Genomic DNA, 775540 nt, shown 5'->3' with positions numbered 1-775540 from the left:
CGCCGGCGTGTCGAACACATAGTGCAGTGCAATGGTCAGTTCGACCGTGCCGAGATTCGATGACAGGTGGCCGCCGTCTGCGATACGCTGTTGAGCACGAAGGCACGCAGCTCATCGGCCAATGGCTGCAACTGCCGGCGTTCTAGGCGCGCAGAGCGGCGGGGTCATCGATGGTTTTTCAGCAAGTCGTACATCGTCGTTCCATTCCAGACAATTCTGCGGCGCATACGCCGACGCTCCTGGCCAATGTGTGTCGCGCTGTATGTCGCCGGCCACCAGGCGGGCCGCCGCTGCGATCGCGGGCGCCACGCCACGCCGCCGCCGGCGCGTCAGCTCAATTCACACGCTCCACTACCAGGTCAGCGATTTGCGCAAGCCGTAGCCCACGCTCGCCCAGCGGCGCAAGCGCCGCACGCGCGTCGCGACGCAGCTGCGCCGCGAGTTCCCGCGACGCCTGCAGCCCGATGATCGATACGTAGGTCGGTTGTCGTTGGCCGCATCCTTACCGGCTGTCTTGCCAAGCGTGGCCGAGTCGGCGGTCACATCCAGGATGTCGTCGACCACCTGGAACGCCAGACCCACCGCCTTCGCATACGCATCGAGCCGGCCTCGATGTCGGCCGACAGTCCGTCACCGCACAGCGCTCCCATCTTGACCGCCGCGCGCAGCAGCGCGCCGGTCTTCATCCGATGCATCGTCTCCAACTGCGTCCGCGACAACCGCATGCCCACGCTCGCCAGATCGATCGCCTGCCCGCCCGCCATGCCGAGCGAGCCGCTCGCGCAAGCGAGTTCGCGCATCAACGCGGCCTGCCGGTGCGCGTCGAGCGCGTCCGAGGCGAGCGCGATGAACGCTTGTGATTGCAGCGCATCACCGACGAGCAACCCTGTTGCCTCATCGTACTGCACGTGCACCGTCGGCTTGCCGCGACGCATATCATCGTCGTCCATCGACGGCAAATCGTCGTGAACCAGCGAGTACACGTGAATCAACTCGAGCGCGCAGGCCGCCGCGTCAAGCCGCTGAGCAGGCGCGCCCAGCGCCTGGCCCGCTGCGTGGCACAACATCGGCGCACACGCTTGCCGCCGTCCAGCACCGCATAGCGCATCGCCTGATGCAGCCGCATCGGCTCGACGTCCGCCGGCGGCAGCACCGCCGAGAGCGCCGCTTCGGTTCGCACTAGTACGTTGTGTACCCATTCGTCAAATGCCGTGGCGCTCATGCACACTCTCCGTCGTCAATCGCTGGATCGAGGGGCTTGAGCGTCTCGCCATCGAGTACGCGAACCTGTTGCTCGACTTTCTCGAGCTGCTGTTGGCAATACGCAACAAGGGCTGCACCGCGACGATATGCCGCAAGCGACGCTTCGAGACTCAACGCGCCCCCTTCCATTCGCTCGACCAGGGACTCGAGTTCGCCGAGCGCTGTTTCGTAATTGTCCGGCAACGGGACATCTGCCCCGTCAGGGGCTTGGGAAGCGGTGTTGGGCATCATGCACATGTGTTCTGGCAAGTCACCTATTTTACGGCAAACGCCGGCCGGCCGGCAGCGAATGCGGCCTCAGCGTGCTGCGCGCCGAATACGCCGGGCCGGCAAATATACTCCGATGACGCGGGTTCGCGTCATAAATACGATCCGGATCAAAGATTTAGATACCCCGTTTGCTCGGAGCGGGTATAATCTTGAGTTTCCCTAAATCGATTTTTCGATGGTTGGGTTGTTCACTGCTTTCACGTCTGCACGGGAGTGGGAATGTCCAATCTGAGCAATGCTCTGCAGCTCAAGTCTATTCACGGCCAGCTGCCTGTTTCAGCCTATTTCGACGAGGCGCTCCTCGCACGCGAGCTCGACGTCCTGTTCAAACGCGGTCCACGCTACATCGGCCATGAACTGATGGTGCCAGAAGCGGGGGACTATTTTGCGCTGCCCGCAGAGAATGAGGGCCGTCTACTGGTGCGTAATCCGCACGGTCGTATCGAACTGCTGTCAAACGTATGCCGGCACCGGCAGGCCATCATGCTCAACGGTCGCGGGCATGTCGAGAACATTGTCTGCCCGCTGCACCGCTGGACATACGATCTGGGCGGCGAGCTGCTCGGCGCGCCGCACTTTTCAGACAATCCGTGCCTGAACCTGGGCGCCACGCCACTGCAGTCCTGGCACGGCATGCTGTTCGAGCGCAACGGCCGGGACGTCGCAAGCGATCTCGCGCGCCTGGGCCCGGCGAGCCACTTCGACTTTTCCGGGTACCTGTACGACCACACCGAAGTCCACGAGTGCAACTACAACTGGAAGACGTTTATCGAGGTCTATCTCGAGGACTATCACGTCGTCCCGTTCCACCCTGGACTCGGTAATTTCGTTTCGTGCGATGATCTGCGATGGGAGTTCGGCGACTGGTACAGCGTGCAGACAGTCGGCGTACACAGCGCCCTCGCGAATCCGGGTTCGCCGACATACCGCAAGTGGCACGACCAGTTGCTAAAGTTCCGCAACGGCGCGCCACCGGATTTCGGTGCGATCTGGATGGTGTACTACCCGAACGTCATGATCGAATGGTACCCGCACGTACTCATCGTGTCGTATCTGATCCCGCGCGGCGTGCAGCGCACGACGAACATCGTCGAGTTCTACTATCCGGAGGAAGTGGCGCTGTTCGAGCGCGAGATGGTTGAAGCCGAGCGCGCGGCCTATCTGGAGACCGCCGTCGAGGACGACGAGATCGCCGAGCGAATGGATGCCGGACGTCGCGCGCTGCTCGCACGCGGCGAATCCCAAGTGGGCCCGTACCAAAGCCCGATGGAAGACGGCATGCAGCATTTCCACGAGTTCCTGCGCCGCGAGCTCGGCACGATTTGACACACGCTTGCGACTAGTCGAGCCGGACTAAGATCCGGCTTTTTTGTTTAGACTAGGGTTAGCTCGCCCAAGGTCGATGTCATGACCGCCTCGCCAGGAGATTCGCCATGCCGCAGCATCGCTACACCACGCTGATTTCCACCGAGAATTTGGCCACCCGGCTCGCCAAGCCCAGCGTAACCACACTCATTTTCGACTGCCGCTTCGATTTGGCCGACACGTCGGCCGGCGCGGCCGCGTATGATGCTGCGCACATCCCGGGGGCACAGTACCTGGATATCGACCGCGACCTGTCCGGACTAAAGACTGGCACCAACGGGCGCCATCCGCTGCCTGAACGTGAGACGCTCGCACGCCGGCTCGCGCAGCGGGGCTTGAGCCGCGGCGTACAGGTAGTCGCCTACGACGCGCAAGGCGGCATGTTCGCCGCACGGCTGTGGTGGCTGCTGCGCTGGCTGGGCCACGAGGAGGTGGCGTTGCTCGATGGCGGGCTGCAGGCGTGGCAAGCCGCCGGGCAGCCGTTGGACAACGCGATACCGGCCATCACCCCCGGCACGTTCACACCATCGCAGCCGCTGTCGATCAGCATCGACGTCCATGGCGTGCAGCAACAGATGAACGCGGCCGCGTGCCGGATGCTCGACGCTCGGGCGCCGGACCGCTATCGCGGCGAGAACGAGACGATCGATCCGGTCGCCGGCCACATTCCGGGCGCTCGCCATCGCTTTTTCAAAGACAACCTCGCCGCAGACGGCCGCTTCAAGCCCGCCCACACGTTGCGCGACGAATTGTGCTCGTTGCTCGACGATACTGCGCCGGAGCACACGATTCTGTACTGCGGCTCCGGCGTCACCGCGTGCCACAATGTGCTTGCGATGGAAATCGCCGGATTGCACGGCGCGGTCCTGTACGCCGGGTCCTGGAGCGAATGGGTCGCGGACCCGGCCAGGCCTGTTGCCACCGGCGCGCAGCCCTGATTGGCCACGGGCTCAGTGCAGCTTGACCCGCGGCCGCGTGGTGCGCCGCAGCCCATGCGCCAGCATGTCGAGTAGCATCCGGCCATAGCCATGTAATGCGGCAATATGCATCCGGTACAGCGATTGATACATGAATCGCGCAAAGAGCCCCTCGACGAATAGGCTCTTGCCGATCAGGCCACCCATCAAATTACCGACTGCGTTGTGGCCCAGCGAGACGAGGGAGCCGAAGTCGCGATACGTATAGGTGGGCAAAGCGCGCCCGTCCAGACGCGCACGCAGCGCTTTGAGCAGGAAACTCGCTTGCTGGTGCGCCGCCTGGGCACGGGGTGGCACCGTCCGCTTGGCCTCGGGCCACGGGCATGCCGCGCAATCGCCAAGCGCAAAAATGTCGTCGTCGCTCTCGGTTTGCAACGTCGAACGCACGACCAGCTGGCCGAGTTTGTTGATGGCCAGCCCATCAAGCAACGCGAGCACCGGCGGCGCCTTGATGCCGGCCGCCCACACGGTCAAATCGGCGCGCAACACCTTTGCGCTGCCCGTGACGACCTCGCCGACACGCACTTCCGATACCGCTTCACCGGTCATCACCGAGACGTTGAGCCGTTGCAACAGCGCCGCCGTTGCGGCTGAAACGCGTTCCGGCAACGCCGGCAGGATCCGCGGGCCGGCCTCGATCAACACGATGCCGATGTCGGTGACGGGATCGAGTTTGTGCAAACCATACGCGGCCAGCACATGCGCCGTGTTGCGCAGTTCGGCCGACAGCTCGACGCCGGTGGCGCCCCCGCCGACGATCGCGATCTGGATCCGCGGGCTGACCGCCCCACCCTGCGCAACACTGACCGCCACGTCAGCGCTGGACAGCGGCCGCTGCGCGCGCATGCACGCGGCGATCAGACGGCGTCGGAAGCGTTCTGCCTGCGCGACCGTATCGAGCGCGATCGCGTGCTGCGCGGCGCCGGTTACGCCAAAGAAATGCGTGGTACTGCCAATTGCGATCACCAGCGTGTCGTAGGCGAGCGTGCGCTCAGGCAGCAGCTCGATGTCATCCTCGTCGCGCACCGCGCTCACGCGAATCGTCTTTGCGGTGCGATGCAACCCAAGCAACTCGCCTTGCTGGAATTCGAAGCCGTGCCAGCGCGCCTGCGCCGCATACTCAATCTGGTGCGTAAACGGATCCATGCTGCCGGCCGCCACCTCGTGCAACAATGGCTTCCAAATGTGGGTCGGATAGCGGTCCACGAGTACCACGCTGACGCGCTGCGACGTGCGCCGCGACCCGAACCGGTTGCCGAGCCGCGTAGCCAGTTCCAATCCGCCGGCGCCGCCGCCGACCACAATGATCCGATGCATGCCGATACCTCCGTCGTTAACCGTCATTCGCATGGCGCCAACAACGCCGGACCACCGGGCGTCAATGCGCTTCCTCCCAGTTGGCACCCGCACCCAATTCAGCGACCAGCGGCACGTTGAGTTGAGCGACCGAACACATCAGCTCGGGCACCTTGGCGCGGATGACCTCCAATTCATCGTCGGGCACTTCCAGCACCAATTCGTCATGGACCTGCATGATCAATCGCGACTTCACGCGCGCGCGCTCGATCCAATCCTGCACAGCGATCATCGACAGCTTGATCAGATCGGCCGCGGTCCCTTGCATCGGCGCGTTAATCGCGGCGCGCTCGGCGGCCTGACGGCGCGGGCCATTGCCGCCGTTGATCTCCGGCAGCCACAGCCGGCGACCAAACACGGTCTGGACGAAACCGCGCGACTTCGCCTCCATCCGCGTCTCGTCCATATACCGCGCGACCCCCGGATAGCGAGCAAAATAGCGGTCGATATAGAGTTTGGCCGCATCGCGCGCAATGCCCAGATTCGATGCAAGGCCAAACGCGCTCATGCCATAGATCAAGCCGAAATTGATCACTTTCGCGATGCGCCGCTGCTCGCTCGTGACCTCCTGCCGCGTCACGCCGAAGATTTCCGACGCAGTCGCGCGGTGCACGTCCTCGCCGTGCTCGAAGGCCGCCATCAGCGACGCGTCGCCCGAGATGTGCGCCATGATGCGCAACTCGATCTGCGAGTAATCGGCCGAGACGATGCTACTGCCCGGCGGCGCGATGAACGCTTCACGGATACGCCGCCCTTCCGGCGTGCGAACCGGAATGTTCTGCAGATTCGGATCATTGGACGCAAGCCGCCCGGTCACGGCTACCGCCTGTGCATAGTTGGTATGCACGCGGCCAGTGTCCGGATTGATCATCTTCGGCAGCTTGTCCGTATAGGTCGACTTGAGCTTGGTCAACGCGCGGTAGTCGAGCAACACCTTCGGCAGCGGATAGTCCTCGGCGAGCTTCTGCAATACGTCCTCGTCGGTGGACGGCGCGCCTGACGGGGTCTTCTTGACCACCGGCAACTGCAACCGCTGGAAGAAGATCTCGCCGATCTGCTTCGGCGAATTCAAATTGAACTCGCCGCCAGCTAGGGCATACGCCTCGGCCTGCAACTCCAGCATCCGGATGCCAAGCTCGTTGCTCTGCGTAACGAGCCGGTCTTTATCGATCAGCACGCCGTTGCGCTCGATAATCTGCAGCACGCGCGCCGTCGGCAGCTCAATCGATCGATAAACGTAGTCTAGCTCTTTCTCGACCTGAATCTGCGGATATAGCACCTGGTGCAACCGCAACGTGATGTCGGCATCCTCGGCGGAATATTCGGTGGCCACGTCCACCGAGACCTCGTCGAAGCCGATTTGCGCCGCACCTTTGCCGGCGACGTCCTCGTACTTAATCGTCTTTACGCCGAGATGCCGCGTCGCGAGATTGTCCATGTCGTGCGGACGGTGCGATTCGAGCACATACGATTCGAGCAGCGTGTCATGCTCAATGCCGGCCAGCGTGATGCCATGATTCGCCAAGACCTGTGCATCATACTTCAGATGCTGGCCAACCTTCTTATGTGCGGCGCTCTCCAGCCACGGCTTGAGCCGCGCGAGCACCTCGTCGCGCGGCAGTTGCACCGGGTGATCCGGCCCGCGGTGCGCGAGCGGAATATATGCGGCGCGCCCGGGATCGGTCGCAAACGATATGCCGACAATACGCGCGCGCATCGGGTCCAGCGATGTGGTCTCGGTGTCAAACGACGTGAGGGGCGCCGCCTCGATCACCGTCAGCCACCGCTCGAACTGCTCCCATGCATTGACGGTTTCGTACTGTCGCTCGATGTCGGTCGCCGGCGCCGGCTCGACCACGCCCGGGCCGAGCGCGACCCCGCCGTCGGCCGTGGCCGTGAACGTGTCGGGCCCGGCCTCGCTATCGAGCTCGCGCAACCACGTCTTGAAGCCGTGCCGCAAATAAATGTCGCGCAATTCGTCCTTAGCTTCTGCCCGTGCCTGCAGCGACTCGGCTATGGACTGCACTTGCGGGGACAAGTCGCATTCGGTATGCACGGTAACGAGCCGGCGCGCGGTGGGCAGGAACGCGAGCACACGACGCAGGTTGTCGCCAACCGCGCCCTTGATATCGTTCGCGTGCTCGATGATACCGTCCAGCGTCTGATACTGTGCGAGCCATTTGAGCGCGGTCTTCGGTCCGCACTTATCCACGCCCGGCACGTTGTCGACGGTATCGCCGATCAACGTCAGATAGTCGACGATACGCTCGGGGGGCACGCCGAACTTCGCGATCACGCCGTCGCGGTCGAGCCGCTCATTGGTCATCGTGTTGATCAACGTGACGCGCTCGTTCACCAGTTGCGCGAGGTCCTTATCGCCCGTAGACACCACCACGTTCATGCCAGCCTGCGCAGCGCGCACCGCCAGCGTGCCGATCACGTCGTCGGCCTCCACGCGCTCGATCATCAGCAGCGGCCAGCCGAGCGCGCGCACCGCGACGTGGATTGGCTCGATCTGACGGGACAAGTCCTCGGGCATCGGCGGGCGGTGCGCCTTATAGTCCGGATACCAGTCGTCGCGAAACGTCTTGCCCTTCGCATCGAACACGCACGCGCTATACTCTGCGGGAATGTCGCGACGCAATCGCCTCATCATGTTGATGAGACCGTACAGCGCACCCGTCGGACCACCGTCCGGCCCGCGCAAGTCCGGCATCGCATGGTAGGCCCGGTATAAATAGCTCGAACCATCGACCAATAGCAGGGTCTTGCCTTCGAGGTTCTGATTTTCAAGCATTATGACCAAGAGAAAAGTGATTCCGAGTCTGCGTTCACTCGCAGATCAAGAGCGCGCGACAGCCAAGAAGGCCCGCGCATCGTGGCAGATGTTCACGATTATGGCAGAGTTTATCGAGGCGACCGAGTACCTGTCGGAAATCCGCCCGGCCATCAGCATTTACGGTTCTGCCCGGCTTAAGCCGAACTCGCCATACTACAAGCTCGCCATGCAGATTGCCCGCAAGCTGTCCGATGCCGGCTTTGCAGTGATCTCCGGCGGCGGCCCCGGCATCATGGAAGCCGCCAACAAAGGCGCGCACGCGGGCAAGGCGCCTTCGGTCGGCCTGAACATCGAGTTGCCGCATGAGCAAAGCGGCAACCAGTATCAGGACATCTCGCTGCGCTTCAGACATTTCTTCACCCGCAAGGTCACGTTCGTAAAAAATTCTGACGCGGTGATCGTGATGCCCGGCGGATTTGGCACGCTCGACGAGCTCGCGGAAGTGCTGACGCTGATCCAGACGAAAAAATCGCGCCATGTGCCGATTATCCTGGTTGGCTCCACGTTCTGGAAAGGTCTGTTGGACTGGTTCCGCGACGCGCTTGAACCGATGGGGCTGATCGGCCCACACGACATCGATTTGATGCAGGTGATCGACGAGCCGGACAAGGTGCTCGAGGCCGTGCTCGCATTCTACGAGGAGCGGGCGCCGGCCGAGGGTGCACAGCCTCCGGCCAAGAGCGATGAAGACCGAATGTTCTACCTGTAGGCGCTACTGGAACGCGACTTCGGCAAAGCTGCGCAGCTTGAAGCTGCACTTCTTTTTGGTATCAGTGGGTTACAACGTCTGTTGTGATTCCGTCTTTGGCGTCACAAATCGCATGGCTGGTCGTGAGGCAGCTTCACAGATCGCTTCGTCGACGAAATCGTTTTTTGTTTGATTTTACAAAGGGGCGGACAAACTGGGACGAAATAAGCTTGACCTAATGGCCGAAACCAGTCAGTTCCCGAGCCATGTAATGGGCCCCTGCGCAGGCTTCCATTGCTACGATACAGGCGTGAAAGTTACTGAAGAATTTGATCAGTTGCTGACGCGACACCTTCTTGCGAAGCAAGCCAGGCCAGATTTATTCTACCCGTGGAGGTGAAATGAACGCTTGCCGAGATCAATTCCAATGATCGCCACGTCTTGCATGACATAGGCCTCCAGTTGATGAATCTGTTTAGCGTAACCCCACTGGGCATAACTCTCTGGCAGGTGGGGAAAGCTGCCTGCGGAACTGCGCAAATCGGTCGCATAGGATCAAGGCATGGAACTCGCATAGCACAAGCAATTCGCAGTTGCGATCGACGCGCAGGTCTACTTCTGTGATCCACAAAGCCCGTGGCAGCGAGGCACGAATGAGAATACCAACGGGTTGCCTCGACAGTACTTTTCCAAAGGCACCAGCCTGGCCGGCTACTCGCGAGGCGATCTGAACAATATCGCTTTGCAATTGAATCAGCGACTCAGAAAGACATTGGGTTCATGAGGCCAGCAAATAAATTAAACGCCAGCATCGTTGCTGCATTCCCCGGTTGAACCCGCCAGTGCGAAGCTGGCAATGTCAAAATCCCTAACTTTAAGCGACCTTACACAATCTATTGCAATAATAATCCATGATTTTGCATTATTGTTTCACCCATAAGCCATTTAATTAAAATTGTAGTTTGACTGGGAATAAGCTATATTTTTTGCGGGACCACTCGTTTTATGGGACCGTTCAAATTGTGAATTAGTAAACTTCTTTGCAGGGGTGAGGTTAACCATGCGCAAAACAATCAAACTTATTTTGGTGCTTTTGTTCTCGCTTGTGGCATCGTCAGCTTGGTCCGATGTCGGGGACGTTGATACTGAAGGATACTCTATGGTTATCCCAAATCAAACTAGCACAATACGGGTCCAAGATGTTCAAGTGACAAACGTCGTGGAAGAAGGCACTAAATGTCCTGAGAACGGTCGCCAAGCTAGGAACGCCAATGGAACACCACTTTTTTGTCAATCCGGTGTGTGACGGCTGGCCGTTTCACTTCCGCAACATCAAATTCCACAATATCAAACTGTCTCCGACTATGCGTGTGGAGTCGACAATTTGATCATCTCGTGTCCAGCCGGCTGGCAAGTTATAAGTGGCGGCGGAAACGTATGGGCACCCCAATGCGGTGCACAACCAACCGGTGGAACAAGTGACGGTAGAGGTTTTTGGATGTCTGTCGGACTTGACGTTTCGCAACCGACTAGCGACATGACGGGATGGTGGATCGGTGGCATGCATGACAAGTCGCTAGGTGATAATCTACAAGGGTTTGCAATTTGCATGAAGCAGTAATTAATAGGCCTGCCAAATCTGGCGTGTGGTAACCTTATTTACCGAATGTCCGCCAGATATCGACAGCGGGTCTCTCTCGTGTACTTTGGCGACAGCTTCATGTATTGGTACGCCAAACGTTGAGCCATTATTGCTTTTGTCGTCTGGTGTGTGAATGCCAGTAGGCGTCCAACTTTCCAAGTGCAGTTCATGCATTTCTCAGTTGGACGCTTTGCTTCTATTCGGACGAAGGGATCCCACGTGAGCCACCGCACATCCATGCTGGGGCAATGGCAATGATGCGAAATTATGGTTGTATCCTGATGTGCGAATTGCTTACAGCGACGGCTTTAACCGTTAGTAGCAGTTGGCGAAGCCGCCAATTCCCCGCCTCATCAGGCTTTGCTACTGAAATGCCACCTCAGCAAAGCTGCGCAGCTTGCGGCTGTGCAGCCGGTCCAGTCCGTTGGTGCGCAGCAGCTCCATCGTCTTCACGCCAATCTGCAGGTGCTGGTCCACCTGCGCACGGTAGAACCGATCCGCCATGCCCGGCAACTTCAGTTCACCGTGTAGCGGCTTATCGGATACACACAGCAACGTGCCGTACGGCACACGGAAGCGAAAACCGTTCGCCGCGATCGTCGCGCTCTCCATGTCGAGCGCGATCGCCCGGCTCTGCGACAGCCGCAGCACCGGTTCGCGATGATCGCGCAGTTCCCAGTTGCGATTGTCGGTGGTGGCGACCGTGCCGGTGCGCATTACGTGCTTAAGCTCGGCACCATCGAGCCGCGTGACCTGCGCGACGGCCCGCTCCAGCGCCACCTGCACTTCGGCCAACGCGGGCACCGGCACCCACAGCGGCAAGTCGTCGTCGAGCACGTGGTCCTCGCGCACATAGCCGTGCGCGAGCACGTAGTCCCCGAGCCGCTGCGTATTGCGCAAACCGGCGCAGTGCCCGAGCATGATCCACGCGTGCGGGCGCAGCACCGCAACGTGATCGGTGATCGTCTTCGCATTGGACGGCCCCACGCCGATATTGATCATCGTGATGCCGCTGCCGTCGGCGCGCTTCAAGTGGTACGCGGGCATCTGCGGCATGCGTGCCACCGGTAGCCCCTGTTCCGGCTGCTCGCCCAGGTTCGCGTTGTACGTGATCACATCGCCGGGCTCAACGAACGCGACGTATTCGCTGCGATACGCGCGCTCGCGCGCATCGTCGGCGCGTGCCATCAGCGAACGGCCAAGCTTGACGAACTGGTCGATGTAGAACTGGTAGTTCGTGTATAGCACGTAGTTCTGGAAGTGCGTCGGCGACGTCGCCGTATAGTGCCGCAGCCGGTGCAGCGAAAAGTCCACTCGCGCCGCGGTGAACAGGGCCAGCGGATGCGGCTCACCAGGCGGCGTCTCGTACGTGCCGTTGACAATGCGGTCGTCCAGCAGCGACAAATCCGGCATGTCGAAGAGGTCGCGCATCTGCCGTAAGCGGTCCACGTCCAGCTCGCCCTCCAAGTGGATGCCTTCCGCAAACGCAAAGTGAATCGGAATGGGCTGCCGCGACACCCCGATCTCGATCGACGCCTTATGGTTCTTCACGAGCAGTCCCAGTTGTTCGCGATAGTAGTCGGCGAACAAGTCCGGCCGGGTCACCGTGGTTTCATAGACGCCGGGGCCCGCGACGAAGCCATACGAGTGGCGTGAATCGATATGCATATTGATGTCCGTGCGAATCCGCACGAACGGATAGCAGGCGCGGATATGCGCCTCGATACGTTCACCGCGCCGATACCGTTCGAATGCATCGCGCAGCGATGCACTGCTGGCATCATAAATGGTGGACAGCCGCTCGACGGCCGCGGCGGGATCGTCGAAGGCTTCGGTGCAAAACGTGGCAGACGCGTTAATCACATTCATTATTCGATTTCCTCGGAGCAGGCGCGACGGCCTGGGTGCGGGAGCGCACAGGGCCGTGCCGATCGGCGCCAATCCACATTATCACGGAACACGGCTGCGATGCGGGGCGCGAAAAAAACGCGGCAACGGCGTCACGCTGGCGCCTATGACGCACGCTGGTTTGATAAAATCGCTTTACCGTCTCGGAGAATTGTCATGAAGCCGTTCCACACTGCGCTTGGCGCAATCCCTCGCGGCGCGACCCGGTTCGCGACCATGCTGGTGGCGGCCACCCTGGCGCTGGCCACCACGATGGTCGTTGCGGCCAGCGCGCCACAACCGGACGCCGCGGCAACGCCGGACACCGCCGCGTCGCAGGATGTGAACGAGGCCGTCGGCTTGCCGAATCTGAAGGCAATCAACCGGCCGGCCGGCGTCGCGCATTCGACAGTAGAATTCAACGCGCCCCGCACACCGAGCTTTTACGAAAAGAGTCCGAACGGCACATCGATCACCGAATATCGCGATCGTGGCAAACCGGTCGACATCCAGGTCCATTCGAACTTCGGCACGCGCTACCAGATGAGCGCCTCGCCGGACGTTTCACCGCAAGTGCACGAGAGCGGCAAGCCGTCCACGCGACTGCCGTCCTTGCAACTCAAGTACTGACCGCCTCGGTGGTCGGCATGCTATGCCGGCCGCACGCGCCCCCCTGCCGCGCCCCGCTGGCGGCAGCCTTTGAACCTGTCCAACGACGTCTGCATGGCCGTTTTCACCGCCGTTCCCGAAGCCCGGCTCGCCGCCTGGGTTCAGCACTACGAGATAGGCGAGATCATCGATTTCCGCGACATTGCGTCGGGAATCGAAAACAGCAATTTTTTCTTGACGACAACCACTGGCGAGTACGTGCTGACGATCTTCGAGAAGCTTGCCGCACACGAGTTGCCGTTCTACCTAGAATTGATGCGGCATCTAGCGGCGCATCACGTGCCGGTGCCCGACCCGATGCGCCGCGACGACGGCGCGTTGTTCGGCATACTGATGGACAAGCCCGCCGCGATCGTGACGCGGCTGGACGGCTCGCCGCGGCTAGCGCCGCAGATTACGCACTGCACCGAAGTCGGACACATGCTGGCGCGGATGCACGTTGCCGGACGAGATTTCCCGATGCACCAGCCGAATTTGCGCGGCCTGCCCTGGTGGCGAGACAATGTCCCAGCGGTGTTGCCCTACGTGACCGATGCGCAGCACCAGCTGCTGGTCAGCGAATTAGCGTATCAGCAGGCGTTCTTCGCGTCGCCCGACTATGCAGCGCTGCCCGGCGGGCCATGCCACTGCGATCTATTCCGCGACAACGTGCTGTTCGCGCTGCGCGACGGGCGCGATACGCTCGGCGGCCTCTTCGACTTCTATTTCGCTGGCTGCGACAAGTGGTTGTTCGATGTCGCCGTGACCGTCAACGACTGGTGTGTCGACCTGGACACCGGTCACCTGGACCAGGCGCGAACCCAGGCGTTGCTGCGCGCGTACCACACCGTGCGACCGTTTACCCCTGCCGAGACGCAACATTGGCGCGATATGCTGCGTGCCGGTGCGTTGCGCTTCTGGTTGTCCCGACTCTATGACTTTTACTTGCCACGCGACGCTCACCTGCTCAAGCCGCACGACCCCGCTCATTTCGAGCGTGTGTTGCGCGAGCGCATCGGCGCCGACGCGTTGCCGTGGCTTTGACTCCTCTGCTATGCGACTGATCGAGGCACCCGCGAAATCCGGCTATATCTGGTTCCGCCAAGGCATCTGGCTGTTCCGCAAGAACCCGCTGAGCTTCCTGGCAATTTTCTTTACCTATTTGTTCTCGATGATGCTCGTCGCGCATGTGCCGGTGGTCGGCTCCGCGCTGTGGCTGATACTCGTGCCGGGTTTGTCCGTCGGGTTCATGAGTGCATGCCGCGACGTGATCGCCGGCAAGCACGTGTTGCCGCTCGCGCTGTTTACCGGCTTTCGCGCGCATGGCGGCGGCGTCGCGCGGCAGCTGTTGCAACTCGGGCTGATCTACCTTGTACTAGTCACCGCGGGCCTGTTCTTGACGTCGCTGATCGACGGCGGCTCGCTGCTGAAAACCGTCGTCAGCGAAGCGAAGCCGAATGACGACGTCGCCTCCAGTCGCCTGTTCCTTTCCAGTATCGCGCTCGGCTTCGTCATCTACGTGCCGACGATGATGCTGTTCTGGTTCGCGCCACTGCTGACCGCCTGGCATCGCGTGCCGCCAGTCAAGGCGATGTTCTTCAGCTTCGTGGCCTGCTGGCGCAACCGCGGCGCGTTCCTCGTCTATCTAGCCACGTGGTTCGCAATTGTGATGGGCGTGTCGCTGGTGCTCGGTTTCGTGCTGAGCGTGTTCGGCCTAACGAGCGGCGCGTTGACTGCGCTGTTGCCGGTCAGCGTGATCCTGTGGACGATGATTTACTGCTCGTTCTACGCGACCTATCGCGGCTGCTTCAGCGCCGAGCAGCACGCCGGGCCGCCGCCTACCGCATAAGCCGTCGCGGCATTCGCAGCAGCGCCCATCGCAGTGCTGTCGCGCGACCGTGCAACGGCACCGTTCGACCACCGCTGGGATTCATGATACTCACCGCTTGCGATCCGTCGTACTCACCACCGGGCCCGTCGTACCCATCGCTGCCGGTTCGTCACACTGACTGCAGTTTCGCAACCGCGAGCGCAAGCCATTTGGTGCCGTGCCGCTTAAATGCGACCTGTGCCTTCGCGTCCGTGCCGCCCCCCTCCAGCGCGGTGATCATGCCCTCGCCGAATTTCGCGTGGAAGACGGATTGGCCGATCCGGAAGCCGCTTTGCGCGGCGCGCTGCTGGTCCGCGAACGCCGGCGCCGGCGCCCCGTCGTCAAAGCGCGCATTGCCATACGGCGCGTCGTCGCGCCGGACGCTGCGGCCGAACCAATCGCGGCCCCATCCAGCATTGTCGCCGAAACCGGCACGCTGACCCCAGCGTGAACCGGGCTCCAGCTTGGGCGTGAGCCACTTCAACACCTCGGCCGGCAATTCGTCAAAGAAACGCGAGCGCACATTGTAGCGCGTCTGGCCGTGCAACATCCGGCTTTGAGCGAACGACAGATAGAGCCGCTCCTTGGCACGCGTGATTGCAACGTACATCAGGCGCCGCTCTTCCTCGAGCCCATCTTGTTCCGTCACGCTGTTCTCATGCGGGAACAGGCCTTCCTCGAGTCCGGTGATGAACACAGCGGCAAATTCGAGCCCCTTGGCGGCATGCACCGTCATCAATTGCACCGCGTGCTCGCCGGCCTGCGCCTGATTGTCGCCCGCCTCGAGCGACGCATGCGACAGGAAGCCGGCAAGCGGCGTCATCTGCTCGGGATTCTGCGCCGGTGCGTCGATGCGCGACGCCTCCAGTACAGCCTGCTCGCCATCCTCGTCCGGCCCCCGCAGCGCGGCAGCGCGGCCCGCGCCCGACGCGAGCGGGATCGAGCGCGCCGGCGTATCGAGGCCATAGCCCTCCTCGGACACGAACGCGCTGGCCGCGTTGACTAATTCCTGTAAGTTCTCGATGCGCTCCTGACCTTCACGCTCGTTGGCATAGAATTGCTCCAGCCCGCTGAGCCGAATCACCGCCTCGACCGTCTCCGGCAAGCTCATCGCACGGGTCTCGCCACGCATCCGCTCAATCAACGCGAGAAACCCGCCAAGCGCCTGGCCGGCCTTGCCGGTCACGTAGGGAATTGCCTGTGCCATCGAGCAGTTGTACAGCCGCGCGGCATCAGCCAGTTGCTCAAGCGAACGTGCGCCAATGCCACGGGTCGGAAAATTGACCACCCGCGCAAACGCGGTGTCATCGCTCGGATTGTCGATCAGCCGCAGGTACGCGAGCGCATGTTTGACTTCTTGACGCTCGAAAAAGCGCAGTCCACCGTAGACCCGGTACGCAATCCCGGCATTAACCAGCGTGTGCTCGACCACGCGCGACTGCGCGTTGCTGCGATAAAGCACCGCGATCTCATCGCGCGACAGGCCCGTGTCGATCAGGGCGCGGATTTCCTCGACGATCCAGCCGGCCTCCTGCGAATCGGTCGTCGCTTCATAGACCCGCACCGGCTCACCGTGGCCAGCATCGGTACGCAGGTTCTTGCCGAGCCGTTTCGAATTGTGTGCGATCAGCGCATTGGCGGCATCGAGAATATTGCCGTGCGAACGATAGTTTTGCTCGAGCTTGATCAGGTGCCGGACGTTGAACTCGCGCTCGAAATCAAGCATGTTGCCCACGTTGGCGCCGCGGAACGCGTAAATCGACTGATCGTCGTCGCCGACCGCGAATATCGCATTATGCCCGCCAGCCAGCAGCTTCAGCCACGCATACTGCAGCTTGTTGGTGTCCTGAAATTCGTCGACCAGGATATGCCGGAAACGGGCCTGGTAATGTGCCCGTAGCGTCGGATTGCGTTGCAGTAGCTCATGGCAGCGCAGCAGCAATTCCGCAAAATCGACGACCCCCTCGCGCTGGCATTGTTGCTCGTAGGCGGCATACAGCTCGACGCATTTGCGATTGAAATTGTCGCTCGCATCAACCTGCTCAGGCCGCAAACCTTGCTCCTTCGCATTATTGATGAAGTACTGCAGACTCTTTGCCGGATATTTCTCATCGTCGACGTTCAGGCCCTTCATCAGCCGCTTGATGGCCGACAACTGATCTGCCGTGTCCAAGATCTGGAATGCCTGCGGCAACCCGGCATCGCGGTAATGGGCGCGCAGCATCCGGTTGCACAATCCGTGGAACGTGCCGATCCACATGCCGCGCGTATTGATCGGCAGCATTGCGTCCAGGCGGATCAGCATCTCGCGCGCCGCCTTGTTCGTGAAGGTGACGGCCAGGATACCGGCAGGGCTCGCCTCGCCGCGCGAGATCAACCATGCAATGCGGGTAATGAGCACGCGCGTCTTGCCGCTGCCCGCGCCGGCAAGAATCAGGGCCGGCTCGTTCGGCAGCGTCACCGCTGCATATTGTTCGGGATTCAGTTTGGCAAGCAAATCAGACATGAGCGGCCTTGGTCACAACAAGCTTGTCATTATACGGCCGCAGTCGGCCCGGGCACGCGGAGGATGCGCACGGCATGCAGCCCCACAGCGACAGGTGCCGCAGCATGCGACGGCGCAACCGGTGCTGGCGCATCACCGGCTCCCTTATAATTGACTATGATGATTTATTCCACCGCATTTTCACCGTCTTTCCGGCAGATTTCGACAATGAGCGACAGCGATACCACGCTTGCAAAAAGTTTTGAGCCTTCGACGATCGAGGCGTATTGGGGCCCAGAATGGGAAAAGCGTGGCTACGCGAAGGCAACCTTAGACCCACAGCGGCCCGACTTCGCGATTCAGCTGCCACCGCCGAACGTGACTGGCACGCTGCACATGGGCCACGCGTTCAACCAGACCATCATGGATGGATTGGCGCGTTACCACCGGATGCGCGGCGAGAACACGTTGTGGGTGCCCGGCACGGACCATGCGGGCATCGCCACGCAAATCGTCGTGGAGCGCCAACTCGACGCGCAAAAGCAATCACGACACGAACTGGGGCGGGAGCGCTTCGTCGAGCGCGTCTGGCAATGGAAACAAGAATCGGGCTCCACGATCACGCGGCAAATCCGGCGGCTCGGCGCGTCCACCGACTGGTCGCGCGAGTATTTCACGATGGATGAGCGCATGTCCCGCGTCGTCACCGACGTGTTCGTGCGCCTCTACCAGCAAGGGCTGATCTACCGCGGCAAACGGCTCGTGAACTGGGATCCGAAGCTGAGGACCGCGGTATCGGACCTGGAGGTGGTCAGCGAGGAGGAGGACGGCAAGCTATGGCACATCCGCTATCCGCTCACTGACGGCTCAGGCTACCTGAGCGTGGCGACCACACGGCCCGAGACGATGCTCGGCGACGTCGCAGTCATGGTCCATCCGCAGGACGAGCGTTACGCAGCGCTGATCGGCAAGAGCGTCACACTGCCGCTGGTGGGACGCGAGATCCCAGTGATCGCCGACGACTATGTGGAACGCGAGTTTGGCACCGGCGTGGTCAAGGTCACGCCAGCGCACGATTTCAACGACTACCAGGTCGGGCAACGCCACGGATTGCCGCAGATCGTTGTGCTCACGCTCGATGCGAAGATTAACGACAACGCACCGGCCGCCTACCGCGGGCTGGACCGTTTCGACGCGCGCGAGCGCATCGTCGCGGACCTGGACGCGCTCGGCTTGCTCGAGTCGGTCAAACCGCACCGGTTGGTCGTGCCGCGTGGTGATCGCACGCAATCCATCATCGAGCCAATGCTCACCGATCAGTGGTTTGTCGCGATGAGCCGGCCGGCGCCCGAAGGTACGTTGCATCCGGGCAAGTCGATCGCGCAAACCTCGCTGGACGTGGTGCGCCACGGCCAGATCAAGTTCGTGCCGGAGAACTGGACCACTACGTACTACCAGTGGCTAGAGAATATCCAGGACTGGTGCATCTCGCGCCAACTCTGGTGGGGCCACCAGATTCCCGCTTGGTATGCGGACGATGGCCAAGTGTTCGTCGCGCATAGCGAGGCCAACGCCCTGGCACAGGCCCGCGCCCAGGGCTATAACGGCGCGCTCAAGCGCGACGAGGACGTGCTCGACACGTGGTTCTCGTCCGCGCTCGTGCCATTCTCGTCGCTTGGATGGCCGCAATCGACGCCGGAACTCGAGCACTTCCTGCCGTCATCGGTGCTGGTGACGGGCTTCGACATCATCTTCTTCTGGGTCGCCCGAATGGTGATGATGACCACCCATTTCACCGGCAAAGTGCCGTTCCACACCGTGTATGTGCACGGCCTGGTGCGCGACGCCGAAGGCCAGAAGATGTCCAAGAGCCGCGGCAACACGCTCGATCCGATCGACATCGTCGACGGCATTGACCTGGAAACACTCGTCGCTAAGCGCGTAACCGGGTTGATGAATCCGAAACGGGCGGCATCGATCGAGCAAAAGACGCGCAAGGCATTCCCGAATGGGATTCCCGCCTACGGCACCGACGCGCTGCGCTTCACGATGGCGTCGATGGCCACGCTCGGGCGCAACGTAAACTTTGATTTGGCGCGCTGCGAGGGCTATCGCAACTTCTGCAACAAATTATGGAACGCCACGCGCTTCGTGCTGATGAATTGCGAAGGGCATGATTGCGGTATCGTGCCATGCCAAGGTGATTGCGGGCCGCACGGCACGCTCGACTTTTCGCCCGCCGACCGGTGGCTCGTGTCGCTGTTGCAACGGGTCGAGGCCGACGTCGAGAAGGGCTTTGCTGACTATCGCTTCGACAACATTGCAAACACGATCTACAAGTTCGTCTGGGATGAGTATTGCGACTGGTACGTCGAATTGGCCAAGGTTCAGTTGCAAACCGGCACGCCGGCGCAGCAGCGCAGCACGCGGCGCACGCTGCTCAGCGTGCTCGAGACCATTCTGCGACTCGCGCACCCGCTGATGCCGTTCATTACCGAGGCGTTGTGGCAGAAAGTCGCGCCGCTGGCGGGTCGGTATCCGGCCGGAACCGCAGCCGGCGACGCCTCCGTGATGATGCAGCCCTATCCACGCAGCACGCCGTCGAAGATCGACGAGCGGGCAGAACAGTGGGTTGCCGAACTGAAGGCAGTAGTCGATGCATGTCGTAATTTGCGCGGCGAGATGAATCTGTCGCCCGCCGCCCGCGTGCCGCTGGTGGTGGCCGGCGATGTCACGCGCCTGCGCGAATTCGCGCCCTATGCCCAAGCGCTTGCGCGGTTGTCGGAAGTCCAGGTGCTCGCAGACGAAGCCGCGCTCGACCAACAGGCGCACGGCGCGCCTGTTGCCCTTGTCGGCTCGAACAAGCTGGTACTGAAGGTCGAGATTGACGTTGCCGCTGAACGTGAGCGGCTGACCCGCGAAATCAACCGCATCGGCGGTGAACTGGCCAAATGCAATGCGAAGCTGCAAAACGAGCGTTTTGTGGCCCGCGCACCGGCCGCCGTCGTCGACCAGGAGCGCAAAAGATTGGCAGATTTTGAGTCGATGTTGGCAAAATTGACCACCCAACTCGGGCGGCTTTCGGCATAAAGTGCAGGGTTATCGGCTATAGCGAGGCAATCATTCTTGTCGCGCTATCCATTTCCCCATATCGGGCTAACATAGTACAACCGGAAACGAACAGGGTAATCGAAGATGCTCAAAGTTACTAAGGCAGTGTTTCCCGTGGCAGGTCTTGGCACACGGTTCCTCCCGGCCACTAAGGCGAGCCCGAAAGAAATGCTCCCAGTGGTCGACAAGCCGCTGATTCAGTATGCGGTTGAGGAGGCGGTTGCCGCGGGGATCACCGAAATGATTTTCGTGACGGGCCGCAGCAAGCGCGCGATCGAGGATCACTTCGACAAGTCGTATGAGATCGAATCAGAACTCGAGGCTCGCGGCAAGGACAAATTGCTCGAGTTGGTGCGCGGGATCAAGCCCAGCCACGTTGACTGCTTCTACGTTCGCCAGCCCGAGGCGCTCGGACTCGGGCATGCGGTGCTATGCGCGGAAAAGCTCGTCGGCGACAACCCGTTTGCGGTCATCCTCGCCGACGATCTGCTGTACGGTCGCCCGCCCGTGATGAAGCAAATGATCGAGGTATTCGATCACTACCACAGCTCGGTGATTGGCATCGAGGAAGTGCCGCACGAGGAAACGAAGTCGTACGGCATCGTCGACGGCAAGGAATGGGAAGACAACATCGTCAAGATGTCGGGCATCGTCGAGAAGCCGGCCCCGGAGGTCGCGCCATCCAATTTTGGCGTGGTTGGCCGCTATGTGCTCAAGCCGCGCATCTTCAGTCACTTGCGTGCACTGAAGCCAGGCGCGGGCGGTGAATTGCAATTGACCGATGCGATCCAGTCGCTGCTCGGCGACGAGCAGGTGCTCGCGTACAAGTACCACGGCACGCGCTTTGACTGCGGCAGCAAGCTCGGCTACCTGAAGGCAACCGTCGAATTCGCGCTGCAGCACCCGGAGGTTCGCGACGAGTTCGCCGAATACCTACGCACCCGCTCGCCGGTACTCGAAGGCTAACGCCGCGGCACGGCGCCGCAGCTTGCGGCGCATTTGCTCAACGCCGACGCATCAGAAATACGAATGTCTTGTCGGCGCCGGTGCTGGTTTCGACCAGTTCGTTGCCGGTCTGCTTCGCAAACGCGGCGAAATCCCGCTGCGAGCCGGGATCCGTCGCCAGCACTTTCAGGATCTGGCCGCTCTGCATGTCGGCCAATGCTTTCTTCGCGCGCAAAATCGGCAATGGGCAATTCAGCCCCCGCGCGTCGACTTCCTTGTGGACTTCCATCGAATCCCTACCGTTGGCTCAAACGCGATGCGGGTCCGCACCGCCTATGAATTGTAGCGGGAAACGGCGCTGGCAGCCTACATCGCCGGCATGCTGACTAGGCTACAGCGCTATCACGCCATGCCGCCGTTGCGACTCGCGCGGCGCTACACCGACAGCCATTGCCGAGCAATCGCCGGCGTCGCCTCGAACTCGCTGCGCTCACCGGCGAAGACGATCTCGCCAAAACCCGACGGACCGCGTCCCATCACGTAGACGCGTCGCGCCAGCTCCAACGCCATTGCGGCACGCTGCTCAATCAGCACAATCGCAGTGCCGCGCGCAGCCAGCGTCGCCAGTGCAACGCCAAGCTCATCGACAACACGCGGCGCGAGACCCTCGGTCGGCTCGTCGATGATCAACACGCGGGGCTGCGCAGCCCACGCGCGGGCAATGGCCAACATCTGCTGTTCCCCACCGGAGAGCACGCCCGCCTTCACGTCGGCACGGACACGCAAGCGAGGAAACAACGCGTACAGCGACTCGATCACCGCCGGACTCCGTGCGCGTCGCGGCAGGCCGAGCAGCAAATTCTGCGCGACGCTCAATGTCGGGAACACATCGCGGGTCTCGGCGACATAGCCGACGCCGGCGCGGGCGATGTCCACGGTGCGCAGCGTGCCGATCTGCATGCCATCGAGTTCGATTGAGCCACACCGCTCAACCAGACCGACGATGGCCTTGGCCAGCGTCGAACGGCCCACGCCATTGCGGCCGAATACGGCGATGATCTCTCCGCCGTCCACGTGCATTGATACGTGCTGAATGACTCGCACGCCCTGGTATCCGGCCTCCAGGTGGCGTACGTCGAGCCTCATGGCGCACGCGCAGGGCCCAGGTAGGCCTCGCGCACGCTCGGATTGGCGCGGATCTGCGCCGGCGTACCGGTGGTAATGACCACGCCATCGACCAGCACCGAAATCCGATCTGCAAGATCGAACACTATGTCCATGTCGTGCTCGATTAGCAGGACCGTGCGTCCGTCTGCCATCCGGCGGATCAAGGCAAGCGCCTCGATGGCCTCTGCCCGGCTCATGCCGGCAGTCGGCTCGTCCAGCAACAGCAGTCGTGCACCACTGGCCGTGGCCATGGCCAACTCAAGCGCGCGTTGTCGGGCATAGCTCAGTTGCGCGGCACGGGCGCTAGCCTCATCGCCCATGCCCACCACCTGTAGCCAGTCGAGTGCGCGCTTACGCAGACCGCGCCATGCAGCAGGCTGTAGCCAGCGACAAAGCGGCCCGCCGCGCGGGCAAAGCATCGCACAGCACATATTATCCAGTACCGACAATTGCGCGAACAAGCTGGGGGTCTGCAAGCCCCGCGCGACGCCGAGGCGGGCGATCCGATGCGCCGCCAACCGCCGGATCGCCCTATCGTCGAGGCGCACGGTGCCCCGATCGACCTGCGTGACGCCGCTGAGCACGTTGAATACCGTTGACTTGCCTGCGCCATTCGGACCGATCAACGCATGGATCTCGCCGGCCTGCACGTGCAGTCGCACGCCGCGCAACACAGGTGTCGCGCGATAACTGACATGGACGTCGTCCAGCGTCACATCGAGCGCCGGGCTGCTCGGCACTTCCGGCCGTATCGCCGGCACGGGATCCACTGGTTTCACTTGTTTCGCCGTACTGGCTGCTTGCCCCTGCGCACTGACGGCAGCGCCTGCGACGATGACTGGTGCGGTGACTTCGGATACGGCTGGCCCCGTGGCTGCCGCAGAAGCATGGGTTGAAGCCATCGCTGCCAAAGAAGCATGAGCCGAAGCCATGGCTGCCGCAGCAGCAGAGGTCGAACGCAAGCCCGCCGCAACCCGGCGCGACGAACGCGGCGCCGTGGCACGCAGCGCGAACGACGACACCGCCATCAATACCACACCGGCCACCGCTATGCCCCACCCATTGACGGCCTGCCAGCCCGGACTGATATCCGCGCCGGTATCGCCGAATCGCCATGCATAAACCGACTGAATCACAGCGATACCGCCGGCCAGCATGCCAAGCACTGCCAGAACACGTGCCATGCGTCGCCCGCTGAACCCCGGTAGCGCGCATCGCGCACGCCGGCTGTCTGCCAGTGATGGCGACACCCGGCGATGCAACCATGCACCGACCAGCCCGCCGGGCGCGAGTACCACAACGAACAGGAAAAAGAAGCCAACGTACATCGGCCACGCGCGGGTGATCGACGCCAAGCCGTTCGCGATCGACACATAAATCACGGCACCCAGTACAGGACCAGCAAACGTGCCGGTGCCGCCGATCACCACGGCGATCAACACAGTCGCGCATGTTGCAACGCTCGCATTGTCCGCAGTGGCGATCTCAAAGGTCACCACTGACAGCGCGCCGGCGACGCCGGCAAAAAACGCGGCGATGACCGTCATCGCCCATCTCACGCGCGATGGATCTACGCCGACGAATGCCGCCCGTCGCGGATTGTCGCGCACCGCATTGGCTACCCGCACGAGCGGCGTGCGCAATAACCAGGCAATCAGCATGCACGAGGCCAGTGCGACCGCGACCACCAGGCCGTAGGCCGAACGCGTCGAACCGAAATCGATACCGAGCCAGCCCGGGACGGCTCCGCGGTCGATCATCACGCCACCCACGCCGCCAAACCATTCCGGCACCGTGCTCGCGGCAGTTGCGACCAGTTCGCCGAGCCCTAGCGTCACCATCGCGAAGGTCACGCCGCCCCGGCGTGCACTGAGCCACCCGGCCGGGACTGCAACAAGCGCCGCACCTGCGCCGCCGACAACCGGCAGCCACGGCGCGGACAATGCCCACGCGTTGGTCGCACGCGCCGACGCTAACGCGCCGATGCCGTAGTACATCGCGTGGCCAAACGACAGCAGGCCGGTTTGACCGAGCAACAAATCGTACGACAGCGCGAATACAATCAGCACGGCCGCCTGAGACGCGAGCGCCAGCGCCGCGCCGCTCGGTTCGCCGTGCGCCAGCGGCAGCAGCGGCAGCACGGTGAGCACGGTCGCCAATATCAGCCCACCCCACGGCGGTCGCCGCATATTGCGGTCAAGCCATACGCCACGCGGGGTCTCGCGATGCGCCATCATGTGTCCGGCTCCGCATGACCACGCACTAGCCCGCCCGGACGCAATGCCAACACGATGATCAGCAATACAAAGGGCGTCACTGGCGCGAGTTGTGCTAACGTGATACGGCTCCATGCGCCGGCGTCGCCTACCATCGGCAACACCCAATGGAGCAGTGCGCCGAGCCGTATGTCGAGTCCGACAAGCAGCGTCTGCACGATGCCGAACAATAACGACGCGACGAATGTACCAGCCAACGAACCCATTCCACCAGCCACGACGATCACGAACACGATCGAACCCAGCGTTTCGGCCATCGACGTATCCGTAACGAATGCCACGCCGCCGAGCACGCCGGCCACCGCGGCAAGCGCCGCGCCGCCCGCGAACACCTGAGTTTGCACACGAGCGACGTCATGGCCCAGCGCCTGCACGGCGTGCGGATGCGTGCGCGCGGCCGCGATCACCAGGCCGATGCGGGAATACCGCAGCAGCAGCGCACAGAGGCCGAGCACGCCAGCGGAGATCGCCATCATGAAGGCGCGAAGACGAGAGAATGCCACTGCATGCCAATTCACCAGTGCGCCATCGAGCCACTGCGGCACGACGGCAGGCAACGGCGAGCGGCCCCATCCCAATTGCACAAACTCGGCGATCAGATACGCCAGGCCAAAGGTCGCCAGCAACTGGGCAAGTGGCCCGTGACGGTGCACGCGGCGCAGCACGCCAAGCTCGAAAGCGGCAGCCAGGCCGGCCACCGCGGCCGGCGCGAGGATCAACGCGGCGGCAAAGCCACCGTAGCGCGCGACCGTGTAGCCGATGTAGGCACCGAGCATGTAGAAACTCGCATGCGCAAAGTTCATCACGCCCATCAAGCTGAACACAAGTGTCAACCCGGCACACAACAGGAACAACAGCAACCCATAGCTCAGGCCATTGAGCAATACGACAACGAACGATTGCATCGCTAAATCCGCGGGCATTCGACGTATCGCGTCCGCCGCCCCGCTATCGAACCAGTGGGTCGAGCACCGCGCGCAACGGGTCGGTCAATCAGTTCGGCGCGGCAGCGCGGACAATACCGGTAGTCGCTGCCCAGCGCACCTGCGGGTGTCGATCCCATCATCGTTTTAAATGCGCGAAAGAGCCGCCTATTGTATCGGCTTTGAGGCGCCGCCTGGCCGCGCCGTGCATTGTCTGCCGCACGCCGACGACGCAACGGGCCAACAACGCAACGGACCAACGATGCAACGGGCCGGTGGGCGCGTGGCCGGTTAGCGCTCGCGCGCCCCTGCCGCACGGGCCACCGCCACCAACAGGGCCGCGCCGAGCAACAGCGCCGCCAGCGCGAGCCCGAGTGCGGGCGAGAACGATCCTGTGCGCGCAGCGATCGGCGCGGCCACCAGCGGCCCAGCGATCTGCCCGAGACCATAGGCGGCGGTCGCATAGCCCATCAGTCCAGCGGCCCTTTCGCCGTGCAGGCGGCGCGCCTCGCGCATCGCAAACAGCGTGATCGCCGTGAACGGCAGCCCGACCAGCAAACTACCGAGCGCGAAACCCGCGAGCGTCGGTAATGCGATACCAAGCCCGATGCCCACGGCCTGCATCACGTAGCAGATCGCCAGCGACAGCCGATTGTCCCAGTGTGCCGGCAGCCGTGCGCCCAGCAGCGCGCCCGGAATAATCGCCGCCCCGAACACCGGCCAAAACAGATCAGGCCATGGCGAGCCGGCGGGCAGCGCCTGTCGCGCGATGACCGGCAGGAACGTCGCGGTCATGATGTAGCCGAATCCAGCCAAGCTATAGAGCCCGCACAACCAGTACGCGTCGGCACGCGCGATGCGCATGGACGGTGACGGTGGCACGAGTTGAGACGCCGCGGATCCGTGGGACGTGGCCCCCATCCGGCCGTCGCCCGTTGGGCGTTCGGCCGCGAATCGCCGCCACACGAGCGCGGACAGCGCCGCCGACAGCAGGGCAAAGCTCAGCCAGCCGGTCGCCGCGCCGTCGTGCGTCACGGCACGGGTTGCCAGCCCGGTGATCAGAATCCCGACACCCGGCCCGGTATAGATCACCCCGCTCCAGCGCACGGCACCGGTACGGGCCAGCTGCCGCAAGCCCCATTGCGATGCAAACACGACCGTCCATGCGCTGATCACGCCCGCCATCGCGCGCAGCGCCGCCCACGCCCAGAACGCATCGGTCAGGCCCATCGCTGCAGTCAGCACGACCGTAGCGACGAGCCCGCCGCGTATCATCCGCGCGGGGTCCGCACGCAGCGCCGCACACGTCACCGCGCCCACGAAATAGCCAGCGTAGTTGAACGACGCGAGCCAGCCGCCGCCGGCGATGTCGAGCAGCCCGTCATGCAGCATCACCGGCAGCAGCGGCGTGAACGCGAACCGTCCGACGCCAAGCGCCACCGCGAGGGCCATCGCGCAGGCCAATGCCGTCCATGCCGGCGCGGTGTCCGCTGGGGCCTGCGCCAACGGCCGCACCCGATGCCCGCCCACGCACGAGTCCGGCGCTTGGGACGGCAGCGGGCTCGGCATGGCTGCCCTGGCACACGGAGCGTGCGTGGATTCGGCAGACGGTGAAGTCTGGTCGGGATGGGACAAGGACACGGCAACACCTCCGTAGGAAAACCAATGAGACGATTCGAGCGTAGCAGTATCGCACTATCTCAAAAAATGAATTATCCAGATATTTCACATCTTCATAAAACAACAATGGATCTTGCTGCGTTGTCGATCTTTCGCACCGTCGTTCGTGAAAAGGCATCACACGCGCCGCAGCGAAGCTGCATCGGGTGCAGTCAAACGTGACGACGCGGCTCAAGCAGCTCGAAGAGGCACTCGGCGTGCAGCTGTTCGTTCGAGAAGGTCGCAAGCTGGTGCTGACGTCGACGGGCCATACGTTGCTCGACTATGCCGAGCGCCTGCTTGCGCTGGCCGACAAAGCACGCGATGCGCTCGCCGACGAGCGTCCCCACGGCAGGCTGCGGCTAGGAGCAATGGAGAGCACTGCCGCAACGCGCTTGCCGCCCCCACTGCGTCCGCGGGCCGCGCTGCGTGAGCGCCACCGCACCGCCGCCGCGACACGGCGGTTATTTCCGCAGCATGCTTACAGCTGCGCCTGGACCCATTCCCTGACGCCGGAGAGCGCCGCCGACAGCTTCGACGGATCGGTGCCGCCCGCCTGCGCCATGTCCGCACGGCCGCCGCCCTTGCCGCCGACCTGCTGCGCAACAAAGTTGACCAACTCGCCGGCTTTGATCTTCTGGCTCGCGTCGGTCGTCACGCCGGCGATCAAGCTAATCTTGCCGCCGTCAACGCTCGCCAGCACGATCGCGGCATGCTTGAGCTTGTCCCTCAGCTTGTCGACCGTTTCGCGCAGCGTCTTCACATCGGCGCCTTCGAGCTGGGCCGCCAGCACGCGCATGCCCGCCACGTCGACCGCCTGGCTCGCCAGTTCGTCGCCTTGGCTCGACGCGACCTTCGATTTGAGTTGTGCGAGCTCCTTTTCCTGCGCCTTGAGCTGGTCCTGCACCTGCGCGATGCGCGGCGTCAGTTCCGCCGGCTGGACTTTCAATGCCGCAGCAGCCCCCGCGAGCGTCGACTCCAGGTCCTGCACATAGCGCAGCGCATTGTCACCGGTGATCGCCTCGACACGACGGATGCCGGCCGCCACCCCTGCTTCGAACACGATCTTGAACAAACCGATGTCGCCAGTGCGCTGCACATGCGTGCCGCCGCACAACTCTCGCGAGAACCCCAGGTCGAGCACGCGAACCTCGTCGCCATACTTTTCGCCGAACAGCGCCATCGCGCCCGACTTGACCGCATCGTCGAACGGCAGCACCCGCGCAATGCCCGGCGTATTGGCCAACACCTCGGCGTTGACTAACGCCTCGATGCGACGAATCTCGTCGTCGCTGAGCGGCGCATTGTGCGAGAAATCGAAACGGGTCTTATCTGGATCGACCAGCGAGCCCTTTTGCTGCACATGCGGACCCAGCACCTCGCGCAGCGCCTTGTGCATTAGGTGCGTCGCCGAGTGATTGCGTGCGGTGCGGGCGCGCCGCTCGGCATCGATACGGGCGCTGACGACATCGCCGACCTTCAGCTCGCCCTGCTCGAGGGTACCGTGGTGGCCGACCACGTTGGCCTGGACCTTCAACGTGTCGGACACGGCAAAGCGCACCGTCGCATTGCTGATCGTCCCCTGGTCGCCAACCTGGCCGCCCGACTCCGCATAGAAAGGCGTTTGGTCAAGCACGACCACACCCTGCTGGCCCGCCCGCAGCGACGGCACCGCCGTGCCATCGGCATACACCGCGACGACCTTGGCATCGTCGAACACGTGCTTGTCGTAGCCGTGGAATGTCGTCTTACCGCCCGTGTAGTCGAGCGCCTGGGCCATCCGGAACTTGCCCGCCGCACGCGCCTGCTCGCGCTGGCGCGCCATCGCTTCGTCGAACGCCACCTCATCGACGCCGATGCCCCGCTCACGGCACACATCCGCTGTCAGGTCCAGCGGGAAGCCGTACGTATCGTGCAGTTTGAATGCAAGTTCACCGTCGAGCACTTTCGCACCGCGCGCCGCAAGCTCGGACAACGCGGCGTCCAGAATCGACATCCCGTGCTCGATCGTCTCAAAAAAACGTTCCTCTTCCTGGCGCAGTACGTCGGTCACGCGCTGCTGCGCCGCCTTCAGTTCCGGATAAGCGGTCCCCATCTCACCGACCAGATCCTCGACTAGTCGATGAAAGAACGGGCGCTTGCGACCCAGCTTGTAGCCGTGGCGGATCGCGCGACGTACGATGCGGCGCAGCACGTAGCCGCGCCCCTCATTGCCCGGGATCACACCGTCAACGATCATGAAGCCGCACGCGCGGATATGGTCGGCGATCACCTTCAGCGAGTTGTGCGCGAGATCCGACACGCCGGTTTCGCGAGCCGCCGCGGCAATCAGCCGTTGGAACAGATCGATCTCGTAGTTGCTGTGCACGTGCTGCAATACCGCGGCGAGCCGCTCCAGGCCCATGCCGGTATCGACACACTGCTTAGGCAACGGCGTCAGGTTGCCTTGCGCATCGCGGTTAAATTGCATGAACACAAGGTTCCAGATCTCGATGAAGCGGTCGCCCTCCTCGTCGGCCGATCCGGGCGGCCCGCCCCACACCTGCGGGCCGTGATCATAGAAGATCTCCGAGCACGGGCCACAGGGACCGGTCTCGGCCATTTGCCAGAAATTGTCCGACGCATAGCGCGCACCCTTGTTGTCACCGATGCGGATGATCCGCTCGAGCGGCACGCCAATTTCGTTGGCCCAGATGTCGTACGCCTCGTCGTCCTCGTGGTAGACGGTCACGGTCAGCTTCTCTGGCGGCAACTGGTAAACACGCGTGAGCAGCTCCCACGCATAGTGAATCGCGTCGCGCTTGAAGTAGTCGCCGAACGAGAAGTTGCCCAGCATCTCGAAGAACGTATGGTGCCGAGCGGTATAGCCGACGTTCTCCAGGTCATTGTGCTTGCCGCCGGCCCGCACGCTGCGCTGCGCGGTCGTGGCCCGCGAGTACGGTCGCGTCTCGGTGCCCAAAAACACGTCCTTAAACTGCACCATGCCGGAATTGGTAAATAGCAGCGTTGGATCGTTGGCAGGCACCAGGCTCGACGAGCGAACAATCGTATGGTCCTTCGATTCAAAGAACTTCAGGAACTTCTCGCGGATTTCAGCGGCTTTCATAGCGTGCTTCGAGTAGTCTGTCGCTGGCGCGCCAGCGCATCGGGTGTGAATCCGGACACGGACGCGCCCGTTTAAACAATTGATTATACGGGATGGGCGTACCGGCCCACCCCCGTATCATCGCTGCAACCGTTGCACTTGCAAGGAGACATGCTCGGTTTATGGGAGCCCTGACTTACCTGCGCGTATTGGCCCCAACGCGCGTGCTCGCCGATCCCGGGTCCGCACAAACGGTGGCGGACTTCAGCGCGGATGTGATCCAGAAGTTCGTGTTCGGCGGCAACAACTCATGATGAAAGCGCATCGCGGCAATGGTCTCATTGGCCGGCGTCTTAAAGCCGTACAGGTCGATAATGACCTAAAACACGGACGTGAAGACGCACGAGCCGCCTGGCGTGCCGATCACCAGCGCGAGCTTGCCGTCCCGCATGAGGAGTAAGGACTACGTTTTTATCACCCCGGATCACGCATCAATGGCCCGCGCCAACCAGGCCACCGGCGGCCGCACCCACTACCGTGCCCAGCGGCCCACCGGTTAGCACATAACCCAGCGCGCCCCCGGCCGCCGCACCAATCGCCGCGTGTTTTTCCGAACGCGACAACGATCCGCATGCGGACAATGCCGGAACTAGCGATACCAGGACCACCACCTTTGCAAGCGTCGACGCCTTCGCGTTCATTTCTTCTCCTTATGACCGGATCCTCGCGCATGCGCGAGCGCAAGGATCGTAAGAGAGCGGGGCGCGGAGTGGCAATCGCTTTTACGCGTTGTTACAGGTGCTATGGTCGCGGCAGCCCCCAGCGTGATCGCGCTGCATGGCCCGCGCCGCGCCGTCACGTCGGGTAAAATGCAATGTCATGAACATCGTCCGGCCCGGGCACGGGCCGGCCCACCCTGCCCGCTCATGAATATCGAACGCAAAGACGCAAGATCGGGCGCCCAGCCCGGCCAACACCCTGTCACCCCTGCTGGCGCGCCGCCAGGCGGCAACGGTCCGGGCGCGCCAACGAACGCATCGGCCGAACCGGCTGCCGCGTCGAACTTCATCCGCAACATCATCGACGACGACAACCGGTCCGGGAAGTGGGGCCAACGGGTCGAGACGCGCTTCCCGCCGGAGCCGAACGGCTACCTGCACATCGGTCACGCCAAGAGCATCTGCGTGAATTTCGGCATCGCGCGCGACTACGGCGGCGTTTGCCACCTACGCTTTGACGATACGAACCCGGAAAAGGAAGATGTCGAGTATGTGAACTCGATCATCGACGCGGTCCGGTGGCTCGGCTTCGATTGGCAGAAGGACGGTCGCGAGCACCTGTACTTCGCCAGCGACTACTATGACAAGCTGTACGCGTTCGCCGAGCTGCTGATCCAGCGCGGCAAGGCCTATGTGGACAGCCAGAGCGCGGAGCAAATGCGCGCCACGCGCGGCACACTGATCGAGCCGGGCACGCCGTCACCGTATCGCGACCGCACGCCGGAGGAAAACCTGGCGCTATTTCGCCGGATGAAGGCGGGCGAATTCGCCGAAGGCGCGCATGTGTTGCGCGCCAAGATCGACATGGCGTCGCCGAACATCAACATGCGCGACCCGGTCATCTACCGAATCCGCTTCGCCCATCACTATCGCACCGGCGACGCATGGTGCGTGTATCCGATGTACGACTACACGCACTGCATCTGCGATGCGCTGGAGAATATCACGCATTCGCTGTGCACGCTCGAGTTCGAGGATCATCGGCCGCTATACGACTGGTTTCTCGCGGAGCTGGCCGATGCCGGCGTCTTCACGCGTCCGCTGCCACAGCAAATCGAGTTTTCGCGGCTCAACCTGACGTACGTAGTCACGAGCAAACGCAAGCTGCTGCAGCTGGTTGAGGGCAAGCACGTGGACGGCTGGGACGATCCGCGCATGCCGACAATCGTCGGGTTGCGCCGTCGGGGCTTCACGCCGGAGAGCATCCGGCTGATGTGCGAACGCACCGGGCTGACCAAAGTTAACTCGTGGATCGATTTCGGACTACTCGAGGCGGCGCTGCGCGAGGATCTGGACGAGAAGGCGCCTCGCGCGATCGCCGTACTCGATCCGCTCAAGCTTATCGTGGACAACTATCCGCAGGATAGTGAAGAACTATGCAGCGCACCGGTGCATCCCCATCACCCGGAGCGCGGCACGCGGACCTTTCCGTTCTCGCGGGAGCTGTGGATCGAGCGCGAGGACTTCAACGAAAACCCACCAAAGGGCTATTTCCGGCTGTTCCCGGGCAATCGCGTGCGGTTGCGCTATGGTTTCGTCGTCGAATGCACGGGCGTGGACAAGGATGATCACGGCAACATCGTCGCGGTGCATTGCCACTATTTCGCGGACAGCAAGTCAGGGACCGAAGGTTCAAACCATTACAAGGTCAAGGGCAACATTCATTGGGTCAGCGCCGCGCATGCGTACCACGCCGAGGTGCGCCTGTACGACCGGCTGTTCAAGGAGCCGCAGCCAGATGCCGGCGGTCGCGACTTCCTCGAGGCGCTGAACCCGGATGCTAAGCGCGTGGTGACTGCCTACCTGGAGCCAGGCGCACAACAGTTCCTGCCCGAGGACCGGACTCAGTTCGAGCGGCACGGCTACTTTGTCGCCGACCGTGTCGATTCGGTGCCCGGCCAGCCGGTGTTCAACCGGATCGTTAGCCTGCGCGACAGCTGGGGCAAATCCGCGTAACGGGTTGCATGCGGTGGGCGGCGTCGTTGCACAAGCCGCGCCGGGTTGGCGCCGCCATGCTCAAGCTCGGCGTACGCGCGCCAGCCGATCGCTCAACCCGCGGCCGAACACGTTCACCAGCAAGCCGCCCATCACCAGCACCGCACCGAGCCATTGCGGCAGGGTGAGCGCCTCGCCGAGCCACAGCGCCGCGGCGCTCAGCCCGACGATCGGCACCAACAGCGAAAACGGCGCGACCTGCGCGGCCGGATAGCGCGTCAACAAGCCACCCCACAAGCTGTAGCCGAGCAACGTGGCGACGAATGCCAGGTAGGCTACCGCGAACACCGACACAGCCGAGATCTGGCCAAGCGACGACCAGATCTGCGCCGGCCCCTCGAACCAAAAGGACAGTGCGAGGAAGGGCAATGGCGGGATCAGGCTGGACCAGACCACCAGTCCCAACAAGTCGACCCTGCCGATGCTGCGCATCACGACATTGCCCAGCGCCCACATCGATGCCGCGAGCAGCGTGAGTACAAAGCCGGCAACCGTCATGGCATGACCACCCTGTATGCCGATGATTGCTAACCCAATCGCCGCAATCGCCAGCGCGAGCAGGTTGTGCGCTCGCCAATGCTCACCGAGCAGCAGCGCAGCGAACACCAGTGTGAAGAACGCCTGCGATTGCAGCACCAGCGACGCCAGTCCGGCAGGCATCCCAACGTACATGGCCATGAACAGCAACGCTAACTGGCCAAATGCGATGGTCGCGCCATAAGCCAGAAAAAGCGGCCACGGCACGGTTGGCCGCCTGACGAAGAACACGGCGGGAAAAGCCGCCAGCAGGAAACGCAGCGCACCGAGCAGCATCGGCGGCACGCCGTGCAGCCCGACCTTGATGACGACAAAATTGACACCCCATACCGCGATCACAACGAACGCGAGCAGCAGGTCCTTTGGCGACATCGGGCACTCCTTGGCGGATGATTGTGGGGTGTGTTGTGGTGTGTGTGCCGCGCGGCGGCCTTGCCTGAGCCACGCGAATAGCTATCAGGATAACCCGCCTATCGCGCTTATGGAGCAGGTGAGAGGATCGGCAGCACGCCGCGCCGATCAAAAAAGCCTCGCCCGCCGATGCGGGAGAGGCTGTGTGAAACACGATGATGCCGCGCTCGCGGCGCGCGACGCATCGAACGCGACCGCCCCCGCGGCCGCACCCGGATCGGTTACTTCGAACCGGTACCGCTGCTGTCGGCGTTGCGCGCCGCCTTTTGTTGCTCGGCGCTCTTCCCCTTCGCACCGTGATGGTGGCGTGCATGGTGCTTTTTAGCCTTCGCGCCGCTGGCGGCCGCCGGCGCGGACGCGGTTGCGGCAGGCGCGGACGCCGCCGCGGGCGTCGATGCCGCGCCTTGCGCGAATGCCGCGGAAGCGGCAAACAGACTAGCGGTCAATGCAATCAGCAGCTTGCTCATGTCGGACTCCTTTTCCAAACGCGCGAAACAGTCGCGCTTGGCTACAAAAACGCGATGACCAATGACACCGTTGACGGCAAAAAGTAAGCAGTTGTAACGCCCCGTACAGCGCCACGTACACGGCGACGACCACATGGGACCGGCGTGCTTTCTCGCCGGCAGCGGCCTCGATGTGCGCCCTCACCCACACAGCGGACTGGCCACCGTGACCTATTTGCTCAACGGCGCACTGCTACATCGCGACTCGCTCGGCTCGATTCAGCGCATCGAGCCGGGCGATGTCAACTGAATGATCGCCGGCCGCAGTATCGTGCACTCGGAACGCACACCGCAGGGCTAACGAGCGGGCGGCGCTCATGTGATGCTCGCCGGTGGCACGCCACTTGACGGCGAGCGCTTTATCCACTGGAATTTCGTTTCCAGCTCACGCGAGAAGACCAAGCGCGCGCGACAGGCGTGGCGGCAGCAGACGATGGACAAGGTGCCCGGCGAGGCCGACTGGTTCCGCTGCCGGACCGTTGAATTACGTGGGCTCGACCTCATCTGTCAGTCGGATAGCCCATTTCTTTTTTGCGAGGAACATGATGGACACGACGCTTGAGACTTTCGAGCAGGACGTGATCGCCGCATCGAGAAACGTGCCGGTATTGGTTGACTTCTGGGCGCCCTGGTGCGGCCCGTGCAAGGTCCTCGGCCCGCTGTTGGAGAAAATCGAGCGCGAGTACGGTGGACGCTTCAAGCTCGCGAAAGTCAACTCGGACGAAAATCCGCAGCTGTCACAGCATCTTGGCATTCGCAGCATTCCGCACGTCATCGCGTTCGTCGACGGCCGGCCAGTGGACCAGTTCGTCGGCGTGCTGCCGGAAGGGCAATTGCGCCGCTTCATTGACCAGTTGGTGCCCGACGCCGCTGAAACCGAGCGCCGCGCCGCGCACGCACTGCATGCCCAGGGCCGCACCGACGAAGCGCTGGGCCGGTTGCGCACGGCACTGGCACTCGACCCAGGATTTGACGAGGCGCGCCTAGATCTGATCGAGTGGCTGCTCGACGACGATCGTTTCGATGACGCGCGGGCTGAGGCCGAATTTCTGTCGCCACGGACCACGCAGGGCATCGACGCGCGCTACAACGCGCTGAAGACCCGGCTGGACGCAGCCGCGGTGGCCACCGAGTTGCCCGATACGAGCGCGCTGGAAGCGCGCATCGCGAACGATCCGGGGGATCTGGAGGCACGCTTTGACCTTGCTAGCCAATGGATCACCGCACGTCACTATGCTGGCGCGCTCGAGCAGTTGCTGGAGATCGTCAAGCGCGACCGCTCGTTCCGTGACGACATCGGCCGCAAGACGATGCTGTCAGTATTCGATCTCGCATCAGGGCAGCCGCACCTGGTCTCGGAGTGGCGCCGCAAGCTGAGCAGCGCGCTATTCTGAGCCGCCGCGCGCCGCATCCGGCTGGCGCAAGGCCAGCGCGCGCAGCACGTAAGCTGCCGCGGCAAAGCCGAAGCCGCCGGTCACGCATACACTCGAGCCGAAGCCCGCGCAGTTGAGCCCGATCGGCGCCGTGCCGGCGTCCGGTGCGGTAGCGCGCGCGGCCTCTTCGCCGTCCAGGTCGCAAGCGGCCGCCTGCGGATAGATCAACGGCTCATCGGAGTAGACTGCCGGAACGTTGAACTTGGCCTTCGGCCCGCGTGGAAATCCGTGGTGTTGACGCAACTGTGCCCGTACCTTGGATAGCAGCGGATCCTGAATGGTACGGGCCAAATCGTCGATGCGAATACGCGTCGGATCGAGTTGCCCACCCGCGCCGCCCACCGTCACCAGCGGCACCCGGTGCCGGACGCACCATGCGATCAGCGCCGTCTTGGTGCGTACGCTATCGATGGCATCGACGATGAAGTCGTACCCGACGCCCAGCCGCACGTCCAGGTTGTCGGCTTCGACAAAATCCTCGACCTGCGTGACTACGCACTGCGGGTGAATTGCCGCAATCCGCTCAGCCATTGCGCCGACCTTCGGTTTGCCATAGTTGCCGTTCAACGCATGGATCTGGCGATTCGTGTTGCTTTCCGCGACGTGGTCTAGGTCGATCAGCGTCAAGCGCCCGATTGCACTGCGCGCTAGCGCTTCGGCCACCCACGAGCCGACCCCACCGATGCCCACGACTGCGACATGACAGCGCTCGAATGCCTGCAGCGCGGCTGCGCCGTACAATCGTGCTATGCCGCCGAAACGACGCGGATGGTCAGCTGTTTCGAATTCCCCAGTTTCCGAGGCCGAATTGGCTGGCGCCGCGCGCGCAGCGCACGACTCGGATGACGCGTTGTGAATAGCATGCGGAATGGACATGGTCTGACGCTGGAGAGGCAAGAGAAGCTCCGCCGCGCGTAATGCGCGATGCGGCGGCCAAACCGCTATTGTGCCTTGCCTAAGGCTGCCGCGTCGCCCCGTCGAGCGGCTATCGTCGTCTTCCGATATACTCGACCCATAGTAAGCGACCGCATAAAAAGATGAGCTCCCTCGCTGATCTACGCAAGCACTACGCGCTTGGCACATTATCGAAGGCCGATGTCGACGCCGATCCGATCAAGCAGTTCGAACGCTGGTTCGAACAGGCGCTCAATGCCCAGCTCCCCGAACCGAATACGATGACACTGGCCACCGTCGACGAGCGTGGCCGGCCGGACGCCCGCATCGTGCTGATCAAGGGGGTCGATGCGCAAGGTTTCACATTCTTTACCAACTACCAAAGCCGCAAGGGTCGCGAACTGGCGCACAACCCATACGCCACGCTGCTCTTCTATTGGATTGAGCTAGAACGCCAGATCCGCATCGAGGGCAAGGTGAGCAAGACCACCGACGCCGAAAGCGACGCCTATTTCGCATCCCGTCCGGTCGGCTCACGCATCGGTGCATGGGCGTCGGAGCAAAGCGCGGTGCTGCACGATCGCGCGGAACTGCAAGCGCGTGAAGCACACTTCGCGGCACAATTCGGCGACAACCCGCCGCGGCCGCCGCACTGGGGCGGCTACCGGCTAGTGCCAGACGCGATCGAGTTCTGGCAGGGGCGGCCATCGCGGCTGCACGATCGAATCCAGTACCTGCGCAATCCGGACAACACGTGGAAGATCGTGCGCCTGTCGCCGTGACCCTGTCCGCCGATGCCGGCGCCTTGTGAAGCCAGGCTTCACGCGGGGTCGCGTCGCGGACCGGGAGGTTTGCATCACAGACGAACAATAGTTGCTTTGCTTGCGTTTCAACGAACAGGAGAATTCTTATGTTCTGGGAAAAAAAGCTTGCGCAATGGGTTTCGCAGGTGCGCGAAAAAACCAATCTGCCCGCACGTTTGGTCCTATGGAACGGACAGCAACATGATTTCGGCACGTTTGCGGCACCGCAGGTCACGCTGAAGGTTAACACGGCGGCGGCGCTGCCGCTGCTGCTGGACCCGAGCCTGGACCACCTCGGCGAAGCGTATATCAAGGGCAAGATTGACATCGAGGGTAAGCTATCCGATGTGATCCGCATCGGCTACTCGCTGGCTCGCAGCACGGTCACCCATGCCAGCAAGCTGGCGCGCGTGCGGCGCTATTTCACGCACACGAAAGCCTCGGATAAAAAGGCGATCCAGTACCACTACGATGTGTCCAACGAGTTCTACAAGCTGTGGCTGGACAAGAACATGGTCTATTCGTGCGCCTATTTCGAAAATGGCGACGAGGATTTGGATACCGCGCAACTGAAGAAAATCGACCACATTCTGACCAAGATTCAACTGCAACCTGGGCAGCGGCTGCTTGATATCGGCTGCGGCTGGGGCGCGCTCGTGCTGCGCGCAGCGCAGAAGTTCGGCGCCCAGTGCGTTGGCGTCACGCTGTCCGAAAATCAATTCGCGCTGGCCACGCAACGCGTCAAGGACGCGGGACTGCAAGGCAAGATCGAGATTCGGCTGCAGGACTACCGCGACGTGTCGGGGCAATTCGATCGCGTCACCAGCGTCGGCATGTTCGAACACGTCGGTCGCAAAAACCTGCCGCTGTACTTCAGCAAGATCCGCGAGTTGCTCACGGACGATGGCATCGCCATGAACCATGGCATCACGTCGAGCGACTTCGCCAGCGGCGAAACCGCGCTGGGCGGCGGCGAGTTCATCGATAAGTATGTTTTCCCCGACGGCGAACTGCCCCATATCAGCCTGGCGCTGGAAGCGATGCAGCGCGGCGGGTTGGAGGCCATCGACGTCGAGAGCTTGCGTCGCCACTACGCGCGCACGCTCGAGTTGTGGACCGAGAATTTTGAGCAATGCGCGGCCGAAGCGAAAACGCTCGTTGATGACGAGAAATTCCGCATCTGGCGTGTGTACCTAGCTGGATGCGCGTACGCGTTCGACAACGATGATGTGTCGATCTATCAAGTGGTATGCCGCAAAGCCGGACGGCCCGCGTACACGCTGCCCTGGTCGCGCCGCTACATGTACGCTAATCCACTGTGACCGAGCAAGCGCCACCGGACGACGGCCAATTTCATTTGTTCGGCACGCCCCCGCCGGCTGCCGCGGCGGCCGCTACCGGCAAGCCCGCGGCCGCCGCGTCGGCGCACCGTCGCTCGCGCGGGGAGATCCTGCCGGCGCGCATCGACGAGCGTTGTCAGCGACTGGGCGCCGCGTTGCCGCCCAACGTGCGCCTCGGCACATCGTCGTGGTCGTACCCGGGATGGAACGGCATCGTCTATGACGACGAATATAGCGACAGCCGTCTGTCGCGCCATGGGTTAGCCGCCTACAGTGCGCATCCGCTGCTGCGCAGTGTTAGCATCGACCGGACCTTCTATGCGCCACTGACCGTCAGCGACTATGCACGTTACGCGTCGCAGGTGCCCGATGCTTTCCGCTTCACGGTGAAGGCAACGTCGAGCATTACCGATGCGACGGTGCGTGGCGAGCGCGGCATGCCGGGCGAAGCCAATCCATGCTTCCTCGATACCGAGCTGGCGCAGCGCGAGTTCATCGAGCCGTGCCTGCAAGGGCTCGGCCACAAGGCGGGCGCACTGGTGTTCCAGTTTCCGCCGTTGCCCGACAGATGGATCGCCGATCCAGCCGCGTTCGTCCAGCGCTTGCAGCCGTTTCTGGAGGCACTACCCGCGCTGCCCGACGGAGTCGTGTACGCAGTGGAGATCCGCGACGCAATCCTGCTGACGCCCCGGCTGATGAAGGCCCTGCGGGCCGCGCGCGTGCGCTACTGCATCGGCATCCACGCCCGGATGCCATCCGTGCAACGCCAGGCTGCCGCGCTGGCGCTGCTCGACGGCGACACACCTGGCCCGTTGGTCGTGCGCTGGAATCTTCACGCGGGGTTGAAGCACCAGCAGGCAGAAGCGCGGTACGCGCCTTTCGACACGATGCTCGATGAGGACCACGACACGCGCGAGGCGCTCGCCGCGCTGGCAGCGCGCCACGCACGCGCAGGTCAGTCCGTGCTGATCACAGCCAGCAACAACGCCGAAGGATGTGCTCCGCTCTCATGCATCGCGCTGGCCGACGCAATCGTTGCCCATCTAGCTCCTCCTGCATAGTCTCGCCGCTGTGCGTGGTGTCGCGCAGCGGGCTTGGCCAGGGGCCCTGTCTCAGCGTGCCGGCGCGAGCACGGGACTGCGCTATGCACGGCGCGACTTGAGCCGATGCGCAAAAAGCTGCCGGAACTTGCCCACCTTCGGCGCGATCACGAACGAGCAGTAGCCCTGTGCCGGGTGGTTCGCGAAGTAGTTCTGGTGATAGGCTTCGGCCGGCCAATAGTTCCCCGCCAGCGGCTCGATCCGCGTGACGATGGGCGCATCATAGAGTCGGCGCTCCGCCAGCTCATTGCGCATCGCCATCGCAATGCGTGCCTGTTCATCCGAATGCGTAAAGATCACCGACCGGTACTGGGTGCCAACGTCGTTACCTTGCCGATTCAGTTGCGTCGGATCGTGCGTAGCAAAGAAAATTCCCAGGATTTCGCGATAATCGATCACCGCCGGATCGAACGTCAGATTGACGACCTCCGCATGCCCAGTCTCGCCGCTGCACACCGCTTCGTACGATGGAGCATCGACATGGCCGCCCGCATAACCTGACTCCACGGCCGTGACGCCTTCGACATCCAGGAACACCGCTTCGAGGCACCAGAAACATCCTCCACCCAGCGTCGCCACTTCGCTCATCATTGCCCCTATTAGTCAGTCAGTCCCCGCCGAGTCAGGGATCCCCATCGAGTCGCCTCCCGTCATCGTGCGACATGCCCACCGGGCCTTGCTGCCCGCCCGTCCCATCGGCGTGAGATACCGCCGGGACGCCCCCGGCTGCTCGATCAGCCGGCCCGCGCCCGATCCGCTACAATCACCGCTTCATCTCACTCAATGCTTTACTGTTCACGTATGCGCCCCCGGCGCGCCGCTCGCACTCAACCATGAAGTCCGCCGCCCCTCCCAACTTCGATACTGCCGCGTTCCGGCTCGCACTGGGCGAATTCGCCACCGGCGTGACTATCATCACGACGCGCGCCGAATCGGGACAATTAATCGGCATCACCGCCAGTTCGTTCAATTCCGTTTCGCTGACGCCCCCCCTCGTGCTGTGGAGTCTGGCGAAACGGGCAAGCTCGATGACCGTATTCGAAGTCAATACACATTATGTTGTCAATGTGCTTGCCGCGTCGCAGCTCGCACTGTGCCGCCGCTTCGCGACGCTGAAAGGCGATCGATTTGCCGGCGTGGCGCATGCGGCTGGCGACACCGGCATGCCAATACTGGATGGCGCCCTCGCGTGGTTCGAGTGCCACAATCGCAGCCGCTACGACGAGGGGGATCACGTGATCTTCGTCGGCGAGGTCGAGCGCTGCGGCGTCACGGGTGATTCGCGCGAACCGCTGGTGTTCCATCGCGGCGGCTTTCATACTGTCGATCCGCTCGGCTGAGCCCAGTTCGGTTAAACCCGGCGCAACCGAATCCGCTCGGCCGAATTCCGCGCAGGCTTCAACGCGCGCGAAGCAGCAGTTCGACCGGAACGCCAGCGCCGTCTTTCAACGTCTGCAGCACGATGTTCGAACGAACATCCATGACGCCCGGCGCCTTGTACAACCGACTGAGGATAAAATCCGAAAAGTGCTTCAGGTTATGTGATAGCACACGCAACACGTAGTGGCTTTCCCCGGTCACGACGAATGCGCCGACCACTTCAGGCCAATCGCGCAATGCGGCGGCGAACTTCTCGTGCCAATTCGGCTGGTCATTGCGCATCGATACCTGGACGAAGGCCTCCAGCTCGAAGCCCAGCTTCTCGCGGGACAACGACGCACGATAACACTCGATCACGCCCTGCTCCTCGAGCAACCGCATCCGCCTAAGACAAGCAGACGGCGACAGTGCAATCCGCTCCGCCAGTTCGAGATTACTGATGCGGCCCTCCTCCTGCAGCAGTATCAGGATCTGGCAATCGATCGCATCGAGTGACATCGACTGCATAAAATTCTCCCCGTCTCCTTCATTAAAGAATTTTATGCGATTTCGGTTCGGCACCGCACACCGAATCGCAAGCACTTTCGATACCCGTCCATTTATCTTTTCGAGCATATAACGGGCCCGCCGCCTTGGCTAATCGCTCCCGCTCGACACACTGCCATGACCCGTGCGCATCGAGCATCCGAACGGTTACGAGGTCATGCAGACGCTGATCGAGCGCGGTGTGATTGGCGGCAACGGAATCTCGGACGCGTTCAGCGTGGCCCGACACCTGGTGAATCTGGAAGTCGTCAATACGTACGAGGGCACGCACGACGTCCCTGCACTGATCCTCGGACGTGCGCAAACAGGCATCCAGGCGTTTTTCTGATCCCACGCGTCAAGATAGTGCGCGTCAATCTAGATAGACGACCCGGTAGTGCCGGCCGATTTTTTTCCACTCAGCCGCTTCCTGGACCAGGCTGTACTCAATCAGCGGGTTGTCGTCAACCCAGCTGCGCGGCAAGCGCACCTCAAAGCCACCATCATGCTCGCATACAGCCAACCTCGGGATCGCCACGTCAACCCGGCGACGGCATAGCAGCACGGCCAACCGTAGGCAGAACAACAGGCACCAGTCCAGATCCCGCGCCTGCGCGAGCTTACCCAGCTTGCCAGCGTGGCCGAGCACGAGCGCCGCCAGCCGCGCTTGGTCAGTGCGCGAGAATCCGGGCATGTCGGCATAGCTCGCGATGTACGCCGAATGCTTATGGTAGGCACTGTGCGAGATTGACAGGCCGATTTCATGCAGCATCGCGGCCCAGCCGAGCAGTAGCGCCCCTTCCGTACGCCGCTGCGGATCGGTTTCCTTCAGTTGACCGTAAAAACCGGTTGCCAGCGCGGCGATGCGCTCGGCTTGCGCGCGATCGACGCCATAACGCCGCGAGAAGCCTTCCACCGTCACTGCACGCTTGTCCTGGTGCTGTGAGCGGCCCAGCAGGTCGTACAGCACACCGAGCCGCAATGCGCCATCGGTCGTGTCCACGTAGTCAATGCCCAGCTCCTCGAACACCGCCAGCATAATCGATAGGCCACCGGCCAACACCGGCACACGGTCGGCCTTGAGGGCGACCAGCTTGAGCCGGTTCACGTTTTCCGCCTTGATCAGCGCGCGCTTCAGGCGCTCCAGTCCACCACGCGTGATGCCGTGCGTCACGCCAGCGTCGTTGAATTGATTGGCCTCGACCAGTTCCGCGATCGCCCGCGCCGTGCCGGACGAGCCGACCGCCTGATCCCAGCCCGCCCGCTTGTACAGACTGGAGATGATTTGGATCTCGCGCTTGGCGGCCAGTCCCGCCTGGTGCATCGCGTAGTCGTCGACGTTGCCGCTCGGGAAGAACTGCCGGCTGTGCGTCACGCAACCGATGTACAGGCTCTCCATCATCAGCGGTTCGTATTCCTCGCCGATGATGAATTCGGTCGAACCGCCACCGATATCAAACACCAGCCGCCTGCCGTGGCTCACCGGCATCGAATGCGCGGCACCCGCATAAATTAGGCGTGCTTCCTCGCGCCCGGCGATGACCTCAATCGGAAAGCCCAGTGCACGCTCGGCCTCGCTAAGGAACTCGCTGGCATTCTTCGCGGCTCGCAGCGTGTTGGTGGCCACCGCCCGCACGTGGTCCGGATGAAAATCGCGCAGCCGCTCGCCGAAGCGCTTGAGCGCGTCCCAGCCGCGTAACTGCGCTGGCCGGTCGAGGAACTTGTCACGCGTGAGACCGGCAGCGAGCCGCACGGGCTCACGCAACGCGTCCACGGGGTAAATCTGCGTGCCGACGGCAGTGTCCTCTACGCGTGCGACGATAAGCCGGAAGCTGTTGGAGCCTAGGTCGACGGCAGCGAGCAGGTGCGGGGTCTTGTGCATAGGTCAATGGCGGGCCGGATTGCCGACCGTACCAAAATAACGGATAGAATGGGTGACAGTGCCGTTCTGGTCACAGCGCGTCATAACCTTATCATCATACTGTGATAGCTTCCGCAAGTGCCTGAGCCCCAGGTGCCGACGCTTGAACGCAGGTTGCGAAGTCCCGTTGGTGCCGGCGCTTGAATACGGCTGGTAAAGCCCCGTTGGTGCCAGCATTCAAACGCGGCTGGTGAAGCGCCGTTGGCGTCAGCATCTAAACGCGGTTGGTGAAGCGCTGTTGGCGCCAGCATACGTCAGGCCGCCCCACTGCGCCCTTGTATCACCCGCGACGGCGGGAAACTGACTGAGAACGTGCTGCCCTTGCCCTCCTCGCTGGCAATATGCAAGTAGGCATCGTGGCGTTGCAGCACGTGCTTGACAATCGCCAGCCCGAGCCCGGTGCCGCCGGTGTCACGCGAGCGGCTGCGATCGACGCGATAGAAGCGCTCGGTCAGCCGCGGGATATGTTCGGCCGGAATGCCCAGCCCGGTGTCGGCGACACTAAACACGGCGCCGTCACGCTCGGCGCGCCACGTCACCTGGATTGCCCCACCGGCCGGGGTATAGCGGATCGCATTGCTGACCAGGTTGTCGAGCGCACTAAGGATTTCGCTTTCCGTTCCCACCACGTTGAGTTCGTCGTCGGCTTCGAAGCTGAAGTGGTGCCGCCCGCCCGACAATCCCAACGCTTCGTTACGCAGATGCTGCAGCATCGCGCGCATGTTAATTGGCTGCTCGGCCGGCAGCTTGGCGTCGCCCTCCAGATTGGCGAGCACCAACAGGTCGTTGACGATCGTCTGCATCCTTGCCGCCTGCTGCGCCATGATATCCAGGTATCGGCCGCGATCCAATTCCGAAATCGGCAACTCGCGCATCGTCTCGAGAAATCCGGACAGCACGGTCAACGGCGTTTTCAGCTCATGTGACACATTGGCGACGAAGTCGCGCCGCATCGCATCGGTGCGCTCCAACTCGGTAATATCCTGGGTGAGAATCAGCTTGCGGTTGTCACCATACGGGAAAACCTGCACCGACAGGATATGTTGCCGACTTGTACCCATGCCCCGCATCGTCAACGCCTTGTCGTACTGATGGCTGTTTAGGTAGCGCACGAAATCGGGCTGGCGCACCAGGTGGGTAACGTGCTGGCGCAAATCGCGTTTCACATCAAGCCCGAAGTGCTGCTCGCCGATCGCATTGCACCATTCAATCTGGTTGTGATCGTCGAGCATCATCACGCCGTTGGGTGAGGCCTGGATGCCCTGGATGAACCGCGTATGCTGCTGCTCCACCTGCCGCACCTGTGCGTGCCACCGCTTGGCAAGCCGATGCAAGCGGTAATAGATCTCGCCCCACAACCCCGGCGCACTCGGCACTTCCCCATAGACCGGCGCATCGAGCAGCCGCCACAGGCGGTGCGTGTGGTAAGTGTTGAAAAGCGACTGCGCGAGCAGCGCGAGCAACGCGAACGACAGCGCCGCATCCACATTGACCGCAAAGGCGATTGCCGTGGCGACACAGCCCAGCAAGACCAGCGACACGAGCGAGCGCGCCCAAATAATATTCATGTCGGAGCGAAGAATGCCGCGAAACAAGCGACGAAGATGCGGGTGCCGACGGCGCCAGCGTCAGACTGTCTTAGCCAGCCGGTAGCCGCTGCCGCGCACTGTCTCAATCATAGCATCGCAGCTGGCAGGCTTGAGCGCGGCACGCAACCGCTTGATATGCACGTCCACCGTGCGCTCTTCAACGAACACGTGGTCGCCCCATACCTGGTCGAGCAGTTGCGTGCGGCTGTGCACGCGTTCCGGATGCGTCATAAAGAAATGCAGCAGGCGAAACTCGGTCGGCCCAAGGTCGAGCTGGGTTTCCTCGCCGTTGCCGTTCGCCACGACGCGATGCGTCGCCGGGTCCAGTCGCAAGCCGTTGATCGACACGATATCCTCGGTGAGCTGCGGCGCGCGGCGTCGTAGCACCGCCTTGATACGTGCCATCAACTCCTTGGGAGAAAACGGCTTGGTCACGTAGTCATCGGCGCCGATCTCCAACCCGAGCACCTTGTCCTGCTCCTCGCCCCGCGCAGTCAGCATGATGATCGGGATGTGCTTGGTGCGCTCGTTGCTGCGCAACTCACGTGCGAATGCGACGCCCGACTTGCCAGGCAGCATCCAGTCGAGCAACACCAGGTCCGGCAGGACATCACTGATCAAATTCAGCGCCTGCTCGGCGTTGTACGCGCGAATCGGACAGTGTCCCGCGTGCTGCAGGTTCACCGAAATCAACTCGGCAATCGCGGGCTCATCCTCGATCACGAGAATGCTGCTAGGCATCGGCACCTCTTTCGCCTTTCTAGGATCGTACAGTTAAACGAAGCAGCGCAGTCCTACAACAGCGCTTCACGCTCGAGCTGGTCGCGTGGCACGTGCCGCACGTCCGTGCCCTTGACAATGTAGATGATGAACTCGGCGATGTTCTTCGCATGGTCACCGATACGCTCGACCGCCTTCGCGACGAACAGCAGATCCAGCCCAGCCGAAATCGTGCGTGCATCTTCCATCATGTATGTCACGAGCTTGCGCACGAACGCCCGGAATTCGTCGTCGATCGCCTTGTCGTCGCGCACGATCTGCGCGGCAGCGACCGTGTCCAGCCGGGCAAACGCGTCCAGCGCGCGACGCAGGATTGACGTCGCCATGTCGCCAGCCAGCCGGATTTCCGCGATGTTCACTGTACGCGCATTGCCATCCTCCATGATTCGCTTCACGCGTTTGGCGATCTTCTCTGCTTCGTCGCCGGCGCGTTCCAGGTTCGTGATCGTCTTCGAGATGGCCATCAGCAGCCGCAAGTCGCGCGCCGCGGGCTGGCGCCGCGCGATGATATGATTGCACGCCTCGTCGATCTCGACTTCCATCGAGTTGAGCCGCGCCTCGTCGGCGATCACTTGGTCGGCTACCTCGGCGTCAAAATGGTTCAACGCCTGCATCGCCTTGATGATCTGCGACTCCACCAGCCCCCCCATCTCGAGGACTCTGGACGAAACCTGGTTCAGGTCCGCGTCGAACTGGCTGGACAAATGCTTGTCGGACATGATGCTCTCCCGTCTTGGTAATCTGCTCGATTAACCGAAGCGACCCGTAATGTAGTCTTCTGTTTCCTTGCGCACCGGCTTGATAAAAATTTTCTCGGTGCCCCCAAACTCGATCAGCTCGCCCAGGTACATATAGGCAGTGTAGTCCGAACAGCGCGCCGCCTGCTGCATGTTGTGCGTGACGATGACCACCGTATAGTCGCCCTTCAGTTCAGCAATCAACTCCTCGATGCGGCCGGTCGAGATCGGATCGAGCGCCGAGCACGGCTCGTCCAACAGCAGCACTTCGGGACGGATCGCAATGCCACGCGCGATGCACAGCCGCTGCTGCTGGCCGCCGGACAACCCATAGCCGCTTTGCTGCAGTTTGTCCTTCACTTCGGTCCACAGCGCGGCCTTGGTCAGGGCCCATTCAACACGGTCATCCATTTCCGAGCGCGACAAAGTCTCGAACATCCGCACGCCAAACGCGATGTTGTCGTAGATCGACATCGGAAACGGCGTCGGTTTCTGGAACACCATGCCGACCCGCGCACGCAGCAACGAGATGTCGCGGGTGGTCGCGAGCAGGTTCTCGCCGTCCATCAAGATCTCGCCCTCGGCGCGTTGCTCTGGATACAGCGCAAACATCTTGTTGAACGTGCGCAGCAGCGTGGATTTGCCACAACCGGATGGGCCGATGAAGGCAGTGACCTGTTTCTCGGGAATGCTCAGATTGATGTTCTTCAACGCATGATATTTACCATAGAAAAAGTTCAGGTTCTTCACCTCGATCTTCGGCTGTACCAGCACGCGGGCGCCGCTTTTGGCCGGATCGAGCGGAATCGGCGTGTTGGCACCGGTACGAGAAGGGTCGAGGTGGCGCTCAGCCATGTTCATGGGTAGTCTTCCGTCGCTTACTTCGAAAACAACGCGCGGGCCAAAATGTTCAGGCCCAGCACACCGAGCGTCATCAGGAACACGCCTGCCCACGCGAGCGATTGCCACTGCGGGAACGGACTCATCGCGAACTTGAAGATCGTATAGGGCAGGTTCGCGATCGGCTGATTCAGGTTCAGGCTGAAAAACTGATTCGATAGCGCGGTGAACAGCAGGGGGGCGGTTTCGCCAGCAATACGCGCGAGCGCCAGCAGCACGCCCGTCGTGATGCCCGCCACCGACGCCTTCAACGTGATCGATATCACCATTTTCCACTTCGGCGTGCCGAGGGCGAATGCCGCCTCGCGCAGCGCATTGGGTACCAGCTTCAGCATATTCTCCGTGGTACGGATCACGATCGGGATCTGCAACAACGCAAGCGCCACCACACCGGCCCAGCCACTGAAGTGCCCCATGTGAGCGACCACCAGCGCGTAGACGAACAGGCCAACGACAATAGACGGCGCGGACAACAGGATGTCGTTGATGAAACGCGTCGTGCCGGCTAGCAGGTTGGATTGACCGTACTCGGCCAGATAGACGCCGGCCAGAATGCCGATCGGCGTGCCGAACAGCGTGGCCAACGCCACCAGTACAAGGCTGCCGACGATCGCGTTGGCCAGCCCGCCGCCGTCCGTATTCGGTGGCGGCGTCGATTCGGTGAACAGCGTCAGCGACAGTCCATCGACGCCCAGGCGCAGCGTCGTGAACAAGATCCACACTAACCACACCAGGCCAAAGGCCATGGCCAGCAACGACAGGGTCAACGCGATTGCGTTGGTACGACGGCGACGCGCCTGCAACCGGATACGCGTCGCATCCTGGGCGTTCGTGCTACCCGGCGACACGAGATCCGACGCACGAGAATGTACGAGTCGGCTCATCGTGCGCCCTCCTCTTTTTCCAGACGCAACAGCATCAACTTGGACAAAGCAAGCACGATGAAGGTAATCAAAAACAGGATCAGCCCCAGCTCCATCAATGCTGCCGTATGCAGCCCGGGCTGGGCCTCAGCGAATTCATTGGCCAACGCCGACGTGATGCTGTTGCCCGGAGCGAACAACGAAGCACCGGACAGCAGATTGGTGTTGCCGATCACGAACGTGACCGCCATGGTCTCGCCGAGCGCACGGCCTAAGCCGAGCATGATGCCGCCGATTACACCGGTCTTCGTAAACGGCAGCACGATTTTCCACATGACTTCCCAGGTCGTACAGCCAATGCCGTACGCGGACTCCTTTAGCAGGACCGGGGTCGCTTCGAACACGTCGCGCATGACCGCAGAGATATACGGGATGGTCATGATCGCGAGGATAACGCCGGCGGCCAGGATGCCGATGCCCACCGGCGGGCCGGCCACCAGCGCGCCGACCAGCGGCATTGAACCGAGCACGGTTTGCAGCGGCTTCTGGAACCCGCTCGCAAAGATCGGCGCGAACACCAACAGACCCCACATGCCGTAGACAATGGACGGGATCGCGGCCAGCAGCTCGATCGCGATGCCCAACGGGCGCCGCAGCCAGGCAGGTGAGAGTTCGGTCAGGAACAGCGCAATGCCGAAGCTGACCGGTACCGCGATGATCAGGGCGATCAGCGATGTGGCGATCGTGCCGTAGATCGGCACCAGCGCACCGAATTGATCGGAGGGTGGATCCCAATCAGCGCGCCACAGGAACGAAAAGCCAAACTTTTGGAGGGTCGGCAGGGACGAGATGATTAGCGAAACGATGATCCCGCCAAGCATCAGCAAGGTCACGATCGCGGCAAGCCGCGCCAGCTCACCGAAGACGATATCACCTGTGCGGCCCGGCACTTTCCTTGCACGGTTGCCGCCCGAGCCGGATGCAGTCTGAACGTCGGCCATGATGCCTCTTAACAGACCACGCGGCGCAACGCGCGCGTAGCCGGTTGTCGTCAAAGCACCACGCGCCAGCGCGGCACGAAGCGGTTGCGCCCGCCGCGCCGACACGGGATGTCGGTTACCCGGCGAGCGCCTTGCCCGCGCCGTCCTTCACCTTCGACTTCCACTGCATGCGAATTTCACTGATAACCGATTCCGGCAGCGAGATGTAGTCCAGTTCGTTCGCAGCCTGCGTGCCGTTTTTGAATGCCCAATCGAAGAACTTGAGCGTCTCCTTGCCTTGCTCGGGCTTGTCCTGCGCGGCGTGCAGCAGCACGAACGTCGCGCCGACCACCGGCCAGGCTTGCTTGCCCGGCTGGTTCGTCAGGATCTGGTAGAAGGATTTCTTCCAGTTGGCGCCGGCGGCCGCGGCTTTGAACGTTTCGGTCTTCGGCTCGACGACCGTGCCAGCCGGGTTCTTCAGCGCAGTGTAGGTCATATGGTTTTGCTTCGCATAGGCCCATTCGACGTAGCCGATCGAGCCAGGCAGGCGCTGCACGAACGCGGCCACACCGTCATTGCCTTTGCCGCCGGTGCCCACCGGCCAATTCACCGTCGTGCCTTCGCCGACCTTCGACCTCCACTCGGCATTCACCTTCGACAGGTAGTTCGTCCAAATGAAGCTCGTGCCCGACCCGTCGGCGCGACGCACCACGGCGACATCAGTATCCGGCAGCTTCACCTTCGGATTGAGCGCGGCGATCGCCGGGTCATCCCACTTCTTGATCTTGCCCAGGTAGAGATCGCCCAGCACTTCGCCGGACAGCACCAATTCGCCGGCCCTGATACCCGGCACGTTGATCACCGGCACCACGCCGCCGACCACGGTCGGGAATTGGAACAGGCCATCCTTGGCGAGCACATCGTCCTTCAGCGGTGCGTCCGAGCCGGCGAAGTCGACCGTCTTCGCGATGATCTGCTTGATGCCGCCGGACGATCCGATACCCTGGTAGTTGACCTTGCCGCCGCCCGACTTTCGATAGGCATCGGCCCACTTCGTATAAATCGGCGCCGCGAACGTGCTGCCCGCGCCGGTGATATCGGCAGCCTGCACGGACCAGGCAAAGAGGGCGCCGACAACGCCGGCGATCGCGGTGTGCATCGATTTCATGAGACCTCCAAGGGTGAGCGCACTTGAGACATCGCGAAGCTTAGGCGGCGTATGTGACAGTCATGTGACATTCGGTGAATCAACTGTGACTGTCACATTATTTTTTTACCGCGCCGGCGCCCAGCTCACCCCGCGGTCGCCGCGCGCGCGACTTCGGCAATGGCTTGCGCGTGGCCGCTTGCCTCATCCGCCCGCTGCGCTTCGACCATCACGCGCAGCACCGGTTCGGTGCCGGACGCGCGGATCAGCACTCGGCCGCACGGGCCCAATGCGCGCTCGGCCTGCGCGACAGCTTCGCGAATCGCGGTACTGCCTTTCCAATCGGCACCCGGCGTCATCCGCACGTTGACCAGCGTCTGTGGAAACAATGTCAGCCCGCCAAGCAGTTGAGCCAGCGTTTGGCCGCTACGTTTGATCGCGGCGAGCACGAGCAGCGCCGATACGATGCCGTCGCCGGTCGTATGGCGGTCCAGCGACAGGATGTGGCCGGAGCCTTCGGCACCGAGTTGCCAACCCCGTTCGCGCAGTTGCTCCAAGATATAGCGATCGCCTACCGCGGCACGCACGAATTCGACGCCAAGCTGCTGTAGCGCGACCTCCACCGCTAGGTTCGTCATTAGCGTGCCGACCGCGCCCGGTACCGATCCGTGTGTGACAATGCGGTCCTTCACGAGCACGTACAGTAGCTCATCGCCGTTATACAGGCGGCCGGACGCGTCGACGACCTGCAACCGGTCCGCGTCGCCGTCCAGCGCGATGCCCAGATCGGCATGATTGGCGCGCACGGCCGCCACCAGCGTGTTAGGTGCAGTCGCACCCACCCCGTCATTGATATTGAAGCCGTTCGGGGCAACACCGATCGACACGACCTCGGCTCCCAGCTCGTGGAACACGTGCGGCGCGACCTGATATGCCGCGCCGTTCGCACAATCGACGACGAGCTTCAGTCCACGCAGGTCGAATGCGGCCGGAAACGTGCCCTTGCAAAATTCGATATACCGTCCTGCTGCGTCATCCAGACGCCGCGCTTTGCCGAGCCGCTCGGACGGCGCACACGCCATCGGTTGCTCGAGCTGGTCCTCGATCGCATGCTCGACCTCGTCGGGCAGCTTGTTGCCGTGGCCCGAAAAGAACTTGATACCGTTGTCGTAATAAGGGTTGTGCGACGCGCTGATCACGACGCCGGCGGCCAGGCGCAGCGCGCGCGTCAGATACGCGATGCCTGGCGTGGGCATCGGACCGGCCAGCATCACGTCGATGCCGGCCGCCGAAAATCCCGCTTCCAACGCCGCCTCGAACATATAGCCCGAAACCCGCGTGTCCTTGCCGATTAATACGGTCGGCCGCCCGCTGCCCGGGGTGTCCGCGCTGGCTAACACCTTGCCTGCCGCATAGCCGAGCCGCAGCACGAAATCCGGCGTGATCGGCGGCTCGCCCACCTTGCCGCGGATACCATCCGTGCCGAAATAACGACGACTCATGTTGAACTCCTCTTTTTCGTACTGTGCGACGCGTCCACCGGTGTGCGCCGCGCACGCCGCAACGTGCGTCGCCTCGGTTGCTGTTTATCGTTCTAGCCGTGCACAGACTGGGCATCGCACCACGGTCGTGCCCGCATCGCCTGCCAAACCTTCAATGCATCGACCGTCGGCGCGACATCGTGCACGCGCACAATCGCCGCGCCTCGATCGACCACCGCCAGCATGCCGGCCAGGCTGCCGGCCATCCGCTGCTGCGGCATGCTGCGACCCGTGGCCACGCCGATCATCGACTTACGCGACAGCCCCACAAGAGTTGGCACGCCGGCGGGCACGGCGTGCGGCAGCTCACGCAGCAGCGTGAAATTGTGCTCGGCCGTCTTGCCAAAACCGAAGCCCGGATCGACACAGAGCCGGTCCGCGGCGATCCCGGCGCGCTCCAGTGACCGGATCCGCTCGTCGAGAAAGTCGCGAACCTCCGCGACGACATCGCGGTACTGCGGCTCGCGTTGCATCGTACCGGGCTCGCCTTGCATATGCATTACACACAGCCCGCAACGCGTGTCGCGCACCGCATCGAGCGCGCCGGGCTGACGCAGGCCCCAGATATCGTTGATCAAGTCCGCGCCGGCGTCGAGCGCGGCGCGCATCACTTCGGGCTTGTACGTATCGACCGAGATCGGCACGCCCGTATCGCGCAACGCGTCGATCAAAGGCAGCACCCGCGTCAGTTCCTCGTCCAGCGAGACCGGCGGTGCGCCAGGCCGCGTCGATTCGCCGCCGATGTCGATCAGGTCCGCCCCCTCGTCGATCATCTGCTGGGCGCGCGCACGCGCGGCATCATAGCCAACGAAATGTCCGCCATCGGAGAACGAATCTGGCGTCACGTTCAAAATGCCCATCACTAGGGGCCGCGCTAGCGTAAGCCTGAAGCGGCCACATTGCAACGTCGTGCCGGCGGCCGGGCCGGTTGTGCTAGGAGTACTCGACATCGAATAGGCATACCCGAGAGAAAATAAATGACAAAGGGCTGGTGCACCAGCACCAGCCCTTGGCGGGGAAACGGTTGCGGTTTTACGCGGGGGCGGTCGCGCCCGGCGCGGGCTTCACCTCGGCGCCGCCTCCTGTGCCGCCGCTCGGCGCGTCGCCGGACGGCGGGGGCAGGTTCTTTGGCGGACGCGGATCATTGCCAGACATAATGTCATTGATCTGGTCGGCGTCGATCGTCTCCCATTCGAGCAGCGCCTTGACCATCGCCTCGACCTTTTCGCGGTTATCCTCCAGCAGCGTGCGCGCCAGCGCATATTGCTCGTCGAGGATGCGGCGAATCTCCGCGTCGACCTTCTGTTGCGTCGCCTCGGACACCGAGCGCGACGACATCCGGCCGAACATGCCGTCCTGCTCAGTATCGATATAGACCATCGTCCCAAGCACGTCGGACATGCCGTAGCGCGTCACCATGTCGCGGGCCATTTTGGTCGCCCGTTCAAAGTCATTGGACGCGCCGGTCGACATTGAATTCAAGAAGACTTCCTCGGCAGCGCGGCCGCCAAACAGGATCGCGATCTCCTCGAGCATCTTGTCGCGGTACAGGTTGACGCGATCATGCTCGGGCAACTGCCACGTGACGCCCAACGCCCAGCCGCGCGGCATAATCGTCACCTTGTGAACGGGATCGGCGTGCGGCAGCAGCTTCGCGACGACCGCATGGCCCGACTCGTGATACGCGGTATTGCGACGCTCCTCTTCGCGCATCACGGCTGACTTGCGCTCCGGGCCCATGAAGATCTTGTCCTTGGCATCCTCGAAATCCTGCATCTCGACAATGCGCTTGCCGCGACGCGCGGCGAACAGCGCCGCCTCGTTCACCAGATTCGCGAGGTCTGCGCCGGAAAAGCCCGGCGTGCCGCGCGCCACCACTGACGCATCGACATCGTTTGAAATCGGCACTTTGCGCAGATGGACCTTTAGGATCTGCTCGCGTCCGCGGATGTCCGGCAAACCAACGTAGACCTGACGGTCGAAACGTCCGGGACGCAGCAGTGCTTTGTCGAGCACGTCGGAGCGATTGGTCGCGGCAATGACGATCACGCCCGAATTGGCCTCGAAACCGTCCATCTCGACCAGCATCTGGTTCAGCGTCTGTTCGCGCTCGTCGTTGCCGCCGCCCATGCCGGCGCCGCGATGGCGGCCGACCGCGTCGATTTCGTCGATGAACACGATACAGGGTGCGTGCTTCTTCGCCTGTTCGAACATGTCGCGCACGCGTGCTGCGCCCACGCCGACGAACATTTCAACAAAGTCCGAACCCGAAATACTGAAGAACGGCACCTTCGCTTCACCGGCGATCGCACGCGCAAGCAACGTCTTGCCGGTCCCCGGCGGTCCGACGAGCAGCACACCGCGCGGAATACGGCCGCCGAGCTTCTGAAATTTCTGCGGATCGCGCAGGAAATCGACTAGCTCGGTCACTTCCTCCTTCGCCTCATCGCAGCCCGCAACGTCGGTAAAATTCACCGCATTGTTGTTTTCATCGATGAGCCGCGCACGCGACTTGCCGAACGAAAACGCCCCGCCTTTGCCGCCGCCTTGCATCTGTCGCATCATGTAAAACCAGAAGCCGATGATCAAGATCGTCGGGCCGAGGTAGTACAACGCGGACACCAGCGCGTTCGGTTCATCATCGGCCTTGCCGCTGACCTGTACGCCATACTTCATCAGGTCACCGACCATCCAGATGTCGCCGGGCGACACAATCTGATATTTCTGGCCGTCCGCAGGAGTAACGGTGAGGTTGCGGCCCTGGACGATGACGTTCTTGACCTTGCCATTCTTCGCGTCGTCCATGAACTGCGAATACGTGACGCCTTCCTGGACGCGGGGCTTGTCGAACTGCTTGAACACCGTAAACAGCACCAGTGCGATGACAAGCCACACTGCCGCCTTGGAAAACATGTTGTTGTTCAACGCACCACTCCTTCACTCATATAGGGCGGCATCCGACTTCCCGCCAGAAAGCCAACCACCTTTGGGCATTCTAATCCAGTCCGCTTCCCCCTGCCAGAGCGATTGATTCTCGGGCGGATAGCGAAAAACTTGAAAAAACCCACGCGTTTTGCGCGTTTCGGCGCGCAATGCCGAAACAGTACGCTACCGAACCAATGTTCCTGCATTCACGCCCGCGGATGCTTCAGCACCCGACCGAGAATAAACGTTTCCGATGATTTGTCGCGCGAGGCCTTCGGCTTGCGCGCCGCCACGGTCTTGAACTGGTGTTTGAACCGCTCGACGATCTGACTGTAGCCGCTGCCATGAAAACACTTAACCAACAGCGCTCCCTGTGGTGTCAAGTGATCCTGCGCAAATTCGAGCGCCAAATCGCACACGTGCTCGATCCGCGCCGCATCCGCCACCGCGACACCTGACAGGTTGGGGGCCATGTCGGAAATGACAAGGTCTACCGCGCGGCCATCGACGGCCGCCTCCAACTGCGCCAGTATCGCATCATCGCGGAAATCGCCCTGGATGAACGTCACGTCGGCGATCGGCTCCATCGGCAGCATATCCAGCGCAATGATCATGCCGTCAATGCCGCCGCCGGCACGGTGGGGACTGGCTGCCAGCTTGTTGCGCGCGTATTGACTCCAGCTTCCCGGTGCGGCGCCCAGGTCGACGATCACCTGTCCGGGCCGGATCAGCTTGTCCTGTTCGTCGATTTCCTTGAGCTTGTACGCCGCGCGTGCTCGATATCCGTCGCGCTGCGCGAGTTTGACGTACGGATCATTGAGGTGGTCATGTAACCACGATTGATTGAAACGGTTTTTTGCCATAAAAGAGTTTAAATGTGGCCCGAGCGACACGGTGACGGCTCTTTTGGCGGATAATAAGCGTCTTTTGCGGCCGCGTTGGCTGCTGCCCTGCTTGCCGGATTACCCCCATGCCTGCCCTTACCCTTTCCTCCGCCGAGCGCAGCGCGCTGCGCTCGCAAGCCCATCCGCTGAAGCCAGTCGTCTTGATCGGCGCAGATGGATTGACCGACGCGGTGCTCAACGAGATCGACGTGCACCTGAACGCGCATGAGTTGATTAAGATCCGCGTGTTTGGCGACGAGCGCGACGAGCGCGCGGCGCTTTACGACACGATCTGTGACCGTCTGTCGGCGGCGCCTATTCAGCATATCGGCAAGTTGCTGGTCATCTGGAGGCCACGACGCGACGACACTGCTGCCAGCGCCCCGCGCGGCACAGCCTCGCGCGCGCCCCGCACGGCACAGGCTCGCCGCGCCGTGCCGCAGCGCAACGCCGATGTGCCGAGCGCCGGCACTGCCCGCTGCGCCGCGCGCCGCGACACGTCGACGGCCGGTGCCGCGCCACGTGTCGTCAAAGTTGTAAAACCGTCCAGCACGATACGGCGCCCAAAGCCACAATTGGTCAAGGTGCTCGGCAATGAACGCGTCACCGCTGGCGGCAATGTCAAAAAGGCGAAAAAGCGACAGACAAGTCCGAAGCGCCAGCACCAGTCTAACAAATAGGCACCACCGACCTGCTACCGAATCCCGCGCGTCCACGCGCGATGCTTGACGGCATGCGATTGCACACAGCCTACACGGCGAGCGCACCGGGATAGCGGCGGGGCGATCGCTTAGAACATCGACCGCGTGGCGACCGGCAAGCGCCACACTAGCACGAGGCCAAGCAGGCTTTGCACCAGGTAGATGGCGCTGGATGCGACGTGCAAAGCACCAAAGCGCGCCGCATAGGCGGAATCTCCGACATCCGTCCCGGCTTGCTGCGCCGCGACGCGCAATTCGTTCATGAACGGCTGCAGCGCGAAATAGCCGACCAGCACGCATACCAGCATCGCGATGATCACCCAGCGCGCGACCCGGTACGCCCGGTCGCCGCGTTTAACAAACGCGTGCGCGCACCCGAGCAGCACGATACCAGCCACCACGCCGATCACCGCCTGCGTGTGGAACAGCGAGGCGGCGACCATGCCCGCACTCGTGCGATCGAGCGACGCGAACAGGGTCGGCGCAGCCAGGTAGCCGGTGCTGACGAGACTGCCGACCCACAGCATCGCGAGCAGGCGGAACAGGCGCTGTGCAATCATCGTTCGAATGGCGCAATCATTAGGAGCATGACATTTTACTCGTAACGTACCGTGATGATCTCGTACTCGCGCACGCCGCTGGGCGCTTGCACCGCCGCCACATCGCCCTCGAACTTGCCAATCAACGCGCGAGCAATTGGCGAACTGACTGAGATCAGCCCATGTTCGAGATCCGCCTCGTCGTCTCCGACGATTTGGTAGGTGACCTTGTCACCCGAATCGAGATCCTCGAGATCGACGGTGGCGCCGAATACGATGCGCCCGTCCGCATCGACCGCCTTCGGATCGATGATCTGCGCGGCCGACAATTTCGATTCGAGTTCAGCGATGCGGCCCTCGATAAACGCCTGCTTCTCCTTCGCGGCATCGTACTCGGCGTTTTCCGATAAATCACCTTGTGCACGCGCCTCGGCGATCGCGTGGATCACCGACGGACGCTCGACCGACTTCAGTCGTTGCAATTCGTCACGCAGTTGGTCAGCACCGCGCTTCGTCAGTGGAATAGTGCTCATAACAGGCTCAGGGTTAAAAAAATTACCGCGGTTGATCGCATCCCATTTCGGGATACCGCTCAACCGCGGCTCATAGGGCTACTTTGGGTACCACCGACGGGTACAAACGCATCTTACCTCATCTGCGCAAGCACGCCGCCGGATCGACAATCAGTTTAGGCGAGCATGAAGCCCTTGTAAATCATAGACCTCAAGGTTTTTCAAATAGCGCAGGCCTTCGACTGCAGCGCGCGCACCGGACATCGTCGTGTAGTACGTCACCTTGTTCGCCTGCGCGCTCATGCGAATCGAGCGCGAATCAGCGATCGCGGTCCGGGTTTCATCGACAGTCGTGAATACGAGCGCGATTTCGCCGTTCTTGATCATGTCGACGATATGCGGCCGACCGTCCTTGACCTTATTGACGACTTTGACCGGCACACCTGCAGCCGCAATCGCCATGGCCGTTCCCTTCGTCGCGACTAACGGATAGCCTAGCTCATGCAGCATGCGCGCTAACTCGACGGCCTTGGGCTTATCCGCGTCCATCACGGTCAGCAGCACGGTGCCCGAAGCGGGCAGCCGCGAGCCGGCAGCTAGTTGCGACTTGAACAGCGCCTCGCCGAACGTGCGTCCAACGCCCATCACTTCACCGGTCGAACGCATCTCTGGTCCCAGCACCGGATCGACAGCCGGGAACTTGATGAACGGGAACACCGCCTCCTTCACGCTGAAGTAAGGCGGCTCAACCTCCTGTGTCACCCGCTGCGCGACCAGCGTCTGTCCGACCATCGCGCGCGCGGCGATCTTGGCCAGTTGCAGCCCAGTCGCCTTCGATACGTACGGCACCGTGCGTGACGCGCGCGGATTGACTTCCAGCACGTAGATCACATCGCCGAGCGTACCGTTGGCCTGCGGCACCTGCTGGATGGCGAACTGTACGTTCATCAGCCCGATCACGTTCAGCGCCCGCGCCATCGCCGCGGTCTGCCGCTTGAGTTCGGTCACGGTCGCAGCCGACAGCGAATAAGGTGGCAGCGAGCAGGCAGAATCTCCAGAGTGCACGCCCGCCTGCTCAATATGCTCCATGACACCGCCAATGAAGACCGCACTGCCGTCACAAATGCAATCAACATCACATTCGATCGCGTCATTCAGGAACCGATCCAGCAACACCGGCGAATCGTTCGATACCTTGACCGCTTCGCGCATATAGCGTTCCAGGTCACGCGGCGCATGCACGATCTCCATCGCGCGGCCGCCCAGCACGTAGGAGGGACGCACGACAAGCGGATAGCCGATCTCGCCGGCTAGCTGCAGTGCTTCGTCCTCGGTGCGAGCGGTCCGATTCGGCGGCTGACGCAGGCCGAGCGATTGCAACAGCTTCTGGAAGCGCTCGCGGTCCTCGGCCGCATCGATCATGTCCGGCGATGTACCCACGATCGGCACACCATTGGCCTCCAGATCCAGCGCAAGCTTCAACGGCGTCTGGCCGCCGTATTGCACGATCACGCCGAGCGGCTTTTCCTTGTCGACGATCTCGAGCACATCCTCCAGCGTCAGCGGCTCGAAATAAAGCCGATCCGACGTGTCATAGTCGGTCGATACCGTTTCCGGATTGCAGTTGACCATGATCGTTTCGTAGCCGTCCTCGCGCATCGCCAGCGCGGCATGCACGCAGCAATAGTCGAATTCGATGCCCTGGCCAATCCGGTTCGGGCCGCCGCCCAACACCATAATCTTTTTGTTCGTCGTCGGCTGCGCCTCGCACTCCTGCTCGTACGTCGAGTACATGTAAGCGGTTTTCGTCGCAAACTCCGCCGCGCAAGTGTCCACGCGTTTGTATACCGGCCGCACATTCAACTCGATGCGACGCGCGCGTACCTCAGCCGGGCTTGCGCCCGTCAGCTTGGCCAGACGCCGGTCCGAGAAGCCGCTCTGCTTCAAGTACAACAGCTCGTCGCGCGACAGGCTGACCAGCGAGCGTGCGGCGAGCGCTTTTTCCTTCAGCACGATCTGCTCGATCTGGGCGAGGAACCACGGATCAATCCCGGTTTCGTCGAAGATCTCGTCGCGCGACAACCCCACGCGGAATGCATCGCCAACATACCAGATCCGGTCCGGACCCGGCGTGCCGATCTGCTCGACAATCTCGTCGCGGTCCGTGGACTTTTCGTCCAGTCCGTCCACGCCGACCTCCAGCCCCCGCAGCGCCTTCTGAAACGATTCCTGGAACGTGCGTCCGATCGCCATCACCTCGCCGACGGACTTCATCTGGGTGGTCAAGTGCGGATCGGCCTCGCGAAATTTCTCGAACGCAAAGCGCGGTACCTTCGTGACCACGTAGTCAATCGTCGGCTCGAACGAGGCCGGCGTCTGGCCACCGGTGATCTCGTTCTTCAATTCATCCAACGTATAGCCGACCGCGAGCTTGGCTGCAACCTTCGCGATCGGGAATCCCGTTGCCTTCGACGCGAGCGCAGACGAGCGCGACACGCGCGGATTCATCTCGATCACGATCATGCGACCATCGCGCGGATTGATCGCAAATTGCACGTTCGAGCCGCCCGTATCCACGCCGATCTCGCGCAGCACTGCAAGCGACGCGTCGCGCATCAATTGGTATTCCTTGTCGGTCAGCGTCTGCGCGGGCGCGACAGTGATCGAGTCGCCGGTATGGATACCCATCGGATCGAGATTCTCGATCGAGCAGACAATGATGCAGTTGTCGTGCCGGTCACGCACAACCTCCATCTCGAATTCCTTCCAACCCAGCAGCGATTCCTCGATCAGCAACTCGCGCGTGGGCGACAAATCTAGGCCGCGCTTACAGATCTCCTCGAACTCGACACGGTTGTATGCAATACCGCCCCCCGAGCCGCCGAGCGTGAACGATGGCCGGATCACCACTGGGTAGCCCGCGCCACCGGTCGCCTGGGCAATCTCGGCCTGGACCTTCAGCGCCTCTTCCCACGAGTGCGCAATTCCCGACTTGGCCGAGCCCAACCCGATCCGGTCCATCGCCTCCTTGAACTTCTGCCGATCCTCGGCCTTGTCGATCGCCGCGGGCGACGCGCCGATCAACTCGACGCCGTATTTGTCCAGCACGCCGTGCCGATGCAGGTCCAGCGCGCAGTTCAGCGCGGTCTGGCCTCCCATCGTCGGCAGGATCGCGTCGGGACGCTCCTTCGCGATGATCGTCTCGACGACTTCCCAGGTGATCGGTTCGATGTACGTGACGTCGGCCGTATCCGGGTCGGTCATGATCGTCGCCGGATTGCTGTTGACCAAGATCACCTTATAGCCTTCCTCGCGCAGTGCCTTGCACGCCTGCGCGCCGGAATAGTCGAACTCGCACGCCTGGCCGATGATGATCGGCCCCGCGCCGATGATAAGAATACTGTTGATGTCTGTCCGCTTGGGCATAACGCTACTCGCTGGTGTGCGCGTGTATCGCGCTGATATTCGTGTCTTCGGTATTGCGGTGCGGCGCATGTCGCACACGCGCCTGCATGCCGACTGACGCGCAGCGGGGGCAATGAGCCGCCCGCCGCGCGGTGCTATGCGGCGCTCGTGGCGCAGTTGCGGCCGGCCTTGCTCGCGTTGATCAAGCCAACGAACCGGTCAAACAGGTAGCCGATGTCGTGCGGCCCCGGCGACGCTTCCGGGTGCCCCTGGAAGCAGAACGCGGGCTTGTCCTGCAGCGCAAAGCCCTGCAGCGTGCCATCGAACAGCGAGACGTGCGTGACCTTCGCGTTGGCCGGCAGCGTTGACGCGTCAACCGCGAAACCGTGGTTTTGCGAGGTGATCACGACCTTGCCGTTGTCCAGATCCTTGACCGGGTGATTGGCGCCATGGTGGCCGGTCTTCATCTTCAACGTCTTCGCGCCGACAGCCAGCGCCATGATCTGGTGGCCCAGGCAAATGCCGAACGTCGGCACGCCGCGCTCGATCAATTCGCGCGTCGCGGCGACCGCGTAATCGCATGCTTGCGGATCACCGGGCCCATTGGACAGGAACACGCCATCCGGATTCAGCGCAAGCGCGTCAGCGACGCTCGATTGGGCGGGCAACACGGTGACATGGCACCCGCGCTCGGCAAGCATGCGCAGAATATTGCGTTTAATGCCGTAGTCGAACGCGACCACCCGGTACTGCGGCGTTGGTTGCGCCCGGTAGCCTTCGCCTAGGCGCCATTCGGTCTCGGTCCACTCGTAGCGCGCGTGCGTCGACACGACTTTTGCCAGATCCATGCCGGCCAGGCCCGGGAACGAGCGCGCCAGCTCGAGCGCCTGTTGTTCGTCGGTCCCGACGAGAATGCAGCCGTTCTGCGCGCCCCGCTCGCGCAGAATGCGGGTCAAGCAGCGCGTATCCAAGCCGGCGATCGCGACCACGCCTTCGCCGGCCAGATAGTCAGACAACGTGCGCTGAGCGCGGAAATTCGACGCCAGCACCGGCAGATCGCGAATCACCAGGCCAGCGGCATGGACGCGGCCCGACTCGACGTCTTCGTCGTTCACACCGACATTGCCGATGTGCGGATACGTCAGCGTGACGATCTGGCGCGCGTAGCTGGGGTCGGTGAGAATTTCCTGGTAGCCGGTGATCGCAGTATTGAACACCACTTCACCAATCGTGTGGCCGGTGGCGCCGATCGAGTAGCCGCGCAAAACGGTGCCATCGGCAAGCGCGAGCAGAGCGGGAGAAAAAGACGGCAACACGGGGGGCTCCTTCCGGGGACACCCTGCTGCCGACCTGTCGTCCTTGTCCGGGGGGCGCATTGTCCGCCTCGGGGCCCATTCGGCTCACAGACGACGTGCACAATCGGCCCCGCTGCGGGCGACAGCTCCGATAGAATCGGGCGCGCGGCGGACGAGCGGTTTGGGAAAGGTAGGCGCTAGGGTGCGGGTTGATTAACTTAAACTTTCAAATTATAGCTTGAAACCGATCTTGCCTCAAAATCCATCGGCTCAACGACCCACTGTCGGCCACGCTTTAGTTTTAGTCCATTTTCAATCGGATCTCGGCGCGGCGCGTTCTCGGCAGACCCGGTCGTTTCCTGTCGCAAGCCCACTTCCCGCCCGCGCATCGCAGCGCCAGCATGAAGTATCCGATTGCGGCAAGCCCTTGCACCACGACCAACACGAACCAGACCCATTGATGTGCGTGGGCCGGATAATGGCCGCCTCACGCCGGCCAATGATCCAGCGCCGCGCCGATCGCCACTTGCAGTACAAAGATCTCCCAAAATCACCAACGTGAAACTCGTGTTCACGCGGCCGATCAGGCGCGCCGGAAAGTGCTCGGCAAGTACGGCATAGGTGAGAATGCCGGAGCTGCCCAATGCGCCGTAGGCGGCCCACACCGCCATCGGCGGCAACGGCACGCGGGCGGCGATGAGCCCCTGCACCAGTACGAACAACACCATCGTGACGCCGGAGAACCGAGATACCGACACGCCCCAGCGCTCGAACGTGCGGGCCAGCGCGCCAAAGCCGATGTTGCCCACAATGAAGGTGGTACCGAACACCGATACGCTCGATGCGGCACGGGCCGCCTATTTTGCCTTGCGTTTGCGCGCGTCGCCCGCGGTCTTCGCGCGGCTCGCAACCGCGGCCTTGGTCTGACCGACGGACGCCGGCGCCGCCTTGCCGGCCCCGGTAGAAGTGGCAGCGCCCGCCGACTTCGCCGCACCCTTGCCCGCCTTCGCCTTGCCTACCTTGCTGCGAACCGGCTCGGCAACGCGCACGATGCGCGCACGCGCCGAAATCTTCTCCACGCGGCCCGCGCGCGGCGCCGACATCTCTTTAGCGATTGCCCGTCGGACCGGTACGTGCAATATCAGCCGCTGGCCCGCCATCACCGTGTTGCGCCGCGTATGGTTCCATGCCTTAATCTGCGCGACAGTCACGCCATAGCGTCGGGCCACCGCCGCGATCGACTGCCCGCGCCGCACGCGGATCAACATCTTGCGCGTATCGGGCACCTCCGGCTCCATCGCGAGTACCGCATTTTCCGCGACGTCGGCGCTGATATCCTCGTCATCGCCATCGTCCTTGGGCACCAGCAGCGTCGAGCCAGGCTTGAGCCGCATGCCGGCGGGAATCTTATTGACCGCCATCAGCATGCCCGAGTCGACGCCGATTTTCTTGGCCAGCACCGCCGGGGTCGCACGCTCGGTCACCTTGTACGTCTTCCACGTCGACAGGTTGCCGTCGTAGGCTTTCAAGTTGCGCTCAAACACATTCGCGTTCTCAAACGGAAGCAGAATCTGCGGTTGTGATGCGCCGAGAATCACCGGTTGCTTGAAGCCGGGGTTCAGCGAGCGAAACTCTTCTAGCGAAAGGCCTGCAAGCTTGGACGCTACCTTGACGTCAATGTCACGCGCGGTCGTCACCGTGACGAAGTACGGGTGATTCGGAATATCCGGCAACGTCAGCCCATATTGCCGCGGGTTCATCACAATGTTTTTCACCGCCTGCAGCTTGGGCACATAGTTGCGCGTCTCGGACGGCATCGGCAGGCTCTGATAATCGGTCGGCAGCCCGCGTGCCAGGTTGCGCGCAATCGCGCGTTTTACGCTGCCCTCGCCCCAATTGTAAGCAGCCAGCGCCAGATACCAGTCGCCGAACATGCCGTGCAACTTCGTCAGATAATCGAGCGCCGCACTAGTCGAGGCGACGACGTCACGCCGTTCGTCCTGAAACATGTTCTGTTTCAGTTTAAAGGTACGGCCCGTGCCGGGTACGAACTGCCACATGCCGGCGGCCTTCGCGACCGATAGCGCATGCGGGTTAAACGCCGACTCGACGAACGGCAACAGTGCCAGCTCCGTTGGCATACGCCGCTGTTCAAGCTCTTCGACGATGTGATACAGGTACTTCTTCGAGCGTTCAGTCATGCGCTCGACGTAGTCGGGGCGCTGCGCGTACCAATTCGTCTGCATGTTGACCAGATTGCTTTGCAGATCCGGGATCTGGACGCCGGCGCGAATCCGGCTCCACAAGTCATCGGAGCCTTGCAGTTCTTGCACGCTGCCATGATCAACGTCGATGGTGTGCTTAGACGAGGACAGCGCGGCATGCTTCTGAATGGGATTGCCTTCGATGAGCTGCAGGTTCTGCGAAGTGGAAAGCGCGGAGGAAGCCGGTTGAGAGGGTTGCGCCGTATGCTTGCCGCTGCTCGCGCAGGCGGCGAGCAACAGTGTCAACAGCGCGCTGAGTATCAATCGCATTAAACGTCTCGGATTCCAAAGGGGCGCCGGAAAATTGGGTCCGATAGTACGCAGAACGCGTGCGTCGCGTCAACCTAAAAACTGTAAAAAAGCCTGCAAAATCCGTGCGTTGAGACCTGTTCTTCAGGTCCCGTGCGAAATCCGCCATCGATGTGAGGGTCTCGACATGCGGCGTCGTTATGATAAGTGATGACGTCCGGATCCACCGACGCGGGTAGCGTCAGCGAAAGACGTTCTTCCATTCACGCAACGCAGTAAAAGTGTCGAGCCGCCCGCTCGTGTGCACCTGCCGCTTGTCGGCTAGTTGCTGTCGGATCGACGGCAGATGGGCGCGCAGGAACGGATTGACACGCTTCTCATGACCTATCGTAGTCGGCAAAGTCGCCACCCCATCGGCGCGTAACCCCTGAGCCCGGTCCCGCCAGGCGAGCAAGTCGACGTTGTCCGGCTCCACCGCCAGCGCGAATGCGATATTGGACAATGTGTATTCGTGCGCGCAATGCACTTCGGTGGCATCGGGCAGCGCCGCCAGCGCGTCCAGCGATGCCAGCATCTGCTGTGGGGTGCCCTCGAACAGACGCCCGCAGCCGCTGGCAAATAGCGTGTCGCCGCACAGCAGGTGCGGCACCGGATCCGAGCCGGCCGCCGCGAAATAAGCGATATGCCCGCGTGTATGGCCGGGCACGTCGATCACGGACAATACCAATCCGAGCGGCTCGATCCGGACTTCATCCCCGCCCGCAAGCGGGTTCGTGACTGCCTGGATGGCTTCGCTGCGCGGACCGTACACCGGGACCGGGCCGTGTGCGCCACACGTCTGGATCAACGTGACCACTCCGCCGACATGGTCGGCATGGTGGTGGGTGAGTAAAATAGCGGTCAGCCGCAAGCCTTGTCGCTGCAGGAAGTCGGCGACCGGCGCGGCATCGCCAGGATCGACCACTGCAGCGTCACATCCGTTCGAGATGACCCAGATATAGTTGTCCTCAAATGCCGGAACCGGGATGTATTGCAACCCGCCACCGGCGTCACGGGCTGATCTGGCTTCCAACGGTACGTTCATCGCGCAGAACCCATAGATACAATGTCGAACCGACCGATTATAGACTGGCCAACCTGGACCGAATCACCACCGGGACGATACGTGCTCGCGTGGGAGCAAAGCCAACTCGATCGCCTGGTGTCCGACATGTTCGGCTATTACGCGCTGCAGTTGGGCTTACCGCAGCTTGATGCGTTGCGCGAGAACCGCATGCCATGCCGCGGCCTGGTGCTGGACGCAGCCAGCGGCGCGAGCGCGCCCTATCGATTGCCGGACCAGAACAGCCATGGCGCCGCCGATACCGGCCAACGCCACGCACCGCCGCAACGCGAAACGCTTTGGTGCGATTTCCTGGACCTGCCGTTCGAGTCGCAGAGCGTGGACTTGCTGATCCTACCGCACACACTCGAGTTCACGCGCGATCCGCATCGGCTACTGCGCGAAGCCGAACGCGTCCTTGTGCCAGAGGGACGGCTCGTGATTGTCGGCTTCAACTCGCTGAGCCTGTGGGGCATGCGACAGTCGATCAGCCGCCGCGGCGGCCGTGCGTTCGTGCCGGCGGCACATGACCTGATCGCCTTTACGAGAATGAAGGACTGGATCAAGTTGCTCGGCTTCGAACTGGACCGTGGCCGCTTCGGCTGCTACCGTCCGCCAGTGAACACCGAGACATGGCTCGCGCGGTATGCATTCATGGAAGCCGCCGGTGATCGCTGGTGGCCGATTTTTGGCGCGACATACATGATCACCGCGATCAAGCGGGTGCATGGTATGCGGCTGATCGGTCCGGCCAAAGTCAAAAAACAGGCACTCGCGCCGGCGCTGAACCCGGTTGCAGCACCGAACGCTCCCTAACGACGCCAGCGTACGCTGGCGTTTGCGTGTCACCCCTATCGACGAACTCATGGAATCCAACACCCTCATCGAAATTTATACGGATGGCGCCTGCAAAGGCAACCCGGGTCCGGGCGGCTGGGGCGCACTGCTGCGCTTCGGCGCGCAAGAAAAAGAGCTGTTTGGCGGCGAGCGCTCAACGACCAACAACCGAATGGAACTGATGGCCGTGATCGCCGCCCTCGAGGCGCTAAAGCGGCCCTGCAAGGCGGTCGTCCATACCGATTCGCAGTACGTGCAAAAAGGCATCAGCGAATGGATTCACGGCTGGAAGAAAAAGAATTGGGTGACTGCCGCGAAAACGCCGGTCAAGAACGCCGATCTATGGCAACGTCTCGATGCGCTGAGCGTGCTGCACGAGATCGAATGGCGCTGGGTCCGCGGCCACGCCGGCCATCCGGAAAACGAACGAGCCGACGCACTGGCCAACCAGGGCGTGGCATCGCTCGAACAAGCATGAGCCGTGTACGCACGCGCTGCATGTTGAACTTTTTTGAACACACCATCCCACCATGCGTCTTCTTGTTCTCGACACCGAAACCACTGGCCTGAACGCCAAAGGCGGAGACCGGATCATTGAAATCGGCTGCGTCGAAATCGTCAACCGGCAACTGACCGGCAACAACCTACACTTTTACGTCAATCCGGAGCGCGACAGCGACCCCGGCGCATTGGCCGTGCATGGATTGACTACCGAGTTTCTGCGCGACAAGCCGAAGTTCGCGGAAATTGCCGATGCGCTGCGCGATTTCGTCAAGGATGCCGGCATCATCATTCATAACGCACCGTTCGACATCGGCTTTCTCAACGCGGAATTTGCGATGCTGGGGCTGCCGCCATTTTGCGATCATTGCGGCGAAGTGATCGACACGCTGGTGCAGGCCAAGGCGATGTTCCCAGGCAAGCGTAACTCACTGGACGCGCTGTGCGAGCGCTTCGGCATCAGCAATGCGCACCGCACGCTGCATGGCGCGCTACTTGATGCGGAATTGCTGGCCGACGTCTACCTAGCGATGACGCGCGGCCAAGAAAGTCTGGTCATCGACATGCTGGCCGACACGCCGGGCCCAGGGTCGGTAGCCACGGCGCGCGTGTCGCTCGCCCAGTTTGAGCTGCCCGTTATCAGTGCTAGCGATGACGAGCTTGCCGCCCATGCGGATGTACTCAACGAACTCGACAAAGCACGCAAAGGGCCGTGCGTATGGCGGGAGCCGCCGCAGCGGGTGAACGAAACCGCCCCCGCGGCTGCCGCGTGATACGGCGGCGTGCCACGCGCGTCGGTACGGTGTCCACGGAGGCGCACGTGATCCACGCGCGAGCAGGTCGGCGCCACTGCGGAACCAGTCGAGCGCCGGATAGTGATAACGCAGCCCGGACCTGTGAAAAGCACTTTACGGATCTCGCAAGTCCTGTCATAATCGCTGACTCATTTGGGTGGTTAGCTCAGCGGTAGAGCACTGCCTTCACACGGCAGGGGTCACTGGTTCGATCCCAGTACTACCCACCAGAATCGGAAGGGCCGGCAAACGCCGGCCCTTCTTACTTTCTGGCGATCGAACACCCTCCTCGTTCGATTTCTGTCCTTCCCTGAATCGGGTTGTTTGCCACAAATTTGCCACTGTTCACTTGGCGACGCATTTGCATGGCAACAATTCGGCAATGAGGAAAATACTGGGAAGCGCAAACTCGGCGACGCAGGTGGCTGTCGCTGTCTCGCAGTTTCAATACCAAGACCGCCGTTGAAGCTTGGGCGCGACGTGCCGAGTCCAGTCACCTATGGCTGGTACGGCCGAGGCGCCGGTACCCATCTGTAGCTCAGTCGCGAGCAAACGCAAGAATGCTACGTTCGTCGCTGTCAGATACAACTGAGATGAAATCCTCGCGTTCCAAATCCTGCTTTACATCGGCGAAAGCATCTGCATGCGGCCCAAATTCCTCTGCCGGACGCCGGACAGCAAACATAACGTCGCCAATGAGCTTGTCGTCGCGACGCAGCTTCTTGACCTTGCCCAACCAGTCCCAGCCATGGTCGTACAGCCGTGAGGGGTCGTCATGCGCGAGAAACAGCGGCTTGATCGCACGTAGCGCCTGGCCGCGCTCGTTTATCCGCGCGAACGGCAACCTCGCACGGTAGGCGTCATCACCGATCAACACCTGCTGTTTGTACAGCGTAGCCAGTTCTGCGGATTTCAGAATGCGCTGCACGCCCTTTTCGACTTCCCGTTCCTGATAGGCCCGGGTCACGAACACACGGCCCACATAGTGATCAAAAAGCTCAAGCAGCTTCTCGGCCGGATCCTCCGCCAAGACCGCCCGTTCCGCGTCGGCATACATGATCGCCTGCCTCGGCTTCACCAGTTCGGTGAACGCGAATTTCGCATAGTCCGGACCCGCGCCGGACGATACGTTGCAGAATGCATGTTCGATAGACGCGCCGATACGCATCAGCTCTTGTTGGTAGGTCTTCCTCGCACGGCGGAAGATGTTCGGGTCAAGTTCGTCAAAGAACGCAGTCACCCGCCGCACGCTATCGAGCATGCGGAAACCAAAAAACCTCGCCGTGGGGCTCATCAGCAGGAGTCCCACGTTCGCGAACTCACCCGTCTCCAGATACGGCATGAAGCGGACAATGGCGTAACGGCACGCGTGTTTCATTATGGTTTCCAGAAATCCTCGTGGCAATACCTAAGCAGCAGGCCATATGCCTCGTCGGGCGTGAACCCGAGCGGCACGTCGTCACCGACGATAGACCACGAAGCTGGCATTTTATCGCACGCGCACTCGAACTGTTCGAGCGCGTTTAGCATCCTCATCTCGTAAACCTGCCGGGTCACGAAGTCCTCATAGACTCTGTGCCATACCGGCGAGAACGGGTGAAGCTCGAGAAAGGCTGAGCGGTCAAAATAGGGATCGAATGCCTGGTTTTGGTCAATCACCAGCATCCGACTTGCTCCCGGGTCCCAGAGCAAGTTTGGATTGCCGCCTTTCTCGGTCAGCGTCCGGTCTTGGTTCCGAATCCACCAGTCGAACACGATGACGTCCAATTGCAGTTCGGGATCGACATGGCCAAGCAGCGTCCATGACATCTCTAGTGCGTTTGGCACCGCGCAGGACGCAAAAGCATAGCCTGCGCCAAGTTCGGCGAAATGTGAAGGGCCGATTTTGATTAGTTCGTCGGCCACCTGCGCAATCCGAAACGGTGCAACGGGTAACCCGAACGCCTCGGCCATCGCACTCCCAAGCCACTCGGCGACCAGACTCCGGCGCCCAGCATGAAGCCCCTTTACAAAATATAGCTGCTTATCGTCGCCCCGGCAGATGAATGGTTGGGTAATACCCTGCGTGGCACGACCCAGCACTTCGACGATCTGCACGACTTCGCGATTGAACATGGATCCCCCGCATATGGCCCGCCACGATCCGACACTGCGTAGCGCGAAGGGCGTAGGCCTGAAATGGTAACAGAGCCGTTACCGTCGCTGCCCGGAGCTTGAACCGCTAGACATGGACTGACTGATGGCGGTTAGCGGCTCACCCAGGCGCACATCGGCGTGCTTTGGGGTATCAAAGATTAAGCGGAACGGCCTGATTGGGGATAGCCTCACAACCACAATAGTCAACACACCGCTGACAAGACGAAGGCGCGGTGCGGGCGGTAGTTGTGAGGTGGGGCCGCCTTCAATTACTGTATCCTATTTTATGCCCTTAAAAATTTTGCTCCAAATTTTTGGGCAATTGCGGCAGACCTAACATTAATCGCCTCCGTTTGAATTGATTTTATATTATATTTTTTTGAAAGCTTTTTTATGGATTTGACCGTCAAATAAGTTCCCACCCCTTTAATATTAAGTTCCTTCTCATTATCATCACCCTCCGAAACGCTTTCCACGAAACAATTAGCATTATGCAGCTGCGCTCTTGGATGGGCCAAAGCATAATTAAATATAACTTCCGTTTTATTATTCTCTGTAAACGTTTTTAATTCCGCCATGCCGTATATATCCCTTTTGCCAGGCACCTTCATTTCGTCCGCTTTACTTAAAATGGCAAAAAAATGAGTGTTTGCTGACGTATTGGAATGACAACTTAAATCGTATTCAGATAGATCCTCGTCTGGCATTATACCTTCCGCAGATTTTTATCCCACCCGTGTGCCGTCAAAAATCGGATTTTTCGCATGATAGCTGCAGTGCACTATCAATAGAATCAACTAGTTAGATCATGAGGGTCTAGTCAAAGTCGCGCCCGCATGGCCATCGGCTGAGGCTATCCACGGAAAGAAGCTGTGCGCCAAGGCGAGGCCAGTAAGGGGTTCTGAGCCGTCTGGAATACCCTAACGCAATGGGTTCGCCGCCCATTGCGGCGCCATTCGTCGCGCAGCAGCGCACTCACCCAGGCTATCCGTTTGGGCTTGATGACTTGAGTCTACTTGACGCGGACCACGTCGACACAAGCTGGCAGCTATCGGCCGCACAGTTGACCAACATGTACCTGCTAGCGCTAGCTCGTACGCACAAAGGGAAATTGGCAAGCTTCGATCAAGGGCACGTCGTCTACACGAGGCCGCACGGTGTGCAGCACACGTTAGCTGGTCAGCTAACGCGTGCACTTGAGGGCGAATCCGACTGGATAGGATAACAATATTTTCGGATAACGAAAATCATTACGCCAATACCGAATATCAAGCGTTGCTTGCGCGTCATCGCATCGACTGCAGCATGAGTCTCAAAAGCAACTATTCGTCACACCGATGTTGGTTTGCCTCGACGAAACGATCCAACAAGGCATTACACGTGGCAAAGAGAAATTAAAATCAATCAATGGCTTGCGAGCTTGCTACCTTTCAGACGAAAAGCGCACTGACAGTATGATTAGCAGTTCAACCCAATTCATTGACAGACAGAGGTCACCCAGCGCTGAGCGACGCAAGCGCCTTCTCCAAAGCCCTGCTAGCGGTACGATCCGCATCGTTTTTGAGCACTGCGTGCATCACCAGTTGCCGGTTGTGGCCAGCCGCGGCGGGCGAGTTCCACAGCAAATCGGCACAAGGCTGTGCCGCGCGAACCCATCGCCGCCATGCGCGGATCGGCACATGCTCGTGGACGATGCGCACCGACAATTCGCGACCGTCGTACTGGCCAACCTTCCGGCTTTCGGCCCAAACGACGACGGTACGCGTAGCGACGTCGAGCGACACCGCATAGCGGCCGATCGCAAAGCGCCGCGCAGCAAAATTAGACCGCCACAGTGGCCGAGGCCGGCAAATCCACGCCACCACGATATATAGCCCCGGCGATACGGCGATCCATCCGTTACTGTCGGCCATCGCGCGCAGCGCCGCCTTTGGCCCCGCAGCGCAGATAAACAGTCCGATCGACCATGCGGCAAATAAAAAACAAATGAGCGAGAAGCAGCGCAATGCCTGCCGCAGCCATTGTGGCAACGGATGGAATGGCCGCTCAGCCCGCGCCTGCGCGCCGGGCAGCGTGATCAGCAGGAACAGCAGGATGACGTTCAGGCATGCCCACGGTGACGACGCAATGTCGGTCAACACGGGCACGAAGCCCATTTGCGACATCGAGTGCAACCAGCGTGCAAGCAACGCGAGTCCGATCGCGCGCAGCGCGAAGATCGTCGCGGCGCCCGGCACAGTATGGTGGCTCGGCTGCATCACCTTCGGCAAGTTACTCTCCTGTTTGTCGCACAGCCGCCCTGCAGGCCGTCGCAATTGCACCAGCGGCACATTATAAGGACTCTTACGGTGCAACGCGGCAATCGCCACGCAAACAAAAACGCCCACGGCATCGACAGCCGTAGGCATTGGAGGGAGGCAGCGGGCTCGCCTAACCGGCCCGATGTGGCTTGCTTAGCCGGCGGCGACTTCGCGCAGCACCGTGCGACGGCTGAGGCGCAGCAGTGCCTCGTACGCATCGACGTAGCGTTGCGCCATCACCTTCGATGTAAAACAGGCCTCGAATGCCGCCCGCACGCCGGCGCGCGACAGTGTGTGCAGCCGGTTCACCGCGGCGACTGCGCTTAACTCGTCTTCGACGACAAAGCCCGACACGCCATTCTCGATCACTTCCGGCACCGACCCGCGCTTGAATGCGATCACGGGCGTGCCGCAAGCCATTGCCTCGATCATCACCAGGCCGAACGGCTCCGGCCAGTCGATCGGAAACAGCAACGCATGCGCGCCCGACAGGAACTGCGCCTTCTCGGCTTCCGAGATCTCGCCGATGTACTCGACGTGCGGCAGCGACATCAGCGGCTTGATCTGTTCGTCGTAATATGCGCGATCGGCCTTATCGAGCTTCGCGGCGATCTTGATCCTCATGCCGCACTGTTGGGCGATCCGAATCGCGGTATCCACGCGCTTTTCCGGCGAAATACGACCCAGGAAGGCCAGATAGCTCGGCTCGATGTCGGTGCGCGGCGTCAGCAGATCGATGGGCAAACCATGATGCACGGTCGAGAGCCAATTGGCCTGCGGTAACGGGTTGCGCTGGTTGTCGGAGATCGACACGACCGGCACGTCGTCGAACACGTTGAAGATCGGCTGCAGCTCGGGCAAGTCGAGCCGGCCGTGCAATGTCGTCAAATGTGGCACCGGCTGGCGCGAAAACAGCGGAAACGGGTAGTAGTCGATATGGAAATGCAGTACATCAAACTCTTCCGACCGTCGGCGCACCTGCTCGAGCAGCAACATGTGCGGCGCCATCGTATCGCGGATCGACGGATCCAGTCGCAACGCCTTCGGCCATACCGCATCGAGCCTGGCCGACGTCTGCGAATCTCCGCTGGCAAACAGCGTCACATCATGTCCAAGTTCGACCAGCGCTTCGGTGAGGTAGGACACGACGCGCTCGGTCCCACCGTACAGCTTTGGGGGAACGGCCTCGTGCAGCGGCGCGATTTGAGCGATTCGCATGTCGGTAAACTCCTAAAAAAGTCAGGCGAAGTGACTGCTTCGGTTTAATACGGCTCAGAAATCCCCGGTTTGCCACCGGGGCCGCCCCGCCTGCGCCATCGGCGCAAGCGCGTGCCGATCTTGCTGCAACGGTGCGGTACGGTTGTACAGTCTCTCGATTTGACCCGTCTGCCGCGCTCAATGCCATCGCCTTCCGACGGTGTGCAAGCCATAAACGCTCAAAACGTCAAACCGTTGACTGTTCGGCAAAACTGTCTAGGGGCTGAACCGGACTCGATTATCGACGCCGCATAGCACAAATCCAGGCCTGCCTTTCAAAGTCTTTACCTTGTTACAGTATTGATACACTTTGCTAAGCCTTGTTCTAAAAGGCTGTTTTAGATTGTGTGCAGGGCTGGCAACACGGGCCGGAGGGTCGGGCTGCGCGACTTAACGCAACGCAACACAACGCGCTGTCACTGATCGCAGGCTGACGTGTCATTGTATCTTAAAATACACTCACCTACGGACATGGGATGTCGTTTGCTTGCCACGCCCGATCGGCTGCCGTCTGGGCCCATCGCCATACGTGCCCTGGCCTGCCGATTCGCACATCGCCCGACTGAACCGTTCCCGGCGCGTTTACAATCCCGTCTTTGGCAGTCCGTCTGCCAAGGTCACCACTGTTCGAGGCCACCGCACTCGCCATGGCAAACACCGATTCGACGCTTTACCCCGACCAGATCGAGCGCCTAACCACGGCCGAACGCAATGCGCGCAATACGCGGCTGGCGAGCTACGCCCATCGGCCACTGGCGTTCCTGTTTCGCTACATCCGGCATCATCCGGTCGCACATGCCACCGTACTGGCAAGCGTACTCGCAGCAGTCGGCTGCGCGCTTGCGTCGCAGTATGCGATCAAGCATTTGATCGATGTGCTCAGCCACGGCCGCCATCACCCGCTCGAGCTATGGGGCGCGTTCGGGCTGCTGGTCGGCTTGATTGCCGCCGACAACCTACTATGGCGGGTCGGCGGCTGGATCGCCGCGCATACGTTCGTAGTCGTCACAGGCGACTTGCGCAAGGACCTGTTCCGCTATCTGAGCGGCCATTCGCCGACCTATTTCGCCGAGAAACAGCCGGGGATGCTAGCCAGCCGCATCACTGCCACGTCTAATGCCGTCTACACGGCCGAGAACATGATGGCGTGGAATGTGCTGCCGCCTTGTATCGCCGTATGCGGTGCGATCGTGATGATCTTCGCGGTCAACCCTCTGATGGCCAGCACACTGCTGGTAGCCTCCGCCATTCTGGCGATCGTATTGTTCAAGCTGGCTCAACGCGGCAGCGCGCGTCACCAGGCCTTCGCGACGCGCGCCGCGTCAGTGGACGGCGAACTGGTCGACGTGATCGGCAATATGGCGCTGGTGCGCGCTTTCGGCATGACGCTGCGCGAGCAGCGGCGCTTCGGCATGACCGTGCGCGCCGAGATGACCGCACGCCAGCAAAGCCTACTGTACCTGGAGAAGCTACGGCTGTTGCACGCGGTAATCACGGCACTGCTCTCGGCCGGGCTGCTCGGTTGGACACTGTGGCTATGGACGCGCGGGCAGGCAACCCCCGGCGACATCGTGCTGGTAAGCTCGCTGGGCTTCACGATCCTGCACGGCACGCGGGACCTCGCGGTCGCGCTGGTGGATGTCACGCAACACGTGGCGAGGCTGTCCGAAGCCGTACAGACGCTGCTCGAGCCGCATGACATGCCCGACCGCAACGACGCCATCGAGCTAAGCACGAACGGGGGGCGCGTCGATTTCGAGCAGGTCACGTTCGCGTATCCGCGACGCCGCCCGATTCTCGATCGTTTCGAATTGCATATCGAACCGGGTCAGCGAGTCGGGCTGGTGGGCAAGTCTGGCGCCGGCAAGTCCACCGTACTGGCGCTACTGCAGCGCTTCTACGAGCCGCAGGGCGGCGTGATCCGGATCGACGGACAGGACATCTCACGCATCACACAGGACAGCTTGCGCAGTGCCATTGCGCTGGTGCCGCAGGATATTTCGCTGTTCCATCGAACCGTGTATGAGAATATCGCCTATGGCCGGCCCGATGCGTCTCGCGAGGAAGTGCTCGCCGCAGCGCGCGAAGCCCGCTGCACGGACTTCATCGAGGCGATGCCGGAGGGGTTCGAGACAATCGTCGGCGACCGTGGCGTCAAGCTCTCTGGTGGACAGCGTCAACGCATCGCGATCGCGCGCGCCATTCTGAAGGACGCCCCGATTCTGCTGCTGGACGAAGCGACGTCCGCACTGGACAGCGCCTCTGAGGAAGCGATCCAGCAGGCGCTGGACCGGCTGATGCGGGGCCGCACCGTGGTGGCGATCGCGCACCGGCTCTCGACACTGCAGAACTTTGACCGCATCATCGTGATGAGCGCGGGCAAGGTCATCGACGATGGCACGCCGGACGAGCTGAAGAACCGACCCGGCCCGTATCGAGACCTATTGATCAAGCAATCGGGGCGCGCAGCGGTCCATGACCACGAATTGCGACTCGTCGAGCACGCTTAACGAAGCTGGCGCGTCCTTGGCAACGAGACTGGCGCATCTCTGGCAGGGCCCGGCCCGCGCAGTCAACCCACCGCTGCGTGTGGGCGTCGCTGGTGTACGCCGCCGCGTGTGCGTCGCTGCCCCCCTCTTTGACGGCGCGCTCGCTATCAGCCTCCGCCCGGCGCCGGCAAGCGCAGGTCGCCGAGGAAGTGATCACGCCACACAGACACGTTATTCTCACGCAACTGCGTCATCATATCCGCGTGACGCTGCCGCCGTTCAGCCAGCGGCATGCTCAGCGCGCGATCCAATGCCTCAGCCATGCCCGCGAGATCGGCAGGATTGACGATCAACGCACCGTGCAGTTCCTGCGCGGCGCCGGCAAAGCGTGACAGCACCAAAACGCCTGGATCATCCGGATCCTGCGCGGACACATACTCCTTAGCCACCAGATTCATGCCGTCGCGCAGCGGCGTAACGTAGCCGACATCGGATATCCGGAACAACGCGGCCAGTACCTGTCGCTCGTACTGCCGGTGAATGTAGCGGATCGGCGCCCAATCCAATTCGGCGAAACGTCCGTTGATCCGGCCCGCTTCCGCCTCGAGCTGCAACCGGATGTCCTGGTACGCATTCATGTCAGCGCGGGTCGGTGGCGCGATCTGCACGAATGACACCTGGTTGCGGCGCGCAGGCGTCGTCTCGAGCAGCTTCTCGAACGCACGGAACCGCTCCACCAGCCCTTTCGAATAGTCCAGCCGGTCCACGGCCATGATCAGTTGCCGCTCGTGCAGCGTTGCCTTCAGTTTGCGCACGTAGCTGGCGCTCTCGCCGGCCGCGGCCAATCGCGCGATCTCGTCCGGGTAAACACCGATCGGATAGGCGCCGGCGCGCACCGTGCGATCATACGCCCGCACGCTGCATACCCTGGCGTCGATGCGGCGTTCGACCTGCCCATGTGCCTCATGCTCGATGTAGTCAACGAATGCGCGCAGATCCCCGTCAGTTTGAAAACCAATCAGATCGAAGCAACACAACGCCCGCATCAGTTTCTCATGCGGCGGGACGGTCAACAGCAACTGCGCGGGCGGGAACGGAATATGAAGGAAGAAGCCGATACGGTTCGCCACGTGCCGCGCACGCAGTGCCTCAGCAAACGGAATCAGATGATAGTCATGGACCCAGATCACATCATCGGGCCGGATCAGCGGCACCAACTGATCCGCCAGCCATCGGTTGACCCGACAGTAGCCGTCAAACTCCTGCCACTCAAAATGGGCAAGGTCGCAGCGATAGTGGAACGTCGGCCACAGCACCGCGTTCGAAAAGCCGCGGTAGTATTGCTCGTAGTCGCGCCGGGACAGCGCGATCGTCGCGAAGGTCACCGGGCCACGCTCGTCGAGCTTGATCGGCCCGATCGGGCCGGACTGCGTGTCACCGCTCCAGCCGAACCACATGCCGCCGGTCTCTTTTAGCGCGTCATAGACGCCGATCGCCAATCCGCCGGCGGCGGGTCCCCCCTCGGAAATCGGCGCAACCCGATTCGACACGATGATCAACCGGCTCATGCGGCACCGTACAGGTCGTCGCCGTGCATCCGGCAGTTCATGCGCGCGGCGGCCGCGCGCCAATCAACGTTGCGAGCCAATCGCGGAACGCGGCGACAGAAGGGAGTCTGGTGCTGGCCCGCGTATTGCCGTCACCAATCTTGATCGATACGCCGCCGCGCGCATTGACCACGTCGAAGCCCTTTTCATCCGTCAGGTCATCACCGGCAAAAACCGGCACGCGACCCACGAACGGTGGCTCGTCGAGGAATGCCGCGATCGCCCGCCCCTTGTCGACATGCTTCGGCTTGATTTCATACACCATCTTGCCGGGCTGCAGCACATACGCGTCGCTGTATTCAACGCACAACCGTTCGGTCTCGCGTCGTGCCACCCGCTCTCGATCCGGCGCATTCCGATAGTGCAGCGCCAGCGCCGCGCCCTTGATCTCGAGCAGCATGCCGGGATTGTCACTGACTACGCGCTCGAGCTCCCGTCCGATGTGCGCGAGTCGTGGATCGTTGAACCCCACACGCAGCACGTCGCCATTCGCATCGCGCCGCTCCGCGCCATGCAACCCCGCGATGGGCAGGTTTGCCAGTGCGTCCGACGCGAGCAGCGTGTCAATGCTGTCGATGCCGCGCCCGGACACCACCGCGAGCGCGCCATGCGACGCTTGCCGCAGCCCATCCAGCAACTGGATCAGCACCGGCTCAACGACCACACGATCCGGCGCCCCGGCCAATTCAACCAGCGTGCCGTCGAAATCGAAGAAAAATGCTGCATCGAGCGGGTTGACGCGAGACAGTGCAGCCAATGAATCGGATAAGCGTTGCATCGAACGGATAGTTTGGATTAAAGAGACGGCGGCACAGGACGATGAACCCTCGACGCGCATCATGTATGTTGCTGCATCGTCCGACCCTATTGTCGTGGCATCTTACCGCAACGGCAACACGCGGCATATTGCCCCACCGCTGTGCATGAGTCGCCGTGCGCAACGAAATGCGCTACAGTATCTTATTCGGTGGATGCGTCGATACGCTCCGCGCCAAGCCTTACCCCTGTTCCATTTTCCGATGTCCATCCCGTTGCCTCGATCGCGTATGCGAATTCCGCGCGCGCCCCGCCGTCAATCGGTGCTGCGCCACGCCGTGCTCGCCGCGTGCGTCGGCTTATCGGTTACATTGTCGGCGTGCATGCGGGATGACGGCCAGTGGAAACTGACCAACGTCTCTGGCCACCTGCCGGATCTCGGCTTTTCGCTGCAGGCGGACAATGGGCAGACCGTGTCCGGCGCGTCGTTCGCCGGCAAGACTACGCTAGTCTTTTTCGGCTACACGCATTGTCCGGATGTATGCCCAGAGACCATGGCCCGGCTAATGCAGGTTCTCGAGCAACTGGGCAACGATGCCCGCGACGTGCGCATTCTATTCATTTCGGTCGATCCTCACCGAGACACGCCGCAGACATTGCATACCTATGTGCAGGCGTTCGATCCGCAGCACGTGGTCGGACTGAGCGGCTCCGAAAAACAGATTGCTAATCTAGCGCGACGCTATCGCGTCGCGTATCAGACCGAGAAACCCGACGGCAACGGAAATTACGAGGTCACACACAGCTCGGCGATCTATGTGTTCGATCGTACCGGCCGCGCGCGTCTGCTCGCTACCGCATCCGACTCCGCAGACATGATCGCCGATGACTTGAAGCGTCTGATTGAGCAAACGCCCTGACGCAGCCCCATCGTTGAGCTGTGTTCGCGCGACGCAGCGACGCAAGATGAAGCAGCACGCGCTTGACCCATTCCAACGCCTCACAGCGCGTGACCAACGCCACCACGCCATGCGGCTGGGCTTGCAGCCGCTCGGCCAACTCGCCGATGGTTGCCTACTCGCGACCCGGGAAACCCTCGACATGCAGCAGCAGGTATTGCAGTGGCGTAATGCCTTCACTTTGCGCAGCGTTTTCCGAGAAACGCTGGAACCGCCGCACCTGGTCACGGAACTCGGACAACGCTTCAAAATCCTGTTTGGTCAGGACAGCGCTTGTAGCGGCGTTCTTGTTGATGCGAAGGCAGTCATCGGTCAGGGGCGGCGCATCCAGACGTGCGCAATGCCATCGTCATCATGCTCGTCGGAGATCGGCTTAAACCCGAACCCAACATAGAAGCGCTGCAGGTGTGCCTGTGCATGCAGTCGCACAGCCGTGTTGGGCCAGCGCGAGCCGATCTGGTCAAGCGCATGGGCCATTAACGCACGGCCCAACCCATTGCCGCGATGGCGCGGCGACGTCAGCACGCGGCCGATGACACAATCGGCGCAATCATCGTGCTGCGCGGCGGACAGCACCCGGAGGTAACCCGCGAGTGGATGACTCGACCTCGCTGCGCACGTCTAACATGTCGTAGACGTCAGCCGCGCTCAACTCGACGAAGTGCCGGAAACTCCATTTGATCATTTCATCCGTCCGTCCCAGCGTGCATGAGTCGTACATGTCCCCAAACCGATCTCAATGGAGGACTCTATGCGAACGCACTTATTGACGAACTCGAGGACGGCAACCTTAAACAGGCTCGCGCGGCTGTGGCACAAACAAAAAACCCCCTTGAAAACTAGGGGGGTTGTCTGGAGGCGCGAGCCGGAGTCGAACCGGCCTAAACGGCTTTGCAGGCCGCTGCATAACCGCTTTGCTATCGCGCCATGGCACCTGGAGCGGGAGACGAGTCTCGAACTCGCGACCTCAACCTTGGCAAGGTTGCGCTCTACCAACTGAGCTACTCCCGCAAGCATCAACTACTGTGCGTCGTGGAGCGGGAGACGAGTCTCGAACTCGCGACCTCAACCTTGGCAAGGTTGCGCTCTACCAACTGAGCTACTCCCGCACGATGCTGTCGCCGTTCACGCGTTGGCGTGTTCAGCAGAGTTCGAGATTATGCTGAAAGTGGCGCGCAGTGTCAAGGATAGAGGCCGATAAAATATCCGTGCCATCAGCACGGATGCCCGCTCCACCCTATCATGTGGCCCGATCGCGGATCTGCGGCCAGGCCAGCTTCATGTAATAGAGCATCGACCAGATCGTCAGCACGGCCGCCAAATAGATCAGCCACTCGCCCACAACGCGCGTGTTGATCGCGAACTGCCCCGGCACGCCAATCGGCGCGTAATACAGCAGCATCGGAATCGCGATCATCTGGCACGCGGTCTTGAACTTGCCCAGCGAATTGACAGCGACGCTTTTGGATGCGCCGATCTGCGCCATCCATTCACGTAGCGCAGAAATCGTGATCTCACGGCCCACGATCACCAGCGCAATGGCCGAATCGAGCCGCATCAAGTGCACCAGCACCAGCAATGCGGCGGTCACCATCAGTTTGTCCGCGACCGGGTCGAGAAAGGCGCCGAATGCCGAGGTCTGGTTTAGCTTGCGCGCAAGAAATCCGTCGAACCAGTCGGTCAACGCCGCCAGGATGAAGATGGCCGCAGCCGCTTCGTTCTTGTCCTGCGCGACCAACATCGTGTCCGGCAGATAGTACACGCCAACGATTAACGGGATCAGCACGATCCGTAGCCACGTCAGGAAAATCGGTAAATTGAAAGGCATCGAAGCGAACTGGTGATGAAAGGTTGCGCACAATTGCCATTGTGCCGCGTGATCCGGCGCGTCACAAGCAAGCAGCTCGCGCGCGCCGGCCACCATGCTCAGTGCAATTGACGGTAGATCTGCTCGGCCAGCGTGCGCGACACGCCTTCGACACTGGCCAATTCATCGATGCTGGCAGACATCACGCCACGCAGCCCGCCAAAGCGCGCGAGCAATCGCTGCCGTCGCTTCGCCCCCACCCCCTCGAGTTCCTCCAGACGCGAGCTGTGACGCGCCTTGGCGCGCTTGGCCCGCATCCCGGTGATGGCAAAGCGGTGCGCCTCGTCGCGAATTTGCGCGACCAGCATCAGCGCGGCGCTCTCCTTGCCCAACTCGAGCGGCGCCCGCCCGTCCGCGAAGACCAGGGTCTCAAGACCGACCTTGCGACCCTCACCTTTCGCGACCCCGACCAGCATGCTGGCGTCCAGTCCCAGTTCCGTGAAAACCTGACGGGCGATCTCCACTTGTCCCTTGCCGCCGTCGATCAGCACGATATGCGGCAGCACGCCAGCACCCGCGACCGCGCCCGCCTGCGCCGTGGGTTGCGCGTCACGGGCGGGCGCGGCGCCGCCAGTCGTTTGCACGTCGGCCGGCGAAGCCGATGATGCGCCGGCCAACTGCGATACGATCTTCTCATAGCGCCGCGTGAGCACCTGCCGCATGGCGGCGTAGTCATCGCCCGGCGTGATCCCCGTGATGTTGTAGCGCCGGTACTCGGCGGATTGCATCTTATGATGGTGATAGACGACACAGGAGGCCTGGGTGGCCTCGCCCATCGTGTGCGAGATGTCGAAACACTCGATACGCAACGGTGACAAGTCCTCCAGGTCAATCGACAGCACCTGAGCAAGCGCGTGCGTGCGGGCCTGCTGGGAACCCTGCTCGGACAGCAGTCGGGCGAGCGCGAGTCGTGCATTCTGCTCGGCCATCGATAACCATGCCCGCTTCTGGCCTTGCGGCTGGCGGATCAGCGTGACCTTGTGCCCGCACTGCTGCGCCAGCACGTCGACCAACTCACGCGTGGCCGGCGCATGACTGACGATAATCACTGGCGGCACCGGGTGGCCGATATAGTGCTGTGCGATGAACGCATCCAGCACCGCTGCCTCGATGTCATCCCGCGCCGCCTTCTGGGTGTCACGGTCCACTGACAGGACATCGGCAGCTGCCTCAGCGCGGGGTGTCGGGATGGCGACCGTCGTCACTTCCGACCCATTGCCGGCTTCCGGCAGTTCGTCCGGCGTGGCCAACGCGGTCTCGACGTGGGACGGGAAGTAAGCCTTGTCGCCGAGATGGCGGCCGCCACGCACCATGGCTAGGTTCACGCATACGCGCCCTCCTTGTGCGACCACCGCCAGGATGTCGGCATCGCCGCTGCCACGCTCGGTGCCAACCTCGATCGCCTGCTGTTGCAGCACCTTGGACAGCGAACTCATCTGGTTGCGTACCGCGGCCGCCTGTTCGAATTTCAACTCGGCCGCGTAACCATGCATCTTGTCCTCCAGTTCCTTCATTACCTCGCGCTGACGCCCCTGCAGAAAGCGCGCCGCGTTGGTCACATCACGCGCATAGTCTTCGTCACTGATTGCGCCAACGCAAGGCGCAGTGCACCGGCCGATCTGATGCAACAGGCAGGGACGGGTACGGTTGTTAAAGACCGAGTCCTCGCAGGTCCGCAATTGGAATACGCGCTGCAGGATCTGGATGCTTTCGCGCACCGCCCAGCCACTTGGAAACGGGCCAAAATACTGGTTATGCTTGTCGACGGCGCCGCGATAGGACGTGATGCGCGGGAAGCGATGCCCAGTGAGCTTCAGGTACGGATACGACTTATCGTCGCGAAACAGGATGTTGTAGCGTGGCGTCAACGCCTTGATCAGGTTGTTCTCCAGCAGCAATGCCTCTGTTTCGGAGCGCGTCACCGTGGTTTCGATGCGCGCGATGCGCTGGACCATTAACGCGATGCGCGGCGAGACCAGCGTCTTCGTGAAATAGCTCGATACACGCTTTTTCAAGTCGCGCGCCTTGCCCACGTACAGCACGGCGCCTTGTACATCGTAATAGCGATACACGCCGGGCAGGTGCGGCAGCTGCGCAATGACACGCTTAGGGTCAAAATCCGCGTCGGGCTCAGTAACGGTCGGAGGAGCAGACGGTTCAGTCATGTAGCCAATACCGGATCAGTCCCGTGCAGCGCACGGGATCTGTGCTTTAAAATAACCAGTTTAGATCATTCGCCAAGCGGCCTGCGCGTCGCGCGCGTCCCATGTCCTCCTGCCCCGCCCTGCTTGCCGGCGCGCGTGCGCCGCTCACATGCGACATTTTCTGCACGGTAATCGACAATTTCGGCGACGCCGGCGTCTGCTGGCGGCTGGCCCGGCAGTTGGCGAATGAATACGGCTGGCAAGTGCGTCTGTTCATCGATGAGTTGACCACGCTCGCGCGTCTGGCGCCTGGGTTGGATATCGAGTGTGAGCGGCAAGTGCTGGCCGGTGTCGCCATCGAACATTGGCATGAATCCCAGTTCGCTGGGCCTGGCGCGGCGGCACTGAACATCGCCGATGTCGTCATCGAGGCATTCGCCTGCGATCTGCCAGCGTCATACGTTGCTGCGATGGCGCAACGCTCATCGCGGGTAGCCTGGATCAACCTTGAATACCTGTCGTCGGAAGACTGGGTGGCGGACTTTCACTTGCGCGCGTCGCCTCATCCCCGCCATGCACTGACCAAGACGTTCTTCTTCCCCGGCCTCGACGCCCACACTGGTGGCGTGCTTCGCGAGCAAGACCTGGACTCGCAGCGCCGCGCGTTCGTCGAATCGGCGGCCGAACGGGCGGGCTGGTGGGCGGCGCTCGGGCTGCCGCAGCCCGATCCGGCCGCCACGGTCGTATCGCTGTTCTCCTACGAGAATCCCGCTCTCGACGCGCTGCTCGAGCAATGGCGTGATGCGCCGGATCCGTTGGTGCTATTGGTTCCACAGGGGCGGGTCTCCAGCTCTGTAGCGCGGTTTTTCGGTCATCGCGCAGGACCGCGCGCATTCGCGGCGGGCACCAGCGCGAGCGCAGGTGCGCTGAGCGCGTATGCGTTGCCGTTCACCGACCAGCGCGGCTACGACCGACTGTTGTGGAGCGCCGATATCAACTTCGTGCGTGGCGAGGATTCGTTCGTGCGCGCACAATGGACACGCAAGCCGTTCGTCTGGCACATCTATCCACAGGCGGATGATGCGCATCTGCCGAAGCTGGACGCGGCCCTAGCGCATATCGGCTCGGCACTGGAGCCGCGCGCGCGCGACGCATTGACGCGCTTCTGGCACGCATGGAACGGCAATCCAATGCATGGCCTGCCCGATTGGCAGGATTTCATCCAGCACCGGGAAGCGTTCGCGGCACGCGCACACGCATGGGCGGACGAGCTGGCCGCGGTCGGTGATCTAGCCGGGCATCTGGCCGCATTTGCCCAAAATACGTTAAAATAATGGGTTTTCAAGAGCTTAGGCTTGCCTGCCGGACTGCCCAATGTGGGGGCGTGCCGTCAGCCATTCGCCATACCCATTTATCGGACAGGACAGTGTTATGAAGACCGCTCAAGAACTGCGTACGGGCAACGTCATAATGATCGGCAACGATCCCATGGTTGTACAGAAAACCGAGTACAACAAGTCGGGCCGCAACGCCGCGGTCGTCAAGCTGAAGCTGAAGAACCTATTGACCGGCGCGGGCAACGAGTCGGTGTATAAGGCCGATGACAAGTTCGACGTGGTCGTGCTCGACCGCAAAGAGGTCACCTATTCGTACTTCGCTGATCCGATGTATGTTTTCATGGATGCGGACTACAACCAGTACGAGGTCGAAAGCGAGATGATGGGCGATGCGTTGCACTATCTCGAGGACGGCATGGCGTGCGAAGTGGTGTTCTACAACGACAAGGCGATCTCAGTCGAGTTGCCGACCACGCTAGTGCGCGAAATCGTCTATACGGAACCTGCGGTCAAGGGCGATACGTCGTCCGGTAAGGTACTCAAGAATGCCAAGCTGGCTACCGGCTTCGAATTGCAAGTGCCGCTATTCTGCAACATCGGCGACAAGATCGAGATTGACACGCGTACACACGAGTACCGTAGCCGCGCGTAACAGCGCCTCGAACGTTCTCAATGCCACAACGCAAGCGCTCCGACTGGAGCGCTTTTTTGTTTACGGGGGAGTTACGGGAGCCAACGCGACGCGTCACTGCTGCACGGCGGTGGAAAAATTTACGCGCCAAACGGGAAAAATTTGCCGCATTGGGAACATGCGCAGCTCACCCTGTTACGGCAACGCGTTGATTGGTAAAGTACGACGAATTGGCACGAAGCATGCTCACCCCGAACCGCCAACGCAGCGCTCAAAAATTCGCCGCAGATAATCCCTCGTCGCGCTATGCCACACGCCCTGATCGTTGAAGATGACCCTAACAGCCTGTCAGGGTTGTCGGCCATCCTGAGTACCGATGGTTTTTCCGTCGACACTGCAGCCACGCTCGCAGAAGCGCGCGCCGCGTTGCAGCGGTTCATTCCCGATGTGGTACTGGTCGACTTGAACCTACCCGACGGCAGCGGGCTGGACGTGCTGCATTCTCTGCCGTCACAGCCGGACGGCGTGACGCCGGTCATCGTGATGACCGGTAATGCGACGGTGGAAAGCGCGATTGAAGGGCTGCGCCACGGCATTTGGGACTATCTACTCAAGCCGGTCAATATCCCGCGATTGCGCAGCCTGCTGGCACGCATTCCGCGCCCATACGAGCTTACCGAGGAAGTCCAGAACCTGCGTGCGGCATTGCGGCGCGTCGGCCGCTTTGGTTCAATGATCGGTCGCGGTGCGGCAATGCAACAGGTCTATGACACGATCGAGCGTATCGCGCCGACGGAGGCAGCAGTGCTGATTGTTGGCGAGCCGGGAACCGGCAAGGAGATCGCTGCGCGAACGCTGCACGAGATGAGCCGTCGCAAGAAAGGCCCGCTGGTGAAGCTGGACGGCGCGGCGGCCAGTCACGCAGGCGCTGAGCCGTGGGAAAGCATGCTATTTGGTCACCAGCGCGGCGCATTTGATGGAGCGGAAACGAGCGGAGCCGGCGTGCTGGAGCGGGCAGCCGGCGGCACGCTGTTTATCGACCGTGTCGATCTACTGCCGGCCGCGCAGCAGGAGGCACTCGCACGAGCGCTGGGGGCACGCACGTTTCGCCGGATGGGCGGCACCACCGATCTGAGCGCCGACTTCCGGGTGGTGGCGGCCACCGTCGAATCGCCGCAGCAGGCGCTGGCCCGCGGCACGCTGCGCACCGACCTGCTGCAACGGTTGAACGTGGCACCACTGACATTGCCGCCGCTGCGCGAGCGCGGCGAGGACATCGAACTGCTGGCCACTTATTTCGTCGACGTGCTGAATCAACGCCACGATTCGGTCAAGCGGCTCAGCCCGCTGTGCGTGCGCGAGCTGATCGAATACGAATGGCCAGGCAATGTGCGCGAATTGCGCGACGTGATCGAGCGCTCACATCAGGCATCCGAGGACATGATCGAAAGCTTGTCGCCGGACAACGAAGGCGGCCGCACTAGCCGTTCGCGGTCGAACCACCAGGTGCAGATCGCGGTCGGCACGCCGCTTGCCGATGTCGAGGAGATGCTGATCCGTGCCACGCTCGATGCGGTGGGTGGCACCCGGCATCGTGCAGCGACACTGCTTGGCATCAGTCCCAAGACACTGTACAACAAGCTTCAGCGAATGAAGGTGACCTAAACCGGTCCGCCCCGTTCACCGTAGGCTGTCGATCAGCTTGCTCGCTTGGCAATAGTCGGGCTGGCACATCAGCTCGCTCCACTTCGGCGCGTCACCGCGCGGTGCGAGCCGCTTGATGCGACGCCGAGACGCGGTATCGATGTCGCGCGCGCGCAGGCGCTGCAGCACATCGTCGGCGTCCTCGGGACGATTGCACACGAGCACCATGTCGCATCCAGCATCGAGCGCCGCATGCGCGGCCTCGGCGGTGGTCCCGGCCTGACGCGCCGCCTGCATCGACAAATCGTCGCTGAAGATCACGCCATTGAAACCAAGCCTACCGCGCAGGATCTGCTGCAACCATACGGACGAGAAACCGGCCGGCCGAGCATCGACGGCCGGATAGACGACGTGGGCCGGCATCACCGCGGCCAGCGACAGCCCGAGCCATTGATACGGCTGCACATCGCAGGCGAGAATCTCGTCGAGCGCTCGGGTGTCAACAGGCGCCTCGACATGCGAATCCGCCTCCACGTAGCCGTGCCCCGGAAAATGCTTACCGCAGGCTGCCATCCCAGCCAGCGCCAAGCCATGCGCGACGCTTTTAGCCAACAGCGCGACGACGCGCGGATCCGGGTGGAACGCACGATCGCCGATCGCCTTCGAACGCCCGTAGTCTAGGTCGAGCACCGGCGCAAAGCTCAAGTCGACACCGCTCGCGTGCAACTCCGATGCCATCACATAGCCGATCGCCGTGGCCACTCGGATTGCCGCGAGCGCATCGTCGTTCCATAACGCGCCCAGGGCACGCATCGGCGGCAGCGACGTGAACCTATCACCCCGGAAACGCTGCACGCGCCCGCCCTCCTGGTCCACCGCAATGATCACATCGTCGCGCACATCGCGGATTGCGCCAGTCAGCTCGAGCAGTTGCGCGCGGCTCGCATAATTGCGGGCGAACAAAATCACGCCGCCGGTCAGCGGATCGGCGATCCGACGGGCATCGTCACGACTCAACGAAGTGCCGGCGACGTCGAGCATCACCGGACCATATTTGCGCTTGCGGTTGTTCAACTCGGGTTCTTGAGGTCAGTCGCGTGCCGGTCCATCAACCCGGCACCGGAGCCATCCATTGACGCATCGACTTCGGCGATGACGAACGACACCGCATAATCGCGTTCGTCGCTGACGGATACGCGTGCGCTGAGTCCGCGCTCGGCCATCCACCGGGCCAGCTCACCGGTCGCGACGATCACCGGCTTGCCGCTTTTCTCGTTGAGCGTCTGTACCGCGCGCCACGTCATCGGCCAATGCATGCCGAGCCCGATCGCTTTAGAGAGCGCCTCCTTCGCGCTAAAGCGCGTGGCCAAGAACGCCACGCCGCGCCCTTCCGAGCGTGCCGCGCGCACGCGATAGACCGCGAGTTCCTGCGGACCGAGGATTTTTTCGGCAAAGCGGCCGCCGGTACGCTCCATCACGGCGGCGATGCGGCTAACTTGCACGATGTCCGTGCCGATCCCATAGACGGCGCGGTGCACCATCGGCGCGGCCCCGGCGCTCATGCACGCGCGCCGACGCGCGACGCGACGATGATTGCCTTCATCTCCCGCACGGCATTGTCCCATCCCGCAAAAATGGCATGCGCGACGATGGCATGGCCGATGTTCAGCTCGGCAATACCATCGAGCGCGGCAATGCGCTGTACGTTGGTATAGTGCAGGCCGTGACCGGCATTGACTTTCAGGCCCAGCGACCGTCCCAGGTCGACACCCGCGGCAATCCGCTCGAATTCCTGTGACTGCCGGGCGTCGTCATCCGCGTCGGCGTAGCGTCCGGTATGTAGCTCAATCACCGGCGCGCCGCTTTCGTGAGCCGCCCGGATCTGCTCCGGCTCGGCGTCGATGAACAGCGATACGCGCGCGCCCGCATCGGCCAGTTGCCGACTCGCCGCCTTGACCGCGTCGAAGTGCGTGACCACGTCCAATCCGCCTTCGGTGGTCAGCTCGGCGCGCTTTTCCGGTACCAGGCAAACGTCGTGTGGGCGCACGTCACAGGCGATGTCGAGCATTTCCTGCGTCAACGCGCACTCCAGGTTCATTCGGGTCTTAAGCAACGGCCGCAACGCGCGCACGTCGGCGTCGACGATATGGCGGCGGTCCTCACGCAGATGCAGCGTGATCGCGTCGGCGCCGGCAGCCTCAGCTTGCAGCGCCGCGCGCAGTGGGTCAGGATACGCCGTACCACGCACGTTGCGTAACGTGGCAACATGGTCGATGTTGACCCCCAGCTCGATGACAGGCGTTGGCGACGAGAAGATGTTCATAGGTTTTGCAAGTCGATCAAGATCTGGCGCGTCGCAAGCGGCGCGCCACCAAGATAAGTATTCAGCAAAAAACGCATCAGGGTCTTGCTCTGCGCGACGGTCTGCGCACGCGAATAGTCGTCGCGCTCCATGTCGAGCAGCGTTTGCCCGGCAATGACCGGCCCGTGCAACGCACCCGCCTGAGCCCCGTCAAGCATTTCGACGTCGCATACGCCCCGCTCGGGGTCGAACACATACGAGCGTCCGGCCACAACATTCTGCCTCGTTACGGTCCGATCAAGCGACATGGCATAGCCGGTCTCACGCAGTAAGACGCGCTCAAACGAGCGCAATACCTGCACTGCCGGTTCGTCATGCGCGAGCCGCGTCAACGTCAACAAGTAATGGTCGAACAACGCGGTATGCGGATCCTCCCGTGCACAGAACCTGACGAGCAATTCATTGACGTAAAAGCCACACAGCAGTGCATCGCCAGCGAGCGGACGCATTCCGCCGACCCATTCAGCCTTAGTCAGCGTCCGCATTTCGGACTTACCGGTCCATGACAGCGCGAGCGGCTGAAACGTCTGCAGCACGCCGCGCAGCGCCGAATGCGGCCGCTTTGCCCCCTTCGCGACGAGCGCGAGACGGCCGTGCGTGCGCGTGAACACGTCGATGATCAGGCTCGTCTCACGATACGGGTAGGCGTGCAACACGAAGCCCGGCTGCTCATCGATACGGGGGCTCGAGCGCGGCGCGGCGGCGCGGCGGCGGGTCGATGCAGCGTAATCTGGCGCGGACTGCGCTACATTGCCCGACGCATCCGACGCGCCCGGCGGCACGCCGTCGGGCACCCTTTCCGGTGCTGCGCCGGCGTCGGGTTGCCTGGCATGATCTGGATGACCCAGCCAGACGTCATTCGTACCCATAGGCGCGCAATCCCGCCTCGTTGTCCGCCCAGCCGCTCTTGACCTTCACGAACGTCTCCAAATAAACCGGACCATCGAAGAGCTTTTCCATGTCGATGCGCGCCTCGGTGCTAATCTGCTTCAGCTTCGCGCCCTTCTGCCCAATGATCATCGCCTTGTGGTTGTCACGATCGACGAGAATCGTTGCGAAGACCCGCCGCAGGCGGCCTTCCTGCTCGAACTTGTCGATCAGTACCGTACTCGTGTAGGGCAACTCGTCTCCAGTCCAGCGGAATACTTTCTCCCGCAGGATCTCGGCCGCCAAGAATCGCTCGCTGCGGTCGGTCAGCTCGTCCTCGCCATAGATCGGCTCACCGAGCGGCAACGACGGCCGCAAGATCTTCAACAACCGCGTGATGTCGTCCGGCTGCTTCGCGCTCATCGGTACGACGTCACGGAACGCGCGCAGCGCCGCTGTGCTTTTCAAAAATGGCAGCAATGCGCTCTTGTCCGAAAGCTTGTCGACCTTATTGGCGATCAGCACCGTCGGCACCGACGGCGGGATCAACTCCAGCACCCGTTGATCGTCCGGCCCGTAACGGCCTGCCTCAACCACGAACAGCACGACGTCCACCGAGGTCAACGTCGAGGTGACCGCGCGGTTCAGCGAACGGTTCAGCGCCGAGCCGTGCCGGGTTTGGAAGCCGGGCGTGTCGACAAAGATGAATTGTGCATCGCCCAACGTCCGGATACCGGTGATCCGGTGCCGCGTGGTTTGCGCCTTGCGTGACGTGATGCTAACCTTTTGCCCAACGAAAGCGTTCATCAGCGTCGACTTGCCGACATTGGGGCGCCCAACGATCGCGATCATGCCGCAACGGAAACCGGTTTGTTCAAGAGTCGAATTCATGGCAAGCGGACCTGCAGGAAATACCGCTGACGTGGGCGCGTAGCGCCCGACCTCGGCTGTCGGGTTCAAAGAGTAAAGCGCGGCAGGTCATGCTGCGACAGGCCGCCTTGGCACGGTCGCGGTCACGCGCCGGCATCGGCCTTGCGCGGCGTCGAATGAGGCGCCGTATCGCGGGGCTCATCGAGCGCCTTTCCGGACCCGGCCGGCACATCAGCAACCACGGTGGCGGTGGCAATCGCTGCCGCCGCCTTGGCCAATGGCGCATCGGACGCTGCAGCCCCCTTGTCGGCCTGACGTGGCGCCCGCTCGACCGAATGATCAGCATGCGCGGCACGCATCATCGCGACGGCGCTCGGCACACCATTTGACGACGGCGCGCTGCTCACGCGCTCATGGTGATTGCCTCCCCGCTCCATCGGCTGCATCGCCCGCTCGGCGGGATGCGCGGCGCGCTCGGCGCGGCCCAGCTGCTCGGCCTTGCGGTCCAACTTGAGGCGTAAATCGAGCGCGCCCTGCACTCCGGTGCCATGCGACGGTGCGCCCTCAGATTCGCGCTTGGCGGCGCGTGCCGCGCTCTTCGATCGCTTCGGCTTGCCGAGCAACTGCGGCGCCACCGCCATCACTTCTTCAAGCGCCTTTTTTGCGGCAGCCTGCTCGGCCGCGCGCCGACTGGCACCGGTGCCAAACACCTTGACCTCGAGCTTCGGCACCGTGCACTCGACCTCGAACTGCTGATTGTGGGCGGCGCCCGTGGTCGCAATCACCGCGTAGCTCGGCAATGCGATCTTGTGGCCCTGCAAATACTCCTGCAACAGCGTCTTGGCATCCTTGCCCAGCGTGCGCGGATCGATATGATCCAAAATGGGGACATAGAGTCGTTTGATCACCGTTTGCGCCGCGTCGAATCCCCCATCCAGGAAGATCGCACCGAGCACTGCCTCAAACGTGTCAGCCAAGATCGACGGCCGTCGGAAGCCGCCGCTGCGCAATTCCCCCTCGCCGAGCCGCAACGCCTCTGCAATATTCAGCGCCTGGGCAATTTCGTATAGCGACTGTTGCTTGACCAAGTTTGCCCGCACGCGGGATAGGTCGCCTTCATCGAGTTTGCCAAAACGTTGGAACAAAAGGGCCGCCACCACGCAGTTGAGGACCGAATCGCCAAGGAATTCGAGCCGCTCGTTATGCGTGGCACTGTGGCTGCGGTGAGTCATCGCCTGCCGCAACAATTCCGCATTGCGAAATTCGTAGTGCAGCCGGCTTTCCAGCGGTGACAAAGACATGGATAGAAGTATAACGCGTGCCGCAGCCTGAGCCGAGCAACGCTCAGGCGTCATTCGAACGAGCCGATCCGCTTCAGGTTCGAGAAATTCAGCCAGATGAAGAACGCACGGCCGACCAGGTTGCGGTCAGACACAAAGCCCCAGTAGCGGCTGTCGGCACTATTGTCCCGGTTGTCGCCCATCACGAAATAGTGGCCCGGCGGCACCTTGCAAATCACACCGCGGTCGTTGTAGTGGCAATTGTCGCGATAGGGATAATCGTCTGCGCCAATCACGAACGGCGGCACGGCCGGATCATTGAGCAACGCATGGCGCTTGCCCCCGAGCGTCTCGCTGTACTGCTTGACGTATTTGGCTGGCTGCCCCATCGACAGCCGGTCCTCATCCAGATAATCCGACAGCGGCGTTTTAAGCACCACCTCGCCATTGATCATCAGGCGCTTGTCCTGGTACGCGACCACGTCGCCCGGCACGCCGACAACGCGCTTGATGTAATCGACCGACTCGTCCTTCGGATAGCGAAATACAATGACGTCGCCGCGCTGTGGGTCTCGATTCGAGATGATCTTCTTATCGATGATCGGCAAGCGGATCCCGTAATCGTACTTGTTGACCAGGATGAAGTCGCCGACAAGCAGCGTGGGCACCATCGAGCCGGACGGAATCTTGAACGGCTCGACGATGAATGAACGCAGCACGAAGACTAGCAGGATCACCGGAAAGAAGCTCGCCGAATACTCGAGCCACCACGGCTGGCGCAGCCGTTCTTCGCGCAGCCTTGCCCGTGTGCGGGCGGCATTTTCGTCGCGAAAGCGCTCATCCATGCGCTGTTGCTGCTGATCGAACGCGTGCGCGGCGGCATCCGCGGCCCGCCGGCGCTGAGGAAGAAAAACCAGCTTGTCCGCTACCCATGCAATGCCGGTCAACACGACCAGGATAAAGAGGATCAGCGCAAAATTCATGGAGATTCCGTTTTTCGGTTATTTGTCTTCGACTTTGAGAATAGCGAGAAATGCCTCTTGAGGAATCTCGACGCTGCCGACCTGCTTCATCCGCTTCTTGCCTTCTTTTTGCTTTTCGAGCAGTTTCTTCTTGCGCGTGATGTCGCCACCATAGCATTTAGCCAGCACGTTCTTGCGCAGCGCCTTAATGTTCTCGCGCGCAATGATGTGCGCGCCGACGGCCGCCTGGATCGCAACATCGTACATCTGCCGGGGGATGATTTCGCGCATCTTCGCGGCTACCTCGCGACCGCGATACTGCGACTGCGATCGATGCACAATCACCGACAGTGCATCGACTTTGTCGCCGTTGATCAGCATATCGACCTTGACCACATCCGATGCCCGATATTCCTTGAACTCATAGTCCATCGACGCGTAGCCGCGCGATACGGACTTGAGCCGATCGAAGAAGTCCAGCACGATCTCAGCCATCGGTATCTCATAGGTAAGTTGCACCTGGCGACCGTGGTAGGTCATGTTGACCTGATTGCCGCGCTTGCTCGTGCATAGCGTGATCACCGCGCCGACATAGTCCTGTGGCATATACAGGTTCACCGTCACGATCGGCTCACGGATCTCGGCGATCTTGGATGGCTCAGGCATCTTCGCCGGGTTCTCGACCATCACCATCGAGCCGTCCTGCATCAGCACCTGGTACACGACGGTCGGCGCCGTCGTGATCAAATCCATGTTGAATTCGCGCTCGAGCCGCTCCTGCACGATTTCCATGTGCAGCAAGCCTAGGAAGCCACAGCGAAAGCCGAAGCCCAGCGCCTGCGAGACCTCGGGTTCGTATTGCAGCGACGCATCGTTGAGCTTGAGTTTCTCAAGCGACTCGAGCAACGCATCGTACTGGTTGGCCTCGACCGGATACAGCCCGGCGAACACCTGCGGCTTGACTTCCTTGAAGCCCGGCAACGGTTCAGCCGCCGGCTTTGCCAAATGGGTGATCGTGTCGCCAACCTTCGCGGCCGTCAATTCCTTGATGCCCGCGATCACGAACCCGACTTCGCCCGCGCACAAGACGTCACGGTTTTGCGACTTCGGTGTGAACACGCCCACGTGCTCGACCGGATGCTGCGCACCGGTCGCCATCATCCTGATCTTGTCTTTCGGGCGCAACGCGCCATTGATGATGCGCACCAGCATCACGACGCCGACGTAATTGTCGAACCACGAGTCGATGACCAGCGCCTGCAGCGGCGCCTGCGCGTCGCCGCGAGGCGGCGGCACCTTGGCGATCAGCGCCTCGAGCACGTCCTGCACGCCCAGACCCGTCTTCGCGCTGCACTGCACTGCGTCCGTGGCGTCAATGCCGATCACATCTTCGATTTCGGCCATCGCGTTGTCCGGGTTCGCCGCGGGCAAATCGATCTTGTTGAGCACCGGCACGACCTCGACACCCAACTCGATCGCGGTATAGCAGTTTGCGACGGTCTGCGCTTCGACCCCCTGGCTCGCATCGACGACCAGCAGTGCACCCTCGCAGGCGGATAACGAACGGCTCACCTCATAGGAAAAGTCGACGTGGCCCGGTGTGTCGATCAGGTTCAAGTTATAAACACGACCATCCCGCGCCCGGTACGTCAACGCGGCGGTCTGCGCCTTGATCGTGATGCCGCGCTCGCGCTCCAAATCCATCGAGTCGAGCACTTGCGCTTCCATTTCGCGGTCCGACAGGCCACCGCACAGCTGGATAATGCGGTCAGCAAGCGTCGATTTACCGTGATCGATGTGCGCGATGATCGAAAAATTACGAATATGATCCATTCAATGTCGATCAAGCGAAAAAGGCGCGCTCGGACAAAAGCGGAGCACGCCTTGCGATAAAGTCAAGAATCCGCGCATTTTAGCGGAAAACGCATCCGATCAGGCTGGACCCGCGGGCCATCGCCCCGCATCGAAGCTCGCCAGCGCCCGCGCGACGCGCACAGGGTCGAGCCGGTGACGGCACAACTCGACGCCGTCTAACAGCAGCACGGGTACTGCCTCGTCATACTGCGCTTGTAGCACCGGATCCGCGTCGATGTCGACCACCTCGACGGCGATGCCGCTCGTGCTGGGCCACATCGCATCGAGCTGCGCCCGCATGTCGTCGCACAGATGACACCATGCGCGGCCGTACAGCGTCAGGCGGGGCAGGCGGTGCAAGCCGTGCGCCATCATCGAGCGTCAGCCCGCATTACTTCTGCGCCGGCGTGGGCCGCGGCCTGACCGGGACGAACTGCGTGTTATCACCGCGGCGCACCAGCAACGCCGCGGCCTTTTGCGGATCGAGTTGCTGCACGAGCGACTCGAATTGTTTCGTATTCGAGACGTCAGTATCGCCGATTCGCAAGATGATGTCGCCCCGCTGCAACCCTGCGCGGGCCGCTGGACCGTGCACGCCCTCGACCTGCACGCCGCCTTTCAGATTCATCGATTTAAGCTGCTCCGGCGACAGGTCGCTAACCGCCAGCCCAAGCTGGTTCGATGCACGCTCGCGCGGCGGCGCGCGGCGGCTAGTTTGCGCCTTCGCCGTCTTGTCCGGCTGCATCTCGGCCACGACGACCGACAAATCCTTCGTTTGGCCCTTGCGCCAGATCGTCAGCGTCGCCTGGGTACCGGGCTTGGTTTCGCCCACCATCCGCGGCAGGTCTGTCGCCGTGTCCACATTGCGTCCATTGAACTTCAGGATGATGTCCCCCGGCTGCACGCCGGCCTTGTCGGCCGGGCCGTCCGCCTCGACGCTGGACACCAGCGCGCCTTGCGCCTTAGGCAGACCCAGCGAGTCCGACACGTCCTTGGTCACTTCGCCGATCGCCACCGCGATCCGGCCCCGCACAACCCGCCCGTTGACCTTGAGTTGGTCTGCGACGCGCATTGCCTCGTCGATCGGGATGGCAAACGAGATCCCCATAAAACCGCCGGTACGGCTATAGATTTGCGAGTTAATGCCAATGACCTCGCCCTGCATGTTGATTAACGGCCCGCCCGAATTGCCGGGATTGACTGCGACGTCGGTTTGGATGAACGGCAAATAGTCGCCGGTATCACGCCCCTTCGCGCTGACGATGCCGGCCGTGACCGTGTTGTCCAGCCCGAAGGGGGAGCCGATCGCCACGACCCATTCCCCGACCCGGACCTTGTTCGAATCGCCGATCGTCACCGTCGGCAAGCTCGCCGCATTGATTTTCACGAGCGCCACGTCGGTGCGCTCGTCCACGCCGATCAACTTTGCCTTGAATTCGCGTTTGTCGGTCAGCGTCACATAAATCGTGTCCGCGTCATCCACCACATGCGCATTAGTCATCACATAGCCGTCGGCCGACAGGATAAAGCCAGAGCCCACGCCGCTGCTCTGCTCCGAGTCCGACGGATCTGAATCGCCGCCCCCGCCCCCTCCGCGCGGCGGGTTCGGCTTGCCTGGCTGCTGTGGCAACGGAATACCGAAGAAGCGCCGGAAGAACTCGGACATGTCGCCGTCATCCAGCCCGGGGGGCAAGCCCGTCGCGCCCTGTTGCTGCGCATGCGTCGCCGTGCGGATATTGACGACCGCTGGGCCGACCTTGTCGACCAGGTCCGTGAAATCGGGCAGGCTGGCGGCGGCTGGCGCCGCGGCTGCGCACGGGGACACCAACGGGATACAGATGGCCATGGCGGCCGCGAGCAGGAATCTGCGCACCGGATGGATACTCATATTGTCGATAAAAAGAAAGAGACCGCGCGAACTATCGAGGAGCCTTATATTCTATGGCAGAAGTGAACTGTTGCAGCGTCGTCATCGGTACTTCGCCCAACGCGGTGATCCAATAATCACCATGACGCTTGACCAGGATGTGCGTGGCTCCGCTCGCACCCGAGCCTTCCTTGCGGGAATTGCGCTCGAATGGCTCAACGAAAATCGAGATCGCACAAAGCCCATCAGAAAACACCGCCTGATCCACGGCAATGGGCGACGACGACGGATCGCGCGCAGCCATCGGCCGGCGCAGTTCCCGTACCTTGCGAAACCCGGGAATCTGATTCGGCAGTTGCCAGCCCGCTGCTTCCATGTTGACCGGCTCCACCGGGGGACGCACGCAACCGGATGCGTTGCGCACGGCCTGGGCAATCGCGTTGCGGTCCGCCGTCACGCCGAGCCGGACCTGTGAAAAGGCAACCTGCTCGAGCACCTGCCCGTCGCTGTCCAGCGTCTGCTCGCGCAACAGCAGGCCGGTCTTCTGGTCGGCCCATAACTTGTACGTGTAGCGCAGCGCGTCCTTCGGACGCAATTCGATCACGGTCGCGTCAAGTCCGGCGACACGGTCGGCCCCCAGCAGCTGCGGATCGTAGACACTCAATACGCGGTCGCTGCTCGCAGACAATAGCGCGGGGAACGAATCCTTGCTCTGCCGATGCTCGAACACGCACAGCTTGCGCTCGGGCACGAACGTGTAGACCTCGTCGTTGTGCCGCAGCATCCGGCGCGGCTTGCCGTCCAAGCTTTCCAGCCTTTCATATTCGCCGTCACCATGATCCGCGAAATGCACGATGCTGGATGACTGCACCGCCGAACCGCGCTGGTAGACGAAAATCCCTTCGTAGCTCTGCTGCTGTGCTGCCTGGTGGATCCGATTCAGCCAAGTGGCCGCCTGGCGCCGTGGGACGAGCGAGTCGTCGGTGCGCGACTGAACGTGGACGGCCGCGCAGACCAGCGAAATGAATACGGCTGCGACGAACATCGTTCCCCGCAGCCGCCCCCGTGCGTCGATTGTTTTTGACCGCTGAAGCTGCATCAGTTTATTGGCCCTCGGAAACCGCGGCGGCACGGATCAAAGGTGTGGCGGATTGGACCATCGGCTGCTGCGCGAACTGCTGGTGCGCGGCCAGATATTGATCTAGATTCGCATCGCGAACAATGCTCGCATCCTGGATGCCCTGCGGCACGCTGCCATCCACCGGCGTGGACGCCAATGCGACGCGCTGCATTGCATCCGAACCCGGCTCGCTGACCAAAGCAACTTGTGCCGTTGTGCCTGCACTGCCAAGGCCCTGCAGTTGCGGCACGACCACCCAACTCAGCGTCGCGGCGGCAGCGGCCACCGCGAACACTGGCAACACGCGGCGCCGTAACGCCAGCGTGTGCCGCATGTTGGTCCGCCATGCCGACGGCGCCAACACGTGCGGCTCATTGGCCAGTCGCGCAGAAAACCGGGCAACGAACGCTGCGCTCTTCGCGGCATCCTCGGCTAACTCGTCGGAGCGTAGTGCATCACCAATCAGATGATAGTTGATCCACAGGGCCCGCCCGTCGGCATCCAGCGTCGACAGGAACTCGGCCAGCCTATGTGACACGCGCGCGCGCGCCGCGCGCCCCCCGCTTTCCAGCGACTCACCATCCAGCGCGGCGGAAATACGCTCGGCAACCGAAATGTGGCTCGCCGACTCGTTCATTTGCAATGGAACGGACCCCATGATGCTCCCCATCTGACTGACAACCCCGTAGACTCCCCCGCTCGACCCTTACCGCTACCACCGCTTTCCTTCGGGAGTATCCAGCAACGGGCGCAACTTTGTCGCAATAGCTTCGCGAGCCCGAAAAATCCGCGACCGAACGGTGCCGATTGGGCAACCCATCATCTCGGCGATTTCCTCGTAACTCAGTCCTTCGATCTCGCGCAGCGTGATCGCCGTGCGCAACTCCTCGGGCAACAGCGCCATCGCGGCGTTGACTGTCTGTGCGATCTGCTTGCTCATCAACACTGATTCAGGCGTGTTGATATCTCTTAGTTGGTCGGCATCGGAGAAAGTTTCAGCCTCCTCCGCGTCCGCTTCCGTGGATGTCGGCGCACGCCGACCCTGCGTCGCAAGGTAATTCTTTGCGGTGTTAACGGCGATCCGGTACAACCACGTATAGAACGCGGACTCGCCGCGAAATTGCGGCAACGCGCGATATGCCTTAATGAACGCGTCCTGCGCGACGTCCTCAACTTCTGCGGGATCGCGCACGAGGCGCGAAATCAGCCTGATGATCTTGCGGTGGTATTTGGCGACCAGGAGTTCGAACGCGGCTTTGTCGCCTTTCTGGACGCGCTCGACCAGCGCCTGGTCGATTTCTTTTTCGCTCACCTGAAAAATCCGTTGTCTATATAGATTGCGACGCGAAAGGACGCCTATTGTAGCGCCCCCGCGGGCAGGCAAGCGTTACAACGGTTACAAGGGGCCGCGCGGGCGCACTGCGGGGCAACGACTCATCCCGGCCGCCGGCGCTGACGTGCCAGCGCGATCGCCAACTCGCGGAAATGGGACGGCTCGATTGCATCCGCCGCGATCAGCACCGAACCCGGTCCTGCACTGTGCCACGTCGCCCGCTCGTCGTCAGGCGCCAGGCGCAGCACCAGCAGGCCAGCAGCAGGACGCGCATGCCCAAGGATCCGGTGATATCGCACCGGCGCGCCCTGACGGTGCCACGTGACCGCACCGTCCGGCCCGACTTTGATCGCAACGGGCCGCTTGCGTTCCTGCCACTGCGAAAAAACGGCCAATACGAGCGCCACCGCGAGCGCTGCCGCTGCGGCGGCGATGAGACCGATGCGCGGCACCAGCGCCAGCATCACCGCCAGCGCGCACGCGCACGCGGCGGCCACGCCCAACGCCGCGAGCATCCGCGAGTGCCGCAAAACCATCGCGTCGTCGCACGCCGTCGATGCGATACCGGAGTGCGGCGGCGGCGCGGACCGGGACTCTGCGAAGATGGTGCGATCCGTCATCAGACGCGCTTGAACACCAGCGTACCGTTCGTGCCGCCGAAGCCGAACGAGTTCTTCAGCGCGACGTCGATCTTCATTTCCCGCGCGGTATTCGCGCAGTAATCCAGGTCGCACGCCGGATCCTGATTGAAAATGTTGATCGTCGGCGGCGATACTTGGTGATGGAGCGCCAACACGGTGAACACCGACTCCAGACCGCCTGCGCCGCCAAGCAGGTGGCCAGTCATCGACTTCGTCGAGTTCACGACCATGTGCTTCACGTGGTCGCCGAACGTGCGCTTGATGCCGATAGTCTCCGCCAGGTCGCCCAACGGCGTCGACGTGCCATGGGCATTCAGGTAGTGGACTTCATCCAAGTTCACGCGCGCGTTCTTCAACGCCGCCAGCATGCAACGGCGCGCGCCATCACCGTCCTCGAGTGGCGCCGTGATGTGGTGCGCGTCAGCGCTCATGCCATAGCCGGCGACCTCGGCATAGATCTTCGCGCCGCGCGCCTTCGCGTGCTCGTATTCTTCGAGCACCATGACGCCAGCACCTTCGCCCAGCACGAAGCCGTCACGATCTTTGTCCCACGGACGGCTGGCAGTGGCCGGATCATCGTTACGCTGCGACAGCGCGCGCGCGGCGGCAAAGCCGCCGATGCCCAGCGGCGACACGGTCGCTTCTGCGCCGCCGGCCAGCATCATGTCGGCATCCCCATATTCGATCAACCGTGCCGCCTCGCCAATGCAGTGCAAGCCGGTCGTGCATGCAGTCACGATCGCCAGGTTCGGCCCCTTGAGACCGTAGCGCATCGACAGGTGACCGGAAATCATGTTAATGATCGAGGCCGGAACGAAGAAAGGAGAAATCCGCCGTGGCCCGCGGTTGAGCATCTCGGTTTGCGTGACTTCGATCATCGGCAAGCCGCCAATGCCCGAGCCGACAACCACACCGATACGCTCCAAGTCCTCGCTTGCCGTGTCGATGCCCGCGTCCGTCATGGCCTGCACGCCGGCCGCAAAGCCGTAGTGGATAAACGTATCCATGTGGCGGGCCTCTTTGGCCGCCATGTAGTCCTCGACCTTGAAGCCCTTAACTTCACCGGCAAAACGCGTCGAAAAATTCGATGCGTCAAACTTCGTGATGTTCGCGATCCCCGATTTGCCAGCAACCAGGTTCGCCCAACCGTCGACAACGTTATTGCCAACGGGCGAAATCAGCCCAAGGCCGGTAACTACCACACGACGACGGCTCACGATATTCCCTTTTTCATACATAATAGAAAATCAAAAGCCACAGCGGCCGCACGGGAATCCGTGAGCCCTGTGGCCGCGACCTGCGACAAAAAACCCAGACGCTCAGGCCTTGACGTTAGCCCGAGCGTAGTCGATTGCCTGCTGAACCGTCGTGATCTTCTCGGCTTCCTCATCCGGAATCTCCATGCCGAACTCGTCTTCCAGCGCCATCACGAGCTCGACAGTGTCCAGCGAATCAGCACCCAAATCGTTGACGAACGAAGCCTCGTTCTTGATTTCCGCGTCAGCCACGCCGAGCTGTTCTGCGACGATCTTCTTGACGCGCTGTTCGATGTTGTCCATGCATCCCTCCAGGGAAAATGAGTTCAAAAATGCAAGTGCGCGCATTTTATCAGGTTTGTCCCGCAAAAAATGACGCGCGACCAGTTTCGCCGCAACCCTTGCGAGCACCGCAGCAAGTGCAGCCAGCACCCGTCAGGACATGTACATGCCGCCATTGACGTGCAACGTCGTGCCCGTAATGTATCCCGCCTGCGCCGAAGCGAGGAATGCAACCGCGTGGGCGACGTCTTCCGGCGCACCCAGCCGGCCTAATGGAATCTGCGCGTCGAGCGCCGCGCGCTGCGCCTCGGGCAACACGCGGGTCATATCCGTGTCGATGAAACCCGGCGCCACGCAGTTGACGGTGATGTTACGGCTGCCAATCTCGCGCGCCAGCGCCCGCGTCATGCCGGCCACCCCCGCCTTGGCCGCTGCGTAATTGACCTGCCCCGGATTACCGGTTGAGCCGACGACGGACGTAATGCTGATGATGCGCCCGCCGCGCGCCTTCATCATCGGCCGCAGTACGGCGCGCGACAGGCGAAATACAGCCTTTAGGTTGGTGTCAATCACCGCGTCCCACTCATCGTCCTTCATCCGCATTGCAAGCTGGTCCTGCGTGATGCCGGCGTTGTTCACTAGGATATTCAATGCCCCGAACTCCTTGACCACCGAATTGACCAGCGCATCGGCCGCGAGGCCGTCGTTGACGTCCAGTACCGCGCCGCGACCGACAATGCCCTCGGCGCGCAACGTGTCACTGATCGCCGCCGCTCCATTGTCGGACGTGGCGGTGCCAATTACCGTCGCACCGGCACGCCCGAGCACGAGCGCAATCGCACGGCCGATGCCGCGCGATGCGCCGGTGACCAGCGCAATCTGTTTGTCGAGCGATTTTTCCATCCCGTCTTGGCTCCGAATCGAATGATGAATCCCGGTGACAGCCCGGCATTCAACCTTGCAACAGTTTCAATGTATCGTCGAGCGACGCCGAATCGACGATTGCGCCGCCCACCAGGTTGGCATCAATGCGCCGCGTCAACCCGGCCAACACCTTGCCAGGGCCGCACTCAATCACATGCGTGATCTGCTGCGCGGCGATCGCGCGCACGCATTCGACCCAGCGTACCGGCCCGGCGGCCTGGCGTACCAGCGCATCCTTAATGCCGGCTGGATCCGACACCATCGCCACATCGATATTGTTGACCACCGGAATCTGCGGCGCACGCACGTCGACATCGGCCAGATACTCGCGCAGGCGCTCAGATGCCGGTTTGAGTAGCGACGAATGAAACGGCGCTGACACGGGCAGCAACACCGCACGCTTTGCGCCCTTGGCCTTGGCGATCTCGCACGCCTTGTCCACGGCAGCCTTGTGGCCAGCGATCACGACCTGCGCCGGCGCATTGAAGTTGACCGCCTCGACGATGCCGGCCGCCCCCGCTTCCGAGCATGCGGCGCGCACCGCGTCATCATCCAGCCCCAGGACCGCCGCCATCCCCCCGGCCCCGACCGGCACCGCCTGTTGCATCGCCTGCGCGCGAAAGCGCACCAGCGGCAACGCGTCACGAAATGTGATCGCGCCCGCGGCGACCAGTGCCGTGTATTCGCCGAGGCTGTGGCCGGCAACGACCGCCGGTGCCGCGCCGCCGGCTTGTTGCCACACGCGGTAAATCGCGTAGGCGGCGGTGAGCATCACAGGCTGCGTATGGGTGGTCAGGTTCAGTTCGTCGACCGGCCCCTGTGCGATCAGGCGGCCGATATCCTGGCTCAGCGCATCGGACGCTTCTTCGAGCGTCGCCTTTACAACAGGATGATCACCAAATGCATTGAGCATGCCGATCGATTGCGAGCCTTGCCCGGGGAAAACGAACGCGAACTTCATATCGTCCTCGAATAGAAAAAAGCAGCGAAACGGCATGCGCTCGGACAGCGCACCAAGCACCTGCGCATGCTGTACACGCGTCTACATACGGATGACTGCCGCACCCCAGGTAAATCCACCGCCAACGCCTTCGATCAGTACCCGATCACCGGGCTTGATGCGTCCGTCCCGCACTGCCACGTCCAGCGCGAGCGGAATCGATGCGGCCGACGTGTTGCCATGCTCGCCGACCGTCACAATCATGCGCTCCGATGGCAATCCGAGCTTGCGACACGTGCCTTGCATGATTCGGATATTGGCCTGATGTGGAATCAGCCAATCGACCTGGTCCGCAGACATATCGGCCTTAGCCAGCGCTTCGAGCGCCACCTTCTCGAGCACGTTTACCGCGAGTTTGAATACCGCGGGCCCGTCCATATGCAGAAACGCACTACCTTGGATAACACCGCCGTTGATGTTGCCTGGCGTGCATAAGATGCGCGCGTGGCTGCCGTCCGCGTGCAGTGCACTCGCCAGCAGCCCTGGCTGGTCCGAGGCGCCGAGCACGACGGCACCAGCGCCGTCGCCGAACAGCACGCAGGTGGTTCGGTCCTTGAAATCGAGCAGCCGTGAAAACGTTTCGGCGCCGATCACCAGCGCGTTGCGATGCGCGCCGCTGCGGATCAACCCGTCGGCCACCGCCAGCGCATAAGCGAACCCGGAGCACACTGCTTGCACGTCGAATGCCGCGCCACCGTTGCGGATGCCGAGCTTGTCCTGCAGCAGGCAGGCCGTACTCGGGAACACGAAGTCCGGAGTCGACGTGGCAACAATGATCAGCTCGATCGCCTGCAAATCGATGCCCGCCGCTGCGATCGCGCGCTGTGCGGCCACCAATGCAAGGTCGCTAGTGGCTTGCTCGGGCGACGCGAAATAACGGGCACGGATGCCCGTGCGCGTCACGATCCACTCATCGCTCGTCTCGACCCCCTGCTGCGCGAGCCGCTCGGCCAGCGCCTGGTTGGTGACGCGCGTCGGTGGTAAGTAGCTGCCGGTACCGAGCACGCGCGAGTAAATAGTGGAATGAACCATCATGCCTTCGGGGATAGCGCAGCCAACGGCTCAGGCGCGGATGATCCCGCGGGGCCGCCGGTGGTCGTATTGGAAAGTGCTTGTGCGCCGGACACGTCAGGTTCGCCAAAACCAGCGCCGGCCGCGCGAGCGAGCGGGTCGGCATTTTCCTCCAGCGCCCGCGTCAGACGCTCGAGAACGCCATTCTTGACGGCATCATACCCGCGTTTGATAGCCCATTCAAACGCGTACGCATCTGCCGAACCGTGACTCTTGATCACCAGATTGCGCAGGCCGAGCAGCGCGGCGCCGTTGTATTGACGCGAATCGACCCGCTTTTTGAAACGCGACAGCACCGGTAGCGCGAGCAGCGCCATGAGCTTCGTGGCCCACGAACGACTAAACTCTTCGCGAATCATGTCGGCAAGCATCCGCGCGAGTCCTTCGGACGTCTTCAACGCGACGTTGCCGACAAAGCCATCGCAAACGATCACGTCGACCGTGCCCTTGTAAATGTCGTTGCCCTCGACATTGCCGCGGAAATTGAGCGTGCTCGCGCGCAGCAGTTCGCCGGCGCGCTTGATGATATCGTTGCCCTTGATCACCTCTTCACCGATGTTCAGCAACCCGATCGACGGGCGGTCCTTACCCTCGATCGCAGACACCAGCGCGTGCCCCATCTCGGCGAATTGCAGCAAGTGCTGCGGCTCGCAGTCGACATTCGCGCCCAGGTCGAGCATTGTCGTGTAGCCATGCTGGTTCGGCAGGGCGAACGCGATCGCCGGCCGTTCGATGCCGGCCAGCGTCTTGAGCACGTAGCGCGACACCGCCATCAACGCGCCGGTGTTGCCGGCCGAGATGCAGGCTTGCGCATGACCCTCCTTCACCAGGTTCAACGCGACGCGCATCGACGAGTCCCTCTTCTTGCGCAATGCGACCTCGACGGAATCGTCCATCGCGACGACCTCGCTCGCATCGACGATCGACAGCGTCGGCATGTCGAGTGCCTTGCATCGCTTGAGCTGCGCGCGGATCGCGTCGTTCAAGCCCACCAGTACGAGTTGCGCATCTGGATGCGCACGCGCGAAACTGACCGCAGCGGGAACCGTCACGGTTGGACCGTGGTCGCCTCCCATGCAGTCGATTGTGATCTTTATAGTCATGGGATGCGGCGAATTTCAGGCACAAAAAAGCGGCAGATCAATGCCGCTTTCTTGACGAACCGATGGCAATTCAATCGCGAACGAAAGGTGAGGCAGGCGACCATTGCCGCCAGGCACTTAGTCGTTTTTGGTCTTGACGACCTTCTTACCGCGGTAGTAACCGTTCGGGCTAATATGGTGACGCAAATGGACTTCGCCGGTGCTCGGCTCGACGGCCAGCGGTGCGGCGCCCAGGAAATCGTGCGAGCGGTGCATGCCGCGCTTCGACGGCGACTTCTTGTTTTGCTGAACTGCCATGGTAACTCCAGAAAAATTTCGTCAATTTTAACACAGGTCCCCACCCCGCCTGCCACCCGCCAAACAGCGGATGACAGGCCGGCGCGACCGGCCTGGCCTCTGGGCCGCGCCCGCCCACTCAATGCGTCGGTCCGGACTTCGGCCCGCCACCCTTGAGCGCCTTGAGCGCGGCAAATGGATGCTCGCATTGCGTTTCGTCACCAGCCGGCGATTCGCCGGCCTCAGCATCGGGATCGCGCGCATGCTCGCCCGCCGCGCCGGTCACCAGGCTCTCGTGTATCTGGTTGCAGATCTTATGCTTCGGTACCAGCGGCAACGACAACAACAATTCTTCCTCGATCAACTCGACAAAATCGAACTGACGCGAACCTACGATCACATCAAATGACGTGTCGTCGAGCGCACGCTCATCCGCCTCATCGTCGCTCTCGACGATCCGGTATTCGGCATCGATGTCCAGTGGCACGCGAAACGGTTCCATGCAACGCTGGCACTGCAGCCAGATTGCGCCATGCACGGCCACCCGCAGGCACGGCTCATCGAGCACGGTGCCATCGGGCTGCAGTTCGCGCACCGATCCACCCTGCGCGTGCCAGCGCAACGCCGAATCATAATCGCCGAGCGTCACCGCGTCGGCGGGCACTTCGGCTGCCAGCCGGGCCAACTCGCCAACGTCGAACTGTCCCATCGCTTGCCGACCTGTTCGCGCAAACTCGAACAGGTCCAGCGCATGCAGGTTGAGCGCCGCCTCACGGCCGGTCGACGCGTCTTGCTTGTCCGTTGACTCCGCCACCTGGACCTCCTCCCGCGTCATCCCTCATCCCGCTAACAGGCGCAGCCGGTATCGCCGGCCGCCGCGCCGCGACAGACATTTATGGACCGCACCGATGAAAAGCCCGGTATCATACCGCTTTTGTCTTTACGCGTCAAACACTTAAGCCGGCACCTGGCGCGCGCTCGTGCAACGCGCCGCGCGCCAGGTGCCGGCCGTGGTTAAATCGCGCATTCCGGACCGCTTCCGCCCATGCAGCCCCTATCCGCTCCAATCGCCGCGCGCCGGCTGATTCTTGCTTCCAGCTCCCCGTACCGGCGCGCACTGCTCCAGCGGTTGCGCGTGACTTTCGACGTCGACGTGCCAGACATCGATGAAACGCCATTGCCGCATGAAGCGCCGGCCGGCACCGCCCTGCGACTGGCCGAGGCCAAGGCCCGCGCCGTGGCCGCGCGCAGCGGCGATGCGCTGGTGATCGGCTCGGATCAGGTCGCCACGCTCGCCGGCCGGCAAATCGGCAAACCCGGGGACCACGCGCGCGCACTCGAGCAGCTACGCACGATGCGCGGGCGCGACGTCGAGTTTCACACCGCGCTGTGCCTCTATGACCCGCGCAACGACACCGCACGCTGCACCGACGTCGTCACACGGGTACGCTTTCGCAATTTGCCCGATACGGAACTAGACGCTTACTTGCAGATGGAACGACCCTACGACGTCGCCGGCAGCGCCAAGTCGGAAGGGCTGGGGATCACCTTGCTGGAGGCGGTCGACAGCGACGACCCCACGGCCTTGATCGGCCTGCCGCTGATCGCGCTGACCGACATGCTGCGCCAGGCCGGTGTGACGCTGCTGGGCACCGCCGACGCCGCCTCCGAAGCACCGGAGCAGGCGCGATGACTGGCGTGCTGTACCTGGTGCCCAATGCGTTGGGCGACACCGCAGCGCTGGCAGGTGTGCTGCCCGAACCCGTGCGCGCGCTCGCGGCACGACTGACCTATTATGTCGGCGAAAACGCGAAAAGCACGCGGGCATTCCTGAAAAAAACGGGTGGCACTATTCCGATCCAGGACATCGAGATTCGCGAATTGAACGTCAATACGCCGGCGAACGCAATCGATGCGCTGCTCGCACCGATCATCGCAGGCTGCGACGGCGGGCTGCTGTCCGAAGCCGGGTGTCCGGCTGTAGCCGATCCAGGTGCGCTGCTGGTGCGCCGGGCGCACGAGCGCGGCATCCGGGTCGTGCCACTGGTCGGACCCAGTTCGATCCTGCTGGCGCTGATGGGCTCCGGCTTGAACGGCCAGAGCTTTGCCTTTCACGGCTACCTGCCGGTGGATGCCGCGCAACGCACGAAGAAGCTGCGCGAGCTAGAGCAGCAGTCGCGCCGGGCCCGGCAGACACAGATTTTTATCGAAACCCCTTATCGCAACCGTGTGATGCTCGATGTGCTGGCAAGCGCGTGCGCGCCGGACACACTCGTGTGTGTGGCCGTCGACCTGACGCTACCGGATGAGCAAATCGTCACCCGGCCAGTGTCAGTGTGGCGTAAAGAGCCGATCGAACTGCATAAACGACCGGCCATTTTTCTGATGTTGGCGAACTGACAGCGACTTGGCGCGCGGGGACAACCGAACCCCGCATGCCCCTCCCAAGTCAACGCGTAGCAAGACTGTGCCCGGTCCACGGCCCAACGTCCAAGTTGACAGCCAGACTCAACGTAGGTTTGGCGCGGCGCCGAGCGCCAGCACACGAAGTGCCGCGCCGCCAACCGCCGCGCCGAACTTGCGGGCCACGCGATCGGTGATGCTCTCCTTGACCGTATAGTCGACAATATCCGGTGCCTTGATGACCTCGCGAGCGACATAGTCGATACTGCCGAACCCATCGGCCAACCCGAGTTCGACGCTCTTATCGCCGGTCCAGAATAGCCCAGAAAACACGTCCGGCGTTTCCTTCAGCCGCTTACCCCGACCTTGTCGCACCGCAGTAATAAACTGCGCATGGATATCATCGAGCATGCGCTGCGCATGCTGCTTCATTTTGTCGCTCTCGGGCGAGAACGGATCGTAGAACCCCTTGTTCTCACCGGACGTGTGCATCCGGCGCTCGATACCGAGCTTGTTCATCAGCCCGGTGACGCCGAACCCGTCCATCCGCACGCCGATCGAGCCGACGATACTGGCCTTGTCCACGTAAATCTTGTCGGCCGCCGCCGCCACATAGTAGCCACCCGATGCGCACATGTCCTCGACCACCACATATAGCGGCTTGGACGGATACTTGTTGCGCAAACGGCGGATCTCGGCGTTGATGATGCCGGCCTGCACCGGGCTGCCGCCTGGGCTGTTGATCCGCAGAATCACCCCGGCGGTATGCGAGTCGTCGAAGGCATTTTGCAACGCGGTATCGATGTTCTCCGCGCTCGCATTCGAGTTCGCCGCAATCTCACCGTCCAGTGAAACCAGTGCCGTATGACGTGCGGCCGAAACCGAACGTTCACCCGACAGGCTGAACACGCTCCAAGTGAGCGCGCTCAACACGGCGAGGAACGCGCCGCGAAAAAAAATCCGCCAGCGGCGCGCCGCCCGCTGCTCGCGGATGGCCGCCAGCGCGACGCGCTCAAGCGCATCGCGCTGCCAATCGTCGGGCGTACGGCCGACGGCGTCGGCCCGTCCCTGCTGGGCGGGCGTAGAGGTTCGCGGGTTGTCGTCAGTCGAATAGTCGGTCATGCGCAATCAAGTCCTGCTTCAAGGGAAAGAGGTCGGATTTCATCGTCGGGCAACCAGAAGACGGCTGGCCCATCGGCCATGTCGCGCTCCTGAACCTGAAGCGGGCGCAGCCGACCACCACGACAGGGGCCGCCGACACAGTGCCCAGTGCCGGGCGCATAGGTTGCGCCGTGCGTGGCGCATATCAAGTATAAGCGCGATCTTTCAAAGAACTCGCCCTCGGCCCAGTCCAGCTCCATCGGCACATGCGCGCACCGGTTTAGATAGCCGTGGACCACGCCGTTATAACGGACAAAGAAAACGGTTGCCAGCACACCACCTGCCAGCGCGGCGCATCGGATGCCGCGGCCGCGTTCGGCGAGTTCGTGCGAAGCGCAAATACGAACAGGTTGCATGAAGTTAGCGCAATTTCTGGGAAAACCCCGGCTTGACGCGACGACGGGCATCCACTCGTGCCTCGGTCATCACCTATTCGCGCGCGCCGGTCATCCGTGCTCGCGCAGCCAATCGGCCAACGACGTGACATCGGCGGCGCAAAAGCGCGGCTCCAGCTTGACCAGTTGTTCGGCTGGATGGGCGCCATAGGATACCGCCACGGCGGCGGCCCCGGCGTTGGCCGCCATCTGCAGGTCGTGCGTCGTGTCGCCAATCATCAAGGTACGCGTAGCACCTTGCCCCAATTCCCGTGTCAATTCATGCAGCATTGCCGGATGGGGCTTTGAAAACGTCTCGTCCGCGCAGCGGGTCGCATCGAACATCGTCATCAACCGGACCGAGTCCAGCGCGCGGTTCAGCCCGACTCGCGATTTGCCGGTCGCCACCGCGAGCAGATAGCCCGCACCGCGCAATTCGTCCAACATCTCGCGCACGCCGGCGAACAACTCGATATGCGGGTCACCGCTCAGATAATGGAACCGGTAGCGCTGCGCAAGACGCGGATAGTCGATCGGATCGAGCATGGGCGCAGCGATCTGCAACGCGTCGCGCAACCCCAGCCCAATGACATAGCTCGCCGACAACGCGTCAGGCACTGGCAAGCCGAGGTCGCGACACGCCCGCTGGATGCTACGCGTGATGTGCGCGGTTGAGTCCATCAGCGTGCCGTCCCAGTCGAACACGATCAAGTCAAACTGTTTGCGTGTCATCCGCGCTCAACGTATCCGTCAATTGTTGCAAAAAATTACCGCATTCGGCTGGCAGCGGCGCCTCGAACGCTAGCGGCATGCCGCTAGTCGGGTGCTTAATGCTCAGCCGCCACGCATGCAGGAACATCCGGCGCAATCCGGGCCGGGCGCCGGGACGAGCAAGATCCTTGTTCAGCGGAAAATCCCCATACTTGTCGTCACCGACGATCGGCAAGCCCAGATGTGCGAGATGGACCCGAATCTGATGGGTCCGGCCGGTCTTCAGTTCCGCCTCCAACAATAAATAGTCGCCCAGACGCCGGCGCAGGTTAAAGATCGTATGCGAGGCCAGTCCGTCGGGCTGCACGCGAACCCGCCGCTCGCCGTCGGCGGTTAAGTACTTGTGCAGCGGCGCCTTCACTGCGCGACGCACGCCCCAGTGTGCGGGCCACGCGCCCCGCGCGCACACTAGGTAGCGCTTATCCAGCCGGCCCTCGCGGATCTGCTCGTGCAGACTGACGAGCGCAGCGCGCTTCTTGGCCAGCAACAGTACACCGGACGTTTCCCGGTCGAGCCGGTGAACCAATTCCAGCATGCGGGCAGCAGGACGCGCGGCACGCATTTGCTCGATCACGCCAAAACTCACCCCACTGCCGCCGTGCACCGCGATGCCGGCCGGCTTGTCCAGCGCAATCAGGCAGTCGTCCTCATACAACACCGGGAACGCCGCAGCCGGCGCGCTCACCGGGGAGCCAGCCGGCTGTGCCACCCGTATCGGCGGCACGCGCACGGTATCGCCATGCTCGAGCCGGTACGAAGCGTCAACCCGGCCTTTGTTGACCCGCACTTCACCGCTTCGCAAAATCCGATAAATATGGCTTTTTGGCACCCCTTTGCATACGCGCAGAAGGAAATTGTCGATGCGCTGGCCGGCCGACGCGTCGTCTACGTTCAGCCACGAAACACGGTCGGCAGCTGCACCATTTTGCGATATTTTGCTTAACTCATTCATTCTGCATATAATTTGTCAGACAGCCCGTGCGCCGGTGGCGACCCGCCCGGCAAGCGACGGGCTGTTCCGGTGCAAGCGCCCTGTGCGTTATTCTACCTTGCACCCCAGGTCGGCTGCTCGCCTGGAAGGCGAGAGCAGCAAGTTGCACGCATGTCGTTGCACGACGCAGGGATATCGCCCACAGGCAGATTCGGCATCGTCGACGGCAAGCCGGTAACGGAAATTTTGGTCATAAAGAATTTTTTGCGCCCAGCTCACGGCACGCCACGTCGGCCGACGTGGCACGCACGAGCTGGACGAAACGAATTGCGAATAACACGCGCGCAGCAGTCGGATCGAGACAGCGCGCGCGAACGAGCGGGACACCCGGGCCACGGTGCCAATGGTCCGCGCACCCGCGCAGGATCCGGTTCGCGCGCGTATTGCGTAACGGCGGCCCGCCGGCAGCAGTGCATCGTACGGTTTGATGCCGCGCGTCACGCGCTTGATGGCGCAATGCGCGGCTGCACCGCCGTGTTTTGCCGTGGTTTTGACCTATTCGCAGGTGCCCGCGGCACGCCGCGCCTTGGCTGGCGTGCGTTCCGGTCAAGGCAATTCTCCCCAGCCAGAGTTTCCCGCTCCAGCGTGCTTTTTTTGACAAAAAGAGGCGGCGCGCCGCTGCCCGTTCCGGTTCCATTCTGGACCGTGGCGGGACGCGCAGCCGCACTGGAGCCGTTCAATGAAACGCATGTTGTTCAACGCGACGCAGCAGGAAGAGTTGCGCGTGGCGATCGTCGATGGGCAGAAGCTGATCGACATCGATATCGAAACCGCCGGGCGCGAACAGCGTAAAGGCAATATCTACAAAGGAGTCGTCACGCGGATCGAGCCGTCGCTCGAGGCGTGCTTCGTCAACTACGGCGAAGATCGCCATGGTTTTCTGCCATTCAAGGAGGTCGCCCGACAGTATTTCAAGGATGGCGTCGACATGCGCTCTGCGCGCATCCAGGACGCGCTGCACGAAGGTCAGGAACTGATCGTCCAGGTCGAAAAGGAGGAGCGCGGCAACAAGGGTGCTGCACTGACCACGTTCATTTCGTTGGCCGGCCGCTACCTGGTGCTGATGCCCAACAATCCGCGCGGCGGCGGCGTGTCGCGACGCATCGAGGGCGACGACCGGCAAGAATTGCGCGAAACGATGGCGCAGCTCAAATTGCCGGACGGCATGAGCATGATCGCGCGCACCGCGGGCATCGGTCGCTCTGCCGAAGAGCTACAGTGGGACTTGAACTACCTGTTGCAATTGTGGCGTGCGATCGAAGCAGCGGCGAACGGCACGCGCGGGCCACTGCTGATCTATCTTGAATCGAGTTTAGTGATCCGCGCGATCCGGGATTACTTCCAACCCGACATCGGCGAGATCCTGATCGATACACCGGATATCCACGATCAGGCTCGCGCGTTCATGGAAGTGGTGATGCCGGACAATCTCGGCAAGGTCAAGCGCTACCATGATGACGTGCCGTTGTTTTCCCGGTTCCAGATCGAGCACCAAATCGAGACCGCCTATTCCCGCACCGTGCCGCTGCCCTCCGGCGGCGCCGTCGTAATCGACCACACGGAAGCGTTGGTGGCCATCGACGTGAACTCGGCTCGGGCGACTAAGGGCGCCGACATCGAGGAAACAGCGCTGCGCACGAACCTGGAAGCGGCCGATGAAGTGGCGCGCCAGTTGCGGCTGCGCGACTTGGGCGGGCTGATTGTGATCGACTTCATCGACATGGAGTCGGCCAAGAGCCAGCGTGAAGTCGAGCAACGGCTCAAGGACGCGCTCAAGCACGACCGTGCCCGGGTCCAGATGGGCAAGATCTCGCGCTTCGGCCTGATGGAGCTATCGCGTCAGCGGCTGCGTCCGGCGCTGTCCGAGGGCAGCCATGTGACCTGTCCGCGCTGCAATGGCACCGGCCACATCCGCGACACCGAATCGTCCGCGCTGCAAGTGCTGCGAATCATCCAAGAAGAAGCGATGAAGGAGAACACTGCGGCAATCCATTGCCAGGTGCCAGTCGAAGTGACCGCCTTCTTGTTGAACGAAAAACGCCAGGAAATCAATAAGATCGAATCGCGCTTCAAGGTCAACGTGGTGCTGATTCCCAATAAGCACCTTGAAACGCCGCACTACAAGCTCGAGCGACTGCGTCATGACGACGTGCGACTCGACGAGCCGCGCGCGTCGTGGCGCATGGCCGAAGAAGCGGCGCGCGAACTGGAATCGGAAACCGGCTACAGCAAGCGCGACGGCAACGCAAAGCCGAAGCAGGAAGCCGCCGTCAAGGGCATTACGCCAGACATGCCGGCGCCCATCGCCACGCCACGCTCGGTGTCAACAGTCCAGCCGCGCACACCAGTCGCACCGGCAGCCGTGGCAAGTAGCGGATTCATCGGATGGCTCAAGCGCATCTTCAGTGGCGAGCCTTCCGCCCCGCCGGCCCAGGCCACTGGCGAAGCCACGCCGGCACGGCCGACCAGGGAACGTGCCGGCGGCGAGGCTCGTCAAGGCTCAGAACGCAACCGGCCCCATCGGCGCGGCCAGCAATCCGGTGGCCGTGACGCGGCACCACGCGACGTCACTGCGCAATCGGGTCGTGGGCCACGTCGCGATGAACGCGATACGCGGGACGAACGCGCTGCACGCGACGAGCGGAGCGTGCGCGATACGCGAGCCCCCCGCCAGGAACGGCAAGCCGATGCCCGCGTGGAGGCAGAGCAACCAGCGCGCACCGAACGGCCGCCACGTTTCGAGCGTACCGAGCGCGGCGAGCGCCGTGACCGCAACGAGGCGGCGCGCGGTGAACGCGCCGAACGAAGCGAACGGGCGGACCGGAGTGAGCGTGGCGGTGAACGGGCGGATCGGGGCGAACGCGGTGAACGCCACGAGCGCGTCGAGCGGCCTGACCGGGCCGACCGTGGCGAGCGCAAGCAGCTCGAGCAGCCGCCGTTCGAGTCACTACGCGACGAGCAGGTGGTCGAACAGGGCCGGGAGGTGGCGCCGAGTGCCGGCGCGGCACCGGAAACCGATCTCCGTGAGGGCGAGGAGCGGCGCCGCCGTCGGCGCGGACGCCGCGGCGGTCGCCGCGAACGCGACGAGGACGGCATCAACCTGACTCATGCCGCAGACGTGGCCGAAGGAGAAGGCGAAGCGGATGCCACTGCACCGAACGCCGCGGCTAGCGCCCCCACCGCGATGACAGATGATGCAGTGTCGGCTCGCGAGCACGTGCCAGTGCCAAGATCAGAAGCGGCGGTCGAACACGCCGCGGCCCGATCCCCTGCGTCGCGGGAAGCCAACGAAGCTGGCGGACACCGGGCAACGGTGCAGGTGCCTGTAGCCACGCCTGTGCAACCAGCTGCAGTCGCGGCGCAGCCGCAGCCGCGGGTTGTCGAGCCGGCGCATGATTCAGGTGCAGGCTCCAGCATCAGCGGCGAGGTTACTCGGCAGCAAACGCCTCTTCCTCAGCCGTCGGTGACGTCAACGGTGGTGACCACCGCCACGACAGCGGATCCGCTCGAATCAGCGCCGGCGCAACGCGACGAGCCGGTTTCGGTACGAGGTGATGAGCCGGCACCGGTAAGCCCGCAGAAGGCAGACGAGCCGGTATCGGCGATGCCGGCGCACGCCTACGCGTCGGCTGCGTTAGTTCAGGTCCCGGCCACGCAATCGGACGATACGGTAACCGGCCGCGCCGAAGCGGGCCATAGGCAAGCCGTCGTCAGCAACACGCCGGCGGGCGCGCACGAAGCGCCGTCCCAACCGCGCAATGCCGACGAATCGGCCCCGGTCGCCACCCGCGCCCCAATGGCTCCATCGGCAGGCGCGTTATCAATCGACACGCTGGCGCCAATCCTAGAGTCCGCTGGACTGGTGTGGGTCAACACCGATGCCAACAAGCTGCGCGCGGCGCAGCAAGCCGCGCAAGCTGCCCAGGAACCGTTGCGCATCGGCCGTGAACGCAAGCCGTTGCCCCCGCCGTCCACGGAACCGATGCAGCAGGTCGAGACCCGACACGAGGTGTAACCGGACGGGCACGTCGCACCCGTCGTGCGCCGCTTTGCGGCTCATAATCGATGGCCCTCGCCTCGGCGAGGGCTTTTTATTGGCCTTTCCCGGTTATCCGGCGAGCTCGCTACTCGCCGTGCCGCCGATCATCGCAACCGCGATATAGGACAACATTGCACCGCAGCAACGCCGTACTCGGCGCATTCGGATAAAATCTTTAGCTGAACTGGCCTGTGCGGCAACCATGAATCGACGTGTCATCCCGCTGAACGAACTGAGCGCCGTCCCGGCGTTCTCGAGCGCCCCTGGAGCGCCGCGCGGGTATGTCGTCGACCGGCTCGCCCGCCCGCTGCGCGACTTGCGTATCTCAGTCACCGACCGCTGCAATTTTCGCTGCACGTACTGCATGCCGCGAACCGTTTTTGGCCACGACTACCCCTTTCTGCCACACAACGCGCTGCTGACCTTTGAGGAAATTGAGCGCGTGGCACGGCTGTTCGTCGCACAGGGAATCGAGAAGATCCGCCTAACCGGCGGCGAACCGTTGTTGCGCAAGCACCTTGAACACCTGGTCGAACGCCTTGCTGCGTTGCGCACGTCCGATGCACGGGGACTCGATCTGACGCTGACGACGAACGGCGCACTGCTCGCCCGCAAAGCGCGTGCGCTGAAAGACGCCGGACTCACGCGCGTGACAGTCAGCCTCGACGCACTGGACGATACCTTGTTTAAACGCATGAACGATGCCGATTTCCCGGTCTCGAGTGTGCTGGACGGGATCGAGGCCGCGCACGCGGCAGGCCTTGGCCCAGTGAAGATCAACATGGTCGTCAAGCGCGGCACCAACGACAGCGAAATCGTGCCGATGGCCCGACATTTTCGCGGATCCGGCGCCGTATTGCGCTTCATTGAATACATGGACGTGGGCTGCTCCAATGGATGGAATATGGCCGAAGTGCTGCCGTCCGCCGACGTCATCGATCGAATCAACGCGCATTGGCCGCTTGTGCCCCTGGACGCGCATTATCCGGGCGAGACCGCGCAACGCTGGCGATACGCGGACGGCGCCGGAGAGATCGGCGTGATTTCCAGTGTCACGCGTGCATTCTGCTCCAGTTGCACGCGCATACGGCTGTCCACTGAAGGCAAGGCGTATTTATGCCTGTTCGCCAGCGCGGGCCACGATCTACGCGCGCTGTTGCGCGGCGGTGTCACCGATGAGCAGATCTCCGATGCGATCGCGCGACTGTGGCAAGCTCGCGAGGACCGCTATTCTCAGCTGCGGGGGCAAGCCGCTGGCGGCCCGCGCGTCGAAATGTCATACATCGGCGGCTAGACCGATGCACAGCACGATCCGCACGTGATTTCGCGCGCCAGCACCATCGGGCTGATTCTCGCCGGCGGCCGCGGCGCACGGATGGGTGGACGAGACAAGGGGCTACAACTGCTGCATGGGCGCCCGCTCGTCGAGCATGTCGCACAGCGCTTGCGGCCACAGGTGTCGCGTCTGCTAATCAGCGCCAATCGCCATGTTGATCAGTATGCTCGATTTGCCGATCAGGTGCTAACGGACACCACGCCCGATTTCCCCGGCCCGTTGGCCGGCATTCTCGAAGGGCTATATGCGCTCGACAGCCAAGCGCTGATGCACGGCGCGCTACTGGTCGCGCCATGCGATTCTCCGTTCGTGCCGTTGAACCTGGCTCAGCGCCTTGCCCAGGCGCTGGAAGTCACGCACGCACCGATTGCCTATGCCTGCACCGCATCGCCCGATGCCACTGCGCCAGGCACGCCCGCCACGCCTTTATCGTCGGCCGACACGCCGGCAGCCGGGCGTGCTCATTTCGTATTCGCGCTACTGCGCACCGGGCTGGCAGGCGATCTGGCGACGCAGTTGGCCCAAGGCGAGCGCCGGGTGCGCACGTGGTACGCACGCCACATGGCGGTACAAGTGCCGTTCGCCGACGAGCACGCGTTTTACAATGTCAACTCGCTGCAAGAATTATACAAACTCGAGCGGCCGGACACCGGGCGATGAGCGTGCCCGGCATCCTTTGCCCGGTTGCGCCCGCCCCATTTTCGCCGTCCCCGTGCCATGACCTCGCTGCAAACCATCGCAAGCTGTATCGCCGACTATGATCCAAACGCACTGCCGGTGAATGCCGCCCGGGCCATTGTGGCCCAGTGGGCAACGCCGGTGGCCACCATTGAGCGACTCGCACTGCGTGACGCACTGGACCGCGTGCTGGCTGACGACGTGGTGTCGCCGCTAGACGTGCCAGCACACGACAACTCCGCCATGGACGGCTATGCGTTCGACGGCGCCGCCCTCGAGCGCGGCGGCACGATCCGGTTGCGCGTGGCGGGCACGGCGCTGGCCGGACGCGCATACGATGCGCGGGTACGCAGCGGCGATTGCATCCGCGTGATGACCGGTGCGATATTGCCGGCCGGCTGCGATACCGTAGTCCCGCAGGAGCAGGTCGCAATCAACGGCGACGGCTCAATCCAATTCTCGGCCGCCGCGCTGGCCCGCGGCGCCCACTGCCGACGCGCCGGCGAAGACCTGCGCAGCGGACATGCGGCCCTATTGGCCGGACGTGTGCTGCGCGCGTCCGATCTGGGCCTGCTCGCCTCCGTCGGGCTCGGCGAAGTACCGGTCCGGCGCCGCCTGCGTGCCGCCTTCTTTTCGACCGGCGACGAATTGCGTTCGCTGGGACAACCGCTTGCGCCGGGATGCGTATACGACAGCAATCGCTATACGCTGTACGGGATGCTGCGCCGCCTGAACGTGGAGGCGATCGATCTCGGCGTGGTACCCGATGACCGGCACGCGCTGGAAGCCGCGCTGCGCAACGCGGCGGCGTCAGCGGACGTCGTACTCAGTTCCGGCGGCGTGTCGGTCGGCGATGCGGACTACACGCGTGAACTGATGGGTCGGCTGGGCGACGTCGCATTCTGGAGTATCGCGATGCGACCGGGACGCCCGTTCGCGTTTGGCCGCATCTGGTCGGGCAAACGTGTGGGCGAAGGCCACGATGCGCTCTACTTCGGCTTGCCGGGCAACCCGGTTGCCACGATGGTCGCTTTCTATCAGATCGTGCGCGATGCACTGATCTCGATGACCGGTGCGCTGCCCCGGCCCGTGCCGCTGATCACGGCGAGCGCGCTGGACCCGATCAGCAAACGCCCCGGACGGACCGAATATCAACGAGGCATTGCGCGCCGGCGCGACGACGGGCGCTGGGAAGTTGCGCTGACCGGCGTGCAGGGCTCCGGTATCCTACGCTCGATGAGCGATGCCAATTGTTTCGTTATTTTGAATCATCAACGAGGGCCGGTGGCCGTGGGCGACACGGTCGATATCATGCCTTTTGACGGACTGATCTAAGCTTTTGGCGGACTGATCTGGTCTTTTGGCGGGCTGCTCTCACCTTTTGACGGATGGACTCACGCATACTCGCCGTTTTTATACAACTTCAGCACGCGCCCCGCGCGACCCTTTTCGCGAATGACCGCCGACGCTTCGATATGAAAAAACAAATCTCGTACATTGCCCCGGGGCAAACTGCCAAGGCGCTGATCTTCGTGTACCTGACCTTCAGCGTGCCGATCGTCCTGCTCGGTATGCTAGTGGCATTCGTGCGCTACGGCGCTGTTGAGCTATCAACGTTGTTCAGCGCGTTGATACTCAACGCCGTGCTTGGCTTCGTCCTGCTATGGATCGCATGTCACGCATACAACTGGGTAGCATCGCGCTGCGGCGGCATCGAGATCGTGCTCTCCGATGCACCGGAGGAGGCATGACGTCACCATTGGCCACGCTCACCATCGAGCGACAATGCGCCCGTTTCGAGTGGCGCGTCGTGCGCGTGACCGGAGAAGCCCTGCACCGTCTCACGGGTCTGCAAGCGCCGCCTGACGATTCGTCGATCTGACGGGTCCGCTTCCACTACGCTCGCTACCACGGCCGCACCGGCCTATTCGCTGCCCTCGTCTGGCGTCACTTGCACTTGCCCTTCATCGCCCAGCAGCTCGGCAGCCTGCTCGCCAGGTAGCGCCTCGACGTCGCGCAACTTCCTGTGCATCTGTCGTGTCCGGGTCTCAGCCAGTTCGATAGACCGAGCAACGGTCGCAAGCTGGTTCTTCGTTTTCGCCAGGACGTCACCGAACTTGCCGAACTCCGTTTTCACCGCGCCGAGCACCTGCCAGACTTCGCTCGAGCGCTTTTCGATCGCCAGCGTACGGAAACCCATTTGCAAGCTGTTCAGCAACGCGGTCAGCGTGGTGGGTCCGGCAATCGTGACTCGATAGTCGCGCTGCAATGCGTCGGTCAGCCCAGGCCGGCGCAGAATTTCCGCATAGAGCCCCTCGGTCGGCAGAAACAGAAGGGCAAAGTCCGTCGTATGCGGCGGCGACACATACTTGTCTGCAATCGCCTTGGCCTCCAGCCTGATACGCGTTTCCAGCGCGCGGGCCGCCTCCTCGACGCCAACAGGGTCAGCCCGATCCTGTCCGTCGATTAACCGCTCGTAGTCTTCACGAGGGAATTTCGCATCAATCGGCAGCCATACCGGCTGCGCATTACGTTGCTCACTTTCGCCCCGGCCCGGTAGCCGGATCGCGAATTCGACGCGCTCGCTGCTGCGCGGCACCGTCGCCACGTTCTTCGCATATTGATCGGGCGTGAGCATCTGTTCGAGCAGCGCCTCGAGCTGAACCTCGCCCCAGGTACCGCGCGTCTTGACATTGGTCAACACCTTCTTCAGGTCCCCGACGCCCGCAGCAAGCGTCTGCATCTCGCCCAAGCCACGATGAACCTGCTCGAGCCGGTCTGACACTAGCTTGAACGATTCGCCTAAGCGCTGCTCCAGCGTGGCATGAAGCTTTTCATCGACAATACGCCGCATCTCATCGAGCTTGGCCGCATTGTTCGCCTCGATATCCTTGAGTTTTTGCTCGAGCGTCGCCCGCACTTCGGCAAGACGCCGCTCGTTGCTCTCCGACAGCACGGCCAATTGCTGGTTTAGCGTATCGCCGAATCGCTTCAATGCAGCAGCCTGCTCCTCGCGCGCATGTTGCGCCTGCTGTTGGCCGGACAAACGAAACGCATCGAGCTGCTGCGCATTGCTCTGCGTAAGTTTGGCCAATTGCTGCGCGAAGCCATCAATTTGGTTGTTTTGCACCGTAGCGATACTCGTGAGTTGCGCCGCAAGCGCCTGTTGTAATTGCGTGACGCCGGCGCCGGCATCGGCGCGCGACACGCGGGCGCTGTCGATCAGCTCCGCGCGCAACTCGCGCTCTAGCCTTTCCTGAGAGCGCGCGTGCGTGTCGCCCAATTCGCACACCCGCTGCGCGAGCGCTTGCAGCGATGCGTCGGTCACGTTGCCGGCATCGCGTTGCCGCATCGTGGCCGCGACAACAAGCAGCGCGGCGGCCAATACGGCCACTGCGACTGCTAGGATGATCGTCAGCATGCGCGCATTACCCCCAGCACGTCAGGGTTGCTCGGTGTCGGCGGGTGACCCGCTTGCAAACCGCAGTCAAGCGCTGCACTCAGACTGTCAGCCGCATAGGGCACGACCAGTACCCCGTGATCCACCTGAGCAAGCAGCTCGTCCTGGGTCCATAAGCCGCATTCAACTGGGCTTCGAGTTGCGGCGCGACACGCGCTCAATGCGCCATCCTTATCCGCCACGCGCGCGGTCAGTTCGTCGCGCGTGAGCAGAGGGTCGTCGCAATTCACATCGACATCGAAATATTGCTCAAGCGTTTCGCGTACATCCGGGAAGTTCATCCGCGCCACCCAAGCCTTTTGCTTCATCACCGTTCCAGTCCAAGTTTGCGCCCAGCGCTCAATGCCAAAAAAAGAGCCATGTCGTCATTACGAATACCGGTAGCAGTACGCAGGCCGACCATCCAATGAAGCCAAAAAAACTCGGCATGCGCACGCCACGCGACTCGGCAATGGCCTTGACCATGAAGTTCGGCGCGTTGCCAATGTACGTATTCGCTCCCATGAATACCGCGCCGGCAGAAATCGCCGCGAGTGTTGACGCACCGGACGTCATCAACGTCTGCGCATCGCCACCCGCGATGTTGAAGAACACTAGGTAAGTCGGCGCATTGTCCAGGAACGATGACAACAACCCTGTCACCCAGAAGTACAGGGGTACGGTGGCTTGCCCGTCCTGCAGCGTCCACTGCACCGCGTCGGCGAACGCACCCCGCTGTCCGGCATGCAGCATCGCGATTACCGGTGCAATCGTCACGAAGATGCCGGCGAAGAGCTTGGCGACCTCATCGATTGGCGCCCAGCTAAAACCATTGCCCTCGCGCGCAGAGGATGGCGTCACGCGCAGCGACACGAACAGCACGACCAGCAGTCCGGCGTCACGGAGCATGTTTTGCAACTGGACTGGCACGCCGAAAACGTCGAATTGCACGCGAGGTTGCCAGACGCCGCTTATCAGTACCAGGACGATGATGCACGCCAACAGTGCGAAATTCGCTTTGCCGTCGATCGCAACGCCGCGCAAGTCCAGTGTCAGAGCCACCCGCGCCGGCCCGGGGTTGCCGTCACGCTTGAAATAATAGCTATCCAGCACATAGAACACCGACAGCACCGTGGCGGTGACGAACAGGGCCGGCAACGCCAAATGCACGGTCGTCCAGAAAAAATCGACACCGTTCAGGAAGCCAAGAAACAATGGTGGATCGCCGAGCGGTGACAGCGCACCGCCCGCATTTGCGACCAGGAAAATAAAGAACACCACCACATGCGCAGCATGCCGGCGGTTGTCATTAGCCCGCAGCAACGGCCGGATCAGCAGCATTGCCGCGCCCGTCGTTCCCATGATGCTTGCTAGCAGCGTGCCAAGCGCGATCAGGCCGGTATTGAGAGCGGGCGATCCATGTAAATTGCCGCGCACGCAGATGCCGCCGGCCACCGTATACAGCGCGGCCAGCAACACGATGAACGGCACATACTCGGCAATTACGGCATGGGCGAGCGACGCGAGCGCTGCGCCGGCACCGAACGACGCGGCGAACGGCACCAGGAATGCCAGCGCACAAACCGCTGCGACTTTGCCGAAATGGCGGTGCCAAAACGTCGGAGCCAGCAGCGGCAACAACGCGATCGACAGCAGCATGCCCGCAAATGGCAGTGCCCAATGCAGGCCCAGTTGCGAGCCATCGACGTCGGCCGCGTACGCGGCAAGCGGGACACAGGCGAGTACTACACCCGCCGGCAGAACAGCAAAAAACCTCGTCATGTGTCGTATCAGAAAAACAGGAATTATGCGTCACGCACAACGACTGCATGAACGCAATAAGGATCATGCGCACCTAGCACAATGGTTTGTTTGATGTCACCGCACGCATCAACGCAAACGCGTCCTCAAAGCCGCCGACGACGCGCGACGCTGGTCGCCATCTTGTGCGATTGCACGGCGAACAGCTCAACGAGATCGCCCCGCAGATTGGAACGCGGGCCGGCCAGGCGCCACACCCGATAGTCGGTAAGCACTTCGTGCTCGGCCGCCGCAGGCTGCGCCGGCCGGCGCTGCGCCGCGCGGATGCGCGCGATGATATTGCGGCGAGCCGCCGAAGTGTCCATGTAGCGATTCTTTGTTAGCGCGTCGGCGACGCCTTCGCGCAGATTATACCGGCGGGTTATACCGACGGGCGCGGCGCAGCCATTGGCCGGATGGCCATCAGCGATTTTGATGGCCGTGGTGGCACCCAGCCTGCAGCGAGACGCCACCTGCGCCATGCAGTGCGATGCGACCACGGGGCGCCGCGTGCGCGCCGCCCCACACGTGCCGGCCTCACCTGGTTCAGTAGCCCGCCTCCAACGGCACGTCGATCTCGAACACCTGCCGCAAGTACGCGATGTACGCGGGATCGTCGCACATGTTCTTGCCCGGCGAGTCGGACAATTTCGCAACGGGCTGGCCATTGCAGCGGACCATTTTCATCACGATCTGCAGCGGCGCATAGCCCAGGTCGTTGGTCAGGTTGGTGCCCACGCCAAATGCCAGTTTGCAGCGGCCGCGAAAACGCTCGTACAGCTGCAGCACCTTCGGAATATCAAGTGCATCGGAAAAGACTAGGATTTTAGTGCGAGGATCGCAGCGATTGAACTCGTAGTGTTTCAATAGCTGCTCGCCCCATTCGAACGGGTCCCCCGAATCGTGCCGTGCGCCGTCGAAAAGCTTGCAGAAATACATATCGAAGTCGCGCAGGAACGCCTTCATGCCGTAGACGTCGGACAACGCAATGCCGAGATCGCCGCGGTATTCCTTGGCCCACATCTCAAAACCGAAGATCTGCGAATCGCGCAGCCGCGGCCCCAGCGCCTGACACGCCTGCAGGTACTCGTGCGCCATCGTGCCCAGTGGCGTCAATCCGTGCTTCATCGCGTAGTAAACATTGCTGGTGCCGGCAAACTGCTCGCCGAGCCCCGCCATCAGCGTCAGGATGACCTCCTCGTGCCACTGCTTCGAAAAACGTCGCCGCGTACCGTAGTCGGCAATCTTGCAATCGGCGTAGTCGGGTCTGGCGCCGAGCATCGCCATCTTGCCAGTCAGCCGCTCGCGTCCCTCGTGGTACGCCGGCGAGCGCTGCGTATTACGGAAATAGACCTCGTTGACGATCGCCAGCACCGGGATCTCGAACAGGATCGTATGCAGCCACGGCCCGCGCACGACGATCTCGATCTCGCCGTTGGCCTTCGGCGACGGCCAGACGCGAATGTACTTCTCGTTGAGCTGGAATAGCGCGAGGAAGTCGACGAAGTCGCTCTTGATAAAGCGCAACTGGCGCAAGTAGTCGAGCTCGTCGTCGATGAAACGCAACTGGCACAAGCGGCCGATCTGCTCCCGGATCTCGTCCACGTATGGCACCAGGTCGATGCCGCGCATGCGGCAACGGAACCGGTACTCGACGCTGGCGGCAGGAAAATGATGCAGCACGACCTGCATCATCGTGAATTTGTAGAGATCGGTATCGAGTAACGAAGTGATGATCATGGTCGCACAGCCAGGCACAGGCTGGAAGCTCGGACAGGCCGCGGCCGTTTGGCGCGGCACCTGACGCTGACGTTAGCGCAAGCGATGCCACGGCATGTACGCAGCACCGTTGCCACATATAAAGACATCACCAAAGTGTATAACAGCATCAGACGGGAGAGCGACGACGCGGCGACGCGGTGCGCTACAATAGTTATTTTGCAAAATGGTGGCGTCCGTGGCTACATCGTGTGTCCACATCGCTATACACAGAGTGCAGGAGCTTCAATGACTCACGTTGTGACCGAAAGCTGCATCAAGTGTCGCTATACTGACTGTGTCGACGTATGCCCGGTGGACTGCTTTCGCGAAGGTCCGAACTTCCTCGCGATCGACCCGGATGAGTGCATCGATTGCGCGGTTTGCGTGGCGGAATGCCCGGTCAATGCGATCTATGCGGAAGAAGACGTCCCCGGTGATCAGCAACAATTTATCCAACTGAACGCGGAACTGGCGAAGGACTGGCCCAGCATCACGAGGACCAAACCTGCTCTGCCGGACGCGGAGGAATGGAAAGACGTGAAGGACAAGCTGAAGCTGCTCGAGCGATGAGCGCGCCGGGTGCGTCGATGATCGATGGCATCACGTTTTGACGCGCCGCCTGTTGACAAGGCGATAAGACACCGATAGAATTTCATTTCTCTGCTGTTCCCCGATAGCTCAGTCGGTAGAGCGCCGGACTGTTAATCCGTAGGTCCCTGGTTCGAGCCCAGGTCGGGGAGCCAAGAAAATCAAGGGGTTGCGTTTTTACGCAACCCCTTTTTGTTTTCAGTTAGCCTTTAATATGAGACAGTGACTAATATTCCTCATAGGAAAATCTCGCCCAATCCTCCTCCTTCAATCTTGCTTAGCAATTTCACCCAACCCATCTGCTGCTAATTTCCGACGGATTCGAACTGGCGCTAATCGAACGCTGATTCGCGAGCGGCTACTGGCCCATGTAGATCGGTGCTTGACTTGATGCCCTAATTGCCAACGCGTTATCCGCCGAAAATCTAGCGATCTTGGCTTCTGGCTGTGTTCCTCTGTTCGCTTTCGGGTACCTTACGGCGCATCATCATTTTGCACGCGTGTTCCTAATTTCTTGCTGAGTTTGCCAATGTCTTGCTGAGTTTGCCAATGGACTGTGATTTGCATGCAGCGTTGAACAATCACCAGCCGGCCTATATCTGCGCTCAGGCAGTCTGCCCGCAACCGACGGCGTTAACGCTTTCACCCGGCGTCGCGTTGGCGAACCCGCTGGCCAAGCGCCCCACCACTTACCAAGATCTGCCGCACGAAGTGATTGCACGGATCGGCCACTACGTGCCCGTGCAAGACGTGATGTCATTCTCCGCCGTCGATCGGCGCACGTATCATGCGATGAGGATGAGGCGCCTCGTCTATAGCTATTGGCAACGAGCAAACCAGGCCGTAAGTCTTGAGTCAATCAAGCAACTGCTGGACGAGATGGGCGACACGCTTGCCGATCCAGCGCAGCACGCCGAACCCCTAGACGCACTGCGCCGGCGTTTGCGTGCGTTGCCTAAAGCCGGGCGTGTCGACGTATTTAAGCGTTTGTACGCGGCCGCGCAGCGTATCCCGCAGGACGGTGTACAGATACAAAAGGCGATGTTGCTCACGCATTACGATTACGATGAGCACGAATGGATGGAACTATTTGACTTTGCGCACTCGCTGGCCGAGCAGCGTGGGCCCAGGCAAGATAACGTGTGGCTGGAACTGACGCTTGGATTGTGGTCTTTCTCTATCGATACCCCTGAAACGCCTCAGTTTGCTCAGCGATATCACGCGCTCCTGGCACGGCTACCATCATTGCACGTCGCAGAACAAGCGCAGATGATTCCACTATTATCTCGTTTTTTAAAACATTTTAATAAGGCGAACCCGCGCATCCCTGAACTATATTCGACCTTATGTGAACGGGCCCGGCGACTACCGATTTTGTATCAAGGCGCGTCCGTCGGTGTGTTGGCGGATAGTGTTTGGCTATTGCCGAAAGTGGAGCAACCTGTACGATACGCGCAGATGCGCAATTGGGCGCTATCGCTGCCCAATGAGTCGTTGGGAATCGCCCTGCGATATTTGCTTGAAGGACTTTACAAGTTGTCATCTGAGCAACAGGCACAGGAGTTTGCATTGCTTGAACGCCGTTTGGCGCACGTGCCAGCGGGGCAGCGCACGCATGCGGCAATCGGGCTGCTCAAATGCGTCAGTATTATAGACGACACGCAAGCAAAACGAGTCTGGCGGCAAGGATTGAATCTACTGAATGGGGGGAGCGAAGCCGCCTTATGGGATGTACTTAGCGAGCTTCGGGACGATGGCGTGCTATTTGATTTAGAGGATCACCAATGGGAAATAGCGATGGACGAGATTACGCACTTTATGGAAGCCAACCTGTTCTCCGAGCCAGCCCGGGCGCGAATCCAAAATAGTGCTCCCTGGCTCAGAAGTATGTACGATTAGTCACAGTTTTTAGCTCAGCAGTGGATTGTAGGTCGTGACGTCAATGCGTCCGACGTCAGTATTCGGTAGACGCTTGGTTTCGCCGCCCATCCAGTTCGCTCTGAGGCGCGGCGCGCCGATCATCTCATTGGCCGCACTTTAGATTGCAAGCATCGCCGGACGGATCGCCGCGATCGGCCCGCCGCCGCCGCTCGTCCGGCGGACCATGTTGAAACTTCGGATCGGGCGCAGAAGTGGCAAACTGCATTTGCGGGTGCTCGTTGAAGCGAAACGAGTCGCTCAGGATACCGCCCGGCACACCAGGCTTGTTCTGCGCCCACGCTATGGCCGGCAGGCTTAACGCGAGGGTCGCGACGCCCGCACAGACGAGCAGGGCGACACTCGAGTGCGCGCGGCGCGCCACCGTGAGGGGGCTGACGCGGCCCACACCAGTACGGGGGCGGGACGTTGACGGAACAAAGCGACAATCGGCTGAACACACGCATGGTGGCAAAAGAAAAATGGCGGTTTCAATCAGCGCCGCACGCATGGCATGATGCCACATACTTATTGCGGCCCGCATGTGCAGCGAACTGAAGCGATAGCGTAACGGAAGAATGGCGTCGCTGCTCCATTAGCCCAAACGCCGGCTCCGATTTCACGTTACGCAGGGTTACTCGCGTCATCGGCACCGGTCGTTGCGATATTGCGGGTAAATTGAAAAAGGTACCGGTGCACCGCCCCGGGCCGCCGACTTGTTTTGGGTGACCATGACGCCGTCCTGCCTTTCGATGCCGTGCCTTGCTTTCTCCCCTACCCGACTGCCTGACGCCGCATGGACGGCGCGCGCGGCGCCCAAGCCAGCCAACGTCGTCGCCGCTGCACGAGTCCGCGCGCCGACCGCCATGCGGGCGGACATTACGATGGCTTCGTCAAACATCAAACGAACAACAACGGGGGTCGCGCTGACCACCGCTGCACTGCTGTGCTGGTGTACGATGGCCGGCGCCGAGGAGATCGGCAGCGTCAATACGAATTTCCGGATTACCGGGTCGGACCAGGTCGTGATCGAAGCCTATGATGATCCGGCTGTCAACGGTGTCACTTGTTACGTGTCGCGCGCACGTACCGGCGGGATCAAGGGCGCGCTAGGCGTTGCCGAAGATCCGACCGAAGCATCAATCGCCTGCCGGCAGGTGGCCTCCCTGCAATTCAAGACGCCGCTGCCGCTGCAAACTGACATCTTCTCGGAACGAATATCGTTGATCTTCAAGACATTGCATGTCGTGCGCATGGTCGACCGCAAACGCAATGCGCTGGTCTATTTGACCTATAGTGATCGCGTCGTATCGGGCAGTGCGAAGAACAGCGTGACGGCTGTACCGGTGCAGGGTCAGGCCATCCCGCTCAGGTAACCCGCGCTCGGTGCCTATCCCCCTGCGGTCGGCATCGAACACGCCGGACTAGCCGCTGTGCTGCGCGCGCAAACCGACGATCAGCGCGGCAAACGCCGGCCACGCGCGAGCAGGATGAATTCGGCCAATGCGAACGACGGATCAAAATGCACCGCCAGCCCATCGAAGCTCGTGCGGCAATCGCCGAGCCGATGCCAGGCCACTCTAGGTAGGTCGGCGCAGCAGGCTGCGGGTCGGCGCGCGCCGGCGACGGCGGCGCCACCCGCAACACCGATTAGTTTTGCACGCCCTTGTCGGCCGCTGCCGCGCCGCCCGTTTGCTCATTGAGCGTTTGGGCCGCGTCCCGCTTGGCCGCCTTACGTTGTTCCTTGGCCGCCTTCAACTGGCTGTGGTACTCCTGCTTGAGCGCCTTTTTGTTGGCACGGTACTCCGCGTTGGCCGCCGCGTCCGTATCGCGCTTCTGCACGAGCGGATCGACGGGACCCGGCGCGACGATACGCTGGCTGGTGCCCGTGCCACCGCTGCCCGCCGTGGAATCCGTGCCGCCGTACGCGCCCACGCCAACGGCTGCGCCAGCGGTTTCGCTGCCGCCTTGAGCCGGCGTTTGTGCAAAAGCGGCAACCGTGGCAGCCGCCAGCGCGGCGCCCAACACGATACGACGGATTTGACGAATTGCAGTCATTAGATGCCTCCCTATGAAGTCGATCAATGAAACGGCGCAAAGCCGCATGGGCAACCACTCCCACGCACCTGTCGGCCTGCCCGTGCGCGACAGCCTAGCACAGCATGCACGCGTCGGGCCCTTGAACTGACCCGCGCGGGAGCGAGAGGTTCGCCACGGTTTTGATTGTTACCTACCGTTTTGCTTACCAGCGTTTGCTTACAACCGGTGATCGACCCCGTCATTTCGTATTGCGGACACACCCAACTGGGGCTCTTCTCAGTAAACTGTGCTGTTAAGATGAACCATTACCTTTCGATCCGTTTTTAATGACAAATCTCAGTACTGCTCAGGTACACCATCACGGCAAGTCTACGCTCGCTCATCATGCGACTGAGACAGCACGCCTGGCAGCGCCGCTCGCCATCGCGCAACTGTCACAAATGGCGATGGGCGTCACCGACACAATACTGCTCGGCTCGCTGGGTTCCGACGCGCTGGCGGCCGGCGGACTCGGCGCCATGCTATTTTTCACCATCATGACCCTGCTGCAAGGCGTGCTCCAGTCGGTCAGCGTGACGGTCGCACAAGCGCGCGGCGCCCAGGCAGCGCATCGCGTGCCGTCGATTTACTGGACGGGTCTTGCGCTATCGCTGGTGCTGGCGGTGCCGGCGTTCGTGCTGCTGAGCTTTGCGACACCTCTGCTGGTGGCGGCAGGTCAGCCGTCGGCGTTGGCCGAACAAGTGGGCCAATACGCGCGCATGTTGCGCTGGGCGGCGCTGGGCAGCCTGATCGGCATCGGCATGATGCGCGCGTTCCTGCCGGCGATCGGCGCAGCGCGACGGCTGTTGTGGGTATCGATAGGGGGCGTCATGTTGAACGGCTTCCTAAACTACGGGTTAATCCATGGCGCGTGGGGCTTGCCGCGTATGGGGTTTCTCGGCTCCGCGGCGGCCACGACGATCACGATCTGGCTGACCGCGCTCGTGCTGCTCGCGCTGTTGCACCTACCCGAACGATTCCGGCATTTCGTCGCCGGCTCGCGTCGCCCGCGCTGGTCCGTGATGTCCGAGTTGCTCGCAGTCGGCTGGCCGGTCGCCGTAACGTACGGTGCCGAGACGATGCTATTCCTCGCGACGAGCCTGGCGGTGGGCACACTCGGTGCAGCCGCCCTCGCGGCGCACCAGATTGCGCTGAATGTCGCATCGGTCACTTTCATGGTGCCGCTCGCCATTGCGCAGGCCGCCAATGTCCGGGTCGGGTACTGGGCAGGCGCACGCCATCTCGTTGAGGCACGTCGCGCCGGGGTCGTCGCGCTGGCGCTGGGAGGTAGCTTTATGGCAGCGTGCGGCACCGTGATGACGTGGATGCCGCATGGCATCATCGCGCTTTATCTAAACCCGCACGAACCGTCCAATGCGGCGACCATCTCGCTGGCTGCGTCGCTGCTGACGGTGGCGGCCGTGTTTCAGGTCGTGGACGGACTGCAAACCGTCGGAGCCGGCTGCCTGCGTGGACTGCGCGACACGCGCGTGCCGATGCTGCTGGCCGCCACCGGCTACTGGGGTATCGGCTATCCGACCGGCTATTGGCTCGCCTTTTATGCGGGCCTGGGCGCGAAGGGATTATGGTGGGGTCTGGCCGCGGGTCTGGCCACGGTTGCATGCCTGATGGTCGCCCGGTTTTACTGGAAAAGCCGGGCGCTCGGACGTGACACCGCGGCATAAAGGCGTGGCAGATCGCAACGGCGGCGCCCGCACGAGCGCGCACACCGACCAGCAGGCCAGATCGGAGCAAACGTGAGCGCAAGCGAGTGCCAAACCACGGGCCTTCCGGCTCGCACCTGGTTCCCCCGGAGGCGCCAACCGGCCGCGGCGACACGCATGGCCGTGGTCGGCGCAGCGGCACGGCGGCGGGCGATGCTGTCGGCCATGCTGTTGCTCGCGATGTCATCGATCCTGTGTGCCGGCTGCACGATGCCTTTGCCGCAGGCTGGCACGCATGCGGCGCCAGTAACCCGTGCGCTGTCTGGCGACACCGTCACGCCACTGTCGCGCGCCGTGCAGGCGGCCTCGTTGGCCCATGGCGGCCTGGACGGATTCCGCTTGCTCGCCGACGGCACCGACGCACTGCAGATGCGCGTCGCCCTCGCGCACGCGGCCACGCGCACATTGGATCGCACGTAATGTGCTCACCGGCTTGCTTTTCTTCTTGCCGCTACGTGATCAACTGTGAACGGCCACCGCGGCAACCTTGTCCTATCACCATGGACCTCGTGTCCGCACTTCTGGAGCATAAAATGACAGAAAACGTCAGGATGGAACGCGACACGTTTGGCGCCATCGCCGTGCCTGCGGACCGGCTGTGGGGAGCGCAAACTCAACGATCGCTGCAACATTTCAAGATTTCCACAGAGAAGCAGCCATCGGAGTTGATTCACGCACTGGCGATCGTCAAGCGCGCCGCAGCGGAAGTCAACCAAGCGCTTGGCGTGCTGCCCGCCGATAAGGCACGCGCGATCATTGCCGCGGCAGACGAGATCCTCGCCGGCGAGCACGCGGCGCAATTCCCGCTGACGGTCTGGCAAACGGGCTCGGGTACGCAAACCAACATGAACCTGAACGAGGTAATCGCCAACCGCGCGAGCGAGTATCTGGGCGGTGAACACGGCGAGGCGCGCCTGGTGCATCCGAACGACGACGTAAATCGCGGCCAGTCGTCCAACGACGTGTTCCCGACCGCAATGCATATCGCCGCCGCACAAGGCATCGCAACGCGGCTCAAACCAGCGCTAATCAAGCTGCGCGACACGCTCGCGCACAAGTGCGCCGCTTTCGCCGACATCGTGAAGATTGGCCGCACGCACCTGCAGGATGCCACGCCGCTGACGCTGGGCCAGGAATTTTCAGGCTACGTCGCCCAGCTCGATCAGGGGATGCGCCATCTGGACGCGACGCTGCCCCATCTGTACGAACTCGCGCTTGGCGGCACCGCAGTCGGCACCGGATTGAACGCCCATCCGCAATTCGCGCAAAAGGTCGCCGCGGCAATCGGCCGGCTCACCGGACTGCCGTTCACCACCGCGCCGAACAAGTTCGAGGTGATGGCCGCCGCCGACGCGCTGGTGGCCGCGCACGGCGCGCTGAAAACGATCGCCGCAAGTCTGATGAAGATCGCCAATGACATCCGCTGGCTCGCGTCGGGACCCCGCTGCGGGTTGGGTGAGCTCACGATCCCCGAAAACGAGCCGGGCAGCTCGATCATGCCGGGCAAGGTCAATCCAACACAGGCAGAGGCGCTAACGATGCTGTGCTGCCAAGTCTTCGGCAACGACGTCGCCGTTAATTTCGGCGGCGCGAGCGGCAATTTCGAACTCAACGTTTTCCGGCCAATGATCGCGCACAATGTGCTGCAATCGATCCGGCTGCTGACGGACGGCATGCTGAGCTTCAACGATCACTGCGCAATCGGCATCGAGCCCAATCGGGCACGAATCGACGCGCTGCTCAACGAGTCGCTGATGCTGGTCACCGCGCTAAACCCCCACATCGGCTATGACAAGGCAGCACAAATTGCCAAGAAGGCACACCACGAAGGCACCACGCTGAAGGCCGCCGCGCTGGCGCTCGGCTATCTGACCGCTGAGCAGTTTGACGAGTGGGTCCGACCGCGGGACATGGTCGGCGCGCGTGGCTAGCCGGCCGCACCGCCGGTGCTCACGCGGTAGCCCTAAGCTTGCGTGCCGCCATCGGTCAATTCCTCGGGCTTAAGCTCGACAATCGCATCGAGCGCCTGCCTGACGTCCATGGCGGTCACGTAGAATAGTGCATTCGCCGTTTCCAGTCACTTTTCCCTGGCCGGGTCCACAACCCGGCGCCAGACCATGGATGCACCGTACCTGTCTATTCTCAAGGATCTGCTCGAACGCGGCACGCTCAAGAGCGACCGCACCGGCACGGGCACGCGCTCACTGTTCGGCGTGTCATACCGGCATGACTTATCCACTGGCTTCCCGCTGCTGACCACCAAGAAACTGCACGTGCGCTCGATCCTGCACGAGTTGCTATGGTTCCTGCGCGGGGACACGAACATTCGCTACCTGCATGAGAACGGTGTGACGATCTGGGACGAATGGGCCACGTCCGACGGCGAACTCGGCCCCGTGTACGGCGCGCAGTGGCGGTCCTGGCCCAATCCCGATGGCACCCGAACCGACCAGGTGCAGGCGCTGCTCGACTCGCTGCGCACGAAGCCGGACAGCCGCCGGCACATCCTCAACGCATGGAATGTGTCGTTCCTACCCGACGAGTCGAAGTCCCCGGTGCAAAACGCGCTCGCGGGCCGCATGGCGCTGCCGCCGTGCCACATCCTGTACCAGTTCTACATTGCCGACGGCAAGCTGAGCTGCATGTTGACCCAGCGCTCCGGCGACTGGTTTCTCGGCATTCCATACAATTGCGCATCGGTGGCGTTTCTGACCCATATGATCGCGCAGCAACTCGGCTTGCAGCCCGGCGAAATCGTCCACTCGATCGGCGACGCCCACTTATACCTGAACCACGTCGAACAGGCCCAGCTGCAGCTCACCCGCACGCCGCGGCCGCTGCCTCGGCTGATCATCAAGCGACAGCCGGACACCCTGTTCGCCTACCGCTTCGAAGACTTCGAGATCGCCGGCTACGATCCACACCCCCATATTGCCGCCCCGATCGCTGTGTAGACAGACAGCGCCGGGACCTGAGCGGCCCCGGCCCGGGCCGGCCGGCGGCGTCAACCGCGATTGCCGTGCTCATACCCGCCGCCACTCGCCGCATGCGGATTCGCGCGGCGTGGTGGCACGGGCTGCGGCCGCTTGAGTCGAAGGATCAACTGAACCGAGCAGTCGGCTACAATCGGGCATGCGCGGCCCGCCCTCGCGCACCCTGCTTGTTTAACTGACGGTGGATCGATGACGACGCTTTGCCTGATCGTCGCGCGCGCACGCAACGGCGTGATCGGACGCGACAACGCGCTGCCCTGGCAGCTGCCCGAGGATCTTGCGCACTTCAAGCGCACCACGATGGGTGCACCGCTGATCATGGGACGCAAGACCCACGAGTCGATTGGACGCGCGCTGCCAGGCCGCCGGAACATCGTCGTGACGCGCGATGCGGCGCGACGCTTCGATGGCTGCGACACCGTCACGAGCCTGGACGCGGCGCTTGCGCTGTGCGAAACGCTGCATGCGCCAATTGCGTACCTGATCGGCGGCGCTCAGTTGTATCGCGAAGGGATCGGGCGCGCCAGGCGACTGATTGTCACCGAGATCGATCACGCGTTCGAAGGCGACGCGACGTTTTCCGCGCCGTCACCGCAGCACTGGCGGGAGGTGTCGCGCGAAACGCATCGCGCGAGCCCACCGAACGACTTCAACTACGCGTTCGTCGAATACGAAAGAATCCGCTGACCCGCCGCGCGACTCACTGGCCGGCAATCGTCATCTGCTCGATTAGCACCGAGCCGGTTTCCTTCGTGCCACGCACGATCTTATCGGCGCCGATCGCGACGATTTGCGCAAACATCTGTTGCAGCGTGCTGGCGACCGTGATCTCTTCGACCGGATACTGAATCTCGCCATTCTCGACCCAGAATCCGGACGCGCCACGCGAGTAGTCGCCCGTGACATAGTTCACCCCCTGCCCCATCAACTCGGTCAACAGCAGACCGGTGCCGAGCTTGCGCAACATCGCGCGGAAATCGTCGTCGTCGCGCGTGAGCGTGCTGGTCAATGACAGATTGTGCGAACCGCCGGCATTACCGGTGGTCTTCATGCCCAGCTTGCGCGCCGAATACGTCGACAGGAAGTATCCCTGTACGATGCCGTCGCGCACGACGTCACGCCGCGTGGTGCGCACGCCCTCTTCGTCAAACGGTGCACTGCCCAGCGCGCGGGGCACATGCGGATCCTCACACACCTGCACGTGCGGCGCGAATACGGGCTTGCCGAGCGAATCGGTCAGGAAGCTCGTCTTGCGATACAACGCCCCGCCGCTGGTCGCCTGCACGAACGCACCGAGCAGGCCAACGGCGAGCGGCGCTTCGAACAATACCGGGCATTTGCGGGTATCGAGCCGGCGTGCGCCGATACGCGCTAGCGCACGCTCGGCAGCATAGCGGCCCACGGCCTCGGGCGTGGACATTTCCGCTGCGCAGCGGCGCGTCGTGTACCAGTCGTCACGCTGCATCTGCTGGCCACTGCCGGCAATCGGCGCGCAGGCGATATAGTGCCGAGAGTACGGATAGCCGCCGAGAAAGCCGTGCGAGGTGGCCAGTACGAACTGCGAATGCTGCGCGGATACGCTCGCGCCTTCGCTATTGCGGATCCGCGGGTCGGTGTCGAAGGCCGCCTGTTCGGCGCGGCGCGCAATCTCGACCGCGTCGTCGGCATGCAGCTCCCACGGGTGGAACAAATCCAAATCCAGCGGATGCCTCTCGAGCAGCTCCGCTTCGGCGAGCCCGGCGCAGTTGTCCTCCGCGGTGAACCGCGCGATGTTGTACGCGGCTGATACCGTATCGCGCAGCGCCGCCGGCGAAAAATCGGACGTGCTCGCATTGCCGCGCTTGCTGCCGATGAATACGGTCACCCCCATCGTCTTGTCGCAGTTGTGCTCGATTGTCTCGACCTCGCCTCGCCGTACCGACACCGATAAGCCGTCGCCCTCCGAGATCTCAGTCGCGGCATCGGTTGCGCCGAGCGCCTTTGCGTGTCGCAGGATATCCGCCGCGATGTCCTTCAGTTGCGCCTGGGTGTGCGGAAACACGCGCTGGTGTGCTGCCATGTCAGTTCGATCCTCGGTTTTCATGATGCGATCATAACAAGCCGTTTGCCCAACCGCGAGGACGGCACGCGACACGCGCTAAAATACGCGCATGACGCGCAAGACACGAACCACGGCGGCGACCCAGCCGCAACCGCTCGCCGACCATCAGGGCGGCCGCGATGACACACGGCCGAGCAAATCGCAACTCAAACGGGAAATGACGGCGCTGCAGGCGCTGGGCGCCGAGATAGTTGAGCTGCCCAAGGATGCGTTCAAGCGCATGCCGTTACCCGAGGACCTAGCTGACGCGGTACGCGAAACACGCCGCATCACGGACCATGAGGGTAAGCGACGGCAATTGCAATATGTGGGGCGGCTGATGCGCGGGCTGCCGGACACCGACGTGGCAGCGCTGCGCACCGCGCTGGACACCTACAACGGCACGAACAAAGCCGAGACGGCGCGATTGCACTGGATCGAGCGCACCCGCGCGCAATTGCTCGCGAGCGACGAGGCACTCACCGAGTTTCTGCGCGCCCATCCGGGCGCCGACGTCCAGCAAGGCCGCACGCTGATCCGCAATGCGCGGCGCGAGGCGGTCCAAAGCAAGCCGCCGCGCTATTTCAGAGAACTGTTCCAGTGGATCAAAGAGGTAGCCGGTGATTCGGATCCACGCGCAGAACACGCCGGGGTCCCCGCTTCTTCCGACGACGAGCAAGATGATGACGACACCGCATGACCGTGCCGACAAACTAATCGTCGGCCTGGTTTCGATCAGCGACCGCGCCAGTGCCGGGGTCTACGAGGACCAGGGCATCCCCGCGCTACAGGCATGGCTGAGCGACACGCTCACGATTCCGTGGCAGGCACACGCGCGGCTGATCGCCGACGATGCAACCACCATCTCACGCACGCTGATCGAACTCGTGGATGAGGCCCACTGCAACCTCGTGCTCACCACCGGCGGCACCGGCCCCGCCCGGCGCGACGTCACGCCGGAGGCGACGCTGGCGGTGGGCACCCGGACGATGCCCGGTTTTGGCGAGCAAATGCGCCAGATCAGCCTGCATTTCGTGCCGACGGCGATTCTGTCGCGCCAAGTGGCGGTCATTCGCGAAACGGCCGATCACGCGGCGCTGATCGTGAACCTGCCCGGCCAGCCAAAGTCGATCCGTGAGACGCTCGAGGGAGTGCGTGACGCGCAAGGGAACGTGATCGTCAATGGCATCTTCGCCGCCGTGCCGTACTGCATCGACTTGATCGGCGGCCCGTATATCGAAACCGACCCGGCGCATGTGGCCACATTCCGGCCCAAGAGCGCGATCCGGCAAAAGCCGCCGGCCGCAACCTGAGCGCGGGCCGCGCGGTACCGACCGGCTCGGCCCGCGCAGCCGACTCAACCGACTTCAACCTGCGAAGCCGGCGCGTCAGCCCACCTGCGGCATCGCGGCGGCGTCGGACGCGCGCAGGAAATGCTCACGATAGTACTTCAACTCGTCGATCGACTCATGAATGTCGGCCAGCGCGGTATGCAATGCGCGCTTCTGGAATCCCTTGTAGACTGTTGGCTGCCAGCGGCGGCACAACTCCTTCAGCGTGCTCACGTCGAGATTACGATAGTGAAAGAATGCCTCCAATTCTGGCATCCAGCGCGCCATGAAACGACGGTCCTGGCAAATCGAGTTGCCACACATCGGCGACTTGCCAGCCGGCACGTATTGCGACAGAAACGCGAGCAATTGCGCGGCCGCGTCGGCTTCGGTGACCGACGATGCGCGAACCCGTTCGATCAGGCCCGAGCGGCCATGCGTACTCTTGTTCCATTGGTCCATCGCATCCAGCGTCGAATTTGACTGATGGATCGCTAGTACCGGACCTTCGACGACCACCGCCAAGTTCGAATCGGTGACCACCACCGCGACTTCGAGGATCCGGTCGGTGTTCGGCAGCAAGCCGGTCATCTCCATATCCAGCCAGATCAGGTTGAATTCGCTCTTGGCCAACATGGGCTGGCCGCCGGGTTGCTGCAGGTCGGGACTCATTCAAACGCCTTAAAATGAATTTCTCGCTATTTTGCCCGAAGCGACGCAGCGGCGACACCCGCAGCGAACGTGCGAGAATAGGCGCATTACAGCGTTCCCACGGATAACGGATGTTTACAATCCTCTTTGTCGTCGCGCTCGTCGCGATGATTGCCACCCGGCTGTGGCTCGCGAGCCGACAGATCCGGCACGTCGCCAACCATCGTCATGCGGTCCCCGACGGGTTCCGCGACACGATCTCGCTGCAGGCCCACCAGCGCGCAGCCGACTACACGGTGTCGCTGACACGGCTCGCCATGCTGGAACTCGGCGTGAGTGGCGCATTGCTGGTCGCGTTGACGTTATTGGGCGGCCTGCAATGGTTGGATACCCTGCTCAGTGGATGGCTGGGTCGCGGATATGCGGGTCAGATTGCACTGGTGGCCACGGTCGCCGCCATCATGGGACTCGTCGATTTGCCGTTCGATTATGCGCGGCACTTTGTCATCGAAGCACGGTTCGGCTTCAACAGGATGTCGCGCAAGCTTTTTTTTGCCGACCTGGTGAAGGGAACATTGCTCGGCGCGCTGTTTGGCCTGCCGCTGTTGTTCGTCGTGCTGTGGCTGATGCAGCAGGCCGGCGCGATGTGGTGGATTTGGGCGTGGCTCGTCTGGGTCGCGTTCAGCGTCGGCGTGCTGGTCCTGTATCCGAGCGTGATCGCGCCACTGTTCAACAAGTTCGAGCCGCTGACCGACGTATCGCTGCGTGAGCGCATCGAATCGTTGATGCACCGTTGCGGCTTCGCCGCCAAAGGGCTGTTTGTGATGGACGGCAGCCGGCGCTCCGCGCATGGCAATGCCTACTTTACCGGCTTTGGCGCAGCCAAGCGGATTGTGTTCTTCGACACGCTGCTCAGCCGACTCGATGGCAGCGAGATCGAGGCGGTGCTAGCGCACGAACTCGGTCATTTCAAGCACCGGCACGTGCTTAAGCGCATGATCATCACCTTTGCATTGTCATTCGCGCTGCTCGCGTTGCTCGGCTGGCTCGCCCAACGTCCGTGGTTCTACACGGGCCTGGGCGTTACGCCGTCGATGACCGGCTCAAACAACGCGCTTGCATTGATCCTATTTTTTCTCGTGATGCCGGTCTTCCTGTTTTTTGTGACGCCGCTCACCAGCCTATCGTCGCGCAAGCATGAGTTTGAGGCCGACGCCTTCGCTGCGACGCAGGCACGCGCACAGGATTTGATCAGCGCGCTGGTCAAGCTCTATCAGGACAATGCATCGACGCTGACGCCCGACCCGGTCTACTGCGCGTTCTATTATTCCCATCCGCCCGCGGCGCAGCGCATTGAGCGGCTGCTGGCACGCGCACGCACATGAGCGGCCGCTCAGTACGCGGCGCACCGCGTCGCACGGGCCCGGCAGCAACACAACGCGGCGGCGATCACGACCGAATAGCGGGCCCCAGCAAGGGCCGGGTCATCGCCGCACATGGCCGGCATTATGTGGTTCAGCCTGACAGGGGCGGTTCGCTACTGCAGTGCTTTCCACGCGGTAAAAAGAGCGAAGTCGCCGTTGGCGACCGCGTCAGCTTCGAGGCGACATCCGCGGACCAGGGGGTCATCGTCGCGACCGATGCGCGACGCAATCTGCTGTTTCGCTCGGACCAGTTCAAATCAAAGCGCTTTGCGGCCAACCTCGATCAGTTACTGATCGTACTGGCCACCGAACCGCATTTCAGCGAGGATTTGCTCGGCCGCGCACTGGTGGCCGCCGAAGCCCATCAACTCGAGCCGGTGGTGGTACTAAACAAAGCCGACTTGCTTGCCGCGCTGCCGCTTGCCCGCAAACGCGTCGCATTCTACGCGGCACTCGGCTACCGGGTCGTCGAGGTGTCCGCGACCGGTGCCGCCGATGCCACGCACGCCACACTCGCACCGCTACTCGCGCATCGCGCTACCCTGCTGCTCGGCCAGTCCGGTATGGGCAAGTCAACGCTGGTGAATCTGCTGGTGCCGCACGCAAACGCCACGACGCGCGACATTTCATCGGCGCTGAACAGCGGCCGCCATACCACTACGTTCACTCGCTGGTATACGTTACCGAACGGCGGGGCATTGATCGACTCGCCAGGTTTCCAGGAGTTCGGACTGTATCATTTGACCGAGGGACAACTCGAACGCGCCTTTCCCGAATTCCGCCCGCTGCTCGGCGGTTGTCGTTTTTACAATTGCCATCATGTGCACGAACCGGGCTGTGCGATACTGGACGCGGTGGCACAAGGCCACATCGCGCCGACGCGCCATGCGTTGTATGCGCAACTGCTGCACGAAGCAAGCCAGGTGGTGCGATAGCGCGCACTGCCCACGCTGTGGCGAAAAGCTCGAAGCGCAATTCACGCTGTGCTGGCCGTGCGGCACCCCTCGCGATCCACGCGACGGTTGGTTGATGCAGCCGGTGCGTCACGAGCCGCTCGCCTAGCCGACCCACACCGCCACAGTCAGCATCAGCAATAGCAGCATCCACAGGATGACGGCGCGCCAGACGAGGCCCACCGCCGATTGCAATGTCCGCGGCGTGCAATCCTCGCCCACCGGTACCGGGCCGACATCGGTGGAGAACAGCGCGTCGACGCTGGACGGCTCGGCCAGCGGACCCGCCAGCCGCGCCCCCAGTGCGCCACCGCCGGCGGACAGCAACACATCCTCGTTCGGATCCGGCCACTGCTGCGTGGTATTGCGCCAAGCGTAAATCGCGTCCTCAAAGTTGCCTACGATCGCGAAACCCATGGCGGTCAGCCGAGCCGGTAGCCAGTCGATGACAAAAAACGCCTGCCGCGCAAAGGCGGCAAAGGCTGGCGTGCGGTCCGATACCGTATCGTTCCAGGTCCGCGCCAAATGCTCAGCCACCCGATAGAGGATGGCGCCGGCAGGTCCGATCGGCACGACAAACCAGAAGAACACGCCAAAAACATGCCGGTGCGACGCGATCACCGCGCGAATCAGCGTATGGCGCACGATCTCGCTGACTGGCATGTCGACCGTGTCCAGGCCGGTCCACTGCGCGAGGACTTCACGCGCGCGCGGCACGTCATCGTTGTTCAGTGCGAGATGGATATCGGTGAAATAATGGCTGAACTGCCGGAAGCCAAGTGTCAAATAGACGATCACCACATTCCAAAGGAACGCCAGTACGAAACTGATCCGATACAACAGGTAGTAGATCAGCGCGACCGCCAGCGTCCATGGAACAACGACGGAAAGCCACGCAAGCAGCCCGTGCTTGCGCTTGCCGGCATCGAACGCTTGCGCCGCACTGGTCGCGTGATAGTGAAGCAGCATCGACACGGGATTGTGCGGCGACAGCGCCCGCAACTGTTCAATAATCAGAGCCAGCAATACGGAAAAAAAGGTCATGCGCAGCGCCGTAATACGGTTTGGTACAAGAGTACCGATGAAGATGGCGTAAAGATAGCACAGTGCCTCGGCTCAACGGTCATTGATCTGGAACTTGTTACGTAGACGCGATAGACAGCAGTTGGACAACGCTGGTCACGGCAAGACACAGCCGTGCGCACACGGCGGGACGCCGGCTGCTATGCGGCCAGAAACCGATACAGGTTGCGCAGCATGCCTGCAGTGGCGCCCCAGATGAAATAGTCACCGCGGCCGTCCAGTCGTGGATACGGCATCGCAAAAAAACGGCGCTCCGCATTTTCCGAACGAAAAACGCGTATTTGATGATGGGACGGATCCATCAGGAAGGCGAGCGGCACCTCGAAAATCTCTGCCACTTCATAGCCGTCGGCCACCGTCGAAAAGGGCGGATGGACCAAGCCGACGACCGGTGTGACGCGAAATCCCGTGCCGGTCAGGTACTCGGGCAACGTCCCCAACACCTCGACGCGATCCCCCGGCAGGCCAACTTCTTCCCGTGCCTCACGCAAGGCCGTCGCGGTCGCGTCTGCGTCATCGGGCTCGCGTCGCCCGCCCGGAAAACTGACTTGCCCGGCATGGTCGGTCAGCATGTCTCCGCGCTGCGTCAACAATACCGTGACAGCGTCGCGAATCACCAACGGCACCAGCACCGCGGCCTGCCGCGGGTCGCCGTGCGCCCACCGCACCTCATGCGGCTCCGCAGTCCAGCGCAGTTCCTGCTGGAACCGCTCGCGCAGGCCGCGCGGCGTCAACCGGCCCGGGGCAACCGGCGCCAAGGGCGTATCGCTCGACTCAACGGGCAGCAGCTCAGGATTGAAGATCGGCCGGCTCATGGTGCAATAGGATCACCAACGAAAAAAGCACCCCGGCGGGGGTGCTTTTTCCAGTGCTGTGCTTAATTGTGGGACGCTGGGCGTTCCTTATACGACAGCTTTTCTTTGATCCGAGCGGACTTGCCCGAACGCTCGCGCAGGTAGTACAGCTTCGCACGGCGTACGTCGCCACGGCGCTTCACGACAATGCCGGCGATCAGTGGCGAGTACGTTTGAAACGTCCGCTCGACGCCTTCACCCGACGAAATCTTGCGGACGATGAACGACGAGTTCAGGCCACGATTGCGCTTCGCGATCACCACGCCTTCATACGCTTGTACACGCTTGCGATTGCCTTCGACCACGTTCACGTTGACTACGACCGTGTCACCCGGTGCAAAGGCCGGGATGGTCTTGCCCGCGAGCACGCGCTCGATTTCTTCCTGCTCGAGTTTTGCAATCAGATTCATGACTGACTCCTGTAACCATCTTGCCGGCGTTTTCTTACCCCGATCACGATCAAGGTCCCGGTAGAGGATGGGTTGACTTCCGGCAGCCGGCTTCGGCCACCGCCTTGCCCTCGCACACCAGCCATCAATGTTCCGATGTCACGAGAGTTGCGAGCCATGCCTCATCGGCACGGCTCAACATCTTGTTACGCCGGGCGCGCTCGATCAGGTCGGGGCGCTTGGCCAGCGTATTGCGCAGCGCCTCGCGACGCCGCCACTGTTCAATCTGCGCATGATGCCCGCCGAGCAGCACGTCCGGCACCCGCACACCCTCATATTCCTCCGGGCGCGTGTAATGCGGGCAGTCAAGCAGCCCATCGACGAAGCTGTCCTGCACAGCCGACTGCGCATCGTTCAATACGCCAGGCAACTGCCGAATCACCGCGTCCATCAGGGCCATCGCAGGCAACTCACCGCCCGACAGCACGAAATCGCCGAGACTCACTTCATCGTCCACCTCGCGATCGATCAGCCGCTGGTCGATCGCCTCGTATCGGCCGCACAACACGATCAACCCGGGCAACGCCGCATACTCGATCACCTTGGCGTGGTCTAGCGGTCGGCCTTGCGGCGACATCAGCACGACGCGCGCGCGATGCGGCGGTGACCCAGCCCCACCCGCGCATTGTGCCCCTCGGGCAGCGGCGATCGCATCGGCGAGCGGCCGGGCCAGCATCACCATGCCTGGACCACCGCCGTACGGACGATCATCGATCGTCCGGTAGTTGTCCGTCGTGAAGTCGCGGGGATTCCACGTGCGCAACGTATAACGCTGTTGCTTAGCGGCCCGGCTGGTAATCCCCCAGTCGGTCAAAGCGCGAAACATTTCCGGGAACAGCGTGATGACATCAAATTGCATCGCGCGCTCCATCAATAATCGGCTCCCCAGTCGACCACGATGCGGCGGTCCGACGGATCGACCGTTTTCACGTAAGCGTCGACAAACGGAATCAGCCGCTCCGCCTTCGTGGCGCGCCCGTCCTGCCCGACCTCGTCGTACTCCACGCGCAGGATGGAGTGCGCGCCGTTATCCATCAGGTCCACGACCTGGCCCAGCGCGTCACCGGACTCGTTGACGACCGCCAAGCCGATCAAATCAACCCAGTAGTACTCGTCACGCCCGAGCGCCGGAAAATCCGCGCGGCGCACGTGCACCGTAGCACCGCGCAGCGCGAGGGCCTGATCGCGATCCGCGCACCCGGCAAGTTGCACAACTACGGTAGCGCTATGCGCCTTGCTCGACACAACCTGTGCCGCACGACACACGCCACCCTTGACGAGCCACCACGATCTTGCACGCAGCAGCGCACCGCCACTCGAACCGACGCCGGCATGCGGCGTGATCTTCAACCACCCCTTGACGCCGTAGGCATCGACGACCGCACCGACTTCAATCGCGTCGTCCGGCAACGACGCCACGCTCTCAATGCCGGACTCGGACGAACCCGCACGGCCGCCACCCTTCACCGGACGACGCACAAAATGGCCGAATGACACAGGCCGGGGCAACGACACACGGGTTGACATCTGCTCACATTCCAGCGTTTGACCGTTCGCGCACCACACTCCGACAGATGCCGCGATACCGCACTGGGCAAATGCCGACGGCCTGCATTCAGCGGGTTACGCGGACGGTTGTGCAGCTTGCGCCTGCTTGACCAGGCGGGCCACGGTCGGCGACAGCTGCGCGCCGACGCCTCGCCAGTACGTCAGGCGGTCTTGCGCGATGCGCAGCGATTCGCCCTTTGTCGCGACCGGATTATAGAAACCGACGCGCTCAATGAAACGGCCATCGCGGCGATTGCGCGAATCGGTTGCAATGATATTGTAGAACGGGCGCTTCTTCGAGCCGCCACGAGCCAAGCGGATGATGACCATGCTGTGTCCTTACCTAAATAGCCTGGGTATTGACCAGCAACACCCGGGTTTTCGATCTGCCGAAACGCGCGATTATAACCTGAAAATAGCGCTCTAACAAATACTTACCGTGTCGGTGATGGTGCTGGTGGCCGGCGTACTTGCGTACCATCCCGCCACGGCGCGGCCCGTAGACGCGATCCGGATACCGCCGGTCAGCCGTTGCCTGACACGATGGCGTGCGGTATCTCGGCGGTGTCGCGGATCGTGCGCCTGGACAGCACCAAGGTCGGCTACTGCGTCGCGCGGGTAACCTCGACGATGCCAGCGCCATCTATCGCGTCACCTACGCGAGGCGCTAACGGCGCGACGTACAATATCGACTCTGTCATCGTATTCCTGTCCGCCATGTCCCTCTCTTCCCGCATGCGGTCCGACGGCCGCGTGCCGCCGGCCCCGCCACCCCAGTTCAAGTCCAAGACCCGCGCCGCCCTTGCCGCGTTCCTGCTCGGTTCGCTTGGCGCACATCGGTTCTACCTGTATGGTCCGCGCGACGCGCTGGCGTACTTGCATATTGCCGCGACGGCGCTCGGCGTCGTCGGCGTGCAATGGCTCGTCGCGACGCAGCGAACATCGGTCGCCGGGTGGGGGCTATCGGTGCCCGGTGCTGTCTCGCTCCTGACCGCGTTCCTCGCCGCGATCGTCTATGGCCTGCAGCCGGACGATAAGTGGGACGCCCGCTTCAACCCACACGGCAACCGCCGGAACCGTTCCGGCTGGGGTGTCGTGTTCGTTGTGATCCTGTCGCTGTTCATCGGCGCGATGTTGCTGATGGGCGCGCTGGCGTTAGCGTTCCAGACCTACTTCGAAGCCACGGTCCAGCCGCTGAGCCGTGTCGGCCTCGGCGCGCTAGCTTGATCGCGTGCTCGCTTGATCGCGGCGCCGCTCATGACGGCGCCGCGCATCAGTCAAACAGGCTCATCTGGGCATCGCCGCGAGAATCGGCCGCGGATCTAGCGACGTGACGGCGGGCGGTGCGCGCCGCGGGCGGCGCGAACGCGGACATGTCCAACGTCCCGTGCCGACGCCTGGTGAACCCCAACTTGCGCGCCGCCCGTTCAAAACGCTGCTTGAGCAGCTCGGCCCACGCTCCCTGGCCCTTCATTCGTGTGCCGAACGACGCGTCATAATCGTTGCCGCCGCGCATCTCGCGGATCCGGTTCATCACACGCTCGGCTCGGCCAGGGAAATGCGCATCAAGCCATTGCTTAAACAGCGGCGCGACTTCCCAAGGCAGTCTCAATACGATATAGGACGCGCTGCTCGCACCCGCCTGTGAGCAAGCGTCGAGCACCCGCTCCAGATCCGGTTCGGTGATGAACGGAATAACCGGCGCAATGCTGACCCCTACCGGAATACCTGCATCGGCCAGCGTCCGGATCGTGCGCAGCCGGCGCGACGGCGTCGCGGCCCGCGGTTCGAGGGTGCGCGCAACGTCGGCATCCAACGTGGTGACCGTTATCGCGACCAACGCCTGCCCACGGTGCGCCATCGGTGCGAGCAGATCGATGTCCCGTTCGATCAGCGAGGACTTCGTGATCGCTGCCACCGCATGCCGATGCCTGTCCAAGACATCGAGCACGCGCCGGGTGATCCGCAGATCCCGTTCGACCGGCTGATAGGCGTCGGTGTTGACCCCCAGCGCGATCGGCTCGGGCACATAGGACGGCTTGGCCAGTTCGGCGTGCAACAACTCGGGCGCATTGACTTTCGCATAGATACGGCTCTCGAAATCTAGGCCAGGCGACAACCCGAGGTAGCTGTGCGTGGGCCGCGCGAAGCAATAAATGCAGCCGTGCTCGCAGCCTCGGTACGGATTCAGCGATACGCTGAATGGAATATCGGGCGATGCATTGCGCGTCAGAATGCGCTTTGCCCGCTCGTTGAACACGCGTGTCTTCAGTGGTGCGATGACATCGCCGTCGCAATCGGCGGCCACGTGCAGCCAGCCGTCGTCCACCGGTTGCCTCTCGTCCACCTCGTAGCGGCCCGCAATGTTCGTGATGGCACCGCGGCCTTTATGTGGCCGCAGTGGCACCACTGGCAACGCATCATCAGCAGGCGATTTCATTAGTTCGCGCGACTCAATACTGTATAAAAATACAGTATCACTCACCCGCCGCAATCGTCAACGTCTCCTTGATTTCCTCCATCACGACATAGCTTTTGGACTGCACCGCCCCGGGCAATTGGAGCAGGATGTCCCCCAATAACTTCCGATAGTCGGACATCTCGCCAATGCGCGCCTTGATCAAATAGTCGAACTCGCCGGAGATCAGGTGGCACTCCAATACCTGCGCAATGCGCTCGACCTCACGCCGGAACTGGCCGAACATGTTGCCGCTTTTGTGATCCAGCGTGATCTCGACGAAGACGAGCAGACCGGCGCCAAGCTTGGCCGGATTCACCCGAGCATAGTAGCCGGTGATCACACCGTCGCGCTCCATACGCCTGACGCGCTCGATACACGGCGTAATCGACAAACCGATACGCTCAGCAAGGTCCTTCATCGCCATGCGCCCGTCGGCCTGCAACAGGTTCAATATCTTGCGGTCGAGCTTATCGAGCGCTCGCACGGGTTGCCTCTGCGTTCTCATGATTAGTTACTAAAAAAACATAAAAATAAAATAACAACAACTGGATAACTCGCAATAGGATAGGCGCATTTACTATCCATTTGCCGACTTGCAGTACTGAGTCGGGATTCAAGCGAATCGGAGCATCGCATGCGTGTCATCGTCCTGGGCAGCGGCGTGGTCGGCGTAGCAAGCGCCTATTACCTAGCGCGGGCAGGTCATGAAGTCACCGTGGTCGACCGCGAGTCGGGCCCCGCGCTGGAGACCAGCTTCGCCAACGCCGGCCAAATCTCGCCGGGCTATGCCGCGCCGTGGGCAGCGCCGGGGGTGCCGCTGAAGGCGCTCAAATGGATGTTCCAGCAGCACGCGCCACTGGCCATTCGACTCGATGGCAGCGCATTCCAGCTCAAATGGATGTGGCACATGCTGCAGAACTGTACCGCCAGCCGGTACGCAACCAACAAGAGCCGGATGGTGCGGCTAGCCGAGTACAGCCGCGACTGCCTACAAACGCTGCGCGCACAGACCGGCATCGCGTATGAGGGGCGCCAAGGCGGCACACTGCAGGTGTTCCGCACGCAGGCGCAGTTGGACGGCGCCGCGAAGGACATCGCGGTACTCGAAGAGGCAGGCATTCCGTATGAACTGTTGTCGAGCGCCGAGTTGGGCAAAGCCGAACCGGCGCTGCAGCGCGTCGCTCCCAAGTTAACCGGCGGATTGCGGCTGCCCAACGACGAAACCGGTGATTGTCAGCTTTTCACGATGCGACTGGCACAATTGGCCATGTCGCTGGGCGTGCAATTCCGGTTCAACACGCCAATTGACTCGCTCGCCATCGCCGGCGGCCGGATCGCCGGCGTGCAATGCGGCTCCGAATGGCTGCGCGCCGACGCCTACGTGGTCGCGCTGGGCGCATATTCGACCCGCCTGCTGGCCGGCATCGTCAAGGTCCCGGTTTATCCGCTCAAAGGCTATTCGATCACTGCACCGATTGTCGACGCTGCCCGTGCGCCGGTATCGACCGTGCTGGACGAGACGTACAAGATTGCTATCACCCGGTTCGACGACCGGATCCGCGTCGGCGGCATGGCCGAAATCGTCGGTTTCGATACGTCGCTGCGCGATGCGCGCCGCCGCACGCTCGAAATGTGCGTCAACGACCTGTTCCCGGGCGGCGGCGACACGGTGCAGGCAAGCTTTTGGACCGGCTTGCGGCCGATGACCCCCGACGGCACACCGATTGTCGGCCGCACGCCGATGCCCAATTTGTTTCTCAATACCGGTCACGGCACGCTTGGCTGGACCATGTCGTGCGGATCGGGGCAACTGCTCGCCGATCTGATGTCCGGCAAACGACCCGCGATCCAGGCCGACGACCTATCCATGCATCGCTATCTCACCGACGGGGCCGGCTCGCGCCGCCCCGCTTACGCCAGCGCGTGAGCGCGCAGGTCCGCAGCCGCCGATCGATCATGAGCATCCTGTCATTGACGGGCGGAACATAACGCATCGCTGCCCGCCCGGTTAAAGTGTAGTGTCGTCATATGGCAGCGCAGAAACGACAAAGGGCGCACGATGCGCCCTTCTGCCACGCTCTGTCGCGCGTGCATCACGCGACGTGCCAGCCGCTCATAGCGCGTTAACCAGTTCTGGCACCAACGTGAACAGATCGCCTACCAGGCCATAGTCGGCAACGCTGAAAATCGGTGCCTCCGGATCTTTGTTGATCGCCACGATGACCTTGCTGTCCTTCATGCCGGCCAAGTGCTGGATCGCACCGGAAATCCCTACCGCGATGTACAGTTGCGGCGCAACAATCTTGCCGGTCTGCCCCACCTGGTAGTCGTTCGGTACGTACCCCGCGTCAACTGCCGCGCGCGAAGCGCCCAGCGCGGCGCCGAGCTTGTCGGCCAGCGGCTCAAGCACTTGCGTATAGTGTTCGCCGCTGCCCAGCCCCCGTCCGCCTGACACGATGATCTGCGCGCTGGTCAATTCCGGGCGCTCCAGCTTGGTCAACTCGCGGCTCACGAAGCTCACGCCGGGCGCTGCCGGCGCCGCGTCGATCGCCTGCACCGGCGCGCTGCCGCCGTCGGCGGCGACCGGATCGAACGCCGTGCCTCGTACCGTGATGACCTTGATCGGATCCGCCGATTGCACCGTTGCAATGGCATTGCCAGCATAGATCGGTCGCTCGAAAGTGTCCACGCTCACCACGGCCGTGATGTCGCTCAGTTGCGCAACGTCCAACTTAGCGGCAAGACGAGGCGCCACGTTCTTGCCGTATGCGGTCGCCGGCAGCACGATGTGTGTGTATTCGCGCGCGATCGGCAGCACCGTTGCCTCGACGTTCTCCGCCAATCCTTCGCCGAGCTGCGGCGCATCAGCCAGCAGCACCTTCGCGACCCCGGCCACGTTGGCCGCCGCGTCGGCCGCGCCGCGCGCGTTGTGCCCCGCCACTAGCACGTGGATTTCGCCGCCCAGTTTCTGCGCGGCCGCTACTGTGTTCAGCGTCGCTGCCTTGAGCGCCGCGTTGTCGTGTTCTGCAATGACCAGTATCGTCATGTCTGCCTCTTTGCGCGTTGTGCGTTACAGTACTTTTGCTTCGCTCTTGAGCTTGTCGACCAGCGTGGCGACATCCGGCACCTTCACGCCTGCGCTGCGCTTGGGCGGCTCGGCCACCTTCAGCGTTTTAAGCCGCGGCGCCACGTTCACGCCCAAGGTCTGCGGCGTCACGGTCTCCAGCGGCTTTTTCTTCGCCTTCATGATATTGGGTAACGTCACATAACGCGGCTCGTTCAGCCGTAGGTCAGTGGTCACCACCGCCGGCAGCGTCAATGACAGCGTCTCGGCGCCGCCGTCCACTTCACGCGCCACCGTGGCGCGGCCACCTTCGACCGTCACCTGTGAGGCAAACGTGGCCTGCGGCCAGCCAGCCAGCGCGGCCAGCATTTGCCCGGTCTGATTCGAGTCGTCATCGATCGCCTGCTTACCCAGGATCACGAGTTGCGGCTGTTCCCGCGCGACCAGCGCGTTGAGCAACTTAGCAACCGCCAGCGGCTGCAACTCCTCTTGGGCTTCGATCAGGATCGCTCGGTCCGCGCCGATCGCCAGCGCGGTGCGCAGCGTCTCTTGGCACGCCGGCACCCCTGCCGATACGGCAATCACTTCCGTGGCCACGCCCGCTTCCTTTAACCGCACTGCCTCTTCCACCGCGATCTCGTCGAACGGGTTCATCGACATCTTTACATTCGCCACGTCCACGCCCGTGCCGTCCGATTTCACGCGGACCTTCACGTTGTAGTCGACCACTCTCTTGACCGGCACAAGAACTTTCATTCCACGCTCCAAAGTTACGAATACGGCAACTCATCAACGGCCATTATAACGACGAACGGTCGTTCTATTTTAATGACAAAAAAGACCGGCGAGAAACCGTCAACCTGACTCAACCCTCTAGTCCAGACGCCCGATCATGTCAGCCACGACAGGCCCAATACGGATTCATCGTGGCACCTGCGGCAACCGCAGCCCCGACCCAACCATAGCCCCGGCAGCCACAGCGACAGCCTCGACTCAGCCACGGCCGTAGTCGCCGTTGCCATAAGCGTGGGCCGACGACGGGCGTTCCCCCATGGTCACCACCCGGCCGCTACGGCACCGCCGTATCGGCTATCAATGTACTGCTTGACTTCCGGCGAATGGTACGCAGCGACCAGCTTCGCGACCCATGGCTTGTCGCGATCAGCCTGGCGCACCGCAAGGATATTCACGTACGGACCATTCGTGTCTTCGATCGCGATCGCATCCCGCCTGGGCTGCAGGCCTGCCTCCATCACGAAATTCATATTGATCGCGCCCGCATCGACATCAGCTAGCGAGCGCGGGATCTGCGCCGCGTCCAATTCGACAAGCTTGATCTTTTTCGGGTTCTCGACGATGTCCAGCGGCGTGGCTTTCAGCCCCGCGTCCGCGCGCAGCTTCAACATGCCGAGCTTTTGCAACAACAGCAGCGCGCGCCCGCCATTGGTCGGGTCATTCGGCACCGTGATCCTCGCGCCACTGGGCAGGTCCTTTAGCGACTTGACCTTTTTCGAGTAGATGCCCATCGGAAACATCACGGTATCGGCGACCTTGACAATCTTGTAGCGGCGATCCTTGACCTGCGCGTCGAGATAGGGCTGATGCTGGTAGCTGTTCGCGTCGAGATCACCGGCAGCGAGTGCGGCATTCGGCTGCACGTAGTCGGAAAATTCAACGATCTGGAGGTTCAGCCCGTTCCTGGCTGCAACCTTCTTCACAACCTCGAGGATCTGCGCGTGCGGGCCGCCGGTCACGCCCACCTTGATCCGGTCTTGCGCACGCGCGGCACCCATGAAGAACGCTGCGATCCCCAGTGCCGCAACTAGCTTGATCATGAAACGGCGTTGCATCGATTTTCCTTTTTTCTGAGTCAGTATGGGACTTCTCACCCGGTGGCAGCACTTGCCGGCCAAGCCACGGCGCATCTGCGCCGTGCCGCTATTTGTGGCTAAGCCGGCGCACCAGGTAATCGCCGAAGGACTGCACCAACTGCACGAAGACGATCAGCACGAGCACCACAGCGAGCATGACTTCGGGCAGGAAGCGCTGATAGCCATAGCGGATACCCAGGTCGCCCAAGCCTCCGCCGCCGATCGCCCCCGCCATCGCCGAATAGCCAACCAGCGATACGAACGTCAACGTCAAGCCCGCAACGATACCGGGCCAGGCCTCAGGCAACAAGACCTTGAACACGACCTGCGACGTGGTCGCCCCCATCGCCTGCGCGGCTTCTATCAGGCCACGATCTACCTCGCGCAGCGCGGTCTCGACCAGACGCGCAACAAACGGCGCGGCGGCGATCGTCAGCGGCACAACGGCGGCGGCGGTGCCAATCGACGAGCCGACCACCAAGCGGGTGAACGGAATAACCGCCACCAGCAGGATAATGAAGGGCGTGGAGCGCACCGCGTTGATCAGCATGCCGAGCACACGATTGAGGATTACGTTCTGCAGCACGCCGCCACGCTCGCTCAAGTGCAGCAGCACGCCCAGCGGCAGGCCGATCACGCCGCCGATCGCCCCGGAAATGCCGACCATGATCAGCGTCTCCCAGAACGACTGCACGAACATGTCGAACATCTCAGTCCACATAGTTCAACTCCTCCACGATGACGCCTTGCTCGCGCAGAAAAGCCATTGCCTTTCCGACATTGCCGGGTTCGCCGCTGGCAAGCACGGCAAGCGAGCCGAATGCCTGACCTTGGATCTCGTCGATCTGGCCATGCAGAATGCTGAAATCGAGCGCATATCGCCGAATCGTCTCAGATAATACCGGCTGTTCGACGCCTTGGCCCGAGAACGCGAGCCGTAGCAAATGGTCGCGCCCCGCCTCCAGCCGCTGCTGGACCCTGGCCTTGAGCGCAGGCGGCAATTCCTGCGCGATCACGTCGCCGATCAGCGCGCGCGTGACCTCGTGGTGCGGTTTCAGAAAGACGTCGATCACGTTGCCCTGCTCGACCAAGCGCCCCGCGTCGAGTACCGCGACGCGATCGGCCACTTGCTTGACCACATCCATTTGGTGCGTGATCAACACGACCGTCAACCCCAATTCTCGATTGATCTGGCGCAGCAGTTCCAGTATCGAGCGCGTGGTTTCCGGGTCCAGCGCCGACGTCGCCTCGTCCGACAGCAATACCTTTGGCCGGCTCGCCAACGCCCGCGCAATACCGACACGTTGCTTCTGTCCACCGCTGATCTGCGCCGGATACCGGTCCCGCTGCGCGGACAATCCGACCAGCTCTAGCAACGGCAACACGACCTTGTCGATCTCCATGCGCCGCTTCCCCGCCAACTCTAGCGGCAACGCGACGTTGTCGTAGACCGTGCGCGAGGACAGTAGGTTGAAATGCTGGAAGATCATGCCGATTTCACGCCGCGCCGCGCGCAGTCCATCGGCAGACAACGCGGTCAAGTCGCGACCCTCGACAATCACGCGGCCCTCGCTGGGTCGCGTCAACAGGTTGATGGTACGCACCAGCGTACTCTTGCCCGCGCCACTGCGTCCGATGATGCCGAACACTTGGCGCGGCGGCACCGTGAGCGTAACGTTGTGCAGCGCTTCCACCCACCCGCGGGGTCCGGGGAAGCGCTGCGAGATGTTGTGCAGTTCGATCATGGAAAATGAAAAAACGGCGGACGACCGTCTCGTTGCCACAGTCCGCCGCCGCAGTGACCCGTTTTTTCGACCGGCCATTTTATCAAACTGCCACATAGCTGGAAATAATTGTTTCTAGCCAATTTATAACTTACAGAAATTAGATTCGCGCACCGATAGCCGTCACGCTACGACCGGGAGTGCGGGCATTAACGCGGCACTGCTCGTGCGCGGCGACGCGATCGTCACTGTCAATCGTGCCCGACCCGCGGATGACAGGCGCTACAGATGGGCCAGCGCTTTCAGGTGCGCGACGGCACTGCGGCCGAGCGCCGATAGGCTGTAGCCGCCCTCCAAGCAGCTGACAATGCGCCCGTTCGCGTAACGCACAGCGACATCACGTACTTGCCGCGTGATCCATGCGTAGTCATCCTCGACCAACCCCATGTTGCCGAGTTCGTCCTCGCGGTGCGCGTCGAAGCCGGCCGATACGAATATCATCTGCGGTCGGAACGCACCAAGCCGTGGCAGCCAGATCAAGTCGATTGCCTCGCGCACCGCCATGCCCCGGGTGCGGGCCGGCATGGGCAGGTTCACCATGTTCGGCGCCTGATTGTTAAAGCCACTGAACGGGTAGAAAGGATGCTGAAAGAAGCTGCACATCAACACCCGCTCGTCGCCAGCGAATGCCGCTTCGGTTCCGTTGCCATGATGGACGTCAAAGTCGATGATCGCCACGCGCGCCAGCCCATGCACGTCCAACGCATGACGCGCCGCGATCGCGACATTGTTGAAGAAGCAAAAACCCATTGCCCGAGCCGGTTCGGCATGGTGGCCGGGCGGGCGCACGCTGCAAAAAGCATTGTCGTAGCGGCCCGCAATGACCGCATCCGTGGCCGCCACCGACGCGCCGGCGGCGCGCAGCGCCGCCCGCCAGCTATGAGGATTCATCTGCGTATCGGCATCGATTTCCGCGTAGCCCTGCTCAGGTGCGGTGTCACGCACGAAATCGATGTGCGCGCGCGTATGGACCCGCGCAAGCGACGCTGCGTCCGCCAATGGAGCCAACTCGTGATGGATCAGCGGATCGATGCCATTGGCAATCAGCTGATCCTCGATCGCGGACAAGCGTGCCGGGCATTCCGGATGCCCCTGCCCCATTTCGTGCAGCCGGCACTCCGGGTGGGTGAAGAAACCTGTTGCCATCGCAATATGGTCGGTTGGGTAACAAACGCGCCCGTGACGCGCCACCTCTTTATGGGTCCCGGCCACCGCATGCGGCGACCCTTTGATTAAATTACCACACTACCCTCGGTTATACTGCGTTGACCCTATCCACCCGGCGTGCCGCCCTTTGCGCATCGGCGCATTGTCTGGGCAACACCAACGCACTGCCGTATTCGTTCGCCGCTTTACTTGTCACGCCTTGCCATGACCGTCTTGTTCGACCTACTGTCGTGCCACCGTTGTCCCCGGTTTCAATCGAGACCTAACCGCGTAATGACCCGCGGGACGCAGGCGGTGCTGTTCATGCTCGCCACCGCGCATGGCGCGGCGCTCGCCGCGCCGATCAGCACGGCGCCGAGCGGCTCCCGCCCGATGATCGTCGCCCAGGCGCAACCGGAGACGCCGGTGCCGCCAGGCCAGACGTTCGAGGAGGAAATCGTGCCGCAGCGCTATGCGGCCAATCCGAATGTCGATGCGTTCATCAACGACATGGTCGCCCGGTACGATTTCGATTCGAAGGCGCTGCACGCGCTGTTCAACCAAGCCGTGTATTCGAAAACCGCGGTCAAGCTGGTACTTCCCGCTCCAACGCCAACACTCAAGAATTGGCAGGCATACCAGGCACGCTTCATTGAACCGGTGCGCATCAACGCGGGTGTGGAGTTCTGGCAACAGAATAAGGCGGTGCTGCAACAAGCTAGCGAACAATTCGGCGTGCCGCCGGAAGTGATCGTCGGCATCATTGGCGTCGAAACATTGTATGGCCGGTACATGGGCAACTTCCGCGTGCTCGACGCGCTGACCACCCTCGCGTTCGATTATCCAGACACGTCCAATCGCACGCAACGCATGGCGCTGTTCCGTAAGAACCTAGAGGACTTCCTGGTCTGGACCCGCAGTGCCGGCATCGAGCCGACCACGGTGCTGGGCTCCTACACGGGCGCAATCGGCATCCCGCAGTTTCTGCCGAGCAGCATCATCGAATACGCGCTCGATTACGAGGGCAATCACCGTATCGACTTGCGCAACAGCCCGGCCGATGCAATCGGCAGCGTCGCCAACTATCTGAAGCAGCACGGCTGGGAAAGCGGCCGGCCGGTCGTATGGCACATTCGCGCGGATGCCGGCAGCATTGGCATTGCGCAGGCCGCCGCGCACGGGCAGGCCGAACCTCGCTGGGCGCTGCAACAACTGTTGCGCGCCGGCATGCTACTCGATGAACGCGGCGTCGATACGGCAAGCGAAGCCGGAACACCTGTGACCGTGGTCGAACTGCCCACCCCCGGACAACCCCCGCAGTACATGCTCGGGTTAAGAAATTTCTACGTGTTGACCCGTTACAATCGCAGCTTCTTTTATGCACTGGCGGTGTATCAACTGGGCGAACGGGTCAAGGCGCAGATGCAAGCCCTTTCCGCGACACCGCCTCGGCCGGCAGCACCCGCCGCGCCGTCCGCGCTGCAGTAGCGGTTACGCGGAGAACACGCCTGTCGACAGGTACCGGTCGCCACGGTCGCAAACGATGAACACGATAGTAGCGTTCTGCGTTTGCCGCGCGATGCGCAACGCAACCTCGCAGGCCCCACCGGACGAAATGCCGCAGAAAATGCCTTCGACGGCGGCCAACCGGCGCGCCATCGCCTCCGATGCCGGCTGGCTCACGTGCTCGATGCGGTCCACGCGCGCGCGGTCGAAGATCTTCGGTAGATACGCGTCCGGCCACTTGCGAATGCCCGGGATACGGGAACCCTCGTCCGGTTGTGCGCCGATGATTTCGATGCGCGTGTTCTGCTCCTTTAGGTATTGCGACACGCCCATGATCGTGCCGGTGGTGCCCATAGACGAAACGAAATGCGTGACACGCCCATCAGTATCACGCCAGATCTCTGGTCCGGTACCCTCGTAGTGTGCAGCCGGGTTATCCGGGTTGGCGAATTGGTCGAGTATCACGCCCTTGCCGTCGCGCTGCATTTGCTCGGCCAGGTCGCGTGCATACTCCATGCCGCCTTTGACCGGCGTCAGCACGATCTGCGCGCCATACGCGGCCATGCTCTGCTGGCGCTCGACCGACAGATCCTCTGGCATCAACAGCACCATCTTGTAGCCTCGGATCGCTGCCGCCATCGCCAGCGCAATGCCCGTATTGCCGCTGGTCGCCTCGATCAGCGTATCTCCTGGTTTGATGCGACCGCGTTGCTCAGCCTTGCTGATCATTGACAGCGCGGGACGGTCCTTCACTGATCCGGCCGGATTGTTTCCCTCGAGCTTAGCCAGAATCACATTGCCCCGGCTGTGGATGTCATCTTCAGGCAGCCTGACCAGTTGAACTAGCGGCGTGTTGCCAATTGTGTCTTGAATTGTTTTATAAGCCATGGCTGCCCTTGCCCGGGAAAGGTCGCAACTTTTTATTGTAAAGCGGAACCGCGCACGCGCGCTCGCGCACCGTTGCCGCAATGCGGGTTACCGCACGCTCGCGGCTGCGGGCGCGCAGTGCTGTTCCGGCGACGCGGCATCGAAAACCAGGCCCTGTGCCTGCCACTTCGCCACCGACTTCGCACCCACGCGCTTGACGCGTCGCACGAGATCGTTCGCGCTACTGAACGGGCCCTGCGCGTCCCGAGCTTCGATGATTGCCTGCGCAGTGGATGGACCGATCCCGCGGATCGTCTGCAGCATCGCGTCATCCGCAGCGTTGATCTGCACGCGTGGCGACGCCGCGGCCAAGCCCGCGGTCAGCCACAGCACCACCGCCATGCGCGGCGCGTTCAGCGTATTGAGCAGCGTACCCATCGAATCTCCCAACGAACTCGCACCGGCGGCCATCGCCGACACAGGATGCTAGTCTACGAAGGACGAGGGTGCTGCCGCAGTCAGCCGTTCAGCCAACGCACGTAGCGCGCCACGCCTTCCTGCACGGTCAAGAACGGAGCCTCATAGCCGGCGGCGCGCAGCTTGGTGAGATCGGCCTGTGTGAAGCACTGGTACTTGCCGCGCAGCGCGTCCGGAAATGCGATGTACTCGAGCGTGCCGTTCATGACCAGTTCAGAAAGCGGCAACGCCGGCTTGCCATCGAGTTCGCGTAACGTGTTCACGACAGTCATCGCGATATCGTTGAACGGTTGCGCACGGCCCGTACCAAGATTGAAAATGCCCGACTTGTCCGGGTGATCGAAGAAAAACAGGTTCACTTTGACCACATCTTCGACGGACACGAAATCCCGCGTCTGCTCGCCAGCCGCATAACCGTTGTATTCGCCAAATAGCTTGACGTGGCGTTGCGCACGGAACTCGTTGAAGTTGTGGAATGCCACCGACGCCATACGCCCCTTATGCGTCTCGCGAGGACCATAGACATTAAAATAGCGAAAGCCCACGATCTGGCTTGCTGCATCGGGCAGCATGCGCCGCACGACCTGGTCGAACAGAAACTTCGAGTAGCCGTAGACGTTCAACGGACTTTCCGAACCCCGCTCCTCAACAAACGTCGTCGAGCCACCGTAGATCGCCGCGGACGACGCGTACAGGAACTGGGCACGCTGCGCGACGCAGGCTTCCAGCACCGCGCGGCTGTACGTGAAATTGTTGTCCATCATGTAGCGCCCGTCCGTTTCCATCGTGTCGGAGCAGGCACCTTCGTGAAATACTGCACGCACCTTGCCGAAGTCATGACGGCGCAAGCGCTCGACAAACTCGCGCTTGTCGATGTAGTCGTCGATCTCGCAATCGACGAGGTTGCGGAACTTGTCCGAGCGTGTCAGGTTGTCGACAGCGATGATCCGGCGTTCGCCGCGCTCGTTCAATCCCTTGACGATGTTACTGCCAATGAAGCCGGCCGCGCCGGTAACGATGATGGTCATAAATTGCGCATCCGTGGAATAAGTTCAGGCACGTGCCGCACATCAGGCCAATGCCGGCGGGTCGGGGAACAGTTCGTCGTAGCTCACGGTCGCGGTACCGAGCTTGCCGACCACGACGCCGGCGGCGCGATTCGCCTGACGAACCGCCTCGGCAAGCGGCACGCCGGCGCCGAGCATGGTCGCCAGCGTCGCGATGACCGTATCGCCTGCGCCCGACACATCATACACTTCGCGTGCAAGCGCCGACTCGTGCAACACGCCGGCATCGGTGAACAGCGTCATGCCTTCCTCCGAACGGGTCAGCAGCAATGCGCAGAACTGCAGCGAGGCGCGCAATGCCTCCACGCGCGCATGCAGGTCCGCCTCGGACTTCCAGTGGCCGACGACCTCAATCAACTCCGCCCGGTTCGGCGTAATCAGCGTCGCACCGCGGTAGCGCTCCCAGTCATCCCCCTTCGGGTCAACCAGCACGGGCTTGCCGGCTGCCTGCGCGGCCTCGATCATCCGCCTCACGTGCGTCAGGCCACCTTTCGCGTAGTCGGACAACAACACAACATCATGGCCGGGCAGCAGCGTCTCGAACTTCGCCAGTCCGGCCAGCAATACCTCGTGCGCCGGCGTCTTTTCGAAATCGATCCGCAGCAATTGTTGCTGGCGCGACAAGATGCGCAGCTTGATCGTCGTCGGCAATGCAGGATCGCGCTCCAGGTGCGCGTTCACGCTGCTCTGGCCGAGCAGCTCGACGATACGCTCGCCCGGCTCATCATGTCCCACCACGCACAGCAGTCCCGCCTGGGCGCCCAACGCCGATACGTTGCGCGCGACGTTGGCGGCGCCGCCCAGACGATCCTCGGTACGCTGCACGTGGACAACGGGCACCGGCGCCTCCGGCGAGATCCGCGTGACATCGCCGAACCAATAGCGATCCAGCATCACGTCGCCGACGACCAGCACGCGCGAAGTGGCAAGCTGTGGCCGCCGCACGGTCGGCACCTGTTGCGACGCGCTCGCCGCGTCGGCGGTGGCCGCTTCGCTCGCGGCATACAGCGCCAAGCGCGAAATCGGCTTGTCAGACACGCTGCACCTCACTGAGCATCGCATTGGCCGGCGCCGTACCGCGGCCAATCGCGTAGTATTCGATGCCAAACTCGGCCATCGCATTGGGCTCGTACAAGTTGCGTCCGTCGAACACCAGCGGCGCCTTCAGCGCACGCTTGAGCGCGTTGAAATCCGGACTCTTGAACGCCTTCCACTCGGTCATGATTGCCAGTGCGTCCGCGCCGTGCACCGCCTCGGCCTGCGTGGGAACGAACGACAGCCGCGCCTGCGCTTGCGGCTCATCGCGCAGGTCCAACGCCAACACCCGCCGCGCCTCCTGCATCGCCACCGGGTCGTACGCGCGCACCGTCGCCCCGCGCCTGAGCAGTGCCATGATCAACGTGCGGCTCGGCGCCTCGCGCATGTCATCCGTATTCGGCTTGAACGCCAGCCCCCACACCGCCACCGTGCGCCCGCTCAAGTCCTGTCCCAGCCGCGCCGTGATCTTGTCCACCAGCACGCTCTTTTGCGCGTCGTTCACCGCCTCCACCGCCTCCAGGATCCGTAGCGTGCGCCCATACTCGTGCGCCGTACGCATCAGCGCCTGCACGTCCTTCGGAAAGCAAGAGCCGCCGTAGCCCGCCCCCGCGTACAAAAAGCTGTAGCCGATGCGTGGGTCCGAGCCGATCCCCCGGCGCACCGCCTCGATGTCCGCCCCCACCCGGTCCGCCAAGTTCGCCAACTCGTTCATGAACGAGATCCGCGTGGCCAGCATCGCGTTGGCCGCATACTTGGTGAACTCCGCTGAGCGAACGTCCATGTACATCGTGCGCTCGTGGTTCCGGTTGAACGGCTTGTACAGCCGCTTCATCTGCTCGCGCGCGTACTTGCCGGCCTCGTCGTCGTCGCTGCCGATCACGATCCGGTCAGGACGCATGAAATCGTCCACCGCCGCGCCTTCCTTCAAAAACTCCGGATTCGACACCACCGAGAAACCGTGCCCCGCCCCGCGCCGTGCCAACTCCTCGGCCACGGCCGCGCCCACTCGCTCGGCCGTGCCCACTGGCACCGTCGACTTGTCCACGATCACCTTGAAGCCCTGCATGTGCCGGCCAATATTGCGCGCCGCCGCCAGCACGTACTGTAGGTCCGCCGAGCCATCCTCGTCCGGCGGCGTGCCCACCGCGATGAACTGCACATCCCCGTGCGCCACGCTCGCTTCCACCTGCGTGGAGAACTGCAACCGCCCCGCCGCGCGGTTGCGATCGATCAGCTCCTTGAGCCCCGGCTCGTGGATCGGCACGCCCCCGCCATTCAAAGTCTCAATCTTGCGCGGATCCACGTCCAGGCAGAACACGTCGTTACCCAACTCCGCCAGGCATGCGCCAGTGACCAGGCCAACATAGCCTGTGCCGATAATGGTGATTTTCATGCTTATTTAAATCCGATGAGGTTCACGGTCCTTTTCCAGGACCGCGCGCAGCACGCCGATCACAATCGGCGTGTCGTGCACCGTCAGCTCGCCGCCGCGATCGGCTCGACCCGCCGCGGCGCGTAGGTTTCCCAGCCGCTGCAGCCGGGGCACTGCCAGTAGAATAACCGCGCCCGAAAACCGCAGTTCTGGCACGTATATCGCGGCAGATTTTTCGTGCGCTGCCGGATCAACGTGCGCATCAGTTCCAGTTCGCCCTTGCGAGGCTCTTCGGCCACCGCAATCTGCGCTTCGAGCAGCCGCGTCATGCCCGCCAGGTTGGGTGACTTCTGCATCTGCGTACGCGCCAGCGCATGCGCGGCATCCGCGCCACGCAACTCGGCGATGTGCTTGTAGGCGGCGTCAAGCAGATCGTTCGACGGATACGCCTCGACATAGTGCGTCAACAGCGCGGCGCCCTGCGCCGACCAGCCGGTCGCCGCATACGCTTGCATCAGCTTGTTGGCAATCAGCGGCAAGTAGGCGGGATTCTGCTGCTCGACCTGTCGCCAATACTCGAGCGCCCGCGTCGGTTCGTGACACGCCATCTCAACATCGCCGCTCAGGATCGTTGCTCGCACATTCTGTGGGTTGCACCGCAGCGCCTGTTGTAGTGCGTTGCGTGCATCGTCTATCCGCTTGTACTGCAACGCTTCCTGCGCAAGCTCGCAGTGGAATTGCGAAATCTCCTTGCCCAGCGGCGGCGCGCCCATCGCCTCGATTCGTTGCGCCGCCTCGATCGCCTTGTGCCAGTCCTTCTCGATTTCGAAGATGGTCAACAGCGCCCGCAACGCACCGAGTGCGTAGCCGCCACTGTGCAACCGCTGGAAGGTCTCTTCCGCCCGATCGAGCAGTCCAGCTTTTAAAAAGTCCTGGCCAAGCTCGTACAATGCATGGTCGCGCTCGTTGGCCGGCAAGTCCTCACGCGACAGCAGGTTCTGATGAACCCGGATCGCGCGTTCCGTCTCGCCGCGCCGACGAAACAAACTGCCCAAGGCAAAGTGAAGCTCGGTTGTCTCCGGATCTAGCTTCACCACTTCGATGAACGCGTCGATGGCTTGATCCGGTTGCTCATTGAGCAGGAAATTCAAACCCCGGAAGTAAGAGCGCGGCAAGTTCGCGCTCTCGGACAGCAGGTGTTTCAGGTCATAGCGGGCCGCGACCCAGCCCAGCCCGAAGGCCACCGGGATGATGAGCAACCACCAGAAATCAAGATCCATGAATGTGATTCGTTGAGCATACGCGTGCCGGACGCGTCAGATGATCGGCGGCATCGGCGGTTCGTCCGTCGTCACTGGTGTCTGCCGGGCCGTCTTCAGCTCGCGCTTGAGTCGGCCGTTTTCGAGCCGCAACCGGAAGACCGCCGGCAGCACCGACACCAGCCCGGCAAGCAGGCCGACCACGAAAAATGCGAGCCCGATCACGATCAATGGCGCATTCCACGTATAGCCGGCTAGGAAGTTCAGTGTCACGCCTTGCGTGTTGGCAAGCGCCAGCACCAGCAGCAACACGAATACGATGACACGGATCAGCCAGACAATGAGCTTCATGGGCAATCTCGATGACGGCGACCGGACAGCGGATCGCCAGCGAATTGGACAAACGACCCGCACCCGCGCATCGGGTAGCCGGGCCGTGGCAGGGAACCGAACCGTGGCCGGGGGCCGGAGAAAGTGCCCGTATTGTAATGGAAGCGCTCGCACTCACCTACTGGCACGCCCAACGGCGTGCGTGTTTGGCCACAACCGGTCACCGGAGCCGCCGGCACCGTGCGATGCCAGTCAAAGAAAAAGCGCCAAATGGCGCTTTTTCGATGGTTGCCGAAACAGCAGGCCTCCCGATATTGTCGTCATGCGTCGTCCGACGCCTCGGCACTGTCGGCCTTCATCGGTTGGCCGGCCTTGCCGTCAACCCGCTCGCGCAACTCCTTGCCCGGCTTGAAGTGCGGCACCCATTTCTCCGGGACCTGGACTCGCTCGCCAGACTTGGGGTTGCGTCCGATCCGGGCCGGACGACGATTCAGTGCAAAGCTGCCAAAGCCGCGTATCTCGATGCGATGACCATTGGCAAGCGCGTCGGACATCGCATCGAGCATCGCCTTGACTGCAAAATCCGCATCCTTTAGGACAAGTTGCGGAAATCGCAGCGCCAGTTGAGCGACCAACTCGGATTTGGTCATGCTGCCTTACTGGTTCTGTTGACCGTCCAGCTTTGCCTTGAGCAACGCACCGAGGTTAGTCGTGCCGCTGGCGGCCGCGCTGCTGTCGGCTTGCAGGCCGCGCATCGCTTGCTGCTGCTCCGCGGAATCCTTCGCCTTGATCGACAGCTGGATACCGCGCGATTTGCGGTCAATGTTGATGACCATCGCGTTGACCTTGTCACCTTCCTTCAGCACATTGCGCGCGTCCTCGACACGGTCCTGCGCGATTTCCGACGCCCGCAGATAGCCTTCGACCTCGGCGCTCAACTGGATCACGGCGCCCTTCGGATCGACAGCCTTGACCGTACCATCGACGGTTGAGCCCTTGTCGTTCATCGCCACGAAGTTGTTGAACGGGTCGCCTTCCAACTGCTTGATACCCAGCGAGATGCGCTCCTTCTCGACATCGATGCCGAGCACCATGGCCTCAACCTCGTCGCCCTTCTTGTACTTGCGAACCGCTTCTTCACCGGATTCGCTCCACGACAGGTCCGACAAGTGCACCAGGCCATCAATCCCGCCCGGCAGGCCGATGAACACGCCGAAATCGGTAATCGACTTGATTGCGCCGGTGATTTTGTCGCCCTTCTTGAAGTTGCGGCTGAAGTCATCCCACGGGTTCGGCTTGCATTGCTTCATGCCGAGGCTGATACGGCGGCGGTCCTCGTCGATCTCGAGCACCATGACTTCCACTTCGTCACCGAGCTGCACCACCTTGCTCGGCGCGACGTTCTTGTTGGTCCAGTCCATCTCGGACACGTGCACGAGGCCTTCGATGCCCGACTCGACCTCGACAAACGCGCCGTAGTCGGTGATGTTCGTGACCTTGCCGAACAGCCGCGTGCCCGATGGGTAGCGACGCGAAATGCCTTCCCACGGATCGTCGCCGAGCTGCTTGATGCCAAGCGACACACGGTTCTTTTCCTGATCGAACTTCAGGATCTTCGCGGTCACTTCCTGGCCCACAGACAGCACTTCACTTGGGTGACGCACGCGACGCCACGCGATGTCGGTGATGTGCAGCAAGCCGTCGATGCCGCCGAGGTCAACGAACGCACCGTAGTCGGTGATGTTCTTCACAACGCCATTGACGATCGCGCCTTCCTTCAGCGTCTCGAGCAGCTTCGCGCGCTCTTCGCCTTGCGTGGCTTCGATCACCGCGCGGCGCGACAGCACGACGTTGTTGCGCTTGCGGTCCAGTTTGATCACGCGGAACTCGAGCGTCTTGCCCTCGTACGGCGTCGTGTCCTTGACCGGACGGGTGTCAACCAGCGAGCCGGGCAGGAACGCACGGATGCCGTTGACCATCACGGTCATGCCGCCCTTGACCTTGCCGGTGATCGTGCCGGTCACAAGCTCGTTGTTGTCCAGCGCCTTTTCAAGCGCAAGCCACGAAGCAAGACGCTTGGCCTTATCGCGCGACAGGATCGTATCGCCATAGCCGTTCTCGAGGGCGTCGATCGCGACCGATACGAAATCGCCCGCCTGCACCTCAACCTCGCCCTGATCATTCAGGAACTCTTCGATCGGAATGTAGGCTTCAGACTTCAGACCCGCGTTGACGACCACGAAATTGTGGTCAACGCGCACGACTTCGGCAGAGATCACTTCGCCTGCGCGCATGTCCTGGCGGGTCAGCGACTCTTCGAACAGAGCCGCAAAAGATTCAGTATTCGGGTTAGAGGTTTGCAGGTCGGACATAAAAATGAAATGGTGCATGGCGGGACTCGGCTTCATGATCGCCGGCGACCGCATGCGGGGTTAAGGGTTGAAAACACATCCCACGTCACTGTGGAATACCTACGGTACTGCTATTCATCACAACTGCATCGGACACTACGAAGCCTCACCACCGATGCATTACTGCCCGGTCCGTCACGGTATAGCCGCAACGCTCACGCCTGCGGGCCTTGCCGGCCATGACCCGCCTTCGCCGCACCGGTAGCTGGGTCGATTTGCTGGTACCAGGCCACGACCCGATCAACCGCTTCACCGATCGACAACGTGGACGTGTCGAGCAGGCGCGCGTCCGCCGCTGGCTTCAGCGGCGCGCTGGCGCGATTTGCATCGCGCGCATCACGCTCGCGCAAATCCCGCAGAAGGTCATCTATATTAGCAGAAAACCCTTTTTGTATCAATTGCTTATAACGCCTCTGCGCGCGGGCCTCCGCACTTGCCGTCAAAAACACCTTTAATACCGCGTCGGTAAAAATCACCGTGCCCATGTCGCGACCGTCCGCGACCAGGCCGGGCGGCTTGCGGAACGCGCGCTGCCGGGCCACCAGCGCGCCGCGCACCGGCGCGTGTACCGCGATCGCCGAAGCCAACTTGCCGACGGCCTCATGCCGAATCTCGGTCGAGACGTCCACACCATCCAATTGCGCACAGCCTTCGCGAAAGGTGATATGGAGGTCATCGATGAGCGCCACCAGCGCGGCGACGTCGTCCTTGCCCACTCCATAGCGCTGCGCCGCCAGCGCCGCCAGCCGATACAGCGCGCCGCTGTCCAGCAAATGAAAGCCCAGGTGCGCCGCCACCAGTTGCGCGACCGTGCCCTTGCCGGATGCCGTCGGCCCGTCAATCGTGATGACTGGCACGGGTTCATAAAATGGACGATTGGACTTCATTACTCTATTGGAGACTAAAACACTTCAAACGGCCGACCCTACGCACGCGGACCGGCCGACCGCCGGCACGGGGTCAAGCGCGCGCAATCGCGGCAAATCTGTCGAAATAATCAGGAAATGTCTTACCGACGCAACTGGGATCGTGAATCCTCACCGGAACATTGCCCAGGCTGGCCAGCGAAAAGCACATTGCCATCCGATGGTCATCATACGTGTCGATCGCGGCATTGGGCGTCAGCGTGGCGGGCGGCGCCACACGCAGGTAGTCCGCGCCTTCCTCGACGTGCGCCCCGAGTTTGCGCAGTTCGGTGGCCATGGCGGCGATCCGGTCCGTTTCCTTAACCCGCCAGCTGCCGATGTTGCGCAGCGTGGTCATACCGCTAGCGAACAATGCGGCAACTGCGATCGTCATCGCGGCATCTGGAATCAGATTGAAATCCATGTCCAACGGCTGCAGCTTGCCATCATCTGATTCGACCCCGCACACTTCGATCCAGTCGTCGCCGATCATCACGTTCGCCCCCATACGGACCAACGCGTCGGCAAACTGCACGTCGCCTTGGATGCTGGCCCGCCCGACGCCTTCGACACGCACCGGCCCATGGGCGAGCGCGCCGGCCGCGAGGAAATAGGACGCCGACGACGCGTCGCCTTCAACGACGATCCGCCCCGGCGAGCGGTAGCGCACGCGGCCGGCGGCCGGCACGATGAAGCGCCGCCAGCCATCGCGCTGCACATGCACGCCGAAGCGCTCCATCAAGCGGATCGTGATCTCAATATAGGGTTTGGAGATGAGTTCGCCGTCTACTTCGACTACCGCCTCGCCGCCGGCCGTCTCCACCAGCGGCAGCGTGATCAGCAGCGCAGTCAGGAACTGGCTCGATACGTCGCCCCGCACGCGAATCGGCGCATTCGCGCGAATCGACGCTGGATGCACGAGCAACGGCGGATAGCCCGGATTGCCTTCATAGTCGATTCGCGCCCCGAGCTGCCGCAGGCCATCGACCAGGTCACCGATTGGGCGCTCGTGCATTCTCGGTACGCCATGCAGTCGGTACTCGCCGCCCATGACTGCCAACGCCGCAGTGAGCGGCCGCACGGCGGTTCCCGCGTTGCCGAGAAACAACGCTGCCCGTTTGACTGGAAACACGCGCCCGGCGCCTGTCACGGTGCAACGCCGCTGCACGGCGTCATGCTGCAACACGACGCCCAGTTGTTCGAGCGCGGCCAGCATAACGCGGGTATCGTCCGAATCGAGCAAGTTGTCGATCGTCGTGACGCCCTCAGCCAATGCCGCCAGCAGCAGCACACGATTCGAGATACTCTTGGAGCCAGGCAGGCGCACCGTGCCAGTCGCGCGCGTGTAGGGTCCGAGATCGAGGTATTCCATGATAGAAGTTCCTTTCAGCACCGCTTGAGCTCGGACGCCGCGTCACGCTCGTGGCCCCATTGCGCCCGCGCGCTGCGCGAACGCGCAAACAGCGCTTCGAGCGTCGCACCATCGCCCGCAGCGATCGCCGCGCGTACTGTCCCGAGCACAGCCGAGTAAGCGTCGATCCCGTCTAGCAGCGCATCACGGTTGGCCACGCAGATGTCGCGCCACATTTCCGGATTCGACGCCGCGATCCGCGTGAAGTCGCGAAAGCCCCCGCCGGCGAACGAGAGCTTCAACGCTGCGTCCGGCGCGCGCAGAATCGTCTCGACGAGCGAGAACGACAGCACATGCGGCAAGTGGCTGACGGCGGCGAAAACCGCATCGTGCTGCTGCGCAGTCATCTCATGCAGCGAGGCGCCGCTCGCCTCCCACAGGGCAGCTACCCGATCCACTAACACGCGCGGGTTCTCCGCGAGCGGGCACAACACCACCTTGCGTCCCACATACAGGTCGGCGAGCGCCGCCTCGACCCCGCTGGATTCGCGTCCGGCGATCGGATGCCCAGGCACGAACTGCGCGAGCCGCGCGCCTAGCGCGGCGCGGGCGGCGGCAATGACGTCTTGCTTCGTGCTGCCCGCGTCGGTGACGATCGTGGATCGCTCCAAGTGCGGCGCGATGGCACCGAGCAGCGCACGGGTTTGTGCGACGGGCGCCGCCAGCACGACCCAATCCGCGCCGCGCAACGCGCCGGCCAGCGCGGCGTCATCGTCGATCATGATCGCCTCATCGATGACGCGCCGCTCAAGTGCCGTGCGCAACGAGCCGGCGCCACGGCCGACACCGACGATCGTGCCGGTGCGGCCGTGACGCTCGCGCAGCGCCAACGCCAATGAGCCGCCGATCAGCCCGACGCCGACGACGACAAGTTTATTAAACGAGAACACGGCCACGATACGATAATGTAATAAAGTGTACGGTATGCACCTGCTGGATCAGGACGGTGCCAACGCCTTTTGCAGTGCGGCGAGGAACACTTCATTGGAAGCAAGCGCACGCACGTGGGACCGACCGTATTGCATGGCTGACATGATGTTTCAGGCTCCAGACAAATAACGACGAGGTTGGCCAACAGTTGTGGCAAGCGATGGCGATCACACGTCAGCCGCCAGCGAATGGCCCGCCGGCGCGGGCCCTACCGGGCCCGCGGATAGGAACCGAGTATCTTTACATAGGCTGCGGCATGCTCCAGCTCCACGAGCGCGGCCGCGACCGCCGCGTCGTGCCGATGGCCTTCAAGATCGATATAGAAAAAATACTCCCACGCACTGCTGCGCGCCGGGCGCGACTCGAAACGGCTCATCGATACACCATACTGTGCCAGCGGCTCGAGCATTCGGAACACGGCACCCGGCTCATTCTTCACCGACAAGATCACCGATGTCTTATCGCAGCCCGTCGCACCCGGCGGATCGCCGCCGAGGATCAGGAAACGCGTGCGATTGCACGGATCGTCCTGGATCAACGCGAACGCAGTCTGCAAGCCGTACTGCTTCCCGGCGCGTTCGCTGGCAATCGCCGCGACGGTGGGTTCCACCGCCGCCACCCGGGCAGCCTCGGCATTGCTTGACACCGCCTGGCGCTCGAGCAGCGGCGCGTTGGCAAAAAGCCAGTTCTGGCACTGCGCGAGTGCTTGCGCATGCGCGCATACCCGAGTGACCCCTTGCAACGTGCCGCTTTGCGTAAGCAGATGATGCTGAATCGGCAGCGATAGCTCACCGCTGATCTGCAGCGACGTCTCCAGCAACAAGTCCAGCGTGCGCGACACCGCACCTTCGGTCGAATTCTCGACGGGCACGACACCAAAATCGGCTGCGCCCGCCTCGACCGAGCGGAACACCTCGTCGATCGACACGCACGGCAAGCCGGTCATCGATTGGCCGAAATAGCCGAGCATCGCCTGCTCGCTATAGGTGCCCTCCGGGCCCAGGTACGCAGCCCGCTGCGCTTTCTCAAGTTGGCGGCTCGCCGCCATGATCTCGCGCCAAATCAACGCGATATGCTCGCCACCCAGCGGCCCGGCAGATAACGCCTGCAGACGCGAGATCACCTGCTGCTCGCGCTCCGGCTGGAACACTGGCGCGTTATACGCCTTCTTGACCTCGCCGACCTCGAGGGCCACCTGTGCACGCTGGTTCAGCAGCGTGATCAATTGCCAATCGATCTCGTCGATGTGCTCGCGCAATGGCTTGAGCTTCAAATCCAATTCTTCGTCCATCGCAACATCGGCCCGTGAAAAAAACCGGTCCTGGGTCCACGCGACCTCAGGCGCGGCGTTGCTCGAATTCCTTCATGTATTCGACGAGCGCCTTTACGCCGTCCAACGGCACCGCGTTGTAGATCGATGCCCTCATGCCGCCAACGGACCTGTGGCCCTTCAGTTGCAATAGCCCTCGCGCGTTCGCGCCGGCCAGGAAATCGTCGTTGCGCGATTCGTCAGCAAGAAAGAACGGCACGTTCATTCTCGAGCGCGACCCGCGTTCGACCTGGTTTGAGTAAAAATCGCTGCCGTCGATGAAGTCATACAGCAGCGTGGCCTTCTCGATATTGCGCGCCTCGATCGCGGCAAGACCACCCTGGCGCTTTAGCCATTGAAACACCAGCCCGGCGACATAGATCGCATACGTAGGGGGTGTGTTGTACATCGAGTTGTTCGCGGCAATCGTCTTCCACTCGAACGCCGATGGGCAAATCGCGAGCGAGCGATCCAGCAGATCCTCGCGCACGATTACAATCGTCAAGCCGGCAATGCCAATGTTTTTCTGCGCGCCGGCAAACAACGCACCGCACTTGGCCACGTCCATCGGGCGCGACAGAATGTGTGACGACGCATCGACCACCAGCGGCACATTGCCCAGGTCGGGAAACTCGAACATTTCGACGCCGTCAATCGTTTCGTTCGAGCACACGTGCACGTACGCAGGATCATCGCAGAGCCGCCATTCCGACACTGCCGGCATCCGCGTGAAACCCACATCGGTTTTGCCCGAGGCGGCAATATGCGCGTTGCAATACTTCTTTGCCTCGTGATAGGACTTCTGCGTCCAGGCGCCGGTCAACACGAAATCCGCACTCGAGCGCGAGCCTAGCAGGTTCATCGGCACAATCGCGTTCGCGCCGAGCCCGCCGCCTTGTAGAAATAGGATCTGGTGGCTGGCCGGCACTGCCAGCAGTTCACGCAGGTCGAGCAATGCCCGCTCGTGGATCGACGAGAATTCACGGCCGCGGTGGCTCATTTCCATCACGCCCATGCCGCAACCGTGCCAATCGAGCATCTCGTCGGCAGCCTGTTGCAATACCTCTTCAGGCAGCGCCGCGGGGCCCGCCGAAAAATTGAACGCTCGCATCTGGGACTCTAGCTGAAACGAACGCAAACAACGCGCCTGCGTCGAAAAAAAGCAATGGCCGCTTGCAGTATCGCAAACGACCATTATGACATCGCCATCGCAGCACCGCCAAGTGACTGACGGCGCCCAGCCCGCCGCTCACGCGCCGCCGCGTCCCGCATGGCGGCGCGCATCCGCGGCCAACGTTACTTCGCCTTGACCGCGGCCACTTCCTTGTCGGCCTGGTCGCGCGTTGCCTTGATCGATGCCGGCATGTACTTTTGCATCAGGCCGCTGACCACGTCGCGGCCTACCTGATCCTGCACCTCGATGAACTTGCGGCCAGTCGGGCTCTTGTAGAACGCCGTCAGGTCTTTGATTTCCGATGCCGAATAGTACTTCGCATACGCTTCATACTGCGCCTGCATCGCATCCTGGCGGAATGGTTCGCTGTTGAATACCGTGCCGGCGGATTCCACGAGCTTGGGCACAGCATTTTTTTGCAGCGTCGGCACGGCGGCCTGCTTCTGCTTGTCGTTGAGCGCCTTGTTCTCGGTCAGCGCATCAGACAGGATCGCCGGCACCAGTTGCTTGGCTTGCATTTGTGCGCTGGTGGCAATGGCGCCGACCAGCTTCGGCGCGTCGATCGCATCGAGCAGGTCCTTGATGGCGGCCTGTTTGGCCGAATCGATCGGCGCTGCACTGGGGGTCGAAGCCGCGCCGCCCTGCGCAGGCAGCGCCTGTGCCATCGCCAACGTCGGCACGAAAAGGGCCAGCAACATCCACTGCTTGAATTGTTTTTGCATCACGACTCCCATGAAAAAGTTGTTCTGTCGACCCAGCGCTCGCTCCGCAGCCCCACCCGGCTGACATGCATTCAGCCGGCCGTCATTCGTCAGCGCCACCCGTCTCCGCGTCGGACTCGGCGTCAGCTTCCGCGTCGGTCTCAGCGATCTGCTGCAAGCCCGACAGCTTGGTGCCCTCGTCAAGGCTAATTAGTGTAACACCTTGCGTTGCGCGGCCCATCTCACGGATCTCAGAAACGCGCGTACGGATCAGCACACCAGCGGTCGTAATCAGCATAATCTCGCTATCCGGTTCAACCAGCGTCGCGGCGACCACCCGGCCATTGCGCTCCGAGGTCTGGATCGCGATCATACCCTTCGTGCCCCGCCCATGCCGCGTGTATTCGGCAATCGGCGTGCGCTTGCCGTAGCCGTTCTCGGTTGCGGTCAGCACCGATTGCGACTCGCCGCCGGCCACTAGCAACGCGATCACCTGCTGGCCGTCCTCGAGCTGCATGCCACGCACGCCGCGTGCCTCCCGCCCCATCGGCCGCACGTCGTTCTCGTCAAAGCGCACCGCCTTGCCGGCGTCGGAGAACAGCATCACGTCATGCTGTCCGTCGGTGATCTGCGCGCCGATCAGGAAATCACCATCATCGAGCCCCACCGCGATGATGCCCTTCCTCAGCGGCCGCGAGAACGCCTCCAGCGGCGTCTTCTTCACGGTGCCAAGCGACGTGGCGAGGAATACGAACTTGTCAGCCGAAAATTCCTTGACCGGCAGCACTACGTTGATTTTCTCGCCTTCCTGCAGCGGGAACATATTCACGATCGGCCGGCCGCGCGAGTTACGCGAGCCCTGCGGCACCTCGTAGACCTTAAGCCAATACACGCGCCCGCGATTCGAGAAGCACAGGATGTGATCATGTGTGTTCGCGATGAACAACGTCTCGATCCAATCGTCGTCCTTCATCACGATCGCCTGCTTGCCACGGCCACCGCGCTTTTGCGCACGATACTCGGACAGCGGCTGCGACTTGATGTAGCCGGCATGCGACATCGTGACGACCATGTCCTGCGGCGTGATCAGGTCCTCGGTACCAAGCTCGGTGGCGTTCAATTCGATCTGCGAGCGCCTCGGGTCACCGAATTCCGCCTTGATCGCGACCAGCTCGTCTGCAATGATCGTGCGGATCCGCTCCGGCTTGGCCAGGATATCCAGCAGATCGGCGATCTGCGCCATCACCTCGCGATACTCGGCGGTGATCTTGTCTTGCTCCAGGCCGGTCAAGCGCTGCAAGCGCATCTGCAGGATTTCCTGCGCCTGCGTGTCCGACAGCTTATACAGCCCATCGGATTGCATGCCGAAGATGGGCGCCAGCCCATCGGGGCGGAACGCATCGCGCCCGCCCGGGGTTTCGCCTTGCGCGCGCAATAGCATGTCGCGCACTAGCGCCGAGTCCCACGCGCGCGTCATCAACTCCTGCTTTGCGATCGGCGGCGTCGGCGCCGCCTTGATGATCGCAATGAACTCGTCGATGTTCGCCAGCGCCACCGCCAGGCCTTCCAGCACGTGGCCGCGCTCACGCGCGCGGCGTAACTCATAGAGAGTGCGGCGCGTGACGACTTCGCGTCGATGCGACAGGAAGCACTCCAGCAGCTCGCGCAGGTTCAGCAGCTTCGGCTGGCCGTCGACCAACGCGACCATGTTCATGCCAAACGTATCCTGCAGCTGCGTATTCTTGTACAGATTGTTGAGCACAACCTCCGGCACTTCGCCGCGCTTAAGCTCGATCACCACGCGCATGCCGCTCTTGTCGGACTCGTCACGGATATCGGAGATACCCTCAATCTTCTTCTCGTTGACCAACTCGGCGATGCGCTCAAGCAGCGAGCGCTTGTTCACCTGGTATGGCAACTCATCGACGATGATCGCCATGCGCTGGCCGCGGTCGATCTCCTCGAAATGGGTCTTGGCGCGCATGACAACGCGGCCACGGCCGGTACGATAGCCGTCGCGCACACCTTGCACGCCGTAGATGATCCCCGCCGTCGGGAAATCGGGCGCTGGGACGAGCTCGATTAGCTCGTCGATCGACGCTTGTGGATGATTTAACAGATGCTGGCACGCGTCGACGACTTCGTTCAAGTTATGCGGCGGGATGTTCGTCGCCATGCCGACCGCGATACCGGACGAGCCGTTGATCAACAGGTTCGGGATCCGCGCCGGCAGCACCTGCGGCTGGGTCTCGCTGCCGTCGTAGTTCGGCTCAAAGTCCACGGTCTCCTTGTCGATATCAGCCAGCAGCTCATGGCCAATCTTCGCGAGCCGGATCTCGGTGTAGCGCATCGCCGCGGCGTTGTCGCCGTCGACCGAGCCGAAGTTGCCCTGCCCGTCCACCAGCATGTAGCGCAGCGAGAAATCCTGCGCCATGCGCACGATCGTCTCGTAAACCGCGCTGTCGCCGTGCGGGTGGTATTTACCGATCACGTCCCCGACGATACGCGCGGACTTCTTGTACGCGCGATTCCAGTCGTTGTTTAGCTCATGCATCGCATAGAGCACGCGCCGATGCACCGGCTTAAGTCCATCACGCGCATCGGGCAGCGCGCGGCCCACGATCACGCTCATCGCGTAGTCGAGGTAGGAACGGCGCATTTCCTCTTCGAGAGAAATGGGCAGGGTCTCTTTGGCGAATTGATCCATTTATTGGTGTCTTTGACAAACTCTGGCGGTGCCGGCCCCGGGTCGCGAGCGTGGCGTGGGCGCATGTACCGGCGTGGCGGTAGCGGACAACGCGTATCACACGATTCTAGCATGCGAGCCCCGGCGGCCTCGGCGCGCAGTGCCGCGCGCGAGCGGGCACGCAGCTTCACCGACGCGCTAATCCCGAATCTGAAGCGCCGTGCAGCGCCAAGGGGCGCATCGGCCGTGACGGCTCGCGCGTGAATGTCGCGGGTCGCCGCCCAATTCATCTCCCTTCTCGACGGCGTCACGAACGCCTATCTACAATGCCGCACAGCCAAGCCAGACAGTGTTCTTCGGCGACTGTTGCGAGCAAACCACAATTGCCGGATCAAGGCCTAGCGAGGAGGATAAATTTATCGTTGGATAGGACCGGTATGGCAAAATGTGGCGCAGAAGTCAGTCACTGTTCGAAGTGTATACATCGGTTTTTCGCATTGCCATAATGTTATACTTCGCGCAATGTCTGACTTGTCTTCGTCAACAGGCTCGCAGTAAAACTGCGGTAATCTCAATTTCGAGAGGAGAAATATGAATAAACTTTCAAAGCTCGCGTTCATTGCAGCTACCGCGGTCATGGCTGCATCCGCATCGGCACAGTCGGTGCCAGCTTCGCGACAAGCTGCCAACGACAACTGGGCAAACGGCACCGGCGAATACGTGTGGATGAACGGCACGAGCGAGCTTTGCTGGCGCGATGCTTTCTGGACCCCGGCCACCGCGAACGCAAAGTGCGACGGCGCGCTGGTAGTTCAGGCTCCGACGCCGCCGGCACCCCCGCCGGTCGTACCAGCACCCATCATCACGAGCCAGAAGGTCACTTATCAGGCGGACACGCTGTTCGACTTCGACAAGGCGGTGCTGAAGCCAGCCGGCGAAGAAAAGCTCGATGATTTGGCATCGAAAATCCAGGGTTTGAATCTCGAAGTGGTCGTCGCCACGGGTTACACCGACAAGATCGGCTCGGACAAGTACAACGAGCGTCTGTCGCTGCGCCGCGCGCAAGCGGTGAAGACCTATCTAGTCAGCAAGGGCATCCCGGACAACCGCATCTACACGGAAGGCAAGGGCAAGCGTAACCCGGTCGTGACGGACTGCAACCAGAAGAACCGCAAGGCGTTGATCGCGTGCCTGGCACCGAACCGCCGCGTGGAAGTGGAAGTCGTCGGTACGACGAGCCAAACCATCGATCCGTCGAGCCAGCCCGCCGGTACGATGAACCAGCCCATCGATACGTCGAACCAGCCTGTCGGTACGCCGAGCCAGCCGCAGCAATAAATCGGCTCGCTTGCAACCGAGGTTTCTCGCCCTGCATCGGCAGGGCTTTTTTTTGCCCTTATCCGAGTGTCACCCACGACACCGCACGTTCCGCTCGGCGCCAATTGCGACATCATCGCGCAGGCACCGCTTTGCCGGCGTGTCAGTGGCCCGATATACTAGTCATTATTAGCCCGCGTGAACAGTTCGCGGCGCCGCGCCGCCTTGCTGCCGCCCCCGCCTTGCCCGTCATGACCAACGCCGATCCACACGAACTGCAGAAATTCAGCGATCTCGCTCATCGATGGTGGGATCCCAAAGCCGAATTCAAGCCGCTTCACGACATAAACCCGCTGCGACTGTCTTGGATCGACTCGCACGCCCATTTGCTCGACAAACGGGTGCTCGACGTCGGCTGCGGCGGCGGCATCCTGTCGGAGTCAATTGCGCAACTGGGCGCCGCGTCGGTCAAGGGAATCGATTTGTCCGAGAACGCACTGGGCGTCGCCGACCTGCACAGCCTGGAGAGTGGCGTGACAAACGTCGAGTATGAAGAAATCTCCGCGGAGGCACTCGCCGACCGCGAGCCGGCGACCTATGACGTGGTCACTTGCATGGAGATGCTGGAGCACGTCCCGCAGCCGGCGAGCATCGTGCGCGCCTGCGCGCAGTTGGTGAAGCCGGGCGGCTGGGTGTTCTTCTCGACGCTGAACCGAACCCTGAAGGCCTATTTATTCGCGGTAATCGGCGCCGAATACGTGATGCAAATGCTGCCGCGGGGCACGCACGACTACACGCGCTTCATCAAGCCATCGGAGCTTGCAAAGTTCGTTCGTGACGCTGGATTGCTCGCGCATGAGTTCAAGGGCGTAGCCTATCACCCGATCGGCCAGCGCTTCGCGTTGACCGACGATACCCGCATCAATTACATGCTTGCGTGCCAGCGCGCCGCGTGAACTGCAACAACATGACAGACACCCTCTCGCCGGCCGCCTCGGTACCCGCCGTGCTCGCGACCTGCCGCGCAATCTTGTTCGACTTGGACGGCACGATCGCCGATACCGCGCCGGATCTGGCGGCAGCGGTCAACAAGATGCGCCGCGTGCGCGGCTTGTCGGCGGTGCCGCTGCAGAGGCTGCGTCCGCTGGCCTCGGCCGGTGCACGCGGGCTGCTCGGCGGCGCATTCGGCATCGGGCCACAAGACCCCGATTTCAGCGCGATGCGAGAAGAGTTTCTCGCCAACTACGAGGCTGATCTTTGCATCGACACGACGCTGTTCGACGGCATTCGTCCATTGCTTGACGGACTGTCCGCGCGCGGCATTCAGTGGGGCATTGTCACGAACAAGGTCGAACGGCTGGCATTGCCGCTGGTCGCCCGACTGGGCCTGGGCGCCGCCGCCGGATGTGTGATCGGTGGCGATACCACACCGTACCCGAAACCCCACCCTGCGCCGCTGTTGTTGGCCGCACAGCGGCTCGGCATCGCACCGACCAGCATGGTCTACGTCGGCGATGACCTGCGCGATATCGAAGCCGGCAAGGCGGCCGGCATGCTGACCGTCGCAGCGGCCTATGGCTATTGCGGCAACGACGTGGCTCCGTCCGATTGGGCAGCCGACCACGTGGTCGAAACGACAACGGAACTCCAGCGCCTGCTCGAGGTCATCTCGAAGTAACACGGACGCGGTAGGTTGGACGTGTCCGTCACTTGAAACCCTCCCCATCGACCGCATCTGACGTTCTGTGAGACAATAGTTGTCTACTTTTCGGGGCCGACCTGGTTTCGACGTGGGTAGCGAAGCAATTCAGGGCATACCGAGGACCCGTCACCTCGTAAATCAATGGGACTTAAGTAACTGCGAACGACGAAACGTACGCACTGGCCGCTTAACACCGGCCTGCCTCGCACTAGCTCGCTGACGGGCTAGGGTCGCAAGACCGCGCGAGGTCATTCACGTCAGCTAATCCCCGATGAAGTCACGGCGCCGGGGCCGAAAATTGAGTGACTCGCCGTAGCGAAGCGTGTTCGTCCGCGTCGGTGCGGTTAAAGCAAACGACTGGACTAAGTATGTAGAACTGGTTGTAGAGTGCTTACGGACGCGGGTTCGATTCCCGCCGGCTCCACCAATATGCGCGTACGCCAGCAGTGCCTGCTGGCGTAGAACATCGGCAGCAGAATCACCGTACGAACGATATTTCACGACGCCGACACGTTGTCACGCCGTCGATGACGCTTGTTTAGCGAGACGCTGGAGAACCATCGCTTCAGCAAAGACGGACGCTGGCGTTCGGGCAACGGCGGCACTGGGATTGCCTCAGGAAGCGCAGGGCTACGTCCTGGCACATTCGACGTCGATTGACTGCGCCCGATAGCGCGATGGCGCATGACTGGTGTCGTACTGCTGTTCACCGGTACGTCCTGATGCGAGCCTCGCATGGGTTTTGTCGTCCGATCGGCGCGATTGGGATACGTGGCACAGAAATACTCAAGCACGGCCTCCCGGCTAACACCAAGCGGCTCGACTCGATGCAAATACCGATCCGCTGCTTCTTCTGCAGACTGCGGCTCTTTTGCATAACTTCCATCCGAAGATCGAATACTGACTGTTGGCGGAATCGACTCCTCTGCAGTCTTGCGGGGTCCTGCGTTCACATACTGCGTATTCCATTGAGCATACGTATTTCTAATGTCCTTGACTACATTAGAAGTACGTAGGTTTCCATTGGCGAATTGCTCTTCTATAAATTGCGTCGGTGACTGCCTAGGTTTAACGGGATATTGATTCACCCTGAACTGCGCGAGCAATCCTGTCCCATGCCGTGTGCTAGGAGCGGTAAGCCGGTGGCGATACAGGCTTGCTAACGGCACATCATCGTCTGCTTCCGATACCGACGAATCGCTGATACTGCTCGATGGTTGGTTGTACTTGAGGTCCCCGGTGGAATATAGGTTCCGTGGGTTCGACTGAATCGTCATATTGCGTTAGACCTTACCTTGTGGCGAAAACTCACACTACCCCAGATCGCCGACAATCGAGGCGCATACGCGATTACACATTAGCACCGGCGAAACAAGCAAACATCCTGCGTTTCTTCAATGACCTGCAACCTTCCTAATTCAATATCGAATTCTCAATGCTGGATGAACCACCACGCGACTGCCGCGGCGGCGGGCATCCTATCCAGTTGGGCAATCATGTGTCGAAAGGAACCACTGCGTAACTCGTCGGCGATCATCGCCAAGAGTAGCGTATAAATTGTATCCTCGTAGCAAATAAAATAGCGTTCCTTATCAAATAGGTGATCGCACCCACGCTGCCCTGATATCGAATATCTACCGGCATCTCCGCATCGGCCAGCGTTTGCGCCAATGCTGCGATCGCGTGCCCTTGCGATGCAGGGATCCGCATACTGCATCGCGCCGGCGTAATGAGCCTCCTAATCTTGTCCATTCCTTCGGTGCGCAGCGACTGCGGACTGAGCCGCTCCGCCCGTATGCACTCGGCCCAAAGCAGCTTTTTACCCAGTGGCGACAGCACCGGACCATGACCTGGACCTTGACCAGCAACGGGCCGCTGAGCCGCTGTTGCTGGCTGCACAGCGGCTCGGCATCGCACCGACCAGCATGGTCTACGTCGGCGACGACCTGCGCAATATCGACGCCGGCAAGGCGGCCGGCATGCTGACCGTCGCAGCGGCCTATGGCTATTGCGGCAACAACATGGCCCCGTCCGATTGGGCAGCCGACCACGTGGTCGAAACGACAACGGAACTCCAGCGCCTGCTCGAGGTCATGTCAAAGTAACACGGACGCGGTAGGTTGGGCGTGCCCGTCCCTTGAAAGCCGCCCCATCGACCGCATCTGACGTTCTGTGAGACAATAGTTGTCTACTTTTCGGGGCCGACCTGGTTTCGACGTGGGTAGCGAAGCAATTCAGGGCATACCGAGGACCCGTCACCTCGTAAATCAATGGGACTTAAGTAACTGCGAACGACGAAACGTACGCACTGGCCGCTTAACACCGGCCTGCCTCGCACTAGCTCGCTGACGGGCTAGGGTCGTAAGACCGCGCGAGGTCATTCACGTCAGCTAATCCTCGGTGAAGTCACGGCGCCGGGGCCGAAAATTCAGTGACTCGCCGTAGCGAAGCGTGTTCGTCCGCGTCGGTGCGGTTAAAGCAAACGACTGGACTAAGTATGTAGAACTGGTTGTAGAGTGCTTGCGGACGCGGGTTCGATTCCCGCCGGCTCCACCAATATTCAAAACCCCAACCACGCTCGGTTGGGTTTTTCTTATGTGCTTCCGCCACGCCTCTCTCCTTCCTCTACGTCAAAAAGCTGCCAGAGCCCGCAGGCAACACGTCTCACGCTCATTTAAATCAATGGGTTGGGTGTTGTTCAACCAATCGGTTGTTTTCTGGCATGGGTATCCAATCGGTTTTCAGAGTCACCCACCTCGTGCCGGTCATTCACAGATGCGGTCGATGGATCAGCTTGAGTAACTTGACGCATCAAGGAATTATCCTTACCATCAATGGATGCAGGGGAGAAGAGCCATGTCCACCATTCATGAAGTCGCCACCATCACCTCGAAAGGCCAGATCACGCTACCCAAACCGATCCGCCAAGCGCTCGGTGTGGACTACGGTGGCAAGGTGGCGTTCGACCTGCACGGCTCGCAGGTTATCGTGACCCGGGCCGAGGATTCTGCCCATGAAGATCCGGCCATCGGGAGCTTTTTGGCATTGTTGGAAACAGACATTCGAAACGGGCGACACCTGACCACCTTGCCCAACGATCTCGTGCAAGCCATGCTGGCGACACTACCCCAGTTTGTCGACCTGGCCGCAGACATTGAAGGCGATGTGGCGCTGTGATCCAGCGTCACGGGTGGAATGTGCTCTTTCACGAATGTTTAATTGAGCAGCTAGTAAAACTGCATGCTGCGACTCAACGTGCGCAACAGCAAGATCCGCAGGGTTTCGAGTCCAACGCCAACGTCCGGCTGTTCGCTGCACTGTCGAAGTTGATATTCGAGGCCGTGCCGAGTGATCCGAACCGCGAGGAATACCGCCAAGGCAATACCATGGGCGCTGAGTTTCGGCACTGGCGGCGCGCAAAAATCGGACGACGATTTCGGTTGTTTTTTCGGTTCGACTCGAAAACCCGGATCATCATTTTTGCGTGGGTGAATGATGAAAACACCTTGCGCTCTTCCGGCAGCAAAAGTGATCCGTATGCCGTCTTCCAACGGATGCTGGAGCGCGGGCACCCACCGGACGATTGGGCTGCGCTGGTGTCGGCGAGCCAGTCCGATTGGAAGTAGGCCGGGCGGCCGCGGCGAGGGTAAGCCAGCCGTCGCGGCGACGTATTGCCGCACGGCCGAGCCCTCGATCGCGTGGCCGTTTTAAGCCGGGTTAGGTAGCTGCTGAATCAGCGCTTCGACTTGCGTGCCTTGACATGGTCCGGCAGCGTGGGAATCGGCGGGACAGACGACTCATCGGCGGGGCGCGAGGTGACGGCGGTATCCGACATCGACTTACGGCGCTTCACACTAAGTTTTCTCGTCAATGTCGAAAAACCGTTGCGAAAATTGTCCACCGACGCGCTGCGCGTACGAAGCTTAGACTGCTGCTTCGCTGACGAAGCGGGCGTTGTATCCGCCGCCGCGGCAGCAACACCTGGCACGGTTTGGTTGTTTAGCTTCATCGATTGGGCCGAGCTAGAGCGTCGTCGCCCTATGCTTTGAAGCGAGCTGGCCAAGCTGCTGAAGGTTCCTCGACGGCGTTTACCCGGCTGCTTAGGTGCCTCGGGTTGGACGTCATGCTTCGCATACTTATCCCAGCCGCTAATGGCCTCATCGACAAGTTTGATCATCAAATCGGCTTGCGCATCGATTCCCTTGGCAAGATGATCAATGAATCGTTTGATATCCGTCTTTAGCTGCGCGTCCTCTCCTGCGAGATGATCAGCAAGCCGCGCCGTAGCCGTCTTTGACTTTGCCTCCCCAACGCCCAGATGATTAACAAACGGCTCCACAGCCGTTTTTTGCTTCAAGTTCTCAGCTTTTTGAGACCAAGTCTTTTCCTCTTCAGTAGATAGTAGCTCAACGAACCGGCTCCTCAGCTTCGGTGAACTCGTACTTTCGAAGGATTGCCTGCTCGATTCAGCAGGCGAACGCGTCACCTCGCTCGACTCTTCGTTTCCGCGATGCCGGGAACGCAGGCCTGCCAGCTTACCCGGCCGCCCAGTACTTGGCGCCCTGCTCCGACTCTTCGGTGATAGCGAATCCGTATCTTTAATGTTTAACAAACGATCCAAGCCGATGTCCATCGGCAAGTCTGTCACGGAAATCTGCTGCGGTGAGTACACTTTCGTCATAGCGCTTGACATCCTTCTATCGTGCTGAACCCGCACACTACATCAATGCACGACTCAAGCTATTCAGGTACGCGATCACATATTGCCGTGCGCGAAGGCCCCGCTCACCGCCGTCCTGACGCTCCGTCAATGATCAGGAAACCGAATAGAATACCGCGGCCCCACCCCTTCCTGAAGCAGGACGCAATCGCCGCAGCACGCGGCATCGTACCCGTGCAGCCGAGCCACCGCGCCCTTAAACACGTCGCCCCGCAACTCATCGATAATCGTTGATAACGGCGCCATATCAAGCGCGGCTTGCTCGCACGCGAAGTAGTAATCCTCATCGACGATCGGAACGAAGTCCAGTCCGAAATACGCAGCCGCCGGCTGGACGCCGAACCCAACATCGGCCTTGCCGCTCGCCACGAACGCCGCGATCGCCGAATGCGTCAGTTCGGTTGACGCGTAGCCGTTAATGCGCGTCGGATCGATACCGATATCGCGTAGCATCAGGTCGAGCAGCATTCGTGTGCCGGAGCCCGGCTGGCGATTAACAAAGCGCAAGCCTTCGCGAGACAGGTCGGCGAGGCCGCCGATGTGCTCTGGGTTGCCCTTCGGTACGAACAACCCCTGCTTGCGGCGAGCCAGGTGAATCAGCACATGACGCTTATCGTCCAGCCATGGCCGGTAGACGGCCGCACATACTGCACGGAACGGTCCAATCGGCAAGTGGAAACCGGCCAGGTCGCATTCGCCGCGCGACAACGACGCGACGGCATCCGCGCTGTCCCGATATCGGATCTCCACCGAGGTGCCGCCTTCGGCGAGCGCTTGAACTAGCGCCGCGACGGCATACCCGTGTGACGCGTGAATCCGCACGTCGTGCCGCGCTGAGGCCAGCAATCGCTGGATTTCATCGGTAACTTCGACACCGAGCGACTGCGCGAGCGGCCCCAGCCGTTCAATACGCACGCGTTCGGCCCACAGCAGTTTTTCGCCGAGCGGCGACAGCAGCGAACCTTGGCCTCGAACCTTGACCAGCAACGGACCGCCAAGGCGCTGTTCGGCCGTGCGCAGCATACCCCATGCGTGCCGATACGAGAGACCGAGCGCTTGCGCCGCGCTCGCAATACTGCCTAACTCAACCAGTCGCGTCAGCAGCAGGATCACGTCCGACAAGCGTACGCTCGTGTGATCATCCGCTATGATCCGCAATTCGGACACCGCTTCGATCCTGGGCGTCTTCATATGCAATTCCCTTTCCTATTGAAATCGGCACCGGCAACGTCTAACGTTCAGGAAATATTCATTCCACGAACGATATATGAATCTATAAATCATATATCATCCCCACCGGAGGCCCCTTGGCAGAACCCGCTACCGGCCGCGCAATGGGCGCCGCATTGGCGCCAGAGGCGGCAGCCCGGCTTGTTATGCACCACACCAGTGCGGCAGCGCGCGCCGTACCGGGACATTCGCTTTTAAGCGTCTTACACGCCATCCAAGACGACGTCGGTTACATCCCCGACGGTGTCATCGCCCCGCTGGCCCAGGCAATGAACTTGTCGCGCGCCGAAGTTCACGGCGTGATCACGTACTACCACCACTTCCGCACGTCGCCGCCGGCCGCCGTGACCGTCCAGTTGTGCCGCGCCGAATCCTGTCGCGCGATGGGCAGCGAAGCACTGGCGCGGCATGCCGAGGCCCACACGAGTCGCCGCTTCGATGCGTGTCGCCACGACGACGCCCATCGCGCGGCGCCCACAACGGCCAGCGCCGCGCCGCGGGCTGATGACCCAGCGGTCGAGCTACAATCCGTCTATTGTTTGGGTTTGTGCGGCACCTCCCCGGCGATGACGGTTAATGGCAAGCCATACGCTCGTGTCACGCCGGCGAAGCTCGATACAGTGCTCGCCGCGGCGATCGACGACGCGCGATCGGGAGCGCACCGATGACAATTCGCCTCTACGTCCCGTCCGATACGACTGCGATCGCGTTTGGAGCCGATGAACTCGCACAGGCCATCGCGGGACAAGCCGCACGGCGTGGGCTCGACATTGAACTGATACGAAACGGCTCGCGAGGGTTGTCTTGGTTAGAGCCACTTGTGGAGGTCGGCACGGCCGCCGGCCGCATTGGCTACGCCAACGTTGCGCTGGAGGATATCGACGCGTTGTTCGACTCGGGTTGGCATGCCGATGACGACGCTACGCAGGCGCAGGCAGCGGCCCATCCGAAATGCGTCGGCCTCGTCGAGGCCCTCCCCTACTTGAGCAAGCAGCAACGTTTGACCTTTTCCCGGATCGGCATCGTCGATCCGCTGTCGATCGACGACTATGTGGCGCACGGTGGCCTGCAAGGCCTGCGCCGCGCGTTGCAGATGGCGCCAGCCGCCGCCTGCCAACTCCTGATCGACGCCGGACTGCGCGGACGCGGCGGCGCCGCGTTTCCGGCAGGCATCAAGTGGCGCACGGTACTGCAAGCCCAGGCAGACCAAAAATATGTGGTCTGCAACGCGGATGAAGGCGATAGCGGCACGTTCTCGGACCGCCTGTCGATGGAATGCGATCCATTCGGCCTGATCGAAGGCATGATCATCGCCGGCGTGTCGACCGGCGCGACGCAAGGCTACCTCTACGTACGCAGCGAGTACCCGCTGGCGATTGCGCGATTGAACGCGGCGATCGCCCGCGCACGCGCCGCCGGCTGGCTCGGCCCGGACGTGCTGGGCTCCGGTCGAGCCTTCGATCTATTCGTCGCGAAAGGCGCCGGCGCGTACGTCTGCGGCGAGGAGACGGCGCTGCTCGAATCGCTCGAAGGCAGGCGCGGCATCGTGCGCGCAAAGCCACCGCTGCCTGCGTTAGTCGGATACTGGGGCAAGCCGACAGTGATCAACAACGTAATCACGTTGGCGTCTGTGCCGATCATTTTCGCGCGCGGCGATGCGTTCTATCGGGACTTCGGCATGGGACGCTCGCGTGGCACGCTGCCGTTCCAACTCGCCGGCAATGTACGGCGCGGCGGGTTGGTCGAACTCGCGTTCGGCGTCACGCTGCGCGAACTGGTGTTCGAATTCGGAGGCGGCACAGCGAGCGGACGCCCCGCGCGCGCGATCCAGGTCGGCGGGCCGCTCGGCACCTATCTGCCGCCAAGCCAGTGGGACGTGCCGCTGGACTACGAAGCCTATGCGGCGATCGGCGCCGTCGTGGGCCATGGCGGCATCGTGGTCCACGATGACACCGCCAACCTGGCCGAGCTGGCGCGTTACGCGATGCACTTCTGTGCACTCGAATCATGCGGTAAGTGCACGCCATGCCGGATCGGCTCCACGCGCGGCGCGGAGGTCATCGACAAGCTTCGTGCACCGGAGCAGGATGCGCGCGTGCGCGCACGCCACGTGACGTTGCTGCGCGAGCTGTGCGACACGATGCTGCACGGCTCGCTGTGCGCGATGGGCGGGATGACCCCCTACCCGGTGCTGTCCGCGCTAGACCATTTCCCCGAAGACTTCGGCCTTGCGGCCGCCGGCGGTGACACGCCATACGAGCCTGAACGCAGCGCCGCAGTATGACGACACACGCGCGCCGCCTTCGCGCGACGCGCAGGAGCAAGACAATGAACGACATGAACCAAGATGGCCTTCGTGGTGAGTGCGGGTCCGGAGCGTGCGCTTGCCGCGCGAATAACGTGCCGCTGGACGACGTCGATTTCGGTACGCCGGCGCGCCACGGTCCAAGTGTGTCGCTGCAGATCGACGGCGTGCAGGTGGACGTGCCGGCAGGCACATCGGTCATGCGCGCGGCGGTCCACGCCGGCATTCGCGTGCCGAAACTGTGCGCGACCGATTCTCTAGAGGCATTCGGCTCATGCCGGCTGTGCCTAGTCGAGATTGAGGGCCGCCGGGGTTATCCGGCCTCTTGTACGACGCCGGTCGAACCGGGCATGAAAGTGCGCACACAAAGCGACAAGCTGCAGGCGCTGCGTCGCAACGTCATGGAGTTGTATATCTCCGATCACCCTTTGGACTGCCTGACGTGCCCGTCCAACGGGCGGTGCGAGTTGCAGGACATGGCGGGCGTCGTGGGGCTGCGCGAGGTTCGCTACGGCTACGATGGCGCCAATCACCTGCGCGACGCGAAGGACGAATCGAACCCGTACTTCACTTATGACGCCAGCAAGTGCATCGTATGCAACCGATGCGTGCGCGCGTGCGAGGAAACGCAAGGCACCTTTGCGCTGACTATCGCCGGACGCGGCTTTGAGTCGCGCGTCGCGGCAAGCGAAGGCGTCTCATTCATGGCATCGGAGTGCGTCTCGTGTGGGGCGTGCGTGGCCGCCTGCCCGACCGCGACGTTGCATGAGAAGTCGATTGCCGAACTGGGCCAACCGGAGCATGCCGTCGTCACAACCTGTGCCTATTGCGGTGTCGGCTGTTCGCTGAAGGCCGAGATGAAGGGCAACCAAGTGGTGCGGATGGTGCCACACAAGGACGGCCGCGCCAACGAGGGCCATGCTTGCGTGAAGGGACGCTTTGCATGGGGCTATGCGACGCACCGTGACCGCATCACGCGTCCGATGATCCGCGCGTCGATCGACGCGCCATGGCGCGAAGTGAGCTGGGACGAGGCGCTGGACTACGCGGCCAGTTCGTTCCGGCGCATCCAGGACAAGTATGGACGCGACGCGATCGGCGGCATCACATCGTCACGATGCACGAACGAAGAGACGTACCTAGTGCAAAAACTCGTGCGGGCAGCATTTGGCAACAACAACGTTGACACCTGCGCCCGCGTGTGTCACTCGCCGACCGGCTACGGCCTGAAGACCACGCTTGGCGAATCGGCCGGCACACAAACCTTCGCATCGGTCGCGCATAGCGATGTGATTATGGTGATTGGCGCCAACCCAACCGACGGCCATCCGGTATTCGGCTCACGGCTCAAGCGGCGCCTGCGCGAAGGCGCGAAGCTGATCGTGATCGATCCGCGCCGCATCGATCTGGTTCAGGGGCCCCATGTCAACGCGCAGTATCACCTGCCCGTGCGTCCCGGCACAAACGTCGCGATCATCAATGCGTTCGCGCACGTGATCGTCACCGAGGGCCTGCTCGACACGGCCTTCATCGCCCAGCGGTGCGAGCCGCTCGCATTCGAGCAATGGCGGGATTTCGCGGCCCAGCCGCAGAACGCGCCGGAAGCCACCGAGTCGATCACCGGCGTGCCGGCAGCGCAAGTGCGCGAAGCCGCTCGTCTGTATGCTACCGGTGGCAATGCGGCGATTTATTACGGGTTGGGCGTCACCGAGCATTCGCAGGGCTCCACGATGGTAATGGGCATCGCGAATTTGGCGATGGCCACCGGCAACCTCGGCCGTGAAGGCGTCGGCGTCAACCCGCTGCGCGGGCAGAACAACGTGCAGGGCTCCTGCGACATGGGCTCGTTCCCGCATGAGCTGCCGGGCTACCGGCATATCGGTGACGCCGCGACGCGCAGCTTGTTCGAGGACGCTTGGAACGTCACACTGCAACCCGAGCCGGGTCTGCGCATTCCGAACATGTTCGACGCCGCACTGAGCGGCACATTCAAGGGTCTGTATTGCCAGGGCGAGGACATCGCGCAGTCGGACCCGAATACGCAGCATGTCGCCGCAGCGCTGTCGTCAATGGAGTGCATCGTCGTGCAGGATATTTTCCTGAACGAGACGGCCAAGTACGCGCACGTTTTCCTGCCGGGCACATCGTTCCTGGAAAAGGACGGCACGTTCACGAATGCGGAGCGCCGGATTTCCCGCGTGCGGCAGGTGATGCCCCCGCTGCCTGGCATGGCCGACTGGCAGGTGACGATCAAGCTGGCCAGCAAGCTCGGCTACGCGATGGATTATTCCCATCCGAGCCAGATCATGGACGAAATCGCGCGGCTTACGCCCACCTTCCACGGCGTATCATACGCGCGGTTGGACGAACTGGGCAGCATCCAGTGGCCCTGCAATGAAGCGGCGCCGGACGGCACCCCGACCATGCACGTGGACACATTCGTGCGCGGCAAGGGACGCTTCGTGATCACGCAGTTCATCCCGACGCGCGAGAAGGTCACCCGCCGGTTCCCGCTGTTGCTGACCACGGGCCGGATCCTATCGCAGTACAACGTCGGCGCGCAGACCCGCCGCACGGACAATTCGCGCTGGCATGAAGAGGACCGGCTGGAGATCCACCCGGTGGACGCAGAGGACCGTGGAATTAAAAGCGGCGACTGGGTCGGCATCGCGTCGCGCGCGGGACAAACGGTCCTGCGCGCGCAGGTCACCACGCGGATGCAGCCCGGCGTCGTCTACACGACGTTTCACTTTCCGGAATCCGGCGCCAACGTGGTGACCACCGACTCGTCCGACTGGGCAACTAATTGCCCGGAGTACAAGGTAACTGCGGTGCAGGTCACGCCGGTCGCCGGGCAGTTGTCGGACTGGCAGCAGCGCTATGCCCGCTTCAGCGACCGGCAACTGACGCTGCTAAACGAACGCAACTTGCTGGACGCCTCGAGCGTCGCAACGGCCAAGTAGGACGAGGAATCGACAATGGCAATGCCGCTGCACACCCTGGTCGACATGGTCAACCGCATTGGAGAGTTCTTCGAATCGATGCCCGATCGACACGCTGCACTCGAAGGTATCGCCGATCACCTAAAGCGCTTCTGGGAACCGCGCATGCGACGCACGCTGCTCGACGCGCTCGATCGCGGCGTAGATCCGGCGTTGGACGACTTGATGCCGATCACGCGCGAGGCCCTTATTCGCTATCGTGGCAGATTAATGCCGGCCGCCGCGCCGGCATAACCCGCGCCCCTCGCAGCCGCAGGAGGCGCTTGCACGACACGCCTGAGCAGCGTGCGGTTGTGGTTGCCCGTGCCATGACGCGGGCCATAGGCACGCCGAGCAGCGCGCGCAGGCCGCCACGTGTGCGTCCTGTGTGACACACGCCTATGCACCACACCATGGCGACTGACGACGCATCCGCTAGAATCCAGCATTTAGTCTACCGGGCAGCGCCCGAATGGAAACCGCGATGCTTTCATCGATGGCCGCAGTCGCGTTAGGCGGCGCGCTCGGCTCGCTGCTACGCTGGGTACTCAGCACGCGCTACAACAACGTGCTTCCCGCGTTGCCGCTCGGCACGCTCGCCTCGAATCTGATTGCTGGCTATGTGATAGGCGTATCCATTGCGTACTTAGGCAAACATGCGGATCTCGCACCGCAGTGGCGGCTATTCGTCATCACCGGCTTGATGGGCGGCTTGTCGACGTTTTCGACCTTCTCCGCCGAAATCACCGCGCATCTGCAAGCCGGACGCATCGGCTGGGCCGTCAGCGAGGCCGCGATCCATCTGGCTGGCTCGGTACTCATGACGCTGGCCGGGCTAGCCAGCGTCGCGTGGCTTCGCCGCTAGCCGCTAGCGGGTCGATGCCACCGTCGTTTCACGCGCACGCTGCGCTTGCGGCAGCGCGCCAAACCAATCCTCGCCATAGCGCAGCAGCGCGGGAGCGTCGCTCAGCAGCCGTCCGCGGGCCGCAACGTAGCCGTCCGGACGAACTAGGTAGAAGCACGGGCGCGTGCGTCCGTAGCTAAAGGCCAACGACGAGGCGCTCTCGCCCGATGCATCGCACGGCTGTTGCGTATCGCTCACCCGCCATGTACGTACGCGCGCACGAAGCAGTGCCTCGATCTTGGCGGCAAAGCTGCCCAGGGCGCCGGCCTCCTCGCCGGCACGCGGCTCGTCATCGTTGGCCGACGTCATCACCAGCAAAGTAAAGTTCACCGGATCGTATAAGTCGAACAGTCGGGCCACATACGGTACCTGACCGAGCGGGCCATCCATCACGTGCACCAATGCGTCCGGCGCCCGCTCGCCAGCGCGCACGCCCCCGTCGAGCGGGCACTCCAACGTCAGCGGACTGCGCCGGTACTGAATCGCAAGCTCGCTCACGGCGCGGCGCGCCGCATCACGAACCGGTCCGAGCGACGCGATCAGCGGGATCAGCTGGTCACGCACGAGCCGCAGCACGCCATGATCGGCCTCAACCAGGTGCGTAACAAAGCGGGTCTGCCGCAGCACGCCACGCTCAATCGGATTGCGTTCGAGATGGTACGTATCGAGCAAGTGATCCGGAGCGCCACCGTTGAGTACCTGCGCCAGTTTCCAACCTAGGTTCAGCGCCTCATGGATCCCGGTGTTCATCCCCTGCGCACCTGCCGGACTATGCACGTGCACGGCGTCTCCGGCCAGGAATACGTTGCCGGTGCGCAGCCGCTCCACCATCCGGCTGTGAATATGGTAATACGAGGACCACGCCAGTTGCGACAGCCGCACCGGCACATGGATGCGGCGCTCGACCCACTGCTGGCATTCGTCGAGCGAAGGACCAGCATTGTCGTCGTCCGTCTCGCGCTCCCGATCTTCGACGTCACCGATCTGTGTCAGGCGGCCCCCAACGAGGCGGCCTTCGGGCTGTGCGCCCGCCCCGACAGTCGGCGAAGATGTAGCATGGAGCAGCCCGATGCGCACCGCGGCCTGATGCGCCGCGCCGACCGGCGGCCGGTCCGCAATCAGCCGGTAGCGATCACCGCCCAGCGGAAAGATTCCTGCCAATCCTTCGGCGCTGGCAAATAACTGGAATTCGTCGACCGGCAATGCCCAATCCACACGCAGATCCGCCAGCAGAAAGGACTGCGCCAGCGTTTCGCCAGCGAACGCGCCGCCCAGTAAGTGGCGCACCGTGCTGTGTGCGCCGTCGGCGCCAACCAGATACCGTACCCGCTGCGTTTGCACGCGCCCATCGGGCAGCCGCAGTGTCGCGTCAACCCCCGCTGCGTCCTGTTGCAGCCCGATCAGCTCGACGCCGCGCTCGATGTCCACGCCGAATTTGCGCAGATGTTCAGCGAGAATGCTCTCCGTCTGCGACTGGTCGACGAACAGTAGGTAAGGATAGCGGGTCTGCAGCGGGTCGAAATCGAGCCGCAACAGCGTTTGCCCGTTCGAGTACAGATGGGCGGCACGACCCCGATGCCCAATCTCGATGAACGGCTCCACCACGCGATGCAACTCGAGCAATTCAAGCGTACGCGCTTGGATCCCGATCGCGCGGGACGTGGTTGCGGGACACGGCGCGCGGTCGATGACGCGCAGCGCAATACCCGCGCGCGCCAGGCTCATTGCGGCGGCCAACCCCGTCGGGCCGGCGCCCACGATCAGCACCTGCGGTGGCTGTAGCGAAGAATGGGCCATGCTGCGCTCCGTCACTGTTGTTCGGTTCAGTTTAGGCTATTCGGTGGCGCTTCCCATGCCGCAACACGGCAGCAAGAAACGCGCCTAATTGAACACGTCTGACAGATGGTGGCCGGCGTCCGCCAGCAGCGCTATCGAATTGGCTAGCCAGCCATCAGCGCCTGCAACGCGACAATCGCCATGCTCAGCGCGACGGCGATCGCGAACGCCCGACCGTGGCCGGCGCCGGCCGGCCACAGCATAATATACATTGGCCGTGGCGCCAACATGCCGTATCTGCAAGCGCCGCCCGCGTATCGGCAAAAGTGGCAAGGCCGTCTCGTACGTTACGCAGAGCCGAATCGGCATCGCCTGGTCGGTGCTGCAACGTGACTGGGCCCGTGCCGATCTCAACGCGTTCGGACGGCGCACGCACGTGCCTAAGCCAGCTTGTACCGGTTGCGCGCCGCCTCGCTGCGGTACAGGACCAGCGTCGCAACCAGGCCGCACAGTGCAGCGGCCGACATCCACAGACCCGGCGCCGCCTTGTTGCCGGTCTCATGGATCAGGTAAGTCGAGATCGCCGGCGTGAAGCCGCCGATAGTCGTGGCCAGGCTATACGCGAGCGAAAACCCGGCGGTACGGACGTCAGCGGGCATCACTTCGGTCAAGCCGGCCACCATTGCGCCGTTATAGCATGCGTAGATGAACGAGAGCCACAGCTGCACCGCCAGCAACCGCTCGAACGATGGATGCGCGACCAGCCATTGCATCGCCGGATACACGCTCACCAGTGCGACCAGCGTGAACGCGACCAGGACTGCGCGGCGCCCGATCCGGTCCGACAGCGCGCCACTGACCGGCAGCCAGAATAAGTTCGACAGGCCGATGCAAATCGTCACCAAGAGCGTATCCACAGCGGACAGCTTGAGCACCTCCTTACCGAAGGTGGGTGTGTACGCGGTGATCAGATAAAAAGACACCGTGGTCATGATGACCAGGCCCATGCCTGCGATCACCGTGCGCCAGTTTGCGACCATCGATGCGAAGATCTCGCCCATCGTCGGGCGATGCTTGCGCGCCAGAAACTCGTCCGTCTCCGTCAGCGATCGCCGGATCAGAAACAGAAACGGAACGATCAGGCAACCAACCAGGAAGGGGATCCGCCATCCCCACTCCCCCATTTGGTCGGCTGGCAACACGCGGTTCAGGATCACGCCGAGCAACGCGGCGAAGACCACCGCCACCTGCTGGCTGCCCGACTGCCACGCGCAGTAGAAACCCCTGCGCCCCTTGGTCGCGATCTCCGCCAGATAGACCGATACGCCACCGAGCTCGACCCCGGCGGAGAAGCCTTGCAGCAGCCTGCCGGCCAGCACCAGCGCCGGTGCGGCAAGCCCGATCGTCGCATAGCCGGGCACGAGCGCCACTGCCGCGGTCCCGACCGCCATCAGCGACAAAGTCAAGAAGAGGCCCTTGCGGCGCCCATGATGGTCGATGTACGCCCCTAACACGATCGCCCCGAGCGGGCGCATTAGGAAGCCGGCGCCGAACACCGACAACGACAGCATCAGCGATGCGAACGCACTGCCGGCCGGAAAGTACGTCTTCGCGATCGCCGACGCATAGTAGCCGTAGACCATGAAGTCGTACATCTCCAGGAAATTGCCGCTGGTCACGCGGAACACGGTACGCGCTTTCGATTCTGACACGGTTGTCGCAGTCATCTGGCCTCCTGAGGGAAAAACGTCGACAGTTAGAAGCGGGTCTCGCGCGCCGCGCGCAGGAATGTATCGAGCAGCGGCGTGCAGCCGAGCAGCTCGGCGCCGCCCGCCCGGTGGAATTCGGGATGCCACTGGACGCCGACGACGAACGGCGAGCGGCGATAGCGCACAGCCTCCACCAGGCCATCGTCAGCCGAAATCGCCTCGACGTTCAGGTCACGCCCGACGGTCCTCACCGCCTGGTGGTGAATCGAGTTGGGATCCTTGGGCGGCGCGCCCGAGGGCACGCCGCCCACCGTTTCGGCCTCGGGTCGCAGCTTGCCGGATAAGGCATCGGCGGACGCGGGTTCAACTAAGCGGGGAGTCGAGGGTTCGCTCATGGTGAATCGTCAGACGTGCAAATCCACACATTCCAGCCAGGGTTCGCGCATTATCCGCCGTTCACTGCGCACGGGCAAACCACGACCTTCATTCGCATACAATGCGTGCACGGCGCGACGTTTTCCATGACGCCGCCACGACCCCACATATTGCTTGCCGGATGGGCTTCGATCATGACAGTTTCCCACACCGCTGATTTCACGCCGCTACCGCCGTTGTCGGCACTTGCCGCCGCACTGCAGGCCGGCACGAGCACTAGCCGCGAGTTGGTCGAGACTGCACTCGAGCGGATCGCCGCGCCGCACGGGCAAGGCCGCTCGGTGTTCATTGAGGTGCACGCACAGGCGGCTCGCCAATGCGCGGATGCGCTGGACAAGCTGCGCGCCGCCGGCACAGTGCTGTCGCCGCTGATGGGCGTGCCGGTCTCGATTAAGGACCTGTTCGACGTCGCCGGCCAAGTCACCCGCGCGGGCTCGGTCGTGTTGTCCGACGCGCCGCCCGCCCGCACCGATGCGAGCACGGTCGCACGGCTGCAGCAAGCCGGCGCGGTCATCATCGGACGCACTAACATGACCGAGTTCGCCTTCTCCGGCCTGGGATTGAACCCCCACTACGGCACGCCGGCCTCGCCATGGCAGCGCACCGCCGGCAACGCCGAACGCCGCATTGCCGGCGGCTCTTCGTCGGGGGCGGCCGCCTGCGTTGCCGACGGAATGGCTGCGGTGGCGCTCGGCACGGACACCGGCGGCTCGGTCCGCATTCCAGCCGCGTTGTGCGGATTGACCGGTTTCAAGCCAACCGCGCGGCGCATTCCGACTGATGGCGTGCTGCCCCTGTCTTCGTCGCTCGACTCAGTCGGCCCCATCGGCTCGTCGGTCGCCTGCTGCGCCGTCACCGACCGGATCCTGGCCGGCCTGCCGCCTGTCGTGTCGCCGGCGCGGCCAATCGAAGGCGTGCGGCTCGGCGCGCTGCCCCACCTAATGCTCGACGACATGGACCTGAGCGTGGCGCGCGCCTATGACGACGCCCTTCAGCACCTTTCGGCAGCCGGCGCGCGGGTCAGCGAGCTGCGTTTCGCGCCGCTCGAGCGCCTCGCGCACGTCAACCGGCTGAGCCTGCCGTCAATCGAGTCGTTCGCATGGCACCGCAAGCTGATCGAAAACCGTGCCAGCGACTACGATCCGCGCGTGCTGGCACGTATCCGCAAGGGCGAGCGCGCTAGCGCGGCCGACTATATCGAGTTGCTGCGCGAGCGAGCCGACATCATCGCGCAGGCCGAGCCGCTATGGCACAGCTTTGATGCCATTGTCTGTCCGACCGTGCCCATCGTGCCACCGCGCATCGCGGAACTGCAAGCGGATGACGCTGTCTATGCGCGCGTCAACGCAACGATACTGCGCAACCCGAGCATGATCAATTACCTCGACGGCTGCGCGCTGTCGTTGCCGTGCTCGCGTCACGGCGAAGCGCCAGTCGGCTTGACGCTGGCCTCGGGCACTGGTCGCGACGCTGCGCTGCTCATGCTGGGCCGCGCGGTCGAAGCCGTGCTCGCACCGCTGCGATGACCGCATGCTGGCTTGTCCGACGCGTCCCGACGCGTCCTCACTGAGTAAAACACTATGAATGATTCGTTGAGAATGCGCCGTGAGCGACGCCTGCTGGTCCTGCTGGGACTGGTCTGCATCGCCCTGATCAGCGGCGCGTTGTATCTACAGTATTTCAAGCATGAAGCTCCGTGCCCATTGTGCATCATCCAGCGTTACTGCTTCTTGCTGATCGCTGTATTCGCGTTCATCGGCGCGACGCTGCGGAGATGGCGCGGCATCGCGGTATTGGAGACACTGATCGTCGTTGCGGCGGCCGGCGGGATGGCCGCCGCGATCCAGCATATCGAGGTCCAAGCCAATCCGTCGTTCAATTGTGGCTTCGACGCACTCGAGCCGATCGTCGATGCACTGCCACTCGCCAAACTGTGGCCTGGCGCATTCAAGGTCGCGGGACTGTGCGAGATACCGTACCCGCCGATCCTCGGACTGAGTCTGCCGCAATGGGGACTGATCGCGTTCGGCCTCATGTTCGTGCTCGTATCGCGCAGCCTGTGGCGTACACGCAAACTACGCGCCTAGCACCAAGCATGAGGCGCGACGCGTGAGGCCTGATGCTGCGCGATGCCCCCCTGCCATCACCCGTCATCGCCCCATACGCCGCCCCGGAAGCCCTTTCATCGGCTGCTTTGCCCGTGCCTGCGCGCGACGGACGACATGACCCCACACGGAGCGATCCACGAGGCACCACCGATGGCCTAACCTTGCGTCTGATCGAGAATGACGCACAACTGAGCGCTGGATCAAGCTGCTCGCCGAGTACAATCTGGAGCGCGGCAACTACACGTATTTCGGCATGATCGGATCGAGGACGAAGCGCATGCCATTCGAGTATCGACTGGCGGCGCTCGGCATCGACCTTACCCTATTGGCTCGGATGATGTACCCAATCGGCACCGAGGGCCTTGCAAGCCAGGCACCCGCCTCCATTGCGATCGCCGTAGCGGCACAACTGTTGCATGTGGTAGAACAACGCCATCCCCACACGATGTCACCGTCGCCATGAACCCGATCCTCGCTGACAAGATCGCGCACGCGCCGAAAGCGGAGCTGCATATCCATATCGAGGGCTCGCTGGAGCCAGAATTGATTTTCGAATTGGCCCGCCGCAACGGCATTGCGCTGCCGTACCCGACAGTCCAGGCGCTGCGCGACGCGTACGCGTTCACCGACCTGCAGTCGTTTCTGGATATTTACTACGCCGGCGCAAGCGTACTGCTGCACGAACAAGACTTCTACGACATGACCACGGCGTACGTCGAACGCGCAATGGCCGATCACGTCGTCCATGCGGAAATCTTCTTCGACCCACAGACTCATATCGAACGTGGCGTGTCAATCGAGACCATGGTAGCCGGCATGGAGCGGGCGCTGGCAAAGGCCGAGGCGCGAGGATTTTCCAGCAAGCTGATCCCGTGCTTTCTGCGCCATCTGCCGGAAGAACATGCGTTGCAGACGTTTGATGCCGCGCTGCCGATGTTCGAGCGGTATGGGCACAGGCTGATCGGTGTCGGCCTGGATTCGTCCGAGTACGGTCATCCCCCGTCCAAGTTCGCACGTGTGTTCGCCCTCGCGAAGGAGCGAGGCCTGAAGTTGGTCGCCCACGCGGGTGAAGAGGGGCCGCCGGCATACGTCGTCGAGGCGCTCGACGTACTGGACGTGCATCGCGTCGACCACGGCGTGCGCAGCATCGAGGACGCGGCATTGGTCGCGCGGCTGGCGGACGCGCGCGTTGCACTGACCGTCTGCCCGCTGTCGAACCTAAAGCTGTGCGTCGTCAACGACATGACCGAGCATACGCTGAAGCGGCTGCTCGATGCCGACGTGATGGTGACGATCAATTCTGACGATCCCGCTTATTTCGGGGGCTACATCAACCAGAATTACCTGGCGATCGCCGATGCGCTGAAGCTGACCGACGACGAGTTGTACAAGATCATCCGCAATGGATTCGAGGCATCGTTCGTCACCGATGCGCAACGCGCCGCCTATCTGTCATTACTGGACGCGTACTGGCATGCGCCGCAAGCCATGCCATAACGCACTGAAGCGAACTTAGGAGAAACAAGCCATGGAAAATCAACGCGGCGCGGCAGCCAACGCTTCGCTGCCGGAGCGGTTCTTTAGCGTGCGCGAGAGCGGTTCGAGCGTGCGCACCGAGGTGCTGGCCGGCATCACGACGTTTTTGACGTCAATGTACATCATCGTAGTCAATCCCGCCATCCTGTCACAGGCGGGTATCCCGTTTCCGGCAGCGCTCAGCGCCACCGTGCTGGTCAGCTTCGCCGGCAGTTGCGCGATGGGCTTGTACGCGCGCAACCCGGTGCTGGTCGCGCCCGGCATGGGAATGAATGCGCTATTTGCGTTCGTCATGGTGCACGCAGGCAACATGCCGTGGCAAACGGCGCTGGGCTGCGTGTTCTGGTCGGGCGTGATCTTCGCGGTGCTGGCCGCCTTCAACGTGCGTCGGCTAGTGGTCGACGCAATCCCGGCCAATCTGCGGCACGCGCTGTCGTGTGGCATCGGTCTGTTCATCTCGCTGATCGGGCTGGTCAATGCAAAATTCGTGGTCTCCGATCCGGTGACCATCGTGCGTGCCGCGTCGCTGAACCCGGTCATCGTCACGTTCCTCGCCGGCCTGGCAATCACCACGGTGCTGGTAGCGCGTCGCATCACCGGTGCGCTGATGATCGGCATTGTCGTCACGACGATCCTGGCGATCCCGATCGGACGCCTGTGGGGCGACGGCAGCGCGTACTGGCCGGTGGCGATGGCCACGCCCACGCTGGTGAACTGGAACGGCCTGGTCGCGGCGCCGGACTTCTCCGCGCTGTTTCAACTTGACCTGGTCGGTGCGCTGAAGGTCGCATACTGGCCGTTTATCTTCGTGATGCTGTTCACTTCGTTTTTCGATGCGTTGTCCACCTTCATGGCCGTGTCCAACGCCGGCAACCTGCTAGATGCCGATGGCAACCCGCGCAACATCCGACAATCGATGATCGTTGACGCGTTCTCGGCATTGGTGTCCGCGCCACTGGGCACGTCGCCGGCCAACGCCTACATCGAGTCGGCTGCGGGCATTTCTGCAGGCGGACGCACCGGGCTAGTCGCGGTGGTCGCCGCGGTGTGCTTCCTGCCGTTTCTGTTCCTCTCCCCGCTGCTATCGCTGGTGCCGGCAATTGCCACCGCCCCGGCGCTCGTGCTGGTCGGCGTGTTCATGATGGAGCCGATTACGCGGATCGAATGGCACCGCTTCGATGAGGCGATACCCGCGTTCATCGCGATGATCCTGATCCCGCTCACGTACTCCATTACCGCTGGCATCGCGTATGGCTTTCTGGCCTTTGTCGTACTGAAGCTGTTCGTCGGCCGGGCCCGCGAGGTCAAGCCAGCCATGTGGACGGCCGCGGCGCTGTCGGGGCTGCTGCTGGCCCAACTCTGAGCGCGGCCCGAGCCCGCGATCCGGCTATAATCGCGTCCCATTGGGGAGTAGCCGCCCTGCACGCGATGCGCAGAGGCATCCGTCAACATACTTGGCCCGCGCGACGTGGGCGGCCATGGCGGGTGCAGCCTCAGGCCTGGCAAGACCGGTGATCCACGAACTGCCGGAACAGGCCGGGCAGCGCGTGAATCGTCGTTCGCGCATCCACGGCCTGCGGATAACCTCATTGATGACCGAAGCTTTCCTCATTTCTGCCGGCGGCGTCGCACTCGCCGAGATCGGCGACAAGACACAACTGCTGTCCCTCGTGCTCGCCGCCCGCTATCGCAAGCCCTGGCCGATCGTATTCGGCGTGCTGGCCGCCACGCTGGCGAACCATGCCGGCGCCGGCGCGCTCGGCCAATGGCTGTCGTCGCTGCTCACTCCCGGCGCGATGCGCTGGGCGCTCGCGCTGTCGTTCATCGCAATGGGCGCGTGGGTGCTGGTGCCAGATAGATTGCGCATCGAAGACGCGCGGCCCGCGCGGACCCGGCTGGGCATCTTCGGCACGACGGTGCTGACGTTTTTTATCGCGGAAATGGGCGACAAGACGCAGATTGCGACAATCGCATTGGCCGCGCGATTCCACGATCTGCCCAGCGTGGTCATCGGCACCACGCTGGGCATGATGCTTGCCAACGTACCAGCGATTTTTCTGGGCGAGCGTTTTGCCCATCGGTTACCCACCACCGCGGTGCGGGCGATGGCCGCGGTCATGTTCATCGTGCTCGGCGTGCTGGCCCTGTGCGGCGTCGGCCTCGGCAGTCAATGACCCCGTTGAGCCGCACGCGCTCCACGCTTGGCGCTCAGCGCCCCGCGCTCGGTGACGCATCCGGGGCTGGCTGCTCGTCGCGCCTCGGCGAAGCCGTCGGAACATCGTCGCGCATCGGCGACGCGGCCGGAGCAGCCTTCTCGTTGAACGACGGCGGCGCGCCGCCCGCCGCCTGTCCGTGCAATTCGGCGGGCAGGCGCACCTGCCGAGTCGTGCCGTTCTGCAATGGGAAGTCTGCCAGCGCGCTGCGTATCAGGTAGGGCATAGCGAGCGGCAACGACTGGCGCGCGGTCGGCGTCGTCGCAGTGACCTTGTATCGCTCCTTGCCGCTCGAGCGCTCCGTCATGCGGATCGTCAGGCTCTGCACGAACACGGGTAATGCCGTATCGACGTAGGCCGGCATCATGCCGAACGGCCACCACGGGCCCGGTCGTCCCCATCCCGGCCACCATGGATCGGTATAGACCGGTTGCTGCACGACAATGCTGCCGGCATGCGTGCCATAGGCCAGTTCGACGTCATAGTGGGCGCTGGTCGGCGCCACCTGTCGAAAATGGTAGTGCGACAACTCGTCAGCGAGCTGCGCCTCATAGGTGCACTGCTCGATGCTGTTCTGCTGCTGCGCATCGCGCTTGAATGCAAAAGTGCGGTCGCGGTCCGAGGCGCTGGTGCTCCACGCATTGAACGCGATCACGTCCGAAGTCACATAGCTGGCGCACCCCGACAGCACCAGCATCGCAAGCGAGCCGGCCGCCCATTGGCGCCCACGTGTCACGTGCTGCAACAATCGTCTGAACATCATGGTTTTCCTTGGATTTGGCCTTCGTACCGGCCGCCCGGCGAAACGCCCGCGACGCAAGACCATTATCTATTTTGTACAATCGTCGGATCATCATAGCCACGGCCTCGCCGCGGTCACTTGAAACGTTAGACACCGGATCGCGCCATTCTTTCCCGACGCGGCGCGTGACGCCGTGCGACGGCGTGGCCCGGGTCCATTGCCATTGAACCACCTTTCGACGGATACGCCATGTCCAAGCCTGCTGAAGCCACCGTCATCCGCCGTGCAGATTACACGCCGCCCGCGTTTTTGATCGACACCGTGGAACTCGAATTCGATCTCGTGCCAGAACGCACGCTGGTGCGCAGCACACTACGCGTGCGGCGCAATCCGCAGGCCGGCGACGCTGCCGCCGACCTCGAATTGGCCGGGGAAGCATTGGAGCTGCTGTCATTGACCGTCGATGCCCGCGCGCACGATGCAGTCACAGTGCACGATGGCGGTCTCGTCGTGTCGAACGTGCCGGAGGCGTTCGAACTGGTGATCGAAAACGCGTGCCGCCCCGCCGACAACACGACGTTGTCGGGCCTTTATGTCTCCAACGGCAATTTTTTCACCCAATGCGAAGCCGAGGGCTTTCGTCGCATCACGTACTTCCTGGACCGGCCCGACGTGATGGCGACCTACCGCGTCACACTACGTGCTGACCAAGCCGCTTATCCGGTACTGTTGTCCAACGGCAATCTGGTGGACAGCGGCACGCTGCCGCACGGCCGGCATTATGCGAAGTGGGAGGACCCGTTCCGCAAGCCGAGTTACTTGTTCGCGCTGGTCGCCGGCAAGCTCGTTGCCCGCGAACAAACAATGAAGACGCGCTCGGGCAAAGAAAAGCTGCTGCAAGTATGGGTCGAGCCACATGACCTGGACAAGACCGGTCATGCGCTCGATTCGCTGGTGCGCGCGATTCGCTGGGACGAGCAGCGCTTCGGGCTCGAACTGGATCTGGACCGCTTCATGATTGTCGCCGTCGGCGATTTCAACATGGGCGCAATGGAGAACAAGGGACTCAACATCTTCAATACGAAGTACGTGCTTGCGAACGCGCAGAGCGCGACCGACATTGACTTCGCAAACATCGAATCGGTTGTCGGGCATGAGTACTTCCATAATTGGACCGGCAATCGCGTGACCTGCCGTGACTGGTTCCAGCTCAGCCTCAAGGAAGGGCTCACGGTGTTCCGCGACCAGGAGTTCTCCGCCGACATGGCGGGCGGCACCACCGATCCGGCTGCCGCCGCAGTCAAGCGCATTGATGACGTACGTATGCTGCGGCAGATGCAGTTTGCCGAGGATGCCGGTCCGATGGCGCATCCAGTGCGACCGGAAAGCTATGTTGAGATCAATAACTTCTACACGGTCACCGTCTACGAGAAAGGGGCGGAAGTCGTGCGGATGTACCAGACGCTGTTCGGGCGCGACGGCTTGCGCCGAGGCATGGACCTGTATTTCGAACGGCATGATGGCCAGGCAGTGACCTGTGATGATTTTCGCGCTGCGATGGCTGACGCGAACCACCGGGATTTGGCCCAGTTCGAGCGCTGGTACAGCCAGGCCGGCACGCCCCGTGTGGCGGTGCGCACCGCGTATGATCCGGTGGCCCGCACCTTTATCTTGACGCTGATGCAGCACTATGGGGAATCGTCGCCACATGTGGCGCAAACGCAAAAGGGACCGCTGCTGATCCCCTTCGCGCTCGGCCTGGTCGACACGCAAGGGCGCGACATGCCGCTACGCCTGCAAGGTGAACCGGCCGAGGCCGGTGCGGCGACCACGCGTGTGCTCGAGCTCACCGGCACACAGCAGTCCTTCACGTTTGTCGACGTCGCCGAGAAGCCACTGCCGTCGCTGTTGCGTAATTTCTCCGCGCCGGTGATCGTCGAATACGACTATACCTACGACGAACTCGCGTTCCTGCTCGCGCATGATAGCGATCCGTTCAACCGTTGGGAGGCTGGGCAGCGCCTGGCCACGCGCGCCTTGCTGTCGCTGGCCACACAGGTGCAGCAGCACATGCCGCTCGAGCTACCGGCGGCATTCATTGCCGCCTTCAGTGCCGTGCTGCGCGACGCCTCGTTGTCGCCGGCATTGCGCGAACAAGCACTGACTCTGCCGTCCGAGACCTATTTGGCCGAGCAAATGGACGAAGCCGATCCGGCCGCCGTCCACCAGGCGCGGCAATTCGTGCGCCGCAGGCTGGCAGCCGCGCTACGCGAGGATTGGCTCGCTGCGTACGACGCATACCGCACGCCAGGCGAGTACGACCCGAACCCGACCGATGCCGGCAAGCGTGCGCTGAAGAACCTGGCGCTACACTACCTTGCAGAACTGGACGATCCGACGGACGCGTTGCGGCTCGCTCGCGCGCAGTTCGACGAGGCCAACAATATGACCGATCGCGCTGCCGCGCTCGCTACGCTGATCACGTTGCACGCGAACGCGCCCGCCCAAGCGCAAGCTGCAGCGCAAGCCGCGCTCGACGCGTTCTACCGCCGCCACGAGGACGACGCGCTAGTGATCGACAAGTGGTTCGCGCTCCAGGCTCAGCAACGCAGCGGCACAGGCCGACGCACGCTCGATACGGTGCGTGAGCTGATGCGGCACCCGGCCTTCAACCTGAAGAATCCGAACCGGGCGCGTGCGCTGATCTTCAACTTCTGCGCGGCCAACCCGGAACAATTCCATTTGCCGGATGGCTCCGGCTACGCGTTCTGGGCCGAGCAGGTCATCGCGCTCGACGCCATCAATCCGCAGGTTGCCGCCCGCTTGACCCGCTCATTGGAACGCTGGCGTAAGTTCGTGCCGGCGCTGCGCGAACCGATGCGCGCGGCGCTGGAAAAGGTCGCCACTCATGCAAGTTCGAAGGACGTGCGCGAGATCGTCGGCAAGGCGCTGGCATAGCCTTTGCTTAACGCGTCGGCGGGCAGTGTCGCCAACGCCAACGCCAACGCCAACGCCAACGCCAACGCCAACGCCAACGCCAACGCCAACGCCAACGCCAACGCCAACGCCAACGCCAACGCCAACGCTCACGCCGATACGGTGCAGTGATGGTCAGCGCGGCAGACGGACGGGCTGTCGTGCAACGCCGCCCGCGCCGTGCGAGCCGCCGCGACGAGGTTGGACAACACCGTCTGCACGCAGTGCCAATCGGCCGCTGTCGACCCGCAATCCGCGCTCACCCACAAGCGCGGCGCCGGGATACGCGTGAGCGCGGCGTCGATCGCCGCGAGCATCTGCGCGTTGTGCGGCGCGCACGCCACATGAACGCCATCGATGCCGGTTCCGATTGCGCACGGAGACGGCAAGGCCGCCAATGCGTCGAGCCGAGCCCTCACGGCACGCCCGGTGCCGGACAGGATCACATCGGCATCCAGCGCGGCGATCGCTGGCAGCATGTCATCGAGCGCGGCATCGCCCAGATGGACGTGAATCTGCGTGTCGTTCGCCGCGCCGCCGGTAGCCACTTGGAACGCACGCACCACCCAGTCCAGATAGGCGTCGCACTCGGCCTGCCGGAGCGGCAAGCCCTCGCCCAGCACCGGCTCGTCGATCTGGATGATGCCGATTCCTGCGGCCTGGAGCGCGGCGACCTCGGCCCGCAACACGAGCGCGACCTGCAGCGCGGTCATGGCGCGCGACTGGTCGTCACGCACGAACGCGCGTTGCAGCATCGTCGCCGGGCCGGTCAGCATACCCTTGACGGGCTTGTCGGTCAGCGACTGGGCATACGCCACCCACCCCACGGTCAACGGCTCGGGCGCATAGACATCGCCGTAGATCAATGCAGGCTTGACGCAACGGCAGCCGTCCACTTGCACCCAGCCGCTGTCGGTGACGGCCATGCCCCACAGCTGTTCAGCGAAATACTCGACCGGCTCGTCGCGCTCGGCTTCGCCGTGTACGAGCACGTCCAGACCCAGCGCGTGTTGGCGCTCAACCGCATGACGGATTTCGGCGCGCATCGCTTCCAGATAATCGAAATGGGTCAACTCGCATTGTCGGTAGGCGGCACATGCGGCGCGGATCGCGTCGGTCCGCGGCAATGGGCCGAGCACCGTGGTCGGCAACACGGGAAGATTGAAGCGCGCGCGCTGGGCAGACTCCCGCACCGCATAAGGGGCAGCGCGCCGCATGTGTGCGGGCTCCAGCCGCGCGACATCGCGCTGCACCAGCGCATGATGGACCCGTGCCGACGTGCGGCGCGTGTGCAGCGCCGCCGCACAAGCATCGAGCGCGTGCGCGATGTGCGGCGCGGTGCGCCCGGCCGTGACCGCGTCCCGCAGCAGCGCGATCTCGGTGGTCTTTTGCACTGCGAACGCCATCCAGCTGCGCAACGCATCGTCCAAGCGGGTCTGCTGCGCAAGGTCCAACGGCACGTGCAGCAACGAGCAGCTGGACGCGACCCAGACATTGTCGCCCAACCGCGCATGCACCTGCTCGAGTAGGTGCAGTGATGCGGCCAGGTCGTTGCGCCACACGTTGTCCCCGTCCACGATGCCGCACGATAGTATCTTGTCGCGCGGCCATTGCTCGGTGAAGGCGGACAACTGCTGCGGCGCGCGTACCAAATCCAGATGCACGCCATCCACCGCCGACGCCTTCAGCCACGATGCATGGCCGCTGACATCGCCAAAGTACGTCGCGAGCAGGATGCGCGGCGCGCCGCCGCTAAGCTGTTGATAGGTGTGTTGCGCGGCATCGCACCACGGTTGCGGCAAGTCCAACGTCAAAACAGGCTCGTCGAGCTGAACCCATTCCACGCCGGCCACCCGTAGCGCGGCAAGCAACTTCTGGTAGGCCGGCAACAGCCGGGGCAGCAGGTCGAGTCGATCCAGTTCCGCGCCGTGCACGTTAGCCAGCCATAGCAGCGTCAATGGGCCGACCAGCACAACCTTAGCGCGATGGCCCCTGTGCTGTGCGTCGCGCAGTTCGTCCAGCAACCAGTCCACACCGCCGTCAAAGCGCGTGGCTGCGTCGAACTCAGGCACCAGGTAGTGATAGCGCGTATCGAACCATTGGCGCGATTTTAGCGGCGGCTGTTGCCCATGGCCGCGTGCCAGCGCCAAGTACTGGGCCAGTGTCAGGTTGCGCGCCTCGAAGCCGAATCGGGCGGGCAGCCCGCCCAGATGCACCAGCGTCGTCAGCACATGGTCGTACCAAGCAAAATCGCCGACTGTCACAAAATCCAGCCCCGCGTCTTGCTGGATGCGCCAATGTTCACGTCGCAGCGCCCGTCCTGTCTCGAGCAGCGCCGCCTGCGCATGCTCGCCCGCTCCAGCCTGCCAGTACCGCTGCAGCGCGAGCTGTAGTTCGCGCTGCGCGCCGATGCGGGGAAAACCCAGGACATGTGCGGCAATCATCGCGGCCTCCGATTCCAATGTTGCGCAGTATCCATTGCACTGATGTATGATTCAAACGAAATATTTTTTCGATTATCTTTAATTTTTTTCAAGCACGATGATCCGCTCGCCGCTGGAGTTGCGCCACTTGCAAACGCTGATCGCGCTGCGCGAAGCGGGCAACCTATCGCGCGCCGCGCAGTGGCTGTGCCTGACGCAATCCGCGCTGTCGCATCAATTGCGGGCGATCGAGGACCATTTCGGCCTGGCGCTATTCGTGCGCAAGTCTTCGCCGCTGGTCTTCACGCCGGCCGGCAAACGGCTGCTGGTGCTGGCCGACCACGTCGTGCCCGCGGTCGAGGAAGCTGAGCGCGACGTCGCGCGCCTCGCGCAGGGCAGCGGCGGCACGCTACGCATTGCAGTGGAATGCCACACCTGTTTCGATTGGCTGATGCCCGCCATGGACGCCTTCCGGCAGCGCTGGCCCGACGTGGAGTTGGATATCGTGTCCGGCTTCCACGCCGACCCGATTGGACTGCTACATTCGGACCGGGCGGACCTGGCGATCGTCGCCGAGGCCGATCCTGACGAGAACGTCGAGCATCGGGCGCTGTTTCGCTTCCAGATTGTCACGTTGCTCGCGCACGACCACCCGCTCGCCGGCCGTGACGCATTGACGGCCGACGACTTTCGCCACGAGACGCTGATCACCTACCCGGTGCCCGACGACATGCTCGACATCGTGCGCCAAGTGCTCCGGCCCGCTGGCATCGAGCCCAAGCGCCGCACCTCGGAATTGACCGTGGCGATTTTGCAGCTGGTCGCCAGCCGCCGCGGGATTGCCGCGTTGCCGCTATGGGCTGTAGCGACCTATCTCGAAAAGCGCTACGTCGCGGCGCGCACCGTGCTGTGTGGGCCGCCGCGAAAGAGCGCGCCACTGTCCGGCGAGCTTTACGCGGCGATGCTGCCCGCGTTCGCCCGACGGCCGTACGCCGCCGACTTCGTGTCGACGATGCGTGAGACCAGTTTGCTGAATTTGTCTCAAATCGAATTGTTATAGCGCAGGCTCGCCAACGCACCGACGCGCTACACCGCCCATGTAGAATGGCGGCCATGCAAATCGCGGCGCGGTGCTGGCGACGGTGCCCGAAGACAGCGATCGCGCCTCTCGAACAGCGTTTTTCGGAGCTCATCATGGAAGCGACTCGGCCCCTCTCACGCCGCACGACTCTCACCCAGTACCTAATCGAACAACAGCGCGAACACAACAACATCCCGGCGGATCTGCGGCTGCTGATCGAGGTCGTGTCGCGCGCCTGCAAACTCATCAGCTATCACGTCAGCAAAGGTGCGCTGGGTGAGGCACTGGGCAGCGCCGGCAGCGAGAACGTCCAGGGCGAGGTACAGAAAAAGCTCGACATCCTGTCCAACGAAATCTTGCTCGAGGCCAACGAGTGGGGCGGCAACCTCGCCGCGATGGCATCGGAGGAAATGGAGAGCATTCATCCGATCCCCACGTTCTTCCCCAAAGGGGAATACCTGCTGCTATTCGATCCGCTCGATGGCTCGTCCAATATCGACGTGAACGTGTCGATCGGCACGATCTTCTCGGTTCTGCGCTGTCCAGATGGCGCCCACCCGACCGAGCAATCCTTCCTGCAAAAGGGCTCTCATCAGGTGGCAGCCGGCTTTGCAGTGTACGGCCCGCAAACAATGCTCGTGCTGACCACGGGCCACGGCGTCAACGGCTTCACGCTCGATCGCGAACTCGGCTCATGGGTACTCACGCATCGCGACCTGCGCATCCCGGTCGACACGCGCGAATATGCAATCAATGCGTCAAACCAGCGCCATTGGTACGCACCGGTGCAACGTTATGTCAGCGAGCTGACGCAGGGCGCAGACGGTCCCCGCAAGACGGACTTCAATATGCGCTGGATCGCCTCGATGGTGGCGGACGTGAACCGCATCCTGCATCGCGGCGGCATCTTCATGTATCCGGCCGATAAGCGCACGCCGAACAAGCCCGGCAAGCTGCGCCTCATGTACGAGGCGAATCCGATGGCGTTCATCGTCGAGCAGGCAGGCGGCGCCGCGACCAACGGCGAAAAGCGCATCCTGGACATTCAACCCAAGAGCCTGCACGAGCGCGTCGCCGTGTTTCTCGGCTCCAAGAATGAAGTTGACCGCGTAACGCGGTACCACCTCGAGGGCTGAATATGGAATGCGAGTGCCCTGACACCAGATGGTGCTCAGAGCGCTGACGCCGGGGTGGCGACACAGGCAGCGTTAACGTTGCGCTGACACATGCTGACCCAGAGGTGTCGCGGACACAGGGGTTGCCAACCCGCGCCGTCCACTCTTATAATCTCGCTTCTGTTGCCGGTGTAGCTCAGTTGGTAGAGCAGCGCATTCGTAATGCGAAGGTCGGAAGTTCGAGTCTTCTCTCCGGCACCATGGATTCAGCCCGCAAAGCCTATGTTTTGCGGGCTTTTTGTTGTGCTCTTCGCGTGGCCGCGCACCGCCCTCGGCGGACAGGACGCGTCGCCGCCTACTCATCCTAACGCCGTGCGCATGCGACACCTCGTCTGCATGCCGCACACCGCCAGCATGACCGTCCGTTGTCGGCTGCCGTTGTGATGCGCTCACTCGTCTCGCAGCACCCACGGCGTCAATGTCTGACGCCGATGTTCGGCCGAAGGCCTCGGTACGGTAGCGTCCAGTCAACCGCCCGCAAATAGCCCACAATGGATTATTCGCTGGACGAAACATGGCGCGTTGTCACACTGTTTCCTTGTTTGATGCAATGTACGCGGATATTTTCCCAACGCATTGTTTCCGATTGGACTATTGTGCTGATATAGCAACAGAAGGGAGAGAAAAACGCGTCGTGGCCACGTGACACTAGCACACGATCGGACCCGAGGCGGATAATCGATTCGCAACAAGGAGAGTCACCATGGAAACCAAACCCACCAAGATTCCGTCGCCAGACAAGGTCGCTAGCCCAGACCCGGAACCGGTGGGCGTCGAGTTTCTCGCAGACCTGCCCGAGCACGTCCGCGCATTCTTTGACGAACAACGCAAGTCCGGCACCACGCAGTGAGGGCGCGATACGCGCGTCGTTTCTTGTCGTGTCGGCGCGATTCAGCTGCCCGCGCGTAAGCCCTACCTGCGTCCAATGGGGTCGGATTGCCCGGTCCGGCCAGTCCGCGTGGCCAGGGCACTGGCCGACTGGAAAATGACGACGGTCTATGACGCATCGCGCTTCGCAGCGCTGCGCACCGCGGTGCCCCATCTATGCGCTAATGACGGCGTCGGCGCGGTAGGGTAGGCAGTATCTGACGGCGCCAGCTGGCCGTGGCGGCTGGCGGCCGGCGCCACGGCCGCGAGCCGCTCCACGACCAGCCCACCCCGTGCCAACCGCTGCGCAAGGATCTGGGCAATGGCTGCATTGAAGGCCGGTTCCACGACGCCCAGTAGGCCGGGCTGAGCCGTCACGGCCTGTGCGGGCTGGACAATATCACACGCGTCGCGGCACGCCGCGCTGGACTGCCGATGTGCATGGAGCAACGCGCGCGCGCAATCCAAGTCGGCGGCGGACCCGAGATATTGCCACGCGTCCAACAGATGGACTCCCTGCGCCCCACAATCGTGGCCTGACCGCTCGATCAGTGCGACAGGTCCGCCGTAGGGCCACGGCATGGCGCCGCGCGGTGGCTGCACCGTTGCCGCCACACGACGACCGAGTCTCGGGCGCAGCACAGCACTCCAATGCGCATCCGCCAACAACAGCCCGACCTCGCCCACCACCGGATAGACGCGCACCTCATGCACGCGCGCGGCCAGTTGCGCGTCGCGGCTCGAGCGGCGCTCGCCAAACAACTGCGTGCGCACGCGTTGCCGCAGCTTGGCGCTCTTGCCTACATACAACGGCACACCATCGCTGTCGAACAGCGCATAGACGCCCGAACCGGCCGGCAACACATCGGTCATCGCGTCGGCCCCGCCCCCGCGAATCAAGCGGCTCAACGCTGCGTCGATGACGGAGCGTGGATGCAGGGCATGGACGCGCTGCCAAAACTGCCACACCAGATCGGCATCGGCCAACGCCCGATGCCGACCACACACGGTCAAGTCCAGCCGCTGCGCGAGTGCGTCGAGCCCGTGCCGGCTTTCGCGCGGAAACAGTGCGCGGGATAGCCGCACTGTGCACAGTACGTCGGGATCGAAGCGGATGCCGATCCGATCGAACGCTTTCTTCAGGAAACCGTGATCGAAGCGCGCGTTGTGCGCGACAAACAACTTGCCATCGAGTCGGCGCGCGAGTTCAGCGGCAAGCGCATCAAATGTCGGTGCGCCGCGGACCATCGCGTCCGTGATACCGGTCAACTGCTGCACAAATAGCGGAATTGGCTGCAGCGGATCGACCAGCGTGCTCCAGTGACGAACGCCATCACGGTCAACTTCGATCACGCCCACCTCCGTGATGCGGTCGACTCCAGGGCGCCCGCCCGTCGTCTCCAGATCCACAAACGCGAGTGGTCGTGCATCGGCATCGTGGATCAGGCTGGCGAGGTCGGTCATGGCAACGCAACAATGGCATAAAAAGCGCAAACGCGCACATTGTCGCCCAAAATGACCGGCTCCGCGCGCGTCGTTGCGCGGCGCACGGCGGGGAAAAAGAAAAGCCCCGACGCGCGGGGCTTTGAGCTGCCGCCGACATTGGTCAGGGCATCAGATCCCGGATCGGGCGCCGCGTCACAACGGCCGGATATTCGCCGCTTGCTTGCCCTTCGGGCCAGTCTTCACTTCGAACGATACGCGCTGGCTTTCCTTCAGCGACTTAAACCCATCCGAGCGGATTTCGGAGAAGTGTGCGAACAGATCCTCGCCACCCGAATCCGCAGTGATAAAGCCGTAGCCTTTAGCATCGTTAAACCATTTGACGATACCCGTTTCCATAAATCGTGCTTCCCCTCAAGTGTTGACGTAACAAACTTCAGTTCATCTGCAGAAAATCATGAAACAAAGGTTCCCGCGTTATGCGGCAACCTTGCATCCTGAAAATCCAGCGGTATTGTTATAAATAGAAACAGGACTGTACGTCAAGCAGAAAATATGTTGTCTAGCGACTGTCAAGGTTTTATCAATCCCCCGGAAAGCCTACCCAGTGGGCCGCAGCAGCCCGATCGGCAAAGCGTTCAACCCTGTCATTCAGCTTCCCTTATCTGAATTAAACAAGTCGTTTTTACTTGAATCGCGATATTCAATTATGAAGTGACAGAAATTTTTACCGCTCACCTGCAACAAATTGTAAGTGTTTATGCTGATTCTATTCCGAAGCGGTTCGTGCGACTATTTACGGGAACGATTCGATGTAGCAAGAGGCAATATGATGCTGACGCCACTTAAGCACCTTTTCGGCTGGCTACGGCATGATTCCCGCCATGCTGCAGATCGGACCAGCCCTGTGCCAATCACCGCGCCCGACCCTGCGGGCTTGACCCACTTCGATATGGTTTGGCACAGCGATCACTGGCAAAACCTGTTGTCGGCACCGCTAATGGATGCACGTCATTACGTGATCGAGGATTGGATGCCAACGACTGGACATTGCACCGCTCAGCAGGTGCCTAGCGCCGTCTCGCCTCACTGCCCACTGGAATAAGTCGACGGCATCGATGCTGGCTCCGACATCGATGTCGGCTCGATGGCTTGCACGCCACCCGCGGCGTCCCAGCCACCAGTGCAATGGTGCGTCAGTGCGATGGGCGACGGCGCAAAAAAAGCGCGATCAAGACGACCGCGCTGATAAGGTTTGGAGATCTTTTCCCGAAGAAAAAGCTGCTAGGGGAAAGCAGTGATTGCAGTATAGCCAAATCGGCGCATCCCATCGTTAATCAATTCGACAATCCTTTATTGTGGCTGACGAAACAATGGACGCGACACATTGATTGCCCACTGGTTCCATTCATTTAGCTGTCGTACAAACACAACGGCGAGCGCTCGTCCACCATTGTCGAAATCGAATTGAATCGCTGCTCGGCCTTGCTACACAAGGCTTTGCGGGGCGCCACCCATCATTGCGCAGTCGTCAATATATTGTTGCAGAATTCGGAATGTTCGCATCGCGACCTCGTCTTTACACTCTGCCTTTCCAGGAAACAGGTGCGTCATCTGGCTAATCGTTTCAATGCCGCACCACTTGAAATACATGCTGCCAACTCACCGGCGGCCTCGTTTCCTCAAAGCTTGGGTAAGATTTCCCATACGTATTTGGAGTTCACACAGATGAAAAAGACTCTCATGGTTGCAGCCCTGTCGGGCATGTTCACGACGGCTGCCCACGCGCAGAGCAGCGTGACGCTGTATGGCTTGATCGACGCCGGTATCACGTACACGAACAGCCAAGACGGTCGCTCGAACTGGCAGGAAACCAGCGGCTCGGTGAACGGCAGCCGTTGGGGCCTGCGTGGCGCTGAAGACCTCGGTGGTGGTTTGAAGGCGATCTTCACGCTGGAAAATGGTTTCAGCATCGGCAATGGCGGGGCAAGCCAAGGAGGCCGCCTGTTCGGCCGCCAAGCCTTTGTCGGTCTCGCGTCGGACCAGTACGGCGCCGTCACGCTCGGCCGCCAATATGATTCCGTCGTTGACTACCTCGGCCCGCTGGCACTGACTGGCACGCAATACGGCGGCACACAGTTCGCGCACCCGTTCGACAACGACAACCTGGACAACTCGTTCCGCGTCAACAACTCGGTGAAGTATCAAAGCCCGAACTTCGACGGCTTCAAGTTTGGCGCGTTGTACGGCTTCTCGAACCAGGCGGGCAACTTTGCGAACAACCGCGCGTACAGCGTCGGCGCATCGTATAACTACGGTCCGTTGAACGTGGCAGCAGCTTATCTGCAGTTGAACAACAACACGCCGCTGGTCGGTGCGACGGAGGTGTCGAACCTGTCCGGCGCCTTCTCGGATGACGCCACGTTCCTCGCTGGCCGTCAGCGTACCTGGGGCGCAGGTCTGAGCTACGCGTTCGGTCCGGCAACGGCAGGTTTCGTGTTTACGCAAACGAAGCTGAACAATGCTCTCAATACCACAAACACAAACATCGACGTTTCGAACATTGGCCTGCCGGCCAGCAGCGACCTGCGCTTCAACAACTATGAAGTCAACGGCCGCTACAACCTGACGCCGGCATTGAGCGTTGCGGGTGCGTACACGTACACCGACGGCAAGCTAGGCGGCGAATCGCCGAAGTGGCATCAATTCAGCCTGCAAACCGCGTACGCGCTGTCCAAGCGGACCGACGTGTACCTGCAGGGTGAGTACCAAAAGGTTGTTGAAAGCAAGACCGGCTTCACCGCGAACATTAACGGCCTGGCTCCGTCGTCGTTCGACAAGCAAGTCGCTGTGACCGCTGGCCTGCGTCACCGCTTCTAAGCTTAAGCGGACAGGACGCTAGTCGTCCTGTGCACCAGTCTAAAAGGCGCCTTCGGGCGCCTTTTTTACGGTCTATCACTCTGCCGCGAGCGCTGTCATGACAGCAGCCCGCGAGCGCTCGTGACAGTAGCCCGCGTACAGCGACACCCGCACGCACTCAGTGCGTAGCAGCCGGATAGTGCACGTCGAGAACATCGATTTGCTCAATCCCGCCTGGCGTGTGTAGTGGCACGGTGTCCCCGATCCGCGCTTTCAACAGCGCCCGCGCAATCGGCGAGATCCAACTAACTCGCCCCCGATCCAGATCCACCTCATCGACGCCGACAATGGTGATCCGGTTCTCGGTGCCATCGGATGTTGCATAGTGGACTGTTGCACCAAAGAATACCTGGTCAGTGTTTTCCTGCCGGCTGCTGTCAACGACCTCGGCTAAGTCAAGCCGCTTGGTCAGGAAACGAATGCGCCGGTCGATCTGGCGCAAACGCCGCTTGCCATAAATATAATCGCCGTTTTCAGACCGGTCGCCGTTCGACGCGGCCCACGATACCATGCGCACGACCTCGGGCCGCTCGACGTCGATCAATTGCAGCAACTCGTCCTTCAGGCGGCGGTAACCCTCAGGCGTCATATAGTTTTTTGCGCCAGTCGGCATTTCCGGTTGCGGCAGGTCGTCGTCTTGCGCCGAATCATCGCTTTCCTTCACAAATGCCTTGTTCATTGTGCGACTCGACTGAAACTATAAAATGTCCTTTTGACTATTATACGAACGCGCAAACGCTTCATGGCCGGCATCCGGCGTCTGCTCATCACCGGCATGCAAAAAAAATCGCGCCAGGGGCTTCACATCTTCAAAGAAGTTGCTATAATTTCACTTCTTCGCGCGGCTGTAGCTCAGTTGGATAGAGTACTTGGCTACGAACCAAGGGGTCGTGGGTTCGAATCCTGCCAGCCGCGCCACTTTTTTAAAAAGGCCTTCCAATCGGAAGGCCTTTTTGCTTTGTGTCACACGGACGGATATCGCACCGCACGAGAAGCCGTCCAGCAGCAACCCTTAGCACTGGCAGTATGCCGCGAACAACCAGGGTGTACGAACTCCCGTTACGCGTCAATAGTCACCGCGGTCACGCTCGATGCGCATTCCACCATCGTGCCGATGGTGGCCGTCGTCGGACGCCCGCTCACGGCCAATCCGGATCACATCGGGATTGGTCCGAGTACGCCGGATCACATTCGCCAAATGGACCCGGTCACTGACCTGAATTAGGAAGCGCAGCGCCATCGATTCTTGGGCCAGATCCTCATCCATCGCCACGTGCACGATATTCGCATCGGCGGCCGTGATATCGGCGGCCACGCGTGCAAAAACACCACGCGTGTTCTTCACTAGCACCTTGACCGCCACATCGAACAAACGTCCCGGCTGCGGCGCCCACGCGACATCGATCCAGCGACCGGGATCGCGCCGATGAATACGCTGCGCGACACGGCAATCGGTCGTATGGATCGACATGCCGAGGCCCATTCCAATGTAGCCCATGATGTCATCGCCGGGAATCGGCCGACAGCAAGGCGACAGTTGCACCGCCATCCCTTCTGTCCCGGTGATCCATACCGGCGGTCCGCCGCTGGCATGAGCCGGCGCATCGGGGCGCGGGTGCTCGTCGGAGTCCCCGTCACGGCCGCTAAGCAACAATTCGATCCGCTTGGCGAGCACCGCTGCGATGCGACGTCCCAACCCGATATCGGCGAATACTTCCTGCTGCGACTTATTGCCAGTCGAGTGCGCGATCTTGTCCCAGATCTCCGGCGTGACTTCAGCAAGTGACAGCCCATACGCCTTGAGCACCTGTTCCACAAGCCGCTCACCGAGTTGCACCGACTCGTTCAAGCGCATCGTCTTCAGATAATGGCGAATCGCCGAACGCGCCTTGCCGGTCCGGACAAACCCCAGCCAAGCAGGGTTCGGCTTCGAGTACGGCGCCGTGATGACCTCGACGATATCGCCACTCTTAAGCTCGGTGCGCAACGGCAACAACTCGTTGTTGATCTTGACGGCAACGCACTGGTTACCCAGATCGCTATGTACTGAATACGCGAAGTCCAGCGCAGTCGCGCCACGCGGCAGCGCCATGATCTTCGATTTGGGCGTGAACACGTAGACCGCGTCTGGAAACAGGTCGATCTTCACGTGCTCGAGGAACTCGCTGGAATCGCCTGCCTCGCTCTGGATGTCGAGCAACGACTTGAGCCACTGGTGCGCCCGCTTTTGCACGTCATTCAGATCCGCGCTGCCGTTCTTGTACATCCAATGTGCCGCAACGCCCGCCTCGGCAATCTCATGCATCTTCAGCGTGCGGATTTGGAACTCGATGGGCGTGCCAAATGGGCCGACCAGCGTGGTATGCAGTGACTGGTATCCGTTGACCTTCGGAATCGCAATGTAGTCCTTGAACTTGCCCGGCACCGGCTTGTACAACGAATGCAATACACCGACCGTCATATAGCATTCTATCGGCGTGTCGACGACCACACGAAAACCGTACACGTCGAGCACCTGCGAAAACGACAACTGCTTGTCGCGCATCTTTCGATAAATGCTGTAAATCGTTTTTTCACGCCCGGTCACGTCAGCATCGATCTTCGCATCGGCCAGCGAACGCTGCACCGCCTCGAGGATCTTGCCAACTACCTCTCGCCGGTTGCCGCGCGCCGCCTTGACGGCCTTCTCAAGGGTCGCATACCGGCGCGGATTGAAATTCGCGAAACTTAGCTCCTGTAGCTCACGATACGTGTTGTTGAGGCCGAGCCGATGCGCAATCGGTGCATAAATATCGATCGTCTCGCGCGCCACCCGCCGACGTTTTTCAGGCGGCACCGCACCGAGCGTGCGCATATTGTGCCGCCGGTCAGCAAGCTTGATCAGGATGACGCGCACGTCCCGCGCCATCGCAAGCAACATCTTACGGAAATTCTCCGCCTGCGCCTCCTCGCGGTTGCGGAATTCCATCTTGTCCAATTTGGACAGCCCGTCGACCAGCTCAGCCACCTTCGGCCCGAAACGCTCAGCCAGTTCCGTCTTTGTGACGCCCTGGTCCTCCATCACGTCGTGCAGCAGCGCGGCCATGATCGACTGCGAGTCCAGCTTCCAGCCGGCGCAGATCTCGGCCACTGCCACTGGGTGCGTGATGTACGGCTCGCCGCTTTGCCGGTATTGGCCTAGGTGGGCCTCGTCGCTGAAGTGAAACGCGGCCTTGATCTCCTTGATCTCGGCCGGCGTCATGTATGAGCCCAACTCTTCGGTCAGCTTCGCGATCGATACGACTTCGTGCTTGCGTGGCTGCTCGGGCGTGGCGGTCGGACCGAACAAGTGCCGAAACGATTGTTCGAGCACTGCATCGATGTACGCGCGTGCAGGCGACGTTTTGCTCGCCATGCCAGCGCCGCCCGCAGCGTCCGCGCCAGTCGGCGACGTGGACGGGCGTTTCGTCCCGGCCTGAGGGCGCCGTGCCGCGGCCTCGTCATCCGCGCGCGCGGCGCACGACAACGTGGAGGCGTGCGATGGATTGGAACTCATTTGCGCCTCCAGGTGTGTTGCGTTGTGTCGTCACATGGCGGGCGTGCCGGTCAGACCGGCACTTTCTTCAACATCTCGATGCCGACCTTTCCTTCGGCAATCTCGCGCAACGCGAGTACCGTCGGCTTATCCTTGCTTTCGATCTTCGGTGTGTGGCCCTGCGCGAGTTGGCGCGCACGATACGTCGCCGCAAGCGCAAGCTCGAAGCGGTTCGGGATATTTTCCAGGCAGTCTTCGACGGTAATGCGAGCCATATTGGAATTCCTTGTTGCTATAAATCTATTTTAACTCACCGCACGATCCATCCGCCTGTGATGAGTGGATGCCCAACTCGACGAATAGCTTCTCGTGACGTGCGCGCTGCGATGCGAAACGCAGCCGTGTCGCGGCGACCACAGTCTGCATTTCGGTTAACGTACGATCGAAATGCTCGTTGATCAATACATATTCGAATTCGGGCGCATGCGAGATCTCGCTGCCAGCGGCCAGCAGCCGGCGCACGATCACGTTCGGCTCGTCCTGTCCACGCTTGCGCAGACGCTCCTCGAGCGCATCAAGCGACGGTGGCAGAATAAAGACGCCGACCGCGTTTCGGAACTGCTTGCGCACCTGCTGCGCGCCCTGCCAATCGATTTCCAGCAGCACGTCCACGCCACGCTTCATCTGCTCCTCGATCCACACGCGTGATGTGCCATAGTAGTTGCCATGGACTTCGGCACTCTCGAGGAATTCACCCCGGGCATGGCGCTCTAGGAAGTCAGACGCCGGGATGAAATGATATTGAACGCCGTTCGTCTCGTTCGGCCTCGGTGGCCGGGTGGTGTACGACACCGACAGCCGGATCGACGGGTCGCGCGCCAATAGCGCGTTGACCAGCGTCGACTTGCCCGCGCCGGACGGCGCGACCACCATGAACAGGTTACCGGGATATTCTGCGGTATAGGGATTGAGATTGTTCGTCATCGTGTCGGACTACTCCAAATTCTGAACTTGCTCACGCATCTGCTCAATCAGCAGCTTCAGCGTCATCGACGCGTCAGCCAGTTCTTTCGCCGCGGCCTTGGACCCCAGCGTGTTCGCTTCCCGGTTCAGTTCCTGCATCATGAAATCGAGCCGCTTGCCAACCCGGCCGCCCTTTTCAATCACGTGGCGAGTCTCGGCCAAATGCGTACTCAGCCGCAACAGCTCCTCGGCGATGTCGATTCGGATGCCGTACATTGTCACCTCTTGACGGATCCGTTCAGCGATTTCCTCGCGCGAGACAAGTTGTGGCGAGCCGTCCGACGCCGCCACGCCGAGCGCTGCTTGCAGCCGCTCAACAATCTTTTGCTGATGACGCGCGATCAGCTCGGGCACCAACGGCGTAATACGGGTGACGATCGCCTCCATCTCGGTCACATTGGCCAACAGCATCGCGGCCAATTGCGCCCCTTCGCGGCCGCGCACGTTGACTAGCTCGTCCACGGCCTGCTTACCGCAGGCCAGCACTGCGTCGCGCAGCAATGCGGCCGACAGGCCGCTATCGGCGATCACGCCGGGCCAACGCAAGATTTCACCGGTGCGCAGGCCGCCCGCGCCGGGAAACACATCGAGCACGGAGCGCTCCAGTGCCGCCAGTTGCAGCAGCGCGTCGCGATTGAGCGACCCGGTCAGCGCCACCTGCTCGCTGCGTTGCACGTTGATACGGATATCGACCTTGCCGCGCGAGAGACGATTCATCAGCATTTCACGCAACGTCGGCTCACAGGTGCGCACCTCTTCAGGCATACGGAAATTGAGGTCAAGAAACCGCGAATTCACGGTGCGCAACTCGACCGATACGCTGGCAGTATGGGTACTGCCGCCGACCTCGGATACACCGTCGGCGACCAGTTCCCGCGTCACGCTCGCATAGCCCGTCATGCTGTAGATCATTGTGCGTCTCGCGAAAAGTTCTGGTAAATAACAATTATCGCACTGAACGCCTACCAGCCCCCGGCAACAGCGGCCGGCATGAGGGAAACGCCTCCGGCTCACCGAGGACAATCGCGTTTAGCGCTAAGATGCGGGTTTCGGGTCGGCGCAGCTGACCTCCAACCGCATCCACTTTCTGACTGTTCCACTATGAAAGTCCCAACTCCGCGGCCCAGCGGCCGCGCCGCCGACGCACTGCGAGACGTGTGCATCACGCGCCACTATACGAAGCATGCCGAAGGTTCCGTGTTGATCGAATGCGGCGACACAAAAGTGATCTGCACCGCCAGCGTGCTGGAGAAAGTGCCCGAATTCCTGCGCGATCGCGGGCGCGGCTGGCTCACCGCCGAGTACGGCATGCTGCCGCGCGCGACGCACACGCGCAGCGATCGCGAGGCGGCGCGTGGCAAGCAGACCGGCCGCACGCAGGAAATCCAGCGGCTCATCGGTCGTGCGCTGCGCGCGGTGTTTGACTTGGAGAAACTGGGCCCGCGCACGCTGCATATCGATTGCGACGTGATTCAGGCCGACGGCGGTACACGTTGTGCGAGCATCACTGGCGCATTCATCGCCGCACACGATGCGGTGGATACGCTGCTGGCGCACGGCAAGCTCACCGCGACGCCGATCCTCGACCACGTCGCGGCGGTATCAGTCGGCATCCACGGCGCGACGCCGGTGCTCGATCTGGACTACGCAGAAGACTCGCGTTGCGACACCGACATGAATGTGGTGATGACCGGGGCCGGCCGCTTCGTTGAGGTGCAGGGCACGGCCGAAGGCGAACCGTTCAGCCGCGGCGAGATGAACGCACTGCTCGATCTCGCCGAGTCCGGCATCATGCGACTCATCGAGCTGCAAAAAAAGGCGCTGCAGCCATGAACAGCCATCTCGGATCTGCGCAGTCGCGCATCGTGCTGGCGTCGAACAATCCTGGCAAGCTGCGCGAATTTTCTGCGCTAAACGCGTTTGGCATTGATCTCGTGCCGCAGCACGCATTGTGCGTGGGCGAAGCACCCGAGCCCCATCCGACGTTCATCGAGAACGCACTGGAAAAAGCGCGCCACGCGGCACGCGTCACCGGCTTGCCCGCGCTTGCCGATGATTCGGGGCTATGCGTGCATGCGCTGGGCGGCGCCCCAGGCGTCTATTCAGCCCGCTATGCGCAATTAGCCGGTGGCGAGAAATCCGATGCGGCCAACAACACGCGCCTGCTCGACATGTTGCGCACGCACGCCGACCGGCGCGCCTACTATTATTGCGTGCTAGTGCTGGTGCGCCATGTCGACGATCCCGAGCCGTTGATCGCCGACGGTCGCTGGCACGGCGAAATCCTCACCGAGGCCCGTGGCGGGCACGGTTTCGGCTACGATCCGCTGTTCTATATCCCTGCGCTACAGGCAAGCGCCGCCCAGTTGCAGCCGGAAGTGAAGAACGCCCATAGCCATCGCGCGCTGGCGTTGGCAGAGTTGATCCGTCGATTGAAGAACGCATGGTGAATCATCCCATCGCGGGACGCGCACCCGCCCGTCCCTCACCGCTCGCGCACACCGACGCTCCAGGATCGGGCGGCGCGGTGTCCGCGTTCATTGCACCGGGACGCATCCGGCTCACCGCACTGCCGCCGCTGTCCCTGTATGTGCATTTTCCATGGTGCGTGCGCAAGTGCCCGTATTGCGACTTCAATTCGCACGCGTTCACACGCGGTCCAAACGACGCGCAGTTTCCTGAAACCGAGTATCTGGACGCGCTACGCGCCGACCTAGAAGCGGCGTTGCCGTTGATCTGGGGACGGCCGGTCCATACCGTGTTCATCGGCGGCGGGACGCCGAGCTTGCTATCGGCCCAGGCGATTGACCGGCTGTTGTCAGACCTACGCGCGTTGCTGCCACTGGACGCAGATGTGGAAATCACGCTCGAGGCGAATCCCGGCACGTTCGAAGCCGTCAAGTTCGCGAGCTTTCGCAGCAGCGGCGTCAACCGGCTCTCGATCGGCATCCAGAGCTTCAACGACGCTCACCTGCAGGCACTGGGCCGCATTCACGACGCAGCGCAGGCTCGCCGCGCGGTAGAGATCGCGCGCTCGAGTTTCGACAACTTCAATCTGGACTTGATGTTTGCGCTGCCGGGCCAGACACTGGCGCAATGCCAGGCGGACGTGGAGACTGCGCTGTCATTCGCGCCGCCCCATTTGTCGCTGTACCATCTCACGCTGGAGCCGAACACCTATTTCCACAAGTATCCCCCTACGCTGCCCGACGATGACACGTCGGCCGACATGCAGGAGTGGATCCATGCACGCACGCGTGAAGCCGACTACCACCGCTACGAAGTGTCAGCGTACGCTAAAGCGCACCGGCAAAGCCGGCACAACCTGAACTACTGGCAATTCGGCGACTACTTAGGCATCGGCGCAGGCGCGCATTCGAAACTGTCTTTTCCGGAACGGATCGTGCGACAGATGCGCTACAAACACCCCGCCACCTATCTGGCGCAGACTGCCGCGGGCGCACCGATCCAGGAACAGCACGAAGTCAGTACGCGTGACCTACCGTTCGAATTCATGCTCAATGCGCTGCGGCTCACCGAAGGCTTCCCGGTGCATCGGTTCATCGAGCGGACCGGGCTGACGATGACATCGGTCGAGCCCGCCCTCGCGCAAGCCGAACGCCGTGGCTTGATCCGTCGTGACCATACGAGTATCGCGCCGACGTCGCTCGGCCAGCGTTTCTTGAACGACCTGCAGGCATTGTTCCTGAAGGACGACGCGTGAACCGGCGCGCATGCCCGCCTTAGCTGCATGAAACGGCGTGCGCACGGCCTCGTGGCAGCCGGCCGGGAGGTGCGTGCGCATCCGCCTGCCGGCCGATGTTCAGCACGCGCAGCAAATCGGCTACAATATCGCGTTCCAGGAAGCGTGGCCGAGTGGTTTAAGGCACTGGTCTTGAAAACCAGCGACGGGCAACCGTCCGTGAGTTCGAATCTCACCGCTTCCGCCAACCTCATTCTCAATCCTTTGATCTAAAAGGATTTCAAAAAGTTGAATGCTTGTAACTCTGCCCGTGCAAGCAAAATGGCCATCTCGGCCAAAGTTAGCCTAAGACGCGACGTTCGACCCCATGATTCGGCCGTGCGATAGGCAAAAAACTGGCCTGGCGAGCCGGTTAAAAACGGTCGAACCGTCGCTCAACATGGCGAATGTTTGTCATTCATGATGCGGCGATGATTTTGGCGCTTAGGCGATGCGCCGAACTTCCGAGAATGTTGTTATGTCTGGCGAGTGCCGATCATGTTCGACGTACTGGCATTCTTGTTATGATCGCGGTGCTGCTACGCAACTCGGTTGGGTTCAGAGTGGTGTATGTCTTCTTTGCGGCCGTTCATTACTCGCCTTCGGCCTCGGTTACGACAAAATGCAAGTAGCAGGCGATACAGCGCCACCGATGCTGATTGTCAGCCGACCGGCACTTCCCCTTCGCCCGGCGCCTTGCCGGGCCGATCATGCGGCGCCTGCTTGCGGCCGCTGTCGTGGCGCTCTGGCATCCTGCTCTTTTCGTGGTCGCTATGGTGCGCAGGCGTGGGATGTTTCGTCGGTGCATCGTTTTCCATCATGGCTTCTCCCGATTTTGGAACGGCGTGCACCGTCCACTATGTAGCGCTCTGTTAGCAAGCGCCGCGCCCACCGACAGGAATGCGCGCCACTGCGCACGCGCGCACATTCCCGCGTACAGATGACAGGGGCGCAGACCGCTACGCCCAAGGTAATTCCAACCCAAGGTACCCCTCACGCTCACCTTGCACTATACGGCCTGCCGCTCGACAGCCGCTCCTTCTTGCTCCCAACCTAGCCTCAATGGTGTCGGCATACAAGATGAAAGACGCCCGGCACATCGATCAAGCCAATGCAAGTTTGGTCGAGATAACCGATTTGCTGCGGGCCGTACACCGGGCGGCATCGTCAACGTCTATTCGGAGCGCGGCACGGCGAGACTGCCACACGGGGCCACCGCGCGCCGCTTCCGCGCCCGGACCAGTCGCGCCGTAGCGATCACCGCGCCGATCGCCAGCGCGTCGCCGCACAGCCCCGCGACGAACGGCATCCGCTGCGGACCGCTGGCCCGCAGCGCCGTATCGATGACGATCGATATGAACGCACCGGCCACAAAGCACGGCATCCCTTGCTGTCCCACGTTGACGACGTCCCGCATCCGGATGGCCAGTACGCGGAGCCAGCCGCGCTGGACCGCGACGGCCACGGGCCACGCCAACGCGGCAAAGCTGACGATTCGCAGCGGCGCAAGGTTCTGTTTCATGACGCCTGGCATCGGCTGGGTCTGCAGCACCAGCTTAGAGAACGCAAAGCCGAGCGCAGTGCCAATGGCGATCCACGTCAATTCGCGAACTGTATGCGATGCATAAAACGCTGGAGGCACGGGATGCAGCCGTGCCAGCATCCCGCAAACAAACATAAATTGCCACGCGAACGGATTAAATCCCCAGCCGCCCGCTCTGGCGCTGGGCAGCAGCGGCCCCAGCACTGGCCCTAACAACCATACCACGAGGCTACTCAATAACGTGACGACGGGTGCACGGCGTGCGTAGGGTACCGAAACGCCGGCGCCGAGCGCAAAGAACGCATACATGGGCAGCACGGCAGACAAGTATGGCTGGTGCCGAAACAATGCGATGTCACGGATCATTGACCATGGCTGCGCCACGAACAACGGCCATTCGCTCTCGGCGAGCATCGGCGTGCGCAAGCGCAGCGCGGCGATCATCGCTCCCGAGGCAAGCATCAACGCCGCGGTCAGCCAATAGGCGCGATAGATTTACATGCTGCGCGACAGGAAGCGCATAGTCGCGGCCCGCCCGCCGCGGTTCGCTTCGATCGCCGCATAGGCAGCCGCTGACGCATAGCCGCCCAGGAATACGAACACTTCCGCGGCATCACAAAATGCGTAGTTATGTAGCATGAACTTGGCCAGCGAGCTGCCGGAGATGTGATCGAGCACGATCACAATCAGGACCACGCCTCGAAGGAAATCGACTTCGATTGAGCGTCGTATAGGCGTCGTCATTCACCGCTCCCGCATTACCGTCACCAACCGCAGTGCTCCCTTGCCCAGTTCAGGTCGTGGAGTCGGATCGGCCCGAAAAGATTCCGGGAAAGTTTAGATCGCGCAGGAACGCTGCGTTTCATGACGCAATCGTGCGGATTGGCCATCGATACGGCAAGGTTCTTCACCGGTTTCGGCAGGATCGCACACACTGAAGCGGCGTCACCCAACAGGACTTCAGTCGCTAGTCACGCGCCGCACACACGGCCGGCGGCGGTCACGATTGCGGAATTTCGATTTTGACTTCAAGCACCTCGAGATCGTCCTGCCGCTCGAGCTGAACCTTGATGTCGTCGTTTGAGATCGCCACGTACTTCGAAATCACCGCGACCAGCTCACGCTGCAGCGCCGGCAAATAGTTGGCCGGCGCTCGTCCGGCCGCACGCTCATGCGCGATGATCAGCTGCAAACGCTCTTTTGCAACCGACGCGGACTTGCGTTTCTCGCCCAGCAGAAAAGAAAGAATTGACATTTCCCCCCCTTACTTGCTACCGAACAGACGTTGCAACAAGCCCGGTTTTTGATAATCAATGTACCGCAGCGGCTTTTGCTCCCCAAGAAAACGCGCGATCACGTCCTTGTACGACTCAGCCACGTCGGTCCCGTCCAAATGCACCGCCGGCACGCCCTGGTTCGATGCATGCAGCACCGACTCGGATTCCGGAATCACGCCGATCAACGGGATCCGCAGAATCTCCTGGATGTCGTCCAGCGACAGCATCTCGCCTTCGCTGACACGCTTTGGGTTATAGCGCGTGATCAGCAGGTGTTCCTTGACCGGTTCCTTACCCTCAATCGCGCGTCGCGTCTTGGACGCCAGGATCCCGAGGATGCGATCCGAATCTCGAACCGACGATACCTCGGGATTCGTGACAATCAGCGCCTCATCCGCAAAGTGCATCGCCATCAACGCACCGGACTCGATACCGGCTGGCGAGTCGCAGACGATGTACTCGAAGTCCATTTCAATCAAGTCGTTGATGACTTTCTCGACGCCCTCCAGTGTCAATGCATCCTTGTCGCGCGTTTGCGATGCGGGCAGGACGTACAACTGCTCGCACTTCTTATCTTTGATCAACGCCTGGTGCAGATTCGCTTCACCCTGGATCACGTTGATCAGGTCGTACACGACACGACGCTCACAGCCCATGATGAGATCGAGATTACGCAGGCCGACGTCGAAGTCGATGACGGCCGTCTTGTGCCCGCGCAACGCGAGTCCGGCCGCAAAGCTTGCGCTTGTCGTCGTCTTGCCGACCCCGCCCTTGCCCGAAGTCACCACAATGATTTTTGCCATACCATTACCTTGTATTCGTCAATGTGCTCCGCCACTGTCGGTGCGGATGTCTTCCTGTCTTCCAATACGAATTGCCGCTACGTCAACCGCAGCGGCTCGATGATCAACTTCTCGTCCGCCAACCAGATCTGTACCGACTTGCCAAGCACATCGGACCCGAGTGGCGTCTCGGTGGTCCGGTAGATACCGGCGATCGAGATCAGTTCCGGCTCCAGGCACGTGCAAAAGATCCGCGCGCCGTGGTTGCCATGCACGCCCGCCAGTGCGCGTCCTCGCAGCGGCGCATAGATGTGGATGTTGCCTTCGGCAATGACTTCCGCCCCATAGCTGACCAAGCCCAGCACAACGAGGTCGCCCTTTGCATAGACTTGCTGCCCCGAACGCAGCGGCTTGTCGATCACCAGTGTCGCACCGCCGCCGCCCCGCTCGGTGTCGGCTGCGGCATCGCTCTGTGGCTTGGCCGTCATGTCACACGATGTGGCCTGCGGCACCGTCGATGCGGCCTGTGGCGGCGATTCGGCCGCGGGCTCGTCGCTGCGTGCCACACGCCGCTCACGTGACTCGACGAACGGCAGTGCATCAAGTTGTGCCCACGGCCGCTGAGCGTCGTTCGCGACAATGCCGGCCGGATGCATCCGGAATGCCTTCAGCATTTCGGCCACTTCTGCGACCGGCACGCGTTGGTTCGCCGGCAGGCGCCGCAGGTCGATCGCCACCACATCGTTGGCGAAAAACTCCGGTGTCGCGTCGAAGCGTCGACTCAGTTCAGCGCGCATCTCGGCCAAATCAGTTGTCTTCACAATGAACAGAAGCGTATCCAGCGTACCGCTGCGCAGTTCGAAAAAGGGCGATTTCTTGGCCGACATAAGAGATTGCAAAAAATTTACCGTATTTTACAGGCCTGCGGGGTGACACCGCGAAAGATTGGCTGTGTTTGCCCTAAATAATGGCGTGGCGGCTCATAGCTTCGCTTGCCGTCATGGAATGGGGCTTGCTACAGAAATGGTGATCATTTAATCGAAGCGATCCAATGGACTCGACAGACAAAAACCCGCCCCAGCCCGAGCAACGACGCCAGGCAGCCGAAAGCCTGTTGAAAAAGCCAGAGACTGAAACGGCGCGCGCGCAAGTGAGCGACATCGAGCGCGCGTCGAGCGGAAAAGAAGCCGGGTTGGGCAATATGCAATCTACGTCGTCGCCCGGTGCAACGTCATACGCGCCCCGCGCAGGCATCGACGGCCCCGCGGACCCCGTGCAGGCGGCTCATCCACGCGGCACCGACCTGCTCAACAACGATGCCACTGATAACACGGTGGACACCGACGGCAAGAGCGCAGAGGCAAAGAAGACCGGCCAAAACATTCAGGCCATTGTGTCGCAGGCCACGCTGGACAACGCTGTCCCCACGCCGGCCCGTGGACTTGGCGGCTTTGACAGCCGCGTCGGTGGCGAATTGCCGCTCATTGCGCTGCGTGATAGCTACGAGCTTGTAGACCATGGCGTTGTAACACCAGTCGAATTGCCACACCCGGCGCTCGAATCGACGTTGACCGACCGGGAGTCGCTTGCCGTCGCGGCCGCAGCGCGCGGCGAATCGTACGCCGCTCATCGGCTTCGGCCCGAGCGCTTGATTGAAATACGCCTGCGTGGCGGCGCAAAGCACTGACGGCAGTTCAAGCCGGGCAGGAACGGTGCTTGCGACACCATACAACATACCGGCCTGCGATTAGGCCGGGCAATCAAACAGGAGAAATCTATGAACAAGGACCAAATCAAAGGCGCAACCCAACAGGTCAAAGGGAAAGCCAACGAGGTCGCCGGGAAGGTGACCGGAAACAAGGCTCATGAACTGAAAGGCGATGTTCAGCAGGCTGTCGGCAAGACACAGCGGACGTGGGGTGATGCGAAGGAACAGGTAAAGAAAGGTTCGTGAGTTGCACATGCCGCGCTGGTGGGCATTGGCCGTCCCTGACTAAGGGGCGTGTGTTCCGAGCGCGGTGTGTTCTGACATCGTGATGCGTGCTCGACACAACAACACAAGAAAGCCGCCGGCGGGGGCGGCTCTATTCGGCTGAAAACCTTGTCTGTGGCGGAAAGGGAGGGATTCGAACCCTCGATACGGGAGAACCGTATACCGGATTTCGAGTCCGGCGCATTCGACCACTCTGCCACCTTTCCTGGGATTTTGACTTCGCTGATCGGGTCGCTGCTCAGCGAAGTCAGATATTATAGACAATCCGTCGAGCAATTCCAAGCGGATTTTCACGCGTCAAGCTTCACCCTATCTGCTCACGCGCCGGGCTCCAGCCGCGCGATGCCGCCCATGTATGGGCGCAACGCCACCGGAATCGTGACCGACCCGTCGGCGTTCTGGCCGTTCTCCAGGATCGCCACCAGTGTGCGGCCGACCGCCAGCCCGGAACCGTTCAACGTATGAACCAGTTCGGGCTTGCCTTGTGCGTGGCGGAACCGCGCCTGCATGCGGCGCGCCTGGAACGCCTCGGTGTTCGAGCACGACGAAATCTCGCGATAAGCATGCTGCGCCGGCAGCCACACCTCGAGATCGTACGTCTTTGCCGCCGAGAACCCCATGTCGCCGGTACACAGCGTGATCACGCGGTACGGCAACTCCAGCCGCTGCAGGATCGTTTCGGCATGTCCCACCATTTCCTCCAGCGCCTGGTATGAGCTGTCCGGCAACGTGATCTGCACCATCTCGACCTTGTCGAACTGATGCTGCCGGATCATGCCGCGCGTATCGCGCCCGTACGCGCCAGCCTCGGACCGAAAGCACGGCGAATGCGCGGTCAGCCGGATCGGCAATCGATCCGCGTCGACGATGCTGTCGCGCACCGTGTTGGTCAGCGAGATCTCCGACGTCGAGATCAAGTATTGCGTGACCTTATTGTCGCCCTCCCCTTTCTCGACGCGGAACATGTCGTCGGCGAACTTGGGCAACTGGCCGGTGCCGTATAAGATCTCCGGGTTCACGATGTAGGGGGTATAGCACTCGGTATAGCCATGCATCTGTGTGTGCGTATCGAGCATGAACTGCGCGAGCGCACGATGTAGGCGCGCCGCCTGACCGCACAGCAACGTGAAACGCGCGCCAGCCAGCTTTGCGCCTGCCTCGAAATCAACCCCCAGCGGCACACCGAGGTCCACGTGATCCTTTACCGTAAAATCAAACGTGCGCGGCGTGCCCCAGCGCCGCACCTCGACGTTGCCCGCCTCGTCTGCGCCGACCGGCACGGACTCGTGCGGCAGATTCGGGATGCCAAGCATCAGCTCGGATAATTTCGCCTGGACTTCGTCCAGCTGCAGCGCTGACGCCTTCATCTCGTCGCCGATGCCTGCGACTTGCGCCATCACTGCGGAGGTATCCTCGCCGCGCCCCTTCATCGCGCCGATCTGCTTGGACAGGCTGTTACGGCGCGACTGCAAGTCCTCGGTGTGCGTTTGGAGCCGACGGCGTTCGGATTCGAGCGCCTGAAACGCAGCGACGTCCAATGTGTAGCCGCGATCGGCCAACCGTTGGGCAACCGCGTCGATGTCCTTGCGGAGCAGCGTGATGTCGAGCATGGGGAGCTTTGCAATACGTTGGATGAACTGCAGATTTTACCTTACCGACAGCGCGGATCGCGGCAGCCTAGAGACCAAGTGGCAGTGTGTCCCCATGCCTTGGTGCCTTGGTGCCTTGGTGTCGTAATGCCGTAGTGCCGTAGTGCCGCAGCGTGTAGCGCCTGCAGCCAGGCACACGCTCAACCTTCCCCGTGCTTATGCTCGCGGCGCCACGCCTGGTCCAGCCCACGCAGGCGCTCTAGCTTTTCGCCGATCTTCTGCTCCAGTCCGCGCGGCACAGGCGTATACCAGCCGGGCTCGCGCATGCCGTCCGGCAAGTATGTCTCACCCGCCGCATAAGCGTCGGGCTCGTCATGCGCGTAGCGGTATGCATGGCCATAACCGAGCTCCTTCATCAGCTTGGTCGGCGCGTTGCGCAGATGCACCGGCACCGCCCGCGACCTGTCCTGCGAGACGAACCGCCGAGCCGCGTTATATGCGTTGTAGCCGGCATTCGACTTCGGCGCGACGGCCAAATACAGCACCGCCTGCGCGAGGGCAAGCTCCCCTTCGGGGGTACCCAGCCGCTCGTACGTTTCCGACGCATCCAGCGCAATGCGCGCGGCGCGGGGATCGGCCAGCCCGATATCTTCCCAGGCCATGCGCACGATGCGACGCGCAAGGTAACGCGGATCGGCACCTGCGTCGAGCATCCGGCACAGCCAATACAATGCACCGTCGGGGTGGCTGCCCCGCACCGATTTGTGCAATGCACTGATTTGGTCGTAGAACGCATCGCCGCCTTTGTCAAAGCGGCGCAGATTGTCGGCCAACGCCGAGCCAAGCAGTGTATCGTCGATCGATGTGGTCTTCGCACGGTGCGCGGCGCGTGCAACGATTTCGACGTTATTGAGCAACTTGCGTCCGTCGCCATCGGCAGAGCCAATCAGCGCGTCGCGTGCGCTGTCCGTGATGGTCAACCCGCCGCCCAATTCGGCGAACGCGCGCTCGAGCAATGCACGCTGCTCATCATCGTCCAGGCTCTTGAGGACATAGACCGCCGCACGGGACAACAAGGCGCTGTTGACCTCAAACGATGGATTTTCGGTCGTGGCGCCGACGAATACGAACAAGCCGGACTCTACATGCGGCAGGAAGGCATCCTGCTGGCTCTTGTTGAAGCGATGGACTTCGTCGACAAACACCAATGTCTGCCGCCCGCGCGCGCGATGGGCCTGTGCCAGATCGACCGCCTCGCGGATATCCTTGACGCCGGAGAGCACGGCGGACAGCGCAATGAATTCGGCGTGAAATGCGGCGGCCATCAAGCGCGCCAACGTCGTCTTACCCACGCCAGGCGGCCCCCACAGAATCATCGAATGCGGCTCGCCGGACTCAAACGCCACTCGCAACGGCTTGTTTTCGCCAAGCAAGTGGCGCTGGCCAATCACTTCGTCGATTGTCTTCGGGCGCAGCCGTTCCGCCAGCGGAATGGCGGTGCGGGTATCTTCGAACATGGACTTAGCGTATCACTTCACAACATCGTGCATGCATTATGACAGCCGCCGATGCGCCCGTGCGAACACGCCCGCCACAAGCTGCCTCATGGCGGACGCAGCAATCGCCGCGCTCATGCGCATCGGCACACGACATTCGACCCGTTGATCAATGACACGATGTCAGCGTGTCGCGCGACACCGCGGATCTGCCAGGCGCCGGTCAGCCATTGATCACATCGGCACCCTTTGGCACCGCAAACTTGAATGTATCGGCGGGCAGCGCCGGATTCTTGTGGATGCTCGAGAACGTGAGCAGCGTCACATTGCCGAATACGTCATGCAGTTCCATCGCCTCGAGGTTGCCGTCGCGAAAACCGATGCCGACACGCTCGAACTGCGTATCCTTCGATTTCGGGATCAACTCGAGCCAGTCGATGCCTTGTTTGACGCCCGCATCGCGCAGCGTAAAGTTCTTTTCCAGGTCGTTGCTGCCAAACAGGATGGCGGCCGGGCTGGCGCCCAGCGCGCCACTGAGCGCCCGCACGGTCACCTGATTTAGATCCTTGTCCCAGACGTACAGCTTGTCGCCGTCAGACTGCAGCAACTGTTCATACGGTTTCTGGTACGCCCACACGAACCTGCCCGGCCGCGCAAACCGGAATGTGCCGCTCGACGTGGCCATCGACGTGCGTGCCGCCTGGCCCTGTGCCTGTGACGCACTACCGCCGGCCGCCTTGACCTGGTGCTGGACGAACTCGCCATCGGCAGAACGCACCTGTGCCACGAACGCCTTCAATTGCGCCGTGCCGCTCGCCTGCGCGGACGGTACGGCGGCCAAGGCAATCAATGCGCCTGTCGCCACGACCCGCGTAGCGCGAAAAAGCGATCCCATCATCAAAGCGTTTCCTGTGTTGATTTCATGCGCTCAGTCATCGCCGCCGCGCGCCGGCACCCGTATTTCGCGATTGCCGTTGGATGCCATCGCCGAGACCAGCCCCGACTGCTCCATCTGTTCAAGCAGCCGTGCAGCGCGGTTGTAACCGATACGCAAGTGACGCTGCACCAGCGAGATCGACGCGCGGCGCTGCTTAAGCACGACTTCGACAGCCTGGTCGTACAACGGATCGGACTCGCCATCCGCATTGCCGGTTCCCGCGCCGCCTGCTTCGTCGCCTTCGCCAGCCAGGCCCCCTTCCAGAATGCCGTCGATGTAGTTCGGCTCACCTTGCTCCTTGAGCTTCTCGACGACACGATGAACCTCATCGTCGGACACGAACGCGCCATGGACGCGGACCGGCAGGCCGGTGCCCGGCGGCAGGTACAACATGTCGCCTTGGCCGAGCAGCGACTCGGCGCCCATCTGGTCGAGGATCGTGCGGGAATCGATCTTGGACGATACTTGAAACGCAATGCGCGTGGGCACATTCGCCTTGATCAACCCAGTGATCACATCGACCGATGGCCGCTGCGTCGCGAGCACGAGATGGATACCGGCCGCCCGCGCCTTCTGTGCGATACGCGCGATCAGCTCCTCCACCTTCTTGCCGACGACCATCATCAAGTCGGCCAACTCGTCGATGATCACCACGATGAACGGCAGCTTCTCGAGCGGCTCCGGTGCATCGGGCGTCAGGCTGAACGGATTCGGAATCTTCTCGTCGCGCTTGGCTGCGTCGTCGATCTTACTGTTGTAGCCGGCCAGATTGCGCACACCAAGCTTGCTCATCAACTTGTAGCGCCGTTCCATTTCACCGACTGCCCAGTTCAGCGCGTGACCAGCCTGCCGCATGTCGGTGACGACCGGACACAGCAGGTGCGGGATACCCTCATAGACCGACAACTCAAGCATCTTCGGGTCGATCATGATGAGGCGGACCTGCTCCGCGCTGGCTTTGTACAGCAGCGACAGGATCATCGCGTTGATGCCGACCGATTTACCCGAGCCAGTCGTGCCGGCCACCAGCAGGTGCGGCATCTTGGCCAGGTCCGCACATATCGGATTGCCACCGATGTCCTTGCCCAGTCCCATCGTAAGCAGTGACGGTGCATTCGCATAGACCTCGGAGCCCAGAATTTCCGTCAGCCGCACGGTCTGGCGGCGCTGATTGGGCAATTCCAGGCCCATGTAGTTCTTGCCGGGAATTGTCTCGACCACGCGGATCGACACGAGCGACAGCGAGCGCGCGAGGTCCTTCGCGAGGTTAACCACTTGGCTGCCTTTGACCCCGGTCGCCGGCTCGATTTCGTAGCGGGTGACCACCGGGCCGGGATAGGCGGCCACCACGCTGACCTCGACGCCGAAGTCCTTCAGCTTCTTTTCGATCAGTCGTGACGTAAACTCGAGCGTGTCGGCCGATACGGTTTCCCGCGTGGCCGGCGGCGCGTCGAGCAGTGTAAGCGGCGGCAACGTGCTGTCGCCCGGCAGGTCCTGGAACAGCGGCACCTGCTTTTCCTTTTCGATGCGCTCGGACTTGGTCGGCGTCACCACGGCCGGCACGATCGTCACCGGCTCGTGCTCCTCGAGCCGCACCCGACTGCGCTCGACCTTGCCCTCGCGCTTGACCGCTGCTTGCTGGCCAGCCTTGCGGTCGCGCTTCTCGTCGCGCCGCAACTGCGCGATCATCACCGCGTTGATGATCGCATCGCCGACGCGCTCGGCCACCGACAGCCACGAAAAGCGGAAAAACAACGACAGGCCGATCGCCAGCGCGAGCAGCAACGCCAGCGTGCCGCCGGTGAATCCGAGCGCGTGCTGCACGCCGTGGGCCACCGCGTCGCCGACGATGCCGCCGGGCGCCCGGGGCAACTGAGCCTTGAGCGACCACATCCGCAATGCCTCCAGGCCGTCGCTGGCCACGAGCACGAGCGCGAACGACAGCATCTCGGCCAACCAGCCGCCTTCGCGCGGCGCAGTCGGCTCGTCCAGTGCGTCGTGACGCGTGATGCGCCGGTAATTGTCGGCGATACGCCGCCCCAGCAGCACGATCCACCAATAGGCGGACAAACCGAACAGTAGCAACAGGATGTCGGATGTCCACGCACCGACACGGCCACCCCAGTTCGCGATCTGGTCGACCTGCACAGCATGCGTCCAGCTCGGGTCACGCCGGCTGTAGCTGACCAGCGCCATTAGCAGGAACAGGCCGAGCGCGACCTGCAGCAGCCAGCGGATCTCGCTTAGCAAACGCGACAGACGATGCGGTAAAGCTTGTGCCCCGGGAGAATACGTGGATTTCGCCATTGAATCGACAAGAGAGCGGCATGCGACCGCCGGAGTTCGAGCGCCTTCATTGTAAACGGTCGGACCGGCGCGCCACGCAACAAGTTGTAAGACCGGTGTTGCAAGCGCGCACCAGCGTGCCGAGTGAGGTGCCCAAACGCCGCCGAACGTCGGGGCATCGCACCGATGTTCGGCGGCAGCGTAGCACGCCGTTGGGTGGTGAAGCATCACGCCGATGGATGGCGGGGCATCGAGCCGAATGGGCGGCGGCGCTATCACGTCGATGGTCGCGGGGCATCGAGCCGAATGGGCGGCGGCGCTATCACGTCGATGGGTCGCGGGGCATCACGCCGATGGGCGTCGGCCTACCACACCGATGCAAAAGCGCAATCAGGCCAATGCCGGCCAGCCCCTTTATAATGGTGAACTTGACATCACCTACGCATTGCCGCGCGGTGCGGCTGTGCGCACCGCCGTCCTACAAGGATCGACCGCCATGTCCGAACGCAAGCACGCGAAAGTCCTGATTCTCGGCTCCGGCCCGGCCGGCTACAGCGCCGCCGTCTACGCGGCGCGCGCCAATCTGTCGCCGATGCTGATCACCGGCCTCGCACAAGGCGGGCAGCTGATGACGACCACCGACGTCGAGAACTGGCCCGGCGACCCGAACGGCGTACAGGGTCCAGAATTGATGCAGCGGCTGCTCGACCACGCGCAGCGCTTCAACACCGAAATCGTGTTCGATCACATCCATACCGCGAAGCTCAACGAGCGGCCGCTGCGGCTGATCGGCGACTCCGGCGAGTACACGTGCGATGCACTAATCATCGCAACTGGCGCGTCGGCCCAATACCTGGGCCTGCCGTCGGAGCAACAGTTCATGGGCAAGGGCGTGTCCGCATGCGCGACCTGCGATGGTTTCTTCTACCGAAATCAGGACGTCGCGGTGATCGGCGGCGGCAACACCGCCGTCGAGGAAGCGCTGTACCTGTCAGGCATCGCGAAGAAAGTCACGGTAATCCACCGTCGCGACAAGTTCCGCGCCGAGCCGATCCTAATCGATCGACTGCTCGCGAAGGAGCAGGAAGGCATTGTCCAGATCAAGTGGAACCACGTGCTCGATGAAGTCCTCGGCGACGATTCGGGCGTGACCGGCCTGCGCATTAAGCATACGAAGACTGGCGAGACCACCGACCTGTCGGTGCACGGCCTGTTCGTGGCGATCGGCCACAAGCCGAATACCGACATCTTTGAAGGCCAATTGGAAATGCGCAACGGCTACATCGTCACGAACGCCGGCCTGAACGGCAATGCGACCGCCACGTCGATCGCCGGCGTGTTCGCCGCGGGCGACGTGCAGGACCACATCTATCGGCAGGCGATCACCAGCGCGGGCACCGGATGCATGGCCGCGCTGGACGCACAGCGTTATCTGGAAAGCATCCATGAGACGGCCGCGCCACACGTGATGAGCCACGAAGTGGACCGCTGAGCGTCGCGCGATACCATCGCAGCGATAGCATCGAGTCGAGGGCGACCATGCCGAAGGACAAAGCCCATCCGAATGACCGCGTGCGGGCGCGGCCAACACCTGCTGCCCCGTCCACCATCGTAGGAGCCGCGCCTGACGCGGCGATATCCGCGCCGATCCCTGCCAGCCCTGTCGCCGGCATGCGCCTATCCAGTCTGGCGTCGCTCGGCGCGCTGCGCGACAGGCTCAAAAGCGACGCCACAGCCCGCGAGCAGGCGCATCGCCACGCCGAGCGCGAGCAGCGCGCCGCGCAAGCGGCCGCCACCGAATTTCGCCGCGAGATTGGCGACATCACGCCGCTCAAGCCCTCCGGCCGCGCGCCGCTGCCCCGCGTGCAGCCACCCCCCGTGCCGCTGCAAACGCAGCGCGACGAGCAGGCCGTGCTCGATGAGGCACTGTCCGACGAATTCGATCCGGAAACGCTGCTCGACGTCGATGAATCGCTGTCTTATTGCCGGCCGGGTGTGGCAGCCGACGTCGTGCGCAAGCTGCGCAGCGGCGCGTGGGTCGTGCAGGCGCAAATCGACCTGCACGGACTGCGCCGCGATGAGGCACGCGAAGCCCTGGCGGATTTCCTACGCGCGTCGCTCAAGCGGGGGCTGCGCTGCGTGCGCGTGATCCACGGCAAGGGCTTGGGCTCGATCGGCAAGGAACCGGTGCTCAAGGGCAAAGTACGCAGTTGGCTAGCACAAAAGGCCGAAGTGATTGCCTTCTGCCAGACCCGGGCGCACGACGGCGGAGCCGGTGCCGTACTTGTGCTGCTGCAGCCGGAGCCGCGTGACTGAGGCAGGCTGCGTCGCATGCACATCGCCGCCTTCGCCGGTGTTGGCCTTGCTGCCGATGCGGCTCATCGCGATTGCCAGCGTCGCATGCAGCGCGAGCGATGTGAATCAGACGGCTGCCTCGTTCTCTTCTCCGGTGCGTATCCGAATCACCCGTTCGATGTCAGCAACGAAGATTTTTCCATCGCCGATCTTGCCGGTACGCGCGGCGCCGATGATCGCGTCGAGCGTCTGGTCGACCTGATCGTTAGCGACCACGACGTCGATCTTGATCTTCGGCAGGAAGTCGACCACGTACTCTGCACCGCGATAGAGTTCGGTATGCCCCTTTTGCCGGCCAAAGCCCTTGACCTCGGTCACGGTCAATCCGGTCAGGCCCACCTCCGCGAGCGCCTCGCGCACCTCGTCGAGCTTGAAGGGCTTGATGATTGCAGTGATACGCTTCATGGTGTGCCTCGCCTGTTCGATTGAAATGGAATGAAGCTATTCTAACCAGCGCGCGGAGCGCGAGCGCGTGCGCGACCCCACCGGCCAGGGCACCGCGCCGCACACCGTTGCGGTGCAGCGCCGTTGCCGCGCATGCTCAAGAGGCCTCGCTAAAATGTGATGTGATCGGATAGCGCCAATCCCGGCCGAATGCGCGGTGCGTAACACGGATCCCGATCGGCGCCTGACGCCGCTTGTATTCGTTGATCTTAATCAGCCGCGCAACTCGCTGGACATCGTCGCGAGCATAGCCGGCCGCGACGATCTCAGCCAACGACCGGTCTTCCTCCATGTACATCCGCATGATCGCATCCAGCACTTCGTACGGCGGCAAGCTGTCCCGGTCGGTCTGGTTCTCGCGCAGCTCGGCCGACGGCGCCCGGGTTAGGATCCGTTCCGGGATGATGTCGCGCATGGCAAACGTGGGCGCCGCGTTCCGATAGCGGCACAGCCGATACACCCATGTCTTCGCGATATCCTTGATGACCGCAAAGCCCCCCGCCATGTCCCCGTACAATGTGCAATAGCCCACGGCCATCTCACTCTTGTTGCCGGTGGTCAGGACGATCGAGCCGAATTTGTTCGACAGCGCCATGAGCAGCGTACCGCGAATGCGGGCCTGAATGTTTTCTTCGGTGGCATCTTCGGACAAGCCGGCAAACTCCGCGGCCAGCGATGCGCGGAACGCGTCGAACATCGGACCAATCGCAATTTCATCGTAGCGCACGCCGACACGCCGCGCCATCTCCGCTGCATCGGACGTGGACATCTGCGCGGTATAGCGGGACGGCATCATGACCGCACGCACGCGCTCGGCACCCAATGCGTCGCACGCAACAGCCAGTACCAGCGCGGAATCCACGCCGCCGGACAACCCAATGATCGCGCCCGGAAATCCATTCTTGTTCACGTAATCGCGCACGCCGAGCATCAGCGCGGCATAGACCTGCGCCTCGACGCATTCGCGCGGCGCGATCTCGCCACGCTGCGCCTGTGCGCCGTCGAACTCGACAATTGCCGTCTGCTCGACAAATTGCGGCAGGCGTGCCACTAGCTCGCCCTGCGCGTCGAGCACGAACGAGCCCCCGTCGAACACAAGCTCGTCCTGTGCACCGACCAGGTTCAAGTAGACGGCCGACATGCCGGTCTCGCGAATGCGCTCGCGCAGGATATCGACGCGCACATCCTCTTTGTTCATGTGATACGGCGAGCCATTCGGTACGAGCAGCACCTGGGCGCCCGCCGCCTTCGCCAACAACGCGGCCGATGGATGCCACACGTCCTCGCAGATGACGACGCCGAATTTCACGCCCCCCAGCTCGAACACGAACGGTTGCGGATTCGATGCGAAATACCGCTTTTCGTCGAACACCTCGGTATTGGGTAGTTCTTGCTTGAGGTATGTCCCCGCAATCTGGCCATCGACCAACAGCGACGCCGCGTTGAACGTGTCCACCGGCGATACGCCGCGCTCGATCGGCCTGTTTGGATTAACATCGCCTGTCAGCGCGCTGCGAAACGGATGGCCGACCAACACGCGTAGTCCGGCAAAGCGCGCGAGCTGAGCGGCCAACTCGCTGAGCGCCGCATGGCTTGCCGTGTAAAACGCCGGCCGCAGCAGCAGGTCTTCGGGTGGATAGCCGGACAACGCCAGTTCTGGTGTGATCATCAGCGACGCGCCGGCATCGTGGGCGGTTTGTGCGGCGGCGACGATTTTCGCAATATTGCCGGCAAAGTCGCCGACGGTCACATTGATCTGGGCAAGAGCGATTTTCATGGAAGAACGATGAACGAGTTGGCTTCACAGCGCATGAATGATTATCGCACGCGGATTTTGAACTCCCCGGCCGAGGTCGACGCTTCGCAATGGAACACGCTACTCGCGCAGCAAGCGCGGCCCACGCCGTTCTTGCGGCACGAATTCCTCAACGCGTTGCAGGCCACGCGGTGCGCGATTGTGGAAACCGGCTGGTCCGCGCAGTTCATCACACTGTGGCGGGATGCCCACGACGCAAACGGACGCGCGCGCGAAGTGCTCGCGGCGGCGGCACCGCTCTATATGAAGCAACACAGCTACGGCGAGTACGTGTTCGACTGGGCGTGGGCCGATGCATACCAGCGTCATGGATTACGCTACTACCCGAAGCTGCTATGCGCAGTACCCTTTACGCCGGTGCAGGGCACGCGGCTAATGGCGGAGGGTGACGAATCACGCCGCCGCTTGGCCGCCACGCTTGTCTCTGTGGCTAAACACGCCAACGTGTCATCGTTGCACGTACTTTATCCGGAGCCCGGAGACGCCGAACTACTCGTAGAAGCGGGGATGCTGCTGCGCGAAGGCATGCAGTTCCATTGGCTGAACCGCGGGTATCGTCATTTCGAGGACTTTTTATCCACGCTCGAACACAAGAAACGCAAGAACATCCGCGCCGAACGACGCAAAGTGCGTAACGCCGGTGTCACGCTACGCCGAGTGCCAGGCGAAGCCATCACCGCAAAGGAATGGGCGTTTTTCTCGCGCTGCTACCGTCAGACTTATCGCGAACATCATTCGAGCCCCTACCTGAACCTGGATTTTTTCCGAATGATCGGCGCAACCATGCCGGAAAACCTGTTGCTCGTGATCGCCGAGCGCGCCGGTGCGCCGATTGCCAGTTCGCTGCTTGTCTACGAACGCAACGCATTACCATTGCGGGGACAAGGCAAAGGTGTGTTGTATGGACGTTACTGGGGGGCGCTTGAACATGTCCCGTGTCTGCACTTCGAGACCGCGTACTATCAGCCGCTAGAGTTTTGCATCGAGGCGGGCGTCGCCGCATTCGAGGGCGGCGCGCAAGGGGAGCACAAAATGGCTCGCGGCTTCCTGCCCACTCTAACCCACTCGACGCATTGGCTCGCCCACCCGGCTTTCGCGGATGCGGTCGCACGCTTTCTCGACAGCGAGGCCGGCGGCATCCACCGTTATATGGACGAGTTGCGCGAACACGATCCTTTTCGGTGCAGTGCTCAAGCGGCATGCTGACATGGCCTGGCACCTATACTTGATTGAATGCGCGAACGGCAGCATTTACACCGGCATTGCCGTTAATGTACAGGCCCGCTACGCCAAGCATGTCGACGGCACTGGCGCACGTTACACGCGTGCGCACAAACCAGTGCGACTACTAGCCACGTTCATAATGGCCGACCGCTCAACGGCGTGTCGGACCGAATACCGGGTGAAGCGATTACCTGCACACGAGAAACGCGCGCTTGCGCAAGGGCTGCGCGCGCTGCCCGACACGTCATCTGACTCACGCGCCTGCCCTCAAAGAAAGAGGACGCACCATACAGCGCAAAATCGACAATAAGATCACCGAGCATCTCTCCAAGGCGAGCCTGGATGCGGCGAAACTGGTGGCCCAAGGCGCAGCCCTCCTCGAGCCAGCGGATAAGGACAATCCGTCTTTGCAGATGCCAGGAGCGTATCGGCAACGCTGAGCGTGCCGTCGATCCTCCTCACTGATCAACCTATTTTTAACGCAGACATCCGCGCCGGGTTCGCCGTTTCGAGTTGAATGGGGCCCGGTGCGTTGGCCGGACAAATTAAGCGCCCTGCGCTACATCCGACGGCGATTGTTTGCGCAAATAAGACAGTGAATTCACAATATTGATCTTTATCCGCATCGGTCTGTGGCGTAACGTCTGTGCTGGAGAATGCACGGAACAATTGCCATGACTGCCTTTGCAAAACGCGCGGATCCTTGGCGGCAAACCGTCCGCTGTCTCGGCACACGGGTGCGCAAAACTGCCGCAGATTGCCATGTTGCTGCCCCTTTTCCGTCAAAGACGGCTCGCCGTGCTCGTTTGACTCAGCGCAGTAAAGAGACCACTGTGGTATCACTAGACCGGCAACACGCCGACATGGCCGCGGGCAAACCGACCATTCGCATTCTTGACCGGCCTAGCAGCGTGACCGCGATTGTGTACTGGTCCGATGCGGCAACCTGTCATTATGGTTATCAGGGTTGGCGGCTGGCGGGAGCGGAAAAGGACGGCCAATGCGCGCTGAGCGGCCAGCCGGTACGGCGCGGTGATCTCGTGTACCGACCGGCGCAACGCGAGCCGAGCCCCCGCAACGTCGACGCAATGATCCTGGCTAGCGCGATGCCGGAAACGGTCGAAGCCGAGGCTGCCTAGGCAGATCAGATCGGTCCCGCCGGACGGCGCGGTCGCAGCAGCCCTACGCGAACGCGCTACGCCCGCCCAAAATCCGCCGAGTCGGTCCGACCGCGGCGGGTTGTCGTCGCCAGGCGAGCCGGCCAGCGCACGCCGGTACGGCGCGTCGTTTATGGCTTATTGAAGTTCGCGACGCCGTCGGTAATCTCCTTGTGCGCAGCCTCGATACCTTCCCAGCCTTCGACCTTGACCCACTTGCCCTTCTCGAGCGCCTTGTACTGCTCAAAGAAATGCTTGATCTGGTCTTTCAGATAAGCCGGCACGTCGTCGGCCGATTTCAGGTGCGCAGTCATCGGGCAGATCTTGTCAGCCGGCACCGCAATCAGCTTCGCATCCTGGCCGGATTCGTCCGTCATGTTCAGCATGCCCAACGCGCGGCAGCGCACGACTGAACCCGCCAGCAGTGGGAATGGCGTGATCACCAACACATCGACCGGATCGCCATCGCCGGCAAGCGTTTGCGGGACGAACCCGTAGTTGGCCGGATAGCGCATGCCGGTGCCGATGAAACGATCTACGACGAGCAGGCCCAGCTCCTTGTCCGCCTCGTACTTGACCGGGTCGCTTTGCGCCGGAATTTCAATGATGACGTTGAAATCGTGCGGCAGGTCCTTGCCTGGCGGGACGTGATCGAAGCTCATGTCGAATTTCCTGGTAACGATAGAACAAACGGTGGAAGCGAAAACCCGATTATATCAACCGACCTGCTGCGATCGCGTAAGGAGCTCACGCTAGCGGGCGCGGCGGCACAGGACAGCCGTCGCCGGCGCCACGCATACTGCCATCGCCAACCAAGCATACTGCCATCGCTAGCGAGTCAACATGGCGGGTGTGCCAGCAACTGAATGCGGCTGCCGTCAACAGGCGAATACGGACGTCACTGGCAACCCGTGCATACGATCCGCCAACGGCCGAATACGACCGTCGTCGCGGCGCCAGCTAGACGACATTCATCGCCATGGCACTGGCGCGGTAGTGCTCAGCGGCCTGCTGCGCGTTGCCCAACTGCTCATGCAGGCGTGCGAGCGTCCGGTGCGCTCGGATTTTCAGCGGTTCGTTGTCCGCGGCGAGCTTGAGCGCCTGCTCGAGGAATGCTTGTGCCTTGCCCCACAGCTTTTGCTGCAGGCACAAACGTCCCAGCGTAAAGGACAGGTCGGGATCCTCTTGGCGCTCCTTCTGCCAGGCTTCTGCACGCTGGATCAACGGCAACGGATCGTCGTCCGCGCAGTCGGCGTAGCGGCGCAGCAGCCTAGGATCCCAGTGATGCGCGAGCGCCTCCTCGACGATCCTGCGCGCATCGGCCGGGCGGTTCAGCTCGATCAGCAATTCTGCGGCCAAATCCGCGATGCGGGGCGACTGGCGCTCGGCGGCACTCAGCGATTGCCATAGTTGCAGCAGCGCATCGGGGTTGTGACGCTGATCGCGCAGCAGATGCTCAGCGGCGAGTTGCTTCAGGTGCACCGACACCGCCGGGTGGATCGCCTCGCGCTTTTCCAGGGTTTTCACCAGTTTGAGCACTTCCGCCCAGTTCTTTAACTGCTGCTGCGCACGCAACGCGATTTGCAACGCATGGATGCGCCGTCCACCTTGTGCACGCATCTCGGTCAATGCCGCCAACGCCCCGTCGGCATCACGCGCATCCGCGCGCAATTCGGCGCTGGCCATCAACCTCGCCTCTTGCCAATCGTTGCCACTCACCTGCGCCAGCCATTCATCGCGACGTGCAAATTCGCGCATGCGATGTGCGGCGGCTGCACCGATCAGGCCAGCCGGCGCCTTGTTTGCGTCAAATGCACTGGCCTCGCGTGCGGCTTTCTCCGCACGAGAAAAACGACCCGCGTACAAGCTGCCGATCGCCTCACGCAGCGCCTGGTGCGCATTGGCAAGCCGCACGCGTGCCCGGTACGCCGCGACCCGTTCGGGCATTCTCAGCACCGCGCGGATCGAGCGCACGACGATATAGAACACGACGAACGACACGACCAGCGCCGCCACGAACAGGTTCAGTGAGATATCGATCCGATAGGGCGCCCAGACGATCAGCACCTGCCCCGCGCCGTGCGTGCCGACGATCGCCAGCAGCACGGCGGTCGCAAACAGCACCATCAGCCACAAGATTGCTCGAATTGCCATCGTTCAGCCTCGGCTCTTGTTCTGATGGATTGCATTCAGGCTCGCATCCAGGTTCGGCAGCGCGATGTGCGCCGCACCTTTTCGTACCTGATCGAGCGACTCACGCGCGTTGCGCGTGGCCTGGGCCGACGGATCAAAGTACCGCGCGAGCGCCTGCTGCGCGGCCTGCAAGTCCGCATTTGTCAGCTTCTCGTCGCGCGAGAGCAGCGCGATGCGCGCAGACAGCAGCCGCAGCTTTACATTCTCACGCAACAGATAGCCCTGGTCTGGTGCGACCAGCATCGCGTCCGCGTTGTCGATGCGGCGCACCTGCACGAGACCGGTCAGTTGTGCCATCACCCCGGCCGAGAATGTATGCCACCATGCCTTCCAGCGCGGCTCGCCATGGGCGGCGGCCTCCTTCGCCACGTCCGCCGGCGTGCCAGCACGCGGCTTGAGCGGCGCAGCCGGCGCCTCGCCGGCCAACGGCAGGGTATCAACCTGCGCGATCACGTCGTCAAGCTTGATGGCGAGTCCCGCCAGGTCGGCGCTGGGCGCAGCCTTCAGCTTATCGATGTCCTGCGCGATCGCCTTGCGCACCGCGATGACTTGCGCACCTGTCAATGCCGCGAGCCGCGTGTCCGCGCTTTGCAACGCGAACAACGCCAAGCCGACATTGCCAGTTAATTGCAGTTGCTGGCTGGCAGACGAGATTGTCTGCTCGACTTCGGCCAGGGTCCAATCGTCGCGGTCCTTTGCCAAATCCTGCAACGACGCCTGCAGGGTCTGATGCTGCGTCTGCACGTCACCGACCTGGCCGGCGAGTTGGGCCAGCTGCGAATCGAGTTGGCGTACCGCGCTCGCGGCCTCGTTGGCCTTGAGCAGGGTGTCGCGACTTTGCACGTCGCTCGCCTGCTGGCGCACGGCAAGTTGTTGCTGCAGCCGCTCGATCTTGCGTTCGAGCACGTAGCCGCCCGCGCCCGCGCCTGCCAGCACCCCCACCGCGACGATCCAGGCGAGCACCGTGCTGGCTGAGCGGCGGCGACGCTTCGATTCGTACGGAGGGGAAGATGCAGCCGGTGGGACGTTGGCCGCGGCAGGACGCGCCGGTTGCGCCGCGTGTGGGGCCACACCCGGCGCTGGCTGGGAATCTTTAGAATCTGTCATGCGTGATTGAGCCGATTGCGATTGAGTCTTCGAGAAGGACGCTGCTTGAGTGATCGGTGAAAACACCGCTCGCAGTGCGCTGACGATCGCCTGATCGCCCGCGCCGGACACGGTAATCGTATCAAAACCCGATTTGCGCGCCGTTTCGCCGATGCGCGGATGCGGTGTGACAATCGGTGCGCGCTTGAGCGCGACAATCTCGTCGCGATTCAGATGCTCGCGCGCTAACTCTTCCAAGTTGCGCACGCCTTCCGAACTGGTCAATACCCAGGCGTGCGGCTGGTCAGCGAGCAGCGCGTGCACGCGCTGCCACGCGTCAAAGCTCGGCTCGGGCAGCCGTCGCTGGTACGCACCGAGCGTCTGGACGATCGCGCCATGCGCACGCAGCGTATCAGCGAGCAACTCACGGCCGCCGTCGCCGCGCACCAGCAACACATGCCGCCCTTGCAGCGCAGCGAGCCCGTGCGGCGCAAAGGCCGTGGCGAGCGCGCCGATCAACGCCTCGGAATCGTAGCGCGGCGCATCCCCGCTCGCATACGAGTCGGACGAGACCTGCACCGCCGGGGTATCGCCGAGCCGCGGCGGCTCGCCAGTATGGGAAGCGCCCGCGCCGCCGTCCTTGCCGCCATCGTGCACCGGCGCCTGCAGCGCGACGCGCACCGCATCGCCGGGCGCGATGATCCGATGCGTGTGTGGCTGCACGCCATGGCGCGCCAACGCCCGCACCGTGCCCGGACCCACGCCAGCGACCGGTACCGTGGTCGGCCACGAGAAAGCGGGCGGCGGCACGGCGGCGGCCGACGGATGCGCCGACGACGTATCCATTGACGACACATCCGTTGACGACGTATCAGTCGACAATGCATCCGCGGGCGGTACGTCCACCGGGGATGCGCTTTCTGGCGATGCCTTCGGCCGAGCCGCAGCGAGCGCCGCGAATGCGCGATCCACCGCATTCGGCGACACAAATACCGCCAGCGCATAACGCTCGAGGTCGAGCAACCCGTCGACCAGCGGCGCATTGTCCGTCGCGTCGGCAATATCGATCAGCGGAAACTCGAAGCCTTCGAATCCAGCCGCGGCAAGCGCGGTCAGCAGCTCAGCGCTCTGTCCCGCTGGGCGCGTGATCACCACGGTCGGACGTGCCTCGACAGGAGCGCCGGCCTCGCCCGCGGCCGCCGACTGCGACGTAGAAGGAAACGACGCCTGCGTCACGATTGGCCTCCTCCCATCACGCGGTTCCGCCGCGCGACGCGTCAAGCAGTTGCTGCACGATCTGCATCGCGCCCTGCGCTTGCAACTGCTGTACCACGTGCAGGCCGAGTGCCAGCGCACCGGCCGTATCCGTCGGCGCCGCGCTGCCATGCGCGGCCAGCACACGGCTGCCGTCGGGCGTGGCGACCGACGCCCGCAGTTGCAGCACGTCGCCCTGCCACTGCGCATACGCGGCGAGCGGCACCTCGCAGCTGCCGCCGAGCGCGCGCGATACGGCCCGCTCGGCCTCCACGGCCAGCGCCGTGCGCATGTCGCGCAATGGCGCGAGCCACTGGTGCAGATCGGCGCGTGAGGCACGGATTTCGATGCCGAGCGCCCCCTGCCCGGGCGCCGGCAGGCTATCAGCGGGGTCCAGCAGCGTGCGGATCCGCGCTGCGAGGCCAAGCCGCTTGAGCCCGGCGGCCGCGAGGATGATCGCCGCGTAGTCGCCGCGGTCGAGCTTGGCCAGCCGGGTGTCCAGATTGCCGCGCAGCGGCTTGATCACCAGATGCGGATAGCGGCTGCGCAACATCGCCTCGCGGCGCAGGCTCGATGTCCCTACCACAGCGCCTGCCGGCAATTGCGCCAACGAGGTAAATTGCGACGACACGAACGCATCACGCGGGTCTTCCCGTGTGAGGACAACCGGCAGCGCAAAGCCATCGGGCAGCGTCATCGGTACGTCCTTGAGCGAGTGAACCGCCAGGTCCGCGCGGCCATCCGCCAGTGCATTCTCCAATTCCTTGACGAACAATCCCTTGCCGCCCACCTTAGACAGCGCGCGATCCAAAATTTGATCGCCACGGGTGGTCATACCGAGGATCTTCACGTCGCAAGACGGATATAATTTGTGCAGCGCACGGCCCACATGCTCGGCTTGCCACAGCGCAAGCCGGCTCTCACGCGAGGCGATCACCAGCGTCGCGGGCGGTATCGCGCATTGCATCTCGAGACTCAAGTCGACCTCGTACCCAATCGGGATGTGATAACGAATCAAATGGTAGCACGCACCCTTCGGCATCCCGATACTACGCGCGGATGCCGGAACCCTTCAATCGCCAGTTTGGGGAATTGCTTGTGACTACTTCTGGATCGGCCACTGCCGCGCGCCGCAACGCCCAGACCGCCTCTGCCACCCCCACGCCACCCCCCACGCCACCCCCGCACGGCCGACCCCGACTGCGGTGACGCCGCCGGCGCACGCCGCGGCATCGCCCACGCGCAGTCGCACCCGCGAGGACAAGGACGGGCCGCTGTTCGAGGACATCCGCTTCCTTGGCCGGTTGCTTGGCGACGTGGTCCGCGAGCAAGAGGGAGACGCCGTATTCAACGTAGTCGAGACGATCCGACAATTAGCGGTGAAATTCCGCCGCGAGGACGACATCGACGCAGCCAAGAAGCTAGACAAGATGCTCAAGGGTCTCACACCGGAGCAAACGGTCAGCGTGGTGCGCGCATTCAGCTACTTCTCCCATCTAGCAAACATCGCCGAAGATCGCCACCATAACCGCCGCCGGCGCATCCATGCGCTGGCCGGCTCCGCCCCACAGGCAGGCACCGTCGCATACGCCCTTGCGCGGCTGGCCACAAGCGGCGGTGAATCGCTGTCCGCGCTGAAGACATTCTTCGACACCGGGCTGATCATGCTGGTGCTCACCGCGCATCCCACCGAGGTGCAGCGCAAAAGCATCCTAGACGCGCAGCACGACATCGCACGCTTGCTGGCCGAGCGTGACCAGCCGCTCACCGCGCGTGAGCGCGCGGCCAACGAAGCGCTGCTGCGCGCCCGTGTCACGTCGCTGTGGCAGACCCGCATGCTGCGTGGCTCGCGGCTTACGGTCGCCGACGAGATCGAAAACGCGCTGTCATATTATCGAGCGACCTTCCTGGACGAGATCCCGGCATTGTATGCAGACATCGAACAGGCACTGGCCGAGCACGGCCTGCCCATCCGACTGCCTCCGTTCTTTCAGATGGGCAGTTGGATCGGCGGCGACCGCGACGGCAATCCGAACGTAACGGCGGCCACGCTCGAGCGGGCGATCACGCGCCAGGCGGCGGTGATCTTCCAACACTATTTGGAGCAGGTGCACCGGCTCGGCGCGGAGCTGTCCGTCTCCGAGTTGCTGGCGGGCTCCAGCGACGCGCTGAAGCAACTGGCGGATACCTCACCCGATACTTCGCCGCACCGCGTGGACGAGCCGTATCGGCGCGCGCTGATCGGCATCTATGCGCGGCTGGCCGCCACCGCACGCGCGCTACTCGGCGACGCAGCCGTCTCGATCCGCGGCGAACACCGCGACGCGGTGCCCTACGCGTCGCCCGATGCATTTCGCGCCGATCTGCAGGTGTTGATCGACTCACTGCAGGCGCGCCATGGCGCGTCGCTCGCCGCCCCCCGGCTAGCACCGCTCGCGCGCGCGGTCGAAGTCTTCGGCTTTCATCTTGCGAGCATCGACCTGCGGCAAAGTTCGGATGTCCACGAAGCCGTGCTGACCGAGCTGTTTGCCCGTGCCGGCGTGGTCGACGACTATGCCGCGTTGTCCGAAGACGACAAGCTGGCGCTGCTGCTGGCTGAACTGGCGCAGCCGCGCGCTTTGCGCCTGCCGTACGTAGCGTACTCGCCACTGGTGCACAGCGAGCTTGCCGTGCTGGAAGCCACGCGTGCGATACGGCAGCGCTTTGGCGAGCGGGCCGTGCGCAACTACATCATCTCCCATACCGAGACCGTATCGGACCTGGTTGAAGTGATGCTGCTGCAAAAGGAAACCGGCCTGATGCACGGCAGCCTGCCCGCCGCGGCCCCACAGGGGGGCAACGGCCAGCACGCAACCCATGCTGGGCAGAATGCGCCGCGCGTCAGTTTGATGGTGATTCCCCTGTTCGAAACCATCGCCGACCTGCGTCACGCGCCGCGCATCATGGAAGCGCTGCTGGCGCTGCCAGGCATAGAGTCGATCGTACGCCACCAGGGCGGCGAACAGGAAGTGATGCTCGGCTACTCGGACAGCAACAAGGACGGTGGCTTCCTCACGTCGAACTGGGAACTGTATCGGGCCGAACTGGCGCTGGTCGCGCTGTTCCGTGAGCACGGCGTGAGGCTACGACTGTTTCACGGCCGAGGCGGCACGGTCGGGCGCGGTGGCGGCCCGACCTATCAGGCGATCCTGTCGCAGCCACCGGGCACGGTGGATGGGCAGATCCGGTTGACCGAGCAGGGCGAGGTGATCGCCAGCAAGTTCGGCAATCCGGAAATTGGCCGCCGCAATCTCGAAACCGTGATTGCCGCGACGCTGGAGGCGACGTTGCAGCCACATGCCCAGTCGCCCCGTGCGCTGCCGCAGTTCGAGGCGCTGATGCAGACGCTATCGGACGCGGCGATGTCGGCCTACCGCGCGCTCGTGTACGAAACCCCGGGTTTCACCGACTATTTCTTCGAATCCACGCCAATTGCCGAGATCGCGGAACTCAATATCGGCAGCCGCCCCGCGTCGCGCAAGCTGCACGATCCCAAGCATCGCCGCATCGAGGACCTGCGCGCGATTCCATGGGGCTTCTCGTGGGGTCAATGCCGTCTGCTGCTCACCGGCTGGTACGGCTTTGGCAGCGCAATCAGCACGTACCTGGATGCCGCGCCGGATGCAGTGGACCGGGAAAAGCGCGTGGCGCTGCTGCGCAAAATGGTCAAGACGTGGCCGTTCTTCTCAAACCTGCTCTCCAACATGGACATGGTGCTCGCCAAGTCGGATCTGGCAGTCGCGTCACGCTATGCACAACTGGTGTCGGACAAGAAGCTTCGCAAACAGGTATTCGGTCAGATCGTTGCCGAATGGCATCGCACCGCGGACGCACTCGCACAGATCACCGGCCATTCATCGCGGCTGGCGGACAATCCGCTGCTCGCCCGCTCGATCAAGAACCGCTTCCCGTACCTCGATCCGCTGAACCACTTGCAGGTCGAACTGCTACGCCGGCACCGCGCGGGCACCACGAACGCACGGTTGCGCCGCGGCATTCACTTGACGATCAACGGAATCGCCGCAGGGTTGCGCAACACGGGCTGACGCCGGCAGGCCGGCGCTACGGCGTGAGTCTGTACAATACGCATCTGCGTTATACTAGTACAAGATCGCTTGCTATCCTAGTACCGATGACCTTTCGGATCATGACGACCGCTTTGCCTGCTGCATTAGATGCCGCGCGTCGCGGCACTCGCGAATCCGCTCCGCGCGCCGACGCGTCAGCCGCGCGCTCGCTCGGCGATTTCATCCGCTCACATCGTGAACGGCTCACGCCGGCCGACGTCGGGCTGCCGCGCGGGACGCGGCGCCGCACGCCGGGCTTGCGACGCGAGGAAGTGGCGCAATTGTGCGACGTCAGCGCCACGTGGTACACGTGGATCGAGCAGGGCCGTCCCGTGTCGGCGTCCGCCGACGCGCTGGCGCGGATTGCCGTCGCGTTGCGGCTCTCGCGCGCGGAACGGGCCTATCTGTTCGAGCTTGCCGCGCAGCGCGATCCCGCCGAGCCGGACGCGAGCACGGCCGACGTGCCCGCGGCGCTGCTGGCGAGCGTCGGGCTGATCGCCGCCCCCGCCTACGTGCTGGATCCGCAGTGGAACGCGCTCGCCTGGAACGCGGCAGCGGCGGAATTGTTCATCGGCTGGCTCGACGCGGCCAAGCCGGCCGCGACCGCCGGCGTACTGGTTCCCCAAGACGCGCAAGGCAACGGCACCAACCTGCTGCGTTATACCTTCACATCGCCGGCTGCGCGCACACTGATCGTCGACTGGGAGAGGCGCGCACGCCGGCTCGTCGCCGAATTCCGCGCCGACTCGATCCGACACCTGAACGACGCACCCACGCGCGCGCTACTCGACGCGCTGATTGCGCAATGCGATCCGTTCGCGCGCTTCTGGGCATCGCAGGACGTGTTTGAGCGCGAGGGCGGCCGGCGCGAGTTCAACCATCCGGCGCGCGGGCGCATCGCCTACGATCAGATCACCTTCGTGCCGGCCCAGCGCGACGACATGAAACTCGTGGTGCTGATCGCGCAACACAAGCCGCGCTGCGAAGCCACTGCCGCGGCCGCTGCGCACGACGCCGGTGCCACACTGCCGCGATGCTAGAATGTTTGTCTTTGCCGCACGGCCGTGCGGCAAGCGGCACCCTCCACTATTGCGGCATCCTGTCATGACTTCCCAATTACACAAAAAGGGCGAAGCTTGGTCGGCGCGTTTTTCCGAGCCGATGTCCGAGCTTGTCAAGCGCTATACGTCGTCCGTGTTCTTCGATAAGCGGCTCGCGCTCGTCGACATCGAAGGCTCGCTCGCGCACGCGGCAATGCTCGGCGCGCAACGGATTATCAGCGACGACGACGTCGCGGCAATCCGCAAAGGCATGGAGCAGATCCGCGGCGAGATCGAGCGCGGCGAATTCGAATGGCAATTGGACCTCGAAGACGTCCACCTGAATATTGAGGCCCGGCTGACCGCGCTGATCGGCGACGCGGGCAAGCGGCTGCACACCGGGCGCTCGCGCAACGACCAGGTCGCCACCGACATCCGGCTCTGGCTGCGCGGCGAAATCGACCGGATCAGCGCGCTGCTTAAGGGTTTGCGAAGCGCGCTGCTCGACCTCGCGGAACGGTATGCCGACACGATCCTGCCGGGCTTCACGCACCTGCAAGTCGCGCAACCGGTGACCTTCGGCCACCATCTGCTCGCGTATGTGGAGATGTTTGCGCGCGACACCGAGCGGATGCTCGACTGCCGCAAACGGGTCAACCGGCTACCGTTGGGGGCTGCGGCGCTTGCGGGGACCAGCTATCCGATTGACCGTGAGCAAGTCGCCAGGACGCTCGGTTTCGACGGCGTCTGCGCGAATTCACTCGATGCGGTGTCGGACCGGGACTTCGCGATCGAATTCACGGCGGCCGCGGCGCTGGTCATGACGCACGTGTCGCGGCTGTCCGAGGAGCTGGTGCTGTGGATGAGCCCACAGGTCGGCTTCATCGACCTGGCCGACCGTTTTTGCACCGGCTCGTCGATCATGCCGCAGAAAAAAAACCCCGACGTGCCTGAGCTTGCGCGCGGCAAGACCGGCCGCGTGAACGGGCACCTGATCGCGCTACTCACGCTCATGAAGGGACAGCCGCTCGCGTACAACAAGGACAATCAGGAAGACAAGGAGCCGCTGTTCGATACCGTTGACACGGTGGCCGACACGCTGCGCATCTTCACCGAAATGGTCGCCGGCATCACAGTCAAGCCGGATACGATGCGCGCCGCGGCGCTGCAGGGCTTTTCGACTGCGACCGACCTGGCCGATTACCTCGTCAAGCGTGGCTTGCCGTTTCGCGACGCGCACGAAGCAGTGGCGCATGCGGTACGAGTCTGCGTGGACCGACGCTGTGACCTGGCGGACTTGACGCTTGACCAATTGCGCGCCGAGCTGCCGAAAGTCTCGTCGCTGCTGGGCGACGACGTATTCGACTGTCTGACACTGGAAGGCTCGGTCGCCAGCCGCGATCACGTGGGCGGCACGGCGCCGCAGCAAGTGCGCGCCGCGATCGCGACAGCACGCGCCGCGCTGTCTCGGTAGCGGCGGCGCGCGGCTATTGGCCGACTATCGCACCATCGAACACTGCCCGCCTGTCGCACCGTCAATCACCTACCTTGCCCGCCTATCGCGCCGCCGGACATCTGCTCTGCCATGCCATCGGTGCCACCGGGCACCTACCGTGCCATCGGTGCCGGCCGATGGCCGGCGCGCCGCTCACGGCCGCACGCAATCCACAAAGTATTCGACGTTGCCGCCGACCACGTCGGTGACCAGCCCGTGAATATCGGTATGAAAGCCGGGGAACCGTGCATTGAAGTCACGCGCGAACCTCAGATAGCACACGATGGTCTCGTTGAACCGCTCGCCCGGGATCAGCAGCGGAATACCCGGGGGATACGGCGTGAGCAGAATGCTGGTGACGCGGCCCTCGAGGTCGTCGATCGGCACGCGGTCGATCTCGCGGTGCGCAATCTTCGAAAACGCGTCGGTCGGACGCATTGCCGGTTCCATGTTGGACAGGTACATCTCAGTCGTCAGCCGCGCGATATCATTGTCACGGTACACGCTGTGAATCTGCTCGCACAGGTCGCGCAGCCCGACGCGCTCGTACATGGGATACTGCGCGACGAATTCCGGCAGCACGCGCCATAGCGGCTGGTTTCGATCGTAGTCGTCCTTGAACTGCTGCAACTCGGTGACCATCGAGTTCCAGCGGCCCTTGGTGATGCCGATCGTGAACATGATGAAGAACGAGTACAGTCCGGTCTTCTCGACAATAATGCCGTGCTCGGCCAGGTAACGGGTGACAATCGCCGCCGGAATGCCCGCCTCGCCAAACTCGCCGTCCACGTCCAGCCCGGGCGTGATGATCGTCGCCTTGATCGGGTCCAGCATGTTGAAGCCTTCGGCCAGGTTGCCGAAACCATGCCAGCGGTCGTTCGGCCGCAGCATCCAGTCCTCGCGCGAACCAATACCCTCGGTCACCAGCTGATCGGGTCCCCACACCTTGAAGAACCAATCGTTGCCATATTCGGCATCGACCTTGCGCATCGCACGACGGAAATCAAGCGCCTCGGCAATCGACTCCTCGACGAGCGCGGTGCCGCCGGGCGGCTCCATCATCGCCGCAGCCACATCGCACGACGCAATGATCGCGTATTGCGGGCTGGTCGACGTATGCATCAGGTACGCCTCGTTGAAGCGATGCCGGTCAAAGCGCGGTAGCTGCGAATCCTGTACCAGGATCTGCGATGCCTGCGAGATGCCGGCCAGCAGCTTGTGCGTCGAATGGGTCGCGAACACCAGCGCGTCGGTCCGGCGGGCGTTCTGCCCAATTGCATGCATGTCCTGGTAGAACGGGTGGAACTCGGCGTGCGGCAGCCAGGCCTCGTCAAAATGCAGCGTGTCGATCGTGTCGCCAAGCAGGTCTTTGATCATCTCGACGTTGTAGACGACACCATCGTAGGTACTTTGCGTGATCGTCAGAATCCGCGGCTTGAGCTTCGGGTTTTTCGCGAGCGCCTCGCGCGCGAACGGATTCGCGTCGATCTTGCGGCGAATGTTCTCCGGTTGGAACTCATCGCGCGGGATCGGCCCAATGATGCCGAAATGGTTGCGGGTGGGCGTCAGGAAGACCGGGATTGCGCCGGTCATCGTGATTGCGTGCAGGATCGACTTGTGGCAGTTGCGGTCCACCACGACGATGTCGCCCGGCGCGACGGTGGCGTGCCAGACGATCTTGTTCGACGTGGACGTGCCGTTAGTCACAAAGAACAGGTGATCGGCGCTGAAAATGCGCGCCGCATTGCGCTCGGACGCGGCCACCGGCCCGGTATGGTCCAGCAGTTGCCCAAGTTCGTCCACCGCGTTGCACACGTCCGCGCGCAGCATGTTCTCGCCGAAGAACTGGTGAAACATCTGGCCAAGCGGACTCTTCAAAAACGCGACACCTCCGGAGTGACCCGGGCAATGCCACGAATACGAACCTTCGTCCGCGTATTTGACCAGTTCCTTGAAGAACGGGGGCGCCAGCGAATCCAGGTACACCTTCGCCTCGCGGATGATATGCCGCGCAACGAACTCAGGCGTATCCTCGAACATATGAATGAAGCCGTGCAATTCGCGCAGGATGTCGTTCGGAATATGACGCGACGTGCGCGTCTCGCCGTACAGGAAGATCGGGATATCGGCGTTGCGACGCCGCACCTCGGCGACGAACGAGCGCAGCGCTAGGATCGCGTGGGCGAGATCGGGCACCTGATCGTGCGTCGCGGCAACCTCATCGACCAGCGCGATCTCGTCGTCGTCGATCGACAGGATGAAGCAAGACGCGCGGCTGGACTGCTGCGCGAACGAGGTCAGATCACCGTAGCTCGTCAGGCCGAGCACCTCGACCCCCTCGCGCTCGATCGCCTCGGCAAGCGCGCGGATACCCGAGCCGGAGATGTTCTCCGAGCGAAAATCCTCGTCGATGATGACGACAGGGTAGCGAAACTTCATCGGTGATTCTCCAAAAACAAACCGCTGCACTCTACCGTTCGGGTATGCAGCGGCCGTGATATGCCGGATTGAGCCGCGCTGCGTGGCGCGGCGGCGCGCGACAACTCAGGTCTTGGGCAGCGTGACGCCATGCTGGCCCTGGTACTTGCCGCCACGGTCCGCATAGGATGTCTCGCAGACTTCGTCGCTCTCGAAGAACAGTACCTGCGCCACGCCCTCGTTCGCGTAGATCTTCGCCGGCAGTGGCGTCGTGTTCGAGAACTCCAGTGTCACGTGCCCTTCCCATTCGGGCTCGAACGGCGTGACGTTGACGATGATCCCGCAGCGCGCATACGTGGACTTGCCCAGGCACACGGTCAGCACGTTGCGCGGAATGCGAAAGTACTCGACGGTGCGTGCCAGCGCAAACGAGTTCGGCGGGATGATGCACACGTCGCCCTTGAAGTCGACAAAGGACTTCTCGTCGAAGTTCTTCGGATCGACGATCGTCGAGTTGATGTTAGTGAAGATCTTGAATTCGTCCGCACAGCGGATGTCATAGCCGTAGCTCGACGTGCCGTAGCTGACAATCTTATGACCATCCGGCGCAACGCGCACCTGATCCGGCGCGAATGGCTCGATCATGCTGTACTGCTCGACCATGCGCCGGATCCATTTATCGGATTTGATCGTCATACGTGCAATCGAAAGGCGGCAGGGCCGCGGGTTGAAAACGAGCGAACGGAGCGGGGCGCCGCCGCCTCATCGTAGTGGGGCCATTTCATCGCAGCGTGGCCATTACCTGCGAATGATGCCGCAGCCCAGCGCGGGACCAGCGTCGCGCGGCGGAAACGCATAATAGTCCTGCGCGTCGCGATGCACGATCAGCGCGCGGCCGACCACCGAGCGCACGCCGTCGAGCGATACGTACGGCGACACGATGAACCCGGCCGCCACACCGTTCGCGTCCGCGTGCAGGTTCACCAGGTCGCCTTCGAGCCTAATCCCTTGCTTCAGGCGCTCGGCCCCAGGGCTGAACACCCCGCCTGCAGCACCCGGCGAATGGCAGTCGCCGCGCTCATGGATCTGCAGCGCATGATCACTGTCCGGCGGCAGCCCACTGAGGTTATAGGTCACCTGCACACCATCGGCATGCTCGATCAACGTGACCGTGCCGCGTGCGGCATGGCCAGCCGCCGGCACGATCTGAACGTCGGCACGCTTGTCGTGCCTGCCGAAGATCGACGCACAACCGACCAGCATCACGCTAGTCGCAAGCAGCGTAATCATCGTGCCGACAAGACGCCATCCCAATCGCGGTTCCATTAAGCCTCAGGGTACTGAACAAGCCGCAATGATACCGCGTCTGGCCCATCTAGCGGGGCGGCCGCCATAGAGGATGTCACAGAGCCATGTCAGGTGTTCTGCACGACGATGGTCGGGAACTTCGAACTCATGTCGCGCGACAGCTTCGCAATCCGGAGCGCGACCTGGCGGGCCATGTCGCGATACAGGCCGGCGATGCGTCCATGCGGGTCGGCGACCACCGTCGGACGTCCCGCATCGGCCTGCTCGCGGATGCCGATATCCAGCGGCAGACTGCCCAGGAACGGCACGCTATACTGTGCGCAAAGGCGCTCGCCACCGCCAGCGCCGAAGATCGGCTCGGCGTGGCCACAGTGGGAGCAGATATGGATGCTCATGTTCTCGACGACGCCTAGGATCGGCACGCCGACCTTCTCGAACATTTTCAGACCCTTTCGCGCGTCCAACAGCGCAATGTCCTGCGGCGTCGTGACGATCACCGCACCGGTCACTGGCACCCGCTGCGCGAGCGTGAGTTGGATATCGCCGGTGCCGGGTGGCATGTCGACAATCAGATAGTCCAGGTCGCGCCAATTCGTCTGCCGCAGCAACTGCTCGAGCGCGGACGTGACCATCGGCCCACGCCACACCATCGGATTGTCCTGCTCGACCAGGAAGCCGATCGAGTTAGCCTGTACACCATGGCCTTCGAGCGGAATCATCGTCTTGCCATCCTCGGACGCCGGACGGCCGTTGATGCCAAGCATCGTCGGCTGCGATGGGCCGTAGATGTCCGCGTCCAGCACGCCAACCGACGCGCCTTCGGCAGCCAGCGCAAGCGCGAGATTTGCGGCCGTGGTGCTCTTGCCAACCCCGCCCTTACCAGAGGCGACCGCGACAATATTGCGTACGTTCGGCAACAATTGCACGCCGCGTTGTACCGCGTGCGCCACGATCTGGTGAGATACCGTCACGTGCAGATGCGCCACGCCCTGCACGGCGCGCAGCGCTTGTTCGACACGCGCTTGGATCAGTGCATACTGACTCTTGGCCGGATAGCCCAGCACGACCTCGAGTGATACCGTGTCGCCGTCAATCGCGACGTTGCGCACCCCTTTGCCCGCCGTTATCGGCTCTGCGGTGTTCGGGTCGATCACGCCGTGCAGCACGGCGTCGATCTGGGCCCTGTCGATTGTCATCGTTGCTCCGTTACTTGAAGTGTTCCATCCGATCACCCAACGCCTGCCGCGTGCATCGAACCTTGCGTGCGGGGTCGCGTCGAACCTCATACCAGAAGTTGCAAAAAATTGTTGCGTGGCGTTGCCAAACGGCGCTTCCCGCGGCACGCTCTGCGATCGGCAGCTGTTTCGACATTGTAGTGGCATGAAGCCTGCGATGCTGCGGGCGCGCTCGTCGGAAGATCACGCTTAAATGCCGCACGCAAGCATCGCTCCCGACGGTGTGCCATGCACATCGTTCTACTATCGGCCCAATCAACCTAACCCATGAGGTGTCATATGAACGCGAAACTCACCTTCCGCCTTCCGCTGCAAGTGTCGGTCCTCGCAGTCGCAGGCGCGCTGCTGGCCGGCTGCCAGACGCCGCAAGGCAGCAACGCGGCGGTTGGCACCGGCGTCGGCGCGGCCACCGGCGCCGGACTCGGGGCAATCTTCGGCGGCAGCAACGGGGCGGCGATCGGCGCTGCGGCCGGCGCCGCGGTCGGAGGCATCACCGGGTACAACTGGCAGGCGATCAAGCACAAACTGTCGGGTGTCACCGCGGGCACCGGCACCCAAGTGTCCGAGCAACCGGATGGCTCGCTGAAGCTCAATATCCCAAGCTCGGTCTCGTTCGACACGAATAGCTACGCAATCAAACCTTCGTTCACACTGGTGCTCGACCAGGTGGCGCAGACGCTGACCCAGCATCCCGAGTTGGTGGCACACGTGGTCGGACACACCGACAGCACCGGCCAGCCGCGGTACAATCAAACGCTGTCGCAAGAACGTGCGCAAAGCGTCGCGCAATACCTGGCGCAGCATGGCGTCGCCGCGCAACGGCTGGCCGCCGAAGGCCGCGGACAGACGCAACCGATTGCGGACAATAGCACGGAGGCTGGCCGCGCACAGAACCGGCGCGTGGAGATCTACCTGCGGGCCACCTCACAACCGCGCGGATGATGCGCCCTAATTTTCTGCCACCGTGATGATTGCCGCCGCGACACGCGGCGGCAGACGGATCGTTGTTAAATCTCGAAATTTTTTCGAACTTCGTAGCTGATTCGATGTCTGTTTATATGGTACGTGACGGCGATACCGTTGCGTCACCATTCTCCTCTTGTCGTTGTTGCTCCGGGGCTCGAAGCCCCGGTTTTTTTAGCATTGCACGATGACCGCCTGCGCCCGCCAGTCTGCGGCAAAGCGCGGACAATGTGGGCCCGCGCGTGCTTCGCGCGTCCACTGTCGCGACCGTGTCATCGCAGTCGCGCCTGCTAAAATCGGCGCTCCATCCCGTTTTCGTCGAATCAAACGCTCTATCCGCCATGTCAGCTCCCGTCTCCGCCGGCGCGCCGCGCCGCATGCTCGTCACCTCCGCGCTGCCGTACGCAAACGGCCCGATCCACATTGGCCATCTCGTTGAGTATATCCAGACCGACATCTGGGTGCGCGCGATGCGAATGCACGGTCACGAGGTGTACTATGTCGGCGCGGACGATACCCATGGCACGCCGATCATGCTGCGCGCGCAGTCCGAGGGCATCACGCCGCGGCAGTTGATCGAGCGCGTCTGGCAAGAGCATAAGCGCGATTTCGACCATTTCGGCATCTCGTTCGACAATTATTACTCGACGGACTCGGACGAGAACCGGGCGTTGTCCGAGCGCATTTTCACCGCACTCCACGATGCCGGATTGATCGCGGCGCGCGATATCGAACAAGCGTATGACCCGGTCAAGGAGCTGTTCCTGCCAGACCGCTTCATCAAAGGTGAATGCCCGAAATGCGGCGCGAAGGACCAGTATGGCGACAGTTGCGAGGTGTGTGGATCGACGTACCAGCCAACTGAACTGGTCAAACCGTATTCAGTGTTGTCCGGCGCGACGCCGGTGAAAAAAACATCGACGCACTATTTTTTCAAGCTGTCCGATCCGCGCTGCGAGACCTTCCTGCGCGGCTGGGTCAGCCAGCTCGCGCAGCAGGAAGCCACCAACAAGATGCGCGAGTGGCTCGGCGAGGACGACGACGCGAAGCTCGCCGACTGGGACATCTCGCGCGATGCGCCGTACTTTGGCTTCGAAATCCCGGGCGCGCCCGGCAAGTACTTCTACGTGTGGCTCGATGCACCGGTCGGCTACTATGCAAGCTTCAAGAACCTATGCGAGCGTCGCGGCTTGGATTTCGACGAATGGGTCCGTCCGGATTCGACCACCGAGCAATACCACTTCATTGGCAAGGACATCCTGTATTTCCACACGCTGTTCTGGCCTGCGATGCTGCAATTTTCCGGCTACCGCACGCCGACCAACGTGTTCGCGCATGGCTTCCTGACCGTGGACGGCACGAAAATGTCTAAGTCGCGCGGCACCTTCATCAACGCGAACAGCTACATCACGACCGGTTTGGATCCGCAATGGCTGCGGTACTACCTCGCCGCGAAACTTAACAGCACGATGGAGGACATCGATCTGAACCTCGATGACTTCCAGGCGCGCGTCAACAGCGACCTGATCGGCAAATACGTGAACATCGCGAGCCGCGCCGCCGGTTTCCTGGTCAAGCGGTTCGATGCACGCGTGCAGGACAGCGCGATGAACCATCCGCTGCTGGTCCGGCTGCGCGCCGCGATTCCGACGATCGCGGCGCACTACGAAGGCCGCGAATACAGCCGCGCACTGCGCCAGACCATGGAGTTGGCGGATGCCGTCAACGCGTACGTGGATGCCGCCAAGCCTTGGGAACAGGCCAAGGATCCCGCCAATGCGGTGGCGTTGCACGAGACGTGCAGCGTCAGCCTTGAGGCGTTTCGGTTGCTCACGCTGGCGCTCAAGCCGGTATTGCCGAAGCTCGCCGAATCGGTCGAAACATTCCTGTCGATCGAGCCGCTCACATGGGCCGACGTCACAGTGCCGCTGTCGTCAGCGCGGCCGATCCGGCCGTACCAGCACCTCATGCAGCGCGTGGACCCCAAGCAGATCGACGCGCTGCTTGCCGCCAACCGCCAGTCATTGCAGCCGAACGTGACCACGGCCGCCACCGCGGCGGGCACGGCCAAGTCGTTGGGCGCCAACAACACGTCGGCAAACGGCGAGCGCTTCATCACGATCGACGATTTTGCCAAGATCGACCTGCGCATTGCGCGCATCGTCGATTGCAAGGCGGTGGAAGGGTCCGACAAACTGCTGCAACTGACCCTGGACGTGGGCGAAGCGAGCACGCGCAATGTGTTCTCTGGAATCAAGGCAGCCTACCGCCCCGAGGAACTGATCGGCAAGCTGACCGTGATGGTCGCAAACCTCGCGCCACGCAAGATGAAGTTCGGCGTGTCCGAAGGCATGGTATTGGCCGCGTCGGCGGCGGATGAGAAAAAGGAACCCGGCATCTACGTGCTCGAGCCGCACAGCGGTGCAAAACCTGGCATGCGGGTCAAATAGCGCACTAGCGCGCACTGCGCGCCGCTACTTTTTCCAAAAGCCGTCGAAGCGACGGGTGAACTGCAGGTCCACGCCGTTATAGGTGCCGGCGTAGGACATGATGGCCCAGAACCGCGACAGGTTCACCGTCACCTTGAACGCGTTGTTCGTCGTCTCAATGCCTTGCTCGTAGCCGAGCACGAGCCGCTCGGTGATGGCCTTCGAGAGCGTCACCACTTGCGGATCTGTTAGGCCGACCTCACTTTGGCCGACCGAGACTTCGTCCAGTCCAAAGGTTTGCGCGATCCGCTTGCCGGTCGCGCTGCCCAGCAGCGCGATCGCCGCATTCATCGTGCTCTGCTGCCCAAGGTTCGCGCCGGTATCGGTGCCATGCCCAAGTAGCAGCCATGACAGCTTCTCGTTGTCGTTCACGTTGGGCTCCGACACCAGCTTGACCTTGGACGACTGCACGGTGCCGGTCACCTGTACACCGGCTTCGATCTCCTGGTTGCGCCGCATCGCGAGGATGTTGATGCCCGGGTCGTTGACCGGCCCATTAAACGTGAAATAGCCGTTCTCGATACCCAGCTTGCGGCCAAACGCGGTATAGGTGGACCCTTCCACGACCCGCACGTTGCCCACGGCACGCAACAGCTGGTTCGGTGCGCTGACGAGGTTGATCACACCACGCAGCCCCAAATCGGCGCCAGCGCCGCGAAAGCGAAAATTCTGACCCAAGTCGACGTCAATGTTGGCGCGTGGCGCGAACGGGCCCGCCGGCTTGCCGGCGTCGGCACGCGCCGCAGCGTGCTCGTCCTCGACCGTGCCGTCCGGTCGCACGATCACGACGTCGTCGGACAAACTTGGCGCCGATTGCTCCGGCAAATCGAACAGTGCCTTGTTGACGAAAAACCGGCCATTGATCGCCATCCCGCCCTGCGCGCCGGCATTGGCCACCGTCGCATCACCGGACAACGACAGCTGGCGATACGGCGACGCGAACAGCTCGAGCTGATCGGCCACGATATGCGCGCTCAAATCAGGGTTCTGCTGGTCGAGCATCACGTTACCGGTGGCGCGCAGCGTACCTTGAGCGCCATGGAACTGAACCTGTCGGAATTCGACCTGGTTCTCGGTCAGCACCACGCGCACGATACCGTCCTTGAGCGTGATGCCTTGATCAACAACGGTCGCCGACAAGCCATCGCCGGTCAGCGTACCGGAGACCTTCGGGTGCGATACCTGACCCGCGATCGCCAGCTTCAGTAACATCTGCCCATCGAGCCGGTAGCTTGGTCCGAGCAGCCCGCCGGTGGTACGCAGCGACGGCAGGTCAAACACAACCGTGCCGTCCAGCGGTGCGTCGCCGGCCACCACCGGCACACCGTCCTGCACGGCAACCGGCATGCGCAGCGTCGCGTCCAGCGTGCCAAGTCGCTCGGCCACCGCTTGGATCGTCGCATTCAGGCGGCGGCCCGCTGCAAAGTCGATGCGTGCCATTGCGTCGCTGATGCCCAGCGACGCAATGCCGCGTCCCGCATCAATCGTGACGTCCCCTGAGCGCCGCTTGATCTGCACATAGCCCGCGGCGCGCGGCCCGAACGACACGTCCCACTGCGCATCGAATACCAAATCGGTCCTGAACGATGCCTGCTGGTGCGTGAGTTGCTCGCGAAGCTGCAGCAGGCGCGCCACGTCGACATGCGTCAGCGAGCCGCTCGATTGCAAACGCCCGCCCGCATATTGAAACGACTTCAAGTCCAGCAACGCGCGCTCCACGCTCAAGCGCGTGGCGCCGATCACCCAATGCCCGGCGCTGGCGCTCACGGTCGCCGGCGCGGCCAGCTTGACCTCGGGCAGGCCGCGGTTTTCCAGTTGACTGATCGTGCCATCCCAGCCGATACCGCCCCGCGCGTCGGTTAGCTCGCCGCTTGCCGCCACGTTGAAATCGACCGGCTGTCCACCGACGCTGCCGTTCCCGCTGGCAATCAACGTGTGGTGCGCGCGCACCCCATCCAGCCGTAGCGACAGCGCATTGAACCGCACCTGCGGCGTGGTTACCGCTCGCGCGTCAAGGGTCGCGATCATCGCGCCCTGCGCCCCGTCGCGCAACTCGATACGGCCCGCGGCATGGCCGATCCGGTTGCCGCCCATGACCACGCCGTCTGCCTGATAGCTGGCGACCACATTCGGATGCGCGAGCGAGCCGGTCACATCGCCCTTGGCGTGCGCCGCGCCCGCCATGCCAAAACCAAGCCGCTCTAGCGCCGGGGCATCGACATGGAACAGCAACCGGTCGCCGGCTGCGCCGAAGCTGCCGCGTAATTGGATGTCGTTGCCGGCTACGCTCACGTGCACGTCACTGGACATGATCCGCGTGCCGGCCAGCGCCAGCGTCCCGCCGCCATTCAGCGGCAAGCCGTTGTAGACGCTATCGAGCACCGCAAAGTCGGCCTGGACGGTCAGCGTCGGCGTCAATGCGCCTTTTGCGTTGAGCGTGCCGGTCACGCGCGCATCGAACCGCTGGGCGGCGCGCTTGCCGGCACCCTTGGCGGCGGCCTTGCCCATACCGCTGCCGGCAGCCTTGGGCGCTATGCGGCTGCCGTTGTACGGAACCGGTCCACCCGTGCGGCCTGTCTGCAGGCTGTCACGCGCCAGCAACGCGAACGGATCGAGCGCCGCCAACGTGGCCCTCAATTCGTAGCTGGAGTGCTCATCTCGACGCAGCACACCGGCAAGCTCCGCGTGCCCGTCGCCCGCCGTGAGTCTCACGCGCTCTAGCGCAAGCTGCCTGGGATTGATCGCGACGGCCCCCTGCACACGCAGCTTGGCGTCGGCGTCCGCCAGATCAACCTGCATCTGCTGGCGAGCGGCATCGAGCTCGACGCCGATGGGTCCGGCAAGCCGGGTCGTGCGCAACGTGGCGCTCAACACGCTCAGATCCAGGTCGGACGTGCACAGCTCAACACGGCCACGACCATGCTCCAGCGCGCCCGCTCCGCTCACCGTCGCGCCGCCGAGCAGACGGACCTTCAGCGCGGAGAGGATTTGCCGGCTCGCGTCCACGCGCACGTTGGTACGCGCGTCGATCAGCGGCAGGCGTTGCTGTGCGAGTAGCCCGGGCACCGCATTGACGACGGATACTTCACCGGCGACGACCAGCGGCATGTCGGGGGCAGCGGTGCCGCGCGCCTGAGCACGCGGCGCGGGCTCGACCGGCCGCAAGCGGGCGCGTATCGATAGGTCCGCATGCGGGGCGCCCGGATTGAAGGCTCGGGGATCGAGACGGTCGACGTCGAGCGTGACGACCTTCAACGGCACGTCGGCAAATGGGGTAGCCTCCACGTGCGCGACCCCATTCAACTGCAAGCCGTTCGACTGCATACCGCTCGCCTGCATGTCGGCAACGAGCGCCTGCAGCGAACCGGACACCTGCACACCAAGCCGCATCTCATGCCCGCCGAACTGGCCTGACAGCCCTGTCTCGCCACGCACGGCGAACGGCCGTACGCCGTCTAGCGCCACGTCCGCATGGAGCGGGCCATACGGAGTTTGCAGCCTGTCGAGCACAAGATGATGACGCCGCCCGTCGCTGCTGCCGTGCGCGTGCAATGCCGATAGCTCGATCGTCGATCCCGGCTCGTGGAGGCGGATCGCGGCCACGTCCAGTGAATGGATCTGCACCTGCAGCGGCACGGTCAACCGCTGCGGCAGCGTCGCACGCGTGGCGGGTTGACCAGCCGGGGCGAGCCGAGCCTCGACCGTGCCAATTCTTAGCGATTGGATGGACAATCGCCACGGTAGGTGCGTCACCCTCCACTGTCCGTCGATACGATCGAGCCGGATATCCGTGCCCCCGCGCTGCCACCTGACGTCACGTGCTCGCAGCCCGTGCGCAAGCGTACCCCCGTCGAGTGTCCCGGAGAACGCACCCGCCGTGGCCCGACTCGCGATCTGCCACAGCGCGCGCGTGCCCGGTTCGGTATGCACAGCCACCAGCAACGCGACCACCGCCAGCACGAGACTGAACCCCAGGCCGCTGGCCCAGCGCAGCACGCGCCGGCCGCGGCCACGCCGCCCTGGTGCGCGATCGCCGTGCTGCCCGGCAGCGCCACTGGTGCGCGGCTCGCCGCCGGGGCGGGAGGGTTCACGGTCGGCAGGCTGGTGGTCGTCGTCGCTCATGCGTCAAGAATCGGGTAGTGCCGCAAGGTGAATCAGAACGCGATGCCCAGCGTCAAATAGGGGCGCCAGCTATGGTTGCGCAGGCCATATGCGAGGTCAACATTGATTGGCCCGACGGGGCTGCGCCAGCGTGCGCCGACGCCCACACCCTGGTAAAAAAACTTTTCGGTCCAGTTGTCGGTCGCCGTGCCGATATCCCAGAAGGCCGCCGCGCCCCAGTCGTGGTTGAACCAGTGCTGGTATTCGGCGCCGCCGCTGAGCAGATATTTGGTCGGCAGCACCGAGCCGCCCACATTGTTGCCAATGCTGTCGTAGCCATAGCCGCGTATCGTCTCCGTGCCGCCGGCGCGAAACAGCAACGATGCCGGTATGCCGCGCGAGCCGCCGGTCGTGAATACGCCACCGGCTTGCAGCCGCAGCAGCACGATGTCGCGTCGACCAATCGGCACGTACTGCCGTGCGTTCGCGTAGGCCCGCCCGAACGTCTGATCCGTCATCACGCCCTTGATCGCCAAACCGGCCTCTAGGCGCAGCAGGTTGCCCGCTCGCGGAAACACCGGATCGTCGACGTTACGCCGGGTCCACAACCACGCCGGCACGAGCGCGCGGCTCACGGTGGGCCCGGCGCTGTTCTGGTCCAGACGATCCAGGTAGAACAGCACCTGGTAGTTGTAGTCGATATTTTGCGACGTGCGCGTGCGCTGCGCGCCGACCCGCGCGCTATGGATATCGGTGCCCGACACGTCGGTGCGCGTGTACGAGCCGAGCAGCGTGTTGGTCCACGCGCGCGGTCCCGGCGGCATCGACAGCTGCACCTGGCCGTACTGCTGCGTCTGGTCCAACCGGCCCGAGAAGCTGAAGGGCCAGGCAGCGCCGAACATGTCCAGGTACGAGTATGCCCCCTGGATGTGTCCGCCGGTATCGGACGAATAGCCAATGCCAGTACGCACCGCGTTGTACTGGTATTCACTGACCTTAACGTGCACGGGCGTGTTCTGCGGTTGGCGGACGTCGTCATCGACTGAAATGCCAACGCTGGCATAGTACGGCGTGTTCTGCACCTGCCGCTGCAGTTCGGCGATGCGCTCGGCGCTGTAGATTTCGCCCGGACCCAGCGGGTTGACGTTCGTGATAATCGATTGCGGATAGCGCCGCGTGCCGGACACATCCAGCGGCCCAATGGTGAACGTCGGCCCGCTCTCATATGTGATGCTCAAGCGTGCCTCATGGGTACGAGGATTGATCCGCGCTTGCGAATGCGCAATTGTCGCGCCCAGGTAGCGGTGCGATTGCAGCATCTTAAGCGAGGCCTTCTTGGCCTCGTCCCACGCCGTCTGCGTAAACGGCTCACCGCTTGTCAGCCCGAATGCGCTGCGTACCGCCTTTTCCTTTTCGGGCGCCTCGGTCAGCATCGGCCCAGTGAACGACAACTCGACCGCCGACACGTGCGTGCGCGGGCCCGGCTCCACATGCACGGTCACCGCGCGACGCTTATCGGCGCGCACGTCGGTGCGCACCACCGGCTCGAAATACCCTTCAGTGGACAGTAGGTCGCGCACTTGCTGCGGTACCGCCGTCACGAGAAACTCAAATTGCTCGTCCAAGATGTCATTTCGCTTAGCGAAACGCGACACATCCAGGTGAGCCCGCAGCAGCTTACGCAGTGCATAGGACGGCGCGTCAATATCCACGTCGTACTTGGCCAGGGCGGCGCCAGGCGTCATCAGTGGCATGACCATTATGGCGCATTGCAGCGCCCAGCGCACCGCGTGCACTCGCGTGTATATTGCTCGCGCGCGCCAGGCAACGCCGCAAGGCAGCCCAGGAGAACTACGTGACAAATCGAACTCCGTCGATGAACATGGCGGTCAACGTCGCAGCGTCGGTGGCGCGAAGTGGCAAACCTATATTGGAACATATCACACGCGCCAGGCACTCAGGCATGAATGACGCAATGCGCTGGCGCGGGCGGGCCGGGTTGCGCCATTGGAGAGGCGGCCCGCCCCCTTTGTTCCGAGTCCGGAAGCTTGCGGTAAAATCTGGAATCGGATTTTTTGGTTTGCGGAGTATTGTCATGTATCAATCAGACATCAGCCAATTCCTGGCCCAGCTCAAGCAGCAACATCCGGAACTCGAGGAACAGCAACGCAACGGCCGCGCACTGCTGTGGGACAAAGCGCCGATCGATCTGGACGAGCGCACGCGCCATCAACAGGCACGCGTGCCGCAGACACCCTACGTGTACTACCAGAATTTCTGACGTGAGCGCCGTTCCGGCACCGGACGACCCGGGCCAGCAGGCATCCGAGGTCGCGCTGTACACGCCGGCCACCGACTCGACGCCGGGCACGCTCGACGGCGTCGCGTTCGCTCGCCTATACGGTGAGCCGCTGTTCAAGGTGCCGCAAGACCTGTACATCCCGCCGGACGCGCTCGAAGTCTTTCTGGAAGCATTTGAGGGTCCGCTCGATCTGCTGCTCTACTTGATCCGCAAACAGAATTTCAACGTGCTCGACATTCCGATGGCGGACGTCACCGCGCAATACTTGGGCTACGTCGACCAGATCCGCGCGACGAACCTGGAGTTGGCGGCCGAATACTTGCTAATGGCGGCCATGCTGATCGAAATCAAGTCACGCATGTTGCTGCCGGTGAAACAGGCCGACACCGGCGAGGATGTCGAGGACCCGCGTGCCGAATTAGTACGCCGACTGCTCGAGTACGAGCAAATGAAGCTTGCCGCGCAACAGTTGGACCGCCTGCCGCAGCACGGGCGTGACTTCCTGCGCGCGCAGGTATATATCGAGCAAAACCTGGCGCCACGCTGGCCGGACGTCAACGCGGACGACCTGCGCGGCGCATGGGCCGACGTGCTCAAGCGCGCCAAGCTCGTGCAGCATCACAAGATCACCCGCGAGGAACTGTCGGTGCGCGAGCACATGAGCCAGATCCTGCGCAAGCTACAGCACGCGCGTTTCATGGAATTCACCGAATTGTTCGATGTATCGCGTGGCGTGCCCGTGGTGGTCGTCAACTTCATTGCGATGCTGGAGCTCTCCCGCGAATCGTTGCTCGAGATCACGCAGGCCGAGCCGTTCGCACCGATCTACGTCCGGCTGGCGTACTCACCGACCTAAGGATCCGCTCAGCGATCCTTTTCCGCTTACATGAAAGTCATTAGCTCGATCAACGAATTGCGCGACCAGCTGCGCGGGCAGAACCGCGTCGCGTTCGTGCCTACGATGGGCAACTTGCACGAAGGACACCTATCGTTGATGCGCCTAGCGCGCCAGCACGGCGACCCAGTGGTCGCCAGCATCTTCGTGAACCGGCTGCAATTCGGGCCGAGCGAGGATTTCGACAAGTATCCGCGCACGCTCGAGACCGACATCAACAAACTGCAGCGGGAAAACGTCTACGTGCTGTTCGCGCCGACCGAGCAGGACATGTACCCGCGTGCGCAGGAATATCGCGTGCACCCGCCGCACGATCTGGGCGACATTCTCGAGGGCGAGTTCCGGCCAGGGTTCTTTCACGGCGTCTGCACGGTCGTGATGAAACTGATGTCGTGCGTGCAGCCGCGTGTCGCGGTGTTCGGCAAGAAAGACTACCAGCAGTTGATGATCGTGCGACAGATGTGTGAGCAATTCGCGCTGCCCATTGAAGTGGTCGCCGCCGAGACGGTGCGCGACACGGACGGGCTCGCGCTGTCGTCACGCAATGTGTATCTGACGCCATCGGAGCGTGCCGAGGCGCCAACCCTGTATCGTACACTGCAGCAGGTGCGCGAGAGCGTGCTCGCGGGTCACCGCGATTTCGCCAAGATTGAGCTAGCCGCGTTCGAGACGTTAATCGAGCGCGGCTGGAAACCCGACTATATTGCGATTCGCAAGCGCGCCAATCTGCGCTCGCCGCAACCGCACGAAGGGCATGAACCACTGGTCGTACTCGCCGCCGCGCAGCTTGGCGCGACCCGGCTCATTGATAACCTGGAGATTTGACCGCCCACGCCGACTCGCTGGCCCCTTTGCTCGCGCGCCGTGCCCTAACCGCAACGCACGACGCGGTGCACACCGCAGTACCGGAGACCCCATTACTGGAGCCCCCCATGCAACGTACGATGCTCAAATCGAAGATTCACCGCGCCACCGTCACGCACTGTGAATTGCACTATGAAGGTTCCTGCGCCATCGACGAAAATCTGCTCGAGGCCGCCAACATCGCGGAAAACGAGCAGATCGACATCTGGAACATCAATAACGGCGAGCGCTTGACCACCTACGCGATCCGCGGCGAACGGGGCAGCGGCATGATCTCGCTGAACGGGTCCGCCGCGCGCCGCGCGCAGGTGGGCGACCTCATTATCATCGCCGCGTTCGCGCTGGTCGACGACGCCGACGTGCGTCATGGCTTCAAGCCGAACCTGGTGTTCTGCGACGAACGCAATACGATCAAGGGCGCCCGGGACCACGTACCGACGCAGAACTGGGACGCGCGCTGAGCGATGCGGCCGGGCGTCCCGCGCCCTCCCTGCAGCTCATTGCTCGGCCCACGCGACGACCGACTGCCACTGCTCCAGGTCCTTGTCGACCCGACTTGACGCCACATCCCATAGCGTCAGGCCATGCGCGGCCAGTTGCACATAGTTTTGCGTATCGCGCAGGTAGCCAAGCACTGGCAGGCCGAGCCCGTCGACGAATCGATGCAACTGCTCCGCCGAACGGGTGCGAGCGTCCACGCGCATGCCGACCACACCGATCTGGATGCCGCCCTTGCGCCCGCCCTTCTCCTGCGCTAGCCGCTGCAGGAAGTGCTGCGTGGCGAGAATGTCGAACATCGACGGTTGCAGCGGCACCAGCACCTTGTCGGCGACGGACAGTGCCAGGTTCAGGCGTGGGCCGTGCAAGCCGGCCGGCGTATCGACGATCGCATGCTCGAATCCCTTTGGCGGCCGGGCACTGCGCTCCCCGCTCATGTCCCACGGCTCGATCCTAGGCAGCGTGTCGGGCCGCAGGTCCAGCCATGATCGCGATGACTGCTGCTTGTCCAGGTCGGCGAGCGCCACCCACTCGCCGCGCCATGCAAAATAGCCCGCTAGATTCGTCGACAGCGTGCTCTTACCCACACCGCCTTTGGGATTAGCGACAACGATGACCGTCATGAATTCCCCCAGGATCAATGGCTTGACATAGCCTTAGGCTTATCCAATTACTCAGCCGAATCCAGGTATTATCAAAGAACTTGACCCATTCGGCACTTCTTTCCGGATCTTTAATGAGTTCATTGCGCCCGGACGTTTCTATCGAATCGCTGGCGGCGCGCCAGCAAGGCCGGCTCCCCGAGTTGCTCGGCGTGCGTGTGCGCGAGTTGCAGCAGGGCCGCTTGGTCGCCGAGTTGACAGTGCGCGCGGAACTGCTCGCGCCAAACGGGTATTGGCATGCTGCCACGGTCGTCGGGCTGGCGGACACCGCATGCGGCTATGCGTGCGTTGCGCACCTGCCGGAATTCCAATCACGGTGAAGGCATGACCGCCCACCAGTCTCCTGTCGTGCGGCCCCAGCGCCGCACACGGCGCGCAAGCGGCGTGTTGGTCAGTCTGCTGCTCGCGCTGTCGGGCGCCGGCACACCCGTATCTTGCGCGGCCGCACCAGTGCAAGTGCTGGACGACAGCGGTGCGCGCGTGACATTGAATGCGCCGGCACGGCGCGTCGTGAGCCTAGCGCCCAGCATCACGGAACTGATTTACGCAGCCGGCGGCGGCAGCCGGCTGGTCGGCACAGTCAGCTTCAGCGATTACCCGAGCGCCGCTCGCGACGTGCCGGTCATCGGCAGCAACACGACACTGGACCTCGAACGGATTGCGGCCACGCACCCGGATTTGATTGTCGTCTGGTGGCACGGCAATCCACAGCGCCAGGTCGAACGGTTGAAGTCACTACACGTACCGCTGTTCTACAGTGAACCGCATCGGCTAGCCGACATCAGCTCGACGCTGATCCGCTTGGGTACGCTGCTTGGCACCGAACCGCAGGCGCGCGAGGCCGCCCGGGCATTCGATGCGCGTATTGCCGCGCTGCAACAATGCTACGCGAGCCGGCCACCCGTTTCAGTTTTTTTCCAGGTATGGGATGACCCGCTAATGACACTGAACGGTACGCATATCATCAGCGACGTGCTCTCCGTCTGCGGCGGACGTAATCTGTTCGGCTCGCTAAGCGAACGGGTGCCGACGGTGTCAACCGAAGCGGTCATCGCAGTCGATCCTGACGCGATCATTGCCACGCGGCCGGAACCTGCACGGGTGCACCGGGTCGCGCAGTCCACGGATCCAAGCGGCGACGACTCGGCGCTGCGCCGATGGCAGCGCTGGCCGGGCATGCGCGCGGTCGCGCGCGACAACCTGTTCACCGTCGACGCGGACTTGATCAGCCGTCCCGGCCCGCGGTTGGCCGACGCCACAGCGTTATTGTGCCAGGCGTTAGAACAAGCCCGCCAGCGCGCCCCGGCACGAAACCCTGACGGCTTACTTCGTCCCTAACGGTGCCAGCAGCCCAACGTCCAACGCGAAGCGAGACGGGCACCCGACGGTGCAACGCCGCGCTCCGTCACGCGGATCACCGGCGAGCGGCTCGATTGCCGCGGGCGCATCACCAGAGATCATCGCCATCTCGCCCACTTAAAACAGGTGCATCGCCCCGCGCCGGCGCCAGCGCGGGTATCAGCGCCTCGTTCGCGCCGTCGCGCAACAGCACCAGCGGATAGCCAAACGCGTGACTGGCAAGGACTGGTGTCAGCACGTCACGCACGGGCCCAGCCCACGCGCGCCCACGCCCGTCGATTAACAACGCGTGCGTTGCAAACCGCCTTGCCAGCGTAAGATCGTGGCACGAGAACACCACTGTGCGGGGCGCTGCACCGACCCATTTCGCCAGCAATGTCACCGCATCGATCTGGTGGTGCAAATCCAGGTGCGCCAACGGCTCGTCCAGCAACAGCAGCGGCACGTCCTGGCAGAGGGCAGCGGCAAGGGCCACACGTTGCCGCTCGCCGCCGGACAGCGACAGCACGTCGCGCGCGGCAAACCCGGCTAGGCCGACCGCCGCCAGCGCCTCATATGCCGCGGCGCGATCCACGTCGCGCTCCCAGCCCCAACCCGACAGGTGGGGATAGCGTGCCAGCAGGACGGTATCGAGGGCCGTTGCGCTGAACGCATCGTGAAGCTGCTGGGTCATCCATGCCCGATGCCGCGCGAGCCGATGGACCGGCCACCGGGTGAGTGGCACGCCATCGAATACGACGCTGCCGCGCGTGGGTGCACGCAATCCGGCAAGGGTCATCAATAAGGTCGACTTGCCAGCGCCGTTCGGTCCGGCGAGGCACCACAGCTCGCCGGGCTCAAAGCGCTGCGACAGCGCATCAAGCAGCGTGCGGCCGCCCACCTGCAGCGTCAGTGCCTGTACGCTCAGCGGCGCCGGCCCCGGCCCACCCGCCCGATTCATCGCCTGCACCCCAACAGCATCCAGAGGAACAGCGGCACGCCGACCAACGCGGTCACCACGCCCACCGGCAATTGCGTCGGCGCGAAGGCACTGCGCGCGACCAGGTCCGCGCCCATCACGGCCGCGCCGCCGCCGAGCATCGACGCGGGCACCAGCATACGCTGGTCGTTGCCCCACGTCAGCCGCACCAAGTGCGGCACCACCAGACCGACAAAGCCGAGCGTGCCGGCCGTAGTGACAGCCGCCGCAGCAGCCAACGACGCCATCACATAAACGCGCGCGCGCAACGCGACGACCGGCACGCCCAGCGCCTGCGCAAACTGATCGCCGCGGGCCAGCGCATTGAGTTGGCGCGTGGCCGGCACGCACAAGGCGACCAGCATCACCAGCACGGCCAGCGCGAACCACGGCATGCCGGCGCCGTTCAAATCGCCTTGCAGCCAGAACACGATGCCGCGCAACGTGCGTTCGGGGCTAAACGTCATCATTAACGCGGTGGCCGCACTGAAGCCCGCGGCCACGACAACGCCGGTCAGCAGCAGCCGCGGCGATGCGTCGCGCGGCTCACCCAGCCACAATGTGCGGCGTGCAAGGCCGAACACGATGCCCATCGACACCAGCGAGCCGGCGAACGCGGCCACCTGCGTGCCCCACCATGGCACGCCCAGCAACATCGCAGCCACCGCGAATGCCGCCGCGCCGCCCGATACGCCGAGCACGTACGGATCGGCGAGCGGATTGCGCAACAGCACTTGCAGCAACGCGCCGGCCAGCGACAACAGCGCGCCGCAGGCAAAGCCCGCGAGCGAGCGCGGCAGCCGCAGCGCGCGCACGATATCCGCGTCAAAGCCGGGGCTGCCGGCCAACGCGGCGAGCACGCGCGCTGGCGCGATCCGCACGCTGCCCGTAGCAAGCGAGATCACCAGCAGCAAGCCGGCGGCGACGGCCAGTGCGAGCCAGATCGCCGCCGCACGGCGCGGCGACATCGGGCGGGCGCTGCCGCTAGACCCTGCGCCCATGATTCGCGCGCCCCGCGCTATTGCTGCTGCCAACCCAGCGTGAGATACGCGCCACGCTTTGGCGTGTTGTACGTATAGAGCGTCTCATAATCCTTATCGAATAGGTTCTCGACGCGCGCCGCGACATACCAAGACTTGGTGATATTGTATCGGGCACTCAGATTGACCACGCCATATCCGCCCATCGGCTGGCCGTTGTCGTGGCGCGCGCCAGTCAACAGCCATTGCCCGCCGATCCGCCAACCGTCGAAGCTGTGGTTCGCCGACACGGTGGCAAAGCGACGCGGCCGCCGCGTCAAATCCCGGTCCGAAACCTCGTCGACAGGATTTTGGAACGTGAAGCTGGCGCGCACGTCGGTACGGCCCACCTGGCCCGACCATGAGGCCTCGATACCCTGGACTTTTGCCCGGCCCACGTTCTGCGCAACATACCGCCCATGGTCCGCAAGCGCATACTGGATTAAATTCCGATAGCGGGTCTGGAACGCGGTGACGCGCGCCACGCCAAGCACCGGCGACGCATATTGCAACGCCGTTTCGAGCGAATGCGCCTGCTCCGGTTTCAAGCTCGGATCGCCGGAAAAGGGAAAATACAAGTCGTTGAAGGTCGGTGCGCGAAATGCATCGGAATAGTTGACGATGGCCTTCCAGTGATCGGTGAATCGGTAACCATAGCCAACGAAGTAGCTGTTGGCGCCGCCGAAATCCGAATACTGATCGCGCCGCAGGTTGAGTTGCATCTCGTTGCGGCCCAGCTCGCCGTTATAGCCGACGTAGCCGGAATTCACGCGCCGCGCGGGCGTGGTGAAGTCCGACGCGTCCAGGTCCTGATTGATGTGCTGGTAGCCGAACACCAGCTTGTGGCCAGCAGCGATAGCATAGTCGTTCTGCCAGTCCAATTGGCCGTTCGTCGTGTCGTAGCGGCTGGTCTGCTGCCCGTTGACGAAGATCTGCGAGCGGTCAGTGCCCTGCGCGACGCTCAGATGCGTGCTCCAACGCTCGGTCAGGCCGCCGTTCACGAATACGGACACTTGCCCGACGCGATCGCGCTCTTTGTTCAAGTCGGTTGGCATGCCGAACGGATTGTCGAAGCTGGTCTTCGAGAATGATTGAAAGTAGCGGATACCCGCGTCCCAGCCTGGACTGAAGCGGTGCTTCAGCGACGCGCTCACGCTCTCGTTGAACGTGCCGTTCGCATTCGGATTCACCGGGGCCCGGTTCGGATCAATCGAAGAAAAACCATCGGTCTTCATGCGCGACGCATCGACGCTAAACGTTGTCGCGCCGGCCACATCGAGCGCCCCGTTCACGCCCGCATGCTGGCGCTGCGTGCGATAGCTGCCATACTCGCCATCCAGCGTAAAGCGCGGCGGATAATTACCGCCGTCACGCGTAAATACCTGCACGACGCCGCCAATCGCACTCGATCCGTACAGCGCCGACACGTTGCCGTTGACGACCTCGACGCGCTCGACCTGATCCAATGGAATCTGAGCGATTTGCGTCGCGCCCAGCGCCGCGGAGTCCACGCGCACGCCGTCAATCATCACCAATGTCTGCGCGATCGGCGCGCCGCGCATGAACAGCCCCGCCGTCTGGCCCGCGCCGCCGTTGCGGGTGATCTGCACACCCGGCGCGAATTGCAGCAGCCCGGCTAGATCCGTCGCGCTGCTGTCCTCAATGGCACGCCGGTCGAACAGCGTCGTTTGCGGCAGCGCGTCCGGCAACGCCTGCGCGTTGCGCGCGGCGCTCACCACAATCGGCACCAGCGCGCCGCGCCGCACCGGGTCATCGCCAGTGCAAGACCGGGCTTCGGTTGCCGAGGCACTGGTGCTCACAGCAGTGCCGGCATTCGCCACAGTGTGGGTATATGCCACAGGGTTGGCGTTTGCCGTAGTGTCGATGTGTGCTGTAATGCCGGTGTATGCCGCAGTGTCGGTGTGTGCCGTAGTGCTGGTGTGTGCCGTAGTGTCGGCATCCTTCGCTGAATCAACGTTGGCCGCCATGCCAAAGCGTGTGACAGGGCCGACGAGGTCACTGTCTGCGCGCGAGCCTGTCCCGCAGTCATCGTCGAGGGTCTGGACAAGCTGCGCCGTGGCGACGTGCGGCAAGCTGGCGAACGCGAGCAGCGCTGCCGCTGCAATAGGCGTACGCATAATGTTTTCCTTGTTGTGCGACTGCGCGACGCCCGTCCCCCGCGGGCCATGCGCTACGATAAAGCGCGGCGTAGCAATCCACGGCCACACCATGCGCTTCGCGCTCTCGGCCGGTATCCGGGCTAGCGACGCATCGGCCCGGCCTTCCCACGCTCTACGCGCAGTGGCACGCACCGCCGTACGCTGACGCATGCGGCGGTGGGCGGTTCGATGTGCAAAAAGCGGGTCGCTTACCGTTGCGGGGACAGCACAGGTTGGCCGGTTCGTGGCGAACTTCGCTCCCTGTTTCCCGTTTAACCCCGCGCATGAACCGTGCGCATGGGCACCGAAAGTGCCGCAAGTGTAGGTAGCGCCATGCGAGGCGTCAATGGCCGGAACACGCCGCTGTTACGTCTGGATACGAGCTTAGGCGTCGAATGCCACCAGAACCGCGCTAAAATGCCGTTTCTGCAGAGGACGCAACGATGCTTACCGAACTTGAAAATTTGTCCCAGAACATCGGTCGGCTGATCGAGATCAGCGACCGGAACCGTCAAGCGCGGCTAGCCGTCGAACAGCAACTCGAGGCCGCGCGTGCGCAACGCGACGCGCTGCGGGCACAACTCGAACAGGCGCAGCGCGAACGCGACGCGCTGCACATCGAACGCGACGCGTTGTCCGCAAAGATTGACGATGCCCAGGTCCGCTTGAACGCGATCCTGGAAAAACTACCGCACACGCGATTGCCGGATTCCCCGCTCGACGTGCAGCCATCACAAGCCAGTGACGTACCGTCACCGTCGCCCGCATCTGGGGACGAGCGCCAAGGAGAAACCGCATGACGATGAAACAGATCGAAGTGTCGATCCTCGGCCAATCGTATCGGCTCGCCACCTCGCCCGAAAACGAGTCCGCGCTGCACGAAGCGGCCGAGCGCGTGGACCGAGAAATGAACAAGGTCCGCGCCGCGAGCAGCGTGCGCGGCCATGACCGGATCGCGGTGATGGCCGCCCTGTCGATCGCCTCCGAACTGCTGCAATTGCAAAAGAGCGTGCGACACGGTGAGGCATTCCCCGCGGAGGAAATCCAGCGTACAATGCGTCAAATGAATGAACAGCTTGCGGCAGTTATCCGCCAGCATGATCTGACGCAAGCATAGGTTGCGCCACATTGCGTTGTTTAGGCAGCCTGCGGTTCACGAGCGATACGGCTTATACGTTTTTTGGCTTCCCTGCCTGGTTCGCCAAGGTCATAGATTCCTTGAACCAATGCCATGTGCACGGTTGCGGAAATTTGTAGCATGGGCGTGCGCGTCACTCTGTCTGACGTACCCGAAGTGCTGCTAACTGCGACCAATTCTGAACCTCAGGTTCAGGATGCCGGCCTAGCGGCCAAGGCGGGGACTTTATTCGGCGGCATCGAACTTCGGTTCGATGCCGTTTTTTATTCGAGCGTCCCACGGCGATGCGCTACTGGCTGATGAAGTCCGAACCCGACGAAGCGAGCATCGACGATCTGGCCGCGTCCCCTACCCGCACGTTGCCGTGGACCGGCGTGCGCAATTACCAAGCGCGTAATTTCATGCGCGACAGCATGCAGCCCGGCGACGGTGTGCTGTTCTATCACAGCAGTTGTACCGAACCCGGCATCACGGGCCTGGCCGAAGTCGCCTCCGGCCCCTATGCGGACCCGACACAATTCGATGCCGCTAGTCCTTACTACGATCCCAAGTCGCGTTGCGATGCACCACGTTGGCTTCTGGTCGACGTGCGCTTTGTCAAGAAGCTACGACTGATTCCGTTGGGCGAGCTGCGCGCGCACACCGCGCTGGCGGACATGCGGGTGCTGGCGCGCGGCAACCGTCTGTCGATCACGCCGGTTACGCCCGATCAATGGTGCTATATCACCGATACGCTGGCTGAGGCCGAATAGCGAGATCGCGAGGCGCCACGCCCGCTCAAAGCCGGCGCGGTGCAACCTGGCCTTCGTTTCACGGAACTTCGCATCGCGCACGCTCCACTAATAGGGCACGGTCCGCCGCGCGTGCTGCGCTGGAGCCGACAATCTCGTTGGGAGTCCAAGAATGATGAATCAGTCCCTACCCTCGCGGCACGTCGCGCGTCGAATGCGCGGCATCGCGGCCGCATGCGCGCTTGCGAGTGTTCCGCTGACGCTGGGCCTGGCGCCCGGCGCCGCACTTGCGCAGGCCGCGCCAGTGGCACCGCCGTCCGGCGTGCTATCGCTGAGCGCTGAGCGAAGCATCGACGTGCAAGAGGACGTCGTGCGCATCACGCTGTTCTATGAGCAGGAGAGCCAGGATGCCGCCACCCTGACCCGGGCGCTGAACAAACGTGCCGACGAGGCGCTGCGGCAGGCGCGGAGCGACGACAAAGTGACCGTGCAAACCGGCGCCTTCACGATCTATCCATCGACTAGCCGCGACGGCAAAATCGCCGCCTGGCGCGGTCGAACCGAGATCGTGCTCGAGTCGCGCGACTTCGGTGCCGCGTCGCGGCTCGCGGGCCAGTTGAGCAACACGATGCAAGTGGACAATGTGGCGTTCTCGTTATCACCGCAGGCGCGCCGCGACGCGGAAACCAAGCTGACCTCGGGTGCCATTGCGGCGTTCCGCGACCAGGCGCAAGCCGCCGCGCAGGCTTTCGGCTATGGCGGCTATACGATTCGGGAAGTGCGCATTAACCAGGGAGCCGGCGCTAGCCCGCGGCCGTTCATGTTGATGGCCACGCCCACAAGGACCGATGCGAAGGCCGCAGCGCCGCTGCCGATCGAGGCGGGCAAAAGCACGGTGACGGTCGAAGTATCCGGTTCGATCCAGATGACGCGCTGATGCTCACGTATCATCGCCGGCCGGCCGCTGCCCGCCCTCGCCGCGCACGCGTGTCGCGGGCGCCGGCACATGAGTATGGGCTGTGCGGGCACATGAGCGTGGGCTGTGCGCAGCGTGCGTCAGCCGGCCGAGTCCGCCGAGCGGGCACCGGGCAGACGCGCATTGTGCCTGTAGGACCAGACGAGCACCAGTGCGCCGACCACGATCATCGGCAGGGAAAGCCACTGCCCCATCGACAGATTGAACGCGAGCAATCCGAGAAAGTCGTCCGGCTCGCGCGCAAACTCGACCGTGAAGCGCGCCATGCCATAGCCGAGCAGGAAGACCGCCGAGGCGGCGCCGACCGGACGCGGCTTGCGTGCGAAGCACCAGAGCACGACGAACAGCACACCGCCCTCCAGCGCGATCTCATAAAGCTGTGACGGATGACGCGGCAGCATAGAGTAGCGCTGGAACACGTCCAGCAAGTGCCATTGCGCGGCTTGCAGCGGATGCGACGCGAGCCACCCCAGATCTTCATTGACTGCGCCGGGGAATCCCATCGCCCACGGAGCATCTGGCGCCGTGACGCGCCCCCACAGCTCGCCGTTGATGAAATTGCCGAACCGGCCGGCTGCCAACCCCGTCGGCACCATCGGCGCGACGAAATCGGTGACCTGCAGCCACGTGCGGTTGCGTTGGTACGCGAACACGAGCATCACGAGCGTCACGCCGAGGAAGCCGCCGTGGAACGACATCCCGCCTTCCCAGACCTTGAAGATGTCAACCGGATGGGCCAGGTAGAAGTCGGCCTTGTAAAACAGCACGTAGCCGAGGCGGCCGCCGAGGATCGTGCCTAGCACACCATAGAACAGCATGTCGTCGATGTCGCGCAACGTCCAGCCTTGCGCCGCGACATGCGGCAGGCGCAGCCGCAACCGGCCGACAACGATCGCCGCGATGAACGCGACCAGGTACATCAACCCGTACCAGCGCACCGCGAGTGGACCGAGGTGGAGCGCAACGGGGTCGAAATTCGGATGAATCAGCACGATAGGAATCTGAGGTCAGTAGGATGTCAGGGGGTCAATAGCGCATGCGCGCACACGACGTCGATGAAGCCCGCCAGTACTGGGCTGACATCGCCCGTGCGCCATACTAGGCCCGTTTCGACGACCGGCAGCGCACCGCGCAGCGCTCGGTAGACGACGCCCGTACGCCGCAAGTTGCGAAGCGATTGCGGCACCAACGCGACGCCCATGCCGGCCGACACAAGACTGACGATCGTCTGCATCTGGATCGCTTCCTGGCCGATCCGCGGCACGATGCCCGCAGCCTTGTAGCAGCCCATTATGATGTCATAAAACGCGGGCGCCAAACGCCGCGGGAAGATCACCAGCGGCACGTCGGCGAACTGCGCCAGCTCGATTTCCGCCTGGTTGTACGCCGTGTCCAGCGCCTGGGCCAGTTCGCACGACAGGGCGACGATCAATGGCTCACGCGCGATCGGCAGATATGACAGCGCGGCCGCATGACGGGGCGGAATCGGCGGGATTACGATGCCCGCGTCGATGCGTCCGGCCACCAGTTCGTCAATCTGCACGTCACTGGTCGCCTCAAGCAACTGGAGCCTGACGCGCGGAAAACGTTCACCGAATTGCCGCAACAGACCGGGCAGCAGCCCATAGTCGGCGCTCGACACGAACGCCAACGCAAGCACCCCAGTCTCGCCCTGCGCCAGACTGCGCGCGAGCGGCGCCAACGCATCGGCGGCGGCCAGCACCCGCCGCACTTCGGGCAGCAGCGCGGCGCCCACCGGTGTCAGCTCGACCGAGCGTTTGGTGCGCTCGAACAAACGCACGCCGAGCGCGTCCTCCAGCAAACGAATCGCCTGCGACAGCGGCGGCTGCGTCATCGCGAGACGGGCCGCCGCCCGGCTGAAGTGCTGTTCCTCGGCCAGCGTGACAAAGTAGCGCAATTGGCGCAAATCGAAGGACATAGGTGAAGGCGGAGTGGAAACTGATACATTTTATGACTTTATTAGCTTCAAATAATATATTGGACATTTGATTCGCGCCACTGCATGCTGTTACACAAAGCCATAGGAGTTTCCCCACCATGCCATACAACCGTCGTTCGAAGAACATCACTCAAGGCATCGCCCGTGCGCCGAACCGCTCGATGTATTACGCGCTCGGCTATAAGAAGGAAGATTTTGACAAGCCGATGATCGGCATCGCCAACGGTCACTCAACGATCACGCCATGCAACGCGGGGTTGCAACGGCTCGCCGACGCGGCAGTCGGCGCGATCAAGGACGCCGGCGCCAATGCACAAACGTTCGGCACGCCGACCATCTCGGACGGCATGTCGATGGGCACGGAAGGCATGAAGTACTCGCTGGTGTCGCGCGAAGTGATCTCCGATTGCATCGAGACTTGCGTGCAGGGGCAGTGGATGGATGGCGTGGCGGTCATCGGCGGCTGCGACAAGAACATGCCGGGTGGCATGATGGCATTGGCCCGGATGAACGTGCCGGGCATCTATATCTACGGCGGCACGATCCGTCCGGGTCACTGGAAGGGCAAGGATTTGACGATTGTGTCGTCGTTCGAAGCGGTCGGCGAGTTCACCGCGGGACGCATGACGCAGGAGGACTTTGATGAGGTCGAGCGCAACGCGTGTCCGAGCACCGGTTCGTGCGGCGGCATGTACACTGCGAACACGATGAGCTCGTCATTCGAGGCGCTGGGCATGTCGCTGCTGTACTCGTCGACGATGGCCAATCCGGACGACGAGAAGGTCGCATCCGCCGCCGAATCGGCGCGCGTGCTCGTCGAAGCGGTGAAAAATGACTTGAAGCCGCGCGACATCATCACGCGCCAATCGATCGAAAACGCCGTATCGCTGATCATGGCAACCGGTGGCTCGACGAATGCGGTGCTGCACTATTTGGCCATCGCGCACGCCGCCGAGGTCGAATGGACGATCGATGACTTCGAGCGCATCCGCAAGCGTGTGCCGGTGATCTGCAATCTGAAGCCGTCCGGCCAATATGTGGCCACCGACCTGCATCGCGCCGGCGGCGTTCCGCAAGTGCTGAAGATCCTGCTGGACGCCGGCCTGCTACATGGGGACTGCGTGACGATCACCGGCCAAACGATCGCCGAGGCACTGAAAGACGTGCCGAGCCAGCCCCGCGCGGACCAGCAGGTGATCTTCCCGATCGATAAGGCGCTGTACAGCGAGGGGCATCTGGCGATCCTGAAAGGTAATTTGGCCGAGTCTGGCGCGGTCGCGAAAATCACCGGCCTGAAAAACCCTGTCATCACGGGGCCAGCCCGTGTGTTCGATGACGAGCAGAGTGCGCTCGAGGCAATTCTGGCGGACCGGATCAAGGCCGGTGACGTGATGGTGCTGCGCTATCTCGGCCCCAAGGGTGGACCCGGCATGCCGGAAATGCTCGCGCCGACCTCCGCCATCATCGGCAAAGGGCTGGGCGAATCCGTCGGGCTGATCACCGATGGACGCTTCTCCGGCGGCACCTGGGGCATGGTGGTCGGCCATGTCGCGCCGGAAGCCTTCGCCGGTGGCACGATTGCGCTGGTGCAGGAAGGCGACTCGATTACGATCGACGCACACAAGCTGCTGCTGCAATTAAACGTTGACGAGGTCGAACTGGCGCGCCGCCGCGCCGCATGGACCCAGCCCAAGCCGCGCTATACCCGCGGCGTGCTTGCCAAGTATGCCGAACTCGCGCGCCCGGCCGACCAAGGCGCCGTCACCGGCTGAGCCGCAAAGCGCAGGTTCCGGCGGTCCCGCGCCGGGACCCGTATAATCGCGTCACGCATCGAATGCTGGCGCCGTCATTTCGGGAGACCGCTGCGCACTATGCCCACCAGCCGGACGCCTCGGTACGGCTGCAGCGCAAGATCATCGATGGCGGCGCAGGCACGTGGGGCAATGTGCCGATGCCGGCCAATACCCAGATCACCGATGCGCAGGCGGCCGCACTCGCCGCGTGGATCCTCCGGCTGCGGTAGCCCGCGGCATCGGTTCAGTGCTGGTCGGCGCGCTGCTCGATCTCAGCATCCAGCGCATCGTGCACCCACTGCTCCAATTCTGTTTCGAGCGTCAGCACGACTTCGCGCGTGACCTGGCTCACGAGCCAACCCGCATGCTCGGCGAACGCCTCGCGGCAGCGCGCCTCGATCGCATCGCGTCCCTCGCCGGTCAGGTACACGCCCAGACGAGCACGCAGCCGTTCGACGATACGGTCCACGTCGGGCGCAGTCCATCCGCCGTCCTGCGGCACCGGCACGAAATCGGCATCGATACGGGACGCAGGGGTACACGCCGGTTCCGTCGTGCACCGCTCGACGAGCCATTGCGCGCGGCTGCGGGCCATCTCGGGCGCGCCACTGACCAGCACGTTGGTCAGCACCGGGATGGATTCGTCGATCGGGTCAGTCATGGTCCACTCCGTGGTCAATACGGATTGCGGCGCCGAACCGGCATCCGTCACTCGCCTTGCTTATACATGTTCAACGTGTAGCCGCGGTCCCGATAGAAACGGTACCGCTCGCGCCCGGCCGCGAGCCCGTGCTCGTCATTGCCGATAACCTCGAGCAACCGCTCGAAACGCGCGAATTGCGGCGGCACCGCGCTGCCCAGGTTGAGCAGGATCGCGTAGTGTGGCGCCTGATCCAGGTCGGTGGTCAGCACCACCGGCGTCTCGTCAGCCAGCGCCGAGCCGGCCATGCAATGCGGGATGAAGTCCAACGGCGAAAACGTCCACAGCCGCTCGTCGAAGGCGCGCAGCACGGCGGGCTCGCCCAGCACGACGAGCGGCTGCGCGGCCTGGTAGGCCTTGCGCGCCAGCCGACACGCATAGCCCAGTGGATCCGCGACGTGGGTGTGAAAGTCCACACGGGTCATCGGCAGCCCGAGCCTCGCTGGTTTATTGATGCGACACGGTACGCTTCGGCGGGCATCACTTCGCGCGATCGATCAAAAATTGCGTGAGCAGCGGCACGGGGCGTCCGGTTGCGCCCTTTGCGCTGCCGCTCTTCCACGCGGTGCCGGCGATATCCAGGTGCGCCCACGGGTAAGCTTGCGCAAAACGTGCGAGAAAGCACGCGGCCGTCACGCTGCCGGCTGGCCGCCCACCAATGTTAGCCATGTCCGCGAAATTCGACTTCAGCTGCTCCTGGTATTCGTCGTCCAGCGGCAACCGCCACGCGGGATCCGACGCGCGGCGGCCGGCCGCGAGCAGCGCGTCGGCCAACGCGTCGTCCTTCGAGAACAAGCCGCTATTGTGGTGCCCCAGCGCGATCACACAGGCGCCAGTCAGCGTCGCGATGTCGATCACGGCGGCCGGTTTAAAGCGCTCCGCATACGTGAGCGCATCGCACAGGACCAGCCGCCCCTCGGCGTCGGTGTTCAGAATCTCGATCGTCTGGCCGGACAGGCTGGTCACGATGTCGCCCGGCTTGTTCGCATTGCCGCTCGGCATGTTCTCGCAAGTCGGGATCAGGCCAACGACGTTCAGCTTCAAGCCCATCTCGGCAATCGCGCGGAACGTGCCGAGCACCGAGCCGGCACCGCACATGTCGTACTTCATCTCGTCCATGCCTTCACCCGGCTTGATCGAGATGCCCCCCGAGTCGAATGTGATGCCCTTGCCGACCAGCACCACCGGCGCCTGCTTCGCCCCAGCGCCCTGGTGCTGCAGCACGATGAATTGCGGCGGCTGCGCCGAGCCCTTGGCGACCGACAGAAACGAGCCCATCTTCAACGCCTCGATCCGCTTCGGGCCCAGCACCTCGACCTTGAGCTTCCAGTCCTTCGCCAGTTGTTTCGCGACACCGGCCAGGTACGTCGGCGTGCAAATATTGCCCGGCAGGTTGCCCAGCTCGCGGGTCAGATCCATGCCATTGGCGATCGCCACGCCCTCCTTTAACGCAACGCGCACCGCCTTCTCGTGTGCGGGGTCCACGACCACGATCACCTTCTTCACTGCGCCGCCATTGGCCGCGTCGGCCGCCGGCTTAGACTTGGTCTGCGTATATTGGTAGGTCAGCTCGCGCAGCGTCAACGCGCTCATACGCGCGCTCCAGCTGGCATCGCGGTCGTTGACCGCCACCTGCGCGAGCGCCCATGTCACGCTGGCTGCGCGCGTGGCCAATACCGCGCGCCACGCCGCGCGCGCCGCCTCGGTGAACGTCTTCGGGCCCAGCGCGTCCTGCTTGCCCAAACCCACCAGCAACACGCGCGACGCGCCAATGCCAGCCACTTCGCGCAGCATTAGCGTCGAGCCGGCCTTGCCGCCTAAGTCGCCGCTCTTGACCAGGCGGCTGACCAGCCCCTTGGTCGCGGCATCAAGCTTTTGTGCGGCACCGGACAGCGTCTGCGCATCGAATACGCCGACCACGATGCAATCCGACTTTGCGTTGAGCAAGGCGCTGTCCGCGGCTTTGTTCCAATCACAGGCTTTTGTGCTAAAGTCCATCGCGCTCGTCCTTGGCTAGAATCCTGGGCTGTTAGTCAAACCAAGCCGCAATTATCCGCTATTTTTGCTACCGCGGCGTTGCTGGCGCCGGATGTCCGTCTTCGACGGACCGGTCCACGTGCGTCACGCGCATGGAAACGCCCATCGTGGATAAGCTGTCAATCCCGGCTCGCCACCGTGGTCCAAGCCAGCAGCCGGGACACGAACATGATGTGACCAGATGATCCTTGAACGCTCCTTGCAGCGCGAACTCGCCTATACGGCCGGCGCGGTTTTCCTCGTGCTGCTCACCCTCGTGCTGACGACGATGATGATCCGCATCGTTGGCTTTGCCGCCTCGGGCGAGATCGATCCTCGCGACGTCGTCGTGCTGATCGGCTTGACGATGATCAGCTATGTGGCGGTGATGCTGATTGCAACGCTGTTCGTGTCGATCCTGTTCGTGCTCACGCGCTGGTACCGTGACTCCGAGATGGTGGTCTGGTTTTCGTCCGGCGTGAGCCTGACCCGGCTGATCAAACCGATCGCGACGTTTGCAGCGCCGATCGTCGTACTAATCGCCTTTTTTGCATTCGTTGGCTGGCCGTGGGCGAATGAGCAAAGCAAGCTGATCCGTGAGCGCTTCCAGCAGCGCGACGAGGTGTCGCTGCTCGCGCCCGGCCAGTTTCGCGAGTCCGCCTCGAACCATCGGGTGTTCTTCATCGAGAAAATGAGCCCCGATCAAAAACGCGTCGAAAACGTATTCGTGACGAGCACGGAAAACGGCAAGGTCAACGTCGTCGTATCCAAGACCGGCCATACGGAGATCCACCCGAATGGCGACCGCTTCGTCGTGTTGGAGAACGGACGCCGCTACGATGGCGAACCGGGCAAGCCCGATTTTCGCATCATGGAATTCGCGCGCTACGGGGTCAAGATCCAGAGCCAACAACTGGTGAACCGGCCAACGACCACCAGCCTGCCGACGGCCACGCTGCTGCGCGAGCCGAACACGACCAATCTGGCCGAGTTCGCGTGGCGGGCCGGCCTGCCGTTGACTGCGCTCAACCTGATGCTGCTGGCGATTCCGCTCGCGTACCAGAACCCGCGGCGCGGCCGCACGATTAATCTGGTGCTCGCAGTGCTCATCTACCTGACGTATTCGAACCTAATGAACCTGGTTCAAGCCTGGGTCGAGCAAGGCAAAATCGCGTTCATGCCCGGGCTGCTGGGACTGCACGTGATTGTCTCGACGATCGTCGCCTTCGTGTTCTGGTTGCGCGTGCGCAACCGTCCACTGCTGCGGCGCCCGGCGCTGCGCGCGGCGTCCGGAGGCTGACCGATGCGCCTCTACGAAAGGTACTTCGCCAAGCAGGTCTACCTGACCTTTGCGTTCATCCTGTTCGCGTTCTCGGGGTTGTTTTTCTTCTTTGACCTGATCAGCGAACTGAACTCCGTCGGGCACGGCAACTATAAGTTCAGCTATGCGGTGCTGCGCGTGATGCTGCAGACGCCGTCGCGGTTCTACGAGATCATTCCGGTCGCTGCGCTAATCAGCGCGATCTATGTGTTCGCGCAGATGGCGGCCAGCTCCGAGTTCACGATTTTTCGCGTCTCGGGGCTATCCACGCACCGCGCGCTCGGCTCCCTGCTGAAAATCGGCGTGCCGATCGTCGTGCTGACCTTCGTGATCGGCGAAGTCGTCGGCCCCTACACCGACCAGTTGTCCGAGCGCGTGCGCCTGGAGGCGCTCGGCTCCTCGGTATCGAGCAATTTCCAATCGGGCGTGTGGGTCAAGGATACGGTGCCGGGCAATGGCACCACCGCGCAGGTCACGCGCTTCGTGAACGTAGGAGAGCTAAAGCCGGACGCGACCATTTCGAACGTGCGGATCTACGAATTCGATTCACAGTTCCGTCTTGCGGACGTGCGCACAGCCGACAGCGGCCGCTACGTACGACCGGGCCAGTGGCTACTCAAGGGCGTGACGGAAACGCAGTTGCACGATGTGGCGCCGGCCGCCGCGACAGCCAAGGACGTGCTCAACCCCGTGTACAAGTCCGCACAAGTTTCGATGCCAGAGTACCCGATGCGCTCCGAGCTAACACCGCAGATCCTGTCGGTGTTGCTGGTTGCGCCGGACCGGATGTCGATGACGAACCTGTTTTCGTACGTGCAGCATTTGCGCGAGAATCACCAGGATCCGCAACGCTATATGATTGCGCTGTGGCGCAAGCTGCTCTATCCGTTCGCAGTATTCGTGATGCTGGTGCTGTCGCTGCCGTTTGCCTACCTGCATACGCGCGCGGGCGTCGTCGGCGTCAAGGTGTTCGGCGGCATCATGCTCGGCATGAGCTTCCAGCTGTTCAACACGCTATTCTCGCACATCGGCACGCTCAACACCTGGCCCGCGCCGTTGACAGCCGCAACACCTGGCCTGATCTATCTTGCGTTGGGATTGCTCGCGCTGCGCTGGGTCGACCGCCACTGACGCCCACGCCGGTGTCATCTCGATAGCCCCACCGTGCCAGTGCGGTGCGTGATCGACCAGGAGTATCGCCATGTCAGCATCAAGCAGCGGATTGATTCTGTTAGGCCACGGCGCGCGTGATTCGCGCTGGGCCGAGCCGTTCGAGCGGGTCGCGTCGCTCGTGCGAGTGCGCCGCCGTGCGCAGCAAGACGAGGGCCCGGTGTCGCTCGCGTTCCTGGAATGGATGGCACCGCCGCTGCAGGCCGCGATTGCAGCACAGGTCGCCGACGGATGTAACCGGATCGTCGTCGTGCCGATGTTTATGGGCCAGGGCGGCCACGTGCAACGCGACTTACCGGCGTTGCTCAGTCAAGCTCGCGCCACCCATCCGCACGTGCACATCGATTGCGCGTCATCCGTCGGCGAGGACGAAGCGGTGTTGCACGCGCTCGCGGGATACTGCGAGCGCGCCCTGCGCGAATCCCGCTGATCTCGTGCAGCCCCCCGCGCGCATGGCTACGCGGCGGTGCGCGCACGACTCATGCAGCAAACTGCAGCGCCGGCAGTGTGACCGGCCATGCCTGCGATGCGGTATCAATGGTTTCGCCTGTACCAAAAGTCTCGCGCGGCGCAAACGCGTCGCCGATCATCAGCAGACTCGGCTGGGATGGGTCGAGCCAAGGCTGTGCGCGACCGTGCGCCATCTCGTCGAGCGTCAATGTCAGCGTACGCTCACGTTCGGTGCTCGCCGCCTCGACGATCGCCACCGGCGTGCGCGGCGAACGGCCGGCATCAATCAGTTGTCGCGCAATCGTCACTGCACTGTCGCGCCCCATGTAGTAGACCAGCGAATCTGCATTGACGCGCTCGCGGACCTCGTCGGACCCGGACGCCCGGCTGTGCGTCGCGAATGCGACGCTGCGCGCGACACCGCGCAGCGTCAATGGGCGGCGCAGCGTCGCCGCGCTGGCCAGTGCAGCGGTGATACCGGGCACAATCTCGTAGTCGATGCCAGCCGCCTCCAGCGCACGGATTTCTTCATCGGCGCGGCCAAACAACATCGGGTCACCCCCCTTGAGCCGCACGACCAGCGCGTGTTCGCGCGCTGCATCGATGATCTGTTTGTTGATGAAATGCTGTGCGCTTGAGCGCTGGCCGCACCGCTTGCCGACCGCCATCTTACGGGCCTGCGGCGCGTGCTCGAGCATACCGGGCTCGACCAGCGCATCATGCAGCACCACATCGGCAATGCCCAGAATGCGGGCGCCGCGCACCGTAATGAGATCCGACGCACCGGGTCCCGCACCGATCAAGTACACCTTGCCCATCATCGTTCCTGTCCGTTCGCGCGATCAATGGCTCACAATGTGATATATCACGCCGAATGGGCACGGATCATGCCAGCGGCGACCGTATGGTGGGTCACGTCGTCGATTAGCACGAACGCCCCGGTACCTGGATGGGTATCATATGTGTCCACAACCACCGGCTTTTGCAGCGTCAATGACACCGTGCCGATATCGTTCATTGCCAATGCGTTCCGCCCGGTGGCATGCGACAATGTATGCACATCGAGCACCCGCTCGATCGCGCTAACGCGCGCAAACACAGTCGCGCTCATCTGCTTGAGCAGGTACTTGCGCTGCGGTGTCAATGGCGCGTCGTCGAACCAGCACAGGTCCGCCTGCAGCTTGCGGGCCGGCGTCGGAACATCGTCCGCGGCAACCAGCGTATCGCCGCGCGATACGTCGATATCCTCGGCCAGACGCACCGTCACGCATTGGCCGGCAAACGCGCGATCGACCGAGGCGGTGCCACCTGGCACCGGCGCGATGATCTCCGCCACGCTCGCCCGGCGCGGGTTCGGCAGCACGGTCACGGTCTGCCCGACCTCAATCTCGCCGGATTCGACGCGCCCCATGTAACCGCGGAAATCATCCGCCTGCGCGCCGTCCTGCCGCGCGACCCACTGCACCGGCAGACGCAACGCCGCGTTCACCTGCGGGTCTACCGGCAGCGACTCCAGCATATCCAGTAGCGGCTCGCCGGCATACCACGGCATGCGCTCGCTCGCGGCGACAATGTTGTCGCCCTTGAGCGCCGAGACCGGCACAAAGCGCACGTTGGCCAGACCCAGCTGCGCGGCCAGCTCGGCGTAAGCATCGCGAATCTGGTTGAAACGTTCCTCGCTGAACTCGATCAGATCCATCTTGTTGATCGCGACGATCACATGCGACAAGCTCAGCAACTTGACGATTGCGCTATGGCGCTTGGTCTGCGGCAGCAGCTGCGTGCGTGCCGCATCGTCCACGCTGACCCGCGTTGCGTCCACCAGGATGATCGCCGCGTGCGCGGTCGACGCGCCAGTCACCATGTTGCGCGTGTATTGTTCATGCCCCGGCGTGTCCGCAATGATGAACTTGCGCTTGGCAGTGGCGAAGTACCGGTATGCCACATCGATCGTGATACCCTGCTCGCGCTCGGCCTCCAGCCCATCGGTCAACAGCGACAGGTCAATGTCCTCGCCGACGGCGCGCTTGTTCTTCGCGCGCGACAGCGCCGACAACTGATCGGACAACACGGCCTTGCTGTCATACAGCAAGCGCCCGATCAACGTGCTCTTGCCGTCATCGACACTGCCGGCGGTAATGAAACGCAGTACGCCGAGGTCTTCAGTCTGGTTCAGGCTCATGGTGTTTTACGTCAATTCGTATCGGGACAGGGAACCGGTGCGGGCGCTCAGAAATACCCTTGCTTCTTGCGCTGCTCCATCGCCGCCTCGCAGGTTTGGTCATCCATTCGGGTCGCGCCGCGTTCGGTGATCTGCGTCACCGCGGTCTCGGCAATGATCTTCTCGACCGTGTCCGCGTCGCTGGCGACTGGGCAGGTGCAACTGATGTCGCCGACGGTGCGAAATCGCACCAGCAAGGACTCGCTAGTCTCTGCGTCGCGCTTGGGCGTGAGCGGCGTGACCGGCACCAGCAGGCCGTTGCGGCGCACGATCTCGCGCTCGTGCGCATAGTAAATCGACGGCAACTCGAGGTTTTCGCGCGCGATGTACTGCCAGACGTCAAGTTCGGTCCAGTTCGAGATCGGGAACACACGCAGGTGCTCGCCTGGATGCAGGCGCGTGTTGAACAAGCTCCACAGCTCCGGCCGTTGCGCTTTCGGGTCCCATTGGCCGAACTCGTCCCGAAACGAGAAAATCCGCTCCTTTGCCCGAGCCTTCTCCTCGTCGCGGCGCGCGCCGCCGATCATCGCGTCGTAGCGGTGTGCGTCGATCGTCTCCAGCAACGTCACCGCCTGCGCGGCGTTGCGCGAATCGGTTTCGCGCCGCAGCCGTACCGTGCCGCGCCGGATCGAGTTCTCGACGTGACCCACCACCAGGTGCGCGCCGATCTGCGCAGCGCGGCGGTCCCGGAATGCAATGACCTCCGGGTAGTTGTGCCCCGTGTCGATGTGCACCAGCGGAAAAGGCAGCTGCGTGCGGCGCCCCGGGCCGAGGCCGAAGGCCTTGAGTGCGAGATGCAGCACGACGACTGAGTCCTTGCCACCTGAGAACAACAGCGCCGGCCTTGCGCATTCGGCCACCAACTCTCGCAGGATATGGATCGATTCCGCCTCGAGCCAATCCAGGTGGTCCATGCGCGTGGCCATGTTGCGGCGGGGAGTGATGTCCGTCGGTTCGAGCAACGTGCTCATAGTCGTCCTTAATGCTTCGATTCGGTTCAAGATTGGGCTGGCGCGCCCGGATGCAGCCCGCACTCCTTCGAGTCGCGGCTTTCCCACCACCAGCGTCCGGCGCGGCTATCCTCGCCAACGCGGATCGCACGCGTGCACGGCTCGCAGCCGATGCTTGGGTAACCGCGCGCATGCAATGGATTGACCGGCACGTCATACGCCTTCAGGTATGCCCAGACATCGGCCTCGGTCCAGTCGGCAAGCGGGTTGTACTTCGCGATGCCGCGCGCCCCATCTTGCTCTCGTTCAGGAAGTTGAGCACGGGTGACCGATTGCTCGCGCCGCTGTCCGGTCATCCACGCTTGCGCGCCAGCCAGCGCGCGATTTAATGGTTCGACCTTGCGAATCTCGCAACACCGCTTGCGCAGCTCAATGCTGTCGTAAAACGCATTCAGCCCATGCTCGCTGACATACGCGTCGACTGCATCCTGCTGCGGATGCCATTGTTCGATGACGTAACCATAGCGCTGCCGGACCTGCTCAATCATGCCGACCGTCTCGGCATGCAGCCGTCCGGTATTCAGCGAGAAGATAATAATCGACCGTTTGCGCGACAGAATCGCGTGGGTCAGTAGCATGTCCTCGGCGGCCAGGCTGCTGGCGAACTTCACACACGTATGGCTCGCCGCAATGGTGGCGAGCAGCGCATCGAGCTTCTCGATGCGCTGCTTGCGTTGCGGCGTGAGCGGCTCGGCGTGTACGAGCGGATCGCGCGGCGCCGCACGCCCGAACGTGACGACGGTTTCGCTCATGACTGGCCCGCCGCGCCCGCGTGGCTGGCCACCGCGGCTTGCACACGGCGCCGGAACAACGGACGCGGCTCGTCGAACGCACCCTGATAGCGCACGCTGAACTCGTCGAACGCCTTCAACGCGTCATGGATGTCCTTGTCCGCGCGCACCGCAAACGCATCGAAGCCGCAGCGTGATAGGTACAGCAGTTGATCGCGCAACACATCACCGATCGCCCGCAGCTGCCCCTTCCAGCCATAGCGCTCGCGCAACAGCCGCCCAATGCTGTAGCCCCGCCCGTCGCGGAACACCGGAAAGTCCACAGCAACCAGCGCAATGTGCTCCAGGTCGTCGGCCAATTCGGCCGGCTCGCTGTCCGGCGCGAGCCACACGCCGCGCTGCGACTTGTCGCGCGCGGCGAGCAACGCACCGCGCTCGGCTTGCCAGTACGACAGCGGCACGATGACGCGGCCCGCCGGCAATGACCGGACGGGCGGCAGCGAACCGTCCTGCGCGGCACGCACGACGCTCCAGTCGTCGTCCACGACCTGGCGTTGTCGGATGATTTTTTCAATGGCTTGGGTCATCTTCCACCTCACGCGTGCGCCGGTTGGCGCGCCGCGTACACCCGTTCCTTGAACGGCGCAATGCCGATCCGCTTATATGTATCGATGAAACGTTCGTCATCGACGCGATGCTCGACGAACGTATCGATCACCTTAGTGATGACCTCCGGCACCTCATCGGCCGCGAAAGACGGCCCGATCACCCGGCCCAATGCCGACGCGTTGCCTTGCTCGCCGCCAAGCGAGACCTGGTACCACTCGGCGCCATCCTTGTCCACGCCCAGAATGCCGATATTGCCGACGTGGTGGTGGCCGCACGAGTTCATGCAGCCGGAGATATTCAACGACAGCTCGCCGAGGTCATACACGTAATCCAGGTCGTCAAAGCGCTGCTGGATTGCCTGTGCAATCGGGATCGACTTCGCGTTGGCCAGCGAACAAAAATCGCCGCCCGGGCAGGCGATGATGTCGGTGAGCAACCCGATGTTCGGCGTGCCGCAGCCGATCTCGCGGGCCTTTCCCCACAGCGTATACAAATCGCCCTTCTTCACGTTCGCCAGGATCAGGTTCTGTTCATGCGACACGCGGAGTTGACCGAAACTGTACGCATCGGCCCAATCGGCAAGCGCTTCCATCTGCGTATCGGTCACATCGCCCGGCGGCTGATATTTCCACATGGCGCCGGGTTTCAATGACAACGTCACCGCGGCATAGCCCGGTACGCGATGAGGGTGCGCATTGCGCTCGACCCAGCGCGCGAATGCTCGGTTCTCCAGCAAGTGCTTTTCGAACAACGCGTCGGTATCGGACAGCTTTTCATACGGGGGCGGCACGAAATGCTGCGCGACGCGCTGCACCTCGTCGCAGGTCAGTGTCGAGGGGCCGTCCTTCAAGTGTTGCCACTCCTGCTCCACCTGCTGCGAGAACTTGTCTTTGCCGAGCGCCTTGACCAGGATCTTGATCCGCGCCTTGAACAAATTGTCGCGACGGCCGAACCGGTTATACACCCGCAGCACGGCCTCACAGTACGTCAGCATGTGCTGCCACGGCAAATCCTCCTTGATGATCGTGCCCAGAATGGGCGTGCGGCCCATGCCGCCACCCACCAGCACGCTGCACACCACCTCGCCCTCGGCGTCGCGCTTTAGATAAATGCCCAGGTCATGCAACTGCACAGCGGCACGATCCTGCGTCGCGCCGGCAACAGCGATCTTGAACTTGCGCGGCAGCCACGCAAATTCGGGATGGAATGTGGACCATTGGCGTAGCAACTCAGCCCATGGACGTGGATCGACAATCTCGTCCGGCGCGACACCGGCGAATTGGTCAGCGGTAATGTTACGGATGCAGTTGCCCGAGGTCTGGATCGCGTGCATCTGCACCGACGCGAGCTTGCGCAGGATCTCTGGCGTTTCCTCCAGTTTGATCCAGTTGAACTGCATGTTCGAGCGCGTCGAGAAATGGCCGTAGCCGCGATCGTGCTCGCGTGCAATGCGCGCCAGCATTCGCAACTGGTCGCTGCGCAGATTGCCGTACGGAATCGCAATACGATGCATATAGGCGTGCCGCTGCATGTACAACCCGTTTTGCAGTCGCAGCGGGCGGAACTCCTCCTCGGTCAGTTCTCCGGACAAACGCCGGCGGACCTGATCGGCATATTGCCGGACGCGCTCGTCGACGATCGTCTGGTCGTACGGGTCGTATTGATACATGTAGGGCCCCAGTCTTTCGTGTGTGTTGCGCGCCGACAGTGCACTGCGCCGGCCCACTCTTCCCGGGTAACATACGCGCCGCCGCCCCGTTCAGATAATCCGCCATTTGCAAAGCACAAAAACAGATATCGATATTGGAAAAGCTGGGGAAATCGTAATAGACTCGCTTTATACGTCAAACGACTAAAAAATTCTGTCTATATGCGGAGGGGTTATATATGAACCTGCATCAGTTCCGGTTCGTGCGCGAGGCCGTCCGTCAGAATTTCAACCTAACCGAGGCGGCTAAAGCCCTGTACACCTCGCAGCCTGGCGTATCGAAGGCGATCATCGAGTTGGAGGACGAACTTGGCGTCGAGATCTTCACCCGGCACGGCAAGCGCGTGCGCTCGTTGACCGAACCTGGCAGGATCATCCTGTCCTCAGTGGAAAAAATCCTGCAAGAAGTCGAAAGCCTAAAAAGAGTCGGAAAAGACTACGCAGCGCAGGACCAAGGCAATTTGGTGATCGCCGCGACCCACACGCAAGCGCGGTATTCATTGCCACAGGCGGTGGCCGAGTTCAAAAAACGGTTTCCAAAGGTGCATCTGTCCATTCTGCAAGGCAACCCGACCCAGGTTGCCGACATGGTCCTGCACGACCAGGCCGACCTGGCCATCGCGACCGAGGCCGTCTCGACGTATAAGGACCTAGTCTCGCTGCCGGCATTCCAGTGGCATCACTTGGCGGTCACGCCACCCGAACATGCGTTGCTTGACAAAAAGCAACAGATCACGCTGGACGATCTCGCGCAATTTCCGTTGATCACCTATGACAACGCGTTCGCGGGGCGCTCGAAGATCGACCAGGCGTTCGCTTTGCACGGACTCACACCGGACATCATCCTCGAGGCGATCGACGCAGATGTCATTAAGACCTATGTCGAACTAGGCCTGGGCGTGGGGATCATGGCCGACGTCGCATTCAACGCAGAGCGCGACCGGCAGCTACGCGCGATTCCCGTTGGTCGCCTGTTCGGCACCAACACCACACGGGTTGCATTAAAACAAGGCACCTACCTGCGCGGCTATGTCTATACATTTATCGAATTGCTCTCGCCGGCGCTGAACCGCAAGTGGGTCGAACAGGCGATGCGGGGCAACGCCAATGCGTATGAAGGGTGAGGTGAGCGAACATCTGCGTTGACATGCTTGCCGAGCGTGCCAAATTGCGACATAATCACGGTTTGCGTCGCGCGGTGACCTCGGTCCTACGCGGATTAGCATCACTCATAGATAGTGAGTGTGAAGTAGTGTTGCAAACTGCTTCACCGTTTTGCCCGGGTGGTGAAATTGGTAGACGCAGGGGACTCAGACCAAATTTGAGCCCTTCAGGGGAAACCCCGGAGGTGAAGCCCGTCAAACTCGGTGAAGGCCCTGGACGCAAGTCCGAGCTAATGCCGAGCCAAGCCTTGGCGCCGAGAGGTGCCTTGGAAGGTGTAGAGAGCAGACGGCGGGCACCTAAGGCCAAAAGGCTAAGGTGAAGGCGTGCTCCAGACCACGAACGTTCTCTCTCGAGAGGGCGGCGGCGAAAGCCGAAGTGGGAAGAAAATCCCCCGCCGCAAGGCGTGCCGGTTCGATTCCGGCCCCGGGCACCAACAGATATTTCGGCTAAGCCGCAGTATTCGGACAAACCCCGTGAGATCAAGGTCTCACGGGGTTTTTCTTTCGTCGGTATTCCAGCTCGACACATGGACTGCCTGCGGCAACCCTTTCCGCGTCACGCTCAACGGCCGATCGACCTCCTCAGGTAGTTTTCCGATGGCAGTGGGCATAAAGCGGCGAGCACCCTGACCATCAGCTCCGCCGGCTCCAGTGCGCGCGCGCATCGAGCACAGCATGGCAATGGCTTGGCCTCATACGCGATTATTTGCTGCACCGCGACAGGTTCGAGGACCGCCTGATGCCGCTGCGTCGGTTTTGCCGCGGCGGCGTGAAGCACCAGGCAGGCTGACGCGGACAATGGGCTCGGCGCTGCTAAGCTGTCGCGCCTTGCGGCGTTTTCGGCCAGACCTTAACCGTCACGATTCGCGGACCGACTCGTTCGTTGACGGTGATTAGGCATGAGCCGAAGTCCACGCTCTGCCCCTGCTGCGGTAATTCGCCCAGTTTGTCCAGGATCATGCCGCCGACCGACTCGGCCGACTGCTCACCAAAATCCACGCCCAGCAGGTGCTCGAGCGAAACGATCGACAGGCTGCCGCGACCGATCACGCTGCCATCCGGCTGCCGTTGCCATTCAACGTCAGTTGCGCGCGTATCGTCCCGGATTTGGCCCACCAGCGCTGCAAGCAGGTCCGGCAACGTGACGAAGCCGACCGGCTTCAGCCCGGGACGCCCGATCACCGCAAAGTGAGGCGCACCCGAGCGAAAGCGCCGCAGCAGTTCGAGCGCGGGCATCTCAGGCAACACCTCGAGCACGGGGCGCGCGAGTTCGCGCAGGTCGCGCGATGTATGCCCTTCGAGACGACGAAACAGCAAGTCTTTCACATCGACCATGCCAAGCACCTTGTCGCCGCTTTCGTCGAAGAGCGGATACCGACTGTAGCGGCTCTTTGCCGCCAACGCCAGATTCGCGTCGAATGACAGACTCACGTTGAAGCTCACCGCGTCGCGCAGCGGACGCATCAGGTCGGATGCGGTCAGTTCGCCGAACTCCAGCGAGTGCGACAACGTACTAAGCTCGTCGCTCGAGAACTGCCGATGGGACCGACTCGCACGCACGATCAGCTTCAGCTCGTCACGACCATACGGGGCTTCAGCCTGCCCGGCGTCCGACAGGCCAAACCACGCGAGCATCCGGTTCGAGCTAACATTGAGCAGTGCAATGGCCGGATACATGATCCAGTAGAACAGGTATAGCGGCACGGCGGTCAGCAGGCCGGCGCGCTCCGGCATCCGGATGGCGAGCGATTTCGGCGCAAGCTCGCCCGCTACGATATGCAGGAACGAAATGATCAGGAACGCCAGCGCCAGCGCGATTGCGTCGGCAAGCGGCGGCACGATTTGCAGCATGCCGAACAGCGGGGCTAACAAATGGGCAAACGCCGGCTCTCCCAACCAGCCCAGGCCGAGCGATGCAAGCGTGATGCCGAGTTGGCAGGCTGACAGGTAAGCGTCCAGATGGGCATGCACGCGCGACAATACGCGGCCCCGCCAGCCATATTGCCGGGAAATGGCCGCTACCCGCGTGCCGCGCAGCTTGACCAGCGAGAATTCCGCGGCAACGAAGAAACCATTGAGAAAGACCAGCAGCAGGGCAGCAACAAACGCGAGAAATGTCTGCATCAGAAAAATCGAACCAGCTCACCGACGCGCGGGAACAAAGGGCCATTGTATGTCAGCAAGGTGACGATGTCGGATCGGCCTGACGCACAAGTGTTGCGCACTCGCTCACACGGGGCCCGCCATCGGCAAGCCGCGACGCGCCGGTGCGCGGGCACGCGATAACGGGCGCAGTCTACATCGACCGCAGCGGACGATGGCATTGTTAGAATCCCGACGCATGAACCTCGAAAGCATTCTTTTTTCCCAAGGCTTCGGATCGCGGCGCGAGTGCAGAGCGCTCGTCATCCGAGGCGCAATCACGATTAACGAGCAACGCTGCGATGATCCGAATGCCGTCTTCGAGACGGCGGGGCTGGTGTTCCACGTGCACGGCGTACGCTGGGAGTATCGGCACAAGGCCTATCTGGTCTTGCACAAACCCCCCGGGTATGAGTGCTCACACGCGCCGCAGCACTATCCGAGCGTTTATAGCCTACTTCCCCCTGCGCTGATCACGCGCGGCGTGCAATGCGTGGGCCGCCTCGATGCGGATACGACGGGCCTGTTGTTACTCTCCGACGATGGGGCCTTTATCCATCGGCTGGGCTCGCCCAAGCGCAAGATACCGAAGACGTACGTCGCCACCACGCGCCATCCAGTGCAGGACACTCAGCTTAATGCGCTGCGTCAGGGAGTGCAGCTGCACGGCGAGCCGGCGGTGAGCGAGGCACGCTCGGCACGGCGGCGCGATGAACGCACGATCGAATTGGTGCTCACCGAGGGAAAGTACCACCAGGTCAAGCGGATGATTGCCGCCGCGGGCAACCGTGTCGAGCAACTCCATCGCGAGGCCATCGGGGGGTTCGTCCTGCCCGCGTCGCTCGCGCAGGGGCAGTGGCAGTGGCTCGAAACCAAAGAACTGGGCATGTTGACGGGATAAAGCGAACGGCATAACCGATCTTCGGCACCCTGGCAAGCTGCGGACCTTCCTGTACGCGTCAGCTCGGGCGTGCCGCTGCTGCACTGCAACATGCTTTCCGCAGTCATGTGTCTATACTGATAAATAAGGACGCCATCGGGCGTATGCTGTGGAGGACGGCACCATGATCACCGGCGACACCTTCGAGATCACCTATATGATGATTGCGTTCGCACTGCTTGGCGCAATACTGATTGGGGCCCTGCTGACCGCGCTTCATCTCAAGCGTAAGTACCATCCCAACTTGATCGGCGCGATCCTTGGCGCACTGCTGTGTTTCGCGATCATCGAGGCCATGCCGATGCTCGCGTTGTGAACAGCGCTCAACGGTGCACACTCGACAATTGGCGCGCATGCTCGCGCAAAAAGTCTTCGACACTCGGGTAGCGCAACTTGACCGAGAGTTCATCGCGCAAACGTTGGTTGGCCAGGCGGCGGGATTCGCGCATAAACGATAACAATGCCGCGTCGAGCGTGGCCTCGGCCTGTTGCCGGGTGATGCGCGGCACCGGGCGCAATCCGCATGCGTGAGCGATACGGTCGAAATACTCGCCCATTTTCCAATGCGTAGCGTCGACCGCATGAACGACGCGCTGCGGACGGCCGCGGAATAACGCCCGAACCGTGATAGCGGCGAGGTCGTCCGCATGGACGTGACCGGTATAAACGTCGTCCACATCGCACAAAGCCGGCGTACCGCGTCGCAGCCGCTCCACGGGCAACCGCTCGATGGCATAGATCCCGGGCACCCTGAGAACCGACACCTTGACAGATCCTCGTGAGCCAGCGCGACGCAATTGGCGCTCGGCCGATACACGGCGCACCGCGCGCGCGTTGACCGGCCGCACGGGCCACGTCTCATCGATGAGCGCACCATTGCAATCGCCGTAGACCCCTGTGGTGCTCAGATAGACAATGCGTACTGGCGGCGGCTGGCGCAGCGGGCCCGGCGGCCAACGTCGGTGCCGCACAGCGCGCGGTGACCGCTCGGGTACAATGGCGTTCTCGGTCATGAGGCGCCCGACAATCGCATGCGTGCTGCCTACGGCGCGACGCGTGACGATGCGCTGCGTACCCATGGCGACGCGCGGTGCACGGGCAGCGTGCCGCAGACCCCGCCGCGCACCCAACGCAGCCAAGAGCGCAGCGGTGCGGCAATCTGTCGCACCATAGGCTTGCGGCGGCGCCAAATGTAGCATTTCTCGCGCCACGCGTGCGGCGCGCGCCAGCGAACGCCGGTCGTCGAGATCGCCAAGCAGCGGCACGAGCCCGGCCGAGCGCAGCGATGCGAAACGTGCCGGCTGGGTCGTCAGGGCGAACACGCGAAAGCGTTCGCGCAGCCATGCCGCGCAGCGCAATCCGACATCGCCACAGCCGACCACCAGGATGCGGGGGCGGCCAAAAGCACGGCGGCGCGGCAGCCCGGCCCGCCACCCAGGCGCACCACCGCCGCTGCGCCCAGGCGACGCGGCGGTGGAAACCGTGGCCACTGCATGCGGCGCCGTGGCACACCATTGGAAAGATCGGCTGGAAAAGGTCATTGGGTGCATTGTAGCGGGCCGGCCGATCCAACGTTTTTGTTATTACTCGATTGAACTATGGTATTCAACGTAACGATCCGACAGAGCGGCAAGCAATTCCAAGTCGAAGCCGACGAACCGGTTCTAACCGCGGCGCTGCGTCAGGGCATCGGCTTGCCGTACGGCTGCAAGAACGGCGCATGCGGCTCATGCAAGGGCCAACTCGTGAACGGCAGTATCGAGCAGCGTTCGCATTCGTCATCGGCGCTGTCGAACGACGAAAAAACCCGCGGCATGGCGCTATTTTGCTGCGCCACCGCGCAATCGGACCTAGAAATCGATATCCGTGAGATCGCCGGCGTGGGCGACATGCAGGTCAAGAAGCTGCCGTGCCGCGTCAATGCACTGGAGCGCGTGGCGCACGACGTGATCGTGCTTAAGCTGCAACTGCCGGCCAATGAACGGCTGCAATATCTGGCGGGCCAGTACATCGAGTTCATCCTGAAGGACGGCACGCGCCGCAGCTATTCCATGGCGAGCGCACCACACCATGAAGGCCCGCTCGAGCTGCATATCAGGCACATGCCGGGCGGCGTGTTCACCGACCACGTGTTCGGTGCGATGAAGGAACGCGATATCCTTCGCTTCGAGGGCCCGCTCGGCACGTTCTTCCTGCGCGAGGACGCCGACAAACCGATCGTGCTGCTCGCATCGGGAACAGGCTTTGCGCCCATCAAGGCGATCATCGAGCATGCGATCTTCAAGGGCATCACACGGCCCATGACGCTGTACTGGGGCGGCCGCCGGCGCAACGATCTGTACCTGGCAAGCCTGGCCGAGCAATGGGCGCGCGAAGTGCCCGGCTTCAAGTTCGTGCCGGTGCTCTCCGAACCCGATCCGGCCGACGGCTGGCAGGGCCGCACGGGTTTCGTTCATCGTGCCGTCGTCGAGGATCTGCCAGACTTGTCCGGGTACCAGGTATATGCTTGCGGCGCCCCAGTGATGGTCGAGGCCGCGCAGCGCGATTTCACCGCGCATCACGGCTTGCCGGCCGACGAGTTCTATGCGGACTCGTTCACCAGCGCAGCAGATCTGGCAAACGCGGTCTGACCAGGTCGCATGGCGGTGGGCCCGCATCAAGCTTCGTGTCGAGCAAGTGCAATGCAATTTCCGGTTTACAATCGGCGCTTGCGTCGCGTATTCTTCGCGGATGATTCGCGCTCAAGCCCATCTCCGACGTCGCCGCTCGCTGCTTCCATAGGGAAGCCGCTGGCTCGTTACGGACTGTCGCGCTGAATTACCGCGCACCGGATTACCAAGCCACGGACTTCCGTGGCTTTTGTTTTTTCCGGATCCTTTGCCCCGTTGATCGTTGCGTGCGATCGCATTCCCGTTGAGCGGAGAGACTTGCCATGAATTTTCAGGATTATCCAATTCAGTCGCTGATGTACATCACCGACCGTCCCGACATCGTTTTCACGCACGGCAACGGATCGTGGCTACACGACAACAACGGCAAGCGCTATTTGGACTTCATCCAGGGCTGGGCGGTCAATGCGCTCGGGCACTGCAACGACGCGATGATCGACGCGCTGAACCGGCAGGCGCGACGGTTGATCAACCCGAGCCCAGCGTTCTACAACGAGCCGATGGCGCGGCTGGCGAAGCTGCTGACCGACAACAGTTGCTTTGACAAAGTGTTCTTCGCCAACAGCGGCGCCGAAGCTAATGAAGGGGCGATCAAGCTCGCACGCAAATGGGGCCGCAAGTTCAAGGGCGGCGCATACGAGATCATCACGTTCAACCATGGCTTTCACGGCCGCACGCTGGCAACGATGTCGGCAAGCGGCAAGCCCGGCTGGGACACGCTGTACGCGCCGCAGGTACCCGGCTTTCCGAAGGCCGAGTTCAACGATATCGGCTCTGTCGAGAAGCTGATCACCGACAAGACTGTTGCGGTGATGCTCGAGCCGATACAGGGCGAAGCCGGCGTGGTTCCCGCGTCGCGCGAGTTCATGCAGCAATTGCGGGCCCTCACGCGCGAACGCGGCGTGCTGCTGATCGTCGACGAGGTGCAAAGCGGCTGCGGCCGCGCTGGCACGCTGTTCGCTTATCAGCTCAGCGGCATTGAGCCGGACATCATGACGCTGGGTAAGGGTATCGGCGGCGGCGTGCCGCTGGCCGCGTTGCTCGCCCGAGATGAGATTGCGTGCTTCGAAGCCGGCGACCAGGGCGGCACCTATAACGGCAACCCGTTGATGACCGCGGTCGGCGAAGCGGTGATATCGCAGCTGGTCGCGCCGGGCTTTCTCGAGCGCGTGCGCGAGAACGCCCGCTACCTGAGCGATCGGTTGCTTGCGCTGTCTGACGCGCGCGGGCTGGCCGGCGAGCGCGGCGAAGGCATGCTGCGCGCGTTGCTGCTCGGCCGGGACGTCGGGCCACAAATCGTCCAAAAAGCACGCGAACTGGCGCCGGAAGGACTGCTGCTCAATGCCGCCCGCCCTAACCTGCTGCGCTTCATGCCGGCATTGAACGTGACGCGCGCCGAGATCGACCAAATGTTCACGATACTCGACAACGTGCTGGACCAGGTGCTGTGAGTCCGAGGGGCGACGCCGGCATGCGGGCCGGCGCCGGCCCGAAGCGCCGGGCGGGCATGAACGCCCGGCCGGCGCGCGGCTGGCTCACTCGCCGAGGTAGGCGACGCGCACCTTCGGATCATCCAGCATCTGTTTGGCGTCGCCGGACATCGTGATCGCGCCGGAGTCCATCACGTAGCCGCGGTTGGCTGCTTGCAGCGCAAGGCGGGCGTTCTGCTCGACCAGCAACACCGTCATGCCTTCCGAGGAAATCGCCCGCACCACCTCGAAGATCTTCTCCACCATGATCGGCGACAGGCCCATCGACGGCTCGTCGAGCAACAGCAGCTTGGGCCGCGACAACAGCGCACGCGCCATCGCCAGCATCTGCTGCTCGCCACCCGAAAGTGTGCCCGCCCACTGCGTGGCGCGCTCCTTCAGGCGCGGGAAAAAACCGAACATGCGCTCCACATCGGCCTTGATGCCATCCGAGTCGGTACGCAGATACGCGCCCATCTGCATGTTTTCCAGGATCGACATACGCGCGAAGATGCCTCGGCCCTCCGGCACCATCGCCAAACCCCGCTTGAGCAATTCGTGCGTGGGCACGCCCTTGATCGACTGCCCCCGGTAGAGGATATCGCCACCAGCCCATTCCTTAATCCCGGTGATCGCCTTCATCGTCGTGGTCTTGCCCGCGCCGTTGGCACCGATCAGCGCGACCAGCTCACCCTGCTCGACCTTCAGGTCCACTCCCTTGACCGCCTGGATACCCCCATAGGCCACCTGCAGTCCCTTGATCTCCAGCATTGCCCCATTCATTGCGTTCACGTCGCTCGTCGCCATCTCAATGCACTCCTGCGCCTAGATAGGCTTCGATCACTTTCGAATCCTTGCGCACGTCCTGCGGCAGGCCATGCGCGATGACCTTGCCGTAATCCAGCACTGTCATGCGGTTGCACAAGTGCATCACCAGCTTCACGTCGTGCTCGATCAACAGGATGGTCTTGCCATCGTCGCGGATCTTCTCCAGCAGTCCCGTGAGTTCGACTTTCTCGGTCGCGTTCATCCCCGCGGCTGGCTCGTCCAGGGCGAGCAGCTTCGGGTCGGTCGCCAGCGCCCGTGCGATCTCCAGCCGCCGCTGGTGACCGTATGACAAATTGCGGGCCGTGTAGTCGGCATACTGCAGCACGCCCACATAGTCCAACAATTCCAGCGCGCGCTCCTTGATCTCGCGCTCTTCCTGCCGCTCGGCCGGCGTTTGCAATATTGCGCCGATCAAGCCGTGGCGCGTACGCACGTAACGCCCGACCATTACGTTCTCCAGCGCCGTCATCCCGCCGAATAGCCGGATGTTCTGGAACGTGCGCGCGATGCCGGCCTTGGCCACCTGGTAGACCGCGGTTGGCGTGTACGGACTGCCGTCCAGCACGAACTCGCCCGAATCTGGCGTGTACAACCCGGTAATCACATTGAAAAACGTGGTCTTGCCCGCTCCGTTCGGGCCGATCAGCCCATAGATCTCGCCCGAGCGCACCTCCAGCCCGACATCGGACAGTGCCTGTAGGCCGCCAAAGCGCTTGTTGACGCCCTTCACGGATAGCCGAAGCGTTTGTTCACTCATTGCTGTTGACTCCGTGTCTACAGGTGCGTTACGCACGCAAGGCCTTTTTGCCGTTGCGCCGCGCGGTCTTGATGAGCTTGTCCTCATGCTTAGCCGCCGGCCACAATCCTTCCGGCCGATACAGCATGATCACCACCATCGCCAGACCGTACAGCAACTGCCGGATCACTTCCGTGTCAAGGATTTGATGACCAAAGATTGCGTTCTGCAACGGTCCCATTGTCGAGCGCAGGAATTCCGGGAATACCGCAAGCAGCACCGCCCCGAGGATCACGCCGGGAATATGCCCCATGCCGCCGAGCACCACGCACGCGAGCACCACCACCGATTCCCAGAAGGTGAACGACTCCGGCGACACGAATCCCTGGAATGCACCGAACATCGCGCCGGACAGCCCACCGAATGAGGCGCCCATGGCGAACGCCAGCAACTTCACGTTGCGTGTGTTAATGCCCATCGCCTTCGCGGCGATCTCGTCTTCCCGGATCGCAGCCCAGGCGCGGCCGATACGCGAGTGCTGCAGTCGCGTGCAGACAAAGATCACAAACAGCGAACAGAGCACGAACAAGTAGTAATACAGGTAGACCGACGGGAATTCGACGTCGAGCAGTTCGTGGGTCTGCGCGAGATTGAAGCCGCCGATCTGCACCGGATCGATCCCCGTGATGCCCTTCGGACCGTTGGTCACGTTTACCGGGCGATCCATGTTGTTCATGAAGATCCGCACGATTTCACCAAAGCCCAGCGTGACGATCGCCAAGTAGTCGCCCCGCAGACGCAACGTCGGTGCGCCGAGCAACACGCCGCACACGGCGGCCAAGGCCATCGCCACCGGCACGATCAGCAGAATCGATACGTGCAGCCCGCCGGGCGCCAGATGCGCGATCCACTCGAATTGGCTGGTGAGATGGGGTGAGGACAGCAGTGCGGCCGTATAGGCACCCACGGCATAGAATGCGATGTAGCCTAAGTCCAGCAGTCCGCAGAATCCCACCACCACGTTCAGCCCCAACGCCAGCATCACGTACAGCATCGCGAAGTCCAGCACACGCACCCAATAAGGCCCGCCCACGGCGCCAATGAGCAGTGGCGCGCAGACAACCAGCGCTGTCACCAGCAGCATGACCCCATGGTTCTTAGCCGTCTTCGTGACCAGAATCCGTGTCGGGGACGGCTCGATAGGTTGAATGGAAGTCATATTAAGTGCTCCTCAAGACGTGTCAGGCACGATCGGCAACGCGCTCGCCCAACAAGCCGGACGGACGCAAGACCAGCACGAGGATCAGCACCACGAACGCAAACACGTCTTGGTAGTTACTGCCGATCACTCCGCCGGTGAAATCACCGATGTAGCCAGCGCCCAGTTGCTCAATCAGCCCCAGCAGCACGCCCCCCACCATGGCGCCGCCCAGATTACCAATGCCCCCCAGCACCGCTGCCGTGAATGCCTTTAAGCCCGGGATGAAGCCCATGTAGAAGTGCACGTTGCCGTACTCGGAGGCGATCATCGCGCCAGCCAGGGCAGCCAGCGCCGAACCAATCATGAACGTCGCCGAGATCACGAAGTTCGGGTTCACGCCCATCAAGCTGGCCACATTCGGGTTCTCCGCGACCGCGCGCATTGCTCGTCCGAGCTTGGTCTTGTGCACCAGCAGCAGCAGAGCGACCATCACGACAAATGCCGTGACGATGATCACCACTTCTGTGGGTGAGATCACGGCGCCGGGCGACGTATCGGTGGCCTTGATGACATTGATCGGATCGGTGGAAATCAACTGCGGAAACGACAACGGATTGCGTCCCCAAATGACCATCGCTAACGTCTGCAACAGAATGGAAGCGCCGATGGCGGTGATCAGGGGAGCCAGCCGCGGCGCACGACGCAGCGGCCGGTACGCCACCTTCTCGATCGTGAAACCGAGGCACGCACAGACGGCCGCGGCGATCACCAGTGCAAGGACCAGCGTGAGCACGTTGCCTAGTCCGGGGAAGTGCGCTTGCAGCACGCTGACCGCCGAAAGCGCGACCATCGCGCCCACCATCAATACGTCGCCATGCGCGAAGTTGATGATGCCCAGAATCCCGTACACCATCGTATAGCCCAGCGCGATCATCGCGTAGACGCTGCCCAGCACCAGACCATTCAAGATCTGTTGGATAAAAATATCCATCGAATGCTCCTTGGACCGTACGCCACGGACCGCAACCTGGCCGTAGGTGACGGCGTGACGATGCGAAGCGCGCGGTGCTCCTGGTACCCCAATGAACCGGTAAAGGTCTGCCGCCGACGACATTGGCGTATTCGTCATGAAAATACGTCAATTGGCGTGGCGGATACGAAAACGGCACCGAGGATTAGCCCGGTGCCGCAGCGTTATACGCCGTTGTCAACAAGTTCGATATGGCGCATTACCTCGCTGTAGTCAGTGAGCCGCACACGACCTGGCGCCGAGGTCTGCCTGTGGGCAACGGCCCAAAAACCGTTGCGCACGCATAACCCGCGACGGGCGGGCTCGATGCCGATGGCTCGATGAGCCACTTGGATAGTGTTTAAGTGACAGACCAATTTCGTCAATGGACAACTCATTTTCTGCCCCGTGCGAATCGCGGCCCCACTTTCCGAATATGACGCTGCGGCCAAATCCGCCAGTCTTCGTTTCATCCTGCTGCGTGCGATCGGTGTACGCCGCAAGCGCGTCCCGGATACAGTGCCAACCAATCGGTCCCCCATGAAGAGGTCTTCCGCGCCTTACAGCAAGACGACTTTCGTCCCTGAACAGGTCACGAAACGCGCGCATTGTAACTCCGTTTTTGCAGTGGCCAATATTCAAAACCACGCCTGATTTGGCGAAGTGCATGCGCCGGCCGCGTCGGCGAAAGACGAAGGCTGCCATTAATACTGACATCGCATATACCTAGCCAGTATCCATTCATGGATTGAGGTAAGCCGTGTCAAAAAACCCTGTTTCACGATGAAACTGGAACCCGAGCTGCGCGGCGCTTTCATGGCCGAGGCCAAAGCAACGCACCACCCGGCGTCCCAAGTGGTGCGCGATCTAATGCGCGATTTCGTCCAGCGCCAACGCGAAGCGCGGGAGTACGATGCATTTTTAGGCGTCGCCCGCGATCTCATGGTGAACACAGCACCCATGCGGCGGCGAAGCCCCGTTGACTGCATAAGAGGCCGCACGCAAAACTTTGCGCGCGTCGACGCCGCCTCAGGCGCAAGACGGCGCCGCGATGGCTCAGACTTGTAGCGCCAGCCCTTTGGGCAACGGGAAGGAAACATTTTCCTGGACGCCATCCAGCGTCCGGACTTGGCAAGCACCCAATTGACGCAACCGCTCAACGACTGCCTGTGCCAGTGCCTCGGGTGCCGAGGCGCCCGCCGTCACGCCGACGCGTTGTTTGCCGTCCAGCCAGGCAGGATCGATTTGCTCCGGCGCATCGACCATGTAGGCCGGCACGCCCCGCTTTTCCGCCACTTCGCGCAGGCGGTTCGAGTTGGAACTGTTCGGGCTGCCGACGACGATCACGACGTCGCACTGCGGCGCCATGAATTTCACCGCATCCTGCCGGTTCTGCGTCGCGTAGCAGATGTCTTGCTTTTTCGGCTCGCGAATGGCGGGAAAGCGCGCCTTCAGCGCGCCGATCACCTCCATTGCATCGTCAATCGACAGCGTGGTCTGCGTCACGTACGCAAGCCGGTGGGGATCGGCGACCTCTAGCGCAGCGACATCCGCCGCGGTCTCGACTAAGTGCATGCCTGCATTGGCCTGCCCCATCGTACCTTCAACCTCCGGGTGACCGCGATGGCCAACCATCACGATCTCGCAACCTTCAGCACGCAGCTTGGCCACCTCCATGTGCACCTTGGTGACCAGCGGACAGGTGGCGTCAAAGACCCGCAATCCTCTGTCAAGCGCGCGGGCCCGCACTGCCTTTGGCACCCCGTGCGCGCTAAATATCAGCGTCGCACCGTGCGGGACGTCGTCGAGCGATTCAACGAATACCGCGCCCTTGCGACGCAGGTCGTCCACGACATAGGCGTTATGCACGATCTCGTGACGCACATAGATCGGCGAACCGAACAGCGTCAACGCACGCTCGACGATCTCGATCGCCCGGTCGACTCCCGCGCAGAACCCACGCGGCTGTGCCAGTAATATTTCGCTCGGGTATTCGGTGGTTGCGGTCATGGCGCTTCCTACAGGATGCCGATGATCTGGACCTCAAAGGTCAGATGCTGGCCGGCCAGCGGGTGGTTGAAGTCGAACAGCGCGTACGTCTCGCCGACCTCCTTGAGCACGCCGGCATAGCGCGCCCCGCTGGGCGCGTTGAATTCGACCAAATCACCCGGAGAGAAATCCTCGTCGATCATCGAATTTTCACGCAGCGTGGCTAGCGAGACCTTCTGCACCAGTTCTGGATTACGCAAGCCGAATGCCTGCTCCGGCGTCAGCCGGATGGTCGAGTGGTGTCCGACCTTCATGCCGAGCAGAATGTCCTCCAGAGGTCCCGCGAGCTGTCCCGCGCCGAGCAACAGCGTCGCGGGCTTGTCGTCGAACGTGTTGACGATGTCCGCGCCCCCCTCCAGCGAAAGCCGGTAGTGCAGCGTGACATGGGAACCGGGCTTCACCTCGGAAATATCAATGATGCTCATGCGCAAGTTTTGAATACCGCGCGTCGCGGGCTGCGACCACGCAAGCTGTCATTGTAAGCCACCGCAGCGACACCAACATGGAGGTTAATCAATGCAATCCGGAACCGACGACTCGACGGCGCGCCGACATGTGCCGATCCCGATCCGCCAATGGCCGGAAAACGAGCGGCCACGGGAGCGATTGTTCGTTGCCGGCGCGAGTGCCCTGACCGATGCGGAGTTGGTCGCGCTGTACCTGGGCAGCGGCATTCGCGGACGCGATGCGGTCGGACTGGGTCAGCAATTGCTAGCGCGCTTCGGCTCATTGCGCGGGTTGTTCAGCGCGTCCCATGACGAGCTGATTCAAGTCACCGGCGTCGGACCGGCAAAGATTGCGCGGTTGCAGGCGGCCACGGAGATCGCACGACGCGCACTGGGCGAGCAGTCGCGCGAGCAGGCGACGCTGGATCGCCCCGAGATCGTCGAAGACTATCTGCGACTGATGATTGGCACCCGGCCCTATGAGGTGTTTGTTTGCTTGTTCCTCGACACCCGACTGCGTATGATCCATGCGGAAGAACTCTCTCGCGGCTCGTTGTCGCATGCTGCGGTCTATCCGCGCGAAGTCGTCAGACGCGCGCTGCAGACCAACGCCGCCGCGTTGATCATCGCGCATAACCATCCATCCGGCGCGGCGCAGCCCAGTGCGGCGGACCTGTCGATGACACGCACGCTCAAGGATGCGTTGTGCTTAATGGACGTCAAGCTGCTCGATCATTTCATCGTGACATCGGACACTATTTTGTCACTCGCGCGCCACGGACTGCTATAGCCGGGCGCGCGCGGCAGTCAGTGCGGATGACACAAACAGGTTGATTTTTCTTGTCTTTTTCTGCTAGGATTGCGGTTTGCCCGTACCACCCCTTTCGTATCACCCGAATTTAAGCGTATTAGGAGTGCTCTGATGGCACGCAAATGTCAAGTTACTGGGAAAGCGCCGATGGTCGGCAATAACGTTTCCCACGCGAACAACAAGACCAAGCGTCGCTTCCTCCCGAACTTGCAAAGCCGCCGGTTCTGGGTGGAAAGCGAAAATCGCTGGGTGCGACTGCGCGTTTCGAACGCGGGCCTGCGCCTGATCGACAAGAATGGCATCGATCCCGTGCTCGCAGACCTGCGTGCGCGCGGTGAAGCTTAAGGAGCTGCGACATGGCCAAAGGCGCTCGCGACAAGATCAAGCTGGAATCGACGGCCGGAACCGGTCACTTCTACACCACGACGAAGAACAAGCGCACGATGCCCGAAAAGATGGCGATCATGAAGTTCGACCCGGTCGCGCGCAAGCACGTCGAATACAAGGAAACGAAGATCAAATAATGGATCTATGGGGCCTCCGATTGGTCCGCCGATCGGAAGTTCAATGTCTCTCGAGACTGTAGAGCCTGACGAAGAGCAAAAGACCCCGAACTCCGGGGTCTTTTGCTTTTTGCACGTCGTGTCGCATCGGGGTATGCTCCTTCGTTTCGGCGTATGGGTCCGGACCCGTCACGTAGGGTATGAGGAGATTATCCCAATGAATTTCGACGTCGTCATCGTCGGTAGTGGACTGGCCGGGCTAAGTGTGGCGCTGAACCTGGCGCCCACTTGTCGGGTCGCCGTCATCGCAAAGCGAGCCCTGTCCGACGGTGCTAGCGACTGGGCGCAAGGTGGCATCGCAGCCGTGCTGGACTCGGCAGACAGCATCGACAGCCATGTCCGCGATACGCTAGTCGCCGGCGCAGGCCTATGCGACGAACCCGCGACGCGCTTCATCGTCGAGAACGCACGCGCGGCGATCGAATGGTTGATCGGCGAAGGCGTGCCGTTCACCCAGGACGATAACGCCGAATTGGGGTTTCACCTGACGCGCGAAGGCGGACACAGCCATCGGCGCATCATTCACGCGGCTGATGCCACCGGCCATGCGGTGCTGTCGACACTCATCGAACAAGCCCGTCAACGCCCGAACATTGCCCTGCTTGAGCATCACTGCGCGATTGACCTGGTCACGTCCGACCGGCTCGGGTTGCCGGGCCGGCATTGCTTCGGGCTGTACGTGCTCGACATTGACAGCGGCAAGACACTGACGATCGAGACACCGCACACCGTGCTAGCCACCGGCGGCGCCGGCAAAGTCTATTTATACACGACGAACCCAGATACCGCGACCGGCGACGGCATTGCGATGGCCTGGCGGGCTGGTGCACGGGTGGCGAACATGGAGTTCATCCAATTCCATCCGACCTGCCTGTACCATCCGTATGCCGGCTCATTTCTCATTTCCGAGGCGGTGCGCGGCGAAGGCGGATTGCTGAAGTTGCCGGACGGCACCCGCTTCATGCCGCAGTATGATGAGCGCGCGGAATTGGCACCACGCGACATCGTCGCCCGTGCAATTGACTTCGAAATCAAGAAGCGCGGTATCGATTGCGTCTATCTCGATATCAGTCACCAACCGGCTGCATTCCTGCGTGAGCACTTTCCGACAATCCTCGCCCGATGCCAGCAGTTCGGCATCGATATCACGCGTGCCCCGATCCCCGTCGTGCCGGCTGCCCACTACACGTGCGGCGGCGTCGTGACCGACCTGGCCGGCCGAACCGATCTCACCGGACTCTACGCAGTCGGCGAAACCGCCTATACGGGCTTGCATGGCGCCAACCGGCTTGCAAGCAATTCGCTGCTGGAGTGCCTGGTGATCGGCAGGGCCGCGGCGCGAGCCATCGAAAACGTGGGGTTTCATGCCGCGCACCCTCTCACATTGCCGCAGTGGGACGAGAGCCGCGTGTCCGATGCTGACGAAGAGGTCGTCGTGGCTCACAACTGGGACGAGGTGCGGCGGCTGATGTGGAACTATGTCGGCATCGTGCGAACCGACAAGCGGCTGGCACGGGCGAAGCACCGACTGGCGCTGCTGCGCGATGAGATCCACGAGTACTATGCGAATTTTCGTATCAGCCGTGACCTGCTCGAGTTGCGCAACCTGGTCGATGTTGCATTGCTGATCGTCGACAGCGCCCGCTCCCGGCTCGAAAGCCGCGGTTTGCATTTCAGCCGCGACTGGGAGCAGGCATTGCCTAAAGCGCTGCCAACGGTGCTGAGCCCGAAGCGATTCCGCCACCGCTCAATCTGATCGCCCGCGGCTACGTCCGCCGCAGTCCGGCGCCGAGTGCTACGCGCGATCGAGGATTCGCATCGAATAGTCGCTCGCGCGCACATCCTTGGTCAGTGCGCCAATCGATATTCGATCCACGCCGGTCGCCGCGATATCGCGCACCGTGTCCAAGCCGACGCCCCCAGAGACCTCAAGCAGAGCCCGATGATCGTTCAGTGCAACCGCATCACGCATCATGTCCAGCGTGAAGTTGTCCAGCAACACCGATTGAGCACGATGTGCCAGCGCCACCTGCAGCTGTTCGAGCGTCTCAACCTCGATCTGCACCGGCACACTCGCCTGCAACGCATGCGCGGCCTGCAACGCGGCGGCGACACCGCCCGCGGCTGCAATATGATTTTCCTTAATGAGGATGCCGTCATACAGCGCCAGCCGCTGGTTGTCGCCGCCGCCGACCCGAACGGCATATTTTTGCGCCAGCCGCAGGCCAGGCAGCGTCTTGCGCGTATCGAGAATCCGCGCCCGGGTGCCGGCTATCGCCTCGACATATCGACGCGTGGCCGTCGCGACGCCGGACAGCAACTGCAGAAAATTCAAGCCACTGCGCTCGGCCGTCAGCAGCGCGCGCGCGGGGCCTCGCAACGAGCACACTGGCGTATCGGCGTGCATCCATTCGCCTTCACGATAATGCCATGACAGTTCGATGCGGGCATCGACACTGCGCATCACTTCGACAAACCAAAGTACACCGCATAGCACGGCGGGCTCACGCACGATGATCCGGGCGTCGAACACGTCATTGGCGGGCACGAGCAAGCCCGTCCAGTCGCACGCGCCAACATCCTCGGCCAGCGCGTCTTGCACGTTTCGGCGCAGCGCGACCGTGAACGCGTCGCCATAGTGCTGACGGATTGGCTCATAGCCGTCCCACTGCGGCGCCGCCACCGTGCGGATCTCGCGGCTTGTCCCGGTAACGCCCATCACGCCGCCCCCACGTGTCGAAACAACGCATCATCGCTCGCCAGGTCGCCGCTCGCCCGTACATTGCGCTTTTTTTGCGCCGCGAAGTCCAGCATGCGGTCAATCGGCATCCGAGCACGCTGAGCGATGACCGGATCGACAAATATCTCGTTTGCACCGGACTGCAGCACGGCGGCGAGATTGGTCAGGCCGTTCATCGCCATCCATGGACAATGCGCACAGCTTTTACACGTTGCGCTGTTGCCCGCGGTCGGCGCGGCGATGAACGTCTTACCCGGCGCCGCCGCCTGCATTTTGTACAGGATGCCCAAGTCGGTGGCCACGATAAAGCGAGTCGCGTCAAGCGCCTTCGCCGCGTCGATCAGTTGCGTGGTTGAACCGACCACGTCGGCCTGCGCAACGACTGATTCTGGCGACTCCGGATGCACGAGTACCTTGGCGTCCGGATGCTCGGCGCGCAACAAGTCAAGCTCGATCCCCTTGAATTCGTCGTGCACGAGACACGAGCCTTGCCACATCAGCATATCGGCGCCAGTCTTGCGCTGGATGTAGCTGCCCAGATGGCGGTCCGGCGCCCATAAGATCTTCTCGCCGCGCGCATGCAGCGCGGCGACGATATCCAGCCCAATTGATGAAGTCACCATCCAGTGCGCACGGGCCTTGACCGCCGCGCTCGTGTTCGCGTACACGACGACGGTTCGGTCGGGATGAGCGTCGCAGAACGCGGCAAACTGGTCGGCAGGACAACCCAGATCGAGCGAGCACGTCGCATCCAGGTCCGGCATCAACACGCGCTTTTCGGGGCTCAGAATCTTCGCGGTCTCGCCCATGAAACGCACACCGGCCACGACCAGTGTACGGGCGTCGTGATCGCGGCCGAACCGGGCCATTTCCAGCGAATCGGCGACACACCCTCCGGTCTCCTCCGCGAGCGACTGCAGCTCCGGGTCGACATAATAATGGGCGACCAGCACGGCCTGCTGCTGCGCCAGCAACTCGCGGATACGCACACGTAACTCGGCGCGCTCGGCCACCGATAGGCTGTGCGGCACGCGCGCCCATGCTTGCCCGACGCTGCAAGCTCCGTCGGGCATCACCGGCTTGTCGAACTCGACCGTCCTAATCGAACGCTGGTTCATTGTCATCCTCCCGCTGCTCAGTACTCAGTATGACCGCCCGCGCCACCACCCGCGAATCCCAATTGACGCACGCTGGTGGCCGCATCGTGCGCCGAAACAAAAAACCCCGCCTATGCGGGGTTTTTGCGGCAAGACGGACTCCAAGTGTAACGGAATTTACCGATGCCCGCCTTTACGCGTAGCGGCGCAGGCGCAGTGCGAACTCCTGCAATGCCTTGATGCCGCTTTGCTCCGCGCGATGGCACCAGTCCTGCAAGTGCGACAGCAACTGCTCGCGTGACGCGTTCGAGCGCTCCCATATCTGCGCCAACTCCGCCCGCAACTGGTAATACGTGCGCAGGCGCTGGCTGCTGGCGAAGATCTGCATCAGTTGCCTTTTTTGCGGCTCGTCCAGACCGGCCTCATCCTTGTGGATCCACTCGCGCGCGCCCTTGATCAGCGCGTACTTCTCACGCGCGCCCAATTCCTTCAAGTGCGCCAACTCCTGCCGGTACGCCCGCTTGACCGTTTTCGCGTAGCGCGCCATCACCTCATAACGATTGGCTAGCACCGCGTGCAATGTGTCCAGGTCGGGCACCGCCTTGCGCGCCGCCAGCTTCGGCGTCGGCGCAATTTTTTTCACCTTCGCGAGCCGGCATGCTGACATGAGTCGGATGTACATCCAGCCGATGTCGAACTCGTACCACTTGTTCGACAGCTTTGCCGACGTCGCATAAGTATGGTGATTGTTGTGCAGCTCCTCGCCCCCAATCAAAATGCCCCATGGGAACAGGTTCGTGCTTGCATCCGCACAGTTGAAATTGCGGTAGCCCCAGAAATGACCGAGGCCGTTGACCACGCCAGCGGCCCAGAACGGAATCCACACCATCTGGATAGCCCACACCGAAATGCCGACGATGCCGAACAGCGCCAGGTCGATCAACGCCATGATCGTCACGCCAAGCACCGCATGCTTCGCGTAGACATGCCGCTCGAGCCAATCGTCCGGCGTGCCGTGCCCGTACTTCTTCAGCGTTTGCTCGTTCTTCGCCTCGGCGCGGTACAGTTCGGCGCCTTCGAGCAGCACTTTCCATATCCCACGCGTCTGCGGACTGTGAGGATCCTCATCCGTCTCGCATTTCGCATGATGCTTGCGATGGATCGCCGCCCACTGACCCGTGACCATGCCCGTGGTCAGCCATAGCCAGAAGCGAAAGAAATGACTGGCGATCGGATGCAAGTCCAGCGCGCGATGCGCCTGGTGCCGATGCAGATAGACGGTGACACCAATGATCGTGATGTGCGTCATCACGAGCGTGTACAGCACGATTTGCCACCAAGACCAGTTCAACAGGCCATGGGCAACGAAATCAAGCGCGAAATTCAGCAAATTAATACCCGGAAAACAAAATCGGAAAAAAAGCCCGATTGAAGTATCGGACGTGACCTGCCGCGGCGGCCGCGAAAGGGCTGAGTCAAGATTCTACCCGATCAGCCGCAAATGCCTGTCACAAAAATGATTCCCTGTTGCGCGGCACACAGTCGCAGCCTCTGACGCGCGACATACTCTAGTGCATGGCATAGGAAAAGGGAGAGGAATGCAGCTAATTTTCTCTTTTGACTGCGGCGACCGGCATCGGTTCAATAGCAGCGGACAACGGTTCGATGGCCGCGGCATTGAGGATCCGCACCTCGCGCTGCGCGAGTGGAACGCAGATACCGTGCGCATTGAACCCGGCCCAGATATTGTAGTTGACGGCCGAGCGCACCGACGCGGTACCGAGCGCCGCGTCGGCAATCCAGAAACCTAGCTCCAGGTCGATCCCGTTGGCACCGAATCCGGCAAAATAAGGGCGAGGCGCCGGATCCTGTAACACGCGTTCTACGCCCTGCGTAGCTTGGACGAGCACGCGCATCGCGAGGTCCACGTCCGTACTATACGCCACTTGGACCGACACCTTGGTCCAGCCGCGCGTGAGAAACGACGACTGGTTCTGCACAATGTCGGTGATTAACTTTTCGTTCGGCACCAGCGTCTCGACGCCATCCAGCCCGCGCACCACCGTGTAGCGGGTGCGGATCTGCGTGACCCGGCCTTGCAGACCACCCACGCAAATCGTATCCCCGAGCCGCAGCGAGCGGTCCAGCAGAATGATAAACCCCGACACGTAGTTGCTGGCAATCTTCTGCAATCCGAAGCCCAGCCCGACGCCGAGTGCGCCGCCGAATACGCCAAGCACGGTGATATCGATGCCAACGATCGACAGGCTCACGAGCACCGCGGCCAGGATCAACGCCGCACGACCGATGCGCGACAGCACGACCTGCAGGTTCGCATCGAGTGAGTTGGCCCGCAGCAGCCGCTCGTCCAGCGCGCGGCCCGCCCATAGCGCGCCGATCAATGCGATCATGACCCACAGCAGGCCGTTGCACAGCGACAATAGGCTCACGTGCGCGGTGGCCACGTGAAATTGCACGCTGGCCATCCAGTGCAGCACGTCGTCCTGAATGCCCATCACGGTCAGCACCATGCCGGCCCATACCAGCACGGTGACGATTTTCTCAACCAGGTACGCGAGCCCGTGCAAGTGCCCGTCCCGGGAAAACACCCGGCGCATCAGGTACAACGCCACATAGATCAGCGCAATACCGAACAGCGGTACCCGCGCGAGTTCCAATAGCGGCGTTTTCATCGCCTGGCCCAGCACAAGCCCCGTGCCGCCCACAATCAACCAGCCGAGGAACGGAAACAACGCCTTATTCAGTCCATCCGCGCCGAAGCGCACCGCCGCGTTGCGGGCGCGTCGATATGCATCCAGCCGCTTGCGGGCATAACCGGCAAGCCCCCATGCCAGCGCTAGCGCGCCGATCAGCGCAACGACTTGCCAGAGCATCGCCGGCTGGCCAAGGTCGCGCACCAAGTCGCCGAACCGGTGGGTCAGTATCCGATCCTGCATGTCACGCCACCCGTTGCATCACTGCCGCAAAGAAGCCGTCGGTGCTGTGCCGGTGCGGCCACAGCGTCAGGTCATCGCCGGTATCGAGCGCGATCTTTTGATCGGCCAGCACCCGGCTCGCCGGCACGCGTTCGAACATCGGGTGAGCCGCGATGAATGACTCGACAATGCCCTCGTTCTCGTCACCCAGCAAGCTGCACGTCGCGTAGACGAGCCGTCCGCCCGGCTTGAGCAGTCGCGCGGCGGCGGCGAGGATCGATGCCTGTTTCACCGTCAACTCAACGACCGATTGCGGCGTTTGACGCCACTTGAGATCCGGATTGCGGCGCAGCGTACCTAGGCCACTACAGGGCGCATCGACCAGCACGCGATCGATCTTGCCGGCCAACCGCTTGATCTTCACATCATGCTCGCTATCGATGACGACTGGGTGCACGTTCGACAAGCCGCTACGCGCGAGCCTGGGCTTGAGTTTGCCTAACCGCTTGTCGGACACATCGAACGCGTACAGCCGTCCGGATGAGCGCATCATCGCACCCAACGCGAGCGTCTTGCCGCCCGCTCCGGCGCAAAAATCGACAATCATCTCGCCGCGGCGCGGCGCGACCAGCTGGCACAACAGCTGGCTGCCCTCGTCCTGTACCTCGAACCAGCCTTGCTGGAAAGCGGCCAACGTATGGATCGCAGGCTTGCCGGCCACCCGGATACCCAGCGGCGCATACGGCGTCGGCTCCGCCTGCACGCCAGCCTCCGCCAGCGCGGCGAGCACCGTATCGCGATTGGCGCGGATCGGGTTGGCGCGCAGATCCAGCGGCGCCGGATAGTTCAGCGCCGCGGCGAGCCGCACCAGCTCCTGCGCCACCGCATCCGGCCCGGCATCGGTGGTGGCCAGACGGACGCCCAGCGCGGCCTCGATCCATGGCGGCAGGTTCGTGCGCACGCGCGCCGGCAAGCTCGCCGGATCGATCTTCGACACATGGTCGAGCCACGCGAATTCCTGTTGCGACACATGCGGGCGCAACGCGTTCAGGCCAGCGGTCTGCATCAAGCCAAGCAGCGCCAGCCGACGTGCTGGCGTGCCGCTGCCGCTCTCGGCCAAATGTCCATATTCCATCTTGCGGCGCAGCACCGCAAATACCGCCTCGGCAATCACCCCACGCTCGGCGTGGCCAAGCTTCGGATGCGCACGAAAGAATCGGCTCGTGGCCGCGTCGGCCGGACCGGTAAACTTCAGTACGTCGGCGAGCAACGTCTCGGTCTGGCCGATCAAAAATCCATGTAGCTTCATACCGCGTCCCCGCCAAACAGCAGCCGTGGCTCGGCAGCCGCCAACTCCACCCGGCCGTCACGCACGCGCAGCCGGTCCTCGACAAACCAGCGCACCGCGCGCGGATAAAGCTCGTGTTCCAAGCGCAGCACCCGTGCAGCAAGCGCAGCGGCATCGTCGCCGGCGAGCACCGGCACCACGCCCTGCGCAATGATCGGGCCATGGTCCAGTGCGGCGGTCACGAAATGGACCGTGGCACCGTGCACCGCGACGCCCGCGTCCAATGCGCGCTGATGCGTATACAGACCCGTGAAGCTCGGTAGCAACGATGGATGCACATTCATCATGCGAGCCGCATAGCGCTCGACAAACGCCGGCGTTAGCACGCGCATGAAGCCGGCCAGCACGACGAGGTCCGGCTCATGCGCGTCCAGCACCTGCGCCAGCGCCGCATCGAATGCATCGCGCCCGTCGAACTGTGTGTGGTCGACGACCGCCGTGGCGATGCCGTGCGCAGCCGCGAACGCCAAGCCTGCGGCGTCGGGGCGATTGGACACCACTGCGGCAACGCGCGCCGGCCAGCGTTGCGCGGCGCACGCGCGTACGATCGCCTCCATGTTGGAGCCGCGTCCGGAAATCAGGATGACGAGTTTTTTCATCCATGGATTTTATCATCGGCGCCCTTGCTGCCTGCGTCGATCCGCCGGTTCCCGCCGAAACCGGGTGCGAGCGTTTATAATCGTGGGCTTTGCGGCAACGTGCCGGCGCAATGCGTCGGCGCGGCGATCGAACGCCGCAGCCCGACCGGCCAATCATCGTGAGAGTCTTCAGGGGTCTTCCAAATGCCGAGAGCCGCGCGCCCTGCGCGTTGACGATCGGCAACTTCGACGGCGTGCATCGCGGCCACCAGGCGTTGCTGGCGCGGGTTCGCGCCGCCGCCAACGCGCGCGCGCTGCCGGTCTGCGTGATGACGTTCGAACCGCACCCCCGCGAGTTCTTCGACCCGGCCGGCGCACCGCCGCGCATCGCGATGCTGCGCGATAAGCTCGAGGCATTGCAGCGCAACGGCGTGGACCGGGTCGTGGTCGAGCATTTCAATCACACGTTCGCCAGCCAGTCGCCGGCCGCGTTCGTCGAGCACATCCTCGTCAACGGATTGCACGCGCGCTGGGTGATGATCGGCGACGACTTCCGGTACGGGGCAAAGCGCGCCGGTGACTTTCTGTCGCTGAAGGCAGCCGGCGCACAGTATGGCTTCGAGGTCGAGCAGATGCCCACTGTGGCGGACCCATCCGGCGCGCGCATCTCCAGCTCGGCCGTGCGCGCCTCGCTCGTTGCGGGCGACCTCGCGGCGGCTCGCACCGCGCTCGGCCGGGCGATTGTCATCAGCGGCCACGTCGTGCATGGCATGAAACTGGGACGCGACCTGGGCTTTCCGACGCTGAATCTGCCGATCTCGCACAAGCGCCCCGCGCTGGCCGGCATCTTTATTGTGCAGGTGCACGGCATTGAGGCGGGCCCGTTACCTGGCGTAGCCAGCCTGGGCTGGCGCCCGACCGTGGACGATTCCGGCCGCGTCCTATTGGAAGTGCATCTGCTGGACTGGCATGGCGACGCGTACAGCAAGCTGGTGCGGGTCGAATTTCTTGAGAAATTGCGCGACGAACAGAAGTTTGTGGACCTGGAGGCGCTCGGCCGAGCGATCGCGTGCGATGTTGCCGCCGCCCGTGAATACTTCGCCGCGCAAGGCGACCGGGCACCAGCCGACCCCGACCGGACGTCGGCGTCGGTCCACCCCGACTGGGCGGCGGTGCCGACCCATCCCGCCAAGCAGCCCGAGCAACGAGGCGGCCCCAGCCCGGGCGGCGATTTTGCGACGTCCGCCACCGACCGAATTAGATAGCGCTGGGTCGCTGCGTACCGGCAAGGTGCGCAGTGACGCGTGTTGGGGCTGACGACATGTGCCCCACGCCCGCGCGACATGCCGTGCTTCGCCGATGCGGCCTGCATGCGCAGTCAGCGGCCGCCGAACTTCTCTACCATCCCAATCATGAGTGACAAGAAAGCCGATTCCAAGCAGCCTTCCAAGTACCCCGTCAACTTGCTTGACACACCGTTTCCAATGCGCGGCGACCTTCCCAAGCGCGAACCGCAATGGGTCCAGCAATGGCAACAGAACAAGGTGTACGAAGCGATTCGAGAAGCCAGCCGGGGGCGGCCGAAGTTCGTACTGCACGACGGCCCGCCCTATGCGAACGGGGATATTCATATCGGACACGCCGTCAACAAGGTCCTGAAAGACATCATCGTCAAGGCACGCAATATGGCCGGCTTTGACGCGGACTATGTACCCGGATGGGATTGTCACGGCATGCCGATCGAAATCCAGATCGAAAAGCGCTTCGGCAAGTCGCTGCCGGTCGAGCAGGTGCAACGTAACGCACGCGAGTATGCGGCCGAGCAGATTGAGCGCCAGAAGGCCGATTTCCGCCGGCTTGGGTTGATCGGCAATTGGGACAACCCGTATCGCACGATGGACTTCGCGAACGAGGCGAATGAAATCCGTGCGCTCGCGCGCATCCTCGAGAAGGGCTATGTGTTCCGCGGCCTGAAGCCAGTGAACTGGTGCTTTGACTGCGGTTCGGCACTGGCCGAGGCAGAAGTCGAATATAAGGACCGTGTCGATCCCGCCGTAGACGTCGCGTTTCCCTTTGCCGAGCCTGACCGGATTGCCGAGGCGTTCGGGATGCCATCGTTGCCCGGTGCCGACGGCGCGATCGTGATCTGGACCACCACGCCGTGGACCATTCCCGCGAACCAGGCGCTGAACGTCAATCCAGAGCTGTCGTACAGCCTCGTGGACACGCGGCGCGGATTGCTGATCCTGGCTTCCGAGCGCGTCGAGCCGTGCCTAACCACATACGGTCTAGACGGCACGGTGATCGCGTCGGCGCCGGGTGCCGCGCTGGGCGGGATCCGCTTCCACCATCCGCTCGCCAACCTGCACCCGGGCTACAAGCGTACTGCGCCGGTCTATTTCGGCGACTACGTGACCCTCGACTCGGGCACCGGCGTCGTACATTCGTCGCCGGCCTACGGCATTGAGGACTTCCAGTCGTGCAAGGCGCATGGCATCGGCGATGACGACATCCTGAGCCCAGTCATGGGCGACGGCCGTTATATCGAATCGTTGCCGCTGTTCGGCGGCCTGTCGATCTGGGAGGCGAACCCGAAGATCGTCGACGCGTTGCGCGATGCTGGCTCGTTGCTACACACGAACCATTACGCGCACAGCTATATGCATTGCTGGCGGCACAAAACGCCAATCATCTACCGCGCGACGTCGCAATGGTTTGCCGGCATGGACCTGACACCCGTCGGTGGCGGCAAGACGCTGCGCGAAACCGCGCTCGACGGCATCGAAGCCACTGCGTTCTATCCAGCGTGGGGCAAGCAGCGACTGCACAACATGATCGCGCATCGACCCGACTGGACATTGTCGCGCCAGCGCCAGTGGGGCGTGCCGATGGCCTTCTTCGTGCACAAGGAGACGGGCCAGTTGCATCCTCGCACGCTGGAATTGCTCGAACACGTTGCGCAACGCGTCGAACAACATGGCATCGAAGCATGGCAATCGCTCGATGCGCGCGAGTTGCTCGGCGACGACGCCGACCTGTATGAAAAGAACCGCGACACGCTGGACGTCTGGTTTGACTCCGGTACGACGCACTGGCATGTGCTGCGCGGCTCGCACGCCCAGCAGCTGCAGTGGCCCGCCGACCTGTACCTCGAAGGCTCGGATCAGCACCGCGGATGGTTCCATTCGTCGCTGCTCACCGGCTCGATGCTCGATGGCCGGCCACCCTACAAGGCGCTGTTGACGCACGGCTTCACGGTCGACGGACAAGGCCGGAAGATGTCGAAATCAGTCGGCAACGTGATCGCGCCGCAGGAAGTCTCGAACAAGCTCGGCGCCGAGATCATTCGCCTGTGGGTGGCCTCGACCGACTACTCTGGCGAACTGTCGATCTCCGATGAGATCCTGAAGCGCGTGGTCGAAAGCTACCGCCGAATCCGCAACACGCTGCGCTTTCTGCTGGCGAATCTGTCGGACTTCGACCCGAGCCGGAACACGGTGCTGCCCGAACAGTGGCTCGAGATCGACCGCTACGCACTCGCACGCGCCGCAGCGCTGCAAAAGGAGGCGCTCGATCACTACGACGCGTACGAATTCCACCCAGTCGTGGCCAAGCTGCAGACCTTCTGCTCAGAAGATCTCGGTGGCTTCTATCTCGATGTGCTCAAGGACCGGTTGTACACGTCGGCAGTCGACTCGCACGCGCGGCGCAGCGCACAGTCGACGCTGTACCACATCACGCAAGGGTTGCTGCGGCTGATCGCGCCCTTCCTGTCGTTTACCGCGGAGGAAGCGTGGAAGATCTTCCAGCCGGGGCGCACGACGATCTTCACTGAAACGTACTACGTCTATCCGCTGCTGCCCGACGGCACGGCGTTGTTAGATAAATGGGCGCTCGTGCGCCAATTGCGCGGCGATGTCACCAAGGCGCTCGAAGCGGCGCGCGAAGCCGGCCGGATCGGCTCGTCGCTGCAGGCCGAAGTCGAGATCCGCGCGCATGGCGCACGCTACGATACCCTTGCGAGCCTGGGTGACGACTTGAAATTCGTGCTGATCACCTCTGCGGCTCGGCTGATCAAGGTTGACAATGAGGCCGACGAGGCAATCGACGTGATCGCGTCCCGGTACCCGAAGTGCGAGCGCTGCTGGCATTATCGCGAGGAAGTGGGCACGAACACCGAGCATCCGACGCTGTGCGGGCGTTGCACGGCGAACCTATTCGGGGATGGCGAACACCGGAGCATGGCATAAATGGCGAAGACCTCATCTCACAACGCCGCCCGTTCGGCAACGCTGATGCCGTGGCTAGGCATGTCGTTGATCGTGATCCTGCTCGACCAATTGTCCAAAATCGCGGTGTCGCGCCTGTTCGTGTACGGTGACCCGCATCCGGTTGCGTCATTCTTCAATCTGCTGCTGATCTACAACCGTGGTGCCGCGTTCAGTTTTCTGGCGACTGCCGGTGGCTGGCAGCGCTGGGCGTTCACCGCATTGGGCATCGTCGCCGCGCTAGTGATCACCTGGTTACTCAAGCGCCACAGCGGGCAGAAACTGTTTTGCACCGCTCTGGCATTCATTCTCGGCGGCGCGCTGGGCAACGTCATTGACCGGCTGGTGCACGGCCATGTGATCGACTTCCTTGATTTTCACATTGGCGGCTGGCATTGGCCGGCGTTCAACATTGCCGACAGCGGCATCACGATCGGTGCGATGCTGCTAGTGCTCGACGAGCTTAGGCGCGTGCGCGCGGTGCGCTGAAAACCTAGATCGGGGGACAATCCCGGCACTGGACACACGCAATAGCGGAAGGAACGATATGGATCTTGCGGGCAAACATCTGGTGCTTGGACTGACAGGCGGCATCGCATGCTACAAGTCGGCCGAGCTTACGCGCATGCTGACCCAAGCCGGTGCCACCGTCCAAGTGGCGATGACGGAAGCGGCCACGCAATTTATCACGCCGGTTACGATGCAGGCACTGTCCGGCCATCCAGTCTACACCAGCCAGTGGGACACACGGATCGATAACAACATGCCACACATCGACCTGTCGCGCCGCGCGGACGCGATCGTGATCGCTCCCGCGTCGACTGACTTCATCGCCAAGCTAGCCAATGGGCTGTGCGACGATTTGTTGTCCACGCTGGTCGTGGCGCGTGATTGCCCGTTGCTGGTCGTGCCGGCGATGAACCGCCAGATGTGGCAAAACCCGGCGACACAACGCAACGTCGCCCAGTTGCGCGCAGATGGCATCACGGTGCTCGGTCCGGACGCCGGCCCGCAGGCGTGCGGCGAGATCGGCGACGGCCGCATGCTCGAACCCGCGGCGGTGTACGAGGCCATCGTCGCGTTCTTTCAGCCGAAGAAGCTGGCGGGACAGCGCGTACTGATCACGGCGGGTCCCACTTTTGAGCCGATCGATCCGGTCCGCGGCATCACCAATCGTTCGAGCGGCAAGATGGGATTCGCGCTCGCGCGCGCCGCGGCGCAGGCCGGTGCGCGCGTGCACCTGATCGCCGGCCCGGTCGCGCTCGCCACGCCATGGGGCGTGAGCCGGGAGGACGTACAAACCGCGCAGCAAATGTACGATGCGGTCATGGCGACCATCGCCGACACCGACATTTTCATCGCCGTTGCCGCGGTCGCCGACTGGCGTACCACTCAGGTGTCCGATCACAAGCTGAAGAAGGCCGCCGGTCAGCCGGCGCCACCGCTGGACTTCGTCGAGAACCCGGATATCCTTGCCAGTGTCGCCGCTTTGCCCTCGCCGCCTTACTGCGTCGGCTTCGCGGCGGAAAGCGGCGAGCTGGGCGTAAACGGTGAAGCGAAGCGGCGGCGCAAGAACGTCCCGCTGCTGATTGGCAACCTGGGGCCGAAGACATTCGGCAAGGATGACAACGAAGTCGTACTATTCGACACAACTGGCTCGACACCGTTGCCGCGCGCGGACAAACAATCACTCGCGCGCACGTTGGTCGACGAGATTGCGCAGCGCGTGCCGGGCAGTCTTTTCGCGTAAATCACGTCCGCGCACACGGCGCCCCTCGGCTCGCCACACGTACGGCACGCTATCCGGTCCTCCTATGACTCGACTGTCAGTACTCGATCAAACGCCGGTGATCGACGGCCATTCGGTCGCCGACGCCATTGCCGCCACTGTCGAACTCGCGCAGCTTGCCGACCAACTGGGCTATACCCGCTTCTGGTGCGCGGAGCATCACGGCTTGCGCTCGGTGGCGAATCCCGCACCGGAAGTGATGCTCGCGCGCCTGGGCAGCGTTACGCAACGCATCCGAATCGGCTCGGGCGGCATCATGCTGCCCTACTATAGTGCGTTCAAGGTCGCTGAGCAGTTCATGATGCTCGAGGCGTTGTTCCCGGGGCGTGTCGATCTCGCTGTGGGCCGCGCGCCCGGCGGCGATATGCGCACCGCGCAGGCCGTCGCGTCCGGCTCGTATAATCGTGGCGAGCTTTTCCCGCAGCAAGTGACCGAACTGTCGGGACTGTTTCGCGGGCAACTCGCCGAGGACTCGCTCGCACAAGACGTGCTGCTACAACCCCATGTCGCAACGCGGCCGCAGTTGTGGGTACTCGGATCGAGCGACTTCGGCGGTGCGCTGGCCGCGCAACTCGGCATCCGGTTCGCGTTCGCGCACTTCATCAACGCGTTCTTCGGCCATACGGTTGCGCAAGCATACCGGACGCAATTCAAACCCGGGTTTGAAATTCACCCCTATTTGGCCGCCGCGGTTTTTGTGATTTGCGCGGATACCGAGCAACAGGCCAGCGCGCTGGAAAAGGCCGTTGATCTGCGCCGCTTACAAATGGCGTATGGCTTGAACGAACCGATCCCGACCGTTGAGCAAGCGTCCGAGCAGACATATGGCGAGCGCGAACAGCTTATCATTGAGCGCGAACGGCCGCGCAGCATCATCGGCACACCAGAGTCGGTGGTACCGCGTATGCTGGAGATTCAGCAACAGTTCAACGCCGACGAGTTGATTGTCCTGACCGTTGCGGCTAGCTACAAGGCGCGCCTGCGTTCATATGAATTGCTTGCGCAGGCATTCAATCTAGCCGCGTAAACGCCCAAGACGGCATAATCGAGCCTTTTACGGGCTTGTCGTGCCATCGCGTCGTACCGCCCCGGCACCGCGACGGCATGTCATAGAGCATGCCGCGATGCCAGCACGCCCCGCTATTCCCACTACCGACTGATTGATGAACATCGACCTGAAGATTCTCGACCCGCGCATGCAGGACGCCCTGCCCGCCTATGCCACTGCCGGCAGCGCCGGTCTGGACCTGCGCGCCTGCCTGGACGAACCGCTGGTTCTGCAACCTGGCGCGACCGCGCTGGTGCCGACCGGCCTGGCCATCCATATCGGTACGCCAGGTTATGCGGCATTGATCTTGCCGCGCTCCGGATTGGGCCACAAGCACGGCATCGTGCTCGGCAACCTGGTAGGATTGATCGATTCCGATTACCAGGGCCAGTTGATGATCTCCACATGGAACCGCGGCGGGAGCGCGTTCACGCTGAACCCGATGGAGCGGCTCGCGCAACTCGTGGTCGTACCGGTGGCGCATGTGCAATTCAACGTGGTTAACGATTTCTCGCACAGCGAACGCGGTGCCGGCGGCTTCGGCAGCACCGGCCGGCACTGAGCGACAAAAAAGCGCGGGGCGTCGCCCGCGCCTTGTTATGACGCGATCGCCGCGGTCACTCGACTTCGGCCGTTTCCGGGTTTGTCGGATTGCGCGGCGCCGCGTTCTCATCGAACGTGAGTTGCACGTTGCCGTTGTCGTCGACGTTGACTGTCACGCGCCCACCGTTCATCAGCTTGCCGAACAACAGTTCGTCCGCCAACGCGCGGCGGATTGTATCCTGGATCAGCCGCTGCATCGGCCGCGCGCCCATCAACGGGTCAAAACCGTGCTTGGCTAAATGCTTGCGCAACGCATCGGTAAACAACGCATCGACCTTCTTCTCGTGCAACTGATCCTCCAATTGCATTAGGAACTTGTCGACCACGCGCATGATGATTTCTTCATCGAGCGAGCGGAAGCTGATAATCGCGTCGAGCCGGTTGCGGAACTCCGGCGTGAACATCCGCTTGATGTCCGCCATCTCGTCGCCGGTCTCGCGACGCGTCGTGAATCCGATCGTCGCCTTATTCATCGCCTCGGCGCCCGCGTTCGTTGTCATGATGATGATAACGTTACGGAAATCCGACTTGCGGCCGTTGTTGTCCGTCAACGTGCCATGGTCCATCACTTGCAGCAGCACGTTAAAGATGTCCGGGTGTGCTTTTTCGATCTCGTCGAGCAGCAGCACACAATGCGGCTTCTTCGTGACCGCCTCCGTCAGCAGTCCGCCCTGGTCGAAGCCGACATAGCCGGGCGGCGCACCGATCAGCCGGCTCACCGCGTGGCGCTCCATATATTCGGACATATCGAAGCGCACTAACTCGATGCCCAGCGTAAAGGCCAGTTGACGCGCCACCTCTGTCTTGCCGACGCCGGTCGGCCCGGAGAACAGGAATGCACCGATCGGTTTGTCCGTCTTGCCGAGCCCGGCCCGCGCCATCTTGATGGCCGCGGCCAACGCATCGATGGCCGGATCCTGACCAAACACCACGCTCTTCAAATCACGGTCTAGCGTCTGCAGCTTGCTGCGGTCGTCCTGCGATACACTTTGCGCCGGCACCCGCGCGATCTTGGAAATAATGTCCTCGATCTCCGTCTTGCCGATCGTCTTCTTTTGCTTGGACTTGGGCAGGATCCGCTGCGCCGCCCCCGCCTCATCAATCACGTCAATCGCCTTGTCCGGCAAATGTCGGTCGGTGATGAACCGTGCGGACAACTCGGCCGCCGCCGACAGCGCGCCGGACGAGTACTTGACGCCGTGGTGCTCCTCGAAGCGGGACTTCAGGCCCCGCAGAATCGCCACCGTCTGCTCGACTGTCGGCTCGGTCACGTCGATTTTCTGGAAACGCCGCGACAACGCCGCATCCTTTTCGAAGATGCCCCGGAATTCGGTGAAGGTCGTGGCCCCGATGCACTTGAGTTGGCCAGAGGACAGCGCCGGCTTGAGCAGGTTCGACGCATCGAGCGTGCCGCCCGAGGCGGCGCCCGCGCCGATCAGCGTATGGATCTCATCGATGAACAGGATCGCGTGCGGACGGTCCTTCAACTCTTTGAGCACCGTCTTGAGTCGCTGCTCAAAGTCGCCCCGGTACTTCGTGCCCGCCAGCAGCGCCCCCATGTCGAGGGAATACACTTGCCCATCCGCCAAGATATCGGGCACCTCGCCGCGCACGATCCGCCATGCCAGCCCTTCAACGATGGCCGTCTTGCCCACGCCGGCCTCGCCCACCATCAAAGGATTGTTCTTACGGCGCCGGCACAGCACCTGCACCATCCGTTCGACCTCGGGTTCCCGCCCGATCAATGGGTCAATCTTGCCGTCGCGCGCCTGCTGATTCAGGTTTTGCGTGAATTGCGCCAGTGGCGTTTCCCGCTGCGCGCTGGCCTCGTCACCGTCGACCGGCGACTCACCAGCCTTCGCCCCATCCGGCCCCGCGGTCTTCGCGATGCCGTGCGAAATGAAGTTGACCACGTCCAACCGGGTCACACCCTGCTGCTGCAGGTAGTACACCGCGTGCGAGTCCTTCTCGCCAAAGATCGCAACCAGCACGTTCGCGCCAGTCACCTCCTTCTTGCCGCTGGAGGTCGACTGCACATGCATGATCGCGCGCTGGATCACACGTTGGAAGCCCAACGTTGGCTGCGTGTCGACGTCGTCGGCCCCCGGCACGATCGGCGTGTTATCGTGAATAAAGTTGCGCAGGTTCTGGCGCAGATCCTCGATGTTCGCGGCGCACGCGCGAAGCACCTCCGCCGCCGTCGGGTTGTCCAACAGCGCGAGCAACAAGTGTTCGACGGTGATGAACTCATGCCTCGCCTGGCGCGCTTCCATGAACGCCATATGAAGGCTGACTTCCAGTTCCTGGGCAATCATGTTTCCTCCATCACACACTGCAGCGGGTGTCCCGCTTGCCGCGCGTGCGTTACAACCAGCTCAACCTTGGTCGACGCGATGTCCCGCGTATAGACCCCGCAAACTCCGCGCCCCTCGAGATGCACTTTCAACATAATCTGCGTCGCAGTATCGCGATCCTTGTTGAAGTATTGCTGTATTACCATCACGACAAATTCCATTGGCGTGAAATCGTCGTTCAGCAAAACCACGCGATACATCGACGGCGGCTTCGCCTTTTGCTCCTGCCGCTCCAGTACTGTACTGTCCTGCTTGTCCGGGATAATGGCCATATACCCATTCTAAACAACTCGGCCACGCAAGCAATCCCGCCAAAAACCCCAACGGGCACCCGATACGGCGCGGCACACATCCTTTCGTCACCAGAGCGCAACAGCCTCTCCGGCACCCTGCCAACAGTAATCGCCCGCCCTGCAGCGAGGCACACAACGTTGCGCTGACCTTGCTTACGCAAACATCGTTCCTTGGTTATCTCGGTGCATTATGCGACTTTTCAAGCCCCCGTGCTGCATGGGCATCGGACAGAGCATGTTGATATGACGTCAAGATGACTATCGCGCGTTGTGCAGCCCTGCATTGGGGGCTCATAGAATGGGTTTTCGAGCGTTTCAAAATTTTCTTGACACTAATTTTTAGACCACCAACAATCAAGCTGGCACTTTTTTCGGTCGTGCACGAAGAAAAATGCCGGGTGAGCTGGTGAGAGGGATCCGGCCGCATGGCATGGCGCTTTTCGAACGGGCTCGTGTAGCAAGGGCAAGAGTGACAGGGGAAGTAGAATGGCGACTGGTACGGTCAAATGGTTTAATGACGCCAAAGGTTACGGATTCATCACGCCGGACGAAGGCGGTGAGGATCTGTTCGCGCATTTTTCGGCTATCCAGATGAACGGCTTCAAGACCCTCAAGGAAGGTCAGAAAGTCAGCTTCGAAGTCGTGCAGGGACCGAAAGGCAAACAAGCTTCGAATATCCAGGCGGCAGCCTGATCGTTCGAATCGCTTGCTCGTGAAGCAGAAAAAACCCGGTTGCGAGCCGGGTTTTTTTCTCTTTTAGCGCTGTTACAGTTTAACGCCGAGACGCAACCACACCGTGCGGCCGGACTCCATCACCGGTGAATTGGCCGGGTAACCAAAGCCCGCGTTGCCCGCCAGGTTCAGATGTTCGGTGTACGCGTTGTCGAACAGGTTGTCCACGCCCAGCGTCAGCGTGGCCGCCTTGCCGAACGCGTACTGCGCATGCAATGACGCGACGCCGAAGCCGGCGCTCGGCCCGAAATCCTTGCCCACCACGTTTCCTTCATTGGGCACGTACCGGCGCTGCGCCGCCACTACGCGCCACAGCGCCCCGACCGACCACGTCCCGTGCTGGTAGTGTGCGCCAACGCGCGCCTCCAGCGGTGGAATCTGCGGCAACGGCCCACCCGTGGCGTTGTTGCGCCCCCACGTGTACGCGAGCGCGGTCTCGAACCGCCACGCCGGCGTGACGCGCCATGCGGCCCCCAATTCGCCGCCGAGGATCCGTGCACCCACCTGCGTCGCGCGATTGGCCGGCCCCATCGGGCCGGACACGTAGTCAAATAGGATGAAATCCCGCACGCTGCCAGCATACGCCGAAACCCAGGCGTCAAGGCGCTCGTCGCTGTACTGCGTGCCAATATCCAATTGTGTGGTCTTTTCGGGACGCAACGACGAAAACGCGTTAACTGAACCCTCCGGACCGAGTTTCGGCGAGAACAGCTCCCAGTAATCCGGGAAACGCTCGGCATGCCCAATTCCGATGTACCACATCGCGGGCAACATGGCGAGATCGTGCTCGTAACGCACGAAGCCGCTGGGCAAAGTGTGCTCGCGTTGCACGTTGGCCGTCGGATTCGGCGCTTGCATCGCGCCGGAGCCGACGTTGACGCGCCGGTCGCGTGCCGCAGCGCGGTCTACCCGCAGCCCCGTCACCATCCGCTCGGACTGCGTCGCGTACCAGGTCAGTTCGCCAAATCCGCCCATGCTCCACAAGGTTGCGGACGGCTTCCATGAACCGTTGCCGTTGACGGTGGCCCGCTGCAACGATCGATTGTCGAGCGCATGGTGTTGCCCATCCACCCCGGCCACTAACTTGAACCGGTCTGTAAATCGCAGCGTCGCGGCGCTGCGAGCACCGAACGTGCGCCGCCGCACCTCGGATGCCATCGGCATGGACCTGCCGCCACCTGCCGGCGAGCGCAGCGTGAAGTTATCCATCACATGGTCGAAATCATTGTAGTAGACCTGTGCCTCGACGCGGTCCAGAACCTCGCCCAAATGCGAGCGCTCGGCACGCAAACCATAGCTTTCACGACGAAACCGTGCACCATCCATGCCGCGGCCGGCGTAGCGTGCATAGCCGTCGCCGGTACCGGCACTCGCTTCGATGCGGGTATGCTCGTTCGGTGTCCAGCCCAGTGACGTATCGACGTTCCATTTGTCCCACTGCGATGGCACCGTCTTGCCGTTGCCGTCGCGATAGTCTTGTTGATGCGCGTGATTCGCCATCACGCGCGCATAGCCTTCGCGCACGCCCGCGCTTAAATCGACATTCTGGTCGTTGCGGCCGAATGAACCGCCAACCAGGCTCCCATCGAAGCGCATGCCCGGCGCGTCGAAGCGGCGGGTCGTGCGCTCGAACAGCACCGTGCCGGCCGATGCGCCCGGCCCGTAGAGTACCGATTGCGGCCCCTTGACGACGGTCACCTTATCGTAGCTCTCCGGCGCGATATACGAGGTTGGAGCGTCCATGCGGCCCGGACAGGCACCCAGCATCGGCGCGCCATTGCTCAACAGGCTCAGCCGCGATCCGGACATGCCGCGAAACACCGTGTCTGCATTGGTGCCGCCGCTGCGGATCGCCGAAAAGCCCGGCACCGTCTTTAGATAGTCGGCGCCGTCGCTCGCAGGCAGCGGCTGGCGCGGCTGCTTCGGATCGGTCACCACGACCAGCGGATTCTTCGGCGCATTGGCGATGACCTCGATCGGCACGAGCCCCGACGCGGCGCCCGCCGGGGGCGCGTCAGGCGGCGACGCATCAGCTTGCGCGTGAGCGCTCACTGTTCCCAACAGGCCCGCCACTGCGGCAAACACCGAAGGCGCCCAACGCCGACAGCGGTTGCTTTTCAATACAAGATACGCGTTGAACAGGCGACGCGACGCCGCCTGATCCAGGAAGGTGAATTTCATGCATACAACCCATGGCATGCCGTCCAGGTCGGCTGTGGATGGCCGACCCGGCAGGCGTCGGTTACGAAACGAGCAAATGAACAGCCGTCAAACCGCCCCCGGAGGAGCCCGCGGGTAGGAAACAAGATGCCGCAACGCGGGCCGGGGTACGCCATCAATCACCGGCAGCGCGGCCGCACGCTGGCACTGCAGCATGAGCGTCGCGACCTGTGGTGCGCCGATTGCCGGACTGTGGGCGAGCAAGCTGCAATAGCCGCATGCATCCAGGTGCCCACCCACGTACGCCGCTCCGTGGGCCGGGGCCCGCGCCCATCGTGGCCGCACTGCATAGTACCGTGTCGATGCCGCCCCTAGCGTGGCTGAGCCACTGCGAGGCGAGCGGCATCGCGACGATCAGCCAGATCGCCGTCAGGCCGAGCCAGGCGGTCAGTTTTCGGGTGCGACGATCGGACATCGGACAACAGCGACACAAGCGTCGCAGACGCGACGGTGAAGAACGGACCGGTCGGCATTATCCGTCGCCCACGCCATTCTTTCAATTAAGTTTCAGCCACCGCCATGGATCAGTGGCGAATTGCCACAGCCCGCCATGCCTTCGGTGCCACGCCGTGAAAGGCTGGCGAATGACCGGCGCCACACCGTGAAAGGTCGACGCGAATGGCTGGCGCTATACCGTGACGGGCCGACGCGAATGGTTGGCGCTGCGCCGTGAAAGGCCGATGAATGGTCGGCGCAGCGCCGACGTAAAAACCCCCTGTGGCACATCACCTGCGCCACAGGGGTCCTGTCTTCCGGCGCGATACGCCGGCCCGTGCGAAGTGCCGTTACATATTTTCGATCAATACCTGACCGAAGCCGGAGCACGATACCTGCGTCGCACCCTCCATCAGGCGCGCGAAGTCATACGTAACGCGCTTTTGCAAGATCGACTTCTCCATCGCGGAAATGATCACGTCAGCCGCGTCGGTCCAGCCCAGGTGGCGCAGCATCATCTCGGCCGACAGGATTTCCGAACCCGGGTTCACGTAGTCCTTGCCAGCGTATTTCGGCGCGGTCCCGTGGGTCGCCTCGAACATCGCCACCGAATCCGACAGGTTGGCGCCCGGCGCGATGCCGATGCCGCCGACCTGCGCCGCTAACGCGTCCGAAATGTAGTCGCCGTTCAAATTCAACGTCGCGATCACGTCGTATTCGGCCGGACGCAGCAAGATTTGCTGCAGGAACGCGTCGGCGATCACATCCTTGATCACGATCTCGGCACCGCTCTTCGGATGCTTGATCTTCATCCACGGGCCACCGTCGATCAGCTCCGCGCCGAACTCCTTCTGGGCGAGCGCATAGCCGAAGTCGCGGAACGCGCCTTCGGTGAACTTCATGATGTTGCCCTTGTGCACCAGCGTGACCGACTTGCGGTTATTGTCGATCGCGTACTGGATGGCCTTGCGCACCAGCCGCTCCGTGCCTTCGCGCGACACCGGCTTGATGCCGATCCCTGATGTTTCCGGGAAACGGATCTTCTTGACACCCATTTCCTCACGCAGGAACTGGATCACCTTCTTGGCCTGCTCAGACTGGGCGGCCCATTCGATGCCCGCATAGATATCTTCCGAATTCTCGCGGAAGATCACCATGTTGGTCTTCTCGGGCTCGCGCACCGGCGAAGGTACGCCCTTGAAATACTGCACCGGACGCAGGCACACGTACAGGTCCAACTCCTGGCGCAGCGCCACGTTCAGCGAGCGGATGCCGCCGCCAACCGGCGTGGTCAGCGGCCCCTTGATCGAGACGACGTACTCCTTCAGGATCTGCAGCGTTTCTTCCGGAAGCCACACATCCGGCCCGTAGACTTTGGTCGCCTTTTCTCCAGCGAAGATCTCCATCCATGCGATCTTCTTCTTGCCGCCATAGGCCTTCTCGACCGCCGCGTCGACCACCTTGATCATCACCGGCGTAATGTCGAAGCCGATGCCATCGCCTTCGATGTACGGAATGATCGGCTGATCCGGGACGTTGAGCGAAAAGTCCGGGTTAACGGTGATCTTCTCACCGGCCGGAACCTTGATGTGCTGATACGGCATGTTCGACTCCAATGGTATGGACAGGCTGAAAGTATGCTGCGCGGCGACGCGCCAACATGCGCTATTCCTGCGTCGACTGCTAAGGCAACTCGCGGCGGCTCACCCGAGACTCGCGGGTCGCGGGTCGCGGGTCGCGGGTCGCGGGTCGCTCGTAGCGAAGCACTATTCTAGCGCGCCGGCAAGACATCACGGCGTCGCAGCAATAGCCTTACTCTTATATAAGACACAAGACTAGTATTTCGTATTATGCGCTAATATTCCGCCATTTGCCATAGGAAACGGGTCCTGGCGCCCGCGCATCGCCCATGCGACTGATTGCATTGAACAAACCATATGGCACGATTTGCCAGTTCTCCGCCCACGAGACGCGCGCATCGCTGGCCACATGGGTCGACGTGCCCGATGTCTATCCGGCAGGCCGGCTCGATGCGGACAGCGAGGGCCTGCTATTGCTGACCGACGACGGCGCGCTGCAGGCGCGCATCGCCGAGCCACGTCACAAGCTGATCAAGCGCTACTGGGCACAACTGGACGGCGCTGCACCCGCTTCGGCACTGGCCGCCCTGGAGCGCGGCGTAGACCTTGGGGACTACGTGAGCCGGCCCTGTCGCGCCCGTTTCATCGAGCCGCCCGCCGGCCTGTGGCAGCGCGATCCGCCGGTACGCTATCGCGCCGCGATTCCGACCACGTGGATCGAGTTGGCCCTTAGCGAGGGCCGTAATCGCCAAGTGCGACGAATGACCGCAGCGGTAGGCTTTCCGACGTTGCGCCTGATTCGCGTCGGTATCGGCGCGCTAGATGTGTTCGCGCTCGGCCTGGCGCCCGGCCAATGGCGCGCGCTGCCGCCGTCGGCGCCGTGGCACGGCACGCGCTGACGCGCACATTGTGCCACCTGCCCCTGGCGCTGCCCTCGCACCGAACTCTGCCCTGTGCCGCTTGCCGGCATCGGTTTTCATCAATTCGCAAAAAGCGCGTCAACCGGACTAACCGGCACCGCGTTATTGCTCCGGATGCCGCACAACGCATGCGCCGGCATCGGCCGACGTCGCCACCCCGCCGAACGCAGGGTGACACGAACGCAGCGGGCCCGAGCGAATTGTCGAACGGACCTGTCAACCGAAAGGTGGATCCCGCGTTGATTGACATGACTCATCAAAGCGGGTCATTGGTTAATTAACTAAGTTTGAGGAAACAACATGAACAAACTGATCGCTGCCCTCATCGCTGGCCTGTTCGCCACCGCTGCTTTCGCGCAATCGTCGGCTCCGGAAGTCGCCTCGGCCCCGGCTGCTGCTTCGAAGACCGAAGCGCACAAGAAGGCTCACAAGTCGCACAAGAAGGCAGTGAAGAAGGCTGCTGCTTCGGAAGCAGCTTCGAACTAAGGTTTTCGTCTCCCCAAACGACAAGAACGACGCTGCACTGCCGTTGCGACGGCATTCAAAGGCAGGTTGCCGCAAGGCGATCTGCCTTTTTGTTGACCTGTACTGCCCAGCGATTCGCGTAACATGCGCGTATTCACATTATGAGGAGTCTGCCGTGGTTGTTCCGGTGCGATCCGCGCTGCCTGTGTCCCGCCTGTTCCGCGTGCCCGCCCGGCGAGCGCGCCGCGCCTCACCGCAGCTTTGCATCGGTACCTCAAGGCCAGCGCCGCTGGCCCGTGTCGTCGCCACCCTGGTGGTCGGCGTCACGCTCGCGCTGGCTGCGTGCGGCGCGCTGGCGCAGCCGCTGCCGGGCGCACTGAAGCGCCCCGAACCATTGCCGCGTGCCTCGTTGACGATCGGCATGTACGTGGTTGACGCAGCTATTGCCGCGAACCCGGCCGATCGCGAGCAAGGACTGATGTTCCGCCAGTCGCTGGCGCCGAACGAAGGCATGTTGTTCGTCTTCGACGAAAACGCAGTCCATTGTTTCTGGATGAAAAATACGCCGTTGCCGCTGTCGATCGCCTTCATCCGCGCCGATGGCACGATCACGGATCTGGACGAGATGCAGGCGCAAACCCAAGATAACCACTGTCCGACCCACAATGGTGTCTACGCGCTCGAGATGAGCAAGGGGTGGTTCGCCTCAAAGGGCATCAAGCCGGGCATGCGCGTGCTCGGCTTGCCGCCCGCGCCCTGATCGCGTCCCACGACCGCGACGCCCGACCCGCTGCCCGCCCAACCCGCCCATCAGGCAACGCGTTTGCTCATCGGATCAAGCAAAACAGCCCGCGCAGCGCTATCCTATATCTCTTAGCGTGCGCGCTATTGAGCGCCCGCTCAGGCCGTTTTTCCCGGTTTGTCGGGCGGACGCGGTGTCCGATGCCTGCCGGACCGGCCATCCCATCGCGAAGGAGATTCAAGTGGCCCGCAAAACTCCCATCGAGCGCTACCGGAACATAGGCATCAGCGCTCATATTGACGCCGGCAAGACGACGACCACCGAGCGCATTCTCTTCTACACCGGCGTGAGCCACAAGATGGGTGAAGTGCACGAGGGCGCCGCGACGATGGACTGGATGGAGCAAGAGCAGGAACGCGGCATCACCATCACGTCAGCGGCGACCACGGCGTTCTGGAAAGGCATGGCGGGCAACTACCCGGAACACCGGATCAATATTATCGACACCCCCGGGCACGTGGACTTCACGATCGAGGTCGAACGCTCGATGCGCGTGCTCGATGGCGCATGCATGGTGTACGACTCGGTCGGCGGTGTTCAGCCGCAATCGGAAACGGTGTGGCGCCAGGCCAATAAGTACAAAGTACCGCGCATCGCGTTCGTCAATAAAATGGACCGTGTCGGCGCGGACTTTTTCCGCGTGCAGCGGCAGATCAGCGAACGGCTGCGCGGCGTCGCGGTGCCGATCCAGATTCCGATCGGCGCGGAAGACCATTTCCAGGGCGTCATCGATCTGGTCAAAATGAAGGCGATTATTTGGGACGAGGACAGTCTTGGTGTGAAATTCGAGTACCGGGACATCCCGGCCGATCTGGCCAAGCTCGCGCAAGAATGGCACGACAAGATGGTCGAGGCAGCAGCGGAAGCCAGCGAGGCGCTGCTCGAAAAATACCTCAACGACCATCATTCGCTGACCGAACAAGAGATTAAGGATGCACTGCGTAAGCGCACGATCGCCAATGAGATCGTGCCGATGCTATGCGGCAGTGCGTTCAAGAATAAGGGCGTGCAGGCAATGCTCGACGCGGTCATCGATTACCTACCCTCACCGGTCGACGTGCCGGCGATCCTCGGCCACACGCCGGACGACGAACAGGCCGAGCGGCATCCGGCCGACAACGAGCCGTTCTCCGCGCTGGCGTTTAAAATTATGACGGACCCGTTCGTCGGCCAGCTGATCTTCTTCCGCGTGTACTCAGGGGTCGTCAACTCGGGCGACACCGTGCTCAATTCGACCAAAAACAAGCGGGAGCGGATCGGCCGTATCCTACAAATGCACGCGAACGAGCGAACCGAGATCAAGGAGGTGCGCGCCGGCGACATCGCCGCCGCAGTCGGCCTGAAAGAGGCGACCACCGGCGATACGCTGTGCGACCCGAACAACGTAATCATCTTGGAGCGGATGATCTTCCCGGAGCCGGTGATCTCGCAGGCCGTCGAGCCGAAGACAAAGGCTGACCAGGAAAAGATGGGTATCGCATTGAACCGCCTCGCGCAAGAGGATCCGTCGTTCCGTGTCAAGACCGACGAGGAGTCAGGCCAGACGATCATCTCTGGCATGGGCGAGTTGCACCTGGAAATCCTGGTCGATCGGATGAGGCGCGAATTCAACGTCGAGGCGACGGTTGGCAAGCCCCAGGTGGCCTATCGCGAGACGGTACGCAACGCGGTGCAGGACGTCGAGGGTAAGTTCGTCAAGCAGTCCGGCGGCCGCGGCCAATACGGGCACGCGGTGATCACACTGGAGCCGCAGCCGCACGGCAAGGGCTATGAATTCGTCGATGCGATCAAGGGCGGCGTGATTCCGCGCGAGTTCATCCCGGCAGTGGACCGGGGCATTCGTGAAGCCATGCAGGCCGGCGTGCTGGCGGGCTATCCAGTCGTGGACATCAAAGTGACGCTGACGTTCGGCTCATACCACGACGTAGACTCGAACGAAAACGCGTTCCGAATGGCCGGCTCGATCGCGTTCAAGGAAGGCATGCGGCGCGCGCGGCCCGTGCTGCTCGAGCCGATGGTGGCGGTCGAGGTCGAAACGCCAGAGGATTTCATGGGCAACGTAATGGGCGATTTGTCCAGCCGCCGCGGTATCGTCCAGGGCATGGAGGACCTCGCGGGGGGAGGCGGCAAGGTGGTGCGCGCCGAAGTGCCGCTGGCCGAAATGTTCGGCTATTCGACCACGTTGCGCTCGCTAACACAGGGGCGCGCGACCTATACGATGGAGTTCAAGCACTACGCGGAAAGTCCGCAGAATGTCGCCGACGCTGTCATCAACGCGAAGTCGGCACGCTGAGCCCCACCCTCCATGACGCATGCCCCTTCCCGCGCCGCGGCGCTGTCGGGCATGCTGCGCGCCGCGGCGTGCGGCCCGCTGCGACACCATGCGATCGATGAATGGCAGTGTAGGACGTTCGGGCGGCGAGAGAACGTGCGTTTTCACGACGGCGTACTGCTGCTGATCACGCAGGTCGGCCACCCCACCGATCAGCGATCACTCGAGCTGACCGACGATGCGCGGGTGTGGCGCTTTATCGGGTAGGCAGCGCGAGCGCCGGACTAAAGCCGTCTAGAATAGCGGCTTGTGTTGCGAAACCGTCCGATTGCCCATGTCCGGATCCTCGTCTCGGCCCATCCGCCACACCGTTACACCGGAGCGCAAGCTAACCATCATGCTGTGGCTGGTCGCGACGGGATTCTTCATGCAGGCGCTGGACACGACGATCGTCAATACCGCGCTGCCGGCCATGGCGCACAGCCTCGGCGAATCGGCATTGCGAATGCAGTCCGTGGTGATTGCGTACTCGCTGACGATGGCGTTGATGATTCCGATTTCTGGCTTCTTGGCCGACCGATTCGGCACGCGACGCGTGTTCTTTAGCGCCATCCTCGTTTTTACCCTCGGCTCACTAATGTGCGCGAACGCGTCGGCCCTGTGGCAACTCGTCGCCTCGCGTGTGGTGCAGGGGATAGGCGGTGCGATGCTGCTGCCCGTCGGACGGCTTGCCGTGCTGCGCAGCTTTCCACGCGAGCGCTACCTGCCAGCCCTGAGCTTTGTGGCGATTCCCGGACTGGTCGGGCCATTGATCGGGCCAACGCTAGGCGGCTGGCTGACCGACGTCGCGTCATGGCATTGGATATTCTTGATCAACGTGCCGGTCGGCCTGGCGGGCTGCATCGCGACGGCGCTGTTCATGCTCGGTGAACCGCTGGACAAAGTCGGGCGCTTCGACGTGAAGGGCTACTTGTTGCTCGCCGTGGCCATGCTGGCATTGACGCTGGCATTGGACGGGCTGGCCGAGTTGCGGCTGACGCACGCGCTCGTGCTGATATTGCTGGTGCTGGCCTTCGCGTGCCTGTCGGCGTACGGACTGCACGCGACGCGTAGCCCGCACCCACTGTTCTCGCTCGAGTTGTTCCGTATTCACACGTTCAGCGTCGGCCTGCTGGGTAATCTATTTGCGCGCATCGGCAGCGGCGCGATGCCCTATCTGTTGCCGCTGCTGCTGCAGGTGAGCCTCGGCTACGCGCCGTTTCATGCGGGTCTAATGATGCTGCCAGTGGCCGCGGCCGGCATGGTGTCCAAGCGCATTGTCACGGCGTTGATCATGCGCCACGGCTACCGCCACGTGCTACTGACTAACACCGTCCTGCTCGGGGCAACCATGGCCAGCTTTGCACTGATGTCGCCGGATCAACCGCTGTGGGTCCGGCTCGTACAACTGGCGATCTTCGGCGGCGTGAATTCGATGCAATTTACCGCGATGAATACGTTGACGCTGAAAGACCTTGGACGTGAAGGGGCAAGCAGCGGCAACAGCTTGTTTTCCCTTGTGCAAATGCTGTCGATGAGCCTGGGGGTCACCATCGCCGGCGCGCTGCTCGCCACATTCACGGCGCTGTTCGGACACATCGCGCCATCGCAGACGCTGCCGGCATTTCATGCGACATTCGTCTGCATCGGCGTGATCACCGCGTTATCCGCGTGGATCTTCGGACAGTTAGCGCCGGACGTGCGCAGCACGGGAAGGCACGATAGCGATGCCAGGACCCTCTGAGCAGCACACTGCAGATTGGCGGGGTGACCGCATCGATTGCGGTACAGGTGGCGGGCCACCTAATGGTGCTGTGTGCGGGCATCGACTGGAATGGCGCGTCGCTCGCGTAGGAGCGACGCGTTGCGGGTACGCGCACGGCGATGCCGCGCGCGAGCTTCACACGCCGAAGTTCTTGGCGGCGAAATCCCAGTTCACGACGTTCCAGAACGCCTCGACAAACTTCGGACGTGCGTTGCGATAGTCGATGTAATACGCATGCTCCCAGACGTCCAACGTCAGTAGCGGCGTGGCGTCGGTCGTCAACGGCGTAGCGGCGTTGCTGGTCGAGACGATGTCCAGCGAGCCATCGGCCTTCTTCACGAGCCAGGCCCAGCCCGAGCCGAACGTGCCGACCGCCACCTTTGTGAAAGCTTCCTTGAATGCGTCGTACGAGCCCCACTTCGCGTTAATCGCGTCACCGAGCTTGCCGGTCGGCGCGCCGCCGCCCTGCGGCGACAGACTGTTCCAGAAAAATGTGTGGTTCCACACTTGTGCTGCGTTGTTAAAGATGCCGCCCGACGATTTCTTGACGATCTCTTCCAGCGACAGGTTCTCGAACGCCGTACCCGGGATCAGGTTGTTCAGGTTCGTCACATAGGCCTGGTGGTGTTTGCCGTAGTGGAATTCCAGCGTCTCTTCCGAGATGTGCGGAGCCAGCGCATTCTTCGCGAACGGCAGGGGGGGGAGTGTATATTGTGCCATCGTGCAAACTTCCTTTATAACGGATTGGGGACCAGGGAGAGTCATGCTGCCGAGCATTCGATTCTAGGTGAGTTGGAATAACCTCGCAAATCGTCGGCCCTTTATGCGCAGCATTGCTTTGCTTGTTCCTATAAATGAGTCAGAACTGCTCGGCAGTGCGCGATCCTGCGCGACAGCCAGCGCCGATATCACCAACGCCGCCCTAGAATTCCTCATCCAGGCGAGGCTGTACTTGCGCAATGCCGAGATCCGCGCTGCCGTGCGCGAGGTGCACCGTTACGCGGCGACCGGGTTTGAGCGCGTCCGGCGCGCGCACCGCCGCGCCGCTGTGTGGGTCGATCAGCGCCGCATAACCGCGCTCAAGCGTGCGCCGCGGACTGAGCAACTCGGTGCGAGCGGCCAGCTCGGATACCTGCGCGCGTCGACGCTCGTGCTGCCTGCGCAGTGCATCGCCCAGGCGCTGCCCGAGCCGCTGCACACGTTCGGCCGCCCGCTCCATGTCGGGTCGGCTGCGCCGCCAGCGCAACTGAACCATCGTCAGCTGCGCGCGCGCATCCCGCACCGGACGCGCGCCGGCCGAGCACAACCGCAGCGACAGTTGCCGCAGGTGCTGGCGCTGCCTGGCGATCCGCTCGGATGGACTCACAAGCCGGCGCGCGAGCCAGTCCAACTGCTGCGCGCGCCGCTCCATCATCCGGCCGAAGCCACGCGCCAGCGCCGCGTGGCGCTGGTCCAACTCGCGCAATAACACGGCGCGCTGTTCACTGACCAGTTCCGCTGCCGCCGTCGGCGTCGGCGCGCGGACATCAGCGGCGAAGTCGGCAATCGTGAAATCGGTTTCGTGCCCGACGCCGGACACGATCGGCAACACACTAGAGGCGATTGCCCGCGCGAGCGATTCGTCGTTGAACGCCCACAAGTCCTCGATCGAACCACCGCCGCGGCACACGATCAGCACATCGACTTCGGCACGGCGGTTGGCCGTGCCGATCATCGCCGCGACGCGCGCGGCCGCCTCAGCGCCCTGCACCGGCGCCGGGTAGACGATGACCGGCACATGCGGGGCGCGCCGTGCAAGCGTGGTCAACACGTCGCGCAGCGCCGCAGCCTGCAGCGACGTGACGATACCGATGGTGCGCGGGTGCGACGGCAACGCGCGCTTGCGCTCAGCGGCGAACAGACCCTCGGCCTCAAGCTGCGCTTTCAGCTTCAGAAACGCTTCGTACAGTCGGCCTTGCCCGGTGCGTCGGACCGCCTCCACGTTCAGTTGCAACTCGCCGCGCGGCTCGTACATCGTCACCGTGGCGCGAACCTCGATCCGGTCGCCCTCGCGCGGCGTGAACTGTGCATATTGGGCACGGCCACGGAACATCACGCAACGAATCTGCGCACAATCGTCCTTGATCGAGAAATACCAATGGCCGCTGGCTGCCCGCGTAAAGTTCGAGACTTCGCCGGCGATCCAGGCGAGCGCAAACGCACGCTCGAGCAGGGTGCCGATCGCGCGATTCAAGGCGGACACGGAAATCACCGCGTCGCCGCCGACAAAGGGGGCCGAGGGAGAAAATTCTGCTGTCATCGGGCGGTATTGGGGAACGGGAGGCTCCGCTACGGCCCGGCGGGGCCGCAGCTGTCCACACAGTCGATTCTACCGGTCTTTGCGCCGCACCGGCCGGCCGTCTCCGTGCGGCAGCGTCAAACCTTTGCCACGCAAGACTTTGCACACTGCCCCAGTTGGCAGCAAATCACTGAAAAACTTTTCGCCCCATGGGCTTACCGGCGATAACCTCGAGATTCCCACAAAGTTATCCACAATAATTGGGGATAGTATGCCGGCATCGAACCCATTATGGACAAATGATCAGCGTCCCCGTGCGGGCATCGGTCCGGTCTGGCCTTTCAGCCGGCTTGCCGCGCACGCCTGTGCCACGTTAGAGTTGTGGCCTGCCGTGCCGTTGTCCGACGCCCTACCCTATTTGCGTACCACCGCGCCATGCTTATGCCACTGTCCCGTGCCATCATCGCCCGTTTCGAGCCTATGTTCTCGCGTGAATGGCAGCGCCGTGGCGTGCTCGCGTACACGCTATGGCCCTTGTCTCAGTTGTTTGCCGCCGTCTGCGCGCTGCGCCGGCTCGCGTATGCGCGCGGCTGGTGCAAGACGTGGCGCATCAGCGTACCGGTCGTGGTGGTGGGCAACGTGACGGTCGGCGGCACCGGCAAGACGCCAACCGTCATTGCGCTGATCGAGGCGTTGCGCGATGCAGGCTTCACGCCTGGCGTGGTGTCGCGCGGCTATGGCGCGCGCATCGTGCGGCCCACCGCAGTCAGCCCCGCGGCGTCGCCTGCGCTGGCGGGCGATGAGCCGCTGCTGATCGCCCGCCGCACCGGGGTGCCCGTGTGGGTCTGCCCGGACCGAGTCGCGGCCGCCAGCGCGCTGGTGCAAGCCCATTGGGAAGTGGATGTCATCGTCAGCGACGACGGCCTGCAACACTATCGGCTCGCGCGCGACGTCGAGCTGGTGGTTTTCGATCACCGGCTAGGGGGCAACGGGTTCCTGCTGCCCGCCGGGCCGCTGCGCGAACCGCTGAGTCGCGTCCGCGACGCAACGTTGATCAACAACCCTGACGGGCGCAGTCTGCCGCCGTGGCCGTCGACTTTCGCGCTGACGCTGCAGCCCGCCGACGCCTGGCACCTGGATAATCCACACCTGCGCCGGCCGCTAGCGCAGTTCGCCGGCGAGCGCGTGCTGGCCGCTGCCGGCATCGGCGCACCGGAGCGTTTCTTCGCGACACTGCGTGCGAGCGGCCTTGTGCCCACGACACGCGCGCTGCCCGACCACTATCCTTTCGATGAGAACCCGTTCGTGACCGATACAGCCGATGCGATCCTGATCACCGAAAAGGATGCGGTAAAATGCACGGCTTGGCGTGACTCACGTCTATGGGCGGTGCCCGTCGACGCCACGCTCGACCCTCGCCTGATTGCGCTCGTTGTGGAGAAACTTCGTGGACGCTCGCCTGCTTGAAATCCTCGTCTGCCCGCTGTGCAAGGGGCCTCTGCACCATGATCGCAACGCGCAGGAGCTCATTTGCCATGCCGACAAGCTCGCGTATCCGATCCGCGACGGCATTCCAGTGATGTTGGTCGATGAGGCACGCCAGACGGTCGAAGGCACGCCGGTCGAGCCCGCCAGCAACTGATCCGATGCACGCCGCCGTTCCATTCATCGTCGTCGTTCCGGCCCGCCTCGCGTCCACCCGTCTGCCGGGCAAGCCGCTCGCCGACCTAGCCGGCAAACCCATGGTGGTACGCGTGGCCGAGCAGGCCCGCGCGTCAGGCGCGAGCCGCGTGTTGATCGCCGCCGACGCCGAAGTCGTGCTCAATGCGTGCCGAGCGCATGGCATCGAGGCACTGCTGACCCGCACCGACCATTCGACCGGCACCGACCGGCTGGCCGAAGTGGTCCACACATGCCGTCTGCCGGACGACGCGCTGGTGGTCAATGTGCAAGGCGATGAACCACTGATCGAGCCGCGGCTAGTCGCCGGCGTCGCCGCACACCTGGCCGCCAATCCTGATTGTGCGATTGCCACCGCTGCCCATCCGATCGCCGAGCCGGCAGAGGTCTTCAATCCGAACATTGTGAAGGTGGTCCTCGATGCCCGCGGTATCGCATTGTATTTTTCCCGCGCGCCGATCCCATGGTCACGCGATGCGTACCAGCCGCAATGGAGCCCGGAGGACGGCGCGGCGCCCGTGGTCGACATCGCGCGGCTGCCGGCGCCAAGTACTGCGGTGCATCGTCACATCGGCCTATACGCATACCGGGCTGGCTTCCTGCGCCGCTACCCCGAGCTTTCGCAGGCGCCGGTCGAAATCGCCGAGGCACTCGAGCAACTGCGGGCGGTGTGGCATGGGGAAAGGATCACGGTGTTGCTGACGCCACACGTGCCGTCGCCCGGTGTCGACACGCCGGCGGACCTAGAGCGAGTTCGCGCGATTCTCGCCCAACGAGGCTGAGGATCGCGCGCCGCGTGGCATAATCGGACGCTTATGCTACGCCCCCAATAGCGACAGGCGGCATGTACGGCGCCCATTGGCGACGAGTTGTCCGCCGCGCTACGCACCGTGCGTCAGGCTACAGTCAGATTCGCGTGCGACGCTGATGGCCTGCCCGCTCACAGCATTCACAAGCAATCTCGGAGATAATCATCATGCGTTTGATCCTGTTAGGCGCCCCTGGCGCGGGCAAGGGCACCCAGGCAAACTTCATCAAGGACAAGTTTGCAATCCCGCAAATTTCGACCGGTGACATGCTGCGCGCGGCCGTGAAGGCTGGCACGCCGCTCGGCGTGGAGGCCAAGCGCTACATGGACGCGGGCGAGCTCGTTCCGGATACGCTGATCATCGGACTCGTCAAGGAACGGCTTCAGCAGGCCGATTGCAAGAACGGCTACCTGTTTGACGGCTTTCCGCGTACGATCCCGCAGGCCGACGCGATGAAGCAGGCTGGCGTGGCGATCGACTACGTGCTGGAGATTGACGTACCGTTTGACGAGATCATCGAGCGCATGAGCGGGCGCCGCACGCACCCGACATCGGGACGCACATATCACATCAAGTTCAATCCGCCGAAGGTCGACATGGTCGACGACGTGACCGGCGAGCCCCTGATTCAGCGCGACGACGACAAGGAAGAAACAGTCCGCAAGCGCCTGGACGTCTACGTCGCGCAAACGTGCCCGTTGATCGACTACTACATGCAATGGGCGCAGCGCGGTGACGAGAATGGACTGCAGGCCCCCCGATACCGGAAAATCTCCGGGCTCGGCACCGTTGACGAGATCCGCCAACGCGTGTTCGACGCACTGCAGTAACCGGCACAGAACGGCGCGATCCAAGACACAAAGATCCAGAACATAACGATCTAGGATCGCCACGATCGTGGCGCCGCCCATGCGGCACGGCTCACGAGGCTGCACGCGTATCGACAGCAGGAGACCATCGACATGCAGATCCGCGACAACGTTTTTGTCATCACGGGTGGCGCCTCGGGCTTGGGCGCGGGCACAGCCCGGATGCTGGCCGAGCACGGCGGCAAGCCGGTCATCGCCGACCTGAACAAGGCGGCGGGCGAGGCGCTCGCCGACCAACTCGATGGCCGCTTCGTCAAGTGCGACGTGTCGCGCGAGGACGACGCACGCACCGTGATCGAGACCGCCATGCGGCTTGGAACGTTGCGCGGCCTGGTCAATTGCGCGGGCATCGCGCCGGCGGCCAAGACCGTTGGCAAAGACGGCCCGCATCCGCTCGATCTGTTCGCCAAGACGATTGGCGTGAACCTGATCGGCACGTTTAACATGATCCGGCTCGCGGCGGCCGCGATGTCGGTCAACCCGCCCAATGAGCATGGCGAGCGCGGGGTCATCGTGAACACCGCATCGGTCGCCGCTTTCGATGGACAGATCGGCCAGGCCGCCTATGCGGCATCCAAGGGCGGCGTCGTCGGGATGACGCTGCCGGTTGCTCGCGACCTGTCGCGCAGCGCAATCCGTGTCATGACGATCGCCCCCGGCATCTTCGAGACGCCGATGTTGTTAGGCATGTCCGAAGAACTCCAGCATGCGCTCGGCGCGATGGTGCCATTCCCGCCCCGGCTCGGTAAGCCATCCGAATATGCGATGCTGGTCAAGCAGATTCTGGACAATCCCATGCTCAACAGTGAAGTGATCCGGCTTGACGGCGCGATCCGGATGCAACCGAAATAACCGGTGCAGCCGGAGTAACCTGGGCAACCGCAGTCGCCTGCGCGCGCCCGCGACCGAGGCCGGACCGGTTGCTACCGTGTCGGAACGTCAATCGCCGCGACGCGTACGCTGGCGCAACTCCTGCAATTGCGACTCGATGACAGTCGCATCGGCCGCGTCGGGCTCTTGCTCCAGATAGCGCTCCAAATCCTCCAGGGCAGGTCGCAGATAGTCCAGCCGCGCATACGCGAAGCCGCGATCGCGGACTTCCTCGATGCTCTCCGGCAGCAGGATGACGAGTCGTTGTTGGACGGCCAGCAGCCGTTGCCAGCGTTCGGTCTGCAGGTAGATCGTTTTCAGGTTACGCAACATCCGCGCGACGATCTCCCGCTCGGTGGCCGGTTGCAGCAGCGCGTGCAGCGTGCCGGCGATCGATTGCCCGCCTTTGTCCAAATACGGCTCGAGCATCTCGACCATGCGCGACTCGGTCAGCGACTCACCGGTCGTCGGATCCAGCATCACTTCGCCTTCTGCAATAGTCGCCCGCAACAGGAAGTGACCCGGAAACGACACGCCCTTGACGGGTAATCCGAGCTGCCCGGCCATCTCCAAGTAGATCACGGCGAGCGAAATCGGAATGCCGCGTCGCTTCTTGAGCACCATGTTCAGATGGCTATTGTCCGGATCATAGTAGTCGTTTAAGTTCGCGCAAAACCCCAACTCCCGGAAGAAGAAGCGGTTCAACCCCGACAACTTCTGCGTCACGTCGGCGCCCTGCGGCAAACGTCGACGCAGCCGCACCACCAACGCGTCGATATCCGTGAGGGTACCCTGCACGTCCAGGTCCGGATAGGCATCCTGTGCTAACGACAAGACGGCTTCGGTCAGCGGCAGGCTCTCGTCCTGCGCAACCAATGCGGTGAAAAAATCGAGTATTCGGGAAGTCGTCATTAGCTCGTTATTTCACGCGGCGGCGGAAATATGCATATTTGAAGCCCATCAGAAACAATATGGCAAAATATAGCGCGGCAAGGATGACCAGCGTCGCGCCCAATGCTGCAATGCGCATACCCGGATGGTGCCCCAGTGCCACCCAATCGAACGACTGGTTAAACCAGCGCATCACGCCGGCGAGCACAAGGCACGCGCCGACCAACTGCACGAAAAACAGCCCCCATCCGGCCGATGGCACATAGATCGAGCGCCGACGCAAGCCGGTGAACAGCAGCAGCGCATTTACGCATGCACCGATGCCGATGCTCAGCGACAAGCCCGCATGTGCAAGATGGGGCACGAACACGACATTGCACACTTGCGTGACGACTAGTACCGCCAACGCGATCTTCACCGGTGTCTTGATGTCCTGTTTAGCATAAAAACCGGGCGCGAGGATCTTGATCAGGATCAACCCGAGCAACCCCACCCCATAGGCAGCCAGGGCACGCGACACCATCACGACGTCGTGGCCCGAGAACCGTCCATAATTGAACAACGTGGCTGTTAAGGGTTCAGCGTAGACGAACAGCGCGACAGCACTGGGGGCAGCCAGCAGGAAAGTGAGCCGCAAGCCCCAGTCGAGTAGCGCCGAGTATTCCGCCGCATCGGCATCCGCGTGCGCCTTAGATAAACTGGGCAACAGAATCGTGCCGAGCGCGACACCCAGCAACGCGGTCGGGAACTCCATTAGCCGATCCGCGTACGATAACCACGATACGCTGCCGGGCGCCAGGTGCGAAGCGATATTGGTATTGACGATCAGTGATAGCTGGGCGACCGATACCGCGAAGCTGGCAGGCATCATTTTCCACAGGACCCGCTTGACCCCGGGATGGGCCAGCGCGCGAACCGGATTAAGTCCGATCCGGGGCATCATCTGGACGCGTTTCAGCCCTGGCAGTTGCACGAGCAGCTGCAGCACGCCGCCGGCCAACACCGCGAAAGCGAGCGCGTAGATCGGGGTGTCCAAGCGCGGCGCAACGACCAACGCCGCGACGATGAAGCTAACATTGAGCAGGACAGGCGCAAATGCCGGCAGCGAAAAATTCCGATAAGTATTCAAGACGCCGGACGCCAGCGAAGTCAGCGAGATCAGTGCGATGTACGGAAACATGATCCGCGTCATCGTCACCGCGAGTCCGAACGCTTGAGCGTCGTGACGCAACCCCGATGCGACCACCCACACGACGAACCCGGAGCCAGCGATGCCCAGCACCGACAAGCCGACCAGCACCCAGGCCAGCACGGTGGCGGTCGCGTCGACCAGCGTACGCGTCGCCTCGTGCCCCTTCTGGCTCTTAAACTCGGCCAGGATCGGCACGAACGCCTGCGAAAACGCACCCTCGGCGGACAGTCGCCGCAACAGATTCGGGATACGGAACGCGACATTGAACGCGTCGGTGTACGAGCTGGCGCCAAAAGCGCGGGCAATCAGCGTTTCACGCGCCAATCCGGTGATCCGGGAAAGCAAGGTGAAGCCACTGACGGTGACGAGGGCGCGGAGTAGATTCATGCGGCGGCATTATACGGACCCTATGCGACGAACACGACCACGGCACGCTGCGGTAGCCGCGCTTACCGATGACAGCGCGGCGTGGCACTCGTCTCCGGGATCCATGGCAGCGGTCCCGTGTCAGCAGCCCGTGTCAGCAGCCCGTGTCAGCAGTCCGTGGCAGCAGTCCGTGGCAGCAGTCCCAAGCGGCAGTCCCAAGCGGCAGTCCCGGGGCGATGGTAAATGGACCGCCCGCGCCCGTCGCCACTGCAGCTAACCAGACACTTCTACCTAGTTCGATCCGGAAGGGGGACGCCAATTGCGCATCCCGTTGTTTTATTGTTATAATCCGCCGTTTCGATAGTCCGCCGGGCAACCGTTCCCCGCGGCTCATACTCCAATACCGCTGGAAACAGGATAAGGAACCGTCATGGCTAACTCCGCACAAGCTCGCAAGCGTGCCCGTCAGGCCGCGAAAGCCAATTCACACAATTCTGCGCTGCGCTCCAAAATGCGTACCGCGATCAAGGCCGTGCGCAAGGCGATCGAATCCGGCGACAAGGCAAAGGCTGCCGAGGTGCTGAAGCAATCGTCGAAGACGCTGGACATCATCGCCGACAAGAAGATCATCCATAAGAACAAGGCCGCTCGCCACAAGAGCCGCCTGGCCGCTGCCATCAAGGGTCTGGCGCAGGCTGCAGCGTAAAACCCCACGCGCCGGTTGATCGCCCGCGGCGCGGCCCGCCAAGCGGGCGCGTCGTGTGAAGACCCGGTTTCGTCAAAACACACCGAGTCGGCCCAGCGCAACACTGGTGGCGCAGCGATGGAGTAGAGTAGTCGAAGCAAAAGCCCGCAATCGCGGGCTTTTTGCGCTGAGATAGCAACTCAAACCGCAGGGCGCTACGCGGCCACGCCAATTCGGCGGCAGGCGCCGCCCGCAACCGTCGCTCGCCGTCGCCGTTTAGCCGACCTCACGTTTGGGCGCGGCGCGTTGCACTGGATGTTCGATCGGCAGCTCGCAGGCTTCGGTCACCACTAGATCATTGTCCCGGGCGAAATTCATCACGAAATCAAAAGCCATCGGCTCAATGTCGCGCAGCCGCGAATCGACGATCACTGTCTTGATGTCACCGAGCATCACAGGCCGCACGTATAGCGAATACTTCAGCTTCGCGTTCGGCCCCGTCGCCCCTGGACCAAACGACGACATCACACCACACAGCCGCTCCGACCAATCACTCGGCCGAAACTTCTTTCCGTTCTTGGTAATGCCTTGAATGAAGTATTCGGTTGAGGATGAGTCGCCCATGTGGAACACCTGAAAGACAGCCCCGCCAGCACCGGCTCGACGGCACCCGCGAATAGGGCAAATGAGGCTCCGCGACGCACGGACGTGTTTTCCCACGCCGTACTGCCGCGCGACACCACGGCGGCAGGCTCGTCGCGAAAGTCATTCATTATAGCGCACGCGGTCCCTTGCCGCAGCGCACTACCCTGCCCGGGATACCGAATCCGCGCTTCCCCATCGTTCTCGCTACCGTCGCGCTGAGCCTGCCTGCGCGCTGAATAGTCGTCGAGCCGAACCGGGAGCGCGCAACGCACAAGCTGGCGCGCGCCGCCTTTGTTATCCACCGGTGACCCGGCCGTTCGCCCGCAAATGAGAACCGTCCGGCGCAGTGCAAAGTAGAGCGATGCCCGGTCCGGCGCGGCAGCGGGCGTAGGCCGGCTCGTCAAAGGCACCGAAATCCTTTATGCTGGATGGAGTGATCCACATGGCAAGCAGCGGCGCCCGGCGTACTGACCGGCTTAGTCCGCCATATTTGTTTTTATGACCTCCACCAAAACGATTCGCCACTACCTGCAGTTCCGGGATTTTTCTGCCGACGATTACGATTACGTGCTGGAGCGCGCCCGGATTCTGAAACAGAAGTTCAAGAATTACGAAACCTATCACCCGTTGCACGATCGCACGCTGGCCATGATCTTCGAGAAAAACTCGACGCGCACGCGGCTCTCGTTTGAAGCCGGGATCTTCCAACTGGGCGGCCACGCGGTCTTCATGAGCACGCGCGACACACAACTGGGTCGCGGCGAACCGATCGAGGATGCGGCGCAAGTCATATCGCGAATGGTCGACATCATTATGATTCGCACGTTCGGTCAGGACATCCTGCGGCGCTTTGCACAGAATTCGCGCGTTCCGGTCATCAATGGGCTGACCAACGAGTATCACCCGTGCCAAGTGCTGGCAGACGTGTTCACGTTCCATGAGCACCGGGAACCGATCCGTGGCAAAACCGTCGCGTGGGTAGGCGACGCGAATAACATGGCCTATACATGGATCGAGGCCGCGCACATCCTCGGTTTCAAGCTTCGCGTGTCGACACCACCGGGATACAGGCTCAATCACGCCTTGATCGACCCGGCACACCTGGCATCGGTTGAGGAAACCGACGATCCGCGCGCCGCCTGCGAAGGCGCCCACCTGGTCACGACCGATGTGTGGACCAGCATGGGCTTCGAACAAGAAAACGACGCGCGCAAGACCGCGTTCGCGGATTGGTGCGTCGATGCGGAACTGATGGCGCTCGCGCAGCCTGACGCGCTGTTCATGCATTGCCTGCCCGCACATCGCGGCGAGGAAGTGAGCGCCGACGTCATCGACGGTCGGCAGAGCGTCGTGTGGGACGAGGCCGAGAACCGGCTACACGTGCAAAAGGCGCTGATGGAGTTCTTGATGCTCGGCCGCCTGAATCATTAAGTCCTATCGTCGGCCGTGCACCGCGACGGCGGAACGAACCGTCGAGCCGGCCGTTGCAGGACGCCGCACAAATCCAGCACAACACGCCGCTCGCCCATATCGCGGCGCATGGCTGACGCGAGTCGGGATCGGCGCGACACGCCGTGCCTAGCACCCGATGCGCAACAGCCGCCCCGCAGTTCCGGCGGACAGCCGCAGGCTCGCCAGTACCAACGCTGGGGGATGCGCGGATTCAGACGACGAGCGGCTCCATGTCGAGTTCCACGCCGAAGCGCTGGCTGACATCGGCGCGGATCGCCTGCGCCAACGCCAATACCTGTTCGCCGGTCGCGCCACCGCGATTGACCAGTACCAGGGCTTGGCGTTCGTGCACGGCGGCCGCGCCGATTGAGCGCCCTTTCCACCCGCAGCGATCGATCATCCAACCGGCGGCCAGCTTGACGCGGCCATCGTGCTGCATGTAGTACACGATATCCGGCTCCTTCGCGCGCAGCGCCGCAAACTGCTCGGCGTCGACAATCGGATTCTTGAAAAAACTGCCTGCGTTACCCAGGATCGCCGGGTCAGGCAGCTTTTCATGCCGGATCGCGGTAACCGCGTCGAAGATCTGTCGCGCCGTCGGCTTGCCAATCCCGCTCGCGGCGAGCCGGCTTGCCACGTCCGCGTACGAAGCACGGGCACGCCATCGCTTCGGCAAGCGAAACGCAACGGACAGGATGATCAGCCGGTCACGCGCAGCATGCTTGAATACGCTGTCGCGATAGCCGAACGCGCAGGCTTGTGCATCGAGGTCCACGATACGCCCGTCAACCATGTCGAGCGCGCGCAATCGTTCAAAGCGCTCGGCAAGCTCGAGGCCATATGCACCGATATTCTGCACCGGCGCGGCGCCGACCGTACCGGGAATCAGCGCAAGATTCTCCAATCCGGCCATGCCTTGTTGCAGCGTCCAGTCAACGAAGTCGTGCCAGCGCTCGCCGGCAGCGGCCTCGACAATGTAAGCATCGTCGGTCTGCGCGACGACGCGCTTGCCGCGCAAGTCGATCACGAGCGCCAAACCATCGAAGTCGCGCGTGAACACAACGTTGCTGCCCGCGCCCAGCACCAGGCGCGGCATGCCGGCGATCCGCTGATTGGCATGCAGCGCAGCGAGGGCGGCTTCCGAGCGGATCGCACCGCCCAGTCGCGCGCGCACGTTAAAGCCAAACGTATTGTGATCTCGCAGTGAATAGTCCGCCTGCAGCGCATTGGGCGCCAGGTCAGCGTCAGTCAATCGGGACATCGCAAAGGCCATCATGGGTCAACGCCGCCGACGCGCATACGATCCGCTTTGGCGCGGCAGGCATGGCGCGCGATTGGCAAAACGCAGGCCATCGGTAAAATGACAAAATGTGTCGCATTATAGCGGCTCGTCACGATTGTCCCGGCATCGCGCACTGGGCGTCGCGCAGCCGTGCTGGCAATTCTTTCGGGAGAAAATGCAATGCCGTCGTTCGATGTAGTCGTGGAAGCCAACATGGTTGAGGTCAAGAACGCGGTCGAACAGTCGAACAAGGAAATCTCGACGCGCTTCGACTTCAAGGGATCGGATGCGCGCGTCGAGCAAAAGGAGCGTGAGCTGACGCTGTTCGCCGACGATGATTTCAAGCTGGGCCAGGTTAAGGACGTGTTGCTGCAGAAAATGGCTAAGCGCCAGGTCGACGTACGCTTTCTCGACTACGGCAAAATCGAGAAAATCGGCGGCGACAAAGTCAAGCAACTCGTCACCGTTAAAAAAGGCGTGGCGGGCGATCTCGCGAAAAAGATCGTCAAGCTAGTCAAAGACAGCAAGATCAAAGTGCAAGCTAGCATACAGGGCGACGCAGTGCGCGTGAGCGGCGCCAAGCGCGACGATCTGCAATCCGTCATTGCGATGCTGCGCAAAGAGGTGAGCGACGCCCCGCTCGACTTCAATAATTTTCGCGACTGAGCGGCGCTTTGCCTAGCAGCCTCGGCCGTCACCGCCGTGCATCGGATGCGCCTTTTTTGTCGCCAATCCGGCTCTCCTGTCCGGCCAGGAGCTTGCTGATATTCGCGCGGTGCCGCCACACCAACAACACGTTCATCGCGATAATGGCACCGGCGATCGGGTTGCCACCGAACATGAAAAGGTCGAACAACGGCGCGAACAGCGCCGAGATCAGTGCGGCCAACGATGAATAGCGGAAAAAGAAAGCAATGATCAGCCACGTGGCGGCAGTCGCGATGCCGAGTACCGGGTCGATTCCGAGCAGCACGCCAGCCGCGGTGGCCACGCCCTTACCACCCTTGAAACGGAAGAACACTGGATACAAGTGGCCGAGAAATACGGCGATCGATGCCAACGCCACCGAGAATGCGTCGAGCCCGTATGCGGCGCCGACATGCTTGACGAGCCACACGGCAAGCCATCCTTTGAAAGCGTCGCCAAGCAGCGTCAGAACCGCCGCCGCCTTGTTGCCGCTGCGCAGCACATTGGTCGCGCCAGGGTTCTTCGAGCCATAGGTGCGCGGGTCGGATAGTCCCATTGCGGCGCTGACGATCACCGCGAACGATATCGAGCCGATCAGGTACGCCGCGACGGCGACAAGCAGGTTAGCCATGGAGGAGGATGTGCAACTCGTTCAAAGCGCGTCATTCTACCTAACCCCGGTCGTGCCCAGGCGCGCGCGAAAACTTGCTGCGCCGACGCATAACGCATAACGCATGGCGCATGGCGCATGGCGCACGAAGCACGAAGCACGAAGCACGAAGCATGGCACATGACGCAAGACAGCGCGCTGCATGCCGCAATCCCACGCGTTCAGTCAGGGCTCGCGCAGTCTACTGGCGTGGCGGCCAGCAGTGTCGTGAGTACCGCCGGAGCAAGGCTCACAAGGTAACCGCGACGCCCGCCGTTCAGGTAAATCCGTTCGAGCAACAGGATCGTGCGTTCCACGTACACTGGCAGCGGCTTGCGCGTGCCGAATGGTGACGTGCCGCCGACCAAGTAGCCCGAATGCCGGTTCGCGACGTCGGGCCTGCACGGCTCGATACGCTTGGCACCGATTTGACGCGCCAGGTTCTTGGTCGACACCGTGCGATCGCCGTGCATCAGCACGATCAGCGGTTTCGCGTGCTCATCCTCCATCACCAGCGTCTTGATCACACAATGCTCGGGTACACCGAGCTGCCGCGCGGATTCGGCGGTGCCGCCGTGCTCCACGTACTCGTAGAGATGCTCGCCGAACTCGACATGGTGATGTCGCAGTAGTTGGGTGGCCGGCGTTTGTGAAACGTGTTTGTTCTTCGCCATAAAGATCCGTCTTGACATCCTCCCCCGCTTAAATTCTGGGGATTCCTACGGCGCTCGCCTCGGCATTGAGCCGCAGTGAGTCGCTTCGGTGGGTTCCTATTGCTGGTGGCATGACTGCAACGCTCACTTCACAGGCAAGGCGGGCATGTCCCGCCCTTAAAATGTTAATCGCGCCAGCCATTTTCGGCCACGAGTGCAATTGAGATTGTGCGCATCATCGACGCACGGCAGGACTACCCAAAGGGGAAACGAAAATGAGGACGCTGTGCGCGCTCATCCTCGTGAGCGCGGTTTTAATTAGCCTGTCCTGAACAATTCGCTTTGCTCTGCGGCGAATTCATGCTGCTGACACCATGTGAGCCTCACGATTGAGCAGAGCAAGCCCGATCAGGGCGCAAAAAAGCCGCAGCTTGCGCAGGATCATGCGCAGGTTGTGGCCGGCGCCGCACAGCACCGCATGAATCGCATCGCCCAGCGTACCCTTGAGCCAATTTCGATCGAGCTTGCCGTCTGACTTCATGTGTCCGATGGCCGGCTCGATTGCACTGCGACGCCGAATCATTGCTCGCAGGCCGCGCGTAATGCCGCGTCGCAAGCCGGGATAATAGAGCTTCACGCCATCGACCGCGACGCCCTTGTAGCCGCGGTCCACGACAGCCATTTGCGGCTGAACGTCGCTCAGGATCGCCGCCTGTTCCAACGCTTCGGCCAGCGTGTGTCCATCGTAGGGATTGCCGGGCATCGAACGAGCTCCGATTACCAGACCCTCCTTGTGCGTCGTCGTGATCGACACCTTCACGCCGAATTCGTACGGCTTGCGTGGTTTGCCTTTCGCCAAGCACTCGACTTCCGGCGCATGCAGCGCATACAGCTTGTTTTTGTCCTTGTGCTTTTGCGTGAGAATTCGCTTCGTGCGGCCAATCAGCGCTTCCAACGCCGCGCGACTTTGCTCAGCGACGCCGTCCAGCTGCCTCTGGACATCACGCATCACGCGTCCTACTCGAGAACGCAAAGTGCGCAGCGCTTTGTTCATCCGCTTGTACTGCTTTGCATGCGCATAGCGGCCTACCTGGCTTGCCAGACGCGGCGCCTCGCGATTGTAATTTTGCCGCAGCTTCAGCCTGTGCCGGGCGGCCGCTTTTACCAGATGTTCCCGGCAACGTTCGAGCAGACGCGAGTCGGTAGGATGCGCAATCGCCTTTTCCATCACCGTTGTATCGACAATCAAGCGCTTCAGGCTCGAAGTCTTGATGACGTTCGCGCGTTTGGCCGCTTCGATCGTCTCGGCCAACAGTTCTTCAACGCCGGCTTCGCCTAGCCGCTTGCGCCAGCGCGTCAGGCTCGACGGATCAATCGGCGGCTTCGTCTGCAAGTACGTCTGGCCGGTGAACACCTGCCAATATGGGTTCTCCAGCCATTGCCAGACCAAGTCCTCATCCGACAAGTCGAACGCATGCTGCAAGTACAGCAGCCCCGCGATCAAACGCGGCGACGTTGCCGGCCGGCCGCGCTGCGACACGAAGCTCGCGCTCATCGCCGTGCTCAATCGGTCCCAATCAATCAGATCGGCCAGACGAACCAATGGATGCTTTAAGTTGATCTGCTCGCGCAGCGGCTGGCGGAACAAATCTCCCTCTGGCGCCGGCGTCTTCGGACCCATTCAACCCTCGTCGAAATTTGCAGGAAATTCACGCCAATATGCCTGCCTCTTGCAATTCCCACAATACCTTTTCAGCTTCCCAGCCTTGCTGCATAAGCCTGGACGGATTGTTCAGGTCCGACCAAGTATCCTCCTACCGTACCTAATCCCAGTTGAGGCGGCAGGTTCGTTGTCTGCGGCGCCGCACTGAAGATCGTACTGTCGTTGCGCTGATACCCAGACGCCGTGCCGAACAACGGCACCGCATTGCCCCACTGGTCTTTTCCGATCGTCTCGCCAGGATGGGTCGCCGCATAAGCATTCAAATAATTCGATGCATCCTGGTCCCAACCGCCCTGGATCGCCGCTGTCGTGTCCACCTGACGCAACAATTGGGCCGCGAGCCTATCGGTAGCTTCCTCTACCGCCATTCCAGCATGCGCCGCCGCGTACGCAGGTGCGATGTCTTATTCAATGCGCTTTTTTCGTCTTTGCGCGGATTCGCCTCCTGATGCAACTGCCGGTTGATGCGACTGCCGGTTGATGCGACTGTTATCCGAAACCGCCCTTGACCTAAGATGTGTACGAGGTAAGCTTAGTTAAGCCTCGTATCTATTTTGTCCTGTCCTTCTCAGTATCCCCCCCTTTTCTTTATAGCTCTCCCGAGCTTTATGATAAGAGCTGTCGAGCGGCTTAATATTGAGCATGGCCGCTCGACTAGAATACCCTGCTATCGCGGCAAAAAACAGACCTAATGTAAAAAGTAGTGCTGAGTGCCAGTACTCCAAACTTATGTATCCAAGCCCTACACCGATTGCGTAAAATCCAATGCGGACGCTCCTAGTTAGGTTGCCGTTGTCAATAATCTTAAATCTTTTCATTTTTTCAGAATTTCTGAATTTTTTTGCTTGATTACCCAGTCCGATCCTTTTATGTAATTTCCTAGCTCGTTGATCACTGGCCCCCAAAGCGGATACTTCTCTGTTGCAGTGAAAGTTCCAAGATCGATAAAACTATCAACCCCAAACGCAACCGGATTCGGCCTGAACACTTGCTCCACGGCACTAGCGCCCAAATCAACCATTGCCGCACTGAGTGTAAGTGTCGTAGCAGCAGGAGCATACGGCGAAGGTATGGCCGCAATCGCACCCGTTGTCGCACCAAACCGGCCAGCTGCTGCCGATAAAGCAGCAGCAGTATCCGCAATCTGCTCCTTCGGTAAATCCGGCGGATAATAAAGCATTCCCGCTGGCGCTAGTCCCGCTGCACACTCTGCCGTCGCACAGGGCTTCGCCGGGGGCTTGAGCGCATACCTTCGCGGTCCTAGCTCTGGTTGCATGGGCGCCGCGGTGTAGCTGATCGTGCTTGGCACATCGCTGCTGCTCATCGCATCCACGATATACCGCTGCAGCTCAGCATTATTCCTTACCGTCGCCTGAGTTAGGATTGGCTTACCGTCCGCAGTCTCACCTGCATATACCCACTTGGCCTCTGCATCCGTCGGACGCTGTTCACCGATCAAGGTGTCGGGACTTCCGGCATAAGTTTGGCCACCTTCTGTCATCGACATCTGCCGCATCTGGTCTTCGATCTGCTGCTGGCTGTATTTGTCACCACTCTTTTCTGCAAGCTGTTGGGCCAACGCTTTTTCCTGCGGATGCAACTGCCTGTTGAACCGATCGACGTTGTACGCCGCCTGCGCACCCTGCGTTCCCCCAACCACGCCCCCCGCCACGCTCGACATCACATTCGCCACAATGTTGCCCAGCGTCTTGTCCAAGTCCGCATTGCCGGTCGGCTTCTGATCCGCAATCTGCCGGCTCACCGCATCAAGCTTATTCGCCAGCAACGCCGATACCAACGACCCCGCGCCGCTTTGCGCCGCCCCCAACAGCCCTCCGCCAATGCCTCCCACTAGCGAGCCACCCGCGCTCTGCAGGCCAACACGGTAGCGCCCGCTCTCGTCCCATTGCTCCGCTTCAGCTAGATACTGCTGCTTCTGTTGCGGATCGTCGCTCTCGCTAGCCGCCTGGAGCAAGGCGTCGCGCTTGGCATCCGCCACGTCCCCGATCCGCCGCGCAACCGCCTCGCCGGCGTCACGCATCGCGCTCATCAGCTCACCCTGATTCTGCAAGCTCTGCTGGATGTCCGGCGTCTTGTCCACCCGACCGTTCAGATTCGTCGCACCGCGGTTCAGCCCCGCGATAGCCTGCTTTTGTTGATCAGGGTTCGTGATCTCGATCTCAGCAGCGCTGATCGCGCTCTGCGTTCTTGCCCGCCGACTTGCGAAACGCAAGAGCGTAAACAGCACGCTCACCCAGGCCCGACGCATCGTTTCCCGTGGATGCAGATCACCAATGACCTGCTTGCTCACGCCGGATTCCTATCCGGTCAGCATGTCCTCTTAGCGTCAGTTATCGGTACCCACGCATTACCACCACATCAGACATCACTACATGATCACCGGCGTGCCCATTATCCCCTGACACCGCAGCAGGCAAACGCCACAGACGATGAACTCAGCATATGCTGGTTGTTCACCATTTCAGACTATCGGCCTGATGACTTCTTTTCACTGAACCACGTCACTGTTCCTGCGAACAAACTGAACAGAACAACAAACACTGCCATTCGGCCAGCCCGATTCCACGTTGGCAATTGATACGGAATGTCGTACAGCAGCCATAGCACCGCAGGGCCAGCGGCAAGTTCGATGATAGTGATGCCGATTCCCATTGCAATCAGCCAGAGCAGCACGTAGCACATCCAACGGAACCATTCAAAGGCAGTCTTCGATTTCATTCCTTGCCGCCCCTATCAATCCTGTTCTGTACAGCCGAGCCAGTCGTCTCTTGCGCCGCGCCACCCAATGCACTGCCAACCCAGGACGGAATCGTACTCGGCGGTACATACTTCGACATCCCCATCCCAACATCCACCCACTCCTGCCGATACCAAGGATTCAGCACGTCATTGAGCTTGCCCTCAATTTTGGCTCCAATCGGATACCCAATCACCGTCCCCACCGCCGCGCCCCCCATCGCCGCATTCGGGTTCTGACCTTGCAGTGCTGAGCCGGTCAACGCACCGCCGACTCCCGTCATGAACACCGGAGCAAATTTCATCCCCGTCGATACCGCGCTCGTCACTCCCGACAACGCAAAGCTCGTCCAGTCAAACGGCTGATCACCCATGAGTTGGACACCTCCATTAGCTCCCAGCCCCAAAAGCGCACCCGCGCCCATCATGCCCGCCGGAGCCAACGAACCACCCGCGGCCAAACCTAGACCCATCATCCCCGTGCCCGCCACCGTTGCACCAACCGGATCCTTATTGATGTTCGACGTCACTAGCTCGTTATACGTCTGTCCCCGCCCAAGCTGGCTCTGCCCTGCGTCATATGCCCCTTGGTTCGGCTTGATGTACTGGCTGTTGTAATCATGATCCGCATACTGCAGATCCTTCTTATCACCGTAGCAATTCAGATTTTGGCAACCTACAATACTGCGAATCTCGTAATCATGCTTGCTGCCTGTCGCTTCCGCCGCCTGCTGATCCGAATTGCGCAGTATTTCCGCTACGATCCGGCCTTCCGCTTCCTGCTCACTAATCTTGAGCTGCTGCGCCACCAGCTTCGCATGCCGCTTCGCTAAATCGTATTCGCCCTGATGCAACTGCCGATTAAACCGATCGACGTTATACGCCGCCTGCGCACCCTGCGTTCCCCCAATCACGCCCCCCGCCACGCTCGACATCACATTCGCCACCAAGTTGCCCAGCGTCTTGTCCAAGTCCGCATTACCGGTCGGCTTCTGATCCGCAATCTGCCGGCTCACCGCATCAAGCTTATTCGCCAGCAACGCCGATACCAACGACCCCGCGCCGCTTTGCGCCGCCCCCAACAGCCCTCCGCCAATGCCTCCCACCAGCGAGCCACCCGCGCTCTGCAGACCAACACGGTAGCGCCCGCTCTCACCCCATTGCTCCGCTTCAGCCAAATACTGCTGCTTCTGTTGCGGATCGTCGCTCTCGCTAGCCGCCTGGAGCAAGGCGTCGCGCTTGGCATCCGCCACGTCCCCGATCCGACGCGCAACCGCCTCGCCGGCATCACGCATCGCGCTCATCAGCTCGCCCTGATTCTGCAAACTCTGCTGGACGTCCGGCGTCTTGTCCACCCGACCGTTCAGATTCGTCGCATCGCGGTTCAGCCCCGCGATAGCCTGCTTTTGTTGATCAGGGTTCGTGATCTCGATCTCAGCAGCGCTGATCGCGCTTTGCGTACGGGCACGGCTACTGCCGCTTTCACTCAGATACAGCGGCGACGCCCCCCCGGCATTCTTGCCCGAGCTCGATCCGGTCGGCTGATACACATTGCCGCCGTCGCCTGTCGTCGCGCCACCACTGATGCCCAAGGTGCTTGCCTGGTAATCCGAGTGGTTCTCAATCGCCGAGTAGCTCAGCGTGCCAGTCTTCAGACGATTCTGCGCTTTCACCGCCTCACTCGCAATAAACGCCCCCTTCAGATCGGTGTTGCCCTTCACGGCAATGTCAAAACCGCCTTCGCCAGCCTCGATCCCCGCCTGCTCGGTAACGCTCGCGTAATTGCCACGCGCGTTGCCGTTCTGCACGTTGAAACTGGCACTGCCCCCGCCCTGGCTCACGTTCAGCCCGACGCCCGCGCTATGCTGGCGCGCCGCACTTACGCTGGTGTCCTGGACGCTCGCCACATTCAGGTCGCCCTGCACGTCGGCGACCACCCGATTGCCCTTCACGTTCGCGCCCACAACGTTCGTATCGCCACCGCTCTTAATCGTCACGCTCTCGCGTGCGCGAACGTGCGTGTTGTTCTGCATCGCCCCGTCCGAGTTGCCGTCGCCGTTGGCACGCGCGGCCGACGCCGACACGCCAAGCCCCTTCGTGCCAATCGATACGCCGACGCTGCCGCTTGTCGAGCCATGGTCGTGACGCACACGCTCAGTGTCGGTGCTGTTGAGCAGATCGACCCGATCGGTGGCCGCAAGGTGGACGTTTTGCGCATCAATCTGCGAGCCGCGAATGATTACGTTCCCTTGGCCTGGGTCCTTCTCGCCCGTCGCCTGGAATTTTGTGAGCCCGCCTGCCTGCACGCGATTGCCGCGCGCCTGCGTACTGTCCTCGCTGAACACTGAGCGGCTGCCGGACGAGCCGATGCTCACCGTCAGCTTCGCTTCGGGCATCTCGCCCTTGGCCAGCGTGCCTAATTCGCCCGGCACTGACTGGTACGCATCGTACAGGCCACTGGCCCCGGCTAGCCCGCGCAGCGCCCGTACCCGATCGTCTTGACTGTGGGCACCCGCGCTGGCCTGCTGTACCACATTATTCACCGCTGCGATGCCCGGCGTTTGGATCCCGAGCGTCACGCCGCTTTGCCGCATCGCCTGTTGTCCGCTATGGTGCTGTTCATCAGTCGCAGTCTGCAGCGTCACCGTCTTCGCCGTGCCCACCACGTCCTTCGCGGCGATGAGGTCGCTGCCTTTCACGTGCAACTCGTTGCCCGCCTCGATCGTCACGCTGTCCTTGACCGAACCGACCACGCTGCCGTGATGCGTGAGCGACGAGGATTGCGCCTGGTCCGATTGCGCGCGCGAGCCAATCGTCACGGCCAGTCCGTCTCCGGCTAGCAGGCCCGATTGACGGTGGCGGTAGTCATTCGATTCCTGCGCCGTGCTTTGCGCGGTACCGATATTCACGTTGTTTGCCGCCGCCAATGCCGTGCCATGCGTGCTCACCACGGCACTGCCCCGCACGTTCAGGTCATGACCCGCTGATACGCTCACCGTCTCACCTGACACCAGTGAGCCGTGCGCGTTGCTGCCCGCATAACTGCGCGCAGTATCCGTTGATGAACTTGACAAAAATTTGTCCGCTTCGGAATGGCTGGCTGCATCGCCGCGGGTACGCGTACGCGTCTGGGCGATCGTTACGTCGCCCGACGCAGCTAGGTTCACCGCGCCATTACCCTGTCCTTTCGTGCCGGCCACAATATTTGAACCCAGCACTTCAAGCCGTTTGCCGGACGCAGCTTGACCCGCCACCACCGTGGCACTACCGCCTGTTGACAGCTGGCTAGCTACGTTCGTCTCCACCATATGATTGTCATACGCCCAATCACGACCATGCGCACCGGTCAAATTCACAGCGGCGCGATTTGTCGCGCCCCGGATGGTGACATGACCAGCGCCGACAAGCGCCATATCCGCGTCCGATGTCAGCGTGCTACCCGTCACACCAATATCGCCACCGCTCGCTACGCCCAGGCTGCCGCCCGTGTGCAGCGCACTGCCCACCTGTGTCGTATTCTGATATGCGCTGGTATTGCGCGCATCGCTGTGCGTCTGAATGGTCGAGCCCGTCTCCACTGTACCGATGTTCACCGCGTGGCCTGCCATCACGCCAAGGTTGCCCCCCGTTGTCACCCGCGCGCCTTTCACCGTCAGGTCATGACCGGCCTGCATCAGCATCTCACCGCTCGCGTTCAGCGTACCGAGCGCGCCGATCGACGTATGCGTCGACGTGCCGGTCGTGAAATGCTGGGCCTCAGTACGAGTGAGCGACTGATTGATGATGTCGCGGCCGGCCATCAAGGCGAGGTTGTCGGCATGGATGGCTCCCCCCAAATTCTGGATGTCGTTGCTCGCAGCCAGTGCCGCATCGCCCTTTGCAGCGATCGTCCCGCCTTGATTCACGATGTCTGTGCCCTTGATCTGAACGGTATTGCCCGAGATCAGTGCGCCGCTCGGCGTCACATCGACGTGGTTCGATTTCGCGAGGTAGACTTGTGGCGCAAGTACCGTCTGCTGGCTACCATCCGCTAGCGTGATCGTTTGATTCACCAACCAGACGATGTCCGTCGTCAGTGCCTCCATCTGGGCGTCCGTTAGCGCTATGCCGGGTTTTAGGCTGAACTGTTTGCCAAACACCGCGCCATGAGTCATCAGCTGCTTGTATTCGTCCTCGTTGCTGGTAAAGCCCTCCAGATAGCGTTTGCCCGTCAGCTGAGTCACCTGTGCCATGACCAGCTGCGACTCGTAATAGCCGTCACCGATCCGTTTTTGAACGGTTTGCGGGTTCAAATCGAGCTGGCCAAGCATGTAATCACTCGAGACGAACTGGGTATAGCTTGTGAAACGCGGATCAGTGACCACCAGATACGGATGATTGGGTGCCGATTGGATGGTAAACAAACCACTCGTGGGCAACTTCAGTTGAGGCCGGCTAGTGCGCACGCCCGCGACCGTCTTAATTACACCGGGCGTACCTGAGCGCTGTTTTGCGCCCCTCGGGGCGCCCACGCCTTGGCCCTTAAGATCGATATCCGGCAGGCCCAGTGCAGCTGCGTCCGCGCCCACCGGTACGGGCGTCGCCTGCACACTGATATTGCGAGTCTCGCCTGCATCAATGGTGACAGCCTGGTTGCTCGTGACCGTGCCGCCGGCGATGCCAGTCGTGAAGGTGATGGAGGGATTCGTCCACGTAACCCACTGTGCCGGGGTGCCGGGATAGGGATCTTTCACGTGGTTATACCCGGATTGGTTGGTGAATGAATACGTTTTGGTCAACTGGGTTGACGTATTCTTAATCACCGCGGCGCCATGACCATTCGGCACCTTTTGGCCATTGACGTTCAAGTCGCCACCCGCGGCGATCGTGCCATTGTCGTTGTTCACCAGCTCACCGATCGTCAAGTTCATCGCCGCGCCTGAGGTCAACAGCGCGGGCGCACCGCTGTTGGGCGACAATTCGGTCTCGGTCACCGTTTGGTGAGCGATCCGCTGGGTCTCGACCGGCCAATGGCCTTCACGGCGCCTCTCTGTTTCTTTCATAAACTGCGTGTTCGGGTCGGTATAGCCCGGGTAAGTTTCGATTCGCACACAGTCTGTTGTGCAATTACCGTAATGGTTCGAGTAGGCCGTATTGCTAAAACTTCTCAAATAGGTATTTTTTGAAAACTTTTCATCCCACGCGGTACCGCCCTGCTGATCCGGATTCGATTGTCCGTGTTTTACATCATACGCATAGAGTGTCACTTGACCGGCCGGGAGCGTAACACGCCAATCTTGCTGATACTGGGTTTGATACAGGCCACTATTCTTCCACTCGAACACCGATGCATTCCACGGCAGGTTCACAACAAGCTGAGTCACCCAATAGCCGTCCGGCGTCAGGATCGGTGTCGATGAGATGATATCGGCTGGATTGACATAGTACGCGTGGTGCATGTGCACATTCGCATCTTGGAACGCGGGTGAACTACCCGGCGGAGAGGGCCTCCACCACGGCAACTGGCGCATGGTGTGCGTCGAACTTGACGAACGGGTCTCTGTCTGTACATTTTGACGGATATTGTTGAGCTGACGGGCCGCGATGTTCATCAGACCATGCGCTTCCATCGTCGACGACAAATTGTTCACCGTGTCAATTAGATTAATCAGTCTGCCGCTTGCATCCTTCTGGTCATCTTTCGCGATGTTTAAGTCGCCGAGACTAACAAGCGTTGCGCCGTTCCGGTTCGTGACAGTGTTGGCTCCATAGAGGTTGACCTGCTGCGTGCCCGCCATGACCGCCCGCGCACCATCGTTGACGATCGTGTTCGCCGTGTGCGTGAGTGTGCCGCCGATGATCGAACCCGTGTTCGTCAGATGCTGGCTGGTCGTCGTAACCGCATGGCCGTCAATTTTCCCTTCGTTGATTAGCTCGCCGCTGCCGGCCTCAAGCGTAGTTATCCCCGTGCCAGTCACCCCTTGTATGCCCGACCTGATCTCGCCTCGATTGATTAAACCGTTCGAGCGGGTGGTCAGATTACCGACTGCCGACAGCTTGCCAGTGTTCGTCAGCTGACCCGTCGTTGAGAAGGTCAGGTTGCGGTTTGCAGTGATCTGGTTGTTCGCACCGTGCGTGTAGTCGTCTTGCAGTGAAATGGCCGCATCGCGACCGCCGATGAGCTGACCATCGCCGATGAGCGAGACCGCGCTGAGCTTCAGGTCCCGTGCGCTCGCGATGGTGCCGGCATGCTGAGTCAGCACGCCGGTCTGAATCGTAATGTCGCCACTTGAGCCTTTCGGATTCGCGATCTGGCCGCTCGTGTTGTCAAGGCTCGCGACAGTCAGCTTGACCTTCGTCGCGCTGATCTGGCCGTCCACATTCGATAAGACGGCGTGCGGCTGCTCGACGGTCAGCATACCATCCGCCGTGAGTTGGCCCGCATTGGTAAGCTGGTCCGTATTCTTAAAAGTCAGGTCCCGATCGGCGACAATTTGGCCATTCGCGCCGTTTTGCACGGCGGCGCTGTCGATCGTCACGTTCCCTTTGCCGCGAATAACACCCCTATGGGTCTGGCCGTTCGTATTGGCATTATGGAGCGACGCGGCCTTAATCAACGTGTGAACCGTACCGGTGTCGGCGATTTGGCCATTCGTATTGTCGAGCTCTTGGGCGGATACGGCGAGCGTGCCGGTGGAACTCCGGTTGACGAGCTTGCCCTCTTGATTGAAAAGCGTGTCGGCGGACGATACTTCGAGCCCATTCCCGCCTTGCACGACACCTTGATTGTTTTTAAACGTCGACGCAGAGGTAAGTGTGACGGAGCCGGTCTTCGTACGGATGACACCGCCGGTATTGTCAATCGATTGACCGTCCACATTGAGCACACTGGCCGAGTCAATCAAACCACTAAGGTTTGTCAGCGTGCTGGCGCCAGTCACTTTCAGTGTGCCGCTGCCGCCGTGATAAAGCGTGCCGCTATTGTTCGTCAAGCTGCCTGCTTCAGACTTGAGCGTTAGATTTTCGCCGTTGCTTCGAATCGTGCCCAATGTATTATCGAACTTGTGGGTTATGCGAACCACTGTGTCGCCTTTGCCCGTTTGTGCAATCACCCCTTTCTCATTCGTGAGCGAATCGGCCGTCACATCCAACCGTTTCGCGCTCAGCGTACCGTCATTGTTATTGATGGACTGGCCGCTGACCTTCAGCATTCCTTTCGCCGTGACGCGACCTCTGTTGGTGAGCGTGCCGGCCTGCACTTTGACGTTGCCATTGCCGCCAATCACGCCGCCTTGATCACCCATCACCGTATGACCCGCCGCGTTCGTCAGTGGGCCCACCGTCGTCACCGACAGCTCATCATCGCTTTTCGATGTGACGCGCCCAGCCGTATTATCCAGTGAGCCGGCCTTCACGAGGACGCGCCCGGCTGCTCGCGCGAGCCCGCGCAGATTGTCCATCTTCCCCGCTACGTCGATATCCAATGTCGATTCTGAAAAAATCTGCCCGTCCTGATTCAACAATGCCGCGGCGCGGATCGTCTGCGTGTCGCCTGACGACAGCTTGCCTTGGTTATGGTTCACTACGCCATCGTCCGCGATGATGCGCGCAGTGCCTTGTGACACCACTTCCGCGCCGGTCAAGTCGATATCGCCAGACTTCGCGTAGAGTTCCAAATGACCGTCGGTAAGTGTGTTGCTGTGCTTCAGGTCAACGGCGGCACCTTCAAGCGTCATGTTGCCGCCCGCCAATTGATGGCCTGTGGCGACCAGTGAACCGGTGGCCTTGACCTCGAGCTCGCCTGCGCTGTCGATCACGCCGTCGGCATCGGCTCCGGCGCCCAACCCACCGCTTGAGTTCACCCTGTGCGCTTCGACCTTCAAGTTGCGTTGGGCTGCGAGCGTACCGACATTACTCAGCAAACTCGCGCTTGAAACCGACACGTCTTGTTTGCCGTAAAGCTTGCCATCATTTTGAATGTCAGCCTGCGCGCGCACGCTTAATAGACCGCTTGCATTGGTTTGACTCGTTGGCGTGAGCGTGAGCTTGCCGTTTGCGCACAGCGTCAAATCACCGGCCTGCGCGCTAATCGTACCCGCGCTGTGCACTCCCACACCGTGTTCGGTGCCAACCATCACAATCCGATCGGCGTACATACCGCCGAGTTGGCCAACGTCAATCGATACGCTTGGCGCCGGCCCGTCGCCTTGAATGGTCGTGGCCGCTAGCGTAGCGTAAGGCACTTGGTTCGCGCCGCTCACCACGTTCAAGTTTTTGGCGCGAATTTCGGTGTTCACCTGCACCGCGCGTGCGATCAGGTCCACTTGATCGATGTTCAACGCATTAAACTTTGCACCATGCACAGTCACCAGCCCACGCGACACATTGAAGCCGGCTAGCGAGCCGTCTGCGCCATAGTACGGTTGTCCGGTCGTCAGCGTCGCCCGGCTCGTGTTGATAAAGCCCCCGCCGTTCACGATAATGCCCGACGGATTAGCGACCACCACCTCAGCGCGCGGACCGGCCACCTCTACAGGGCCACGCAGCTGGCTTGCTTCTAGACTATGAACCTCGTTGACGATGAGGCGCGCCGACTGATTCGGGCCGAAGTGCGGATTGCCGTTGATATAGCCTGCTCGACCCGTTTTAACAATCGCCGAAGCATTGTTTAGGATCGCGCCGGGCGCTTGGACGTCGAACTGATGGTAGTGATTGACCGACACGCCTGCCCCGGACGGCCGGGCAATATCGACCTGCGGCAAACCATTTTGCGTTTGGATGACTCGCGTCTCGCCCCCAGGAGCCGGCACGATTTGCGCAAGACCCCACGCTGGCCACGCGCTCAGCCAGAGCGCCACGAAGCGGGCGCGGCCCACACGCCACACCGGCTCAACACCCACTAGAATCCAACGCGTTGCCATAGAGATTCGCCTCGTTGGGCAATTGAACTACCTTAGTATAAGATTCGCCATTGGCCAACCGCCTGTGCCGTGCCCCGGACACCGCCCCCATTCAATCGGAAAAAATACTGCGCGGGACGGACCCGCCCACCCCAGTGGGCCGCCCCGCCATGCCAATATCAGGGCCCCGCTGGCCGCGCCAGCCCTATTTGTCAAGGAGCGCCTGCTTTGCCAACCTCGACAGCACGGCTACCCCTTCGCTACGCTGGCCCGCTTGTGGGATGCACGGCCCTACTGCTCGGTGGCATAGGCACCAGCCCCGGGGCGCTGGCGCAAAACCCACCTGAACCGACGCGGCAAACCACCTATCCGGAACAGCGGCTTGAGCAACAGCGCCAGGCACAAGAGCGCGAACAGGCCATCAACACGCCTGCTGTACGCTCCAGCGCACCGCCCGCCGCGGCCTACCCGGTGTTGCCCATCGAGCAGCCGTGCTTTCGCCTTGACCGCCTCGCGCTTAAGGTGCCTGAGCTTCTACCGGCATCCGTGCGCGCGCAAGGCGCCTCGGCGCTGCCCCAGGACCGCTTCGCATTTGCACGTCAATGGCTGGCACACTACGCGGGTCAATGCGTCGGCAAGCAGGGTTTGGACCGGATTGTCAGTGGGCTAACACAGGAGATTTTAAGCCGCGGCTACATCACAACACGGGTTATGCTGGCCGAGCAGGATCTGTCGCACGGCGAGTTGACCGTCACGCTAGTGCCAGGCGTGATTCATGCCGTGCGTTTCTCGGAGCCGACGATACGCGGCACATGGAAGTCCGCGTTTCCAGCTAGAGCCGGCGACGCGCTGAATCTGCGCGATCTTGAACAAGGCCTGGAGCAGCTCAAGCGCGTACCGAGTCAGGACGTCGACATGCGGATTGAACCCGCCCAGACGCCAGGCCAGAGTGACGTGGTGATCCAGCTGAGGCGCGCCAAGCCGTGGACGATCGTCGCAGCAGTGGACAACTCGGGGGCACGGGCGACCGGCAAGCTGCAAGGCCACGTGAGCGTCGGCGTCGATAACCCACTGGGCTTGAACGACATACTGAACGTGGGCGCCAACCATGATCTCAGTTTCGGCGACAAGCGGCTCGGCTCGCACGGCTGGAACGCTGCCTATTCGATCCCGTATGGGTACTGGACCGCATCGCTGTCCGCCAGTACCAACACCTACTACCAACAGATTGTCGGCGCGAACCACACCTTTGTCGCGAGCGGCAACAGCCAGTTCGTCGACGCGCGCGTGCATCGCACACTGGCGCGCAGCCAGGCCGGTGTGTTCGGGGTGCAGCTACGCGGCATTAAGCGCTTTGGCGCGAGCTTTATCGAAGACACCGAAATCAAACCACAACGACGTAATAATACGTTTATCGAGTTGGGCTTGACCCATCGGCATTATGTCGGCGGCGCACAGTTTGACGGCCTGCTCGCGTACCGGCATGGTTTGGGTTGGCTCGGTGCAACGCCGGCGTTGCCACGCGGCTATCCGACGTATCGACTGCGCATGGCATCGCTCGATGCGAATCTGTCCGTGCCGTTCACGCTCGCGAACCAGCCGTTGCGCTACGTCAGTGCCGCACACGGGCAGTTCACCAACGACCGGCTGTTTTATCTGGATAGCTTGACCATCGGCAGCCGCTACACGGTGCGTGGTTTCGATGGCGAGACAATGCTCGCCGGCGAGCGCGGCTTTTACTGGCGCAATGAACTGCAAGCGCCCATCGCGCACACCGGGCAGCACGCTTATGCGGCGCTCGATTATGGCCAAGTCTTCGGTCCACTGACACGAGGCCAAGACGGCACGCGGCTCGTTGGCACGGCCCTTGGGCTGCGTGGCACGGTGCCTACGCGCTTGGCCACTTACACGTACGAGTTGTTCGCTGGCACGCCCCTGTATCGTCCAACGGCGTTATCGACGGCCCGCGTCACAGTCGGCTTTCGACTGAGCGCGCAGCTGTGAGCAGGCACACGTCATTGCTCTCTATCCATTTTCCCGCCTTTTCGAGGAAGTCCTATGCGCATCCGAACGAGTCATGTCGTGTTGTTTTTAGCTTTAGCGCTGTCCTTAACCTCTCATACCGCATTTGCAGCGGATCTAGCTGCGCATACTGTTGTTAGGCTGTTTATAGACGCATGCATACCCAACATGGGAAAACCAGAGGATGTGCGAAAGTGGGCAGAAAAAATGCATTTGCGTGAAATCACCGATCCTATCCCGTTGTATGTTTTCGTCGGAGAGGGAAAGAAAGGAAAGGCCGGGGCCGTGCCAACTCGCTACGGAAATTTCGCGCTCGCTATACGCGGACAGACGCAAGCATGCGCTGTCTATGCGCAAGCAGCTAAGGCGGACGAAGTTGAGTCCATGTTCAGAAAGATAGTCGAAGGCAGCAAACGACCCGGGATGAATTTTGACGTGTTAGAAGATAAAACCTTGGAGGAGCCAACTGGAAACACACGTGTACTTGTGTATGAATTGTCTGCAATCGGCGCTTCGACCGGCTTTGTATTTATCATGCTGACTACCGAACATCCGGATGGCGCATTTCAAGCCTCTCTCCGGGTGGCCGCAGCCAACGTCGCTTCTTCATCAAATTAACGGGCACACGTTGGTTGAATCGTTGGAACAAGCGGCGATCCTGAGCGATGTGCAACCGCAGATCGCTGTTGTCGATCACGGCTACAAGGGCGTAGTGATCGACGGCGTAAAGGTTCATCATCCGGGCTTGCGACGCGGTATCACGCGAGATTTACGCGCAATGATCCGACATCGCAGCGCGATCGAGCCGTCCATCGTACACATAAAGTCAGACGGCAAGCTCGATCGCAACTGGTTCAAGGGTACGCTGGGCGATGCGATTCATGCGGTGCTGTGCGGCGCCGGCTACAACCTGCGGATGATCCTGCGCAAGCTGTGGCTTTTTTTGCGCCCTGATGCTCGTCGCTTTGCTCAGCTTCAAAACCACCGCACCGTCAGCGGCCTGAGTTCATCGGAGGCCAAAACGAATTGTTTAGGGCGGACTACGTAATGAGTGTGACGGTCTCAAGCATGATCGGTATGCGAGCCGATTGATGTTGCCAGTATGCACCGAACCAGCGCTGCCTTAACAAAATTGCGACTCATTGTCACTAACGAGTCCAGTAAATGCGACAGATCAGCCAGCCGCTGCTAACCTCCTCTCCTCGACTTGCGATGCAACCCTTATCTGCCCACTACAGGGCAGCCTTCGCTTTTTCCGCACTCCCATCGCCGTCTAACATCGGCGGTGAAACAACGAACTGCCCGACTTTCGTGTCGCACGAGACGCATAACGTATAAACGCGTTGAAACCCCCAGTATATTCGTATATACTTGTTTATACAATGATAGAAGGAGTGACATCATGGCAAAAACCGCGACGCTCACGATCCAACAGTGGGGGAACAGCCTAGCTGTGCGCATTCCCGCTGCGGTTGCACGCTCAGCGCATTTCCAGGTTGGCCAGAAGGTGGAGGTGACGACGGATGAAGTTGGTGTAACAGTGAAGCCGGTGGGTCCGCGTAAGCTTACGCTCGCGGAGAAACTGGCGCGGTTTGATCCAATAAAGCACGGCGGTGAAGCGATGGCAACAAGCCGCGTTGGTGCGGAGGTGTTTTAATGACAGGTGCTTTGTGGGTGCCTGACCGACGTGACATTATCTGGATTGACTGCAATCCGCAGGTCGGTCGTGAAATGAAGAATTTGCATCCGATGCTGGTCTTGTCACCGAAACCGTTCAACGAGCGAACCGGCATTGTCATCGGGCTTCCGATGACAACTGCCGACTTCAATGACACCAATCCGTTTGCTATCAAGTTTCAGGGGCCGAAAAACGTCACGAGCTACGTGCTTGGACACCAGCCCAAGTCATTTGACTGGCGAACACGGGGAGCAAAGGCACATCCGTGGAAGCGCGTGCCGGATGATGTGTTCGCAGCCGCATGCGAACAATTAAACCAAATTATTGCGATTGGCGATTAAGAAAACGGAAAAAGACAGTCATGGATTATGCTAGGCGTGCGAGCACTGGTCGGGCTTAAAAGTTGACTGTTTAGCAGCGCACACAGAAACGCAGCCGGCGCACGGCATTTGAACCACGCGCTCGCATACACGAGCAGCGCAAAGCTTACCGCCCACCAAGCCAATCAGTCCCACACACTCACCCGCGCGGATGATGTATCGCATGCAGCGCCTTGAGGCGCTCACGTGCAACATGAGTGTAAATCTGGGTCGTCGAAATATCGCTGTGGCCAAGCAGCATCTGCACCACGCGCAGGTCCGCGCCATGATTGAGCAGATGCGTCGCAAACGCATGCCGCAACGTATGCGGCGACAGCGGCACGTGAATGTCAGCGCGCAACGCATATCGCTTGATGAGGTTCCAAAATTGCTGACGCGTCATCGCGCCGCCGCGCGCTGTCACGAACAGCGCGTCGGCGCCGCGCCCCCCAAGGAGCACCGCGCGCGCCTCGCGCAGGTAGCGCTCCAGCCAGCCTCGCGCCTCGTCGCCAAACGGCACCAAGCGCTCTTTTGCACCCTTGCCCATCACGCGCACCACACCCTCGTTCAACCCCACCTCGACCGTCTTGAGCATAACTAACTCTGAGACACGCAACCCGCTCGCGTACATCAACTCAAGCATCGCACGGTCGCGCAATCCAAGTGGCGTGTCCAGATCCGGCGCACCTAGCAATGCTTCGACCTGCGCTTCATTGAGGGTGGACGGAAAACGGGGCGGCTGCCGGGCCGAACGGATGCGCAGCGTCGGATCAGCCGCGACGCGATGCTCGCGTAACGCCCATGCGAAGTAGCGCCGAAACACCGACAAGCGCCGGTTCGCGGAACTGGCCTTGCCATCGCTGCGCACCGCCAGGTAGCCATTCAGGTCCGACTCGCGCGTCGCATCGAGTGTGCGCTCGTGCGTCGCCGCGAGCCAGTCGCAATACAGCGATAAGTCGCGCCGATACGCATCCAGCGTATTGCGGGATAACCCATGCTCGAGCCATAGCGCGTCGCAGAACGCATCGATCGCCTGCGCGCTCGTGTTGCGATACGCGCTCAACTGTTCGACTTGCACGTCGCTCATGCGTACAACTCACCCTGCTGAGGCACCCGGATGCCTTCATGGCGCAGCAGCCAACACTTGACGTCACGAAAAAACCCCTTGCCCGCATGATGCGCAAAGCCACCGAGGTCGTTTGCTGCCACGACGCGATGACATGGAACGACCAGTGGCGCGGGGTTGGACCCGCATGCCTGTCCGACGGCACGCGGCACCGCGCCGATCGACGCCGCCAGTTGCCCATAGGTCCAAACGGTGCCGGGTGCAATGCGACAGATACCGTCCCATACCCGGCGCTGGAACGTGGTGCCGGCGAGCGACAGCGGCAAGTCAAACACCGTGTCGGCCCGTTCGAAATAGGCCATGATCTGCGCTGCCGCCCGCCGGGCCAGCGCATTGTCCGGTATGCACAGCGGAGTCGTGCCGGGCAGGTAAACAATTTCATGAACGAACCGGTCGTCGCTGCGGATACCGACCCGTCCGAATGGTGCATCGATCACGGCATTGAACATGCCAATTCTCCTGGGGACGCGCGCGGCGGTACGCGGCACGGACGGTCGATTTTACGTCCGAATCGTGTCTACGGCATCACGACGCGGCATCCGCGACGGCCAGCAGATGGGCAATGGCTACCCGTAGCCCAGCGCCCAGCGCACATGCTCGCGCACCAGCGCAGACGGGTCGTCTTCACGCTTGCGCAACGCTGCCAGCACAGCATCACGCCCTGCCGCGCCGCCACCGGCGCGCAGCGCGTTGCCGAGTCCAACCGCGAGATTACGCAGCCAGCGTTCGTAGCCGATCCGGCGGATCGCGCTGCCCGCCAGGCGCGTGTCGAAATCCTGCTCGCTCCAGCCGAACAATTCGATCAGTTGCGCGCCATCCAGCCCATTGCGTACATCGAAGTCCGCGCACCCGCTCGGCTGCGCAAACTTGTTCCATGGACACACAAGCTGGCAATCATCGCATCCATACACGCGGTTGCCAATCGCCTCGCGCAGCTCGACCGGAATGCTGCCGCGCAACTCGATCGTCAGGTACGAGATGCACTTGCGCGCATCGAGCCTATACGGCGCCACGATGGCGCCCGTCGGGCACGCGTCGATACAGCGCGTGCAGGCGCCGCAATGCGCGCCCGCGTGTTGCGGCGCGCGCGACGGCTGGCTTTGCGCATCGGTGGGCAACGGCACGTCAACGAAGATCTCGCCGAGAAAAAATAACGAACCGGCGTCGCGATCGAGCAGCAACGTGTGCTTGCCGCGCCATCCGAGTCCGGCCTTTTGCGCAAGTTCGACCTCCAACACCGGCGCCGAGTCGGTGAACACCCGGTAGCCAAGCGGGCCGATGGCGGTTTCGATCCGCTCGGCTAATCGCTGCAGGCGCTGGCGCATCACTTTATGGTAATCGCGACCGCGCGCATAAATCGAGACCACCGCAGCGCTCGGATCGGCCAGCCGCGCATGCTCGCGCGCGCGCCATGACGCCGGCGTCCCGGCGGGCAGATACGGCATCCGTGCGCTGATGACCCGTTGCGTCCCGGGCACAAGTTCGGCCGGCCGCGCACGCTTCATGCCGTGTTTGGCCATATAATCCATCTCGCCGTGATAACCTGCGTCGATCCACGCGGCGAGCGCCGCTTCAGCATGGGACAAATCGGTATCGCAAATACCGATTGCGCTGAAGCCCAGTTCGCGCGCCCATTCGCGCACACGCCGCGCCAGCGACGCAAGTTCGGCGTCGGTGAGCGTCGTGCGGCGAATTTCAGTATCCGGCGATTGTTTCATCATTTCTATTGTACGCAATGCCAGATGCACAAGCCTCGCCTCGTCCGTTGACAGAACGCGTGTTCGTGCTGCCGGACGAGCACGCGGCTAACGCGTTTGGCGCAACGTTGGCCGCGGCGATCACGGCGGCGATGCGTGCCGCGCCCGCGCATGGCATGCAAGTGCACTTGGTTGGCGACCTCGGCGCCGGCAAAACAACGCTAGTGCGCGCGATACTGCGCGCGCTCGGGCACACGCAACGCGTGCGCAGCCCAACCTATACGCTTGTCGAACCCTACACGATCGAGAATGTCGACGGCGCGCCGCTGTCGATCTATCACTTCGACTTGTACCGCTTTGCGGATCCGGCGGAATGGGAGGATGCTGGTTTTCGCGAGTACTTCGGCACTGGGGCGCTGTGCCTGGTCGAGTGGCCGCAGCGCGCCGGCGACGTGCTTGGCATACCCGACCTGCAGATCGACCTCGAAGTCCAAGGCGAAGGCCGCAAGCTGACTGTGCGTGCCTATAGCGAAACCGGAAAAGAGTGCGTTGCCCGATGCTGATCAAACCGTTCCGTTCGATTGAATCCGCGGCCACCGCATCGCATTGCTGGCGACGCCGGCAGATCCTGCGCGCGGGCGCCTCGACGCTGTTGCTGGGCCTGGCCGCACCGCGCATCGCGCACGCGGCCGCGGTGCTGGGCGTGCGCGTGTGGCCGGCGCGTGACTATACGCGCGTGACGATCGAGTCGGACCAACCGCTGCAGAACTCGCAAAAACTGCTACAGGAACCGGACCGACTCGTCGTCGATCTCGATGGACTGGAACTGGACCAAACGCTCAAGGACCTGGTCGCAAAAATCACGCCCAACGACCCACAGATCCAATCGGTACGCGTGGGCCAGTTCCAGCCGCACGTGGTCCGAATGGTGTTCGACCTGAAGGGGTCAGTCAAGCCGCAGGTGTTCGCGCTCACCCCGGTCGGCTCGTACAAGTACCGGCTCGTGTTCGACCTGTATCCGGCAGTGCCGCCCGATCCGCTGATGGAGTTGCTCGCGCAGACGCAACGCAAGGAAGAAGCGCTCGAGCAACGCTCGGTCCCGGGCGCGACGCTGTCGGGCCCGGCGCTCGCGATGCCGTCGCCGTCCGACGGCGCCCCGGGGCGCGACGCGCTGGCCGGCATCGCACCGCCGACCAGCGGACGCGGCCATGCGAGCGACAACAGCGATGCGTTCTTCCAGCGCTTTGCGCAGGCTGATGCGGTGCCGCCACAGAGCGCCCCATCGGCCAAGCCTGCCCGACCGCCGTCGGCACCGCCGCAGCCCAACCACAATGCCGATAGGGGCGCGTTGGCGGCGCGCCGCGACAACGACGGCTACGGCTTCAAAGTGCCGCCGGGCAAGGCCGGCACGGTTCGCCTGCTGACCGTAGCCATCGACCCCGGACACGGCGGTGAGGACCCGGGCGCGATCGGCGGCGCCGGCACCTATGAGAAGCACGTCGCGCTGGACATCGGCAAGCGGCTGCGCGCGAAAATCGACGCGCAGCCGAACATGCGGGCGATGATGACGCGCGACGCGGACTTTTTCGTGCCACTCGCGGTGCGTGTACAAAAGGCGCGGCGTGTCGGCGCTGACCTGTTCGTGTCGATTCACGCGGACGCGTTCACTTCGCCGCAGGCGCGCGGCTCGTCGGTGTTCGCGCTATCCGAGCGCGGCGCAACCAGTGCCGCGGCGCGCTGGATAGCGCAAAAGGAGAACGCTTCCGATCAGATAGGCGGCGTGGATTTCAAGAGTCGGGATGTGACATTGACGCGGGCGCTGTTCGATATGTCAACGACCGCGCAGATCCGCGACTCGCTGAAGTACGGCAATTACGTACTCAAGGAAATCGGTGGCATCAACAAACTGCATAAGGCCAGCGTCGAGCAAGCGGGCTTTGCGGTGCTCAAAGCGCCGGACATTCCATCGATCCTCGTAGAAACCGCGTTCCTCAGCAATCCGGACGAGGAGCAGCGGCTGAACTCCGAAGCGTACCGCGATCAGATGGCTACTGCGATCCTGAAGGGCATCAAGCGCTACTTCGCCGCGAATCCGCCGCTCTCGAAGAACCGGATGGCGTAATGCGTCAGCGCGCCTACAGCTAGCCGGCTCGGCGCCGGCGCAACATCTTCCAGCCCGCGCCCAGCGCCACCGGCACGATCGCCGTGGCCACGCCGACCAGTACGATCGTATTCAGATGATCACGGATGAACGGAATATTGCCGAACAAGTAGCCGCATACCGTGAGCAACACGACCCACAGCAGCGCGCCTAGCACGTTGTATAGCTGGAAACGCCCCGGGCTCATGCCGGATACGCCGGCCACGAACGGTGCAAACGTGCGCACCACCGGTACAAAGCGCGCGAGCACGATCGTCTTGCCGCCGTGGCGTTCATAGAATTGATGCGTCTTCAGCAGCGCGGCGCGATCCAAGAAGCGCTCGCCGAACTTCCAGTGCGCATCGAAGACTTTTGGCCCGATATAGCCACCGATCAGATAGTTGACCGTGTTTCCGCCAACCGCGGCCACCAGCAACAGCACGTTCAGCAGTAGCAGGTCCATTGATCCGGAAGCGCTGAACGCACCGCCGATGAACAGCAGCGAATCGCCCGGCAGGAACGGCAACACGACCAAACCGGTTTCGCAGAACACGATCAGGAACAGCACGACGTACACCCAAGCGCCGTACTGCTGGATGAAGTCGCCCAAAAATTTGTCAATATGCAGGACAAGGCTGAGAAATTGCAGGAAGGTATCCAAAAGGCGTCCTTGAAACCACGAAAATTGGCGTGGATGATACCGGAATACTCGGTCTGCTCCGATGAAACCGTCCGGTCGCCAGCGCACCCAACCCCGTCACGACGGGGCAGCGGTGTCTCGCTATAATAGATGAATGTCACAGTCTATTGAGCCGGGCATGTCCGACGCGGCACGCCCATCCGTTGACGGCGAATCGCCACCGGCGACGCCATCCTCCCCTGCCACCGATTCGTCACCCGCCACTGATCCGGCCCCCGCTGCCGATCCGCCCTCCGTCGCTGATCCGGCTCCCACCGATGGACCTACCGTGCAGCGGCATGGCAGGCCGACGCGCGCCATCCAGCCATTGCCGGATCAATTGATCAGCCAAATTGCGGCGGGCGAGGTCGTCGAGCGGCCGGCATCGGTCGTCAAAGAGTTGATCGAGAATGCGCTGGACGCCGGCGCGACAGCGCTGCGCATCACGCTGGACGAAGGCGGCGTCAAACGCATCATGATCGCAGACGACGGCTGCGGCATCGCAGCCAACGAATTACCGCTGGCGTTGATGCGCCACGCCACCAGCAAGGTTCGCTCGCTGGCGGAGCTTGAGAGCGTCTGCACATTGGGCTTCCGTGGCGAGGCGCTCGCGTCGATTGCATCGGTCGCGCAGACCAGCATCACGAGCCGCACCGCCGACGCGCCGCACGCCACCCGCATCGATGCGCAGACCGGCGCGCTATCGCCGGCCGCCGGCGGCGTAGGCACGACAATTGAGGTGCGCGATCTGTACTTCAGCACCCCTGCGCGCCGCAAGTTCCTCAAGAGCGAGCAGACCGAACTTGGGCACTGCCTGGAGGTGATCCGGCGCGCCGCGCTATCGCGCCCGGATGTCGTATTCTCGGTGCTGCACAACGGCCGCGCCGTCGAACACTGGAACGCGGCCAGCGCCGCCGCGCGCACCGCAAAAATCCTAGGCGAGGCATTCGCGACGTCGCATCTACCGCTCGAGGAAGCGGCCGGCCCGATCGCGATCTATGGTTTCTCCGGCCTGCCGACCGCGAGCCGCAACCGCGCCGACCAGCAATATTTCTTCGTCAACGGCCGCTTCGTGCGCGACAAGCTGCTCGCGCATGCGGTGCGTGCCGCCTACGAGGACGTGCTGCACGGTGACCGCTATCCGGCCTACGTACTGTTCCTCGACCTGCCACCCGAAGGCGTTGATGTCAACGTTCACCCGTCCAAGATCGAGGTACGCTTTCGTGACTCGCGCTCGATCCATCAGTTTGTCTTCCATGCGGTGCAGCGCGCGCTGGCTCGGCACGCCGGCGCCTCGCCCGACACGACCACGGGTGGCCACGCGGCGCGCCTGACACCTGCCGTGCCGGACACGGCGGGCCCGGGGGCCGGAGGCGGCGGTGTGGGCGCGGGCTCGCAGGCCGAATCCAATGCCGTATCAGCAGCGTTGTCCGGCGTGGCGTCGCCACAGGGCGGGGGGCAGTCCGCCGGGCTTCGCCGTGGCGGGCCTGCCGCGACACCGGGATCCCCGAGCTGGATATCGCATACGCGGATGCGCCAGGGCGTGCTACCGGTCGCCCAACCGCTGGCCGTCTACGATGCGTTGTTCGGCCGGCGCGATGGGGCCGCAGCCTCTTTGTTGCCCGTACACGGTGACGCCTCTTCCGCGCCTTCGCCGGCACCCGGCTCGGTAGCGGACCAACCATCGTCGCCGACGGACACCGAAAGCATACGACCCAGCCCGTCCGCCACCGACGAGGCTGATTCTGCCTCTGCCACCAACGAGGCCCCTCCCCCCTCTCCCGCTAACGGGCCTGCGGCGGCGCCGGCACAGCCGCTTGACGAGCATCCACTGGGATTCGCGCTCGGCCAGTTGCACGGCATCTACGTGCTGGCGCAGAACACGCGCGGACTGGTGCTAGTCGACATGCACGCCGCGCATGAGCGCATCCTGTACGAGCAATTCAAGCACGCGCTCGCTCAGCGGCGCATCGCTGTACAACCGCTGCTGATCCCGGTGACAATGCAAGCCGATGCGGTCGAGATCGGCGTGGCCTGCGAGGAACGCGAGACGCTTGATGCATTGGGCTTTGACATCGCTTCGCTGTCTCCAACCACGCTGGCTATCCGGGCCGTGCCCGCGCTGCTCAAGGATGCCGACCTAGTCTCGCTGGCGCGCGCGGTGCTTGCGGACCTGCACGCGTACGGCGGCTCGCAGGTGCTGACCGAGCACCAGCATGAGCTGCTCGGCACGCTGGCGTGCCACCATGCGGTGCGCGCGAACCGGCGCCTGAGCATTGACGAGATGAATGCGCTGTTGCGGCAAATGGAAGCCACCGAGCGCGCCGATCAATGCAATCATGGTCGTCCAACCTGGTTTCAGCTCACGCTCAGCGAACTGGACCGGTTGTTCATGCGGGGCCAATAGTCGCGCCGTGGCATCCGCCCCCGTCATCGCATGCCTGCTCGGGCCGACCGCGTCTGGTAAGAGCGCCGCCGCGCTCGAACTGGCGCGCCATGCCCCGATTGAGATCGTCAGCGTCGATTCGGCGCTCGTCTACCGGCAAATGGACATCGGGACCGCCAAGCCGACCGCGGCCGAGCGCGCTGCGGTGCCCCACCATCTGATCGACATCATCGACCCGCTCGACGCCTATTCGGCCGCCCAGTTCCGCACCGACGCGCTACGCCTGTGCGCCCAGATCACCGCGCGCGGCAAATTGCCATTACTGGTGGGCGGAACCATGCTGTACTACAAAGCGCTGGTCGAGGGCTTGAACGAGTTGCCGGGCGCCGACGCGTCGATCCGGGCCGCACTCGACCAGGATGCAGCGCGCGAGGGTTGGCCCGCCCTGCACGCGAAATTGGCGCAGATCGACCCGGTATCGGCGGCGCGGATCGCGCCCAACGATTCACAGCGGATTCAGCGTGCACTGGAGGTCTGGCAGCTGACCGGTCAGCCGATGTCCACGCTGCTGCGGGCGGCGTCCCACCCGGGCGCCGATCCGAGTAGCGGTCGCCAGGCCGCAGGCGACGTCGACGCGCGCGTGACAAAGCGCGCCGGTCTGCCGCCGTCGCCCCGCTTCACTGCCGTTTCGCTGGAACCCTCCGACCGGTCGGTGCTGCACGCGCGCATTGCACGGCGCTTCGACGCGATGCTGGACGCCGGCTTGATCGACGAAGTGCAGCAATTACGTGCACGCGGCGATCTACACCCCGGATTGCCGTCGATGCGCTGCGTCGGATACCGACAGGCGTGGGCGTACCTGGACGGCGAATACGATTATGCAACGATGCGCGACAAGGGCATCTTCGCGACACGCCAGCTTTGCAAGCGGCAATTGACATGGTTGCGCTCGATGCCCGAGCGGATTGTCGTCGACTGTGTCGGCACCGACGCCGGCCCGCGTGCCGTCGACGCAGTGCGGCGGATATGGGCACCGACGTAGCAGACGCCGCGATCAGTGCGGCGGCGCCACGCCACGCCAGGGCGTCACACCACGATCGTCTGTGCCTCGCCGGCGTTGCGCTCACGCACTGTACCGAGCGTCCACACTTGTTCGCCGGCTGCCGACAGCATGCCGGCCGCCGTCTGCGCGTGCTCGGCCGCGACAATGACTACCATCCCGATTCCGCAGTTGAAGACGCGATGCATCTCCGCGTCGGCCACGCCACCGTGCTGCTGCAGCCACGCGAACAGTGGCGGCAACGGCCATGCACGGTGGTCCAGTTCCGCGCACAGCTGCTCGGGCAGCACGCGCGGCACGTTCTCGACGAGCCCGCCCCCCGTGATATGGGCGATACCCTTGACCGGGAGTTGCTGCATCAACTCGAGCACGGGCTTCACATAGATGCGCGTAGGCGCCATCAGCGCATCAGCCAGCGAGCGGCCATCGAAATCGGCTTGCAGATCCGGCGCCGCACGCTCGATGATCTTGCGCACCAGCGAATAGCCGTTCGAGTGGATACCGCTGGAGGCCAGGCCCAGCACCACATCGCCGGCGCCGATCGTGCTACCGTCGATGATCTTGCTTTTTTCGACTGCCCCGACTGCGAACCCGGCAAGGTCGTATTCGCCATCCGGATACATCCCCGGCATTTCGGCCGTCTCGCCGCCGATCAGCGCACAGCCCGCCAGCTCGCACCCGACGGCAATACCCTTGACCACGCTCGCCGCCGTCTCGACGTCGAGCTTGCCGCAGGCGAAATAGTCAAGGAAGAACAGCGGCTCGGCCCCTTGCACAAGAATATCGTTGACGCTCATGGCCACCAGATCCTGCCCGACCGTATCATGCCAGTTCAAATGGAACGCGAGCTTGAGCTTCGTGCCCACGCCGTCGGTGCCGGAGACCAGCACCGGCTCGCGGTATTTCTTCGGTACCTCGAACAGCGCGCCGAATCCACCAATGCCCGTCAGCACGCCGTCGCGCATCGTCTTTTTTGCGAACGGCTTGATGCGGTCAATGAGCGCGTCTCCCGCGTCGATGTCGACGCCCGCATCACGGTAGGACAGGCCCGGCGCCGGCGCGCCGGGAGTGGATTTCGGTTGATTCATGGCGAAAGCGCGAGAAGCTCGCGGGAAGGTCGGTAAAATTACAATTTTACCCGATGCGAGTGTGCCACCCGCACGAACTCGTCAAACTGCATTCCAGGACCCTTGCCACCCGTGCCGACCTCGTCTGCTTCCCATCGTCAACTCACACTCGACCTGGGTACACCGCCGCCAAAGACATTCGAAAACTTCTTCGCCGGTGCCCATGCCGAACTGGTCGCCCGTCTCGCCGGCCTGGACACCGCCCTCGCGGCCGGGCCGGTCGCGGACCGCACATTCTACGTGTGGGGAGACGCCGGGAGCGGGCGCAGCCACCTGCTGCAGGCGCTGGTGGCCGGCGCATCCAGCGGCCGCGCGCGCTTTGTCGCGCCACCCAGCCCGCTGTCGGCGTTCGGCTACGATCCGCGTGTCGCAATCTATGCGGTCGACGATGTCGACCAACTCGCCGACGCACAACAGATCGCGCTGTTCAACCTGTTCAACGAGGTGCGCGCCAGTCCAGGCAGCGCGCTGGTGACCACCGGCAACGCCGCGCCACTGCATCTAGCCGTGCGCGAGGATGTGCGCACGCGCCTGGGCTGGGGCCTGGTGTTCCATCTCGGCGCGCTGGCCGACGAGGACAAGGCGGCCGTGCTCAAGCAAGCCGCGCGCGAACGCGGCCTGACGTTCGCCGACGACGTGCCGACATGGCTGCTCACACACTACCGCCGCGACATGCCCAGCCTGATGCACGTCCTGGACGAGCTCGACCGTTTCGCCCTCGAGCACAAGCGCGCGGTCACGCTGCCGCTGCTGCGCGCGATGCTGGCGGGCAGCTTCAAGTAAAATGCGCTCCATGACGAAAACCGCACGCAATCTCGCCCTGTTCGACCTGGACCATACGCTGATCCCCACCGATAGCGATCATGAGTGGGGACGCTTCATGGTCAAGCTCGGCATTGTCGACGCCGACAGCTTCTCGCGCGAAAACGACCGCTTCTACGCCGACTACCAGGCAGGCAAGCTGGACATCCATGCGTACCTGCGCGCGATGCTCACCCCGCTGGCGAAATACTCGCGGCGGCAACTGGACGACTGGCATGAACTGTTCATGCACGAGGTCATCAACCCGCGGATCCTGCCCGCCGCCCGCGCATTGGTGCAAGAGCACCAGGAGGCGGGCGACCTGTGCTGCATCGTGACGGCGACCAACGCGTTCATCACCGCACCGATCGCGGAAGCATTCGGCATCGAGACATTGATTGCGTGCGAGGTCGAGACGACGGACGGGCATCCCGACAGCCCGTACACGGGCAACTCGATGGGCGTGCCGAGCTATCGCGAGGGCAAGATCGTGCGGGTGCAGGCGTGGCTGGATTCGCTCGGCTGCGACTGGACGAGCTTTGCGCACAGCTACTTCTATAGCGACTCGCACAACGACATCCCGCTACTCGAAAAAGTCACCGACCCGGTGGCGACCAATCCAGACGAGAAGCTGCGCGAGTATGCGCTGGCCCGTGGTTGGCACATCCTTGAACTGTTCCAATCGACGTGATTACAAAATTCATCCGCAAGTTGTTCGGCTCGCGTAGCGGCGATGCCACCTCGCCGGCCAACACATCGCGCAGCGCCGACGCCGATCGAGGCGGCGCGAATGCCAACACGGACAGCGCTGCGACAGGCCGTCGGCGCAATACGGCGCGCGACGCGCAGCGCAGCACGCCAGCTGACGCGCGGGGCGCGCAGGACACTAGGCTGCCGTCGCGCAAGCCACCGCGCCGCACGCCGCGCCGCAACACCTTAGCCGCCAGTGGCCATGCCAGCAGCCATACTGCTGCTGATGGTGAAGCCGAAGTACCGGTGATCGTGCCAGCCGACATCCATCGTATCGATCCGGCGCTGATCTCGCGCCATGCCATCCGCGTCACCGACACGCTGCAACAAGCCGGTTTTCGCGCGTTTATCGTCGGCGGCGCGGTGCGCGATCTGCTGCTCAATATCGCGCCGAAGGATTTTGATGTCGCCACGGACGCCACGCCGGATGAGGTCGTCAAGCTGTTCCGCCGCGCCCGGTTAATCGGCCGGCGTTTTCAGATCGTCCACGTCCAGTTCGGACAGGAGATTATCGAAGTATCGACGTTCCGCGCGCTGATGGACGCGGCGCCAGCTGGCACCGGGCCCACGGACAGCGAGCCGGCTGCGCCACCGCGCAAGCTGCGACGCGGCGAGCTGGACCGGCGCACGCATGCGGTGGACGCGAGCGGGCGCGTGCTGCGCGACAACGTGTGGGGCGAACAGCACGAGGACGCGACGCGGCGCGACTTCACCGTCAACGCGATGTACTACGATCCGGCGACGCAGACCGTGCTCGACTACCATCGCGGGATGGAGGACATTCGCCAACGCGTGCTGCGAATGATCGGCGAGCCCACCACCCGCTTTCGCGAGGATCCGGTCAGGATGCTGCGTGTCGTGCGTTTCGCAGCCAAGCTGGACTTCACAATCGAATCGTCGACGCAGGCGCCGATCGCCGAGCTGGCGGATCTGATCAACAACGTGCCGGCGGCCCGGCTGTTCGACGAGATGCTCAAGCTGCTGCTGTCCGGACACGCGCTCGGCTGCCTGAAGCAGTTGCGCGCGCTGGGCCTGCACCATGGGCTGTTGCCGCTGCTGGACGTGGCGCTCGAGCAGCCCGGCGGGGAGCGTTTCATCACGCTTGCATTGACCCATACCGACGAGCGCGTGCGCTTGGGCAAACCGGTCTCACCCGGGTTCCTGTTTGCCTCGCTGCTGTGGCGCGAAATGCAACTGCGCTGGCAGCAATACGAGGCCGGCGGCGAACATTCGATCCCGGCGCTGCATCGTGCCATGGACGACGTGCTCGACCAGCAGACCGAAAAGCTCGCGATCCAGAGGCGCTACACCGCCGACATGCGCGAAATCTGGGGGCTGCAGCCCCGGCTGGAGAAACGTTCCGGCCGCAGCGCGTTGAAGCTGCTGGAGCACCAGCGGTTTAGAGCAGGTTATGATTTTCTCTTGCTACGCTGCGAGGCAGGCGAGTTGGACGCGTCGGTCGGTCAATGGTGGACGGATTTCATCGCCGGCGATCCGGGCACGCGCGAGGCGCTGCTGGCGCAGGGCGACAAGGAGCGCTCGCCGCGCAAGCGCCGGCGCCGTAGCGGCTCGCGCAACCGCAAGGATCCTGGCGAAGGTGCTCAGCAGGCCTCGTCGCCGACCGACGGTGAACCACGTGGCAACGGCGACGCCTAGCGGCTTGCACGAACGCCGGCCATCGAATGCAGGAGTCGACGTCATGACCGTAGCCTATCTTGGCCTGGGCGCGAACCTTGGCGACGCGCGCCAGACGCTAAAGGACGCCGTGGTCTGCCTCGCGCAGCAGGCTCCCGTTACCGTGCTCGCGAAATCGAGCCTGTACCGCACCGCCCCAGTCGATGCCGGTGGCGACGACTTCTACAATTGCGTGGTGAAGATCGATACCACGCTTGCTGCACGGCAGCTGCTCGCCCTGTGCCACGGCATTGAGCATCACTTCGGCCGCGAGCGCCCGTACCGGAACGCACCTCGGACGCTGGACATTGATATTCTGCTGTACGGCACCGGGCAACTCGACGAGCATGACCTGACGGTGCCGCACCCGCGGTTAACCGAGCGGGCGTTCGCGCTAGTGCCGCTGCTCGAACTGGACGCAGCGATTGAGATTCCCGCGCTGGGCCGTGCGCACTGTTACCTGCCTGGCGTCGCGTCGCAGCGCATCGAAAAGGTCGCCCCTTGCCAATGCCCGTTCCGACGCGTCGCTGCTGCGATCGTGGGCGGCAAGTCGGGGCCGCGCCAATGAACCCGTCCACCGTCGTACCACCGCTGACCGTCCATGCGCCGGTGCAGCCCACGCCGTTCGGCTATCTAGTGATCGAGGGGCCAATCGGCGCCGGCAAGACCACGCTGGCGACGCAACTGGCGACACGCTGGTCAATGCAAACGCTGCTGGAGCGCGCGGCTGACAACCCGTTCCTCGAGCGCTTCTATCACGACAACGCGCGCTACGCGTTACCAGCGCAATTAGACTTCCTACTGCAGCGCGAGACGCAAATGTGCGCGATCGCCGATGCACGGCAGCGCGGCACGCCGCTCGTCGTAGACTTCCTGCCGCAGAAAGACGAATTGTTTGCCCGCTTGACGCTGCCCGACGATGAATTCGCGCTGTATCGCGCGCTGGCTGCACATGTGCCGCTCGCCCGGCCAGTGCCGGATCTCGTGATTTACCTTCAAGCCAGCCCGGAAACGCTGTTCGCCCGGATTCAAAAGCGCGCGATTCCGATGGAGACGCATATCACCGATGCGTACCTGCGCGCATTGTGCGACACGTACAGCGAATTTTTCTATCACTACAACGACGCGCCGCTGCTCAGCGTCAATACTGACCATCTGGATCTGGCAGGATCTGACGCAGACCTGGACTTGCTGGTCAAGCACATCGGATCGATGCGCGGCCGCAAGGCGGTATGGGTGAAGGGCACGGCGCGATAACGCTCTCCAAGGATCATTTGTTATGAGCTATCTGCAGAATTCTGGCCGTCGCGCCGTCACTGTTCCGCGCCTTCAGCAGATGCGCGAGGCCGACGAGCCAATCGCGATGCTAACGTGCTACGACGCAAGCTTTGCGGCATTGCTCGAGCGCGCGGGCGTGGACGTGCTCCTCATCGGCGACTCGCTCGGCAACGTGTTGCAGGGCCAGACCACGACGTTGCCGGTCAGCGTAGCGGATATCGCATACCACACCGCCAGCGTGGCGCGCGGCAGCCGCGGCAACGCGCTGGTCGTCTCGGATTTGCCGTTCGGCAGCTATGGTACGCCAGCAGACGCGTATTCAAGCGCCGTCAAGCTAATGCAGGCGGGCGCGCAGATGGTCAAGCTCGAGGGCGGTGCGTGGCTTGCCGAGACGATCCGCTTCCTGGTCGAACGATCGGTGCCGGTCTGCGCGCACCTGGGGCTCACGCCGCAGTCGGTGCACGCGTTTGGCGGCTTCAAGGTCCAGGGCAAAAACGATCTGGCAGCCGAACAGTTGAAAAAGGACGCTCAGTTGATTGAGCAGGCCGGCGCGCAGCTGCTCGTGCTCGAAGCGATCCCTGCCGCATTGGGCGCCCAGGTCACCGCGGCGCTGACGATTCCGACCATCGGCATCGGCGCCGGAGTCGACTGCTCGGGCCAGGTACTGGTGTTACATGACATGCTCGGCGTGTTCCCTGGCAAACGGCCCCGGTTCGTCAAGGATTTCATGGTCGGCCAGCCGTCGATCGAGGCAGCCGTCCAGGCCTACGTGCGTGCAGTCAAGGAACGGACGTTCCCCACCGCAGAACACACGTTCTGAATCGACGTCGCTAAAGGCGAAGAAGGCGAAGTTAACGGCGAAGCAACTGTGCCGGCATCGCACCGCGCAGCGCATTGCAGACAATGAGCGCATCGCGGCGCTCGAAGTCGGCGCGCGTGATCGGCCGCTCGATGGCTTGCCACACCGGATCCGCGAGCAACACCGAGCGCATAACGCCGGGTAATACACCGCTGGCCAGCGGCGGGGTGACCCAGCGGCCGTCGATTCGCACGAATACCGTGCTGCGGCCGCCTTCGGTCAGCTCGCCAAGCCGATTGAAAAACAACAAGTCAAACGCGTGATGGTTTTGCGCCAGCTGCCATGCTCGGTCATAGGTATCCCGGCAGGTGGTCTTGTGACGCAGCAACGGATCGCCCGGGTCCGGCGCAGCGATGCCGTGGTCGGACGCCAGCATTACGCGCACCGGACCGGCCGCAAGCGACGGCAATGGCGTCGCGCTGACGTCGATGGCCCCGTCCTTGCGCAGCATCGCGCGCATCCGATATGCGCGATCCGGCGCGAGCGCCGCGCAGGCCTGCACGAGCCGTGCCGCAAATACCTCGGCGTCGAACCGGAAGCCGAAATAGCGCGCACTGCGCTCAATACGGGCGACATGTAGACCTGCGTGGCGCACGCCCTCCCGCGTGGCATACATCGTCTCGAATAACTGGAAACCGGGGTCCACCTCGGTTAAGAAGCGCGCCTTTAACGCACATTCGAAATATTCGTCGTGCGCGACGCTGTCCAGCACGATGCCGGCACCCACACCGAGCGTGCCCGCCCGCACGTCGGCGCCCATACCAGTGTCCGATCGCGGTGCCAACACCAGCGTGCGAATAGCCACCGACAGGCAAAAATCGCCAAGCGTGCGTGCGGCAGCACACGTGTCGAGCCACCCAATCGCACCAGTATACAGCCCACGTGGTGTCGTCTCGATTGACTCGATCAACGCCATCGTGCGAACCTTTGGCGCGCCAGTAATCGAGCCACACGGAAAAAGCGCCCGCAGCACGTCGGCAAAACTGATCTCGTCACGCACGCGCGCGTGCACGGTCGATGTCATTTGCCACACCGACGCGTACGGCTCGACCTCAAACAACGCGGGCACGCGAACCGAACCGGTCCGCGCGATCCTGCCCAGATCGTTGCGTAGCAGGTCAACGATCATCAAGTTCTCTGCCCGGTTCTTATCGTCGGCAGCCAATGCCCGCGCTTGCTGCGCGTCGAGCTGCGCGTCATTCGCACGCGGCGCCGTGCCTTTCATCGGCCGCGCGACGATCGTCCCGCCACGATGCTCGACGAACAGTTCGGGCGACAACGACAGCACATGGGTGCCATCGGGCAGCGCCAGCAAAGCGCCGAACGGCACCGGCTGGCGCGCTCGCAAACGTCGATACAATGCAGGCGCTGAGCCGAACATATCGAACGCGAGCCGATACGTATAGTTGACTTGATAGGAATCGCCGTCGCGCAATGCTGTATGAATGCGCGTGATCGCGTCGTCAAATGCGTCACGCGTGACGCTGCTGCGTACGTTCGCGATGCCAGCCACCCCAGGATCCGCGCGGCCGCCGTCCTGCTGCTGCAACCACGCCGCAACCTGCTCCGAGGACAGGCAGCGCAACTCGCGGAACAGAAGAATGCGCAGCGCACCGCCGCCAGCGCGCCTGGCCGAGCATTGCAGCCGTACGCCCCATTCGTAGTCCGCAAGTAACAACGCATGCAGCCCCGTGCGCAAGTCTGCGTCAACTTCGGCGAGCACCGCATCGAGCCGATCGGGATCGGTGCAAGTGCGCTCATGCGAAAACGCCGTGTAGAGACGCGAGCGGCATGCAGGGGCATCAGCCGACGCCTCCTCGGGCGCACAGTCGTCGAGCAGCGCAAACACGCGGGCGCTGTCGGGGTCGCCCGCAGCCTGTGCCACTCCCGCGTCAACTGCCATCATGTCACTCGAAGAAGCTTTTCACGCGGTCGAACCAGCCCTTGCTCTGCGGGCTATGCCGCGCGCCCCCTTCGACCAGCGACTTCTCGAACTGGCGCAGCAGGTCACGTTGCGTATCAGTCAGCTTGACCGGCGTCTCCACCTGCACGTGCACGTACAAGTCGCCCGGCACGCTCGAGCGCAAACCCTTGAGGCCCTTGCCACGCAGACGGAACGTCTTGCCCGATTGCGTGCCCTCCGGCACGGTGAACGATGCCTTGCCAGCCAGCGTCGGCACCTCGATCTCACCGCCCAGCGCCGCGGTGGTGAACGCGATCGGCATCTGGCAATGCAGGTCGTCGCCGTCACGCTCGAAGACGGTGTGCGGCTTGATGTGGATCTCCACATACAGATCGCCGTTCGGGCCACCATTGATGCCCGGCTCGCCGTTGCCAGCAGAACGGATCCGCATCCCCTCATCGATGCCGGCCGGAATCTTCACTTCCAGCGTCTTGTTTTCTTTAACCTTACCAACGCCGTGGCAATGAGCGCACGGCTCCGGAATGTACGTCCCGGTGCCGTGACACTTTGGGCATGCCTGCTGGATGCTGAAGAAACCCTGCGACATGCGCACCTGCCCCTGCCCATGGCAAGTCGGGCATGTCTCAGGCTTGGTGCCCGGCTTCGCGCCGGAGCCATGGCATACCTGGCACGATGCCCAACTCGGCACGCGGATTTGCGTCTCATAGCCATGCGCGGCCTGCTCCAGCGTAATTTCCATGCTGTAGCGCAGGTCCGCGCCGCGGTACACCTGCGGACCAGCCCGCCGGCCACCGCCTGCGGCTTGCCCAAAAATATCGCCGAAGATGTCGCCGAACGCATCGGCAAAACCGCCAAAGCCTTGCGCACCCGCCGCGCCCATGTTCGGGTCGACGCCCGCATGGCCGTACTGATCGTACGCGGCGCGCTTCTGTGAATCGGACAGCATTTCGTAGGCCTCTTTCGCCTCCTTGAAACGCTCTTCCGCCTCCTTGTTGCCAGGATTGCGGTCCGGGTGGTACTTCATCGCCAGCTTCCGATACGCCTTCTTGATATCGTCATCGGACGCATTCTTGGCGACACCCAGCACGTCGTAGTAGTCCCGTTTGGCCATATCGAGTCAATGCCATCAAACAAAATGGGCCCGGAGAGCCGCTAAGCCCGCCAGGCGCTCTGCCTTCGCCACCGTGCTACGGTGCACGATGGCACACAAATGGCCGGCCCGGTGGACGCGGCACGCATCGCGCACCGCGCACCGGCTGCCACCGCCGCTTCGCTCAGTCCTTCTTCACTTCCTTGAAGTCGGCGTCGACGACGTCGTCCTCGGCCTTGCCGGACGGTGCAGCGGACGACGCGCCGTCCCCGGCCGATGCCCCGGCCGCGCCCGCCTGGGCCTGCATGTCGGCGTACATCTTCTCACCGAGTTTTTGCGACACCTTCGACAGCGCTTCGATCTTCGCCTCGACCTGCGCCTTGTCGGACGCGCTCTTCAGCGCTTCCTCCAGTTCCTTGAGCGCAGCCTCGATCGAGCTCTTCTCGCTCGCGTCAATCTTGTCGCCGTAGTCGGACAGCGCCTTCTTCGTGCTGTGCACCAGCGCGTCACCTTGGTTACGCACGTCGGCTAGCTCGCGTAGGCGATGATCCTCCTCAGCGTTCGCCTCAGCATCCTTCACCATTTTCTCGATCTCAGCCTCGGACAGGCCCGAATTCGCCTTGATCGTGATCTTGTTCTCCTTGCCCGTGCCCTTGTCACGCGCATGCACGTGCAGGATGCCGTTCGCGTCAATGTCGAACGTCACTTCGATCTGCGGCACGCCGCGCGGTGCGGGCGGGATGCCTTCCAGGTTGAATTCGCCCAGCAGCTTATTGCCGGCCGCCATCTCACGCTCACCCTGGAACACCTTGATCGTCACCGCCGACTGGTTGTCGTCGGCCGTCGAGTACACCTGCGTGTGCTTGGTCGGGATCGTCGTGTTTTTGTTGATCATCTTCGTCATCACGCCGCCAAGCGTCTCGATGCCCAGCGACAGCGGTGTCACATCCAGCAGCAGCACATCCTTGCGGTCGCCGGAGAGCACCTGGCCCTGGATCGCCGCACCCACCGCGACCGCCTCGTCCGGGTTCACGTCGCGACGCGGCTCCTTGCCGAAGAACGCCTTGACTTTGTCCTGCACCTTCGGCATCCGTGTCATGCCGCCCACTAGGATCACGTCATCGATGTCACTCACCTTCACGCCCGCGTCCTTGATCGCGGTGCGGCACGGCTCGATCGTGCGCTCGATCAGCTCCTCGACCAGCGCCTCCAGCTTCGCGCGGGTGATCTTCAAATTCAAGTGCTTCGGGCCGGATGCGTCCGCCGTGATGTACGGTAGGTTGATCTCGGTTTGTGCCGAGCTCGACAACTCGATCTTGGCCTTCTCGGCCGCTTCCTTCAGCCGTTGCAGCGCGAGCACATCCTTGGACAGGTCAACGCCCTGCTCCTTCTTGAATTCACCGATGATGTAGTCGATGATCCGCTGGTCGAAGTCCTCGCCACCGAGGAACGTGTCGCCGTTGGTCGACAACACCTCGAACTGCATTTCGCCGTCCACGTCGGCGATCTCGATGATCGAGATATCAAACGTGCCACCGCCCAGGTCATAGACCGCGATCTTGCGATCTCCCTTCTCGGTTTTGTCCAGTCCGAAGGCAAGCGCCGCGGCGGTCGGCTCGTTGATGATCCGCTTCACGTCCAGGCCGGCGATGCGGCCTGCATCCTTCGTGGCTTGCCGCTGGCTGTCGTTGAAGTACGCCGGCACGGTGATCACTGCTTCGGTCACCGGCTCGCCAAGGTAATCCTCGGCCGTTTTCTTCATCTTACGCAGCACTTCGGCGGAAATCTGCGGCGGCGCGAGCTTCTTGTCGCGCACCTGTACCCACGCGTCGCCATTGTCCGCCTTGATGATCTGGTAAGGCATCAAGCCAATGTCCTTCTGCACTTCCTTCTCTTCAAAGCGACGGCCAATCAGCCGCTTGACAGCGAATAGCGTGTTCTTCGGATTCGTCACGGACTGGCGCTTAGCCGGCGCGCCGACCAAAATCTCGCTATCGTCCATATACGCGATAATCGAAGGCGTCGTGCGAGCGCCTTCCGAATTCTCGATCACCCGCACCTGGTTGCCTTCCATCAGCGCCACGCACGAATTCGTGGTACCGAGGTCGATCCCGATAATCTTGCCCATTTTTACTAATCTCCTGGCTTTGATCTAGCAGACCCACGCAGCGCGCGGTCATCCATTCACGTCTGCCCACAACGTGGGTGCAACAGTGCTGATTTCAATACCCTGGCATGCACGCGGGCTTTGCCGAGGCGAGACGCCAGCCGCACTCACTTGGGCGCGGCCACGGTGACCAGCGCCGGGCGCAACACGCGGTCGGCGATCACGTAGCCTTTTTGCAACACGCTGACGACCGTGTTGGCCTCCTGCTCGGCCGGCACCATCGAAATCGCCTGGTGCCGGTGTGGATCGAATTTCTCGCCGACCGGATTGATCTGCACAACGCGTCCCTTCTCCAAAGCGCTCGACAATTGACGTAACGTCAGTTCGACACCCTCACGCACCTTCGCCAAGTCGCCGGCGTTGTCCGCCAGTGCAGCCTCCAGGCTGTCGACGACCGGCAGCAGGTGCTCGGCGAAACTCTCGATCGCGAACTTGTGCGCCTTGGCAACGTCGTCCTGCGCGCGCCGCCGCACGTTCTCCGTCTCCGCGCAGGCGCGCAGGAAACTCTCGTGCAGTTCGGCGATCTTGGCATGCGCTTGCTCGAGCGCCTTGGCCTCGGCGGCGGCATCGGCCTCGCCGAATTGCCCATTGTCGGCGCCCGGCTGTGCCGCCGCGGCGTCCTCGCGCTGAGCCTCGGCCGGTTGCACCTGTGCGTCCTGCGCCGTTTGCGTGCCGTTGCCGGCGGGTTCGGTATCCGATGCGGGGCAATTCTGGCTTGCTTGCTTCTCTTCCATGATGGCCGTGGTCAATTTCAGTCAATGGTTCGATTCGGCTATTCCCGCGTCCGGCCGGCCCGACAGGCGCCGGAGCGCGGGAAACCGTAGTTGCGCAATCGACATGGGGTCAACGCAGGCCTTTTCAATAGCTCGCCGCAAAAAGTCACGGCGCGGCGCCGTCTGGCATTGCAATCTACCGTTACACGATTTCCCGTATGTTGCACCGCAAATAGATTGAGCGCCCGCCAACGCTGACCTACACTTCGTTATGAGGCGCTTTAAGACGCGTGTCCCCTGATTGCGTCAACGGCGCTCCCACCGCCCAGCCAAATGCCCGTTTCCGCCCGTGCCATGAAACTGACTTTTGCCATTGGGGTGGTCGCCGTGGTATTGATCGCGGGAACGACCGCCATTTGCCTATCCGGGGCCGTCACCGAATCCACGACTGAGTACGGCGGCGTCCACGCGACGCTCGAGTCGCTATTCAATCCGCACCGGACAATTTGTCAATGATGCGCCGATCGCGCTTCGTTGGCCGCCCGTGAAGTGTCGCAGCAGGCTCCCGAAAAGTCCTGCGCCGCTCCAACTCGGCCAGCCGCCGCGCGTTGCCGGCCGGCGTCTCCTCGTATAGCGTCTGCGCGATCGCCGCCGGACCACGCACATCACATACGCCCCGCACCTGCACTTCCCATACGATGCGCTCGATGTCGATTTGCACAATGTCGCCGACGCGCACCTCCTTGGCCGCCTTCACCGACTCGCCGCCGATGCGCACCCGGCCCTTGCCAAGCGCCTCGGCCGCCAGTGAACGGGTCTTAAAAAACCGCGCCGCCCACAGCCACTTGTCGATGCGCAGCCGCGCGTGAGGACCGGTTAAGATCTTCAAATTCATTGGCGAACTCACGCAGATATCGTCGCTGCCGTGCTCTGTTGCGGCGTAGCAATCGGCCACCCTTGCAGATGGGTGACGACGATCTCGGCCAGCGCGCGGATCCACGGTTGCGCATCGTTGACACACGGGATCCGATGGAACTCGCGCCCCCCCGCCCGCAAGAACGTATCACGACCCTCGATGCCGATTTCCTCGAGCGTTTCGAGGCAATCAGACGTGAAGCCCGGGCAGAACACGTCAACCCGACCGGCTCCGGCCGCGCCCAACTCCTGCAGCGTCGGTGCGGTATAAGGTTGCAGCCATTGCGCGCGTCCGAACCGCGACTGGAACGTGAGCCGGCATTCGACCTCGGTCAACCCGAGCGCGTGGGCCAGCAACGTCGCGGTTTGCCGGCATTGCTCGGCATAGGGATCGCCCAAATCCAACGTGCGCTTAGGCACGCCATGAAAGCTCAACAACAGCCGATCGCCGGCCGTGAAATCAGGTCGGCCGTGCTGCTGCCAATAGTGCAGCACTTGAGACGCCAGCGCCTCGATATAGGCGGGATGGTCCGCATAATGCTTGATCGTGCGGATCTCCAGTTGGTTGCGCATACGCGCCAGCGCGGAGAACGCTGCATCGAATGCGCTGGCGCTGGTCGAGGCCGAATACTGAGGATACAGCGGCACCAATAGCACCCGCTCAGCGCCGGCGCGCTTGAGTTGATTCAGCACATTGCCGATGCTGGGTGTGCCATAGCGCATTGCATAGTCGACGAGCACGGAACACCGGCCTGCCGCCAGCCACTGCCTCAGGCCGTCGACCTGCCGCTCGGTGTGCACGCGCAGCGGCGAGCCCTCCGCGTCCCAGATCGCCGCGTACTTGCGCGCCGACGCGCGGCCGCGCAACGGCAAGATCAGCGCGCGCAGCACAATCTGCCACAGCGGCGCGGGGATCTCAACGACGCGTGGGTCGGACAAGAACTCGGCCAAGTAGCGCCGCACCGCGCGCGGCGTCGGTGCAGCGGGGGTGCCGAGGTTGATCAGCAGCACGCCGACCCGGTGCGATGCGCTCGGCTGCGAGGGCAGCTCAAGATCAAAATGCATGAGAGGATCCGTTGAGCACCGCAATGGTGCACTTGTTATCCGATTATAACGGCCGCTCAGCGCTTGGCGCCGTGGCGCGCCGGCTGGCCATCCGGATAGTGGCGCGCCACGACGAATCGGCTCAGGCTGGAGCCGCAGGCTCGCGTCAATGCTGAGACAACGCGAACGACAGCAGCCGGGCGGTGATGTCCACGATCGGAATCACGCGGTTGTACGCCATGCGGGTCGGACCGATCACGCCGAGCGTGCCAACAATCTTGCCATCGACTTCATACGGGGCGGTCACAACGCTCATTTCCTCGATCGGCACGAGCGTAGATTCTCCACCGATGAAAATCTGCACGCCCTGCGCATGGCTCGATACGTCGAGCAACTGTAGCAGGCTAGTCTTCTGGTCGAAGACATCGAACAGCTTGCGCAGGCGCGCCATGTCGGACGACAGATCAACCACTTCGAGCAGGTTCCGCTCACCCGAGATCAGGACGTTGTCGGATTCGTCGTCGGTTTCCGTGCTGGCGGTGACAGCGGCCTGCATCAGCTGCATCATGTCGCCGCGCAGCGCGTCGATTTCCTCGCGCAGTCGGCGTCGCACATCGTCGAACGACAGGCCCGCATAATGCGTGTTGATATAGTTGGAGGCCTCGGTCAGCTGCGACGGCGAATAGTCGCGCTGGGTCGCCATGATCCGGTTTTGCACGTCACCTTCGGGGGTGACGATGATCAGCAAAATCCGCTTGTCGGACAGCCGCATGAACTCGATTTGTTTGAACACGTGGCTGCGCCGCGGCGTGAGCACAACGCCGGCGAACTGCGACAGGTTGGACAGCACGCTGGCCGCTGCCGCGACGACCTTCTGCGTCTCGCCCGGCTTGAGCTTGTCCTGCACCGCGAGCTTGACCTCGGCTTCCTGGGCGTCGGGCTGCACGGTCAGCATCGTGTCGACGAACAACCGGTAGCCGCGTGGCGTCGGAATCCGCCCGGCCGACGTATGAGGACTGGCGACAAGTCCTAGCTCCTCGAGGTCGGACATCACGTTGCGGATCGTCGCCGGGCTCAGTTCGAGGCCCGAATACTTGGACAACGTGCGCGAACCGACCGGCTGACCTTCGGCGATATACCGTTCGATCAGCGTCTTAAGCAGGGTCTGGGCACGAGGATCTAGCATAGTGAAAATTCTAGCGTAAATCTTGCACGCAGCGAGGGTCGGCATCGATCCGACGCGCACGTGCGACCCGAACCACGAAAGCATACAGTTTGCCAGACACCTATGGTGTAATGCGGGCATGGAAATGGGCCAATTCAAAACTGTTGCGCTGATCGGCCGCAACAACACGCCTGGCATCGGTGAGCCGCTTGCCGCGCTCGCCGGCTGCCTGACGCAACGCGGATTTCAGATCGTGTTCGAAGCCGACACGGCGCGCGAAAATGGGCTGCACGCCTATCCGGCGCTCACGCCGGCCGAGATCGGCACGCGCGCCGACATCGCCGTCGTGCTCGGCGGCGACGGCACAATGCTGGGCATCGGCCGACAACTCGCGCCATACCGCACCCCGCTCATCGGTGTCAACCACGGCCGGCTTGGCTTCATCACCGATATCGCCATCGCCGACATGAACCGGTTGGTACCGCAAATGCTGTCGGGCAGCCATGAGCGCGAGGAGCGCTCATTGTTGGAGGCCCGTATCATGCGCACTGGCGAGCCAATCTACCACGCGCTGGCGTTTAACGACGTCGTCGTGAACCGCAGCGGCTTCTCCGGGATGGCAGAGTTACGCGTGTTGGTCGATGGCAACTTCATGTCGGACCAGCGCTCAGACGGGCTGATCGTCGCCACGCCAACCGGTTCCACCGCGTACGCGCTCTCGTCCAACGGTCCGTTACTGCATCCGCAATTGCAAGGGATCGTGCTGGTGCCGATCGCGCCGCACGCATTGTCGAACCGGCCGATCGTGCTGCCCGACACGTGCCGGATCGCGATCCAGATCATCGGCGGGCGCGACGTCAACGTGAATTTCGACATGCAGTCGTTCACCGCGTTGCAACTCGAGGATACGATCGAGGTGCGGCGCTCCAGGCACACGGTGCCGTTCCTCCATCCGGTCGGCTACAGTTATTACCGAACCTTGCGCAAGAAATTGCACTGGAATGAGCACTCGTCGCTTGGCGAGGACGAGCCCGGCTGAGCCGGTGCCAGTCACCGCTGCACGCCGGCTCAATCATTGCACACCCAATCCGCCTTTCACGACGACCGCTTTCGTTCGCCTATGCTGCGTCATCTGTCGATCCGGGACTTTGTCATCGTCGCCTCGCTCGACATCGAGTTCGAGCGTGGCTTTACCGTTTTTTCCGGCGAAACCGGCGCCGGCAAATCCATCTTGATCGACGCGTTGGCGCTGGCACTGGGCGCGCGAGCCGACGCGACGGTGGTACGCACTGGCCAGAGCCGTGCGGACATCACTGCTGAGTTCGACGCGCATGAGGGCGCCGCGCAGTGGCTGGCCGAGCATGCGTTTGACGACGGCAGCGGGCACGTGGTGCTACGCCGCGTGATCGACGCCAACGGCCGCTCGCGTGCATTCATCAACGGCACAGCCGCCACGCTTGGCCAGTTACGGGACATCGGCGAAATGCTGGTGGACATCCATGGCCAGCACGCCCACCAGTTACTGATGCGCGGCGACGCGCAGCGCGCGCTATTCGATGCGCACGCGGGCCTGACGGCGCTGACCGCGGACGTCGCGCGGGCGTGGCGCGGCTGGCGCGACGCGGCGACGGCCGTGCAGGCCGCGCAAGCGCGGGAGCGCGAGGTGCACCTCGAGCGCGAGCGGCTGGTGTGGCAATTGTCAGAGCTTGAGAAGCTGGCGCCGCAATCCGGCGAATGGGATGAAATCAGCGCCGAGCACCGCCGGCTGTCGCACGCGGCAAACCTGATCGACGGTGTGCAAGCGGCGCTAGGCGCCTTGTCCGAATCGGACGACGCCATGATCACGCAACTGGGTGCCATCATCGCGAAACTGCGCGGCCTGGCCGAAATCGACAGCGCGCTCGGCGACGCATTGGCCGCGCTGGAGCCGGCCGAAATTCAACTGCAGGAAGCGGCCTACTCGCTGACTCACTACGCGCAGCGGCTCGAGCTGGACCCGGCGCGACTCGCGCAGGTCGAAGCCCGGCTCGATGCACTGCATTCGACTGCGCGCAAATTCAGGATGCAACCGGATGCCCTGCCCGACGAGTTGCTGGCACGGCGCGCCCAATTGCAAGCGCTGGATGCGGCGACGGACATCGACGCGTTGCGCGCCGCGCAGGCGTGCGCGGAGCAAGCCTACATGACGCTTGCGGGGCAACTATCCAAAGCCCGCGCCAAGGCGGCCAAGGCGCTGAGCAGCGCGGTGACCACCGGGATGCAGGACTTATCGATGGCTGGCGGGCGGTTCGAGGTCGCGTTGGAGCCCTTGCCTGAAGGCGGCCAGCATGGGCTCGAGCAGGTCGAGTTCCGCGTAGCCGGCCACGCCGGCGTGCCGTTGCGGCCGCTGGCGAAGGTGGCATCCGGCGGTGAGTTGGCACGCATCAGCCTCGCGCTGTCAGTGATCGCGAGCACCGCGAGCCCGACGCCGACACTAATCTTCGACGAGGTCGATAGCGGCATCGGCGGCGCCGTCGCGGAGGTCGTTGGACGACTGCTGCACCAGCTCGGCCAGATCCGACAAGTGTTATGCGTGACCCACCTACCGCAAGTTGCCGCCCGCGGCGAGCACCACTTCAGCGTGGCCAAGTCCACCGATGCGCAAGGCGCAGCGCGCAGCGAAGTGACCGCGCTGGATCGCGCGAGCCGCGTCGAGGAAGTCGCGCGCATGCTCGGAGGCGTCGAGATTACCGCCACCACGCGCAAGCACGCGAAGGAAATGCTGGCCGCTTGAAGCCTCTTCACGCACCGAAGACCTGCTCCCATAGTCGCGTGACCGCGTCGCGCTCGACCTGCACACGCTCGGGCGGCACGCGCGCCTTGTCCATTCCATCGAGCCGCAGCGCATGCTGCAGCTTACGATAGGTCCGATAGGCGCCGCCGACCTGTTCCGCCTGTGTCTCGGACATCAACCCGATGCGGGCCGCATCACGCAGCAACGCGATGTTACCGGTGTTGCGCCGCAGTACGGGATGCGCGCCGGCATGCAGCAGCACCCAGTACTGGACGATGAACTCGATGTCCACCATGCCGCCGCGATCGTGCTTCAGATCGAACAGCGCTGTGGGATTGGGATGGCCTTCGGCCACCTTTTGCCGCATCGTGGCGATCTCCGTGGCCAGCACCCGCGCATCGCGCGGCTGAGCGAGCACCTGGGCACGAATCGCATCGAACTGCGCGCCGATGCGCACATCCCCGGCACAGAAGCGCGCGCGCGACAACGCCTGATGCTCCCATACCCACGCGGTGTTGGCGGCATCCCCCTCGCGCAATTGGTACCGTCGGAAGGCGGCGAGGCTCGTGACCAGCAGCCCGGCCTCGCCGTTCGGCCTAAGCCTCAGATCCACATCGAACAGCGTGCCGGCGCCAGTGGACATGGTCAGCCACGTGATCAGCCGCCGCGCGAACAGCGCGTAGATCTCTGCGGCACACTCATCGGGATCGTCGTACAGAAAGATGAGGTCCAGGTCTGACGCATAACCGAGCTCCTTACCGCCGAGCTTGCCGTACGCAATGATTGAGAAGCGCGGCACGTCGCAATGACGGCGAGCCAACTGCGGCCATACGGTCTGCAGCGTCACATCCAGGACCGCGTCGGCCAGTTCCGACAACCGGTCGCTGATGTGCTCGACCGATAGATGACCCCTGAGATCCAGCAGCAGGATCCGGAACACCTCAGCCTGGTGCGCGTGACGCAGCAAATCCATCTGATGCTCAGTGCCGTCTGCATCAGCAAGCCGGGCGAGCAGCATCCGCTTGAACTCGGTCCAGTCGAACGGGCTCACCAGCGCCTCGTCGTCGAGCAACTCGTCGAGCACCTGCGGATGGCGAATCAGATAGCCGGCAGCCCAACGCGACTCGCCGAGCACAGCGAACACGCGTGCCAGCGCAGCCGGATACTCAACCAGCAACGCCAGGTACGAGCCACGCCGCGCGACCGCTTCGAGCAGATCGAGAAAACGCAGCAACGTCGCATCGGCCCTTTCATTGCAATGCGTCGGCGTCGCCTCCAATGCACGCAGCACGAGCTTGTCGAAACGCGTCCGATGCCGTTCCGGCAGGCCGGCGTAGCGCGCAGACTGCCAGACCGCATGCAATCGCGACAGGATGGCTGGCGGGTCGTTGAACCCCAGCGATGCAAGCCGAGTGCGCAACTCATCGTCGGCTGCCTCATCGGCGAGTGCACTGCTCCAAATCCATGTGGCGGTCTCCTCCCACGCTGTGCTGCCAATCTTGCCGAGCGCCTGATCGCCTGCGCCGGCCGGCGCCGCCGCGTCGCCACGCTTGTCCGCGAAGATCTGGTCAAACTGCTGCCCGACGAACGCGCGGTGGCGCTCCAGCACAGCCAGTAGTGCCCGATAGTCAGCAAAACCGAGTGATGCTGCCAGTTGCGTGCGCTCGCCTTCATCGACAGGCATCGCATGGGTTTGCGCGTCGTTCACGTATTGCAACCGGTGCTCGATGCAGCGCAGCATTTGATACGCCTGTGCGAGTCGCTGAACCGCGCCACGCGCTATCAAGCCGCGCGCCGCGGCATGATCGAGTACCGCCAGCGTCGGCCGGATACGGAACCCGGCGTCTTGACCGCCCCGGATCAATTGGAAGACCTGCGCGGTAAACTCGATCTCGCGGATGCCGCCGCGACCTAGCTTGATGTCATCGGCCTTGTCGCGGCGCGACGACGCGCGGCGGGTGGCCTCCTGACGGATCTGCACATGCAGCGCCCGGATCGCCGCAATCACGCCGAAATCGAGATAACGGCGATAGACGAACGGCCTGACCTGTGCATCAAGTTGCGCCGCCAGTCGCGCGCCGGCGTCGCTACCCACGTCCGACACCAGCCGTGCCTTGATCCACGCATAGCGTTCCCATTCGCGCCCCTGCACATAGAAGTACTCCTCCAGCATGCCGATGCTGCAGACAAGCGGACCTGAATCGCCGTTTGGACGCAGCCGCATGTCCACGCGGAACACGTGTCCGTGCGCGGTATGCTCGGCCAGCGCACCGATCAACCGGCGCCCGACTCGGGTGAAGAAGTCTTGGTTTGAGATCGGCGCGCGGGAGCCGCCCTCGGTTTCGCCGTCGTCCTCGTAGACGAAAATCAAGTCGATGTCCGAAGACACGTTCAACTCGCGTCCGCCGAGCTTGCCCATGCCGACCACTCCGAGCGTCTGCGGCTGTCGCTGCGCGTTCAGCGGCATGCCATACAGCGCGTGCAACTCGGCACTGATCGAGGCAAGGGCGCGGCGGATCGCCACCTCGGCCAAATCCGTCATCGCGCCGGTCACCTCCGACACATCGGCCAACCCGGCCAGGTCGCGCTCCATCACCGCGCAGAATAGCTCGGTGCGCACCAGGCGCAGTGCGCGCTTGAGCACGTTGTCGTCTACGGGCTCGTCCTGCGGCGCACCCAGTTGCGCGAGCCGCTGCTCGATCCATTGCCGCGTCAGCGGCGCGCGCGCAAGTTCACGCACCCGCGCAGCCAGTTCAGGCCGTGCCGCGTACTGCCGGACGGCATAGCGAGAATAGACGGCGCTCAACAGCGGTTCGGCGTCGGAAGCAAGCGGGGAACTTGGCGGCGGCATGTCAGTCATCGTGTCATTGGTACGGCATATGCAATGAAACCCTTGGCGGCGGTAGGTTTGACTCGCATGCCGTATGTTACATTTGGTTTTTCCGCCGCTCCCTATCATACGTTCCGCGCTCCTCGCATGCCCAACCGCCAGGAAACACTCGACCCGAACGATGCGCGCAACGCAAAAGCCGGGGGCGGACGGCTGCACGGGCCGACTGAGCGGATGCTGCGCCGCGTACTCGCGTTCTGCGCGACCCTGGCCATCACACTGTACTTTGGCGCCGCGGCCACGTACGTCGGTCTGCGCTACATCATCTTTCCCCAGTTGGATTCGCTGCGGCCGCGCATCGAGCAACGGATCTCGGATACGCTTCGCGCGCACGTGCACATCGGTCGGCTGATCGGGCGCTGGAGCGGGCTGCAGCCAACGCTGGACATCGAGCAACTGACGATCATGGACCCGGACGGCCAGCGCATGCTCGCGGTGCCTGCCGCCAGTGCAACGCTGTCTTGGCGCTCATTGCCGCGTCTGGCGCCGGTGCTCTCGAGTCTGATAGTGGAACAACCCGAGGTCTTCGCCAAACGGCACCCCAACGGCACCTATACGATTGCCGGCGTGCAGGTGGATCCACGCCAGCACGACAATAGCGCGTTCCTGCGCTGGCTGATGACGCAGCGCGCCATCGCGTTGCACGGCGGCGTCCTGCACTGGACCGACGCGCAGCGCGGCTTGCCGACGCTGACGTTACGCGACATCCACGTGGCCATCGACAACCGCGGCCTAATTCACCGGCTCGGCGTGCAGGCGCAGCCGGACGGACGCTTGCTGCGCGGGCCGCTCGACTTGCGCGCACGCTTGCGTCATTCGCCACTGAAGCCACTCACCGAGCCGGCGGGTTGGACCGGCACGATGTTTGTGTCGAGCAGCGACATGGCGCTGCCCGAACTGGCCCGCTACACGGATGCGCGCCTGGATGCGCAAAGCGGCACGCTGGACGTGACTGCGTGGTTCGACTTTGCGGCCGGTGAATGGAGCGGTGCGCGCGGCGCATTGTCCGGGTCCGAGTTGCGGCTGCGCATGGACCCGACGCTGCCGCGGCTGGACGTGCCCAGCATCGGACTGGACTGGTCGCTGCAGCGCAACGACATGCGCAATCTCGATTACACGCTGAATCTGGGCAATCTGCGCGCCGAACTCGGCGGGCAGCCCCCGCTCGCGGACGGCACGCCGATTACCCGACTGCTGAACATCGGCGAATTCAACGGCCAGTTCCGCCGTGCGACGCTGGGCCGTGGCCAATTGATTCGCATCAGCGGCGATACGGTCGATCTCGGGCTGCTCGCGCAGTTCGTGCGCACGTTGCCGCTGCCACATCACGTGCTCAATGAACTGGACCGGTTCGACCCACGCGGCACGCTGACAAACTACGCGATACAGGTCGAGCGCCGCGCGCCGCGAACCCGCGAGGCCGCCAGCGTGGCGGCCGTCGAAGGCGGCGAGCCGATCGTACGCTATCGCGTCAAGGCCGCACTCGAGGGTGTCAGCGTCAACGCGCAGGAGCCGCCGCCCGGCCTTACACCGGGCGGCCACCCGCACGTGGGCCTGCCCGGCGCGGAAAACATCTGGGGCGAAATTGACGCCGACCAGAACGGCGGTCACGCGGCGATCGATACCCCCCACGCCGCGGTCACGATCCCGGGGGCGTTCGACAATCCACGACTTACGTTCAACCGGTTCGCGGCCGAAGCGACATGGACCGCGCATCCGCTGGCCTCGGACGCGGCCCGCCCGGCTGTTACCGTCAACCTCTCGCGATTCATCGTCGATAACGAGGACGTGCGCGCCAGCGCGACCGGCATCTATTCGAATCCCGGCCACGGACGCGGCAAGCTCGACATGGAGGCGAGGTTCGACCGGCTGTCGCTGCCCCGCCTCGCGCGCTATCTGCCGACCGGCGTCGGCGAACATACCCGCGCCTACCTGGACCATGCATTGACGGCCGGAACCTCGCGCAATGCGACGATCGCCATCCATGGCGAACTGGCCGAGTTCCCGTACACGCACGACCCACAAGCCGGCATCTTCAAGATCGTTGCGCCGTTTCGAGACGGCGGATTCGATCCGACACCGTACCCGCCGAAGCGGATGAGCAACGGCACGCCGCAGGTATGGCCCGCGTTCGACGGCATCGACGGGCTGTTCCGGATGGACCAAAACGTGCTGCGCTTTGATATCCAGCGCGCACGCTACCAACGTGTCGCCCTCACGCAGTTGACCGGCCGCATCGACGATTGGGGCACGCTGAACTCGGATCTGGCGATCAATGGCGTGGCTAGTGGCCCGCTGGCCGACATGCTCGACTACGTGAATCGCAGCTCGCTCGCGGTACTGTCCGACCATCTGGGCGAGACCGTGCAGGCTAAAGGCAACGCGACGCTGGCGCTGCGGCTGGCGATTGCGCGCCATCCGGATAAGCCACATGTCGGCGTGAACGGCTCGGTTACGCTAGCGGACAATACGGTGTCATTCGTGCCCGGCAAGCGGCTCGCGGCGCTGCCGCCGATCACGCAGATCCATGGCAAGGTCGATTTCACCGAACACACGATGACGTTCAGGCGCGCCACCGGCCAATTCCTCGGCGGCGACATCCGCGCCGACGGCGCGATCCAGCAGGATGAATCAAGCAGCTTCGACGTGTCGGGCCACCTGCTCGCCGATGCAGCCCGGACTGCAGTGCCGCCCGGGCCGCTGGCCACGCTGCTCACCCGCATGTCGGGCGGCGCCCCTTACTCGGTGGCCATGCGCACGCGCAAGAACGAACCGCCCGACATCTCGGCCACCTTGGATCTGAGCGGGCTGGCGCTGCAACTGCCGGCGCCATTCAGGAAACCGGCAGGCGCGCCGATGCCGTTCTCGATGCGCCTGCGGCCGACGGCTGCCGGTGAACGACCCACGACAGGCATCAGTCGGCTGGATGCGCGACTCGGTCCGCTCAATGCCATTTATCTGGTGCGGTGCGGCAACCACGACAAGCTGGCCATCATGCGCGGCGCGATCGCCGTGAACCGGAAAGCGGTGCTGCCCAGTGAAGGCGTGACCGCGGCGGTGGATGTGGCGCACTTCGACGCAGACGCGTGGCGCGCGCTGCTCGGCGCCATGTCGGTCCCCGCCGACGCCATATCAACTGAGCCGGTGGCCGCTGCGCCATCCTCGTGCCCCACTGCAGCTTGCGCCGGCCCATCGGTTTGTTCGCCGGACACGGCCACCTCGCTCAGCCTGCCCGACAGCGTCGCGGCACTCGTGCCTACCCGCGTCGGCCTGCACTTCGATACGTTGACATTGTTGAACCGCCGCTGGGAAAACGTGGTAGTCGATGCGACACAAACACCGGGCGCATGGCAAGCGAATATTGCATCGGACGAAGTATCCGGCCATATCGCGTGGCACGCGAAGACGCCGCGCAGCCCATACGGGCAGCTTGACGCGCGGCTAGCCAAACTGGTGATCCCGGACAGCCACGAGGCGACACTGGTGAGTCGCGCGCTCGAAGAGCCGGCGCAGCATGTCCCGGCGATTGACCTGATCGTCAACGAACTTACCGTGCGCGGACACAACTTGGGCAAGCTAGAAGTCAATGCACGCAGCATCGACGAAAACGGCGCGCCAGTCTGGCAATTGGACAAGCTGGATGTGACAAACCCAGCAGCCAAGCTGTCGGCAACCGCGAACTGGAGAACGACGCGCCGCTCCAATGCCAATGCCAGCACTAGCGCCAGCGGCAACAGCAACAGCAACAGCAACAGCAACAGCAACGATAGCGGCAGCAACGGCAGCAGCAGCGACGATAACCCGCTGTGCACTGTGCTGGATTTCAAGCTCGATATCGCCGACGGCGGTGCCTTGCTCGACCGTCTCGGCCTGCCCCGCACGCTCAAGGGCGGCAATGGCACGCTATCAGGCAACGTTGGCTGGCGAGGCGGACCGACGCACATCGATTATCCGACACTGAGCGGGAACCTGTCGCTCAGACTGTCGCATGGCCAGATCCTGAAGGTCGATCCGGGCGCCGCCAGGCTGCTCGGCGTGCTCAGTTTGCAATCGCTCGCCCGCGTGGCGACGTTGGATCTGAACACATTGTTTGGCGAAGGACTGCCGTTTGACAATGTGTCCGCTACCGGCACGATCCGCAACGGCGTTGCTAGGACCGATGATTTCACGCTGAGCAGTACATCCGCAAAGGTCACGATGCAAGGCAACGCGGATCTTGGACGCGAGCAGCAGGACCTGCTGGTGACGGTGGCGCCATCGCTGAGCGTGGGTACCGCGGCACTGGCCACGGCCGTGGTCAACCCGCTGCTCGGCCTGGGTACCTTCGTCGCCGGCCTGGTCTTGGCGGACCCCATTTCGCAGTCGTTCGCACGCCACTACGCGGTCACCGGCTCGTGGTCACATCCGCAGGTCGAGCAGGTGCCGGGCGATCGCGGTAAGATGGGCCGACCTGAATCTTATGTGTCATGGCAATGAACAACTCCGTTTTCCGCTCAAGCGGTGCCGCGCCCAGCACGTTCGCGCTGGCGGCGCTGCAAATGGTCAGCACGCCGGACGTGTCGCGGAATCTACAGGCCGCCGGCGAGTTAATCGCTGAAGCCGCCGCCGGCGGCGCGCAACTCGTGCTGCTGCCCGAGTATTTCTGCTTCATGGGGCACCGCGACGCCGACAAGCTGGCCGTGCGGGAAACGCCGGGCGACGGCCCGATTCAGCAATTTCTCGCCGATGCCGCGGCGCGCCATCGCGTGTGGGTCATCGGCGGCACGCTGCCACTCGTGGCACCAGAATCCGGGCGGGTGATGAACACCACGCTGGTGTTTGACCCGCAAGGCCGGGCCGTGGCCCGCTACGACAAGATCCATCTGTTTAACTTCGAAAAAGATGATGAGTCGTTTGACGAGACGCGCACCATCCGGCCCGGCACCGACGTCGTCGCGTTCGATGCACCGTTTGGCCGCGTGGGCTTGTCGGTATGCTATGACTTGCGCTTTCCGGAGTTGTATCGCAAGCTTGGCGACTGCGCGCTCATCGTCGTGCCATCGGCCTTCACATACACGACTGGCCACGCACACTGGGAGATGCTGCTGCGTGCGCGCGCGGTCGAGAACCAATGCTACGTGCTGGCCGCGGCCCAGGGCGGCAAGCACGAGAACGGGCGCCGTACATGGGGCCACAGCATGCTGGTGGACCCATGGGGCGAAGTCGTCGCAGTGCGCGCGGACGGTGCCGGCGTGGTAGCGGGCACGATCGATGTCCGACGTATCACGCAGGTACGGCAGAGCTTGCCAGCGTATCGGCATCGGGTGCTGGCATGAGCGCACCGCAGCGTCGTTGCCCGCAAAGCGGCGGCGGCCCACACCGCTTCCAGCAGGGTCGCCCGCGGCTTGAATCGTGCCGTCGCAACGCCAATTTCTGTCCATTTACCAGTCAAACGGGCGAGCCCGCATGAACATCATCGAACCAAACCTCTGCCACCTCGCCACCGCCAAGGACCTGCTGCTCACGCGCTACGGGCTCGATGAGGCCATTCTGGTGCGCACGCTGGGCGAGATTTTCTCCCATCGCGTTGACTACGCGGACCTGTACTTCCAAACAACCCGCAGCGAAGCGTGGAGCCTGGAGGAAGGCATCGTCAAATCGGGCAGCTTCAGCATCGACCAGGGCGTGGGCGTGCGCGCGGTGGCCGGCGAGCGCACCGCGTTCGCGTACTCGGATGACTTGTCGCCGCAAGCGCTGGCACAAGCCGCCCAGGCCACCCGCGCGATCGCCCGTGCGGGTGGCGGAAAGGTTCGCGTGCGGGCGGCCGGTGCGTTGCACGGCGTCGCGGGCCGCGACCTGTACCGGCCGGCCGATCCGCTGCACTCGCTGGATGCGAATGCAAAAGTGGCACTGCTGGAGCGCGTCGAAAAAATGGCTCGCGCGAAAGATCCACGCATCACCCAGGTCATGGCGGGCCTGGCGGGCGAATACGACGTCGTACTGGTGGCACGCAGCGACGGAGCACTGGCCGCCGACGTGCGTCCGCTCGTGCGCATGTCGGTCACCGTAATCGCCGAGCAGAACGGGCGCCGCGAAATCGGCACCGGCGGTGGCGGAGGCCGCTACGACTATGGCTACTTCACCGACGAAGTGCTGACGCGATACGTCGACGACGCGGTGCATGCCGCGCTGGTGAACCTGGAGGCACGCCCCGCGCCCGCCGGCACGATGACCGTCGTGCTCGGGCCGGGCTGGCCGGGCGTGCTGCTGCACGAGGCGATCGGCCACGGGTTGGAAGGCGACTTCAACCGCAAGGGCTCGTCGGCGTTCGCCGGACGCATCGGCGAGCGGGTCGCGGCCAACGGTGTCACGGTGGTTGACGACGGCACGCTGGCGAACCGGCGCGGCTCGCTGAACATCGATGACGAGGGCAACCCCACGCAATGCACGACGCTGATCGAGGACGGCATCCTGACCGGCTACATACAGGACACGCTAAACGCGCGGCTGATGAAGATGAAGGTGACCGGTAACGCGCGGCGCGAATCGTATGCCGCGTTGCCGATGCCGCGCATGACCAACACCTACATGTTGGGCGGCGACAAAGATCCCGCCGAGATCATTGCGTCGGTCGAGCATGGCCTGTACGCGGTCAATTTCGGCGGCGGACAGGTCGATATCACGAACGGCAAGTTTGTGTTTTCAGCCTCCGAGGCCTACATGATCGAGAACGGCAAGATTGCCTATCCGGTCAAGGGCGCGACGCTGGTGGGCAGCGGACCGGAGTCGCTCAAATACGTGTCGATGATTGGCAACGATATGTCGTTGGACACAGGCGTGGGCGTGTGCGGCAAGGAAGGCCAGAGCGTGCCGGTCGGCGTCGGGCAGCCAACGCTGCGCATCGACCGCATGACGGTGGGTGGCACGGTATGACGCAATTATGCGTCGTCGTTGACGGCCCTCTGTTGCCAACGGGGGCTCGTCCAGAGTATAAAGTCGATATAGTCGGAACCGACACCACCTTTCCATTCGTTTGCATTTCGCGATGTCCGCCAAGTTTTACTTTTATTTCTTTTGGCATCTCAGGCCGCTGGCGGACCGAGAGGGTGGGTGACGGATAAGCGAATTACCCCACATTCCCGAAAAACCGCCGGCTTCGCCTGGCGGTTTTTTTTCGCCAGGCGCCAGGCCCCGAACACCGCGCGCGAGGCGCGTACCGTTGAACCGGAGAACAATGATGGCCCTGCACAACACCGATGATGTTCGAATCCGCGAGCTTAAGGAATTGACGCCGCCCGCGCACCTGCTGCGGGAGTTTCCCTGCGAGGAGCGCGTCGCTGGCCTGATCTTCAACGCTCGCCAATCGCTGCATCGGATTCTGCACGGCATGGACGACCGGCTCATCGTCGTGATTGGCCCGTGCTCGATCCACGACACGCGTGCGGCACTAGAGTACGCACAGCGCCTGGTGGAGCAACGCAAGCGCTTTGCCGGCGAATTGGAAATCGTGATGCGCGTGTACTTCGAGAAGCCGCGCACGACCGTGGGCTGGAAGGGGTTGATCAACGACCCCTACATGGACAACAGTTTCAAGATCAACGACGGATTACGTACCGCGCGCGAACTGCTAGTGCAAATCAACGCGCTCGGACTGCCCGCCGGCACGGAGTACCTCGACATGATCAGCCCGCAATACATCGCCGATTTGATCTCGTGGGGTGCAATCGGCGCACGCACCACCGAATCGCAGGTGCATCGGGAACTGGCCTCCGGATTGTCGTGCCCGGTCGGCTTCAAGAACGGCACCGACGGCAACGTGAAAATCGCGGTTGACGCGATCAAGGCCGCTTCGCAGCCGCACCATTTTCTGTCGGTGACCAAGGGCGGTCATTCGGCGATCGTATCGACCGCTGGCAACGAGGACTGTCACCTCATCCTGCGCGGCGGCAAGACACCGAACTATGATGCAGCAAGCGTCGATGCCGCGTGCTCCGCGATCGGCAAGTCGGGGCTGGCGGCGCGATTGATGATCGATGCAAGCCATGCGAACAGCGAGAAGAAGCACGAAAACCAAATTCCGGTCTGCGCAGACATCGCTCGGCAAGTCGCCGCCGGCGACGAGCGCATTGTCGGCGTGATGGTGGAGTCCCATCTGGTCGCGGGACGCCAGGATTTGAAAGACGGCTGCAAGCTGACCTATGGTCAGAGTGTCACCGACGCCTGCATCGGCTGGGATGATAGCGTGACGGTGCTCGAAGGACTAGCCAAAGCGGTCCGGCAACGGCGCATCGCACGCGGCAGCGGCAATTGAAGCGGGCGGCAACGCTGCGACAACGGCGATTGACCGGAGATAACCACTGACCGGCGACGGCGATTCATCGCAATGCAATCGACGGCGGTGACCACTGACGGACAGCGGAACATAGCCATGCGCCGCAATGGGCTGGCGGCACCATGCCGTGACACCGGCATGAGCGGCCCCTTACGCCCGCTCATGCCGCCACAGCACCTCCGGCTGGCCCGTCTCGCCATTCAGCACGCGAGCCAGGACGAACAGCAGGTCCGACAGGCGGTTCACGTACTGCCGCAGCGCCGCATCAACGGCTTGTTCATGGCCGAGCGCGACGATCGTGCGCTCGGCTCGCCGGCAAACGGTACGGCACAGGTGCGACAATGCAGCCGGCCGCGAGCCGCCGGGCAGAACGAACTCGCGCAGCGGTGGCAGTTGCGCATTGAAGTACTCGAGCCAGTCGTCGAGCCGCGCGACATGCTCGTCCACGATCATCACCTCGCCCGGCATGCATAGCTGCGCACCGACGTCAAACAAATCGTGCTGCACCGCGACGAGCATCTCCCGTACGCGGGCCGGCAAGGTTTCGGCCAGCAGCACGCCCAGCGACGAGTTCAGCTCGTCTACGTCGCCGATCGCCGCGATGCGCGTATCGTCCTTGGCCACGCGGCTCGTGTTCCCCAGGCCGGTGGTGCCGTCGTCACCTGTGCGCGTGACGATCTTGCTCAAGCGGTTTCCCATCATGGCTCCTGTGATTGACAATCGGCTCGAGGGCAATTTGCCGCGTCCGACGCACATTATAGTGACGTGCATGCTGCCACGCGGTCTCGTCCAGCGCCTCACCTCGCGATGCAAGCGGCTTGGGCAATGCGCATTGGCTTAAAATAGCCACTCAGTTGACCCGCTTGCATGCCATGCGTTCAGGAGACCGCCCCGTGACTCATTCGATTGCGCGTGCCGCCGTGCGCAAGCCCTTCCCCCCATCGCTGCTCGAGGCACTCAAGGCCGCATTCGACGAACGCGTCTCGGTCGCCGAAGCCGTACGCGCGCACCATGGGCGCGACGAGTCGATGTTCGATCCGCAATGGCCGGATGCAGTCGTCTACGCCCGCACAACGCAGGAGGTCGCGGCCATTGTCGCACTGTGCGCGCAGTACGAGGTGCCGGTGATTCCGTATGGCAACGGCTCGTCGCTCGAAGGCCATCTGCTCGCGGTGCAGGGCGGTGTGACGATTGATCTGTCCGAGATGAACCGCGTGTTATCGATCGACGCGCACGACCTGACAGCCACCGTGCAAGCCGGCGTGTCGCGCAAGGCGCTCAATGACGCGTTGCGCGACACCGGCTTGTTCTTCCCAATCGACCCCGGCGCCGACGCGAGCATCGGCGGCATGGCCGCCACGCGCGCCTCGGGCACGAACGCGGTCCGCTACGGCACGATGTGCGAGAATGTACTGGGCTTGACGGTGGTGCGGGCCGATGCACGCATCATCCACACGGGCTCGCGCGCGCGCAAGTCGTCGGCGGGCTACGATCTGACACGCCTCTTTGTTGGCTCTGAAGGCACGCTTGGCGTGATCACCGACGTCACCGTACGCCTGTACCCGTTGCCTGAAGCAATTTCCGCGGCCGTGTGCGCATTCCCAAGCATGGGCGACGCTGTGCGCACCGTGATCGAGACGATCCAGTTTGGCGTGCCGGTGGCGCGCGTGGAATTCGTCGACGCGCTCGCGATCCGTGCGATCAACCGCCACTCGAACCTGACATTGCCGCAGACGCAAACACTGTTCTTCGAGTTCCACGGCAGCGAGACCGGCGTGCGTGAGCAGGCGCAGACGGTACAGGACATTGCCGCGCAACATGGAGGGCAAGGCTTTGAATGGGCCACTCGTCCGGAAGAGCGCAGTCGGTTGTGGAACGCGCGACACAGCGCATACTTTGCGATGTTGCAGCTGCGCCCCGGTTGCCGTGCGCTGACCACTGACGTGTGCGTGCCGATTTCGCAGCTGGCTGAATGCATCGAACAGACAGAGGCGGACCTGAAGCAATCGTCACTGCTGTGTCCAATCGTAGGCCATGTCGGCGACGGCAACTTCCACGTCGCGATGCTGATTGACCCCGCTAGCCCGGCCGAGATTCAGGAGGCGGAGCAGTTGAACCAGCGGCTCGTGTCACGCGCGCTGCGCTTTGGCGGCACGTGCACCGGCGAGCACGGCGTCGGCCTGCACAAGATGGGTTTCCTCGTCGACGAGCATGGCGCGGATGCCGTTGACACGATGCGAGCGATCAAGCATGCACTCGATCCGCGCAATCTGATGAATCCTGGCAAGATCTTTGCCTTTCATGGACCGCACTAGACACGTCGCGCGGAGCATGCCATGAACGCTTCAGTCGAACCGTCCCCAGAAGCTATCGCGGCACGACAACGCGAAGTGGTTCAGGCGCTGATGACAGTTGTGCCCACGCATTGCCTGCTGTATCGCGCCGAGGATACGGCGCCGTACGAATGCGACGGGCTTGCCGCGTATCGACGGCTGCCGCTCGCGGTGGTGCTGCCCGAGACAGAATCGCAAGTGCAGCACGTGCTGCAGACATGCTACCGGCTCGACGTACCGGTGGTGCCGCGCGGCGCCGGCACGGGTCTGTCCGGTGGCGCAATGCCGCTGCGCGATGGCATCGTGCTGTCGCTCGCGCGCCTCAAAAAGATCGTCAACATTGATCCCTACGCGCGTACCGCGACGGTCCAGCCGGGTGTACGCAATCTGGCGATCTCGGAGGCGGCCGCGCCATACGGGCTGTACTACGCGCCTGATCCATCATCGCAGATCGCCTGCACGATTGGAGGCAATGTCGCCGAGAATGCGGGTGGCGTGCATGGCTTGAAATACGGCTTGACCGTACATAACGTGCTGCGTGTGCGCGCGGTCACGATGGAGGGCGAGCTGGTCGAGTTCGGCTCACTGGGGCCGGATTGTGCAGGGCTGGACCTGCTGGCGGTGCTGATTGGCAGCGAGGGCATGTTTGCCGTCGTCACGGAAGTGACGGTCCGGCTGCTCCCGAAGCCGCAAGCGGCGCAGGTCATCATGGCCAGCTTTGATGATGTAGTCAAGGGCGGCGACGCGGTCGCGGCGATCATCGCGGCCGGCATCGTGCCTGCAGGCCTCGACATGATGGACAAGCCGGCCACGCACGCGGTGGAGGAATTCGTGCAGGCCGGCTACGACCTGGATGCGCAGGCCATCCTGCTGTGCGAGTCCGACGGCACACCCGAGGAGGTCGCCGATGAGATCGTGCGCATGACTGCGGTGCTGCGTGCGTACGGCGCGACGCGGATCCAGATCTCGCGCTCGGAGACGGAGCGGCTCAAGTTCTGGTCCGGGTGCAAGAATGCATTTCCGGCCGCGGGGCGCATCTCGCCGGACTACTATTGCATGGACGGTACCGTGCCGCGGCGAGCGATCGGGCCGCTGCTCGCGCGCATCGCCGAAATGGAAAAGCAATACGGGCTACGCTGCATGAACGTCTTCCATGCGGGCGACGGCAACATGCATCCGCTGATCCTGTTCAACGGCAACGATCCCGATGAGTGGCGGCGCGCCGAGGCATTCGGCACACAAATTCTGGAGGCCTGCGTAGCGTTCGGCGGCACGATCACCGGCGAGCATGGCGTGGGCATCGCGAAGATCGATTCGATGTGCGTGCAGTTCTGTGCGCAGGAGCGCGACGCGTTCCTCGCGGTCAAGCGCGCGTTCGACCCGTCAGGGCTGCTCAATCCGGGCAAGGGCATCCCGACGCGGGCGCGCTGTGCCGAATACGGCAGGATGCGGGTCCATCGAGGTCTGCTGCCGCATCCCGAGTTGCCCAGGTTCTGACACGATGACGCAGATGACGCATCCCTACGCGAGCCTGCGCTCGCAGGTCATGCAAGCCAGCGAGCGCGGCGTGCCGCTGCAGATCCGCGGCGGCGGCACCAAGTCGTGGTATGGCCAGCACATCGAGGGGGAAGTGCTCGATACGCGCGCAGCAAGCGGCATCATCGCCTACGATCCGGCCGAACTGGTGATCACCGCGTACTGCGGCACGCCGTTGGCCGACATCGAGGCGGCACTGGTCGAGCATCGTCAAATGCTCGCGTTCGAGCCGCCGCACTTCGGTCGTGGCGCGACAATTGGCGGCTGCATCGCCGCCGGCCTGGCTGGCCCACGCCGGGCCAGCGCGGGCGCGGCGCGCGACTTCGTGCTGGGTACGACCGTGATGAACGGACGCGGCGACGTGCTGCGCTTTGGCGGTCGCGTGATGAAGAATGTCGCCGGCTACGATATCGCGCGGCTGATGGCCGGCTCACTCGGCACGCTCGGCCTGCTGCTGGACGTGTCGTTGAAAGTACTGCCACGCCCCAATGCGGAGTTGACGCTGAAGTTCGACATGAACGGCACCGACGCGGTACGCAAGCTCAACGACTGGGCTGGCCGGCCGCTGCCGCTGACCGCCAGTGCATGGCGTAACGGCACGCTGGCGTTGCGCCTAGGCGGTGCGGACAGCGCGCTCAAGAGCGCGCGCAACAGGCTCGGCGGCGAGGTGGTCGACGCGGTGGAGGCCGAGCGCTTCTGGATGGGACTGCGCGAGCAGACCGATGCGTTCTTTCAGATGATTCCAGCCGACGCGGCGCTATGGCGCCTGTCGCTGCCATCGATCACCGAACCGCTACAGTTACCCGGTGCCCAGTTGATGGAATGGGGCGGCGCGCAGCGCTGGTGGGTCACCGATACCGATGCGCAGACGGTGCGCATGGCGGCGCGGCAAGCCGGCGGCCATGCGACGCTGTTCCGCTGCGGTTCGCGCTACAATCGTAACGTCGGTGTGTTCACCCCGCTGCCCTCGCCGCTGATGAACATTCATCGCCGCCTGAAAGCGGTATTCGACCCGGCACGCATCTTCAATCGTGGCCGGCTCTACCCGGACTTCTGACTGCTGCGATGCAGACCAATCTCGCGGACTTCATTCGCAATACACCGGACGGCAACGAGGCCAATGCCATCCTGCGCAAATGCGTGCACTGCGGTTTCTGCACGGCAACCTGCCCCACCTATCAAATCCTCGGCGACGAGTTGGACGGCCCGCGCGGGCGCATCTATTTGATCAAGCAAATGCTTGAGGGCGCACCGGTCACGCGTAGCACGCAGTTGCACCTGGACCGCTGTCTGACGTGCCGCAATTGCGAGACGACTTGTCCGTCCGGCGTGCAGTACGGGCGACTGGCGCAAATCGGGCGCAAGCTTATCGAGCAGAAGGTGCCGCGCCGCTGGCGCTCGCGGCTCGTACGGCGCCTGCTGGCAAGCTTGCTGCCGAATGCGACACTGTTCACGCCGGCGATGCGGCTCGGACAGCATTTGCGTGCGCTGCTACCCAAGCGGCTGCGCGACAAAGTGCCACCACGGCAACGTCCGCGCGCGTGGCCAACAGCGCGGCACCCAACCAAGATGCTAATGCTGACCGGCTGCGTGCAGCCCGGCATGATGCCCAACATCAACGTAGCGACCGCGCGCGTGCTCGACGCGCTCGGCATCGAACCGGTCGTGGCCGGCGACGCCGGCTGCTGCGGTACCATCCGGCTGCACCTGGGGTACCACGCACAGGCGCTCGATGACGCACGCCGCAACATCGACGCCTGGTGGCCCTACATCGAGCAGGGCGCAGCGGCCATCGTCATCAATGCCTCCGGATGCGGCGTGACGGTCAAGGAATACGCACACCTGCTGCGCGACGATCCAGCGTACGCCCACAAGGCGGCGCACGTGGCCAGCCTGGCACAGGACCTGGCCGAGCTGCTGCCCCGCTATGAAGCCGAACTCGCGTCCCGCCTACGCCGGCGCGGCGTCCATACGGTCGCTTACCACCCGCCATGCACGCTGCAGCATGGGCAGAAAATCACCGGGCGCGTCGAGCGGCTGCTCCAGGCGCTTGGACTGGAAGTGTGTGTGCCATCCGACGCACACGTTTGCTGCGGCTCGGCCGGCACGTACTCAGTGCTGCAGCCAGCGCTCTCCTACACGCTGCGCAACCAGAAGCTCGAACGCTTGTCGGCACTCGAGCCGCAGATGATCGTCTCGGCAAACGTGGGCTGCATTGCGCACCTGCAAAGCGGCACGTCGACGCCGGTCGCGCATTGGATCGAACTCGTCGATCGCCTGCTGTCCGATTAAACCCTTCCACGTCATGCCCTCCCTCATTGCGCAACATCTGGACGAAGTCCGCCGACGTATTGCCGCGGTGGCTGCAGCCGCCGGCCGCGATCCGGCGAGCGTGCAATTGCTCGCCGTGTCCAAGACCTTTCCAACCGACACTCTACGCGCTGCCCACGCGGCGGGCCAGCAGGCGTTCGGTGAAAACTATGTGCAGGAGGCATTGGACAAGATCGCCGCCCTGCAGCCATTGCGTGCGTCGCTCGAATGGCATTTCATCGGGCCACTGCAGTCGAACAAGACGCGGCCGGTCGCTGAACAGTTCGACTGGGTGCATTCGGTCGACCGACTCAAGATCGCGCATCGGCTGTCCGAGCAACGGCCCGCCCACCTGCCGCCGCTCAATGTCTGCGTGCAAGTCAACGTCAGCGGCGAGGCGTCCAAGAGCGGCGTCGCGCCCGATGAGGTTGCCACGCTGGCACGCGACGTGGCGGCGCTGCCCCGGCTGCGGCTGCGCGGACTGATGTCGATCCCTGAGCCCGTGTCCGGACTGCACGCGCAGCGCGCGCCCCATCGGCGATTGCGCGAACTATTCGATGCTGTCAATGCACAAGGCCTCGGCCTCGATACGCTGTCGATGGGCATGTCGGCCGATCTGGACGCGGCCATTCTCGAAGGCGCGACGATCGTGCGGGTCGGCACCGCGATTTTCGGCGCACGAACCTATCCCACTCACTAAACGGAATCCCCATGAAAATCGCATTCATCGGCGCAGGCAACATGGCCGCCGCCCTGATCGGCGGGCTGCTCAAGCGTGGCATCCCAAGCGCCAACCTGTACGCCATCGACCCATCAGCCGACGCGCGCGCGCGCTTGACGCAGCAACAGCCGATACAGACCGGCGAGGCTGCCGACGCCTCGCTCGGCGACTACGATGCGATCGTCATCGCGGTCAAGCCCCAGGTGATGAAAACCGTGGTCGAATCGCTCGCGCCGTGGCTGCGTGCGCAGCTGATCATCAGCATTGCCGCCGGGATCCGCGCGGCGGACATCTCGCATTGGCTCAACGGCTACCCGCGCGTAGTGCGCTCGATGCCCAATACCCCAGCGCTGATTGGCATGGGCGTAACCGGTCTGGCAGCACTACACGGTGTCGATGATGCCGACCGGGCGCTCGCCGAGCGGGTGCTGCGCGCGGTCGGCGAGATCGTGTGGTGCGACGATGAATCGAAAATCGATGCGGTGACGGCCATTTCCGGCAGCGGCCCGGCCTACGTGTTCTACTTCATCGAGGCCCTGCAGCACGCCGCGCGCCAGTTGGGACTCGACGATGAACAGGCGCGCGCCCTGGCGCTCGCCACGTTCACCGGTGCCACCCAACTGGCCGCACAGTCAGGCGAGTCCGCCAGCGTGCTGCGCGAGCGCGTGACCTCAAAAGGTGGCACAACGGCCGCCGCGCTCGAGTCCTTCGAGGCCGACGGCATCGGCGCAGCAATCGTACGCGGCGCGTTGGCAGCCCACACTCGAGCGATCCAGATGGGCGACGCGTTCGGCAAACAATGAGCCGGCGCCGCGCGCTCAGAGCCCCGTGCTTGCATAGTGCGCGGCGATACCGGCGAACAGGATACCGCCAAGCCAGTTGTTGTGCATGAACGCCGCAAAGCACCGCATCCGGTCGCGGTCACGGATCAACGTGTAGTGGTACGCCGCACAGCCGAGTGCGCCCGCCCATCCAGCCCAGTACGCGACGGACCAGTGCCGCGCATAGCCGATCCACGCATAAATGCCCAGCATCGCTGCGTAGCACAGCATCACGGCCAGTACGTCGAAACGGCCGAACGTCAATGCAGACGTGCGAATGCCAATTTTGATGTCATCATCCCGGTCCACCATCGCGTAGGCGGTGTCGTAGGCGAGCGACCAGAACACGTTCGCCAGCAGCATCAGCCACGCGAGCGGCGGCACATGGCCCTGGATCGCGGCGAACCCCATCGGGATCCCGAAGCCGAACGCAACGCCCAAGTAGGCCTGCGGAATCGCGAAAAAGCGCTTCATAAACGGATACGTGCCCGCCACGAACAGCGCCGCGACAGAGAGCCACTTGGTCAGCGAGTTCAGCGGCAGGATCAGCAGGAACGACACCAGCGCAAGCACGGCCGCTACCGTAAGTGCTTCCCACGGGGCAATCTGACCCGACGTGAGAGGTCGATCCTGCGTGCGCTTCACATGCTTGTCGAAATCGCGGTCTGCGTAATCGTTGACCGCGCATCCGGCCGAGCGCATCAGAACCGTGCCAATCGCGAAGATCGCAACGATATAGGCAGGGGGATGGCCGTCTGCCGCTACCCATAACGCGTTGAGCGTCGGCCACAGCAACAGCACGCTACCGATCGGCCTGTGCAGCCGCAGCAGACGGAAATACAACGGCAAACGCAAGGTTAGCGTGGACATCATGCAGCACTCGGATCGAAACGTCGTGATCCGTTATTCTAGGTGAAAATGCGCGTAGGCTGCCGCTTGCCGCTTGTCGTTTGCCGCCTGCTGGTCGCGCTGCGCCGCTTTGCGTGGGCCCCGCCCCCGCCGGGTGGCTTCGCGGGAGCGGCGCCACCCAGCTTCGCGTAGGCCGTGCCGCCCGGACAGCAGACCGGCGTACAGGCCATCACCCGTAGTGATGCGCCTCGAGCTTCCACAGGTGTTCATCCACGCCGCGGGAAATTTCGGTGAACAGATCGGACGATGTCGGGTCGCCGACGTCGGCCGTTGCGGCGATCGCCTGGTGGACCTGCTGGCCGTACTTGGCCAACGCATCGGCAAGTTGCCGGACGTGGTCCTTGCCGTCCCTGAGTTCGAGCGGATACGGCGGCAGTGGCGACTGGCCGGCGACCTGCTGAATGCGGCCATCCGCTGTGCCGCCAAGCGCGACCAGTCGTTCGGCGCTCAAGTCCGCCCATTCGACCGCTGCCGAGTGGACTTCGTCGAACAACAAGTGCAATGCGATGAATTGCGGCCCCTGGACATTCCAATGCGCCTGCTTCGCCTGCCGCTGAAGATCGATTGCCGTGATCAATGACTGTCCAAGCAAGCTGATCGATTGGCGGCGGATGTCCTCGGGCAGCGTGTTACGAGTGGGGTGAAGTGACATCATGGCCTCCGTGGAAAAAACAGTCAGTTGACCGAGGCGGGCAATTCGAGTTTGCGCGTACCGGGTAGCTCGCATGCGCGGATCGCATCGCAAATCGCATCGATCGCCGGCATCCGCGTGAAGCTTTTGCGCCATGCCAGCACCACGCGCCGGTCCGGCTGCGGCTCGGTGAACGGCACGTAGCTAAGCAGGCCATTGTCCACGCCGCTCGCATGCGCGCGTACTTCCTGCACCGAGGTGCGCGGCAGCACGGTGATGCCCACGCCGCTGGCCACCATGTGACGGATCGTCTCCAGCGAGCTGCCCTCGAACGTCTTCTGAATCCCGTCCGCGTTCTGCGAAAAGCGCATTAGCTCCGGGCACACGCCCAGCACATGGTCCCGGAAACAGTGGCCGCTGCCCAGCAGCAACATCGTTTCCTGCTTCAGGTCCTCGGCATTGATCGCGTTACGCCGCTCCCACGGGTGCCCCGCAGGAAGCGCGACCACGAACGGTTCATCATACAGCGCACGGACCATCAAGCCGGTTTCCGAAAACGGCAGCGCCATGATCGCGACGTCAATCTCGCCTTGCTTGAGCAGTTCGATCAGCTTCAGCGTGAAGTTTTCCTGCAGCATCAGCGGCATCTGCGGCACCGCCTCGATCATCTGCTTGACCAGCGCCGGCAGCAAATACGGGCCGATCGTATAGATTACGCCGAGCCGCAGCGGCCCGACCAGCGGATCCTTGCCCTGCTTGGCGATTTCCTTGATTGCAAGCGTCTGCTCGAGCACACGTTGCGCCTGGGTGACAATCTGCTCGCCGATCGGCGTGACGCTGACCTCGCTGGTACCGCGCTCGAAGATCTGAACGTTCAGTTCGTCCTCGAGCTTCTTAATCGCAACCGACAACGTCGGCTGGCTGACGAAACACGCCTCCGCCGCCCGGCCAAAATGGCGTTCCCGGGCAACGGCAACGATGTACTTGAGTTCGGTGAGCGTCATTGTCGATTAATCGAGACGATACTTTCGATAGTTTTCTCTTATACGCGTTGCCGGCCCATTTGCCAAGGGCCTTTATCCCCTCGCCGGCATGGTCGCAAACCTGCCTTCTCACCCTCACGCCTTCAAGTACTGCTCGCGGCTGCCGAGCCAACGTGCCAAGTGTGCCGCGGCGGCCTGCGGATACTCGCCCAGCAGCCGCTCGGCCGCGCGCCGTGCCGGCTCGATTAGCCAAGCATCCTGTTCGATGTCTGCAAAGCGCAACATCGCTGCGCCGGATTGCCGCGCGCCAAGGAATTCGCCGGGGCCACGGATTTCCAGATCCCGGCGCGCGATCTCGAAACCGTCCGTGGTCTCACGCATCGTGCGCAGTCGTTCGCGCGCCGCCAAAGACAGCGGGCTGGCGTACATTAGCAGGCACACCGACGACTGGCTGCCCCGGCCGACCCGGCCGCGTAATTGGTGCAATTGCGCGAGGCCGAAGCGCTCCGCGTGCTCGATCACCATCAACGACGCATTAGGCACGTCAACGCCGACCTCGATCACTGTGGTCGCTACCAGCAAATGGATCTCATTGCGGGTAAAGCGCGCCATCACATCGGCCTTATCGGCTGCCGCCAGGCGACCGTGCACCAGCCCCACCTGCAGCTGCGGCAGCGCGGCGACGAGTGTCTCATAGGTGTCCACGGCAGTCTGCAGTTGCAGCGCCTCGCTCTCCTCGATCAACGGGCACACCCAGTACACCTGGCGTCCAGCCAGTGCGGCCTCGCGCACGCGGGCAATCACTTCATCGCGACGCGCGTCCGATACCAGCTTGGTCAGCACCGGCGTGCGCCCCGGTGGTAACTCATCGATCGTGGACACATCCAGGTCTGCGTAGTACGTCATCGCGAGCGTGCGCGGAATCGGCGTCGCGGACATCATCAATTGATGCGGCTGAAACCCCGACACCGCGGCTTCGGCCTGCGCCTTCGCGCGCAATGCAAGCCGCTGCTCGACGCCAAAGCGGTGCTGCTCGTCCACGATCACCAAACCAAGCCGGGCGAATTTCACCGCCTCCTGGATCATCGCATGCGTGCCGACCACCAGCTGCGCGTCGCCGCTGGACGCCGCCTCCAGTGCGGCGCGCTTGTCGCGCGCCTTCAAGCTGCCGGCCAGCCACGCAGTGCGCACACCCAGCGGCTCGAGCCAGCCGCGCAGTTTGCGCGCATGTTGTTCAGCCAGCAACTCGGTGGGAGCCATCAGCGCCGCCTGGTAGCCGGCATCAATCGCCTGCGCCGCCGCCAGCGCGGCGACCACCGTCTTGCCGCTGCCCACGTCCCCCTGCAGCAACCGCTGCATCGGATGCGCCGCGGCCAGATCCACCGCAATTTGTTCGCTGGCCCGCTGCTGCGCGCCGGTCAGTTGGAACGGCAGTGCGGCATGCAACCGCGTGACGAGCGCGTCTCGATCGGCAGCGGGACGACGCGCCATCGCTGGAGCGGCGCGCAAGCGCCGCTCATCATGCGCGCGTTTGAGCGACAATTGCTGCGCGAGTAACTCCTCGAATTTGATTCGCAACCAAGCCGGATGGGTTCGGTCCATTAGTGCGGCCTCATCCGCATCCGCACGCGGGTGATGCAGCGTGCGAACCGCATCGGCCAGCGGCGGCACCCCAAGCGGGGCCAGAAACGCGTCAGCGATCCGCGGCGGCAGCAACTCCGGCAAGGGTGTGCGTTGCAGCGCGCTGTCGATCGCACGGCGCAAATACGCCTGCGACACGCCGGCCGTACTCGGGTACACAGGCGTCAACGCGTCAGGCAACGGCGCGTCGTCTTCGACCACGCGGTATGCCGGGTGCACCATCTCCATCCCGAAGAAGCCCCCCCGCACGTCGCCACGCACGCGCAAGCGCGCGCCAGGCGCGAGTTGCCGGGTCTGAGAGCCCCAGAAGTTCAGAAACCGCAGCATCAGCACATCGCCATGTTCGTCGCGCAGCCGTACCAGCATCTGGCGGCGTGGTCGGTAGGCGATTTCATTGTCCACCACTTCACCCTGGACCTGCGCAGTCATGCCCGGCAGCAGTTTGCCGATCGGCGTCAGCGTCGTCTCGTCCTCGTAGCGCATCGGCAAATGCAGCACCAGGTCGATGTCACGCGCCAGCCCCAGCCGAGCCAATTTATCGCTCGGCCTGCCACCCGACTTGCCGGCGGGCTTGGCCGCCGCGTTGGCGGCGGGTTTGACTGCAGTCTCAGTAGCGGGCTTAGCTGGAGCATCGGTAGCAGGCTTGGCTGGAGCATCGGCATCGGGTTTGGCTGAAGCTTCGGTAGCAGGCTTGGCCGAAGCGTCGGTAGCGGGTTCAGCCAGGGCCTGGGTGGTAGGCTCCATCGTAGCCTTGTCGGTGGGCTTAGCCAAATCGTTGCCAGCGGGCCGAATGGCGGGACGGCCGACAGCTTGGGCAGCCGTGTCAGCAGTGGCTTGGGCCGCGGCCTTGTCGCCGCCCGTGGCCGCCGGGGAGCGCTTGCGTGCTGACGGCCCGGCGGCGCGCCCGGGCACGGTGGCACCGCCTGCGGCGGCATCGCCAGGCACGGCATCGGGTTCACCTGATCGCGGTAACACCGGCTGCGGATAACGGGACAAAGGCATTGGGCTATCGCAAGTACAATATCGATTTTATTGGCACGGCCCTGCATTGTGCATCAGGGTAGCGCGGTTGCGCGAGCGTGCCGCTGCGCTGCCCGTCCTATTTCATGTACACGCTGTCCGATTTCGATTTTGATCTGCCCCCGGAGCTGATCGCACAACATGCGTTGCCCGAGCGCAGCGCGAGCCGCCTGCTCGAAGTCACGCCGAGCGGCGCACTGCTGGACCACCGTTTCGGTGAACTGCCGGCTTGCATTGAGCCCGGTGACCTGCTGGTGTTCAACGACACGAAAGTGCTCAAGGCCCGCTTCGACGGGGTCAAGGCGAGCGGCGGACGTGTCGAAGTGCTGATCGAGCGCGTGACCGGTACGCGCACCGCACTCGCGCAAATCCGTGCAAGCAAACGCCCCGCGCCGGGTTCGACAATCCGGCTCGCAGACGCATTCGACGTGAGCGTCGGCGAGCGCGTCGAGCCATTTCATACGCTGCATTTCCCGCACGATTGCATCGAATTGATTGACAGGTATGGGCGGTTGCCGCTACCGCCCTACATCGAGCACAGTCCCGACACGTACGACGAGGCACGCTATCAAACCGTGTTCGCGACGACGCCAGGCGCGGTCGCAGCGCCTACCGCCGGCCTACACTTCGATGCGCCAACGCTGGATGCGCTGGATGCGCGCGGCGTGCGCCGTGCTACGTTGACGCTGCACGTGGGCGCCGGCACGTTCCAGCCGGTGCGCACCGACGACATTGCGCAGCACAAGATGCACAGCGAGTGGTACCACATCCCGCCGGCGCTCGTTGAAGCAATCGAGGCCACGCGGGCTGCGGGACGCTCGGTGATCGCGGTCGGCACGACGTCGATGCGCGCACTGGAAGCAGCAGCCCGCGATGCCGAGCGCGATGGCCGTGAACTGCGTGCGATCCGTGCCGAAACGGATATCTTCATTACGCCCGGTTACCAGTTCCGCGTCATCGACCGGCTCGTGACGAACTTTCATTTGCCGAAGTCGACGCTGCTGATGCTGGTGTCCGCATTCGCCGGTGTCGAGCCGATCCGCCGCGCGTACCGCCACGCGATCGCGCAACGCTACCGTTTTTTCAGCTACGGCGACGCGATGCTGCTCACGCGGGCCGCGTCCGTTGCACAGCCATGACCCGACATCGCCACCCGCGCTCGCCATCATTGCGCACCGCCCACGCGCCCGACCTGAACCCATCATGTTGAAATTCGACCTCTTGCGCACCGATGGCCTCGCACGGCGCGGCCGACTCACGCTGAACCACGGCACGATCGACACGCCGATCTTTATGCCGGTCGGCACCTATGGCACGGTCAAGGCCATGGCACCACGCGAGCTTGAGGACATCCGCGCACAGATCATCTTAGGCAACACGTTCCATCTATGGCTGCGTCCAGGACTCGATACGGTCACCGCGCATGGCGGCTTACATCGCTTCATGGGTTGGCAACGGCCGATCCTGACCGACTCCGGCGGCTTCCAGGTATTCTCGCTTGGCGAGTTGCGCAAAATCACCGAGGACGGCGTGACGTTCGCGTCGCCGATCAACGGCGACCGGCTGTTCCTGTCGCCCGAGGTGTCAATGCAGGTGCAAAAGGTGCTGAACTCCGACATCGTGATGCAATTCGACGAGTGCACCCCGTACGCGACCGACGGCGTGCCCACCTCGCATGATGCCGCGGCACGTTCGATGCAGATGTCGCTGCGCTGGGCTAAACGCTCGCTCGACGAATTTAGGCGCCTTGCCAATCCAAACGCACTGTTCGGCATCGTGCAGGGCGGCATGTACGAGGCACTGCGCGACGAATCGCTTGCGGGGCTGTCGGATATCGGCTTTGACGGCTACGCGATCGGTGGCCTGTCAGTCGGCGAACCGAAGGAGGACATGCTGCGCGTACTGCAGCACATCGGCCCCAGGCTGCCGGTCGACAAGCCGCACTACCTGATGGGGGTCGGCACGCCGGAGGACCTGGTGGCCGGTGTGGCCGCCGGCGTCGATATGTTCGATTGCGTGATGCCCACACGCAACGCGCGCAACGGCTGGCTGTTCACGCGGTTCGGCGACTTGAAGATCCGCAACGCGATGCACCGCAACGACACGCGACCGCTGGATGAAAGCTGCGCCTGCCATACATGCCGCCACTTTTCGCGCGCGTATCTGCATCACCTGCATCGCGTCGGTGAGATCCTCGGCGCGCAACTGAACACGATCCACAATCTGCATTACTACCTGAACCTGATGCAGGAGATCCGCGATGCCATCGAAGCGGGAACGTTCAACGCGTTCGTCACGCACTTTCAAGCGGATCGCGCACGCGGCGTCGAATAGCGGCTCGCACACTTAAGCAGGAGCCGGATATCGCAGCGCTGAATCTGGTGCTGCCCCTGTTGGCGAGATGCCGGTGCGCCCGCTTGGCGCCGCGGCTGATGTCGATGTCGATGTCGATGTCGATGTCGATGTCGATGTCGATGTCGGTGCCAATGCCGATGTCGGTGCCGAAGCCGCGGGCACGGGCGCGGAGCGATCTTGTTCAAGCCTGCGCACTACGCCGACGATGTCAGCCGACAAGCGTTGCAGCGCACGCCGATGACCAGCCACAAGCGCCTCATAGCCGGCCGTAACGGGCTCCTCGATCGTGCTGTGGCATATCACGGGCACCCCGTCGGGCAACGCGCGCACGCTCCACGTCGCCTCCACGCCGACGTGCACGCCGGGCGCCGATTCGAAACGCTGCACGTTGACGTGAATCCGGAACACCGGCGCAGTAGCCAGATGCGGCGTGCGATAGACATCGATCGCGCCGAGCGCGCGGCTCAGTTCGTCAGACAACGCGCGGCCCACCTCATCAGACAACGGCGCACTCCACCGCTCGTGCTCAAGCAGATCCACCTGGCCTGGGCCGGTCGTGACGACAAACTGGGAGCGAGCCACTTGCTGCGGCACGTCGATCGGCATCAACTCGATATAGAATCCCGCTGGCGCCGCACGCGGCGCCCCGCGTGCCGGCTCCGCCAGCGTATAAAAACGATCGGGCACCACACTGCCACACGCGCTCGCGAGCCATGCCGCCGCGCACAGGGCGGCAAGCAGCGCAATGTCTGCGGGACAGCGCCGCGAAGATCGGCACAACTTCATAGTTGATCTCTCCCCTTGCCGCGCAGCAGCGATTCAGGATGACGTTCGAGATAGTCCGACAGCGCATTGAGCGACTGCAGCGTACGAGTCAGCTGTTGCAGCGCCTGCCGCACGTCGGTCTGCAGCGGCGAATCCTGTTGCAATGACGACTGTGCGGCATGGAACGTTTGCTGCGCCGCGTTCAACGTGTCTTTAGCCTGCGGTGCAAGCTGTGTATCGAGTTGCTTGAACAAGCTGTCCGCGTTCTTCAATGTGCTGTTCAAGCGCGCGCCAATCTCGTCGAACGGCACCTTGCTAAGCTTCTTTGCAATGTCGGCCACCTGCAGTTGCAGTTCGTCCAGCGTATTGGGCATGGTCGGCAACTCGATCGGCGAGCGGCTCATGTCCACCTTGGCCGGCGGCGCATTCGGGAACAGGTCCAGCGCGACGTATAACTGGCTGGTGATCAGGTTGCCGGTGCGCAACTGAGCCCGCAGCCCCGATTTCACCAGGCTTTCGATCATCGTCGCGCGCGCTCGCGCGCCGCCGGGGCGCGCCGCTTCGCGCACGCGCGGCCCTAGCCGGTCCGGGTACAGCTCGACGGTCACCGGCATCCGGAACGCCTGCTTCACCGGATCGTAATCGATACCGATCGAGCGTACCTGGCCCAGCACAATGCCGCGAAAATCGACCGGCGCGCCGACCGACAGGCCGCGCAGCGACTGATTGAAGTTCAGCACGAACGGCACCGCCTCGCCGTCCGGCGCTCGCATCGCATCGGCCTCATCGCTCGCCAGGCGGAAATGGGCGTCGTTGCGCGCTTGTTCGCCCCTCGGCTCGCTCGGCGGCGATTGGAATGCGATGCCACCAATCACCACGGCTGCCAGCGATTGCGTATTGAGCTTGAAGCCGCCCGAATCGAGCCGCAGGTCGACGCCGCTCGCATGCCACCAGCGCGTGTTCTTACCGACGTACTGATCATAGGGCGCGTTGACGAATACTTGCATCGTCACGCCGGTGCCGTTCGGGTCGAGACTGTAGCCCACCACTTGCCCGACCTGCACGCGCCGATAGAACACCGGCGAGCCGATGTCGATCGATCCCAGGCTGTCGCCGTGCAGTACGAATTGGCGCCCGCTCTGATCGCGCGTGACCGGCGGCGGCTGTTCGAGTCCGACAAACTGCTTGCGCGTTTCCCGCGACCGGCCGGCGTCCACACCAATATAGGCGCCCGAGAGCAGCGTGTTTAGTCCCGATACACCGCTGGCCGCCACGCGCGGCCGTACGACCCAAAAGCGCGTGTCGGCGACGGCGAAGTCCTCGGCTTGCTTAGTCAACTCGACGGTCACGAGCACGGTGGTCAGATCCTTGGACAACGTGATGGTCTTCACAGCGCCGATCACCACGTCCTTGTATTTGACCTGCGTCTTGCCCGGCTCAAGCCCTTCGGCCGTCTTGAACGTGATGGTAATTGTCGGCCCGCGCTCCAGCACCGTCTTCACGAACAGCGACACGCCGACCAGCGCGGCGATCAGCGGAATCACCCAGACCAGCGACGGCACCCAGCGGCTCCTGCGCTGCACGACCGGCTCGGGCAGCCGCGGCGGCACGCCACCGCCAGCCGCCCCAGCGGGGCCGCCCGGCCCCGCTCCCGACGAGCCGGTCCCGGTGGCGTTGTTTTTGTTATTCATGTTCCTTTCCTGACGATTCGATGTTGTCCCAGATCAGGCGGGGATCGAACTGCATCGAGGCGATCATCGTGAGTACGACGACCGCGCCGAACGCAACCGCACCGGGTCCGGCGGTAATTTCCGCGAGCGAGCGGAAGCGCACCAGCGCGACAGTCAGCGTGATGACAAAGATATCCAGCATCGACCAGCGGCCGATCGCCTCGACGCCGCGATACAACCGTGTGCGCTGCAACGGCCGCCATCTCGAACCGGTTTGGGCCGTGATGGCCAGCAGCGTCAGTACAGCAAGCTTGAGCATCGGCACGAGGATGCTCGCCACGAATACGATCACGGCCAGCGGCCAGTCGCCAGAGGTCCAGAAATAGACGACGCCGGACATGATCGTATCGTCCTGCGAGCCGAGCAACGACGACGTATGCATCACCGGCAGCAAGTTCGCCGGCACGTACATCATCGCCGCGGCAATTAAGAACGCGTACGTGCGCGCAATCGAATCCGGCTTGCGCCCATGCAGCGTCGCACCGCAACGCGCACAGCACTGCCGTTCGCCGGTGCGCACCAACGGCGACACCAGCCCGCACGCATGGCACGCTACCAGGCCGGCGCGCTGCGCGCTCGGATAGCTCGTGCGCGGCGCGCTCATGAATGCCTCGTCGCGCGGCTGCACGTGGTCACGCCTTCGTCGAGTCGGTCCGCGACGTCCCATAGCACGCGGGGATCGAACGTCACCACCGAGGCGGTCATCAGCGTCAGCGCGCCGAACGCGAACAACGCCGCTTCCGGGCGCATCTCCGCCAGGCTCGACAGCTTGACCAGCGCAACGAGAATGCCGAGCATGAATACCTCGATCATGCCCCACGGCCGAATCCACTGGATCATCCGCAACAACTCGTCGAACGCATACGGGCGAATGCCGGCGCGCAACGAGAACAGCAAGTAGAGTAGCGCACACAATTCGGCGAGTGGAAATAGCGTCGTAGAGCACAACACGAGCATCGCAATCAACTGGCTATTTTCAGCCCACAGCGCGGCAATCGCGGCGGCCAGCGTCGTCTGGGTGGCGATCCCGCTAGTCTCCAACTGCACGATCGGCGCGGCCTGCGCGATCACGAACGTAATCAGCGCGGCAAGCGTCATCGCGGTCACCCGGTCCAGCCGCTCGGACAGGCCACGATACAGCACTGCGCCACAACGAGCGCAGCGCGCCACTGTGCCCGGATGCAGCGCGCGCTTGTAATGCAGCGCGTCGCACTGGTGACACGCAATCAGCTCGGTAGGGTCCATACAGGTTCGACGTTCCGGTAAGCGCCATGCGGCGATCCCCATCTTAGCAAAGCATGACGCCGGCGTTGCCTCCTTTAACATGAGGAGGGATTCGAGCGAAATACTACTGCATTGTTTCCTGTCAGGAGAGACTGACTTTTGTGCCGTCCGCTGACGTCGCATTGGCAGTTGCGATACGATGACGGCCAGGCAACGCGGCTTTTCGCCGCACCACGACCTTACCCGACTTACCCGACATCACACCTCATGAGCCGCCCGACTCCCTGCCGCGCCGAAAAATACACCGGCCCTGCCATCGCGTTGCACTGGATCACCGCTGCGCTGATCGTCGGCGGCTTCGCGCTCGGCTGGGTCATGACCGACATCCCAGGCATCACGCCGGCCAAACTTAAATACTTCTCGTGGCACAAGTGGATCGGTTGCACAGTGTTCCTGCTCGCCGTGCTGCGCCTGATCTGGCGCTCGGTGAACCGCCCGCCGGCACTGCTCACGCCGATGCCCCGCTGGCAGCAGCAGGCGGCCACGATCACGCACTGGCTACTTTACGCGCTGCTGCTCGTGATCCCGGTCAGCGGCTATCTGTATAGCTGTGCGTCGAATGTGCCCGTCGTCTATCTCGGCCTGGTCCCGTTGCCCTCGCTCATCGCACCGAATCCGGCGCTCAAGCCGGTGCTCCAATCTATCCATGTGTACCTGAACGATATGCTGCTCGTGCTGGTGGCACTGCACGTCGCCGCAGTACTAAAGCACCAATTCGTGGACCACGACGGCTTGCTGTTGCGCATGTTTCCATTTGTCAAATAGCGCGTCCATACATTCGCGCATCGCAAAAGGTGAAAAGATGATGTTCAATCTCCCGCTAAACCGGTCCATCCATCAATGGCTGCTGAGCGGCGTCAGCGCGATGCTGCTGACTGTCGCACCCGTGGCGTACGCGCAGGTGGACGTCGCGAAAAGCAGTGTCACCGCCACACTCAAGCAGATGAACGTGCCGGTGGAAGGCAAATTTAAGCAATTCGACGCACAAGTCCATTTTGATCCCGCCAAGCCAGCGTCCGCCAGCGCACAGGTCAGCGTCGACGTGGCCAGCTACGATCTTGGCGACGAGAGCTTCAATTCAGAAGCGCGTAGCAAGACCTGGTTCGACGCGCTCGCCTACCCGAAGGCGACCTTCCGCTCGAGCAGCGTGAAGCCGGCCGGCGACAACAAGTACAGCGTCGCGGGCAAGCTGACGATCAAGGGCAAGACGCTGGATGTGATCGTTCCGGTCTCGGTCAGCCAGCAGGCAGGACAGCAGGTCTTCGACGGCACGTTGCCGATCCGCCGCTCGCAATTCGCCGTCGGCACCGGCGAATGGAAAGACACGTCCGTCGTAGCCGACGAGATCACGATTCAGTTCCACCTTGTTGGCGCCAAGCATTGATCCGCGGCTGGCGCCCGTTCGACGGCCTACGGGCCGCCTCGTCATCTTGAAGGAGAAACGCGCTTGAAAACACGCACGCTGCGCGGCATGGCGCTCGCCGCCGCCACGCTGTTCGCCTCCTGTGCATTGGCCGCGGTGGAGACATTCCAGCTAGATCCGAACCATACGTATCCGAGCTTTGAAGCAGACCACTTTGGCGGTATGTCAATTTGGCGAGGCAAGTTCAACAAGTCGAGCGGTACGGTGACGCTCGATACGCAAGCCAAGCGTGGCGCGGTCAACGTGACGATCGATATGGCATCGGTCGATACCGGAAACGCGAAACTAGACGAGCACCTGCGGGGGCCGCAAGTGTTCGACGTGGCCAAGTACCCGAGCGCCGTCTACAAGGGTACGTCGATCCGGTTCGACGGCGACAAGCCGGTCGAGGTCGACGGCACACTGACGTTGCACGGCGTCACCAAGCCGATAAAGCTGACGCTAGACTCGTTCCAATGCAAGCAGCATCCGATGCTCAAGCGCTGGTGGTGCGGCGCCGATGCCAAAGCCAGCTTCAACCGTGCTGACTTCGGACTGGACTATGGCAAGTCCTACGGCTTCAACATGCAGACCACGCTCCAGATCCAGGTCGAAGGCATCAAACAATAGTGAACGCGACCGGTTGAAATCCGACGGCGTTACCGCTAAGGTGGCGTGCACGCAGGCACCGGCGCCAGGTAATTCATTGTGCGTGCAACGATCAGGCGACGGCATTCGTCAACGCAGTTCATAGGATAAGGAACTCGCATGGGTGCATCTGTCTCGTCGTCATCCGTCGCCCCGGCCATGCGGCTGAAGGTCTGGCGCGCAGTGGCCGCCGCCTCGATCGGCAACGCGCTCGAATGGTTCGATCTGGTCGCCTACGGCTTCTTTGCGGTCGTCATCTCCCAGCAATTCTTCCCGGCCGGCAACGACACGATATCGTTGCTGCTCACTTTGGGCACGTTCGGCGTATCGTTCTTCATGCGACCGCTGGGCGCCATCGTGCTCGGCGCTTATGCGGACCGCGCCGGCCGCCGGGCCGCGCTGTCGCTGTCGATCTCGCTGATGATGGTCGGCACGCTGATCATCGCCGTGCTGCCCAATTACGCGACCATCGGCCTGGCCGCGCCGCTCATCCTAGTCATCGCGCGATTGCTGCAAGGCTTTTCCGCCGGCGGCGAGTTCGGCAGCGCCACCGCGTTCCTGGCTGAGCACATGCCGCAGCGCCGCGGCTTTCTCTCCAGTTGGCAAGTCGCCAGCCAGGGGCTCACGATGCTGCTCGCAGCCAGCTTCGGCGTCGTGCTCAATGGCAACCTGTCACCCGCGCAAATGGATGCATGGGGCTGGCGGATCCCGTTTTTCTTCGGACTGTTAATTGGGCCGGTCGCATGGTATATCCGCAAGCGCGTCGATGAGACGCCCGAGTTCGTCGCGGCCGAGATGTCGAGCAAGACCACGTTGACACCCGTGCGCGATACGCTCGCGACGCAGAAGGAGCGTTTGCTGATCGCCATCGGTGTGGTAATTCTGGCCACCGTGTCCACGTATGTCGTGCTGTTCATGCCGACCTTTGCGGTGAAGCAACTCGGCCTGCCGGCGTCGGCGTCGTTCGCCGCGATCCTGTTGACCGGCATGATCCAGCTGGTCGTGTCGCCATTGGTGGGCCACTGGTCCGACCGGCACGGCCGCACCGGCATCATGCTCGCGTCGGCAATCACGATCCTCGTGCTGATCTACCCTGCGTTTGCGATGCTGGTTTCGCATCCGACCTTGGCGACGTTGCTGGTCGTGCAGATCATCTTCGGCTTTCTGATAAGCGGCTATTTCGCCACGCTGCCCGGGTTGCTATCGGAGATTTTCCCGGTCAGCACCCGCACGACCGGGCTATCGTTGTCGTACAACATTGCCGTGACGATCTTCGGCGGCTTTGCACCGTTCATCATCTCTTGGTTGATCGCATCGACCGGCACTAAGGTAGCGCCCGGCTTCTACATGATCTTCGCGGCGGCGATTAGCATCGTTGCGCTGTTCGCGGTACGCTTGCGGCTCGCGGTGCGCTAAACGCGCGAGCCGGTTGTAGCAGCCGTAGTGGTTGTAGCGGCCGTAGCAGTTGTCGTGCCGTAGCAATTGGCCGGTCCGAGTCATCACGGACCGGCCAACACGCCACAGCGCGGCGAGCGTGGCTACACCTGCGCGCCGGCGTTCGGATCGTTCGGATCGTACCCCGACTTCTTTTCCTTGATCAGGTCTTCGCGCTTGACCCCGAGCCACATCGCCAGCGCCGCTGCGACGAACACCGACGAATAGATGCCGAACAAGATACCGATGGTCAGCGCCAGCGCAAAATAGTGCAGCGTTAGACCGCCGAACAAGAGCATCGACAACACCACCATCTGCGTCGAGCCGTGCGTGATGATCGTGCGCGACATCGTGCTCGTAATCGCATGATTGATGACCTCGGTGACCGTCATCTTGCGTTCGCGCCGGAACGTCTCGCGAATCCGATCGAAAATGACCACGGATTCGTTGACTGAATAGCCGAGCACCGCGAGCACCGCGGCCAGCACCGACAGCGAGAATTCCCACTGGAAGAACGCAAAGAAACCCAGGATGATCACGACGTCGTGCAGATTCGCGATGATCCCGGCAATCGCATATTTCCATTCGAAGCGGAACGACAGGTAGATCACGATGCCCACGACCACGCACGCGAGCGCAAGCAACCCGTCGGTCGCCAGCTCCTTGCCCACCTGCGGCCCGACGAACTCCACGCGCTGCAGCTTGATCTGCGCATCAAGCCCGTTCAGCGCGGCCATCACCTGGTCGCTTTGCTGCGCCGACGACAGCCCCCCCTTCAACGGCAGCCGGATCAGCACATCACGCGACGTGCCAAAGGTCTGTACCTGCGCATCAGCATAGCCGATCTTGTCCAGCGCGCCGCGAATCGGGTCGACTTGCGCGGCTTGCGGCGTGTGGATTTCTAGCACGGTGCCGCCAGTAAATTCGACGGACAAATGCAGACCGCGATGCAGCAGAAAGAACACCGCGAGAAGGAACGTCACGAGCGAGATCACGTTGAAGATCAACGCCCGCTGCATAAACGGAATGTCTTTGCGAATCCGGAAAAATTCCATGAGGATCTCCGAGCGTGGTCAGCGGGACTGGCCCGGCTTAATCGGCGCATCACGTTGCGGCGTGCGTTCCGACGGGGGCGCATCGCCAGGCCGCGGCACCGCTGGCGCATTGCGCCGCGCCGCGCGTTTCGGTCCCGTGCGCTTGGCGCCCGGGGTGCGTGGCAGCGCCTGCGCCGCACCGGCCGCCCCCTGCTGAGCAGATTCGGCGTACGCGACCGGTGCGCCTTCCGGACGCCATACCTGGCCAATGGACAGCGACTTGAGCTTCTTCTTGCCGCCATACCACAGGTTCACCAGTCCACGGGCGAAGAATACTGCGGAAAACATCGATGTCAGGATGCCGATGCAGTGCACGACCGCAAAGCCGCGCACCGGCCCGGAGCCGAATGCGAGCAGCGCCAGCCCAGCGATCAGCGTCGTGACGTTTGAATCCAGGATCGTCGCCCATGCATGCGAGAAGCCATTCTGGATCGCCAGTTGCGCGGGCGCGCCGCGGCGCAATTCTTCGCGGATGCGCTCGTTGATCAGCACGTTCGCGTCAATCGCCATGCCCAGTGCCAGTGCGATTGCCGCAATGCCGGGCAATGTCAACGTCGCCTGCATCATCGACAGCACCGCAACGAGCAGCAGCAGGTTCACCGACAACGCAATCACCGAGATCAGTCCGAACAACATGTAGTATGCGGTCATGAACACCGCGATCGCGGCAAACCCGTACTGCACCGAGTCGAAACCTTTTCTAATGTTGTCCGCGCCCAGGCTCGGTCCAATCGTGCGTTCCTCGATGATCTCCATTGGCGCGGCCAGTGAACCGGCGCGCAACAACAGCGCGAGATCGGTCGCCGCCTGAGGCGTCGGCTGGCCGGTGATCTGGAAGTTTTCGCCAAGCTCGGACTGGATCGTCGCCACCGTCAGCACCTCGCCCTTGTTCTTCTCGAACAACACGATCGCCATTGGCTTGCCAATGTTGTCGCGCGACACGTCGCGCAGCACCCGTCCGCCGCGCGCATCGAGGCGGATCTTCACTGCCGGACGCTGGTGCTCGTCGAAACCGGCCGATGCGTCGGTGATCCGGTCGCCGGTAAAGATCACTTGTTTCTTCAGGTACACCGGCGCGCCGTTGCCCTGCGTGAATAGGTCATCACCAGCCGGCACCGGATCGTTGATGTTGCGCACCAGATTCTGGTAATCGGCCATGCGGGCCTCGAGCGTCGCGGTCCGCCCGATGATGTCCTTGGCCTTTGCGGTGTCCTGCACGCCGGGCAGTTCGACGACGATCCGGTCCACGCCCTGTTGCTGCACGATCGGTTCCGCGACGCCGAGTTCGTTGACTCGGTTGTGCAGCGTTGTGATGTTTTGTTTTAGCGCGCTGTCCAGCACCGTTTTTTGTGCGGCCGGTGTGAACGCGCCCACGACCTGGTAGCCGCCGGCAACCGGCTGCACCTGCCAGGTCAACTCGGTGACGTTGTCCGACAGCAGCTGGCGCGCGCGGTTCGCGACGTCCTGATCGACAAAGTTGACTACCACCGTCTGGCCGACGCGGTGCACGCCGCCATCGCGGATCGACTTGTCGCGCAGCAGCGTACGCGCATCAGCTGCATCCGAATCAAGCTTCTTGTTCAGCGCACCGGCCAGGTCCACCTGCAACAAGAAGTGCACGCCGCCGCGCAAGTCCAGGCCCAGGTACATCGGCAGCGCGTGCAGCGACGCTAGCCAGCGCGGCGAGGCCGATTGCAGGTTCAGCGCGACGATATAGGTCGGATCCGCCGGATCGGCATTGAGCGCCTTTTGCAGCAGGTCCTTCACGCGCAGTTGCGTGTCGGTGTCCTTCAGCCGCACGCGGATAGTCGCGTTCTGACTCGTGTTGTCAAACGTCACGTCGTCCGCCTGCACGCCGTTCACGGCGAGCGTCGACTCAACAGTATTGAGCACCGACGAGTCCAGCTTGACCGTCGCCTTGCCGCTGGACACCTGCACCGCCGGCGCCTCGCCGAAGAAGTTGGGCAGCGTGTACAGCAAGCCGATGGCAAGCGCCATCAGCATCACGACGTATTTCCAGAGGGGATAGCGATTCATGGAATGACCGGACAGAGGAATTCTGGCGCGACGCTCGCCGGGCTGTATCCGCTTCGGCGCGCGGTCGGTGCACCAGACGCCGTGCCGCGCGGACCGGACACACGCCGGCGATCAGAGCGACTTGATCGTGCCCTTGGGCAGGATCGCCGAGACCGCGCTCTTTTGCACGGTGACCTCGACGCCGTCGGACAACTCGACGCCAACATAGGCCTCGCCGACCTTCGTGACCTTGCCCACGATGCCCCCGGACGTGAGCACTTCGTCGCCCTTGGTCATCGCGGCGAGCATGTTCCGGTGCTCCTTCTGCCGCTTCATCTGAGGACGGATCATGAAGAAATACAGCACCACGATCATCAGGATGAAGAAGCCGTACGTCTGGATAAAGCCGGCGGCACCGCCTGCGGCGGGTGCCGCCTGGGCGTACGCATTAGAAATGAACACGTTGGTCTCTCCGTGGTGGAAGGTCAAAATAGCCGAACATTCTACCATCTGCCCAGGACGGCAAAGTACCGTCTGGCGGCTGTACGGGCCGATGCGGCGGACGCGGCAGCGCCCACGGCCAGGACATCGGGACTCAGAGCCGGCCCATCGGTCGCGTGGCCACGTACAATACACACTGGTCCGTTTTGCGCCCGGCGCGTCCCCCATGTCCTTCGCCACCTGCCTCGAATTCTTCGCCCCCTGCCCCCGCGGCCTGGAGGGCGCGCTCGCCGTCGAACTCGGCGAGCTGTCCGCGTTTGCCGCCGATCCGACGTTCGCCGTGCAAGCGCCGGCGGCCGGCGGCGTGCCGTTCAGCGGTGCATGGGCTGCCGCCATCGCAGCCAACCTACATTCACGGATCGCCAGCCGGATCCTGCTGAAGATCGCCGCGCGGCCCTATCGCGACGAGCACGATATCTACGCGCTGGCACGCGAGCAGCCGTGGGAGCAATGGTTCGACGCTAGTCGCACGTTGCGGGTGGACGTGACCGCGATCAAGTCGCCGCTGCGCAGTCTGGAATTTACGACGCTGCGCATCAAAGACGCGATCTGCGACCGGCTGCGCGAGCAAACCGGTGCGCGGCCCAGCATCGACACCGCCGAACCCGACGTGCGGGTGCAGGCGTTCGTCACCGCCACAAACTGCACGCTGTACCTGGACACCTCCGGCGAGCCGTTGTTCAAGCGCGGGTGGCGCCTAGACAAAGGCGCCGCGCCATTGCGCGAGAATCTGGCCGCCGGAATCCTGCGGCTGACCGGCTGGACACCAGGCACGCCGCTGTTCGATCCGATGTGCGGCAGCGGCACGTTCATCGCCGAGGCCGCGCAGATCGCGCTAGGCATCGCGCCAGGCGTGGAGCGGCGTTTCGGATTTGAAAAGCTCAAGCACTATGATGTCGGCGCGTGGCAGCGCCTGAAGGCGCAAGCGCTGGACGCTAAACGCGAGGCCGGCGCGCGCGCCGCGCCGGGCGATGCCCTGTCGATCTACGGCAGCGACGTATCCGGCGACATGCTGGCTAAGGCCGCCGCGAACCTGCAGCGCGCAGGTGCGCCCATGGTGCCGCTCAAGCAACTCGATGCGCGCGACATCGTGGCGCCATGCGACACGCCGGGCGTGCTGGTAGCCAATCCGCCCTACGGCGAGCGAATCACCATGCGCGGCCGCAGCGCCCGCACAGACGACGGCGATGGCACGAGATTTCAGCGCGCCCGTCCGGACGACGCGGACAGCGCGTTCTTCCGCTCGTTCGGCGACGTGCTCAAGCAGCGGTTCCCCGGCTGGCACGCGTTCGTGCTCAGCGCCGATCGTACCCTGCCCGGCCAGATGCGGCTGCGCGAATCGACGAAGACGCCGTTGTACAACGGCGCGCTCGAATGCCGGCTGTTCCGCTTCGATCTGGTCGCCGGCGCGATGCGGCAACGCTCGGCGACGCGCGCGCAGACGGACTCATCCGATTGAACGGCCCGGCGCTGGCAACGCGCATACGCCCCGCCCCAGCTTCTTTCTTGGCCGTCTCCGGCGTCGCCGCAACGCGCGTTTTGCCTTCCCGCGTGTCGGCAGGCACGCCGATCTACCTCGTTGACCTCCTTGAGCGCCTATCGGTGCCGGTGACGCCGCGTCCGACATCGTTATCTACAAGCGGGCAATGCAATAGGGACCTGGATCGCGCCACACGGTCACGGGTCGGTGTCCGCCACCGGATGGGCCGCCGTGACGGCGCGCGGATGGGAAGGCCGCTCGCTGCACCCGACAGCGGTACAATATTGGCTCTTATGGATACGCAACTGTGGGCGCCGCACGTGACCGTGGCCGCCATCGTCGAGCATGGGCAGCGGTTCCTGCTGGTCGAGGAGCACACGCCGCACGGGCTGCGGCTGAACCAGCCGGCTGGTCACCTGGAGCCGGGCGAAACGCTGCTCGAGGCGGTCGTGCGCGAAACGCTCGAGGAGACCGGGCAGGTGTTCGCGCCGCAGGCGTTGGTTGGCGTGTACGTCGCGCAGTTCGAGCGGGGGCACGGTGTGCCGGCCACCTATGTCCGCTTTACGTACTGCGGCACCGCCAGTCCCGCGCAAGCTCGACCCCGATATCCTGCGCACGCTCTGGCTGAGCGCCGACGCGGTGCGCGCACAAGCGTCGCGCCACCGTACGCCGCTCGTGTTGCACTGTATCGAGGACTACCTGGCGGGACGCCGCTATCCGCTCGAGTTCGTGCAATCCTACCCGGCCGCACCGCGCTAAATAGCGTACCGCGACCGGCTTTGAGCAACCCAACCGGCGCTCGCGCCGCGTGGCGCCCGCGGCGCCCAAACTGGCAACGGTAACGCATCATGGCAAAGCAACGCGTGGTCGTCGGCATGTCCGGCGGCGTGGATTCGTCGGTCGCCGCGTGGCTGCTCAAGCAGCAGGGCTACGACGTGGTCGGCCTGTTCATGAAGAACTGGGAAGACGACGACGACAGCGAATATTGCGCGAGCCGGCAGGACTGGATCGACGTCGTATCGGTCGCGGACCTCGTCGGCATCGACGTCGAAGCGGTAAACTTCGCCGCGCAGTACAAGGACAGGGTCTTTGCCGAGTTCCTGCGCGAGTATTCGGCGGGCCGCACGCCCAATCCGGATGTGCTGTGCAATGCAGAGATCAAATTCAAGGCATTCTTAGACCACGCGATGGCGCTGGGTGCGCAAACCATCGCGACCGGCCACTACGCCCGCGTGCGCCGGGTCGGCGAGCGGTTTGAACTGCTCAAGGCACTGGACTCGTCCAAGGACCAATCCTACTTCCTGCATCGCCTGAACCAATCGCAGTTGAGCCGCACACTGTTTCCGCTCGGCGAAATGCCCAAGGCGCGGGTTCGCGAGATTGCTGCGCAAATCGGGTTGCCCAACGCGGCAAAAAAGGACTCGACTGGCATCTGCTTCATCGGCGAACGGCCATTCCGCACGTTCCTGAACCGCTATCTGCCGACCCGCCCCGGCCCGATGAAAACCCCGGAGGGCAAGGTCGTCGGCGAACACATCGGGCTCGCATTTTACACGTTGGGTCAGCGCAAGGGGATCGGCTTGGGCGGCAGCCGCGATGGCAGCGGCGAGCCGTGGTTCGTCGCCGGCAAGGACATAGCGGGCAACACACTGTATGTCGTGCAGGGGCACGATCACCCGTGGTTGCTCAGCTCGACGCTGCAGGCGGGGAACGCCAGTTGGATTTCAGGCGCAGCACCGCAGGAAGGACACCCGTGTGCGGCCAAGACACGCTATCGCCAGCAGGACGCGACCTGCATATTCCAGCATGCACCAGACGGGCACTTTGCGTTGCGCTTCGCGCAGCCGCAATGGGCGGTGACGCCGGGACAATCCGCCGTGCTGTACGACGGCGACGTGTGCTTGGGCGGCGGCATCATCGGCGCCACGTCGGCGCCGTTCACGCCTGCGGCAACGTATCGACAAACGCCTGCCGCTGCGACAGCTTCGTAAAGTGCTTGTCCAGATTCGGGTGCGCATCGCGCCACGCAAGCTCCGACATGCGAAAGTCTAGGTAGCCGAGCGTACAGCCGAGCGCAATGTCGGCCAGCGTGTAGTGATTGCCGTGGCACCACGGCCGCTCGCCGAGTCCGCGCGCCATCGCAGCAAGGCCGGCGTGGATCTTGCGTTGTTGCCGCTCCACCCACGCTTGACTACGCTGCCCCTCGTCGCGCTGCGTAGCTTCGACCCGCACCAGCACCGCAGCCTCGAGCACTCCATCGGTCAGCGCCTCCCAGCCACGCACCGCGGCGCGCTCGCGGCCAAGCTGCGGCAACAGTTTGCCCACCGGCGTCAGCGTGTCGACGTACTCGCAAATGACCCGCGAATCGAACATCGCCTCGCCGTCCTCCATGACCAGGTATGGCACCTTGCCCAGCGGATTGAAGTCGTGAATGACCGTATCGACCGCCCAGGGATTCTCGAGCACCAGCTTGTAGTCGATTTTCTTTTCAGCCATCACGATCCGTACCTTGCGAACGAACGGGCTGCTGAGCGAACCGATTAATTTCATCTTTCCCCTTCAGAGAGTCTTGGGCGATATAGCGCCCCCGGACATCATCTTATCCGTCGCATTCGCGCGACAGGCACTCTAACGCGTGACCATTGTGTTTGGATTACAACAGCCTGAAACGGTGCATGAACCGCCGCCGCATCTCAGTGCGGCGGCGCTCTGGTAGTACGGTGCCCTGGCAGTACGGTGCTCTGGCAGCACGACATACCGGCAGTACGGCGCACCGGCGACGTGGCGTAAGGCCAGCCTCACCGGGACACGGCCAATGGTAAAATGCGCGGTTCTCCACGCTTTTCCGGCGCCGCTGTGGCGTCCCGTGCCATGTCTGACATTCGTCCCGATACCCTCTTTGCGCTGACCGCGCTATCGCCACTGGACGGCCGCTATGCGGCCAAAACCGAAGCCCTGCGCGACTGGCTGTCCGAAGCCGCGTTCATGCGCCACCGCGTCACCGTCGAGGTCCATTGGCTGATCGCGCTGTCACAGGCCGGGTTGCCGGGAATCCCGGCGTTCTCCGCGTCATCCGAACAATTCCTGCTGCAACTGGTCGAGCGCTTTTCCCCGCGCGATGCCGCCCGGATCAAGGACATCGAGCGCGTGACGAACCACGACGTGAAGGCGGTCGAGTACTGGCTGAAGGAGTCGGTCAAGGGCCAGCCGGAACTGGAGCGCGCGAGCGAGTTCATCCATTTCGCCTGCACGTCCGAGGACATCAACAACACGTCGCACGGGTTGATGCTCAAGGGCGCGCGCGAGCATGTGATACTGCCAGCGCTGCGCACCGTGCACCAGCGGCTGGTCGCGCTCGCGCACGCGCACGCCGCGCAACCGATGCTCTCACGCACGCACGGACAGCCGGCCAGCCCGACGACGCTGGGTAAGGAAATCGCCAACGTGGCCGCGCGCCTATCGCGTGCCATCGACCGGATCGCCGCCGTCACACTGTTGGGCAAGATGAACGGCGCGGTCGGCAATTTCAACGCCCATCTGTCTGCCTACCCGGATTTCGACTGGGAAGCCTTCGCCCGAGATGTCGTGCAGACGCGGCTCGGGCTGACATTCAATCCCTATACGATCCAGATCGAGCCGCACGACTACATGGCGGAGCTGTTCGACGCGCTCGCGCGGGCGAACACGATCCTGCTAGACCTGGACCGCGACGTGTGGGGCTACATCTCGCTGGGCTACTTCAAGCAAAAAACGAAGGCGGGAGAAATCGGCTCATCGACGATGCCGCACAAGGTTAATCCGATCGATTTCGAGAACTCCGAAGGCAACCTGGGCCTGGCCAACGCCACGCTGCGCCATCTGGCGGACAAGCTGCCAGTGTCACGCTGGCAGCGCGACCTGACCGACTCGACGGTCCTGCGCAACATTGGCGTCGCATTCGGCTATTCGCTACTCGCGTACGATGCCCTGATCCGCGGGCTCGATAAGCTCGAAGTTAATCCACAACGGCTTGATGAGGACTTGGATGACTGCTGGGAAGTGCTGGCCGAACCGGTACAGACCGTCATGCGCCGCTATGGAATCGAGAATCCGTATGAGCAGTTGAAGGAGCTAACGCGTGGCAAGGGTATCACCCGCGATGGACTGCACGCCTTCATCGGCACGCTGCCGATCCCGGACGAGGCCAAGGCGCGACTGCTGGCGATGACGCCGGCATCCTATGTCGGCAAAGCGGTCAAGCTCGCGCAACGCATCGGCTGACATCGATGCGCCGGCCGTGACGGGCGCGCATGCCGAGGTAGCCGCTCGGGCCGTGTGGATCAACGGGTGCGCGCGGCCAACCGCTCGAGTACCCGGCCGACGATGCGCTCCGGCGGCTCATCGATGCTCACCGTAATCGCCTCGTCAGGCCCGGCTCCTCGAGCGTGTCCCATTGACGTTGCAGCAACGACGGGCCAAAGAAGTGGCCGGTGCGGTGGTTAAGCTTAGGTATTGGGCCGCGCCAGTTGACTCGCCGCGCGCGCCAGGCGTGTCACCTCGGCCCAGTTTTGTGCGGCCAGCACCGCCCGGGGCGTGAGCCATGAGCCGCCGACGCAAACCACGTTGGGCAGCGCGAGAAAGCTCGTCGCCAACTCCTGCGTGATGCCGCCGGTCGGGCAGAACCGCAACGCCGGGAATGGTCCGCTAAACGCTTGCAGCATATCCAAGCCGCCGGCCTGCTGCGCCGGGAAGAACTTCACGATGTCGTAGCCAAGCTCGAGCGCGAACAGGATGTCGGACGGCGTCATCACACCGGGCAGCAACGGCAAGCCGACGTCCTGCGCCGCCCGATGGATCTCGCGTGTGAGCCCCGGCGACACGCCGAATGTCGCGCCGGCGCGCTTAGCCTCCTCGACCTGAGCGGCGGTGGTCAGCGTACCAACGCCGACGACGATATCCGCGGCAAGCTGCGATGCGCGCCCGATCGCCTGCAGTCCGGCCGTGGTTCGCAGCGTGATCTCGAGCACCTTTACCCCGCCCTCGTACAGCGCGTGCGCGACGTGCTCGCCCTGCTCCACCGACTCAAATGTCAGGACCGGGATAACCGGGCCGATCCGCACGATTTCGCTCACGGGTCTCATTGCAGCTCTCCTGTAGTTCAGAATGGAACGATGCCCTCATTCGATTCTCTCATTCGGTCATCGCGCCGAACACCGACGCCCCTTGCTCGGCCGGCAGCGCAGCGGCACGAAAAACGCCGAACAGCTCACGGCCAAAACCCAGTTCATGCTCGCGGCGATGCACGGGCTTTTCGTTCGCGCGGCGCGCCCATTCGGCTTCGTCCACGTCCACGTCCAATCGCCCGGCTTCTGCATCGAGCGTAATCACATCGCCGCTGCGCACCTTGCCGAGCGGGCCGTCGAGCAGCGCCTCAGGCGACAGATGGATCACTGCCGGCACCTTGCCCGAGGCGCCCGACATCCGGCCGTCGGTCACTAGCGCCACGCGCAAGCCCTTGTCCTGCAAGACGCCCAGCAGCGGCGTGAGCCGGTGCAGCTCGGGCATGCCATTGGCTCTTGCCCCCTGGAATCGCACCACGACGACGCAATCGCGCTCCAGCTCACCGCGATCGAAGGCGGCCTGCACGCCTTCCTGCGAATCGAAGACGATCGCCGGCGCGGTGACACTGCGATGTTGCGGCGCGACCGCGGAAATCTTGATCACACCTCGACCCAACCGGCCCTGCACCAATCGCAACCCGCCATCCGGCTGGAACGATTCCGCGGTGCTGCGCAGCACGGCCTTGTCGTGGCTCTCGCGCGGGCCGTCGATCCAGGCCAGCTTACCGTTGACCAGTCTGGGCTCGCGCGTGTAATGGGCCGACAAGCCGGCGCCGGCAACGGTCGTCACATCGTCGTGCAGCAAGCCTGCCTCGAGCAGCGTGCGCGTCAGGAACGCCATGCCGCCCGCCGCGTGATAGTGGTTAATGTCCGCCTTACCATTTGGATAGATCTTCGCGAGCAGCGGCACTGCACGCGACAGGTCATCGAAGTCGTTCCAGTCGATCACGATGCCAGCCGCGCGGGCAACCGCCACCAGGTGCAGCGTATGATTGGTGGAGCCGCCGGTGGCCAGCAGCGCGACGATGCCATTGACAATCGCTTTCTCGTCAATCACTCGGCCGATCGGCGTGTAGTGCGCGCCTTGCGCGGTCAGTTGCAGCACGCGGCGTGCCGCCTCGGCGGTGAGCGCATCGCGCAGCGGCGTATGCGGATGGACGAACGCGGCACCGGGCAAATGCAGGCCCATGATTTCCATCAGCAGCTGGTTCGAGTTCGCCGTGCCATAGAACGTGCAGGTGCCGTGACCATGGTACGCGCGCGCCTCACTGTCGAGCAGCACGTCGCGCCCCACAGCGCCGGTGGCGAACTGCTGGCGGATCTTGGCTTTCTCATCATTGGACAGGCCACTGGTCATCGGCCCGGCGGGCACGAAGATCGTCGGCAAGTGGCCGAATTGCAACGCGCCGATCAATAGGCCCGGCACGATCTTGTCGCAAATGCCCAAGCACAGCGCCGCGTCGAACATATTGTGCGTCAACGCGATCGCCGTTGACATCGCGATTGTCTCGCGGGAAAACAGCGACAGTTCCATGCCGGCGTTGCCCTGCGTAATGCCGTCGCACATCGCAGGCACGCCACCGGCAAATTGCGCAATGCCCCCCGCTTCGCGCGCCGCCTGTTTGATGATGTCGGGAAAGTCGCGGTACGGCGCATGCGCGGACAACATCTCATTGTAGGCCGACACAATGCCGATGTTCGGCTGCCGCATCGCACGGATCGCGATCTTGTCCTGCCCTTCGAGCCCAGCAAAACCGTGAGCCAGGTTCGCGCAAGACAGCACGCCGCGCGCAGGAAACTGTCCTTGCGCATGCTCGATCCGGGCAAGATAGGCGTGCCGCGTTGCGTTGCTGCGCTCGATGATGCGATCGGTCACGGCCGTCAGCCGGGGGTGCAACGAAGCCATAGGAATCGCTCCTGGAAACGGGCGGCACGCGCAAGTGCGCCGGAAGGTTTGAATCGCCGGAGGGTCGCAAGTTCAGCAACTCGCCGCTGGCGCGGCTGGCCCCAATCAGCCTGTTGGCCAACATCGCCAAGGAAACCGACGCATTCTCGCCGATGACCTCGCGCATGTCACAAGTCGTCGCACAACGCCGTGTGGCCGTGCGCGACTGGTAACAAGCTGCTCGGAAGGGATGAAGGCCGCTCAAAAGGGCTTGAAGACCACCAGCGCGACTGCGCCGAGCAAGCCGAGCACCGGCAATTCGTTGAACATCCGATACCACCGGTCGGAGCGGCGGTTCGCGCCCCGCTCGAACGTGGCGAGCAACCTGCCACACATCGCGTGATAGACGATCAGCAGCACGACGATCGCCAGTTTCGCATGCATCCACCCCTGCCCGCGACCGATGCCCACCACGAGCCATAGCCAGAGCCCGCATACGAGCGCCGGCACGGCGATCAGGCTCATGAAGCGATACAACTTGCGCGCCATCACCAGCAAGCGCCGCGACACGGCAGGTTCGATCTCCATCGCCAGGTTCACGAAGATGCGGGGCAGATAGAACAGCCCCGCGAACCAGGAGGCAATCAACACGATATGAAAGGTTTTGACCCACAACATGCACGAACTCCTTTATTGCCGCACTTCGCCGTGGCCCAGCACGACGTATTTCAATGACGTCAGCCCCTCGAGGCCCACCGGCCCGCGCGCATGCAGCTTGTCGTTCGAGATGCCGATTTCGGCGCCCAGCCCGTATTCGAAGCCGTCCGCGAAGCGCGTTGACGCATTGACCATCACGCTGGCTGAATCGACCTCACGTAGGAACTGCATCGCGCGATCGTAGTGCTCGGTCACGATCGCATCGGTATGCGCGGAGCCATACGTATTGATGTGCTCGATCGCCGCGTCGATGCCGTCCACCACCCTGATCGCCAGCACTGGCGCCAGGTATTCGGTACGCCAATCGGCCTCGGTTGCGTCCACGAGCGGCGCGACACCGGCATCGGCAAGGATCGCGCGTGCAGCCGGGTCCACTCGCAACTCAACAGCCTTGTCCCGGTACAGCTTGCCCAGCAACGGCAGCACGGTCGGCGCGATGCCCCGTGCGACGAGCAGCGTCTCCATCGTGTTACAAGTGCCGTACCGATGCGTCTTCGCGTTATCGCATACCGCCAGCGTTTTGCCGACATCGGCGCCATCATCCACGTAGACATGGCACACGCCGTCCAGGTGCTTGATCATCGGCACCCGCGCTTCATCGACCAACCGTTGAATCAAGCGCTTGCCACCGCGCGGCACGATCACGTCGACGTAGTCGGTCATTGTGATCAGCTTGCCAACCGCCGCCCGATCCGGCGTACCGACCACTTGCACCCCCGCCTCGGGCAGGCCACTCATGCGCAGTGCCTCGGCGATCAGCGCGGCAAGTGCGGTATTGGATTCGATCGCCTCCGAGCCGCCGCGCAGGATCGTCGCGTTGCCCGATTTCAGGCACAGCGCGGCAGCGTCGATCGTGACATTCGGCCGCGACTCATAAATGATGCCAATCACACCGAGCGGCACCCGCATTTGGCCCACCTGAATGCCGGTCGGACGCGTCCTCATGCCGGTGATCTCGCCAATCGGGTCAGGCAGCGCCGCAACTTGCCGCAGACCTTCGACCATCGTCGTTAGCGCCTTGTCCGACAGCGTCAGTCGGTCGATGAAGGCCGCATCGTGTCCGTTGGCCTGTGCCCGCTCGACATCGCGCGCGTTCGCGCGCTGGAGCGCGTCGGCCTGTCCCTGGATCGCCAGCGCGATCTGTTCGAGCGCCGCGTTCTTCGCGGCCACCGGCGCCCGGGCGATCGCCCTTGACGCCGCACGCGCGCGGCGACCCAGATCGGTCATGTAGCGGTCAATGTCCATCTTCGTGTTCCCGTAGTGCGTCAATGCGGTTGGTTTGTGGACGCCAGATCCGCACAGATTGAAGCCGTTGCACGCGACCCGCCGCGCCACGCGGCAGTACGATGGCCTCTATTGTAAGGCTACGGTCGTATCGCCCGCACGGCAGTGGCGGTGGCGCCGTGCGGCGCACTGCCACCCGCCCGGCACCCACCATCGCTGCCGCCGGGCCGCGCAATCGTCATCGCCAGATCGAACAAGCCATCCCACGGATCGGCCGGCGGCAGCGACGCGCGAGCGGGCGCGACGCCTACACGCGCCGGCACCCCGCCAGAGAGCCCCTTGACCTGCCGGTCCAGTCGCGCCGCGAGCGCCAGCGCCCGTTCAAGCGAACGTTCGTCGACGCGCTGCAGCGCGGGGCCCATCAGCCGTTCACGCGGTCCCCACACGCGATTCTCGCGCATCAGAATCGCCAACGGCTTGCCGGCAGCCAGCCCCCGCTTGATTCGCGCCAGCGCACGGATTTCCTCTACGATAGCCCACAGCACCAGCACCGTCGCCTCACCTTCGCCGCGCAATCCATCGAGCATCCGCGCCAAGCGCGCAACATCGCCGGCAAGCATTGCCTCGTTGAGCTTGAACACGTCGTAGCGGGCGACGTTGAGTACCGCGTCCTGCACCTGCTCGAGCGTCAATTCGCCGGCAGGATACAACAGGCCGAGCTTTTGGATTTCCTGATGCGCGGCGAGCAGGTTGCCCTCGACCCGCTCGGCGATGAACTGCAGCGCGCGCCGCCCTCCGTCGCCGGCGACGATGCGCTGCTGCTGCGCCGCGAGCCGTTGCGCAATCCAGTTCGACAACTGCGCACGCTCGACCGTGTCGATGCGTATCGCCACACCAGCCTGGACCAATGCGGTGAACCATGCCGTCTTTTGCGTCGCCGCGTCCAGCCGCGGCAATGCAATCAACGTCAGCACGTCGGGATTGTCCGATGCCGCCAGCGCCTTCAATGCATCACCGCCATCCTTGCCCGGTTTGCCGGTCGGGATGCGCAATTCGATCAGCTGCCGCTCGCCGAACAACGACATCGATTGCGTGGCGCCGAGCAGCAGGCTCCAATCAAAACCGCGCTCGACAGAGAATACGTTGCGCTCGGTGAAACCGGCCGCGCGCGCCGCGGTGCGGATGCGCGCCACGGCTTCCTGCGCGAGCAGTGGCTCATCGCCGTACACGACGTACAAGCGACCCAACGTCTTGGCCAGGTGCGACTCCAGGGCGTCTGCGCGCAGTTGCATCGTGTCGTGTCCGTTACAGCGGCGGCGTGGGCAGCGGCGCGCGCGGCGCCACCGCGCGAACCCCGCCATGGGCCGGGTGCAGCTCGCGCACTGCGCTCATGCGTCGCAACAGCTGGTCGAGCGCGTCGTTGCGCATATCGCGATACAGCAGTTCGAACTCCTGCGACTTCGCCAGCGCGTACTGGTCGGAATAGGTCATCGCCCGGTTGATACGGATCACGCTGGGCGGCAACAGCACTGTGCCATCGGCGCCGACCAATTGGTACGACATCGTGTAATCGAGTTCGTACTCGTTGACCTGTCCGGCCGCATTGAGCGTCAGCGCCCCGGTGCCGCGCCCCTCCGAAATCGACAAGATCACGTCCGCGCCGTCGGTGCTCTTGACGATCCGCGTCTGGCTGCCGCCTTCGACCAGCCGCTGAATCCGTGCGCCAAGCTCCGGACCCGGGCCGACCAGCGCAAGCCGCTTAAACGGGAAGCCATAGTTACCGCGCAGCTGGAAGCCGCATCCGGCCAGCAACAATGCCGCCGCAGCAAGCACAATGCAGGATCGGCGCGTCAGTTTCGATTCAGTCATGCAGGCCCTCAAATGACCACGTTCACGAGCCGTCCCGGCACGATCACCACCTTCTTCGGCGTCTTGCCTTCACCAAACTTGTTGAACATCTCGTGCGCGAATGCCGCCTGCTCGATCGCCTCACGTGGCGCACCGTTAGCCACCTTCAGCGCGCCGCGCACCTTGCCGTTGATCTGCAGCACCAGTTCGACTTCGCTTCGCTCCAGCGCCTGCTCGTCCACCTTCGGCCACGGCGCGTCCAGCAGCGTGCCGAATTGCGTCGCGTAACCAAGTTCGCGCCACAGCGTAAACGTGACGTGCGGCACCACCGGATACAGTACGCGCAGCAGGATGCCATATCCCTCGTAGAGGACCGCGGCGCCGACGTCTTTGGCCGACTCCAATGCGTTGAGCATTTTCATCGCCGCGGACACGACCGTGTTGTACTGCAGCCGCTGATAGTCGAAATCGGCCTGCTTGAGCACAGAGTGAATCTCGCGGCGCAGCGCCTTGCCTGCGTCATTCAGCGTCGCAGCGTCCAGCGCCGGCCGCGTCGCAAACGTTGCATGATGCGCGTAGCCGAACGCCCACAGCCGTCGCAGGAAACGGCTCGCGCCTTCGACACCGGCACCGGACCATTCGAGCGACTGCTCGGGCGGCGCCGCGAACATCGTGAATAGTCGCGCGGTATCGGCACCGTGCGAATCGATCAGATGTTGCGGATCGACGCCGTTATTTTTCGACTTCGACATTTTTTCGACGCCGCCCATCTCGACCGGCTGACCATCGGCGTGCAGCACCGCGCTGACCGCACGCCCTTTGTCATCGTATGACAACGTCACGTCAGAGGGGTTGAACCACATCTTCTTGCCGGTCGCGTCCTCGCGATAGTACGTCTGGTCGAGCACCATGCCCTGCGTCAGCAGATTGGTCGCCGGCTCGGAAAAGTCGGTCAGCCCGAGGTCGCGCATCACCTTGGCCCAGAAGCGCGAATACAGCAAGTGCAAAATCGCATGCTCGATGCCGCCGATGTACTGGTCCATCGGCATCCAATAGTCGGTACGCGCGTCCACCATCGTCGGCGCATCCGGGCACGCATAGCGCGAAAAATACCAGGCGGAATCGACAAACGTGTCCATCGTGTCCGTCTCGCGCCTCGCGTCGGCGCCGCAGCGCGGGCACGTGCAGTGCATAAACGCCTCAGACTTGGCCAGCGGATTGCCGCTGCCATCCGGCACCAGGTCCTCGGGCAGCAACACCGGCAAGTCCTGCTCCGGCACCGGCACATCGCCACAGCTCGGGCAATGGATGATCGGGATCGGCGTGCCCCAATAGCGCTGACGCGAAATGCCCCAGTCGCGCAACCGGTACGTGACCTGCTTGCCGCCAAGCTCCTTCGCGGCTAGATCCGCCGCGACCGCCTCCACCGCCTGCTCGTAGCGCATGCCGTCATACTTGCCGCTGTTCACGCAGACGCCGGCGTCCTTGTCACCGTACCAGTCCTGCCACGCCTCGGTCGAATACACCTTGCCCTGCGCCGCAACGACCTGCTTGATCGGCAGGCGGTACTTCGTCGCGAACGCAAAGTCGCGCTCGTCGTGGGCCGGCACGCCCATCACCGCGCCTTCGCCATAGCTCATCAGCACGTAGTTGCCGATCCAGATCTCGATGTCGGCGCCGGTCAGCGGATGCTTGACGAAGAAGCCGGTGGACACGCCTTTCTTCTCCATCGTCGCCATGTCCGCCTCGGCCACCCCGCCGCGCTTGCACTCGTCGATGAACGCCTGCAACGCGGGTTGGTCCCGCGCCAGCCGCGTGGCGAGCGGGTGCTCCGCAGCGATGGCTGCAAACGTGACGCCCATGATCGTGTCCGCGCGGGTCGTGAACACGCGCAGCAATTGCTGCTGCCCATCGATTTCATACGGGAAACCGAAGTTCACGCCATGGCTCTTGCCGATCCAGTTGTGCTGCATCACCTTCACGCGCTCGGGCCACCCCAGCGCATCCAGGTCCTGCAACAACTGCTCCGCGTAGTCCGTGATCCGCAAGTAGTACATCGGAATCTCGCGCTTCTGAACCACCGCACCGGAACGCCAGCCGCGCCCGTCGACGACCTGCTCGTTGGCTAGCACGGTCTGATCAACTGGATCCCAGTTCACCGTCCCCGTCTTCTTATACGCGATGCCCTTTTCGAGCATCTTCAGGAACAACCACTGGTTCCACTTGTAGTAGTCCGGTTTGCATGTCGCAATTTCACGCGACCAATCGATCGCCAACCCCATCGCCTGCATCTGTTTCTTCATGTAGGCGATGTTCTCGTATGTCCACTTGGCTGGTGGCACGCCGTTGGCGATCGCCGCGTTTTCCGCCGGCATCCCGAATGCGTCCCAGCCCATCGGCATCAGCACGTTGTACCCGTTCATGCGCCGGTGACGATACATCACGTCGTTGATCGTGTAGTTGCGCACGTGCCCCATATGCAGCTTGCCCGACGGGTACGGCAGCATCGACACACAATAGAATTTCTTTTTGTCGGCGCGCTCGGCACTACGATAGACATCGTTGTCCCGCCATGCTTGCTGCACGGCGGATTCGACATCGGCGGGAACGTATTTATCTTGCATGATGGTCGTCGGGGACAATCGGCTTGCGGCGTGCCGCGCAGGGGGCGCACATGCAGTACCGCGCCTTGGGAAAGCCAGAGGAAACGCCGATTATAGCGTCTGCGCGCCCGCGGACGGCACGCGCTTGCTTACGTCAGTGTGCGTCGTCGCCGACCGGCAGCGTCACGAACGCAATGCGCGTGAGCCCGGCCCGCTGCACGGCGCTCATCACACGCCGGCAATGGACTCGTAGCGGGTCGGCATGGTCTCGGCCCGCCGTTCCAGTTGCGCCGGCACCGGCTCACGGGCAGCTTGCACAAACCGCGTGAACAATTGCGCGGTATCGACCAACTGCCCGTCGCAGGACAAACGCCCGTCGGCGCCGATCGGCGCGAGCAGCACCTGGCCAAATCCGAGCCTGCGTCGCGATACGCCCATCGCATCGCGCAACACGCGCCCGCGCGCGACCCACTGCGCGGAACGCACCGGCGCTGCGATCGATGTGCCGCGGCGCGTACGACGACTAGCGCAGGCCCAGCACGTCCCACATATCGTACAGCCCCGCCGATCGGCCGGCCAGGAAACGAGCGGCCCGTACCGCGCCCTGCGCGTACGCGAGCCGGTTCGCCGATTTATGCGTGATCTCGATCCGCTCGCCGGTACCGGCGAACATCACCGTGTGGTCGCCGACGATGTCGCCGCCGCGGATGGCTGAGAACCCAATCGTCGACGGATCGCGCTCACCGGTCACGCCATGGCGTCCGTACACGGCACAGGATGCCAGATCACGACCCAACGCCGTTGCGATCACTTCGCCCATCTGCAACGCTGTGCCGGACGGCGCATCAACTTTGTGCCGGTGATGCGCCTCGATGATCTCGATATCGTAGCCGGTGGCGAAATGCGCAGCGGCCACTTGCAGCAGTTTCAACGTCACGTTCACGCCCACGCTCATGTTCGGTGCGAACACAATCCCGAGCGTCTGCGCGGCGGCGGCCAACTCGGCCTTCTGTGATTCGGCAAAACCCGTCGTGCCGATTACCATGCGAGTGCCGTGCCGGCGCGCCGCCTTTAGGTACTCAAGCGTGCCCTCGGGCCGCGTGAAATCGATCAGCACATCTGCATGCGCAAGCACGCGCTCCACGTCATCGGTGATCGCAATACCGGTCTGCCGCCCGGCGAACGCGCCAGCGTCCTGCCCCAGCGCGGCAGCGCCCGCGCGCTCCAGCGCGCCCGACAACGTGACTTCCGACGTATTCAGCACCGTTTCGACCAGCATTTGCCCCATGCGGCCCGATGCCCCTGCGATGGCAATCTTCATCATTGACGCGTCCCTTGTGCGCCGCTGCGCTCGAGCACCGGCTGGTTCTGCAGGCCCGCGGCACTGGGCGACGCCAGGCCGGTTGACGGATCCGGCGACGGTGCGACGCCAGTCGGCGGCAACGCGATGTGCTGCGGCGCGACCTGAGCAGTCGCGCGGTTCGCCGCGGCCGCGGCTTCCTCGTTGGCGGCTTGCGACGACGGCAACACACTGACATCGCTGACGCCGCTCGCCGCGGCCGTGCCAGCCGTGCCGGGCACTGGCGCAACCGGCTCGCTCGCCGCCGCTGCTGCCGACGCGTCAGCCGCAGCGGCCTTTGCCGCCTTGGCCGCGACGGCCTCGGCTTGCGCTTTCTTCAAACCCTTGCGGTCACCATCGATTTCGGCAATCAACTCGTACTCGGATGGCAGGTCGTCAGCCCCCGTCCAGCTTGCCACGTGATCGCCGACGAAATTCACGACCAAGTCTCGCTGCTGCACAACAGAAGTCGAGCCGCGCTTGAAATAGAACACATAGTCCCAGCGATCGGCATGGAACAGGTCGGTGAGCAGTGGTGTACCGAGGACGCTGCGCACTTCGTCGCGGGACATGCCAACGCGTAGCCTCGATGCAGCCTCCGCTGATACGAAGTTGCCTTGCACGACCGTGATCCGGTATGGGGTGATCGAACGCGCGATGCGTTGCGTCAGGCTGTCGTATGTCTTGCATGCACCGAGCGAAACCACGGCGGCCAGCACGACGACGCGGGCCGTTACCGCAAAGGCGGTGGCGCGCCTGCGCGACCCGGAAAAGAACGTTGAACTCATTTCACCCATAAAACGCGTCTGACGCTTTGATCGATTTGGGCCCGAGACACGTCTGCGCCGCCCGGAATACCCAAAAACCCATTACTATTAGAACCTTGCATTGTACTCTAGGGATGCCTAGCGATGACCAATCCCGCTGACCTCAAGAACATAGGGCTCAAGGCAACCTTGCCGCGCCTGAAGATTCTGGAGATTTTCCAACACAGTTCCGTGCGCCACTTGACCGCGGAAGACGTCTACCGCAACTTGCTCAATGAGGAGCTGGATATTGGCCTGGCGACTGTTTATCGCGTGCTAACGCAGTTCGAACAGGCCGGCCTGCTCACACGCAGCAACTTCGAGTCGGGCAAAGCGGTGTTCGAACTCAATGAGGGTACGCACCACGACCATCTGGTCTGTCTGGACTGCGGCCGGGTTGAGGAATTCTACGACCCCGAGATCGAGCACCGCCAGCAGTTGATCGCCCAAGAACGGGGCTTCAAGCTACAGGAGCACGCGCTCGCGATGTACGGCTCCTGCACGAAGGAAAACTGCCCGCACCGCAAGCCCTGATCGCGCTGCGCGCCAAAAAAAGCCGCCCGGCCAGGCGGCTTTTTTGTCACACACGCTGCTGCTTGTGTGTTCGAGCGTTACTTCGCGTTGGCCAGCGCCACCGTCGTATCGAGCATCCGGTTCGAGAAGCCCCACTCATTGTCGTACCAGCTCGACACCTTCACGAGACGGCCCGACACCTTCGTGAGCGTTGCATCGAATGTCGAGGACGCTGGGTTGTGATTAAAGTCAACCGATACCAGCGGCGCGTCGCTGTAGGCGAGGATGCCCTTGAGCGCACCTTCCGACGCTTCCTTCAAGATCTTGTTCACTTCGTCCACGCTCGTATCGCGCGACGCGATGAACGATAGGTCGACGATCGACACGTTGATCGTCGGCACGCGCACCGCGTAGCCATCCAGCTTACCGTTCAGCTCCGGCAGCACCAGCCCGACGGCTGCTGCCGCGCCGGTCTTGGTCGGGATCATGCTGTGCGTGGCCGAGCGGGCGCGGCGCAGGTCCTCATGGTACACGTCGGTCAGCACCTGGTCGTTCGTGTACGCATGAATCGTCGTCATCAGGCCGTTCTCGACGCCGATCTTGTCGTGCAGCGGCTTGACCAGCGGCGCAAGGCAGTTCGTCGTGCACGAGGCGTTCGAGATGACCGTATCCGACGCCTTCAGCACCTGGTGGTTCACACCATAGACGATCGTCGCATCGACATCCTTGCCGCCCGGCGCTGAAATCACGACCTTCTTCGCACCACCCTTCAGGTGCGCACTCGCCTTCTCCTTCGACGTGAAGAAACCGGTGCACTCAAGTACGACATCCACACCGAGATCGCCCCACGGCAGCTCCGCCGGGTTGCGGTTCGCGAGCACGCGGACCTTGTCGCCGTTGACGATCATGTAGTCGCCGTCAACCGAGACGGTGCCCGGGAACTTGCCATGCGCGGTGTCATACTGGGTCAGATGCGCGTTGGTCTGGGCATTGCCGAGGTCGTTGATCGCCACGATCTCGATGTCGTGCTTCTTGCCACCCTCATAATGGGCCCGCAGCGTATTGCGGCCAATACGGCCATAACCGTTGATTGCGACGCGAATCGTCATGTCTATCTCCTAATGGGTAAATGGCAACGCTCCGAGCAAGAGTGTGCGACGCACAGTCGGCACGTCACACACCCTCGGCTTAACCCAGTATCGACTTCACGGTGTCGACAACGTTATCGATCGTGAAGCCAAAATGCTTGAACAACACGCCGGCGGGCGCCGATTCGCCGAATGTGTCGATCCCAACCACGCCGCCGTCGATTCCCACATATTTATGCCAGAACGCCGTGACGCCGGCCTCGATCGCCACCCGCGCCACGCCGCGTGGCAGGACGCGCTCGCGCCATTCGGCATCCTGCCGATCGAACACCGTGGTCGAGGGCATCGATACGACACGGGCGCCGATGCCCACACGCGCAAGCGGCTCGACAGCGTTCAGCGCAAGCTCGACCTCGGAACCCGTCGCGATCAGGATCACCTTGCGAGCCGGGATATCGTCATTCCAGTCGCGCAGCACGTACCCGCCCCGGGCGACCGCCGCAATCTGCGCGTCGGTCCGCGCACAGAACGCCAGATTTTGCCGGCTAAAGATCAACGACGATGGACCATGGCGCTCGACCGCCTGCGTCCAGGCCACCGCGGTCTCGACCGTGTCGGCCGGGCGCCACACGTCCATGTTCGGAATCAGGCGCAGGCTCGACACGTGCTCGATCGACTGGTGCGTCGGGCCATCCTCGCCGAGCCCGATCGAGTCGTGCGTGAACACGAAGATCGAGCGGGTCTTCATCAGTGCGGCCATCCGCAATGCGTTGCGGCTGTAATCCGAGAAGGTCAGGAACGTGCCGCCGAACGGCAAGTAGCCACCGTGCAGCGCAATGCCGTTGAGCGCCGCGCTCATGCCGAATTCACGCACCCCGTAGTTGACGTGATTGCCCCATTGCAACACCTGCGTGCCGCTTTCACGGCCAGCGCGTACCGGCTTGCTGGCCTTCCAGTTGGTCAAGTTCGAGCCGGTGAGATCGGCCGAACCGCCCAGCAGTTCCGGCAACGTCGCAGCCAGCGCCTCGATCGCCTGCTGCGACGCTTTACGGGTCGCGACCGTCTCAGCACGCTCGTTGGCGGCGGCGATCAGCCGCCGCGCGGCATCGGCCCAATGCGCCGGCAGCCGGCCGGCGACGCGGCGCTCGAACTCGGCCGCCTGCTGCGGATACTTCGCGCGATAGGCGGCAAAGGCCTCATTCCACTCGCACTCGGCCTGGGCGCCCGTCTCCTTCGCGTCCCACAGCGCATAGACGTGCTGCGGGATCACGAAAGGTTCGGCGCCCCAGCCAATCGCCGCGCGCGTCGCGGCAATCTCCGTCGCGCCCAGCGGTGCGCCGTGCACGTCGTGGCCGCCGGCCTTGTTCGGCGCCCCCTTGCCGATGACGGTACGGCAGCAAATTAGCGTCGGCTTGTCCGACTGCTTTGCAGCGCAAATGGCCGCGTCCACTGCATCCACATCGTGACCATCGACCGCGCGGATCACGTTCCAGCCATAAGCCTCAAAACGCTTCGGCGTATCGTCGGCGAACCAGTGCCCGACATCCCCGTCAATCGAAATGCCGTTGTCGTCATACAGTACGATCAGCTTCGACAATCCCAGCGTGCCCGCCAGCGAACAAGCCTCGTGCGACACGCCTTCCATCAGGCAGCCATCGCCGACGAACACGTACGTGTAATGATCGACGATCTTCGCGTCAGGCTGGTTAAATTCGGCCGCCAGCAGCGCTTCGGCCAGCGCCATGCCCACCGCGTTGGCTAATCCCTGACCCAACGGCCCAGTGGTCGTCTCGACACCCGGTGTGATTCCGACCTCTGGATGGCCAGGCGTCCTCGAATGCAATTGGCGGAAACGCTTCAACTCGTCCATTGGCAAGTCGTAGCCGCTCAGGTGCAGCAGCGCGTACAGCAGCATCGACCCATGCCCATTGGACAGTACGAAGCGATCCCGGTCCGCCCAATGTGGATTAGCCGGATTGTGCCGCAGATGACGTTGCCACAGCGCCACGGCGATTTCCGCCATGCCCATCGGCATCCCCGGATGGCCGGAATTGGCTTGCTGAACGGCGTCCATGGCCAACGCACGGATTGCGTTGGCCATCATGGTGGTCTGGGTGTCGGGCGGGGTTGTCATGTCGGGTCCGGACTCAGGAAAAGCAGGGCCACGCGCGTCGCGAGTCGCGGCCGCGCCGGCGCAATGGGAATCGCATGCGGGCACACCCGCGCGCGAAGCGTCGCAAAGATTATTATTCTAACAGACAGGCCTGCCGCTGCTTGGCGATGTTGCGCCGTGCCACGGGCGGTCGCACAGGGATCGCAAACTGCCTGGCCACACCGCCACAGCGATGCCATGCCACCGTTGAGGAACTTTGCCGATTGGAACCGGAACCGCCATCATCGCGCACGCCGCCCGCCGTGCAACCCGCCGACCCCATTCACAACGCCGACCCCATGCACAACGCCGCCCCCACGCACAACGCCGCCCCCACGCACGACATCGACCGCCCGGACAACGCCGACCGCCCGGACGCGCACGGCAACTCACTGACGTTGCGCCCGTGCGCGCATTATGCGTACACGTTCACCGGCGCGCGGCGGCTACAAACGATCGATTCGGCGTACCAGCATATCGAGGTCTGGGAGACGCCGCTGCTCGGCAAGCTATTCGTGCTCGACAACCGCCCGATGACGTCCGAGCGCGACGAATACCTCTATCACGAAAGCATGGTGCACCCTGGCGCGCTGGCGCGGGAGCGGCCTGCGCGGCGCGTGCTGGTTCTCGGCGGCGGCGATGGCGGCGCGGCGCGGCAGTGGCTCAAGTACAAGGCACTGGAGCACATCGTCATCGCGGAGCTTGATCCTGCGGTCGTGGCGATGGCGCGACGCCACCTACAGCACGTGCACCGTGGCGCGCTCGACGATCCGCGCGTGCAGATTGTCACGGGTGACGCGTTGCACTTCGTGCAGCACACGCAGGAGCGCTTCGACGCAGTCGTGTTCGACTTGACGCCGCCCGATTCGCCGGCTTCGACGCTGTACACGCCCAGTTTTTACGCATTGCTGCGCACACGCATGGTGGACGATGCGGTGCTGTCGATCCATCTCGGCTCGCCGCTGTTCCAGCCCGACCAGGTCGCGGCACTACTCGGCACGCTGCGCGCCGCATTTGGCCATGTCGCGCTCATGCAGACGTATGTGCCACTATACGGCTCGCTGTGGCAAATGGCCGTGGTCAGCGACACGTTCGATGCCGGACAACTGCCCGCGCAACGGGCGGCCGAGCGCGCGGCGCAATGGGGATTGTCCGGCCTCGAACACTACGACCCGTCCCGCCACGATGCTTTTTTCATCGAACGGATACCGGATCGCGGTACGGCGCTGAAGTGATGCCGCGCCGCAACGCACCGCCGGACGGCGGCTCGCTTGCGCCACTGTGGTTCTTACGCCACTGTGGTTATGACACAATCCGGCCGATGCGCACGCTCGCGTCACACGCCACACCCTGCCCTCTCGACAATGACCACGCTATCGTCACCTCGCTTTTTTGTCCCCATGCCGCTGCACAGCGGCCACAGCACGCTGCTGCCGGACGATGTCGTGCGTCATATGCACGTGCTGCGGCTGCAGGCCGGTGACAAGGCGATCCTGTTCAACGGCGAAGGCGGCCAGTTCGAGGCCGAATTGCTACAGTTGGATAAGCGTTCAGCGACGGTGCAAGTCGGCCGCTTCGACGCGCGGGAGGTCGAGCCGCCTTATCGCGTCGTGTTAGCGCAAGGCATCGCCGGGGGTGACAAAATGGACTGGCTGCTGGAGAAAGCCGTCGAACTGGGCGTGGCTGGCGTAATACCACTGATGACCGGGCGCAGCGTCGTACGGCTGACCGGCGAGCGCGCCGCTCGACGCCACGCGCACTGGCAGGCGCTGGTGCGAGCCGCATGCGAGCAATGCGGGCGTAATCGGCTGCCCGACGTTGCGCCGCTCACCGACGTCATGACATGGCTCGAGTCCTGCGCGGCCCCGCCTCGCGACAATGCACTGCGTCTGTTACTGTCACCGCGCGCCGAGCGGCCGTTCGCGACACTGCCCAGCACCGCGCCTGCTGCGCCGGTCATCGTGATGATCGGGCCGGAAGGCGGGTTGTCGGCCACCGAGGAGGCAGCCGTGATATCTCACGGCTTCATGCCGCTTGGCCTAGGCCCACGTGTGCTGCGCACCGAGACGGCCGGCATCGCGGTGCTCGCCGCGCTGGCGGCGCGCTGGGGCGGGTGGTGAGAAGCCGGCATGGGCTGCCCACGTCACACGCGGGCGAGCCGAACTACGTCAAGCAAACGAATAGAACACGCGGAAGTTCACCTTCCGCTCGGCCCAGAATTCGGCCGCCTCGCGGAACACATCTAGCAGTGTCTCCCGCGCCTCCTTGTCGAACTTTTGCGTCGCGGGCAACCCCTCGAGCACGATCACGAAGCCAGGTTGCGCTCCCGCCTTGTGCACAGCGTCGGTCAAGCAGTCGTACAGCGCATCGTAGTTCTTACCAAAGTGCTTCGGGAAAAGAAATGACGTCGAGATCGTCTCGAGCACTTCCGCCTTCGTCTGCGCGGCTGCGCAATATGCATACAGGAAATGGTGGCCCAGCCGGGCCGCCTCGTCGGCCAACTCCGGCACGCGGAACGCACGGATCGATTGCACGATGTTCGAGCGCACCGTCTTGAAAAGGCTCATGTTTCCCTCATTGAACAGCAGCGCGTCGATACGGCGCTGCTCGCGTTCGGCGTCCTGCTGGCGCAGCACGCGCTGAAATAACCTGCTGTCGTTCAGCGCGAAGATATCGCTCGCGACCCCGGTGCCTTGCGAATAAGTGTTGTCGCTCATAACCGTCGTCATCCCACAATTCGTTTGAAAAACGCGTAATGGTCGCCGATGTCATAGCATTCACCGGTATAACGCGGCACTCCCCTGCAGACGATTCTGCATACTCCGCGATAGCGCGCGCGGCGTCTTCACCGTGTACTCATGCTAATAGTCACGGGACCGCACCGACAGGTGTCGCTCGAAATTACCGAACACCTCGCCATCCTTCGGATAAGGGAACGGGCCACCGGCCTAGATCGATTTGAACGTGAACTGCGCTTCACCGGGTAGACCGGTAATCAACACCTCGCCGAGCGCGGCGCCAAGGGGCGCGTCCAACGGCAGCGAGTATCGCGCCCACGCGGTGGAAACCAACCCAGGCACGCTGGTGGCGGACACGTTCACCGCAAGCACGCCGTAACGGAGCCACTTGCCGATCAGGTATCTCGTTTCGCGAAGAGGACGCGTATACGACCATTAAAAACATAAGGTTATCCCGAATCGCCTTAATAATCAATGGTGTTAGACGATTACAAGGTTAATTTTCATGACCGGCACACAGGGTTGGAGTCTAAACTCGCCAAAGTGTCTAAGAAGCAATCCAGATTTGGATGATCACTGCGGTCATCGAAAATTCGCTTGCGTCCGAAACATCTCCTTCATACCATCCGAATACGGGAGCGCAAACGTTTGCACCAACGCGTAACGGCGCGCTCCAGCCCTCGATGTCGCGGCCGGCAGGTCGAGTTGGAACGGTGGAGAGTTTTGGTGCTGCGCGCAAATGTCGCGCAGCATTGTCGAGCAGTCCGGCGGTTGCCCCCAGCCGCCGCTTGTGTGCCTCACTCGTGAGGCACGCTTTTTTGTGCATCCAGATTCGAGGCGTGCGCCTCATGCGGCACACACCGTGCCGTGGTGGCAGAGCTGTTGCCTGCCACCCGGGGGCTCATCGCCCGCCCGACTCCTTGGTACCCGCGGCCACATCGGCCACCAGCAGCGCAGTCATGTTCACGATGCGTCGCACGGTCGCGGACTCGGTCAGCACATGCACGGGCTTTGCCGCGCCCAGCAGAATCGGCCCGATCGCGATGTTGTTGCCCGCCGCGGTCTTGAGCAGGTTGTATGAAATATTGGCTGCATCGACGTTGGGCAGGACCAACAGGTTTGCGTCACCCTCGAGCGTCGCCTCCGGCAGCACGAACTTGCGCAGGTTCGCGTCGAGCGCGACATCGCCATGCATTTCACCGTCGATCTGCAGTTGCGGGGCGCGCTGCTGCAGCAACGCGAGCGTGTCGCGCATCTTCTTGGCGCTGGGCGCGTTACTCGAACCGAAATTGGAGTGGGACAGCAGGGCAATCTTCGGTTCGATGCCGAAACGACGCACCTCGTCCGCGGCCATCAGCGTGATCTCGACCAGTTCCTCCGGCGTCGGGTCGACGTTCACATGCGTGTCGACCAGGAAGATCTGCCGGTTCGGCAACACCAGGCAGTTCATCGCCGCGTAGACCGAGCAGCCGGCGCGCTTGCCGATGACCTGGTCAATGAAGTGCAAGTGCCGGTGCGTGGTCGAAATCGTACCGCAGATCATCCCGTCGGCTTCGCCCTTGAGCACCAGCATTGAGCCGATCAGCGTGGTGCGCCGCCGCATTTCGACTTTCGCCAGCTGCTGCGTGATGCCTTTGCGCGCCATCATCTTGAAGTACGTCTGCCAGAAATCGCGGTAGCGCTCGTCGTAGTCGGTATTGACGATCGTAAAATCCTGTCCCGCCACAAGGCGCAGCCCGTAGCGCGCGATGCGCTGCTCGATCACCGCCGGTCGTCCGATCAGGATGGGCTTGGCCAGCCGCTCGTCGACCACAATCTGTACCGCGCGCAGAATGCGCTCCTCCTCGCCCTCGGCGAACACGATGCGCTTCTTGTCCGCGTCAATGCTGCGCGCGATTTGGAAGACCGGCTTCATCGTCGTGCCGCTGTGATACACGAATTGCTGCAGATGCTGCCTGTAAGCGTCCATATCCTCGATCGGCCGCGTTGCGACGCCACAATCCATTGCAGCCTGCGCAACCGCCGGCGCGACTTTCACGATCAACCGCGGATCGAACGGTTTCGGAATCAGGTACTCGGGACCGAACGTCAAATCTTGGATCCCGTACGCCGTCGCCACGATGTCACTTTGTTCCTGGCGCGCCAGCTCGGCGATTGCGTTGACCGCGGCGATTTCCATCTCCTTGGTGATCGTCGTCGCGCCGGCATCGAGCGCGCCGCGAAAAATGAACGGGAAACACAGGACGTTATTGACCTGGTTCGGATAATCGGTGCGGCCAGTCGCCAGGATTGCGTCGGGACGCACCTCGAGCGCGACCTCCGGCAGGATTTCGGGCGTCGGGTTGGCCAGCGCCAGGATCAGCGGCCGGGCCGCCATCTGTTTGACCATGTCCGGCTTGAGCACGCCGCCGGCGGACAAACCGAGGAACACGTCCGCGCCACCGATCACATCGGACAGCGTGCGCGCGTCGGTGACCTGCGCGAACAGCGCCTTGTCCGGATCCATCAGCTCCGTGCGGCCCTCGTAGACGACGCCGGCCAGGTCTGTGACAAATACGTTCTTGCGCTTCAGCCCCATGTCGAGCAGCAGGTTCAGGCATGCCAGGGCCGCGGCACCCGCGCCGCTGACTACCACCTTCACCTCGCCGAGCGACTTGCCGACGACCTTCAGCCCGTTGGTCACCGCCGCGGCCACCACGATCGCCGTGCCATGCTGGTCGTCGTGGAATACTGGGATCTTCATCCGCTTGCGGCACTCACGCTCGACCGTGAAGCAATCCGGCGCCTTAATGTCCTCCAGGTTAATCCCCCCGAAGGTCGGCTCCAGCGCGGCGATCACCTCGATCAGCTTTTGCGGGTCCTTTTCATTTAGTTCGATGTCGAACACGTCGATGCCGGCAAACTTCTTAAACAGCACGGCCTTGCCTTCCATGACCGGCTTGGCCGCAAGCGGGCCGATATCGCCCAAGCCCAGCACGGCCGTGCCGTTCGACACCACGCCCACCAAATTGCTGCGTGCGGTGAAGCGCGCCGCGTTAAGCGGATTAGCCACGATTTCCTCGCACGCCGCCGCCACGCCTGGCGAATAGGCCAGCGCGAGATCGCGCTGATTAATCATTTGCTTGGTGGGCGCGATAGCGATCTTCCCGGGGGTCGGGAATTCGTGATAATCAAGCGCAGCTTCACGCAGCTTGCTATTGGTCGGTGTGGACATAATGGCTTGGCAGTGCGGATTAAAATGCATGTTTGAGCCGCATTGTAACGTCACTGGCGGACCCTGGACGGGTGCTGTCCGATTGCCCGATTGCCGCCGCAGTGACGGCACCGTGCAGCCGCGTCGTGCACGACGCGGCGTGCATCCCTGCCATGCAAGCTTCGTCCCGCATCATGCCGACATTCTTATCTGAATTCAGCCTTATTGATCACTATTTCGCCCGGCACGAGCAACCACGCCGCGACGCCGTGCTGGGGATCGGCGACGATTGCGCGTTACTTGCCGGGCGGCCCGGGCACGAATTGGCGGTGTCCACCGACATGCTGATCGAAGGGCGCCACTTCTTCGCCGACGTCCCGCCGGCGACGCTGGGGCACAAGGCTCTGGCGGTCAACTTGTCGGACCTCGCCGCCATGGGCGCCGAACCGCGCGCGTTCACGCTGGCGCTGGCGCTGCCGGATGCTGGCGCGGCGCGCCAGGACTGGCTCGAGGCATTTGCGCACGGACTGTTCGCGCTAGCCGGTCGCCACGGCTGCGAGTTGGTCGGTGGCGACACCACCGCAGGGCCGCTGAACATCTGCATCACCGTGTTCGGCGACGTGCCCAGCGGCCAGGCACTGCGCCGCGACACCGCCCAGCCCGGCGACGACATTTGGGTGTCTGGCACGCTGGGCGACGCGCGACTGGCGCTGGGCGCGCTGCGCGGCGAATGGCCGCTCGCCGCGCACGCGCTGCCCGCGTTACGTCATGCGCTGCAGATGCCCGAACCCCGGATCTCGCTCGGCATCGCGCTAAGGGGCATCGCGCACGCTGCGCTCGACCTGTCCGATGGGTTGGCCGGAGACTTGGCACACATTCTAAAGCGTTCTAATGTGGCCGCGCGCGTGGACGTCGACGCGCTGCCGCGCTCGGCCGCCCTGCGTGCGCAGCCCCTGTCGATCCAACGCCGTTGCACGATTGAGGGCGGCGACGACTACGAGCTGTGCTTCACCGCGCCGCCCAGCCAGCGCGACACGCTGCTCGCGCTCGCCGCACGCATCGGCGTGCCGCTTACACGGATAGGTACAATAGACGCCCTTGCCGATCCGCCCGCGGGTAACACCACCGCCATCGACTCGCACGCGGTGCATTGGTACGATGCGTCCGGCACTCCGATCGGCACAACTTGGCGCAGTTTTGACCATTTCCATGCACAATGACTCTTCCCACTCCGATGCGCACCCGCCGCACGTCACGCCGGTGACCCCACCCGGCCCCGACGCCGCGCCGCGCTCGCGCGCCACCGTGCGATTCATGTTGTCCCATCCGCTGCACGTGTTGTCGTTCGGCTTTGGCAGCGGCCTGTCGCCGGTGATGCCCGGTACGGTCGGGACCCTGTTCGGTTGGGTGTCGTTCATCGCATTAAATCCGTACCTGAGCATCGTGCAATGGTGGATGCTGATTGTTGTCGGCTTTGTCGCCGGATGCGGCTTCACCGGCTTCACAGCACGACGCATGGGCGTGAAGGATCCGGGCGCGGTGGTTTGGGACGAGATCATTGCGATCTGGCTGGTGCTGCTATTTGTCACGCCGGCGAACTTTGCCGGCCAACTCGGCGCGTTCCTGACATTCCGCTTTTTCGACATGGTCAAGCCGCCGCCGATCCGCTATTTCGACAAGCGGTTGTCAGGCGGCTTTGGCATCATGTTCGACGATATCGTCGCGGCATTCTTCACCTTGCTCGTCATCGCGCTGGTACGCTCGCTTTGACGCGTCACGACAGCATGCATGCGATGATGGCCGTGGTTTTCCCTTGCTAGCTAACAACAAGTTTAATTCGATGGCAACTGACACGGTAGTCCACCAACTTGCGATTCGCGTTAGCAACCGCTTACGCGACGAGCGCCTGATGCTCGTCACCGCGGAATCGTGCACCGGCGGCATGGTCGCGACGGCGATCACCGACATTCCGGGCAGCAGCGGCTGGTTCGAGCGGGGCTTCGTGACCTATTCGAACCTGGCCAAAACCGAGATGATTGGCGTGCCGGCCGACATGATCGAGCGCCACGGTGCGGTCAGCGAGCCTGTGGCGCGTGCGATGGCCGAAGGCGCATTGCGCAACAGCCGCGCGCAACTCGCGCTGTCGATTACCGGCGTGGCCGGCCCGGACGGCGGCAGCGAGACCAAGCCGGTGGGCACCGTCGTGTTTGCGTGGACAAACCGATTGCATACGGTTAGCGAGATCCAGCTATTGCGCGGGGATCGCGGCCAGATTCGCAAGCAGGCGGCGGCGCACGCGTTGCGCGGGCTACTCAAGCTATTGGACGAAAAAGAACACTGAGCGAGCCGTCGCCGGCAAGCGCGTCCCGTCGGCCCGTTAGCGATGAGCGTTGATCGCGTCGCGCGTGGCGCGCGCAGCATCGGCCGCAGCCGATGTGAAGTCCTCGCCGCTGCGCGCGTACAGAATCGCGCGCGACGAGTTGATCATCATGCCAGTGCCGTCGGTCGTGCGACCGGCATTGACCGTCGCCCCAATGTCGCCGCCTTGCGCGCCGATTCCCGGGATCAGCAGCGGCATCGTACCGACGAGCTGGCGCACCGCATCAATCTCCTTCGGGAACGTCGCGCCCACCACCAGCCCGAGCTGTCCGCTGGTATTCCATTGCTCAGCGGCAAGCGCTGCCACGTGCTGGTACAGAGGCCGCCCCCCAATGTCGAGGAATTGCAAGTCCGAGCCGCCCTGATTCGACGTGCGACACAGCACGATCACGCCCTTGTCCCGATACTCGAGATACGGCTCGATCGAGTCGAACCCCAGATAAGGGTTGACCGTCACCGCGTCTGCGCGATATCGCTCGAACGCTTCGCGCGCGTACTGCTCCGCGGTGCTGCCGATGTCGCCGCGTTTGGCATCCAGCACTACCGGCAGCCCTGGGTGCCGCGCGTGGATGTGCGCGATCAACGCCTCGAGTTGCTCTTCCGCGCGGTGTGCGGCGAAATAGGCGATCTGCGGCTTAAATGCGCTCGCATAGGGCGCGGTGGCGTCGACGATCTCGCGGCAGAACGTGAAGATGGCATCGGCGCGCCCAGCCAGATGCGGCGGAAAGCGCGATGGCTCGGGGTCAAGCCCGACGCACAGCAACGATTGCGTGCGCTGCCAGGCACGCTCCAGGGTAGCAATGAAGGACATGGTCGAATCTGCAAGAAGCACCGCGAACGACGCGGCGGGCGGACCCGTATTCTACTTGCTTATACGGACGGCCCGGCGCGCTCACGCCCAGCCTCCATCGACAATGAACTGCTGCGCGGTGAACAGAATGCACGAGGCCATCCGCGCGCGCGCCTACAGCGACGCGCGCAGCGCCGCGAGCACCGGAGCCGGGTCGGGACGCACGCCACGCCAAACAAAGAACGATTCCGCGGCCTGCCGCACGAGCATTCCGAGGCCATCGACAGTGCGCGCGCCCAGGCGTGCGGCGTGCTGCATGAACACCGTGGGCCCGGCTGCATACATCATGTCGTACGCAAGTGTACGTGGGCCGACGCACGCCGCTGCGAATACCGGTACGGCCCCATCGAGGCTGCCGGCGGTCGCGTTAATCACGATATCGTAGACGCCGTGCTCCACGCCCGGCGCGCCGCCTTCCAATGTGCAGCCCACCGCCCGGGCAGACGCTGCAAAGCGCTCGATCAGCTCGGCCGTGCGCACCGCAGTCCGGTTAACGATCGTCAGCGCGCGGGGCCGGCGCTCCAGTAAAGGCAGGATCACGCCGCGCGCCGCGCCGCCCGCGCCGAGCAACAGCACACGCGCGCCGCTGAGCGCGACACACGGCTGCGCTTCGACGTCGGTGACCAGTCCGACGCCATCGGTGTTGTCGCCCAAGATCTCGATGCGACCACCGTCCACGCGGTCAAAGCGCAACGTATTAACCGCCCCGGCCGCCTCTGCCCGCGCGGAACGTCGTGTCGCCAACGCATAGGCCTGCAGCTTGAACGGCACCGTGACGTTCAACCCGCGCCCGCCGGCCGACATGAAAGCGTCCACGGCCTGCGCGAAGCTGTCCACCGGTGCAAGAATCCGGTCGTATTCGACCGGCTCGCCCGTCTGCTGGGCAAAGTTCGCATGGATAACCGGCGACTTGCTATGCGCGACTGGGTTGCCGATCACCGCGTAGCGGTCCGGACCCTGGTCACCCGGCGCAGGCGCTGGCGGCGCGTTCATTGCGCCACCTCACCATCATTGCGCGTGTGTGTCACGTCGCCGCGAACGGCCGCGCCCGCGTCCGGCTGTGCATTGTCCGGTTGCGCCAGCGTATCGGCCGCGTCGCCTAACGCCTGGACGTCATCACCCACCGCGGCTTCCATGTCCGTTCCGCTGTCCGTGTCCAGCGCCGTATCCGCGTCCTCATTCGTCTCGTCGCCGCCCGTCACGCGCGCCACGTCCAGCACCTCTATGAGCCGGCACGACGCCTCCACGCGCAGCTCGTCAATCGCCATCACCTCGAGCAGCACACGCGTGCCGCGCGCCTGCACGCCCAACCCCGGCACGTGCAACAGCAGCGGGACTTCCTCGAGTCGCACGACGTCGTCCTTGACGATCGTGGCCACCACCCGATCGCGCTGTTCTTGCTTCAGCCAACGCAGACACCAGAAATGTTCCATGCGCCGCTGATGGTCAGCATACGCGGTATAGGTTTCGTCAAAGTGCTGCACAATGGCGTATAGGTCTGCGTCCTTCGGCTTGAACGGCGCGGCCAGCTTCGCGGTGACACCATGTCGGACACACGCCAGCAGCTGCCACTGATTCACCAAGTCAACATACCGGCGCAGCGGCGAGGTACTCCACGCATACTGCGTCACGCCAAGCCCTTCGTGCGGCGCCGGCGTGGTCTGCATCCGCGTGCGATTTGGGCCGAACGCGCGCTGCGCACGATAAATGCCCGGCACGCCATGCTCATGCAAAAACGCGCCCCAGCGGCTGTTAGCTAGGATCGCCAGTTCCGCGACGATCAGGTCCAACGGCGAACCGCGACGGCGCGGCGTGATGCTGACATGCTCGCCGTCAACGTAGAAATTGTAGTCAACGTTGCGCGGCACCTCGCGCCTGAGACCGTAGCCAATGCGCGCCTGCTGACGTCGCTCGTACAGTGTCTTGGCAAAGGGCCACAGCACCGCAATTTCGTCTTTGTGCGGGTAGTCACCGGTGCCGGCCTCGAGCGTCTGCTCGGTGATGATCTCGTCCAACACGTTGTGCCGCAGGTTGCTGAGCACATGCACGCGCTCGGCCACCGTCTCGGTCATCACGATGTCCTGTGTGGCGGTGTCGATGATCAGGTACAGCGACAACGCCGGCCGCAATCCGCCTTCCTTCAAGGTGAACGTATCAACGAAATCGTCCGGCAACATCGTGATCTTGTCGCCCGGCATGTAGACGGTCGACAGGCGCGCGCGCGCGATCGCGTCCACGGCGTCGCCGCGCTCGATGCCCAGCGCGGGCGCCGCGATGTGAATACCAATCCTGGCGCGCCCGTCCGACAGGCGCTGAACCGAGAAGGCGTCGTCGATCTCGGTGGTGGTCACATCGTCGACAGAAAACGCCTGCACGCCGATCGCCTCACCCAGGTCCTCCGGCAACGGACCCGCGTTCAACGCGGGGAAACCGGTACCGTGCGGAAAGTACTCGGACAGGAACCGCGCTTCGTGCAACGCGCGTGCCGACGGGATGCCGCCGACATCCAGCATCAGTTGCGCGGCCGACTTGCCCAATGCGAGCGCGGCCGCTTCCAGCGCCTTGTATTCAATCGAATTCTTGTCCGCCCGCGTGAGCAAGCCGAGCACCTTGCCATCGAACGCGGCAGGCAGCCTACCGGCCTTAAGTTCGTCCTCGTACTGCTGCTGCACGATCGCCTGTTGGCGCCGCCGCTCCAGCGCTGCGAGTGCCATTTTCAATTGCTCTTCGGGCGCGCGCTGGTACTGTCCCCGTCCCTTGCGTCGGAAGTAGACCGGCGAGCCGTGCATGCAAAGTACCAGCGCGCTCTTTTGTACGGGATCCGGCGTACCACCGAAATAGTCATTGGCCAGGTCGGTGAAGCGAAACTCGTCCGGCGGAGAGATTTCCCACAGGAAATCCAGGTCGATTTCCTTCGCCGCCGCATCGGCCTGCTGAATCAGCTCGGCGGCGCTCGGGCTGTCGAACTCGATTAGCACGTCCTTGCTGCGAACCTTGGCGCGACGCCCACCCGGCAACTCGACCTGGAACGCGTCACCTTGCCGATTCAATACCGTGCCAGCCTTAAAACTGCCGGATTCCTCAAAAAAAACGTTCACTCGGTACTCTCGAAACGTGAAGGCCGCACGCGGCGGCCGAGGGCAGCGCCGCGTGCGCCGCCCGGGGGTCCAGTCCTACGCCGCGGCGGGTCCGCGGCCGGTGTCGATGCCGCAAAACGCGAGCACGTCATCCAAGTACGTCGCAAAATCGCTGATCGCATGGTCGCCGCCATTGATCAGCGTGGTGCGCACACCGGCGTAGTGCGCAAGCATCTCCCGGTAGTCGAGGACTTCGTCGCCGGTCGCGGCAATCAGATGATACCGCTCGGGCCGCGTGATCGCGGCGACCTGCAGCGCACCCAACTCGTCGAGATGATGCGGCTCGACAACGATCGAGCCGCCGCCGTGCCACAACGGCTGCTCACCGAGATACGCGGACAAGTCGCGCTGCGGCACCACCGCCGGGTTGAGCAGCATCGCCGGCCAGCCATGTTTTTCGGCCAGATAGGTGGCAAAAAAACCGCCCAGCGAGCTGCCAATCAGCGTGACCGGCGCGTCGCGATCCGCCGCACACGCCTGTTGAGTCTGTTGGACAAGTCGCTCAGCCAGCGTGATCGTCTCGCGCGGCGACACCGGCAATTGCGGGCACAGCCAGTCGCCGGCTCGACCGAGCCGCGCCAGCCGCTCGGCCAGCAAGCGTGCTTTGAACGAGCGGGGCGAAGAGCGAAATCCGTGCAGATAGAGAATCATGCCGCCCCTCGGTTCGCCAGCGCGTCAAGCAGCTTCTGGTGCACGCCGCCGAAACCGCCGTTGCTCATCACGAGCACATGATCACCGGCACGCGCAACCGAGGCAACGGCCCGCACCAGTGCGTCGAGGTCATCGAAGGCGTGCGCCTTGTCTCCCAGCGGCGCAAGCGCCGCCCCGAGATCCCAGCCCAGCGCGTCCTTGCCCGAGGGCGCACCATAACCGAACACCAGATCGGCGCCTGCCAGACTTGCCGAAAGCTGCAACTTCATCGTGCCGAGTTTCATTGTGTTCGAGCGCGGCTCGAGCACCGCAAGAATCCGGGCGTGCGGCACATCGCCGATGCGGGTACGCAAGCCGGCAATGGTCGTGCCAATCGCGCTCGGATGGTGCGCGAAGTCATCGTAGACGGTAACACCATCGACGCTGCCGCGCACTTCCATGCGGCGCTTCACGTTGCGAAAACCGCCAAGCGACGTCGCCGCCTGTGCAGCCGGCACACCGACGCTGTGCGCGGCCGCGATCGCAGCCAACGCATTCATCCGGTTGTGCTCGCCTTGCAGCGGCCAGTCGACCACGCCCACCCGTTGCGCACGCCAATACACCGCGAAACGCTCGTCTGCCGGACCCACCTCATCGGCCGGCAGCGCCTGCCACCCACCCTCGACGCCGAAGCGCTCGACCTCGCTCCAGCAACCGTGGGCCAGCACGCGCTGCAATGCGTCATCGGCGCCGTTCACGACGATCCGCCCGGTCCTTGGAATGGTGCGCATTAGGTGGTGAAACTGCGTCTCGATCGCCGCCAGGTTGTCGAAGATATCGGCATGATCGAATTCGAGATTGTTCAATATGGCCGTGCGGGGCCGGTAGTGGACAAACTTGGACCGCTTGTCGAAGAATGCGGTGTCGTACTCGTCTGCCTCGATCACGAAAAAGCTCGAATCGCTTAAACGGGCGGAGATGCCAAAGTTCAACGGCACGCCGCCGATCAAGAAACCGGGATTCATCCCCGCGTCCTCAAGCAACCACGCGAGCATCGACGCTGTACTGGTCTTACCGTGCGTACCGGCGACGGCCAGCACCCATTTGCCGGCCAGCACGTGCTCCCCCAACCACTGCGGGCCCGACACGTAGGGCAAGCCGCGATCCAAAATCGCCTCCATCAGCGGATTGCCGCGCATCACCACATTGCCGACGATGAACAGGTCCGGCTGCAACGCCAGTTGTTCTTCGCCATAGTCCTGGATCAACTCGATGCCCTGGCTTTGCAACTGGGTGCTCATCGGCGGGTACACACCGCTGTCGCAGCCCGTGACCTTGTGACCTGCGGCACGCGCCAGTACGGCCAGGCCGCCCATGAACGTGCCGCAAATCCCGAGAATATGAATGTGCATAGCGTTGAGTCCGTCCACCGAGCCGGCGCGGCCCGCGCCACATCGTCGAACTGCGTCCGGAACTGGCGTGGAGTAAAGTGCGATATTGTAACCGAGGGGCCACACGCGACGCGGCCGCAATGCGCGGCGCGGGTGCGAACTGCGGGTATCATGACTGCTATGGCTTCGAAACTGCACCTGGAGCGGGACCGCGTGCGCGATGAAATCGCGATGGTAGCCGCGCGCCTGATCGCCGAAGATGGGCTCGACTATGCCAGCGCCAAGCGCAAGGCAGCCCGGCAGATCATCGGCCAGACGCGTGTTGCTGGCGAATGGTTGCCGGATAATGACCAGATCGAGGAAGAAATACAGGAATATCTGGCGTTGTTCCATGGCGATACGCAACCTGGCATCCTGCGGCGGCTGCGTGAAACCGCGCTGAACTGGATGGCGCAGCTCGCACAGTTCGACCCCTACTTGACCGGCGCAGTGCTCAACGGCACGGCCAGTGTCCATTCGGACATCCATCTGCAAGTGTTTTGCGACAATCCGAAAGAGGTGGCGATCCACCTGCTGAACGCCGGCGTACAGTACGACGTATCCGAGACGCGTCATTTCGCTGGCCGGAGAGCGGTCGAGACATTGAGCTTCATCGCCCGCGACGGCGACGGCAACGCGGTCGGCATCCATGTCGCGCTGTACGACACGGATGATTTGCGTGGCGCAGTCCGCGCCGACGCGCGCGGACGGCAGACGCGTGCGAACGCGGCGTCGGTCCGGGCGCTGCTCGATGCAGGTTAAATGGCAGCGACAGATGCGCACGCCCGTACTGCACCGCAGCCCGGAACCGATACAGGCTGCAGCACTTCGCCCTTGTTTTAATGGAAATGCGATGAATGCGACGTTATATTCTAGCTTCCTGTTTGCTTCTCCTGCGTCAGCGCCGACACGCCGCACCCGTGCCGCGCGGCTCGCAGCGGCCTGCTTACTGTGCGCGCCGCTGCCTGCCTGCGCAGCGCAGCCAGCGGGCGCCGCGCAGTCGGCATACGCCGTCGCGCCGCCCTACACGGCACACGACGATGCGGTACGCGCGCTGTTTGCTAGTTCGCTGCCCGATCCGGCAGGCCAGCCTCAGCCTTTGGCCCAGTATCGCGGCAAAGTCACCGTGGTGAACTTCTGGGCGTCGTGGTGTGCGCCATGCGTGAAAGAAATACCGGCGCTGTCCAGGTTACAACGCCGCTACGCGGACAAAGGGGTACGTTTCGTCGGCATTGGCGTCGATTCGGCACGGAATGTATCGCAATTCCTATCCAAGGTGACGATCGGCTATCCGGTCTATGTAGCCGGCTTTGGCGGCGCAAACTTGGCTCGTCAGTTCGGCAACCAGGCCGGCGGATTGCCGTTCACTGTGGTCATCGACAAATCGGGGCATGTTCGCTACTTGAAGCTGGGTGAAATCGACGCGGCGCGGCTGAGCATGAAACTGGACGCGCTATGACATAGGCGGAACAGTCGGTGTCATGCGGCACGCCAGCGCGGCACTCGCGTACCAGTCACCGACAGCGCGTGTCGATCACAAATTACATGGTAATTTATTGATAAATTGTAGACGTTTGCCGCTGTTGCCCGCTTTTTGTCGCTCGATCGACTACAGTTACAGTTGCCATGCTTTGACGAACCCCCGTTCTTTTAACGGTAAACGCGCCGAAAACTGGACACTTTTTTCGAATCAGCGGTAAAGTGCGCGCAACTTCGCAGAAAACGAACTCCCATGAGTCTTCGCATCCTGGTCGTCAACGGCCCCAACCTGAATCTGCTCGGCACGCGCGAGCCGCAGACGTACGGCAGTACGACGCTCGCCCAGATCGAGCAAGCGCTGGCGGAAAAAGCCGCCGCCGCGGGGGCGGCGCTCAGTTGCTTCCAGAGCAATCACGAGGGCGAAATCATCGAGCGCCTGCACCAGGCGCGCGACGAGCAGATCGGCTTTGTGCTGATCAACCCCGCCGCCTTCACGCACACCAGCGTTGCGATTCGCGACGCAATCGCGGCAACCGGGATCCCGTTTGTCGAGATCCATTTGTCGAATGTGCATCGACGCGAGGCTTTCCGCCATGCGTCGTATTTCTCCGACTTGGCGGAGGGCGTGATCTGCGGGCTCGGCTGGCGAGGCTACCTTTACGCGCTGGACTTTGCGCTGGAGCGCCTGGGCCGGACGCATTGACGTCTTTTTTTCTGGCAACACCACACTTTCGCTATCCCGGGCCTGGCCCGGACGCCACATCAATTTGGGGACCTCCGATGGATCTACGCAAACTTAAAACCCTGATCGACCTGGTATCCGAATCCGGCATTTCGGAGCTCGAAGTCACCGAAGGTGAAGGCAAGGTGCGGATCGTCAAGAACGCGGCGCCCGTCTATCTGCCGTCCCAGGCACAATATGCCCCGGCGCCGCAGGTCACCGGTGCGTCCGGCGCGCCGGCTGCCCCGTCGGCTGAGTCCAGCGCACCCGCGACTCCCGCCGCCGCCACGCCGCAAGGCCATGTGGTCACCTCGCCGATGGTCGGCACATTCTACCGCGCGCCATCGCCGGGGGCCGATCCGTTCGTGCAAGTAGGCGATTCGGTCAAGGAGGGTCAGACGATCTGCATTATCGAAGCGATGAAGCTACTCAACGAGATCGAAGCCGACAAGACGGGCATAGTCAAGGAAATCCTCGTTGAAAACGGCCAGGCCGTCGAATATGGCCAACCGCTGTTCGTCATCGGCTAACGGGTCGCATCGCCTATGTTTGAGAAAATACTCATTGCCAACCGCGGCGAGATCGCACTGCGCATCCAGCGCGCGTGCCGCGAGCTTGGCGTCAAGACGGTTGTCATCTATTCGGAAGCCGACAAGGAAGCGAAGTACGTGCGCCTTGCCGACGAAGCAGTCTGCATCGGACCGGCGCCATCGAACCTGAGCTACCTGAACATGCCGGCGCTCATCAGCGCGGCGGAAGTCACCGACGCCGAAGCGATCCATCCGGGCTACGGCTTCCTGTCCGAGAACGCCGACTTTGCGGAGCGGGTCGAGCAGTCCGGCTTCACGTTCATCGGCCCGCGCCCGGAGACCATCCGGCTGATGGGCGACAAGGTTAGCGCCAAGCAGACGATGATCAAGACAGGCGTGCCGTGCGTGCCGGGCTCGGACGGCGCGTTGCCGGACGATCCGAAGGAGATCGTCAAGATCGCGCGCTCGATCGGCTATCCGGTGATCATCAAGGCGGCCGGCGGCGGCGGCGGGCGCGGTATGCGGGTCGTGCATACGGAAGCGGCACTCGTCAACGCGGTCAACATGACACGCGAAGAAGCCGGTCGCGCGTTCGGCAACCCGCAGGTCTACATGGAAAAGTTCCTGGAGAATCCGCGACACATCGAGATCCAGGTGCTGGCGGACTCGTTCAAGAGCGCGGTCTGGCTCGGCGAGCGCGACTGCTCGATGCAGCGGCGCCACCAAAAAGTGATCGAAGAGGCGCCGGCGCCTCACATCGCGCGCCGGTTGCTCGACCGGATCGGCGACCGCTGCGCCGAAGCGTGCAAGAAAATGGGCTACCTGGGTGCCGGCACGTTCGAGTTCCTGTACGAGAACGGCGAATTCTACTTCATCGAAATGAACACCCGGGTCCAAGTTGAGCACCCGGTGACCGAGCTGATCACGGGCGTGGATATCGTCCAGGAGCAGATCCGCATCGCAGCAGGCGAGAAACTGTCGGTGCGGCAACGCGACATCGCATTTCGCGGTCACGCAATCGAATGCCGGATCAACGCGGAAGATCCATTCAAGTTCACGCCATCGCCGGGGCGGATCACATCATGGCATGCGCCTGGCGGCCCGGGCATCCGCGTCGACTCACACGCGTACAATGGCTACTTCGTGCCGCCCAACTACGATTCGATGATCGGCAAGCTGATCGCATACGGTGCGACCCGCGAACAGGCGATCAACCGGATGCGTATTGCGTTGTCCGAGATGGTGGTCGAGGGTATCCAGACGAATATCCCGTTGCACCGGGAATTGATGCTGGACGCCAAGTTCGTCGAGGGCGGCACCAGCATCCATTACCTCGAAGATAAGTTGGCTGCCAAGCAGCAGGCCGCCCCTAAGGAAGCGTAACGGGCATGAGCTATCGCGAAGTCGTCGTCGAAGTTGATCGCGAGCGCGCCGAGCCGTTATCAGGCGCGTTGCTCGAGCTTGGCGCGTTGTCGGTCTGCGTCGAGGACGCCGACGCAGACACGCCGCACGAACAAGCGCTGTTCGGTGAACCCGGCCTCGTGCCGGAGCGCGCCGCGTGGACGCACTCGCGGGTGATTGCCATGCTTGCCGCGGAACAGGACCCCACCGTGTTGCTGGCGGCCGCCGCGAATGAGGTCGGCCTATCCACACCGCTGGCCTTCACTGCGCGTGACGTCCAGGAGCAGGACTGGGTGCGACTGACGCAATCCCAATTCGAGCCAATCCATATCGGCCAGCGGATCTGGGTCGTGCCATCATGGCATGAGGCACCGCAGCACGACGCCGTGGTACTGGAACTCGACCCGGGGCTCGCCTTTGGCACCGGCAGCCATCCGACCACACGCCTGTGCATGGAATGGATCGAGCAGCACGTGCGTGCCGGCGATTCGCTGCTCGACTATGGATGTGGCTCTGGCATCCTGGCGATACTCGCGCGCAAGTGCGGTGCCACGCCGGTCGTCGGCATCGACATCGACCCGCAGGCGATCGACTCGGCCCAGCACAACAGCGAGCGCAATCACGTCGACGTCACGTATGGGCTGCCCCACGAGTGCCCCGCAAACGAGTTCGATGTGGTCGTCGCCAACATCCTGTCCAATCCGCTGAAGCTCATGGCTTCGATGCTGGCCTCCAGGGTAAAGCCGGGCGGAAGACTTGCGCTATCCGGGGTGCTGGCGCGCCAAGCGGACGAAGTCGCGGCGGCCTATGCGCGCCACATCGAGCTTGCCGTTTGGCGTGAACAGGACGGATGGGTATGCCTGGCCGGGCAGCGACGAGATAATTAATCAGAACACCGGTACCTCAACCGATTGACCGGCGCGCGGTGCGCCGGTTCAGGGTAACCCGTTAACATGACGCTCACCACCCGCTGTCCCCGCTGCGGTACCGTCTACCAGCTCGTCGCCGATCAATTGAAACTGCACCACGGCTTGGTGCGCTGTGGTCATTGTCAGGAGATCTTCGACGGTGCGGCCCGGCAAGTCGAACCCTTGTTGCTGACCAACGTCGCCGTGCAACCCGACGACGGGTCCGACGCGCGGGACACCGGGCCATCACCCGGCCGGGCCGCATGCAAGCTGATCGATAACGGCCCCTTGGAGCCCACTTTCCACCCGCACGGCGTCAGTGCGCCGTTCTCCGTGACGCGGGAAATACCTGTGCCGAGCCATCGCGGTACGCTGCGCCGGATGGACTGGCTCGTCTCGCTCACGCTGACTGTGTTGCTCATCGTGCAGATTGCTTGGTGGCAACGGGAAAAAATCGTAACCGCGTGGCCGCGCACCGAAGCAGTCTACACGCTCGCGTGTGCACAGTTGGGCTGTATCGTGCCACCGCCGCGCGACATTGATGGACTGGCGATCGAACAAACCTCGCTGCGGCAAACTGGCACCGCACACCAACTCGAGTTGCACTTCAGCTTGCACAACCGCGACGCGGTCGCGCTCGCCTATCCCGACCTGGAAGTGACGTTGTTGAGCAGCAACAGTGATATCGTCGTGAGGCGCGTGCTACGGCCCAGCGAGTACCTGCCGTCGGTCGCGTCCGAACACCGCGGCGTGCCCGCACGCACCGTGCAGCCCATCGCCGTGCGGCTCGATGTCGGCAGCGTCGATGCGGCAGACTACCGAGTGCAGATTTTCTACCCGTGACGCGCGGTATGCGCGCCACCCCATCGTTGACCCGGCGGTAAGCACTCGGCTCGAGCGCCCACCGCCACCATCGCAGGAGCAAACCATGAGCCAAGTCACTCTCGGGGGTAACCCGATCGAAGTCGCCGGTACGCTGCCGGCCGTCGGCCAGAAGGCGGCGCCATTTTCACTGGTCGGCAAAGGCCTCGCGGAGGTGAAACTCCATGACTTCGCTGGCAAGCGCAAGGTCCTGAACATTGTGCCGAGCCTGGATACGCCCACCTGCGCAACATCGACGCGCAAGTTCAACGAAGCGGCAAGCAAGCTGGAGAACACCGTCGTAATCGTGATTTCGGCTGACTTACCGTTTGCAGCGACGCGGTTCTGCACGACCGAAGGCATCGAGAACGTAATCACGGCGTCCACGTTCCGTAACCGAGCCTTCGCCAGCCAATACGGGGTGGACATCAAGACCGGCCCACTGGCCGGCTTGACCGCGCGCGCCGTTGTCGTGCTTGATGGGAACGACAACGTGCTGCACGTGGAACGGGTGTCGGAAATTAAAAACGAACCGAATTACGACGCGGCCCTTGCTGCATTGAAATAAACTCTCCCTGCCTGCCGCCACCCGGCGCAGGTGACCGGCTCGATACCGGCCGTGCGGCCACGAGTGTATTGTGCCCGGCGGCTGGTGCAAGCACGCACCTGCCTGTCGGCGATACGCGCGGAGGGCGATCCGGCACTTAACCTATCATAAGGAATCACCACTGTGGCCACACTGATCTGCGGCTCGCTCGCGTACGACAACATCATGACGTTCGAAGGGTACTTTCGCGAGCACATCCTGCCCGACCAAGTCCATATCCTGAACGTCAGCTTCCTCGTCCCGTCCATGCGCCGTGAATTTGGCGGCTGCGCGGGGAATATCGCATACGGCCTGAAGTTACTGGGTGGCGAGCCACTGATCATGGCGACGCTCGGCGAAATCGACGCTCAGCGCTATCTGGAGCGACTCGACTCGCTGGGCATACGCCGTGATTGGGTGCGCGTGCTGCCGGATACGCACACGGCACAGGCCATGATCACGACCGATCAGGAAAACAACCAGATCACCGCGTTTCATCCCGGCGCCATGCTAATGAGTCACCTGAACCGCATCAGCGACGCGCAGGATGTCACGCTCGGCATCGTCGCGCCGGACGGTGCACAAGGCATGTGCGAGCATGCGGAGCAATTCGCGCAAGCGAACATCCCGTTCATGTTTGATCCGGGCCAAGGGCTGCCGATCCTCGATGGCGCCCAGCTGCGCCGGATGATTGAACTTGCGACCTACGTGGCAGTCAACGACTACGAAGCGAAACTCTTGAGCGACAAGACCGGGTGGTCCGTATCGGACATCACGAGTCGCGTCGACGCGCTGATCATCACGCTCGGTGCGCAGGGTGCGACGATTCATCACCGCAACGGCGTCGAAGCCATTCCGGTCGTGCCGGCAGAGCGGGTCGTCGAGCCTACCGGTTGTGGCGATGCGTTCCGCAGCGGCCTGCTCTACGGCATCGAAAAGGGCCTGGACTGGGCCACCACCGGACGCCTCGCGAGCCTGATGGGCTCGATCAAGATCGAGCATCAAGGACCACAGACCTACGCATTGAATCGAATCGAAATCGGCGCCCGTTTTGAAGCCGCATTCGGCTATCGCTTGTTTTGAGCTATGGGAGAATAACGATGATGATCAACAGACACGTTACGCTCGTCGTGATGCTGTCTGCCAGCCTCTCGCTGGCAGCGTGCTTTACGCCCGCTGGCTCGGCCGATGTCTACACCGTATCGCAAGCGCAACGCGAACAGACAGTGCGCATGGGAACCGTGGAAAGTGTGCGGGCAGTACACATTGCTTCGGATAACGAAGGTGGCGCCGCACTTGGGACGCTCGGCGGGGGTGCGCTTGGCGCGGTGGCAGGCAGTTCGATCGGGGGTGGCCGCGGCTCGATCCTGACCGGCATCGTCGGCGGCATTGCAGGCGCAGTGGCAGGCAATACCGTTGCTCAACGGGCCGGCACCTCCAACGGCCTGGAGATCACGGTGCGGCTCGATAACGGCGACCTGCGCTCGATCACGCAGGCGGCCACCGGCGAGCTATTCCGTGCCGGCGATCGCGTCCGGTTGCTGTCTGCGGGCGGCATCACGCGCGTGACGCATTGAAAAAACATCCCGCACTGGGCGCGCGCCCAGTGCGGGATGTCATGTCGCTCGACGACTCGTGGGGTGCCGGCGTGTCGCAACGCACCGGCCCTAGTCGATGTGTCGATTACGGACGGCCGCCAGTCGGGAATGGCCATGCCGCAGCCGGGTTCAAGGCGGTCTTCACCGCGTTCGCCTGCACAGCCGGCGTCGGCGTCGCAGGGGCGGCAGGGGCAGCAGCAGCCTTCTTCGCCGCCGCCTTCTTCGCAGCCGGCTTCTTGGTTGCGGTCTTCTTCGCCGGCGTCTTCTTCGCCGGGGCCGCCTTCTTCGCAGCGACCTTTCTAACCGCAACCTTCTTCGCCGGCGCCGCCTTCTTCGTGGCCACATTCTTCGTGGCGACCTTCTTCGTGGCCACATTCTTCGTGGCGACCTTCTTCACGGCGACTTTCTTCGCGGCGACTTTCTTGACCGGTGCCGCTTTCTTCGCTACCGCCGCTTTCTTCGCCGGTGCTACCTTCTTGGCCGGTGCGGCCTTCTTCGCTGGTGCGGCCTTCTTCGCTGGTGCGGCCTTCTTCGCGGCGACCTTCTTCACAGCAACCTTCTTGGCGACAACTTTCTTGGCCGGCGCCGCCTTCTTCGCCGGGGCCGCTTTCTTGGCCGATGCTGCCTTCTTCGCCGCGACCTTCTTCGCAGCGGGTTTTGCTGCTGCTTTCTTTGCAGCCGGTTTTTTCTTCGCAGTAACCATCTTTTTCTCCTTCAGGTTTAGATGAGAGTTACAAACACCCTTCGTCAAAACCCGCTTCCCGCCAACGCGTTTTTTCAACGCGGCGGCTGCGAAGCGGATTATTCATCGGCGTACGCACCTACATCCTGCTTACGCTAATGAATGCGGCAAGGCGCACGAGACCGACCTAGCGGCTGCGTGCGCCAAAACACGACCGGCATCGCTGCCGGTGAATGATTTGAAGCAGTCCGACACGCGACACCGCGGCCGGAGGCTTTTCCGGGGGTAGTTTGCCCATCCCACTGAAGGGTTCGCACAGTGCCGTTCGTCGTCAGTCGGCTATCCAGGCGGTCAGGCACACATTGCATCAGGCGGCGCTTCTCCTAAACCCGTGCGACACACGCGGCGGCGTCATCGCCGCCATCGCGTGCTGCACACCCCTGCCTATTCACTGGTACGCGTTATTCCCAACTCAGCGCACCACCGGTTTGATATTCAATCACTCGCGTCTCGAAGAAGTTGCGCTCCTTCTTCAAGTCGATCATCTCGCTCATCCACGGAAACGGATTTTCCTCATTCGGGAACAACGACTCCAGGCCGATCTGCTGGCAGCGCCGATTGCAGATGAAACGCAGATAACTTTTGAACATGCCGGCATTTAAGCCCAGCACGCCGCGCGGCATCGTGTCTTCTGCATACCGGTACTCGAGTTCGACCGCATGCTTGAATAAACCGCGAATCTCTTCACGAAATGCCGGCGTCCACAAATGCGGATTCTCAAGCTTGATCTGGTTGATCAGGTCGATGCCGAAGTTGCAGTGCATCGACTCGTCGCGCAGGATGTACTGGTATTGCTCGGCGGCACCGGTCATCTTGTTCTGCCGACCCAACGCCAGTATTTGCGTGAACCCGACGTAGAAGAACAGCCCCTCCATCACGCACGCGAAGACGATTAACGACTTCAGCAACTTCTGGTCCGCCTCGAGCGTGCCGGTCTTGAACGATGGATCGGTCAACGTATGAATGAACGGGATCAGAAATTCGTCCTTCGCACGGATCGATGACACCTCATGGTACGCATTGAAGATCTCACCCTCGTCCAGGCCGAGCGACTCGACGATGTACTGGTACGCGTGCGTATGAATCGCTTCCTCGAATGCTTGGCGCAGCAGGAACTGACGGCATTCGGGCGCGGTGATGTGGCGATACGTGCCAAGCACGATATTGTTCGCCGCCAACGAATCGGCCGTGACGAAGAAACCCAGGTTGCGCTTGACGATGCGGCGCTCGTCGTCAGTCAGCCCGTTTGGATCCTTCCAGAGCGCGATGTCGCGGGACATGTTGATTTCCTGCGGCATCCAGTGGTTCGCACAGCCGGCGAGGTACTTCTCCCACGCCCACTTGTACTTGAACGGCACGAGCTGATTGACGTCGGTCTTGCCGTTGATGATCCGCTTGTCGGCCACGTTCACGCGGGCCTCGGGTGCAGGTGCGGGCGACGCGTTCGGTTGCTGGCCCGGCGCGACAGCAACATCACGCGTGAAGATATCCTGTGCCAACGGAGCGGACGTACCCGCAGCTTGCGCTGCGTACCCGGCGGACGATGCCGCGGCTCCAGTCGCCGTCGTTTCTCGCACCGTTGGTTGCGCAACGCTCGGGGGAGTTACGGCAGTAATCTCGTCATCCCAGTTGAGCATAAATGTCACCATCAATTTAGATCGGTTTGTACCATCTTTTCACCAGCGATAAAAGAGTCCACTGATGAAAAACGCTCTTTTGATCTCGCATTGAGACCTTCATACAACACTTTGATCGATGTGATCGTCGAGGTCTTCGCATCGGTTGCATCACAACCCGGATCGACGCATCGCTTCATATCGATCGGCGCGGCAAGTGCGCCATCCGTTTCATCGCACTCGCCGCACTGCCATGCGCGTGGCTACCGCTCATCGCGCGTATCATGCGTCACACGATGCACACGCGATGCGTGCAAAGCAGCGCTCGTCACGTGCCTTATCGTGTGCCGCATGCAGTATGCCCGCAAGCAGTTTCAGACAACACGGTCGAGCACGCTCACACGCCAACGCATCACTGGCACGCTTCACACTCGTCGAAGCCTGCATCGCCAGGACGCAGCATGCAAACCGGTCCTGCGATCTCATCTTGTGATCCCGCATCGGCAGCAGCGTGCACACCGGCGTTGTGCGCCGTCGCGCTGCCCGACACGCCACCCGCGCCATGCATCGCGCCCACCCCACCGTCGCTGGATGGCACCGCATTGAGCGCGCCGTGCGCAACCGTCGACTTCTCAACGTGCGTCGCGGCGATTGTGCGCAGGTAATACGTCGTCTTCAAGCCGCGCAGCCAGGCGAGCTTGTAAATTTCGTCCAGCTTCTTGCCCGACGCACCGGCCATGTAGATGTTCAACGACTGCGCCTGATCGATCCACTTCTGCCGGCGCGCCGCCGCTTCCACGAGCCATTTCGGATCCACTTCGAACGCGGTTGCATACGTCTCGCGCAGATCGGCAGGAATACGATCAATGCGCGCCAGCGATCCATCGAAGTACTTCAGATCGGCCACCATCACCTCGTCCCAGAGCCCGCGCGCCTTCAGGTCACGCACCAGGTATTCGTTGACGACCGTGAATTCGCCCGACAGGTTCGATTTCACATACAGGTTCTGGAACGTCGGCTCAATGCACGCGGACACGCCAATGATGTTCGAGATCGTTGCGGTCGGCGCGATCGCGACGCAATTCGAGTTGCGCATGCCGTGCGTAGCGATGCGCTCGCGCAGCGCGGCCCAGTCCATCGTCTCGGACGAGTCGACCTCGACATACCCGCCGCGCGAGTCGGCGAGCAACTTCAGCGTGTCCTGCGGCAGGATTCCGCGGTCCCACAGCGAGCCGCGGTACGACGAGTATCGGCCGCGCTCGCTCGCCAGTTCGGTGGACGCCCAGTACGCGTAGTAACAGACGGCTTCCATCGAGCGGTCCGCGAACTCCACCGCCTGCTGCGACGCATACGGCGTGCGCAGCAGGTGCAGGCAGTCCTGGAACCCCATGATGCCCATGCCGACCGGCCGGTGCTTCAGATTCGAGTTGCGCGCCTTGGCAACCGCGTAGTAATTGATATCAATCACATTGTCGAGCATGCGCATCGCCACGCTGATCGTGCGCTTGAGCTTATCGTGGTCCAGCACATAGCCGCCGTCCGCGCCTTGCTTCATATGCGCGACCAGGTTGACCGAGCCCAGGTTGCAGACCGCGATCTCGTTGTCGCTCGTGTTCAACGTGATTTCAGTGCACAGGTTCGACGAATGCACGACGCCCACGTGCTGCTGCGGCGAGCGCACGTTGCACGGATCCTTGAATGTAATCCATGGGTGGCCGGTCTCGAACAGCATCCCGAGCATCTTGCGCCACAGTTGCGCGGCCGGAATCTTCTTGAACAGCTTCAATTCGCCGCGCGCAGCCTTTTCCTCGTAAGCGACATACGCCTGTTCAAACTCAGTACCGAACTTTTCATGCAGGTCCGGGCAGGTCGACGGCGAGAACAGTGTCCAATCGCCCCCCTCGATCACCCGCTTCATAAACAGATCCGGGATCCAGTTCGCAGTGTTCATATCGTGCGTGCGGCGGCGATCGTCGCCGGTGTTCTTGCGCAGTTCGAGAAACTCCTCGATGTCTAGATGCCAAGTTTCGAGATACGCACACACCGCGCCCTTGCGCTTGCCGCCCTGGTTAACCGCGACCGCCGTGTCGTTGACGACCTTCAAGAACGGTACTACGCCCTGCGACTTGCCGTTGGTGCCCTTGATATGCGAGCCGAGCGCACGCACGCGGGTCCAGTCGTTGCCGAGCCCGCCGGCGAACTTGGACAATAGCGCGTTTTCCTTCAGTGCCTCGTAGATGCCGTCCAGGTCGTCCGCGACGGTCGTCAGGTAGCACGACGACAGTTGCGAGCGACGCGTGCCGGAATTGAACAGCGTCGGCGTTGAGCTCATGAAATCGAACGTCGACAGCACATTGTAGAACTCGATCGCCCGCGCCTCGCGATCGATTTCGTTCAGCGCGAGCCCCATCGCCACCCGCATAAAGAAGGCCTGCGGCATTTCAATACGCTGCCCGTCCACGTGCAGGAAGTAACGGTCGTACAACGTCTGCAGCCCGAGGTAGCCGAATTTCAGATCGCGCGACGCATCCAGCGCGTCACCCAGCTTCTTCAAGTCGAATTGCAGCAGCTTCTCGTCGAGCAACTCAGCCTCGACGCCTCGCTTCAAGAACTGCGAGAAGTACTCCGCATAGCGCTCGCCCATCTCGGACTGCAACACCTCTTCGCCAAGGATCTCGCGGCGGATCGTATGCAGCAGCAGCCGCGCGGTGACCTGGCTGTAGGCCGGCTCCTTCTCGATCATTGTGCGCGCGGCAAGGATCGCCGAGTCGTAGACCTGCGACAATGGCACGCCGTCGTAAAGATTCTTCACCGTTTCGGCGACGATCGGCTCCGCGCTGACCGCCTCGCCGAGCCCGTCGCAGGCGGCCGTGATCACATTGCGCAACGCGGCAAGGTCCAGCGGGCGCACAATGCCATTGTCGTTAACGTTCAATCCGCCTTGCGCCGGCTGTTGCGCCACTTCGTGCGTGCGCTCTGCAGCGCGTTTCTCGCGATACAGCACGTAGGCGCGAGCGACATTGTGCTCGCCGGCCCGCATCAGCGCGAGTTCGACCTGGTCTTGAATGTCTTCGATATGGAACGTGCCGCCGTTCGGCCGGCTGCGCACAAGCGCGCGCACGACCGCCTGCGTCAGCGTCTCAACTAATTCGCGCACGCGTGCCGACGCGGCGCCCTGGCCGCCATTGACGGCAAGGAAGGCTTTGGTCACCGCGATCGCGATCTTGGACGGCTCGAACGACACCACACTCCCGTTGCGGCGAATGACCTTGTAGTCGGCAAGCGTCGCCTGCGGCGCCAATGCGCGCGCGCCATGCGCAGCGCCACCACCATGCGGCAAGCCAGCTGCGGCATTGGGCTGTTGGGACGTGACGTTCTCGGTGGTTTGCATGGGCAAAACTCCTGATCTTGTGTCGTGCGGTGAATCCGCGTTCTTGGAACGAGCGGGGCGTGGCACGGCGTATTGGCGCGGTACCGCGGCGCCCCAAAAAACGATGTCTGAGAAGGCAATGCGGCGCCGTCGATGTCAACGAGGCGCCGCATAAAAACCACAATATCTAGTAGCGACGCTGCCGCCACACACCAACTATAGTGGAAATTTACCCCAGATTCCACGAATAAATTTGCGTTCGGAGACTTGACTTTTTGGCATGCGCCACCGGTTGTGGGCTCGCCACCACGCAAGCGCAGAGACGCCGCACGCCCTGGCGTCGCGGCGTGCACCCGCGCGACACCCGTTCAGCGCAAATAGGGGAAAAACGTCGCCGGCAGCGCAAGCTGCGCACGCAACCGATGCCAGTCGAAATGCGGCCCCGGATCGGTCTTGCGACCCGGCGCGATGTCCGCATGGCCGACCAGCGCGGTGATGGGATAACGCTCACACAGTGCGGCACACAATCGCGTCAGCGTGTCGTACTGGGGCGCCTCGAACACGTGCTCGTCCGAGCCCTCCAGTTCGATGCCGATCGAAAAATCGTTGCAGCGTTCGCGACCGACGAAACTCGACGCGCCAGCATGCCACGCGCGCTCATTGCACGAGACGAATTGCAACAATTTGCCGTCCCGCCGCACAAAAAAGTGCGCCGATACACGCAGCCCGCGCAGTCGCGCATAGTACGGGTGCGCATCGCAATCAAGTTGATTAAGGAACAGCGCCGCCACCGCATCACCGCCAAACTGTCCCGGCGGCAGACTGATGCTGTGCACCACCACCAGCGTCGGCTCGACTCCTGCGGGACGCGCATCGAAATTCGCGCACGGCGTGTGCCGGGCGGGCCGGGCCCACCCTAGCACATCGACCACGAGGCGCGCCGGCGCGGCAGCGCCCTCGCCGCGCGGCGCGCCCGCCGCTGGATCAGTCATCGGGCCGGTCATCGGACCCGTTGTCGTTGTCAGGCCAATCGTCGGATCGGTCATCGGGCACGCCGTGCGACTCGTTGCCGCTGCGTCGTCGTTCACGGATTTCTGCGCTGCGCACATCGCCCGCTCACCGCGCATTATCGCGCCTGGCCGGCCGGACCGCGTAGCGGACAGCATGCTCGTTGGAACAAAAGGGCTGGCCTTCTACCGACACCGTCTCGCTCACGGGTACGTGTACGCCGCACTGTGCGCAACGCACTATGGCCTCCGGCAGTGCGCCGTCACCGGCGGCACCGGTGCGCCGCGTGCCAGCCGCGCCATCAGCGCGACCCTGTTCGGCCTGCGGGCGCATGGATTCCTGTTCCGCCTTGGATTCGCGGCTGGCATGCCGATCACGACGCGCGCCCTGACGCCACAGCCACTGGATGGCGAGAATTACAAAAAGCCAAAAGAGGATGCGGGCCATGACGAACGAATAAGCACACAGGAAACGATTCGGATGCCACCGCGAGCCGACTGTGTCAATCAGACCACCGCGCGATGCAACAGCACTTCCAGCACGAAGCGGCTGCCGACATACGCGAACAGCAGCGCCGCGAACGACGCCAACACCCAACGCAACGCGGTGCGACCGCGCCAGCCGCGCCGATGACGGCCCACTAGCAACGCGCCGAACATGATCCATGACACGAACGCGAACACGGTCTTATGATCCAGCTTGACGGCCTGGGCAATCAGTTGCTCGCTGAACCACACGCCGCTGATCAGCGCCAGTGTCAGCAGCAAGAAGCCAGCGGTGATCAGGCGAAACAGCAACTTTTCCAACGTCAACAACGGTGGCAGCGTATCGAACCAACTCGATAACCAGTCACGCGCGGGTGGCCCCGGCGTGCGCCGCCCGGCCACGCCGCGCAGCGCGTGCAGCCGGCGCTCGACCAGCAACATGAGGATCGCATGCAACGCGGCGATCGCCAGCAACCCATACGCAACGTTAGCCAACACGAAGTGGACCTTGAACAGCGGGTCCGCCGCATAGGCCAGCACGTGTATGCCGCCGAACAGCAGCGGCAGCAGCGTAGCCACACAGGCAATGGGCATCAGCAGCAGTCGCAGCCCGTCGAGCCGGAAAAAGAAACTCTCGATCCAGTAAATGCCCGCGCCGAGCCATAGCATTGCCGACAGCGCGAAGGCAAAGCCGAATACCATCGCATCGGCCGGGAAGATCGTCATATGCAGCAGCACCCCATGCAGCACCAGCGCGGCGAACAGCACCGCGCGTGCCACCGGTGACATGCCGTTGCCGGCGCCGCGGCCGGACGCCGCCGGCAACGCGGCTACCGGCGCCGCGGCCAGCAGCGTGCCGTGCGGATCGCGCACGTGCCGATGCGACCGCCAGGCGGCGATGCCAAGGCTGCCATACAAAAGCGCGGTGAAGGCATACAGTACAATGTGCATAGTCATTCAGTTTACACTAGCGCCCCGCCGCCGGCCCGGATCTCGCTGCCCCCGTGTGTCTTGATGCACCCGGACCGCGCCACCCGCCCGGGCTCGCGCCGATGCGCGGCAAACCGCACGTAACTCCCATGCTCGACAATCTCACACAACGTATGGCGCGCGTCGTGAAGACGCTACGCGGCGAAGCCCGGCTCACCGAGGCCAACACGCAAGAGATGCTGCGCGAGGTACGCCTGGCACTGCTCGAGGCAGACGTCGCGCTGCCGGTGGTGCGCGAGTTTATCGCGAAGGTTCGGGAAAAAGCGCTTGGTGAGGAAGTGATTAGCAGCTTGACCCCCGGCCAGGCGCTGGTCGGTGTCGTACAACGCGAACTGACCGCGGTGATCGGTGGCGACTACGAGGGCAAGGCGGCCGAGTTGAACTTGGCAGTCACGCCGCCAGCGGTGATCTTGATGGCGGGCCTACAGGGTGCCGGCAAGACCACTACGGTCGGCAAGCTGGCCAAGCTGCTGCACGAGAAGCAGAAGAAGAAAGTCCTCACCGTATCGTGCGACGTATACCGGCCCGCGGCGATCGCGCAGCTGAAAACCGTCACCGAGCAGGTCGGCGCGGATTTCTTCCCGTCCCAACCAGATCAAAAGCCGCTGGATATTGCACGGGACGCATTGGACTGGGCCAAGCGGCACTACCATGACGTATTAATCGTGGACACGGCGGGCCGGCTCGGCATCGATGATGCGATGATGCAGGAAATCGCCGCGTTGCACGCGCAGCTCAAGCCGGCCGAGACGCTATTCGTCGTCGATGCGATGCTTGGCCAGGACGCGGTCAATACCGCGAAGGCTTTCAACGACGCGCTGCCGCTCACCGGCGTCGTGCTGACCAAACTCGATGGCGACTCGCGCGGCGGCGCGGCGTTGTCGGTACGCCACGTGACCGGCCGGCCGATCAAGTTCGTCGGCGTCGGTGAGAAGCTCGACGGTCTAGAGACGTTCTACCCAGAACGGATGGCCAACCGGATCCTGGGCATGGGGGATATCCTGGCGCTGGTCGAGGAGGCGCAGCGCGGCGTGGACGTGCAGGCCGCGCAGCAGCTCGCCGAAAAGGTGAAGAAAGGCGGCGCTTTCGACCTGAATGACTTCCGTGCCCAACTGTCACAAATGAAGAAAATGGGTGGCTTATCGACGCTGATGGACAAGCTGCCGGCGCAATTCCAGCAGGCCGCTGGCAACGCCGACATGTCTCAGGCCGAAAAACAGATGCGCCGCATGGAAGGCATCATCAATTCGATGACGCCGGCCGAGCGTGCCAAGCCGGAGCTAATCAAAGCAAGCCGCAAGCGACGCATCGCGACCGGCGCCGGCGTGCAGGTACAGGAAGTGAACCGGATGCTGAACCAGTTTGAACAGATGCGCGGCATGATGAAGAAGCTCAAGGGCGGCAACCTGCAAAAGATGATGCGCGGCATGAAAGGCATGCTGCCCGGGCTACGCTGAGCCGAACAGCCGCGGCGGCTGCCATCGCGGGTTTTCTCTGTGGAGCCCGCGCCGTTTTTTGATTCACACTCTTTTTAATTCACACTCTCTATTAGGCCCCTCGCCGAGATCCCGATGAACCGCGAAGAAGCCCTGGATATTTTCCGCCACTCCGAGGAGATCGTACCGTCCGCCGACGTGGCGGCGTCAATCCAGCGGATGGCCGTTGCAATCCGCGACGCGATGAGTGACGAGTTCCCGCTTGTGCTGTCCGTGATGGGCGGTGCCGCGGTGTTCACCGGCATGCTGCTGCCGCATCTGGACTTCCCGCTCGAGTTCGACTATATCCATTTGACCCGCTATCGCAACACGACACGCAGCCATGACATGCAGTGGCGCGTGGCACCGGCCGAATCAGTCAAGGACCGAGTCGTGCTGGTGCTCGACGACATCCTGGATGAAGGCGAAACGATGGCAGCGATCCGAGACCGGATCATCGAGAAAGGCGCGCGTCGCTTCGCTAGCGCGGTGCTGTGCGAGAAGATCCTTGCGAAGACTAAGCCGCTGCGCCCCGATTTCTGTGGTTTCCAAGTGCCGGATCGCTATGTGTTCGGCTGCGGGATGGACGTCAACGGGTATTGGCGCAACCTGTCTACGATCCGCGCGCTGAAAAGCGACGCCTGAGCCCGGTGCCGGCCACCGCGTCGGCCCGCCTGTTTTCGCTCCGGGCCTGCAACCCTTAAAGCTGTCGCATGAAGATCCGGATACCCTCAAGGATCATCTCCACCGAAATGGCGACCAACACGAGTCCCATCAACCGCTCGAACGCGGCAACGGTGCGCGTGCCGAGCCATCGCTGGATCTTATCGGCCAATAGCAGCACGATCGCGCACACGGCCATCGTCACCGTGAGCGCGCCGATCCATTCGAGCATCTTGCCTGGTGCCTGCGACGTCAGCAGCATAACGGTCGCGATGGCGGACGGTCCCGCCAGCGCCGGAATCGCAAGCGGCACGATCAGCGGCTCGCCGAGCGGATCGCCGCCGAACGGACCTTCCGCGTGCGGAAAGATCATCCGGAGCGCAATCAGAAACAGCACGATCCCGCCCGCCAGCCGCAACGACAAATCAGTTAGGTGCATCATGCGCAGGAACGCGTGGCCAGCGATCATGAATACCAGCAGGATGACGAACGCGATCGCCACTTCGCGCAGGATCACCTTCGGGCGCCGCTCTCGCGCAACATTGCGCAGCACATTGATGAACAATGGGATATTACCCAACGGATCCGTAATCAGGATCAGCAGGACCGTCGCGGATAGAAATGTGTATTGCACGGCCGTGGTCCGTCAACGTGCCAGTGCCGCGCACACCCGCTCGACCACCCATGCTGCCGCCTGTTCGAGCGGCAACAGCGTCGGCTCCACATCGCGGCGGCCCTGATACTCGATCTTGCCTTCCTTGAGGCCGCGCTCGCCGATCACGAGCCGGTGTGGCACGCCGATCAATTCCCAATCCGCGAACATTACGCCGGGACGCTCGCCCCGGTCGTCCAGGATCACGTCAATCCCCGCGCCGAGCAGTTCGTCATAGAGCTTGTGCGCCTGCTCGCGCACTGCGTCGCTGCGCTCGTAGCCCATCGGACACAGCACCAAATGAAAGGGTGCAATGGCCTCCGGCCAGATGATGCCGCGTTCGTCGAAGTTCTGCTCGATCGCCGCACCGAGGATCCGCGTGATGCCGATCCCGTAGCACCCCATCGTCATCGGTGCCGGCTTGCCGTTCTCGTCCAGGAACGTCGCGCCCATGGCTTCCGAGTACTTCGTGCCAAGCTGAAATACATGCCCGACCTCGATGCCACGGCATAGGTCCAGCTCGCCGCGGCCGTCCGGCGATGGGTCGCCCTTGCGCACGTTGCGCAAGTCCGCCACTTCCGGCTCCGGCAGATCACGACCCCAATTGACCCCCGTCGTGTGGTAGTCCATCTCGTTCGAGCCGACAACGAAGTCGCTCATGTTCGCCACGGTGCGGTCCGCGACTACCTTCACCGGCTTGCGCGTGTTCAGCGGCCCCAAATAGCCGGGCGGCGCGCCAAACCAATCGACGATCTCCTGCTCGGTGGCGAACCGATAGCCGGCCAGCCCCGACACCTTGCCAGCCTTGATTTCGTTCAGTTCATGGTCGCCGCGCAGCAACAGCAGCCAAATCGTCGGGTCGGCACCCTCGTTATCCACGGCCAGCACGATCGACTTGATCGTGCGCTCCAACACAATACCCAGATAATCGGCCACCTGCTCGCATTTCGCCTTGCCCGGCGTGGCCTTCTTTGTCAGCGGCTCGCTCGGCGCTGCGCGCGACGCGATCAACGATACGGCTTCGGCAGCCTCAACATTGGCCGCATAGTCCGAGCTAGGGCAATACGCGATCGCATCCTCGCCGGTCGCAGCGATCACATGGAATTCGTGCGACCCGGTGCCGCCGATTGAGCCGTTGTCGGCCGCCACCGCACGGAATTCGAGCCCCAGGCGCGTGAAGATTCTCACGTACGCGTCGTACATCTTCTGGTACGACAGCTGCAGCCCGGCATGGTCGCGATCGAACGAATACGCGTCCTTCATGATGAACTCGCGCCCCCGCATCACGCCAAACCTGGGGCGGATTTCGTCGCGGAACTTGGTCTGCACCTGGTAAAAATTCACAGGCATCTGGCGGTAGCTCTTGATTTCCTTGCGCGCGATATCGGTGATCACTTCCTCATGGGTCGGTCCGACGACGAAGCCACGGTCGTGGCGATCCTTCACGCGCAGCAGTTCGGGACCATATTGCTCCCAGCGGCCGGATTCCTGCCATAGCTCGGCCGGCTGCACCGCCGGCATCAACAGCTCGACGGCACCCGCACGGTTCATCTCTTCGCGTACGATCGCCTCCACCTTGCGGATCGAGCGCAACCCGAGCGGCATGTAGTTGTAGATACCGCCGGCGACGCGGCGAATCATCCCCGCCCTGACCATCAACTGGTGACTGACGATCTCGGCATCGGCCGGCGCTTCCTTAAGCGTGCCGATGAAAAAACGCGAAGCTTTCATTCTTGAGAGGTTCCAAAACGAGGGCGCCGGCGCACCCGACTCCAGCCGGGTCGCACGGCGCCCATTAACTGTTTATAATCAAAGCAATTTTAAAGGATTCGAAGGTGGTTGTATGCTGGATCGTGAAGGCTTTCGCCCGAACGTCGGCATCATCCTCTTGAACGCGCGCAACGAGGTGTTTTGGGGTAAACGGCTGCGTGAGCATTCCTGGCAGTTTCCGCAAGGCGGCATCAAGTATGGTGAGACGCCCCTGCAAGCGATGTTTCGGGAGTTGCACGAAGAAACCGGTTTGAGACCCGAGCACGTCAAGGTCATCGGTCGCACGCGCGACTGGTTGCGTTACGAGGTGCCCGACAAGTACATCAAGCGTGAAGTCCGCGGTCACTATCGAGGACAGAAGCAGATCTGGTTTCTGTTGCGCATGATCGGACGCGATTGCGATATCTGTCTGCGCGCGACCGATCATCCGGAATTCGACGCGTGGCGCTGGAACAGTTACTGGGTGCCGCTGGACGCCGTGATCGAGTTCAAGAGAGATGTATACCAGATGGCGCTAACCGAGCTTTCCCGCTTCGTGCGACGGCAGCCCGGACGCCATGAACGTTCTGCGTCGCACCATGGCACCCGCCATCCAAAGGCGAATGCAAAAGTGGTAACGGTATCGATTAAGACGGTATGTTCGAACACCGAGTCCAGCGCTGAGCCTAACCCAGGTCGCGCAGCGACCGCAGTACTGGGCGTGGCTACCGCGGCGCTGGTCGTCGAGCCGGTCGACGCCAAGCCCGACCATGACTGCCACATGGGTTTGCCTGGCGGCGCATAGCCGCCTGAGCAAACCGCCGAGGGCCGCGGTCCGGAGATCTGCCTCTGGATCCCGGCCCTTGTGCTTTAATACACCACCTTTTGTGCCAGGAATTCGTCTTGAAACGCGTCTGCCCGCCTGCCTATCCATCGCGCCCAAGTCCGTGCCGCGTCACCGCCCTGATCAGCACGATCACCACTGCCGCACTGCTCGGCGCATGCTCGTCCCCGTCGCCGGAGCAGGGGCCCAAGCCCGGTCAGGACTTCGTCTACCTGCTGGAGCGCACGCAGAACTGGATCGAGAGCAAGGTCGATAAGTTGCCGCCGATGCCGCGCGCCGCGGACCTGCTGCCATTCGAGGTCTCCGCGACGACGAACCTACAGTTCGCCGTTGACGCGGCTTCCGTGTCGGTGGGCACTGACGGCGTCGTGCGCTATACGATCGTGATCACGAGCCCGCGAGGCGCACGCAATGTCTATTACGAAGGTTTGCGTTGTGAAACCTATGAATGGCGCCGTTATGCGGCCGCCGATGACAGCGGCGAACAATGGGATCGGGGCGCGGCAAACGGCTGGCGGCGCATCGAGAACGGCCAGCTGAACGCGTATCAGGCCGCGCTATACCAAGACTACATGTGCACGAACAAGATGCCGCAGGGCAAGGCCTCGTCGATCGTGCAGAATATCCGTTACAAACGGATCGCCGCATCGCGCTATCAATAGAGAGCCCCAATAGTGAGCCCCAGTAGCGACCCCGATAGCAGGATAGCAAAGCCAACCGGCTTCGCGCATCGCGGGTCCACCGCGAGGCGCGCACCTCGCTGGCGTTAAAGCATCACCAGGTTATCCCGGTGGATCAGTTCGGGCTCGAGCATGTAACCGAGAATCGACTCGATCTGCGCACTCGGATGGCGGCGAATCAGCCGCGCCTCGACGCTACTGTAGTTCGTCAACCCACGCGCCACCTCGCGGCCCGCTTCGTCCAGGCACGCAATCACCTCGCCGCGAGCAAAAATGCCTTGCACGTCGACGATGCCGATCGGCAACAGGCTCTTGCCGCCGGATGTCAGCTTCTCGACCGCGCCCGCGTCGATCACGACATGGCCGCGCACTTGCAGTTGGTCCGCCATCCATTGCTTGCGCGCGGCCATGCGGGCGGTCCGCGCAATGAGTTGCGTGCCAATCGACTCCGCCGCCGCCAGCCGGACCAGCACGTCCGGCTCTCGACCGCTTGCAATCACCGTATCCGCGCCGCTGTGCGCGGCGCGCTTGGCGGCCAGAATCTTGGTCAGCATCCCACCCCGGCCGATGCTTGTACCGGTGCCACCGGCCATTGCCTCCAACGCGGAGTCGCCGGCGTCGGCCTGTTGCACCAGCGTCGCGGCAGGATCCTTGCGCGGATCGGCCGTGTACAAACCACGCTGGTCGGTCAGAATCACCAGCACGTCCCCTTCGATCAAGTTCGCCACCAACGCGCCCAACGTGTCGTTGTCGCCGAACTTGATCTCATCCGTGACGACCGTGTCATTCTCATTGATGATCGGCACCACGCCGAGTCTGAGCAACGTAAGCAGTGTCGAGCGTGCATTCAGGTATCGCTCGCGATCGGCAAGGTCCGCGTGCGTGAGCAAGATCTGGGCCGTGCGGATCGAATACTCGGCAAAGCGGCTTTCATAGACCTGCGCCAGCCTCATTTGGCCAACCGCGGCCGCGGCCTGCAGCTCGGCGATCTCGCGTGGACGCCGGTTCCAGCCCAGTCGCTGCATCCCCTCGGCGATCGCGCCGGAACTGACCAGCACCACGTCCTTGCCCTGCTGGCGCAATGCGGCAATTTGCGCAGCCCATCTCCCGATCGCATCATGATCCAGCCCACGCCCGTCATTGGTGACCAGGCTCGAACCCACTTTCACAACCAGCCGTTTTGCATCGGCAATGATCGAACGCATCGTTGCGCCGTCCTTGTGTTCCCGTTCGGTATCGTGTTGCGCGGCGGCGACAGTCACTGTGTATCGGCGCCGGGTGGTGTCGCGTCGTCGCACGTCTGTGCGTCATCCCGGAACCGCACGTCGGCCGCCAGGTCCTCGGCATGCTGCGCACGCGCCGCCAGTCCAGTCTCGCTCAAGTAGTCGTAGACCGCATAACACAGATTCTCGCAGCCTAGACCGGTGAGCGCCGAAATCTGGAATACTGGTCCCTGCCAACCGAAGCGCTCGACAAAGTCGGCCACGCGCGCTTCGCGCTCGTGCTCTGCAATCATGTCAACCTTGTTCAATACCAGCCACCTCGGCTTGCGGTAAAGCGCCTCGTCGTACTTGCGCAGCTCGTTGACGATCGCACCCGCCTCCGCGACCGGATCGACGCCGGCATCAAACGGCGCAAGATCGACCAAATGCAGCAATATCCTGGTGCGTTGCAGATGCCGTAGGAACTGGTGCCCCAGCCCAGCGCCTTCGGCGGCGCCTTCGATTAGGCCCGGGATATCAGCGATCACGAAACTCTTCGTCGGTCCGACCCGCACCACACCAAGGTTCGGCGCAAGCGTCGTGAACGGATAGTCGGCGATCTTCGGCTTCGCGTTCGACACCGACGCGATAAACGTCGACTTGCCCGCATTGGGCATGCCCAGCAGGCCGACATCGGCCAGCACCTTCAACTCGAGCCTGAGCATGCGGCGCTCGCCCGGCTTGCCTTCGGTTTTTTGCCGTGGTGCCCGGTTCGTGCTCGACTTGAAATGCAGGTTGCCGAGCCCCCCGGCGCCGCCCTTGGCCAGCAGCACGCGCTGATCGTGCTCAGTCAGGTCGGCGATCAGCTCACCGGTATCCCGATCCGTGATCACCGTGCCGACTGGCATGCGCAACGTGATGTCCTCGCCTCCCTTGCCGTAGCAGTCCGATCCGCGCCCGTTCTCGCCGTTGCGCGCTTGGTGCTTCTTTGCGTACCGGTAGTCGATCAGCGTATTGATGTTGCGATCCGCGATAGCGTAAACACTGCCACCACGCCCGCCGTCACCTCCATCCGGCCCGCCGAACGGAACGAACTTCTCACGGCGCATCGATGCGCTGCCATCCCCTCCGTCACCGGCGATGACCTCGATCCTCGCTTCGTCAATGAACTTCATTCAAATTGCTCCGTTCGGCTTGCGCCGTTTGCCTGCTGCCGCCGACCCGCCGATCGTGCCGCCGGCGCCGCGATTTTGTCCGCGCTCACCAACGCGTTGCGGCACTCACAACCTATCTTGCCAGCACCAACAAAAAGGCCCCGCAGATTGCGAGGCCTTTTGCTTCGTCACGCCCGCTCTGCATCGGCAGCCCGGGGCGACGTCACCGGCGCGAGCCCGGCGGAGTGCCGGATCCGGTCAGCCGGTTCGCGTGGTGACCACCGGGTATTCAAGCAGCCGGGACCACGCTGACGATATGCTTCTTCGCCGCGCCCTTGACCGCAAAGCGGACATGACCGTCGGTCAGCGCGAACAGCGTATGGTCCTTGCCAATCCCGACGTTGTCGCCAGCATGCATCCGCGTGCCGCGTTGACGCACGATGATGCCACCCGCATGGATTGCCTGGCCGCCGAACACCTTGACGCCGAGACGCTTGCTTTCGGAATCGCGGCCGTTCCGGGACGAGCCGCCTGCCTTTTTGTGTGCCATCTGTGGACTCCCTGCGCGTTACGCGTTAATCGCGTCGATGCGCAATTCGGTGTAATTCTGGCGATGACCGCCATGCTTCTGGTAGTGCTTCCGGCGACGCATCTTGAAGATCGTCACTTTCGCATGCCGTCCGTGCGATACCACGGTAGCCTTGACGGAAGCCCCACCCACCAGCGGCGTACCGAACTTAATCGATTCGCCCTCGCCGACTGCGAGCACCTGGTCGAGCGTGATTTCAGCGCCAATGTCTGCCGGTATCTGTTCTACTTTCAATTTTTCGCCGGCAGCGACCTTATACTGCTTGCCACCGGTTTTTATGACCGCGTACATTGTTGAACCTCACTTGAAAAGCGGCCCGGATCCGGACCCCTTCATTGGTTTCGAACACGCGTTTTTTGCGCGCTTCGTGCGTTTCTGCGCGCCATGCACAGAAACGCTTGATTATATAGAGATTTTTAAGGCAAGTCAAAACCTGCTGCAGATCGAGCGCACACGAGCGGGCGCCTCGTCCGACCATGATCGACAAACTGGCGGCAAAGCACGGTCGGCCGCTCCAGTGCCTTATAATTCGCCTGTTTTGCTCCGCCCACCCTTTTTCCGGTTTACGTCGTTGACAGCCACCACCACCCCGTCCGCGGCCGCCACGCTAGCGCCGATCGCCGACGACATGCAACAAGTCAATCGCGTGATCCGCACGCGGCTCGCGTCGGACGTCGTCCTGATCAACCAGATCGCCGAATACATCATCGGTGCGGGTGGCAAGCGCCTGCGCCCCGCCCTGCTGTTGCTGGTGGCGAACGCACTGGGAGAGCGCAGCGGCCACCGGCATGAGCTAGCGGCGGTCATCGAGTTCATCCACACGGCGACGCTACTCCATGACGACGTGGTCGACGAATCACAGTTGCGGCGCGGCAAGCAAACCGCCAATGCGCTGTTTGGCAACGCAGCCAGCGTGCTGGTCGGCGATTTCCTGTATTCGCGCGCGTTCCAGATGATGGTCGCGTGCGGTAACTTGCGCGTAATGCAGATCCTGTCGGACGCCACCAACGTCATCGCGGAAGGCGAGGTGTTGCAGTTGCTGAACATGCATGATCCGGACGTGGATCAAGCGCGCTACATGCAGGTGATCCGCTACAAGACCGCCAAGCTGTTCGAGGCGGCAGCCCAGTTGGGCGCGGTCATCGCCGGTGCGCCCCCCGCGATGGAGGCCGCCGCGGCGGAGTTTGGCCGCACGATCGGCACCGCCTTCCAGATCATGGACGACTGGCTCGATTACACAGGCACGCCCGAGTCAATGGGGAAGAATGCCGGCGACGACCTGCGCGAAGGCAAGCCGACGCTACCGCTGATCTATTTGATCGAGCACGGCACCGACGAGCAGGCGCAGTTGGCCCGGGACGCCATCGAGCACGGCGGCACCGACCGATTCGACACGATTTTCACCGCCGTCACCGAGTCGGGCGCGCTCGACCACACGCTGCGCTGCGCCGAAGCGGAAGCACAGGCCGCGGCGCGCGCCATTTTTGCATTTCCAGATTCCCAATTCAAAGAATCGCTGCTACAATTATGCTCTTATTCAGCGGCGCGCCAGTCTTGAAAGAGACGAAAATGCTGAAGTGATCCAATTCGGGGTGTAGCTTAGCCTGGTAGAGCGCTACGTTCGGGACGTAGAGGCCGGAGGTTCGAATCCTCTCACCCCGACCAGAATTCTCAATAGGATCAGTGCCTTACCGGTCCTTCTAACTCGATGTCCATGTCGAGATAGAATAAATCCTACATCGGGTTACCCAAGGATGTCCCGCCAACTTGGCGGGACATTTTCTTTTTGACTGTCTTCCCTCACGTCAGCATTCATGGCTGCAAGCTTCATGGCCAGCAACGTTGGGTTCGCGGCGGACGCTCGTTCAAGGTGCCTCATAGCCGGCGGCTGTGAAGGTACGAGTGCAAGGTTCTCGCGTGGATCGATGCCAACCAGAAACCTCCGCCTCCGACTGCTCGGCGCCCGCACGGCCCCGTCCCACAAAAGCGCAGCAGACCGCCTGGCAGCGGCAAACGCCGGCGCCGTTCTCGCACTCGAAGGGAATACGATGACAATCGGCGTGCAGATAGACCCCGACGTGTGGCGTGCTGGCTTTCACGCTGGCGATGCGAGTCATGCCATGACACCATGCTCCGTCGGTCTCCACCCAGCCTCCTACTTTTCGGGCTGGATTGAAAGGAATGGGGAGCTGTGGCGGCTCAAAAGCGCTAATGCAGGGATGCAAAGAACCGGCAGGACGCGCGTCGCGCCAGTATGTCGCCCGCCGGGCTACTGCACGGACGCCCCCGGCGCTCTGATATAGTTGACTTCATCGTCCATTAGCCGGCATCCGGCTTTTTCACGTGGAAACTCTCCCTCTTTGGGCGCAAATTGGCGCCGTAGTCGTGCTGCTGCTCATATCGGGCTTTTTTTCAATCTCGGAAACCGCGATGATGGCGTTAAACCGCCATCGGCTCAAGCATTTGGCGGGCAAGGGCGTGGTGGGTGCGAAGACGACGCAGCGCCTGCTCGTGCACACCGACCAGTTGCTGTCCGTGATCCTGATCGGCAACAATCTGATGAACGTCATCATCCCGGTGCTCACGACATCGATCGCGCTGCACGCGTTCGGCAACCACAGCGCGGTGCTGTCGATCACCATCGGGATCGTCGCATTCCTCATCATCGTGTTCGCCGAGATCACACCGAAGATTGTCGGCGCGGCCTATCCCGAAAAGATCGCGTTGCCGGCCAGCCTCGTCATCAAGCCGCTGATCACCCTCGCCCGCCCGCTGGTGTGGTTCGTCAACATGCTGGCCAACGGCATCCTGCTCGTGCTGCACATCAATACGAAAAGCGGGCGTGAACTGCGCATGTCCAACGACGAATTGCGCAGCGTCGTACTGGAATCGAGCAGCTTCATGCCAAGCAAGCACCGCAGCATCCTGCTGAACCTGTTCGATCTGGAGAGCATCTCGGTCGATGATGTCATGGTGCCACGCCGGCGCATCGAGGCGCTAGACTTCGATGCGCCGTTCGACCAGTTGGTCCAGCAGTTGGAAACCTGCTACCACAACAAGTTAGTCGTCTATCAGGGGGACATTGACCGCGTGCTCGGCATGCTTCATGTGCGCAAGACCCTAGCCGCGTTGCACAACCAGGAATTCGAGCGAGAAAAACTGCGCGAGTTGCTCACGGAGCCCTATTTCGTGCCCAGCGGCACGCCGGTCTTCCAGCAGTTGCAGTTCTTCCAAGAGAACCGGCACCGGATGGCGCTGGTCGTCAACGAATATGGCGAAGTCCAAGGGCTGGTGACGCCGGAGGACATTATCGAGGAGTTGATCGGCGAGTTCACGACGACATTGCCGCGCACGGCAAGCGGCGCGGCAGGCGGCTGGAACGCGCAAGGGGAATGCATCGTCGCGGGCGGCATCCCATTACGGGAGTTGAACCGCCGGCTTGGTCTGCGGTTGCCGCTTGATGGTCCAAAGACGTTAAATGGCCTGATCCTGGAACTGTTGGAGGCCATCCCGGAAGGCGACGTGAGCCTGGTGGTCGGCGACACGCGCATGGAGGTCATGCAGATCGACAATCAAGCCATTCGCACGGTGAAACTCTTCCGGCCCACGCGGTTGGACGCCGCGCACGCGGTGGCAGCACGGCAGCACGCCCGCTAGCCTATCAGCAAAGCGGTACGCCGGCCCGGCAGGACACCAACGCGATTGGCCGTTCGGCTGAATGGCGCGAATGCAGCGAGCACGCGACGATAAGTAGGTCTTTATTGCATTGCGCCGTCAGCACATCGCCAGCATGCCCAATCACCCGTTGTTCCCAGCCGTGCCACCGTCCCCTGCGGCGCACGGCGCCCATCCCATATCCATGCGGTCCACGGCTGAGCCGCCCGTGCCGCGCGAAGCCGATGAGCACACGCGTTCCGGTTTCACGGCGCCGGCCGCACCGGTGCGCTCGGCTGCGGCGCCCGTCGCTACCAAGCTGACGACGCGTGCGGCACAGCGTGCCCGCGCGCTCGCACACGCTGCGCAATCAGACGACACCGACGCACCGGCGGTACGCCTGCTGAACGATTTATTTGCACAAGCCGGCGCGTGTCGCGCCTCGGATATCCATATCGAGCCGAGCCGACACCAATGGCAAATTCGGCTGCGGATCGACGGTCGACTACATCGCCTCGACAATCCACCCGCGCACCTGCGTGACGCAGTCATCACACGAATCAAAGTGCTGTCGCGACTGGACATCGCGCAGCGGCGCGCGCCACAGGATGGCCGGTTGCGCATCGCCGTGTCCGGCACCGAGTTCGATGAATTCCGCGTGTCAACGCTGCCCACGGTATTCGGCGAAAAAGTGGTGCTGCGCCGCCTTGATGCGCTACCCGATGGGCTGGATCTAACAGGACTGGGTTTTGACGCCGCCCAGTTGTCCGCCGTACAGCATGCGTTGCGCGTCCGACAAGGCATGGTGCTGGTCACCGGACCCACGGGCAGCGGCAAGACGCTGACGCTCTATACCTTCATGCGCGAACTCGATCGCGATGCGTTTAATCTTTGCACGATCGAGGACCCGTCCGAGATCGAGCTCGCCGGCGTCAACCAGGTGTCGGTCAACGACCGAGCAGGCTTGGGTTTCGCATCGGTGCTGCGCGCGTTGCTGCGGCAAGACCCGGACGTGATCATGGTCGGTGAGATCCGCGATACGGAAACCGCCTCGGTCGCCATCAACGCTGCACAAACCGGGCATTTGCTGCTTGCCACGCTGCACACTAATGATGCGCCAGCGACGCTCGCGCGACTCACGGACCTGGGCGTGGAACCGTACAACGTGGCGGCAGCGGTCAAGCTCATCACGGCGCAACGGCTGGTGCGGCGGTTATGCAACGCGTGCCGGCTCGCCGATACGCCCGACCCCGTCGCGCTGCGTGCGGCCGGCATGACGGCCGCACATGTCGACCAAGCGCTGGCGGGTTATTGGCAATCCTATCGACCAGTCGGCTGCACGGCATGCCGCGGCACCGGCTTTGTGGGCCGCTGCGCGATCCATCAGGTCGTGCCCGTAACCACCGCACTGCAACAGCGCATCGCAGCGCGGACGCCGACCCATGCGCTGGCAGACGTGATGCGCGCAGCCGGTCTGCAAACATTGCGGCAATCCGCGCTCGCGCGTGTGCGCGATGGAACGACATCGCTGCATGAAGCCCTTGCGGTGACGGACGATGCGTGATGGATTGGCGCACGATGCAGCCTCCTATCCAAGCCGCTTCGCCCCGTCGGCCGGCGATGTCCCGCTTCCATTGGCGAGGCATCGGCGCCGACGGCCGCCGACGTCGCGGCACGCTCGTGGCGCTCGACGCGCGTTCGGCACTCGAGCGTATTCGGCGCGACAGGATTGTCGCGGTCGAGCTCATCGAGGTCCGCGCATGGTGGAGTCCACGCGTACGCCACGCCGATCTGACGCGCGCCACGCGACACTTGGCCATGCTGCTGCGCAGTGGACTGTCGCTGCAACCTGCGTTGGCGCTGGTGGCACAGCACACGAGTGCGCCACTGAAACCCCTATTCGAAACCGTGCTGCGAGACATCACAGAAGGCAGTACGCTGTCCAGGGCGCTGCAACGCCACAGCCATGTGTTTCCGGCCGCGTACTGGCGGCTTGTCGAGCTTGCGGAACACACCGGCTCACTCGATACGATCCTCGCTCAACTGGCGGACACTCGTGATCGCGTGGCCGCACAACGTGCGCGGCTGCGCAACGCGCTATGGTATCCGACGCTAATCCTCGCGCTGGCACTGAGCCTGTGCGCGCTACTGCTGGTCTGGGTGGTACCGACATTCGAGCAAGTGTTCGCCGGATTTGGCTCGCAGTTGCCTAAACCCACGCGGATCGTGGTCGCGCAGTCCCGGCAGTGGCTAGCTCACGGCCCGGCGATGGTCGCGGCGGGGGGCCTCGGGATCGCGTGCGGCATGCTTGCCTGGCAACGCTCGCCACGGTTTCGCCTGCGCCTGCATGCACTGCTGTTACGTGCGCCGCTCGTGGGCCCTATCGTGCAGCGCGCGGCCATCGCGCGCTGGAGCCATGCGCTGGGCCAGGTTCTCGATGCTGGCATCGCCCTGGCCGACGGGTTCGATGCCGTGGACGGCATTAGCGGCAATGCCGCGATGGACGCGGCAACACGCGACATCGCGGCACGCGTGCGCGTCGGCGCAAGCCTGGCCGATGCCATGCGTGCCAGCACCTGCTTTCCGCCCGACGTCGTGGCCACGATCGCACTTGCCGAACAAGCCGGCACGCTCGGCACGACGCTGGCCGACATCAGCGCTTGGAATGACCAGCTCGTGGCGGAACGAATCGGCCTGCTCGCACAACTGGCCGAACCGCTTATCATTGTCGGGCCCGGTGCGCTGATTGCCGCACTCGTGGTCGCCATGTATTTGCCCATTATCGAAATGGGTAACGTAATGTAATTTCAATCAGGTAGCATCGCGTACCGTTCCTCGCTGGCCATCGACATGCATTCGTTTTCTGTCATCGTCCCCTACGGCCCCGGCCGCTGGATCGCCGGCTTCGCCGACGCTTTCTCGATGCTGCCGGTTGCTTGGCAGTACGCTTTCGCATGCGTGCTCGGATTGGTCATCGGCAGTTTCCTGACTGTTGTCGTACATCGTGTGCCGCAGATGCTTGAACACGCATGGCAGCAAGAACTGGCCGGCTACGTGCCGCACAATGCGCTGCACGCGTTAAGCGCAGCAAGCGATGAGCACGGTGCCGAGCCCAATCCGACGCCCGAGCGAAGTCCCGCTCCGTCGTCGCAACCCGATTTGCCACGGCGCTATAACCTGTGTGTGCCACGCTCGGCGTGCACTGCATGCGGACATACGTTGCGCTTGTACGAGAACATCCCGTTGCTTAGCTTTATCGCATTGCGCGGCCGATGCTCGGCATGCGGTACGCGGATCCATTGGCGCTATCCGTTGATCGAGTCCGCCTGTGCACTGTTCGCGGCGCTCTCACTCGCGGCGTTCGGCCCCACGCCTACGGCGCTTATCGCCTTTGCGTTCTGCGCTGCGCTGCTGGCGATGAGCGCCATCGATCTGGAGACCAAGCTGCTGCCCGATTCGCTGACGTTGCCGCTGCTCTGGGCGGGGCTGCTGATCAATCTACACGCCGTGTTCGCACCCCTGGACGCGGCCGTGATCGGTGCGGCGGCCGGCTATTTGTCACTGTGGGCCGTCTACTGGCTGTTCAAGCTCGTGCGCGGCGCCGAGGGTATCGGCTACGGCGACTTCAAGTTATTTGCCGCCATTGGCGCATGGTTCGGCTGGAGCCCACTGTTGCAAGTCATACTAATTGCCTCAGTGTGTGGCGCGATCGTCGGTCTTGGCGCCACGCTCGCCAAGCGGATGCGCCTGGAGGAGCCGTTGCCGTTCGGTCCGTTTCTGGCGGGGGCAGCGGTGCTCACGCTGTTCGGCGGCACGCCGCTCTATCGGCTGCTCGGAGGTTAACGATGTTCAAGGTGGGACTGACGGGCGGGATCGGCAGTGGCAAAACAACGGTCGCCAATGCTTTCGCCGCCTATGGCGTGCCGATCGTGGACACTGATTTGATCGCGCATCGTGTCACCGCCCCAGGCGGCGCGGCGATACCCGGCATCCGGACACAGTTCGGTACCACCTTCATCACGGCGCAAGGTGCACTGGACCGCGCGCGGATGCGCGAGTTAGTGTTCAGCAACGCGCAAGCGAAGCAACGGCTCGAAGCAATCATGCACCCGCTGATCCGCACCGAGACAGAACGCGAAATGCAAGCGGCGAGCGGTCCCTACGTGATCTGTGTCGTGCCGTTACTCGTTGAGGCGGGCAATTGGCGCGAACGCGTCGATCGCGTGCTGGTGGTAGATTGCGCGGTGCAGACGCAGGTCGAGCGCGTCATGCGGCGCAATGGCTTCACGCGCGAACAGGTGCACGCCATCATTGCACGTCAGGCCACACGGCAGACGCGACTCGCCGCCGCAGACGATATCATCGTCAATGAAACCGACACCATCGAGCCGCTGCGGCCAGAAATCGCATCGCTGCATCAGCGCTATTTGTCATTGGCGCGTAATGCACCATCGTGAATCGGCGTGCGCTGGTGGCATGCGATACAGCGCGAATTTCGTTGCGAATTCCACAGCGATTGCTAGCGGAATTCGAGCGCATTAGAATGGGCGCAAATTGCCGCTTCTCTCCGGCATTTCCAAAGTGAAAGGCACCTACGCTTGATTCTCTACGAGTATCCGTTCAATGAGCGCATTCGGACGTTGTTGCGCCTCGAAGACCTGTTCGAGCGCTTTACGTTCTTCCTAACGCAAGAAGACCCGAGAGAACACCACGTCGCACTGACCACCCTGTTCGAGATCGCTGAAGTGACAAGCCGCAGCGACTTGAAGTCGGATCTGATGAAGGAGCTTGAGCGCCAGCGCCAGGCCCTGACACCCTTTCGCGGCAATCCCGAGATCGAGCAGGACGCGCTCGAGACCGTCCTCTCGGAAATCGAGCAAACGCTGGCCGGCCTTGCGCAGATCCAAGGGAAAATGGGGCAGCATTTGACCGATAATGAATGGCTAGCCAGCATTCGCAGCCGGGCCATCATTCCCGGCGGAACTTGCCGCTTCGATCTGCCATCGTACTACGCATGGCAGCGCAGCGCTGCAGAGCAGCGCCGCGCAGATATCATGCAATGGGCGATGCCGTTGTTGCCGCTGCGCGATGCAACAGTCATTGTATTGCGTCTTGCCCGCGAATCGGGGCAGGCCGCGAAGGTCATGGCGATGCAGGGCAGCTATCAGCAAATGTTGTCGGGGCGGGCCTATCAATTGATGCAAGTGCGTGTGGCGCCGGACCTGCGGGTCATTCCCGAGGCTAGCGCCAACAAGTATATGTTGTGGGTGCGCTTCACTGCGCAGGACGGCGACATGCGGCCGCGTGCTGTTGACGTCGACGTGCCATTCCAACTAACGTTGTGCAACCTGTAAGCCGGATAATCAACCCTTTGCCGATATGACGACTGTCGTCAACTGCCCGACTTGCGGCCAAAAGGTCGAATGGAAGCCGGAAAGCCGGTTCCGTCCTTTTTGTTCCGCGCGCTGCAAGCAAATCGATCTCGGCGCGTGGGCCACCGGGAAGTACACGATTGGCGGCGATGACCGCCCGGCCGATGAGCCGCATGGCGACCCGCAAAAACCGGGCGGGCTAAACTGAGGTTTAACCCCGTTCAGCGTCGAGCCAGTCGATCACCGGCAATGCCGCCGGCAGCAGCGGCGCAACCTGGATGGGGGGTGCCTGCCAGACAAACGCCTGCCCTTCTCGACCGCTCGGCTCACCGCTCCACCGGGTCACCTTGCAGAAGAACAACCGCACGTAAGCGTGCGGATAGTCATGTTCAAGGACCCGCCAGCGCACGCAATCGACAATCGTCACGCCGAGTTCCTCATGCAGCTCGCGCGCCAATGCGTCCTCGACGCTTTCGCCCGGCTCCAGCTTGCCACCCGGAAATTCCCAGTAGCCCTCGTATGGCTTGCCGGCGGGCCGCTGCGCGAGCAGGAAACGCCCGTCCTCATGCAACATTACACCGACGGCCACTTCGGTGATCCGACGTCCATCAGCAGTATGCGTGGCGGCGTGCGCCTGCGACACGTCGCGCCGTGCGACCGTATCCGGCGTCATGGTCGGGCGCCGCGCGGTCATTGGGCTTCCTGCCGTCGGCCGGACCAGTCCCGGGCAAACTGCCACGCAACCCGGCCCGAACGCGAGCCGCGCTCCAGTGCCCAAACCAGCGCGTCGCCCCGCGCGGCCTCGATCTGCGCATCGCTGCACGCAAAATGCCTGAGCCAATGCGCGACGATCGCCAGATAGTCGTCTTGCTTAAATGGATAGAAGCTGACCCACAACCCAAAGCGCTCGGACAGCGAAATCTTCTCCTCGATCACTTCGCCCGGATGGATCTCGCCATCCGCCGTGTGCCGGTAGGTCTCGTTGTCGCGCATGTACTCGGGTAGCAAATGACGACGGTTCGACGTCGCGTAGATCAGCACGTTGTCGGACTGGGCTGCAATCGAGCCATCCAAGGCCACCTTCAGCGCCTTATAACTGGACTCGCCTTCCTCGAACGACAGGTCATCGCAAAACACGACGAACCGCTCCGGGCGCGAGGCGATCTGCTCAACGATGTCACCCAGATCGTGCAGGTCGCCCTTATCGACTTCGATCAGGCGCAGGCCTTCGGGCGCAAACTGGTTCAAGCAGGCCTTGATCAGCGACGACTTGCCGGTGCCGCGCGCGCCCGTCAGCAGCACGTTGTTCGCCGGCAGGCGCCGCACGAACTGACGGGTGTTCTGCTCGACCAACGCCTTTTGCCGGTCAATGTTCTGCAAGTCGGACAACTGGATCGTCGACGGATGGGCGACCGGCTGCAAAAAGCCCCGCCCCTGCCGTAAGCGCCATCGAAACGCAATGGCCGCGTCCCAGTCGGTAACCGGCGCGGCCGGCGGCAACACGGCCTCCAGGCGTTCGAGCAGCGCCTCGGCACGCGTCAGGAATTGTTCAAGCTTGTCCATCGCAATCGATCTCCAGCGGTACGGTCATGTCCGTTAGTGTGGGTCAGGAGCGGTAATCGGCATTGATGGACACGTAGTCGTGCGACAGGTCGCAGGTCCAGAGGGTCGCCTGGGCATCACCGCGCGCCAAGCGCACGCGAATCGTGATTTCGCTTTGCTTCATCACGCGCTGGCCGTCCTCCTCGCGATAGTCGGGATGGCGGCCACCGGCCTTGGCCACCAGCACGTCGTCCAGGTACAGCTCGATGCGGCTCACATCTAGGTCAGCAATGCCGGCGTAGCCGATCGCTGCCAGGAGCCGGCCCAGGTTGGGGTCAGACGCATAGAAAGCAGTCTTGACCAGAGGCGAGTGGCTAATCGCATAGGCCACCTGCCTGCACTCGTCGACACTGCGGCCCGCCTCGACGCGCACTGTCATGAATTTCGTCGCCCCTTCGCCGTCGCGCACGATCAATTGCGCCAGGGTCTGCGCGAGTTGCGTCAACGCGTCGCGCAACGCGCGGTATGCGGCGCTTTGCGTGGACGTAATCGCCGGCAGCGTCGAGCGGGCGGACGCTACGACGATGAACGAGTCATTCGTCGACGTATCGCCATCAATGGTGATGCAGTTGAACGATTGGTCGGCCACGTCCTTGACCAGTGCGTCCAGTACGGGCTGGGTGATGGCCGCATCGGTCGCGACAAACCCTAGCATCGTGGCCATGTTCGGCTTGATCATCCCGGCGCCCTTGCTGATCCCGGTTAGCGTGATCGTATGGCCGTCGATGTCGAGCTGCCGTGAGGCGGCCTTGGGCAACGTATCGGTCGTCATGATCGCCTGCGCAGCTTCGTACCAGTGCGCCGGCGCGAGTTGCGCAACGGCTTGCGGCAATCCTGCCTTGAGCCGCTCAATCGGTAGCGGTTCAAGGATCACGCCAGTGGAGAACGGCAGCACCTGCTGCGCATCGATGCGCAGCAGCCGCGCCAATTCCGCACAACTGTCGCGGGCATGCGCCAAACCCGGCTCGCCGGTCCCGGCGTTCGCATTGCCAGTATTGACGAGCAGCGCTCGAATCGGCGCGGCACCGCCACGCGCCGACGCGAGATGCTCACGACACACGACGACCGGCGCGGCGCAAAAGCGGTTCGTGGTCAACACGCCGGACACCGTTGCACCGTCATCGACGGCGATCACCAGTACATCCTTGCGATTCGGTTTGCGCAGATTGGCCTCGGCCCAGCCGAGCGTGACGCCGGGCACGGGATGAAGCGACGCGGGATCGATCGAGGGGAAATTGACGGCCATGATTGCAAGCGCTAGTCAGAGAAAAAGCCGCCCGCGGGCACAGCGGGCGGCATCGGACAGGAACGGGACCACCCCGCTCGCGGAGCACATCACGCGAGCCGACCGTGGCACTGCTTGTACTTCTTGCCGCTGCCGCACGGGCACGGATCGTTGCGGCCGACCTTCGGGTACGGGTTGTCGCGCGCGGCCACCGACGACTGGCCGGCGGCGAAGTCCAGTGACAGCCCAGAGACCGTATGGGGCGCGGGCGCCATCGGTAACCCGCGCGGCGGCGCATCGGCGAACGCGGCCTCGGCCTCGGCCTCGGCGGCCTGGGCAAAGTCAGCGTGTCGAAATTCAACGTTCTCCAAATGGCTCGCCTGCTCTTCGTATTGCTCGGCCGCTGCCTCGAGTTGCTCCGGTGTCTGGATCTGCACGTTCATCACAATGCGCGTGACCTCGTGCTTGACCGCGTCCAGCATCGCAGCAAACAGCTCAAATGCCTCGCGCTTGTATTCCTGCTTCGGATTTTTCTGCGCATAGCCGCGCAGGTGAATGCCCTGGCGCAGATGCTCGAGCGCGGCCAGGTGCTCGCGCCAACGCGAATCCAGCGTCTGCAGCATCGCCGAGCGCTCAAAGCCACTGAACGCATCGCGGCCGACCTGCGCGACCTTCGCCTCGTACGCTTCGTCACCTGCCGCGATCACCGCGTCGAGTACCTCGTCGGCCTCGATTGTGTCCGCCTCGTTCACCATCTCCTGCAACGCGAGATCGAGCTGCCACTCGTTGCGCAACGCCTCCTCGAGCGCCGGCACATCCCACTGCTCCTCGATGCTGCCAGCCGGCACATAGGTGCGCACCACCTCAGTCAGCACGCCATGCCGCATCGCGCCAATCGTCTCGTGAATGTCCTGCGCTTCCAGCAACTCGTTGCGCTGCTGGTAAATCACCTTGCGCTGGTCATTGGCGACGTCGTCATACTCGAGCAACTGCTTGCGGATATCGAAGTTACGGGCCTCGACCTTGCGTTGCGCCGATTCGATCGACCGCGTCACGATGCCGGCCTCGATCGCCTCGCCTTCCGGCATCTTCAGCCGGTCCATGATCGCGCGCACACGGTCACCGGCGAAGATGCGCAGCAACGGGTCCTCGAGCGACAGGTAGAAGCGCGACGAACCGGGATCGCCCTGGCGGCCCGCCCGTCCGCGCAACTGGTTGTCGATCCGGCGGGACTCGTGCCGCTCGGTGCCGATGATGTGCAGTCCACCGGCTGCCTTGACCTGCTCGTGCAGCGTTTGCCATTCGTCGTGGATCTGCTGACTCCGACGTCGCTTCTCGTCGTCGCTGATCGACGCATCGGCTTCGATCAGCGACGCCTGCTTGTCCGGGTTGCCGCCGAGTACGATGTCGGTGCCACGGCCCGCCATGTTGGTCGCGATCGTGATGCGCTTCGGACGGCCAGCCTCGGCGACGATCGCCGCCTCACGCGCGTGCTGCTTTGCGTTGAGCACCTCGTGTGGCAACCCGGCCTGCTTGAGCAGGCGCGATAGCAACTCGGAATTCTCGATCGACGTGGTGCCGACCAGCACCGGCTGTCCGCGCTCGTAGCAGTCGCGGATATCGCGGATCACCGCGTCATAGCGCTCCTTCGCGGTCTTGTAGATCTGGTCCTGGCGATCCGTGCGCTTGGACGGCCGGTTGGTCGGGACCACGACCGTCTCGAGTCCATAGATCTCGTTGAACTCGTACGCCTCGGTGTCCGCCGTGCCGGTCATGCCAGCCAGCTTGGCATACATCCGGAAGTAATTCTGGAACGTGATCGACGCCAGCGTCTGGTTCTCCGCCTGGATCTTCACATGCTCCTTCGCCTCAACAGCTTGGTGCAGGCCGTCCGACCAGCGCCGACCCGGCATCAGGCGCCCGGTGAACTCATCGACGATGATTACCTCGCCATTCTGCACGACATAGTGCTGATCGCGGAAGAATAGCGTATGCGCGCGCAGCGCCGCATACACATGATGCATCAGCGTGATGTTCTGCGGTGCATAAAGACTCTCGCCATCGCCAATGAGGCCCCATTCGGCCAGCAGACGCTCGGCCTTCTCGTGACCCGATTCAGTCAAGAATACCGAGCGCGCCTTCTCGTCCAGCGTGTAGTCGCCCGGCTTCTCGACGCCACTACCATCGGCCTTTTCTTCACCAATCTGGCGCTCCAGCAGCGGCGGCAACGCATTCATCCGCACATACAGTTCGGTGTGGTCCTCAGCCTGCCCCGAAATAATCAGCGGCGTGCGCGCCTCGTCGATCAAAATCGAGTCGACCTCATCGACGATCGCGAAATTCAGCCCACGCTGCACGCGCGCATCGGTCTCATAGACCATGTTGTCGCGCAGGTAGTCGAAGCCGAATTCGTTGTTCGTGCCATACGTGATGTCCGACGCGTAAGCTTGCTGCTTCTGGCCGTGTTCCATCTGCGACAGGTTGATGCCGACGGACAGACCGAGAAAATTGTAGAGCCGGCCCATCCACTCCGCATCGCGCTGCGCGAGATAGTCGTTGACCGTCACCACATGCACGCCGCGCCCCGATAGCGCATTCAGGTACGCCGCCAGCGTGGCCACCAGCGTCTTGCCCTCGCCGGTGCGCATTTCGGCGATCTTGCCGTAGTGCAGCGCCATGCCGCCGATCAGCTGTACGTCGAAGTGCCGCATCTTCAGCACGCGGCGGCTCGCTTCCCGACACACCGCGAATGCCTCCGGCAGCAGCCTGTCGAGCGACTCCCCAGCCGCTACGCGCTGCCTGAATTCGTCGGTTTTCGCGCGCAATTGCTCGTCCGTCAGCTTTTCAATCTGCGCCTCCAGCGCATTGATCGTCGCGACAGTCTTTTGATACTGTTTGATCAGCCGCTGGTTGCGACTGCCAAAAATCTTTTGCAGAAAACCGGTGGTCATCGGATCGGGATCTCGAGTCGGCACGCGACGCCGGATCGGCGCGACTCTCGCACGACCCGTTGGCGAACGGCGGTTCGACGGCTGTGTCCAGTTGGATTTAAAGGCGCGATTTTATCACGCCGACTGTGTACTGCCCGCGCCAGGACGCGCTCGCGCGCGGTTGTCAACCCGTGCAGCCGGCCAGCGGCGCAATAATCGTCGAAGCCGGCCACCAGCGGCTACAATAGTGGCGTGGATACACGTCGATTCCCCGACGGCCGCGAGCCGCCAGTCCCTGCATGAGTGCCATGAGCCGCTATTCGCCCTATCCGTTGCCACGCAAGCCGTTGACGCCCCGGCCGCTCGCCGAGTTGATGTCGTCCAGCGCCGAGTTGGCCGCGCTGCAAGCCGGCGTGCGACAAGTGGCGGCGCTGGAAGCGGCACTGCAAGCCGTGCTGCCCAGTTATCTGGCCAGCCATGTGCATGCCGGCCCAATCAAGGATCAGACACTGACCCTTTTTGCAGCCCACACTGCGTTGGCCGCCCGGTTGCGTCATCTGGAGCCCACCGTGCTGACCGAACTGCAGCAGCGTGGTTTCGCACTGCGGGCGATTAAGATCCGCGTGCGCCCGCAAGCGCCAGCCGCTGCTGCGCAGATCAAGCAAGCCCGGATTTCAGTAGCCGGCGCCGATTGTCTTCGCGAGTTGGCCGACGCATTGGAGCCTTCGCCGCTGCAGCAAGCCGTTGCCCGCATGGCGCAGCGGCATACGGGTCGCCGCCGCGCCTAGCGAGACTTCACGCGTACACTGCCTGCGGGTCATAGGCAAAACCGCGCGGCGCCGCTTTCTGGTCGGCAAACGTGACGATCTCGTACGCGTCCTCGTGGGCGAGCAATTCGCGCAGTAGCGCATTGTTCAAGCCGTGACCGGACTTGTACGCGGTGTACGATGCCAGCAATGGATGGCCGACCACGTATAGGTCGCCGATCGCGTCTAGCATTTTATGTTTCACGAACTCGTCGCCATAGCGCAGGCCATCGTTGTTCAGCACGCGGTACTCGTCTAGCACGATCGCGTTGTCCATGCTGCCGCCTCGCGCCAGGCCCAACTCGCGCATCATTTCGACTTCGTGCGCGAAGCCGAATGTGCGAGCCCGCGCGATCTCGCGCACATAGGACGTGTCGGCAAAATCGACCTCCAGTTCCTGGCCGGTCTTGTCCACCGCCGGGTGACGGAAGTCGATCGTAAACTTCAACTTGAAACCGAAGTACGGCTCCAGCCGGGCAAACTTGTCCCCATCACGCACCTCGACCGGCCGCGTGACCTTGATGAACTGCTTGGCGGCAGCCTGCTCGTCGATCCCGGCCGACTGAAGCAAGAACACGAACGACGCCGCGCTGCCGTCCATGATCGGGATTTCCTCGGCCGTCACGTCGACATACAGGTTATCGATCCCGAGCCCCGCGCAAGCCGACATCAGGTGCTCAACGGTCGATACCCTCGCGCCGTCCTTTTCCAGCACCGACGCAAGGCGCGTGTCGCCAATCGACATCGCACTGGCCGGAATGTCGACCGGCACGGCCAAGTCGGTGCGACAAAACACAATTCCGGTATTGGCAGCAGCCGGACGCAGCGTCAACTCGACCTTGCGCCCGGAGTGCAGGCCGATGCCAACCGTCTTCACGATCGATTTGATGGTCCGCTGCTTCAACATCGTCTTAACTCTTAATAGGTTATTCTAATCGCGGGTTTTAATCCCATAGTCATTAGTATACTCGACTTGCTCAATTCCCGCTTTTATCCATCTGTATAAAACTGTTTCCCGTTGTTACGTTTTCCGTGTTGAATGGATGATAAAGCGGCCCGATACCTGGAAGGAGGCGGTTTCCAGGCACCGGGCCGTGTGACAGCAGGGCGAAAAACGCTCGCGCACGCGTTGCCAGCACGCAACAGCAGCGGCTATCCCGTTAGATCTGCGCCGTCGGTGAACCACACGCCCTGCCCGGGACGTGCTATCACTGCTGCGCTTGCACCTCTTCGTCGGCCAAGCGCCCACTCGCGACCGGCGTCTATCATGCCACCGGCGCGCAACGTCGCATCCGCTGTTTCTTCAGCGGGCAGCAAGCGGGGCGAGCATCTTGCGGGATGCCGAGCTTGCGGGTCCAGCCAGCGCGGTCCGCGTCGCTGTGACGCCTGCGTCGGGCGCGCTGATCAGTCGGCTTGCTTGCGCAGAAACGCCGGGATGTCGTACGTGTCTACGCCCTTTTCTTGCAATGCCTGCACGTGCGATGCAGCAGTTTCCCGCGAGTTGCGCCACACTGCCGGCGTATCCAGTGCGCCATAGTCGGTCGCGCTCGGCGCGGCGGCATAGCTGACCGGCTGCGCGGCGATTGGATGATTATCCGTGCCAGTGCGCAGCAGCGTCATCGGCGCCGCCTGCTGCTTCTTGGCGACGCGGCCAAGGCCCGTCGCCACCACGGTTACCCGCAGCGCATCGCCCATCGCGTCGTCGTACACCGCGCCGAAAATCACCGTCGCATCGTCGGCCGCGTAGCTCTTAATCGTGTTCATCACCTCGCGGGTTTCCGACAGGCGCAGCGAGCGGCTCGACGTGATGTTGACCAGCACGCCTCGCGCGCCAGACAGGTCCACGCCCTCGAGCAGCGGGCTGGCCACAGCTTGTTCGGCTGCCAGCCGCGCGCGGTCGACGCCAGCCACCGTCGCGGTGCCCATCATCGCCTTGCCTTGCTCGCCCATCACGGTCTTGACGTCCTCGAAGTCCACGTTCACGAGGCCGTCGACATTGATGATCTCGGCAATGCCGGCCACCGCGTTATGCAACACATCGTCCGCGCACTGAAAGCACTTATCCATCTCAGCGTCGTCGCCCATCACGTCGAACAGCTTGTCGTTCAGCACGACGATCAGCGAGTCGACATGCGATTCAAGTTCCTGCGAACCCGCTTCGGCAATCCGCATGCGCTTGCCGCCCTCGAACTCGAACGGCTTGCTAACGACACCTACTGTTAGGATGCCCATCTCCTTGGCAATTTGCGCGACCACAGGCGCGGCGCCGGTACCGGTGCCGCCGCCCATGCCCGCCGTGATGAACACCATGTGCGCACCGCGCAGCGCGTCGGCAATGCGCTCGCGAGCCTCCTCCGCGGCGGCGTGCCCCATGTCGGGTTTCGCCCCGGCGCCCAGGCCGGTCTTACCCAATTGGATCACGGACGGTGCCTTGGACCGATTCAGCGCTTGAGCATCGGTATTCATCACGATGAAATCAACGCCCTGCACACCGCGGTTGATCATGTGCTGGACGGCATTGCCGCCAGCGCCACCGACCCCGACGACCTTGATGATCGTGCCGTTGGTTTCGGTTTCCAGCATTTCGAATTCCATTAGTGCCTCCGTCAAGTATTAAGCGACTTCACTCGGCGTTACGCGGTGGCGGAATCGGGCAATTCCGTCACCGTGCACTGGCCGCCGCCGCCAGCGCGTTGCGAAACGACTTCAAAAATTGCCTAGGAACCAGTCCTTCATCCGGGCCCACACCTGCGTGGCGGAACCAGACTGCGTGGCGACCTTACGCCCGCGCATGCGCTGTGAACGCCCCTCCACCAGCAGCCCCATCGCGGTCGAATAGCGCGGGTTGCGCACCACGTCCGCCAGTCCGCCGGCATATTCCGGCACGCCGATACGCACCGGTTTGAGGAAGATGTCCTCGCCCAGTTCAACCATGCCGGCCATCATCGCCGCGCCACCGGTCAACACTACGCCGGAGCTCAGCAGCTCCTCGTAGCCGGACTCGCGCACGACTTGCTGGACCAGCGAAAACAGCTCCTCCACGCGCGGCTCAATTACCGCCGCCAGCGCCTGGCGAGACAGCACCCGCGGGCCGCGCTCGCCCAGCCCCGGCACCTCGATCATCTCGTCCGGATCGGCCAGCGCCTGCTTGGCGATCCCGTAGGTTACCTTGATATCTTCCGCGTCCGGCGTCGGCGTGCGCAGCGCCATCGCGATGTCGCTGGTGATCTGATCGCCCGCGATCGGGATCACTGCGGTATGGCGGATCGCCCCCTCGCTGAAGATCGCGATGTCGGTAGTCCCGCCGCCGATATCGACCAGCACAACACCGAGCTCCTTCTCGTCCTCGGTCAGCACGGCCAGGCTCGACGCGAGCGGCTGCAGAATCAGATCGTTGACCTCCAGCCCGCAGCGGCGCACGCATTTGACAATGTTCTGTGCGGCCGAGACGGCACCCGTCACGATGTGCACCTTCACCTCCAGCCGGATACCGCTCATGCCAATCGGCTCGCGCACGTCTTCCTGGCCGTCGATGATGAATTCCTGCGTCAGGATATGCAGCACCTGCTGGTCGGTCGGAATATTGATCGCTTTCGCCGTCTCAATCACACGCGCGACGTCCGCCTGCGTGACCTCCTTGTCCTTAATCGCCACCATGCCGCTCGAATTGAAGCTACGGATATGGCTGCCGGCGATGCCGGTGAACACGTTGGTAATCTTGCAGTCGGCCATCAGTTCAGCTTCCTCGAGCGCGCGCTGGATCGACTGAACCGTCGCCTCGATATTAACGACCACCCCCTTTTTCAAACCCTTCGAGTCGCTTTGCCCGAGCCCAATCACTTCATAGTGGCCCTCGCCTTTTAACTCGGCGACAACGGCCACCACCTTCGACGTCCCGATGTCAAGGGCAACCAGCAGGTCCTTGTAGTCTTTGCTCATAGCGTGCTCAATTGCGAGTGTTGTCCGTTCATTGCGTCATGGACGCAGCTTCTTCGCCTTCGGGTCGTCGGGAATGAAGCGCATCCCTGCAGCCCGGATCGCGAACCCATTCGGGTAGCGCAAATCCACATATTCGATGTCGTTGCCCCAGCGCTGCGTGACCATCGGCCAGGCAACCACGAGCCGCCGCGCACGGCTGGCCAGCATATCCTTATTACGTTCGCGCCCCAGCTCCACCTGCATGCCATTGGTCAGCTTGACGGTCCACGCGTAGCGCGGCGACAACGTGACCTCCTCCGGCTTCACACCCAGCGGCTCGAACCATTTTTGGAAATCGTGGTATCGGGCCACGACGTCGCGCTCCGAGCCCATTGGGCCGGCGAATACCGGCAGTTCGGCCTCGGCCTCGGCCTGGTTGGCTGTGAAGACCTCGCCATCGACGCTGACGAACTGGTCGCTGCCCCACGTACCCAGGGGCTTGTACTCCTCCAGCGTGACCGCCAGCGCATTCGGCCACACGCGGCGCACGCTCGCGTGGCGCACCCACGGAATCTGCTCGAATGCGGCACGCGCGCTGTCCAGATCCACCGTGAAGAAATTGCCGTGCAGCTTGCCCAGCACGTTCGCGCGCACCGTCGGCCGATTGATGTGCTCGGTATCGCCGTCGATCAGCAGCGTGCGCAACGCGAAGGCCGGCCGCTGCAGCAGCCACAGGCCGGCACCGGCGAGCACAATCGCCAGCAGCGCAGCGTGCAGCGCGCTGGTGATCATGTTGAGCTGGCGCGGATTGTTCCACATGTGGGTAGCCGGGTGTCAATCCTTCAGCGTGAGCGCAAGCACGTTCACGAGCAGTTCACTGTACGAGATGCCGACCGCACGCGCCGCCTTTGGCGGCAATGAGTGATCGGTCATGCCGGGCGCAGTGTTGACCTCCAGAAAATACGGGTTGCCATCGCTGTCAAGCATGAAGTCGGCGCGCCCCCAGCCGACGCACGCGAGGACCTCGAATGCGCGACGCGCGAGCGCCGTCAGCCGCTGCTCGTCGGCATCGCTCAATCCGCACGGAATCAGGTACTGGGTATCGTCGGCGACGTATTTCGCGTGGTAATCATAGAACTCGCCAGCCGGCACGATCCGAATCAGCGGCAACGGCAGCGAGCCAGCGATGCACGCGGTGTATTCCCCCCCACCGTCGATGCTCTTCTCCACCAGCACGACCGGATCATGCTGCGCGGCCTGCGCCAGTGCATACGGCAGGTTGTCGGCCGCTTTGACCTTGATCACCGCGACGCTCGACCCTTCGGTGGCCGGCTTGACGAACAGCGGCAACCCGAGTTTCGCGACGATCTGCTGCGCTCGCGTGTCGTAGTCCTCGCCGCGTAGCACCGTGTCGAACGGCGGCGTCGGGATCCCGAGCTGCTGCCAGATCAATTTCGTGCGGAACTTGTCCATGCCCAGCGCCGAGCCCAGCACGCCCGGGCCAGTGTAGCGGATCCCGTAGAAATCGAGCGCGCCCTGGATCTGACCATTTTCACCATATCCGCCGTGCAACGCAATGAACGCGCGCACAAACCCTTCGTCCTTGAGCGCCGACAAGGGCCGCTCCTTCGGATCGAACAAGTGCGCGTCCACGCCGGCGTCGCGCAGCCCCTGGCAGACCAGCGGGCCGGACACGAGCGACACGTCGCGCTCAGACGACTCGCCGCCATAGAGCACCGCCACCTTGCCAAACGCCTTGGGATCGATCGCGTCCATCATCACGCCCTTTGCTCCTGCGTAAGCCGCGCCGGCACACCGCCGATCGAGCCCGCCCCCATCGTCATCACGACGTCGCCGTCGGCGACCACCGCCGCCAGCGCGTCCGCAATCTCGTCGAGCGTGTTAACAAACACCGGTTCGACCCGGCCGGCCACGCGGATGGCTCGCGCCAGCGCGCGACCGTCCGCGGCCACGATCGGCGCCTCGCCGGCCGCGTAGACCTCGGTCAGCACCAGCGCATCCACCGTCGAGAGCACTTTGACAAAGTCCTCGAAACAATCGCGCGTGCGCGTATAGCGGTGTGGTTGGAACACGAGGACCAACCGCCGGTCCGGAAATGCACCGCGCGCCGCGGCAATCGTCGCGGCCATCTCGACCGGATGGTGACCATAATCGTCGATCAGCAAGTACGCGCCGCCGCGCATGAGCGGCACTTCGCCATAACGCTGGAAACGCCGGCCCACGCCGTTGAATTCGGCGAGCGCCGACTGGATATCGGCATCGGCCACCTCCAGCTCAGTCGCGATCGCGATGGCCGCGAGCGCGTTCTGCACGTTGTGCGTGCCGGGTAGGTTCAGCACGATGTCCAACGGCGCCGCGTCGGCGCGATGGACGGTGAAATGCATCCGCCCGTTGCTGGCGCGCACCTGGGTCGCACGCACGTCCGCTTCCTGCGCGAACCCATAGCGGATGGTCGGCTTGGACACGAACGGCAAAATCTCGCGCACGTTCGGATCGTCCACGCACAGCACCGCGATACCGTAAAATGGCAGCCGATGTGTGAATTCGATGAACGCCTGCTTGAGCCGGGCGAAGTCATGACCATACGTATCCAGGTGATCGGCATCGATGTTCGTGATGACTTCGATCACCGGGAACAGGTTAAGGAACGATGCATCCGACTCGTCGGCCTCGGCAACGATAAAATCGCCCGTGCCCAACCGTGCGTTCGCGCCCGCGCTGATCAGCCGCCCCCCGATGACGAAAGTCGGATCCAGCCCACCGGCCGCCAGCAAGCTGGCCACGAGACTAGTCGTCGTGGTCTTGCCATGCGTGCCGGCAATCGCGATGCCTTGCTTGAGTCGCATCAGCTCCGCGAGCATGACGGCGCGCGGCACGATCGGAATATGCCTGCGGCGTGCCTCAAGCACCTCGGGGTTGTCGGTGCGCACCGCCGTAGAGATGACAACCGCATCCGCGCCGTCGATATGCCGTGCGTCGTGACCAAACTTGACGTGGGCGCCGAGCCTGCTCAACCGGTCGGTGACAGCTGAGCGATTCAGATCCGAGCCGCTGACCTGGTAACCCAGGTTGACGAGCACTTCGGCGATGCCGCTCATCCCGGCACCGCCGATCCCGACAAAGTGAATATGCTTGACGATATGTTTCATTGCTTTCCTTGCGCCCCATGCCGCGCATGGTGCGATGCGGCTGCCACATCGCGCGTGACGAGCGACGCGCACACTTGTGCGACGCGCTCGGCGGCATCGGGCATGGCTAGTTCGCGTGCACGGGCCGCGACTCGTGCGAGCGACGCGCGCGTCTGACCGCCGATCCAGTCCGCGAGTTTCTTCGCGGACAATTCATTTTGTTGCATGATGCTCGCCGCGTGATGCGCGACGAGAAATGCCGCGTTGCTCGTCTGATGGTCGTCGACAGCGAACGGGAACGGCACGAACAGCGCAGCCACGCCTACAGCGGCGATTTCCGATACCGTCATCGCGCCGGAGCGACAAATCACGAGGTCGGCCTCGGCATAGGCGCGCGCCATGTCGTCGATGAACGGAACCAGCTCGATGCCGTCGCCCTGCGCCAGGCCCGCGTCCGCGTAATGCGCACGCAACGCTTCGATATGCTTGGCGCCGGCCTGGTGCACCACGTGTGGACGCCGCGCCGGATCGAGCAACGCCAACGCGCACGGCACCGTTTTATTGAGCGCCGCGGCGCCGAGGCTGCCGCCGACCACCAGCACGCGCAATGGACCGGTGCGCGCCGCGTACCGCGCCTGAGGCGGGGCCACCGCAGCCAGTTCCGCGCGGATCGGGTTACCGGTCCATTGCGCGCCGGGCAGCGCGTCGGGAAAGGCAACCAGTACGCGGCGCGCGAGCCTGGCTAACAGTTTGTTGGCCAGGCCCGCAATCGAATTTTGCTCGTGCAGCACCAGTGGAATGCGCGCGAGCACAGCCGTCACGCCGGCCGGAAACGTGATGTAGCCTCCCATGCCGAGCACGACGTCGGGCCGCACGCGGCCAAGCACAGCACGACTTTGCAGACACGCGCGCAGCAGGTTCAGCGGCAAGCACAGCTTTGTGACAATGCCCTTGCCGCGCACGCCGCCAAAACGCACGAACTCGACCGCGATGTCGTACTTAGGCACCAGTGTCGCTTCCATGCCTTTCGGATTGCCAAGCCATACGACCCGCCAGCCCTGCGCCTGCATCCGCTGCGCGACCGCCAGTCCGGGAAACACATGACCGCCGGTGCCGCCCGCCATGACGAGCAACGTGCGTGCGCTCATACCTTGCCTCCGCGCATCAGCACCCGGTTCTCGTAATCGACGCGCATCAGCAACGCCAGCGCCACGCAGTTGAGCAGGATGCCGGAGCCGCCGTAGCTGACTAGCGGCAGCGTTAACCCCTTGGTCGGCAACAGACCGAGGTTCACCCCCATGTTAATGAACGTCTGCGCGCCGACCCACAGGCCAATGCCTTTCGCGACCAATCCGGCGAACGTGCGATCCAGTGCGAGCGCCTGGCGGCCGATTTCGAACGCGCGCCGCACGATCCAATAAAACAGCAGAATCACAACGCCCACGCCAACAAAGCCAAGCTCCTCGCCGATCACCGCGAGAATGAAGTCGGTGTGCGCTTCAGGCAAATAGTTGAGCTTCTCGACGCTGCCGCCCAGGCCGACTCCAAACCACTCGCCGCGTCCGAATGCGATTAACGAATGGGTAAGCTGGTACGCCTTGCCTTGCGCATAGCGGTCGTCCCACGGATTCAGGTACGCAAAGATGCGCTCGCGACGCCACGGTGAGGCCCAGACCAGCATGCCAAACGTGCCAATGGCGGTCAGCGCCAGGCCGCCGAACAGCCGCCCGCTTACGCCGCCCAGGAACAACACGCCCATCGCGATCGCCGCGATCACCATGAACGCCCCCATGTCCGGCTCCAGCAGCAGCAGCGCGCCGACCACGCCGACTGCAAGCGCCATCGGCAAGAAGCCCTTCGCGAACTGGTGCATGTACTCTTGTTTGCGGACCGTATAGTTGGCCGCGTAAATCGTCACCGCCAGTTTCATGATTTCCGACGGCTGCATGTTTGTGATACCCAGTGGAATCCACCGGCGCGCGCCGTTCACGCCCTTGCCCAGGTACGGTATGAGTACGACCACCAGCAACAGCAACGCGACAAGGAAGAGACGCGGCGCGTACTTGTCCCAGGTCTTGACCGGAATGCGAAACGCCACCAGCGCGCCGAGCACACCGGTCACGAGCGACGCAACGTGCCGCACGAGAAAATGGTATGGCATATAGGCCGAGTACTTGGGCGAGTCAGGCAGCGCGATCGATGCCGAATACACCATCACGAGTCCGAGCGACAACAGCGCGATCGTTGCCCAGAGCAGCGAGTGGTCATAGTCGCGCATGCGCGAGCGCAACGGGCGGATGCCGCTGACCGCGCTGGCCAGCCCCACGCCGCGTGCCGGGGTGGCCGCACTGGCGGCGCCGATCCCGTCGCTGGGCACTGCGTAGCGGCGCCCAGCGAGCCTTGCTGCGATCCGCTGCACCCGGCTCATAGCATCCCTCCTTTGTCGGCCGCGATGTCCTCGACTTCGCTGCGGAACACCTGCGCACGCTGCGCATATCCGGAAAACATGTCCAGGCTCGCGCACGCGGGAGACAGCAGCACCGCATCCCCGGGCTGGGCGACGGCTGCCGCGGCACGCGTCGCCGCCTGCAGGCTCGGGTGCAGGGCCAGTTCGACACCGGTATCAGCCAGTGCCGCGCGCAGCGCAGGCGCGTCACGGCCGATCAACATCACAGCCCGGCACCAGCGCGCCACCGGCGCCGCAAGCGGCGCAAAATCCTGGTTCTTGCCGTCACCGCCGGCAATCAATACGATCCGCTGCGCGAGGCCATCAAGCGCGGCCACGGTCGCGCCGACGTTGGTACCCTTGCTGTCATCGACGTAGTCGACTCCGTCGATCGATCCAATCCACTCGACGCGATGCGGCTCGCCGCGGTACTCGCGCAAGCCGTGCAGCAACGCGGCGAGCGGCAGGCCGATCGACTGGGCCAAGGCAAGCGCGGCCATCGCATTCGCCGCGTTATGCAAACCACGAATGCGCAGGGCATCGACAGGCATGAGCCGCTTGACCGCGATATCGGGCGCGCAGCCGCCGCGCTTGCGACGGCGATTCGTCGCGCGTTGTTCGGATGCATCGTTGCGCTCGTATGCCTGGATAAGCCACGCAATGCCTCCATCGCGTTGGATACCGTAGTCGCCATCGTTCTGCGGCACGTTAAGTCCAAAGGTCAAATACGATGCAATGGCATCGCCAGCCGGCACGAATGCCATCACGCGCGCATCGTCGCGGTTCAATACACGCAGCGTACGCAGCCCGAAGACCCGCCCCTTTGCGGCAGCGTAGGCGTCCATTCCGCCATGCCAGTCCAGATGGTCCTGCGTGATGTTGAGGATCACCGCCGCCTCGGGTTCGAACGTGTACGATGTCTCGAGTTGGAAGCTGGACAGCTCCAGTACCCAGACGTCAGGCAGCTTCGCCGCGTCGATGGCCTCGGCCAGCTTATCCAGCATGGCCGGACTGATGTTGCCGGCCACCGCAACGCTCCTACCAGCCCGCTCGCACAGCAGCGCGGTTAGCGCCGTGGTCGTCGTCTTGCCGTTCGTGCCGGTAATCGCCAGCACCTTGGGCTGGTAGCCGTCGTTGGCCAGTGCGCGCAACGCCTGCGCAAAGAACTCGAGTTCGCCCCACACTTCAATGCCGCGCTCGCGGGCCGCGTCGATCAGCGCAGCCAGTTCCGCGCCAAGCGGCGACAAACCGGGACTGATGGCCACCAACTCGATACCGTCATCGAGCAGCGTGGGACTGAACGCACCGCTGACGAATTCGGCGTCGATACCCAGCGCTGCCAATTGCGACAGGTTCGGCGGCGCGGCGCGGGTATCGGCCACGCGCAAGCGGCAACCGTGACGCGCGCACCAGCGCGCCATCGCCAGCCCCGATTCGCCGAGCCCCAGCACGAGCGTCGTCGGGCGTTGCCGTTCTCCGAACTTCTCACCGAACATCGTTTCGTTTCCTCGGTTTCCAGTTACCGTAATTTCAGCGTGGACAGACCAAACAAGCACAGCATCAACGTGATGATCCAAAAGCGGACGACCACCTGAGTCTCCTTCCATCCAGACAACTCAAAATGGTGATGCAACGGCGCCATCTTGAAGATGCGCCGGCCCTCGCCATAGCGGCGCTTCGTGTAGCGGAACCACGTGACCTGCAACATCACCGAGACGGTCTCGGCGACGAACACGCCGCCCATGATGAACAGCACGATTTCCTGCCGCACGATCACTGCAATGGTGCCCAGCGCGCCACCGAGCGCGAGTGCGCCGACATCCCCCATGAATACCTGCGCGGGGTACGTGTTGTACCAAAGGAACGCGAGTCCCGCACCGCCCATCGCCGAGCAAAAGATGAGTAACTCGCCCGCGCCGGGAATATGCGGAAACAGCAGGTACTTCGAATAGACGGCGCTGCCCATCACATACGCGAACACGCCGAGCGCTGCCCCGACCAGCACGACCGGCATGATCACCAGTCCGTCCAGCCCGTCGGTCAAGTTCACCGCATTGCTCGAGCCGACGATCACGAAATAGGTCAACGCAATGAATCCCCAGACGCCGAGCGGATAGCTGATCGCTTTCAGGAACGGCAGGGCCAGATCGGCGCGCGCCGGCAAGCCGATTGAGAATCCGCTGCGCACCCACGCCATGAACAGATCGAACACGCGCGCGTTATTCGCCTCGGATACCGAGAACGCAAGATACACGGCGGCGAACAAGCCGATCACCGATTGCCAAAAGTACTTTTCGCGCGAGGACATGCCGCGCGGGTCCTTGTAGACGACCTTACGATAATCGTCGACCCAGCCGATCACACCGAAGCCAAAAGTGACTAGCATCACAATCCAGATGAAGCGATTGGTCAGGTCGCTCCACAACAGCGTCGACACGGCAATGCCAATCAGGATCAGCACACCGCCCATCGTCGGCGTGCCGGACTTGATTAAATGCGTCTGCGGTCCATCCTTGCGCACGGCCTGGCCCATCTTCAGCGCGGAGAGCTTGTGAATCACCGCAGGGCCGCAGACGAGTCCGATCAACAGCGCGGTGATGGTCGCCATCACCGCGCGAAACGTCAGATAGTTGATCACACGCAAATAGCTTGCATCGCTTTGCAGCCATTGCGCCAGCGCCAATAGCATTCGAGGTCCTTTCAATGCGCGCCGGTCTTAGCCGGCGCATCGGTTGTAGTGGGAAGGGTCAGAGCCTGGACCACGCGCTCCATGCGCATGAAACGCGAACCCTTAACCAGGATCGTCGCACCGGCGGCGCGCTCCGATGCGACGGCATCCTGGCGGAGCAGCGCGGAAACGAGTGCCTCGGCTGAATCGAAATGATGAGCGTGCGGGCCGAACGCGGTGCACGCAGCGCGACTCGCGTCACCGAGCGCGTACAGTGCATCGAGCCCGCGTTCGCGCGCATAGGCGCCGACTTCGCGATGAAACGCGGGACCGTTGTCGCCGACTTCTCCCATGTCGCCTATCACCAGCACGCGCGGCGCTGCACGCATGGCCAGGACGTCGATCGCCGCGCGCATCGAATCCGGATTGGAATTATAGGTATCGTCGATAACCGTCGCGCCGGCCCATGGCGTCGCTTGGGCGAGCTTGGCCTGCAGCCGTCCATTGACCGGCTCGAAGGCCTCGAGCCCGCGCCGTATCGCATCCAGTCCGACGCCGGCGGCAAGCGCGGCCGCGGTGGCAGCGAGCGCATTGCGCGCATTGTGCTCGCCGAGCGCGCGCAACGATACCTCGAGCGCGCCGGCGCGGGTCTCAATTCGCAATGCGCCGGTGTCCGCAATCGTACCCTGAACCGCCGCATCGCTATGGGCACCGGGCCGGCACAGCGCGAAGTCCACGATCGGGTTGCCGGTGGCCTCCACCCGCCAGATGCCGGCATACGGATCGTCGGCGGGGAACACCGCCGTGCCGTCCGGCGGCAGCGCATGGATCACGCTCGCGTGCTCCAGCGCTACGGCCTCGACCGTCGCCATGAACTCTTGATGCTCGCGCTGGGCATTGTTCACCAGCGCGATCGTGGGTCCGGCAATCCGGGCGAGTTGTTGCGTTTCGCCGGGATGGTTGATGCCAAGCTCGACGACCGCGAGCCGATGCTGCGGCGCGAGCCGCAACAACGTGAGCGGCACGCCGATGTCGTTGTTCAGGTTGCCTTGCGTCGCGAGCCGCTGCGCTTGACCGACGGCGGCAGCAAAAATCGACGCGATCATTTCTTTGACCGTGGTCTTGCCGTTGCTGCCGGTCACCGCAACCAGCGGCAACGCAAACCTGCGACGCCAGCCGGCCGCAAGCGCGCCGAGCGCGGCCCGTGTGTCGGTCACACGGATCGCCGGCACACGCCAGTCGCCGGGGCTACGCGACACCAATACGGCGGCCACGCCGCGCCGCGCAAGCTCCGGCAGAAAATCGTGCGCGTCGAAACGCTCGCCTTTGAGCGCGACAAACAGACTTGCCGGCCCGCAACTGCGACTGTCGGTTGAGACTTGATCGAAAGCGACCGTATCGTCGCCCAATACCGTGGCGCCGTCGATTAGTGCAGCCGCCTCGCGCAGCGTCAACCTCGTCATTGGGCTTCTCCGCGAGGTTGCGTGGCGCGCGACGCGAGCGCGAGGCGTGCATGATCCTGATCCGAAAACGGCCGCTTCTTGCCCATCACTTCCTGTGTTGCCTCATGCCCCTTGCCGGCGATCAGCACGACGTCAGCAGCGGCCGCGCCACGCACCGCCTGCAGTAACGCGCCGGCGCGATCTTCGATGGTGCGCGCGCGTGCCGGCTCGCGCATCGCACCGACGATCTGGCCGATGATGGCCAGCGGCGGCTCGCTACGCGGGTTGTCACTCGTCACGATGACGCTATCGGCGAGCCGCTCGGCAATCGCCCCCATCAGCGGCCGCTTGGTTGCATCGCGCTCGCCCCCACAGCCGAACACGCAGACGAGCTTGCCGCCCCGCTGCGTGGCGATCGGCCGCAGTGCATCGAGCGCCTTTTCCAAGGCGTCCGGCGTATGTGCGTAATCGACGACTACCAGCGGCTCGTCCATTTGCAGCCGCCCGCCGAGCTGTTGCATCCGGCCGTTGACCGGTTCCAGCCGCGTGATTTGCGACAGCGCCGTATCGAATGGCACGTCGGCGGCCAATAGCACGCCGAGAACGGCGAGCAGATTGGCGACATTGAACGTGCCGAGCGTGCTCACCTCGAGTTCGGCGTGCCCCCAGTCGGATACCACCGTGAAGGCGGTGCCGGTGGCGGTCGCGCGGATCGCCATTGCATGCAGCGAAGCGTCGCCGCGCGGCCTGGTCGAGGCGATGCCATACGAGATCGTGCGCACCCGTGTGGCCAAATGCCCGATCAACCGGCGCCCGGCCTCGTCGTCGCGATTGATGACCGCCGCGCGCAAGCCCGGCCACTCGAACAGCCGCGCCTTGGCGGCCTCGTACGACGCGAGGTCCTTGTGATAGTCGAGATGGTCCTGTGTCAGGTTAGTGAACACCGCAATGTCAAACGCGACGCCATTCACGCGCCCTTGGTGCAGTGCATGCGAGGACACTTCCATCGATACTGCGCTTGCGCCGTGCGCACGCAGCGCCGCCAGGCTGCGGTGCACCTGCGGCGCGTCGGGGGTCGTGAACCCGGTGTGCGAAAGCTGCCCCGGCAGTCCGGTGCCCAACGTGCCAACGATTGCGCAACGGGTGCCGCTGCCGCTCAGCGCGCCCGCGACCCAGTGACTGGTGGTGGTCTTGCCATTGGTGCCCGTAATGCCGACCATCAGCATGTCGCGACTGGGCTCGCCATACCACGCGCTAGCAATGTGGCCCGCAAGCTGATCGAGTTCAGGAACCTCAAGCACCGGTCCACCAGCCGGAGACTCGCCGCCGGCCTGGACCAGCACGGCCGCCGCGCCGCGCTGCAATGCATCGGCAATATACGGACGACTGTCTGCGCCGTCCACTGCATACGAGACGAACGCATCGCCAGCGCGCACTGCGCGACTGTCCGCCTGCAATTGCGCATGCGGCGCAAGCCGGGTGCGCAACCACGCGAGCACATCGGCCCGCGCGCGCTCGATTTGTTCGGGCGTCAGTGGCGGGCGGCTCATCGTACGGTCCTTTGCGTCGCGCTCACATTGATGATTGGCTTAGCGTCGTTGCTGACCACGAGCTGCTTGACCGGCATGTCGGGCGGCACATTCAGCGAGCGCAGCGTGTCGCCGGCAATCGCCGAGAAGACCGGACCGGAGACTTGTCCGCCGAAGTGACTGCCAGCGGTCGGCTCATCGACCGATACTGCCACTACGATGCGCGGATTCGGCATCGGCGCCATGCCGACGAACGACGCCCGATATTTACCGCGATCGTAGCCGCGTCCCACGTGCTTGTATGCAGTGCCGCTCTTGCCGCCGACGCGGTATCCCGGCACCGCCGCATCGGGCGATGTGCCGCCCGGCCGCGTGACGGTCTCCAGCATCGCGCGAACCTGCCGCGCCGTGGTGGCCGAGAACACCTGCGCGCCTTGCGGCTCGTCGCCGTTGTTGCCCCTGACCAGCGTGAGCGGAATGATGCGGCCGTCATGCGCGATCGCGGTATAGGCCCGGCCGAGCTGAAACAGCGACGCGGACAAACCGTAGCCATACGACATCGTCGCCTGCTCGATGCGACGCCAGCTCTTCCAAGGGCGCAACCGTCCAGCTGCCGCGCCGGGAAAGCCGACCTTCGGCGCCTGGCCCAGTCCGATGCTCGTATACATATTCCACATTTCCTCGGGCCGCAATTGCATCGCGATCTTTGTCGCGCCGATGTTGCTGGACTTCTGAATGACACCGCCAACGGTCAACACGCCAAAGCCGGCGTCGTCCGTGATCGTCGCGCCATCCAATGTGAAGCGGCCCCCGCCAGTATCGACTAACGTCGTCGGCGATACGCGGTGCAAATCTAGTGCGAGCGACACAGTAAACGGCTTCATGATCGAGCCGGGCTCAAACACGTCGGTCAGCACACGATTGCGCAACTGTTCGCCGGTCATGTGCGAGCGGTCATTCGGGTTGTATGTCGGATAATTGACCAGCGCGAGTACCTCGCCCGTCTTCACGTCGATGACGATCGCCGCGCCGGCCTTCGCCTTGAACCGATCTACCGCCGCCTTCAGGTTAGCGTACGCGATGTACTGGATCTTGCTGTCCAGTGACAACTCGACGTCCTGCCCATTGCGCGGCTTGACCAACTCGTCGACGTCTTCGACGATGCGCCCGATCCGGTCCTTAATCACACGGCGGCTGCCCGGCACACCGGCCAACTCCTTCTGGTCCGCCAGCTCGATGCCTTCCTGCCCCTCGTCCTCGACGTTGGTGAAGCCGATCATATGTGCAGTGATCTCGCCTTCTGGATAAAAGCGCTTGTATTCAGCACGTGCGTAGATGCCGGGGATGTCTAGTGAGGCGACCTTCTGCGCAACGTCTAATGGCACTTGCCGCTTCACGTAGACGAATGTCTTGTCCTGCGACAACTTTGCGCGCAATTCTTTCTCACCCATCGACAACAGCTGCGAGAGCTTCGTCAGCTTATCGGCGCCCAGATCGTCGGGCACCGATTCGGGAATGGCCCAGATCGCGCGCACCGGCAAGCTGGTGGCCAACACTAGCCCGTTGCGGTCCAGGATCTTGCCGCGCGTGGCCGGCAACTCGATGGTGCGTTGGTAGCGGCTTTCACCCTGCTTTTGATAAAACGCGTTGCCCGGTCCCTGGATCCAGAATGCACGCGCCGCCAGTACGACGAACGCGACGAACAGCAGAAACACGACAAGCTTGGAGCGCCACATCGGCAAGGGCACCGACAGCACCGGACTCGATGAGAACGGTACATGACGACGATGATGGGCCGAGCGCTTCATCGAGTCACTCCCGCCGTGGTGCTCGGCGACGCGGAGCCAGATGCCCCACCACCTACGTCGCTGGCCGGCGGCGTATCGGCCGGCACGCTCGCCGGGTCAACGCTCACATACTGGGTACGACCCGGCACCACCGGCTGCATTTTCAGGTCGGCGGTGGCGATACGCTCGATGCGCGAAGTCTTTGACAATGCGCTTTGCTGGTATTGCAACTGCGCATAGTCCAACTGCAGCTGATGCTCTTGCGACTGGGCGCGCTGAAGATCGATAAATACCTCGCGCTGCCGGTTCGTCGCGTTGACGACCGACAGCGCGCAGCCCAACACAACGATGAGCAGGACAATATTGAGCCGGCTCATGCCAACACCCGCTCAGCGATGCGCATCACAGCGGAGCGGGCACGCGGGTTGGCCGCCACTTCCGCCTCGCCAGCAAAGACACGCCCAAGAATGCGCAACGGCGGACTGGGCAAGTCCGCCGCGCGAATCGGCAGGCGCCGGTCCATGGCCGGCGCGCGCGCGCGCGATTGAAGGAATCGCTTGACGATGCGGTCCTCTAGCGAATGAAAGCTGATGACCACCAACCGGCCCCCCTGCTCCAACGACTCCAATGCAGTCTCAAGAACTACCGGCAGCTCCGCAAGCTCTTGATTGATGTGAATCCGTATAGCTTGAAAGGTGCGAGTGGCCGGGTCCTGGCCCTTCTCGCGGGTCTTGACGGCACGCGCCACGATCTCGGCAAGCTCACGTGTGCGCACGAGAGGCCCGAGACGCCCGGATTCCGCCCGGCGAGCAACAATCGCCTTTGCAATCTGAACAGCAAACCGTTCTTCCCCATAATCCCGTATCACCCCTATCAATTCCCGCTCGTCTACATGCGCGAGCCATTGTGCGGCGGACTCGCCGCGCGTCGGATCCATGCGCATGTCCAGTGGACCATCGTGGCGAAAGCTGAAACCTCGCGCCGGATCATCGATTTGCGGCGACGACACGCCCAGATCCAGCAATACGCCCGACACGCGCACACCGCCGCGCGCCGCCAGCACGTCGCGTAGTTGCGCGAAGCTGCCATGCACGACATCCAGCCGTGGATCGGCGATTCGGCGTGCCACCTCGATCGCCTGCGGGTCTTTGTCGAACGCAATCAACCGCGCGGCAGGCGCAAGCCGCGCGAGCACCGCGCGACTGTGGCCGCCCCGGCCGAATGTGCCATCGACATAGATCCCATCGGCGCGCGTGACCAGCGCATCGACCGCTTCTTCCAGCAGCACCGTGCGATGCTGTCCCGGCTTTTCTATTGCGGACGCCATCCGATGCTCCGCAATCAGAAAGTAAAGTTCTTTAGTGCGTCGGGCATACCTTGCGCCATCGCGGCCTGCTCCTTCGCAGCATACGTTTGCGCATCCCACAACTCGAAGTGGCTACCCATGCCGAGCAGCATCACCTCACGCTCCAGGTTCGCAGCGGCGCGCAACTCAGGCGAGACGAGCACCCGGCCCGCAGAATCCATATCGACGTCCGATGCATTACCGAGGAAGATCCGTCGCCACCAGTGCGCATCCATCGGCAACGCGGCAATCTTGTTCCGGAACACTTCCCATTCAGGCCATGGAAATAGCAACAGGCAGCCATCGGGGTGCTTGGTGATCGTTACCCGGCCCTCTGCCTGTCCTAACAGCGCTTCCCGATAACGCGACGGCACCGACATCCGGCCCTTCGCATCGAGCGTTAGCGCCGACGCCCCCTGGAACACGTCCCATCTCCCTGTCACCGACATGCGCAGCGCATGCCACCCGGACCCACCTCATCGCACAAGTCGCGCAGATAACACACAAAACTACACTTTTTCACACTGGGCCCCACTTTAGAGGAACGCCCGGCAGGGGTCAAGGGCGCAACTGCGGTTTTGCACGCGAATTCATTCGATAGAACAAAGACTTAGCGCAACCCGTTAAAGCGGGTTCCATAAAGATTTTTCAACTAAATGAAGGGATTGCCTGCGCTTTTAAAAGTAGTACGTGAGAATTCGGCACTTTTTTCACTGCGTCGCGGGGTTCGCGGGCCGGCAAAAGGTCATTTTTGCGCAACAATAGCAGCGCCACGCCGGATCGGGCGAGTTGACCCGGTAACCCGTAGGACCAACGCGATCGGCGTTGCGAGCTACCGGCCGTGTCATCACGCTCGACGTCACGGCACCCGGCCATGTCGACGCGATCAGATCGCCGGCAGTCGCACCGTGTCAACGCAATCGGCATTGGGAAGTCGCCCGCCTGCGGCCGGTCCCACGCCCGCTAGGTCCGGGCGGCGCATGCGATAGCGCTAGAGCTAGATATAGTACGCAGTACGGGTCATCACACGCGCGGCCACGCGCATCAGTGCGGTCACCGGGGCGGGAAGCTCCACACCACCAGCGTCCGACGCAGCACGCGCATGTGTAATCTCGTCTGTGCGCATCTGCATGACGATCGCACGTGACGCGTGGTCGAGCGCCGGCAGCCGGTCCAGATGGCCATCCAGGTGCTGCTCGACCTGGCGCTCCGTTTCAGCCATGAAGCCAAGGCTGACGCGATCGCCGAACCGGCCGGCGACAAAGCCGATGGCAAGCGAGCCAGCGTACCACAACGGATTGAGCAAGCTCGGCCGCGAGTTTAGTTCGCGCAACCGATGTGCGGTCCACGCCAGGTGGTCCTCCTCCTCGCGCGCAGCCCGCTCGAACGCTTGCTTCAGCCGCTCGGAGTGGGTCGCCAGCTTCTGCGCCTGATAAAGCGCCTGCGCGCATACTTCACCGACATGGTTCACTCGCATCAGCGCCGCCGCATGACTTTGCTCGGCCACCGTCATTTCACTGTCGTCGGCCACCACGTCGGGCTGCGGCACCGGCCGGCTCATTTTGGCCACCCCTGTGATCGAGCGCAAGCCACGGTCAAACTCCCCGATCAACTCGTCGAGCAACATTTCAATACTCCTTCATCCATACGTCACTATCACTGGACGCGGCACCGGGTACCCCTTGCGCGCGCCCGCGCCCGGCAACCGTCGCGTAACGGATAGCGCCGGGCTAACTTAATCGATTCCGCCATCACACCCACGCTCATAAACCATTGACATTGAAGCGATTCTTTGCAGTCATGGCCGATCAGGATAGCTACTGGCTGGCTGTTGCGTAAAAGTGACACAAGGCACCCCAAGCACGGACAAAAACCGTCTTTTTCTTGGTCGATATGAACCCTTTTGCTACATTAAGCTCTAGCTTCTCGCGAAGTTGCAAAGCAAGGAAATTATCACACTGACTTTGCCTATCAGTCAGACAATCTCTGGAGATCATTTTGATGAAAAAGTCGCTTCTCGCTCTCGCGGCATTGGGCGCTTTCTCAGGTGTTGCCCATGCGCAAAGCAGCGTGACGCTGTACGGTATCATTGACGAAGGCCTGAATTACACGAGCAACAGCGGCGGCCACACGCTATGGAACCTGTCCAGCGGCGTGATGCAAGGCAGCCGTTGGGGCCTGCGTGGCACCGAAGACCTAGGCGGTGGCTTGAAGGCGATCTTCACGTTGGAAAACGGTTTTGACGTCAACACCGGCAAGCTCGGTCAAGGCGGCCTCGAATTCGGCCGTCAAGCGTTCGTCGGTTTGTCGTCGAGCAGCTTCGGTACGGTCACGCTGGGTCGTCAATACGACTCCGTGGTCGACTACGTCGGCCCACTGGAAGCCGGTGACCAATGGGGTGGCTACATTGCCGCTCACCCGGGCGACCTGGACAACTTCAACAACACCTATCGCATCAACAACTCGATCAAGTACACGAGCCCAAACTTCGCAGGCTTGTCCTTCGGTGGCTTGTACAGCTTAGGCGGCGTGGCTGGCGACTTCTCGCGCAACCAAGCGTTCTCGCTGGGCGCCGGCTACACGAACGGCCCGTTGGTGTTGGGTGTCGGCTACTTGAACGTGCGTAACCCGAACGTCAGTTTCTTTGGCAACAGCACGTCGGGCACGATCAACGCTGGCGTGTCGAACGTGACCTCATCGGTCTACGGCGGCTACGGCTCGGCCCACACGTATCAAGTGATCGGTGCGGGCGGCGCGTACACGTTCGGCCCGGCAACGGTCGGCATCACGTACTCGAACACGAAGTTCTACAAGCTGGGCAGCACGTACGCATCGGCTTTCGCTGGCAGCACTGCGACGTTCAACAACGCCGAAATCAACTTTAAGTACCAGTTGACCCCGGCGTTGGTGCTCGGCGCAGCGTATGACTTCACGAAGGGCAGCTCGATCAACGGCCAGTCTCCTGCGAAGTACCACCAAGGCGCGCTGGGCGCGGACTACTTCCTGTCCAAGCGTACTGACGTCTACCTGATCGGTGTCTACCAGCACGCGTCAGGCAACACGGTGTCGACTTCGTCGAGCGGCGTAGACTCGGTGGCTGCGGCCACCGCCAATATCATGGGCCTGTCGCCGTCGACGACGAACAACCAAGCCACGGTTCGCGTCGGCATCCGCCACAAATTCTAATAACACGCTTTAAAACGGTTTTAACCTTTAAAGGCGCCTTCGGGTGCCTTTTTTAATGCGCTGCCACGCTGATACACGGCAGGTTCGACGTCGCAGCTAGCTCAGCGTCGGGGCCAGTTCAATGTCTCGGCGCACTCGCCGTCCCAGCAAACTTAATGTCAGAGCAGGCTTAGTGTCGAGGCGCGTCGCGCAGCTCGCGCCGCAGGATCTTGCCAACGTTTGTCTTCGGCAGTTCAGCCCTGAACTCGACCGCTTTCGGACGCTTATAGCCAGCTAGGCGCTCCCTACAGAACTCGATAACAGCCTGCTCGGTGAGCGCTGGGTCTTTTTTCACGATGAACAGCTTCACCACCTCGCCGGAATGCGGGTCCGTCACGCCCACCGCGGCGACTTCATAGACGCCCGGCATCTGCGCGACCACGTCCTCGACCTCGTTCGGATAGACATTGAAGCCCGACACCAGGATCATGTCCTTCTTGCGGTCGACGATTTTCACGTAACCACGTTCATCGATCACGCCGACGTCGCCGGACTTGAAGAAACCATCCGCCGTCATCACGCTGGCCGTCTCACCCGGGCGGTTCCAGTAGCCGGCCATGACCTGCGGGCCGCGAATGCAGATCTCGCCGGGCTGCCCCAGCGGCAACTCGTTGCCTTCGTCGTCACGGATCGACACTTCGGTGGACGGCAACGGCAAGCCGATCGTGCCTGTGTACTCGGTCGAGGTCGCCGGGTTGCACGTCACGCAAGGTGACGTCTCGGACAAACCATAGCCTTCGACGATCGGCGCACCGGTCATTTCGTACCACCGCTTCGCCACCGCCTCCTGCACGGCCATCCCTCCCGCGTTAGCTACCACCAGTTTCGAAAAGTCCAGCTTGCCGAAGTCTGGATGATTGAGCAGCACGTTGTACAGTGTATTGACTGCGGGGAACATACTGACCGCGTACCCCTTCAGCTGCTTGATCGTACCGGCAATATCGCGCGGGTTTGGAATCAATACCGCAAGCCCGCCGGTACGAATCGTCAGCAGTGCGCAGACGGTCAACGCATAAATGTGATACAGCGGAAGCGCGATCACCGTAGTCAATTGCGTGAGTTCTGCATGCGCGCTGCGCGCCGGATTAAGCCAGACTTCCGATTGCAGTACGTTCGCAACGATGTTCCGATGTAGCAGCGTCGCCCCCTTCGCGATACCCGTCGTGCCTCCGGTATATTGCAGGAAGGCGACATCATCCGGTCCTTGCTGCACGGGGCGAAACGTGCCTCGCTTGCCCTGCGCGAGCGCATCGTTGAAGCGCACCGAGCCCGGCAGCGACCAGGCCGGCACCATCTTTTTCACATGCCGCACGACCCAATTGACCAGGCAGCCCTTCACGCCCATCAGGTCGCCCATCGCTGCCACAATAACGTGGTTGACATCGGTGTTGGGCACGACCGCCTGCAGCGTCGTCGCAAAATTCTCGAGTAGGATGATTGCCTGTGCGCCACTGTCGCGCAGCTGGTGTTCAAGCTCGCGCGGCGTGTATAGCGGATTGACGTTGACCATGACATATCCGGCCCGCAACACGGCAGCAATTGCAACGGGATACTGCAGTACGTTTGGCATCATCACTGCGACGCGAGCGCCCTGAGTCAGACCCTTGCATTGCAAATAGGCGGCCAATGCCCGCGACAGCCGGTCCAGTTCCCCATAGGTCAACACCTGCCCCATGCAGGCAAACGCTGGCCGCTCAGCAAATTTGCCAAAGCTCTCCTCGAGCAGCAGCGTCACCGACGCATAGATCGACGGATCGATATCCGCTGGCACGCCGGCGGGATACGATTTAAGCCAGATGCGTTCCATGCGGCACCTCCTCCGATTGATTTCGAATGATCGTGCTAAAAATGGCATGCTAGCCGCAACGGCGTTCTCGGACAATCGCTTTAGATGGTCTCCTCGGCCGGCATTGCCCCTTTCAGCCGGCATTAAACGTGCAGTCGGTGTTGGCCGTGCAGGAAGCATTGATTGTTCAAGCGGCTTCGAACTGGACCAGGCAGTCGTAGAGCGCCTGCACCGCGGCCCGAGCCGGTCAATCGCTGGCGGGTCACTCGTTGACGTTGCGGCCATCCGGGGCCAGTTTCCTCTACCGTATCGACAAGCCAACCGCCCCTTGATCGCGTGCGCGATCCGTGACCGTGACTCGCTCAGTCATCGCGCCACGGTCGTCGAAGATGCACGCCATTATGCCGTTTGCGATGCCTCGTGCAGCGGATTTCAGATGCCTGCTTGCTGCCAATCGCGCAGCCGACGCCGATGACTCATGCCCGAGCCGCCCCCCGTTTTCTGCGCAAGCATTTCCCAGGCAATGCCAATATGCGACACGAACAGAATGCCGGTCAACACGGCGTGATTGTCGAGCAGCTTTCGATGGCGTAGCGCGCCCAGCACGAATACCGAATATCGCCTTACATCCGATTCTGCAACGTCAGTGCCGCATTGCAGAATGCGTGAACTGCTAAGGAGGACCTATCACCATTGGAATCCTCCTGACGCAACGGCCCCCAAATAACCGCGACCGTTCGCGTTTGCGGCGAGCTTGAAAACCCAGCGATTATTCGGCGTGACGTGCGATATGCCAAGCGCAGCGCCATACTGGCCGCGGTATGTTGCACCCGCAAACGCCGCCAGACTCTTCCCGGGTAACGTCGGTTGTGGCAATCCCGCCACCGCCATTGCCGCTGCAATGCCTGCTGACGCGTCACGATCGACACGCGCAACGGCTTCGTCTAACTGAGCTTTGTTGACTGCATCGGTCGGTTCAGTGCCGCGTGCGACATGCGTGATCTTGCGCTCCTGGCCAGGCGTGCCGACTGATACGCGGGTTTCGTCGACACTAATACCGAGTTGCTCGGTCATGACCGACGGCAACTCTGCCGCGATCGCCTCGCGCAACCACCCATGAAGCACGTCTTGTTCGGGAGCGGCGTCACGTGACGTAGCGGCTGCCGTACTTGGGCTGGGCCATGTCAAGGACGTCATTTTTGTCGGCTCAGAGTTTGGAGGTTGATCGGCCTGCACACTATTCGAAACACTTGAGGAATTGCTGGCGACCGGTTCAGGGATATTCTCGCCTACTTGAGACTGCTTTTCATTATCCGTCTTCGCCATTACAGCGGCTTGACTGACAGAAATCGGATCTGCACCGGCATCGCTCATCGTTGACGTGCTGCTTCGAGGCAAAGCCGGGCGTTCCGCCAGCACCTGCCCAACCGCCATCTCCCTTGACGGGGCTGGGCCGCTTTGCCATATACCGCCCTCCAAGCCTGCTGCATCCAAACCGTCCGATCTGCGTCGGTCTTCACTGCTGGATCGTAACCGCTTCGCCACCTGGGGCTGCTGATGCAGCAACACTGCCGATTTGGATCTTCCCCTGTTGCCCGGCGCAGCATCTCGCACCTTCTCAGCCACTGTCTGCTGCGCGGCAAGGGACGAACTGGCCTCCGGGTTCTGGGCCAAGGGCTGAGTGCGGGGCTCGTCAGCGGACTGTGTTGACCTACTGCCGATACTGGCACCGGCATCGCTCATCGTTGACATGCTGCTTCGGCGCGAGGCCGAGTGTACCGACGTTGTGGCGATCGCATCTTGGCCGGCTGGCTGCGCCTGCTGCGACAACTCTGCCGAGTCAGATCCACCCCTGTTGCCTGGTGCAACGCCTTGCACCTTGTCAGCTGCTGTCAAGGCAGGGGACAAACTGGCCTCCAGAGCCTGAAGTTGAGTGCGGGGCTCGTCAGCGGACCTACTATCGATACTGGCACCGGCATCGCTCATTGTTGACGTGCTGCTTCGGCGCGAGGCCGAGTGTGCCAACGTTGTGGCGCTCGCATCATGGCCGGCTGGCTGCGTCTGCTGCAGCGACTCTGCCCCGTCAGATCCGCCACTATTGCCCGGTGCAACGTCTCGCACCTTCTCAGCCGCTGTCTGCTGCGCAGCAAAGGACAAACTGGCCTCCGGGGTCTGGGCTAGAAGCTGAGTGCGGATCTCGTCAGCGGACTGTGTTGGCTTACTGTCGACGCGGGCACCGGCATCACTCATCGTTGACGCGCTGCTTCGAGGCAAGGCCGGGTGTTCCGCCAGCACCTGCCCAACCTCCATCTCCCTTGACGAGGCTGGGCCGCTTTGCCATATACCGTCCTCCAAGCCTGCTGCATCCAGGCCGTCCGATCTGCGTCGGTCTTCACTGCTGGATCGTAACCGCTTCGCCACCTGGGGCTGCTGATGCAGCAACACTGCCGATTTGGATCTTCCCCTGCTGCCCAGCGCAGCATCTCGCACCTTTTCAGCCGCTGTCTGCTGCACGGCAAGGGACGAATTGGTCTGCGGAGTCTGGACCAAGGGCTGAGTGCGGGACTCGTCAGCGGACTGTGTTGGCTTACTGTCGACACGGGCACCGGCATCGCTCATCATTGACGCGCTGCTTCGAGGCAAAGCCGGGTGCTCCGCCAGCACCTGCTCAACCCCCATCTCCCTTGACGGGGCTGGGCCGCTTTGCCATATACCGCCCTCCAAGCCTGCTGCATCCAAACCGTCCGATCTGCGTCGGTCTTCACTGCTGGATCGTAACCGCTTCGCCACCTGGGGCTGCTGATGCAGCAACACTGCCGATTTGGATCTTCCCCTGTTGCCCGGCGCAGCATCTCGCACCTTCTCAGCCACTGTCTGCTGCGCGGCAAGGGACGAACTGGCCTCCGGGGTCTGGGCCAAGGGCTGAGTGCGGGTCTCGCCAGCGGACTGTGTTGGCTTACTGTCGACACGGGCACCGGCATCGCTCATCGTTGATGCGCTGCTTCGGTGCGAGGCCGGGTGTGCTGCCGACATTGTGGCGCTCGCATCATGGCCGGCTGGCTGCACCTGCTGCGGCAACTCTGCCGAGTCAGATCCACCCCTGTTATCTGGTGCAACGCCTTGCACCTTGTCAGCTGCTGTCAAGACAGGGGATAAACTGGCCTCTGAGGTCTGAGTTTTTGCCGGCTCAGAGTTTGGATATTGATCGGCCTGCCCACTATTCGAAACACTTGAGGAATTGCTGACAACCGGTTCAGGGATGTTCTCGCCTACTTGAGACTGCTTTTCATTATCCGTCTTCACCATTACAGCGGCTCGACTGACAGAAGCCGGATCTGCACCGGCATCGCTCATCGTTGACGTGCTGCTTCGAGGCAAGGCCGGGTGTTCCGCCGGCACCTGCCCAACCCCCATCTCCCTTGACGGGGCTGGGCCGCTTTGCCATCCATCGTCATCCCTGCCCACAATATACGGTTCCACAGGCTCATACGGAGCCAACGCCCTCTGTCCTTTGCTTCCACTCTCAAAGGCGGAACTATTCTTTCCGAGAATTGGAGTATGCGTATTGCCACTTGCATCACGCAACACAGCAACCTTGTTAGCTACGACGTTAACGTCTGTGCCGGAAATAGTGATCGGCGGCACATTGGTAAACGACGATTGAGACCAGGCCAATTCGTGCGCCCCTACCTGTTGCGCGCCATCCGGATTCCCGTCGTCAGACGTGTCCACAGGAACGAACAACGGCGTATCAGCTTGCAAACGGCGTTGTTCCAACCCGGGCGCTAATACTGGTAGCGACCGAGACCGCTGGCGTACCCGGTTAGCTCCTTGCATGCTAGATAACGGCGCATGACTGTCGTCGGCATGGTCCTTTCCCGTATGCGATGGGTGCAACCCTCCCCCGTCGATTTGATTAGCTGCGTCCTTCTGCGGGCTACTGGGCTTTACATTGTCATTTTGTAGGTCCATGGCCGATAGCGGTTCATTTTTCGGTCGCTTCCTTTTCGCCAAACGGCCTGTCTCCCTTGGCGAAGACTCACTGGGCAAACTTATTGGGACCGACTGAGACCTCTCGCGCCGTCGTTTTTCTCTTTGTACGCCAACATCCGTTGGTGTTCCAGCCGTCACGTTCAGTCGCTGTTTCAACTCCCATCCCGGAGTCAGCTTATCTTGCGTATCCGAACCGAGCGTGGATGGCTTCATCCCCCTTGACGGAGCTGGGCCGCTTTGCCATCCATCGTCATCCCTGCCCACAATATACGGTTCCACAGGCTCATACGGAGCCAACGCCCTCTGTCCTTTGCTTCCACTCTCAAAGGCGGAACTATTCTTTCCGAGAATTGGAGTATGCGTATTGCCACTTGCATCACGCAACACAGCAACCTTGTTAGCTACGACGTTAACGTCTGTGCCGGAAATAGTGATCGGCGGCACATTGGTAAACGACGATTGAGACCAGGCCAATTCGTGCGCCCCTACCTGTTGCGCGCCATCCGGATTCCCGTCGTCAGACGTGTCCACAGGAACGAACAACGGCGTATCAGCTTGCAAACGGCGTTGTTCCAACCCGGGCGCTAATACTGGTAGCGACCGAGACCGCTGGCGTACCCGGTTAGCTCCTTGCATGCTAGATAACGGCGCATGACTGTCGTCGGCATGGTCCTTTCCCGTATGCGATGGGTGCAACCCTCCCCCGTCGATTTGATTAGCTGCGTCCTTCTGCGGGCTACTGGGCTTTACATTGTCATTTTGTAGGTCCATGGCCGATAGCGGTTCATTTTTCGGTCGCTTCCTTTTCGCCAAACGGCCTGTCTCCCTTGGCGAAGACTCACTGGGCAAACTTATTGGGACCGACTGAGACCTCTCGCGCCGTCGTTTTTCTCTTTGTACGCCAACATCCGTTGGTGTTCCAGCCGTCACGTTCAGTCGCTGTTTCAACTCCCATCCCGGAGTCAGCTTATCTTGCGTATCCGAACCAAGCGTGGACGGCTTCATCCCTAATCGCGATGCCCGCACCTTCGGTTGGCTCACCCCTTCATCGTACGAGACGATTTCGTCCATCGGTGCGTCTTGCAGATCGGCTGGCTTCACATCCCAACGCGAGGGTTTTTTCTGTCCCTTCGGCTGGCTCAACCGCTCATCGTACGAAGCGGTTTCGTCCATCGGTGCGTCTTGCAGACCGGCCGGCTTCACATCCCAACGCGATGGTTTTTTCTGCCCCTTCGGCTGGCTCAACCGCTCATCGTACGAAGCGGTTTCGTCCATCGGTGCGTCTTGCAGACCGGCCGGCTTCACATCCCAACGCGATGGTTTTTTCTGCCCCTTCGGCTGGCTCAACCGCTCATCGCACGAAGCGGTTTCGTCCATCGGTGCGCCTTGCAGATCGGCTGGCTTCACATCCCAACGCGAGGGTTTTTTCTGCCCCTTCGGCTGGCTCAACCGCTCATCGTAAGAGGCGGTTTCGTCCATCGGTGCGTCTTGCAGACCGGCCGGCTTCACATCCCAACGCGAGGGTTTTTTCTGTCCCTTCGGCTGGCTCAACCGCTCATCGTACGAAGCGGTTTCGTCCATCGGTGCGTCTTGCAGATCGGCTGGCTTCACATCCCAACGCGAGGGTTTTTTCTGTCCCTTCGGCTGGCTCAACCGCTCATCGTACGAAGCGGTTTCGTCCATCGGTGCGTCTTGCAGATCGGCTGGCTTCACATCCCAACGCGAGGGTTTTTTCTGTCCCTTCGGCTGGCTCAACCGCTCATCGTAAGAGGCGGTTTCGTCCATCGGTGCGTCTTGCAGACCGGCTGGCTTCACATCCCAGCGCGAGGGTTTTTTCTGTCCCTTCGGCTGGCTCAACCGCTCATCGTACGAAGCGGTTTCGTCCATCGGTGCGTCTTGCAGACCGGCCGGCTTCACATCCCAACGCGAGGGTTTTTTCTGTCCCTTCGGCTGGCTCAACCGCTCATCGTACGAAGCGGTTTCGTCCATCGGTGCGTCTTGCAGACCGGCCGGCTTCACATCCCAACGCGAGGGTTTTTTCTGTCCCTTCGGCTGGCTCAACCGCTCATCGCACGAAGCGGTTTCGTCCATCGGTGCGTCTTGCAGATCGGCTGGCTTCACATCCCAACGCGAGGGTTTTTTCTGTCCCTTCGGCTGGCTCAACCGCTCATCGTAAGAGGCGGTTTCGTCCATCGGTGCGTCTTGCAGACCGGCCGGCTTCACATCCCAACGCGAGGGTTTTTTCTGTCCCTTCGGCTGGCTCAACCGCTCATCGTACGAAGCGGTTTCGTCCATCGGTGCGTCTTGCAGACCGGCCGGCTTCACATCCCAACGCGAGGGTTTTTTCTGCCCCTTCGGCTGGCTCAACCGCTCATCGTACGAAGCGGTTTCGTCCATCGGTGCGTCTTGCAGATCGGCTGGCTTCACATCCCAACGCGATGGTTTTTTATGCCCCTTCGGCTGGCTCAACCGCTCATCGTAAGAGGCGGTTTCGTCCATCGGTGCGTCTTGCAGATCGGCTGGCTTCACATCCCAGCGCGAGGGTTTTTTCTGTCCCTTCGGCTGGCTCAACCGCTCATCGTAAGAGGCGGTTTCGTCCATCGGTGCGTCTTGCAGACCGGCCGGCTTCACATCCCAACGCGAGGGTTTTTTCTGTCCCTTCGGCTGGCTCAACCGCTCATCGTACGAAGCGGTTTCGTCCATCGGTGCGTCTTGCAGATCGGCTGGCTTCACATCCCAACGCGAGGGTTTTTTCTGTCCCTTCGGCTGGCTCAACCGCTCATCGTACAAAGCGGTTTCGTCCATCGGTGCGTCTTGCAGATCGGCTGGCTTCACATCCCAACGCGAGGGTTTTTTATGCCCCTGCGGCTGGCTCAACCGCTCATCGTACAAAGCGGTTTCGTCCATCGGTGCGTCTTGCAGATCGGCTGGCTTCACATCCCAACGCGATGGTTTTTTATGCCCCTGCGGCTGGCTCAACCGCCCATCGTACGAGGCGGTTTCGTCCATCGGCGTATCTTGCGTATCGGACCCGACTATGGTTGATCTCGCATCATCGGAAATTAGCAATGCGGCAATAGCCCCAAGCACACACAACTTCCTTGATAAAGCGAACCTGAGGTAGTTGGAGCGGCGAGCGAACGGAGCACTATAAACTGCTACTGACGCTGCATTAAGAATCCGCATTAAGTCTCTTATCATTCGCCAAGTGCTAGTCAGATGGGGTAAGACATGAACAGTACGCGTAGACCCGTTCCTATGCAATCAGGCGCGAAGTTTGATGCGGAATTTAAAAGGAGTACGTCGGCTCGCCAATATGCAGATAAAAAGACTTAGTGTCGTAGCAATATCAAAGGACACCCTGACACCGTAACCATTAACTCAATTAACGTATTCAAATTTGTTCGACGGCGGTCCGTAGCGCACCGCCTAGTTAGTGACCAGGAAACGCAAAGCCTGGCAATCCAACGCAACATTAAATGAATGTGCTACCGTCTATTCGCCGCACCACTAGCAACAATGCAGCAATAACACCGTCCGGTTCCTGCTGCAACTTTTCACGGCCGGCATGACCGGTGCGCCGCTCGATGATTTGAAGGACTTGCGAAGGACGCTGCGGGTACTAAAATCTCTAACACAATGAGTCGCTAGAACTGTCAACCCGCATCGTGTTCAGTTAACCGCACTGTTGTTTTGCTGGCAAGGAGGTCACGGCTAAGCTGATAGTTGAAGCTGACGCATGAGTACTCACCCTTGCGGTTTGTGTCTTTGCAGTAAACCACCTTCGTTTTCTGCGGATGGGGAACAAGACCGCACGAGCGCAGTCGCGCATCCAGACGTGCCTATAGCGCTCGCGCCTGTCGTTCGGTGCGGGAACCCGTCGTACACGAGCACTTTTAGGCGCGTCGAGTGACGGTTGGCAAACAGGTACGCGTGATGCGACCGTACTGCGCCGGACACTTTGACTACCCTCTCTGCCGGCCCCCCCACTCGGGGCAGGCGGTGCTCGAGTGCGGGTTGAGCCAGCGAGGTAGGCGGAGCCGGGGGGCGTTCGCCACAGCCCAACGCCCGCTTCGGGGAGGGAAGCGGGCGTTGGGGGGGCAAGGGGGGAGCCTGACGATTACCTACTTTCACACGGGCAATCCGCACTATCATCGGCGTGGAGTCGTTTCACGGTCCTGTTCGGGATGGGCAGGGGTGGGACCGACTCGCTATGGTCATCAGGCAAAAGGGGGATGCTGTCGCGCGGCGGGGCGCGCCAGCGAATCTGGAACAAGAAGCAGCCGGTAGGATTATGTCGTCGAGGACGGCACAACGGTAAAACGGACCAGTTATAGGATCAAGCCTTACGGGCCATTAGTATCGGTTAGCTGAGCGCATTACTGCGCGTACACACCCGACCTATCAACGTCCTGGTCTTGAACGACCCTTCAAGGGGATCGCGTCCCCGGGGAAGTCTCATCTTGAGGCGAGTTTCCCGCTTAGATGCTTTCAGCGGTTATCTCTTCCGAACATAGCTACCCGGCGATGCCACTGGCGTGACAACCGGTACACCAGAGGTTCGTCCACTCCGGTCCTCTCGTACTAGGAGCAGGCCCCCTCAAACTTCCAACGCCCACGGCAGATAGGGACCAAACTGTCTCACGACGTTTTAAACCCAGCTCACGTACCTCTTTAAATGGCGAACAGCCATACCCTTGGGACCGGCTACAGCCCCAGGATGAGATGAGCCGACATCGAGGTGCCAAACACCGCCGTCGATATGAACTCTTGGGCGGTATCAGCCTGTTATCCCCAGAGTACCTTTTATCCGTTGAGCGATGGCCCTTCCATACAGAACCACCGGATCACTATGACCTGCTTTCGCACCTGCTCGACTTGTCGGTCTCGCAGTTAAGCACGCTTATGCCATTGCACTATCAGCACGATTTCCGACCGTACCTAGCGTACCTTCGTACTCCTCCGTTACGCTTTGGGAGGAGACCGCCCCAGTCAAACTGCCTACCATGCACGGTCCCCGTGCCCGATTCAGGGCACTAGGTTAGAACCTCAAACAAACCAGGGTGGTATTTCAAGGACGGCTCCACGCAAACTAGCGTTCGCGCTTCTAAGCCTCCCACCTATCCTACACAGATCGGTTCAAAGTCCAATGCAAAGCTACAGTAAAGGTTCATGGGGTCTTTCCGTCTAGCCGCGGGTAGATTGCATCATCACAAACACTTCAACTTCGCTGAGTCTCGGGAGGAGACAGTGTGGCCATCGTTACGCCATTCGTGCAGGTCGGAACTTACCCGACAAGGAATTTCGCTACCTTAGGACCGTTATAGTTACGGCCGCCGTTTACCGGGACTTCAATCAAGGGCTTGCACCCCATCATTTAATCTTCCGGCACCGGGCAGGCGTCACACCCTATACGTCCACTTTCGTGTTTGCAGAGTGCTGTGTTTTTATTAAACAGTCGCAGCCACCAGTTTATTGCAACCCCTTCACCCTTCTGGCGCGAGCCAGTCAAGCTAGCAGGGCGTACCTTATCCCGAAGTTACGGTACCAATTTGCCGAGTTCCTTCTCCCGAGTTCTCTCAAGCGCCTTAGAATACTCATCTCGCCCACCTGTGTCGGTTTGCGGTACGGTCTCGTTAGACTGAAGCTTAGAGGCTTTTCTTGGGACCCCTTCCGATTGCTTCGCAGCTTAACGCCGCTCGCCCCACACCCTTGAATTGCGCGCCCGGATTTGCCAAAGCGCCTTCTCCAATGCAGGGACCGGGATTTCCGACACCCGGACAACCTTCCGCGATCCGTCCCCCCATCGCATCTAACGACGGTGCAGGAATATTAACCTGCTTCCCATCAGCTACGCATTTCTGCCTCGCCTTAGGGGCCGACTCACCCTACGCCGATGAACGTTGCGTAGGAAACCTTGGGCTTACGGCGAGGGGGCCTTTCACCCCCTTTATCGCTACTCATGTCAGCATTCGCACTTCCGATACCTCCAGCACACTTCTCAATGCACCTTCGCAGGCTTACGGAACGCTCTCCTACCATGCGCACTTAGCGTGCGCATCCGCAGCTTCGGTAACTGGCTTAGCCCCGTTACATCTTCCGCGCAGGACGACTCGATCAGTGAGCTATTACGCTTTCTTTAAAGGGTGGCTGCTTCTAAGCCAACCTCCTGACTGTTTTCGCCTTCCCACTTCGTTTCCCACTTAGCCAATTTTAGGGACCTTAGCTGGCGGTCTGGGTTGTTTCCCTCTTGACGTCGGACGTTAGCACCCGGCGTCTGTCTCCCGTGATTGCACTCTTCGGTATTCGGAGTTTGCTATGGCGAGGTAATCCGCAATGGACCCCCCAACCATGACAGTGCTCTACCCCCGAAGGTGAGACACGAGGCACTACCTAAATAGTTTTCGGAGAGAACCAGCTATTTCCAAGTTTGTTTAGCCTTTCACCCCTATCCACAGCTCATCCCCTAACTTTTCAACGTTAGTGGGTTCGGTCCTCCAGTACGTGTTACCGCACCTTCAACCTGGCCATGGATAGATCACTTGGTTTCGGGTCTACGCCCAGCAACTGTTCGCCCTATTCGGACTCGCTTTCGCTACGCCTGCCCTATCCGGTTAAGCTCGCTACTGAACGTAAGTCGCTGACCCATTATACAAAAGGTACGCCGTCACCCCTTGCGAGGCTCCGACTGTTTGTATGCATGCGGTTTCAGGATCTATTTCACTCCCCTCCCGGGGTTCTTTTCGCCTTTCCCTCACGGTACTGGTTCACTATCGGTCGATCACGAGTATTTAGCCTTGGAGGATGGTCCCCCCATCTTCAGACAGGATTTCACGTGTCCCGCCCTACTTGTCGTACCCCTAGTTCCACATCTGAGTTTTCGCCTACAGGGCTATCACCTGCTACGGCCGCCCTTTCCAGAGCGTTCGGCTAACTTAGAGGCTAAATGGTACAGGCTGATCCCATTTCGCTCGCCACTACTTTGGGAATCTCGGTTGATTTCTCTTCCTGCGGCTACTTAGATGTTTCAGTTCGCCGCGTTCGCTTCACATGACCTATGGATTCAGTCACGGATGACCCATACGGGCCGGGTTGCCCCATTCGGACATCTGCGGATCAAAGCTCGTTTGCCAGCTCCCCGCAGCTTTTCGCAGGCTACCGCGTCCTTCTTCGCCTGTGATCGCCAAGGCATCCACCACATGCACTTGTTCGCTTGACCCTATAACAAGTCCGTCTTGCAACGCACCGGCTATAGGTTGAGTTTTCGCGTTGTGCCGTATCTTCCAAGCGTCTTTTCAGATCACTCAAAACAATACTTTCAATCACTACCCGTCTATCTTCTGCGCCCATCTCAAGACGCGTCCAATAGACATTACTGCTTCTTTTTCCAGATTGTTAAAGAACGTCACAGCCATACCGCACTGCTTGACCCACGGGTCAATCGCCAACACTCCGTTTGGGAGCGCTCGCGATTGAGCAGTGGTGGAGGCAGACGGGATCGAACCGACGACCCCCTGCTTGCAAAGCAGGTGCTCTCCCAGCTGAGCTATGCCCCCCTTGGGTTCGGGCCGCGCTGCGCGCAGCGCTCGTGGCGCACACCAGACTCGCGTGGTGGGTCTGGTTGGATTCGAACCAACGACCCCCGCCTTATCAAGACGGTGCTCTAACCGACTGAGCTACAGACCCTTCGTCTGTCCCTGTGACTTTCACAGCCGATAAGCGTGAGTACTTGAAGCGCAGACTTCTTGCTCCAGAAAGGAGGTGATCCAGCCGCACCTTCCGATACGGCTACCTTGTTACGACTTCACCCCAGTCATGAATCCTACCGTGGTGACCGTCCTCCTTGCGGTTAGACTAGCCACTTCTGGTAAAACCCACTCCCATGGTGTGACGGGCGGTGTGTACAAGACCCGGGAACGTATTCACCGCGACATGCTGATCCGCGATTACTAGCGATTCCAGCTTCATGCAGTCGAGTTGCAGACTGCAATCCGGACTACGATCGGTTTTTTGGGATTAGCTCCCCCTCGCGGGTTGGCAACCCTCTGTTCCGACCATTGTATGACGTGTGAAGCCCTACCCATAAGGGCCATGAGGACTTGACGTCATCCCCACCTTCCTCCGGTTTGTCACCGGCAGTCTCCCTAGAGTGCTCTTGCGTAGCAACTAAGGACAAGGGTTGCGCTCGTTGCGGGACTTAACCCAACATCTCACGACACGAGCTGACGACAGCCATGCAGCACCTGTGCGCCGGTTCTCTTTCGAGCACCCCCACCTCTCAGCAGGGTTCCGACCATGTCAAGGGTAGGTAAGGTTTTTCGCGTTGCATCGAATTAATCCACATCATCCACCGCTTGTGCGGGTCCCCGTCAATTCCTTTGAGTTTTAATCTTGCGACCGTACTCCCCAGGCGGTCAACTTCACGCGTTAGCTACGTTACTAAGGAAATGAATCCCCAACAACTAGTTGACATCGTTTAGGGCGTGGACTACCAGGGTATCTAATCCTGTTTGCTCCCCACGCTTTCGTGCATGAGCGTCAGTATTGGCCCAGGAGGCTGCCTTCGCCATCGGTATTCCTCCACATCTCTACGCATTTCACTGCTACACGTGGAATTCTACCTCCCTCTGCCATACTCTAGCCTGCCAGTCACCAATGCAGTTCCCAGGTTGAGCCCGGGGATTTCACATCGGTCTTAGCAAACCGCCTGCGCACGCTTTACGCCCAGTAATTCCGATTAACGCTCGCACCCTACGTATTACCGCGGCTGCTGGCACGTAGTTAGCCGGTGCTTATTCTTCCGGTACCGTCATCCAACCTAGTTATTCGCCAGGCCGTTTTCTTTCCGGACAAAAGTGCTTTACAACCCGAAGGCCTTCTTCACACACGCGGCATTGCTGGATCAGGGTTGCCCCCATTGTCCAAAATTCCCCACTGCTGCCTCCCGTAGGAGTCTGGGCCGTGTCTCAGTCCCAGTGTGGCTGGTCGTCCTCTCAGACCAGCTACAGATCGTCGCCTTGGTAGGCCTTTACCCTACCAACTAGCTAATCTGCCATCGGCCGCCCCTTGAGCGCGAGGCCCTTGCGGGTCCCCCGCTTTCCTCCTCAGAGCGTATGCGGTATTAATCCGGCTTTCGCCGGGCTATCCCCCACTCTAGGACACGTTCCGATGTCTTACTCACCCGTTCGCCACTCGCCGCCAGGCCGAAGCCCGCGCTGCCGTCCGACTTGCATGTGTAAGGCATGCCGCCAGCGTTCAATCTGAGCCAGGATCAAACTCTTCAGTTCAAACCTGTTACTTGTTCGGGCCCCAAAGGACCCTGTCGCTCAACTCAAAACGTTGACAGGTTTCGATTCTCTCAAAACCTACCTTCATTTCGTATGAGACTTAATGATTCTTTCGCATCGCCCCACCCGGCTTTTACCACCCGGGCGCAGCACGCCTGCACCATCAAGTACCCACACTTATCGGCTGTTACTTGTTAAAGAGCATCGCAACCGCTTCGCCTCAACCTAGCCGGCCTCGGCCCCCGCATCGCGTCGCTGCATCAGCAGCAGAGAAACGAGATTATGAAGATTTCTCGTCGCAGCGTCAAGAAGTTTTTGAAAACTTTTTCCACCACAGTGATTCGAGAAGATCCTACTCACCCGCCCCACTTTCGCGCAACGGCATCCGCAGCGCGAAAAATAAGATTTTAGCGACCCATCACCTTCAACGCAAGTCCGTTTTCAACGATGCTTGAAGACAGGCTTGCGCTTCTCGACAAACGCCGCCATCCCTTCCTTCTGGTCCTCGGTGGCAAACAGCGAGTGGAACAGCCGGCGCTCGAAATGCACACCCTCGGTAAGCAAGGTCTCGTACGATTGATTGATCGATTCCTTAATCATCATCACCGAAGGCAGCGAATATTCAGCAATCGCAGCCGCCGTGCTAAGCGCTTCGTCTAACAGCTTGCCTACCGCGACTACGCGAGATACCAGTCCCGCGCGCTCCGCTTCGTGTACATCCATGAACCGCCCGGTCAAGCACAGGTCCATCGCTTTGGCCTTAGAGATCGCACGCGGCAAGCGCTGCGTGCCACCGGCGCCCGGCATGACCCCGAGCTTGACCTCCGGCAGACCGAACCGCGCGGTGTCGGCCGCGATGATAATGTCGCACATCATCGCCAGTTCGCATCCGCCGCCCAGCGCCAAGCCCGCCACTGCGGCGATCACCGGTTTGCGCACCGCACGCACCGCCTCCCAGTTGCGCGTAATGTAGTTCCCTTTGTAAACATCCATATAGGTGTACTTCGCCATCATTCCGATGTCCGCGCCGGCGGCAAATGCCTTTTCACTGCCCGTCACCACGATCGCGCCGATCTGCTCGTCGTCGTCGAACGCCTTGAGCGCCGCGCCCAACTCGTCCATCAGCGCGTCGTTCAGTGCATTGAGCACCTTCGGGCGGTGCAGCGTGATCAGCCCGACCCGTCCGCTTGTGTCGACCAGGATGTTTTCGAATGTCATGAATGCTCCATTGGCAAGGGGACCCGCGAAAAAACGCCGCGCAATCCGAAAAGAATGCTACCATTTTCCAACCAACCGGTCGGTTTATTTATCCGTCTCCGCCTCAATTTTCCGACGACTCGCCATGACACATCCGCTGTTTGTGAAGCATGAATCGACGTTGACACAGGCACTTCAGGCACAGGAAACGCGCGGCTACTGGAGTCCGTTCCCCGAGATGCCCAGCCCCAAGGTGTACGGGGAAACGGCGAACGCGGACGGTGAGCAATCGTTCAAAGCGCTTTTGAACCAAACGTTCGATTTGGATCAGCCCCGCAATGGACTGGTAGGCCAGGAGCACTCGCCGTTCGGCTTCGCTTTGGGCGTGCGCTATCCGAAAGCCGATCCGGACTCGCTATTCGTCGCCGTGGCGCGCGCGCAGCAACCATGGCAGCGTGCGGGCCGCGACACGTGGGTGGGCGTGAGCCTGGAGATTCTGCAGCGGCTGAACCGGGCGAGCTTCGAGATTGCCTACAGCGTGATGCATACAACCGGACAGGCATTCATGATGGCGTTCCAGGCCGGCGGGCCGCATGCGCAGGACCGCGCGCTCGAGGCCATCGCATGCGCATGGGACCAGTTGCGGCGCATCCCGGCCCAAGCTTACTGGGAAAAACCCCAAGGCAAGAACCCGCCGCTGGCAATGGAAAAGCACTTTACGATCGTGCCGCGCGGCATCGGCCTGGTGCTGGGCTGTTGTACTTTTCCGACATGGAACAGTTATCCGGGACTATTCGCCGATCTTGCGACTGGCAACGCGGTGGTCGTCAAGCCCCATCCTGGCGCGATCCTGCCGCTGGCGATCACCGTACGTATCGCGCGCGACGTGCTGCGCGAGGCCGGCTTCGATCCGAACGTCGTTACGCTGTTGGCAACGGATCCGGATGACGGCACGCTCGTGCAGCAGCTCGCCACGCGCCCCGATGTCCGACTGATCGATTTCACGGGCAGCACGCACAACGGCAATTGGCTCGAGCGCAACGCGACCCAGGCCCACGTGTATACCGAGAAGGCGGGCGTGAACCAGATTGTCATCGACTCGGTCGATGACATCAAGGCAGCCGCACGCAATATCGCATTCTCGCTGGCACTGTACTCGGGCCAGATGTGTACCGCGCCACAAAACATCTATGTGCCGCGCAACGGCATCCGCACCCCCGACGGTACGCTTAGCTTCGACGAAGTCGCCCAAGCAATCGCCGAGGCCGTCCGGAAACTGACGTCGGACCCAGCCAAGGCGGTCGAATTAATTGGAGCCCTCCAAAACGACGCCGTAGTGCAGCGCATCGAACGGGCGCGCTCGCTCGGTACCGTGCTACTGGACAGCCAACCGCTCGTGCATCCCGCGTTCGAGCATGCACGAGTGCATACGCCGCTGCTGGTCAAGCTGGATGCGGCCACCGACCAGAACCGGTTTACGCAGGAATGGTTCGGCCCGATCGCATTCGTCATCGCGACGGATTCCACCGCGCAATCGCTGGCGCTGGCCGGCTCGATTGCCGCACAGCACGGCGCGCTGACGCTATCCGTATACAGTGGTGACGAGGCAGTGCAGCAAGCCGCGCACGAAGCGGCAATCGAAGGCGGCGTCGCGCTGTCGCTGAACTTAACCGACGGCGTGTTCGTGAACCAGTCCGCGGCGTTCTCGGACTTCCACGGCACCGGTGCAAACCCAGCGGCCAATGCGACGCTGACCGACGCTGCGTTCGTGGCGAACCGTTTCCGCGTCGTGCAAAGCCGCGCGCACGTGGCACCGCGCGGCTAACCGGCGCCACCCCGGCATTGCTCCACACCGACGAGAACGACGCTACCGGACAAGCACAGGCGACTGGCACCATGACTGAAGCTTTTATCTGTGATGCAATCCGCACGCCGTTCGGCCGCTATGGCGGCGCGCTAAAAGACGTTCGCGCAGACGACCTTGGCGCGATCCCGATCAAGGCGCTGCTCGAACGTTACCCGTCAATGGACTGGGCGGCGGTGGACGACGTGATCTTCGGCTGCGCAAATCAGGCCGGCGAAGATAACCGCAACGTCGCTCGGATGGTCGGGCTGCTCGCCGGCCTGCCCATTGACGTGCCGGGCGCCACGGTGAACCGACTATGCGGCTCGGGCATGGATGCGATCGGCACCGCGGCGCGAGCGATCCGCGCAGGTGACGCGTCGCTGATGCTGGCCGGCGGTGTCGAGAGCATGACGCGCGCGCCGTTCGTGATGGGCAAGGCCAACACCGCGTTCTCACGCCAGGCCGAAGTCTTCGATACGACGCTTGGCTGGCGTTTCGTGAACCGGCTGATGAAACAGCAGTACGGCATCGATTCGATGCCGCAGACCGCCGAAAACGTCGCGGCCGCCTATAACGTGAGCCGTGCCGATCAGGATGCATTTGCGTTACGCAGCCAGCAAAAGGCCGCCCGTGCGCAGCGTGACGGCGTACTGGCTGCCGAGATCGTGCCGGTCACCGTGCCGTCCCGCAACGGCGATGCGATCGTGGTGCAGCACGACGAGCATCCGCGCGAAACGTCAATGGACGCACTGGCCAAGCTCGGCGGTGTGGTACGCCCAGATGGCACTGTCACCGCCGGCAATGCGTCCGGCATCAACGATGGCGCCTGTGCGCTGCTAATCGCCAGCGAAGCAGCCGCACGCGCGCACCGGCTCACGCCGAAGGCGCGCGTGCTTGGCATGGCAACGGCGGGAGTCGAGCCACGCGTGATGGGCATCGGACCGGCGCCCGCGACGCGCAAGCTGCTGCGGCAATTGAACATGACGCTCGATCAGTTCGACGTCATCGAGTTAAACGAAGCATTCGCTGCACAAGGCCTGGCCGTGCTGCGGCTGCTGGGCATCGCCGACGCCGACCCGCGCGTGAATCCAAACGGCGGAGCGATCGCGCTCGGCCACCCGCTCGGCGCATCCGGCGCGCGGCTGGTAACGGCCGCCATGTACCAGTTGCACCGCAACGGCGGCCGCTATGCATTGTGTACGATGTGCATTGGAGTCGGACAGGGTATTGCATTGGCCATCGAGCGCGTCTGAAGTCGGCCTCGCGCATTCATTTCGCCTAGGCAGGAGGAAACTCCCATGACTTACACGTCAATTCTGCTCGACATCGACGCAGCCGCTCACGTCGCAACCATTACGCTGAACCGCCCGGACAAACTTAACAGCTTCACCCGCGCAATGCACGCCGAGCTACGCGCGGCGCTGGATGAAGTGCAGCACTCGGGTGCCCGGGCGCTGGTCCTGACAGGCGCTGGCAAGGCATTTTGCGCGGGTCAGGACCTCGAGGACCTCGACTTCACGCCCGGCCATGAAACCGACTTGGGCGAGCTAATCGATCAAAACTTCAATGCACTCGTGCGGCGGCTGCAGCAGCTGCCGCTGCCGGTGACCGCAGCGGTCAACGGCACCGCAGCCGGCGCCGGCGCGAACTTGGCGTTGGCATGCGACATCACACTTGCCGCGCGTTCGAGCCGTTTCATCCAGGCTTTCGTGAAGATCGGGCTGGTACCGGACACTGGCGGCACGTGGACGCTGCCACGACGAGTCGGTATCGCTCGCGCGCTGGGACTGTCGCTCACTGGCGAGAAGCTTAGCGCGGAAAAGGCTGAAGCGTGGGGCCTGATCTGGCGCGTCGTTGATGATGCGGCCCTTCTGCCACAAGCGCGAGAGCTCGCCGCGGAACTCGCGCAGCAGCCCACCGCCGCGATCGTCGCGACCCGACAGGCCATCCGCAGCGGCGCAACGCTGGATTTGGATGTACAGCTGGACCTTGAACGCGACCTGCAGCGCAAGCTTGGCGTGTCGCACGACTATGCGGAAGGCGTGCGCGCGTTCATCGAGAAACGTCAACCCCGTTTTGACGGACACTGATATGGACCACTCTCCTCTCACCGACGCCGAACCCGGCGTGGTGCAAGCCGAGCTGCTCGCGCGCGACTGTGCCGCGGCGATGTACGAGAACGATGCGTGCACCCGCTGGCTCGGCATTCAGATAGTTGAAATTCGGCCCGGCTACGCGCGCGCGACGATGCAGGTGCGCGCCGAATTTCTAAATGGCCACGATATCTGCCACGGCGGGTTGATCTTCACGCTTGCCGATTCGGCATTCGCATTTGCGTGCAACACTTATAACGTGAATACGGTGGCAGCCGGATGCACGATCGAATACCTGCGGCCGGTGCACCGCGGCGACGCGCTAACCGCGGAAGCCGTGGAGCAGGTGCGATCTGGGCGCACCGGCCTCTACGATATCCGTGTGACCAATCGCGCCGGCGAGCCGGTCGCGATGTTTCGCGGCAAGTCGGCACACATCAAAGGGAACGTCATTCGATCGAACGATTGACGCCCGCTACAAGCTACGGGACAGACACAGCAATAAGGAGATTTTAATGAACACTGCCCTGCCGCCGGAGCCGATTGAAAAAGCCAGCCGCGACGAACTACAGGCCCTGCAGCTGGAAAGGCTGAAAAAAACGCTAGCGCACGCGTATACACATTCACTAGTGTATAAGCGCAAATTTAATGAAGCGGGCGTGCATCCGGACGACTTGAAAACGCTGTCGGACTTATCCCGCTTCCCGTTCACGACGAAGCAAGACTTTCGCGATAGCTATCCGTTCGGCATGTTCGCCGTGCCAATGGACCAGGTCTCGCGCATCCACGGTTCGTCCGGCACCACCGGAAAGCCGACCGTGGTCGGCTACACGGCTAACGATATCGACATGTGGGCCAACCTCATGGCGCGCTCCATCCGCGCAGCAGGGGCGCGGCGCGGCGACAAGGTTCATGTCAGCTACGGCTACGGGCTCTTTACTGGTGGGCTGGGCGCGCACTACGGGGCAGAACGCGCGGGCCTGACCGTGATCCCGTTCGGTGGCGGGCAGACCGAGAAGCAAGTTCAGCTGATCCAGGATTTTCGCCCCGACATCATCATGGTCACGCCGAGCTACATGCTATCGATCGCCGATGAATTCGAGCGACGGGGCCTGGATCCGGCCGAATCGTCGTTGCGCATCGGCATTTTCGGCGCGGAGCCGTGGACCAACGACATGCGCGCGGCGATCGAGAAACGCATGAGCATCGACGCGGTCGACATCTATGGGCTGTCAGAGATCATCGGCCCCGGCGTCGCCTCCGAATACGCGGAAACCAAGGACGGCCCGACGATCTGGGAAGACCACTTCTATCCGGAAATCATCGATCCGGACACTGGTGAGGTGCTGCCCGAAGGCGTATTCGGCGAACTGGTGTTCACCTCGCTGACCAAAGAGGCTTTGCCAATCATCCGCTATCGTACCCGTGATCTAAGCCGGCTGCTGCCCGGCACCGCACGCGCGATGCGGCGCCTGGAGAAGATCACTGGCCGCTGCGATGACATGATGATCATCCGGGGCGTGAACGTGTTCCCGTCACAAATCGAGGAGCTGTTGCTCAAGTACGCCACCGTGCTTGCCCCTCACTACCAGATCGTGCTGACCAAGGAAGGTCCGCTCGACGTGATGACGATCCATGTCGAGCCCTGCCCGGGATCGGCACTGGACGAACGCGCAATCGAAGCGGCACGCGCAAGCCTAGCGCACGATGTCAAGGCGCTGGTCGGCGTCACGGCGCAAATCGCCGCCTTGCCAGTGAACAGCATCGAGCGCTCAGTGGGTAAGGCGCGCCGCGTCGTGGACAAACGTCGTGCGTCAGCCTGAGGCCTGAGCCGATGGCGGCCACGCGCAACACGGCCGCTCAACTGTTGAACAGCAGCGGCCACATCCGGCCGCCCAACTGTTGAGCAGCAGCAGCCACATCCAGCCACTCAACTATTGGGCAGCAGCAGCCACATCCGGCCGCCCTGCTTCATCCGGCCCGCCAGGTCGCCCGCGTCATCACCTAGTCCCCAAAAGTAGTCGGCCCGCACGCCGCCTTTGATCGCGCTGCCCACGTCCTGCGCGAACACCAGCCGGTTCATCGGCTGATTCGACAATGGCCGGGTGGTCTGCAGGAATACCGGCGTGCCGAGCGGGATCGACGTCGGGTCAACCGCGATCGAGCGTTCGGGCGTGAGCGGCACCCCCAACGCACCGACCGGCCCGTCGGCTCCGCCGCTGGGCACGCCTTCGCTGGATGGCACTTCCTTGAAGAACACGAAGCGCGGATTCACATCCAGCAGAGCATCGACGCGCAACCGGTTCGCCCGGGCCCATGCCTTAATTCCCTGCATCGTCGCCTGCGCCGGTGAAAGCTCGCCACGATCGATCAGCCAACGGCCGATCGAACGATACGGCTGGTTGTTGGTGCCACTGTAACCGACCCGCATCACCGTGCCGTCGTCGAGCAATACCCGGCCGGAGCCTTGCACCTGCAGAAAAAACGCCTCGATCGGATCGTCCACGTAGACAAGCTCGTTGCCGGCCAGCATGCCGGAGCGTATCAGCTGTGCACGCGGCGGCAACACCGCGTCCGAGCGGGCTGCCCTCGGCCAGCGATACAATGGGTACAGGTACGGCGCACGCCGGTACCGAGACCCATGCAACAACGGCTCGTAGTAGCCGGTGACGAGACCGTCGAGCGTGCCGTCGCTATTAGCCAGCACAAACGGCGTGAAGTACGTCTCAAAAAACGTACGCGCGGCGGCCACGTCAAGATCATCCAGTTGCTGCGCAGCAACGCACGCACGCCGCCAATTCGCTAGCGTGTTCATGCGTGCACAGTTCTGCCGCAGCGCGCCGGTAGTTCCGATCAGGCTGTCCTCCTGCCAACCGGGCACCTGCTGCCAGCTGACCGGCGTGAGCCGCGCACTGACCAGCGCCTGCTGGCTTGGCGTGGCAACGACCGGCGGCACGTGCATCACCGGCCGCACCGCACCGCTGCCACCGCATGACGCAAGCATCGCCGCCGCGACGATCGTCGCGATCAGTGTCGCGGCGCGGCCCCAGCGCCGCACACCGGCTGCATGCCGGTCCCTTGCGGCCGCCCGCCTCGGCCCGCTGCCATGCGCGCCACCATTACCATACACGCAACCGTTAAAATGCTCGCTCGTTTCCCAAACCGTCATGTCTGCGTTCTTCACCGCTTGCCCGTGGCTACTACCCACGGTTGAAATACTGCTGCCGATTGGATTGCTCGCGTACATCGTATGGTACGTGCGCCGCCCGCCGCGCAAGCGCGATTGACGCCCTGCGGCACTGCGCCGGCCAGCCGCCACGGCGGTCCACGCCGGAGCGGTCGCGGCGCCGCGCCGCCATCGTGCGCGCTCAATGCAGCATGCGCGGCATGCACAGCGCAAATTCCGCTATCGGCGCCTCGAAGCGCGTACCGTCCTCGGCCACGCAAAAATACTCGCCGCGCATCGTGCCGACCGGCGTCGCAATGACCGCCCAACTCGTATATTCGAATTGCTCGCCCGGCCGCAGCAATGGCTGATGTCCGACGACCCCGAGTCCTTTGACCTCTTGCACCTTCGCCTCGCTGTCGGTAATGATCCAATGGCGCGCAATCAACTGCGAGGCAACCTGTCCGGTATTGCGTATCGTCAACGTGTAGGCAAACGCATATTGCTGGTGCTCCGGGTCGGACTGGTCCGGCAGATAGGCCGCCCGCGCCGAGACGCTCAATTCATACTGACTCATCCTGGATTCCGATAAAGGTCGCGCAATACGGGCGCACGCTCACCCATGGCGCGGGCATGCAGATCCCTGCGCATCGCATTTTCGTTGATGCGCTTGCGGGTCGCAACCTGCAATGCGATATGGCTGATACGACGGGCTGACCCGACGTGGCTGGTCTGACGTGGCTAACCCGACGGGGTCGCCGTGACGTCGCTAGCGTGACGCGATCCACTGACATGTCAATGCAGGCATCAGGGCGCCGCTCCCGGGCTAGGCTGGCGTCGCGCCGGCACGCTAGAATAACGCTTTGTTTGCCGCTCAGCGCCCGCCAACGCATTCCAAGATGACTTTTCGCATCGCCCCAAGCATTCTTTCCGCTGACTTCGCCCGCCTCGGCGAAGAAGTGCGCAACGTGGTCGCCGCCGGCGCCGACTGGATCCACTTCGACGTGATGGACAACCATTACGTACCCAACCTGACGATCGGCCCGATGGTTTGTGAAGCAATCCGCCCGCACGTCAACGTGCCGATCGACGTGCATCTGATGGTCCGTCCGGTGGACCGCCTCGTGCCGGACTTCGCAAGGGCGGGCGCGAACGTGATCAGCTTCCATCCAGAGGCGTCCGACCATATCGATCGCACTCTATCACTGATCCGGGACCACGGTTGCAAGGCGGGATTGGTATTCAATCCCGCCACGTCTTTGAACTACCTGGACCACGTGATGGACCGCGTCGACCTGGTGCTGATTATGTCGGTGAATCCCGGTTTCGGTGGACAGTCGTTCATTCCCGAGGCACTGAATAAGCTGCGCGAGGCGCGGCGGCGCATCGACGCGTATGCGGCACAGACGGGCCGCGAGATCCACCTGGAGGTGGACGGCGGCGTGAAGGCCGACAACATCGCGCAAATCGCGGCCGCCGGCGCCGATACGTTTGTCGCGGGTTCGGCAATCTTCGGGCAGCCCGACTACCGACAGGTGATCAACCAGATGCGCGCTGCACTCAGGCGGTGAGCGCGCGATGACTGACACCAGCCTGACACCGGTTGCCGATGACAATCGTCGCGGTGCGCCCCCCATCGGACCGGTCGAGGCCGCGATCGTCGATTTGGATGGCACGATGGTCGATACCGCCGGCGATTTCACGGCGGCGCTCAACACGGTGCTCGGCGAGCTCGACTTGCCGCCGATCGACCAAGCCGAAGTCGTCGCCTACGTCGGCAAGGGCTCCGAGCACCTCGTGTGCAGCGTGCTGTCGGCACGCCTGCCGCCAACCGAGGTCGAGCAGCAGTTCGATGTGGCACTGGCCAGGTACCAGCGGGCATACGCGGTGGTCAATGGTCGCCACACGCGGCTCTACCCGGACGTGATCCGCGGGCTGGACGCATTCAGGGCTGCGCGGATCAAGCTTGCATGCGTGACCAACAAACCGCTTCGATTCGCGCTCGAGTTGCTCGAGCAGTATAACCTGCGGCCGTATTTCGAAGTGGTGTTCGGTGGCGACAGCCTGCCGCGGAAAAAGCCGGACCCGTTGCCAATGCTAGCCGCGTGCGACGCGCTCGGCGTGCCGCCCGCGCGGGCGGTCGCGATCGGCGACTCGGAAAACGACGCGCGCGCGGCGCGCGCCGCCGGGCTCGCGACGTTGACCGTACCATACGGTTACAACCACGGCCAACCTGTACAATCGATCGACTCGGATGGTATAGTGGGTTCGCTGCTGGAGGCGGCCAGCCGGGTGACGGCGCCACACGCCGCGCAATAGCATCCGTCCCAGGGTATCCGCAACATCGTCATGTTTCTAAACAGAAAACGCAGTCTTGGCAGTATCGACCGGGGAGCCTGGCCCTGGCGCCGCTGGCACGCCTGAGCGCGATTGCGCGTCGAAACCCGTTGCTTGCCGGGTTTCGGGTTTCGATTTCCCCGTTTTTTGTTTTCGTTGTCGCCCCCGGCATCGCGGCCGTGTCCGCGCTACGCACCATGTAGCGCCGCCGCGTCCCGGTACGTTGGCTTCGGCACCTATGCTGCGGCCGGGCCGCGACATTGGTTCAGTGCATACCGCGCCGTGCACCGAGCACCAATAGGACAATAGGACTTGCCAACATGACCGAGCTTGAATTCCAGTCCCTTGCCAACAAAGGTTACAACCGCATTGCGCTGATTGCTGAGGTGCTCGCCGACCTTGATACGCCGCTGTCGCTGTATCTGAAACTCGCTCACCCCGAACGAGGAGGCGCGAATTCGTTTCTGCTCGAGTCGGTGGTCGGCGGCGAACGCTTCGGCCGCTATTCATTCATCGGCCTACCCTCGCGCACCTTGCTGCGTACGCGGCAAGCTGACGGCACCGGCATCACCGAAGTGGTGTGCGATGGCCAGGTCATCGAAACGCACGAAGGCGATCCGTTTGCATTCATTGCGCAGTTCCAGGCGCGTTTCAAAGTCGCGCTCCGACCCGGCATGCCCCGTTTCTGCGGCGGCCTGGCGGGTTACTTCGGCTACGACGCGGTGCGCTTCATCGAGAAGAAGCTCGCGCATTCGACGCCCAAGGACGATCTGGGCCTGCCGGACATCCAGCTGCTGCTGACCGAAGAAGTGGCAGTGATCGACAACCTGGCCGGCAAGCTCTACCTGATCGTCTACGCCGATCCGGGTGCACCGGAGGCGTACACGCGCGCCAAGCAGCGGCTGCGCGAATTGCGCAACCGGTTGCGCAGCCCGGCCCAGCCTCCGGTCACGTCGCCGACGGTGCGCACTGACATCTATCGCGAGTTCGCCAAGGACGACTATCTGGCCGCGGTGCGCAAAGCCAAGGAATACATTGCCGCCGGCGAACTGATGCAGGTGCAAGTCGGGCAGCGGATTTCGAAACCGTTTCGCGACCATCCCCTGTCGCTGTATCGCGTGCTGCGCTCGCTGAACCCGTCGCCGTATATGTATTTCTACAACTTCGGTGACTTCCACGTGGTCGGCGCATCACCTGAGATCTTGGTGCGGCAGGAAGAGCGCGGCGGCGAGCAGATCGTGACGATCCGCCCGCTAGCCGGCACGCGCGCGCGCGGCAGTACGCCGGAGCGCGACGCGCAGTTGGCGACGGAGTTGCTGAACGACCCGAAGGAGATCGCCGAGCATGTGATGCTGATTGATCTCGCGCGCAATGACGTCGGCCGCATCGCGCAAACGGGCTCCGTGGTCGTCACTGACAAGATGGTGATCGAAAAATACTCGCACGTGCAGCATATCGTCAGCTCAGTCGAGGGCAAACTCAAGCCCGGCATGACGCCCTTCGATGTGCTGCGCGCCACATTCCCAGCCGGCACGCTTTCCGGCGCCCCGAAGGTCCGCGCGCTGGAATTGATCGATGAACTTGAGCCGGTCAAGCGCGGCCTGTACGGCGGCGCGGTCGGCTATCTGTCATTTTCCGGCGAAATGGATCTGGCGATCACGATCCGCACCGGCGTGATCCACGACGGCAACTTGTACACGCAGGCCGCCGCCGGCATCGTCGCTGATTCGGTGCCTGAAGCGGAATGGCAGGAAACTGAGAACAAAGCGCGTGCCGTATTGCGCGCCGCCGAGCACGTGCAGGATGGCCTGGACGCGCAGTTCTGACAGGCCTGCCCCCATTGAGCGACGCGTGCCCGCCGCCAACCAGATTGAACGCGTGAACGCGTTGTCGGCAGCCGCACTGTGTCATTTGGGTCGACAGGCCCGCGCGCGAAACGCTACAATGAACCCGACCGACCCGGCCAACGCGCCGGGCCGCTATTTCAGCCAGGCGTAACCCATGCTTCGAACCACGTTGACCCGTGCAGCCCAGTGGTGGCGCTTCCGCTAGGAAGCGGCACGTCGTGGTTCGCCCACCGCACCTTGCCGCCGTATCCGGTGGCAGGTTGACAACCCTGATAGTGCTACGGTACGGCGGCTCCAAGCTCAAGGAGATTGCCGATGCCGTTGACAGATCCAGTCGTCGCCAACACGCCCGAACCGCTCGATGCGGGCCCCGTCGTCCCTGCTGTGGCACGCGCAACCGGTTGCGCGTGCAACGTCCGCGCGCTGCGCGCCCGCGTTCATGTTCGCTCTCGCTTGTGTCGGATGCCTGTGGCGACCCCGCCTATGGCGGCCCCATGCCGGACCGCATTGAGCAGGTCCGTGGGCCAGCAGCTTCATCGCGTCGATTTTTCGTTCAATATCAGTCCATTGGGTGCCGTATGCTGCTGATGATCGATAACTATGACTCGTTCACCTACAACCTCGTCCAGTACTTTGGCGAGTTGGGCGAGCAAGTGCAGACCTACCGCAATGACGAGATCAGCTGTGACGAGATCGCCGCGCTGAGCCCGCAGCGTATCTGCCTGTCGCCTGGACCCAGCAATCCGCAACACGCCGGCGTGACACTCTCGGTCATCCAACGCTTCGCCGGCCGCATCCCGATGCTTGGCGTATGCCTGGGACACCAGGCGATCGGCGAGGCGTTCGGCGGCCGCATCGTGCGAGCCAAGACGATCATGCATGGCAAGGTCAGCGAAATCGAGACCGATCGGCGGGGGATCTTCGCCGATCTACCGCACCGCTTTCAGGTCACGCGGTACCATTCGCTAGCCATCGAGCGCGACACGCTGCCCGACTGTCTGGAGGTCTGCGCATGGACCGACGATGGCGAAATCATGGGCGTGCGCCACAAGACGCTGCCGATTGAGGGTGTGCAGTTCCATCCGGAATCGATCCTGTCCGAGCATGGCCATGCCCTGCTTGAGAATTTCATCGCTCAAAGCCGCACTGCGGCGCTTACCCGATGAACGCGCGCCCTACCGACGCGATGCCCCTGTCTCCCCCGCTCACTGGCCTAACCCGCACGGAGAACCGGATGCCCATCACCCCTCAGGAAGCGCTGCAGCGTACCATCGAGCACCGCGAGATCTTCCATGACGAGATGCTGCACCTGATGCGGATGATCATGCGCGGAGAAATATCGCCGGTCATGGTGGCCGCCATCATCACCGGGCTGCGCGTGAAGAAGGAAACGATCGGAGAGATCACTGCAGCGGCAACCGTCATGCGCGAGTTCGCTCACCACGTACAGGTAGCCGACAACCGGCACTTTGTCGATATCGTGGGCACCGGCGGCGACGGCTCGCATACGTTCAATATCTCCACGGCAACGATGTTCGTGACCGCCGCAGCCGGCGCAAAGGTCGCCAAGCATGGCAATCGCAGCGTGTCATCCAAGTCCGGCAGCGCCGATGTGCTTGAAGCGCTCGGCGTCAACATCAACCTAACGCCGGAACAGGTGGCGCAGTCTATCGAGGCGACCGGCATAGGGTTCATGTTCGCGCCGAACCACCATCCGGCGATGAAGAACGTCGCGCCGATCCGTCGCGAAATGGGGGTACGCACGATCTTCAATATACTGGGACCGTTGACCAATCCGGCTGGGGCACCGAACCAACTGCAGGGCGTGTTCCACGAGGATCTGGTCGGCATCCAGGTCCGGGTGATGCAACAGCTTGGCGCAAACCACGTGCTGGTCGTCTACGGGCGAGACGGGATGGACGAAGTATCGCTCGGCGCGGCGACACGGGTCGGCGAGCTGCGCGATGGCCAGGTGCACGAATACGAGATTCATCCCGAAGACTTCGGCCTGCAAATGGTGTCGAATCGCTCCCTGAAGGTCGCCAACGCGGACGAATCGAAAACAATGCTGCTCAGCGCACTGGACAATACGCCGGGCATTGCCCGCGAGATCGTCGCGCTCAATGCCGGTACCGCGCTGTATGCGGCCAACGTCGTCGCCTCGATCGGCGACGGGATCCGGCAAGCGCGTGAGGCAATCGCCAGCGGAGCCGCCCGTGCGAAGGTCAATGAACTTGTCCGTTTTACGCAGCAGTTGAGTCATTGAGCCAAACAGAGCACCATCATGACTGATATTCTCGATCGCATCATTGCAGTCAAGCGCGATGAGATCCGTGCCGCGCAGGCGAGTGCACCTCTGGCAGCGTTGCAACTGAGCGCCCACGCGCGGCGCGGCGACCTACGCGACTTCGTTGCGGCGTTGCGTGCCAAACACGCGCTCGGACAGCCGGCGATCATCGCCGAGGTGAAAAAAGCCAGCCCCTCCAAGGGCGTGTTGCGCGAAACTTTTGTGCCAGCCGACATTGCGTGCTCGTACACACAGCACGGCGCCGCATGCTTGTCGGTACTCACGGACGTGCCGTTTTTCCAGGGCAGCGCGCGCTACCTCCAGCAGGCTCGCGACGCGTGCCCGCTGCCCGTGCTGCGCAAGGACTTTATCATCGACCCGTACCAGGTGCTGGAGGCGCGTGCGATGGGTGCGGACTGCATCCTGCTGATCGCCGCCGCGCTGGAGCCAGCGCAGATGCGCGAGCTGGAAGCGTACGCCCATTCGCTGGGGCTCGCGGTACTGGTGGAAGTGCACAATGCGCACGAACTGGACGTGGCGTTGACGCTAAAGACACCGCTGATCGGCGTCAACAATCGCAACCTGCGCACGTTCGCCGTCACGCTGGACACCACACTTGGGCTCCTCGACAGCATTCCCGACGAGCGTATCGTGGTAACCGAGTCGGGGATCCTGACGCGCGACGACGTGGACCGGATGCGAGCAGCCGACGTTCATACTTTCCTGGTCGGCGAAGCGTTCATGCGCGCGGACAATCCCGGTGCCGCGCTCGCCGACATGTTTTTCGGACTGCAACGTCCATGACGACGATGAGCATCGAACGCGAAATCAAGCTTGCGCTGCCGGCGTCGCAGATCGAGGCCGCCCGCGCACTGCTCGCCGAGTTGAGTGGACATGATGGCCAACCGACCGCCCTCGCCAATCTCTACTTCGATACGCTCGACGACAGGCTCGCGCGCGCCGGCGGTGCATTGCGATTGCGACGCACGCCTGATGGCTGGCTGCAGACTTTCAAGTTCGGCGGCGGCGCGTCGGACGGGGTGCACAGTCGCCATGAATGGGAAATGGCGGTGGCCGGCGACGCGCTTGAACTCGACGCGCTGCTCGCCGCGTGCGGCGACGCGCAAGCGCGCGCGCTCGTGCGCAACGCTGCGGCGACGCTCGTGCCTCTGTTTCGCACCGACTTCACGCGCACGCTATGGCCGCTTCACTGGACCGGCACACCCATCGAAGCCGCGCTGGACATTGGCGAAGTGCAGGCCGAGGCGGACGGCGCAGTGCGGCGTGCGCCGATCTGCGAAATCGAACTTGAACTGAAGGATGCGCCGAAGGCCAGTGCGCATGCGGCTCTCGACGCGCTCGCCGCCGTCCTCAAGCAGCGCTTGCCGGGCACCACGTCCGAGGACGTCAGCAAGGCCGAACGGGGTTATCGGTTGCGCAGCGGCCAGTGAACCATCCGTAGTTGCCGGCGCCCCACCCTTCCATCCGACTTTATCGCGATCATGGCTTCCCGCACTAGACACTCCACCACCGCCGCATTGCGCGGTGCCGACGAACAGCGAACCGAGCGCCAGCAACCGTCGTTGCTCGATGAGACGCGGGCCGAACATCGGCAATCATCGTTGCACGGCGACACCGCCGGCGAATCCCGGCAGCCATCGTGGCTCGGCGACGCACAGGCTGCCCCTCGGCAACCGTCGTTGTTCGACGATCCACCGCCCCCGCATGAGTGCACGGTGGCACCATCGCCGCGGTCATGTCCACCGTCTTGCACGACACTCACCCTCGAACAACAATTCGACAGCCTGCCACCGGCGTGGCGCGCGCACCTGGTACCGTTCATCGGCAGTTCGGCATACGCACGCCTATGCGAGTTCGTCGACTACGAGCGCAGCAGCGGCAAGACGGTCTATCCGACGGACGTATTCCGCGCATTGCATCTGACGTCGCCGGACGACGTCAAGGTGGTCATCTTGGGTCAGGATCCCTATCACGGCGAGGACAACGGCGTGCCGCAGGCGCACGGACTAGCGTTTTCTGTCCCCCCCGGCGTCCGGCCTCCCCCGTCGTTACGCAATATTTTCAAGGAGATCGCAGCGAACTTCGACCATGCGGTGCCACGCCATGGCTGCCTGGATCATTGGGCCCGGCAAGGGGTGCTGCTGCTCAATACAGTACTGACCGTCGAGCGTAACCGGGCGGCCAGCCATGCGAAGCGTGGCTGGGAGCAATGCACGGACACGCTGATCGAGCACCTTGCCACGCAACACGAAGGCCTAGTGTTCATGCTGTGGGGCTCGCATGCGCAAGCCAAACGACAGTTACTGCACGGCCGCGGCCACCGGATTCTCGAAGCACCGCATCCGTCACCGCTGTCGGCGCACCGCGGCTTCCTTGGTTGCCGCCACTTCGCGCTTGCCAATGAGCATCTGCGCCAGGTTGGTCGCGAGCCGATCGATTGGCGCGTGCTGTAAGCCGACTGGTGCCCTGCCATGAGTTGACTGGGGCGTGCCTTGAGCCGATTGTGGCCTGCCGGGAGCCGGCTATAAGCCTGCCCGAAGCCGATTGGAGGCGGCCGGAAGCCAACCCCATTCGGGGCGCCGTTCCGTTGGCCGCCCAGTCGGCAGGCCGGAACACCGCTCGGAACTGGCAGTGCTACTGGCGACGTCATGCCCGCACGCCGGCAACTGCTCATCACAGAGCGGCAATTGCCTCGCGCGCCGCCGCCAGGCCGCTTTGTTTGGATTGCTCACCGAGGTTCAGCCCTTCGGCGAAGATGAACGTGACGTCGGTCAGGCCGATAAAGGCGAGGAACGTTTTCAAATAAGGCGTCTGCAAGTCCGCCGGCGTGCCGAGATACTTGCCACCGCGCGCGTTCACGACATACACCTTCTTGCCCGTGACCAGTCCTTGTGGGCCCTCCGCCGTATAGCGGAAGGTCACGCCAGCACGCGCGACATGGTCGAAATACGCCTTCAACTGGCTGGAGATACCAAAGTTGTACATTGGCGCGCCGATGACAATGATGTCGGCAGCCTTCAACTCCGCCACCAAGGCGTCGCTGCGGGCGATGATCGCCTGCTGCTGCGCATTGCGTTGTTCTGCCGGCGTGAAGAAGGCGCCAATTGCTGCTTCGTCCAGGTGCGGCAAGCTATCGGTCAACAGATCCCGCACGACCAGCGTGGCATCCGGATGCGACTGTTGCAGCTTCGCCGTCAATTCATTAGCCAACAGCGTGGATTGCGCCTCCGTGCGCGCAGCGGAATTGATCTGGAGAATCGTAGTCATTTTGGGCTCCGTCAGGTTCAGTTCGAGCGTCATGCCCGGTCAAGAGCCATTCTAGTTTTTGGCACAGCGCGAAAAAGGGGGTTGCGCGACACGGATTGTTGCACTGGCGGAACGATCATCGGCCGGCATGCAACCACGCGTCGCGCGCGCGCTTGGCCGACGCAGGACTCGTCCGTGCCGTAAGCGTGTAGTTCACCACCTCCGGTGCATCCAGCTTGAGTCGTACAGTACGCAATTCGTCCCGACGGAACGCGTGCACCTGCACCACGTCACCGGGCCGATAGCGTGCCAGCAGCGCATCAGGTCCGCTGCCGGGCACCCGCAACCCATCAATGGCCACCAACACGTCACCCGCGGACAAACCTGCCTTTTGCGCCGCGCCACCGTCGGAGACGCTCGCAAGCGTACAGTCATTGCCGGTACGCAAGCGCGCCCCCAACGATGGGTTGCCGTTCGTGCCGGCAGCAGCCAGTTCAACACCGAACGGCGCGAGTAGTGCGTCCAGCGGCAAATCGCGCGTGCCGTTCACCGCGTCACGAAAGAGCCGGCTCAAGTCCGCGCCGCTCGCCTCGGCAAACAACGCCGGGATATCGGCCGCCTCGACGCCGGTTAGCCGCCCCGCGTAGAAGTCGCGTCCGTAGCGTTGCCACAGCAGACGCATCACGTCATCGAGCGACTTGCGATGGCGCGTCTGCGCCCGAATCGACAAGTCGAATGCCAGCGCAATCAGCGATCCCTTCGTGTAGTAGCTCACGATCGCATTGCCCGCATTCTCATCCTGCCGGTAGTACTTAATCCATGCATCGAACGAGCTTTCGGCCACGGTTTGACGCAATCTCCCGGCGCCGCGCAGCACAGAGCCGATTGTCTTGCCCAACTGCGCAAAGTATTCGTCCTGCGAGATCAGCCCTGCTCGGACCAGTATGAGGTTTTCGTAGTACGACGTGAACCCCTCGAACAGCCAAAGCAGCGGCGTATAGTTTTCCCGCGTCAGGTCGTACGGTGCAAACGCCGCCGGCTTGATCCGCTTCACGTTCCAGGTATGGAAATACTCGTGACTGCATAGGCCGAGATACGAGCGATAGCCATCCGTGGTCTGCGGCTTGCCCTTTACCGGCAGATCATCGCGCTTGCAGATCAGTGCGGTCGACGCGCGATGCTCGAGCCCACCGTATCCGTCGCCCACCGCTAGCGTCATGAACACGTACCGGTCCATCGGCGCACGCTTCGTGCGTGGCTCAAACAGCGCAATCTGCGCTTCGCATATCCGCTTCAAATCTGCGCACAACCGCGGCATGTCCAGCGCCGGTACCTTACCTGCCATCACAACGTCGTGCGGCACGCGGTGCGCATCAAAGCGGGCCAGTTCGAACTCGCCAACCGTGACCGGATGGTCGATCAATTCATCGTAGTCCTGTGCGACGTACAAGCCGAACGCGTAACGACGCGTGCCACGTGCCTCGCGCAACGCGGTAGCGACCCGCCAGCCGCGATAGGCGTTGCCTTCAGGTCGCCGGATCTCCACCTCGCACGGCCACTGCTCACGTCCGGCCACGGCTAGGAAGACACTGGTACCGTTAAAAAAACCGAGCGACTCGTCCAGATGCGCGGCGCGCACCGACAGGTCCCACGCGTAGACCTCGTAGGTCAACGTCAACGGGCCGTCCACGGCAGCTGCACGCCACGTGTTCTTGTTCAGCTTGGCGACGGCGACCTTACGGCCGGCCTGGTTCGTCGCCCTCAGCGTCACAATATGGCGTGCAAATTCGCGTACCAGATAACTGCCCGGTATCCAAACCGGCAACATAAACTGCTGGCCGTCCGGATCCGGATCCGCCACGGTCAACGTGACCTCGAACAAGTGGGCAGCCGGGTGCTTCGGGATGATGGAATAACGAATCGGCTTCATCGGGATACGCAGGTAGGCGCCGGCCCGCCGGCCGGACGAACGAATCGGGAGCCACGGACCGCCACTGGGCGAAACGTCAATGCTGCGCGGACAGAGCCTTGTCGAGTTGCTCGGCCGGCACCGCGCCGGGGAGCCGGCGCCCGTCGGCCAGGATGATCGTCGGCGTGCCGCTCACATTCAACTTCTGGCCCAGCGCCAGGTTTTTCTGCAGCGCGCTGGTATCGCAATTACCGGCCCCGCTCGGTGACTGATGATCGAGCATCCACGCCTGCCACGCCTTCGCGCGGTCCGCCGAACACCAAATCGCCTTCGCCTTCACGTCGGAGTCGGGCGAAAGCATCGGATACAGGAAGGTGTAGACGGTGATATTGTCGAGTCCCTTCAGCGTCGTCTCCAGCCGCTTGCAGTATCCGCAATTCGGATCAGAGAACACTGCGAGTTTGCGCGCGCCATTACCCTTGACAACCTTGACGGCGTTGGCCAGTGGCAGGCTCGCGAAATCGACCTTGTTCAACTCGTCGTTGCGTACCTGCGTCAGGTTCTTCCGCGTGCGAGTCTCCACCAGGTCGCCCAGCACCAGATAATCGGCATTGGCGTCGCTATAGACGATTTCCTTGCCAAGATTGACCTCGTACAGCCCGGCGATCGGCGTCTTAGCCACGCCCTTGATGCTCGCGTCGGAACCAAGCCGGTTCTGCACCGCGGCCTTCACGCTATCTAGGCTCGGATCGGCAAATGCGGAATAGCTTGCCAACGCGGCGGCTGCCAGCAGCGCACCGGCCACCGAGGTCAGCGCGATCGTGCGAATTCGAAGTGTCATCGTGGTTCCTTGTTTGATTGAGCGCATACACGTCAGCCGAGCGCAGCCGACACCAGCCAGCGCTTGATGAATGGCTGCGCGCCGACCATCGCCATCCCGACGTTGCGAATGCCACGGGCCAGACCGCCCGGCAGCGCAAACAACCGCTGCAGCCCATCGGTTGCGATAGTCAACTTTTGAATGTCCTCGCGACGCGAACGCTCGTAACGTCTAAGCAGCGTCAGATCGCCGAGGTCACGAAACGGTTCCTTGCGGTTCACCACATCTAGCAACGCAGCGACGTCGCGCAGCCCGAGGTTGACCCCCTGCCCCGCGAGCGGATGGATCAGGTGAGCCGCATCGCCGACGAGCGCCACGCGCGGTGCGATCAGCCGGTCCACTGTCTGCAGCGCCAGCGGAAATCCTCGCGCGGGGGTCACGCCTTCGAGCGTGCCGACCTGACGCAAACTAGCACCGCCCGTGGCGGCCTCGATCCGTTCGGCCAGCGCGGCCAGGTCCAGTTGCAGCAACCCATTTGCGTGCTCGGTACGGGCGGACCAGACTAGCGACACGTGCGAGTCCGGTAACGGCAGCAACGCGAGGATCTCGCCGTCGATGAACCACTGGAATGCGGTTTCGTGATGCGGCTTGTTGCATCGGAAATTCGCCACAACACCCGTTTGCCGGTAGTCGCGCCGTTTTACCTTCGCGCCGACCTGCTGCCGCACCCACGAGTGCGCACCATCCGCACCGACGACCAGGTCGGCAGACAACACCCGCGCATCGTCCAGCGTCACGCTGACGGCTTCCGGGTGGTGTTGTAGTGCCTGTGCCCGCGATTCGCACCAGGTCAGTAGCGGCTGAAACTGCAATGCTGCGTCGAGCGCGCGTTCGATCAAGCTTGATTCAACGATCCACGCCAGCTGCGGAACCGCCGCCTGAAATGCAGAAAAATGGAGTTGCGCGTGCGCATCGCCGAACACACGCATGTCGTACACTGGACACAACCGCGCCAGGTCAAGCGCTTGCCAGACCCGCAGCCGCTCCAGCAACGCTTGTGAACTGGACGACAGCGCATAGATACGCGTGTCGAACCGATATTCGCTTGGCTCGGGCGCGCGCTGCGCGAGCAACGCGACGCGCAGGCCGGCTTGAGTCAGCGCGAGCGCGGCGGCCTTACCGACCAGCCCGCCGCCGATTACGATGACCTGATGGTTCGAATGTGCGGAATTCATCGGCACATTATAGCGGCCGGGGCCGGCGATCTCGGGCCGAGATACTACGCGCAAGGGCCGCATTTGCGGTCGGCGAACAGGTACACGATTGCACCGGACAACATCGGTGCGGAACGCCCCGTCCAGCACACTAGTACACGGCACGTAATGTATTAATCAACAAACACAAGCCACAGCTTGCGATGCAATTTTTGCATTAACCACTGCGTCGTCAACTGCATGAAGCCCTCACCCGTCCGAGAATATACCGATTATGGCGGATATTAAAACACAGGCAAATCAATGATTACGTAGCTTCGTTTATGTCCTCCCGGAATCGCGCAATTGGCATCCCGCCTCAAGCAAAATCGTTAAAGTGCAAACTCCAATTAATCATGCTGGTTGACGATATGCAAGTAAATAATGCCCTCGCGGATCGGCACATAACGCAACTCGCCGTATCAGGTTCGGCAAGCGATAACCCATTCAGCGCAGAAGACCACAATCCATTTAGAGGTGCTGCCCAGCGGACACAGCAGCCAACTTCACCACGGAAACCCGTTACTCTTGATCAGTTTTACCAATTGCTGCTTGGAGAGAGCTCCCAGGCACGTGATACAGCATCCTTTCAGCCGACCAGCCTCAGGAGAGTGCCCAGCTTCTCGAATTTAGAAGAAGCCAAAGAAAAGGGCGACAAATTTTTAAAAGCATTGAAGAATCCACATGCTAATCCTCTTGACAAAAATAAACTGAGTGCGCAGCATCAGGACCGCGCGCAAAACGACGAGCAGCCCCGGACACCGGAGCGCCGCTCTGCAAAGTACGATACCGATGCATCGCGCTACGCAGCACATGTACGAGCCTCAATGTCAGCAGGTCGCCCGGTGGCTCAACCTACCCATAGTGCAGCGTCCCAGGCGAGTCAACCGGCAAAGCAAAGTCCCGAATCAAAACCGACTCAAGCCCATCGCTCTTCTATAAACGAGATTTGGGACGATGACCTCAATCAGAGCATACTGCAGGCTAAAGCATGGTTGGAAAGTCAATTTAAAGATGTGGATCCCGCAGCGAGTGATGCACACAGCCAAAAGCAGTTGCAGTTAAAGCAGGGAATAACCAAGGCAACCCACACGCAAACGGAATTAATAAACGATCACGGCCTTCCATCATCTATTAAGCCATTTGCACATAATATCACCGGTTCGTCAGAGGCTATTGACCAGCAAAGCCAATTCGCATCAAAGCCAAACATTCTTAAACGAGTCAAGAGTTTTCTCAAGAAAAAAAATAAAACCGAATCCGCGAATGCAAATATTGAAACCGGCATACACCGTCCGACGCGGCAAGATACGACGAATACCGACAGTACGGGGAGGACTAGGCGCTCGTTTGCCAGCATCGCGGCCAGCGTGAGAAGCTTCAGCTCACGTGTCAGTCGGCGTTTCCGTAAGACGCGTCATCATCCAGTCGGCGCGTGATGCCCCCCGGACGGCGACGAGAGGCTCAGCCCGGGTAGCGCTATGCGTCGCGCATCCCGTCGCCGTCGCGCTCGGCGCGCGCAAGCGCGCTAGTCACCTCATGTTTCCTAGAGGCAAACTTGCATCAAATTTGAGCGAGCCTATGCTGCCCCAATAGGGCATCGCCAAGATACCTCATCTACCGCGTAACGCAACAGCCAAGCGTCAGCGTTGATGCATCAATCAGGCACTGCCGGACTTCGGCAGTGCCCGCCCCTTCTGACTCATACGGCTCCCTGTTCAAACCCGCAACCAGGGATTGCGGCGGACTACAGACTCGTGCCATATGGGTTGCCGCCAACATCGACGCCGCTGTAGTCGTCGGTGCTCATCGATAAACTTGTTGCTGGATTGACTGGATACATAGCGGCTCTCCTTGTGAGGAGGTAGTGAAATGCCACGCGTTTTTTCGCGGGGCAGGTGAAAATTAGTCCTCGTTCGGCATCAGAATCGTGATGACCAGCTCTGCGTCGTCGCCGGGACCCATGTGCAGGTTCAACCTGACTGCCATGCGTAGAGTCACCATTGGTTGTGCGACGCAGTGACAAAAGACGGCGGTATGCGATACCCGCGACGAAACCGGCGTCGCGCCTGAATGGGCGCAATCCCTACATGCGCAGCTTGGGGCGCTGGTTTTAAGGATACGGCGGGCGTCCAACCCGACGAATCCCCATGTGTCCGTGCAAACCACGTAAGGGGATGGTGACCTTGCCGCAGAAGCGGCTTTATTCCCTTGTATGACCTCGAGCATACAGGGGCACATATGGGCATGCGCACGCTATACGGAAATGTCGAAACTATCGCAGAGACATACTGTGACAGCGTAGGACGGCCGGATTGTGGCTAGCCAGAACGAAGCGCGCGTACTGCGCGCGCTCAATCGGTTCGGCTGGCTGCCCACAAAGTCGCTTGGTGCGCTACTCTGGCAGCCCTGGTTGCGGAAGCCGGCCAGCGAGCCGGACATGCAGCCGCGGATGCCGGCTCCATCGGCCCGGCTGATGGCGCAGCACACGCTGCGCCGGCTGTATCTAGCTCGCCAGGTACTGCGAGCGCGGGCACCTGATAACAGTCTGATTTACACGCTTGCCGAAGCAGGCGTGCGCTGGCTCGCGCAGCAGCTCGGCATGCCGGCGGTATCGGGCAAGGATTGGGTGAGGCGCTTCAGCTCGGCGCAGTTCCGCCACCGCAGCATCGCGAACGACATCGCGATTGCGGGTATCGTGTTTTTGTTTTGTATTTTCCCAGTCGCCAAATTTTCAGAAATTCTTTTTTCTTGTCCCGAGAACCATTTTCTGGCTATAGTGTTTTTTCAAGCCAGCCACCCAGGAACGGCAGCCGCCAGTTCGCGATGTCTTCGCGCATCATCCCTAAAAAAACGAGCATAAACAAACCAGAGTAAGCGCATCGGCCAGGCCGTTTTTCAGTTCATGGCCCAATCTTGATCTCAGCTCGTCAAATTAAACGTATTAATATCTGACGCTCCTCAATATTTCCCCAATTTCTGTGGCGCGCGATGGCGCCGAATTGATTGCTTCAGGTGTCTGATTTTTTTGCAATAGGAACAGGCATGGCAGATACTTCGTCGGCATAGTAATCCACGTGCACCACTTGCTCTATCATGCGTTTTCCGTTGTCAAACGTAAGACACAATCCATTTAATTTACTCCGTGCGTCATAGTTATCGACGTATCCGTAATCCTCGATTATCTGTGTAATCTCATCACCCGTCGACGGATTCATGAGGTTGGCAATGAATCTAGCCATCGATTTTTTCGTTGAATCTTCTTTACTCAATTTTCAACCCAAGTAACGAATCTCGATTATCACCATAAAAGAGTATTCATGACATCGCGCGGACGCACATTCGCAACCAGAATTACCGGACTTCTCTGATCATCTCTTATAATCCACCTCACATGCCAGCCCGTTCCCTATTACGTATAACAGATACAAGGTTATGATGCTGTATATGCTTTGAAGCTAAAATCCAGAAAATCTGGTTATCGGCAAAAATGGATGGATGCTGTAGCGTCATCCTCGACCCTGGCTGCCAATTTTTTCCTCACATGAGAACGGCCATCACGACAGCCCCGAAGCATCTATCATCACGGCTTCGACTTCATAGCATCACTTTGTGCAGATGACTCAAAACTTGCAGAACGCTCCTCAAGCAGACTCGGACAAGGCATCGCGCCTGAATGCAGCGGAGTACGAAAACCTTCCGCGCGAAACGCTTATTGAGATGTTGAGGCGACGCGACCGCCAGACCCCATATGGCTTAGTCTGGGAAAGCAAGAACATTGTGCAAGACAAGGCACTGAACCGCGATTTTGTCGCGCTTGAGCTAAGCCCCTCGTTGTCGTGCGGTGCGGCACCATGGCGCAATCTCATCATCGAAGGCGACAACTACGATGCCTTGCGCAACCTAGTCAGTACCTATGCCGGGCAGGTCAAGCTTATCTATATTGACCCACCGTATAACACGGGGCGTAAAGATTTTGTTTACAACGACAGTTATTTTGACTCGACCAATCGCTATCGGCATTCGACGTGGTTGGAGTTCATGTATCAGCGGCTACGGCTAGCCAAAGACCTGCTTACGGAAGATGGGGTTATTTTTGTGTCCATCGACGATAACGAGCTATTTAACCTCGGATTGTTAATGAATAAGGTGTTTGGCGAAGGAAATTTCATCGCCAATGTTATTTGGCAGAAAGTCTATTCCCCGAAAAATACGGCCATTCATTTCTCTGATGACCATGAGTACGTGTTAATTTACGCTGCCGACCGGAATATTTGGCGACCGAATCCTTTACCTCGTTCAGCAGAACAAGACAAGGCATATAAAAATCTCGATAATGATGCTCGTGGTGTATGGAAGGCCGAAAATATGACGGCGCGCAATCCATATAGCGCAGGTCGGTATCCGGTAACCTGTCCCTCCGGGCGAGTAATCGAAGGTCCGCCGGCGGGCACATACTGGCGAATTTCAAAGGAAAAACTCCTTGAATTGGATGCGGATAATCGAATTTGGTGGGGGAAAAATGGAAATAACACTCCTGCCGTCAAACGGTTTCTCTCCGAGGTCAAGCAAGGCGTCGTACCTCAAACGCTGTGGACCTACGACGCCGTAGGCCACACACAAGACGCAAAAAAGCAGCTCAATGAAATATTGTCAAAGGACAGAAACGAAGATGTATTTTCGACCCCAAAGCCATTACAGTTGATGGACCGTATCCTGCGTTTGGCAACAAAACCCGGCGATTTGGTTCTCGACTTCTTTGCCGGTTCCGGCACGCTGGCACAAGCCATGTTGCAACTCAACAAGGAAGATGACGGCGAGCGCCGTTTCATTCTGGTATCTAACACCGAAGCCACCGATTCCGAGCCGGACAAAAACCTGTGCCGCGATGTGTGCGCGACGCGAGTACGGCGAGCAATCGAAGGCTACACGTCCGCTAAGGCTGGCCAGGTCGAAGGCCTCGGCGGCGATTTCGCATACGTGCGTGCCCGCCACATCCCGACGCATCGCCTGGAAGAACGGCTGGACGATGGCATGGTCTGGTCGTATATCCAGATGAAGCACCATCATCCTCTGTCCGAGCGCGGCAGGCTGATTTCGGTGTCGGCCTGGATGCAAGAGGTCATCATCTATGTACCAAACACCACGGCGAAGATGAAAACCGCCCTGCGCGAAGCACTGGCCGAGCATCCACAAGCCATTGTCTATACCTGGACGCCAGCGGCATTGGTGGATGTGGTCAACGAAAACAACCTACGAGAAGTGCCGTCCGACCTGACGCGCGGCTTCCGATTTGGCAAGCTCGGGGGCATTCAAGCATGAGCCGCATCGACCCGTTACCGTTCCAGGAGCGGCATATCGCTGCGCTGGTCGAACGATTCCCGAATCTGCGCGACGACTACAATCGGTTAACGAATCCGGGCGAGTTGAACACGCTGTGCAAGTAGTCGGCGGCCGTCATGCTTCAGGCACCGACTGGCATTGGCAAAACGCTGATTGCAACCGAAGTCGTTGCGCGCTTCTCGTCGCTCGATAACGTCGTCTGGCTCTGGTTCGCGCCCTATGCCACGCTGATTGGTCAAGCCGCAAACACCCGCTCGCAGCGGGCAAAAAGAATCATCTTCATTGCGGAAATACAGATTTCGTATGCGCCGCATAGCGATGAAATCATCGGCAATCAGGGTGGTCCCACTCCCAACCCACAGACAAAGACCGCACAAAATCCTGTCCCGCAAAACCATACCCGACTTGCCTGCACCCTTGGCTAGAAGCGCCTCCAAAAACGTTACAATTGCCATTTTCGTGATTAAAATTTATACAAAATCGCTGCGTTTCCGCTCCGATTTGTGCGAGTTGCTCTCATCGCCTGGCTGCCGCCTTTTCCCGGCATCGCCACCGCTGTCGCATAGAGACAGCGCTTAAACGATTGATACTTCAGGAAATTTCATGAGCCTCAAATGCGGCATCGTCGGCTTGCCCAACGTCGGTAAGTCCACTCTCTTTAACGCGCTGACTAAGGCAGGCATTGCTGCCGAGAACTATCCGTTTTGCACGATCGAGCCAAATGTCGGCGTGGTCGAGGTGCCGGATCCGCGGCTCGACGCTTTGGCACAGATCGTCAAGCCTGAACGCGTGCTTCCAGCGGTCGTCGAGTTCGTCGATATCGCCGGGCTCGTCGCGGGTGCGAGCAAGGGCGAAGGTCTGGGTAACCAGTTCCTGGCTAACATCCGCGAGACGGATGCGATCACGCATGTGGTGCGCTGCTTTGACGACGACAACGTGATTCACGTCGCCGGCAAGGTGGACCCGCTCGCGGACATCGAAGTAATCCATACTGAGTTGGCGCTGGCTGACCTGGCGACCGTGGAGAAGGCGCTCGCACGCTATTCGAAGGCGGCAAAATCGGGCAATGACAAGGAAGCAGTCAAGCTAGCAGCCGTGTTGGACAAGGTACGCGCACAGCTGGACCAGGTACGCCCGGTCCGTGCGATGGATCTGTCCGAGGACGAACGTGCGTTGATCAAGCCGTTCTGCCTAATTACTGCGAAGCCGACGATGTACGTGGCTAACGTGCGGGAGGACGGTTTCGAGAACAATCCGTACCTCGATGCGGTGCATGGCTACGCAGCGAAGGAAGGCTCGCCGGTCGTCGCCGTGTGCGCCGCCATCGAAGCGGAAATCGCCGAGTTACCGGACGATGAAAAAGGCATTTTTCTGTCCGACATGGGCATGGACGAGCCTGGACTGAATCGCGTGATCCGGGCAGGCTTCAAGCTGCTGGGGCTGCAGACGTACTTCACCGCCGGCGTCAAGGAAGTGCGCGCGTGGACCATCCATGTCGGTGATACGGCACCGCAAGCGGCCGGTGTCATCCATACGGATTTCGAGCGCGGCTTTATCCGCGCTCAGACGATTTCGTACGATGATTACATCACGTACAAAGGAGAACAAGGCGCGAAGGAAGCGGGCAAGATGCGCGCCGAAGGCAAGGAGTACGTCGTCCAGGATGGAGATGTGATGAACTTCTTGTTCAACGTCTAACGCGCTGTTGCCGGCGCGCGGTCCAATAGCGCTGCTTTCACAACACCATGCCGCTGGCCGGACGCCGGCCACGCCGCCAACATCCTCGAACATCCGCTATGCAAGGCCCGCCGATGGCGGGCGCACGCGAGCGGAACGGTCCTCGTTAATTGCGGGATGTCCGCGAGTCACCCGCCGCCATGTCCGTGCATTGCGGCCGTCCCCGCCGCTACTCAGGCAACGGCAGCGATCAATCGGCATCCGGCACGTCTGCGACCGCGGCCTGCCGGCGCCCCACAGCCGCACCGGTGGCGTCCCATCCCCGCGTTAACTCCAGCGCCTGGCGCTCGAACAACCGTCGGTAGAGGCCACCCTCCACGCGAATCAATTCATCGTGGCTGCCTTCCTCGACAATCCGCCCCTTATCCATCACGAGCAGCCGGTCCAGTGTTCGGACCGTGGACAGCCGGTGCGCGACGACCAGCGTCGTACGCCCCATCATCAATCGCTCCATCGCCCGCTGGATCAGCACCTCGCTCTCGCTGTCTAGGCTGGAGGTCGCCTCGTCCAAAATTAGGATCGGCGCATCGGCAAGAAAGGCACGCGCGATCGCCACCCGCTGGCGCTCGCCACCGGACAGTTTGATACCCCGCTCGCCGACCAACGTCTCGTAGCCGTCGGGCAGCGCGGTGATGAAGTCGTGAGCACTGGCCAACTTCGCCGCACGCTCGATCTGCGCACGGCTTGCGCCGGGCTTCGCATACGCAATGTTTTCGGCCAGCGAGCGATGGAACAACAGCGGCTCCTGCTGCACGATCGCAATCTGGCTGCGCAGCGACGCCTGCTGGACGTTGGCGATATTCTGCCCGTCGATCGTGATCCGCCCGCCGCTTACGTCGTGCAGCCGCTGGATCAGCTTAATAAACGTCGTCTTGCCCGAGCCTGAATGGCCGACCAGGCCGACACGCTCGCCATGGGCGATGCGCACAGAGAAATCCTTGTACAGCGGTGTCAGGTGAGCGCCGTATCGGAACGTCACGTGCTCGAAGCAGATCGCGCCCCGTCGAATCATGATACGCCCCGCGCCCGGTTTGTCGTCGATACCCAAGGGCTGCGCCTGCAACGACACCAGTTCCTCCATGTCGTTGACTGAACGCTGCAGGTTGCGGATGTGCATGCCCACGTCGCGCAGATACCCCTGCAACATAAAGAACATGGTCAGCGCAAAGGTGATATCGCCTACGCTGGCCAAGTCGCGAACCCACAGCAGCAGGGCCGCTCCAAGCATCGCAGCTTGCATCGCAACCAACATGCTGCCCCGCACGCTACCGCTGATCGTGCCGCGTATCCAAGTACGGCGCGTGCGTTGCCGCCACTTGCCGATCACACGGGCAAGGCGCATGTCCTCGCGCTGTTCAGCGCCAAACGCCTTCACCACGGCATTGCAACTGACCGCGTCGGCCAACGCGCCGCCCATCCGCGTGTCCCACGCATTACCCAGCCGCGCGGCCGGAGCCACGTAGCCAAGCGACAACATCACGGTGACTGCGACATACGCGATCGATCCGATGCCGACCACGATGCCCATCACCGGCCATTGCACGCCGAGCAGCACGGTGGCGCCAACGAGCATCACCAGCGACGGCAACAGCGCGATTAGCAATGTGTCGTTGAGCAGGTCCAGTGCCCACATGCCGCGCGTGATCTTGCGCACGGTCGAGCCGGCAAAGCTGTTCGCGTGCCAGTCGGCGGAGAAACGCTGCACGCGATAGAACGCGCTGGACGCAGTCTCGCTCATCATTTTTAACGTGAGCGCAATGATGCTCAAAAAACCGAACTGGCGCATCAACATGCCACCCAACCCCAGCGTCGCAACAGTCCAGAAGGCCGAAACCGCCGCGCCCCACGCGGCCTGCTTGCCTGCGGCGCCGCTCGCGCCGGTGGCGAGCGCATCGATCAGGCGTCCCGCATAAAGCGGCGTCAGCACATCGGCGAGCGCCGACAGCAACGCCAGTGATGCGATCACCGCGATCCGCCAGGGCTGCTTGCCCCAATGCGAAAAGGTGAAACCGAGGACAGCCTTGAAGGCCTGTCCGCCAAAGTCGATTTTTTTTCGAGTCATTTGCAACCGCCCACGACTCGCGGGTCGCGGGACTGTCCCAAAAGAGAAACAGAAACGGACAGACGATGCGGACCGGATAAACCGGCGACAAACAACGGATCTGTCGGGAGGCCGCGCGGGTGCTTGGCAACCCGCGCCGGCAGCGATCTAACGATGATGTGGCGCCACACGTGGGACGGCGATCTGCGGTATCAGCATCACCGCGCCTCCCTCGGTGTCTGTTGATCAGAAAAGAAAAGCGGGAATGCCCAAAATCGAATCGTAGCAGCAGCACAATGCAACTGCAAACTACGGCAATTTAACATGCTACGGCCACGACCAGGCGGTGTCGCGCCGCAACGCGCTCCACGGCGGTATCCTGCCTTATCGTAGCGACGCATAGCCCCTCACTTCCGGGCGCGCCCCGCCTTGCTCCTCACCCCAGCTTGTTCTATAGCACCGCTTGCACGCGGGCCAAGCTACCACACTGCCGATGCGATCCATCATCGTCGCCCGGAGCCGTACAATAATGGTTTTAGTCAGCCGCGCATGCGCTTCGCGCCCGCGCCAAGCTGCCCCCTCCAGCTTCGTCTCTATTACGCAAACCCGATGGCTCAATACGTCTTTACCATGAACCGGGTCGGCAAGATCGTGCCGCCCAAGCGACATATCCTAAAGGACATCTCGCTGTCATTCTTTCCTGGCGCGAAGATCGGCGTACTCGGCCTGAATGGCTCGGGCAAATCGACCTTGCTGAAAATCATGGCCGGATTGGACAAAGACATCGAGGGTGACGCCACCCCGATGTCCAACATCCAGATCGGCTACCTGCCCCAGGAACCACAACTCAACCCGCAACACACGGTCAAGCAGGCGGTCGAAGAAGGCCTCGGCGAGCTGTTCCACGCGCAGCAGCGGCTTGATGAAATCTACGCGGCCTATGCCGAGCCGGACGCCGACTTCGACGCGCTGGCCGCCGAACAAGCGAAGTACGAGGCGATCCTGGCCACCGCCGAAGGCGGTAGCGCCGAGCAGCAACTCGAGGTGGCAGCCGACGCGCTGCGACTGCCGCCATGGGACGCCAGGATCGAGCACTTGTCCGGTGGCGAGAAACGCCGTGTCGCGCTGTGCAAGCTGCTGCTGCAAAAGCCCGACATGCTGCTGCTCGATGAGCCGACGAACCACCTCGACGCGGAATCGGTCGAGTGGCTCGAACAGTTTCTGGTGCGCTTCCCGGGCACGGTCGTGGCCGTCACGCACGATCGCTACTTCTTGGATAACGCAGCGCAGTGGATTCTAGAACTGGATCGGGGCCACGGCATCCCGTGGAAAGGCAATTACAGCAGTTGGCTGGACCAGAAAGAAACTCGCTTAAAGCAGGAAGAGGCAGCGGAGTCCGCTCGTCAGAAGGCGATCCATAAGGAACTGGAGTGGGTACGCCAGAACCCGAAGGGCCGCCAGGCCAAGTCCAAGGCGCGTATCGCCCGCTTTGAGGAACTGAACAGCGTCGAATACCAGAAGCGCAACGAGACACAGGAAATCTTCATCCCGGTGGGCGAGCGTCTCGGCAACGAAGTCATCGAGTTCCAGAACGTCAGCAAAAGCTTCGGCGACCGCCTGCTGATCGACAATCTGAGCTTTTCGGTACCGCCCGGCGCGATCGTCGGCATCATCGGGCCGAACGGTGCGGGCAAGTCGACGCTGTTCCGGATGATCACGGGCCGCGAGCAACCGGACTGCGGCACCGTCAAGCTCGGACCCACGGTCAAACTCGCCTACGTGGACCAAAGCCGGGATGCGCTGGCCGCCGACAAGACGGTGTTCGAGGAGATTTCCGGCGGCGCGGACGTGCTGACGGTCGGCCGCTACGAAACGCCGTCGCGCGCGTACATCGGCCGCTTCAATTTCCGCGGCGCCGACCAACAAAAGCAGGTGGGGAACCTGTCGGGGGGCGAACGCGGACGGTTGCACATGGCCAAGACGCTGATCGCCGGAGGCAACGTGCTGCTGCTGGACGAACCATCAAACGACCTGGACGTCGAAACGTTGCGCGCGCTCGAGGATGCGCTGCTCGAGTTCGCGGGATCGGTGATGGTGATTTCGCACGATCGCTGGTTCCTGGACCGGATTGCCACGCACATCCTCGCGTTCGAAGGCGATTCGCAGGTGGTGTTCTTCAATGGCAACTACCAGGAATATGAAGCCGACAAGCGGGCGCGTCTCGGCGACGAGGCAGCCGCACCGAAGCGGCTGCGGTACAAGCCGATCACGCGTTGACATCCGGTCGCGGGCCGCTTGTGCGTCAGATTGGCGCAGTACGGGTCTCGAGCCACGCTTTCACGTCGCCGCTCAAATGCTTGCCGACCCGCTCACGCACTTGCGCGTGGTAAGCGTTGAGCCAGGCCACTTCATCTTCACGCAGCAACGACCGCTCGATGCAGCGGGTATCGATCGGGCACAGCGTCAGCGTCTCGAAGCAGAGGAACTCGCCGAACTCGGTCGTGCGCGCCGGCTGGCTCAGCAGCAGGTTTTCGATGCGGATGCCCCACTGGCCGGGACGGTAGATACCAGGCTCGTTCGACGTGATCATGCCTTTTTCCATCGCCGTGTAGGACTCGGCTGGCGCGTAGTGCGAAATCACCTGCGGTCCTTCATGCACGTTCAGGAAATAGCCGACCCCATGGCCCGTGCCGTGCCCAAAGTCCATGCATGCATCCCAAATCGGCGCCCGTGCTATCGCGTCTAGCATCGGCGAGCGCACGCCACGCGGAAACGTCGTGCGCGACAGCGCAATCATACCTTTGAGCACCAGCGTGAAATCGCGCCGCTGTTCGGCACTGGTCCGGCCCACCGGCACGACGCGTGTAATATCGGTGGTGCCGCCCAGATACTGACCGCCGGAGTCGATCAACAGCAGACCGTCGCCTTCGATCAGCACATGCGACTGCGGCGTCGCGCGATAGTGCGGCATCGCACCGTTGGCGTTGAACGCGGCGATCGTTGGAAAACTCAGGGACACGAAGCCGGGGCGGCGTGCTCGTGCGGCGGTGAGCTTTTCGTCGATCGTCAACTCGGTGATGCGCTCGCGCCCGAGCGCCTGTTCGAACCACGCAAAGCATTCCGCGAGCGCGGCGCCGTCCTGCTCCATCGTCGCGCGCACATGGACGGCTTCCGCTTCCATCTTGCGCGACTTTGCAAAGGTCGACGGATTCACCACCTCGACGAATTTCACACCAGGCTGCACGGCTTGCATCAACCCATACGTGACGCGGCGCGGATCGATCAGCAGCGTGCTGCCCGGCTCGATCGCGGCCAGCGCCGCCGGCACGTCCCGGTATGGGGCGACGCGCACACCGTCCTGCGCCAGCCGCTCACGCAACACCGCGTCGATCTTGCCGTCGGCCACGTACAGCGTCGCGTGCTGCGGCCCAATCAACGCGTGCGCAACAAATACTGGGTTGTAGCTCACGTCGGCACCGCGCAGGTTGAAAATCCATGCGATGTCATCCAGCGTGGAGACGAAATGCCAGTGCGCCCCCTTGTCGCGCATCGCGCTGCGCACCTGGTCGAGCTTTTGCGCGCGGGTCACGGGCGCGTAGGCGGGATCGTGCTCGTACACCGGCGTCCCAGGCAGCGTTGGCCGGCCGTCCCAGATCAACTCGAGCAGGTCCACGTCGGCGCGCAGTTGCACGCCAGCCGCCTGCAACGCGTCCTGCAACACCCGCGCAGCGGCCAAGCCAAGCGTGCTGCCATCCACGCCGACCCGTGCACCGGGTTCCAGGTGTGCGGCGAGCCAGTCCACATGGGGCTGCGCCTGTCCAGCTTGAATCTTCATCAACTCGATGCCGCTGTCGGCCAGTTCCGTGGCAGCCTGCACCCAGTAGCGGCTGTCGGTCCACAGTCCCGCAAAGTCCGGGGTCACGACCAACAGGCCAGCCGAGCCGGTGAAGCCGGATAACCACGCACGGCCCTGCCAGCGTTGCGGCAGGTACTCGGACAAGTGCGGATCAGCAGACGGCACGATATACGCGGCCAGAACGGCTCGTTTCATCGCATCGCGCAGCCGCGCCAGCCGCTCGGCGAGGGAGACCGCCTGGTCGGCGGCGGGTTGTCGGACATTCATTGAGTTCATCGGCGAAAAGGATGTGAGCCAAGCGAGACGGTCACGGCCACGGCCGTCATCGCGCCAAGCACGCACAGCGACCATTCGAGCACTTCGCCATCCTCGAACAGCCCGCTCGCGTTGCCGGCCAGTTTAACCGCGCCGGCGGTCAACGCGCCAACGATAAGCGCAGGCAGTGCCGCCGTGCGGCGTGCTGGATGGCGCCACCAGCCAAAGCCGCCAATTGCGGCGCCCAACAGCAAGGTGCCAATCCAGCCCATCAGCGCATTGTGCCAAGTATCATGGAATTCGCCTGACGAACACCCACGGCCGGCATTGCGTTTCGGTCCTGAATCATGGGGTACGGCTTTAAACAGGCATCGAGATCAGAAACAGGTTTCCATATGGTAGCGCATAGCGACGGTGTTTCCCGCACATTCCGAAAGTGCTGCGCGGGCGATGCAGGATCAGGAACTTGCGCTGCAACGTGAAGCCTTGACGACGCAGCCTCGCATGAATCGACTGGCCGCTGTCCGACACCGTCACGCCATTAATCTCGTGTACGTGCGGCTCGTGCGCGTGGCAGTGCCACTGGCGATCGCCGCCAATCAGGATCCCGGCGGTTAGTCGAATCGGGAAGGTGAACGGCGCCGGGAAAAGTCGCTCAGCACAAGAATATTGGGTATCGTCATCGAACGCCAGCCGGCCGCGATGCGCCGCCCTTAGCACGCCAGCGTCCAGGATTGCCAACAGCCAAAAAAGTTATAATGACACGCTACTTTTGACGGCAACCAATGCATCTGCTCACCATCGGAATCAACCACCACACCGCGCCGGTCGCATTGCGCGAGCGCGTGGCGTTTCCGCTCGAGCAGATCAAGCCAGCCTTGCACACGCTCAAGGACGCGTGGGCGCGACGCGATGAGGCGCGCATCGCGTCCACCAGCGCCGTCGCGCGTATTGCGCACGCACCGCAAGCACTGGCGGAGGCCGCGATACTGTCGACCTGCAACCGGACCGAAATCTACTGTGCGACTGACGACCGCGCCGCGCGTGAGCATGCGATCGCGTGGCTGTCGAGCTATCACCGGATTCCGGTCGAGGCGCTTGCACCGCATATCTATGCGTTGCCGCAGTCCGAAGCAGTCCGCCATGCGATGCGAGTAGCATCGGGCCTGGACTCGATGGTGCTCGGCGAAACCCAGATCCTGGGCCAGATGAAGGACGCTGTGCGTACCGCGTCAGAAGCCGGTGCGCTCGGTACCTATCTGAACCAGTTGTTTCAGCGCACGTTCGCGGTGGCCAAGGAAGTGCGCGGGCAGACGCAGATCGGCGCACATTCGGTATCGATGGCCGCCGCGGCAGTGCGACTGGCGCAACGCATTTTTGAGAACATCGCCGGGCAACGCGTGTTGTTCATCGGTGCTGGCGAGATGATCGAGTTGTGTGCGACGCATTTCGCTGCGCACAATCCACGTGAATTGATTGTCGCCAACCGCACCGTGGAGCGCGGCAGCAAGCTGGCCGAGCGCTTCGGCGGCAAGGCGATCATGCTCGCCGATCTGCCGTCGCGGCTGCACGAGTTCGACATCGTCGTGTCGTGTACCGCGTCTACCCTGCCGCTCATCGGTCTGGGCGCGGTGGAACGCGCGGTCAAGGCGCGCAAGCACCGGCCGATGTTCATGGTGGACCTGGCGGTGCCGCGCGACATCGAGCCCGAAGTGGCCGAGCTGGACGACGTGTTCCTTTATACGGTGGACGACCTCGGCTCGATCGTGCGGGAAGGCAATGCCATCCGGCAGGCCGCCGTCGCGCAGGCCGAGGCGATTATCGAGACACGCGTGCAAGCCTTCATGCACTGGCTTGAGCAACGCAGCATCGTGCCGGTGATCCGTCACATGCACACGCAAGCCGACCGGCTGCGCCGTGTGGAGTTGGAGCGCGCCCAGAAAATGCTGGCACGCGGCGACGATCCCGCCGCCGTGCTCGAGGCACTGTCGCAGGCGCTGACCAATAAGTTCATCCATGGCCCGACGCATGCGCTGACCCACGCGGCCGGCGGCGATCGTGACAAGCTGGTCGAGCTGATGTCCGGCTTCTACCAGCACGCCGGCCTCTCCGAGCGTTAGTGGCGCTCGTCACCCGCCGGCACGCGCGTATCGTCGAGCGTGCCTTCGTTTTCCATTGAACGCGACCCTGTTCGCGCCCTTTGCCAGATGCGCCGATGAAACCGAGTATGCAAGCCAAGCTGGAGCAGCTGACCAAGCGACTGCTGGAGTTAAACGAACAGCTTTCGCGCGAAGATGTCACATCCGATCTTGACCAATACCGCAAGCTGACCCGCGAGCACGCGGAACTCGCGCCAGTGGTCGAGCAATATGCGCAGTGGAAAACCGCGCGCAACGATGAGGCGACCGCTCAGGAGTTGCTGGCCGATCCATCGATGCGGGATTTCGCGGAGGACGAACTCAGTGCAGCGCGCAGCCGGATGGAGCAACTGGAGTGCGACTTGCAGAAAATGCTGCTGCCCAAGGATCCGAACGACGAGCGCAACATCTTCTTGGAAATTCGCGCCGGCACCGGCGGCGACGAGAGCGCGCTATTTGCCGGCGACCTGCTACGCATGTACCTGCGCTATGCGGAACGCCATCGCTGGCAGGTCGAGATGATGTCGGAAAGCGCGTCGGACCTGGGCGGTTATAAGGAAGTGATCGTTCGCATCATCGGCCAGGGTGCCTATTCGCGGCTCAAATTCGAATCAGGCGGGCATCGCGTGCAGCGGGTGCCGGCCACCGAGACACAGGGGCGTATCCACACGTCGGCTTGCACGGTCGCCGTGATGCCAGAGGCGGACGAGATCGCCGAGATCGAACTCAATCCGGCCGATTTGCGTATCGACACGTTCCGCGCATCGGGCGCCGGCGGTCAGCATATCAACAAGACCGACTCGGCAGTGCGCATCACGCACCTCCCAACTGGCATCGTAGTGGAATGCCAGGACGATCGCTCGCAGCACAAAAACAAGGACCGCGCGATGAAGGTGCTGGCCGCCCGCATCAAGGACAAGCAATATCAGGAGCAGCATGCGAAGGAGGCCGCCACCCGCAAAAGTCTCGTGGGCTCGGGCGACCGCTCCGAGCGCATTCGCACCTACAATTTCCCGCAGGGCCGGCTAACCGACCACCGGATCAACGTGACGCTGTACAAGCTGGAACAGATGATGGACGGCGACCTGGACACCCTCATCGACGCACTCGTCTCGGAACACCAGGCCGAGCTGCTCGCCGCGATGGGCGAAACCGAGTAAGCATATTATGACTTGCGTCGCGCAACTGCTGCGAACCTCGCCGCTGGCCCCGCTGGAAGCGCGGATTCTGCTCGCCCACGTGCTAAATTGGCCGCGTACCGCGCTGATCACGCGTGCTGACGACACGCTGCCGGACGCGTTGTCGGCGCGCTTTCTGGCGTTGCAGGCCCGGCGAGTCGAGGGCGAGCCGATCGCGCAACTAGTCGGTTCGCGCGAATTCTTCGGGCTCGAGTTCGACGTGACGCCGCACGTGCTGATCCCACGTCCGGAGACGGAGCTGCTGGTTGAGTGCGCGCTGGACGCGGTACGGACAATCCCATCCCCCCACATACTCGATCTTGGCACTGGCAGCGGTGCCATCGCGATCGCGATCGCCCATGCGCGCCCGGATGCACGGATCGTCGCCACGGATCGCTGCGCTGACGCGCTGGATGTCGCGCGGCGCAATGCGCAGCGCCTGCTCGGCGACGCGGCACTTGCACCGGCACGGCCGGCGTCGGCCGCTCGTCACGGCCTCGTCACGTCAGGCACACCCACGCAGCCCCGTCTCGCACTACGCCACGGCGATTGGTTCAAGGCGCTTAGCGAACCGCATCGCGCCGCCCCGGCGCGCTTTGACGCCATCGTCAGCAATCCGCCCTATATCGCCGCATCGGACCCGCACCTGCGCGAGGGCGACCTGCGCTTCGAGCCACTGGACGCGTTGACCGACCACGCAGACGGGCTCAGCGCGATTCGCGCGATCGTCACCGCCTCCGTCGCGTGGCTAGCGCCGAGCGGCACGCTATGGCTCGAACACGGGTACGACCAGGCTGAAGCCGTGCGCGCGCTGCTCGACGCGCACGGCTTTGATTCGGTACGCTCTGTGCGGGACCTGGCCGGCATCGAGCGCGTCACCTGCGGCAGCCGCTAGCGAGCCGCAACGCCGGCTCGGGCAGACGAAATCCGCTATCATCTAATCCAAACCGCATTTGAAGCAAGGTCAGCTATGGATACTCAAGAGCGCATCAAGCAAATCGTCAGCGACCATCCGGTCGTGCTGTTCATGAAGGGCACCGCGCAGTTCCCGATGTGCGGCTTCTCCGGCCGAGCCATCCAGGTCCTGAAGGCGTGCGGCGTTGATTCGGTGCATACGGTCAATGTTCTCGAAGACGAGGCAGTACGGCAAGGCATTAAGACGTTTTCGAACTGGCCTACGATCCCGCAGTTGTATGTGAACGGTGAATTTGTCGGTGGCTCGGACATCATGATGGAGATGTATCAGTCCGGAGAATTGCAACAGCTGTTTACGAATGCCTCATGACGCGCGGCCGTCGACACGACGGTTAATCGTCGCGATCACCGGCGCCACCGGCGCCGTCTACGGCGCCGGCGTGCTGCGCGCGCTGCGTGAGTTGGACGGCGTCGAAAGCCATCTGGTCGTCTCTAGCGCCGGCTGGCTCAATATACGGCACGAATTGGGCATCGAGCGTGCGGCACTCGAACAGTTGGCGCATCACGTGCACAATCCGCGCGACATCGGCGCGACGCTCTCGAGCGGCTCATTTCAGACGGACGGCATGATCGTGGCGCCGTGCTCGATGAAAACGCTGGCCAGCATCGCGCATGGCCTGTCCGACAACCTGATTGCCCGGGCTGCCGATGTCACGCTGAAGGAGCGGCGCCGGCTCGTGCTGATGGTTCGCGAAACGCCGCTGAATCTCGCACATCTGCGCAACATGACGGCCGTCACTGAGATGGGCGGCATTGTGTTCCCGCCGGTGCCGGCGTTCTACAACCGTCCCGCGACGATCGACGAAGTGGTGGCCGATACTGTCGCGCGCGCGCTGGATATGTTCGGACTTGCGGCAGCGCGCTCGCGGGCATGGACGGGACTGGCAGCCGCGCGAGATTAACAACCAACACGACACAATGCGTTGCCTGCGGTCGCATTGATTAGACGGGCGCGCGCTCAGGCCCCTGCGCGATGACGGCGTGCTGATCGTCGGCTCCGGACAAATCACGCATAATCTACACGCCGCGGACTTTTCGGCACGGCCCGGTGATACAGATCCGCACGTGGCTGAGTTCACCGGATGGTTCGAAGCGAGGATGGCCACGCATGACCTAGACGCCTTGCTCGACTATCGGCAGCAGGCGCCCTATGCCGTATCGATGCATCCGAGCGATGAGCATCTGCTGCCTGTGTTTGCCGCACTGGGCGCGGCCGACGACGACTACAAACTGGAGATTCACGCGCAAGGCATTTATCAGCGCTCGCTGGCGATGACTCATTACGTGCTGTCGCACCGCCGCATGGGCAACAAGGAGCGGCATTCGGGACGCGAGTCTGTGGCACGCACGGCGTCATCGTCGCGCGAGGCGGCTTTGCGCACGGTCGCCCCATCGCGACGCATGGCATAATCGGTGCTCGTCTTCCTCACATACGCGCCCCGGCGCCGCCCCCTGCCGCCCGCCTTGCCACCGCCGACAACGCGATGACGGTCGCCATGGCTTGGTGAGGCAGCCCGCCGACCGCTCCAGCCTCGATGACTATCCAAGCATTGCGCCCACTTTCCGTCGCCGCCCGCGAAAACACTGCCACAACCCGTGAAGACGCCTCGCCCACCACCGTCGCGCGACCGCGCACACGCGTGGCCGTCAACCGGAGCGCGGCCCGATGACCTCGTCCCTGTCCATCATGCAGATGGCGCTCGCCGCCATCCAGGACGTGCTGTTCGCGATCGCCGCAGGCTCGGTACTGTGCGGCGCGACACTGGCCACCGTGTTCGCTTCGTCTCGCGACGCGGCACGGCTGCGGCTGCGTGGCTCGATCAAACAAGCCATGCCCGGCGTCCGATTGCCGTCCATCCAATGGTTTTCGTTGTGCGCGCTGGCTATCGCCCAAGTGATGTACCTGTGGCTGCAGGCCGCCACGATAAGCGGCTCGACATTGAGCGCCGCGCTGGGCATCGTACTGCGGCAGTCGCATTACGGCGCCGCGTGGCTGACCGGGACGGCCGGTATCACGTTGGCACTCGCCGCCTCGCGCGTGCATCTGCGCGGCGGCCAAGCACGAGGTGGTCCGCCACCCGGGCCGGGCAGCGCCCCACCCCGTTGGCCGATGCGCATCACGGTGCTGGGTCTCGCGCTGTACGCGGCAGGTAAGGCCGCAGTCAGTCATGCGGCAGGTGCGGGGGACTTCAGCCTCGCACAGGCCGTGTACTGCGTGCATGTCGGAGCGAGCGCCGCATGGGCTGGCGGCGTGAGCATCGCGGCCTTCGTGTTGCCGACGTTCGCATTGCATACACGCGCCGACGGCGGGCGGCATCTGGCATTTTGTGAACGACTCTCCCGCGCGTCGGCGGTCTCCTTGACGTTGGTCGCGCTCACGGGCCTATACAACGTCGTATGGATCTGCGCCAACGTGCCCGCCCCGCTGGCCGGCACATACTATGGCCGATGGCTTGGCGCCAAGCTCGTCATCGTGGCAGCAGTCGCATTGCTCAGGACACTGAACCGTGCTGTATGGTTGCCGCGGCTGCGCGATGCGCAACACGCCCATGGAGGGGAAAGCAATAGGTTGTCGCCGCGCTATTCAGTCACAGCCGCCCATCTTGGCAAAACACTGTTAGCCGAGTCGGCGCTGCTGGCGGCCGCGCTGATTGCGGCGGCAACATTATCGCACCTACCGCCGGCGTAACGCGTGCGGCGGCGCGAGCCGGCCCGCGTGCCTCGGTGTCAATCCGCGCCGATGCACGCGACGGCACGCCGATACCGATGCCCCCACGCTCAAATACCGACGCCTTCCAGGATTTCCTCGCGCTGTTCCCGCTCGTCCAGATACGCGGTGCGCCAGCCGCTAGACACACCCCACTGATAGAACCCGAGCGAGGTCACCGCGACGACCGCCATGTCCCAGCCATAAGGGATATAGCCAATCCCGCCGAACGGCTTGCTGCCGATGTACGACAGCACTGCCATCACCGGCAGATAGGTGACCATCCACCAGGCTGAACGCCAGTCCTTAGAGAATCCTTTCCAGCCCGCCTTAGCTTGGTAGTAGAAGAAGACCGGCAGCGCGACGACCATCAGTAGGATGATCTCGCCGGTCAACGGCCATTTTGCCCAATACAAGATCAGCGACGCGCAGACAAACGCAAACGGCGCTATCAAACCCATGCCGGGGATGCGCAGCGGCCGCGCGATGTCCCCGCTGGTGCGGCGCAGCGCCATTAGGCTGATTGGCCCCGTCAAGTACGAGATCACCGTGGCCACCGAGATGACCGCAGCTAGCGAACTCCAGCCACGGAAAAAGAACAGGAAGATGAACGAAACGATCAGGTTGAACCACATCGCGGGCCGCGGCACCCCATAGAGCGGATGCACGCTGCTGAAAATCTTGGGCAACGTGTTGTTGCGCTCCATCGCGTAGATCATCCGGGTCGTCGTCGCCATGTAGGTGGTACCGGTGCCGCTGGGGCTCACAAACGCATCAACGTACAGCAGCATCGCAAGCCAATTCAGGTTCAGCGCGAGCGCAAGCTCGGCAAACGGTGAACTGAAGTTCAACTTGTCCCAGCCCTTGATGATGTCCGCCGGCTTGATGGCGCCAATATACGCGACCTGCAGCAGCACATAGATAACCAGCGCGATCAGGATTGAGCCGACCACGGCAACCGGCACGCTACGGTCCGGATTGCGGGCCTCACCCGCCAGGTTCACCGGACTCTGGAACCCATTGAACGCGAAGACAATGCCGCTGGTGGCCACCGCGGTCAGCACCGCCGACCAGCCATAGGGCGCGAACTGCCCAGTCGCACCGGTCGCGAAGTTGTCCGTATGAAAGCCGGTCAGCACGAGGCCCAAAATGGTGGCGCCCGGAATCAGGAACTTGAAGATCGTGATTGCCGAATTCGCGTGCGCGAACAGCTTCACACCCCAATAGTTCAACAGGAAGTACACGACCACGAGCACAGCCGACAGCAGGAGCCCGGGTAAGGTCAACTCGCCGTGTACGAACAGCGCATGAGCCCAATCATAAGGCCATGAGCTCATATATTGGATCGATGCCTCTGCCTCAATCGGTATCACGGAGACGATCGCGATCCAGTTGGCCCACGCGCTGATGAAGCCGACCAACGAGCCATGGGAGTAGCGGGCATAGCGGACCATGCCGCCCGACTCGGGGAACATCGCACCGAGTTCCGCATAGGTCAGCGCGATCGCAAGGATCACCACCGCGCCAATCACCCATGCAATGATTGCTGCAGGCCCTGCAATTTTTGCTGCCTTCCAGGCCCCGAAGAGCCAGCCCGACCCGATGATTGAGCCCAAGCCGGTCAACATCAGCGCGAATGGGCTGATGTTTCGCTTGATCGAACTATCCACAACATCTCCTAGGAACATGAGCGCGCCTTACCGCTGTGCCGTTTCCGGCTGGCACGTCTCGTGAATACGCGTCACGCGTCGGTTGCAACCGGCGCGAAGTTTAACGGTGGCACCTTTCAACTGGCTGATCAGTTGCGAATCGACGAAACACGGGGCGACCCGACAAGCGTGGAATTAACCCATGCGCGGGTCATCAAACAAATGACAAATGATTAACATAAAGCGCCAGACTCGGCGTGGAAAGCGAGCTCTACGCCCATTTCGATGACGAGGCGGGCCGTTACGAAAAAACGGCGAAAAGGTCGAGACCCGAAGCGACACCGGTTGGAGCGCATCGGGGAAACTACTGAGTTTGCGACAAAAGCATTGACCGGGTCTGATTTTCGCAATATAACTATGTTTGCAGGATTTCAAGCGGCGAGTGTTGGTGGTTATCCATCTGTAGTCTCCCACGACGGTACTTCGGTTGTTCCTCTCACCCTTCCTTGATTTTCGTGCGCTATCGGGCCTCGGCTCTTATTCATTTTTAAGGATTCGTTTTATGGAAACCGGAACCGTCAAGTGGTTCAACGACGCCAAAGGTTTTGGCTTTATTACGCCGGACAGCGGCGGTGAAGACCTGTTTGCGCATTTCTCCGAAATTCGCATGGATGGCTTCAAGAGCCTTCAGGAAAACCAAAGAGTCACGTACGAAGTGAAGACGGGCCCGAAGGGCAAGCAAGCGGCGAATATTCGCGCGGCGTAAGCCCTTCCCGCCTGGCGCGACGCGCCAATGCCCCCTCTACGCGGGCAGACTGCTGACGAACCCCACGTTCTTCGAAGCGTGGGGTTGCGTCTTTTAGGCGAGCGCGATTTTTTTCATCCGGCGTACGCGTCAATCAAACAAACGCCGCGCGTGGATCCCCAGTCCGGTGGCGACGCTGGCTAGACGATCACCGAAGACCTTTTCCGCCCGAGGAAACGCGTCGCCGATCGCCCCGGTCACGCAGCGCAACCCGGTCGAGCCCCCGGTGAAGTACACCGCCCCCAAATCGGCGGCCTGCACGCCGGCCTGACGTAGCGTGTCGCGCGCCGCGTTCGCAATCCGGCGGATCTCGTCCTGCGCCACCTCCAGCAGTTCCGGCTCGGAAAAAGTCACCGCCAAATCGGGCTCGACCTGGGACAAGTCGAGCGTCGCGTCGCCGCCCACGGCCACGTCGATCTTCGCGCGCTCGGCCAGCCCAGCCAGCGCATGGCCGAGCCGCGCATCGATGACGCGTATCAACCGGTCATGGTAGCGGGGCTGCGCATAAACGTACTTGGTCAGCCGCAACTCGCCCACCCGCTTGGGTGCATAAACGGTGTTGATCAGGTGCCAAGTCGCGAGGTCGAAGTAAATTCGGTTCGGCACCTCACGTCCCTGTTCATCCAGTGATTGATAGCCCAACTCACGCATGATCGCCACCAGTTCCACGCGCCGATCGAAATCGGTGCCGGCCACGTGCACGCCGTGGTGGCCAAGCACGTCTGCTTGCCGTTCGAGCTTTCGCGCCCGCTCCGGCCCGACCCGCACCAGCGAGAAGTCGGACGTACCGCCGCCGATATCGGCGACCAGCACCAGTTTCTCGGAATCGAGCCGCGACTCGTAGTCGAACGCCGCGGCAATCGGCTCGAATTGGAACTCGATGTGCCGAAAGCCCACAGCATGGGCAACTGTTTTCAATTGGTCCTGCGCCAGACGATCGGCCCGGGGATCGTCGTCGGCGAAGAATACGGGACGGCCCAACACCGCCCGCTCCACCAGCCGGCCCGCCGCGGCCTCCGCACACTGCTTCAGATGATGTAGGAACAGCGCGATCACGTCCAAATAACGCACCGCAGTGCCATCCCCCAATTCAGTGCTCTGCTCGGCCAGCGGCGAGCCCAGAATGCTCTTCATCGAGCGCATCAGCCGTCCGTCATAACCATCGATATAGGATTCGATCGCAGCCCGGCCAAACACACGAATGTCCTCGTCCAGATTAAAGAACACGGCCGTGGGCAGGGTCGCATGGTTGCCCTCGACCGGGGCCAGCCGGACGCCATGCGGCGCGGCGTCCCGTGCCGGCAGCGCGACGGCAGAATTGGACGTGCCAAAATCGATTGCGCAATAATTCATTCAATGCTCCTGGGACGGCCGGCTGCGACCTCGCGGCTGACACCACCAACTCGGGAAGGGACAGGTTTTTAGCACGAAGCGGTGCCGCAGGCAAAGCCTCTGTCGCTGTCTGTGCCTGTCCCGTTGGTTCGATCGCAACGCCATGTTACCGGTCGGCAACATGGCGTTGCGATCTTAGACTGAGCGGTAACATGTCAAGAAACGGTATCGCACTGCCGGGCATCTCGTATTGGTGCAGCGCTGGAATGAGTCATGAGTCACAGCAATCAACCCTCCACACAGGGGCGGATGCCGTCCACCAGCATGCCTCGGCGCGCGCCGAGCCGACTACCGAGGTTGTTCGTTTGTCAATGTATCGTGCGAGTTTTCGGAGCGCGAGCACCCGGCGCGCCAGATCGTCACCCGTAACAAGACAGCGTTGCTCGAACGACTGACCGATCTGGCGCGACAGGCCGGCGCACGCGAGCCCGCACGGCTCGGCGCGTCGCTTGCGTTGCTCGTTGAGGGCGTCTACACTGCCAGCCAGACCCTCGATCCGCGCTGCGACGCGATCGCCTCGGCGCCGACTCTGGCCGCCCAGTTGATCGACGCGGCCACCGCGCCCTCCGATGCCGATGCACGATGAACACAAGGGCCACGCCGCCGTCGTTAGCGCCACGGTGCGATGGCTCGAACGGGCCGTCATTGGCCTGAATCTATGCCCTTTCGCGAAGTCCGTCCATGTCAAGCGGCAGATCCGCTACACAGTCAGCAACGCCCACAGCGCCGCCGACGTGCTGGCTGCGCTCGATGTCGAACTGCAGGCGCTGGTCAACGCGGATCCGCAATGGATCGATACGACGTTGCTGATATTGCCGGACGCATTTGCCGACTTCTACGCGTTCAACGACTTCCTGCCACGTGCGGACAAGCTTTTGCGTCGGCGCGCGCTGGAAGGCATCGTACAGATCGCGAGCTTTCATCCACTGTTCCAATTCGCCGGCGCCGGTGAGCACGACATCGAGAACTATACGAACCGCGCGCCGTATCCGATCTTGCATCTGCTGCGGGAAGCAAGCGTGACGCGGGCCGTTGACGCGTTTGCGGATGCGGCGCAAATCTACGAACGCAACGAGCAAACGATGCGCGCACTCGGTCACGCGGGCTGGCGCCGCCTGCTGGAAGCGGACGACGAACGCCGTTGATCATGCCGAATTGGCGATCCGCTGCTCGCTCTCGCGGGTCAGCGCCGGGATGAAGAAACGTGGCGCGAGTTCTTCCAGCCCTAGTTCGGCCAACATCGCCGTCAGACGCTCGGACGGCTTGCGACGTGGCAGATTTTTGTAAGTGGCAATGATGAGTTCGTTTTTCAGCGAGTGTTCCCAGCCGACCAGTTCGGTCACGCTAATGTGATACCCATGCGCCTCCAACTGCAGGCAGCGTAGCACGTTGGTCAACTGGCTACCGAATTCGCGCGTGTGCAGCGGATGACGCCATAGCTCGCTCAGCGCGGTGCGTCCGAGCGCCTTCGCCTTGTTGCGCCTCAACACGGCCGCCACCTCTGCCTGGCAGCACGGTACCAACACGATATAGCGGGCCTGCTTGGCCAGAGCAAAGCGGATCGCATCGTCGGTCGCAGTATTGCAAGCATGCAGCGCAGTGACGATGTCTACCGCTGACGGTAGTTTGTCCGATGAGATCGATTCCGCTACGGATAATTTTAGGAACGACATACCAGAAAACCCGAGCCGGGCAGCCAAGTCAACGGATTGGGTGACCAGGTCGTCGCGCGCCTCGATACCGTACAGACGCGAGCCGTCGCCCAGGTTTTTGAAGAACAGATCGTACAAAATAAAACCGAGGTACGACTTGCCGGCACCGTGATCGACTAGCGTCACGTCGCCGCCCTGTTGCTTCAACTCGGCGAGCAGTGGTTCGATGAATTGGTACAGGTGGTAGACCTGCTTGAGCTTGCGCCGGCTGTCCTGGTTAAGTTTGCCCTCGCGCGTCAGGATATGGAGTTCCTTGAGCAATTCGATGGATTGGCCGGGGCGGACGTTGTACTTCTCGGACATGGCAGGTCGAAACACAGGTTCAAGCGCCACGCCGACAAGCGCGGTGGCGCACAGTTGTCACCGGTAGGCCGGTTGCACAATCCGCGCAACCGGCCTACCGGTGACAGTGTACCGAAAAAGCTTGCGGTACCGCTCTTCCGAGCGGTGCGCCCGAGCAGAAGGAATCAAACCCCACCGATGCACAGGTACTTCATCTCGAGATACTCGTCGATCCCGTACTTGGACCCTTCGCGCCCCAGCCCTGACTGCTTTATACCGCCGAACGGGCCGGTTTCATTCGATATCAAGCCCGTGTTGATTCCCACCATGCCATACTCGAGCGCTTCCGCCACGCGCCACACGCGCCCCAGATCCCGGCTGTAGAAGTACGCAGCCAGCCCGAATTCTGTCTCGTTGGCCAGACGGATTACTTCATCATCGGTACTAAAGCGGAACAGCGGCGCGACGGGACCGAATGTTTCCTCACGCGCGATGCGCATTGCCTGGGTCACGCCGGCCAATACCGTTGCCTCGAAGAAAGTGCCGCCCAACGCATGCCGCTTGCCGCCGCAGAGCACGCGTGCGCCATGGGAGAGCGCGTCGGCGATGTGCGATTCGACCTTGTCCACCGCAGCCTGGTTGATCAACGGTCCCTGCGTCACCCCCGCGTCGAACCCGTTGCCCACCTTGAGCCGGCTGACCGCATCGGCAAGCTTGCGCGAGAATGCGTCGTACACCGAGTCGTGCACGTAGAAGCGGTTCGTGCACACGCAGGTCTGGCCGGCATTGCGGTACTTCGAGGCGACCGCGCCCTCCACGGCTGCGTCCAGATCCGCATCGTCGAACACGATGAACGGCGCATTGCCGCCCAGCTCCAGTGACAGCTTTTTGATTGTCGGCGCACACTGGGCCGCGAGCAGCCGGCCGACCGGTGTCGAGCCCGTGAACGACAGCTTGCGCACGACCGGATTGGACGTCATTTCCGCGCCGATCGTCTTCGGATCGCCCGTGACCACGCTGAACACACCCGCCGGCACGCCAGCGCGCTCGGCCAGGGCTGCCAGCGCGAGCGCCGACAGCGGCGTGGCTTCCGCCGGCTTAAGCACGATCGCACAGCCGGCCGCCAACGCGGGGGCCACCTTGCGCGTGATCATCGCTGCCGGGAAATTCCAGGGTGTGATCGCCGCACATACGCCCACCGGCTCCTTCAGCACGACAAGCCGCTTGTCGCCGGCGGGGCTCGCCAACGTGTCGCCATTCACCCGCTTGGCTTCTTCCGCAAACCATTCGAGGAATGATGCCGCATAGCTGATCTCACCTTTTGCCTCGGCAAGCGGCTTGCCCTGCTCGGCCGTCATGATCGTGGCCAGGTCGTGCGCATTGGCTAGCATCAAATCGTGCCAGCGACGCAGTACCGCGGCACGCTCTTTACCCGTCTTCGCCCGCCACGCGCGTTGTGCCAGCTGCGCTGCATCGATCGCGCGACGCGTCTCGGCCGCGCCCATCGCTGGAACGGCCGCTAGCGTGCGGCCCGTCGCCGGATCGACCACATCGAACGTGCGCCCCTCATCCGCGCCGACCCACGTCCCGCTGACGTAGGCCAGATCGCGCAGCAGCGACGAATCCTTCAACGATAACGCCTGATTGTCCGATCCCATGCTCTTGTTCCTATGCTTGCGCGACGGCGCCGTGCGTCAGCGCGTGTTCAAGTATGTCCAGCCCTCGTCCAGCGCTGCCGGCTCGCTCGTCAGCGGAAAAGGAAGCGAATTACCTTACCATGTACGCTGCCTACGAGCAGCAACAGGCCATGCTCGAGTCGCTTCTTCAGTTGCCGCCCCAGCGTGTCCGGCCCGTGTGCTCAGGTTCTCTTCGACGATCACCTCGAGCACCACATGCGCCACCGTGCAGGCGAGCGAATGGTCCACGTAGATGCCGCCCAGTCCGCCGGGCTCCGCGGCATCCGTCAGCACGGCCCGGCCGACCATGTCGGACAGCAGCATGCCACCGACCAGACTCTTCGCCATCTTTATCAAATCCGGTTTGACATCGTCGTGCTGCATCCCACGGCAGCAAGCAAAGCTGTGCATCAACTGGTCCACCCGCGTTGGCACCCGTGTCCCGTCGCGGTCCAGCTGCAGGTCGGGCTCGATGATCGCGATTCGACATATCGTATGGTCCAACACAGCTTGAGTGGTAAACGATACAGTTAGCAGTGCAGTTGGCAAACTGTATCTGTCCGTCGGCGAGTGGACGGCGATAGAGTTAGATAACGACTCAAGGAGCCACCATGACTTCATCCGATACCGTCAGCGACCTGTCGAACTTCTGGATGCCGTTCACCGCCAATCGCCAGTTCAAGGCCGCGCCGCGCCTGCTGACGTCGGCCAAGGGCATGTACTACACGAGCAGCGACGGCCGCAAAGTACTCGATGGCGTGGCCGGCCTGTGGTGCGTGAATGCAGGCCACGCGCGCGAGGAGATTGTCTCTGCAATACAGCAATCGGCCGACACGCTCGACTATGCGCCGCCATTTCAAATGGGCCACCCGCTCGCCTTCCAGGCGGCGGCCAAGGTGGCCCACATCATGCCGAACGGGCTGGATCGCATCTTCTTCACCAACTCGGGGTCGGAGTCAGTCGATACCGCGCTGAAGATTGCACTCGCCTATCACCGGGCGCGCGGCGACGGGCAGCGCACCCGGCTGATCGGCCGCGAGCGCGGCTACCATGGAGTCGGTTTCGGCGGGATCTCGGTAGGCGGCATCGTCGCCAACCGTAAGGCATTCTCCGGTGCGCTGCTGCCCGCGGTCGACCATCTGCCGCACACGCATGATCCGGCAAGGAACACGTTTTCCCGCGGACAGCCCGAACATGGCGCGCACCTAGCCGACGAACTCGAGCGGCTGGTCGCGCTGCACGACGCATCCACGATCGCAGCCGTGATCGTCGAGCCGGTGGCCGGCTCGACTGGCGTGCTGATTCCGCCAAAGGGCTACCTGCAGCGGCTGCGGGAGATCTGTTCCAAACACGGCATTTTGCTGATCTTTGATGAGGTCATCACCGCTTTTGGGCGGCTCGGCTGCGCGACGGCCGCTGAGTTCTTCGGCGTCAAGCCAGACCTAATCACGATGGCCAAGGCGATCAATAACGCCGCTGCGCCGATGGGCGCGGTAGCCGCGGACAAGAAGATTTACGACACGATCGTGAACGCCGGCGCGCCGGGCGCCATCGAGCTGTTTCATGGCTATACGTATTCGGCTCATCCAATCGCGGCGGCGGCGGCAGTCGCGACGCAGGACCTATATCAGCGCGAGGGATTATTTGAGCGGGCGGCAAAGATCGCGCCTTTCTTCGAGCATGCGATCCACGCGCTGCGCGATGCGCCGTACGTGAAGGATGTGCGCAACCTGGGGTTGGTCGGTGGTGTGGAGCTGAAATCACGCGACGGCGCATTCGGTGCGCGCGCCTACGAAACGTTCGTCAAGTGTTTCGAGCTTGGCGTGTTGATCCGCTATACCGGGGAGACGCTCGCGTTCTCGCCACCGCTGATCATCTCCAAACAACAAATCACGCAAGTTTTCGACACGGTGCGCAACGCGTTGCAAACGCTGAAGTAACGACAACGCCATAGCCGCGTATTCGGCCAGCGCCGACGCCATCGAGTACGCTGCTGAAGGAAATAGAGTACAAAGCGTTCATCCGCGTGATCCGTTCGTGGGAACGCAAGCATTTGCTGTTGCCCGTATGACGGAAACCCGGCCCCGCTCTCGCCCGATGTTATTTTTTCAGCCACCGGCCCAATCACTTCCGACACTACCAGTGCCAAATTGTTGCGTTTTTCTCGCTCCTCTTTCGCATGCGTGCCGATCCCAGTAGGAGAGCCTCGCTATAGTCTAAAAGTGCCGGACATCCAAAGCCGGCAGAAACGGCGGGGGTCAATAGACCGGCCTATCCGATAACTATTCGCTGTTGCTGCGGCTCGATTGCGACATGCCAACCGACGATTTGACAAGATCTATCACTTTCGTGTTATGCCGCGGGGGTGATTGTCCCTATAACAAAAACAATGCATCGATACGGGGCAGTCATGTCGCTATCTAACGGCAGTCAATTCACCGTTTCTCGAAGACTCGTCTACTGGACACGCGAGCCGTCCCAGGACCTACAACAACAATTGTCCCGACGCAGCTGGCTCGTGTCGGTCGTCGTTGATGGGCATGCCGTCAGGCACGCGCTGCAGCATGTCGATCAGGCAGGCGGGATCCTCGACCTGAGCACGGTGCCCGACACCGAATTACTGGATGCGCTGGCGGTCTGCCAGGCGGCATCGGACGTAGCCTGGATCGGCTTAGTTGAGCCGCGGCAGCTCAGTATCGCGGCAGTCAGGGCAGTGCTTCGTGACTATTGTTTTGATTATGTAACGCTTCCCGCGTCGCAGCAGCGCATAGCCGATGCAGTTGGCCAAGCATACGGCATGCTCATGCTGCGCGCCCCCCAGGGCCAGTCACGCTCGCGCGAAGGGAGGATGATCGGTACCTGCGACGCGATGCTGAAGCTGTTCGACAAGATACCGAGAATCGCGCGCACCGACGCGCCAGTGCTCATTTCCGGTGAGTCGGGCACCGGCAAGGAGCTGACCGCGATCGCGATCCATGAGCGCTCGCCCCGTGCCAAACGGCCGTTCGTCGCGATCAACTGTGGGGCGATTCCGCCTCACCTGGTCCAGTCCGAGTTGTTTGGCTACGAGCGCGGCGCGTTCACCGGAGCAGTGTCGCGCAAGGTCGGTCGGATCGAGACGGCCAATCACGGCACGCTGTTCCTCGATGAGATCGCGGATCTGCCACTGGAGAGCCAGACCAGCCTATTGCGCTTCCTGCAAGAGCGCACGATCCAGCGCCTGGGCGGGCGTGACACGATCCACGTCGACGTGCGGGTCATTTCAGCCACGCACGCGAACCTGGAGGAAGCCGTCAACGCCGGGCGCTTCCGCGCCGATCTCTATCATCGGCTGTGCGTGCTGCGCGTGGAGCAGCCCGCGTTGCGCACGCGCGGCAAAGACATCGAAGTGCTCGCGCAATGTATGTTCGAACGATACAAGTCGGACGCGCCGCACGTGAAGGGCTTTTCTCCGTCGGCCATGGTCGCAATGCGTCGCTATCCGTGGCCAGGAAACGTGCGCGAGTTGATCAACCGAGTACGGCGTGCCTTGGTGATGACTGACGGCACCCTCCTAACGGCTCACGATCTGGAACTCGAACAGTGGGTGCCGCCGGAGGCCGTGCCGATCATCAAGCCGCCCGTGGTCATCAATGACCATTTGATCGACCAGGCGCTGAAGCGGCACCGCGGCCGGCAAACCGAAGCGGCGCGAGAGTTGGGTATTTCCCGCTCCACGCTGTACCGCCGACTGCGCACCCAGCGTCTTGCGGAGATGGCTACGGACGCGGGGTGATCCCAAGCGCGACCGGGCGGGGCGGCCCACGCGATGCGGCGCTAGAGCGGCAGCGTGTCGGTGCGACGAGCCGGCTCGGTGCCATGGCATCGACCGGCTGGGAATACCCCAAACCTGTGCTTCGGTCGTACACTCACTCGCCGAGCAAGCGTGCCTGTTCGGCAATCTCGACGCTCTCGGTAGTGACCCACGGCTTCAGCACATGCGCCATCGCGATGATCGCGTCGACCAGCACCGCGCTTTGCGTGTCGGGGGCATCTGCTCGATGAACGAGCGAGCGATCTTCCGCTAGTTCAGCAAGGAACCGCATCAGATTCCTGAAGTCCATCTAGTGATCGAGACGTTTCTTGCAGTCATTCGGCAAATGAGTTTTTATCCTAAAGACAAGGAGAACTCAACATGCCGTTTCTCACGCGCTTGGCCAAACGCTATGGCGCGGCGATGAACGCCAAAAACATGCGTCTGCTGTTCATGCCGATCGGCAGCGCCCCCCACGGCGAACCCCCACAAGGAGCTTGACGGCAGCCAGCCGACGAATGCCGGTGGATAGTCTCGGGGATACGTGGCTCTGGAAGAATGGCAATTCAATCAGTGATCACCGCCGCCCAGCGCCTTATATAAAGTCATTCGGTTGTTAAGCCGATTCAAGCGGTTCAGTGCATCAGCGCTCTGCGCGTCGCGCAACCGCTGCTGCTGATCGAGCCACGGCTGTATGCCAGTCGCACCGGCGACGAAGCGGGCCCGCGCAAGCGCTTCCGCGCGCTGCGCCTGAGCGAGCGACAGTGTACGCTGTTCGCTTTCTTGTTCGAGTTGCATGCGTGCGGACAGCGCGTTCTCGACCTCGCCAAGCGCCGTGTACAGCTGCTGACGGAAGTTGACGACGGCTTCCTCATATTGTGTCTGCGACACTTTAATCTGCAGCTGCATCGTGTTCCGCTGAATAAAGGGCAGCGCGAGCCCAAGGCCGAGCGTTGCGATAGGATTCGACAGCGCACGCTCAAGGCTCGCACTTGATGTACCAATCGAACTGGTCAGCGTGAGCAACGGGTAGAAGTGGGTGCGCGTGATATCAATGTTCGCGAGCAAACTGCGCAATCGGAACTCCGCCGCGCGCAGGTCCGGACGCCGTGCGAGCAGGTCGGCAGGCAAGCCCGCTGGCACTGCCGGCAACGGCCGGTCTGGCAGCGCAGCTGGTTCGGCGGCCCGCGCTTGCGGCGGACGGTCAAGCAAGATCGCGAGCGCGTGACGGTTTTCGGTACGCTGCTGAATCCATTGTGTTTGCATCGCGCGCTGCGTGGATAGGTTTTGCTCGGCTTGCGCGACATCGAGCCCGGAGACCGCGCCGGCCGCATGACGCGCCCGCACCAGCGCGAGCGTGCGCCGCGCATACGCGATGTTCGCATCGCCAAGCGCAATCTGCTGGTTCAGGTAGCCGATCTGCCAGTACAACGCGGCCGTCGTGCCGATCAGTGAAAGCCGTGCTGCATCGCGGTCGGCCTGCGTCGCGTCGGCTTCCCAACGCGCCGCATCGCGCTGCGCGGCGAGCTTGCCCCACAGGTCGAGTTCGTAGTTGAGGGAGCCGGATACGCTGCTCGCGCGTAATGTCTGGTGCGAATCAAGCGTGCGCGAGACGCGGCCGTTGCCGCCGAGCGTCACGGTGGGCGTCAGGTTGGTGGCGACAAGATTGGCCCGCAGCTGTGCGCGATAAACGCGGATCGCAGCGGCGGCGAGATCGTTGTTCACGGCAAGCGCGTCGGCAATCAGCCGATCGAGCACCGGGTCGCCGAAGCTGCGCCACCAGTCGGCCGGAATAGACGCTGCCGCGCAAGGCTCAGATGGGCTAGAGACAGCGCAGGGATGCGTCTGCGCTGTCGCGCCGCTCGCGTCGTATGCTGTCCAATGGGCAGGCAGGTCCACTGCAGGCAACGGCTGGCGGCGCGCGTTCGTGCAACCCGCAAGCAACGCGGCAGCGCAGGCGAGCGCGAGCAGGCGGTGGAAAACGCTCGCAATGAGAATCATCATGGCGTCACCTCAATCGCGCGCGAGCGCATCGATCGGATCGAGCCGTGCAGCGTTGCGAGCGGGCATGAAACCGAAAATGATGCCGATTAGTGTCGAACACAAGAACGCGGTGACAATGGAGGCGACAGAGAACACCATTTTCCATTGGGCGACAAACAGCGGGAAGATAAAACTCGTGCCAAACGACAACACGATGCCAATTGCACCGCCCATCAGGCATACCACAATCGCCTCGATAAGAAACTGCTGCATGATATCGTTCTGCCGCGCGCCGACGGCCATCCGGATGCCGATCTCGCGCGTTCGCTCGATCACTGACACGAGCATGATATTCATCACGCCAATCCCGCCGACCACGAGTGAGATCACCGCGACCAGCGACAACAATAGCGTCAGCATTTGGCCGGTCTTTTCAGCCGTTTTGACCACGTTATCCACGTTGTAAGTGAAAAAATCCTTGCGACCGTGGCGCTGCGTCATCAGCTTCACGAGATTGTTTTCGGCTGCCGTGCTCGGCTGTCCATCGCGCACCCGCACCGTGATGCTGTCAAAATGGCGCTGACCAAACAGCCGGCCGCTCGCCGTCGTGTAGGGTACCCATACGTTTAGGCTCTTTATCTCACCGAACGCGCTCTTCTTGTCCGCCGTCACACCGATCACCACACACGGCAGGTTGCCGATGAGCACTACCTCGCCGAGTGGATTCGAGTTGGCGCCGAACAGCTTGCGACGTGTGTTCTGGTCGATCACCGCCACTTGCGCCTGACGGCGTACGTCGTCAGGACCGAAACCCATCCCTTGAGTGAAGCGTATCCCCCGTACCTGGAAGTAATGTTCGCCGATACCACTCACTAACGCGTTGATGTCGATGTTTCGGTAGCGTAGTAACAAGCTGCGCGACGTCTCGGGTGTCACGCTGTCAAGATAGGGCTGCTCGGCGAGTGCGGCCACATCAACGGGCACAAGCGTTTCGATCGTGCTCGCCTGGCTGTCGCCCCAGTCGCGGCCCGGGAAGATGTTGATCGTGTTCGTGCCAATACTGGCGATCTCATCGAGTATGTAGCGCTTCGCGCCTTCGCCAATCGCAACAATGGATACCACCGACGTGATACCGATGATAATACCGAGCATCGTCAGACCCGTGCGCAGCCGATGCGACATGAGCGCGAGCCATGCCATCCGAAATGCCTCGGCAAAGCGTCCGGCACTCGCCGGCCAGCGGCGCGCACGTAGCGCAGGCGTGGCAGCCCGCGTGTCCACCGCGGAAACGGGTGTACCGCATGCGACCGGTGCGTTTGCCTGTGCAGTTACGTGGTCGATAACGGCAAATGATGTGTCGGCGCAGGCGGATGCGGCCAATGTAGCGTCGGTGGCTACCGTATCCGCGGCCGATACGCTGACATCGGCCGCCGAGCATAGCGTGTTCGTCCGGTCTGCGACGATCTTGCCATCGCGGATCTCGATGATCCGGCGCGCGTGCGCGGCGACATGCTCATCGTGCGTGACAATGATCACCGTATGGCCGAGTGCGTTCAGCTCACGCAGAAGCCGAATTACCTCCTGACCACTCTTCGAATCGAGTGCCCCTGTCGGCTCATCGGCGAGAATCACTTCGCCGCCGTTCATCAGCGCACGTGCGATGCTGACGCGCTGCTGCTGTCCGCCGGATAGCTGGCTCGGACGGTGCCCGGCGCGCTGCGCGAGCCCGAGCCGTGCCAACAGATGCTCAGCACGCGCTCGCCGCACAGGCTGCGCACTGCCCGCATAGATTGCCGGCATTTCGACGTTCTCTGCCGCGCTCAAGTGCGGCAGCAGATGGTAACGCTGGAAAATGAAGCCGAAGCGCTCGCGCCGCAGTTGTGCAAGCTCGTCTCCGTCGAGTTCGCGTGTCTCGCGGCCATCGACCCGGTAACTGCCGGCGCTCGGATGATCCAGGCAGCCCAGAATATTCATTAGCGTCGACTTGCCGGAACCTGACGCGCCGATGATCGCAACGATCTCTCCCGCGCCGATCGACAAGTTGACGTTTTTCAGCACGACCACATCCCGGTCGCCGGCGGGAAAGTGCCGCGTGACGTTGATGAGCTGCAGCAGCGGTCGGGGCATCGTCAGCGTGCTGAGCTGGTGAAAGTATCGGACGCGTCGCCGATCACGACGCGTTCGCCGGCCTTGAGTCCATCGCGGATCTCAACCTTGACGTTGTTGTTCAGCCCGGTGCTGACTTGACGCGTGACGGTCCTGCCATCGGCATCGAGCACACGTACCGCGTACCGCCCATCCGGCGCCTTTGCGCCAAGCGCGGAAACCGGGATACTGAGCACTTGCCGCGCGACGCCGAGCAGCACGCTGACCTGCGCAGTCATCGAGATGCGCAGCCGGTGACCGGGATTGGGCACCTCGAACAACGCGTTGTAGAACACAGCCGTATTGAGCTTGGACGAGCCACCGAGCGAATTTTGTTGCGTATCGAGGAAATTCTGCGGCGCGGGCTCGATCGCGCGCAACTTGCCATAATAGCGTTTGTCCGGTTCGCCGAGTATCGTGAAGTATGCAGCCTGGCCTGGGTGCAGGCGAATCACGTCAGCTTCCGATACCTGTGCCTTCACCGTCATCGTGTCGAGGTCGGCAAGCTTCAGGATCACCGGTGCCTGCTGCTGCGCGATCACAGTCTGGCCTTCCTGCGTAACAATCGCGACCACTTCCCCATCCATCGGCGCAACGATTCGCGTGTAGTCGAGATTGGCCCGTGTGGTCTCGGTTTGAATGCGGGCCGAGCGAATCTGCGCGTCGAGCGACGCGAGATTCGCACGCTGCACATCAAGCGCCGCGCTCGCCTCTTCGCAATCCCGCCGCGAAGTCGCGTCATCCCGCAGCATTTGTTGCTGGCGGCGGAATTCGAGTTCAGCCTGCCGAAGCTGCGCAGCCGTTGCACGCCTCTGCGCAACGAAGTTCTGCTCGTTGGTTTCCGCCTGACGCAGCGCGTTCTGCAAGAGAACCGGGTCGATCTGCGCGAGCCATTGTCCCGTCTTGACCTTGTCACCGAGCTTGACCTTCAGCGACTTGAGTTGGCCAGAGACCTGTGCACCGACATCAACCTGCTTGAATGCCTGTAGCGTGCCCGTCGCGAGCACCGCATGCTCAAGATCGCCGCGCTCGACATTTGCGGTCAAGTAATGCGGATGCTTGTCCCGAGAAAAGACATATAGCGAGAGCGTGACAATCAGAATGACAGCGATAACACCAGCTATCGCGGCACGCCAACGACGGGAAGACCTCTTCATGAATGGTAGAGTAGTTAGAGCAAATGCCAGCGCAGAGAGGCAACCAAAAGCGAAGCATGATACCGAAAAATATCCGACGCTACCTTTTCAAGGTGTTGCACCTTCACGGCACTGCGGCAGGCAGTATCTTTATGGTGCGATGTGCGCAACAATATTTTCAGTTTCCGCATTTTTCTCACAGAATAATGAACAATGCCAATGGAGCTGACAAGAATTTCACCCGCCCTCTTGCAAAATCTCAATTTTTTACTACACTGATAATACCTATGTTGATTTTAACGACATAGGTTTAGCCGCTTGCCTACTCGGATAGCGGCTTTCTTTTAACACTACGGGATCAAGGAGATTTTCATGAATAAGCAGCAAGACGTGAAGCATGAAGTGTCGGAATTCCTGTTGGATGATGAATCGCTGATGGAACTGTGCGCTTCTGAATCGACGCTGGGCGGTTCGGGACAATACCGAGAAGCTGGCGTTGGCCGCTTTTTCTGATCTACTACACTAATTCTGCCCATGTTGGCTTGAACGGCATAGGGCGACCAGCCGCCTGCCTACCGGGTAGCGGTTTCCTTTCCACTACGGGATCAAGGAGATTCTCATGAATAAGCAACAAGACGTAACGTATGAAGTGTCGAACTTCCTGTTGGATGATGAATCGCTGATGGAACTGTGCGCTTCTGAATCGACGCTGGGCGGTTCGGGACAATACCGAGAAGCTGGCGTTGGCCGCTTTCTCTGATCTACTACACTGATCCTGCCCATGTTGGCTTGAACGGCATAGGGTGACCAGCCGCCTACCTACCGGGTAGCGATTTCCTTTCAACTACGGGTTCAAGGAGATTCTCATGAATAAGCAACAAGACGTGAAGTATGAAGTGTCGGACTTCCTGTTGGATGATGAATCGCTGATGGAACTGTGCGCCTCTGAATCGACGCTGGGCGGTTCGGGAAAATATAGAGAAGCTGGCGTTGGCCGTTTCTTGGATTAAGTGTAGCTTGATATAAAACAACGCTAAGCAAATACCTTTCAGTACTGCTTCGAATGTATCTCAGGATTGCATGAATCTTAGATGTATTGTGACGCATACTAAGGTTTTGCTTAGCGTCCCCCTGTAGTCACGATACAGAACAACCATAAAAAAATGCCGTATCATTTGATGCCCAATGTGTTTGGCGCCTGTTTTGCTAAGCAAATTATCTTGCTCGATGTAGTGCGCGATCGGTACGCTGTCTTAACCGAGAGGCAATCTGCGGCATTGGCGTCACAGCTTGGTCTGGATATTGAGCGCTTTTCTCAGGCTGGCACGATTCAGCATTCAGCCATTCTGGAAGAGTTAAAGCGTGCCAACTGGATTAGTGCCGCTTCGTTTCCAGAAGCTGACGCTAAACTGAACACGTTGAGCCCCTCGCCGCAAACAGGGGGGATGTCGGCCAATGGTTGGAAGTTACCTGACGATGCCTTTGCGCACCGACCTACTTGGACAAACATCGCCAAAGCCACGCTCATCTTGAGATCCGTGCACCGATGCGCCGCGCGGCGCGGAATGGCCGGGTTGTTGCAGTTATGCAATCAAGCTCACCGTGAGGCCAGAGCAGGCTTGCGTGTCGGCCAGCCGGATGATTACGCGCCCTTTGTCAACACGCTTAATTGGGCCTGCCTATTTTACCCCCGGCCAACCAAGTGTTTGGAGTGGTCCGTCGCGCTGACTGTGCTGTGCGCGCGTGCCGGCTTGGCATTGAAATTGGTGATTGGCGTGCAATCTTTTCCGTTTTATGCACACGCCTGGTCGGAAGCCGAAGAGGTGGTGATTGGCGATAGCCCACTCAGACGCAAAGAGCTATCCGTTATTCTGGAATGCCCCCATCCTCTGCTAGCACTGCCCCTATGACCCTACTCGGCATCGCCTATCCGAAGACGCAGGAATATTTAGCACAAAAACGGGATTGGAGGTTCGTACGCGACCCATCCAACCAGATTGCAGGTGCACTTTGGCATCAACAAGACAGGGCCAAGACGCGTGCCCTATGTGGGCAATCTGGCACGCACTTCTACTGTTTTTATGGTTCAGCATTTTCAAAGCTGGACCAGAGCGAAATTAAGGAAGACGACTTGCAGGCAATTGCGGCAGTAGGTCCCGCGCGTCTCATGGCTCGATTCTGGGGTAAATATTTATTTATCTGCTTTGACCTGACTGCCAAAAAGTTGATCTGCTGCAGCGATCCAAGTAACCAATGGCCTGTATATTGGGCATGGTCCAGCCGTCACGGTTTGCTTTTTTCGGATACGATTACGTGCCTGCATCAAACCTTGGTGGAGAGCGGCGAGCGTCCAGCATGGAATAAAAACTTTTTTACGACATGGTTACGCACGGGCACCGTACAAAATGGTGAATTGCCGTTCGATCGTATCCAAGAAATTCCGGCGGGCTGCGCCGTCTCCTATATCGATGGTGGTCAACCGCAAATCGTGACGGTTTGGGATCCTCTCAAGCACGCAGTAAAAGATGGCACCCAAACCCCATTCGGCATTTTAAAGAATTATCTTAATCGGTTTGTATCGTTGGCTGATCGGCCCGTGCTGGAACTCTCCGGAGGTCTGGAATCCAGTTCCGTGCTGCTGGCAATGCGAGCAGTCTCCTCTGCTGACCATCCACTGTCTTGCGCGCATTATTACCATGCCGGTGTCGCTTCATCCAACGAGCTGGAACATGCGCGTCACGTTGCACAAAGCGTACAGGCTCATCTCCATGAGGTGGATACGAGGGTATTATCGTTTACCCCTGTTCAGTCTGTTCCGCGGGTGGCTAAACCACATATCCGATATTGTCTGCTTGCGTTTAATCAGTATTTTGCAAGTCAACTCGAGAAAGGAAAGCATACTCAGTTGATCAGCGGGCATGGAGGGGATTCGCTCTTTTTGGCACCTCCGCCTTTCGGCGCGCTTGCCGATGCGGCACTGACATGGCAATGGCAACGATTGGTGCGCGTGGCGATGGACCTGGCACTCATTCGTAGAGCGCCTCTGACCCAAGTGGTAACGGCTGCGGCCCGATCGTTGTTTTCTTCAGATCTTTTTGAAAATAACGGCGGTACGCTCGATCTTCTATCTGAAGAAGCACAGCACGAATCGTTCGATCGACGAGCGTACCTGCATCCCTTTCTCCAGCAAAATAAGGTTCGGTTACCCGGCCAGCTCTATCAGCTGGCTTTGGCTTTTTTGACGCTCGACGACATTCGATCGCCCGCCTATCCATTTACCCAACCCACGCATTACCCGTTTCTTTGCCAGCCAATGGTCGAGTTCGCGCTGTCAATACCAAGCTATGACCATTTCGAAGGAGCGCATAATCGTATTGTTCTACGAAAGTCTGTCTCGGCAGCCACAGGTTATCCGAACCTGTGGCGACGCAACAAAGGCGAAACCTCAGGTATCGATTTGTTGGGCATTCGTGACCACAAGGATCATATGATGGTGCGCTGTCTCGAGGGATTTCTGGCCAAAGAAGGCTATCTCGACGTAAAACGCACACGTGCTGCGATTCAGCATAGCAGCAAAGGACATAGCAAATATTTTATGGGCCTCCTTCACCTCTATGCCGCCGAACTGTTTGTTCAAGGATGGCAATGACTAGCGAGTGAAGCGTGATGCAGCATGGTCTCTTCAAAACAATCTTGTTCTTGCTGCATTGCTTGTGGACGCGTGAATGGAAAACACGCCTTCAAATTATCGCCGCCATCGGCTGTACCGGATGCTCGGTCGGGCTGACCACTATCGCACCGATGTTGCTCAAGTGGCTCATCGACGGTTTGTCCAACGCGGCACTCTCGGCAGTGAGCATCTATCTGCTCTGTGTAGCTTACGGCGGCGCGTGGTTTTTGTCACAAGCGGCGAACCGTTGCGAGCAGTATTTGTTCGTGTTGGTCAATGAGCGTATCAAACGCACGATTACGTTGAATTACGTCAGCCGAGTACTCGGTCAGCCCGCTGCGGCATTAAGTGCTCATCAAACGGGCGCTTCTGTGAGCGAACTCTCGCGCGTACAAGACAGTGCGATGCGTGCGATTATCGGACTCTTTTGGAGCCTCGCACCGATTTGTATTGAGATCGCGGTCGTCGGCATCGTCGTATTCTCATTGTTTGGCCTCGTTTACGCAGCTGTCTTGCTGGGGGTTCTAACCCTTTATATTTACTTTAGCGTATCAACGGCGAAGCGCTGTGAAGCGCTGCAACGCAAGAAAAACCGGGCGTCGGATCGTGCCTCTACGCGGCTGGTCGATACGCTAACGCATGCCGATACGGTCAAAGCGTTTTCGAATGAAGCCAGCGAATTAACCCGACTCGACCGTGTGTTAAAAATGCGCGCCTGGGCGAGTATCCATATCACGCGCAAGATGGAGATCGTTGGCGCCGCTCAATTACTGATTGTCGGTATCGGGTTGACCACACTCACGGCTTTAGCGGGACGAGATATCCTGGCACACCGGCTCACCATTGGCGATTTCGTGCTGTTGAACAGTTACCTGCTGCGATTTACTTTGCCGCTCAGCACGTTCGGCTATGTGGTGCGGGAAGTCCAGATAGGTTTGTTTAATCTATCGGAATTGCTGCACACCATCCGTGTCAGATGGCACTTCGAACCCTTGGGCTCCTCCCTGTTCAAGCAGGCACCATCGATCGAATTTCGCAACGCCAGCTTTCGCCATCCGTGCGGTAAACGAGTATTGCACCACGCGAATTTTTTGATTCCTGCTGGTGCCTTTTGTGCGCTGGTAGGCCCGAGCGGCGGGGGGAAATCCACGCTCATCAAGTTGTTATTGCGCCTGTATAAGCTCGATGAAGGGCAAATCCTCATCGATGGTCAACCCATCGAATCGTTTTCCGAGTCGCAGTTGCGTCAGTCGATCAGCTATGTGACACAAGACGCACATTTGCTGGATCGCTCGATACGCGAAAACATCTGCTTTGCCTGTCCGCAAGCCTCTAATTCGGAGCTTGAACAAGTTATCCATTCCTGTGCGCTGACATCCGTTATTGCTGCGGCGAGCCAGGGCCTGGACACGTCGATTGGCGAGCGAGGCAACAAATTGTCGGGCGGTGAGCGACAACGTGTGGGACTGGCCCGCGCTTTATTGCGCAATAGCCCTTTGCTACTATTGGATGAACCGACTGCGGCGCTCGATGCACACACGGAGGCCGATATCTTCAAGCATCTCTATGAGCGTTATCGTCACACCACGCGGCTCGTGATTGCACACCGACTTTCGGCCATTCAGCATGCGGACTTGATTTTAGTCATGCAAGAGGGTGCGATCTTGGAGACGGGCACGCATAGTAGTTTGCTAAGGCGACAAGGTGTTTATGCCAATCTTTGGCATAAACAAACCCAGTTATCGACAAAACAACCTGACTTATCAGCGGCACGATAAAAATCCCGCACACAGCCATCCGCATGGGCCCCTCAAAACCGGGTGTCGACTAGCCGGTAAGCGCGGGTCTTTGCGATGTAGTTTCGGCGATCATGCACGGCATAGATCAGGTCCGCGCGAATCCATCGCCAAGGGGCCACTTGGCAAGCGCCCGCAAACTGTCGCGGTCGTCATGCATGATCTCTTCCGCCAACTTCATCTGGCGTTCGAAATCAGGATTATATGGCATAAAAGGGATACGCCTACGAGCTCCATATCTATAGCGGCTATCAAGGTGTATGAGGTAAGACACCAGGCAGCTACAATACAAAGCGCTGACTAATTGCCGGCCGCCAACCTAGCTGAAGTTAACAATTCTTTTAAAGTTGACAATGGACTTTGATCCCGCTTCCACGCCTAATAGCGCTCAGGCTGCCGTCTATGCGATACCAAGCCAGCATCGCTCTGCGGCCACTGCCTCACCGCTGCCCCCACGCTTAGCAGCGCGGGCGAATACTGGCGTACAGCAACGCCCGACGACGTACCATAACCTGCCGCCTGAAATCCTTCAACGGGTGGCCGCCCACATGTCGTTATTCGACATCCCTAACCTGTCAGCCGTAGACAGACGGACCTACCACGCACTCAAAGAGTGGCGACTAAGCTGGTTTTGCACCAGAAACGCCAACGATGGCCCTGTGCCAAATCTCACATCGGTGCAACGGTTACTCACTGAAATTGAGCGCATCCGTGCGGAGCCGATGCTGCGTGCCGAGCCACTTCAGACGCTGTCGAAGCAGTTAAGTGGTTTGCCTGAAGAGCAACAGAGAGCAGCATTCCAACAGGTCTTCGAAGCTGCAGGCCGTGTACCAATGCGAGGCCTGCAATTACAAAAAGACATGATCGTATCCATAGCCTGTCTTTCACCGCAACGCGAGTTGTATGAGTTTGCCTATGCCGACGCCGAACGACGCAGTCCTGGACAAGGTAGCACCTGGGCCGCCCTTGCATCAGTTCGAAGAGAGCCCCCCATTGACCCTTTGCAGTTTGCAACCGAATATCGGGCTTTTATGAGCCGGCTTCCCGCATTGAGCCCCGCCGAGCAAGCTGAACTGATCAGAAAACTGGCCGCACTGCTAATCGAATTTGATCCCGACCACTATCCTACAGCTACGACACTCACTGAATTATACGAAACGCTGATCCAATGGGTGCAACATTTGCCGGCGTCATACCGCGGCGCGCCGATCGGCGCGTTGGCCAGAGAACTATGGCTGCTGTCAGAGGAACAAATATCTCTATACTATGCCAATCTACGGCACTTAACGCTGTCTCTGCCAGATCACCAATTAGGTGAGACGTTACGCTATCTGTTACAAGCGGTGCTAGACTTACCGTCAGCTCAGCAACAAGCATACGAGCTACCGCGACTTGAACCCATCATTGAACGTGTGCTGCCCGAACAGCGGGCACTGGCGGCGATTGAGCTTATTAGATACGCACCAGACCTGTACGACAAAGGGCTAGCCAAGCAAATAGTCCAGCGTGCACTAAGCTTGATCGATAGCAGCAACGAAACCATCCAAAACATGCCGTCAGAGCAGCGGGCATCATTAGTATCTAAGCTGACACTGAGTACAATTAGATTAAACGAACATGAAGCGCTATCCCAACAAGTGTGGCAGCGTGCACTACGTTTACTTGACAACTGCGATACAAAAGACGTGTTCAACGCACTTTCTCCACTTTCTAAATTGCCATACTGGAATTCGGTTTTACTCTTTTCTGACCAGCAATGGGAAGACGTCAAAACCGAGGTCATAGCCTTTGTCGAACGTAATCGTAAGAGGTATAGTGGTTTTGATCGTCTGCTCCAAGATCTTGAACACTATGAAAACAGCATGAGAGAAACCTGAACCTCGCAATCAACGCTGAAGATGATGTGGGATCGTGGACCGATGCGGTGGTGGTACCAGATTGGACTTTGACAATTTTACGGATACCAAATAGGGTGGACAATGAAGCCAGAGAAAGTCAATGAAGGGTAATCCCCCCAAAAAACCGGTGGGAACAGAAGTAGAATTTCTCGTTAAGGGAGTTCTACGCAATGAAAAAGTCGAGATTCACGGACAGCCAGATCATGGAGGCGCTCAAGCGCGTGGAGGCAGGGCTGGCGGTACCGGATCTGTGCCGAGAGCTGGGCATTAGCACAGCGACGTTCTACAAGTGGCGCTCGAAGTACGGTGGCATGGACGTGTCGCTGATTGCGCGGATGAAGGAACTGGAGGCCGAGAATGCCCGGCTGCGTAAAATGTACGTCGAAGAGAAGATCAAGGCCGAAATCGTTTCGGAGGCACTCGCAAAAAAGGACTGAGGCCATCTCGCCGGCGCGAGATGGCCCTGCACGCGGTGTCCAGCCGAGGCATATCGATCCGGCTGGCATGTGAGGCGTTTGGGATCAGCCAGAGCTGCTATCGGTACGCCGGCCTGCGCAATGCCGAGAACGAGGAGATTGCGAACTGGCTGCTGCGCCTGATCGACAACCACCGGAACTGGGGCTTTGGGCTGTGCTTCCTGTACCTGCGCAATGTGAAGGGTTTCGGCTGGAATCACAAGCGGGTGTACCGGATCTATCGCGAACTGGAGTTGAACCTGCGGATCAAGCCACGAAAGCGGCTAGTCCGGCAGGTTCCGGAACCGCTGTCGGTGCCCACTGCCGTCAACCAGGTCTGGTCGATGGACTTCATGCACGACCCACTGACCGACGGACGCAGCATCCGACTGTTTAACGTGATCGACGACTTCAACCGCGAAGCGCTCGGCATCGAGATCGACTTCTCGCTGCCCTCGCAGCGGGTGATCCGTGCGCTGCGGCAGATCATCAGTTGGCGTGGCCGGCCAAAGGCGATTCGGTGTGACAACAGGCCCGAGTACCTGAGCGCGACGATCACCGAATGGGCCCGGCAATACGGCATCAAGCTCGACTACATCCAGCCGGGTAAGCCTCAGCACAATGCGTATGTCGAGCGATTCAACCGGACGGTGCGCTACGAATGGCTGTCGCAGTACCACTGGAAGGACCTGGAGCACGTCCAGCGTTTCGCGACCGACTGGATGTGGACTGACAATCACGATCGCCCGAACATGGCCTTGGGCGGATTGACGCCAAAACAGCGGCTGGCCATGGCCGCATAGTTTCTACTTCTGAACCCCGTGGAAAACGGGGAGATTACCCAGCCCACTCTGGTAAAATAGGGTAATGCGTCCACCGTGCGCGCCGGTCCATCGCCTCGCCACAGCGGCTTACGTTTAGTTAAGCGTGGCGACCATTTCAATTTTAGGTGCTACCGAGCGCACCAGCTTTTGAACGCCGTGGCCAGGATTGGCTTGCCGTTGTGATACAACCAAGCCGGCCTTTTCCAGCATACGCACGTCCTTTGTGACTGCGGTACGCTCACGATGTAACCGGCGCGAGAGTTCAGCGATAGTCTGAGGTTCGCTAATAATCTCGTGCATTAAACGCCGCCGTGCTTCGGAGAGCACGGTGAACATCCGTTGCGGGTCCTCGAACGACAAGGTAATTTTCTCGGGGAACACCTTACCAGCATCGGCGCGGCGCGCTGCCCCCCGGGCACGCTCGAAAAAACCTGCAATATCACCTGTACGAACAACAACCTTAGTCATCGTTTTACCTTCCTATACTGAAAAATAATATCCTGCCATTCTTGTTGAAAGCGATCCAGCGTGGCTTCGTAACTCTCAAACTCGACTGGCTCAACTGCCCCCATATAATGCCGGTGATGATAGCCGTGGGCATTATCGAAACCCAAAACCCGACCATTATCACGTGGATAAATTTCATGATTAATGTAAGCCAAGTTGTAACGCGTCACTACGTTGCGCCCCGCTTCTCTGCATCCCCATACTTCATAACTTAAAAGACCGCCACCGGACTTGGCCTTGAGTTCGAAGCGTTCTTGCTCCAACAAAATTTCTTTAACCTTTGCCATACACTTCCTCAGCCGTGCACTATGATAGCACACCTGAGGCTAGACTTGGCGCATCAGGAGGGCCAAAGCTTACGGGCGACCTTGCGCTGGCTAGCAAGGCTACGGCGGCTTCAGGCCTGCCTCGCCTTCCTTCAGCACGCCAATAATCTGTTCTTCGGTGAATCGTTTCTTCACGACCACTCCTTTTCAGAATGGACTCTACACCGTCACCGTACTAATCTCGGGGAGCAAGTCAAGATCTGGTGGGAATCAGATTGCCGCTTTCCGCTCTTCACGAACAGACGGTGAAGACGCAACGCTTACCCTGCGCATCCAAATCGTGGGTGAGCTTTCCGCACTGCTCAATCGGTTAGCCGCCCGGAAAAGAACGCACAACCCACGCTCAACGCGTTTGATTGTCGATGAGTATGGACGCCCGCTCGGGCAGGCCGCACTGCGCTTTCGCTTCGATCGCGCCCGCGACGTAGCAGGCATTGATAAAAAAGACTTTCAGTTTAGAGACCTACGGGCGAAGGCGGGGACGGACAAGGAAAGTGCGACCGATCTACGTGCAGCGCAATCGTTACTGGGGCATGGCAGCGTGGCGATGACAGAACACTATGTCCGCAAGCGTGGCATGCAAGTTACGCCTACCCGGTAAGCGCGGCAATACTGGAAACGAGATGTTAACGCTGAAGTACATTAGTTTTTTCACACTTTGTGTGAATCTGCTAGCGACGACGGCCAATCCCCACGGTGTTCAGTTTATCGCAGGCGGGCAGCTGCCCGGTCTTGAGCACACCGCAATTCGTGCCATTGCGGTTCTAGCGCTGCCCGTTATAAGCCGAGGCTGGTGACGAACCTATTGTGGCCTATGGTAGAAGGGAAGATGTTCGGCACGCAGTTGGCACTCGTTACCCCTCGTCTCCAACTCTAGCCGCTGCTGCCTAGGCCGCTCCAAATTAGGGTTGCGTAACCACGGTATATGCGCGAGTATTGTTGCACGACTGGACTTATTGAGGCGGCTGCGTTCCGTAAAAGCCGTGATTTCGTTGACGGCATCTTGCCATTTCTGGTCGCTCATTGCGGTTGTCACGCCCTCTTGTCTTGCCTTGCTCAGCACGTCCAGTATTTCCGTTGCAACGTAGCCGTTAAACAGCCGTAGCATAAGCTGCCATACCTGCTTTGAGCGCATGTCATCCAACTGGTAACTATATCGCAGTAGGGCGAGTGCGACCTGATGACGCCCTATGGTCCCCATGGCCGAACATAATAAAGGCATATGCGCAAATATCATTGCACGAGTGGGCTCAGTGACGTGGTTACGTTCCACAAAAGCCAAAATTTCATTGACGGCATCGCTTCGTTTTCCACCATGCATTGAGTACTCTATGGCGGACATGAGCCTTGAATCACTAAACAACTCCAATAATTCCGCTTCACTGCTGCCATCAAGCAGCTGCAGCGCACGCTGCCATACTTGCTTTGAGAGCACGTCATTCAGATAGGGACTACATTCCAGTAGGCCGAGGGCGGCCTGCACACGCTGCGCGGGCAGCACGCGCAGTAGCGCAGGCTCCAGTAATTGAAGTTCGTGCGCGTGTTGCTCGGGTGGCAATCCAATTAAACTTAGTGGAAGACGGCGTAGCGCCATTCCCAGTTGCTCGTCCGAAAGCGATAACGCCAGTTGTCGCATTTCTGCATAGCGCACGGCACGCTCTGCTTCGGGCAAAACCCGTGTAGCAGCGGCCAACGCGCCGACCGATGCGCCTTGCTGAGAAGGGGGCAGCGATTGTGTTTGCTGCAGCAAGGCCACATAGGCCGAAAGAATATTGCTTTCGTTAAGTCTTGGGTCAGCCAATGCTGCGTAGCGCCTGACGGCCTGCTCTGCTTCGGGCGAATCCCGTATAGCAGCATCCAAGGCGCTGCCTCGCTGAGAAGCAGCCAGCTGCTGTAGCAAGGCCAAAGAGGCCGAGTCGGGGGCATTGCCTCTGCTAAGTGTCAGTCGATCAGCCAATAGGGGGATCAGCTTGGCTTGTTCAGACGGGTCTAGGTGCGCAAGCCGGTTGAGCAACGCCTGGTACCTTTCACGCTGAGGTGCTTGTGAGTTGAAGCGTCGATAGTCCACCTCCCCAAGCAACTCGGCCAGCTCGGGCCAGAAATTCTCTTGGTCAGGTCGACGTCTTTCGGCCATTGCATAGGCAAAATCGAATATGCTTTGCGGGCATGTGTAACTGCGCTGGGATAATAGCAACCTTTTTTGTATTCGAAAGCCTTGTTCCGGGATATGCTCGGCCGCCACGAACAGTCGTTTGAATGCTTCGACTCGCTGCTGCGGGGGTAAATATATTAATCGTGTAGAGAGTGCCAGGAGGGGTTCGACCCGCAGTTCCGGTCCAGCCTGGATACGCTCGATATCTTCAATCAGCTGTTGCCACGACGCAAAATCACAGACGTTGCGTGCTTGCTTGGTACAGCGCGCGGCCCATCGCCTTTCCTCCATTAGGTGATAAGTGCGCTTGTCCAGTAGTGAAAACGCAGGGATATCCTTAGCCGGCAAATGATCCGCAATAGTTAAAATCACGTTAACCGGCAGCGCAGTGTGAGTTTTCGGCTTTTTTAGCGATGTGTCGGGTGCCGGACTCGCCGAACGCTTTATGCCCGTGGGCGGTGCAGCCGTAGGCTGTGGGCGGGCTTGTTCGTCGCTCGCGTAAATGGCGGCCTGCGTGTTCAAAGTGGCGTTTAGATCAAAGTCCATCGGCAAGCTTAGCAAAAAGTGAGAAGAGCGCAGCGCGAAGCAATACTGCACGCACGATAGCCTAATGTCGCATGGCCACCCAGGCGGATACGAATAGGATTACGCCGACTTTATAACACGTAAGTGAACGGTTTTCTGAGCCCTTGCTGATAACGCATGTACAAAGTCGGTCATCTTGAATTTGGCGCGTTAACAAGGTAGAGCAAAGTTTGCCCGCCAAAACTCGCTGCGCGGCTGTATTGAAGTCAAAATCGGCCTATCCTCTGGCTATTGCCACGGTATTGGGGTCTTCTACTCGCCGGGCTCGTTCTTGTTATTTTAAAAAGGCAACGCTAAGCGCCAAACGGCGCACGCGCATCCAGGTGCGACAAAAAGCATCATCGAACAAGGCCATCACCCATCCAACACTCAATACACAAAGGCGTTTCCCAGACAGCGGCGACACAATTTTGTTTGCAAGCGACGTGTGTAAATACGCGTGGTTGTAGCTCAGCTAACAAGAGTTTCTTTGCCACGCTTGGCGCTGTCGCGCTCATTGCCGGCTGATACGGTCCTGCTTCGCCTAGTAGGCAAGCTTGTCAAGTGTGCGTCAACCTTTTCGTCTCGCCAAGATGGGCGTTATCGCATCGCCAACTCAGCCGTGCTCTTATTCAATCGCCGATCGGCCGGTGACGGGGGCACTCTCTGCATGGTCAGCCCTCTTCCATCGGCTGGATGGTAACTGGCGGCGGCTTCTTGTTGTCGGCGAGTCGTGCAGCACCGATCGGCGTGAAATGCTTAGCTGCCAGTTGACCCTTCAGAGCGCGCTACGTGGCCTCCGTCTTGTCAGCAAAAGCAATTTTGTAGAACAAAGCGGGTTTTGTAGAACAAAAAAAGCGGGCCCCATTCGCTGGGACCCGCGTCAGTATTGGTGCCGGCTGCAGGACTCGAACCCGCCACCTGATGATTACAAATCAACTGCTCTACCAGATGAGCTAAGCCGGCATAGCCATATAGTATACTACAGCCGCTAGTCTGCGGCAAAAAATCATTTGATCACTTTCAGATGCTTGCGACTACTGTCCTTCCGACTCTCACCCGCGGCCTCGCCGGCATCGGGCCCTTGCACAATCGGACCCTCTGCGTGCTGCCCGCGCTGCACCTCACGACCGACCGCGGCCGACCCGCTCTGTTCCGCCTGCTGCAACACGCGCTCACGCAGCACGCGTTGCTTCTCCTGAGGCGTCATATCGTAAAATTCATCTGCCGCGAGCGCCTCGAATTCCGGCGCGCCTTCAACCGGCTCCTGCGGAATCCCCTCGACCGGGAATGCCATTCCCTGCCCGTTCTCGCGCGCATAAATCGCCAGAATATTGCCCACCGGCACCTCGATCTTGTGCGATTTGCCGGAGAAGCGCGCGAGGAATTCGATTACGTCGTTGCCCATTTGCAACTGGCTGGTCGCATCGAAGCTGATGTTGAGCACGATTTCGCCGTCACGCACGAATTGCCGAGGTACGCGCGTGCGGTTATCGACCTTCGCCGCGATATGCGGCGTAAATCCATTATCCGTGCACCACTCATAGAGCGCACGCAACAAGTAGGGCTTAGTGGAAATCTCTTGCATTATTGTTCCTTGAACTGCCGACGCGTCGCGCCCGACACACGGGCGCCACACCGGCAAGCAGTGACGGCTGGGGACGCAAGCCCGCCGCCGCTTAACGACGCATCACCTTCTCGGATGGCGTCAACGCCTCGATATAGGCAGGCCGGCTAAAAATGCGTTCCGCATATTTCATCAGCGGCGCTGCATTCTTGGATAGTTCGATGCCGTAGTGGTCTAGGCGCCATAACAACGGCGCGATCGCGACATCGAGCATCGAGAATTCTTCGCCCAGCATGTACTTGTTCTTGACAAAAATCGGTGCCAGTTGCGTCAACCGGTCTCGAATCGCCGCACGCGCGCGCTCGTGCGCTTTCTCGGCGGTCTTGCCCTTCTCATTCTCGAGCGTGCCAACGTGCACGAACAGCTCTTTCTCAAAGTTGAGCAGGAACAGCCGTGCACGGGCACGCTGGACCGGATCGGCAGGCATCAATTGCGGATGGGGGAAACGCTCGTCGATATACTCGTTGATAATATTCGACTCGTACAGGATCAGATCGCGCTCCACGAGGATCGGCACCTGCCCGTACGGGTTCATCACCGAAATGTCCTCCGGTTTGTTGAACAGGTCAACATCGCGGATCTCAAAGTCCATGCCTTTTTCGAACAGCACCAACCGGCAACGCTGGGAGAATGGACAAGTGGTGCCGGAATACAAAACCATCATTTTTACTTTCCTCAAAAAACCGAAGGGCCTGTGCTGAGAAGACCGCCCCATGCCGTTCTTCTTCGCTGCCAGCCCCACACCGCTAACGACGTGTTTACTTGATATCTTTCCAGTACGCGGCGTTGAGCCTCCAGGCGCACAGGGTCAGCACGCCGAGAAACAGCAGCACCCACACGCCTATGCGCTCGCGCGTTTTGCGTGCCGGCTCTGACATCCAGGCAAGATAGGAGACAAGGTCGGCGACAGACGAATCATAGTCTATCGGCGTAAGCGTCCCGTTGGTCACCTGGGTAAAGCCGTCGAACTGGTGCGTCACCTCACCGTTCTCACCTTTATGTTCAATGAATTTCGCGTCACGCACGCCCTGCAGTTGCCACAGTACATGGGGCATTCCGACATTCGGGAACGCGAGGTTGTTCCACCCAGTCGGCCGCGTTGGGTCGCGATAGAACGTGCGCAAGTACGTGTACAACCAGTCCACGCCTCGCGCGCGCGCCTCGAGCGACAAGTCTGGCGGCGCGACGCCAAACCACTCCTGCGCATCGGCCGGGCGCATCGCAACGGTCATCGTGTCACCGATCTTGCCGCCGCTAAATAACAGGTTGTCCTCGATTGCCTTGTGCGAAATGCCGATCGACTGCAGCTTGCTATAGCGCAGCATGCTCGCGCTGTGGCAGCTCAGACAGTAGTTCACAAACAACTGCGCGCCATGTTGCAGCGACGCGAGATTGTTGGTGCGGTCCGGCGCGCGATCGAGAACGATATCCTCCTCGGCACGGGCCACGCCCAACGTGGCAGCCAGCGCCGCTATCAGCAGCGCAAGTATCGAAAGCCATTTCTTCATCGGTATTCTCCGTTCGCGTCCGATTCCCGCGTTCAATGCGGCTTGAAGGTCACGCGCCCGGGCGGCTGCTTGAATGTGCCCAGGCGAGTCCAGAACGGCATCCCGAGGAAGAATGCGAAATACACGAGCGTGCAAGCCTGCGCGATCACGGTCGCGGCCGGGGATGGAGGCCGCGTGCCGAGAAAGGCCAGTGTCAGGAAGACGACGACAAAGATCCCATAGAAGAATCGATGAAAGCCCGGACGATAGCGGATGGATTTGACCGGGCTACAATCGAGCCACGGCAGGAAAAACAGCGTGAGAACGGCGCCGCCCATGACAATAACGCCCCAGAACTTGGCCTGGGTGCTGATCATCGCGAGGATCACGAGCACGGCAGCCATGACCGAGCCAATCTTCTTCACCCCCCCGCGGGCCTTGATCAAGCCGAGCACGCCGAGCAACCCGGCCACGATCATCAACACGATCTTGAAGTCGTCCGTCGTCGCACGCAGCATCGCGTAGAACGCGGTGAAGTACCAGACCGGTGCAATTTCGGTCGGCGTCTTAAGTGGGTCGGACGGCACGAAGTTGTTCGCCTCGAGGAAATAGCCGCCCATCTCGGGTGCGAAGAAGATGATCGCGCAGAACACGAGCAGAAAGACGCAGACGCCAAAAAAATCGTGCACCGAGTAGTACGGATGGAACGGGATGCCATCCAGCGGAATGCCGTTTGCATCTTTCTTGGCCTTGATCTCGATGCCATCGGGGTTGTTCGAGCCGACTTCATGCAGCGCGATGATGTGAACAACGACCAGACCGATCAGCACCAGCGGAATCGCGATCACGTGAAACGCAAAAAAGCGGTTCAACGTGACATCCGATACGACGTAGTCGCCACGGATCCACAGCGACAGTTCCGGACCGATGAACGGAATTGCGGAGAATAAGTTCACGATGACCTGCGCGCCCCAGAACGACATCTGGCCCCATGGCAACAAATAGCCGAAGAACGCTTCGGCCATCAGGCACAGGAAGATCAGGCAGCCGAAGATCCACACCAGTTCGCGCGGCTTGCGATAGGAGCCATACAGCAGCCCCCGGAACATATGTAGATAGACGACGACGAAAAACATCGATGCGCCGGTCGAATGCATGTACCGAATCAGCCAGCCCCACGGCACTTCGCGCATGATGTACTCGACCGACGCAAACGCCAGCTGCGAGTCGGGCTTGTAGTTCATCACCAGGAAGATGCCAGTGACGATCTGGATCACCAACACGAGCAGGGCCAGTGAGCCGAAGAAATACCAGAAGTTGAAATTTTTTGGCGCATAGTACTCGGATACGTGCGCCTTCCAGGTGGAACTCAGCGGAAAGCGGCGATCGATCCAGCCGAGCAGGCCCGTGCCTTCATCAGGATTGTCCGTCGTCGCCATTTACGCCTCTCCCTTCTCGTCCTGGCCAATCACGAGCTGCGTGGCCGTCTTGAACATGAACGGCGGTACATCGAGATTTTGCGGTGCGGGCTTATTCTTGAACACGCGGCCGGCCAAGTCAAAGGTCGAGCCATGGCACGGACACAGCCAACCGCCCGGCCAGTGGGCCGGCAGGTTTGGCTGGGGACCTGGCGAAAAGCGCGGGCTCGGCGAGCAGCCCAGGTGCGTGCAGATGCCCACGAGCACGAGGATGTTCTTGTGCTCCGGACGGGAGCGGTATTCGTTCTGGCAGTACTCGGGGAGCGGGATCGAAAAGGGATTCTGGGTATGTGGATCGGCGACCTCGCCATCGGCCTTGATGACCTCGGCCAACATCTGCTCGGTACGATTGATGATCCACACAGGCTTGCCGCGCCATGCAACGGTCATCATCTCGCCGGGTTTCAGAGCACTGATGTCCACTTCGACCGGCGCGCCTGCGGCCCTGGCCTTTTCGGACGGTGCCAGCGATGCAGCAAAGGGCACCAGGGTTGTCATGCCCCCCATTCCACCTGCTACTGACGTCGCTATCAGCCAGGTACGGCGGCTGCCATCGACGCGATTGTCTTCCTTGTCTCGCATCACACGCCCCACTTCTTGGTTGGACTCCAGTCTTCCTTCGGCTATCCACTTATAGTGTGCGGGAATGTAGCCGCCATTTACAAGCCTTGGTTACAGCCTGCCGCGTAAAAGCTTGCTGCGCAAGGGTTTGGCGACACCGATTCGTACAGCGCGACATCTAAAATTAAGCAAATACTTAACAAAAATCGCGAAATCGACGTCGCGCGGGATCCGCGGGCGCGGCGACTAACGCGCGTTCCATGGTAGGCTCAACCCGGCGGCGCGATGTGCCGGAGGCGGCGGTGTGATGTGCCGGATGCGGGGACGTGCTGTGCCGAAGGCGGGCGACGCGGTCTGCGGCGGCGCATACATACCACCCCTGGCACGGGCACGGCACGGCACGGCACGGCACGGCACGGCACGGCACGGCACGGCACGGCACGGCACGGCACGGCACGGCACGGCACGGCACGGCACGGCACGGGTGCGGCAATACGCCGCATCATTCGTTCCTCGCCGATGCATGCGGGTTTGTCGGTGCAGATATCGACGCAGCCCAACTAGACCGGATTATCGATGTCGATAAACAGATGTTCCAAGCCGAATGTGTCGGCCAAAAGGGCCCCGATAGCCTGCACGCCGTAACGTTCGGTCGCATGGTGGCCGGCCGACACATACGCCACACCAGACTCCGCCGCCAAGTGGGTGGTGGGCTCGGATACTTCACCGCTTAGGTAGACATCGGCACCGGCCCGAATCGCATCGTCGAAGTAGCCTTGCGCGGCGCCGGTGCACCACGCAACACGGCGCAACTTGCGATCGGGATCGCCGAGCACGAGCGGCGCGCGCCCAAGCGTATTGCCGACCTGTGCGGCCAGATGCGACAGCGACGTGGGCATCGGCAGCGTGGCGATGAAGCCGAGATCATTGTCACCGAACCGTGCGTCGGCCAGCCAGCCCATCCGCGCACCGAGTTGCGCATTATTGCCCAATTCCGCGTGAGCATCCAGCGGCAGATGGTAAGCCAACAGGTTGATGTCATTCTGGATCAGAAGGCGCAGTCGCCGATACTTTTGGCCCGTGATTTGCGGCGCTTCGTTCTTCCAAAAATACCCGTGATGTACGAGCACCGCATCAGCTTTCCAGTCGATTGCCGCCTCGAGCAACGCCGCGCAAGCGGTCACGCCGGTGACCACCCTCTCGATCCGGCGACGGCCCTCAACCTGCAAGCCGTTGGGGCAATAGTCCCGGAACCGCGACGTTTCGAGCAACCCGTTCAAGTACAATTCAAGTTCATTGCGATCCATGCAGGCCCCATAAGTTCAAATGCTTAGACGCTTTTGGCTGTTCTTTGCGCAGGCGGTGACGGTACTGCTCGCGTTGATGTTCATCGTCGCGACGCTCAAGCCGCACTGGCTGCAGCGCCAAGGTAACCTCGGGCAACAGCTGGCGTCCCCGATCGTCGCGCTGCAGGAGGTCGCCCCGGGCATCGCGGGCCGCGGACTGGTCACATCCTATGCAGACGCCGCCCAGCGCGCAATGCCGGCGGTGGTCAACGTATTTTCCAGCAAGGACGGCGCTCAGATGCCGGATCCGCGCGCCAATGACCCACTGTTCCGCTATTTCTTTGGCGATCGCAATTACGAGCGCAAACGCCAGGAGCCCACGTCCAACCTCGGCTCCGGCGTCATTGTGAGCTCGGAAGGCTACATTCTAACGAACCAGCATGTGGTGGACGGCGCCGACGAGATTGAGGTCGCGCTGGCCGACGGGCGCACGGCGAGCGCGAAAATGATCGGCGTGGACCCGGAAACGGATCTGGCAGTACTCAAGATCAATCTACCCAACCTGCCGACGATCACGCTCGGACGGATGGAGAATGCGCGCGTGGGCGACGTCGTGTTGGCGATCGGCAATCCGTTCGGGGTCGGCCAGACAGTGACGATGGGCATTATCAGCGCGCTTGGACGCAATCACCTAGGGATCAACACGTTCGAGAACTTTATTCAGACCGATGCGCCGATCAACCCGGGCAATTCCGGCGGCGCACTGGTCGATGTGAACGGCAATTTGCTCGGCATCAATACCGCGATTTATTCGCGCAGCGGTGGCTCGCTGGGAATCGGCTTTGCCATTCCAGTGTCCACGGCGCGCAGCGTGCTTGAGAGCATCATCACGACGGGCACGGTCACGCGCGGCTGGATCGGCGTCGAGCCTCAAGACGTGACGCCGGAAATCGCGGAATCGTTCAGTCTGCAGCAAAAATCGGGAGCGATCGTGGCGGGCGTGCTACGAGGCGGACCGGCGGACAAGGCCGGTATCAAGCCGGGCGATATCCTCGTGAAGGTCAACGATGAGGACATCACCGACACGACAAGCCTGCTCAACGTGATCGCGCTGATTCAGCCCGGCACGGTCGCGAAGGTGCACCTGTGGCGCAAGTCGCACGAAATGGACATCGACGTGACGATCGGCAAGCGCCCGCCGCCACCCAAGCAAGCGCTGGACAACGGCGACGACGATGAGTGACGGGTGGCGCCGCGCGGCGCTCAGCAGAAAGGGGCGCACGACCCGCCCGCGCCGCTATTTTGCCTCTTCGCTTCGGGGCTCGCTGTCCGGCTGTCCCGTGACCAGCAGCCGTGCCGCAATGATCCCGAGTTCGTATAGCACGACCAGCGGCACCGCGAGAATGAGTTGGGAGAAAACGTCGGGCGGCGTCACGATGGCGGCGACCACGAACGCGCCGACGATTACGTACGGGCGCACTTCTTTGAGCTTCTTCACCGTCACCCAATTCAGCTTCGCGAGCAGCACGACGACGATCGGCACTTCGAATGTCACGCCGAACGCGATGAACATTGTCAACACGAAGCTCAGGTAATTGTCGATATCCGTCGACATCTCGGCGCCGAGCGGCGCATTGTAGTGCGCCATCACGCGGAAGACGGTCGGAAAAACGACGAAATACGCGAACGCCATCCCGCACAGAAACAGCACATAGCTGCTCGAAACCAGTGGCACCACAAGCTTTTTCTCATGTTGGTACAGGCCCGGCGCAATAAACGCCCAGATCTGGTACAGCACCACCGGCAACGCAATCATGAACGCTACCAGCATCGTCACCTTCATTGGCACGAAGAACGAGCCTGTGACGTCGGTGACGATCATCTTGCCACCTTTGGGCAGGTTCGCCATCAGCGGATGAGCCAGCAACCGGAAAATGTCCGGCGCCCAATAGACCAGCGACACGAACACTACCAGCACCGAGACGGCGGCGCGGATCACTCGCGTGCGCAACTCGATCAAATGCGAAATAAACGTTTCTTCGGTGTCTGGTTTCTGCGGATTTTGCGGAGCTTCGCTCACAGCGGCCTGGGACGGAGAAAAAAGTGGACAGGAAACGGTATCGGATCACAGGAAACGGATCGGACGCCGCAAGTTGGGCGGCGTATGCCGCGCCACGCGGGCCGCGCCGGACTGTACACGGGTACGGCGTGCGGCAACCCGTTTGTACCACACCGGCGTCGCCGTGCGCTGGACTCGCCAGTTTTTGCGCGACGAGGTCCGCCCCGCTCCACTGTACGAGTCGTGCCAAATCGAATTCGGCGTGCCGGTGCCGACACCTTGCTCGGCGCTGTCCGTGCTCAGGCCGGTGCCGTCACGCCAAGCATCAGTCAACTCGGTTTGCGCCTGCTGCACGTGCTCGTGAATCGAGGTTTGCATATCCCGCGCGGCATCTTCGAAGTCGGATTTCATCTTGCGCAACTCGTCCAACTCGATCTCGCGCATCACCTCCGCCTTGACGTCGTTCACATAGCGCTGGGCACGGCCGAACAATGCGCCCGCAGTGCGCGCCACACCGGGCAGCTTCTTCGGGCCGATCACGATCAGCGCCACGACGCCAATCAGCGCCATCTTGCTAAGGCCTAAGTCGAGCATGGCGGGGAGCCAGACAGCGCACGAGCTGCGCGCTCAACGCGCATCGCGCGAACCGGCCTTCTCCTTCGCGTCGACATCGATCGTATCGGAGCGTGGCAGTTCCTTGTGCGGGTCGGTGCTAGCCTCTTTCGCGTCGCGCATACCTTCCTTGAAGCCTTTGATCGCACCGCCGAGGTCGCTGCCGATGTTGCGCAGCTTTTTCGTGCCGAACACCAACGCAACGATCAACAGCACGACCAACCAGTGCCAAATACTCAATGAACCCATAAAAACTCTCCGATTTCGAATGCGTGCGGTGTATCAGCCCATCCTCAACCACGGCCGCGGGCCGGCCAGGATATGCGCGTGCAGGTGGTAGACCTCCTGCCCGCCGCCCGGCCCGGTGTTGATCACGGTCCGGAAACCGGTTTGCCCGCCGGTGTACGCGCAGCCCAATTGCTCGGCCAGGCGCGCCACTAATATTGCCATTCTACCAAGCAGCGGTGCATCTTCTTCCGTGCAATGGGACAGTGTTTCGATATGTTTTCGAGGAATGACCAGCACGTGCACGGCAGCTGCCGGCCGCAGATCGTGGAACGCGACGAATTCGTCGTTCTCGAACACCTTTTTGCTCGGCAACTCGCCGCTGGCGATCTTGCAAAAGATACAGTCGGATTGCGTCATATCACGTCTCCAGTCAGCCCACCGTCATGCCGCCGCCCGCACCGGCAACGGCTTGTTGTCGTTCAGATACAGCCATCCCTTGATGATCCGGTAAAGTACCCAAACGCCGGCGGCGAACCAGATGGCGAAACCGATCACAATCACCATCGTGACGAAACCCACGCCGCCCCACACCAATCCCCACCAGAAGGTGCGAATCTGCCAATCGAAATGCGCGGCGTACGGCGTGTGGGCGACATCGTCACGCTTGACGTAGTTGACGATGACAGCAATCAGGGCCGACACGCCGCCAGTGAACCACACCAACGCGTAGAGCGCGTACAATAGATGGGTAAGCGTTCTGAGCGAGCGCAGCCGCTGTTCATCCAGCGGCACACGCTGGACCGTGCGCATCGCACGCTCGTTGTCATCTAACGGATCATTCATCGCATCACTCCGCAGCACTGCCGCATGGCTCAATCACCATCCTGTTCGCGCTCGCGCCGCTTGCGCAACGCCTTTTCCTCAATGCCCGATAGGCCCTCGCGGCGTTGCAGTTCGGCCAGCACGTCATTGGGCCCGACACCATAATGCGACAACATGACAAGACAATGGAACCACAGGTCGGCCACCTCGTTCACCAGCGTCGCGCTCGAGCCCTCGTGGCGCGCGTCCTTGGCCGCCATCACAACTTCGGTGGCCTCCTCGCCGATCTTTTTCAGAATCGCGTCGTCGCCCTTGTGGAACAGTCGCGCGACATAAGAGGCCTCGGGATCGCCCCCCTTGCGGCCGTCAATCGTCGCCGCCAGCCGCAACAACACGTCGCGCGGGGTGTCGTTCACGTCCCGCGCACGCCTGGCGTCAGCCGTCCCGTACAGCATAGGTTGAGTAGGGTGGGTCATGAATAGATGCTTTCCGGATCCTTCAGGACGGGGGCGACCGATATCCAGCCGCCGTCGTCCACGGTGCCTTCGAATTTCTGAAAAAAACACGAATGCCGGCCGGTATGGCAAGCAATGCCAGATACCTGCTCGACCTTCAACAGCACGACATCCTCGTCGCAGTCCAGCCGCACTTCGCGCACGTGCTGCACATGGCCGGACGCCTCGCCCTTGAACCACAGTTTGTTGCGCGAGCGGGAAAAGTAGACGGCACGCCCCAGCTCGATGGTTTTAGCCAATGCTTCGCGGTTCATCCACGCGAACATCAACACATCGTTGCTCGACGCTTCCTGCGCGATCACCGGCACCAGGCCGTTCGCGTCCCATTTCACCTTGTCCAGCCAGCCGTTGCCGTCCATTCCTGCCTCACTGCAATGCCACGTTCGGCCATGAACTGCTTCGCGTCGCCGACCGTGTATTCGCCATAGTGGAAAATGCTGGCAGCCAATACCGCGTCCGCACGGCCATCGGTGACCCCGTCAGCTAGATGCTGCAGCGAGCCCACGCCGCCCGAGGCAATGACTGGCACCGACACCGCGTCCGATACCGCGCGCGTGAGCGCCAGATCAAATCCACTTTTGGTACCGTCCCGGTCCATGCTGGTCAGCAAGATCTCGCCGGCTCCGAACTGCGCCATCCGACACGCCCATTGTACGGCGTCAAGCCCAGTCGCCTTGCGGCCACCGTGCGTAAACACCTCCCAACGTGGCGCCTCATGCGAATCGCCGACCTGCTTCGCGTCAATCGCAACGACGATGCACTGCGAACCGTAGCGCTCGCTTACGTCGCGGACGAACTGCGGATTGGCCACCGCGGTGGAATTGACACTGACTTTGTCAGCGCCTGCGTTGAGCAGCCGCCGTACGTCCTCGACGGTGCGCACGCCACCGCCGACCGTCAGCGGGATGAACACCTGCGCGGCAACCGACTCGATGATCGGCAGGATCAAGTCGCGCCCGTCGGACGTCGCGGTAATGTCCAGGAACGTGAGTTCGTCAGCCCCCTGCTCGTCGTAGCGCCGCGCGATCTCGACCGGATCGCCGGCGTCGCGCAGTTCGACGAAATTGACGCCTTTGACGACCCGTCCGGCGGTCACGTCAAGACACGGAATGATGCGTTTCGGTAAAGCCATGAAAGTAGGTGCTGAAAAGTGAAACGCGTGGGGCCAGCGCGACGGCGGCGCCCGGGCAGCCGACCCACGGCGCGCGCCGCAGCCTCAGGCGCTGGACTCGCGCAGCGAATCGGCAAGGTTCTGCGCAGCCGTGAAATTGAGTTCGCCGGAATAGATCGCGCGCCCACAAATCACACCCTCGATCCCCTCGTCCTCGACGGCGCACAGCGCGTCGATGTCGGCCAGGTTCGACAGCCCGCCACTGGCGATCACCGGAATCTTGACCGCCTGCGCGAGGCGCACGGTCGCTTCGATGTTGATTCCCTGCAACATACCGTCGCGGCCGATATCGGTATAGACGATCGCCTCGACGCCGTAATCCTCAAACTTGCGCGCCAGGTCGATCACCTCGTGCCCGGTCAGCTTGCTCCAGCCGTCCGTGGCCACTTTGCCGTCCTTCGCGTCCAGCCCAACGATGATATGGCCGCCGAATGCACTGCACGCATCCCGCAGGAATCCCGGGTTCTTCACCGCGGCCGTACCGATGATCACATACGACAGTCCATCGTCCAGGTACCGCTCGATCGTATTGAGGTCGCGAATCCCGCCACCGAGCTGCACCGGAATCTCATCACCGACCTCGGCGATGATTGAGCAAATCGCATCTTCGTTCCTCGGCTTGCCGGCGAACGCGCCGTTCAGGTCGACCAGATGAAGCCGACGCGCACCGTTATCCACCCAATGACGGGCCATGGCCGCCGGGTCCTCGGAAAAGACCGTCACCTGGTCCATATCGCCTTGCTTCAGGCGCACACATTGACCGTCCTTGAGGTCGATGGCCGGGATGAGCAACATAACTATCGCGTGTCAGTCTGGAGTAAGAAATTCATTGGGCTGCCACCACGTTGCGGTGTGACGGCAGGTCTTTGCTAGTTTAGTACAAGTTGTAAGGCGGCCCCGGCCGGCGCGCGACCCAGTGCCGAAGGCTGCGTGCCACCAAACACCGAACACCGAACATCGGATACCGGATACCGGATACCGGATACCGGATACCGGATACCGGATACCAGATACCAGATACCAGATACCAGATACCGGCAATCATCATGGATCCCACCGAACAAAATTGCGATACAGCCGCAACCCCACTTCCGCGCTTTTTTCGGGATGGAACTGCGTGGCAAAAATGTTATCCCGTGCTACCGCGGACGTAAACGGCGCGCCGTACACGGTTTCACCCACGGTGTCAGACGCGTCGTCGGGTACCACATAATAGCTGTGCACGAAATAGAAGAAGCTCTGGTCGGCGATGCCATCCCACAGCGGGTGGGACCGAGTCTGCCGCACCCGGTTCCAGCCCGTCTGCGGCACCTTGAAGCGCGAGCCGTCGTCCTGCAGCTTGCTACCCAGTTGAAAACGCATGCACTTGCCGCCCAGCACGCCCAGGCCCTTCGTATCAGCCTCCTCGCTCCAGTCGAACAGCATTTGCTCGCCCACACACACGCCCAGGACCGGCTTAGTGCGTGTCGCCTCCAGCACCGCGTCCTGCAGCCCCGAGGCGGCCAGCGACGCCATGCAATCGCGCATCGCCCCTTGTCCGGGCAGCACCACGCGATGCGCGGCGCGCACCTTGTGCACGTCGCTAACCACTTGCACGTCGGCCTGTGGTGCGGCGTGCAACATCGCCTGCCAGACCGAGCGCAGGTTGCCCATTCCGTAGTCGACAATCGCTATCGAAGTTTTCATGCAGACCCGCTTCTGATACACATCCTTCCCAAAACCGCGCGGGGTGGTCGCACCACCCGCCCCGCGCGCTGTTCGCCTGCTACCTGAGTACCGGTAGCAGTATTTTCAATCAGTTCGAGCAACTCGCACCAGTAGTGCGACTTGTTCGCATACACGATGACGGTACTGATCGTCCCCGGCCCCGTCAGCAACGGAATCGCCAGCGGCAAGACGGCCACGCTGTTCTTCACCTTGGCCTCATCGCGCTCCTCGGCGGTGCTGCGCGCGTTGCCCAAGCGACGCCGTCGAAATGCCGAAGAAAGAGATAATGTGCTCGCCGGCCTGATCTCCGGCAACGCGCGGTTGAGCAACGGTGGCAACGTGTTCTACAGGCTGCCCTTGGTTGACGGGATCTGTCCAGCCGCGCGCTCATCGATCTCGGCGGCCATGCGCAGCGCCCGGCCGAACGCTTTGAACGCGGTCTCGACCTGGTGATGCGCATTCAAGCCGCGCAAGTTGTCGATATGCAGCGTGACGCCGGCATGATTGACGAAGCCGCGGAAAAACTCGATCGTTAGATCGACATCGAAGTTGCCGATCCGCGCGCGCGTGAACGGGATATGAAACTCCAGTCCTGGGCGTCCGGAAAAATCAATGACGACGCGGGACAATGCTTCGTCCAGCGGTACGTACGCGTGACCGTAGCGGCGAATGCCCTTACGGTCACCGATCGCCTTGGCGACAGCCTGGCCCAGCGTAATGCCGGTGTCCTCGACCGTATGGTGGTCGTCTATGTGCCAGTCGCCGAGCGCGTTGACCTCGAGATCGATCAAGCCGTGGCGGGCAATTTGATCCAGCATGTGATCGAGAAACGGCACCCCGGTGTTCAGCTTTTGCTGGCCGGTGCCATCCAGATTGACCTTGACCCGGATCTGCGTTTCGCTCGTGTTGCGCACGACTTCCGCAATACGCATGGATGTTCCTGAAAATGGCGGAAAAGTTAAACGGCGACTCGCATGCGATCAAACCAGCACATTGCTCAACGCAGCCAGCAATTGTGCATTCTCATCCGGCGTGCTGACCGTGATCCGCACGCACTCAGCCAGCAATGGATGCATTTTACTCACGTTTTTGATCAGAATCCGTGCACCGAGCAACGCGTCGAACACCGCAGCGGCATCTGGCACGCGCACCAGCAGGAAGTTCCCAGCACTCGGAAACACGTGAGCACCTGGCAACGCGCCGATCGCCTCGGCAAGTCGCGCCCGCTCGGCACGCAACTCAGCGGCCTGCGCATCGAGCACTTCTAGGTGATCGAGCATAAAATCGACGGTCGCCTGCGTCAGCACGTTGGTATTGTAGGGGGGGCGCACCTTGTCGAGTTCGTTGATCCAGGCTGGCAAACCGACCAGATAGCCGAGCCGGATACCGGCCAGGCCCAGCTTGGAGACGGTGCGCATGACCACCACGTTGTCGAACTCGCCGGCTCGCGACATCCAGCTGCGCTGCGCGAATGGTTGATATGCTTCGTCGATGACCACCAGCGACCGGTTGGCCGCGCGCACGACCCGCTCGAGATCCGCGTCGTCAAACAGCGTGCCGGTCGGATTGTTCGGGTAGGCCAGATAGATCACCGCGGGCTGGTGCACAGCGACGGCCTCCAGCATCGCGCTCCCATCCAGCGTCAGATCGGCATTCAGCGGCACACCCACGAATTCCAAATGGGCGAGCTTGGCCGACATCGCGTACATCACGAAGCCGGGCACCGGCGCCAGGAGCTTGGCACCCGGCTTCGCGCACGCGGTCGCGATCAGGCTGATCAATTCGTCCGACCCATTGCCCAGCAGCACGTCGCAATCAGCCGGCACCTGCATCGCGCGCTTGAGCTTGTCCAGCAGCGCGCCGGGCCGCGGCAACGGGTAGCGGTTCAACGCAACCTGTGCGAGCCGCTCGCCGAGCCGGTCCGCAAGCGGCCGCGGCAGCGCGTAGGGGTTTTCCATGGCGTCCAGCTTGATCAAGCCGGCGGCATCCGGTACCGGATAGCTCGTCATCGCAAGCACGTCCGCGCGAATGATGTCCTGGGGTATCGTCATAGTCTGGTATCCAAGCTGTCCCGCCTGCCCGCCAGTGCGGTCAGCCGCCGGTCTTCATCCGATACTCAGCGCTGCGCGCGTGCCCCTGCAGGCCCTCACCATACGCGAGTTCCGCGGCAATTTCACCCAGCGTCTGCGCCCCTTCGGCGCTCACTTCAATCACGCTCGAGCGCTTCAGGAAGTCATACACGCCCAACGGCGACGAAAAGCGTGCGGTACGGGAAGTCGGCAGTACGTGGTTCGGGCCCGCACAATAGTCGCCGAGGCTCTCGCTCGTGTAACGGCCGAGGAAGATCGCGCCAGCGTGGCGAATGTGCGGCACCCATTGATGCGGCTCGAGCGCCGATACCTCCAGGTGCTCCGGCGCAATATCGTTGGCGATCGCGCATGCCTCGGCCATGTCCCGGACCTTGATCAGCGCGCCGCGATTCTGCAGTGAACGGGTGATCACGTCGCGCCGCGGCATCGTCCCAATCAGCTGGTCAATCGCTTCCTCGACGCGCCGGATGAACACGGCGTCCGGACATAACAGGATCGACTGTGCGAGTTCATCATGCTCGGCCTGCGAAAACAGGTCCATTGCGACCCAACGCGGATCGGTGGTGCCATCGCACAACACCAAGATCTCCGATGGGCCGGCGATCATGTCGATGCCGACCGTGCCGAACACTCGTCGCTTGGCGGCGGCGACGTAGGCATTGCCCGGTCCGCAGATCTTGTCCACGGCCGGGATCGTATCCGTACCGTATGCGAGCGCGCCGATGGCCTGGGCGCCCCCGATGGTCAACACCCGGTCCACGCCGCCAAGCAGCGCAGCAGCCAGCACAAGGTCATTGGCCACGCCGTCCGGCGTCGGCACTACCATCACGATCTCGCGCACGCCGGCCACGCGCGCCGGAATCGCATTCATCAGCACCGACGACGGGTAGGCGGCCTTACCGCCGGGCACGTACACGCCGACGCAGTCTAGCGGCGTGACCTTTTGGCCGAGCACCGTGCCATCCGCCTCGGTATACTGCCAGCTGTGGCTGCCGCATTCGATTTTTTGCTTGTCGTGATACGCGTGCACGCGTGCCGCCGCCGCCTCTAACGCTGCCCGGCGCTTGGGTTCCAGCGCATCCAGTGCCGCCTGTAGCTGGGCAGCCGGCAATTCCAGGGACGCAACGCTGTCCACGTCCAGCCGGTCAAAACGCTTCGTATATTCCAGCACAGCGGCATCGCCGCGTAATTTGACATCAGCTAAGATCTGCGCGACCGAGCGCTCGATCGCTTCGTCTTCGCTCGCCTCGAATGCGAGCACGGCCGCCAACGCCGGCTTGAAACCGGCATCCGAGGAGTCGAGTTTGCGGATCTTGATCGCCATACGAGTTCCTTGTGTCCCGTGATGCGGGCCTCACACGCCGGGCGTCCCGGTATCTGCGCGGCGCCCGGCCACGGCTTGTGCCCCGCCCTTGCTGGCGCGCTCGAACGCTTCGAGAATGGGCTTGAGTTTTGCACGCTTAAGCTTGAGCGCAGCCTGGTTGACCACCAGCCGCGACGAGATCTCCATGATCTGCTCGACCTCGACCAAGTTGTTCGCACGCAGCGTGCCGCCGGAGCTGACCAGGTCGACGATCGCATCAGCCAGACCCACCAACGGCGCTAGCTCCATCGAGCCATACAACTTGATCAGGTCCACGTGCACGCCCTTGGCCGCAAAATGCTCGCGCGCGCTGTTCACGTACTTCGTGGCCACCCGCAGTCGGGCACCTTGCCGCACCGCATTCGCATAATCGAAACCCTGCGGCACCGCGACTGACAATCTGCAGCGGGCAATGTTCAGGTCGATCGGCTGGTACAGTCCGTCGCCGCCATGCTCGAGCAGCACGTCCTTGCCGGCCACGCCGAAGTCGGCTGCGCCATACTCGACGTAGGTTGGCACGTCGGTCGCCCGCACAATGATCACGCGCAAGCCCGGATCTGTGGTGGGCAGAATCAACTTGCGCGACGACTCCGGATCCTCGGTCACCGTGATTCCGGCCGCCGCCAGTAGCGGCAACGTCTCCTCGAAGATACGGCCCTTGGACAGCGCCAATGTCAACGGCACGCCCGGCCCGACCGGCGCCAACGCGCCCGGCATGTTGGCCGTGGCCGACGTGCTCATGCCACCGCTCCGCGGGCTAAACCGTCCCCTTCGGCAGCGCGTGCCTGCCCGACAGCCTCTTGCGAAGCCACGGCGGCGGCATCTTGCAAGGCCGCTGCTGCGGCGTTTTGCGCGGCATCGCCGCGCGCATCGTCCGTATTAATCGGTGCATTCGCGCTGACACGGCTGACACTCGCGCCCAGCGTGCCCAGCTTGGTCTCCATGCGGTCGTAGCCACGATCGAGATGGTAAATCCGGTCGATCAGCGTCTGCCCGTCGGCCACCAACGCGGCAATGACAAGGCTGGCCGACGCGCGCAGATCCGTGGCCATCACTTTCGCGCCGGACAGCTTGTCCACGCCGGTCACCAGCGCCGTATTACCGTCGATCGTGATATTCGCGCCAAGCCGGTTCAGTTCCTGCACGTGCATGAAGCGATTCTCAAAAATCGTCTCCACCACTTTTGACGTCCCGGTCGCAATGGCGTTCAGCGCCATGAACTGCGCCTGCATGTCGGTCGGAAACGCCGGATACTCGGCGGTGCGAAACGATACCGCACGCGCACGGCCTGGCATCCGCAGGCGGATCCAGTCATCGCCGGCCGACACTTGCGCGCCCGCCTCGCGCAACTTGTCGATGACGGCCTCCAGGATCAGCGGGGTGACGCCGCGCAGCGTGACGTCGCCACCCGTGGCAGCGGCTGCGCACAGGAACGTGCCGGCCTCGATGCGGTCCGGGATCACCGCGTGGCGCGCGCCGTGCAAGCGCGGCACACCGTGCACCACGAGCCGGTCCGTGCCGATCCCGTCGATTTTCGCGCCCATCGCGACAAGCAAGTTCGCCAGGTCGGTGACCTCCGGTTCGCGCGCCGCGTTCTCCAGCACGGTTTCCCCGTCCGCAAGCACCGCCGCCATCAGCAGGTTCTCCGTGCCAGTCACGGTAATCATGTCGGTGATCACGTGCGCGCCCTTCAAGCGTCGCGCCCGCGCATCGATGAAGCCGTGCTCGATCGAGATCGCCGCGCCCATCGCGGTCAATCCCTTAATATGCTGATCGACTGGGCGCGCGCCGATCGCACATCCGCCAGGCAGCGACACTTGTGCATGACCGAAGCGCGCCACCAGTGGCCCAAGCACGAGAATCGACGCACGCATCGTCTTGACCAACTCGTATGGCGCCACCGGCTTGTCGACCTGCGACGCGTCCAGCGTCACTGCGTTGCCGTTCACCTCCGAGCGCACCCCCATCTGGCCGAGCAACTTCAACATGGTTCGCACGTCCTGCAGGTTCGGCACGTTCTCCAGCTGAACCGGCTCCGCGCTTAGCAGGCTTGCGCACAGGATCGGCAACGTCGCATTCTTGGCACCGGACACCGTGATCTCGCCATTGAGGCGGACCCCGCCGTCGATCAGCAATTTATCCATTGATTCGCTTCCGCGTTGTGCGGCCGGCGGGCGCGACGCATGAACCGCCTGGGCCGCTGGGGCGTCGTTCGTCACGCCCAGGTTATCTCGTTTAATTCGCACTCGAATCCTGCTTCATCGATTTTGCCATTCAGTTGGTGTCAGCGTCTTCATGCTCAACGCGTGAATCTCCTCGCGCATGCGTTCGCCCAGCGCCGCATAGACAAGTTGGTGCCGCGCAATACTGCGCTTACCCTCGAATGCCGAGCTGACGATCGTCGCGAAGAAGTGCTGGCCGTCGCCTTCGATGTCGATACGCTCGCACGGCAAGCCGGCTTCAATATATTCCTTGACTTGTTCCGGGGTAGGCAACATCGCAAGTCCCTCTCAGTATGCTTTCAATTGTGGGTCGCGACGCACGCCGGGCGCGACGCCTTGACCGATTCTCATGCTTCAATGACGCAGTTTGTACCCGCTCGCCAGCAAGCGTACCGCCAATGCCGCGACGGCGACGAAAAATCCCCCCACCACTGCTAGACTGGCAAGCGGCGCCACGTCGGACGCGCCGAAAAAGCCGAAGCGAAATCCGTCGATCATGTAGAAGAAAGGGTTCAGGCGCGATACGTGCCGCCACAGGTCCGGCAACGTATGCGTCGAATAAAACACGCCGGACAGGAACGTTAACGGCATGATCAGGAAATTCTGGAATGCCGCCAGTTGGTCGAACTTCTCGGCCCAGATCCCAGCGATCAGGCCCAGCGTGCCAAGGATCGCCGCGCCAAGCACGGCGAACGCGACAATATACAGCGGCGCGGAGAACGGCACCGGGATGAACGCAATGGTTACGACGAATACCCCCAGCCCGACAGTCAAGCCGCGCACGACCGAGGCCAGCACGTAGGCGCAGAACATCTCCCAGTGCGACAGCGGCGACAACAGGGCGAACACTAGGTTGCCGGTGACCTTGGACTGAATCAACGACGACGAGCTGTTCGCAAATGCATTTTGTAACACGCTCATCATAACCAGTCCCGGAATGAGGAAACTCGTGTACTCGACGCCAGGATAGACCTGGACATGGCCACGCAACGCGTGGCCAAAGATAGTCAGGTACAACAACGCGGTCATCACCGGGGCCAGCACGGTCTGGAAGGCCACCTTCCAGAACCGCAGCACTTCCTTATAGAACAGCGTCCTGAAGCCTGTCATGCCAGTCCCTCCACGACCTCGGGCGCATTCATGATCTGCACAAACACGTCTTCCAGATCGGCCTTACGCACGTCGATCTCGTCGAACCGACAGCCGGCCGCACGGCATTGCGCAAGAATCGGCTCCACGTCGTCATACGAGTCCAGCCTCAACAGGTGCTGCCGACCCGCCGGATCGGGCGTGCCGACCGCCAGGGCCCGGACCTGCGCCGGCACCCCACCTGCGCTCACGCGCACGAACAACTGCAGTCCGGTGAAGCGCTGCAGCAACGCACCGGTGCGCTCCAGCGCAACCACCTCGCCGCGGCGCAGCATGGCAATGCGGTCGCACAGCGCCTCGGCCTCTTCCAGGTAATGCGTGGTCAACACGATCGTATGCCCTTCGCGGTTGAGCCGCGCGATGAATTTCCACAGCGTCTGGCGCAATTCCACGTCCACGCCTGCGGTCGGCTCATCCAGCACGATCACCGGCGGCCGGTGCACGAGCGCCTGCGCGACCAGTACGCGCCGCTTCATTCCGCCGGACAACGCGCGCATGTTGACGTCCGCCTTCTCGGTCAGATCCAGATTGGCCATCACCTCGTCGATCCAGTCGTCGTTGCGGGCCAAACCGAAATAGCCGGATTGAATGCGAAGGCATTCACGTACAGTAAAAAAGGGGTCGAACACCAATTCTTGAGGCACCACGCCAAGGGCGTGCCGCGCACGCCTGAAGTCTGTGACGACATCGTGGCCCCGCACCGCGATCGATCCTTCGTCCGCGCGCGCCAGACCCGCAAGTATGCTGATCAGCGTCGTCTTGCCTGCGCCGTTGGGGCCGAGCAATCCGAAGAACTCGCCATCCTCGACGGTGAACGACACGCCTTTAAGCGCCTGCAAATCGCGATAGCGCTTCTTGACGTTGTGGATTTCTATGGCTGACATGAGTGTGCGGCGCAACGGCGCCGGCAGAGTTTGCAGACCTGCCCGTGCAGGCTGCGCGGGCGGGCAATGGCCTATCGACGGCCTGGAAAACGCTTGATTATAGGCGAAGTCGGCGGGTCGCCGCGAGGGGGGCCGATTGGCCCCGTGGCCTACGCCGTCACCTGGAACAACGTGACAGCGTCAATGTCGGCGGGACAAAACCAGTGTCTGGACGCCGTAGGCTTGGGCAAGGCTGGCCAATCCGTCGGGCAGGTTCAGGATCGAGAACGATGCCGCGTGACGCACGCGAGCCGCACGTTGCCACGCCAGCAATACCGCCAACGCCGACGAATCGAATTGCTGCAGGCAGGCGCAATCCACGCCGGTCGCGCCGCCGGCGATATGGTTCAGGCCAACCTCGAGCACAGCGTTCGCCGTCGCGAACGTCAGGGCCTGCCCCGTTTCGAAGATTGTCACGATGTGCTCTTGGCCGCGGTGGCCGGCGTATTTTTCTCCGATAGGTAGGTAATCAAGCCATCGATCCCGTGTTGCTGGATCTGTTCATTGAACTGTTGCTGGTATGTTTGCACGAGCCACGCACCGGCGACATTCAAATCATAGACCCGCCAGCCATGGGCGGTCTTCTCCATCCGATAGTCAAGCTGGATCGGCCGACCATTGTTAATCACCGTCGAGCGTACGACGACGTCGGTATCGGTCGGCGCCGCACGCAGCGGCTGATATTGAATTTCCTGATTGCCGACCTGCGACAGCGCCCCGGAATAGGTCCGAATCAGCAGCATCTTGAATTGCTCGACAATCTGCTGCTGCTGTTGCGGCGTCGCGGTGCGCCAGTGCCGCCCCATGACTAGACGCGTCGTCCTCGCAAAGTCGGTGTACGGCAGAATTTTTTGGTTAACAACCTGCGTGATCCGGTCAATGTCGCCGGCTTTGAGCGACGGGTCGGCGCGCACGATGCTCAGCACGTCGGTCGTTACCGATTTCAACAGCCCATCCGGTGTGCCTGTATCAATGGCCGGTGCTTCGGCAAACGAACCGGCACTGAACGACAGCAGCGTGGCAACGACGGGGATCAGTAAAAATTTTTTCATTAACTCAGTCCTATCGATTGTTTCTTTCCGCTATGGTCAACGATCATCGAACATTGGAGCGAATTGCGCAGTTCGAGTTTCCTTCACCGCGAAGCATACTCACCTGAACCGAAGATTCGGGATGCTATAGGGACGGCCGCCGGGTGGAATCATCTGCTGGCTTGGCACGTGCGTCTCCGACGCCAATCGCGCCGCAGCAGCATCCGGCTTGGCCGCGCCGGTCGGCTCCTGCCGTTGTAGGGCCGATGCCCCCTGCGCTGCGTCGGGCTGCGGTGCAGCGGCCGGTACCGGCGGTCGCGTCGCCGCGGGGTGGGCAGGGCCGGCGCCCGCAGCCTCAACAGTCTCAGCAGCCCCAACAGCTCCGGTAGCATCAACGGCCGCGCCGGCAGCCGGCGCACCTTCGGCGCCAGGCGTCGGTACGCCATCGTCAGTCGGGCCGGTGTCAGCGTCCGATTCATCGTCGTACGCGGGCGGCGGCGGATTGCCATCCGAAATCAGGTACTGGCGCCGTTGCAAATGGGCGTTGCGCACAAACGAGTACTTGTCGAGCGCCGCATTAGACAGCAGGTCGGTTGCACCGAGCAACGCCGCGCGCGTGCTGACGATGCGCACACCATATAACGTCGTGCGCAGCCAGATCGGACGCATGTAGGCAGTCAGGTCGCCCTGCCAGTCGACCAGCAGGCCTGCCGCGTCGCGCACGGTACTGGGCCCGAGCAGTGGCAGCACGAGGTACGGGCCCGGTGGCACGCCATAGTGGCCCAACGTGACGCCGAAGTCCGACTGATGCTTCGGCAACCTGGCCTGGCTGGCAAAGTCGAACAGCCCGCCCAGCCCGAACGTGCTATTGATCGCCACGCGCATGATGTCTTCCGTGCCCGCGGTGATCTTACCTTGCAACAAATTGTTGGCGGCGATATACACATCACCGATGTTCGAGAAGAAGCTCGACACACGATCGCGAACGAATAGGGGCAACGCCCAGTTATAGGCGCGCGCCACCGGCTTCATCGCCACGCGATCCAGCGTGTCGTTGAATTCGAACATCGTCCGGTTAAACCCTTCCAGCGGGTCTTGCTTCGACGGCGTCTTCACCGTTGCACAACCGCCCAGCGCTATCGTAGCAGCCGCGGCCACGACGGTGGCTCGCATCCTTGTCATTGTGCTTCCCCTCAGTGTGCCGTCGCGCTTGCCGGCGCGACTTGGATTTGAGATGCGCCAGGGCTAGCCGCGGCAGGCGCGGCCGACTTGCCCGCACCGGCATCCGCCGCCTTGCTGTACAGGAATTGGCCGATCAGGTTTTCCAGCACGATCGCGGATTGCGTCATCGTGAGCGTGTCGCCATCCTTGAGCAGCTGTTCGTCGCCCCCTGGATCCAGGCTGATATACTGCTCGCCGAGCAGACCCGAGGTTAGGATCTTGGCCGACGAGTCCTTCGGAAACGTGTACTGCTTAAATACGTCGATCGTGACCAGTGCCTGGTAAGTCTGCGTATCGAACCCAATGCTCTGTACGCGGCCCACCGTCACGCCGGCGCTTTTGACCGCCGCGCGCGGCTTCAGTCCGCCGATGTTGTCGAATTTCATCTTCACCGAGTAGGTGGCTTGAAACGACAGCGAACTCATATTGCCAGCCTTGAGCGCCAGGAACAGCAGCGCCACAAAACCGAGCACCACGAACAAGCCGACCCAGAAGTCCAGAGCGTTTTTCTTCATCGTCATCCCATCGGAATAGCTATTACCGCTGCGTGCTACACGGGGATCGCGCACGCAGTCGTGCCGGCACACCATAGCGCCGGGCCCATCCATCAATTGAACATCAGCGCGGTCAGCAGAAAATCCAGCCCAAGTACCGCCAGCGATGCGAATACGACCGTCTTGGTCGTCGCGCGCGACACGCCTTCGGGGGTCGGCTTGGCTTCATAGCCTTGGAACAGCGCGACGAAAGTCACCGCAAAACCGAACACGACGCTCTTGATCACGCCGTTGCCGATGTCCTGCCGCAGGTCGACGCCCGATTGCATTTGGGACCAAAACGAGCCAGGGTCCACGCCGATCAATATCACACCGACGAAATACCCGCCGACAATGCCGACCGCGCTGAAGATCGCCGCCAGGATCGGCATGGCGATCACGCCAGCCCAGAATCGCGGTGCGACGACGACCCGGATCGGGTCCACGGCCATCATTTCCATCGCGGTCAGTTGTTCGCCCGCCTTCATCAGGCCGATCTCCGCGGTCAGCGACGTGCCGGCACGTCCCGCGAACAGCAACGCAGTGACCACCGGCCCAAGCTCGCGCACCAGCGATAGCGCGACCAACAGTCCGAGCGCTTGCTCGGAGCCGTAGCGATTCAGCGTGTTGTAACCCTGCAAGCCCAGCACGAAGCCGACGAACAACCCCGAAACAGCGATGATGACGAGTGAATAATTACCCAGGAAGTGGATCTGCTGGGTGACGGTGCGCAGGCGCCGCAGCAATGGGAAGCACTCCAATGTAAGCCGCGCGAACATGCGGGCGCCGTAGCCCGTGCGTGAAAGGCCGTCGAGAACGGCGCGGCCGATCGTGGCGATCATGCGCTACTCTCCTGCGCGCGGCGCGGTGCCGAGACCGAAGTCCGCCTCCAGCGGCGCGCTCGCATAGTGAAAATGAAAGGGACCGTCAGGCGCGCCGTCGATGAACTGCCGCACGCTCGGATCCTGCGACGCGCGCAACTGCGCGGGCGTGCCCTCGGCGAGCACCCGCCCATTCGCAATGAAATATACGTAGTCCGCGATCGCAAACGACTCCGGCACATCGTGCGTCACGAGGATCGACGTGGCGCCGAGCGCGGTATTGAGGGTGCGGATCAGGTTCGCGGTAATGCCCAGCGAAATCGGATCCAGTCCCGCGAACGGCTCATCGTACATCATCAGCTCAGGGTCGAGCGCGATCGCCCGGGCCAGCGCGACCCGGCGCGCCATGCCGCCTGAGACTTCGGACGGCACCAAGTCGCGTGCGCCGCGCAAGCCGACCGCGTTGAGTTTCATCAGCACGAGATCGCGGATCAACTCCTCTGGCAGGTCCGTATGCTCGCGCAGCGGGAATGCGACGTTGTCGAACACCGACATGTCAGTAAACAACGCCCCGAATTGGAATAACATGCCCATTTTGCGCCGCGCCGCGTAGATCGCCTGGGGGCCCATTGCACCGACGTCCTCGCCACGGAACAGCACCTGGCCTCGGTTGGCGCGCACCAGCGCACCGATGAGCCGCAACACCGTCGTCTTGCCGCATCCGGAGCCGCCCATAATCGCAACTACCTGTCCACGCTTGAAACGCATGTTCAGGTTCTGGAGCACGAGCCGTTCAGCGCTGTAGCCGAAAGCAACGTCGCGAAGCTCAAGCAGGATATCGGAGGCAGTTGGCGGCACGTAGGCAGTCATCAAAAGCACGGAACGCGGATTATAGGGCCTAAAGCGGATCTGCCGCCTGAAACCTCCACGTGGACTGTACGCGAGACCGCTTACACGCCACCTTCACGGCGTAGGGCATTGGCAGGCGAGCCCCGCATTATCGGATAAACCCTCTTTGCAACGCAAAGATTGCTTTTTCGACGTCGTAGGCTTGCGTTACCGCGCGCACGACCGCGGCACCGCGCACACCGGTGGCCAGCACATCGCCCAGCGTCTGCAGATCGATGCCACCGATTGCCACGCAGGGCACCACGCCGTCCAGCAGCCGCACATAGCGCGCGAGTCGCGCAAGCCCTTGCGGCACGCTGGGCATCGCCTTAGTGGTGGTCGGAAACACCGCACCCAACGCGATATAGCTCGGCTTGAAGTGCAGCGCCACCAATATCTCGTAGTATCCGTGCGAGGACAGACCCAGCCGCAGCCCCGCGTGCGCCAACGCACCGAGGTCCGCGCGCAGCACATCCTCCTGGCCTAGATGCACGCCGTATGCGCCTTCGTCCAGCGCCAGTTGCCAGTGGTCGTTGATGAACACGCGTGCGTCATCATAGCGACGTCCCGCCGCAACGGCGCGGCGCACGTCAGCCCGCAGCACGGCTAACTCGCGCAGATCCGCTGCGTCGCCCGCCCCGTCAACCTTGCGGCGCAGTTGCACGGTACGCACGCCGAACGCTAGCAGCCGCTCGATCCAGTCGGCCGTCGGCACCACCGGATACAGACCGAGCGCGGCCGGGCACGCAGCGAACGGCTGCACCGGCGCATCGGGCAACCCCCGCACGCGCGGAAAGCGCGACAAGTCGCACGGCCATGGATCCTGCGCATGCTCGTCGCCCTGCCGCCACGCCAGGGCGAGACACAACGCATCGTGCGGCGCGCAGCCACAATCGATGAACGCGGCGAACGCCGCGATCCAGTCGTCGCAAGGTGCGGCCTCCAACGTGCGAACCGCATCGCCCTGATGCAACCGCATAGCACGCGCCGACGCGTCTAGTACCGTGGCACCGGCAGCCACCCAGCGCGCGGCATCGGCCGCATGCGGCTGTGCATCGGTCGCCACGATCACGTCACCGGGCCCTGGCTGCGGCGGCGGCGCGAGACAGATACGCATAGGCAGGCAGGCGCGCGGCCAATCACCCAGCCGTGCGCGGATCCGCTCGGCCGCCTCCAGCAGTTCGTCTGCGGGCGGGTAAAAAACCTCGCGTCCCCACGGGAAGGGACTGCTCACACCCGCTCATCCGAGGGCGGGACGGCAGCGCCTTCCGGCGTGCGATAGCCGTCCTGGTGCCAGAACGGCATGCCGACCACCGGCGTACTCGCGTGCGCGCTGTCGCGCTCCAGCATCGGCCCGGCTAAGTACGCTTCGCGACCCGCATCCACCGCGTTCGCGAATGCCCGTGCCATCGCCTCGGGCCGCGCCGCCTGCGACACCGCCGTGTTGAGCAGCACGGCGTCGAACCCCCACTCCATCACCTGACACGCGTGCGACGGCACACCCAGCCCTGCGTCGACGATCAGCGGTACGTCCGTCAGGCGCTCGCGCAGCAGCTTGAGCCCATACGGGTTCACCACCCCCTTGCCGGTGCCGATCGGGGCGCCCCACGGCATTAACGCCTCGCAGCCAACGTCGAGCAGTCGCCGCGCGACGACGAGGTCTTCCGTGCAATACGGTAATACCTTAAAGCCGTCCCGCACGAGGATGTCGGCCGCCTCGATCAAACCGACCGGATCCGGTTGCAACGTGTAGTCGTCCCCAATCAGCTCGAGTTTGATCCAGTCAGTCTCGAACACTTCGCGGGCCATCTGCGCGGTCGTCACCGCCTCTTTCACGGCATGGCAGCCGGCGGTGTTAGGCAGCAGCGCGGCACCCCGGCGCTTCAGCGCGTCAAAAAAACCGACGTCGGCGTCGCCCTGCGCGGCCAACTGGCGCCGCAGCGCGACGGTGACCATCGCGGGCCGCGCGGCCACGAGCGAGGCCTCCAGCGCATGCAGCGACGGATAGCGCGACGTGCCGAGCAACAGCCGGCTTGTGAAGGGCTGTCCGTACAGGATCAGCGCGTCGGCGGTGGAATGCGAATTCATCATTATCTCCGTCAATTTCAGTGCCTCATAGGTCAGGTTGTCGGCTCGCGTGGCATGCCGCCAATGCGTCATCCGCCTGCCACAGGCTTTACGACGTCGATTCGGTCACCTTGCGTGAGCGCACGCGCTGGATGCTGCGCGCGCGGCACGAATTCGCCGTTGATCGCGACCGCGTACGGCGGCACTGCACCATATGAAGCCAGCGCGTCAGCAAGGCGCGCATCGTCGGGCAACGAGAAAGATTGGTTGTTGATCTGGATATCCATGGTTCATGCATCAGTCAAGCACGGCTGCAGCGCAGCCGCACGGTAAAGCATCGGCCAGCGAGAGGCGGCACGCCATGCGTCGAAACCGTCCGGATCTCGCACCTGAGCATCGAGCAACGCGTGCGCGAGCGCCACGGCTTCGCACACCACCTCAGGCGCAATCATATAGCCGTGGCGGTACAGGCCATTGACGCGCAACACCGACGCGCCATCCCACGACAGCGCAGGACGATGGTCCGGCAGTGTGGGCCGGCAATGCGCATTCAACTCGAGGATCCGGCCCTCGCCGAAGGCGGGATGCAGCGAATAGGCCGCCGACAACAACTCGAGCGCCGAGCGCACGCTCACCGGCGACATATCCTCGCCCTCGATCTCGGTAGCCCCGATCACATAGTGATCGTCCTGCTTGGGCGCGATATACAACGGATAGCGCGGATGCAGCAGACGCACCGGCCGACTCAAACCAATGCCCGGCGCATGGACCCGCGCGACTTCGCCCCGCAAACCGCGCAGACCGGACCAGGCCCGTTTCGCACCCAGTCCACGGCAATCGATCACCAGAGCGGCAGCAGGCAAGGCATCCTCGCGCACGCAGGTATGCCAATGCGTGTCGACATGCAACTCGTCGAGCGCGGCCCCCAGCGCCGCCAGCAACTGCCGATTGTCCAGTTGTCCCTCGCCAGGCAGCAGGCGCGCGTCATGAAAGCGCGTACCAAGCGCCGGCTCGGCTTGCGTGACCTGAGCGCCGTGCAGTGCGACAATGCCGTCGCGCAGCATCGTCATGGGCGCGTTCACACGCACGCGCTGCTCGAACAATGGCCATTCGGCGCGATCGGCCGCATGCCAAACAATCAGCGTGCCGTTGCGCTGAAAGAATACCGGTTGTGGCAACTGCGGCAGCCATTCGGCCCAGCGCTCGAGCGACGCGACGCCCAGCTCCACCAGCAACGGCTCGGCACTGGCAGCTTCGGCCAGCGGCGCGAGCATGGCCGCGGCGACCCACGCTGCCGCACTGCGTCCGCTCGGCTCGCCTTGCTCATACAGCGCGACGCGATGGCCCGCACGCGCGAGCCGCCACGCAATGAGACGACCGGACAAGCCACCGCCCAAGACTGCGACATCGGGCGTCGGCGCCGCGTGGCACGCGGTTTTTGAAAAGGGGTCGGTTTGGTGCACGGCAATCGAATCCTATGTACGGGAATCGGGGTACAAGGACGAAACCGGCGAGATTCACGTGCGGGGCCTAACCACAGTGGCGCGCCGGCAGGCACGTCCGCTCCCTCACGGCAAGACAGAATCGGAAACTTCCCGCGCCGATATTACCCGGATCGGGTGCGAAGAAACTCTTTTTATTAAATCACAAAACCGCTGCGGGCCGCAATTCGTTGCTCTGGCACAATGTCGCGCAATCGCCGCTGCCGGAGCGTGCGCCGCCACGCGCCTTAAGCCGGAATTAAGCGGTAGCCGGAACAATCCGTACTGACACGAGTCGGTCACCGTCGCGACGCCCGCGACAGTACGACGCAGCGGCGCACCGATGAATGGACCGATTTGAGGAACCCTACATTTGAGGAACCCTATGAATCAACCCGCATCAGGCAACAACGAGCGTATTACCACGTGGAGCCTGATCAAACCGTATTGGGTGTCAGACGAAAAGTGGATCGCCTGGGGACTGCTCGCGCTTGTGGTCGCGATAAACATGACCATGGTGGCAGTCAACGCATGGTTCAACACATGGCAGCGTGTGTTCTTCGACTCGATCCAGCAGTACAACTATCCGGTGTTCAAGCACTCGCTGCTGCAATTTACCGCGATCGCGATGGCGATGATCCTGCTCGGTTCATACCGGACATACTTCCGGCAGATGCTGGAATTTCGCTGGCGCCAGTGGCTCACCACGCAATACATGCACGAGTGGCTGTCGGGCCGTGCGTACTATCGGATTGAGCGCGACAAGCTCGCCGATAACCCGGACCAGCGGGTTTCAGTGGACCTACAGGAACTGGCGAGCACGACGCTGGCGCTCTCGCTGGATTTCCTATCCACGTCCGTCACGTTGCTGTGGTTCAGCCATGTCCTGTGGCACTTGGCCGGCCCGCTCAGCTTCACCGTGTTTGGCACCGATGTGACACTACCCGGCTACATGGTGTGGACCGCCTTGCTCTACGCGGTGATCGGCTCGTATGTCACGCATCGCGTCAACCATCCACTCGTGTCGATCAACTACCAACAACAACGGGTCGAAGCGGATTTTCGTTTCTCGTTGATCCGATTGCGCGAGAATGCGGACCAGATTGCCCTGTACGAGGGCGAGCGCTCCGAGGAAAAAGCGCTGCAAGGCGCCTTCGGGCACATTCGCGACAATTGGCGGATGATCATGCGCTATACGCGGCGTCTGAACCTAGTCGTGGTCAGCTATTCGCAACTGGCCATTGTGTTCCCGTTCATTGCCGCCGCGCCGAAATACTTCGCGAAGGCGGTCAGCTACGGCGGTTATCAGCAGATAATCGGCGCGTTCGGTACCGTCAGCAGCTCGTTCTCATGGTTCATCAGCAGCTACTCGACGCTGGCCGCATGGCGCGCTGTGACTAACCGGCTCAAGGAATTCCGGCGCATTATGGCGCAGCCGCAGTTGCTCGAGTCGACGTCGCGGGCCACCGAACACGGCGGCATTCACACGAGGATGGCCGATACAACGGTATTGCGCGTGCAGGCGCTGCGCCTGATGCGCCCGGATGGCACGCCGCTGTCGACGATCGGCTCGTTTGCCATCGCGCCCGGCTCGCGGGTGCTAGTGCGAGGCGCGTCGGGCTCCGGCAAAAGCACACTGCTGCGCTCGCTGGCCGGCCTATGGCCATTTGGCAGCGGCACCATCGAGATGCCCGTCAACGCACGGGTGATGTTCGCGCCGCAGAAAAGCTACGTGCCAATCGGCACACTCAAGGGCGCGCTGTGCTATCCGGCGGCGGCTGACGCGTTCACCGACGCGGACTGTGCCGACGTGCTGCGCGCCTGCCGGCTGGGCGAACTAGTCGATAAGCTCGGCGTGAGCGACCATTGGGAGCGCGTACTGTCGCCAGGCGAACAGCAACGCCTGGCGATCGCCCGCGTGCTGTTGCAAAAGCCCGATTTCCTGTTCCTTGACGAGGCGACCAGCGCGCTCGACCTCGACACCGAGGCGGCGCTGTACCACGTGCTGACGCAACGTTTAGCTCACGCGGCCATCGTCAGTGTCGCGCACCGGGAGTCCGTGCAAGCGATGCATGACAAAACAATCGAAGTGGTACGCGATAACTGACGTGCGGCAGCGTGATAACGGCTGTGCCCCACGCGCGCATAGCGCAGTCACGCCTGGCTGCGCCCGGCCGGAACCGCCGCGAGCGTCGCGTAGCGTGATCCGGCCGGCGTCAGCGTGCTGCTGACCAACGCCAGCGTAGCAAAGGTGATCAACGGCGGCACGGGACGCACCGCTTCGAAATCATGCGTCGGCGCGGGCGGATCGCCGCGCAGCCTGGCTAGGGTCAGATGCGGCCGCAACGGCCGCGCAGCGGCGGGCACACCGACCCGCTCCAGCAGCACGTCGACGCGAGCCGCCCACGCGAGGAACGCCGGCGCGCTGATCAGTTCAAGCGCATACACGCGCGCCCGCCTGGCGCTGGGCAGTATCGCGGCATGCGAGGTGGGCAGCCTGTCCGGCACCGGCGTCAGCGTCGGCCATTCGTCGATCAGCCGTTTTCCCCCGCTCGGCGTCAGTGCGCCAACAAACCGTATGGTCAGATGAATCTGCTCACGCGGCGTCCATCTGACGCCTGCCATATGACCGGCGCGCCATGGAGCGCGCCATGCGTCGATGGCATCGAGAGCGCCGGAGTCGGGAATGAGTGCAACAAAGCAACGCTGCAGTCTGACATCCATCGATGATCCCCTACGGCAAAGCCGCCCTGCTACGCCCGACTCAAACTCAGCGCGGCAACTCCGAGCCCCCCATCAGGAACGCGTCCACCGCGCGCGCGCATTGGCGACCTTCGCGAATGGCCCAAACTACCAGCGACTGCCCCCGACGCACGTCGCCAGCAGCAAACACCTTGTCGACCGACGTGTGATACGCACGCTCGCCGTCGGTGCCAGCCCGCACGTTGCCGCGCTGATCCTTGTCAACGGCGAACGCATTGAGCATCGCTGCCGCCGGCTGCGTGAAGCCCATCGCAAGCAGTACCAGGTCTGCTTTCATTTCGAACTCGGAACCGGGCACCTCCTGCATCTTGCCGTCCCTCCACTCGACGCGCGCAGCGATCAGCTTTTCGACCTTGCCTCTGCTGCCCTCGAAACGCTTGGTCGCGACCGACCAATCGCGCTCGCAACCTTCCTCATGCGACGACGACGTGCGCAGCTTGATCGGCCAGTACGGCCACACGAGAGGCTTGTCCTCCTCCTGCGGCGGCTGCGCCAGCAATTCGAACTGCGTGACACGCTTCGCGCCGTGCCGGTTCGACGTGCCGACACAGTCCGACCCGGTGTCTCCGCCGCCAATCACGACCACGTGCTTGTCTTTGGCGAGCAACTGATCCGCGAGCTTGTCGCCAGCGTTGACCCGGTTCTGCTGCGGCAGGAATTCCATCGCGAAGTGGATACCAGCCAACTCGCGGCCCGGCACCGGTAAGTCACGCGGCGTTTCGGCACCGCCCGCCATCACGATTGCGTCGAATTGTTCGCGCAATTCGTCCGGCGACAGGGTGTCCTTCGCCGCATTGTTGATCGTCGGCGGCAACGGCTCCTTGCCAATGAACACGCTAGTACGGAACGTCACGCCTTCGGCCTCCATCTGACGCATGCGGCGGTCGATCTGCCACTTCTCCAGTTTGAAGTCGGGGATGCCGTAGCGCAGCAGGCCGCCAATCCGGTCGTTTTTCTCGAACACCGTTACCTCATGACCGGCTCGCGCCAGCTGCTGCGCGGCGGCCAGCCCGGCGGGCCCGGATCCCACCACCGCGATCTTCTTACCGGTCTTCAGCTTGGGCACTTGCGGCGCGACCCATCCTTCGCTCCACGCCTTGTCGATGATCGCGCGCTCGATCGATTTGATGCCCACCGCGTCGCTGTTGATATTCAGCGTACAGGCGGCCTCGCACGGCGCGGGGCAAATCCTGCCGGTCAACTCTGGAAAATTGTTCGTCGAGTGCAACACCTCGATCGCCTGCTTCCAGTCCTGGCGAAACATGAGGTCGTTGAAGTCCGGAATGATGTTGTTTACCGGACAGCCGTTATTGCAGAACGGAATGCCGCAATCCATGCAGCGTGCGCCCTGGATTTTTGTGTCCTCGTCGGTCAGCGCATGCGCGAATTCCTTCCAGTGCTTCACGCGTTCTAACGGGAGTTCATACGCCTCGTGGCGGCGTTCATATTCGAGAAAACCGGTTGCCTTGCCCATGAGCTTCTCTTAACCAATACCTATTGAGGGGCAGCCCGCTGCACCGCGACGGGGCTGTCGTGCGTTGACTTGCCGGCGCATCCGCCGTCGCGTCGGTGCGCAAGCCGTCAGGCCGCTAGGCTCGGCGCGCTCGCCGCCTTCTTCTTGGCACCGATGTCGGCCAAGGCACGCTTGTACTCGGTTGGAAACACCTTGACGAACTGACGCCGCGACGTATCCCAGTTCTCGAGCAGCGCCTTAGCGCGCAGCGACCCGGTGAACTCAAAGTGGCGCTCGATTAGCCCCTTGAGCAACGCCTCGTCGGTCTGGTCCTGATGCCACAGTGCCGGTTCAACAGTGCGCTCTTGCTCGGCCTGCTGCAGCACCGGCTCAAGCGCGACCATCGCCTGATTACATTGGGTCGCGAACGTGTTGCCCGGATCAAACACGTACGCGACGCCTCCCGACATGCCCGCCGCGAAGTTGCGGCCGGTCTCGCCGAGCACGACGACGGTGCCGCCGGTCATGTACTCGCAACCGTGGTCGCCGGTGCCCTCAACGACCGCCGTCGCACCGGAGTTGCGCACGCAGAAGCGCTCACCCGCAACGCCCCGGAAGTACGCCTCACCCTCAATCGCGCCATACATGACGGTGTTGCCGCAAATGATGTTCTCTTCTGACTTGCCGCGGAAGTCATTGGTCGGACGCACAATGATGCGTCCACCCGAGAGCCCCTTGCCCACATAGTCGTTGCCGTCGCCGACCAGGTCCAGCGTGATGCCGCGCGCTAGGAATGCGCCGAAACTCTGTCCCGCCGTCCCCTTGAACTGGATGTGAATCGTATCGTCCGGCAGGCCATCGTGCCCATACTTGCGCGCGATCACCCCTGAGAGCATCGCGCCGACCGTGCGATTCACGTTGCGCACCGGTTGGATGAACGACACATGCTCACCGTTGTCGATCGCCGCCTTCGCCTTGTCGATCAACACATGATCCAATGCCCGGTCCAGGCCATGGTCCTGCGTATCGACGTGCCGGCGCGCCACCTCGGCGCCCGCCTCAGGCATATGGAAGATCCGCGAAAAATCGAGACCACGCGCCTTCCAATGCGCGATGCCCTTTTTCGTATCGAGCAAATCGGCCCGACCGACCAGTTCGTCGAAGCGGCGAATCCCGAGCTGCGCCATGATTTCGCGCACTTCCTCGGCCACGAAGAAAAAGAAGTTCACCACGTGCTCGGGCTGGCCCTGGAACTTCGCGCGCAACACCGGGTCCTGCGTCGCGACGCCCACGGGGCACGTGTTCAGATGGCACTTGCGCATCATGATGCAGCCTTCGACGACCAGCGGCGCCGTCGCAAAGCCAAACTCGTCGGCGCCCAGCAGCGCGCCGATCACGACATCGCGGCCGGTTTTCATCTGTCCGTCGGCCTGCACGCGGATCCGGCCGCGCAGCTTGTTGAGCACCAGCGTCTGCTGCGTCTCGGCCAGGCCCAACTCCCACGGCGTGCCGGCGTGCTTAATCGACGACAACGGCGATGCGCCCGTACCGCCATCGTGGCCCGCGATCACAACGTGGTCGGCCTTGGCCTTGGCCACGCCCGCCGCCACCGTGCCCACGCCGACTTCAGAGACGAGCTTCACCGATACGCCAGCGCGCGGGTTGGCGTTCTTCAGGTCGTGGATCAGCTGCGCGAGGTCCTCGATCGAATAGATATCGTGGTGCGGCGGCGGGGAAATCAGCCCGACACCCGGCACGCAGTAGCGCAGCTTGCCGATGTACGCCGACACCTTGTGTCCGGGCAGCTGACCCCCTTCGCCCGGCTTGGCGCCCTGAGCCATCTTGATCTGGATCTGGTCGGCCGAGCTTAGGTACTCGGCGCTCACGCCGAAACGACCCGATGCGACCTGCTTGATTTTCGAGCGCAGCGAATCGCCATCGCGCAACGGAATATCGACGACGACCGCCTCTTCACCAATGACCGAGCCGAGCGTATCCCCATTCTTGATCGAGATGCCACGCAGCTCATTGCGGTACCGACGCTCGTCCTCGCCGCCTTCGCCGGTGTTGGACTTGCCGCCGATGCGGTTCATCGCGATTGCCAAGGTCGCATGCGCCTCGGTACTGATTGAGCCAAGCGACATCGCACCGGTTGCAAAGCGCTTGACGATCTCCTTGGCCGGCTCGACTTCATCGAGCGAAATGGCCTTGGCAGGATCGACCTTGAACTCGAACAGGCCGCGCAACGTCATGTGACGGCGGGTCTGGTCGTTAATGATATGTGCGTACTCCTTATACGTCTGATACGAGTTGCTGCGCGCCGAATGCTGCAGCTTCGCAATCGCGTCGGGCGTCCACATGTGGTCTTCGCCACGCACGCGGTACGCGTACTCGCCGCCAGCGTCAAGCATCGTCGCGAGAACCGGGTTGTCACCGAATGCATCGCGATGCAGGCGGATCGCCTCTTCCGCCACGTCGAACAAGCCAATGCCGCCAACGCTGGATGCGGTGCCCTTAAAGTACTTGGCGACCAGTTCGCTGGACAAGCCCACCGCCTCGAAGATCTGCGCGCCGGTGTACGACATGTAGGTTGAGATGCCCATCTTCGACATGACCTTCTGCAGGCCCTTGCCGACCGCCTTCGTGAAATTTTGGATGGCCTTGTCGGCCGACAGCGCGCCCGGCAGGCCGCTGGACATCGCCACCAGCGTCTCGAGCGCCAGATAAGGGTGCACCGCCTCAGCGCCATAACCGGCGAGCAGCGCGAAGTGATGAACCTCGCGCGCGGAACCGGTCTCGACCACCAGGCCCGTACTCGTGCGCAACCCATGCGCCACCAGGTGACTGTGAATCGCCGAGGTCGCGAGCAACGCCGGGATCGCGACATTGTCCCGGTCGGTCTTGCGATCCGATACGATCAAGATGTTGTAGCCGGAGCGCACAGCATCGACTGCCTCAGCACACAGCGACGCCAGGCGCGCCTCGATACCGGCCTTGCCCCACGCGACCGGATAGCAGATAGTCAATTCGTAGGAACTGAACTTACCACCGGTGTACTCGCCAATTGCACGGATCTTCGCGATATCTTTGAAGTCGAGCACCGGTTGCGACACTTCCAGCCGCATCGGCGGGTTGATGTTGTTCGTATCGAGCAGGTTCGGCTTCGGCCCGATGAACGACACCAATGACATCACCAGGTTCTCGCGAATCGGGTCAATCGGCGGATTCGTGACCTGCGCGAACAACTGCTTGAAGTAGTGGTACAGCGTCTTGTTCTTGTTCGACATCACTGCGAGAGGCGAGTCATTGCCCATCGAGCCGATCGCCTCTTCGCCGGCTTGCGCCATCGGCGCCATCAGGAACTTAATGTCCTCCTGCGTATAGCCGAACGCCTGCTGCCGGTCCAACAACACCGGCGCACCCTGCGGCTCAGCCGCCGCCACAACGTCCTCCGACTTCGGCTCGATTTCGTCCAGCTTGATGCGCACCGCGTCGATCCAGCTCTTGTACGGTTTCGCGTTCGCCAGATTGTCTTTCAGTTCCTTGTCATCGATGATGCGGCCGTGCTCCATGTCGATTAAGAACATCTTGCCCGGCTGCAGGCGCCACTTCTTGACGATCTTGGACTCGGGGATTGTCAGCACGCCGGCCTCGGACGCCATGATCACCATGTCATCATCGGTGATGAGGTAGCGCGCCGGACGCAAGCCGTTGCGATCCAACGTCGCGCCGATCTGACGACCGTCGGTGAATGCGATCGCCGCCGGACCGTCCCACGGCTCCATCATCGCCGCGTGATATTCGTAGAACGCGCGGCGATTCTCATCCATCAGCGCGTGCTGCTCCCACGCCTCCGGAATCATCATCATCACCGCGTGCGCCAGCGGATAGCCCGCCATCACCAGCAATTCGAGGCAGTTGTCAAACGAGGCTGTATCGGACTGTCCCGGGTAGATTAGCGGCCACAGCTTAGGCAGATCAGCGCCGAGCACGTGGCTCGCGATGGCCCCGGTGCGCGCGTTCAGCCAGTTGACGTTGCCCTTGACCGTGTTGATTTCACCGTTGTGCGCAATCAACCGATACGGGTGCGCCAACTCCCACGCCGGGAACGTGTTGGTCGAGAAACGCTGGTGCACCAACGCAAGCGCCGACACAACCCGCGCGTCCTGCAGATCGCGATAGTAGATCCCCACCTGCCTCGCCAGAAGCAGCCCCTTGTAGACAACCGTGCGCGCCGACATCGACGGCACGAAATACTCCTTGCCATGCTTGAGCTTGAGCGCCTGGATACGGTGGCTGGCCGTCTTGCGGATCACGTACAGCTTGCGCTCAAGCGCGTCGGTGACCATGATGTCCTTGCCACGACCAATGAAGATCTGGCGGATCACCGGCTCGCTGGCCTTCACCATCGGCGACATTTCCATCGTGCCGTCAACTGGCACGTCGCGCCAGCCAAGTACCACTTGCCCCTCGGCCTTGACCGTGCGCTCGAGTTCCTGTTCGCAAGCCAGGCGCGATGCGTGCTCCTTGGGCAGAAAAATCATGCCAACGCCGTACTCGCCGCACGGCGGTAACGTCACACCCTGCCGCGCCATCTCCTCGCGATAGAACGCATCCGGAATTTGGATCAGGATGCCGGCGCCGTCGCCCATCAGCGGATCCGCGCCCACCGCGCCGCGGTGATCCAGATTATCGAGAATTTTCAGACCCTGCTCCACGATTTCGTGGCGTTTGCGACCCTTGATGTGGGCCACAAAGCCGACGCCACACGCATCATGTTCGTTTTCTGGCGTGTACAGGCCTTGTGCTTCGGGCAAGCCCTGGCCGACGGTCGGTTGTGTTGCGTCTTTCATGGGGACACCGTGATTGTGATTGGCCATGCAACCGGCCGGAAAACTCGCGCTTGAGCGCTGCGTCGCTGTCGCTGCGAGTGTTTTCGGCGCATGTCGGCTGGATCAGGAGCGGCCGCGACTTGTGGACACGGAAGCGATGAATCAGCTGGAAATCAAATATACGCGACGAATCAATAGGACGCCAATAAAAATAGACTGATACGTCCCCTATAATATTTGTGTCCATTTTTATTTTAATAAATTGGTTCCATATCAATGTGACGCGCCCCAATACACCTTAGTGTGCCTGCTTCGCCGATCAGGACAGCGTCCGCGTGACAACCCAAACGCACCACCTCTGCCTCTGGCCGTTCTGCATTGAATGCATCATTACGGGCCTGTACGTCGTACGCTCGGTCCAAGGCTACCGTGCCGCTCGAGTAGGAGCCGGAGGGGGGATACCGAAGAGGGGAGTGTCGGAGGGGAAACGCCCGAGGAGACAACTTCTCGAAATGGACCGCCCATGTCGGCTACCTCATGTAGGCTGACTTATGTAAGCTACCCCATGGAGGCGGCCCATGCGAAACCAACCGACAAGGGACTACTCGATATAGAAATATCGGACGTAACGCCGCGACCGAGAAACCATCAGTAGCCACCACTAAGCGAGTTGCTGCTGATGGAGCCGCTGCTGAAAGGGGCGCCCTACGTTGAAGTGGGAGGATCCGTTTCCGAACTACCATTGGCCGGTCCCTCCCCCGATGCCCGTGCCGAAGCGCCATTGCTCGCCCCCGTGTCAGCAGCGCCGAGGCCGGTCGTGGCCCGCCCCGGCTGCGTGTTCCGTGCGCACGGCCCATTACCCGGCCCTGCCTCGCCTGGGCGACCTGCCTCCGACGACGGCACATCACCTGGCGGACGCGCAGCAGTCGAGGCCTCGCCTCCGGCCTCTGCACCAGGCGGCTGCGCACCGGCCGCCCCCTGACCATCGTCGTCCCGCATCTTACGAGGGCGTCCACGCGGCAACGGTGACACGCGGCGGTTCGCCTGCCGGGCCGCCCAGTCACGCCAACTTTCGCTCCCCAGCACCCACCCCTTGAGCGTGGCCTGCTGCAACTCATTGACTGCGTTTTCATCCAACGCCTGCTCACACAGCTGTTTGTATGCGTGCTGGCGCTCGAACGGCGTATTGGCCAGCGCCCAATACAGCGGATGGTCGGTAATCAACGGATCGAGTACGAGGCCAACGTGGTGTCGATAGCTGGACCACCGATACGCGTCAACAGAAGAAACGAGGCGCTCGCGCACCGGACTGAGTTCCACCAGCCGGCTGCACAGCATAAAATACTGTTCTGCTTCGAACACCGTGGCGCGGTAACGCCCTTCCCACAGCGTACCGCGTCGTCCATAGCGACGGTTGAAGTGCGCGACGTAGCGCCTACCCACGGCCTGCATCGCTTTGGGAAGGCTGGACTCCTCGCGCGGCGTCGCCAGCAACTGCACCGCCGATGGCATCAGGACGTACGCGTGGACCGCAAGCTGGTGGTCGCGTGATGCTATTTTCAGGCATTCAACAAACAGCGCATAATCCTCGTCATCGACGAAAGCAGGCTGGTGATCGATGCCTCGCAGTATTACGTGCTGCGGCTGGTCGGGGACATAAAGACGTGCTAACCGGGCCATTGCAGGAATTTCCGTTTAGATCGCACTTGGTGTATACCCACAGGAGTCAATCATCCCGCGGCGCTCGCGCACGACGCGGCGTGCAAAGCCAGCTGCGTCCAGCTTTAGGGAAAATGCTCTAACGCAGGACTATGGTTCGTTTGAAACGTTGTCTGCATAATGGGTGGACTTTAAAAAAAATGGAGGAGCACAGTGCAATTAATACACATCATCAAAGCCATTCCAGGGCTCGCGGCTATTGCTTGCTGCTTCAATCAGGCACATGCTCAAACGGCTGGCAGCGCCTATATGGCAGCCGGTTGGTTCCATCTTGCGCCGCAAGACAGCAGCGACGTACTGAAAATCACGAACGTCGGCGGCTCCCCCGTCAACATCGCGGTCCTTGGTTCGAGCGCTAGTATCGGCTCCTCCGATACTTTTGGCCTCTCCACAGGGTACTTCATCACTGACAATTTCGCCGTCCAAGCCGATGCGGGCATTCCGCCCAAATTCGACCTGCGTGGCGGCGGCACCCTCGCCTCGTACGGCAAACTCGGAGAGGCACGGCAATGGAGTCCCGCGCTCGTCTTCAAATACTACTTCCGCAATGCGGATGCTGCGTTTCGTCCGTTTGTCGGAATCGGCGTAAGCTACATCTGGTTCACCAACGCGCGGATCACGAATCCAACGTTTGTGTCGCAACAGTTGCATGGCCCGACCTCTGTGGACGTAGACAGCGCATGGGCGCCAGTGTTCAACGCCGGTTTCGCGTACAACTTCAACAAGCACATTTTCGCCAGCTTTTCCGTATCGTTCCTGCCATTTTCAACCGATGCCACACTGCATAGCGTCGCGCAAACACCGGTTGGCGTGCGTAACGTCACGAGCCACACGCGCATCAAGCTGAATCCGCTCGTCACGTTCCTAAACGTCGGCTACCGCTTCTGACGCTCAACGCGCCGGGGGAAGCCATGCTGACATTCTTCCACCCCGGGAGCGGCGCTTGCAGCTGTACCGCCCGCTTTGGCCCGTGCAACGCTGGCCTCCGTAGTACCTGCCCCGCGCGCTGTCTAGCTCCGCGTGCTATCTAGCTCCGCACGCTGTCTAACTGCGCGCCACCTGCCTGGACCCGCGCACCGCCTACTTCCGTAATGCCCGTCTTGACCGGCGCAGCTATCACCAGCCTTAATCGGCACGGCGCCAACAACCTCCGGGTTGGCCTGCAATGTGCTTCACTGTGTCGGCACTGACAGCCGCATTGCGTACTGCCACCGCCGTCAAGAAGCCAATCGGGGGTCGCAGGACCAATCTAACGTGGCGTATCGACGCGCGCACGCCACCGCTGTTCAGTGCATCTACGCACGTCGCGTGCCACCAAGAGTGGCTTTTTTGCAACACCGTCGAACATTTCGACACTATCTGGAGAAAGCTGGAATGACAAATTTGGAAAATACCCGCCAGGCGCTAGAGGATTCGTTCGACAAGACCGGTCGCCACGCGCAGCGTATCGCACACCATGGGCGCCATGCCGTGCAGGACGCCGGCGCTGAAGTACGTGAGCTGTTGTCCGAATTGGAAAATACGCTAACGGACAGTACTCAAGCCGATGTCGAGATTTTGCGCCAGCAATTGCGGGACAAGATCGAAGCCACGCGCTCACGCTTGGGGGATGTCCAGGAGAACGTGAAACGCCGCGCGCAGGCCGCATGGGGCGGGGCGGACGAATATGTCCATGAGCGCCCATGGCAGGCCGTCGCTGCAGCTGCCGGCGCGGCGTTGCTGCTGGGTTTGTTACTGGGACGCGCTTAGCGGCGCGGCATCGTGATGCTGGTACACGCCACATTGACGGACCGATATTTCCACCGACGGGTGGCGTACCTCCACGGTGCCAACCTCTTACATAGTACGGCATCTTCCTACGGTATGCGAATTACCGGCTCAACGTAGGGGGCTCGCCGTGCGTGGCGCGGCGCAAGCGCGTCGCCCTAGCCGAAGAAGTTCGCGCCGATCAAGTCGATGCGGTCTGTACAGATCGTATCGACGCCCCACTCGACAAGTTCGCGGGCGCGTTCCGGCATATTGACGGTGTAGGCAAGGACGCGCAAGCCGGCTTCGTTGATCTGCGCAACACGTGCGGCAGTCAACTGGCGGTGGTCCACGTGCAATGAGACACAGCCGAGCGCACGGGCATGCTCGCGCCAGTTCGCCGGCATGGCGCCGACCAACCAGCCGCGAGGTAGTTGCGCCGCCACGTTGCGCGCGCCGTGCAGCGCCTCAAGGGAAAACGACGAGAGCAGCGCCGGCGGCGTGGCGCCCGCCCACCATCGCGCCACTTCGCCTGCCACAAGGCGCCCAGTCAAGGTTTCGCGCCCCGGACACGGTTTAATTTCGACGTTGACGGCCAAGTCCAGCGCGCTACAGTACTCGCTCGCCTGCTGCAGCGTCGGCATCCATTCACCACGGAAACGCCCGTCGAACCAGCTGCCGGCATCCAACCGGGCAATCGCCGTGTACTGTTTGCGCTGCGCAGCGCCCCGGCCGTCGCTGGTCCGGTTCACTGTATCGTCATGCAGCAGGAAAACCACTTCGTCGGCGGACAACTTAGCATCGAACTCAACCATCTTGAGCCCCAGCTCCGCGCCGACGCGGATCGCCGCTAGTGTGTTTTCCGGCGCCAGCGTACCACCACCCCGGTGCGCGACCACGCGCGGATAAGGCCAATCGGCCACCTTGCATTCCTTACTTGAACAAAGGTGAAAGCAGCGCAAGTCGATGCGCAGGGAAAGCAAGCGTGAGAGTTTAGCCGTCGTCGATGACGAACAAACGGCGATATTCTTTCAGCGCATACCGATCCGTCATCCCGGCGATGTAATGCGCTATGAGTCTAGCCTGCGTCGCCGCATCATCGCACTGGTAATCAGGCGGCAGCAAGCGCGGATCGTCTCGGAACGCATCGAACAACCCCACGACCACGCGACGCGCCTTATTCGCCATGCGCATCACACGATAATGGCGATACAGGTTGTGACGCAGGAACTGTTTGAGTTCGCGCGCTTGCGCCGCGATCGCGTCACTGTGCGCGACCAGCGGCGCCGATGCGCGAACCGCATCGACCGAGTCTGGCCTCGCCATCGCCAGGCGTTCAGCCGTCGCGCCGATCAAATCGACGATCAACGTATTGATGATCCGCCGTATTGTTTCGTGGATTAGCCGCCGCCCATCCAATGTCGGATGGGCCTGCCTCGCCAATGCATGATGCTCACGCCACAGTTCGACCGTATCGAGCTGCTCCAGGGCCAGCAGTCCCGAGCGCAACCCATCGTCGATATCATGATTGTTGTACGCGATTTCGTCGGCAAGGTTGGCGATCTGCGCCTCGATGGAAGGTTGGCGCCCGCGCAGAAAGCGCTCGCCTAGCTCGCCCAAGCGCCGCGCGTTTTCACGCGAACAGTGCTTCAAAATACCCTCGCGGGTCTCAAAGCACAGATTCAGGCCGTTGAATCCGCCATAGTGCTCCTCCAACTCATCAACGACTGCCAGACTTTGCAGATTATGCTCGAATCCACCGAACTCGCGCATGCATTCGTTCAGCGCATCCTGTCCGGCATGGCCGAACGGCGTATGCCCGAGATCGTGCGCCAACGAGATCGCTTCAACCAAGTCCTCGTTGACGCGCAGGTTACGCGCCACCGAACGCGCGATCTGCGCGACTTCCAGACTGTGGGTGAGTCGCGTGCGGAACAGGTCGCCCTCGTGATTCACGAACACCTGCGTCTTATACTCGAGGCGCCGGAACGCCGTCGAATGGATGATACGGTCCCGATCGCGTTGGAACTCGGTCCGGGAATCCGGCGCGGGTTCCGGATGGCGGCGCCCGCGGGACAGCCGTGAAGACACCGCATACGGCGCCAGATGATCCTCGAGATCGCACAATGTCGGCACCCTATGCCGAAATTGACCTTCGTATGCACTCTTCACTTACCGACACTCCTTGAGCAACGACTGCTGCCGCCCTGCTTCAGCCGCTCGGACGCTGGGGCATGAACTCAGACGCTCGCCGCCAGTGTCGCGCGCACATCAGCATCGGGCGCACTGGTGATCAGCGTGTCACCGATCCGCTTCAATAGGATGAACTTTATCGTACCGCTGTCCGCCTTCTTGTCGACCTGCATCAGTTCGACATACCGATCCGTGCCAAGTGCCGGCGCGCGCGTGGGCAAGTGCGCTGCGCCGATCAATCGGCCCAGTCGATCGCGCGTAGCCTCGTCCAGCAAGCCAAGCCGTACCGACAGGTCCGCGGCCATCACCATCCCGCAACCGACCGCCTCGCCATGCAGCCACTGGCCATACCCGAGGCCGGTCTCGATCGCATGACCGAACGTATGGCCGAAATTCAGTATTGCGCGCAAGCCTGCCTCGCGCTCGTCGGCGGCAACCACCTTCGCCTTTAACTCGCAGGAGCGCTTGACCGCCCGTGCCAGCGCCGATGCGTCACAATGATTCAACGCGTCGATATTCGCTTCGATCCAGTCAAAGAATGCCGGATCCGCGATAGCCGCTGTCTTAATGACCTCAGCGAGGCCGGCGGCACGTTCGCGCTGCGGCAGCGTGCCCAGCGTGCCGATGTCGGCGATCACCGCTTGCGGCTGGTAGAACGCACCGATCATATTTTTGCCGAGCGGATGATTGATGCCGGTCTTGCCTCCGACCGACGAATCGACCTGGGACAGCAACGTGGTCGGCACTTGGATGAACGGCACGCCCCGCATGTAGCATGCGGCGGCAAAGCCGGTCATGTCACCGATGACACCGCCACCTAGCGCGACCAACGTCACCTTACGGTCCGCATGCTGACCCAGCAACGCATCGAATATCTGGTTCAGCGTTTGCCAGTTCTTGTGCGCTTCGCCATCGGGCAGCACGATCGTCTGCACGCGCTTGCCGGCACGCTCAAGCGCTGCCCGTACCCGCGTGCCGTACAGCGGCTCGACCGTGGCATTGGTCACAATGGCCACCGAGGTCCCACGAATATGCGGCGCGAACAACGCTTCCCGGTCGATCAAGTCCGCACCGATATGGATTGGGTAGGCGCGCTCGCCCAGTTTGACTTCGACATGGATCATACGGGGCGACTCAACAAGCATTGTCATGGGGCGGCAAAGCATCCTGCGGTGCGTCGCAGTCGGGTTGCGGGCGGATGCCGATCAGTTCCAGTTGTATGAGTACCATATTGACAAGACCATTGACGGTGGGCCGTCCGGTTTCAATCACGAAATGCGCACATTCACGATACAGCGGATCCCGCAACGCGAACAGCGACTCCAGCTTACCGCGCGGATCATCGGTCTGCAGCAGCGGACGATTTTTGTCGCGACGGGTGCGCAGCCATAGGTCATGTGGCGTGGCGCGCAAATAAATGACAATACCGCGTGCATGCAGCCACTCACGGTTTTGGGGTCGCATCACTGCGCCTCCGCCCGTCGCCAGGACTAGGCCTGGACGGCGCGTCAGCTCGTCAATGATCGCCGATTCCCGGTGGCGGAAGCCATCCTCCCCCTCGTGCTCGAATATCACAGGAATGCGCGCGCCCGTACGGGCTTCGATTTCGTGATCGGAGTCGACGAAGGGGCGTCCGAGGCGACGGGCAACAGCACGGCCAACCGTCGTCTTTCCCGCCCCCATCAATCCGATGAAAAAAACGCTGGCGTTTGCCGTCGCGTCGAGCAACTGTGTCATTGACATGAATCTACTGGTCCGTCGCGCAGCTTAATTGCAAACGTTGTTGTTTGTCGAGGCCGCAGCGCAGTACCACCGTACTTATGGAGCCGGAACACGCATCGCGACGGGCGGCGCGAACGGTTTGCGCATCACCCTTCATGCTGCCCCTCGGTTTCTTGTGCGTCCTGCTCGGCGAACTGTGACGGACCCGCCTCGGCAGGTCGTAGTGCGTTCGCCCCGGTTGGCTGCAACAAGTTCGCTTCAGCAGGCTACGGCGGATCTGCATCGGCACCCTGAGAAGAATTTGCTTCGCTACCCTGCAGCGGATCCGCTTCGGCACGTTGCAAAGGATCCGCTTCGGCGTGCCGACGCTGCCCCACTTCGGCGGCGCCGGGCCCTGGTGTGGCGCTAAGATCCTTGCGTCGCGCCCCGGACGCGGTTGCCTGCAGCCCAGTGACGACGGTGGGAGTAATCAATATGATTAATTCACTATGACGGTCACTTCGGGTCCGATGCCGAAACAAAGCGCCGATCAGCGGAATATCACCCAGGATGGGCACGCGGGCCTCGTCTTGCCGATCGTCCTGGGAATAGATACCGCCAATCGCAACCGTGCCACCGTTTTCAACCTCCACGCGCGTCTGCACCCGCTTCGTATGGATCGCCGGCCCATGTGACATCTCAGAGCCGACACTGTCTTTGGCAATGTCGAGGTCCAGTATCACATGTCCGCGAGGCGTGATGCGCGGCTCAACTTCGAGCTTGAGCGTCGCGCGCCGAAACTGTACCGCGCTGCCCCGCTGCGTACGGGTCTGGTACGGTACTTCGGCCCCCTGCTCGACCACGGCTTTGAAACGATCCGCGGTGATCACGCGCGGGCTCGATACCACGCGGCCGCGCCCTTGCATCTCCAGTGCATTCAGTTCGATGTCGAGCCGCCTCGATACCGACGCGCTCAGTAGTCCAATGCCCGCGCTGGCCGGCACAAACCCGGAAAGCGGGGCGGCCAACAGATCGACCATCGGCCCACGCAGTCCCGCCCCGGTGCTACCCTGAGACGCCACTTCGCCACCGGATGTCGGGCTATCGCCACCGTCGCGCTTGAGCATCGCGACTCGTGCACCCAGCGCGCGGGAAAATCCCTCATCCGCCTCAACGATCCGCGCCTCGATCAACACCTGCCGGGTCGGCCGATCGATCGCGTAAATCAGCGACGCGATGTCGGCCAGCCGGCCGGGGACATCGGTGACGAACAATTGATTGGTACGCGGGTCGGCATTCGCCGCGCCGCGGCTGGACAACAGCCGCTGGCTGCCCGATGCGCAAATCATCGTCCGCACGTCTTCGGCCCGCTGATAATGAAGTTCGAACAAGCGGCTAGCCAGCGGCTCCAGCTGCAATCGTTTCGCGTGCACCTCCAGCAACGCGCGTTCTCGCGCCGCAATTTCGGCCGCCGGCGCGATCCATATCACATTGCCGCGTCGCTCCATTTCGAGTCCGTGCGCTTGCAGCAACGCGGCCAGTGCATGGGACCATCGCACGTCGACCAGATGCAGCGACACTTTTTTGCGAACCTTGTCACTGACGATGATGTTGGATCCCGTGAATTCGGCGAAGGCGCCGAGTACCGTGCTCAGTTCCGCGTCACGAAAAGTCAAGGATATCGGTCTAGCCGCGTCCGCACCATCGTGCACATTTGCGCTGGAGCGCGAGCCGCTACGCGCGGCCGGTGGGGAGGCGGAAAACCCTGCGCCATCCCGCGCGTCGGCCTTCGGCGCCGGCAACGGCGTCTGCGCGGGTATAGGTCCGGACGCGGGTGCAAGCGTAGGTGTAGACGCGGGTGTGGACGTGGACGCAACCCTCGGCACGGGCTCAAGACGAGCTGCCGGCGCCCCCGCCGCCATCGCCGAGCTTGGCAGTTGTAGCATGCGAACATCATGCTCGGCCATGGCACGCAACACGGGCCGCACTGTGGCCAACGACGCGCGGGCATCAGCCAGCGCCCCGGCAAGCCCGAAAAGCGCAACGCCCAGTGTGGCCACGAAACACCGCGCCGCCACGCGACGCGTGTTGTCGAGTCGAACGCTGCTCACCCGTAGCCCTCCGCTGGTGGCGCCGATGGTCCATGATCGCTGCGCCTGGCTTCCCAGGCTGCGTCGTCGGCAATTGCCCCCGCCGCCGAGTCGGCGCCATCGCCTGGGGCAGCCGGCAAGTGGGGTTTGATCGCGTCGACTACGGTGATCCGGCGCGACCCGCTCCATATCGTGCCGATCCGCACCGGTGACGTGACCGATGCCATGCGAGGCTGGCGTGCGCGGGACCCACTAAAAGGATCCGGTGGCAACGGCGAAGGTGAGTTGCCGGCACGCCTGCGGTTAGCATCGACGCCTCGCTCGACAGCGGCATCCCAGCTGGCATCATGCACGCGAACAGCATCCGCCGCCAGGCTGCGCGTCGGCAACGGCACGCGGGGCTCGCGTACCCACTCGCAGCCGCAGCCAGCTGCAGCGAAACCAGGTCCACCGCGCATTCCGTATATCGTCAATAGGGCGCGCAACGAGAGTTGTCCACCGTCCGCTTTCAGTTGGACCTCGTCAGGTACCGCGATCACCGGCAGCGTGCTCAGTGAGCCGAGAAAGGACCACGCGCTGATAAAATCGCCGGATGCGGCCAGCCTAGCCGTCTGCCGGCCGACTGCTTGCGCCCCCTCGCCTCGGCGTTCTCCCACCGCGACTTCGGCAACAGGCTCGACGCTGTCGAGTAATAGACCCGCACGTGCTGCCAACGTGTCGATCCGTTGCATATGCTGTGCGACGTCCGGATCGATCCGCACAGCACGCACCTTTTCCAACTGGCGCCTGAGTGCGGGCAACGCGCTGACTTGCCGATGGGCTTGTGCAGTCTTTGCACGCAACCCAGCCACTGCCACGGCCTCGGCGCGCATGCGCTCGTCGTGCGAGGATTGCGACACGTACAGCGTGCCGCCGAACGACAATGCGGCCAACACCCCCATCGTGATACGGAACTGCATGGCCGACCACTGCTCTAGCGGCCTCGCCAATGCCCGACACGACGCAAGCAGCGCCGCCTGGCCGCGTAAGCCGTATAGGGAAGCATCGATTGTGTGCGCCATCATGAAGCCTCTCCAGCGTGGACGGACTGCTCCACACCTCGCGCAACCACACGCTGCTCATGCGGCGACATCGGCGGCCGCGTACCGGCGTGGGTCAACCGCGCAGTAAAGTTGAACGCGCCAGCAGGCGTGGTGCGACCTGTGTCGTCGGTCTCACGATCAGGCGGCACGCGCCGAAACGACAGGACGCTGGTCGAAACCACGCCTGGCGCATGCCGCAATTCATTGAGCCATGCGGATAAAGCGGACTGGCCAGTGGCTTGCCCGCTGACGAATGTCTCGTCGCCGTGCCGACTCAGTTCGGTCAGGCGCACGTCATGGGCTGCGGCTCTCGACAGGCGGTCGAGCAGTGCGAGCAACTGATCCCTACGCACCGCGCGTTGTGTCGCGTGCTCGCAAAACGCGCGGTAGGCACCCAGCTCGGCCTGCAGGCTGGCGTACTCGGCCATCGGAATTGCTGCAGCCGCGAGGTCACTTTCGAGCCGTTGCCGGTTCTGCTCAGCCGCGACGTCATTGCGTCCGGCGGCGGCCGACACAATCGCCGCGACCCCAACGCCGCCCAACGCGGCACACGCAGCACCAAACGCTCTGCGTTGACGAACTCTGCGTCGGCGCCGCGCGCGATGGGGCAACAGATTGAAACCGCCAAGGTCCCTAAGCAGCAACGCACATGCCGCGCGGCAACGCCCGCCACGAGCCCTCGCTGACACACCACTCATTCGAGCACCCCGCGCATCGCGAGCCCGAAGGCGACAGCATACGCAGGACTGTTGCTGCACGGTTGTGTGGCGATCGACGCGCGGCAAAACGGCGCACACCGGAATAGCTGCGGATCGCATCCGAGCGCACCGCGCAACGCATCGAAATCGAGTCCCGCGGCCGCGATCGCGGCAACCTCGCCGCCCACCACAGCTCCCGAGAGGTCGTCAGAGGCCAGCGCGTCACGCAGCGCGTCCAATATCGGGCCCCGGTGCCCAGATAACGCATGCCACTCACGCCGCACCATCGTGCCGCGCAGCAGCCATGTATACACAGTGCCACCGCCGACCCATATCGCGCACCAGCAACAACCGGCGGGCAACACGAGTGCACCCTGCAGCCGGCACGCACGCAGTGCGGCCGCAGCCTCGCCGTCTACCGTACTGAGCACGATGTTCGCAGCCGCTGCCGTGGCGATCCGTATATCGAGCCAATCACGCGAAGCGGCGGTGATCGTCACCGCGTCGGGATCGTCGTCCCGATCCGCCATGAGCCAATCGACGACGATCGACGATGGATCTACGCCAAACAGGCGTTCGGCCTCGGCCAGCACGGCCGGCTCCAATTCGTCGAACGCGGCGCAAGCGTGCTGCACCGAAGCGAGGCCGGGCGTGCGACGCGCCAGCTCGGCAAGCGAGGTCACACCCGTGTAGGTCACCGCCGGCGGCAACGCCATCACGTATCGCACACCGGCGAGAGACCGCCGTATCGGCATACTGTCGCGCAATACGCTCAATGCCCGCGACACGCATTCGGGCCGCAAAATTTCGCCATCCTCCACCACGCCCGCCGGCAGCGGTTGCGCCGCCAGGTGCTCAACGCGCACGTCGGCGCCGTCAGCCAGCCTGCGGCTGGCCACCGCCATCCGGATTTCCGACGGCGTAATGTCGATTCCTGCCGCGAACCGGCGTCCAACGGACAATAAAGCATTCTGCATGTTCCCTCCCTTGCTTCGCCGCGTCGGCCGGAAACCGCTCCGGCTCTGCGCTCGACGAAGCATGCAGACATTGTTGCGAGCTGCGCCGCCGCCGCACATTCGGCTGATCGGCCAGCAGCGGTTCACTCACGCCACGTCGCGCCCACAATAGGCATCCTTGCGGACAGGGGGATCAGTCGTGTCAGCCCGCCCCGCTATAATCGCGAGTTCGTGTTTTTGGTATTCCCATGCAATCGACGACGCCTGACGCCCCTCCTCCTCCGGCCGGCCCAAAGCGCAAACGCGCGCTAGGGTGGCGGGTTCTACTCGCGCTGGGCACCCTACTGATCGGGACGATACTGGCGCTGGCGCTAATGCTGTGCTACGCGGTGATCGTTGCCGAGCGCAACCTGCCGCCGTTAGACGCATTGACGGACTATCGGCCCAAGTTGCCACTGCGCATCTATACGGCGGACCATGTGCTGATCGGTGAATTCGGCGAGGAACGCAGGCGTATCGTGCGATTCGACGAAATCCCGGAGGTAATGAAAAAGGCGGTGCTGGCGATCGAGGACTATCGCTTCTACGATCATGGCGGGGTTGACCTGACCGGCATCCTGCGCGCCGGCGTGGCCAATTTCACCCGGGGCGGCAATGCGCAAGGCGCCAGTACGATCACGATGCAGGTGGCACGCAACTTCTTTTTGTCCAGCGAGAAAACCTACACCCGCAAGCTGTACGAGATGCTGCTCGCGTACAAGATCGAGTCGGCGTTGACGAAGGATCAGATTCTCGAGGTCTACATGAATCAGATCTATCTCGGTCAACGTGCATACGGTTTCGCCAGCGCGGCGCGCGTGTACTTCGGCAAGGATTTGAAGGACGTGACGCTCGCTCAGGCGGCCATGCTCGCCGGGCTGCCCAAGGCGCCATCCGCATACAACCCCGTGGTGAATCCCCGGCGCGCGAAAATACGTCAGGAGTACATCCTGCAACGTATGCTCGAGTTGCACTACATCAACGCGGATCAATACGATGCGGCGGTACACGAGCCGATCGTGCTCAAGACGCTGAGCACGCCGTACAGCGTGCACGCTGAGTACGTGGCCGAGATGGTGCGACAATTGATGTACGCGCAGTATCGCGACGAGACCTACACGCGCGGCTTCGAGGTCGTGACGACGATCGATTCGGCGGATCAGGAGGCTGCATACCGCGCCGTGCGCAAGGGTGTGATGGACTACGACCGTCGCCATGGTTACCGTGGACCGGAAGGGTTTGTCGAATTGCCGCAGGATGCCGCCGAGCGCGAACAGGCGATCGATGACGCATTGCTCGAACATCCGGACAACGGCGACCTAGTCGCCGCCGTCGTCACGCAAGCCGGCCCGCACGAGGTTAAGGCTTCGCTGATCGACGGCAACACCGTCACCATCCGAGGCGACGGGCTGCGCTTTGCTGCCGCGGCCTTGTCCGAGCGTGCGCAGCGGAACCAGCGCATCCGTCCCGGATCGATCATCCGAATCACCAAGGCCGCGGATGGTGCGTTCAGCATCGTGCAGTTGCCGCAGGTCGAGAGCGCGCTCATCGCGCTCACGCCGCAGGACGGCGCGATCCGCGCGCTGATCGGTGGCTTTGATTTCAACAAAAGCAAATTCAATCACGTCACGCAGGCGTGGCGCCAGGCCGGTTCGAGCTTTAAGCCGTTCATTTATTCGGCCGCGCTGGACAAGGGACTGGGCCCAGCGACGATCATCAATGATGCGCCGCTGTACTTTCCGCCAACCACACCCGGCGGCCACGCGTGGGAACCGAAGAACTACGGCGGCGGCTACGATGGTCCGATGACGATGCGCACCGCGCTGCAGAAGTCGAGGAACCTCGTATCGATCCGGATCCTGAGCCATATCGGCACGCATTACGCGCAGCAGCACATCACGCACTTCGGTTTCGATGCGGACAAACACCCTGCCTACCTGCCGATGGCACTCGGCGCAGGGCTCGTCACGCCATTACAGATGGCCGCCGGCTATGCGGTGTTCGCCAACGGCGGCTACCGGATCAATCCCTACCTAATTGCCGAGATCACCGATGCGCGCGGCGCGCTCGTCGCGCGAGCGCAGCCGGTGGTGGCCGAGCAGAATGCGCCGCGCGCGGTCGATCCGCGCAATGCGTACATCATGAATAACCTGCTGATCGGTGCCGCACAGCGCGGAACGGGCGCCAAGTCGAACGCACTCAAGCGCGTGGACATCGGCGGCAAGACCGGCACGACCAACGACTCGCGCGACGCCTGGTTCGCCGGCTACCAGCACACGCTAGTCGCTGTCGCATGGATCGGCTTTGACAGCTCGCGCAGCTTGGGCGATCGTGAAACCGGCGGCGGCCTCGCATTGCCTATTTGGATCGATTACATGGGCCGAGCGCTCAAGGACAAGCCCACCTACACCATGCCCCGCCCGCCGGGCATCGAGGACATCGACGGCGAACTGTACTACGCCAATATGCTGCCAGGCTCAGGCTTCGTGGCGACGGTCGGCATGCCCGCCTCGGCGCTGACTGGCGAATCGGCAAGCGCCGCCTCGGACTCGGGTGTCAACGCGAGCGTAGACGAATCCGAACGACAGGACATCATGAAACTGTTTAAGGGTCAGTGAGCACGTCGCACAAGCGCGGCGCGCACGAAAGCATGATGCGCAGCGCGGCGGCTCACGACGCGCGCGCGAGCGTGACCGGCTGGCCCGCATGCAGCGACACCGCGGCGGACAACGTCGCAAAAAACTCGGTCGATGTGCGGGTATCGCGCCACACGCCGTCAACATACTTGAAGTGATACCCACCAGACTTCGCTGCGATCCAGATTTCGTGCATCGGCGGCTGCAAATTCACGATGATCTTCGAATCGTCGTCGAATTCGAGCGTCAGCACGTTTGCGCTGCGCTCGCATTCAACGTCGATGCCCGCCTCGTCGGCCGCATTCTCGATGGCCGTCTGCACGGCGTCGAGCGTCTGTTCGGCCAGCTCCAGGTATTCGGTATCGGTCATGCTAAACTCCACCGGTTAGGTTGACAGGGTCTGTCATGCGTGTCGTTCAAGGATTGTCGGGCATTGTAGCGGGTCCGCTCGCACGTGCCATCGCGATATCGTATGGTATCGTGGCCTGGTGCGTCGCCGTGCTCGCGGGCTGTGGACAGCGCGGCCCGTTGTACTTGCCCAGTGTGCCGCCGCTGCCTGAACGGCCGGCTTTCATCGCACAACCGGCGTCCGCCACCGCGGCGGCGGCCAGCAGTGCCATAGGCGCATCCGCGACGCTCTCCCCCGACCTATCGCAGCGCGGCCTTCGGACCGCGCCCAACCTGTCTGTCCCGCGGTCTGCCTCCGATACTGCCCAACCTGCCCGCTGATTCATGGTCAATGCCTTCGCCTACGTCAACGGTGAACTGCACGTCGAACGCGTGCCCGCCGGCCAGCTCGCCGAACAATACGGCACGCCGCTCTACGTCTATTCGCGCGCCGCGCTGACCGACGCATACCAGGCCTATGCGAGCGCGTGCACCGGCCGCTGCGCGAAGATCCATTATGCGGTCAAGGCCAACAGCAATCTCGCCGTGCTAAACGTGTTTGCGCGCCTGGGCGCCGGATTCGATATCGTTTCCGGCGGCGAACTCGCGCGCGTACTCGCCGCCGGTGGCAAGCCGCACGACGTGGTGTTTTCCGGTGTTGGCAAGAGCACCGCCGAGATGCGCATCGCGTTGGAGGCGGGCGTGCGTTGCTTCAACGTCGAGTCGCTGGCCGAATTGGCGCGACTGAACCAGGTCGCCGGTGAATCGGGCCAGATCGCACCGATATCGCTGCGTGTGAACCCCGATGTCGATGCGAAGACGCATCCGTATATTTCGACGGGCCTCAAGGCGAACAAGTTCGGCGTCGCCTTCGACGATGCACGTGCGGCGTATCGCGCGGCGCTGGGCATGAAACACTTGCGCATCGCGGGTATCGACTGCCACATCGGTTCGCAGATCACCGAGATTTCCCCCTACCTCGATGCTATCGACAAGGTACTCGAGTTAGTCGCGCAAGTCGAGGCAGATGGCGCACCAATCGGCCATATCGACGTCGGCGGCGGCCTAGGCATTCGCTACGATGACGAAACGCCACCGGACATCGGCACGTTCGTCAAAACGATACTGGACCATTTCGATCGGCGTGGACATGGCCATCGTGAAATCTGGTTTGAGCCTGGCCGTTCGCTGGTCGGCAATGCGGGAATCTTGCTGACCCGCGTCGAATACTTAAAGCCGGGAGCAGTCAAGCATTTCGCGATCGTCGATGCAGCGATGAACGACCTCGCTCGCCCCGCCATGTACGATGCGTATCATGCGGTCAATGCGGTCGCGCCGCGCGATGGCCAGTCACCGGTGACCTACGATATCGTCGGCCCAGTGTGCGAGAGTGGCGACTGGTTGGCTCGTGATCAGTCACTCGCCCTGGCGTGCGGCGACCTGCTCGCGATACGGTCAGCCGGCGCGTACGGGTTCGTAATGAGCTCGAACTACAACACCCGCCCCCGAGCCGCCGAGTTACTTGTGGACGGCGCGCGGGTGCACTTGGCACGCCGACGCGAAACGCTCGCGCAGTTGATGGACGGCGAATCGACACTGCCCGACTGAACAGGGTGACCGCTCAGAAGGTACCGCCGGCGCGCGGCGGTCGCGATCGGGCCATCACCGTGCAGCGGCGCCGCCTAGAGCTTGCCGTAGCTGTGCAAGCCGGACAGGAACATATTGACGCCGAGGAACGCAAAAGTCGTCACGAGCAAACCGGTCAGTGCCCACCATGCCGCCGGCGTGCCACGCAACCCTTTCATTAGCCGCATGTGCAGCCAGGCCGCGTAATTCAACCAAACGATCAACGCCCAGGTTTCCTTCGGATCCCAACTCCAATAGCCCCCCCAAGCCTCGGCAGCCCACAACGCACCAAGAATGGTCGCGATCGTGAAGAACGCAAAGCCGACCGCGATCGACTTATACATCACGTCGTCCAGCAATTCGAACGAAGGCAACCGATCGTCCAGCATGCCGCGCTGCTTGAGCAAGTAGGCCACCGACACCATCGCCGACAACGCGAAGCTGCCATAGCCGATAAAATTCGCCGGCACATGAATTTTCATCCACCAGCTTTGCAACGCCGGCACGAGCGGCTGAATGTGTTGCGCGTCGCGTGATATCGAGTACCACATCAGAAATCCGACGGCCGCGCTGATCACCAGCAGCACGAATGCACCCAACGCTCGCGTGCGGTAATGCGATTCGTAATAAAGATAAAATAGCGCAGTGATCAGACAAAACAGCACGAACACTTCATACAGGTTCGAAATCGGAATGTGGCCGACATCCGGACTGATCAGGTACGATTCGTACCAGCGCACCATCATTCCCACGAATCCCATCCATACCGCCGCCCAAGTCAGCTTTGAGCCGATCGCGCCGCCCGAGGCCGAGCGCGTCAGCGTGCCGATCCAGTAAAACACGGTCGCGATGACAAACAGCGCGCTCATCCATAGGATCGCCGACTGGCTCGACAGTAGATACTTCAGGAAAAATGTCGACTCGGCCCGTGCCAGGTCGCCGCGATACAGCGCCACGCCGGACAGTGCCAGCACCGCGATGCCCAGCGCCAGCCATCGAACCGGCTTCCAGCGCCAAGCCAGCACGACCAACGCCGGCGCGGTACCGCACAACACGCCGACGTCATACACGTTCATGTACGCGTGATAGCGCAACAGCGCAAAGCCCGCGCCCACGATCACCAGCAACGCGAACAACCAGTCGAGCAACGTCAGGCGGTGCAGCAGCGCACGGGTATCCCAGTCTGATAGCCCGGCCAACGGCCCCTCAACTGACACAGTGGCTTGGGCGGCGTACGGTGGGCGTGACGCCGTATCCACCGCTGAGTCCCGGGCGGGCCGGGAAGATGAATGAGTCAAATCCATAATCTTCACTTTTGCGGGGATCGCAAGGAGGTGGGTGCCGACGTGTCGCTCGTTTGCGACGACGGCGCGTCGTCGCCGGCATTGGACGAACACGTAGCGGCATTGGACGTGGCAACATGCGACGGGCCTACATCGAGCGGCCGCACACCCAGCACCGCACCAAGCGCGTCGCGCATGCGCGCGTATTCGCCAACAAAATCGAGCGTTCTGCGGGCCGTGGACATGGCCATCAGGACACGGGTGCCGCCGTGCTGTCCTTCGGGCTTGAGCCAGATCCACAAGCGGCGTTCGCGCACGTAGAACATCGCAAAGATGCCCAGCACGAGCAGGATGCTGCCAAGATACACGAGAGGCTTGCCGGGCGCGCGGGTCAGCTGAAACACCGACGCCTGGACTTGCTTGAAGGAGTCAAGTTGCAGGTACACTGGCGCGCCGTAGAAAAAACTGTCCGACAACGCGTTAATGGCGCTTTGCATGAAACGCGTATTGTCAGCGTCAGACAGCGCAGGCGGCTCCCCGGCGCGCTCCCGCGCAATCTGCCACACTTCCCAGATCGCCCCTTCGAGCATCCGCAACAACAACTCGGCTGCTTTTGGCTGCTCCGCGCTGGGCACCGAATGGTCAATGAACTCGGCCACGGCCTGGAATCCGCCGTTCGGGGGCGCACCGGCGGGCATGCTGTCGGGGCGCGCGCCGCCGGCGAACAGGTTGAGCACGCGCTGGGCGCTGTCGCGCAAGGGGCCCTGCAATGCGCTATTGCTGGCCGATGGTATCGATCGTACGGCGAATCGGCGCGCTGCCTCGTCGCGCACGGCGGGATCCGCCAGCGCTGCGCGCAACCGCATCCATTCATTGACGGAGCCGGCGTTGTCCGCCGGAATGCGCAAGTAGCGGAACGGATCATCGGGACGACTGCGCATGCCTGCCAGGAACACTCGCTGGCCATCGATTAGCACCGGCAGCATGTAATTGTTATATTCGTGTGCCTGCCCGCTTTTGTCGCGAATCTTGAACTGCACGGACGGGCCGACATTGCGCAGCTCCACCGGTTTCGAGGTCTTCGCGCCTGATCCCAACCGTTCATCAAACGCCTGTTTGAGCGATTGATGCGATACGCCGCGCGCATCATTCTGCCCAGCGCCGTTGGACACGTTCTCGACATTGATCGCACGAAAATCCGTGAACTCGACGGTGTCGCCCTGTCCGAGCGATTCCAGTGGCATCGATACGCCGATCGTCCCGGCAAGCGGCACGGGCTGGCTGCCGGTGCCAGTCATCGGGTAAGCGCTCATGCGCATGGTCGAGCCACCATCCTGGAAACTGGATTGGTAAATAGCCACGCCGTCGTAGACGAACGGCTTGTTGACTTCGACACGCGCCGGGATGCGCTTGCCGCTATCATGGTCGACCACGACGATGTCGCTGGCGAATAACTTGGGCATGCCAGTCGAGTAATAGTCGACGATAAACTTATTCAACTCGATCGAGAACGGCAAATCCTGGATCAGGGAACCGTTCTGCTGGTTCAGTATTGCCGTGGACACATGCTGGCCTTCCGGCACCCAGGCGTAGCCCCGAAAGGTTGGGTTGGACGCCGACAACCGGTGCTCCGGGCCAATCTGGCTGATCACCTGGTTGGACTGCACAGGGGTCTTGTTAAATAGCCACATTTGCAGCTTGATCGGCAGGTTGCTGTCGAGCAACCCACCGAGGCAAATGACGACGATCGCCAGATGGGCGAAGATATAGCCGAGCTTATTAAATGCGCCACGCTTGGCAGTGATCAGCGTTGCCGTCCCGTCGGGTTCGTCGCGCGGCACGGCTCGCATCTGGTAGCCGAGCCGGCGCACGAGCGCGCCGAGCGCCTGCGCGGCGTGTTCCCGGTCCATCGTTGCCACATACTCCGCGTTGTGGTGGAATGCGCGCAAGCTGCCCTCGCGTACGCGTTCCTTCCAGCTTTTCATGTCGGCGATCATCTTCGGCGCATTGCGAATCACGCACAGCGAGATCGACACGATCAGGAACGCGAGAATCAGCATGAACCACCACGCGCTGTACATCGTGTATAGCCCGAGCGCGCGGAAGATGTCGGCCCAGAACGGACCAAATTGGTTGACGTAGTTTGGGTAGGGGTCTTCCTGCGTCAGCACCGTGCCGATGACGCTCGCGATCGCCAGAATGACCAACAGGCTGATCGCAAAGCGCATCGAGCTGAGCAACTCGATCGCGTCGCGCACAATCCGGTGTTCGGTACGAATCTGCACGCCCGATGTTGAAACACTCAATTCACACTCCATTCGGACGCTGCCCGCCGCCGCATTACCGCAAGCCGCTGATGTAGTCGGCCACCGCCTTGATCTCATGATCACTGAGCCGTGCCGCGATCTGGCTCATCGGCACATTGTTGTTGCGCGTGCCTTCCGCGAACGCCCTCAATTGCGCGATCGTGTAGTCGCTCCACTGCCCGGCCAGGCGCGGATACTGCGCCGGAATCCCCGCGCCGGCAGGCCCATGACAACCCGCGCACGCCGGCACGCCCTTTTCGAGGATACCGCCGCGCCAGATCCGCTGGCCCACCGCCACTAACGCGTTGTCGCTCGCGAATCCGCGCGTTTGCTGCTGCGACGCGAAATAGGCCGCCACGTTCGCTGTGTCCTGGTCTGACAGCGCAGCGGCAAAAGGTGCCATCACGTCGTTCTTGCGCTCCGGTTGCTCCGCGCCCGGCTGCGTCTTGAAATCGCTCAATTGCTTAACGGTATAGTCCGCGTGCTGCCCGGCAAGCTTCGGGAATGCCCCGCTCGCGCTGTTACCGTCCGTGCCATGACACGTCGCACACACCTGGGCGGCAATGGCCTGTCCTCGGTTGAGGTCCGGCTTTGCCGGCGCATCCGCCGCTCCTGCCAACCCCGCCCATCCTGACGCGGCACCGATTCCTGCCAACATCTGAAGCACGACCACAGACCTGCTCAATCGGTTCATTCGCACACCTTGTTTCGTCTTGTAGGGAAGAGAACTGAGGTTCTGCAACAAACGACGGTAGGCAGCCTCCGGCGACCCGGCGGGCACGCAATCGAATCGTCAGTAAACCGTCGCATTGTACAATAACGCGCTATTCGCGATGATGCCAGCCCGGGATTGCCCGGCCACTGCCCTTGCATTGCGCCGCCTTGTTGGTGATCTCATGCCCTTGCTACATCAGTGCCGTTTTTTCACGACCGTCAACCATCTGCGCGACCTGCCGGCGACGATACAGCCGGAAGTGGCGTTCGCTGGCCGCTCCAACGCCGGCAAGTCCACGGCGATCAACGTGTTATGCAACCAGAAGCGGCTGGCGTTCGCGAGCAAGACGCCCGGGCGCACACAGCATATCAATTACTTCGCGGTCGGGCCGGCGGACGCGCCCGTCGCGCATCTGGTAGATCTGCCCGGGTACGGGTATGCCGAAGTGCCCGGCGCTGCGAAGGCGCATTGGGAAGCGTTACTGAGCACCTACCTGACGACGCGGCCGCAAATCCGCGGCCTGATCCTCGTGATGGATTCACGGCGGCCGTTCACGGAACTGGACCGGCGCATGGTCGAGTGGTTCGGCGCGACCGCGCGGCCGATCCACGTGCTGCTCACCAAATGCGACAAATTGACGCGACAGGAAAGCATGAATGCTCTACGCGCTGCGCAAAAAGCCGCCACCGCTTACCAGGCTGCCGGTCTGCGCAGCGAGATCACGATACAGCTGTTCTCAGCCCTCAAGCGTATCGGCCTGGACCAGGCTCACGCACTGCTGGAGCACTGGCTGGCACCTGACGCCGCTTCGCAAGCGGATGCGCAATCCGGCCCCGACGCGAGCAAATAGGCATGAAGTGCCGATAAAGGGGATGCCGATAAAAAAACCCGCCGTCACGCGGCGGGTCAACAGCCTAATCGTAGAACGACAGGCACCCGCTCAGGGAGGAGAAGCGGGGAGTTCCGCACATCGTGCGGCCCTCGCTCGGTATGATATACCAACGGCCTGAAAAGTTTTGGGCACCGCCATCTATCCGACACCGACAACCGACTCGAATACGCACTCCCATGAGCTTCTTTCCCCAGTACCGTCCGCGCCGCATGCGTCGCGATGATTTCTCCTGTCGCCTGATGCGTGAGAACCACCTGACGACGGATGATCTGATTTACCCGGTATTCGTCGTCGAAGGCACGCGGGTTCGCCAACCAGTGGCCTCATTGCCGGGTGTCGAACGTACGTCAGTCGATCTGTTAATGGGCGTGGCTGAACAATGTGTCCAGGCCGGCATCCCGGTGCTGTCTTTGTTCCCGGCGATCGAACCCGCGCTGAAGACACCGGACGGGCAGGAAGCGACCAACCCTGACGGGCTGATCCCGCGGGCGGTGCGCGAACTCAAGCGCCGCTTTCCCGAACTTGGCGTGCTAACCGACGTCGCGCTGGATCCATACACGAGCCACGGACAAGACGGCGTGCTGGACGAGCATGGCTACGTGATCAACGACGTGACGTCGGCCATCCTCGTTGAGCAGGCGCGCACGCAAGCGCAGGCCGGCGTCGATATCGTGGCGCCATCGGACATGATGGACGGCCGGATCGGCTCGATCCGCAAAATGCTCGAGAACGAAGGCCATATCCATACTCGGATTATGGCTTATGCAGCCAAGTATGCGTCGGCCTTTTACGGTCCGTTCCGCGACGCGGTCGGCTCGGCGGCCAATTTGGGCAAGGGCAACAAGATGACGTACCAGATGGACCCGGCCAATGGCGATGAAGCGCTGCGCGAGGTCCAGTTGGACATCGAGGAAGGCGCGGACATGGTGATGGTTAAGCCTGGCATGCCGTATTTGGACGTCGTGTACCGCGTGAAAGAGACATTTCACTTTCCAACCTATGCGTATCAGGTCAGCGGCGAATACGCGATGTTGAAAGCCGCCGCGCAAAATGGCTGGCTGGATCACGACAAGGTCGTCATGGAATCGTTGCTGGCGTTCAAGCGAGCTGGCGCGGATGGCGTGCTGACCTATTTTGCACTGGATGCCGCCCGTATCCTGCGGGAACAGCATCGATGATGCCGCCCGCCTCGCATGGGCGCGATCGCAATGGACGCAAGCCAGCGAGAGCGATCCAACGGGCACAAGCCAGCCAGAGCAAGTTAGCAAGGGCGATCCAGCGAACGCAAGCCTGCGAAGGTGGCCCAGCTAGGGCAATCCAGCGGCAGGACCCGCTTCTGGCATGATCCGGCGTTACATCGCCGGTAGCGCTCGCTCTATGACGCTTAGCCGGCGACAGGAGACGAGGTGCCAATCAGGCGGTCCAGGCTTTTCAGGAAAAGCTCCGGCGACTGATAGCCGACGACGCGAGCCAGTTCCCGGCCTTGAGCGTCGAAGAAAACGATTCCTGGCGGTCCGAACAGCCGGAAGCGCCGCAGCAACGCCTGATCGTCGGCGTGGTTCGCGGTGACGTCGGCACGCAGCAGGTCCATCGAGGCCAATCTGGTCCGCACACGCTCGTCACTGAACGTGAACTGCTCCATTTCCTTGCAACTCGTGCACCAGTCCGCATAGAAATCCAACATCACAGGCCGCCGCGCCGCGCCCAGCACCTGGTCTAGCTGTGCCGTCGACGTGACCGGGGCAAACGCAGGTACAGTGGCAGCGATCGTTGCGGCGATCCCGGGCCCGGTCCGCGCGCCGGCAAAGACAGCGAGCGGTCTGAGCGGATCCGACGAACCGGCAGCCGCCCCAACCAGCAGCGCGACAGCCCACACGGCAAGCGCCGCGGCCAGGCCCTTGCTCAATCGCGCCGCAATCGATGCCGTGCCGGCCGAACAATCAAAAAGCCGCAGGAGCGCTGCCGTGACCATCAGCCACAGCGCCGCCAGCGACATCGAGATCGTGCCAGGCAACACCGGTGTAACGAGCCACAGCGCAACGGCCAGCAGCATCATGCCGAAAATGCGCTTGACGGCGTCCATCCAGCGACCTGCACGCGGCAGCAGCGCACCAGCCCCGATCCCAACGACCAACAGCGGCACGCCATTGCCGAGGCCCATTGCGAACAGCGACGCGGCGCCCACGCCGATATTGCCGGTATGCGCGATGAATAGCAGGATCGCAGCTAGCGGCGCGGTCATACATGCGCCGACAACGACGGCTGACAACGCCCCCATGACAAAGACGGCTGCAAACCGCCCCCCCGCCTGGCGCTGCGATAGCGCATTGGCGCGATCCTGCAGCCCCTGTGGCAACTGAATATCCCGGCCAGCCAACAACAAGCCCCCCATCCCCGCAATCAGTATCGCGAAGACACCGAGCACCCAGCGATTCTGCAACCACGCCCCGAGACTTTGGCCGATCGCCGCGGCCGCTACGCCGAGCAGCGCGTACACCAGCGCCATGCCAAGCACATAGGCTACTGACAGCGTGAAGCCGCGCGCACGCGTCACGTGAGCCCCTTGGCCAACAATGATCGATGACAAAATCGGAATCATCGGCAGCGAGCAGGGAAACAAACTCAACACAATGCCACCGGCAAAGAAAAACGCCAGCACGGCCGATAATCCGTCCTGTTGCAACACTGCCTGCGCATCGTCGGCGCTGAAAAAGCGCTCGATCAACGGACCCGATCGTGCGTTGCCGCCACCGGTCGTCGTCGCACCTGCCACGCCAGCCTTTACCGCCGGGCCGCTCAGATGCACGACGTGCTCGGCCGGTGGGTAACAAATCCCCTGGTCCGCGCAGCCCTGCGACGTCACGATAAGATCGAATGCGCCGCCCGTGCGGGTAATGGGCACCGTGACGACAAGGTTGCCGCGGTACGTCTCGACGTCCTTATTGAAGGTCTGGTCGAACTTAACCTTGCCGGGCGGCAGCTGTGGCACCCCCAGCGCGGCATCGCCCGATCTGACGGCAAACGCAAAGCGTTCACGGTACAGGTAGTAGCCGTCGGCAATGCGGAAATGCAACTCGACCGTCCCCGGCTTTTCGAGCGAGCTGAACTGAAACGCGTCTTGTGGATCGAGAAACCCATCGCTCGCCCACGCGGCGCGGGACGCCAGGGTTGCCCACAGCGCTGCGATAATCAGCGCGATCCCGGTCAACCACGACGCGGCGGCTGAACGTCTGAAAGACGGACTAAACATATATCGGACGTGATGTCTCCGTGTCGACCCACAACGCGTAGGCAGGCGACGACGCAGCGGACCAGGACAGAATCTCCGGCGTCTGATACGGATGATTTGCGGCAATAAACTTTTCCAACTCGAACGCACGTGTCACCGCCGTCTTAAACAACAGCGGCACCTCGTCCGCGTGCTCGAGCTCGCCTTGCCAGTGATAAACCGAGCGCGACGGCGCAAGTTGCGTCGCACAGGCCGCCAACCGGGCATCCAATACGGTGCGAGCAAGCGTCGACGCCGCCTGGGCATCGGGTAATGTCGTAAGCATCAGGATGACGGTCGATGTCACATGTTCCTCCGGCATCATTGAATGATGAGCGACGACCTGTTGAACACGCCGCCTCTACCGCGATATCGTAACACCCGTGCGTGCCATGCTCGTGCGCCAAACTCGCCTCCAAGTGCGCCATGTAACAAAAAGGCCAAGCTAAGCTTGGCCTTTTTGATTTGCGGACGCAGCGTTTATTCGGCTTCTGCCGCTTCCGCTGCTTCCTCGACGACTGGACGGTCAACCAACTCAACCAGCGCCATCGGTGCGTTGTCGCCGACGCGGAAGCCGAACTTCAGGATCCGCAGATAGCCACCCGGGCGCGTAGCGTAGCGCGGACCGAGCACTTCGAACAACTTCGATACCGACTTGTCATCACGCAATCGCGCAAAGGCAAGACGGCGGTTCGCGACGGATGGTTTCTTGCCCAGCGTGATCAGCGGCTCGACGACCTTGCGAAGCTCTTTTGCTTTGGGCAGCGTCGTCTTAATGACTTCATGCTCGATCAACGAATTCGACATATTACGGAGCATCGCCAAGCGGTGGCTGCTCGTGCGGTTCAGTTTCCGCAAACCGTGACGGTGACGCATTTCAGTTTCCTTGATTCAAAGTTTTGATCCAGCTCTTCTATTGCGCGACTCGATATGAGATACGAGGAGCGCGCACGGGCCGGTACGGGATAAGACAAGACGCGGATTCTAAAAGAATATCCGCGTCGTTGCCAGTTCATTACAACGGGCAGCAACGCCCGCCGATTACTTATCGAGGCCAGCCGGCGGCCAATTCTCCAGCTTCATGCCGAGCGTCAAACCACGCGAAGCGAGCACTTCCTTGATCTCGTTCAACGACTTGCGGCCCAAGTTCGGCGTCTTCAGCAACTCGTTTTCGGTACGCTGGATCAGATCACCAATGTAGTAGATGTTCTCGGCTTTCAGACAGTTCGCGGAGCGCACTGTCAGCTCGAGATCGTCAACCGGACGCAACAGAATCGGATCGATCTGCGGTGCGCGCGACGGCGTTTCAGCCGTCGTTTCGGTGCCTTCCAGCGCCGCGAACACTGACAACTGGTCGACTAGGATGCGAGCCGATTGACGAATCGCTTCCTCTGGCGAAATCACACCATTGGTCTCAATGTTCATCACGAGCTTGTCCAGGTCGGTACGCTGCTCGACCCGTGCACTCTCGACCGCGTAGCTGACTCGGCGAACCGGCGAGAACGACGCATCGAGCACGATGCGACCGATGACCTTGGTGCTTTCGTCGCCATAGCGGCGCACGTTGCCCGGCACATAGCCACGACCCTTCTCGACCTTGATCTGCACGTCGAGCTTGCCGCCCTTGGATAGATGGGCGATAACGTGCTCCGGATTGATGACCTCGCAATCATGCGGCACTTCGATGTCACCGGCGGTCACGACACCCTCGCCTTCCTTGCGCAGCGTGACGGTCACTTCATCGCGGTTGTGCAGCTTGAACACCACGCCCTTGAGGTTCAACAGCAGGTTGACCATGTCCTCTTGCACACCGTCGAGCGTCGAATACTCGTGAACGACGCCGGCGATCGTCACTTCGGTCGGCGCATAGCCGATCATTGACGATAGCAAAACACGCCGGAGCGCATTACCCAAGGTGTGGCCATAACCGCGTTCAAACGGCTCCATGACCACTTTCGCGTGGTTGTCGCCAAGCGAATCCACTGCGATGATCTTGGGCTTCAACAAACTGGTTTGCATAGGTTTTCCTTTTCAATACCCTCGGCTCGTTACACCGATAAGGCTGACCGGTGACAACCTGAAAAACGAACAGCCGGGCCACCGGCGCACACGGGCGCACCCGCGCGGACAAGCAGCTCGGCCGTCGATACGATTAGCGCGAGTACAACTCGACAATCAGGCTTTCATTAATGTCGCCGGCAATATCGCTACGCTCCGGCACGTGCTTGAAGGTGCCTTCAAACTTCTTCGCATCGACCGACACCCAGCCCGGGAAGTTGTTTTGCTCGGCCAGCGACAACGCCTCTTGAATCCGCGTCTGCTTCTTCGCTTGCTCACGCACGGCCACCACGTCGCCAGCTTTCACCTGCAATGATGGGATGTTCGCCACTTGGCCGTTCACGGTGATCGCCTTGTGGCTGACCAGCTGACGCGCTTCAGCACGCGTCGAGCCGAAGCCCATGCGATACACGACCGTGTCCAGACGCGACTCGAGCAGTTGCAGCAGCGTTTCGCCGGTGTTGCCCTTGCGGCGATCGGCTTCGGCGAAGTAACGACGGAACTGGCGCTCGAGCACGCCGTAGATCCGCTTCACCTTTTGCTTTTCGCGCAGTTGCAGACCATAGTCGGACGTGCGTGCACCCGACGTACGACCATGCTGACCCGGCTTGCTATCGAGCTTGCACTTATCGGCGAGCGAGCGACGCGCGCTCTTCAAGAACAGATCGGTGCCTTCGCGGCGGGACAGTTTTGCTTTCGGACCGGTATAGCGTGCCACTTTGCAATTCCTTAACGTTGATTTACGCGGATCTGGCCGATCTGCGCTAGTTCGCGCCCTTTGGGCCGAACGGTGGACTTAGTTGATAAATTCAATGCAGCAAGCCTGCTGCCGTGCACGGCAACAGGCTCCAATACGCTTGCTTGCATCAGATGCGGCGGCGCTTCGGCGGACGGCATCCGTTGTGCGGCACCGGCGTCACATCGGAAATCGCCGTGATTTTGATGCCAAGGCCGTGCAGCGCGCGAACCGCCGATTCGCGCCCCGGGCCCGGACCCTTGATCCGAACCTCGAGATTCTTCACGCCATACTCCAACGCGACGCGGCCGGCCGACTCGGCGGCAACCTGTGCAGCGAACGGAGTCGACTTGCGCGAACCCTTAAACCCTTGACCACCCGACGTCGCCCACGCCAGTGCGTTGCCCTGACGGTCCGTGATCGTGATGATCGTGTTATTGAACGACGCATGGACGTGTACTACGCCCTCGGCGACGTTCTTCTTGACCTTCTTGCGAACGCGTTGCGCCGCGCTGCTGTTCGAAGCCTTAGCCATTACGTTTTCCTGTAACTGTCAGTTCCGCTTACTTCTTCAGCGCTTGGGCTGCACGACGCGGACCCTTACGGGTACGGGCGTTCGTGCGCGTGCGCTGACCGCGCATCGGCAGACCCTTGCGATGGCGGACACCTTCGTAGCAACCGATGTCCATCTTGCGCTTGATGTTCATCGTCACTTCACGGCGCAAATCGCCCTCGACGACGAACTTCGCGACTTCATCGCGCAGCTTTTCGAGATCCGCGTCAGTCAGTTCCTTGACCTTCTTCGAAGTGTCCACGCCAGCTGACGCACAGATCAACCGTGCGCGCGAGGCACCAATACCGAGAATCGCCTGAAGGCCGATCACGGTGTGCTTGTGAACTGGGATGTTAACCCCTGCGATACGAGCCATTGTTTTTCCTCAAACAAAAAGCGCAAGCGTGGCCTTAGCCCTGGCGCTGCTTGTGACGCGGATCCGAGCTGCAAATGACGCGCACGACGCCCTTGCGCTTGATGATTTTGCAATTGCGGCAAATGCACTTAACCGATGCCATCACTTTCATGATATTACCCTTTTTCTCAATCACTTCGCCCGGAATACGATCCGCGCACGAGACAGATCGTAAGGCGTCAATTCCACCGTCACCTTGTCGCCCGGGAGGATCCGGATATAGTGCATCCGCATCTTTCCGGAGATATGTCCCAACACGACATGGCCGTTTTCCAGTTTGACCCGGAATGTTGCATTAGGGAGGTTTTCAATGACCTCGCCCTGCATCTGAATGACATCGTCTTTGGCCATATTCCTTGTGCTCAACGCATCGGGAGATTGCCGCCCTTGAAATTGGCTTTCTTGAGCAGCGATTCATACTGTTGCGACATAACGTACGACTGCACCTGCGCCATAAAGTCCATCGTCACGACAACGATGATCAGCAGCGAAGTGCCGCCGAAGTAGAACGGCACGTTCCAGCGCAGCACCAGGAATTCGGGCAAGAGGCACACGAATACGATATAGATCGCCCCGGCCAGCGTCAGACGGGTGAGAATCTTGTCGATGTAACGCGCGGTCTGCTCGCCCGGGCGAATCCCCGGAACAAAGGCACCACTTTTCTTCAAGTTGTCGGCCGTTTCCTTGCTATTGAACACCAACGCGGTGTAGAAGAAGCAGAAGAAAACAATAGCCAACGCGTACAACATCACGTACACCGGTTGCCCCGGTGCCAACGTCGACGCCAGATCATGCAGCCAACGCATGTTCGCGCCGGAGCTGACCCAGTTCGCGATCGTCGCCGGCAGCAGGATAATCGACGACGCGAAAATCGGCGGAATCACACCCGACATGTTCAGCTTCAATGGCAGGTGCGACGACTGACCACCATAGATCTTGTTACCGACTTGGCGCTTCGCATAGTTCACAAGGATCTTGCGCTGTCCCCGTTCAATAAACACGACCAGATACGTGACCGCGGCAATCAGCACGACGATGATGATCGCCGAGATGATGCTCATCGATCCAGTGCGCACCAGTTCGAACAATCCACCGATTGCGTTCGGGAAACCCGCCGCGATACCGCCAAAGATAATGATCGAAATCCCGTTGCCCAAGCCGCGCTCGGTGATCTGCTCGCCGAGCCACATCAGGAACATCGTGCCGGTCACCAGCGTCACCACCGTCGTGAGCCGGAACATCATGCCCGGATCGATCACCAAGTACGGCTGATTCTCAAGCGCAACCGCAATACTGAACGCCTGAAACGTCGCCAGCGCCACCGTGAAGTAGCGCGTGTACTGGGTGATCTTGCGCTGGCCCGCCTGTCCTTCCTTTTTCAGCGCTTCCAACTGCGGGGACACGATCACGAGCAGCTGCATGATGATCGATGCCGAGATATACGGCATGATCCCCAACGCAAATATCGTGAACCGCGACAGCGCGCCACCCGAGAACATGTTGAACATGGCCAGGATGCCGCCAGACTGGCTTTGGAACAGCTTGGCCAGTTGATCAGGATCGATTCCCGGCACCGGGATATGCGCGCCGATTCGATAGACGATCAACGCCAGCAGCAGGAAAACCAGCCGCCGACGCAGATCACCGTACTTCGGCCCACCACGTCCAGTCTTTGCGAAAGTCGGGCTGTTAGCCAAGAACCTTCTCCGTAGCAAATCCGAGTGACCGCGTCTGCAACAACTTACTCACCCAACGAACCGCCCGCAGCTTCGATTGCAGCACGCGCGCCCTTCGTGGCGCCCAGCCCCTTGATCGTGACCTTGCGCTTGATCTCGCCGGTCGCGATGATCTTCGCACTCTTGATCAGTTCGCCTACGAGGCCCGCTTGCTTCAACGCCAGCAGATCGATTTCGTCGACCGGCAGCTTTTCCAGGTCGCCCAGGCGCACTTCACCAACAAACTCCTTCGTCAGTGACGTGAACCCGCGCTTGGGCAAGCGGCGTTGCAACGGCATTTGGCCGCCTTCGAAGCCCACCTTATGGAAGCCGCCCGAACGCGACTTCTGGCCTTTGTGACCACGGCCCGCCGTCTTGCCCAGGCCGGAGCCGATGCCACGGCCGACGCGACGCTTTGCGTGCTTAGAGCCTGCAGCCGGCTTCAGGTTGTTCAGTTCCATATTCACTCCTTAAGCTCGTGTCGCGCTTAGCCGATGACCTTAACGAGGTACGAGACCTTGTTGATCATGCCGCGCACCGCCGGCGTGTCCTGCAATTCGCTAACCGAGTTCAGGCGACGCAGGCCGAGGCCGCGCACCGTCGCGCGATGCGTATCGCGGGTACCGATCAGGCTCTTGACGAGCTGGACCTTGACAGTTTTTCCAGACATGGTGACCACCCCGCCTTAACCCAAAATTTCTTCGACGCTCTTGCCGCGCTTGGCCGCGATATCGGCCGGCGTGGACTGGCGACGCAGACCGTCGAGCGTCGCACGAACGAGGTTGTACGGGTTCGTCGAGCCGTGGCTTTTCGCCACGACGTTCGTCACGCCCATCACCTCGAACACCGCGCGCATCGGGCCGCCGGCAATCACGCCGGTACCCTGCTTAGCCGGTGCGAGCAACACTTGCGACGCGCCGTGCTTGCCGTGCGCCTCATGCTGCAGCGTGCCGTTCTTCAGCGGTACCTTGAACATATTACGGCGGGCCTGTTCCATCGCCTTCTGGACGGCAACCGGCACTTCCTTGGCCTTGCCTTTGCCCATGCCGACCCGACCATCACCGTCGCCGACCACCGTCAGCGCGGCGAAACCGAGAATCCGGCCACCCTTCACGACCTTGGTCACACGATTGACCGAGATCATTTTTTCGCGCAGGCCGTCGTCGCGTTCGTCGGCCTGAACCTTCGCTTGCATCTTTGCCATGACGAATCCCTATCCTTAGAACTTGAGCCCGGCTTCACGCGCCGCATCGGCAAGCGCCTTGACGCGACCGTGATAGCGGAAGCCCGAGCGGTCGAAGGCGACGGATTCAATACCGGCAGCCTTGGCCTTCTCGGCGATACGCTTGCCGATCAGCTGGGCCGCGGCAACATTACCGCCCTTGCCCGACTTGTCGGCCAGTTGCTGGCGCACTTCGACCTCGACGGTCGATGCGCTCGCCACCACCTTCGTACCGCACGGCGAGAACACCTGCGCGTAGATGTGCTGGTTGGTGCGGTGCACGGCCAGACGCGCAACCTGCAGCTCAGCGATCTTGATACGCGTTTGACGAGCACGGCGCAGGCGAGATTGAGTCTTATCCATGATTGCGCACCTTTACTTCTTCTTCGTTTCCTTGAGGATCACGACTTCGTCGGCGTAGCGCACACCCTTGCCCTTGTAGGGCTCAGGCGGACGGTAGCCACGCACTTCCGCGGCTACCTGGCCGACTTTTTGTTTGTCGATCCCCTTGATGACGATTTCCGTTTGCGACGGCGTTTCCGCCTTCACACCTTCCGGCATTTGATGCACGACCGGATGCGAGAAGCCCAACGACAGATTCAACTTGTCGCCTTGCGCCTGCGCACGGTAACCAACGCCGACCAGCGTGAGTTTGCGCTCGAAGCCCTTCGTCACGCCGTTCACCATGTTCGCGACGAGTGCGCGCATCGTGCCGGACAGCGCGGTTGCCTCGCGCGACTCGTCGACCGGTTGGAACTTCAGTTCGCCGTTGTCGTTGATCACCTTCACAAGCGGGTTCAGTGCCTGAGAAATCGTGCCCAACGGCCCTTTTAGCGTAATCTGCGACTCGCCCAGCGTCACCTCAGCACCGTTGGGCAGAGGAATCGGGCTCTTACCTACTCGAGACATGTTTCACTCTCCTGTCGGGCTTTACGCGACGTAGCAAATGACTTCGCCGCCCACACCCGTGGCGCGCGCTTTGCGATCGGTCATCACTCCCTTCGGCGTGGACACGATAGCGACGCCCAGGCCATTCATGACCTGCGGGATCTCGTTGCGACCACGATACACGCGAAGGCCAGGCTTGGACACGCGTTCCAGACGCTCGATGACCGGCCGGCCGGCGTGGTACTTCAACGCAATGTTCAGTTCCGCCTTCGGGCCATGGGCCTTCACGACGAAGTCGTCGATGTAGCCTTCGTCCTTCAGAACCTGCGCGATTGCGACCTTCACTTTCGACGAGGGCATCGTCACCGCAGCCTTCTCGACCATCTGCGCGTTGCGGATGCGAGTCAGCATATCGGCGATAGGATCACTCATGCTCATTTATGTTGCTCCTTACCAGCTCGCCTTCGTCAGGCCGGGAATCTCGCCGCGGAATGCGATTTCGCGAATCTTGCCGCGCGCCAAGCCAAATTTGCGGAACGTGCCACGCGGACGCCCGGTGATCGCGCAGCGATTGCGCTTGCGGGTCGGGTTCGCGTTGCGCGGCAGTTGCTGCAGCTTCAGGCGCGCTTCGTAGCGCTCTTCGTCGGACTTGCTCGTATCGTCAATGATCGCCTTCAGCGCCGCGCGCTTTGGCGCATACTTCGCTGCGAGACGAGCACGCTTCTTTTCACGTTCGATCAGTGCCAGTTTAGCCACGGTAACCTCAGTTTCTGAACGGGAACTTGAAGCTGGCGAGCAGTGCCTTCGCTTCTTCGTCGGTCTTCGCAGTCGTCGTGATGCTGATATTCAGCCCACGCAGCGCGTCGATCTTGTCGTAATCGATTTCGGGGAAAATGATCTGCTCCTTTACCCCGATGTTGTAGTTGCCGCGGCCATCGAATGCCCGGCCCGAGATGCCGCGGAAATCGCGCACTCGCGGCAACGCGATTGTCACGAAGCGATCCAGGAACTCATACATCGCGCGACCACGCAGTGTGACCATCGCGCCAATCGGATAGCCCTGGCGAATCTTGAAGCCCGCGATTGCCTTACGCGCCTTCGTCACGACCGGCTTCTGACCGGCGATCTTCGTCAGATCACCCACCGCGTTGTCAATGATCTTCTTGTCAGCGACCGCGTCACCCAGACCCATGTTCAGCGTGATCTTGGTGATGCGCGGCACTTCCATGACGGACTTGTAGCCGAACTTTTGCGTCAGTTCGGGAACAATCTTCTCTTTGTAAACCTGCTGCAAACGTGCCATTTTCGACTCCCGACTCAGGCGCTCAGCACAGCACCGGTGGTCTTTAGGAAGCGCACCTTCTTGCCCTCCTCGACCTTGATGCCCACCCGCGACGCACGGCCGTTCGCATCGACCAACGCAACGTTGGAGATGTGCAACGGCATCGACTTGCTTTCCACACCGCCGGTCGTGCCCTTCATCGGGTTCGGCTTCACGTGCTTCTTCACGAGATTGATACCTTCAACCGTCACACGATCGCCCGCAACTGCCAGCACGGTGCCGCGCTTGCCCTTGTCCTTGCCTGCGATGACGATGATTTCGTCACCCTTGCGAATCTTGTTCATCGCGACTCCCTTACAGCACTTCCGGCGCGAGCGAAACGATCTTCATGAAACGTTCGCTACGCAATTCACGCGTGACCGGCCCGAAAATGCGCGTACCGATCGGCTCAAGCTTGTTGTTCAGCAGCACGGCGGCATTGCCGTCGAACTTGATCAGCGAGCCGTCCTGACGACGCACGCCCTTGGCGGTGCGAACCACCACGGCGTTGTAGATTTCGCCCTTCTTGACGCGCCCACGCGGCGTGGCTTCCTTGACGCTCACCTTGATGATGTCGCCAATGCTCGCGTAACGACGCTTCGAGCCGCCGAGCACCTTGATGCACAACACTTCGCGTGCACCCGTGTTATCGGCTACTTCAAGCCGAGTTTCGGTCTGGATCATGGTTTATCTTTCCCAACTTAATCCGGCACGCCACCATGGCGCGGCCGGTCAGTCTTGGTCCCGTCAGCCGATCGGCTGCTTGGGTTAGAACAGCAGCGACGGCAGACGAAACCCGCCATCGCAATCGGTGAATCCTGCGGCGCGGATGACAGCCACCCACACGCGCACTGGCCAACTTAGCCCCACCACTTACCCGCGACGGGGCATCCCTTATATGAGGGAAGTCCGAGATTATATCAAATAATCCCGGACTTGCAACAACTTATTGCGATACTGCGGCGGCTCACGCCGCCTTCGTTCAGATGATGCGCGCCGCTTCAACCAGGCGGGACACGGTCCAGGCCTTCGTCTTCGAAATCGGACGATTTTCCTGGATCTCCACGAGGTCGCCCTCGTTGTACGTGTTCGCCTCGTCGTGCGCGTGGTACTTCTTCGAGCGCACAACGTACTTGCCGTAGATCGGGTGTTTGACGCGATGCTCGACGAGCACGGTCACGGTCTTGTTCATCTTATTGCTGACGACCTTGCCGACCAGCGTCCGCTTAAGCGAGGTTTTAACGCTATCGTTCATTTCTGGTTCGCCTTTTCAGTCAACACGGTACGCACACGCGCGATGTCGCGGCGGACCTTCTTCAGCTGGCTGGTGTTCTGCAGCTGTTGGGTCGCGAGCTGCATGCGCAGACCGAATTGGGCCTTCAGCAGGTCCGACAGCTCCTTGTTGAGCGCGGCCTGATCCTTGTCGCGAAGTTCGGAAGCTTTCATCGCTTGACTCCTTAGGCGCCGATCTGGCGGGCGACGAACATCGTCTTCAGCGGCAACTTCGCCGCTGCCAGACGGAACGCCTCACGCGCCAGCTCTTCGTTAACGCCATCCATTTCGTACAGCATCTTGCCGGGCTGGATCTCGGCGACGTAGTACTCAGGGTTACCTTTACCGTTACCCATCCGCACTTCAGCCGGCTTTTGCGAAATCGGCTTGTCCGGGAAGATGCGAATCCAGATGCGGCCGCCACGTTTGATGTGACGGGTCATCGCTCGACGCGCGGCTTCGATCTGGCGCGCGGTCAAACGGCCGCGCCCGACCGCTTTCAGGCCAAACTCACCGAACGACACCGCATTGCCACGCGTTGCGACGCCCGTATTACGACCCTTTTGCTCTTTGCGGTACTTTCTGCGTTTCGGTTGCAGCATGGTTATTCTCCACTCTTCGCGTCGCCGCCAGCACCGGCACCACTACGGCGCGGACCGCCCCGACGTGCGCCCGGTGCGCCGCCTTCGCCATCACGGCGCGGGCGACGATCGCCCGGGCGGGCATTGCGGCGCCCACGCTTGTCTTCCGTCGGCTCTTCGACGACCGGCAGATCGTTGCGGCCGAGCGTATCGCCTTTGTAGACCCACACCTTGACGCCGATGATGCCGTACGTCGTCTTCGCTTCCGACGTCGCATAGTCGATGTCGGCGCGCAGCGTATGCAGCGGCACACGGCCTTCACGGTACCATTCGGTCCGTGCGATTTCGATGCCGTTCAGACGACCCGCACTCATGATCTTGATGCCCTGCGCACCCAGACGCATCGCATTTTGCATCGCACGCTTCATTGCGCGACGGAACATGATCCGGCGCTCAAGTTGCTGTGTGATCGAATCGGCGATCAGTTGCGCATCGGTTTCTGGCTTACGGACTTCTTCGATGTTGACGTGAACCGGCACGCCCATGCGGCGCTGCAGTTCGGTCTTCAACAACTCGATATCCTCACCCTTCTTGCCGATCACAACGCCCGGACGCGAGCTGAAGATCGTCAGACGCGCGTTCTTTGCAGGACGCTCGATCACAACGCGGCTCACCGACGCGTTCTTCAGCTTCTTCTTCAGGTATTCGCGAACGCCGATGTCTTCCTTCAGCATCCCCGCAAACTGGGTATTGTTCGCGTACCAACGCGACGCCCAGTTACGGCTGACGGCCAGACGAAAGCCAGTCGGATGAATTTTTTGTCCCATCGTGTGACCCCTTAATTCCCGACCGTCACAGTGATGTGACAGGATTGCTTCTCAATGCGGTTACCGCGGCCCTTCGCACGCGCGGTGAAACGCTTCAGCGAGGCCGCCTTGTCGACGTAGATCGTCTTGATCTTCAGCTCGTCGATATCCGCGCCTTCATTGTGCTCCGCGTTCGCGATCGCCGACAGCACCACCTTCTTGACGAGACCCGCTGCCTTCTTCGGCGAGAACGTCAGAATGTTCAGCGCCTTGTCGACCGGCAAACCGCGAATCTGGTCAGCCACAAGGCGCGTCTTCTGCGCCGAAATGCGGGCACCGCGATGAATTGCTTTCACTTCCATCTTGATTGCCCCTTATTTCCTGGCCTTTTTGTCGGCCACGTGTCCCTTGAACGTACGGGTCAACGCGAATTCGCCGAGCTTGTGGCCGACCATGTTTTCCGACACATACACCGGAACATGCTGACGGCCGTTGTGCACGGCGATCGTCAAGCCGATGAAATCCGGCAGGATCGTCGAACGACGCGACCAGGTCTTGATCGGCTTCTTGTCACGCGAAGCTGCAGCCGCCTCAACCTTCTTCAGCAAATGGGCGTCGCAGAACGGACCTTTTTTAACAGAACGTGCCATTGCCTACTCCTTAACGCTTGTGACGGCGCTGGACGATCATCGTCGTCGTGCGCTTGTTGCGACGCGTGCGGAAGCCCTTCGTCGGCGTACCCCACGGGCTCACCGGATCGCGACCCGCCGCCGTACGACCCTCACCGCCACCGTGCGGGTGGTCGATCGGGTTCATTGCAACGCCGCGGACCGTCGGACGGATACCGCGCCAACGATTCGCACCAGCCTTGCCGATCTGGCGCAGGCTGTGTTCCTCGTTGCCGACTTCACCGATCGTTGCACGGCATTCGATATGCACGCGGCGGATTTCACCCGAGCGCAGGCGGACCTGAGCATACGTGCCCTCGCGAGCCAGCAGCATCGCCGACGCACCGGCCGAGCGCGCGATTTGCGCCCCCTTGCCCGGCAGCATTTCAATACAGTGAATGGTCGTACCCACCGGAATATTGCGGATCGGCAGCGTATTGCCTGCACGAATCGGCGCTTCCGAGCCCGACAACAGTTGCGCGCCAACCATTACGCCCTTCGGCGCGATAATGTAACGGCGCTCGCCGTCGGCATAGCACAGCAGGGCAATGTTCGCGCTACGGTTCGGGTCGTATTCGAGACGCTCAACCTTCGCCGGGATACCGTCCTTGTTGCGGCGGAAATCAACCACGCGATAGTGATGCTTGTGACCGCCGCCCTTGTGGCGCGTCGTGATATGACCATTATTGTTGCGGCCAGCCGTGGAGCTTTGCTTATCAAGCAGCGCCGCGTACGGCTTGCCCTTGTGCAGTTCCTTGTTGACCACCTTCACCATCGCACGACGGCCAGGCGAAGTCGGCTTGAGCTTAACGAGTGCCATGATTACTTGGCCTCCGCTTCAAAATTGATTTCTTGGCCCGGCTTCAGGTTCACGTACGCCTTGCGTACGTCCTTGCGGCGGCCCATGAAACGGCCAAAGCGCTTGGCTTTGCCCTTCACGTTCAGCACGTTGACCGAATCCACTTCGACCTTGAACAACAATTCGACTGCCGCCTTGACTTCCTGCTTCGTGGCGTCCGGCGCAATGTCGAATACGACTTGCTCGTTCTTGTCAGCCACCAGCGTCGCCTTCTCAGAGATCACCGGCGCGAGCAGAACCTGCATCAAACGATGATCGTTCTTGCGCATTTCGCTCATGACAGCAACTCCTCGATCTGGGCGACCGCAGCTTTCGTGACCAGCACTTTCTTGAAGTAGATCAGCGACAACGGGTCGGCATAACGCGGCTCGACAACCGCCACATGCGGCAGGTTGCGCGACGCGAGGTACAGGTTCTCGTCAACGGTATCGGTAATCACGAGCACCGACTCGAGCCCCATGGCCTTGAACTTGGCCGCCAGCAGCTTGGTCTTCGGCGCCTCGAGCTTGATGTCGTCAACGACCGACAGCCGGCCTTCGCGAGCGAGCTGCGACAGGATCGAACAGACGCCAGCGCGGAACATCTTCTTATTGACCTTCTGGCCGAAATTTTCTTCCGGCGAGTTCGGGAAGATACGGCCACCGCCGCGCCACAGTGGGCTCGACGACATACCGGCGCGGGCGCGACCCGTGCCCTTCTGGCGCCACGGCTTCTTCGTCGTGTGCTTAACTTGTTCGCGATCCTTCTGCGCGCGGTTACCGCTGCGCGCGTTCGCCTGGTACGCGACGACGATCTGGTGAATCAGCGCTTCATTGTAGTCACGGCCGAACACGACGTCCGACGCGTTCACACCCGCGCTTTCCTGACCTTGGTCGTTCAGGAGCTTCAATTCCATTGTCACGCCCCCTTCTTCGCGCGAGCCTTAACGGCCGGCGTCACAAAAACTTTGCCGCCCTTGGCGCCCGGCACCGCACCCTTGACGAGGATAAGCTTGCGCTCCGCGTCGATACGTGCGATCTCGAGATTCTGCGTGGTGGTCTTCACATCACCGAGGTGGCCGGTCATGCGCTTACCCGGGAACACACGACCCGGATCCTGCGCCATACCGATCGAGCCCGGCACGTTGTGCGAACGCGAGTTACCGTGCGACGCGCGGCCCGAACCGAAGTTATAGCGCTTGATCGTACCGGCATAACCCTTACCGATGGACACGCCCTGCACGTCGACCTTCTGACCCACTTCGAACAAATCGGCACCGATCACCGCGCCCGGCGACAGCTCGACCGCCTTGTCAGTTTCGATGCGGAATTCCTTCAGGATTTCGCCGGCCTGAACACCGGCTTTGGCGAGATGACCAGCCAGCGGCTTGGTCACACGCGACGCGCGACGCTCGCCGAAAGTAACCTGCACGGCCGTATAACCGTCCGTTTCAACGGTCTTGATCTGCGTCACGCGGTTGTCCGACACGTCTAGCACGGTTACGGGAATCGAATCACCGTCAGCCGTAAAAATACGGGTCATTCCAACCTTGCGACCTACGAGTCCAAGGCTCATCGTTTTCTCCATTCCCGACTGCGATTGGTCAGGGCTGATTACGAAACACCGGCGAACAGGAAGAGACTGATGCCAACCTGTCACACGGCTTTTTAACGCAAATACGCGAAAAGCCTAGCATTGTAGCAAGGCTTTTCGTTTTTTGCAAGCAATCAATGACTTAGGCGCACCATGCCATCGCCATGCAGGGCGCGCCGTCAAGCCGCGTTACTGCAGCTTGATTTCGACGTCAACGCCCGCCGGCAAGTCGAGCTTCATTAGCGCATCCACGGTCTTGTCGGTCGGATCGACGATGTCCAGCAGACGCAAGTGCGTGCGGATTTCCAGCTGATCGCGCGACGTCTTATTTACGTGCGGCGAACGCAGGATGTCAAAGCGCTGGATGCGCCGCGGCAGCGGGATCGGGCCGACGAGGATCGCGCCGGTGCGCTGTACCGTCTCGAAAATCTGCCGCGCTGATTGATCGACCAGCTTGTAGTCGAAAGCTTTCAGGCGGATACGGATTTTCTGCTTTTGCATGACATTTCCTGTAAAGAGCGAGGCGATATGGCATCGCCATAACCAAAGAACGTGAAGCAGGCCCCCAATCGAGAAACGGGCAGCCCGCTCCGGACACTACAATGTACCGCTACAGCAAACCAGCGATTTTACTCGATGATTTTGGCGACGACACCGGCGCCGACGGTACGGCCGCCTTCGCGGATCGCAAAGCGCAGGCCTTCTTCCATCGCGATCGGCGCGATCAACTTGACCGTGATCGACACATTGTCACCCGGCATCACCATTTCCTTGTCCTTGGGCAACTCGATCGAGCCGGTCACGTCCGTCGTGCGGAAGTAGAACTGCGGCCGGTAGTTGTTGAAGAACGGCGTGTGGCGCCCGCCCTCATCCTTGCTCAGCACGTACACTTCCGCCGTGAAGTGCGTGTGCGGCGTGATCGTGCCCGGCTTGGCCAGCACTTGACCACGCTCCACATCCTCGCGCTTAGTGCCACGCAGCAGAATACCCACGTTGTCCCCGGCCTGGCCCTGGTCCAACAGCTTGCGGAACATCTCCACGCCCGTGCACGTCGTCTTCGTCGTGTCACGGATGCCCACAATCTCGATTTCCTCGCCGACCTTGATCACCCCGCGCTCCACGCGCCCGGTGACCACCGTGCCACGACCCGAGATTGAGAACACGTCTTCCACCGGCATCAGGAACGTGCCATCCACCGCACGCTCGGGCGTCGGAATGTACGTGTCCAGCGCATCGGCCAGACTCAGGATCGCCGCCTCGCCCAACTCGCCCTTATCCCCTTCCAGCGCCAGCTTCGCCGAGCCCTTGATGATCGGCGTGTCGTCGCCCGGGAACTCGTACTTGGACAGCAGCTCGCGCACTTCCATTTCCACCAGCTCGAGCAGCTCTGCGTCGTCCACCATGTCGCACTTATTCAGGAACACGATGATGTACGGCACGCCCACCTGACGCGCCAGCAGAATGTGCTCACGCGTTTGCGGCATCGGGCCGTCTGCGGCCGACACCACCAAGATTGCGCCGTCCATCTGCGCCGCACCCGTGATCATGTTCTTCACGTAGTCCGCGTGACCCGGGCAGTCCACGTGCGCATAGTGACGCTGCTCTGTCTCGTACTCGATGTGCGCCGTGTTGATCGTGATGCCACGGGCCTTCTCTTCCGGCGCCGCGTCAATCTCGTCGTACTTCTTCGCTTCGCCGCCAAACTTCGACGACAGCACCGTCGCAATCGCCGCCGTCAGCGTGGTCTTGCCATGGTCAACGTGACCGATCGTGCCCACGTTCACGTGCGGCTTGGTCCGTTCAAATTTACCTTTAGCCATGTTTCTCTTCTTTCAATAGTGGTTCGTGAATGAGTTTGCCGACCGATCACTTCGCTTTCGCGTTGATGATCGCATCAGCCACGTTACGCGGAGCCTCGGCATAGTGCTTGAACTCCATCGTGTAGGTCGCACGGCCTTGCGTCAGCGAGCGCAGCGACGTCGAATAGCCGAACATTTCCGACATCGGCACTTCCGCACGGACGATCTTGCCGCCGCCGACCATGTCTTCCATGCCCTGCACGATGCCGCGACGACCTGACAGGTCGCCCATCACATTGCCCATGTACTCTTCCGGCGTTTCGACTTCGACGGCCATCATCGGCTCGAGAATCACCGGATTCGCCCGGCGCATCGCTTCCTTGAACGCCATCGAGCCGGCCATCCGGAACGCGTTTTCGTTCGAGTCCACGTCGTGGTACGAACCGAACGTCAGGTGCACCTTCACGTCGACGACCGGGAAACCGGCCAGCACACCGCTCTTGAGCGTTTCCTGGATACCCTTATCGACCGCGGGGATGTACTCGCGCGGAATCACGCCGCCCTTGATCTCGTCAAGGAATTCATAGCCCTTGCCTTGCTCGTTCGGCTCCAGCGTGATCACCGCATGGCCGTATTGGCCGCGACCGCCGGACTGCTTGACGAACTTGCCTTCGACGTCCGCCGCCGAGCTGCGGATCGTTTCGCGGTACGCAACCTGCGGCTTGCCGACCGTCGCCTCGACGTTGAATTCGCGCCTCATCCGATCGACCAGGATTTCCAGGTGCAATTCGCCCATGCCCGAGATGATCGTCTGGCCCGATTCCTCGTCGGTCTTGACGCGGAACGACGGATCCTCCTGCGCCAGACGGTTCAGCGCGATGCCCATCTTTTCCTGGTCGGCCTTCGTCTTCGGCTCGACGGCCTGCGAAATCACCGGCTCCGGGAACACCATACGTTCAAGCACGATCGGGTTGGCCGGATCGCACAGCGTGTCACCGGTGGTCGCCTCCTTCAGGCCGACCGCAGCGGCAATGTCGCCAGCGCGCACTTCTTTGATTTCCTCGCGCTGGTTCGCGTGCATTTGCAGAATCCGTCCGACGCGCTCCTTCTTGCCCTTCGTCGAATTCAGCACGGTATCGCCAGAATTGACGACGCCCGAATACACGCGGAAGAAAATCAATTGGCCAACGAACGGGTCCGTCATGATCTTGAACGCGAGCGCCGAGAATTTCTCGTCGTCGGATGCGTTGCGCTCTGCATCCTCACCACTCTCGGTCTCCCCCTTGACTGGCGGAATGTCGACCGGCGACGGCAGGAAGTCGATCACCGCGTCCAGCATGCGTTGCACACCCTTGTTCTTAAACGCGGTCCCGCACAACATCGGCTGAATTTCGCAAGCGATCGTACGATCGCGCAGCGCCTTGACGATCTCAGCTTCAGTCAGCGCGTCGCCACCGAGATACTTTTCCATCAGCGTCTCGCTCGCCTCAGCCGCCGACTCGATCATTTTCTCGCGCCACTCGTTACACGTGTCCACGAGTTCAGCCGGAATATCGGCATATTCGAACTTCGTTCCTTGCGACGCGTCGTCCCAAATGATCGCCTTCATCTTCAATAGGTCGACGACACCCCTGAACGACTCCTCCGCACCGATCGGCACGACGATCGGCACCGGGTTAGCCTTCAGGCGCGTCTTCAACTGGTCGTACACCTTGAAGAAGTTTGCGCCGGTACGGTCCATCTTGTTCACAAACGCGAGCCGCGGCACCTTGTACTTATTGGCCTGGCGCCACACGGTTTCCGACTGCGGCTGCACGCCGCCGACCGCGCAGTACACCATGCACGCGCCATCGAGCACGCGCATCGAGCGCTCAACCTCAATCGTGAAGTCCACGTGTCCCGGCGTGTCGATGATGTTGATGCGGTGTTCCGGGTAGTTGTTACCCATGCCTTTCCAGAACGCCGTCGTCGCAGCGGACGTGATCGTGATGCCACGTTCCTGCTCCTGCTCCATCCAGTCCATCGTCGCGGCACCATCGTGCACTTCGCCGATCTTGTGGTTCACACCGGTGTAAAACAGGATGCGCTCGGTCGTCGTCGTTTTGCCGGCGTCGATGTGAGCGCTGATACCGATATTACGGTAACGCTCGATAGGAGTCTTACGAGCCACTTTAATCTCTCAAGAGGATTGCGCAGCGGAAGAACCGCGGTGCGCCTTAACACAAACGGGCGAGGCGCTTCGGAAGCGCACCCGCCCGGAATTTCCTTCTCCGTTTACCAGGCTTTCCAGCCTAAACGGCCGTTAGAAACGGAAATGCGAGAAAGCTCTGTTCGCTTCCGCCATCCGGTGCACTTCGTCGCGCTTCTTCATCGCGCCGCCCCGACCTTCCGCGGCCTCGAGCAGTTCACCGGCCAGGCGCAGCGCCATCGACTTCTCGCTACGCTTTTTCGCGGCCTCACGCAACCAGCGCATCGCCAATGCCATACGACGCGACGGGCGCACTTCGACCGGAACCTGGTAGTTCGCACCTCCAACGCGGCGGCTTTTCACTTCAACCACCGGCTTCACGTTGCTCAGCGCGACAGTGAACACTTCCAGGGGGTCCTTGCCGGCCTTGCCCTGGATTTGCTCGAAAGCCCCGTACACGATGCGTTCGGCCACTGACTTCTTGCCCGACAGCATCAGTACGTTCATGAATTTTGCAACATCAACATTACCGAACTTCGGGTCCGGCAATATTTCCCGCTTGGGGACTTCGCGACGACGCGGCATTTCTGTTCCTTTGACTGTTCAGTTGGAGCGGTTGCTTTCCCCACCCCGCGGCCACCAACTAACCCGATCCATCTCACGACTAACCAGCTTGGCCGGGTGACCACTTACTCGATAGCACCGATCGATCCGGCACCACCGCCTTTGCATCGACGGGCGATGCAGCTTACTTACCCGCCTTGGCGCGCTTCGCACCGTACTTCGAACGAGCCTGCTTACGGTCCTTGACGCCTTGCGTGTCGAGCGAGCCGCGCACCATGTGGTAACGCACACCCGGCAAGTCCTTGACCCGGCCACCGCGAATCAGCACGACCGAGTGCTCCTGCAGGTTGTGGCCTTCACCACCGATGTACGAGATGACCTCGAAGCCGTTCGTCAAACGAACTTTCGCGACCTTACGAAGCGCCGAGTTCGGCTTTTTTGGCGTCGTCGTGTACACACGAGTGCACACACCGCGACGCTGCGGACAGTCCTGCAAGGCCGGACTCTTGCTCTTCACATGCTCCGAAGTGCGGCCTTTGCGAACCAATTGATTGATGGTTGGCATTGTTGATTCCTGGAAATAGATAAAACCGGACGACGCAGGCCCGGGCAAGCGAACCTGAATGGCTGCACGCACGCCACCCGATGAACCGACACCGGAATATCGGCGGCGATGGTGCCGTGCCCGCCATGCTAACCATCGACCGGCCCACAGTGACACAGAGGGCGACCAGCGACGCGAGCGCACTTCCGCCGAATACCGGAACCTGGCATAGTAATCCAAAATTTGCAAGTACGTCAACAGTTTGCGTGCATTAGATCACGCCGGCGGAGCGACTACCGCCGTCAATCGTCGTTGATCACGTCGAGCAGCTCGTCACCGAAGCGCTCGAATTTGCGCGCACCCAGACCCGGTACGCCGCGCAACTCATCGAGTGAAACCGGCGCGCTGCGGGCCAGTTCGGCCAACGTCGCATCGTGAAAAATCACGTAGGCCGGCACGCCATCGGCCTTGGCCGTCTCGCTGCGCCAGGCGCGCAACCGGTCCCAGCGCGCACGCTGGCGTGGCGACATACCGGCGGTCGGATCGGTGCGCTCGCCGCGACGCGCGCCATCCGCCTCGCGCACCCGTTTGGGTTTAGCATATCGGCGCAGCGTGATGTTGCGCTCCCCCTTCAACACCGGCTTGCTCGCCTCCGTGAGCACCAACACGCCGTGGCCTCCGTGATCGACTGCAAGCAGGCCGAGCGCAATCAACTGACGGAAAATCGCCCGCCATTGTGCCTCTGACAACGCCGCGCCGATACCAAAAGTGCTTAACGCGTCATGCCTTCGCTGCTTGACGCGCTCGGTTGCATTGCCACGCAATATGTCGATCAAGTGGCCCGCGCCAAATCCAAAGCCGCTGGCCCGCTGCGCACGGTACACGCACGAGAGCGCCATCTGCGCCTCACGCGTGCCGTCCCAGGTTGCCGGCGGCTCCAGGCAGGTATCACAGTTGCCACATGGCTGGCCCGTTTCGCCAAAATAGCCGAGCAGATGCACGCGCCGGCATCCAGCCGTCTCGCACAACCCAAGCAACGCATCGAGCTTCGCCGTTTGCACTCGCTTGTGCAGCTCGTCGGCCTCGGACTCGTCGATCATCTTGCGCTGTTGCACGACGTCGCCCAGCCCGTAGGCCATCCATGCGTTGGATGCGAGACCATCGCGGCCGGCCCGGCCGGTTTCCTGATAGTAGCCCTCGATGCTTTTAGGCAGGTCTAGATGCGCGACGAAGCGTACATCCGGCTTGTCGATCCCCATTCCAAACGCGATTGTCGCGCACATTACGACCCCCTCCTCGCGCTGAAAGACCTGCTGGTGCCGCTGGCGAAGCTGCGCGTCCATGCCGGCGTGATACGGCAACGCGCGCAGCCCCTGCTGCACGAGCCAGTCGGCCGTCTCCTCGACCTTGCGCCGCGACAGGCAATAGACAATGCCCGAATCAGTGGTGCCGTCCACGTTGGTGTGCTCGGCTCGGATAAAGTCGAGTAATTGCACACGCGCGTTGTCCTTCTCGACGATCCGGTAACGAATGTTCGGCCGATCGAAACTCGATATAAACACCCGAGCGTTGTTCAGCGCGAGCCGCTCGATGATTTCCTCGCGCGTGAGCGCATCCGCCGTCGCGGTCAACGCGATGCGGGGCACCTGCGGGAAACGCTCATGCAACGCGGATAGCTGCATGTATTCGGGCCGAAAATCATGGCCCCACTGCGACACGCAGTGGGCTTCGTCGATCGCAAACAACCCTATCCGGCTGCGCGCGAGCAGTTCCAGAAACCGCTCCGTCAGCAGTCGCTCCGGTGCAACGTACAACAATTGCAACTCACCGCGCGTGAACGCGCGCTCGGTTGCCGCCGCCTCGGCTGCGGTGAGCGCCGAGTTCACATAGGCCGCCCGCACCCCCGCCTCGGTCAACGCCGCGACCTGGTCCTGCATCAACGCGATCAGCGGCGACACCACGATGCCAGCGCCCAGGCCGGCTTCGTGACGCACCAGCGCGGGAATCTGGTAGCACAACGACTTGCCGCCACCGGTGGGCATCAGCACGAGGCTGTCGTGCCCCGCTGCGACATGTTCGACGATATCGGCCTGCGGCCCGCGAAACGCCGGATAGCCGAAGACCTCTTTAAGCAACGCAAGACAGCGGGACATGCAACTCCACGGATGGGAACGGCACGCAGCGTGCGCGTTCGGATCAGTGCATTTTACCAATCACGCGCGGGAAGCGATATCTGCCCGATGGCCGATGCAGGCCGCCGTCCAGTAGTCACTTGGGCAGTTCGGCGCGCCGGGCCTGCGCCGGCCCCGGCATGGCCAGCCCCAGCTCATTGTGCAGTGCCTGTAAATATCGTCCGCGCAGGAAGCGGCATTCCTGCTTGAGCATGCCATAGAGGATGAAATCCGTGCCATCTCCGGCACCCTCGCGCATGAGGCCTTCACGCCGAAAACCTAGGTGCTCGTCGAGCCGCTGCGCACGCAGGTTATCCGCGCGCACCAACCCTGTCACCCGCCGGCAGTTGAGCACCACGAACGGATACAGAAAGACCGCCGACAGGAACGCCGGCGTCAGCAGATGACGCGATTCCAGCATCGCGCAGTGCATCAGCACGTTCGGGCCGTTATACCCCTGGTACACCACGCCAGCCACGATATCGCCGTCTTTTTCGAGCCCGATCGTCGTGCAGTCGTGGTAGCTCGTCTCGCCCGTTGCCGCGGCGACGAAACGCATGACCTCGTCGCTGCGGTGATACACGATTCGTCGCATAATCTGGTTCAAACAGCGAATTAGGTTGGCAATGGAATGCCGAATTGCTGCAGCGTCGGATTCACGTTATCGGCAAACTTCTCCTGATTTTGCTTCTTGTGCACCGCTTCGACGATTGCAGACACAATCGTTGCGATCACGCCGGCAATTTCACCAATTGGCCCGAGTGCATCAAGCACCGTCGATACCGCGCTGACGATCCCGGCAACCGCTTCGCCCGCCACGTTACCCGCGACGCGGGCAGCGGTCGTCGCAATCTTGGTGGCGACTTCACCCGTTTCTGCCGCAGCCTCACCAGCCGCCCCGGCGCCACGGGTCAGCCATGAGCCAATGTCCTTGGTATCCTTGACCGCGTCCTTGATCGTGTCGATGATGTCGAGCGGATTCGCGCCGGATGAGCCGTTGCTGCTGGAGGTGGAATCGGCATTTTGCGCACTGTCCGCTGCGCCGCCGCCCGCCTTTTCGAACAACTGCGCCAAGTTCTCCATTTCGGGCGGCAGTTTCTTCTTCAGGTACTCGCCCACGGCCGGATCATTGGCCAGTGTCTGGATGTCCTGCGTGAGCACTTTAACTGTCTCATCGACGTTGCGTAAATGATCGCTACCGCCGGCCTGCACGTTGATCAGCGTCTGCATTAGCTTGCACATGACCGCGGCCTTCTGCTCCGCCGTGTACTTGTCCGGATGAGCGAAGATGTCCTGATTCAGCGTACTGATATCGGTATTGGCGGTGAGGTTTTTCAAGCCTGCGTCTTTCAAAAAGCTCAGGTCGGATTGTTCGTCCGTCGGCGCCTCATCCTTGATGAAACTAGTCAGATTGTCGTCGTTGATCAGGTTGTCGGCCTTGTTCGTCGCCTTGTCGACGCCGGCGCGGTCAAGCGCGTCGAACCCGCCGTTGGTCGACAATGCCTTCGCGGCATTCTTCAGCGCGTCGCTGAAACCGCTGTTGTTTTGTAGATCGGAGACCTGCTGTTTAGTCGCCACCATGCCGCCGCCCTTTCCGCCGTTGTAGTTATGGTTCTTGCCACCGGCATCCTGATGGCCCGTGGACTGGCCGGTGATCGCGATGTAGGCTTGCAGCAGTGCAGCCGAGCGCGCCGTTGCCAACGAATCGGGATCGGCATCTGGGTGCTTCTTCATATACTCCTGGATATTGTTATCGGCCTGTTCCAGGTTCTTATGAACCGATTTTAAAAAGTCGCCCATTTTTCCCTGGTCGACCGTTCCATCATCCTTCAATGCACCGGTTCCTTGCAACGCACTCTTGAGCGACGGATTGTCGTTGACATACTGCAGCGCGGCTTGCTTCATCTCATCGGTGGCCCCATCGACTTGGCCGCTCAGAATCTGCATCGCGGCAATCGGGCGCTCCAACTGGATGCATTGATCGGCCGAGGCCATGTCGTTCCACTTCGATAAGTCATCACCTTCGTACTGGTCAATGAAATGATCAAGGGTGGCATACTTCGGATCGCCGGGAATAAACTCGTCGTCACAACCACATTCTGTCGTGTCAGTGTTCGTGTCGGCCCCGTCCACGATGGTCGAATCGTCGTCTGACCAATCTGTGACGGTCGAATCATCGTCTGACCAATCCTGCTCGTCGTTGACGGTAACGAACGGCGCACGGATTACAAAGGCGCGGTCTCCGAAGGCTGGTGAAGCCGATGTTTCGCTGCTCGATGGCGTATTCGATGCGGTGCCGAACGGGCTCGCTTTCGTGCCGTCGCGCGCCGTCTGCGTCGGGGGAGCCCATGTATCGGTCTCCGAGTCGCTGTCCTCGACATCGGAGTCTTCCCACTCCAAATCTAGGTAGGACAGCCCCAACAGGCTCAAGTGAGGCGGGAGTTTATCACTCTGTGCGTCCAACTTGTCACCCTTGGCGTTGGCTTCAGGAGTTTGCAGTCCCGTGTTGAGCCATGGGCCACTCCACTGCTGCACTAAGGTATTCATCGAGTTTGGCTCCTCTCGGTGGCGCGCCAGCAACAGTGGTGCGCAAGACATGCCCTGCGGGGCAACGGATCGTGAATCGATTATCAGCATGTCGCCGAACCAGGCTCCGGAAACTGCGAACTGCCGTGGCTTGATGCGAATCCCTGTCTCGCCCTATGTGACAGTTGGCGTCCGCCGCCTTGAAGACCCTGGCAGGCCGGATGCCAACTGCACCCATTCCAATTTCTCATTGTCGACCGATGTCCGCTGGCCCTGATCTTTGATCCCCTACCCCCTACCCCCTACCCTCTACCTCCTACCCCCTGCCTTCCTACCCCGTGCCTCCTACCTCCTACCTCCTACCTCCTACCTCCTACCTCCTACCTCCTACCTCCTGCCTCCTGCCTCCTGCCTCCTGCCTCCTACCTCCTGCCCCCTGCCTCTTGCCTCTAATCTCCAACCGCTGAACGCTCCTTTGATCCACATAAAGACAAAACCCCACGCACTCTCGTACGTGGGGTTCAGTGTTCAGCCATCGGGCGCCGCAGGCTGACAGTCTGCCAACACGCGGTGCCTAGCCGGGCACGCTGTCATGCGGTCACAAGAGGCTGCCGGCGCCGCAACCTGTCGCCGGCAGCATGCGTCACTCGTTTCCCGAATGCGGATGCTCGACCGGCGTTTCCGGCGTGGCGAAGTCGAATGGGCTCGCGTGCTCTTCCTCTGCCGCAATCTGCTCGAAACGCTCGCGATCCGCCGTCTCCTTGCTCTTGCGCGCCTTGTGGAACGCAAGCCCCGTACCGGCCGGGATCAGGCGACCGACGATCACGTTCTCCTTCAGGCCACGCAGGTCGTCGCGCTTGCCCATGATCGCGGCTTCGGTCAGCACGCGCGTCGTCTCCTGGAACGAGGCAGCCGAGATGAACGAATCGGTCGACAGCGACGCCTTCGTGATACCCAGCAGCACGTTCTCGTAGGTTGCCGGCCGCTTGTCTTCCGCCATCATCCGGTCATTCTCGTCGAGCATGTCGGAACGCTCGACTTGTTCGCCCGGGATGAACCGCGTATCGCCGTTGTCGACGATTTGCACGCGGCGCAGCATCTGGCGCACGATCACTTCAATGTGCTTGTCGTTGATCTTCACGCCCTGCAAACGATACACGTCTTGCACTTCATCGACGATGTAGCGCGACAGCGCTTCGACGCCCTGCAAGCGTAGGATGTCGTGCGGATCAGCCGGCCCGTCCACGATCATCTCGCCCTTGTTGACAACCTGGCCATCGTGCACAAGCACCTGCTTTTCCTTCGCGATCAGGAATTCGTGCTGATTGCCGTCCAGATCCGTGATGACCAGGCGCTGCTTGCCCTTCGTGTCCTTGCCAAACGACACCGTCCCGGTGACTTCCGCCAGGATGCCCGCATCCTTCGGCGAACGCGCCTCGAACAACTCGGCAACCCGTGGCAGACCGCCGGTAATGTCACGCGTCTTCTGCGACTCGGTCGGAATCCGCGCCAGCACTTCACCGACTTGGACTTGCTGACCATCCTTTACCGTGATCAGCGCACCGACCTGGAAGCCGATCTGCACCGCATGCTCGGTTCCTGGAATCTTCACTTCATCGCCGGTCGCATCGAGCAGCTTCACTTGCGGACGCACGCTCTTGGACGACTGCGAGCCGCGGCGCTTGGAGTCGATCACGACGAGCGTTGACAGGCCGGTCACTTCGTCGATCTGCTTCGCGACGGTCACGCCCTCTTCGACGTTCTCGAACTTCACCGTGCCACCGTACTCGGTGATGATCGGACGCGTCATCGGGTCCCACGTCGCGAGCTGCGTACCGGCCTTGATCTGCACGCCGTCCAGCTGCAGCAGCGTCGCACCGTACGGAATCTTATGGCGTTCGCGCTCGCGGCCGTGATCGTCCGCGATGACCACTTCGCCGGAGCGCGAAATGACGATCTGCTCGCCCTTCGCGTTCGTGACATAGCGCATCGTCGCGGTGAAGCGCGCGGTACCATTGGACTTCGCCTCGACGCTAGAGGCCACCGCCGCGCGCGAAGCCGCGCCACCGATGTGGAAAGTGCGCATCGTCAGCTGCGTACCCGGCTCGCCGATCGACTGCGCGGCGATCACGCCGACCGCCTCGCCCACGTTCACCAGCGAGCCACGTCCCAAGTCGCGACCATAGCACTTCGCGCACAACCCGTAGCGCGTTTCGCAGGTCAACGGCGTGCGCACGCGCACTTCATCGATACCGAGGCGCTCGATTTCCTCGACTGCGGTTTCGTCCAGCAGCGTGCCCGATTCGTACAGTGTCTCCTGGGTTTCCGGATCGACGACGTCGGCCACCGCGACGCGGCCGAGAATCCGGTCGCGCAGGGCCTCGACGACTTCACCGCCTTCGACCAGCGCCTTCATTGCCACGCCCTGGCTGGTGCCGCAATCGTCCTCGACCACCACGAGGTCCTGCGTCACGTCAACCAAACGACGGGTCAGATAGCCCGAGTTCGCCGTCTTCAACGCGGTATCCGCCAAGCCTTTACGTGCGCCGTGCGTCGAGATGAAGTACTGCAGCACGTTCAGGCCTTCGCGGAAGTTCGCGGTAATCGGCGTCTCAATGATCGAGCCATCCGGCTTGGCCATCAGCCCACGCATGCCCGCCAATTGGCGAATCTGCACCGCCGAACCACGGGCACCGGAGTCCGCCATCATGTAGATCGAGTTGAACGACTCCTGGCGCGTCTCGTTGCCGCCGCGGTCTACCACCGGTTCGGTCGACAGCTGCTCCATCATCGCCTTGCCGACCGACTCGGACGTCGCCGACCAGATGTCAACCACGTTGTTGTAGCGTTCCTGCGCGGTGACCAGGCCCGACATGTACTGGCGATCGTATTCCTTGACCTTTTTGGCGGCCTCGCCCACGATCGTTTCCTTTTGCGGCGGCACGAGCATGTCGTCGACGCAGATCGAGATCCCGGCACGCGTGGCCAGCCGGAATCCGGACTGCATCAGCTGGTCAGCGAAGATCACTGTCTCGCGCAGGCCGCAACGGCGGAAGGCCGTGTTAATTAGCCGCGAGATCTCCTTCTTCTTCAGCGGTTTGTTTAGTACGCTGAACGGCAAACCCGGCGGCAGGATCTCCGACAAGATCGCACGGCCAACGGTGGTCGCATACAGCGAGACCTTCGGCACAAACTTCGGCGCACCGTCGGAGCGATCCTCGTTGACCACCATCTCGGTGATCCGCACGTTCACGCGCGAGGCCAACTCCACTTCTTTGTTCTCATATGCTCGCAGGACTTCGCTCACGCCGGTGAAGGTCATCCCTTCACCCTTCGCATTGATCGCTTCGCGCGTCGCGTAGTACAGACCCAGCACGATATCTTGCGACGGCACGATCGACGGATCGCCGTTGGCCGGGAACAACACGTTGTTGGACGCGAGCATCAGCGTGCGCGCCTCCATCTGCGCTTCAAGCGACAGCGGTACGTGCACGGCCATCTGGTCGCCGTCGAAGTCGGCGTTGAACGCCGCGCACACAAGCGGGTGCAGTTGGATTGCCTTGCCTTCGATCAGCACCGGCTCGAACGCCTGGATCCCCAGACGGTGCAGCGTCGGCGCGCGGTTCAGCATCACCGGGTGCTCGCGGATCACCTCTTCGAGGATGTCCCACACGACCGGCGTCTGGCTTTCAACTTCCTTCTTTGCCGCCTTGATCGTCGTCGCGACGCCCATCACCTCAAGTTTGTTGAAGATGAACGGCTTGAACAACTCGAGCGCCATCAACTTCGGCAGGCCACACTGGTGGAGCTTGAGCGTCGGACCGACGACGATCACCGAGCGGCCCGAGTAGTCGACGCGCTTGCCGAGCAGGTTCTGGCGGAAGCGGCCGCCCTTGCCCTTGATCATGTCGGCAAGCGACTTCAGCGGTCGCTTATTGGCGCCGGTCATCGCCTTGCCGCGGCGCCCATTGTCGAGCAACGAGTCGACCGCTTCCTGCAACATCCGCTTTTCGTTGCGCACGATGATCTCGGGCGCCTTCAGTTCAAGCAGACGCTTCAACCGGTTGTTACGGTTGATCACACGACGATACAGGTCGTTCAGGTCCGACGTCGCGAACCGGCCGCCGTCCAGCGGCACCAGCGGACGCAACTCCGGCGGCAGCACCGGCAACACCTCGAGAATCATCCAGTCCGGCTTGATGCCTGAACGCTGGAATGCCTCGAGCACCTTCAAGCGCTTCGCGTACTTCTTAATCTTCGCTTCGGAGCCGGTGTTCTTCAGCTCGGTGCGAAGCTGCTCGACCTGCGCATCGATGTCGATCGAGCGCAGCAGCTCGCGCACCCCTTCCGCGCCCATTTCGGCGCGGAACTCATCACCGTACTCCTCGACCTTATTGTAGTAATCCTCTTCGGTCATGATCTGCCGCGCCTTGAGCGGCGTCATGCCCGGATCGATCACGACATAGGCTTCGAAGTACAGCACGCGCTCGATGTCGCGCAATGTCATGTCGAGCACCATGCCCAGGCGCGACGGCAGCGACTTCAGGAACCAAATGTGCGCGACCGGCGAGGCAAGCTCGATATGGCCCATGCGCTCGCGGCGCACCTTCGCGAGCGTCACCTCAACGCCACACTTCTCGCAGATTACGCCGCGGTGCTTCAAGCGCTTGTACTTGCCGCACAGGCACTCGTAGTCCTTAATTGGGCCGAAGATCTTCGCGCAGAACAAACCATCGCGCTCCGGCTTGAACGTGCGGTAGTTGATGGTCTCCGGCTTCTTCACTTCACCAAACGACCACGACCGGATCTTGTCCGGCGAGGCCAGACCGATCTTGATCGCATCAAAAATTTCTTCTTGTTGGACTTGCTTGAATAGATCGAGCAAAGCTTTCATCGCTTCTCTCCAGTAGTCCGATTAGTTCCGGTCCAGGTCGATATCGATACCGAGCGACCGGATTTCCTTCACCAGCACGTTGAACGACTCCGGCATCCCCGCGTCGATCACGTGGTCGCCCTTCACGAGGTTCTCGTACACCTTCGTGCGCCCCGTCACGTCGTCCGACTTCACCGTCAGCATTTCTTGCAACACATACGATGCGCCATACGCCTCAAGCGCCCACACTTCCATTTCCCCGAAGCGCTGACCGCCGAACTGCGCCTTGCCGCCCAACGGCTGCTGCGTCACCAGCGAGTATGGGCCGGTCGAGCGCGCGTGCATCTTGTCGTCGACCAGGTGGTGCAGCTTCAGCATGTGCATGTAGCCGACCGTCACCGGGCGTTCGAACGCCTCGCCCGTGCGCCCGTCGTACAGCGTCACCTGGTTCTTCGACTTCGTCATCCCAAGCTGCTGCGCCACCTCATCTGGGAACGCGAGATCGAGCATGCGCGAAATCTCTTTCTCGTGCGCGCCGTCAAACACCGGCGTCGCGAACGGCACGCCTTCCTTCAGGTTCTGCGCAAGCTCGACGATTTCATCATCGGACATTTCGTCGATCGACTCCGGATGACCCGATTCGTTATAGACCTTTGTCAGGAACGATCGCAGATCCTGCACTAGCGTCGCTTTCTTGGCTTGCAGCATTTCGCCGATACGCCAACCCAAGCCCTTTGCGGCCCAGCCCAAGTGGGTCTCGAGAATCTGGCCGACGTTCATCCGCGACGGCACGCCTAGCGGATTCAGCACGACATCGCACGGACGGCCGTCCGCCATGTATGGCATGTCTTCAACCGGAACGATCTTGGAGACAACACCCTTATTCCCGTGGCGGCCCGCCATCTTGTCGCCCGGCTGCAAGCGGCGCTTGACCGCCAGGTACACCTTGACCATCTTCAGCACGCCCGGGGGCAGTTCATCGCCTTGCGTGAGCTTCTTGCGCTTTTCCTCGAACGCGAGGTCAAACTGATGGCGTTTTTGCTCGATCGATTCCTTGATCGCTTCCAGTTGCGCCGCTGCGTCCTCGTCGGCCAGCCGGATGTCGAACCAGTGATAATGGTCGAGGTCATCCAAGTATTCGCGCGTGATCTTCGCGCCCTTCGCCAGCTTCTTCGGACCGCCGTTCGCAATCTTACCGTCGAACATCCGCGCCAGCCGCTCGAATGCGTCGCCTTCGACGATGCGCAACTGGTCGTTCAAATCCAGCCGATAGCGCTTGAGTTCGTCATCGATGATCTGCTGTGCACGCTTATCGCGCTGGATCCCTTCGCGCGTAAATACTTGCACGTCGATCACGGTGCCGGTCATGCCCGACGGCACGCGCAGCGACGTATCCTTCACATCGGATGCCTTCTCGCCAAAGATCGCGCGCAGCAGCTTTTCTTCCGGCGTCAGTTGCGTCTCGCCCTTCGGCGTCACCTTGCCGACCAGCACGTCGCCCGCTTCGACTTCGGCGCCGATGTAGACGATGCCCGATTCGTCCAGGCGGCCCAGCTGTACTTCAGCCAGGTTCGAGATGTCGCGCGTGATTTCTTCCGGCCCGAGCTTCGTGTCGCGCGCCACGACATTGAGCTCCTCGATGTGGATCGACGTATAACGGTCGTCGGCGACGACGCGCTCGGAGATCAGGATCGAGTCCTCGAAGTTGTAGCCGTTCCACGGCGTGAACGCGACCAGCATATTCTGGCCGAGCGCGAGCTCGCCCAGGTCCGTCGATGCACCATCGGCGATCACGTCGCCACGCGCGACACGGTCGCCGACCTTCACGATCGGGCGCTGGTTGATGTTCGTGTTCTGGTTCGAGCGCGTGTATTTGATCAGATTGTAGATGTCGACGCCGACCTCACCCGCCACCGCTTCGTCATCGTTCACGCGAATCACCACGCGACCCGCGTCAACATAGTCGACCACGCCACCGCGGAACGCCTGCACCGTCGTGCCGGAGTCCACCGCGGTCGTACGCTCGATACCGGTGCCAACCACCGCTTTTTCCGGTCGCAGGCAAGGCACCGCCTGCCGCTGCATGTTCGAACCCATCAATGCACGGTTTGCGTCATCGTGCTCGAGGAACGGAATCAGCGAGGCGGCCACCGACACAATCTGCGACGGTGCGACGTCCATATATTGGATCCGGTCCGGCGTGACCATCAGCGTTTCGCCAGCTTCGCGGGCTGAAACCAGCTCGTCAATCAGCTTGCCTTCGTCGTCGATCGCCGCATTCGCCTGCGCGATCACGTACCGACCTTCCTCGATCGCAGACAGGTAGTCGATTTGGTCGGTCACCTTGCCGTCGATCACCTTCCGGTACGGCGTCTCGAGGAAGCCGTATTCGTTCAGGTGCGCGTACAGCGCGAGCGAGTTGATCAGGCCGATGTTCGGACCTTCCGGCGTTTCGATCGGACACACGCGGCCGTAGTGGGTCGGGTGCACGTCGCGCACCTCGAAGCCAGCACGCTCACGCGTCAAGCCGCCCGGTCCCAGCGCGGACACACGCCGCTTGTGCGTGATCTCCGACAGCGGGTTGGTCTGGTCCATAAACTGCGACAGCTGCGACGAGCCGAAGAACTCGCGAATCGCCGACGAAATCGGCTTCGAGTTGATCAGGTCGTGCGGCATCAGGTTCTCGCTCTCGGCCTGGCCAAGACGCTCTTTCACCGCCCGCTCCACGCGCACTAGGCCAGCACGGAACTGGTTTTCGGCCAGCTCGCCGACACAGCGCACGCGGCGGTTGCCGAGGTGGTCGATATCGTCGACCTCGCCTTTGCCATTGCGCAACTGGACCAGAATCTTAATCGCCGCGAGGATGTCATCGTCGGTCAGTGTCATCGGGCCGTGAATCTCGTCACGACCGACGCGGCGATTAAATTTCATGCGACCGACCTTCGACAGATCGTACGCATCCTCGCTATAGAACAGACGGTTGAACAACGCCTCGACCGCTTCCTCCGTCGGCGGCTCACCCGGCCGCATCATCCGGTAGATCGCGATGCGCGCAGCAGTCTTGTCGGTGGTCTCGTCGATACGCAGCGTCGACGAGATGTACGGACCCTGATCCAGATCGTTCGTATACAACGTCTGGATTTCGTTCACGCTCGCTTCGCGCAGCTTCTCGAGCACACTCTCGGTGATCTCGTCATTCGCATTGGCGATCACTTCGCCGGTGTCCGCGTCGATCACGTTTTTCGCGAGGACACGACCGATCAGGTAGTCCTCCGGCACCGAGATGTACTTCGTCTTCGCATTCTCGAGGTCGCGGATGTGCTTCGCGTTGATCCGCTTGTCCTTCTGGACAATAACCTTGCCGTCCCGGTCGGCGATGTCAAAGCGCGCGACCTCGCCGCGCAGCCGCTCCGGCACGAATTCCATCTGCGCGCCTTCGTTCATCAACGTGAAGTTGTCGAACACGAAGAAATTCGCCAGGATCTGCTCAGGCGTCAAGCCGATGGCCTTCAACAGAATCGTCACCGGCATCTTGCGGCGACGGTCGACACGGAAGTACAGAATGTCCTTCGGGTCGAACTCGAAGTCCAGCCACGAGCCGCGGTATGGGATGATGCGCGCCGAGAACAACAGCTTGCCCGAGCTGTGCGTCTTGCCCTTGTCGTGCTCGAAGAACACGCCCGGCGAGCGGTGCAACTGCGAGACGATCACGCGCTCGGTGCCATTGATCACGAACGAGCCGGTCGGCGTCATGAGCGGAATCTCGCCCATGTACACTTCCTGCTCCTTAACTTCTTTGACGACCGGCTTAGTCGGCGATTCCTTGTCGAGGATCACCAGGCGAACTTTTGCCCGCAACGCGGAGCAATAGGTCAAGCCGCGCTGCTGGCACTCTTTGACGTCGAACGCCGGCGACGACAGCGCATAGCTGACGAACTCGAGCCGAGCAAAGCCATTGTGCGAGACAATCGGGAAGACCGATGTGAACGCAGCCTGCAGCCCTTCCGGCTTGCGTTGCGTGGCAGGCACATCCGCTTGCAGGAAAGTGCTGAATGATTCAAGCTGGGTGGCCAGTAGGAAAGGAACCGGGTGAACGATGGGGCGCTTCGCGAAACTCTTGCGAATACGCTTCTTCTCGGTGAAGGAATAGTGCATACGATCTCCGAATCACGGCGGGGTGGTTCATTGCTCCGACAGCAGTGAACCGGATTGCCCGAGTGTTCACCGACTGAGACCCTGTGGCCGTCCAAACGCTCGAACGGACCAAGAAGCTTGGTGGTTGGCCGCTACCAACCGCTGGCTGACGGCAGCGGATGCCCATGTTGCCCGCTACCCGACCAAACTTGCCTTCTGCAGTCGCTTCAGAAGACAAAGAAAAGGGCATGTGCTCTGCACGGTGACCTTTTCTTTGACTTCTCTGGCGATCATCGCGGTGCCCGACCTGCATGGCGCCCGCCAGATTCACAAAGCGCAAAAAGGCTGACGGTCCGAAACCGCCAGCCCTTCGCGCAAAATGCCGAAAGTTATTTGATTTCAGCTTTTGCGCCAGCGTCTTCGAGCTTCTTCTTCGCTTCTTCAGCGGCAGCCTTGGGCACCGCTTCCTTCACGGGCTTCGGTGCGCCGTCAACCAGGTCTTTCGCTTCTTTCAGGCCCAGGCCCGTCAGTTCACGAACGGCCTTGATGACCGACACCTTATTCGCACCGGCTTCGAGCAAGTTGACCGTGAATTCGGTCTGCTCTTCCGCCGCCGCAGCAGCACCGCCGCCGGCACCCGCCGGACCCGCAACGGCCAGCGCAGCGGCCGACACGCCAAACTTCTCTTCGAACGCCTTGACCAGCTCGTTCAGTTCCAGAACCGACATCGCGCCAACGGCTTCCAGGATGTCTTCTTTTGCGATTGCCATTTAAAATACTCCTAACTTGGAATTTGGATTCTCAGCCAACGATCCGCGGCCAACCGGGCTTGCGCCCGGCCGCCTGTCAGGCCGCCTCGCCCTGCTTCTTTTCGGTCAGCGCGGCCAAAGCACGCGCGAAGCCGGAAACAGGTGCCTGCATGACGCCCAGCAGCTTCGCGAGCAGTTCCTCGCGGCTCGGAATGGAAGCCAGCGCTTGCACGTCAGCCTTGTCCATCACCTTGCCTTCGTAGGAGCCGGCCTTGATCACGAGCTTGTCGGTGGTCCTGCCAAAGTCATGGATGACCTTGGCTGCCGCGACTGCGTCGTCCGAAATGCTATAAATCAAGGGACCGGTCATCTGCTCTGCGAGCGGGGCAAACGGCGTACCTTCGACCGCGCGACGCGCGAGCGTGTTCTTCAACACGCGCAGGTACACCTGTTGCTCGCGCGCCTTCGCACGAAGCTTGGTCAGATCGCCAACCGCAATCCCACGATATTCGGCCAGCACGATGGTCTGAGCTTTCGCGACTTGCGCAGAAATCTCAGCCACGACGGCCCGCTTATCTTCACGATTGAGTGGCACGTTTAACCTCCAGATTCGGTCCGCTAGGGGTCGTTCCGACCACGTCGCGCACCGCGTTTCATAAACGGCGTCCGAGGTTGTTAGGAGTATTTCCGCCGGTACACCTGTCACAGTGCCCGGTTTCCATTCTGCAAAACTGTTTCGGGTTCGCCATCTGCGTTGGCTTCTGATTAAGGTCAGGCGATACAACCACCCTTCCGCCAACGGTCTTTGACAACCGGCTGCGTCGTCCCACAGCAACGACACAACCGCCCAAAGCCTGTGTGCGGCGAAGCGCGACCATCGTCGCATCTCGCCGCGTTATCGATCGTTACGCGACAACCGTGCTCGAGTCGACGCGCACACCGACGCCCATCGTGCTCGACACCGCGATCTTGCGCAGATAAACGCCCTTGCTCGTCGCCGGCTTCGCCTTTTGCAGCGCGTCGACCAACGCGGCAAGGTTGGACTTCAGCGCGGTCGGTTCGAACGACGCGCGGCCGATCGTTGCATGGATGATCCCGGCCTTGTCGACACGGAACTGCACCTGCCCCGCCTTCGCGTTCTTCACCGCGGTCGCCACGTCCGGCGTGACCGTGCCCACCTTCGGATTCGGCATCAAGCCGCGCGGACCCAGGATCTGGCCGAGCGTACCCACCACGCGCATCGTATCCGGCGACGCGATCACGATGTCGAAATTCAGATTACCCGCCTTCACTTGCTCAGCCAGGTCTTCCATCCCGACGATGTCCGCGCCCGCGGCTTTTGCCTGCTCCGCCTTGTCGCCTTGCGCGAACACGGCAACGCGCACGCTCTTGCCGGTGCCGGCCGGCAACACAACCGAGCCACGCACCACTTGGTCCGATTTTTTCGCGTCAATACCGAGCTGCACCGCGACATCGATCGACTCATCAAACTTAGCGGTCGCGCATTGCTTCACGAGCGCGAGCGCATCGTCCACGGGATACAGCTTCAGGTGATCGACCTTGCCTTCCAGTGCCTTCAGGCGCTTTGAAACCTTGGCCATTTACACACCCTCCACGGTAATGCCCATCGAACGGGCGCTGCCAGCGATCGTACGAACCGCCGCATCGAGGTCGGCTGCGGTGAGATCCGGCATCTTCGTCTTGGCAATTTCTTCGGCTTGTGCGCGCGTGATCTTGCCCACCTTGTCCGTGTGCGGCTTGCTCGAGCCTTTGTCGACCTTCGCCGCCTTCTTGATGAGCACGGTTGCCGGCGGCGTCTTCAGGACGAACGTAAAACTCTTGTCCGCATAGGCGGTAATCACGACCGGCGTCGGCAGACCCGGCTCGAGGCTCTGCGTTTGCGCGTTAAACGCTTTGCAGAACTCCATGATGTTCAGGCCACGCTGACCCAGCGCCGGGCCGACGGGCGGCGACGGATTGGCTTTACCTGCAGGAATCTGCAGCTTAATAAAGCCGATGATTTTCTTTGCCATTTGAAACCTCGGGTGAACGCCTGGCGTTCGGTGAGTGATAACGCGCTTTCCGGCAAACCGTACCAGCGCTCCTCAACAGCCAATGAAGCGGGCTGTCAACACTTTGCCGCGTGACGCGTTGCGTCACGCACGAAACCCATATCAGACCTTCTCAACTTGGCCGAACTCAAGCTCAACCGGCGTCGCGCGACCAAAAATCGTCACCGAGACACGCACGCGCGACTTCTCGTAATTGACTTCCTCGACGCTACCGTTGAAATCTGTGAACGGACCTTCCTTGACGCGAACCAGCTCCCCGACCTCAAACAGCGTCTTCGGCCGCGGCTTTTCGACGCCCTCCTGCATTTGCGACATGATCTTGTCGACTTCGCGCTGCGAGATCGGGCTCGGACGGTTCCGTGCGCCGCCAACGAAACCGGTCACTTTGGCGGTATTTTTCACCAAATGCCAGGTTTCGTCTGTCATTTCCATTTCGACCAACACATAGCCCGGAAAGAACCGGCGCTCGGTGACCGACTTATGCCCGCCCTTGATCTCGACGACCTCTTCGGTCGGGACCAAGATCTGGCCAAATTTATCCTGCATGCCAGCACGCTCAATGCGCTCCTGAAGCGCACGTTGCACGCTTTTCTCCATACCGGAGTAGGCGTGCACGACGTACCAACGCTTTCCACCCGATGACGCTGCGCTATCGCTCATATCATTTCCAACCTAGAATTAGCGAGAAGATAACCCATTCGATGGTCTTATCGCTAACCCAAAGATAGATCGCCATCACGAGCACGAAACCGAATACGACCAACGTCGTCTGGCCAGCCTCTTTGCGGGTTGGCCACACGACCTTGCGCACCTCGCGGTACGAGTCCTTCGCGAATGCAATAAAACCCTTGCCTGACGCAGAGGCGAGCGCCGCCGCGATGCCCGCGGCAATGCCGACCACCAGCGCCGCACCACGCACATACCACTCGTGCGTACCCAGCAGGTAGAACCCGGCGATCCCGGCGATCACGAGCAATACGCCCAGCGCAAGCAAGAGCTTGTCGCTTGCGGTATTCACAGTTTCGACGGATGGATTCGCCATAACACCTTAAACGAACGCGCCGCATAAGCGGCGCTGTAGTGGCAGGGGCAGAGGGAATCGAACCCCCAACCTTCGGTTTTGGAGACCGACGCTCTGCCAGTTGAGCTATACCCCTAAAACCCTGTTGAGGCGGCAACCGCCGCCCCTATCGTGATCATCGAATAACTGGCTTACTCGATGATTTTGGCGACGACACCGGCGCCGACGGTACGGCCGCCTTCGCGGATCGCAAAGCGCAGGCCTTCTTCCATCGCGATCGGCGCGATCAACTTGACCGTGATCGACACATTGTCACCCGGCATCACCATTTCCTTGTCCTTGGGCAACTCGATCGAGCCGGTCACGTCCGTCGTGCGGAAGTAGAACTGCGGCCGGTAGTTGTTGAAGAACGGCGTGTGGCGCCCGCCCTCATCCTTGCTCAGCACGTACACTTCCGCCGTGAAGTGCGTGTGCGGCGTGATCGTGCCCGGCTTGGCCAGCACTTGACCACGCTCCACATCCTCGCGCTTAGTGCCACGCAGCAGAATACCCACGTTGTCCCCGGCCTGGCCCTGGTCCAACAGCTTGCGGAACATCTCCACGCCCGTGCACGTCGTCTTCGTCGTGTCACGGATGCCCACAATCTCGATTTCCTCGCCGACCTTGATCACCCCGCGCTCCACGCGCCCGGTGACCACCGTGCCACGACCCGAGATTGAGAACACGTCTTCCACCGGCATCAGGAACGTGCCATCCACCGCACGCTCGGGCGTCGGAATGTACGTGTCCAGCGCATCGGCCAGACTCAGGATCGCCGCCTCGCCCAACTCGCCCTTATCCCCTTCCAGCGCCAGCTTCGCCGAGCCCTTGATGATCGGCGTGTCGTCGCCCGGGAACTCGTACTTGGACAGCAGCTCGCGCACTTCCATTTCCACCAGCTCGAGCAGCTCTGCGTCGTCCACCATGTCGCACTTATTCAGGAACACGATGATGTACGGCACGCCCACCTGACGCGCCAGCAGAATGTGCTCACGCGTTTGCGGCATCGGGCCGTCTGCGGCCGACACCACCAAGATTGCGCCGTCCATCTGCGCCGCACCCGTGATCATGTTCTTCACGTAGTCCGCGTGACCCGGGCAGTCCACGTGCGCATAGTGACGCTGCTCTGTCTCGTACTCGATGTGCGCCGTGTTGATCGTGATGCCACGGGCCTTCTCTTCCGGCGCCGCGTCAATCTCGTCGTACTTCTTCGCTTCGCCGCCAAACTTCGACGACAGCACCGTCGCAATCGCCGCCGTCAGCGTGGTCTTGCCATGGTCAACGTGACCGATCGTGCCCACGTTCACGTGCGGCTTGGTCCGTTCAAACTTGCCTTTGGCCATATTCGACTCCTAACAGGAATTTGGTCCGTTGCGCCGCGCGCAAACGCATCACCGACACTTGCTGGTGCCCATGGGCAGGATCGAACTGCCGACCTCTCCCTTACCAAGGGAGTGCTCTACCACTGAGCCACATGGGCGAACATCTGAAACGCTGGAGCGGGTGAAGGGAATCGAACCCTCGTCGTAAGCTTGGAAGGCTTCTGCTCTACCATTGAGCTACACCCGCGAGGTGCTTCCACCCAGTACCGCTGCCGTAAAATTCTGGTGGAGGAGGTTGGATTCGAACCAACGTAGGCGTAAGCCAACAGATTTACAGTCTGCCCCCTTTAGCCACTCGGGCACCCCTCCGCAGAGAACTGACGATTATCGGCTAATTAGTTGCAAGTGTCAACTGCCCTGCACCCACCCGCCGACCTGGTACTTGGTGACCGTCAGTCGTTCGCCTTCCGGCAAGATAGCAATTGTCAACTACGCGGGTGCCGAAGGCAAGCGATATGCGTATCGCCGACGGTTACCGGTGTTCCGGTGCAGCGAATTCGCCGTGTCGGAGCACCGGTTTGAGGCGCGACTCATTGAAGAGCCGGTGCGGCCGTCGCGCGCGTACCCGTTAGCACCAGAGCGGCCTGACGTGAGGCATCGGTGGCCATCACCAGCAGCTTGCCACTGTCCAGCACCGCCGCGCCCGCATACACTGTGCCGGGTGTCGCGCAAGGCGCGGGCCCGGCCGTGACCGTCACGTCGTACAGGTTGCCCACCGTGCGCGGCTGAAACATACCCGTCAGCGTGCACGCATTGGCCGTCCGGGCGTTCAGCGTGCCGCCCGCATCGATCTGCAACGTGACACCCTGATCGTCCACCAGCGTTTGCGCGACCCCGTCACTGTACGTTCCAGCTAACGCCGCGAGCGTCGGCTGCCGCTCGTACAGCCCTTGGTAGGTTGAGCCGAACTCCACCCCCACCGTACCCGACGCATTCGTGCTGCGGCCGCACAGGCAGTCCTTGTACACATAATTTGCGTCTACCCGTTCCGCGTCGCTCGTGCGCTGCGCGAAGTCATAGCGGATCGCGTCCGTCGAGGTGAACGTGCCGCTGGCCTGCGTGCCGCTCGTCGTACTGGTGCCGCTGACAAAGCCGCCCAATCCCGGCGTGCCGCGGTCGTAGGCAATCCAGAACACGCCGTCATCCCGAACGATACCCACCTCTCGCTGACCCGGCGTCGTCATGCCCACGTAGTATCCTTGCGCAAGGCTCACTACGGGCCGATTGCCGTCATTACCCGGACGGCTGCCCGTATGCCCGCCATTCGGACCGCTTCCGGCATTGGCGCTCCTATTGGCTGCTGAAGGTGAAACCTCTGTCAGCCCGCTGTTACATCCTGTTAGGATTCCAACAGTAATGGCCGCAATCGCAATCGACACCGCCTTCATTTTTTCATCTCCTTTTCGTTGAGCCGGATTTACGTTATCCGATACAGATCGTTGCTTAACCGCCTTCGCAGCCTCGGTCTGCTAACGCACAAAGATTGGGAGGCCCAGTGGGGGACAGTGCGACAACGGCTGCGGTATAGGGCTCATAGGCTTGTCTGATAAGGCACTTGCCGCGACGGATGGGAATGCATACGGATCTCGACGCTCACACCGAATTCGTTTATTAAATGTCGCCTTCGCATCGTCTCTACGAGTATTCTGCGACAGAATGGAGATGTCCAGACAGGGGCGAGTGCCATGGATGATCGACCTAGCGTCGGGCCGCATTGACTCAGGTTTTTTGCTACCGAGCGGAGCCTGTTGCCTCATGTAATTTGTTACCCGTCAGAATGCTGGCGGGGACGACTGATGACGAGGCGGCTGCAAGACAACGGGCATCGAGCTGGCACGCTCTCGTGCGTATAAGAAGAATGACCAGGCGTGGGTCGAACAAAAGAATGGATCAGTCGTGCGCCGCCTCGTCGGGTATGGCCGGTTACGCGGACTTGAAGCGACGCAAACCCTTGCTTGCCTTTACGAAGTGTCACGTTTGTACATTAACTTCTTTCAGCCTTCATTTAAGCTGAAATCGAAGACACGTCATGGCGCGAGGGTCATGAAGCGGTATGAAGCGCCGTTGACGCCGCTCGAGCACGTGCTGCGCTCAGTTTCGAGCGCTCGACCCACTGGAGCTGTTGAGCCGCATGCGCGAAGCGCAACAGCGCGTCGCACAATGTAGTGAATCCGGCTTGGCGCCGACGCAGGCAAGCACACCTGCTCGCGTTCCTCTCGCGGATTTCTGGCGAGTCTTGGCACAGCGTGGCAGGACGGCGAGGTAAGAGCGACGCATCAGCGAAAGGCGCGCGTGCCTCACACTTGGCGCAGCCGAGAAGATCATTCGAGCATACGTGGCCGACGATACAGCAATGGCTGGAAACTGAGCCCGGCATCACGGCCAAGAAGCTACATGAGCGTCTCGTCGCCATGGCGCCGGCGATGTATTCCGGCGCGCAGCTGCGCACTGTGCAGCGCCGCGTGAAGGCATGGCGATCGAACCGCGCCAGAGAACTGGTAGCCAGAATACTGGGTGATGCCGACGCGATGAAGGCTGGCGCTGCTATGCAGCACCAGCCTTCATCGAAAAAGACCGGAGAGTGACAATTACCCGAGAGTAACATCATCCCATGAGGCAACACGCCGGCCAAGATGATTGTCGCTGTCCAGCGTGAAACATCGAGCAGCAGCGGACGCTCCTGCCGCTTTTCATGAAATTGGTTTAAAGGAACTTTGCTAAAAACCCCGTCGGCCTCTGAGGAAGAGGGCAAGTCAAATTTGCCAAGTTTCTTCTAGGCAGGCAGCGCGAGGCCGCTACAGCCAAGCGTGCCACCCGTTCAGCGCTGCGAAATGCCGCCTCGTAGCCACTAGGACGGCATAATCAAGCACATCATCCAGTAAAAATGAGATTTGGTGGCTAGCTTACCGGAGCATAATCTGGGCTTTTAATGCAGTCGTAAAGTCTGTCGCTGCTTGGCTCATCGGATTAGGAGGAATCGGTTTCCAGTCGTTGCCGTCCCACACGCTCCAGGAGTGATTTTGTTCCAGCCTTTCAGCACCCGGTTTGAGGTTCCCGTCCTCCCCGATATCAATCCTAGTCGGGTTGACGCCTTGCATTGAGTTGATGCCGTCCATATCCGTTCCTCATAAGCAGTTGAAAAAACGCGCCGCATCGTAAACACGTTGCGCGTTATCCAGTGTGCCGATGGCACGGCAAAGCCAGATGCGTTTTGCGAAATGAACCCGCGCCATACGAAGCACGTCATCTCATCTCGTTTCTCGGCACAGGAACTAGCACGCATCGCACCGCGGGGCCCGCACTGGGCCCGAGCGGGTTGCATCACGCGGTGCACGGCACCATTGCAGTGCTGTGCACGAGCAGGCGTACTCAGCGGTGGGCCGCACAGCACAACGCCCGCTTCGGGGGGGAAGCGGGCGTTGGGGGGGCAAGGGGGGAGCCTGACGATTACCTACTTTCACACGGGCAATCCGCACTATCATCGGCGTGGAGTCGTTTCACGGTCCTGTTCGGGATGGGCAGGGGTGGGACCGACTCGCTATGGTCATCAGGCAAAAGGGGGAGCTGTCGCGCGGCGGGGCGCGCCAGCGAATCTGGAACAAGAAGCAGCCGGTAGGATTATGTCGTCGAGGACGGCACAACGGTAAAACGGACCAGTTATAGGATCAAGCCTTACGGGCCATTAGTATCGGTTAGCTGAGCGCATTACTGCGCGTACACACCCGACCTATCAACGTCCTGGTCTTGAACGACCCTTCAAGGGGATCGCGTCCCCGGGGAAGTCTCATCTTGAGGCGAGTTTCCCGCTTAGATGCTTTCAGCGGTTATCTCTTCCGAACATAGCTACCCGGCGATGCCACTGGCGTGACAACCGGTACACCAGAGGTTCGTCCACTCCGGTCCTCTCGTACTAGGAGCAGGCCCCCTCAAACTTCCAACGCCCACGGCAGATAGGGACCAAACTGTCTCACGACGTTTTAAACCCAGCTCACGTACCTCTTTAAATGGCGAACAGCCATACCCTTGGGACCGGCTACAGCCCCAGGATGAGATGAGCCGACATCGAGGTGCCAAACACCGCCGTCGATATGAACTCTTGGGCGGTATCAGCCTGTTATCCCCAGAGTACCTTTTATCCGTTGAGCGATGGCCCTTCCATACAGAACCACCGGATCACTATGACCTGCTTTCGCACCTGCTCGACTTGTCGGTCTCGCAGTTAAGCACGCTTATGCCATTGCACTATCAGCACGATTTCCGACCGTACCTAGCGTACCTTCGTACTCCTCCGTTACGCTTTGGGAGGAGACCGCCCCAGTCAAACTGCCTACCATGCACGGTCCCCGTGCCCGATTCAGGGCACTAGGTTAGAACCTCAAACAAACCAGGGTGGTATTTCAAGGACGGCTCCACGCAAACTAGCGTTCGCGCTTCTAAGCCTCCCACCTATCCTACACAGATCGGTTCAAAGTCCAATGCAAAGCTACAGTAAAGGTTCATGGGGTCTTTCCGTCTAGCCGCGGGTAGATTGCATCATCACAAACACTTCAACTTCGCTGAGTCTCGGGAGGAGACAGTGTGGCCATCGTTACGCCATTCGTGCAGGTCGGAACTTACCCGACAAGGAATTTCGCTACCTTAGGACCGTTATAGTTACGGCCGCCGTTTACCGGGACTTCAATCAAGGGCTTGCACCCCATCATTTAATCTTCCGGCACCGGGCAGGCGTCACACCCTATACGTCCACTTTCGTGTTTGCAGAGTGCTGTGTTTTTATTAAACAGTCGCAGCCACCAGTTTATTGCAACCCCTTCACCCTTCTGGCGCGAGCCAGTCAAGCTAGCAGGGCGTACCTTATCCCGAAGTTACGGTACCAATTTGCCGAGTTCCTTCTCCCGAGTTCTCTCAAGCGCCTTAGAATACTCATCTCGCCCACCTGTGTCGGTTTGCGGTACGGTCTCGTTAGACTGAAGCTTAGAGGCTTTTCTTGGGACCCCTTCCGATTGCTTCGCAGCTTAACGCCGCTCGCCCCACACCCTTGAATTGCGCGCCCGGATTTGCCAAAGCGCCTTCTCCAATGCAGGGACCGGGATTTCCGACACCCGGACAACCTTCCGCGATCCGTCCCCCCATCGCATCTAACGACGGTGCAGGAATATTAACCTGCTTCCCATCAGCTACGCATTTCTGCCTCGCCTTAGGGGCCGACTCACCCTACGCCGATGAACGTTGCGTAGGAAACCTTGGGCTTACGGCGAGGGGGCCTTTCACCCCCTTTATCGCTACTCATGTCAGCATTCGCACTTCCGATACCTCCAGCACACTTCTCAATGCACCTTCGCAGGCTTACGGAACGCTCTCCTACCATGCGCACTTAGCGTGCGCATCCGCAGCTTCGGTAACTGGCTTAGCCCCGTTACATCTTCCGCGCAGGACGACTCGATCAGTGAGCTATTACGCTTTCTTTAAAGGGTGGCTGCTTCTAAGCCAACCTCCTGACTGTTTTCGCCTTCCCACTTCGTTTCCCACTTAGCCAATTTTAGGGACCTTAGCTGGCGGTCTGGGTTGTTTCCCTCTTGACGTCGGACGTTAGCACCCGGCGTCTGTCTCCCGTGATTGCACTCTTCGGTATTCGGAGTTTGCTATGGCGAGGTAATCCGCAATGGACCCCCCAACCATGACAGTGCTCTACCCCCGAAGGTGAGACACGAGGCACTACCTAAATAGTTTTCGGAGAGAACCAGCTATTTCCAAGTTTGTTTAGCCTTTCACCCCTATCCACAGCTCATCCCCTAACTTTTCAACGTTAGTGGGTTCGGTCCTCCAGTACGTGTTACCGCACCTTCAACCTGGCCATGGATAGATCACTTGGTTTCGGGTCTACGCCCAGCAACTGTTCGCCCTATTCGGACTCGCTTTCGCTACGCCTGCCCTATCCGGTTAAGCTCGCTACTGAACGTAAGTCGCTGACCCATTATACAAAAGGTACGCCGTCACCCCTTGCGAGGCTCCGACTGTTTGTATGCATGCGGTTTCAGGATCTATTTCACTCCCCTCCCGGGGTTCTTTTCGCCTTTCCCTCACGGTACTGGTTCACTATCGGTCGATCACGAGTATTTAGCCTTGGAGGATGGTCCCCCCATCTTCAGACAGGATTTCACGTGTCCCGCCCTACTTGTCGTACCCCTAGTTCCACATCTGAGTTTTCGCCTACAGGGCTATCACCTGCTACGGCCGCCCTTTCCAGAGCGTTCGGCTAACTTAGAGGCTAAATGGTACAGGCTGATCCCATTTCGCTCGCCACTACTTTGGGAATCTCGGTTGATTTCTCTTCCTGCGGCTACTTAGATGTTTCAGTTCGCCGCGTTCGCTTCACATGACCTATGGATTCAGTCACGGATGACCCATACGGGCCGGGTTGCCCCATTCGGACATCTGCGGATCAAAGCTCGTTTGCCAGCTCCCCGCAGCTTTTCGCAGGCTACCGCGTCCTTCTTCGCCTGTGATCGCCAAGGCATCCACCACATGCACTTGTTCGCTTGACCCTATAACAAGTCCGTCTTGCAACGCACCGGCTATAGGTTGAGTTTTCGCGTTGTGCCGTATCTTCCAAGCGTCTTTTCAGATCACTCAAAACAATACTTTCAATCACTACCCGTCTATCTTCTGCGCCCATCTCAAGACGCGTCCAATAGACATTACTGCTTCTTTTTCCAGATTGTTAAAGAACGTCACAGCCATACCGCACTGCTTGACCCACGGGTCAATCGCCAACACTCCGTTTGGGAGCGCTCGCGATTGAGCAGTGGTGGAGGCAGACGGGATCGAACCGACGACCCCCTGCTTGCAAAGCAGGTGCTCTCCCAGCTGAGCTATGCCCCCCTTGGGTTCGGGCCGCGCTGCGCGCAGCGCTCGTGGCGCACACCAGACTCGCGTGGTGGGTCTGGTTGGATTCGAACCAACGACCCCCGCCTTATCAAGACGGTGCTCTAACCGACTGAGCTACAGACCCTTCGTCTGTCCCTGTGACTTTCACAGCCGATAAGCGTGAGTACTTGAAGCGCAGACTTCTTGCTCCAGAAAGGAGGTGATCCAGCCGCACCTTCCGATACGGCTACCTTGTTACGACTTCACCCCAGTCATGAATCCTACCGTGGTGACCGTCCTCCTTGCGGTTAGACTAGCCACTTCTGGTAAAACCCACTCCCATGGTGTGACGGGCGGTGTGTACAAGACCCGGGAACGTATTCACCGCGACATGCTGATCCGCGATTACTAGCGATTCCAGCTTCATGCAGTCGAGTTGCAGACTGCAATCCGGACTACGATCGGTTTTTTGGGATTAGCTCCCCCTCGCGGGTTGGCAACCCTCTGTTCCGACCATTGTATGACGTGTGAAGCCCTACCCATAAGGGCCATGAGGACTTGACGTCATCCCCACCTTCCTCCGGTTTGTCACCGGCAGTCTCCCTAGAGTGCTCTTGCGTAGCAACTAAGGACAAGGGTTGCGCTCGTTGCGGGACTTAACCCAACATCTCACGACACGAGCTGACGACAGCCATGCAGCACCTGTGCGCCGGTTCTCTTTCGAGCACCCCCACCTCTCAGCAGGGTTCCGACCATGTCAAGGGTAGGTAAGGTTTTTCGCGTTGCATCGAATTAATCCACATCATCCACCGCTTGTGCGGGTCCCCGTCAATTCCTTTGAGTTTTAATCTTGCGACCGTACTCCCCAGGCGGTCAACTTCACGCGTTAGCTACGTTACTAAGGAAATGAATCCCCAACAACTAGTTGACATCGTTTAGGGCGTGGACTACCAGGGTATCTAATCCTGTTTGCTCCCCACGCTTTCGTGCATGAGCGTCAGTATTGGCCCAGGAGGCTGCCTTCGCCATCGGTATTCCTCCACATCTCTACGCATTTCACTGCTACACGTGGAATTCTACCTCCCTCTGCCATACTCTAGCCTGCCAGTCACCAATGCAGTTCCCAGGTTGAGCCCGGGGATTTCACATCGGTCTTAGCAAACCGCCTGCGCACGCTTTACGCCCAGTAATTCCGATTAACGCTCGCACCCTACGTATTACCGCGGCTGCTGGCACGTAGTTAGCCGGTGCTTATTCTTCCGGTACCGTCATCCAACCTAGTTATTCGCCAGGCCGTTTTCTTTCCGGACAAAAGTGCTTTACAACCCGAAGGCCTTCTTCACACACGCGGCATTGCTGGATCAGGGTTGCCCCCATTGTCCAAAATTCCCCACTGCTGCCTCCCGTAGGAGTCTGGGCCGTGTCTCAGTCCCAGTGTGGCTGGTCGTCCTCTCAGACCAGCTACAGATCGTCGCCTTGGTAGGCCTTTACCCTACCAACTAGCTAATCTGCCATCGGCCGCCCCTTGAGCGCGAGGCCCTTGCAGGTCCCCCGCTTTCCTCCTCAGAGCGTATGCGGTATTAATCCGGCTTTCGCCGGGCTATCCCCCACTCTAGGACACGTTCCGATGTCTTACTCACCCGTTCGCCACTCGCCGCCAGGCCGAAGCCCGCGCTGCCGTCCGACTTGCATGTGTAAGGCATGCCGCCAGCGTTCAATCTGAGCCAGGATCAAACTCTTCAGTTCAAACCTGTTACTTGTTCGGGCCCCAAAGGACCCTGTCGCTCAACTCAAAACGTTGACAGGTTTCGATTCTCTCAAAACCTACCTTCATTTCGTATGAGACTTAATGATTCTTTCGCATCGCCCCACCCGGCTTTTACCACCCGGGCGCAGCACGCCTGCACCATCAAGTACCCACACTTATCGGCTGTTACTTGTTAAAGAGCATCGCAACCGCTTCGCCTCAACCTAGCCGGCCTCGGCCCCCGCATCGCGTCGCTGCATCAGCAGCAGAGAAACGAGATTATGAACACAATCTTGCGAAGCGTCAACAACTTTTTTACCACCCCGGTGCGATGCTGATCGCCTCACACCCCGTTGCCCACCCCGCCCGCTGCGTTTGCTCCTTCAGCGGCCCCGCTACTGCCTGCAGCGAGGGTGCGAATCATAGGCCAATAGCACGCTCACCACAAGAGCTAGCAAATATTTTTTCAACGCAAGCCTTGCCGCCAACTCGGCCGGCCACCGGCATAACGCGCCGCCTAACCGGCAGCGGGTTCACAAGATAAAAAGCTATTAACCGACCGGTCGGTAGGTTTATACTGCGTAGAGAATCCTGATGGAGACTCCCCATGTATACGCAATCGCTCGACCTACCGGGCAACACCGCGCTGGCCGACAGCCCCGTTGCCAGCATAGATCAGCAGCGTTTTGACGCGCGCATCGCCGCGGACGACAAGATCGAGCCGCAGGACTGGATGCCCGATGCCTATCGCAAGACGTTAGTGCGGCAAATCTCGCAGCACGCGCACTCCGAAATCGTCGGCATGCTGCCCGAAGGCAACTGGATCAGTCGCGCGCCGAGCTTGAAACGCAAGGCGATCCTGTTAGCTAAGGTGCAGGACGAGGGCGGGCATGGGCTGTACCTGTACAGCGCCGCGGAAACGCTGGGCGTGTCGCGCGATCAGATGCTCGATGCGCTGCACAGCGGCCGTGCAAAGTATTCGAGCATTTTTAACTATCCCACGCCGAGTTGGGCCGACGTCGGCGTGATCGGGTGGCTAGTCGATGGCGCTGCGATCATGAACCAGATCCCGTTGTGCCGCTGCACGTATGGCCCTTATGCGCGCGCGATGATCCGCATCTGCAAGGAAGAGTCGTTCCACCAACGCCAAGGCTTCGATGCGTTGCTGGTCATGATGCAGGGTACCGCAGCACAGCGCGAGATGGTGCAACAGGCCGTGAACCGCTGGTGGTGGCCAGTGCTCATGATGTTCGGTCCGAGCGACAAAGACTCGGTGCACAGCAACCAGTCCGCCAAATGGGGTATCAAGCGCATATCGAACGACGACCTTCGGCAAAAATTTGTCGACGCGACCGTCGAGCAGGCCAAGGTCCTCGGCGTCACGCTGCCCGATCCGGATTTGAAGTGGAATGAGGCGCGCGGCCACTACGACTACGGCACAGTGGACTGGGAAGAATTTTGGCGCGTGGTCAACGGCGACGGCCCCTGCAACCGCGAGCGGCTGGCCACGCGCGTGAAGGCGCATGAGGACGGCGCCTGGGTACGCGAGGCGGCGCTAGCGTACGAGGCCAAGCAGGCTCGGCGCAACAAACAGAAAGCGGCGTAGTGGTGCGCCAGCAAGGATCGAGGAGGAACCCATGAGCAAAGAATGGCCGATTTGGGAAGTATTTGTACGCAGCAAACAGGGGTTGGACCACAAACATTGTGGCAGCCTGCATGCGGCGGACGCACAAATGGCGCTGCGCATGGCGCGTGACGTCTATACGCGCCGGCAAGAAGGTGTGAGCATCTGGGTCGTACCAGCCGCGGCGATTACCGCATCGGCGCCCGAAGAAAAGTCCGAACTGTTCGATCCGGCCGGCGACAAGATATACCGCCATCCGACCTTCTACCAGTTACCGGACAAAGTCAACCACATGTAAAGTCAGGACGGACCACGCCCATGCCAACGCAACACCATCTGGCGTATGTGCTGCGCCTCGCGGACAACGCCTTGATTCTCGGCCAGCGCAATGCTGAATGGACCGGGCATGGCCCGGTCCTCGAAGAGGACATCGCGCTGGCCAATATCAGCCTGGACTTGATCGGCCAGGCCCGGCTGCTCTATACGCACGCCGGCTCACTGGAGGCCGCGCTCACTGGTCAAGCGCGCGATGAAGACGACTACGCATTCTTCCGTGAGGAGCGCGAGTTCCGCAATTACACGATGCTCGAGCTGCCGCACGCCGGCCCGTATGGCGGCACTGTACGCCCCGACCGGGACTATGCGGTAACGATCGTGCGCCATTTTCTGTATTCGACGCTGATGCTGCTCGTCTGGAATGCGCTGCTGCACTCAAGCGATGCCGAGTTGGCCGCGATCGCCGCCAAATCGCTCAAGGAAACGCGATACCACGTGCACCACGCGCGCGACTGGCTGGTACGGCTTGGCGACGGCACAGACGAATCACATCGCCGCACACAGGCCGCAGTCGACTTCCTGATGCCGTACACGAGCGAGTTCTTCTCCGGTGACGAACTCGAGCAGTCCATCGCGGCACAGGGCATCGGCCCGCGGAACGCAACGCTGCAGCCAGACTGGTCGGCGCATGTCCGGGCGGCGCTCAACGAAGCCACGCTTGCGTGGCCGACCATGGGTCAATATGTGACGACAGGCAAGCTGGGCGAGCACTCCGAGCACATGGGCTATCTGCTGGCGGAAATGCAGAGTCTGGCCCGCCAGCATCCCGGCGCCCGCTGGTAGGACGGTGCGGGCCACTCTCGGCCCCATTCCGGCATTCGCGCCGGCTTCCAAATTCGACAGAGAAACGCATGCCAGACAGTTCGACCGACACTTCACCCGTTGCCCGCGCGTGGGCGGCGCTGGACGCGGTACCCGACCCGGAAATCCCGGTCGTGTCGATCCGCGAACTCGGCATTCTTCGCGACGTGCGACAGGCACCGGACGGCGTCATTGAAGCGGTGATCACGCCAACCTACTCGGGTTGTCCGGCAATGGCGCAGATCGCCGAGGACATCGGCGCGGCGCTGGATGGCGTGGGGCTCGCGCCGCACCGTGTCATCAGCGTGCTCGCGCCTGCATGGACCACCGACTGGATCACCGAGGGCGCGCGCGAAAAGCTGCGCCGCTACGGGATCGCACCGCCGTCACGGACTTGCGCGACGCAGGGAACGCAAGCGCAGCAGCCGGTCAGGATCGTGTCGCGCGACGAACGCGAGCAAGCGCAACAGCCCGCCTGCCCGCACTGCGGCTCGCCGAACACCGAGCGGCTGTCGCAGTTCGGCTCGACCGCGTGTAAGGCGCTATACCGCTGTATTACCTGCCGTGAACCTTTCGATTACTTCAAACCGTATTAATATGGCCACTGTGCAATTTCATCCGCTGCGCATCCGCGAAGTGCGCGCCGAAACGCCGGACGCAGTCTCGGTCGCTTTCGAGGTTCCTGTCGAACTGCGCGATGCGTACCGGTTCACGCAAGGGCAGTTCGTCACGCTCAAGGCCCATATCAACGGTGAGGAAACGCGCCGCTCGTATTCGATCTGCGTCGGCGTCACCGACTACGAGCGGGACGGCGAATTGCGCATCGGCATCAAACGGGTGCGCGGCGGCCGCTTCTCGAACTTTGCGTTCGACACACTGCAACCGGGACACACAATCGATGTGATGACGCCCGATGGTCGCTTTTTCACACACTTAAATGCCGATCACGACAAACAGTATCTCGCGTTCGCGGGAGGCTCGGGCATCACACCGGTGTTGGCCATTATCAAGACGACCTTGGATGTCGAGCCGCGCAGCACTTTTACGCTGATCTACGGCAATCGCAGCGTCGACGCAATCATGTTCGCCGAGGAATTGGAAGACCTGAAAAACCGGTACATGAACCGGCTGATCCTGTATCACGTGCTGTCGGACGATGTGCAGGATGTCGAGCTGTTCAATGGCGTGCTGGACCGGGCCAAGTGCGACGCCTTCCTGCAATCGCTGGTGCCGGCCGAATCGATCGACGAAGCCTTCATCTGCGGACCAGCGCCGATGATGGATGCCGCCGAGGACGCATTGAAAGCCGCCGGGGTGCCGCAACAGCGCATCCATGTGGAGCGCTTTGGCACGCCGCTGCCGCAAGCCGGCGTACCACCGGTCGAAATAACCGAACACACTCCTGCGGCGGACCTGGAAATCATGCTCGACGGCAAGCGCCGCAAGCTGCGCCTGCCCTATGAAGGCGTGAGCTTGCTCGATGTTGGATTGCGCGCGGGGCTCGCGCTGCCGTACGCGTGCAAGGGCGGCGTATGCTGCACGTGCCGCGCCAAGGTGATCGAGGGAGAAGTCCGGATGGAGAAGAACTACACGCTCGAGCCCCAAGAAGTGGATGCCGGCTTTGTCCTCACCTGCCAATGCCACCCGGTCAGCGAACGCGTGGTAGTCAGCTACGACGAACGCTGAGCCGGCACTGCGCTGTCGGCCGTTCTCATTCGCTGCGTCGCCGGCCACGATCCGGAACGATCGCTTACACTAGCGCCTGTTCACATATAGCCTGGCTCGCGCAGCGCACTGGCGGCATGCCGGGAACCGCGCAGCGCGGGCCCGCTTACCGCGTAAGCGGGCGACTTCTATGACAACAATCCATATTACCAACGGGGATGTGGCGGCCGCCTCGCTTCGTGCAGCGCTGGCCAGTACACAACGCAACGAGGAGGTCCTTGCGTTGCGTGACGATCTTGCATTTGGCCCGATCCGCGCTGTCGACAGCGACGTGCATGAACGCGCGGCGTTCTGGCAGCAAGTCCTCGACGAACGGGACCGGGATGTCGTGTCCGAACTGAACGAGCAGAACGCCACGTTGGAACGTCTCGTCGGATCAGCAGCGACGAATATCGTCGTCTGGCACGCGCAAAGCGCGTCGGACCAACTGATGCTGCGTCGGGTTGCATGGTATCTGCGCACCCAACCGCAACGGCTCAATGAAGTGGCCCTTGGCACACGCGAGTTGCCACGCGAGACCGCGCCGCGTGCCGACGGCGCGAGCACAATCGGCATGTTCGGCGCCGACGCGCTGGCCGCGCGCATCCGGAAGGCCGCGCCGATTTCGGTGTTGCGCATCGGGCGGCTTGCGCTGGAGTGGCAGGACGTGCGGCGGCTCAATGGCGACGTGCGATGCTGGCGCGAGAACCGCTTCGTGACCGGCACCTATGCGCCGATCGACGACGCATGGTTACAGCATACCGATGATCGATGGCAAATGGCGACCAACGTTGCCGCCCAGGTCATGAAGGTCGACTTCGGTGTCTGCGTGACCGATGCGATCGCGTTGTGGCGGTGCAGGGAACTGGTCACGGCCGGCCGCCTCGCGCTCAGCGGCGAGGCGCGTCAACAGTGGCGTGATGTGCAAGTGCGGCGGCCGTAGGCCGGCGACGTGTATGTCACGCTAACCGGACAGATCCTCAACCGAATTGCCCCATGGCCCGCACCCGAGCTCCTGATCACGAAAGCCAGCGCGAGCAGATCTTGAATCTGGCCGCCGAGAAATTCGCGCAGACCAGCTACCCGAGCACGTCGATGGCGGAACTGGCCGCGGCCAGCGGCACGTCGAAAGCGCGCCTGTACCATTATTACGAGAGCAAGGAGGCCATTTTGTTCGATTTGCTGGACCGGTACACGAAGCGACTAATGCTGATCATCGCCGAGGTCGAGGGCGCCAGTCAGCGACGGGAACTGAACGAGCAGCAAACCTTCGCGGAGTTAATCCGCGCTTTCCTCGCTGAGTACGAAACGTCGCACACGCGACATGTCGCGCTGCTCAACGACGTCAAGTATCTGGTGCAAACGCAGCGCGAAATCATCCTGGACCGGCAACGCGACATCGTTGCCGCGTTTGCACGCCAGCTGGCTCGCGCCTATCCGCGGCGCGTGACCAAGTCCAACCAAATGGCGCTCACCATGATGGTGTTCGGCATGATCAACTGGACCTTCACGTGGCTCAAGCCGAGCGGCACGATGACCTACGCGAACTTCGCAAACGAGGTCGTCGCCGTGCTCGAACGCGGACTGGTCGCGCCGCCGGACGTTGCAGCAATCGTGCCCTAGCTGTGACAATCCGCCCCGCGTTGGGGCTCAATAGCACCCACAACGCCTGTCATAAGGCGTTTTTACGCTACTTGATGGCGGTTTTAGAACATCCATTCCAATCCAACTCAGGGTTTTCCCGGAGAAATTTAGGGTTTTCCTGTAAAATGCATATTGCAGTGCATCAGAAACTGATGCGAGCTGGGCAGGCGGTAAGCCCGCCGCCCGCAGGAGAACCCGATGAAAGCGTTGAACTCGGCCCCTGGTCCGATAACGGTGCATGATTTGCGCCGCGCCTCGCCAAAAGCGGCGCTCGTGCGTGAATTGTCGCCACGCGATCGCGTACGGCTGCACGCACACTTCCTGTCGCTGAGCGATGACGATCGGCTGCTGCGGTTTGGGCAACGGGTTCCCGACCATCTGATCGAACACTACGTCGAGGGCATCGACTTTTCCCGCGATACGGTGTTCGGCGTCTTCGACGACAACCTCGAGTTGGTTGGTGTCGGTCATCTTGCCTATCTGCCTGACAACGGCGACAAGCGTACCGCGGAGTTCGGCGTGTCGGTACTTGAGCGCGCCCGTGGCCGCGGCATCGGCACGCAACTGTTTGAGCGCGCCGCGATGCGTGGCCGGAATACCCGCGTGACGACGCTGTATATGCATTGCCTGTCGCGCAATTTGACGATGATGCACATCGCGAGGAAGGCCGGCATGAAAATCGAATACGCGCACGGGGAAGCCGACGCATACCTGACGCTGCTGCCAGCGGATCCATCCAGCATCATGGCCGAACTGCTGCAAGAACAGGCTGCGATGTTCGACTACGCGATGAAGCGCCAGGCGCGGCGCGCGTCCCAGCTATTCGATATTTTCCGCATGGTGCCTGCCGGGCTGGCCGCTTGATACCCTCACGCCTCACTGATGGTGTGAGGCTGGACGCGTCAAACCATCGCTGCAGATAGTCTATGTCGCCGGTCATCGCATAGCACGCTACGACCTCTGGCCACGATCCGACCGCGGCACGGAAGGCTGCCGTCAGCGTCGCAGCGCTTAGCCGGCGCGGCGCACACCCTCAGTGGGTGCGTCCGCACGCGGATCATCGTCTGTCCCGCCTCCCAACCCGCCCCACTTTCCCAGCCGCACATTCACTTACGCCAGCAAGCCAGTCCCACTGCGCCGGGACCGAGCAACGCAACGTATCCGCGTATTCCCCCCACGCCTCCAGCCGGCACTGTCGCTGGCCTATTGCCAGGCAGGAGCGCATCCTACCGCTGCGCATGTGGGGGATTGACCCAAGTGCGAATATTTTGGGCAACGACAAAAATAACGCACTGAGTCCACGTGTCCACAAGACACCACGACTCTTTTGAAGCTTTGGTGATCTCAAGCTCTAATCGGAGGAAGGCAAACCGGAGCTGTGGACCGCCATGAAATGCGTGACCGATGTCGTCGAGTCCTCCGCCTCCGTCGATGTGGATCCCGAACGCGTACGCATCGTCCTGCCCGAGGTTTTCACGATGCCGGACGGCGGACTCAATATCCGCTGGCCTGATCTGCCGCTGATTCAAGAGGCGCGCGTCACCGGCTGGGGGTACCGAGTGGACGGTGGCCTGACGGCAAACGGCTCAGACGACGTTAGCCCACCGGGGCACGGGGCCGCCGCATAGGCGCCGGGCTCAACGGCCGACGACCGAAAAGGGGTGCAAAACCGCCCCCCCCCGGATGAATGCTTGAATGCGCTCGGCCGACACGCCCGATGGCTCGAGTACGCGCCGGCTCGGGACACGCGCCGGTCCCAGCCGCGGCCGCATCGCGCTCGCCAGCGCGAGCGGTCCGAACCCGCAACTGCGCAACTGGCTACGGCAGCCGGCAGGGACAACCGACTGCAACGATGAGGCGCCGCTCAGCCAACGCGTGCGTTGGCCGATGCCACCGCAGTCATGTTGATGATGCGGCGCACGGTGGACGCCGGCGTCAGAATGTGCACAGCCTTTGCTGTACCAAGCAAGAATGGCCCGACCGTTACGCCCTCCCCGCCAATCATCTTCAGCAGGTTGTACGTAATGTTGGCCGCCTCGACGTTCGGCATAATCAGTAGATTCGCCTCTCCGCTGAGCGTGGTGCCGGGCATCGCCTGCTTGCGGATTACTTCGGACAGCGCCGCATCGCCGTGCATTTCGCCGTCGACCTCTAAGTGCGCGGCACGCTCGGCAATCAACGCACGAGCCTGCGCCATACGCTGCGAGGAAGCCGTCGGCACGCTGCCGAAATTTGAGTTCGACAATAATGCGATCTTCGGCACGATGCCGAATTTCTCGACCTCGCGCGCCGCCAGGATCGCCATGTCGGCAAGCTGCTCCGCGCTCGGCACTTCGTTCACGTAGGTATCGCAAATGAACAAGTTACGGCCAGGCAACATCAGCAGGTTCATCGCCGCATAGTGCTGCGCGTCGCTGGCGCGGCCCAGCACCTGATCAATGTACTTTAGATGGCTATGGAACGATTCGATCAAGCCGCACACCATGCCGTCGGCGTCGCCGAGCCGCACCAGCATGGCGCCGATCAATGTGTTCGACTTGCGCATCGCGGCCTTGGCCACTTCGGGCGTCACGCCCGCGCGCGCGCCAAGCTCGTGGTAGTCCTGCCAGCACCGATGGTAACGCGGATCGTCTTCCGGATCGACGACCTCGAAGTCGTGGCCGGCGCGCAGCTTCGAACCCATCTTCTTCAACCGCATCTCGACCACGGCCGGACGTCCGACGATGATCGGCTTGGCGATGCGCTCAGTCAACACGAATTGTGCGGCGCGCAGCACGCGCTCGTCCTCGCCCTCGGCGAACACGATCCGTGCGTTGGACGCCTTGGCTGCGGCAAATACGGGTCGCATTACCATGCCGGTGCGGTACACCGTCGTGGCAAGCTGCTCCCGATAGGCTTCCATGTCGGTGATCGGACGCGTCGCGACGCGTGAATCCATCGCCGCCTGCGCGACAGCTGGCGCGATCTTGATGATCAGTCGCGGATCGAACGGCTTCGGGATCAGATACTCAGGGCCGAATTCGAGCGTGTGGCCCTCGTACGCCTTAGCCACCTCGTCGCCCTGGTCACTTTCCTCGGCCAGCTCCGCGATCGCGCGCACGCAGGCGAGCTTCATCTCTTCGGTGATCGTGGTCGCCCCCACGTCGAGCGCGCCGCGGAAGATGAACGGGAAACACAGGACGTTATTGACCTGATTCGGATAGTCGGAGCGGCCTGTGGCGATAATGCAATCAGGCCTGACCTTCTTGGCCTCCTCCGGCCGGATCTCCGGCTCCGGATTGGCCAGCGCCAGAATCAACGGCTTGCTGGCCATCTCCCTGACCATGTCCGGCTTCAGCACGCCAGCGCTCGAGCAACCGAGGAACACATCGGCACCTTTGATCGCGTCAGCTAGGGTGCGCGCATCGGTGTGCGCGGCATAGCGTTGCTTGGACGGATCGAGATGGCCGCGTCCCTCATAGATCACGCCCTTGGAGTCGGCCACGAGAATATTGTCCTTGCTCAGACCGAGCTTGACCAGCAGGTCCAGGCACGCAATCGCCGCCGCGCCCGCGCCCGAGGCGACCAACTTCACCTCGGCGATGTTCTTGCCGACGACCTTCAGGCCGTTCAGAATCGCCGCCGACGCAATGATCGCCGTGCCATGCTGATCGTCGTGGAACACCGGGATCTTCATCCGCTCGCGCAGCTTCTGCTCGATGTAGAAACACTCCGGCGCCTTGATATCCTCCAGATTGATGCCGCCCAGGGTCGGTTCGAGCATCGCGATCGCCTCGACTAGCTTGTCCGGATCAGATTCCGCAAGCTCGATGTCGAACACGTCGATACCGGCGAATTTCTTGAACAAGCAACCCTTGCCCTCCATCACCGGCTTGGCGGCCAACGGCCCGATGTTGCCAAGCCCCAATACCGCCGTGCCGTTCGTGACGACGCCCACTAAATTGCCGCGCGACGTGTACTTCTGCGCGTCGAGCGGCTCGGCATGGATCGCCTCGCACGCGGCCGCAACGCCTGGAGAGTAAGCGAGCGACAAGTCGAATTGGTTAGACAGCGGCTTGGTCGGAGTGACCGAGATCTTGCCGGGCTTTGGATTCTGGTGATAGGCCAGAGCGCTTTGCTTCAGTTGTTCGTCCATGGTGCGACGTGTAGATAGATGGAAATTGGATATGGCGGGGACGATAAGTGTACACCCCATGAACTGCTGTCCGATTACACAGGTACGGAAGATCAATCCGCGGCGCGTACCGTGACCCCAGGCGCGGTCAGCCAGCATGGTGTCCGACTGAGCTATAATAATGGGCTACGCGCGTCGCGCAGTCCCGCCCGACCCATCCCCGATTCCAAGGATTTTCCCGATGATAGGCATCGATCGTCAAACGATCTCCGACACCACCGCCAGGATTCTGCTCGAGGTCCAGGCCGTCCACTTCAACGCCGAAAAGCCGTATATCTTCACGTCCGGATGGGCGAGCCCGGTCTATATTGATTGCCGGAAGCTGATTTCTTACCCCCGCGTACGCAGCGCGCTGATGGACATGGCCGAATCGACGATTTATGCCGGTGTCGGTTTCGAGCAGATCGACTCGGTGGCGGGTGGCGAAACTGCCGGCATCCCGTTCGCCGCCTGGATTGCCGACCGCATGGGCCTGCCGATGCAATATGTTCGCAAAAAGCCAAAGGGTTTTGGCCGTAATGCGCAGATCGAGGGGTTTCTGCAAGAAGGTTCGCGGGTGCTGCTGGTCGAGGACCTGACGACCGACAGCCGCAGCAAGATCAACTTCATCAATGCGTTGCGCACCGCCGGCGCGAGCGTCGAACACTGCTTCGTGCTGTTCCACTACCATATCTTCAAGGAAAGCGTGTCGGTGCTCAAGGAGGTCGGCGTCGATCTGCACGCGCTGGCGACCTGGTGGGACGTGTTGCGCGTGGCCAAGGACAACGGGTACTTCGACGCGAAAACGCTAGACGAAGTCGAAAAATTCCTGCACGCACCCGCTCAATGGTCGGCCGCGCATGGCGGCGCGACGGCCGCGCCGCAATAGCGGAACCCATCGAGGTCGATGCCAGATGCGACAAAGCCGCCCTAACGGGCGGCTTTGTCGCATCTGGAAGGCCCTCAGCCGTGGTCGCCGGCGCCGCAGCTACCTTGCAAGCGGATCCGGATGATAGACTGCCTGTGTGTTTACCGGCGCTGCCCGGTCCCGCTCCGGCCGACCGGCACCGAACGCGCTGTGCCTGACTGTTCGTTATAACAACGTTGCGTCAAGGACAGGAGGTTTCCGGCCCATGCGCCCGCGTCGCCAGCAGTCTCGAGCATCTCGCCGTTTGCCTGTTCGCGTGTGGCAGACCTTGCCCATGGCCGGATGGCTGCTGATCGCACAACCTCTCGCCCAGGCGGATAATGCACCCGCCAACACCATGCCGACGTCGGCGGGCAGCGTGAACCGCCCGTTCGAATTGTACAGCGCGGCGTTGCACCCCAACCAGGACGTGCCGCACGCGCAAGTCTACAACAAGGGCGGCTGCAACGGATTCAACCATTCCCCGGACCTGTCGTGGCGTAACGCGCCGCCCGGCACCCGGGGCTTTGCGGTGACGGTCTTTGATCCCGATGCACCGGGTCGCGGCTGGTGGCACTGGGCCATCGCTGGCATTCCAGCTAACGTCCATCGATTGCCGGCCAATGCCAGTGGATCGGGCTTTTTGAAGTCGATCGGCGCCATCGAGGCCCGCAACGACTTTGGCGATGACGGCTATGGCGGCCCATGCCCACCGGCCGGCAGAGTGCATCGCTATATCGTCACCGTGTGGGCGCTGCGCACTCAGGACCTGCGGCTGGCCAGCGGGCGTCCTGCCGCGATGTTCGAACACGAAATCTCGGTGGCCGCCCTCGCCGCCGCGCGGATCATCGTGACCTATACCCGATAACGGCATTTTTTCGTAACCGCCACGAATCTATCCCGCCCTGGGCCTTAAAATACCTATTTAACGGTATCGGAGCATAAGGCGGGCGCGCAATGACAACCAAAGTTTTTGTCGACGGGCAGGACGGCACGACGGGGCTGAAAATCAATGAATACCTCGCGCAGCGGCGCGACATTGAGGTATTGCGTATTGACGAGGCGAAGCGAAAGGATTCTGACGAGCGGCGCCGGCTGATCAACGCCTCCGACGTCACGTTTCTGTGCCTGCCGGATACCGCATCGCGCGAGTCCGTGTCGCTAGTTGACAACGACCGCGTGGTAATCATCGACACTAGCACCGCGTTCCGCACACAACCGGACTGGGCGTACGGGTTGCCCGAGCTGAACTACGCGCAGCGAGAAAAAATCCGCGCGAGCAAGCGCATTGCGGTGCCCGGATGCCATGCGTCGGCGTTCGTGCTGGCCATGCACCCGCTGGTCGATGCTGGTATCGTGCCGGCCAGCTTCGTCGCGACAGCCTATTCGATCACCGGATACAGTGGTGGCGGCAAGAAATTGATCGCGGCCTACGAGGGCAACCCGACTCCCGCATTATCGAGTCCGCGCCCCTACGCGCTTGGGCTGGTGCATAAACACCTGCCGGAAATGACGATCCATTCCGGGCTGACGGTAATGCCGGCGTTTACACCGATCGTCGGCGCGTTCTACAAAGGGCTCGCGGTTACGACCTATCTTCCCGCGACGCAATTGGCACGCCGGGTGACACCAGCCGACGTTCATGCCGTGCTGGCCGACCACTATGCCGGCGAAGTGTTTGTTCGGGTCATGCCGCTGGGTGCGCCGGAGAACTTGGACGATGGCTTTTTCGATGTGCAAGCCAATAATGACACCAATCGCGTCGACTTGTTCGTCTTCGGTAACGAAGAGCGCATCATGACGATCGCACGGCTCGACAATCTCGGCAAGGGCGCATCCGGCGCAGCCGTGCAGTGCATGAACCTCGCCATCGACGCAGACGAACGGATCGGATTAACGGCCTGACGTTGCAGGCAGCGGTGACGCATTTTCTACTGAAAACGACGTCATCGCTGATTGTGAAAGCTACCGATAGCATCAAACTGGCTGTGACGGACGGAGAACTCAAGACCTCCCTAGTCCTGACTTACCTGACACTGACGTATAAATCAATTCTGACGCGCGACGTGCGTCGGATCACCGCAGCGGCTTTCGCTGTCGCCATGATGCACGGTGAAAAAAAGCCCGCCGTTCGGCGGGCTGAATCCATATCAGAGGAGACATGGAGGAGACGGCTTCACTATAACAAGTTATTTGGTGCATTGCAACATACTTCTGCCCATACCGGGTCTTCCTACGCAGTGTTGCAACGATACAACTTTCCTACGTCGCGCCGATCCGTCTTTTTAAGCGCCGACGCGTTCACGACGTCCGCGCATTGCCGATTTCCGGCACCTGGTGCGCGCATTCCAATATTTATACTTCGCATACTAAGCCGGCGCTTAATGCCGCACCAGCGCCATCAGCGCGCCAAAGCCGACGAATGCGCTGCCGGTGAGCCGATTGAACGTCTTCGCCATGCTACGGCTGCGAAGGTGTGCTCCGATCCGCGAGCCGCATCCGGCATAGACCACGTACCAACCAACTTCGATAAGCACAAACGTTGGCACCAGCACACTGAACTGCGGCCACGTCGGCGCAGCGGCATTAATGAACTGCGGCAGCAGTGCGGCAGCGAAAAGTATGGCCTTCGGATTACTCGCGCCCACCAGAAAGCCTGTGCGAAACATCGCAAAGCGCGTGACACGATGCGCCGCATCACGCTCGACCGGTCGCGTATCGGCCGCACCGTGCGGCGCCGACTCCACCGGCGCACGCCACGCCTTGATGCCCAGGTACACCAGGTAAGCAGCGCCGGCCACGCGTAATACGTTGAACATTGCTGGCCAAGCTTGCAGGAATACCCCCAGTCCGGCGGCCGAAACGGACAACATCAGCATCAGCGCCGATAGGCAGCCAGCCATCGCCCAACTGCTTCGGCGCAAGCCGTACCGCGCGCCGCAGGACATCATCAACAGCATGTTCGGGCCTGGAATGGCCGATACAACGAACACGGTTGCAACGAAAAGCCACCACGTATGGAGCGTCACAGCGTTCTTTTATCAGGGTCGAATAATACGAGAGCGAAAAAAAAGCCCGCCAATGCAGCGGGCTGAATCCATATCGGAGGAGACATGGAGGAGACGGATTTAAGTATAAACCCTAGCTCTTCAAAAACGCAACCCCCTGTACACATCCGCAACGGTCCGGATGAGAGGCCGCTCACCTAGGTTACTTCGGCTGCGCGACAGTGCGCAGGTACGGCTTAAGCCTCTTAAAGCCTTCGGGATACTTTTTCTTCGCTTCTTCGTCGGAGACCGACGTCGGGATGATCACGTCGTCGCCTGGCTTCCAGTTCACCGGCGTCGCCACGGAATGCTTCGCGTTCAGTTGCAACGCATCGAGCAGGCGCAGGATTTCGTCAAAGTTGCGCCCCGCGCTCATCGGATAGGTGAGCGTGGCCTTGATTTTCTTGTCCGGACCAACGATGAACACCGCGCGTACGGTCGCATTGTCATTCGCGTTGCGCGGCCCAGCACTCGCATTGGGATGAATCATGTCGTATAACTTCGCGACGTTCAAATTTTCATCACCGATCAACGGATAGTTGATCGGATAGCCTTGTGTCTCGGCGATGTCCCCCACCCAACGCTTGTGGTCGCTGACCGGATCGATCGACAGGCCGATCACCTTCGTGTTGCGCTTGTCAAATTCGGGTTTCAGCCGCGCGACGTAGCCCAGCTCGGTCGTGCACACTGGTGTGAAATCCTTCGGATGCGAAAACAGAATCGCCCAATGGTCGCCGATCCATTCGTGGAAACGAATCTGACCTTCCGTGGTATCGGCGGTGAAATCGGGTGCTTCGTCGCCTATGCGAATCGACATATCAGGCCTCCATTGACATGATGAGGGCGCACGGTCGTGCAGCCAACCACGCAACCGCTGCGAAGATCTGCGTCAACCAGTGCACACGAAGTGCAATTATAGGAAGAGTAGCGTGCTCGCCCAACGCCGTCCATCAGCGCGCGTCGTCAAACTTGCCTGCTTAGCCGTCCGGGCCGCTGCGCGATCAACCTCCAAGGCAGTCGACCAGCACCCGTGCTGGACAGTTATCCACTCATGGCGTTGGACAACCTCTGGATAGCCGGATGCATAGCTGTTGCGTGAAATCTGGACAATGCATTGGCAACGCAGAGCCGCAGACGCGTTATCCCACTTTTGCCTGTGCTATCCCCCGACCCCGCATAGCGTTATCAGAACAGTATCGTATTGATCCGTTAACGTGTTTTTGCAGTTATCCACAGCGTGACGCGGTTGTTGTTAACTACTATTACAGACATATATATATATAAATAAAAAAATTGAAGGTAGACTGTTACCGTTCCGTTGGAACCGGAATACAGTACGCTGGCACACGCTCAAACGTGCGCTTGGGATCCGGCTCGTCAGGTAACGTGTAGGTGAGTTGGCAACGTCCACCATCCGTGAGTCGGACGGTCAAGGGTTTCTCTGGCGTAGCGAGCGGCAGGAACACCTGCTGATCGTCCAGTACGGTCGCAACCATATTGCCCATGCCATCCAGTACGGGAGTCCCGCGCTGGATCGTCGAGCCGCCCTTTGTCGATACCTCCAGCAGCGCACGGCGTACCGTCGTCACGTTGAATCGGACCTTTTGCACTGAACCTCGTGCAGGCTGCACGGCCCGGTAGCCATTGTCCACGTCGGCGTTGCGTGGCAAGCTACGTGTCGCAATCTCGACAGGCGAGGCCACGTACGCGGGCAGCGACGGCAATATCGCATGGCCAGTGCGATCCGTCTCCACGACACCCGCACGCGTGAGAATCGTCACGCCAGGCACGCCAGATGTCGATACAACACCGAACGTATCTCCGATCCGGTAAGGAGAAAATCCGAACCCGTCGCGGTGTACCGCCAATGAGCCGCTCAATGCCGCCGAGTAGGATAACGCCCGTGACGAACGCAACACACCGGCTGACATACGTGCAAAACGGTTGCCATGACTCACGTCCACGTCGACCGACGTGTCGCCGCGCGCATGGTCGCGCTGAAATGACCCGCTATAGTGCGTTCTGCTGCCCAGCGAATGGTTCATCCGCATGCCGCTCCGGAGCGCCGAGTCTGTCAGCGACGCGTGTGCGCGAACGCCAGTGCGGCCCAGTGGAACACTAACGCTCAGGTATGTCGAAGTGCGTGCTTTGCCAAAACGGGATGAATCGCATCGGGCTACCAGCCCGACCGATACGCCGGCCACTTGCATTGAAATCGCGCCATTCACGTAGCGCCCCGTCGTGCTGCCGGCAACAAATGACTGCCCGTATCCAAGAGCGACCGATCCATAGGGTGCCGCATAGTTCAACTGAACCGAATAATCCATTGCACTGCATCGCCTGCTGTTCGCTCTCGAATCAAAGAGATGGCGAAAGCCTGCACTCCGAGCGCCCGCGGATACACTGGCGGAAAAGTCGCGGCCCAGGTGGCTGCTCACACGTATGCTGGCGCGAATGCCGGAAGCGAATGCCGGTGAATGTCGTGAGGCGAGCAGTTGCGTCGCAAGCATCGGGCCACGCCGTGGCAAGACCGTCAGCGCTGCTCCCGCAGCTTGGTAATGCTGTGCCACGATCGCAGCGGCTGCCGCGCTGCTGGCCGGACCAAGCCAGCCAGCGCCTGTCAGCACGGCCCCGGGAAACGTTATCGTACGGCCGTTGAAATTGCCGAGTGCCAACGAAAATCCTGGTGCATCGACCGCGGCGCCCGCGCCAAGCGACGTAACGGGCACGACGAACTCGCGCCGAGATCCGTCCTCCTCAGTGACCGTCACGGTCAAGTCGGACATATCGCTGTACAGTTCCACGTCGTCTATCGCAAATGGGCCGGGTGGAACGAGCGTTGAATAAATCTGGCGACCGGCTTGCCGGATCACGACGCTTGCCTGTGAAGAAGCAATGCCCTCCACACGCGGTGCACGCAGTTGCGTGCGAAGCAACGCGGTGTCCGGTGTGAGCTGTGCGCCATCGAGTGAGATGCCACCGATTACCCCGTTTGACACTAGGATCTGGCCAACTTGCAGCGTCTTTTGCATATCCGGCAACGTTCGTTGCGCATACGCTCTGTCGTGGAACAAGTATCGGCGGCGCCGCGATTCGCGTAGCGACTGATGCGATCTCACGATCCAACCATAGGCATTAAAGCCGCCCTCCGAGCGCACGTTGAAGTTGCGGCTTGTCCCGGTCGGGTGACGCCACTGAGACAGATAAGCGTCGTAATTGAACAGGCCTGCGACACCGCCGTCATCAAACTGTTTCGGTACGCGCGTTCGGCGACGAACCGCCTGTGGCGGCACAATTAACTCGATGCGGGATGCATGCGGAATCAGTTTTATCAAGGTCTGCGCAAATGCAGCTTGATAGTCGACGCACGGTGACGAATGGGACGCCCCGTGGCTAGAGCTCGCGTCGGCCGGGCTCGCCAATCCCTCAGGAACGTTCAAGCTGGCGCGCTCGAGCAGTTCACGCGTTACGCACAGGCTGCCATCCGGCTTGAAATACGCTTGGATTTCTCCTCGTGATGCGCCGTTTACCCAAAGCGATACGCGGTTATAACCGGGATCGAAGCGGGCGCCACGTTCATAGTAGTTCGCAAGTTCCACCGGCAGACCGCGAGCGCGCAGCCTATCCAGGTCAAATTTGACTTCACTATCGGTGGCCCACGCAGCGGCGCTCGCGCTCGTGATGCTGACATACAGCAATACAGCGGGGGTGCATCGCACACCCGGCCAAGCGTGCCCTGTGGCGGTGTTACGGTGCTGCACGATGGGTCCCCGCCCAGGCTTAGTGCGAGGCCGTCACTTGCAGATCATATGCACTGGCTGTATAGCCGTAGCGCGTCATCGGGAATAAACGAATCGTCTTAGTGCCGGCTTGCCTCGCCTCACCGACCCGGACTTGTTCGCCGGGCAGAATATAGCGACGGGATAACATAACCGTGGCCTTGCGCGGCAGAAGCTGGGCACGCTGTTCCAGTCTTACGACATAGTTAGACGGGTTCGATAAAGTCACCACGCCGTCCCGGACCTGTGCCGTTAATCGTTTCCACGGTTCCTTGTCTACGGGCAAAGCTGCCGGCTTGACAATGACCGGAAGGTCTTGCCGCACGATCAAATCGACTGCATTATGGCTGGATAATTCGGGTGGCAGCCCCTCGAATACGACCCGTTTCATCCGCTCGCATTTTAGTGGCTCCTTGTTGATCAACATGAAGCGAACCAGCTGGGACTCACCCGGCTCAAGTCTGGCCGCCAAAGGTGTGGCCACGATTAGCCTGTCAGGGTCCTCTTTTGTATCGATGATGGCCGTGTGCAAGATAATCGGATGAGCATCAGCGTTGCGCACTTTGATCGCCGCCTCGCCGCTATTTTCGTCGATCAGTACAGCTGAGGTCTCCGGCACGACACCGACTGCGGCGGCATAATGCGGCCCCATTCCGAGATAGGCACATACAAGCGCCTGGATCGCGCATACTACTGCGCGCCAATACTTCAGTACGTTCAATTTTAAATTCCGTCTAGACAACACTGCTTGATGCGAGTTAATACGTTAGCGTAATGGTGGTTTTTCCTTCAAAATCGATAGTATCGGTGAGGTTCAACTGACCGGTCGGTATAATGTAAGGTATGATTTTTAGTGTTGCATCAAAAAGCATACCATTGACAGGACTAATCCCATCCGAGGACCATGTCAACTCATCGAATGGGCCGTTAAGTAGTCGAGAGTCGCCCGTACCATTATCGAACGCTTCCCATCCTTCCATCCCTTGTTTTCTTCCCAAAGGTTCCGCATCACCTTCGCCCCGTTCGTCCGCGTATCTCATATCATGCAACTCGATTGCGTATACGCCAATCGGTTTGCCATTGGAAGCGAGCGTACCTCTTAGGGACCCAAGTCTTTCACTTAGCGTTGCCGTCGCATTGTCGAGCAACGTACCGCCTATCGCGAACGGATTGGCAACACCTATATCATCGCTCGATCGGATCACTATCGACGTAGGCGCGGTGCATTGGATACCAATTTTGACGTCCTGCGGTTCCAATCGCGTCACCATGTTTCTCTCCAGATGAAGTGAATCTAAGGTCCCGAGGTTGACTCGCGAAGGGGACAGTTCAGCTATTTCACATGCGCCGGGGTTGATCTTTCCAGTTATAATAAGCTGTTTTTCTTGTTGCCCCTTTTTTTCTGGGCTGGCGAATATTTTGGAAGAACTGCTAAACAACAAAACCAAAAATATAGCGTACGCGATCGGTGATCTCATAAATGCTGTGCGATTAAATGCGTTGCTTACGCGGGTGGCGTTGGCGGACCAGAATTATAGTGGTCAACGCCCATCAATTGTGTCACAAAATACGAGATGATCCGTTGTGATACGAAGCACTGCGTTATGATCTTCGTCCATAACAAGACAAAACGCTTTTACCCCTATCACGCGGCGCGGCGCTTGCCCGGAGAAGTTTTTTGGGATACTGTCGCAGTTTTCGCTCCGCCCTTGCCCGCTTTCGTAGCGGGCCCCTTGCGGGCAGTCGTTTTTTTCCGCTTGTCGGCACCGGCCATATCCTCGTCGATGCTCGATCCATCCTTGCGCTGCCCAAGACTGAGCCGCAACAGCTCAGACAAGTCAACCACATCGGCGGCCCGCCTTTTTGCCGAGCTCTCAATACTTGGGATTTTTTTCGTCTTGTCCGCTCGGATCTTCTTTTCAACCAACGCCAGGATGTCGTCCCGGAACGTATCGTGGTAGTCCTCGGGTTTCCATTCGCCGCTCATGTCATCAATGAGCTTCTTGGCCATCTCCAACTCACGAGCCGTGACGCCAGCCTTCCTCGCGTCGACTTCCGGCAGCGGGAGTTCAGCCAACGCCCGTAGTTCATCCTTCCAGCGCAACGTGTCCAGCGCGAGCAACGGACCCACCGGAATCAGTGCGCCAAGGTGTTGGCGGCCATGCATCACGACCAACGCGATACCGATTTTGCCGGTCGCTTTCAACGCGTCGCGAAGCAACGCGTAGACCTTTTCGCCCTTCCGATCCGGCACGAGATAGTACGGCGTATCAACGTACAGAAACGACACGGCCTTCGAATCGACAAAGGTCAAAATATCGACCGTCTGCGTCGAGTCTGGATTGGCCGCGCGGATCTCCTCGTCGGTCAGTACCACATAGCGCTCTTTGTCGTACTCATAGCCGCGCACGATATCCTCGCGCGACACTTCCTTTCCTGTGCGCTTGTTGACCTGCCGATAGCCGATCGGATCCATCGAATGCTTGTCCAGCATCCGGAACGATGGCTTCACCGTCCGGGTGGCCGGATATAGCTGCACCGGTACATGCACGAGGCCAAAACTGATCGCGCCTTTCCAAATCATTCGTGACGCCATGGAGCCTCCTTCGTGTGATCCTGCGGCGCATGCGCGCCGTATTGTCGGCTTATCGCCGCTTGCCGTAGCGTTCCGGTTACGCAAGCTGCGTACCAGCCGGACCAGCTGCGTAGCCCACGTCGTCCGGGAACAGCACTTGCTCTTTCGAAACGCCCCCGATATGTCCGTTGAACAATACGATGAGGCCATTGTTGAAATACCAGACCAAAGCCATATACGAATGCGATGTCAAGCAAAACACCGTTGCCACAACGGAATTCAGCATTCGTTCGCTTTGTTCTACCGATAACTAAGAGGATGTTATGAAATCAATCCGTACCGTTGCGACGTTGACCCTGGCCACGCTGATGTTGGGCGCGTGTGGTGGGGGAGGAAAGGACCTCGGCACCGAACTCGGGCTGAGTTCTCCACAGGCAAGGTTCATCAATGCCGTTCCGATTGGCCCGAATCTGGATTACTACCTAAACGGGCAAGCGAACGCGACCGACGTACAGTACAAGGGCGTCACGCGTTATCGCGATGTCGGCGCAGGCACCCAGACCGCCACCTACAATGCAACCGGCACGTCTTTGACGCTGGCCTCACAGGCATTCAATGCAGCCAAAGGACGCCATTACACGACAATTGCAATCCAGGGTTCGCCATCCGCGGTCTCCGTGATCGACGATCCGTATGACAAAGGCTTGCTCTCGGACAAGGCACGCGTACGGGGATTCAATGCGTCGTTTAACGCGCCAAACGTGGACATCTACGTCGTGGCGCCCGGTACCGACATCTCCAGCGTGACACCCACGGTGTCCTCCATCGCCTATCAGCATGCGGTACCCGAATCCGGTCAAGATTCAGTGTACCTATCCGGTGGCACGTATCAGGTCATCGTCACTCATGCTGGCACGAAGACGCCGATTCTGACGAGCGCGCCGGTCAGCTTAGCTAACAACGCCGATTGGCTCATCTTGACGATCCCGTCGGGCGGCATTGGCGACATCGTACCCGGCAATATTCATGTCCTGGTCGCCCAGGGCAACGAGGCCGATACGTCCGCCCAGGAACTGACGCCTCAATAAAGGAAGCGACACGCTTGCCCGGCTCGATCATTCACCCTATTGCATCGACGGGCAAGCCGCCAACTTGCTGCGGCCAATCGCTGGCGAGGCCGCTTTGCTGCTGTTCTCAGCGAGCATCATCGGTTGCGAGATGCTCGCCATCTCTCAACTTTGCGGGCAGCGCCGTCTATATCTGTGTTAGGCCGCCGTCCTCAATGACGTCAGTGTAGTTCCAGTACTGGGGTGACGTCAGCGCAGCTCCGGTGCTGGCACTGGATGACGTCGACGCAGTTCCGATGCTGGTGCTGGTGACGCGATTGGCCTCGCGCGTCGCATGGCGGGCGCGCTAACTAGCGGTATTGTAATCAAGGCTTGGGTGAAGTGTTACCGTGCTGATGACGGTGACCGTAGCGGGGATGTCGCTAATATAAGGCAGTAACGGCAGTAACAAGATCGGGCCCCGGCGCCGCCAACGCCACGCTGCGCCGCCGGTCATGGTCATGCTCACGCGGCACGCGCGGATTACATCAATTTTCCGACTTCCTTGGATACCGAAGCCGGGGTGCCATACTCTCGCTCCGGAATACGCTTGAGCATCTCCAGCACGCTGTCGTCGGCATGCGAGCGTTGCGCGCATTGAATGACGTCTTCTTTGCTGGCCGGGTAGTCCATGCCCTTGAGCGCCTTCTGGATATCAACCGGGCTTGGCGCCTTGCCATGCCCGCTCTGGTGACCGCCCTTATCATGGTCTTGCTGGACCCGGTCACCTTCATGCGCCCGCGCGTGGCTCAATTCGTGACCGGTGTGAGGATGACGGGAAGTCATAACGATCTCCTTTAAAAGCCAATGACACATAAGGGGCGCGGCAGGCTTGCACGCGCCGCGTGATCATCGCGCCGCAAACTGCGTTCCCCGTAGCACATTCCCACACTGCTGCACCGCCGAGCAACGCGCAGCGGTGATACTCAGATGGTGTCACGCGGTTGTAACTTTTTCGAACTTCGCTAAGGCTTGCCCTGATTCGGCGCGCTGCAATGCGGGTGACAGGGTCCGATCGACGCGCGGGTACATCGCTTGCATAGTGCACCCGAGAAAGGCACCGCTGCCTTCATCAACCGGGAGCAGTCACTATGCAAAAAAAAATCGCCCTGATCAGCGAGCATGCCTCGCCGTTGGGTGTGATCGGCGGCGTCGACTCAGGCGGCCAGAACATCTACGTGGCTAATGTGGCCAAGCAATTGGCATTGCGCGGTTGGCACGTTGACGTCTTTACCCGCCGTGACAATCCTCACTTGCCGGAGGTGATGCGCATAGGTCCCAGGATGCAGGTCATTCATGTGCCCGCGGGACCACCCAACGACATGCCGAAAGAAGCGATGCTGCCGTACATGGCGTGCTTTGCCGACTTCCTCATCGACTATTTCAGACGGCAACCCGTGCCCTACGACGTGATGCACGCGAACTTCTTCATGTCGGGTCAGGCGGCGCTGTGCGTGAAGCAACAGCTCGGTGTCCCGCTGGTTACCACTTTTCATGCGCTAGGTCGAGTACGTCGGCAGCATCAAGGCATGGCCGACGCGTTTCCGGACGAGCGTTTTGCGATAGAAGATAAGCTGGTGCAGTGCTCGGATCGGGTGATCGCTGAATGCCCGCAAGACCAGATCGACCTGACGACGTTGTATCCGGGTGACCCGCGACGCATCCGGGTCATTCCATGCGGCTTTGACAGCGATGAATTTCAACCGGTACCGAGGCTCGAGGCCCGCGCGCGACTCGGATGGCGCCCGGACGAGTTCGCCATATTACAGTTGGGACGGCTAGTGCCGCGCAAAGGCGTAGACAACGTGATCGAAGCGCTTGCCCACTTGCCGGCGCACCCTGCTCAGCCTACGCGGCTGTATGTGGTCGGGGGCGACGACTATACGCCTGACCCGGAACGCTGTCCCGAATTGGCGCGGCTGATGCGCGTCGCCCAGCAGGCGGGCGTTGCCGAGCGCGTGACGTTCGTCGGCCGCCGCGACCGGGATGTGCTGCGACTGTTCTACAGTGCGGCCGATGTATTTGTGACCACGCCATGGTACGAACCTTTTGGCATCACCCCAGTGGAGGCGATGGCCTGCGCCACGCCGGTGATCGGTAGCGATGTCGGTGGCATCCGCAGCACCGTTGTGGATGGCGTAACGGGCTACTTGGTGCCGCCGCGCGAGCCCGCGGCGCTGGCCCGTAAATTGGTGGCGCTGCGCAGCGATCCGCAACAGGCGGTGGCAATGGGCCTGGCGGGCCGCCAGCGCGTGCAGCGTGACTATACGTGGGATAGCGTCGCCGCGCGATTGGCTCAAGTCTATGACGAGTTGCGCGACACAACGCGGCGGCCCACGTGCGCGGGTGCCTCGCTGGGAGGCAGTCGGCGCTCGCCCATCATGCCGGTAACCGCCACCCCGAACCAGAAGGAGAATGGGTAATGAAAGAATATGGCCGCAAGCGGATTTTGGTCACCGGTGGCGCCGGTTTTCTTGGCTCACACTTATGCGAGCGCTTGGTGACGGCTGGCCACGACGTGCTATGCGTGGACAACTTTTATACTGGCACCAAGGACAACATTGCCCAGCTACTCGATGCGCCGAATTTTGAGATGATGCGTCACGATGTGACGTTTCCGTTGTATGTCGAGGTCGACGAAATCTATAATCTCGCGTGTCCCGCCTCCCCAATCCACTATCAGCAGGACCCGGTTCAAACCACTAAGACCAGCGTGCACGGTGCGATCAACTTGCTCGGGCTAGCTAAGCGCGTGAAGGCGCGGATCCTGCAAGCGTCGACCAGCGAGGTCTATGGCGACCCGTCGGTGCATCCGCAGCATGAGCAGTATTGGGGCAATGTCAATCCGATTGGGGTGCGTTCATGCTATGACGAAGGCAAGCGGTGCGCCGAGACCCTGTTTGCCGATTATTATCGGCAGCATCGCGTTGATATCCGCATTGCGCGGATCTTCAATACGTACGGTCCCCGCATGCATCCGGCCGACGGACGCGTGGTATCCAATTTCATCACTCAGGCGCTTGCGGGTGAAGCGCTGACCGTCTACGGTGATGGAACTCAGACGCGCTCGTTCTGCTACGTGGACGACCTGGTCGACGGCTTGATCCGCTTGATGGAGGCACCGAGTCCATTTGCGGAGCCAGTTAATCTGGGCAACGCCGCCGAAGTGACGATCGGCGAGATCGCTCGCGAGGTCATCCGCGTGACCGGGGCCCGTGTGCCAATCCGATATGCGTCGCTACCGGCGGACGACCCGCGGCAACGTTGTCCGGACCTGACGCTGGCCGCCCAGCGCCTCGGCTGGTCGCCGGCCACGACGCTGGCGGACGGACTCGCGCGCACTGTGCGCTATTTCGTCCAACGTGCCGCGCCGAACGTTCATCGGCCCCCTGGCGGTCCGAATGGTGTCCCTGCCGACGCGCGGCGTGCGGTGTCCGCCGCGCATGCTCATGCTGGGCAGGCCGGCGAACTGGCGCAGCAGGTGCAGGCATGACTACACGTTGGCTCGTCATTTCGCCGCATCTGGACGACGCAGTGTTCGGCTGCGGTCGGTTACTTGCCCAAGCGCCCGGCTCGATTGTCGCGACCGTCTTTGCCGGCATACCGCCCCGCGCGATGCCGACGCCACCATGGGACCGCGACGCAGGCTTCGCTTCTGCGCACGAAGCGATGCAGGCCCGTCGCGTCGAAGACCGGCATGCCCTGTCGATCCTTCGGGCCGAACCTCATTGGCTAGATTTCCTGGATGATCAGTACGGATGCACCGTATCTGACGATGCGTTGCTTGACGCGCTTCGCTCGCTGCTGGATACGCATGCGCAGATGGGAGTGCTGGCGCCGGCCGGCTTGTTTCACCGCGACCACCTCCGGGTGCAGCACGCGATGCTGGCGCTGCTTGGCGAGCAATCTGCCACCCGACGTTGGTTCTTTTACGAGGATGCACTGTATCGGCGCAAGGAGGGCCTGATGGAACAACGGCTGGCTCACTGGAAGGCACAAGGTTGGACAGCGCAACCGGCGGCATTGGTGGACGAGGACACAACCGACGGCAGCGCGCTCGCGAAAGCTAAGGCCGTGCGGGCGTACCGGAGCCAGGTCGCGCTGTTCATGCCCGATACGCTGCTCGACCTCGAGCGCGCGGAGTGTTACTGGCAGTTGCAACGTGTTCCTACGGCATCGTGAGCGCGTCGATGGCCAGTCCGCACCACGAGGATCGCATTACGGTCATCGTGCTCACGTATCGGCGACGCGACGAGTTGGCTCGGACGTTGACTCGCCTGACTGCGCTGCCCGAGCGCGTGCCAATCATCGTAGTCGACAACGATTCGCGTGATGGTACCGCGCAAGAGGTCGCGCAGCGCTTTGCGCATGTCACGCTGATCCAGGCGCCAAGCAATCTCGGCGCTGCTGGCCGTAATCTCGGCGCGGCCGCCGCGCGTACCCGCTACATTGCTTTTTGTGACGATGACACATGGTGGGAGCCCGGCTCGCTATCACTGGCCGCCGATCTGCTGGACGCCCATCCACAAGTCGGTTCCCTGACCGCTCGCGTGCTGGTCGGCCCACAGCGTCGCGAGGATCCAGTCTGCGAGCTGATGCGCACTAGTCCGATTACGCCACCTTGCGCCCTTCCCGGCCCACCGATCCTAGGTTTGCTTGCAGGGGCTACCGCTTTTCGTACCGACGCGTTCCTGGCTGCCGGCGGATACCATCCACGCTTATTCATTGGCGGTGAAGAAGCGGTGTTGGCGCTCGATTTGGCCAGTGCCGGATGGTCGCTCGTGTACGCCCCGCAATTGACCGTGTGCCACTATCCGTCGCCGGTCCGCGACGCAGGCCGGCGGCGCAGCCTGCTGGCGCGCAACGCCGTATGGGCCGCTTGGCTGCGTCTTCCGGCCGGCGCCGCGTTGCAGCGCACGCTGCAATTGGCGCCGCGCGTATGGCAGGAAGGCGGCCTAACGGGCTGGTGGCAGGCGCTGCGCGGGCTCGGATGGGTGCTCAGCGAGCGCCGCGTGATCCCGCCGTACGTTGATCAGATGCGCCGCTGCGTCGAGGCGGCCGAAGCCGGCGGATAGCGGCAGGTCATCCGCTTCACGCGGCGACGTCGCGCAATGCGCGATCCCAGTCGGCGGCAAATCGTGCGATGTTGAACCGTTCCTGTGCATCGCGCCGTGCGGCGTCGCCCCACTGGCGGGCCAGCGCCGGGTCTTTGAGCAAGTGGTGCATCGTGTCGACCAATACGGCGGGCCGCGTATCGGCCATGCCGTTGTGGCCACTGCGCACAACCTGCGCCATCTCGGTTGTTGCCAGCGCAACGATTGGCGACCCGAGCATCATCGCTTCGACCACTGCTAGGCCCAGGCTCGTATAGCGGATCGGGTTGAAGAAGAAACGATAATCCGCAACGAAGCCAGGCAATGCTAAGTTCGGGATTTCGCCGATGCCCCCCAGTTCGGTGGACCCCATCCCGGCCAAATCCAATGGCACCGCCTCGCGTACCGCTTCGAATATATCTGCGCCCAGGCGTCGGCCGCGCTTGCGCAGATGATTGACGACCGTCACGCCCTTGGCCAGCGTGCCGCGATACGCAACACCGTCCGGCAGCAGCACACCGTGCTCAATCACGCGTGTGGGTGTCACGCCGTTGTCCCACATCAGCGCATTGAACGGCGTGACGTGCACCAGCAACACATTCGGATCCTGAACCGGATGCAATGTATCGGTCGGATGCTCTCGCGGTGGGTCGTGTTCGACAAAAAGCGCGGGCAATTGCCGCTGTGCTTCGCTGAGTGCGTGTTGCCGGTCTTCGGCATAGTGCTTATGGTGCTGGTACAGCACGCAGTCGAACGAAGCCGCGCGCACCTGATCGTACGGCACCTCGTGCATATTGGGGCCCCACGGCAGGTTTCCTGCGCAGCCGCCATAGCCGGGCGGCGAGCCAGGCTTAGTCACGACATAGAAGTCGTGCGGCGTCTGCGACAAATAATAGAGGTAATTTCCGTGAACGTGCCAAGTGAGAACCCGCAAACGTTTATGCGGCATGGTAAGCCTCCGATTCGAGCATCTGCTCGAGTTGATGCGTAACATCCCGTACGTCGATCGCTGTCGCGCATGCATGCTGGTACGGACAAACGTCGAACATGCACGGCCTGCATGGCGGATAGTTAGCCAATACACGATGGCGTTCCCGATCCAGCGGCGCCCATCGGGCGACATCGCTGCCGCAGGCGATCACCACACTGGGCGTGCGCAATGCCGCTGCAATATGTGACACCCCGGTGTCATTGCATACGAGCATCTTGCTTCGCCCGATCAAGGCGGCCATTACGCCGAGTGACGTACGCCCACACAAATTGACACACGGCACCTCGAGCCGGCGGGCCAATTCGTCGGCAAGCGTTGCCTCGGATGCCGTACCGGTCACGACGATGCGCATGCCGCGTCGCGACAGCCAGTTGGCCACCGACGCAAACCGCTGTGCCGGCCATCGCCGGGATGGCATGCGCGCTCCGGGATGAAAGACCGCGAACTGTTGCGACGGCAATTCGTGCTGCTCGCAAAGCGCGCGGCATGCCGCATGGTCGAGCCGAGTCAGCGGAAACTCCAGGTGCTCGCCCCCATCACCATAGCCCAGTGCCTGCATGAGCCGCGTATAGCGTACGATCTCGGGGACCGACTCAGGCCACGGGATCGTCTTGTCGAGCGGGTATGCCGTGCCGCCCGCTGCCCCGTCGCCGGGCGCCGGCATGAATCCGGCCGTTTGGACTGCGCCGAGCTGCGCGACGATACGGTTGGTATGCGTGCCGCTACCATGCAATTGGATCGCCAGATCAAAACGTCGAGCGCGGCATTGCTCAAAGAACGCTGCAAGGCGCGCCGCATCGGCGGGCTGCTCAGCTAATCCGGGCGCGCCCGGAAACGGCACGAAGTCATCGATGTACTCAGCAAAGCGCTGTGCGAATTGCTTCGCCCACGGCAAGCCGATCAGCGTGATCTTGGCGTGGGGCTCGCCACGCCGCAGCGCACGCAGCGCGGGCACAGCACACAGCATGTCACCCAGCTGCAACGCGCGAAATACCGCTATGCTCGCGTGTCCGGCAGGCTCGCGCCTTGCCTCGCCGACTTGTTTCACTGTATTGGGTGTCATAGGAAAAGCACCTTGAAGTGAAGCGCGCCGCGCAGCCGCCAATACAGCGATACGGGCGGGATTGCAATTGACGTGACGATCATTTCGGCAATATGGGAGGCAGCGCGTGAGGTGCCGCGCAACCGCCGCCAGCAAAACCAGATGGTCACCGCTACCCAGATGCCCAGCGCCACGCTGCCCGCGCCACGCTGACCGGCGCCCAGCAATACCGCAGCCGAGAGCAACGCTGCTACGGCGATGTAGTAATGCCAGGGTGGCACCCGACGGATATGCTGGCGGTACACGCGCCGATGCTTCTTGTAGAGCAACGCATCGAAGAACACTTTGGACTGCTGGACAATGCTTACGCCCCAATGGGCTGGGCGCACCGGATGCAGAACCCGAGCCTGCGGTGCGTTGATAATGGGCCCGACGTGCTCTCGCAGCATGAACATCATGTCAGCGTCCTCGCGCCAAGCGCGAGTAAAGCGCTCATCGAAGCCGCCGACCTGCACGAGCGCGTCACGGCGCACAAAGCAGTTCGCCGTCGCGAATTCGGCGTGCGCCAAGCCGCTGGCGTCGCGCTCGTAATCGGTCGGCGCGTCACCCAGCGGCACTTCGATGCGCCCCGCAACTGCGCAAGCCGTCGGATCGCGTGCCAGCGCATCGCACCCTTCCCGCAGCCACATCGGATCGGCCACCGTATCGTCGTCGGTAAACGCGATGATCGCTCCTTGCGCGCTGTACCAGCCCGCGTTACGCGCGCCCGCTGGGCCGCGGGTGCGCCAGGCCGGAATGTAACGCACGCGTGGCATGCCGCTGCTGCGCTGTGCGAATGCGTGAACCACGCTTTTTGCGCTGTAACGCGCGCGGTCGTCATCGACCACAAGTATTTCGAAGGCGCTCGGATCAAACACCTGTGCACACAGCGCGTCCAGGCACCGTACCAGCAGATCGGGGCGTCGATAGGTGGGCACCACCACCGACACCATGATCCGCGTTGCCGTGTCCGGGACGTCGGTCATCGGTGTTTCTCCAATAGAAACGGGCCGATCACCAGCGCGTCGAGCGGCGAGGTCCAGAAGCACTCTAGCGCGTCGCGTGGCGAGCATACGATCGGCTTGCCGCGCGTATTGAACGACGTGTTCACTAACACCGGCACACCGGTCAACCGGTCGAATGCTGTTAGCAGCTTGTGATAGAGCGGGTGCTGATCCGCGTTCACCGTTTGTACCCGCGCTGTGCCATCGACGTGACGTACCGCCGGAATAGCCTCTTCCCGGCCAGGCGCCACGTCGTACACGAACAGCATGAACGGGGCATGCAGCCGACCTGGCTTGCGTGCGGTAAACCATTCGTGCGCTTTTTCCTCCAGTACAGCGGGCGCTACCGGACGGAAATCCTCGCGATCCTTGATGCGGTTCAGGCGCTGCTGCATGCCGGGGTCGATCGGTGAAGCCAATATTGAGCGGGCGCCCAACGCTCGCGGACCAAACTCCATGCGTCCCTGGAACCATCCAATGATCCGGTTGTCGGCCAGCAACGTGGCGGTGTCGGCTGCCACATCGTTCAGCCGTCGGTAGGGTAGTTGCGCCTCATCCAGCAATGCTTGGATGGTCGCCTCGTCGTACGCCGGACCGAGGTAAGCGTGGTCCATCGCTTTGCCGTCGCGCACGCCGCGCTGCTGGAAATCCGTCCACAGCGCGGCGCCCAACGCCGTGCCGGCATCGCCCGCGGCGGGCTGGACCCATACGTCGTCGAAGTATCCGCTGTCGCGGACCTTGGCGTTCATGACACAATTGAGCGCCACACCGCCTGCCATCGCAAGCTGCTTTTCGCCCGTGGTGTGCGCGAGCCACTGCACCATGTGCAGCACGACTTCTTCTAGCATTGCCTGCAGCGAATGGGCGATGTCATAGTGCCGCTGCTCGAGCGAGCCGCCGCGCTCGCGAGCTGGCCCAAACAGCGAGACAAGGTCAATACTCTCGACTTCGTAGTCGCCATTGTCGACATAGCGCACCAGGCGGCGCATCGCGTCCATGTAGGCCGGTTTGCCGAACGACGCGAGCGCCATCACTTTGTACTCGTCCGACGAGTGCAGGAAGCCGAGATAGCGCGTCACTCGCTCGTAAAGCAATCCCAACGAATTGGGCAGATTGACCTGTTTGATGCGTCGATACTGGTGTCCGTCGAATACGCCGTAGCTGGTGGTGGCTTTTTCGCCCCGGCCATCCATTGTCAGCACCGCGCAGCGTTGGAACGGTGCCGCCAGGAACGCACTCGCCTCGTGCGACAAATGGTGTTCGACACAATGCCATTCGAAGGGTCCATCCGGCGTCACGCCGCGCCAGCGCTTCTGCAAATGGTGCGGCACTCCGTCGGCTAGTTGCCGCGGCGCGTTGACAACGTAGGATAGGAACAGCGGATCCCACGGCGATACGTGTCCACTTGCCTTGCGATGGGCGGACGGGGACAAAGGCAACGTGAACCCCGGCTCTTGTTGCCCGCGATCGATTTGCAGCCAAGGGTCATAGGAATACGCGACGTGGTGCACGTCGCGCAGTACGATGCCCGCTTCCGACAGGCAGTAGTCGATCGCGTGATACGGCAATTCCCATGTCGAGAACGGCACCGGCCGCTTGCCATGCTTAATGTGCGTGAAGCGCTCCTCCTCGGCGGCGGCGACCACCACGCCGTCACGCACCAGGCACGCGGCGCTGTCGTGAAATGCGGCATTGATCCCCAGGGTATAAAGTGGAGTACGGGTGTCTGGCATGGTCAGGCTCTCGCTATCGCGGTTGCGATTGGAATTACGTTGGCAGGGGACGGACTGCCCAGCTGCCAACAGCATGTGGTCCAGCGCTCGGCCTGGGCAGCATCGTGTCCGTCCAGCAAGCTGCGCGCAGCCGCGACGACCTCATCGACCCCCACGCCAGTCAGGCACGGGTGTCCCGGTTCGCTGCACTCGCTGCGGTAGCAGTATTTGCACGGAACGTCGGTGGACAATACGCGGTGCGGCACGCGCCATGGCGTATGTTGCGGGTTGGTCAACGCATAGAGATCGACGACTGGCGTGCCGACGGCCGCGGCAAGATGCGCCGGCCCGCTGTTGTTGGTAATCAACACATCCGCTGCGCCGACCAACGCGCCCATCTCGCCCAGCGACAACCGGCCGGCCAGCGGCACCGCGCGCTTGCCGACACGTGCGCATACCGCGTCGACTAACGCGGATTCCGCCGCGCTGCCGGTCACCGCAACCGCGTCGAACTGCGGGGCGAGTTGCGCAGCCACTTCGCCGAAGCGCTCCGCAGGCCACCGTCGCGACGGCGCGCTGGCTCCGGGGTGAACCACCAGCCAGCGTCCGTGGCCAAGCTGCGCGAACGGCGCGCCTTGCCGGCGCCGGGCGGCTTGCAGCCGACGCTGCAATGACCGTCGGTCTTGTTCGCTGTAGGCAAATTCCATTTGCCAATTGGTTGTCGTCGCACCGATTGAGCGGACCAGTTCGAGTTGCCGGACCACTTCGTGGCGAACGCGCTGGTGCGGCTCGGTTTCCGCAACGCGGTCAGTCAACAAGCGGTACGGATTCTCGCGGCAGTGCGCCAGACGCAGCGGAATCCCCGCCAGCCAGCACATCATCGCGGCCGGCAAAGGGCTTTGGCTGTAGACCGTGAAGATGACCGCGGCATCAAACCGACCGGCTGCCAGTCGCTCGATCATCGCGAAGTCCGGCGCTGCGTCCGGCGACGCGCTCGGGTGCTTGACCCATGGTGCGTCGTATCCCCACACCTGGTCGACCATCGGCAGGTGCCCATCCAGCGCGGTGCCGACGCTGGAGGTGAGCAGCGTTAGATGACGACGGCCGTCATCACCCTTCAGCGCGCGCAGCGCAGGCGTAGTCATCAGCACGTCGCCCATGTTGTCGAGCCGGACACACAGGATGCGTCGCGCGTTGTTCCAGCCCGTGCTCATGTGGCCGCCTCCTGTCCGATTCTCTCAACGGGCGTGCCGTTGCACTGCGCGGCAATAATGTGGGCCGCGGCGTCGAGCTGCTCGACTACGAAGTCCGGCTCACGCTGTGGACCGTGTTGCCATTCGGTTTCGTTGCCGCAATCGACTAGGATCGTGCGACAACCTGCGCCACGGCCCGCTTCGATATCGTCGAGGATGTCCCCGACCATCCAACTGTATTGCGGCGCGGCGTCCAGAAACGCGAGGGCCTGCGTCAGCAACGCCGATCGCGGCTTGCGGCAATCGCATTCGATCGCGTAGTGCGCCACCGCCCCACTTGGATGGTGCGGGCAATAAAAGAACTCCGCGAGCACTGCACCGTGCTCGCGAAACAGCGCGCAAAGCCGCTCACGCACGGCGCACAGCGCCGCCTCGGGAAAACAGCCAAGCGCCACACCGGGCTGGTTCGACACCACCGCGAGTGGCATACCCAATGCGCCAAGCTGGCGCAGTGCTTGTGCGGCGCCTGGCGCCAGCACCATGCGCGCCGGGTCGACGTTGTAGGGCACATTCTTCAGCAGTGTGCCGTCCTTGTCCAACAGCACGGCGCCGCGGCTGGCTCCGCGCGTCACGGCCATGACGTTTCCTTCATTGGCAGCACCGTGACTTCAGGGATCACCGTGCCGGGCGGCTGCGTCAACACGAACCGTACGGCCGCGGCCACATTTTGGGGAGGCTGCAGCGTATCGACGTCGATATCGGGAAAACGGTCCAGCAAGAACGGAGTGCGCATGCCGCCGGCCACAATGGCCGACACGCGCACGCCAGCCGAACGCAACTCTGCATGTATCGCATGAGAGAAGCCCAGCAGTCCCCACTTAGTCGCGTGGTAGGCGGAGGCATTTGGCCATGCGCGCTTTGAAGCGGTTGATGCGATGTTGACGATATGGCCGTCGCCTCGGGCCTTCATCATCGGCACGACCGCCCGGCATATCAGGTAGGGGCCGAATAGGTTCGTCATCAGCACGCGCTGCCAGGCGGCGACGTCAACGTCTTCGATCGCGGCCGTCACATCAATCGCTGCGTTGTTCACGACCACATCGAGCTCGCCCACCGACTCGTGTATCGCGTGCATCGCCTGTTGCACCGACGCCTCGTCGCTGACGTCGATCCGCTGCCACACGACCTTGACGCCGTGCTGGCCTAACTCGGCCGCGGTTGCACGCGCCTGGTCCTCATGAAGATCGGCCACGACGATATTCATGCCGGCGCGTGCCAACTCGTCGCATATCGCCGCACCGAGGCCACGGGCGCCTCCGGTGATTAACGCTGTTTTGCCGGTGAGAATCGGGTTCGTTAAGTCTGCATTCTGTGCCACGTTCGCTCCTTCAGTGAGTCAAACGTTTGTCAAGACAAACGTTCTGGCTCCTGTTGAGCGAATGGCGTGCCCGCCCCTAACCCAATGCACCCACAGACGACCAGGCGCATACAGCAGCCATCCCAGCCAGGTCGACGCCTCGACCCGTTACCCATTTTTATAATGGCATTGGCAAAAACGCCCAGGTGCAGTGCGACGGGGTACGGGGCGCGGACCCGCGTTAGTGATCACAGCGCCAGCGTGCCCGCCGCCGCTTCAGCGCGGTGCCGCGCGATAGCGCGCAGGCAATGCGCGACACATCCGGCCAACGCCTCGTCAAACCATGGTTGGGCCCCCGAGACGCCCACCACGATGCCGTGTTGAGCCACACTGCCCCACAGGTTCGTGTCACCGCGGCGCAAACGGTGCGGCTGGCTGCACTGGACAAGCCGACTGTCTATACCGTGCTCCCACGACAGCCGCGCTTTGGCTCGTGCATACGCGCGGTAATCGGCGTCCCACTGCGCCGGATCTGGCATCGAATGCTCGTACAGGATCGCGTCCTCGAAGCACGCGTCGCTAGGACCGAGTGCCGGATCCATCACGACGATATGCAAGCACCCGCTGTCGCCGACGACTGTGTTGTGCAGCGCCGCCGATAGCGTCGGCAGCAACATCTCGATCGCGGCGCTGGCCGCGCTGCGGTCGGCATATAGACTACCGCTGCGGCGTGGGGTGGATAGGTTTCCTAGCGGGCTGGGCGTCGTCAAGCTCATCAGTTTCTCCTTGAATGAGTGGCTAATGCTCTGAGTGCGGCAATCAAATCGATCGCCTTGACTGGCTTGGTCAGATAGCCGCGAAAACCGGCTTCGACGGCACGCGCCCGCTCATGCTCACTTGAGTAGCCGGACAGCGCGATTACTTCGATCCGGCACGCGGTGTCGTCTGGACACGCCGCCTCAAGCTGCTTGACACGGGCCATCATCGAATATCCATTTTCCTCGCCCAGGTCGATGTCGCAGACCATCACGGCCGGCCAGTCGTCGCGCCGCGTGCGCCCAAGGTAGTCCAGCAGTGCCTGGCCGGATTTGAACGCCGCGACCTGCGCTCCGGCGCTGGTGAGCAGCGCGGACAGCGCGTCGCGCGCCTCCTCGTGATCATCCACACAGGCCACGCGTACGCCGTCCAGTCGCGCGGCGCCGAGCGCCTGCAGCGGTTGCGGCGCGAGGCCGTCAGCGGCGGGCAACTCCGCGACGGCCCGCAGCGGTAACGTGATGTGGATCGTGGATCCGACATCGTCGCGGCTGCGCAAGATATACCCACGCTGCTCCTCAAGCACGGCCTGGAGTGACTCCAGATCCAACAATGACAACTCCGGCGTCTCGAGATCCGGCGTGCAGATCGACACGCGTGCATCGTTGTCGTGACGAGCCACGCTTACCTCGATGCGGCTGCCTGCCCCGCCTGCTTCAATGCCGGTGCAGCACAACTGCCAGATAAAGCGCCGCAGCGTCGCCGCGTCGCCAGTGACGATTAGGTTGTCGTCGGTGATACGCTTGAACAAGCTCGCCTGATGGCGTACCGCGACCTCCTGCAGCGCGTCCAGCACGTTGTCGACCAGCGCACCGACGTTGATCGGCAAAAGCGCAAAGCGCTGTTCGGCGCGCTCCAACTCGCGTTGCTGCGCCTGCAACGCCCACATCTGCGCATAGACTCCACCCTTCTCTAGCAGGCTAGCGTGGGTCCCTTGCTCGACCAGTCGCCCGTGCTCCATGACTAGGATGCGATCGGCATCAACCACGGTCGAGAGCCGGTGCGCGATGATCAGACTCGTGCGGTGCTCGGCCACACGCATCAATTCCTGTTGAATCGCCCGCTCCGAACGGGTATCGAGCGCCGACGTCGCTTCGTCAAACACCACGATCGGCGGCTGTTTGAGCAGCGCGCGTGCAATGGCCACGCGTTGGCGCTCCCCGCCGGACAAGCGCACGCCTCGCTCGCCGACCCGCGTGTCGTAGGCATCCGGCAGGCGCTCGATGAACTCGCCCAATTGCGCGCCCCGCGCGGCGGCGATAATGTCGGCCTTGGTCGCGTCTTCACGACCGTAGCCGATGTTGTACGCGATCGTATCGTTGAACAGAATCGTGTCCTGCGGCACGATACCCAAGGCCGCCCGCAGGCTGCGCTGTGTGACCAGCCGCAAGTCCTGCCCGTCGATCTTGATTGATCCCGCATCAGGCTGATACAGGCGGAACAACAACCGGGCCAGCGTCGACTTGCCCGAGCCGCTGCCTCCCACGACGGCCACCGTCTGGCCCGGCTCGATCCGGAACGAGACATCCCACAGGATCCTACGACTGGGCTCGTAACTGAAGTCGACATGCTCGAAGCGGATCTCGCCACCGCGCACCACGAGCGGCTGCGCCGCCGCAACATCACCATCCTCGCCTGCCTGACCGCGCGCATCCAGCAGCGCAAACAGCCGCTCCACGTTGGTCATCGCGTCATTGGCCTCGCGGAATACGAAGCCCAACGTGTTCAGCGGCAGGCTGACCTGGATAATGTAAGCGTTAATCAGCACCAGGTCGCCAACCGTCATTGCGCCGCTTACCACGTGCTGGCCGGCCAACAACATCACCGCCGCAATGCCCGCGCCGATACACGCACTCTGCCCGATATGCAGCGTGGACAGCGCATATTGATTCTCGATACCCGCGTCCTGCCGTTGCTGCAGCACCTGGTCAAGCCGCTTGCACTCAAAATCCTCGCGCGCAAAATATTTGACCGTGTCGTAATTCAGCAGACTGTCGACGATACGGCTATTGGCCTGGGCTTCCAACGCGTTCATGCGGCGCTGCACCCGCACGCGGCGCCGCGTGAACACGATCGTATAACCCGCGTAGCCGGCAAATGTCGCAAAAATAATCAGCGTGAAGCCGCCGCCATACTTGCTAACCACAATGGCGAGCACCGACGCGATTTCGATGAGCGTTGGCACGATCGTAAAGACCGCAACACCCAGCAGGTAACCAATGCCGGCGGTACCTTTCTCCAGGTCGCGTACCACCGAGCCGGTCTCACGCTGCGAGTGAAAGCGCGCGCCCAGATGATGCAGGTGAGCAAACGTACGCGCAGTATAGTCGGCTACGGTGCGCTGCGTGACTTGCACAAATGTCATGTCGCGCACCTCGCTTAATGCATTCGACGCAAAGCGCACCACAGCATAGCCGAACAGCAGCAGGATCGGTATCGCGGCTGGCCGGCTCGTGACGTTGCCCAGCGCATCGACGATATCCTTGAGCAGCAGCGGGACCGCCACCGCAGCCGCCTTGGCTAGCAGCAGCAATGATACGGCGGCCAGCACCCGCGCCCTGTGGCGCCAGATGGCGTGCCACAGGTCGGAGGCGATCCGGGTGCGCAACCCGCTGATGCGGGCCGCGCCTGCGAAGGTGGGCGAAGTCATGGAAGCCAACTCGGTTTTGCGCGTTACGCCGCCATTGCAAGTTCTGTACCGCCGAGTGGCGTGGCTGCCAATGTGGTGAGGACTGCGTGCCGTGGCGCAAAGGTGGTGTCGGTGCTTGGGGCAATGACAGCCAGAGTGTTGCAATTTGTGCGACATGTCCCGAACAGCGTACCGAGGCAAGCTCGAGGGTCGCGATCTCCACCGGCCGGTTTAGCGGTAGACTATTTATATGGATGGATGCCGTTACTGCGGAAAATTTCGCGACGAATGGGATTGCCATGGCCAACAGTGCCGCCGAGCCATTGCCAAGGCACTGCGCCGGCAGCACGCCGGGCTGCCGATGGTGCCCAATACGATCCGCAATGAAATCCCGGTTGGTGCGACGACGCAGCAAGTCATCACAGTATTGTCCCGGCAGCGGTTACAAGCGCGGCGTGGCAATGAGGCGCGGCGCGAACGTAAGGAGATCGACGAGTTGGAACAGAAGTGATGTAATGCTGGCGCGTGTGATGTCGCGTTGGCTGACTGGCGCCAAGTTTGATTTCCGTCAAGAAACCGCAGACCTGGTCCGCCGAGACTCACAGGATGCCTTGTAGGGAGCGTTCCATGGGCCAGTCGATGAGGGACGCGGTCGTGCACGCGTTCGGAGGGCCGCTGCGAGTAGCAGAGGTTGCGGTATCAACGTCGAGCCTTGCTGCAGCGCGATCGCGATTCGCGTCGAGCTGCGTATCAACGCATGCCGACAGCAAGGCAGGGACTGTCGGGCCGGCGTCGCACGGTACACACCGGAAGTGTAAATAATACTTGTCTTCGGCGACAATCTGGAACCCTTGGCGCAGATAGAATCGCGCGGCGCGCTCGTTGAGCTTGAAAGTCTGCAGCTTGACCGTGCGGCCATCACGATGGGCGGCGTCACATACGCGGTGCAGTAGGGTCGCGCCAATCTGTCGGCCCTGGAATGCCGGATCCACCAACAGCAGCGCGACCTCCACCCCACCGTCTTCGCACACTTGCGTGGATAATACCCCTACCGCCCGCGACACGCCGTCAACCACGATGGCCTGGCACCGTGCAACCGGGTAGCTCACTCGGAAAGCCGCTCGGCGAAAATCGTCCTCCCAACCTAGCGTCTGCCTGAAGTAGCCGCTCAGGGAATCCCGATACAGGTGAAAGAAATATCCGTACTCCTCACGAGTTGCTGCGCGCAGCGCGACCGGCAGTATCGTCGGGCTCCGGCCCGAATCTTCGATTAGCTCGTTCATCGTCTTGCCTATTTGGTTTTCTTTGGTCTCCTGCCCGCACCAGATGGCGCACGATGTGGCCCGCGCGCCGTTCCCGATCCATATCCTGCACCATCGACACCGCCGATAGTGTGCGAAACCGAGCACAGCCGTCTGTTTCGCGCTACAGCCGCGCACGCTTCAACCTAACGAACTGCGGCAAGCTTGCACTGCGAACAACCTGCGTTGCAACAACCCACACCGCAGCGGCCTGCGTCAATCCACCGCGCCGCGGCTAGCTTGCTATGACGGCCTGTCGGGTAGGTTAAGCGGATGAGTATCTTGGTGCAGCTTGAAACCCGGCAATGTTCGCGCGTCCGGGCTCGATGCAAGGTGGAGAGCCTGCTCGACGGCGGCGTTGAATTGGAATGTGCTGGCTCGCGTCAGAATACAGGTCTGGTCAGCGTTCGCCCGCTAGGAGACGGCGAATGGTTTGAGGGCCTTGAGGGAAACTGCCGGCCGTTGCGCGCTATTCCCCGTTTTTTAGTCATGGGTCAGCCTGTGCCATGCAGCGCAGCGGCGAACGATTCGGCCCGTGCGGCACACGCTGTGCCAGCACCGGTGCCCTCCATCTCTACCCTCCTCACTCCACCGTCACCGACTTGGCCAGATTTCGCGGCTTGTCCACGTCAGTACCGCGCGCGCAGGCAGTGTGATACGCGAGCAATTGCAATGGCACCACATGCAAGATCGGCGAGAGCAGCCCATAATGCTCGGGCATCCGAATCACATGCAGGCCTTCGTCGTTGACGATTCGCGTATCCGCATCAGCAAACACATACAACTGGCCGCCCCGTGCGCGTACTTCCTGGATATTGGACTTTAGTTTTTCCAGCAGCGCATCGTTCGGCGCGACGGTGACCACCGGCATCGCTTCGGTCACCAGTGCGAGCGGCCCATGCTTGAGTTCGCCGGCCGGATACGCCTCAGCGTGAATATATGAGATTTCCTTCAGCTTCAACGCGCCTTCAAGTGCAATCGGATAATGCATGCCCCTGCCAAGGAACAGCGCGTTTTCCTTGCGCGAAAATTCCTCTGCCCACGCGATGACCTGCGGCTCGAGCGCGAGCACGCTGTTGAGCGCCGCCGGCAGGTGCCGCAACTGCTTCAGGTACTGCGCCTGAAGACTCGCGTTGACATGACCGCGCAGCCGTCCCAGCGTCACCGCGAGCACGAACAGGGCAACGAGCTGCGTTGTAAATGCCTTGGTTGACGCCACGCCGATTTCGGTGCCCGCGTGCGTCAGCAAGCGCAGCGCGGTGAGCCGCACCATCGCGCTGCTCGCCACGTTGCAAATCGTCAGCGTATGCGAGTGTCCGAGCGCCTGCGCATGCTTGAGTGCGGCGAGCGTGTCCGCCGTCTCGCCGGATTGGGAGATCACCACGACGAGTGACCGGGGGTTCGGCACGGAGTCACGATAGCGATACTCGCTTGCGATCTCGACTTGCGTGGGGATTTTCGCGATCGATTCGAGCCAGTACTTCGCTGTCAAGCCGGAGTAGTAGCTGGTGCCGCACGCAAGAATCAGCAGGCTGTCGATCCCGTTGAACACGTCGCCGGCGCCAGCGCCGAACAGCTCGGGATCGAATGCGTCGGTCTGCGCAATCGTGTCGGAGATCGCCCGCGGCTGCTCAAAGATCTCCTTTTGCATGAAGTGCCGGTACGGCCCAAGCTCCACCGCGCCACCATACGCGTTGACGGTGCGTACCTCCCGCTGTACGAGGCTGCCGTCGCGGTCCGCGATCTGCACGCCGTCCAGCGTCAATTCAACCACGTCGCCTTCCTCGAGGAAAATGAAGCGGTCGGTGCTGCCCGCCAGCGCGAGTGCATCCGAGGCCAGGAAATTCTCCTGTTGGCCCAGCCCGACCACCAGCGGCGAGCCGGCGCGCGCGCCGCATACCCGATGCGGCTGATCTTTTGAGAACACGGCGATCGCGTAGGCGCCATGCAGCTGCTTCACCGCTTCGCGCACGGCGGCAAACAAGTCACCGCGATAAAGGCTGTAGATTAGGTGAGCGATGACCTCGGTGTCGGTCTGCGTCACGAACTCGTAACCGTTCGCGCGCAGGCCTTCACGCAAAGTTTCATAGTTTTCGATGATGCCGTTGTGAACCAGCGCAATCGTGTCGTGCGAGAAGATCGGATGCGCATTGTGCGTGACCGGCGCCCCGTGCGTCGCCCAGCGCGTATGCGCGATGCCAGTTTCCCCCGCCAGTTGCGTGTCGCGGATCTGCAGGTCGAGGTCCGCCACGCGCGATACGCTGCGGGCGCGCCGGGCGGCGCCATCGACGATAGCCGCTACACCACACGAGTCGTAGCCGCGGTATTCGAGACGTCGCAACCCCTCGACGAGGACCGGGACGATGTTACGTTGCGCTACCGCGCCGACAATGCCGCACATGATGTTTATCCGTGGAAAATGGAGGGTGACCGTTGGGCCGCCTCATCGGCGCCGTACATTCAGGCCTTTTTCTTGGCCGGTCGCGCGTACCCTGGCTTTGCGACCTGCGTTTTCTCGTTCAACACCAGCGCCCCGGCGGGCACGTTGCGCCAGACGGTGGTCCCGGCTGCGAGCGTCGCTCCTAAACCCACGACGACCGGCGCAACAAGCTGCGTACCAGAGCCAACGAATACGTCATCGCCGATCACGGTGCGATGCTTGTTCGCGCCGTCATAGTTGCAGGTGATCGTCCCGGCGCCGATGTTCACGCGCGCCCCGACGTCGGCGTCGCCGATATAGCTCAAATGGTTAGCTTTCGTGCCATGCCCGAGCACCGCGTTCTTGACCTCAACGAAGTTGCCCACATGCACGTTGCTGGACAGCACGGCCCCGGGACGCAGCCGCGCATATGGGCCGAGCACGACATTCTCGCCCACGCGTGCGCCCTCGACATGCGTGAACGCGTCCACGCGCGTGCCCGCGGCGATCGTCGCTTCGCGAATCACGCAGTTCGGCCCGATGCTGACGTGGTCACCCAGCACGACGTGTCCTTCGAACACGCAGTTGACATCGATCGATACGTCGGCGCCGCACTCCAGCGTGCCGCGCACGTCGATGCGCGACGCATCGGCCAACGTGACGCCAGCGTCCAGCAGTCGCAGCGCTTCGTTGCGCTGGTAGACGCGCTCCAGGTCAGCCAATTGTCGCTTGCTGTTCACGCCGAGCGTCTCCCATACGTCGTCTGGCTGTACACCGACGACCTCGACACCGTCTTCGATCGCGCGCTCGACGACGTCGGTCAGGTAGAACTCGCGCTGCGCGTTGTCGTTTGTCAACGAGCTTAGCCACGCGTCGAGCCGCCCGCTCGGCGAGATGACGATGCCAGTGTTGATCTCGCGGATTTCCCGTTGCTCCGGGTCGGCATCCTTTTGCTCGATGATCCGTGTGATGCGTCCGGCGCAATCGCGCACGATGCGACCATAACCGTGCGGGTCGTCCAGCGTGACGGTCAGCACCCCATAGTGGCCGTTGGCCGCCGCGTCGACCAGTCGCCGCAGTGTCGAGGCGCGCGTGAGCGGCACGTCGCCGTACAGCACCAGCGTGGGCAGTGCCGGGTCGATGAACGGCAGCGCCTGTTGAACCGCGTGACCGGTACCCCGTTGCTCGGCCTGCAGCGCAAACTGGATATCGGGCGCGGCGACGGCCTCGCGCACGGCCTGGGCGCCATGCCCGACCACCACGACGAGCCGGCTCGGCGTCAGCGCGCGCGCCGTCTCGATGACATGGGACAGCAATGGCCTGCCAGCCAGTGAATGCAGCACCTTTGGCCGCGCGGAATGCATGCGCTTGCCCATGCCGGCTGCAAGAATGACGATATTCACGGCGTCAACGTCCAACGAGTCTCGAAGGGCCGATTTTAGCATCGGGCTTGCTGCATTCCGTCGTGCAACCCACACACGGCGCGCCGACGTCGCGGCGTCACAGCGCGTCGAATGGCACGATCGGCACGGTGCCGCTGTCGGGCGTTGCACAAGGTTCGTCGTCGAATGCGATGTCGCCGTGCGGATCGGCCACGCCCGTCGCGCGCAGCCCGGCGAATGGAAACAGCCGAGGGTCCATCAAGTGCGACGGCACGACGTCGGACAATGCACTGAACATGTTCTCTACCCGTCCAGGGAAGCGCTTGTCCCATTCCTGCAGCAACGTCTTCATTTCGGCGCGCTTTAGGTTCGGCTGGCTGCCGCACAGATTGCATGGAATGATTGGAAATTCACGCAATTGCGCATATTTTTCCAAATCATTCTCTTTCACATAGGCGAGCGGCCGGATCACAATGTGCTTTCCATCGTCGGACTGCAGTTTCGGCGGCATCCCCTTGAGTTTGCCGCCGTAGAACATGTTCAGCAGCACGGTCTGCAAGATGTCGTCGCGGTGGTGGCCAAGCGCGATCTTGGTCGCGCCCAACTCACCCGCGACGCGGTATAGGATGCCGCGCCGCAGCCGCGAGCACAGCGAGCACGTCGTCTTACCCTCGGGCACGAGGCGCTTGACGATGCTGTACGTGTCCTGGTTCTCGACATGAAACGGCACGCCGCGTGCCGAGAGATACTCGGGCAGTACATGCGCGGGAAACCCAGGCTGCTTCTGATCTAAATTGACCGCGACAATGTCGAAATCGATCGGCGCTCGCTCGCGCAGCCGCAGTAGGATGTCCAGCAACGCATAGCTGTCCTTGCCGCCGGACACGCAAACCATCACCTTATCGCCGGCCTCGATCATGTTGTAGTCAGCAATGGCTTGGCCGGCCTGCCGGGCCAGCCGCTTGAACAGCTTGTTGTTTTCGTAGGCCTGTTTCTGCTCGCGACGGGTCAAGGCCCGCACGGTGGTCTCGGGTGCATGCATGTCAGGCTTCCTTGATACGGATGACTTCAACGCCCACTGACTCGCAGTCG

680 protein-coding genes, 19 tRNA genes, 6 rRNA genes, 3 other RNA genes, 25 pseudogenes and 2 riboswitches (1 of these 735 only partly in view) are annotated in these 775540 nt (G+C 62.1%); of the genes and pseudogenes, 284 read left to right on the top strand and 449 right to left on the bottom strand.

The window, feature by feature from the left end:
- The 3 genes and pseudogenes from B0B13_RS18115 to B0B13_RS16815 form a co-directional block, all read right to left on the bottom strand.
- Positions 1 to 194 (bottom strand): annotated as a pseudogene (locus tag B0B13_RS18115) (1-deoxy-D-xylulose-5-phosphate synthase N-terminal domain-containing protein); the annotation flags it as partial.
- Between the two features lie 140 nt (positions 195 to 334).
- A pseudogene (locus B0B13_RS16820) lies at positions 335 to 1222 on the bottom strand (polyprenyl synthetase family protein).
- Positions 1219 to 1491 (bottom strand): exodeoxyribonuclease VII small subunit, encoded by a 273-nt coding sequence (locus tag B0B13_RS16815; protein WP_076787264.1) that lies wholly within the window; start codon positions 1489 to 1491, stop codon positions 1219 to 1221. Before B0B13_RS16815 ends, B0B13_RS16820 begins: the two are co-directional and overlap by 4 nt.
- A 261-nt stretch (positions 1492 to 1752) precedes the next feature.
- Here B0B13_RS16815 and B0B13_RS16810 point away from each other — a divergent pair, with 261 nt between their 5' ends.
- Positions 1753 to 2859 carry an aromatic ring-hydroxylating oxygenase subunit alpha gene (locus B0B13_RS16810; RefSeq protein ID WP_076785157.1) on the top strand — a complete coding sequence of 369 codons (1107 nt, stop codon included), beginning with the start codon at positions 1753 to 1755 and terminating at the stop codon, positions 2857 to 2859.
- Positions 2860 to 2966: 107 nt separating this feature from the next.
- Positions 2967 to 3836: a sulfurtransferase gene (locus tag B0B13_RS16805; protein ID WP_076797143.1), complete on the top strand. Its 870-nt coding sequence runs from the start codon at positions 2967 to 2969 to the stop codon at positions 3834 to 3836.
- Positions 3837 to 3848: 12 nt separating this feature from the next.
- Here B0B13_RS16805 and B0B13_RS16800 read toward each other — a convergent pair whose 3' ends face one another.
- Both B0B13_RS16800 and polA read right to left on the bottom strand, forming a co-directional pair.
- Positions 3849 to 5192 (bottom strand): NAD(P)/FAD-dependent oxidoreductase, encoded by a 1344-nt coding sequence (locus tag B0B13_RS16800; protein ID WP_076797414.1) that lies wholly within the window; start codon positions 5190 to 5192, stop codon positions 3849 to 3851.
- 61 nt (positions 5193 to 5253) lie between these two features.
- Positions 5254 to 8028: a DNA polymerase I gene (polA, locus tag B0B13_RS16795; protein ID WP_076797142.1), complete on the bottom strand. Its 2775-nt coding sequence runs from the start codon at positions 8026 to 8028 to the stop codon at positions 5254 to 5256.
- 1 nt (position 8029) lies between these two features.
- Here polA and B0B13_RS16790 point away from each other — a divergent pair, with 1 nt between their 5' ends.
- Positions 8030 to 8779 carry an LOG family protein gene (locus B0B13_RS16790; protein ID WP_076785160.1) on the top strand — a complete coding sequence of 250 codons (750 nt, stop codon included), beginning with the start codon at positions 8030 to 8032 and terminating at the stop codon, positions 8777 to 8779.
- Between the two features lie 72 nt (positions 8780 to 8851).
- On the opposite strand, the pseudogene B0B13_RS17360 reads toward B0B13_RS16790, so the two are convergent.
- Positions 8852 to 9205: pseudogene (locus tag B0B13_RS17360) on the bottom strand (IS110 family transposase); the annotation flags it as partial.
- Positions 9206 to 9275: 70 nt separating this feature from the next.
- On the opposite strand from B0B13_RS17360, the pseudogene B0B13_RS19630 reads away from it, so the two are divergent.
- Positions 9276 to 9542: pseudogene (locus B0B13_RS19630) on the top strand (IS30 family transposase); the annotation flags it as partial.
- 1221 nt (positions 9543 to 10763) lie between these two features.
- Here the strand turns inward: B0B13_RS19630 and B0B13_RS16785 are convergent.
- The gene (locus tag B0B13_RS16785) at positions 10764 to 12269 is read right to left on the bottom strand and encodes an AMP nucleosidase (protein ID WP_076785161.1); all 1506 of its coding nucleotides are present in this window, start codon (positions 12267 to 12269) and stop codon (positions 10764 to 10766) included.
- Positions 12270 to 12524: 255 nt separating this feature from the next.
- On the opposite strand from B0B13_RS16785, the gene B0B13_RS16780 reads away from it, so the two are divergent.
- From B0B13_RS16780 to B0B13_RS16770, 3 genes are all read left to right on the top strand, one after another.
- The gene (locus B0B13_RS16780; RefSeq protein WP_076797413.1) at positions 12525 to 12917 is read left to right on the top strand and encodes a hypothetical protein; all 393 of its coding nucleotides are present in this window, start codon (positions 12525 to 12527) and stop codon (positions 12915 to 12917) included.
- 93 nt (positions 12918 to 13010) lie between these two features.
- Positions 13011 to 13979: a homoserine kinase gene (locus B0B13_RS16775; RefSeq protein ID WP_076797141.1), complete on the top strand. Its 969-nt coding sequence runs from the start codon at positions 13011 to 13013 to the stop codon at positions 13977 to 13979.
- 10 nt (positions 13980 to 13989) lie between these two features.
- Entirely contained in the window at positions 13990 to 14784 is a 795-nt protein-coding gene (locus B0B13_RS16770) for a BPSS1780 family membrane protein (protein WP_076785163.1), read from the top strand.
- 151 nt (positions 14785 to 14935) lie between these two features.
- On the opposite strand, the gene B0B13_RS16765 is transcribed toward B0B13_RS16770, so the two are convergent.
- The gene (locus tag B0B13_RS16765) at positions 14936 to 17311 is read right to left on the bottom strand and encodes a UvrD-helicase domain-containing protein (protein WP_076797140.1); all 2376 of its coding nucleotides are present in this window, start codon (positions 17309 to 17311) and stop codon (positions 14936 to 14938) included.
- Positions 17312 to 17518: 207 nt separating this feature from the next.
- Between B0B13_RS16765 and B0B13_RS16760 the strand changes: the two genes are divergently transcribed.
- Positions 17519 to 20380, top strand: coding sequence for a valine--tRNA ligase (locus tag B0B13_RS16760; protein ID WP_076797412.1), 2862 nt, complete (start codon positions 17519 to 17521; stop codon positions 20378 to 20380).
- A 105-nt stretch (positions 20381 to 20485) separates the two neighbouring features.
- Entirely contained in the window at positions 20486 to 21367 is an 882-nt protein-coding gene (gene galU, locus B0B13_RS16755) for a UTP--glucose-1-phosphate uridylyltransferase GalU (RefSeq protein ID WP_076785166.1), read from the top strand.
- A gap of 37 nt (positions 21368 to 21404) precedes the next feature.
- Here the strand turns inward: galU and B0B13_RS16750 are convergent, their stop codons facing one another.
- The 5 genes from B0B13_RS16750 to B0B13_RS16730 all read right to left on the bottom strand — a co-directional run bounded on the left by B0B13_RS16750 (position 21405) and on the right by B0B13_RS16730 (position 27164).
- Positions 21405 to 21635 (bottom strand): sulfurtransferase TusA family protein, encoded by a 231-nt coding sequence (locus B0B13_RS16750; RefSeq protein ID WP_076785167.1) that lies wholly within the window; start codon positions 21633 to 21635, stop codon positions 21405 to 21407.
- A 146-nt stretch (positions 21636 to 21781) separates the two neighbouring features.
- A complete protein-coding gene (locus B0B13_RS16745) occupies positions 21782 to 22492 on the bottom strand; it encodes an ABC transporter ATP-binding protein (RefSeq protein WP_076785168.1) in 711 nt (236 codons plus the stop codon).
- Positions 22489 to 24750 (bottom strand): branched-chain amino acid ABC transporter ATP-binding protein/permease, encoded by a 2262-nt coding sequence (locus B0B13_RS16740; protein ID WP_083703771.1) that lies wholly within the window; start codon positions 24748 to 24750, stop codon positions 22489 to 22491. The genes B0B13_RS16745 and B0B13_RS16740 overlap by 4 nt, the downstream gene beginning before the upstream one ends.
- On the bottom strand, positions 24747 to 25694 hold the full coding sequence (locus B0B13_RS16735; RefSeq protein WP_076797410.1) for a branched-chain amino acid ABC transporter permease: 948 nt from the start codon (positions 25692 to 25694) through the stop codon (positions 24747 to 24749). Before B0B13_RS16735 ends, B0B13_RS16740 begins: the two co-directional genes overlap by 4 nt.
- 309 nt (positions 25695 to 26003) lie before the next feature.
- Entirely contained in the window at positions 26004 to 27164 is a 1161-nt protein-coding gene (locus B0B13_RS16730) for a YbfB/YjiJ family MFS transporter (RefSeq protein WP_076797409.1), read from the bottom strand.
- A gap of 294 nt (positions 27165 to 27458) precedes the next feature.
- On the opposite strand from B0B13_RS16730, the pseudogene B0B13_RS16725 reads away from it, so the two are divergent.
- A pseudogene (locus B0B13_RS16725) lies at positions 27459 to 27772 on the top strand (LysR family transcriptional regulator); the annotation flags it as partial.
- Positions 27773 to 27852: 80 nt separating this feature from the next.
- Here the strand turns inward: B0B13_RS16725 and alaS are convergent.
- On the bottom strand, positions 27853 to 30477 hold the full coding sequence (alaS, locus tag B0B13_RS16720; protein WP_076797139.1) for an alanine--tRNA ligase: 2625 nt from the start codon (positions 30475 to 30477) through the stop codon (positions 27853 to 27855).
- A 161-nt stretch (positions 30478 to 30638) separates the two neighbouring features.
- Between alaS and B0B13_RS19625 the strand changes: the two genes are divergently transcribed.
- Positions 30639 to 30770, top strand: a complete 132-nt coding sequence (locus B0B13_RS19625; protein WP_217697085.1) for a CoA transferase — start codon at positions 30639 to 30641, stop codon at positions 30768 to 30770.
- Here the strand turns inward: B0B13_RS19625 and B0B13_RS19620 are convergent.
- Both B0B13_RS19620 and B0B13_RS16715 read right to left on the bottom strand, forming a co-directional pair.
- A pseudogene (locus B0B13_RS19620) lies at positions 30737 to 30913 on the bottom strand (gamma-glutamyltransferase); the annotation flags it as partial. The gene B0B13_RS19625 and the pseudogene B0B13_RS19620 sit on opposite strands and share 34 nt — an antisense overlap.
- A 34-nt stretch (positions 30914 to 30947) precedes the next feature.
- On the bottom strand, positions 30948 to 31157 hold the full coding sequence (locus tag B0B13_RS16715; RefSeq protein ID WP_076785170.1) for a YMGG-like glycine zipper-containing protein: 210 nt from the start codon (positions 31155 to 31157) through the stop codon (positions 30948 to 30950).
- A 225-nt stretch (positions 31158 to 31382) separates the two neighbouring features.
- Between B0B13_RS16715 and B0B13_RS16710 the strand changes: the two genes are divergently transcribed.
- A complete protein-coding gene (locus B0B13_RS16710) occupies positions 31383 to 33191 on the top strand; it encodes a glutamine--tRNA ligase/YqeY domain fusion protein (protein WP_237573815.1) in 1809 nt (602 codons plus the stop codon).
- A gap of 60 nt (positions 33192 to 33251) precedes the next feature.
- Here B0B13_RS16710 and B0B13_RS16705 read toward each other — a convergent pair whose 3' ends face one another.
- Positions 33252 to 34139: an EamA family transporter gene (locus B0B13_RS16705; RefSeq protein ID WP_076797137.1), complete on the bottom strand. Its 888-nt coding sequence runs from the start codon at positions 34137 to 34139 to the stop codon at positions 33252 to 33254.
- 260 nt (positions 34140 to 34399) lie between these two features.
- Positions 34400 to 34645 carry a hypothetical protein gene (locus tag B0B13_RS16700; protein ID WP_076787276.1) on the bottom strand — a complete coding sequence of 82 codons (246 nt, stop codon included), beginning with the start codon at positions 34643 to 34645 and terminating at the stop codon, positions 34400 to 34402.
- A 127-nt stretch (positions 34646 to 34772) separates the two neighbouring features.
- On the opposite strand from B0B13_RS16700, the pseudogene B0B13_RS17350 reads away from it, so the two are divergent.
- Positions 34773 to 35167: pseudogene (locus B0B13_RS17350) on the top strand (pirin family protein); the annotation flags it as partial.
- Positions 35168 to 35229: 62 nt separating this feature from the next.
- Complete coding sequence (gene trxA / locus B0B13_RS16685) at positions 35230 to 36078, top strand: thioredoxin (RefSeq protein ID WP_076785174.1); 849 nt, start codon at positions 35230 to 35232, stop codon at positions 36076 to 36078.
- On the opposite strand, the gene tcdA is transcribed toward trxA, so the two are convergent.
- Positions 36070 to 36993, bottom strand: a complete 924-nt coding sequence (tcdA, locus tag B0B13_RS16680; RefSeq protein WP_170872454.1) for a tRNA cyclic N6-threonylcarbamoyladenosine(37) synthase TcdA — start codon at positions 36991 to 36993, stop codon at positions 36070 to 36072. The two genes, trxA and tcdA, sit on opposite strands and share 9 nt — an antisense overlap.
- A gap of 161 nt (positions 36994 to 37154) precedes the next feature.
- Between tcdA and pdxH the strand changes: the two genes are divergently transcribed.
- The 3 genes from pdxH (at position 37155) to B0B13_RS16665 (ending at position 40215) form a co-directional block, all read left to right on the top strand.
- A complete protein-coding gene (gene pdxH / locus B0B13_RS16675) occupies positions 37155 to 37793 on the top strand; it encodes a pyridoxamine 5'-phosphate oxidase (protein ID WP_076797135.1) in 639 nt (212 codons plus the stop codon).
- A gap of 128 nt (positions 37794 to 37921) precedes the next feature.
- The gene (locus tag B0B13_RS16670; protein ID WP_076797134.1) at positions 37922 to 39136 is read left to right on the top strand and encodes a class I SAM-dependent methyltransferase; all 1215 of its coding nucleotides are present in this window, start codon (positions 37922 to 37924) and stop codon (positions 39134 to 39136) included.
- Entirely contained in the window at positions 39133 to 40215 is a 1083-nt protein-coding gene (locus tag B0B13_RS16665) for a DUF72 domain-containing protein (protein WP_076797133.1), read from the top strand. Before B0B13_RS16670 ends, B0B13_RS16665 begins: the two co-directional genes overlap by 4 nt.
- Positions 40216 to 40296: 81 nt before the next feature.
- On the opposite strand, the gene msrA is transcribed toward B0B13_RS16665, so the two are convergent.
- The gene (msrA, locus tag B0B13_RS16660) at positions 40297 to 40842 is read right to left on the bottom strand and encodes a peptide-methionine (S)-S-oxide reductase MsrA (protein ID WP_076797407.1); all 546 of its coding nucleotides are present in this window, start codon (positions 40840 to 40842) and stop codon (positions 40297 to 40299) included.
- 245 nt (positions 40843 to 41087) lie between these two features.
- On the opposite strand from msrA, the gene B0B13_RS16655 reads away from it, so the two are divergent.
- On the top strand, positions 41088 to 41594 hold the full coding sequence (locus B0B13_RS16655; RefSeq protein WP_076785178.1) for a flavin reductase family protein: 507 nt from the start codon (positions 41088 to 41090) through the stop codon (positions 41592 to 41594).
- A 58-nt stretch (positions 41595 to 41652) separates the two neighbouring features.
- On the opposite strand, the gene B0B13_RS16650 is transcribed toward B0B13_RS16655, so the two are convergent.
- Positions 41653 to 42141 (bottom strand): Lrp/AsnC family transcriptional regulator, encoded by a 489-nt coding sequence (locus B0B13_RS16650; RefSeq protein ID WP_076785179.1) that lies wholly within the window; start codon positions 42139 to 42141, stop codon positions 41653 to 41655.
- Positions 42142 to 42361: 220 nt separating this feature from the next.
- On the opposite strand from B0B13_RS16650, the pseudogene B0B13_RS16645 reads away from it, so the two are divergent.
- A pseudogene (locus B0B13_RS16645) lies at positions 42362 to 42508 on the top strand (acyl-CoA dehydrogenase); the annotation flags it as partial.
- A 24-nt stretch (positions 42509 to 42532) separates the two neighbouring features.
- On the opposite strand, the gene ppx reads toward B0B13_RS16645, so the two are convergent.
- The 12 genes from ppx to B0B13_RS16585 form a co-directional block, all read right to left on the bottom strand.
- Positions 42533 to 44041: an exopolyphosphatase gene (gene ppx / locus B0B13_RS16640; RefSeq protein WP_076797132.1), complete on the bottom strand. Its 1509-nt coding sequence runs from the start codon at positions 44039 to 44041 to the stop codon at positions 42533 to 42535.
- Between the two features lie 293 nt (positions 44042 to 44334).
- Positions 44335 to 45648, bottom strand: coding sequence for a phosphate regulon sensor histidine kinase PhoR (gene phoR / locus B0B13_RS16635; protein WP_076797131.1), 1314 nt, complete (start codon positions 45646 to 45648; stop codon positions 44335 to 44337).
- 60 nt (positions 45649 to 45708) lie between these two features.
- Entirely contained in the window at positions 45709 to 46410 is a 702-nt protein-coding gene (phoB, locus tag B0B13_RS16630; RefSeq protein WP_076797130.1) for a phosphate regulon transcriptional regulator PhoB, read from the bottom strand.
- A gap of 53 nt (positions 46411 to 46463) precedes the next feature.
- Complete coding sequence (gene phoU, locus B0B13_RS16625) at positions 46464 to 47168, bottom strand: phosphate signaling complex protein PhoU (protein WP_076797129.1); 705 nt, start codon at positions 47166 to 47168, stop codon at positions 46464 to 46466.
- Between the two features lie 30 nt (positions 47169 to 47198).
- Complete coding sequence (pstB, locus tag B0B13_RS16620) at positions 47199 to 48041, bottom strand: phosphate ABC transporter ATP-binding protein PstB (protein WP_170872472.1); 843 nt, start codon at positions 48039 to 48041, stop codon at positions 47199 to 47201.
- 23 nt (positions 48042 to 48064) lie between these two features.
- A complete protein-coding gene (gene pstA, locus B0B13_RS16615; protein WP_170872453.1) occupies positions 48065 to 48970 on the bottom strand; it encodes a phosphate ABC transporter permease PstA in 906 nt (301 codons plus the stop codon).
- Complete coding sequence (pstC, locus tag B0B13_RS16610) at positions 48967 to 49950, bottom strand: phosphate ABC transporter permease PstC (protein WP_076797406.1); 984 nt, start codon at positions 49948 to 49950, stop codon at positions 48967 to 48969. The genes pstA and pstC overlap by 4 nt, the downstream gene beginning before the upstream one ends.
- Before the next feature lie 115 nt (positions 49951 to 50065).
- Positions 50066 to 51097, bottom strand: a complete 1032-nt coding sequence (gene pstS, locus B0B13_RS16605; protein ID WP_076797128.1) for a phosphate ABC transporter substrate-binding protein PstS — start codon at positions 51095 to 51097, stop codon at positions 50066 to 50068.
- A 125-nt stretch (positions 51098 to 51222) separates the two neighbouring features.
- Entirely contained in the window at positions 51223 to 52578 is a 1356-nt protein-coding gene (gene glmM, locus B0B13_RS16600) for a phosphoglucosamine mutase (protein ID WP_076797127.1), read from the bottom strand.
- A 92-nt stretch (positions 52579 to 52670) separates the two neighbouring features.
- Positions 52671 to 53567 carry a dihydropteroate synthase gene (gene folP / locus B0B13_RS16595; RefSeq protein WP_076797126.1) on the bottom strand — a complete coding sequence of 299 codons (897 nt, stop codon included), beginning with the start codon at positions 53565 to 53567 and terminating at the stop codon, positions 52671 to 52673.
- A gap of 82 nt (positions 53568 to 53649) precedes the next feature.
- Positions 53650 to 55542 carry an ATP-dependent zinc metalloprotease FtsH gene (gene ftsH, locus B0B13_RS16590; protein ID WP_076785189.1) on the bottom strand — a complete coding sequence of 631 codons (1893 nt, stop codon included), beginning with the start codon at positions 55540 to 55542 and terminating at the stop codon, positions 53650 to 53652.
- A 206-nt stretch (positions 55543 to 55748) separates the two neighbouring features.
- Positions 55749 to 56405 carry an RlmE family RNA methyltransferase gene (locus tag B0B13_RS16585; protein ID WP_076785190.1) on the bottom strand — a complete coding sequence of 219 codons (657 nt, stop codon included), beginning with the start codon at positions 56403 to 56405 and terminating at the stop codon, positions 55749 to 55751.
- A 107-nt stretch (positions 56406 to 56512) separates the two neighbouring features.
- Between B0B13_RS16585 and B0B13_RS16580 the strand changes: the two genes are divergently transcribed.
- Positions 56513 to 57106, top strand: coding sequence for a YhbY family RNA-binding protein (locus tag B0B13_RS16580; RefSeq protein ID WP_076797125.1), 594 nt, complete (start codon positions 56513 to 56515; stop codon positions 57104 to 57106).
- A 110-nt stretch (positions 57107 to 57216) separates the two neighbouring features.
- On the opposite strand, the gene B0B13_RS16575 is transcribed toward B0B13_RS16580, so the two are convergent.
- The 7 genes from B0B13_RS16575 to gloB all read right to left on the bottom strand — a co-directional run bounded on the left by B0B13_RS16575 (position 57217) and on the right by gloB (position 66475).
- Entirely contained in the window at positions 57217 to 57684 is a 468-nt protein-coding gene (locus B0B13_RS16575) for a DUF4149 domain-containing protein (RefSeq protein WP_235090204.1), read from the bottom strand.
- A gap of 38 nt (positions 57685 to 57722) precedes the next feature.
- On the bottom strand, positions 57723 to 58199 hold the full coding sequence (greA, locus tag B0B13_RS16570) for a transcription elongation factor GreA (RefSeq protein ID WP_076785193.1): 477 nt from the start codon (positions 58197 to 58199) through the stop codon (positions 57723 to 57725).
- Between the two features lie 150 nt (positions 58200 to 58349).
- A complete protein-coding gene (gene carB, locus B0B13_RS16565) occupies positions 58350 to 61604 on the bottom strand; it encodes a carbamoyl-phosphate synthase large subunit (RefSeq protein ID WP_076785194.1) in 3255 nt (1084 codons plus the stop codon).
- A 134-nt stretch (positions 61605 to 61738) separates the two neighbouring features.
- A complete protein-coding gene (carA, locus tag B0B13_RS16560; RefSeq protein ID WP_076797123.1) occupies positions 61739 to 62899 on the bottom strand; it encodes a glutamine-hydrolyzing carbamoyl-phosphate synthase small subunit in 1161 nt (386 codons plus the stop codon).
- A 197-nt stretch (positions 62900 to 63096) separates the two neighbouring features.
- Positions 63097 to 63708, bottom strand: a complete 612-nt coding sequence (locus B0B13_RS16555) for a hypothetical protein (protein WP_076797122.1) — start codon at positions 63706 to 63708, stop codon at positions 63097 to 63099.
- A 27-nt stretch (positions 63709 to 63735) separates the two neighbouring features.
- On the bottom strand, positions 63736 to 65412 hold the full coding sequence (locus B0B13_RS16550; RefSeq protein ID WP_076797121.1) for a transglycosylase SLT domain-containing protein: 1677 nt from the start codon (positions 65410 to 65412) through the stop codon (positions 63736 to 63738).
- A 220-nt stretch (positions 65413 to 65632) separates the two neighbouring features.
- Entirely contained in the window at positions 65633 to 66475 is an 843-nt protein-coding gene (gloB, locus tag B0B13_RS16545) for a hydroxyacylglutathione hydrolase (RefSeq protein ID WP_076797120.1), read from the bottom strand.
- A 21-nt stretch (positions 66476 to 66496) separates the two neighbouring features.
- Between gloB and B0B13_RS16540 the strand changes: the two genes are divergently transcribed.
- From B0B13_RS16540 to B0B13_RS16525, 4 genes are all read left to right on the top strand, one after another.
- Positions 66497 to 67309, top strand: coding sequence for a class I SAM-dependent methyltransferase (locus B0B13_RS16540; RefSeq protein WP_076785199.1), 813 nt, complete (start codon positions 66497 to 66499; stop codon positions 67307 to 67309).
- Between the two features lie 49 nt (positions 67310 to 67358).
- The gene (gene rnhA / locus B0B13_RS16535) at positions 67359 to 67808 is read left to right on the top strand and encodes a ribonuclease HI (RefSeq protein WP_076797119.1); all 450 of its coding nucleotides are present in this window, start codon (positions 67359 to 67361) and stop codon (positions 67806 to 67808) included.
- A gap of 52 nt (positions 67809 to 67860) precedes the next feature.
- Positions 67861 to 68604 (top strand): DNA polymerase III subunit epsilon, encoded by a 744-nt coding sequence (dnaQ, locus tag B0B13_RS16530; RefSeq protein ID WP_076785201.1) that lies wholly within the window; start codon positions 67861 to 67863, stop codon positions 68602 to 68604.
- Between the two features lie 176 nt (positions 68605 to 68780).
- A tRNA-Val gene (locus tag B0B13_RS16525) sits at positions 68781 to 68855 on the top strand.
- 308 nt (positions 68856 to 69163) lie between these two features.
- Here B0B13_RS16525 and B0B13_RS16520 read toward each other — a convergent pair.
- From B0B13_RS16520 to B0B13_RS16510, 3 genes are all read right to left on the bottom strand, one after another.
- The gene (locus B0B13_RS16520) at positions 69164 to 70003 is read right to left on the bottom strand and encodes a DUF3037 domain-containing protein (RefSeq protein ID WP_076785202.1); all 840 of its coding nucleotides are present in this window, start codon (positions 70001 to 70003) and stop codon (positions 69164 to 69166) included.
- Positions 70003 to 70740 (bottom strand): HipA family kinase, encoded by a 738-nt coding sequence (locus B0B13_RS16515; protein ID WP_076797118.1) that lies wholly within the window; start codon positions 70738 to 70740, stop codon positions 70003 to 70005. The genes B0B13_RS16520 and B0B13_RS16515 overlap by 1 nt, the downstream gene beginning before the upstream one ends.
- 305 nt (positions 70741 to 71045) lie before the next feature.
- On the bottom strand, positions 71046 to 71468 hold the full coding sequence (locus B0B13_RS16510; RefSeq protein ID WP_139337452.1) for a hypothetical protein: 423 nt from the start codon (positions 71466 to 71468) through the stop codon (positions 71046 to 71048).
- Between the two features lie 221 nt (positions 71469 to 71689).
- On the opposite strand from B0B13_RS16510, the gene B0B13_RS16505 reads away from it, so the two are divergent.
- Positions 71690 to 71986 (top strand): PIN domain-containing protein, encoded by a 297-nt coding sequence (locus tag B0B13_RS16505; RefSeq protein ID WP_076797116.1) that lies wholly within the window; start codon positions 71690 to 71692, stop codon positions 71984 to 71986.
- Between the two features lie 268 nt (positions 71987 to 72254).
- On the opposite strand, the gene B0B13_RS16500 is transcribed toward B0B13_RS16505, so the two are convergent.
- Both B0B13_RS16500 and B0B13_RS16495 read right to left on the bottom strand, forming a co-directional pair.
- The gene (locus B0B13_RS16500; protein ID WP_076797404.1) at positions 72255 to 73019 is read right to left on the bottom strand and encodes a hypothetical protein; all 765 of its coding nucleotides are present in this window, start codon (positions 73017 to 73019) and stop codon (positions 72255 to 72257) included.
- Between the two features lie 195 nt (positions 73020 to 73214).
- Complete coding sequence (locus B0B13_RS16495) at positions 73215 to 74279, bottom strand: glycosyltransferase family 4 protein (protein ID WP_076797115.1); 1065 nt, start codon at positions 74277 to 74279, stop codon at positions 73215 to 73217.
- Between the two features lie 686 nt (positions 74280 to 74965).
- On the opposite strand from B0B13_RS16495, the gene B0B13_RS16490 reads away from it, so the two are divergent.
- The gene (locus B0B13_RS16490; RefSeq protein WP_170872452.1) at positions 74966 to 76828 is read left to right on the top strand and encodes an ABC transporter ATP-binding protein; all 1863 of its coding nucleotides are present in this window, start codon (positions 74966 to 74968) and stop codon (positions 76826 to 76828) included.
- Positions 76829 to 76974: 146 nt separating this feature from the next.
- Here the strand turns inward: B0B13_RS16490 and otsA are convergent, their stop codons facing one another.
- Positions 76975 to 78375: an alpha,alpha-trehalose-phosphate synthase (UDP-forming) gene (gene otsA, locus B0B13_RS16485; RefSeq protein ID WP_076797402.1), complete on the bottom strand. Its 1401-nt coding sequence runs from the start codon at positions 78373 to 78375 to the stop codon at positions 76975 to 76977.
- A gap of 37 nt (positions 78376 to 78412) precedes the next feature.
- On the bottom strand, positions 78413 to 79192 hold the full coding sequence (otsB, locus tag B0B13_RS16480) for a trehalose-phosphatase (RefSeq protein WP_076797114.1): 780 nt from the start codon (positions 79190 to 79192) through the stop codon (positions 78413 to 78415).
- Between the two features lie 268 nt (positions 79193 to 79460).
- Between otsB and B0B13_RS16475 the strand changes: the two genes are divergently transcribed.
- A complete protein-coding gene (locus B0B13_RS16475) occupies positions 79461 to 80090 on the top strand; it encodes an SCO family protein (RefSeq protein WP_235090157.1) in 630 nt (209 codons plus the stop codon).
- Here the strand turns inward: B0B13_RS16475 and B0B13_RS20145 are convergent.
- The 7 genes and pseudogenes from B0B13_RS20145 to uvrC form a co-directional block, all read right to left on the bottom strand.
- Positions 80023 to 80445: pseudogene (locus tag B0B13_RS20145) on the bottom strand (MarR family transcriptional regulator). The gene B0B13_RS16475 and the pseudogene B0B13_RS20145 sit on opposite strands and share 68 nt — an antisense overlap.
- Positions 80442 to 80723 (bottom strand): annotated as a pseudogene (locus B0B13_RS16465) (GNAT family N-acetyltransferase); the annotation flags it as partial. The pseudogenes B0B13_RS16465 and B0B13_RS20145, both read right to left, overlap by 4 nt.
- A 259-nt stretch (positions 80724 to 80982) precedes the next feature.
- Positions 80983 to 81056, bottom strand: a tRNA-Cys gene (locus B0B13_RS16460).
- Positions 81057 to 81064: 8 nt separating this feature from the next.
- Positions 81065 to 81140 (bottom strand) — tRNA-Gly (locus B0B13_RS16455).
- Positions 81141 to 81162: 22 nt separating this feature from the next.
- A tRNA-Gly gene (locus tag B0B13_RS16450) sits at positions 81163 to 81238 on the bottom strand.
- Between the two features lie 131 nt (positions 81239 to 81369).
- Positions 81370 to 81957 carry a CDP-diacylglycerol--glycerol-3-phosphate 3-phosphatidyltransferase gene (pgsA, locus tag B0B13_RS16445; RefSeq protein ID WP_076787289.1) on the bottom strand — a complete coding sequence of 196 codons (588 nt, stop codon included), beginning with the start codon at positions 81955 to 81957 and terminating at the stop codon, positions 81370 to 81372.
- A gap of 98 nt (positions 81958 to 82055) precedes the next feature.
- Entirely contained in the window at positions 82056 to 84161 is a 2106-nt protein-coding gene (gene uvrC / locus B0B13_RS16440; RefSeq protein ID WP_076797113.1) for an excinuclease ABC subunit UvrC, read from the bottom strand.
- 101 nt (positions 84162 to 84262) lie between these two features.
- Here uvrC and earP point away from each other — a divergent pair, with 101 nt between their 5' ends.
- The 3 genes from earP to B0B13_RS16425 all read left to right on the top strand — a co-directional run bounded on the left by earP (position 84263) and on the right by B0B13_RS16425 (position 87773).
- Positions 84263 to 85474, top strand: coding sequence for an elongation factor P maturation arginine rhamnosyltransferase EarP (gene earP / locus B0B13_RS16435; RefSeq protein ID WP_076797112.1), 1212 nt, complete (start codon positions 84263 to 84265; stop codon positions 85472 to 85474).
- A gap of 97 nt (positions 85475 to 85571) precedes the next feature.
- Positions 85572 to 86129, top strand: coding sequence for an elongation factor P (gene efp, locus B0B13_RS16430; RefSeq protein WP_076785219.1), 558 nt, complete (start codon positions 85572 to 85574; stop codon positions 86127 to 86129).
- A gap of 285 nt (positions 86130 to 86414) precedes the next feature.
- Entirely contained in the window at positions 86415 to 87773 is a 1359-nt protein-coding gene (locus B0B13_RS16425) for a sigma-54-dependent transcriptional regulator (protein WP_076797111.1), read from the top strand.
- Positions 87774 to 87788: 15 nt separating this feature from the next.
- Here B0B13_RS16425 and nagZ read toward each other — a convergent pair whose 3' ends face one another.
- The 22 genes from nagZ to B0B13_RS16315 all read right to left on the bottom strand — a co-directional run bounded on the left by nagZ (position 87789) and on the right by B0B13_RS16315 (position 107634).
- Positions 87789 to 88793, bottom strand: coding sequence for a beta-N-acetylhexosaminidase (nagZ, locus tag B0B13_RS16420; RefSeq protein WP_076797401.1), 1005 nt, complete (start codon positions 88791 to 88793; stop codon positions 87789 to 87791).
- Positions 88794 to 88822: 29 nt separating this feature from the next.
- Complete coding sequence (acpS, locus tag B0B13_RS16415) at positions 88823 to 89314, bottom strand: holo-ACP synthase (protein ID WP_237573814.1); 492 nt, start codon at positions 89312 to 89314, stop codon at positions 88823 to 88825.
- Positions 89311 to 90075: a pyridoxine 5'-phosphate synthase gene (gene pdxJ / locus B0B13_RS16410; RefSeq protein WP_076797110.1), complete on the bottom strand. Its 765-nt coding sequence runs from the start codon at positions 90073 to 90075 to the stop codon at positions 89311 to 89313. The genes acpS and pdxJ overlap by 4 nt, the downstream gene beginning before the upstream one ends.
- Positions 90072 to 90983: a DNA repair protein RecO gene (recO, locus tag B0B13_RS16405; RefSeq protein WP_076797109.1), complete on the bottom strand. Its 912-nt coding sequence runs from the start codon at positions 90981 to 90983 to the stop codon at positions 90072 to 90074. Before recO ends, pdxJ begins: the two co-directional genes overlap by 4 nt.
- The gene (gene era, locus B0B13_RS16400; protein ID WP_139337486.1) at positions 90970 to 91833 is read right to left on the bottom strand and encodes a GTPase Era; all 864 of its coding nucleotides are present in this window, start codon (positions 91831 to 91833) and stop codon (positions 90970 to 90972) included. Before era ends, recO begins: the two co-directional genes overlap by 14 nt.
- Before the next feature lie 161 nt (positions 91834 to 91994).
- On the bottom strand, positions 91995 to 93152 hold the full coding sequence (gene rnc / locus B0B13_RS16395; protein WP_237573813.1) for a ribonuclease III: 1158 nt from the start codon (positions 93150 to 93152) through the stop codon (positions 91995 to 91997).
- Positions 93153 to 93202: 50 nt separating this feature from the next.
- The gene (gene lepB, locus B0B13_RS16390) at positions 93203 to 94114 is read right to left on the bottom strand and encodes a signal peptidase I (RefSeq protein ID WP_076785225.1); all 912 of its coding nucleotides are present in this window, start codon (positions 94112 to 94114) and stop codon (positions 93203 to 93205) included.
- An 18-nt stretch (positions 94115 to 94132) separates the two neighbouring features.
- Complete coding sequence (gene lepA / locus B0B13_RS16385) at positions 94133 to 95926, bottom strand: translation elongation factor 4 (protein ID WP_076797106.1); 1794 nt, start codon at positions 95924 to 95926, stop codon at positions 94133 to 94135.
- A 99-nt stretch (positions 95927 to 96025) separates the two neighbouring features.
- Positions 96026 to 96322: a glutaredoxin family protein gene (locus B0B13_RS16380; RefSeq protein ID WP_076785227.1), complete on the bottom strand. Its 297-nt coding sequence runs from the start codon at positions 96320 to 96322 to the stop codon at positions 96026 to 96028.
- Between the two features lie 16 nt (positions 96323 to 96338).
- Positions 96339 to 97835 (bottom strand): DegQ family serine endoprotease, encoded by a 1497-nt coding sequence (locus B0B13_RS16375; RefSeq protein ID WP_076797105.1) that lies wholly within the window; start codon positions 97833 to 97835, stop codon positions 96339 to 96341.
- A gap of 31 nt (positions 97836 to 97866) precedes the next feature.
- Positions 97867 to 98913: a MucB/RseB C-terminal domain-containing protein gene (locus B0B13_RS16370; protein ID WP_076797104.1), complete on the bottom strand. Its 1047-nt coding sequence runs from the start codon at positions 98911 to 98913 to the stop codon at positions 97867 to 97869.
- Between the two features lie 4 nt (positions 98914 to 98917).
- Entirely contained in the window at positions 98918 to 99592 is a 675-nt protein-coding gene (locus B0B13_RS16365) for a sigma-E factor negative regulatory protein (RefSeq protein ID WP_076797103.1), read from the bottom strand.
- Positions 99593 to 99646: 54 nt separating this feature from the next.
- Positions 99647 to 100246 carry an RNA polymerase sigma factor RpoE gene (gene rpoE / locus B0B13_RS16360; protein ID WP_076797102.1) on the bottom strand — a complete coding sequence of 200 codons (600 nt, stop codon included), beginning with the start codon at positions 100244 to 100246 and terminating at the stop codon, positions 99647 to 99649.
- Between the two features lie 122 nt (positions 100247 to 100368).
- Complete coding sequence (locus B0B13_RS16355) at positions 100369 to 100887, bottom strand: protein YgfX (protein WP_076797101.1); 519 nt, start codon at positions 100885 to 100887, stop codon at positions 100369 to 100371.
- The gene (gene fabF, locus B0B13_RS16350) at positions 100887 to 102125 is read right to left on the bottom strand and encodes a beta-ketoacyl-ACP synthase II (RefSeq protein WP_076787297.1); all 1239 of its coding nucleotides are present in this window, start codon (positions 102123 to 102125) and stop codon (positions 100887 to 100889) included. The genes B0B13_RS16355 and fabF overlap by 1 nt, the downstream gene beginning before the upstream one ends.
- A 102-nt stretch (positions 102126 to 102227) precedes the next feature.
- Complete coding sequence (acpP, locus tag B0B13_RS16345; RefSeq protein ID WP_041754094.1) at positions 102228 to 102467, bottom strand: acyl carrier protein; 240 nt, start codon at positions 102465 to 102467, stop codon at positions 102228 to 102230.
- Between the two features lie 132 nt (positions 102468 to 102599).
- Positions 102600 to 103349 carry a 3-oxoacyl-ACP reductase FabG gene (fabG, locus tag B0B13_RS16340; RefSeq protein ID WP_076785231.1) on the bottom strand — a complete coding sequence of 250 codons (750 nt, stop codon included), beginning with the start codon at positions 103347 to 103349 and terminating at the stop codon, positions 102600 to 102602.
- Positions 103350 to 103398: 49 nt separating this feature from the next.
- Positions 103399 to 104331 (bottom strand): ACP S-malonyltransferase, encoded by a 933-nt coding sequence (gene fabD / locus B0B13_RS16335; protein ID WP_076787299.1) that lies wholly within the window; start codon positions 104329 to 104331, stop codon positions 103399 to 103401.
- Positions 104332 to 104412: 81 nt separating this feature from the next.
- Positions 104413 to 105402, bottom strand: coding sequence for a beta-ketoacyl-ACP synthase III (locus B0B13_RS16330; RefSeq protein WP_076797399.1), 990 nt, complete (start codon positions 105400 to 105402; stop codon positions 104413 to 104415).
- Positions 105402 to 106544: a phosphate acyltransferase PlsX gene (gene plsX, locus B0B13_RS16325; protein WP_076797100.1), complete on the bottom strand. Its 1143-nt coding sequence runs from the start codon at positions 106542 to 106544 to the stop codon at positions 105402 to 105404. Before plsX ends, B0B13_RS16330 begins: the two co-directional genes overlap by 1 nt.
- A 117-nt stretch (positions 106545 to 106661) precedes the next feature.
- A complete protein-coding gene (rpmF, locus tag B0B13_RS16320) occupies positions 106662 to 106841 on the bottom strand; it encodes a 50S ribosomal protein L32 (RefSeq protein WP_076785234.1) in 180 nt (59 codons plus the stop codon).
- A gap of 118 nt (positions 106842 to 106959) precedes the next feature.
- On the bottom strand, positions 106960 to 107634 hold the full coding sequence (locus tag B0B13_RS16315) for a YceD family protein (RefSeq protein ID WP_235090147.1): 675 nt from the start codon (positions 107632 to 107634) through the stop codon (positions 106960 to 106962).
- Positions 107635 to 107865: 231 nt separating this feature from the next.
- Between B0B13_RS16315 and B0B13_RS16310 the strand changes: the two genes are divergently transcribed.
- Together B0B13_RS16310 and B0B13_RS16305 are read left to right on the top strand one after the other, a co-directional pair.
- Positions 107866 to 108513: a Maf family nucleotide pyrophosphatase gene (locus B0B13_RS16310; protein ID WP_076797098.1), complete on the top strand. Its 648-nt coding sequence runs from the start codon at positions 107866 to 107868 to the stop codon at positions 108511 to 108513.
- On the top strand, positions 108510 to 109220 hold the full coding sequence (locus B0B13_RS16305; protein WP_076797097.1) for an SAM-dependent methyltransferase: 711 nt from the start codon (positions 108510 to 108512) through the stop codon (positions 109218 to 109220). The genes B0B13_RS16310 and B0B13_RS16305 overlap by 4 nt, the downstream gene beginning before the upstream one ends.
- A 108-nt stretch (positions 109221 to 109328) precedes the next feature.
- Here B0B13_RS16305 and B0B13_RS16300 read toward each other — a convergent pair whose 3' ends face one another.
- The 4 genes from B0B13_RS16300 to B0B13_RS16285 form a co-directional block, all read right to left on the bottom strand.
- Positions 109329 to 110345, bottom strand: coding sequence for a S49 family peptidase (locus tag B0B13_RS16300; protein WP_076797096.1), 1017 nt, complete (start codon positions 110343 to 110345; stop codon positions 109329 to 109331).
- Entirely contained in the window at positions 110342 to 110740 is a 399-nt protein-coding gene (locus B0B13_RS16295; protein ID WP_076797095.1) for a Rieske (2Fe-2S) protein, read from the bottom strand. The genes B0B13_RS16300 and B0B13_RS16295 overlap by 4 nt, the downstream gene beginning before the upstream one ends.
- Positions 110741 to 110830: 90 nt before the next feature.
- The gene (locus B0B13_RS16290; protein ID WP_076797094.1) at positions 110831 to 111490 is read right to left on the bottom strand and encodes an HAD-IA family hydrolase; all 660 of its coding nucleotides are present in this window, start codon (positions 111488 to 111490) and stop codon (positions 110831 to 110833) included.
- On the bottom strand, positions 111471 to 112481 hold the full coding sequence (locus B0B13_RS16285) for an RluA family pseudouridine synthase (protein ID WP_076797093.1): 1011 nt from the start codon (positions 112479 to 112481) through the stop codon (positions 111471 to 111473). The genes B0B13_RS16290 and B0B13_RS16285 overlap by 20 nt, the downstream gene beginning before the upstream one ends.
- A gap of 718 nt (positions 112482 to 113199) precedes the next feature.
- Between B0B13_RS16285 and B0B13_RS16275 the strand changes: the two genes are divergently transcribed.
- The 6 genes from B0B13_RS16275 to B0B13_RS19615 all read left to right on the top strand — a co-directional run bounded on the left by B0B13_RS16275 (position 113200) and on the right by B0B13_RS19615 (position 120455).
- Positions 113200 to 116535 carry an Rne/Rng family ribonuclease gene (locus B0B13_RS16275; RefSeq protein WP_076797091.1) on the top strand — a complete coding sequence of 1112 codons (3336 nt, stop codon included), beginning with the start codon at positions 113200 to 113202 and terminating at the stop codon, positions 116533 to 116535.
- Positions 116536 to 116761: 226 nt separating this feature from the next.
- Positions 116762 to 117853 (top strand): GTP 3',8-cyclase MoaA, encoded by a 1092-nt coding sequence (moaA, locus tag B0B13_RS16270; protein ID WP_076797090.1) that lies wholly within the window; start codon positions 116762 to 116764, stop codon positions 117851 to 117853.
- 27 nt (positions 117854 to 117880) lie between these two features.
- A complete protein-coding gene (gene mobA / locus B0B13_RS16265; protein ID WP_076787301.1) occupies positions 117881 to 118555 on the top strand; it encodes a molybdenum cofactor guanylyltransferase MobA in 675 nt (224 codons plus the stop codon).
- A gap of 57 nt (positions 118556 to 118612) precedes the next feature.
- Positions 118613 to 119908, top strand: coding sequence for a molybdopterin molybdotransferase MoeA (gene moeA / locus B0B13_RS16260; protein WP_076797089.1), 1296 nt, complete (start codon positions 118613 to 118615; stop codon positions 119906 to 119908).
- A gap of 140 nt (positions 119909 to 120048) precedes the next feature.
- Positions 120049 to 120324 carry a hypothetical protein gene (locus B0B13_RS16255; protein ID WP_076785246.1) on the top strand — a complete coding sequence of 92 codons (276 nt, stop codon included), beginning with the start codon at positions 120049 to 120051 and terminating at the stop codon, positions 120322 to 120324.
- Entirely contained in the window at positions 120321 to 120455 is a 135-nt protein-coding gene (locus tag B0B13_RS19615) for a hypothetical protein (protein WP_255763051.1), read from the top strand. Before B0B13_RS16255 ends, B0B13_RS19615 begins: the two co-directional genes overlap by 4 nt.
- Before the next feature lie 42 nt (positions 120456 to 120497).
- Here the strand turns inward: B0B13_RS19615 and B0B13_RS16250 are convergent, their stop codons facing one another.
- From B0B13_RS16250 to pncB, 5 genes and pseudogenes are all read right to left on the bottom strand, one after another.
- Positions 120498 to 121994, bottom strand: a complete 1497-nt coding sequence (locus B0B13_RS16250) for a DNA recombination protein RmuC (protein ID WP_076797088.1) — start codon at positions 121992 to 121994, stop codon at positions 120498 to 120500.
- Between the two features lie 191 nt (positions 121995 to 122185).
- Positions 122186 to 122341, bottom strand: a pseudogene (locus B0B13_RS19610) (D-glycerate dehydrogenase); the annotation flags it as partial.
- A 31-nt stretch (positions 122342 to 122372) separates the two neighbouring features.
- Positions 122373 to 123794: a sodium:proton antiporter gene (locus B0B13_RS16240; RefSeq protein ID WP_076797086.1), complete on the bottom strand. Its 1422-nt coding sequence runs from the start codon at positions 123792 to 123794 to the stop codon at positions 122373 to 122375.
- Positions 123795 to 123919: 125 nt separating this feature from the next.
- Positions 123920 to 124294 carry a hypothetical protein gene (locus B0B13_RS20140; RefSeq protein ID WP_076797085.1) on the bottom strand — a complete coding sequence of 125 codons (375 nt, stop codon included), beginning with the start codon at positions 124292 to 124294 and terminating at the stop codon, positions 123920 to 123922.
- 64 nt (positions 124295 to 124358) lie between these two features.
- Positions 124359 to 125552 (bottom strand): nicotinate phosphoribosyltransferase, encoded by a 1194-nt coding sequence (gene pncB, locus B0B13_RS16230; RefSeq protein ID WP_076797398.1) that lies wholly within the window; start codon positions 125550 to 125552, stop codon positions 124359 to 124361.
- A gap of 267 nt (positions 125553 to 125819) precedes the next feature.
- On the opposite strand from pncB, the gene fdxA reads away from it, so the two are divergent.
- The 3 genes from fdxA to B0B13_RS16215 all read left to right on the top strand — a co-directional run bounded on the left by fdxA (position 125820) and on the right by B0B13_RS16215 (position 128060).
- A complete protein-coding gene (fdxA, locus tag B0B13_RS16225) occupies positions 125820 to 126143 on the top strand; it encodes a ferredoxin FdxA (RefSeq protein WP_076785251.1) in 324 nt (107 codons plus the stop codon).
- Between the two features lie 97 nt (positions 126144 to 126240).
- Positions 126241 to 126316, top strand: a tRNA-Asn gene (locus B0B13_RS16220).
- Positions 126317 to 126710: 394 nt separating this feature from the next.
- Entirely contained in the window at positions 126711 to 128060 is a 1350-nt protein-coding gene (locus tag B0B13_RS16215; protein WP_237573812.1) for an F-box protein, read from the top strand.
- A gap of 124 nt (positions 128061 to 128184) precedes the next feature.
- Here B0B13_RS16215 and B0B13_RS16210 read toward each other — a convergent pair whose 3' ends face one another.
- Positions 128185 to 128433, bottom strand: coding sequence for a hypothetical protein (locus B0B13_RS16210; protein WP_139337485.1), 249 nt, complete (start codon positions 128431 to 128433; stop codon positions 128185 to 128187).
- 604 nt (positions 128434 to 129037) lie between these two features.
- Here B0B13_RS16210 and B0B13_RS16200 point away from each other — a divergent pair.
- Positions 129038 to 129454, top strand: a complete 417-nt coding sequence (locus B0B13_RS16200; RefSeq protein WP_139337484.1) for a CreA family protein — start codon at positions 129038 to 129040, stop codon at positions 129452 to 129454.
- An 80-nt stretch (positions 129455 to 129534) separates the two neighbouring features.
- Here B0B13_RS16200 and B0B13_RS19600 read toward each other — a convergent pair whose 3' ends face one another.
- Both B0B13_RS19600 and B0B13_RS16195 read right to left on the bottom strand, forming a co-directional pair.
- Positions 129535 to 129657 (bottom strand): hypothetical protein, encoded by a 123-nt coding sequence (locus B0B13_RS19600; RefSeq protein WP_255785427.1) that lies wholly within the window; start codon positions 129655 to 129657, stop codon positions 129535 to 129537.
- Positions 129658 to 129728: 71 nt separating this feature from the next.
- Complete coding sequence (locus tag B0B13_RS16195; protein WP_076797081.1) at positions 129729 to 130136, bottom strand: hypothetical protein; 408 nt, start codon at positions 130134 to 130136, stop codon at positions 129729 to 129731.
- A 308-nt stretch (positions 130137 to 130444) separates the two neighbouring features.
- On the opposite strand from B0B13_RS16195, the gene B0B13_RS16190 reads away from it, so the two are divergent.
- From B0B13_RS16190 to B0B13_RS16170, 5 genes are all read left to right on the top strand, one after another.
- Entirely contained in the window at positions 130445 to 131842 is a 1398-nt protein-coding gene (locus B0B13_RS16190; RefSeq protein ID WP_076797080.1) for an MATE family efflux transporter, read from the top strand.
- A 156-nt stretch (positions 131843 to 131998) separates the two neighbouring features.
- Entirely contained in the window at positions 131999 to 132301 is a 303-nt protein-coding gene (locus tag B0B13_RS16185) for a hypothetical protein (RefSeq protein ID WP_212667371.1), read from the top strand.
- 113 nt (positions 132302 to 132414) lie between these two features.
- Positions 132415 to 133812, top strand: coding sequence for a class II fumarate hydratase (gene fumC / locus B0B13_RS16180; protein WP_076797396.1), 1398 nt, complete (start codon positions 132415 to 132417; stop codon positions 133810 to 133812).
- Between the two features lie 186 nt (positions 133813 to 133998).
- Entirely contained in the window at positions 133999 to 134835 is an 837-nt protein-coding gene (locus tag B0B13_RS16175) for a thymidylate synthase (RefSeq protein WP_076785254.1), read from the top strand.
- 228 nt (positions 134836 to 135063) lie between these two features.
- Positions 135064 to 135561 (top strand): dihydrofolate reductase, encoded by a 498-nt coding sequence (locus B0B13_RS16170; protein WP_076797079.1) that lies wholly within the window; start codon positions 135064 to 135066, stop codon positions 135559 to 135561.
- A gap of 13 nt (positions 135562 to 135574) precedes the next feature.
- On the opposite strand, the gene pmbA is transcribed toward B0B13_RS16170, so the two are convergent.
- Positions 135575 to 136957 carry a metalloprotease PmbA gene (gene pmbA / locus B0B13_RS16165; protein WP_370643178.1) on the bottom strand — a complete coding sequence of 461 codons (1383 nt, stop codon included), beginning with the start codon at positions 136955 to 136957 and terminating at the stop codon, positions 135575 to 135577.
- A 67-nt stretch (positions 136958 to 137024) separates the two neighbouring features.
- Between pmbA and yjgA the strand changes: the two genes are divergently transcribed.
- Complete coding sequence (gene yjgA / locus B0B13_RS16160) at positions 137025 to 137654, top strand: ribosome biogenesis factor YjgA (protein WP_076797077.1); 630 nt, start codon at positions 137025 to 137027, stop codon at positions 137652 to 137654.
- Positions 137635 to 138267 carry a molybdopterin adenylyltransferase gene (gene mog / locus B0B13_RS16155; protein WP_370643177.1) on the top strand — a complete coding sequence of 211 codons (633 nt, stop codon included), beginning with the start codon at positions 137635 to 137637 and terminating at the stop codon, positions 138265 to 138267. Before yjgA ends, mog begins: the two co-directional genes overlap by 20 nt.
- Positions 138268 to 138342: 75 nt before the next feature.
- On the opposite strand, the gene orn is transcribed toward mog, so the two are convergent.
- Complete coding sequence (gene orn / locus B0B13_RS16150; protein WP_076785259.1) at positions 138343 to 138957, bottom strand: oligoribonuclease; 615 nt, start codon at positions 138955 to 138957, stop codon at positions 138343 to 138345.
- Between the two features lie 110 nt (positions 138958 to 139067).
- Here orn and B0B13_RS16145 point away from each other — a divergent pair, with 110 nt between their 5' ends.
- Positions 139068 to 140321, top strand: a complete 1254-nt coding sequence (locus tag B0B13_RS16145; RefSeq protein WP_076797075.1) for a M48 family metallopeptidase — start codon at positions 139068 to 139070, stop codon at positions 140319 to 140321.
- A complete protein-coding gene (gene rsgA, locus B0B13_RS16140; protein ID WP_235090141.1) occupies positions 140318 to 141295 on the top strand; it encodes a ribosome small subunit-dependent GTPase A in 978 nt (325 codons plus the stop codon). Before B0B13_RS16145 ends, rsgA begins: the two co-directional genes overlap by 4 nt.
- A gap of 123 nt (positions 141296 to 141418) precedes the next feature.
- Here rsgA and B0B13_RS16135 read toward each other — a convergent pair whose 3' ends face one another.
- The 6 genes from B0B13_RS16135 to rpsP all read right to left on the bottom strand — a co-directional run bounded on the left by B0B13_RS16135 (position 141419) and on the right by rpsP (position 145577).
- Positions 141419 to 142357, bottom strand: a complete 939-nt coding sequence (locus B0B13_RS16135) for a CobD/CbiB family protein (protein ID WP_076785261.1) — start codon at positions 142355 to 142357, stop codon at positions 141419 to 141421.
- A 179-nt stretch (positions 142358 to 142536) separates the two neighbouring features.
- Positions 142537 to 143211: a CoA pyrophosphatase gene (locus tag B0B13_RS16130; protein WP_076797074.1), complete on the bottom strand. Its 675-nt coding sequence runs from the start codon at positions 143209 to 143211 to the stop codon at positions 142537 to 142539.
- 62 nt (positions 143212 to 143273) lie between these two features.
- Positions 143274 to 143660: a 50S ribosomal protein L19 gene (gene rplS / locus B0B13_RS16125; RefSeq protein WP_076797073.1), complete on the bottom strand. Its 387-nt coding sequence runs from the start codon at positions 143658 to 143660 to the stop codon at positions 143274 to 143276.
- A gap of 124 nt (positions 143661 to 143784) precedes the next feature.
- Positions 143785 to 144558 carry a tRNA (guanosine(37)-N1)-methyltransferase TrmD gene (trmD, locus tag B0B13_RS16120; RefSeq protein WP_076787311.1) on the bottom strand — a complete coding sequence of 258 codons (774 nt, stop codon included), beginning with the start codon at positions 144556 to 144558 and terminating at the stop codon, positions 143785 to 143787.
- Positions 144559 to 144569: 11 nt separating this feature from the next.
- On the bottom strand, positions 144570 to 145226 hold the full coding sequence (gene rimM / locus B0B13_RS16115) for a ribosome maturation factor RimM (RefSeq protein WP_076797394.1): 657 nt from the start codon (positions 145224 to 145226) through the stop codon (positions 144570 to 144572).
- 96 nt (positions 145227 to 145322) lie between these two features.
- Positions 145323 to 145577, bottom strand: coding sequence for a 30S ribosomal protein S16 (gene rpsP / locus B0B13_RS16110; protein WP_076797072.1), 255 nt, complete (start codon positions 145575 to 145577; stop codon positions 145323 to 145325).
- Positions 145578 to 145982: 405 nt separating this feature from the next.
- On the opposite strand from rpsP, the gene B0B13_RS16105 reads away from it, so the two are divergent.
- Complete coding sequence (locus tag B0B13_RS16105; RefSeq protein WP_076797393.1) at positions 145983 to 146474, top strand: TM2 domain-containing protein; 492 nt, start codon at positions 145983 to 145985, stop codon at positions 146472 to 146474.
- Between the two features lie 46 nt (positions 146475 to 146520).
- Here the strand turns inward: B0B13_RS16105 and B0B13_RS16100 are convergent, their stop codons facing one another.
- Positions 146521 to 147687, bottom strand: a complete 1167-nt coding sequence (locus B0B13_RS16100; protein WP_076797071.1) for a PA0069 family radical SAM protein — start codon at positions 147685 to 147687, stop codon at positions 146521 to 146523.
- 37 nt (positions 147688 to 147724) lie between these two features.
- Positions 147725 to 148213, bottom strand: a complete 489-nt coding sequence (locus tag B0B13_RS16095; RefSeq protein ID WP_076797070.1) for an Lrp/AsnC ligand binding domain-containing protein — start codon at positions 148211 to 148213, stop codon at positions 147725 to 147727.
- Between the two features lie 129 nt (positions 148214 to 148342).
- Between B0B13_RS16095 and B0B13_RS16090 the strand changes: the two genes are divergently transcribed.
- Positions 148343 to 149635: a D-amino acid dehydrogenase gene (locus B0B13_RS16090; RefSeq protein WP_076797069.1), complete on the top strand. Its 1293-nt coding sequence runs from the start codon at positions 148343 to 148345 to the stop codon at positions 149633 to 149635.
- Between the two features lie 186 nt (positions 149636 to 149821).
- Here the strand turns inward: B0B13_RS16090 and B0B13_RS16085 are convergent, their stop codons facing one another.
- The 6 genes from B0B13_RS16085 to B0B13_RS16060 all read right to left on the bottom strand — a co-directional run bounded on the left by B0B13_RS16085 (position 149822) and on the right by B0B13_RS16060 (position 155573).
- Entirely contained in the window at positions 149822 to 150754 is a 933-nt protein-coding gene (locus B0B13_RS16085; RefSeq protein ID WP_076785266.1) for an electron transfer flavoprotein subunit alpha/FixB family protein, read from the bottom strand.
- 24 nt (positions 150755 to 150778) lie between these two features.
- Complete coding sequence (locus B0B13_RS16080; RefSeq protein WP_076785267.1) at positions 150779 to 151528, bottom strand: electron transfer flavoprotein subunit beta/FixA family protein; 750 nt, start codon at positions 151526 to 151528, stop codon at positions 150779 to 150781.
- A gap of 299 nt (positions 151529 to 151827) precedes the next feature.
- Positions 151828 to 152622: a MetQ/NlpA family ABC transporter substrate-binding protein gene (locus tag B0B13_RS16075; RefSeq protein WP_076797068.1), complete on the bottom strand. Its 795-nt coding sequence runs from the start codon at positions 152620 to 152622 to the stop codon at positions 151828 to 151830.
- 88 nt (positions 152623 to 152710) lie between these two features.
- Complete coding sequence (locus B0B13_RS16070; protein ID WP_076785269.1) at positions 152711 to 153364, bottom strand: methionine ABC transporter permease; 654 nt, start codon at positions 153362 to 153364, stop codon at positions 152711 to 152713.
- Positions 153354 to 154388, bottom strand: coding sequence for a methionine ABC transporter ATP-binding protein (locus tag B0B13_RS16065; protein WP_076797067.1), 1035 nt, complete (start codon positions 154386 to 154388; stop codon positions 153354 to 153356). The genes B0B13_RS16070 and B0B13_RS16065 overlap by 11 nt, the downstream gene beginning before the upstream one ends.
- A 261-nt stretch (positions 154389 to 154649) precedes the next feature.
- Positions 154650 to 155573, bottom strand: coding sequence for a histone deacetylase family protein (locus B0B13_RS16060; RefSeq protein ID WP_076785271.1), 924 nt, complete (start codon positions 155571 to 155573; stop codon positions 154650 to 154652).
- A gap of 294 nt (positions 155574 to 155867) precedes the next feature.
- On the opposite strand from B0B13_RS16060, the gene mltB reads away from it, so the two are divergent.
- On the top strand, positions 155868 to 157061 hold the full coding sequence (mltB, locus tag B0B13_RS16055) for a lytic murein transglycosylase B (protein ID WP_370642904.1): 1194 nt from the start codon (positions 155868 to 155870) through the stop codon (positions 157059 to 157061).
- Positions 157062 to 157064: 3 nt separating this feature from the next.
- Here the strand turns inward: mltB and cysM are convergent, their stop codons facing one another.
- The 16 genes from cysM to gyrA form a co-directional block, all read right to left on the bottom strand.
- Positions 157065 to 157967: a cysteine synthase CysM gene (cysM, locus tag B0B13_RS16050; protein WP_076785273.1), complete on the bottom strand. Its 903-nt coding sequence runs from the start codon at positions 157965 to 157967 to the stop codon at positions 157065 to 157067.
- 87 nt (positions 157968 to 158054) lie between these two features.
- On the bottom strand, positions 158055 to 158384 hold the full coding sequence (locus tag B0B13_RS16045; RefSeq protein WP_170872451.1) for a ComEA family DNA-binding protein: 330 nt from the start codon (positions 158382 to 158384) through the stop codon (positions 158055 to 158057).
- An 80-nt stretch (positions 158385 to 158464) separates the two neighbouring features.
- Positions 158465 to 159451: an ADP-glyceromanno-heptose 6-epimerase gene (rfaD, locus tag B0B13_RS16040; RefSeq protein ID WP_076797066.1), complete on the bottom strand. Its 987-nt coding sequence runs from the start codon at positions 159449 to 159451 to the stop codon at positions 158465 to 158467.
- Between the two features lie 42 nt (positions 159452 to 159493).
- Complete coding sequence (gene rfaE1, locus B0B13_RS16035; protein ID WP_139337449.1) at positions 159494 to 160612, bottom strand: D-glycero-beta-D-manno-heptose-7-phosphate kinase; 1119 nt, start codon at positions 160610 to 160612, stop codon at positions 159494 to 159496.
- On the bottom strand, positions 160521 to 161921 hold the full coding sequence (locus B0B13_RS16030) for a UDP-glucose dehydrogenase family protein (RefSeq protein WP_076785276.1): 1401 nt from the start codon (positions 161919 to 161921) through the stop codon (positions 160521 to 160523). Before B0B13_RS16030 ends, rfaE1 begins: the two co-directional genes overlap by 92 nt.
- Positions 161922 to 162004: 83 nt before the next feature.
- On the bottom strand, positions 162005 to 163180 hold the full coding sequence (lapB, locus tag B0B13_RS16025) for a lipopolysaccharide assembly protein LapB (protein ID WP_076797065.1): 1176 nt from the start codon (positions 163178 to 163180) through the stop codon (positions 162005 to 162007).
- Between the two features lie 36 nt (positions 163181 to 163216).
- Positions 163217 to 163510, bottom strand: coding sequence for a LapA family protein (locus tag B0B13_RS16020; protein WP_076785278.1), 294 nt, complete (start codon positions 163508 to 163510; stop codon positions 163217 to 163219).
- A gap of 299 nt (positions 163511 to 163809) precedes the next feature.
- The gene (locus tag B0B13_RS16015; protein WP_076785279.1) at positions 163810 to 164139 is read right to left on the bottom strand and encodes an integration host factor subunit beta; all 330 of its coding nucleotides are present in this window, start codon (positions 164137 to 164139) and stop codon (positions 163810 to 163812) included.
- A gap of 6 nt (positions 164140 to 164145) precedes the next feature.
- Entirely contained in the window at positions 164146 to 165879 is a 1734-nt protein-coding gene (gene rpsA, locus B0B13_RS16010) for a 30S ribosomal protein S1 (protein ID WP_306666069.1), read from the bottom strand.
- A gap of 176 nt (positions 165880 to 166055) precedes the next feature.
- Positions 166056 to 166787 carry a (d)CMP kinase gene (gene cmk, locus B0B13_RS16005; RefSeq protein WP_076797064.1) on the bottom strand — a complete coding sequence of 244 codons (732 nt, stop codon included), beginning with the start codon at positions 166785 to 166787 and terminating at the stop codon, positions 166056 to 166058.
- A 73-nt stretch (positions 166788 to 166860) separates the two neighbouring features.
- A complete protein-coding gene (gene aroA / locus B0B13_RS16000) occupies positions 166861 to 168177 on the bottom strand; it encodes a 3-phosphoshikimate 1-carboxyvinyltransferase (RefSeq protein ID WP_076797063.1) in 1317 nt (438 codons plus the stop codon).
- Between the two features lie 14 nt (positions 168178 to 168191).
- Positions 168192 to 169112 carry a prephenate dehydrogenase gene (locus B0B13_RS15995; RefSeq protein ID WP_076797062.1) on the bottom strand — a complete coding sequence of 307 codons (921 nt, stop codon included), beginning with the start codon at positions 169110 to 169112 and terminating at the stop codon, positions 168192 to 168194.
- Positions 169113 to 169354: 242 nt separating this feature from the next.
- Entirely contained in the window at positions 169355 to 170437 is a 1083-nt protein-coding gene (gene pheA / locus B0B13_RS15990) for a prephenate dehydratase (protein ID WP_076797061.1), read from the bottom strand.
- A gap of 46 nt (positions 170438 to 170483) precedes the next feature.
- Complete coding sequence (gene serC / locus B0B13_RS15985; protein WP_076785284.1) at positions 170484 to 171566, bottom strand: 3-phosphoserine/phosphohydroxythreonine transaminase; 1083 nt, start codon at positions 171564 to 171566, stop codon at positions 170484 to 170486.
- Positions 171567 to 171751: 185 nt separating this feature from the next.
- Positions 171752 to 172351, bottom strand: coding sequence for a DUF2059 domain-containing protein (locus B0B13_RS15980; RefSeq protein WP_076797390.1), 600 nt, complete (start codon positions 172349 to 172351; stop codon positions 171752 to 171754).
- Between the two features lie 82 nt (positions 172352 to 172433).
- Entirely contained in the window at positions 172434 to 175037 is a 2604-nt protein-coding gene (gene gyrA, locus B0B13_RS15975; protein ID WP_076797060.1) for a DNA gyrase subunit A, read from the bottom strand.
- Between the two features lie 570 nt (positions 175038 to 175607).
- Here gyrA and ompA point away from each other — a divergent pair.
- From ompA to B0B13_RS15930, 8 genes and pseudogenes are all read left to right on the top strand, one after another.
- Complete coding sequence (gene ompA / locus B0B13_RS15970) at positions 175608 to 176354, top strand: outer membrane protein OmpA (RefSeq protein WP_076797059.1); 747 nt, start codon at positions 175608 to 175610, stop codon at positions 176352 to 176354.
- A 230-nt stretch (positions 176355 to 176584) separates the two neighbouring features.
- Positions 176585 to 177289: a bifunctional 2-polyprenyl-6-hydroxyphenol methylase/3-demethylubiquinol 3-O-methyltransferase UbiG gene (gene ubiG / locus B0B13_RS15965; protein WP_076797388.1), complete on the top strand. Its 705-nt coding sequence runs from the start codon at positions 176585 to 176587 to the stop codon at positions 177287 to 177289.
- Between the two features lie 11 nt (positions 177290 to 177300).
- A complete protein-coding gene (locus tag B0B13_RS15960) occupies positions 177301 to 178011 on the top strand; it encodes an HAD family hydrolase (RefSeq protein ID WP_076797389.1) in 711 nt (236 codons plus the stop codon).
- A 92-nt stretch (positions 178012 to 178103) separates the two neighbouring features.
- Positions 178104 to 178462: a transfer-messenger RNA gene (gene ssrA, locus B0B13_RS15955) on the top strand.
- Between the two features lie 1453 nt (positions 178463 to 179915).
- Positions 179916 to 180140: pseudogene (locus B0B13_RS17335) on the top strand (HAD family hydrolase); the annotation flags it as partial.
- Between the two features lie 92 nt (positions 180141 to 180232).
- Positions 180233 to 180591: a transfer-messenger RNA gene (ssrA, locus tag B0B13_RS15940) on the top strand.
- Positions 180592 to 180891: 300 nt separating this feature from the next.
- The gene (locus B0B13_RS15935; RefSeq protein ID WP_076785287.1) at positions 180892 to 181212 is read left to right on the top strand and encodes a type II toxin-antitoxin system PrlF family antitoxin; all 321 of its coding nucleotides are present in this window, start codon (positions 180892 to 180894) and stop codon (positions 181210 to 181212) included.
- Positions 181212 to 181661 (top strand): type II toxin-antitoxin system YhaV family toxin, encoded by a 450-nt coding sequence (locus B0B13_RS15930; RefSeq protein WP_076787329.1) that lies wholly within the window; start codon positions 181212 to 181214, stop codon positions 181659 to 181661. Before B0B13_RS15935 ends, B0B13_RS15930 begins: the two co-directional genes overlap by 1 nt.
- Positions 181662 to 181768: 107 nt before the next feature.
- Here the strand turns inward: B0B13_RS15930 and B0B13_RS15925 are convergent, their stop codons facing one another.
- Both B0B13_RS15925 and B0B13_RS15920 read right to left on the bottom strand, forming a co-directional pair.
- A complete protein-coding gene (locus tag B0B13_RS15925) occupies positions 181769 to 182716 on the bottom strand; it encodes a hypothetical protein (protein WP_139337448.1) in 948 nt (315 codons plus the stop codon).
- 126 nt (positions 182717 to 182842) lie between these two features.
- Positions 182843 to 183946 (bottom strand): substrate-binding domain-containing protein, encoded by a 1104-nt coding sequence (locus B0B13_RS15920; RefSeq protein WP_076797055.1) that lies wholly within the window; start codon positions 183944 to 183946, stop codon positions 182843 to 182845.
- Between the two features lie 143 nt (positions 183947 to 184089).
- Between B0B13_RS15920 and B0B13_RS15915 the strand changes: the two genes are divergently transcribed.
- The 5 genes from B0B13_RS15915 (at position 184090) to crcB (ending at position 190136) form a co-directional block, all read left to right on the top strand.
- On the top strand, positions 184090 to 184653 hold the full coding sequence (locus tag B0B13_RS15915) for an NAD(P)H-dependent oxidoreductase subunit E (protein WP_076797387.1): 564 nt from the start codon (positions 184090 to 184092) through the stop codon (positions 184651 to 184653).
- Positions 184650 to 186269, top strand: a complete 1620-nt coding sequence (locus tag B0B13_RS15910) for a formate dehydrogenase beta subunit (protein ID WP_076797054.1) — start codon at positions 184650 to 184652, stop codon at positions 186267 to 186269. Before B0B13_RS15915 ends, B0B13_RS15910 begins: the two co-directional genes overlap by 4 nt.
- Before the next feature lie 44 nt (positions 186270 to 186313).
- Entirely contained in the window at positions 186314 to 189253 is a 2940-nt protein-coding gene (gene fdhF, locus B0B13_RS15905; protein ID WP_076797053.1) for a formate dehydrogenase subunit alpha, read from the top strand.
- 15 nt (positions 189254 to 189268) lie between these two features.
- Entirely contained in the window at positions 189269 to 189526 is a 258-nt protein-coding gene (locus B0B13_RS15900; RefSeq protein WP_370642900.1) for a formate dehydrogenase subunit delta, read from the top strand.
- Positions 189527 to 189755: 229 nt separating this feature from the next.
- On the top strand, positions 189756 to 190136 hold the full coding sequence (crcB, locus tag B0B13_RS15895) for a fluoride efflux transporter CrcB (RefSeq protein ID WP_076797386.1): 381 nt from the start codon (positions 189756 to 189758) through the stop codon (positions 190134 to 190136).
- Positions 190137 to 190139: 3 nt separating this feature from the next.
- Here crcB and B0B13_RS15890 read toward each other — a convergent pair whose 3' ends face one another.
- The 3 genes and pseudogenes from B0B13_RS15890 to B0B13_RS15880 form a co-directional block, all read right to left on the bottom strand.
- A complete protein-coding gene (locus B0B13_RS15890; RefSeq protein WP_076797052.1) occupies positions 190140 to 191972 on the bottom strand; it encodes an FAD-dependent monooxygenase in 1833 nt (610 codons plus the stop codon).
- A gap of 419 nt (positions 191973 to 192391) precedes the next feature.
- Complete coding sequence (locus B0B13_RS15885) at positions 192392 to 193678, bottom strand: MFS transporter (protein ID WP_076797051.1); 1287 nt, start codon at positions 193676 to 193678, stop codon at positions 192392 to 192394.
- Between the two features lie 29 nt (positions 193679 to 193707).
- A pseudogene (locus B0B13_RS15880) lies at positions 193708 to 193935 on the bottom strand (gamma-glutamyl-gamma-aminobutyrate hydrolase family protein); the annotation flags it as partial.
- Positions 193936 to 194229: 294 nt separating this feature from the next.
- On the opposite strand from B0B13_RS15880, the gene B0B13_RS15875 reads away from it, so the two are divergent.
- The 6 genes from B0B13_RS15875 to B0B13_RS15850 all read left to right on the top strand — a co-directional run bounded on the left by B0B13_RS15875 (position 194230) and on the right by B0B13_RS15850 (position 199913).
- The gene (locus B0B13_RS15875; RefSeq protein WP_076797385.1) at positions 194230 to 195621 is read left to right on the top strand and encodes an amidase; all 1392 of its coding nucleotides are present in this window, start codon (positions 194230 to 194232) and stop codon (positions 195619 to 195621) included.
- Between the two features lie 54 nt (positions 195622 to 195675).
- Positions 195676 to 196182: a disulfide bond formation protein B gene (locus B0B13_RS15870; RefSeq protein WP_076797050.1), complete on the top strand. Its 507-nt coding sequence runs from the start codon at positions 195676 to 195678 to the stop codon at positions 196180 to 196182.
- 274 nt (positions 196183 to 196456) lie between these two features.
- Positions 196457 to 196666 (top strand): XdhC family protein, encoded by a 210-nt coding sequence (locus tag B0B13_RS15865; RefSeq protein ID WP_076797049.1) that lies wholly within the window; start codon positions 196457 to 196459, stop codon positions 196664 to 196666.
- Positions 196663 to 197700: an adenosine deaminase gene (locus B0B13_RS15860; RefSeq protein ID WP_076797048.1), complete on the top strand. Its 1038-nt coding sequence runs from the start codon at positions 196663 to 196665 to the stop codon at positions 197698 to 197700. The genes B0B13_RS15865 and B0B13_RS15860 overlap by 4 nt, the downstream gene beginning before the upstream one ends.
- Positions 197701 to 197731: 31 nt before the next feature.
- A complete protein-coding gene (locus B0B13_RS15855; protein WP_076797047.1) occupies positions 197732 to 199102 on the top strand; it encodes an NCS2 family permease in 1371 nt (456 codons plus the stop codon).
- 30 nt (positions 199103 to 199132) lie between these two features.
- Positions 199133 to 199321: riboswitch (yybP-ykoY riboswitch) on the top strand.
- A 10-nt stretch (positions 199322 to 199331) separates the two neighbouring features.
- On the top strand, positions 199332 to 199913 hold the full coding sequence (locus B0B13_RS15850) for a TMEM165/GDT1 family protein (protein ID WP_076797384.1): 582 nt from the start codon (positions 199332 to 199334) through the stop codon (positions 199911 to 199913).
- Between the two features lie 34 nt (positions 199914 to 199947).
- On the opposite strand, the gene B0B13_RS15845 is transcribed toward B0B13_RS15850, so the two are convergent.
- A complete protein-coding gene (locus B0B13_RS15845) occupies positions 199948 to 200715 on the bottom strand; it encodes a DUF4136 domain-containing protein (RefSeq protein WP_076797046.1) in 768 nt (255 codons plus the stop codon).
- A gap of 228 nt (positions 200716 to 200943) precedes the next feature.
- Between B0B13_RS15845 and pepN the strand changes: the two genes are divergently transcribed.
- Positions 200944 to 203652, top strand: a complete 2709-nt coding sequence (pepN, locus tag B0B13_RS15840) for an aminopeptidase N (RefSeq protein ID WP_076797045.1) — start codon at positions 200944 to 200946, stop codon at positions 203650 to 203652.
- A 3-nt stretch (positions 203653 to 203655) separates the two neighbouring features.
- Positions 203656 to 203802 (top strand): hypothetical protein, encoded by a 147-nt coding sequence (locus B0B13_RS18575; protein ID WP_170872450.1) that lies wholly within the window; start codon positions 203656 to 203658, stop codon positions 203800 to 203802.
- Here B0B13_RS18575 and metE read toward each other — a convergent pair.
- On the bottom strand, positions 203781 to 206114 hold the full coding sequence (gene metE / locus B0B13_RS15835) for a 5-methyltetrahydropteroyltriglutamate--homocysteine S-methyltransferase (RefSeq protein ID WP_076797383.1): 2334 nt from the start codon (positions 206112 to 206114) through the stop codon (positions 203781 to 203783). The genes B0B13_RS18575 and metE overlap by 22 nt on opposite strands.
- A gap of 97 nt (positions 206115 to 206211) precedes the next feature.
- Between metE and B0B13_RS15830 the strand changes: the two genes are divergently transcribed.
- The 4 genes from B0B13_RS15830 (at position 206212) to B0B13_RS18570 (ending at position 209199) form a co-directional block, all read left to right on the top strand.
- Positions 206212 to 207153, top strand: a complete 942-nt coding sequence (locus tag B0B13_RS15830; RefSeq protein ID WP_076785300.1) for a LysR family transcriptional regulator — start codon at positions 206212 to 206214, stop codon at positions 207151 to 207153.
- 134 nt (positions 207154 to 207287) lie between these two features.
- The gene (locus tag B0B13_RS15825) at positions 207288 to 208310 is read left to right on the top strand and encodes a class 1 fructose-bisphosphatase (RefSeq protein ID WP_076787343.1); all 1023 of its coding nucleotides are present in this window, start codon (positions 207288 to 207290) and stop codon (positions 208308 to 208310) included.
- A gap of 164 nt (positions 208311 to 208474) precedes the next feature.
- A tRNA-Thr gene (locus B0B13_RS15820) sits at positions 208475 to 208550 on the top strand.
- Between the two features lie 502 nt (positions 208551 to 209052).
- Positions 209053 to 209199 carry a hypothetical protein gene (locus tag B0B13_RS18570; RefSeq protein ID WP_170872449.1) on the top strand — a complete coding sequence of 49 codons (147 nt, stop codon included), beginning with the start codon at positions 209053 to 209055 and terminating at the stop codon, positions 209197 to 209199.
- 146 nt (positions 209200 to 209345) lie between these two features.
- Here B0B13_RS18570 and B0B13_RS15815 read toward each other — a convergent pair whose 3' ends face one another.
- Entirely contained in the window at positions 209346 to 210680 is a 1335-nt protein-coding gene (locus tag B0B13_RS15815; protein WP_076797044.1) for an exonuclease domain-containing protein, read from the bottom strand.
- 174 nt (positions 210681 to 210854) lie between these two features.
- Positions 210855 to 211058: a cold-shock protein gene (locus B0B13_RS15810; protein ID WP_076785302.1), complete on the bottom strand. Its 204-nt coding sequence runs from the start codon at positions 211056 to 211058 to the stop codon at positions 210855 to 210857.
- A 1329-nt stretch (positions 211059 to 212387) separates the two neighbouring features.
- Here B0B13_RS15810 and B0B13_RS15800 point away from each other — a divergent pair.
- Positions 212388 to 213539 (top strand): porin, encoded by a 1152-nt coding sequence (locus B0B13_RS15800; RefSeq protein WP_076797043.1) that lies wholly within the window; start codon positions 212388 to 212390, stop codon positions 213537 to 213539.
- Positions 213540 to 213696: 157 nt separating this feature from the next.
- Here B0B13_RS15800 and greB read toward each other — a convergent pair whose 3' ends face one another.
- A complete protein-coding gene (gene greB, locus B0B13_RS15795) occupies positions 213697 to 214257 on the bottom strand; it encodes a transcription elongation factor GreB (protein WP_076797042.1) in 561 nt (186 codons plus the stop codon).
- Positions 214258 to 214419: 162 nt separating this feature from the next.
- Between greB and B0B13_RS15790 the strand changes: the two genes are divergently transcribed.
- Positions 214420 to 214496, top strand: a tRNA-Arg gene (locus tag B0B13_RS15790).
- Positions 214497 to 214644: 148 nt separating this feature from the next.
- Here B0B13_RS15790 and B0B13_RS15785 read toward each other — a convergent pair.
- The 4 genes from B0B13_RS15785 to B0B13_RS15770 form a co-directional block, all read right to left on the bottom strand.
- Positions 214645 to 216972 carry a RelA/SpoT family protein gene (locus B0B13_RS15785; protein WP_076797381.1) on the bottom strand — a complete coding sequence of 776 codons (2328 nt, stop codon included), beginning with the start codon at positions 216970 to 216972 and terminating at the stop codon, positions 214645 to 214647.
- Between the two features lie 191 nt (positions 216973 to 217163).
- Positions 217164 to 217367, bottom strand: coding sequence for a DNA-directed RNA polymerase subunit omega (gene rpoZ / locus B0B13_RS15780; protein ID WP_076785305.1), 204 nt, complete (start codon positions 217365 to 217367; stop codon positions 217164 to 217166).
- Between the two features lie 25 nt (positions 217368 to 217392).
- Positions 217393 to 218076, bottom strand: coding sequence for a guanylate kinase (gene gmk / locus B0B13_RS15775; RefSeq protein WP_076797041.1), 684 nt, complete (start codon positions 218074 to 218076; stop codon positions 217393 to 217395).
- Between the two features lie 9 nt (positions 218077 to 218085).
- Complete coding sequence (locus B0B13_RS15770; protein ID WP_076797040.1) at positions 218086 to 219027, bottom strand: YicC/YloC family endoribonuclease; 942 nt, start codon at positions 219025 to 219027, stop codon at positions 218086 to 218088.
- 189 nt (positions 219028 to 219216) lie between these two features.
- On the opposite strand from B0B13_RS15770, the gene rph reads away from it, so the two are divergent.
- The 4 genes from rph to B0B13_RS15750 all read left to right on the top strand — a co-directional run bounded on the left by rph (position 219217) and on the right by B0B13_RS15750 (position 222065).
- Positions 219217 to 219948, top strand: coding sequence for a ribonuclease PH (gene rph / locus B0B13_RS15765; RefSeq protein ID WP_076785308.1), 732 nt, complete (start codon positions 219217 to 219219; stop codon positions 219946 to 219948).
- Positions 219945 to 220565: an RdgB/HAM1 family non-canonical purine NTP pyrophosphatase gene (gene rdgB / locus B0B13_RS15760; protein ID WP_076797039.1), complete on the top strand. Its 621-nt coding sequence runs from the start codon at positions 219945 to 219947 to the stop codon at positions 220563 to 220565. Before rph ends, rdgB begins: the two co-directional genes overlap by 4 nt.
- A complete protein-coding gene (gene hemW, locus B0B13_RS15755) occupies positions 220559 to 221839 on the top strand; it encodes a radical SAM family heme chaperone HemW (protein ID WP_237573810.1) in 1281 nt (426 codons plus the stop codon). Before rdgB ends, hemW begins: the two co-directional genes overlap by 7 nt.
- Before the next feature lie 138 nt (positions 221840 to 221977).
- Positions 221978 to 222065 (top strand) — tRNA-Ser (locus B0B13_RS15750).
- A 454-nt stretch (positions 222066 to 222519) separates the two neighbouring features.
- Here B0B13_RS15750 and B0B13_RS18565 read toward each other — a convergent pair.
- The 5 genes and pseudogenes from B0B13_RS18565 to minC form a co-directional block, all read right to left on the bottom strand.
- A complete protein-coding gene (locus B0B13_RS18565; RefSeq protein WP_212667380.1) occupies positions 222520 to 222675 on the bottom strand; it encodes a hypothetical protein in 156 nt (51 codons plus the stop codon).
- A 356-nt stretch (positions 222676 to 223031) separates the two neighbouring features.
- A pseudogene (gene opgC, locus B0B13_RS15745) lies at positions 223032 to 224144 on the bottom strand (OpgC domain-containing protein).
- Between the two features lie 256 nt (positions 224145 to 224400).
- Positions 224401 to 224655 carry a cell division topological specificity factor MinE gene (minE, locus tag B0B13_RS15740; protein ID WP_076785311.1) on the bottom strand — a complete coding sequence of 85 codons (255 nt, stop codon included), beginning with the start codon at positions 224653 to 224655 and terminating at the stop codon, positions 224401 to 224403.
- Between the two features lie 9 nt (positions 224656 to 224664).
- On the bottom strand, positions 224665 to 225480 hold the full coding sequence (gene minD, locus B0B13_RS15735; protein ID WP_076797038.1) for a septum site-determining protein MinD: 816 nt from the start codon (positions 225478 to 225480) through the stop codon (positions 224665 to 224667).
- Positions 225481 to 225557: 77 nt separating this feature from the next.
- Positions 225558 to 226346: a septum site-determining protein MinC gene (gene minC, locus B0B13_RS15730; protein WP_076797037.1), complete on the bottom strand. Its 789-nt coding sequence runs from the start codon at positions 226344 to 226346 to the stop codon at positions 225558 to 225560.
- 164 nt (positions 226347 to 226510) lie between these two features.
- On the opposite strand from minC, the gene B0B13_RS15725 reads away from it, so the two are divergent.
- Together B0B13_RS15725 and B0B13_RS15720 are read left to right on the top strand one after the other, a co-directional pair.
- Positions 226511 to 227146 carry a DUF3005 domain-containing protein gene (locus B0B13_RS15725; protein ID WP_076797036.1) on the top strand — a complete coding sequence of 212 codons (636 nt, stop codon included), beginning with the start codon at positions 226511 to 226513 and terminating at the stop codon, positions 227144 to 227146.
- A 90-nt stretch (positions 227147 to 227236) separates the two neighbouring features.
- Positions 227237 to 227413, top strand: coding sequence for a CsbD family protein (locus B0B13_RS15720; RefSeq protein WP_076785315.1), 177 nt, complete (start codon positions 227237 to 227239; stop codon positions 227411 to 227413).
- 154 nt (positions 227414 to 227567) lie between these two features.
- Here the strand turns inward: B0B13_RS15720 and B0B13_RS15715 are convergent.
- The 5 genes from B0B13_RS15715 to B0B13_RS15695 form a co-directional block, all read right to left on the bottom strand.
- Positions 227568 to 227658: transfer RNA gene (locus tag B0B13_RS15715), tRNA-Ser, on the bottom strand.
- A gap of 111 nt (positions 227659 to 227769) precedes the next feature.
- On the bottom strand, positions 227770 to 229062 hold the full coding sequence (gene serS / locus B0B13_RS15710) for a serine--tRNA ligase (protein WP_076797035.1): 1293 nt from the start codon (positions 229060 to 229062) through the stop codon (positions 227770 to 227772).
- A 179-nt stretch (positions 229063 to 229241) separates the two neighbouring features.
- Positions 229242 to 230558: a replication-associated recombination protein A gene (locus B0B13_RS15705; RefSeq protein WP_076785317.1), complete on the bottom strand. Its 1317-nt coding sequence runs from the start codon at positions 230556 to 230558 to the stop codon at positions 229242 to 229244.
- 202 nt (positions 230559 to 230760) lie between these two features.
- Entirely contained in the window at positions 230761 to 231435 is a 675-nt protein-coding gene (gene lolA / locus B0B13_RS15700; RefSeq protein WP_076785318.1) for an outer membrane lipoprotein chaperone LolA, read from the bottom strand.
- 30 nt (positions 231436 to 231465) lie between these two features.
- On the bottom strand, positions 231466 to 233781 hold the full coding sequence (locus B0B13_RS15695) for a DNA translocase FtsK (RefSeq protein WP_076785319.1): 2316 nt from the start codon (positions 233779 to 233781) through the stop codon (positions 231466 to 231468).
- Positions 233782 to 234256: 475 nt separating this feature from the next.
- Between B0B13_RS15695 and trxB the strand changes: the two genes are divergently transcribed.
- Together trxB and B0B13_RS15685 are read left to right on the top strand one after the other, a co-directional pair.
- Positions 234257 to 235252, top strand: coding sequence for a thioredoxin-disulfide reductase (gene trxB, locus B0B13_RS15690; protein WP_076787351.1), 996 nt, complete (start codon positions 234257 to 234259; stop codon positions 235250 to 235252).
- Between the two features lie 47 nt (positions 235253 to 235299).
- Complete coding sequence (locus tag B0B13_RS15685; protein ID WP_076797034.1) at positions 235300 to 236076, top strand: Smr/MutS family protein; 777 nt, start codon at positions 235300 to 235302, stop codon at positions 236074 to 236076.
- 105 nt (positions 236077 to 236181) lie between these two features.
- Here B0B13_RS15685 and glnK read toward each other — a convergent pair whose 3' ends face one another.
- Together glnK and B0B13_RS15675 are read right to left on the bottom strand one after the other, a co-directional pair.
- Complete coding sequence (gene glnK, locus B0B13_RS15680) at positions 236182 to 236520, bottom strand: P-II family nitrogen regulator (protein ID WP_076785321.1); 339 nt, start codon at positions 236518 to 236520, stop codon at positions 236182 to 236184.
- A gap of 136 nt (positions 236521 to 236656) precedes the next feature.
- Positions 236657 to 238336 carry an NAD+ synthase gene (locus B0B13_RS15675; RefSeq protein WP_076797033.1) on the bottom strand — a complete coding sequence of 560 codons (1680 nt, stop codon included), beginning with the start codon at positions 238334 to 238336 and terminating at the stop codon, positions 236657 to 236659.
- Positions 238337 to 238345: 9 nt separating this feature from the next.
- On the opposite strand from B0B13_RS15675, the gene B0B13_RS15670 reads away from it, so the two are divergent.
- The 4 genes from B0B13_RS15670 (at position 238346) to B0B13_RS15660 (ending at position 240738) form a co-directional block, all read left to right on the top strand.
- The gene (locus tag B0B13_RS15670) at positions 238346 to 239581 is read left to right on the top strand and encodes a GNAT family N-acetyltransferase (RefSeq protein WP_076785323.1); all 1236 of its coding nucleotides are present in this window, start codon (positions 238346 to 238348) and stop codon (positions 239579 to 239581) included.
- Positions 239475 to 239909, top strand: a complete 435-nt coding sequence (locus tag B0B13_RS15665; RefSeq protein WP_306666068.1) for a GIY-YIG nuclease family protein — start codon at positions 239475 to 239477, stop codon at positions 239907 to 239909. The genes B0B13_RS15670 and B0B13_RS15665 overlap by 107 nt, the downstream gene beginning before the upstream one ends.
- Positions 239812 to 240039 (top strand): hypothetical protein, encoded by a 228-nt coding sequence (locus B0B13_RS18560; RefSeq protein ID WP_170872375.1) that lies wholly within the window; start codon positions 239812 to 239814, stop codon positions 240037 to 240039. The genes B0B13_RS15665 and B0B13_RS18560 overlap by 98 nt, the downstream gene beginning before the upstream one ends.
- 393 nt (positions 240040 to 240432) lie before the next feature.
- The gene (locus B0B13_RS15660; RefSeq protein ID WP_235090117.1) at positions 240433 to 240738 is read left to right on the top strand and encodes a DUF3331 domain-containing protein; all 306 of its coding nucleotides are present in this window, start codon (positions 240433 to 240435) and stop codon (positions 240736 to 240738) included.
- Between the two features lie 149 nt (positions 240739 to 240887).
- Here the strand turns inward: B0B13_RS15660 and ppa are convergent, their stop codons facing one another.
- The 4 genes from ppa to hemC all read right to left on the bottom strand — a co-directional run bounded on the left by ppa (position 240888) and on the right by hemC (position 246256).
- Positions 240888 to 241418, bottom strand: coding sequence for an inorganic diphosphatase (ppa, locus tag B0B13_RS15655; protein WP_076797032.1), 531 nt, complete (start codon positions 241416 to 241418; stop codon positions 240888 to 240890).
- A gap of 298 nt (positions 241419 to 241716) precedes the next feature.
- Positions 241717 to 242910 (bottom strand): heme biosynthesis protein HemY, encoded by a 1194-nt coding sequence (locus B0B13_RS15650; RefSeq protein WP_076797031.1) that lies wholly within the window; start codon positions 242908 to 242910, stop codon positions 241717 to 241719.
- A gap of 3 nt (positions 242911 to 242913) precedes the next feature.
- Positions 242914 to 245271 (bottom strand): fused uroporphyrinogen-III synthase HemD/membrane protein HemX, encoded by a 2358-nt coding sequence (hemDX, locus tag B0B13_RS15645; RefSeq protein WP_139337446.1) that lies wholly within the window; start codon positions 245269 to 245271, stop codon positions 242914 to 242916.
- Positions 245272 to 245287: 16 nt separating this feature from the next.
- Positions 245288 to 246256 (bottom strand): hydroxymethylbilane synthase, encoded by a 969-nt coding sequence (hemC, locus tag B0B13_RS15640; protein ID WP_139337138.1) that lies wholly within the window; start codon positions 246254 to 246256, stop codon positions 245288 to 245290.
- 238 nt (positions 246257 to 246494) lie between these two features.
- Between hemC and ppc the strand changes: the two genes are divergently transcribed.
- The 3 genes from ppc (at position 246495) to argH (ending at position 251909) form a co-directional block, all read left to right on the top strand.
- A complete protein-coding gene (ppc, locus tag B0B13_RS15635; protein WP_076797030.1) occupies positions 246495 to 249374 on the top strand; it encodes a phosphoenolpyruvate carboxylase in 2880 nt (959 codons plus the stop codon).
- A gap of 101 nt (positions 249375 to 249475) precedes the next feature.
- Positions 249476 to 250435 (top strand): helix-turn-helix transcriptional regulator, encoded by a 960-nt coding sequence (locus B0B13_RS15630; protein WP_076797378.1) that lies wholly within the window; start codon positions 249476 to 249478, stop codon positions 250433 to 250435.
- 64 nt (positions 250436 to 250499) lie between these two features.
- Positions 250500 to 251909 (top strand): argininosuccinate lyase, encoded by a 1410-nt coding sequence (gene argH, locus B0B13_RS15625; RefSeq protein ID WP_076797377.1) that lies wholly within the window; start codon positions 250500 to 250502, stop codon positions 251907 to 251909.
- 174 nt (positions 251910 to 252083) lie between these two features.
- Here argH and B0B13_RS15620 read toward each other — a convergent pair whose 3' ends face one another.
- The 4 genes from B0B13_RS15620 to apbC form a co-directional block, all read right to left on the bottom strand.
- A complete protein-coding gene (locus B0B13_RS15620; protein ID WP_076797029.1) occupies positions 252084 to 254369 on the bottom strand; it encodes an arginine/lysine/ornithine decarboxylase in 2286 nt (761 codons plus the stop codon).
- A 105-nt stretch (positions 254370 to 254474) separates the two neighbouring features.
- Positions 254475 to 255044 (bottom strand): dCTP deaminase, encoded by a 570-nt coding sequence (dcd, locus tag B0B13_RS15615; protein WP_076785329.1) that lies wholly within the window; start codon positions 255042 to 255044, stop codon positions 254475 to 254477.
- Positions 255045 to 255146: 102 nt separating this feature from the next.
- Positions 255147 to 255674, bottom strand: a complete 528-nt coding sequence (locus B0B13_RS15610) for a superoxide dismutase family protein (RefSeq protein ID WP_076785330.1) — start codon at positions 255672 to 255674, stop codon at positions 255147 to 255149.
- 89 nt (positions 255675 to 255763) lie between these two features.
- Positions 255764 to 256852 (bottom strand): iron-sulfur cluster carrier protein ApbC, encoded by a 1089-nt coding sequence (gene apbC / locus B0B13_RS15605; protein WP_076785331.1) that lies wholly within the window; start codon positions 256850 to 256852, stop codon positions 255764 to 255766.
- A 318-nt stretch (positions 256853 to 257170) separates the two neighbouring features.
- On the opposite strand from apbC, the gene B0B13_RS15600 reads away from it, so the two are divergent.
- Both B0B13_RS15600 and metG read left to right on the top strand, forming a co-directional pair.
- Positions 257171 to 257833, top strand: coding sequence for a YiaD family glycine zipper/OmpA-like lipoprotein (locus tag B0B13_RS15600; protein WP_076785332.1), 663 nt, complete (start codon positions 257171 to 257173; stop codon positions 257831 to 257833).
- 362 nt (positions 257834 to 258195) lie between these two features.
- Positions 258196 to 260304, top strand: coding sequence for a methionine--tRNA ligase (gene metG, locus B0B13_RS15595; RefSeq protein WP_076797376.1), 2109 nt, complete (start codon positions 258196 to 258198; stop codon positions 260302 to 260304).
- A 24-nt stretch (positions 260305 to 260328) separates the two neighbouring features.
- Here the strand turns inward: metG and B0B13_RS15590 are convergent, their stop codons facing one another.
- Positions 260329 to 264465 (bottom strand): translocation/assembly module TamB domain-containing protein, encoded by a 4137-nt coding sequence (locus tag B0B13_RS15590; RefSeq protein WP_076797028.1) that lies wholly within the window; start codon positions 264463 to 264465, stop codon positions 260329 to 260331.
- A 32-nt stretch (positions 264466 to 264497) separates the two neighbouring features.
- The gene (locus tag B0B13_RS15585; RefSeq protein ID WP_237573809.1) at positions 264498 to 266204 is read right to left on the bottom strand and encodes an autotransporter assembly complex protein TamA; all 1707 of its coding nucleotides are present in this window, start codon (positions 266202 to 266204) and stop codon (positions 264498 to 264500) included.
- Positions 266205 to 266539: 335 nt separating this feature from the next.
- Between B0B13_RS15585 and B0B13_RS15580 the strand changes: the two genes are divergently transcribed.
- The 4 genes from B0B13_RS15580 to panD all read left to right on the top strand — a co-directional run bounded on the left by B0B13_RS15580 (position 266540) and on the right by panD (position 268966).
- Positions 266540 to 266725 (top strand): DUF3460 family protein, encoded by a 186-nt coding sequence (locus B0B13_RS15580; RefSeq protein WP_076797026.1) that lies wholly within the window; start codon positions 266540 to 266542, stop codon positions 266723 to 266725.
- A 55-nt stretch (positions 266726 to 266780) separates the two neighbouring features.
- Positions 266781 to 267602 (top strand): segregation and condensation protein A, encoded by an 822-nt coding sequence (locus B0B13_RS15575; RefSeq protein ID WP_139337140.1) that lies wholly within the window; start codon positions 266781 to 266783, stop codon positions 267600 to 267602.
- A 30-nt stretch (positions 267603 to 267632) separates the two neighbouring features.
- Entirely contained in the window at positions 267633 to 268466 is an 834-nt protein-coding gene (panC, locus tag B0B13_RS15570) for a pantoate--beta-alanine ligase (RefSeq protein ID WP_076797025.1), read from the top strand.
- Between the two features lie 107 nt (positions 268467 to 268573).
- Positions 268574 to 268966, top strand: coding sequence for an aspartate 1-decarboxylase (panD, locus tag B0B13_RS15565; RefSeq protein ID WP_076797024.1), 393 nt, complete (start codon positions 268574 to 268576; stop codon positions 268964 to 268966).
- 36 nt (positions 268967 to 269002) lie between these two features.
- Here panD and B0B13_RS15560 read toward each other — a convergent pair whose 3' ends face one another.
- Positions 269003 to 269626 (bottom strand): ParA family protein, encoded by a 624-nt coding sequence (locus B0B13_RS15560; RefSeq protein ID WP_076797023.1) that lies wholly within the window; start codon positions 269624 to 269626, stop codon positions 269003 to 269005.
- Between the two features lie 113 nt (positions 269627 to 269739).
- Between B0B13_RS15560 and B0B13_RS15555 the strand changes: the two are divergent.
- Positions 269740 to 269970: pseudogene (locus B0B13_RS15555) on the top strand (PaaI family thioesterase); the annotation flags it as partial.
- Positions 269971 to 269989: 19 nt separating this feature from the next.
- A complete protein-coding gene (locus B0B13_RS15550) occupies positions 269990 to 271003 on the top strand; it encodes a cobalamin-binding protein (RefSeq protein ID WP_083703761.1) in 1014 nt (337 codons plus the stop codon).
- A gap of 109 nt (positions 271004 to 271112) precedes the next feature.
- On the opposite strand, the gene B0B13_RS15545 is transcribed toward B0B13_RS15550, so the two are convergent.
- The 3 genes from B0B13_RS15545 to B0B13_RS15535 are packed head-to-tail and all read right to left on the bottom strand — an operon-like array spanning position 271113 to position 275139.
- Positions 271113 to 271964 (bottom strand): ABC transporter ATP-binding protein, encoded by an 852-nt coding sequence (locus B0B13_RS15545; protein WP_076797022.1) that lies wholly within the window; start codon positions 271962 to 271964, stop codon positions 271113 to 271115.
- Positions 271961 to 272983, bottom strand: a complete 1023-nt coding sequence (locus B0B13_RS15540; RefSeq protein ID WP_237573807.1) for a FecCD family ABC transporter permease — start codon at positions 272981 to 272983, stop codon at positions 271961 to 271963. The genes B0B13_RS15545 and B0B13_RS15540 overlap by 4 nt, the downstream gene beginning before the upstream one ends.
- Before the next feature lie 17 nt (positions 272984 to 273000).
- On the bottom strand, positions 273001 to 275139 hold the full coding sequence (locus tag B0B13_RS15535; RefSeq protein WP_076797374.1) for a TonB-dependent receptor plug domain-containing protein: 2139 nt from the start codon (positions 275137 to 275139) through the stop codon (positions 273001 to 273003).
- A gap of 91 nt (positions 275140 to 275230) precedes the next feature.
- Positions 275231 to 275484: riboswitch (cobalamin riboswitch) on the bottom strand.
- Between the two features lie 119 nt (positions 275485 to 275603).
- Here B0B13_RS15535 and B0B13_RS15530 point away from each other — a divergent pair.
- From B0B13_RS15530 to B0B13_RS15510, 5 genes are all read left to right on the top strand, one after another.
- A complete protein-coding gene (locus tag B0B13_RS15530; protein ID WP_076785343.1) occupies positions 275604 to 275960 on the top strand; it encodes an ATPase in 357 nt (118 codons plus the stop codon).
- Entirely contained in the window at positions 275957 to 276277 is a 321-nt protein-coding gene (locus tag B0B13_RS15525) for a cell division protein ZapA (RefSeq protein WP_076785344.1), read from the top strand. Before B0B13_RS15530 ends, B0B13_RS15525 begins: the two co-directional genes overlap by 4 nt.
- Positions 276278 to 276343: 66 nt before the next feature.
- Positions 276344 to 276525: non-coding RNA, 6S RNA (gene ssrS, locus B0B13_RS15520), on the top strand.
- A gap of 57 nt (positions 276526 to 276582) precedes the next feature.
- Complete coding sequence (locus B0B13_RS15515; protein ID WP_076797021.1) at positions 276583 to 277050, top strand: EVE domain-containing protein; 468 nt, start codon at positions 276583 to 276585, stop codon at positions 277048 to 277050.
- Positions 277051 to 277204: 154 nt separating this feature from the next.
- Positions 277205 to 277966, top strand: a complete 762-nt coding sequence (locus tag B0B13_RS15510; RefSeq protein WP_139337444.1) for an SIMPL domain-containing protein — start codon at positions 277205 to 277207, stop codon at positions 277964 to 277966.
- Positions 277967 to 278085: 119 nt separating this feature from the next.
- Here the strand turns inward: B0B13_RS15510 and lgt are convergent, their stop codons facing one another.
- A complete protein-coding gene (lgt, locus tag B0B13_RS15505) occupies positions 278086 to 278997 on the bottom strand; it encodes a prolipoprotein diacylglyceryl transferase (RefSeq protein WP_076797019.1) in 912 nt (303 codons plus the stop codon).
- Positions 278998 to 279023: 26 nt separating this feature from the next.
- A complete protein-coding gene (locus B0B13_RS15500) occupies positions 279024 to 279944 on the bottom strand; it encodes a LysR family transcriptional regulator (RefSeq protein WP_076797018.1) in 921 nt (306 codons plus the stop codon).
- Between the two features lie 119 nt (positions 279945 to 280063).
- Here B0B13_RS15500 and ilvD point away from each other — a divergent pair, with 119 nt between their 5' ends.
- Positions 280064 to 281737, top strand: coding sequence for a dihydroxy-acid dehydratase (ilvD, locus tag B0B13_RS15495; protein ID WP_076797017.1), 1674 nt, complete (start codon positions 280064 to 280066; stop codon positions 281735 to 281737).
- Between the two features lie 62 nt (positions 281738 to 281799).
- A complete protein-coding gene (locus B0B13_RS20135) occupies positions 281800 to 281988 on the top strand; it encodes a c-type cytochrome (protein ID WP_139337443.1) in 189 nt (62 codons plus the stop codon).
- A 14-nt stretch (positions 281989 to 282002) separates the two neighbouring features.
- Here the strand turns inward: B0B13_RS20135 and B0B13_RS20130 are convergent, their stop codons facing one another.
- The 3 genes from B0B13_RS20130 to B0B13_RS15475 are packed head-to-tail and all read right to left on the bottom strand — an operon-like array spanning position 282003 to position 284456.
- Positions 282003 to 282419: a DUF2486 family protein gene (locus B0B13_RS20130; protein WP_139337481.1), complete on the bottom strand. Its 417-nt coding sequence runs from the start codon at positions 282417 to 282419 to the stop codon at positions 282003 to 282005.
- A gap of 47 nt (positions 282420 to 282466) precedes the next feature.
- Positions 282467 to 282883, bottom strand: coding sequence for a DNA polymerase III subunit chi (locus B0B13_RS15480; RefSeq protein WP_076785352.1), 417 nt, complete (start codon positions 282881 to 282883; stop codon positions 282467 to 282469).
- A 55-nt stretch (positions 282884 to 282938) separates the two neighbouring features.
- Complete coding sequence (locus tag B0B13_RS15475; RefSeq protein WP_076785353.1) at positions 282939 to 284456, bottom strand: leucyl aminopeptidase; 1518 nt, start codon at positions 284454 to 284456, stop codon at positions 282939 to 282941.
- 220 nt (positions 284457 to 284676) lie between these two features.
- Here B0B13_RS15475 and lptF point away from each other — a divergent pair, with 220 nt between their 5' ends.
- From lptF to B0B13_RS15460, 3 genes are all read left to right on the top strand, one after another.
- Positions 284677 to 285774, top strand: coding sequence for an LPS export ABC transporter permease LptF (lptF, locus tag B0B13_RS15470; protein ID WP_076797015.1), 1098 nt, complete (start codon positions 284677 to 284679; stop codon positions 285772 to 285774).
- Between the two features lie 3 nt (positions 285775 to 285777).
- Positions 285778 to 286926, top strand: coding sequence for an LPS export ABC transporter permease LptG (lptG, locus tag B0B13_RS15465; RefSeq protein ID WP_076797014.1), 1149 nt, complete (start codon positions 285778 to 285780; stop codon positions 286924 to 286926).
- A gap of 70 nt (positions 286927 to 286996) precedes the next feature.
- Complete coding sequence (locus B0B13_RS15460) at positions 286997 to 287395, top strand: sirohydrochlorin chelatase (protein WP_076797013.1); 399 nt, start codon at positions 286997 to 286999, stop codon at positions 287393 to 287395.
- 49 nt (positions 287396 to 287444) lie between these two features.
- On the opposite strand, the gene cobA is transcribed toward B0B13_RS15460, so the two are convergent.
- From cobA to B0B13_RS15430, 6 genes are read right to left on the bottom strand one after another with little or no spacing between them, the layout of a single operon-like run.
- Positions 287445 to 288233, bottom strand: coding sequence for a uroporphyrinogen-III C-methyltransferase (gene cobA / locus B0B13_RS15455; protein ID WP_235090106.1), 789 nt, complete (start codon positions 288231 to 288233; stop codon positions 287445 to 287447).
- A gap of 47 nt (positions 288234 to 288280) precedes the next feature.
- Positions 288281 to 289597, bottom strand: coding sequence for a sulfate adenylyltransferase subunit 1 (locus tag B0B13_RS15450; RefSeq protein WP_076797011.1), 1317 nt, complete (start codon positions 289595 to 289597; stop codon positions 288281 to 288283).
- A gap of 47 nt (positions 289598 to 289644) precedes the next feature.
- Positions 289645 to 290607: a sulfate adenylyltransferase subunit CysD gene (cysD, locus tag B0B13_RS15445; RefSeq protein ID WP_076797010.1), complete on the bottom strand. Its 963-nt coding sequence runs from the start codon at positions 290605 to 290607 to the stop codon at positions 289645 to 289647.
- A 26-nt stretch (positions 290608 to 290633) separates the two neighbouring features.
- Positions 290634 to 291398 (bottom strand): phosphoadenylyl-sulfate reductase, encoded by a 765-nt coding sequence (locus B0B13_RS15440; RefSeq protein ID WP_139337442.1) that lies wholly within the window; start codon positions 291396 to 291398, stop codon positions 290634 to 290636.
- Positions 291395 to 291964, bottom strand: coding sequence for a DUF934 domain-containing protein (locus B0B13_RS15435; protein ID WP_076797009.1), 570 nt, complete (start codon positions 291962 to 291964; stop codon positions 291395 to 291397). The genes B0B13_RS15440 and B0B13_RS15435 overlap by 4 nt, the downstream gene beginning before the upstream one ends.
- A gap of 8 nt (positions 291965 to 291972) precedes the next feature.
- Positions 291973 to 293655, bottom strand: a complete 1683-nt coding sequence (locus tag B0B13_RS15430; RefSeq protein WP_076797008.1) for a nitrite/sulfite reductase — start codon at positions 293653 to 293655, stop codon at positions 291973 to 291975.
- Between the two features lie 218 nt (positions 293656 to 293873).
- On the opposite strand from B0B13_RS15430, the gene B0B13_RS15425 reads away from it, so the two are divergent.
- Entirely contained in the window at positions 293874 to 294818 is a 945-nt protein-coding gene (locus tag B0B13_RS15425) for a CysB family HTH-type transcriptional regulator (RefSeq protein WP_076797007.1), read from the top strand.
- A gap of 852 nt (positions 294819 to 295670) precedes the next feature.
- Here B0B13_RS15425 and B0B13_RS15415 read toward each other — a convergent pair.
- The gene (locus tag B0B13_RS15415) at positions 295671 to 296981 is read right to left on the bottom strand and encodes a hemolysin family protein (RefSeq protein ID WP_076785363.1); all 1311 of its coding nucleotides are present in this window, start codon (positions 296979 to 296981) and stop codon (positions 295671 to 295673) included.
- Between the two features lie 217 nt (positions 296982 to 297198).
- Between B0B13_RS15415 and B0B13_RS15410 the strand changes: the two genes are divergently transcribed.
- Entirely contained in the window at positions 297199 to 297900 is a 702-nt protein-coding gene (locus tag B0B13_RS15410) for a pseudouridine synthase (protein WP_076797005.1), read from the top strand.
- Between the two features lie 163 nt (positions 297901 to 298063).
- Positions 298064 to 298255, top strand: a complete 192-nt coding sequence (locus B0B13_RS15405; RefSeq protein ID WP_076787369.1) for a hypothetical protein — start codon at positions 298064 to 298066, stop codon at positions 298253 to 298255.
- Between the two features lie 7 nt (positions 298256 to 298262).
- Here the strand turns inward: B0B13_RS15405 and B0B13_RS15400 are convergent, their stop codons facing one another.
- On the bottom strand, positions 298263 to 299360 hold the full coding sequence (locus B0B13_RS15400) for a Rossmann-fold NAD(P)-binding domain-containing protein (RefSeq protein WP_076797371.1): 1098 nt from the start codon (positions 299358 to 299360) through the stop codon (positions 298263 to 298265).
- Positions 299361 to 299537: 177 nt separating this feature from the next.
- Between B0B13_RS15400 and B0B13_RS15395 the strand changes: the two genes are divergently transcribed.
- Together B0B13_RS15395 and B0B13_RS15390 are read left to right on the top strand one after the other, a co-directional pair.
- The gene (locus tag B0B13_RS15395; RefSeq protein ID WP_076797004.1) at positions 299538 to 300569 is read left to right on the top strand and encodes a CDP-6-deoxy-delta-3,4-glucoseen reductase; all 1032 of its coding nucleotides are present in this window, start codon (positions 299538 to 299540) and stop codon (positions 300567 to 300569) included.
- A gap of 302 nt (positions 300570 to 300871) precedes the next feature.
- Positions 300872 to 302059, top strand: coding sequence for an acetylornithine transaminase (locus B0B13_RS15390; protein WP_076797003.1), 1188 nt, complete (start codon positions 300872 to 300874; stop codon positions 302057 to 302059).
- A gap of 84 nt (positions 302060 to 302143) precedes the next feature.
- On the opposite strand, the gene B0B13_RS15385 is transcribed toward B0B13_RS15390, so the two are convergent.
- The 4 genes from B0B13_RS15385 to B0B13_RS15370 are packed head-to-tail and all read right to left on the bottom strand — an operon-like array spanning position 302144 to position 305833.
- Positions 302144 to 302860: an ABC transporter ATP-binding protein gene (locus B0B13_RS15385; RefSeq protein WP_076797370.1), complete on the bottom strand. Its 717-nt coding sequence runs from the start codon at positions 302858 to 302860 to the stop codon at positions 302144 to 302146.
- Positions 302861 to 302885: 25 nt separating this feature from the next.
- Entirely contained in the window at positions 302886 to 303662 is a 777-nt protein-coding gene (locus B0B13_RS15380) for an ABC transporter ATP-binding protein (RefSeq protein ID WP_076797002.1), read from the bottom strand.
- A 28-nt stretch (positions 303663 to 303690) separates the two neighbouring features.
- Positions 303691 to 304860 (bottom strand): ABC transporter permease subunit, encoded by a 1170-nt coding sequence (locus B0B13_RS15375; protein ID WP_076797001.1) that lies wholly within the window; start codon positions 304858 to 304860, stop codon positions 303691 to 303693.
- A gap of 22 nt (positions 304861 to 304882) precedes the next feature.
- On the bottom strand, positions 304883 to 305833 hold the full coding sequence (locus B0B13_RS15370) for a branched-chain amino acid ABC transporter permease (protein ID WP_076797369.1): 951 nt from the start codon (positions 305831 to 305833) through the stop codon (positions 304883 to 304885).
- An 801-nt stretch (positions 305834 to 306634) separates the two neighbouring features.
- Here B0B13_RS15370 and B0B13_RS19580 point away from each other — a divergent pair.
- Positions 306635 to 306919 carry a hypothetical protein gene (locus tag B0B13_RS19580; RefSeq protein WP_076785369.1) on the top strand — a complete coding sequence of 95 codons (285 nt, stop codon included), beginning with the start codon at positions 306635 to 306637 and terminating at the stop codon, positions 306917 to 306919.
- Here the strand turns inward: B0B13_RS19580 and ispH are convergent.
- Positions 306908 to 307861: a 4-hydroxy-3-methylbut-2-enyl diphosphate reductase gene (ispH, locus tag B0B13_RS15360; protein ID WP_076785370.1), complete on the bottom strand. Its 954-nt coding sequence runs from the start codon at positions 307859 to 307861 to the stop codon at positions 306908 to 306910. The genes B0B13_RS19580 and ispH overlap by 12 nt on opposite strands.
- An 8-nt stretch (positions 307862 to 307869) precedes the next feature.
- Positions 307870 to 308325, bottom strand: coding sequence for an FKBP-type peptidyl-prolyl cis-trans isomerase (locus tag B0B13_RS15355; protein ID WP_076797000.1), 456 nt, complete (start codon positions 308323 to 308325; stop codon positions 307870 to 307872).
- Between the two features lie 91 nt (positions 308326 to 308416).
- Here B0B13_RS15355 and radC point away from each other — a divergent pair, with 91 nt between their 5' ends.
- The 4 genes from radC to nadB all read left to right on the top strand — a co-directional run bounded on the left by radC (position 308417) and on the right by nadB (position 311476).
- The gene (gene radC / locus B0B13_RS15350) at positions 308417 to 309136 is read left to right on the top strand and encodes a RadC family protein (RefSeq protein ID WP_076785372.1); all 720 of its coding nucleotides are present in this window, start codon (positions 308417 to 308419) and stop codon (positions 309134 to 309136) included.
- Positions 309137 to 309268: 132 nt separating this feature from the next.
- The gene (gene rpmB, locus B0B13_RS15345; protein WP_041753083.1) at positions 309269 to 309502 is read left to right on the top strand and encodes a 50S ribosomal protein L28; all 234 of its coding nucleotides are present in this window, start codon (positions 309269 to 309271) and stop codon (positions 309500 to 309502) included.
- A gap of 11 nt (positions 309503 to 309513) precedes the next feature.
- Positions 309514 to 309681 carry a 50S ribosomal protein L33 gene (gene rpmG / locus B0B13_RS15340; protein WP_013434320.1) on the top strand — a complete coding sequence of 56 codons (168 nt, stop codon included), beginning with the start codon at positions 309514 to 309516 and terminating at the stop codon, positions 309679 to 309681.
- A 196-nt stretch (positions 309682 to 309877) separates the two neighbouring features.
- Positions 309878 to 311476, top strand: coding sequence for an L-aspartate oxidase (gene nadB / locus B0B13_RS15335; protein ID WP_076796999.1), 1599 nt, complete (start codon positions 309878 to 309880; stop codon positions 311474 to 311476).
- Between the two features lie 39 nt (positions 311477 to 311515).
- Here nadB and nadC read toward each other — a convergent pair whose 3' ends face one another.
- The 6 genes from nadC to purN form a co-directional block, all read right to left on the bottom strand.
- A complete protein-coding gene (gene nadC / locus B0B13_RS15330; protein ID WP_170872470.1) occupies positions 311516 to 312439 on the bottom strand; it encodes a carboxylating nicotinate-nucleotide diphosphorylase in 924 nt (307 codons plus the stop codon).
- Positions 312439 to 313578 (bottom strand): quinolinate synthase NadA, encoded by a 1140-nt coding sequence (gene nadA / locus B0B13_RS15325; protein WP_076796998.1) that lies wholly within the window; start codon positions 313576 to 313578, stop codon positions 312439 to 312441. Before nadA ends, nadC begins: the two co-directional genes overlap by 1 nt.
- A gap of 172 nt (positions 313579 to 313750) precedes the next feature.
- Positions 313751 to 314947: a DesA family fatty acid desaturase gene (locus tag B0B13_RS15320; protein WP_076785375.1), complete on the bottom strand. Its 1197-nt coding sequence runs from the start codon at positions 314945 to 314947 to the stop codon at positions 313751 to 313753.
- A 214-nt stretch (positions 314948 to 315161) separates the two neighbouring features.
- Positions 315162 to 316514, bottom strand: a complete 1353-nt coding sequence (locus B0B13_RS15315; protein WP_076796997.1) for a mechanosensitive ion channel family protein — start codon at positions 316512 to 316514, stop codon at positions 315162 to 315164.
- A gap of 1 nt (position 316515) precedes the next feature.
- A complete protein-coding gene (locus tag B0B13_RS15310) occupies positions 316516 to 317802 on the bottom strand; it encodes an RsmB/NOP family class I SAM-dependent RNA methyltransferase (protein ID WP_076796996.1) in 1287 nt (428 codons plus the stop codon).
- Complete coding sequence (gene purN, locus B0B13_RS15305) at positions 317799 to 318440, bottom strand: phosphoribosylglycinamide formyltransferase (protein WP_076796995.1); 642 nt, start codon at positions 318438 to 318440, stop codon at positions 317799 to 317801. The genes B0B13_RS15310 and purN overlap by 4 nt, the downstream gene beginning before the upstream one ends.
- Before the next feature lie 110 nt (positions 318441 to 318550).
- Here purN and B0B13_RS15300 point away from each other — a divergent pair, with 110 nt between their 5' ends.
- The 6 genes from B0B13_RS15300 (at position 318551) to dut (ending at position 326086) form a co-directional block, all read left to right on the top strand.
- On the top strand, positions 318551 to 319684 hold the full coding sequence (locus tag B0B13_RS15300; RefSeq protein ID WP_139336994.1) for a bifunctional riboflavin kinase/FAD synthetase: 1134 nt from the start codon (positions 318551 to 318553) through the stop codon (positions 319682 to 319684).
- A 147-nt stretch (positions 319685 to 319831) separates the two neighbouring features.
- Positions 319832 to 322669 carry an isoleucine--tRNA ligase gene (gene ileS / locus B0B13_RS15295; RefSeq protein ID WP_076796994.1) on the top strand — a complete coding sequence of 946 codons (2838 nt, stop codon included), beginning with the start codon at positions 319832 to 319834 and terminating at the stop codon, positions 322667 to 322669.
- Positions 322670 to 323176 (top strand): signal peptidase II, encoded by a 507-nt coding sequence (gene lspA, locus B0B13_RS15290; protein ID WP_076785380.1) that lies wholly within the window; start codon positions 322670 to 322672, stop codon positions 323174 to 323176.
- Between the two features lie 58 nt (positions 323177 to 323234).
- Positions 323235 to 324437, top strand: a complete 1203-nt coding sequence (gene coaBC / locus B0B13_RS15285; RefSeq protein ID WP_076785381.1) for a bifunctional phosphopantothenoylcysteine decarboxylase/phosphopantothenate--cysteine ligase CoaBC — start codon at positions 323235 to 323237, stop codon at positions 324435 to 324437.
- 64 nt (positions 324438 to 324501) lie between these two features.
- Positions 324502 to 325503 (top strand): LLM class flavin-dependent oxidoreductase, encoded by a 1002-nt coding sequence (locus B0B13_RS15280; RefSeq protein ID WP_076796993.1) that lies wholly within the window; start codon positions 324502 to 324504, stop codon positions 325501 to 325503.
- A 136-nt stretch (positions 325504 to 325639) separates the two neighbouring features.
- Complete coding sequence (gene dut, locus B0B13_RS15275; RefSeq protein WP_076796992.1) at positions 325640 to 326086, top strand: dUTP diphosphatase; 447 nt, start codon at positions 325640 to 325642, stop codon at positions 326084 to 326086.
- Between the two features lie 55 nt (positions 326087 to 326141).
- Here the strand turns inward: dut and clpA are convergent, their stop codons facing one another.
- Both clpA and clpS read right to left on the bottom strand, forming a co-directional pair.
- Entirely contained in the window at positions 326142 to 328442 is a 2301-nt protein-coding gene (gene clpA / locus B0B13_RS15270) for an ATP-dependent Clp protease ATP-binding subunit ClpA (RefSeq protein WP_076785384.1), read from the bottom strand.
- Positions 328439 to 328753 (bottom strand): ATP-dependent Clp protease adapter ClpS, encoded by a 315-nt coding sequence (gene clpS / locus B0B13_RS15265; protein WP_076785385.1) that lies wholly within the window; start codon positions 328751 to 328753, stop codon positions 328439 to 328441. The genes clpA and clpS overlap by 4 nt, the downstream gene beginning before the upstream one ends.
- A 507-nt stretch (positions 328754 to 329260) precedes the next feature.
- On the opposite strand from clpS, the gene cspD reads away from it, so the two are divergent.
- Positions 329261 to 329467 carry a cold shock domain-containing protein CspD gene (gene cspD, locus B0B13_RS15260; RefSeq protein ID WP_041753073.1) on the top strand — a complete coding sequence of 69 codons (207 nt, stop codon included), beginning with the start codon at positions 329261 to 329263 and terminating at the stop codon, positions 329465 to 329467.
- Positions 329468 to 329539: 72 nt separating this feature from the next.
- On the opposite strand, the gene B0B13_RS15255 is transcribed toward cspD, so the two are convergent.
- From B0B13_RS15255 to icd, 3 genes are all read right to left on the bottom strand, one after another.
- On the bottom strand, positions 329540 to 331687 hold the full coding sequence (locus tag B0B13_RS15255; RefSeq protein WP_083703760.1) for a TonB-dependent copper receptor: 2148 nt from the start codon (positions 331685 to 331687) through the stop codon (positions 329540 to 329542).
- An 87-nt stretch (positions 331688 to 331774) separates the two neighbouring features.
- On the bottom strand, positions 331775 to 331966 hold the full coding sequence (locus tag B0B13_RS19845; RefSeq protein WP_237573806.1) for a DUF2946 family protein: 192 nt from the start codon (positions 331964 to 331966) through the stop codon (positions 331775 to 331777).
- Positions 331967 to 332511: 545 nt separating this feature from the next.
- Positions 332512 to 333765, bottom strand: a complete 1254-nt coding sequence (gene icd, locus B0B13_RS15245; RefSeq protein WP_076797366.1) for an NADP-dependent isocitrate dehydrogenase — start codon at positions 333763 to 333765, stop codon at positions 332512 to 332514.
- Between the two features lie 305 nt (positions 333766 to 334070).
- Between icd and B0B13_RS15240 the strand changes: the two genes are divergently transcribed.
- The 6 genes from B0B13_RS15240 to mdtD all read left to right on the top strand — a co-directional run bounded on the left by B0B13_RS15240 (position 334071) and on the right by mdtD (position 339983).
- On the top strand, positions 334071 to 334640 hold the full coding sequence (locus B0B13_RS15240; protein WP_076785388.1) for a pseudouridine synthase: 570 nt from the start codon (positions 334071 to 334073) through the stop codon (positions 334638 to 334640).
- Between the two features lie 321 nt (positions 334641 to 334961).
- Positions 334962 to 335147, top strand: coding sequence for a hypothetical protein (locus tag B0B13_RS15235; RefSeq protein WP_076785390.1), 186 nt, complete (start codon positions 334962 to 334964; stop codon positions 335145 to 335147).
- A 244-nt stretch (positions 335148 to 335391) separates the two neighbouring features.
- Entirely contained in the window at positions 335392 to 335886 is a 495-nt protein-coding gene (locus tag B0B13_RS15230; protein ID WP_076787385.1) for a DUF192 domain-containing protein, read from the top strand.
- A 223-nt stretch (positions 335887 to 336109) separates the two neighbouring features.
- Positions 336110 to 338221, top strand: coding sequence for an elongation factor G (fusA, locus tag B0B13_RS15225; RefSeq protein WP_076797365.1), 2112 nt, complete (start codon positions 336110 to 336112; stop codon positions 338219 to 338221).
- Positions 338222 to 338233: 12 nt separating this feature from the next.
- Positions 338234 to 338467, top strand: a complete 234-nt coding sequence (locus tag B0B13_RS15220) for a hypothetical protein (protein WP_076796991.1) — start codon at positions 338234 to 338236, stop codon at positions 338465 to 338467.
- A 67-nt stretch (positions 338468 to 338534) separates the two neighbouring features.
- Positions 338535 to 339983 (top strand): multidrug transporter subunit MdtD, encoded by a 1449-nt coding sequence (gene mdtD / locus B0B13_RS15215; RefSeq protein WP_076796990.1) that lies wholly within the window; start codon positions 338535 to 338537, stop codon positions 339981 to 339983.
- Between the two features lie 156 nt (positions 339984 to 340139).
- Here mdtD and sodB read toward each other — a convergent pair whose 3' ends face one another.
- Together sodB and xseA are read right to left on the bottom strand one after the other, a co-directional pair.
- Entirely contained in the window at positions 340140 to 340724 is a 585-nt protein-coding gene (gene sodB, locus B0B13_RS15210) for a superoxide dismutase [Fe] (RefSeq protein ID WP_076796989.1), read from the bottom strand.
- A gap of 202 nt (positions 340725 to 340926) precedes the next feature.
- The gene (gene xseA / locus B0B13_RS15205) at positions 340927 to 342303 is read right to left on the bottom strand and encodes an exodeoxyribonuclease VII large subunit (protein WP_076796988.1); all 1377 of its coding nucleotides are present in this window, start codon (positions 342301 to 342303) and stop codon (positions 340927 to 340929) included.
- 414 nt (positions 342304 to 342717) lie between these two features.
- On the opposite strand from xseA, the gene lpxK reads away from it, so the two are divergent.
- From lpxK to B0B13_RS15180, 5 genes are all read left to right on the top strand, one after another.
- The gene (lpxK, locus tag B0B13_RS15200) at positions 342718 to 343749 is read left to right on the top strand and encodes a tetraacyldisaccharide 4'-kinase (RefSeq protein WP_170872446.1); all 1032 of its coding nucleotides are present in this window, start codon (positions 342718 to 342720) and stop codon (positions 343747 to 343749) included.
- Positions 343730 to 343924: a Trm112 family protein gene (locus B0B13_RS15195; protein WP_076785396.1), complete on the top strand. Its 195-nt coding sequence runs from the start codon at positions 343730 to 343732 to the stop codon at positions 343922 to 343924. Before lpxK ends, B0B13_RS15195 begins: the two co-directional genes overlap by 20 nt.
- 4 nt (positions 343925 to 343928) lie before the next feature.
- Entirely contained in the window at positions 343929 to 344744 is an 816-nt protein-coding gene (kdsB, locus tag B0B13_RS15190; RefSeq protein WP_076796986.1) for a 3-deoxy-manno-octulosonate cytidylyltransferase, read from the top strand.
- A 194-nt stretch (positions 344745 to 344938) separates the two neighbouring features.
- On the top strand, positions 344939 to 345601 hold the full coding sequence (gene adk / locus B0B13_RS15185) for an adenylate kinase (RefSeq protein WP_076785398.1): 663 nt from the start codon (positions 344939 to 344941) through the stop codon (positions 345599 to 345601).
- A gap of 132 nt (positions 345602 to 345733) precedes the next feature.
- The gene (locus B0B13_RS15180; RefSeq protein WP_076796985.1) at positions 345734 to 346492 is read left to right on the top strand and encodes a 3-hydroxyacyl-CoA dehydrogenase; all 759 of its coding nucleotides are present in this window, start codon (positions 345734 to 345736) and stop codon (positions 346490 to 346492) included.
- A gap of 87 nt (positions 346493 to 346579) precedes the next feature.
- Here the strand turns inward: B0B13_RS15180 and B0B13_RS15175 are convergent, their stop codons facing one another.
- The gene (locus B0B13_RS15175; RefSeq protein ID WP_076785399.1) at positions 346580 to 347422 is read right to left on the bottom strand and encodes a SirB1 family protein; all 843 of its coding nucleotides are present in this window, start codon (positions 347420 to 347422) and stop codon (positions 346580 to 346582) included.
- A 7-nt stretch (positions 347423 to 347429) separates the two neighbouring features.
- Positions 347430 to 348980, bottom strand: coding sequence for a murein biosynthesis integral membrane protein MurJ (gene murJ / locus B0B13_RS15170; protein WP_076796984.1), 1551 nt, complete (start codon positions 348978 to 348980; stop codon positions 347430 to 347432).
- Between the two features lie 409 nt (positions 348981 to 349389).
- Between murJ and rpsT the strand changes: the two genes are divergently transcribed.
- Positions 349390 to 349665 carry a 30S ribosomal protein S20 gene (rpsT, locus tag B0B13_RS15165; protein WP_013434237.1) on the top strand — a complete coding sequence of 92 codons (276 nt, stop codon included), beginning with the start codon at positions 349390 to 349392 and terminating at the stop codon, positions 349663 to 349665.
- 255 nt (positions 349666 to 349920) lie between these two features.
- On the opposite strand, the gene B0B13_RS15160 is transcribed toward rpsT, so the two are convergent.
- The gene (locus B0B13_RS15160; protein WP_076785401.1) at positions 349921 to 350268 is read right to left on the bottom strand and encodes a DUF3579 domain-containing protein; all 348 of its coding nucleotides are present in this window, start codon (positions 350266 to 350268) and stop codon (positions 349921 to 349923) included.
- Between the two features lie 519 nt (positions 350269 to 350787).
- On the opposite strand from B0B13_RS15160, the gene argF reads away from it, so the two are divergent.
- Positions 350788 to 351720, top strand: a complete 933-nt coding sequence (argF, locus tag B0B13_RS15155; protein WP_076796983.1) for an ornithine carbamoyltransferase — start codon at positions 350788 to 350790, stop codon at positions 351718 to 351720.
- A 232-nt stretch (positions 351721 to 351952) separates the two neighbouring features.
- On the opposite strand, the gene murB is transcribed toward argF, so the two are convergent.
- On the bottom strand, positions 351953 to 353002 hold the full coding sequence (gene murB, locus B0B13_RS15150) for a UDP-N-acetylmuramate dehydrogenase (RefSeq protein ID WP_076797364.1): 1050 nt from the start codon (positions 353000 to 353002) through the stop codon (positions 351953 to 351955).
- A gap of 201 nt (positions 353003 to 353203) precedes the next feature.
- Between murB and B0B13_RS15145 the strand changes: the two genes are divergently transcribed.
- Positions 353204 to 353689, top strand: coding sequence for a YajQ family cyclic di-GMP-binding protein (locus B0B13_RS15145; RefSeq protein WP_076796982.1), 486 nt, complete (start codon positions 353204 to 353206; stop codon positions 353687 to 353689).
- Between the two features lie 28 nt (positions 353690 to 353717).
- Here B0B13_RS15145 and plsY read toward each other — a convergent pair whose 3' ends face one another.
- From plsY to B0B13_RS15105, 7 genes are all read right to left on the bottom strand, one after another.
- Positions 353718 to 354341, bottom strand: a complete 624-nt coding sequence (plsY, locus tag B0B13_RS15140) for a glycerol-3-phosphate 1-O-acyltransferase PlsY (RefSeq protein WP_076796981.1) — start codon at positions 354339 to 354341, stop codon at positions 353718 to 353720.
- Between the two features lie 200 nt (positions 354342 to 354541).
- The gene (locus B0B13_RS15135; protein ID WP_076796980.1) at positions 354542 to 355033 is read right to left on the bottom strand and encodes an aminoacyl-tRNA deacylase; all 492 of its coding nucleotides are present in this window, start codon (positions 355031 to 355033) and stop codon (positions 354542 to 354544) included.
- 337 nt (positions 355034 to 355370) lie between these two features.
- The gene (locus B0B13_RS15130) at positions 355371 to 356693 is read right to left on the bottom strand and encodes an IS5 family transposase (protein WP_076796979.1); all 1323 of its coding nucleotides are present in this window, start codon (positions 356691 to 356693) and stop codon (positions 355371 to 355373) included.
- A gap of 71 nt (positions 356694 to 356764) precedes the next feature.
- Positions 356765 to 357103, bottom strand: coding sequence for a hypothetical protein (locus B0B13_RS15125; protein WP_237573805.1), 339 nt, complete (start codon positions 357101 to 357103; stop codon positions 356765 to 356767).
- Between the two features lie 446 nt (positions 357104 to 357549).
- Positions 357550 to 359046 (bottom strand): hypothetical protein, encoded by a 1497-nt coding sequence (locus B0B13_RS15115; RefSeq protein WP_076796977.1) that lies wholly within the window; start codon positions 359044 to 359046, stop codon positions 357550 to 357552.
- A 176-nt stretch (positions 359047 to 359222) separates the two neighbouring features.
- Positions 359223 to 359474, bottom strand: a complete 252-nt coding sequence (locus B0B13_RS15110) for a hypothetical protein (RefSeq protein ID WP_076796976.1) — start codon at positions 359472 to 359474, stop codon at positions 359223 to 359225.
- Positions 359471 to 368392 carry a two-partner secretion domain-containing protein gene (locus B0B13_RS15105; protein WP_076796975.1) on the bottom strand — a complete coding sequence of 2974 codons (8922 nt, stop codon included), beginning with the start codon at positions 368390 to 368392 and terminating at the stop codon, positions 359471 to 359473. The genes B0B13_RS15110 and B0B13_RS15105 overlap by 4 nt, the downstream gene beginning before the upstream one ends.
- A gap of 306 nt (positions 368393 to 368698) precedes the next feature.
- On the opposite strand from B0B13_RS15105, the gene B0B13_RS15100 reads away from it, so the two are divergent.
- From B0B13_RS15100 to B0B13_RS15080, 5 genes and pseudogenes are all read left to right on the top strand, one after another.
- Complete coding sequence (locus B0B13_RS15100) at positions 368699 to 370375, top strand: ShlB/FhaC/HecB family hemolysin secretion/activation protein (RefSeq protein ID WP_237573799.1); 1677 nt, start codon at positions 368699 to 368701, stop codon at positions 370373 to 370375.
- A 54-nt stretch (positions 370376 to 370429) separates the two neighbouring features.
- Positions 370430 to 371011, top strand: a complete 582-nt coding sequence (locus tag B0B13_RS15095; protein WP_076796974.1) for an NMCC_0638 family (lipo)protein — start codon at positions 370430 to 370432, stop codon at positions 371009 to 371011.
- A pseudogene (locus tag B0B13_RS15090) lies at positions 371010 to 371397 on the top strand (IS5/IS1182 family transposase); the annotation flags it as partial. The gene B0B13_RS15095 and the pseudogene B0B13_RS15090, both read left to right, overlap by 2 nt.
- Positions 371398 to 371795: 398 nt before the next feature.
- Complete coding sequence (locus B0B13_RS15085; protein ID WP_076785413.1) at positions 371796 to 372050, top strand: AbrB/MazE/SpoVT family DNA-binding domain-containing protein; 255 nt, start codon at positions 371796 to 371798, stop codon at positions 372048 to 372050.
- Positions 372050 to 372412: a type II toxin-antitoxin system PemK/MazF family toxin gene (locus tag B0B13_RS15080; protein WP_076785414.1), complete on the top strand. Its 363-nt coding sequence runs from the start codon at positions 372050 to 372052 to the stop codon at positions 372410 to 372412. Before B0B13_RS15085 ends, B0B13_RS15080 begins: the two co-directional genes overlap by 1 nt.
- A gap of 178 nt (positions 372413 to 372590) precedes the next feature.
- On the opposite strand, the gene xerD is transcribed toward B0B13_RS15080, so the two are convergent.
- From xerD to queG, 3 genes are all read right to left on the bottom strand, one after another.
- Positions 372591 to 373517, bottom strand: coding sequence for a site-specific tyrosine recombinase XerD (xerD, locus tag B0B13_RS15075; protein WP_076785415.1), 927 nt, complete (start codon positions 373515 to 373517; stop codon positions 372591 to 372593).
- A complete protein-coding gene (locus tag B0B13_RS15070) occupies positions 373514 to 374005 on the bottom strand; it encodes a methylated-DNA--[protein]-cysteine S-methyltransferase (protein ID WP_076796972.1) in 492 nt (163 codons plus the stop codon). Before B0B13_RS15070 ends, xerD begins: the two co-directional genes overlap by 4 nt.
- A 117-nt stretch (positions 374006 to 374122) precedes the next feature.
- Entirely contained in the window at positions 374123 to 375277 is a 1155-nt protein-coding gene (gene queG, locus B0B13_RS15065) for a tRNA epoxyqueuosine(34) reductase QueG (RefSeq protein WP_076796971.1), read from the bottom strand.
- A gap of 14 nt (positions 375278 to 375291) precedes the next feature.
- Here queG and tsaE point away from each other — a divergent pair, with 14 nt between their 5' ends.
- Positions 375292 to 375816, top strand: a complete 525-nt coding sequence (gene tsaE / locus B0B13_RS15060; RefSeq protein ID WP_076796970.1) for a tRNA (adenosine(37)-N6)-threonylcarbamoyltransferase complex ATPase subunit type 1 TsaE — start codon at positions 375292 to 375294, stop codon at positions 375814 to 375816.
- Complete coding sequence (locus B0B13_RS15055) at positions 375810 to 377375, top strand: N-acetylmuramoyl-L-alanine amidase (RefSeq protein ID WP_076796969.1); 1566 nt, start codon at positions 375810 to 375812, stop codon at positions 377373 to 377375. The genes tsaE and B0B13_RS15055 overlap by 7 nt, the downstream gene beginning before the upstream one ends.
- A 19-nt stretch (positions 377376 to 377394) precedes the next feature.
- Here B0B13_RS15055 and B0B13_RS15050 read toward each other — a convergent pair whose 3' ends face one another.
- Complete coding sequence (locus B0B13_RS15050; protein ID WP_076796968.1) at positions 377395 to 378054, bottom strand: VTT domain-containing protein; 660 nt, start codon at positions 378052 to 378054, stop codon at positions 377395 to 377397.
- A 157-nt stretch (positions 378055 to 378211) separates the two neighbouring features.
- Here B0B13_RS15050 and mutL point away from each other — a divergent pair, with 157 nt between their 5' ends.
- Both mutL and miaA read left to right on the top strand, forming a co-directional pair.
- Positions 378212 to 380479: a DNA mismatch repair endonuclease MutL gene (gene mutL, locus B0B13_RS15045; RefSeq protein WP_083703758.1), complete on the top strand. Its 2268-nt coding sequence runs from the start codon at positions 378212 to 378214 to the stop codon at positions 380477 to 380479.
- Between the two features lie 7 nt (positions 380480 to 380486).
- Entirely contained in the window at positions 380487 to 381500 is a 1014-nt protein-coding gene (gene miaA, locus B0B13_RS15040) for a tRNA (adenosine(37)-N6)-dimethylallyltransferase MiaA (protein ID WP_076796966.1), read from the top strand.
- A 44-nt stretch (positions 381501 to 381544) separates the two neighbouring features.
- On the opposite strand, the gene purM is transcribed toward miaA, so the two are convergent.
- A complete protein-coding gene (purM, locus tag B0B13_RS15035) occupies positions 381545 to 382606 on the bottom strand; it encodes a phosphoribosylformylglycinamidine cyclo-ligase (protein ID WP_076796965.1) in 1062 nt (353 codons plus the stop codon).
- Between the two features lie 111 nt (positions 382607 to 382717).
- On the opposite strand from purM, the gene hda reads away from it, so the two are divergent.
- The 6 genes from hda to panB are packed head-to-tail and all read left to right on the top strand — an operon-like array spanning position 382718 to position 387968.
- Complete coding sequence (gene hda, locus B0B13_RS15030) at positions 382718 to 383428, top strand: DnaA regulatory inactivator Hda (protein ID WP_076796964.1); 711 nt, start codon at positions 382718 to 382720, stop codon at positions 383426 to 383428.
- Positions 383429 to 383438: 10 nt separating this feature from the next.
- Complete coding sequence (locus B0B13_RS15025; protein ID WP_076787394.1) at positions 383439 to 384137, top strand: histidinol-phosphatase; 699 nt, start codon at positions 383439 to 383441, stop codon at positions 384135 to 384137.
- Entirely contained in the window at positions 384134 to 385852 is a 1719-nt protein-coding gene (gene pcnB / locus B0B13_RS15020; RefSeq protein WP_370643171.1) for a polynucleotide adenylyltransferase PcnB, read from the top strand. Before B0B13_RS15025 ends, pcnB begins: the two co-directional genes overlap by 4 nt.
- 43 nt (positions 385853 to 385895) lie before the next feature.
- Positions 385896 to 386438, top strand: coding sequence for a 2-amino-4-hydroxy-6-hydroxymethyldihydropteridine diphosphokinase (gene folK / locus B0B13_RS15015; protein WP_076796963.1), 543 nt, complete (start codon positions 385896 to 385898; stop codon positions 386436 to 386438).
- The gene (locus B0B13_RS15010) at positions 386435 to 387127 is read left to right on the top strand and encodes a deoxynucleoside kinase (RefSeq protein ID WP_076796962.1); all 693 of its coding nucleotides are present in this window, start codon (positions 386435 to 386437) and stop codon (positions 387125 to 387127) included. The genes folK and B0B13_RS15010 overlap by 4 nt, the downstream gene beginning before the upstream one ends.
- A 22-nt stretch (positions 387128 to 387149) precedes the next feature.
- Positions 387150 to 387968, top strand: a complete 819-nt coding sequence (gene panB / locus B0B13_RS15005) for a 3-methyl-2-oxobutanoate hydroxymethyltransferase (protein ID WP_076796961.1) — start codon at positions 387150 to 387152, stop codon at positions 387966 to 387968.
- 31 nt (positions 387969 to 387999) lie between these two features.
- Here panB and pabB read toward each other — a convergent pair whose 3' ends face one another.
- The 7 genes from pabB to hrcA all read right to left on the bottom strand — a co-directional run bounded on the left by pabB (position 388000) and on the right by hrcA (position 397091).
- Positions 388000 to 389913: an aminodeoxychorismate synthase component I gene (pabB, locus tag B0B13_RS15000; RefSeq protein ID WP_076796960.1), complete on the bottom strand. Its 1914-nt coding sequence runs from the start codon at positions 389911 to 389913 to the stop codon at positions 388000 to 388002.
- Between the two features lies 1 nt (position 389914).
- Positions 389915 to 391042 carry a molecular chaperone DnaJ gene (gene dnaJ / locus B0B13_RS14995; protein ID WP_076785429.1) on the bottom strand — a complete coding sequence of 376 codons (1128 nt, stop codon included), beginning with the start codon at positions 391040 to 391042 and terminating at the stop codon, positions 389915 to 389917.
- 163 nt (positions 391043 to 391205) lie between these two features.
- Positions 391206 to 393149: a molecular chaperone DnaK gene (dnaK, locus tag B0B13_RS14990; protein ID WP_076796959.1), complete on the bottom strand. Its 1944-nt coding sequence runs from the start codon at positions 393147 to 393149 to the stop codon at positions 391206 to 391208.
- 146 nt (positions 393150 to 393295) lie between these two features.
- On the bottom strand, positions 393296 to 393922 hold the full coding sequence (grpE, locus tag B0B13_RS14985; RefSeq protein ID WP_235090051.1) for a nucleotide exchange factor GrpE: 627 nt from the start codon (positions 393920 to 393922) through the stop codon (positions 393296 to 393298).
- 466 nt (positions 393923 to 394388) lie between these two features.
- The gene (locus B0B13_RS14980; protein WP_076785432.1) at positions 394389 to 394796 is read right to left on the bottom strand and encodes an RNA-binding S4 domain-containing protein; all 408 of its coding nucleotides are present in this window, start codon (positions 394794 to 394796) and stop codon (positions 394389 to 394391) included.
- 8 nt (positions 394797 to 394804) lie between these two features.
- On the bottom strand, positions 394805 to 395881 hold the full coding sequence (gene hemH, locus B0B13_RS14975; protein WP_076796958.1) for a ferrochelatase: 1077 nt from the start codon (positions 395879 to 395881) through the stop codon (positions 394805 to 394807).
- Positions 395882 to 396026: 145 nt separating this feature from the next.
- Positions 396027 to 397091, bottom strand: a complete 1065-nt coding sequence (gene hrcA / locus B0B13_RS14970) for a heat-inducible transcriptional repressor HrcA (RefSeq protein ID WP_076785434.1) — start codon at positions 397089 to 397091, stop codon at positions 396027 to 396029.
- Positions 397092 to 397164: 73 nt separating this feature from the next.
- On the opposite strand from hrcA, the gene B0B13_RS14965 reads away from it, so the two are divergent.
- Both B0B13_RS14965 and recN read left to right on the top strand, forming a co-directional pair.
- On the top strand, positions 397165 to 398064 hold the full coding sequence (locus B0B13_RS14965; protein WP_237573796.1) for an NAD kinase: 900 nt from the start codon (positions 397165 to 397167) through the stop codon (positions 398062 to 398064).
- A gap of 81 nt (positions 398065 to 398145) precedes the next feature.
- A complete protein-coding gene (gene recN, locus B0B13_RS14960) occupies positions 398146 to 399798 on the top strand; it encodes a DNA repair protein RecN (protein WP_076796957.1) in 1653 nt (550 codons plus the stop codon).
- A gap of 7 nt (positions 399799 to 399805) precedes the next feature.
- Here the strand turns inward: recN and glnE are convergent, their stop codons facing one another.
- Positions 399806 to 402658, bottom strand: a complete 2853-nt coding sequence (gene glnE, locus B0B13_RS14955; RefSeq protein ID WP_237573795.1) for a bifunctional [glutamate--ammonia ligase]-adenylyl-L-tyrosine phosphorylase/[glutamate--ammonia-ligase] adenylyltransferase — start codon at positions 402656 to 402658, stop codon at positions 399806 to 399808.
- A 117-nt stretch (positions 402659 to 402775) separates the two neighbouring features.
- Between glnE and B0B13_RS14950 the strand changes: the two genes are divergently transcribed.
- The 4 genes from B0B13_RS14950 to aroG all read left to right on the top strand — a co-directional run bounded on the left by B0B13_RS14950 (position 402776) and on the right by aroG (position 410978).
- A complete protein-coding gene (locus tag B0B13_RS14950) occupies positions 402776 to 407164 on the top strand; it encodes a YhdP family phospholipid transporter (RefSeq protein ID WP_076796956.1) in 4389 nt (1462 codons plus the stop codon).
- Entirely contained in the window at positions 407161 to 408003 is an 843-nt protein-coding gene (locus tag B0B13_RS14945; protein ID WP_139336999.1) for a carbon-nitrogen hydrolase family protein, read from the top strand. The genes B0B13_RS14950 and B0B13_RS14945 overlap by 4 nt, the downstream gene beginning before the upstream one ends.
- Before the next feature lie 130 nt (positions 408004 to 408133).
- Entirely contained in the window at positions 408134 to 409600 is a 1467-nt protein-coding gene (tldD, locus tag B0B13_RS14940; protein WP_076785437.1) for a metalloprotease TldD, read from the top strand.
- 304 nt (positions 409601 to 409904) lie between these two features.
- Positions 409905 to 410978: a 3-deoxy-7-phosphoheptulonate synthase AroG gene (gene aroG / locus B0B13_RS14935; RefSeq protein ID WP_076796955.1), complete on the top strand. Its 1074-nt coding sequence runs from the start codon at positions 409905 to 409907 to the stop codon at positions 410976 to 410978.
- A gap of 171 nt (positions 410979 to 411149) precedes the next feature.
- Here aroG and B0B13_RS14930 read toward each other — a convergent pair whose 3' ends face one another.
- Positions 411150 to 411698 carry a cob(I)yrinic acid a,c-diamide adenosyltransferase gene (locus B0B13_RS14930; protein ID WP_076787404.1) on the bottom strand — a complete coding sequence of 183 codons (549 nt, stop codon included), beginning with the start codon at positions 411696 to 411698 and terminating at the stop codon, positions 411150 to 411152.
- 173 nt (positions 411699 to 411871) lie between these two features.
- Here B0B13_RS14930 and B0B13_RS14925 point away from each other — a divergent pair, with 173 nt between their 5' ends.
- The 6 genes from B0B13_RS14925 to proC are packed head-to-tail and all read left to right on the top strand — an operon-like array spanning position 411872 to position 418702.
- Complete coding sequence (locus tag B0B13_RS14925; protein WP_139337438.1) at positions 411872 to 413314, top strand: FAD-binding oxidoreductase; 1443 nt, start codon at positions 411872 to 411874, stop codon at positions 413312 to 413314.
- 21 nt (positions 413315 to 413335) lie between these two features.
- Positions 413336 to 414829, top strand: a complete 1494-nt coding sequence (locus tag B0B13_RS14920; protein WP_076796954.1) for an FAD-linked oxidase C-terminal domain-containing protein — start codon at positions 413336 to 413338, stop codon at positions 414827 to 414829.
- Between the two features lie 13 nt (positions 414830 to 414842).
- On the top strand, positions 414843 to 415925 hold the full coding sequence (gene glcE / locus B0B13_RS14915) for a glycolate oxidase subunit GlcE (RefSeq protein WP_076797358.1): 1083 nt from the start codon (positions 414843 to 414845) through the stop codon (positions 415923 to 415925).
- An 8-nt stretch (positions 415926 to 415933) separates the two neighbouring features.
- Positions 415934 to 417160, top strand: coding sequence for a glycolate oxidase subunit GlcF (gene glcF, locus B0B13_RS14910; protein ID WP_076796953.1), 1227 nt, complete (start codon positions 415934 to 415936; stop codon positions 417158 to 417160).
- A gap of 13 nt (positions 417161 to 417173) precedes the next feature.
- A complete protein-coding gene (locus B0B13_RS14905) occupies positions 417174 to 417878 on the top strand; it encodes a YggS family pyridoxal phosphate-dependent enzyme (protein ID WP_076785440.1) in 705 nt (234 codons plus the stop codon).
- A gap of 11 nt (positions 417879 to 417889) precedes the next feature.
- Positions 417890 to 418702, top strand: a complete 813-nt coding sequence (proC, locus tag B0B13_RS14900; protein ID WP_076796952.1) for a pyrroline-5-carboxylate reductase — start codon at positions 417890 to 417892, stop codon at positions 418700 to 418702.
- Positions 418703 to 418717: 15 nt separating this feature from the next.
- Here proC and ubiA read toward each other — a convergent pair whose 3' ends face one another.
- The 4 genes from ubiA to recG all read right to left on the bottom strand — a co-directional run bounded on the left by ubiA (position 418718) and on the right by recG (position 423886).
- The gene (ubiA, locus tag B0B13_RS14895; RefSeq protein WP_076787410.1) at positions 418718 to 419590 is read right to left on the bottom strand and encodes a 4-hydroxybenzoate octaprenyltransferase; all 873 of its coding nucleotides are present in this window, start codon (positions 419588 to 419590) and stop codon (positions 418718 to 418720) included.
- A 208-nt stretch (positions 419591 to 419798) separates the two neighbouring features.
- Positions 419799 to 420281, bottom strand: a complete 483-nt coding sequence (gene dps / locus B0B13_RS14890) for a DNA starvation/stationary phase protection protein Dps (protein WP_076797357.1) — start codon at positions 420279 to 420281, stop codon at positions 419799 to 419801.
- A gap of 23 nt (positions 420282 to 420304) precedes the next feature.
- A complete protein-coding gene (locus B0B13_RS14885; protein WP_076785442.1) occupies positions 420305 to 421264 on the bottom strand; it encodes a hydrogen peroxide-inducible genes activator in 960 nt (319 codons plus the stop codon).
- A gap of 114 nt (positions 421265 to 421378) precedes the next feature.
- A complete protein-coding gene (recG, locus tag B0B13_RS14880) occupies positions 421379 to 423886 on the bottom strand; it encodes an ATP-dependent DNA helicase RecG (protein ID WP_076796951.1) in 2508 nt (835 codons plus the stop codon).
- A 104-nt stretch (positions 423887 to 423990) separates the two neighbouring features.
- Between recG and queA the strand changes: the two genes are divergently transcribed.
- Positions 423991 to 425043 (top strand): tRNA preQ1(34) S-adenosylmethionine ribosyltransferase-isomerase QueA, encoded by a 1053-nt coding sequence (queA, locus tag B0B13_RS14875; protein ID WP_076797356.1) that lies wholly within the window; start codon positions 423991 to 423993, stop codon positions 425041 to 425043.
- A gap of 64 nt (positions 425044 to 425107) precedes the next feature.
- Complete coding sequence (gene tgt, locus B0B13_RS14870; protein ID WP_139337437.1) at positions 425108 to 426238, top strand: tRNA guanosine(34) transglycosylase Tgt; 1131 nt, start codon at positions 425108 to 425110, stop codon at positions 426236 to 426238.
- Positions 426239 to 426250: 12 nt separating this feature from the next.
- On the opposite strand, the gene B0B13_RS14865 is transcribed toward tgt, so the two are convergent.
- From B0B13_RS14865 to B0B13_RS14850, 4 genes are read right to left on the bottom strand one after another with little or no spacing between them, the layout of a single operon-like run.
- Positions 426251 to 427045: a PqiC family protein gene (locus B0B13_RS14865; RefSeq protein WP_076796950.1), complete on the bottom strand. Its 795-nt coding sequence runs from the start codon at positions 427043 to 427045 to the stop codon at positions 426251 to 426253.
- Complete coding sequence (locus B0B13_RS14860; protein ID WP_139337436.1) at positions 427042 to 428715, bottom strand: PqiB family protein; 1674 nt, start codon at positions 428713 to 428715, stop codon at positions 427042 to 427044. Before B0B13_RS14860 ends, B0B13_RS14865 begins: the two co-directional genes overlap by 4 nt.
- On the bottom strand, positions 428708 to 429358 hold the full coding sequence (locus tag B0B13_RS14855) for a paraquat-inducible protein A (protein WP_076787418.1): 651 nt from the start codon (positions 429356 to 429358) through the stop codon (positions 428708 to 428710). The genes B0B13_RS14860 and B0B13_RS14855 overlap by 8 nt, the downstream gene beginning before the upstream one ends.
- Positions 429355 to 429999: a paraquat-inducible protein A gene (locus tag B0B13_RS14850; protein ID WP_076785445.1), complete on the bottom strand. Its 645-nt coding sequence runs from the start codon at positions 429997 to 429999 to the stop codon at positions 429355 to 429357. Before B0B13_RS14850 ends, B0B13_RS14855 begins: the two co-directional genes overlap by 4 nt.
- 246 nt (positions 430000 to 430245) lie before the next feature.
- Between B0B13_RS14850 and B0B13_RS14845 the strand changes: the two genes are divergently transcribed.
- From B0B13_RS14845 to B0B13_RS14830, 4 genes are all read left to right on the top strand, one after another.
- Complete coding sequence (locus B0B13_RS14845) at positions 430246 to 430803, top strand: cytochrome b (RefSeq protein WP_076796949.1); 558 nt, start codon at positions 430246 to 430248, stop codon at positions 430801 to 430803.
- A 100-nt stretch (positions 430804 to 430903) separates the two neighbouring features.
- Positions 430904 to 431422, top strand: coding sequence for a YceI family protein (locus tag B0B13_RS14840; protein ID WP_370642894.1), 519 nt, complete (start codon positions 430904 to 430906; stop codon positions 431420 to 431422).
- Between the two features lie 87 nt (positions 431423 to 431509).
- The gene (locus tag B0B13_RS14835; RefSeq protein WP_076797353.1) at positions 431510 to 432070 is read left to right on the top strand and encodes a YceI family protein; all 561 of its coding nucleotides are present in this window, start codon (positions 431510 to 431512) and stop codon (positions 432068 to 432070) included.
- A gap of 138 nt (positions 432071 to 432208) precedes the next feature.
- Positions 432209 to 433504 carry an MFS transporter gene (locus B0B13_RS14830; protein ID WP_076796948.1) on the top strand — a complete coding sequence of 432 codons (1296 nt, stop codon included), beginning with the start codon at positions 432209 to 432211 and terminating at the stop codon, positions 433502 to 433504.
- 122 nt (positions 433505 to 433626) lie between these two features.
- Here the strand turns inward: B0B13_RS14830 and secF are convergent, their stop codons facing one another.
- The 3 genes from secF to yajC all read right to left on the bottom strand — a co-directional run bounded on the left by secF (position 433627) and on the right by yajC (position 437142).
- Entirely contained in the window at positions 433627 to 434577 is a 951-nt protein-coding gene (gene secF / locus B0B13_RS14825; protein WP_076785448.1) for a protein translocase subunit SecF, read from the bottom strand.
- 18 nt (positions 434578 to 434595) lie between these two features.
- Complete coding sequence (secD, locus tag B0B13_RS14820) at positions 434596 to 436653, bottom strand: protein translocase subunit SecD (protein WP_076796947.1); 2058 nt, start codon at positions 436651 to 436653, stop codon at positions 434596 to 434598.
- A gap of 111 nt (positions 436654 to 436764) precedes the next feature.
- Positions 436765 to 437142 (bottom strand): preprotein translocase subunit YajC, encoded by a 378-nt coding sequence (yajC, locus tag B0B13_RS14815; protein ID WP_076785450.1) that lies wholly within the window; start codon positions 437140 to 437142, stop codon positions 436765 to 436767.
- A 157-nt stretch (positions 437143 to 437299) separates the two neighbouring features.
- Between yajC and B0B13_RS14810 the strand changes: the two genes are divergently transcribed.
- The 3 genes and pseudogenes from B0B13_RS14810 to mnmA all read left to right on the top strand — a co-directional run bounded on the left by B0B13_RS14810 (position 437300) and on the right by mnmA (position 440604).
- Positions 437300 to 438592 (top strand): THUMP domain-containing class I SAM-dependent RNA methyltransferase, encoded by a 1293-nt coding sequence (locus tag B0B13_RS14810; protein WP_076796946.1) that lies wholly within the window; start codon positions 437300 to 437302, stop codon positions 438590 to 438592.
- Between the two features lie 314 nt (positions 438593 to 438906).
- Positions 438907 to 439372: pseudogene (locus B0B13_RS14805) on the top strand (NUDIX hydrolase).
- An 89-nt stretch (positions 439373 to 439461) separates the two neighbouring features.
- Positions 439462 to 440604 carry a tRNA 2-thiouridine(34) synthase MnmA gene (gene mnmA / locus B0B13_RS14800; RefSeq protein ID WP_076785452.1) on the top strand — a complete coding sequence of 381 codons (1143 nt, stop codon included), beginning with the start codon at positions 439462 to 439464 and terminating at the stop codon, positions 440602 to 440604.
- On the opposite strand, the gene B0B13_RS14795 is transcribed toward mnmA, so the two are convergent.
- Positions 440552 to 441163 carry a glutathione S-transferase C-terminal domain-containing protein gene (locus B0B13_RS14795; RefSeq protein WP_076796945.1) on the bottom strand — a complete coding sequence of 204 codons (612 nt, stop codon included), beginning with the start codon at positions 441161 to 441163 and terminating at the stop codon, positions 440552 to 440554. The two genes, mnmA and B0B13_RS14795, sit on opposite strands and share 53 nt — an antisense overlap.
- A 321-nt stretch (positions 441164 to 441484) precedes the next feature.
- Here B0B13_RS14795 and purB point away from each other — a divergent pair, with 321 nt between their 5' ends.
- On the top strand, positions 441485 to 442873 hold the full coding sequence (purB, locus tag B0B13_RS14790) for an adenylosuccinate lyase (RefSeq protein WP_076785454.1): 1389 nt from the start codon (positions 441485 to 441487) through the stop codon (positions 442871 to 442873).
- A 59-nt stretch (positions 442874 to 442932) separates the two neighbouring features.
- Here purB and B0B13_RS14785 read toward each other — a convergent pair.
- The 11 genes and pseudogenes from B0B13_RS14785 to B0B13_RS14735 form a co-directional block, all read right to left on the bottom strand.
- A pseudogene (locus B0B13_RS14785) lies at positions 442933 to 443099 on the bottom strand (gluconokinase); the annotation flags it as partial.
- Positions 443098 to 443733 (bottom strand): bifunctional 4-hydroxy-2-oxoglutarate aldolase/2-dehydro-3-deoxy-phosphogluconate aldolase, encoded by a 636-nt coding sequence (eda, locus tag B0B13_RS14780; protein WP_076785455.1) that lies wholly within the window; start codon positions 443731 to 443733, stop codon positions 443098 to 443100. The gene eda and the pseudogene B0B13_RS14785, both read right to left, overlap by 2 nt.
- A gap of 49 nt (positions 443734 to 443782) precedes the next feature.
- Positions 443783 to 445618: a phosphogluconate dehydratase gene (edd, locus tag B0B13_RS14775; RefSeq protein WP_076796944.1), complete on the bottom strand. Its 1836-nt coding sequence runs from the start codon at positions 445616 to 445618 to the stop codon at positions 443783 to 443785.
- Between the two features lie 240 nt (positions 445619 to 445858).
- A complete protein-coding gene (locus B0B13_RS14770) occupies positions 445859 to 446275 on the bottom strand; it encodes a CopD family protein (protein ID WP_076796943.1) in 417 nt (138 codons plus the stop codon).
- Positions 446276 to 446287: 12 nt separating this feature from the next.
- A complete protein-coding gene (locus B0B13_RS14765; protein ID WP_076785458.1) occupies positions 446288 to 447559 on the bottom strand; it encodes a glutamate-5-semialdehyde dehydrogenase in 1272 nt (423 codons plus the stop codon).
- A 119-nt stretch (positions 447560 to 447678) separates the two neighbouring features.
- Complete coding sequence (gene holA, locus B0B13_RS14760) at positions 447679 to 448830, bottom strand: DNA polymerase III subunit delta (protein ID WP_076797352.1); 1152 nt, start codon at positions 448828 to 448830, stop codon at positions 447679 to 447681.
- A 13-nt stretch (positions 448831 to 448843) separates the two neighbouring features.
- Positions 448844 to 449392: an LPS-assembly lipoprotein LptE gene (locus B0B13_RS14755; protein WP_076787428.1), complete on the bottom strand. Its 549-nt coding sequence runs from the start codon at positions 449390 to 449392 to the stop codon at positions 448844 to 448846.
- Between the two features lie 23 nt (positions 449393 to 449415).
- On the bottom strand, positions 449416 to 452010 hold the full coding sequence (leuS, locus tag B0B13_RS14750) for a leucine--tRNA ligase (protein ID WP_076796942.1): 2595 nt from the start codon (positions 452008 to 452010) through the stop codon (positions 449416 to 449418).
- Positions 452011 to 452217: 207 nt separating this feature from the next.
- A complete protein-coding gene (locus tag B0B13_RS14745) occupies positions 452218 to 452475 on the bottom strand; it encodes a hypothetical protein (RefSeq protein WP_076785460.1) in 258 nt (85 codons plus the stop codon).
- Positions 452476 to 452512: 37 nt separating this feature from the next.
- A complete protein-coding gene (gene dapB / locus B0B13_RS14740) occupies positions 452513 to 453310 on the bottom strand; it encodes a 4-hydroxy-tetrahydrodipicolinate reductase (RefSeq protein WP_076785461.1) in 798 nt (265 codons plus the stop codon).
- Positions 453310 to 454125 carry an outer membrane protein assembly factor BamE gene (locus tag B0B13_RS14735; RefSeq protein ID WP_076785462.1) on the bottom strand — a complete coding sequence of 272 codons (816 nt, stop codon included), beginning with the start codon at positions 454123 to 454125 and terminating at the stop codon, positions 453310 to 453312. Before B0B13_RS14735 ends, dapB begins: the two co-directional genes overlap by 1 nt.
- A 114-nt stretch (positions 454126 to 454239) precedes the next feature.
- Between B0B13_RS14735 and fur the strand changes: the two genes are divergently transcribed.
- Positions 454240 to 454668, top strand: coding sequence for a ferric iron uptake transcriptional regulator (gene fur, locus B0B13_RS14730; RefSeq protein ID WP_076796941.1), 429 nt, complete (start codon positions 454240 to 454242; stop codon positions 454666 to 454668).
- Between the two features lie 77 nt (positions 454669 to 454745).
- Here the strand turns inward: fur and gap are convergent, their stop codons facing one another.
- Both gap and tkt read right to left on the bottom strand, forming a co-directional pair.
- The gene (gene gap / locus B0B13_RS14725; RefSeq protein ID WP_076796940.1) at positions 454746 to 455756 is read right to left on the bottom strand and encodes a type I glyceraldehyde-3-phosphate dehydrogenase; all 1011 of its coding nucleotides are present in this window, start codon (positions 455754 to 455756) and stop codon (positions 454746 to 454748) included.
- A 79-nt stretch (positions 455757 to 455835) separates the two neighbouring features.
- Positions 455836 to 457869, bottom strand: a complete 2034-nt coding sequence (gene tkt / locus B0B13_RS14720; RefSeq protein ID WP_076796939.1) for a transketolase — start codon at positions 457867 to 457869, stop codon at positions 455836 to 455838.
- A 317-nt stretch (positions 457870 to 458186) separates the two neighbouring features.
- On the opposite strand from tkt, the gene speE reads away from it, so the two are divergent.
- On the top strand, positions 458187 to 459122 hold the full coding sequence (speE, locus tag B0B13_RS14715) for a polyamine aminopropyltransferase (RefSeq protein ID WP_139337435.1): 936 nt from the start codon (positions 458187 to 458189) through the stop codon (positions 459120 to 459122).
- 129 nt (positions 459123 to 459251) lie between these two features.
- The gene (locus B0B13_RS14710) at positions 459252 to 460007 is read left to right on the top strand and encodes a 16S rRNA (uracil(1498)-N(3))-methyltransferase (protein ID WP_076785466.1); all 756 of its coding nucleotides are present in this window, start codon (positions 459252 to 459254) and stop codon (positions 460005 to 460007) included.
- Between the two features lie 48 nt (positions 460008 to 460055).
- Here the strand turns inward: B0B13_RS14710 and B0B13_RS14705 are convergent, their stop codons facing one another.
- The 3 genes and pseudogenes from B0B13_RS14705 to B0B13_RS14695 all read right to left on the bottom strand — a co-directional run bounded on the left by B0B13_RS14705 (position 460056) and on the right by B0B13_RS14695 (position 463839).
- Positions 460056 to 460604: a barstar family protein gene (locus tag B0B13_RS14705; RefSeq protein ID WP_076787432.1), complete on the bottom strand. Its 549-nt coding sequence runs from the start codon at positions 460602 to 460604 to the stop codon at positions 460056 to 460058.
- Between the two features lie 8 nt (positions 460605 to 460612).
- A pseudogene (locus tag B0B13_RS14700) lies at positions 460613 to 461024 on the bottom strand (ribonuclease domain-containing protein).
- 502 nt (positions 461025 to 461526) lie between these two features.
- Positions 461527 to 463839: an NADP-dependent malic enzyme gene (locus B0B13_RS14695; RefSeq protein ID WP_076796937.1), complete on the bottom strand. Its 2313-nt coding sequence runs from the start codon at positions 463837 to 463839 to the stop codon at positions 461527 to 461529.
- A gap of 173 nt (positions 463840 to 464012) precedes the next feature.
- On the opposite strand from B0B13_RS14695, the gene thiL reads away from it, so the two are divergent.
- The 3 genes from thiL to B0B13_RS14680 all read left to right on the top strand — a co-directional run bounded on the left by thiL (position 464013) and on the right by B0B13_RS14680 (position 466159).
- Complete coding sequence (thiL, locus tag B0B13_RS14690; protein ID WP_076797350.1) at positions 464013 to 465038, top strand: thiamine-phosphate kinase; 1026 nt, start codon at positions 464013 to 464015, stop codon at positions 465036 to 465038.
- Positions 465028 to 465588, top strand: a complete 561-nt coding sequence (locus B0B13_RS14685) for a phosphatidylglycerophosphatase A family protein (protein WP_235090022.1) — start codon at positions 465028 to 465030, stop codon at positions 465586 to 465588. The genes thiL and B0B13_RS14685 overlap by 11 nt, the downstream gene beginning before the upstream one ends.
- A gap of 70 nt (positions 465589 to 465658) precedes the next feature.
- Positions 465659 to 466159: a CinA family protein gene (locus B0B13_RS14680; protein ID WP_076785468.1), complete on the top strand. Its 501-nt coding sequence runs from the start codon at positions 465659 to 465661 to the stop codon at positions 466157 to 466159.
- Positions 466160 to 466195: 36 nt separating this feature from the next.
- Here the strand turns inward: B0B13_RS14680 and pyrF are convergent, their stop codons facing one another.
- The 5 genes from pyrF to mpl all read right to left on the bottom strand — a co-directional run bounded on the left by pyrF (position 466196) and on the right by mpl (position 472226).
- Positions 466196 to 467008 (bottom strand): orotidine-5'-phosphate decarboxylase, encoded by an 813-nt coding sequence (gene pyrF, locus B0B13_RS14675; protein ID WP_076796936.1) that lies wholly within the window; start codon positions 467006 to 467008, stop codon positions 466196 to 466198.
- A 153-nt stretch (positions 467009 to 467161) separates the two neighbouring features.
- Positions 467162 to 468040, bottom strand: coding sequence for a shikimate dehydrogenase (gene aroE / locus B0B13_RS14670; protein WP_076796935.1), 879 nt, complete (start codon positions 468038 to 468040; stop codon positions 467162 to 467164).
- Positions 468037 to 470145: a ribonuclease catalytic domain-containing protein gene (locus tag B0B13_RS14665; protein WP_076785471.1), complete on the bottom strand. Its 2109-nt coding sequence runs from the start codon at positions 470143 to 470145 to the stop codon at positions 468037 to 468039. Before B0B13_RS14665 ends, aroE begins: the two co-directional genes overlap by 4 nt.
- A 75-nt stretch (positions 470146 to 470220) precedes the next feature.
- Positions 470221 to 470835, bottom strand: a complete 615-nt coding sequence (locus B0B13_RS14660; RefSeq protein ID WP_076796934.1) for a YqiA/YcfP family alpha/beta fold hydrolase — start codon at positions 470833 to 470835, stop codon at positions 470221 to 470223.
- Positions 470832 to 472226 carry a UDP-N-acetylmuramate:L-alanyl-gamma-D-glutamyl-meso-diaminopimelate ligase gene (gene mpl, locus B0B13_RS14655; RefSeq protein WP_076796933.1) on the bottom strand — a complete coding sequence of 465 codons (1395 nt, stop codon included), beginning with the start codon at positions 472224 to 472226 and terminating at the stop codon, positions 470832 to 470834. Before mpl ends, B0B13_RS14660 begins: the two co-directional genes overlap by 4 nt.
- A gap of 159 nt (positions 472227 to 472385) precedes the next feature.
- Between mpl and B0B13_RS14650 the strand changes: the two genes are divergently transcribed.
- From B0B13_RS14650 to B0B13_RS14605, 10 genes are all read left to right on the top strand, one after another.
- Positions 472386 to 473006, top strand: coding sequence for a UDP-N-acetylmuramate--alanine ligase (locus B0B13_RS14650; protein WP_076797349.1), 621 nt, complete (start codon positions 472386 to 472388; stop codon positions 473004 to 473006).
- 91 nt (positions 473007 to 473097) lie between these two features.
- Entirely contained in the window at positions 473098 to 473703 is a 606-nt protein-coding gene (locus B0B13_RS14645) for a TlpA family protein disulfide reductase (RefSeq protein WP_076796932.1), read from the top strand.
- 273 nt (positions 473704 to 473976) lie between these two features.
- Positions 473977 to 474426, top strand: coding sequence for a type II 3-dehydroquinate dehydratase (gene aroQ / locus B0B13_RS14640; RefSeq protein ID WP_076796931.1), 450 nt, complete (start codon positions 473977 to 473979; stop codon positions 474424 to 474426).
- Positions 474427 to 474503: 77 nt separating this feature from the next.
- Positions 474504 to 474974: an acetyl-CoA carboxylase biotin carboxyl carrier protein gene (accB, locus tag B0B13_RS14635; RefSeq protein ID WP_076785476.1), complete on the top strand. Its 471-nt coding sequence runs from the start codon at positions 474504 to 474506 to the stop codon at positions 474972 to 474974.
- Positions 474975 to 474989: 15 nt separating this feature from the next.
- Positions 474990 to 476357: an acetyl-CoA carboxylase biotin carboxylase subunit gene (gene accC / locus B0B13_RS14630; protein ID WP_076785477.1), complete on the top strand. Its 1368-nt coding sequence runs from the start codon at positions 474990 to 474992 to the stop codon at positions 476355 to 476357.
- A gap of 5 nt (positions 476358 to 476362) precedes the next feature.
- Complete coding sequence (gene prmA, locus B0B13_RS14625) at positions 476363 to 477262, top strand: 50S ribosomal protein L11 methyltransferase (protein ID WP_076796930.1); 900 nt, start codon at positions 476363 to 476365, stop codon at positions 477260 to 477262.
- 66 nt (positions 477263 to 477328) lie between these two features.
- Entirely contained in the window at positions 477329 to 478126 is a 798-nt protein-coding gene (locus B0B13_RS19570; RefSeq protein ID WP_076796929.1) for a zinc-ribbon and DUF3426 domain-containing protein, read from the top strand.
- An 85-nt stretch (positions 478127 to 478211) separates the two neighbouring features.
- The gene (gene tpx / locus B0B13_RS14615; protein ID WP_076785480.1) at positions 478212 to 478712 is read left to right on the top strand and encodes a thiol peroxidase; all 501 of its coding nucleotides are present in this window, start codon (positions 478212 to 478214) and stop codon (positions 478710 to 478712) included.
- A 162-nt stretch (positions 478713 to 478874) separates the two neighbouring features.
- Positions 478875 to 479813, top strand: coding sequence for a carbohydrate kinase family protein (locus B0B13_RS14610; protein WP_076796928.1), 939 nt, complete (start codon positions 478875 to 478877; stop codon positions 479811 to 479813).
- Between the two features lie 17 nt (positions 479814 to 479830).
- Entirely contained in the window at positions 479831 to 480307 is a 477-nt protein-coding gene (locus tag B0B13_RS14605) for an outer membrane lipoprotein (protein WP_076796927.1), read from the top strand.
- Between the two features lie 106 nt (positions 480308 to 480413).
- On the opposite strand, the gene B0B13_RS14600 is transcribed toward B0B13_RS14605, so the two are convergent.
- The 6 genes from B0B13_RS14600 to B0B13_RS14570 all read right to left on the bottom strand — a co-directional run bounded on the left by B0B13_RS14600 (position 480414) and on the right by B0B13_RS14570 (position 488500).
- Positions 480414 to 481109, bottom strand: a complete 696-nt coding sequence (locus B0B13_RS14600) for a histone H1-like DNA-binding protein (RefSeq protein ID WP_212667370.1) — start codon at positions 481107 to 481109, stop codon at positions 480414 to 480416.
- Positions 481110 to 481471: 362 nt separating this feature from the next.
- Positions 481472 to 482707 (bottom strand): ribonucleotide-diphosphate reductase subunit beta, encoded by a 1236-nt coding sequence (locus B0B13_RS14590; RefSeq protein WP_076797348.1) that lies wholly within the window; start codon positions 482705 to 482707, stop codon positions 481472 to 481474.
- Positions 482708 to 483098: 391 nt separating this feature from the next.
- Positions 483099 to 486077: a ribonucleoside-diphosphate reductase subunit alpha gene (locus B0B13_RS14585; RefSeq protein ID WP_076796925.1), complete on the bottom strand. Its 2979-nt coding sequence runs from the start codon at positions 486075 to 486077 to the stop codon at positions 483099 to 483101.
- A gap of 347 nt (positions 486078 to 486424) precedes the next feature.
- On the bottom strand, positions 486425 to 487048 hold the full coding sequence (gene ampD, locus B0B13_RS14580) for a 1,6-anhydro-N-acetylmuramyl-L-alanine amidase AmpD (protein WP_076787442.1): 624 nt from the start codon (positions 487046 to 487048) through the stop codon (positions 486425 to 486427).
- Between the two features lie 124 nt (positions 487049 to 487172).
- Positions 487173 to 487511, bottom strand: coding sequence for a PP0621 family protein (locus tag B0B13_RS14575; RefSeq protein ID WP_076785486.1), 339 nt, complete (start codon positions 487509 to 487511; stop codon positions 487173 to 487175).
- Positions 487512 to 487570: 59 nt separating this feature from the next.
- Positions 487571 to 488500, bottom strand: a complete 930-nt coding sequence (locus tag B0B13_RS14570) for a cytochrome C assembly family protein (RefSeq protein ID WP_076796924.1) — start codon at positions 488498 to 488500, stop codon at positions 487571 to 487573.
- 128 nt (positions 488501 to 488628) lie between these two features.
- Between B0B13_RS14570 and ffh the strand changes: the two genes are divergently transcribed.
- Together ffh and B0B13_RS14560 are read left to right on the top strand one after the other, a co-directional pair.
- Positions 488629 to 489996: a signal recognition particle protein gene (ffh, locus tag B0B13_RS14565; protein WP_076785488.1), complete on the top strand. Its 1368-nt coding sequence runs from the start codon at positions 488629 to 488631 to the stop codon at positions 489994 to 489996.
- A 114-nt stretch (positions 489997 to 490110) separates the two neighbouring features.
- Positions 490111 to 490659 carry a hypoxanthine-guanine phosphoribosyltransferase gene (locus B0B13_RS14560; protein ID WP_076796923.1) on the top strand — a complete coding sequence of 183 codons (549 nt, stop codon included), beginning with the start codon at positions 490111 to 490113 and terminating at the stop codon, positions 490657 to 490659.
- A 55-nt stretch (positions 490660 to 490714) separates the two neighbouring features.
- On the opposite strand, the gene B0B13_RS14555 is transcribed toward B0B13_RS14560, so the two are convergent.
- The gene (locus B0B13_RS14555) at positions 490715 to 491311 is read right to left on the bottom strand and encodes a MarC family protein (protein ID WP_076785490.1); all 597 of its coding nucleotides are present in this window, start codon (positions 491309 to 491311) and stop codon (positions 490715 to 490717) included.
- Positions 491312 to 491323: 12 nt separating this feature from the next.
- Positions 491324 to 493060 (bottom strand): proline--tRNA ligase, encoded by a 1737-nt coding sequence (locus B0B13_RS14550; protein WP_076796922.1) that lies wholly within the window; start codon positions 493058 to 493060, stop codon positions 491324 to 491326.
- A gap of 112 nt (positions 493061 to 493172) precedes the next feature.
- Between B0B13_RS14550 and B0B13_RS14545 the strand changes: the two genes are divergently transcribed.
- Together B0B13_RS14545 and B0B13_RS14540 are read left to right on the top strand one after the other, a co-directional pair.
- Positions 493173 to 493883 (top strand): RNA pyrophosphohydrolase, encoded by a 711-nt coding sequence (locus B0B13_RS14545; protein ID WP_083703755.1) that lies wholly within the window; start codon positions 493173 to 493175, stop codon positions 493881 to 493883.
- 98 nt (positions 493884 to 493981) lie between these two features.
- Positions 493982 to 494584, top strand: coding sequence for a CNP1-like family protein (locus tag B0B13_RS14540; protein ID WP_083703798.1), 603 nt, complete (start codon positions 493982 to 493984; stop codon positions 494582 to 494584).
- 104 nt (positions 494585 to 494688) lie between these two features.
- Here the strand turns inward: B0B13_RS14540 and proB are convergent, their stop codons facing one another.
- The 4 genes from proB to rplU all read right to left on the bottom strand — a co-directional run bounded on the left by proB (position 494689) and on the right by rplU (position 497838).
- Positions 494689 to 495807, bottom strand: coding sequence for a glutamate 5-kinase (gene proB, locus B0B13_RS14535; protein WP_076797346.1), 1119 nt, complete (start codon positions 495805 to 495807; stop codon positions 494689 to 494691).
- Between the two features lie 53 nt (positions 495808 to 495860).
- A complete protein-coding gene (gene cgtA, locus B0B13_RS14530; protein ID WP_076785493.1) occupies positions 495861 to 496979 on the bottom strand; it encodes an Obg family GTPase CgtA in 1119 nt (372 codons plus the stop codon).
- Positions 496980 to 497247: 268 nt separating this feature from the next.
- Entirely contained in the window at positions 497248 to 497508 is a 261-nt protein-coding gene (rpmA, locus tag B0B13_RS14525; protein ID WP_076785494.1) for a 50S ribosomal protein L27, read from the bottom strand.
- Between the two features lie 18 nt (positions 497509 to 497526).
- The gene (rplU, locus tag B0B13_RS14520; RefSeq protein ID WP_013434098.1) at positions 497527 to 497838 is read right to left on the bottom strand and encodes a 50S ribosomal protein L21; all 312 of its coding nucleotides are present in this window, start codon (positions 497836 to 497838) and stop codon (positions 497527 to 497529) included.
- Positions 497839 to 498085: 247 nt separating this feature from the next.
- Between rplU and B0B13_RS14515 the strand changes: the two genes are divergently transcribed.
- The 9 genes from B0B13_RS14515 to B0B13_RS14475 all read left to right on the top strand — a co-directional run bounded on the left by B0B13_RS14515 (position 498086) and on the right by B0B13_RS14475 (position 506781).
- Positions 498086 to 499105, top strand: a complete 1020-nt coding sequence (locus B0B13_RS14515; protein ID WP_076787448.1) for a polyprenyl synthetase family protein — start codon at positions 498086 to 498088, stop codon at positions 499103 to 499105.
- 30 nt (positions 499106 to 499135) lie between these two features.
- A tRNA-Pro gene (locus tag B0B13_RS14510) sits at positions 499136 to 499212 on the top strand.
- 678 nt (positions 499213 to 499890) lie between these two features.
- Positions 499891 to 501204: an HlyC/CorC family transporter gene (locus tag B0B13_RS14505; protein ID WP_076796920.1), complete on the top strand. Its 1314-nt coding sequence runs from the start codon at positions 499891 to 499893 to the stop codon at positions 501202 to 501204.
- A gap of 202 nt (positions 501205 to 501406) precedes the next feature.
- Entirely contained in the window at positions 501407 to 502765 is a 1359-nt protein-coding gene (locus B0B13_RS14500; protein ID WP_076797345.1) for a GspE/PulE family protein, read from the top strand.
- 14 nt (positions 502766 to 502779) lie between these two features.
- Positions 502780 to 504006, top strand: coding sequence for a type II secretion system F family protein (locus B0B13_RS14495; protein ID WP_076797344.1), 1227 nt, complete (start codon positions 502780 to 502782; stop codon positions 504004 to 504006).
- A gap of 117 nt (positions 504007 to 504123) precedes the next feature.
- Positions 504124 to 505044, top strand: a complete 921-nt coding sequence (locus B0B13_RS14490; protein ID WP_237573798.1) for a prepilin peptidase — start codon at positions 504124 to 504126, stop codon at positions 505042 to 505044.
- 2 nt (positions 505045 to 505046) lie between these two features.
- The gene (gene coaE / locus B0B13_RS14485; protein ID WP_076796918.1) at positions 505047 to 505658 is read left to right on the top strand and encodes a dephospho-CoA kinase; all 612 of its coding nucleotides are present in this window, start codon (positions 505047 to 505049) and stop codon (positions 505656 to 505658) included.
- A gap of 141 nt (positions 505659 to 505799) precedes the next feature.
- Positions 505800 to 506555: a cell division protein ZapD gene (gene zapD, locus B0B13_RS14480; RefSeq protein ID WP_076796917.1), complete on the top strand. Its 756-nt coding sequence runs from the start codon at positions 505800 to 505802 to the stop codon at positions 506553 to 506555.
- A gap of 25 nt (positions 506556 to 506580) precedes the next feature.
- Positions 506581 to 506781, top strand: a complete 201-nt coding sequence (locus tag B0B13_RS14475; RefSeq protein ID WP_076785499.1) for a DNA gyrase inhibitor YacG — start codon at positions 506581 to 506583, stop codon at positions 506779 to 506781.
- A 3-nt stretch (positions 506782 to 506784) separates the two neighbouring features.
- Here the strand turns inward: B0B13_RS14475 and B0B13_RS14470 are convergent, their stop codons facing one another.
- The 4 genes from B0B13_RS14470 to secA all read right to left on the bottom strand — a co-directional run bounded on the left by B0B13_RS14470 (position 506785) and on the right by secA (position 512351).
- Positions 506785 to 507246 (bottom strand): NUDIX domain-containing protein, encoded by a 462-nt coding sequence (locus B0B13_RS14470; protein WP_076787453.1) that lies wholly within the window; start codon positions 507244 to 507246, stop codon positions 506785 to 506787.
- A 17-nt stretch (positions 507247 to 507263) separates the two neighbouring features.
- Positions 507264 to 508136 (bottom strand): ATP-binding protein, encoded by an 873-nt coding sequence (locus B0B13_RS14465; protein ID WP_076796916.1) that lies wholly within the window; start codon positions 508134 to 508136, stop codon positions 507264 to 507266.
- A gap of 43 nt (positions 508137 to 508179) precedes the next feature.
- On the bottom strand, positions 508180 to 509421 hold the full coding sequence (argJ, locus tag B0B13_RS14460) for a bifunctional glutamate N-acetyltransferase/amino-acid acetyltransferase ArgJ (RefSeq protein ID WP_076785501.1): 1242 nt from the start codon (positions 509419 to 509421) through the stop codon (positions 508180 to 508182).
- Between the two features lie 89 nt (positions 509422 to 509510).
- Positions 509511 to 512351, bottom strand: a complete 2841-nt coding sequence (gene secA / locus B0B13_RS14455; protein ID WP_076796915.1) for a preprotein translocase subunit SecA — start codon at positions 512349 to 512351, stop codon at positions 509511 to 509513.
- Between the two features lie 287 nt (positions 512352 to 512638).
- Here secA and B0B13_RS14450 point away from each other — a divergent pair, with 287 nt between their 5' ends.
- Positions 512639 to 513118 (top strand): DciA family protein, encoded by a 480-nt coding sequence (locus B0B13_RS14450; protein WP_076797343.1) that lies wholly within the window; start codon positions 512639 to 512641, stop codon positions 513116 to 513118.
- A gap of 7 nt (positions 513119 to 513125) precedes the next feature.
- Here B0B13_RS14450 and lpxC read toward each other — a convergent pair whose 3' ends face one another.
- The 17 genes from lpxC to coq7 form a co-directional block, all read right to left on the bottom strand.
- Positions 513126 to 514043, bottom strand: coding sequence for a UDP-3-O-acyl-N-acetylglucosamine deacetylase (gene lpxC, locus B0B13_RS14445; protein WP_076785503.1), 918 nt, complete (start codon positions 514041 to 514043; stop codon positions 513126 to 513128).
- A gap of 497 nt (positions 514044 to 514540) precedes the next feature.
- The gene (gene ftsZ / locus B0B13_RS14440) at positions 514541 to 515731 is read right to left on the bottom strand and encodes a cell division protein FtsZ (protein ID WP_076785504.1); all 1191 of its coding nucleotides are present in this window, start codon (positions 515729 to 515731) and stop codon (positions 514541 to 514543) included.
- Positions 515732 to 515842: 111 nt separating this feature from the next.
- The gene (gene ftsA, locus B0B13_RS14435; protein WP_076785505.1) at positions 515843 to 517075 is read right to left on the bottom strand and encodes a cell division protein FtsA; all 1233 of its coding nucleotides are present in this window, start codon (positions 517073 to 517075) and stop codon (positions 515843 to 515845) included.
- A gap of 36 nt (positions 517076 to 517111) precedes the next feature.
- Positions 517112 to 517873: a cell division protein FtsQ/DivIB gene (locus tag B0B13_RS14430; protein WP_076796914.1), complete on the bottom strand. Its 762-nt coding sequence runs from the start codon at positions 517871 to 517873 to the stop codon at positions 517112 to 517114.
- Between the two features lie 15 nt (positions 517874 to 517888).
- Positions 517889 to 518830, bottom strand: a complete 942-nt coding sequence (locus B0B13_RS14425; protein WP_076796913.1) for a D-alanine--D-alanine ligase — start codon at positions 518828 to 518830, stop codon at positions 517889 to 517891.
- A gap of 2 nt (positions 518831 to 518832) precedes the next feature.
- Entirely contained in the window at positions 518833 to 520224 is a 1392-nt protein-coding gene (gene murC / locus B0B13_RS14420; protein WP_076796912.1) for a UDP-N-acetylmuramate--L-alanine ligase, read from the bottom strand.
- Positions 520221 to 521351 (bottom strand): undecaprenyldiphospho-muramoylpentapeptide beta-N-acetylglucosaminyltransferase, encoded by a 1131-nt coding sequence (murG, locus tag B0B13_RS14415; RefSeq protein ID WP_076796911.1) that lies wholly within the window; start codon positions 521349 to 521351, stop codon positions 520221 to 520223. The genes murC and murG overlap by 4 nt, the downstream gene beginning before the upstream one ends.
- Positions 521348 to 522631, bottom strand: a complete 1284-nt coding sequence (gene ftsW, locus B0B13_RS14410) for a putative lipid II flippase FtsW (RefSeq protein WP_076796910.1) — start codon at positions 522629 to 522631, stop codon at positions 521348 to 521350. The genes murG and ftsW overlap by 4 nt, the downstream gene beginning before the upstream one ends.
- Positions 522628 to 524145 carry a UDP-N-acetylmuramoyl-L-alanine--D-glutamate ligase gene (gene murD / locus B0B13_RS14405; RefSeq protein ID WP_076796909.1) on the bottom strand — a complete coding sequence of 506 codons (1518 nt, stop codon included), beginning with the start codon at positions 524143 to 524145 and terminating at the stop codon, positions 522628 to 522630. Before murD ends, ftsW begins: the two co-directional genes overlap by 4 nt.
- Positions 524146 to 524168: 23 nt before the next feature.
- Positions 524169 to 525338: a phospho-N-acetylmuramoyl-pentapeptide-transferase gene (gene mraY / locus B0B13_RS14400; protein WP_076796908.1), complete on the bottom strand. Its 1170-nt coding sequence runs from the start codon at positions 525336 to 525338 to the stop codon at positions 524169 to 524171.
- A gap of 11 nt (positions 525339 to 525349) precedes the next feature.
- Entirely contained in the window at positions 525350 to 526780 is a 1431-nt protein-coding gene (locus B0B13_RS14395) for a UDP-N-acetylmuramoyl-tripeptide--D-alanyl-D-alanine ligase (protein WP_076796907.1), read from the bottom strand.
- Entirely contained in the window at positions 526777 to 528309 is a 1533-nt protein-coding gene (locus B0B13_RS14390; protein WP_076796906.1) for a UDP-N-acetylmuramoyl-L-alanyl-D-glutamate--2,6-diaminopimelate ligase, read from the bottom strand. The genes B0B13_RS14395 and B0B13_RS14390 overlap by 4 nt, the downstream gene beginning before the upstream one ends.
- Positions 528306 to 530096, bottom strand: coding sequence for a peptidoglycan D,D-transpeptidase FtsI family protein (locus B0B13_RS14385; RefSeq protein WP_076796905.1), 1791 nt, complete (start codon positions 530094 to 530096; stop codon positions 528306 to 528308). Before B0B13_RS14385 ends, B0B13_RS14390 begins: the two co-directional genes overlap by 4 nt.
- Complete coding sequence (gene ftsL, locus B0B13_RS14380) at positions 530093 to 530452, bottom strand: cell division protein FtsL (protein ID WP_076796904.1); 360 nt, start codon at positions 530450 to 530452, stop codon at positions 530093 to 530095. The genes B0B13_RS14385 and ftsL overlap by 4 nt, the downstream gene beginning before the upstream one ends.
- Complete coding sequence (rsmH, locus tag B0B13_RS14375; protein ID WP_076796903.1) at positions 530449 to 531402, bottom strand: 16S rRNA (cytosine(1402)-N(4))-methyltransferase RsmH; 954 nt, start codon at positions 531400 to 531402, stop codon at positions 530449 to 530451. Before rsmH ends, ftsL begins: the two co-directional genes overlap by 4 nt.
- Positions 531403 to 531416: 14 nt before the next feature.
- Positions 531417 to 531845: a division/cell wall cluster transcriptional repressor MraZ gene (gene mraZ, locus B0B13_RS14370; protein WP_076787457.1), complete on the bottom strand. Its 429-nt coding sequence runs from the start codon at positions 531843 to 531845 to the stop codon at positions 531417 to 531419.
- Between the two features lie 572 nt (positions 531846 to 532417).
- The gene (gene coq7, locus B0B13_RS14365) at positions 532418 to 533047 is read right to left on the bottom strand and encodes a 2-polyprenyl-3-methyl-6-methoxy-1,4-benzoquinone monooxygenase (protein ID WP_076785518.1); all 630 of its coding nucleotides are present in this window, start codon (positions 533045 to 533047) and stop codon (positions 532418 to 532420) included.
- Between the two features lie 374 nt (positions 533048 to 533421).
- Between coq7 and B0B13_RS14360 the strand changes: the two genes are divergently transcribed.
- Entirely contained in the window at positions 533422 to 534606 is a 1185-nt protein-coding gene (locus B0B13_RS14360) for a porin (protein ID WP_076796902.1), read from the top strand.
- Positions 534607 to 534775: 169 nt separating this feature from the next.
- Here B0B13_RS14360 and B0B13_RS14355 read toward each other — a convergent pair whose 3' ends face one another.
- The 9 genes and pseudogenes from B0B13_RS14355 to B0B13_RS14315 form a co-directional block, all read right to left on the bottom strand.
- Complete coding sequence (locus B0B13_RS14355) at positions 534776 to 536452, bottom strand: long-chain fatty acid--CoA ligase (protein WP_076785520.1); 1677 nt, start codon at positions 536450 to 536452, stop codon at positions 534776 to 534778.
- A 414-nt stretch (positions 536453 to 536866) separates the two neighbouring features.
- Positions 536867 to 537001, bottom strand: a pseudogene (locus tag B0B13_RS17330) (IS5/IS1182 family transposase); the annotation flags it as partial.
- A 117-nt stretch (positions 537002 to 537118) separates the two neighbouring features.
- On the bottom strand, positions 537119 to 543433 hold the full coding sequence (locus B0B13_RS14345; protein ID WP_139337434.1) for a YadA-like family protein: 6315 nt from the start codon (positions 543431 to 543433) through the stop codon (positions 537119 to 537121).
- 1102 nt (positions 543434 to 544535) lie between these two features.
- Positions 544536 to 544649 (bottom strand): 5S ribosomal RNA (gene rrf, locus B0B13_RS14340).
- A 110-nt stretch (positions 544650 to 544759) separates the two neighbouring features.
- Positions 544760 to 547643, bottom strand: a 23S ribosomal RNA gene (locus B0B13_RS14335).
- A gap of 261 nt (positions 547644 to 547904) precedes the next feature.
- Positions 547905 to 547980, bottom strand: a tRNA-Ala gene (locus tag B0B13_RS14330).
- Between the two features lie 53 nt (positions 547981 to 548033).
- Positions 548034 to 548110, bottom strand: a tRNA-Ile gene (locus tag B0B13_RS14325).
- A gap of 68 nt (positions 548111 to 548178) precedes the next feature.
- Positions 548179 to 549711 (bottom strand): 16S ribosomal RNA (locus B0B13_RS14320).
- Together the 16S, 23S and 5S rRNA genes with 2 tRNA genes alongside form the textbook arrangement of a ribosomal RNA operon.
- Positions 549712 to 550152: 441 nt before the next feature.
- A complete protein-coding gene (locus B0B13_RS14315; RefSeq protein ID WP_076796900.1) occupies positions 550153 to 550929 on the bottom strand; it encodes an enoyl-CoA hydratase in 777 nt (258 codons plus the stop codon).
- A 124-nt stretch (positions 550930 to 551053) separates the two neighbouring features.
- Here B0B13_RS14315 and paaN point away from each other — a divergent pair, with 124 nt between their 5' ends.
- From paaN to paaK, 5 genes are all read left to right on the top strand, one after another.
- On the top strand, positions 551054 to 552733 hold the full coding sequence (gene paaN / locus B0B13_RS14310) for a phenylacetic acid degradation protein PaaN (RefSeq protein ID WP_076796899.1): 1680 nt from the start codon (positions 551054 to 551056) through the stop codon (positions 552731 to 552733).
- 71 nt (positions 552734 to 552804) lie between these two features.
- The gene (gene pcaF / locus B0B13_RS14305; protein ID WP_076796898.1) at positions 552805 to 554007 is read left to right on the top strand and encodes a 3-oxoadipyl-CoA thiolase; all 1203 of its coding nucleotides are present in this window, start codon (positions 552805 to 552807) and stop codon (positions 554005 to 554007) included.
- A gap of 45 nt (positions 554008 to 554052) precedes the next feature.
- Positions 554053 to 554844: a 2-(1,2-epoxy-1,2-dihydrophenyl)acetyl-CoA isomerase PaaG gene (gene paaG / locus B0B13_RS14300; protein WP_076785525.1), complete on the top strand. Its 792-nt coding sequence runs from the start codon at positions 554053 to 554055 to the stop codon at positions 554842 to 554844.
- A gap of 1 nt (position 554845) precedes the next feature.
- Positions 554846 to 555316 (top strand): hydroxyphenylacetyl-CoA thioesterase PaaI, encoded by a 471-nt coding sequence (paaI, locus tag B0B13_RS14295; RefSeq protein WP_076785526.1) that lies wholly within the window; start codon positions 554846 to 554848, stop codon positions 555314 to 555316.
- Between the two features lie 46 nt (positions 555317 to 555362).
- Positions 555363 to 556670 (top strand): phenylacetate--CoA ligase PaaK, encoded by a 1308-nt coding sequence (gene paaK / locus B0B13_RS14290; RefSeq protein WP_076796897.1) that lies wholly within the window; start codon positions 555363 to 555365, stop codon positions 556668 to 556670.
- 107 nt (positions 556671 to 556777) lie between these two features.
- On the opposite strand, the gene mltA is transcribed toward paaK, so the two are convergent.
- Positions 556778 to 557851 carry a murein transglycosylase A gene (gene mltA, locus B0B13_RS14285; protein WP_139337478.1) on the bottom strand — a complete coding sequence of 358 codons (1074 nt, stop codon included), beginning with the start codon at positions 557849 to 557851 and terminating at the stop codon, positions 556778 to 556780.
- Positions 557852 to 558215: 364 nt separating this feature from the next.
- A complete protein-coding gene (gene apaG, locus B0B13_RS14280; RefSeq protein WP_076785528.1) occupies positions 558216 to 558590 on the bottom strand; it encodes a Co2+/Mg2+ efflux facilitator ApaG/CorD in 375 nt (124 codons plus the stop codon).
- Between the two features lie 322 nt (positions 558591 to 558912).
- Here apaG and rpe point away from each other — a divergent pair, with 322 nt between their 5' ends.
- The 8 genes from rpe to B0B13_RS14240 all read left to right on the top strand — a co-directional run bounded on the left by rpe (position 558913) and on the right by B0B13_RS14240 (position 566958).
- The gene (gene rpe, locus B0B13_RS14275; protein WP_076785529.1) at positions 558913 to 559584 is read left to right on the top strand and encodes a ribulose-phosphate 3-epimerase; all 672 of its coding nucleotides are present in this window, start codon (positions 558913 to 558915) and stop codon (positions 559582 to 559584) included.
- 7 nt (positions 559585 to 559591) lie between these two features.
- A complete protein-coding gene (gene gph, locus B0B13_RS14270; RefSeq protein WP_076796896.1) occupies positions 559592 to 560332 on the top strand; it encodes a phosphoglycolate phosphatase in 741 nt (246 codons plus the stop codon).
- 338 nt (positions 560333 to 560670) lie between these two features.
- Positions 560671 to 562176 (top strand): anthranilate synthase component I, encoded by a 1506-nt coding sequence (trpE, locus tag B0B13_RS14265; protein WP_076796895.1) that lies wholly within the window; start codon positions 560671 to 560673, stop codon positions 562174 to 562176.
- A 599-nt stretch (positions 562177 to 562775) separates the two neighbouring features.
- Complete coding sequence (locus B0B13_RS14260; RefSeq protein WP_076785532.1) at positions 562776 to 563363, top strand: aminodeoxychorismate/anthranilate synthase component II; 588 nt, start codon at positions 562776 to 562778, stop codon at positions 563361 to 563363.
- Between the two features lie 68 nt (positions 563364 to 563431).
- Positions 563432 to 564463: an anthranilate phosphoribosyltransferase gene (gene trpD / locus B0B13_RS14255; RefSeq protein WP_076797341.1), complete on the top strand. Its 1032-nt coding sequence runs from the start codon at positions 563432 to 563434 to the stop codon at positions 564461 to 564463.
- Between the two features lie 18 nt (positions 564464 to 564481).
- Complete coding sequence (gene trpC / locus B0B13_RS14250; protein WP_076796894.1) at positions 564482 to 565288, top strand: indole-3-glycerol phosphate synthase TrpC; 807 nt, start codon at positions 564482 to 564484, stop codon at positions 565286 to 565288.
- Positions 565289 to 565293: 5 nt separating this feature from the next.
- Positions 565294 to 565935, top strand: coding sequence for a CYTH domain-containing protein (locus B0B13_RS14245; RefSeq protein WP_076797340.1), 642 nt, complete (start codon positions 565294 to 565296; stop codon positions 565933 to 565935).
- 51 nt (positions 565936 to 565986) lie between these two features.
- Complete coding sequence (locus tag B0B13_RS14240) at positions 565987 to 566958, top strand: uracil-DNA glycosylase (protein ID WP_306666072.1); 972 nt, start codon at positions 565987 to 565989, stop codon at positions 566956 to 566958.
- Between the two features lie 220 nt (positions 566959 to 567178).
- Here B0B13_RS14240 and B0B13_RS14235 read toward each other — a convergent pair whose 3' ends face one another.
- The 4 genes from B0B13_RS14235 to B0B13_RS14220 all read right to left on the bottom strand — a co-directional run bounded on the left by B0B13_RS14235 (position 567179) and on the right by B0B13_RS14220 (position 571715).
- Complete coding sequence (locus B0B13_RS14235) at positions 567179 to 567772, bottom strand: FMN-dependent NADH-azoreductase (RefSeq protein ID WP_076787467.1); 594 nt, start codon at positions 567770 to 567772, stop codon at positions 567179 to 567181.
- A 115-nt stretch (positions 567773 to 567887) separates the two neighbouring features.
- Complete coding sequence (locus B0B13_RS14230) at positions 567888 to 569681, bottom strand: M61 family metallopeptidase (protein WP_076796893.1); 1794 nt, start codon at positions 569679 to 569681, stop codon at positions 567888 to 567890.
- A gap of 76 nt (positions 569682 to 569757) precedes the next feature.
- Entirely contained in the window at positions 569758 to 570501 is a 744-nt protein-coding gene (locus B0B13_RS14225; RefSeq protein ID WP_076785535.1) for a DsbC family protein, read from the bottom strand.
- Positions 570502 to 570533: 32 nt separating this feature from the next.
- Positions 570534 to 571715 carry a UbiH/UbiF family hydroxylase gene (locus tag B0B13_RS14220; RefSeq protein ID WP_076797339.1) on the bottom strand — a complete coding sequence of 394 codons (1182 nt, stop codon included), beginning with the start codon at positions 571713 to 571715 and terminating at the stop codon, positions 570534 to 570536.
- 374 nt (positions 571716 to 572089) lie between these two features.
- Here B0B13_RS14220 and B0B13_RS18085 point away from each other — a divergent pair, with 374 nt between their 5' ends.
- Positions 572090 to 573172: a hypothetical protein gene (locus B0B13_RS18085; protein WP_139337005.1), complete on the top strand. Its 1083-nt coding sequence runs from the start codon at positions 572090 to 572092 to the stop codon at positions 573170 to 573172.
- A 1001-nt stretch (positions 573173 to 574173) separates the two neighbouring features.
- On the top strand, positions 574174 to 574596 hold the full coding sequence (locus tag B0B13_RS19565) for a hypothetical protein (protein ID WP_237573845.1): 423 nt from the start codon (positions 574174 to 574176) through the stop codon (positions 574594 to 574596).
- 148 nt (positions 574597 to 574744) lie between these two features.
- On the opposite strand, the gene B0B13_RS14210 is transcribed toward B0B13_RS19565, so the two are convergent.
- Complete coding sequence (locus B0B13_RS14210; protein WP_170872443.1) at positions 574745 to 575005, bottom strand: hypothetical protein; 261 nt, start codon at positions 575003 to 575005, stop codon at positions 574745 to 574747.
- A gap of 346 nt (positions 575006 to 575351) precedes the next feature.
- On the opposite strand from B0B13_RS14210, the gene B0B13_RS14205 reads away from it, so the two are divergent.
- The 4 genes from B0B13_RS14205 to ychF all read left to right on the top strand — a co-directional run bounded on the left by B0B13_RS14205 (position 575352) and on the right by ychF (position 578774).
- Positions 575352 to 577055: a site-specific DNA-methyltransferase gene (locus tag B0B13_RS14205; protein WP_076796891.1), complete on the top strand. Its 1704-nt coding sequence runs from the start codon at positions 575352 to 575354 to the stop codon at positions 577053 to 577055.
- Positions 577052 to 577180 (top strand): hypothetical protein, encoded by a 129-nt coding sequence (locus B0B13_RS19560; RefSeq protein WP_255710704.1) that lies wholly within the window; start codon positions 577052 to 577054, stop codon positions 577178 to 577180. The genes B0B13_RS14205 and B0B13_RS19560 overlap by 4 nt, the downstream gene beginning before the upstream one ends.
- A 12-nt stretch (positions 577181 to 577192) precedes the next feature.
- Positions 577193 to 577501, top strand: coding sequence for a hypothetical protein (locus tag B0B13_RS14200; RefSeq protein WP_076796890.1), 309 nt, complete (start codon positions 577193 to 577195; stop codon positions 577499 to 577501).
- Between the two features lie 178 nt (positions 577502 to 577679).
- On the top strand, positions 577680 to 578774 hold the full coding sequence (gene ychF / locus B0B13_RS14195; RefSeq protein ID WP_076796889.1) for a redox-regulated ATPase YchF: 1095 nt from the start codon (positions 577680 to 577682) through the stop codon (positions 578772 to 578774).
- Between the two features lie 229 nt (positions 578775 to 579003).
- Here ychF and B0B13_RS14190 read toward each other — a convergent pair whose 3' ends face one another.
- Complete coding sequence (locus B0B13_RS14190) at positions 579004 to 580875, bottom strand: ABC transporter ATP-binding protein (protein WP_076796888.1); 1872 nt, start codon at positions 580873 to 580875, stop codon at positions 579004 to 579006.
- Between the two features lie 588 nt (positions 580876 to 581463).
- Here B0B13_RS14190 and ettA point away from each other — a divergent pair.
- Positions 581464 to 583131: an energy-dependent translational throttle protein EttA gene (gene ettA / locus B0B13_RS14185; protein ID WP_076785541.1), complete on the top strand. Its 1668-nt coding sequence runs from the start codon at positions 581464 to 581466 to the stop codon at positions 583129 to 583131.
- Positions 583132 to 583156: 25 nt separating this feature from the next.
- Here ettA and B0B13_RS14180 read toward each other — a convergent pair whose 3' ends face one another.
- From B0B13_RS14180 to B0B13_RS14170, 3 genes are all read right to left on the bottom strand, one after another.
- On the bottom strand, positions 583157 to 584977 hold the full coding sequence (locus B0B13_RS14180) for an aminopeptidase P family protein (RefSeq protein WP_076797338.1): 1821 nt from the start codon (positions 584975 to 584977) through the stop codon (positions 583157 to 583159).
- A 5-nt stretch (positions 584978 to 584982) separates the two neighbouring features.
- Positions 584983 to 585237 carry a hypothetical protein gene (locus B0B13_RS14175; protein ID WP_076785543.1) on the bottom strand — a complete coding sequence of 85 codons (255 nt, stop codon included), beginning with the start codon at positions 585235 to 585237 and terminating at the stop codon, positions 584983 to 584985.
- Between the two features lie 88 nt (positions 585238 to 585325).
- Positions 585326 to 585706 carry a hypothetical protein gene (locus B0B13_RS14170; RefSeq protein WP_076796887.1) on the bottom strand — a complete coding sequence of 127 codons (381 nt, stop codon included), beginning with the start codon at positions 585704 to 585706 and terminating at the stop codon, positions 585326 to 585328.
- A gap of 44 nt (positions 585707 to 585750) precedes the next feature.
- Between B0B13_RS14170 and hemA the strand changes: the two genes are divergently transcribed.
- From hemA to B0B13_RS14130, 7 genes and pseudogenes are all read left to right on the top strand, one after another.
- Positions 585751 to 587085 carry a glutamyl-tRNA reductase gene (gene hemA / locus B0B13_RS14165; protein WP_076785545.1) on the top strand — a complete coding sequence of 445 codons (1335 nt, stop codon included), beginning with the start codon at positions 585751 to 585753 and terminating at the stop codon, positions 587083 to 587085.
- A 95-nt stretch (positions 587086 to 587180) separates the two neighbouring features.
- Positions 587181 to 588263, top strand: coding sequence for a peptide chain release factor 1 (prfA, locus tag B0B13_RS14160; protein ID WP_076785546.1), 1083 nt, complete (start codon positions 587181 to 587183; stop codon positions 588261 to 588263).
- A gap of 7 nt (positions 588264 to 588270) precedes the next feature.
- Complete coding sequence (prmC, locus tag B0B13_RS14155; RefSeq protein WP_076785547.1) at positions 588271 to 589176, top strand: peptide chain release factor N(5)-glutamine methyltransferase; 906 nt, start codon at positions 588271 to 588273, stop codon at positions 589174 to 589176.
- Between the two features lie 75 nt (positions 589177 to 589251).
- Entirely contained in the window at positions 589252 to 589566 is a 315-nt protein-coding gene (gene grxD, locus B0B13_RS14150; protein ID WP_013434908.1) for a Grx4 family monothiol glutaredoxin, read from the top strand.
- Positions 589556 to 590158 carry a UbiX family flavin prenyltransferase gene (locus B0B13_RS14145; RefSeq protein ID WP_076785548.1) on the top strand — a complete coding sequence of 201 codons (603 nt, stop codon included), beginning with the start codon at positions 589556 to 589558 and terminating at the stop codon, positions 590156 to 590158. Before grxD ends, B0B13_RS14145 begins: the two co-directional genes overlap by 11 nt.
- Positions 590159 to 590204: 46 nt before the next feature.
- Positions 590205 to 590549 (top strand): annotated as a pseudogene (locus tag B0B13_RS14140) (DODA-type extradiol aromatic ring-opening family dioxygenase); the annotation flags it as partial.
- 373 nt (positions 590550 to 590922) lie between these two features.
- Positions 590923 to 591945, top strand: coding sequence for a CopD family protein (locus B0B13_RS14130; RefSeq protein WP_083703752.1), 1023 nt, complete (start codon positions 590923 to 590925; stop codon positions 591943 to 591945).
- Positions 591946 to 592034: 89 nt separating this feature from the next.
- Here B0B13_RS14130 and B0B13_RS14125 read toward each other — a convergent pair whose 3' ends face one another.
- A complete protein-coding gene (locus tag B0B13_RS14125) occupies positions 592035 to 593633 on the bottom strand; it encodes an APC family permease (protein ID WP_076796884.1) in 1599 nt (532 codons plus the stop codon).
- A gap of 541 nt (positions 593634 to 594174) precedes the next feature.
- On the opposite strand from B0B13_RS14125, the gene B0B13_RS14120 reads away from it, so the two are divergent.
- Positions 594175 to 594378 carry a cold-shock protein gene (locus tag B0B13_RS14120; RefSeq protein WP_076785551.1) on the top strand — a complete coding sequence of 68 codons (204 nt, stop codon included), beginning with the start codon at positions 594175 to 594177 and terminating at the stop codon, positions 594376 to 594378.
- Positions 594379 to 594507: 129 nt separating this feature from the next.
- Here the strand turns inward: B0B13_RS14120 and B0B13_RS14115 are convergent, their stop codons facing one another.
- Complete coding sequence (locus tag B0B13_RS14115; RefSeq protein ID WP_076796883.1) at positions 594508 to 595770, bottom strand: Hsp70 family protein; 1263 nt, start codon at positions 595768 to 595770, stop codon at positions 594508 to 594510.
- A 418-nt stretch (positions 595771 to 596188) separates the two neighbouring features.
- On the opposite strand from B0B13_RS14115, the gene B0B13_RS14110 reads away from it, so the two are divergent.
- Positions 596189 to 596395 (top strand): hypothetical protein, encoded by a 207-nt coding sequence (locus tag B0B13_RS14110; RefSeq protein ID WP_076796882.1) that lies wholly within the window; start codon positions 596189 to 596191, stop codon positions 596393 to 596395.
- Positions 596385 to 596954 (top strand): DUF1415 domain-containing protein, encoded by a 570-nt coding sequence (locus B0B13_RS14105; RefSeq protein ID WP_076797337.1) that lies wholly within the window; start codon positions 596385 to 596387, stop codon positions 596952 to 596954. The genes B0B13_RS14110 and B0B13_RS14105 overlap by 11 nt, the downstream gene beginning before the upstream one ends.
- On the opposite strand, the gene B0B13_RS14100 is transcribed toward B0B13_RS14105, so the two are convergent.
- The 3 genes from B0B13_RS14100 to B0B13_RS20125 all read right to left on the bottom strand — a co-directional run bounded on the left by B0B13_RS14100 (position 596955) and on the right by B0B13_RS20125 (position 600028).
- Positions 596955 to 597824: a class I SAM-dependent methyltransferase gene (locus tag B0B13_RS14100; protein ID WP_076796881.1), complete on the bottom strand. Its 870-nt coding sequence runs from the start codon at positions 597822 to 597824 to the stop codon at positions 596955 to 596957. It lies immediately after the preceding gene.
- A gap of 164 nt (positions 597825 to 597988) precedes the next feature.
- Positions 597989 to 599461, bottom strand: coding sequence for an NAD-dependent succinate-semialdehyde dehydrogenase (locus tag B0B13_RS14095; RefSeq protein WP_076796880.1), 1473 nt, complete (start codon positions 599459 to 599461; stop codon positions 597989 to 597991).
- A 114-nt stretch (positions 599462 to 599575) separates the two neighbouring features.
- Complete coding sequence (locus B0B13_RS20125) at positions 599576 to 600028, bottom strand: aminotransferase class III-fold pyridoxal phosphate-dependent enzyme (protein ID WP_237573843.1); 453 nt, start codon at positions 600026 to 600028, stop codon at positions 599576 to 599578.
- A 62-nt stretch (positions 600029 to 600090) separates the two neighbouring features.
- On the opposite strand from B0B13_RS20125, the gene aptA reads away from it, so the two are divergent.
- Positions 600091 to 601419, top strand: a complete 1329-nt coding sequence (aptA, locus tag B0B13_RS14085) for an omega-aminotransferase AptA (protein WP_076796878.1) — start codon at positions 600091 to 600093, stop codon at positions 601417 to 601419.
- A 470-nt stretch (positions 601420 to 601889) separates the two neighbouring features.
- Positions 601890 to 603254, top strand: a complete 1365-nt coding sequence (locus B0B13_RS14080) for a sigma-54 dependent transcriptional regulator (protein ID WP_076796877.1) — start codon at positions 601890 to 601892, stop codon at positions 603252 to 603254.
- A 133-nt stretch (positions 603255 to 603387) separates the two neighbouring features.
- On the opposite strand, the gene B0B13_RS14075 is transcribed toward B0B13_RS14080, so the two are convergent.
- The 4 genes from B0B13_RS14075 to macA form a co-directional block, all read right to left on the bottom strand.
- The gene (locus B0B13_RS14075) at positions 603388 to 603582 is read right to left on the bottom strand and encodes a hypothetical protein (protein WP_076796876.1); all 195 of its coding nucleotides are present in this window, start codon (positions 603580 to 603582) and stop codon (positions 603388 to 603390) included.
- Positions 603583 to 603842: 260 nt separating this feature from the next.
- Positions 603843 to 605276, bottom strand: coding sequence for an efflux transporter outer membrane subunit (locus tag B0B13_RS14070; protein WP_076796875.1), 1434 nt, complete (start codon positions 605274 to 605276; stop codon positions 603843 to 603845).
- A 9-nt stretch (positions 605277 to 605285) separates the two neighbouring features.
- On the bottom strand, positions 605286 to 607382 hold the full coding sequence (locus B0B13_RS14065; RefSeq protein WP_076796874.1) for a MacB family efflux pump subunit: 2097 nt from the start codon (positions 607380 to 607382) through the stop codon (positions 605286 to 605288).
- Positions 607383 to 607384: 2 nt separating this feature from the next.
- Positions 607385 to 608557 carry a macrolide transporter subunit MacA gene (macA, locus tag B0B13_RS14060; protein ID WP_076796873.1) on the bottom strand — a complete coding sequence of 391 codons (1173 nt, stop codon included), beginning with the start codon at positions 608555 to 608557 and terminating at the stop codon, positions 607385 to 607387.
- Positions 608558 to 608908: 351 nt separating this feature from the next.
- On the opposite strand from macA, the gene B0B13_RS18555 reads away from it, so the two are divergent.
- The 8 genes from B0B13_RS18555 (at position 608909) to B0B13_RS14030 (ending at position 617158) form a co-directional block, all read left to right on the top strand.
- Entirely contained in the window at positions 608909 to 609049 is a 141-nt protein-coding gene (locus B0B13_RS18555) for a burhizin family lasso peptide (RefSeq protein WP_170872442.1), read from the top strand.
- A gap of 106 nt (positions 609050 to 609155) precedes the next feature.
- The gene (locus B0B13_RS18550) at positions 609156 to 609296 is read left to right on the top strand and encodes a burhizin family lasso peptide (RefSeq protein WP_170872441.1); all 141 of its coding nucleotides are present in this window, start codon (positions 609156 to 609158) and stop codon (positions 609294 to 609296) included.
- A gap of 106 nt (positions 609297 to 609402) precedes the next feature.
- Entirely contained in the window at positions 609403 to 609546 is a 144-nt protein-coding gene (locus B0B13_RS18545; RefSeq protein ID WP_170872440.1) for a burhizin family lasso peptide, read from the top strand.
- A gap of 153 nt (positions 609547 to 609699) precedes the next feature.
- A complete protein-coding gene (locus B0B13_RS14055) occupies positions 609700 to 610446 on the top strand; it encodes a lasso peptide biosynthesis B2 protein (protein ID WP_083703750.1) in 747 nt (248 codons plus the stop codon).
- The gene (locus tag B0B13_RS14050) at positions 610443 to 612185 is read left to right on the top strand and encodes an asparagine synthase-related protein (protein WP_076796871.1); all 1743 of its coding nucleotides are present in this window, start codon (positions 610443 to 610445) and stop codon (positions 612183 to 612185) included. Before B0B13_RS14055 ends, B0B13_RS14050 begins: the two co-directional genes overlap by 4 nt.
- Before the next feature lie 17 nt (positions 612186 to 612202).
- The gene (locus B0B13_RS14045; protein WP_076796870.1) at positions 612203 to 613984 is read left to right on the top strand and encodes an ATP-binding cassette domain-containing protein; all 1782 of its coding nucleotides are present in this window, start codon (positions 612203 to 612205) and stop codon (positions 613982 to 613984) included.
- A 677-nt stretch (positions 613985 to 614661) separates the two neighbouring features.
- A complete protein-coding gene (locus B0B13_RS14040) occupies positions 614662 to 615879 on the top strand; it encodes a hypothetical protein (RefSeq protein WP_139337432.1) in 1218 nt (405 codons plus the stop codon).
- A 191-nt stretch (positions 615880 to 616070) separates the two neighbouring features.
- A protein-coding gene (locus B0B13_RS14030; protein WP_139337431.1) for an IS3 family transposase occupies positions 616071 to 617158 on the top strand; the annotation gives its coding sequence in 2 pieces (ribosomal slippage) (positions 616071 to 616332 and positions 616332 to 617158; 1089 coding nt in all).
- Positions 617159 to 617272: 114 nt separating this feature from the next.
- Here the strand turns inward: B0B13_RS14030 and B0B13_RS14025 are convergent.
- Positions 617273 to 617647, bottom strand: a complete 375-nt coding sequence (locus tag B0B13_RS14025; protein WP_076785570.1) for a winged helix-turn-helix domain-containing protein — start codon at positions 617645 to 617647, stop codon at positions 617273 to 617275.
- On the bottom strand, positions 617644 to 617973 hold the full coding sequence (locus tag B0B13_RS14020; protein ID WP_076785571.1) for a toxin-antitoxin system TumE family protein: 330 nt from the start codon (positions 617971 to 617973) through the stop codon (positions 617644 to 617646). Before B0B13_RS14020 ends, B0B13_RS14025 begins: the two co-directional genes overlap by 4 nt.
- A gap of 157 nt (positions 617974 to 618130) precedes the next feature.
- Between B0B13_RS14020 and B0B13_RS14015 the strand changes: the two genes are divergently transcribed.
- The gene (locus tag B0B13_RS14015; RefSeq protein WP_076796866.1) at positions 618131 to 618613 is read left to right on the top strand and encodes a tyrosine-type recombinase/integrase; all 483 of its coding nucleotides are present in this window, start codon (positions 618131 to 618133) and stop codon (positions 618611 to 618613) included.
- 201 nt (positions 618614 to 618814) lie between these two features.
- Here B0B13_RS14015 and B0B13_RS14010 read toward each other — a convergent pair whose 3' ends face one another.
- The 8 genes from B0B13_RS14010 to B0B13_RS13970 form a co-directional block, all read right to left on the bottom strand.
- Positions 618815 to 620710, bottom strand: coding sequence for a hypothetical protein (locus B0B13_RS14010; protein ID WP_076785572.1), 1896 nt, complete (start codon positions 620708 to 620710; stop codon positions 618815 to 618817).
- 908 nt (positions 620711 to 621618) lie between these two features.
- A tRNA-Thr gene (locus B0B13_RS14005) sits at positions 621619 to 621694 on the bottom strand.
- A gap of 43 nt (positions 621695 to 621737) precedes the next feature.
- Positions 621738 to 622316 carry a ClpXP protease specificity-enhancing factor gene (locus B0B13_RS14000; protein WP_076796865.1) on the bottom strand — a complete coding sequence of 193 codons (579 nt, stop codon included), beginning with the start codon at positions 622314 to 622316 and terminating at the stop codon, positions 621738 to 621740.
- A 91-nt stretch (positions 622317 to 622407) separates the two neighbouring features.
- Complete coding sequence (locus tag B0B13_RS13995; RefSeq protein ID WP_041753298.1) at positions 622408 to 623019, bottom strand: glutathione S-transferase N-terminal domain-containing protein; 612 nt, start codon at positions 623017 to 623019, stop codon at positions 622408 to 622410.
- Between the two features lie 94 nt (positions 623020 to 623113).
- Positions 623114 to 623863: a cytochrome c1 gene (locus B0B13_RS13990; protein ID WP_076796864.1), complete on the bottom strand. Its 750-nt coding sequence runs from the start codon at positions 623861 to 623863 to the stop codon at positions 623114 to 623116.
- A 32-nt stretch (positions 623864 to 623895) separates the two neighbouring features.
- Positions 623896 to 625281, bottom strand: coding sequence for a cytochrome b (locus B0B13_RS13985; protein WP_076796863.1), 1386 nt, complete (start codon positions 625279 to 625281; stop codon positions 623896 to 623898).
- Complete coding sequence (gene petA, locus B0B13_RS13980) at positions 625282 to 625902, bottom strand: ubiquinol-cytochrome c reductase iron-sulfur subunit (RefSeq protein WP_076796862.1); 621 nt, start codon at positions 625900 to 625902, stop codon at positions 625282 to 625284. It lies immediately after the preceding gene.
- 539 nt (positions 625903 to 626441) lie between these two features.
- Positions 626442 to 627188 carry a Nif3-like dinuclear metal center hexameric protein gene (locus B0B13_RS13970; protein WP_076785578.1) on the bottom strand — a complete coding sequence of 249 codons (747 nt, stop codon included), beginning with the start codon at positions 627186 to 627188 and terminating at the stop codon, positions 626442 to 626444.
- A gap of 19 nt (positions 627189 to 627207) precedes the next feature.
- Between B0B13_RS13970 and B0B13_RS13965 the strand changes: the two genes are divergently transcribed.
- Positions 627208 to 628410, top strand: coding sequence for a Do family serine endopeptidase (locus B0B13_RS13965; protein ID WP_076796860.1), 1203 nt, complete (start codon positions 627208 to 627210; stop codon positions 628408 to 628410).
- Positions 628411 to 628464: 54 nt separating this feature from the next.
- On the opposite strand, the gene tatC is transcribed toward B0B13_RS13965, so the two are convergent.
- The 29 genes and pseudogenes from tatC to B0B13_RS13820 form a co-directional block, all read right to left on the bottom strand.
- Positions 628465 to 629247 (bottom strand): twin-arginine translocase subunit TatC, encoded by a 783-nt coding sequence (gene tatC, locus B0B13_RS13960; protein ID WP_076796859.1) that lies wholly within the window; start codon positions 629245 to 629247, stop codon positions 628465 to 628467.
- A gap of 45 nt (positions 629248 to 629292) precedes the next feature.
- Entirely contained in the window at positions 629293 to 629820 is a 528-nt protein-coding gene (tatB, locus tag B0B13_RS13955; RefSeq protein ID WP_076785581.1) for a Sec-independent protein translocase protein TatB, read from the bottom strand.
- A 33-nt stretch (positions 629821 to 629853) separates the two neighbouring features.
- Positions 629854 to 630087: a Sec-independent protein translocase subunit TatA gene (gene tatA / locus B0B13_RS13950; protein WP_076785582.1), complete on the bottom strand. Its 234-nt coding sequence runs from the start codon at positions 630085 to 630087 to the stop codon at positions 629854 to 629856.
- A gap of 33 nt (positions 630088 to 630120) precedes the next feature.
- On the bottom strand, positions 630121 to 630483 hold the full coding sequence (locus B0B13_RS13945) for a histidine triad nucleotide-binding protein (protein ID WP_076785583.1): 363 nt from the start codon (positions 630481 to 630483) through the stop codon (positions 630121 to 630123).
- Between the two features lie 24 nt (positions 630484 to 630507).
- Positions 630508 to 630909 carry a DUF4870 family protein gene (locus B0B13_RS13940; protein WP_235090232.1) on the bottom strand — a complete coding sequence of 134 codons (402 nt, stop codon included), beginning with the start codon at positions 630907 to 630909 and terminating at the stop codon, positions 630508 to 630510.
- A gap of 29 nt (positions 630910 to 630938) precedes the next feature.
- Entirely contained in the window at positions 630939 to 631343 is a 405-nt protein-coding gene (locus B0B13_RS13935) for a phosphoribosyl-ATP diphosphatase (RefSeq protein WP_076785584.1), read from the bottom strand.
- Positions 631344 to 631360: 17 nt separating this feature from the next.
- Entirely contained in the window at positions 631361 to 631762 is a 402-nt protein-coding gene (hisI, locus tag B0B13_RS13930) for a phosphoribosyl-AMP cyclohydrolase (RefSeq protein ID WP_076796858.1), read from the bottom strand.
- Positions 631732 to 632535, bottom strand: a complete 804-nt coding sequence (hisF, locus tag B0B13_RS13925; RefSeq protein ID WP_076796857.1) for an imidazole glycerol phosphate synthase subunit HisF — start codon at positions 632533 to 632535, stop codon at positions 631732 to 631734. The genes hisI and hisF overlap by 31 nt, the downstream gene beginning before the upstream one ends.
- An 84-nt stretch (positions 632536 to 632619) precedes the next feature.
- Complete coding sequence (gene hisA / locus B0B13_RS13920) at positions 632620 to 633369, bottom strand: 1-(5-phosphoribosyl)-5-[(5-phosphoribosylamino)methylideneamino]imidazole-4-carboxamide isomerase (RefSeq protein WP_076785587.1); 750 nt, start codon at positions 633367 to 633369, stop codon at positions 632620 to 632622.
- Between the two features lie 249 nt (positions 633370 to 633618).
- Positions 633619 to 634260 (bottom strand): imidazole glycerol phosphate synthase subunit HisH, encoded by a 642-nt coding sequence (hisH, locus tag B0B13_RS13915; protein WP_076796856.1) that lies wholly within the window; start codon positions 634258 to 634260, stop codon positions 633619 to 633621.
- A complete protein-coding gene (locus tag B0B13_RS20120; protein ID WP_502686588.1) occupies positions 634257 to 634610 on the bottom strand; it encodes a MarC family protein in 354 nt (117 codons plus the stop codon). Before B0B13_RS20120 ends, hisH begins: the two co-directional genes overlap by 4 nt.
- A gap of 15 nt (positions 634611 to 634625) precedes the next feature.
- The gene (hisB, locus tag B0B13_RS13905) at positions 634626 to 635213 is read right to left on the bottom strand and encodes an imidazoleglycerol-phosphate dehydratase HisB (protein WP_076785590.1); all 588 of its coding nucleotides are present in this window, start codon (positions 635211 to 635213) and stop codon (positions 634626 to 634628) included.
- A gap of 48 nt (positions 635214 to 635261) precedes the next feature.
- Positions 635262 to 636332: a histidinol-phosphate transaminase gene (gene hisC, locus B0B13_RS13900; RefSeq protein WP_076785591.1), complete on the bottom strand. Its 1071-nt coding sequence runs from the start codon at positions 636330 to 636332 to the stop codon at positions 635262 to 635264.
- Positions 636333 to 636372: 40 nt separating this feature from the next.
- Positions 636373 to 637695 carry a histidinol dehydrogenase gene (gene hisD, locus B0B13_RS13895; RefSeq protein WP_076796855.1) on the bottom strand — a complete coding sequence of 441 codons (1323 nt, stop codon included), beginning with the start codon at positions 637693 to 637695 and terminating at the stop codon, positions 636373 to 636375.
- A 30-nt stretch (positions 637696 to 637725) separates the two neighbouring features.
- Positions 637726 to 638451: an ATP phosphoribosyltransferase gene (gene hisG, locus B0B13_RS13890; protein ID WP_076787478.1), complete on the bottom strand. Its 726-nt coding sequence runs from the start codon at positions 638449 to 638451 to the stop codon at positions 637726 to 637728.
- Positions 638452 to 638624: 173 nt separating this feature from the next.
- A pseudogene (murA, locus tag B0B13_RS13885) lies at positions 638625 to 639878 on the bottom strand (UDP-N-acetylglucosamine 1-carboxyvinyltransferase); the annotation flags it as partial.
- A 114-nt stretch (positions 639879 to 639992) separates the two neighbouring features.
- On the bottom strand, positions 639993 to 640232 hold the full coding sequence (locus B0B13_RS13880) for a BolA family protein (RefSeq protein ID WP_076785593.1): 240 nt from the start codon (positions 640230 to 640232) through the stop codon (positions 639993 to 639995).
- Positions 640233 to 640310: 78 nt separating this feature from the next.
- Positions 640311 to 641066: an ABC transporter permease gene (locus tag B0B13_RS13875; RefSeq protein ID WP_076785594.1), complete on the bottom strand. Its 756-nt coding sequence runs from the start codon at positions 641064 to 641066 to the stop codon at positions 640311 to 640313.
- Positions 641063 to 641989, bottom strand: coding sequence for an ABC transporter ATP-binding protein (locus tag B0B13_RS13870; protein WP_076796854.1), 927 nt, complete (start codon positions 641987 to 641989; stop codon positions 641063 to 641065). The genes B0B13_RS13875 and B0B13_RS13870 overlap by 4 nt, the downstream gene beginning before the upstream one ends.
- A gap of 180 nt (positions 641990 to 642169) precedes the next feature.
- The gene (locus tag B0B13_RS13865; protein ID WP_076785596.1) at positions 642170 to 642445 is read right to left on the bottom strand and encodes an STAS domain-containing protein; all 276 of its coding nucleotides are present in this window, start codon (positions 642443 to 642445) and stop codon (positions 642170 to 642172) included.
- Positions 642442 to 643080, bottom strand: a complete 639-nt coding sequence (locus B0B13_RS13860) for an MlaC/ttg2D family ABC transporter substrate-binding protein (RefSeq protein WP_076785597.1) — start codon at positions 643078 to 643080, stop codon at positions 642442 to 642444. Before B0B13_RS13860 ends, B0B13_RS13865 begins: the two co-directional genes overlap by 4 nt.
- Before the next feature lie 99 nt (positions 643081 to 643179).
- Positions 643180 to 644241 (bottom strand): MlaA family lipoprotein, encoded by a 1062-nt coding sequence (locus B0B13_RS13855; RefSeq protein ID WP_076796853.1) that lies wholly within the window; start codon positions 644239 to 644241, stop codon positions 643180 to 643182.
- A gap of 11 nt (positions 644242 to 644252) precedes the next feature.
- Positions 644253 to 644801: an outer membrane lipid asymmetry maintenance protein MlaD gene (mlaD, locus tag B0B13_RS13850; RefSeq protein WP_076797335.1), complete on the bottom strand. Its 549-nt coding sequence runs from the start codon at positions 644799 to 644801 to the stop codon at positions 644253 to 644255.
- Positions 644802 to 644887: 86 nt separating this feature from the next.
- Positions 644888 to 645655 (bottom strand): lipid asymmetry maintenance ABC transporter permease subunit MlaE, encoded by a 768-nt coding sequence (gene mlaE / locus B0B13_RS13845; RefSeq protein ID WP_076785599.1) that lies wholly within the window; start codon positions 645653 to 645655, stop codon positions 644888 to 644890.
- A gap of 3 nt (positions 645656 to 645658) precedes the next feature.
- Positions 645659 to 646504: an ABC transporter ATP-binding protein gene (locus B0B13_RS13840; RefSeq protein WP_076785600.1), complete on the bottom strand. Its 846-nt coding sequence runs from the start codon at positions 646502 to 646504 to the stop codon at positions 645659 to 645661.
- 127 nt (positions 646505 to 646631) lie between these two features.
- Entirely contained in the window at positions 646632 to 647756 is a 1125-nt protein-coding gene (gene thiE / locus B0B13_RS13835) for a thiamine phosphate synthase (RefSeq protein WP_076796852.1), read from the bottom strand.
- Complete coding sequence (locus B0B13_RS13830) at positions 647753 to 648610, bottom strand: thiazole synthase (protein WP_076787482.1); 858 nt, start codon at positions 648608 to 648610, stop codon at positions 647753 to 647755. The genes thiE and B0B13_RS13830 overlap by 4 nt, the downstream gene beginning before the upstream one ends.
- Before the next feature lie 68 nt (positions 648611 to 648678).
- The gene (gene thiS, locus B0B13_RS13825; RefSeq protein ID WP_076785602.1) at positions 648679 to 648876 is read right to left on the bottom strand and encodes a sulfur carrier protein ThiS; all 198 of its coding nucleotides are present in this window, start codon (positions 648874 to 648876) and stop codon (positions 648679 to 648681) included.
- A gap of 3 nt (positions 648877 to 648879) precedes the next feature.
- Positions 648880 to 650052, bottom strand: coding sequence for an FAD-dependent oxidoreductase (locus B0B13_RS13820; RefSeq protein WP_076796851.1), 1173 nt, complete (start codon positions 650050 to 650052; stop codon positions 648880 to 648882).
- Between the two features lie 403 nt (positions 650053 to 650455).
- Here B0B13_RS13820 and B0B13_RS13815 point away from each other — a divergent pair, with 403 nt between their 5' ends.
- The gene (locus B0B13_RS13815) at positions 650456 to 652177 is read left to right on the top strand and encodes an ABC transporter ATP-binding protein/permease (protein WP_076796850.1); all 1722 of its coding nucleotides are present in this window, start codon (positions 650456 to 650458) and stop codon (positions 652175 to 652177) included.
- 47 nt (positions 652178 to 652224) lie between these two features.
- Here B0B13_RS13815 and thpR read toward each other — a convergent pair whose 3' ends face one another.
- The 4 genes and pseudogenes from thpR to B0B13_RS13795 all read right to left on the bottom strand — a co-directional run.
- Positions 652225 to 652794 (bottom strand): RNA 2',3'-cyclic phosphodiesterase, encoded by a 570-nt coding sequence (gene thpR / locus B0B13_RS13810; protein ID WP_076796849.1) that lies wholly within the window; start codon positions 652792 to 652794, stop codon positions 652225 to 652227.
- Positions 652795 to 652840: 46 nt separating this feature from the next.
- Positions 652841 to 654307, bottom strand: coding sequence for a glutamate synthase subunit beta (locus B0B13_RS13805; protein WP_076796848.1), 1467 nt, complete (start codon positions 654305 to 654307; stop codon positions 652841 to 652843).
- Positions 654308 to 654414: 107 nt separating this feature from the next.
- On the bottom strand, positions 654415 to 659139 hold the full coding sequence (locus tag B0B13_RS13800) for a glutamate synthase-related protein (protein ID WP_076796847.1): 4725 nt from the start codon (positions 659137 to 659139) through the stop codon (positions 654415 to 654417).
- 966 nt (positions 659140 to 660105) lie between these two features.
- Positions 660106 to 660798 (bottom strand): annotated as a pseudogene (locus B0B13_RS13795) (transposase); the annotation flags it as partial.
- A gap of 201 nt (positions 660799 to 660999) precedes the next feature.
- Between B0B13_RS13795 and B0B13_RS13790 the strand changes: the two are divergent.
- Positions 661000 to 661725: an OmpW/AlkL family protein gene (locus B0B13_RS13790; RefSeq protein ID WP_076787485.1), complete on the top strand. Its 726-nt coding sequence runs from the start codon at positions 661000 to 661002 to the stop codon at positions 661723 to 661725.
- A 486-nt stretch (positions 661726 to 662211) separates the two neighbouring features.
- Positions 662212 to 662586 carry an ElaB/YgaM/YqjD family protein gene (locus B0B13_RS13780; RefSeq protein ID WP_076785608.1) on the top strand — a complete coding sequence of 125 codons (375 nt, stop codon included), beginning with the start codon at positions 662212 to 662214 and terminating at the stop codon, positions 662584 to 662586.
- Between the two features lie 176 nt (positions 662587 to 662762).
- On the opposite strand, the gene ugpQ is transcribed toward B0B13_RS13780, so the two are convergent.
- The 8 genes from ugpQ to pilM form a co-directional block, all read right to left on the bottom strand.
- Positions 662763 to 663506 carry a glycerophosphodiester phosphodiesterase gene (gene ugpQ / locus B0B13_RS13775; protein ID WP_076796846.1) on the bottom strand — a complete coding sequence of 248 codons (744 nt, stop codon included), beginning with the start codon at positions 663504 to 663506 and terminating at the stop codon, positions 662763 to 662765.
- A 70-nt stretch (positions 663507 to 663576) separates the two neighbouring features.
- The gene (locus tag B0B13_RS13770; protein WP_076796845.1) at positions 663577 to 664755 is read right to left on the bottom strand and encodes a deoxyguanosinetriphosphate triphosphohydrolase; all 1179 of its coding nucleotides are present in this window, start codon (positions 664753 to 664755) and stop codon (positions 663577 to 663579) included.
- Between the two features lie 68 nt (positions 664756 to 664823).
- Complete coding sequence (aroB, locus tag B0B13_RS13765; RefSeq protein ID WP_076796844.1) at positions 664824 to 665900, bottom strand: 3-dehydroquinate synthase; 1077 nt, start codon at positions 665898 to 665900, stop codon at positions 664824 to 664826.
- 10 nt (positions 665901 to 665910) lie between these two features.
- Complete coding sequence (locus B0B13_RS13760; RefSeq protein ID WP_083703747.1) at positions 665911 to 666519, bottom strand: shikimate kinase; 609 nt, start codon at positions 666517 to 666519, stop codon at positions 665911 to 665913.
- A gap of 245 nt (positions 666520 to 666764) precedes the next feature.
- Complete coding sequence (locus B0B13_RS13755) at positions 666765 to 668444, bottom strand: type IV pilus secretin PilQ (RefSeq protein WP_083703795.1); 1680 nt, start codon at positions 668442 to 668444, stop codon at positions 666765 to 666767.
- Positions 668445 to 668584: 140 nt separating this feature from the next.
- The gene (locus B0B13_RS13750; protein WP_139337430.1) at positions 668585 to 669631 is read right to left on the bottom strand and encodes a hypothetical protein; all 1047 of its coding nucleotides are present in this window, start codon (positions 669629 to 669631) and stop codon (positions 668585 to 668587) included.
- Complete coding sequence (locus tag B0B13_RS13745) at positions 669628 to 670191, bottom strand: PilN domain-containing protein (protein WP_076785615.1); 564 nt, start codon at positions 670189 to 670191, stop codon at positions 669628 to 669630. Before B0B13_RS13745 ends, B0B13_RS13750 begins: the two co-directional genes overlap by 4 nt.
- Positions 670192 to 670343: 152 nt before the next feature.
- Complete coding sequence (gene pilM / locus B0B13_RS13740; RefSeq protein ID WP_076785616.1) at positions 670344 to 671324, bottom strand: pilus assembly protein PilM; 981 nt, start codon at positions 671322 to 671324, stop codon at positions 670344 to 670346.
- Positions 671325 to 671551: 227 nt separating this feature from the next.
- On the opposite strand from pilM, the gene B0B13_RS13730 reads away from it, so the two are divergent.
- Complete coding sequence (locus B0B13_RS13730) at positions 671552 to 673960, top strand: penicillin-binding protein 1A (RefSeq protein WP_076796838.1); 2409 nt, start codon at positions 671552 to 671554, stop codon at positions 673958 to 673960.
- 52 nt (positions 673961 to 674012) lie between these two features.
- Here B0B13_RS13730 and cyaY read toward each other — a convergent pair whose 3' ends face one another.
- Entirely contained in the window at positions 674013 to 674348 is a 336-nt protein-coding gene (gene cyaY, locus B0B13_RS13725; RefSeq protein ID WP_076785618.1) for an iron donor protein CyaY, read from the bottom strand.
- A gap of 35 nt (positions 674349 to 674383) precedes the next feature.
- Between cyaY and lptM the strand changes: the two genes are divergently transcribed.
- The gene (gene lptM, locus B0B13_RS19830; protein WP_076796837.1) at positions 674384 to 674707 is read left to right on the top strand and encodes an LPS translocon maturation chaperone LptM; all 324 of its coding nucleotides are present in this window, start codon (positions 674384 to 674386) and stop codon (positions 674705 to 674707) included.
- A 3-nt stretch (positions 674708 to 674710) separates the two neighbouring features.
- Positions 674711 to 675973, top strand: coding sequence for a diaminopimelate decarboxylase (lysA, locus tag B0B13_RS13715; protein WP_076796836.1), 1263 nt, complete (start codon positions 674711 to 674713; stop codon positions 675971 to 675973).
- Between the two features lie 74 nt (positions 675974 to 676047).
- Here the strand turns inward: lysA and ccsB are convergent, their stop codons facing one another.
- From ccsB to B0B13_RS13700, 3 genes are read right to left on the bottom strand one after another with little or no spacing between them, the layout of a single operon-like run.
- Positions 676048 to 677295 (bottom strand): c-type cytochrome biogenesis protein CcsB, encoded by a 1248-nt coding sequence (gene ccsB / locus B0B13_RS13710; RefSeq protein ID WP_139337012.1) that lies wholly within the window; start codon positions 677293 to 677295, stop codon positions 676048 to 676050.
- 5 nt (positions 677296 to 677300) lie between these two features.
- On the bottom strand, positions 677301 to 679580 hold the full coding sequence (locus B0B13_RS13705; RefSeq protein ID WP_076797334.1) for a cytochrome c biogenesis protein ResB: 2280 nt from the start codon (positions 679578 to 679580) through the stop codon (positions 677301 to 677303).
- A gap of 34 nt (positions 679581 to 679614) precedes the next feature.
- The gene (locus B0B13_RS13700; protein WP_076796835.1) at positions 679615 to 680274 is read right to left on the bottom strand and encodes a c-type cytochrome; all 660 of its coding nucleotides are present in this window, start codon (positions 680272 to 680274) and stop codon (positions 679615 to 679617) included.
- Between the two features lie 202 nt (positions 680275 to 680476).
- On the opposite strand from B0B13_RS13700, the gene yihA reads away from it, so the two are divergent.
- Complete coding sequence (gene yihA, locus B0B13_RS13695; protein ID WP_076796834.1) at positions 680477 to 681145, top strand: ribosome biogenesis GTP-binding protein YihA/YsxC; 669 nt, start codon at positions 680477 to 680479, stop codon at positions 681143 to 681145.
- A 218-nt stretch (positions 681146 to 681363) separates the two neighbouring features.
- A complete protein-coding gene (gene hemB / locus B0B13_RS13690) occupies positions 681364 to 682365 on the top strand; it encodes a porphobilinogen synthase (protein ID WP_076796833.1) in 1002 nt (333 codons plus the stop codon).
- A 206-nt stretch (positions 682366 to 682571) separates the two neighbouring features.
- Here the strand turns inward: hemB and dsbD are convergent, their stop codons facing one another.
- The 40 genes from dsbD to rpoB form a co-directional block, all read right to left on the bottom strand.
- Positions 682572 to 684437: a protein-disulfide reductase DsbD gene (gene dsbD, locus B0B13_RS13685; RefSeq protein WP_076796832.1), complete on the bottom strand. Its 1866-nt coding sequence runs from the start codon at positions 684435 to 684437 to the stop codon at positions 682572 to 682574.
- Positions 684430 to 684780 carry a divalent-cation tolerance protein CutA gene (gene cutA, locus B0B13_RS13680; RefSeq protein WP_076796831.1) on the bottom strand — a complete coding sequence of 117 codons (351 nt, stop codon included), beginning with the start codon at positions 684778 to 684780 and terminating at the stop codon, positions 684430 to 684432. Before cutA ends, dsbD begins: the two co-directional genes overlap by 8 nt.
- A gap of 155 nt (positions 684781 to 684935) precedes the next feature.
- Entirely contained in the window at positions 684936 to 685331 is a 396-nt protein-coding gene (rplQ, locus tag B0B13_RS13675; protein WP_076785627.1) for a 50S ribosomal protein L17, read from the bottom strand.
- A 165-nt stretch (positions 685332 to 685496) separates the two neighbouring features.
- On the bottom strand, positions 685497 to 686474 hold the full coding sequence (locus B0B13_RS13670) for a DNA-directed RNA polymerase subunit alpha (RefSeq protein ID WP_076785628.1): 978 nt from the start codon (positions 686472 to 686474) through the stop codon (positions 685497 to 685499).
- 133 nt (positions 686475 to 686607) lie between these two features.
- Positions 686608 to 687231 carry a 30S ribosomal protein S4 gene (gene rpsD / locus B0B13_RS13665; RefSeq protein WP_013434810.1) on the bottom strand — a complete coding sequence of 208 codons (624 nt, stop codon included), beginning with the start codon at positions 687229 to 687231 and terminating at the stop codon, positions 686608 to 686610.
- A gap of 148 nt (positions 687232 to 687379) precedes the next feature.
- The gene (gene rpsK, locus B0B13_RS13660; RefSeq protein ID WP_076785629.1) at positions 687380 to 687784 is read right to left on the bottom strand and encodes a 30S ribosomal protein S11; all 405 of its coding nucleotides are present in this window, start codon (positions 687782 to 687784) and stop codon (positions 687380 to 687382) included.
- Positions 687785 to 687812: 28 nt separating this feature from the next.
- Positions 687813 to 688178, bottom strand: a complete 366-nt coding sequence (rpsM, locus tag B0B13_RS13655) for a 30S ribosomal protein S13 (protein ID WP_076785630.1) — start codon at positions 688176 to 688178, stop codon at positions 687813 to 687815.
- A 34-nt stretch (positions 688179 to 688212) separates the two neighbouring features.
- Positions 688213 to 688329 (bottom strand): 50S ribosomal protein L36, encoded by a 117-nt coding sequence (rpmJ, locus tag B0B13_RS13650; RefSeq protein WP_041754149.1) that lies wholly within the window; start codon positions 688327 to 688329, stop codon positions 688213 to 688215.
- 20 nt (positions 688330 to 688349) lie between these two features.
- Positions 688350 to 688568: a translation initiation factor IF-1 gene (gene infA, locus B0B13_RS13645; protein WP_004521905.1), complete on the bottom strand. Its 219-nt coding sequence runs from the start codon at positions 688566 to 688568 to the stop codon at positions 688350 to 688352.
- An 11-nt stretch (positions 688569 to 688579) separates the two neighbouring features.
- Positions 688580 to 689914, bottom strand: a complete 1335-nt coding sequence (secY, locus tag B0B13_RS13640; protein WP_076785631.1) for a preprotein translocase subunit SecY — start codon at positions 689912 to 689914, stop codon at positions 688580 to 688582.
- A 44-nt stretch (positions 689915 to 689958) separates the two neighbouring features.
- Complete coding sequence (rplO, locus tag B0B13_RS13635) at positions 689959 to 690393, bottom strand: 50S ribosomal protein L15 (RefSeq protein WP_076785632.1); 435 nt, start codon at positions 690391 to 690393, stop codon at positions 689959 to 689961.
- A gap of 26 nt (positions 690394 to 690419) precedes the next feature.
- Positions 690420 to 690602: a 50S ribosomal protein L30 gene (gene rpmD / locus B0B13_RS13630; RefSeq protein WP_041753260.1), complete on the bottom strand. Its 183-nt coding sequence runs from the start codon at positions 690600 to 690602 to the stop codon at positions 690420 to 690422.
- Between the two features lie 15 nt (positions 690603 to 690617).
- Positions 690618 to 691136: a 30S ribosomal protein S5 gene (gene rpsE / locus B0B13_RS13625; RefSeq protein WP_076785633.1), complete on the bottom strand. Its 519-nt coding sequence runs from the start codon at positions 691134 to 691136 to the stop codon at positions 690618 to 690620.
- A gap of 15 nt (positions 691137 to 691151) precedes the next feature.
- The gene (gene rplR, locus B0B13_RS13620) at positions 691152 to 691517 is read right to left on the bottom strand and encodes a 50S ribosomal protein L18 (protein ID WP_013434799.1); all 366 of its coding nucleotides are present in this window, start codon (positions 691515 to 691517) and stop codon (positions 691152 to 691154) included.
- Between the two features lie 12 nt (positions 691518 to 691529).
- A complete protein-coding gene (rplF, locus tag B0B13_RS13615) occupies positions 691530 to 692063 on the bottom strand; it encodes a 50S ribosomal protein L6 (protein ID WP_076785634.1) in 534 nt (177 codons plus the stop codon).
- Positions 692064 to 692084: 21 nt separating this feature from the next.
- Complete coding sequence (rpsH, locus tag B0B13_RS13610) at positions 692085 to 692480, bottom strand: 30S ribosomal protein S8 (protein ID WP_076785635.1); 396 nt, start codon at positions 692478 to 692480, stop codon at positions 692085 to 692087.
- A gap of 12 nt (positions 692481 to 692492) precedes the next feature.
- The gene (rpsN, locus tag B0B13_RS13605; protein ID WP_013434795.1) at positions 692493 to 692798 is read right to left on the bottom strand and encodes a 30S ribosomal protein S14; all 306 of its coding nucleotides are present in this window, start codon (positions 692796 to 692798) and stop codon (positions 692493 to 692495) included.
- Positions 692799 to 692805: 7 nt separating this feature from the next.
- Entirely contained in the window at positions 692806 to 693345 is a 540-nt protein-coding gene (gene rplE / locus B0B13_RS13600; RefSeq protein WP_076785636.1) for a 50S ribosomal protein L5, read from the bottom strand.
- Positions 693346 to 693359: 14 nt separating this feature from the next.
- Complete coding sequence (gene rplX, locus B0B13_RS13595; RefSeq protein ID WP_013434793.1) at positions 693360 to 693668, bottom strand: 50S ribosomal protein L24; 309 nt, start codon at positions 693666 to 693668, stop codon at positions 693360 to 693362.
- A gap of 10 nt (positions 693669 to 693678) precedes the next feature.
- A complete protein-coding gene (rplN, locus tag B0B13_RS13590; RefSeq protein WP_013434792.1) occupies positions 693679 to 694047 on the bottom strand; it encodes a 50S ribosomal protein L14 in 369 nt (122 codons plus the stop codon).
- A 298-nt stretch (positions 694048 to 694345) separates the two neighbouring features.
- Positions 694346 to 694618: a 30S ribosomal protein S17 gene (gene rpsQ, locus B0B13_RS13585; RefSeq protein WP_076785637.1), complete on the bottom strand. Its 273-nt coding sequence runs from the start codon at positions 694616 to 694618 to the stop codon at positions 694346 to 694348.
- Complete coding sequence (gene rpmC / locus B0B13_RS13580; RefSeq protein WP_013434789.1) at positions 694615 to 694809, bottom strand: 50S ribosomal protein L29; 195 nt, start codon at positions 694807 to 694809, stop codon at positions 694615 to 694617. The genes rpsQ and rpmC overlap by 4 nt, the downstream gene beginning before the upstream one ends.
- A gap of 11 nt (positions 694810 to 694820) precedes the next feature.
- Positions 694821 to 695237 (bottom strand): 50S ribosomal protein L16, encoded by a 417-nt coding sequence (rplP, locus tag B0B13_RS13575; protein ID WP_076785638.1) that lies wholly within the window; start codon positions 695235 to 695237, stop codon positions 694821 to 694823.
- Between the two features lie 2 nt (positions 695238 to 695239).
- Positions 695240 to 696043, bottom strand: coding sequence for a 30S ribosomal protein S3 (gene rpsC / locus B0B13_RS13570; protein ID WP_076785639.1), 804 nt, complete (start codon positions 696041 to 696043; stop codon positions 695240 to 695242).
- An 11-nt stretch (positions 696044 to 696054) separates the two neighbouring features.
- Entirely contained in the window at positions 696055 to 696384 is a 330-nt protein-coding gene (rplV, locus tag B0B13_RS13565; protein WP_076785640.1) for a 50S ribosomal protein L22, read from the bottom strand.
- Between the two features lie 12 nt (positions 696385 to 696396).
- Entirely contained in the window at positions 696397 to 696672 is a 276-nt protein-coding gene (gene rpsS / locus B0B13_RS13560) for a 30S ribosomal protein S19 (protein ID WP_076785641.1), read from the bottom strand.
- A gap of 10 nt (positions 696673 to 696682) precedes the next feature.
- Positions 696683 to 697510, bottom strand: coding sequence for a 50S ribosomal protein L2 (gene rplB, locus B0B13_RS13555; RefSeq protein WP_076796830.1), 828 nt, complete (start codon positions 697508 to 697510; stop codon positions 696683 to 696685).
- A gap of 2 nt (positions 697511 to 697512) precedes the next feature.
- Positions 697513 to 697827, bottom strand: coding sequence for a 50S ribosomal protein L23 (rplW, locus tag B0B13_RS13550; protein ID WP_076785643.1), 315 nt, complete (start codon positions 697825 to 697827; stop codon positions 697513 to 697515).
- Entirely contained in the window at positions 697824 to 698444 is a 621-nt protein-coding gene (rplD, locus tag B0B13_RS13545; RefSeq protein ID WP_076785644.1) for a 50S ribosomal protein L4, read from the bottom strand. The genes rplW and rplD overlap by 4 nt, the downstream gene beginning before the upstream one ends.
- A gap of 2 nt (positions 698445 to 698446) precedes the next feature.
- On the bottom strand, positions 698447 to 699103 hold the full coding sequence (gene rplC, locus B0B13_RS13540) for a 50S ribosomal protein L3 (RefSeq protein ID WP_076787490.1): 657 nt from the start codon (positions 699101 to 699103) through the stop codon (positions 698447 to 698449).
- 207 nt (positions 699104 to 699310) lie between these two features.
- Complete coding sequence (gene rpsJ, locus B0B13_RS13535) at positions 699311 to 699622, bottom strand: 30S ribosomal protein S10 (protein ID WP_013434780.1); 312 nt, start codon at positions 699620 to 699622, stop codon at positions 699311 to 699313.
- 128 nt (positions 699623 to 699750) lie between these two features.
- On the bottom strand, positions 699751 to 700941 hold the full coding sequence (gene tuf, locus B0B13_RS13530) for an elongation factor Tu (RefSeq protein WP_076785645.1): 1191 nt from the start codon (positions 700939 to 700941) through the stop codon (positions 699751 to 699753).
- Between the two features lie 46 nt (positions 700942 to 700987).
- Positions 700988 to 703090, bottom strand: a complete 2103-nt coding sequence (gene fusA, locus B0B13_RS13525; protein ID WP_076785646.1) for an elongation factor G — start codon at positions 703088 to 703090, stop codon at positions 700988 to 700990.
- A gap of 132 nt (positions 703091 to 703222) precedes the next feature.
- Positions 703223 to 703693: a 30S ribosomal protein S7 gene (gene rpsG, locus B0B13_RS13520; RefSeq protein WP_013434778.1), complete on the bottom strand. Its 471-nt coding sequence runs from the start codon at positions 703691 to 703693 to the stop codon at positions 703223 to 703225.
- A 163-nt stretch (positions 703694 to 703856) separates the two neighbouring features.
- A complete protein-coding gene (gene rpsL / locus B0B13_RS13515) occupies positions 703857 to 704237 on the bottom strand; it encodes a 30S ribosomal protein S12 (RefSeq protein ID WP_041754145.1) in 381 nt (126 codons plus the stop codon).
- Positions 704238 to 704518: 281 nt separating this feature from the next.
- A complete protein-coding gene (recQ, locus tag B0B13_RS13510; RefSeq protein ID WP_076785647.1) occupies positions 704519 to 706369 on the bottom strand; it encodes a DNA helicase RecQ in 1851 nt (616 codons plus the stop codon).
- Positions 706370 to 706484: 115 nt separating this feature from the next.
- Positions 706485 to 706982, bottom strand: coding sequence for a GNAT family N-acetyltransferase (locus tag B0B13_RS13505; RefSeq protein WP_076796829.1), 498 nt, complete (start codon positions 706980 to 706982; stop codon positions 706485 to 706487).
- Between the two features lie 20 nt (positions 706983 to 707002).
- Positions 707003 to 708934 carry a type III effector HrpK domain-containing protein gene (locus B0B13_RS13500; protein WP_235090213.1) on the bottom strand — a complete coding sequence of 644 codons (1932 nt, stop codon included), beginning with the start codon at positions 708932 to 708934 and terminating at the stop codon, positions 707003 to 707005.
- A gap of 622 nt (positions 708935 to 709556) precedes the next feature.
- Complete coding sequence (gene rpoC, locus B0B13_RS13495) at positions 709557 to 713807, bottom strand: DNA-directed RNA polymerase subunit beta' (protein ID WP_076796828.1); 4251 nt, start codon at positions 713805 to 713807, stop codon at positions 709557 to 709559.
- A 21-nt stretch (positions 713808 to 713828) separates the two neighbouring features.
- Complete coding sequence (rpoB, locus tag B0B13_RS13490) at positions 713829 to 717941, bottom strand: DNA-directed RNA polymerase subunit beta (protein ID WP_076785650.1); 4113 nt, start codon at positions 717939 to 717941, stop codon at positions 713829 to 713831.
- 124 nt (positions 717942 to 718065) lie between these two features.
- Here rpoB and B0B13_RS18080 point away from each other — a divergent pair, with 124 nt between their 5' ends.
- Entirely contained in the window at positions 718066 to 718269 is a 204-nt protein-coding gene (locus B0B13_RS18080; RefSeq protein WP_139337013.1) for a hypothetical protein, read from the top strand.
- 40 nt (positions 718270 to 718309) lie between these two features.
- Here the strand turns inward: B0B13_RS18080 and rplL are convergent, their stop codons facing one another.
- From rplL to B0B13_RS13430, 12 genes are all read right to left on the bottom strand, one after another.
- Positions 718310 to 718690, bottom strand: coding sequence for a 50S ribosomal protein L7/L12 (rplL, locus tag B0B13_RS13485; RefSeq protein ID WP_076785651.1), 381 nt, complete (start codon positions 718688 to 718690; stop codon positions 718310 to 718312).
- A 76-nt stretch (positions 718691 to 718766) separates the two neighbouring features.
- Positions 718767 to 719264, bottom strand: coding sequence for a 50S ribosomal protein L10 (gene rplJ / locus B0B13_RS13480; protein ID WP_076796827.1), 498 nt, complete (start codon positions 719262 to 719264; stop codon positions 718767 to 718769).
- A 310-nt stretch (positions 719265 to 719574) separates the two neighbouring features.
- Positions 719575 to 720270, bottom strand: coding sequence for a 50S ribosomal protein L1 (gene rplA / locus B0B13_RS13475; RefSeq protein ID WP_076785653.1), 696 nt, complete (start codon positions 720268 to 720270; stop codon positions 719575 to 719577).
- On the bottom strand, positions 720271 to 720702 hold the full coding sequence (gene rplK / locus B0B13_RS13470; protein ID WP_041753253.1) for a 50S ribosomal protein L11: 432 nt from the start codon (positions 720700 to 720702) through the stop codon (positions 720271 to 720273).
- A gap of 141 nt (positions 720703 to 720843) precedes the next feature.
- Positions 720844 to 721401 (bottom strand): transcription termination/antitermination protein NusG, encoded by a 558-nt coding sequence (gene nusG, locus B0B13_RS13465; protein ID WP_013434764.1) that lies wholly within the window; start codon positions 721399 to 721401, stop codon positions 720844 to 720846.
- A gap of 1 nt (position 721402) precedes the next feature.
- Positions 721403 to 721783, bottom strand: a complete 381-nt coding sequence (gene secE / locus B0B13_RS13460; protein ID WP_076785654.1) for a preprotein translocase subunit SecE — start codon at positions 721781 to 721783, stop codon at positions 721403 to 721405.
- Between the two features lie 39 nt (positions 721784 to 721822).
- Positions 721823 to 721898: transfer RNA gene (locus tag B0B13_RS13455), tRNA-Trp, on the bottom strand.
- Between the two features lie 55 nt (positions 721899 to 721953).
- Positions 721954 to 723144, bottom strand: coding sequence for an elongation factor Tu (gene tuf, locus B0B13_RS13450; protein WP_076785645.1), 1191 nt, complete (start codon positions 723142 to 723144; stop codon positions 721954 to 721956).
- 62 nt (positions 723145 to 723206) lie between these two features.
- Positions 723207 to 723281, bottom strand: a tRNA-Thr gene (locus B0B13_RS13445).
- 15 nt (positions 723282 to 723296) lie between these two features.
- Positions 723297 to 723370, bottom strand: a tRNA-Gly gene (locus tag B0B13_RS13440).
- Positions 723371 to 723406: 36 nt separating this feature from the next.
- Positions 723407 to 723492 (bottom strand) — tRNA-Tyr (locus B0B13_RS13435).
- 221 nt (positions 723493 to 723713) lie between these two features.
- Positions 723714 to 724571, bottom strand: a complete 858-nt coding sequence (locus tag B0B13_RS13430; RefSeq protein ID WP_139337429.1) for a hypothetical protein — start codon at positions 724569 to 724571, stop codon at positions 723714 to 723716.
- 915 nt (positions 724572 to 725486) lie between these two features.
- Here B0B13_RS13430 and B0B13_RS19545 point away from each other — a divergent pair.
- Positions 725487 to 725768, top strand: coding sequence for a hypothetical protein (locus tag B0B13_RS19545; RefSeq protein WP_237573837.1), 282 nt, complete (start codon positions 725487 to 725489; stop codon positions 725766 to 725768).
- A gap of 318 nt (positions 725769 to 726086) precedes the next feature.
- Here B0B13_RS19545 and B0B13_RS13420 read toward each other — a convergent pair whose 3' ends face one another.
- From B0B13_RS13420 to B0B13_RS13395, 6 genes are all read right to left on the bottom strand, one after another.
- On the bottom strand, positions 726087 to 726299 hold the full coding sequence (locus tag B0B13_RS13420) for a hypothetical protein (RefSeq protein WP_076796825.1): 213 nt from the start codon (positions 726297 to 726299) through the stop codon (positions 726087 to 726089).
- Positions 726300 to 726621: 322 nt separating this feature from the next.
- Positions 726622 to 726735 (bottom strand): 5S ribosomal RNA (gene rrf / locus B0B13_RS13415).
- Between the two features lie 109 nt (positions 726736 to 726844).
- Positions 726845 to 729728 (bottom strand): 23S ribosomal RNA (locus B0B13_RS13410).
- 261 nt (positions 729729 to 729989) lie between these two features.
- Positions 729990 to 730065, bottom strand: a tRNA-Ala gene (locus tag B0B13_RS13405).
- A 53-nt stretch (positions 730066 to 730118) separates the two neighbouring features.
- Positions 730119 to 730195, bottom strand: a tRNA-Ile gene (locus tag B0B13_RS13400).
- Positions 730196 to 730263: 68 nt separating this feature from the next.
- Positions 730264 to 731796, bottom strand: a 16S ribosomal RNA gene (locus B0B13_RS13395).
- A 608-nt stretch (positions 731797 to 732404) separates the two neighbouring features.
- On the opposite strand from B0B13_RS13395, the gene paaA reads away from it, so the two are divergent.
- The 8 genes from paaA (at position 732405) to B0B13_RS13355 (ending at position 738770) form a co-directional block, all read left to right on the top strand.
- Positions 732405 to 733403, top strand: a complete 999-nt coding sequence (gene paaA / locus B0B13_RS13390) for a 1,2-phenylacetyl-CoA epoxidase subunit PaaA (protein ID WP_076796824.1) — start codon at positions 732405 to 732407, stop codon at positions 733401 to 733403.
- A 31-nt stretch (positions 733404 to 733434) separates the two neighbouring features.
- Entirely contained in the window at positions 733435 to 733719 is a 285-nt protein-coding gene (gene paaB / locus B0B13_RS13385) for a 1,2-phenylacetyl-CoA epoxidase subunit PaaB (RefSeq protein ID WP_076785659.1), read from the top strand.
- 20 nt (positions 733720 to 733739) lie between these two features.
- On the top strand, positions 733740 to 734540 hold the full coding sequence (paaC, locus tag B0B13_RS13380) for a 1,2-phenylacetyl-CoA epoxidase subunit PaaC (RefSeq protein WP_076785660.1): 801 nt from the start codon (positions 733740 to 733742) through the stop codon (positions 734538 to 734540).
- Positions 734541 to 734608: 68 nt separating this feature from the next.
- On the top strand, positions 734609 to 735154 hold the full coding sequence (paaD, locus tag B0B13_RS13375) for a 1,2-phenylacetyl-CoA epoxidase subunit PaaD (protein WP_076785661.1): 546 nt from the start codon (positions 734609 to 734611) through the stop codon (positions 735152 to 735154).
- 1 nt (position 735155) lies between these two features.
- On the top strand, positions 735156 to 736244 hold the full coding sequence (paaE, locus tag B0B13_RS13370; protein ID WP_076785662.1) for a 1,2-phenylacetyl-CoA epoxidase subunit PaaE: 1089 nt from the start codon (positions 735156 to 735158) through the stop codon (positions 736242 to 736244).
- A 169-nt stretch (positions 736245 to 736413) separates the two neighbouring features.
- Positions 736414 to 737205, top strand: coding sequence for a DUF1835 domain-containing protein (locus B0B13_RS13365; protein WP_076796823.1), 792 nt, complete (start codon positions 736414 to 736416; stop codon positions 737203 to 737205).
- Between the two features lie 53 nt (positions 737206 to 737258).
- A complete protein-coding gene (locus tag B0B13_RS13360; RefSeq protein WP_076785664.1) occupies positions 737259 to 737885 on the top strand; it encodes a TetR/AcrR family transcriptional regulator in 627 nt (208 codons plus the stop codon).
- Between the two features lie 219 nt (positions 737886 to 738104).
- Complete coding sequence (locus B0B13_RS13355) at positions 738105 to 738770, top strand: GNAT family N-acetyltransferase (RefSeq protein ID WP_083703745.1); 666 nt, start codon at positions 738105 to 738107, stop codon at positions 738768 to 738770.
- 64 nt (positions 738771 to 738834) lie between these two features.
- Here the strand turns inward: B0B13_RS13355 and B0B13_RS20115 are convergent.
- Positions 738835 to 738906 (bottom strand): annotated as a pseudogene (locus B0B13_RS20115) (Lrp/AsnC ligand binding domain-containing protein); the annotation flags it as partial.
- Positions 738907 to 739294: 388 nt separating this feature from the next.
- On the opposite strand from B0B13_RS20115, the gene B0B13_RS18540 reads away from it, so the two are divergent.
- Positions 739295 to 739534, top strand: coding sequence for a hypothetical protein (locus B0B13_RS18540; protein ID WP_170872439.1), 240 nt, complete (start codon positions 739295 to 739297; stop codon positions 739532 to 739534).
- 236 nt (positions 739535 to 739770) lie between these two features.
- On the opposite strand, the gene B0B13_RS13340 is transcribed toward B0B13_RS18540, so the two are convergent.
- Positions 739771 to 742041, bottom strand: coding sequence for an NADP-dependent malic enzyme (locus B0B13_RS13340; protein WP_076796820.1), 2271 nt, complete (start codon positions 742039 to 742041; stop codon positions 739771 to 739773).
- A 220-nt stretch (positions 742042 to 742261) separates the two neighbouring features.
- On the opposite strand from B0B13_RS13340, the gene B0B13_RS13335 reads away from it, so the two are divergent.
- From B0B13_RS13335 to argC, 3 genes are all read left to right on the top strand, one after another.
- Positions 742262 to 742948, top strand: a complete 687-nt coding sequence (locus B0B13_RS13335) for an orotate phosphoribosyltransferase (RefSeq protein ID WP_076785667.1) — start codon at positions 742262 to 742264, stop codon at positions 742946 to 742948.
- A gap of 313 nt (positions 742949 to 743261) precedes the next feature.
- The gene (locus tag B0B13_RS13330; protein ID WP_083703744.1) at positions 743262 to 743834 is read left to right on the top strand and encodes a YbhB/YbcL family Raf kinase inhibitor-like protein; all 573 of its coding nucleotides are present in this window, start codon (positions 743262 to 743264) and stop codon (positions 743832 to 743834) included.
- An 89-nt stretch (positions 743835 to 743923) separates the two neighbouring features.
- Positions 743924 to 744871, top strand: coding sequence for an N-acetyl-gamma-glutamyl-phosphate reductase (argC, locus tag B0B13_RS13325; protein WP_076785668.1), 948 nt, complete (start codon positions 743924 to 743926; stop codon positions 744869 to 744871).
- Positions 744872 to 745347: 476 nt separating this feature from the next.
- On the opposite strand, the gene B0B13_RS13320 is transcribed toward argC, so the two are convergent.
- The 7 genes from B0B13_RS13320 to B0B13_RS18535 all read right to left on the bottom strand — a co-directional run bounded on the left by B0B13_RS13320 (position 745348) and on the right by B0B13_RS18535 (position 752653).
- Positions 745348 to 745995: a LysE family translocator gene (locus B0B13_RS13320; RefSeq protein WP_076796819.1), complete on the bottom strand. Its 648-nt coding sequence runs from the start codon at positions 745993 to 745995 to the stop codon at positions 745348 to 745350.
- 181 nt (positions 745996 to 746176) lie between these two features.
- Positions 746177 to 746830: a peroxiredoxin gene (locus B0B13_RS13315; protein WP_076796818.1), complete on the bottom strand. Its 654-nt coding sequence runs from the start codon at positions 746828 to 746830 to the stop codon at positions 746177 to 746179.
- 490 nt (positions 746831 to 747320) lie between these two features.
- Positions 747321 to 749774 (bottom strand): fimbria/pilus outer membrane usher protein, encoded by a 2454-nt coding sequence (locus B0B13_RS13310; protein ID WP_083703743.1) that lies wholly within the window; start codon positions 749772 to 749774, stop codon positions 747321 to 747323.
- Positions 749775 to 749793: 19 nt separating this feature from the next.
- Entirely contained in the window at positions 749794 to 750513 is a 720-nt protein-coding gene (locus B0B13_RS13305) for a fimbria/pilus chaperone family protein (protein WP_076796816.1), read from the bottom strand.
- 37 nt (positions 750514 to 750550) lie between these two features.
- Entirely contained in the window at positions 750551 to 751270 is a 720-nt protein-coding gene (locus B0B13_RS13300) for a DUF1120 domain-containing protein (protein ID WP_076796815.1), read from the bottom strand.
- A 167-nt stretch (positions 751271 to 751437) separates the two neighbouring features.
- A complete protein-coding gene (ku, locus tag B0B13_RS13295; protein WP_076796814.1) occupies positions 751438 to 752388 on the bottom strand; it encodes a non-homologous end joining protein Ku in 951 nt (316 codons plus the stop codon).
- Positions 752389 to 752464: 76 nt separating this feature from the next.
- Positions 752465 to 752653 (bottom strand): hypothetical protein, encoded by a 189-nt coding sequence (locus tag B0B13_RS18535; RefSeq protein ID WP_076785676.1) that lies wholly within the window; start codon positions 752651 to 752653, stop codon positions 752465 to 752467.
- Between the two features lie 37 nt (positions 752654 to 752690).
- On the opposite strand from B0B13_RS18535, the gene B0B13_RS13285 reads away from it, so the two are divergent.
- Positions 752691 to 753455: a DUF4397 domain-containing protein gene (locus B0B13_RS13285; RefSeq protein WP_076796813.1), complete on the top strand. Its 765-nt coding sequence runs from the start codon at positions 752691 to 752693 to the stop codon at positions 753453 to 753455.
- 52 nt (positions 753456 to 753507) lie between these two features.
- A pseudogene (locus B0B13_RS19535) lies at positions 753508 to 753631 on the top strand (divalent metal cation transporter); the annotation flags it as partial.
- A 325-nt stretch (positions 753632 to 753956) separates the two neighbouring features.
- Here the strand turns inward: B0B13_RS19535 and B0B13_RS13280 are convergent.
- Complete coding sequence (locus tag B0B13_RS13280; RefSeq protein ID WP_041752974.1) at positions 753957 to 754259, bottom strand: DUF2795 domain-containing protein; 303 nt, start codon at positions 754257 to 754259, stop codon at positions 753957 to 753959.
- Positions 754260 to 754564: 305 nt separating this feature from the next.
- Here B0B13_RS13280 and B0B13_RS13275 point away from each other — a divergent pair, with 305 nt between their 5' ends.
- From B0B13_RS13275 to B0B13_RS13260, 4 genes are read left to right on the top strand one after another with little or no spacing between them, the layout of a single operon-like run.
- The gene (locus B0B13_RS13275) at positions 754565 to 755896 is read left to right on the top strand and encodes a glycosyltransferase family 4 protein (protein ID WP_076796812.1); all 1332 of its coding nucleotides are present in this window, start codon (positions 754565 to 754567) and stop codon (positions 755894 to 755896) included.
- Entirely contained in the window at positions 755896 to 756966 is a 1071-nt protein-coding gene (locus B0B13_RS13270; RefSeq protein WP_076796811.1) for a UDP-glucuronic acid decarboxylase family protein, read from the top strand. Before B0B13_RS13275 ends, B0B13_RS13270 begins: the two co-directional genes overlap by 1 nt.
- Positions 756963 to 757655, top strand: coding sequence for a PIG-L deacetylase family protein (locus B0B13_RS13265; protein WP_076796810.1), 693 nt, complete (start codon positions 756963 to 756965; stop codon positions 757653 to 757655). The genes B0B13_RS13270 and B0B13_RS13265 overlap by 4 nt, the downstream gene beginning before the upstream one ends.
- An 8-nt stretch (positions 757656 to 757663) precedes the next feature.
- The gene (locus tag B0B13_RS13260) at positions 757664 to 758548 is read left to right on the top strand and encodes a glycosyltransferase family 2 protein (RefSeq protein ID WP_076796809.1); all 885 of its coding nucleotides are present in this window, start codon (positions 757664 to 757666) and stop codon (positions 758546 to 758548) included.
- A 16-nt stretch (positions 758549 to 758564) separates the two neighbouring features.
- Here the strand turns inward: B0B13_RS13260 and B0B13_RS13255 are convergent, their stop codons facing one another.
- The 9 genes from B0B13_RS13255 to B0B13_RS13215 form a co-directional block, all read right to left on the bottom strand.
- Complete coding sequence (locus B0B13_RS13255) at positions 758565 to 759515, bottom strand: glycosyltransferase (protein ID WP_076796808.1); 951 nt, start codon at positions 759513 to 759515, stop codon at positions 758565 to 758567.
- The gene (locus B0B13_RS13250) at positions 759505 to 760620 is read right to left on the bottom strand and encodes a glycosyltransferase family 9 protein (RefSeq protein WP_076796807.1); all 1116 of its coding nucleotides are present in this window, start codon (positions 760618 to 760620) and stop codon (positions 759505 to 759507) included. The genes B0B13_RS13255 and B0B13_RS13250 overlap by 11 nt, the downstream gene beginning before the upstream one ends.
- Positions 760617 to 761624, bottom strand: a complete 1008-nt coding sequence (locus B0B13_RS13245) for a glycosyltransferase family 2 protein (protein ID WP_076796806.1) — start codon at positions 761622 to 761624, stop codon at positions 760617 to 760619. The genes B0B13_RS13250 and B0B13_RS13245 overlap by 4 nt, the downstream gene beginning before the upstream one ends.
- Positions 761621 to 763375 carry a carbamoyltransferase family protein gene (locus tag B0B13_RS13240; RefSeq protein ID WP_076796805.1) on the bottom strand — a complete coding sequence of 585 codons (1755 nt, stop codon included), beginning with the start codon at positions 763373 to 763375 and terminating at the stop codon, positions 761621 to 761623. Before B0B13_RS13240 ends, B0B13_RS13245 begins: the two co-directional genes overlap by 4 nt.
- Before the next feature lie 2 nt (positions 763376 to 763377).
- Positions 763378 to 764568, bottom strand: coding sequence for a glycosyltransferase family 9 protein (locus B0B13_RS13235; protein WP_076796804.1), 1191 nt, complete (start codon positions 764566 to 764568; stop codon positions 763378 to 763380).
- A complete protein-coding gene (locus tag B0B13_RS13230; RefSeq protein ID WP_076796803.1) occupies positions 764565 to 765185 on the bottom strand; it encodes a D-glycero-alpha-D-manno-heptose-1,7-bisphosphate 7-phosphatase in 621 nt (206 codons plus the stop codon). The genes B0B13_RS13235 and B0B13_RS13230 overlap by 4 nt, the downstream gene beginning before the upstream one ends.
- Positions 765176 to 765925, bottom strand: a complete 750-nt coding sequence (locus B0B13_RS13225; protein WP_076796802.1) for an SDR family oxidoreductase — start codon at positions 765923 to 765925, stop codon at positions 765176 to 765178. Before B0B13_RS13225 ends, B0B13_RS13230 begins: the two co-directional genes overlap by 10 nt.
- 227 nt (positions 765926 to 766152) lie before the next feature.
- Positions 766153 to 766680: a hypothetical protein gene (locus tag B0B13_RS13220; protein WP_076796801.1), complete on the bottom strand. Its 528-nt coding sequence runs from the start codon at positions 766678 to 766680 to the stop codon at positions 766153 to 766155.
- Positions 766680 to 769367 (bottom strand): ABC transporter transmembrane domain-containing protein, encoded by a 2688-nt coding sequence (locus B0B13_RS13215; protein WP_076796800.1) that lies wholly within the window; start codon positions 769365 to 769367, stop codon positions 766680 to 766682. The genes B0B13_RS13220 and B0B13_RS13215 overlap by 1 nt, the downstream gene beginning before the upstream one ends.
- A gap of 229 nt (positions 769368 to 769596) precedes the next feature.
- Between B0B13_RS13215 and B0B13_RS13210 the strand changes: the two genes are divergently transcribed.
- Positions 769597 to 769857 carry a hypothetical protein gene (locus B0B13_RS13210; protein WP_076796799.1) on the top strand — a complete coding sequence of 87 codons (261 nt, stop codon included), beginning with the start codon at positions 769597 to 769599 and terminating at the stop codon, positions 769855 to 769857.
- A gap of 88 nt (positions 769858 to 769945) precedes the next feature.
- Here B0B13_RS13210 and B0B13_RS13205 read toward each other — a convergent pair whose 3' ends face one another.
- From B0B13_RS13205 to B0B13_RS13185, 5 genes are all read right to left on the bottom strand, one after another.
- Entirely contained in the window at positions 769946 to 770629 is a 684-nt protein-coding gene (locus B0B13_RS13205; RefSeq protein ID WP_083703741.1) for a GNAT family N-acetyltransferase, read from the bottom strand.
- 601 nt (positions 770630 to 771230) lie between these two features.
- Positions 771231 to 773048: a glutamine--fructose-6-phosphate transaminase (isomerizing) gene (glmS, locus tag B0B13_RS13200; RefSeq protein WP_076785693.1), complete on the bottom strand. Its 1818-nt coding sequence runs from the start codon at positions 773046 to 773048 to the stop codon at positions 771231 to 771233.
- 59 nt (positions 773049 to 773107) lie between these two features.
- Positions 773108 to 774469: a bifunctional UDP-N-acetylglucosamine diphosphorylase/glucosamine-1-phosphate N-acetyltransferase GlmU gene (gene glmU / locus B0B13_RS13195; protein WP_076797331.1), complete on the bottom strand. Its 1362-nt coding sequence runs from the start codon at positions 774467 to 774469 to the stop codon at positions 773108 to 773110.
- A gap of 97 nt (positions 774470 to 774566) precedes the next feature.
- Positions 774567 to 775490: a tRNA 2-thiocytidine(32) synthetase TtcA gene (ttcA, locus tag B0B13_RS13190; RefSeq protein WP_076796797.1), complete on the bottom strand. Its 924-nt coding sequence runs from the start codon at positions 775488 to 775490 to the stop codon at positions 774567 to 774569.
- A 1-nt stretch (position 775491) separates the two neighbouring features.
- A protein-coding gene (locus B0B13_RS13185) for a dihydroneopterin aldolase (RefSeq protein WP_076785695.1) crosses the window boundary here: on the bottom strand, positions 775492 to 775540 show its final stretch. It continues 347 nt past the right edge of the window; 49 of the gene's 396 nt are visible here — the last part of the coding sequence; its start codon lies beyond the right edge, outside the window; its stop codon occupies positions 775492 to 775494.

It is taken from the genome of Burkholderia sp. b14, assembly GCF_900156195.1.
Taxonomy (GTDB): domain Bacteria; phylum Pseudomonadota; class Gammaproteobacteria; order Burkholderiales; family Burkholderiaceae; genus Mycetohabitans.
This window is presented reverse-complemented; position numbering and strand designations above follow the sequence as displayed.

Bases quoted from the DNA above. Each gene is read 5' to 3' on its own strand.
- B0B13_RS14950 (WP_076796956.1), top strand. From the start codon at position 402,776: ATGCCCAACCGCCAGGAAACACTCGACCCGAACGATGCGCGCAACGCA.
- B0B13_RS16815 (WP_076787264.1), bottom strand. From the start codon at position 1,491: ATGCCCAACACCGCTTCCCAAGCCCCTGACGGGGCAGATGTCCCGTTG.
- B0B13_RS14660 (WP_076796934.1), bottom strand. From the start codon at position 470,835: ATGATTCTCTATCTGCACGGATTTCGCTCTTCGCCCCGCTCGTTCAAA.
- B0B13_RS16780 (WP_076797413.1), top strand. From the start codon at position 12,525: ATGCTGGTGGCGGCCACCCTGGCGCTGGCCACCACGATGGTCGTTGCG.
- B0B13_RS16775 (WP_076797141.1), top strand. From the start codon at position 13,011: ATGGCCGTTTTCACCGCCGTTCCCGAAGCCCGGCTCGCCGCCTGGGTT.
- B0B13_RS14130 (WP_083703752.1), top strand. From the start codon at position 590,923: ATGACCTCGTCCCTGTCCATCATGCAGATGGCGCTCGCCGCCATCCAG.
- B0B13_RS14190 (WP_076796888.1), bottom strand. From the start codon at position 580,875: ATGACTCGAAAAAAAATCGACTTTGGCGGACAGGCCTTCAAGGCTGTC.
- tpx (WP_076785480.1), top strand. From the start codon at position 478,212: ATGAGCCAAGTCACTCTCGGGGGTAACCCGATCGAAGTCGCCGGTACG.
- pabB (WP_076796960.1), bottom strand. From the start codon at position 389,913: ATGATGGCAGTTGACGCGGGAGTGGCACAGGCTGCGGGCGACCCCGAC.
- ftsW (WP_076796910.1), bottom strand. From the start codon at position 522,631: ATGAGCCGGGTGCAGCGGATCGCAGCAAGGCTCGCTGGGCGCCGCTAC.
- recG (WP_076796951.1), bottom strand. From the start codon at position 423,886: ATGCCTTTGTCCCGTTATCCGCAGCCGGTGTTACCGCGATCAGGTGAA.
- aroA (WP_076797063.1), bottom strand. From the start codon at position 168,177: ATGGAATACCTCGATCTCGGACCCTACACGCGCGCGACTGGCACGGTG.
- fdxA (WP_076785251.1), top strand. From the start codon at position 125,820: ATGACTCACGTTGTGACCGAAAGCTGCATCAAGTGTCGCTATACTGAC.
- B0B13_RS15095 (WP_076796974.1), top strand. From the start codon at position 370,430: ATGCGCATCCGAACGAGTCATGTCGTGTTGTTTTTAGCTTTAGCGCTG.
- B0B13_RS15830 (WP_076785300.1), top strand. From the start codon at position 206,212: ATGATCCGCTCGCCGCTGGAGTTGCGCCACTTGCAAACGCTGATCGCG.
- B0B13_RS13300 (WP_076796815.1), bottom strand. From the start codon at position 751,270: ATGAGATCACCGATCGCGTACGCTATATTTTTGGTTTTGTTGTTTAGC.
- gloB (WP_076797120.1), bottom strand. From the start codon at position 66,475: ATGAACGTACCGTTGGAAGCCAGATCAGCCCGTGACGCCGGTGGCGGG.
- B0B13_RS16130 (WP_076797074.1), bottom strand. From the start codon at position 143,211: ATGAGCCGGCCGATCTTCAATCCTGAGCTGCTGCCCGTTGAGTCGAGC.
- pheA (WP_076797061.1), bottom strand. From the start codon at position 170,437: ATGGACGAAGAATTGGATTTGAAGCTCAAGCCATTGCGCGAGCACATC.
- B0B13_RS15910 (WP_076797054.1), top strand. From the start codon at position 184,650: ATGACAATTCGCCTCTACGTCCCGTCCGATACGACTGCGATCGCGTTT.
- rplK (WP_041753253.1), bottom strand. From the start codon at position 720,702: ATGGCAAAGAAAATCATCGGCTTTATTAAGCTGCAGATTCCTGCAGGT.
- B0B13_RS15935 (WP_076785287.1), top strand. From the start codon at position 180,892: ATGTCCACCATTCATGAAGTCGCCACCATCACCTCGAAAGGCCAGATC.
- B0B13_RS16515 (WP_076797118.1), bottom strand. From the start codon at position 70,740: ATGTTCAATCGCGAAGTCGTGCAGATCGTCGAAGTGCTGGGTCGTGCC.
- B0B13_RS14585 (WP_076796925.1), bottom strand. From the start codon at position 486,077: ATGCAAACCACCGAGAACGTCACGTCCCAACAGCCCAATGCCGCAGCT.
- B0B13_RS14575 (WP_076785486.1), bottom strand. From the start codon at position 487,511: ATGGCCCGCATCCTCTTTTGGCTTTTTGTAATTCTCGCCATCCAGTGG.
- B0B13_RS19625 (WP_217697085.1), top strand. From the start codon at position 30,639: ATGGGAGCCCTGACTTACCTGCGCGTATTGGCCCCAACGCGCGTGCTC.
- fabD (WP_076787299.1), bottom strand. From the start codon at position 104,331: ATGAAGTTCGCGTTCGTTTTCCCCGGGCAAGGCTCGCAATCGATCGGC.
- B0B13_RS15450 (WP_076797011.1), bottom strand. From the start codon at position 289,597: ATGAGCCTGAACCAGACTGAAGACCTCGGCGTACTGCGTTTCATTACC.
- B0B13_RS16670 (WP_076797134.1), top strand. From the start codon at position 37,922: ATGTTCTGGGAAAAAAAGCTTGCGCAATGGGTTTCGCAGGTGCGCGAA.
- B0B13_RS15720 (WP_076785315.1), top strand. From the start codon at position 227,237: ATGAACAAGGACCAAATCAAAGGCGCAACCCAACAGGTCAAAGGGAAA.
- B0B13_RS15515 (WP_076797021.1), top strand. From the start codon at position 276,583: ATGCGCTACTGGCTGATGAAGTCCGAACCCGACGAAGCGAGCATCGAC.
- B0B13_RS15580 (WP_076797026.1), top strand. From the start codon at position 266,540: ATGTATCAATCAGACATCAGCCAATTCCTGGCCCAGCTCAAGCAGCAA.
- B0B13_RS14705 (WP_076787432.1), bottom strand. From the start codon at position 460,604: ATGAGCGACAACACTTATTCGCAAGGCACCGGGGTCGCGAGCGATATC.
- B0B13_RS15890 (WP_076797052.1), bottom strand. From the start codon at position 191,972: ATGGCCCATTCTTCGCTACAGCCACCGCAGGTGCTGATCGTGGGCGCC.
- B0B13_RS15900 (WP_370642900.1), top strand. From the start codon at position 189,269: ATGGCAATGCCGCTGCACACCCTGGTCGACATGGTCAACCGCATTGGA.
- B0B13_RS15280 (WP_076796993.1), top strand. From the start codon at position 324,502: ATGACTCGACTGTCAGTACTCGATCAAACGCCGGTGATCGACGGCCAT.
- B0B13_RS16190 (WP_076797080.1), top strand. From the start codon at position 130,445: ATGACAAATCTCAGTACTGCTCAGGTACACCATCACGGCAAGTCTACG.
- B0B13_RS18535 (WP_076785676.1), bottom strand. From the start codon at position 752,653: ATGCTGAATTCCGTTGTGGCAACGGTGTTTTGCTTGACATCGCATTCG.
- lapB (WP_076797065.1), bottom strand. From the start codon at position 163,180: ATGGATCTTGATTTCTGGTGGTTGCTCATCATCCCGGTGGCCTTCGGG.
- otsA (WP_076797402.1), bottom strand. From the start codon at position 78,375: ATGAGCCGGTTGATCATCGTGTCGAATCGGGTTGCGCCGATTTCCGAG.
- pyrF (WP_076796936.1), bottom strand. From the start codon at position 467,008: ATGTCCTTCATTGCTACCCTGGAGCGTGCCTGGCAGCGCACGCAATCG.
- B0B13_RS15810 (WP_076785302.1), bottom strand. From the start codon at position 211,058: ATGGAAACGGGTATCGTCAAATGGTTTAACGATGCTAAAGGCTACGGC.
- trpC (WP_076796894.1), top strand. From the start codon at position 564,482: ATGACTGATATTCTCGATCGCATCATTGCAGTCAAGCGCGATGAGATC.
- glmM (WP_076797127.1), bottom strand. From the start codon at position 52,578: ATGAGTCGTCGTTATTTCGGCACGGATGGTATCCGCGGCAAGGTGGGC.
- B0B13_RS20140 (WP_076797085.1), bottom strand. From the start codon at position 124,294: ATGGCGCAGGTGGCGTCTCGCTGCAGGCTGGGTGCCACCACGGCCATC.
- B0B13_RS18540 (WP_170872439.1), top strand. From the start codon at position 739,295: ATGAAATGCGTGACCGATGTCGTCGAGTCCTCCGCCTCCGTCGATGTG.
- B0B13_RS13800 (WP_076796847.1), bottom strand. From the start codon at position 659,139: ATGAAAGACGCAACACAACCGACCGTCGGCCAGGGCTTGCCCGAAGCA.
- grpE (WP_235090051.1), bottom strand. From the start codon at position 393,922: ATGGAAGAGAAGCAAGCAAGCCAGAATTGCCCCGCATCGGATACCGAA.
- B0B13_RS13340 (WP_076796820.1), bottom strand. From the start codon at position 742,041: ATGGACGAACAACTGAAGCAAAGCGCTCTGGCCTATCACCAGAATCCA.
- B0B13_RS15800 (WP_076797043.1), top strand. From the start codon at position 212,388: ATGAAAAAGACTCTCATGGTTGCAGCCCTGTCGGGCATGTTCACGACG.
- B0B13_RS13315 (WP_076796818.1), bottom strand. From the start codon at position 746,830: ATGTCGATTCGCATAGGCGACGAAGCACCCGATTTCACCGCCGATACC.
- rpsJ (WP_013434780.1), bottom strand. From the start codon at position 699,622: ATGCAAAAGCAGAAAATCCGTATCCGCCTGAAAGCTTTCGACTACAAG.
- B0B13_RS16760 (WP_076797412.1), top strand. From the start codon at position 17,519: ATGAGCGACAGCGATACCACGCTTGCAAAAAGTTTTGAGCCTTCGACG.
- rplU (WP_013434098.1), bottom strand. From the start codon at position 497,838: ATGTACGCGGTCATAAAAACCGGTGGCAAGCAGTATAAGGTCGCTGCC.
- B0B13_RS14965 (WP_237573796.1), top strand. From the start codon at position 397,165: ATGGAAATGGGCCAATTCAAAACTGTTGCGCTGATCGGCCGCAACAAC.
- rpmD (WP_041753260.1), bottom strand. From the start codon at position 690,602: ATGTCTGGAAAAACTGTCAAGGTCCAGCTCGTCAAGAGCCTGATCGGT.
- rpsM (WP_076785630.1), bottom strand. From the start codon at position 688,178: ATGGCTCGTATCGCAGGGGTTAACATCCCAGTTCACAAGCACACCGTG.
- mlaD (WP_076797335.1), bottom strand. From the start codon at position 644,801: ATGACGATGAAGAAAAACGCTCTGGACTTCTGGGTCGGCTTGTTCGTG.
- B0B13_RS15220 (WP_076796991.1), top strand. From the start codon at position 338,234: ATGACGCATGCCCCTTCCCGCGCCGCGGCGCTGTCGGGCATGCTGCGC.
- B0B13_RS15300 (WP_139336994.1), top strand. From the start codon at position 318,551: ATGCGTCGGCGCGGCGATCGAACGCCGCAGCCCGACCGGCCAATCATC.
- B0B13_RS14020 (WP_076785571.1), bottom strand. From the start codon at position 617,973: ATGGCAAAGGTTAAAGAAATTTTGTTGGAGCAAGAACGCTTCGAACTC.
- rpoC (WP_076796828.1), bottom strand. From the start codon at position 713,807: ATGAAAGCTTTGCTCGATCTATTCAAGCAAGTCCAACAAGAAGAAATT.
- proC (WP_076796952.1), top strand. From the start codon at position 417,890: ATGAAAATCGCATTCATCGGCGCAGGCAACATGGCCGCCGCCCTGATC.
- greB (WP_076797042.1), bottom strand. From the start codon at position 214,257: ATGAACAAGGCATTTGTGAAGGAAAGCGATGATTCGGCGCAAGACGAC.
- B0B13_RS16705 (WP_076797137.1), bottom strand. From the start codon at position 34,139: ATGTCGCCAAAGGACCTGCTGCTCGCGTTCGTTGTGATCGCGGTATGG.
- gph (WP_076796896.1), top strand. From the start codon at position 559,592: ATGACTGACACCAGCCTGACACCGGTTGCCGATGACAATCGTCGCGGT.
- rpmB (WP_041753083.1), top strand. From the start codon at position 309,269: ATGGCACGCAAATGTCAAGTTACTGGGAAAGCGCCGATGGTCGGCAAT.
- B0B13_RS14570 (WP_076796924.1), bottom strand. From the start codon at position 488,500: ATGCACATTGTACTGTATGCCTTCACCGCGCTTTTGTATGGCAGCCTT.
- lptG (WP_076797014.1), top strand. From the start codon at position 285,778: ATGCGCCTCTACGAAAGGTACTTCGCCAAGCAGGTCTACCTGACCTTT.
- B0B13_RS16745 (WP_076785168.1), bottom strand. From the start codon at position 22,492: ATGAGGCTCGACGTACGCCACCTGGAGGCCGGATACCAGGGCGTGCGA.
- B0B13_RS13430 (WP_139337429.1), bottom strand. From the start codon at position 724,571: ATGAAGGCGGTGTCGATTGCGATTGCGGCCATTACTGTTGGAATCCTA.
- plsY (WP_076796981.1), bottom strand. From the start codon at position 354,341: ATGGCTAACCTGCTTGTCGCCGTCGCGGCGTACCTGATCGGCTCGATA.
- paaI (WP_076785526.1), top strand. From the start codon at position 554,846: ATGGACCACTCTCCTCTCACCGACGCCGAACCCGGCGTGGTGCAAGCC.
- ftsZ (WP_076785504.1), bottom strand. From the start codon at position 515,731: ATGGAATTCGAAATGCTGGAAACCGAAACCAACGGCACGATCATCAAG.
- metG (WP_076797376.1), top strand. From the start codon at position 258,196: ATGTCAGCTCCCGTCTCCGCCGGCGCGCCGCGCCGCATGCTCGTCACC.
- cyaY (WP_076785618.1), bottom strand. From the start codon at position 674,348: ATGACCGATACCGAATACCTGGAGCTGGCCGAACAGACGCTCGACGCC.
- infA (WP_004521905.1), bottom strand. From the start codon at position 688,568: ATGGCCAAAGACGATGTCATTCAGATGCAGGGCGAGGTCATTGAAAAC.
- apbC (WP_076785331.1), bottom strand. From the start codon at position 256,852: ATGACAATCGACAGGGCCCAGATCGACGCCGTGCTGCACGGCGTGATC.
- hisD (WP_076796855.1), bottom strand. From the start codon at position 637,695: ATGGCGATCAAGATCCGCAAACTCGACTCCTCGGATGCCGGTTTCAAG.
- B0B13_RS15545 (WP_076797022.1), bottom strand. From the start codon at position 271,964: ATGAATCGGGCGGGTGGGCCGGGGCCGGCGCCGCTGAGCGTACAGGCA.
- B0B13_RS14120 (WP_076785551.1), top strand. From the start codon at position 594,175: ATGGAAACCGGAACCGTCAAGTGGTTCAACGACGCCAAAGGTTTTGGC.
- B0B13_RS14100 (WP_076796881.1), bottom strand. From the start codon at position 597,824: ATGTCCGAGAAGTACAACGTCCGCCCCGGCCAATCCATCGAATTGCTC.
- yihA (WP_076796834.1), top strand. From the start codon at position 680,477: ATGCCCTTGCTACATCAGTGCCGTTTTTTCACGACCGTCAACCATCTG.
- murD (WP_076796909.1), bottom strand. From the start codon at position 524,145: ATGTTCGGTGAGAAGTTCGGAGAACGGCAACGCCCGACGACGCTCGTG.
- cmk (WP_076797064.1), bottom strand. From the start codon at position 166,787: ATGAAGTCCAATCGTCCATTTTATGAACCCGTGCCAGTCATCACGATT.
- B0B13_RS13285 (WP_076796813.1), top strand. From the start codon at position 752,691: ATGAAATCAATCCGTACCGTTGCGACGTTGACCCTGGCCACGCTGATG.
- B0B13_RS15560 (WP_076797023.1), bottom strand. From the start codon at position 269,626: ATGACGGTCATCGTTGTCGCTAATCCCAAAGGCGGTGTGGGTAAGAGC.
- B0B13_RS14490 (WP_237573798.1), top strand. From the start codon at position 504,124: ATGCTGCCGGTTGCTTGGCAGTACGCTTTCGCATGCGTGCTCGGATTG.
- nadC (WP_170872470.1), bottom strand. From the start codon at position 312,439: ATGGGCGTTACCGGGACAAGCCGCGAGATCCGCACGGTGGCGGCGCCG.
- xerD (WP_076785415.1), bottom strand. From the start codon at position 373,517: ATGAGCGACGTGCAAGTCGAACAGTTGAGCGCGTATCGCAACACGAGC.
- B0B13_RS14695 (WP_076796937.1), bottom strand. From the start codon at position 463,839: ATGTCCACACCGACCAATAGCAAGCTGCGTGAAGCTGCGCTTGATTAT.
- cobA (WP_235090106.1), bottom strand. From the start codon at position 288,233: ATGGGCAAGGTGTACTTGATCGGTGCGGGACCCGGTGCGTCGGATCTC.
- pgsA (WP_076787289.1), bottom strand. From the start codon at position 81,957: ATGCCTTTCAATTTACCGATTTTCCTGACGTGGCTACGGATCGTGCTG.
- prmA (WP_076796930.1), top strand. From the start codon at position 476,363: ATGAGCTATCGCGAAGTCGTCGTCGAAGTTGATCGCGAGCGCGCCGAG.
- B0B13_RS16105 (WP_076797393.1), top strand. From the start codon at position 145,983: ATGCGGTCCGACGGCCGCGTGCCGCCGGCCCCGCCACCCCAGTTCAAG.
- icd (WP_076797366.1), bottom strand. From the start codon at position 333,765: ATGCCGTATCAGCACATCAAGGTTCCGGCCGGTGAGAAGATCACCGTT.
- hemH (WP_076796958.1), bottom strand. From the start codon at position 395,881: ATGCATTTTGATCTTGAGCTGCCCTCGCAGCCGAGCGCATCGCACCGG.
- tkt (WP_076796939.1), bottom strand. From the start codon at position 457,869: ATGACAACCCCGCCCGACACCCAGACCACCATGATGGCCAACGCAATC.
- thpR (WP_076796849.1), bottom strand. From the start codon at position 652,794: ATGGATGTCAGACTGCAGCGTTGCTTTGTTGCACTCATTCCCGACTCC.
- hisA (WP_076785587.1), bottom strand. From the start codon at position 633,369: ATGTTGCTCATCCCGGCCATCGACCTCAAGGACGGTCAATGTGTGCGC.
- B0B13_RS14850 (WP_076785445.1), bottom strand. From the start codon at position 429,999: ATGGACCCTACCGAGCTGATTGCGTGTCACCAGTGCGACGCGCTGCAT.
- B0B13_RS16425 (WP_076797111.1), top strand. From the start codon at position 86,415: ATGCCACACGCCCTGATCGTTGAAGATGACCCTAACAGCCTGTCAGGG.
- B0B13_RS16700 (WP_076787276.1), bottom strand. From the start codon at position 34,645: ATGAGCAAGCTGCTGATTGCATTGACCGCTAGTCTGTTTGCCGCTTCC.
- B0B13_RS16370 (WP_076797104.1), bottom strand. From the start codon at position 98,913: ATGCAGCTTCAGCGGTCAAAAACAATCGACGCACGGGGGCGGCTGCGG.
- B0B13_RS15650 (WP_076797031.1), bottom strand. From the start codon at position 242,910: ATGGCAATTCGAGCAATCTTGTGGCTGATGGTGCTGTTTGCGACCGCC.
- B0B13_RS16185 (WP_212667371.1), top strand. From the start codon at position 131,999: ATGGCCGTGGTCGGCGCAGCGGCACGGCGGCGGGCGATGCTGTCGGCC.
- proB (WP_076797346.1), bottom strand. From the start codon at position 495,807: ATGCGTTCGATCATTGCCGATGCAAAACGGCTGGTTGTGAAAGTGGGT.
- trxB (WP_076787351.1), top strand. From the start codon at position 234,257: ATGTCCGAACGCAAGCACGCGAAAGTCCTGATTCTCGGCTCCGGCCCG.
- cysM (WP_076785273.1), bottom strand. From the start codon at position 157,967: ATGGCTTATAAAACAATTCAAGACACAATTGGCAACACGCCGCTAGTT.
- B0B13_RS16765 (WP_076797140.1), bottom strand. From the start codon at position 17,311: ATGTCTGATTTGCTTGCCAAACTGAATCCCGAACAATATGCAGCGGTG.
- trpE (WP_076796895.1), top strand. From the start codon at position 560,671: ATGACCGAGCTTGAATTCCAGTCCCTTGCCAACAAAGGTTACAACCGC.
- radC (WP_076785372.1), top strand. From the start codon at position 308,417: ATGCAATCCGGAACCGACGACTCGACGGCGCGCCGACATGTGCCGATC.
- B0B13_RS15845 (WP_076797046.1), bottom strand. From the start codon at position 200,715: ATGATGTTCAGACGATTGTTGCAGCACGTGACACGTGGGCGCCAATGG.
- dnaQ (WP_076785201.1), top strand. From the start codon at position 67,861: ATGCGTCTTCTTGTTCTCGACACCGAAACCACTGGCCTGAACGCCAAA.
- B0B13_RS14180 (WP_076797338.1), bottom strand. From the start codon at position 584,977: ATGAATGTCCGACAACCCGCCGCCGACCAGGCGGTCTCCCTCGCCGAG.
- B0B13_RS16550 (WP_076797121.1), bottom strand. From the start codon at position 65,412: ATGCGATTGATACTCAGCGCGCTGTTGACACTGTTGCTCGCCGCCTGC.
- hemW (WP_237573810.1), top strand. From the start codon at position 220,559: ATGGTGAATCATCCCATCGCGGGACGCGCACCCGCCCGTCCCTCACCG.
- B0B13_RS13500 (WP_235090213.1), bottom strand. From the start codon at position 708,934: ATGAATACCTTAGTGCAGCAGTGGAGTGGCCCATGGCTCAACACGGGA.
- B0B13_RS16075 (WP_076797068.1), bottom strand. From the start codon at position 152,622: ATGCAACGCCGTTTCATGATCAAGCTAGTTGCGGCACTGGGGATCGCA.
- B0B13_RS13730 (WP_076796838.1), top strand. From the start codon at position 671,552: ATGCAATCGACGACGCCTGACGCCCCTCCTCCTCCGGCCGGCCCAAAG.
- rplC (WP_076787490.1), bottom strand. From the start codon at position 699,103: ATGAGCCTTGGACTCGTAGGTCGCAAGGTTGGAATGACCCGTATTTTT.
- pstB (WP_170872472.1), bottom strand. From the start codon at position 48,041: ATGGCTGAGCGCCACCTCGACCCTTCTCGTACCGGTGCCAACACGCCG.
- era (WP_139337486.1), bottom strand. From the start codon at position 91,833: ATGATCGCGATCGTTGGGCGCCCCAATGTCGGCAAGTCGACGCTGATG.
- B0B13_RS13280 (WP_041752974.1), bottom strand. From the start codon at position 754,259: ATGACTTCCCGTCATCCTCACACCGGTCACGAATTGAGCCACGCGCGG.
- B0B13_RS15675 (WP_076797033.1), bottom strand. From the start codon at position 238,336: ATGAAAATCGCTCTTGCCCAGATCAATGTGACCGTCGGCGACTTTGCC.
- moeA (WP_076797089.1), top strand. From the start codon at position 118,613: ATGACCTCGCTGCAAACCATCGCAAGCTGTATCGCCGACTATGATCCA.
- B0B13_RS15380 (WP_076797002.1), bottom strand. From the start codon at position 303,662: ATGAGTGAACAAACGCTTCGGCTATCCGTGAAGGGCGTCAACAAGCGC.
- rpsE (WP_076785633.1), bottom strand. From the start codon at position 691,136: ATGGCAAAGATGCAAGCGAAGGTTCAGGCCGACGAACGCGACGACGGC.
- B0B13_RS16750 (WP_076785167.1), bottom strand. From the start codon at position 21,635: ATGGAAGTCCACAAGGAAGTCGACGCGCGGGGGCTGAATTGCCCATTG.
- rpsK (WP_076785629.1), bottom strand. From the start codon at position 687,784: ATGGCTAAGGCTTCGAACAGCAGCGCGGCGCAACGCGTTCGCAAGAAG.
- lepB (WP_076785225.1), bottom strand. From the start codon at position 94,114: ATGAATTTTGCGCTGATCCTCTTTATCCTGGTCGTGTTGACCGGCATT.
- B0B13_RS14860 (WP_139337436.1), bottom strand. From the start codon at position 428,715: ATGAATAACAAAAACAACGCCACCGGGACCGGCTCGTCGGGAGCGGGG.
- B0B13_RS15920 (WP_076797055.1), bottom strand. From the start codon at position 183,946: ATGAAGACGCCCAGGATCGAAGCGGTGTCCGAATTGCGGATCATAGCG.
- lpxC (WP_076785503.1), bottom strand. From the start codon at position 514,043: ATGTTGAAGCAGCGGACCATCAAATCGATCGTGAAGACGGTTGGCATC.
- leuS (WP_076796942.1), bottom strand. From the start codon at position 452,010: ATGCAAGATAAATACGTTCCCGCCGATGTCGAATCCGCCGTGCAGCAA.
- alaS (WP_076797139.1), bottom strand. From the start codon at position 30,477: ATGAAAGCCGCTGAAATCCGCGAGAAGTTCCTGAAGTTCTTTGAATCG.
- B0B13_RS14395 (WP_076796907.1), bottom strand. From the start codon at position 526,780: ATGACGAGGTTGACGCTGCGCGAGGCGGCTGCACTAATCGACGGCGCC.
- B0B13_RS16215 (WP_237573812.1), top strand. From the start codon at position 126,711: ATGGACTGTGATTTGCATGCAGCGTTGAACAATCACCAGCCGGCCTAT.
- B0B13_RS14045 (WP_076796870.1), top strand. From the start codon at position 612,203: ATGCAGCATGGTCTCTTCAAAACAATCTTGTTCTTGCTGCATTGCTTG.
- glnK (WP_076785321.1), bottom strand. From the start codon at position 236,520: ATGAAGCGTATCACTGCAATCATCAAGCCCTTCAAGCTCGACGAGGTG.
- B0B13_RS15180 (WP_076796985.1), top strand. From the start codon at position 345,734: ATGCAGATCCGCGACAACGTTTTTGTCATCACGGGTGGCGCCTCGGGC.
- B0B13_RS13205 (WP_083703741.1), bottom strand. From the start codon at position 770,629: ATGAACGAGCTAATCGAAGATTCGGGCCGGAGCCCGACGATACTGCCG.
- B0B13_RS15135 (WP_076796980.1), bottom strand. From the start codon at position 355,033: ATGGCGAAGAACAAACACGTTTCACAAACGCCGGCCACCCAACTACTG.
- B0B13_RS14220 (WP_076797339.1), bottom strand. From the start codon at position 571,715: ATGAATTCCGCACATTCGAACCATCAGGTCATCGTAATCGGCGGCGGG.
- B0B13_RS14055 (WP_083703750.1), top strand. From the start codon at position 609,700: ATGCCGTATCATTTGATGCCCAATGTGTTTGGCGCCTGTTTTGCTAAG.
- B0B13_RS15855 (WP_076797047.1), top strand. From the start codon at position 197,732: ATGGAAAATCAACGCGGCGCGGCAGCCAACGCTTCGCTGCCGGAGCGG.
- B0B13_RS16045 (WP_170872451.1), bottom strand. From the start codon at position 158,384: ATGGGTACGCTGCTCAATACGCTGAACGCGCCGCGCATGGCGGTGGTG.
- B0B13_RS13760 (WP_083703747.1), bottom strand. From the start codon at position 666,519: ATGTCAATGACACAGTTGCTCGACGCGACGGCAAACGCCAGCGTTTTT.
- B0B13_RS16250 (WP_076797088.1), bottom strand. From the start codon at position 121,994: ATGCTGACGATCATCCTAGCAGTCGCAGTGGCCGTATTGGCCGCCGCG.
- tcdA (WP_170872454.1), bottom strand. From the start codon at position 36,993: ATGTCCATTCCGCATGCTATTCACAACGCGTCATCCGAGTCGTGCGCT.
- rplS (WP_076797073.1), bottom strand. From the start codon at position 143,660: ATGAATCTGATTGCAAAACTCGAGCAGGAAGAAATCGAGCGCGTGCTC.
- B0B13_RS15815 (WP_076797044.1), bottom strand. From the start codon at position 210,680: ATGACCGACCTCGCCAGCCTGATCCACGATGCCGATGCACGACCACTC.
- B0B13_RS14560 (WP_076796923.1), top strand. From the start codon at position 490,111: ATGAACCGCGAAGAAGCCCTGGATATTTTCCGCCACTCCGAGGAGATC.
- panB (WP_076796961.1), top strand. From the start codon at position 387,150: ATGAGCTATCTGCAGAATTCTGGCCGTCGCGCCGTCACTGTTCCGCGC.
- B0B13_RS16170 (WP_076797079.1), top strand. From the start codon at position 135,064: ATGACGACGCTTTGCCTGATCGTCGCGCGCGCACGCAACGGCGTGATC.
- dnaK (WP_076796959.1), bottom strand. From the start codon at position 393,149: ATGGGCAAGATTATCGGGATCGACCTCGGTACCACGAATTCGTGCGTG.
- B0B13_RS14145 (WP_076785548.1), top strand. From the start codon at position 589,556: ATGCCTCATGACGCGCGGCCGTCGACACGACGGTTAATCGTCGCGATC.
- prmC (WP_076785547.1), top strand. From the start codon at position 588,271: ATGACTTGCGTCGCGCAACTGCTGCGAACCTCGCCGCTGGCCCCGCTG.
- rpsS (WP_076785641.1), bottom strand. From the start codon at position 696,672: ATGGCACGTTCTGTTAAAAAAGGTCCGTTCTGCGACGCCCATTTGCTG.
- rpsP (WP_076797072.1), bottom strand. From the start codon at position 145,577: ATGGTCATCATCCGCTTGGCTCGTGGCGGCTCGAAGAAGCGCCCGTTC.
- recN (WP_076796957.1), top strand. From the start codon at position 398,146: ATGCTGCGTCATCTGTCGATCCGGGACTTTGTCATCGTCGCCTCGCTC.
- B0B13_RS16520 (WP_076785202.1), bottom strand. From the start codon at position 70,003: ATGAAACACGCGTGCCGTTACGCCATTGTCCGCTTCATGCCGTATCTG.
- prfA (WP_076785546.1), top strand. From the start codon at position 587,181: ATGAAACCGAGTATGCAAGCCAAGCTGGAGCAGCTGACCAAGCGACTG.
- B0B13_RS14545 (WP_083703755.1), top strand. From the start codon at position 493,173: ATGCTGGATCGTGAAGGCTTTCGCCCGAACGTCGGCATCATCCTCTTG.
- B0B13_RS13245 (WP_076796806.1), bottom strand. From the start codon at position 761,624: ATGACCGACGTCCCGGACACGGCAACGCGGATCATGGTGTCGGTGGTG.
- B0B13_RS16200 (WP_139337484.1), top strand. From the start codon at position 129,038: ATGGCCGGCGCCGAGGAGATCGGCAGCGTCAATACGAATTTCCGGATT.
- cutA (WP_076796831.1), bottom strand. From the start codon at position 684,780: ATGATGCCGGAGGAACATGTGACATCGACCGTCATCCTGATGCTTACG.
- B0B13_RS16255 (WP_076785246.1), top strand. From the start codon at position 120,049: ATGAAAAAACAAATCTCGTACATTGCCCCGGGGCAAACTGCCAAGGCG.
- B0B13_RS14075 (WP_076796876.1), bottom strand. From the start codon at position 603,582: ATGGACTTCAGGAATCTGATGCGGTTCCTTGCTGAACTAGCGGAAGAT.
- ppx (WP_076797132.1), bottom strand. From the start codon at position 44,041: ATGCACAAGACCCCGCACCTGCTCGCTGCCGTCGACCTAGGCTCCAAC.
- purB (WP_076785454.1), top strand. From the start codon at position 441,485: ATGTCTGACATTCGTCCCGATACCCTCTTTGCGCTGACCGCGCTATCG.
- rph (WP_076785308.1), top strand. From the start codon at position 219,217: ATGAAAGTCCCAACTCCGCGGCCCAGCGGCCGCGCCGCCGACGCACTG.
- B0B13_RS13860 (WP_076785597.1), bottom strand. From the start codon at position 643,080: ATGAAAAAATTTTTACTGATCCCCGTCGTTGCCACGCTGCTGTCGTTC.
- rplR (WP_013434799.1), bottom strand. From the start codon at position 691,517: ATGGATAAGACTCAATCTCGCCTGCGCCGTGCTCGTCAAACGCGTATC.
- rplD (WP_076785644.1), bottom strand. From the start codon at position 698,444: ATGGAATTGAAGCTCCTGAACGACCAAGGTCAGGAAAGCGCGGGTGTG.
- B0B13_RS14925 (WP_139337438.1), top strand. From the start codon at position 411,872: ATGCGTTCAGGAGACCGCCCCGTGACTCATTCGATTGCGCGTGCCGCC.
- accC (WP_076785477.1), top strand. From the start codon at position 474,990: ATGTTTGAGAAAATACTCATTGCCAACCGCGGCGAGATCGCACTGCGC.
- rplN (WP_013434792.1), bottom strand. From the start codon at position 694,047: ATGATCCAGACCGAAACTCGGCTTGAAGTAGCCGATAACACGGGTGCA.
- rpsG (WP_013434778.1), bottom strand. From the start codon at position 703,693: ATGCCGCGTCGTCGCGAAGTCCCCAAGCGGGAAATATTGCCGGACCCG.
- panC (WP_076797025.1), top strand. From the start codon at position 267,633: ATGAAAGTCATTAGCTCGATCAACGAATTGCGCGACCAGCTGCGCGGG.
- hemA (WP_076785545.1), top strand. From the start codon at position 585,751: ATGCATCTGCTCACCATCGGAATCAACCACCACACCGCGCCGGTCGCA.
- B0B13_RS13335 (WP_076785667.1), top strand. From the start codon at position 742,262: ATGATAGGCATCGATCGTCAAACGATCTCCGACACCACCGCCAGGATT.
- B0B13_RS14945 (WP_139336999.1), top strand. From the start codon at position 407,161: ATGAACAACTCCGTTTTCCGCTCAAGCGGTGCCGCGCCCAGCACGTTC.
- B0B13_RS14065 (WP_076796874.1), bottom strand. From the start codon at position 607,382: ATGCCCCGACCGCTGCTGCAGCTCATCAACGTCACGCGGCACTTTCCC.
- rimM (WP_076797394.1), bottom strand. From the start codon at position 145,226: ATGTCAACCCGTGTGTCGTTGCCCCGGCCTGTGTCATTCGGCCATTTT.
- paaA (WP_076796824.1), top strand. From the start codon at position 732,405: ATGTATACGCAATCGCTCGACCTACCGGGCAACACCGCGCTGGCCGAC.
- rpsL (WP_041754145.1), bottom strand. From the start codon at position 704,237: ATGCCAACCATCAATCAATTGGTTCGCAAAGGCCGCACTTCGGAGCAT.
- B0B13_RS13990 (WP_076796864.1), bottom strand. From the start codon at position 623,863: ATGAAGAAATGGCTTTCGATACTTGCGCTGCTGATAGCGGCGCTGGCT.
- B0B13_RS14835 (WP_076797353.1), top strand. From the start codon at position 431,510: ATGGCGCTCGCCGCCGCCACGCTGTTCGCCTCCTGTGCATTGGCCGCG.
- ffh (WP_076785488.1), top strand. From the start codon at position 488,629: ATGCTCGACAATCTCACACAACGTATGGCGCGCGTCGTGAAGACGCTA.
- B0B13_RS15875 (WP_076797385.1), top strand. From the start codon at position 194,230: ATGACAGTTTCCCACACCGCTGATTTCACGCCGCTACCGCCGTTGTCG.
- aroQ (WP_076796931.1), top strand. From the start codon at position 473,977: ATGAGTCTTCGCATCCTGGTCGTCAACGGCCCCAACCTGAATCTGCTC.
- nusG (WP_013434764.1), bottom strand. From the start codon at position 721,401: ATGAGCGATAGCGCAGCGTCATCGGGTGGAAAGCGTTGGTACGTCGTG.
- rplQ (WP_076785627.1), bottom strand. From the start codon at position 685,331: ATGCGTCACCGTCACGGTTTGCGGAAACTGAACCGCACGAGCAGCCAC.
- B0B13_RS16300 (WP_076797096.1), bottom strand. From the start codon at position 110,345: ATGACCGACTATTCGACTGACGACAACCCGCGAACCTCTACGCCCGCC.
- B0B13_RS15540 (WP_237573807.1), bottom strand. From the start codon at position 272,983: ATGGGCGCAGGGTCTAGCGGCAGCGCCCGCCCGATGTCGCCGCGCCGT.
- ku (WP_076796814.1), bottom strand. From the start codon at position 752,388: ATGGCGTCACGAATGATTTGGAAAGGCGCGATCAGTTTTGGCCTCGTG.
- B0B13_RS14680 (WP_076785468.1), top strand. From the start codon at position 465,659: ATGGCAACTGACACGGTAGTCCACCAACTTGCGATTCGCGTTAGCAAC.
- B0B13_RS16490 (WP_170872452.1), top strand. From the start codon at position 74,966: ATGGCAAACACCGATTCGACGCTTTACCCCGACCAGATCGAGCGCCTA.
- trxA (WP_076785174.1), top strand. From the start codon at position 35,230: ATGGACACGACGCTTGAGACTTTCGAGCAGGACGTGATCGCCGCATCG.
- B0B13_RS16510 (WP_139337452.1), bottom strand. From the start codon at position 71,468: ATGCCAGACGAGGATCTATCTGAATACGATTTAAGTTGTCATTCCAAT.
- plsX (WP_076797100.1), bottom strand. From the start codon at position 106,544: ATGACTATAAAGATCACAATCGACTGCATGGGAGGCGACCACGGTCCA.
- apaG (WP_076785528.1), bottom strand. From the start codon at position 558,590: ATGAGTCAGTATGAATTGAGCGTCTCGGCGCGGGCGGCCTATCTGCCG.
- gap (WP_076796940.1), bottom strand. From the start codon at position 455,756: ATGACGATTCGCGTCGCAATCAACGGTTATGGCCGTATTGGCCGCAAT.
- mlaE (WP_076785599.1), bottom strand. From the start codon at position 645,655: ATGATCGCCACGATCGGCCGCGCCGTTCTCGACGGCCTTTCACGCACG.
- murB (WP_076797364.1), bottom strand. From the start codon at position 353,002: ATGTCCCGATTGACTGACGCTGACCTGGCGCCCAATGCGCTGCAGGCG.
- B0B13_RS16790 (WP_076785160.1), top strand. From the start codon at position 8,030: ATGACCAAGAGAAAAGTGATTCCGAGTCTGCGTTCACTCGCAGATCAA.
- B0B13_RS15430 (WP_076797008.1), bottom strand. From the start codon at position 293,655: ATGTATCAATACGACCCGTACGACCAGACGATCGTCGACGAGCGCGTC.
- B0B13_RS15375 (WP_076797001.1), bottom strand. From the start codon at position 304,860: ATGACTTCCATTCAACCTATCGAGCCGTCCCCGACACGGATTCTGGTC.
- otsB (WP_076797114.1), bottom strand. From the start codon at position 79,192: ATGCAACGCTTATCCGATTCATTGGCTGCACTGTCTCGCGTCAACCCG.
- B0B13_RS13240 (WP_076796805.1), bottom strand. From the start codon at position 763,375: ATGCCAGACACCCGTACTCCACTTTATACCCTGGGGATCAATGCCGCA.
- ppa (WP_076797032.1), bottom strand. From the start codon at position 241,418: ATGAGCTTCGATCACGTCCCGCCAGGCAAGGACCTGCCGCACGATTTC.
- phoR (WP_076797131.1), bottom strand. From the start codon at position 45,648: ATGAATATTATTTGGGCGCGCTCGCTCGTGTCGCTGGTCTTGCTGGGC.
- B0B13_RS19570 (WP_076796929.1), top strand. From the start codon at position 477,329: ATGACGCTCACCACCCGCTGTCCCCGCTGCGGTACCGTCTACCAGCTC.
- B0B13_RS14260 (WP_076785532.1), top strand. From the start codon at position 562,776: ATGCTGCTGATGATCGATAACTATGACTCGTTCACCTACAACCTCGTC.
- mutL (WP_083703758.1), top strand. From the start codon at position 378,212: ATGTCCGACGCGGCACGCCCATCCGTTGACGGCGAATCGCCACCGGCG.
- rdgB (WP_076797039.1), top strand. From the start codon at position 219,945: ATGAACAGCCATCTCGGATCTGCGCAGTCGCGCATCGTGCTGGCGTCG.
- glcF (WP_076796953.1), top strand. From the start codon at position 415,934: ATGCAGACCAATCTCGCGGACTTCATTCGCAATACACCGGACGGCAAC.
- fabG (WP_076785231.1), bottom strand. From the start codon at position 103,349: ATGGAAAAATCGCTCGACAAACAGATTGCGCTGGTCACCGGCGCATCG.
- B0B13_RS15685 (WP_076797034.1), top strand. From the start codon at position 235,300: ATGCCGAAGGACAAAGCCCATCCGAATGACCGCGTGCGGGCGCGGCCA.
- B0B13_RS16500 (WP_076797404.1), bottom strand. From the start codon at position 73,019: ATGCAGCCGAGCCACCATACTGTGCCGGGCGCCGCGACGATCTTCGCG.
- B0B13_RS14845 (WP_076796949.1), top strand. From the start codon at position 430,246: ATGAGCCGCCCGACTCCCTGCCGCGCCGAAAAATACACCGGCCCTGCC.
- thiS (WP_076785602.1), bottom strand. From the start codon at position 648,876: ATGGATATCCAGATCAACAACCAATCTTTCTCGTTGCCCGACGATGCG.
- petA (WP_076796862.1), bottom strand. From the start codon at position 625,902: ATGCGAGACAAGGAAGACAATCGCGTCGATGGCAGCCGCCGTACCTGG.
- B0B13_RS14550 (WP_076796922.1), bottom strand. From the start codon at position 493,060: ATGAAAGCTTCGCGTTTTTTCATCGGCACGCTTAAGGAAGCGCCGGCC.
- B0B13_RS14450 (WP_076797343.1), top strand. From the start codon at position 512,639: ATGAGCCGCTATTCGCCCTATCCGTTGCCACGCAAGCCGTTGACGCCC.
- B0B13_RS15475 (WP_076785353.1), bottom strand. From the start codon at position 284,456: ATGGACTTTAGCACAAAAGCCTGTGATTGGAACAAAGCCGCGGACAGC.
- B0B13_RS13235 (WP_076796804.1), bottom strand. From the start codon at position 764,568: ATGAGCACGGGCTGGAACAACGCGCGACGCATCCTGTGTGTCCGGCTC.
- B0B13_RS16715 (WP_076785170.1), bottom strand. From the start codon at position 31,157: ATGAACGCGAAGGCGTCGACGCTTGCAAAGGTGGTGGTCCTGGTATCG.
- B0B13_RS16330 (WP_076797399.1), bottom strand. From the start codon at position 105,402: ATGGTTCATTCCACTATTTACTCGCGCGTGCTCGGTACCGGCAGCTAC.
- B0B13_RS14010 (WP_076785572.1), bottom strand. From the start codon at position 620,710: ATGGACTTTGATCTAAACGCCACTTTGAACACGCAGGCCGCCATTTAC.
- hisH (WP_076796856.1), bottom strand. From the start codon at position 634,260: ATGAAAACTTCGATAGCGATTGTCGACTACGGAATGGGCAACCTGCGC.
- B0B13_RS15590 (WP_076797028.1), bottom strand. From the start codon at position 264,465: ATGAGCGACGACGACCACCAGCCTGCCGACCGTGAACCCTCCCGCCCC.
- kdsB (WP_076796986.1), top strand. From the start codon at position 343,929: ATGCACGCCGCCGTTCCATTCATCGTCGTCGTTCCGGCCCGCCTCGCG.
- B0B13_RS14865 (WP_076796950.1), bottom strand. From the start codon at position 427,045: ATGAAGTTGTGCCGATCTTCGCGGCGCTGTCCCGCAGACATTGCGCTG.
- rplE (WP_076785636.1), bottom strand. From the start codon at position 693,345: ATGGCACGTTTGCAGCAGGTTTACAAAGAGAAGATTGTTCCCGAACTG.
- hrcA (WP_076785434.1), bottom strand. From the start codon at position 397,091: ATGCCGACCCTCGCTGCGTGCAAGATTTACGCTAGAATTTTCACTATG.
- B0B13_RS16650 (WP_076785179.1), bottom strand. From the start codon at position 42,141: ATGCAGTCGATGTCACTCGATGCGATCGATTGCCAGATCCTGATACTG.
- paaN (WP_076796899.1), top strand. From the start codon at position 551,054: ATGACACATCCGCTGTTTGTGAAGCATGAATCGACGTTGACACAGGCA.
- rplL (WP_076785651.1), bottom strand. From the start codon at position 718,690: ATGGCAATCGCAAAAGAAGACATCCTGGAAGCCGTTGGCGCGATGTCG.
- secD (WP_076796947.1), bottom strand. From the start codon at position 436,653: ATGAATCGCTATCCCCTCTGGAAATACGTCGTGATGCTGATGGCGCTT.
- B0B13_RS18550 (WP_170872441.1), top strand. From the start codon at position 609,156: ATGAATAAGCAACAAGACGTAACGTATGAAGTGTCGAACTTCCTGTTG.
- purN (WP_076796995.1), bottom strand. From the start codon at position 318,440: ATGAAAAAACTCGTCATCCTGATTTCCGGACGCGGCTCCAACATGGAG.
- B0B13_RS15130 (WP_076796979.1), bottom strand. From the start codon at position 356,693: ATGGGTCCGAAGACGCCGGCGCCAGAGGGAGATTTGTTCCGCCAGCCG.
- ychF (WP_076796889.1), top strand. From the start codon at position 577,680: ATGAGCCTCAAATGCGGCATCGTCGGCTTGCCCAACGTCGGTAAGTCC.
- B0B13_RS16585 (WP_076785190.1), bottom strand. From the start codon at position 56,405: ATGGCAAAAAACCGTTTCAATCAATCGTGGTTACATGACCACCTCAAT.
- B0B13_RS13970 (WP_076785578.1), bottom strand. From the start codon at position 627,188: ATGGATCGCAATGAACTTGAATTGTACTTGAACGGGTTGCTCGAAACG.
- argJ (WP_076785501.1), bottom strand. From the start codon at position 509,421: ATGGCCGTCAATTTCCCCTCGATCGATCCCGCGTCGCTTCATCCCGTG.
- acpP (WP_041754094.1), bottom strand. From the start codon at position 102,467: ATGGACAACATCGAACAGCGCGTCAAGAAGATCGTCGCAGAACAGCTC.
- B0B13_RS15235 (WP_076785390.1), top strand. From the start codon at position 334,962: ATGAACAAACTGATCGCTGCCCTCATCGCTGGCCTGTTCGCCACCGCT.
- rpe (WP_076785529.1), top strand. From the start codon at position 558,913: ATGACTTTTCGCATCGCCCCAAGCATTCTTTCCGCTGACTTCGCCCGC.
- B0B13_RS15885 (WP_076797051.1), bottom strand. From the start codon at position 193,678: ATGACTGCGACAACCGTGTCAGAATCGAAAGCGCGTACCGTGTTCCGC.
- B0B13_RS14930 (WP_076787404.1), bottom strand. From the start codon at position 411,698: ATGGGAAACCGCTTGAGCAAGATCGTCACGCGCACAGGTGACGACGGC.
- rnhA (WP_076797119.1), top strand. From the start codon at position 67,359: ATGGAATCCAACACCCTCATCGAAATTTATACGGATGGCGCCTGCAAA.
- rpoZ (WP_076785305.1), bottom strand. From the start codon at position 217,367: ATGGCTCGCATTACCGTCGAAGACTGCCTGGAAAATATCCCGAACCGC.
- B0B13_RS16785 (WP_076785161.1), bottom strand. From the start codon at position 12,269: ATGAATGTGATTAACGCGTCTGCCACGTTTTGCACCGAAGCCTTCGAC.
- B0B13_RS15025 (WP_076787394.1), top strand. From the start codon at position 383,439: ATGACGAAAACCGCACGCAATCTCGCCCTGTTCGACCTGGACCATACG.
- mltB (WP_370642904.1), top strand. From the start codon at position 155,868: ATGACCCGCGGGACGCAGGCGGTGCTGTTCATGCTCGCCACCGCGCAT.
- pstC (WP_076797406.1), bottom strand. From the start codon at position 49,950: ATGGCCGACGTTCAGACTGCATCCGGCTCGGGCGGCAACCGTGCAAGG.
- B0B13_RS15865 (WP_076797049.1), top strand. From the start codon at position 196,457: ATGATCGGATCGAGGACGAAGCGCATGCCATTCGAGTATCGACTGGCG.
- rpmC (WP_013434789.1), bottom strand. From the start codon at position 694,809: ATGAAAGCTTCCGAACTTCGCGACAAGGATCAGGCCGCGCTCAACAAG.
- B0B13_RS16090 (WP_076797069.1), top strand. From the start codon at position 148,343: ATGCGTGTCATCGTCCTGGGCAGCGGCGTGGTCGGCGTAGCAAGCGCC.
- edd (WP_076796944.1), bottom strand. From the start codon at position 445,618: ATGGCTTCGTTGCACCCCCGGCTGACGGCCGTGACCGATCGCATCATC.
- adk (WP_076785398.1), top strand. From the start codon at position 344,939: ATGCGTTTGATCCTGTTAGGCGCCCCTGGCGCGGGCAAGGGCACCCAG.
- uvrC (WP_076797113.1), bottom strand. From the start codon at position 84,161: ATGACTGAACCGTCTGCTCCTCCGACCGTTACTGAGCCCGACGCGGAT.
- B0B13_RS15620 (WP_076797029.1), bottom strand. From the start codon at position 254,369: ATGAAGTTTCGCTACCCTGTCGTCATCATCGACGAGGATTTTCGCTCG.
- B0B13_RS16240 (WP_076797086.1), bottom strand. From the start codon at position 123,794: ATGACGAGGTTTTTTGCTGTTCTGCCGGCGGGTGTAGTACTCGCCTGT.
- B0B13_RS15980 (WP_076797390.1), bottom strand. From the start codon at position 172,351: ATGCAAAAACAATTCAAGCAGTGGATGTTGCTGGCCCTTTTCGTGCCG.
- B0B13_RS14855 (WP_076787418.1), bottom strand. From the start codon at position 429,358: ATGAGCGCGCCGCGCACGAGCTATCCGAGCGCGCAGCGCGCCGGCCTG.
- B0B13_RS20135 (WP_139337443.1), top strand. From the start codon at position 281,800: ATGCTGGCGCCGTCATTTCGGGAGACCGCTGCGCACTATGCCCACCAG.
- B0B13_RS13880 (WP_076785593.1), bottom strand. From the start codon at position 640,232: ATGTTGCCTACCCCGGAACAAGTCAAGGAATATATTGAAGCCGGCTTG.
- B0B13_RS15825 (WP_076787343.1), top strand. From the start codon at position 207,288: ATGGAAGCGACTCGGCCCCTCTCACGCCGCACGACTCTCACCCAGTAC.
- hisF (WP_076796857.1), bottom strand. From the start codon at position 632,535: ATGGCTTTACCGAAACGCATCATTCCGTGTCTTGACGTGACCGCCGGA.
- B0B13_RS14470 (WP_076787453.1), bottom strand. From the start codon at position 507,246: ATGACGCCGGATACGGTCGCACGGCGCGACGTGTCGCAGGCGCACGCC.
- minE (WP_076785311.1), bottom strand. From the start codon at position 224,655: ATGTCAATTCTTTCTTTTCTGCTGGGCGAGAAACGCAAGTCCGCGTCG.
- rpoB (WP_076785650.1), bottom strand. From the start codon at position 717,941: ATGCACTATTCCTTCACCGAGAAGAAGCGTATTCGCAAGAGTTTCGCG.
- rplX (WP_013434793.1), bottom strand. From the start codon at position 693,668: ATGAACAAGATTCGCAAGGGTGACGAAATCATCGTCATCGCAGGCAAG.
- nagZ (WP_076797401.1), bottom strand. From the start codon at position 88,793: ATGCTCGACGTCGCCGGCACTTCGTTGAGTCGTGACGATGCCCGTCGG.
- B0B13_RS15870 (WP_076797050.1), top strand. From the start codon at position 195,676: ATGAATGATTCGTTGAGAATGCGCCGTGAGCGACGCCTGCTGGTCCTG.
- B0B13_RS13755 (WP_083703795.1), bottom strand. From the start codon at position 668,444: ATGGCCGAGCATGATGTTCGCATGCTACAACTGCCAAGCTCGGCGATG.
- trmD (WP_076787311.1), bottom strand. From the start codon at position 144,558: ATGCAATTTGATGTCATCACGCTGTTCCCGGAAATGTTTCGCGCTTTG.
- yjgA (WP_076797077.1), top strand. From the start codon at position 137,025: ATGACGCGCAAGACACGAACCACGGCGGCGACCCAGCCGCAACCGCTC.
- B0B13_RS15425 (WP_076797007.1), top strand. From the start codon at position 293,874: ATGAACCTGCATCAGTTCCGGTTCGTGCGCGAGGCCGTCCGTCAGAAT.
- paaB (WP_076785659.1), top strand. From the start codon at position 733,435: ATGAGCAAAGAATGGCCGATTTGGGAAGTATTTGTACGCAGCAAACAG.
- B0B13_RS15315 (WP_076796997.1), bottom strand. From the start codon at position 316,514: ATGCAGGATCGGATACTGACCCACCGGTTCGGCGACTTGGTGCGCGAC.
- mnmA (WP_076785452.1), top strand. From the start codon at position 439,462: ATGGCAAAGCAACGCGTGGTCGTCGGCATGTCCGGCGGCGTGGATTCG.
- B0B13_RS13210 (WP_076796799.1), top strand. From the start codon at position 769,597: ATGGATGGATGCCGTTACTGCGGAAAATTTCGCGACGAATGGGATTGC.
- B0B13_RS14840 (WP_370642894.1), top strand. From the start codon at position 430,904: ATGCTGCTGACTGTCGCACCCGTGGCGTACGCGCAGGTGGACGTCGCG.
- B0B13_RS13220 (WP_076796801.1), bottom strand. From the start codon at position 766,680: ATGAGCTTGACGACGCCCAGCCCGCTAGGAAACCTATCCACCCCACGC.
- B0B13_RS16030 (WP_076785276.1), bottom strand. From the start codon at position 161,921: ATGAAAATCACCATTATCGGCACAGGCTATGTTGGCCTGGTCACTGGC.
- rplV (WP_076785640.1), bottom strand. From the start codon at position 696,384: ATGGAAGTGAAAGCAATTCATCGCGGTGCCCGCATTTCGGCGCAGAAG.
- pilM (WP_076785616.1), bottom strand. From the start codon at position 671,324: ATGCAGAATGCTTTATTGTCCGTTGGACGCCGGTTCGCGGCAGGAATC.
- rpsA (WP_306666069.1), bottom strand. From the start codon at position 165,879: ATGCACCATTTCATTTTTATGTCCGACCTGCAAACCTCTAACCCGAAT.
- B0B13_RS13420 (WP_076796825.1), bottom strand. From the start codon at position 726,299: ATGGACGGCATCAACTCAATGCAAGGCGTCAACCCGACTAGGATTGAT.
- B0B13_RS15255 (WP_083703760.1), bottom strand. From the start codon at position 331,687: ATGAAATTCACCTTCCTGGATCAGGCGGCGTCGCGTCGCCTGTTCAAC.
- B0B13_RS15160 (WP_076785401.1), bottom strand. From the start codon at position 350,268: ATGGGCGACTCATCCTCAACCGAATACTTCATTCAAGGCATTACCAAG.
- ubiA (WP_076787410.1), bottom strand. From the start codon at position 419,590: ATGTCCACGCTAACCTTGCGTTTGCCGTTGTATTTCCGTCTGCTGCGG.
- B0B13_RS16100 (WP_076797071.1), bottom strand. From the start codon at position 147,687: ATGAAATCGCCTGCTGATGATGCGTTGCCAGTGGTGCCACTGCGGCCA.
- panD (WP_076797024.1), top strand. From the start codon at position 268,574: ATGCAACGTACGATGCTCAAATCGAAGATTCACCGCGCCACCGTCACG.
- B0B13_RS15010 (WP_076796962.1), top strand. From the start codon at position 386,435: ATGAACCCGTCCACCGTCGTACCACCGCTGACCGTCCATGCGCCGGTG.
- B0B13_RS18545 (WP_170872440.1), top strand. From the start codon at position 609,403: ATGAATAAGCAACAAGACGTGAAGTATGAAGTGTCGGACTTCCTGTTG.
- B0B13_RS14465 (WP_076796916.1), bottom strand. From the start codon at position 508,136: ATGGACAAGCTTGAACAATTCCTGACGCGTGCCGAGGCGCTGCTCGAA.
- B0B13_RS14095 (WP_076796880.1), bottom strand. From the start codon at position 599,461: ATGGGATCGGACAATCAGGCGTTATCGTTGAAGGATTCGTCGCTGCTG.
- hisI (WP_076796858.1), bottom strand. From the start codon at position 631,762: ATGGACGGCAACGGCTGGCTGGACAAGGTGAAATGGGACGCGAACGGC.
- pstS (WP_076797128.1), bottom strand. From the start codon at position 51,097: ATGAAATCGATGCACACCGCGATCGCCGGCGTTGTCGGCGCCCTCTTT.
- cgtA (WP_076785493.1), bottom strand. From the start codon at position 496,979: ATGAAGTTCATTGACGAAGCGAGGATCGAGGTCATCGCCGGTGACGGA.
- rsgA (WP_235090141.1), top strand. From the start codon at position 140,318: ATGAGCGGCCGCTCAGTACGCGGCGCACCGCGTCGCACGGGCCCGGCA.
- B0B13_RS16355 (WP_076797101.1), bottom strand. From the start codon at position 100,887: ATGACGGATCGCACCATCTTCGCAGAGTCCCGGTCCGCGCCGCCGCCG.
- yajC (WP_076785450.1), bottom strand. From the start codon at position 437,142: ATGGTAGAATGTTCGGCTATTTTGACCTTCCACCACGGAGAGACCAAC.
- B0B13_RS14235 (WP_076787467.1), bottom strand. From the start codon at position 567,772: ATGACTACGATTCTCCAGATCAATTCCGCTGCGCGCACGGAGGCGCAA.
- B0B13_RS13365 (WP_076796823.1), top strand. From the start codon at position 736,414: ATGACAACAATCCATATTACCAACGGGGATGTGGCGGCCGCCTCGCTT.
- B0B13_RS14390 (WP_076796906.1), bottom strand. From the start codon at position 528,309: ATGAGCCGCCCGCCACTGACGCCCGAACAAATCGAGCGCGCGCGGGCC.
- B0B13_RS13780 (WP_076785608.1), top strand. From the start codon at position 662,212: ATGACAAATTTGGAAAATACCCGCCAGGCGCTAGAGGATTCGTTCGAC.
- B0B13_RS15725 (WP_076797036.1), top strand. From the start codon at position 226,511: ATGGACTCGACAGACAAAAACCCGCCCCAGCCCGAGCAACGACGCCAG.
- phoB (WP_076797130.1), bottom strand. From the start codon at position 46,410: ATGCCTAGCAGCATTCTCGTGATCGAGGATGAGCCCGCGATTGCCGAG.
- B0B13_RS14920 (WP_076796954.1), top strand. From the start codon at position 413,336: ATGAACGCTTCAGTCGAACCGTCCCCAGAAGCTATCGCGGCACGACAA.
- trpD (WP_076797341.1), top strand. From the start codon at position 563,432: ATGCCCATCACCCCTCAGGAAGCGCTGCAGCGTACCATCGAGCACCGC.
- B0B13_RS15390 (WP_076797003.1), top strand. From the start codon at position 300,872: ATGAATTTTCAGGATTATCCAATTCAGTCGCTGATGTACATCACCGAC.
- tgt (WP_139337437.1), top strand. From the start codon at position 425,108: ATGTTGAAATTCGACCTCTTGCGCACCGATGGCCTCGCACGGCGCGGC.
- earP (WP_076797112.1), top strand. From the start codon at position 84,263: ATGTCCTCCTGCCCCGCCCTGCTTGCCGGCGCGCGTGCGCCGCTCACA.
- B0B13_RS15500 (WP_076797018.1), bottom strand. From the start codon at position 279,944: ATGTCCTTCGATTTGCGCCAATTGCGCTACTTTGTCACGCTGGCCGAG.
- ubiG (WP_076797388.1), top strand. From the start codon at position 176,585: ATGACCAACGCCGATCCACACGAACTGCAGAAATTCAGCGATCTCGCT.
- aroE (WP_076796935.1), bottom strand. From the start codon at position 468,040: ATGAACGCGCCGCCAGCGCCTGCGCCGGGTGACCAGGGTCCGGACCGC.
- lysA (WP_076796836.1), top strand. From the start codon at position 674,711: ATGGTCAATGCCTTCGCCTACGTCAACGGTGAACTGCACGTCGAACGC.
- ftsA (WP_076785505.1), bottom strand. From the start codon at position 517,075: ATGAGCAAAGACTACAAGGACCTGCTGGTTGCCCTTGACATCGGGACG.
- efp (WP_076785219.1), top strand. From the start codon at position 85,572: ATGAAGACCGCTCAAGAACTGCGTACGGGCAACGTCATAATGATCGGC.
- greA (WP_076785193.1), bottom strand. From the start codon at position 58,199: ATGAGCACTATTCCACTGACGAAGCGCGGTGCTGACCAACTGCGTGAC.
- tsaE (WP_076796970.1), top strand. From the start codon at position 375,292: ATGCCAGATGCACAAGCCTCGCCTCGTCCGTTGACAGAACGCGTGTTC.
- paaK (WP_076796897.1), top strand. From the start codon at position 555,363: ATGAACACTGCCCTGCCGCCGGAGCCGATTGAAAAAGCCAGCCGCGAC.
- aptA (WP_076796878.1), top strand. From the start codon at position 600,091: ATGACTTCATCCGATACCGTCAGCGACCTGTCGAACTTCTGGATGCCG.
- xseA (WP_076796988.1), bottom strand. From the start codon at position 342,303: ATGACAGCAGAATTTTCTCCCTCGGCCCCCTTTGTCGGCGGCGACGCG.
- B0B13_RS14240 (WP_306666072.1), top strand. From the start codon at position 565,987: ATGGCTTCCCGCACTAGACACTCCACCACCGCCGCATTGCGCGGTGCC.
- argC (WP_076785668.1), top strand. From the start codon at position 743,924: ATGACAACCAAAGTTTTTGTCGACGGGCAGGACGGCACGACGGGGCTG.
- B0B13_RS15550 (WP_083703761.1), top strand. From the start codon at position 269,990: ATGACCGCCCACCAGTCTCCTGTCGTGCGGCCCCAGCGCCGCACACGG.
- B0B13_RS16495 (WP_076797115.1), bottom strand. From the start codon at position 74,279: ATGCGAATCGCTCAAATCGCGCCGCTGCACGAGGCCGTTCCCCCAAAG.
- B0B13_RS16580 (WP_076797125.1), top strand. From the start codon at position 56,513: ATGCCTGCCCTTACCCTTTCCTCCGCCGAGCGCAGCGCGCTGCGCTCG.
- B0B13_RS15310 (WP_076796996.1), bottom strand. From the start codon at position 317,802: ATGAAGCTACATGGATTTTTGATCGGCCAGACCGAGACGTTGCTCGCC.
- B0B13_RS15960 (WP_076797389.1), top strand. From the start codon at position 177,301: ATGACAGACACCCTCTCGCCGGCCGCCTCGGTACCCGCCGTGCTCGCG.
- rpmG (WP_013434320.1), top strand. From the start codon at position 309,514: ATGGCCAAAGGCGCTCGCGACAAGATCAAGCTGGAATCGACGGCCGGA.
- murG (WP_076796911.1), bottom strand. From the start codon at position 521,351: ATGAGCGCACGCACGTTGCTCGTCATGGCGGGCGGCACCGGCGGTCAT.
- B0B13_RS15110 (WP_076796976.1), bottom strand. From the start codon at position 359,474: ATGAAATCGAAGACTGCCTTTGAATGGTTCCGTTGGATGTGCTACGTG.
- B0B13_RS15585 (WP_237573809.1), bottom strand. From the start codon at position 266,204: ATGGTCATGCCACTGATGACGCCTGGCGCCGCCCTGGCCAAGTACGAC.
- B0B13_RS15630 (WP_076797378.1), top strand. From the start codon at position 249,476: ATGACGACCGCTTTGCCTGCTGCATTAGATGCCGCGCGTCGCGGCACT.
- B0B13_RS15125 (WP_237573805.1), bottom strand. From the start codon at position 357,103: ATGGCGGTAGAGGAAGCTACCGATAGGCTCGCGGCCCAATTGTTGCGT.
- rpsC (WP_076785639.1), bottom strand. From the start codon at position 696,043: ATGGGACAAAAAATTCATCCGACTGGCTTTCGTCTGGCCGTCAGCCGT.
- B0B13_RS13670 (WP_076785628.1), bottom strand. From the start codon at position 686,474: ATGCAAACCAGTTTGTTGAAGCCCAAGATCATCGCAGTGGATTCGCTT.
- glnE (WP_237573795.1), bottom strand. From the start codon at position 402,658: ATGACTGACATGCCGCCGCCAAGTTCCCCGCTTGCTTCCGACGCCGAA.
- rpsH (WP_076785635.1), bottom strand. From the start codon at position 692,480: ATGAGCATGAGTGATCCTATCGCCGATATGCTGACTCGCATCCGCAAC.
- B0B13_RS13830 (WP_076787482.1), bottom strand. From the start codon at position 648,610: ATGAATTCGCATTCCACCGCCGACGCGCTGATCCTGTACGGACAGCCC.
- purM (WP_076796965.1), bottom strand. From the start codon at position 382,606: ATGAATCAACCGAAATCCACTCCCGGCGCGCCGGCGCCGGGCCTGTCC.
- B0B13_RS16275 (WP_076797091.1), top strand. From the start codon at position 113,200: ATGAAACGCATGTTGTTCAACGCGACGCAGCAGGAAGAGTTGCGCGTG.
- B0B13_RS14710 (WP_076785466.1), top strand. From the start codon at position 459,252: ATGACCACGCTATCGTCACCTCGCTTTTTTGTCCCCATGCCGCTGCAC.
- B0B13_RS20130 (WP_139337481.1), bottom strand. From the start codon at position 282,419: ATGACTGACCCGATCGACGAATCCATCCCGGTGCTGACCAACGTGCTG.
- paaG (WP_076785525.1), top strand. From the start codon at position 554,053: ATGACTTACACGTCAATTCTGCTCGACATCGACGCAGCCGCTCACGTC.
- B0B13_RS16735 (WP_076797410.1), bottom strand. From the start codon at position 25,694: ATGCAATCGTTCGTTGTCGTATTGCTCAATGGCCTGAGCTATGGGTTG.
- B0B13_RS15080 (WP_076785414.1), top strand. From the start codon at position 372,050: ATGACAGGTGCTTTGTGGGTGCCTGACCGACGTGACATTATCTGGATT.
- B0B13_RS13995 (WP_041753298.1), bottom strand. From the start codon at position 623,019: ATGATGGTTTTGTATTCCGGCACCACTTGTCCATTCTCCCAGCGTTGC.
- B0B13_RS14025 (WP_076785570.1), bottom strand. From the start codon at position 617,647: ATGACTAAGGTTGTTGTTCGTACAGGTGATATTGCAGGTTTTTTCGAG.
- carB (WP_076785194.1), bottom strand. From the start codon at position 61,604: ATGCCCAAGCGGACAGACATCAACAGTATTCTTATCATCGGCGCGGGG.
- lolA (WP_076785318.1), bottom strand. From the start codon at position 231,435: ATGATGGGATCGCTTTTTCGCGCTACGCGGGTCGTGGCGACAGGCGCA.
- aroG (WP_076796955.1), top strand. From the start codon at position 409,905: ATGGCCCTGCACAACACCGATGATGTTCGAATCCGCGAGCTTAAGGAA.
- mltA (WP_139337478.1), bottom strand. From the start codon at position 557,851: ATGCTTGCGTCATGCGGTGGCAGCGGTGCGGTGCGGCCGGTGATGCAC.
- B0B13_RS13935 (WP_076785584.1), bottom strand. From the start codon at position 631,343: ATGCTGTACGGGACGGCTGACGCCAGGCGTGCGCGGGACGTGAACGAC.
- dps (WP_076797357.1), bottom strand. From the start codon at position 420,281: ATGTCACTTCACCCCACTCGTAACACGCTGCCCGAGGACATCCGCCGC.
- B0B13_RS13360 (WP_076785664.1), top strand. From the start codon at position 737,259: ATGGCCCGCACCCGAGCTCCTGATCACGAAAGCCAGCGCGAGCAGATC.
- B0B13_RS13255 (WP_076796808.1), bottom strand. From the start codon at position 759,515: ATGCCGCATAAACGTTTGCGGGTTCTCACTTGGCACGTTCACGGAAAT.
- B0B13_RS15085 (WP_076785413.1), top strand. From the start codon at position 371,796: ATGGCAAAAACCGCGACGCTCACGATCCAACAGTGGGGGAACAGCCTA.
- B0B13_RS16175 (WP_076785254.1), top strand. From the start codon at position 133,999: ATGGATGCACCGTACCTGTCTATTCTCAAGGATCTGCTCGAACGCGGC.
- B0B13_RS16295 (WP_076797095.1), bottom strand. From the start codon at position 110,740: ATGCAACCTGTTCGTATTTGCGCTTCGCACGAACTCGCCGAACGCGGC.
- glcE (WP_076797358.1), top strand. From the start codon at position 414,843: ATGACGCATCCCTACGCGAGCCTGCGCTCGCAGGTCATGCAAGCCAGC.
- B0B13_RS15600 (WP_076785332.1), top strand. From the start codon at position 257,171: ATGAACGCGAAACTCACCTTCCGCCTTCCGCTGCAAGTGTCGGTCCTC.
- argF (WP_076796983.1), top strand. From the start codon at position 350,788: ATGACCTCCACCAAAACGATTCGCCACTACCTGCAGTTCCGGGATTTT.
- B0B13_RS18555 (WP_170872442.1), top strand. From the start codon at position 608,909: ATGAATAAGCAGCAAGACGTGAAGCATGAAGTGTCGGAATTCCTGTTG.
- queG (WP_076796971.1), bottom strand. From the start codon at position 375,277: ATGATGAAACAATCGCCGGATACTGAAATTCGCCGCACGACGCTCACC.
- B0B13_RS14205 (WP_076796891.1), top strand. From the start codon at position 575,352: ATGACTCAAAACTTGCAGAACGCTCCTCAAGCAGACTCGGACAAGGCA.
- B0B13_RS15405 (WP_076787369.1), top strand. From the start codon at position 298,064: ATGATCACCGGCGACACCTTCGAGATCACCTATATGATGATTGCGTTC.
- B0B13_RS13215 (WP_076796800.1), bottom strand. From the start codon at position 769,367: ATGACTTCGCCCACCTTCGCAGGCGCGGCCCGCATCAGCGGGTTGCGC.
- B0B13_RS19580 (WP_076785369.1), top strand. From the start codon at position 306,635: ATGAAACTGGAACCCGAGCTGCGCGGCGCTTTCATGGCCGAGGCCAAA.
- mog (WP_370643177.1), top strand. From the start codon at position 137,635: ATGATGACGACACCGCATGACCGTGCCGACAAACTAATCGTCGGCCTG.
- B0B13_RS14830 (WP_076796948.1), top strand. From the start codon at position 432,209: ATGGGTGCATCTGTCTCGTCGTCATCCGTCGCCCCGGCCATGCGGCTG.
- gyrA (WP_076797060.1), bottom strand. From the start codon at position 175,037: ATGGATCAATTCGCCAAAGAGACCCTGCCCATTTCTCTCGAAGAGGAA.
- B0B13_RS13270 (WP_076796811.1), top strand. From the start codon at position 755,896: ATGAAAGAATATGGCCGCAAGCGGATTTTGGTCACCGGTGGCGCCGGT.
- serC (WP_076785284.1), bottom strand. From the start codon at position 171,566: ATGCGAGCGTTCAATTTTTCGGCGGGCCCCGCGGCGCTGCCTGAAGAG.
- gmk (WP_076797041.1), bottom strand. From the start codon at position 218,076: ATGACGAACAATCTCAATCCCTATACCGCAGAATATCCCGGTAACCTG.
- B0B13_RS13875 (WP_076785594.1), bottom strand. From the start codon at position 641,066: ATGACAGGCTTCAGGACGCTGTTCTATAAGGAAGTGCTGCGGTTCTGG.
- B0B13_RS15460 (WP_076797013.1), top strand. From the start codon at position 286,997: ATGTCAGCATCAAGCAGCGGATTGATTCTGTTAGGCCACGGCGCGCGT.
- B0B13_RS13355 (WP_083703745.1), top strand. From the start codon at position 738,105: ATGAAAGCGTTGAACTCGGCCCCTGGTCCGATAACGGTGCATGATTTG.
- B0B13_RS14230 (WP_076796893.1), bottom strand. From the start codon at position 569,681: ATGAAGCCGATTCGTTATTCCATCATCCCGAAGCACCCGGCTGCCCAC.
- minD (WP_076797038.1), bottom strand. From the start codon at position 225,480: ATGGCAAAAATCATTGTGGTGACTTCGGGCAAGGGCGGGGTCGGCAAG.
- B0B13_RS13260 (WP_076796809.1), top strand. From the start codon at position 757,664: ATGGCCAGTCCGCACCACGAGGATCGCATTACGGTCATCGTGCTCACG.
- cysD (WP_076797010.1), bottom strand. From the start codon at position 290,607: ATGAGCACGTTGCTCGAACCGACGGACATCACTCCCCGCCGCAACATG.
- ftsL (WP_076796904.1), bottom strand. From the start codon at position 530,452: ATGAGCCGGCTCAATATTGTCCTGCTCATCGTTGTGTTGGGCTGCGCG.
- clpA (WP_076785384.1), bottom strand. From the start codon at position 328,442: ATGATTGCCCAGGAACTGGAAGTCAGCCTTCATATGGCGTTCATGGAA.
- B0B13_RS15385 (WP_076797370.1), bottom strand. From the start codon at position 302,860: ATGAATGGGGCAATGCTGGAGATCAAGGGACTGCAGGTGGCCTATGGG.
- ispH (WP_076785370.1), bottom strand. From the start codon at position 307,861: ATGACCGCAACCACCGAATACCCGAGCGAAATATTACTGGCACAGCCG.
- paaD (WP_076785661.1), top strand. From the start codon at position 734,609: ATGCCAGACAGTTCGACCGACACTTCACCCGTTGCCCGCGCGTGGGCG.
- acpS (WP_237573814.1), bottom strand. From the start codon at position 89,314: ATGAGCGCCGGGGCCGCGCCGATGGTGCACCGCGCCGTCTATGGGATC.
- B0B13_RS14685 (WP_235090022.1), top strand. From the start codon at position 465,028: ATGCACAATGACTCTTCCCACTCCGATGCGCACCCGCCGCACGTCACG.
- B0B13_RS15055 (WP_076796969.1), top strand. From the start codon at position 375,810: ATGCTGATCAAACCGTTCCGTTCGATTGAATCCGCGGCCACCGCATCG.
- B0B13_RS13275 (WP_076796812.1), top strand. From the start codon at position 754,565: ATGCAAAAAAAAATCGCCCTGATCAGCGAGCATGCCTCGCCGTTGGGT.
- tatB (WP_076785581.1), bottom strand. From the start codon at position 629,820: ATGCTCGACTTAGGCCTTAGCAAGATGGCGCTGATTGGCGTCGTGGCG.
- B0B13_RS15370 (WP_076797369.1), bottom strand. From the start codon at position 305,833: ATGGATATTTTTATCCAACAGATCTTGAATGGTCTGGTGCTGGGCAGC.
- B0B13_RS15770 (WP_076797040.1), bottom strand. From the start codon at position 219,027: ATGATCTACAGCATGACGGGCTATGCGAGCGTGACGCGGGAACTGGTC.
- B0B13_RS18570 (WP_170872449.1), top strand. From the start codon at position 209,053: ATGGAAACCAAACCCACCAAGATTCCGTCGCCAGACAAGGTCGCTAGC.
- pncB (WP_076797398.1), bottom strand. From the start codon at position 125,552: ATGATCATCACTTCGTTACTCGATACCGATCTCTACAAATTCACGATG.
- B0B13_RS13940 (WP_235090232.1), bottom strand. From the start codon at position 630,909: ATGAATGATCCGTTAGATGACAACGAGCGTGCGATGCGCACGGTCCAG.
- murJ (WP_076796984.1), bottom strand. From the start codon at position 348,980: ATGAATCTACTCCGCGCCCTCGTCACCGTCAGTGGCTTCACCTTGCTT.
- hemC (WP_139337138.1), bottom strand. From the start codon at position 246,256: ATGCAATGCGCGATACCGCCCGCGACGCTGGTGATCGCCTCGCGTGAG.
- orn (WP_076785259.1), bottom strand. From the start codon at position 138,957: ATGAGTCCCGACCTGCAGCAACCCGGCGGCCAGCCCATGTTGGCCAAG.
- B0B13_RS14425 (WP_076796913.1), bottom strand. From the start codon at position 518,830: ATGGACGCGATCGATCCCAAGGCGTTTGGCAAGGTGGCGGTGCTCTAT.
- galU (WP_076785166.1), top strand. From the start codon at position 20,486: ATGCTCAAAGTTACTAAGGCAGTGTTTCCCGTGGCAGGTCTTGGCACA.
- metE (WP_076797383.1), bottom strand. From the start codon at position 206,114: ATGATTGCCGCACATGTCCTGGGTTTTCCCCGCATCGGCGCGCAGCGC.
- B0B13_RS16505 (WP_076797116.1), top strand. From the start codon at position 71,690: ATGGGTTCGCCGCCCATTGCGGCGCCATTCGTCGCGCAGCAGCGCACT.
- recO (WP_076797109.1), bottom strand. From the start codon at position 90,983: ATGGGTACGAATGACGTCTGGCTGGGTCATCCAGATCATGCCAGGCAA.
- B0B13_RS15535 (WP_076797374.1), bottom strand. From the start codon at position 275,139: ATGCGTACGCCTATTGCAGCGGCAGCGCTGCTCGCGTTCGCCAGCTTG.
- B0B13_RS14795 (WP_076796945.1), bottom strand. From the start codon at position 441,163: ATGAAATTAATCGGTTCGCTCAGCAGCCCGTTCGTTCGCAAGGTACGG.
- pdxH (WP_076797135.1), top strand. From the start codon at position 37,155: ATGAGCTCCCTCGCTGATCTACGCAAGCACTACGCGCTTGGCACATTA.
- B0B13_RS14385 (WP_076796905.1), bottom strand. From the start codon at position 530,096: ATGAAGCGCTCGGCCCATCATCGTCGTCATGTACCGTTCTCATCGAGT.
- accB (WP_076785476.1), top strand. From the start codon at position 474,504: ATGGATCTACGCAAACTTAAAACCCTGATCGACCTGGTATCCGAATCC.
- B0B13_RS14050 (WP_076796871.1), top strand. From the start codon at position 610,443: ATGACCCTACTCGGCATCGCCTATCCGAAGACGCAGGAATATTTAGCA.
- nadB (WP_076796999.1), top strand. From the start codon at position 309,878: ATGAATTTCGACGTCGTCATCGTCGGTAGTGGACTGGCCGGGCTAAGT.
- B0B13_RS16290 (WP_076797094.1), bottom strand. From the start codon at position 111,490: ATGACACGCAAACAGTTTGACTTGATCGTGTTCGACTGGGACGGCACG.
- eda (WP_076785455.1), bottom strand. From the start codon at position 443,733: ATGAGACCCGTGAGCGAAATCGTGCGGATCGGCCCGGTTATCCCGGTC.
- serS (WP_076797035.1), bottom strand. From the start codon at position 229,062: ATGCTCGACATCACGCTGCTCCGCAAGGACATCGACGCGGTTGCCCAA.
- ilvD (WP_076797017.1), top strand. From the start codon at position 280,064: ATGCCATACAACCGTCGTTCGAAGAACATCACTCAAGGCATCGCCCGT.
- B0B13_RS15785 (WP_076797381.1), bottom strand. From the start codon at position 216,972: ATGGCGAGCAAAACGTCGCCTGCACGCGCGTACATCGATGCAGTGCTC.
- folK (WP_076796963.1), top strand. From the start codon at position 385,896: ATGACCGTAGCCTATCTTGGCCTGGGCGCGAACCTTGGCGACGCGCGC.
- B0B13_RS18085 (WP_139337005.1), top strand. From the start codon at position 572,090: ATGCTGGTTGACGATATGCAAGTAAATAATGCCCTCGCGGATCGGCAC.
- B0B13_RS15510 (WP_139337444.1), top strand. From the start codon at position 277,205: ATGAATCAGTCCCTACCCTCGCGGCACGTCGCGCGTCGAATGCGCGGC.
- B0B13_RS15860 (WP_076797048.1), top strand. From the start codon at position 196,663: ATGAACCCGATCCTCGCTGACAAGATCGCGCACGCGCCGAAAGCGGAG.
- paaC (WP_076785660.1), top strand. From the start codon at position 733,740: ATGCCAACGCAACACCATCTGGCGTATGTGCTGCGCCTCGCGGACAAC.
- B0B13_RS15670 (WP_076785323.1), top strand. From the start codon at position 238,346: ATGAACGAGTTGGCTTCACAGCGCATGAATGATTATCGCACGCGGATT.
- B0B13_RS14105 (WP_076797337.1), top strand. From the start codon at position 596,385: ATGCACGATGAACACAAGGGCCACGCCGCCGTCGTTAGCGCCACGGTG.
- B0B13_RS13330 (WP_083703744.1), top strand. From the start codon at position 743,262: ATGGCCGGATGGCTGCTGATCGCACAACCTCTCGCCCAGGCGGATAAT.
- B0B13_RS14810 (WP_076796946.1), top strand. From the start codon at position 437,300: ATGTCCTTCGCCACCTGCCTCGAATTCTTCGCCCCCTGCCCCCGCGGC.
- B0B13_RS15610 (WP_076785330.1), bottom strand. From the start codon at position 255,674: ATGGAACCGCGATTGGGATGGCGTCTTGTCGGCACGATGATTACGCTG.
- B0B13_RS16070 (WP_076785269.1), bottom strand. From the start codon at position 153,364: ATGTGGACTGAGATGTTCGACATGTTCGTGCAGTCGTTCTGGGAGACG.
- B0B13_RS13250 (WP_076796807.1), bottom strand. From the start codon at position 760,620: ATGACACCCAATACAGTGAAACAAGTCGGCGAGGCAAGGCGCGAGCCT.
- B0B13_RS15240 (WP_076785388.1), top strand. From the start codon at position 334,071: ATGCGACTGATTGCATTGAACAAACCATATGGCACGATTTGCCAGTTC.
- lspA (WP_076785380.1), top strand. From the start codon at position 322,670: ATGGCGAAGACCTCATCTCACAACGCCGCCCGTTCGGCAACGCTGATG.
- B0B13_RS16540 (WP_076785199.1), top strand. From the start codon at position 66,497: ATGTCGAACCGACCGATTATAGACTGGCCAACCTGGACCGAATCACCA.
- queA (WP_076797356.1), top strand. From the start codon at position 423,991: ATGTACACGCTGTCCGATTTCGATTTTGATCTGCCCCCGGAGCTGATC.
- rpsT (WP_013434237.1), top strand. From the start codon at position 349,390: ATGGCTAACTCCGCACAAGCTCGCAAGCGTGCCCGTCAGGCCGCGAAA.
- B0B13_RS14115 (WP_076796883.1), bottom strand. From the start codon at position 595,770: ATGAATTATTGCGCAATCGATTTTGGCACGTCCAATTCTGCCGTCGCG.
- rnc (WP_237573813.1), bottom strand. From the start codon at position 93,152: ATGTCTTTGTCACCGCTGGAAAGCCGGCTGCACTACGAATTTCGCAAT.
- fumC (WP_076797396.1), top strand. From the start codon at position 132,415: ATGACAGAAAACGTCAGGATGGAACGCGACACGTTTGGCGCCATCGCC.
- B0B13_RS13870 (WP_076796854.1), bottom strand. From the start codon at position 641,989: ATGTCAGCCATAGAAATCCACAACGTCAAGAAGCGCTATCGCGATTTG.
- B0B13_RS16080 (WP_076785267.1), bottom strand. From the start codon at position 151,528: ATGAAAGTTCTTGTGCCGGTCAAGAGAGTGGTCGACTACAACGTGAAG.
- thiL (WP_076797350.1), top strand. From the start codon at position 464,013: ATGCCGACATTCTTATCTGAATTCAGCCTTATTGATCACTATTTCGCC.
- B0B13_RS16310 (WP_076797098.1), top strand. From the start codon at position 107,866: ATGCAGCCCCTATCCGCTCCAATCGCCGCGCGCCGGCTGATTCTTGCT.
- coaE (WP_076796918.1), top strand. From the start codon at position 505,047: ATGTTCAAGGTGGGACTGACGGGCGGGATCGGCAGTGGCAAAACAACG.
- ccsB (WP_139337012.1), bottom strand. From the start codon at position 677,295: ATGGATTTGACTCATTCATCTTCCCGGCCCGCCCGGGACTCAGCGGTG.
- B0B13_RS16085 (WP_076785266.1), bottom strand. From the start codon at position 150,754: ATGACGATACTGGTCATTGCAGAACACGACAACGCGGCGCTCAAGGCA.
- B0B13_RS15480 (WP_076785352.1), bottom strand. From the start codon at position 282,883: ATGACCCGTGTGGACTTTCACACCCACGTCGCGGATCCACTGGGCTAT.
- fdhF (WP_076797053.1), top strand. From the start codon at position 186,314: ATGAACGACATGAACCAAGATGGCCTTCGTGGTGAGTGCGGGTCCGGA.
- rplP (WP_076785638.1), bottom strand. From the start codon at position 695,237: ATGCTGCAACCGAAACGCAGAAAGTACCGCAAAGAGCAAAAGGGTCGT.
- mdtD (WP_076796990.1), top strand. From the start codon at position 338,535: ATGTCCGGATCCTCGTCTCGGCCCATCCGCCACACCGTTACACCGGAG.
- rpmF (WP_076785234.1), bottom strand. From the start codon at position 106,841: ATGGCAGTTCAGCAAAACAAGAAGTCGCCGTCGAAGCGCGGCATGCAC.
- B0B13_RS16375 (WP_076797105.1), bottom strand. From the start codon at position 97,835: ATGAGTATCCATCCGGTGCGCAGATTCCTGCTCGCGGCCGCCATGGCC.
- lptM (WP_076796837.1), top strand. From the start codon at position 674,384: ATGCGTGTCGTTCAAGGATTGTCGGGCATTGTAGCGGGTCCGCTCGCA.
- B0B13_RS14765 (WP_076785458.1), bottom strand. From the start codon at position 447,559: ATGGACATTGACCGCTACATGACCGATCTGGGTCGCCGCGCGCGTGCG.
- B0B13_RS14430 (WP_076796914.1), bottom strand. From the start codon at position 517,873: ATGTGGAACAATCCGCGCCAGCTCAACATGATCACCAGCGCGCTGCAC.
- B0B13_RS14315 (WP_076796900.1), bottom strand. From the start codon at position 550,929: ATGACATTCGAAAACATCCTGGTCGACACAAGCGGACGGGTCGGGCTG.
- B0B13_RS15665 (WP_306666068.1), top strand. From the start codon at position 239,475: ATGCGGTCGCACGCTTTCTCGACAGCGAGGCCGGCGGCATCCACCGTT.
- B0B13_RS13265 (WP_076796810.1), top strand. From the start codon at position 756,963: ATGACTACACGTTGGCTCGTCATTTCGCCGCATCTGGACGACGCAGTG.
- B0B13_RS14225 (WP_076785535.1), bottom strand. From the start codon at position 570,501: ATGACACTTCGAATTCGCACGATCGCGCTGACCTCGGTGGCCGGTGCG.
- B0B13_RS18565 (WP_212667380.1), bottom strand. From the start codon at position 222,675: ATGGAAAACGATGCACCGACGAAACATCCCACGCCTGCGCACCATAGC.
- dcd (WP_076785329.1), bottom strand. From the start codon at position 255,044: ATGACGATCAAATCCGATAAATGGATCCGGCGCATGGTCGAGCAGTAC.
- ttcA (WP_076796797.1), bottom strand. From the start codon at position 775,490: ATGCATGCACCCGAGACCACCGTGCGGGCCTTGACCCGTCGCGAGCAG.
- lptF (WP_076797015.1), top strand. From the start codon at position 284,677: ATGATCCTTGAACGCTCCTTGCAGCGCGAACTCGCCTATACGGCCGGC.
- lpxK (WP_170872446.1), top strand. From the start codon at position 342,718: ATGCTTATGCCACTGTCCCGTGCCATCATCGCCCGTTTCGAGCCTATG.
- ompA (WP_076797059.1), top strand. From the start codon at position 175,608: ATGAATAAACTTTCAAAGCTCGCGTTCATTGCAGCTACCGCGGTCATG.
- B0B13_RS14475 (WP_076785499.1), top strand. From the start codon at position 506,581: ATGACGACTGTCGTCAACTGCCCGACTTGCGGCCAAAAGGTCGAATGG.
- aroB (WP_076796844.1), bottom strand. From the start codon at position 665,900: ATGATCCATGTCGAAGTCAAACTGGGCGAGCGCGCCTACCCAATCCAT.
- glmS (WP_076785693.1), bottom strand. From the start codon at position 773,048: ATGTGCGGCATTGTCGGCGCGGTAGCGCAACGTAACATCGTCCCGGTC.
- B0B13_RS16475 (WP_235090157.1), top strand. From the start codon at position 79,461: ATGCGAATTCCGCGCGCGCCCCGCCGTCAATCGGTGCTGCGCCACGCC.
- paaE (WP_076785662.1), top strand. From the start codon at position 735,156: ATGGCCACTGTGCAATTTCATCCGCTGCGCATCCGCGAAGTGCGCGCC.
- rfaE1 (WP_139337449.1), bottom strand. From the start codon at position 160,612: ATGCGATGGCCGAGTTTGGCATCGAATACTACGCGATTGGCCGCGGTA.
- mpl (WP_076796933.1), bottom strand. From the start codon at position 472,226: ATGCACATTCATATTCTCGGGATTTGCGGCACGTTCATGGGCGGCCTG.
- ampD (WP_076787442.1), bottom strand. From the start codon at position 487,048: ATGACTGATCCAGCGGCGGGCGCGCCGCGCGGCGAGGGCGCTGCCGCG.
- B0B13_RS15915 (WP_076797387.1), top strand. From the start codon at position 184,090: ATGGGCGCCGCATTGGCGCCAGAGGCGGCAGCCCGGCTTGTTATGCAC.
- B0B13_RS14245 (WP_076797340.1), top strand. From the start codon at position 565,294: ATGAGCATCGAACGCGAAATCAAGCTTGCGCTGCCGGCGTCGCAGATC.
- hisG (WP_076787478.1), bottom strand. From the start codon at position 638,451: ATGCCGGGCGCGTTGGCGCCGGTCGGGCCGGGCGTGCCGTTGACATTG.
- polA (WP_076797142.1), bottom strand. From the start codon at position 8,028: ATGCTTGAAAATCAGAACCTCGAAGGCAAGACCCTGCTATTGGTCGAT.
- B0B13_RS14590 (WP_076797348.1), bottom strand. From the start codon at position 482,707: ATGCTCAACTGGGATGACGAGATTACTGCCGTAACTCCCCCGAGCGTT.
- B0B13_RS15705 (WP_076785317.1), bottom strand. From the start codon at position 230,558: ATGTTCGAAGATACCCGCACCGCCATTCCGCTGGCGGAACGGCTGCGC.
- B0B13_RS13750 (WP_139337430.1), bottom strand. From the start codon at position 669,631: ATGATGGCGCACACAATCGATGCTTCCCTATACGGCTTACGCGGCCAG.
- B0B13_RS15850 (WP_076797384.1), top strand. From the start codon at position 199,332: ATGACCGAAGCTTTCCTCATTTCTGCCGGCGGCGTCGCACTCGCCGAG.
- B0B13_RS14885 (WP_076785442.1), bottom strand. From the start codon at position 421,264: ATGACGCTCACCGAACTCAAGTACATCGTTGCCGTTGCCCGGGAACGC.
- B0B13_RS14355 (WP_076785520.1), bottom strand. From the start codon at position 536,452: ATGGAACGCATCTGGCTTAAATCGTATCCCGCCGGCGTGCCAGCGGAT.
- B0B13_RS19565 (WP_237573845.1), top strand. From the start codon at position 574,174: ATGCAGCCGCGGATGCCGGCTCCATCGGCCCGGCTGATGGCGCAGCAC.
- coq7 (WP_076785518.1), bottom strand. From the start codon at position 533,047: ATGTTGCTCGACGAGTTGATCGGGGAGTTTGACCGTGGCTTGCGCTCG.
- hemB (WP_076796833.1), top strand. From the start codon at position 681,364: ATGAGCTTCTTTCCCCAGTACCGTCCGCGCCGCATGCGTCGCGATGAT.
- msrA (WP_076797407.1), bottom strand. From the start codon at position 40,842: ATGAGCGAAGTGGCGACGCTGGGTGGAGGATGTTTCTGGTGCCTCGAA.
- secF (WP_076785448.1), bottom strand. From the start codon at position 434,577: ATGGAATTTTTCCGGATTCGCAAAGACATTCCGTTTATGCAGCGGGCG.
- B0B13_RS16285 (WP_076797093.1), bottom strand. From the start codon at position 112,481: ATGAATGAGTTAAGCAAAATATCGCAAAATGGTGCAGCTGCCGACCGT.
- tldD (WP_076785437.1), top strand. From the start codon at position 408,134: ATGAACATCATCGAACCAAACCTCTGCCACCTCGCCACCGCCAAGGAC.
- B0B13_RS15410 (WP_076797005.1), top strand. From the start codon at position 297,199: ATGAACCTCGAAAGCATTCTTTTTTCCCAAGGCTTCGGATCGCGGCGC.
- rplW (WP_076785643.1), bottom strand. From the start codon at position 697,827: ATGAGCGAAATGCGCAAGAACGATCATCGTTTGATGCAGGTTCTGCTC.
- mraY (WP_076796908.1), bottom strand. From the start codon at position 525,338: ATGCTATTGGCGCTGGCGCAATGGCTGCAAAGCGATGCAAGCTATTTG.
- B0B13_RS15925 (WP_139337448.1), bottom strand. From the start codon at position 182,716: ATGACGAAAGTGTACTCACCGCAGCAGATTTCCGTGACAGACTTGCCG.
- B0B13_RS15355 (WP_076797000.1), bottom strand. From the start codon at position 308,325: ATGAGCATCATTGATATTTCCGAGGTGAAGCCCGGTTCCCATGTCACG.
- B0B13_RS16770 (WP_076785163.1), top strand. From the start codon at position 13,990: ATGCGACTGATCGAGGCACCCGCGAAATCCGGCTATATCTGGTTCCGC.
- pcaF (WP_076796898.1), top strand. From the start codon at position 552,805: ATGACTGAAGCTTTTATCTGTGATGCAATCCGCACGCCGTTCGGCCGC.
- B0B13_RS14735 (WP_076785462.1), bottom strand. From the start codon at position 454,125: ATGGGTGAAATGAGTTCAACGTTCTTTTCCGGGTCGCGCAGGCGCGCC.
- B0B13_RS16740 (WP_083703771.1), bottom strand. From the start codon at position 24,750: ATGATGGCGCATCGCGAGACCCCGCGTGGCGTATGGCTTGACCGCAAT.
- crcB (WP_076797386.1), top strand. From the start codon at position 189,756: ATGCTTTCATCGATGGCCGCAGTCGCGTTAGGCGGCGCGCTCGGCTCG.
- moaA (WP_076797090.1), top strand. From the start codon at position 116,762: ATGAATCGACGTGTCATCCCGCTGAACGAACTGAGCGCCGTCCCGGCG.
- B0B13_RS15530 (WP_076785343.1), top strand. From the start codon at position 275,604: ATGCTTACCGAACTTGAAAATTTGTCCCAGAACATCGGTCGGCTGATC.
- B0B13_RS19560 (WP_255710704.1), top strand. From the start codon at position 577,052: ATGAGCCGCATCGACCCGTTACCGTTCCAGGAGCGGCATATCGCTGCG.
- argH (WP_076797377.1), top strand. From the start codon at position 250,500: ATGACTTCCCAATTACACAAAAAGGGCGAAGCTTGGTCGGCGCGTTTT.
- holA (WP_076797352.1), bottom strand. From the start codon at position 448,830: ATGCAACTGCGCGCAGACGCCCTGGAGTCGCACCTGGCCAAGACGTTG.
- B0B13_RS16020 (WP_076785278.1), bottom strand. From the start codon at position 163,510: ATGAAGCTCATTGTCTGGCTGATCCGTGTCATCGTATTCGTGTTGCTG.
- B0B13_RS13840 (WP_076785600.1), bottom strand. From the start codon at position 646,504: ATGACTGCCTACGTGCCGCCAACTGCCTCCGATATCCTGCTTGAGCTT.
- clpS (WP_076785385.1), bottom strand. From the start codon at position 328,753: ATGGCCATTATCCCGGACAAGCAGGACAGTACAGTACTGGAGCGGCAG.
- B0B13_RS15415 (WP_076785363.1), bottom strand. From the start codon at position 296,981: ATGCAGACATTTCTCGCGTTTGTTGCTGCCCTGCTGCTGGTCTTTCTC.
- rpmJ (WP_041754149.1), bottom strand. From the start codon at position 688,329: ATGAAAGTGATGGCATCGGTTAAGTGCATTTGCCGCAATTGCAAAATC.
- B0B13_RS13805 (WP_076796848.1), bottom strand. From the start codon at position 654,307: ATGGGCAAGGCAACCGGTTTTCTCGAATATGAACGCCGCCACGAGGCG.
- lepA (WP_076797106.1), bottom strand. From the start codon at position 95,926: ATGGATCATATTCGTAATTTTTCGATCATCGCGCACATCGATCACGGT.
- B0B13_RS15070 (WP_076796972.1), bottom strand. From the start codon at position 374,005: ATGTTCAATGCCGTGATCGATGCACCATTCGGACGGGTCGGTATCCGC.
- rfaD (WP_076797066.1), bottom strand. From the start codon at position 159,451: ATGACCATCATCGTTACCGGCGCGGCCGGCTTCATTGGCAGTAACATC.
- hisB (WP_076785590.1), bottom strand. From the start codon at position 635,213: ATGCGTATTGCGGAAGTCGTGCGCAACACGAGCGAAACGCAGATCCGG.
- cspD (WP_041753073.1), top strand. From the start codon at position 329,261: ATGGCGACTGGTACGGTCAAATGGTTTAATGACGCCAAAGGTTACGGA.
- pstA (WP_170872453.1), bottom strand. From the start codon at position 48,970: ATGAGCCGACTCGTACATTCTCGTGCGTCGGATCTCGTGTCGCCGGGT.
- nadA (WP_076796998.1), bottom strand. From the start codon at position 313,578: ATGAACCAGCGTTCGATTAGGACGGTCGAGTTCGACAAGCCGGTGATG.
- B0B13_RS13815 (WP_076796850.1), top strand. From the start codon at position 650,456: ATGAATCAACCCGCATCAGGCAACAACGAGCGTATTACCACGTGGAGC.
- rplF (WP_076785634.1), bottom strand. From the start codon at position 692,063: ATGTCTCGAGTAGGTAAGAGCCCGATTCCTCTGCCCAACGGTGCTGAG.
- B0B13_RS14500 (WP_076797345.1), top strand. From the start codon at position 501,407: ATGCGGTCCACGGCTGAGCCGCCCGTGCCGCGCGAAGCCGATGAGCAC.
- macA (WP_076796873.1), bottom strand. From the start codon at position 608,557: ATGAAGAGGTCTTCCCGTCGTTGGCGTGCCGCGATAGCTGGTGTTATC.
- dut (WP_076796992.1), top strand. From the start codon at position 325,640: ATGAACATCGACCTGAAGATTCTCGACCCGCGCATGCAGGACGCCCTG.
- rsmH (WP_076796903.1), bottom strand. From the start codon at position 531,402: ATGGCGTCCGCAATAGAAAAGCCGGGACAGCATCGCACGGTGCTGCTG.
- B0B13_RS14000 (WP_076796865.1), bottom strand. From the start codon at position 622,316: ATGCAAGAGATTTCCACTAAGCCCTACTTGTTGCGTGCGCTCTATGAG.
- B0B13_RS16655 (WP_076785178.1), top strand. From the start codon at position 41,088: ATGAAGTCCGCCGCCCCTCCCAACTTCGATACTGCCGCGTTCCGGCTC.
- B0B13_RS16095 (WP_076797070.1), bottom strand. From the start codon at position 148,213: ATGAGAACGCAGAGGCAACCCGTGCGAGCGCTCGATAAGCTCGACCGC.
- B0B13_RS16810 (WP_076785157.1), top strand. From the start codon at position 1,753: ATGTCCAATCTGAGCAATGCTCTGCAGCTCAAGTCTATTCACGGCCAG.
- folP (WP_076797126.1), bottom strand. From the start codon at position 53,567: ATGTCGAGTACTCCTAGCACAACCGGCCCGGCCGCCGGCACGACGTTG.
- B0B13_RS14905 (WP_076785440.1), top strand. From the start codon at position 417,174: ATGCCCTCCCTCATTGCGCAACATCTGGACGAAGTCCGCCGACGTATT.
- B0B13_RS13965 (WP_076796860.1), top strand. From the start codon at position 627,208: ATGCTTAGACGCTTTTGGCTGTTCTTTGCGCAGGCGGTGACGGTACTG.
- minC (WP_076797037.1), bottom strand. From the start codon at position 226,346: ATGTCGGCCAAGAAATCGCCCTTTTTCGAACTGCGCAGCGGTACGCTG.
- B0B13_RS19615 (WP_255763051.1), top strand. From the start codon at position 120,321: ATGACGTCACCATTGGCCACGCTCACCATCGAGCGACAATGCGCCCGT.
- rplB (WP_076796830.1), bottom strand. From the start codon at position 697,510: ATGGCACTCGTTAAGCTCAAGCCGACTTCGCCTGGCCGTCGTGCGATG.
- rpsQ (WP_076785637.1), bottom strand. From the start codon at position 694,618: ATGAACGATAGCGTTAAAACCTCGCTTAAGCGGACGCTGGTCGGCAAG.
- B0B13_RS16015 (WP_076785279.1), bottom strand. From the start codon at position 164,139: ATGACCAAATCCGAGTTGGTCGCTCAACTGGCGCTGCGATTTCCGCAA.
- B0B13_RS15175 (WP_076785399.1), bottom strand. From the start codon at position 347,422: ATGACGACTTCCCGAATACTCGATTTTTTCACCGCATTGGTTGCGCAG.
- B0B13_RS14980 (WP_076785432.1), bottom strand. From the start codon at position 394,796: ATGAATTTGAAGATCTTAACCGGTCCTCACGCGCGGCTGCGCATCGAC.
- dapB (WP_076785461.1), bottom strand. From the start codon at position 453,310: ATGAAGATTGCCATCGCAGGGGCATCGGGCCGCATGGGGCAAATGCTG.
- B0B13_RS16380 (WP_076785227.1), bottom strand. From the start codon at position 96,322: ATGATGGCGCACGGCTTGCACCGCCTGCCCCGCCTGACGCTGTACGGC.
- B0B13_RS14360 (WP_076796902.1), top strand. From the start codon at position 533,422: ATGAAAAAGTCGCTTCTCGCTCTCGCGGCATTGGGCGCTTTCTCAGGT.
- recQ (WP_076785647.1), bottom strand. From the start codon at position 706,369: ATGTCCCGCTGTCTTGCGTTGCTTAAAGAGGTCTTCGGCTATCCGGCG.
- B0B13_RS14200 (WP_076796890.1), top strand. From the start codon at position 577,193: ATGCTTCAGGCACCGACTGGCATTGGCAAAACGCTGATTGCAACCGAA.
- B0B13_RS16060 (WP_076785271.1), bottom strand. From the start codon at position 155,573: ATGGCAACAGGTTTCTTCACCCACCCGGAGTGCCGGCTGCACGAAATG.
- B0B13_RS16730 (WP_076797409.1), bottom strand. From the start codon at position 27,164: ATGGCCCTCGCGGTGGCGCTTGGCGTCGGACGGTTCGCGTTCACGCCG.
- grxD (WP_013434908.1), top strand. From the start codon at position 589,252: ATGGATACTCAAGAGCGCATCAAGCAAATCGTCAGCGACCATCCGGTC.
- tuf (WP_076785645.1), bottom strand. From the start codon at position 700,941: ATGGCTAAAGGTAAATTTGAACGGACCAAGCCGCACGTGAACGTGGGC.
- B0B13_RS15440 (WP_139337442.1), bottom strand. From the start codon at position 291,398: ATGAGCGAAACCGTCGTCACGTTCGGGCGTGCGGCGCCGCGCGATCCG.
- B0B13_RS14770 (WP_076796943.1), bottom strand. From the start codon at position 446,275: ATGTTGTGGGTCAAAACCTTTCATATCGTGTTGATTGCCTCCTGGTTC.
- B0B13_RS15395 (WP_076797004.1), top strand. From the start codon at position 299,538: ATGGTATTCAACGTAACGATCCGACAGAGCGGCAAGCAATTCCAAGTC.
- B0B13_RS14080 (WP_076796877.1), top strand. From the start codon at position 601,890: ATGTCGCTATCTAACGGCAGTCAATTCACCGTTTCTCGAAGACTCGTC.
- B0B13_RS15525 (WP_076785344.1), top strand. From the start codon at position 275,957: ATGACGATGAAACAGATCGAAGTGTCGATCCTCGGCCAATCGTATCGG.
- rplA (WP_076785653.1), bottom strand. From the start codon at position 720,270: ATGGCCAAGGTTTCAAAGCGCCTGAAGGCACTGGAAGGCAAGGTCGAT.
- B0B13_RS16195 (WP_076797081.1), bottom strand. From the start codon at position 130,136: ATGACTGCAATTCGTCAAATCCGTCGTATCGTGTTGGGCGCCGCGCTG.
- B0B13_RS13985 (WP_076796863.1), bottom strand. From the start codon at position 625,281: ATGGCGACGACGGACAATCCTGATGAAGGCACGGGCCTGCTCGGCTGG.
- secE (WP_076785654.1), bottom strand. From the start codon at position 721,783: ATGGCGAATCCATCCGTCGAAACTGTGAATACCGCAAGCGACAAGCTC.
- B0B13_RS13855 (WP_076796853.1), bottom strand. From the start codon at position 644,241: ATGACAAGGATGCGAGCCACCGTCGTGGCCGCGGCTGCTACGATAGCG.
- B0B13_RS15105 (WP_076796975.1), bottom strand. From the start codon at position 368,392: ATGGCAACGCGTTGGATTCTAGTGGGTGTTGAGCCGGTGTGGCGTGTG.
- B0B13_RS14650 (WP_076797349.1), top strand. From the start codon at position 472,386: ATGGCTTCGAAACTGCACCTGGAGCGGGACCGCGTGCGCGATGAAATC.
- B0B13_RS16305 (WP_076797097.1), top strand. From the start codon at position 108,510: ATGACTGGCGTGCTGTACCTGGTGCCCAATGCGTTGGGCGACACCGCA.
- ettA (WP_076785541.1), top strand. From the start codon at position 581,464: ATGGCTCAATACGTCTTTACCATGAACCGGGTCGGCAAGATCGTGCCG.
- B0B13_RS14645 (WP_076796932.1), top strand. From the start codon at position 473,098: ATGAATGCGACGTTATATTCTAGCTTCCTGTTTGCTTCTCCTGCGTCA.
- B0B13_RS16800 (WP_076797414.1), bottom strand. From the start codon at position 5,192: ATGCATCGGATCATTGTGGTCGGCGGCGGCGCCGGCGGATTGGAACTG.
- B0B13_RS16145 (WP_076797075.1), top strand. From the start codon at position 139,068: ATGTTTACAATCCTCTTTGTCGTCGCGCTCGTCGCGATGATTGCCACC.
- B0B13_RS14345 (WP_139337434.1), bottom strand. From the start codon at position 543,433: ATGGACGAAACCGCCTCGTACGATGGGCGGTTGAGCCAGCCGCAGGGG.
- dsbD (WP_076796832.1), bottom strand. From the start codon at position 684,437: ATGTTTAGTCCGTCTTTCAGACGTTCAGCCGCCGCGTCGTGGTTGACC.
- hisC (WP_076785591.1), bottom strand. From the start codon at position 636,332: ATGACGATACCCCAGGACATCATTCGCGCGGACGTGCTTGCGATGACG.
- B0B13_RS14495 (WP_076797344.1), top strand. From the start codon at position 502,780: ATGCAGCCTCCTATCCAAGCCGCTTCGCCCCGTCGGCCGGCGATGTCC.
- B0B13_RS15145 (WP_076796982.1), top strand. From the start codon at position 353,204: ATGCCGTCGTTCGATGTAGTCGTGGAAGCCAACATGGTTGAGGTCAAG.
- sodB (WP_076796989.1), bottom strand. From the start codon at position 340,724: ATGGCACAATATACACTCCCCCCCCTGCCGTTCGCGAAGAATGCGCTG.
- B0B13_RS16710 (WP_237573815.1), top strand. From the start codon at position 31,383: ATGAATATCGAACGCAAAGACGCAAGATCGGGCGCCCAGCCCGGCCAA.
- ileS (WP_076796994.1), top strand. From the start codon at position 319,832: ATGAGTGACAAGAAAGCCGATTCCAAGCAGCCTTCCAAGTACCCCGTC.
- tatA (WP_076785582.1), bottom strand. From the start codon at position 630,087: ATGGGTTCATTGAGTATTTGGCACTGGTTGGTCGTGCTGTTGATCGTT.
- rpmA (WP_076785494.1), bottom strand. From the start codon at position 497,508: ATGGCACACAAAAAGGCAGGCGGCTCGTCCCGGAACGGCCGCGATTCC.
- B0B13_RS14070 (WP_076796875.1), bottom strand. From the start codon at position 605,276: ATGATGATTCTCATTGCGAGCGTTTTCCACCGCCTGCTCGCGCTCGCC.
- B0B13_RS15435 (WP_076797009.1), bottom strand. From the start codon at position 291,964: ATGACCCAAGCCATTGAAAAAATCATCCGACAACGCCAGGTCGTGGAC.
- speE (WP_139337435.1), top strand. From the start codon at position 458,187: ATGCACAACGCCGCCCCCACGCACAACGCCGCCCCCACGCACGACATC.
- fur (WP_076796941.1), top strand. From the start codon at position 454,240: ATGACCAATCCCGCTGACCTCAAGAACATAGGGCTCAAGGCAACCTTG.
- B0B13_RS14605 (WP_076796927.1), top strand. From the start codon at position 479,831: ATGATGATCAACAGACACGTTACGCTCGTCGTGATGCTGTCTGCCAGC.
- murC (WP_076796912.1), bottom strand. From the start codon at position 520,224: ATGAAACATATCGTCAAGCATATTCACTTTGTCGGGATCGGCGGTGCC.
- coaBC (WP_076785381.1), top strand. From the start codon at position 323,235: ATGGATCTTGCGGGCAAACATCTGGTGCTTGGACTGACAGGCGGCATC.
- B0B13_RS15695 (WP_076785319.1), bottom strand. From the start codon at position 233,781: ATGGCGAAATCCACGTATTCTCCCGGGGCACAAGCTTTACCGCATCGT.
- secA (WP_076796915.1), bottom strand. From the start codon at position 512,351: ATGACCACCGGTTTTCTGCAAAAGATTTTTGGCAGTCGCAACCAGCGG.
- B0B13_RS16135 (WP_076785261.1), bottom strand. From the start codon at position 142,357: ATGACCTTTTTTTCCGTATTGCTGGCTCTGATTATTGAACAGTTGCGG.
- pdxJ (WP_076797110.1), bottom strand. From the start codon at position 90,075: ATGAACATCTTCTCGTCGCCAACGCCTGTCATCGAGCTGGGGGTCAAC.
- tuf (WP_076785645.1), bottom strand. From the start codon at position 723,144: ATGGCCAAAGGCAAGTTTGAACGGACCAAGCCGCACGTGAACGTGGGC.
- phoU (WP_076797129.1), bottom strand. From the start codon at position 47,168: ATGTCCGACAAGCATTTGTCCAGCCAGTTCGACGCGGACCTGAACCAG.
- dnaJ (WP_076785429.1), bottom strand. From the start codon at position 391,042: ATGGCCAAACGGGACTACTACGACGTGCTGGGTGTCGCCAAGAATGCG.
- B0B13_RS13505 (WP_076796829.1), bottom strand. From the start codon at position 706,982: ATGCGACGAATCGTGTATCACCGCAGCGACGAGGTCATGCGTTTCGTC.
- rplO (WP_076785632.1), bottom strand. From the start codon at position 690,393: ATGGAACTGAACAACCTGAAGCCGGCTGCAGGCTCTAAGCACGCAAAG.
- B0B13_RS16365 (WP_076797103.1), bottom strand. From the start codon at position 99,592: ATGGGGTCCGTTCCATTGCAAATGAACGAGTCGGCGAGCCACATTTCG.
- B0B13_RS14175 (WP_076785543.1), bottom strand. From the start codon at position 585,237: ATGGGCTGGATTGGCACCTTGCTGTTGGGCGCCGCAATTGGCGGCTTT.
- pmbA (WP_370643178.1), bottom strand. From the start codon at position 136,957: ATGAAAACCGAGGATCGAACTGACATGGCAGCACACCAGCGCGTGTTT.
- B0B13_RS16805 (WP_076797143.1), top strand. From the start codon at position 2,967: ATGCCGCAGCATCGCTACACCACGCTGATTTCCACCGAGAATTTGGCC.
- B0B13_RS13230 (WP_076796803.1), bottom strand. From the start codon at position 765,185: ATGGCCGTGACGCGCGGAGCCAGCCGCGGCGCCGTGCTGTTGGACAAG.
- pepN (WP_076797045.1), top strand. From the start codon at position 200,944: ATGTCCAAGCCTGCTGAAGCCACCGTCATCCGCCGTGCAGATTACACG.
- B0B13_RS13700 (WP_076796835.1), bottom strand. From the start codon at position 680,274: ATGAACCGATTGAGCAGGTCTGTGGTCGTGCTTCAGATGTTGGCAGGA.
- B0B13_RS16065 (WP_076797067.1), bottom strand. From the start codon at position 154,388: ATGATCGAACTGCACAACATCTCGCAGCGCTTCCCCGGACCCCGCGGG.
- B0B13_RS13945 (WP_076785583.1), bottom strand. From the start codon at position 630,483: ATGACGCAATCCGACTGTATCTTTTGCAAGATCGCCAGCGGCGAGTTG.